General features: G+C 69.8%; 846 protein-coding genes, 5 tRNA genes, 3 rRNA genes and 5 pseudogenes (2 of these 859 running past the window's edge). 560 read left to right on the forward strand and 299 right to left on the reverse strand.

Going from position 1 to position 922746, the window contains the following annotated elements:
- Together NGH83_RS01955 and NGH83_RS01960 are read right to left on the reverse strand one after the other, a co-directional pair.
- Positions 1–1997, reverse strand: the 5' portion of a protein-coding gene (locus NGH83_RS01955; protein ID WP_251858424.1) for an arabinosyltransferase domain-containing protein. It extends 976 nt beyond the left edge of the window; the window shows 1997 of its 2973 coding nt (coding positions 1–1997); the start codon lies at positions 1995–1997; its stop codon lies beyond the left edge, outside the window.
- A 236-nt stretch (positions 1998–2233) separates the two neighbouring features.
- Positions 2234–3109, reverse strand: coding sequence for a decaprenyl-phosphate phosphoribosyltransferase (locus NGH83_RS01960; protein WP_251857395.1), 876 nt, complete (start codon positions 3107–3109; stop codon positions 2234–2236).
- A gap of 133 nt (positions 3110–3242) precedes the next feature.
- Between NGH83_RS01960 and NGH83_RS01965 the strand changes: the two genes are divergently transcribed.
- On the forward strand, positions 3243–3881 hold the full coding sequence (locus NGH83_RS01965) for a histidine phosphatase family protein (protein WP_251857396.1): 639 nt from the start codon (positions 3243–3245) through the stop codon (positions 3879–3881).
- A 133-nt stretch (positions 3882–4014) separates the two neighbouring features.
- Here NGH83_RS01965 and NGH83_RS01970 read toward each other — a convergent pair whose 3' ends face one another.
- Genes NGH83_RS01970 through NGH83_RS01980 form a run of 3 tightly spaced genes read right to left on the reverse strand, consistent with a single transcriptional unit; the run spans position 4015 to position 7657 of the window.
- Positions 4015–5172 (reverse strand): glycosyltransferase family 1 protein, encoded by a 1158-nt coding sequence (locus tag NGH83_RS01970; protein WP_251857397.1) that lies wholly within the window; start codon positions 5170–5172, stop codon positions 4015–4017.
- A 47-nt stretch (positions 5173–5219) separates the two neighbouring features.
- Positions 5220–7223 (reverse strand): DUF6541 family protein, encoded by a 2004-nt coding sequence (locus NGH83_RS01975; RefSeq protein ID WP_251857398.1) that lies wholly within the window; start codon positions 7221–7223, stop codon positions 5220–5222.
- Positions 7220–7657 carry a GtrA family protein gene (locus NGH83_RS01980; protein ID WP_251857399.1) on the reverse strand — a complete coding sequence of 146 codons (438 nt, stop codon included), beginning with the start codon at positions 7655–7657 and terminating at the stop codon, positions 7220–7222. Before NGH83_RS01980 ends, NGH83_RS01975 begins: the two co-directional genes overlap by 4 nt.
- Before the next feature lie 72 nt (positions 7658–7729).
- Here NGH83_RS01980 and NGH83_RS01985 point away from each other — a divergent pair, with 72 nt between their 5' ends.
- The 7 genes from NGH83_RS01985 (at position 7730) to NGH83_RS02015 (ending at position 15746) form a co-directional block, all read left to right on the forward strand.
- Positions 7730–8497, forward strand: a complete 768-nt coding sequence (locus NGH83_RS01985) for a glycosyltransferase family 2 protein (protein ID WP_251857400.1) — start codon at positions 7730–7732, stop codon at positions 8495–8497.
- Positions 8494–10008, forward strand: coding sequence for a hypothetical protein (locus NGH83_RS01990; protein ID WP_251857401.1), 1515 nt, complete (start codon positions 8494–8496; stop codon positions 10006–10008). The genes NGH83_RS01985 and NGH83_RS01990 overlap by 4 nt, the downstream gene beginning before the upstream one ends.
- A 127-nt stretch (positions 10009–10135) precedes the next feature.
- Positions 10136–11068, forward strand: a complete 933-nt coding sequence (locus NGH83_RS01995; RefSeq protein WP_251858425.1) for a glycosyltransferase — start codon at positions 10136–10138, stop codon at positions 11066–11068.
- Entirely contained in the window at positions 11061–11924 is an 864-nt protein-coding gene (locus NGH83_RS02000; protein WP_251857402.1) for a glycosyltransferase, read from the forward strand. The genes NGH83_RS01995 and NGH83_RS02000 overlap by 8 nt, the downstream gene beginning before the upstream one ends.
- A 51-nt stretch (positions 11925–11975) precedes the next feature.
- Positions 11976–13133, forward strand: coding sequence for a UDP-galactopyranose mutase (gene glf / locus NGH83_RS02005; protein ID WP_371872725.1), 1158 nt, complete (start codon positions 11976–11978; stop codon positions 13131–13133).
- Positions 13130–15130 (forward strand): glycosyltransferase, encoded by a 2001-nt coding sequence (locus NGH83_RS02010; protein ID WP_251857404.1) that lies wholly within the window; start codon positions 13130–13132, stop codon positions 15128–15130. Before glf ends, NGH83_RS02010 begins: the two co-directional genes overlap by 4 nt.
- 19 nt (positions 15131–15149) lie before the next feature.
- Positions 15150–15746: an HAD-IIIA family hydrolase gene (locus NGH83_RS02015; RefSeq protein ID WP_251857405.1), complete on the forward strand. Its 597-nt coding sequence runs from the start codon at positions 15150–15152 to the stop codon at positions 15744–15746.
- A gap of 1 nt (position 15747) precedes the next feature.
- On the opposite strand, the gene NGH83_RS02020 is transcribed toward NGH83_RS02015, so the two are convergent.
- From NGH83_RS02020 to NGH83_RS02035, 4 genes are all read right to left on the reverse strand, one after another.
- Positions 15748–16287, reverse strand: coding sequence for an SIS domain-containing protein (locus NGH83_RS02020; protein ID WP_251857406.1), 540 nt, complete (start codon positions 16285–16287; stop codon positions 15748–15750).
- Positions 16288–16358: 71 nt separating this feature from the next.
- Positions 16359–17843 carry a D-glycero-beta-D-manno-heptose 1-phosphate adenylyltransferase gene (gene rfaE2 / locus NGH83_RS02025; RefSeq protein ID WP_256470115.1) on the reverse strand — a complete coding sequence of 495 codons (1485 nt, stop codon included), beginning with the start codon at positions 17841–17843 and terminating at the stop codon, positions 16359–16361.
- A 63-nt stretch (positions 17844–17906) separates the two neighbouring features.
- Entirely contained in the window at positions 17907–18749 is an 843-nt protein-coding gene (locus tag NGH83_RS02030; RefSeq protein WP_251857407.1) for a glycosyltransferase family 9 protein, read from the reverse strand.
- Positions 18750–19160: 411 nt separating this feature from the next.
- The gene (locus NGH83_RS02035; RefSeq protein WP_251857408.1) at positions 19161–20102 is read right to left on the reverse strand and encodes a glycosyltransferase; all 942 of its coding nucleotides are present in this window, start codon (positions 20100–20102) and stop codon (positions 19161–19163) included.
- A gap of 355 nt (positions 20103–20457) precedes the next feature.
- Between NGH83_RS02035 and NGH83_RS02040 the strand changes: the two genes are divergently transcribed.
- From NGH83_RS02040 to NGH83_RS02075, 8 genes and pseudogenes are all read left to right on the forward strand, one after another.
- Positions 20458–20754 carry a hypothetical protein gene (locus NGH83_RS02040; RefSeq protein WP_251857409.1) on the forward strand — a complete coding sequence of 99 codons (297 nt, stop codon included), beginning with the start codon at positions 20458–20460 and terminating at the stop codon, positions 20752–20754.
- Entirely contained in the window at positions 20751–23426 is a 2676-nt protein-coding gene (locus NGH83_RS02045) for a hypothetical protein (protein ID WP_251857410.1), read from the forward strand. Before NGH83_RS02040 ends, NGH83_RS02045 begins: the two co-directional genes overlap by 4 nt.
- Positions 23427–23602: 176 nt before the next feature.
- Positions 23603–25501, forward strand: a complete 1899-nt coding sequence (locus NGH83_RS02050; RefSeq protein ID WP_251857411.1) for a glycosyltransferase — start codon at positions 23603–23605, stop codon at positions 25499–25501.
- A 5-nt stretch (positions 25502–25506) separates the two neighbouring features.
- The gene (locus tag NGH83_RS02055) at positions 25507–25773 is read left to right on the forward strand and encodes a hypothetical protein (protein WP_251857412.1); all 267 of its coding nucleotides are present in this window, start codon (positions 25507–25509) and stop codon (positions 25771–25773) included.
- A complete protein-coding gene (locus NGH83_RS02060; protein ID WP_251857413.1) occupies positions 25770–26897 on the forward strand; it encodes a glycosyltransferase family 2 protein in 1128 nt (375 codons plus the stop codon). Before NGH83_RS02055 ends, NGH83_RS02060 begins: the two co-directional genes overlap by 4 nt.
- A 1-nt stretch (position 26898) precedes the next feature.
- Positions 26899–28167 (forward strand): acyltransferase, encoded by a 1269-nt coding sequence (locus tag NGH83_RS02065; RefSeq protein WP_251857414.1) that lies wholly within the window; start codon positions 26899–26901, stop codon positions 28165–28167.
- Between the two features lie 17 nt (positions 28168–28184).
- A complete protein-coding gene (locus NGH83_RS02070; protein WP_251857415.1) occupies positions 28185–29048 on the forward strand; it encodes an NAD(P)-dependent oxidoreductase in 864 nt (287 codons plus the stop codon).
- A pseudogene (locus tag NGH83_RS02075) lies at positions 29048–29608 on the forward strand (dTDP-4-dehydrorhamnose 3,5-epimerase family protein); the annotation flags it as partial. The gene NGH83_RS02070 and the pseudogene NGH83_RS02075, both read left to right, overlap by 1 nt.
- 41 nt (positions 29609–29649) lie before the next feature.
- Here the strand turns inward: NGH83_RS02075 and rfbA are convergent.
- Positions 29650–30519, reverse strand: coding sequence for a glucose-1-phosphate thymidylyltransferase RfbA (gene rfbA, locus NGH83_RS02080; protein WP_251857416.1), 870 nt, complete (start codon positions 30517–30519; stop codon positions 29650–29652).
- A 69-nt stretch (positions 30520–30588) separates the two neighbouring features.
- On the opposite strand from rfbA, the gene rfbB reads away from it, so the two are divergent.
- Positions 30589–31587 carry a dTDP-glucose 4,6-dehydratase gene (gene rfbB, locus NGH83_RS02085; protein ID WP_251858427.1) on the forward strand — a complete coding sequence of 333 codons (999 nt, stop codon included), beginning with the start codon at positions 30589–30591 and terminating at the stop codon, positions 31585–31587.
- A gap of 84 nt (positions 31588–31671) precedes the next feature.
- On the opposite strand, the gene NGH83_RS02090 is transcribed toward rfbB, so the two are convergent.
- From NGH83_RS02090 to NGH83_RS02100, 3 genes are all read right to left on the reverse strand, one after another.
- Positions 31672–32919, reverse strand: a complete 1248-nt coding sequence (locus NGH83_RS02090; protein WP_371872726.1) for an ABC transporter ATP-binding protein — start codon at positions 32917–32919, stop codon at positions 31672–31674.
- A gap of 3 nt (positions 32920–32922) precedes the next feature.
- Complete coding sequence (locus NGH83_RS02095) at positions 32923–33834, reverse strand: ABC transporter permease (RefSeq protein WP_251857418.1); 912 nt, start codon at positions 33832–33834, stop codon at positions 32923–32925.
- A 117-nt stretch (positions 33835–33951) separates the two neighbouring features.
- Complete coding sequence (locus NGH83_RS02100; RefSeq protein WP_251857419.1) at positions 33952–35229, reverse strand: O-antigen ligase; 1278 nt, start codon at positions 35227–35229, stop codon at positions 33952–33954.
- Positions 35230–35344: 115 nt separating this feature from the next.
- Between NGH83_RS02100 and NGH83_RS02105 the strand changes: the two genes are divergently transcribed.
- Positions 35345–37144, forward strand: coding sequence for a DUF4012 domain-containing protein (locus NGH83_RS02105; RefSeq protein WP_251857420.1), 1800 nt, complete (start codon positions 35345–35347; stop codon positions 37142–37144).
- A gap of 6 nt (positions 37145–37150) precedes the next feature.
- On the opposite strand, the gene NGH83_RS02110 is transcribed toward NGH83_RS02105, so the two are convergent.
- On the reverse strand, positions 37151–37564 hold the full coding sequence (locus NGH83_RS02110) for a VanZ family protein (protein ID WP_251857421.1): 414 nt from the start codon (positions 37562–37564) through the stop codon (positions 37151–37153).
- Positions 37565–37605: 41 nt separating this feature from the next.
- Positions 37606–38040 (reverse strand): type II toxin-antitoxin system death-on-curing family toxin, encoded by a 435-nt coding sequence (locus NGH83_RS02115; RefSeq protein ID WP_251857422.1) that lies wholly within the window; start codon positions 38038–38040, stop codon positions 37606–37608.
- A gap of 157 nt (positions 38041–38197) precedes the next feature.
- Between NGH83_RS02115 and NGH83_RS02120 the strand changes: the two genes are divergently transcribed.
- Positions 38198–38929 (forward strand): WecB/TagA/CpsF family glycosyltransferase, encoded by a 732-nt coding sequence (locus NGH83_RS02120; RefSeq protein ID WP_251857423.1) that lies wholly within the window; start codon positions 38198–38200, stop codon positions 38927–38929.
- Positions 38930–38947: 18 nt separating this feature from the next.
- Here the strand turns inward: NGH83_RS02120 and NGH83_RS02125 are convergent, their stop codons facing one another.
- From NGH83_RS02125 to NGH83_RS02140, 4 genes are read right to left on the reverse strand one after another with little or no spacing between them, the layout of a single operon-like run.
- Positions 38948–39991 (reverse strand): hypothetical protein, encoded by a 1044-nt coding sequence (locus NGH83_RS02125; protein ID WP_251857424.1) that lies wholly within the window; start codon positions 39989–39991, stop codon positions 38948–38950.
- Positions 39988–41271: an O-antigen ligase gene (locus NGH83_RS02130; protein ID WP_251857425.1), complete on the reverse strand. Its 1284-nt coding sequence runs from the start codon at positions 41269–41271 to the stop codon at positions 39988–39990. The genes NGH83_RS02125 and NGH83_RS02130 overlap by 4 nt, the downstream gene beginning before the upstream one ends.
- Positions 41268–42095: a glycosyltransferase gene (locus NGH83_RS02135; protein WP_251857426.1), complete on the reverse strand. Its 828-nt coding sequence runs from the start codon at positions 42093–42095 to the stop codon at positions 41268–41270. Before NGH83_RS02135 ends, NGH83_RS02130 begins: the two co-directional genes overlap by 4 nt.
- A gap of 24 nt (positions 42096–42119) precedes the next feature.
- Positions 42120–43523 (reverse strand): polysaccharide biosynthesis tyrosine autokinase, encoded by a 1404-nt coding sequence (locus tag NGH83_RS02140; RefSeq protein ID WP_251857427.1) that lies wholly within the window; start codon positions 43521–43523, stop codon positions 42120–42122.
- 280 nt (positions 43524–43803) lie between these two features.
- Between NGH83_RS02140 and NGH83_RS02145 the strand changes: the two genes are divergently transcribed.
- From NGH83_RS02145 to NGH83_RS02155, 3 genes are read left to right on the forward strand one after another with little or no spacing between them, the layout of a single operon-like run.
- Positions 43804–44025: an acyl carrier protein gene (locus tag NGH83_RS02145; RefSeq protein WP_251857428.1), complete on the forward strand. Its 222-nt coding sequence runs from the start codon at positions 43804–43806 to the stop codon at positions 44023–44025.
- A gap of 2 nt (positions 44026–44027) precedes the next feature.
- The gene (locus NGH83_RS02150; protein WP_251857429.1) at positions 44028–45032 is read left to right on the forward strand and encodes a 3-oxoacyl-ACP synthase III family protein; all 1005 of its coding nucleotides are present in this window, start codon (positions 44028–44030) and stop codon (positions 45030–45032) included.
- Positions 45026–45928: an alpha/beta hydrolase gene (locus NGH83_RS02155; RefSeq protein WP_251857430.1), complete on the forward strand. Its 903-nt coding sequence runs from the start codon at positions 45026–45028 to the stop codon at positions 45926–45928. The genes NGH83_RS02150 and NGH83_RS02155 overlap by 7 nt, the downstream gene beginning before the upstream one ends.
- Here NGH83_RS02155 and NGH83_RS02160 read toward each other — a convergent pair whose 3' ends face one another.
- Both NGH83_RS02160 and NGH83_RS02165 read right to left on the reverse strand, forming a co-directional pair.
- Positions 45929–47098 (reverse strand): hypothetical protein, encoded by a 1170-nt coding sequence (locus NGH83_RS02160; protein WP_251857431.1) that lies wholly within the window; start codon positions 47096–47098, stop codon positions 45929–45931.
- A 6-nt stretch (positions 47099–47104) separates the two neighbouring features.
- A complete protein-coding gene (locus NGH83_RS02165) occupies positions 47105–48298 on the reverse strand; it encodes a hypothetical protein (RefSeq protein WP_251857432.1) in 1194 nt (397 codons plus the stop codon).
- Between the two features lie 266 nt (positions 48299–48564).
- On the opposite strand from NGH83_RS02165, the gene NGH83_RS02170 reads away from it, so the two are divergent.
- On the forward strand, positions 48565–49197 hold the full coding sequence (locus NGH83_RS02170; RefSeq protein WP_251857433.1) for a hypothetical protein: 633 nt from the start codon (positions 48565–48567) through the stop codon (positions 49195–49197).
- A 25-nt stretch (positions 49198–49222) separates the two neighbouring features.
- Here NGH83_RS02170 and NGH83_RS02175 read toward each other — a convergent pair whose 3' ends face one another.
- Positions 49223–49429, reverse strand: a complete 207-nt coding sequence (locus NGH83_RS02175; protein ID WP_251857434.1) for a CopG family transcriptional regulator — start codon at positions 49427–49429, stop codon at positions 49223–49225.
- 95 nt (positions 49430–49524) lie between these two features.
- Between NGH83_RS02175 and NGH83_RS02180 the strand changes: the two genes are divergently transcribed.
- From NGH83_RS02180 to NGH83_RS02190, 3 genes are all read left to right on the forward strand, one after another.
- A complete protein-coding gene (locus NGH83_RS02180) occupies positions 49525–50970 on the forward strand; it encodes an oligosaccharide flippase family protein (RefSeq protein WP_251857435.1) in 1446 nt (481 codons plus the stop codon).
- Position 50971: 1 nt separating this feature from the next.
- Complete coding sequence (locus NGH83_RS02185) at positions 50972–52120, forward strand: glycosyltransferase family 4 protein (RefSeq protein ID WP_251857436.1); 1149 nt, start codon at positions 50972–50974, stop codon at positions 52118–52120.
- 115 nt (positions 52121–52235) lie between these two features.
- Entirely contained in the window at positions 52236–54761 is a 2526-nt protein-coding gene (locus NGH83_RS02190) for a PIG-L family deacetylase (RefSeq protein ID WP_251857437.1), read from the forward strand.
- Positions 54762–54771: 10 nt separating this feature from the next.
- Here NGH83_RS02190 and NGH83_RS02195 read toward each other — a convergent pair whose 3' ends face one another.
- Both NGH83_RS02195 and NGH83_RS02200 read right to left on the reverse strand, forming a co-directional pair.
- On the reverse strand, positions 54772–56112 hold the full coding sequence (locus tag NGH83_RS02195; RefSeq protein WP_251857438.1) for an O-antigen ligase: 1341 nt from the start codon (positions 56110–56112) through the stop codon (positions 54772–54774).
- Positions 56036–57436, reverse strand: a complete 1401-nt coding sequence (locus NGH83_RS02200; protein WP_251857439.1) for an O-antigen ligase family protein — start codon at positions 57434–57436, stop codon at positions 56036–56038. The genes NGH83_RS02195 and NGH83_RS02200 overlap by 77 nt, the downstream gene beginning before the upstream one ends.
- A gap of 127 nt (positions 57437–57563) precedes the next feature.
- Between NGH83_RS02200 and NGH83_RS02205 the strand changes: the two genes are divergently transcribed.
- The 3 genes from NGH83_RS02205 (at position 57564) to NGH83_RS02215 (ending at position 66977) form a co-directional block, all read left to right on the forward strand.
- Positions 57564–58376, forward strand: a complete 813-nt coding sequence (locus NGH83_RS02205; RefSeq protein WP_251857440.1) for an HAD-IIB family hydrolase — start codon at positions 57564–57566, stop codon at positions 58374–58376.
- A 548-nt stretch (positions 58377–58924) separates the two neighbouring features.
- Positions 58925–65827: a PA14 domain-containing protein gene (locus tag NGH83_RS02210; RefSeq protein ID WP_251857441.1), complete on the forward strand. Its 6903-nt coding sequence runs from the start codon at positions 58925–58927 to the stop codon at positions 65825–65827.
- Positions 65828–65987: 160 nt separating this feature from the next.
- Entirely contained in the window at positions 65988–66977 is a 990-nt protein-coding gene (locus NGH83_RS02215; RefSeq protein WP_251857442.1) for a hypothetical protein, read from the forward strand.
- Between the two features lie 170 nt (positions 66978–67147).
- Here the strand turns inward: NGH83_RS02215 and NGH83_RS02220 are convergent, their stop codons facing one another.
- Both NGH83_RS02220 and NGH83_RS02225 read right to left on the reverse strand, forming a co-directional pair.
- The gene (locus NGH83_RS02220) at positions 67148–67510 is read right to left on the reverse strand and encodes a hypothetical protein (RefSeq protein ID WP_251857443.1); all 363 of its coding nucleotides are present in this window, start codon (positions 67508–67510) and stop codon (positions 67148–67150) included.
- A 354-nt stretch (positions 67511–67864) separates the two neighbouring features.
- A pseudogene (locus NGH83_RS02225) lies at positions 67865–68399 on the reverse strand (recombinase family protein); the annotation flags it as partial.
- Between the two features lie 97 nt (positions 68400–68496).
- On the opposite strand from NGH83_RS02225, the gene NGH83_RS02230 reads away from it, so the two are divergent.
- Both NGH83_RS02230 and NGH83_RS02235 read left to right on the forward strand, forming a co-directional pair.
- On the forward strand, positions 68497–68772 hold the full coding sequence (locus NGH83_RS02230; RefSeq protein WP_251857444.1) for a DUF1778 domain-containing protein: 276 nt from the start codon (positions 68497–68499) through the stop codon (positions 68770–68772).
- A gap of 108 nt (positions 68773–68880) precedes the next feature.
- Positions 68881–69282, forward strand: a pseudogene (locus NGH83_RS02235) (GNAT family N-acetyltransferase); the annotation flags it as partial.
- A 74-nt stretch (positions 69283–69356) separates the two neighbouring features.
- Here the strand turns inward: NGH83_RS02235 and NGH83_RS02240 are convergent.
- A complete protein-coding gene (locus tag NGH83_RS02240; protein ID WP_251857446.1) occupies positions 69357–70538 on the reverse strand; it encodes an acyl-CoA dehydrogenase family protein in 1182 nt (393 codons plus the stop codon).
- Between the two features lie 134 nt (positions 70539–70672).
- Between NGH83_RS02240 and manA the strand changes: the two genes are divergently transcribed.
- Positions 70673–71920 carry a mannose-6-phosphate isomerase, class I gene (manA, locus tag NGH83_RS02245; protein ID WP_251857447.1) on the forward strand — a complete coding sequence of 416 codons (1248 nt, stop codon included), beginning with the start codon at positions 70673–70675 and terminating at the stop codon, positions 71918–71920.
- A gap of 45 nt (positions 71921–71965) precedes the next feature.
- On the opposite strand, the gene NGH83_RS02250 is transcribed toward manA, so the two are convergent.
- On the reverse strand, positions 71966–72922 hold the full coding sequence (locus NGH83_RS02250; protein WP_251857448.1) for a GDP-mannose 4,6-dehydratase: 957 nt from the start codon (positions 72920–72922) through the stop codon (positions 71966–71968).
- Position 72923: 1 nt separating this feature from the next.
- Positions 72924–73910: a GDP-mannose 4,6-dehydratase gene (locus NGH83_RS02255; RefSeq protein WP_251857449.1), complete on the reverse strand. Its 987-nt coding sequence runs from the start codon at positions 73908–73910 to the stop codon at positions 72924–72926.
- Positions 73911–74202: 292 nt separating this feature from the next.
- On the opposite strand from NGH83_RS02255, the gene NGH83_RS02260 reads away from it, so the two are divergent.
- Positions 74203–75519: a UDP-glucose/GDP-mannose dehydrogenase family protein gene (locus NGH83_RS02260; protein WP_251857450.1), complete on the forward strand. Its 1317-nt coding sequence runs from the start codon at positions 74203–74205 to the stop codon at positions 75517–75519.
- Between the two features lie 40 nt (positions 75520–75559).
- Here NGH83_RS02260 and NGH83_RS02265 read toward each other — a convergent pair whose 3' ends face one another.
- Both NGH83_RS02265 and NGH83_RS02270 read right to left on the reverse strand, forming a co-directional pair.
- The gene (locus NGH83_RS02265; RefSeq protein ID WP_251857451.1) at positions 75560–75739 is read right to left on the reverse strand and encodes a hypothetical protein; all 180 of its coding nucleotides are present in this window, start codon (positions 75737–75739) and stop codon (positions 75560–75562) included.
- Positions 75740–75870: 131 nt separating this feature from the next.
- Positions 75871–76878, reverse strand: a complete 1008-nt coding sequence (locus NGH83_RS02270; protein WP_256470116.1) for a GlxA family transcriptional regulator — start codon at positions 76876–76878, stop codon at positions 75871–75873.
- A 246-nt stretch (positions 76879–77124) separates the two neighbouring features.
- On the opposite strand from NGH83_RS02270, the gene galE reads away from it, so the two are divergent.
- The 4 genes from galE to NGH83_RS02290 all read left to right on the forward strand — a co-directional run bounded on the left by galE (position 77125) and on the right by NGH83_RS02290 (position 83445).
- On the forward strand, positions 77125–78087 hold the full coding sequence (gene galE, locus NGH83_RS02275; protein ID WP_251857452.1) for a UDP-glucose 4-epimerase GalE: 963 nt from the start codon (positions 77125–77127) through the stop codon (positions 78085–78087).
- 227 nt (positions 78088–78314) lie between these two features.
- A complete protein-coding gene (locus tag NGH83_RS02280; protein ID WP_251857453.1) occupies positions 78315–78638 on the forward strand; it encodes a WhiB family transcriptional regulator in 324 nt (107 codons plus the stop codon).
- Between the two features lie 159 nt (positions 78639–78797).
- Positions 78798–81950, forward strand: coding sequence for a glycosyltransferase (locus tag NGH83_RS02285; RefSeq protein ID WP_251857454.1), 3153 nt, complete (start codon positions 78798–78800; stop codon positions 81948–81950).
- Entirely contained in the window at positions 81940–83445 is a 1506-nt protein-coding gene (locus NGH83_RS02290; RefSeq protein ID WP_251857455.1) for a DUF5719 family protein, read from the forward strand. Before NGH83_RS02285 ends, NGH83_RS02290 begins: the two co-directional genes overlap by 11 nt.
- 46 nt (positions 83446–83491) lie before the next feature.
- On the opposite strand, the gene NGH83_RS02295 is transcribed toward NGH83_RS02290, so the two are convergent.
- Positions 83492–83932, reverse strand: a complete 441-nt coding sequence (locus NGH83_RS02295; protein ID WP_251857456.1) for a metallopeptidase family protein — start codon at positions 83930–83932, stop codon at positions 83492–83494.
- A 48-nt stretch (positions 83933–83980) separates the two neighbouring features.
- Here NGH83_RS02295 and NGH83_RS02300 point away from each other — a divergent pair, with 48 nt between their 5' ends.
- Positions 83981–84193, forward strand: coding sequence for a DUF3499 family protein (locus NGH83_RS02300; protein ID WP_251857457.1), 213 nt, complete (start codon positions 83981–83983; stop codon positions 84191–84193).
- Between the two features lie 36 nt (positions 84194–84229).
- On the opposite strand, the gene NGH83_RS02305 is transcribed toward NGH83_RS02300, so the two are convergent.
- From NGH83_RS02305 to NGH83_RS02315, 3 genes are all read right to left on the reverse strand, one after another.
- Entirely contained in the window at positions 84230–85534 is a 1305-nt protein-coding gene (locus NGH83_RS02305; protein WP_251857458.1) for an MFS transporter, read from the reverse strand.
- Positions 85531–85971 carry a MarR family winged helix-turn-helix transcriptional regulator gene (locus tag NGH83_RS02310; protein ID WP_251857459.1) on the reverse strand — a complete coding sequence of 147 codons (441 nt, stop codon included), beginning with the start codon at positions 85969–85971 and terminating at the stop codon, positions 85531–85533. The genes NGH83_RS02305 and NGH83_RS02310 overlap by 4 nt, the downstream gene beginning before the upstream one ends.
- A gap of 73 nt (positions 85972–86044) precedes the next feature.
- On the reverse strand, positions 86045–86887 hold the full coding sequence (locus NGH83_RS02315) for an RDD family protein (RefSeq protein ID WP_251857460.1): 843 nt from the start codon (positions 86885–86887) through the stop codon (positions 86045–86047).
- 16 nt (positions 86888–86903) lie between these two features.
- Between NGH83_RS02315 and NGH83_RS02320 the strand changes: the two genes are divergently transcribed.
- Positions 86904–87899, forward strand: coding sequence for a stage II sporulation protein M (locus tag NGH83_RS02320; protein ID WP_251858429.1), 996 nt, complete (start codon positions 86904–86906; stop codon positions 87897–87899).
- 132 nt (positions 87900–88031) lie between these two features.
- Here the strand turns inward: NGH83_RS02320 and NGH83_RS02325 are convergent, their stop codons facing one another.
- Genes NGH83_RS02325 through NGH83_RS02345 form a run of 5 tightly spaced genes read right to left on the reverse strand, consistent with a single transcriptional unit; the run spans position 88032 to position 93429 of the window.
- Positions 88032–89360, reverse strand: coding sequence for a DUF58 domain-containing protein (locus NGH83_RS02325; RefSeq protein ID WP_251857461.1), 1329 nt, complete (start codon positions 89358–89360; stop codon positions 88032–88034).
- A 49-nt stretch (positions 89361–89409) separates the two neighbouring features.
- Entirely contained in the window at positions 89410–90363 is a 954-nt protein-coding gene (locus NGH83_RS02330) for a MoxR family ATPase (RefSeq protein ID WP_251857462.1), read from the reverse strand.
- A gap of 53 nt (positions 90364–90416) precedes the next feature.
- Positions 90417–91673, reverse strand: coding sequence for a DUF4350 domain-containing protein (locus tag NGH83_RS02335; RefSeq protein ID WP_251857463.1), 1257 nt, complete (start codon positions 91671–91673; stop codon positions 90417–90419).
- Positions 91670–92311: a DUF4129 domain-containing protein gene (locus NGH83_RS02340; RefSeq protein ID WP_251857464.1), complete on the reverse strand. Its 642-nt coding sequence runs from the start codon at positions 92309–92311 to the stop codon at positions 91670–91672. Before NGH83_RS02340 ends, NGH83_RS02335 begins: the two co-directional genes overlap by 4 nt.
- A complete protein-coding gene (locus tag NGH83_RS02345) occupies positions 92308–93429 on the reverse strand; it encodes a glycerophosphoryl diester phosphodiesterase membrane domain-containing protein (RefSeq protein WP_251857465.1) in 1122 nt (373 codons plus the stop codon). The genes NGH83_RS02340 and NGH83_RS02345 overlap by 4 nt, the downstream gene beginning before the upstream one ends.
- Before the next feature lie 112 nt (positions 93430–93541).
- On the opposite strand from NGH83_RS02345, the gene mtrA reads away from it, so the two are divergent.
- From mtrA to hpf, 5 genes are all read left to right on the forward strand, one after another.
- Positions 93542–94234 (forward strand): MtrAB system response regulator MtrA, encoded by a 693-nt coding sequence (mtrA, locus tag NGH83_RS02350; protein WP_251857466.1) that lies wholly within the window; start codon positions 93542–93544, stop codon positions 94232–94234.
- Between the two features lie 7 nt (positions 94235–94241).
- The gene (mtrB, locus tag NGH83_RS02355; protein WP_251857467.1) at positions 94242–95873 is read left to right on the forward strand and encodes an MtrAB system histidine kinase MtrB; all 1632 of its coding nucleotides are present in this window, start codon (positions 94242–94244) and stop codon (positions 95871–95873) included.
- Positions 95870–97561, forward strand: coding sequence for a GerMN domain-containing protein (locus NGH83_RS02360; RefSeq protein WP_251857468.1), 1692 nt, complete (start codon positions 95870–95872; stop codon positions 97559–97561). Before mtrB ends, NGH83_RS02360 begins: the two co-directional genes overlap by 4 nt.
- A gap of 89 nt (positions 97562–97650) precedes the next feature.
- Entirely contained in the window at positions 97651–98322 is a 672-nt protein-coding gene (locus NGH83_RS02365) for a ComF family protein (RefSeq protein WP_251857469.1), read from the forward strand.
- Between the two features lie 172 nt (positions 98323–98494).
- Positions 98495–99211: a ribosome hibernation-promoting factor, HPF/YfiA family gene (gene hpf / locus NGH83_RS02370; protein WP_251857470.1), complete on the forward strand. Its 717-nt coding sequence runs from the start codon at positions 98495–98497 to the stop codon at positions 99209–99211.
- Between the two features lie 179 nt (positions 99212–99390).
- On the opposite strand, the gene NGH83_RS02375 is transcribed toward hpf, so the two are convergent.
- The gene (locus tag NGH83_RS02375) at positions 99391–100323 is read right to left on the reverse strand and encodes a nucleoside hydrolase (protein ID WP_251857471.1); all 933 of its coding nucleotides are present in this window, start codon (positions 100321–100323) and stop codon (positions 99391–99393) included.
- A 139-nt stretch (positions 100324–100462) separates the two neighbouring features.
- Here NGH83_RS02375 and secA point away from each other — a divergent pair, with 139 nt between their 5' ends.
- Complete coding sequence (gene secA / locus NGH83_RS02380) at positions 100463–103345, forward strand: preprotein translocase subunit SecA (protein WP_251857472.1); 2883 nt, start codon at positions 100463–100465, stop codon at positions 103343–103345.
- A 52-nt stretch (positions 103346–103397) separates the two neighbouring features.
- On the opposite strand, the gene NGH83_RS02385 is transcribed toward secA, so the two are convergent.
- Positions 103398–103799: an Rv3235 family protein gene (locus NGH83_RS02385; protein WP_251857473.1), complete on the reverse strand. Its 402-nt coding sequence runs from the start codon at positions 103797–103799 to the stop codon at positions 103398–103400.
- Positions 103800–103995: 196 nt separating this feature from the next.
- Between NGH83_RS02385 and NGH83_RS02390 the strand changes: the two genes are divergently transcribed.
- Positions 103996–104571 carry a hypothetical protein gene (locus NGH83_RS02390; protein WP_251857474.1) on the forward strand — a complete coding sequence of 192 codons (576 nt, stop codon included), beginning with the start codon at positions 103996–103998 and terminating at the stop codon, positions 104569–104571.
- Positions 104572–104595: 24 nt separating this feature from the next.
- Here NGH83_RS02390 and NGH83_RS02395 read toward each other — a convergent pair whose 3' ends face one another.
- A complete protein-coding gene (locus tag NGH83_RS02395) occupies positions 104596–104871 on the reverse strand; it encodes a helix-turn-helix domain-containing protein (protein ID WP_251857475.1) in 276 nt (91 codons plus the stop codon).
- 91 nt (positions 104872–104962) lie between these two features.
- Between NGH83_RS02395 and NGH83_RS02400 the strand changes: the two genes are divergently transcribed.
- The 3 genes from NGH83_RS02400 to NGH83_RS02410 are packed head-to-tail and all read left to right on the forward strand — an operon-like array spanning position 104963 to position 107778.
- Positions 104963–105607 (forward strand): SAF domain-containing protein, encoded by a 645-nt coding sequence (locus tag NGH83_RS02400; RefSeq protein ID WP_251857476.1) that lies wholly within the window; start codon positions 104963–104965, stop codon positions 105605–105607.
- Positions 105604–106827: a regulator gene (locus NGH83_RS02405; RefSeq protein ID WP_251857477.1), complete on the forward strand. Its 1224-nt coding sequence runs from the start codon at positions 105604–105606 to the stop codon at positions 106825–106827. The genes NGH83_RS02400 and NGH83_RS02405 overlap by 4 nt, the downstream gene beginning before the upstream one ends.
- A gap of 60 nt (positions 106828–106887) precedes the next feature.
- On the forward strand, positions 106888–107778 hold the full coding sequence (locus NGH83_RS02410) for an aminotransferase class IV (RefSeq protein ID WP_251857478.1): 891 nt from the start codon (positions 106888–106890) through the stop codon (positions 107776–107778).
- Between the two features lie 159 nt (positions 107779–107937).
- On the opposite strand, the gene NGH83_RS02415 is transcribed toward NGH83_RS02410, so the two are convergent.
- A complete protein-coding gene (locus tag NGH83_RS02415; protein ID WP_251857479.1) occupies positions 107938–108648 on the reverse strand; it encodes a CPBP family intramembrane glutamic endopeptidase in 711 nt (236 codons plus the stop codon).
- A gap of 260 nt (positions 108649–108908) precedes the next feature.
- Here NGH83_RS02415 and NGH83_RS02420 point away from each other — a divergent pair, with 260 nt between their 5' ends.
- Positions 108909–110402 carry a sensor histidine kinase gene (locus NGH83_RS02420; RefSeq protein ID WP_251857480.1) on the forward strand — a complete coding sequence of 498 codons (1494 nt, stop codon included), beginning with the start codon at positions 108909–108911 and terminating at the stop codon, positions 110400–110402.
- 58 nt (positions 110403–110460) lie between these two features.
- Here the strand turns inward: NGH83_RS02420 and NGH83_RS02425 are convergent, their stop codons facing one another.
- A complete protein-coding gene (locus NGH83_RS02425; RefSeq protein ID WP_251857481.1) occupies positions 110461–110709 on the reverse strand; it encodes a WhiB family transcriptional regulator in 249 nt (82 codons plus the stop codon).
- A gap of 194 nt (positions 110710–110903) precedes the next feature.
- Here NGH83_RS02425 and NGH83_RS02430 point away from each other — a divergent pair, with 194 nt between their 5' ends.
- Positions 110904–111314 carry a hypothetical protein gene (locus NGH83_RS02430; protein ID WP_251857482.1) on the forward strand — a complete coding sequence of 137 codons (411 nt, stop codon included), beginning with the start codon at positions 110904–110906 and terminating at the stop codon, positions 111312–111314.
- 33 nt (positions 111315–111347) lie between these two features.
- Here NGH83_RS02430 and bcp read toward each other — a convergent pair whose 3' ends face one another.
- Positions 111348–111827 carry a thioredoxin-dependent thiol peroxidase gene (bcp, locus tag NGH83_RS02435; protein ID WP_251857483.1) on the reverse strand — a complete coding sequence of 160 codons (480 nt, stop codon included), beginning with the start codon at positions 111825–111827 and terminating at the stop codon, positions 111348–111350.
- Positions 111828–111926: 99 nt separating this feature from the next.
- Between bcp and NGH83_RS02440 the strand changes: the two genes are divergently transcribed.
- From NGH83_RS02440 to NGH83_RS02455, 4 genes are all read left to right on the forward strand, one after another.
- A tRNA-Lys gene (locus NGH83_RS02440) sits at positions 111927–111999 on the forward strand.
- Between the two features lie 168 nt (positions 112000–112167).
- Positions 112168–112551, forward strand: a complete 384-nt coding sequence (locus NGH83_RS02445) for a hypothetical protein (RefSeq protein ID WP_251857484.1) — start codon at positions 112168–112170, stop codon at positions 112549–112551.
- A gap of 6 nt (positions 112552–112557) precedes the next feature.
- Positions 112558–113481, forward strand: a complete 924-nt coding sequence (locus NGH83_RS02450; protein WP_251857485.1) for a helix-turn-helix transcriptional regulator — start codon at positions 112558–112560, stop codon at positions 113479–113481.
- Between the two features lie 78 nt (positions 113482–113559).
- Positions 113560–113772, forward strand: coding sequence for a hypothetical protein (locus NGH83_RS02455; RefSeq protein WP_251857486.1), 213 nt, complete (start codon positions 113560–113562; stop codon positions 113770–113772).
- Positions 113773–113802: 30 nt separating this feature from the next.
- Here NGH83_RS02455 and NGH83_RS02460 read toward each other — a convergent pair whose 3' ends face one another.
- On the reverse strand, positions 113803–114741 hold the full coding sequence (locus NGH83_RS02460; RefSeq protein WP_251857487.1) for an AraC family transcriptional regulator: 939 nt from the start codon (positions 114739–114741) through the stop codon (positions 113803–113805).
- A gap of 181 nt (positions 114742–114922) precedes the next feature.
- On the opposite strand from NGH83_RS02460, the gene NGH83_RS02465 reads away from it, so the two are divergent.
- A complete protein-coding gene (locus NGH83_RS02465; RefSeq protein ID WP_251857488.1) occupies positions 114923–115237 on the forward strand; it encodes a hypothetical protein in 315 nt (104 codons plus the stop codon).
- 4 nt (positions 115238–115241) lie between these two features.
- Here the strand turns inward: NGH83_RS02465 and NGH83_RS02470 are convergent, their stop codons facing one another.
- The 3 genes from NGH83_RS02470 to NGH83_RS02480 form a co-directional block, all read right to left on the reverse strand.
- Positions 115242–115586, reverse strand: coding sequence for a hypothetical protein (locus NGH83_RS02470; RefSeq protein WP_251857489.1), 345 nt, complete (start codon positions 115584–115586; stop codon positions 115242–115244).
- A gap of 112 nt (positions 115587–115698) precedes the next feature.
- Positions 115699–117021, reverse strand: coding sequence for a diaminobutyrate--2-oxoglutarate transaminase (ectB, locus tag NGH83_RS02475; protein WP_251857490.1), 1323 nt, complete (start codon positions 117019–117021; stop codon positions 115699–115701).
- A 93-nt stretch (positions 117022–117114) separates the two neighbouring features.
- Positions 117115–117810: a hypothetical protein gene (locus NGH83_RS02480; protein WP_251857491.1), complete on the reverse strand. Its 696-nt coding sequence runs from the start codon at positions 117808–117810 to the stop codon at positions 117115–117117.
- 115 nt (positions 117811–117925) lie between these two features.
- Here NGH83_RS02480 and NGH83_RS02485 point away from each other — a divergent pair, with 115 nt between their 5' ends.
- Together NGH83_RS02485 and NGH83_RS02490 are read left to right on the forward strand one after the other, a co-directional pair.
- Positions 117926–118582 (forward strand): DUF4166 domain-containing protein, encoded by a 657-nt coding sequence (locus NGH83_RS02485; RefSeq protein WP_251857492.1) that lies wholly within the window; start codon positions 117926–117928, stop codon positions 118580–118582.
- The gene (locus NGH83_RS02490; RefSeq protein ID WP_251857493.1) at positions 118579–119289 is read left to right on the forward strand and encodes a nucleoside/nucleotide kinase family protein; all 711 of its coding nucleotides are present in this window, start codon (positions 118579–118581) and stop codon (positions 119287–119289) included. The genes NGH83_RS02485 and NGH83_RS02490 overlap by 4 nt, the downstream gene beginning before the upstream one ends.
- Positions 119290–119295: 6 nt before the next feature.
- Here NGH83_RS02490 and NGH83_RS02495 read toward each other — a convergent pair whose 3' ends face one another.
- The 5 genes from NGH83_RS02495 to NGH83_RS02515 form a co-directional block, all read right to left on the reverse strand.
- Positions 119296–119835 (reverse strand): YaeQ family protein, encoded by a 540-nt coding sequence (locus NGH83_RS02495; protein ID WP_251857494.1) that lies wholly within the window; start codon positions 119833–119835, stop codon positions 119296–119298.
- Between the two features lie 28 nt (positions 119836–119863).
- Complete coding sequence (locus tag NGH83_RS02500) at positions 119864–121636, reverse strand: bifunctional 3'-5' exonuclease/DNA polymerase (protein WP_371872731.1); 1773 nt, start codon at positions 121634–121636, stop codon at positions 119864–119866.
- A 298-nt stretch (positions 121637–121934) separates the two neighbouring features.
- A complete protein-coding gene (locus NGH83_RS02505) occupies positions 121935–122393 on the reverse strand; it encodes an SRPBCC family protein (RefSeq protein ID WP_251857496.1) in 459 nt (152 codons plus the stop codon).
- Positions 122394–122506: 113 nt separating this feature from the next.
- Positions 122507–122728 (reverse strand): hypothetical protein, encoded by a 222-nt coding sequence (locus NGH83_RS02510; RefSeq protein WP_251857497.1) that lies wholly within the window; start codon positions 122726–122728, stop codon positions 122507–122509.
- 47 nt (positions 122729–122775) lie between these two features.
- A complete protein-coding gene (locus NGH83_RS02515; RefSeq protein WP_251857498.1) occupies positions 122776–124587 on the reverse strand; it encodes a glycoside hydrolase family 15 protein in 1812 nt (603 codons plus the stop codon).
- Between the two features lie 102 nt (positions 124588–124689).
- Here NGH83_RS02515 and NGH83_RS02520 point away from each other — a divergent pair, with 102 nt between their 5' ends.
- From NGH83_RS02520 to NGH83_RS02540, 5 genes are all read left to right on the forward strand, one after another.
- Positions 124690–125313: a nucleoside deaminase gene (locus NGH83_RS02520; protein ID WP_251857499.1), complete on the forward strand. Its 624-nt coding sequence runs from the start codon at positions 124690–124692 to the stop codon at positions 125311–125313.
- A gap of 124 nt (positions 125314–125437) precedes the next feature.
- Positions 125438–126703 (forward strand): mechanosensitive ion channel family protein, encoded by a 1266-nt coding sequence (locus NGH83_RS02525; RefSeq protein ID WP_251857500.1) that lies wholly within the window; start codon positions 125438–125440, stop codon positions 126701–126703.
- A gap of 108 nt (positions 126704–126811) precedes the next feature.
- Positions 126812–127003 (forward strand): hypothetical protein, encoded by a 192-nt coding sequence (locus tag NGH83_RS02530; RefSeq protein WP_251857501.1) that lies wholly within the window; start codon positions 126812–126814, stop codon positions 127001–127003.
- A 77-nt stretch (positions 127004–127080) separates the two neighbouring features.
- Complete coding sequence (locus NGH83_RS02535) at positions 127081–128472, forward strand: GH1 family beta-glucosidase (protein ID WP_251857502.1); 1392 nt, start codon at positions 127081–127083, stop codon at positions 128470–128472.
- On the forward strand, positions 128469–130007 hold the full coding sequence (locus NGH83_RS02540; protein ID WP_251857503.1) for an FAD-dependent oxidoreductase: 1539 nt from the start codon (positions 128469–128471) through the stop codon (positions 130005–130007). Before NGH83_RS02535 ends, NGH83_RS02540 begins: the two co-directional genes overlap by 4 nt.
- 30 nt (positions 130008–130037) lie before the next feature.
- Here NGH83_RS02540 and NGH83_RS02545 read toward each other — a convergent pair whose 3' ends face one another.
- A complete protein-coding gene (locus tag NGH83_RS02545) occupies positions 130038–131687 on the reverse strand; it encodes a protein O-GlcNAcase (protein ID WP_251857504.1) in 1650 nt (549 codons plus the stop codon).
- A gap of 30 nt (positions 131688–131717) precedes the next feature.
- On the opposite strand from NGH83_RS02545, the gene NGH83_RS02550 reads away from it, so the two are divergent.
- The 8 genes from NGH83_RS02550 to NGH83_RS02585 all read left to right on the forward strand — a co-directional run bounded on the left by NGH83_RS02550 (position 131718) and on the right by NGH83_RS02585 (position 144637).
- The gene (locus NGH83_RS02550) at positions 131718–133646 is read left to right on the forward strand and encodes a hypothetical protein (RefSeq protein ID WP_251857505.1); all 1929 of its coding nucleotides are present in this window, start codon (positions 131718–131720) and stop codon (positions 133644–133646) included.
- Positions 133643–135505, forward strand: coding sequence for an MBL fold metallo-hydrolase (locus NGH83_RS02555; protein ID WP_251857506.1), 1863 nt, complete (start codon positions 133643–133645; stop codon positions 135503–135505). The genes NGH83_RS02550 and NGH83_RS02555 overlap by 4 nt, the downstream gene beginning before the upstream one ends.
- A gap of 7 nt (positions 135506–135512) precedes the next feature.
- A complete protein-coding gene (locus tag NGH83_RS02560; protein ID WP_251857507.1) occupies positions 135513–136568 on the forward strand; it encodes a LacI family DNA-binding transcriptional regulator in 1056 nt (351 codons plus the stop codon).
- A gap of 80 nt (positions 136569–136648) precedes the next feature.
- Entirely contained in the window at positions 136649–138121 is a 1473-nt protein-coding gene (locus NGH83_RS02565; RefSeq protein ID WP_251857508.1) for a cryptochrome/photolyase family protein, read from the forward strand.
- 125 nt (positions 138122–138246) lie between these two features.
- Entirely contained in the window at positions 138247–139275 is a 1029-nt protein-coding gene (locus NGH83_RS02570; protein WP_251857509.1) for an ROK family protein, read from the forward strand.
- Positions 139268–139873, forward strand: a complete 606-nt coding sequence (locus NGH83_RS02575; RefSeq protein WP_251857510.1) for an SIS domain-containing protein — start codon at positions 139268–139270, stop codon at positions 139871–139873. Before NGH83_RS02570 ends, NGH83_RS02575 begins: the two co-directional genes overlap by 8 nt.
- Entirely contained in the window at positions 139870–142677 is a 2808-nt protein-coding gene (locus tag NGH83_RS02580) for an alpha-mannosidase (RefSeq protein ID WP_251857511.1), read from the forward strand. The genes NGH83_RS02575 and NGH83_RS02580 overlap by 4 nt, the downstream gene beginning before the upstream one ends.
- 139 nt (positions 142678–142816) lie before the next feature.
- Positions 142817–144637: a hypothetical protein gene (locus tag NGH83_RS02585; RefSeq protein ID WP_251857512.1), complete on the forward strand. Its 1821-nt coding sequence runs from the start codon at positions 142817–142819 to the stop codon at positions 144635–144637.
- Between the two features lie 10 nt (positions 144638–144647).
- Here NGH83_RS02585 and NGH83_RS02590 read toward each other — a convergent pair whose 3' ends face one another.
- Genes NGH83_RS02590 through NGH83_RS02600 form a run of 3 tightly spaced genes read right to left on the reverse strand, consistent with a single transcriptional unit; the run spans position 144648 to position 145647 of the window.
- On the reverse strand, positions 144648–144893 hold the full coding sequence (locus NGH83_RS02590; protein WP_251857513.1) for a hypothetical protein: 246 nt from the start codon (positions 144891–144893) through the stop codon (positions 144648–144650).
- Positions 144890–145459, reverse strand: coding sequence for a hypothetical protein (locus tag NGH83_RS02595; RefSeq protein WP_251857514.1), 570 nt, complete (start codon positions 145457–145459; stop codon positions 144890–144892). The genes NGH83_RS02590 and NGH83_RS02595 overlap by 4 nt, the downstream gene beginning before the upstream one ends.
- Complete coding sequence (locus NGH83_RS02600) at positions 145459–145647, reverse strand: hypothetical protein (protein ID WP_251857515.1); 189 nt, start codon at positions 145645–145647, stop codon at positions 145459–145461. The genes NGH83_RS02595 and NGH83_RS02600 overlap by 1 nt, the downstream gene beginning before the upstream one ends.
- 143 nt (positions 145648–145790) lie before the next feature.
- Here NGH83_RS02600 and NGH83_RS02605 point away from each other — a divergent pair, with 143 nt between their 5' ends.
- Genes NGH83_RS02605 through NGH83_RS02615 form a run of 3 tightly spaced genes read left to right on the forward strand, consistent with a single transcriptional unit; the run spans position 145791 to position 151144 of the window.
- Positions 145791–146375 carry a TetR/AcrR family transcriptional regulator gene (locus tag NGH83_RS02605; protein ID WP_251857516.1) on the forward strand — a complete coding sequence of 195 codons (585 nt, stop codon included), beginning with the start codon at positions 145791–145793 and terminating at the stop codon, positions 146373–146375.
- 27 nt (positions 146376–146402) lie between these two features.
- Entirely contained in the window at positions 146403–149276 is a 2874-nt protein-coding gene (locus NGH83_RS02610; protein WP_251857517.1) for an MMPL family transporter, read from the forward strand.
- Positions 149273–151144 (forward strand): YhgE/Pip domain-containing protein, encoded by a 1872-nt coding sequence (locus NGH83_RS02615; protein WP_251857518.1) that lies wholly within the window; start codon positions 149273–149275, stop codon positions 151142–151144. The genes NGH83_RS02610 and NGH83_RS02615 overlap by 4 nt, the downstream gene beginning before the upstream one ends.
- Before the next feature lie 58 nt (positions 151145–151202).
- Here NGH83_RS02615 and NGH83_RS02620 read toward each other — a convergent pair whose 3' ends face one another.
- Complete coding sequence (locus NGH83_RS02620) at positions 151203–153596, reverse strand: excinuclease ABC subunit UvrA (protein ID WP_251857519.1); 2394 nt, start codon at positions 153594–153596, stop codon at positions 151203–151205.
- Positions 153597–153686: 90 nt separating this feature from the next.
- Positions 153687–154514, reverse strand: a complete 828-nt coding sequence (locus NGH83_RS02625; RefSeq protein ID WP_251857520.1) for a sugar phosphate isomerase/epimerase — start codon at positions 154512–154514, stop codon at positions 153687–153689.
- Between the two features lie 64 nt (positions 154515–154578).
- Here NGH83_RS02625 and NGH83_RS02630 point away from each other — a divergent pair, with 64 nt between their 5' ends.
- From NGH83_RS02630 to mnhG, 7 genes are all read left to right on the forward strand, one after another.
- On the forward strand, positions 154579–155361 hold the full coding sequence (locus tag NGH83_RS02630; protein WP_251857521.1) for a fructosamine kinase family protein: 783 nt from the start codon (positions 154579–154581) through the stop codon (positions 155359–155361).
- Positions 155362–155474: 113 nt separating this feature from the next.
- Entirely contained in the window at positions 155475–158429 is a 2955-nt protein-coding gene (locus tag NGH83_RS02635; protein ID WP_251857522.1) for a Na+/H+ antiporter subunit A, read from the forward strand.
- On the forward strand, positions 158426–158929 hold the full coding sequence (locus NGH83_RS02640; protein ID WP_251857523.1) for a Na(+)/H(+) antiporter subunit C: 504 nt from the start codon (positions 158426–158428) through the stop codon (positions 158927–158929). The genes NGH83_RS02635 and NGH83_RS02640 overlap by 4 nt, the downstream gene beginning before the upstream one ends.
- Entirely contained in the window at positions 158926–160488 is a 1563-nt protein-coding gene (locus NGH83_RS02645; protein WP_251857524.1) for a Na+/H+ antiporter subunit D, read from the forward strand. Before NGH83_RS02640 ends, NGH83_RS02645 begins: the two co-directional genes overlap by 4 nt.
- Complete coding sequence (locus tag NGH83_RS02650; RefSeq protein WP_251857525.1) at positions 160485–161066, forward strand: Na+/H+ antiporter subunit E; 582 nt, start codon at positions 160485–160487, stop codon at positions 161064–161066. The genes NGH83_RS02645 and NGH83_RS02650 overlap by 4 nt, the downstream gene beginning before the upstream one ends.
- A complete protein-coding gene (locus tag NGH83_RS02655; RefSeq protein WP_251857526.1) occupies positions 161063–161365 on the forward strand; it encodes a monovalent cation/H+ antiporter complex subunit F in 303 nt (100 codons plus the stop codon). Before NGH83_RS02650 ends, NGH83_RS02655 begins: the two co-directional genes overlap by 4 nt.
- Positions 161355–161732, forward strand: coding sequence for a monovalent cation/H(+) antiporter subunit G (gene mnhG / locus NGH83_RS02660; RefSeq protein ID WP_251857527.1), 378 nt, complete (start codon positions 161355–161357; stop codon positions 161730–161732). The genes NGH83_RS02655 and mnhG overlap by 11 nt, the downstream gene beginning before the upstream one ends.
- Before the next feature lie 21 nt (positions 161733–161753).
- Here the strand turns inward: mnhG and NGH83_RS02665 are convergent, their stop codons facing one another.
- Complete coding sequence (locus NGH83_RS02665) at positions 161754–162443, reverse strand: SUMF1/EgtB/PvdO family nonheme iron enzyme (RefSeq protein ID WP_251857528.1); 690 nt, start codon at positions 162441–162443, stop codon at positions 161754–161756.
- Between the two features lie 90 nt (positions 162444–162533).
- On the opposite strand from NGH83_RS02665, the gene NGH83_RS02670 reads away from it, so the two are divergent.
- The 11 genes and pseudogenes from NGH83_RS02670 (at position 162534) to ilvC (ending at position 176495) form a co-directional block, all read left to right on the forward strand.
- Positions 162534–163997, forward strand: coding sequence for a trehalose-6-phosphate synthase (locus tag NGH83_RS02670; RefSeq protein ID WP_251858430.1), 1464 nt, complete (start codon positions 162534–162536; stop codon positions 163995–163997).
- Positions 163994–164827 carry a trehalose-phosphatase gene (otsB, locus tag NGH83_RS02675; RefSeq protein WP_251857529.1) on the forward strand — a complete coding sequence of 278 codons (834 nt, stop codon included), beginning with the start codon at positions 163994–163996 and terminating at the stop codon, positions 164825–164827. Before NGH83_RS02670 ends, otsB begins: the two co-directional genes overlap by 4 nt.
- A gap of 250 nt (positions 164828–165077) precedes the next feature.
- Positions 165078–166535, forward strand: a complete 1458-nt coding sequence (locus NGH83_RS02680) for a cohesin domain-containing protein (protein ID WP_251857530.1) — start codon at positions 165078–165080, stop codon at positions 166533–166535.
- Between the two features lie 68 nt (positions 166536–166603).
- Positions 166604–168433 carry an amidase family protein gene (locus tag NGH83_RS02685; protein ID WP_251857531.1) on the forward strand — a complete coding sequence of 610 codons (1830 nt, stop codon included), beginning with the start codon at positions 166604–166606 and terminating at the stop codon, positions 168431–168433.
- A gap of 131 nt (positions 168434–168564) precedes the next feature.
- Positions 168565–168909, forward strand: coding sequence for a hypothetical protein (locus NGH83_RS02690; protein ID WP_251857532.1), 345 nt, complete (start codon positions 168565–168567; stop codon positions 168907–168909).
- A gap of 290 nt (positions 168910–169199) precedes the next feature.
- The gene (locus NGH83_RS02695) at positions 169200–170189 is read left to right on the forward strand and encodes an ATP-binding cassette domain-containing protein (protein WP_251857533.1); all 990 of its coding nucleotides are present in this window, start codon (positions 169200–169202) and stop codon (positions 170187–170189) included.
- Positions 170186–171028 (forward strand): ABC transporter permease, encoded by an 843-nt coding sequence (locus NGH83_RS02700; RefSeq protein ID WP_251857534.1) that lies wholly within the window; start codon positions 170186–170188, stop codon positions 171026–171028. The genes NGH83_RS02695 and NGH83_RS02700 overlap by 4 nt, the downstream gene beginning before the upstream one ends.
- Positions 171029–171229: 201 nt before the next feature.
- Positions 171230–172945: a dihydroxy-acid dehydratase gene (ilvD, locus tag NGH83_RS02705; RefSeq protein WP_251857535.1), complete on the forward strand. Its 1716-nt coding sequence runs from the start codon at positions 171230–171232 to the stop codon at positions 172943–172945.
- 71 nt (positions 172946–173016) lie between these two features.
- Positions 173017–174810: pseudogene (locus NGH83_RS02710) on the forward strand (acetolactate synthase large subunit); the annotation flags it as partial.
- A 116-nt stretch (positions 174811–174926) separates the two neighbouring features.
- Complete coding sequence (gene ilvN, locus NGH83_RS02715) at positions 174927–175433, forward strand: acetolactate synthase small subunit (protein WP_251857537.1); 507 nt, start codon at positions 174927–174929, stop codon at positions 175431–175433.
- 36 nt (positions 175434–175469) lie between these two features.
- Positions 175470–176495: a ketol-acid reductoisomerase gene (ilvC, locus tag NGH83_RS02720; RefSeq protein ID WP_251857538.1), complete on the forward strand. Its 1026-nt coding sequence runs from the start codon at positions 175470–175472 to the stop codon at positions 176493–176495.
- A gap of 62 nt (positions 176496–176557) precedes the next feature.
- On the opposite strand, the gene NGH83_RS02725 is transcribed toward ilvC, so the two are convergent.
- Positions 176558–177349, reverse strand: a complete 792-nt coding sequence (locus NGH83_RS02725) for an SGNH/GDSL hydrolase family protein (RefSeq protein ID WP_251857539.1) — start codon at positions 177347–177349, stop codon at positions 176558–176560.
- A gap of 131 nt (positions 177350–177480) precedes the next feature.
- Here NGH83_RS02725 and NGH83_RS02730 point away from each other — a divergent pair, with 131 nt between their 5' ends.
- Entirely contained in the window at positions 177481–177825 is a 345-nt protein-coding gene (locus NGH83_RS02730) for a hypothetical protein (protein WP_251857540.1), read from the forward strand.
- On the forward strand, positions 177822–178256 hold the full coding sequence (locus NGH83_RS02735; RefSeq protein ID WP_251857541.1) for a hypothetical protein: 435 nt from the start codon (positions 177822–177824) through the stop codon (positions 178254–178256). The genes NGH83_RS02730 and NGH83_RS02735 overlap by 4 nt, the downstream gene beginning before the upstream one ends.
- A 4-nt stretch (positions 178257–178260) precedes the next feature.
- Here the strand turns inward: NGH83_RS02735 and NGH83_RS02740 are convergent, their stop codons facing one another.
- Positions 178261–178680, reverse strand: coding sequence for a DoxX family membrane protein (locus tag NGH83_RS02740; RefSeq protein ID WP_251857542.1), 420 nt, complete (start codon positions 178678–178680; stop codon positions 178261–178263).
- 76 nt (positions 178681–178756) lie between these two features.
- On the opposite strand from NGH83_RS02740, the gene NGH83_RS02745 reads away from it, so the two are divergent.
- From NGH83_RS02745 to serA, 4 genes are all read left to right on the forward strand, one after another.
- On the forward strand, positions 178757–181240 hold the full coding sequence (locus NGH83_RS02745; protein ID WP_251857543.1) for a phosphoketolase: 2484 nt from the start codon (positions 178757–178759) through the stop codon (positions 181238–181240).
- 105 nt (positions 181241–181345) lie between these two features.
- A complete protein-coding gene (pta, locus tag NGH83_RS02750; protein WP_371872734.1) occupies positions 181346–183481 on the forward strand; it encodes a phosphate acetyltransferase in 2136 nt (711 codons plus the stop codon).
- Entirely contained in the window at positions 183478–184668 is a 1191-nt protein-coding gene (locus NGH83_RS02755) for an acetate/propionate family kinase (protein ID WP_251857544.1), read from the forward strand. Before pta ends, NGH83_RS02755 begins: the two co-directional genes overlap by 4 nt.
- Before the next feature lie 82 nt (positions 184669–184750).
- Positions 184751–186346 (forward strand): phosphoglycerate dehydrogenase, encoded by a 1596-nt coding sequence (serA, locus tag NGH83_RS02760; RefSeq protein WP_251857545.1) that lies wholly within the window; start codon positions 184751–184753, stop codon positions 186344–186346.
- A 676-nt stretch (positions 186347–187022) separates the two neighbouring features.
- Here serA and NGH83_RS02765 read toward each other — a convergent pair.
- Both NGH83_RS02765 and NGH83_RS02770 read right to left on the reverse strand, forming a co-directional pair.
- Entirely contained in the window at positions 187023–187271 is a 249-nt protein-coding gene (locus NGH83_RS02765; RefSeq protein WP_251857546.1) for a DUF6458 family protein, read from the reverse strand.
- 84 nt (positions 187272–187355) lie between these two features.
- Positions 187356–188777: a glucose-6-phosphate dehydrogenase gene (locus tag NGH83_RS02770; protein WP_251857547.1), complete on the reverse strand. Its 1422-nt coding sequence runs from the start codon at positions 188775–188777 to the stop codon at positions 187356–187358.
- Between the two features lie 114 nt (positions 188778–188891).
- Here NGH83_RS02770 and NGH83_RS02775 point away from each other — a divergent pair, with 114 nt between their 5' ends.
- Both NGH83_RS02775 and NGH83_RS02780 read left to right on the forward strand, forming a co-directional pair.
- Positions 188892–189953 (forward strand): 3-isopropylmalate dehydrogenase, encoded by a 1062-nt coding sequence (locus tag NGH83_RS02775; protein WP_251857548.1) that lies wholly within the window; start codon positions 188892–188894, stop codon positions 189951–189953.
- 2 nt (positions 189954–189955) lie between these two features.
- Entirely contained in the window at positions 189956–191059 is a 1104-nt protein-coding gene (locus tag NGH83_RS02780) for a branched-chain amino acid aminotransferase (protein WP_251857549.1), read from the forward strand.
- An 80-nt stretch (positions 191060–191139) separates the two neighbouring features.
- On the opposite strand, the gene NGH83_RS02785 is transcribed toward NGH83_RS02780, so the two are convergent.
- Positions 191140–192333 carry an ROK family transcriptional regulator gene (locus NGH83_RS02785; protein WP_251857550.1) on the reverse strand — a complete coding sequence of 398 codons (1194 nt, stop codon included), beginning with the start codon at positions 192331–192333 and terminating at the stop codon, positions 191140–191142.
- Between the two features lie 111 nt (positions 192334–192444).
- Between NGH83_RS02785 and NGH83_RS02790 the strand changes: the two genes are divergently transcribed.
- Genes NGH83_RS02790 through NGH83_RS02805 form a run of 4 tightly spaced genes read left to right on the forward strand, consistent with a single transcriptional unit; the run spans position 192445 to position 196473 of the window.
- The gene (locus NGH83_RS02790) at positions 192445–193182 is read left to right on the forward strand and encodes a sugar phosphate isomerase/epimerase (protein WP_251857551.1); all 738 of its coding nucleotides are present in this window, start codon (positions 192445–192447) and stop codon (positions 193180–193182) included.
- Positions 193179–194285 (forward strand): Gfo/Idh/MocA family protein, encoded by a 1107-nt coding sequence (locus NGH83_RS02795; RefSeq protein ID WP_251857552.1) that lies wholly within the window; start codon positions 193179–193181, stop codon positions 194283–194285. Before NGH83_RS02790 ends, NGH83_RS02795 begins: the two co-directional genes overlap by 4 nt.
- Positions 194282–195406, forward strand: a complete 1125-nt coding sequence (locus NGH83_RS02800) for a Gfo/Idh/MocA family protein (RefSeq protein WP_251857553.1) — start codon at positions 194282–194284, stop codon at positions 195404–195406. Before NGH83_RS02795 ends, NGH83_RS02800 begins: the two co-directional genes overlap by 4 nt.
- 53 nt (positions 195407–195459) lie before the next feature.
- Positions 195460–196473, forward strand: a complete 1014-nt coding sequence (locus NGH83_RS02805; protein ID WP_251857554.1) for a sugar phosphate isomerase/epimerase — start codon at positions 195460–195462, stop codon at positions 196471–196473.
- Between the two features lie 89 nt (positions 196474–196562).
- Here the strand turns inward: NGH83_RS02805 and NGH83_RS02810 are convergent, their stop codons facing one another.
- Positions 196563–197261: a TetR/AcrR family transcriptional regulator gene (locus NGH83_RS02810; protein WP_251857555.1), complete on the reverse strand. Its 699-nt coding sequence runs from the start codon at positions 197259–197261 to the stop codon at positions 196563–196565.
- A gap of 55 nt (positions 197262–197316) precedes the next feature.
- Here NGH83_RS02810 and NGH83_RS02815 point away from each other — a divergent pair, with 55 nt between their 5' ends.
- From NGH83_RS02815 to NGH83_RS02835, 5 genes are all read left to right on the forward strand, one after another.
- A complete protein-coding gene (locus NGH83_RS02815; RefSeq protein WP_251857556.1) occupies positions 197317–198627 on the forward strand; it encodes a nucleotide disphospho-sugar-binding domain-containing protein in 1311 nt (436 codons plus the stop codon).
- A gap of 134 nt (positions 198628–198761) precedes the next feature.
- Positions 198762–199535, forward strand: a complete 774-nt coding sequence (locus tag NGH83_RS02820; protein ID WP_251857557.1) for a fumarylacetoacetate hydrolase family protein — start codon at positions 198762–198764, stop codon at positions 199533–199535.
- Positions 199532–200404, forward strand: a complete 873-nt coding sequence (locus tag NGH83_RS02825) for a glycerophosphodiester phosphodiesterase family protein (RefSeq protein WP_251857558.1) — start codon at positions 199532–199534, stop codon at positions 200402–200404. Before NGH83_RS02820 ends, NGH83_RS02825 begins: the two co-directional genes overlap by 4 nt.
- A gap of 64 nt (positions 200405–200468) precedes the next feature.
- Positions 200469–201977: a glutamate--tRNA ligase gene (gene gltX, locus NGH83_RS02830; protein ID WP_251857559.1), complete on the forward strand. Its 1509-nt coding sequence runs from the start codon at positions 200469–200471 to the stop codon at positions 201975–201977.
- Positions 201978–202451: 474 nt separating this feature from the next.
- Positions 202452–202523 (forward strand) — tRNA-Gln (locus NGH83_RS02835).
- 63 nt (positions 202524–202586) lie between these two features.
- On the opposite strand, the gene NGH83_RS02840 is transcribed toward NGH83_RS02835, so the two are convergent.
- Both NGH83_RS02840 and NGH83_RS02845 read right to left on the reverse strand, forming a co-directional pair.
- Positions 202587–203657: a HAMP domain-containing sensor histidine kinase gene (locus NGH83_RS02840; RefSeq protein ID WP_251857560.1), complete on the reverse strand. Its 1071-nt coding sequence runs from the start codon at positions 203655–203657 to the stop codon at positions 202587–202589.
- Positions 203658–203688: 31 nt separating this feature from the next.
- On the reverse strand, positions 203689–204360 hold the full coding sequence (locus NGH83_RS02845) for a response regulator transcription factor (protein ID WP_251857561.1): 672 nt from the start codon (positions 204358–204360) through the stop codon (positions 203689–203691).
- A 165-nt stretch (positions 204361–204525) separates the two neighbouring features.
- Here NGH83_RS02845 and NGH83_RS02850 point away from each other — a divergent pair, with 165 nt between their 5' ends.
- Complete coding sequence (locus NGH83_RS02850) at positions 204526–205080, forward strand: M15 family metallopeptidase (RefSeq protein ID WP_251857562.1); 555 nt, start codon at positions 204526–204528, stop codon at positions 205078–205080.
- Between the two features lie 81 nt (positions 205081–205161).
- On the opposite strand, the gene NGH83_RS02855 is transcribed toward NGH83_RS02850, so the two are convergent.
- Positions 205162–205806 (reverse strand): GNAT family N-acetyltransferase, encoded by a 645-nt coding sequence (locus NGH83_RS02855; protein WP_251857563.1) that lies wholly within the window; start codon positions 205804–205806, stop codon positions 205162–205164.
- A gap of 72 nt (positions 205807–205878) precedes the next feature.
- On the opposite strand from NGH83_RS02855, the gene NGH83_RS02860 reads away from it, so the two are divergent.
- From NGH83_RS02860 to mtnN, 4 genes are all read left to right on the forward strand, one after another.
- A complete protein-coding gene (locus NGH83_RS02860) occupies positions 205879–207315 on the forward strand; it encodes an HNH endonuclease signature motif containing protein (RefSeq protein WP_251857564.1) in 1437 nt (478 codons plus the stop codon).
- A gap of 149 nt (positions 207316–207464) precedes the next feature.
- Complete coding sequence (locus tag NGH83_RS02865) at positions 207465–208505, forward strand: NAD(P)-dependent alcohol dehydrogenase (protein WP_251857565.1); 1041 nt, start codon at positions 207465–207467, stop codon at positions 208503–208505.
- Positions 208506–208607: 102 nt separating this feature from the next.
- Entirely contained in the window at positions 208608–209075 is a 468-nt protein-coding gene (locus tag NGH83_RS02870; protein WP_251857566.1) for an S-ribosylhomocysteine lyase, read from the forward strand.
- Positions 209072–209785, forward strand: coding sequence for a 5'-methylthioadenosine/S-adenosylhomocysteine nucleosidase (gene mtnN / locus NGH83_RS02875; protein WP_251857567.1), 714 nt, complete (start codon positions 209072–209074; stop codon positions 209783–209785). Before NGH83_RS02870 ends, mtnN begins: the two co-directional genes overlap by 4 nt.
- Here mtnN and NGH83_RS02880 read toward each other — a convergent pair.
- Positions 209782–210420 carry an MBL fold metallo-hydrolase gene (locus tag NGH83_RS02880; protein ID WP_251857568.1) on the reverse strand — a complete coding sequence of 213 codons (639 nt, stop codon included), beginning with the start codon at positions 210418–210420 and terminating at the stop codon, positions 209782–209784. The two genes, mtnN and NGH83_RS02880, sit on opposite strands and share 4 nt — an antisense overlap.
- Positions 210421–210590: 170 nt before the next feature.
- Here NGH83_RS02880 and NGH83_RS02885 point away from each other — a divergent pair, with 170 nt between their 5' ends.
- From NGH83_RS02885 to NGH83_RS02910, 6 genes are all read left to right on the forward strand, one after another.
- A complete protein-coding gene (locus tag NGH83_RS02885) occupies positions 210591–210761 on the forward strand; it encodes a hypothetical protein (protein ID WP_251857569.1) in 171 nt (56 codons plus the stop codon).
- 37 nt (positions 210762–210798) lie between these two features.
- Positions 210799–211245, forward strand: coding sequence for a hypothetical protein (locus NGH83_RS02890; RefSeq protein WP_251857570.1), 447 nt, complete (start codon positions 210799–210801; stop codon positions 211243–211245).
- Between the two features lie 53 nt (positions 211246–211298).
- Positions 211299–213512: a copper-translocating P-type ATPase gene (locus NGH83_RS02895; protein ID WP_251858432.1), complete on the forward strand. Its 2214-nt coding sequence runs from the start codon at positions 211299–211301 to the stop codon at positions 213510–213512.
- Positions 213513–213522: 10 nt separating this feature from the next.
- Positions 213523–214431 carry a diacylglycerol kinase family protein gene (locus NGH83_RS02900; protein WP_251857571.1) on the forward strand — a complete coding sequence of 303 codons (909 nt, stop codon included), beginning with the start codon at positions 213523–213525 and terminating at the stop codon, positions 214429–214431.
- A gap of 74 nt (positions 214432–214505) precedes the next feature.
- Positions 214506–214578 (forward strand) — tRNA-Glu (locus tag NGH83_RS02905).
- Positions 214579–214944: 366 nt separating this feature from the next.
- A complete protein-coding gene (locus tag NGH83_RS02910; RefSeq protein ID WP_251857572.1) occupies positions 214945–215619 on the forward strand; it encodes a hypothetical protein in 675 nt (224 codons plus the stop codon).
- Here the strand turns inward: NGH83_RS02910 and NGH83_RS02915 are convergent.
- Positions 215606–216454: a phosphotransferase family protein gene (locus NGH83_RS02915; RefSeq protein ID WP_251857573.1), complete on the reverse strand. Its 849-nt coding sequence runs from the start codon at positions 216452–216454 to the stop codon at positions 215606–215608. The genes NGH83_RS02910 and NGH83_RS02915 overlap by 14 nt on opposite strands.
- 47 nt (positions 216455–216501) lie before the next feature.
- On the opposite strand from NGH83_RS02915, the gene NGH83_RS02920 reads away from it, so the two are divergent.
- The 3 genes from NGH83_RS02920 to NGH83_RS02930 all read left to right on the forward strand — a co-directional run bounded on the left by NGH83_RS02920 (position 216502) and on the right by NGH83_RS02930 (position 219770).
- Positions 216502–217311, forward strand: a complete 810-nt coding sequence (locus NGH83_RS02920) for a nucleotidyltransferase domain-containing protein (RefSeq protein WP_251857574.1) — start codon at positions 216502–216504, stop codon at positions 217309–217311.
- Between the two features lie 9 nt (positions 217312–217320).
- Entirely contained in the window at positions 217321–218556 is a 1236-nt protein-coding gene (locus tag NGH83_RS02925) for a low temperature requirement protein A (protein WP_251857575.1), read from the forward strand.
- Between the two features lie 179 nt (positions 218557–218735).
- A complete protein-coding gene (locus NGH83_RS02930) occupies positions 218736–219770 on the forward strand; it encodes a TerC family protein (RefSeq protein ID WP_251857576.1) in 1035 nt (344 codons plus the stop codon).
- A 111-nt stretch (positions 219771–219881) separates the two neighbouring features.
- Here the strand turns inward: NGH83_RS02930 and NGH83_RS02935 are convergent, their stop codons facing one another.
- Positions 219882–220493 carry a DUF2510 domain-containing protein gene (locus tag NGH83_RS02935; RefSeq protein ID WP_251857577.1) on the reverse strand — a complete coding sequence of 204 codons (612 nt, stop codon included), beginning with the start codon at positions 220491–220493 and terminating at the stop codon, positions 219882–219884.
- 135 nt (positions 220494–220628) lie between these two features.
- Here NGH83_RS02935 and NGH83_RS02940 point away from each other — a divergent pair, with 135 nt between their 5' ends.
- From NGH83_RS02940 to NGH83_RS03050, 23 genes are all read left to right on the forward strand, one after another.
- Positions 220629–221447 (forward strand): PP2C family serine/threonine-protein phosphatase, encoded by an 819-nt coding sequence (locus NGH83_RS02940; protein ID WP_251857578.1) that lies wholly within the window; start codon positions 220629–220631, stop codon positions 221445–221447.
- 8 nt (positions 221448–221455) lie between these two features.
- Positions 221456–222733: an FHA domain-containing protein gene (locus tag NGH83_RS02945; RefSeq protein WP_251857579.1), complete on the forward strand. Its 1278-nt coding sequence runs from the start codon at positions 221456–221458 to the stop codon at positions 222731–222733.
- On the forward strand, positions 222730–224385 hold the full coding sequence (locus tag NGH83_RS02950; RefSeq protein ID WP_251857580.1) for a protein kinase: 1656 nt from the start codon (positions 222730–222732) through the stop codon (positions 224383–224385). Before NGH83_RS02945 ends, NGH83_RS02950 begins: the two co-directional genes overlap by 4 nt.
- Positions 224373–225089, forward strand: coding sequence for a hypothetical protein (locus tag NGH83_RS02955; protein ID WP_251857581.1), 717 nt, complete (start codon positions 224373–224375; stop codon positions 225087–225089). Before NGH83_RS02950 ends, NGH83_RS02955 begins: the two co-directional genes overlap by 13 nt.
- A 92-nt stretch (positions 225090–225181) precedes the next feature.
- Positions 225182–230713, forward strand: coding sequence for an Ig-like domain-containing protein (locus tag NGH83_RS02960; RefSeq protein WP_251857582.1), 5532 nt, complete (start codon positions 225182–225184; stop codon positions 230711–230713).
- Between the two features lie 43 nt (positions 230714–230756).
- The gene (locus NGH83_RS02965; RefSeq protein ID WP_251857583.1) at positions 230757–231725 is read left to right on the forward strand and encodes a MoxR family ATPase; all 969 of its coding nucleotides are present in this window, start codon (positions 230757–230759) and stop codon (positions 231723–231725) included.
- Positions 231722–233074 carry a DUF58 domain-containing protein gene (locus NGH83_RS02970; RefSeq protein WP_251857584.1) on the forward strand — a complete coding sequence of 451 codons (1353 nt, stop codon included), beginning with the start codon at positions 231722–231724 and terminating at the stop codon, positions 233072–233074. The genes NGH83_RS02965 and NGH83_RS02970 overlap by 4 nt, the downstream gene beginning before the upstream one ends.
- Positions 233071–235443, forward strand: a complete 2373-nt coding sequence (locus NGH83_RS02975; protein ID WP_251857585.1) for a transglutaminase domain-containing protein — start codon at positions 233071–233073, stop codon at positions 235441–235443. Before NGH83_RS02970 ends, NGH83_RS02975 begins: the two co-directional genes overlap by 4 nt.
- Entirely contained in the window at positions 235440–239951 is a 4512-nt protein-coding gene (locus NGH83_RS02980) for an FtsK/SpoIIIE domain-containing protein (protein ID WP_251857586.1), read from the forward strand. The genes NGH83_RS02975 and NGH83_RS02980 overlap by 4 nt, the downstream gene beginning before the upstream one ends.
- A gap of 87 nt (positions 239952–240038) precedes the next feature.
- Complete coding sequence (locus NGH83_RS02985) at positions 240039–240305, forward strand: WXG100 family type VII secretion target (protein ID WP_251857587.1); 267 nt, start codon at positions 240039–240041, stop codon at positions 240303–240305.
- Positions 240306–240383: 78 nt separating this feature from the next.
- A complete protein-coding gene (locus NGH83_RS02990; protein WP_251857588.1) occupies positions 240384–240602 on the forward strand; it encodes a hypothetical protein in 219 nt (72 codons plus the stop codon).
- Positions 240599–241861 (forward strand): hypothetical protein, encoded by a 1263-nt coding sequence (locus tag NGH83_RS02995; protein ID WP_251857589.1) that lies wholly within the window; start codon positions 240599–240601, stop codon positions 241859–241861. The genes NGH83_RS02990 and NGH83_RS02995 overlap by 4 nt, the downstream gene beginning before the upstream one ends.
- A 20-nt stretch (positions 241862–241881) precedes the next feature.
- Positions 241882–242364: a hypothetical protein gene (locus tag NGH83_RS03000; protein ID WP_251857590.1), complete on the forward strand. Its 483-nt coding sequence runs from the start codon at positions 241882–241884 to the stop codon at positions 242362–242364.
- Complete coding sequence (locus NGH83_RS03005) at positions 242361–242831, forward strand: hypothetical protein (protein WP_251857591.1); 471 nt, start codon at positions 242361–242363, stop codon at positions 242829–242831. The genes NGH83_RS03000 and NGH83_RS03005 overlap by 4 nt, the downstream gene beginning before the upstream one ends.
- Positions 242832–242875: 44 nt before the next feature.
- The gene (locus tag NGH83_RS03010; protein WP_251857592.1) at positions 242876–243526 is read left to right on the forward strand and encodes an FHA domain-containing protein; all 651 of its coding nucleotides are present in this window, start codon (positions 242876–242878) and stop codon (positions 243524–243526) included.
- A gap of 518 nt (positions 243527–244044) precedes the next feature.
- Entirely contained in the window at positions 244045–244263 is a 219-nt protein-coding gene (locus NGH83_RS03015; RefSeq protein ID WP_251857593.1) for a hypothetical protein, read from the forward strand.
- Positions 244260–244601, forward strand: coding sequence for a hypothetical protein (locus NGH83_RS03020; protein WP_251857594.1), 342 nt, complete (start codon positions 244260–244262; stop codon positions 244599–244601). The genes NGH83_RS03015 and NGH83_RS03020 overlap by 4 nt, the downstream gene beginning before the upstream one ends.
- 173 nt (positions 244602–244774) lie before the next feature.
- Positions 244775–246256, forward strand: a complete 1482-nt coding sequence (gene leuC, locus NGH83_RS03025; protein WP_251857595.1) for a 3-isopropylmalate dehydratase large subunit — start codon at positions 244775–244777, stop codon at positions 246254–246256.
- Positions 246256–246855, forward strand: coding sequence for a 3-isopropylmalate dehydratase small subunit (gene leuD / locus NGH83_RS03030; protein ID WP_251857596.1), 600 nt, complete (start codon positions 246256–246258; stop codon positions 246853–246855). The genes leuC and leuD overlap by 1 nt, the downstream gene beginning before the upstream one ends.
- A gap of 108 nt (positions 246856–246963) precedes the next feature.
- Positions 246964–248286 carry a UDP-N-acetylglucosamine 1-carboxyvinyltransferase gene (gene murA / locus NGH83_RS03035; protein ID WP_251858433.1) on the forward strand — a complete coding sequence of 441 codons (1323 nt, stop codon included), beginning with the start codon at positions 246964–246966 and terminating at the stop codon, positions 248284–248286.
- 38 nt (positions 248287–248324) lie between these two features.
- Positions 248325–249125: a 1-acyl-sn-glycerol-3-phosphate acyltransferase gene (locus NGH83_RS03040; RefSeq protein ID WP_251857597.1), complete on the forward strand. Its 801-nt coding sequence runs from the start codon at positions 248325–248327 to the stop codon at positions 249123–249125.
- Between the two features lie 74 nt (positions 249126–249199).
- A complete protein-coding gene (locus tag NGH83_RS03045) occupies positions 249200–250210 on the forward strand; it encodes an NAD(P)H-dependent glycerol-3-phosphate dehydrogenase (RefSeq protein WP_251858434.1) in 1011 nt (336 codons plus the stop codon).
- 6 nt (positions 250211–250216) lie between these two features.
- On the forward strand, positions 250217–251296 hold the full coding sequence (locus NGH83_RS03050) for a D-alanine--D-alanine ligase family protein (protein ID WP_251857598.1): 1080 nt from the start codon (positions 250217–250219) through the stop codon (positions 251294–251296).
- Between the two features lie 108 nt (positions 251297–251404).
- Here NGH83_RS03050 and NGH83_RS03055 read toward each other — a convergent pair whose 3' ends face one another.
- A complete protein-coding gene (locus tag NGH83_RS03055) occupies positions 251405–251902 on the reverse strand; it encodes a DUF3515 family protein (RefSeq protein ID WP_251857599.1) in 498 nt (165 codons plus the stop codon).
- Positions 251903–251945: 43 nt separating this feature from the next.
- Here NGH83_RS03055 and NGH83_RS03060 point away from each other — a divergent pair, with 43 nt between their 5' ends.
- Positions 251946–252977, forward strand: coding sequence for a thiamine-phosphate kinase (locus tag NGH83_RS03060; RefSeq protein ID WP_251857600.1), 1032 nt, complete (start codon positions 251946–251948; stop codon positions 252975–252977).
- A gap of 35 nt (positions 252978–253012) precedes the next feature.
- Here NGH83_RS03060 and NGH83_RS03065 read toward each other — a convergent pair whose 3' ends face one another.
- Positions 253013–253579, reverse strand: a complete 567-nt coding sequence (locus NGH83_RS03065; protein WP_251857601.1) for an RsmD family RNA methyltransferase — start codon at positions 253577–253579, stop codon at positions 253013–253015.
- 204 nt (positions 253580–253783) lie between these two features.
- Here NGH83_RS03065 and NGH83_RS03070 point away from each other — a divergent pair, with 204 nt between their 5' ends.
- The 7 genes from NGH83_RS03070 to NGH83_RS03100 all read left to right on the forward strand — a co-directional run bounded on the left by NGH83_RS03070 (position 253784) and on the right by NGH83_RS03100 (position 263125).
- A complete protein-coding gene (locus NGH83_RS03070) occupies positions 253784–255490 on the forward strand; it encodes an acyl-CoA dehydrogenase family protein (RefSeq protein WP_251857602.1) in 1707 nt (568 codons plus the stop codon).
- A gap of 290 nt (positions 255491–255780) precedes the next feature.
- On the forward strand, positions 255781–257958 hold the full coding sequence (locus NGH83_RS03075; protein WP_251857603.1) for an ATP-dependent DNA helicase RecG: 2178 nt from the start codon (positions 255781–255783) through the stop codon (positions 257956–257958).
- Between the two features lie 96 nt (positions 257959–258054).
- Complete coding sequence (gene coaD, locus NGH83_RS03080; protein ID WP_251857604.1) at positions 258055–258567, forward strand: pantetheine-phosphate adenylyltransferase; 513 nt, start codon at positions 258055–258057, stop codon at positions 258565–258567.
- Between the two features lie 441 nt (positions 258568–259008).
- Entirely contained in the window at positions 259009–260010 is a 1002-nt protein-coding gene (locus NGH83_RS03085) for a TIGR03557 family F420-dependent LLM class oxidoreductase (RefSeq protein WP_256470117.1), read from the forward strand.
- Between the two features lie 3 nt (positions 260011–260013).
- On the forward strand, positions 260014–260820 hold the full coding sequence (locus NGH83_RS03090; protein WP_251857605.1) for a coenzyme F420-0:L-glutamate ligase: 807 nt from the start codon (positions 260014–260016) through the stop codon (positions 260818–260820).
- 41 nt (positions 260821–260861) lie between these two features.
- Positions 260862–261887: a glucose-6-phosphate dehydrogenase (coenzyme-F420) gene (gene fgd, locus NGH83_RS03095; protein WP_251857606.1), complete on the forward strand. Its 1026-nt coding sequence runs from the start codon at positions 260862–260864 to the stop codon at positions 261885–261887.
- 5 nt (positions 261888–261892) lie between these two features.
- Entirely contained in the window at positions 261893–263125 is a 1233-nt protein-coding gene (locus NGH83_RS03100) for a cytochrome P450 (protein WP_251857607.1), read from the forward strand.
- Here the strand turns inward: NGH83_RS03100 and cofC are convergent.
- From cofC to NGH83_RS03125, 5 genes are read right to left on the reverse strand one after another with little or no spacing between them, the layout of a single operon-like run.
- Positions 263094–263720: a 2-phospho-L-lactate guanylyltransferase gene (gene cofC, locus NGH83_RS03105; RefSeq protein WP_251857608.1), complete on the reverse strand. Its 627-nt coding sequence runs from the start codon at positions 263718–263720 to the stop codon at positions 263094–263096. The two genes, NGH83_RS03100 and cofC, sit on opposite strands and share 32 nt — an antisense overlap.
- Complete coding sequence (gene cofD, locus NGH83_RS03110; protein ID WP_251857609.1) at positions 263717–264718, reverse strand: 2-phospho-L-lactate transferase; 1002 nt, start codon at positions 264716–264718, stop codon at positions 263717–263719. Before cofD ends, cofC begins: the two co-directional genes overlap by 4 nt.
- Before the next feature lie 25 nt (positions 264719–264743).
- On the reverse strand, positions 264744–265523 hold the full coding sequence (locus tag NGH83_RS03115) for an ABC transporter ATP-binding protein (RefSeq protein WP_371872737.1): 780 nt from the start codon (positions 265521–265523) through the stop codon (positions 264744–264746).
- Complete coding sequence (locus tag NGH83_RS03120; RefSeq protein ID WP_251857610.1) at positions 265520–266578, reverse strand: putative F420-0 ABC transporter permease subunit; 1059 nt, start codon at positions 266576–266578, stop codon at positions 265520–265522. Before NGH83_RS03120 ends, NGH83_RS03115 begins: the two co-directional genes overlap by 4 nt.
- A 4-nt stretch (positions 266579–266582) precedes the next feature.
- Positions 266583–267578, reverse strand: coding sequence for a putative F420-0 ABC transporter substrate-binding protein (locus tag NGH83_RS03125; RefSeq protein ID WP_251857611.1), 996 nt, complete (start codon positions 267576–267578; stop codon positions 266583–266585).
- Positions 267579–267750: 172 nt separating this feature from the next.
- Between NGH83_RS03125 and moaA the strand changes: the two genes are divergently transcribed.
- From moaA to NGH83_RS03140, 3 genes are all read left to right on the forward strand, one after another.
- A complete protein-coding gene (moaA, locus tag NGH83_RS03130; protein WP_251857612.1) occupies positions 267751–268815 on the forward strand; it encodes a GTP 3',8-cyclase MoaA in 1065 nt (354 codons plus the stop codon).
- The gene (locus tag NGH83_RS03135; protein ID WP_251857613.1) at positions 268808–269053 is read left to right on the forward strand and encodes a MoaD/ThiS family protein; all 246 of its coding nucleotides are present in this window, start codon (positions 268808–268810) and stop codon (positions 269051–269053) included. The genes moaA and NGH83_RS03135 overlap by 8 nt, the downstream gene beginning before the upstream one ends.
- Before the next feature lie 88 nt (positions 269054–269141).
- Entirely contained in the window at positions 269142–269705 is a 564-nt protein-coding gene (locus tag NGH83_RS03140; protein ID WP_251857614.1) for a hypothetical protein, read from the forward strand.
- Positions 269706–269742: 37 nt separating this feature from the next.
- Here the strand turns inward: NGH83_RS03140 and NGH83_RS03145 are convergent, their stop codons facing one another.
- The 4 genes from NGH83_RS03145 to NGH83_RS03160 are packed head-to-tail and all read right to left on the reverse strand — an operon-like array spanning position 269743 to position 273624.
- Positions 269743–270156, reverse strand: coding sequence for a molybdenum cofactor biosynthesis protein MoaE (locus tag NGH83_RS03145; RefSeq protein WP_251857615.1), 414 nt, complete (start codon positions 270154–270156; stop codon positions 269743–269745).
- Complete coding sequence (gene moaCB / locus NGH83_RS03150; protein ID WP_251857616.1) at positions 270153–271220, reverse strand: bifunctional molybdenum cofactor biosynthesis protein MoaC/MoaB; 1068 nt, start codon at positions 271218–271220, stop codon at positions 270153–270155. The genes NGH83_RS03145 and moaCB overlap by 4 nt, the downstream gene beginning before the upstream one ends.
- A complete protein-coding gene (glp, locus tag NGH83_RS03155) occupies positions 271217–272458 on the reverse strand; it encodes a gephyrin-like molybdotransferase Glp (RefSeq protein WP_251857617.1) in 1242 nt (413 codons plus the stop codon). The genes moaCB and glp overlap by 4 nt, the downstream gene beginning before the upstream one ends.
- 2 nt (positions 272459–272460) lie before the next feature.
- Entirely contained in the window at positions 272461–273624 is a 1164-nt protein-coding gene (locus NGH83_RS03160) for a ThiF family adenylyltransferase (protein WP_251857618.1), read from the reverse strand.
- A 94-nt stretch (positions 273625–273718) separates the two neighbouring features.
- On the opposite strand from NGH83_RS03160, the gene NGH83_RS03165 reads away from it, so the two are divergent.
- From NGH83_RS03165 to NGH83_RS03250, 18 genes are all read left to right on the forward strand, one after another.
- Positions 273719–274126 (forward strand): molybdopterin-binding protein, encoded by a 408-nt coding sequence (locus tag NGH83_RS03165; protein WP_251857619.1) that lies wholly within the window; start codon positions 273719–273721, stop codon positions 274124–274126.
- Positions 274127–274212: 86 nt separating this feature from the next.
- Positions 274213–275034, forward strand: a complete 822-nt coding sequence (gene modA, locus NGH83_RS03170; RefSeq protein WP_251857620.1) for a molybdate ABC transporter substrate-binding protein — start codon at positions 274213–274215, stop codon at positions 275032–275034.
- Positions 275035–275044: 10 nt separating this feature from the next.
- The gene (locus NGH83_RS03175) at positions 275045–275860 is read left to right on the forward strand and encodes an ABC transporter permease (protein ID WP_251857621.1); all 816 of its coding nucleotides are present in this window, start codon (positions 275045–275047) and stop codon (positions 275858–275860) included.
- Positions 275857–276909 (forward strand): sulfate/molybdate ABC transporter ATP-binding protein, encoded by a 1053-nt coding sequence (locus NGH83_RS03180; protein ID WP_251857622.1) that lies wholly within the window; start codon positions 275857–275859, stop codon positions 276907–276909. Before NGH83_RS03175 ends, NGH83_RS03180 begins: the two co-directional genes overlap by 4 nt.
- Positions 276910–277097: 188 nt before the next feature.
- Positions 277098–280139, forward strand: coding sequence for a glycoside hydrolase family 38 C-terminal domain-containing protein (locus NGH83_RS03185; RefSeq protein ID WP_251857623.1), 3042 nt, complete (start codon positions 277098–277100; stop codon positions 280137–280139).
- Positions 280140–280283: 144 nt separating this feature from the next.
- Positions 280284–281627, forward strand: a complete 1344-nt coding sequence (locus NGH83_RS03190; protein WP_251857624.1) for an aspartate aminotransferase family protein — start codon at positions 280284–280286, stop codon at positions 281625–281627.
- A gap of 144 nt (positions 281628–281771) precedes the next feature.
- Positions 281772–282305 (forward strand): DUF177 domain-containing protein, encoded by a 534-nt coding sequence (locus NGH83_RS03195; RefSeq protein WP_251857625.1) that lies wholly within the window; start codon positions 281772–281774, stop codon positions 282303–282305.
- Positions 282306–282308: 3 nt separating this feature from the next.
- Complete coding sequence (rpmF, locus tag NGH83_RS03200; protein WP_251857626.1) at positions 282309–282512, forward strand: 50S ribosomal protein L32; 204 nt, start codon at positions 282309–282311, stop codon at positions 282510–282512.
- Between the two features lie 19 nt (positions 282513–282531).
- Positions 282532–283239: a ribonuclease III gene (rnc, locus tag NGH83_RS03205; protein ID WP_251857627.1), complete on the forward strand. Its 708-nt coding sequence runs from the start codon at positions 282532–282534 to the stop codon at positions 283237–283239.
- A gap of 164 nt (positions 283240–283403) precedes the next feature.
- Complete coding sequence (locus NGH83_RS03210; RefSeq protein ID WP_251857628.1) at positions 283404–283829, forward strand: nuclear transport factor 2 family protein; 426 nt, start codon at positions 283404–283406, stop codon at positions 283827–283829.
- Positions 283830–283924: 95 nt separating this feature from the next.
- Entirely contained in the window at positions 283925–285517 is a 1593-nt protein-coding gene (locus NGH83_RS03215) for an ABC transporter substrate-binding protein (RefSeq protein WP_251857629.1), read from the forward strand.
- Between the two features lie 73 nt (positions 285518–285590).
- Positions 285591–286607 carry an ABC transporter permease gene (locus tag NGH83_RS03220; RefSeq protein ID WP_251857630.1) on the forward strand — a complete coding sequence of 339 codons (1017 nt, stop codon included), beginning with the start codon at positions 285591–285593 and terminating at the stop codon, positions 286605–286607.
- A complete protein-coding gene (locus NGH83_RS03225; protein ID WP_251857631.1) occupies positions 286604–287515 on the forward strand; it encodes an ABC transporter permease in 912 nt (303 codons plus the stop codon). The genes NGH83_RS03220 and NGH83_RS03225 overlap by 4 nt, the downstream gene beginning before the upstream one ends.
- Before the next feature lie 13 nt (positions 287516–287528).
- Positions 287529–288509, forward strand: a complete 981-nt coding sequence (locus tag NGH83_RS03230; protein ID WP_251857632.1) for an ABC transporter ATP-binding protein — start codon at positions 287529–287531, stop codon at positions 288507–288509.
- Positions 288509–289489 carry an ABC transporter ATP-binding protein gene (locus tag NGH83_RS03235; protein WP_251857633.1) on the forward strand — a complete coding sequence of 327 codons (981 nt, stop codon included), beginning with the start codon at positions 288509–288511 and terminating at the stop codon, positions 289487–289489. Before NGH83_RS03230 ends, NGH83_RS03235 begins: the two co-directional genes overlap by 1 nt.
- Positions 289490–289524: 35 nt before the next feature.
- The gene (locus NGH83_RS03240) at positions 289525–290676 is read left to right on the forward strand and encodes a Xaa-Pro peptidase family protein (RefSeq protein ID WP_251857634.1); all 1152 of its coding nucleotides are present in this window, start codon (positions 289525–289527) and stop codon (positions 290674–290676) included.
- Positions 290673–291074, forward strand: a complete 402-nt coding sequence (locus NGH83_RS03245) for a TIGR03618 family F420-dependent PPOX class oxidoreductase (RefSeq protein ID WP_251857635.1) — start codon at positions 290673–290675, stop codon at positions 291072–291074. The genes NGH83_RS03240 and NGH83_RS03245 overlap by 4 nt, the downstream gene beginning before the upstream one ends.
- A 51-nt stretch (positions 291075–291125) precedes the next feature.
- A complete protein-coding gene (locus tag NGH83_RS03250) occupies positions 291126–291725 on the forward strand; it encodes an Lrp/AsnC family transcriptional regulator (protein ID WP_251857636.1) in 600 nt (199 codons plus the stop codon).
- Positions 291726–291754: 29 nt separating this feature from the next.
- On the opposite strand, the gene NGH83_RS03255 is transcribed toward NGH83_RS03250, so the two are convergent.
- The gene (locus NGH83_RS03255) at positions 291755–292504 is read right to left on the reverse strand and encodes an HpcH/HpaI aldolase/citrate lyase family protein (protein WP_251857637.1); all 750 of its coding nucleotides are present in this window, start codon (positions 292502–292504) and stop codon (positions 291755–291757) included.
- Positions 292505–292644: 140 nt separating this feature from the next.
- Between NGH83_RS03255 and NGH83_RS03260 the strand changes: the two genes are divergently transcribed.
- From NGH83_RS03260 to NGH83_RS03290, 7 genes are all read left to right on the forward strand, one after another.
- Entirely contained in the window at positions 292645–293823 is a 1179-nt protein-coding gene (locus NGH83_RS03260) for a pyridoxal phosphate-dependent aminotransferase (RefSeq protein WP_251857638.1), read from the forward strand.
- 5 nt (positions 293824–293828) lie between these two features.
- On the forward strand, positions 293829–294911 hold the full coding sequence (locus NGH83_RS03265; RefSeq protein ID WP_251857639.1) for an LLM class flavin-dependent oxidoreductase: 1083 nt from the start codon (positions 293829–293831) through the stop codon (positions 294909–294911).
- Positions 294908–295921 carry an LLM class flavin-dependent oxidoreductase gene (locus NGH83_RS03270; RefSeq protein ID WP_251857640.1) on the forward strand — a complete coding sequence of 338 codons (1014 nt, stop codon included), beginning with the start codon at positions 294908–294910 and terminating at the stop codon, positions 295919–295921. Before NGH83_RS03265 ends, NGH83_RS03270 begins: the two co-directional genes overlap by 4 nt.
- 18 nt (positions 295922–295939) lie before the next feature.
- The gene (locus NGH83_RS03275) at positions 295940–297586 is read left to right on the forward strand and encodes a DUF885 family protein (RefSeq protein ID WP_251857641.1); all 1647 of its coding nucleotides are present in this window, start codon (positions 295940–295942) and stop codon (positions 297584–297586) included.
- Positions 297574–298338 (forward strand): SDR family NAD(P)-dependent oxidoreductase, encoded by a 765-nt coding sequence (locus tag NGH83_RS03280; RefSeq protein ID WP_251857642.1) that lies wholly within the window; start codon positions 297574–297576, stop codon positions 298336–298338. Before NGH83_RS03275 ends, NGH83_RS03280 begins: the two co-directional genes overlap by 13 nt.
- Before the next feature lie 36 nt (positions 298339–298374).
- Positions 298375–299280: a bifunctional DNA-formamidopyrimidine glycosylase/DNA-(apurinic or apyrimidinic site) lyase gene (gene mutM / locus NGH83_RS03285; protein ID WP_251857643.1), complete on the forward strand. Its 906-nt coding sequence runs from the start codon at positions 298375–298377 to the stop codon at positions 299278–299280.
- Positions 299281–299410: 130 nt separating this feature from the next.
- Positions 299411–300199, forward strand: coding sequence for a metal-dependent hydrolase (locus NGH83_RS03290; RefSeq protein ID WP_251858437.1), 789 nt, complete (start codon positions 299411–299413; stop codon positions 300197–300199).
- A 16-nt stretch (positions 300200–300215) separates the two neighbouring features.
- Here the strand turns inward: NGH83_RS03290 and NGH83_RS03295 are convergent, their stop codons facing one another.
- Positions 300216–301721: a SulP family inorganic anion transporter gene (locus tag NGH83_RS03295; protein ID WP_251857644.1), complete on the reverse strand. Its 1506-nt coding sequence runs from the start codon at positions 301719–301721 to the stop codon at positions 300216–300218.
- 127 nt (positions 301722–301848) lie between these two features.
- Between NGH83_RS03295 and NGH83_RS03300 the strand changes: the two genes are divergently transcribed.
- On the forward strand, positions 301849–302220 hold the full coding sequence (locus NGH83_RS03300) for a MerR family transcriptional regulator (protein ID WP_251857645.1): 372 nt from the start codon (positions 301849–301851) through the stop codon (positions 302218–302220).
- A 52-nt stretch (positions 302221–302272) separates the two neighbouring features.
- On the opposite strand, the gene NGH83_RS03305 is transcribed toward NGH83_RS03300, so the two are convergent.
- Positions 302273–302941, reverse strand: coding sequence for a hypothetical protein (locus tag NGH83_RS03305; RefSeq protein ID WP_251857646.1), 669 nt, complete (start codon positions 302939–302941; stop codon positions 302273–302275).
- Positions 302942–303072: 131 nt separating this feature from the next.
- Between NGH83_RS03305 and smc the strand changes: the two genes are divergently transcribed.
- A complete protein-coding gene (gene smc, locus NGH83_RS03310) occupies positions 303073–306612 on the forward strand; it encodes a chromosome segregation protein SMC (RefSeq protein WP_251857647.1) in 3540 nt (1179 codons plus the stop codon).
- A 138-nt stretch (positions 306613–306750) separates the two neighbouring features.
- On the opposite strand, the gene NGH83_RS03315 is transcribed toward smc, so the two are convergent.
- From NGH83_RS03315 to NGH83_RS03325, 3 genes are all read right to left on the reverse strand, one after another.
- Positions 306751–307311 carry a hypothetical protein gene (locus tag NGH83_RS03315; protein WP_251857648.1) on the reverse strand — a complete coding sequence of 187 codons (561 nt, stop codon included), beginning with the start codon at positions 307309–307311 and terminating at the stop codon, positions 306751–306753.
- 135 nt (positions 307312–307446) lie between these two features.
- Entirely contained in the window at positions 307447–307875 is a 429-nt protein-coding gene (locus tag NGH83_RS03320; RefSeq protein ID WP_251857649.1) for a helix-turn-helix transcriptional regulator, read from the reverse strand.
- Between the two features lie 8 nt (positions 307876–307883).
- Complete coding sequence (locus NGH83_RS03325) at positions 307884–308711, reverse strand: hypothetical protein (RefSeq protein WP_251857650.1); 828 nt, start codon at positions 308709–308711, stop codon at positions 307884–307886.
- Positions 308712–308773: 62 nt separating this feature from the next.
- On the opposite strand from NGH83_RS03325, the gene NGH83_RS03330 reads away from it, so the two are divergent.
- Positions 308774–309289, forward strand: coding sequence for a DUF1697 domain-containing protein (locus tag NGH83_RS03330; RefSeq protein ID WP_251857651.1), 516 nt, complete (start codon positions 308774–308776; stop codon positions 309287–309289).
- 22 nt (positions 309290–309311) lie between these two features.
- On the opposite strand, the gene NGH83_RS03335 is transcribed toward NGH83_RS03330, so the two are convergent.
- From NGH83_RS03335 to NGH83_RS03350, 4 genes are read right to left on the reverse strand one after another with little or no spacing between them, the layout of a single operon-like run.
- The gene (locus NGH83_RS03335; protein ID WP_251857652.1) at positions 309312–311264 is read right to left on the reverse strand and encodes an ABC transporter ATP-binding protein; all 1953 of its coding nucleotides are present in this window, start codon (positions 311262–311264) and stop codon (positions 309312–309314) included.
- Positions 311261–312994 carry an ABC transporter ATP-binding protein gene (locus NGH83_RS03340; protein ID WP_251857653.1) on the reverse strand — a complete coding sequence of 578 codons (1734 nt, stop codon included), beginning with the start codon at positions 312992–312994 and terminating at the stop codon, positions 311261–311263. Before NGH83_RS03340 ends, NGH83_RS03335 begins: the two co-directional genes overlap by 4 nt.
- A 1-nt stretch (position 312995) precedes the next feature.
- The gene (locus NGH83_RS03345; protein WP_251857654.1) at positions 312996–313622 is read right to left on the reverse strand and encodes a TetR/AcrR family transcriptional regulator; all 627 of its coding nucleotides are present in this window, start codon (positions 313620–313622) and stop codon (positions 312996–312998) included.
- A gap of 52 nt (positions 313623–313674) precedes the next feature.
- A complete protein-coding gene (locus tag NGH83_RS03350; protein WP_251857655.1) occupies positions 313675–314289 on the reverse strand; it encodes a hypothetical protein in 615 nt (204 codons plus the stop codon).
- 36 nt (positions 314290–314325) lie between these two features.
- Between NGH83_RS03350 and ftsY the strand changes: the two genes are divergently transcribed.
- Positions 314326–315198 (forward strand): signal recognition particle-docking protein FtsY, encoded by an 873-nt coding sequence (ftsY, locus tag NGH83_RS03355; RefSeq protein ID WP_251857656.1) that lies wholly within the window; start codon positions 314326–314328, stop codon positions 315196–315198.
- Between the two features lie 296 nt (positions 315199–315494).
- On the opposite strand, the gene NGH83_RS03360 is transcribed toward ftsY, so the two are convergent.
- The 4 genes from NGH83_RS03360 to NGH83_RS03375 all read right to left on the reverse strand — a co-directional run bounded on the left by NGH83_RS03360 (position 315495) and on the right by NGH83_RS03375 (position 317985).
- On the reverse strand, positions 315495–316385 hold the full coding sequence (locus NGH83_RS03360) for an LLM class flavin-dependent oxidoreductase (RefSeq protein ID WP_251857657.1): 891 nt from the start codon (positions 316383–316385) through the stop codon (positions 315495–315497).
- A gap of 2 nt (positions 316386–316387) precedes the next feature.
- Complete coding sequence (locus tag NGH83_RS03365; RefSeq protein ID WP_251857658.1) at positions 316388–316900, reverse strand: gamma carbonic anhydrase family protein; 513 nt, start codon at positions 316898–316900, stop codon at positions 316388–316390.
- A gap of 59 nt (positions 316901–316959) precedes the next feature.
- Positions 316960–317175, reverse strand: a complete 216-nt coding sequence (locus NGH83_RS03370) for an aldo/keto reductase (protein ID WP_256470118.1) — start codon at positions 317173–317175, stop codon at positions 316960–316962.
- A 402-nt stretch (positions 317176–317577) separates the two neighbouring features.
- Positions 317578–317985: a hypothetical protein gene (locus NGH83_RS03375; RefSeq protein ID WP_251857660.1), complete on the reverse strand. Its 408-nt coding sequence runs from the start codon at positions 317983–317985 to the stop codon at positions 317578–317580.
- A 28-nt stretch (positions 317986–318013) separates the two neighbouring features.
- Here NGH83_RS03375 and ffh point away from each other — a divergent pair, with 28 nt between their 5' ends.
- From ffh to NGH83_RS03400, 5 genes are all read left to right on the forward strand, one after another.
- Positions 318014–319453, forward strand: coding sequence for a signal recognition particle protein (gene ffh / locus NGH83_RS03380; RefSeq protein ID WP_251857661.1), 1440 nt, complete (start codon positions 318014–318016; stop codon positions 319451–319453).
- A gap of 183 nt (positions 319454–319636) precedes the next feature.
- Positions 319637–320170, forward strand: coding sequence for a YbhB/YbcL family Raf kinase inhibitor-like protein (locus NGH83_RS03385; protein WP_251857662.1), 534 nt, complete (start codon positions 319637–319639; stop codon positions 320168–320170).
- Entirely contained in the window at positions 320167–320571 is a 405-nt protein-coding gene (locus tag NGH83_RS03390) for a hypothetical protein (RefSeq protein WP_251857663.1), read from the forward strand. Before NGH83_RS03385 ends, NGH83_RS03390 begins: the two co-directional genes overlap by 4 nt.
- Before the next feature lie 84 nt (positions 320572–320655).
- Positions 320656–321453: an LLM class F420-dependent oxidoreductase gene (locus tag NGH83_RS03395; RefSeq protein WP_251857664.1), complete on the forward strand. Its 798-nt coding sequence runs from the start codon at positions 320656–320658 to the stop codon at positions 321451–321453.
- An 84-nt stretch (positions 321454–321537) separates the two neighbouring features.
- The gene (locus NGH83_RS03400) at positions 321538–321957 is read left to right on the forward strand and encodes a hypothetical protein (protein WP_251857665.1); all 420 of its coding nucleotides are present in this window, start codon (positions 321538–321540) and stop codon (positions 321955–321957) included.
- A gap of 52 nt (positions 321958–322009) precedes the next feature.
- Here the strand turns inward: NGH83_RS03400 and NGH83_RS03405 are convergent, their stop codons facing one another.
- Positions 322010–323152: a glutamate--cysteine ligase gene (locus NGH83_RS03405; RefSeq protein WP_251857666.1), complete on the reverse strand. Its 1143-nt coding sequence runs from the start codon at positions 323150–323152 to the stop codon at positions 322010–322012.
- A gap of 244 nt (positions 323153–323396) precedes the next feature.
- Here NGH83_RS03405 and rpsP point away from each other — a divergent pair, with 244 nt between their 5' ends.
- From rpsP to trmD, 4 genes are read left to right on the forward strand one after another with little or no spacing between them, the layout of a single operon-like run.
- Entirely contained in the window at positions 323397–323819 is a 423-nt protein-coding gene (gene rpsP / locus NGH83_RS03410) for a 30S ribosomal protein S16 (RefSeq protein WP_251857667.1), read from the forward strand.
- A 4-nt stretch (positions 323820–323823) separates the two neighbouring features.
- Complete coding sequence (locus tag NGH83_RS03415; RefSeq protein WP_251857668.1) at positions 323824–324060, forward strand: RNA-binding protein; 237 nt, start codon at positions 323824–323826, stop codon at positions 324058–324060.
- 4 nt (positions 324061–324064) lie between these two features.
- Positions 324065–324769, forward strand: a complete 705-nt coding sequence (rimM, locus tag NGH83_RS03420; protein ID WP_251857669.1) for a ribosome maturation factor RimM — start codon at positions 324065–324067, stop codon at positions 324767–324769.
- Positions 324770–324782: 13 nt separating this feature from the next.
- Entirely contained in the window at positions 324783–325469 is a 687-nt protein-coding gene (trmD, locus tag NGH83_RS03425; RefSeq protein WP_251857670.1) for a tRNA (guanosine(37)-N1)-methyltransferase TrmD, read from the forward strand.
- 109 nt (positions 325470–325578) lie between these two features.
- On the opposite strand, the gene map is transcribed toward trmD, so the two are convergent.
- Positions 325579–326349, reverse strand: a complete 771-nt coding sequence (gene map / locus NGH83_RS03430) for a type I methionyl aminopeptidase (protein WP_251857671.1) — start codon at positions 326347–326349, stop codon at positions 325579–325581.
- 187 nt (positions 326350–326536) lie between these two features.
- Here map and NGH83_RS03435 point away from each other — a divergent pair, with 187 nt between their 5' ends.
- The 10 genes from NGH83_RS03435 to NGH83_RS03480 all read left to right on the forward strand — a co-directional run bounded on the left by NGH83_RS03435 (position 326537) and on the right by NGH83_RS03480 (position 334839).
- Positions 326537–327019, forward strand: a complete 483-nt coding sequence (locus tag NGH83_RS03435; RefSeq protein WP_251857672.1) for a hypothetical protein — start codon at positions 326537–326539, stop codon at positions 327017–327019.
- A 226-nt stretch (positions 327020–327245) separates the two neighbouring features.
- The gene (rplS, locus tag NGH83_RS03440) at positions 327246–327596 is read left to right on the forward strand and encodes a 50S ribosomal protein L19 (protein WP_251857673.1); all 351 of its coding nucleotides are present in this window, start codon (positions 327246–327248) and stop codon (positions 327594–327596) included.
- A gap of 154 nt (positions 327597–327750) precedes the next feature.
- Positions 327751–328563: a signal peptidase I gene (gene lepB, locus NGH83_RS03445; protein ID WP_371872739.1), complete on the forward strand. Its 813-nt coding sequence runs from the start codon at positions 327751–327753 to the stop codon at positions 328561–328563.
- A complete protein-coding gene (locus tag NGH83_RS03450; protein ID WP_251857674.1) occupies positions 328553–329440 on the forward strand; it encodes a ribonuclease HII in 888 nt (295 codons plus the stop codon). Before lepB ends, NGH83_RS03450 begins: the two co-directional genes overlap by 11 nt.
- The gene (locus tag NGH83_RS03455) at positions 329437–329760 is read left to right on the forward strand and encodes a DUF2469 domain-containing protein (protein ID WP_251857675.1); all 324 of its coding nucleotides are present in this window, start codon (positions 329437–329439) and stop codon (positions 329758–329760) included. Before NGH83_RS03450 ends, NGH83_RS03455 begins: the two co-directional genes overlap by 4 nt.
- 119 nt (positions 329761–329879) lie before the next feature.
- Complete coding sequence (locus NGH83_RS03460; protein WP_251857676.1) at positions 329880–330245, forward strand: YraN family protein; 366 nt, start codon at positions 329880–329882, stop codon at positions 330243–330245.
- Positions 330242–331774: a YifB family Mg chelatase-like AAA ATPase gene (locus NGH83_RS03465; protein ID WP_251857677.1), complete on the forward strand. Its 1533-nt coding sequence runs from the start codon at positions 330242–330244 to the stop codon at positions 331772–331774. Before NGH83_RS03460 ends, NGH83_RS03465 begins: the two co-directional genes overlap by 4 nt.
- The gene (dprA, locus tag NGH83_RS03470; protein ID WP_251857678.1) at positions 331771–332976 is read left to right on the forward strand and encodes a DNA-processing protein DprA; all 1206 of its coding nucleotides are present in this window, start codon (positions 331771–331773) and stop codon (positions 332974–332976) included. Before NGH83_RS03465 ends, dprA begins: the two co-directional genes overlap by 4 nt.
- A 54-nt stretch (positions 332977–333030) precedes the next feature.
- Positions 333031–333867, forward strand: a complete 837-nt coding sequence (locus NGH83_RS03475; RefSeq protein WP_251857679.1) for a metallophosphoesterase — start codon at positions 333031–333033, stop codon at positions 333865–333867.
- 69 nt (positions 333868–333936) lie between these two features.
- Complete coding sequence (locus tag NGH83_RS03480; RefSeq protein ID WP_251857680.1) at positions 333937–334839, forward strand: tyrosine recombinase XerC; 903 nt, start codon at positions 333937–333939, stop codon at positions 334837–334839.
- Positions 334840–334868: 29 nt separating this feature from the next.
- On the opposite strand, the gene NGH83_RS03485 is transcribed toward NGH83_RS03480, so the two are convergent.
- Positions 334869–335366 (reverse strand): murein hydrolase activator EnvC, encoded by a 498-nt coding sequence (locus tag NGH83_RS03485; protein ID WP_251857681.1) that lies wholly within the window; start codon positions 335364–335366, stop codon positions 334869–334871.
- Positions 335367–335613: 247 nt separating this feature from the next.
- Here NGH83_RS03485 and NGH83_RS03490 point away from each other — a divergent pair, with 247 nt between their 5' ends.
- The 3 genes from NGH83_RS03490 (at position 335614) to tsf (ending at position 339513) form a co-directional block, all read left to right on the forward strand.
- Positions 335614–337065 carry a sugar porter family MFS transporter gene (locus tag NGH83_RS03490; RefSeq protein ID WP_251857682.1) on the forward strand — a complete coding sequence of 484 codons (1452 nt, stop codon included), beginning with the start codon at positions 335614–335616 and terminating at the stop codon, positions 337063–337065.
- A 452-nt stretch (positions 337066–337517) separates the two neighbouring features.
- Positions 337518–338579, forward strand: a complete 1062-nt coding sequence (gene rpsB, locus NGH83_RS03495; RefSeq protein WP_251857683.1) for a 30S ribosomal protein S2 — start codon at positions 337518–337520, stop codon at positions 338577–338579.
- A 106-nt stretch (positions 338580–338685) separates the two neighbouring features.
- Positions 338686–339513 (forward strand): translation elongation factor Ts, encoded by an 828-nt coding sequence (gene tsf / locus NGH83_RS03500; protein WP_251857684.1) that lies wholly within the window; start codon positions 338686–338688, stop codon positions 339511–339513.
- Positions 339514–339593: 80 nt separating this feature from the next.
- Here the strand turns inward: tsf and NGH83_RS03505 are convergent, their stop codons facing one another.
- Complete coding sequence (locus tag NGH83_RS03505; protein ID WP_251857685.1) at positions 339594–340343, reverse strand: aminoglycoside 3'-phosphotransferase; 750 nt, start codon at positions 340341–340343, stop codon at positions 339594–339596.
- A gap of 170 nt (positions 340344–340513) precedes the next feature.
- Between NGH83_RS03505 and pyrH the strand changes: the two genes are divergently transcribed.
- The 7 genes from pyrH (at position 340514) to NGH83_RS03540 (ending at position 345381) form a co-directional block, all read left to right on the forward strand.
- Entirely contained in the window at positions 340514–341227 is a 714-nt protein-coding gene (gene pyrH / locus NGH83_RS03510) for a UMP kinase (protein ID WP_251857686.1), read from the forward strand.
- Positions 341228–341315: 88 nt separating this feature from the next.
- Entirely contained in the window at positions 341316–341870 is a 555-nt protein-coding gene (gene frr, locus NGH83_RS03515) for a ribosome recycling factor (RefSeq protein WP_251857687.1), read from the forward strand.
- A 3-nt stretch (positions 341871–341873) separates the two neighbouring features.
- On the forward strand, positions 341874–342869 hold the full coding sequence (locus NGH83_RS03520) for a phosphatidate cytidylyltransferase (protein WP_251857688.1): 996 nt from the start codon (positions 341874–341876) through the stop codon (positions 342867–342869).
- 83 nt (positions 342870–342952) lie between these two features.
- Positions 342953–343504, forward strand: a complete 552-nt coding sequence (locus tag NGH83_RS03525; protein ID WP_251857689.1) for a DivIVA domain-containing protein — start codon at positions 342953–342955, stop codon at positions 343502–343504.
- 192 nt (positions 343505–343696) lie between these two features.
- The gene (locus tag NGH83_RS03530; protein ID WP_251857690.1) at positions 343697–344281 is read left to right on the forward strand and encodes a lytic transglycosylase domain-containing protein; all 585 of its coding nucleotides are present in this window, start codon (positions 343697–343699) and stop codon (positions 344279–344281) included.
- Between the two features lie 48 nt (positions 344282–344329).
- Positions 344330–344632 carry a hypothetical protein gene (locus NGH83_RS03535; protein WP_251857691.1) on the forward strand — a complete coding sequence of 101 codons (303 nt, stop codon included), beginning with the start codon at positions 344330–344332 and terminating at the stop codon, positions 344630–344632.
- Between the two features lie 32 nt (positions 344633–344664).
- The gene (locus NGH83_RS03540) at positions 344665–345381 is read left to right on the forward strand and encodes an alpha/beta hydrolase (protein WP_251858439.1); all 717 of its coding nucleotides are present in this window, start codon (positions 344665–344667) and stop codon (positions 345379–345381) included.
- Positions 345382–345394: 13 nt separating this feature from the next.
- Here NGH83_RS03540 and NGH83_RS03545 read toward each other — a convergent pair whose 3' ends face one another.
- Positions 345395–346450, reverse strand: a complete 1056-nt coding sequence (locus NGH83_RS03545; RefSeq protein ID WP_251857692.1) for an AI-2E family transporter — start codon at positions 346448–346450, stop codon at positions 345395–345397.
- A gap of 31 nt (positions 346451–346481) precedes the next feature.
- The gene (locus NGH83_RS03550) at positions 346482–348071 is read right to left on the reverse strand and encodes a DivIVA domain-containing protein (RefSeq protein ID WP_251857693.1); all 1590 of its coding nucleotides are present in this window, start codon (positions 348069–348071) and stop codon (positions 346482–346484) included.
- Between the two features lie 309 nt (positions 348072–348380).
- On the opposite strand from NGH83_RS03550, the gene NGH83_RS03555 reads away from it, so the two are divergent.
- Positions 348381–350168 carry a hypothetical protein gene (locus NGH83_RS03555; RefSeq protein WP_251857694.1) on the forward strand — a complete coding sequence of 596 codons (1788 nt, stop codon included), beginning with the start codon at positions 348381–348383 and terminating at the stop codon, positions 350166–350168.
- 5 nt (positions 350169–350173) lie between these two features.
- On the forward strand, positions 350174–351136 hold the full coding sequence (locus NGH83_RS03560) for a tetratricopeptide repeat protein (protein WP_251857695.1): 963 nt from the start codon (positions 350174–350176) through the stop codon (positions 351134–351136).
- A gap of 256 nt (positions 351137–351392) precedes the next feature.
- Here the strand turns inward: NGH83_RS03560 and NGH83_RS03565 are convergent, their stop codons facing one another.
- The 3 genes from NGH83_RS03565 to NGH83_RS03575 all read right to left on the reverse strand — a co-directional run bounded on the left by NGH83_RS03565 (position 351393) and on the right by NGH83_RS03575 (position 357747).
- Entirely contained in the window at positions 351393–352904 is a 1512-nt protein-coding gene (locus tag NGH83_RS03565; RefSeq protein WP_251857696.1) for a sugar transferase, read from the reverse strand.
- A 475-nt stretch (positions 352905–353379) separates the two neighbouring features.
- Positions 353380–355599: a 1,4-alpha-glucan branching protein GlgB gene (gene glgB, locus NGH83_RS03570; RefSeq protein ID WP_251857697.1), complete on the reverse strand. Its 2220-nt coding sequence runs from the start codon at positions 355597–355599 to the stop codon at positions 353380–353382.
- 72 nt (positions 355600–355671) lie between these two features.
- Complete coding sequence (locus tag NGH83_RS03575) at positions 355672–357747, reverse strand: alpha-1,4-glucan--maltose-1-phosphate maltosyltransferase (protein ID WP_251858440.1); 2076 nt, start codon at positions 357745–357747, stop codon at positions 355672–355674.
- A 286-nt stretch (positions 357748–358033) separates the two neighbouring features.
- Here NGH83_RS03575 and glgP point away from each other — a divergent pair, with 286 nt between their 5' ends.
- On the forward strand, positions 358034–360601 hold the full coding sequence (gene glgP, locus NGH83_RS03580) for an alpha-glucan family phosphorylase (RefSeq protein WP_251857698.1): 2568 nt from the start codon (positions 358034–358036) through the stop codon (positions 360599–360601).
- A gap of 66 nt (positions 360602–360667) precedes the next feature.
- Here glgP and NGH83_RS03585 read toward each other — a convergent pair whose 3' ends face one another.
- The 3 genes from NGH83_RS03585 to glgX form a co-directional block, all read right to left on the reverse strand.
- Positions 360668–361963, reverse strand: a complete 1296-nt coding sequence (locus NGH83_RS03585) for a glycosyltransferase (protein WP_251857699.1) — start codon at positions 361961–361963, stop codon at positions 360668–360670.
- Positions 361964–361968: 5 nt separating this feature from the next.
- Positions 361969–364218, reverse strand: coding sequence for a glycoside hydrolase domain-containing protein (locus NGH83_RS03590; protein WP_251857700.1), 2250 nt, complete (start codon positions 364216–364218; stop codon positions 361969–361971).
- Positions 364219–364349: 131 nt separating this feature from the next.
- The gene (gene glgX / locus NGH83_RS03595) at positions 364350–366392 is read right to left on the reverse strand and encodes a glycogen debranching protein GlgX (RefSeq protein ID WP_251857701.1); all 2043 of its coding nucleotides are present in this window, start codon (positions 366390–366392) and stop codon (positions 364350–364352) included.
- 20 nt (positions 366393–366412) lie between these two features.
- Here glgX and NGH83_RS03600 point away from each other — a divergent pair, with 20 nt between their 5' ends.
- Positions 366413–367603: a cysteine desulfurase family protein gene (locus NGH83_RS03600; RefSeq protein ID WP_251857702.1), complete on the forward strand. Its 1191-nt coding sequence runs from the start codon at positions 366413–366415 to the stop codon at positions 367601–367603.
- A 385-nt stretch (positions 367604–367988) separates the two neighbouring features.
- Complete coding sequence (gene mnmA / locus NGH83_RS03605) at positions 367989–369095, forward strand: tRNA 2-thiouridine(34) synthase MnmA (protein ID WP_251857703.1); 1107 nt, start codon at positions 367989–367991, stop codon at positions 369093–369095.
- Between the two features lie 49 nt (positions 369096–369144).
- On the opposite strand, the gene NGH83_RS03610 is transcribed toward mnmA, so the two are convergent.
- Positions 369145–371016: an RCC1 domain-containing protein gene (locus NGH83_RS03610; protein WP_251857704.1), complete on the reverse strand. Its 1872-nt coding sequence runs from the start codon at positions 371014–371016 to the stop codon at positions 369145–369147.
- A gap of 169 nt (positions 371017–371185) precedes the next feature.
- On the opposite strand from NGH83_RS03610, the gene ligA reads away from it, so the two are divergent.
- The 6 genes from ligA to gatB all read left to right on the forward strand — a co-directional run bounded on the left by ligA (position 371186) and on the right by gatB (position 380137).
- Entirely contained in the window at positions 371186–373483 is a 2298-nt protein-coding gene (gene ligA / locus NGH83_RS03615; RefSeq protein ID WP_251857705.1) for an NAD-dependent DNA ligase LigA, read from the forward strand.
- Positions 373461–375281, forward strand: a complete 1821-nt coding sequence (locus NGH83_RS03620) for an alkaline phosphatase family protein (protein WP_251857706.1) — start codon at positions 373461–373463, stop codon at positions 375279–375281. The genes ligA and NGH83_RS03620 overlap by 23 nt, the downstream gene beginning before the upstream one ends.
- 171 nt (positions 375282–375452) lie before the next feature.
- Positions 375453–376649 carry an alpha/beta hydrolase gene (locus NGH83_RS03625; protein ID WP_251857707.1) on the forward strand — a complete coding sequence of 399 codons (1197 nt, stop codon included), beginning with the start codon at positions 375453–375455 and terminating at the stop codon, positions 376647–376649.
- Between the two features lie 60 nt (positions 376650–376709).
- Complete coding sequence (gatC, locus tag NGH83_RS03630) at positions 376710–377009, forward strand: Asp-tRNA(Asn)/Glu-tRNA(Gln) amidotransferase subunit GatC (RefSeq protein WP_251857708.1); 300 nt, start codon at positions 376710–376712, stop codon at positions 377007–377009.
- Positions 377010–378605 (forward strand): Asp-tRNA(Asn)/Glu-tRNA(Gln) amidotransferase subunit GatA, encoded by a 1596-nt coding sequence (gene gatA, locus NGH83_RS03635; protein ID WP_251857709.1) that lies wholly within the window; start codon positions 377010–377012, stop codon positions 378603–378605.
- Positions 378605–380137 (forward strand): Asp-tRNA(Asn)/Glu-tRNA(Gln) amidotransferase subunit GatB, encoded by a 1533-nt coding sequence (gatB, locus tag NGH83_RS03640; protein WP_251857710.1) that lies wholly within the window; start codon positions 378605–378607, stop codon positions 380135–380137. The genes gatA and gatB overlap by 1 nt, the downstream gene beginning before the upstream one ends.
- Here gatB and NGH83_RS03645 read toward each other — a convergent pair.
- Complete coding sequence (locus NGH83_RS03645; RefSeq protein ID WP_251857711.1) at positions 380122–380553, reverse strand: glyoxalase superfamily protein; 432 nt, start codon at positions 380551–380553, stop codon at positions 380122–380124. The genes gatB and NGH83_RS03645 overlap by 16 nt on opposite strands.
- Before the next feature lie 142 nt (positions 380554–380695).
- Between NGH83_RS03645 and NGH83_RS03650 the strand changes: the two genes are divergently transcribed.
- On the forward strand, positions 380696–382039 hold the full coding sequence (locus NGH83_RS03650; RefSeq protein ID WP_251857712.1) for an MFS transporter: 1344 nt from the start codon (positions 380696–380698) through the stop codon (positions 382037–382039).
- Positions 382040–382043: 4 nt separating this feature from the next.
- On the opposite strand, the gene NGH83_RS03655 is transcribed toward NGH83_RS03650, so the two are convergent.
- Positions 382044–382673 carry a TetR/AcrR family transcriptional regulator gene (locus NGH83_RS03655; RefSeq protein WP_251857713.1) on the reverse strand — a complete coding sequence of 210 codons (630 nt, stop codon included), beginning with the start codon at positions 382671–382673 and terminating at the stop codon, positions 382044–382046.
- Positions 382674–382782: 109 nt separating this feature from the next.
- Between NGH83_RS03655 and NGH83_RS03660 the strand changes: the two genes are divergently transcribed.
- Genes NGH83_RS03660 through NGH83_RS03670 form a run of 3 tightly spaced genes read left to right on the forward strand, consistent with a single transcriptional unit; the run spans position 382783 to position 385155 of the window.
- A complete protein-coding gene (locus tag NGH83_RS03660; protein WP_251857714.1) occupies positions 382783–383196 on the forward strand; it encodes a VOC family protein in 414 nt (137 codons plus the stop codon).
- Positions 383197–383250: 54 nt separating this feature from the next.
- Positions 383251–384708 carry an NAD(P)/FAD-dependent oxidoreductase gene (locus NGH83_RS03665; protein WP_251857715.1) on the forward strand — a complete coding sequence of 486 codons (1458 nt, stop codon included), beginning with the start codon at positions 383251–383253 and terminating at the stop codon, positions 384706–384708.
- Positions 384709–384711: 3 nt separating this feature from the next.
- On the forward strand, positions 384712–385155 hold the full coding sequence (locus NGH83_RS03670) for an SRPBCC family protein (protein ID WP_251857716.1): 444 nt from the start codon (positions 384712–384714) through the stop codon (positions 385153–385155).
- 18 nt (positions 385156–385173) lie between these two features.
- On the opposite strand, the gene NGH83_RS03675 is transcribed toward NGH83_RS03670, so the two are convergent.
- The gene (locus NGH83_RS03675) at positions 385174–385665 is read right to left on the reverse strand and encodes an FBP domain-containing protein (protein WP_251857717.1); all 492 of its coding nucleotides are present in this window, start codon (positions 385663–385665) and stop codon (positions 385174–385176) included.
- Between the two features lie 9 nt (positions 385666–385674).
- Complete coding sequence (locus NGH83_RS03680; protein ID WP_251857718.1) at positions 385675–386337, reverse strand: TMEM175 family protein; 663 nt, start codon at positions 386335–386337, stop codon at positions 385675–385677.
- A gap of 140 nt (positions 386338–386477) precedes the next feature.
- Here NGH83_RS03680 and NGH83_RS03685 point away from each other — a divergent pair, with 140 nt between their 5' ends.
- Positions 386478–387986 carry a methyltransferase gene (locus NGH83_RS03685; RefSeq protein WP_251857719.1) on the forward strand — a complete coding sequence of 503 codons (1509 nt, stop codon included), beginning with the start codon at positions 386478–386480 and terminating at the stop codon, positions 387984–387986.
- A gap of 33 nt (positions 387987–388019) precedes the next feature.
- Here NGH83_RS03685 and NGH83_RS03690 read toward each other — a convergent pair whose 3' ends face one another.
- Together NGH83_RS03690 and NGH83_RS03695 are read right to left on the reverse strand one after the other, a co-directional pair.
- A complete protein-coding gene (locus tag NGH83_RS03690; protein WP_251857720.1) occupies positions 388020–388331 on the reverse strand; it encodes a hypothetical protein in 312 nt (103 codons plus the stop codon).
- 10 nt (positions 388332–388341) lie between these two features.
- On the reverse strand, positions 388342–388851 hold the full coding sequence (locus NGH83_RS03695; protein WP_251857721.1) for a GNAT family N-acetyltransferase: 510 nt from the start codon (positions 388849–388851) through the stop codon (positions 388342–388344).
- Positions 388852–388887: 36 nt separating this feature from the next.
- On the opposite strand from NGH83_RS03695, the gene NGH83_RS03700 reads away from it, so the two are divergent.
- The 5 genes from NGH83_RS03700 (at position 388888) to NGH83_RS03715 (ending at position 390921) form a co-directional block, all read left to right on the forward strand.
- Positions 388888–389175 carry a DUF6412 domain-containing protein gene (locus NGH83_RS03700; protein WP_251857722.1) on the forward strand — a complete coding sequence of 96 codons (288 nt, stop codon included), beginning with the start codon at positions 388888–388890 and terminating at the stop codon, positions 389173–389175.
- Between the two features lie 83 nt (positions 389176–389258).
- A complete protein-coding gene (gene yidC, locus NGH83_RS03705; protein ID WP_251857723.1) occupies positions 389259–389735 on the forward strand; it encodes a membrane protein insertase YidC in 477 nt (158 codons plus the stop codon).
- 9 nt (positions 389736–389744) lie between these two features.
- The gene (locus NGH83_RS15255; RefSeq protein WP_256470119.1) at positions 389745–389876 is read left to right on the forward strand and encodes a hypothetical protein; all 132 of its coding nucleotides are present in this window, start codon (positions 389745–389747) and stop codon (positions 389874–389876) included.
- Entirely contained in the window at positions 389876–390013 is a 138-nt protein-coding gene (locus NGH83_RS03710; RefSeq protein WP_251857724.1) for a hypothetical protein, read from the forward strand. The genes NGH83_RS15255 and NGH83_RS03710 overlap by 1 nt, the downstream gene beginning before the upstream one ends.
- Positions 390014–390078: 65 nt before the next feature.
- A complete protein-coding gene (locus tag NGH83_RS03715) occupies positions 390079–390921 on the forward strand; it encodes a DUF3097 domain-containing protein (RefSeq protein ID WP_251857725.1) in 843 nt (280 codons plus the stop codon).
- A 765-nt stretch (positions 390922–391686) separates the two neighbouring features.
- On the opposite strand, the gene NGH83_RS03720 is transcribed toward NGH83_RS03715, so the two are convergent.
- The 3 genes from NGH83_RS03720 to NGH83_RS03730 form a co-directional block, all read right to left on the reverse strand.
- Positions 391687–393000, reverse strand: coding sequence for an HNH endonuclease signature motif containing protein (locus NGH83_RS03720; protein ID WP_251857726.1), 1314 nt, complete (start codon positions 392998–393000; stop codon positions 391687–391689).
- 228 nt (positions 393001–393228) lie between these two features.
- Positions 393229–393510 (reverse strand): hypothetical protein, encoded by a 282-nt coding sequence (locus NGH83_RS03725; RefSeq protein WP_251857727.1) that lies wholly within the window; start codon positions 393508–393510, stop codon positions 393229–393231.
- 10 nt (positions 393511–393520) lie between these two features.
- On the reverse strand, positions 393521–394051 hold the full coding sequence (locus NGH83_RS03730) for a metallophosphoesterase (RefSeq protein ID WP_251857728.1): 531 nt from the start codon (positions 394049–394051) through the stop codon (positions 393521–393523).
- A 74-nt stretch (positions 394052–394125) separates the two neighbouring features.
- On the opposite strand from NGH83_RS03730, the gene NGH83_RS03735 reads away from it, so the two are divergent.
- Entirely contained in the window at positions 394126–394377 is a 252-nt protein-coding gene (locus NGH83_RS03735; protein ID WP_371872744.1) for a DUF3072 domain-containing protein, read from the forward strand.
- A 70-nt stretch (positions 394378–394447) separates the two neighbouring features.
- Here NGH83_RS03735 and NGH83_RS03740 read toward each other — a convergent pair whose 3' ends face one another.
- Complete coding sequence (locus tag NGH83_RS03740) at positions 394448–395422, reverse strand: TIGR03557 family F420-dependent LLM class oxidoreductase (RefSeq protein WP_251857729.1); 975 nt, start codon at positions 395420–395422, stop codon at positions 394448–394450.
- A gap of 130 nt (positions 395423–395552) precedes the next feature.
- On the opposite strand from NGH83_RS03740, the gene NGH83_RS03745 reads away from it, so the two are divergent.
- Positions 395553–396230: a DedA family protein gene (locus NGH83_RS03745; RefSeq protein WP_251857730.1), complete on the forward strand. Its 678-nt coding sequence runs from the start codon at positions 395553–395555 to the stop codon at positions 396228–396230.
- Here the strand turns inward: NGH83_RS03745 and NGH83_RS03750 are convergent.
- Positions 396217–397449 (reverse strand): acyltransferase, encoded by a 1233-nt coding sequence (locus NGH83_RS03750; protein ID WP_251857731.1) that lies wholly within the window; start codon positions 397447–397449, stop codon positions 396217–396219. The genes NGH83_RS03745 and NGH83_RS03750 overlap by 14 nt on opposite strands.
- A 132-nt stretch (positions 397450–397581) precedes the next feature.
- Here NGH83_RS03750 and NGH83_RS03755 point away from each other — a divergent pair, with 132 nt between their 5' ends.
- Positions 397582–398259, forward strand: coding sequence for a hypothetical protein (locus NGH83_RS03755; RefSeq protein ID WP_251857732.1), 678 nt, complete (start codon positions 397582–397584; stop codon positions 398257–398259).
- Positions 398260–398262: 3 nt separating this feature from the next.
- Positions 398263–399198 carry an oxygenase MpaB family protein gene (locus NGH83_RS03760; protein ID WP_251857733.1) on the forward strand — a complete coding sequence of 312 codons (936 nt, stop codon included), beginning with the start codon at positions 398263–398265 and terminating at the stop codon, positions 399196–399198.
- Between the two features lie 82 nt (positions 399199–399280).
- Here NGH83_RS03760 and NGH83_RS03765 read toward each other — a convergent pair whose 3' ends face one another.
- The 3 genes from NGH83_RS03765 to NGH83_RS03775 form a co-directional block, all read right to left on the reverse strand.
- A complete protein-coding gene (locus tag NGH83_RS03765) occupies positions 399281–400018 on the reverse strand; it encodes a YcnI family protein (RefSeq protein ID WP_251857734.1) in 738 nt (245 codons plus the stop codon).
- A gap of 113 nt (positions 400019–400131) precedes the next feature.
- Entirely contained in the window at positions 400132–400707 is a 576-nt protein-coding gene (locus NGH83_RS03770) for a hypothetical protein (protein WP_251857735.1), read from the reverse strand.
- Positions 400708–400779: 72 nt separating this feature from the next.
- A tRNA-Arg gene (locus NGH83_RS03775) sits at positions 400780–400854 on the reverse strand.
- Positions 400855–400946: 92 nt separating this feature from the next.
- Between NGH83_RS03775 and NGH83_RS03780 the strand changes: the two genes are divergently transcribed.
- Positions 400947–401627 (forward strand): pyridoxal 5'-phosphate synthase, encoded by a 681-nt coding sequence (locus NGH83_RS03780; RefSeq protein ID WP_251857736.1) that lies wholly within the window; start codon positions 400947–400949, stop codon positions 401625–401627.
- Positions 401628–401643: 16 nt separating this feature from the next.
- On the opposite strand, the gene NGH83_RS03785 is transcribed toward NGH83_RS03780, so the two are convergent.
- A complete protein-coding gene (locus NGH83_RS03785) occupies positions 401644–402291 on the reverse strand; it encodes an NADPH-dependent F420 reductase (RefSeq protein ID WP_251857737.1) in 648 nt (215 codons plus the stop codon).
- A gap of 67 nt (positions 402292–402358) precedes the next feature.
- Between NGH83_RS03785 and NGH83_RS03790 the strand changes: the two genes are divergently transcribed.
- Positions 402359–403159, forward strand: coding sequence for a transglutaminase family protein (locus tag NGH83_RS03790; RefSeq protein ID WP_251857738.1), 801 nt, complete (start codon positions 402359–402361; stop codon positions 403157–403159).
- A 7-nt stretch (positions 403160–403166) separates the two neighbouring features.
- On the opposite strand, the gene NGH83_RS03795 is transcribed toward NGH83_RS03790, so the two are convergent.
- Positions 403167–403805, reverse strand: a complete 639-nt coding sequence (locus NGH83_RS03795) for an iron ABC transporter ATP-binding protein (protein WP_251857739.1) — start codon at positions 403803–403805, stop codon at positions 403167–403169.
- A gap of 160 nt (positions 403806–403965) precedes the next feature.
- Between NGH83_RS03795 and argS the strand changes: the two genes are divergently transcribed.
- Positions 403966–405642, forward strand: coding sequence for an arginine--tRNA ligase (gene argS, locus NGH83_RS03800; protein ID WP_251857740.1), 1677 nt, complete (start codon positions 403966–403968; stop codon positions 405640–405642).
- A 1-nt stretch (position 405643) separates the two neighbouring features.
- Entirely contained in the window at positions 405644–406432 is a 789-nt protein-coding gene (locus NGH83_RS03805) for a DUF2993 domain-containing protein (RefSeq protein WP_251857741.1), read from the forward strand.
- A 95-nt stretch (positions 406433–406527) separates the two neighbouring features.
- Here NGH83_RS03805 and NGH83_RS03810 read toward each other — a convergent pair whose 3' ends face one another.
- From NGH83_RS03810 to NGH83_RS03830, 5 genes are read right to left on the reverse strand one after another with little or no spacing between them, the layout of a single operon-like run.
- Positions 406528–407523 (reverse strand): asparaginase, encoded by a 996-nt coding sequence (locus tag NGH83_RS03810; protein ID WP_251857742.1) that lies wholly within the window; start codon positions 407521–407523, stop codon positions 406528–406530.
- A 28-nt stretch (positions 407524–407551) separates the two neighbouring features.
- Positions 407552–408469 (reverse strand): polysaccharide deacetylase, encoded by a 918-nt coding sequence (locus NGH83_RS03815; RefSeq protein WP_251857743.1) that lies wholly within the window; start codon positions 408467–408469, stop codon positions 407552–407554.
- 24 nt (positions 408470–408493) lie between these two features.
- Positions 408494–409045, reverse strand: coding sequence for an amino acid synthesis family protein (locus NGH83_RS03820; RefSeq protein ID WP_251857744.1), 552 nt, complete (start codon positions 409043–409045; stop codon positions 408494–408496).
- 2 nt (positions 409046–409047) lie between these two features.
- Positions 409048–409626, reverse strand: a complete 579-nt coding sequence (locus NGH83_RS03825; RefSeq protein WP_251857745.1) for an amino acid synthesis family protein — start codon at positions 409624–409626, stop codon at positions 409048–409050.
- Positions 409623–410306, reverse strand: coding sequence for a GntR family transcriptional regulator (locus tag NGH83_RS03830; RefSeq protein ID WP_251857746.1), 684 nt, complete (start codon positions 410304–410306; stop codon positions 409623–409625). The genes NGH83_RS03825 and NGH83_RS03830 overlap by 4 nt, the downstream gene beginning before the upstream one ends.
- Positions 410307–410467: 161 nt before the next feature.
- On the opposite strand from NGH83_RS03830, the gene NGH83_RS03835 reads away from it, so the two are divergent.
- From NGH83_RS03835 to prmC, 15 genes are all read left to right on the forward strand, one after another.
- Positions 410468–411304: an alpha/beta fold hydrolase gene (locus NGH83_RS03835; protein WP_251857747.1), complete on the forward strand. Its 837-nt coding sequence runs from the start codon at positions 410468–410470 to the stop codon at positions 411302–411304.
- An 82-nt stretch (positions 411305–411386) separates the two neighbouring features.
- Complete coding sequence (locus tag NGH83_RS03840) at positions 411387–412430, forward strand: BMP family protein (RefSeq protein WP_251857748.1); 1044 nt, start codon at positions 411387–411389, stop codon at positions 412428–412430.
- Positions 412431–412481: 51 nt separating this feature from the next.
- Positions 412482–413987 (forward strand): ABC transporter ATP-binding protein, encoded by a 1506-nt coding sequence (locus tag NGH83_RS03845; protein ID WP_251857749.1) that lies wholly within the window; start codon positions 412482–412484, stop codon positions 413985–413987.
- Positions 413984–415090 (forward strand): ABC transporter permease, encoded by a 1107-nt coding sequence (locus tag NGH83_RS03850; RefSeq protein WP_251857750.1) that lies wholly within the window; start codon positions 413984–413986, stop codon positions 415088–415090. The genes NGH83_RS03845 and NGH83_RS03850 overlap by 4 nt, the downstream gene beginning before the upstream one ends.
- Positions 415087–416031 carry an ABC transporter permease gene (locus tag NGH83_RS03855; RefSeq protein ID WP_251857751.1) on the forward strand — a complete coding sequence of 315 codons (945 nt, stop codon included), beginning with the start codon at positions 415087–415089 and terminating at the stop codon, positions 416029–416031. The genes NGH83_RS03850 and NGH83_RS03855 overlap by 4 nt, the downstream gene beginning before the upstream one ends.
- A 23-nt stretch (positions 416032–416054) precedes the next feature.
- Positions 416055–417026, forward strand: a complete 972-nt coding sequence (locus NGH83_RS03860; protein WP_251857752.1) for a nucleoside hydrolase — start codon at positions 416055–416057, stop codon at positions 417024–417026.
- Complete coding sequence (locus NGH83_RS03865; protein WP_251857753.1) at positions 417023–417805, forward strand: SDR family NAD(P)-dependent oxidoreductase; 783 nt, start codon at positions 417023–417025, stop codon at positions 417803–417805. Before NGH83_RS03860 ends, NGH83_RS03865 begins: the two co-directional genes overlap by 4 nt.
- 38 nt (positions 417806–417843) lie before the next feature.
- Positions 417844–418617, forward strand: a complete 774-nt coding sequence (locus NGH83_RS03870; protein WP_251857754.1) for an SDR family NAD(P)-dependent oxidoreductase — start codon at positions 417844–417846, stop codon at positions 418615–418617.
- Between the two features lie 177 nt (positions 418618–418794).
- Entirely contained in the window at positions 418795–420225 is a 1431-nt protein-coding gene (gene lysA / locus NGH83_RS03875) for a diaminopimelate decarboxylase (protein ID WP_251857755.1), read from the forward strand.
- Positions 420222–421535, forward strand: coding sequence for a homoserine dehydrogenase (locus NGH83_RS03880; protein WP_251857756.1), 1314 nt, complete (start codon positions 420222–420224; stop codon positions 421533–421535). The genes lysA and NGH83_RS03880 overlap by 4 nt, the downstream gene beginning before the upstream one ends.
- Positions 421536–422615, forward strand: coding sequence for a threonine synthase (gene thrC, locus NGH83_RS03885; protein WP_251857757.1), 1080 nt, complete (start codon positions 421536–421538; stop codon positions 422613–422615).
- Complete coding sequence (thrB, locus tag NGH83_RS03890) at positions 422612–423559, forward strand: homoserine kinase (RefSeq protein ID WP_251857758.1); 948 nt, start codon at positions 422612–422614, stop codon at positions 423557–423559. Before thrC ends, thrB begins: the two co-directional genes overlap by 4 nt.
- Positions 423560–423680: 121 nt before the next feature.
- The gene (gene rho / locus NGH83_RS03895) at positions 423681–425972 is read left to right on the forward strand and encodes a transcription termination factor Rho (protein WP_251857759.1); all 2292 of its coding nucleotides are present in this window, start codon (positions 423681–423683) and stop codon (positions 425970–425972) included.
- 4 nt (positions 425973–425976) lie between these two features.
- Positions 425977–427056, forward strand: coding sequence for a peptide chain release factor 1 (gene prfA, locus NGH83_RS03900; RefSeq protein ID WP_251857760.1), 1080 nt, complete (start codon positions 425977–425979; stop codon positions 427054–427056).
- Positions 427053–427952: a peptide chain release factor N(5)-glutamine methyltransferase gene (prmC, locus tag NGH83_RS03905; protein WP_371872745.1), complete on the forward strand. Its 900-nt coding sequence runs from the start codon at positions 427053–427055 to the stop codon at positions 427950–427952. The genes prfA and prmC overlap by 4 nt, the downstream gene beginning before the upstream one ends.
- On the opposite strand, the gene NGH83_RS03910 is transcribed toward prmC, so the two are convergent.
- Together NGH83_RS03910 and NGH83_RS03915 are read right to left on the reverse strand one after the other, a co-directional pair.
- Positions 427938–429272: a hemolysin family protein gene (locus NGH83_RS03910; protein WP_251858443.1), complete on the reverse strand. Its 1335-nt coding sequence runs from the start codon at positions 429270–429272 to the stop codon at positions 427938–427940. The two genes, prmC and NGH83_RS03910, sit on opposite strands and share 15 nt — an antisense overlap.
- Positions 429273–429849: 577 nt before the next feature.
- Positions 429850–430479, reverse strand: a complete 630-nt coding sequence (locus NGH83_RS03915) for an HAD family hydrolase (protein ID WP_251857761.1) — start codon at positions 430477–430479, stop codon at positions 429850–429852.
- Positions 430480–430571: 92 nt separating this feature from the next.
- On the opposite strand from NGH83_RS03915, the gene NGH83_RS03920 reads away from it, so the two are divergent.
- The 11 genes from NGH83_RS03920 (at position 430572) to NGH83_RS03970 (ending at position 439898) form a co-directional block, all read left to right on the forward strand.
- Positions 430572–431237 carry an L-threonylcarbamoyladenylate synthase gene (locus NGH83_RS03920; RefSeq protein WP_251857762.1) on the forward strand — a complete coding sequence of 222 codons (666 nt, stop codon included), beginning with the start codon at positions 430572–430574 and terminating at the stop codon, positions 431235–431237.
- Between the two features lie 52 nt (positions 431238–431289).
- Positions 431290–432543 carry an MraY family glycosyltransferase gene (locus tag NGH83_RS03925; protein WP_251857763.1) on the forward strand — a complete coding sequence of 418 codons (1254 nt, stop codon included), beginning with the start codon at positions 431290–431292 and terminating at the stop codon, positions 432541–432543.
- Positions 432540–433007, forward strand: coding sequence for a hypothetical protein (locus tag NGH83_RS03930; protein ID WP_251857764.1), 468 nt, complete (start codon positions 432540–432542; stop codon positions 433005–433007). Before NGH83_RS03925 ends, NGH83_RS03930 begins: the two co-directional genes overlap by 4 nt.
- A 125-nt stretch (positions 433008–433132) precedes the next feature.
- Complete coding sequence (atpB, locus tag NGH83_RS03935; RefSeq protein ID WP_251858444.1) at positions 433133–433945, forward strand: F0F1 ATP synthase subunit A; 813 nt, start codon at positions 433133–433135, stop codon at positions 433943–433945.
- Positions 433946–433994: 49 nt separating this feature from the next.
- The gene (gene atpE / locus NGH83_RS03940) at positions 433995–434228 is read left to right on the forward strand and encodes an ATP synthase F0 subunit C (protein ID WP_251857765.1); all 234 of its coding nucleotides are present in this window, start codon (positions 433995–433997) and stop codon (positions 434226–434228) included.
- A gap of 32 nt (positions 434229–434260) precedes the next feature.
- On the forward strand, positions 434261–434791 hold the full coding sequence (locus tag NGH83_RS03945; RefSeq protein ID WP_251858445.1) for a F0F1 ATP synthase subunit B: 531 nt from the start codon (positions 434261–434263) through the stop codon (positions 434789–434791).
- The gene (locus NGH83_RS03950) at positions 434791–435576 is read left to right on the forward strand and encodes a F0F1 ATP synthase subunit delta (protein ID WP_251857766.1); all 786 of its coding nucleotides are present in this window, start codon (positions 434791–434793) and stop codon (positions 435574–435576) included. Before NGH83_RS03945 ends, NGH83_RS03950 begins: the two co-directional genes overlap by 1 nt.
- Positions 435577–435609: 33 nt before the next feature.
- Positions 435610–437247, forward strand: a complete 1638-nt coding sequence (gene atpA / locus NGH83_RS03955) for a F0F1 ATP synthase subunit alpha (protein ID WP_251857767.1) — start codon at positions 435610–435612, stop codon at positions 437245–437247.
- Between the two features lie 4 nt (positions 437248–437251).
- Entirely contained in the window at positions 437252–438148 is an 897-nt protein-coding gene (locus NGH83_RS03960) for a F0F1 ATP synthase subunit gamma (protein ID WP_251857768.1), read from the forward strand.
- A 26-nt stretch (positions 438149–438174) separates the two neighbouring features.
- Positions 438175–439635: a F0F1 ATP synthase subunit beta gene (gene atpD / locus NGH83_RS03965; protein WP_251857769.1), complete on the forward strand. Its 1461-nt coding sequence runs from the start codon at positions 438175–438177 to the stop codon at positions 439633–439635.
- 2 nt (positions 439636–439637) lie between these two features.
- Complete coding sequence (locus NGH83_RS03970; protein ID WP_251857770.1) at positions 439638–439898, forward strand: F0F1 ATP synthase subunit epsilon; 261 nt, start codon at positions 439638–439640, stop codon at positions 439896–439898.
- A 161-nt stretch (positions 439899–440059) separates the two neighbouring features.
- On the opposite strand, the gene NGH83_RS03975 is transcribed toward NGH83_RS03970, so the two are convergent.
- Positions 440060–440617 (reverse strand): YceI family protein, encoded by a 558-nt coding sequence (locus tag NGH83_RS03975; protein ID WP_251857771.1) that lies wholly within the window; start codon positions 440615–440617, stop codon positions 440060–440062.
- 66 nt (positions 440618–440683) lie between these two features.
- Entirely contained in the window at positions 440684–441301 is a 618-nt protein-coding gene (locus NGH83_RS03980) for a LysE/ArgO family amino acid transporter (RefSeq protein ID WP_251857772.1), read from the reverse strand.
- 69 nt (positions 441302–441370) lie between these two features.
- Between NGH83_RS03980 and NGH83_RS03985 the strand changes: the two genes are divergently transcribed.
- A complete protein-coding gene (locus tag NGH83_RS03985) occupies positions 441371–442249 on the forward strand; it encodes a LysR family transcriptional regulator ArgP (RefSeq protein ID WP_251857773.1) in 879 nt (292 codons plus the stop codon).
- A 39-nt stretch (positions 442250–442288) separates the two neighbouring features.
- On the forward strand, positions 442289–443032 hold the full coding sequence (locus NGH83_RS03990; protein WP_251857774.1) for a YaaA family protein: 744 nt from the start codon (positions 442289–442291) through the stop codon (positions 443030–443032).
- 739 nt (positions 443033–443771) lie between these two features.
- Here the strand turns inward: NGH83_RS03990 and NGH83_RS03995 are convergent.
- From NGH83_RS03995 to NGH83_RS04015, 5 genes are all read right to left on the reverse strand, one after another.
- The gene (locus NGH83_RS03995; RefSeq protein WP_251857775.1) at positions 443772–444404 is read right to left on the reverse strand and encodes a DNA-3-methyladenine glycosylase I; all 633 of its coding nucleotides are present in this window, start codon (positions 444402–444404) and stop codon (positions 443772–443774) included.
- A gap of 111 nt (positions 444405–444515) precedes the next feature.
- Positions 444516–445067, reverse strand: a complete 552-nt coding sequence (locus NGH83_RS04000) for a TspO/MBR family protein (RefSeq protein WP_251857776.1) — start codon at positions 445065–445067, stop codon at positions 444516–444518.
- A 73-nt stretch (positions 445068–445140) separates the two neighbouring features.
- A complete protein-coding gene (locus tag NGH83_RS04005) occupies positions 445141–446547 on the reverse strand; it encodes an FAD-binding oxidoreductase (protein WP_251857777.1) in 1407 nt (468 codons plus the stop codon).
- Positions 446532–447938, reverse strand: a complete 1407-nt coding sequence (locus NGH83_RS04010; RefSeq protein WP_251857778.1) for an aspartate aminotransferase family protein — start codon at positions 447936–447938, stop codon at positions 446532–446534. The genes NGH83_RS04005 and NGH83_RS04010 overlap by 16 nt, the downstream gene beginning before the upstream one ends.
- Positions 447935–448417, reverse strand: a complete 483-nt coding sequence (locus NGH83_RS04015) for an Lrp/AsnC family transcriptional regulator (protein WP_251857779.1) — start codon at positions 448415–448417, stop codon at positions 447935–447937. Before NGH83_RS04015 ends, NGH83_RS04010 begins: the two co-directional genes overlap by 4 nt.
- Positions 448418–448541: 124 nt before the next feature.
- Between NGH83_RS04015 and NGH83_RS04020 the strand changes: the two genes are divergently transcribed.
- From NGH83_RS04020 to NGH83_RS04085, 14 genes are all read left to right on the forward strand, one after another.
- Entirely contained in the window at positions 448542–449978 is a 1437-nt protein-coding gene (locus NGH83_RS04020) for a gamma-aminobutyraldehyde dehydrogenase (RefSeq protein WP_251857780.1), read from the forward strand.
- Positions 449979–450086: 108 nt separating this feature from the next.
- On the forward strand, positions 450087–451430 hold the full coding sequence (locus tag NGH83_RS04025) for an FHA domain-containing protein (protein WP_251857781.1): 1344 nt from the start codon (positions 450087–450089) through the stop codon (positions 451428–451430).
- Positions 451431–451486: 56 nt separating this feature from the next.
- Positions 451487–452326, forward strand: a complete 840-nt coding sequence (locus NGH83_RS04030; RefSeq protein ID WP_251857782.1) for a PP2C family serine/threonine-protein phosphatase — start codon at positions 451487–451489, stop codon at positions 452324–452326.
- A gap of 176 nt (positions 452327–452502) precedes the next feature.
- A complete protein-coding gene (locus tag NGH83_RS04035; RefSeq protein WP_251857783.1) occupies positions 452503–453912 on the forward strand; it encodes a serine/threonine-protein kinase in 1410 nt (469 codons plus the stop codon).
- Complete coding sequence (locus tag NGH83_RS04040; protein WP_251857784.1) at positions 453897–459857, forward strand: Ig-like domain-containing protein; 5961 nt, start codon at positions 453897–453899, stop codon at positions 459855–459857. Before NGH83_RS04035 ends, NGH83_RS04040 begins: the two co-directional genes overlap by 16 nt.
- Positions 459858–459946: 89 nt before the next feature.
- Positions 459947–460918 carry a MoxR family ATPase gene (locus NGH83_RS04045; RefSeq protein ID WP_251857785.1) on the forward strand — a complete coding sequence of 324 codons (972 nt, stop codon included), beginning with the start codon at positions 459947–459949 and terminating at the stop codon, positions 460916–460918.
- Positions 460915–462366 carry a DUF58 domain-containing protein gene (locus tag NGH83_RS04050; protein ID WP_251857786.1) on the forward strand — a complete coding sequence of 484 codons (1452 nt, stop codon included), beginning with the start codon at positions 460915–460917 and terminating at the stop codon, positions 462364–462366. The genes NGH83_RS04045 and NGH83_RS04050 overlap by 4 nt, the downstream gene beginning before the upstream one ends.
- Positions 462366–464690: a transglutaminase family protein gene (locus tag NGH83_RS04055; RefSeq protein WP_251858446.1), complete on the forward strand. Its 2325-nt coding sequence runs from the start codon at positions 462366–462368 to the stop codon at positions 464688–464690. Before NGH83_RS04050 ends, NGH83_RS04055 begins: the two co-directional genes overlap by 1 nt.
- The gene (locus NGH83_RS04060) at positions 464687–465391 is read left to right on the forward strand and encodes a hypothetical protein (RefSeq protein ID WP_251857787.1); all 705 of its coding nucleotides are present in this window, start codon (positions 464687–464689) and stop codon (positions 465389–465391) included. The genes NGH83_RS04055 and NGH83_RS04060 overlap by 4 nt, the downstream gene beginning before the upstream one ends.
- A gap of 102 nt (positions 465392–465493) precedes the next feature.
- Positions 465494–468139 (forward strand): FtsK/SpoIIIE domain-containing protein, encoded by a 2646-nt coding sequence (locus NGH83_RS04065; RefSeq protein WP_251857788.1) that lies wholly within the window; start codon positions 465494–465496, stop codon positions 468137–468139.
- Positions 468140–468299: 160 nt separating this feature from the next.
- A complete protein-coding gene (locus NGH83_RS04070; RefSeq protein ID WP_251857789.1) occupies positions 468300–469511 on the forward strand; it encodes a PotD/PotF family extracellular solute-binding protein in 1212 nt (403 codons plus the stop codon).
- 2 nt (positions 469512–469513) lie between these two features.
- Positions 469514–470719, forward strand: coding sequence for an ABC transporter ATP-binding protein (locus NGH83_RS04075; RefSeq protein ID WP_251857790.1), 1206 nt, complete (start codon positions 469514–469516; stop codon positions 470717–470719).
- A 2-nt stretch (positions 470720–470721) separates the two neighbouring features.
- Complete coding sequence (locus tag NGH83_RS04080) at positions 470722–471642, forward strand: ABC transporter permease (RefSeq protein WP_251857791.1); 921 nt, start codon at positions 470722–470724, stop codon at positions 471640–471642.
- 95 nt (positions 471643–471737) lie between these two features.
- Positions 471738–472511: an ABC transporter permease gene (locus tag NGH83_RS04085; RefSeq protein ID WP_251858447.1), complete on the forward strand. Its 774-nt coding sequence runs from the start codon at positions 471738–471740 to the stop codon at positions 472509–472511.
- 130 nt (positions 472512–472641) lie between these two features.
- On the opposite strand, the gene NGH83_RS04090 is transcribed toward NGH83_RS04085, so the two are convergent.
- Positions 472642–473652 (reverse strand): asparaginase, encoded by a 1011-nt coding sequence (locus NGH83_RS04090; protein ID WP_251858448.1) that lies wholly within the window; start codon positions 473650–473652, stop codon positions 472642–472644.
- A 53-nt stretch (positions 473653–473705) separates the two neighbouring features.
- The gene (gabT, locus tag NGH83_RS04095; RefSeq protein ID WP_251857792.1) at positions 473706–475073 is read right to left on the reverse strand and encodes a 4-aminobutyrate--2-oxoglutarate transaminase; all 1368 of its coding nucleotides are present in this window, start codon (positions 475071–475073) and stop codon (positions 473706–473708) included.
- 63 nt (positions 475074–475136) lie between these two features.
- Here gabT and NGH83_RS04100 point away from each other — a divergent pair, with 63 nt between their 5' ends.
- Positions 475137–475601 carry an OsmC family protein gene (locus NGH83_RS04100; RefSeq protein ID WP_251857793.1) on the forward strand — a complete coding sequence of 155 codons (465 nt, stop codon included), beginning with the start codon at positions 475137–475139 and terminating at the stop codon, positions 475599–475601.
- Between the two features lie 50 nt (positions 475602–475651).
- The gene (locus tag NGH83_RS04105; protein ID WP_251857794.1) at positions 475652–476140 is read left to right on the forward strand and encodes a DUF6194 family protein; all 489 of its coding nucleotides are present in this window, start codon (positions 475652–475654) and stop codon (positions 476138–476140) included.
- A 12-nt stretch (positions 476141–476152) separates the two neighbouring features.
- Here NGH83_RS04105 and NGH83_RS04110 read toward each other — a convergent pair whose 3' ends face one another.
- Complete coding sequence (locus tag NGH83_RS04110; protein ID WP_251857795.1) at positions 476153–477112, reverse strand: hypothetical protein; 960 nt, start codon at positions 477110–477112, stop codon at positions 476153–476155.
- A gap of 80 nt (positions 477113–477192) precedes the next feature.
- Here NGH83_RS04110 and dxr point away from each other — a divergent pair, with 80 nt between their 5' ends.
- On the forward strand, positions 477193–478284 hold the full coding sequence (gene dxr, locus NGH83_RS04115) for a 1-deoxy-D-xylulose-5-phosphate reductoisomerase (protein ID WP_251857796.1): 1092 nt from the start codon (positions 477193–477195) through the stop codon (positions 478282–478284).
- A 177-nt stretch (positions 478285–478461) separates the two neighbouring features.
- Here the strand turns inward: dxr and NGH83_RS04120 are convergent, their stop codons facing one another.
- From NGH83_RS04120 to NGH83_RS04140, 5 genes are all read right to left on the reverse strand, one after another.
- Positions 478462–480258, reverse strand: coding sequence for a serine/threonine-protein kinase (locus NGH83_RS04120; protein WP_251857797.1), 1797 nt, complete (start codon positions 480256–480258; stop codon positions 478462–478464).
- Positions 480259–480271: 13 nt separating this feature from the next.
- Positions 480272–480841 (reverse strand): hypothetical protein, encoded by a 570-nt coding sequence (locus NGH83_RS04125; RefSeq protein ID WP_251857798.1) that lies wholly within the window; start codon positions 480839–480841, stop codon positions 480272–480274.
- The gene (locus NGH83_RS04130) at positions 480838–482208 is read right to left on the reverse strand and encodes a serine/threonine-protein kinase (RefSeq protein WP_251857799.1); all 1371 of its coding nucleotides are present in this window, start codon (positions 482206–482208) and stop codon (positions 480838–480840) included. The genes NGH83_RS04125 and NGH83_RS04130 overlap by 4 nt, the downstream gene beginning before the upstream one ends.
- A gap of 111 nt (positions 482209–482319) precedes the next feature.
- Entirely contained in the window at positions 482320–482838 is a 519-nt protein-coding gene (locus NGH83_RS04135; RefSeq protein WP_251857800.1) for a mucin-associated surface protein, read from the reverse strand.
- Positions 482835–484049 (reverse strand): serine/threonine-protein kinase, encoded by a 1215-nt coding sequence (locus tag NGH83_RS04140; protein WP_251857801.1) that lies wholly within the window; start codon positions 484047–484049, stop codon positions 482835–482837. Before NGH83_RS04140 ends, NGH83_RS04135 begins: the two co-directional genes overlap by 4 nt.
- A 138-nt stretch (positions 484050–484187) precedes the next feature.
- On the opposite strand from NGH83_RS04140, the gene NGH83_RS04145 reads away from it, so the two are divergent.
- The 6 genes from NGH83_RS04145 to ispG all read left to right on the forward strand — a co-directional run bounded on the left by NGH83_RS04145 (position 484188) and on the right by ispG (position 490879).
- A complete protein-coding gene (locus NGH83_RS04145) occupies positions 484188–485522 on the forward strand; it encodes an RIP metalloprotease (protein ID WP_251857802.1) in 1335 nt (444 codons plus the stop codon).
- A 232-nt stretch (positions 485523–485754) separates the two neighbouring features.
- Positions 485755–486927, forward strand: a complete 1173-nt coding sequence (locus NGH83_RS04150) for a histidine kinase (protein WP_251857803.1) — start codon at positions 485755–485757, stop codon at positions 486925–486927.
- The gene (locus NGH83_RS04155; protein ID WP_251857804.1) at positions 486924–487589 is read left to right on the forward strand and encodes a response regulator transcription factor; all 666 of its coding nucleotides are present in this window, start codon (positions 486924–486926) and stop codon (positions 487587–487589) included. The genes NGH83_RS04150 and NGH83_RS04155 overlap by 4 nt, the downstream gene beginning before the upstream one ends.
- A gap of 591 nt (positions 487590–488180) precedes the next feature.
- Complete coding sequence (locus NGH83_RS04160) at positions 488181–488474, forward strand: SHOCT domain-containing protein (protein WP_251857805.1); 294 nt, start codon at positions 488181–488183, stop codon at positions 488472–488474.
- Between the two features lie 153 nt (positions 488475–488627).
- Positions 488628–489680, forward strand: coding sequence for a zinc-dependent alcohol dehydrogenase family protein (locus NGH83_RS04165; protein WP_251857806.1), 1053 nt, complete (start codon positions 488628–488630; stop codon positions 489678–489680).
- Between the two features lie 65 nt (positions 489681–489745).
- The gene (ispG, locus tag NGH83_RS04170) at positions 489746–490879 is read left to right on the forward strand and encodes a flavodoxin-dependent (E)-4-hydroxy-3-methylbut-2-enyl-diphosphate synthase (RefSeq protein ID WP_251858449.1); all 1134 of its coding nucleotides are present in this window, start codon (positions 489746–489748) and stop codon (positions 490877–490879) included.
- A 208-nt stretch (positions 490880–491087) separates the two neighbouring features.
- On the opposite strand, the gene NGH83_RS04175 is transcribed toward ispG, so the two are convergent.
- Entirely contained in the window at positions 491088–492020 is a 933-nt protein-coding gene (locus NGH83_RS04175; protein ID WP_251857807.1) for a hypothetical protein, read from the reverse strand.
- A 324-nt stretch (positions 492021–492344) separates the two neighbouring features.
- Here NGH83_RS04175 and NGH83_RS04180 point away from each other — a divergent pair, with 324 nt between their 5' ends.
- The 4 genes from NGH83_RS04180 to NGH83_RS04195 all read left to right on the forward strand — a co-directional run bounded on the left by NGH83_RS04180 (position 492345) and on the right by NGH83_RS04195 (position 497547).
- Complete coding sequence (locus tag NGH83_RS04180; RefSeq protein WP_251857808.1) at positions 492345–493592, forward strand: MFS transporter; 1248 nt, start codon at positions 492345–492347, stop codon at positions 493590–493592.
- Between the two features lie 180 nt (positions 493593–493772).
- Entirely contained in the window at positions 493773–495014 is a 1242-nt protein-coding gene (locus tag NGH83_RS04185) for a hypothetical protein (RefSeq protein ID WP_251857809.1), read from the forward strand.
- Between the two features lie 299 nt (positions 495015–495313).
- Positions 495314–497080: a proline--tRNA ligase gene (locus NGH83_RS04190; RefSeq protein ID WP_371872748.1), complete on the forward strand. Its 1767-nt coding sequence runs from the start codon at positions 495314–495316 to the stop codon at positions 497078–497080.
- 2 nt (positions 497081–497082) lie between these two features.
- Entirely contained in the window at positions 497083–497547 is a 465-nt protein-coding gene (locus tag NGH83_RS04195; protein ID WP_251857811.1) for a nitroreductase/quinone reductase family protein, read from the forward strand.
- A gap of 25 nt (positions 497548–497572) precedes the next feature.
- Here NGH83_RS04195 and NGH83_RS04200 read toward each other — a convergent pair whose 3' ends face one another.
- On the reverse strand, positions 497573–497878 hold the full coding sequence (locus NGH83_RS04200) for a hypothetical protein (protein WP_251857812.1): 306 nt from the start codon (positions 497876–497878) through the stop codon (positions 497573–497575).
- A 121-nt stretch (positions 497879–497999) separates the two neighbouring features.
- On the opposite strand from NGH83_RS04200, the gene nusA reads away from it, so the two are divergent.
- From nusA to rbfA, 3 genes are all read left to right on the forward strand, one after another.
- Positions 498000–499004 carry a transcription termination factor NusA gene (gene nusA, locus NGH83_RS04205; protein WP_251857813.1) on the forward strand — a complete coding sequence of 335 codons (1005 nt, stop codon included), beginning with the start codon at positions 498000–498002 and terminating at the stop codon, positions 499002–499004.
- 766 nt (positions 499005–499770) lie between these two features.
- Positions 499771–502548 carry a translation initiation factor IF-2 gene (gene infB, locus NGH83_RS04210; protein ID WP_251857814.1) on the forward strand — a complete coding sequence of 926 codons (2778 nt, stop codon included), beginning with the start codon at positions 499771–499773 and terminating at the stop codon, positions 502546–502548.
- A gap of 120 nt (positions 502549–502668) precedes the next feature.
- Positions 502669–503106: a 30S ribosome-binding factor RbfA gene (gene rbfA / locus NGH83_RS04215; protein ID WP_251857815.1), complete on the forward strand. Its 438-nt coding sequence runs from the start codon at positions 502669–502671 to the stop codon at positions 503104–503106.
- A 189-nt stretch (positions 503107–503295) separates the two neighbouring features.
- Here rbfA and NGH83_RS04220 read toward each other — a convergent pair whose 3' ends face one another.
- Positions 503296–504144, reverse strand: coding sequence for a hypothetical protein (locus tag NGH83_RS04220; RefSeq protein WP_251857816.1), 849 nt, complete (start codon positions 504142–504144; stop codon positions 503296–503298).
- 89 nt (positions 504145–504233) lie between these two features.
- Entirely contained in the window at positions 504234–505109 is an 876-nt protein-coding gene (locus NGH83_RS04225; RefSeq protein ID WP_251857817.1) for an A/G-specific adenine glycosylase, read from the reverse strand.
- A 211-nt stretch (positions 505110–505320) separates the two neighbouring features.
- Here NGH83_RS04225 and NGH83_RS04230 point away from each other — a divergent pair, with 211 nt between their 5' ends.
- On the forward strand, positions 505321–505794 hold the full coding sequence (locus NGH83_RS04230; protein ID WP_251857818.1) for a hypothetical protein: 474 nt from the start codon (positions 505321–505323) through the stop codon (positions 505792–505794).
- A 53-nt stretch (positions 505795–505847) separates the two neighbouring features.
- Here the strand turns inward: NGH83_RS04230 and NGH83_RS04235 are convergent, their stop codons facing one another.
- Positions 505848–506831 carry a ketopantoate reductase family protein gene (locus tag NGH83_RS04235; RefSeq protein WP_251857819.1) on the reverse strand — a complete coding sequence of 328 codons (984 nt, stop codon included), beginning with the start codon at positions 506829–506831 and terminating at the stop codon, positions 505848–505850.
- A gap of 24 nt (positions 506832–506855) precedes the next feature.
- Between NGH83_RS04235 and truB the strand changes: the two genes are divergently transcribed.
- The 5 genes from truB to NGH83_RS04260 all read left to right on the forward strand — a co-directional run bounded on the left by truB (position 506856) and on the right by NGH83_RS04260 (position 510918).
- Positions 506856–507791 (forward strand): tRNA pseudouridine(55) synthase TruB, encoded by a 936-nt coding sequence (gene truB, locus NGH83_RS04240; protein WP_251857820.1) that lies wholly within the window; start codon positions 506856–506858, stop codon positions 507789–507791.
- Positions 507788–508156, forward strand: a complete 369-nt coding sequence (locus tag NGH83_RS04245) for a hypothetical protein (protein ID WP_251857821.1) — start codon at positions 507788–507790, stop codon at positions 508154–508156. Before truB ends, NGH83_RS04245 begins: the two co-directional genes overlap by 4 nt.
- A 71-nt stretch (positions 508157–508227) precedes the next feature.
- Positions 508228–508677, forward strand: coding sequence for a hypothetical protein (locus tag NGH83_RS04250; RefSeq protein ID WP_251857822.1), 450 nt, complete (start codon positions 508228–508230; stop codon positions 508675–508677).
- Positions 508674–509633 (forward strand): bifunctional riboflavin kinase/FAD synthetase, encoded by a 960-nt coding sequence (locus NGH83_RS04255; protein WP_251857823.1) that lies wholly within the window; start codon positions 508674–508676, stop codon positions 509631–509633. The genes NGH83_RS04250 and NGH83_RS04255 overlap by 4 nt, the downstream gene beginning before the upstream one ends.
- A 61-nt stretch (positions 509634–509694) precedes the next feature.
- Entirely contained in the window at positions 509695–510918 is a 1224-nt protein-coding gene (locus tag NGH83_RS04260; RefSeq protein WP_251857824.1) for an MFS transporter, read from the forward strand.
- On the opposite strand, the gene NGH83_RS04265 is transcribed toward NGH83_RS04260, so the two are convergent.
- Genes NGH83_RS04265 through NGH83_RS04275 form a run of 3 tightly spaced genes read right to left on the reverse strand, consistent with a single transcriptional unit; the run spans position 510915 to position 513764 of the window.
- Positions 510915–511847, reverse strand: coding sequence for an ROK family protein (locus tag NGH83_RS04265; RefSeq protein WP_251857825.1), 933 nt, complete (start codon positions 511845–511847; stop codon positions 510915–510917). The genes NGH83_RS04260 and NGH83_RS04265 overlap by 4 nt on opposite strands.
- Before the next feature lie 34 nt (positions 511848–511881).
- Entirely contained in the window at positions 511882–512703 is an 822-nt protein-coding gene (locus NGH83_RS04270; RefSeq protein WP_251857826.1) for an ABC transporter permease, read from the reverse strand.
- Positions 512700–513764, reverse strand: a complete 1065-nt coding sequence (locus NGH83_RS04275) for an ABC transporter ATP-binding protein (protein ID WP_251857827.1) — start codon at positions 513762–513764, stop codon at positions 512700–512702. Before NGH83_RS04275 ends, NGH83_RS04270 begins: the two co-directional genes overlap by 4 nt.
- Before the next feature lie 60 nt (positions 513765–513824).
- Here NGH83_RS04275 and NGH83_RS04280 point away from each other — a divergent pair, with 60 nt between their 5' ends.
- The 3 genes from NGH83_RS04280 to NGH83_RS04290 are packed head-to-tail and all read left to right on the forward strand — an operon-like array spanning position 513825 to position 516254.
- Positions 513825–514832, forward strand: coding sequence for a YafY family protein (locus NGH83_RS04280; protein ID WP_251857828.1), 1008 nt, complete (start codon positions 513825–513827; stop codon positions 514830–514832).
- 10 nt (positions 514833–514842) lie between these two features.
- Positions 514843–515670: a CAP domain-containing protein gene (locus NGH83_RS04285; RefSeq protein WP_251857829.1), complete on the forward strand. Its 828-nt coding sequence runs from the start codon at positions 514843–514845 to the stop codon at positions 515668–515670.
- 20 nt (positions 515671–515690) lie between these two features.
- A complete protein-coding gene (locus tag NGH83_RS04290; protein ID WP_251857830.1) occupies positions 515691–516254 on the forward strand; it encodes a GDSL-type esterase/lipase family protein in 564 nt (187 codons plus the stop codon).
- Positions 516255–516261: 7 nt separating this feature from the next.
- Here NGH83_RS04290 and NGH83_RS04295 read toward each other — a convergent pair whose 3' ends face one another.
- Together NGH83_RS04295 and NGH83_RS04300 are read right to left on the reverse strand one after the other, a co-directional pair.
- Positions 516262–516783: an O-acetyl-ADP-ribose deacetylase gene (locus NGH83_RS04295; protein WP_251857831.1), complete on the reverse strand. Its 522-nt coding sequence runs from the start codon at positions 516781–516783 to the stop codon at positions 516262–516264.
- A gap of 40 nt (positions 516784–516823) precedes the next feature.
- Positions 516824–518155, reverse strand: coding sequence for a M20/M25/M40 family metallo-hydrolase (locus NGH83_RS04300; RefSeq protein WP_251857832.1), 1332 nt, complete (start codon positions 518153–518155; stop codon positions 516824–516826).
- 35 nt (positions 518156–518190) lie between these two features.
- Here NGH83_RS04300 and NGH83_RS04305 point away from each other — a divergent pair, with 35 nt between their 5' ends.
- Both NGH83_RS04305 and NGH83_RS04310 read left to right on the forward strand, forming a co-directional pair.
- The gene (locus NGH83_RS04305; RefSeq protein WP_251857833.1) at positions 518191–520032 is read left to right on the forward strand and encodes a DUF2207 domain-containing protein; all 1842 of its coding nucleotides are present in this window, start codon (positions 518191–518193) and stop codon (positions 520030–520032) included.
- Positions 520033–520089: 57 nt separating this feature from the next.
- Positions 520090–521691 (forward strand): stealth family protein, encoded by a 1602-nt coding sequence (locus NGH83_RS04310; RefSeq protein ID WP_251857834.1) that lies wholly within the window; start codon positions 520090–520092, stop codon positions 521689–521691.
- 18 nt (positions 521692–521709) lie between these two features.
- Here NGH83_RS04310 and NGH83_RS04315 read toward each other — a convergent pair whose 3' ends face one another.
- The 4 genes from NGH83_RS04315 to NGH83_RS04330 all read right to left on the reverse strand — a co-directional run bounded on the left by NGH83_RS04315 (position 521710) and on the right by NGH83_RS04330 (position 525362).
- Entirely contained in the window at positions 521710–522765 is a 1056-nt protein-coding gene (locus NGH83_RS04315) for a phosphodiesterase (protein ID WP_251857835.1), read from the reverse strand.
- A 168-nt stretch (positions 522766–522933) separates the two neighbouring features.
- Positions 522934–523509 (reverse strand): alpha/beta fold hydrolase, encoded by a 576-nt coding sequence (locus tag NGH83_RS04320; RefSeq protein ID WP_251857836.1) that lies wholly within the window; start codon positions 523507–523509, stop codon positions 522934–522936.
- A 9-nt stretch (positions 523510–523518) separates the two neighbouring features.
- Complete coding sequence (locus NGH83_RS04325; RefSeq protein WP_251857837.1) at positions 523519–524436, reverse strand: carbohydrate kinase family protein; 918 nt, start codon at positions 524434–524436, stop codon at positions 523519–523521.
- Entirely contained in the window at positions 524433–525362 is a 930-nt protein-coding gene (locus tag NGH83_RS04330; RefSeq protein ID WP_251857838.1) for a pseudouridine-5'-phosphate glycosidase, read from the reverse strand. The genes NGH83_RS04325 and NGH83_RS04330 overlap by 4 nt, the downstream gene beginning before the upstream one ends.
- A 28-nt stretch (positions 525363–525390) precedes the next feature.
- Between NGH83_RS04330 and NGH83_RS04335 the strand changes: the two genes are divergently transcribed.
- Positions 525391–526644 carry an alpha/beta fold hydrolase gene (locus tag NGH83_RS04335; RefSeq protein ID WP_251857839.1) on the forward strand — a complete coding sequence of 418 codons (1254 nt, stop codon included), beginning with the start codon at positions 525391–525393 and terminating at the stop codon, positions 526642–526644.
- A 399-nt stretch (positions 526645–527043) separates the two neighbouring features.
- Here the strand turns inward: NGH83_RS04335 and NGH83_RS04340 are convergent, their stop codons facing one another.
- The 4 genes from NGH83_RS04340 to NGH83_RS04355 all read right to left on the reverse strand — a co-directional run bounded on the left by NGH83_RS04340 (position 527044) and on the right by NGH83_RS04355 (position 532274).
- Positions 527044–528681: a fucose isomerase gene (locus NGH83_RS04340; RefSeq protein WP_251857840.1), complete on the reverse strand. Its 1638-nt coding sequence runs from the start codon at positions 528679–528681 to the stop codon at positions 527044–527046.
- A 33-nt stretch (positions 528682–528714) separates the two neighbouring features.
- The gene (locus NGH83_RS04345) at positions 528715–530205 is read right to left on the reverse strand and encodes an FGGY-family carbohydrate kinase (RefSeq protein ID WP_251857841.1); all 1491 of its coding nucleotides are present in this window, start codon (positions 530203–530205) and stop codon (positions 528715–528717) included.
- 103 nt (positions 530206–530308) lie between these two features.
- The gene (locus NGH83_RS04350) at positions 530309–531256 is read right to left on the reverse strand and encodes a LacI family DNA-binding transcriptional regulator (protein ID WP_251857842.1); all 948 of its coding nucleotides are present in this window, start codon (positions 531254–531256) and stop codon (positions 530309–530311) included.
- Between the two features lie 220 nt (positions 531257–531476).
- A complete protein-coding gene (locus NGH83_RS04355) occupies positions 531477–532274 on the reverse strand; it encodes a DeoR/GlpR family DNA-binding transcription regulator (RefSeq protein ID WP_251857843.1) in 798 nt (265 codons plus the stop codon).
- Positions 532275–532428: 154 nt separating this feature from the next.
- Here NGH83_RS04355 and NGH83_RS04360 point away from each other — a divergent pair, with 154 nt between their 5' ends.
- The 6 genes from NGH83_RS04360 to NGH83_RS04385 all read left to right on the forward strand — a co-directional run bounded on the left by NGH83_RS04360 (position 532429) and on the right by NGH83_RS04385 (position 538917).
- Positions 532429–533163: a GntR family transcriptional regulator gene (locus NGH83_RS04360; RefSeq protein ID WP_251857844.1), complete on the forward strand. Its 735-nt coding sequence runs from the start codon at positions 532429–532431 to the stop codon at positions 533161–533163.
- Positions 533163–534050: a dihydrodipicolinate synthase family protein gene (locus tag NGH83_RS04365; RefSeq protein WP_251857845.1), complete on the forward strand. Its 888-nt coding sequence runs from the start codon at positions 533163–533165 to the stop codon at positions 534048–534050. The genes NGH83_RS04360 and NGH83_RS04365 overlap by 1 nt, the downstream gene beginning before the upstream one ends.
- 58 nt (positions 534051–534108) lie before the next feature.
- Positions 534109–535077, forward strand: coding sequence for a carbohydrate ABC transporter permease (locus NGH83_RS04370; RefSeq protein ID WP_251857846.1), 969 nt, complete (start codon positions 534109–534111; stop codon positions 535075–535077).
- Positions 535074–535988: a carbohydrate ABC transporter permease gene (locus tag NGH83_RS04375; protein WP_251857847.1), complete on the forward strand. Its 915-nt coding sequence runs from the start codon at positions 535074–535076 to the stop codon at positions 535986–535988. Before NGH83_RS04370 ends, NGH83_RS04375 begins: the two co-directional genes overlap by 4 nt.
- A gap of 64 nt (positions 535989–536052) precedes the next feature.
- On the forward strand, positions 536053–537339 hold the full coding sequence (locus NGH83_RS04380) for an extracellular solute-binding protein (RefSeq protein ID WP_251857848.1): 1287 nt from the start codon (positions 536053–536055) through the stop codon (positions 537337–537339).
- A 66-nt stretch (positions 537340–537405) separates the two neighbouring features.
- Positions 537406–538917 carry an FAD-dependent oxidoreductase gene (locus NGH83_RS04385; RefSeq protein ID WP_251857849.1) on the forward strand — a complete coding sequence of 504 codons (1512 nt, stop codon included), beginning with the start codon at positions 537406–537408 and terminating at the stop codon, positions 538915–538917.
- A 176-nt stretch (positions 538918–539093) separates the two neighbouring features.
- On the opposite strand, the gene NGH83_RS04390 is transcribed toward NGH83_RS04385, so the two are convergent.
- The 6 genes from NGH83_RS04390 to NGH83_RS04415 form a co-directional block, all read right to left on the reverse strand.
- Entirely contained in the window at positions 539094–541325 is a 2232-nt protein-coding gene (locus tag NGH83_RS04390) for an alpha-amylase family protein (RefSeq protein ID WP_251857850.1), read from the reverse strand.
- Between the two features lie 100 nt (positions 541326–541425).
- Positions 541426–542097, reverse strand: a complete 672-nt coding sequence (locus tag NGH83_RS04395; protein WP_251857851.1) for a hypothetical protein — start codon at positions 542095–542097, stop codon at positions 541426–541428.
- Positions 542097–542969 (reverse strand): carbohydrate ABC transporter permease, encoded by an 873-nt coding sequence (locus tag NGH83_RS04400; RefSeq protein ID WP_251857852.1) that lies wholly within the window; start codon positions 542967–542969, stop codon positions 542097–542099. The genes NGH83_RS04395 and NGH83_RS04400 overlap by 1 nt, the downstream gene beginning before the upstream one ends.
- Complete coding sequence (locus NGH83_RS04405) at positions 542966–543916, reverse strand: carbohydrate ABC transporter permease (RefSeq protein WP_251857853.1); 951 nt, start codon at positions 543914–543916, stop codon at positions 542966–542968. The genes NGH83_RS04400 and NGH83_RS04405 overlap by 4 nt, the downstream gene beginning before the upstream one ends.
- Positions 543917–543944: 28 nt before the next feature.
- Complete coding sequence (locus NGH83_RS04410; protein ID WP_251857854.1) at positions 543945–545261, reverse strand: sugar ABC transporter substrate-binding protein; 1317 nt, start codon at positions 545259–545261, stop codon at positions 543945–543947.
- A 165-nt stretch (positions 545262–545426) separates the two neighbouring features.
- Complete coding sequence (locus NGH83_RS04415; protein WP_251857855.1) at positions 545427–546395, reverse strand: LacI family DNA-binding transcriptional regulator; 969 nt, start codon at positions 546393–546395, stop codon at positions 545427–545429.
- Between the two features lie 256 nt (positions 546396–546651).
- Here NGH83_RS04415 and NGH83_RS04420 point away from each other — a divergent pair, with 256 nt between their 5' ends.
- From NGH83_RS04420 to NGH83_RS04445, 6 genes are all read left to right on the forward strand, one after another.
- Positions 546652–547974 carry an ABC transporter substrate-binding protein gene (locus NGH83_RS04420; RefSeq protein WP_251857857.1) on the forward strand — a complete coding sequence of 441 codons (1323 nt, stop codon included), beginning with the start codon at positions 546652–546654 and terminating at the stop codon, positions 547972–547974.
- A 90-nt stretch (positions 547975–548064) separates the two neighbouring features.
- Complete coding sequence (locus NGH83_RS04425) at positions 548065–549039, forward strand: carbohydrate ABC transporter permease (RefSeq protein ID WP_251857858.1); 975 nt, start codon at positions 548065–548067, stop codon at positions 549037–549039.
- Entirely contained in the window at positions 549036–549953 is a 918-nt protein-coding gene (locus NGH83_RS04430; RefSeq protein ID WP_251857859.1) for a carbohydrate ABC transporter permease, read from the forward strand. Before NGH83_RS04425 ends, NGH83_RS04430 begins: the two co-directional genes overlap by 4 nt.
- Positions 549950–551458: an L-fuculokinase gene (locus tag NGH83_RS04435; RefSeq protein WP_251857860.1), complete on the forward strand. Its 1509-nt coding sequence runs from the start codon at positions 549950–549952 to the stop codon at positions 551456–551458. The genes NGH83_RS04430 and NGH83_RS04435 overlap by 4 nt, the downstream gene beginning before the upstream one ends.
- 68 nt (positions 551459–551526) lie before the next feature.
- Positions 551527–552177: a class II aldolase/adducin family protein gene (locus NGH83_RS04440; RefSeq protein WP_251857861.1), complete on the forward strand. Its 651-nt coding sequence runs from the start codon at positions 551527–551529 to the stop codon at positions 552175–552177.
- A 30-nt stretch (positions 552178–552207) separates the two neighbouring features.
- Positions 552208–553176: a ketose-bisphosphate aldolase gene (locus NGH83_RS04445; protein ID WP_251857862.1), complete on the forward strand. Its 969-nt coding sequence runs from the start codon at positions 552208–552210 to the stop codon at positions 553174–553176.
- On the opposite strand, the gene NGH83_RS04450 is transcribed toward NGH83_RS04445, so the two are convergent.
- The gene (locus NGH83_RS04450; protein ID WP_251857863.1) at positions 553157–553954 is read right to left on the reverse strand and encodes a DeoR/GlpR family DNA-binding transcription regulator; all 798 of its coding nucleotides are present in this window, start codon (positions 553952–553954) and stop codon (positions 553157–553159) included. The genes NGH83_RS04445 and NGH83_RS04450 overlap by 20 nt on opposite strands.
- 134 nt (positions 553955–554088) lie before the next feature.
- Here NGH83_RS04450 and NGH83_RS04455 point away from each other — a divergent pair, with 134 nt between their 5' ends.
- Both NGH83_RS04455 and NGH83_RS04460 read left to right on the forward strand, forming a co-directional pair.
- Positions 554089–555627 carry an FAD-dependent oxidoreductase gene (locus NGH83_RS04455; RefSeq protein ID WP_251857864.1) on the forward strand — a complete coding sequence of 513 codons (1539 nt, stop codon included), beginning with the start codon at positions 554089–554091 and terminating at the stop codon, positions 555625–555627.
- A 201-nt stretch (positions 555628–555828) separates the two neighbouring features.
- Entirely contained in the window at positions 555829–557955 is a 2127-nt protein-coding gene (locus NGH83_RS04460; RefSeq protein WP_251857865.1) for a DEAD/DEAH box helicase, read from the forward strand.
- Positions 557956–559133: 1178 nt separating this feature from the next.
- On the opposite strand, the gene NGH83_RS04465 is transcribed toward NGH83_RS04460, so the two are convergent.
- From NGH83_RS04465 to NGH83_RS04480, 4 genes are all read right to left on the reverse strand, one after another.
- On the reverse strand, positions 559134–561239 hold the full coding sequence (locus NGH83_RS04465; RefSeq protein ID WP_251857866.1) for a S9 family peptidase: 2106 nt from the start codon (positions 561237–561239) through the stop codon (positions 559134–559136).
- 265 nt (positions 561240–561504) lie between these two features.
- Positions 561505–562836, reverse strand: coding sequence for a phosphotransferase (locus NGH83_RS04470; protein ID WP_251857867.1), 1332 nt, complete (start codon positions 562834–562836; stop codon positions 561505–561507).
- Positions 562837–562847: 11 nt separating this feature from the next.
- On the reverse strand, positions 562848–563030 hold the full coding sequence (locus NGH83_RS04475) for a hypothetical protein (RefSeq protein WP_251857868.1): 183 nt from the start codon (positions 563028–563030) through the stop codon (positions 562848–562850).
- A gap of 61 nt (positions 563031–563091) precedes the next feature.
- Positions 563092–563520 carry a hypothetical protein gene (locus tag NGH83_RS04480; protein WP_251857869.1) on the reverse strand — a complete coding sequence of 143 codons (429 nt, stop codon included), beginning with the start codon at positions 563518–563520 and terminating at the stop codon, positions 563092–563094.
- Between the two features lie 169 nt (positions 563521–563689).
- Here NGH83_RS04480 and NGH83_RS04485 point away from each other — a divergent pair, with 169 nt between their 5' ends.
- Genes NGH83_RS04485 through NGH83_RS04500 form a run of 4 tightly spaced genes read left to right on the forward strand, consistent with a single transcriptional unit; the run spans position 563690 to position 567481 of the window.
- Positions 563690–564862, forward strand: coding sequence for an inorganic phosphate transporter (locus NGH83_RS04485; protein ID WP_305881793.1), 1173 nt, complete (start codon positions 563690–563692; stop codon positions 564860–564862).
- Complete coding sequence (locus NGH83_RS04490; protein WP_251857870.1) at positions 564859–565131, forward strand: hypothetical protein; 273 nt, start codon at positions 564859–564861, stop codon at positions 565129–565131. Before NGH83_RS04485 ends, NGH83_RS04490 begins: the two co-directional genes overlap by 4 nt.
- A gap of 12 nt (positions 565132–565143) precedes the next feature.
- Positions 565144–565995: a CHAD domain-containing protein gene (locus NGH83_RS04495; protein ID WP_251857871.1), complete on the forward strand. Its 852-nt coding sequence runs from the start codon at positions 565144–565146 to the stop codon at positions 565993–565995.
- 25 nt (positions 565996–566020) lie between these two features.
- The gene (locus tag NGH83_RS04500) at positions 566021–567481 is read left to right on the forward strand and encodes an aspartate ammonia-lyase (protein ID WP_251858451.1); all 1461 of its coding nucleotides are present in this window, start codon (positions 566021–566023) and stop codon (positions 567479–567481) included.
- Between the two features lie 39 nt (positions 567482–567520).
- Here the strand turns inward: NGH83_RS04500 and NGH83_RS04505 are convergent, their stop codons facing one another.
- The 5 genes from NGH83_RS04505 to NGH83_RS04525 are packed head-to-tail and all read right to left on the reverse strand — an operon-like array spanning position 567521 to position 573124.
- Positions 567521–568696, reverse strand: coding sequence for a zinc-dependent alcohol dehydrogenase (locus tag NGH83_RS04505; protein WP_251857872.1), 1176 nt, complete (start codon positions 568694–568696; stop codon positions 567521–567523).
- Positions 568693–569307, reverse strand: coding sequence for a hypothetical protein (locus tag NGH83_RS04510; RefSeq protein ID WP_251857873.1), 615 nt, complete (start codon positions 569305–569307; stop codon positions 568693–568695). The genes NGH83_RS04505 and NGH83_RS04510 overlap by 4 nt, the downstream gene beginning before the upstream one ends.
- Before the next feature lies 1 nt (position 569308).
- Positions 569309–569491 (reverse strand): hypothetical protein, encoded by a 183-nt coding sequence (locus tag NGH83_RS04515; RefSeq protein WP_251857874.1) that lies wholly within the window; start codon positions 569489–569491, stop codon positions 569309–569311.
- 46 nt (positions 569492–569537) lie between these two features.
- The gene (locus tag NGH83_RS04520; RefSeq protein WP_251857875.1) at positions 569538–570551 is read right to left on the reverse strand and encodes a YihY/virulence factor BrkB family protein; all 1014 of its coding nucleotides are present in this window, start codon (positions 570549–570551) and stop codon (positions 569538–569540) included.
- Positions 570548–573124 (reverse strand): ATP-dependent DNA ligase, encoded by a 2577-nt coding sequence (locus NGH83_RS04525; protein WP_251857876.1) that lies wholly within the window; start codon positions 573122–573124, stop codon positions 570548–570550. Before NGH83_RS04525 ends, NGH83_RS04520 begins: the two co-directional genes overlap by 4 nt.
- Positions 573125–573186: 62 nt before the next feature.
- On the opposite strand from NGH83_RS04525, the gene NGH83_RS04530 reads away from it, so the two are divergent.
- On the forward strand, positions 573187–573993 hold the full coding sequence (locus NGH83_RS04530; protein WP_251857877.1) for a Ku protein: 807 nt from the start codon (positions 573187–573189) through the stop codon (positions 573991–573993).
- On the opposite strand, the gene NGH83_RS04535 is transcribed toward NGH83_RS04530, so the two are convergent.
- From NGH83_RS04535 to NGH83_RS04545, 3 genes are all read right to left on the reverse strand, one after another.
- Positions 573990–574517 carry a DUF6328 family protein gene (locus NGH83_RS04535; protein ID WP_251857878.1) on the reverse strand — a complete coding sequence of 176 codons (528 nt, stop codon included), beginning with the start codon at positions 574515–574517 and terminating at the stop codon, positions 573990–573992. The genes NGH83_RS04530 and NGH83_RS04535 overlap by 4 nt on opposite strands.
- Before the next feature lie 43 nt (positions 574518–574560).
- Entirely contained in the window at positions 574561–574854 is a 294-nt protein-coding gene (locus tag NGH83_RS04540) for a hypothetical protein (protein WP_251857879.1), read from the reverse strand.
- Between the two features lie 114 nt (positions 574855–574968).
- Positions 574969–575769, reverse strand: coding sequence for an SDR family NAD(P)-dependent oxidoreductase (locus NGH83_RS04545; protein ID WP_251857880.1), 801 nt, complete (start codon positions 575767–575769; stop codon positions 574969–574971).
- 80 nt (positions 575770–575849) lie between these two features.
- Between NGH83_RS04545 and NGH83_RS04550 the strand changes: the two genes are divergently transcribed.
- Entirely contained in the window at positions 575850–576746 is an 897-nt protein-coding gene (locus NGH83_RS04550) for an SMP-30/gluconolactonase/LRE family protein (protein ID WP_251857881.1), read from the forward strand.
- Positions 576747–576763: 17 nt separating this feature from the next.
- Here the strand turns inward: NGH83_RS04550 and bla are convergent, their stop codons facing one another.
- A complete protein-coding gene (gene bla, locus NGH83_RS04555) occupies positions 576764–577726 on the reverse strand; it encodes a class A beta-lactamase (RefSeq protein ID WP_251857882.1) in 963 nt (320 codons plus the stop codon).
- A 53-nt stretch (positions 577727–577779) separates the two neighbouring features.
- On the opposite strand from bla, the gene NGH83_RS04560 reads away from it, so the two are divergent.
- A complete protein-coding gene (locus NGH83_RS04560; RefSeq protein WP_371872749.1) occupies positions 577780–578955 on the forward strand; it encodes a PrsW family intramembrane metalloprotease in 1176 nt (391 codons plus the stop codon).
- Here NGH83_RS04560 and NGH83_RS04565 read toward each other — a convergent pair.
- Positions 578952–579689, reverse strand: a complete 738-nt coding sequence (locus tag NGH83_RS04565; protein WP_251857884.1) for a M50 family metallopeptidase — start codon at positions 579687–579689, stop codon at positions 578952–578954. The two genes, NGH83_RS04560 and NGH83_RS04565, sit on opposite strands and share 4 nt — an antisense overlap.
- 26 nt (positions 579690–579715) lie before the next feature.
- Between NGH83_RS04565 and NGH83_RS04570 the strand changes: the two genes are divergently transcribed.
- A complete protein-coding gene (locus tag NGH83_RS04570) occupies positions 579716–580087 on the forward strand; it encodes an FKBP-type peptidyl-prolyl cis-trans isomerase (protein WP_251857885.1) in 372 nt (123 codons plus the stop codon).
- A gap of 180 nt (positions 580088–580267) precedes the next feature.
- On the opposite strand, the gene NGH83_RS04575 is transcribed toward NGH83_RS04570, so the two are convergent.
- A complete protein-coding gene (locus NGH83_RS04575) occupies positions 580268–580864 on the reverse strand; it encodes an NADPH-dependent FMN reductase (protein ID WP_251857887.1) in 597 nt (198 codons plus the stop codon).
- An 86-nt stretch (positions 580865–580950) separates the two neighbouring features.
- Between NGH83_RS04575 and NGH83_RS04580 the strand changes: the two genes are divergently transcribed.
- The 3 genes from NGH83_RS04580 (at position 580951) to NGH83_RS04590 (ending at position 584201) form a co-directional block, all read left to right on the forward strand.
- Positions 580951–581427: a MarR family winged helix-turn-helix transcriptional regulator gene (locus NGH83_RS04580; protein ID WP_251857889.1), complete on the forward strand. Its 477-nt coding sequence runs from the start codon at positions 580951–580953 to the stop codon at positions 581425–581427.
- A 75-nt stretch (positions 581428–581502) separates the two neighbouring features.
- Positions 581503–583722 (forward strand): UvrD-helicase domain-containing protein, encoded by a 2220-nt coding sequence (locus NGH83_RS04585; protein ID WP_251857890.1) that lies wholly within the window; start codon positions 581503–581505, stop codon positions 583720–583722.
- Between the two features lie 8 nt (positions 583723–583730).
- A complete protein-coding gene (locus NGH83_RS04590; protein WP_251857891.1) occupies positions 583731–584201 on the forward strand; it encodes a VanZ family protein in 471 nt (156 codons plus the stop codon).
- A gap of 25 nt (positions 584202–584226) precedes the next feature.
- Here the strand turns inward: NGH83_RS04590 and NGH83_RS04595 are convergent, their stop codons facing one another.
- A complete protein-coding gene (locus tag NGH83_RS04595) occupies positions 584227–585024 on the reverse strand; it encodes a siderophore-interacting protein (protein ID WP_251857892.1) in 798 nt (265 codons plus the stop codon).
- A 37-nt stretch (positions 585025–585061) separates the two neighbouring features.
- The gene (locus tag NGH83_RS04600; protein WP_251857893.1) at positions 585062–586246 is read right to left on the reverse strand and encodes a MarP family serine protease; all 1185 of its coding nucleotides are present in this window, start codon (positions 586244–586246) and stop codon (positions 585062–585064) included.
- A gap of 131 nt (positions 586247–586377) precedes the next feature.
- Here NGH83_RS04600 and NGH83_RS04605 point away from each other — a divergent pair, with 131 nt between their 5' ends.
- Entirely contained in the window at positions 586378–586905 is a 528-nt protein-coding gene (locus NGH83_RS04605; RefSeq protein ID WP_251857894.1) for an adenine phosphoribosyltransferase, read from the forward strand.
- 52 nt (positions 586906–586957) lie between these two features.
- The gene (locus tag NGH83_RS04610) at positions 586958–587704 is read left to right on the forward strand and encodes a dienelactone hydrolase family protein (protein WP_251857895.1); all 747 of its coding nucleotides are present in this window, start codon (positions 586958–586960) and stop codon (positions 587702–587704) included.
- Here NGH83_RS04610 and NGH83_RS04615 read toward each other — a convergent pair.
- Positions 587673–588410: a LysR family transcriptional regulator substrate-binding protein gene (locus tag NGH83_RS04615; RefSeq protein ID WP_251857896.1), complete on the reverse strand. Its 738-nt coding sequence runs from the start codon at positions 588408–588410 to the stop codon at positions 587673–587675. The two genes, NGH83_RS04610 and NGH83_RS04615, sit on opposite strands and share 32 nt — an antisense overlap.
- A gap of 47 nt (positions 588411–588457) precedes the next feature.
- Between NGH83_RS04615 and NGH83_RS04620 the strand changes: the two genes are divergently transcribed.
- Positions 588458–588820 carry a DUF5997 family protein gene (locus tag NGH83_RS04620; protein WP_251858452.1) on the forward strand — a complete coding sequence of 121 codons (363 nt, stop codon included), beginning with the start codon at positions 588458–588460 and terminating at the stop codon, positions 588818–588820.
- A gap of 629 nt (positions 588821–589449) precedes the next feature.
- On the opposite strand, the gene NGH83_RS04625 is transcribed toward NGH83_RS04620, so the two are convergent.
- The 3 genes from NGH83_RS04625 to NGH83_RS04635 form a co-directional block, all read right to left on the reverse strand.
- On the reverse strand, positions 589450–589791 hold the full coding sequence (locus NGH83_RS04625; RefSeq protein WP_251857897.1) for a hypothetical protein: 342 nt from the start codon (positions 589789–589791) through the stop codon (positions 589450–589452).
- A gap of 66 nt (positions 589792–589857) precedes the next feature.
- Complete coding sequence (locus NGH83_RS04630; RefSeq protein ID WP_251857898.1) at positions 589858–590214, reverse strand: hypothetical protein; 357 nt, start codon at positions 590212–590214, stop codon at positions 589858–589860.
- A 329-nt stretch (positions 590215–590543) separates the two neighbouring features.
- The gene (locus NGH83_RS04635; RefSeq protein WP_251857899.1) at positions 590544–591845 is read right to left on the reverse strand and encodes an MFS transporter; all 1302 of its coding nucleotides are present in this window, start codon (positions 591843–591845) and stop codon (positions 590544–590546) included.
- Positions 591846–592011: 166 nt separating this feature from the next.
- Here NGH83_RS04635 and rpsO point away from each other — a divergent pair, with 166 nt between their 5' ends.
- The 4 genes from rpsO to NGH83_RS04655 all read left to right on the forward strand — a co-directional run bounded on the left by rpsO (position 592012) and on the right by NGH83_RS04655 (position 593900).
- Complete coding sequence (gene rpsO / locus NGH83_RS04640) at positions 592012–592281, forward strand: 30S ribosomal protein S15 (protein ID WP_047406383.1); 270 nt, start codon at positions 592012–592014, stop codon at positions 592279–592281.
- Between the two features lie 168 nt (positions 592282–592449).
- Positions 592450–592776 (forward strand): antibiotic biosynthesis monooxygenase, encoded by a 327-nt coding sequence (locus tag NGH83_RS04645; protein ID WP_251857900.1) that lies wholly within the window; start codon positions 592450–592452, stop codon positions 592774–592776.
- Positions 592777–592822: 46 nt separating this feature from the next.
- Positions 592823–593218 carry a PPOX class F420-dependent oxidoreductase gene (locus NGH83_RS04650; protein ID WP_251857901.1) on the forward strand — a complete coding sequence of 132 codons (396 nt, stop codon included), beginning with the start codon at positions 592823–592825 and terminating at the stop codon, positions 593216–593218.
- 124 nt (positions 593219–593342) lie between these two features.
- The gene (locus tag NGH83_RS04655) at positions 593343–593900 is read left to right on the forward strand and encodes an acyl-CoA thioesterase (protein WP_371872750.1); all 558 of its coding nucleotides are present in this window, start codon (positions 593343–593345) and stop codon (positions 593898–593900) included.
- Positions 593901–593916: 16 nt separating this feature from the next.
- Here NGH83_RS04655 and NGH83_RS04660 read toward each other — a convergent pair whose 3' ends face one another.
- From NGH83_RS04660 to NGH83_RS04670, 3 genes are all read right to left on the reverse strand, one after another.
- Entirely contained in the window at positions 593917–594483 is a 567-nt protein-coding gene (locus NGH83_RS04660) for an RDD family protein (RefSeq protein ID WP_251857902.1), read from the reverse strand.
- Positions 594480–594746 (reverse strand): hypothetical protein, encoded by a 267-nt coding sequence (locus tag NGH83_RS04665; RefSeq protein WP_251857903.1) that lies wholly within the window; start codon positions 594744–594746, stop codon positions 594480–594482. The genes NGH83_RS04660 and NGH83_RS04665 overlap by 4 nt, the downstream gene beginning before the upstream one ends.
- An 82-nt stretch (positions 594747–594828) precedes the next feature.
- Positions 594829–596448 carry an ABC-F family ATP-binding cassette domain-containing protein gene (locus NGH83_RS04670; RefSeq protein ID WP_251857904.1) on the reverse strand — a complete coding sequence of 540 codons (1620 nt, stop codon included), beginning with the start codon at positions 596446–596448 and terminating at the stop codon, positions 594829–594831.
- 342 nt (positions 596449–596790) lie between these two features.
- Between NGH83_RS04670 and NGH83_RS04675 the strand changes: the two genes are divergently transcribed.
- Positions 596791–598200 carry an MFS transporter gene (locus tag NGH83_RS04675; RefSeq protein ID WP_251857905.1) on the forward strand — a complete coding sequence of 470 codons (1410 nt, stop codon included), beginning with the start codon at positions 596791–596793 and terminating at the stop codon, positions 598198–598200.
- Between the two features lie 28 nt (positions 598201–598228).
- Here the strand turns inward: NGH83_RS04675 and NGH83_RS04680 are convergent, their stop codons facing one another.
- Entirely contained in the window at positions 598229–598636 is a 408-nt protein-coding gene (locus NGH83_RS04680) for a DapH/DapD/GlmU-related protein (protein WP_251857906.1), read from the reverse strand.
- 184 nt (positions 598637–598820) lie between these two features.
- On the opposite strand from NGH83_RS04680, the gene NGH83_RS04685 reads away from it, so the two are divergent.
- The gene (locus NGH83_RS04685) at positions 598821–599180 is read left to right on the forward strand and encodes a nuclear transport factor 2 family protein (protein WP_251857907.1); all 360 of its coding nucleotides are present in this window, start codon (positions 598821–598823) and stop codon (positions 599178–599180) included.
- Between the two features lie 32 nt (positions 599181–599212).
- Here the strand turns inward: NGH83_RS04685 and NGH83_RS04690 are convergent, their stop codons facing one another.
- From NGH83_RS04690 to NGH83_RS04700, 3 genes are read right to left on the reverse strand one after another with little or no spacing between them, the layout of a single operon-like run.
- The gene (locus NGH83_RS04690) at positions 599213–599923 is read right to left on the reverse strand and encodes a DUF6518 family protein (protein WP_251857908.1); all 711 of its coding nucleotides are present in this window, start codon (positions 599921–599923) and stop codon (positions 599213–599215) included.
- 58 nt (positions 599924–599981) lie between these two features.
- Entirely contained in the window at positions 599982–600677 is a 696-nt protein-coding gene (locus tag NGH83_RS04695; RefSeq protein ID WP_251857909.1) for a triacylglycerol lipase, read from the reverse strand.
- Positions 600674–601453, reverse strand: a complete 780-nt coding sequence (locus tag NGH83_RS04700) for an alpha/beta fold hydrolase (RefSeq protein ID WP_251857910.1) — start codon at positions 601451–601453, stop codon at positions 600674–600676. The genes NGH83_RS04695 and NGH83_RS04700 overlap by 4 nt, the downstream gene beginning before the upstream one ends.
- A 205-nt stretch (positions 601454–601658) precedes the next feature.
- Here NGH83_RS04700 and NGH83_RS04705 point away from each other — a divergent pair, with 205 nt between their 5' ends.
- Positions 601659–602498 carry a nuclease-related domain-containing protein gene (locus NGH83_RS04705; RefSeq protein ID WP_251857911.1) on the forward strand — a complete coding sequence of 280 codons (840 nt, stop codon included), beginning with the start codon at positions 601659–601661 and terminating at the stop codon, positions 602496–602498.
- Here the strand turns inward: NGH83_RS04705 and NGH83_RS04710 are convergent.
- On the reverse strand, positions 602495–604192 hold the full coding sequence (locus NGH83_RS04710) for a bifunctional UDP-sugar hydrolase/5'-nucleotidase (protein WP_251857912.1): 1698 nt from the start codon (positions 604190–604192) through the stop codon (positions 602495–602497). The genes NGH83_RS04705 and NGH83_RS04710 overlap by 4 nt on opposite strands.
- Before the next feature lie 56 nt (positions 604193–604248).
- Positions 604249–604857 (reverse strand): hypothetical protein, encoded by a 609-nt coding sequence (locus NGH83_RS04715; RefSeq protein WP_251857913.1) that lies wholly within the window; start codon positions 604855–604857, stop codon positions 604249–604251.
- 351 nt (positions 604858–605208) lie between these two features.
- On the opposite strand from NGH83_RS04715, the gene NGH83_RS04720 reads away from it, so the two are divergent.
- From NGH83_RS04720 to NGH83_RS04740, 5 genes are all read left to right on the forward strand, one after another.
- Complete coding sequence (locus NGH83_RS04720) at positions 605209–605631, forward strand: hypothetical protein (protein WP_251857914.1); 423 nt, start codon at positions 605209–605211, stop codon at positions 605629–605631.
- Between the two features lie 124 nt (positions 605632–605755).
- Positions 605756–606880 (forward strand): LLM class flavin-dependent oxidoreductase, encoded by a 1125-nt coding sequence (locus tag NGH83_RS04725; RefSeq protein WP_251857915.1) that lies wholly within the window; start codon positions 605756–605758, stop codon positions 606878–606880.
- Position 606881: 1 nt separating this feature from the next.
- A complete protein-coding gene (locus NGH83_RS04730; protein WP_251857916.1) occupies positions 606882–607508 on the forward strand; it encodes an FMN reductase in 627 nt (208 codons plus the stop codon).
- Positions 607509–607534: 26 nt separating this feature from the next.
- The gene (locus tag NGH83_RS04735; protein WP_251857917.1) at positions 607535–608581 is read left to right on the forward strand and encodes an FUSC family protein; all 1047 of its coding nucleotides are present in this window, start codon (positions 607535–607537) and stop codon (positions 608579–608581) included.
- Between the two features lie 19 nt (positions 608582–608600).
- Positions 608601–609668: an LLM class flavin-dependent oxidoreductase gene (locus NGH83_RS04740; RefSeq protein WP_251857918.1), complete on the forward strand. Its 1068-nt coding sequence runs from the start codon at positions 608601–608603 to the stop codon at positions 609666–609668.
- Between the two features lie 546 nt (positions 609669–610214).
- On the opposite strand, the gene NGH83_RS04745 is transcribed toward NGH83_RS04740, so the two are convergent.
- Positions 610215–611120, reverse strand: a complete 906-nt coding sequence (locus NGH83_RS04745; protein WP_251857919.1) for a LysR family transcriptional regulator — start codon at positions 611118–611120, stop codon at positions 610215–610217.
- A gap of 99 nt (positions 611121–611219) precedes the next feature.
- On the opposite strand from NGH83_RS04745, the gene NGH83_RS04750 reads away from it, so the two are divergent.
- Complete coding sequence (locus NGH83_RS04750; RefSeq protein ID WP_251857920.1) at positions 611220–612440, forward strand: MFS transporter; 1221 nt, start codon at positions 611220–611222, stop codon at positions 612438–612440.
- On the opposite strand, the gene NGH83_RS04755 is transcribed toward NGH83_RS04750, so the two are convergent.
- The 3 genes from NGH83_RS04755 to NGH83_RS04765 all read right to left on the reverse strand — a co-directional run bounded on the left by NGH83_RS04755 (position 612397) and on the right by NGH83_RS04765 (position 615149).
- Positions 612397–613038 carry a DedA family protein gene (locus tag NGH83_RS04755; protein ID WP_251857921.1) on the reverse strand — a complete coding sequence of 214 codons (642 nt, stop codon included), beginning with the start codon at positions 613036–613038 and terminating at the stop codon, positions 612397–612399. The two genes, NGH83_RS04750 and NGH83_RS04755, sit on opposite strands and share 44 nt — an antisense overlap.
- Before the next feature lie 66 nt (positions 613039–613104).
- Positions 613105–614142 carry an isopenicillin N synthase family oxygenase gene (locus NGH83_RS04760; RefSeq protein ID WP_251857922.1) on the reverse strand — a complete coding sequence of 346 codons (1038 nt, stop codon included), beginning with the start codon at positions 614140–614142 and terminating at the stop codon, positions 613105–613107.
- Positions 614143–614408: 266 nt separating this feature from the next.
- Complete coding sequence (locus tag NGH83_RS04765; protein ID WP_251857923.1) at positions 614409–615149, reverse strand: GntR family transcriptional regulator; 741 nt, start codon at positions 615147–615149, stop codon at positions 614409–614411.
- A gap of 117 nt (positions 615150–615266) precedes the next feature.
- Between NGH83_RS04765 and NGH83_RS04770 the strand changes: the two genes are divergently transcribed.
- From NGH83_RS04770 to NGH83_RS04815, 10 genes are all read left to right on the forward strand, one after another.
- On the forward strand, positions 615267–616055 hold the full coding sequence (locus tag NGH83_RS04770; protein WP_251857924.1) for a hypothetical protein: 789 nt from the start codon (positions 615267–615269) through the stop codon (positions 616053–616055).
- A gap of 56 nt (positions 616056–616111) precedes the next feature.
- On the forward strand, positions 616112–617443 hold the full coding sequence (locus NGH83_RS04775; RefSeq protein ID WP_251857925.1) for an ABC transporter substrate-binding protein: 1332 nt from the start codon (positions 616112–616114) through the stop codon (positions 617441–617443).
- Complete coding sequence (locus NGH83_RS04780) at positions 617440–618411, forward strand: carbohydrate ABC transporter permease (RefSeq protein ID WP_251857926.1); 972 nt, start codon at positions 617440–617442, stop codon at positions 618409–618411. The genes NGH83_RS04775 and NGH83_RS04780 overlap by 4 nt, the downstream gene beginning before the upstream one ends.
- 1 nt (position 618412) lies before the next feature.
- The gene (locus NGH83_RS04785) at positions 618413–619321 is read left to right on the forward strand and encodes a carbohydrate ABC transporter permease (protein ID WP_251857927.1); all 909 of its coding nucleotides are present in this window, start codon (positions 618413–618415) and stop codon (positions 619319–619321) included.
- Between the two features lie 29 nt (positions 619322–619350).
- Positions 619351–620664 (forward strand): 6-phospho-beta-glucosidase, encoded by a 1314-nt coding sequence (locus NGH83_RS04790; protein WP_251857928.1) that lies wholly within the window; start codon positions 619351–619353, stop codon positions 620662–620664.
- Positions 620661–621674 (forward strand): BadF/BadG/BcrA/BcrD ATPase family protein, encoded by a 1014-nt coding sequence (locus tag NGH83_RS04795; RefSeq protein WP_251857929.1) that lies wholly within the window; start codon positions 620661–620663, stop codon positions 621672–621674. The genes NGH83_RS04790 and NGH83_RS04795 overlap by 4 nt, the downstream gene beginning before the upstream one ends.
- Positions 621671–622840 carry a Gfo/Idh/MocA family protein gene (locus NGH83_RS04800; protein ID WP_251857930.1) on the forward strand — a complete coding sequence of 390 codons (1170 nt, stop codon included), beginning with the start codon at positions 621671–621673 and terminating at the stop codon, positions 622838–622840. Before NGH83_RS04795 ends, NGH83_RS04800 begins: the two co-directional genes overlap by 4 nt.
- The gene (locus NGH83_RS04805; protein ID WP_251857931.1) at positions 622837–623568 is read left to right on the forward strand and encodes a ThuA domain-containing protein; all 732 of its coding nucleotides are present in this window, start codon (positions 622837–622839) and stop codon (positions 623566–623568) included. Before NGH83_RS04800 ends, NGH83_RS04805 begins: the two co-directional genes overlap by 4 nt.
- 733 nt (positions 623569–624301) lie before the next feature.
- Positions 624302–624694 (forward strand): SRPBCC family protein, encoded by a 393-nt coding sequence (locus NGH83_RS04810; RefSeq protein WP_371872751.1) that lies wholly within the window; start codon positions 624302–624304, stop codon positions 624692–624694.
- A gap of 431 nt (positions 624695–625125) precedes the next feature.
- Entirely contained in the window at positions 625126–627387 is a 2262-nt protein-coding gene (locus NGH83_RS04815; protein WP_251857932.1) for a polyribonucleotide nucleotidyltransferase, read from the forward strand.
- A 67-nt stretch (positions 627388–627454) separates the two neighbouring features.
- Here NGH83_RS04815 and NGH83_RS04820 read toward each other — a convergent pair whose 3' ends face one another.
- Positions 627455–628288 (reverse strand): SDR family NAD(P)-dependent oxidoreductase, encoded by an 834-nt coding sequence (locus NGH83_RS04820; RefSeq protein ID WP_251857933.1) that lies wholly within the window; start codon positions 628286–628288, stop codon positions 627455–627457.
- A gap of 98 nt (positions 628289–628386) precedes the next feature.
- Between NGH83_RS04820 and NGH83_RS04825 the strand changes: the two genes are divergently transcribed.
- The 8 genes from NGH83_RS04825 (at position 628387) to NGH83_RS04860 (ending at position 637141) form a co-directional block, all read left to right on the forward strand.
- Positions 628387–629001, forward strand: coding sequence for a TetR/AcrR family transcriptional regulator (locus NGH83_RS04825; RefSeq protein WP_251857934.1), 615 nt, complete (start codon positions 628387–628389; stop codon positions 628999–629001).
- A gap of 25 nt (positions 629002–629026) precedes the next feature.
- Entirely contained in the window at positions 629027–629599 is a 573-nt protein-coding gene (locus NGH83_RS04830; RefSeq protein WP_251857935.1) for a YdeI family protein, read from the forward strand.
- Between the two features lie 365 nt (positions 629600–629964).
- Complete coding sequence (add, locus tag NGH83_RS04835) at positions 629965–631080, forward strand: adenosine deaminase (protein ID WP_251857936.1); 1116 nt, start codon at positions 629965–629967, stop codon at positions 631078–631080.
- Positions 631077–632873, forward strand: coding sequence for an adenine deaminase C-terminal domain-containing protein (locus NGH83_RS04840; RefSeq protein WP_251857937.1), 1797 nt, complete (start codon positions 631077–631079; stop codon positions 632871–632873). Before add ends, NGH83_RS04840 begins: the two co-directional genes overlap by 4 nt.
- A gap of 44 nt (positions 632874–632917) precedes the next feature.
- The gene (locus NGH83_RS04845; protein WP_251857938.1) at positions 632918–634042 is read left to right on the forward strand and encodes an acyl-CoA dehydrogenase family protein; all 1125 of its coding nucleotides are present in this window, start codon (positions 632918–632920) and stop codon (positions 634040–634042) included.
- A 19-nt stretch (positions 634043–634061) separates the two neighbouring features.
- Complete coding sequence (locus NGH83_RS04850) at positions 634062–634757, forward strand: aspartate/glutamate racemase family protein (protein WP_251857939.1); 696 nt, start codon at positions 634062–634064, stop codon at positions 634755–634757.
- Positions 634758–634857: 100 nt separating this feature from the next.
- Complete coding sequence (locus tag NGH83_RS04855; RefSeq protein WP_251857940.1) at positions 634858–635799, forward strand: aldo/keto reductase; 942 nt, start codon at positions 634858–634860, stop codon at positions 635797–635799.
- Between the two features lie 112 nt (positions 635800–635911).
- On the forward strand, positions 635912–637141 hold the full coding sequence (locus NGH83_RS04860; protein WP_251857941.1) for an aldo/keto reductase: 1230 nt from the start codon (positions 635912–635914) through the stop codon (positions 637139–637141).
- Positions 637142–637159: 18 nt separating this feature from the next.
- Here the strand turns inward: NGH83_RS04860 and NGH83_RS04865 are convergent, their stop codons facing one another.
- Positions 637160–637783, reverse strand: coding sequence for a TetR/AcrR family transcriptional regulator (locus NGH83_RS04865; RefSeq protein WP_251857942.1), 624 nt, complete (start codon positions 637781–637783; stop codon positions 637160–637162).
- A gap of 255 nt (positions 637784–638038) precedes the next feature.
- Here NGH83_RS04865 and NGH83_RS04870 point away from each other — a divergent pair, with 255 nt between their 5' ends.
- A complete protein-coding gene (locus NGH83_RS04870) occupies positions 638039–639397 on the forward strand; it encodes a pitrilysin family protein (RefSeq protein WP_251857943.1) in 1359 nt (452 codons plus the stop codon).
- A gap of 1 nt (position 639398) precedes the next feature.
- Complete coding sequence (locus NGH83_RS04875) at positions 639399–640001, forward strand: histidine phosphatase family protein (protein WP_251857944.1); 603 nt, start codon at positions 639399–639401, stop codon at positions 639999–640001.
- 19 nt (positions 640002–640020) lie between these two features.
- On the opposite strand, the gene NGH83_RS04880 is transcribed toward NGH83_RS04875, so the two are convergent.
- A complete protein-coding gene (locus tag NGH83_RS04880; protein WP_251857945.1) occupies positions 640021–640485 on the reverse strand; it encodes a GNAT family N-acetyltransferase in 465 nt (154 codons plus the stop codon).
- 59 nt (positions 640486–640544) lie between these two features.
- Between NGH83_RS04880 and dapB the strand changes: the two genes are divergently transcribed.
- Both dapB and NGH83_RS04890 read left to right on the forward strand, forming a co-directional pair.
- Complete coding sequence (gene dapB, locus NGH83_RS04885; RefSeq protein WP_251857946.1) at positions 640545–641387, forward strand: 4-hydroxy-tetrahydrodipicolinate reductase; 843 nt, start codon at positions 640545–640547, stop codon at positions 641385–641387.
- 7 nt (positions 641388–641394) lie between these two features.
- Positions 641395–641859, forward strand: a complete 465-nt coding sequence (locus NGH83_RS04890; protein ID WP_251857947.1) for a tetratricopeptide repeat protein — start codon at positions 641395–641397, stop codon at positions 641857–641859.
- A gap of 21 nt (positions 641860–641880) precedes the next feature.
- On the opposite strand, the gene NGH83_RS04895 is transcribed toward NGH83_RS04890, so the two are convergent.
- Positions 641881–643035 carry a TIGR01777 family oxidoreductase gene (locus NGH83_RS04895; protein ID WP_371872753.1) on the reverse strand — a complete coding sequence of 385 codons (1155 nt, stop codon included), beginning with the start codon at positions 643033–643035 and terminating at the stop codon, positions 641881–641883.
- A 127-nt stretch (positions 643036–643162) separates the two neighbouring features.
- Between NGH83_RS04895 and thyX the strand changes: the two genes are divergently transcribed.
- Positions 643163–643864 (forward strand): FAD-dependent thymidylate synthase, encoded by a 702-nt coding sequence (gene thyX / locus NGH83_RS04900; RefSeq protein ID WP_251858455.1) that lies wholly within the window; start codon positions 643163–643165, stop codon positions 643862–643864.
- A 129-nt stretch (positions 643865–643993) separates the two neighbouring features.
- Here thyX and NGH83_RS04905 read toward each other — a convergent pair whose 3' ends face one another.
- Positions 643994–644878, reverse strand: coding sequence for a DUF559 domain-containing protein (locus NGH83_RS04905; RefSeq protein WP_251857948.1), 885 nt, complete (start codon positions 644876–644878; stop codon positions 643994–643996).
- Between the two features lie 291 nt (positions 644879–645169).
- On the opposite strand from NGH83_RS04905, the gene dapA reads away from it, so the two are divergent.
- The 5 genes from dapA (at position 645170) to NGH83_RS04930 (ending at position 651009) form a co-directional block, all read left to right on the forward strand.
- Positions 645170–646147, forward strand: a complete 978-nt coding sequence (gene dapA / locus NGH83_RS04910; RefSeq protein WP_251857949.1) for a 4-hydroxy-tetrahydrodipicolinate synthase — start codon at positions 645170–645172, stop codon at positions 646145–646147.
- Between the two features lie 93 nt (positions 646148–646240).
- Entirely contained in the window at positions 646241–647917 is a 1677-nt protein-coding gene (locus NGH83_RS04915) for a ribonuclease J (protein ID WP_251857950.1), read from the forward strand.
- A 127-nt stretch (positions 647918–648044) separates the two neighbouring features.
- A complete protein-coding gene (locus tag NGH83_RS04920) occupies positions 648045–649085 on the forward strand; it encodes an efflux RND transporter periplasmic adaptor subunit (protein ID WP_251857951.1) in 1041 nt (346 codons plus the stop codon).
- Positions 649082–649783, forward strand: a complete 702-nt coding sequence (locus NGH83_RS04925; protein ID WP_251857952.1) for an ABC transporter ATP-binding protein — start codon at positions 649082–649084, stop codon at positions 649781–649783. Before NGH83_RS04920 ends, NGH83_RS04925 begins: the two co-directional genes overlap by 4 nt.
- Positions 649780–651009 (forward strand): ABC transporter permease, encoded by a 1230-nt coding sequence (locus NGH83_RS04930; protein ID WP_251857953.1) that lies wholly within the window; start codon positions 649780–649782, stop codon positions 651007–651009. The genes NGH83_RS04925 and NGH83_RS04930 overlap by 4 nt, the downstream gene beginning before the upstream one ends.
- 16 nt (positions 651010–651025) lie before the next feature.
- Here NGH83_RS04930 and NGH83_RS04935 read toward each other — a convergent pair whose 3' ends face one another.
- Positions 651026–651607 (reverse strand): DUF1349 domain-containing protein, encoded by a 582-nt coding sequence (locus NGH83_RS04935; protein ID WP_251857954.1) that lies wholly within the window; start codon positions 651605–651607, stop codon positions 651026–651028.
- A 27-nt stretch (positions 651608–651634) separates the two neighbouring features.
- Between NGH83_RS04935 and NGH83_RS04940 the strand changes: the two genes are divergently transcribed.
- Together NGH83_RS04940 and NGH83_RS04945 are read left to right on the forward strand one after the other, a co-directional pair.
- Positions 651635–652123, forward strand: a complete 489-nt coding sequence (locus NGH83_RS04940) for a GNAT family N-acetyltransferase (RefSeq protein ID WP_251857955.1) — start codon at positions 651635–651637, stop codon at positions 652121–652123.
- 75 nt (positions 652124–652198) lie between these two features.
- Positions 652199–655033, forward strand: coding sequence for a DNA translocase FtsK (locus tag NGH83_RS04945; RefSeq protein WP_251857956.1), 2835 nt, complete (start codon positions 652199–652201; stop codon positions 655031–655033).
- Here the strand turns inward: NGH83_RS04945 and NGH83_RS04950 are convergent.
- Complete coding sequence (locus NGH83_RS04950) at positions 655030–655422, reverse strand: glyoxalase superfamily protein (RefSeq protein ID WP_251857957.1); 393 nt, start codon at positions 655420–655422, stop codon at positions 655030–655032. The genes NGH83_RS04945 and NGH83_RS04950 overlap by 4 nt on opposite strands.
- A gap of 143 nt (positions 655423–655565) precedes the next feature.
- Here NGH83_RS04950 and pgsA point away from each other — a divergent pair, with 143 nt between their 5' ends.
- The 9 genes from pgsA to dapF all read left to right on the forward strand — a co-directional run bounded on the left by pgsA (position 655566) and on the right by dapF (position 663023).
- Complete coding sequence (pgsA, locus tag NGH83_RS04955) at positions 655566–656288, forward strand: CDP-diacylglycerol--glycerol-3-phosphate 3-phosphatidyltransferase (RefSeq protein ID WP_251857958.1); 723 nt, start codon at positions 655566–655568, stop codon at positions 656286–656288.
- Entirely contained in the window at positions 656285–656803 is a 519-nt protein-coding gene (locus NGH83_RS04960; protein ID WP_251857959.1) for a CinA family protein, read from the forward strand. Before pgsA ends, NGH83_RS04960 begins: the two co-directional genes overlap by 4 nt.
- A 142-nt stretch (positions 656804–656945) precedes the next feature.
- On the forward strand, positions 656946–657293 hold the full coding sequence (locus tag NGH83_RS04965) for a helix-turn-helix domain-containing protein (protein WP_251857960.1): 348 nt from the start codon (positions 656946–656948) through the stop codon (positions 657291–657293).
- 100 nt (positions 657294–657393) lie between these two features.
- Positions 657394–657615, forward strand: a complete 222-nt coding sequence (locus tag NGH83_RS04970) for a DUF3046 domain-containing protein (protein WP_251857961.1) — start codon at positions 657394–657396, stop codon at positions 657613–657615.
- Between the two features lie 288 nt (positions 657616–657903).
- Positions 657904–658968, forward strand: a complete 1065-nt coding sequence (gene recA, locus NGH83_RS04975) for a recombinase RecA (RefSeq protein ID WP_251857962.1) — start codon at positions 657904–657906, stop codon at positions 658966–658968.
- Between the two features lie 4 nt (positions 658969–658972).
- Positions 658973–659647, forward strand: a complete 675-nt coding sequence (locus NGH83_RS04980) for a regulatory protein RecX (RefSeq protein WP_251857963.1) — start codon at positions 658973–658975, stop codon at positions 659645–659647.
- Between the two features lie 66 nt (positions 659648–659713).
- Positions 659714–661210: a tRNA (N6-isopentenyl adenosine(37)-C2)-methylthiotransferase MiaB gene (miaB, locus tag NGH83_RS04985; RefSeq protein ID WP_251857964.1), complete on the forward strand. Its 1497-nt coding sequence runs from the start codon at positions 659714–659716 to the stop codon at positions 661208–661210.
- Positions 661207–662151: a tRNA (adenosine(37)-N6)-dimethylallyltransferase MiaA gene (miaA, locus tag NGH83_RS04990; protein WP_251857965.1), complete on the forward strand. Its 945-nt coding sequence runs from the start codon at positions 661207–661209 to the stop codon at positions 662149–662151. The genes miaB and miaA overlap by 4 nt, the downstream gene beginning before the upstream one ends.
- A complete protein-coding gene (dapF, locus tag NGH83_RS04995) occupies positions 662148–663023 on the forward strand; it encodes a diaminopimelate epimerase (protein WP_251857966.1) in 876 nt (291 codons plus the stop codon). The genes miaA and dapF overlap by 4 nt, the downstream gene beginning before the upstream one ends.
- A 4-nt stretch (positions 663024–663027) precedes the next feature.
- Here dapF and NGH83_RS05000 read toward each other — a convergent pair whose 3' ends face one another.
- Positions 663028–663642 carry a class I SAM-dependent methyltransferase gene (locus tag NGH83_RS05000; RefSeq protein ID WP_251857967.1) on the reverse strand — a complete coding sequence of 205 codons (615 nt, stop codon included), beginning with the start codon at positions 663640–663642 and terminating at the stop codon, positions 663028–663030.
- 67 nt (positions 663643–663709) lie between these two features.
- On the opposite strand from NGH83_RS05000, the gene hflX reads away from it, so the two are divergent.
- Positions 663710–665209, forward strand: a complete 1500-nt coding sequence (gene hflX, locus NGH83_RS05005; RefSeq protein WP_251857968.1) for a GTPase HflX — start codon at positions 663710–663712, stop codon at positions 665207–665209.
- Between the two features lie 90 nt (positions 665210–665299).
- Here the strand turns inward: hflX and lexA are convergent, their stop codons facing one another.
- Positions 665300–665965 (reverse strand): transcriptional repressor LexA, encoded by a 666-nt coding sequence (gene lexA / locus NGH83_RS05010; RefSeq protein ID WP_251857969.1) that lies wholly within the window; start codon positions 665963–665965, stop codon positions 665300–665302.
- 238 nt (positions 665966–666203) lie between these two features.
- Between lexA and NGH83_RS05015 the strand changes: the two genes are divergently transcribed.
- The 7 genes from NGH83_RS05015 to NGH83_RS05045 all read left to right on the forward strand — a co-directional run bounded on the left by NGH83_RS05015 (position 666204) and on the right by NGH83_RS05045 (position 672088).
- Positions 666204–666554 carry a LysM peptidoglycan-binding domain-containing protein gene (locus NGH83_RS05015; RefSeq protein WP_251857970.1) on the forward strand — a complete coding sequence of 117 codons (351 nt, stop codon included), beginning with the start codon at positions 666204–666206 and terminating at the stop codon, positions 666552–666554.
- A 91-nt stretch (positions 666555–666645) separates the two neighbouring features.
- A complete protein-coding gene (locus NGH83_RS05020) occupies positions 666646–667740 on the forward strand; it encodes a histidinol-phosphate transaminase (RefSeq protein WP_251857971.1) in 1095 nt (364 codons plus the stop codon).
- Between the two features lie 10 nt (positions 667741–667750).
- Positions 667751–668374 carry an imidazoleglycerol-phosphate dehydratase HisB gene (gene hisB, locus NGH83_RS05025; RefSeq protein WP_251857972.1) on the forward strand — a complete coding sequence of 208 codons (624 nt, stop codon included), beginning with the start codon at positions 667751–667753 and terminating at the stop codon, positions 668372–668374.
- Positions 668371–669003, forward strand: a complete 633-nt coding sequence (hisH, locus tag NGH83_RS05030) for an imidazole glycerol phosphate synthase subunit HisH (RefSeq protein ID WP_251857973.1) — start codon at positions 668371–668373, stop codon at positions 669001–669003. Before hisB ends, hisH begins: the two co-directional genes overlap by 4 nt.
- Before the next feature lie 114 nt (positions 669004–669117).
- Positions 669118–669864 (forward strand): bifunctional 1-(5-phosphoribosyl)-5-((5-phosphoribosylamino)methylideneamino)imidazole-4-carboxamide isomerase/phosphoribosylanthranilate isomerase PriA, encoded by a 747-nt coding sequence (gene priA, locus NGH83_RS05035; protein WP_251857974.1) that lies wholly within the window; start codon positions 669118–669120, stop codon positions 669862–669864.
- Between the two features lie 7 nt (positions 669865–669871).
- The gene (locus NGH83_RS05040) at positions 669872–670630 is read left to right on the forward strand and encodes an SseB family protein (RefSeq protein WP_251857975.1); all 759 of its coding nucleotides are present in this window, start codon (positions 669872–669874) and stop codon (positions 670628–670630) included.
- A gap of 63 nt (positions 670631–670693) precedes the next feature.
- Positions 670694–672088 (forward strand): aminotransferase class V-fold PLP-dependent enzyme, encoded by a 1395-nt coding sequence (locus tag NGH83_RS05045; RefSeq protein ID WP_251857976.1) that lies wholly within the window; start codon positions 670694–670696, stop codon positions 672086–672088.
- On the opposite strand, the gene NGH83_RS05050 is transcribed toward NGH83_RS05045, so the two are convergent.
- Complete coding sequence (locus tag NGH83_RS05050) at positions 672081–672467, reverse strand: DUF1844 domain-containing protein (RefSeq protein WP_251857977.1); 387 nt, start codon at positions 672465–672467, stop codon at positions 672081–672083. The two genes, NGH83_RS05045 and NGH83_RS05050, sit on opposite strands and share 8 nt — an antisense overlap.
- 274 nt (positions 672468–672741) lie before the next feature.
- Here NGH83_RS05050 and infC point away from each other — a divergent pair, with 274 nt between their 5' ends.
- The 4 genes from infC (at position 672742) to NGH83_RS05070 (ending at position 674914) form a co-directional block, all read left to right on the forward strand.
- A complete protein-coding gene (gene infC, locus NGH83_RS05055) occupies positions 672742–673404 on the forward strand; it encodes a translation initiation factor IF-3 (RefSeq protein WP_251857978.1) in 663 nt (220 codons plus the stop codon).
- The gene (gene rpmI / locus NGH83_RS05060; protein ID WP_251857979.1) at positions 673404–673598 is read left to right on the forward strand and encodes a 50S ribosomal protein L35; all 195 of its coding nucleotides are present in this window, start codon (positions 673404–673406) and stop codon (positions 673596–673598) included. The genes infC and rpmI overlap by 1 nt, the downstream gene beginning before the upstream one ends.
- A 33-nt stretch (positions 673599–673631) precedes the next feature.
- Entirely contained in the window at positions 673632–674018 is a 387-nt protein-coding gene (gene rplT / locus NGH83_RS05065) for a 50S ribosomal protein L20 (protein ID WP_251857980.1), read from the forward strand.
- A gap of 95 nt (positions 674019–674113) precedes the next feature.
- On the forward strand, positions 674114–674914 hold the full coding sequence (locus tag NGH83_RS05070) for an RNA methyltransferase (protein ID WP_251857981.1): 801 nt from the start codon (positions 674114–674116) through the stop codon (positions 674912–674914).
- Positions 674915–674916: 2 nt separating this feature from the next.
- On the opposite strand, the gene NGH83_RS05075 is transcribed toward NGH83_RS05070, so the two are convergent.
- The gene (locus NGH83_RS05075) at positions 674917–675141 is read right to left on the reverse strand and encodes a DUF1653 domain-containing protein (protein ID WP_251857982.1); all 225 of its coding nucleotides are present in this window, start codon (positions 675139–675141) and stop codon (positions 674917–674919) included.
- 87 nt (positions 675142–675228) lie between these two features.
- On the opposite strand from NGH83_RS05075, the gene NGH83_RS05080 reads away from it, so the two are divergent.
- From NGH83_RS05080 to NGH83_RS05095, 4 genes are all read left to right on the forward strand, one after another.
- Positions 675229–676014 carry an amino acid ABC transporter ATP-binding protein gene (locus NGH83_RS05080; RefSeq protein ID WP_251857983.1) on the forward strand — a complete coding sequence of 262 codons (786 nt, stop codon included), beginning with the start codon at positions 675229–675231 and terminating at the stop codon, positions 676012–676014.
- A 59-nt stretch (positions 676015–676073) separates the two neighbouring features.
- Entirely contained in the window at positions 676074–676991 is a 918-nt protein-coding gene (locus NGH83_RS05085) for a glutamate ABC transporter substrate-binding protein (protein ID WP_251857984.1), read from the forward strand.
- Positions 676992–677063: 72 nt separating this feature from the next.
- Entirely contained in the window at positions 677064–677711 is a 648-nt protein-coding gene (locus tag NGH83_RS05090) for an amino acid ABC transporter permease (protein ID WP_251857985.1), read from the forward strand.
- The gene (locus tag NGH83_RS05095; protein ID WP_251857986.1) at positions 677708–678550 is read left to right on the forward strand and encodes an amino acid ABC transporter permease; all 843 of its coding nucleotides are present in this window, start codon (positions 677708–677710) and stop codon (positions 678548–678550) included. Before NGH83_RS05090 ends, NGH83_RS05095 begins: the two co-directional genes overlap by 4 nt.
- Positions 678551–678583: 33 nt before the next feature.
- Here the strand turns inward: NGH83_RS05095 and NGH83_RS15260 are convergent, their stop codons facing one another.
- Positions 678584–678715, reverse strand: coding sequence for a hypothetical protein (locus NGH83_RS15260; RefSeq protein WP_256470121.1), 132 nt, complete (start codon positions 678713–678715; stop codon positions 678584–678586).
- Between the two features lie 136 nt (positions 678716–678851).
- On the opposite strand from NGH83_RS15260, the gene pheS reads away from it, so the two are divergent.
- From pheS to NGH83_RS05140, 9 genes are all read left to right on the forward strand, one after another.
- Positions 678852–679892: a phenylalanine--tRNA ligase subunit alpha gene (gene pheS, locus NGH83_RS05100; RefSeq protein ID WP_251857987.1), complete on the forward strand. Its 1041-nt coding sequence runs from the start codon at positions 678852–678854 to the stop codon at positions 679890–679892.
- A 2-nt stretch (positions 679893–679894) separates the two neighbouring features.
- On the forward strand, positions 679895–682426 hold the full coding sequence (pheT, locus tag NGH83_RS05105) for a phenylalanine--tRNA ligase subunit beta (protein WP_251857988.1): 2532 nt from the start codon (positions 679895–679897) through the stop codon (positions 682424–682426).
- Positions 682427–682770: 344 nt separating this feature from the next.
- Positions 682771–683817, forward strand: a complete 1047-nt coding sequence (argC, locus tag NGH83_RS05110; RefSeq protein WP_251857989.1) for an N-acetyl-gamma-glutamyl-phosphate reductase — start codon at positions 682771–682773, stop codon at positions 683815–683817.
- Positions 683814–684971 (forward strand): bifunctional glutamate N-acetyltransferase/amino-acid acetyltransferase ArgJ, encoded by a 1158-nt coding sequence (gene argJ / locus NGH83_RS05115; protein ID WP_251857990.1) that lies wholly within the window; start codon positions 683814–683816, stop codon positions 684969–684971. Before argC ends, argJ begins: the two co-directional genes overlap by 4 nt.
- A 4-nt stretch (positions 684972–684975) precedes the next feature.
- Complete coding sequence (argB, locus tag NGH83_RS05120) at positions 684976–685932, forward strand: acetylglutamate kinase (protein ID WP_251857991.1); 957 nt, start codon at positions 684976–684978, stop codon at positions 685930–685932.
- Positions 685929–687179: an acetylornithine transaminase gene (locus NGH83_RS05125; protein ID WP_256470122.1), complete on the forward strand. Its 1251-nt coding sequence runs from the start codon at positions 685929–685931 to the stop codon at positions 687177–687179. Before argB ends, NGH83_RS05125 begins: the two co-directional genes overlap by 4 nt.
- 40 nt (positions 687180–687219) lie before the next feature.
- Entirely contained in the window at positions 687220–688143 is a 924-nt protein-coding gene (gene argF / locus NGH83_RS05130) for an ornithine carbamoyltransferase (RefSeq protein ID WP_251857992.1), read from the forward strand.
- Positions 688144–688185: 42 nt separating this feature from the next.
- The gene (gene argH, locus NGH83_RS05135; protein WP_251857993.1) at positions 688186–689634 is read left to right on the forward strand and encodes an argininosuccinate lyase; all 1449 of its coding nucleotides are present in this window, start codon (positions 688186–688188) and stop codon (positions 689632–689634) included.
- A gap of 149 nt (positions 689635–689783) precedes the next feature.
- Positions 689784–690416 (forward strand): DNA-3-methyladenine glycosylase, encoded by a 633-nt coding sequence (locus tag NGH83_RS05140; protein WP_251858457.1) that lies wholly within the window; start codon positions 689784–689786, stop codon positions 690414–690416.
- 1 nt (position 690417) lies between these two features.
- Here the strand turns inward: NGH83_RS05140 and NGH83_RS05145 are convergent, their stop codons facing one another.
- A complete protein-coding gene (locus NGH83_RS05145) occupies positions 690418–690975 on the reverse strand; it encodes a hypothetical protein (protein WP_251857994.1) in 558 nt (185 codons plus the stop codon).
- Positions 690972–691619, reverse strand: a complete 648-nt coding sequence (locus tag NGH83_RS05150) for a SatD family protein (RefSeq protein WP_251857995.1) — start codon at positions 691617–691619, stop codon at positions 690972–690974. The genes NGH83_RS05145 and NGH83_RS05150 overlap by 4 nt, the downstream gene beginning before the upstream one ends.
- Positions 691620–691734: 115 nt before the next feature.
- Here NGH83_RS05150 and tyrS point away from each other — a divergent pair, with 115 nt between their 5' ends.
- The 4 genes from tyrS (at position 691735) to rrf (ending at position 699028) form a co-directional block, all read left to right on the forward strand.
- Entirely contained in the window at positions 691735–693033 is a 1299-nt protein-coding gene (tyrS, locus tag NGH83_RS05155) for a tyrosine--tRNA ligase (RefSeq protein ID WP_251857996.1), read from the forward strand.
- Between the two features lie 668 nt (positions 693034–693701).
- Positions 693702–695221 (forward strand): 16S ribosomal RNA (locus tag NGH83_RS05160).
- 453 nt (positions 695222–695674) lie between these two features.
- Positions 695675–698785, forward strand: a 23S ribosomal RNA gene (locus NGH83_RS05165).
- Between the two features lie 126 nt (positions 698786–698911).
- Positions 698912–699028 (forward strand): 5S ribosomal RNA (gene rrf / locus NGH83_RS05170).
- The 16S, 23S and 5S rRNA genes sit together here, the layout of an rRNA operon.
- A gap of 184 nt (positions 699029–699212) precedes the next feature.
- Here rrf and NGH83_RS05175 read toward each other — a convergent pair.
- The gene (locus NGH83_RS05175) at positions 699213–699479 is read right to left on the reverse strand and encodes a hypothetical protein (RefSeq protein ID WP_251857997.1); all 267 of its coding nucleotides are present in this window, start codon (positions 699477–699479) and stop codon (positions 699213–699215) included.
- A gap of 189 nt (positions 699480–699668) precedes the next feature.
- Between NGH83_RS05175 and NGH83_RS05180 the strand changes: the two genes are divergently transcribed.
- Positions 699669–700442: a hypothetical protein gene (locus tag NGH83_RS05180; RefSeq protein ID WP_251857998.1), complete on the forward strand. Its 774-nt coding sequence runs from the start codon at positions 699669–699671 to the stop codon at positions 700440–700442.
- Entirely contained in the window at positions 700439–701464 is a 1026-nt protein-coding gene (locus NGH83_RS05185; protein ID WP_251857999.1) for an HAD-IIA family hydrolase, read from the forward strand. Before NGH83_RS05180 ends, NGH83_RS05185 begins: the two co-directional genes overlap by 4 nt.
- 22 nt (positions 701465–701486) lie before the next feature.
- Here the strand turns inward: NGH83_RS05185 and NGH83_RS05190 are convergent, their stop codons facing one another.
- Genes NGH83_RS05190 through NGH83_RS05205 form a run of 4 tightly spaced genes read right to left on the reverse strand, consistent with a single transcriptional unit; the run spans position 701487 to position 705413 of the window.
- Positions 701487–702296, reverse strand: coding sequence for an ABC transporter ATP-binding protein (locus NGH83_RS05190; protein WP_251858000.1), 810 nt, complete (start codon positions 702294–702296; stop codon positions 701487–701489).
- Positions 702293–703330 carry an iron chelate uptake ABC transporter family permease subunit gene (locus NGH83_RS05195; protein WP_251858001.1) on the reverse strand — a complete coding sequence of 346 codons (1038 nt, stop codon included), beginning with the start codon at positions 703328–703330 and terminating at the stop codon, positions 702293–702295. Before NGH83_RS05195 ends, NGH83_RS05190 begins: the two co-directional genes overlap by 4 nt.
- Positions 703327–704382 carry an iron ABC transporter permease gene (locus NGH83_RS05200; protein ID WP_251858002.1) on the reverse strand — a complete coding sequence of 352 codons (1056 nt, stop codon included), beginning with the start codon at positions 704380–704382 and terminating at the stop codon, positions 703327–703329. The genes NGH83_RS05195 and NGH83_RS05200 overlap by 4 nt, the downstream gene beginning before the upstream one ends.
- Positions 704379–705413, reverse strand: a complete 1035-nt coding sequence (locus NGH83_RS05205) for an iron-siderophore ABC transporter substrate-binding protein (RefSeq protein WP_251858003.1) — start codon at positions 705411–705413, stop codon at positions 704379–704381. Before NGH83_RS05205 ends, NGH83_RS05200 begins: the two co-directional genes overlap by 4 nt.
- 111 nt (positions 705414–705524) lie before the next feature.
- On the opposite strand from NGH83_RS05205, the gene NGH83_RS15265 reads away from it, so the two are divergent.
- From NGH83_RS15265 to NGH83_RS05280, 16 genes are all read left to right on the forward strand, one after another.
- The gene (locus tag NGH83_RS15265; RefSeq protein WP_256470123.1) at positions 705525–705653 is read left to right on the forward strand and encodes a hypothetical protein; all 129 of its coding nucleotides are present in this window, start codon (positions 705525–705527) and stop codon (positions 705651–705653) included.
- Positions 705640–706449, forward strand: a complete 810-nt coding sequence (locus NGH83_RS05210; RefSeq protein WP_251858004.1) for a TlyA family RNA methyltransferase — start codon at positions 705640–705642, stop codon at positions 706447–706449. The genes NGH83_RS15265 and NGH83_RS05210 overlap by 14 nt, the downstream gene beginning before the upstream one ends.
- A 44-nt stretch (positions 706450–706493) precedes the next feature.
- Positions 706494–707384 (forward strand): NAD kinase, encoded by an 891-nt coding sequence (locus NGH83_RS05215; protein WP_251858458.1) that lies wholly within the window; start codon positions 706494–706496, stop codon positions 707382–707384.
- Positions 707381–709111 (forward strand): DNA repair protein RecN, encoded by a 1731-nt coding sequence (recN, locus tag NGH83_RS05220; RefSeq protein ID WP_251858005.1) that lies wholly within the window; start codon positions 707381–707383, stop codon positions 709109–709111. The genes NGH83_RS05215 and recN overlap by 4 nt, the downstream gene beginning before the upstream one ends.
- A gap of 11 nt (positions 709112–709122) precedes the next feature.
- On the forward strand, positions 709123–710868 hold the full coding sequence (locus NGH83_RS05225) for a CTP synthase (protein ID WP_305881794.1): 1746 nt from the start codon (positions 709123–709125) through the stop codon (positions 710866–710868).
- The gene (locus NGH83_RS05230) at positions 710865–711503 is read left to right on the forward strand and encodes an NUDIX hydrolase (protein ID WP_251858006.1); all 639 of its coding nucleotides are present in this window, start codon (positions 710865–710867) and stop codon (positions 711501–711503) included. Before NGH83_RS05225 ends, NGH83_RS05230 begins: the two co-directional genes overlap by 4 nt.
- Positions 711504–711521: 18 nt before the next feature.
- Entirely contained in the window at positions 711522–712418 is an 897-nt protein-coding gene (xerD, locus tag NGH83_RS05235; RefSeq protein ID WP_251858007.1) for a site-specific tyrosine recombinase XerD, read from the forward strand.
- Between the two features lie 64 nt (positions 712419–712482).
- Complete coding sequence (locus NGH83_RS05240; protein WP_251858008.1) at positions 712483–713373, forward strand: ParA family protein; 891 nt, start codon at positions 712483–712485, stop codon at positions 713371–713373.
- A 64-nt stretch (positions 713374–713437) separates the two neighbouring features.
- Positions 713438–714262 (forward strand): ScpA family protein, encoded by an 825-nt coding sequence (locus NGH83_RS05245; RefSeq protein WP_251858460.1) that lies wholly within the window; start codon positions 713438–713440, stop codon positions 714260–714262.
- The gene (gene scpB, locus NGH83_RS05250) at positions 714252–714962 is read left to right on the forward strand and encodes an SMC-Scp complex subunit ScpB (protein WP_251858009.1); all 711 of its coding nucleotides are present in this window, start codon (positions 714252–714254) and stop codon (positions 714960–714962) included. Before NGH83_RS05245 ends, scpB begins: the two co-directional genes overlap by 11 nt.
- Positions 714952–715782, forward strand: coding sequence for a pseudouridine synthase (locus NGH83_RS05255; protein ID WP_251858010.1), 831 nt, complete (start codon positions 714952–714954; stop codon positions 715780–715782). The genes scpB and NGH83_RS05255 overlap by 11 nt, the downstream gene beginning before the upstream one ends.
- Positions 715779–716870, forward strand: coding sequence for a prephenate dehydrogenase (locus tag NGH83_RS05260; protein ID WP_251858011.1), 1092 nt, complete (start codon positions 715779–715781; stop codon positions 716868–716870). Before NGH83_RS05255 ends, NGH83_RS05260 begins: the two co-directional genes overlap by 4 nt.
- A complete protein-coding gene (gene cmk, locus NGH83_RS05265; protein ID WP_251858012.1) occupies positions 716867–717541 on the forward strand; it encodes a (d)CMP kinase in 675 nt (224 codons plus the stop codon). Before NGH83_RS05260 ends, cmk begins: the two co-directional genes overlap by 4 nt.
- Before the next feature lie 83 nt (positions 717542–717624).
- A complete protein-coding gene (locus NGH83_RS05270; RefSeq protein ID WP_251858013.1) occupies positions 717625–718998 on the forward strand; it encodes a protein kinase in 1374 nt (457 codons plus the stop codon).
- Positions 718999–719031: 33 nt separating this feature from the next.
- On the forward strand, positions 719032–720543 hold the full coding sequence (der, locus tag NGH83_RS05275; protein ID WP_251858014.1) for a ribosome biogenesis GTPase Der: 1512 nt from the start codon (positions 719032–719034) through the stop codon (positions 720541–720543).
- Positions 720540–720845, forward strand: coding sequence for a hypothetical protein (locus tag NGH83_RS05280; RefSeq protein WP_251858015.1), 306 nt, complete (start codon positions 720540–720542; stop codon positions 720843–720845). The genes der and NGH83_RS05280 overlap by 4 nt, the downstream gene beginning before the upstream one ends.
- On the opposite strand, the gene NGH83_RS05285 is transcribed toward NGH83_RS05280, so the two are convergent.
- Positions 720842–721429 carry a helix-turn-helix domain-containing protein gene (locus NGH83_RS05285; protein WP_251858016.1) on the reverse strand — a complete coding sequence of 196 codons (588 nt, stop codon included), beginning with the start codon at positions 721427–721429 and terminating at the stop codon, positions 720842–720844. The two genes, NGH83_RS05280 and NGH83_RS05285, sit on opposite strands and share 4 nt — an antisense overlap.
- 81 nt (positions 721430–721510) lie before the next feature.
- Here NGH83_RS05285 and NGH83_RS05290 point away from each other — a divergent pair, with 81 nt between their 5' ends.
- The 11 genes and pseudogenes from NGH83_RS05290 (at position 721511) to iolD (ending at position 733256) form a co-directional block, all read left to right on the forward strand.
- Positions 721511–722497 (forward strand): NAD(P)/FAD-dependent oxidoreductase, encoded by a 987-nt coding sequence (locus NGH83_RS05290; protein ID WP_251858017.1) that lies wholly within the window; start codon positions 721511–721513, stop codon positions 722495–722497.
- Between the two features lie 63 nt (positions 722498–722560).
- Entirely contained in the window at positions 722561–724021 is a 1461-nt protein-coding gene (locus tag NGH83_RS05295) for a glycoside hydrolase family 16 protein (protein WP_251858018.1), read from the forward strand.
- 187 nt (positions 724022–724208) lie between these two features.
- Complete coding sequence (locus NGH83_RS05300) at positions 724209–725594, forward strand: FAD-binding oxidoreductase (protein WP_251858019.1); 1386 nt, start codon at positions 724209–724211, stop codon at positions 725592–725594.
- Between the two features lie 36 nt (positions 725595–725630).
- A pseudogene (locus NGH83_RS15315) lies at positions 725631–725918 on the forward strand (putative immunity protein); the annotation flags it as partial.
- A gap of 106 nt (positions 725919–726024) precedes the next feature.
- Positions 726025–726189: a hypothetical protein gene (locus NGH83_RS05305; protein WP_251858020.1), complete on the forward strand. Its 165-nt coding sequence runs from the start codon at positions 726025–726027 to the stop codon at positions 726187–726189.
- Between the two features lie 52 nt (positions 726190–726241).
- Positions 726242–726637, forward strand: a complete 396-nt coding sequence (trxA, locus tag NGH83_RS05310) for a thioredoxin (protein ID WP_251858021.1) — start codon at positions 726242–726244, stop codon at positions 726635–726637.
- A gap of 289 nt (positions 726638–726926) precedes the next feature.
- Positions 726927–727898: a 5-dehydro-2-deoxygluconokinase gene (gene iolC / locus NGH83_RS05315; protein ID WP_251858022.1), complete on the forward strand. Its 972-nt coding sequence runs from the start codon at positions 726927–726929 to the stop codon at positions 727896–727898.
- Positions 727891–728784: a deoxyribose-phosphate aldolase gene (locus NGH83_RS05320; protein ID WP_251858023.1), complete on the forward strand. Its 894-nt coding sequence runs from the start codon at positions 727891–727893 to the stop codon at positions 728782–728784. Before iolC ends, NGH83_RS05320 begins: the two co-directional genes overlap by 8 nt.
- Positions 728785–728820: 36 nt before the next feature.
- Complete coding sequence (locus NGH83_RS05325) at positions 728821–730419, forward strand: CoA-acylating methylmalonate-semialdehyde dehydrogenase (protein WP_251858024.1); 1599 nt, start codon at positions 728821–728823, stop codon at positions 730417–730419.
- Positions 730420–730437: 18 nt separating this feature from the next.
- Entirely contained in the window at positions 730438–731325 is an 888-nt protein-coding gene (gene iolB, locus NGH83_RS05330; RefSeq protein ID WP_251858025.1) for a 5-deoxy-glucuronate isomerase, read from the forward strand.
- The gene (iolD, locus tag NGH83_RS05335) at positions 731322–733256 is read left to right on the forward strand and encodes a 3D-(3,5/4)-trihydroxycyclohexane-1,2-dione acylhydrolase (decyclizing) (protein WP_251858026.1); all 1935 of its coding nucleotides are present in this window, start codon (positions 731322–731324) and stop codon (positions 733254–733256) included. Before iolB ends, iolD begins: the two co-directional genes overlap by 4 nt.
- Positions 733257–733784: 528 nt before the next feature.
- Here iolD and NGH83_RS05340 read toward each other — a convergent pair.
- The 3 genes from NGH83_RS05340 to NGH83_RS05350 all read right to left on the reverse strand — a co-directional run bounded on the left by NGH83_RS05340 (position 733785) and on the right by NGH83_RS05350 (position 737456).
- On the reverse strand, positions 733785–735602 hold the full coding sequence (locus NGH83_RS05340; RefSeq protein ID WP_251858027.1) for a glycoside hydrolase family 2 protein: 1818 nt from the start codon (positions 735600–735602) through the stop codon (positions 733785–733787).
- Positions 735603–735679: 77 nt separating this feature from the next.
- The gene (locus NGH83_RS05345) at positions 735680–736684 is read right to left on the reverse strand and encodes a LacI family DNA-binding transcriptional regulator (RefSeq protein ID WP_251858028.1); all 1005 of its coding nucleotides are present in this window, start codon (positions 736682–736684) and stop codon (positions 735680–735682) included.
- A gap of 7 nt (positions 736685–736691) precedes the next feature.
- Positions 736692–737456, reverse strand: coding sequence for a GntR family transcriptional regulator (locus tag NGH83_RS05350; protein WP_251858029.1), 765 nt, complete (start codon positions 737454–737456; stop codon positions 736692–736694).
- A gap of 166 nt (positions 737457–737622) precedes the next feature.
- Here NGH83_RS05350 and NGH83_RS05355 point away from each other — a divergent pair, with 166 nt between their 5' ends.
- From NGH83_RS05355 to NGH83_RS05405, 11 genes are all read left to right on the forward strand, one after another.
- Positions 737623–738975: an ABC transporter substrate-binding protein gene (locus tag NGH83_RS05355; RefSeq protein ID WP_251858030.1), complete on the forward strand. Its 1353-nt coding sequence runs from the start codon at positions 737623–737625 to the stop codon at positions 738973–738975.
- On the forward strand, positions 738972–739913 hold the full coding sequence (locus NGH83_RS05360) for a carbohydrate ABC transporter permease (protein WP_251858031.1): 942 nt from the start codon (positions 738972–738974) through the stop codon (positions 739911–739913). The genes NGH83_RS05355 and NGH83_RS05360 overlap by 4 nt, the downstream gene beginning before the upstream one ends.
- A gap of 1 nt (position 739914) precedes the next feature.
- Complete coding sequence (locus NGH83_RS05365) at positions 739915–740796, forward strand: carbohydrate ABC transporter permease (RefSeq protein ID WP_251858032.1); 882 nt, start codon at positions 739915–739917, stop codon at positions 740794–740796.
- A gap of 5 nt (positions 740797–740801) precedes the next feature.
- The gene (locus NGH83_RS05370) at positions 740802–741938 is read left to right on the forward strand and encodes a Gfo/Idh/MocA family protein (RefSeq protein ID WP_251858033.1); all 1137 of its coding nucleotides are present in this window, start codon (positions 740802–740804) and stop codon (positions 741936–741938) included.
- Positions 741935–742783: a ThuA domain-containing protein gene (locus NGH83_RS05375; RefSeq protein WP_251858034.1), complete on the forward strand. Its 849-nt coding sequence runs from the start codon at positions 741935–741937 to the stop codon at positions 742781–742783. Before NGH83_RS05370 ends, NGH83_RS05375 begins: the two co-directional genes overlap by 4 nt.
- Positions 742780–745809 carry a glycoside hydrolase family 38 C-terminal domain-containing protein gene (locus NGH83_RS05380; protein WP_251858035.1) on the forward strand — a complete coding sequence of 1010 codons (3030 nt, stop codon included), beginning with the start codon at positions 742780–742782 and terminating at the stop codon, positions 745807–745809. Before NGH83_RS05375 ends, NGH83_RS05380 begins: the two co-directional genes overlap by 4 nt.
- 22 nt (positions 745810–745831) lie before the next feature.
- Positions 745832–748969, forward strand: coding sequence for a glycoside hydrolase family 2 TIM barrel-domain containing protein (locus NGH83_RS05385; protein ID WP_251858036.1), 3138 nt, complete (start codon positions 745832–745834; stop codon positions 748967–748969).
- 107 nt (positions 748970–749076) lie between these two features.
- Positions 749077–751299 (forward strand): alpha-galactosidase, encoded by a 2223-nt coding sequence (locus NGH83_RS05390; protein ID WP_371872758.1) that lies wholly within the window; start codon positions 749077–749079, stop codon positions 751297–751299.
- Between the two features lie 128 nt (positions 751300–751427).
- Positions 751428–751504 (forward strand) — tRNA-Pro (locus NGH83_RS05395).
- 103 nt (positions 751505–751607) lie between these two features.
- Positions 751608–751778: a hypothetical protein gene (locus NGH83_RS05400; protein ID WP_251858038.1), complete on the forward strand. Its 171-nt coding sequence runs from the start codon at positions 751608–751610 to the stop codon at positions 751776–751778.
- Between the two features lie 27 nt (positions 751779–751805).
- Positions 751806–752159, forward strand: a complete 354-nt coding sequence (locus NGH83_RS05405; protein ID WP_251858039.1) for a hypothetical protein — start codon at positions 751806–751808, stop codon at positions 752157–752159.
- A 714-nt stretch (positions 752160–752873) separates the two neighbouring features.
- On the opposite strand, the gene NGH83_RS05410 is transcribed toward NGH83_RS05405, so the two are convergent.
- Complete coding sequence (locus NGH83_RS05410; protein ID WP_251858040.1) at positions 752874–753779, reverse strand: hypothetical protein; 906 nt, start codon at positions 753777–753779, stop codon at positions 752874–752876.
- A gap of 426 nt (positions 753780–754205) precedes the next feature.
- On the opposite strand from NGH83_RS05410, the gene NGH83_RS05415 reads away from it, so the two are divergent.
- The 6 genes from NGH83_RS05415 to NGH83_RS05440 all read left to right on the forward strand — a co-directional run bounded on the left by NGH83_RS05415 (position 754206) and on the right by NGH83_RS05440 (position 760501).
- Entirely contained in the window at positions 754206–755288 is a 1083-nt protein-coding gene (locus tag NGH83_RS05415) for a PD-(D/E)XK nuclease family protein (protein ID WP_251858041.1), read from the forward strand.
- A gap of 61 nt (positions 755289–755349) precedes the next feature.
- Positions 755350–755913 carry a hypothetical protein gene (locus NGH83_RS05420; protein ID WP_251858042.1) on the forward strand — a complete coding sequence of 188 codons (564 nt, stop codon included), beginning with the start codon at positions 755350–755352 and terminating at the stop codon, positions 755911–755913.
- A 299-nt stretch (positions 755914–756212) separates the two neighbouring features.
- Positions 756213–756926 carry a hypothetical protein gene (locus tag NGH83_RS05425; RefSeq protein ID WP_251858043.1) on the forward strand — a complete coding sequence of 238 codons (714 nt, stop codon included), beginning with the start codon at positions 756213–756215 and terminating at the stop codon, positions 756924–756926.
- Positions 756927–757128: 202 nt separating this feature from the next.
- The gene (locus tag NGH83_RS05430; RefSeq protein ID WP_251858461.1) at positions 757129–758397 is read left to right on the forward strand and encodes an N-6 DNA methylase; all 1269 of its coding nucleotides are present in this window, start codon (positions 757129–757131) and stop codon (positions 758395–758397) included.
- Positions 758394–759563, forward strand: a complete 1170-nt coding sequence (locus NGH83_RS05435) for a hypothetical protein (RefSeq protein ID WP_251858044.1) — start codon at positions 758394–758396, stop codon at positions 759561–759563. The genes NGH83_RS05430 and NGH83_RS05435 overlap by 4 nt, the downstream gene beginning before the upstream one ends.
- On the forward strand, positions 759551–760501 hold the full coding sequence (locus NGH83_RS05440) for a hypothetical protein (RefSeq protein ID WP_251858045.1): 951 nt from the start codon (positions 759551–759553) through the stop codon (positions 760499–760501). The genes NGH83_RS05435 and NGH83_RS05440 overlap by 13 nt, the downstream gene beginning before the upstream one ends.
- A 219-nt stretch (positions 760502–760720) precedes the next feature.
- Here NGH83_RS05440 and NGH83_RS15320 read toward each other — a convergent pair whose 3' ends face one another.
- Positions 760721–760996, reverse strand: a complete 276-nt coding sequence (locus NGH83_RS15320; RefSeq protein ID WP_371872789.1) for a helix-turn-helix domain-containing protein — start codon at positions 760994–760996, stop codon at positions 760721–760723.
- 115 nt (positions 760997–761111) lie between these two features.
- Positions 761112–762358, reverse strand: a protein-coding gene (locus NGH83_RS05445) for an IS3 family transposase (RefSeq protein ID WP_371872761.1) whose coding sequence is annotated in 2 segments (ribosomal slippage) — positions 761112–762049 and positions 762049–762358 — 1248 coding nt in all. Because the reading frame shifts where the segments join, the coding sequence is not laid out codon by codon here.
- A gap of 376 nt (positions 762359–762734) precedes the next feature.
- Here NGH83_RS05445 and NGH83_RS05450 point away from each other — a divergent pair.
- The gene (locus tag NGH83_RS05450; RefSeq protein WP_251858462.1) at positions 762735–763490 is read left to right on the forward strand and encodes a DUF1963 domain-containing protein; all 756 of its coding nucleotides are present in this window, start codon (positions 762735–762737) and stop codon (positions 763488–763490) included.
- A gap of 9 nt (positions 763491–763499) precedes the next feature.
- Here NGH83_RS05450 and NGH83_RS05455 read toward each other — a convergent pair whose 3' ends face one another.
- Both NGH83_RS05455 and NGH83_RS05460 read right to left on the reverse strand, forming a co-directional pair.
- Positions 763500–763889, reverse strand: a complete 390-nt coding sequence (locus NGH83_RS05455) for a VOC family protein (RefSeq protein ID WP_251858047.1) — start codon at positions 763887–763889, stop codon at positions 763500–763502.
- The gene (locus NGH83_RS05460) at positions 763886–764176 is read right to left on the reverse strand and encodes a helix-turn-helix transcriptional regulator (RefSeq protein ID WP_251858048.1); all 291 of its coding nucleotides are present in this window, start codon (positions 764174–764176) and stop codon (positions 763886–763888) included. Before NGH83_RS05460 ends, NGH83_RS05455 begins: the two co-directional genes overlap by 4 nt.
- Positions 764177–764278: 102 nt before the next feature.
- On the opposite strand from NGH83_RS05460, the gene NGH83_RS05465 reads away from it, so the two are divergent.
- Together NGH83_RS05465 and NGH83_RS05470 are read left to right on the forward strand one after the other, a co-directional pair.
- The gene (locus NGH83_RS05465; RefSeq protein WP_251858049.1) at positions 764279–764956 is read left to right on the forward strand and encodes a VanZ family protein; all 678 of its coding nucleotides are present in this window, start codon (positions 764279–764281) and stop codon (positions 764954–764956) included.
- The gene (locus tag NGH83_RS05470; protein WP_251858050.1) at positions 764932–765822 is read left to right on the forward strand and encodes an aldo/keto reductase; all 891 of its coding nucleotides are present in this window, start codon (positions 764932–764934) and stop codon (positions 765820–765822) included. Before NGH83_RS05465 ends, NGH83_RS05470 begins: the two co-directional genes overlap by 25 nt.
- Before the next feature lie 49 nt (positions 765823–765871).
- Here the strand turns inward: NGH83_RS05470 and NGH83_RS05475 are convergent, their stop codons facing one another.
- On the reverse strand, positions 765872–766552 hold the full coding sequence (locus tag NGH83_RS05475; protein WP_251858051.1) for an SDR family oxidoreductase: 681 nt from the start codon (positions 766550–766552) through the stop codon (positions 765872–765874).
- Positions 766553–766671: 119 nt separating this feature from the next.
- Between NGH83_RS05475 and NGH83_RS05480 the strand changes: the two genes are divergently transcribed.
- The 3 genes from NGH83_RS05480 (at position 766672) to NGH83_RS05490 (ending at position 768646) form a co-directional block, all read left to right on the forward strand.
- Positions 766672–767298 (forward strand): GyrI-like domain-containing protein, encoded by a 627-nt coding sequence (locus tag NGH83_RS05480; RefSeq protein ID WP_251858052.1) that lies wholly within the window; start codon positions 766672–766674, stop codon positions 767296–767298.
- A gap of 34 nt (positions 767299–767332) precedes the next feature.
- Entirely contained in the window at positions 767333–767689 is a 357-nt protein-coding gene (locus NGH83_RS05485) for a hypothetical protein (RefSeq protein WP_251858053.1), read from the forward strand.
- A gap of 132 nt (positions 767690–767821) precedes the next feature.
- On the forward strand, positions 767822–768646 hold the full coding sequence (locus NGH83_RS05490) for an aldo/keto reductase (RefSeq protein ID WP_251858054.1): 825 nt from the start codon (positions 767822–767824) through the stop codon (positions 768644–768646).
- Between the two features lie 13 nt (positions 768647–768659).
- Here the strand turns inward: NGH83_RS05490 and NGH83_RS05495 are convergent, their stop codons facing one another.
- The gene (locus tag NGH83_RS05495) at positions 768660–769199 is read right to left on the reverse strand and encodes a MarR family winged helix-turn-helix transcriptional regulator (RefSeq protein ID WP_371872762.1); all 540 of its coding nucleotides are present in this window, start codon (positions 769197–769199) and stop codon (positions 768660–768662) included.
- Complete coding sequence (locus tag NGH83_RS05500) at positions 769196–769411, reverse strand: hypothetical protein (RefSeq protein WP_251858055.1); 216 nt, start codon at positions 769409–769411, stop codon at positions 769196–769198. The genes NGH83_RS05495 and NGH83_RS05500 overlap by 4 nt, the downstream gene beginning before the upstream one ends.
- A 104-nt stretch (positions 769412–769515) precedes the next feature.
- On the opposite strand from NGH83_RS05500, the gene NGH83_RS05505 reads away from it, so the two are divergent.
- Entirely contained in the window at positions 769516–770433 is a 918-nt protein-coding gene (locus tag NGH83_RS05505; protein ID WP_251858056.1) for an aldo/keto reductase, read from the forward strand.
- Positions 770434–770445: 12 nt separating this feature from the next.
- Here NGH83_RS05505 and NGH83_RS05510 read toward each other — a convergent pair whose 3' ends face one another.
- Complete coding sequence (locus tag NGH83_RS05510; RefSeq protein ID WP_251858057.1) at positions 770446–771207, reverse strand: SDR family NAD(P)-dependent oxidoreductase; 762 nt, start codon at positions 771205–771207, stop codon at positions 770446–770448.
- Positions 771208–771251: 44 nt separating this feature from the next.
- Between NGH83_RS05510 and NGH83_RS05515 the strand changes: the two genes are divergently transcribed.
- Positions 771252–772019 (forward strand): SDR family oxidoreductase, encoded by a 768-nt coding sequence (locus NGH83_RS05515; RefSeq protein ID WP_251858058.1) that lies wholly within the window; start codon positions 771252–771254, stop codon positions 772017–772019.
- 9 nt (positions 772020–772028) lie between these two features.
- On the opposite strand, the gene NGH83_RS05520 is transcribed toward NGH83_RS05515, so the two are convergent.
- Positions 772029–772331, reverse strand: a complete 303-nt coding sequence (locus tag NGH83_RS05520) for a hypothetical protein (RefSeq protein WP_251858059.1) — start codon at positions 772329–772331, stop codon at positions 772029–772031.
- Positions 772328–772813 (reverse strand): SRPBCC domain-containing protein, encoded by a 486-nt coding sequence (locus tag NGH83_RS05525; RefSeq protein WP_251858060.1) that lies wholly within the window; start codon positions 772811–772813, stop codon positions 772328–772330. Before NGH83_RS05525 ends, NGH83_RS05520 begins: the two co-directional genes overlap by 4 nt.
- A 181-nt stretch (positions 772814–772994) precedes the next feature.
- Between NGH83_RS05525 and nhaA the strand changes: the two genes are divergently transcribed.
- Positions 772995–774872, forward strand: coding sequence for a Na+/H+ antiporter NhaA (gene nhaA, locus NGH83_RS05530; protein WP_251858061.1), 1878 nt, complete (start codon positions 772995–772997; stop codon positions 774870–774872).
- Between the two features lie 35 nt (positions 774873–774907).
- On the opposite strand, the gene NGH83_RS05535 is transcribed toward nhaA, so the two are convergent.
- Positions 774908–775273, reverse strand: a complete 366-nt coding sequence (locus NGH83_RS05535) for a GntR family transcriptional regulator (protein WP_251858062.1) — start codon at positions 775271–775273, stop codon at positions 774908–774910.
- A 78-nt stretch (positions 775274–775351) separates the two neighbouring features.
- On the opposite strand from NGH83_RS05535, the gene NGH83_RS05540 reads away from it, so the two are divergent.
- On the forward strand, positions 775352–775576 hold the full coding sequence (locus NGH83_RS05540; protein WP_251858063.1) for a hypothetical protein: 225 nt from the start codon (positions 775352–775354) through the stop codon (positions 775574–775576).
- Here NGH83_RS05540 and NGH83_RS05545 read toward each other — a convergent pair.
- Together NGH83_RS05545 and NGH83_RS05550 are read right to left on the reverse strand one after the other, a co-directional pair.
- Positions 775561–775953 (reverse strand): DUF1304 domain-containing protein, encoded by a 393-nt coding sequence (locus tag NGH83_RS05545; RefSeq protein ID WP_251858064.1) that lies wholly within the window; start codon positions 775951–775953, stop codon positions 775561–775563. The genes NGH83_RS05540 and NGH83_RS05545 overlap by 16 nt on opposite strands.
- 736 nt (positions 775954–776689) lie before the next feature.
- On the reverse strand, positions 776690–778474 hold the full coding sequence (locus NGH83_RS05550) for a DEAD/DEAH box helicase (protein WP_251858065.1): 1785 nt from the start codon (positions 778472–778474) through the stop codon (positions 776690–776692).
- Between the two features lie 104 nt (positions 778475–778578).
- On the opposite strand from NGH83_RS05550, the gene NGH83_RS05555 reads away from it, so the two are divergent.
- Positions 778579–779532, forward strand: a complete 954-nt coding sequence (locus tag NGH83_RS05555) for a hypothetical protein (RefSeq protein WP_251858066.1) — start codon at positions 778579–778581, stop codon at positions 779530–779532.
- A gap of 9 nt (positions 779533–779541) precedes the next feature.
- Here NGH83_RS05555 and NGH83_RS05560 read toward each other — a convergent pair whose 3' ends face one another.
- From NGH83_RS05560 to NGH83_RS05570, 3 genes are all read right to left on the reverse strand, one after another.
- Entirely contained in the window at positions 779542–781116 is a 1575-nt protein-coding gene (locus NGH83_RS05560; RefSeq protein ID WP_251858067.1) for a GMC oxidoreductase, read from the reverse strand.
- A complete protein-coding gene (locus NGH83_RS05565) occupies positions 781113–782072 on the reverse strand; it encodes a sugar phosphate isomerase/epimerase (RefSeq protein WP_251858068.1) in 960 nt (319 codons plus the stop codon). The genes NGH83_RS05560 and NGH83_RS05565 overlap by 4 nt, the downstream gene beginning before the upstream one ends.
- 61 nt (positions 782073–782133) lie before the next feature.
- Entirely contained in the window at positions 782134–783453 is a 1320-nt protein-coding gene (locus NGH83_RS05570; protein ID WP_251858069.1) for an MFS transporter, read from the reverse strand.
- 106 nt (positions 783454–783559) lie between these two features.
- Here NGH83_RS05570 and NGH83_RS05575 point away from each other — a divergent pair, with 106 nt between their 5' ends.
- The gene (locus tag NGH83_RS05575; protein WP_251858070.1) at positions 783560–784153 is read left to right on the forward strand and encodes a TetR/AcrR family transcriptional regulator; all 594 of its coding nucleotides are present in this window, start codon (positions 783560–783562) and stop codon (positions 784151–784153) included.
- 210 nt (positions 784154–784363) lie between these two features.
- Positions 784364–784549 (forward strand): hypothetical protein, encoded by a 186-nt coding sequence (locus NGH83_RS05580; protein WP_251858071.1) that lies wholly within the window; start codon positions 784364–784366, stop codon positions 784547–784549.
- On the opposite strand, the gene NGH83_RS05585 is transcribed toward NGH83_RS05580, so the two are convergent.
- Positions 784546–785907 (reverse strand): deoxyribodipyrimidine photo-lyase, encoded by a 1362-nt coding sequence (locus tag NGH83_RS05585; RefSeq protein ID WP_251858072.1) that lies wholly within the window; start codon positions 785905–785907, stop codon positions 784546–784548. The genes NGH83_RS05580 and NGH83_RS05585 overlap by 4 nt on opposite strands.
- A gap of 41 nt (positions 785908–785948) precedes the next feature.
- On the opposite strand from NGH83_RS05585, the gene NGH83_RS05590 reads away from it, so the two are divergent.
- Positions 785949–786902: an alpha/beta fold hydrolase gene (locus NGH83_RS05590; protein ID WP_251858073.1), complete on the forward strand. Its 954-nt coding sequence runs from the start codon at positions 785949–785951 to the stop codon at positions 786900–786902.
- A 9-nt stretch (positions 786903–786911) separates the two neighbouring features.
- Here the strand turns inward: NGH83_RS05590 and NGH83_RS05595 are convergent, their stop codons facing one another.
- From NGH83_RS05595 to ald, 3 genes are read right to left on the reverse strand one after another with little or no spacing between them, the layout of a single operon-like run.
- The gene (locus NGH83_RS05595; protein ID WP_251858074.1) at positions 786912–787838 is read right to left on the reverse strand and encodes an alpha/beta hydrolase fold domain-containing protein; all 927 of its coding nucleotides are present in this window, start codon (positions 787836–787838) and stop codon (positions 786912–786914) included.
- A gap of 4 nt (positions 787839–787842) precedes the next feature.
- Positions 787843–788520 (reverse strand): ribonuclease H, encoded by a 678-nt coding sequence (locus NGH83_RS05600; RefSeq protein ID WP_251858075.1) that lies wholly within the window; start codon positions 788518–788520, stop codon positions 787843–787845.
- A gap of 35 nt (positions 788521–788555) precedes the next feature.
- A complete protein-coding gene (gene ald, locus NGH83_RS05605) occupies positions 788556–789668 on the reverse strand; it encodes an alanine dehydrogenase (protein WP_251858076.1) in 1113 nt (370 codons plus the stop codon).
- Positions 789669–789838: 170 nt separating this feature from the next.
- Between ald and NGH83_RS05610 the strand changes: the two genes are divergently transcribed.
- On the forward strand, positions 789839–790336 hold the full coding sequence (locus tag NGH83_RS05610; protein ID WP_251858077.1) for an Lrp/AsnC family transcriptional regulator: 498 nt from the start codon (positions 789839–789841) through the stop codon (positions 790334–790336).
- 151 nt (positions 790337–790487) lie between these two features.
- A complete protein-coding gene (locus NGH83_RS05615; RefSeq protein ID WP_251858078.1) occupies positions 790488–791945 on the forward strand; it encodes an HNH endonuclease signature motif containing protein in 1458 nt (485 codons plus the stop codon).
- 21 nt (positions 791946–791966) lie between these two features.
- On the opposite strand, the gene NGH83_RS05620 is transcribed toward NGH83_RS05615, so the two are convergent.
- The gene (locus tag NGH83_RS05620) at positions 791967–792620 is read right to left on the reverse strand and encodes a hypothetical protein (RefSeq protein WP_251858079.1); all 654 of its coding nucleotides are present in this window, start codon (positions 792618–792620) and stop codon (positions 791967–791969) included.
- Between the two features lie 141 nt (positions 792621–792761).
- Between NGH83_RS05620 and NGH83_RS05625 the strand changes: the two genes are divergently transcribed.
- The 8 genes from NGH83_RS05625 (at position 792762) to NGH83_RS05660 (ending at position 805413) form a co-directional block, all read left to right on the forward strand.
- Complete coding sequence (locus NGH83_RS05625; RefSeq protein WP_251858080.1) at positions 792762–794039, forward strand: sensor histidine kinase; 1278 nt, start codon at positions 792762–792764, stop codon at positions 794037–794039.
- Positions 794036–794731 (forward strand): response regulator transcription factor, encoded by a 696-nt coding sequence (locus tag NGH83_RS05630; RefSeq protein WP_251858081.1) that lies wholly within the window; start codon positions 794036–794038, stop codon positions 794729–794731. Before NGH83_RS05625 ends, NGH83_RS05630 begins: the two co-directional genes overlap by 4 nt.
- Positions 794732–794823: 92 nt before the next feature.
- Positions 794824–795927, forward strand: coding sequence for an acyl-CoA desaturase (locus tag NGH83_RS05635; protein ID WP_251858082.1), 1104 nt, complete (start codon positions 794824–794826; stop codon positions 795925–795927).
- A 205-nt stretch (positions 795928–796132) separates the two neighbouring features.
- On the forward strand, positions 796133–797944 hold the full coding sequence (locus NGH83_RS05640) for an Hsp70 family protein (protein WP_251858083.1): 1812 nt from the start codon (positions 796133–796135) through the stop codon (positions 797942–797944).
- Between the two features lie 12 nt (positions 797945–797956).
- Entirely contained in the window at positions 797957–800686 is a 2730-nt protein-coding gene (locus NGH83_RS05645) for a LuxR C-terminal-related transcriptional regulator (protein WP_251858084.1), read from the forward strand.
- A 177-nt stretch (positions 800687–800863) separates the two neighbouring features.
- A complete protein-coding gene (locus NGH83_RS05650) occupies positions 800864–801754 on the forward strand; it encodes an IniB N-terminal domain-containing protein (protein WP_251858085.1) in 891 nt (296 codons plus the stop codon).
- Between the two features lie 120 nt (positions 801755–801874).
- Entirely contained in the window at positions 801875–803830 is a 1956-nt protein-coding gene (locus tag NGH83_RS05655) for a dynamin family protein (protein ID WP_251858086.1), read from the forward strand.
- Positions 803827–805413: a dynamin family protein gene (locus NGH83_RS05660; protein ID WP_251858087.1), complete on the forward strand. Its 1587-nt coding sequence runs from the start codon at positions 803827–803829 to the stop codon at positions 805411–805413. The genes NGH83_RS05655 and NGH83_RS05660 overlap by 4 nt, the downstream gene beginning before the upstream one ends.
- Positions 805414–805936: 523 nt before the next feature.
- On the opposite strand, the gene NGH83_RS05665 is transcribed toward NGH83_RS05660, so the two are convergent.
- The 3 genes from NGH83_RS05665 to NGH83_RS05670 are packed head-to-tail and all read right to left on the reverse strand — an operon-like array spanning position 805937 to position 807947.
- Positions 805937–806608, reverse strand: a complete 672-nt coding sequence (locus NGH83_RS05665; RefSeq protein WP_251858088.1) for an endonuclease/exonuclease/phosphatase family protein — start codon at positions 806606–806608, stop codon at positions 805937–805939.
- Entirely contained in the window at positions 806605–806898 is a 294-nt protein-coding gene (locus NGH83_RS15325; RefSeq protein WP_371872763.1) for a pentapeptide repeat-containing protein, read from the reverse strand. Before NGH83_RS15325 ends, NGH83_RS05665 begins: the two co-directional genes overlap by 4 nt.
- Positions 806826–807947, reverse strand: coding sequence for an AI-2E family transporter (locus NGH83_RS05670; RefSeq protein ID WP_251858089.1), 1122 nt, complete (start codon positions 807945–807947; stop codon positions 806826–806828). The genes NGH83_RS15325 and NGH83_RS05670 overlap by 73 nt, the downstream gene beginning before the upstream one ends.
- A 165-nt stretch (positions 807948–808112) precedes the next feature.
- Here NGH83_RS05670 and NGH83_RS05675 point away from each other — a divergent pair, with 165 nt between their 5' ends.
- The 4 genes from NGH83_RS05675 to NGH83_RS05690 all read left to right on the forward strand — a co-directional run bounded on the left by NGH83_RS05675 (position 808113) and on the right by NGH83_RS05690 (position 810624).
- Positions 808113–808253 carry a hypothetical protein gene (locus NGH83_RS05675; protein ID WP_251858090.1) on the forward strand — a complete coding sequence of 47 codons (141 nt, stop codon included), beginning with the start codon at positions 808113–808115 and terminating at the stop codon, positions 808251–808253.
- 159 nt (positions 808254–808412) lie between these two features.
- Entirely contained in the window at positions 808413–809348 is a 936-nt protein-coding gene (cysK, locus tag NGH83_RS05680) for a cysteine synthase A (RefSeq protein WP_251858091.1), read from the forward strand.
- Between the two features lie 87 nt (positions 809349–809435).
- Positions 809436–809987 carry a serine O-acetyltransferase EpsC gene (epsC, locus tag NGH83_RS05685; RefSeq protein WP_371872765.1) on the forward strand — a complete coding sequence of 184 codons (552 nt, stop codon included), beginning with the start codon at positions 809436–809438 and terminating at the stop codon, positions 809985–809987.
- Positions 809988–810123: 136 nt separating this feature from the next.
- Positions 810124–810624 (forward strand): hypothetical protein, encoded by a 501-nt coding sequence (locus NGH83_RS05690; protein ID WP_251858093.1) that lies wholly within the window; start codon positions 810124–810126, stop codon positions 810622–810624.
- A 25-nt stretch (positions 810625–810649) separates the two neighbouring features.
- Here NGH83_RS05690 and NGH83_RS05695 read toward each other — a convergent pair whose 3' ends face one another.
- From NGH83_RS05695 to NGH83_RS05710, 4 genes are all read right to left on the reverse strand, one after another.
- Entirely contained in the window at positions 810650–811237 is a 588-nt protein-coding gene (locus NGH83_RS05695) for a DUF1992 domain-containing protein (protein ID WP_251858094.1), read from the reverse strand.
- Positions 811238–811307: 70 nt separating this feature from the next.
- Positions 811308–811940 (reverse strand): histidine phosphatase family protein, encoded by a 633-nt coding sequence (locus NGH83_RS05700; RefSeq protein ID WP_251858095.1) that lies wholly within the window; start codon positions 811938–811940, stop codon positions 811308–811310.
- A gap of 14 nt (positions 811941–811954) precedes the next feature.
- Positions 811955–812395 carry a nitroreductase family deazaflavin-dependent oxidoreductase gene (locus NGH83_RS05705; RefSeq protein ID WP_251858096.1) on the reverse strand — a complete coding sequence of 147 codons (441 nt, stop codon included), beginning with the start codon at positions 812393–812395 and terminating at the stop codon, positions 811955–811957.
- Positions 812396–812460: 65 nt separating this feature from the next.
- Positions 812461–812745 (reverse strand): GNAT family N-acetyltransferase, encoded by a 285-nt coding sequence (locus NGH83_RS05710; protein WP_251858097.1) that lies wholly within the window; start codon positions 812743–812745, stop codon positions 812461–812463.
- A gap of 98 nt (positions 812746–812843) precedes the next feature.
- Between NGH83_RS05710 and NGH83_RS05715 the strand changes: the two genes are divergently transcribed.
- From NGH83_RS05715 to ybaK, 3 genes are read left to right on the forward strand one after another with little or no spacing between them, the layout of a single operon-like run.
- Positions 812844–813620, forward strand: a complete 777-nt coding sequence (locus NGH83_RS05715; RefSeq protein WP_251858098.1) for a glucosamine-6-phosphate deaminase — start codon at positions 812844–812846, stop codon at positions 813618–813620.
- 38 nt (positions 813621–813658) lie between these two features.
- Positions 813659–815368, forward strand: coding sequence for a long-chain-fatty-acid--CoA ligase (locus NGH83_RS05720; RefSeq protein ID WP_251858099.1), 1710 nt, complete (start codon positions 813659–813661; stop codon positions 815366–815368).
- Between the two features lie 4 nt (positions 815369–815372).
- On the forward strand, positions 815373–815864 hold the full coding sequence (gene ybaK, locus NGH83_RS05725; protein WP_251858100.1) for a Cys-tRNA(Pro) deacylase: 492 nt from the start codon (positions 815373–815375) through the stop codon (positions 815862–815864).
- A 231-nt stretch (positions 815865–816095) separates the two neighbouring features.
- On the opposite strand, the gene NGH83_RS05730 is transcribed toward ybaK, so the two are convergent.
- Positions 816096–817088 (reverse strand): FKBP-type peptidyl-prolyl cis-trans isomerase, encoded by a 993-nt coding sequence (locus tag NGH83_RS05730; RefSeq protein WP_251858101.1) that lies wholly within the window; start codon positions 817086–817088, stop codon positions 816096–816098.
- A gap of 204 nt (positions 817089–817292) precedes the next feature.
- On the opposite strand from NGH83_RS05730, the gene NGH83_RS05735 reads away from it, so the two are divergent.
- Positions 817293–817496 (forward strand): cold-shock protein, encoded by a 204-nt coding sequence (locus NGH83_RS05735; RefSeq protein WP_251858102.1) that lies wholly within the window; start codon positions 817293–817295, stop codon positions 817494–817496.
- A gap of 174 nt (positions 817497–817670) precedes the next feature.
- On the forward strand, positions 817671–819074 hold the full coding sequence (locus NGH83_RS05740; RefSeq protein WP_251858103.1) for a flavin monoamine oxidase family protein: 1404 nt from the start codon (positions 817671–817673) through the stop codon (positions 819072–819074).
- On the opposite strand, the gene NGH83_RS05745 is transcribed toward NGH83_RS05740, so the two are convergent.
- On the reverse strand, positions 819037–819786 hold the full coding sequence (locus NGH83_RS05745; protein WP_251858104.1) for a Pr6Pr family membrane protein: 750 nt from the start codon (positions 819784–819786) through the stop codon (positions 819037–819039). The genes NGH83_RS05740 and NGH83_RS05745 overlap by 38 nt on opposite strands.
- A gap of 140 nt (positions 819787–819926) precedes the next feature.
- Between NGH83_RS05745 and NGH83_RS05750 the strand changes: the two genes are divergently transcribed.
- The 3 genes from NGH83_RS05750 to NGH83_RS05760 are packed head-to-tail and all read left to right on the forward strand — an operon-like array spanning position 819927 to position 823514.
- Positions 819927–821453 carry an MmgE/PrpD family protein gene (locus tag NGH83_RS05750; RefSeq protein ID WP_251858105.1) on the forward strand — a complete coding sequence of 509 codons (1527 nt, stop codon included), beginning with the start codon at positions 819927–819929 and terminating at the stop codon, positions 821451–821453.
- The gene (gene prpB / locus NGH83_RS05755; protein WP_251858106.1) at positions 821453–822370 is read left to right on the forward strand and encodes a methylisocitrate lyase; all 918 of its coding nucleotides are present in this window, start codon (positions 821453–821455) and stop codon (positions 822368–822370) included. The genes NGH83_RS05750 and prpB overlap by 1 nt, the downstream gene beginning before the upstream one ends.
- A 31-nt stretch (positions 822371–822401) precedes the next feature.
- Positions 822402–823514: a bifunctional 2-methylcitrate synthase/citrate synthase gene (locus NGH83_RS05760; protein WP_251858107.1), complete on the forward strand. Its 1113-nt coding sequence runs from the start codon at positions 822402–822404 to the stop codon at positions 823512–823514.
- Between the two features lie 21 nt (positions 823515–823535).
- On the opposite strand, the gene NGH83_RS05765 is transcribed toward NGH83_RS05760, so the two are convergent.
- Positions 823536–823904, reverse strand: a complete 369-nt coding sequence (locus NGH83_RS05765; protein ID WP_251858108.1) for an RNA-binding S4 domain-containing protein — start codon at positions 823902–823904, stop codon at positions 823536–823538.
- Between the two features lie 57 nt (positions 823905–823961).
- On the opposite strand from NGH83_RS05765, the gene NGH83_RS05770 reads away from it, so the two are divergent.
- The 6 genes from NGH83_RS05770 to NGH83_RS05795 all read left to right on the forward strand — a co-directional run bounded on the left by NGH83_RS05770 (position 823962) and on the right by NGH83_RS05795 (position 828344).
- Positions 823962–824867, forward strand: a complete 906-nt coding sequence (locus tag NGH83_RS05770; RefSeq protein ID WP_251858109.1) for an NUDIX domain-containing protein — start codon at positions 823962–823964, stop codon at positions 824865–824867.
- Positions 824868–825026: 159 nt separating this feature from the next.
- A complete protein-coding gene (locus NGH83_RS05775) occupies positions 825027–825665 on the forward strand; it encodes a CDP-alcohol phosphatidyltransferase family protein (protein WP_251858110.1) in 639 nt (212 codons plus the stop codon).
- Positions 825666–825675: 10 nt separating this feature from the next.
- A complete protein-coding gene (locus NGH83_RS05780) occupies positions 825676–826173 on the forward strand; it encodes an FHA domain-containing protein (protein ID WP_251858111.1) in 498 nt (165 codons plus the stop codon).
- A 2-nt stretch (positions 826174–826175) separates the two neighbouring features.
- Positions 826176–826895 (forward strand): MerR family transcriptional regulator, encoded by a 720-nt coding sequence (locus NGH83_RS05785; RefSeq protein WP_251858112.1) that lies wholly within the window; start codon positions 826176–826178, stop codon positions 826893–826895.
- A 123-nt stretch (positions 826896–827018) separates the two neighbouring features.
- Positions 827019–827564 (forward strand): MerR family transcriptional regulator, encoded by a 546-nt coding sequence (locus tag NGH83_RS05790; protein WP_251858113.1) that lies wholly within the window; start codon positions 827019–827021, stop codon positions 827562–827564.
- 81 nt (positions 827565–827645) lie between these two features.
- Positions 827646–828344 carry a cyclase family protein gene (locus NGH83_RS05795; RefSeq protein ID WP_251858114.1) on the forward strand — a complete coding sequence of 233 codons (699 nt, stop codon included), beginning with the start codon at positions 827646–827648 and terminating at the stop codon, positions 828342–828344.
- Positions 828345–828355: 11 nt separating this feature from the next.
- Here NGH83_RS05795 and NGH83_RS05800 read toward each other — a convergent pair whose 3' ends face one another.
- Complete coding sequence (locus NGH83_RS05800) at positions 828356–829180, reverse strand: ParA family protein (protein ID WP_251858115.1); 825 nt, start codon at positions 829178–829180, stop codon at positions 828356–828358.
- Positions 829181–829287: 107 nt separating this feature from the next.
- Between NGH83_RS05800 and NGH83_RS05805 the strand changes: the two genes are divergently transcribed.
- The 4 genes from NGH83_RS05805 (at position 829288) to NGH83_RS05820 (ending at position 835859) form a co-directional block, all read left to right on the forward strand.
- The gene (locus tag NGH83_RS05805) at positions 829288–832686 is read left to right on the forward strand and encodes a pyruvate carboxylase (RefSeq protein ID WP_251858116.1); all 3399 of its coding nucleotides are present in this window, start codon (positions 829288–829290) and stop codon (positions 832684–832686) included.
- A 112-nt stretch (positions 832687–832798) separates the two neighbouring features.
- Complete coding sequence (locus NGH83_RS05810) at positions 832799–834361, forward strand: MinD/ParA family protein (protein WP_251858117.1); 1563 nt, start codon at positions 832799–832801, stop codon at positions 834359–834361.
- On the forward strand, positions 834354–834845 hold the full coding sequence (def, locus tag NGH83_RS05815) for a peptide deformylase (RefSeq protein WP_251858118.1): 492 nt from the start codon (positions 834354–834356) through the stop codon (positions 834843–834845). Before NGH83_RS05810 ends, def begins: the two co-directional genes overlap by 8 nt.
- Positions 834846–835235: 390 nt before the next feature.
- Entirely contained in the window at positions 835236–835859 is a 624-nt protein-coding gene (locus NGH83_RS05820) for a hypothetical protein (protein ID WP_251858119.1), read from the forward strand.
- A gap of 22 nt (positions 835860–835881) precedes the next feature.
- On the opposite strand, the gene NGH83_RS05825 is transcribed toward NGH83_RS05820, so the two are convergent.
- Positions 835882–837711: a long-chain fatty acid--CoA ligase gene (locus NGH83_RS05825; protein WP_251858120.1), complete on the reverse strand. Its 1830-nt coding sequence runs from the start codon at positions 837709–837711 to the stop codon at positions 835882–835884.
- A 79-nt stretch (positions 837712–837790) separates the two neighbouring features.
- Here NGH83_RS05825 and NGH83_RS05830 point away from each other — a divergent pair, with 79 nt between their 5' ends.
- From NGH83_RS05830 to NGH83_RS05840, 3 genes are all read left to right on the forward strand, one after another.
- Positions 837791–838783, forward strand: a complete 993-nt coding sequence (locus tag NGH83_RS05830; protein WP_251858121.1) for an ROK family glucokinase — start codon at positions 837791–837793, stop codon at positions 838781–838783.
- Positions 838784–838899: 116 nt separating this feature from the next.
- Complete coding sequence (locus NGH83_RS05835) at positions 838900–839595, forward strand: 1-acyl-sn-glycerol-3-phosphate acyltransferase (RefSeq protein ID WP_251858122.1); 696 nt, start codon at positions 838900–838902, stop codon at positions 839593–839595.
- Between the two features lie 46 nt (positions 839596–839641).
- Positions 839642–841009: a class II 3-deoxy-7-phosphoheptulonate synthase gene (locus NGH83_RS05840; RefSeq protein ID WP_251858123.1), complete on the forward strand. Its 1368-nt coding sequence runs from the start codon at positions 839642–839644 to the stop codon at positions 841007–841009.
- 161 nt (positions 841010–841170) lie between these two features.
- On the opposite strand, the gene NGH83_RS05845 is transcribed toward NGH83_RS05840, so the two are convergent.
- From NGH83_RS05845 to NGH83_RS05855, 3 genes are all read right to left on the reverse strand, one after another.
- Entirely contained in the window at positions 841171–842067 is an 897-nt protein-coding gene (locus NGH83_RS05845) for a type IV toxin-antitoxin system AbiEi family antitoxin domain-containing protein (protein WP_251858124.1), read from the reverse strand.
- 237 nt (positions 842068–842304) lie between these two features.
- Positions 842305–844266 (reverse strand): Stk1 family PASTA domain-containing Ser/Thr kinase, encoded by a 1962-nt coding sequence (gene pknB / locus NGH83_RS05850; protein ID WP_251858125.1) that lies wholly within the window; start codon positions 844264–844266, stop codon positions 842305–842307.
- Between the two features lie 82 nt (positions 844267–844348).
- The gene (locus NGH83_RS05855) at positions 844349–845479 is read right to left on the reverse strand and encodes a LysM peptidoglycan-binding domain-containing protein (protein ID WP_251858126.1); all 1131 of its coding nucleotides are present in this window, start codon (positions 845477–845479) and stop codon (positions 844349–844351) included.
- 242 nt (positions 845480–845721) lie between these two features.
- On the opposite strand from NGH83_RS05855, the gene NGH83_RS05860 reads away from it, so the two are divergent.
- Positions 845722–846060 (forward strand): Rv2175c family DNA-binding protein, encoded by a 339-nt coding sequence (locus NGH83_RS05860; protein WP_251858127.1) that lies wholly within the window; start codon positions 845722–845724, stop codon positions 846058–846060.
- Between the two features lie 12 nt (positions 846061–846072).
- On the opposite strand, the gene NGH83_RS05865 is transcribed toward NGH83_RS05860, so the two are convergent.
- On the reverse strand, positions 846073–847182 hold the full coding sequence (locus tag NGH83_RS05865) for a polyprenyl synthetase family protein (RefSeq protein WP_371872791.1): 1110 nt from the start codon (positions 847180–847182) through the stop codon (positions 846073–846075).
- 141 nt (positions 847183–847323) lie between these two features.
- Here NGH83_RS05865 and NGH83_RS05870 point away from each other — a divergent pair, with 141 nt between their 5' ends.
- From NGH83_RS05870 to NGH83_RS05980, 23 genes are all read left to right on the forward strand, one after another.
- A complete protein-coding gene (locus tag NGH83_RS05870) occupies positions 847324–847701 on the forward strand; it encodes a DUF3040 domain-containing protein (RefSeq protein WP_251858129.1) in 378 nt (125 codons plus the stop codon).
- Positions 847702–847993: 292 nt separating this feature from the next.
- Complete coding sequence (gene mraZ, locus NGH83_RS05875) at positions 847994–848434, forward strand: division/cell wall cluster transcriptional repressor MraZ (RefSeq protein ID WP_251858130.1); 441 nt, start codon at positions 847994–847996, stop codon at positions 848432–848434.
- Between the two features lie 108 nt (positions 848435–848542).
- Positions 848543–849520, forward strand: coding sequence for a 16S rRNA (cytosine(1402)-N(4))-methyltransferase RsmH (gene rsmH, locus NGH83_RS05880; RefSeq protein ID WP_251858131.1), 978 nt, complete (start codon positions 848543–848545; stop codon positions 849518–849520).
- 8 nt (positions 849521–849528) lie between these two features.
- Positions 849529–850173, forward strand: coding sequence for a hypothetical protein (locus NGH83_RS05885; protein WP_251858132.1), 645 nt, complete (start codon positions 849529–849531; stop codon positions 850171–850173).
- 38 nt (positions 850174–850211) lie between these two features.
- Positions 850212–851987, forward strand: a complete 1776-nt coding sequence (locus NGH83_RS05890) for a penicillin-binding protein 2 (protein WP_251858133.1) — start codon at positions 850212–850214, stop codon at positions 851985–851987.
- A gap of 72 nt (positions 851988–852059) precedes the next feature.
- Complete coding sequence (locus NGH83_RS05895; RefSeq protein ID WP_251858134.1) at positions 852060–853631, forward strand: Mur ligase family protein; 1572 nt, start codon at positions 852060–852062, stop codon at positions 853629–853631.
- Positions 853628–855049: a UDP-N-acetylmuramoyl-tripeptide--D-alanyl-D-alanine ligase gene (gene murF, locus NGH83_RS05900; RefSeq protein ID WP_251858135.1), complete on the forward strand. Its 1422-nt coding sequence runs from the start codon at positions 853628–853630 to the stop codon at positions 855047–855049. The genes NGH83_RS05895 and murF overlap by 4 nt, the downstream gene beginning before the upstream one ends.
- Positions 855034–856131 (forward strand): phospho-N-acetylmuramoyl-pentapeptide-transferase, encoded by a 1098-nt coding sequence (gene mraY / locus NGH83_RS05905; protein WP_251858136.1) that lies wholly within the window; start codon positions 855034–855036, stop codon positions 856129–856131. Before murF ends, mraY begins: the two co-directional genes overlap by 16 nt.
- A complete protein-coding gene (murD, locus tag NGH83_RS05910; RefSeq protein WP_251858137.1) occupies positions 856131–857705 on the forward strand; it encodes a UDP-N-acetylmuramoyl-L-alanine--D-glutamate ligase in 1575 nt (524 codons plus the stop codon). The genes mraY and murD overlap by 1 nt, the downstream gene beginning before the upstream one ends.
- Before the next feature lie 115 nt (positions 857706–857820).
- Entirely contained in the window at positions 857821–858969 is a 1149-nt protein-coding gene (ftsW, locus tag NGH83_RS05915; RefSeq protein ID WP_251858138.1) for a putative lipid II flippase FtsW, read from the forward strand.
- Positions 858966–860063 (forward strand): glycosyltransferase, encoded by a 1098-nt coding sequence (locus tag NGH83_RS05920; RefSeq protein WP_251858139.1) that lies wholly within the window; start codon positions 858966–858968, stop codon positions 860061–860063. Before ftsW ends, NGH83_RS05920 begins: the two co-directional genes overlap by 4 nt.
- Before the next feature lie 5 nt (positions 860064–860068).
- Entirely contained in the window at positions 860069–861499 is a 1431-nt protein-coding gene (gene murC, locus NGH83_RS05925) for a UDP-N-acetylmuramate--L-alanine ligase (RefSeq protein WP_251858140.1), read from the forward strand.
- Positions 861496–862422, forward strand: coding sequence for an FtsQ-type POTRA domain-containing protein (locus NGH83_RS05930; protein WP_251858141.1), 927 nt, complete (start codon positions 861496–861498; stop codon positions 862420–862422). Before murC ends, NGH83_RS05930 begins: the two co-directional genes overlap by 4 nt.
- Before the next feature lie 166 nt (positions 862423–862588).
- On the forward strand, positions 862589–863758 hold the full coding sequence (ftsZ, locus tag NGH83_RS05935) for a cell division protein FtsZ (RefSeq protein ID WP_251858142.1): 1170 nt from the start codon (positions 862589–862591) through the stop codon (positions 863756–863758).
- The gene (locus NGH83_RS05940) at positions 863755–864420 is read left to right on the forward strand and encodes a YggS family pyridoxal phosphate-dependent enzyme (RefSeq protein WP_251858143.1); all 666 of its coding nucleotides are present in this window, start codon (positions 863755–863757) and stop codon (positions 864418–864420) included. The genes ftsZ and NGH83_RS05940 overlap by 4 nt, the downstream gene beginning before the upstream one ends.
- A gap of 34 nt (positions 864421–864454) precedes the next feature.
- The gene (locus tag NGH83_RS05945; protein WP_251858144.1) at positions 864455–864919 is read left to right on the forward strand and encodes a cell division protein SepF; all 465 of its coding nucleotides are present in this window, start codon (positions 864455–864457) and stop codon (positions 864917–864919) included.
- Positions 864920–865058: 139 nt separating this feature from the next.
- Positions 865059–865364 carry a YggT family protein gene (locus tag NGH83_RS05950; protein ID WP_251858145.1) on the forward strand — a complete coding sequence of 102 codons (306 nt, stop codon included), beginning with the start codon at positions 865059–865061 and terminating at the stop codon, positions 865362–865364.
- Positions 865365–865519: 155 nt separating this feature from the next.
- On the forward strand, positions 865520–866194 hold the full coding sequence (locus NGH83_RS05955) for a DivIVA domain-containing protein (RefSeq protein WP_251858146.1): 675 nt from the start codon (positions 865520–865522) through the stop codon (positions 866192–866194).
- Positions 866181–866828 (forward strand): signal peptidase II, encoded by a 648-nt coding sequence (gene lspA / locus NGH83_RS05960; RefSeq protein ID WP_371872770.1) that lies wholly within the window; start codon positions 866181–866183, stop codon positions 866826–866828. The genes NGH83_RS05955 and lspA overlap by 14 nt, the downstream gene beginning before the upstream one ends.
- A gap of 12 nt (positions 866829–866840) precedes the next feature.
- Positions 866841–867761 (forward strand): RluA family pseudouridine synthase, encoded by a 921-nt coding sequence (locus NGH83_RS05965; protein WP_251858147.1) that lies wholly within the window; start codon positions 866841–866843, stop codon positions 867759–867761.
- Positions 867762–867825: 64 nt separating this feature from the next.
- A complete protein-coding gene (locus NGH83_RS05970; protein ID WP_251858148.1) occupies positions 867826–868401 on the forward strand; it encodes a GNAT family N-acetyltransferase in 576 nt (191 codons plus the stop codon).
- A gap of 129 nt (positions 868402–868530) precedes the next feature.
- Positions 868531–872043 carry a DNA polymerase III subunit alpha gene (dnaE, locus tag NGH83_RS05975; protein WP_256470124.1) on the forward strand — a complete coding sequence of 1171 codons (3513 nt, stop codon included), beginning with the start codon at positions 868531–868533 and terminating at the stop codon, positions 872041–872043.
- Positions 872044–872108: 65 nt separating this feature from the next.
- Positions 872109–872444, forward strand: a complete 336-nt coding sequence (locus NGH83_RS05980) for a hypothetical protein (protein ID WP_251858149.1) — start codon at positions 872109–872111, stop codon at positions 872442–872444.
- A 44-nt stretch (positions 872445–872488) separates the two neighbouring features.
- Here NGH83_RS05980 and NGH83_RS05985 read toward each other — a convergent pair whose 3' ends face one another.
- A complete protein-coding gene (locus NGH83_RS05985; RefSeq protein WP_251858150.1) occupies positions 872489–872989 on the reverse strand; it encodes a flavin reductase family protein in 501 nt (166 codons plus the stop codon).
- Between the two features lie 92 nt (positions 872990–873081).
- Between NGH83_RS05985 and hisD the strand changes: the two genes are divergently transcribed.
- The 3 genes from hisD to NGH83_RS06000 are packed head-to-tail and all read left to right on the forward strand — an operon-like array spanning position 873082 to position 875981.
- A complete protein-coding gene (gene hisD, locus NGH83_RS05990; protein ID WP_251858151.1) occupies positions 873082–874386 on the forward strand; it encodes a histidinol dehydrogenase in 1305 nt (434 codons plus the stop codon).
- A 48-nt stretch (positions 874387–874434) separates the two neighbouring features.
- A complete protein-coding gene (gene nrdR, locus NGH83_RS05995; RefSeq protein ID WP_251858152.1) occupies positions 874435–874923 on the forward strand; it encodes a transcriptional regulator NrdR in 489 nt (162 codons plus the stop codon).
- Positions 874920–875981: a quinone-dependent dihydroorotate dehydrogenase gene (locus tag NGH83_RS06000; protein WP_371872792.1), complete on the forward strand. Its 1062-nt coding sequence runs from the start codon at positions 874920–874922 to the stop codon at positions 875979–875981. Before nrdR ends, NGH83_RS06000 begins: the two co-directional genes overlap by 4 nt.
- Before the next feature lie 57 nt (positions 875982–876038).
- Here the strand turns inward: NGH83_RS06000 and NGH83_RS06005 are convergent, their stop codons facing one another.
- Positions 876039–876623, reverse strand: a complete 585-nt coding sequence (locus tag NGH83_RS06005; RefSeq protein WP_251858154.1) for a DUF3043 domain-containing protein — start codon at positions 876621–876623, stop codon at positions 876039–876041.
- 41 nt (positions 876624–876664) lie between these two features.
- On the opposite strand from NGH83_RS06005, the gene NGH83_RS06010 reads away from it, so the two are divergent.
- The 5 genes from NGH83_RS06010 to NGH83_RS06030 all read left to right on the forward strand — a co-directional run bounded on the left by NGH83_RS06010 (position 876665) and on the right by NGH83_RS06030 (position 881853).
- Positions 876665–878107 (forward strand): dipeptidase, encoded by a 1443-nt coding sequence (locus NGH83_RS06010; protein ID WP_251858155.1) that lies wholly within the window; start codon positions 876665–876667, stop codon positions 878105–878107.
- A 101-nt stretch (positions 878108–878208) separates the two neighbouring features.
- Positions 878209–878574, forward strand: coding sequence for an iron-sulfur cluster assembly accessory protein (locus NGH83_RS06015; protein ID WP_251858156.1), 366 nt, complete (start codon positions 878209–878211; stop codon positions 878572–878574).
- 189 nt (positions 878575–878763) lie between these two features.
- Positions 878764–879672 carry a cytochrome c oxidase subunit II gene (gene coxB / locus NGH83_RS06020; RefSeq protein WP_251858157.1) on the forward strand — a complete coding sequence of 303 codons (909 nt, stop codon included), beginning with the start codon at positions 878764–878766 and terminating at the stop codon, positions 879670–879672.
- A gap of 5 nt (positions 879673–879677) precedes the next feature.
- Positions 879678–881423, forward strand: coding sequence for a cytochrome c oxidase subunit I (gene ctaD / locus NGH83_RS06025; protein ID WP_251858158.1), 1746 nt, complete (start codon positions 879678–879680; stop codon positions 881421–881423).
- A 4-nt stretch (positions 881424–881427) separates the two neighbouring features.
- Positions 881428–881853: a cytochrome c oxidase subunit 4 gene (locus tag NGH83_RS06030; protein ID WP_251858159.1), complete on the forward strand. Its 426-nt coding sequence runs from the start codon at positions 881428–881430 to the stop codon at positions 881851–881853.
- A 261-nt stretch (positions 881854–882114) separates the two neighbouring features.
- On the opposite strand, the gene NGH83_RS06035 is transcribed toward NGH83_RS06030, so the two are convergent.
- From NGH83_RS06035 to NGH83_RS06055, 5 genes are all read right to left on the reverse strand, one after another.
- Positions 882115–882585: an NUDIX domain-containing protein gene (locus NGH83_RS06035; RefSeq protein WP_251858160.1), complete on the reverse strand. Its 471-nt coding sequence runs from the start codon at positions 882583–882585 to the stop codon at positions 882115–882117.
- Between the two features lie 36 nt (positions 882586–882621).
- A complete protein-coding gene (locus NGH83_RS06040; RefSeq protein ID WP_251858161.1) occupies positions 882622–884313 on the reverse strand; it encodes a ubiquinol-cytochrome c reductase cytochrome b subunit in 1692 nt (563 codons plus the stop codon).
- The gene (locus tag NGH83_RS06045) at positions 884303–885382 is read right to left on the reverse strand and encodes a ubiquinol-cytochrome c reductase iron-sulfur subunit (RefSeq protein WP_251858162.1); all 1080 of its coding nucleotides are present in this window, start codon (positions 885380–885382) and stop codon (positions 884303–884305) included. Before NGH83_RS06045 ends, NGH83_RS06040 begins: the two co-directional genes overlap by 11 nt.
- A 54-nt stretch (positions 885383–885436) precedes the next feature.
- Positions 885437–886222, reverse strand: coding sequence for a cytochrome c (locus tag NGH83_RS06050; RefSeq protein ID WP_251858466.1), 786 nt, complete (start codon positions 886220–886222; stop codon positions 885437–885439).
- 76 nt (positions 886223–886298) lie between these two features.
- Positions 886299–886967 (reverse strand): heme-copper oxidase subunit III, encoded by a 669-nt coding sequence (locus NGH83_RS06055; protein ID WP_251858163.1) that lies wholly within the window; start codon positions 886965–886967, stop codon positions 886299–886301.
- A gap of 97 nt (positions 886968–887064) precedes the next feature.
- Here NGH83_RS06055 and trpD point away from each other — a divergent pair, with 97 nt between their 5' ends.
- Complete coding sequence (trpD, locus tag NGH83_RS06060) at positions 887065–888117, forward strand: anthranilate phosphoribosyltransferase (protein WP_251858164.1); 1053 nt, start codon at positions 887065–887067, stop codon at positions 888115–888117.
- A gap of 72 nt (positions 888118–888189) precedes the next feature.
- Here the strand turns inward: trpD and NGH83_RS06065 are convergent, their stop codons facing one another.
- Positions 888190–890784: a transglycosylase domain-containing protein gene (locus tag NGH83_RS06065; protein ID WP_251858165.1), complete on the reverse strand. Its 2595-nt coding sequence runs from the start codon at positions 890782–890784 to the stop codon at positions 888190–888192.
- A 157-nt stretch (positions 890785–890941) separates the two neighbouring features.
- Here NGH83_RS06065 and NGH83_RS06070 point away from each other — a divergent pair, with 157 nt between their 5' ends.
- Entirely contained in the window at positions 890942–892189 is a 1248-nt protein-coding gene (locus tag NGH83_RS06070) for a D-alanyl-D-alanine carboxypeptidase family protein (protein WP_251858166.1), read from the forward strand.
- Between the two features lie 52 nt (positions 892190–892241).
- On the opposite strand, the gene NGH83_RS06075 is transcribed toward NGH83_RS06070, so the two are convergent.
- Positions 892242–893036 (reverse strand): SGNH/GDSL hydrolase family protein, encoded by a 795-nt coding sequence (locus NGH83_RS06075; RefSeq protein ID WP_251858167.1) that lies wholly within the window; start codon positions 893034–893036, stop codon positions 892242–892244.
- A gap of 338 nt (positions 893037–893374) precedes the next feature.
- On the opposite strand from NGH83_RS06075, the gene NGH83_RS06080 reads away from it, so the two are divergent.
- Positions 893375–895072 (forward strand): DEAD/DEAH box helicase, encoded by a 1698-nt coding sequence (locus NGH83_RS06080; protein ID WP_251858467.1) that lies wholly within the window; start codon positions 893375–893377, stop codon positions 895070–895072.
- A gap of 42 nt (positions 895073–895114) precedes the next feature.
- Positions 895115–895951 carry an MSMEG_6728 family protein gene (locus tag NGH83_RS06085; protein ID WP_251858168.1) on the forward strand — a complete coding sequence of 279 codons (837 nt, stop codon included), beginning with the start codon at positions 895115–895117 and terminating at the stop codon, positions 895949–895951.
- A 41-nt stretch (positions 895952–895992) separates the two neighbouring features.
- Here the strand turns inward: NGH83_RS06085 and NGH83_RS06090 are convergent, their stop codons facing one another.
- Both NGH83_RS06090 and NGH83_RS06095 read right to left on the reverse strand, forming a co-directional pair.
- Positions 895993–896853, reverse strand: a complete 861-nt coding sequence (locus tag NGH83_RS06090; protein WP_251858169.1) for an NAD(P)H-hydrate dehydratase — start codon at positions 896851–896853, stop codon at positions 895993–895995.
- A complete protein-coding gene (locus tag NGH83_RS06095; RefSeq protein ID WP_251858170.1) occupies positions 896837–897571 on the reverse strand; it encodes a histidine phosphatase family protein in 735 nt (244 codons plus the stop codon). The genes NGH83_RS06090 and NGH83_RS06095 overlap by 17 nt, the downstream gene beginning before the upstream one ends.
- Positions 897572–897668: 97 nt before the next feature.
- Here NGH83_RS06095 and NGH83_RS06100 point away from each other — a divergent pair, with 97 nt between their 5' ends.
- Positions 897669–898751: a VIT1/CCC1 transporter family protein gene (locus NGH83_RS06100; RefSeq protein ID WP_251858171.1), complete on the forward strand. Its 1083-nt coding sequence runs from the start codon at positions 897669–897671 to the stop codon at positions 898749–898751.
- Complete coding sequence (locus NGH83_RS06105; RefSeq protein WP_251858172.1) at positions 898748–899017, forward strand: acylphosphatase; 270 nt, start codon at positions 898748–898750, stop codon at positions 899015–899017. Before NGH83_RS06100 ends, NGH83_RS06105 begins: the two co-directional genes overlap by 4 nt.
- A gap of 28 nt (positions 899018–899045) precedes the next feature.
- On the opposite strand, the gene NGH83_RS06110 is transcribed toward NGH83_RS06105, so the two are convergent.
- The 10 genes from NGH83_RS06110 to NGH83_RS06155 form a co-directional block, all read right to left on the reverse strand.
- Positions 899046–899561, reverse strand: a complete 516-nt coding sequence (locus NGH83_RS06110; RefSeq protein ID WP_251858173.1) for a GNAT family N-acetyltransferase — start codon at positions 899559–899561, stop codon at positions 899046–899048.
- A 35-nt stretch (positions 899562–899596) separates the two neighbouring features.
- A complete protein-coding gene (locus tag NGH83_RS06115) occupies positions 899597–903145 on the reverse strand; it encodes an error-prone DNA polymerase (protein WP_251858174.1) in 3549 nt (1182 codons plus the stop codon).
- Positions 903146–903269: 124 nt separating this feature from the next.
- Complete coding sequence (locus NGH83_RS06120) at positions 903270–904733, reverse strand: peptide MFS transporter (protein ID WP_251858175.1); 1464 nt, start codon at positions 904731–904733, stop codon at positions 903270–903272.
- 75 nt (positions 904734–904808) lie between these two features.
- Entirely contained in the window at positions 904809–906359 is a 1551-nt protein-coding gene (locus NGH83_RS06125) for a DNA polymerase Y family protein (RefSeq protein WP_251858176.1), read from the reverse strand.
- The gene (locus NGH83_RS06130; RefSeq protein ID WP_251858177.1) at positions 906359–907108 is read right to left on the reverse strand and encodes a hypothetical protein; all 750 of its coding nucleotides are present in this window, start codon (positions 907106–907108) and stop codon (positions 906359–906361) included. Before NGH83_RS06130 ends, NGH83_RS06125 begins: the two co-directional genes overlap by 1 nt.
- A gap of 98 nt (positions 907109–907206) precedes the next feature.
- Positions 907207–907389, reverse strand: a complete 183-nt coding sequence (locus tag NGH83_RS06135; protein WP_251858178.1) for a hypothetical protein — start codon at positions 907387–907389, stop codon at positions 907207–907209.
- On the reverse strand, positions 907389–907637 hold the full coding sequence (locus NGH83_RS06140) for a hypothetical protein (RefSeq protein WP_251858179.1): 249 nt from the start codon (positions 907635–907637) through the stop codon (positions 907389–907391). The genes NGH83_RS06135 and NGH83_RS06140 overlap by 1 nt, the downstream gene beginning before the upstream one ends.
- Before the next feature lie 137 nt (positions 907638–907774).
- On the reverse strand, positions 907775–909454 hold the full coding sequence (locus NGH83_RS06145; protein ID WP_251858180.1) for a RecQ family ATP-dependent DNA helicase: 1680 nt from the start codon (positions 909452–909454) through the stop codon (positions 907775–907777).
- 55 nt (positions 909455–909509) lie between these two features.
- Positions 909510–909842, reverse strand: coding sequence for a hypothetical protein (locus NGH83_RS06150; RefSeq protein ID WP_251858181.1), 333 nt, complete (start codon positions 909840–909842; stop codon positions 909510–909512).
- A 76-nt stretch (positions 909843–909918) separates the two neighbouring features.
- Entirely contained in the window at positions 909919–910323 is a 405-nt protein-coding gene (locus tag NGH83_RS06155; RefSeq protein ID WP_251858182.1) for a glyoxalase/bleomycin resistance/extradiol dioxygenase family protein, read from the reverse strand.
- A gap of 91 nt (positions 910324–910414) precedes the next feature.
- On the opposite strand from NGH83_RS06155, the gene NGH83_RS06160 reads away from it, so the two are divergent.
- A complete protein-coding gene (locus NGH83_RS06160; RefSeq protein ID WP_251858183.1) occupies positions 910415–910894 on the forward strand; it encodes an 8-oxo-dGTP diphosphatase in 480 nt (159 codons plus the stop codon).
- Positions 910895–910938: 44 nt separating this feature from the next.
- Here NGH83_RS06160 and NGH83_RS06165 read toward each other — a convergent pair whose 3' ends face one another.
- Complete coding sequence (locus NGH83_RS06165) at positions 910939–911406, reverse strand: LysM domain-containing protein (protein WP_251858184.1); 468 nt, start codon at positions 911404–911406, stop codon at positions 910939–910941.
- A gap of 174 nt (positions 911407–911580) precedes the next feature.
- On the opposite strand from NGH83_RS06165, the gene NGH83_RS06170 reads away from it, so the two are divergent.
- Positions 911581–911985 carry a hypothetical protein gene (locus NGH83_RS06170; RefSeq protein WP_251858185.1) on the forward strand — a complete coding sequence of 135 codons (405 nt, stop codon included), beginning with the start codon at positions 911581–911583 and terminating at the stop codon, positions 911983–911985.
- Positions 911986–912000: 15 nt separating this feature from the next.
- Here the strand turns inward: NGH83_RS06170 and NGH83_RS06175 are convergent, their stop codons facing one another.
- The 6 genes from NGH83_RS06175 to NGH83_RS06200 form a co-directional block, all read right to left on the reverse strand.
- The gene (locus NGH83_RS06175) at positions 912001–913380 is read right to left on the reverse strand and encodes an MFS transporter (protein ID WP_251858186.1); all 1380 of its coding nucleotides are present in this window, start codon (positions 913378–913380) and stop codon (positions 912001–912003) included.
- Positions 913381–913384: 4 nt separating this feature from the next.
- Positions 913385–913780: a hypothetical protein gene (locus NGH83_RS06180; RefSeq protein WP_251858187.1), complete on the reverse strand. Its 396-nt coding sequence runs from the start codon at positions 913778–913780 to the stop codon at positions 913385–913387.
- A 138-nt stretch (positions 913781–913918) separates the two neighbouring features.
- Positions 913919–914947 carry an ABC transporter permease gene (locus NGH83_RS06185; protein WP_251858188.1) on the reverse strand — a complete coding sequence of 343 codons (1029 nt, stop codon included), beginning with the start codon at positions 914945–914947 and terminating at the stop codon, positions 913919–913921.
- Positions 914944–916518 (reverse strand): sugar ABC transporter ATP-binding protein, encoded by a 1575-nt coding sequence (locus NGH83_RS06190; RefSeq protein WP_251858189.1) that lies wholly within the window; start codon positions 916516–916518, stop codon positions 914944–914946. Before NGH83_RS06190 ends, NGH83_RS06185 begins: the two co-directional genes overlap by 4 nt.
- A 13-nt stretch (positions 916519–916531) precedes the next feature.
- The gene (locus NGH83_RS06195; RefSeq protein ID WP_251858190.1) at positions 916532–917515 is read right to left on the reverse strand and encodes a sugar ABC transporter substrate-binding protein; all 984 of its coding nucleotides are present in this window, start codon (positions 917513–917515) and stop codon (positions 916532–916534) included.
- Between the two features lie 113 nt (positions 917516–917628).
- Entirely contained in the window at positions 917629–918516 is an 888-nt protein-coding gene (locus NGH83_RS06200; protein ID WP_251858191.1) for an N-acyl homoserine lactonase family protein, read from the reverse strand.
- Positions 918517–918723: 207 nt separating this feature from the next.
- On the opposite strand from NGH83_RS06200, the gene NGH83_RS06205 reads away from it, so the two are divergent.
- Together NGH83_RS06205 and NGH83_RS06210 are read left to right on the forward strand one after the other, a co-directional pair.
- The gene (locus NGH83_RS06205) at positions 918724–919917 is read left to right on the forward strand and encodes a Fic family protein (protein ID WP_251858192.1); all 1194 of its coding nucleotides are present in this window, start codon (positions 918724–918726) and stop codon (positions 919915–919917) included.
- Positions 919918–919964: 47 nt separating this feature from the next.
- A complete protein-coding gene (locus NGH83_RS06210; protein ID WP_371872772.1) occupies positions 919965–922472 on the forward strand; it encodes a DEAD/DEAH box helicase in 2508 nt (835 codons plus the stop codon).
- 232 nt (positions 922473–922704) lie between these two features.
- Here the strand turns inward: NGH83_RS06210 and NGH83_RS06215 are convergent, their stop codons facing one another.
- Positions 922705–922746, reverse strand: partial view of a major royal jelly family protein gene (locus NGH83_RS06215; protein WP_251858193.1) — the end only. The gene runs 1095 nt beyond the window's last position; the window shows 42 of its 1137 coding nt (coding positions 1096–1137); the start codon falls outside the window, past its right edge; its stop codon occupies positions 922705–922707.

The raw sequence follows: 922746 nt of genomic DNA on the forward strand, positions 1-922746 counted from the left end.
TTGGCGGCGCCGACGGAGTAGCTGCCGATCCCGCGCACGGCGGCGTTGCCGAAGGTCCCGTACAGGTAGCCGGTGGAGAGCACCCCGAAGAGCGCGACCACAGCGGTGGTGCTGTACAGAGCGGAGACGGACTTCCAGCGGCCCCGGCCGAGGACGAGTCGAGACCCGACGAAGGCTGCGATAAGGACCACGGCCCAGATGGCTTGAGAGGCTAACGGCGTGGAGCCGATCCTCGGCGGCTCGCCGCTGGCGTACATGAACTGGTTCCACGAATACGCCCACGTGTTGGGGCCTCGGAGCGAAACGATGATCGCAGGGACGAAGCTCGTGGCAACGATGATCGGAAGCCAAGCCGGGGGACGCTTGCCCTCCATGATCTGGCGGGCGACATGGGGACCGACGAACAGGACCGAGGCGATGAGCAATGGGCCGAAAGCCGCCAGGGCTCCGAAGTGATGAGTCCATTTGCTCGTCGTCACCCACAGGATTATCAGACCGACGGCGAAGGACCACCCGGCGAGCGCGAGGGGCGAAAGGACGCGGGCCGGCTGCTTCCGGGATCGCGACGCGACCCAGAGGACCACGAACCAGATGAGACACACGAGCGCGATGAGTACGACGGCGCGTTTGGCGTACGAGCCCATGGGGTCATTGGCAAGCAGGAAGGAATATCGGGTCCACTCGTCCCTCCACCCAAGTGGTTGCTCGACCAGGGAGAAGTACGAGCTGTTGAGCCGCATGTCTCGAATGCTCGCGTCGGCGAAAGCGGCGAACAGGGCGACCGTCCCGACCGACATCACAGCGGTGGTGCGCAGCAGCGCGCGCCGCAGCGAGGTTCCGTTGCGACGCGCGATACTCCACAAGGCGGGGAGCCCGAGCAGAAGTGGAGCGAACGCCACTCCGCCCGTCGTGTGCGCAGCGAAACCAAGGGCGGCCGCCAGAGCACCCATCGCCGCGGGAAAGAGCGTCCGCGTCTCGATCGCTCGATTGATCAAAGTCAATGCGGCGATCGACGCCAGGGCCCCGATCGCTTCAGGCCGGCTCCCAATGGAGTACGCGCTCCACCACGCGATGAAGAACACCCCGAGGAGCAAGCGGGCGGCGAGTGTAAAGCGACGGGAGCGCTGCGGAAGCAGTCGATCGAGGAACGCCCTGCAGAGGAACCAGGCGGCCACCGCCGCGGCGAATGACGGGATGCGCAGCCACACAGGCGAATGGCCACCGACTTCCTGCCAAGCCCAGAGCGCCTGCCAGAACCACGTGAAAGGCGTGAAGGGGTGATTGAAGACCTGATAGTAGTTCCCGACGAAACCGGCATTCCCGAAATTCCACGCCATGTGGGCGTAATAGCCGTCGTCGTCTGTCATCGGTCCGATGAATATCCATAACAGCAGCGCACCCACGACGACGGCATCAACCCCGGAGGGACGGAAGCGAGCGGCGTTGCGCGGCCGGGTCGCCGACGACGTTCGGTCGTCCCGCCACAGTCCGATCAGTGCGACGATGAGAGCCACCCACATCACGACCATGAGCGCGATCTTGAGCGGGGTGGGCGAGGTGTCGGAGTCGTTCACGACCAGCAGCGAGGCCGACAGGGAATCCGCTCCCACCTCGCTAGCAGCGGTGATGAGCGCGTCCACCTGCGGAGGCAGGACGTCCGGCCAGGAGAGCACCTTCTCTCCATCTGCGTACATCGTCATCCCGTCGACATCGGAATGCAGTTGCCATTCCTCGACGCCGTCGGTGCTGAGCGTCTCGCGCGATCCGCCGGAAGCCAGCGATAACGAGTCGGGACCGCTTTCGACCGTCAAGCCCAGGAGCGCCGCCTCGTCGTGATCGGGCCGCATCGTCGAGAACAGGACACCCCCCTGGGCCGCATCGACTGCCGCGTCATCGAAGGTGAGATCGAGGGAGTGCGGGTTCTGGTTCGCGAGGAGCAGAGCGGTGGATCGGGTCGACTCCGGATCCGATGGCCAATTCACTACCGTCTTCTGCATAGTGACGGGCGCGACCGCGAGAGCTGCGCCCGAGAGGATCGCGATCAGCGCCGAGATTCCGGCGGTCACCGCCCCCGGGCGAGCGATCGCGTCGCTCCACCATGCCGGGAGCCCCCGGCGTCGGGTCTGCGATTGCGCTGCTTTCGCTGTGGCCACGGATCACGAGAGTAGCCGAGAGCCGCCCTGTTCCAAGCGCCTCGTGCACCTCGCGGCTGTGCTACGCCACTAGTGCCGACTCAGCTCGGAAGGTAGATGCCGACCGCGACGAGAACGAGCCAGGCAGCGGCGAAGGCTTGCAGCATCCGGTCGTGTATCGCGATGTCCTCCGGCGCCTCGGCATCACCACGATCGATGTGCTGCGTGTAGCGCAGCACAGCCAATACGAACGGAGCCACCGAGATCGAGAGCCAGAGATCCACCGAGCCGGTCGCCGGATCGAACGCCCACAGGCTGTAACCCAGGACGAGGATTGTGGCGGCGGTGTGCCACATGAAGGCGAGGTAGGTTCGTGAGTAACCCTTGAGCGATCCGCGCACTTCGCCCTGTAGGTCGGGGTTCGCGAGGATCTCGGCATAGCGCTTACCGGACACCATCAGCAGCGAGCCGAAGACTGCGACGAGCAGGAACCACTGACTGAGCTCGATGCCTGTCGCCGCGCCGCCCGCGATCATACGAAGCAGGAAGCCCGAGGACACGACGGCGATGTCGAGGATCGGCTGGTGTTTCAGCCAGAAGCAGTAGGCGATCTGAATGGTGTCGTACACGGCGACCACGACGAGTAGCTCCCACCCGCCCGCGAGGGCCAGACCGAGCCCGCCCAGAAGCAGTATGACCGCAGTCGCGATTGCGGCGGGGATGCGGACGATACCCGCGGCGATGGGGCGATTCCTCTTGCGCGGATGGGCGCGGTCCGCCTTCACGTCGAGCGTGTCGTTGATGAAGTAGACGGCCGACGCCGAAGCGCAGAACGCGAGAAAGGCGAGCAGCGAGTCGAGCAGGATCGATGCTTCGAGGAAGCGAGCAGAAGCTAGTGGAGCGGCGAATACGAGCACATTCTTCAGCCATTGCCGCGGTCGCGCCGTCCGGGCGATCCCGCCGATCGTGCTCGACACCCGGGGAACCTGGTCTGGGATCAGATCGGGATCGGTGATGACCGTGCTCCTTCGTGCGAATGTCGGCGTCGGGGCGGCCCTGCGAGAACCTCAAGCGTAGCCGCCGAGTGCCGCGAGCCTAGAGTAGGTGGTCGTGACCGCCTCCCGACTGCACCTCGTCCGCCACGGCGAAGTCGCCAACCCCGACGGCCTGCTGTACGGGCGGCTGCCCGGGTTCACCCTCTCCGCGAAGGGCGTGCAGACCGCGCGGGCCGCCGCCGATCACCTCGTCGCCGAGGGGCGCACCGTGACCCGGGTCATCTCGTCGCCGCTGGAGCGCGCGGTGCAGTCGGCCGAGCCGATCGCCGCCGCGTACAGGCTCGGGATTGAGATTCGCGAGGGCCTGCTCGAGGCGACGAGTCTGCTCGAGGGCGGGCAGTACCGGATGGACCTCAGCATCCTCGGCAAGCCGGCCGCCTGGCGCTACCTCATGAATCCGATGCGTCCAAGCTGGGGCGAACCGTTCAAGGACGTCGCCCGCCGCGTCCTCACCGAGATGGACAAGGTGCGCGAGAGCGTCGCGAGCGGCGACGTCGTGATGGTCAGCCATCAGCTCCCAATCTGGATGGCGCACCGAGCGGTCACCGGTCAGCGGCTGTTCCACGACCCGCGCAAACGGCGGTGCACTCTGTCGAGCATCACCAGCTTTGAACTTGCCGGAGACCGTTGGCGCGAGGTCGAGTACGCCGAGCCCGCCCGCGGCCTCGGCCTCAGGGACGTCGGAGCGGTCTGAGCCGCTTCTCGGTACGGCTTCAGTCCGGTCGTCGAGTAGAGACGGAGGAGCCTATCGAGTCCCTGGCGCAAGCGTGCGCTATGGGCCCAGGGTCGAGTAAGCGGAGTGCACCGAGACCATTCCGCCGCAATGGTCACAGGTCGGCGTGGAGTTGCCAGACGCGCTCCGCCGAGTCGCGCCAGCTGAATGCCCTTGCTCGATCGCGGGCTTCGATGCCGAGACGCTCGAGCAGGGCGGTGTCGCCGACGGTGTCCGCGATCGCCTCCGCGAGACGCTCCGCGTAGTCGTTCACGCCTGCTGCGCCTGCGTCGGAGCGGTCGACCTCGACGCCCGCGCCCGCGACGACCTCGAGCAGAGCCGGGGCATCCGAGTGCACCAGCGGGCGCCCGAAGTGCAGTGCCTCGACAGCGGTGAGGCCGAATCCCTCAAGCACGCTCGGCACCACGACGACGGTGGCGCGCGAGAACACGACCGCCAACTCCGCGTCGGGCAACGGGTCGAGATGGCGGATGCGGCCCTCCGGCGCACCCGACTCGAAGATCGCGCGCTCCACCGACTGTTCCCGCCAGGTCGACGGACCCACGTGCAGCAGCGGCAGGTCCGGGAACCGCGGCGAGGCGGCGGCTCGGAACAGCGACTCGATGCCCCGGCGCGGGTCAAGGGTGCCGACGGTCAGTGCGTACTCATCGGGCAGCTGCAGGCGCTCTGCGATCGCATCGGCCTCCGCGGCGGTAGGAACCGTGAGGCTCGATGAGACCGCGCCACCGATCACTCGGATGCGGTCGCCGAAGTCGATGAACCGCGACAGGTCTTCCGCCACAGCATGGGTCGGCACCACGATCGCGTCGGCGTGCTTACGCGCCCGCTTCGCCATGCGGCGCACCCACGGCTGATTCGGGTCGTTCGAGTCGGGGAACAGCCACGGAGCGGCATCGTGGATGGTCACCACCGTCTGCTCGCCGGGGGTCTCGTGCCGGTCGTGCCTCGACAGGGGCGCGAGCAGCGTGGGGGAATGGATCATGCCGCCGAGCGGGCGGGTGGTGAAACCGCTCTGCCAGGCCAAGGCGAGCTCGCGGTGCCCGAGGCTCGTGTGGTGCACCTGTTCGAGCTCGGGCAGACGCTCCGCAAGGGCGTCCCGCTGGGCGTCGTCGAGCGCCGACGCGATGCCCTCGACCTCGCAATCGGCGGGTGCGTTCGCTATCAGGGCTCGGGTCAGCTCGACGCTGTAGCGGGCGGTGCCGCGCGGGGAGCTCGTGAGGGCCGGGTCGACCACCACTCGTAAAGTGACCACCGCTCGAGCCTATCCATGCAGGCCTGAAGGCCCACGGAGCGACGTGCTCAGTCGCAGGCGGAGATGCGGAACAGCCGGCTGCCGCCCTCTTCGGCGACGAGGGTGAATCCGGGCGCATCGGCGGCGCGCGAGATCGCCGCGAACTCCTCGGCCTGCGGATCCCCGTTCCAGAGGAGGCCATCGGAGGCGAAGAGATAGTGAGCGTCGAGTCGGTCGAGAGCGGCGCAGATCGCGGGGTCGAGGCTCACCCTGTCGACCCAGAGGCGCACGAAGTCGCGGTCCTCGTCCCACTCGCCGGTGAGGTGCGGGAACAGCGACTCTCGTCCTCCGATCGCCCAGGTGAGGGTCGACCCGTTCCACGGATCGCCGACGATCACGGATCCGGGGGGTGTCAGTTCGGCGAGGCGGCCGAACAGCGCGACCTCGTCGGTGTCGAGCAGTCGACCGTCCTTCTGCGCGGCGAGCTCGTAGTTGCGCGCGACCGCGTCGCGCATGCCGCCCAGGGTCGGACCGAACCAGCTCGCGACAGTGACGACGACGAGGACCACCGACGCGGCGATCAGACCGCCGCGGCGACCCCACCGCCGCACCCGGGCGAGCGATGCGGTGAGCGTTGCGGCAGCGGCGGCGAGGAGCGGCGGTGCGAGCACGCCGAGCAGCGCGAACAACCGGAACTTGTCCTTGTACCAGAAGCCGGTCGCGAGCTTCGCGAAGTCGGAGTTCGACCCGGCGGCGAGCGCGTAGAGCACGACCGTGAGCAGATACGCGACCGCGGCCCAGCGAAGCCCCTTCACCCGGAACGCGAGGACGAGCGCCACGAGGATACTCGCCGCCAGCACTCCCGTCACGGGCAGGGTGCTCTCGTCCGGCCCTGACGGCGGCGCGAGCAGCAGCCCCTGCAGCAGCGACTCCCCGAGACTCTGCCGAGCCGTCGCCGGTCCGCCGTTGAGGCGATCGGAGATGGGCCTGACGTCTGCGGCGAAGTAGCGGAGCACCGCCATGCTGCCGATCGCGGCGGCCGCTGCGGTCGCGACGACGACACCCGCCAGGATCACGATCGTGCGACGGCGCCGTGCCGCATCGCGCAGCTCGCCGCGAGCCCACGACGCGAGGGCCGCGACGAGCAGCGGCAGCACCAGCAGGGCGAAGCTGATGAGGGAGCGCGGATGCGCGAAGACGCTCGCCGCCAACCAGACGGCGACGAGGAGCACAGGCAGGACGACTTCGCGGGAGGCGACCCGCCGGAGCACCAGCACGGCGAGAGCGAGCCCCGCGGGCAGCAGGGCGTAGGCGAGTCCGGTCGGGTAGAGGACGCCCCACTGCAGCAGCAGGTACGGCCCCGCCGCCGTCAGCGACCCGGCGAGGGCCCCGACCACCGGCACGACGACTCGGACGCGCTGAACGGGGACCACGACGGCCGCGAACCACGCGCTGCCGAGCGCGAAGACGGCGCCGGTCACCGCGATCCAGACCGCGCTGGTGGCGAGCCCGATCGACGAACCGGTCATCTGCACCACGAGCGCGACGATCGCGTGCCACGCGGCGGGATAGAACTCGATGCCGTCGCCCGGATGGGTCATCCGATACAGATGGAACGAGGACGCGTCGCCGGTCTGCAGCACGGAGGCGACGGCGTTCAGGTGGAAGACGCCGTCGTAGGTCTGGCTGACCAGATCGGGGGATGCGACCGAGCCGAAGGCGATCGCGGCGGTCGCGATCGTGGCGACAAGGGCTGCGCCGCTGACGAGCAGCAACGGCCCGCGCGCGAACCCCTCGCGGAGGGCGGGGGAGGCGGGCAGCCATCGCCCGGCGGCCCACGCGAGAGCCGCGACGACGACGGTGGCGACGGCCACGGTGGGGATTCCGAACGGCACGCCGATCGCGCCGGTGACCACAGCGGCAGCCCCGATGATCGCGAGGGAGACAGGGGCGGAGAGCGCGAGAAGAGCGAGTCCGCGCACGCGGGCGAGGAAGGCGGCGACGCCGCCGGGGATCACGAGGATGAGGACGGCGACCAGCACAGCCGGCACCACGGAGATCCACTCGCTCACGACGCCCCCTCCTGTGCGGCGGCGGCCGCGGCGACCGGCTGCTCGCGGAAGACCACGGAGTGGTAGAGCACGAACCGGAGCACGACCACGATGCCGATGCTCACGACGTTGACGGCGTTGACGACGAGCGGCCCGTCACCGAGCAGCGCGGTGCCGAGCGCGACGATGCCCGCACCGAGTGCTGTGCAGACGACGTTCACGGCGATGAAGAGTGCCGCCTCCCGTCCTCGATGGCCGCGAGGCCTGCCCCGGAACGCCCACTCGCGGTTGCCGACGTAGGCGCTGATCAGCGCGACAAGCGACGACACGACCTTCGCGGCGACAGGAGACCAGCCGAGACCGACGAGGAAGAGGTTGAACAGCGACAGCTCGATCGCCGTGCTGATCGCCCCCACGAGCAGGAAACGAGCACCGGAATGTAGCAGCGTCCGCATGTCTCCCCGCCGCTCGATCGCCTCCCTTACGCTACTACCAGTCGCCCACCCGTGGGCCCTGGGAGAGGTTGCATGGACATCGCGGTCGTCATGCCGGCGCATAACGAGGCCGAGGGCATCGGGGAGTTCCTCGCCGAGATCGAGGGCTCGCTGGCGGGCCGGTTCGAGCATCTCTACATCGTCGTCGACGACTGCTCCTCCGACGAGACGGCGGACCGCGCGCGCGCCGCGGCCGCGGCCGGCGGCTTCTCCGTCGACGTCATCCCCAACCCCCGCAACCTCGGGCACGGGCCCAGCGCCCTGCGGGCCTACCGAGCCGGGCTGACGACCGCGGCCTCCGTCGTCGTGCACGTCGACGGCGACGGGCAGTTCCGCGGCGAAGACGTGCTCGCGGTGGTGCAGGCGCTCGACGGCAACGACGTCGTCCACGGCATCCGACGCGGCCGCACCGACGCGTGGTACCGGCGAGTGCTCACCGGAACGCTCGGCGCGGTGATCCGCAACCTCGCGGGCGGGCAGGTGTTCGACGCCAACACGCCCCTGCGCGCCTACCGACGCGAGGCGCTCCGCTCCGTCTGCGACGAGGTGCCGGACGATGCGCTCGTCCCGCACGTGCATTTCTCGGTGCTCGAACGCCGTCTCGGCCTCCGAGTCGTCGGCGTCGACGTCGACAGCCTCCCGCGACGGGGGAGCACCAGCACGGGCACCATGTGGGGTCGCGCGCGATTCCAGCACCTGCTGCCGCCCGCCCGGCTGGTGAGCTTCACCTCGCGCGCCGCACGGGAACTCTTGACCCTCAACCAGAAGGGCCGGCGCGCGGCCGTCGAGACCCTTCCGTGACGACCGCCTCCGCAACGGCCGCTTCCACGCCGGCTCCCGCTGCGCGCCGCCATGCCGTTCCCGCGATCGCCGCCGCCATCGCGGTCGGGGCCGCGTTCACCGCCCTCGTCGTCGCCGGTCTGCTGCGCACACGGCTCTGGGAGGACGAGGCGTACAACCTCTCCGTGCCGCTGAACCTCGCGCTCGGCCGCGGCTACCTCAGCGCGGGCATCCTGAACGACGGCGTTCCCGCCCTGTTCGATCCCAAGGTCTCGACGGGACCCGCGGTGCTCGCGCCCATCGCACCGCTGATCGCGGCCGGAGTGGACCCGGTCACCGCCGGACGACTGGTCGGCGCCGCGTTCGCCCTCGCCCTCGCGGCGGGGCTTCTCCTCTTCGGCAGACGCATCGCCGGAATGTGGGGCGGCATCGCCGCCGTCTCGGCGCTCGTCCTCTTCACCGCCGCCGACTCGGCATCCCCGATCCAGGGACTCACCGACGTGTTGGGCGAGCTTCCCGCCGCCGCGTTCCTCGTCTTCGCCGTGCTGACGCTCCGACGCCACCCGCTCGCAGCGGGTGCGCTCATCGGGCTCGCGTTCGAGAGCAAGAATCTCAGCGTGTTGGCCATCCCCGCCCTCGTCGTCGGCGCCGTGCTCTCCGGTGACGCAACGCGGCAGCGGATCCGACATGTGCTGCTCCTCGCCGCCGGTGCCGCCATCCCGGTCGCGGTATTCGAGATGGTGCGCCTCGTCGCCCTCGGCCCTGGCGGCTACCTGACCTCGGTGCGCGCGCTCGGCCGCTTCCTGCTCTCCGGGGGGCAGAGCGGGTTCAGCTCGCCGTGGTGGGAGAAGGCGGGCGCAGCGCTCGCCGCATGGTCGCTGCCCGCCTGGGTGCCCGCTATCCTGCTCGCCGCCGCGATGGCGGTCCTCGTCGTCGCGCGCCGGTCGCCGCTACTCGGACGCGCGCTCGGGCGGGTGCGGATCGAACTGATCGTTGTCGCATCGCTCTTCGTGCTGTGGACCGTATGGTGGTGGGTCTCGTCGAGCACCCCGGTGTGGGTACGTCACCCGGCGCCGGCGCTCGTCCTCGCGGGAGCCGTCGTGGCCGCTCTGCTCGTGCTCGCCGTGCGCGCCCTCGCGGCCGGGCGCCGTGCGTCGCGGATCGCATCGTGGAGCGTCGCCGTCGCGCTCTGCCTCGCCGTCGCGGGAGGCGCCGTCGTGCGGCTGGCCGACGTGTACGACCCACGCCGCGAGAGCCTCGCCCAGCAGCGTGCCACCGCCGAGGCCATCGCCCTCGACGACGGAACCGACCGTGTCCACGGCTCGTGGGGCCCGCCGGTGAGCATCGCCTTCCTGCAGGGCAAACGTCTCGTGCTTCCCGGCGAGGGTGGTGGGCAGGACGGCGTGTGGACGTTCCCGCCCGGAATCGACGACCTCGTCGCGGGCGGCGACGCAGTCGGCGTCGAATCGTGCGCCGACCCGGTCGAAAACCGGGGATACCGCTCGTGCCTTCTTCGCGGCGTCTCGGGCTGACTTCCGAGCGAACGCCGCGAGCTCCCGGCCCGCCGGTGCGGGCGACGCCCGTGGGATGGCCTCCCGGTAGAATCGCACGGTCATCGACCGCTTCGCGCACGACCCCGGAGGATCCGCCATCTCGAAGATCGTCGCCGTCGTCGTCGCCTACAACCGGCGCGAACTGCTCACCGAGACGCTGAAGGCGCTGCTCGGACAGAGCCGTCCGCTCGACCGGATCGTCGTGGTCGACAACGCCTCCGACGACGGATCGGGCGAACTCGCCCGCGAGATCGCCCCGCAGGCCGACGTCGTCTCCCTCTCCCGCAACACCGGCGGTGCCGGGGGCTTCGCCGTCGGCATCGAGCGCGCCGTCTCCGCGCACGGCGCCGATTACGTGTGGGTCATGGACGACGACACCGTCCCCACCGCCACGGCCGCCGAGGAGCTCGAGGCCATGGCGAAGCGCCTTCCGGGCGCCCGGCTGCTCGCCTCACGCGTGGTGTGGACCGACGGACGCGACCACCCCATGAACACGCCGCGCCCGTGGCGGCTGCGATCCAAGCGCGTGGACGAGGCGCTCCGCGGCGTCGACGGCTTCCCGTTCCGCTCGGCCTCGTTCGTCTCGCTCTTCATGCCCGCCGCGCTCGTGCGCACGCTCGGGCTGCCGATCGCCGACTACTTCCTCTGGAACGACGACTTCGAATACTCGACCCGTCTCGTGCGGGGCGGCGTCGGCGTGTACTGCGCCCGCAGCGTCGTCGAGCACCGCACCAAGGCGTTCGGGGACACCGCCGTCGACCCCGGCGAACGCTTCTACTTCGAGGTGCGCAACAAGATCTGGATGTTCCGCCATTCGCGTTCGCTGTCGCTTCCCGAGAAGGGGCTGTACGGCGGCGCGACGCTGCTGCGTTGGGTCCGCACCTACCTGAACTCGCCGGGGAGAGCAGTGCTCCGATCGGCGTTCACGCGCGGGGTGCGCGACGGGTTCCAGGCGCCGCCGCGGTCGAACGCGGAGGTGCTCGACGGCTTCGGCGAGGTGTCCGACGCCATCGCACGCTTCGAGGCGAGTCGTGGCTGACACGGCACCGTTCTCACTCCTGCTCCCGGTCTACCGCGGCGACGATGCCCGATTCCTGCGCCGCGCCTTCACCAGCTCGGTGCACGACCAGACCCTGCGCCCCGACGAGGTCATCGTGGTCCGCGACGGGCCCGTCCCCGACGAGGTCGAAGCGGTGCTGCGCGATCTCGAGACCGAGTCGCCGGTGCCCACCACCGTGCTGCGTCTGCCCGATAACATCGGCCTCGCCCATGCGCTGCGCAAGGGACTCGCCGCCTGCACGCACGAGATCGTCGCCCGCATGGACGCCGACGACATTTCCCTGCCCGAACGTTTCGAGCGTCAACTCGCCGCGATGACCGCCGACGGCCTCGACATGGTCGGCGCCGGCATGTTCGAGTTCCTCGAGGACAACGGCAAGGTGCTCGGTAGGCGCACCCCGCCGTCGGGGCTCGAACGCATCCGCAGCTACTCGCGCTTCCACGACCCCTTCAACCACCCGACCGTCGTGTACCGCAAGCAGGCCGTGCACAAGGCGGGCGGGTACCAGGAGCTCGGCCTCATGGAGGACTACTGGCTCTTCGTGCGGATGATCCACTCCGGCGCCATCGTCGACAACGTGCCCGCGCCGCTGCTGATGTACCGGGTCGGGGCCGGGGCGTACCGCCGCCGCGGCGGCTACAAGCAGTTGGTCGCCGAGCTGCGCCTCCAGCGCGAGTTCCGGCGGATCCACTTCACCACCCGCCGGCAGATGCTGCGCAACATCGGCATCCGGGCCAGCTACCGTCTCGTCCCCGTGGGCATCCGCCAGGTGATCTACCGGGCTTTCATCGCCAATCCAGGTGCCCGCAAGACCCGCTCAGCACGGGTCGAATAGGGTTTAGCGTCGTCCCGGAGTCTTCCGGGGCAGTGAGGAAACTTCGTGGACGTGGATCTGCTGATCGTCGGGTCGGGCTTTTACGGTCTGACCGTCGCCGAACGGGCTGCCGAGGAACTCGGGCTGCGCGTCGCCGTCATCGACCGCCGCTCCCACATCGGGGGCAACGCGTTCAGCGAGAACGAACCCGAGACGGGCATCGAGGTCCACCGGTACGGCGCCCACCTCTTCCACACCTCCAACGAGACCGTGTGGGAGTACGTGAACCGCTTCACGCGCTTCACCGACTATGTGCACCGCGTCTACACCGACTACCGCGGCGAGGTCTTCCCGCTGCCGATCAACCTCGGCACCATCAACCAGTTCTTCCGCTCGGCGCACGGCCCCGACGCGGCCCGCGCCCTGGTCCGCGAGCAGGCCGGCGAGGTCGACTCGGCCGCGGTGCGCAACCTCGAGGAGAAGGGCATCTCGCTGATCGGGCGCCCGCTCTACGAGGCGTTCATCCGCGATTACACGGCCAAGCAGTGGCAGACCGATCCGCGCGAGCTGCCCGCCGAGGTGATCAGTCGCCTCCCGGTCCGCTACAACTACGACAACCGCTACTTCAACGACACCCACGAGGGCCTCCCGGTCGACGGGTACACCGCGTGGCTCGAGCGGATGGCCGACCACCCGCGCATCCAAGTCCACCTCGACACCGACTTCTTCGACGGGAGCCAGCCGTACAACAAGGCGGCGACCGTCGGTCAGCTGCCCATCGTGTACACCGGGGCGGTCGACCGCTACTTCGACTACGCGCAGGGCGAGCTGTCGTGGCGCACACTCGACTTCGAGCAGGAGACCCTCGCCACCGGCGACTTCCAGGGCACCCCGGTCATGAACTACGCCGGGTCCGACGTGCCGTACACGCGGATCCACGAGTTCCGCCACTTCCACCCGGAGCGCGACTGGTACCCGAGCGACAAGACCGTGATCATGCGCGAGTTCTCGCGTTTCGCTACCCGTGAGGATGAGCCGTACTACCCGGTCAACCGCCCGCAGGACCGCGAGCGACTGCTCGGCTATCGCGAACTGATGAAGGACGAGAAGGACGTGCTGTTCGGCGGCCGGCTCGGCACCTACCAGTACCTCGACATGCACATGGCGATCGGGGCGGCTCTCTCCGCCTTCCAGAACAAGGTCGCCCCGATGTTCGGAGATCGCCCGTGAACGCCCTGTCGACGCTCCTTCAGCGAGTCATCTTCCCGAGGGACCATGACCCGGCCCTCGTGCCCCTGTACGTGGACGCCGATCATTGGTCGTCTCTGCCCGTTTACCGGGATGAGAGGACGATCCGTTCCGAGCGCGGCTTCGTGCACGACGAGCAGGAGAATTCGATCCTCCGGCTCTCGGATGACACGCGCACCAGCGCCTTCATCGGCGACGGCGGATTCGCCGTCGAGGGCGGCCGACACGTGTCTTTCGGGTCCTACTTCAACGCATTCCCGGCCGCCTACTGGAACCGATGGACAACGTTGAAGGCCGTGGACCTCCGGATCCGCACTTCCGGGGCAGGACAAATCCTCGTCTATCGATCCAACGCCCGCGGGATTTCGCAGAAGGTCGAGGCTCTGACGGTCGATGGGGAGATGGAGTCGACTTTCTCGCTGGCGTTCTCGAATTTCATCGATGGGGGATGGTATTGGTTCGACCTCGTCGCGGCGTCCCGCGGGCTCGTCCTCGAGGAGGCTGCATGGCATGCCCCGGTAGGAACGGAGCCGACGCGCGGAACGCCCGGCTCCACGAGCGTTGCTATCACCACGCTCAATCGCGGGGCGTACTGCACCAAACTGCTCGCCGATATCGGCGAGCGTTCCGACATTACCGACCTGATCGACACCGTCTACGTCGTGGACCAGGGAACTCAGAAGATCCGAGATGCCGAAGGGTTCGAGCGTGCGTCGACGAGTCTCGGAGACAAGCTTGTCGTCATCGAACAGGCCAATGTCGGAGGATCCGGCGGCTTCTCCCGAGGCATGTACGAGACGATCAAAGCGGGTCGATCGGACTACGTCCTGCTTCTCGACGACGATGTCGCGGTGGAGCCCGAAAGCATCCGCCGCGCTGTCCGATTCGCTGACTATCTCCGCGCGCCGGCCATCGTCGGGGGCCATATGTTCGACATGTACGACCGAAGCAAGTTGCACGCATACGCCGAGGGAGTCGAACGTTGGAACTTCATGTGGGGGCCGACCTCACCGGATCGTCACGATTTCGCTCGGTCGAATCTGCGTCAGACGCGGTGGCTGCACCGTCGGATCGACTCGGACTACAACGGCTGGTGGATGTCCCTCATCCCGGTGCAGGTACTGAAAGAGGTCGGACTCTCCCTCCCGGTGTTCATCAAGTGGGATGACGCCGAATACTCTCTGCGTGCCCGTGATGCCGGCTATCCGACCGTCACCCTGCCTGGCGCCGCGGTGTGGCACGTTTCCTGGGTCGACAAGGACGACAGCCAGGATTGGCAGGCGTTCTACCATGCGCGCAACCGGTTGGTCGCCGCTCTGCTCCACTCGCCGTTCGCCAAGGGAGGCGGCCTCGCCCGCTCGAACCTGGCCATCGACTTGAAGCACCTGCTGTCGATGCAGTACTTCGCCGCGGAAGCACGACGCCACGCCTACAGTGCTGTCCGCTCAGGCCCGGAGAACCTCTGGGACGAACTCCCCACCCGCCTCGGGAAGGTGCGTGCGCTGTCGTCGAAGTACGTCGACGGTTCGGTGATCAAAGACCGAGAGGCTCTCCCGCCCCTCGGTTCCCCTAGGGGGGCCATCGAGCCGCGTCGCAACAATCCTCCCCGAGCGGTCATGATCATCTGGCTCGCGAGGAGCCTCGTTCGCCACGCCTTGCAGCCGGCGTCCGCTGCCGACAACCTCGCGCCCCAAGCGCACCTGCCCTTCTCCGATGCCAAGTGGTGGGTGGTGCCCGGATACGACAGTGTCCTGGTATCGAATGCAGAGGGGTCGGGCGTGGTTTGGCATCGACGCGATAGGAGGACCTTCCTTAGCGGCGTTCGGCGCGCTGTCCGAGACGCAGCCCTCCTCCGCTCGCAGTGGACCGAGCTCCGGGGCCGGTATCGTGCGGCCCTGCCGGAGCTGGTCAGTGTGGAAGCGTGGGGAAGGTTCTTCGCTTCCTCGCCTCCTGCACCCGAGGCGGAGAGGCGCAGCTGAACACGGTGAGCGTGCATACGTGAGCGATTCCCGGATCGAAGCTGCTGTCCGAGACCGGGACGGGAAAGCATGGTGCCTGTTCATCGATCGCGATGGTGTGATCAACACCCGGATCATGGATGGTTACGTCCGCTCCTGGGAGGAGTTCGACTTCGAGCCCGGAGCGCTGGAGGCCATCGCGAGCCTATCCTCGTGGGCACCTCGGGTGGTCATCGTGACCAATCAGCAAGGCATCGGCAAAGGCGTGATGACCATGGCCCAGCTCGCCGCGATCCACGATCGGATGCTCGAGTCCATCACGGCGGCGGGCGGTCGAATCGATGAGGTGAGGTTCTGTCCCCACCTGGCTCGCGTCGGATGCGACTGCCGTAAGCCGAACCCCGGCATGGCTCTGTCATATCTGGCCGCGCATGACGAGCTCGACCAATCGTTGTCCGTCATGGTCGGCGACACCGATTCGGACATGGAGATGGCGCGTCGTCTCGCTCTCGCAACCGGGGGAGCTATCAGCGTGCGCATCGACACGACGGAGGACCTCAGCGCTGATGCGACGTTCGCCAGCCTCTCGGAGTTCGCAGGAGCCGTGAGATCGGTCCGCGGCGGCGACCGTCTGTGAATTACTCGGTGGAATACCCGAGTTCGTCCTCGATGGACTGCATCAAGGAGTGGATGACCACGAGTTCGGACTCCTGAATGCGGTCGGCCCATCGGCCGGTGCCAAGCGCGATCGCAACGTCGGCGACGGACGCGATCGCATTGTCGCTCGTGCCGGAGGATGACACCACCGTTCCGCCCGCAGCCTTCATCGCCTCTGCTGCGCGCAGCACGTTGGCCGACTTACCGCTCGTGCTGAGAGCGAGGAGCACATCACCCGGACGAGCCAGAGCCTCGATGAACTTCGAGAATACGAACTCGTAGCCGTAGTCGTTCGCCACGCACGTGAGATGTGAGGGATCGGAGATGGCGATCGCCCGAAGTGGGGGGCGGTCGCCTCGGAAACGGCCGGTCAGCTCCTCTGCGAAATGCTGCGCATTCGTCATCGAACCGCCGTTACCGCACGCGAACAGTGTTCCCCCCTGTCGTAGGGAGGTGGCCATCACCGTCGCCGCTCGCTCGAACGCCTCGATGAACTCGGCATCCTCGGCGAGGGCGGCCATCCGGCGTGCGTTCTCAGCGAGGTTCTCTTTGATGACACTCATGCTGCTGATCCTTCCATCGCTATTCGACCTCAGCCGCGTCGGACCTGCTGGCCCTGCGACAGGCGTGTTGTGGATACGCCGTCGAGCAGAGTGACAATGTGGACGCGCCCGCCCCACGCTTTCGCGTCGTCGCCGCCCACCACCTGGTCGGGGCGGTAGTCGGATCCCTTCACGATCACGTCGGGCTTGATCGCCTGGATCAACTCTCGAGGGGTGTCCTGCTCGAAAACGGTGACGAAGTCGACGTAGCGGACAGCCTCGAGTACAGTCATCCGGTCGCTCTGAGGTTGGAGCGGCCGCGCTGGACCCTTGAGCCGGGCCGTCGAGGCGTCCGAGTTGACTCCGACAACGAGAACATCGCCCAATGCTCGAGCCTCCTTGAGCAACGCGACGTGGCCCGCATGCAAGAGGTCGAAGACACCGTTCGCGAAGACGACACGCTTGCCCGCCTGCTTCTCCACGGCAACCAAGCGGGCGAGCTCGATCCAGTCCTCGATGGTGCTCGGGCGTTGCTCGGGTGACAGCTCGACGAGTAGTTCGTTCAGCAGATCTGCGCTGGTCACGATCGCAGTACCAGGGCGTCCGCAGGCGATCCCCGCTGCCATATTGCCCACCTGCACCGCTTGAAGGTTCGAGAGGCCGCTCGCGAGCGCGGCGGCGATGCCGGCGATCATCGAGTCGCCCGCGCCTGAGACGTCAGCGACCAGCCGTGCGCGGGTCGGGATGCGCGTGCGGTCGTCGCCCTCGATGACCTCGACCCCGACGGCGGAGAGCGAGACTGCCAGCGCGCCGATCCCGTCGACCTGCAGCCGCTGCGCAATTCGATCGAGGGTCGCCTCATCAGGGCTCTCTGCATGCAACCCAGCCATCTGCAACGCTTCGGCGAAGTTCGGCTTGACGATGGAGGCACCCCGGTACTTGCGGATGTCGGAGGATTTCGGGTCGACGACCACCGGGATCGAATGGCGCGAGGCGGAGGCGATGATCCTCGCCACCAGGTCGTCGGTCAACATCCCCTTGGCGTAGTCGGAGATGACGACAGCAGTCGACTCGGGTCGGCTCAGCAGGGCCTCATCCAGCGCCGCCATCACGGAGTCCGCTCCCGCAGAGTCGAGCTCGACCGTGTCTTCACGGTCGACTCGGACGATCTGCTGCTGCCCCGCCACCACTCTCAGCTTCTCGATCGTCGGGGCGGCTCCCCGCTGCACGGATTTTGCGGTAACACCGGCATCGTCGAGAAGTCGCTTCAACTCGGCTCCCGCCTCGTCGTCCGCCCAGGACGCGATGAGAGTCGTGGTCGCCCCGAGAGCGGCGACGTTGATCGCCGCATTGGCGGCGCCTCCGGCGACGCTGCGGTCCTCCCGTACCTGCATCACGGGAATCGGAGCTTCGGGTGAGATCCGATTCACCGTCCCATTCACGTACCGGTCGAGCATCGCGTCCCCGATGACCACGACGTGTGCCGTGTCGAAGCCGAGGATGTGTTGAGGCGAGATCGGCGAGATATCAGGCATTGAGAAATCCAGACGTGGGACGAGCGGGATTGACGCGATCCGACCGAACGAGAGTATCCGATCTCACTCGCGGCCGAGTTCGAGCAGATGCTCGGCGGCGGCGACGGCTTCCACCGCATGAACCGCGCGGATGCAATGGGGTTCGCTGGCGGTGCATTCGTCGGTGCAGCCCTCGGCGGGGTGAGGCGGCTGCAGAACGACGCTACGGCGAGACCAGGGGCCGAAGCGCTCGGGGGCGTTATCGCTCCACGGTGAGCCGTTCGCCGGATGGCAGGTGACGACGATCGTGGCGACATCGAGGCTGCTCGCGATGTGCTGCAACCCGGAGTCGTTGCCGAGGAACAGCTGGCATCGGGAGATTGCCGCTGCGCTCTCGCTGAGAGTCAGTCTGCCCGCGAGATTGGCAGCATGAACCCCCTGGTCCGCGAGCCGAGTGACCAGCGCGCCGGCCCGCCCGATGTCCACGTCGCCTCCGAGCACTTGAACGGCGAGCGACCGCGATCGGGACAGTTCGGTGAGCGTCTGAACGAGCTCCTCCGTCGGCCATTGACGCTTCGCGTCGCGGGCGCCGATCCCCACTCCGACGATCAGGTCAGATCGAGTGCTCAGTTCGGCAGCCCGGTCTGCCTTCCCGCGGTCGCTGGCGTTGAAGAGGGCATATCCGACCGCAGGGTCAGGACGAGGCAGCCAAGGCACGCCCAGGTGCTCGGCCACTCGCCGCAGCTGCTCGACAGACAGCATCGGCGAGTCGCCGCGCGCGATGACGTCGGTGAGTAGACGCGTCTGCTCACCGAGCCATATCGGTTCACGCTCGGCTACAGGCGCGAATCCGACGACGGAACGCGCGCGGGACGCTGAGGCGAGATAACGCAACGGCGTGTCGTCGAAATCCCACCGAGGCAGCACGGCGAGGTCGTAGCCGCGTAGCCCGAACCGGCGGAGCGCTTGACGTGCGGTGAGGAGCTGTCGCTTGAGGGCCGACCCCTCGACGACGGGGGACCAGGGGATCACCCGGTCGACGTAACCGGCGGCATGGAAGATGGTCGCCGGTACCGGCTTCACGACGAGGTCCAATCGAGCTTTCGGCCATTGGGCGCGCATCGACGCGAGCAGGGTAAGAGTCGTAACAGTGTCCCCGATCTCGTCGCTCCGCAGGACCAGTACGCGTCGTGGGGTGAAACGCGCGTCCCACGCACGAGGCCGCCACGAGCCGAACAACCTGGCGTACGCGGAGGGCGATAGCGGGTCTCGATGACGAATCGCGTTGATTCGCCATTCGATCCGCTGCAGGAGGCTCTTCATCGTGCTACTCGCTCCTCAGCGTCGACGACGCCAGAGATCGACCAGGAACCGCGCCCCATGGGAGAACGGTCGCAGGACGGAGGTCTCGCGTCGGAGTTGATTGACCAGGTTCGTGTACCGCTTGTCCAGTTCTTCGATTCTCTCGCCGAGCCGGCGTTCGGATGCCGCGATCGCGAGAGGGAGGGCAGTACCGTGCTCGTCGATCCATTGCGCGAGCGCTCGGTCGCGGACAACGGCATCGTCCCGAGCATGCTCTCCTGACAGCTCGAACATGCTGTTCGCCGCTGCTCCTCGAACACCGGGACGCTGCGTCCATAGTGCGAGCGGGCGGGCCGACAGGTATCCGATCTCCCGATGGGGTAGGACGCGGAGGTAGAAGTCCCAGTCCTCGACTGCGTCGAGAGACTCGTCGTACCCACCGAAACGGTCATGCAGCTCCCGCCGGTAGAGGAACGAGATCGGCACGATCCGGTTGACGACGAGCATTTCGCCGAGCGAAATTCGGCTCATGCCCTGCCAGAAGGGGGCTCGGCCGCTTTCCGTCCAGACGCCGTTCCGGAGTTCCTCGTAGACGATCGTGGTGGCGGCCGACACGCCGCCAGCGTCGGGGTGGTTCTCGAGCCACCCCACCGTGTCCGCAAGGAAGTCGGGATCCCAGAGATCGTCGTCGTCGTGCAGAACCACGAACTCGCTCGCCGCCGCAGCGACGCCCCTGTTGGCCGCCGCGCAGCGGCCGCCCTCTCCTGGAGGCAGATGGATCACTTCTGCTCGGTCGGCGTGCTCCCACGATTCGACGACATCGTCGACGGCGGAGGTGGCACCACCATCGTTCACGACGATCACCCGCCACTCGGCAGATGTCTGGGCGCCGATGTCTCGGAGAGCTCGAGCGAGGAAAGCGGGTCGTTCTTTGGTGCGAACGATGACGCCGACGCGAGGAGGCACGACTCCCAGCATAGGACGAGGGAGATCACAGCCGATCGAGGTGGCGCCGCAGCACGGCAGTTCCGTGCACGCGGCGGCGTCCGTGTCGCTCGTCGCCGCTCACCATGACTGCGTCAATACTTGAGAGGTGAACCAAGGTGCAGGCAGATCGACGCAACCCGGCAGACGTCGAGGACCGAGTTCGTTGGCGCAGAACGCTGTCCCGACACTGCTCGCTATGAGCCTGCTGCTGACCGGTTGCGCTGCTTCTGCGCCGTCGCCCACCTCCTCGTCGGCGTCGCCGAGCGCCGCGGCGCAACCGACCCCGGCGCGCACATCGGCTCCGACTCCGACGGTGACCGACTCCGTTGAGCCGGAGCCTGCTCCCGTGACCGACGGTCCTATCACGGTGACCATCGTCAACTGGGGCGCCGATGGTCGTACGCTTTCGGCGTCCGGACTCGTGACCGGCACCGACGACGCTGATGGCGTCTGCACTCTCACTGCACTCGCTGCCACGGGCGAGTCGCTCACCGGCACCGTCGCCCCGATCGCGACCCCGGAAGCGGTCAACTGCGGTGTTATCGATATCACGGCTCCGGCGGGTGAGTGGACCCTCGTGCTCGCCTACGAGTCGCCCAGAGCTAGTGGGAAGTCCGCTCCCCTCGAGGTGGTTCAGCCGTGATCACGCGTTGGAGCCGATCGAGGTCGTTCGCGGCGTCCGCCGTCGTCGTCGCCCTCGGGGTTGTGATCGGACTCCTTACCGCGGTTGCGCCTCAGAACGCTCCGGCGGCGTCCGCTGCGAACGCGAGCGACTTTCAGCCGGGCTATCTGATCTCCGACTACAACTTCTTCGACTCGGGGTCGATGACGGCGGGGGAGATTCAGAACTTCCTGAACTCGAAGATCTCGGGATGCCGCGGCAGCAACGGGATGCCGTGCCTCAAGGACTATGTCGCTCAATCGACCCCTTCGCTCAGCGCGAACTCGTACTGTCGAGCCTTCCCCGGGGGAACAATGAGCGCCGCTTCGCTCATCGCCGCGGTATCGCAGGCGTGCGGGATCAGTCCCAAGGTGATTCTCGTCATGCTGCAGAAGGAGCAGGGGCTGGTCACCGATACCGCGCCCACTCCGCGGTCGTACTCCGCTGCATTGGGGCAGGGGTGCCCGGACGGCGCCGCTTGCGATCCCAGCTTCGCGGGCTTCTTCTACCAGGTCTACGGTGCCGCTCGCCAGTTCCAGATCTACATGCAGAATCCGCGGTCGTTCAGCTACCAGCTGGGTTGGAACAACATCCTCTATCAGGCGACACCCCCGGACACCAACCGTGTCTGCGGCACCAGGTCCGTGTACATCCAGAACGACGCCACTCGCGCCTTGTACGTGTACACCCCGTACACGCCCAATCAAGCGGCCCTCAACAACCTGTACGGCACCGGCGATTTCTGCTCGGCGTATGGCAACCGGAACTTCTGGAGGCTTTACACCGACTGGTTCGGCGACCCGACGGGAAGTCCCGTCGTCGGCGAGTACGCCAAGGTTTGGGCCGCCATCGGCGGTGCGTCCGGGCTGCTCGGCGGACCGACGGGCATCGAAGAGTGCAACGGGCGATACTGCCTGCAGACGTTCCGCGGCGGCACCATCTTCTGGTTCCCCGGTCGAGGCGTCTTCGCAGTGCCGTCGGTGGTCGAGGGCATCTGGCGCAACCTGGGCTTCGTCGACGGTGCGGCGGGTGCACCGACGGGAGTCGTCGTCTGCGAGTCCGACGGAACCTGCACCCAATCGTTCGACGGTGGCGTCATCGCGGCGGACGGCAACGGCGGTTCGCTCGTCGGTCGTCACCTCGAGTCGGCATGGCTGGGCAACGGAGCGATCCGGCTCGGCGGTGCACGAGGCCCTGAAGTCTGCGCTGATGGCCGCTGCGCCCAGCTCTTCGCGCGAGGTGCGCTCTTCTCGGGCGGCCCTGCCACGGCCGTCACCGGGGCCATCTTCTCGGCCTGGAACTCAGCTGGACTCACCTCGGGCCAGCTCGGGTATCCGATCGCCAATGCGGTGTGCTCGTCCTCCGGTTGCACGCAGACCTTCGGTGGCGGCCTCATCGCATCGGCCGGGGGACGAGCCGAGGTCGTTCCCGAGCCCATCGCCACGAAATATCTGGCGCTCGGCGGACCGGCTCGACTCGGAGGCCCCGCGGGTCCCGCGGCCTGCGATTCCGCTGGGGCCTGCAGTCAGACCTTCGGTGGCGGGCGGATCGACGTGACCGCACAGGGCGCCGCAGTGACCGAACGCTGGTTCCTCGAAGCGTGGGCGACGGCGGGATACGAGCAGGGCAGGCTCGGTCGACCGCTCGCGGATATGACATGCTCCCCGGCGACCTGCTATCAGTCCTTCGCGGGCGGGATCCTCTCGGGTTCACCGTCTGGCAACGTCGTCGCGGTGTTCGGCGCATACCGGGATTCGTGGTTGGCGGCGGGTGGTCCGTCCGGTTCGCTCGGGCTGCCGTTGAGCGGCGAGTCTTGCAATGGTCGTGACTGTTCGCAGCCCTTCCAGGGTGGTGTCGTGGTGTGGACTCCGGCGAACGGCGCGGTGATCGTGTCGAGCTGGTTCGTGTCGCCATGGCAGTCGCAGGGGTCGGGTCTCGGCCGCCTTGGGGCGCCGGTCTCGGGTATGGTGTGCGAGCCGGCGACCTGCTATCAGTCCTTCGAGGGAGGGATCCTTTCGGGTTCGCCGTCCGGCGCGATCCTTCCGGTGTTCGGCGCGTATCGGGATTCGTGGTTGGCGGCGGGTGGTCCGTCCGGTTCGCTCGGGCTGCCGTTGAGCGGCGAGTCTTGCAATGGTCGTGACTGTTCGCAGCCCTTCCAGGGTGGTGTCGTGGTGTGGACTCCGGCGAACGGCGCGGTGATCGTGTCGAGCTGGTTCGTGTCGCCATGGCAGTCGCAGGGGTCGGGTCTCGGCCGCCTTGGGGCGCCGGTCTCGGGTATGGTGTGCGAGCCGGCGACCTGCTATCAGTCCTTCGAGGGAGGGATCCTTTCGGGGTCGCCGTCCGGCGCGATCCTTCCGGTGTTCGGCGCGTATCGGGATTCGTGGTTGGCGGCGGGTGGTCCGTCCGGTTCGCTCGGGCTGCCGACTCGTGCAGAGGCATGTCGCGTCACGTGGTGTGACACGGAGTTCCAGCGCGGCGTGATCACCTGGACTCCATCGATGGGGGCGCTCCCCGTCGCGCAACCCGTCTTCGGTCGGTGGAGCCAGGCCGGCGGCGTCGATGGCCAATACGGACTTCCCGTGGCTCCCGCGGTCGCGAGCGGAAACGCCGTGACTCAGCAGTTCCAGCGGGGGACCGTCTCGGTGAGCGGATGACTGCGCCCGTGCGCTCGATCGGGGCCGTCTTGAGGTCGACGTGGCGCAGAGCGCGAGCGGTGCCCTTGATCGGCCCGGCTATCGGGTTCGGAGACGCACTGCTCTGGGCGCGGACGGTGGAGCGTTCCGGCGAGGTTGATGCCGATTTCGTCGCCGCGCAACTGGGACGCGCGTCGATGTCGGTAGGCGCAGCGTCACGGGCCTATGCATTCGGTGCGTTCCGACGCGGCGTCTCGGTACGCCCCGACTTCGACGAGGTCTTCGCACGCGCCCATCTTCCCGAAGGTGCCCGGGTTCCGGCGTTCTATTCCTATCTGCGCAACCGGTCGAGCGGAGCGCGTCCGCTGCTGATACGGCCAGCCGACATCCCCTCCATTTCGCGGGATGCGGCGTTGGCCGCGGCGCGACAGTGGGCAGTCGGTACGGGAGCTCTCGGCGGAGACGCGGAGGGCGATGATCCTGACCGCAGCACCGTCGTACTGATCGCTCGGGGCGGCGACGCCCGACTGGGCTATCGCATCCGCTCCGCCGCGGATGCGGGCGATCGAGTGGTCATCATCGCTCACGGCGTCGAGTCGAGCGAATGGACTCTGATTGCCGCGTCGGCGAATGACCCGCGCGTCTCCGCCCGCCTTGCGGCCGCATCGGAGGACCTTGAGACGGCCGTAGGACAGCAGCTGCCGAGAACCGGCCGCTATCTCGTCGTCGACCCTCGCGCCGCGCCCACCCCCGCGCAGATGGGTGAACTTCTCGCGGCGGCCCGTCCAGGTCGAATCACCGTGCCGATAGAGCGGGCCTCGGATGACACCGTTGCCTCGGTGGGCGCCGGTACGGTCGCGGGGCAGGTGATTTCGATCTTCGCCGGGCTGCCGGTCGAAGACGTGGAGAGATTGGGGAGCCAGCCGTTTCGAGTCCCATCTCGAGCCGGGTGGAGCTTCGCGGTTCAGGCTGGCGCGACCCAGCCGACGGAGGTCTGGGTCGACCCGACGGTGCGATTCCGCAATGGAGTGGACTTCAGCGATCGGACGCAACCGCGGCGGAGCGTGGTCGGGGACGACCGGGAGGCGATCGAGGCGCTCTACCAGCGCGCAGGGTACAGCGTCGATGCCTGGGGTCCAAAAGCGCCCGTGCTCCGACGGGTGACCGCTGAGCGTCGCTGGGCCGTGAAGGTCGCTTCCTTGGCGGGTCCCGAGGGCGACGTCTGGGGGGACACGCACTTCGGTGACGCACTCGCGGCCGCGCTGCGCCGACTCGGACACGATGCTGTGGTCGATCGACGCGAGGCCGCTGCTCGAGCGAGCGCCTCACTCGACGATGTGCATGTGATCGTCCGAGGTCCGACACGTATCCGTCCCCCACGTGGCGGCATCCGAGTGCTGTGGATCATCAGTCACCCCCATCAGATCACCGCGGCGGAAATCGACGACTTCGACCTGATCTTCGCGGCGTCCGCGTCATGGGCCGCCTCAGCAACGCAGCGATTCGGAAGACCTGTCGCACCGCTGTTCGAATGCACCGACGCCACTCTGTATCGGCCGCACGGACTGAGCCGCGGGTCCGACATCCTCTTCGTGGGGAAGTCGCGCGACGTGCCGAGGCGGGTGGTGATGGCTCCGATCGAAGCGGGCATCGACGTCAAGGTGTACGGACCCGACTGGGCCTCGTACATCCCTACGAGCTCGGTCGTCGCTCCATTCGTCCCCGTCTCCGCGCTGCCCGCGATGTACGAGCAGGCCGGCGTCGTTCTCAACGACCAGTGGGCCGAGATGCGTGAGGCAGGTTTTCCGGCGATGAGACCATTCGATGTCGTCGCCGCCGGTGGTCGCGTCATCAGTGAGGACGTCGAGGGTCTCACCGAGCTGCTAGGACCAGGAGTGATAACGTATCGGGACGAAGCGGAACTCGTGGCGCTCCTCGAGGAGACCAGCCTCGACCGCCTCTTTCCGTCCGATGCCGTGCTGCGAGAGAACGCAGAGCGAGTGCGTCGTGATCATTCCTTCGATGCGAGGGCTGCTGACATCGAGCGGGCCGTCGCACAGTACGAGTCGAATGCTGTACGAGATGAGAGAGGGTAGCTGTAGTGGGGGAGAACTCCGAACTGACTTCCGCGGTGGTGGACGCGGTCTCGCTCGAACGGGCGCTGAAAGACGCTGAGGTTGCGAACCAACGAGTCATCACGCTGACCAAGGAGCTGCTCGACCGCGAGGAGAAGATCGCGAAACTGCACGCGACGATCGTGGCGATGAAGCGGGTGATGGACCCGAAGCGCCGGGCGGAGTACGTGCTGCGGAAGAATCACGCCGTTCTCGCCATAGCCCGTCGGACCAAGAGGATGATCGGGCGGTGACCGCCTCGCGTCAGCCACGAGTGCTGCTCGCCGTCACTTTCTACAACGGGCGCGACTTCGCGCGCCGCACCATGGCATCGATAGCGCACTTGGCGCACGAGGGATTCGAGCTCGATGTGCTCGTCCTCGACGACGCCAGCCCGGAGCCCGGCTTCAGTGAGCTGCTGTCCCAGCTGTCCGCCGAGTTCGGCGCAACCTACTATCGGTCGCCGAGGAACATCGGGATTCCGCGGAACGTCAATCTGGGCCTCGCGACAGCTCAGCGTATGGGGTACGACTACGTCGTCGTGTCGAACTCCGACGTGATTTACGCCGAGAATTCGGTGCAAGTCCTCGTGGACGTCATCAGCGCTTCGACGGGGGCGGCGTCGGCGACCGCATGGTCCACCAACGTCGACCCCTACTCGCTGCCGAACGCGCCGGAGATCTATCCGGAGACCCAAGAGGTCGCCGACCTGATCGGGGCCACACTAGCGGCCGAGTTCGGCCCTCGGACCCTCGACATCCCCGCCGGCATCTCCTTCGCGATGATCGTACCGATACCGGTGCTCGACACTGTAGGCCTCATGGATCCCGTCTTCGGGCGCGGGTACGGCGAGGAGTCGGATTGGTCAGCCCGCGCGGTGAGCGCGGGCTACCGCCATCTGCTCGCCGAGGGCGCCTACGTCTATCACGCTGGCAGAGGCTCGACGTTGGCGGCCGGCGTCGTGCTCAAGAACGCGATCGCCGACTGGAGCAATCAGCGAATAGTGAATCATCGCTCGCCGATGTTCCATCTGAGCGTCGACGGCTTCCTACGATCCGGCGAACTCGAGGACGCGCAGATCGCGGCGGCTCGCGCTCTCGTGATCGCCGGAGCGGCGAAGTCGGGCTACGCAGTGATCGATGCATCTCGCGACTGGGACGACCTCGCTGAGGATGTGGTCACCGTCGCTCTTCGATCCGGTCCGCACGAAATCTGCACCGCGCAATGGTGCGGATTCGTCATCGATATCGACACGGACTCCACCGACGTCTTGGAGCGCATCCGGTCCTTCTTCGGCGGCGCGGCCCCGATCTACACGAATCTCGCCGACCCCACCTGGGAGGGTTCATCGCGCTTCGGTTATCCGGTGGACGTGTGAGGTGACGGTACGAACCCTCGGCGATGCCTTCGATCCGCGCAATAATTCGATCGGTTTCCTGCGCTGGGTGATGGCCTTCATGGTCATCTTCTCCCATGCGGGTCCGGTCGCCGGCCTCTTCCACGGCGCTGACATCGGTGAGCAGTGGGGAGCTGAGACCTCCCTCGGAGGGGTGGCGGTCACCGGCTTCTTCTTCCTGTCGGGCATGTTGATCACTCGCAGCATGATGACTTCGCGGTCGCCGGCCCGCTTCCTCTGGCACCGTGTCGTCCGAATCTTCCCTGCCTGGTTCGCCATCCTCATCGTCACCGCGTTCGTGCTGGCCCCCATCGCGTGGATCCATGATCGGGGAACCATCAGCGGCTTCTCGTCGGCTCAGCCGGACTCGCCCTGGGACTACGTCTACAACAACGTGACCCTGGTCCTGAATCAGTGGGCCATCGCCGGTACCGGTGCCGACACGCCCGCGGTGCAGTTCGGTTACAACACCTGGAACGGTTCCGCCTGGACGCTGATGTACGAGTTCGCGTGTTACCTCGCGGTGCTCGTTCTCGGCCTCATCGGCGCTCTCACGGGTCGACTCGTCGGAGCCATCATCGCCGCTGGTGTTCTCGTGCTGAGCACGCTGCAGGCGGTGGATGCCGGTGACCTTGCAACCGTCTTCGGCACCCTCGGTAATCCTCAGGTTCTGCAGCTCGCCGCGCCCTTCGCATTCGGCACGCTCGTACAACTCTTCATCGACAAGATCCCCTACAGCGATCGGCTCGGCGTCGGGATGATCATCGTCGCTGGATTGAGCTGGTGGCTCGGCGGATGGTTCCTCGTCGGTCAGTACGCGTTCGGCTACGGGCTGATCTGGTTCGGTACTCGTGTACGCGCCCTCGCCTGGTGGGGTCGTCGAGTCGATCTCTCGTACGGGATCTACATCGCCGGATGGCCGGTCATGTTCCTTGCGGCGGACCTGCGCCTGCAGGAAGCCGGATGGTTCACCTATCTGCTGGTTGTGACGGTCGCCGTTCACGTCTATGGGTATCTCAGCTGGACTCTGATCGAGAAGCCGGCGCTCGACCTGAAGAACTGGCGCCCTCGACTTCTGGCGTCGGCGACGAGCAGCCCGCCCGTGCCGCCGAAGGGACTCGGAGCGAGCGGCGCGATCAGCGAAGCTGGCGGTGGGCTCCGCACCCAGATCCTCGCCCGGGCACGCTTCGTGCCGTTGGCGATCCTGATGGTCGCGACCGCTGCGTTGGTCGTAGTCGGTGCGATCCGCTGATCGAGGTAAGGAGCGAGATGACCAAGACCGTTGTGGTGACGGGCGCCGGAGGCTACGTCGGCCGACATGTCGTGAGCGCCGTTGCGGATCTCGGCTACAGGGCGGTTGCTCTGGCGAGACGAGTCGATGGAGCCGACCTCGATGAGAGGGCCGAGGTCGTCGAGGCCGATGTCCTCGGCGCCGATTTCGACGTCACCACCCTCGAACCCGTCGAGGAGATCGCCGCAGTGATCCACCTCGCATGGGAGGACGGCTTCGTTCACAATTCCCCGTCGCACATGAGCAACCTCTCCGCTCACTACCGATTCCTGACTGGGCTCGCCGACCAGGGGATAGCCCGCGTCGCCGCCCTCGGCACCATGCACGAGGTCGGCTATTGGGAGGGGGCGGTGACGGCCGGAACGCCCACCGACCCGATCAATCTCTACGGTGTCGCGAAGGACGCGCTTCGCCGGTCGAGCACTCTCGCAATCGGCGATCGCGCCGATTACGTGTGGCTTCGAGCCTTCTACATCCTCGGAGATGACCGACGGAACCGCTCGATCTTCGCGAAACTGCTCGAAGCCGCGGAGAGAGGTGAGACGACTTTCCCCTTCACCACGGGTCGGACGCTGTACGACTTCATCGACGTGCGCGAACTCGGTCAGCAGATCGCACTGGCTGCGACGACGGCAGGTGTGACCGGTGTGGTGAATGTCTGCTCGGGACAGCCGCAAACGCTTGCGGCGCGGGTCGAGCAGTTCATCGTCGACAACGACTTGGACATGACGCTGCAGTACGGCGCCTTCCCCGACCGGCCTTATGATTCTCCCGGCATCTGGGGCGATGCAACGCAGATCACCGCGTTGATGGCCGGGTCGATCTTCGCAGGAGGGAAGTAATGGGTCTCGAGTACGGAAAGCCGCTCGCGGTGCGCCAGACGGCGATCCCCGGCGTACTGCTGTTCGATCTGCCGGTCCACGGCGACAATCGAGGCTGGTTCAAGGAGAATTGGCAGCGCGAGAAGATGCTGGCACTGGGGTTGCCGGATTTCGGACCCGTTCAGAACAACATCTCTTTCAACAACGACATCGGCACCACACGCGGGATACACGCCGAGCCGTGGGACAAGTTCATCTCGATCGCTGTCGGCAGTGTTTTCGGCGCGTGGGTAGACCTTCGTGCCGGCGAGGCTTTCGGGACTGTCCTCACGGCGGAGCTCGATCCATCGACGGCGATCTTCGTGCCGCGCGGTGTCGGCAACGCATACCAGACCCTCGAGACGAACACCGCGTACACCTACTTGGTGAACGACCATTGGAGCGCCGCACGCGTCGGTGGTTACTCGTTCCTCAACGCAGCCGATGAGACGGTCGCGATTCCGTGGCCCATCCCTCTTGATCGTGCGGAACTGTCAGAGAAAGACCGAAATCACCCGCGCTTGGCAGATGTCGTCCCCGTCTAGCCCGACTACGCGGGGGTCATCCCGATGAGTCCCGGACCTCAGCGGCCCTGCTCGAGCGCTTTCAGAAGGTAAGTCCCGTACCCGCTTTTGACCAGCGGTTCCGCGCGTTCGCGGAGTTCGTCGTCCGTAAGGAAACCGAGACGCCAAGCGACCTCTTCCGGACACCCGATCGAGAGCCCCTGTCGACGTTCGACAGTGCGGATGAATTCGGTCGCCTCGCTCAGCGAGTCGAACGTTCCCGTGTCGAGCCATGCTGTTCCGCGCGGGAGGACCTCGACCTTGAGCGATCCGCGCTCGAGGTACTCGCGATTGACGTCGGTGATCTCGAGCTCTCCGCGCGCGGAGGGAGTGAGTCCCTTGGCGATCTCGATCACGTCGTTGTCGTAGAAGTAAAGGCCGGGGACCGCGTAGTTGCTCTTGGGCGCGACCGGCTTCTCCTCGAGGGAGATGACGTTCCCGCCGGCGTCGAACTCGACCACGCCGTACGCGGTCGGGTCGTCCACCCAGTACCCGAAGACCACGCCACCGACGAGGTCCGTGTACTGGCGGAATCGCGTGCCCATCCCCTGGCCGTAGAAGATGTTGTCGCCGAGTACGAGGGCGACCGAATCGGAGCCGATGTGCTGCTCTCCGAGAACGAAGGCTTGCGCAAGCCCGTCAGGCGTCGGCTGCTGGGAGTATGTGATGGACACGCCGAATCGTGAGCCGTCGCCCAGTAGGCGCTCGAACTGGTCGGCGTCGTTGGGTGTTGTGATCACCAGGATGTCCCGGATGCCCGCGAGGATGAGGGTCGATAGCGGGTAGTAGATCATCGGCTTGTCATAGACAGGAACCAGCTGCTTCGAGATTCCGATGGTGATCGGGTGCAGTCGAGAGCCTGTTCCGCCTGCAAGGATGATGCCGCGCATCCGCTCAGTCTGTCGCACCGCATCAGCGCGTGCCAACTCGGTCCCGTCGTTCAAGTATCGTTGTCACCCATGAGCAGACTCCTCGTCACCGGCGGAGCCGGATTCATCGGGTCGAACTTCGTTCGCTACGTCGTGGAGAACACCGATCACGAGGTGACTGTCCTCGACAAGCTGACCTATGCAGGTAACGAGTCGTCGTTGAAGGGCCTGCCCGAAGCCCGTGTGAGGCTGGTCCGCGGGGACATCGCCGACGCCGCTCTCGTCGATGAGCTGTTCGCGAAGACCGACGCGGTAGTGCACTATGCAGCCGAGTCGCACAACGACAACTCTCTTCACGATCCCCGCCCGTTCCTCGATACCAACATCGTCGGAACCTACGTTCTGCTCGAAGCCGCTCGTCGGCACGGGACTCGCTTGCATCACATTTCGACGGACGAGGTGTACGGCGATCTCGAGCTGGACGACCCGTCACGATTCACGGAGTCGACGCCATACAACCCGTCGTCGCCGTACTCTTCGACGAAGGCCGGCAGCGATCTTCTCGTCAGAGCGTGGGTTCGATCGTTCGGGGTGCGAGCCACGATCTCGAACTGCTCCAACAACTATGGGCCGTATCAACACGTCGAGAAATTCATACCCCGACAAATCACTAACGTTCTTCGTGGCATCCGACCGAAGCTCTACGGGGCCGGAGAGAACGTTCGGGATTGGATCCACGCGGACGACCATTCGTCTGCGGTGCTGACGATCCTCGACAAGGGCGAGCTTGGTGAGACTTATCTCATCGGCGCGGATGGCGAGAAGAACAACAAGCAGGTCGTCGAACTCATTCTCGAGCTGATGGGCGCCTCGTCCGGCGACTACGACCTGGTGACCGATCGCGCAGGGCACGACATGCGATACGCAATCGACTCGTCGAAACTTCGGACGGACCTCGGTTGGGCGCCCGCGTTCCCGGACTTCGCAGAAGGTCTGACAGCCACCATCCAGTGGTATCGAGACAACGAAGCGTGGTGGGCTCCTGCCAAGGACGCGACCGAGAGGTTCTACGCGGCCCGGGGTCAGTGACCGTTCCAGGCGGCCCGGGCCAGTAACCTCAGAACCCTCGATGCCCGATGTCTAGAGTCATCCGGCATCGCGAGACACCGGAGCTCACGCTGCGGGGCGTCCCGACTTTGCCGTCGCGCTGCCGTCGACTGCGATTCGAATGTAGCCAGTGGCACTCGGATCGGAGTCCACGTTGAAGGACGTGGCTTGCATGATGTTGAACAGGTCGGCGCCGTCGCCGTCGATGAGCGTGGCATTGATGAAGTACTTGCCGCCGCCGAGCGCTGGATTCTTGAGCAGGAGGACAACCTCGCCATCGCCGCTGATCGGCGGGGTGGGGATGTTCAGCCAGTCAGTGCCTGTGACGAACATCTTCTGCCCGGTGCGGTCGTCGATCTGAATGCGGCAGCCCCACGCTTCGAGGTGGGGGGCACTGATAGTGAGCTTGACCTCGAGGTCGTCGCCGGGTCGCAGCGTCTCCCCGACCGCTCGTCCGACGACGGTCGCGCTCACCTTCGTCACCGCTCCGGTGCGACGAGCGTCGCCGAGGTCGATCGAGTCGCGCTCGGCGATGCGGCGCTCTTCGAGAAGGTCCCGGAACTTCGCCACCGCCGGTGCCGGTGCGCCGTCGAAGAGGACCTCCCCTTCATGCAGGAGCACACATCTGTTGCAGAGATCGACCACCTGATCAAGCGAGTGACTGACGAGGATGATGGTCCTACCCTGCCGTTGGAAGTCCCGGATCCGGTCCATGCACTTGCGCTGGAATGCCTCGTCGCCGACCGCGAGAACCTCGTCGACGAGCAGGATGTCGGGGTCCGTGTGCACGGCCACCGCGAAGGCGAGCCTGACGTACATTCCCGAGGAGTAGAACTTCACCTGGGTATCGATGAAGTCGCCGATCGAAGCGAACGCCACGATGTCATCGAATTGAGCCTCGGTCTCTCTCCGACTGAGCCCGAGAACGGCGGCATTGAGGAAGACGTTCTCGCGCCCGGTTAGATCGGGGTGAAAGCCTGCTCCGAGCTCGAGCAGGGCGGCGAGCCGACCGCGTTCGTGCACGGTGCCCTCCGTCGGATCGACGATGCCGCCGATGACCTTGAGAAGGGTGCTCTTGCCGGATCCGTTGTGCCCGATGAGCCCGATGGTCTCGCCCGCGTGGATCTGCAGGTCGATTCCGTGCAGCGCCCAGAAGTCCTTCTTGTGTCGACGTCCTGCTTTACCGAGCGTGACGATGCGCTCCTTGAGCGAGGAGTCCTTACGGATAGTGAACCGCTTGGACAATCCACGAATCTCTGCGATCACCGGACGCGAATTGCTGTCTACGGCTACAGCCGTCGAGGGATGCGTCATTCTTTAGAGCTCCTGAGCGAAGTTTCCCTGCAACCGGATGAAGGTCCGGTGGCAGACGAGAAGGAGGACGAGACCGATGACGAGCGCAATCCCCAAACGAACGAGGAGGCCTCCGGGCCATTCGGCGCCGTCGCCGGCAACCCAGAACGCGCGCTGGAATCCGAGCACGGCCAGGGTCAACGGATTGTTCGTGTAAAGCTCCAGCAGGAACGGGGACGCCACGAGCGACTTGACCATCTGCCAGGAGTACACGATCGGGCTCGCCCAGAAGAGCAGCATGGTGATCACTTCGACTAGGTACTGGACGTCGCGGAGATAGACGTTGATGGCACTGAACAGAAGGGCGAATGCCGTCCCGTAGACGACCAGCACGGCAACCGCCGGAATGGCGTACAACAGCTGCCAGTGCACGGGAGGCTTCGCGACGACCAGTGTCGCTCCGATCAGGACCACCAGCTGTATGCCGAAGTTGAACAGTGCCGAGCCAGCACTCGAGAGGGGAAACACCTCTCTCGGGAGATAGACCTTCTTGACGAGTCCGCCGTTGGTCACCACCGAACCGGTACCGCCGACGACGATCTCGGTGAAGAGACCGACAGCGGAGAGCCCCGCGAATACGTATACGGCGAAATCGGGGATCGAGCGAGCAGCCCCGAGGAACTGCCCCATCACTATGAAGTAAACGGCGAGCTGGATCAGGGGACGGATCAGCGACCAGAAGAAGCCGAGGGCCGAGTCTTTGTAACGCGCCTTCAGGTCCCGGCGGATGAGAAGATCGAGCATCTCTCGGTGAGAGACAATGCTGCGGATCGCCTCCCACCAGGCCCCACGGCCGGTGGCCGCGCCGACCGGATTCAGCGGGATTGCCGCCAGCCGCTGCATGCGTGTAGCAGCCTGCTCATCTGCACTAGACATCTTTGCGATCCTACCGTGCGCCTTCCGTGGACGCGTCTGATGGCGGCGTCGGCACCGAACACGAACCCTTCTGGGCTCGGAGGAACATCGGGGCTCGCAAGGCCGGAGCGGGCAGGGTCAGCGCAGGCCGCGACGCCAGCTGAGCTCCTGCGCGGCCTTAACCGCGCAGATCACCAGCAGGAACCAGCAGTACTCGACGAGCGCTGAGCTCTCGGCCATCGAGATCGCCGCGAGGGCCACGAGCACCAACGCCGGCCAGGTGTGAGTCACCCCGCGCCGGTTCGACGCCACGATCCAGGCGCGCACCAGGGCGAGCCCGAGGAACGCGACGAACAGTGCGAAACCGACGACCCCGAGCTGGAACCAGACGTCGAGGTACGCGTTCAGCGCCGAGGTGGGGAGACGTCCGTTCGCCGAGCGCAGCGCGATGAACGGCAGCAGGTCGGGCCGCCACGACCCGACGAAGCCCCACCCCTCGGTGAAGTTCGCCGACGTGAGGGTCCACGTCTGGCGCCACAGGTCGAGGCGCACGAGCAGCTCGCCGCGAGCATTGAACGCGTTGATGAGAGGCGTTTGCAGGAACCAGGCGGCGATGCCGCCGACGACGGCGAGACCGCCGAAGCCGAACTGCCACGCCGGCCGGTTCTCCTTCGGGGCGCGGCGCACCAGGATCAGCGCGATCGCCGCGAGCGACACCACCACACCGACCAGCGAGGCCACCGGCGAGCTGGTGAAGACGAAGACGATTCCGGCGAGGATCAGCGACGCGATCGCCGTGTTGCGGCGGACCGACCGGGTCGACGCCTCGACGAAGAAGGTGATCACCGCGATGAGGGTGACGACGCCCAGCATGTTGCGGCTGCCCATGAGGCCCTGGATGGGGCCGCCGTTGGCGAGGCTGCCCGTCACACCGAGGAAGCGGATCGGGACGTCGAAGATGATGCCCGAGAGCACCTCGACGACGAGCGAGGCGGCGAGCAGAGTGCGCAGCACGTCGCCGAAGGCGCGCACGATCTGGATGAGGTCGCGGGCGAGCGCCACGAAGACGGCCAGCAGCCCGACGGCGAGCTGATAGACGATCCCCGAGAGCGTGGCCCACTGGTACTGCGACCAGATCAGCGACAGTGCGCTCCATCCGACGAAGGCCAGCAGCGAGACGGGCAGGATGCCCTGCCATTCGAATTGGTCGCGCCGCACCACGAGCACCGATCCGGCGAGGACGACGAGCACGCTGAGGCAGGCGATCAGCCCAGGCCAGCCGATGACGCTGCGGATCGCGTGGCTGAGGAACACCGTCGCGATGGTGGTCAGCGTCAGCGATGCGGAGAACGCGGCCGATTCGAGCACCGCGCGCAGCTCGCCGAGGAGGCGGTGGTGCGGAGGCGGCGTGCTCATCGTGTCGACAACGCTACCGGCGCGGTGGAAGAGGGAGCGGAGCCTCACCGCGTCAGCCGCTGGCCCGCGAACGCGGGCGAGAGGGTCGGCGCACCGCTCGGGTACCGTTGCCCGGATGGCCATCTCCGAGACGGACGACCGCGCCGCGCCCCGTGCGCCGCGCGGCGCGGTCCTGCGGTGGAGGCGCCCGACGCCGTGGATCGTTTTCGCGCTCGTCGTCGTCGCCGTACTGCTCGCCGCCGCGGCGACGTGGATCGGCGTGCGCGCCGTGCTCGCGAAGGACGCCCTGGACCGGGCGCAGGCCCTCGTCTCGGAACTGCGGTCGTCGATCTCGTCCGATCCCACCTCGGCCCCTGCGCTTGCGACGCGCATCGTCGCCGAGACGCGGACGGCCCGCGACCTCACGAGCGACCCGATCTGGGCCGCCGGCGAAGCCGTGCCGTTCGTCGGCGCGAACCTCGCCGTCGTCCGCGAACTGGCGGGCACCGTCGACGAGGTCGCGACCGGTGCCATCGCGCCACTCGCCGGTGTCGTCGCCGCCCTCGACCCGTCCGCGCTCCGACCGGTCGACGGTCGGATCGATCTCGCGCCGATCGCCGCCGCCGCCGGACCGGCGGCCGAAGCCGACGACGCGGTCACGGCGGCACGCGAGCGGCTGCGGGCGCTCGACTCCGAGGGGGTCATCGGGCAGGTGCGCGACGCGAGAAACCAGCTGCTCGGCCTCCTCGACGAAGCGGCGCCGCTCACCGGGGCGGCACGCACCCTCACCGAGCTGGCCCCGTCGATGCTCGGAGCAGACGGGCCCCGCGACTACCTGCTCATGTTCCAGAACAACGCGGAGGCGCGCTCGCTCGGCGGCAACCCCGCTGCGTTCGTGCTGCTGCATGTCGATCAGGGCGCCATCGGTATCGCGGCGGAGGCGTCGAGCCTCGACTTCCCGCGCGACGGCGAACCGCCGCTCGAACTCGACCCCAACCTCTACTCCGTCTACTACGCGGACTTCAGTCGCTACGTCATGGACATCACGACGCGGCCCGACTTCCCGACCGCCGCCTCGCTCGCGAAGGCCTACTGGGAGCGTCGGTTCGGGGGCACGGTGGACGGCGTGGTCTCGATGGACCCCGTCGCGCTGTCGTATCTGCTGCGCGCGACCGGCCCTGTTCCGCTCGCCACCGGCGACGAGCTGACCGCCGACAACGCGGTCGCGCTCCTGCTCTCCGAGGTCTACGCGCGCTACACCGACCCCGCCGTTCAGGACGCCTTCTTCGCCTCGGCGGCCTCCGCGGTCTTCGGCGCGGTGACGACCGGGGCGTTCGACCCCGCCGTGGCCCTGCCCGAACTGACGAGGGCGGTCGACGAGCGCCGCCTCTTGTTGTGGAGCGCCGATTCAAAGGAGCAGGCGATCATCGCGACGACGCCGCTCAGCGGCATCCTCCCGACGATGAACGACGACGAGACGGCCGTCGGCGTGTTCTTCATGGACCAGTCGTCGTCGAAGATGGACTACTACCTCGGCACCTCCGTGACCGCGTCCTCCGACCAGTGCGAGGCCGACGCTCCGACCTTCGAGGTGGGGGCGAGCCTCACCTCGAAGCTCACGCAGGAGCAGGCGGACGCCCTTCCCGCCTACGTGACGAGCACGTGGTGGGGGAGCGAGAAGTTCGTGACCGACGTGTACCTCGTCGGGCCGGTCGGTGCGACCTTCGCCGGGGTCGCCGGTGACGGGACGGTGGTGAGCAGCGGCACCGACCTCGGTCGTCCCGTCGTCCGGGTTCAGATCGAGTTGCGCCCCGGCGAGACGAAGTCGGTGAATGGCACCTTCGCGGCGCCGGCCGGGGACTTCGGTCCGCTCGCGGTGATCGGCACGCCGATGGTCGTCCCGACGACCGTGACGACCTCGACGCCCGGCTGCTGACCTGCGTCAGTCCCGCGCGGTCGCGTCGGAGCGTCGCGATCGCTCCACGAGCACGCCCACGCCCGTGCCGATCGCGACGCCGATCATCCCGGCGACGACGTCGCGCGGATCCGGCACCCGGTCGGGGAGGAACAGGCCCTGGCCCACCTCGGCGACGAGCGGGGCGAGGAAGGCGAGGATCACCGGCGTCCACAGCCCGAGCACCCGGGCGGCCCACCACATCAGGGCTCCGAGCGGTACGAAGACGGCGATGTTGGCGATGAACTCGATCGTCGAGTAGATCGACCCGGCACCCGGCGCATCCGCGCCGGCGTCCCGCAGCCACCCTTCGACGATCGGGCGCACCCCGGTGTCGAGCTTCACCGGCCAGAACACGATGAGCACGATGCCGACGAGGTACAGGCCACCGGTGACGAGCACCGCCGGAGAATCCCGTGCGGCCCGCCAGAGCGAGGGAGTGCTCACTGCCCCGGCGGGGGCCACGGCATCAGACGCGACTGGATGCGCGACGCCAGCTCCTGCGTCGAGACGTATCCCTGCGCCACCTCGCGCAGCAGCGAGAAGGTCTCGTTGTCACCGAACTCGATCGCGGCGTGGTTGAGCTCGAGGAACACGTTGGTGGCCAGCCAGGCGAGGCGCTTGTTGCCGTCGAACAGGGCGTTGTTGCGGGCGAGGCTCTCCATCAACGCGGCGGCCTTGACCGACAGCGGCGAGTAGACGTCGCGACCTTTGTACCGCATCGCCGGGCGCTCCACGGCGCCGATCAGGAGGCCGAGGTCGCGCACGGTCTCGCGCAGCGGGGCGTCCATGAACGCCTCGATGATCTGGACGACGTCGTCGACGCTGAGGTACTCGGTGTGCGTCTCGTCCGGCTCGGAGGGTGCGGTCCCGGTCATGCGCAGCGCCTCATCGCTCAAGCATAGGCAGGCGCCGCGGCAGAGCCCGACGCCGCTCGTGATGTCCCCCCTTTATGGGCGAGACAGCAGGCGGCCGGATGCCTAGCCTGGGAGGAGGCATTCGCCGCACCCTGCTACCCGAAGGATGCTCAACGAGATGGTCGCCATCGGTCCCTTCGAGGTGATCGACCTTCCTCAGCGCGAGGTCATCGACCTCATCGCGTCCTCCGAGGACCCCAAACCGGTCGCGTTCGCGCTGCACGTCGGCGGTCTGAACCACCGCCACGACCGCGAGTTCGTCCAGGCGATGAGTTCCACGCCCCTCGTCTACGCCGACGGCGCCGCCACGGTGCTGCTCGCGAAGCTCGGCGGTGCTCGCCGAATCGAACGCGCCGCCACCACGGACATCGGCATCCCGACCATGGTCCAGCGCGCCAAGCTGCTCGGCCGGTCGGCGCGGGTCGCCATCGTGGGCGGACCTCCCGGACTCGCCGAGCGCTCGGGCGATGCCCTCGAGGCCGCATCGCATCTGCTGCGCGTCCCGTATGTGACGCACGGCTACCACGACGACTTCACCGAGGTCCTCGCCGAACTACGCTCCGTGCAGCCCGACATCATCGTCGTCGGACTGGGGATGCCGCGCGAGGCGATCTGGGTGGAGCAGCACCTCGCCGAGCTGCCGGATTCGCTCATCATCACCTGCGGGGGATGGCTCGGCTTCCTCGCCGGGGACGAGCAGCGTGCGCCGAAGGTGATGCAGAACTCGGGCACCGAGTGGGTCTACCGGCTGGCGCAGAGCCCCGGCCGCCTCGCGAAGCGGTACGGCAGCGGCCTGCTCACCGTCGCGAAGATGGCGGTCGGTCAGCTCCGCTCGCGCCGCGCCGCCTGAGGGCGCCGGCGTCGAAACTCAGCGCGCGCCGGCGAGCGTCTCGACGGTGCGCCACCGCTCGGCCCAGGTCGGCGCGGTCCCGCCTGTCGCGGGGGCCGTTCCCGTTCGTTCGAGCACCGCGGCGACCGCCGCGTCGGCGCCCTCGGGGAGCTGCACGAGGTTCGGGGCGTCGATGCCGAGGTCGAGGCCCGACGCGATGACCCAGCGGCCGCTCGCCAGGGCGTTCCACGTCTTCGCCGGAGCCAGGGTCGCGCTCCGAGAACCGCGGTAGGGCAGCAGCACGAACTCGTGCCGGGCGACGAGGGACGCCAGCGTGGCGACGTCGACGGGCGGATGCACGGGGATGCCGGCTGCCTCGAGCGCGGCACGATCCTCAGTCGAATCGACGACGCCGACGACCTCGACCGTGACGCCGTTCGCGGCGAGGGCGGTCATCACGGTGATATCGGTCTCCGCGCGCACAGCGCCGAAGTAGATCGCCGAACGCGGGGCGGGCGCCTCATCGACGGCGGTCTCGAACGGAGCATCGGCGGCGGGCGGCACGACGGTCGCGTCGATGCCGCGCTGCTGGAGGGTCCGACGCATGCCGTCGGCGTCGGTGATGACGGCGGAGGCCGAGGCGGAGATCCGTCGTTCGGCCGACCGCCAGCCGATCGGCGGATACCAGGTCGCCGGCACCGTGGCCCAGTCGAGCACCGCGTCGTACACCACGACGGGCGCCCCGGTGCGGGCGACGTACCACTCGGTCCAGCGGTCGGGGATGTAGGCGAGCACCATGTCGTAGTCGACGGGGCGCTTCAGCCACGCCGACATCGGCAGCAGCCGCACACCGTCGGGGGTGGGCGGCGCTAGGGAGGGAGTCTCCGCATCACGGCCGAGCGCCCCACGGAGTCCGCTCATCAGGTGGGCGGCGTTGCGCGGATGCGGCGGCAGGAAGTCGACCTGCCACCCGGCCTCTGCCGCGGCGACGGTGAGGGCGTGGTGGCGCTGCCACAGGTAGTCCCAGCGCACGCTCGACGCCACGAGCAGACGCCGTGCAGGCGCGGTGCGGTCCGCCGTCATCGCGATCCGCCGACGGGTCGCGGACGGGAGCCCCACGTGCGTGCGTACACGAGGACGACGGCGAGGGGAAGCAGGTGCCCGGGGTCGAAGTCCTCGAGGGTGCACCAGATCAGCACCAGCACGGCGATCGCGACGGCGTAGCCGTCCCAGCTGCGCAGAGACCGGACCAATGCGTTGATCAACAGCCAGAAGAGGGCGATGGCCCCGAGGATGCCTGCCCTGAACAGGATCCCGAGGTAGGCGGAGTGCGTGGCGACGCTCGCCACGAGACCTTCCTCCTGGGGTTTGATGCCGTAGCCGAGGATCGGCACCGGGAGCTGACGGACGAGCTCCCATGTGCGTGCGTAGATGTCGGACCGCGTCTCGAGAGATCCCTCCCGCTGCCCGTTGATCTCCTTGACCATCTCGAGGATCTGCTCGTTGAACAGCAGCACGACGATCACCGCGCCGATCGCGGCGACTATCGCGAGCGTGTAGAAGGCCATCCGGTTGCGTGCGCCGACCATCACCAGAATTCCGATGAGCACTGCGGCGCCCAACGCGAGCTGGGTCGATCGGCTGAGCGAGAGCACGACGGAGAGGGTTCCTGCGGCGACGCCGGCGACCGCCAGCACCCGCCACCACCCGCGCTCGGTGAGCAGGCTGACCGCGACGATGCAGGTCACAGCACCGAAGACCCCGGCCCAGGTGGGCTGGGCCATCATGCCGGCGGAGCGGAACGTCGCCTCGCCGAGCCAGTCGATCGAATAGAGACGGTTCTGGGCGAATGCGCCGAGCCCCGAGGGAAGGCGGCCGGCGATGCCCTGCAGCAACGGAATCGGAAGGGACGAGGGGTACGCGACGATGGCCGCCGTCACCACCGCCCCCTGAGCGGTCCCGATGACGAGCACGATCCGCCTCAGCAGAACGTCGAGGTCGATCTCCTGCGAGACGGTGATGAGCGCTGCGATGCTCAACCAGACGAGGAGGTTGCCCCCGAGTGATGCCACGCGTCCGAAGTCCAGGCCGAAGGCGAGGACGCCGATCGGCAGCGAGAACACGAGAGCCCCGAGCACGCCGATGGCGGGAAGGGCGGCGGCGACTGGTCCCCGGCGGATGAGGTAGAGGAACGCCAGCACCCCGACGAGAACCCAGTAGAAGCCGCCGAGTCCGACGAGCCACAGCAGCGGGTATGCGAAGGAGAGGATCGAGAAGCTGCGAACGAATCGCACCGCGTTGGGGCTCGCTCCCAGCGCGGCAGCAGGACCCGGGCGAAGGGCCGTCGCGACGGTGGCGTTCACACCGCTGCGGTGGCCGTGAGCAGTGACGCGCGGTGCTCGAGGAAGCGACGGTAGAGGGCGCCGCGGCTGGAGGAGATCCGCTCGGCGAGGAGCTCCTCGAATCGGTCATCGTTCGGAGTGACGCCGAGCACGTCGTGCGCGAGGGCGGAGTACGACTCGCGGATCTGCGGCTCGGCGAGCGCCGAGCGCGCCCAATCCTCGGCGGCGGTCACCTGCGTGGCGTGGTGCCGGTAGGCCACGGTCGGGCGGCGCAGACGGGTGATCCGTTGCCCGTCAGCCGCGAGTCTGAGCCACAGGTCGTAATCCTCGGCCGCGCAGACCCGGTAACCGCCGACCGCGAGCAGCGCGCTCCGAGGCGCCAGCATCGTGGAATGGCAGAGCGGATTCCCGAAGAGCAGCGCGAGGCGCATCCGCTCGGGCGGCAGCGCGAGCGGAATGGACGGCTTCGGAACGCGGTAGCCGCTTCCGAAGTCGATGATCCCGCTGAAGATCACGTCGGCCCGGTGATGAACGGCACGCAGCTGCGCGCGGAATCGGCCGGGGAGCACGATGTCATCGGCGTCCATGCGGGCGACGTAGCGGCTGTCGGTCGCTTCGATGAGCTCGTTGAGGCTGTTCGCGACACCCTGCGATGTGGTGTGGGTCATGACCCGGATCCGCGAGTCGCCGATGGAGGCGATCCGTTCGGCGGTGGAGTCGGAGCTCCCGTCATCCATGACGACGATCTCCGAATCGTCCGGCAGCGCTCGCAGCGTGGAGCGCAGAGCGGTACCGATGTGGTCCTCGGCGTTGCGGGCAGGGACGATGACGCTGAGTAGAGGCATGGCGGTCTCCTCGTCGGATCCGGGTCAGTCGACCGGCGCGGCGACGGCCGCGGACGTCTGAGTTCGCGCCTGCGGGCGGCGGGGTTCGGAGGTGTAGGCGCCGTAACCGTTCGCGTCGGGGCCGCTACGCGGGAGCATTCCGAGGACGACGCCGAGCACGCGTGCGCCGACCTGATCCGTGATCGCCAGGGCGCGCTTCAGCTGATCGCGGGTCACCTTACGCGCCGCTGCGACGACGATGACACCGCTCGAGCGCACCCCGAGGATCGCGGCGTCGCTGACGGGGAGCAGGGGAGGGGCGTCGATGATGATCGTGCCGAAGCGCTTCTTGAGGGTGGCGAGCATCGAGACCATGGCCGGCCCCTGCAGCAGTTCGCTGGGGTTGGGCGGGATCTGACCTGCGGGCAGCACCATCATGCGCTTGTCGCCCCATTCCTGCAGAGCCTCGTCGAGCGTGACGTCGCCGATCAGCACGTCGGTCAGTCCGATGCCGCCGTCGATCCCGAGATAGTTGGAGACCCGGGGGCGGCGGAGGTCCGCATCGATGAGCAGGGTCGAGTTGCCGGTGTCCGCGACGGTGATCGCCAGATTCGTCGCCGTCGTCGTCTTGCCTTCGCCTTCGCGGGCCGAGGTGATCACGATGGTGCGGGTGCCCCGACTGATGTCGAGGAACTGCAGATTCGTGCGGAGCGTGCGGAACGCCTCGGCGCGGACGCTGCGCGGGTTCGTCAGGGCGACCAGAGGCTGGGTGCGTGCCGATCGATCCCGCGAGATGCGTCCGAGCAGCGGCTTGTCGGTGACCCGCTCGATGTCGTGCTCGCCGCGGACGCGCACGTCGACGGCCTCGCGGACAACGGCGACGATCACTCCGAAGGCGAGCCCGATGAGCGCACCGAGAGCCAGGTTGAGCGGCGCGTTCGGCGACGCGGGCGACAGCGGGACCGTCGCAGGCTGGATGACGGTGATGCGCACGGGCGACTGCTCCGCCTCGGCGCCGGTGAGCGTGGTGACGGCTTGTCCGAGGCTGGCGGCGACCGCGTTCGCGATCGCTGCAGCACCCTCGGCGGTGGCGTCGCTCGCCGTGATGTCGATGACGACGGTGCCGAGCGTGCTCGTGGCTGTGACGCGTCCGGCGAGGGACTCGGCGGTCTCCTGCAGGTCCAGCTCGTCGATCACCGGGTCGAGCACCAGCGGCGTCGTCGCGACATTCGCGTAGCTCGATACGACCTGTTGCGAGTAGCTGGTGCCTTCGCTCAGCTCCGGGAGGCTTCCGCCGGTCTGCGTGGAGACGAAAACCTTGGTGGCCGATTCGTAGGACGGGTCGGAAGCCAGCGAGTAGGCGCCGCCGGCTGCGGCACCGAATACGGTGAGCAGCACGATGGCGATCCAGCTGCGTCGGAGGACTCGGAGATAGTCGAGGAGGGACACGGGAAGTCGGGTCGCTTTCCGCCGGCTTCCTGCTCCTTCGGGTCAAGGGCGAGCGGGGTGGCTCAGAAGGGAAGCCGACACGGGTCGGGTGTTGCGCCGACGGGCGCGGAAATCCCAGTATCGCCCGAGGGCCACGCCCTGAGTAGCCCCCCGTTGGCGGGCCAGCGGGACTCAGAGGCTATTGCGTACCATCGAAGAACCCACCGAAGGGGCACCCCACCCTTCCCTGATGCGCTCGCGTGCGTGAGCGCACCGACGTCTACCCGAACGAGGTGTTCACGTGGCCGACCGTGCCCAATTCCTGTCCTTCCTCGAGGAGATCCTCGAGGCCCCCGGCGGCTCCGTCGCCTTCGAATCCGACCTCGAAGAGCTTGGGTGGGATTCTCTGTCCGACCTCGGCTTCATCGCGGGCGTCGACGAGCGCTTCGGCAAGACGGTCGACCCCGAGCGTCTCGCCGAGAGCGAGACGCCGAACGACCTCTACACGCTCGTCTTCGGCTGAGCGTGGCCGCCCGCATCGCCGCCGTCAGTTACCACCTGCCCGCGGCAACACTGAGTAACGCCGACCTCGCGGCCGAGTTCCCCGAGTGGTCGGTCGAGAAGATCGGTGCGAAGACCGGCATCGTCAACCGTCACGTCGCGGCGGACGACGAGTTCGCCTCCGACCTCGCGGTGGCCGCCGCGCAGCGCCTCTTCGACGAGCACGGCATCGACCCGAATTCGATCGACTACGTGCTGCTGTGCACCCAGAGCCCCGACTACTACATGCCGACCACCGCGGTCCTCGTTCAGGAGCGTCTTGGCCTTCGCACCAGTGTCGGCGCGACCGACATCACCCTCGGCTGCTCCGGTTACGTCTACGCGCTCGGGCTGGCGAAGGGCCTCATCGAGTCGGGTCAGGTCCGCAACGTCCTCGTTCTCACGACCGACACGTACACCCGTTTCGTCAACCCGCGCGACAAGTCCGTGCGCACCCTGTTCGGCGACGGTGCCTCCGCCTCGCTCGTCACCGACGACGGGGGCGCCGACGCGCTCGGCAGCTTCGTCTACGGCAGCGACGGATCGGGCGGAGGGCAACTCGTCGTTCCGAACGGAGGGCTCAAGGGGTCGGAAGCCTATCCGGCCGCTTCCCCCGAAGCCCGGGGGTTCGAGAGCAACGGCTACGACCTGTACATGGACGGTCCCGGCATCTTCAACTTCACGCTCGAGATCGTCCCCAAGTCGGTCGACGCTGTGCTCGCCAAGGCCGGCCTGCAGCAGGACGAGGTCGACCTCTGGGTGTTCCACCAGGCCAACGCCTTCATGCTCGAGCACCTGCGCAAGAAGCTCGGGGTGCCTTCCGAGCACTTCGTGGTCGCCATGGGCGAGTCGGGGAACACCGTCTCGTCGACCATCCCCATCGCCCTCGTCGAGGCGGAGCGTGCCGGGCAGCTGACGAGGGGCATGAAGGTCATGATCCTCGGCTTCGGCGTCGGGCTCTCTTGGGCCGGGGCCGTCCTCGAGTGGTGATCGGCAGAGGAGCTCGCGGCGTCGTCGCGCGATTCCTGGCGGTCGGCGCGGCGGTCCTGGTTCTCGCGGGGTGTCAGGCCGCCGCAGCCGATCCGACTCCCACCCCTTCGCCCACCTATGACGTCGGCCATCCTCAGGGTCTCGGTTACTCGGCGTCCGACGGCAGCTGGTTCGCCATCGACGCGTGCATTCCCGAGGCGGCCGGCGACGCGGTCCCCGCGGTGGTGCTCGTGCACGGTGGCTCGTTCACCGGGGGAAGTCGCACCGACCTCGCCCCGGTCTGCGACGCGCTGGCGGCGGCCGGTATGGCGGCCTTCTCCGTCGACTATCGACTGGTGCCCTGGGGGGTCTTCCCCTCGCAGGCGCAGGATGTGGCGTCAGCGATCGACTGGGTGCGCGCACCCGAGCAGGCCGACGCGTTCGGCCTCGACCCCGACCGGGTCGCGCTCCTCGGCGCCTCGGCGGGGGCGGTGATCACGGCTCAGCTGGCTACGGGCGTGACCGGGATCGGTTTCGACAACAGCGTGCTGGCGGGTGCCGTCATGCTTTCCGGCGGGTACGACTTCACCGCGCCCTCCGACGGTCTCGGACTCGACCTGATCTCCGCACTCGAGGGCTACCTCGGTTGCGACATCGCCTCGTGCGCCGCTCTCGGCACCGCGTCACCGGTGACGGCGGCCTCCGCCGATGACCCGCCGATGCTGCTCATCCACTCGGACTCCGAATTCATCCCGCTCGATCAAGCCGAGCGGTTCGCCGACCGATTGACCGAGGTCGGAGTCGACAACGAATTGCTCGTCGTGCCGGGGGAGGCTCACGCCGAATGGATCTACCAGGTTGATCCTGCTGCGGTCACCGCGACCGCCGACTTCCTGCGGACAGTGCTCGCCGGCTGATCACGGGGCGAGGGCAGCCCGTGATTCGAGCTCGTCACGGAACGCCCGCTCGAACCGGGTGAGGTCGAACAGTCCCGACTCGTCCCAGACCGAGACCCGCGGGGTGCCGCCCATGGTGGCGACGAAGACGAAGGTCGCCGATGGCCACGGTCCGATGGTCGCGCACCCGAAGCTGCCCCGACCCGCCCACAGCGTCTCCGGGAGAGCGAGCTTGCTGTTCAGCAGCGAGATCGACACGGCATACCCCGGCTGGTAGGGCGCGCGTCGAAGCACCGACTTGAGGCGGTCCCTGCCACGCCGGTAGACGGCGATCAACAGTGAGACGGCCGGAGCGTTGGAGGCCGACAAAGCGGCGAGCCGGGCTGTGATCGCAGAGGGAGCCCAGTCCGTCGTCTGCAGTGAGCCGAACGGCATCACCGAGACGAAGTTGCCGCGCACCCGGCCGTCGACGAGGTGTCGGAGGTCGATGGGGATCGAGACCGGCATGTCGGCATCGCCGCGCTGCACGGCGCGCAGAGCCGAGACCCCGATGCTGGCGATGCGGGTGTTCTTACTCGAACGGCCCTTGCGGCCCCGCTCTTTGGCCCGCATGAGTGTGCGCTGATCGTCGTCGTCGAGTTCGAAAGCGACGAAGCCCGCCGATTCCGACGAGTGCGCGAGGTCCGAGTGCGGCGGGGTCACGGAGACGACCGAGTGCGCGTCGTGCTGCGCCCGGCGGAACGCGTCGAGACTCGCGCGGTTCAGAACCGTGAGCAGAGCAGCCGTCGCGCGCTTCGCCAGAGGGCGGCGATCGGGTTCCGGCGCCGGCGCACCGGCGGCGACCGCGGCGAGATGACCGATCGCCTCGATCGCACCGGAGCCGTCGAAGACGGAGTGCCGCAGCATGACGGCGATCGAGTTCCCCGACACGGTGATCGCGAGGGGCAGCCCCGCGTAGCCGCGGCGGTGCGCCTCAATGATCAGGTCTCGTTCGGAGAGACCGTCACCTGCGTCGGTGATGCTGCGGGCGACGAGCAGATCGAGATCAGCCCCACTGGGAACTCGGACGGCGTCTGAGGTGCGCAAGAGTGAGTGCAGAGCCGGACCGAGACGGCTCATCGCATCCTGCGCCAGGCCCCCGAACACGAAGACGTTGTCGTAGCCGGAGTAGATCGCGTCCCGGGACTTCATGCGGGGTCACCCTTCGATGGCGGCATCCGCGGTGCGTGTGGCGAGGAGTGCTCGGAATCGGTTCTCGAACTCGTCGGCGTCGAACCAGCCGGACTCATCCCACAGCGAGAGCCGAACCGTTCCCCCCATCGTAGAGACCGAGATGAGGGTGGCCGAATGCCACGGGCCGAATGTGGTCGCCCCGAAGCGACGCTTCGTCGCGTGCCAGAACTCCTCGGGGAAGTCGTGGCGCATCGTCAGAAGGCTGATGGTCACGCTCGGGGTGGCGTTCGGGTCGGATTTCGCGGGTCGTATCCGTGCTTTCGCGCGGTTAACGGTGTATCGCGTGATCGACTCCGCGAAAGTGAGTACCGGTGTGCCGTTGCTCCCCGCGCGCCCGAGGCGCTCGGAGATCGCCCCGGGCGACCAGTCGCTCGTCCGCAAAGCGCCGTAGGTGTCGGTGGCGACGAAGTTCCCGGTGATGCGGGCGTCTCTGATGTAGCGGCGCAGATCGACGGGGATGAGCACGGGGCGGTCATCCTCTCGTGGCGCCATCTGGGCGAGCGCTTCGACGGCGATGCTGCACAGCCGGGTGTTCTTCGTCGACCGCAGAGCGGCGCCCGGCTCCTCACGCAGCGATCGGATCTCCTCGCGCGACAACTCGAAGCTGACGAAGTTGCCCGGGGGCGTCACTGCGGGTGCGTCGGCGACGACGGGTACAGACGTGCTCCGCTCTCGACGCCACAGTTGGAACTGCTCCCGTCCGGCGGCGGTCACCTGTCGCAGCGCCCGCAGCAGCGGCAGTCGCGCGAGTGGGCGGTCGTCGAGCGTGAATTGTTCGCCCGCCGCGACTCCGGCCAGGTATCGCACGATCTCGAGCGCGCTGGACCCGTCGAAGGCCGCGTGCGAAAGCTTGATGGTCACGGTGCGGTCGGCCGACGCGATGAGCAGCGGCAGGACGGTCAGCTCGAGGTCCCGCGTGGCGATGAGCGCCCGCTCGGACGAGACGTCGAGGGAGTGGACCGACGCCGCAGCCCGGTCGTGGATCTCCTCGACCGGGTAGCGCCATGCGGCAGGCCAGTTGCGGCGGGCGTCGAGAACGGTGGGCTCGGCGAGGTAGCTCTCGAGAGCTCGGCGAAGACCGGCGAGAGCGCGATCGCTCACATCGGAGAAAACGGCGATGATCTCGTACGCACGGTACTGTTCGTCGCGCAGCCTCATGGGGGCCTCGGCTTCGGGTCGCTTCGGTCGTCCTCGCGGGTATCGAGGAAGGTCGCCCGCGGGTGACGGGAGATCGTCCCCACAGTGTACGAGCGCGCCCCCCATCCGCGCGCCCCCCGATTTGGGGAGGGATCAGGGGTGTCGCCCATCGCAGACTCCTTCATAAGCTGAACGGTGCCCTGGCCGTACCCGACGGCCGGCTCGTCAGCGAGAACACCCGACTCGCGAGGCGAACACGTGCGCACGCTCACTGAAAGGGCGCCACTGTGGATCACTCCTCCTTTCCGGTCACCCCGGACCGGCTGCTCGTCCTCTGCCGCGCCAACGTCTGCCGCTCCGCGCTCGCCGAGTTCCGGCTGAACCGCGCCCTCGAGCGCTCCGGCGGCCACGACGGCATCGAGATCGTCAGCGCCGGCACCGACGCCCGGCCCGGTTCCCCGATCTGCGCCGACGTCGCTGCGCGGATCTCGCGCGAAGAGGGCGGCGCCCTGTTCGCGAACTCGCATGCCTCGATGGCGTTGACGGACGAGCTCATCGCATCGTCGGCGCTGGTGATCACGATGACCGCACGTCAGCGGGGCATCGTCGCCCGCATGCTGCCGGGCAGCCAGCACAAGACCTTCACCTTGCACGAGGCCGTCGCGCTCGCCTCCGTCGTCGGCGACGGGATCACGGGACTCGACAGCCTCGAGGCGGTCGCCGCCCGACTGCACGGCGCCCGCTGGCGCGCCGCCCGCTCGGTCGAGGACGACACGATCGAAGGGCTGCCCGTCGATGTGTTCGATGGGCACTCGCACCGGTCGCGGGATCACCGTCGCACCATCGCGGCGGTGCACTCGGCCGCCGACACCCTCGGCGTCTCACTCGGCCGTCTGGTGCCGCGCAGTGTCGCAGCCTGAGCCCGATCGAGGAGGGTCGTCGCGCTCAGGCGTGCGCGAGCCGGTCGATCAGATCCGCGTACCGCGTCAGCTGACGCTCGAGCGACGCCCTGACCAGCTCGGGGTGACTCGGCCACGGCGCGGCGATCTCGATCGCTTCCGCGGCGGCGAGATTCTTGCTGACCCGCAGCTGCGTGGCGAGATCCTGCAGACGCTGGTCGCGTTCGTCGCTCAGCCTCAGAGTCATCGCCATGGCTTGAGGTTAAGGCTGAAGGTTCGTGCCGCCGATGAGGTGCGCGGGCGTGTCATCCCCGGCTCCGGTCTCTCCGAGATAGTGGTGGTCGACCGATGAGCCGCGCGAAGGCGGTCGCTCGCGGAGCGCTCTGGAACTACCTGGCTCAGATCGCGACCGTGGTGCTGCAGCTCGGTTACGCGGCAGTGACCTCACGCCTCCTCGACCCGCACCTCTTCGGTGTGTTCGGCGCTGCCCTGACCAGCGCGACCCTCATCAACCTGCTCGCCCTCGCCGGTCTGCCGCAGATCGTGGGGCGGATGAACACCCTCGAACCGCGCCGCCTCGTCGGCCTGCTCGCCTACGCGGGCGCGGTCGGAGCGGTCGCCGCCACCGTGATGCTGCTGTCCGCTCCGCTGTGGGCGCTGCTCTGGGGCGTCCCCGAATCGGTGTCGGTCCTTCGTGTCATGGCCATCACCTCGTTCGTCTCCCCGCTCGTCGCCCTCGGCAGCGGATTGTTGCTACGGCTCGGCGAGTTCCGCCGCCTCGCCACGTTCACCTTCGTGAGCAACGTGGTCGGCATGGCGGTCGGCGTCGCCGCCGTGTTCGTCTTCCGCAGCGCCGAGACGCTGGTGTTCAGCACGATCGTCGCCCAGTCGCTGATCGCCCTGGCGACACTCGTCACCTCTCGGAAGCACTTCGCGGCACGGTTCGACCTGAAGGCGATGCTCGAGGACGTCGGCTTCAGCGGCAAGACGGCGGTGTCGGGCACCCTCTCCTACTGGGCGGGCACGGTCAGCAAGCTGGCCCTCACCCAGGGATTCGGCACCAGCACGCTCGGATACTGGAACCGCGCCGAAGCGATCACGACCACTCCCTTTTATCAGCTGTACACCGCGCTCACCCAGGCGGTGTACCCGGAGTTCCGGCACGACATCGAGTCGCAGGAACGCACCCGTCGTGTCTGGACCGACATGCTCGCCATCGCCGGCTGGGTGTGCTTCCCGCTCGGCGCCGTCGTCGCGATCGCGGTGCCCACCGCAGTCGCCGTGCTGTTCGGCCCCGAATGGGAGCAGGCAGGCTACATGGCCCAAGGGCTCGCCCTCGTCGGAGGGGTGCAGCCCGTCGTGTTCCTCCTCATCAGCGGCTTCGAAGCGCTCGGCCGCTTCCCGTGGCTGTGGACGGGATACCTCATCTCGCTGGCCGTCAACCTCACCGGCGGCATCACCGGCGTGCTCACGGGCTCGATCCTGCCGATCATCGCGGGCATCTTCCTCGCCCTCGTGATCATGCACTCCTTCCACCTCGTCGTCGGATCGCGCAGCGGGCTCGTCGATGTGCGTCGCCTCCTCGGCCATTACGCGGGCATCGTGCTGTTCGCGGGCGCGCTCGGCGGAGTGCTCTGGGTCGCTCTGAACGTCGCCGCGGTGTGGTCGATCACCCCGTGGCTTCTCGCCGGAGCGGTCGCCGTCACCGCGGCTCTCGTGCTCCTGCTCTGGAGGCGCCGCAACGTCTTCCCACCCCTCGCGCTCGCGAGGGCGTACGGTCTGCTGAAAGGCTGAGATGCGAATCCTGACCGGAGTCCTGATCCTCGCGCCCGCCGGCGGCATAGAACTGTGCACCTACCAGGACGGCGGCGTGCTGGTCGAGCGCGGGCACGAGCTCGACATCCAGTACCAGGTCGACGGTCCTCAGCACGCCGACTACGAAACGGCCGGCATGAGCGTCGTCGGCCCGGTGGAGTTGATCGCCGAAACACGGCGGCCGGTGAAGACGCTGCGCGCGTTCCTCCACGCGTGGCGTCTGGCGCGCAGACGGAAGCCCGACGTGCTGTGGCTCAACCGCTCGGAGCACATCATCTGGGCCCAGTTCCTCTCCACCCTGCTTCGCGTGCCGATCGTCACCCATCTCCATCACGCCCCCAACTTCCGCCAGACGAACCGGCTTTACCGCGGCGTCTCGAGCTTCATCTCGGTTTCCGAGCACACTCGGCAGCAGTGGATCGATGCGGGGATCCCTGCCGAGAAGATCGCCGTCGTGCACAACTCCATCCCGCTCGAGGCGTACCCGGTCGGTGATCTGCCCGAGCGGCAGGTCGCTCGTGCGCGGCTCGGGCTCGACGATGGGGCACGAGTCGCGCTGTACTGCGGTCGACTCACCCGTGAGAAGGGCGTCGACACTCTGGTCGAAGCGTGGCGACGTCGATCCGATCCCAACGCCGTGCTGGTGCTCGTCGGCCGCGCCGAGACCGACACGTCGTGGTTGCCGGAAGCACTCGACCGCCTGCCCGCCGGCTCGTGGCGGATGTTCGACGAGACCCGCGACATCGTGCCGTTCCTGCATGCCGCCGATGTCGTCGTCGTGCCGACACCCGAACACGAGGCTTTCGGTCGCGTCGTCCTCGAGGGACTCGCGTCGGGCCGCCCGGTGCTGGCCAGTCGAGTGGGAGGGATCCCCGAGATCCTCACCGGCGCGATGGAACGCTTCCTCGTGCCGCCGGCCGACGCTGGCGCCCTGGCCGACGCTCTCGATGCGACGCTCGATTGGCGGACGCAGGAGCCGACCCTCGGCGCCGACGCCCGACGCTGGGTGGAGGAGCGCTTCCCGTACGACGCCCACGTCGACGCGGTGGAGGCCGCCTTGTCGAGTGTTGCGCGCCCCCCGTTCGGGGCTAAACGGTTGACGCCGGCCGCCTCGGCGGGTCAGTCTTAGCGAACCCCTAGGCGGACCACCCCTCCGCTCATCACGTTCTCACCCGCGCGGCGACCCAACCGCGCTTCCCGTCACCCGTACCCACCGACGGTCCACCCGAACCCCAGGAACCCCCGTGACCTCCCGACGCCCCCTTCGTCTCGTCCTTGCCGCCATGCTGCCCGTCGCCATCTTCGGTGCCGTGCTCTCTGCGCCGACGGCCGCCATCGCGGCGCCCGACTGCTCAGCCGGCAGCACCCTCAGCGTCGTCGCTCATCAGGACGACGACATCCTCTTCCAGGCGCCCGACCTCGCCGCCGACCTCGCCTCCGACCGGTGCGTGCAGACCGTCTACGTCACGGCCGGCGACGCGGGCGACTCCGTCTGGTACTGGCAGTCGCGCGAAGCCGGAGTCAAGGCGGCACACGCCCTGATGTCCGGACACGCGAACTCGTGGACCGATTCGGTGCAGCGAGTCGCCGGCGCCGACGTCGCGGTGAGCACGCTGAACGGCGACGAGCGCGTTTCGCTGGTGTTCCTCCGCCTCCCGGACGGCGGCATGACCGGTGGCGGCACGGGGGTCAACGATTTCGAGAGTCTCGAGAAGCTCGAGCGCTCTCTCAGCGCCGAGATCCACACCATCGACGACGGTGAAGCATATTCGCGTGCCGACCTCGTCGACACGCTCCTCGAGCTCATGACGCGCAGCGGCGCCGACGACGTGAAGACTCTCGACTTCGCCGGAGAATACGGCGACGGCGACCACAGCGATCACCACGCGGTCGGCTACTTCACCGCTGAAGCGTCGGCGCGCTACGCCGCGACTCACGACCTGAAGGGGTACACGGGATACGGGATATCGAGCAGCCCGTCGAACGTCTCGGGTGCTGATCTGACGAACAAGAAGGCGGCCTTCTACGCGTACGCCGCGTACGACTGGAAGACCTGCGCGAGCGACAGCGCCTGCGGTTCGCGACCCGAGTCGTCGTGGCTCAGCAGGCAGTATCCGGTGAGCGCGCCGCCGGTCGACCCGACCGATCCCACCGATCCGACCGACCCCGCGGGGGCCGTGAACGTGGCCTTGACCGCGTCCGTCGTGGCGAGCTCGCAGAACACCGCCGACGGACAGGGAGCGACGTCCGCCATCGACGGCTTCGTGGACGGCTATCCGGGCGACTACACCCGTGAGTGGGCGACGGTGCGCGGGGGTGCCGGGAGCACCATCACGCTGTCCTGGCCGACCGCGCAGACCATCGACCGCGTCGTGCTGTTCGACCGTCCCAACGCCGACGACCGCATCTCGGCGGCGACATTGACCTTCTCGGACGGTTCCAGTGTCGCCGTGCCTGGACTGGCGAACGATGGAGCGGCCACCACCGTGTCCTTCGCGGCGCGGACGACCACGAGTGTTCGACTGACCGTCAATTCCGTCAGCGCGACCACCCTCAATGTCGGACTCGCAGAGTTCGAGGTCTGGACCCCAGCGACCGGTGACCCCACGGATCCGACGGACCCGACCGACCCCACCGACCCGACCGATCCCACCGACCCGACGGACCCGACCGAGCCGACCTCGCCGGACAACGTGGCCGCGGACGCCTCGGTCGTCGCGAGCTCCGAGAACCCGAACGACGGTCAGGAGGCCTCGGGGGCGATCGACGGCATCGTCGACGGCTATCCCGGTGACTACACCCGTGAATGGGCGACCGCCGGCGGCCGTGCCGGAAGCTGGCTGACTCTCAACTGGTCGAGCGCCGTGACCACCGACCGCGTCGTGCTCTACGACCGGCCGAACAGCGACGACCAGATCACCTCGGCGACCCTCACCTTCTCCGACGGATCGACGGTGTCGGTTCCCGCCCTCGCGAACGGCGGCGCGGCCACCACGGTCACGTTCCCGCAGCGGAGCACGGCGTGGATCCGACTCGACATCACCGGGGTGAGCTCCACCACGCTGAACGTCGGCCTCGCCGAGTTCGAGGTGTGGACGCCGGCATCGACGACTCCGACGCCGACCGACCCGACGCCGACCAACCCGACGACTCCGACGGAACCGACGGACCCGACGCCGACCGAGCCCACGGAGCCAACGACGCCGACGGAGCCAACTGAGCCGACTGAGCCGACGAATCCTACGGAGCCGACCACTCCGACGGAGCCGACCACTCCGACGGAGCCGACCACTCCGACGGAGCCGACCGAGCCGACGACTCCGACCGAGCCTTCGACCCCGGCGCAGCCGGCGAACGTGGCGGCGCTCGCCGCGACGTCCGCGAGCTCCGAGTCGTGGGGTTCCGGCCAGTCCTCGTGGGCGACGATCGACGGAACCGTCGACGGCTACAGCGGCGTCGACGTCACCAAGGAGTGGTCCTCGATCGGTGAGGGAGCGGGGGCCTGGCTCCAGCTGAACTGGTCGGAGCCCGTCCTGCTCGGACGCGTCGTCCTGCACGACCGCATCAACGCCGACGACCAGATCCTCGCCGCGACGCTCACCTTCAGCGACGGCAGCGTCGTCGAGGTCGGCGAACTCGACAACTCGGGTGCCGGCCTGGTGCTCGACTTCGCCCCTCGGGCGACGACGAGCCTGCGCCTGACGATCACCACGGTCAGCGGCACGACCCTCAACGTCGGCCTCGCCGAGATCGAGGCGTGGACCGTCTGATCGGGTTGCCTCAGCGCCGCGTTCCGCGCTCCTTCGGGGAGACGGGACGTGGCGCTGTCGTGTCTGCGCCGTCCTCGCGCGGCAGCGTCGCGAACGCGCCGACCGCGAGGAGCACGAGCAGCGCCCAGTTGCCCTCGTAGAGCAGGCGGCTCTCGGCGAGCGCTTGGACGACGAGGGCCGTCAGCAGCAGCACGGGGACGAGGGTCTGTCGGGTGGCGCGCAGAGCCCGTGCCGCCGTCGTGACGAGGAGCGCGAGGAAGAAGAGGAGCCCGATCGTGCCGACCTGGAATGCGACGTCGAGGTACGCGTCGTGCGCCTGTAGGTAGACGACGCCGCGTCGTTCGGCGAGGTCGTCGAACAGGGGGATCCACGGCTGCCAGTAGCCGATCCAGCCCCACCCGGCCACCGGACGGTCGCCGAAGAGGCCGAGCACCGCGGCCCAGATGTCGAGGCGTCCGGTGAGGTCGGGGCTCTTGCCGATGGCGGCGAGCAGCGGGCGGGCGAACAGGGCGCCGACGGCAGCGCCGACGACCAGCACGGCGACGAGAGCCCAGCCGACCCGTCGCCGGAGCGAGGCGGATCGCCCGGCTCGGAAGCACACGACGAGTGCGGCGACGACGGCGACGGCGGCCGCGGCGACGAGCACGGTGGACGACCGGGTGAGCACGAGCACCAGGGCGCCGAGGACGGCCGTCGCGACGGCTACCCACCGAGGGACGACGTGTGTCCGCACCGTGGCGACGCCCACCACGGCGCCGAGCAGCGCGATGAATCCGAGGAGGTTCGCGTTGCCGACGATGCCCTGGATCCGTCCGCCTTCGAGCAGGAGCGCGCGCGACCAGTAGAACGCGTCGGGGATTTCTCTGCCGGGGACGACGTCGATGGGGAAGACGGGCAGGATCGGGGCACGGACGACGACGGCGACGACGAGTTCGAACACGATCGAGGCGGCGAGGATCGCGCCGAGTGCGAACGTCAGCGCGCGGAGGGGCAGGGCGCGGTCGTTCCGCGCGAGGCGCGCGACGGCAAGTGCCGCGATGGTCGTCACGGTGAGGATCAACAGCCCGAGCGCGGTGCCGAGGGGGTAGTACGACCAGGCGATGGACGCCATGCACCAAACGAGGAACACGGTCAGCCAGGTGATGGGGGAGCGGAACACAGTGCGAAGCGCGGCGGGCCGCGGGAGGGCGGAGCCGCGCGACCGGATGAGAACGACGACCGACACGGCGGCGACGAACACCGCCCAGCCGGCGAAACCCCACCAGCCGATGCTGTTACGAATCGCCTCGCCGGCGAAGAGCGTGAAGAGGACGACGCTCGCGAACACGGTGCGAGCGGCGGTCGAGGTCATGGGACGAGCGTAGAAGCTCGGTGGCCTCCGCGCCCGCCGCCAGGTCGTCGCGCCGCGTCGCGATGCAGCAGAGGACGACGAAGAGCATCCAGTTGCCCTCGATCAGCAGCCGGCTCTCGGTCAGGCTCTGGAACAGCAGCGCGGTGAGCAGCAGCGCGGGAAGCGCGGTGCGCACGATGGCGTGCGGGTCGGTCGCCATCCGCCAGGTGCCGAGGGTCGCGGCGACTGCGGCGACGAGTGCGATCGCCACACCGACGAGACCCAGCTGCAGCCAGATGTCGAGCAGCGCGTTGTGGGCCTGGAGGTATTCGACCCCGTCGATGACGATGAGGTCGTTGAAGGGCGGCACCCAAGGGGCCCAGTAGCTGATCCATCCCCAGCCGACCAGGGGTTGTTGTTCGGCGAGCCAGGCGACGGTCATCCAGATCGTGCGCCGCCCGGTCATGTCGCCGCGGCCGAGGAGCGCGAGGACGGTGTGCGCGGAGGTGGCGCAGAAGGCCACCGCGATCGCGAGCAGGGCGATGGCGGCGCCGTACACGGCCGCTCGGTGGTGGGCCGGTGCCCTTCGGACGGCGATCGCGACGACGGCGACGATCGCGACCGCCGCCGCGGCGAGGATCACCGTTGCCGACCGGGTCAGCACGAGGGTCACCACCGCCAGGGCGACGAGGGCGAGCCCAAACCTTGAGATCCGGGCGCTCTCGATCGCGGTCGTGAGCACGACGATGAGGGCGAGCAGAGCGAGGAAGGCGAGCAGGTTGCGGTTTCCGACCACGCCTTGGATCGGCCCGAATTCGAGCAGATGGTTCTCGCTCCACCAGAACGCGCCGGGCGACGAGCCGTCGAGGTCGAGATAGACCGGGGCGACCGGCCGCCGCAGCACGAACGACACGAACGCTTCGAAGGCGAGGCTCGCCGCGAGGAGCCCGGTGAGCGCTTGAGACAGGGAGCGGACGATGGTGGGCCACGGCAGAGTCGCCGCGACGGCGATCCCGGCGAGCGCCGTCGACCACTGCGCCGCCAATCCGATCGAGGTCGCCCACTGATACTGGCTCCAGAGCAATGACAGTGCGCTGAAGACGAGGAAGGCGACGAGCGACAGGGGAGGGGTGCGCGTCACCACGACGAACCGGTGGCGCCACAGCGTCACGAGCACCACCGCGAACAGCGCGACGGCGACCGTCACGAAGCCCGGCCAGCCGATCAGGTTGCGCACGGCCTGCCCGCCGAAGGCGAAGCCGAACAGAGCGGTCGCCAGCATCGAGGTGGCCGCGGGAGTCGCCCGCGGCCGCGTCGGCGCCGGGGTGAGGAGCGGGGCGGTCACATGCGAACGCTAAGAGCGCTTCCCCGGGACCCGGCTCGGAGTGGCGAAGGGTTCACCGGGCGTTCGAGAGGAGTTCCCGTGACCCCCGCCGGAATCCCGTCGTGAGGTCGTCGGGCAAGATGGAGGCATGAGTTCTTCCGACGCCGCCGCTTCGACTCCCGCCGACGCGTGGAGCGGCACCTGGATGCCCGAGCTCGTGGCGTTCGATCTCGACGACACCCTCGCGCCGTCGAAGTCGCCGGTCGACCCGCGGATGCTCGAGCTGTTCTCGGAGCTGCTCGACGTCGCCCAGGTGTGCGTGATCTCGGGCGGTCAGATCGGCCAGTTCCGCGCCCAGCTGCTCGACCGCCTGTCGGGCATCGATGAGGCGAAGCTCGCCCGCCTCCACCTCATGCCGACCTGCGGCACCCAGTACTGGCGCTTCGGCCCCGGCGGGTGGACGCAGGTCTACGCCGAGAACCTCACCTCCGAGCAGATCGCGGACGCGTTCGCGTCGCTCGAGCGCCGCGCGAAGGAGCTCGGCTACTGGGAGAGCGAGACGTGGGGTCCGATCCTCGAAGACCGCGGCTCGCAGGTCACCTTCTCGGCCCTCGGCCAGGAAGCGCCGGTCGACATCAAGAGGGCATGGGACCCGACGGGGGAGAAGAAGAACACGCTACGCGCCGCCGTGCAGGACGACCTGCCCGAGCTCGAGGCTCGCTCCGGGGGATCCACCTCGATCGACATCACGCGCAGCGGCATCGACAAGGCGTACGGCATGGAGAAGCTCGTGCAGTTGGTCGGCATCCCGATCGAGCGGATGCTCTTCATCGGCGACCGCCTCGACCCCGAGGGCAACGACTACCCGGTGAAGTCGACGGGCGTGGCCACCCACGCGGTCGACGGCTGGCAGGACACGGCCGCGGTCGTCGAACGCCTGGTCGCCACCGCCCGCAGCTAGGGCATCAGACGCCTCTGCTTGTTGAATGCGGCCGCGTTCGCAGCGTGGTCGAGAGGCGACTCATTGGAACTGGTTCGAATTCTTGCCCGTCAGTGGAGTTCCCTGGACGAACCGATCACACCCGTCGGGTAGTTGGCTGCCGCTAACCGCACCGTGATCACGAAGTCTGGCTTCTGCCCGCTCGCCCGCGCGACGCACCTACAGCTCTTCCCAGAGGAGTGGAGAGTGGCAACCGCCAAATCAAGAGCTCCGTCGAAGGCATCCGACCCGATGGTCAAATCGATATAAGAAACACGACCGGCCTCGTCTCGCGTGGGTCGCCAGAGGGTACGCGGCCCGCGAGCACCGCCGGACAGCGGCTGCCGACGGTCGTCTCTTGTCCGGCCCCGGTGAAGCGGAGGGGGCACGGAGCTGGCACTGTCTACGGTGCGCTTTGCCAAGAAACTGGGGGTTGCTGAGATGTCAATAAGTGTGACCAAATACACCTGACATTCTGTGCTGGATCACAGGGGTCTTCGCTGCTCGCCCTCGTGCCCCCAGGAGTCTCTGTGTTCCGAGCCATACTTTCGATCGCTCTTACCGGTCTGCTGGCCCTTTCGCTGACGGTCGATCCGAACACCGCGGTGGCTGCCCTCGCAGTGTCCGAGGAAGCAAGCGAAAACATTCCGCCCGAGATTCCGCTGCCCGAGGTTCTACCGTCGGCCCCTTTGGAGCCGTCGGGCACACCTACGACTCCGCAGGGCGACTTCACACCGTTGAAGGACGAGCCTTCAGCGGGTGCGCCGCCGGCCGCACCGGTGGAGGAGGAAGCCGCATCAGAGCCGGAATCGGCGCCAGAAGCGATCTCGATCGGTGAGGACTTCGACCCGTCGGAGGCTGAAGTGGTCGACCGGGATGAGTACTCATTGACTTATGAAGGGCCGGGGGAGTCGAAGGTCACGGCGCTGTCGAAGGATCCGGTCAGCGTGCAGGTGGATGGTGAGTGGGCGCCGATTAAGACAGCCATCACACGGACGGGAGCGTTCTCGTGGCTTGGGCGGGGTGGCGCGGAGGTCGAGCAGCACCCGCTTGAGCCAGTGTTTGCCGAAAACGCGAACGAAACTCCGCTGGTGAGCATCTCCCGTGATGGCTACGAGGTGGGCTTCTCCCTCGAAGGTGCGAGAAGCTCGCTGCTGAGCCGCGACGGCGGACCACGAACCACGACGTTGGCCAACCGCATCCAGTACCGCGATGTGTTCCCGGACACCGACCTGATCTACGACGTTGAGGCCGCGGGCGTGAAGGAGCTGTTCGCTCTGCGCACCGCTCCAGGCGCGGATGGTCGGAACACCTGGACGTGGCGGATCGACTCCGACGGTCTCACCGTCACCGAAGCCGATAACGGCGACATCCTGTTCACCGAGGCCGATGGCACCGTGGCGTTCGTGATGCCCACGCCCACCATGTGGGACTCCGCCGGCACCCTCGGTGACCGTGCAGACGCGCAACGAAGCGTCGACGCCGACGTCACCCGTTCCGGCTCCGACTGGCTCCTGACGCTTTCCGCCAATCGACGGTGGCTGAATAACAGTGACCGCGTGTATCCCGTGTATGTCGACCCGCAGCTCGACGTCGGACAGGATTCCACCTTCGCTTACAAGACGAACGGGCAGTTCAACCGCAACTACGGCATCCAGGTCGGAAACACCAATACCAACGGCATCTGGCGCACCCTCGTTCACCACCCCTACGAGCAGCTGTTCGGCAAGCAGGTCATCGACGCCCAGATCTACTTCTACGGGCTGTCCGGCGACAGCACCACCACCGACAGGTACGGCAACGCATTCATCGCAACCGACTACTGCTACAGCTGCATCGGCGAACACCTCGGCGGTGTCTACTACCACGGAGACGGCGGCGAAATCAACGATCCGCGTATGAAGAACCGCATTGTGCAGTGGGTCCGCGATGGCGTCACCCCCGGGTTCGTCACCTACACCGGCGACGAATCGAACACCTACTCCTACAAGCACATGAACTCCGTCATGTTCATCCTGTGGAAGGACTACCCCACCGCCGGCGTCCCCATCAACGGGTCCCCAACGGGCGGGCAAACAGCGTCTCAGATGCCGCGCCTCGAGATAAACGGTAGCGACCCCAGCGGTGAGGGCCTGAGGTACCTATACAAGATCAGCGAGAACCCGAACCCTGATGTGAACCCTGTGTACGTAACCCCTGGCGGCTACTCACCTCAGTCGTTCCTGCAGGTGCCAATGGGGGCCCTGCAGCCAGGTAAGACCTACTACTGGAAGGGGTACGTCAACGATTACTACGACGGATGGTACGGAACCCCCACCGGGCGTGGGTCCGCTGTGTACTCCTTCGTCACCAACGGCGCACCACCCTCACCGGACAGAGCAGCTTCCCTGCCCGCAGACGGGGCCGTGATCACCACCACCCAGCCGACGCTGACTGCGGCGACCGTGATCGACCCGGAGGGCGATCCGGTCAAGTACGAGTTCCGCATCGTCTCCGGTCCGGACGGGAAGACCGGCGCGGTCATCAGCTCGGGCCTTCTCACCACGCCTACCTGGACCGTGCCAGCTGGCTCCCTTATCGACGGTGCCGCCTACACCTGGGTCGTACGCACATCCGACACCCGCAACACCGATGTCGAATCGTCCTGGGTCAACCGGCTCAGGGTCGATCTGCGTATCGGCTCCGCGTCTCCCGCCCCGATCGACTCAGTAGGACCCGTGGCCGTCAATCTCGCCAACGGCAACGGAAAGCTCACCTTCGCCTCCCCAACCGTGCAGACCCTCGGCGGGGCAATGGGGATGAGCTTTACCTACAACTCCCTGACCGCACCGCGTGACGGGTCCGGCCTCACCGGCACCTATTACAACGCGATCGCACCCGGCGCAACCGCGGCAACCTGGGACTTCACCGGCAAGACGCAGCTCATGGTTCGAAACGACCCTTCAATCAGCTTCGACTGGGGCGTCGGATCTGCCTCCCCCGCAGTGCCCGAGGAGCGTTTCCTCGTGCGCTGGGAGGGATTTGTTACTCCGCCCGCGGCCGGCAGCTACACCTTCGGTGTGTACAGCGATGACGGTGCCCGCGTCGTCGTGGACAACACCACCGTGGTCGACCGGTGGGTCGACAACGCCGCAACCGCCGTCGAGTGGGGCACTCCCAAGACAATGACTGCTTCGGCCGTCCCGATCCGGGTCGACTATTACGAGCACGCCAGCAGCGCCAAGATCCAGCTCTGGGCCCGCAACGCCGCAGGCCAGGAGTTCATCGTTCCCGCCGATTGGTTTACCACCACGGTGCGGAGCATGCCCAAGGGGTGGTCAACCTCAACCCCGCTAGCCGGCGCCGGTGGCGCCTACGCCTCCGCCCGTGTAGACGAAGGCTCCATTACCCTCACCGACTCCACCGGAGGCGTGCACACCTACGTCAAGAAATCGGACGGGGGTTATCAGAGCCCCGAGGGCGAGTACGGTGTGCTCTCACTCGACGGCGACCGCCGGGTGACCCTCTCCGCTGAGGACGGCACCGTCTACGCCTTCACCTCCGAGGGGCGCCTCGGGTCCGCCACCACAGTGGCCGATTCGCTCAAGCCCGCGGCCCCGGTGACCATCCTCCGTGCAAACGGCCAGATCGACCGACTAGCGGACGCTTTGTCCAAGACGCCTAACAGCAATCCGGCCACCTACACCCGCGAGGTGCGGTTCGTCTACTCCGGGGACACCGTCTCCCAGGTCGGGCTCACCGTGGTAGACGGTGACGCCAACGGCAACGCCTGCCCCGTAGAGCAAAGCTACGCAGCCCCACCCCGGGACATGCTGTGCCGGATTATCTACCCCGGCCACGTCGCCGGGACAGCCGACACCACCCGCCTGCACTACAACGCACAAGGCCAGATAGCCCTCATCGAAGATCCTGGAAACGAACGAGCCAGCTTCGCCTACGACGGCCAATCGCGAATGACCCTGATCCGGGACTCCCTCGCGAATGACTGGATGGGCGCCGCGCCTGCGAAGCCAGCCAACGCGCCGGTGGACACGCAACTCGAGTACGACGGTACCGGCAAGGTGTATAAGGTCACGCTTCCCGCCCCGGATGGTGCGACCGAGGCATCCCGGCCCTGTAAGACCTTCACTTACGAAGCTGGCCGCACCTTCGTTGATATCGCAGGTCTCACCGTCCCTGCAACGGCTCCATCGAACGGACACGCGCTCACCGTCACCTACGACGATGCAATGAGGCAACTAACCAGCACCAGCGCAGACGGGCTCACCACCACGCAGGCCTGGAATGCGAAGGACATGCCGCTGTCCTCCACCGACCCATGGGGACGCACATCAACTTCGATCTACGACTCCCGCGACCGCCTGACCGACAGCTACGGCCCCGCACCCGCAACCTGCTTCAACGCAGACCGGACACCGACGAGCTCATGCGCTGCCACAACCCGTCGGTCGTCGACGGCGTACGACGAGAACTGGAAGGGCCTGCACGCCGCGTTCTACAACAACCCAAAGATGGCCGGACAACCGTTCGCATTCCAGCTCGGCGTCGGCACCGCGACCGGACTAGTCGACGCGGGATGGGCAGCTGCGCCAATGGCAGGCATGAACGCAGACAATTGGGGACTGCGCCTCACTGGCCTTGTGACTTTCCCCACTTCGGGGCAGTACACGTTCCGCAGCTACGTCGATGGGGCGGCCCGGGTCTGGGTTGACGACGTGCTCGTCATTGACGACTGGGTCCCCCACACCGAGCGATACAACCTTGCCAACATTCCGGTTCAGGCGACCGCCGGCCAACGCGCGAAGATCCGGTTCGAATTCTTCGACGACGCCGGCCAAGCAGGATTCCAGCTCCATTGGGTCCTTCCCAGCGGGACCCAACAAGTCATCCCGGGCACTGCCCTCAGCCCCGATTACGGCCTACCAACGAAGTCGACGTCATTCGACTCCGGTGGCGATACCCCTAGCACCGTTTCTACCTCCGAGTATGCGGTGCCGTGGTTGGGTCTCGAGACGGCGTCCATCGTGGACCCGGATGGTTTGAACCTTCGGACCGAGACAACGTACGAGGCGGCCGGCAGTGGGTACCTACGCCGACTCAGCAAACGGCTCCCCGCTGCCGTAGCTGCAGGCCTCTCCGCCTCCACGGCGGGGTGGACCTACACGTATTGGGGAGAGCGGGACACACTCGCAACCGGCCTCGGGGCGTCGTCGCCGATCTGCAACGTGCCAATCAATACGCCTCAGTACGGAATGCTCCGTACAACGACGGATCCGAAACCACTGACCTCTGCAGCGCCCACAAGTGAAGTCATTTACGACCTACAGGGTCGTGTAGCGGGTACCCGCCGCGATGGCGGACCTTGGTCATGCGTGACCTTCGATGCCCGCGGACGAACTATATCCGCGAACGACCCAGCCTACGGCGGCCAGCCTGCACGCACGTCGACGTTCTCATTCACTGCCGACAACACTGCAACCGGGGATCCGCTGACCACCTGGGCGCAAGACGATCAAGGCGCCGGGACGACCACCAACGGGCGACTCACCACAGAGACCGACTTACTCGGCCGAACGGTATCGTCCACAGACGTGTGGGGTGCGGTTACCACCACGCAGTATGAACTGAATGGCAGAGTATCGCAGGTCTCCACCACCATTCCAGGCGCAGCAACCTCCACGACACAACTGCAGTACCTCCTCGGTGGCCAACTCGACAAGGTCATTCGCGACGGGTTGACATTGGCGGACCAGGATTACGCCAACGGTGAGCTGTCGATGATTACCTATAGCAATGGCAGCAAGCTGAATTCCGTCAGTCGAGCCGCCTCGGGAAAGGTAAACGGGCTGCAATGGAGTCTCGTCGGCGCAAACCTCAACAACGGCCTCACCTTTTCGCAGTCTGGACGAATCAGACAAACGCTCACAGACGGTAGCTGGAATGCTCCGGGGAAAAATACGCCGGTCCAATCCGCATATGGTTACACCTACGACGCTGCTGGTCGGCTTACTTTCGCCACAGGGCCGGGACACGACTTCACGTACTCCTTCGGCGCAGCAGTGGGCTGCACGGCTGGCTCGCGGGGTACAGCTGGGGCCAACGGGAACCGGACGAAGTCCATCGACCGGAACTTAGCGACCAACGTTTCCACCACCACTACCTACTGCTACGACGGCGCCGACCGCCTTCTAAGCACCGCGGTAACAAACCCGCTCGCAGGGGCCAATCCAGTCGCTGATGGCCTCCCAGCAACGGACCTCACGTACGACATTCGTGGAAATACCACCAAGCTCGCCGATCAAGATCTCGTCTACGACGGCGGAGACCGGCATGTCTCGACAACGATGGCGGACGGGGCGAAGCTCACCGTCAGGCGTGACGTGGCTGGCCGGGTGATAGAGCGGACGGCGAAGCCGGCAACGGGAACCACCGTTGTCTCTCGTATGGTGCACGCGGACTCGAGTGACTCACCAGTTGCCGTCTTGACGAGCGCGGGCACGGTGCAACAGTGGCGAGTATCTGTGCCCGGCGGAGTCAATGTCACGATCGCGGGGGCATCCCAAACCTGGGCATATCCGGACCTGCACGGTGACGTTGTTGTTACGGCCGACCAGTCAGGCGTCCGAACCAGCGAGCTACTGACGTACGACCCCTTCGGCCAGCAAATCGACCCCGTCACCAACGACATTGGGACCTTCGCATCCGATGACTCGGGCAGCAAAACCCTACCCGGCGACGCCGGCTACGGATGGGTTGGGCAGTTCTCGAAACGAACCGACACTCTCGGGAGCATGGCCACTATCGAAATGGGCGCTCGCCTCTATGTAGCGGCTCTCGGTCGATTCCTGCAGGTCGACTCGGTCGAGGGGGGCGTCGACAACGACTATGTCTACCCAACCGACCCTGTCAACACGTTTGATCTAGCAGGAACCGACGGGGTCGACTGGGGGCTGGTAGCGGACATCGCGATCACAGCAGCTTCGATAGCCCTCATGTTTGTTCCCGGCGGGGCAATTGTGTCGGCAGCAATCTGGGCAGTGAGAGCGGTCCGCGTCGCGAGTGTCGTGTCGAAAGTGGCAACTACGGTCAGAACGGCTGCAACCGCAGTCAAAGGCGCTTCGACGGTAAACCGAGTTGCGGGTATCAACGCTGGCAACATCTCTGGGATATACGTCTTTCGAGGTGTTACAGATAGACTATATGTCGGAATGTCGACCAACGTTGAGGTCAGGCTAGCTCAGCACGTCAGGGCGGGTAGAGTGACCCAGGCCGAAGCCAACGTGGCACGGGTCATCCCGTACTCCGGGTCGAGAACCTCGATGCGCGTGGTCGAACAGAAGACGATGAACTTGCTTCGTAATAATGGTATTCAACTACAAAATAAACGAAACGAAATAGCGCCGTGGAAGTGGGGTAGGTATGGAATCTGGTGAGTACGCTTCCGTGGCTTCGGCAATTCCAGACATCGATCGGCTGGGACTTGCGTATCTCGATCTATCGAACCAACAACCGCCTCGTCGACTCGATCAAGTCACCCTAGTAGTAAGACGCGGCGAAGCGTGGTGGCGGCCGATTGAAGGAAGATTTGCGGAAGTGCGGGCGCTGTCCTTTCAGACCGCTGACTTGGTAGATCTCGGGCCGCTTGAAGAAATGCCTTCACTTCAATCCCTCGATCTGAATGCGCTAGGCGACACGAGGATAAAAAGCAAGATTGACGCTAGTGGCTTGACGCACTTGGAGCAGTTTATAGGAGATCCAAGAAAACTTGTCGGAATCGATCAATTGAGCGAAATCCGGCGCGCTCTAGTCCTACGCGGCGTTGCGCGTCGTGATTATGAGTGGCCGCTGCAGGAACTTGAATTAAGGCGAACCGCAGACATCACTGATCTTGCACGTTTCGTCAGGGCTGACGACCTAAGAAAACTAGCGGTGACAGGTGTCAAGAATATTGACGTTTCGGAACTGCCCAGTTCGATCCGGGCCCTAAGTTTGACAAATGTTCGCCACATCACCGGAGTGACGGGTCTGGCTAACATCGAACACTTGGTATTAGAGGACTGTCCCGCCATCGATTCGTGGGAGAAGCTCTTCGACGGACGATGCGCGCGCATCACGAGCATCGGCAGGCGCCCCTTCGAGGGCGAACGGTCCTGGGTTCGAGATAAGATGCCGCCGCCCACTAGTGGAACGTCCGGCTCCCTCATGGTCCTCTTACATCCGGGCGTCAGTAGGCCGCTCTCATACCCGGACACAATCCTTGACAGTGGGGTTGATGACCTAGTCGATGACGGGTGGGACGATCTGGACCAAGGGGAGCGGGACCTACGAATGGGGCGCCTACTTGATCGCCTGAACGCTGCGGTGATGAAGTTGGGGACCTCGGAGTTGGTGCCGATCAATGGCAGAGCCCGAAATCTGGAGGCTGGGATGTTGTCGCAAGCCTGGCAGTCGGGCGCTCTCGTAGGCGGAGAAAAGGTACTTCTGAGGGGGAGGCCCGTTGCGGAAGTGCTCGAGGACCCATGGGAGGGGATCATCGTTGACGAAACCGTAGCGGCGGAGATACGCACCAAGGAGTCGAGCTAACCGGGGTGTTCGAGTGCAATCACCAGGCTGACGCGGTGCTCGCACAACGTTGGCACTGGCACTTGCTCGTGGATCAGAAGCTACCCGATCGCTGAAACGCGTCACTCCCACTACAACAGGGCCCGCACTGCTCGGCGACTGTCCGTAGGAGGATCGCCTAGCGGACACCCTCAGCCGACGGTGACCACCGTGTCGATGCTGGCTACGTTGTCGCCAGTTATCTCTTCTGGCGTGACGAGCGGCCCAGATAGCTTCTCACCGGCCTCGCCTATGCACTCTTGCACCTCATCGGGCTGGTTGCGGGCGATCGGCATGGTGATCGACATGTCGTAGCTCCCGCTTAGGGGTGTCCCCTTATCTGAGAACGGCCCGAACGAGATCTTCCCGCCCGTTAGAACGCCGTCGTCCTGTGCGAAAAAGCTGCCTTCACGAAAGAAGTTTGAGTTCAACACCGTGCCGTCTGGGAGGTTGGACTGCGCGTTGACGAGGACGCCTCCGCTGGCGTTGGTGGTGAGTTGGTAGGTGATCGTCACTTCGAGCGGAGTTGGAGGGCACTCGGCGGCGGCGGTGACACTGGGGGATGGCGACGGCGAAGGTACGGGCTCGGCGCCTGACTCCGAGGCGGTAGCTATCGGTGAAGGTCCTGCTGCAGGCTGTGATGTGGAGCAAGCCGAGAGGGGCGCCAAGAGGGTCGCGCCGATGACGAACATCGGAACCAGTCGCATCTGTCGATCATTGCATCACGCAGGCGCTCTAGTCCGCGGGTCGGGCTGGCGCGGCGTTGTCTGTCCGCTCGAGCTTCTCCATCGCGCGCTGAACGCGGATGTGCGGTGTCCGGGGCGGTCGGGGAGTGATCGCTCGAAAGACCCGTCCGAATGGGTTCTCGCTCAGGGTGCCCTATCTGAACCTGCTGTCGATCCCGCGAGCTCGCGTGACCGGCGGTTGAACGACGCGCGCGACATTCCGAGGTCGCGGGCCACTTGGGCTGCGGGCTCACCGCTCTCGACAAGGCGAATGGCGCTGCGGATATGGCTGTCGGTAATACGCTGCGGTCGACCGCCCAGATCCTTACCGGCCTCACGTCTTTGCTGACCGAGTCGGTGGCCCGTTCCCGTTTGATCTCGTACTCCATCTGAGCGAGCGCGGCCATGATCGTGCAGAGCATCGACCCCATGGGGGTCGAGGTGTCGACGCCGGCCTCCGCCGAGGTTGAGGACGCGGAGGCCAGCGTCGCGCGTGCGGAGCTCGTCGGCGAAAGCGAGCATGTTCTGCGTGGAGCGGCCGAGCCGGTCGAGTGTGGTGATGACGAGGGTGTCGCCGTCGTGCAGGGCTTCGAGCGCTCGGACGAACTCCGGCCGAAACGCGCGCACCCGAGACGCCGTGATCGATATAAAGGTCGTCACGACGTACGCCGGCAGCGACCGGGCCAGGGCACAGGGGCGGGCCCCGACTGTGCAAGCGGCCTCTGGGCGCCAAACTCAGGTGGCCGTTGTACGGCAGTTCGCCGTACAGTTGCGCCATGACTAGGCCGAAAAGATCCGAGCGTCTAGAGCTGCGGGTCACACCCACCCAGAAGGAAGAGATCGAGCAGGCCGCCGCCATCGAAGGTCGTTCAGTGACCGACTTCTCGGTATCGGCTCTTGTACGCGAGGCGGAAGAGGTCATCCGAGTTGAGCGCGAGCTCCACATGACGGAGGAGTCCTGGGCCGCCTTCAATGCGATTCTGGACGGACCGCCTCGGTCAGTGTCGGGACTCGCGGATCTCCTACGGCGCCCCTCAGCCTTCGTCGATTGACGAACCTTTCACCGACCCCGCCCCCTCTCGGCAGAGGTCGTCACCACTGGCTTCGACTGCGGAGAGCCGGCCCTCAATGAGTGGCTCCAGAGCAGAGCGCTCCGAAGCGAGAAGACCGGCGCTAGCCGCACCTTTGTGTCTTTGACAGAGGACGGGGGAGTTGCGGGCTACTACTGCCTATCCGCGAGCTCGCTGTCGATCGAAGACGCGCCTGGTCGCGTTCGCCGAAACAGGCCCGATCCAATCCCGGTGATCCTCTTCGGTCGGCTGGCAGTCGACCGACGGTTCGGAGGGCAAGGTCTCGGCGGATCCTTGTTGCAGGAAGCCATGCTCAAGGGAATGGAGGCTGCCCGCTTGGTCGGTGCGCGCGCCTTCGTGGTCGACGCCCGCAACGAAGACGCGGAGAGCTTCTACCAGCGGTTCGGGTTCCAGCTGATGCCGCCCAGCAGCAAACGTGCCATGCATCTGCTGGTAGCGGACGCAGAGAAGACGGTTGCCGAGTTGGCTTAGGAGCGCCCTCGCGCCGCACGGTCCCGCTTGGAGCGGTCAGATTTCACTCGCCGGTCAAGCGGCGAGAGTGACAATCAGACGAACGCGGGCTTGCCCGTGATGCGGCGGCCCACGATGAGGGTGTTCATCTCGCGGGTGCCCTCGTACGAGTAGATCGCCTCGGCGTCGGCCATGTGGCGGGCGACGCCGTGGTCGAGCACGATGCCGTTGCCGCCGAGCGCCTCGCGGCAGAGTCCGACGCTTTCGCGCATCGCGGAGGTCGCATACGCCTTCGCGAGGGCGGCGTGCTCGTCGGTCTGCTTGCCCTCGTCGAGCAGCTGCGACACCCGGATGACCATGCCGAGCGACGCGGTGATGTTGCCGAGCGCTTTCACCAGCATGTTCTGCACCAGCTGGTGCGAGGCGATCGGCTTGCCGAACTGCACCCGCTCGCCGGTGTACTTGAGGGCGGCCTCGTAGGCGCCGATCGCGTTGCCGACCGCCGCCCACGCCACCTCGGCGCGGGTGAGGCGCAGCACCTTCGCGGTGTCGCGGAAGCTGTTCGCGTTCTGCAGGCGGTGGCTCTCGGGCACCCGCACATCCTCGAGGGTGATGTCGGCGTTCTGCACGATGCGCAGGCTCTGCTTGCGCTCGATCTTCGTCGCCGTGTAGCCGGGTGTCGAGGTGGGCACGATGAAGCCCTTCACCTGACCGTCGGCGGCATCCTTCGCCCAGACGACAGTGATGTCGCTCCAGGTCGCGTTGCCGATCCAGCGCTTCGAGCCGTTGATGACCCACTCGTCGCCTTCCTTGCGGGCGACGGTGCGCAGGCCCTGCGCGGAGTCGGATCCCGACAGCGGCTCCGTGAGACCGAACGCCCCGATCAGGTCGGCCGACGCGAGCTTCGGTAGCCACTCCTTGCGCTGCGTCTCGTCGCCGCCCACGCTGATCGACCCCATCGCGAGCCCGTTCTGGACTCCCACGAACGTCGCGACCGACGCGTCGACGCGGGCCAGCTCGAGGGCGACCCAGCCGCGGAACATCGCCGAGTTCTCGAACGGGCGCGTCTCCTCCCACGGCATGGCGAACAGCTTCAGGTCGGCGAGCGGCTTCACGATCTGCGTGGGGAACTCGGCCCGCTCCCAGTAGTCGTCGACGATCGGACGCACGTCGCGCTCGAGGTAGTCGCGCAGATCTGCGAGGACGGCCTTCTCACGGTCGGCGAGCGCCTCGCCGTAACCGTAGAAGTCGCTGACGAGTGGCGTGTAGTCGGTCATGTCTCGCTCCGTCGCTAGAGGCTCCATCACTGGAGAAGGCCCCGCATCGGGCCCAGGGAGACGTTAGTGAAGCCCAGAAGCCCCGCAAACTCGGTTGGTAGGTTGGCATAACCAGTCGGATGAGGAGTCGGAACATGTTTGTGGGCATCACCAACACGCCCCGTGATTACGCGTGGGGATCCACCACCGCGATCGCCGAGCTCCTCGGACGCGACCCCTCCGGCGGTCCCGAAGCCGAGCTGTGGCTCGGGGCCCACCCGGGGTCGCCGTCGCGCATCCTCGCGCCCGCCTCCGTCGGCGGACACGAGACCCTCGACGCGTGGATCGCCGCCGACCCCGCCCGGACGCTCGGCGCCCAGCGTGCCGGGGATCGCCTGCCGTTCCTGCTCAAGGTCCTCGCCGCCGACGAGCCGCTGTCCATCCAGGCGCACCCCTCAATCGAGCAGGCGCAGGCCGGATACGCCGCCGAAGACGAGGCGGGGGTCGCCGTCGACGCCGCCGACCGCAACTACAAGGACGAGCTGCACAAGCCCGAGATGACCCTCGCGCTCAGCGAGACCTTCGACGCGCTCGCCGGATTCCGCGACCTCAGCATGACCCTCATGCTGCTCAACGAACTCGCGGCGCTCGCCGCCGGATCCGCCGACGACATCGCCGCGATCCAGGCCTTCGCCGATCAGCTCACCGGCGACGATCCGCTGCGGAACGCCGTCGGTTGGGCGTTCGGCGGCAGCGACGAGGCGGTCGCCGCCATCGAGGCCGTCGCACGGATCAGCGCCGACGCCCCCGCCGTGTCGAGCTTCACCCGCGAGTACGCGACCCTCGCCGACATCGGCCGACGCCACCCCGGCGACCCGGGAGTGCTCGTCGCCCTGCTGCTCAACCGGGTGGCCGTGCCTCAGGGCCAGGCCGTCTACCTGCCCTCCGGCAACGTGCACGCCTACCTGCGCGGGCTCGCGATCGAGATCATGGCATCGTCCGACAATGTCCTCCGCGGGGGGCTCACCGCGAAGCACGTCGACGTCGACGAGCTCCTCAAGGTGGTGAGGTGGGAGTCGCTGCCCGCGCCGTACCTCATCCCCGAAGACGGCGGGGCCGGAGTCGAGATCTTCCGACCCGACGTTCCCGACTTCGCGCTCGCACGCGTCACCGTGGGGGAGTCGGGCTACAAGCACGGCTACCAGAACGAGGGCACCGAGCGGGCCTACTTCACTCCGTCGGGCCCCGCGATCATCCTCGTCGTCGAGGGCGAGCTGCGCATCGACGGACAGGTCTCCACCGCCACCCTGCTGCGCGGGGAATCGTCGTTCGTCACGCCCGACGAGGGCGCGCTCGAGTTCAGCGGATCGGGCATCGCGTTCGTCGCGACGACCAACGCCTGACGTTCACGCCTGACGCTTCGGGCGGGCAGCGCCGCTCCGGTCGGATCAGCGGCCGGCGCGGATCTCGTCAAGGTCGTGCGCGACCATCGCGGCGACGATCCCCGCGAAGTCGTGGGTGCGACGCCAGCCGAGCGCGCGCTCGATCTTGCTCGGATCGCCGCGCTGCTCGGGCTGCTCGCTCGGCCGCATGAAGCGCGGATCGCTCGTCACGTAGGCGCGCCAGTCGGTGATGCCGACCGCGGCGAATGCGGCCTCCACGAACTCGGCCACGGTGTGCGATTCGCCCGTCGCCACGACGAAGTCGTCGGGCGTCTCCGCGCCCGCGATCAGGACGAGGGCGTCGACGTAGTCGGGCGCCCACCCCCAGTCGCGGCGCGCATCGAGGTTCCCAAGGGTGAGCGTCTCGGCCGTGCCGGCCGCGATCTCGGCGACCCCGCGTGTGATCTTGCGAGTCACGAACGCCGTCGGACGCCTCGTCGACTCGTGGTTGTACAGGATCGCGTTCGACGCGAACAGCCCGCGCCCGCGGTACACGCCGACGAGCGAGTGCGCCCACGCCTTCGCCGCGCCGTACGGGGACACCGGCGCGATGGGGGTGGTCTCTGACTGCGGCAGCTCCGTCGCAGCGCCGAATACTTCGGCGCTCGAGGCCTGCACGAAGCGCACCGGCGAACCAGTGCTCTCCTGCCGCCGCCACGCGGCGTCGAGCAGGGCGGCGACCGACATCCCGGTGATGCGCGCCGTGGCCAGAGGATCGGTCCATGACGCCGCAACCGAACTCAGTGCGCCGAGATTGAAGACGACGTCGGCTTCGGCGTCATCGACGATCGAGGCGAGACGCTCGGTGTCGCCGAGATCCGCGACCACCGTCCGAGCGCCGGCCGGAACGGAATCGGAGGGATCGCGAACGAGGCCCGTCACCGACCAACCGTCGGCCACCAGCCTCTCGACCAGGAAGCTGCCGTCCTGGCCGGCGGCTCCGGTGACGAGGGCTGCGGGCATGTCAGAGCTTGCCGTCGCGGGCGAGAGCGAGGTCGCTCTCGACCATCATCTGCACCAGCTGCGTGAACGAGACCTCGGGCTTCCAGCCAAGCTTCGTGTGCGCCTTCGTGGCGTCGCCGATCAGCAGATCGACCTCGGCGGGGCGGAAGAACGCCGGGTCCTGTTCGACGTACTGCGACCAGTCGCCGAGCCCCGCGGCGTCGAAGGCGACCTCGAGCAGCTCCTTGATGGAGTGGGTCTCGTTCGTCGAGACGACGTAGTCGTCGGCCCGGTCCTGCTGCAGCATCGCCCACATGGCGCGCACGTAGTCGCCCGCGAAGCCCCAGTCGCGGCGGGCGTCGAGGTTGCCGAGCACGAGCTTGTCCTGCAGGCCGTGCTTGATGCGCGCGGCGGCGATGGTCACCTTGCGGGTCACGAACTCGGGTCCGCGACGCGGCGACTCGTGGTTGAAGAGGATGCCGCTCGAGGCGTGCATGCCGTACGACTCGCGGTAGTTGATCGTCATGTAGTGGCCGAACACCTTCGCCACTCCGTAGGGGGAGCGCGGCCAGAGCAGCGTCTCCTCGGTCTGCGGCACCTGCTGCACCTTGCCGAACATCTCCGACGACGACGCCTGGTAGAACCGCACCGACGCCGGGTCGTCGCCCGCGTAGAGGCGCGTCGCCTCGAGCATGTTGAGCACGCCCTTGCCGGTGACGTCGCTGGTGAGCGACGCGTTCTCCCACGAGTACGCGACGAACGAGATGGCGCCCAGGTTGTAGACCTCGTCGGGCTTCGCGATGCCGAGCACCCGCACGAGCGAAGCGACGTCGGTCAGGTCACCGGTGACCAGCTTCACGTCGGGGACCACACGGGTGACCAGGTCGTACTTCGGATTGTTCTGACCGCGGATCAGCCCGTAGACCTCGTACCCCTTCGACAGCAGCAGCTCGGCGAGGTAGAGGCCGTCCTGGCCGGTGATCCCGGTGATCAGTGCACGCTTCGACAAGGTTCTTCCTTCGTGGTCAGGTCCGTGGAGCGCCGTCCCGCGACGAAGCGGGCCGGCATCGGGCGAAGACACGGCGTGAACCGGTCGTCGTTGCTCGCGCGGGCGAAGCGGCTCAGCGTGTGGGCCTCTCACCGACGGCGATCCCTCCCATGTAACCACTTCCCGGCCGTTAGTGCCGGACGAGCGGAACGGCTGAGGAGCAGGTTCACACCTTCGCTGGGCGGGCGTCCGCGGCGTTTCCCCCGGTCTGATATGACTTGGGCGTCCGCGAAACGCGTCGAAGGTGGTTCCCATGCGGTTGTCGGTGATCGGTTGCGGGTACCTCGGGGCGGTGCACGCCGCGAGCATGGCGGAGCTCGGCCACGAGGTCGTGGGCGTCGACGTCGACGCGGCCAAGATCGCCGCGCTGTCCGCCGGGCGGGCGCCGTTCTTCGAGCCGGAGCTCGACGGCATCCTCGCCCGCGCGATCGAGTCCGGCCGGCTCACCTTCTCGACCGACGTCGCCGCGGTCCGGGGCGCCTCCGTGCACTTCATCGCAGTCGGCACCCCGCAGCGCCGCGGTGAGAACGCCGCCGACGTCAGCTACGTCGACGCCGCGATCGAGAGCCTCATCCCGCACCTGTCTGCCGGCGACCTCGTCGTCGGCAAGTCGACGGTGCCCGTCGGCACCGCGCAGCGCCTCGCCACCCGCCTCGACGACGCGGGCACCGGCGCCCTGCTGGCGTGGAACCCCGAGTTCCTTCGCGAGGGATTCGCCGTGGAGGACACCATCCACCCCGACCGGCTCGTCTACGGGCTGCCCGACGACGCCGCCGACGCGGCGACCGCGAAGGCGCGCCTCGATGAGGTCTACGCCGCGGCGCTCGCCGCCGACACCCCTCTCGTCGTCGGGGACCACGCGACCGCCGAACTCGTGAAGGTGGCGGCGAACGCGTTCCTCGCCACGAAGATCTCCTTCATCAACGCCATGGCCGACATCGCCGAGGTCACCGGCGCCGACGTCACGACCCTCGCCGACGCGATCGGCTTCGACCAGCGCATCGGACGCCGGTTCCTCAACGCCGGCATCGGTTTCGGCGGCGGATGCCTGCCGAAGGACATCCGCGCCTTCAGCGCGCGGGCGGAGGAGCTCGGACGGGGCGAGTCCCTGCGCTTCCTGCTCGAGGTCGACGCGATCAACATGCGGCGCCGCGAGCGGATGGTCGAGATGGTCGTCGAGGCGCTGGGCGGCAACGTCTACAAGAAGAAGGTCGCGGTGCTCGGCCTCGCCTTCAAACCCGACTCCGACGATGTGCGCGACTCACCGGCGCTCGACGTCGCCGTGCGTCTCAACGGTCTCGGAGCGCACGTGATCGCGACCGATCCGGCCGCCATCCCCAACTCCCTCCGCCTGCAGCCGCAGCTCGGCTTCGCGACCGACACGAACGATGCGCTGCACGGCGCCGACGTCGTCGTGCTCGTCACGGAGTGGAAGGAGTACCGCGAACTCGACCCCGTCGCCGCGGGCGCGCTGGTGCGCGAGAAGGTGATCATCGACGGTCGCAACATCCTCGACCCCACCTCGTGGCGGGACGCGGGCTGGAACTACCGGGGGATGGGGCGCCGCTGACCGGGATCGGCGAACGTCGGGGCCTCGGCTAGCGCCTCGATCATGCGGCGGGGGCGTATCCGCTTCGTGCCCGATCGGTGCGGCCGCGAAGGATGCGGATGACCAGCAGCACGAGGGCGACGGCGGCGGCCAGAGCGGCGAGCACCCAGAAGAGCGCGAAGGCGACGACGGCGGCGACGACGCCCAGCAAGACGCCCAGCACGATGCGGGGTGCGGACACGGCGGAACTCCTCCTCGGAAACAGCAACGAGGAGCGGCGTCGGGTCGGCGCTCGAGATGCGGCGCTTCGGGCGGACCGCTCGGACATGGTGGCACACGGACGCGCGCTGCGCCAGTGGCGGCGTGGCGACTTCAGGCGGAGGCGAGCGCGCCGAATGTCCGCCGGTAGGCCTGCGGGCTCGTCTGCAGCACCTTCACGAAGTGGTGCCGCATCACGGCGGCCGATCCGAACCCGGTCTGCTGGGCGATGTGCTCGAGCGGCAGGTCGCTCGACTCGAGGAGCTGCTGCGCCCGCAGCAACCGCTGCCGGTTGAGCCACGCGGCGGGCGTCGCGCCGATCTCGGCCCGGAACCGCCGCGCGAAGGTCCGCGTGGACATCAGCGCCTTCTTCGCCAGCTGGTCGATGCCGAGATCCTCGTCGAGGTTCTCGAGCATCCAGTCGACCACCTCGGCGAACGAGTCCGATCGGTACTCGGGCACGGGCTGGGCGATGTACTGCGACTGGCCGCCGTCGCGCTGCGGCGGCACGACCATGCGGCGTGCGATCACATTGGTCGCGGCGGCGCCGAGCTCCTTGCGCACGATGTGCAGCGCCGCGTCGATCCCCGCCGCCGTCCCCGCGCCGGTCACCACGTTGCCGTCCTCGACGAAGAGGACGTCCGGGTCGACGTCGATGGCGGGATAGCGGCGCGCGAGCTTGTCGGCGTACATCCAGTGAGTGGTCGCGCGGCGCCCGTCGAGCACCCCCGCCTCGGCGAGCTGGAACGCGCCGCTGCAGACGCTCAACACCCAGGCGCCGCGATCCGTGGTGTTCCGGATGAGCTCGAGCACCCGGTCGTCGAACGCCCGGACGAGCCGGTCGCCCTCGGCGGTCGTCGACTCTCCGGTCGAATGCGTGCCGCCGGTGTAGGCGGGGATGGCGATGAGATCGGCGTCGAGGGCGGCGTCGAGGCCCTCCGAGACCACCAGCTGGAGTCCGTGCGTCATCGGCACCGGCCGCGACGGATCCGCCGTCACGACGTGGAAGTCGAAGACGGGTCCGCCCATGTCGCTGCGATCGATGCCGAAGACCTCGCAGATCACACCGAACTCGAACTGCGCCATTCCGGGAATCGCGACGACGGCGACCTTTTTCAGCAACGGGACTCCTCACGGCTAAGTGGCAGAAATGGTACGTCGACTGGCAATGCTGCCACTCGTGGCCGGAAATCCCAAATCATAGATTTCCTGCCATGATCCTGTTCCTCGTCCTCCTCCTTCTCCTTTCCACCGCGGCGATCGCGATCTCGGTGCGATCGCTCTCGTCCGATCCGAGACCGCCGTACCTCGCGCCGCCCCGAAGCCCCCGTGATGACTGACGGGGGCGCCGCTCGATAGGCTGGCCGGATGAGCTGGTTGGTCACCGGAGGCGCGGGATACATCGGATCGCACGTGGTCCGTGCCTTCCAAGCGGCCGGCATCGAGCCGATCGTGCTCGATACCCTGACGAGCGGAGTGCGCGCGTTCGTGCGCGACGACGTGCGATTCGAGCACGGCAGCATCCTCGACGGCGCCCTGCTGCTGCGGCTCTTCACCGACTACGACGTCGAGGGCGTCGTGCATCTCGCCGGCTTCAAATACGCGGGCGTCTCGGTGCAGAAGCCGCTCCTCACCTACGAGCAGAACGTCACCGGCACCGCCACGCTGCTCGGCGCCATGGGGGAGGCGGGCGTCGACAAGATCGTCTTCTCCTCGAGCGCTGCCGTCTTCGGGACCCCCGACGTCGACCTCGTGACCGAGGAGACGGCGACGAGACCCGAGTCGCCCTACGGCGAGTCGAAGCTGATCGGCGAGTGGCTGCTGCGCGATCAGGAGAAAGCGGCCGGAGTGAAGCACACGTCGCTGCGCTACTTCAACGTGGTCGGGTCGGGATACCCCGATCTCTACGACGCGAGCCCGCACAATCTCTTCCCGCTGGTATTCGACGCGCTGCTGCGCGGCGATGTGCCCCGCATCTACGGCGACGACTATCCGACGCCCGACGGCACCTGCGTCCGCGACTACATCCACGTCTCCGATCTCGCCCAGGCGCACGTCGCCGCCGCCCGGCGCCTCGCGGCGGGGGAGCCGGTCGAGCGGGTGTACAACCTCGGCAGCGGCGAGGGTGTCTCCGTGCGGCAGATCATGGACGCCGTCGCGTCGGTCACCGGGATCGCGTTCGACCCCGAGATCGCGACACGCCGACCGGGCGATCCGGCGCGAATCGTCGCCACTGGCGAGAAGGCCGCGCGCGACCTCGGCTGGACCATGCGGCACGGGCTCGACGACATGGTCCGCTCGGCGTGGGACGCTCGCCGATCCGCGGACTGACGCGGCCCGCCTCCTCCAGTCTGTGAAACAGCCGTGAACGCTGCCCGGGAATTCTCGGAACCAGTCGCCGACGGGCTGTGTTTCCCGCTGGTTAACGGCGCGTCCTGATCCGATAACGATGAGGGCGGGCCTATGGTCCGCGACTTGACGAACCGGAATCACACCGGTGTAATTACTTCCAGCGCACACGGGGCACCCAGCCCCCAGTGCGGATGGGGAGACTTTCGATGACTATTTCCGAGTTCAGGTCAGGGGTACCTGAAGACTGGTTCGTAGACCCGGTTCGACTGGGAGTCCCCGGTGTCCGCAAGCGCGTCGACGACGAAGACGACGCGCTCGCGTGGCAGGCCGACTCCCTCTGCGCTCAGACCGACCCCGAGGCGTTCTTCCCCGAGAAGGGCGGCTCGACCCGCGAGGCGAAGAAGATCTGCGCGAGCTGCGAGGTCAAGGCCCAGTGCCTCGAGTACGCGCTGCAGAACGACGAGCGCTTCGGCATCTGGGGCGGACTCAGCGAGCGCGAGCGTCGCAAGCTCCGCAAGCAGGCGGTCTGACCAGCGAACGCCTACCGCTCAGTGCTCAGCCGGATGGCTGACGAGACGGATGAACCGGCTGCCTCGATCGAGGCAGCCGGTTTTTTCATGCCGTCTTCACATTGACCCTCCACGGGGTGTCAGGCCGGGCACGGCCGCGGCCGCACGTACCGTGATGAGGTGCGAGCGCAGGTAACGGTGGTCCTCGTCGCCCGTCGGGCGGGCGAGTACCTCGATCAGACCCTCGCCGCCCTGGCGGCGCAGACCCGCCGGCCCGACCGCATCGTCTTGGTCGAACTGGGCAGCGACCCCCGTTCGGCGGCGCTGCAGAACGTGGCGGGCGTCGAGCGGATGGTCGCTCCGGACTCCCTGTCGTTCGGCGACGCCGTCGAGGCCGCCACCCGCGTGCTTCCACCCGCGCAGTCCGGAGACGAGTGGCTGTGGCTGCTCTCGGCCGACAACGCCCCGTCTCCGGATGCTCTCGCCGCGTTGCTCGCCGAAGTCGAGATCTCTCCGTCGGTGGCCATCGCGGCGCCGAAGCAGATGCAGGCCGCCGATCCCACCTACCTCTACTCGTTCGGCGAGACGATGACGCCGTCGGGCACCGCGGTCGAACTCGCCGAACCGGAGCTCGACCAGGCCCAGTACGACCGCGAGAGCGACGTGCTCGGCGCCGCCGCCGGCGGTCTCCTCGTGCGCACTCGGCTCTGGCAGGAGTTGGAAGGCTTCGACCCCGGCCTGCCCGCGGTCGACGACGCCCTCGACTTCTGCGTCCGCGCGCGCCTGGCCGGGCACCGCGTCGTGCTGGTCCCGGGAGCCCGCGTGCTGTCGGCCGGGCGCCACGCTCCCGGCACGGCGCATCTCGGCGCCCGCACCTCGCGCGCCAAGAAGGCGCGCCTCGCCCGTGCCGCCGGTCTGCACCGGCGCATGGCCTACGCACCGGCGTGGGCGGTGCCGCTGCACTGGCTGAGCCTGGTTCCCCTCGCGCTCGTCCGTGCGATCGGCCAGCTCCTCGGCAAGCGGCCAGGGCGCGTGCTCGGTGAGTTCGCCGCAGCATTCTCGGTGGCGTTCGCGCACGCCGGAAGCATCGTCGCCGCCCGCCGTCGCATCGCCCGCGGCAACGTCGCCGGGTGGAAGTCGATCGCGGCGCTCCGCCTGCCGTGGCAGGAGGTGCGACGACGTCGTGCTCTCACCCGCGACGAGGCCACGAGTGCGCGACGCGCCGACCGCTACGCGCTCGACTTCTTCTCCGGCGGCGGCGTATGGACCGTCGTCGGCGCCGCGATCCTCGGCGTCATCGTGAGCATCCCCCTCTTCGGATTCCCGACCGTCGCCGCCCCCGGGCTGCTGCCGCTCGGCTCGGTCGGCGACCTGTGGGGCGCGGTGGGCTACGGCTGGCGGGGCGCGGGCGCCGGATTCGTCGGCGCCGCCGATCCCTTCGCCTGGGTGATCGCCGTTCTCGGCTCGCTCACCGCATGGGCTCCGTCGGCGTCGATCCTCGCCCTCTACTTCGCGGCCCTTCCGCTCGCCGCCCTCGGTGCGTGGTTCGCGGCGGCGCGGCTCACCCCGCGCCCCGGTCTGCGGCTGCTCGCCGCGGCCGCGTGGACGCTGGCGCCCACCCTGCTGGTCGCCCTCGCCGACGGTCGACTCGGCGCGGTCATCGCCCACCTGCTGCTGCCGTGGCTCGCCTTCGCCCTGAGCAGCGCACGCCGCTCATGGGCGGCGGCCGCCACGTCGGGGTTGCTCGCCGCCGCCATCGCCGCGTCGGCTCCGTCGCTGCTTCCCGCCCTGCTGGCGCTGTGGCTCGTCGCCGTCATCGGATTCGCCGCCGCAGGACGGCGCGGACGCGGCTGGCACCGCCTCGTCCCGTTGCCGCTGCCCGCCGTGGTGCTCTTCGCGCCGCTCGCCCTGCAGCAGTTCCTCCGCGGCACCCCGCTCGCGGTCTTCGCCGACCCGGGCGTCCCCGTGCCGACCCCTGCCGCCGGCTCGACGCTGCTCGAGCGCATCGCCGATGCGGTGTCCCTCCTCGCCTTGCAACCCGACGCGCTCCGCTCGGGTCTCGACCCGCTGATCGGCGCGTTCGGTATCGAGGCGCCCACCCTGCTGCTGCCCGCCGTCCTCGCCCTGCCGCTCCTGCTCACCGCCCTCGCGGCACCATTCCTCGCCCGGCCGCTGCGTGCCGTCGGCGCACTCGGCGTCGCGGCGACCGGATTCCTGTCCGCGTCGGTCGCGGGGCACCTCGTACTCGCCACCTCCGGCGGCGACGCCGTCACGGTGTGGCCGGGGTCGGGACTCAGCCTGTACGGCTTCGGTGTCGTGGGTGCGGCCGTGATCGCGCTCGATCAGGGTTCCGCCCGCGCGGCGTCGATCGTGCGCGGCGTCGTCGGCGGGGTCGCGGCGCTCGGGGTGGTGATCGCCGCGCTTCCGCTGCTCCTCCTCTCCGTCCAGGCGGGCGGGGCCGTGGGCGGCGCCGGATCGACTGTGCCCGCCCTGGTCTCGGCGGAGGCGGCGAACGATCCGTCCATCGGCACGCTCGTGATCGACCCGGCAAAGGACGGCATCGCGGCCCGCCTCGAGCGGGGAGCGGGCGGGCTCCTCGACGAGCAGAGCACCCTGTACGCCACTTCGCGTACCGGTGCCCTCTCGGCCGCCGACGAACAGGTCGCCGTCCTCGCCGGCAACCTCGCCTCGCGCAGCGGGTACGACTCCGCGGTCGACCTCGACGCGCTCCGCATCGGCTTCGTGCTGCTCGGCCCCGCGACGGGGGAGGACTCGGCGGTCCGCGACCGGGTCGCCGCCGCCCTCGACGCGAACAGCGCCTTCACGCCGGTGACGACGACAGCGCTCGGCACGCTGTGGCGCTACGTCGGCCTCGACGCCGGTCTGCCTCCGGCGGTCCAGCCGGTACTGACTCCCGCGCAGCACGCCGTCGGCCTGATCGTCATCGTCTCGCAGCTGCTCGTGCTCGGGTCGACCCTGCTGCTCGCCCTGCCGACGGGTGCGCTCGCCGAGCGGGTGCGCCCCGAACGCGAGGTCCGCCGCGGCTCCGGGCGGGCCCGTCGCGCGGCGGTCGCCGCCGCGACGCAGAAGTCGGACGTCACCGATGCCGACGCGACCGACGTTTTGAGGGCTCCGGCACCGGATGGCGAGCCGGCGTCCCCGAGTCCGTCCGGAACGCCCGCGGAGACGAAACCCGACGAGGAGACCGCCCGTGTCTCCCGCCGTGCGGAGCCCGATGACTCGGATGCCCGCTCGTTCGACGACGTGGACCGCGAACCGCGCGGCGACGACGAGTACGCCACGATCCGGCGAGGAGGCGACCATGGCGCATAAGGCGCTCCACATCGGCGGCCGCGTGCTCGCCGGTCTCGCGTCCATCGCAGCGGCCGGGGCCATCGTCGGCGCGGCCGTACTGATGCCGGCCCCGAGCGATGCGGCACCGGCGGACGTGTCGGGGCTCGCCGTCACCCCGCAGCCCATCGATCAGCAGCGGGTCTGCGCAGGGCCCTTGCTGCGCCTCGGCGATGCGAACGGGCAGGGAGCCACCACCGTCACCTCCTTCGGGGCGCCGAGCGTCATCGCCTCGAGCGGCGCGACCAGTGCCGCACTCGACGACATCGACGTCGTCGTTGCCGACGGGGGATCGTCGTCCAGCGTCATCACCGCGCCGCCCTTGGCGGCCGATGCGGCACCGCTCGCCGCCGTGCAGGCGCAGCTCGCGGCGGAAGCCGATCAGAGCGGACTCGCCGTCGCCTCCTGCGACGAGAGCGCGGCGGTGTCGTGGCTGGTCGCCGGAGCGACGGACACGGGACGCACGACGCTCCTCCTGCTCGAGAACCCGAGCGGCGTCGAGTCGATCGTCGACGTCGCCCTGTTCGGCACCGAGGGGCGCGTCGACGCTCCCGGCCTCACCGATCTCGTCGTCCCCCCGGCCAGCCAGCGGGTTCTCTCCCTCGCCGGCTTCGCGCCCGGAGCCGCAGCACTCGCGGTGCAGGTCGAGAGCCGGGGCGGGCTGATCGTTCCCACCCTGCAGCAGAGCATCGTGCGCGGACTCGAGCCCGGCGGGGTCGAGCTCACCGGTGCGACGGGTGCGCCGTCGGAGACGCAGGTCGTTCCCGGCGTCCGCATCACGACCGCTCAGGCGGCCGCCGAACGCTCCCAGCTCGGGGGTTCGACGGACGTCGCTACCGCCGTGCGCGTGTATGTGCCCGGAGACGAGGACGCCGAGATCAGCATCGGCGCCTCCTCCGACACTCCGGGTGTGGCCGGGGTGACGGTCGACGCGACCGCCACCGCCGGATCGGTCGTCGACATCCCCGTCGTCGGCCTGGGCGACGGCACCTACACGGTCACCGTGCAGTCCTCGGTGCCCGTTGTCGCGGCGGTGCGCGCGGCGACGGTCGCCGCCCCCGACCCCAACGCGCCCGTCCTCGACGCGGACGTCAGCTTCGAGATCGTCGGCGACGCCGGCGACGTCGACGTGGTGGCCGGGCAGCGCATCGACTTCGCCTGGTTCGTGTCGGCTCCGACGCTCGACGGCACCGTCTCGTTCGCGACCGCCGACGCCCCGGCGCCCCGCCTCACCCTCACCGCCGCGGCGGGCGCTGCCGCCGACGTCGTCCTCACCGACGAGCAGGGCGAGCGCCGCGAGCTCTCCGTCTCCGCCGGGTCGACGGCGAGCGTCGACCTCACCGGAGCCCGCGTCTACCGGCTGGACGGTGCCACCGGCCTCACCGGCGCCGTGAGCTACGCGGCGGACGGTCAGCTCTCGGCCACCGTGCTCCGGCCGGTGAACCCGCTCGCGTCGACGATCACCGTCTACCGCTGAGCGGCGCGGAGCCGCACGACGCGAGTCGGCGCAAATCCGCTCGGATTCAATGGTCGCGGAAGCGTTCGGGAGCGAGATCCCACGGGTCGCGCCCGAGGTATTCACCGGCCGCGCGCAGCACGCAGCCCTCGACGACCATGCGCAGGTGCAGCTCGTCCTTCACGTGCAGCTTCGACATCCGCTCGATGGGCAGCCGGTAGAGGATGATGCGGTTCTGCGGCGCGATCACCCGCCAGCGGTCGAGGCGTCGGCCCGACAGCTCGGAGGGCAGCCCCGCGACCTCGAAGCTGACGACGTCGAGCTCGGGCCAGAGACTGCGCAGGTATTCGGCGGTGTCGGCGACCGCGTCGTCGAAGACGTCGATGCGTCCGCGGAGCATCGGAAGATGCGGCCCTGCGACCGAAGAGCGAAGCCCGCGGCCGTGCCGATCGAGTCCGCGAGCACGCGGTGCCCGCGGACGCCCGGCGGCGGAACGGGAGCGAGCCATGCGGCCATGGTACTCGCAGGGGAAAGCAGGGCTATCCTGAATCCCGCGATGAGCAGACGTCCGTGTTCCCGAGTGAACTGCCAGGAGGAGGCTGTCGCGACCCTGACGTACGTCTACGCCGACTCGATGGCCGTCCTCGGTCCCCTCAGCGAGAAGGCCGAACCGCACAGCTACGACCTCTGCGCCGTGCACGCCGAGCGCCTCTCGCCGCCGCAAGGCTGGACGATCCTCCGCCACGCGGCCGTCGACCCGCTGATCTAGCGCCGTCCGCGAGTCGTTGGTCGGTGGTCGTGGCGGTCAGGACGCCTCGCGCGCCGTGATCTCGTCGAGCTCGAGGTCGGTCGCCAGGTCGCCGCGGGTCTCGACCGTCGCCCGCAACGTCGACCGCTCGTCGGCTCGGGCCGCCCGCCGCGACATGAGCCAGACGACACCGACAGCGCCTCCCAGCAGTCCGGAGAGTGCGGCGACGGCGAGCGCCGCCCGGGGGCCGAACGCGTCCGCGACGAACCCGACCGCGGGTGCTCCGATGAAGGTGGTGCCGGCGAAGAGCGCCATGTAGATCGACATGACCCGTCCTCGCACACGGCCCGGCGTCGTCGACTGCACGTAGCCGTTCGCGCTCGTCATCAGGATCATCGACGAGACGCCGACGAGCACCAGCGTCGCGGCGAAGCTCCAGTAGCCGGGCATGATGGCCGCGGCGGCCGTCGCGAGACCGAAGCCGACCGCGGCGAGGACGACGGATCGGACTCGTGGACGTTCTCGGCTGGCAGTGAAGAGCGCGCCCGTCACCGATCCGATCGCGAGGATCGACGAGAGCAGTCCGAACGCGCTCGAATCGGCCCCGAACTCGATGCGCGCCATCGTGCTCGTGTAGATCGGGAAGTTGAAGCCGAACGTGCCGACGAGGGTGACGATGACGAGCACCGTCACGATGTCCGGGCGGCTGCGCACGTAGCGCAGTCCTTCGCGCATCTGCCCGCGGCCGCGCGCAGCCTTGGTGACGGCATGCAGCTGATCGCGTCGCAGCAGCACGAGAGCGGCGAGCACCGAGGCGTAGGTGACGGCGTTGACGAGGAACACCCAGCCGGTGCCGATCGCGGCGATCGCGAGGCCCGCGACCGCGGGGCCGACGAGGCGAGCCCCGTTGAAGGACGCCGAGTTCAGCGCGACCGCGTTGGGCAGGTCGGTGCTCGGCACCAGCTCGCTGACGAACGTCTGCCGCGTCGGGTTGTCGATGGCGGTCACGACACCGAGCAGCAGGGCGAAGCCGTAGACCATCCACAGCTCCGCAGCCCCTGACAGCACGATGGCGCCGAGCCCGACCGCGAGCACCGCCTGAGCCAGCTGGGTGCCGATCAGGAGCCGCCGGCCGGGGAGGCGGTCGACGAGGACGCCGGCGAACGGTCCGAGGACGAGGAGCGGGCCGAACTGCAATGCCATCGTGATGCCGACGGCGACCGCGTCGTGGTCGGTCAGCTCGGTGAGCACCAGCCAGTCCTGGGCGGTGCGCTGCATCCACGTCCCGACGTTCGAGACGAGCGCCCCCGCGAACCAGATGCGGTAGTTGACGGCGCGCAGCGAGCGGAAGACCGCGCTCACGAGTCGGCGAGCTTCCGGAGGATCTCCGTGACGGCCAGCAACTGCGCCCGCTCGTGCGCGGGCAGCCTCGACAGCTGCGCGCTGAACCACTCCGCGCGCAGTCGCGCCGTCTCGGCGAGCAGGTCCCTGCCCTCGGGCGTGAGGCGCACGAGCACGCGCCGCGCGTCGTCGGGGGAGGGCTCGCGGCGCACGTAGCCCGCCTCCTCGAGCGAGTTCACGGTGCGGTTCATCGACGGCGGGCTGACCTTCTCGGCGGCCGCCAACTCACCGGGGCTCGCCCCGTCGGCGGAGGAGAGGCGCCACAGCGCGCCCAATTGACTGTCCGTCACGTGGCCGCCGCGCTCGGCGCGGATCCGGCGCGAGACCTTCTGCAGGAGCACCCTCAGCTCGTTCTCGTCGGAACTCGCCGACTCGGGTCCGGGGTGCGCAGTGCTCATCGATCGTTAGCCTAGCTCATTAGCAAGGGTAACTAACTGGGAGTGGCTCGAGGCTTTGCAGCGATGATCCGGGTCAGCGGTCGGGGAAGTCGTGGGGCAGTGCCGTGAGCACGGGCTGCAACCGCGCGAGCCGTTCGGCCTCGAGTCTCAGCGCCTCCCGCTCGCGCTCGCGGCGCATTGCCGAGACGCCGGCGAGGAAGAGTTCGGGCGTGGTGCTGGGCAGCGGCGAGACGAATGGTGCGGCGGCCGCCGCGAGCGACTCGGCCAGTCGGGCTCTCGACGTCGGAGTCATCCGGTTCGCGTTGCCGAGGAACGACGAGATGCGGCGGGCGAGCGCGTCGGGCAGTGTCGCGACGTCGGCGCTGCGCGACCATTCGACGAGTTCCACCGGCACCGACCAGACCGCCGACGTGGCCTGGGGGACCCGTTCGACCTGCGCGTATGTGCCCGCCAGGATGTCGCCGATCCGCTTCGCCCTCGGGTTCAGGAGGCCGACGACGGCGGCGAGACCTCCCGCGGTCAGCCAGATCTCGAGGAGTCCCGACAGCGCACGGATGAAGGAGTGACGCAGGGTGATCGCACCGCCGTCGTCCCGCACCACCCGCAGGCCGAGGGCCAGTTTGCCGAGGGAGCGGCCGCGGGTTGCGAACTCGACGATCATCGGCAGCACGATCGTGACCAGCACCAGGACAGCGATCGAGACGGCGGCGAAGACCGCGGAGTCGAGCAGCTCCCAGTCGGAGAGGAAGCCCACGCCGAGGAAGAGCAGGAGCACGACCAGCAGCGACGCCAGGAAATCGATGATGAGGCTCGCGGCGCGCATCAGGACGCTCGCCGGGCGGACGTCGAGCACGACGGCTTCGCCGACGATCAGATCGTCGTCATCCGGCAGCGCCGTGGCGGATCGGTCGGCCATGCCTATCATCGTAGGCGTGGACCTCGACGCCTACACCGACGCCCATCGGGGCGAGTGGGCGCGGCTCGACGCGCTGGCGAAGCAGCGCCGCCTCGACGGGCGGCAGGCCGACGAGCTGATCGAGGGCTACCGCGCGGGTGCCACGCAGCTGTCGGCGATCAAGACGAGCGCAGGATCCACCGCCATCGGCGACCGCCTGTCGGTCACCCTGTCGCGTGCTCGCCTGCGCTTCACCGGCGCGACCGACAACCTGCTCGGCGCGTTGCCCGCCTTCTTCGGCGCGCAGCTGCCGGCCGCCTTCTACCGCGTGCGGTGGCTCACGGTCGTCGTGATGCTCGTGACCGTCGCGATCGGGGCGATCTACGCCACCTGGATCGCAGGCGACCCGCGGGTGCTCGCGAGCTACGGCGACGACGCCGACCTGCGGCGCTACGTCGACTCCGAGTTCACCGACTACTACAGCTCGAACCCGGCGGCGTCCTTCGCCGGACAGGTGTGGACGAACAACGCCTACATCGCCGCCCAATGCGTCGCCTTCGGCATCACCGGCATCTGGGTGCCGTACGTGATCTTCAGCAACGCGCAGAGCGTCGGTATCGCGGCCGGCGTGATGTTCTCGTACGACCGGGGCGACGTGTTCTTCGAGTACATCCTCCCGCACGGCATGCTCGAGCTCACCGCGGTCTTCGTCGCCGCGGCGGCGGGCTTGCGCATCTTCTGGGCCCTCATCGCGCCGGGCCCGCGGACGCGCGCGCAGGCGCTCGCCGAGGATGGTCGCGCACTCTTCACGGTCGCGATCGGGCTGGTGCTCGTGCTGTTCGTCTCGGGCATCATCGAGGGCTTCGTCACTCCGGCGCCGTGGCCGTGGTGGATCAAGATGACGATCGGCGGCGGCGCCCTCGCCGCGTACTGGTTCTACACGCTCTACTTCGGCCGCCGCGCCTACCGGGCGGGCCAGACGGGCGACCTCGACGAGTTCGAGGCGGGCGCCCGCCGCATCACCTCCGGCTGACCCCACCCGTTTACCCCTGCGAGCGCGGTGTGTTGCTCCGAGCGCGCCTGTATAAACACCCGCGCTCGCAGCAACACACCTCCCTCGCGCTGAAGCGCGCGATGGGCCCAGCTCGCGGGGGTGGGGACGGGGTTAGAGGCGGCCGGCGGCTTTCAGGGCTAGGTAGCGGTCGGTGAGGGCGACCGGGAGGTCGGCCGGGGCGGCCGTGACCACCTCGGCGCCCTGCAGGCGGATGGCCGCGGCGACACGGTCGGTGTCGAGGAGTGAGCGCTCGGCGGCCGCGGCGCGGTAGACCTCGCTGCGCCCCGACCGTGAGCCCACCTGCGCGCGGATGTCCGGATCCGTCACCGACGCCACGATGACGACGTGCCGCTTGGTCAGCTGGGGCAGCACGCTGAGCAGGGCCCGCGACGACCCGACCGACTCGACCGTGGTGACGAGCACGACGAGGGACCGCTGCGATGACACCGACCGGACCTGGGCGGGGATCGCCGCCCAGTCGGTCTCGATCAGTTCCGGCTCGACGCCGGCGAGCGCATCGACGGTGCGCGAGAGCAGCTCGGCGCCGGTCGCCCCCTGCACGCGGGCGCGCAGGCGCCGGTCGTAGGCGAGGACGTCGACCCGGTCGCCCGCGCGGGTGGCGAGAGCCGAGAGCAGCAGCGCGCTCTCGATCGCCGTGTCGAAGCGCGGCTCGTCGTCGACGCGCGCGGCGGCGGTGCGCCCCGAGTCGAGCACCAGAACGACCCGACGATCCCGTTCGGGACGCCAGGTGCGCACCATCACCTCGGATCCGGCGCCGTGCGTGCTGCCGCGTCGGGCCGTCGCCCGCCAGTCGATGGAGCGGACGTCGTCGCCGCGCACGTACTCGCGCAGCGAGTCGAACTCCGTTCCCTGACCGCGCACCATCACGCTCGTGCGGCCATCCAGCTCGCGCAGGCGAGCCAGTCGCGAGGGCAGGTGCTTGCGGGAATGGAACGGAGGCAGCACCCGGATGCTGCCGGGGGAGGCGAGCGTCGCCTGTCGCGCCCACAGACCGAGCGGTCCGACCGAGCGCACCGTCACCTGATCGACACTGCGCACTCCGCGACGGAAGGGCGTCAGCCGCACCTCGATGCGGCGCCGTTCGCCGGACGGCACCGAGACGGGCACACGCGTGGGGGAGGCGCCGGCGGACGGCTGCCACGCGTCGCGCACGATGCCGCGCAGTCGCCGCGGGCCGAGGTTCGTGAGCTCGAGGGTCGCCGCGACGGTGTCGCCGAGGCGGACTCGGGACGGGAGGGACCGGGAGAGCGAGACGGCGCGCGGTGACGCCGCGGCGGCGAGGTCGACCGAGCCGAGTACGACGCAGAACACGAGCCAGGCCAGCAGCGTCCATCCGCCGGCGTCGGCGAGGAGACCGGCGATGAAGACGGGCACCACTCCGACGAGCACGAGCAGCACGAAGCGACCGGTGACGCTCATCGGGCGCCTCCGGCGGGTGCGGGCCGGTGGTCCGGCGAAGCGGAGACGATCAGATCGGCACCTGCACCTGCGCGATGACCGACCGCAGGATCGCATCGGCCGACACGCCCTCGAGTTCGGCCTCGGGGCGCAGCTGGATGCGGTGGCGCAGCACCGGCAGCGCCATCTCCTGCACGTGGTCGGGGGTGACGGAATCGAAGCCCTGCAGCCACGCCCAGGCCTTCGACGCCGACAACAGGGCGACCGCGCCGCGGGGCGAGACGCCGAGGCCCACGGACGGGGCCTCGCGCGTCGCACGGGCCAGGTCGACCGCGTATCCGAGCACGTCCTCGGACGCGGTGACCGCGACGACCGCGCGTTGCGCCGCCTCGAGGTCGCCGGGGGAGAGGACGGGGCGGATCCCCGCGCCGCCGAGGTCGCGCGGGTCGAAGCCCGCGGCGTGGCGGCGCAGCACCTCGAACTCGGTGTCCCGCGCGGGGAGGTCGAGGACGAGCTTCAGCAGGAAGCGGTCGAGCTGCGCCTCGGGCAGCGTGTAGGTGCCCTCGTACTCCACGGGGTTCTGGGTCGCGGCGACGAGGAACGGGGCTGGCAGCCGGCGGCTCGCTCCGTCGACCGACACCTGGCGCTCCTCCATGGCCTCGAGCAGCGCCGACTGCGTCTTCGGGGGCGTGCGGTTGATCTCGTCGGCGAGGAGGATGTTCGTGAAGACGGGGCCCTCGCGGAAGACGAACTCGCCGCGCGAGCCCTCGTAGATCATCGATCCGGTCACGTCGCCCGGCATGAGGTCGGGCGTGAACTGCACCCGCTTGGTGTCGAGTTGCAGCGCCGCCGACAGCGAGCGCACCAGCAGTGTCTTCGCGACGCCGGGTACACCCTCGAGCAGGACGTGGCCGCGCGCGAGCAGCGCGACGATCATCCCGGTGACGGCGCCGTCTTGGCCGACCACCGCCTTGCCCACCTCGGTGCGGACGTCGCGGAGCCGGGTGCGGAGGTCGTCGGTCATGGGATCCATTCTGGTCGGCACGGGTCGGGTGGCACGGGTCGGCACCGCCCGCGTCAGTGATCTCGTGCGGTGGGGGAGGACGGGTCGGGGTCGATGCGCACCGCGTCGTGCACGGCGCGTTCGAGTCGGAGCAGCTCGCCACTGAGGCGTACGAGTTCGGCGTCGTTCCCAGGCACCTGGTCGACGAGGAGCGCCGCGATCTGGCTGGTGGGCTGCTGCAGCGCGGCTGCGGTGGCCCGCACCACGGCGTCGGTCGACGCGGTGGTCGGCAGGCGGAGGGCGGCGGCGAGGCGGCCGATCGAGCCGATGCGCAGCGAATCGAGCGCGTGCAGGCGCGCGGACGACCGGCGGTACAGCCGCGCCCGGCCCTCGATCGTCTCCCCGGCACGGACGACCACGGGAAGGTCCTCCACCACGAGGGGGCCGAGGCGGCGGCCGCGCCACAGCGCGGCGGCGACGAAGACGGCGATGAGAGTCAACAGCACCGGGGTCACCCACTCGGGAGTGAGTTCGGCGGTGGTCGGAGGCGCCCCGACGGGGAGGTCGGCGAACGTCGGCTGGTACCAGACGAGGGTCGGCCGGTCGCCGAGCAGGCCGAGGGCGAGCGCGGCGTTGCCGGCGGTCGCGATGCTCTCGTTGTCGAACGACGAGGTGCCCGCCAGGACATCGACCGCACGTCCGTCGACGTCGACCCGCGCGTACTGCGCGAGTCCCTCGCCGTCGGCGTAGCAGAACACGGCGGCCGAGTCGCCGACCGGCTGCACCGACTGGTCGGTGGCCACGATCGGTCCGGCCCGCACCGCGGCCGGCGCATCGCACCCGGGCTCGAGCGCGTCGTCCACCTCGACGCTTCCCCCCAGGGCGATACCGGGGGCGAGGGAGTCGAGCAGCGGCGTCGGCGGGGCGACCAGCACGAGGTGGGTGGCGAGAGCGCCGAGCGTCTCGATGCGCTCGGCGTCGAGGAGGCCGTCGGCGTCGTAGACCAGCACGGTGGCGGCGGCGGGATCGGCGACGGCGGCCTGCGCTTCGCCGATGGTGTCGGCGGTCATCACGTCGACGCCCTGCTGGCGCAGCACCTCGACGAGGGCCTTCGCGCCGGTGGGTCCCGGATTGCCGGCACCGAATGGGGTGGCGTCGAGCGTCGCGCTGTTCAAGGCGGTGGAGATCCCGCCGCCGGCGACGACGACCAGCACGACGACGATCCAGAACCGCCACGACCGCAGCCGTTGCCGGAAGGTCGGAGTGAGGGTCTCGGCCGCGCGCGGCGGCGCGGCGGCGCGGTCGGCGACCGCGGAGTCCGATGCGCTCATGCGACCGCCACCGTCGACGGGCGTGCGGTGGCGAGGTCGCGCCGGAGCGAGGCCATCCGCTCGAACCCGTCGGCGTCGCCGCTGCGACCGAGGTAGCGGACGTCGTCGAACGCGGCCGACGCGGCCCGCAGCCGCGCAGCGGAATCGGGGAACACGATCGAGGCCGACCGGGCGAATCCGCCCGCGGTCGTGCCCGGCGTCACATCGACCAGGGTGCGCTCCTGCAGCTGGCGGGCGAGGGCGCGGAACATCTCGGCGATCGCGGTGGTGTAGTCGCCCGCACGGGCCGCGGCCTCCGCCGACCGGGTCAACTCCGCAGCGTCGCGGGTGTCGTGCTCGCCGAACAGCGCCGACGGGCCAGCCCCACGACGCTCCAACCGAGGGCGACCGAAGACGAGGAATGCGACGACCACGAGGGCGACGACGATGCCCACCAGGATCACGAGCCCCACCGCGCCGGGCGCGCCGCCCGCACCGGCGAACAGGGAGGCGAGCCAGTCGCCGATCGCCTGCGAGATCAGGTCGAACAGGGTCGGCTTCGCCTCCTGGTAGACCGGTTTCGCGAGCTCGTCCGAGAGCAGACGGCGACCCTCATCGCCGTCCGGCTGCACCGGAACGAAACGCGCGAACCCGATCACACGACTCCGGGAGCGAAGGGATCGTCGAGGGTGTCCTCCTCGACGTGGCGCTGCAGCACCAGGTCGAGACCCTCCTTGCGCATGCGCAGGTCGAGGTAGATGAGCGAGATCGCTCCCGAGAGCACGACGCTGGTCACCGCGGCGATCACGACGGAGAGGACCGAGCTGAGCACGAGGCTCACGATCGTGAGCACGATGGTGGCCGTCCCGGTGCCGTTCGGATCGATGACGATGCCGAGCAGCGGGATCAGGGACACCGGGGTCGCGATCACCTGCGCGGCCACCGAGACGATCACCGAGATCAGAAGTTGAACGCCGAGGGTGCGCCAGAAGTGGCCGTTCGTCAGACGCCACGACCGCGCCAGCGAGGCCCACAGCCTGCCGCGCTCGAGCACCAGGATGCTGGGCAGCAGCGACAGCTTCACCGACACCCAGATCGAGAGCACGATCAGACCGAGACCGAGGACGATCGCGATCGGGATCGAGACGATGAGGCCCTCGGGGCTGACCGCGGCCCCGCTGACCGCGATGCCGATGACGATGGCGAACGCGATCGCGGTGGCGAGGAAGACGAGCGCGGTCCAGCCGATGAGCGGCAGGAGGCGACCCTTGACGGTCGCCCACAGCTGGCGCAGGGTCATCTTCTCGCCGAGCACGGCGCGGGCCGCGGCGACCACGACGAAGCCCTGCAGCAGGGCGGCGATGATGAGGTTCAGCAGGAGCACGACGACCGCGGAGAGGATGATGCCCGCGACACCGCCGGCGATGAGGGGCTGCTGGTCGGGGTCCTCGAAGTCGGTGACCCGCCCGATGCCCGCGAAGAGCGCGAACGCCGCGATGCCGCCGCCCAGGAGGAGCAGCACCAGCTGCAGACCGATCGCGAGGCCGAGGATGGCGCGCGAGCTGCGCAGGAGTCGGAACGGAGCGCCGAGGAGGGTGCCGAAACCGAGCGGACGGAGCGGGACGAGTCCGGGCTTCGGCGGAGGGGTCCACGATCCCTGCGGCGGAAGCTGTGGCGCCGCCTGAGGCGTGCCGTCCGGGGCATACGCGCCGTAGCGCGGAGGCTCGGGGGCAGGGCCGGAACCGGGGGCGTGCCAACCGCTTCGCTCGTCGCTCACCGCTCCATCGTGTCATAGCGGCCCTCGCCGCACCCGGATCATCTGGCCCCCACTCTCGGGGTGCCGGTGATTTCCTGCCCGACCAGGGGTATCGGTTAGAGTTGCGGACACCATGAGCGATGCCACCGAGGGCCCGAGCATCCTCGTCGTCGACGACGACCAGGCGCTGGCCGAGATGATCGGCATCGTGCTGCGCGGCGACGGGCTCGAGCCCGTGTTCTGCGCCGACGGCGCCCGCGCGGTCGAGGCATTCCGCGCCGCTCGCCCCGATCTCGTCCTGCTCGACCTGATGCTGCCCGGCATGGACGGCATCGAGGTGTGCGAGCGCATCCGGGCCGAGTCGGGTGTTCCCATCATCATGCTGACGGCGAAGGGCGACTCCGCCGACGTGGTCAAGGGCCTCGAGACCGGAGCCGACGACTACATCGTCAAGCCCTTCGACCCGAAGGTCCTCATCGCCCGCATCCGCGCCCGCCTGCGCCCGACCTCCGCGCAGAACGGGCTGCTGCAGATCGGCGACCTCACCGTCGATGCGACGGGACACGAGGTGCGCCGCGGCGACGAGCGCATCGCCCTCACCCCGCTCGAGTTCGACCTGCTCCTCACCCTCGCGAGCACCCCGCAACAGGTGTTCACCCGCGAGATGCTGCTCGAGCAGGTGTGGGGCTACCACTACAAGGCCGACACCCGACTGGTGAACGTGCACGTGCAGCGGCTCCGCGCGAAGGTCGAACAGGACCCCGAGAATCCGCGAATCGTGATGACCGTGCGGGGCGTCGGCTACCGCGCCGGCACCGCAGTCTGAGCGAACCGTGACCGCGGCGCACGACGGCGGGGCCGCCGGACGCACAGGGCTTCCGCTCGGCATCCGACTGGCGGGCTTCGGCCGCTCGGCCGGCGAGGTCGGCCGTTCCGTCGCCGGCGTCTTCCGTCGTTCGCTCGAGCTGCGCATCATCGGCATCACCGTCGGACTGTCGACCCTCGCGATCCTCGCCACCGGCACCTACATGGCGCACACCATCGGCGACGGCCTGTTCGACGCGCGCGTGCTGCAGGTCGAAGAGGAGGCGGCGCGGGCGACGACGACCGCGCAGGACACCTTCAGCTCGAGCACCGCGTCGGACGACGCCTCGATCAGCGTGCTGCAGCAGGCGGTGCTCGACGACGTCAGCACCATCGCCACCTCGTCGACCGGCATCTGGTTCGTCCGCGGACCCGATACCGAGGCGACCATCGCGCTGCCCGAGGCCAGCCGCGGCCGGGTCGACGAAGTGGTCACGCAAGCGTTGCGGCAGCAGGTGTCGAGCGGCGAGGACCCGCAGCACTGGCAGTCGGTGACGATCCCCGACAGCGGCGACGAGCCCGGCATCGTCGTCGGCTCCGAGGTCGAGGTTCCGGGAGCCGGGGTCTACGAGATGTATCTGCTCTTCGACCTCTCCGACGTGCAGGAGTCGCTCGGCTTCGTGCAGGGCACCCTGCTCATCGGCGGCATCCTGCTCGTGCTGCTCATCGCCGCCGTGTCCTGGGCGGTCGTGCAGTTCGTCATCTCGCCCATCAGGGTGGCCGCCGAGACGAGCCGGAAGCTCGCCGCCGGCCAGCTGGAGGAGCGCATCCCCGTCCGCGGCGACGACGTGCTCGCCACCCTCGCCCAGTCGTTCAACGGCATGGCCGACAGCCTGCAACGCCAGATCACCCAGCTCGCCGGGCTCTCGCAGGTGCAGCAGCGGTTCGTCTCCGACGTCTCGCACGAACTGCGCACCCCGCTCACCACCATCCGTCTCGCGGGCGACGTGCTCTACGACCGCCGCGAGCAGTTCGACCCGACGACGGCGCGCACCGCCGAGCTGCTGCACACGCAGGTCGAACGGTTCGAACTGCTGCTCGCCGACCTGCTCGAGATCAGCCGATACGACGCGCAGGCGGTCGACATCGACCGCGAGCCCGTCAACCTGGTGCGTCTCGCCGAAGACGCGATCGCGGGGGTCGAGTCGCTCGCCGAACGCAAGGGCTCCACGCTCACGCTCGTCGCCCCCGGCGGACACTTCGAGTCCGAGATGGACGCCCGCCGCATCCGCCGCATCGTGCGCAACCTGCTCTCGAACGCCATCGAGCACGGCGAGGGCCGTCCCATCGAGGTGACGGTCGACAGCAACGGCACGGCGGTCGCGCTCAGCGTCCGCGACCACGGCATCGGCATGACCCGCGCCGACGCGGCGCGCGTCTTCGACCGGTTCTGGCGCGCCGACCCGTCCCGCCAGCGCACGACGGGAGGCACCGGCCTCGGCCTCGCCATCTCGCTCGAAGACGCCGCTCTGCACGGAGGCCGACTCGACGTCTGGTCCGAGGAAGGTGCCGGCTCGTGCTTCCGACTCACCCTGCCGCGCCGGGTCGGCGCCGCGCTCGGCGAATCGCCCCTGCCGCTCGGCCCTTCGGAGGCGACATGAGCATCTCCCGACGACTGACCCGCACGGCGCTCGCCGCGGTCGCCGCCCTGTCCGCGCTGGCGCTGGCGGCGTGCGCGAGCATCCCGCTCGGCGGGTCCGTGCACGCCGGCACCGGCGTGGTGAGCAGCGACGAGCAGCCGTTCGCCTTCCGACCCGCCGGCCCCACCGACGGCGCCACCGCCGACGAGATCCTGCGCGGCTTCATCGCCGCGGCGGTGCGACCGCAGGACCGCTATGAGACGGCGCGCGAGTTCCTCACCGGCGACCTCGTCGAGAGCTGGAATCCCGACGCGGGCGCCGTGCTGCACGAGAGCCCGAACCTCGTGCGCGACGAGGGCAACGGCAGCTTCAAGCTCGTGGTCTCGGTGGTTGGGCAGGTCGGGCGCAACGGCGGCTACGTCGAGTACGGCGACGGAATCGAGTCGACCCTCCCGTTCCGACTGGTCCAGGTCGACGGCCAGTGGCGCATCGCCGAGGCCCCCGACGGGGTCGTGCTGCTGCAGCAGACCTTCGAGCGCCTGTATGCCCAGCGCACCCTCTACTTCTACGACGCCGGCTTCGACTACCTGGTGCCGGATGTTCGCTGGTTCCTGAACGGCGCCGACACCCCGACGCGCATCGTGCAAGCGCTGCTCGCAGGGCCGACACCCGCGCTCGTCTCGCCCGTGCTCGCCTCCGCGTTCCCGTCGGGAACCGCGCTCGCCACCGATTCCGTGCGCACCCAGTCGGGTGGCGAAGTGATCGTCGACCTCGACGCGCAGGTCGCCCGCGCCGACCAGACCACGCAACGCCTGATGAAGCTCCAGCTGACCCGCAGCCTCGTCGGAGGGTCGGTCGTCGCCGTGCAGATGCGGGCCGCCGGCGTCGTGCTCGACGTGACCGACTTCGCGGGGGGCGGCCCCGTCGTGCAGGACCAGATCGACCCGCGCGCCGCGGTGGGCGTCGACGGGTCGTTCGGCTGGGTCGTCGGCGGCGAGATCGTGCCGATCGACGACCTGAGCGCCGAAGTCGTCGCGCTGCAGCCGACGGCCGTGTCGCTCGACGCCGACGCCGGCCGCGCCGCGGTGCTCGGCACCGGCGGCGTCTCGGTGGCGATGGCGGGCGGATCGACGCTGCTCGACCAGCGCGGAGGGCTCGTCGCCCCCGTGCTCGACAGCCGCGGGTACGTCTGGACGGTTCCATCCGCCGATCCGCGCGCGCTGCAGGCGTTCGACCTCGACGGCGCGGGTGCCGCCGTGGCGAACGGGTGGAACGATCTCACCGCGGTGGTCTCCATCGGCGTCTCCCGCGACGGCACCCGACTGCTGGTCTACGGCGACGCCGGCAGCGCTCCGGTGCTGCGCGTCTACGGCGTCGTCCGCGACGCCGACGCGCGTCCCATCGGACTTTCGGAGTCGTGGTTCGACCTCGTCCCCCTCGACGGACAGCCGGTGCAGGCGACCTGGGTCGACGGGACCACGGTGGCGAGCCTCGCGCGCAGCGATTCGGGAGACTCGCGCGTCATCCTGCAGACCGTCGGAGGCCGCACCGAGAGCCTCAGCAGGCCCGACCGCTCGGTCGCGATCGTCGGCGCGAACGGCGAGAGCGGGCTGCGGGTCATGACCGAGACCGGTGAGCTGCAGGCGCTCCGGGGTGCCGGCTGGCAGGTCACCGCCCGCGACGTGCTCTACGTCGCCAACCAACGCTGAGCTCCTCCCCAGCGCTGCGTGCGGAGTCCGGTTCCCCATTCGCCCGGACATGCCGCGGAGAGCATGCTCGGGAAGGTGAGCATCGGGGGATGCCGCTGCCCGCTTCGCTCTCCGACGCCGTCGCGGAGTTCGCCGCGCTCCTGCTGCCCGTCGCGTGCAGCGGATGCGGCGCCGCCGACCGCGCGGTGTGCACCGACTGCGCGAGGCGCTTCGGCCGCACCGTGCAGACCGTCGTGGGCGGGGTGCCCGTGGTCAGCGCCGCGCCTTACGACGGCGCCGTCGCCCGCGTGCTCGGCGCGTACAAGGACGGCGGGCGCACCGACGCTCTTCCGGCGCTGTCTCGGGCCCTGCGCGGCGTCCTCGCGGAGGCCGCGACGCTGCATCCGGCACCACCCGGCGCGTTGCTGGTGCCGGTGCCGAGCAGCGCCCGAAGCCTTCGACGCCGCGGGTACGCCCCGGTCGAGTCGATCGTGCACCGCGCCGGGCTGCGAGCCGCGCGCCGCCTGCGGGTAGCCCGCCGCGTCCGCGATCAGGGAGAGCTCGGCGCGGCCGACCGGGCGAGCAACGTGGCCGGCGCGTTCGCCGTGCGAGGCGATGTCGACGGACGGGTGTGCATCGTGGTCGACGACGTGGTGACCACGGGGGCGACCCTCCGCGAGGCGCTGCGCGCGCTCACCGCCGCCGGCGCCGACGTGCCCTTCGCGGTCACGATCGCCGCCACCCCGCTGCGTTCCGCGGACTCTCGGAGTCCGCTCCCCTGAGAGTCATCGGCGGAACCACGGAATATGACGAGAGCCCCATGACTTCTCAGCCGCCCGGGGTTATGTTTGCCCGTCAAAGGCGTTACCGATCGCCCAGTGCAGGCCCGATCGACGTTCACCTCGAATCGGACCTCTCAGTTCGAGGGCGAGCGCCGAGACAGGGGAGGTCAGCATGGACATCACCATCACCGGACGTGGTGCGGGGATCACCGACCGGTTCCGCGGTTACGTGGAGGAGAAGGCGGAGAAGGTCGAGCAGCTCGCCGAGCGCACGCTCTCGTTCGAGGTCCGCCTCTGCCGCCACCACGCGACCAACGGCACGTCTGGAGATGACCGGGTCGAGCTGACCCTGATCGGCCCGGGGCCGATCGTCCGCGCCGAGGCCGGCGGCGGTGACAAGTACGCGGCATTCGATATCGCGTTCGACAAACTCCTCGAACGGTTGCGGCGAGCGAAGGATCGACGGAAGGTGCACAAGGGGTCCGCGCGACTCGGCACCGTGCGCGCCGTCGACCACCGCGACTTCCGCGTGGGCGACATCCAGCCCGCCGACAGCGAGGTGCTGCGCCGCGTCGACCCCGAGACCGGGTCGATCGCGCTCGTGCCCGAGGCCGAGCAGGTCGACGGGACGGTCGAGACGCGCGGCGACGACTACTCGCCCGTCGTGATCCGCCACAAGGTGTTCTCGTCGACCCCGATGAGCGTCGACGACGCCCTCTATTACATGGAGCTGGTCGGGCACGACTTCTACCTGTTCATCGACGAGGAGACCACGCGGCCGAGCGTCGTCTACCGCCGCAAGGGCTGGGACTACGGCGTCATCCACCTCGATGAGGCGGCTGCGGAGCACCAGGAGACGGTGACCGCCGCCCGCGCCATGGCCCGCTGACCGACCTCGAGGGGCAGTCGACGACCGTTGACGCACCGTCGTACGGGCCCCGGTTACTGACCGAATCAAGGAAAAACCGGTCCTTCGTCACACATTCATGCGGATGTGCGGCCGTGAGGGCCGGTTTTTCCTTGATTCGGTCAGCCTTCGACCGCGGCACGTGGACGAGCGAGCAGGGTTCAGAGACGGCGGAGCGCCTCGACCACCCGGCCCCAGAAGCGGTCCGCGTCGATGCCGGTGACGACGAAGGTGCGGCAATCGGCGGGAGCCGGCGCCCGGAAGTCGGTGACCGTCATGCCGAGGGTGTGGGTGCCGGTCAGCTCGATCGAGACCGGGCGGCGCTCGATCGTGAAGATCGACGGGTCGGCGACCAGCGCGACCGCGCACGGGTCGTGCACCGGCGGGGCGGCGAAGCCCTGCTCGCGCTCATTGGTCGCGGCGAAGAAGTCGAGCAGTTCGTCGGCGAAACGGGCGGGGGCGCTGTCGATCGCGCGGATCGCCTCCCGCACCGGGGGCGTGGCGAGCGCCTTGTGGGTGACGTCGAGGCCGACCATCGTCACGTCCCATCCCGCGGTGAAGACGATGTGCGCCGCCTCCGGGTCGATGACGATGTTGAACTCGGACACCGGGCCCCAGTTGCCCTCGTGGTACGCGCCGCCCATCAGCACGACCTCGCGCACGCGGTCGACGATGCGCGGCTCCTTGCGGGCGGCGATCGCGATGTTGGTGAGGCCGCCGATCGGCACGAGGGTGATCTCGCCGGGCTCCGACGCCATGACGGTGTCGATGATGAGGTCGACCGCATGCCGCTCGTCGAGTTCGATCTGCGGCTCGGGCAGTACGGGGCCGTCGAGCCCCGACTCGCCATGGATCGACTCGGCGTTCTCGATGGGGCGGATGAGCGGCAGACCGCAGCCCTGCGCGAACGGCACGTCGGTGATTCCGCCGACCGCCGCGACGGCGAGGGCGTTGCGGGTCACCTTCTCGATGGTCTGGTTGCCGACCACGGTCGTCACGCCGACCAGCTCGATCGCGGGGTCGCCGTGCGCGAGGAGCAGTGCGATGGCGTCGTCGTGGCCGGGGTCGCAGTCGATCAGGATCTTCCGGGGCATCGCATCAGGTTAGGGGAGCGTGGAGGTGCCGTCCGCCTCGCGCTTACCGGTCGCTGCTACGCTGAACGGCTGCACGACCTGTTCTCGTCGTGCCTGGGCGAGGCGGCGACGGCCGCTCGCGACTGAGGAGGATTTTCCTTTGGCTTCAGTACTCGAAAAGGTGCTCCGCGTCGGTGAAGGGCGCACCCTTCGTCGGCTCGAAAACTACGCCAAGCAGGTCAACCACCTCGAAGAGGACTTCACGAGCCTCACCGACGACGAGCTGAAGAACGAGACCGTCGTGTTGCGCGAGCGGTGGGCGAACGGCGAGTCGCTCGACGACCTGCTGCCCGAGGCGTTCGCGGCGGTCCGCGAGGCATCCCGCCGCACGCTCGGCCTGCGCCACTTCGACGTCCAGGTGATGGGCGGCGCGGCGCTGCACCTCGGCAACATCGCCGAGATGAAGACCGGTGAGGGCAAGACCCTCGTCGCGACCCTTCCCGCGTACCTCAACGCGATCACGAGCCGCGGCGTGCACGTCGTCACGGTCAACGACTACCTGGCGAGCTACCAATCCGAGCTGATGGGCCGCGTCTACCGTGCCCTCGGCATGACGACCGGCGTCATCCTCTCGGGTCAGACCCCGGCCGAGCGCCGCGAGCAGTACGCCGCCGACATCACCTACGGCACGAACAACGAGTTCGGCTTCGACTACCTGCGCGACAACATGGCGTGGCAGCCGCAGGACCTCGTTCAGCGCGGCCACCACTTCGCGATCGTCGACGAGGTCGACTCGATCCTCATCGACGAGGCCCGCACCCCGCTCATCATCTCCGGCCAGGCCTCGGGCGAGGCGAACCGCTGGTTCAACGAGTTCGCCGCCATGGCCCGCCGCCTGCAGGAGGGCGTCGACTACGAGGTCGACGAGAAGAAGCGCACCGTCGGCGTGCTCGAGTCCGGCATCGAGAAGGTCGAAGACCACCTCGGCATCGACAACCTGTACGAGTCGGCGAACACGCCCCTCATCTCATTCCTCAACAACTCGATCAAAGCGCGCGCCCTGTTCAAGAAGGACAAGGACTACGTCGTCATGAACGGCGAGGTGCTGATCGTCGACGAGCACACCGGCCGCATCCTCGCCGGCCGCCGCTACAACGAGGGCATCCACCAGGCGATCGAGGCGAAGGAGGGCGTCGAGGTCAAGGCCGAGAACCAGACCTTCGCGACCGTCACGCTGCAGAACTACTTCCGCCTGTACAACAAGATCTCGGGCATGACCGGTACCGCCGAGACCGAGGCGGCCGAGTTCATGTCGACCTACAAGCTCGGCGTCGTGCCCATCCCGACGAACCGTCCGATGCAGCGCATCGACCAGCCGGACCTCGTCTACAAGAACGAGCAGGCGAAGTTCGACCAGGTCGTCGAAGACATCGTGAAGCGCCACGAGACCGGCCAGCCGGTGCTCGTCGGAACGACCAGCGTCGAGAAGAGCGAGTACCTGTCGCGCCTGCTCGCGAAGAAGGGCGTGCGCCACGAGGTCCTCAACGCGAAGAACCACGCGCGTGAGGCCGCGATCATCGCGCAGGCCGGTCGCCTCGGCTCGGTCACCGTCGCCACCAACATGGCGGGCCGCGGAACCGACGTGATGCTGGGCGGCAACGCCGAGTTCCTCGCCGTCGCCGAGATGCACTCGCAGGGCCTGTCGCCGGTCGACACCCCCGACGAGTACGAGGCCGCCTGGGACGACGTGTTCGACCGGGTCAAGGCCGAGGTCAAGACCGAGGCCGACAAGGTCATCGCGGTCGGCGGGCTCTACGTGCTCGGCACCGAGCGCCACGAGTCGCGCCGCATCGACAACCAGCTGCGCGGTCGTTCCGGCCGCCAGGGCGACCCCGGCGAGAGCCGCTTCTACCTGTCGCTCACCGACGACCTGATGCGCCTGTTCAACGCCGGCGCCGCCGAGGCCCTCATGGGGCGCGGGGGAGTGCCCGACGACCTCGCCATCGAGTCGAAGGTCGTCTCGCGCGCCATCCGCAGCGCCCAGTCGCAGGTCGAGGCCCGCAACGCCGAGATCCGCAAGAACGTGCTCAAGTACGACGACGTCCTCAACCGCCAGCGCGAGGCGATCTACGCCGACCGCCGCCGCGTGCTCGAGGGCGACGACATCCACGAGCGCACGCAGGCGTTCCTCGGTAGCGTCATCGACGAGGTGCTCGACGCGCACACCGCCGAAGGCAACAGCGAGGACTGGGACTTCGACGCCCTCTGGGTCGAGCTGAAGACGCTGTACCCGATCTCGATCACCATCGACGAGGTACTCGCCGAGGCCGGCACCAAGGGGCGGGTCAACCGCGACTTCATCCGCCGCGAGATCATGTCCGACGCGAAGATCGCCTACGAGAAGCGCGAGGAGTCGCTCGGATCGCCGGCCATGCGCGAGCTCGAGCGCCGCGTGGTGCTCTCGGTCATCGACCGCCGCTGGCGCGATCACCTCTACGAGATGGACTACTTGAAGGACGGCATCGGCCTGCGCGCCATGGCGCAGCGCGACCCGCTCGTCGAGTACCAGCGCGAGGGCTACGCCCTGTTCCAGACGATGATGGGCCAGATCCGCGAGGAGACCGTCGGCTACCTGTTCAACCTCGAGGTCGAGGTGCAGCAGAACCCGACCGGAGCCGTGTCGGCCCCCGTCGTGGCCGCGAAGGGTCTCGGCGGATCGCCTGCGCCCGCGCAGAACCTCAGCTACTCGGCCCCCTCCGCCGACAACGGCGGCGAGGTCGAGGTGCGCAACCAGCGCGGCCAGGTCAACCGCGCCGCGACCGCGAAGGCCCGCCAGAAGGAGGCCGAGCAGGAGCAGACGCTCGCGCCGACCACGGGCCGCTACAACGGCGGCGAGCAGCCGACCGGCGGAGCGCCCCGCCAGGGTGGTGGCGCCGCACGTCCCGGCGGCCAGCGCGGTGCGTTCGGTCAGCAGGGTGGCGGGGCTCCCGCCGCACCGGTGAACCGGGCCCAGCGCCGCGCCGCCGACAAGGGCAAGAGCTGACCCGTCCGTAGTTCCGACAGAGGGCCCGCGCAGTGCGCGGGCCCTCTGTCGTTCACAGCACGTGGAGCGCGGTGGCGCGCCAGCGACGGTCGAGGCCTTCGAGCCGCATTGCGACCGCCCTCGACCGGTGCCGACCGTGGATCACCACCGACGCCTCCACCACGCCGTCGCGCGGCGAATCGATGCGGACCGTGCCGATCGTGATCGACGGACGTGTCGCCACCGAGCCCTTCACCGCGCGGGCTCGATTCGCGAGCACCACGCGCTTCAGCATGTGGCGGTACACGTTCTCGTCGACCCATCGACCGATCTGCTCGAGTTCGCGGACGCCGGCGAGGATCTCGACGGCGCTGCGACTGAGGTTCTCGACCAGCATCCGCGGGTCGGGCAGGTCGGACGACGACGTCGGCTGGGGCGCGAACTGCTCGTCGGAGGGAAGGGCGAGTCGGGGCATGGGCTGGGCTTTCGGGCGAGTCGTGACCTCTCGCTGCGGGTACAGCGAGCCCGTGAGCCCATCCCCTGGCCTACCTCGTCGTCGAGGTTCTCGGGTGCGGACAGCAAACCAGCCTCGTCGCGCTCTGTCCAGTCCCGATCGCCGGCCTGTGGAGAACTCGGCCCCGCCGAGCGGCGGGGGAGTAACGTCCGCCCGCATGCGCTGGGACACGCTCTTCGACGATCTGCAGGCTCAGCTCGAGCGTGAGGAGACCGCCGAGTCGGCCGCGGTCCGGGCCGAGGAGGAACGGCAGCGGCGGAGCCGACTGCGTCTCGGCGGCCGATTCGAGAGCCTCCTGCGCGATCGGACTCCGGTGCGGCTCCGGTTGTGCACGGGCGATCAGCTCGTCGGGGTGCTTCGGGGGCGCGGAGCGGACTGGGTGAGCGGCGAGCTCGACGGCTCGGCGCCATCGCTCACCTTCCTCGTGCCGCACGGCGCGATCGCCTCCGTCGCGGTGGAGCCCTCGGCGGCGGTGCGCTCGTCGGCGGTCGGATCCCAGCCGAACGATGTGGCGGAGCGTTTCGTCTTCGCGCTCGTGTTGCGCGACCTCGCGCGTCGACGCGCCCCGGTCGAGATCGTCACGACCGCCGGCCGGTTCACGGGCACCATCGACCTCGTCGGCGCGGACCACCTCGACATCGCGGTGCACGACCGTGCCGTCGCCCGCCGCGGCGACGCGGTGACGAGCGTCGCGATCGTGCCGCTCGGCTCGATCGTCCTCGTCACCTGCTGACGTCGGGTACGCGCCCGGGCCGAGTCAGAGGAAACGGTCGGCCGAGATCTCGGGGATGTCCGCGTAGTCGCCCTGGTTGAAGAGGGCCGCCCGTCGAGCCTCTTCGTACTTGGCGGCGATGTACGACTCGAGGACCTCGCGCTCCACCCGCCAATGCCCGTTACCGCCGAGCTTGATGGCGGGGAGCTCACCGGAGCGCACGATGGCGTACGCCTGGCTGAGGGAGACGTTGAGGACGTCCGCCGTGTCGGCGAGGGTGAGGAATCGACCGATCGATCCGGGGGACGTCGTGTCGTTCATAGACACCGATTATCCGCCGTCGCGACCCCTCGACGACAGCTGCTGTGGATAAGTCCCGACCTTCCGGCGCGGGCCGGGTGAGCATGGCGCGATGAGAACGGAAGGGGACACCATGGCGCGGTCCGGTCGTCTGCGACGGGTCCGGGTCGACAGCCGACTGATCATCGGCGCCACTCTCGTCATCGGCTCCGTCGTCGGGGTCGTCGCCCTCGTCGGCGCGCTCGACTCCTCGGTGCTCGTCTACTCGGCGACGCGCCCGCTCAGCGTCGGAGACCGCATCGGATCGGGCGATCTCGCGGTCGCCGACGTCCGGCTCGGCTCCCTCGAGAGCGGGTACGTGCGCGCCGAGGAGCTGCCGGCGGCGGGTTCGGTGGTGCTCCGCCCCGTCGACGCTGGCGAGCTGATCCCCTTGGCCTCGCTCGGCTCGCCCGACGGACTCGACGTCGCCGCGGTGGTCGTACAGACGGAGGCGGCCCTCCCGCGCGACGTGCGCCCCGGAGGCGTCGTCGACGTGTGGTCGGCGGCCGCCCTCGATCTCGGCGCCTACGGGCCGCCCAAGGTCCTCGCCCCCGACGCGACCGTAGTGCGCACGATCGAGGGGTCAGGTTCGGCGGTCGCCGCGGCGGTCGAACTCCTCGTCGCACGGGACGATCTCGCCGCTGTGCTCGCCGCCATCGCGAACGCTGACGCCGTCTCGCTCGTGCCCGAGGGAGTCGCGCTCGAGGAGTCGTCATGAGGATCGTGTTCGCGCTCGCTCCCGACATCGAGGAGCGGCTGCTCGGCGCCGCCATCGCGCACCGGCACGAGATCGTCGCCCGACCGGCCGGTGCCGCCGAGATCACCGCCGTCGTCACGAGCCTGCGGCCCGACGCGCTTCTCGTGAGCGCTCCGGCGCTGCGGCCGTCGATCGTGGAGGCGGCCGACGAGCACACCGTCCGCCTGGTGGCGATCGCATCGACCGCAGCCGAGCGCGCGCACGCCGAAGACCTCGGCGCAGTCGACGTCGTCGATGCGATGAGCGGATGGGACGCCATCGAGTCGGTGCTGCTCGGCGGGCGGGGTGCGGAGCCAGCTCCGGTCGAACGCGGCGCGGGCCGTGTCGTCGCGGTGTGGGGGCCGACGGGTGCGCCCGGTCGCACAACGCTCGCGGTGGGGGTCGCCGCCGAGCTGGCCGCCACCGGCCGCCGTGTCCTGCTGATCGACGCCGACACGCACGGCGCCGCCGTCGCCCCATCGCTCGGTCTGCTCGACGAGGCGTCGGGCATCGCCGCCGCATGCCGGCTGGCTGCGGCGGGCGGACTCGACCTCGCCGGCCTCGACCGGATCTCGACCGCCGTCCCCGTTCCCGCCGGTTCGCTGCGCGTGCTCACCGGCATCAGCAGACCCGCGCGGTGGCCCGAGCTGAGCGGCGACCGCGTGAGTGAGGTGATCCGGGCCGCGCGCCACTTCGCCGATGTCGTCGTCATCGACGCCGGCTTCAACCTCGAGCGCGATGAAGAGATCGTCAGCGACCTCTTCGCCCCGCACCGCAACGCGGCGACGCTCGCGTCCCTGACCGACGCCGATCACGTCGTCGCGGTGGGGGCCGCCGACCCGATCGGGCTGGCGCGGCTACTGCGCGAACATGCGGAGCTGCTCGAGGACATCGCCCCCACGAGCGTCTCGGTCGTCGTCAACAAGGTGAGGGCGGCAGCGATCGGGATCGATCACCGGCGGCAGATCGTCGGCGCGCTGCAACGATTCGGGTCGATCGCCGACGCCCACCTCCTCCCGCTCGACCAGCGGGCGGTCGACGCCGCGCTCGCTGCGGGGCGCTCTGTGATCGACGTCGCACCCAAGTCCGCCATCCGCGTCGCCCTGTCGCGCTTCGTCGAGACCGAACTCCTTCCGGCACTGGCCGGGCGGAACCCGCCGGTGCGCGCGGCGGCGCCGGTGAGTCGATTCGCCCCCGTCTGAGCGGAGATGCGCTCCTAGGCGACGTACAACGGGACGAGGTCGAGGGAGCAGGATAGAGCTGTGCCCACCACCGCGCTCGCCATTCTCAACCGTCCCTCTCTCGCCGCTCCGGCGCATCGCGAGGGGGCTCCCGACTTCGAGCTCGTCGACGTCGACGCGCCGCAGGTGCGGGTGCTCGACCTCGGCGTGACGCGTGGCGACGGCGTCTTCGAGACCATCAGCGTCGGAGACGGCCATCCTCAGGCGTTGGCCGCGCACATCCGCCGCTTCGCGAAGTCGGCGGCCGCTCTCGACATGCCGGAGCCCGACCCGGTCGTCTGGGAGGCCGCGGTGCGGGCCGCCGCCGACGCGCTCGACCCCGCGCACGAGACCTACGTGAAGACCGTCATGACCCGGGGCCTCGAGGGTGATGGCCGTCCGACCGGCTGGGCATACGCATCCCACGCTCCCGACCACATGCGGGCGCGGACCGAGGGGATCCGCGTCGTGCGGCTCGACCGCGGATACCGTCACGACGTCGCGCAGACCTCGCCGTGGCTGCTCGCCGGCTCGAAGACACTGTCGTACGCCGTGAACCGGGCGGTGCTGCGCGAGGCGGCGAGGCGCGACGCCGACGACGTGGTGTTCGTCAGCAGCGACGGCTACCTGCTCGAGGGCTCGACGTCGAGCCTGCTGCTGCGCTTCGGCGACCGCCTGGTCACGCCGGGGCTCGACCTCGGCATCCTGCCCGGCACGACCCAGGGCGACCTTTTCGCCTTCGCCGAGACGCAGGGTCTCTCGACGGAGTACGCATTGCTCGGAGCCGACGAGCTCCTGGAAGCCGACGCCGCGTGGCTCGTCTCGAGCGTCCGCCACGCGGCCCCCATCCGCAGCGTCGACGGCATAGCCCGCCCGGTGGACAGCGACTTCAGCGCAGCGGTGAACAGCTACCTCATCTCCCGCACCGAGTAGGGCGTTCCGGGCGAACGCGCACGTTTCGGCGGGCCCCATCTGCCGGAACGTGCGCGCGCCCGTCACTCTCGCACCTCCTAGATCCGATATTGCGGGCATGAACGCACGTTCCGGCGGGCCACCAAGCCCGGAACGTGCGTTCTCGCGCGGTGCACGCCGTTACCGACCGAGCGCAGCCGCGACTGTCGGGATGAGGATGGGCGCGTTGATGCCGAGGTGCAGCACCATGCAGGCGACCAGGTTTCTGCGCCAGAGGTAGAGCACGTAGATCGCCAGCGTGCCGGTGCCGTTGTAGAGCAGCCATTGCGGGTCGAAGAAGATCAGATGCGGGGCGACAAAGATCGGGGCCGTCAGTGCGACGGCGATAACGCGGTGCCCCGTCAGCTCGGTGAGGCGCTCGATCGGGTAGCCGCGGTAGAGGATCTCTTCGCAGACCGCCGCGCTGAGGATGAGCGCGATGACCTGGACCTCCGGCATGGCCGTGATCGTTGCCGTGCCCGGATCGGCCGACGGGGGCCACAGAGTGCGCGCCAGCCAGGACCATCCCATGTGGCAGCCGAAGAGGATCAGTGCCCACTCGAGGTCCTTGCCCCTCGGCCGCACCAGTCGGATCGATGAGAGCGGCCGCCGCTCGACGAGGAGCACATAAGCGAGCAGCGCTCCGGTCGCGATCAGATTCCAGACGATGGATGCGGCGGGTCCGGTGATCTCGAGCTCGAATCCCGCCATTCTCGTAGCGACGGGCAGCCACATCGCCGCGTAGGCGATCCCGAGGCCCAGCGCGATCATCGCGGCGGTCCTGACCGTCGGGCGTGAGTGCGCTGAAGCCTTCAGCGCATCGCGCTCGAGATCGCGAACTCCGTCGTCCATGGTCGTTCCAACATAGGTCGAGCGGCCGGGCGAGGACAGCCGTGCAGGCGAGTCCGGACGCTGGACGCGGCGTCTGAGAACGCACGTTCCGGGCTTGTGCGTGCGCCGGAACGTGCGTCTGTGCCCGCAATATCGGATCTCGGTGGGTGGGGGAGTGCGTTGCGGCGGGTGGGGCCCGCCGATTCCCCGTGCAAGCGTGCCCGGTGGGCCCAGCACGCGCTCGCCCGGAACGCCCGACACGGGTGCGTAGGGTTGATGCCGTGCCTACGCTTTCCGAACTGGTGTCGTCGTCCGGCCGATCGAGTGCGCCCGACGCCGAGTGGCTGCACCTGCTCGCCGGTGACATGCAGCTGCTCGCCGACCTCGCCTTCGCCGACATCGTGCTCTGGGCTCCGGCCGACGACTCCTCGTTCATCGCCGTCGCGCACAACCGGCCGTCCAGCTCGGCGACGCTGTTCTACCGCGACTTCGTCGGCCAGCGCATCAAGAGCGAATGGCGAGCCCTCGCCACCGAAGCGTTCGAGACGGCGAAGATCGTCGACTCCAACGCCCCCGACTGGTTCGAAGAGACCCCGACCCGCGTGCGGGCGGTGCCCGTGCAGCGGCGGATCTCGCCGAGCGGTCGCGAGGTCACCAACGTCCCCATCGCGGTGCTCACCCGGCACACGAACCTCAGCGAGACGCGCACTCCCAGCCGTCAGGAACTGACCTTCAACGACTGCGCCGACGAACTGTTCCAGATGATCGCCGCCGGCGACTTCCCCGACCTCGGCGCCCCGACGGGACGCCGCCGCGGCGCACCGCGCGCCTCCGACGGTCTCATCCGCCTCGACGTCGACGGCATCACCACCTTCGCGAGCCCCAACGCCCTGTCGGCCTTCAACCGTATGGGCTTCACCGGCGAGCTCGAAGGCGAGTCGCTCGCCGAAGTCACCGCCGAACTCGTCGCCGCCCAGCATCAGGTCGACGAATCGCTGCCCCTCGTCGTCACCGGCCGGGCGCCCTGGCGCACCGACATCGAGGCCCGAGGGGTCACCGTGTCGCTGCGCGCGATCCCGCTGCGGGAGCGGGGGGAGCGCACCGGTGCGATCGTGCTGAGCCGCGACGTCACCGAACAGCGCCACCAGGAGCAGGAGCTCATCACCAAGGATGCGACGATCCGCGAGATCCACCACCGGGTGAAGAACAACCTGCAGACCGTGGCATCGCTGCTGCGCATCCAGGCGCGCCGTTCGCGCACCGACGAGGCGCGCGACTCGCTGATCCAGGCCATGCGCCGCGTCTCCGCGATCGCGGTCGTGCACGACACCCTTTCCGAGGGGCTCAACCAGAACGTCGACTTCGACGAGGTCTTCGAGCGCGTGCTCCTGCTCGTCGCCGAGGTCGCCTCCTCCGCCGGCACCCGCGTGCACCCGAAGAAGGTCGGCACCTTCGGGGAGCTGCCGAGCGAATACGCGACCCCGCTCGCCCTCGCCCTCACCGAGCTCGTCACGAACGCCGTCGAGCACGGACTCGCCGGCCGCGAGGGCACGGTCGAGATCGTCGCCTCACGCAGCAGCGACCGCCTCACCGTCCAGGTCCGCGACAACGGAACCGGCCTACCCGAAGGCAAGGTCGGCTCCGGTCTCGGCACGCAGATCGTGCGCACCCTCATCCAGGGGGAGTTGGGCGGCGTGATCGATTGGCACACGCTCGTGGGTCGCGGCACCGAAGTGACGATCGACATCCCGATGCGCTGGATCGAGGCGTCCTAGTCGGACGGCGGGGTCCGCAGTCGCGCGAAAGAAAAGGCGTCGCGGACGACGCGAAGGGTCAGGAGGCGCGGCGCGCGCGGGCGGCGCGACGCTTGAGCGCGCGACGCTCGTCTTCACTGAGTCCGCCCCAGACGCCGTAGTCCTGGCTGGTCTCGAGGGCGTACTGCAGGCAGGTCTCGGTCACGGTGCAGCGACCGCAGACGGTCTTGGCCTTGTCGATCTGGTCGACGGCGGGTCCGGTGTTCCCGACGGGGAAGAAGAGCTCGGGGTCGGCGGTGAGGCAGGCAGACTTGTCACGCCAATCCATGCGTGTGCTCCTTTTGTGTTGCGTGTGGTGCAGGCCTCGATGAGGCACTTGAGGTGAAGATCGCGGCGAAGATGTCGGTGGCGGAAGAACCGCGAGAACCGAGCCGCCCACCTCGCTGTAGGCACCAGAAAACGACCTCAAGTATGGTTGCATAGCGCCAACGATTGATCAATAGCCTTGTATGGGGTCTTGCTGTGAGTCAGAACACCGAAGCCGGCCCCGCTCGGCGACGACCGGCGCTGCTGACCCTGCTCGTGGCGCTCCTCGCGGCCGAGGCGGTCGCCGTTCTCGGGCTCGCGCTCTTCCTGGTCTGGGAGCTGCTCACCGCCCCCGCCGACTCGTTCGCCGCGGGCCTCGCCCTGGTCATCCTCGCGGCGATCGCCGCGGCGTTCCTGATCGCGGTCGTCATCGGCGCGATCCGGCTGCAGCCGTGGATCCGCGGCGCCGCGGTCACCTGGCAGCTGGTGCAGATCGCGGTGGCGGTCGGTGCATTCCAAGGCGCGTTCGCGCAGCCCGACATCGGCTGGCTGCTGCTCGTGCCGAGCCTCGTCGTGCTCGTGCTGCTGTTCTCGCCGCCCGTCATCGGTGTGCTGCGCCGCGACTGAGCGCCCCGGTGCAGCGTCGGGCCGTGCGTCAGGTCAGGCGTCGACGCCGAGCTTCTTGCGCAGCGAGGCCACGTGACCGGTCGCCTTCACGTTGTAGAGGGGCAGCACCACGGAGCCGTCCTCGCCGAGCACGAAGGTCGAGCGGATGACGCCCGTCACGGTCTTGCCGTAGAGCGACTTCTCGCCGTACGCCCCGTACGCCTTGTGCACCACGAGGTCCGGGTCGCTGAGGAGCGGGAAGTTGAGGTTCTCCTGCTCCTTGAACTCCGCTAGCTTCGCGGGGTCGTCCTTGGAAACGCCGACGACCGAGTAGCCGGCGGACTTCAGCGAGTTGAGGTTGTCGCGGAAGTCGCACGCCTCGGTGGTGCATCCGGGCGTCATCGCGGCCGGATAGAAGTACACGACGGTCTTCCGCCCCGCGAAGTCGCCGAGCGACACGGTTGCGCCGGTCTCGTCGCTGAGGGAGAAGTCGGGGGCGGCGGCGCCCTTCTCGAGACGAACGGCTTCGGTCACAGTGGTGCTCCTCGAGGATGCGCGAGGGATCCCTCGCGATGCGAACGCTGTCGGGAACATGCTAATGTTGTCCCTCGGTTCGGAAAGTTCGAGCCGTGCGCACCTCTAGCTCAATTGGCAGAGCAACTGACTCTTAATCAGTGGGTTCCGGGTTCAAGTCCCGGGGGGTGTACGAAGAAGCCCCGCGGACGCTCGCCAGTGTCGCGGGGCTTTTTTGCATGTCCGACGTGCGGATGTGCGCCCGACCCTGGCGCTCGAGAACCGCGCTTCCTATCCTGAATACGCACCGCGTGTCCGCAGAAGTGCACGGCGGACCGGCATCGCGGGGCGGAAGGTCACGATGGGGACTCTCACCTACGGCGCCGTGCAGCGGCAGATCGTGATCGACGACCGGCTGCTCGCCCACGTCGAGGCGGTCGCACTCAGCCGACTTCGCCGCAACAACGCGTTCGCCCTGCGCTGGACCGAGAAGGTCGAGGACGGCGACGGCCGGCGGACCATCTGGGTCAACAGCAGCTCCGACCTCTACTTCGAGTACGACGACAGCGTTCGGTACGAGCTCGATCGCGAGCTCATCGACCGGCTCGCCGTCGCGGCCGACTCGAACTACGGCATCGACCTCGAACTCGACGCCAGCGACGCGGTCTGGTCGGGAGCGGCCGACTCGCGAGCGCGCCGGAGTCCGCCGACCACCGCGGGCGCGTCCGCGAACTCCCATCGGTAGCCCGCCATGCCCGTCTTCCACCGGTCCTCCCACGCGACGGACCTCGACGAGGCCTACGACTTCCTCGTCGCCTTCAACCCCGGGGTGCGGCTCGACGCCGGCGCCGACGTGCGCCACGGCATGGATGTCGATGGCGACGAGCGCTTCTCCGCGATGCGTCTGCAGTTCGCCGGTCGGTTGCAGACGCTCAACGACGTCGACGCCATCTGCGTCGCCGTGAACACGTCCTCGACGATCGAGTGGGAGTACGGCGACGAACGCGGCACCGCCGACGTGCCGTGGATGATGCGCCCCGGGCACCCGATCCGGGCGACGGTGCAGCCGGGCACCGACGAGATCGCCGTCATGTTCGATGTCGACGAGCTGGCGAAAGTCGGCAAGGCGGCGTACGGCGAAGACGACTACCGGCCCGAGTTCCCCGACGTCACTCCTCAGACGACCGAGGGAGCCGCCCTGCTCTCGTCGGTGATGCGCTACGTGCGGGAGGTCGCACGGACGCCGGCGTTCGACGCCGAATTGGTGCGGGCGAATCTCTACCGCCTGGCGGCGGCGACGCTGCTCTCGGCGTATCGCCAGCCCGGCGACAGCCCGCTGCGGGCTCGCACGGCTCGACAGCGCCAACAGGCGTACCGTGTCGCGGTCCAGTTCCTCGAGGACTTCGCATCGCTGCCGATCACCGTCGATGACGCGGCGCAGGCCGCGGGCGTCAGCACCGCCGAGTTGCAGTCGATCTTCCGAGGGCAATCGGCGCTCGGCTATTCGCCCCGCCGGCACCTCACGGAGGTCCGGCTCACTGCGGCCCGCGCCGACCTGCAGCGGGCGGGAGCTTCCGACTCCGATCTCGTCGCCGTCATCGCGCACCGGTGGGGTTTCGCCAGCATGAGGGTCTTCACGCGGGGCTATCTTCGCGCGTTCGGCACGCTGCCCTGACCGCGCGTCGCTTGAGACTTCCCGCAAGAGCGCGAAGCGCCGTTGTCCGCCAGACGTTTCGGGTTTAGCGTTGCCCGGGTGAGTACGTCCGCTGAAGAGATCCGTCAGCGCCTCGCCGACACCCGTGCGGCGATCGTCTCCGTCGGTGCCGGATCCGTCGAGGTGGACGCCGTCGACGACCTCGTCGCCGTGGCGATCGACGACCTCACGCCCTCGCGCGCGATCGCTGCGATGGCGGCGCTCGGAGACGACAGGCGGCAGGCCGACCGGGTGCTCGAGTACGGCCTCTGACCGCGGCCCGTGGACGGGCGGGCGGCGATGTCAGCGCCGAAGCGTCTGACGGGGGAGCTCGCCGAACGCCGCGCGATATTCGGATGCGAACCGTCCGAGGTGCTGAAACCCCCAGCGATGGGCGATCTGAGCGACGCTGCTCGCGGTGAAGTCGGCGGCGAGCAGGTCGGCGCGTGCGCCTGAGAGTCGAGCGTGCCGGACGACCTCTATCGGGCTGAGGTCGAAGTCGCGCCGGAACGCGTCTTGCAGCGCTCGGACACTGACGCGCGCCGCGGCGGCCATGTCTTCGACCGCGATCGGCTCGGTCAGATGGTCGTCGATGTAGCCGAGCGCCCGTCTCACCGCCGACGGCAGCGCCCCTCGCGCCTCGTCGACCGCCGGAACGCCGACGACCTCGATCTGGAAGGCCGACAGTGCGCTTGCGAACAGCATCTCGACCGCCGCGTTGCGGAGCAGGTCGTTGCCGAGGCCCACCGGGTCTTCGAAGACCTCCTGCACGAAGCGGACCGTCCGAGACCACGTCGCGGCTCCCTGCGCATCGACCGGCGCGGTCGCGGTCACGCGCAGGCGGGCGTTCTCGATGCCGCGGGCGGCGCCGGCGAAGCGGGCGAAGTCGACCAGCTTCAGGTTGACCATGAGCAGGTCGAGGCCCTCCGACCGGGATCCGCCGATGCTCGGTCGGAACAGGAACGGCTGCCCCACGTCGAGCGGATCGTCGCCGCTGCGCGCCGTGTAGTCGCCCGCGAGCAGCGTCCCGATGCCGAGGGTGCCCGAGAAGTCGACCTCGATCTCGGTCCACGTCTCGATCGCGAACCGCGCGAGCGCCGCCCGGTGGTCTCCCTGCACGCGCTGCTGGAAGATGAACGGCGCGGTCGTCTCGCGGAACGACGCCGCCGGGTAGACCCGGCGCAGCAGGTGCTCCGCCTGGTCGATGTCGGTGGACACGACCGATTCGTCGATCCGCGTCACGGGCGTCGCCTCCTCGAGAACGAGTGGATACGACGGCCACGCTAATCCTCCTCGGTGCGCAGCGACAGAACCGTGTCGCGGTCCCGAATTGGGGCGGCGGAGTCCCGGTCCGGGCTGGCGCCGGGATACCGCTGCTTCCTATCCTGAAAGCGCAATCTCTATCCAGACAGGCGGTAGCCACGTGGGCACTCTCTACTACGGAAGCGCCCGCACTCCCGTGCGCATCGACGACCGCACGCTCGCGCACTTGCGGGTGCTCATCGTGTCGAAGCTGCGCCGATCCGAGCCGTTCCTCGTCTCCTGGGCCGAGCCGCAGGCGCACGGACACGGCCGGTCGAGCCTCTGGATCCATGTCGGTGTCGACATGATCTTCCATTTCGAGGGCGGTCGGCATCCCGAGCTCGACAAGTCGGAAGAAGACCGGATGGCCGCCGAGGCGCTCACACCGCTCGGCGTACAGATCAGCGCCAGCATGGCGCGCTTCGACGTCCGATGAGGTTCTAGCGGGCGATGTCCCAGGCGGGGCCTCCGACGTCCGGCATCTCGTCGCTCCACTCGGGGCGGTCGGGCTGCAGTCGGGACGTCGCCGTCTCGATGCGCTCGACGTAGGAGATGTCTTCCGCCTCGAGCTCGGGGTCGGACAGGAGGATGGGCACCGAGAGCAGCTCGCAGCCGACGCCGATCACGAGGTGGGCGAGGGCTCTGGTCCCGCCGTCGAGCACCACGGGGACATCGACGACCTGCGCGGTGTTCTGCTGGGCGAGGGCGCGCGCGTGGCGCAGCAGCGCTTTGCAGATGTCGTCGTGGACGACGATGTCGCCTCCGGCGTAGTGGACCCGTCGCATCGTCGTCCTCTCGCGTCGACGCCGCACAGCCGCGGCGCCACCGTCAACGCTAAGAACCGTTCGCCGCTTCCGCCTCCCCATTGCGCATGGCCGGAGAGTGTGAGCGGACGGATCAGTCGGTGGCTTCGGACGCGCCCACGAGGGTGCGGTCCTCGCTCCCGCCCGCGGCGAGCACGGCGTCGAGACTCTCCTCGACGATGCCGAGTCCGCGGCGCAGCTCGTCCTCGGTGATGGTGAGCGCCGGAAGGAACTTCAGCACTTCGTCGAAGGCGCCCGAGGTCTCGATGACGAGGCCCCGACGGAAGGCCTCGGCGGAGACGCGGCGGGCGAGGGTGCGGTCGCTGTCCACGGCGAACCCGTACATGAGCCCGCGTCCGCGGACCACGGCGCCGAGGTCGGGGCGCGCGTCGGCGAGTCGCTGCAGTTCGGCGCGCAGCAGCCCGGACTTGGCGCGGACGCCGTCGGTGAATGCCGTGTCGGTCCAATAGGTCTCGAGCGCCGCTCGGGCGGACACGAAGGCGAGGTTGTTGCCGCGGAAGGTGCCGGTGTGTGCTCCCGGCTCCCAGACGTCGACCTCGGGCCGCAGGAGGACGAGCGACATGGGCAGACCCGATCCGGAGATCGACTTCGACGCGGTGACGATGTCGGGCACGATGCCCGACTCCTCGAACGCGAAGAACGATCCGGTACGTCCGATGCCCGACTGGATCTCGTCGAGGATCAGCAGGATGCCGCGATCGGCGGTGATCTGCCGCAGACGCCGCAGCCACGGCGCGCTCGCGACGTTGATGCCGCCCTCGCCCTGCACCGCCTCGAGGATGACGGCGGCCGGCAGGTCGAGGCCGCTGCCCGGGTCGTCGAGCATCTTCTCGAACAGGTCGAGGGTGTCGACCCCGGCGCCGAGGTAGCCGTCGAACGGCAGCCGGGTGACGTCGCCGAGCGACACCCCCGCGAACTCGCGATAGTGGCTGTTGCCCGTCGCGGCGAGCGCTCCGAGGCTCAGTCCGTGGAAGCCGTTCGTGAAGGCGACGACGTTCGACCGGCCGGTCGCGCGTCGCGCAACCTTGAGTGCCGCTTCGACCGCGTTCGCCCCGGTGGGACCGGTGAACTGCAGCTTGTAGTCGAACCCGCGCGGCGCGAGGACGTGGGTCTCGAAGGCTTCGATGAAGGCCTTCTTGGCCGAGGTCGCCATGTCGAGACCGTGGATGATGCCGTCGCGTTCGAGGTACTCGATGAGGGCGCGGACGAACACCGGGTTGTTGTGCCCGTAGTTGAGCGTGCCGGCGCCGGCGAAGAAGTCGAGGTATTCGCGCCCGTCGGCGTCGACGAGGGTCGACCCCTTCGCGCTGTCGAACACGACGGGGAAGGCGCGGATGTAGCCGCGGACCTCGGACTCGCGTCGCTCGAATGTGGTGAGTGACGAGGCGTCGCCCATGTCGAATCCCTTCGGTCTGCGGCTATTACGTTCCTCAAGCGTACGGCGGTCCCGGTGCGTACCGCCCGAGCGCCTCGAGTCGGCTCGGGTCGCTCAGGCGCACCCGCCGGCTTCCATCGCGGGGGCACCAAGCCAGAGCACCGCGTCGCCGGCGTCGTTCTCTCGCGCGACGACGGTCACGGTGCCCGGCCCTCTGCTGGTGTAGGTCTCCTCGGACTCGACGGGGGTGCCCTCGCAGGCCCAGATGTCCGACTCGGGGTCGTCGAGGACACTGGACCACGCTTCGCCCTGGCGGTGGTCGCCAGCCGTGCGCAGCACGACATCGCCGGCCGAGGGCGCGTCGAAGTACACGGCGAACCGCGGCCAGTCGAGGCTGAACAGACCGTCGGTCTCGCGCCGCTCCTCGTCGTAATACCGCTCGTCGACGACGACGGGGCCCCACGCGTGGTACACACCCGGCGGGCGGTGGTTCGTGCCCTCGTACGGCTCGTCCGCCGGCGCGTATCCGAACGCCTCGGTGAGGGCGGCGACCGCGTCGGCGGCGGGCGACATGTAGTCGAGCGTGGTGATGATCTGCCCGTCGCGGCGCAGTTCGAGAGCGCTCGGACGCATCACCAGCTCGTCGACGGTGACGACGGGAGCGCTCGGCGTCGGCGTCGCGACGACGGGTTCGACGGACGGGGCCGGGGTCGAGGAGGCGGTCGGTGCGTCGGGGGTCGGAGCCGGGGACGAGCAACTCGTCAACAGCAGTGCCAACACCGTGCCGGCGGCGATCGCGGCGACTCTCATCGGTCCGTCCTCCTTCGTGGGAAGACCGATCCTGGCAGCGTCGCGGCCACGTCGGAGCAACGCGGATCGTGCTGTTGTCGAAGCGTTACTCGAGCCGGCGGGGCATGATCGGCGTATGACGACATCCGTCAGCCCGCCTCGACTGTCTCCGTACCAGGCCGTGCTCGGCGCTGACCTCGCCGGCCTGCACCCGCGACTGCGCGCCTACTTCTCGGCCATCCCACCGGGACACGTCGGCCTCGGCGAGGGAGTCTGGGACGCCGTCGGCACACCGCGTCGCTGGCTGTGGCCCGTGCTGTCGGTGCTCGGCGCCGAGGGCATCGCCTTCCCCGCCTGGGGGAGCGGGGTGACCTTCACCGTCGAGAACGTCCCCGGTGGCAGCGCGGTGCATCCGTCGGTCGCTGCCACCCGGGCCTTCCGGTTCCCCCGAGGCGATCGGGCGATGGTCGACTCGATCGCCGTCCGAGGCGGCGAGCTCGTCGACCGCCTCGGCCGGTCGCGCCGGATCGTCGCCCGGCTGGACCCGCGCATCGAGGACGGTGCGCTCCGGATGAGTTCCACTGCGGTACGCGTGCGGATCGGACGACGGACGGTCGCCGTGCCCGATCTCCTCGCCCCGCGCGTCGACCTCACCGAGCGGTTCGACGATGCGGTGGGACGCCAGCACGTCTCGCTCACCCTCACGGTGCCGCTCATCGGCCGGGTCTACGAGTACTCGGGGCACTTCGAGTATCGAGTGGTTCCCCGTGCGGATGCGATGATCGACCGATGAGCGCTTCCGGCGGAACCAGACCCATCGTCGCGGGCACCGGTCGCACGGGCGCGGCATCGACCGACGCCGCATCGGTCCTCGAGCGAGCCGTCGCGCTCGTGCAGGGTCGCGAGCGGGTGCTGCTCGGCATCGCCGGAGCGCCGGGAGCGGGCAAGACGACCGCGGCCCAGTGGCTGGTCCGTGCCCTGAACGAGCGCGGCATCGCCGCGACCCACGTGCCGATGGACGGATTCCACCTCGCCGACGTCGCGCTCGACGCCCTCGGACGCCGCGACCGCAAGGGCGCGATCGACACCTTCGACGGCCACGGCTACCTCGCGCTGCTGCAGCGGTTGCGTTCGGACACCGCCGCGACCGTGTACGCCCCGGAGTTCGAGCGCGACATCGAGCAGCCCATCGCCGGCGCCATCGCCGTCGAGCCGGCGGCGCGCGTCATCGTCAGCGAGGGCAACTACCTGCTCGCCTCCGAGACGCCATGGCCGTCGGTGCGCACAGCGTTCGACGAGGTGTGGTTCGCCGATGTCGACGACGCGCCGCGCATCGACCGGCTCACCGCCCGCCACGTGCGATTCGGCAAGAGTCCCGACGAGGCGGCGGCGTGGGTGGCGAGCGTCGACGAGCCCAACGCGAGAGCGATTCTCGCGGGTCGCGACAGTGCGGATCTGGTCGTCGACGTCGACGCGCTGGAGGCCTGGCACGAGGCCTGAGCGCCGTCAGAGAATGGGCTGCTCGTGCAGTTCGGAGCTCGCGATGGTGCCGTTCAGCTCGAGGTAGAGCTGACGCTCCGTGACCGAGAGGGTCATGGTGCTGCGGCGCTCGAGGGCTGCGACCGCGTCGTCGATGAAGCCGGGGTCGAAGCTGCGCAGCACGATCGCGTCGGCGCGGTGGATGCGCTTGCCCGCCCACGCGCCCGCCACCTTGGCCGGGTCCCTGTGGGTGTAGACGACGGTGCGGTCGGCGGACTTGCTGCCGTGGTGCAGACGTTCGGCGTCCGGTGATCCGATCTCGATCCACACCCTGAGCGCACCGGTGAGGTCGCGCACCAGCACCGCGGGCTCGTCGGTGGCAGACACCCCCTCGCTGAAGGCGATGCCCTCCTCGTATTCGAGGCAGTAGGCGAGCAGCCGGGTCACCATGTAGGCCTCGGTCTCGGACGGATGCCGGGCGACCCGCAGCGTGAGGTCTTCGTAGACGCCGCGGTCGACGTCGGCGAGTTGCACGGTGAAGGTGTGGATCGTCGCGCCGGCAGCCATGACGCCCGAGCCTACGCGGTGCGTTCGATCATCCGGACGCGGGGCCGTCGCCGGCATCGAGCTCGTCGGCGTCGTCGGCGTCGTCCATGCGGACGGCTCGGGAGTCGGCATCCGCCCACGACCGGCACACGTCGACGTCGAGCGGGAAGTCGATGGGGAAGCGGCCGAACATGATCCGCGTGGCCTCGGCGGCAGCCGTCCGCACCGCGGCGACGACCTCGTCGGCGAGAGCCTCGGGCGTGTGCACCAGCACCTCGTCGTGCAGGAAGAAGACGAGGTGTGGTCGGTCGGCCAGCTCGAGGTCGGCGCCCTGGGGTCCGATGCGCCAGAGCAGGGTGCGCAGCGTCGCGATCCAGCAGAGTGCCCACTCGGCGCCGCTGCCCTGCACGACGAAGTTGCGGGTGAAGCGGCCCCACTTCTTGCGATCGCGTTCGCGGCTCTCGTCGGCGCGCGCCTCGTCGCCGAGCGCGCGGGTCCAGCGTCCCGTCGGCCGCTCCGAGGCCCGGCCGAGATAGGTCTCGACCACCTCGGCGCGCTCGCCGGCGCGGGCCGCGTCTTCGACGAAGCCGAACGCACGCGGGTAAAGCCTCGTCATCCGAGCGACCATCCGGCCGCCCTCCCCGCTGGTGCTGCCGTACATCGCGCCGAGCATGCCGAGCTTCGCATCACGGCGGGTCTTCACCGCCCCGCGTTTGACCATCCCCTCGTAGAGGTCCGACTCGCTCGCCGCCTCCGACATCGCCCGGTCGCCGCTCAGCGCGGCGAGCACCCGCGGCTCGAGCTGCGCGACATCGGCGACGACGAACCGCCACCCCTCGTCGGCGACGACCGATCCGCGGATCTGCGCCGGGAACGAGAGCGCGCCGCCGCCCTGCGCGGTCCACCGACCGGTCACCGTGCCGCCGGGGAGGAAGCCGGGCTGATAGCGGCCGTCGCTCACCCAGGTGTCGAGCCAGCGCCACCCGTTCGCATTGGCGAGCCGCTGAAGCTTCTTGTAGGCGAGCAGCGGCGCGATCACGGGATGGTCGAGCTGCTGCAGGTTCCACGCGCGGGTGTCGGAGACGTCGAGTCCCGCCGAGCGGAGCGCGCCGAGCAGCGCCTTGGGGGAGTCGGGGTTGAGGTCGGGGGCGTCGAGAGCAGCGCGGATCTCGGGCAGCAGCCGCTCGAGCTCGGCGGGTCGAGCGCCCGGCAGCGGTCGCGCGCCGATGAGCTGGGTGAGCAGGCGCTCGTGCACCTCTTCGCGCAGGGGCAGGCCGACGTGGTCGATCTCGGCGGCGACGAGAGCCCCGGAGCTCTCCGCAGCGAGGAGCAGTTCCAGCGGTCCGCGTTTGCCCGACGCGTCGACTGCCCGCTGCTGACGGTCGTATTCGGCCTCGGCATCGAGATGCTCCTCGTGGCGGTGCCAGTCGAACAGCGCCGCGTCGTGTGCCGTGGTCGGTTGCAGGGCATCCCAGCGGGCGAGGTCATCGCCGGCGAGCGTCCGCTGGTCGATGTGCGGGGATCGTCTCAGGATGTCGTGCGCGAGGCGCAGGTCGAGGCAGCGGTGCACGCGGACGCCGGCGCGCAGCAAGTCGGGATACCAGCGGGTGGTGTCGTCCCACACCCAGCGCGGCGGGCTGCCTCCGGTGGTCGCCTCGCGGTCGGCGACGAACCGCGGGAAGTCGGCAGCCTCGACGACGCTCTCGCGGTCGCCATCAGCGGTGTCGCGCTCGACTGTGCCGCGCTCGGCGGTGCCGCGCTCGACGATGCGGACGGCATCCCCGTCGCGCCGGAGGATCAGCGACGCGGCCACGTTTCCCATTCTGCGTGCCGGTGACTGACCGAATGCAGGAGTTTCTTCTTGAAACGACCCGAATCAGGCCGATTCCAGGGGTCTGAGATCGACATCTCCTGCATCCGGTCAGCCCCTACTCGCCAAATCAAGGAAAAAGCGGGGTCGAGTCACACGTTCATGCGGATCCGAGGCGTTTTCCGCGCAGATTTCCTTGATTTGGTCAGTGGCAGGAGCGGAAGCGAGGGGGCAGAAGCCCGGGAATGGAAATGCCCGATCCCGACGGCGGCTACGGCAGCGTCGGGACCGGGCAGGTCTTCGCGTCGGGTCAGTCCCGAGGTACCTCTCCACGCCAGGCGCCGTCCTCGGTGCCGCGGGACTCGATGAACTGCTTGAAGTTTTGCAGGTCCTTCTTGATCGCGTGGTCGTCGACGCCGAGCAGAGCGCCCGCCGACTCGACGAAGCCCTCGGGCTTCCAGTCGATCTGCACAGTCACTCGCGACGACGTGTCGGAGAGCTTGTGGAAGGTCACGACTCCGGCGTGCTCGTCCTTGCCGCCGATGCTGTTCCAGGCGACGCGCTCGTCGGGGAGCTGCTCGGTGATCTCGGCGTCGAACTCGCGCTCGGCCCCGCCGATTTTCACCTTCCAGTGGTTGTGGGTGTCGTCCTGCTGGGTGATCGACTCGACGAAGCTCAGGAACTGCGGGAACTCCTCGAACTGGGTCCACTGGTTGTAGGCGGTGGTGACGGGGACATCCACGTCGACGGTCTCGATGACGCTGGGCATCGTGTGCCTTCCTCTTTGTTGGTCAGGTCGGGGTTGGGTGCTTCCCACGCTAGGAGCCGCTTCCCTCGCGCACCGGCCTTTCCAGTGCTCTCCCACACAACGTCCAGGAGACGCTAGAGCACGCCATCCTCATCGGCGTCGGGACCGGCGTCCTCGTCGACGTCGCCCGCGTCGACGAGAGGCGCTTCGGGATCTTCGACGCGTTCGTCGACCTCCCGCTCCTCGTCGACCTCGGGCAGGTCGACGATCTGGTACTCCTCGGCCGCGGCGGCGACCGACGGGTCGTCCGGGGCGTCTCTGCGCTCGTGGTCGGCCCCATTGGTGTGCTCGGTCATCGGTTCCCCTTCCTCACCTTCGATTGTCGGATCGGACGGCCGCAACGCTACGGATGCTCAGCAGACTCTGACCGGGCGGCGTGCGACGGGCGAGCGGCATGGATCGCGTCGGCCGCCCGCACGAAGGTCAGGTGGGTGAGCGCCTGCGGCACGTTGCCCATCTGGGTCCCAGCCGCGAAGTCGTACTCCTCCGAGAAGATGCCGACATCGCTCGCGAGCGCGGCGAGCCCGTCCATCAGAGCGGTCGCGTCGTCGGTGCGACCGCTCTTGGCATACTGCTCGACGAGCCAGAACGAGCAGGCGAGGAACGGGTTCTCGCCCGCGGGCAGGCCGTCGCCGACCTCGGACGATCGGTAGCGCAGCACCAGGCCGTCGGCGAGCAGGTCGTGCTCGATCGCCGCGACCGTGCCGAGCATGCGCGGGTCGTCGTAGTCGAGGTAGCCGACCTGCGCGAGCTGCAGGAGTGACGCGTCGACCTCGGTCGACCCATAGTGCTGCACGTAGCTGTTGCGGGTGCGGTCGAAGCCGTGCTCCTCGATCTCGCTCGCGAGTCGATCGCGCATCGAGCGCCACGTCGACGCATCGCCCGCGAACCCGTGCCGTTCGACCGCGCGCACTCCGCGGTCGAAGGCGGCCCACATCATCGCGCGGGAGTGGGTGAAGTACTGCGGATCTCCGCGCATCTCCCAGATCCCGTTGTCCTTCTCATCGATGTGCCGGGCCGTGTACTCGAGCAGCGCGCGTTGCAACGACCACGAATCCCGGGTCTCGGCGAGGCCCGCCTCGCGGGCGACCTCGAGCGCCACCATCACTTCGCCGATGACGTCGGCCTGGAACTGTTCGACGGCGCCGTTGCCCACCCGCACCGGTGCCGCGCCGCGGAACCCGGGCAGAGTGGTGACCGTCCGTTCGGCGAGATCGCGTTCGCCCGCGAGGCCATACATGATCTGCACGTCGGAGGGGTCGCCGGCGATCGCCCGCAGCAGCCAGTCGCGCCAGTGCGCGGCCTCGCCGGTCGACTTGTGCGACAGCAGCACCAGCAGCGTCAGCGACGCGTCGCGCAACCACACGTAGCGGTAGTCCCAGTTGCGCACGCCGCCCGCCTGCTCAGGCAGGCTCGTGGTCGCGGCCGCGACGATTCCGCCCGTGTCCTCATGGGTCAGGGCCCGCAGCATCAGCAGCGAGCGGATCACCAGCCCGTGGTGCGGCCCGCGATGCGTCAGCGTGTGCGCCCAGTCGTGCCACTCGGCCGTCGTCGAGGCGAACGCAGCATCGACATCGAGCGGAGCGGGTGCCTCTCGGTGCGAGGGGAACCAGGTGAGCACCAGATCGACGGTCTCGCCCTCGCTCACGGTGAACTCGCCCGTGTGGGCGTGGCCCGTGGCGCGCAGTTCGGGTCCACGCAGGATGAGCGCATCCGGTCCTGCGGCGGCGAGCAGCGCCGGTCCCGCGGCGCCGCCCACCTGGCGCACCCACGGCAGGGCGCTCGCGTAGCCGAAACGGATGCGCAGATCCTGCCGCATCCGCACCGCCCCTCTGACGCCGTGCACGCGGCGGACCACATCGGCGCGTCGGTTGCCGTAGGGCATGAAGTCGGTGACGCGGACGACTCCGTTCTGCGTCGTCCACTCCGTCTCCAGGATGAGGGTGTCGCCCTTGTAGCGCCGGGTCGCGGTCGCGGTCCCGTCGGCCGGCCGCAGCAGCCAGCGGCCGTGGTCGGCGTCGCCGAGCAGGGCGCCGAAGGTCGACGGCGAGTCGAAGCGCGGCAGGCAGAGCCAATCGATGCTGCCGTCCCGGCCCACGAGGGCGGCGGTGTGGCGGTCGCCGATCATGGCGTAGTCCTCGATGGCAAGCGGCACCAGGTCATTCTGCTGGCCCGACTGTGCGATTGCCCGTAACACGCGACGCCTAGGTTGGTCGGGCAGCCCCGCGGAGGGGCGGCGCGATGAGAGGAAGACCCCATGGACACCAGTGCGTTCGCGACCTCGTTCCGAGCCGACCTGCCCGCCTGGGTGAGCGACGAGCTCGCGGACGTTCCCGACGTGCTCGCGACCGACGAGGAGCGCATGGCCCTCGTGCACCGGCTGGCCGCGCGCAACTTCCGGGAGAAGACCGGCGGACCCTTCGCGGCGCTCGTCGTCGAGACCGAGACCGGCCGCGTCGTCTCGGCGGGAGTCAACCTCGTTCTCGCGTCGGGGCTGTCGATGGCGCACGCCGAGGTGGTCACCCTCGCGCTCGCCCAGACGCGGGTCGGCGGTTGGGACCTCGGGGCCGAGGGGGCTCCCGCCCGGGAACTCGTCGTCAACTGGCGTCCGTGCGCCCAGTGCTACGGCGCGACCCTGTGGTCGGGCGTGCGCCGCCTGGTCGTCGCGGGGGAGGGGCCCGAACTCGAGCACCTCACCAAGTTCGACGAGGGGCCCGTGCGTGAAGACTGGGCCGAGCAGTTCGAGGAGCGCGGCATCACCGTCGCGAAGGACGTGCTCCGCGACGAGGCGCTCGCCGTGTTCGCCGACTACGGCCGCAGCATCGACGCCGGAGAGTCGGTCGTCTACAACGCGCGGGCGCAGGGCGCGATCGACCTCTGATCCCGCTCCTCCGAGCGGGATCCGCTCGGACTGAGGACTTGTTCAGGAGGGGCCCTGCAGACTGGTCGGGTCCTTTTTCGGCGATGGGGCCGTCCTCCACCACCGCTTCGAAAGGCTCTCCTGAGTGACCGGTTTCCTCGACGACGTCCTCGCCAACGACTACGCGCGCGCCGGCATCTACGCCGTCATCGCCTTCCTCATCGCCCTCATCGCGACCTCGATTCTCGGTCGCGTCTTCCGCTGGGTCGCGGCGAAGCGGCACTGGGCCGACGGCAGCGTCCGTGCCCTGCGCCGACCGTTCCGCACGCTCGCGGCGGTGGTCGCGGTATGGATCGCGCTCGAGGTGGCCGTGCTGCCCGGCACCGTGCGCGACGGCGATCGGCTCGGTCCGATCAGCCACCTGTTCCTCATCGCGACGATCGGCGTCGCCGCCTGGTTCATCTGCCGCGTGCTGATCTTCGCCGTCGACCTGTCGCTGAACCGCTACCGCACCGATGTGCGCGACAATCGGGTCGCGCGGCGCATCCGCACCCAGGTGCTGATCCTCCGCCGGCTCGCGATCGTCGCCGTGGTGATCGTCGCGCTCGGCTCGATCCTGCTCACCTTCCCGGGCGCGCAGGCGGCGGGCGCGAGCCTGCTGGCCTCCGCGGGCCTCGTCTCGGTGATCGCCGGTCTCGCCGCCCAGTCGGCGCTCGCCAACGTCTTCGCCGGGATGCAACTCGCCTTCAGCGGCGCGATCCGCGTCGACGACGTCGTCATCGTCGAGCAGCAGTGGGGGCGCATCGAGGAGATCACCCTCACCTACGTCGTGGTGCACATCTGGGACGACCGCCGCATGGTGCTGCCCTCGACGTACTTCACCACCACCCCGTTCGAGAACTGGACCCGCAAGAACTCCGAGCTGCTCGGTTCGGTCGAGTTCGACCTCGACTGGCGGGTGTCACCGCGCGAGATGCGCGACGAGATGCACCGCGTGCTCGAACGGACGGAGCTCTGGGACAAGCGCACCGCGGTGCTGCAGGTCACCGACGCGCTCGGCGGATACGTGCGGGTGCGCATCCTCGTCACCGCGATCGATGCGCCGACACTGTTCGATCTGCGCTGCTACATCCGCGAGGAGCTCGTCGCGTGGCTGCACGAGCGCAGCCCCCAGTCGATCCCGCGCACACGCGTGCAGATGGTCGAGGAGGAGGTGCCGAAGCGGCGCGCGCCCAAGGCCGTCACCGCTCACGGCGACGACCGGTCGCTGTTCGCGGGCGACGCCGCGGCCGAGAAGCGGGCGAGCCAGTTCACGGGGCCGATCAGCACGCTCACTTCGGAGGAGATCGAGCAGGCTCGCACGGGCCCGGACCGTGGCCGCGGCGACGGCGCGGCTGGCGGCGACCAGTAGACCGTGCGGGCGAATGATCGGGCCTCATCCGGCCGGATGACGCTCGCGTCGACGAGATCGCTCCCGCGCCCGATTCGGCGGTGGTGACCGGCGGGGGAGTGTGGAGGCATGGTCTCCCTCACCCCTGCTCCCGTGCCCCTTCCCTCGATGACGCGTCGGTCGCTGCTCCGCCGTGTCCTCGAACCGCTCGGTGTCGTCGGGGCGTTCGTCGGCGGGATCGTCGGCTCGCTCGCCATCGTCGCGCTCGCCCTCGCGGCGGTCGCCGGGGTCGCCGTGCTCCTGCTGCAGCCCCTCCTGTGACCGCCGACTCGCGCGAGGTTTGACCCTCGCCGCCGATGTGGGTACGTTCTCACACGGCGATGAGGCGAGGAGTGCACGTGACCGGTCGTTTCCCGGAGGATTTCCTGTTCGGGGCGTCGACCTCGGCGCACCAGATCGAGGGATCGCACGACGTCGACGGGCGCGGCGAGTCCGTCTGGGACGTCTTCGCCCGCACCCCCGGCGCCATCGAAGGCGGCGGCGACGCGTCCGTCGCGACCGACTCCTACCGACGCTGGCGCGACGACATCGACCTGCTGAGCGAGCTCGGCCTCGGCGCCTACCGGTTCTCGGTCGGCTGGTCCCGCATCGTCCCCGACGGGCGCGGTCGGGTCGAGACCCGGGGGCTCGACCATTACGAGCGGGTCGTCGACACCCTGCTCGACCGCGGCATCGCGCCCGTGCTCACCCTCAATCACTGGGATATGCCCCAGGCTCTGATGGCCGACGGGGGCTGGATCTCCCGGGGCGCGGTCGACGCCTTCGCCGAGTTCACGACCGCGGTCGCCGAGCGTCTCGCCGACCGCGTCGACTGGTGGATCACCCAGAACGAGCCGTGGATCATCCAGCTCCTCGGCTACCAGCTCGGCCTGCACGCGCCGGGCATCGCCGACCACCGCTCCGCCGTGACGGCGGGCCATCACGTGCTCCTCGCCCACGGGGTCGGCGCCGACATCCTGCACGGATACGAGCGTCCGAAGGTCGGTAGCGCGCTCAGCCTGTTCCCCTGCGATCCGGCGACCGATACCGAGGCCGACCGTGAGGCCGCCTGGGGCTCCGACGGCTACGTCAACCGCTGGTACCTCGAGCCGCTGCTCGGCTCCGTATATCCGGCGGACATGCGCGCGCACTGGGAGAGGGCGATCGGCGGCGACCTCGACTTCATCCGCGACAGCGACGAGCAGGCGATCGGCGGTCGCAGCGACTTCCTCGGCGTCAACTACTACACCCGCCGGGTGATGGCGGCGGCGCCCGCGAACCCGTTCCCGTGGAGGGTCGTCGGCCCGTCCGGGGATGTCGCGCGCACGGACGAGGGCTGGGAGGTCGCGCCCGACTCGTTCCGCGATCTGCTCATCCGTCTGAGCCGCGACTATCCGGGAGTGCCGCTGCTCATCACCGAGAACGGCGCCGTCTCGGGCGAATCGCCGACCCACGACGGGCGGGTCCACGACGTGCGACGCATCGCCTACCTGCGCTCGCACCTGAACGCCGTTCACGAGGCGATCGCGGCCGGGGCCGACGTGCGCGGGTACCTGCACTGGTCGCTGCTCGACAACTTCGAGTGGTCGCTCGGCTACCGTCCGCGGTTCGGGCTGGTGCACGTCGACTATCCGACGGGTCGCCGCACGATCAAGGATTCCGGCCGGCACTACGCCGACATCGTCCGGGCTCGGTCGCTCGACGTGCCGCTCCCCGAGGCTCCGTCGGCCGACACGGGCGCGGTCGAATGAGCGCTCCCGTCGACGTCCTCGTCTACGCCGCCACCTCGGCCGGGGTGTGCGCCGCCGTCGCGGCCGCCGAAACCGGCGCGAGCGTGCGCCTCCTCGAACCCGGCAGCCACGTCGGCGGGATGACCTCGGGCGGGCTCGGCTACACCGACGTCGGCGACGTGCGGGTGCTCGGCGGGTTCGCGACCCGGTTCCGCGACGCCGTCGCTCGTCACTACGGGGTCGCCGCCGGTCTCTACGCCGGCCCGGAACCGCACGTCGCGGAGCGGATCTTCCTCGAGTGGCTCGAACGCGCGGGGGTCGACGTCGTGTTCGGCGCGGAGCTCGCCGCCGTCGAGGTGCACGACGGACGGATCGCCTCCCTCGAGACGGTGGCCGGCGAGCAGCATGTCGCCCGAACCTTCGTCGACGCGTCCTACGAGGGCGACCTGCTCGCCGGTGCGGGCGTGCCCTCCGCCGTCGGGCGGGAGGACCGCACGCTGCACGGCGAGAGCTTCGCGGGGCGGCGCGAGATCGTCCCCGGCATGCACGTCTTCCCCGACTGGATCTCCCCGTTCGCCGGTGACCCCGATGGACGCCGCGAGGGGCCCCTTCTCGCCCAGATCAAGCCGGACCCCATGGCCGAGGTCGGCGCCGGCGACGGCGGCGTCATGTCGTTCGGCTACCGGATGTGCCTCACCACAGCGAAGGACCGCATCCCCTTCTTCCGTCCCGACGGCTATGACGAGGAGTACTGGGAGCTCGGCCGCCGCCTCTTCGCCCACTGGGAGCGCACCGGCACCACCCCGCCCGCGGGCCGACTGGTCGGCCTCGAGGAGAACCTGCCCGGAGGCAAGGCCGACGGCAACTCGCTCGGCCCCTTCTCGCTGAGCGTGCTCGACGGATCGGCGTGGGAGTACCCGCTGGCCTCGCGGGAGCGTCGCGCGGAACTCGTGCGGCACCACCGCGACCATGCGGCCGGCTTCCTCTGGTTCCTCGCCAGCGACGACGCGGTCCCCGAGTCCGTGCGCTCCGAGATCTCGCGGTGGGGCCTCCCGGCGGACGAGTTCGCCGATACCGGCCACCTACCGCACCAGCTCTACGTGCGCGAGGCGCGGCGCATGCAGAGCGACACGGTGCTCACCGAACACGACCTCAGGGACGGGCGCATCCCCGACGACACGGTTGCGCTCGGCTCGTACCACCTCGACATCCGCGAGGTGCAGCGCACCTGGCGGTGGGTGCACGAGCATCCCGCACCCGTCGCGATGGTGGCGACCGAGGGGTACCTGTCGGTGCCCGTCCCTCGCTATGGCATCCCCTACCGCGCGCTCACCCCACCGCGTGACGCGTGCTCGAATCTGCTCGTCGCGGTCTGCGTGAGCGCCTCGCACGTGGCGTTCTCGTCGATCCGTATGGAGGTGCAGTTCCAGATGCTCGGGCACGCCGCCGGTGCGGCCGCGGCCATGGCCGCCGCGGGCGACGCCGATGTCCAGAGCATCGACGTCGCCGCGCTCCGCTCCCGACTCGCCGAAGACGGTCAGGTGCTGAGCGCCTGACCGTCTCTCGTCCGGGCTCTCGGTGCGCGGCTAAGCGCGCGCCGTGTCGAGAACCGACCGGGTGAAGCCGGTCAGCAGGGTGCGCAGCACGTCGGGTTCGTGCCCGGACAGCGCCTCGATGTCCGACTCGAGCGCCGCACGCTGCTGGTCGGTGAGCGCCCGCCCGCTCGCCAGCACCTCCACCGCGAGCCGTGCGAGCGCGGCCTCCCGCGCCGCCGCCGCGATCCACGGGGTGAGCTCTGTCACGAGCGGCGACTCGACCGACTCGACGGTGTCCGGCAGCATCGTCAGCTGCCGGAGGGCTCCGTCGAGCTGTTGGAGCGCGCTCTCGTCGCCTGCGAGCGCCCGCTCCGTCGCCGCGGCGAGCTCGGGGGAGCGGTCGGCGCTCGGAGGCCACGCGCTGGTCGCGGCGACGAGCGGACGCAGCGCGTCGGCCGATGCACCCGCGACGAGCCGCAGCGCCCGCGCCGCCGACGTCTCGGGGTCGTACGCCGTCGGATTCCACGCCCAGTCGGCGACGGTGACGAGCGCCAACTGCGACGCGGTCGGGTGGATCATCGGATTCGCGTTGATACCGACGAGCCGCGACCCCGCGAGATCGCGCGTGCGCCCCAGCAGCGGGCCGAGGAAGAGCCGCGGGAAGTCGAAGTCGTTGACGGGGAAGTTGTCCCACAGCAGCAGGTCGCGCTCGTAGCTCGCGGCCGCCGCATCGATGTCCTCTCGGGTCACCTGGCCGACGACGATGTCCGACCCCGTCCACCAGACGAGCGTGTCCTCGGGCAGGCTCTCGGCGAGGCCCCGGCGGTAGGGCGAAGAGTCGACGCCGGCGTAGTCGGTGGGCACCATGACGAGGCGCTCGCCGCCGCGGGGGTCGAGGAAGCGGCGCTGGAACTCGGTGCAGATTCGCCCGTGGGCGAGTCCCGACGCGCCTTCGCCCGGTCCGAACTCCTCGATGTCCTCCGGGTGCTGCAGCGAGGTGGGGATGTCGTCGAAGAGCAGCGCGAACGAGCGGACCCCGATGCTCCACAGCTGCTCCGCCTTCGCCAGCAGCAGGGCGAGCTCGTCGGGGGAGGAGTAGATCATTGACAGCCCGGGGGCGATCGTGTAGGTGAATCGGATGCGCAGCCGCGCCGCCTCGGTCACGAGCTCCTGCAGGCGCCGCAGCTCCGCGTCGGGGTAGAGGTCGCGCCACCGCGCACGGTGGTACCGGTCGTCCTTCGGGGCGTAGGCGTAGCTGTTGAACTTGTTCGCGGCGCAGAAGCGCAGGTGCTCGAGGCGGGCCTCGTGACTCCACGGCGGGCCGTAGAAGCCTTCGATTGTGCCGCGCCAGGCGAGCTCGGGCTCGTCGCGGATGGATAGCTGCGGCACGTCGCCGAGCGCGCGGAGGCGCTCGACCGTGACGTCGGCGTGCTGGCGTCCGACGTCGGTCGACGCGGCGATCGTGAGACGGGGCCCGGCGTCGCCGACGTCGAGCCGCAGCGCGTACCCCTCGGGGCCGAGCGAGTCGGGGTCGAGATCAGCGAGTCGGCGCGCCCCAGTCTGAGGGTGCTCAACGTACGAGGCCTCGCGCGGCAGCGGAACCGGGTCGCCGTCGATGCGCAGGAACGCGGGCGTCGGGGAGAGGAGATCGGACACGGGACCGTTCGAGGGCGTCACTGCCCCTCGCTGGGAAGCGCTCATATGGGAACGTTACCAGGTAGGGTTTTCCGCATGTCGAAGACCGAAGAGGCACCGGCCGCCGAGTCGCTCGCGGGCGACCGCGAGCGTTCCGCCGGGCTCGAGATCGTGCCCGACGAGCTGGGCGTCACCGTGACCGGCGACTGGTACCGCATCTGGATCCCGACCGACGAGGCCGCGATCAACCGTTCGCCGTACGCCAAGCTCGACGACCTCGCGGGCCGTCGATGGACGGACATCAACCTGCTCGCCTCGGTGCACCGCGTCGACGCCTCCGACGAGACCTTCGGGCTCGATGCCCCTCGCCTACGCCATGAGGGCGATGCCCTCGTCGTCACCGTCGCCCAGACGACCAGTGCCTGGGCGGCGCGGTCGACGATCCTCCGGGTGACTGCCCGCTCTCTCGAGCTCTCGGTCGCCGTCGAGGGCGACGGCCGCATCGACGATGTGGTGCTCTTCGGCGGCGCGGCCACGATGCGCTCCGGCGCGTCGGGGGTGTTCCGCTCCCGCATCGACTTCGCGAGCCTCTTCGCCCCCGTCCCCACCGAGCCGGTCGCCTTCGTCCGGCCGTCGCGGGCATCGGCGGTGCTCGGCGTGGTCGGCGACGCCGACCCGGGACGCCTCAACGGCATCTTCTCGCCGCCGCCCCTGGTCTTCGGCTTCGGCCGCGAGACTCCCCGGGCGGCGACCGATCTGCCGGGAGGCGACTGGCTCGGGCTCTCCGTGCGCGACGCCGTCCAGAAGCTGACCTTCACGACCGCGCGCTACGAGCCGCTCGATGGCGGCTTCTCCCTGCGCCTGTCGTACGAGGGGCACACCGAGGTCGACGGCGCGTGGGCGTCGCCGACCCTGGTGCTGCAGCCCGCGTCGTCGGCCATCGATGTGATCGCGGACCATCGGCGCGACCTGGTCGAGCACGGCTTCGCGGCCGAGTCCGCGCCGGTCTCGGACGTCCCGCTCTGGTGGGACGAGCCGATGTTCTGCGGATGGGGAGCGCAGTGCGCCCGCTCCATGCACGCCCTCCACCACTCGGCCGGGCCGAGCGAGGCCATCGACCCCGAGACCGAGGAGGAGGAGAACGTCGTCGTGCTCCTCGCGCCCCAGTACGCGCGGCAGAGCGTCTACGACGAGTTCCTCGACCGGCTCGAGCGGCACGACCTCTCGCCCGGCACGATCGTCGTCGACGACCGCTGGCAGGCCGAGTACGGCACAGCGACGACCGACCTCGAGCACTGGCCCGACCTCAAGGGGTGGATCGCGCAGCGTCACGCCGAAGGTCGGAAGGTGCTGCTCTGGTGGAAGGCGTGGGACCCGGAGGGGCTGCCCGCCGACGAGTGCGTCACCGACCCGTTCGGCCGCCCCGTCGCCGTCGACCCCGCGAACCCGGCCTACCTCGACCGGCTGCGCGGGATCGTGCGCGACCTGCTCTCCGCCGACGGTCTCGACGCCGACGGGTTCAAGGTCGACTTCACCCAGCGCACGCCGAGCGGCCGGAACCTCCGCGGGGCTCCGGGCGTCTGGGGCATCGCCGCGCTTCATCGACTGCTCGAGACCCTGTACGGCGCCGCGAAGGAGGCCAAGTCCGACGCCCTCGTCGTGATGCACGCCGTGCATCCCTCGTTCGGCGACGTCGGCGACATGGTTCGCCTCAACGACGTGCTCGAGAAGGACGTCGCGGGCGGGTGGGTGCCGGTGGCCGACCAGCTCGCCGTGCGGCACGCCATCGCGACCGCCGCCCTGCCGTACCACCGCATCGACACCGACCAGTGGCCCATGCCGAACCGCGGCGAATGGCTCGAGTACACGAAGGCTCAGTCGAGCCTCGGAGTCCCCGCGCTCTACTACCTCGAGTCGATCGACCGCTCCGGCGAGCCGATCGACGCCGACGACCTCGCCGTCGTCGCCGAGACCTGGCGGGAGTACCGGGCGCTGCTCGCCGACCGCCGGAGCGACGGCGGATGAGCGGGTCGAGCAGCACCGCATCGGGGAGCGTCGAGGAGGTCGCGCGCGGGGTCTACCTCGTGCGCGACACCTGCAACGTCTACGTCATCGCCGCCGAAGGAGAGTTCGGCGAGCGCACCGGCATCGCCATCGACTTCGGCTCGGGGCTCGTGCTCGACCGTCTCGCCGAGATGGGCATCAGCGCGCTCACGCACGTGCTGATGACCCACCACCACCGGGACCAGGGGCAGGGTCTGCCCCTCGCGGTCGAGGCGGGAATCGACATCATCGTGCCGCCAGTCGAGATCGACCTGTTCCGCTCGGTCGACGAGATGTGGCGCACCCGCCAGCTCGACAACGACTACAACCTGCGGCAGGACCGTTTCTCGCTGCTCGACCCGGTCCCCGTCGCCGGGACCGCCGCCGAATACCGCACCGTCGAGTACGGCGGCGTCCCCATCCGTGCCCTGCCGACTCCGGGGCACACGATCGGGTCGGTGAGCTACGTGCTCGAGCGCGGCGGCCGATCCCTCGCGTTCACCGGGGACCTGATCTACGCCCCCGGCAAGGTGTGGTCGCTCGCCGCGAGCCAGTGGTCGTACTCGCACCACGAGGGCCCCGCGATGGTGGTCATCACCTGCCTGCTGCTGCTCGACGAGGACTTCGACGTGCTGCTGCCCTCGCACGGGCGGCCGCTGGACGATCCGCGCGCCGCCCTGCGGTTGCTGGCCGACCGCATGCAGTACCTCGTCGACTCCCGCCGCTGGCACCGCTGGGACCTCGAACAGCGCCTGCGCGACCCGTTCATCCCCATCACACCGCACCTGCTGTTCAACAACTCGGCGATGTCCTACTCCTACGTCCTGCTGTCGAAGACGGGGGAGGCGCTCGTCATCGACTACGGCTACGACATGACGACGGGCATGCCGACCGGCACCGAGCGCGCCGCGCGGCGCCCGTGGCTCGCCTCCTTGCCCGCACTCAAGGCGCAGTACGGCGTGAGCCGCATCGGGGTGGCGCTGCCGACCCACTACCACGACGACCACATCGCCGGGATGCCGCTGCTGCGCGACGTGGAGGGCACCGAGATCTGGACGCCCGAGAACGTGGCCCCCATCCTCGACGACCCGTGGAAGTACGACCTGCCCTGCCAGTGGTTCGAGCCGATCGCCTCCGACCGGGTGCTGCCGCTCGGAGTGCCGTTCTCGTGGAACGAGTACACGATCACGCCGCACGAGCAGCCGGGGCACACCCTCTTCGCCGTGGCCTACGAACTCGAGGTCGACGGTGTGCGGGTGCTGTTCACCGGCGACCAGCAGGAGGGCCTCGGCGTGCCCGACGAGCGCAACGAGATCCTCAACTACCAGTACCGCAACCGGTTCCGCATCCACGACTACGAGAAGAGCGCGGCCCTTTACAAGCGCATCGCGCCGGGCCTGCTCGCCGGCGGGCACTGGGAGCCGCGGTTCGTCGAGGACGGCTACCTCGAGTACCTCGGCTACGCCGGAACCGACCTCGTCGAGATCCACGAGGCGCTGCTGCCGCTCGACGAGCTCGACCTCGGCGCCGACGGGGTGCTCGCGCGGATCGTGCCCTACCGGTCCGCGGCTGCCGTCGGGGCGCAGGTCGACCTCGTCGTCACCGTGCGCAATCCGCACGCGGAACCCGCGGACGCCGTCCTGCTCCCGGTCGTGCCGGACGGCTGGGAGATCGTCGCGGCGCCGGAGCCGGTGCCCCTCGCGCCCGGGGAGGAGCGGGAGCTGCCGCTGGTGCTGATCGCACCGGATCGTGCCGCGAAGCGCGCAAGAGTGGCCGTAGATGTCACAATCGGATCCTTGAGCCTCGGTCAGCACACGGAGGCTCTGATCGACATCGAGTAGGGGCACCATGCGAGAAGGCGGCGAGTTCCTGCCGGGCGGGCGTCGCGCGACCATCAAAGAGGTCGCCGAGGCCGCGGGTGTCTCACGATCGACGGCCTCGCGGGCGCTGACGGGCAACGGGTACGTCGCCGAAGCCGTCAAGCTGCGGGTGCGCCAGGCGGCGAGCGACTTGGGTTATGTCGTCGACGCAATGGCTCGCAGTCTCAAGCAGCAGTCGACGCGGTCCATCGGGGTGCTCGTCTCCGATCTGCGCAACGAGTTCTACGCGAACCTCGCGGCGGGTGCCAGCCGTCAGGCCACTCGGCTCGGCTACACGATGATGCTCATCGACCACCAGGGCATCCCCGAGGACGAGCTGGCGGCGGCCGAGGCGCTCGTCGCGCTGCGCGTCGCGGGAGTGGTGGCGACCCCGGTGTCGGCGGATGCGACCGAATTCCTGCTGCGGCAGCGCATCCCCGTCGTCGAGGTCGACCGCCGGTTCTCCGACGGCGCCTGCGACGCCGTTGTGATCGACAACCGCAGCGCCGCCCGGTCGATGACGAAGCAGCTGATCGAACAGGGCCACCGTCGCATCGCGCTCCTCATCGACGAGGAGGACTGGACGACCGGACGCGAGCGCCGCGAGGGCTACGCCGACGCGCTCGAAGCGGCCGGCATCGCGCAGGACCGGAAGCTCGTCGTGCCGACCGGGTGGGACGTCGCCGACGCCCTCGAGGTCGCGCGCGAACTGCTCGCCTCGTCCGAGCGGCCCACGGCGGTGTTCGCGGCGAACAACGTGCTCGCCGAGGGTGTCTGGCGTGCCGCGTCGTCGCTCGGGATGCGCATCCCCGACGACCTCAGCCTCGTCGCCTTCGACGACGTTCCCTGGATGAGCATGGTGACTCCCGGCGTCACCGCCGTCGACCAGGACGCCGCGGCGATGGGACGCACGGCCGTGCAGACGCTGCTCGACCGCATCGCCGATCCCGCCGGCGGAACGAAGACGGTCGTCCTCTCGGCGTCGATCAACCAGCGCGGCTCCACGGCGACTCCCGCGGAGGTCGCGGCTCCTCTCGCCGACTGAGTCCTCGCGCGGCCGGAGTCCGCGGCAGTCGCGCCGGATCGTCCAGACAGCGCGGACCTTCTGCCCGTATCCTCGCGCGAGTGGCGACCCCTCGAACGCGCTGGCTCTTCGCCGGTCAGCTCGGACCGCTCTTCGACGACGGCGGGCCCATCCTTCTCGTCGAGGCCCGATCGGTGTTCGCGCGTCGGCCGATGCACCGCGCGAAGGCGCACCTCATCCTGTCGGCGATGCGGCATCGGGTGCGCGAGCTCGGCGACCGGGTCGAGTATCGCCAGGTCGACCGGTTCGACGAGGTCGTCGACGGCCGCGACGATCTCGAGGTGATCGATCCGACATCATGGGCGGCCCGCCGCTTCGTGCGCGAGCGCGGGATGCGGGTGCTGCCGAGCCGGGGCTTCATCACGAGCGAGGCCGACTTCCGCGACTGGGCCGACTCGCGCGGCGGCAAGCGGCTGCTGATGGAGGACTTCTACCGCACGGTCCGCGAGCGCACGGGGTTGCTCATGGAGGGCGCTGCTCCGGTCGGCGGACAGTGGAACTACGACCACGACAACCGCGAGCCGCCGCCGAAGGGCGCTGCGCGACTCGGGCTGCCCGACCCGTGGTGGCCGGTCGAGGACGACATCGACGAGCAGGCACGGGCCGACCTCGACCGGTGGGAGCGCGACGGGCTGATCACCCTCGTGGGCGACGACGGTCCGCGCCGGTTCGCTGCGACGGCCGACGAGGCGAGGCGCGCCCTCGACGACTTCGTCGAGTCGCGCTTGATGGACTTCGGGCCGTTCGAGGACGCGACGCTGTCGGGCGACTGGACGATGGCGCACTCGCTGCTCAGCGCTCCGATGAACCTCGGCCTGCTCGACCCCAGGATCGTCGTCGACGAGGCGGTCGCGGCCTACGACCGCGGAGATGCACCCTTGAGCAGCGTCGAAGGCTTCGTCCGCCAGATCGCGGGCTGGCGCGACTACATGTGGCACCTCTACTGGTACCTCGGCGAGTCGTACCCGACCGATCACAACGCGCTCGAGGCGACCGAGCCGCTGCCCGAGGCGTTCGTGCAGCTCGACCCCGACCGCATCGAGGCCAACTGCCTGAGCGAGACCGTCGACGGGCTGCGCAGGCACGGCTGGGCGCACCACATCCAGCGCCTGATGGTGCTCGGCAACTGGTCGCTGCAGCGCGGCTACGACCCGCTCGAGCTCAACCACTGGTTCACGGGCATGTTCGTGGACGGCACCCCATGGGTGATGCCCGCCAACGTGATCGGCATGTCGCAGCACGCCGACGGGGGCATCGTCGCGACGAAGCCGTACGCCGCGGGCGGCGCCTACATCAATCGCATGTCGGACTACTGCGGCGGCTGCCGGTTCGACCCGAAGGTCCGCCTGGGCGAGAACGCCTGCCCGTTCACGGCCGGCTACTGGGCCTTCCTCGACCGCAACCAGCAGAGGCTGGCCGGCAACAGCAGGATGCGTCGCCCGCTCGCCGGACTGCGGGGCCTTTCCGACCTCGAGGTCGTCGTCGACCAGGAGCGTCGGCGGGACACGTGGTGACGGCCTCGCGGATTGGGGCGCTCGGAGCGGACAGGGGTGTTTGACCAGCGGCACAGCACCCGCTTATGCTTTGTGGGATCGATTCCACAGATCGATCTCCCGCCAGTAGTAATTCGGAGGACTGCATGGAAGCAGTGAGTCGAGCAGTCCTCGGTCTCGACATCGGTGGCACGAAACTCGCCGTCGGAGTCGTCTCTCCCGATGGTGGGGTCGCAGGGTTCCTCGTCGAGCCGACGCGCAAGCACGAGGGCTACCGCACCGTCATCCGCCGCCTCTTCGAGATGGGGCAGCGCTCCATCGAGATCGCGCGCTCCGAGGGCGTGCTCGGTGCGGGCGAGGCCCCCGCGGTCGTCGGCATCTCCTGCGGCGGCCCGCTCGACGCCGCCCGCGGTGTGCTCACCGGTCCGCTGCACCTGCCCGACTGGATCGACGTCCCCATCGTGGCCATGGCGGAGGAGACGTTCGGGGTTCCCGCCGCCCTCGAGAACGACGCTACCGCGGCGGCGTACGGCGAATACTGCTTCGGCGCCGGACGCGGCACCTCGACGATGATCTACCTCACGGTGTCGACCGGGGTCGGCGGAGGGTCGGTCATCAACGGCCGCCTGCACCGCGGCGCCGCCGGCAACGGCGGAGAGTTCGGTCACATCCAGGTTCGACCCGGCGGTCGACCGGGATACGGCAAGCGTGCCGGCACCCTCGAGGCGTACGCCTCGGGCACCGCGATCGCCCAGCGCGCCGCCGAGGCCGTCGCCGCGCTGTCGGAGGTCGGCGGAACGAGCGCTCTCAGCGCGCTCACCGTCGTCCGCGCCGAAGACGTCACCAAGGCCGCCCGTGAGGGCGACCCGCTCGCGAAGTCCATCTGGGACGAGACGACGGAGCTGCTCGCGGCGGCCATCACCGACCTCGTCAACATCCTCGAACCCGACCTCGTCGTGCTCGGCGGCGGCGTGACCCGCGCCGGAGACATGCTGCTCGATCCCGTCCGCGCCGGTGTGCTCGCCGACGCGATGCCGCCGGCGGCCGCCGCCGTGCGCATCGAGCTCGCCCAGCTCGGCGACACGGTCGGCGTCGTCGGCGCCGGCGCAATCGCCCTCGACCACCAGAGCCGAATCGGCTTCCGCCCTCCCACTCCCTTGGATGCGCATGTCTGACTTCACGACCGCCGACTGGATCGACGAGCAGCTGAGCGATCACGTCGCCACCGCTCGGGCGCTCGAGGCCCTGCTGCCCACCGTGCGCGAGGTCGCCGCCCGCATGATCCGCTCCTATGAGGAGGGCGGCATCCTTTACACCTTCGGCAACGGCGGCAGCGCGGCCGACGCCCAGCATTTCTCCGGCGAGCTGATCGGCCACTACAAGCACGACCGTCGACCGCTGCCCGCCGTCACCCTCACCACCGACGCCACCGTGATGACGTGCATCGCGAACGACTACTCGTTCGACGACGCCTTCTCGCGGCAGATCCAGGCGCTCGCGAAGCCGGCCGACGTCGTGGTCGCCTTCACCACGAGCGGCAAGTCACCCAACGTCGTGAAAGGACTCGCGGCCGCCCGTGCGAACGGAGCGACGACCGTGCTGTTCGCCGGCGGCGACGGCGGCCCCGCGAAGGAGCACGCCGACTACAGCCTGCTCGTGCCCTCGACCACGACCCCCCGCATCCAGGAGCTGCACACCTTCATGCTGCACGTCATCAGCGAGACCCTCGACGAATGGGCCCTCGCCACCGAGGCGGCCGGGTCCGTCCGATGAGCGCCCCCTCCGGCGCCCGCCCCCACGGCGGCGCCCCCCTCAGCAGCGCCGACGCCGCGACCGCCGGCCGCGTGCCGGCGACCGTCGGCGGTCGCGCCCCGATCGCGAACGCTCCAGCGGGTCCGCAGCCGCGCGACATGAAGCCCGAGCCGCGGCCGCACGCGACCCCCGATCGCACCCTCTTCATGATCGGCAACGCGCACCTCGACGCGGTGTGGCTGTGGCCGTGGCAGGAGGGCTACCAGGAGGCGCGCGCCACCTTCAAGTCCGCCCTCGACCGCATGGACGAGTACCCCGACTTCGTCTTCACCTGCGACCAGATCGTGCTGCTCAGCTGGGTCGAGGAGCAGGACCCCGAGCTGTTCGCGAAGATCCAGCAGCGGGTCGCCGAGGGGCGCTGGGTGAACACCGGCGGCTGGTGGGTCGAGCCCGACTGCAACACCCCGATGGGTGAGTCGTTCGCGCGCCAAGGGCTCTACGGGCAGCGATTCCTCGACTCCCGATTCGGCATGCCCGCGACGGTCGGACAGAACGCCGACCCGTTCGGACACAACGCGATGATCCCGCAGATCCTGCGCCTGCAGGGCATGGACAGCTACATGTTCCTGCGCCCCGGACCGCACGAGAGCGACTTCGCCGACACCATGTTCTGGTGGCAGGCGCCCGACGGCTCACGGGTGCTCGCCTACCGCATCCCGTTCGAATACTGCAGCCCGGCCGGCAGCGTCGACGGGCAGACCGACAAGTCGCTCGGCGCCCTCGACAAGACCCTCGGCGATCTGATGGTGTTCTACGGCGTCGGCAACCACGGTGGAGGGCCGACGAAGGCCAACATCGAATCGATCTACCGCTACGACCGCATGGGGTCATTCGGGAGGATGCAGATGGCGTCGCCGCGCCGCTACTTCGACGAGGTGCTCGCCCGGGGCGACTCGTTCCTCGACTCGCTGAACGTCCGTACCGACGACCTGCAGCACCACGCTCCCGGCTGCTACTCGGCGCACTCCGGCATCAAGCTGTGGCAGCGCCGAGCGCAGCACGCGGTGCTCACCGCCGAGCGCTGGGCCGCCGTCGCCGCCCTGGAGTTCGGAGTGCCGTACCCACGTGCCGACCTCGAGCGGGCGTGGAAGCAGATCCTGTTCAACCAGTTCCACGACATCCTCCCCGGCTCGGCTATCGAGACCGCCTACGACGACGCGCGCGATCAGCTCGGCGAGGCCGTGGCCATCGCGAAGCGCATCACGACGCTCGCGCACAACACGATCGCCCGCCGGATCGACATCCCGTTCGACGAGGCGTCGCAGCCGGTGGTCGTCTTCAATCCGCATCCCTGGCCGGTGTCGGTCGAGGTCGACATGCAGTACGGCGGCAAGCCGACCGGCGCGCACGTCGTCGACGACCGCGGCGAGCTCGTGCTCTCACAGCTCACCCAATCGGTCGCCACCACCGACGACAAGACCCGTGGCGCGATCACCTTCCGCGCCGAGGTGCCGGCGCTCGGCTACCGGCTCTACCGCATCATGCCGCACGCGAAGTCGCCCGAGACCTCGCTGCAGGTGAGCGACACGGTCATCGAGAACGACCTGGTGCGCATCGAGATCGACCCCGAGACCGGCTGGCTCTCCTCGTATCTCGACAAGCGCACCGGCGTCGACGTGCTCGCGGGCACCGACCCGTCGACGCACACGCAGGTCTGCGAGGACCCGACCGACACGTGGGGTCACCGCGTCGTCTCGTACGCGTGGCCCGGTGAGGCCATGACGCTCGACGCGATCATCGTGCGCGAACGCGGTCCGCTGCGCTCGCGCGTGCGGATCGAGCGCTCGTGGGGCAGGTCGACCTTCGTCGAGGAGCTGGTCCTCGCGGCGGACAGCGCCATCCTGCAGGTCAACACGGTGCTCGATTGGCGCGAGCCCGCCCACCTGATGAAGCTGCGCTTCCCGGTCGGCATCGAGGACCCCGAGGCGACCTACGAGATCCCCTACGGCACGCTGCAGCGACCCGTCGACGGCGCCGAGGAGCCCGCGCAGGCGTGGGTGCACCTCGGTGGAACCGGTGCCGACGGGAAGAGCGCCGGCCTCACCGTCGTCACCTCGGGCAAGCACGGCTTCGACGTGTCGCCCGCGACCGACGAGGGCACTCCGAGCATCGGCGTCACCGCGGTTCGCAGCCCCGTCTACTCGTGGCACGACCCCCGCCTGCTGTCCGAGGAGAGCATCTACAGCTTCCAGGACCAGGGCGTGCAGCGCTTCAGCTACCGGATGATCGTCGGCAGCGACTGGCGGGCCGCGTCGCCCAGCCGGGTCGCCGCCGAGCTCGGCCAGCCGGTGCGCGCCATGCTCGAGTCGTTCCACGACGGCGAACTGCCCTCGCAGCAGTCCTTCGTCTCCGACAGCCTCGGCCAGGTGCAGATCACCGCGGTCAAGGGCAGCGAGGACGCGGTCGAGGGCTCCGGTGGCGCCGATCTGATCGTGCGCGCGGTCGAGACCATGGGGCGGCCTGCGGTCGCGACCTTCGACCTGCCGATCGTCGGCCGCACCCTGTCGCTCGAATTCGGGGCGAACCAGATCCGCACTCTCCGCATCCCCGCCGACCCGTCGGCCGAGATCGTCGAGGTGAACCTCGTGGAGTGGCCGCTGACCGACGGCAGCGCCGAAGTGTTGCGAGGCGAACCAGACGTGTCGGGCGACCCGCTGGCGACACCGGAGATCCCGGGCGGCGAGGTGCCGACGGGTGAGTCGCTGACCCCAGCGGAACGTGCCGAAACGGGCCCCGACGACGACATCCGCGTCTCCGGCCAGTGACGCCGCCCGCCGTGCCTGAGCAAATGCAGGAGATTTTCACGAGATGAGCCCGATAAGCCCCGAAAACGAGGCTCGGGAGTCAAAATCTCCTGCATTTGGTCAGAGACACGTGCGAGTAGTGGCGGTTGATGATGCCGGGGTGCGGGAAGCGAGCGATTTCCGCGTCGAGTTCCGGACGTCCGCCTGGGATGACGGACTCGGCACCGAAGTGATCGCGAGTGCCACCTACCTCGGCGGTGAGCCGCTGGACGCCGCCCTCCGGTTCGAACTCGATGTCGTCGACTCCGACGAGCCCTGGTGGCTGATCCCCGGCGCGTTCTACGGCGAGAACCGGCCGGCCGCGAACGACCGGGTGTTCCCGCGTTTCGAGGTCGGCGCCGACTCGGCCGAGCAGCACGCGGCGATGGTGTCGTCGTGGTGGCAGTTCCGCTCGGACCGGGCGGCCACCCCCGCGGTCTTCGCCTGGGCGGGCGAGGGACGCGGCGGCGCCGCCATCGCGACCGCCGAGTCGAGCCCCGTCGGGCTCACCGGCGTCGGGCTCGCTCACCACGACGGCGTCGCGACGGTCAGCGTCACCTTCCCGTTCCGCGAAGGACCCGTCAGTTACTACGGCGACGGCGACCCCCGCCCGGTCGAGACCGCGCACCACCTCTGGCAGCCGGGCGAACAGGTCGAACTCCGATTCACGACGCATGAGCTGAGCGCCGACCGACACGACTACGCGCCGGTGCTCCGGGTGCTGCACGAGCGATCCGCCGAGACCGCCCCACTGCGCCCCTGGGTCGAGATCGACGAGGCCGCCGACCTCGCCGCCGAGGGGCTGCTGAACTGGCACTTCGACCCCGACCCCGGCGTCCTGCTCGAGACCGTCGGCTTCGACCGCGAGGTCACCGGACGCGACGGCACGAGCGTCGACCGGCAGGCGATGCACGTCGGCTGGGTCAGCGGCATCCCCTGGGCGCACGCGCTGCTCGCCCACGGCCACCGGGTCGGCGACGACGCCGAGACGCGGGCGGCGCGCACCGTCATCGACTTCATCGCCGACAACCTCTCGCCCTCCGGCACCTTCTGGGGCGTCTGGTACCGCGAGCACGGCTGGTCGCAGAGCTGGACGAGCGTTCCGGGTGGCCTGCATTCGCGCACCCTCGCCGAGGCGACCCTGTTCCTCGTCCGCGCCGCCGCGCTCGAGCCCGACCAGGCGAACTGGTCGCGGGCCATCCGCTCCAACCTCGACACGGTCGTGGCGCGCCAACGCGACGACGGCAACCTCGGCTCCATCCACGACGCGGTGACCGGCGAGGTCCGCTCGTGGAACGGCGCCTCCGGGCTCACCTGGATCGCCGCCCTCGTCGAGGCCGGCGGTGACCGCTACCTCGACGCGGCCCGCCGCGCGGGGGAGTACTACGCCCGCTTCGTCGACGACGAGTACCTCTGCGGCGCCCCCGAGGACGTTGACCTCGCGCCCACCTCCGAAGACGGCTACTCGGCGGTCATCGCCTACATGGCCCTGCACCGGGCCACCCGCGAGAGCCGCTGGCTCGAGCTCGCCCGCCGGGCCGCCGACTGGATGCTGACCTTCCGGTACAGCTACGACGTCAGCTTCCCCGAGCACACCCTGCTCGGCCGCTACGACTTCGGCACCCGCGGCGGCGACCAGGCGTCGTCATCGAATCAGCACCTGCACGCCTACGGGCTGGTCTGCACCGCGGAGATGCTCGAACTCGCCCGCGAGACCGGTGACGACCACTACCGAATGCGCGCCGACGAGACGCTGGCCTGTTTCCGTCAGTTCGTCGCCCGCGAGGACGGCGACTTCAACGCCTACCGCGGCATGGTGTCCGAGCGGTTCTACCAGACCTCGTGCTTCCAACCGAAGGGCATGCTGCTCACCCTGTCGCACGCGTGGAGCGTCGGCGTGCTGCTGCTCGGCTGCGAGCAGAGCATCGCCGTGCGCGGGTAGCAGCCGGCGATCAGACGATGTGAGCGCGGCGGAAGTTCCCGCCGGTCGCCGCGTGCGGGTGCTGCGGCAGCACGGGCGACAGCCCGTCCGACGACCCGTAGCGCAGGCCGACCCAGCGCGGGTTCGCGCTCGTCTTCCTGCGCTGCGCGTTGAGGTAGCGCATCATCAGCACCTGCTGGACGGCGGTCGCGGCGACGGTGAAGACGGTGACGAGGGCAACCGTGCTTCCGAGTCCGCTTCTTCTCTTGCGCATCATGTCTCCTCGGGTCGGCGACGGGGTGTCCGCTTCACGCCGGGCTTCGCCGGGGGAGCGGTGGGCGAGGTGGGGAGCGGGACGGTGGGGTCTGTGGGAGGGGTCGACGCGGGGAGCTGCTGCGTCGGCGCTGTCGGCTCGGGCGCGGTGGGCGCTCCGGACGGGCGCGGTGCGGGATCCGGAGCCGATGGTTCCGGGGCCGAGGACCGAGGCGTCGAGAGCCCGGCGGCCGGAGCGGCTGCGGAGCCCGAGGGTGCTGCGGTCGACGGTGCTGCGGTCAACGCCGCCTCGGATGGTGTCGACGCGGATGGCGCTGCGGCCGACCGAGTGGCCGAGCTCGGCGCTGCCCCTGGCGTCGGCGGCTGCGGCGCTGCGCCGTGCGGGCGCCCGTGGCCCTTCGGGTCGTGCGCCTTCACGTAGAGCGAGGCCGCCTTCGTCGCGACCAGCAGGAAGCGGACGAGGAGCACGATGAGCCCGACGACGACCGCGAAGACGAGCAGCGAGAATCCGACGTAGAGGATGTGGAAGACGCTGAAGCCGAAGGGGGCGCCACCCGGCCCGAAGTCCATCAGTCTTCCGATGCCTGCTCGAACGACTCCGCGCGCACGGTGCCGACGGCGACCGCGAGGGTGAGCAGCGACGCGACCACGCTGAGGTAGAAGCGCCAGTCCTTCGGGCCGGCCTGGCCGGTCCGGATCGTCGAGATCGAGCTCACGACGGCGCTGATGATCGAGCCGTTCAGAAGATATTTCCGCACGGGGCGACGCTATCGAGAAGTGCGGAGCAGTGCCCGGGAGAACCGCTTCTCCCAGGTGGGAACTCACCGTGAATGTTGGAATGCGCTGAGAGGCTGACCGATCGGACAGATTACTGACCGATCGGACAGTACACTCGCCTCTCGTGGCCAACACCTCCGCCGACGACCTGCTGCGCACCGCGCGGGAACTCTTCGCCGTCGACGGCTACCAGGCGACCTCGATCGGACACATCGCCGAGGCGGCGGGGCTGTCGAAGTCCGCCGTGCTCTACCACTACGCCTCGAAGGAGGCGCTGCTCGACGCGGTCCTCGCTCCCGCCGAGGCCGGGCTCGCCGCGGTACTGCACCGCTTCCCCCAGGCCTCCGACGGCAACAGGGCAGAATTCGTGGAGCCGTTCGTCGACTTCCTGCTCGCGCACCGCCTGGAGGCGAGCATCTTCATCAACCAGGGCCAGTCGCTGCACGGTATCCCGGTCATCGACCGCGCCAATCAGCTCGTCCAGCAGCTCGCGCATGCCGTGTCCTCCGAGTTCGGCAGCATCGCCGACCGCGTGCGATTCGGTGTCGCGCTCGGCGGCGCCGCCTACATCCTCGCCGCCCAGGAGAACTGGGCCGACCCCGACGACGAACCCGAACGCGACGACGAGGTCAGGGCCGCCCTCGTCGACGTGGTGGCGACCCTGCTCACCACGACCTCCACCGGCATCGCCGCCACGCGCGGCGACTGACGAGAAGACCCGACAGGAAAGCACCCCATGGCGACCCTCCTCTACCGCCTCGGCCGTTGGGCCTACTCGCGTCCCTGGCGCGTGATCGTCTCGTGGCTCCTGCTCGTCGGCCTCGCCGGCGGTCTCGCGGTCGGGCTCGGCGGCACGATGAAGAACTCGTTCCGCATCCCCGGCACCGAGTCGCAGGAAGCGCTCGACAAGCTCGCCGCCGTGTTCCCGCAGACCGCCGGCGCCACCGTGACAGTCGTCTTCCAAGCGCCCGACGGCGACTCGGTCGAGGACGAGCCCTACAAGGGAGCCATCGAGACGTCGGTCGACGAGCTCGCCGACATCGACGGGGTCGAGTCGGCGGTGTCGCCGTTCTCCGAATACGCGGTGCAGGCGATCTCCGAGAGCGAGCGGGTCGCGCTCGTGCAGGTCACGCTCACCGAACAACAGGACCTCGTCACCGACGCCACCGTCGACGACATCCTCGCGACCGCCTCCACGGGCGAGGACGCGGGTCTCAACGTGCAGTTCACCGGCGGCGTCTTCCAGGAGAACTCGTTCGGCGTGAGCCCCACCGAGGGGCTCGGCGTGCTGTTCGCCGCCGCCGTGCTCGTCGTCGCGTTCGGCTCGTTCCTCGCCGCCGGCATGCCGCTCGTCGTCGCGCTCGTCAGCGTCGCGATCGCGATGGCAGGCCTGCTCGCTGCGGCCGCCTTCACTCCCGTCTCGTCGACCGCCCCCGTGCTCGGCCTGATGATCGGCCTCGCGGTCGGCATCGACTACTCGCTCTTCATCATCTCGCGGCACCGCAACCAGTTGGCGACCGGGATGGATCCACGCGAATCGGCGGGAGTATCCGTCGCCACCGCCGGAAGTGCCGTCGTCTTCGCCGGCATCACGGTGATCATCGCGCTGCTCGGACTGCTCGTCGTCGGCATCCCGTTCCTCTCGGTGATGGGCGTCGGCGCCGCCGGCGCGGTACTCGTCGCCGTGCTCGCCTCAGTGACCCTCCTGCCCGCGCTGCTCGGCCTCGCCGGCGCGCGGCTCGTGCCGAAGGCCGGCTCCCGCGCGCACCGGCGGGCGCTCGCGGCGCTGCCCGACGCCACCTCGTCGAAGCCGTCCTTCGGGCTGCGCTGGGTGCGGGGCGTCCTCAAGGCGCCCATCCCGATCGCGCTCGGTCTCATCGCGCTGCTCGGCGCCATGCTGATCCCTGCGCTCCAGCTGCAGCTGAGCCTGCCGGACGCGGGCTCAGAACCCCGCGACACCTCGACGCGTCAGGCGTACGACATCATCGCCGACGAGTTCGGCGCGGGGCGCAACGGGCCGCTCGTCGTGCTCGTCGACATCACGCAGACCACCGACGTGCTCGACGACCTCAAGGCGATCGGCGACGAGATCGCCGAGCTCGACGACGTCGCCCGCGTCGGCTCGGGCATCCCGAACGCGACCCTCGACACGGCGATCATCCAGGTCATCCCCGAGAGCGCCCCCGATTCGCCCGAGACCGCGGAACTGGTGTCGAACATCCGCGCCCTCGAGCCGCGGATCGCCGACGAGTACGACACCCCGATCCAGGTCACCGGGGCCACCGCCGTGTACTCCGACATCTCGTCCACCCTCATGGCGGCCCTGCTCCCGTTCGGGGCCATCGTCGTCGGGCTCTCGATCATCCTGCTGATGATGGTGTTCCGGTCGCTGTTCGTGCCGATCACGGCCGCCCTCGGCTTCCTGCTCTCGGTCATCGCCGCGTTCGGCAGCGTCGTCGCCGTCTTCCAGCTCGGCTACGGCGTCGACCTGCTGCACGTCGAGGCGGGGCCGATCCTCAGCTTCCTGCCCATCATCCTCATCGCCGTGCTCTTCGGCCTCGCGATGGACTATCAGGTCTTCCTCGTCAGCGGCATGCGCGAGGAGTTCGTGCGCACCGGCGACGCCAAACGCTCGGTGACGACCGGCTTCGCGCACGCGGCCCGCGTGGTCACCGCGGCGGCGCTCATCATGTTCTTCGTCTTCTTCTCGTTCGTGCCCGAGGGCATGGCGATGATCAAGCCGATCGCCCTCGGCCTCGCCGTCGGCATCCTCGTCGACGCGTTCCTGATCCGGATGACGCTCATCCCCGCCCTGATGTCGATCGGCGGCAGAGCGGCCTGGTACCTGCCGAAGTGGCTCGACCGCATCCTGCCCGACATCGACATCGAGGGCACCGCGCTCGAAGGCCACCGTGAGGGGATGCGCTGGGTCGACTCCCTCGACGGGAACGCGCAGATCACGGCGGAGGACCTCGTCGTCGCGGGCACCGACTCGCCGCTCGACTTCACTGCCGAGACCGGATCGATCGTGCTGCTCGACGGGGCCGCGGAGGTGCGGCGCGCTGCGCTCGCCACCCTGGCGGGACGCGTGAGCCCTCGGGCCGGTCGGGCGCAGGTCGCCCGACGCCCGCTGCCGAGCGACGCGGCCGCCGTCGCCCGGCACGTCGCCGTCGTCGATGCGGGGAACGCCGACGACCTCGGCGCGACCGTGCATGAACTGATCGCCGAGCGCGTCGCGCTGAGCCACCCCTGGTACGCGATTGGACGTCGCCGCAGCGCCGAGAGGGCCGTGCTCGACCGCGCCGCCCGCGCCCTGCACTCCGAAGGGCTGCCGCGCATCGACGGGCAGGAACGGCTCGACGAGCTGCCGCGCGACTCGCGCATCGCGTTCGCGGCCGCCATGGGAGCCGCCGAAGCGACACCCGTCGTCGTGATCGATCTCGGCGAGTGGAGCGGTGAGGCCCTCCAGCGCGGGCTGCGCCTGCTCGACGCGGCGCTCCCCACCACGACCACGATCGTCGTCGCCATCTCGGCGCCGGTGATCGCCCAACTCGGCTCCGCACGCCCCGTCGTCGTCGCCAGCCTCGACCGGAAGGCGGTGCTCGTATGAGCGCATCCGTCGCGGCGAACCGCCGCAGAGTCTCTCGGCGGCCGCTGGCCGTCGCCGCCCTCGTGCTCGTGCCGCTCGCCGTCGTCGGCCTCCTCGCGGGGGCTCTCTCCGCGGTCGGCAGCGAGGACGGGCGGATCCCCGCCGCCATCGTCAACCAGGACGAGATGGTGCAGCAGACCGGCGCCGACGGCAGCACCACGCCGATCGTCGCCGGACGGCTGCTCGTCACCGCGCTCACCGGCGGAGACGCCGGCGACGGCGCCGCGGCGACCGCGTTCGACTGGACCATCACGGGCGAGGACGAGGCGCGCGAGGCCCTCGCCGACGGGTCCGTGTACGCGGTCATCACCATCCCCGAAGACTTCTCGAAGTCGGTGGTCTCGCTCGGCGGCGACAACCCGGTGCAGGCGAACCTCTCGCTCGTCACCGACGACGCCCACGGGTATGTCACCGGACCGCTCGCCGACGCGCTCGGCGATGGGCTCGCGGCCATCTTCGGCACCGAACTGTCGAAGCAGTACATCGCGGGCCTCGTCGGCGGCACCGGCTCGATCGGCGGACAACTGACGCAGGCCGCCGACGGCGCCCGGCAGCTGCAGAGCGGAGGTCAGGCCCTCGCGAGCGGGCTCACGGAAGCGGCGACCCAGTCCGGCACCGCCGCGAGCGGGGCCGCGCAGGCGGTGAGCGGGCTCGAAACCTACACCGACGGCGTCGCGTCGCTCAGCGCCGGGCTCGGTCAGGCGAGCAGTCAGTCGGCGGGACTCCAGCAGCTGCCCGCCGGTGTGAGCCAGTACACCGGTGCGGTCGGCACCGTGTCGCAGAGTCTGAAGGACGCCGTCGCCGCCTACAACGCGGGGCTGCTCCCCGCCGAGCAGTTGGCCGCGGCGGTCGGACAGGCCGCCGGTGGCCTCGACACCCTCAACGCCCAGGCCGCGCCGGGACTGCAGCAGGGCGCCCAGGGCGCGGCCGCGCTGCAGAGCGGGGTCGCCCAATCCGCGAGCGGCGCGCAGCAGCTCGCCGCGAACGGTCCCGCGCTCGTCTCGGGCTTCGATCAGATCGCGACCGGCATCGGGCAGCTCTCGACGGGCATCGGCCAGTCGGCGACGGGCGCCTCCCAGCTGGCGGACGGGGCGGGAACGCTCGCCGACGGCCTGCAGGGCGGAGCGGATCAGGTTCCCGGATACTCCGAGGACGAGGTCGACCAGATCGCCTCCGTCGCAGCCGACCCCGTCAGCCTGACCACCGCACGGGAGAACGAGGTGTCGAGCATCCCGCAGATCGTCTCGACCCTGCTCGTTCCCGCCGGCCTCTGGATCGGCGCGCTCGCCGTATTCCTCGTGCTCGGCGCCCCGACGCGTCGCACCCTCGTGACCGCCGCCTCCACCGGGAGGATCGCGTTCCGCACCATCGGTCGGGCTGCCGCACTCGGCGCCGTGCAGGCGGTGCTCCTCGTCGTGCTCCTGCACACGGCCCTCGGCGTTGCGTGGGGTGCGATCGGTGCGACGCTGCCGTTCGCGCTACTCGTCGCCGTCGCGTTCGCCGCCATCCACGCGATGCTGACGACGGTCTTCGGACGCGGCGGGCTGGTCGTCTCGCTCGTCGTGCTCGCGCTGCAGCTGATCTCGACGGGCGGGCTCTACCCGATCGAGCTGATCTCGGAGCCGTTCCGCGCGCTGAGCCCGCTGCTGCCGCTCACCGGCGCGGTCGACGGAATGCAGGCGATCATCACCGGATCGGGCCCCGCGGGCGTCGTCAGCGGCGTCGTCTCGCTGCTCCTGTGGGCGCTGATCAGCGCGATCGTGACGCTCATCGCTCTCGCCCGCCGCCGCTCGGCCCGCGCACTGGGCCTGGTCGCCGCTCCCGCCTGACCTCGACTCGCCCACTTCACCCCGTGTTATCTCCGGAGTACGGGGTGAAGTGGGCGAGTCAGGCGCCGACGTATCTCGCCAGGTGCTCGCCCGTCAGGGTCTTCCGGTCGGCGACCAGGTCGGCGGGGGTGCCCTCGAAGACGACCGTGCCGCCGTCGTGGCCCGCGCCGGGACCGAGGTCGATGATCCAGTCGGCGTGCGCCATCACGGCCTGGTGGTGCTCGATCACGATGACCGAGCGGCCCGAGTCGACCAGCCGATCGAGCAGCCCGAGCAGCTGCTCGACGTCGGCGAGGTGCAGACCGGTCGTCGGCTCGTCGAGCACGTAGATGCTGCCCTTCTCGCCCATGTGCGTCGCGAGCTTCAGCCGCTGGCGCTCGCCGCCCGACAGTGTCGTGAGCGGCTGACCGAGCTTCAGGTAGCCGAGTCCGACATCGACGAGGCGGTCGAGCACCGCGTGCGCCGCAGGAGTCTTCGCATCGCCGGACTCGAAGAAGGCCTCGGCCTCGGCGACCGACATCGCGAGCACCTCGCTGATGTCCTTGCCGCCGAGCGTGTACTCGAGCACCGACGCCTGGAACCGCTTGCCCTGGCACACCTCGCAGATCGTCGAGACGCTCGCCATCGGCCCGAGGTCGGTGAAGATGACGCCGTTGCCGTTGCACACCGGGCAGGCGCCCTCGGAGTTCGAGCTGAACAGCGCGGGCTTCACCCCGTTCGCCTTCGCGAACGCCTTGCGGATCGGCTCGAGCAGGCCGGTGTAGGTGGCCGGGTTGCTGCGTCGCGATCCGCGGATGGCGGTCTGATCGATGGACACGACGTCGTCGCGGCTCGCAACCGATCCGTGGATCAGCGAGCTCTTGCCGGAACCCGCGACGCCGGTGACAACCACGAGGGCGCCGAGCGGCACGTCGACGTCGACGTCCCTCAGGTTGTTCGACGACGCCCCGCGGATCTCGAGCGCTCCGGAGGGGGTCCGCACCGACTCCTTCAGCGTCGCCCGGTCGTCGAGGTGACGCCCGGTGAGGGTGCCGCTCGCGCGCAGCCCCTCCACGGTGCCCTCGAACATGACCTCGCCGCCCTCGGTGCCGGCGCGCGGCCCGAGGTCGACGACGTGGTCGGCGATGGCGATCGCCTCGGGCTTGTGCTCGACGACGAGCACGGTGTTGCCCTTGTCGCGCAGCTGCAGCAGCAGCGTGTTCATCCTTTGGATGTCGTGCGGGTGCAGTCCGACGGTCGGCTCGTCGAAGACGTAGGTGACGTCGGTGAGGGAGGATCCGAGGTGGCGGATCATCTTGGTGCGCTGCGCCTCGCCGCCCGACAGGGTGCCGGCCGGCCGGTCGAGCGACAGGTAGCCGAGCCCGATCTCGGTGAACGAGTCGAGGGTGTGCCGCAGGTTCGCCAGCAGGGGAGCGACGCTCGGCTCGTCGAGGTCGCGCACCCAGTCGGCGAGGTCGCTGATCTGCATCGCGCAGGCGTCGGCGATGCTCAGCCCCTTGATCTTCGACGACCGGGCGCCCTCGTTGAGTCGGGTCCCCTTGCATTCCGGGCACGGCTGGAAGGTCGCGACGCGCTCGACGAAGGCGCGCACGTGCGGCTGCAGCGCGTCGATGTCCTTCGACAGGATCGACTTCTGCACCTTGTTCACCAGGCCCTCGTAGGTGAGGTTCATTCCCTCGAACTTGATCTTGCGCTGCTCCCCGTAGAGCAGCTCGTGCCGCTGCTTCTCGGTGAACGACGAGATCGGGATGTCGGTGGGCACGACGGCGGCGTAGATGCGCACCATCCAGCCGTCGGCGGTGTACCCGGGGACCTTCACAGCGCCCTCGGCGAGCGACTTCGACTCGTCGACGAGCTCGGCGAGGTTGAGATCGGAGACCGAGCCCATTCCCTCGCAGCGGGGGCACATGCCGCCGGTGATCTGGAAGTCCCGGCGTTCCTTGGTCTTCACCCCGGCCTTCTCGAACGTGACGGCACCGGCGCCCGAGATGGAGGCGACGTTGAACGAGAACGCCTGAGGCGAGCCGACATAGGGCTGGCCGAGGCGGCTGAACAGGATGCGCAGCATCGCGTTCGCATCCGTGGCGGTGCCGACCGTCGAGCGGACGTTCGCGCCCATCCGTTCCTGATCGACGATGATCGCGGTGGTGAGGCCCTCGAGCACGTCGACCTCGGGCCGGTCGAGGGTCGGCATGAAGCCCTGCACGAACGCGCTGTAGGTCTCGTTGATGAGGCGCTGCGACTCGGCGGCGATGGTGCCGAACACCAGGGAGCTCTTGCCCGAACCGGACACTCCGGTGAACACGGTGAGACGCCGCTTCGGCAGCTCGACGCTGATGTCCTTCAGGTTGTTCTCGCGCGCACCCTGGACGCGGATCACGTCGTGAGCGGTGCTCGACGGCGCGCTCGAGGTCGTGGTCCGCGGATCGGCACTCGTCGTGTCGGTGCTCATCGTCTCTCCTCGCATCGGGCGGCGCCGTGCCACCGGCACCGCGTCGTGTCCGCTCGATCTAACCAGCAGAAGCGGACACTGCGGGAGGGGTCAGCGAGCGGTGCTCGAGGAGGGCACTGCTCGGGTCGCGGGCGCCGTGTGACGACGGGCGAATGCCAGGGTCTGCCGCAGCATGTCGAGGCGCGCCTCGCGGTCGCCCGCGCCGTGGGTGTTGACCTCGGCGACGATCGATCCCGACCAGCCGCCGTCGGTCAGAAGGCGCAGCGTCTCGGCAACGGGCTGACGTCCGGTCCCGGGTACGAGGTGTTCGTCGAAGATCCTGCCGTCGCCCGGCTGCGCGGCGCCGTCGCAGAGATGGACGTGACGCAGGCGGCTGCCCAGTTCCCGCGCCATCTCGAGCGAGTCGCGTCCCGACAGGGCGGCGTGCGAGAAGTCGAGCGTGACCGCGTCGCAGTCGAAGGTCGTCGGATCCCACCCCGGCGCGTACACCTTCACCTCGCGCTCGCGCACCTGCCAGGTGAACATGTTCTCGACCGCGATCTCGACCCCACTGGCCTTCGAGATCGTCGCGACCGCGTCGAGGAAGGTCCGTCCGTACTTCGGCTGCCAACGGAACGGCGGATGCACGACCACGGTGCTCGCCCCGACCGCGGCGGCGAGCTCGGCCGAGCGCTCGAGCTTGCGCCGCGGATCGGTGCCCCAGACGAGCTGCGTGAGCAGCAGCACGGGGGCGTGCACCGAGAGGATCGGCATGCCGTATTCGTGCGACAGCGCGAGCAGGCGCTCGGCATCACGGGTCACGGGATCCTGGGTGATCATCACCTCGACCCCGTCGAACCCGGCCTGCTTGGCCATCCCGAAGGCGGTCGCGATGCTCTCGGGGAAAACGCAACTGGTGCTCATTCCGACCTTGATCACGTCTCCAGAATGTACGCCGCGCAGGGAAACGCGCGGTCACCGACGTGCTCCCTAACATGAACAGGTGGAGATCGAGCGGCGAACGATTCGCAAGGAGCGCGCCAACGCGCCGGCCTCGTTCTTCGAGGCCGAGGCGGCGGGCCTCGAGTGGCTCGCCGAGGCGATGCCCGAGCGGGGCGCCGGTGTCGCGCAGGTCGTCGACTTCGGACCGGGCTTCATCGAGACCCTGCGGGTCGACGAGTCCCGTCCGGGCGCCCGCGCCGCCCGCGACTTCGGCGCCGCCCTGGCCCGCACGCACGACGCCGGAGCCGCGGGGTTCGGTGCGCCTCCCGATGGCTGGGGCGGGCCGTGCTTCATCGGCCGTCAGGGCCTCGCCGTCTCGACCGCCGTCCGGAGCTGGGGTGCGTTCTACGCGGCCGATCGGGTGCTGCCCTACCTCGAGAAGGCGGTCGCCCGTGGTCACGTCCGACCGGACGCGGCTGCGCTCGTCCGCGCCGCGTGCGACCGCATCGCAGGCGGCGACTTCGACGACGACGACGCTCCCGCCCGACTGCACGGCGACCTTTGGAACGGCAACGTGCTCTGGTCGCCCGCGGGCGTCGTATTGATCGACCCCGCGGCGCACGGCGGTCACCGCGAGACCGACCTCGCGATGCTCGACCTCTTCGGCTGCCCGTACCTCGATGACATCCTCACCGGCTACGACGAGGAGCATCCCTTGCGCGACGGGTGGCGGCAGCGCATCCCGCTGCACCAGCTGCACCCCCTCGCCGTCCACGCGGCGTCGCACGGGTCGGGTTACGAGGCGCCGCTCGTCGAGGCGGCACGCTCAGTGCTCACGCTCTGAGCGTAAACAGTCAGGTTCGCGCGCTCGTGCCGCCTAAAATAAGGAACGTCGGACTCGATCTTCATCGGTGACCGCACGCGACGACCATTGGCCGCCTGACGTACGGAGGAAACATGCTCTTCCTCCTCTGCGCGTTCGCCATCGCCGCCCTCGTCGTTCCCGCTCTCGTCCCGCGATTCGGCACCAAGGCGTTCGCCTTCGCGGCACTGCCCGCTCTCGCCGGGTTCGTGCACGCGTGCATCGCCGCTCCCGGAATCCTCGCCGGCACCCCGCTCGTCGAACGCACCGAATGGGTTCCGCAGCTGGGGCTCACCCTCGACCTGCGCATGGACCCCCTCGCGTGGCTGCTCGCGATGGTCGCCACCGGCGTCGGCGCGCTCGTGATGCTCTACTGCATCCGCTACTTCCGCAGCGACGAGCCGGGGCTCGGCCGGTTCGCGGGGATCCTCACCGCCTTCGCCGGGTCGATGTACGGCCTCGTCGTCGCCGACGACGTCTACCTGCTGTTCGTCTTCTGGGAGCTGACCACGGTCTTCTCCTACCTGCTGATCGGCCACAGCACCGGGCGTCGGGCGAGCCGTGCGGCGGCGCTGCAGGCGCTGCTCGTCACGACCCTCGGCGGGCTCTCGATGCTCGCCGGCCTGGTGCTGCTCTCGACCGAGGCCGGCACCTCGAACCTCGGCGAGCTGGTGGCCGCTGCCCCCACCGGGCCGGTCGTCACCGTCGCCGTGCTCCTCGTCCTGGTCGGGGCCGTCACGAAGTCGGCCATCTTCCCGTTCCACTTCTGGCTGCCGGGCGCCATGGCCGCGCCCACCCCGGTGAGCGCCTACCTGCACGCCGCCGCGATGGTGAAGGCGGGCCTCTACCTCATCGCGCGCCTCGCTCCCGGCTTCGCCGAGGTATCCGGGTGGCGCGAATCGCTCGTCGTCCTCGGCGTGCTCACCATGCTGCTCGGCGGCTGGCGTGCGATGCGCGAGACCGACCTGAAGCTGCTGCTCGCCTACGGCACGGTCGGCCAGCTCGGATTCCTCACCGTCGTGATCGGCTACGGCACCCGCGACACCCTCCTCGCGGGGCTCGCGCTGCTGCTCGGCCACGCCCTGTTCAAGTCGGCGCTGTTCCTCACCGTCGGCATCGTCGACCACCGGGCGGGCACCCGAGACCTGCGCCGACTCTCAGGCCTCGGCCGTCGAGCCCCCGTGCTCGCCGCCGTCGGCATCCTCGCCGCGGCGTCGATGGCGGGCGTTCCGCCTCTCCTCGGCTTCGTCGCCAAGGAGGCGGCCCTCACCAGCCTGCTCGAGGCGGCCGAATCCGGACAGCTGATCGGCTGGGTCGCGCTGGTCGGCGTCGCGGTCGGATCGGTGTTCACCGTCGCCTACGCCACCCGGTTCGTCTGGGGAGCGTTCTGGTCGAAGCCCGGCGTCGAACCGCTGCTCGGCAAGCGCGAACGCCGCAGCTTCGTGGCGTCGCCGGCGCTGCTCGCGCTCGCTGGCCTGGTCCTCGGCCCCGCCGCTTCCTTCGTCGACGCGACGATCGCGCCCGCCGCCGACGCGCTGCCCGCGGGGGAGCACGTCTACCATCTCGCGCTCTGGCACGGCCTCGAGCCGGCCCTCCTCATCTCGGCCGGAACCCTGGTGCTCGGTTTCACCCTGTTCTGGCTGCGCCGCCGCGCAGAGGCGGGCGAGGGATCCGAGCCGCGCCGCCGCACCATGGCCGCCGACGCGTACCGCGGGGTGCTGCAGTTCGTCGACCGCAGCGCGGCGCGCGTCACCGCGACCGTGCAGCGCGGGTCGCTGCCCTACTACCTCGCGATCATCCTCATCGTCCTGGTGATCAGCGCGGGCGCCGCGGTGGCCCGCGTGCCCGATTGGCCCACCGAAGCACGGCTCTGGGACAGCCCCTATCAGGTCGTCATCGGGGCGATCATGATCGTCGCCGCCGTCGCGACCACCGTGGCGAGCAAGCGTTTCCAGGCCGTCGTCCTGGTCGGCGTGACCGGACTCGGCATGGCCGTGCTGTTCACCCTGCACGGCGCACCCGACCTCGCCCTCACCCAGGTGCTCGTCGAACTCGTCACCCTCGTCGCCTTCGTGCTCGTGCTGCGGCGGCTGCCCGCACGGCTCGGCGAGCGCAACGGCAGCCGCTTCAAGTTCGGTCGGGCACTGCTCGGCGCGGCGGTCGGCATCCTCATGTCGGTCATCGCCGTGGTCGCCCTCGGCGCACGGACGGCGACCCCCATCTCCGAGATGTTCCCCGAGCTCGCCTACGAGGGCGGGCACGGCATGAACGTCGTCAACGTCGCCCTCGTCGACCTGCGCGGTTGGGACACGATGGGCGAGCTCAGCGTTCTCATCGCCGCCGCGACCGGTGTCGCGAGCCTCGTCTTCATCTCGAGCCGCAGCGACCGGATGCCCGACTTCGCGCGGCGTTCCGGTCGCGGCATCCGCGACCTCGAGACGGCCCGGAAGGATCGGGTCGACAGCGAGCGCGGCCCATGGCTGCTCGCGGGTCGCACCCTCGCGCCGCGCAACCGGTCGATCCTGCTCGAGGTCGTCGTGCGCCTCGTCTTCCACGCGCTGATCGTCGTGTCGCTCTACCTCCTGCTCGTCGGGCACAACGCGCCCGGCGGCGGCTTCGCGGGGGGCCTCGTCGTGGGCCTGGCGCTCGTCGCCCGCTACCTCGCGGCGGGCCGGTTCGAGTTGGCCGCCGCCGCTCCCGTGAACGCGGGCGCTCTGCTCGGCAGCGGCCTCGCCTTCGCGGTCGGCACGGCCTTCGTCCCGTTGTTCTTCGGCGCCGACGCGCTCACCTCGACCTGGTTCGAGCTCGACCTCGGCTGGTTCGGCGAGATCGTCTTCGTCACCTCCACCCTGTTCGACGTGGGCGTGTACCTCGTCGTCATCGGCCTGGTCCTCGACATCCTGCGCAGCCTCGGCGGCGAGGTCGACCGCCAGCAGGAGGAAGAGGACGACGAGGCCGCCGGCGGACTCGCCACCATCGAGCCGGACGAGGCCGACAGCACCGACAGCACTGACAGCAACAGCGAGACAACGGGGGAGGCCGTCCGATGACCGTGTCCCTCGCCCTGCTCATCACCATGGCCGTGCTCTACGCGTGCGGCGTCTACCTGCTGCTCGAGAAGAGCATGACCCGCGTCATCCTCGGCTTCCTGCTGATCGGCAACGCGACCAACATCCTGCTGCTCATCGTCTCCGGCCCGTCGGGCACCGCCCCGATCGTCGACGGCGAGACCGACCCGGCGACCTTCGCCGATCCGCTGCCGCAGGCGCTGATCCTCACGGCCATCGTCATCACCTTCGCGGTGTCCGCGTTCCTCATGGCGCTCGTCTACCGATCGTGGCGGCTCGCGAAGGAGGACGCGCTCACCGTCGATCCCGACGACGTCGCCCTGCGCACCCGCCTCGCGCAGGAACCCGAGATGCCCGACGCGGACGAGGACGACACCGAGTTCGGGGTCCGGGCCGATGCGGCCGTGGCGGGCGCGACCGACCTCGACGTGAGGCCGCGCGCGATGGAAGACGAAGCGAACGAGGAGGGGAAGCGATCATGATCAGCCTCGTTCCGCTCCCCGTACTGCTGCCCCTGCTCGGTGCGGCGTTCGCCCTGCTCACCTACCGCAAGCCTCGCCTGCAGCGGCTCGTCACGGTCGGCGTGCTCGCGACCGTGCTGGTGGTCGGCGTCATCCTCGCCGTCGTCGTCGACCGAGACGGCCCGCTCGTGATGAACGTCGGCGGGTGGCCCGCGCCGTTCGGCATCACCCTCGTCGTCGACCGGCTGTCGGCGCTCATGGTCTCGGTCTCGGCGGCAGTGCTGCTCGCCGTCCTCATCTTCGCGGTCGGGCAGGGTCTCGCCGACGAGGACGAGGGCGACAACACCCCCGTCTCGATCTACTACCCGGCCTACCTCGTGCTCGGTGCCGGAGTGTTCAACGCGTTCATCGCCGGCGACCTGTTCAACCTCTACGTCGGCTTCGAGATCCTGCTCGTCGCGAGCTACGTGCTGCTGACCCTCGGCGGCACCGAGCCGCGCATCCGCGCCGGCACCACCTACATCGTGGTCAGCCTGATGTCGTCGCTGCTGTTCCTCGCCGCGATCTCGATGCTCTACGCCGCCACCGGTACGGTCAACATCGCGCAGCTGTCCGAGCGCATCGCCGATCTTCCGGGCGAACTGCAGACGCTGCTGCACGTGCTGCTGCTGCTCGCCTTCGGCATCAAGGCGGCCGTGTTCCCGCTGTCGTTCTGGCTGCCGGATTCCTATCCGACGGCGCCCGCGCCGGTCACCGCGGTGTTCGCGGGTCTGCTCACCAAGGTGGGCGTCTATGCGATCATCCGCACCGAGACGATCCTCTTCCCGACCCCCGAGCTGAACGACGTGCTGCTCATCGTCGCCCTGCTCACGATGGTGGTCGGCATCCTCGGTGCGATAGCGCAAGCCGACATCAAGCGGATGCTCTCGTTCACCCTCGTCAGCCACATCGGCTACATGGTGCTCGGGGTGGGGTTGGGCACCGCGGCGGGAGTGGCGGCGGCGATCTTCTACACGATCCATCACATCGTCGTGCAGACCACGCTGTTCCTCGCGACGGGACTCATCGAGCGCAAGGGCGGCACGACCAACGTCGGCGACCTCGCCGGGCTGCTCAAGGCGTCGCCCGTCATCGGCGTGCTGTTCTTCATCCCCGCGCTCAACCTGGGCGGCATCCCGCCGTTCTCGGGGTTCATCGGCAAGCTCGGACTGCTCGAGGCGTCGGCCGAGGTCGCGACACCGCTGGCGTACACGTTGATGGGCGTCGCCGTCCTCGTCTCGCTGCTCACGCTGTACCCGCTCGCCCGCACCTGGAACCTCGCGTTCTGGCGGGGCCGCGACGAGGTCGAGGGCTACGAGTCGTACCTGACCGAGTCGCTGCACGGCGACCCGTACGCGTCGACGACCACCCGCACCCGCCCGGTGCCGGCGCTCATGGTGGCGGCGACGGCCGGCATGGTGGCGCTCGGCGTCGCCCTGACCGTGCTGGCCGGCCCGCTCTACGACCTCGCCTCCCGTGCGGGCGCCGACCTGCAGGGAACCGAGAGATACGTGTCGAGCGTGCTGGGGGAGGAGCGATGACCGCGGAAGAGCTGCACCCGTCGCGTCGGATCAGTCTGCGCAAGACGCTGATCCAGCAGGCGCCGCTGCTGGTCGTGCTCGTGCTGCTGTGGCTGTTCCTCTGGGGCTCGTTCACCCCGATCGACATCATCATGGGCATCGTCGTCGCGATCGCGGTGACGCAGATCTTCGAACTGCCTCCCGTGCAGCTGTCCGGCCGATTCAACCCGTGGTGGCTGCTCGTCTTCCTCGTCGACTTCGCCCGTCAGGTGATCGCCGGGTCCTTCCAGGTCGCGGGTCTCGCACTGCACTTCGGCAAAGTCGTGAAGTCGTCCGTCATCGAGGTGAAGCTGACCACGAAGTCCGACTTCGTCATGACGCTCACGGCGATCGCGATCTCCCTCGTGCCCGGATCGCTGATCCTCGAGGTCGACCGCACGGGGTCGACCCTGTTCCTCCACGTGCTCAACGCCGAAACCGCCGAGGCGATCGAGAAGGTCCGCCGACGGGTGCTGGTCACCGAACGTGCTCTGCTGCGCGCTCTCGGGTCGCGCGACGAGCTCACCGCCTCCGATGAGCGATGCAGGAGCGACTCATGAGCATCCTGACCCTGCTGCACGTCCTCGCCGGCGTCCTCCTCTCCGCCGCGGCGCTGCTCGTGCTGTACCGCATCGTGCGCGGCCCGACGATCCTCGACCGGATGATCGCCTCCGACGTGATGCTGACGACCCTCATCCTGGTGCTCGGCACCGAGATGGCGTTGAACGGGCACACCCGCACCCTGCCGGTCGTCCTGGTGCTCGCGGGAACCGCGGTGTTCGGGTCGATCGCCGTCGCACGGTACGTGTCGAAGCACGATAAGGCGCACGATCAGCACGAGGTGCACCATGGCTCCTGAGATCGACGTGATCGACATCGTCGCCGCCCTACTGCTGGTGCTCGGCGCGGCCCTCTCCGTCGCCGCCGGTGTCGGACTCATCCGTTTCCCCGACGCGCTCAGCCGGATGCACGCGGCGACGAAGCCGCAGATCCTCGGGTTGATCAGCGTGCTCGCGGCCGTCGCGCTCGAGGCGGGCAACTGGGCGACGCTCCTCGTGATCGCACCGACCATCCTGCTGCAGCTGCTCGTCAGCCCCATGTCGGCGCACATGATCGGCCGCGCCGGCTACCGCACGGGCAACTACCGCCGCGACCTCATCGTGCACGACGAGCTGGTCGACGACGTCGAACGCGCGAGCGAGGAGGACGCGGCACCGCGCTCCTGATCGACGACTGATCCACGCGGGTCAGCGCTCGGCGGCCGCCGACCACACCTGCGCGGCACCGTCCGCATCGAAGCCCCCGCGGGCGAGTCGGAAGCCGACGTCGGCGTGCGTGGTCCGCGGCGCGGCGCCGCGGCGGGTCGACGCGCGAACGCTCCAGGCATCGTCGGCGAAGCCGCCGCCCCGGAACACGCGGGAACCGTCCCCATCGGGGTCGAGCAGGTCGAAGCACCACTCCCACACGTTGCCGAGGGTGTCGAACAGCCCGTTGAGATTCGGCAGCTTGCCGCCCACCTCCTGTGCGGCGGTGACGCCGTCGAGGTTCGACCAGGCGACCTCGGCGAGCGGCCCGTACTGCGCCGCCGTGGACCCGGCGCGGCACGCGAACTCCCACTCCGCCTCGGTGGGGAGGCGGTAGCCGTCGGAGTCGACGTGCCAGGTCACCTCCTCGCCGTCGAAACCGTAGGCCGGATCGAGGCCTTCCCACTCGGAGGCGGCGTTGCAGAAGCGGATCGCGCGCAGCCAGCTGGCCTGCGTCGCCGGCCGCCGCGGCTCGGCGGCGGCGATTCCGAGCAGGTCGGCCATCTGCTCCTCGGTCACCGCGAAGACGCCGATCTCGAACGGTTCGAGGTCGACGCTCCATCGCGCCCCGCGGCGCGCGTCGGTCAGGACGATCGTGCCGCCTCCGATCCGCGCCATCTCGATCTCGTCCATCCCGCAAGCCTGTCACGCGACCATTCCTCAGGGCCCGTGGACGCCCCCTCGCTAGACTCAGGTCCCGACCCACGAGGATCGGACAGCATCATCGCCACCCCGCAGAACACCTTCGGTTTCGTCGTCGTCTCCAACAGGCTCCCCGTAGACCGGGTCGAGCACGGCGGCGACGGGCAGTGGCAGCGTTCGCCCGGGGGTCTCGTGACGGCGCTCGAACCGGTCATGCAGGCCAACGACGGCGCATGGGTGGGGTGGCCCGGCATCGCGGATCGCGAGTTCGAGCCCTTCGAGAACGACGGGGCCTGGCTCGTCCCGGTGCCGCTGTCCGAGGACGAGGTCGCCGACTACTACGAGGGCTTCTCGAACGACACCCTCTGGCCCCTCTACCACGACGTGATCGCGCAGCCTTCGTACCACCGGGAGTGGTGGGAGGCGTACGTGCGGGTGAACCAGCGTTTCGCGGACGCCGCCGCGAAGGTGGCCGACGAGAAGGCGCTCGTCTGGGTGCAGGACTACCAGCTGCAGCTCGTGCCCGCGATGCTGCGCGAACAGCGGCCCGATCTCACGATCGGGTTCTTCAACCACATCCCGTTCCCCGCCTACGGCATCTACTCGCAGCTTCCGTGGCGCAAGCAGATCGTCGCCGGCCTCCTCGGGGCCGACGTCATCGGCTTCCAGCGCGCCGCCGACGCCGGCAACTTCGCCCGCGCCGTGCGTCGCCTGTTCGGCTACTCGGCGAAGGGCACGCACCTCGAGGTGCCCGAGACGCGCCCCGACGGCAGCACGGAGATGCGGCACGTCGTCGCCCGCCACTTCCCGATCTCGATCGACGTCGCCGGGTACGAGGAGCTCGCGCGGACCGCCGAGGTTCAGGCGCGGGCGGCGGAGATCCGGCGCGAACTCGGCGACCCGGCGATCATCATGCTCGGCGTCGACCGGCTCGACTACACCAAGGGCATCGGGCATCGCATGAAGGCCTTCGGCGAGCTGCTCGCCGACGGGCGGCTCGATGTCGAGAGCTCGATGCTCGTGCAGGTGGCGAGCCCCAGCCGGGAACGCGTCGAGACCTACAAGACCCTCCGCGACGAGATCGAGCTGACGGTCGGGCGCATCAACGGCGACTACGGGCACATCGGCCATCAAGCCATCAACTACCTGCACCAGAGCTACCCGCGCGACGAGATGGTGGCTCTGTTCCTCGCCGCCGATGTGATGCTCGTCACCGCTCTGCGCGACGGAATGAACCTCGTCGCCAAGGAGTACGTCGCGAGCCGCATCGACGAGGGCGGGGTGCTCGTACTCAGCGAGTTCGCCGGCGCCGCCGACGAGCTGAAGAGCGCGCTCCTGATCAACCCGCACGACATCGAGGGCCTGAAGGACGCGATGATGACCGCGGTGTCGATGACGAAGAAGGAACGGCAGACGCGGATGCGGTCGCTGCGCAAGCGGGTGCGCGAGCATGACGTCGAGTTCTGGTCGGCGAGCTTCCTCGACGTGCTCCGCAAGGCGAGCCCGGCGGGCGCCCCCGACGTCGCCGATCCGGGGGACGCATGAACGACTCCGTCGGCGTCCACTCGGGCGGGACCGGGTCCGCGGTGCCGCGCGACCTCCGCGATGCGCTGCGTCGGCTCGCCGCCACCCCGCGCCTGCTCGTCGCCCTCGACTTCGACGGCACCCTCGCTCCGACGGTCGACGACCCGGCGAAGGCTCGCGCGCTGCCCGAGGCGCGGGCGGCCGTCGACCGGATCCTCACCCTTCCCGGAACCCGTGTGGCGTTCGTATCGGGTCGCGCGCTCGACTCGTTGGAGGAGGTCTCCGGGGCGGGGGACGACACGATCCTCGTCGGCTCGCACGGCATCGAGGTGCGTCTCGACTCGCCCGACGAAGTGTTCACCCTCGGCGAGGAGGAGCAGGCCCGGCTCGGTCTCCTCGGCGACGTGCTCGACCAGGTCGCCGACAACGTCGACGACGTGTGGATCGAGACGAAGCCGGCGGGATTCGCGCTGCACACCCGCCTCGCCACCGAGCGCAACAGCCGGATCGCGCATCTCGTCGCCCTCTCCGAGGCTCACGCCGAGGTCGACGATCTGACGGTGCGGCGCGGCAAGGACGTCCTCGAGTTCTCCGTCCGATCGACGACGAAGGGCGAGGCGGTGGAGCACCTGCGCCGCTACACCGGTGCGAGCGCCGTCTTCTACGCGGGCGACGACGTCACCGACGAGGACGCGTTCGAGGCGCTCGGCGACGGCGACCTGGCACTCAAGATCGGCAGCGGCACGACGGTCGCCGACCACCGCGTCGACGGACCCGAGGACGTCGCCCACGTCCTCAGCCTCCTCGCCGACCTGCGGGCGAGCGCGACGGACACCGACCGCTCGAACTGACCGCTCGAGAGCCGGTGGTTCCGCCCGCCTCGAGGAATTCCGGCACATACGCACATCCCGATTGGGAAAACCTTCGGGAATTCCTTCGAGTAGCTGAAACTCCGGCGTAACAGTGGCGCCCCCGCGGCGAAACACGCGTGCAGTTCACTGTGATCTCCCCCTTTCTCCTGCACCACCGACCCTCCTGGAGGTGGCTCTTCGCCATGCCTGCACGCCCGCACGACATCGCTCAGAGAACGGCCCTCGACGCATGACGCGAGGTCTCACATCACGGCGGAAGTGGGTGATCGGCGTCGCCGCCGGCTGCGCCCTCGTCGCCGCCCCCGCCTCGGTGCTCACCGTGAGCGCCGCGTCACTCAATGAAGGCACGGGTGTCGTCGCGACTCCGAGCGCCACGAAGCTCGGGATCGGCGAGAACGTCGGTGTCACGCTGCGCGCCGACGCCAGCGACGACCTCTACGCCGCGTCGGTCGAGATCGGCTTCGACCCCACCAAGGTCGCGTTCGACCCGAACTCGGTGGCGAGCGAATTCGACGGGCTCTACAGCGCCACCGTCGACGAGACCGGCGGCGCCGCAGTCGTCACCTTCTCGGTGACGCGGCTCGGCACCTCCGACGGGCAGGCCGGTCAGGTCGACCTCGGCAGCGTCGGGTTCACCTCGCTCGCGGCCGGAGACGCCGCGCTCACCGTCCGGTCCGTCACGCTGGTCGACAGTGCGTCGGCCGTGCAGTCGAAGCAGCCGGGCACCGCGCTCGGAGTGCAGGTGACGGCGCCAGTCCAGCCGCCGGTCGCCGAGCCGGGCACGGTCGTGAAGCTCGCGACCAGCCACAAGCTCGACGTGACCCCCGCTGGGACCGTGTCGATGGCCGTGTACGTGCGCAACAACGACACCCACGCCGTCGACATCCGCGTCACCACGCCGTACGGCGAGCAGAAGTGGACAAAGATCGAGCCGGGCAAGGCCGTCTACAAATGGATGGACACCGGGCTCGCCTCGGTGCCGGCGGGCAAGTTCACCGTCGCGGGGTACTACTGGACCGGCGTCGGCAACTACCAGCTCTACACCGTCCCGTTCGAGGGCAGGCAGGCTCCCGTCGCCGTCCGCGCGGACGCCGTGACGGCACCCGAGGTCGTGACGCCCGAGCAGGTCGTCGGCAACGGGACTCAGGCCGCCCCGGCCCGTCCGGCGCCGGACGCCCCCGCACCGATCGTCGCCGACACGGTGACGACACCGGAGGTGGGTCTCTCGGGCAACAGCTTCGTGCGCGGAGGCACGGCGCAGATGAGCGTCGCGGGACTCCCTGCGGGGGAGACGTTCCAGGTCGCTCTCGTCGAGGGGGCGACACCCCTCGGTGCGATCTCGACGAACTCGGCGGGTCTGGGCACGACCGACCTCGTCATCCCGGTCGACGCGCCGACCGGTGAGCAGGAGATCGTCGTCTCCGGAGCGTCCGGTGCGGTCGCGACCGTCCCGGTGCTGATCGAGGAGACCGATCCGGTCGAGCCGACAGCGGCAGCGGCCACGACATCGGAGGCCGACGGCGAGCAGCTCGACACCAAGGCACTCGTGGAGGACGCCGCCGAGCCCGCCGCGCAACAGCAGTCGCTCGTCTGGCTGTGGAGCGGCGTGATCGGCGTCGCGCTCCTCGCCGGTGCCGCCCTGCTGATCGCCCGTCGCGTGGCCACCGCACGAGGAGGCAAGCGATGAACGCTCGGCCCTCCACCATCAGTCGTGACAACGGCGCCGCGGGCGCCAGAAGAGGAAGTGATCGGTCGATGAGACGAACGGTCTCCGGCATCACGGCCGGCATCATCGTCGCGGGAGGGTTGGTCGCCGTCGCGCCTCCTGCCTACGCTGCCGACGAGTCGGTCTCGTATCCCGCACCCGACTATCTGAAGGGTGAACTGACGGGCGACCTCAAGATCGACACCGACGACCTGTCGCTGCTCCTCGTCAACATCGGAGCGACGAGCGCCGACCCGGTGTGGCCGCAGGTGGCCGCCGCCGACCTCGACGGCGACGGCACGATCAGCATCGTCGACGTGTCACTGCTGTCGAAGCAGTACCTGTACGACGACGGCGACTTCGAGCTGCTCGAGACGAGCATCGTCGACATCCAGAAGGCCATGACGGCGGGGTCGTTGACCTCTGCGGAGCTGACGGCGCAGTATCTGCAGCGCATCGGCGCCTACGACAGGACTGCGGGAATCGACACGCGCACCACCGCGGCGGCGGCGCAGATGTTCGAGTCGATCATCGCCTCGAACCCCGACGCCATGGCCCAGGCCGCGGCCCTCGACGCCGAACGGGCGACGACCGGGCCGCGCTCGATCCTGCACGGTGTCCCCTTCATCGTGAAGGACAACATCAACACGGTCGGCATGGCGACGACCGCGGGATGCGCGTGCCTGTCGGACAACGTGACCGACACCGACGCCGAGACGGTCGAGCGCCTGCGCGCGGCCGGCGCGGTGCTGATCGCCAAGGCGAACCTGTCCGAGTTCGCTCAATCGACCGTCTCGTCGATCAGCAAGTTCGGGACGACGATGAACGCGTACCGCCTCGACAAGAACTCCGGCGGCTCGAGCGGCGGAAGCGGCGCCTCGGTGTCGGCGAACTTCGCCCCCTTCTCGCTCGGCACCGACACGGGCGGCTCGGTGCGAGTTCCCGCGTCGTTCAACTCGGTGGTCGGCATCCGTCCGACGATCGGTCTCGTCAGCCGTGAGGGCGTCATCCCGCTCGATCTTTACCGCGACACGGTCGGACCGCTCGCGCGAACGGTCTCGGACGCCGCGTTGGCGCTCGACGCGCTCGCCGGCAGCGACCCGCTCGACGCGGTGACGGCCGGCGCCGACGCGGCGAAGCCCGTCTCCTACGTGCAGGGGCTCGACGCCGCCGCACTCAAGGGCAAGCGCATCGGCTACATCACGGGCTTGGTCTCGGGAACGGCCGACGCGGTGGGCTTCCGCCTCGTCGACGACGCCAAGGCAGACCTCCGTGCCGCGGGCGCCACCGTCGTCGATGTGGGAGCGTTCGGCAACGTCGCGGGCTACGCGCTCGGCAGCCTGCCGAGCAGCCGCAGCTTCACGCACGACATGGACGAGTACCTCGACACCTACTACGAGGACGGATACACCTTCCTCGACCTCGCCGAGAAGGTGGCCGAGTCGGAGCGGGTCTCGCCGAACGACGACATGTCGAGCTGGCCGTCGAGCACCATCCGCGGGTGGGCGACCACCACCGAGGCCGAGCGGGATGCGGCGTATCCGACGTTCCTGCGCGCGCAGCAGGCGATGCGCGCCCGCGTCGACCAGCTGATGGCGCAGTACCAGCTCGACGCGCTCATCTATCCGAGCACCGGTGGTGTGGTCGAGAGCCCGGGCAGCAACAACCGGATCAGCGCCTACAGCGGCTACCCGGCCATCTCGGTGCCGATGGGCTTCGCGGACTCCGCGTTGGACGCGACGTCGCACGACGGCACCCCGATGGGGCTCGAGTTCCTGGCGGAGCCCTACTCGGAGGCGAAGCTGATCTCGTACGCGTACGCCTACGAACAGCAGTCGCAGAACCGCCGCCCCACCGCGGTGTTCCCGGCTCTCGACTGATCCGATCGCGGAACGTGGAGGTGCCGTCGCGGGGAACCGCGGCGGCACCTCCGCTTCGCCGAGCGGCATCCTGAGTGCCCCACTCAGGATGCGCGGAGTAGCGTCGCGCCTGTCGAGGAAGGGTGCGGATCATGTCGAGCGATCTCATGGGCGCAGAGAGCAACGTCCAGCGCATCATGTCGACGGGAACCGTCTGGTTCGCGGCGGCGATCGGGAGCGTCGCCGTCTTCTGCGGTCTGCTGCTGTCGTCCGGGTGGCGTCCCGCGGTCCTGTCGGCCGGGCTGCGGGTGCTGTGGTGGATCGGAGCCGGGGCGGTCTCGGCGAGCGTGGCGCTGATCGGCTGGTCGGGGTGCCCCATCCTCGAAACGAGCGTGCCGGTCGCGAACCGCAACAAGACCGTCACGATGCAGGTCGGAACCGCGACGTTCATCGCGGGCAGCGCGCTCGCGGTCCTCGCCGTCCTCCTCGGCCCCTGACCTGCCCGCCGGGCTCGTGTGCCGGTCGCCGCTGACCAAATCAAGGAATTCTCGGTCTCAGCGGGCTCGGATCCGCATGAACGTGTGACTCGACCTTGCTTTCTCCTTGATTCGGTGAGTTGACGGCGGGGGAAGGGCTGGCGGATGCGATGTGCCGCAGCGCGCGCGACGCGCCGGTCCGCTCTTGTCAGCGCGGGATGCCTCCAGTACGGTCGAAGGACTCGATGTGAACACCGTCCACTTCATCGTTTCGCATCGACGACCTCTTCGCCTTTCAGCTCGGGAGACGCATGCCCACCGACCTCGCCATCGAGACCCACGACCTCGTCAAGACCTACGGCAAGACCCGGGCGGTCGACGGCGTCGACCTCGCGATCCCGCGCGGCGGCGTGCACGGCTTCCTCGGGCCCAACGGTGCGGGCAAGACGACCACGATCCGGATGCTCGCGACCCTCATCGCGCCCGACGAGGGAGCCGCCCGCGTGCTCGGCCACGACGTCGTGACCGAGGCCCGCGAGGTGCGCCGCAAGGTGAGCCTCACCGGACAGTTCGCCTCCGTCGACGAAGACCTGACGGGGCGCGAGAACCTCCGGCTGCTCGCGCGGCTCTTCGGCTACAGCGGCGTCACGGCGAAGAGGCGGGCCGACGATCTGCTCGATGCCTTCGGTCTCGCTGACGCCGCCGACCGTCCGGTCAAGAAGTACTCCGGCGGGATGCGCAGGCGCATTGACATCGCCGCGAGCATCGTCGTCACCCCCGAGCTGCTGTTCCTAGACGAGCCGACGACCGGGCTGGACCCGCGCAGTCGCAACGAGGTGTGGGAGATCGTCCGTGCCATGGTGAGCGGGGGCACCACGGTGCTGCTCACCACGCAGTACCTCGACGAGGCCGACCAGCTCGCCGACCGCATCTCGGTCATCGATCGAGGCAAAGTGATCGCCGAGGGCTCGTCGACGCAGCTGAAGGCCTCAGTCGGGTCGGGGTCGCTGCACGTCGTCGTGATGAGCCCCGCCGATCGACCGGAGGCGCGTCGAGTGCTCGAGGAGCAACTCGGGGTCGAGGTGCGGGAGGACGCCGACCCCGCGGCTCTGACCGCCGCGGTGGAGGGATCGGCGCTGGTGACCCGCTCGCTGGCCGCACTCGAGGGCGCCGGGATCCGGCTGGCCCAGTTCTCGCTCGGGCAGCCGACGCTCGACGAGGTCTTCCTCGCCCTCACGGGGCACGGCGCCGACGAGCACCCGACCGACGCGACAACGGATGAGAAGGAGGCGGCGGCATGACCGTCGAAGCAACCCGACCGGGAGACGCGGTCGAGGCACGGTCGATCGCGAGCGTGCTCGCCGACACCGAGCGCCCCGAACCGCCCGGCCCGCTGTCGACATCGCTGACCTTCGGCTGGCGTGCGCTGCTCAAGATCAAGCACGTGCCGGAGCAGCTGTTCGACGTGACCGTCTTCCCGATCATGTTCACCCTGCTGTTCACCTTCCTCTTCGGAGGCGCACTCGCCGGCAGCACCGAGAACTACATCCAGTTCCTGCTGCCCGGCATCATGGTGCAGGGCGTGATCATGATCACGATGTACACCGGCACCACCCTCCGCACCGACGTCGAGAAGGGCGTCTTCGACCGGTTCCGGTCGCTGCCCATCTGGAGGCCGTCGGCCCTCGTCGGCATGCTGCTCGGTGACGCCGTGCGCTTCACCATCTCGTCGGTGGTCACCATCGCGCTCGGCCTGATCCTCGGCTGGCGTCCCGAGGGCGGTGCCGTCGGCGTCGCGCTCGGCGTGCTGGTGATCCTCGTCTTCGCCTTCAGCCTCGGCTGGGTGTGGACGTTCCTCAGCCTCGTGCTGCGCACCTCGGCGGCGGTCATGGGAGCCAGCATGATCCTCATCACCCCGCTGACCTTCGGCAGCAACATCTTCGTCGACCCGTCGACGATGCCGAACTGGTTGCAGGCGTTCGTCGAGGTCAACCCCGTCTCGCACCTCGTCACCTCGGTGCGCGAGCTGATGGGCGGCCTCCCCGTCTCGGGCAGCCTGCCCCTCACGTTCGTCTGGGCGGCGGGCCTCGTGCTGGTCTTCGGCAGCCTGACGATGTGGCGCTACCGCGACCCCCGCTGACCTCACTCACCGGCGCGGGTCCTGACCTCCACTGACCAAATCAAGGAAATCGTGGCCCGAACGGGCTCGGATCGGCATGAACGTGTGACTCGACCCCGCTTTTTCCTTGATCTGGTCAGTGGACAGCGGGCGAAGCGGCGAGGGAGGGGCGGATGCTGGAGCGGCGCCGACCGGGTGCGGCGTGCCGATATCCTCTGTTACATGCTTGAAACCAATGGGGGAGCGGGCGCGCCCGACAGCAAGCCCCGCAGTCGCACCGTCACCGACGGGATCGAGGCCACGACCTCGCGAGGGATGCTCCGTGCCGTCGGCATGGGCGACGCCGACTGGGACAAGCCGCAGATCGGCATCGCCAGCTCGTGGAACGAGATCACCCCCTGCAACCTCTCGCTCGACCGCCTCGCGCAGGCGGCGAAGGAGGGCGTGCACTCGGGTGGCGGCTACCCGCTGCAGTTCGGCACCGTTTCGGTCTCCGACGGCATCTCGATGGGCCACGAGGGCATGCACTTCTCCCTCGTCTCGCGCGAGGTCATCGCCGACAGCGTCGAGGTGGTCATGCAGGCCGAGCGCCTCGACGGATCGGTGCTGCTCGCCGGCTGCGACAAGTCGATCCCCGGCATGCTGATGGCGGCCGCGCGACTCAACCTCTCGAGCGTCTTCGTCTACGCCGGCTCCATCGCGCCCGGCTGGGTCAAGCTCAGCGACGGCACCGAGAAGGACATCACGATCATCGACTCCTTCGAGGCGGTCGGTGCTGTGAAGGCCGGCAAGATGACCGAGGCCGACGCCAAGCGCATCGAGTGCGCCTTCGCCCCCGGCGAGGGGGCCTGCGGCGGCATGTACACCGCCAACACCATGGCGAGCGTCGCCGAGGCGCTCGGCCTCAGCCTCCCCGGCTCGGCGTCGCCGCCCTCGGCCGACCGCCGCCGCGACTACTACTCGCACCGCGCGGGCGAGGCCGTCGTCAACCTGCTCCGCCTCGGCATCACCGCGCGCGACATCCTGACCAAGAAGGCGTTCGAGAACGCCATCGCGGTGGGCATGGCGCTCGGCGGCTCGACCAACATCGTGCTCCACCTGCTCGCCATCGCGCACGAGGCCGAGGTCGAGCTCACCCTCGACGACTTCAACCGCATCGGCTCGAAGGTGCCGCATATCGGCGACCTCAAGCCGTTCGGCAAGTACGTGATGAACGACGTCGACCGTCACGGCGGCATCCCGACCCTCATGAAGGCGCTGCTCGAGGCCGGCCTGATCCACGGCGACGCGCTCACGGTCACCGGCAAGACCGTCGCCGAGAACCTCGCCGAGATGGACATCGACCCGCTCGACGGCGAGGTGCTGCGTACCCTCGACAACCCCATCCACGAGTCCGGCGGCCTCACCATCCTCAAGGGCTCGCTCGCCCCCGAGGGTGCGGTCGTCAAGACGGCCGGATTCGACGCCGCCGTCTTCGAGGGCCCCGCCCGCGTCTTCGAGCGTGAGCGCGGCGCGATGGACGCTCTGACCAACGGCGAGATCAAGCACGGCGACGTCGTCGTCATCCGCTACGAGGGCCCCAAGGGCGGTCCCGGCATGCGCGAGATGCTCGCCATCACCGCCGCCATCAAGGGTGCGGGCCTCGGAAAAGATGTACTACTGTTGACGGACGGCAGATTCTCAGGCGGCACAACCGGCCTGTGCATCGGCCACATAGCTCCCGAAGCGGTCGACGCAGGTCCGATCGCCTTCGTGCGCGATGGTGATCTGATTCGGGTCGATATCGCCGCTCGCTCGATCGACCTACTGGTCGACGCCGCAGAGCTGGAAGCCAGGTCCGCTGGTTGGGCCCCCCTTCCTCCGCGCTATACCCGTGGCGTCCTCGCGAAGTACTCCAAGCTCGTGCATTCCGCGGCTGTCGGCGCCATCACCGGCTGACGCAGCTCGGATGACCCAGCCGGGGTAGCTCCGCCCGCTCCTCACACCTCTCCGATCGCCGAAGGATCAGCATGTCCGCGACTCCGACACCCACGCCCGGCGCGCCCCGCGCACAGGCACCAGAGCAGCTGACGGGAGCGGAGGCAGTCGTCCGCACCCTCGAGCTCTTGGGGGTCACCGATGTCTTCGGACTTCCGGGCGGCGCGATCCTGCCGGTCTACGACCCGCTGATGGACACCACGAAGATCCGGCACATCCTCGTGCGTCACGAGCAGGGCGCCGGTCACGCCGCCGAAGGCTACGCCTCGTCGTCGGGCAAGGTCGGCGTCGCCATCGCGACCTCCGGGCCGGGAGCCACGAACCTCGTCACCGCCATCGCCGACGCCTACATGGACTCGGTGCCGATGCTCGCGATCACCGGACAGGTGTTCTCGACCCTCATGGGCACCGACGCGTTCCAGGAAGCCGACATCGTGGGCATCACGATGCCGATCACGAAGCACAGCATTCTCGTGAAGACGCCGGATGAGATCCCCGGAGCCATCGCGGCGGCGTACCACATCGCCTCCACCGGCCGCCCCGGCCCGGTGCTCGTCGACATCACGAAGGACGCCCAGCAGAACACGGCGCCGTTCATCTGGCCGCCCAAGGTCGACCTGCCCGGCTACCGGCCCGTCACCAAGGCGCACGGCAAGCAGATCCTCGCCGCCGCCCAGATGCTCGTCGACGCGAAGCGCCCTGTGCTCTACGTCGGCGGCGGAGTCGTGCGCTCCCGCGCGGCCGCCGAACTGCTCGCCCTCGCCGACGCGGTCGGCGCCCCGGTCGTGACGACCCTGATGGCGCGCGGTGCGTTCCCCGACTCGAACCCGCTGAACCTCGGCATGCCCGGCATGCACGGCACCGTCCCGGCGGTGCTCGCGCTGCAGGAGAGCGACCTGATCGTCTCGCTCGGCGCCCGATTCGACGACCGGGTCACCGGCAAGGCGGCGCTCTTCGCACCCGACGCGAAGGTCGTGCACGTCGACATCGACCCGGCCGAGATCTCGAAGATCCGCATCGCCGACGTGCCCATCGTCGGCGACCTGAAGGACGTCCTCGTCGACCTGCTCGCCGCCTTCCGCGACGCGCGGCCGGCCGCCGCCGACGCTCCCTACGCCGCGTGGTGGAACCGACTGAACGAGCTCCGCGAGGAGTTCCCGCTCGGCTACACCCCGACGACCGATGGTCTGCTGTCGCCGCAGTACGTGATCCAGCGCATCGGCGAGCTCACCGGACCCGAGGGCGTGTACGCCGCGGGTGTCGGCCAGCACCAGATGTGGGCCGCCCAGTTCATCAAGTACGAACGTCCCAACTCGTGGCTCAACTCCGGCGGCGCCGGCACCATGGGCTACTCGGTGCCCGCCGCCATGGGCGCGAAGGTCGCCCAGCCCGACCGGACCGTGTGGGCGATCGACGGCGACGGCTGCTTCCAGATGACCAACCAGGAGCTCGCCACCTGCGTCATCAACAACATCCCGATCAAGGTCGCGATCATCAACAACAGCTCGCTCGGCATGGTGCGCCAGTGGCAGACGCTGTTCTACGACGGCCGCTACTCGAACACCAACCTCAACACCGGGCACGGGTCGATCCGTGTCCCCGACTTCGTGAAGCTCGCCGACGCCTACGGCGCGCTCGGCATCCGGGTGACCGAGGAGTCCGAGGTCGACGACGCGATCAGGCAGGCGCTCGAAACGAACGACCGCCCCGTCGTGATCGACTTCGTCGTCTCGGCCGACGCGATGGTGTGGCCGATGGTGCCGCAGGGGGTGTCGAACAGCTACGTGCAGTACGCCCGCGAGCACTCTCCGACCTGGGACGACGACGCTGCCGAGACCGGCCGCAGCGCCGACACCGAGGTGAGCGAAGCGACCGCCGAGGTCGAGATCGAATCGGCTGCCGAGGGACGCTCCGATAGCCGCTCCGCGAAGGGAGGTGCGCGATGAGCCACGTCCTCTCGCTCCTTGTCGAAGACAAGCCGGGTCTGCTGACCCGAGTCGCCGGCCTCTTCGCCCGCCGCGGCTTCAACATCGAGTCGCTCGCGGTCGGCCACTCCGAGATCCCCGGCCTGTCGCGCATCACGGTCGTCGTCGACGTCGAGGATCTGCCGCTCGAGCAGGTGACGAAGCAGCTCAACAAGCTGATCAACGTCATCAAGATCGTCGAACTCGACCCCGTGCAGTCGGTGCAGCGCGAGCATCTGCTGATCAAGGTGAAGGCCGACGGGGCGAGCCGCTCGCAGATCCTCGAAGCCGTGAATCTCTTCCGCGCCAAGGTCGTCGACGTCGCCACCGACGCCCTGGTCATCGAGGTGACCGGCGACACCGCCAAGACGCAGGCGCTGCTCAAGGTGCTCGAGCCCTTCGGCATCCGAGAGATCGCCCAATCCGGCCTGCTCGCGATCGGTCGAGGCTCGAAGAGCATCACCGAACGCGTCGCCAAGAACTGACCCACGAACCCCGATAAGAAGAAAGAAGCACTTCGCATGACGGACATCCGCTACGACAAGGACGCCGACCTCGCCATCATCCAGGGCAAGAAGGTCGCCGTCATCGGGTACGGCTCGCAGGGCCACGCCCACGCGCTGAACCTCCGCGACTCGGGCGTCGAGGTCGTCGTCGGCCTCAAGGAGGGCTCGAAGAGCCGCCAGAAGGCGGAGGACGCGGGCTTCCGCGTGCACACCCCCGGCGACGCCGCCCGGTGGGCCGACGTCATCGTGATCCTCGCGCCCGACCAGCACCAGCGCGGTCTCTACGCCGAGGACATCAAGGACAACCTCGAAGAGGGCAACGCGCTCGTCTTCGGCCACGGATTCAACATCCGCTTCGGCTACATCGAGGCCCCCGAGGGCGTCGACGTCTTCATGGTCGCCCCCAAGGGCCCCGGCCACACCGTTCGCCGCGAGTACGAGGCGGGACGCGGCGTGCCCGTCATCGTCGCCGTCGAGAAGGACGCGACCGGAAACGCGTGGGACCTCGCCTGGTCGTACGCGAAGGGCATCGGCGGCCTCCGCGCGGGCGGCATCGTCACCACCTTCACCGAGGAGACGGAGACCGACCTGTTCGGCGAGCAGGCCGTGCTCTGCGGCGGCGTCTCGCAGCTCGTCCAGTACGGCTTCGAGACCCTCACCGAGGCGGGCTACCAGCCGCAGGTCGCCTACTTCGAGGTGCTGCACGAGCTCAAGCTCATCGTCGACCTCATGTGGGAGGGCGGCATCGCGAAGCAGCGCTGGAGCGTCTCCGACACGGCCGAGTACGGCGACTACGTCTCCGGCCCGCGCGTCATCGACCCGAGCGTGAAGGAGAACATGAAGGCCGTGCTCTCCGACATCCAGGACGGCACCTTCGCCAAGCGCTTCATCGCCGACCAGGACGCGGGCGCCCCCGAGTTCAAGGAGCTCCGTGCCAAGGGCGAGGCGCACCCCATCGAGGCCACCGGTCGCGAGCTGCGTGCCCTCTTCGCTTGGAAGCAGCAGGACGCGGACTACACCGACGGGTCGGCCGCGCGCTGATCTGATCCCACTCGCCCACTTCACCCCGTCCGGGGCTCCGGACACGGGGTGAAGTGGGCGAGTCACGTTAACCGGCGGGTGCCGCCCTTCGGCGGAACCGTCACCAGGTGCGGCCAGCGCGGCGACAGGGTGTCGCCCAGAGTCACCCTGCGGAGTTTGCGGCCGACCAGCGGCAGCAGCCAGTCCACCGTCCACCGGTGCTGGTCGCGCAGCCACTCGCGCGCACTGCGCGGCGCGGGCGGGTCCCACGGGCCTGCGCTGATCGTGTGCGGCACGTCGAGGGCGTCGAGCACCCGCGCCGCCAGCCGCTTGTGCCCGCGTTTCGACATGTGCAGCCGGTCGGGCGCCCACATCCGCGGATTGGCGTACTCCTCGAACCTCCAGTAGTCGATGAGCACCGCACCGACCTCGCGGGCGATCCTCCGCACCTCGTCGTTGTAGAGCCGGTTGCGGCGCAGGAACACCTTCAACGCCGGATGCGCGACGATGTCGTATCCGGTGAAGAGCACCAGGGTCGCGCCGGTCGCCGCGAGGTCCCGCACCATCGCCTCGTATTCGACCATCAGGGCGGCGACGTCGGTGCCGACGTCGAGAAGATCGTTGCCGCCCGCGTAGACGGTGATGAGGGTCGGGCGCAGCGCGATCGCAGCGGGGACCTGATCGGCGTCGATCTGGCGCAGTCGCTTGCTGCGCACCGCCAGATTGGCGTACTGCCATCCGGGCTGGTGTCGCGCCAGTCGGTCGGCGACACGGTCGGCCCAGCCGCGCACCCCGTTCGGCAGGGTCGGGTTCAGGTCGCCGACGCCCTCGGTGAAGGAGTCGCCGATCGCGACGAAACGCCCGGGACCCTGCATCAGCGGTGCGGATCCGGTCGACGCACGCACCTCACCGCACCAGCTTGTCAGCGTCGGACGGCCTCCGCGCGAACCCCGGATGACATTCCGGTGACGAGGCCGCCGCCGCTCCACCATGGACAATGGGAGGAGTGGATGAGCGCACCGAGACGACCGGCGACGATGCCGACACGCGGACGGCCGCTGCGGCCGACGGTGCCGCACGCGTGGTCCACCGCGTGGTCCTCGGCGTCTTCGCCGCGGTCTACCTCGCCCTCGCCATCGGATGGGTGCTCGTCGTCGCCGACAACGGCACCGCGCTCGGCGCCCCGCTCGCCGAAGGCCTGTACCTGGTCGGGCTCGGCTTCGCGGTTCTCGCGGCACCGCTGTGGTTCGTCGCCAGCATGCTGCTGGCCCGCAGTGCGCAGAGCCGGGTGCTGTGGATGCTCGTCGGCGTGGTCGTCCTCCTGCCGTGGCCGGCGGTGATCGGCCTATGACCGGGTCGTCGGAGGCCGACGATGATAAGGGCGCCGAGGCCGGGGCGGTGCCGTCGGCAAGCGCCGAGTCGGCCGTCGAGGCGACCGACCGCGAGGCCCGCATCGGCAAGGTCGTCGAGCGGACGCGCCGCGCCCGCCGGCTCACCATCGGCATCGCTCTCGCCGCCGGCGTCCTCTACGCCTGGGATCTCGTCGAGGCGGTGGGCAACCTCGTCGTGCTCCTGCAGTACGCGGCGCTCGTCGGCGGCTCCCTCAACTCCTTCGCCTGGCTGGTGCTCGGCACGGCCATCGCCCTGCCCGTCGTGGTCTACGCGGGCGCGCTCGTCCTCGCGCGCGGCCGGGGTCCGCTGCGGACAGCCGTCGTACTCGCGGCTGGGCTCGGCGTCGTCGCCTGCCTCTCGCTCATCATCGAGCGGCTCCTCGGCGGGTGAGCGCTCAGGCGACCGGCGCGAAGGCCGACGCCGGCACCAGCGCGGCGACGGCGAGCAGGAGCACGAGCACCAGCTGACCCGCGTAGCGCGGCCAGAACGGGAACGCGAGGCGCCCGAACGTCTCGGGTCGCGTCGCCGCATACGCGTTCGCGGGGAACACCGCGACGAGGAAGACCACGAGCAGTGTCGCCGCCAGCGGGGCCACCGGCGGGAGAAGCACGCCGATCCCGCCCGCGATCTCGCAGACGCCGGTGAACAGTACCAGGCGCATCGCCGTCTCGGGCGCGGAACCGCGCAGCGCAGGCGGGATCATCTTCGCCATCACCCGGCGCGGGCCGGGACGGAAGTGATTCACGCCCATGCCGATGAACGCAGCGGCGAGAGCGATCCGGATGCCCCACTGGACGATCTCGACGGCGCTCATCCCGTCATCCTCGCACCCCTCACTGTTCGCAAATTCGTCCCTGGGCGGCGAGCGGGCTGCGTGCCAGACTGGCGCCATGGTTCGAGGTTCGAAGCACCCGTCCACATCCGGCACCGCCGACAACGCCCCCGCTCGCGGCGAGGGTGTCTCCGACGAGACCGTCGCCGCTCTCGACGCCTGGTGGCGCGCGGCGAACTACCTCTCCGTCGGACAGATCTATCTGCTCGGCAACGCGCTGTTGCGGGAGCCGCTGAAGCCGGAGCACGTCAAACCCCGTCTGCTCGGCCATTGGGGCACGACCCCGGGCCTCAACTTCATCTACGCCCACCTCAACCGCGCCATCCGCGAGCGCGACCTCGACAGCATCTTTATCGCAGGCCCGGGTCACGGCGGCCCCGGAGTCGTCGCAAGCGCTTATCTCGACGGCACCTACTCCGAGATCTACGGCGACATCGACCGCTCAGCGGAGGGCGTGCAGAAGCTGATGCGCCAGTTCTCGTTCCCGGGAGGCATCCCGAGCCACGCGGCACCCGAGACGCCCGGATCGATCCACGAGGGCGGAGAGCTCGGCTACGCCCTCTCGCACGCCTACGGTGCCGCGTTCGACAACCCGAATCTCCTCGTCGCGGCCGTCGTCGGCGACGGCGAGGCCGAGAGCGGGCCGCTCGCCACGAGCTGGCACTCCAACAAGTTCGTCGACCCGGCGCAGGACGGGGTCGTGCTGCCGATCCTGCATCTGAACGGATACAAGATCGCGAACCCGACCATCCTCGCCCGCATCCCGGAGGAGGAGCTGCTGCAGCTGATGCGCGGGTACGGGCACGAGCCGTTCCTGTTCGCGGCGGAGGCCGACGAGCCGCACGACGCGGTGCATCGCCGGTTCGCCGCGGTGCTCGACCAGGTCCTCGACCGCATCGCCGACATCAAGTCGAAGGCGGCCGCCGGTGCGCTCGACGAGCGTCCGCGCTGGCCGATGATCATCTTCCGCACCCCGAAGGGCTGGACCGGCCCGAAAGAGGTCGACGGGAAGAAGACCGAAGGCAGCTGGCGGGCCCACCAAGTACCGCTCGCGAACGCGCGGGACACCCCCGAGCACACGGAACTGCTGGAGGACTGGCTGCGCTCGTACCGCCCCGAGGAGCTGTTCGACGAGGCGGGCGCGCTCGTGCCGCTCGCGACGGCTCTCGCGCCCGAGGGCGACCGGCGGATGAGCGCCAACCCGGTCGCGAACGGCGGCCTGCTGCGCCGCGACCTGCGCCTGCCCGACTTCCGCGACTACGCCGTCGACGTGCCGGAACCCGGTGCCAGCACCGCCGAGGCGACGAAGGTGCTCGGCGAGTGGATGGCCGAGGTCATGCGTCGCAACCCCGACAACTTCCGGCTGTTCGGGCCCGACGAGGTGAACTCGAACCGGCTCTCGCCCGTCTTCGAGGTCACCGACCGCCAGTGGGATGCGATCACCGTCCCCGACGACGACCATCTCGCCCGCGCCGGCCGCGTGATGGAGGTGCTGAGCGAACACCAATGCCAGGGCTGGCTCGAGGGGTACCTCCTCACCGGCCGGCACGGCGTCTTCACGAGCTACGAGGCGTTCATCCACATCGTCGACTCGATGCTCAACCAGCACGCCAAGTGGCTGAAGGTCGCGCGCACCCTGCCGTGGCGCCGCCCGGTGTCGTCGCTCAACTACCTGCTCAGCTCGCACGTCTGGCGTCAGGATCACAACGGCTTCTCGCATCAGGATCCCGGCTTCATCGACTTCGTCGTCAACAAGAAGGCCGACGTGGTCCGGGTCTACCTGCCGTTCGACGCGAACACGCTGCTGTCGACCTACGACCACTGCCTTCGCACGACCGACTACGTCAATGTCGTCGTCGCCGGCAAGCAGCCGACAGCCAACTGGCTCACCATGGATCAGGCGATCGACCACTGCACGCGGGGCCTCGGCATCTTCGAGTGGGCGGGAACCGAGGTGCCGGGGGAGGAGCCCGACGTCGTGCTCGCCTGCGCCGGGGATATCCCAACGCTCGAAGTGCTCGCGGCGGCGAAGATCCTCCGCGAGCGTCTGCCCGAGCTCAAGGTGCGGGTCGTGAACGTCGTCGACCTGATGCGGCTGCAGACCGAGAGCGAGCATCCGCACGGACTGAACGACCACGCGTTCGACGCGATCTTCACCACGACGAAGCCGGTGATCTTCGCCTATCACGGCTACCCGTGGCTGATCCACCGCCTCACCTACCGCCGGGCGGGTCACGCGAACATCCACGTGCGCGGATACAAGGAGGAGGGCACCACGACGACGCCGTTCGACATGGTGATGCTGAACGACCTCGACCGCTACCACCTGGTGATCGACGTCATCGACCGCACGCCGGGGCTCGCCGAGCGGGCGGGGCTGCTGCGGCAGGAGATGCAGGACGCCCGCATCGACGCCCGCCAGTACACGCGGGAGTTCGGCGAGGACATCCCGGTCGTCGCCGACTGGGTGTGGCCCGACGACGAGGCGGGGGAGCGCACCCTGTCCCAGGCCGGCACCGACACCGGCGCCGACAACCTCTAGGTGTGCGCGAGAACGCACGTTCCGGGCTCGTGCGCCCGCCGGAACGTGCGTCTGTGCCCGCAATATCGGACTTCGACGGGGTGTAGAAATAGGTAGGATTTCCTCGTGGCCATTGAGACGCGCAACGTCTACATCACGTCCGTCGAGGGTGACACCGGCAAGTCCACCGTCGCTCTCGGGGTGCTCGACACCCTGACCCACGAGATCGACCGCGTCGGCGTCTTCAGACCGGTCGCCCGGTCGACCAGCGAGCGCGACTACGTGCTCGAGATGCTGCTCGATCACGACGGCGTCGAGCTCAGCTACGAGGACTGCATCGGCGTCGGCTACGACGAGGTGCACGCCGACCCCGACGCGGCGCTCTCCCGCATCGTCGAGCGCTACAAGGCGGTCGAGGCGCGCTGCAGCGCGGTCGTCATCCTCGGCTCCGACTACACCGACGTCGGCACCCCGACCGAGCTGTCGTTCAACGCCCGCGTCGCCGCGAACCTCGGCGCCCCCGTCGTGCTCGTGCTCGGCGGCCGCGCCTCCGGGCAGGGCGGCGAGCTCGGATCGCCGCGCTCTCGCACCGCCGACGAGCTCGCCCAGGTCGCCGAGGTCGCCGTCGGCGAGCTGCACGACGAGCACGCGTCCTTGCTCGCCGTCGTCGCCAACCGCGTCGAACCGGCCATCGTGCAGGCGGTGCGCTTCACCGTCGGACTCGCGCTGCACGACGAGAACGTGCCCGTCTGGGCGATCCCCGAAGACCCGATGCTCGTCGCCCCCACGATGCAGAACCTCATGGACGCGACAGGCGGCACGCTCATCAAGGGCGACGCGGCGATGCTGCAGCGCTCGGTGTTCGGTGTCGTCATCGCCGCGATGTCGATGGTCAACGTGCTGCCCCGCCTCACCGAGGGATCCGTCGTCGTGGTCCCCGGCGACCGTGTCGAGGTGCTCGTCGCCGCTCTCCTCGCCCAGGCGTCGGGCACGTTCCCCTCGCTCGCGGGCATCCTGTTGAACGGCGGATTCGAGCCGCCCGCCTCCATCGAACGCCTCATCGAGGGCGTCGAGGTGAACCTCCCGATCGTCGCCACGAACCTCGACACCTACGAGACGACGCTGCGCGTCACGCAGTCGCGGGGCCGGCTCGCCGCCGAGTCGCCGGCGAAGTTCGAGCAGGCGCTCGCCCTGTTCGAGCGGTCGGTCGACCGCAAGGCGCTCGTCGACCTCCTCGAGGTGCCGCACGCCACCATCACGACGCCGCTGATGTTCGAGCACAAGCTGCTCGAGGAGGCGCGCGCCGCCGGATCGCGCATCGTGCTGCCCGAGGGCGACGACGACCGCATCCTGCTCGCCGCCGACCGTCTGCTGCGCCGCGACGTCGCGAAGCTCACGATCCTCGGCGACGAGGCCGAGATCCGCGCCCGGGCGCTCTCGCTCGGCGCCGATCTCACCGACGCGACGATCATCAGCCCGTTCGACCCGGAGCTGCGCGAGCGCTTCGCCGAGGAGTACACACGGCTTCGCGGTCACAAGGGCGTCACCATCGACATCGCCCGCAACGTCGTCACCGACGTGTCCTACTTCGGCACCCTCATGGTGCACCTCGGCCTCGCCGACGGCATGGTCTCGGGCGCCGCGCACACGACGGCGCACACGATCCGCCCGTCATTCGAGATCATCCGCACCAAGCCGGGCGTCTCGGTGGTCTCGAGCGTGTTCCTGATGGCCCTCGCCGACCGGGTCCTCGTCTACGGCGACTGCGCCGTCATCCCCGACCCCACCAGCGAGCAGCTCGCCGACATCGCGATCTCATCGGCCACTACGGCGGCCGCGTTCGGCATCGACCCGCGCGTCGCGATGCTCTCGTACTCGACCGGGCAATCGGGCGAGGGCGCCGACGTCGAGAAGGTGCGCGCCGCGACCGCGCTGGTGCGCGAACGCCGCCCCGACCTGCTCGTCGAAGGGCCGATCCAATACGATGCGGCCGCCGACGCGGCCGTCGCCGCCGCGAAGCTGCCCGAATCGGAGGTCGCCGGCCGCGCCACCGTGTTCGTCTTCCCCGACCTCAACACGGGCAACAACACTTACAAGGCGGTGCAGCGCAGCGCCGGGGCCGTCGCCATCGGCCCGGTGCTGCAAGGCCTCAACAAGCCGGTCAACGACCTCTCGCGCGGCGCCCTCGTGCAGGACATCGTCAACACGGTGGCGATCACGGCCATCCAGGCCGGCCAGCAGGAAGGGCGGAGCACCGAGTGAGCGGCGTCCTCGTCATCAACAGCGGCTCGTCGTCGCTGAAGTACCAGTTCATCGACACCGCCACCGAAGAGGTGCTCGCCAAGGGCCTCATCGAGCGGATCGGCCAGTCCGAAGGAGTCGTCACCCACGAGGTCGGCGACGACGAATGGGCCATCGAGGAGCCGCTGCCCGATCATGACGCCGCCTTCGCGGCCATGATCCGCGCGTTCGACGAGCACGGGCCCTCGCTCGGCGGCGACGCCGTCGGCGCCATCGGTCACCGCGTGGTGCACGGCGGGGCCCGCTTCTTCGCGCCCACGATCGTGACGCCGCAGGTGGAGCGCGACATCGACGAGCTGGCCGAGTACGCGCCGCTGCACAACCCGGCGAACCTCGCCGGCATCAGAGCGGCGGGCAAGGCGTTCCCAGGCGTCGAACAGGTGACGGTCTTCGACACCGCCTTCCACCAGACCATGCCGCCCGAGGCCTACACCTACGCCATCGACGACTCCATCGCCCGCCGCTACCGCATCCGCCGTTACGGATTCCACGGCACCTCGCACAAGTACGTCTCCGAACGCGCGGCGGCGTTCCTCGGCCTGCCGCTCGAGCAGTCGAGGCTCATCGTCCTGCACCTCGGCAACGGCGCGTCGGCGTGCGCCGTCGAGAACGGCCGCTCGGTCGACACCTCGATGGGGTTCACGCCGTTGCAGGGGCTCGTCATGGGCACACGGTCGGGCGACCTCGACCCCGCGATCGTGTTCCAGCTCGCGCGCTTCGGGGGTCTCGGCCTCGATGAGCTCGATGAGCTGCTCAACAAGAAGAGCGGGATGCTCGGGCTCACGGGCACCGCCGACATGCGCGACGTCACCGACGCGATCGCGAAGGGCGACCCGTCGGCGAAGCGTGCGCTCGACGTCTACACCCACCGCATCAAGCAGTACGTCGGCTCCTACCTGGCCGTGCTGGGCGGCGCCGATGCCATCGTCTTCACGGCGGGGGTCGGCGAGAACGCGGCCCTCGTGCGGGCGGGAGCGCTCGCCGGCCTCGAAGGCCTCGGCATCCAGCTCGACGCCGACGAGAACGCCCGGCGCGTGAAGGGCGAACGCCGGATCTCGGCGGAGGGGTCCCGGATCCCGGTGCTCGTCATCCCGACGAACGAGGAGCTCGAGATCGCCCGGCAGACGGTCGCCGTCGTCGCTGCGTGACGTCGCGAGTCGCGGCGACGGGCGGCCGGGAGCCCTGCCGCTAACATTGTCAGCGTTTGTGCCGAGCCCCGAAGGAACGCCTGTGCCGAAACCCATCGTGCTGATCGCCGAAGAACTCTCGCCCGCCACCGTCGAGGCCCTCGGCCCCGACTTCGACATCCGGAACGTCGACGGGACCGACCGGGCGGCGCTCCTCGAGGCGCTCGCTGACGCGAGTGCGGTGCTGGTGCGATCGGCGACGCAGATCGATGCCGAGGCGCTCGCCGCTGCGAAGCAGCTCAAGGTCGTCGCCCGCGCCGGTGTCGGACTCGACAACGTCGACATCCCCGCCGCGACGAACGCCGGCGTGATGGTCGTCAACGCCCCCACCTCGAACGTGGTGTCCGCGGCCGAGCTCGCGATCACCCACCTGCTCTCGCTCGCCCGCTACGTCCCCGACGCCAACGCGTCGCTCAAGGCGGGGGAGTGGAAGCGGTCGAAGTTCACCGGCGTCGAGCTGTACGAGAAGACCGTCGGTATCGTCGGCCTCGGCCGCATCGGCACCCTCGTCGCCCAGCGTCTCGCCGGGTTCGACGTGAACCTCATCGGCTACGACCCCTACGTCACGCCGAGCCGTGCGCAGCAGCTCGGCATCGAGCTCGTCTCGCTCGAAGACCTCGTGCGCCGCAGCGACTTCATCACCATCCACATCCCGAAGACCCCCGAGACGACCGGCCTGATCGGCGCCGCCGAGTTCGACAAGGCGAAGCCGAACCTGCGCATCGTGAACGCGAGCCGCGGCGGCATCATCGACGAGACCGCCCTGTACGAGGCGCTCAAGGCGAAGAAGATCGCGGGCGCCGGCATCGACGTCTTCGTCTCCGAGCCGCCGAAGGATTCGCCGCTGCTCGGGCTCGACAACATCGTCGTCACCCCACACCTCGGCGCGTCGACCGACGAGGCCCAGGAGAAGGCGGGCATCTCGGTTGCGAAGTCGGTGCGTCTCGCGTTGTCGGGCGAGCTGGTCCCCGATGCGGTGAACGTGGCGGGCGGCGCCATCGACCCGTACGTGCGCCCCGGTCTGCCGCTCGTCGAGAAGCTCGGCCAGGTCTTCGCGGGCCTCGCCGACGGCCCGCTCGCGAGCGTCGACGTCGAGGTCCGCGGCGACCTCGTCGAGTACGACGTCAGCGTGCTGAAGCTCGCCGCCCTGAAGGGCGTCCTGTCGAACGTCGTCAGCGAGAACGTGTCGTACGTGAACGCGCCGCTGATCGCGGAGCAGCGCGGCATCACCGTCCGGCTGCTCACCGACCCTGTCTCGGAGGAGTACCGCAATGTGCTCACCGTGCGCGGCGCGCTCGCCGACGGCACGACCGCGTCGGTGTCGGGAACGCTGACGGGCACGAAGCAGATCGAGAAGATCGTCGAGATCAACGGGTACGACGTCGAGCTGCCGTTCGCCGACCACTCGGTGGTGTTCACCTACGACGACCGTCCCGGTGTCGTCGCGATCTACGGTCAGAAGTTCGGCGACGCCGGCATCAACATCGCGGGCATGCAGATCGCACGCCGTGGCCGCGGCGGCAAGGCGCTCAGCGTCCTGACCATCGACAGCCCGGCCCCCGAGGAGCTGCTGGAGGAGATCCGGGTCGCGATCGACGCCGACACCTTCCGCGAGATCGACCTCGTCGACCTCGTCTGAGGTCCTCCCCGGGTAGTATCCCGCTCGTTGAGCGAAGCGATACGGAGGGACTACTTCCCACCCGGTTGTCGAGTAGCGCGCCAGCGCGTATCGAGACGGCTCGAGTAGCGAGGAACGAGCGCATCGAGAGCGCCGCTTCGGACCTTGGCGCTGTGGTCTCGGTGCGCTTCGCCTACTCGACCCGTCTCGATGCGCTTCGCTTACTCGACGATCGGGTTCGGACCCGCTCGTTGAGCGAAGCGATACGGAGGGACGACTTCCCACCCGGTCGTCGAGTAGCGCGCCAGCGCGTATCGAGACGGCTCGAGTAAGCGAGGAACGAGCGCATCGAGAGCGCCGCTTCGACCTCAGCGCTGTGGTCTCGATGCGCTGCGCTTACTCGACCCTGGGCCCCTGGCGCACGCTTGCGCCAGGGACTCGGTGCGCTTCGCTTACTCGACGACCGGTTAGTCCCGCCCGTTGAGCGAAGCGATACGAAGGGACGACTCTTCACCCGGTCGTCGAGTAGCGCGCCAGCGCGTATCGAGACGGCTCGAGTAAGCGAGGAACAAGCGCATCGAGAGCGCCGCTCCGGACCTCAGCGCAGTGGTCTCGATGCGCTTCGCTTACTCGACCCGTTTCGATACGCTCCTTCGTCGCTACTCAACGACCGGACGAGCGCAGCGCCCCCTGAAGCTCAGAGGTTGTCGTCGCGGACGCTGCGCTGGGTGGTGGAGCCGCTCGCCGGATCGACGGTGGTGCGCGAGGTCGACACCGACTGGCGCTTGCGCATGAGCAGCACGATGCCGAGGATCGTGATCAGCGCGCCGGCCGCGATCAGGATGTAGCCCACCGTGGTGAGGGCGATCCAGTCGGTGGTCACGTTGACCGCGAAGGCGAGGATGGCGCCGACGGCCATCAGGAAGATTCCGAAACCGAGACTCATCGCTCGTGCTCGCTCTCTGTAGAGGTACAGGCGACGCTCAGCATAGGTTCACCGGGCGGCGCGTGGCTGAGAACCGGCCGTGCATCACTCCCAGTCGTCGGGCCCGCCGGACCCCGCCGCATACTCCTGCATGGGCACCTCGTCGCGCCGCCACGCCTCGATCACGGGGTCGACGATGCGCCAGCATTCCTCGGCGATGTCGCCGCGCACGGAGAGCAGCGGGTCGCCGTCGAGGATGCCCTCGAGCACCTGTCCGTAGGGGAGCAGGTCGCCCGGCTCCTTCTCGGCGGTCATCTCGGTGCGCTCGAGTTCGAACGGGTCGCCGCTTCCGTTCATCGTCAGCTCGAACCGGACCCGGTCGGACTTCAGGTCGAGCACGATCCGGTCGCCCGTCAGCGCCCCGGCGAGACCCTCGATCGGGTCGGTGCAGGTCAGCACGATCGAGACCTCCTTGCGTGCAGTGCCGAGCGCTTTGCCGGAGCGCAGCAGGAAGGGAACCCCCGACCAACGGGGTGTGCGCACCTCGAGTTCGACCTCGGCGAGCGTCTCGGTCATCCGCGCCGGGTCGACGCCGGGGGAATCGACGTAGGAGGGCAGATCGCGGTCGCCGATCCGTCCCGCCGTGTACCGCGCCCGACGGCTGGCGGCGACCGGGTCGTCGCCGATCACGCGGGTGTTGCGCAGGACCTGCGCGGCGTTCGAGCGCAGCTCGACCTCGTCGAGGCGGGGGAGCGGCTCCATCGTGAGCAGGGCGAGCACCTGCAGCAGGTGGCTCTGGATCATGTCCACCAGTGCGCCGGCGTTGTCGTAGTAGCCCGCGCGTCCCTCGAGGCCGAGGGCCTCGTCATAGACGATCTCGACGCGTTCGATGCGATCCTTGCTCCACACGTCCTTCAGCAGGGTGTTGCTGAAGCGCAGGCCGAGGATGTTGAGCACCGTCGACTTGCCGAGGAAGTGGTCGATGCGGAAGACCTGGCGTTCGGGCACGATCTGCGCGATCAACTGATCGAGCCCTTCGGCGCTGGCCTGGTCGACGCCGAACGGCTTCTCGAGCGCGAGGCGCAGGTCGGTGGGCAGCTCCATCCCGCGCAGCGCATCGCAGACCTTCGCCGTAACCGACGGCGGAAGCGCGAAGAACAGCACCGGGGTGCCCTGGCAGGCGGCGAGGATCTGCGCCAGCACCGCCTCGTCGGTCACGTCGCCGGTGAACCACCGCGCGGTGTCGACGAAACGATCGGCCGCCTCGGCTCCACCCTCGACGTCGTCGAACGCGGTGCGGACGGTGGCGCCCCACTTCGCGTCGGACGACTCCTCGAGGCTCGCGCCGATGATCTCGACCTCCCGCTCCGACCTCGTCAGCAGGCTGGCGAGCCCCGGCAGCAGCAGTCGGCGCGTGAGGTCGCCGCCGCCGCCGAGCACGATCAGGCTGACCTCTGCGCCGGCCCCTCGGCCTCGTGCGCCGGTCGTGAAGGCTTCTGCACTGGTCGCGCTGGGAGCACTGGTCATGCGGGGAGGATATGCCGCCGGCCCGACGAATCCCCTGGGCGCCGACGCATGCACGCGATTCCCGCCTGCAGGCAGGGGATAGCCTGAGAGCCTCCGCTCGAGGTAAGGAGCCGCATGTCCCGCACCGTCACGATCGCCGCGATCCCCGGAGACGGCATCGGGCCCGAAGTCGTCGCCGAAGCGCTGAAGGTGCTGCACGCCGTCGCGCCCGACGGGGTCGACTTCGAGGTCACCGAGTTCGCGCTGGGGGCCACGCGCTACCTCGAGACCGGCGACGTGCTACCCGACGAGGAGCTCGCGGAGATCGCGGCGCGCGACGCGATCCTGCTCGGTGCGGTCGGGGGAGTGCCCGGCGACCCGCGGCTTGCGGGCGCCAACATCGAGCGAGGGCTGCTGCTGAAGCTGCGGTTCGCCCTCGACCACTACGTCAACCTGCGTCCGACGGTGCTGCACCCCGGCGTGGTCAGCCCGCTCGCGGATCCGGGGCACGTCGACTTCGTCGTCGTCCGTGAGGGCACCGAGGGGCCGTACGTCGGCAACGGCGGCAGCATCCGGGTCGGCACGCCGCACGAGATCGCGACCGAAGTGAGCCTCAACACCGCGTTCGGTGTCGAGAGGGTCGTGCGCTACGCCTTCACGGCCGCAGCGGCGCGCCGCGGCAAGCTCACCCTCGTGCACAAGACCAACGTGCTCACCCATGCGGGTGCGATCTGGAAGCGCCTCGTCGACCAGGTGGCGGCCGAGTATCCGTCGGTGACGGTCGACTACATCCACGTCGACGCCGCCACCATCTACCTGGTGACCGATCCTGCTAGATTCGACGTGATCGTCACGGACAACCTCTTCGGCGACATCCTCACCGACCTGGCCGGCGCAATCAGCGGCGGAATCGGTCTCGCGGCCTCGGGCAACATCAACCCCGACGGCGCGTTCCCCTCGATGTTCGAGCCCGTGCACGGTTCAGCGCCGGACATCGCGGGACAGCAGAAGGCGGATCCGACCGCCGCGATCCTCTCCGTCGCCCTCCTGCTCGAGCACCTCGGTTTCGCCGAGGCGGCCGCTCGGGTGAGCGACGCGGTCGCGGCCGATCTCGCCTCTCGCGCACAGACCGGCGCTGCCCGCCGCACCTCGGAAACCGGCGACGCCATCGTCGCCCTCCTCACGTCCAAGGACTGAACATGACCGCAGCAACAACGTTCCCTCTCGCCTTCTCGGCCACGCCGTCGCAGTCGGCGCGAGCCGAGGCCGAGCGCGAGGCGATCCTCGCCGACCCCGGATTCGGCAAGCACTTCACCGACCACATGGTGCAGGTCACCTGGACCCTCGACGAGGGCTGGCACGATGCCGAGGTCGTCCCCTATGGTCCGATCACCCTCGACCCCGCCGCCTCGGTGCTGCACTACGGGCAGGAGATCTTCGAGGGACTGAAGGTCTACCGCCACGCGGACGGCTCCATCTGGAGCTTCCGGCCCGAGGCCAACGCCCTGCGCCTGCAGCGTTCGGCCGAGCGGATGGCACTGCCGTCGCTGCCGACCGAGGACTTTCTCGAGTCGCTGCGCCAGCTGCTCGCGTTCGACAAGGCGTGGGTGCCGTCGGCGCCCGAGACGAGCCTCTACATCCGCCCGTTCATGATCGCCAGCGAGAGCTTCCTCGGGGTGCGGGCCGCGCAGAAGGTCGACTACCGGGTCATCGCCTCGCCGGCCGGAGCGTACTTCCACGGCGGTGTCCGACCGGTGTCCATCTGGCTGTCGACGGACTACTCCCGCGCAGGCCGTGGCGGAACCGGGGCGGCGAAGACCGGCGGCAACTACGCGGCGTCTCTGCTGCCCCAGGCCGAGGCCTACCGCAACGGCTGCGACCAGGTGCTCTTCCTCGACTCGGTCGAGCAGAAGTACCTGGAAGAGCTCGGCGGCATGAACATCTTCCTCGTGCGGCACGACGGCACCCTCATCACGCCGGCACTCAGCGGCTCGATCCTCGAGGGCATCACCCGCGAGAGCATCATCCGCCTGGCGAAGGACCGCGGGCACGCGGTCGAGGAACGCCCGGTGACCCTCGACGAGTGGCGCGAGGGCGTCGCCTCCGGCGAGATCAGCGAGAGCTTCGCCTGCGGGACCGCCGCGGTCATCACGCCGATCGGCGCGCTGAAGGGGCCCGACTTCGCCATCGGCGATGTCTCCGCCCCGGCCGGCGCGCTGACGATGTCGCTGCGCGAGGAGCTGACCGACATCCAGTACGGCCGCAAGCCCGACCGCCACGGCTGGCTCACCCGCCTCGGCTGATCCACCGCCTACTCCACCCGCCCCGCCCGCCCCGCGAAGCGATACGAAGGGCGCAGAGAGGCGCCTTCGTATCGCTTCGCTCAACGGGCGGCGGCCCCGGTGAGTGCGTCGATGCGGGCGGGGGAGAGGGCCTCGTCGAGCGCGAGGGTCGCGGCGCCGACCACGCCGGCGCGCGCGCCCAGCACCGACGGGACGATCTGCAGACCCGCGGTGGCGAGCGGTGTGCCGCGCGCGGCGACGACCTCGCGGATGCCGGAAAGCAGCGGCTCCTCCGCCTGAGAGAGGGATCCGCCGATCACGACGACCGACGGATTCGTGAGGCTGATGCAGGCCGAGAGCACGTCGCCGATGTCCTGTCCCGCGAGGTGCACGGCGTCGACGGCGTCGGGGTCGCCCGCGCGCACCAGGCCGACGATGTCGGCCGACCCGGTCACCCCGAGCCCGCCCGCGGAGAGGCGGCGGGCCACGGCGGGCGATGCGGCAACGGCCTCCAGGCACCCCGTGTTGCCGCAGCGGCAGGGCGCGTCGGGATCGCGGGCGACGCGGATGTGGCCGATGTCTCCGGCGATCCCCCGTGCCCCGCGCTGCAGTCGCCCGCCCGAGATGATGCCGGATCCGATGCCGGTGGCGACCTTCACGAAGACGAGATCGTCGGTGTCGGGCCAGCTGGTCGCCCGTTCACCGAGAGCCATGACGTTGACGTCGTTGTCGACCAGGACCGGGCTGGGGATCCGCCGTCGGATGTGGGCCGGCACGTCGTAGTCGTGCCAGCCGGGCATGATCGGCGGATTCGAGGGACGTCCGATGGCGAACTCGACCGGCCCGGGCAGCCCGATGCCGACGGCGAGCACCTGCTCGGCGGCATGCCCTGAGGCGAGCAGCGATGCGGTCGCTTCGTCGAGGATGCGATCGAGGATCGGCTCGGGACCGTCGGTGATGTCCGACTGCCAGGTCCTCTCCTCGCGCACCCGCCCCGACAGATCCACCACGGCGACGCGGGTGTGGCGTGCGCCGGCGTCGACCGCGACGACCACGCGAGACGTCGGATCGAGGGCGAATCGGGCGGGCGGGCGCCCGCCGCTCGACACCGCCGGTTCGACGGGGCGCACGAGGCCTGTCCGAAGGAGGCTCTCGAGGCGGAGGGCCGCCGCCGTGCGCGCCAGGCCCGACTCGGCGGCGAGCTCGGCCCGGGTGCGCGGGATGCCGTCGCGCAGCAGCTGGAACAGCGCGCCGGGGCCCGCGTCGGCCGCCGCGGGGGTCCGCTCGAGGGACATGAGCGCATTCAAGCACAGCGCCGAAACTTTTGCTCGCATGGCGGCAAAAGACTGCCTAGGCTGGAACGGACAGCCGCGCGCCGAAGGGCGCCATCACTTCACTGGAGAAGCGTGACCACCGCCCCCGTCTCAGTTCAGCTCTACAGCATCCGCGACGCGATCGCCGCCGACCTCGGCACCGCACTCGACAGGATCGCGGCCATCGGCTTCGAGAACGTCGAACCGTACGGCTTCGTCGACGGTGCGGCCACCTACGCCGACGCGCTGTCGGAGCGCGGACTCACCGCCCTGTCCGCCCACGCCCCCTTCGTCGACGGCGGCGACGTGCCGAAGGCGCTGGATGCGGCGGCGACGCTGGGACTCGCCACCCTCATCGACCCCTTCATTCCGGCCGAGAAGTGGCGGACCGCCGACGACGTCGCGCGCATCGCCGAGCGCCTCAACACCATCGCGGAGCAGGCGAGCGGCTACGACTTCTCCATCGGCTACCACAACCACGACTGGGAGTTGGCGACGATCGACGGCGTCACCGCCCTCGAACTGCTCGAGTCGCAGCTCGACCCGGCCGTCGTGCTCGAGGTCGACACGTATTGGGTCGAGGTCGGCGGCCAGTCGGCCCCCGACCTGCTGAAGCGGCTCGGATCGCGCGTGAAGCTCATCCACGTGAAGGACGGCGGCCGCAACGGCGTCACCGCCGAGCAGCAGCCCGCGGGCGAGGGTGAGATCCCGATCCCCGCCATTCTGCGGGCAGCACCTGACGCGGTGCGGGTCATCGAGTTCGACGAGTACGCGGGCGACGTCTTCGACGGTCTCGCCGCCAGCCTGGCCTACGTGAAGGAGCAGGCATGAGCGCCGGACGCGTCGGCGTCGGTGTGATCGGCGCCGGTGTCATCAGCTCGGCCTACCTCGACAACCTCACGCGGTTCCCCGATGTCGAGGTGCTCTTCATCGCCGACCTCGACCTCGACCGCGCCGCCGCGCAGGCTGAGAAGTACGGGATCGCGGGCAGCGGGTCGGTCGACGAGCTGCTCGCCGTCGACGACATCGAGATCGTCGTGAACCTCACCATCCCGGCCGTGCACGTCGAGGTCGGGCTGCGCATCCTCGAGGCCGGCAAGCATGTGTGGTCGGAGAAGCCGTTCTCGCTCGATCGTGAGAGCGGCCGCGAACTGCTCGCCGCCGCCGAGGCCAAGGGCCTCCGCGTCGCGACGGCGCCCGACACCGTGCTCGGTGCGGGGCAGCAGACCGCGCTGCGCACCATCGCCGACGGACGCGTCGGACGCGTTCTCACCGCGTTCGCGCAGATGCAGGGCCCCGGCCCCGAGTCGTGGCACCCGAGTCCCGAGTTCCTCTTCGATATCGGCGCCGGACCGCTGTTCGACATGGGTCCCTACTATCTGACGACCCTCGTGAACGTGTTCGGGCCCGCCCGCCGGGTGACCGCCGTGTCGAACACCGCGACCACCACGCGCATCATCGGGTCGGGCCCGAAGGCCGGCACCGAGTTCCCGGTCAACGTCCCGACCCACATCTCGGCGATCATCGAGTTCGACGACGACGCCTCGGCGGTCATCGTGTTGAGCTTCCAGTCGCACCTGCCCCGCGCCGGCGTGGTCGAGATCTCCGGAGCCGACGGCAGCATCGCCTTCCCCGACCCCAACATGTTCGACGGCGAGTCGAAGCTGTGGGAGCGCGGCGCCGAGGACCCGGTGGAGATCGAGCCGGTCGGATCGACTTTCGGCCGCGGCACCGGCGTCGTCGAACTCGCCCGCGCGATCCGCGCCGGTGTGCCCGAGCGTGCCAGCGCGGAGCTCGCGTTCCACGTCGTCGACATCATGACGTCGATCACCGAGTCGGCTGCGACGCGTCAGGCGGTCGCGGTGACCAGCACGGTCGCGCGGCCCGAGCCGCTGCCCGAAGGATGGGACCCGTCCGAGGCGACACTCGCATGAGCCTGCCGGGATCGGGACCGTCGAGATCGGGGCTTCCCGGCTCGAATCTGGGCGTCGGCATCATCGGGGGCGGCTTCATGGCCGCGGTGCACTCCCGCGCCGCCCGTGCCGCAGGAGCCCGCCTCGTGGGCCTCAGCTCCTCGACACTGGAGCGCGCGAGCGCGGCCGCGGAAGCGCTGGGGGTCGAACGCGCCTTCGCCTCGGCCGAGCAGCTGCTCGCCGACGACGCGATCGACGTCGTGCACATCTGCACCCCCAATGCGACGCATGCCGCCCTCGCCTCGGCGGCGCTCGCGGCGGGCAAGCACGTCATCTGCGAGAAGCCGCTCGCCACCGAGATCGCCGACGCCGAACGACTCGTCGGCGAAGCCGAGGCGTCGGGACTCGTGACCGCGATCCCGTTCGTCTACCGCTTCCACCCCATGGCGCGGGCCGCTCGAGACCGCGTCCGAGGCGGTGCTGCGGGGCGGCTGCTCACCGTGTCCGGCAGCTATCTGCAGGACTGGCTCCTCGAGCAGGGCGACGACAACTGGCGCGTCGACGACCGCCAGGGCGGGCGCTCCCGCGCGTTCGGCGACATCGGCTCGCACCTCGTCGACCTGTTCGAGTTCGTCGGGGGAGACCCGATCGTCGCCGTTGCCGCGAAGACCTCGACCGTCTTCGCGAGCCGCGGCGGAACCGAGAACGTCAACACCGAGGACGCGGTCGCGGTCGCCATCGAGACGGAGTCGGGCGCCATCGGCACCCTGCTGGTCTCGCAGGTGGCGCCGGGACGCAAGAACGCCCTCGTGCTCGAACTCGCGGGCACCGCCGAGTCGATCCGCTTCGAGCAGGAGAACCCCGAGCAGCTGTGGATCGGACGCCGCGCAGGAAGCGAGCTGCTGCTGCGCGACCCCGGCGAGCTCACCGGCGATGCCGCGCGGCTCAGCGTCCTGCCCGGAGGGCATCCGCTCGGATACCAGGACGCGTTCTCCGCGTTTGCCGCCGACGTCTACGCGACCATCCGCGGCGACGAGGTCGACGGCGTCGCCTCGTTCGCCGACGGCCTCCGCGCGATGCGCATCACCGAGGCGGTCCTCGACTCCGCCCGTGACGGCGCGTGGGTGCGACCCGCCGCCTGACACCGGCTCGACCGCCCGAGCACCGCCAGAACCAGTAGAGAAGGACGTCGCCGATGACGAACACGCACCCCGTCACCCTGTTCACCGGCCAGTGGGCCGACCTCACCCTCGAGGAGGTGGCGAAGCACGCGAGCGAGTGGGGCTACGACGGCCTCGAGATCGCCTGCTCCGGCGAGCACCTCGACGTCTGGCGCGCCGCCGAGGACGACGACTACCTGCAGGGCAGGCTCGAGATCCTCGACCGCTACGGGCTCAAGGTGTGGGCGATCTCCAACCACCTCAAGGGACAGGCGGTCTGCGACGACCCCATCGACTTCCGTCACAAGGCCATCGTCGGCTCGAAGGTCTGGGGCGACGGCGACCCCGAGGGTGTCCGTCAGCGCGCGGCCGAAGAGCTGAAGCTCACCGCGAAGGTGGCACGCAGGCTCGGGGTCGACACGGTGATCGGCTTCACCGGATCGAAGATCTGGCCCTACGTCGCCCAATTCCCGCCGGTGCCCGCCGAGGTCATCGACGCCGGCTACCAGGACTTCGCCGACCGCTGGAACCCCATCCTCGACGTATTCGACGGCGAAGGCGTGCGCTTCGCCCACGAGGTGCACCCCAGCGAGATCGCCTACGACTACTGGTCGAGCGTGCGCAGCCTCGAGGCCATCGAGCACCGCGAGGCCTTCGGCTTCAACTGGGACCCCAGCCACATGATGTGGCAGGGCGTCGACCCCGTCGCGTTCATCACCGACTTCGCCGACCGCATCTACCACGTCGACTGCAAGGACACCCGCCTCCGCACCCCCAACGGGCGCTACGGGGTGCTCGGATCCCACTTGCCGTGGGGCGACCCGCACCGCGGCTGGGACTTCGTGTCGACCGGGCACGGCGACGTGCCATGGGAGGACTCCTTCCGTGCCCTGCGTGCCATCGGCTACTCGGGCCCCATCTCGGTGGAATGGGAGGACGCGGGCATGGACCGCCTGCACGGTGCGAAGGAGGCCGCCGGCTTCATCCGCTCGCTCCTCTGGGAGCTGCCCACCGCCTCCTTCGACTCCGCCTTCAGCAACCAGGACTGACCCGCCCCCACTCGCCCGCCTCGCGCCTCGTCGCTCGTTGAGCGAAGCGATACGGAGGCGCCAGCGAGTTCCCCTTCGTATCGCTTCGCTCAACGGGCGGGGGAGTCGGGGAGGTCGAGGATGGTGCGGCGCACGCTGTCGATGTACCAGCTCTTCAGCTCGACCTCGCTCCACCCGAAGTCGGAGACGAACACCTGGTACGGCTCGAAGCCGTTGAGGAAGGCCAGCGCGCCCGCGAGCTCGTCGACGGACTTGTCGCGTCGCAGGAGCCCCCGCGCCGCCATCGCATCGACGGCGAGGCGGTTGTCGGCGAGCCGACGCTCCATGAGCTCCCGGTAGAGCGCGGCGACCGCGTCGTCATCGAGCGCTGCGGCGCTGAGCGCCCGCCACAACCCGATGCCCGCCGCCTGCCCGGCGACGATGAAGTCGGAGAAGGCCGCCAGCATCGCCTCGACGTCCTCGATGGCGAACATGTCCTGCAATTCCGTGCGCTCGGAGAGCGGATCCGCTCCTTCCCGGCCGCCGAACGCGTGCTCGAACGCCGCGATGAGCAGAGCGGCCTTGGGTCCGTTCGCCGCGACCGATTCGCTCGAGACGCCCGCAGTGCGACCGATCAGGGCGAGAGTCGTCCGCGCATAGCCGTGGGTCGCGAAGCACTCCGCCGCCGCCGCGACGATACGGCTGCGGGTCTGCGCCGCCTGCTGCTCGCGGAGCGGGGAACGGTACTCGCGCTTCGAGGGGATTGCCGCGGAAGCTCCGCCGGAAGAGACTCTGGACAAGTTCGCCATATTCACTACAGTATCACGTATTCGATACTTGCCACTTAGCGAAAGCGTGCGTTCCATGTCCTCCTACCTCCTCTGCAGTTCCCCGATCTACGGCCACATCGCCCCCATGCTCACCATCGGACGGCGCCTGGTGCAGCGCGGCGACATCGTGACGGTCCTGACCGGCCGCAAATATCGCGACGCCGTCGAAGCCGGCGGGATGGTCTTCCGTCCTCTGCCCGATGCCGTCGACTACGACGACGCGAACCTCGACCGATGGCTCCCCGGCCGCGAAGGACGCACAGGGCTCGACGCGGTCCGCTTCGACCTCATCGGCATGTTCGGCCGCGTCATCCCCGACCAGTACCGCGCCGTCGAGGCGGCCCTCGCCGAGGGACGTTACGACGCGATCGTCGCCGAAGGCGCTTTCACCGGAGTCCTGCCGAAGCTGCTCAAGGAGCCCGCCGGAACCCGCCTGCCGATCATCGGGATCTCCGCCCTCCCCGTCACGCTGACGAGTGTGGACACGGCGCCGTTCGGGCCTGCGATGCAGCCGGGACGCGGCCCGGTCGCGCGGTTGCGCAACCGGATGCTCAACCGCCTCGTCCACAGCGGACCGTTGAAGCCGATCCAGACCACCGTCGATGCTGCGCTCGCCGAGGTCGGCGCGCCGCCGGCGCCGGGCAACTTCTTCGACTTCCCGAGCATGTTCGACCACACCATCCAGCTGAGCGCGTCGGGCCTCGAGTACCCGCGCCGCGAGACTCCGTCGACGCTGCGCTTCGTCGGGCCGCTCCGTCCCGAGGCGGGCGCCGCCACGGATGTGCCGGAGTGGTGGGGTGATCTCGACGGGACGACGCCCGTCGTGCACGTGACGCAGGGCACCATCGACAACCTCGACTTCGAGCGGCTCGTCGCGCCAACGATCCGCGCCCTCGCGGGCGAGGACGTCCTCGTGGTTGCGACGACCGGCGGGCGCGACGTCGAGCCGCTCCTCGCGGCGTTCGGCGGCGACCTCCCCGCGAACGCCCGCATCGGCCGATTCCTGCCGTACGGCGAACTGCTGCCCAGGTGCAGTGTGCTCGTCACCAACGGCGGCTTCGGCGGAGTGCAGCAGGCCCTCGGCTTCGGCGTCCCGCTCGTGGTCGCCGGCGCGACCGAGGACAAGCCCGAGGTGGCGGCGCGTGTGGCGTGGAGCGGCGCCGGCATCGAACTGCGCACCGGCGACCCGAAGCCCGAGCGCATCCGTCGGGCGGTTCTTGCGCTGCTCGCCGATCCGGCCTACCGTGCGGCCGCCCGGCGGCTGCAGGCCGAGCTGCGCGCCCTGCCCGACCCGATCGACGTCATCGTCGAGACGCTCGAGCAGGCCGCCCGCACCCACGCCTGACCCGCCCACCCGCCCTGCGCAGCGATACGGAGGGAGGATGCAACACTCCTTCGTATCCCTGCGCAGGGCGGGCGGGGCGTAGCGGTCGCGCTTTCTCCCGTGTCCTCAGGGTCGTGGGCGGTAGGGTCGTGACCGTGAAGATCGCCCGTTTCAGTGTCGATGCAGATCCGCGCTACGCCATCCTCGATGAGGAGGAGGACGAGTTGATCGTCCTGGCGGGCGACCCCATGTTCTCCGGGTTCCAGACCACCGGCGAGCGCATCCCGATCGCGTCGGCGAAGCTGCTGGCGCCGGTCATCCCGCGGTCGAAGGTCGTCTGCGTCGGCCTCAATTATCCGGCGCACAAAGAAGACATGGGGCAGCAGGCGCCGTCCGCAAACCCCCTCATCTTCTTGAAGCCCAACACCGCGGTCGTAGGCCCGGGCGACGCGATCCGCCTCCCGTCCGTCGAGGGACGCATCGTGCACGAGGGCGAGCTCGCCGTCGTGATCGGCAAGATCGCGAAGGACGTGCCCCGCGAGCGCGCGCTCGACTACGTCTTCGGATACACGATCGCGAACGACGTCTCCGCGCGCGACCAGATGTTGGCGGACGGTCAGTGGGCGAGGGCGAAGGGGTACGACACGTTCTGCCCGATCGGCCCGGTCATCGAGACCGAGATCGACCCGTCGAATCTCGACATCCAGACCTGGGTGGACGGCGAGCCGCGACGCCACGGCAACACGTCCGAGATGATCTACCCGGTCGACGAGATCATCGCGTTCGCGTCAAGCGTGTTCACCCTGCTGCCCGGCGACCTCATCCTGATGGGGACGCCTCCCGGGCTCGGCGGCTTCGTCGACGGCCAGGTCGTCGACATCGAGATCGAAGGCATCGGAACCCTCTCGAACCCCGCGAAGAACAAGTGAGCGCGGCCGCCCGCACCACGTTGTTCGCGCACCGTGGCGCGAGCGCGGACTTCCACGAGCACACGCGCGCCGCCTACCTCGAGGCGATACGTCAGGGCGCTGACGGCCTCGAGACCGATGTGCGCCTCACCGCGGATGGCCACCTCGTCTGCTGGCACGATCCCACCACCGACCGGGTGGCCGGAGTGCCGGGCTGGGTGCACAGGCTGACGCTCGACGAGCTTCGCGCCCTGGACGTGACCCGTGGACAGGCCATCCCCGCCGAGTACGGCACCGCGGCCGAGCAGGTCATGACGCTGCCCGAACTCCTCGCGCTCATCGCCGAGGCCGACCGCCCGGTTCGGCTCGCGCTCGAGATCAAGCAGCCCGGGCCGTTCGCCGGTGCTCTCGACGACGAGGTCCTGCAAACTCTTGCGGACGCTGGATGGGATGCCTCGTCCGGGCGCCTCGGCGACTCCACCGTCGATCTGATGTGCTTCTGGCCGCAGACGGCGGCGTCGCTGCTCGAGACCGTCTCGCCGTCGCTCGTGATGCTGCTCGTCGAGGACGCCGAGCACGACGAGCTCGTCCGCTGGGTGGAGCACGAAACAGGGGGAGTGCTCTCCGGCGACAGCGCCGAGCGTGCCGTGGCGGATGCGCAGACGACGCGAGACGAACTCCTCGACGACGCCCGAGTGGGCGTCGGACCCGACCGAGCCATCGTGAAGCGCGATCCGCAGCTGATGCGTTCGTGGACGCAATCCGGCCGTGCGGTGCGCGTCTGGACGGTCGATGACATCGCCGACGCCCTGCTCTGCCTCGACGTCGGCGTCACCGAGCTCACCACCAACCGGCCGAAGAGGCTGCGCGGCGACCTCGAACGCTACTGACGCCCATCCGCATCTCTGCCCGGCCGAGCCCTCCGGTCACGACGCCGGTAGAATCGCGGGCGGTATGTCAACCTTCCCCGTCACCACCGCCACTGGCGCCGATGTGCGCGTCCGCTTCTGCCCGTCACCCACGGGCACGCCTCACGTCGGACTCGTCCGCACGGCGCTGTTCAACTGGGCCTACGCCCGGCACACGGGCGGCACCTTCGTCTTCCGCGTCGAAGACACCGACGCGAGCCGCGACACCGAGGAGAGCTACGAGCAGATCCTCGAAGCTCTGCGGTGGCTGCACCTCGATTGGGATGAGGGCATCGACGTCGGCGGTCCGCACGCCCCGTACCGCCAGTCGCAGCGCTACGACATCTACGGCGAGATCATCGAGCGTCTGAAGGCCGCCGGGCACCTGTACGAGAGCTTCGCGACCGCTGACGAGATCGAGGCGCGCAACATCGCCGCCGGGCGCGACCCGAAGCTCGGCTACGACAACTTCGAACGCGACCTCAGCGACGAGCAGCGCGACGCGTACCGCGCGGAGGGTCGTCAGCCGGCCCTGCGTCTGCGTGTGCCCGACACCGATCTGTCGTTCGACGACCTGGTGCGCGGCGAGATCACGTTCGCCGCCGGATCGTTTCCCGACTTCGTGCTCGTGCGCCCGAACGGCCACCCGCTCTACACGTTCACGAACCCCGTCGACGATGCCCTCATGGGCATCACGCACGTGCTCCGTGGCGAGGACCTGCTGTCGTCGACCCCGCGCCAGATCGCGCTGTACGGTGCGCTGATCGACATCGGCGTCACCTCATTCGTGCCCCGCTTCGGCCACCTGCCCTATGTCATGGGCGAGGGCAACAAGAAGCTGTCGAAGCGCGACCCCGAGTCGAACCTGTTCCACCACCGCGACCGCGGGTTCATTCCCGAGGGGCTCGTCAACTACTTGGCGCTGCTCGGCTGGTCGCTGACGCACGACCGCGACGTCTTCTCGCTCGACGAGATGGTCGCCGCGTTCGACGTGGTGACCGTGAACCCGAACCCGGCCCGCTTCGATCAGAAGAAGGCCGAGTCGATCAACGGCGACCACATCCGCCTGCTCGGCGCCGACGACTTCGCCGGCCGTCTCGTGCCGTACCTCGTGAACGGGGGAGTGCTGGCCGGGGAGCCGACTCCCGAGCAGAGCGCCCTTCTCGCGAAGCTGGCCCCGCTGGTGCAGGAGCGCATGCAGCTGCTCGGTGAGGCGCCGGGGATGCTCCGCTCGTTCTTCGTGGGCGTCGACGACCTCGTCTACGACGACGATGCGATCTCCTCGCTGCCCGCCACCGCAGGTGAGGTGATCGCGGCGTCGGTGAACGCGCTCGAGCTGGTGCCCGAGAGCGAGTGGGCGGCGGAGGCGATCCAGTCCGCGCTGCAGACGCAGCTGATCGACGCGCTCGGTCTGAAGCCGCGCGTGGCGTACGGCCCGGTTCGCGTCGCCACCTCGGGCCGCCGCGTCTCCCCGCCGCTGTTCGAGTCCCTCGAGATCCTGGGCAAGCAGGAGGCCCTGGCCCGCCTGGACAAGCTCTCGAGGCGCCTGGCCTGACCCTCCGCATCGGGTCCGTGCGACCGCGCTCTCGATACGCTCGTCCCTCGCTACTCGAGCCGTCTCGGTGCGCTTCGCTCACTCGACGACCGGGGTGTGACTCGTGCCCTTCGTATCGCTTCGCTCAACGGGCGGGCCTGACCCGGTCGTCGAGTAGCGACGAAGGAGCGTATCGAGACGGGTCGAGTAAGCGAAGCGTATCGAGACCACAGCGCGCCTGCTCTCGATACGGCGCTGGCGCGCCTACTCGACGACCGGATGCGAGTCGTGCCCCTTCGTATCGCTTCGCTCAACGGGCGGGCGTGATCCGGGTCGTCGAATAGCGACGAAGGAGCGTATCGAATCCCCCGCGCAAGCGTGCGCGGCGGGCCCAGGGTCGAGTAAGCGCAGCGCATCGAGACCATCGCGCCGGTGGTTCGCGACCCGCTTCCGATCCCGTATGATGGTCTGCGGCCTCCTTCCGAGGAGAAGCCTTGGGGTATGGTGTAATTGGCAACACGGCTGATTCTGGTTCAGTTGTTCTTGGTTCGAGTCCAGGTACCCCAGCAGTATCCGAACATCGCGTTCACATGAAGAAGCCCCGGTTCTCCGGGGTTTTCGTGTTTCTAGTCAGCCTCTGGGCGGGAACGTCACGCGCACGCGGAGGCCGCCGCCGTCTCGGGGCGCGATCTCGAGCGACGCGTCGTGTGCGCGGGCGATCGAGGCGACGATCGCGAGGCCGAGCCCCGAGCCGACGTGCTCATCGCCCCTACGACGGGCGCGGCCCGCTCCTCGGACGAACGGCTCGACGAAAGTGGCCGCCGTCGCGGCGTCGAGCGCGGGGCCCGTGTTCGCCACGGAGAGTGCGGCTACCCCGTCGCGTGCTCGGGCGACCGAAACCCACACCTCGCCACTGGCAGGGGTGTGCGCCACAGCGTTCTGAACGAGGTTCGTCACCAGTTGCCGGAGCAGCGTCTCGTCGCCCACGACCGCGGCCGCGTCGAGATCCGCGCTCACCCGGATATCCCGCTTCGATGCGTCGGCGGCGAACCCCTCGACGACTCGTCCGACCACCGCGGCGAGATCGACCACCTCGGTGAGGCGGTTGCGTGCGTCGGCTCGCGCCAGGTCGAGAAGGGCTTCGGTCAACACGATCGACCGCTCGTTCATCTCCGCGATCCGGCGGAGAAGAGCATCGACGTCCCGCCCGTCGGGGTCGGCCTGCGCCACTTCGAGCATCGTGCGGATGACGGCGTGCGGGGTCCTGAGCTCGTGCGATGCGTTCGCGGCGAATCGTCGCTGCTCCTCGACCGACGCTTGGACGCGGGCCACCATGTCGTCGAAGGTGTCGGCCAGGTCGGTGAGCTCGTTGCCGGCGCCGGGCATCCGGATGCGGTGGTCGAGCGAGCCGTCGCGCACGAGGCGGGCGGCGTCGGTGACACGGGTCAACGGGGTGAGCATCCGCCCCGCGAGGATCCACCCGCCCACGAGTCCGATGACGGCGAGTGCCACTAGAGCCCACACCGCGTACTTGACGAAGACCTCGGTGAGATCGGAGCGCGACGGGGAGAACCCGCCCGAGAGGTCGAGGTTGCTGTCGGGCACGAAGCGCAGCAGGAGGAATCCGATGGCAAAAATCGCGACCCCCACGACACCGGTGAACGCGGCGTAACTCAAGGTGAGTTGGACGCGCAGAGACAACCCTTCTGGTCGGCCCGTTTGGGAAGCCGACTCAGCCACCGGGGCCCTCGACGACTCGGTATCCGACCCCCGGAACGGTGTCGATGAGCCACGGTTCGCCGAGCCGCTTGCGCAGTGCCGAGATCGTGATGCGCACCGCGTTGGTGAAGGGGTCGGCGTTCTCATCCCATGCCCGCTCGAGCAGCTGCTCGGCGCTGACCACCCCGCCCCGCGCGGCCAGGAGCACCTGCAGCACCGCGAACTGCTTGCGGGTCAATGCGACGTATCTGTCGCGGCGGTACACCTCTCGGCGGAAGGGGTCGAGCCGCAGGTCGCCGAACACGATGACCGGCGGGTTGCCGGCAGACGGACGCCGCTCGAGTGCGCGCAACCGCAGCACCAGCTCGCGGAGCGCGAACGGCTTGGTGAGGTAGTCGTCGGCGCCGCTCTCGAAGCCGGTCTCCTTGTCGTCGAGGCGTGCTGCGGCGGTCAGCATCAGGATGCGGGGACTCTCGGGCGAGGAGGAGAGGTGCCGTGCGATCTCGTCGCCGTTCGGGCCGGGGATGTCGCGATCGAGCACGACGACGTCGTAGTCGTTGACCGCGAGCAACTCGAGGGCGGTGTCACCGTCGCCGGCGATGTCGGCGGCGATCGACTCGAGTCGCAGGCCGTCGCGGATCGCCTCCGCGAGGAACAGCTCGTCCTCCACGATCAGCGCACGCATCCCGTCACCGTAACGCTCGCGGCGTATCGCCGACGTATGCAGCCGCGGATACGCCCGGGCAACAGCGCTCGCGGTGCGATCGTCGACATGACCAGAACTCTGCAGCACCCGCCTCAGCCCTCCCGCGCGGTTCGACGCAACCGTCGCAGAACCGTTACCGCCGTCGTGGCGGTCGGGCTGCTCACCGTCCTGTTGGCGCTCACCATGCCGCGATTGGCTACGCAGGGAACCGATCTCGGCGATCTGCCGATCATCGGATCGGGGTGGTCCGGTCCCGGGGATGCGGATGGGGTGATCCTCGACGACGAGATCGTCGGCGTCGACGACGACATCCCCGCGATCACCGGCCTGCAGCCGGCGCTGCGCGACGCGCTCCGGGAGGCGACGGCGGCGGCCGCGCTCGAGGACGTGAGCCTCGACGTCTCGAGCGGCTGGCGTAGCACGCAGCTGCAGGAGCAGCTCTTCGCCGACGCCGTCGACACGTACGGCAGCGAGGAGATCGCCCGCCAGTACGTGGCGCCCGCCGACCGCTCGAGTCACGTCACCGGCGACGCCTTCGACCTGGGCGGGCTGGAGGCGCAGCTGTGGCTCGGTCAGCACGGCAGCCAGTGGGGCCTGTGCCAGACCTACGCGAACGAGCGGTGGCACTTCGAGCTCGCGACGACTCCCGGCGGCGAGTGCCCGCCGATGCTGCTCGACGCGTCGTCCGACTGGTCGTGATCGGCCGCCGCCCGAGGCGGGTCGGCCCGCGGTGCCATCGAGCAGTCGAGCAGTCGTTGAGTCGCGCAGCCGCTCAGTCGCTCAGCCGAGCAGATCGGCACGTGCGCGCTCGAAGCCCTCGACCTCGAGCTGCCAGGTGGGGCGCACGAACTCGGATTCGTCGAGCCGCAGCCGCTGCTCCACGAACGTCTGCCCCTGGGAGTCGACGTGGTGCGAGACGCCGTTCGGCCGATAGCCGAGCCGCCTCGATACTCCGAGTGACGCGTCGTTCCACGACGCAGCACCCGACTCCGCGAAGCGGGCGCCGAGAGCGTCGAACGCGAATAGCAGCACCGCTGCGCGCATCTCCGTGCCGATGCCCCTTCCATGGAAGGGCTGGCCGAGCCATGAGCCCGTGGAGACGGTTCTGAGCGCCGAGAACTCGGAGACCTTCAGATCCTGGACACCCACGATGTGCCCGTCGAGCTCCACGGCGAAGGCGATCGTCCAGTTGTTCGGCTTGACCTGCGAACGGAGGTACCACTGCCAGACGACGACATTCCGGCGCAGTTCGTCCCCGCTCGCGCGTGTCCACGGGTACGAGAAAGGCATCGTCGCCGGATCGTGTACGCCGCCCTCCACCACCGCGAGGAGCTCGGGGAGATCGTCGTCGCGCACCGGCCGCAGGACCAACCGTGGGGTGCGCAGACGCAGGGCGAAGAGCGGCCAGACCTCGTCGACGGACATGCAACAGAAGGTAAAGGTCCGACCCGCAAAGGGCCAGCGCTCGATGTCGGAGGGTGGTGGCAGAGTGCAGATATGACGGCACGCACGACGACACGGCTCGCGGAGGAGGCGGCGCTGCTGTCCTCGCGCGCCGATGTCCTGTCGGTCGGTGCCGTCCAGTCAGCCGGTGCCGCCGAGGTTTCGCTGGTCGAGTCGCTGATGGCGTCATCCGACGTCGACCTGCTCGCGCTGCACCAGCACGCGGCCGAGGTGCTCCGCCTCGCCGAGGCCGTCATCGTCGCCGCATCGGGCGAGGTCGCGCGCCGCAGCGAGTCCGGGCTTCCCGACGCGCTCGCGCGCCGGCTCGGCGAGAAGAACGCGACCGAACTGCTCGCCAAGCGCAGCAGGCTGGCTCCCGTCGACGTGGCTACCCACTGCAGGGTGGGTCTCGCGGTGACTCCGCGAGAAGGACTCACCGGTGAGGTGCTCCCGCCGTTCTTCCCTGTGCTGGCATCCGCCCTGGCGGACGGAGCGCTCACGGCGCGTGCCGGACGGGACATCGTCGTCGCCCTCGAGAAGATCGAGCCGAACGCGACCGCCGAAGGACTCGCGTGGGCTGAGCGCTACCTGGTCGAGGGGGCCGCGAAGCACTGGGAGGCCGTGACGCTGCGCGACGTGTGCCGGGTTCTCCCCGAGCAATTCGACCCCGACGGTGTCGAGCATCGCGAGAAGGTCATCCGCGCCCAGCGCGGCGTGACCGGCATCGCACTCGAGTCCGGCGGATTCCGCTACATCGTCGACACCGATGCTGAGGGCTCTGCCTACTGGGAGGCCGCCATCGACGCCCGAATCGCTCCGCGTCGCCAGGTGCGTTTCCATGATGTCGACGAGTCGGCCACCCCCGTCGACGGTGACTCCGATGCGCTCGGCATCGAGGACGCCCCCGAGTGGGACTCGCGCACCTGGAAGCAGAAGCGGCACGACGCCCTCATCGACCTCCTTCGTGACAGCCTCAAGCACGACGACGGCAGCTTCGGCGGAGTCGACACCACCGTCGTGCTGCACGTGACCGACCAGACCGTCGCGTCGGGCATCGGCACCGCCTACTTCGAGGGCGTCGACGGCGTCGTCTCCGCGGCCACAGCCCGGCGCGCGATGCAGTGCGCCAACATCATCGCGGTCGTTCTCGACGGAGTGGAACAGCCCCTCCGACTCGGATCCACAGAACGGTTCTTCACCCCCGGCCAGCGCCGCGCCATGGCCGCGCGAGACGGTGGATGCGTCTGGCCCGGCTGCACCGCCCCACCTCGATGGTGCGACGCGGCCCACATCGAGCCGTGGTCGGCCACCAAGTGCACCGACATCGAGAACGGCGTACTCCTCTGCCATTTTCACCACCGACGATTCGATGAAGACGGCTGGCAACTCGAAAGACGAGACAACGTCCCCTGGTTCATCCCGCCCTCCCACATCGACTCATCGAGGACTCCGCGCAGAGGTGGAAGAGTCCGCGTTCCTGCGGCGCCGTAGGCGACGCGCCGGCGTCGCCGGCCGGAGTGCGCGGATAAGGATGCTGATCCGTCGCTCGCCTCGCGCTCACGATCCGCTCATGTGCCCGACATAGGTTCGATATGTCACATCGAGCCGGTATCGTCCGGCTCCGCACGGAAGGGGCACCCATGAAAGCACTGCAGTACGTCGAAATCGGACAGCCGCCGAAGGTCGTCGACATCCCGAAGCCCGAGGTCGGCCCCGGGCAGGTGCTGCTCAAGGTGACCGCCGCGGGCGTCTGCCACTCCGACGAATTCGTCATGAGCCTGCCCGAAGACCAGTACACCTACGGTCTGCCGCTGACCCTCGGCCACGAGGGCGCGGGCATCGTCGAGGAGCTCGGCGAAGGCGTCGAGCACCTGAACGTCGGCGACGCCGTCGCCGTGTACGGGCCGTGGGGCTGCGGACGCTGCCACATGTGCGCCCGAGGCAAGGAGAACTACTGCGTCAACGCCGAGGCTGAGGGCATCAAGCCGCCCGGGCTCGGCAGCCCCGGCTCGATGGCCGAGTACATGCTCATCGACGACCCGCGCCACCTCGTTCCGCTCGGCGACCTCGACCCGGTGAAGAACGTCTCGCTCACCGACGCCGGCCTCACGCCCTACCACGCCATCAAGAACTCGCTGCCTAAGCTCGGCGCGGGCAGCACCGCCGTCGTCATCGGCACCGGCGGCCTCGGCCACGTCGGCATCCAGATCCTCAAGGCGTTGTCGGGTGCGGTGGTCGTCGCGCTCGACGTCAACGACGAGAAGCTCGAGCTCGCGAAGCATGTCGGCGCCGACCACGCCCTCCTCAGCAACGCCGACGCGGTGGACGAGATCAAGAAGCTCACCGGCGGGCTCGGCGCCGACGCCGTGTTCGACTTCGTCGGAGTGCAGCCCACCGTCGACCTCGCCGTCGCCGCCGCTGCGACCGAGGGCGACGTGACCATCGTCGGAATCGGCGGCGGCATCGCCAAGGTCGGCTTCGGAGCGATCGGCTACGACGTCGCTGTCCGCTCGCCCTACTGGGGCAGCCGCGCAGAACTGATCGAGGTCCTCGACATGGCCCGCCGCGGCCAGGTCGAGGTCGAGATCCAGAAGTACTCCCTCGACGACGGGCCCAAAGCCTATGAGGCGCTGCACGCGGGCACGATCCGCGGACGCGCCGTCATCGTTCCGGGAAGCTGAGCAGACTCGCACTGCGTGAGGAGCCGGCCCGATCGATCGGGTCGGCTCCTACACTTTTCAGCGGCGGCCATGCGCGTCGCCGGCCCACGATCGGAGAAACCCATGGAAGCCCCTCGCATGAACGTCGAGTCGTTCAACCTCGACCACCGCACCGTGCAGGCGCCGTACGTGCGGGTCGCCGACCAGAAGACGCTGCCCGCGGGCGACGTGATCACCAAGTACGACGTGCGCTTCACCCAACCCAACAAGGGGCACCTCGAGATGCCCGCCGTGCACTCGCTCGAGCACCTGTTCGCCGAGCACTCCCGCAACCACTCGACGGCCGTGCTCGACTTCTCGCCCATGGGCTGCCAGACCGGCTTCTACCTGATGCTCCAGGGCGACCCCGCCTACGACGACGTGCTCGAACTCATCGAGGCGACCCTCGGCGACATCCTCGACGCAAACGAGGTGCCCGCCGCCAACGAGGTGCAGTGCGGATGGGGAGCGAACCACTCGCTGAGCGGCGCCCAGGATGCGGCGCGCGCGTTCCTCGCCGAGCGCACCTCCTGGAACGTGGTCACCGCGTGAGCGGAGTCGACGCCATCGTCGTCGTCGCGATGCCCGAGGAGGCGGCGCCGTTCCTCGAGCTGGCGACCCGTGTCGGCGACGCCGAGCAGATCGGGGGCGCGATCCACCGCCGCATCGAACTCGCCGGTCGCGAGGTGCTGCTCGTGCAGGGCGGCATCGGACTCGTCAACGCGGCAGGCGCCGCGACGTCGGCCATCCTCTCCGTCGGCGGCGCGCCGCTCCTCGTCAGCGCCGGAAGCGCCGGCGGGCTCGGCGACTCCGCCGTCGGTGACATCGTCATCGGCACCGACCACAATCATGCCGACGCCGACGCCCGCGTCTTCGGGTACGCGCTCGGCCAGGTGCCGCAGATGCCGGCGTCGTATCCGGCCGACGACGCGGCGGCCGCGGCCCTCGCCGCGCTCGACATACCGTGGAACGACGGCGCCCTCACCATCCGATCGGGCCTCGTGCTCTCCGGCGACTCCTTCGTCACCGAAGACAAGGCGGGCAGGCTCAGCGCCGACTTCCCGGGCGTGCTCGCCGCGGACATGGAGTCGGTCGCCATCGCCCAGACCGCACACGTGCACGGCGTGCCGTTCGTGTCGGTGCGCGGCATCTCCGACCTGTGCGGCCCGCACGAGTTCGAGGCGCACGTCGACGACGCGGCCGCCCGGTCGGCGGCCGTCGTCACCGCACTCATCGACTGGCGTGGAGGCGCAGCGCTCTAGACGTCGAGCGTCTCGCCCGGCTGCAGGGGGAAGAACTCTCCGCCACCCTGCTCGGTCGCGTCCTTCAGTCGGCCGTAGCTGAGGTTCTTACCGATCTGCGACAGCCCCATGTCGTGCATCGGGAACGCACGCTTCGGCGCCACCTCGAGCACGTAGTCGATGGCTTCGGAGATCTTCATCCACGGCGCCCACGCCGGCGTCGCCAGCGTGTCGACCTCGACGCCCTCCGGCACCGTAAACGAATCGCCCGGGTAGAAGAGGGTGTCGTTGACGAGCACACCGAGGTTGTCGATCACCGGGATCGACGAGTGGATGACGGCGTGACGTCCGCCGAAGAAGCGCAACGTGAACGGATCGACCTCGATGGTGTCGCCGGCGTGCACCACAGTGACGTCGAAGTCGGCGGCCGCCCGGGCCACGCCCTCTGGCGCGAAGATCGGTGCGTCGGGATTCGAGTCGAGGATGCGCTTCAGCTGCTCGGGCGTCCAATGGTCCGGGTGCTCGTGCGTGATGACGATCGCGACCGTGTTGCTCGCGTCGGTGATCGGGGTGGTGAAGCTGCCCGGATCGACGAAGAGCGTCTTGCCCCCCTGCTGGATTTGCAACGCGGCATGCTCGAGTTTGGTGACCCTCATGCTGCGAGCCTAGAACCGCAAGTTGCCAGCCGGCTTCGAGGTAGGCGACGAGGGCTCGGCGGCGCGTGCCACAGGAACCGTCATCGGCCTGCCAAGATCGTGCGGGGGTCTTCCGCTGCGCCATCGCGTCGGCGGTCTCGCTCGTGGCCCCGGAAACGGAAGAACACTTCATGTCGAAGTCCACCCGCATCACCTACGCCGTCATCGGACTGGTCTTCATCGGCGTCTGCGTCCTGCTCGTCGCCACGAGCCAGGAGCCGATCGCCTGGTTCGCCGGCGGCTTCGCCCTCGCCTTCGGCTTCATGGCGGTATTCGGTTTGCTGCGCCTCGGCCGTGACTGAACGGAGTGCGGCGAGGGCGGCTTGCTAGCGTTGCGGCATGGCTGACGACGTAGAAGCCCCGAAGCCGAAGGTGATCCGCGACCCGCTGACCAAGGTCGGCGCGATCGTCGGGACGTTCATCCTCATCTTCCTGCTCACCTTCCTGTTCGGAGTGGCGTCGGGATTCGCCACCGCCGGGGTGTACGCGATCGCCTTCGGGTTGACGTTGGTGGCGATCGTCGTGCTGAGCCGGTTCTTCCGCTCGACCACTGAAGAGAACGCGCCCCGTCCGATGTGGCGGCTGACCGGGCGACCGGTCGCCGGGTACGTGATCGCCGGTATCGCGGTTGCGCAGGCGTTCTCGATCGCGGTGATCCCGGACGGACCGCCGGTCGAGGCCCGCATCGTGGCCATCACGTTCTACGCCATCGTCGCGGTCGGATACCTCCAGTCGTCGATCCGGTTGACGCGTCGAGAACGCGACGCCGCGGCCAGCGAAATCTGAGCAACGCTTCCCCCCTGACGGAATATACCCATGGGGGGTATGTTGTACCAGTGATGAGTGGACACGACGAGCACTTCGACGGCCGCGGATCGGTCTCTCCGGAGACCCACCATGACCACGCCCACGCCGGTCATGGCGACGACGATCACGGCGCGCGAGCGGTACACGATCACAGTGACCACCTCGGGCAAGCCGACCACTCCGGGGGTGCGAACCACTCAGGACGCGGTGCTCACGAGCGCGCCGAGCACTCCGGTCACGGCGCCCACGGGCACTCCGGCCACGAGGGGCACTCCGGACACGAGGGACACGATCCGGCGATCTTCCGACGCAAGTTCTGGTTGAGCCTCGCGCTCACCGTGCCGACCCTCGTGTTCTCACAGGGGTTGCAGGAGATCCTCGGCCTCGACGGTCCGCGCTTTCCGGGGAGCGAGTTCATCCCGGCCGTCTTCGGCGCGGTCCTGTTCTTCTACGGCGGGCTCGTATTCCTCCGCGGCGCCGTGGACGAGCTCCGCGGCCGCGCCCCAGGCATGATGACGCTGATCTCGCTCGCGATCATCGTCGCGTTCGTCTACAGCGCCGCCGTCACCCTCGGGTTGCCGGGCATGGACTTCTGGTGGGAACTCGCCACCCTCATCACCATCATGCTGCTCGGTCACTGGATCGAGATGTCGGCCGTCATGGGTGCCGGGGACGCCCTCGGCGCGCTCGCCTCGCTGGTGCCCGACCAGGCGGAGCGTCTCCACGACGGTGACTCTGAAACCGTCGCGGTGTCCGACCTGCGCGAAGGCGACCTCGTCCTCGTACGGCCGGGAAGCGCGGTGCCGGCCGACGGTGAGGTCGTCGACGGGCGAGCGGACGTCGACGAGTCGATGCTGACCGGCGAGTCCCGTCCGGTGGTGGCGTCGGCTGGGTCGCAGGTGATCGCCGGCAGCGTCGTCGCGGGCGCGCTCACGGTCAGAGTCACGGCCACGGGGGAGCAGACCGCGCTGTCGGGCATCATGCGTCTCGTCGCCGAGGCCCAGGCCAGCAAGTCGGGTGCGCAACTGCTCGCCGACCGGGCCGCGAAGTGGCTCTTCTACGTCGCGGTCGCCGTCGCTGCCGTCACCCTCGCGGCATGGGCGGTGCTGCGCCCCGACGACCCCGGCTTCACGCTCGAGCGGGTCGTGACCGTACTGATCATCGCGTGCCCCCACGCTCTCGGCCTCGCGATCCCGCTGGTCGCGCAGATCTCCACGACGCTGGGGGCTCGCGCCGGAATCCTGGTCCGCAACCGTGCAGCGCTCGAAGACGCGCGCCGCGTCGACGTGGTGCTCTTCGACAAGACGGGCACGCTCACTGAGGGTCGGCAGGGCATCGCCCAGGTGGTGGCGGAGGAGGACGGGAACGTCGATGCAGTGCTCGCTCTCGCGGCCGCCGTCGAGCAGCGGTCGGAGCATCCGATCGGCCGTGCGGTCATCGCGGCGGCGAAGGAGCGGTCGCTACCGCTGCCCGAGGCCGAGGACTTCGAGCCGCTCGCCGGCAGGGGAGTCGCCGCGCGGGTCGACGGACGCGCGGTCGCGGTGCTGAGTCCCGGTGCGGTCGCCGATCGTGGCGTGTCGGTGCCGCAGGTGCTCGGCGACGGTGCCGCCGCCGCCCAGCGCGAGGGGCGAACGGTCGTGTGGGTGGTTCGCGAGGACGCCGCGGTCGGCTACCTCGAGATCGATGACATCGTGCGTGCGGAGTCGCGCGACGCGGTCGCAGCCCTGCGCGAGCGCGGGGTCAGGGTGGCCATGGTGACGGGGGATGCGAAGGACGTCGCCGCCCATGTCGCGTCGGCGCTCGGGATCGAGGAGGTCACCGCCGAGGTCCTGCCGCAGGACAAGGCGGGCGTCGTCCGTGACCTCCAGCGCGGTGGGGCTCGCGTCGCCATGGTCGGCGACGGTGTCAACGACGCCCCGGCGTTGGCGCAGGCGGACCTCGGGATCGCGATCGGTGCGGGCACGGACGTCGCCATCGAATCTGCCGGCATCGTGCTCGCCTCGAGCGACCCGCGCAGCGTCGCCGACGTGCTCACCCTCTCGCGTGCCACCTACCGGAAGATGCTGCAGAACCTCGCTTGGGCGGTCGGCTACAACGTGGTGTCCCTTCCGCTCGCGGCGGGGGTCGCGATCGGCATCGGGATCGTCGTCTCGCCGGCGGTCGGCGCGGTGCTGATGTCGGTGTCCACCATCGTGGTCGCCATCAACGCGCAGCTGCTGCGCCGCCTGCGCATCGGGAGACGCTGAGTCCGGCAAGATGTCGCAGGTGACCTCCCGACGACGCCTGGTGCTCGCGATCAACCCCACGGCGTCGTTCGGCAAGGGGCGCCACGTCGGTCCGCTCGTCGCCGATCGGCTGCGCGCCGCCGGGCATGAGGTCACGGCGCTCGCCGAAGCGAGCATGCTCGACCTCGCCGTCGCCGCGCAGCGGGCGCTCGACGCCGGCGCCGACGCGCTGGTCGTGGTCGGCGGCGACGGCATGGTGCACCTCGGTGTGAACCTGGTCGCGGGGACGGGCGTCCCTTTGGGAGTGATCCCGTCGGGCACCGGCAACGACACGGCGCGGGGCCTCGGCATCCCGCTGGGCGACGCGGAGGCGGCGGTCGCTCATCTTCTGGAACGGCTCGAGCGCGGTCCGCGTCTCATCGATGCGGGCCGAGTGCGAACGACTGAGCGGTTGGTGTGGTTCGCCTGCATCCTCTCGGCCGGTTTCGACGCGATCGTCAACGAACGGGCGAACCGGATGCGGCGTCCTCGCGGCGCGAGCCGGTACACGATCGCGCTGCTGCGGGAGCTGGCGGTGCTGCATCCGATCCGCTACCGGCTGGAGCTGGACGGGGTGTCGCGGGAGACGGAGGCGGTGCTGCTCGCGGTGGCGAACAACACGTCGATCGGCGGCGGGATGCTGATCGCACCGGATGCGCAGGTCGATGACGGGCTGTTCGATGTGGTGATCGTGGCGCCGGTGTCACGGCTGCGGTTCCTGCGACTGTTCCCGAAGGTGTTCAAGGGCACTCACACGAGTCTCGACATCGTCGACGTGGTCCGGGCGCGCCATGTGAGGCTGCACGCCGAGGGTGTCGTGGCGTACGCGGACGGTGAGCGGGTCGGCGATCTCGACATGGAGGTGGAGCTCGTTCCGCGTGCTTTGGCGGTGTTGGCGTAGGCCGCGCCGCTCGATTGGCGCACCGCGTCAGGTTCGCCTATACTCGACCAGGCGCTCGGCAAGCCGAACGCAACGGCCCCATCGTTTAGCGGCCTAGGACGTCGCCCTCTCACGGCGGTAACGCGGGTTCAAATCCCGCTGGGGTCACATCAGAATAAAGAAGAGCGGCTCGCCCTCCGGGGCGAGCCGCTCTTCTTTATTCTGACGCGACCCCAGGGGTGCTTTTCACCTCACCAGGGTGGGCCCACCCCGCGAGGGGCCCCGGATGACGCGAAGCGGCATTTGGGGTAGCGAGTGGGTGGGCCCACGCCGCGAGGGGCCCCGGATGACGCGAAGCGGCATTTGGGGTAGCGGTGGGGACAAATGATTCCGCAGAGGCCGCCCGCGGCCGAACGGTCGGGCGCCCAAGGCACGACTAGCGCCGCAGGCCGCGCCGCAGGCCGCAGCCGCCGCAGGCCAACCCCGCCCACGCCCTACCCCCCACCCCCCCCAACCTCCCCGATACTGACCTGCATGCACTTCGCGGGCATCATCCCCGAGGACATGCCGCCTCCTGCGACGGCGGACGAGGTCTCTCGTCGTTTCGGCATGGATTTGTTCACGTTCGTCGACCAGCCGGCGCTCGAGGAGACGTCGGTGAGCGCCGCCTGGACGTCCTCGGGAGCCGGTGGCGATCATCTCGATCACGCGTCGTTGACGTACATGCTGTTGCGCAATCCGGACGACCGTGAGGATCCGGTGAACAGGTCGACTCTTCCGCAGGAGGATCGGGACATCATCGAGGCCCCGCCCGAATTCCCGTTGCCGCAGTGGTTCCTCGATGCGAGGCGCATCATGCTCTACCGCTCCTTGTGGGAGGCGGTGCGTACCGCTCCGCGCGGGTCGCAGTCGGTGAAGGATGCTCTCCTCGACCACATCTGGTACGCCCTCGTGAATCGGTTCCGCGAGGAGCGGGTAGTGGGGGAGATGCCGGGCGAGGTCAGCGGGATGCCGACGGTTGCCGGACTGGTCGAGACCTCGGTGCTGGTCGATGGCGTCGAGCTGCGCGGGGTCCACCACGACTTCGATCCCCACGTCTACGCGATCGCCGTGGAGGTCGGCGATCGACTGTTGACGGTCGTCGTCCCTCGCGAGGAGCTGCCTTACCTCCGGCTGGAGTTCGTGACGCGCGCGGTCACTTCCCGCTGACGGCGTCGGACACCATCCGCAGTCCTTGCGCTTCGAATGCGCGATCGCCGGCGCTGTGCGCCCAGACGGCGGTTCCGATCGCCTGCCTCAGCATCTCGATACGCCACAGCTCGGGGTCGCGCGGGTCGGATCCGTAGCCGCGGAGGAACGCCGCTTCGAGGTCGGACCGCCCACGCCATTGCTGCGCCGCGAGCCGGCACAGGTCGGTGTGGGCGGGACGGAAGGCGAACCGCCCGAAGTCGATGGCCTTGACCGTGCTCGCGTCGATCAGCCAATTGCGCGGCTGCCAGTCCCCATGCGTGGGGACGGACGTGACCGGGCGGGGACGGGCGGCGTGCAGCATCGCTCGCGCCGCGTCCGCCTGCGAGTGTGTGAGGCGGTGCGGCCGATCGAGGTCGGCGAGAGCCTTCCTCGTCGCACGCTCCTCGTATCCGTCGTCCACGCGCTGCTCCTGCGCATGCAGTCGGCGCAGCAGCCGGCCCGCCTGCTCATGCACCTCGGCGGCAGTGGCGGAATCCGTCCCGTCGACGAGGTCGCCGTCGAGGTAGTCGAGCAGGAGGACGCGGGCGTCACGATCGGCGGCGACGAGGCGCGGCGCGAGGCCGAGGTCGGCCAGCGCGGAGGTGTAGCGCTCGTAGGCGGTGATCTCGCGCCCGATGTGGGTGTTGTCGGAGCCGCCCGCCTTGGCGATGTAGTGGGCGCCGGCGCTTCGGAAGTGCAGGACCGTGGTGGCGACGCCCCAAGACAGGTCCGCGAGAAGTTCAGGGTCGGTCAGCCATCCGCCGAGGAGCGCGGCCTGCTTCCCGGTCAGCCCGGACGCCCTCCAGTCGCGCATCCGACGACGCTAGTGGAGTCGCGTGCTCACGCGCAGAATGATTTCTCGTGAACGATGACGACCGTTTCCTCGCGACAGTGGTGACCGCGCTCGCGGCGCTCCCGAGAGTGGAGGCCGTCGCGTTGGGAGGCTCACGCTCGACCGGAACCGCCCGCGAGAACAGCGACTGGGACTTCTCGATCTACTACCGCGGCGACTTCGCCCCCGACGATCTCCGAGCCATCGGCTGGCCCGGATCGGCGACGGAGGTCGGTGGGTGGGGCGGCGGCGTGTTCAACGGTGGCGGCCGGTTCACGATTGACGGACGCGAGATGGACATCCACTACCGCGACCTCGCCGTCATCGAACGAGAACTGGTTCGCGCCGATGCGGGAGAGGTGCACATCGAACCACTCATGTTCTACCTCGCCGGCATCCCCACCTACCTGGTGCTCGCGGAACTCGCGATCAACCGGACACTGCACGGGGACCTTCCCCGGCCGCAGTACCCGCCCGTTCTGCGAGAGTCCGCCGCGGCGACGTGGAGCGAGCGAGCCGAACTCGAGCTCGACTACGCGCGGAAGGGACATGCGCCGCGAGGCGATGTTCTGCGCTGCCTGGGCTCGATCGCACTCGCAGCCACCCAGTACGCTCACGCGATCCTCGCCACCCGGGGCCGATGGGTGACTAACGAGAAAGGAATGCTCGCGGCAGCAGGGCTGTCCGGAGTCGACGGGGTCGTCGCCGCCGCGCGCAACGATGAGAGCTCCCTCGTTGCCGCCGTCGACGCCGCACAGCGGATCTGCCGAGCCGCGCTGATCGACGGAGGATCGGGTGTCGAGAACACCGCCGACCACCGCCGGTCGACTGAGTCCTAGAGTCGCCTCATGCGCGAGACGGCGAGCATCGTGCGCCCGCAGAGCGGACGCGACTCCCACCGGGTGACCTTCGTCGAACTGTTCTTCGACCTGGTGTTCGTGTTCGCGATCACTCAGCTCTCGCATGCGCTCATCGAGCATCCGTCGTTGCCGGTGCTGCTGCAGACCCTGCTGCTCACCGTGGCGCTCTGGTGGATGTGGATCAACACCGCCTGGGTGACGAACTGGCTGCATCCCGAGCATCCGGCTGTTCGGGGACTGCTGCTCTCCATGATGTTCGCCGCGCTCCTCCTCGGCACGGCGATCCCCGACGCGTTCGGCGACGGGGCGGTGCTCTTCGCGCTCTGCTACGTCGTCATCGAGGTGGGCCGCTCCGTGTTCACCGCTGTGGCACTGCGCCGCGACCGGCCCGAGAACTCGCTGGGCTTCGTGCGCATCTCGATCTGGCAGCTGGCGGCGGCGTCGCTCTGGATCGCGGGCGCGCTGCTCCCAGACGCGCGCGGATGGTTGTGGCTTGCGGCGGTCGCGTTGTACAGCGCCGGCCCGTCCGCCCGCTACGCCCTGCCCGGCCTGGGGGCGACCCCGGTTCGGGTCTGGCATATCTCGGGCGAGCACATGGCCGAGCGCGCCGCCCTCTTCCTCATCATCGTGCTGGGCGAGTCGATCATCGTCACGGGCACCGCGTTCGACGACGTGCCGCTCGACCCGGTCTCGATCTCCGCCTTCGCCGCCGCGTTCGCGAGCACGGTGCTGATGTGGCTGCTCTACTTCAACCATCGCGAACGGCGTGGCAGCGAGTACATCTCGTCGACGGACGCGAACGGCGCGATCGGTCGGCTCGCGTACACGTACATCCACGTGCTGCTGGTGATCGGCATCCTGCTCACCGCCGTCGCCGACGAACTCGTCCTGCTACACCCGCTCGGCGAGCACGAGGAGGGGCACGCGACCACAGGATCGTCGCCGTGGGTCGCGGGCCTCATCTGCGGTGCCGCTGCGGTCTACCTGATCGGCAACGCGCTGTTCACCTGGGCGGTGAAGGGGCCGATGCTCGTCTCGCACTACCTGGGTGCCGCGGCGCTCGCCGCCCTGTTCGCGCTGCACCCGCTGCTGTCGCCGCTCGCGCTCAACTGGCTGAGCAACCTGGTGCTCCTCGTCGTCGTGATCGCCGACCAACTCCTGTGGCGCCGCCTTGGCCGCGAAGGCGAGGTCCGCACCGCCGACGAGGTGGACGAAACGATCTGAGCGTTCGCAGCTTCAGTCGCACAGGCGGCGCATAGACTCACCCCAGCGAAGGGGAGTATCCCGTCTCGCTGTGATCGTCAGCACGGGCCTCGAGGATGCGGCCCCGGTCACGGCGTCACCGCATCGCGGTGGGGGAGAGACTTTCGGTCATCCCGCATGCCCACGACCGAAGGACGCCCGTGTCTGATCTTGAGATCCCGCTCTGGTTCGAGATCGGCTCGTACGTCGTCCTCGGTCTGATCCTGCTGACCGACCTCGTCATCGCCTACCGCCGCCCGCATGTGCCGTCGACGCGCGAGTCTGCGCTCTGGGTGATCTTCTACGTGGCGCTCGCCCTCGTCTTCGCGGGGCTGATGCTCGCGCTCGGCGACGCGGAGCACGCCGGCCAGTTCATCGCCGGTTGGCTGACCGAGTACAGCCTCAGCATCGACAACCTGTTCGTCTTCGTCATCATCATGGCGAGCTTCAAAGTGCCGAGGAAGTACCAGCAGGAGATCCTGATGGTCGGGATCATCCTCGCGCTGGTCTTCCGCGGCATTTTCATCCTGCTGGGTGCCGCGATCATCGAGAACTTCAGCGCGATCTTCTACCTCTTCGGACTGTTCCTCATCTACACGGCGTACACGCAGGCGTTCGGCAAGGACCACAACGAGGAGAACGAGAGCCGCATCATCGGCTTCCTCCGGAAGCGGATCCGCATCACCGACGAGTTCGACGGCAACAAGATCCGCACCGTCATCGACGGCAAGAAGACGTTCACGCCGATCCTGCTGGTCTTCATCGCGATCGGATCGACGGACATCCTGTTCGCGCTCGACTCGATCCCCGCGATTTTCGGCATCACGACGAGTCCGTTCATCGTGTTCACCGCCAACATCTTCGCCCTGATGGGGCTCCGGCAGCTCTACTTCCTGCTCGGCGACCTCATCGACCGTCTCGTCTACCTCAAGTACGGGATCGCGTTCATCCTCGCCTTCATCGGCGTGAAGCTGTTCCTCCACGCCCTGCACGAGAACGAACTGCCCTTCATCAACGGCGGCGAGCACGTCGAGTGGGCTCCCGACATCGACACCTTCGCCTCACTCGCGGTGATCGTGGCGTCGATGGCCGTCGCGACGATCGCAAGCCTCATCAAGATGAAGCGCGACCCGAACCTCCCCGACCCGAAGGACGCGCTGAAGCCCCGCACCGACGAGGACGCCGAAACGAAGTAACGCCCGCACCCCTGGTCGCTGAGGAGGCCGGCCAGGGCCGTCGCGATGCGACCCGACCCGACTGCCCCCGCTCGCACCGTGCCCGGCGAAGCGAGACGAGGGCCCGCGGGCTCAGGAGAACCGGAACGACTCCAGCGCCGTGCTGATCGCCGAGACGACCATGACGAGCACGATGCTCGTCGTGATGACACTGCCCGCGATGTAGACCCACAGCGGGGCCATCCCGGCGCCCACCCGGCGGCGGAGGACGACCGCCCGGCCGATCGCGTAGACGAGGCTCGACAGTAGCGCCCACGCCCAGTGGAACGGCTGCACGACGCCGAGCTTCTGCAGCCGGTCGCGGTCGAGGTAGGCGAGGAGCACCGAGCCCGCATAGAAGAGGAAGCTGAGGCTCGAGGCGGCGAGGTAGCCCGGCGTGTAGATGGCGAACGGGTTGCTCGGCTGTTCCAGCGCGGCGCGCATCACGCCGCCGAAGTCCATGATGAGCAGCTGCACGAGCGTCAGCAGCGGAATGATCGAGAAGATCCAGATGAAGGCGCTGTCGTACTTCGTCCCCGCGGGGAGCTCCGGCTGGATCGGGCGCCCATCGGGGCCGACCGGGGTCGTCCACGCCGACCCTTCGAGGGTCTCGGTCCACTTCGTGCCGTCCCACCAGCGGCGGGATGCGCCGCCCTGAGGGTCGGGGTAGAAGCCGGGCGGGGTGGGCTGCTCTGCGCTCGTCACGCGCTGAGCGTAGCGAAGCGGGTCGTGCCGCGGCCAGAAGTGGTCGGAATCGGTCCAGGGGGCGGAAGACCGCCGCTTCGCGGATCCCGACCGGTGGAAGGTACGGTGTATCCCAGGAACGAAGGGGGTTCGTCGATGACCGACCCGGTCGATCTCGGCGGATTCGCCGCGAAGATCACGGTTGCGGGCGCGTCGCACGTGGGCGCGGTGCGCACGCGCAACGAGGACTCCTACCTCGCCCGCCACCCGTTCGCCGTCGTCGCCGACGGCATGGGCGGGCACTCGCACGGCGAGCGGGCGAGTCGCTGCATCATCGACGCGCTCTCCGCCATCGACGAGACCGAGCTGCCGAGCGTGGACGACGTCATCGCGGCGATCGGCGCTGCGAACACTGAACTCATCGTCTCGGCCGACGAGGGCACCGTGTCGGGCAGCACCGTCTCCGGGGTCGCCCTGGTGCGGCCGAACCCCACCGACAAGCCGCACTGGATGGTCTTCAACGTCGGCGACTCCCGCGTCTACCGCTTCGACGGGCGCCACCTCGAACAGGTCAGCGTCGATCACTCCGTCGTGCAGGAACTCGTCGAGCTCGGCCACATCACGCCCGAGGCAGCCGCCGTGCACCCCGACCGCAACGTCATCACCCGTGCCGTCGGCTCCGACCCCGCACTCGACATCGACGTCTGGCTGCTGCCCGCCGACAGCCCGCAGACCTTCCTCGTCTGCTCCGACGGGCTCACCAAAGAACTCGACGACGACTTCATCGCCGACGTCCTCGCCTCCCACGATGCCGACGCGTCAGGGGTCGTCGACGCGCTCGTCGCCGCGGCGCTCGCCGTCGGCGGCCACGACAACATCACCGCGGTGCTGTTCGAGTACATCCCGGACGAGACCGGCGACGACGTGACCGCGACGAGGCAGCCGGTGCTCGAAGACACCCGCCCGAGAGGATGACCGCCCACGTGAGTGCGCAGTACACGCCCGCCGCATCCGGCTGGGTCGCCGTCGTCAGCGGCTCCCGGGCCGTGCTCCTCGAGGCGGGGGATCCGGAGCGGATCGAGCCGCTGCTCGTCGCGCTCGACGCCGCCGAACCGGTGAGCGCGGTCCTCGACCTGCTGATGCGCGACGGGCTCGGTGCGATGCCCGCCTTCGGATTCGCGGCCCTCGACGACGGCGCCGCCCGCGTCCTCGTGCGCGGCGAGGTCAGCGCGACCCTCGGCGACGACGAGTACCGCGGCAGCGACTACTCGACATGGGGCGAGCACCGCGCGGCGGGTACCGACACGGTGGTGCTCGCCGTGGGTGCCGACCACTTCGCCGTCTCCCTTCCGCTCGGGCGCGGCGCCGCGTTCGCGACGACGCTCCGCCTCGGAGTCTCGTCGGCGAGCGAGCAGCCGCCGGTCGCTGCGGGCGCGCCGCCGGCAGCGGAGACGCCTGCCTCTCCGATCGTGCCGCCGGTGGCGGAGTCCCCGACTCCCGCCGTCCCCGAGCCCGAGGAGTCGAGCGCGCCGACCCGCATTTCGTCCCCACCCGTGGTGGCAGCTCCGTCGCCCTCCTCCGCGCCGGTGACCGCGCCGACGAGCATCCCCGAGCAGACCATGGTGGAGTTCACCCTCGCCGACGCCGACCCGGGGTACTCGCACCTCTTCGAAGAGACGATCGTGCGACCGATCGAGCACGCCGCCGTCCGCGACGACGAGGCCGCCGACGAGGTGGCCGCGCCCGCGATCGCTGCGCCGGTCGCCGATGTCCCCACTTCGGCCACCGCTTCCGCGTACGAGGAGCACGACGGCATGACCATCGTGAGCGGCGATCTCGCCGCCCTGCGCGCTGCGGCCCCGCCCCCGCAGACGGCTCCCATCCCCCCGTCGCCGACGAGCGCCGCGCCGGCCGTACCCGAACTGCGCTTCTCCACCGGACTCACCGAGACGCTGACCGCGCCGATCATCATCGGCCGCTCGCCCTCCACCGGCAAGGTCTCCGCCGGTCGGGTGCCGCGACTCGTCACGATCACCGACGACCCGGATCTGTCGCGCTCGCACGTGCAGATCGAGATGCAGGGCGACGCGGTCGTCGTCACCGACCTGCACTCGCGCAACGGCACGACCGTGGCGCTGCCCGGCCGCGCCGCCGAACGCCTCCGAGGGGGAGTGCCCACCACCGTGATCGACATGACCGTCATCGACCTCGGCGGCGGGCTCACCATCCAGGTCCGCGAACCGCAGGGTCCCGCCGCATGAGACGCGCCCCATCGACCCCGCCCGAGCTGCGGGGCTACCGCTACCTGCGGCCTCTCGGCGCCGGCGGGTTCTCCGACGTGTTCCTCTACGAGCAGGCGTTACCCCGGCGCAACGTCGCCGTGAAGGTGCTGCTCACCGACGAGCTGAATCAGTCGAGCCGCGACGCCTTCGTCGCCGAGGCCAACCTGATGGCCCAGCTCTCGGCGCACCCGTACATCGTCACCATCCACCACGCCGACGTGACCCCCGACGACCGGCCGTACTTCGTCATGGAGTACTGCTCGGGCGCGAGCCTCGGCGAGCGCTACAAGTCCGAGCGCTTCGAGGTCGCCGACGTGCTGCGCATCGGCGTCCGCCTCGTCGGTGCCGTTGCGACGGCTCACGCGTCGGGCATCCTGCACCGCGACATCAAGCCCGGCAACGTGCTCACCAACGACTACGGGTGGCCGGCGCTCACCGACTTCGGCATCGCGTCGACCCTCGACGAGCTTCCGGTGCACACGACGACCAGCACCCGCGATCTCGACCTCGCCACCACGGGCACCGCCGCTCAGTCCGTCGGGCTCAGCGTGCCGTGGTCCCCGGCCGAGATGTTCGAGGACGACCCCGACCCGGATGTGCGCTCCGACGTCTTCTCGCTGGCGGCGACCCTGCACACCCTGCTCGCCGGGCGCACCCCCTTCGAGATTCCGGGACGCTCGAACGGCACACTCGACCTCATCGGACGCATCGAACGGGGAGCCATCACCCCGCTCGGGCGCGACGACGTGCCGCGCTCGCTCGTCGCGGTGCTGCAGAAGGGCATGGCGCTGCGCCGCGAGGACCGTTTCGCGAACGCCGTCGAGTTCGGGCGCGCCCTGCAACGGGTCGAGCTGGAGCTCGGCTACGCGCCCACCACCATCGAGGTGCCGAACCTCGAAAGCGTCAAGGCGCCCGTCGCCGACGCGAGCTCCGCCGAAGAGACCCACGTGCGCTCCGTGTCGACGATCGAGGCGCAGCCGGTCACCCCGTCGGCGCCCGCTCCCGAGTCGCAGGAGACCCGGGTGCGCGAGGTGAAGACCGTCGACCCGGCGCCCGACGCGGCGTCCATCGAGGACCGCACCCTGCTGCGCTCGGGCAAGCCCGCCCGCGATGAGGTCGGTCACGACACCACGAGGCGCCCGGTTCCGCGCGAGACGACGGAGACACTGCCCGGTTCTCCGGAACCGCAGCCTGTCGCGCCGGCCCCCCGTCGTTCGAGAGGTCGCGCCTTCGCGCTCATCGGCGGCATCGCCGCTGTCGTCCTCGTCGGGGGAGCGGTGGCCACCGCGGTCGCCCTCACCGGGACACCGGAGCCGCAGCCGACCGAGACCTCGTCGACCGGCGACGAACCGGCCGACGCGATCGTCGGCGGCGCGGTTCCCGCGCCGACCGACGGCGTCTTCGAGCGCACGCCCGACGGCACATCGGTCGTGTTCCGGTGGATGAACCCGTCCCCGCAGGAGGGCGACAGCTTCCGCTGGTGGCGCTCCGAGCAGCCCGGCAGCACGAACCCTGCGACGGAGAGCGTCGCCACGGTCGGACCTGTCGACCCCGCGCAGCGGGTGTGCATCTCGGTCGCCGTGCTGCGCGGCGGCAAGACCGGCGACCCGCTCGAGGTGTGCACGTCGTGACCCCGCTCAAGGTCGAGTTCTGCGGCGAGTGGTTCGACGTCGACGGCGAGTTCGGCATCGGCCGCGAAGCCGAGCTGACCATCGACGACAACCCGTACCTTCACCGCCGGTTCCTCATCCTCCGGCACGAGTACGGCATGTGGTGGCTCGTCAACGCGGGTAACCTGCTGTCGGCGACGGTCACCGACGCGTCGGGGCTCGTGCAGGCCTGGCTCGCCCCGGGGGCGAAGCTGCCGCTGGTGTTCCCGGTGATGCACGTCATGTTCACCGCCGGGTCGACGACCTACGACTTCACCATCCACGCCGCCGAGGACTACTTCGCGACCGCCGCGACCGCGACGGAGGCCGGAGGATCGACGACGATCATCCCCGTGCACCTCACGCGCACCCAGCGGCAGCTCGTCGTCGCCCTCGCCGAGCACGTCCTCACTCAGAGCGTTCCCGGGCGGGGGACCGTGCCGAGCTCGGCCGAGGCCGCCGCGCGTCTGGGGTGGAGCATGACGACGTTCAACCGCAAGCTCGACAACGTGTGCGAGAAGCTCGACCGGCTGGGGGTGCAAGGCCTGCGCGGGGGACGCGGCAAGCTCGCGACCAGTCGCCGGGCCCGCCTCGTCGAGTACGCGGTCGCGACGAGACTCGTGGGCGCCGAAGATCTGCCGATCCTCGACGAGGCGCCGAGCGATGGGGAGTCCTCCCCGTCGTAACGCGACAGGAGCATTGCGTAAAGTAATCGAGACTCCGGCAGCGGGGTTCGTGTGATGAATAGGTCGAAGCAGCGGGGTGACGACGGATGCGAGTGACGGCATGGCTGCGCGAGCGCAAGACGCTGGCGTCCACCCTCACCCTCGCGATCCTCGCGGGAGTCCCCGTCACCTTCGCGGTGCTGCACCAGGGATTCCCGGTCACCGACGCCGACCTCGTCTCCCGCGACGTCTGGGTCACCAACGGTGAACGTCTGCTCGCCGGTCGACTGAACCGTCAGATCGAAGAGCTGAACGGCGCCGTCGAGACCTCGAGCAGGTCGATCGATGTGTTCCAGGAGGGCGGCGACGTCTTCCTCACCGACGCCGACGCGTCCACCGTCGAACGCGTCGACCCCGCGTTCACGACCCTCGTGCAGAAGGCCGACCTGCCGCCCGGCGCCGTCGTCGCGTTCGGGGGCAAGACGCTCGCCGTGCTCGATCCCGCCGACGGGCGCGCGTGGGCGGTCGACGTCACCAACGAGCTCGCCTTCGACCCCGTCGCGACCGAACCCGACGTCGAAGCGGGCGCCGAGGCGAGCATCACCGTCACCGACAAAGGCGCGCTCTTCGTCGCGTCGCCCGAGAACGACACCCTCATCTCGCTCGAGTCGCCTGGGGCGGCGCCGGTCGTGACCCCGCTCGACCTCGACGGCGCCGTGCAGGCCACGACGGTCGGCGACGAACCCGTCTTGTTCGACGCGAACTCGAACGAGGTCATCCGCCGCGACGGCGGACGCGTCACCCTCCCCGAGCAGGGGCTCGCCATCCAGCAGTCCGGTCCCGAGAACGACAGCGTCCTCGTCGCCGGTGAGAGCTCGCTGCTCCGAGTACCGCTCGGCGGCGGCGACGTCGTGAGCCTCGACGCGCAGGTCGGCGCACCCGCGACAAGCGAGGGGCAGGTCGCACCCCCGGTGTGGCTCGACGGTTGCGCGCACGCCGCATGGGCCGACTCCGGCCGATACCTGCGCGCCTGCGGCGACGATCCGGCCGACGTGTTCGAGATCGACCAGCCGACGGTCGGATCCCGGCTCGTCTTCCGCGTCAACGGCCCGGTCATCGCGCTCAACAACATCGACAACGGCAACACCTGGGTGCTGAAGGACTCGCTCCGCCTCGTCGACAACTGGGACGAGGTGACCCCTCCGAAGGAGGAGGACAACCAGGAGGGCGACGAGAAGTCGACCCGCAAGAGTTACGAGGACATCCTCGCCGACCGGTCCGAGCAGAACCGGCCGCCGACCGCGGAGGACGACGACTTCGGCGTGCGCCCCGGTCGCACCACGATCCTGCCGGTGCTCGACAACGACACCGACCCCGACGGCGACGTGCTGACCATCACCGACTTCACGCAGCTGCCGCCGGAGATCGGCCGCATCGACGAGATCGACGACGGCCGCGCGCTGCAATTCACCGCGGGTACGGCGACCGTCGGCACCGCCTCGTTCCGGTACACCGTGTCGGACGGCCGCAGCGGCGGCGTCGACGAGGCGCTCGTGAACGTGCGAGTCGTGCCGTTCGAGGTGAACAACCCGCCGGTGCAGAAGCGCATCCCGACCCAGACGCTCGAGGCCGGGCAGACCCTCACCTACAACGCGTTGACCGACTGGATCGACCCCGACGGCGACGACATCTTCCTCAACGACGCGGCGCCCACCTCGGCCGACCTCGCCCGGTCGACCCCCGACGGCTTCGTCACTTTCGAGCACCGCTCGGGCGAGCTGGGGCTCAAAGAAGTGCGGCTAATCGTCTCCGACGGCGTGCTCACCGCCGAGGGGGTTCTGAACGTGGACGTCCAGGCGCCCGGCACGCTGAAGCCGATCGCGACCGCCGACTACCTGCGGCTCTTCATCGACGAGGTCGGCGAGCTGAAGCCGCTCGACAACGACCTGTCGCCCTCCGGCGCGCAGCTCCTGCTCGCGGGCGTCGAATCGACCGACCCGGCCCTGACCGTGACGCCGAACATCGACGCGGGCACGGTGTCCGTCCAGGCGTCGGCCGCGGGCGAGTACGAGTTCACCTACTCGGTCACGGCCGGTGGGCAAGCCTCGACCGGGATCGTGCGCGTGAGCGTCATCGAGAATCCGGCCGACCAGCTGCCGCCGATCGCCGTCAAGGACACCGCTTTCCTGCGTGTCGGCGAACCGGTCACCGTCGAGGTGCTCGCGAACGACGTGTCGCCGAGCGGACGCGTGCTCGCCATCCAGTCGGTCGACACGTCCGCCGCCGCTCAGGGCCTGTCGGTCGAGATCCTCGGCAACACCCTCATCCGCATCTCCTCGAGCACCGCGCTCGACGCGCAGACCCAGTTCACCTACACCGTCTCCGACGGACAGGCGACCGCTCTCGCCGGTGTGACCGTCGTCCCGGTGCCGCCCGTCGTTCAGCGTCAGCCGCCCGTCGCCGTCGACGACCGGGTCACCGTCCGTGCCGGAGACGTCGCCCGCATCGACGTCCTCGCGAACGACTACCACCCGGACCAGTCGGCGCTCATCCTCGACACCGAGTTGGTCGACGCCGAGAACATCGGCGACGACGCGCTCGCCTTCGTCTCGGGCGGCGACCTCCGCTACCAGGCCCCGTCGGAGCCCGGGCAGTACAGCGCGGTGTACCGGGTCGGCGACCGTTTCGGAGAGTCGGCCACCGCCACGGTGACGTTCGTCGTCACCGGCCCCGACCAGGAGGGGAACAAGCCTCCCGTGCCGGTCACGCAGACCGGACGCACGTTCGCCGGCTCCACCATCCGGATCGACGTCCCCCTCGACGGGATCGATCCCGACGGCGACTCCGTCGTGCTCACCGGCCTCGCTCAGGCACCCCTCCTCGGGCGGATCGTCGAGACCGGGACCACCTACTTCGTCTACGAGGCCTTCGAGAGCTCGGCGGGCACCGACACGCTCCGCTACAGCGTCGAGGACGCCTTCGGTCTTCGGGCGTTCGGCACGGTCCGCATCGGTGTGATCCCGCGTCCCGCCCAGGCGCTCGCCCCGAACGCCGTCGACGACAGCGTCGAAGTCCGACCGGGCAAGCTGGTCTCGGTGCCCGTTCTCGACAACGACACCGACCCGAACGGGTACACCCTCGAGCTGAGCGAAGAGCTCGTCTCCGTCGACCCGGGTATCGAGGCGTGGGTCGAGGGCGACCGGGTGCTCGTGCAGGCGCCCGAAACCGAGGGCGGCTTCGTCGCCCGATACGAGATCACGAACGGCAACGGCGGGGTCGATCAGGGCTTCGTCCAGATCCGCGTGACCGCGGACGCCAAGATCCTCCCTCCGACCGCAGTCGACCATTTCGTGCAGCAGGAGCAGGTCGATTCCGGCGAGCCGATCGAGGTCGACGTCTTCGACGGAGCCTTCAACCCCAACGGGCGCGATGACGACCTCGTCGTCTCCTTCGAGGGACCCAACGCCGGCAACGCATCCATCGCGGCCGACGGGACCGTCACGGTGGTTCCGGGCGAGAAGCGGATCGCGATCGCCTACCGCCTCACCGACGAGGTGAACGACCTGAGCGCCGCTGCGTTCATCATCGTGCCGCCCGAAGTCAGCGCGAGCTACGCGCCGCCGCCGTACATCCGGCCCGACGCGATCCCGCAGCAGCTGGAGATGAACCAGGCCGGTCAGTGGAAGCTCGAGGACATCGTCGCCGTGCCGTCGGGACGCCCCGTGAAGATCACCGACGCGACCACGGTGACCGCCTCCAACAGCGACGGTGCGTCCTCCTACGTGGACCCCACGACCATCGCCTTCACGCCGGCCCGGGACTTCCGCGGCAACGCCGCGGTGGTGTTCGAGGTCACCGACGGCGAATCGGCGGACGACCCCAACGGCAACACCGTGCTGCTCACCCTGCCGATCGCCGTCGGCAACCCCGACTTCAGCGACACCGCCCCGAGCTTCACGCCGATCGAGATCCCCGTGGAAGCCGGTGAAGCGGCGATCTCCGTGGACCTCAGGACGAGCACGGCGCACCGCAACGCGGGAGTCATCGGCCAGATCCAGTACTCGGGGCTCACGGGTGCCACTCGCGACATCGAGGCGAACCTCAACGGTTCGACACTCACCGTCTCGTCTCCGATCGGTGTGCAGCCGGGAGCCACCGCAACGCTCTCCTTCACGTTGAGCTATCGGGAGTTCCAGGTGCCGGGCACCGTCTCCGTCGTCGTCGTCTCCTCGTCGAGGCCGCTCCCACAGGCGATCGACGACGAGGAGAAGGGCCAGCGCAGCAAGCAGAGCACCGTCAACGTCATCGAGAACGACTTCAACCCGTTCCCCGACAGGCCCCTCACCCTGCTCGACGCTCGGATCGAGAATGCGGCGGAGAGCGCGGCGCGCGTGTCGTTCACCGCGAACGGAAACATCACCGTGTCGCCCGGCTCGTCGTTCATCGGGGTGGTCAGCGTCATCTACCGCATCGGCGATGCGACGAAGGACCCCAACCGCGAGACTCAGGGGAGACTCCTGCTGACGGTGCGCGACGTGCCGAGCAAGGTGGCGAAGCCCACCATCATCGAAGAGTCCGACGGGGTCGTCGCGATCAGCTGGCAGACCCCGGCCATCAACGGCGAACCGATCGACCACTACACCGTCACCTACGACAACAAGAGCGTCCAGGTGTCGGCGAACGCCGCGAGCTATCGGGCGACCGGCCTGAACAACGGCACCCCGTACACGTTCCGTGTCAGCGCCCACAACGTGTTGGGCGACGGGCAGGCATCCGATCAGAGCAACGCCGGAGTGCCGTACGGCAAGCCCGGGAGGCCGGGCACTCCGACGCTGACCGCGTCCTCTGACGGGTCCGGCGACATGACGATCGTCTGGGGCGCCGCGAACGGCAACGGTCGCGACGTGCAGAAGTACCGCTGGAGCCTCAGCAACGGGGCAACCGGGGAGACGACCGGGACGTCAGCGGCCACCAAGGTCAACGTCGGCGACGCGGTCACGGCGACGGTCATCGCGGTCGGCCCGGCCGGCGACGGACCTGCATCGGCAGCGAGCGCCTCGGCGAAGAACGCGCCGGGGGCTGCGACGGGACTGAACGCCCGTACCGGCGCCCAAGGCGACCGGACCGTCACACTCACCTGGAACGGAGCCCCCTCCCACGGCAACGGGGTGGAGGAATACCGACTGTCCATCTCGGGCTACGGGGACGCGACGACGGGCGGGACGAGCTTCAGCTTCCAGGGCGAGTTCAACCGCAACTACAACTTCACCGTGGTCGCGGTCACCAAGGGGACCGCGGGGCCGCGGTCGGCGACATCCAACACAGTGGCTCCGCAAGATGTGCCTCCGCCGCAGCCGCCCCAAGCGGGCGGGACGGTGGCCAAGGGCGGAGCGGCCCCCTACTGCAACGGGTGTCGCTACGTGGTCCTCGTCTACCAGAACTTCCCGGCCGGGACCTACGACGTGACCACCGAGGCCAACGGCGGCTTCCCCGTCTCGACTCAGCGGTACACCCTGTCCGGCAGTGGGCGACAGGAGACCCTGAACGGACTCGGCTACGGCTACAGCAACGTCCGCGTCAGGGCCACGAACGTCGCCACCGGCCAAGTGATCTGGACAGAGGCAGTCAACTGGGACGCCCTGTGATGATCCGCGTACGAACGCACCAGCGAGAAGGAGCACCCACGCAATGACTGTGACCCAAGAGCAGGCCGACTGGTTCCGCGGCGCCTTCGACAGCCTCGTCGAGAACATCGACCAGGCGATCCTCGGAAAGCGCGAGGTCATCCGACTGGTCGTCACCACCCTGCTCTCCGACGGCCACATGCTGCTCGAGGACTTCCCCGGCACCGGCAAGACGGTGCTCGCGAAGGCGCTCGCCAACACGATCGACGGCACCCACAGCCGCATCCAGTTCACCCCCGACCTGCTGCCCTCCGACGTGACCGGCGTCACGATCTACGACCAGGGCAAGGGCGTCTTCGAGTTCCACAAGGGGCCGATCTTCGCCTCGGTGGTGCTCGCCGACGAGATCAACCGGGCGAGCCCCAAGACGCAGAGCGCCCTGCTCGAGGTCATGGAGGAGGGCGTCGTCACGGTCGACGGCGTCGGCCACTCGGTCGGCGCGCCGTTCATGGTCATCGCCACCCAGAACCCGGTCGAGCAGGCGGGCACCTACAAGCTGCCCGAGGCGCAGCTCGACCGATTCCTGATGAAGACCTCGCTCGGCTACCCGGACCACCGCACCGCGGTGTCGCTGCTGCTCGACTCCTCGAACCGGGCTCGCGCATCGAAGGTGACCCCGATCATCGCGGGCAGCTCGATCGTGTCGATGATCCAGCTCGCGAACGACGTGCATGTCGACGCGTCGGTCATGGAATACGTGAGCGAGATCGTCTCGGCCACCCGAGTCGACAAGGACGTGCAGCTCGGCGTCAGCATGCGCGGCGCCCTGTCGCTCGCGCGCGCGATCAAGACCTGGGCGATCGCAGCGGGCCGCACGTACGCGACGCCCGACGACGTGCGCGACCTCGCCGTCCCCGTGCTCGCGCACCGCATCATCCTCGACCCCGAGTCGGACTTCGCGGGGGTCACCGCGGCCGACGTGGTCTCCCGCATCCTGGTCGACATCGCGCCCCCGGTGACCCGCGCGGCATGACGACGACCGCCCCCTCCACCGAGGGCGTCGCCCCCGCCGAGGGGGAGGCGCCGGTCCGCGCCCGCGTCCGGTCGCGCAACCGTCCGCGACGTCGTCCGCGCGCCCGCCGGACGCCCGTCCGCGACTCGGCTCCGATCCGCGCGCTGCACGGACCCGTCGTCCTCGTCACCTCCCTGCTACGCGCGGTCGGACGCGTGCTGCACCCGATCGTCACGACCGTCAGCCCCCTCGGCTGGGTCGTCGTCGCCGCGACGGTCGCCTCGCTGGCCGCGGGCTTCGTGCTCGGCTGGCAGGAGCTCGTCTATCTCGGTCTGACCCTCGCCGCCGGCCTCGTCGTCGCAAGCCTGTTCCTCCTCGGCAGCAGCGACTACGACGTCGACATCGAGCTCGCCCCGCACCGCGTCGTCGCGGGGGAGCGGGCGCTCGGCCGGCTGGTCGTCACCGGACGCAAGCGCCGTTCCGCCCCGACCCGCATCGAGCTGCCGGTGGGCAAGGGTCTCGCCGAGTTCATCATCCCGGGCGTCGCGGCGGGCCAGGAGCACGAGGAGCTCTTCGCCGTGCCCACCAACCGGCGCGCGGTGATCGTCGCCGGCCCTGCCGTGTCGGTGCGCGGCGACCAGCTGGGACTCATCCGCCGCGTGCTGCGCCTCACCGAACGGGTCGAGCTGTTCGTCCACCCCGTCACCACCCGGCTCGACTCGAGCGTCGCCGGCCTCGTCCGCGACCTCGAGGGCGAGACCAGCAAGAAGATCACCAACAACGACATCTCCTTCCACGCCCTCCGCGCCTACGAGCCGGGCGACGACCGGCGGTACGTGCACTGGCGCACCTCCGCCCGCACCGGTCAGCTGATGGTGCGCCAGTTCGAGGAGACCCGCCGCTCGCAACTGGCGATCGTGCTCGCCACCGACCGCCGCTACTACCAGGACGACGACGAGTTCGAGCTCGCCGTGTCGGTCGCGGCATCGCTCGGCGCGCAGGTCATCCGCGACGGCACCCGCGTCGACATCGTCACTGAGCAGCTGCCGCTGCGCACCCGCAGCGTCACCGCCATGCTCGACGACTCCTGCCGCATCGAGATGACCGACGCCCCCCTCTCGGCGCGTGACTCGATCCGCGCGGCGACCAGCAGGCTCGCGAAGCCCAGCGTCGCCATGGTGATCGGCGGCTCGAGGTTCGAGGTGGGCGACTTCCGCTCCATCGAGGTGCTCTACGGGCTCGACACGCAGACCGTCGGGTTCCGCATCGACGCGAGCGAGCCGTCGCGCATGATGTCGGTCTCCGGCCTCGAGATCCTCTCCGTCGCCGCCCTCGCCGACCTGCCCCGCCTGGTGAGGAGGGTCACATGATCGCGCAGACCCCCGCTGAGCAGGATGAGCGCCCGAGCGTCCGGCCCACCTCGCGCACCTGGACCGACATCGCGGTCCTCGCGTCGCTCGCCGCGATCGGCATGGTCGGTCTCACCACCTCCTTCGCCGACTCGCTTTACCTCGTCGCCGGCATCGGCGGAATCGTGGTCGGGGCGGGGGCCGCGCTGCTCGGCTACCTCCTGCGCTGGCCGGTCGTCACCACCGTGCTCGGCGCGATCGTCGCGTACTTCCTGTTCGGCAGCGCGGTCGCGATGCCGAACGAGGCGCTCTTCCTCGTCGTGCCGAGCCTGCAGACCCTGTCCGGTCTCGCCGTCGGGGCGGTGTTCGGCTGGGCCGACCTCGTGACCCTGCGGGCGCCCGTCGAACTGCCCTACTACGTCACCGCGGTGCCGTACGTGTCGGGATGGCTCGTGATGCTGGTGAGCGTCACGCTCGCCCTCCGGTGGTTGCCCGGCCGTGGAGGAGCTTTCCGCTCCGCCCTCGTGCTGCTCGGCCCGCTCGCCCTCTACGTGGTGGGGGTGCTGCTCGGCACCGAGCAGCCGTTCCTCGCCGGGATCCGCGGCGTCGCGTTCGCGGCGATCGCGCTCATCTGGCTCAGCCGGCGGCGCCGCGACTCCGCGCGCGTCGCGTCCGCCGCGAACGCCGCGGTGCGTCGTCGCCGCCTCGTGGGTACCGCCGTCGTGGTCGGCTCGGCCGTCGTATTGGGCGGAGCCGGCGGACTGCTCCTCGCGCCGCCGGTCGACGCCCGCTACGTGCTCCGCGACGAGATCCAGCCGCCGCTCGAGCCGCTCGACTACCCGAGCCCGCTCGCCGGGTTCCGCATCTACACGAAGGACCTCGACGAGACGGACCTCTTCACCGTCGACGGCCTCGCCGAGGGCGAGCGGGTGCGGATCGCGACGATGGACAGCTACGACGGCGTCATCTGGGATGTCGCGGGCGCCGAGGAGAGTAGCGACGGGTCGGGCGAGTTCAGTCTCGTCGGCCGCACCGTCCCCGTGCCCGTCGACGCCGAGGACGGCCGACGGGTGCAGCTCGACGTCTCGGTCAGCGGGTACGACGACGTCTGGCTGCCCGACATCGGCTACGCGACCGACTTCGGGCTCGACCGGGCGGCCCTCGCCGACCTGCGCTACAACTCCTCGACGGGCACCGCGGTGCTCACCTCCGGGGTCTCGGACGGCCGCGACTACTCCGTCGCCGCGCTCGTCCCCCAGCCGCCCGCTGACACGGACCTCGTCGACACGCCCGTCGCCACGATCCAGCTCGCCCCCGTCGAGAACGTTCCCGACATCGTCACCGCGAAGGCGCTCGAGTTCTCGGGCGCCGCGACGACACCGATCGAGAAGCTGCGGAACATCGAGACGGCGCTGAAGACGGGCGGGTACCTCAGCCACGGCACAGCCTCCGACTCGGCGCCCTCGCGCGCCGGACACGGCGCCGACCGCATGACCGATCTGCTCACCCTCGACCCGATGGTGGGTGATCAGGAGCAGTACGCGTCGGCGTTCGCGTTGATGGCGCGCAGCCTCGACTACCCGGCCCGCGTGGTGATGGGCTTCGCGCCCGAGGTCCCCGCCGAGGGCGGACCCGTCACCGTGACCGGCGGCGACGTGACCGCATGGGTCGAGGTCGCCTTCGACGGTGTCGGCTGGATCTCGTTCGACCCGACACCCGACGACACCGACGTGCCGCAGAGCCAGGTGCCGCGGCCGCAGACCGAGCCCCAGCCCCAGGTGCGCCAGCCTCCCCGCGCGGAGAACGAGCAGGAGGACCTCGTCAACCCGACCGACGTCGAGGACAACGACGAGGACGAGGACCGGCCCTTCGTGCTGCCGGGCTGGGTGCTCGTACTCGCACTGTCGCTGCTGATCCCGCTGCTGATCATCGTGGTGCCGCTCGTCATCGTCGCGCTGATCAAGCGCCGCCGTGAGCGCAAGCGCCGGTCGCAGGGCTCGGGGGACGACCGGGTCGCCGGCGCCTGGGCCGAACTGCTCGACCGGTACGCCGAGCTCGGCTACCCGATCCCCGAGAAGCTGACGAGGCCGCTCACCGCCCGCGAGCTCGAGAACACCGTCGTCGGGGCCGAAGCCGGGTCGCTCGTAGGCCTCGCGCACCGTGCCGACGACGCCGTCTTCTCCGGACGCAGCATCGACGACGCCGCCGCCGAGCAGGTGTGGACCGAGGCCCTCGGCGCCGCCGAGATCGCCCGCGCCGCCGCGAGCGGAGCACGACGACTGCGCAGCCGATACCGACTCCGGTCGCTCGCCGACCGGTACCGCGCACTGGTGCGCCGCGCCGAACGGTCGGGCGACGCACGAGACACACGACGAGGGGATCGCGCGTGAGACTCAAGCTGGCTCTGACGAGGCCGAACGGCGGCACCACCGACGTGGTCGTCACCGCCGACGCGAACGCCACCGTCGGCGAGATCGCCGAGACGCTGCTGCGCAGCGATCCCGAGCCCGGCGTCGACATCGATTTGCCCCGCGTCGGAGACCGCCAGCGCGAACTCGACGCGCACACCCTCTCCGTCGCGGCCCCCGCTCAGCGCGGCGGCGTGGTGCTCGCCCCCGACCTGCCGATCGCCGATGCGGCGGTCGCGAGCGGCGCCACCGTCACCGTCGTCCCCGTCTCGGGCGACCGGGGCGGCGCGCCGACCGGGCCCGTGCTGGCCGTCGTCCGCGTCGTCGACGGACCCGACCGCGGCACCGAGTTCCCGATCCGCCGCGGCAGCTCCGTGATCGGCCGCGACGAATCGTGCGAGATCGTGCTGCACGACTCGCTCGTGTCGAAGCGGCACGCGCGCATCGACGTCACCCGCACCGTCGACGTCGTCGACCTCAACTCGGCCAACGGCGTCGTCGTCGACGGCGACGAGGTCTCCCGCGTGAGCCTCACCGAAGGGCAGACCGTCCTGATCGGCGGCACGACGCTGCGCGTGCAGCAACTCTCGGTCGACGACGCGCCGGTGCGCGAGGTCTCGAGCCGGGCCGTCTCCTTCACCCGGTCGCCCACCGTCGAACGCCGCTACCCCGGCACCGAGTACGACGGCCCCGAGGTGCCGAAGGAGCTCGACTCGCTGCCGTTCCCGTGGATCGCGTTCTTCGCGCCGCTGGTCGCCGGCATCGCGCTCTACCTGTTCCTGCGCAATCCGTTCACCCTCGTGTTCGTCGCGCTCGCCCCGGTCATCATGCTCGGCACCTACCTCGGGCAGCGCAGCGCCGCGAAGCGCAAGCTGAAGAAGGCCATCGAGCGCTTCGACGCGAAACTGGAGCGCCTCGACGGCGTCCTCACCGAGGAGCGCGAGCGGGAGCGGTCGATCCGCGAGGACGAGGCACCCTCGACCGAGCGTCTGTTCGCAGAGGCGGGGAAGCTCGGCCCGCTGATGTGGTCGCGCCGCCCCGAGCACTGGTCGTTCCTCAACCTGCGACTCGGCACCGGCACCGCACCGAGCCGCAACACCGTGAAGGCGCGCGAGCGATTCGACGGCATCCCCGAGTTCCAGGAGCGGCTCGACTCCCTCGTCGAGCGCTACCGGCTGATCGACCGCGTGCCCGTCGTCGAGAGCTTCGTCGACGCCGGCGCGATCGGCGTCGCGGGAGCCGAGACGGTGTCCGCCCCCGCTGTCAATGCGCTCGTCGCCCAGCTCGCCGCCCTCTACTCGCCCGCCGAGCTGGCGATCGGCGCGATGGTCGGCCCCACGTGGGGCGAGAAGCTCGACTGGATGAAGTGGCTGCCGCACGTCGGATCGCCCCAGTCGCCGCTCGAGGGCGTGCACCTCGCCGACTCCGCGACGACCGGCACCGCGATGCTCGCCCGGCTCGAGCAGATCGTCGCCGAACGACTCGAGTCGAAGCGCCCCAAGGAGCGCACCGGGGCTCGCGGTCCCCTCGACCCCGAGGACTCGGTGATGCTCCGCGGCGCGGCGCCCGCGGAGGCGGAGATCGACCTGCGCCCCGAGCCGCCCTGCCTGCTCGTGCTCATCGCCGACGAGGCGCCCGTCGACCGTGCCCGCCTCATCGCCCTCGTGGAGCGCGCCGCCCTCGCGGGCGTCCTGCCCGTCTGGATCGGCCCGTCGGTCGACGCGCTGCCCGCCGGGTGCCGCACGTACCTCGCGCTCACCGGTGCGGGCACCGGTCGTGTCGGTTACGTGCGCACCGGTGAGACCGTCGACGCCGTCGAGATCGCGCAGCTCGAGCAGACCGCAGCCCGTGAGTACGCCCGCTCGCTCGCCGCGGTCGCCGACGCCGGCGCTCCGCGCACCGACGAGAGCGACGTCCCGCGCGCGGTGTCCCTCGTGAGCCTGCTCGGCGCCGACCTCGCCCGCTCATCCGACGCCGTGCTCGAACGCTGGCGCGAGAACGACTCGCTGCTCGACCGTCGTCCGGGCGTCACGCAACGTCCTCGCCGAGCCGGCAAGCTGCGCGCCCTCGTCGGCCAGGGCAGCGTCGACGCGATGCACCTCGACCTGCGCACCCAGGGCCCGCACGCCCTCGTCGGCGGCACCACCGGATCCGGCAAGAGCGAGTTCCTGCAGTCGTGGGTGCTCGGCATGGCCGCCGAGTACAGCCCCGACCGGGTCACCTTCCTGCTCGTCGACTACAAGGGCGGATCCGCGTTCGCCGACTGCGTGAACCTCCCGCACGCCGTCGGCCTCGTCACCGACCTCGACCAGCACCTGGTCCGCCGTGCACTCACCAGCCTCCGGGCGGAGCTGCGCTACCGCGAGCACGTCCTCAACCTCAAGAAGGCGAAGGACCTGCTCGACCTCGAGAAGCGCGGCGACCCGGACACGCCGCCGGCCCTCGTCATCGTGATCGACGAGTTCGCCGCTCTCGCGGGCGAGATCCCGGAGTTCGTCGACGGCGTCGTCGACATCGCCCAGCGCGGACGCTCGCTCGGGATCCACCTGATCATGGCGACCCAGCGGCCGGCGGGTGTCATCCGCGACAACCTCCGCGCGAACACCAACCTGCGCATCGCCCTGCGGATGGCCGACGAGTCGGACAGCTCCGACGTGCTCGGCGACCCCGTCGCGGCCGGCTTCGACCCGGCGATCCCCGGCCGTGCGGTCGCGAAGACCGGGCCGGGGCGCCTCACCACCTTCCAATCCGGCTACGCCGGCGGCTGGACGAGCGAGGACGCCGAACCCGCCAGCATCGAGATCGCGAGCCTCGGCTTCGGCGCCGAGCGGCCGTGGGAGCGTGCCGACGACGGCACTGACATCGTCGCCGCGGAGCCCGGGCCCACCGACATCGCCCGTCTCGTGGCCGCGCTCCGCGCCGCGGCGTCGGGAGCCCAGGTTCCGCCGCCGCGCAGGCCGTGGCTGCCCGAGCTCGCTGCGAGCTACGACGTGGGGCTGCTGCGCCAGCGCACCGACGCGGAACTGCTCATCGGCGTCGCGGACGACGCGTCGACGCAGAGCCAGTACCCCGTCTACTTCCGCCCCGACACCGACGGCAACATGGCGGTGTACGGCGCGAGCGGCACCGGCAAGAGCGTCGCGCTGCGCACCCTCGCCGTCGCCGCCGCGATCACCCCGCGCGGCGGCCCGGTCGAGGTTTACGGCGTCGACTTCACCTCGGGCGGGCTCAGCATGCTCGAGGGGCTGCCGCACGTCGGCGCGATCATCGCGGGCGATGACACCGAGCGCATCGCCCGGCTCTTCGCCCGGCTGACGGCGATCATCGACGAGCGCGCCCAGCGGTACGCGTCGGTACGCGCGGGCGACATCCGCGAGTACCGGCGCCTCGCCGAGCAGCCCGACGAACCGCGCATCCTGCTGTTCATCGACGGCATGGCGGCGTTCCGGCAGGAGCACGAGTTCGCCACCACGAAGTCGTTCGCCCTGTTCCAGCAGATCATCTCCGACGGACGCAGCGTCGGCGTGCACGTCGTCGTCACGGCCGACCGTCCGGCGACGATCTCGCCGTCCGTTGCGGCGTCGATGCAGCGCAAGCTCGTGCTGCGGCTCACCGACGACACCGATTACGCGACCGTCGACGCCCCGGTCGACGTGCTCGGGTCGGGGTCCCCTCCCGGACGCGGAGTTCTCGACCAGCTCGAGGTGCAGGTCGCGGTGCTCGGCGGCACCAGCAACACCGCCGAGCAGGCGCGCTCGATCGAGCGTCTCGCCACCACGCTGCGCGCCCGCGGCGTCCGCGAGGCGCCGCCCGTGCTGCGGCTGCCGTCCGACATCGCCCTTGAAACGATCCAGGGCAGCACGCCGGGGCTCCTGCCGGTCGGTGTCGAAGACGAGTCGCTCGCCCCGATCGGCGTCGAAGCCGAGGGCGTGCTGATGATCTCTGGTCCTCCGGGCAGCGGACGCAGCACCACCCTCGAGACGCTCATCCGCGGACTCGCCGCGGCGGGCGACCGCGAGATCCACTACCTCGGCACGGCTCGCTCGCACATCGGGCGGCTGCCGCAGCTCGCCTCCGCGGCGACGGGCGTCGACGACGTCCAGGCCGCCGCGGTGACGCTCGCCGCGGCGGTGGCGGAGGGACGCACGGGGCTCGTCGTCGTCGTCGAATCGCTCGCCGACTTCCTTTCCACCCCGGCGGACGCGGCCCTCGTCGCGCTGTTCAAGGCGCTGAAGCGCAGCGACAACCTGCTCGTGGCCGAGTCGGAGACGAGCACCTGGGCGTCCTCCTGGCCGCTTCTGCTGGAGGTGAAGAGCGCGCGGCGCGGAATCGCGCTGCAGCCCGACCAGAGCGAGGGCGACCTGCTCTTCCGCACCAGCTTCCCGCGGGCGAAGCGGTCGCAGTTCCCCGTCGGTCGCGGCTACCTCGTGGCGGGAGGCAAGACGGCGCTCGTGCAGGTCGCGCGAACGACCGGGGCGGCGGACGGGTAGTCCTCCCCATCGCGTCCGGCCGAGGGTCTTCCTTAGGCTGGCAACCACCAGGGGGACACGGGTTCCTCGAGACGAAAGGACAGTTCAATGGCAGATTGGATCGGACAGAACCCCGACGAGGTCAACGACCTGGCGGCGCTCTTCGACACGAAGGCGGGGGAGCTCGAGTCGCTCGTCCAGGCGATCAGCGCGAAGCTGGCCGGCACCACCTGGCAGGGCCCCGACCGCACCCGCTTCGAGACCCAGGACTGGACCAACATCCAGACCAACCTCAACCAGGCCGCCCAGGTGCTCCGCGACACCGGAACGGTCGCGCGCAACAACGCCACCGAGCAGGTCAACGCCTCGGCCTGATCCGAGCTCGTCAGGGGGCGGGCGACCGCCCCCTGAGCAGCACGAAGCATCACCAGCCGTTCGCAAGGGGAGAGGGACATGTCGGAAGCGTCGATGAACAGCGCTGCGGCGGCGATCCGCAGCGCGCAGGCCACGATGGCCGGCGCGATCAGTTCGCTGACGCAGGCGACGACATGGTCCGGCGCCGACTCCGACCGGTTCGAGCGCGACTGGCGCGACCAGGTGTCGACGCCCCTGCTGAACGCTGCGGCCACCATCGATGGTGCCCGCTTCACCGAGATCGGAGGCGGCTCGTGAGCAAGCTCGGCATGTCACCGTCGTCGGTGCGCGCGCAGGCGGCGATCATCCGCGCCCAGCTCGGCGCGCTCGACGACGCGGCGCACATCGCGAGCACCGCGCGGGCGCAGGGCTACAACCCGAGCGGGTGGGGCCTGCAGGACGGCGACCGCGTGCTCTCGCCCGGCGCCCTCGCGTCGGTGGGCACCGCGTACACGACCATCATCGAGGCGAAGGCCGCCGCCGAGCGGCTGCTGGCCACCCTCGAGGCGCAGATCGCCGAGCAGGAGCAGGCGAGCGGCGTCGTGTTCGGCGGACCAGGATCGACCGGCCCCGGCGGGGTCACCCCCACGAACCCCTTCGGCGGCAGCCAGGGATCGACGTCGACGAGCGGCCTCCCGGTCACCACGACAACGTCGAGATCAGGCGTCGTGGCCGAGAGCGAATCGGAGTTCAACCCGGGCGAATGGACCTTCGGCAGCAAGCCGTCGGCGAACCCGTTCGACCCGATGAAGCCGGCGGAGGAGAAGTACACCGTCGGCCTCGAGACCACGACCAGGGTCGGTGTGGGCGCCAGCGAGACCACGACCACCACCGACGGCAACGAGACCACCTCGACCGGCACCTCCAATTTCGCCGGGGTCACCGGCACGAACAAATCGGAGCTCGAGATCTCGGAGGACGAGATCAAGCTCTCCGGCGAGGCGAGCATCGGCATCGGCGCCGAGGCGAAGGCCGAGGCGAGCTACGAGAACGAGGAGCTCGGCATCTCGGCCGATGCCAACGCCTCGGCATCCGTCTCCGCGAAGGCGGAGGCCGGAGCCGAGATCGGCATCGACGAGAACGGCGACATGGTCGTCGGCCTCAGCGCCGGCGCGAGCGCCATGGCCACCGTCGCCGGCGCCGCCACCGCGACCGTCGGACCCATGACGCTGAGCGCCGAGGGCAAGGCCCAGGCGGGCGCCCGCGCCGAAGCCGAGGCCACCGCGACCATCGGTCCCGACGGCATCAGCGCCAAGGCGGGAGTCGACGCGTTCGCCGGTGCGGAGGCCGAGGGCAGCGTTTCCGGTGAGATCTTCGGCGGCGAAGCCCAGGCCACCGGCCGCGTCTACGCTGGGATCGGCTTCACGGCCGACGCCTCCGTGGAGATGACCGCCGACAACGTCTCGGTCAGCCTCGATCTCGGGGCCGCGATCGGTGTCGGCGCCGGATTCTCGGTCGACTTCAGCTTCAGTCCCGCCGAGATGGCCGACGACCTGTTCGGTCTGTTCGGCTTCTGACCCACGAGAGGATCATCCTGATGACCACACCCGTGTCCTTCCCGAGCGCCGCGTTCCCGGCGTTCCCCTCGGTGACACTGCAGGTGCCCGACGAGTGGCAGGCGATCAACGCGTACGGCTCGATCCTCGCCGTCGCCGAGCCCGTCGAGCCCGGGGCGTTCCGCAGCAACGTCGTCGTCGCGATCTCGCGCTTCGGCTCCGACTACGAGCTCCAGACCGCGGTCGACGCGGTGGTGAAGAAGTTCGGGGAGCAGCCCGACGTCGCGGTGCTCGGCCAGGAGGAGCGCCAGGTGCTCGGAGTCCCCGGCTTCCGGATGGAGGCGAGCTTCACCGCCGAGGGCGTCGGAACCCTCGTGCAGGCCATCCACCTCGCGGTCATCCGGTCCGGCTCGATGAGCGACCTCGTGCAGATCACCGGCAGCGCCGCGGGCGGGCAGGCTAAGCAGGTCTGGCCGACGATCCGCGCCATCCTCGACTCGGCCACGAACGAGGCGGGCGCATGAGTGTCTCGCGCGACCAACTGACCGCCGACCTGCTCGCCCTCAACAGCGACGACGTCCCGTTCGCCTTCGCGGCGTTCGACGGGGGAGTCGTCGGAGTGTGGGACTACGCCGACGCCAAGTGGGCGGGCTTCCTCTCCGCGGGCAAGATCGACCGCGACTACGAGCTGACCGTGAACCTGTACGACGACGGCACCTACACGCTGATCGATCGCACCAAGGACACCGAGACCCGCATCGACCGCAAGGGCTTCCACTACGAGTCGAACTCGTTCCGCGGCAACACCCGCAAGATCAGCTTCAACAAGTCGTTCGCACCCGTCGCCTCGGACCACGGCCAGGTGGGCAACACCTACGGGTGGAAGTTCGACACCGAGGAGATGAAGCAGCCGGTGCGGGAGGTCCTTCAGCGCGACGGGTGGACCGAGCGCAAGCGCAGCTTCCTCGACAAGGTGCTCGGACGAGGCTGACGCCCGCGCGGTGACGCTCGGCGACCGCCTCCTATAGTGGAGCGGTGAGCGAGCGCGGATTCATCACCCCGCCCCCGGGGCTCCTTCCCGAACCGCCGCAGCAGCCGGCGGCGGCTCCGGCCGCGGATCCGGAGCCGCGCACCGCGCTTCCGGTGTTCTTCCCGGCGCCTCCTGGTGCCGCGCCCATCGCCTCCGAACAGACCCTGTCGGAGGAGACCGCGACGGAGCAGACTGCTGCCGACCGGACCGTGGCTGAGCCCGTACCGGCGCTCATGGCGGGCGAGCTGACCGCCGCGGTGCCCGTCGCGGCACCCGAGCAGGCATTCGCTCCCGTCGCAGCGTCGTCATCGATCGCGTCCGGTGCGGAGTCGGGCTGGAGCGTCGAGCTCGAGGGCACCTCGGTCGGGCCTCTACCCGACGTCCTCGTCCTCGGACGCGCCCCGGTCTCGACCATCCCGGGCGCCCGCGCACTCGCGGTCACGGGCGGCGGAACGGTGTCGAAGACCCACGCCGTCATCCGCCGCGACGGGGACGCCGTCACCATCGAAGACCTCGGATCGACGAACGGCACGGCGGTGGAAGTCGACGGCGCCCGCATCCTCCTCACCCCCAACCAGCCCTACCGCCTCGAACGCTCGGCCGACCTCTGGCTCTCCCAAGCACGAGTCACCCTCCGCACCCCGCCCGCCCGTTGAGCGAAGCGATACGAAGGCCCCACCTCTCACCCGGTCGCTGAGGAGGCCCGCCAGGGCCGTCGCGATGCGAAGTTCGCCTCGGCCGCCTCCGATTCGGCCTGTCACCATGAATGCATGTCCCGCCTGAGGAAGTCTTCGCTCTCCTATTGGCTCTGGGGCGTCTGTATCGTCGCGGCGGGGATTCTGCTGCTCGGACGCTCGGCGCTGGGCTGGCCCGAATGGACCGCGGTCGCCTCGCCCGCTTTGATCGTGATTGGTTCCCTCATTGGGTTCCGATACTTGTGGCTGCAGTCCAAACGATCGAGCGGCGCAGACCAGCCGCCCGCCCGTTGAGCGAAGCGATACGAAGGGCTCATTTCTCCCCTGGTCGCTGAGGAGGCCCGCCAGGGCCGTCGCGATGCGACATCGCCCCCGCCCCGCGCAGCGATACGAAGGCGCCACCCCTAACCCGGTCGCTGCCGACCCCGCAGTGCGCCCGCTACGCTTCGACGATCAGCGATTGGTGAGGACGGGCGATCGTGACACTCGGGCAGGCGATTGTCGTGGTGCTCCTGCTGGTGTTCGCAGGCGCTTTCGTCCTCGGCTTGACGATCGTGATCCGAGACGTGCGACTGGTCGTGACGGGCGCGGAGGTGATACGCCCGCGGACAGGCGTGATCTCGTTTTTCCTCGTCTTCCTGATCGTGTCCATCGTCACGGGGGTCCACACGTTGATACAGGGGGTGATCGGTCGATGATCACGTACAGCTGGTTGATCCTCGCGGGTGCCGGATCGATCGCTCTTGCGCTTTCCTATTTGCTCTATGCGCGTGCGAATCCGACGCAGAAGATTCCGTGGGCGAGTCAGCCGAGGGGTGGTGGTGCGCTTCAAGGCGGGCTCCGCTTCGCCGGTTCGTTCGTTCTTCTCTTCGGGGTGCTGATGTTCGGAACGGCGATGGCATCGCCTTGGCTTTCAGCAGGGGTCCTGCTGCTCGCCTACGTACCGGCATTCGTTGCCATCGTGGTCTGCAATCGTCTCGCTGGTGCTCGTCAAGACACGAGCGACGATGTCGACCGCGACGGGGCAGCGGGATAGAGCCCTTCGTATCGCTGTGCTCAACGGGCGGGCGGGGGCGGCAGTGGTATCGTGTGCGGATGCTTTCCGCGCAGGCGCTTCTTAGTCGCCGCGACGAGGTCTGAGTCCACAGTCCTCCCTCGTCGCGGAGTCCGCCCTGGGCTGATACATCCGACAAGGAGATCAACGAAGCAATGGACAGCACGAACGCCGGCGACGCCCTGGCACTGCGTGGACGCACGCTCGCCGAGAAGGTGTGGGACGACCACCTGGTGAAGAAGGGTGAGAACGGCGAGCCCGACCTCATCTACATCGACCTCCACCTCGTGCACGAGGTCACCAGCCCGCAGGCCTTCGACGGGCTCCGCCAGGCCGGCCGTCCCGTGCGTCGGCCCGACCTGACGATCGCGACCGAAGACCACAACACTCCGACCGTCAACATCGACAAGCCGATCGCCGACCTCACGAGCCGCACGCAGATCATGACGCTGCGCTCCAACGCCGAGGAGTTCGGTGTCCGCCTGCACTCGCTCGGCGACGTCGAGCAGGGCATCGTGCACGTCGTCGGCCCCCAGCTCGGACTCACCATGCCGGGCATCACCGTCGTCTGCGGCGACTCGCACACCTCGACCCACGGCGCGTTCGGCGCGATGGCGTTCGGAATCGGCACCAGCGAGGTCGAGCACGTGCTCGCCACCCAGACGCTGCCGCTGAAGCCGTTCAAGACCATGGCGATCACCGTCGAAGGCGAGCTGCGCCCCGGCGTGACAGCGAAGGACATCATCCTCGCCGTCATCGCGAAGATCGGCACCGGCGGCGGCCAGGGCTATGTGCTCGAGTACCGCGGCAGCGCCATCCGCAGCCTGTCGATGGACGGCCGCATGACGATCTGCAACATGTCGATCGAGGCGGGTGCCCGCGCCGGCATGGTCGCCCCCGACCAGACGACGTTCGACTACCTGAAGGGCCGCCCGCACGCGCCGGAAGGCGCCGACTGGGACGCCGCCGTCGAGTACTGGCAGACCCTCGCCACCGACGACGACGCGGTGTTCGACGCCGAAGTATTCCTCGACGCGAATGAGCTCGAACCGTTCGTCACCTGGGGCACCAACCCCGGCCAGGGCGTCTCGCTCTCCGACGCCGTGCCCGACCCGGCTGCGATGACCGATCCGCACGAGCGCGCCGCCGCCGAGCGCGCCCTCACCTACATGGACCTCGAGGCCGGCACCCCGCTCAAGCAGATCGCCGTCGACGCGGTCTTCATGGGCTCCTGCACCAACAGTCGCATCGAGGACCTCCGCGCCTTCGCATCCATCGTCAAGGGGCAGAAGAAGGCCGACGGCGTGCGCGTCATGGTCGTCCCGGGCTCGGCCCGGGTGCGGCTCGAAGCCGAGGCCGAGGGCCTCGACAAGGTGTTCGAGGAGTTCGGCGCCGAGTGGCGCTTCGCCGGCTGCTCCATGTGCCTCGGCATGAACCCCGACCAGCTCGCCCCGGGCGAGCGCTGCGCCTCGACCAGCAACCGCAACTTCGAGGGCCGACAGGGCAAGGGCGGACGCACCCACCTGGTCTCGCCGCTCGTCGCCGCGGCGACCGCCATCCGCGGCACCCTGTCGAGCCCGTGGGACCTCGAGAACGGATCCGCCGTCCGCGACACCGCCTCGGAGGTGTCCGCGTAATGGAGAAGTTCACCCGTCACACCGGCATCGCGGCCCCGCTGCGCCGCTCCAACGTCGACACCGACCAGATCATCCCCGCCGTCTTCCTGAAGCGGGTCACGAAGACCGGCTTCGAGGACGCGCTCTTCCACGGCTGGCGCCAGGATCCCGACTTCGTGCTCAACCAGCCGCAGTACCAGGGCGCCTCGATCCTCGTCACCGGACCCGACTTCGGCACCGGCTCGTCGCGCGAACACGCCGTGTGGGCTCTCAGGGACTTCGGATTTCAGGTCGTCCTCAGCCCCCGCTTCGGCGACATCTTCCGCGGCAACTCAGGCAAGCAGGGCCTCGTCACCGGCGTCGTCGACGAAGCCGACATCGAACGCCTCTGGGCGCTCATGGAGCAGAACCCGGGAATAGCGGTTACCGTCGATCTCGTTGACAAGAGCGTCACCGCCGGTGACCTCACGGTTTCGTTCGACATCGACGACTACACGAGGTGGAGGTTGCTCGAAGGGCTCGACGACATCGCGTTGACAATGCGCGACGAGGAGAGCATCTCTGAGTACGAGAGCCGCCGGGAGAGCTGGCGGCCGAAGACGCTTCCGGCTCGACGCTGACAAGCACCTCTCCTCTACAAGAGACACCTAACGCAAGGAATGCCAGTGCCAGACACCGCATCGATCCGACTCGTCACCGATGCCCGCAAAGCAGGAGAGCGTGTGGGCATGAACATCGACTCGTTGACCATCGACGGCGGTATCCCGTTGACCGGACGCATCCAGGTCCGCGGTGCGAAGAACCTCGTCACCAAGGCGATGGTCGCGTCGCTGCTCGGTGAGAGCGAGAGCCTGCTGCGCGGTGTGCCCGACATCTCCGACGTCCGCGTCGTGCGCGGACTCCTCGAGGTGCACGGCGTCTCCGTCAGCCACGGTGTCGAGTCGGGCGACCTGATCCTCGACCCGACCAACGTGCGTTCGGCGCACATGGCCGACATCGACGCGCACGCCGGATCGAGCCGCATCCCGATCCTGTTCTGCGGCCCGCTGCTGCACCAGCTCGGCGAGGCGTTCATCCCCGACCTCGGCGGATGCCGCATCGGCGACCGCCCCATCGACTTCCACCTCGACGCGCTCCGCAAGTTCGGTGCCGTCGTCGACAAGCTGCCGAGCGGCATCCACATCACCGCCCCCAACGGACTGACCGGCGCGACCATCGAGCTGCCGTACCCGAGCGTCGGCGCCACCGAGCAGGTGCTGCTCACCGCGACCCGCGCGAAGGGCACCACCGAGCTGCGCAACGCGGCGATCGAGCCCGAGATCATGGACCTCATCGCCATCCTGCAGAAGATGGGCGCCATCATCTCGGTCGAGCCGAACCGCGTCATCCTCATCGAGGGGGTCGACCGTCTCGACGGGTACACGCACCGCGCGATCTTCGACCGCAACGAGGCCGCGAGCTGGGCGTCGGCCGCGCTCGCGACCAAGGGCGACATCATGGTCGAGGGTGCCAAGCAGGAGCACATGATGACGTTCCTCAACGTCTATCGGAAGGCCGGCGGCAAGTTCGACATCTACGAGGACGGCATCCGGTTCTACCACCCGGGCGGCGAGCTGAAGCCCGTCGTCATCGAGACCGACGTGCACCCCGGGTTCATGACCGACTGGCAGCAGCCGCTGATCGTCGCGCTCACCCAGGCGACCGGCGAGTCGATCGTGCACGAGACCGTCTACGAGAACCGTTTCGGCTTCACCGACGCGCTCATCGAGATGGGCGCCGACATCACGGTGCACAAGAACGGACTCGACGGCACGCCGCGCCGTGTGCCGCGTCGCGACCTCGAGCAGGCCGCCGTCATCGTCGGCCCCACCCCGTTGCACGGCGCCGACATCGAGGTCCCCGACCTCCGCGGCGGATTCTCCCACCTGATCGCCGCGGTCACCGCCGATGGCCGGTCGCGGGTCAGCAACGTCGGCATCATCAGCCGCGGGTACGAGAACCTGCTCGAGAAGCTCGAGGCGCTCGGCGCGCGGTTCACCGCCGAGGGATGACGCGCGCCGCCACCCCGGGCGGTGACGATAATGGTTCTGTGCCACGCAGCAGTCGCCCTTCACAGCGCAGCGAGCCCGCGGAGCCCGGTAAGCCCGAGAAGCGCAGCAAGCCGGAGAAATACTCGCCGTCCTGGTTCTGGCCACTCGGCGGAGTGCTCGTCCCGTTCATCCGGGCGACCACGAAGCTCCGCCTGCGAGGAGTCGAGAACGTGCCCGAAACGGGTGCGTTCGTGCTGTCGCCGAACCACTTCACGAACATCGACCCGGTGATCATCGCGGTCGCGCTGTGGCGGATCGGCCGTGCACCGCGCTTCCTGGCGAAGGCGTCGCTCTTCAAGGTCCCGGTGCTCGGGGCGGCGTTGCGCGTCACCGGACAGATCCCGGTCGAGCGCAGTGGCGTGACACGCAACGCGGTTCCGCTCGACTCCGCCGAGGCGCTCGTGCGCGAGCAGAAGGCGGTCATCATCTACCCGGAGGGCTCGCTCACCCGAGACCCCGACGTGTGGCCGATGCGCGGCAAGAGCGGAGCGGTGCGCGTCGCCCTCGAGCAGGGGATCGACCTCATCCCGGTCGCCCATTGGGGCGCGCAGGGGCTGCTTCCCCGCTACGGCAAGAAGCTGAAGCTGTTTCCGCGCACCAAGATCGACATCCTCTTCGGCGAGCCCGTCGATCTGTCGGCGTACCGCGGCAAGCCGATCGATCAGGCGTTGCTCACCGCCGCGACCGAGGTCGTGATGCAGAGCATCACCGGCCTGCTCGAGCAGTTGCGCGGCGAGAAGGCTCCCGCCGAGCGTTGGGATCCGAAATCCAAGGGACAGACCGAGACGGGGCGCTTTTGACCGACGGTGCGGTGCAGGACGGTTCGAATCCCGATGGTGCGGCTCAGGACGGCGCTGCTCAGGACGGCGGTGCGGTGACGCCCGCCGCGCGAGTGGCCGTGCTCGGTGCGGGCAGCTGGGGCACGACCTTCGCGAAGGTCCTCGCCGACGGCGGCGCCGATGTGGCGCTGTGGTCGCGACGTCCTGAACTCGCGACCGAGATCAACAGCGGCCGTCGCAACAGCCACTACCTGCCGGGCATCAACCTGCCGGCGGGTATCCGCGCCGACTCGCGCCTCGACGCGGTGCTCGACGGCGCCGAGCAGGTGTACGTGTCGGTGCCGAGCCAGGCGCTGCGCGGCAACCTCGAAGCCGTTCGAGGATCGCTCGCGAGCGGTGCGATCGTCGTCAGCCTCATGAAGGGCGTCGAACGCGAGACCGGGCTGCGGATGAGCGAGGTGCTCGCCGATGTGCTCGACCTCGACGCACGTCGCATTGCCGTCGCGTCGGGGCCGAACCTGGCGCTCGAGGTGGCGAAGGAGTGGCCGACCGCCGCGGTGGTGGCGTCGAGCGACACCGAGACCGCTCAGCTCGTCGCCCGCACCGCGACCAACGGCTACTTCCGCTCGTTCTTCAACACCGACGTGATCGGCACCGAGTTCGGCGGCGTGCTGAAGAACCTCATCGCCGTGGCGATCGGCATCGTCGACGGCGTCGGCTACGGCGAGAACACCAAGGCGTCGATCCTCACCCGCGGCCTCGCCGAGATGACCGACTTCGCCGAGGCGTTCGGCGCGCAACCCGGCACCATCGCCGGTCTCGCCGGGCTCGGGGACCTCATCGCCACCAGCGAGTCGCCCCTGTCGCGCAACAACATGGCGGGGCGGCTGCTCGGTCAGGGCTACGCGTTCGACGAGGTCGTCGCGTCGATGGAGCAGACGGCCGAGGGACTCGCATCGGTGCGTCCGGTGCTCTCGCTGGCCCGCGAGCGCGGCATCGACATGCCCATCGTCGAACAGGTGGCGCAGGTGCTCGACGGTACGCTCGACCCGAAGGACATCGCGCCTCACCTCACGACCGACCCCGATCTCCCGCTAGGAGAGTGACCGGCCATGGCTGACCGCCTTCGCCTCGTTCTGCTGTTCGGCGGACGTTCGAGCGAGCACTCCATCTCCTGCGCCACGGCCGGGGGCGTGCTCGGCGCCATCGACCGCGACCGCTACGAGGTGATCCCCGTCGGCATCACCCGCGACGGCGCTTTCGTGCTCGAAGACGACGACGCCGCCCGCTTCGCTCTCGACCCCGAGAAGCTGCCCGAGGTGCGCGACGACGGCACCCGGGTGCTGTGGCCCGAGTCCGCGAGGTCGCGCGAACTGCGGGTCATCGACGGGGGAGAGATCCGTTCGCTCGGCGACGTCGACCTGGTCTTCCCCATCCTGCACGGACCGTACGGCGAGGACGGCACGATCCAGGGTCTGCTCGAGCTCGTCGGCCTCCCGTACGTCGGAAACGGCGTGCTCGCCTCGGCGCTCGGCATGGATAAGCACTTCACCAAGACCGTCCTTCAAGGCGCCGGCATCGAGGTGGCCCCGTGGGTCACCGTGACCGCGGCCATGTGGGCTGCAGAGCCCGACCGGTGGCGTGCCTCGATCGGTGCGCTCGGCTACCCGCAGTTCGTGAAGCCCGCGCGGGCCGGATCGTCCGTCGGCGTGAGCCGGGTGACGTCGGCCGACGAGCTCGACGCGGCGCTCGCCGTCGCGTTCGCCGAGGACGACAAGGTGCTCGTCGAGCGGGGCATCGTCGGCCGCGAGGTCGAATGCGCCGTGCTCGGCGGCCTCGACGGCGGAGCCCCTCGCGTGTCGGTGCCGGGGGAGATCGTGATCAGCGGACGCGACTTCTACGACTTCGACGCCAAGTACCTGGGCGCCGACGGCATCGAGCTGGTCTGCCCGGCGGACATGCACGAGGGCGAGGTGGCTGAGATGCAGCGCATCGCGGCGCATGCGTTCGAGGCGATCGGCGGCGCCGGCCTCGCGCGGGTCGACTTCTTCCTCACCGGCGACGGCTTCGTGGTGAACGAGGTGAACACGATGCCGGGCTTCACCCCGATCTCGATGTTCCCCGCCTGCTGGATCGCGTCGGGCATGACCTACCCCGAACTCATCGACGACCTCATCGCCCAAGCCCTGTAGGGCGTTCCGGGCGAGCGCGCACGTTCCGATATTGCGGGCATAGACGCACGTTCCGGCGGGCGCACAAGCCCGGAGCGTACGTTCTCGGACCACCCGAACAGCGCCGAGCTACTCGCTCTCGGGGATCTCCACATCGGCGGCGCCCACGCACGCCCCATCGGCGGGCAGCAGGCCGACGATGCCGGACAGGTCGGTGAGCACGTCGGTGCCCGACGCTTTCTCCGAGTCGATGACGACCTCGGTGGTTGGCGTGCGGCCGTAGGTCGTGTACCGGTAGACCGGGGCGTCGGTCGAGTCCTCGACCCAGTCGACGCCGCTGATGCTGATGCACCGGTCGGTGGTGGGCCCGGGGGAGGCGACGCCGCAGCGCAGCAGAACGGATGCGGGTTCGCCCCACGCGCCCGTCGCCTGGGCGTTGGTCTCGCGCAGCGGCTGGTCGTCGAGGGTGTCCGGCAGGCGAACGCTCACCGCCGCGCAGTCCGGGTCGGCGGCGTTCTCGGCGGCCGTCATCGACACGGTGGGGGTGCACCCCGTGAGCGCGGCGACGAGGATCGTGCCGACGATCCCCGCGGAGAGAGAGATCAGCCGAAGGGGACGGGAGGGCACATCACAAGGGTAGTCGGCCCTCGCAGTCGCTAGCGTTGAGCCCGTGATCGAAGCATCGGACACCCTGGGCCGACAGGGCGAGGCGGCCGCGCTGCGGCGCATCATCCGCCGGCTTCCCGCCGCTGCCGACGCCGAGCTGGGGCCGGGCGACGACAGCGCCATCGTCGCCGCACCCGACGGCCGCTTCGTCGTCTCGACCGACCTGCTCGTGCACGGGCCCGACTTCCGACTGGCCTGGTCGATGCCGTACGACCTCGGCTGGAAGGCGGCCGCCAGCAACCTCGCGGACATCGCCGCGATGGGTGCGCGGCCGACCGCGCTGGTAGTCGCACTGGCCGCCCCGCTCGAGACGCCCGTCACCGATCTGGAGGCCATCGCCGATGGCCTCCGCGACGGCTGCGACGCTCTCGCGCCGGGCACGGGAGTGGTCGGCGGCGACCTGTCCGCGAGCGACACCCTGACCATCGCCGTGACCGTCTTCGGCGACCTGGAGGGGCGCCGTCCGGTGCTGCGCTCGGGCGCACGGCCGGGAGACGTCGTCGCCCTGCGCGGCGACCTCGGTCTCGCCGGGGCCGGGATCCGGCTGCTGTTCCGCGACGCCGTCGACGCCGAAGAGCGGCCCGACCGCGGCCGCTTCACCGACCTCGAGTCGACGCACCCCGAGCTCGTCCGCGCACAGCTGCGCCCGTCCCCGCCGATCGCCGCGGGAGTCACCGCGGGACTCGCGGGGGCGACCGCGATGCTCGATGTGTCCGACGGCCTGCTGATCGACGCGGCGCGCATCGCCGCGGCCAGCGGGGCGGGCATCGACTTCGAGTCCGCCGCGCTCGCCCCGTTCGCGAGCCGGATCGTGGCGCTCGCGCCGGACCTCGCCGACGAGGCGCCCGACCTCGTACTGTCCGGCGGAGAGGACCACCCTCTGCTCGCCGCCTTCTCTGCGGAGGACGTGCCGGAGGGGTTCGTCGTTCTCGGACGCGTGGTCGAGGGCGACACGGTGACGATCGACGGACGCGATCCGTCGCTCGCGCGCGGCGGCTGGGATCCGTTCGGCGATTGGAACGGCGCCGTCGGCTGAGCCGGCCGCTCCGACCTGAGTGCGCGAGTGTTGGGTCAGTCGGTCGTCGCGAAGTACACGGCCGTCTCGCCGTACTCGCGGGAGCGCTGCGGGTGGTAGCCGTCGGGCCAGGCCGGCGCAGGAGAGCGCGTGCTGCGCTCGAGTACGACCGTCGAGTCGGGGGCGAGGCGGGGCCCGAGGTGGGTGAGCACGGCCGCGATCTCCGCCTCGTCGACCTCGTAGGGCGGGTCGATGAAGACCAGATCCCATTCGGCGCTCGCGTGTTCGAGGAAGCCGAGCACAGGACGCGCGGCCACCTCGATGGACAGTGCGGACGGCGCGGGGGCAGCTTTCAGGACGATCTGCGCGTTGCGCCGGCACACCGTTGCCGCGTCGTGCGATCGGTCGACGAGCACGGCCGAGGTCGCCCCGCGGCTGACGGCCTCGAGACCGAGCGCCCCGGATCCGGCGTACAGGTCGAGCACCCGCGCCTCGTCGATCGCGTCCCGTGCGACGAGCGCGGAGAAGATGCCCTCGCGGGTCCGGTCGCTGGTGGGCCTCGTGCCGGAGCGGGGGACGCGCAGCGCGAGCGAGCCTGCGAAGCCGGAGATGATGCGGGTCATTGCGTCTAGAACACTACGTCCTCCCCCCATCCGCCTTCGCGAGCCAGGTCCCACGCGTGTTTCGGCGCGAGGGACGTGGTGCTGCGAGCGAAGGGGAGGAACTGGAGCGCTCGCGACAACACTCCGCGCTCGCGGGGGCAGGGGAGCTGTAGGGGATCGACAACGGAGTCGACTGCCCGTGTCGAAGACCTCCAGAATGCGGTCATGGCCACAGTCGACCGTGCGCAGAAGCCGTCATTCACCAAATCGCTCTTCCACGGGCAGGTGGCGAGTGAACTCGTCATGCCCTTCCCGCTCCAGCACGGCGAGGACAAGGCGAAGACGGAACGCCTGGCCGCCGCCGCGCGCGAGTACCTGACCACCTCGTACGACCCCGCGAGGGCCGAGGAGGAGCGCTGGGTGGGCGACGACACCATCCGCGATCTCGGGGAGCTCGGGCTGCTCGGCCTCTTCGTCGACGAGAAGTACGGCGGCCAGGGCCTCAGCCAGTCGGGATACTGCCGCGTCATGGAGGAGTTCGGTCGCGTCGACGGCACCCTCTCGGTCGTGATGGGTGTGCACCAGTCGATCGGCACGAAGCCGTTGTTCCTCTACGGCACCGACGAGCAGAAGGAGCGGTGGCTGCCCGACCTCGCCGCCGGCCGCAAGCTCGCCGCGTTCGTGCTCACCGAGCCGAACGTCGGATCCGACGCCTACAACCTCGAGACCCGCGCCGAGCGGCAGAGCGACGGCAGCTGGATCCTGAACGGCGAGAAGCGGTGGATCGGCAACGGCGACCGCGACGTGCTCACCGTCTTCGCCCGCAGCGAGCTCGGCCATGTCGCCCTCATCGTCGAAGGCGGATCGGAGGGGCTCGAGACCGGACCCCGTTTCGACACGCTCGGCCTGCGCGCCAACCGGCTGCAGCGCGTCCGATTCAACAACGTGCGGGTGCCCGCGGAGAACCTCCTCGGCGAGCCCGGCGACGGTTTCCGCATCGCGATGAACACCCTCAACAACGGGCGCATGTCGATGGGGACGTCGATCACCGGCGGCATGAAGCGCTTCCAGCAGCTCGCGATCGAGCACACCAGCACGCGTCGCCAGTTCGACCGGGAGCTGATCGACTTCGAGATGGTCGAAGACAAGATCGCGTGGATCCAGACGCAGATCTACGGCCTCGAATCGATGAGCTACCTCACCACAGGACTCGTCGATCGGGGCGACGCCGACTTCGCGCTGGAATCGGCGATGACGAAGGTGACCGCGAGCGACGTCGGATGGTACGCCCTCAACCGTGCTTTCCAGCTGCACGGCGGAACCGCGTACATGAACGACCATCCGCTCGCGAAGGCGCTGCGCGACTTCCGCATCTTTCCGATCTTCGAGGGCGCGAACGACGTGATGCGGGCGTTCACCGCGTTGAACGGCCTGAAGGCGCTGTCGGAGCGCCTGCCCGATGTGAAGAGCATCAGCGTCAGCGACCCCGCGAAGGCGATCGGCGTGCTCGCGCCGTACGTGCGCGAGCGGGTGAGCCAGCGTCTGCGACCGGAGAAGCTCGAGGGTGCGCACGAGTCGCTGAGCCGTCAGGTCGGCACCATCGGGGAGCAGGCGGCGCGTCTGCGCGGCGCCGCGGAAGGGGCGCTTCGCAAGTACGGGTCGAAGGTGCAGGAGAAGCAGCTCGTGCAGAAGCGGCTCGCCGACGCGGCGGCCGGAATCTACGCGCAGGTGGCGACGGTGTCCCGCTGCTCGGCAGTCATCGAGCGCGATGGGCAACTCGCCAGCGAGGCGGAGCGCACGGTCGCGATCAACTTCTGCAAGAGCCAGGCCCGCGCCGTGAACCGGTCGTTCCGGGCACTGGAGGTCAACGACGACAAGTACACCCACCAGATCGGCCGCGCGGCCCGCTCCGGCTACCCCTTCGCCCTCTAGATCCGATTGGGCCCCACGCGGCACGCTTGCCGCGAGGGGTGCGGGCACGAACGCACGTTCCGGACCGCACGTGTGCCCGGAACGTGCGTTCTCGTGCAGAGCGAGAAGAAGCCTGCGCAGGAGATGGCATGCAGTTGGGCGCAGGCCGTTGCTGAGTCGCCCGGACCGCAGCCTTCCCGAGCGCCCGACGAGAACGCACGTTCCGGGCATGTGCGCCCGCCGGAACGTGCGTTTGTGCCCGCAATATCGGATCTCGGGGGAGGGTCGGAGGGGGGCCGTATATTCGTCGGGTGGCCGTCGCACCTCTCGAGCGCAAGCTCGCCGATCTCCTCGGCGGGCGCACGGCGAGCGTCCTGGAGAAGGCGTTCGGCATGGTCACCGCCGGCGACCTGCTCACCCACTACCCGCGCCGCTACGCCAAGCGGGGCGAGCTGACCTCGCTCGCCGAGCTGCCCGAGGGTGAGAACGTCACCATCGTCGCCGAGGTGCGTCGCGCCACCGAGCGCAAGATGCAGTCGCGCCGCGGCTCGGTGCTCGAGGTCGTCATCTCCGACGGCAACGGCATGCTCACCCTCACCTTCTTCAACCAGGCGTGGCGCGAGAAGGACCTCCGACCGGGTGTGCGGGGCATCTTCGCCGGCAAGGTCGGCCGCTACCGCGGTCTCGCGCAGCTGGCGCACCCCGACTACGAGCTCTTCCCCGACGATGCGGCGCCCCTCGCGGGCGGCATCGCGAAGGAGTGGACCGACGCACCGGTGCCGATCTACCCGGCGACGAGCACGATGCCGAGCTGGAAGATCCAACAGGCGGTCGAGCTGGTGCTCGACGCCGTCGGCAGGGTCGACGATCCGGTGCCCGACGACGTGCGTCGTGAGCGCGGCCTCGTCTCTTATGCGGCAGCACTGAACGGCATCCACCATCCGGCGAAAGACGTCGACTGGAAGCGGGCGCGCGACGCGTTGCGCTTCCAGGAGGCCTTCGTGCTGCAGACGGCCCTGCTCGAACAGCGCATGGCGGCCCGCTCCGTGCCCACCACCTCGCGCCGCGCGATCGGGGGCGCCGACCGGGAGCGCTTCGACGACGCACTGCCGTTCGACCTGACGCTTGACCAGCAGCGTGTCGGCGAGGAGATCGCCCGCGACCTCGAAGCCGAGTTCCCGATGAATCGCCTGGTGCAGGGCGAGGTCGGATCGGGCAAGACCCTGGTGGCGCTTCGGGCGATGCTGCAGGTCTCCGACGCGGGCGGGCAGGCCGCGCTGCTCGCCCCCACCGAGGTGCTCGCCGCGCAGCACCTGCGTTCGATCGTCCGCTCCCTCGGGCCCGACCTCGCCGCAAAACTCATGCCGACCCTCATCACCGGGCAGATGTCGACCGCCGAGCGCAAGAAGGCGCTGCTGCGGGTCGTGACCGGGCAGGCGCGCATCGTCGTCGGCACCCACGCGCTGATGGGCGACAAGGTCACCTTCTTCGACCTCGGCCTCGTCGTCGTCGATGAGCAGCACCGCTTCGGCGTCGAGCAGCGCGAGGCGCTGCGGGCGAAGGGCAGCACCCCGCCGCACGTGCTGGTGCTCACGGCGACGCCCATCCCGCGGACCGTCGCGATGACGGTGTTCGGCGACCTCGACGTGTCGGTCATCCGCGAGTTGCCGGTCGGCCGCGCGGGTATCGAGAGCTTCGTCGTCGCGCTCGCCGATCATCCCGGCTGGATCAACCGGGCGTGGCAGCGCGCCGCGGAGGAGATCGAGAAGGGGCGTCAGGTGTTCGTCGTCTGCCCCGCCATCGACGACGTCTCGGTCGAGGCCGACACCGACCTCGTCGACGACGAGCCCGCCGACGGCGACGCGAGACCCGCTCCGCGCGCGTCGGTCGAGGCGACCATGAAGCTGCTCCCGCAGGTCGAGGCCCTGAAGGGGCGACGGATCGCCGCACTGCACGGGCGCATGTCGGCGGACGAGAAGGACGACATCATGCGCGCCTTCGCCGCCGGTTCGATCGACATGCTCGTCTCGACGACCGTCATCGAGGTGGGGGTCGACGTGCCCAACGCGTCGATGATGATCGTGCTCGACGCCGACCGCTTCGGCGTCTCGCAGCTGCATCAGTTGCGAGGCCGCGTCGGCCGCGGCGGGCTGCCGGGGCTCTGTCTGCTGGTGACCACCTCGCCTGCCGAGAGCGTCGCGCGCGAGCGGGTCGACGTGGTGGCCTCGACCACCGACGGTTTCGACCTCGCGCAGGCCGACCTCGAGCTGCGCCGCGAGGGGGACGTGCTGGGCACCTCGCAGTCGGGCGGTCGGTCGTCTCTGCGTCTGCTGCGGGTCGTCGCCGACGCGGAACTGATCGGCGAGGCGAGGGAGGCCGCGTCGTCGCTGCTCGACTCCGATCCGATCCTCGCGAGCCATCCGGCGCTGCGCGGCGCCATCGAACGACGTCTCGACGATCAGTCGCGCGAGTTCCTCGCGAAGAACTAGACCGGCGCACCTCGTCCGGTGCTCATCGTGTCGAATCGTGACGGGACGCCAGCCATTGCTCGACGCGCCGACGAGGCGGACGTATAGCCTGGAGGCATGACCAGGATCGCCGTCGTTCCCGGGTCGTTCGACCCGGTCACCCTCGGACACCTCGACGTGATCGAACGGGCGGCGAACCTGTTCGACGAGCTGCATGTGCTCGTCGTGCACAACCCCGACAAGTCGGCGCTGCTGCCGATCGGCCAGCGGGTCGACCTGCTCGAGACGGCCATCGCCGACGCGGGTCTTCCGCGCACGGTGCGGGTCGCGTCGTGGAGCGTCGGGCTGCTCGTCGACTACTGCACCGATGTCGGCGCGAGCGTGCTGGTGAAGGGCATCCGCTCGCAGGTCGACGTGGCCTACGAGACGCCCATGGCGATCGTCAACCGCAACCTCGCTCGCGTCGAGACCGTGTTCCTGCTTCCCGACCCCGCGCACGCGCATGTGTCCAGTTCGCTGGTGCGGCAGGTGGCGGCGCTCGGCGGCGACGTGGCGCCGTACGTCCCACGAGTCGTGGCCGAATACCTTCAGCCGAGCACGTCGGCGAGCCTGCGTCCCGGCTCCGACTGACCGACGCGATCGACGTGACTCGGTCCGCGCGCAAGCGACCCGCGCTGACCGAATCAAGGAAAAAGCAAGGCCTAGTCACATGTTCATGGGGATCGGGGCCCGTTCTCGCGGGAATCTCCTTGATTCGGTCAGTGACACCCGGGAGCAGCCGTGATGGCTGACCACGTGCAGGACATTCTGCGCGGCCGGGCCCAAAACGGGCCCGAATCGGACCTCCGGCGTCTGTTTCTCCTGCATTTGGTCAGTGGGCACCTGGGTCAGTCGGTAGTGGCTGACCGAATGCAGGAGATTCTGCGCGATCAGGCCCCAAACGTGCCCGAAGCGGACCTCCGGCGTCGATTTCTCCTGCATTTGGTCTGCGGTGGGTGGGGGAGGAGTTCCTGCGGGCCGGCCGTGCAGATGCTGTACGTCGGGTTCTCGGCCGGGTGGCAGGATTGAGGGGTGACGAAGCTGAGCATCGGGTACGCCGCGATGCTCGAGCGGTTCGCGCCGCGGGAGGCGGTCGAGCTCGCCGAGCATGCCGAGCGGTCGGGCTTCGTCGGCGCGATGGCCTCCGATCACTTCCAGCCCTGGACCCCCACCCAAGGGCAGAGCTCGTTCGTCTGGAACGTGCTCACCGCGATCGCCGAGCGCACCACCGGCGACGTCGGCACCGGTGCGACCGCGCCCACGTTCCGCATGCACCCGGCGGTGGTCGCGCAGGCGTCCGCCACGCTCGCCGCCATGTACCCGGGGCGCCACTGGCTGGGGCTCGCCGCCGGGGATGCGCTCAACGAGCACGTCGTCGGCCAGTACTGGCCCGAAGCGCCCGAGCGCATCAACCGGCTCTTCGAGGCGATCGAGATCATCCAGAAGCTGTTCACCGGATCGCGGGCCGGACGCGACGTGAAGTACTCGGGGCAGTTCTTCAAGCTCGAATCGTCGCGGCTCTGGACGATGCCCGACGAGGCGCCACCGATCATCGTCGCCACCGCGGGACCCGTCACGGCGAAGCGGGCCGGCAAGCATGTCGACGGCATCATGACCGTCGGAGCCCCGATCGACCGGGTCGCAGCCCTGTTCGCCCGCTTCGACGAGGGGTTGCGCGAAAGCGGACGGCAGAGCTCCGCCACGTCCAAGGTGCTGCAACTGCACCTGTCATGGGCTCCGACCGACGAAGAGGCGCTCGCGAACGCCATGCGCGAGTGGCCGGTCGGCGCGATGCGATTCGGTCGCAGCGACATCCGATCGCCGTTCGAGTTCGAGCAGCTGGCACGCCTGGTGCGCCCCGAGGACTTCGAGGGACGCGTGATCGTCTCGAGCGACCCCGATGTGCACCGGGCCGCCATCCAGCGCTACGCCGACCTCGGTGCCGACCGCATCTACCTGCACAACGCCGGACGCGATCAACGCGCCTTCCTCGACGTGTTCGCCCGGGACGTCCTGCCGAAGGTGAGGAGGTAGACGATGGCCGAACGATTCAGCGTGTGGTCGGTCGCCGGCATCCCCGAGGTCGCGCCTGGCGACGACCTCGTCGCGCTCCTCGGCGACGCCGTCGCCGACGACATCGCGGACGGCGACATCCTCGTGATCAGCAGCAAGATCGTCTCCAAGGCGGAAGGGCGCCTCGTGCCCGCGGCCGACCGGGAGCAGGCCATCACCGATGAGACGGTGCGCGTCGTCGCCACCCGCGCCTACCCGGGTGGGGTCACGCGGATCGTCGAGAACCATCTCGGCATCGTCCAGGCCGCCGCGGGCGTCGACGCCAGCAACGTGCCGGACGGCCAGGTGCTGCTGCTTCCGCTCGACCCCGACGCGTCGGCGCGGGCGATCGCCGAGGGGATCGGCGCCCGGCTCGGCGTCTCGGTCGGCGTCATCGTCTCCGACACCCTCGGTCGCGCGTGGCGGGTCGGCCAGACGGATGCGGCCATCGGCGCCGCCCGAGTGCGCGTGCTCGACGACCTCCGCGGACGCACCGACGCCGACGGACGCGAGCTGAGCGTCACGATGCCCGCCGTCGCCGATGAGATCGCCGCCGCGGCCGACCTCGTCAAGGAGAAGGCCGCAGGCAGGCCCGTCGCCGTCGTCCGCGGACTCGGCCACCTCGTCTCCGCCCCCGACGCCGACGACGAACCCGGAGCGCGCAGCCTCGTGCGCGTCGGCGAGCAGGACATGTTCCGCCTCGGCAGCGACGAGGCGTACGACGAGGGGTACCGCGACGGCTACGACGCCGGCACCGCGGAGGCGAGCGCCGATGACGACGACCGCGACTAGTCACCCTGACACGACCCGATGATCACGAGGAGAGAGACACCATGACGCTTCCGCTGAAGCTCGGTTACAAGGCATCCGCCGAGCAGTTCGCGCCCCGCGAGCTGGTCGAACTCGCCGTCGAGGCCGAGGCCCACGGCTTCGAGAGCGCGACGGTGAGCGACCACTTCCAGCCGTGGCGGCACGAGGGCGGGCATGCGCCGTTCTCGCTCGCGTGGCTCGCCGCGGTGGGGGAGCGCACGAGCACCATTCAGCTCGGCACCTCGGTGCTCACCCCCACCTTCCGCTACAACCCGGCCGTCATCGCCCACGCGTTCGCGACGCTCGGGTCGCTATACCCGGGTCGCATCATGCTCGGCGTCGGCACCGGTGAGGCTCTCAACGAGATCGCGACCGGCTTCCGCGGCGCGGGAGAGCAGGACTGGCCCGAGTTCAAGGAGCGCTTCGCGCGCCTGCGTGAGAGCGTCAAGCTCATGCGCGAACTCTGGACGGGTGAGCGCGTCAACTTCGAGGGTGACTACTACAGCACGCACGACGCGAGCATCTACGACCGCCCCGAGGGCGGTATCCCGATCTACATCGCGGCGGGTGGACCGGTCGTCGCGAAGTACGCGGGTCGCGCGGGTGACGGCTTCATCTGCACCTCGGGCAAGGGCGCCGAACTCTATGTGGACAAGCTGCTGCCCGCCGTCGAGGAGGGCGCCGAGGCCGCCGGGCGCGACCCCGGCACGATCGACCGCATGATCGAGATCAAGCTGTCGTACGACACCGACTACGACCAGGCGCTCGAGAACACCCGCTTCTGGTCGCCGTTGTCGCTCTCGCCCGAGCAGAAGCACTCGATCAAGGACCCGATCGAGATGGAGAAGGCGGCCGATGCGCTGCCGATCGAGCAGATCGCCTCTCGCTGGATCGTCGGCAACGACCCGGACGAGGTCGCCGCCCGCATCGGCGAGTACATCGACTGGGGCTTCACCCATCTCGTCTTCCACGCACCCGGGCACGACCAGCGTCGATTCATGGAACTGTTCGAGCGGGACCTCGCGCCGCGACTGCGTCAGCGGGGCTGATCGCCGTGATCACCGCTCTCAGAGCGCCCGACAGCACGCTCCAGTTCCTCGGGGACGGGTATCGCTTCGTGTCGAAGAACGCCGACCGGTTGGGCGTCGACGCGTTCCGCACCCGCATCGCCCTCCGCCCCGTCCTCTGCCTCCGTGGCGGGGAGGCCGCCCGGTTCTTCTACGAGGGCGGGCGGTTCGACCGGGCGCATGCGATGCCGCCGACGGTCGTGCATCTGCTTCAGGACCGCGGCAGCGTGCAGACCCTCGAAGACGGCGCCCACGCGAAGCGCAAGACGGGGTTCGTCGAACTGCTCGAAGGCTCCGCCGAGGCGCGGCTGTCCGGCATCGCGCAGAGCGCCTTCAGCGAGGCGCTGCTCGAGTGGCGCGGGGCGGGACTGATCCGGCTCCGGGACGTGCTGCCCGACCTGTTCGCGGGGATCGCGATGCGCTTCGCCGGCATCCCCAAGCATCGGATGCAGCGCGAGGAGCGCGGCCCCGAGCTCTGGGCGATGGTCGAGAACGCCGGATCCTTCGGGGTCGGGACCGTGTCGGCGCTGGCGCGCCGGCGGCGCACGGAGAAGTGGGCTCGGGAGCTCATCGACGACGTGCGTGCCGGACGCGAGGCCGCCGTCGAGGGCACGCCCCTCGCTGCGGTGTCGGAGTGGCGGGAAGCCGACGGCGAACTACTCGACTCGAGAACCGCGGCCGTCGAGCTGCTGAACCTGCTGCGCCCCACCGTGGCCGTCGCGCTCTTCGCGGAGTTCGCGGCGCTCGCGCTGATCCGCACACCGCACCTGCTCGACGCCTTCCGGTCGGGAAACCTCGCGCTGCTCGACGGTTTCGTGCACGAGGTGCGCCGCCGCACCCCGTTCTTCCCGGTGATCGCCGGCCGCGCGCGCACCGACCTCGACTGGCGGGGCGACACCGTGCCGCAGGGCACCTGGACGATGCTCGACCTCTACGGCACGAACCACGACGCGAGGCTGTGGCCGTCGCCGATGTCGTTCGATCCGACCCGCTACTCGCGCGGCGCGGGGGATGCCCGACACATCGTCGCGCAGGGGGCAGGCGATTACACGGCCGACCACCGCTGCCCCGGCGAGCCCGCGACCGAGGCGCTGCTGCAGGTGTTCGTGACGCTGCTGTCGCGGGTGCCCTGGTCGGCGGCGCTCGACCAGGATCTTGCCGTGCGGTTCGACCGGATGCCCGCCGAGATCAGGAGCGGAGTGGTGCTGCGCTTCCGGTGAGCACCGCGCGCGTGTGCGCGCCGAGCCGAGACGGATCGATCCCCTCGAGGTGCGACAGGGCATCCACGTCGCGGCGCAGCCCCGATTCGGCGGGGACGAAGATCTCCCGGTAGCCGACCGCCTCGTGCAGCACGCGCGAGTCGCTGCCGAACCGCGGAACGTGGCGGGTGCCTTCCCGCGCGGTCGTCAGCACCGTGCCCGAGCCGTCCGCGTCGGGAACCAGCGCCCGCTCGAATCCTCGGGCGGCGAGCAGGGCGGCAGCCAGTTCCCCGGAGGTGAGCGCGGGCACGTCGCCGAGGAGCACCGCGGTGTCCGCCCGAGCGTCGGGGACCGTTTCGAGACCCGCCCGGATGGCGGCGTTCAGTCCGCGGCCCGGGTCGGCGACGATGCGCGCGGCGGGGAACATCCGGCGTGCGTCCTCGACGTCGGCGCAGACGACGATCACCTCGCCGACGTCGGCGGTGGCGACGACCGCAGCGACGGCGTCCTGAGCGAATGCCCAGGCGAACCGGGCGCGGCGAGGGTCGTCTCCGAGACGCGACTTGCCGGCGGCGCCCTTGACGGGCACGACGACCGACCAGCGTCCCGCGGTCATCGGTGCACGCCGGCGAGGTCGAGGGCCGCGGCCGCGATGGCCGCCGACGTGTCGGCGTCGCGCATCAACAGGGGCAGCGACGACACCGCGATTTCGGACGCCGCGACCGCTGCCATGGACTCCGCGTCGCGGTCGTCGACGAGCCAGCCGTCGAGCAGCCCGCCGCGCCCGCGTCGGCCGTAATGCTCCGCGACCGCGGCGGCCGAGGTCTCCACGCCGATGGCGGCGAGACACGCGTCCGCCATGCCGCGCACGACGGCGCCGCCGATGATCGGGGAGACGCCCACGATCGGGGCGGACGCGCCGGTGACGGCCTGGCGGAGGCCCGGAATCCCCAGCACGGTGCCGATCGACACGACCGGGTTCGACGGGGCGAGCAGGATGGCGTCGGCCGACGCGATCGCGTCGAGCACTCCGGGAGCCGGCTGCGCGGCCTCGACGCCGCGCTGGACGAAGGCCCGCGCGGGCAGGGCGGCCCGGTACCGCGTCCACCACTCCTGGAAGTGCAGCTCGCGATCGACGTCTCCGTCGCGGACCCGCACGTGCGTTTCGACCTCGTCATCGGTCGCCGGCAGCAGTCGGACCCCGCCGAGATCCCATCGGCGGGTGAGGCGTTCGACCGCCGCGCTCAGCCGAAGACCGTCGCGCAGCCACGAGGTGCGGGCGATATGGGTGCCGAGATCGAGGTCGCCGAGAGTGAACCACGGCCAGCCGACCCCGTACTCGCGCAGCTCGGCGCTGACCCGCTCGCTCTCGCCCAGTCGCCCCCACCCGCGCTGCTCGTCGTTCACGCCCGCGAGGGTGTACATGATCGAGTCGAGGTCGGGGGTGATGCGCAGCCCCGCGAGCCAGGCGTCGTCACCGGTATTCACGATGGCGGCGATGGCCGCCGTCGTACCGCCGGAGCCGTCGGGGAAGCGACGCCTCGCCTCTTCGCGCACCCCGCGCAGGAAGCGGGCGCCGCCGACGCCGCCGGCAAGCACCACGATGCGGGTCATCGCGTCCCTCTCATCGGATTCCCCTTCATCGGATCTCGGAGAACGCGAGCACGGGAGCGCCCGTCGTCGGATGGGTGAGCACGGTCGTCTCGACGCCGTACAGCGCCGACACGAGCTCCGCCGTGAGGACCTCGGTGGTCGGCCCGGCCGCGACGACGCGCCCCTCCGAGAGCATGACGACACGGTCGGCCCAGGCGGCGGTGAGGCCGAGGTCGTGGAGGGCGGCGAGCACGGCGCGGCCGCTTCTCGCCAGGTCGCGGAGGACGCGCAGGGTGGCGAGCTGGGCGGCGATGTCGAGGTGGTTGGTTGGTTCGTCGAGCACCAGGAGGGGCGTCTGCTGGGCGAGCGCCTTCGCGAGCATGACCCGTTGACGTTCGCCGCCCGAGAGGGTCGGCACGAGACGTGACGCGAACCGGGTCGTATCCGTGATCGCCATGGCGTCCGCGATCGCGTCGGCCGAACCGGCGTCGTCGCCGCCGAACAGGCCCTCGTGCGGGAGACGTCCGAGCCCGATGACATCGGCGACGGTGAGGTCGAGCTCGGTCGTGGCGTCCTGCTCGACGAGCGCGGCGAGTCGTGCCCTGCGACGACGGGGCGCGGCGAGCAGGTCGTGCTCGCCGACCCGCACGGACCCCGATGAGGGCACGTCGACGGCGGAGAGCGCGCGCAGCAGCGTGGACTTGCCCGCCCCGTTCGGCCCGACGACGGCGGTCAGCGATCCGGCGGGTGCGACGATGTCGACGCCGTCGATGAGGAGCCGGCCTCCGCCGCGGACGACGACCCGGCGGCCGTCGAGGCCGGTCACGATCGCCGCCGACGGATCAGCAGGGCTGCGAAGACCGGGGCGCCGACAATCGCGGTGACGATGCCGACGGGCAGCTCCCGCGGGTCGAACAGCGAACGGGCGATCGTGTCGGCCCAGATGAGGAACACGGCGCCGACCAGGGCCGACAGCGGTAGCAGGGCGCGGTGGCGGGGCCCAGTGAGCAGACGTACCGCGTGCGGCACGACGAGGCCGACGAAGCCGATCGAGCCGCTCACCGACACCATCGCGCCGGTCAGCAGGGCCGTCGCGACGAGCAGGACCCACCTCGTCCGAGACGGGTCGACACCGACGCCCGCGGCGGCGGTGTCGCCGAACGCGAAGGCGTCGAGCACACGCGAGCGGGCGAGGATCGGGACCCCGACGATGACGAGGGCCGCGACCGAGATGGCGACGGCCTCCCACCGCGCCCCCGCGACCGAGCCGAGGAGCCAGCTGAGGATCTCGCGGTAGCTGTCGCCGGTCGCCGTCCAGAAGATGGCGAGGCTGGTGACGGCGCTCGCGAGGGCCGACACCGCGATGCCGGCGAGCACCATGCTCGTCGGCGTGATCCGCCCCGCGGCGCGCGCGATCGTGATCGTGGCGACGAGTGCCACGAGGGCACCGCCGAACGCGGCGACCGGCAGCAGTACCCCGAGCCCGAGCAGCAGCACCGCGACCGCGCCGAGGGACGCTCCCGACGACAGGCCGAGCAGGTACGGATCGGCCAGGGAGTTGCGGGTGAGCGCCTGCATCACGGTGCCGCTGAGCGCGAGCCCGGCGCCGACCGCCGCGGCGGTGAGGATGCGGGGGAGGCGCAGCTCCCACACGATGCCATCGCGCAGCGGGGACAGCGGCGTGCTGCCGACACCGAGATGGGAGGCGATCGACGCCCAGACATCGCCGAACCGGATCTCGGCCGGCCCGACGGTCGCCGCGAGGCCGACCGAGACGATCAGCAGCACCGAGGCGATGAGACCGAGTCCGATCCGCACGCCTCGGCCCCGGCCGAGCGCGACGGCGCGGACCGTCGGCAGGGTGCGGTCGGAGGTCGTCATGGTCTCAACCGAGGTCCAGAGCAGCGAGCTGGGCGGCGAGGTCGACCGCGGCCGGGGCGCTGCGGACGCCCGCCTCGCCGGCGGCGAAGGGGACGACGAGATAGCGCCCGTTCTTCACCGCGTCGAGTCCGGCGGTCGCAGGACTCGATTCGAGGCGCTCGATCTTGGAGGCCGCGGTGTTCCAGGTGGCGTCCACGAGCACGATGACGTCGGGATCGGCGTCGACGACGGCCTCCCAGCTGTACGAGGTCCACGTGTCGCGCACGTCGCCTGCGATGTTGCGCAGGCCGACGGCGTCGAGCAGCAGCTGCGGATTGCCGATCCCGGCGCCGACGTACGGGGTGTCGGTGCCCGAGGAGTACCAGAGTGCGCTGAGCCCGCTCTCGTCGGGCACGATCGCGTCGAGCTGGGCGCGCTGGTCGGCGATGAGCGCGTCGGCGGCGTCCTCCGCCTCGAAGATGGAGCCCACCTCGGCGATCTCGTCGAAGAGCCCGTCCCAGGTCAGCGGGTCGGGCTGGTATCCCGACTCCTTGCACGCCGACGGCGACACGTACGTGGCGATGCCGAGCGAGGCGAGCTCGTCGCGCTCACCGGCGCCATCAGCCGAGAAGTTCGATTCCCAGCCGCCGTAGACGAGGTCGGGTTCGAGGTCGAGCACCGCCTCCTCGGAGGGGACCTGGTCCGAGATCGAGAGAAGATCGGCCCCGTCCTCCGCCAGGTCGTAGGGAAGCGGGCCGTCCTGGAAGGCGGTGCCGATGATCCGGTCGCCGAGCCCCAGAGCGAGCAGCATCTCGGTGGAGGTCGACTTGATCGTCACCACCCGTTCGGGCGCCCCGTCGAAGGAGACGTCGGTTCCGCAGTTGTCGACGGTGATGCTCGCGGCGGCGGAGGCGTCGTCGGTCGCGGAGGCGTCGGCCGCGGAGCCGGCGGAACTGCACGAGGCGAGGAGGGCGACGGCGGCGGCCGAGGCGACGAGGGGAAGGGCGAGGCGCGAACGCATGGAGCTCCAGGGCAGGAAGGAAGGGGCGGGTGCGGCGAACGATGCCGCGGTACGCAACCTGTCGACTCACAGCCCGAGCCGACGCACCGAGCCAGATCCTGCACGGGGGTCGCTTCCCAGCCTACCGGCTCCGACCGGCCGCGCTCGCCCGGAAGCGGTTTAGGTTAGGGGCATGCCAGCCGTCGCTCTCGGGATGCCGCTCTCGGCGCAGCGGCGTCTCGCGCCGTCCGTCGAGGGACGCCCCGACACCGACGGGTTGATCGACCGGTTCGGTCGGGTCGCACGCGATCTGCGGGTGTCGATCACCGAGAAGTGCTCGCTGCGCTGCACCTACTGCATGCCGGCCGAGGGCCTGCCGCTGATCGCGCGGGAGGATCAGCTGACCGCGGCAGAGATCGGCCGGCTCGTGGGTCTCGCCTGGACGCGGCTCGGCGTCACCGAGGTGCGGTTCACCGGAGGCGAGCCGCTGCTGCGCAACGATCTCGCCGACATCATCCGTCTCTCGAAGGCCGCGGCGCCCGGCATCGGCATCGCGATGACGACCAACGGCATCGGCCTCGACAAGCGTCTGCCGGCTCTGCTCGACGCGGGTCTCGAGCGGGTCAACGTGAGTCTCGACACGATCGACCGGGACCATTTCGCCCGGCTCACCCGTCGCGACCGCCTCGACGCCGTGTTCGCCGGCATCCGCGCCGCCCACGACGCCGGCATCGCACCGCTCAAGCTCAACGCGGTGCTGTTGCGCGAGACCCTCGCCGGAGCGACCGACCTGCTCGCTTGGGCGATCGCGAACGACTGCCGGTTGCGGTTCATCGAGCAGATGCCGCTCGACGCCGATGCGACCTGGCGCCGCGAGAACCTGGTCGACGCCGCCGAACTGCTCGACGTGCTCCGCACCCGCTTCGCGCTCGAACCCCTTCCGCGCGACGACCCCTCGTCGCCCGCCGAGGAGTGGCTCGTCGACGGCGGCCCCGACACGGTCGGCATCATCGCGTCGGTCACCCGATCGTTCTGCGAGGCGTGCGATCGCACCCGCCTCACCTCCGAGGGAACCGTGCGCTCGTGCCTCTTCGGAGACGACGAGACCGACCTGCGCGCCCTGCTGCGCGGCGGGGCCGACGACGAGCAGATCGCGACGCTCTGGCGGGCGGCGATGTGGAACAAGCAGGCGGGTCACGGTATGGACAGGGCCGACTTCTCGCGCCCGCTGCGGAGCATGGGAGCGATCGGTGGCTGAACTCCGTATCCGGTACTTCGCGGCCGCCGCGGAGATCGCCGGGGTCGAAGAGGAGACGGTGACGACGTCGGCGTCGACGGCGGGCGAGCTCAAGCGCGAACTGCGCGAACGGTTCGGCGGCGGGATGGACCGGGTGCTCCGCGGCGGTTCCCTGTTGGTCGACGGAGTGGTGCGCCGCGACGACGCCGTCGCACTCGGTGCGACCGTCGACGTGCTCCCCGCCTTCTCCGGCGGCTGAGCCGCGTTCACCCACTTGGCACCGCACTCCCAGGTTCCCTGCATGCGATGAGCCGGTGCCACCCACCGGCGCGGGGCAGGGTGAGGCCATGACAACTGGAAGCACCCTCTCCCGAAGCATGCACGACCTCGGACTCGCCGCCTGGTTCGGTGGGTCACTGATGGGCGCGGTCGGCCTGAACGGCGGCGCCGCGACCGCGAACGACCCGAAGGAACGTCTCAGCATCTCGTCGGCCGGCTGGACGAAATGGGCTCCTGCGCAATTCGCCGCGATCGGCGCGCACATCGTCGGCAGCGCCGGGATGCTCGTCGGCGACGCCGGGCGCGTCACGATCCAGAAGGAGACCCGAGGCATCGTCGTGCTGAAGACCGTGCTCACCCTCGCCGCAGGAGGCGCGTCGCTGTACTCGGCGGTCGTGGGCCGGAAGCAGTCCGAGCACTCCGACGAGGGGGCCAAGGGCGCGACCGAAGCGGCCGGATGGGAGTCGTCCGGTCTCGCCGCGGCCCAGAAGCAGCAGAAGATCCTGCAGTGGGTGGTCCCCGCCATCACCGGCGTGCTCATCGTGCTCGCGGCGCAGCAGGGCGAGGCGCAGCGACCCAAGAAGGGACTCTCCGCGCTGCTCGCGAAGAAGGGGCTGCTTCAGGGGAACTGACGCTCCAATCCGACGGCGCCTGCGACGGCGCCTCCGGCTAGAGTCCGAGCCAGTCGCTGGCGCCGTCGGGATAGTGCTGCTTCTTCCAGATCGGCGTCTCGGCCTTGATCCGGTCGACGAGCAGTGCACACGCGGCGAACGCTTCGGCACGGTGGGGAGAGGCGACGACCGCGACGAGCGCGACGTCGCCGATCGCGAGCGCTCCGATCCGGTGCGCTGCCGCGAGGGTGAGGCCCGTCTCGGCGGCGACCGCGGCGCAGCACTCGGCGAGGATGCGCTCCGCGTCGGGGTGGGCGCTGTAGTCGAGCGCGGTGACCTCGCGTCCGCCGTCGGCGTCGCGAACCACGCCGCGGAACGTGACGACGGCGCCGTCGGCCCGCGAGGTCACCGCCGACTCGAGTTCATCGGCGTCGAGCACGTCCGACGTGACCCGAGCGAGGACGACGCTCACGCCGTCGGCCCGTCGTGGATAGGGGCGCCCGCCGAGTGGTCGCCGCCGCCGTCGACCTGCGCGAGCAGGTGCTCGAGCACGCGCTCGAGCACGCCGAGTCCGTCGCGCACACCGCCCGTCGACCCGGGGAGGTTGACGATGACGGTTCCGTTCGCGACGCCGGCGACCCCGCGGCTGAGCGAGGACGTCGGCACGATGGCGGCCCCGGCGGCGCGGATGGCGTCGGCGAGTCCAGGGAGTTCGCGGTCGAGCAGCGGGATGGTCGCCTCGGGGGTGGCGTCGGTCGGGCTCGCTCCGGTGCCTCCCGTGGTGAGCACGAGGGCGGGGCGGGTGGCGACCACCGAGCGCAACGCCGTCGCGATGTCGGCGTCGGCCACGACGACCACCTCGTCGACAGTCAGTCCCCGCGCCTGCAGCCACTCGGCGATCAGCGGGCCGGTGGTGTCGTCGCGGGTACCGGTCGCGGCGCGGGTCGAGGCGACCACGACCACGGCCCGGTCGCGGCGCAGCTCCGGAACCGCCGATCGAATGCGGCCGTCGAGCCACGCGTCGCGTCGCCACTCGCCGCGGGCACCGCCCGACTTCGACACGAGCCGGACATCGGTGAGGGTGGCTGCGGGATCGACCGCCTTGACCATGTCGTGCAGCGTCAGCCCCGCCACCGTCACCGCCGTCAGCGCCTCCATCTCGACGCCCGTGCGGCCCGTCGTCGTCGCGGTGGCGGTGATCGTGACGGTCGTGCCGGCGGGGTGGAGGTCGACGGTGACCCGGTCGAGTGCCAGCGGGTGGCAGAGAGGGATGAGGTCGCTGGTGCGCTTCGCGCCCATGATCCCGGAGATGCGCGCGGTCGCCAGCGCATCGGCCTTCTTCAGGCCGTCGGTGCGGAGCAGACCGATCACCTCGTCGGTGGTGACGAAGGTTCCGCTCGCCACCGCCACCCGGTGGGTGACCTCCTTGCCGCCGACGTCGACCATGCGGGCGCGCCCGTCGGAGTCGAGGTGGGTCAGCCCGCTCGCACCAGTCGGTTCACTCAGAGTCGGTTCACTCACAGTCGGTTCACTCATAGGGGGAGCACCTCCACGGCGTCGCCGTCATGCAGTCGGGTGAGGGTTTCGGGGATGTCGAGGAGGCAGTCGGCCGCCGCCATCGTGGCGACCAAGTGGGAGCTCGGGCCGGAGACCGCCCGCACCCGTCCTCCGGGGGTGCGGGTGCCGCGCAGCCACTGCCGCTTGCCGGGAACCGAGACGACGTCGCCGTCGAAGACCCGCTGCTCGGCGAGGATCGGGGGAAGCCCCGAGGCGCGGCGGAGCACCGGCCGCAGGAACACGGCGAACGAGACCTGCGCGCTGACCGGGTTGCCGGGGAACGACACGACGGGGACGCCCTCGACGACGGCCGTCGACTGCGGTCCGCCCGGCTGCATCGCGACCTCGGTCACGTCGGCGCCGAGCGGCTCGAGCACGTCGCGGACGACCTCGAACTCGCCCTTCGACACCCCACCCGAGGTGATCACGAGGTCCGCACGACGTACGGCCTCGTCGAGAGCGGCGCGGAAGACGTGCGCGTCGTCGCTCGTGCGGGCGGTGAAGACGATCTCCGCACCGGACTCGCGGGCCGCGCTCGCGAGGGCGACGGTGTTCGCATCGAACACCTGACCCGGGGCCGGGGTGGCGCCGGGGGGAACGATCTCGGCCCCCGAGCTGATCACCGCGACGCGGATCCGTTTCAGCACCGCGACCTCGGTGAGGCCGGCCGCCGCGAGGGCGGCGAGATGGCGCGGCGCCAGTACGACACCTTCTGTGAGCAGTCGGGCTCCGGCGCGCACGTCGGTGCCGGGCTCTCGCACGTAGTCGCCGGCGCTGCGGGCGACGAGCACGGTCACCTGCCCGTCGTCGACGTGGGTGTGCTCGACGGGGACGACGCAATCGGCGCCCTCGGGCACGACGGCGCCCGTCATGATCCGTGCCGCCGTTCCCTGTTCGACGCGCACGGGGGAGGACGGGGCCGCGGCGATCGTCTCGCCGATCCGTAGCGTCGCCGGAACGTGGGCGAGGTCGGCGCTCGCGACGGCGAAGCCGTCCATCTGCGAGTTGCGGAACAGCGGCAGATCGACCGGTGCCAGCACCGGCACCGCGCTGACCCGTCCGCGTGCGCGCTCGAGCGGAACCCGTTCGCTCGCGACGGGAAGGTCGGCGAGCAGGGCCTCGATGCGTCGGGCGTGCTCGTCGACGCTCCGTCGCGATTCGACCGCCTGTTCGGCGGACGGCGTCGCGGGAGGCGACGCGGCTTCGGGAGCGGTCATGGTCAGTAGCGGGCGACGCTCGGGTCGATGTCGCGGCTCCACGCGTCGATGCCGCCCGCGAGGTGGGTGCCCTCGAATCCGGCGGCGCGCAGCGCGGCGAGCATCCGCTCCGACCGCATCCCGTGGTGGCAGTAGGCGACGATCGGCACATCGCGGTCGAGATCGTCGAGCGCGTCGGCGGTCGCCGACGACATCGGCAGCGGATGCGCGTCCGGCAGGGCGGCGATCTCGACCTCCCACGGCTCGCGCACGTCGATCAACTGCACCGGTGCGCCGGAGGCGAGCAGGTCGCGCAGCGCCGCCGCGTCGATCTCGTCGGCGTGCTGCCAGTCGTCGGGAAGGGTCACGGCGGGGTCCTCTCGGTGGGGTTCAGGGGTCTCGTCGGTGGGCGCGGCGGTGCGCCACGGGGCGTCGGGATCGATTCCGAACGTGAGCTCGCGGGTGCGGGCGGTCTTCGCGTCGTAGCTCGTCACGCGCCCGAGGAGCTGATCGGCGGTTCCGGTGAGCACGGCGAGGACCTGCGCCGCCATCAGCCCGCCGATGACGGTGCAGACGCTCGGGAGGATGCCGCCCTCGGCGCACGAGAGCACCGTGCCGGGTGCGGGCGGCTCGGGGAAGAGATCGCGGTAGATGGGGCCGCGCCCCTCCCAGCTGAGGCCGACCTGGCCGCCGTACTGGGAGACGGCCCCCCAGACCACGGGCACTCCGCGTTCGCGGGCGGCGTCGTCGACGAGGTACCGGGTGTCGAAGTTGTCGCTGCCGTCCACGATCAGGTCGATGCCGTCGAGGAGTGCGGGCGCCGTCTCGGCGGTGACGCGGACCCGGTGCCCCGTCACGGTGCCGGAGCTGAGCGTCACGAGTCGGTCGAGGGCCGACTCGACCTTCGGGCGGCCGACGTCGGCCGAGGAATGCAGCGACTGCCGCGGGAGATTCGACTCCTCGACCACGTCGTCGTCGACGACGACCACGGCCCCGACACCGGCCGCGACGATCGCGGGCAGCACGGTGCTGCCGAGCCCGCCGGCCCCCACGACGAGGACACGGGCGTCGCGGAGCCCGCGCAGGGCGCCGGAGCCGAAGCCCGGCAGGGCGCTGAATCGCGCCCAGCGCGAGTCGCCCGAGCCTGCGCCGACCGTATCGGCGTCGGGGGCGGCTGCGATCCTCATGGCACCATCCTCACCCACCGAGCCGACATCCGCGTCGTTCCGGCCAGCTGATGGGCCCACCCGCCCACGGCGGCCGGCGCAGTAGCCTGACCGCATGACCGCCGGACGCATCAGGATCAGCGAGGCCGCCGCGCTCCTCGGGGTGAGCGACGACACCATCAGGCGCTGGGGCGACGGTGGACGGCTCGAGATCGAACGGGGCGCGGGGCCCGCGACCGTCGACGCCGCGGCGCTCGCCGCTCTCGCGAGTGAGTCGGCCGCCGCATCGCCGGTGGCCTCGCTGACCCGCGGCGGACACTCGTCCGCACGCAACCGGGTGACCGGCATCGTCACCCGCGTCGTCAAGGACACGGTCATGGCGCAGGTCGAGCTGCAGGCGGGGCCGTTCCGCTTCGTGTCGCTCATGAGCAGGGAGGCGGCCGACGAGCTCGGTCTCGAGCCGGGGTCGATCGCCGTCGCGTCGGTGAAGGCCACCAACGTCGTGATCGAGCTGACGGACTGACCCGCTCTCGTACGAACGTCGACACAGCTGAGCTCACCCCTCGATCCGAAGCAGAGTTCCGCGTGTGCGGATCTATGCTTCTCGACATGACGCAGATTCGGAGCATCCGACGTGCCTTCGTCGCCACCGGCGCGCTCGTCGGAGCGCTCGCCGTCGCCCTGACCGGGTGCGCGGGAGCATCGCCCGCACCCGCCGACACGGCGTCGCCCGAGACGAGTGCGTCGATGCTCGAGGGGGCCATCACGGTCTTCGCCGCGGCGTCGCTGAAAGCGACCTTCACCGAACTGGCCGAGGAGTTCGAGGCGGCGAACCCCGACACGTCGATCGAGCTCACGTTCGCCGGTTCCTCGGATCTCGTCACCCAGATCACGGAGGGAGCGCCGGCCGACGTCTTCGCCTCCGCGGATGAGAAGAACATGGCGAAGCTCACCGACGCGGGCCTCATCGACGACGGCGTCCCTGTCGTCTTCGCGACGAACGTCCTCGCCATCGCCGTCCCGCCCGGCAACCCCGCCGGCGTGCACGGGTTCGCCGACCTCGCCCGCCCCGAGGTGAAGACTGTCGTCTGCGCAGCCCAGGTGCCCTGCGGTGCGGCGACCGTGACCGTCGAGGAGGCGACCGGGGTCACGATCGCGCCGGTGAGCGAGGAATCGTCGGTCACCGACGTGCTCGGCAAGGTGACCTCGGGCGAAGCCGACGCCGGGCTCGTCTACGTCACCGACGTGATCGCCGCCGGCGACGCGGTCGAGGGCATCGACTTCCCCGAATCGAGTGAGGCCGTCAACACCTACCCGATCGCCGTGGTCGCCGACTCGCCGGCGGCGGAGGTCGCGCAGGCCTTCGTCGACTTCGTCACCGGCTCCGTCGGGAAGGATGTCCTCGAGGCCGCCGGGTTCGGCCGGCCGTAGCCTGACCTCGATGACCTCTTCGCGCCGCGATTCAGCCGCCGGGGTACCGGCCCCCGTGATCGTCGTCGCGATCGTCGGCGCGGCGTTCGTGCTGCTGCCGCTCGTCGGCATGGCGGGCCGGATCGACTGGAGCCGGTTCGGCGCGCTGATCACCTCCGAGTCGTCGCTCGCCGCACTCGGCCTGAGCCTTCGCACCTCGCTCGCCGCCACGGCGCTCTGCATCCTCCTCGGCGTGCCCATGGCGGTGGTGCTCGCCCGCACGACCTTCTGGGGGCAGAAGGTGCTGCGCTCCCTCGTCCTGCTCCCGCTCGTGCTGCCGCCCGTGGTCGGCGGCATCGCGCTGCTCTACACCTTCGGGCGGCGCGGACTGCTCGGGCAGAGCTTCGAGGCGCTGGGGGTGAGCATCGCGTTCTCGACGACCGCGGTCGTGCTGGCTCAGACCTTCGTCGCGCTGCCCTTCCTCGTGCTCAGCCTCGAAGGGGCGCTGCGAACGCTCGGCACCCGGTACGAGGCCGTCGGCGCGACGCTCGGTGCGCGTCCCGGCACGGTGCTCCGGCGGATCACCCTGCCGCTCGTGCTCCCCGCCCTCGTCGCGGGCGCCGTGCTCTCGTTCGCGCGGGCCCTCGGCGAGTTCGGTGCGACGCTCACCTTCGCGGGCAGCCTGCAGGGCGTCACCCGCACACTGCCGCTCGAGATCTACCTGCAGCGCGAGACCGACCCCGACGCCGCCGTGGCGCTGTCGCTGGTGCTCGTCGTCGTCGCCGTCATCGTCGTCGCCGTCGCCCATCAGGCGGGCGAGACGAGCGTCCTCCGAGGTCGCCGATGAGCGGCCTCGACTTCGCCGCCGCGGTCGCCGACCGGGGCTTCGACGTATCGCTCACCGTCCGGCAGGGAGAGACGGTCGCCGTGCTCGGACCCAACGGCGCGGGCAAGTCGACGCTCCTCGGACTCGTCGCCGGGCTCGTGCGCCCCGACTCCGGTCGCGCGACGCTCGACGGCGACGTGCTGTTCGACACCCCGGCGGTCGGTCGCGGCCGGTTCGCGCCACCTCACGACCGCGGGGTCTCGCTGCTCGCGCAGGACGCGCTGCTCTTCCCCCACCTCTCGGTGCTCGACAACGTCGCGTTCGGACCGAGGAGCGCAGGGCTGCCGCGCGCCGACGCCCTCCGCCGGGCGCGCGCGTGGCTCGAGCGGGTGGACGCGGAGGAGCTCGCCTCTCGGCGACCGGCGTCGCTGTCGGGAGGTCAGGCCCAGCGCATCGCCGTCGCGCGGGCGCTGGCCGCGGAGCCGGCGCTGCTGCTGCTCGACGAGCCGATGGCGGCACTCGACGTGTCGGTGGCGCCCGCGCTGCGTCGGATGCTGCGCGAGGTGCTCGCCGACCAGACCACGATCATCGTCACCCACGATGTCCTCGACGCCTTCACGCTCGCCGATCGCGTCGTCGTGATGTCCGACGGCCGGGTCGTCGACAGTGGTCCCGTGCGAGAGGTGCTCGACCGACCGAGGACGACCTTCGCCGCGAACCTGTCCGGGGTGCTCCTGCTGACGGGCCTTCGGGCGGCCGACGGCGTCGCACTCGACGGCGGGGGAGAGCTCCGAGTTCCGGGGGCCGCGTCGGTCGCGATCGGCGGGCGGGTGGGAATCGCCGTTCGTCCTCCGCACGTGCGCGTCGAGACGCAGCAGTTCGGCACGCGTGGCGCCGGCGTCCGCGAGAGGATCGTCGACTTCGAGCCTCGGGGGGACCTCGTACGAGTCCATTCCGCTCGGATGGCCGCCGACCTCCCTCCGAGCGTCGTGGCCGGTCTCGCTCTGGCCGAGGGCGACGAGGTGTCCTTCGTCGTCGATCCCGCGCTCGTGAGCGTCTACCCGCTGTGAAACCGACACTTCTCTGACATCGTTCCCAGAAAGGGCTGGACCTTCTCGGGGAGCAGAAGATACGGTTTCTGCGCACTGAAACCGCCGGGCAGGCGTCGCGCATCGCCGATCGAGGGCTTCCCTCGTCGCGCTCGTCAGCGTGCCCGGAATCGGACACCACGTGGGAACGTTCCCGCAGAAAGCTCGGTATGTACAGCGACGCAAGTCTCCGCAGGATCCGTCTCGACCGATTCGTCCGCGAACGGGTGATGCCCGCCATCTATCCCGACGCGCGCGCGGTCGAGATCGAGGCGTGGACGGTGAACGGCGAGCCGGTGCCGTTCGAGGAGGCGATCGCCCAGCGCTTCGAGCCGTTCGCGGTGGGATCGCGTTGGGGCAAGGCGTGGGACACGACCTGGTTCCACGTGCGGGGCACGGTTCCGCCCGAGTGGCGGGGCCGCGACGTCGAGCTGGTCATGGATCTCGGCTACGACGGCAAGTACATCGGCTTCCAGTCCGAGGGCATCGCCTACCGACCCGACGGCACCATCGTGAAGGCGATCGAGCCGATCAACTCGTGGGTGCCCGTCGACTCGTCGGCCGACGAGTTCGAGTTCTACATCGAGGCCGCCGCCAACCCGAACATCGGGCACCTCTACCGTGGCGGCGTCTCGCACCTCGGAGACCCGGCGACCATTCCCGACGAGCCGATCTACTCGCTGAAGGCCATGACGGTGTGCCTCAAGGCCGCGGAGGTCTGGGAGCTCGCGCAGGACATCTGGACCTTGAACGGACTCGCCGCCGAGCTGCCCGACGAGCTGCCGCGCACCGTTCAGATCCTCACCGCGCTCGACTCCATGATCGACGCGATGGATCCCGACGACATCGTCGGCAGCGCCTCGCGCGGCCGGAAGGCGCTGGAGCCGGTACTCGCCTCGCCCGCCTACGCGAGCGCCCACCGGTCGGGCGCCGTGGGTCACGCGCACATCGACTCCGCCTGGCTGTGGCCGGTGCGCGAAACGGTGCGCAAGGTGGCGCGCACCTTCTCGAACGTCGTCGACCTGATGGAGCGCGACTCCGACTTCGTCTTCGCGGCCTCCTCCGCCCAGCAGTACGCCTGGCTGAAGCAGAGCTACCCGGCCGTGTACGAGAAGGTGAAGGCCATGGTCGCGGCGGGCCGGTTCATTCCCGTCGGCGGCACCTGGGTCGAGAACGACACGAACATGCCGAGCGGCGAGGCGCTCGCCCGCCAGTTCGTGGCCGGCAAGAAGTTCTTCCTCGACGAGTTCAGCATCGAACCGCTCGAGGTGTGGTTTCCCGACTCGTTCGGCTACTCCGGCGCCCTGCCGCAGATCGCGAAGGCGGCCGGGTCGAAGTGGATGCTGAGCCAGAAGATGTCCTGGAACGAGTACAACGCGTTCCCGCACCACACCTTCCACTGGGAGGGCATCGACGGCACCCGCATCTTCACTCACTTCCCACCTTCCGACACCTACAGCAGCGAGCTCTCCGGTCGTGAGCTCGCCCGGGGGCAGCGCCAGTTCGCCGACAAGGCGGGCGCGAACAGTTCGCTCCTGCTGTTCGGCTGGGGCGACGGCGGCGGCGGACCCACCCGCGAGATCCTCGCGGCCGCCGCACGGACGAAGAACCTCGAAGGCTCGCCGACCGTGCACATGACGACGCCGCAGGCCTTCTTCGAGGAGGCGGAGGCCGAGTACGCGGAGCCGCCGGTGTGGATGGGGGAGATGTACCTCGAGTTCCACCGCGGGACCTACACCTCGCAGTCGAAGACCAAGCGCGGCAACCGGGTGAGCGAGGCGCTGCTGCGCCAGGCCGAGCTGTGGGCGGCGACCGCGGCCGTGCGGACCGGCGCCGACTACCCCTACGACGTGCTCGAGGAGCAGTGGCACACGGTGCTGCTGCAGCAGTTCCACGACATCCTGCCCGGGTCGTCGATCGCCTGGGTGCATCAGGAGGCCGAACGCAACTACGCGCGGGTCGCCGAGGTGCTGGGCGGCGAGATCCGATCGGCGCTGCAGGCGCTGGTCGGCGACGGCGATGCGGCGATCGCCGTGAACGCCGGACCGTTCGCGCGGGCCGGCGTGCCCGCGGCCGGGGCCGCAGTGCTCGACGCGGCGCAGATCGCGGGCACCGGCGCGGACGCGACCGGCCGCGTCGCGGAAGCCGTTGCGCCGGTCCGCCGTGAGGGCGACGCGTTCGTGCTCGAGAACTCCCGCACCCGCGCGGTCGTCGACGCCGGTGGCCGGCTGGTCTCCCTGGTCGACCTGGCCACGGGCCGCGACGCGATCCCCGCAGGGGAGGCGGGCAACGTGCTGCAGCTGTTCCGCGACACTCCCCGCCAGTTCGACGCCTGGGACATCGACGACGAGGACAAGCGCACCCTCACGGTGCTCGAGGCCGAGACCGTCGAGGTCGCCGACGACGGACGGGCGCTGCGGGTCGTGTACGCGACGGCCGATTCGCGCATCGAGCAGACGCTCCGCCTGCACGACGAGACCGGTGCGCTCGACACTCATTTCGAGATCGACTGGCACGAACGGCAGAAGCTGTTGAAGCTCGCGTTCCCGCTCGCGGTGCGCACCGACCGTGCGACTTCGGAGATCCAGTTCGGCCACCTGCACCGGCCGACGCACGCGAACACGTCGTGGGACGTGGCCCGCTTCGAGACCGTCGCGCACCGGTGGATCCACGTGGGCGAGCCTCGCTTCGGCGTCGCGATCTCGAATCACGTCGTCTACGGGCACGACATCCGCAACACCCGGTCGGCGGCGGGCGAGGCGATCACGACGGCGCGGCTGTCGCTGCTGCGCGCCCCGCTCTACCCCGACCCGGAGACGGATCAGGGGCGGCACGAGTTCGACGTGTCGATCCTCGCCGGCGCCGACATCCCGACGGCGATCACCGAGGGGTACCGCCGTCAGCTGCCGCTGCAGGTGGTACAGGGCGGCGCCGCGTTCGCCCCGCTGTTCGCCGCGGAGGGCGACGGGGTCGTGCTCGAGACGGTGAAGCTGACCGAGGACCGCTCAGGGGATGTCGTCCTGCGCCTGTACGAGGCGCACGGCGACCACAGCGCGGCGACGATCACTGCCGACTTCGACTGGGCAGAGGCGCGCGAGGTCGACCTGCTGGAGCGCCCGCTCGAGGGCGCCGCTCCGGTGCAGGTGGAGGACGGCAGGTTGCGGGTCTCCCTCCGCCCGTTCGAGCTCCGCACCTACCGCTTCACCCAGTAGATCCGATATTGCGGGCAGGAACGTACGTTCCGGCGGGCGCATTCGCCCGGAACGTACGTTCTCGCCCCGATTCCGACGCCGGCGAAGCGGGTGGGCGTAGCGGGCCGGCTAGCCGGGGGAGCGGTCCCCGAGGAGAATCACCGGATGAGCATCGACGACGAGGTAGGCGCCGACACCCGCGCAGGCGAGCGCGCCCGACAGCTGGACCGGGCGCACGTGTTCCACTCGTGGTCGGCTCAGGGGGCGTTGAACCCGATGGTCATCGCCGGCGCCTCGGGCAGCGAGGTGTGGGACTCCGACGGCAACCGGTACCTCGACTTCTCCAGCCAGCTCGTGAACACCAACATCGGCCACCAGCATCCGAGAGTCGTCGACGCGATCAAGGCGCAGGCCGACCTGCTGACGACCGTCGCCCCCGCCCACGCGAATCTCACCCGCGGCGAGGCGGCGTCGCGCATCCTTGCCCGTGCTGGCGACGAGTTCAGCAAGGTGTTCTTCACCAACGGCGGCGCGGACGCCAACGAGAACGCCATCCGCCTGGCCCGCCTCGTCACCGGACGCGACAAGGTGCTCTCCACCTACCGCTCGTACCACGGCAACACCGGGGCGGCCGTCGTCGCGACCGGCGACTGGCGCCGGGTACCGAACGAGTACGCGCGCGGCCATGTGCACTTCTTCGGGCCTTTCCTCTACCGCTCCGAGTTCTGGGCGACGACGCCCGAGCAGGAGAGCGAGCGGGCGCTGCATCATCTGCAGCGGGTCATCCAGGCGGAGGGGCCCGCGTCGATCGCCGCGATCCTGGTCGAAACCATCCCCGGCACGGCGGGAGTGCTGCTGCCGCCTCCCGGATACCTCGCCGGTGTCCGCGCGCTCGCCGACAAGTACGGCATCGTGCTGATCTTCGATGAGGTGATGGCGGGCTTCGGTCGCACGGGCGACTGGTTCGCGTTCCAGAACGAGCGTGTCAATCCCGACGGCATCGTGCCCGACCTCATCACCTTCGCGAAGGGCGTGAACTCGGGATACGTGCCCGCGGGCGGCGTCATCATCCCCGCGTGGATCGCCGACACCTTCGACGACCAGGTCTTCCCGGGCGGTCTCACCTACTCCGGTCACCCGCTCGCGATGAGCGCGATCGTCGCAACCATCGACGCGATGGCCGACGAGGGGATCGTCGACAACGCCGCCCGCGTCGGCCGTGACCTCCTCGGCCCGGGCCTGCTCGCCCTCGCCGAGAAGCACCCGGTCATCGGCGAGGTGCGCGGCGTCGGCGTGTTCTGGGCACTCGACCTGGTCGCCGACCCCGACACCCGCGAGCCGCTCGGCGCGGCGGGCGTCGCCGCAGTGAAGGGCGAACTCCTGAAGCGCGGCCTGCTCCCGTTTACGGCGGACAACCGCATCCACGTCGTCCCGCCGTGCATCGTGACGGACGCGGAAGTCGACCGCGCGCTCGCCATCTACGACGAGGCCTTCTCCGCCACCGCCTGAACCCCACCCCACCCCTGCGAGCGCGGTGTGTTGCTCCGAGCGCACCTGTTTGAACACCCGCGCTGGATGCAACACACCTCCCTCGCGCTGAAACGCGCGATGGGCCCAGCTCGCCGGGGGTAACGGGTCGTAGGATTTACGACCGTGAGTGACAAGAACCCGTACCTCGTCAACGTGCGGGACCTCCTGAACCGTCCCGGAGAGATGCGCGAGCGCGAACTCGACTTCGCCAACCCCGAGAAGCTGGGGGAAGGCCTTGCCTGGGTGCCGGAGGGCCGCGCCATCGAGATCGACTTCCGGCTCGAGTCGGTGCACGAGGGCATCCTCGTCTCCGGGGAGGCTCGGACCACGGCGGATGCGCAGAGCGCCCGCACCCTGCGCGACTTCGACCTGCCCATCGAAGTCGATTTCCAGGAGCTTTTCGCGTATCCTTCTGAGGTTCCTTCCGACTACGAGGTTCAAGGCGACCACGTGGATCTTGAACCGGTCGTGAGGGATGCGGTGGTGCTGGCACTGCCGTTCCAGCCGGAGTTCCCCGGTGAGTCCGACGAGGTCGAGCTCCCCGAAGGCATCACTCTGGTGGTCGCGGACGACGAGGCGGAAGCCCCCCTCGATCAGCGATGGGCTGCCCTCGCCCAGCTCCGCGAAGACACAGACGTATCGAAAGAAGAGAGATAGATCATGGCTGTCCCCAAGCGGAAGAAGTCGCGCGCCAACACCCACGCCCGCCGTTCGCAGTGGAAGGCCGAAGTGCCGAACCTGGTGAAGACCGTCGAGAACGGCAAGGTCACCTACAGTCTTCCCCACCGCGCGAAGGTCGTCGAGGACTCCGCGGGCACCCCGCTCTTCCTCGAGTACAAGGGCCGCAAGGTCGCCGACGTCTGATCGGCACCTCGCATCCCGCGTGGCCGAACAAGTGACCGCGGTCACGACTGATGGCCTGATCGAAGCACTCGGAGTCGACATCGACTCCGAGTTGCTCGTTCTGGCCCTGACGCATCGCTCGTACGCGTACGAGCACGGCGGCATCCCCAACAACGAGCGCCTCGAGTTCCTCGGCGACTCGGTGTTGGGGCGTGCCGTCACGGCGATGCTCTACCGCGAACACCCCGACCTCGACGAAGGCGAGCTCGCCAAGCGCCGCGCCGGCCTCGTGTCGACGGTCGCGCTCGCCGAGATCGCCCGCACCATCGGTCTGGGGCGCTACCTCCTGCTCGGCAAGGGCGAGGAGCTGACCGGCGGACGCGACAAGTCGTCGATCCTCGCCGACGCGACCGAGGCCCTCATCGGCGCCGCGTACCTCAGCGCCGGAAGCGAGCCGGCCGAAGCCCTCGTGCTGCGGCTCGTCGAACCGCTCCTCGATTCACCCGAGCGCCTCGGTGCCGCGCTCGACCCGAAGACCACGCTGCAGGAGATCGCGTCGCGCCGCGGCGTCGGCCTCCCCGTCTACGCCATCGAGGCGTCGGGCCCCGACCACGCGCGCCGCTTCACGGCCACGGTCACGGTGGGCACGCTCGTCACCGCGACGGGCAGCGGCACCAGCAAGAAGCAGGCCGAGATGGTCGCGGCGCTCGAGGCGTGCACGGCGCTCACCCGCCCCGCCAAGGGCTGAGCCCGCCCACTCGCGAATCGTTTGCGAGGTCTCCGCGGCGTCGCCGCTTGCAAACGTACGGTCGGCGACCGGCTCTTCCGTCTTGTCACACGCTTGTAACACCAATATGCACAACGTTTGACATCTCGTCGCTAGTCTGAGGATTCCCTCCGAAAGGCGCCTCGATGTCGATTCCCTCCGCTTACACGGGCGACCCCACCGATGACGACGGTGCGCTGATCCTGCGTCACATCGTCGGGCTCTACGACGCCTACCTCGCGAAGGACCGCGCCACCGCCGACTCGTTCATCGCCGCCGAGGCGACGATGTGGGACAGCGAATACGTCCCCCTCCTGCGCGGACACGACGCCCTCAACGCCCTCCGCGACGCGCGCCCGCCCGCCGAAGACGCCTCCCTCGTCGTCGGAATCGACGTCACCGAACCGGTGATCGACGTCTGGGGCGACGTCGCGGTCGCGAAACACGTCTTCACCGTCCGCTTCTCCGATGGGCGCCCCGACGAGGTCGTCCGCAACACGGGCGTCTGGCGTCGGACCGACGACGGCTGGAAGATCTTCCACAATCACGAGGACGTCGTCCACACCGCCTAGCGCCCGACCTGGGCTTCCCGCACCACCTCCACCACCCCGCACCAGTCACATCCCGCACCACCACATCTCCTGCATCCACGAAAGGAACACCGGTAGTGAACAAGATCACGAGAGGCGGCGCGGTCGTCGCCTCGATCGCCGGCATCGCGCTCCTCGTCAGCGCCTGCGGCGCGTCCGACTCGGGCGGCGACAGCGGCGGCGACAGCAGCCAGATCGTCATCGACAAGTCCTTCGACCTCGTCACGGCCGACCCCGGCCGCATGTTCGAGACCACGGGCGGCATCGTGCTGCACGCCGTCTACGACAGCCTGCTCACCTTCGCGGACGGTGACTCGACGACGCCGCTGCCGAGCGTCGCCTCCGAATGGAGCGCGAACGACGACGCGACCGAGTACACCTTCACCCTCCGCGACGACATCACCTTCTCGGACGGCACCGCGCTGACCTCGGCCGACGTCGTCTACTCGCTCGACCGGGTGAAGAACCTGCAAGGCAACGGCTCGTTCCTGATGTCCGGCCTCTCGGTCGCGGCACCGGACGACACGACCGTCGTCATCACCTCCGAGGCGCCCAACACGGCCATCCCGGCGATCGTGACGAGCCCCACGCTCGGCATCGTCAACAGCGCCGTCGTCACCGAGAACGGTGGAGCCTCCGACGAGGGGGCCGCCGAGAGCGACACCGCCGAGGAGTTCCTCAACTCCGAGTCCGCCGGCAGCGGCCCCTACGTCCTCGAGAGCTTCGACACCACGACCGAGGTCGTGCTGACGCGCAACGAGGAGTACTGGGGCGAGGCGCCCGAGTACGACCGGGTCATCCTGCGCAACGCCACCGCCGAGACGCAGCTCCAGGACCTGCAGAGCGGCACCGCGCAGGTCGCACTCGACCTCGGCTCCGACCAGACCGCGTCGCTGCAGGGCAACGGCGATCTGATCGTCTCGACCGACGTGTCGGCGACGATGTTCTTCCTCTTCGCGAACGCGAACCCCGAGATCTCGGACGTGACCTCGAGCGCCGACTTCCGCGAAGCGGTCCTCTACGGTCTCGACTACGACGGACTGGTCGAGCTCGCCGGTGAGGGTGCCGAGCGACCGGGCGGCATCGTGCCGACCACGTTCCTCGGTGCGCTCGACAGCGGCGACGCCCCGCAGCGCGACATCGAGCGGGCGACCGCCGCGGCGGAGCGCCTCGGTGACATCGGCACGATCTCGCTCGAGTACGCGAGCGATATCTCGGCCGCCGGTCTCAACTTCGGTCCGTTCGCCGAGCGTGTGCAGGCGAACCTCGCCGAGGTCGGCATCGACATCGAGCTGACCCCCGGTCCCGTGGCCTCGACGCTCGAGAACTACCGCAACGGCGCCGAGCAGATGGGCTTCTGGCTGTGGAACCCGGACTACCCGGACCCCGCCGACTACCTCGCCTTCGGACCCGGCGGCATCGTCGGTCTCCGCGCCGGTTGGGCCGCGGGCGCGTCGCCCGAGATCGAGTCCGTCATGGCCGAGGTCAGCACGACGACCGACGACGCCGCCCGTGCGCCGCTGTTCGAGGAGTTCCAGACCCTCATGAACGAGGCCGGCGTCATCTTCCCGATCGTGCAGCCCGCCGCCACCGTGGTGTCGAGCTCGTCGGTCGGCGAGGTCAAGTACGACGCGGTGTTCTCGCTCGACATCGCCGCGATCGGCAAGTAGCAGCCTGAGACGGCGGGTGGGGCTCTCACGCCCCGCCCGCCGTCCTCCCCCTCCTCGAAAGGCACTCCCTGACATGCTCTGGCGGTTCGTCGCAGGACGCGTCGGCGCGGCCGTGATCCTCGCGGTCGGCATCGTCATCGTCGCGTTCTCGCTGACCTCGCTGCTGCCCGGTGACGCGGTGACCTCGCAGCTCGGCGAGCAGGCGGCCGCGAACCCCGAGATCGTGGCGCGATTCCGAGCCCAGTACGGTCTCGACCAGCCGCTCTACGTGCAGTTCTTCGCCTACCTCGGCAACCTCTTCCAGGGCAATCTCGGCACCTCGCTCGAGAGCCGGCGTCCGGTGCTCACCGACCTCGCTCAGTTCGGACCCGCCTCGGCGGAACTGGCCCTCACCGCGACGATCATCGCGATCGTCCTCGGCGTGGGCGGGGGAGTGCTCGCCGCGCTCCGCGCCGACAAGATCAGCGACCAGGTGCTGCGCGTCGTCAGCCTCGGCGGCGTCTCGGTGCCGCTGTTCTGGCTGAGCCTCATCGCCACCGCGGTGCTCTCGACGAGCCTTCGTCTCTTCCCCTCGTCGGGGCGGCTCAACCCGGGCGTGCAGCCGCCGCCGCAGGTGACCGGCCTCTACACGATCGACTCGCTCATCGCCGGGAACCTCCCGCTGTTCGGCCAGGCGGTCTGGCATCTCGTGCTGCCGGCGCTCGTGCTCTCGATGCCGATGATCGGTCTGCTGCTGCGCTTCACCCGCTCGTCGACGCTCGAAGTGCTGAACAACGAGTACGTGCGCGCGGCTGAGGCGAAGGGGCTGCCGCGCTTCACCATCGTCCGTCGTCACGTGCTCCGCGGGGCACTCGTCCCCGTCATCACGGTGCTCGGCACGGCGTTCGCGTCGCTGCTCGCTGGCACCGTGCTCGTCGAGCAGATCTTCGCGTGGCCGGGGATCGGCTCCTACGCGTACCGCAGCGCCACCAACCTCGACCTCCCCGCCATCGTCGGGGTCACCCTCTTCGTCGCCATGGTCTACGTCGTCATCAACCTGCTGGTCGACGTGCTCTACGGCTTCATCGACCCGAGGATCCGCGCCGCATGAGCACCCCGACCGCCACTCCCACCCTCGACCTCGACGAGGCCCGCAAGGGACGCTGGGCGCTGCGCCGCCGCCGACTGCCTCGCGCCTGGCGCCGACCGCTCGCCGTCATCGGCATGGTCGTCATCGCCTTCTGGGTGCTGGTCGCCCTCTTCGCACCGCTGCTCGCCCCGAGCGATCCGCTCGCGCAGAGCTTCCCGCGTTTCCTGCCGCCGAGCCCCGAGCACCTGTTCGGCACCGACGGCGTCGGCCGCGACGTGCTGTCGCGAGTGATCTACGGTGCGCAGATCAGCCTGCCCGTCGCCGTGCTGCTCGTCATCCTCTCGGTGATCATCGGCGGCACGATCGGTGCCCTCGCCGGCTTCTTCGGCGGCATCGTCGACACCGTGCTGATGCGCATCGTCGACCTGTTCTTCGCCTTCCCCGCGATCATCCTGGCCATGGCGGTCTCGGCGGCGCTCGGCCCCTCGCTCACGAATGCGGTGCTCGCCATCGTCGTCGTGTCGTGGCCCGCCTACGCCCGTGTCACCCGTTCTCTCGTGCTGACGCTGCGCGACAGCAACTACATCGCCGCCAGCCGTCTGCTCGGTGTCTCCTCGACCAGGGCGCTGCTGCGCGAGGTGCTGCCCAACGTCGGAGGCCCGATCCTCGTCCTCGCGACCCTCGAACTCGGCAACGCCGTGCTCCTGCTCTCCGGGCTCTCGTTCCTGGGGCTCGGCGCCGTGCCGCCGACGCCCGAGTGGGGTGCCATGGTCTCGGAAGGCGCCCGCGTGTTCTACAACTACTGGGTGGCGCTGTTCCCCGGCATCGCGATCTTCTCGATCGTGATCGCGTTCAACTTCCTCGGCGACGCGCTCCGAGACGCGCTCGATCCGCGCGTCTCGCGCGCCGTCGCCGCGAGCGAACTGTGAGGATGAGCCGCTCATGAGTCTTCTCGAGATCGACGACCTCCGCATCACCGTCGGAAACCGCGTCCTCGTCGACGGCGTCTCGCTGCGCGTCGAGGCGGGCGAGGCGGTCGGCGTCGCCGGCGAGAGCGGCAGTGGCAAGACGCTCACCGTGCAGACCGCGCTCGGATTCCTGCCCGGCGGGGCGAAGGCCACCGGGGAGGTGCGGCTCGACGGGGTCGACGTGCTCACCATGAAGGGCGAGTCGCTCCGCGCCATCCGCGGCGGTACCGTCGCGATGGTCTTCCAGGACCCGATGACCTCGCTGCACCCCATGCTGACGATCGGCACCCAGCTGACCGAGCACATGCGCACCCATCTGAAGCTCAGCCGCAAGGCCGCCGAATCGCGTGCGGTCGAGATGCTCGAACTCGTCCGCATCCCCGACGCGCGCGGCGCGCTGTCGGCCTACCCGCACCGGTTCTCGGGTGGCATGCGTCAGCGCATCGCCATCGCGAGCGCCCTCGCCTGCGAACCGCGCCTGCTGATCGCCGATGAGATCACCACCGCCCTCGACGTCACCGTGCAGGCCGGGATCCTCGAGCTGCTCGAGCGCCTCCGCGTCGAGAACGACATGGCGATCGTCGCGATCACCCACGACCTCGGCGTCATGAACGTCGTCTCCGAGCGGCTCTACGTCATGTACGCCGGGCGCGTCGCCGAACACGGCACCACCCGCGACGTGCTCGACCGCACCCGCCACCCGTACTCGAAGGCGCTGCTCGACGCCCTGCCCGAGGCGGGGCGCACGGGGCAGCCGCTCATCCCCATCCCCGGCGAGCCGGCGACGCCCGACAAGCGACCGGCCGGCTGCGCGTTCCACACGCGCTGCGCCTTCGCTCAGGAGAGCTGCCGCACCGTCGTGCCCCCGCGCATCGTGATCGAGCCGGGCCACGACATCGCCTGCCCGCCCGATCCGTTCGCACCCGACCGGGTGCTGCTCGAGGAGCGAGTCTGATGCCGGTTCTGGAAGCGGACGACGTCGTCGTCCAGTACTCGCGCGGCCGCCACCACGTGCGCGCCGTCGCGGGCGTCACCCTCACGGTCGACGCCGGCGAGATCGTCGGCCTCGTGGGGGAGTCCGGCTGCGGCAAGTCGTCGCTCGGCCGGGCCATCGTCGGGCTCGAGCAGCTCGCGGAGGGCACCGTCACCCTGAACGGCCACCCGGTGACCCGCATCGGCAGACGGGCTCGCGCGGCCCGCGACCGCTCGCTGCAGATGGTCTTCCAAGACCCCTACACCTCGCTGAACCCGCGCCGGCGCATTTGGAAGCAGATCGCGGACGGGTTCCGGGAGCGTCGCCGACCCGCCGAGGCCCGCGCGGCGGTGCTCGAGCTCCTCGACGCGGTCGGCCTGCCGGCCTCGAGCGCCGACCGATTCCCCCACGAGTTCTCGGGCGGCCAGCGTCAGCGCATCGCGATCGCCCGCGCCCTCGCCGCCGACCCCGAGGTCATCGTCGCCGACGAGGCGATCAGCGCGCTCGACGCGTCGACCCGCGCGCAGGTCACCAACCTGCTCGTGAGGCTCGCCCGCGAGCGCCGCCTGGGGCTGCTGTTCATCTCGCACGACCTGTCCGTCGTCCGGCACATCGCCGACCGGGTGTGCGTGATGTATCTCGGCCGCATCGTCGAAGAGGGGCCTACGGAGCTCGTCTGGGAGCGACGCCTCCACCCGTACACCGACGCCCTCGTGCGCGCCATCCCCACGGTCGGCGCCGACGCGCCCCGCCCGGAGGCGCCGCGCGGCGAGGTCCCCGATCCCGCAGCACCGCCCGCCGGATGCCGGTTCCACCCGCGCTGCCCCTTCGCCCGGGAGATCTGCACCGTCGAAGACCAGGCGTTGCGGCCCATCGACTCGGGGCAGAGCGCCGCGTGCGTGCTGCAGCCGACCGGCGGCCCCGCCGTCGCGCTCCCCGACCCGGTACTTCGGGCCGGCTGAGGTCCCCGCCCCACCCGCCGACAGGAAGCGAACCCATGGCACCGATCACGATCGATCATCCCGCCCGAGTCGAGCGCCTGTGGGCGAAGCTCGACGAGCACCGCCTCGACCTCGTCTTCCTGCCGGCCTCGCAGTCGGACTTCGAATACTTCACGGGCGTCGCCCGCCGCGCCCCCTCGTTCGGTGGCATCGGCTACGCGAACCACTGGATCTCCGGCGCCTTCATCGCTCCCGGCACACCGCCGCTCTACGTGCTGACCAAGCACTACCAGGACTTCGACATGCCCGCCGGGATGACGGGCGACGTGATCACCGCCCGTGACGGCGACGACGGCGGTGCCCTCTTCGCGCAGGCGCTCGATCGCTTCGGCGGCGGGCAGCGGCGCATCGGCGTCGCCTCGCGCTCCTGGGCCGAGACGAGCATCGCATTGGCCGCGCTGCGACCCGCTGCCGAGATCGTCGTTGCCGACCGGGCGACGAACGAGCTGCGCCGCATCAAAGACGCGGACGAGATCGAGCTGATGCGGCAGGCGGCGGGCATCGTCGACCTCGTCTACTCCGAGATCGAGCCGACCGTCGTCGTCGGGGTCACCGAGCTGGAGCTCGCCTCACGCATCGATCTGCGGATGCGGCAGCTGGGCTCACCGGGGCCATCGTTCGACACGGGCGTCTTCGCGCTCGGGCCCGGGCTGGTGCGCGACGCCGACGTGCGCGTCTCGACCGAAGCGCCGCCGCGGGGTTCCGCGGTCAGCTTCGACTTCGGCGCGATCGCGCAGGGCTACTGCAACGACTTCGGACGCACCGTGCACCTGGGCGACCCGAGCGAGGAGTACGAGCGCGTGTACGACCTCGTCATCGCGGCGCAGGAGGCCGGCCGGGCTGCCGCGGTGCCGGGCGCGACAGGGTCCGACGTGCACGCGGCGACCCGCGCGGTCATCGTCGATGGCGGGTACGGCGAGTGGTTCCGTCACCGCACCGGGCACTGCATCGGCCTCGACGTGCACGAACTGCCCTACATCTCGGAAGAGGATCACACGCCACTCGAGCCGGGCATGCTGTTCACCATCGAACCGTCGGTGTTCTGGCCGGGACGCGTCGGAGTCCGCGTCGAAGACGTCTTCCTGCTCACCGAGAACGGCGCCGAGGCGATCAACCGTCATCCGCACGCGATGGTGGCGAACCGATGACGATCGATTCCCGCGTCGCCGGGCTGATCCGCGACGGCGCATTCGCCGCGTTCACGACGTTGGCGGCCGGCGGAGCCCCAACGACGCAGATGATGTGGGTCGATCACGACGACGAGCACATCCTCATCAACACCGAGATCGGCCGCGCGAAGTACCGACACGTGCAGGACGACCCCCGGGTGGTCGTCCTCATCCCGGATCCCGCCGACCCGTACCGGTACGCCGAGATCCGCGGACGGGTCGTCGACGAGGTCGCCGGGCGCACGGCGCGCGACCACATCGACGTGCTGTCCGAGCGCTACTTCGGGCGTCCCTACGACCCTGACGCGATCGGCACCGAGCGGGTGCAGCTGAAGATCGCGCCCGACCGGGTGCACCTGCACGGATTCGAGCGGTGAGATGACCGGGATCGGATCCGCTTCCTCCGTCGCCGGGTGGGAGACGCGCGCATGACGAACAGGGAGCCGTCCGCGTCGCGGGGCCGCGGCGACCGGTCCTCGGAGGCGGCGCGGTCGCCGATGTCGGGCATGGCGCGCGAACTCGAGAAGCAGCGCACGAGCGTCGAAGTCGACGACGTCGACCTCGAACTGCTCCGTCTGCTGAGCCGCGACTCGCGTGTCTCGCAGCGCCAGCTCGCCCGCGACGTCGGGATGTCACCGCCCGCCGTCGGAGAGCGCATCGCGCGGTTGGAACGGCAAGGACTCATCCGCGGCTACACGACCGTTGTCGATTGGGCGGCGCTCGGCTTCCCGATCCTCGTCTACATCCCGATGACGCTCACCGCCGACGCCGACCTCGACGCGATCCTCGAGGAGCTGCGCGGCATGCCCGAACTGGTGGAGCTGACCGTCGTCACCGGCAGCTTCGACATGATCGCGCGCTTCCGGTTGCGCGACCACTCTCACCTTCAGGCTCTGCTGCTCGACCGGATCTGGCCCATCCGCGGGCTTCAGCGCATCGAGACCTTCCTGAGCCTCGGCGAGGTGATCGCGGAACGCCGGCTCTCGGAGATCCTCGAGATGACGGCGGACCGCTCCGACACCGACTGAACCGTCGCCGATGAGCGGGGAAGGCCGGATCAGAGGTTTCTGGCGCGCTCCACGGAGTCGGCGCCGGCGGCGGTGAGCACCGCCGTGTCGACGACAACGGCGACGTCGTCGAAGCCGTGGCCGTAGAGCGCCGCGGCGGCCTCGAGGGTGCCGCCGTACGCCCCGGAGCGGATGCCGGCCGCGCGCGCCGCCGCTACGATGCGGCGCAGCGGTGACTCCGGGGACGTGTCCGCCAAGAGCTCGGCGTGCGTCGTGCCGAGCGCGATGGAGAGGTCGAAGGGGCCGACGAACAGCATGTCGACGCCGGGGGTCGCCGCGATCGACTCGACCTCGGCGAGGGCGCCGGGAGTCTCGATCATCACGTTGCAGGTGACCCGGCCGTTGGCGGTCGCGGCGTCTTCGCCCGCGCCGCCCCAGTACGCCGACATCGGCCCCCAGCTGCGCGTGCCGTCGGGGGCGTACCGCACCGCTGCGGCGGCCTTCGCCGCATCGGCGGCGTCGCGAATCATGGGCACGACCACGCCGTCCGCCCCCGCGTCGAGCGCCCTGCCGATCCAGGCCGCGTCGTTCGCCGGCACGCGCACGAGCGTCGGGTGGCCTGTGCGCATCGCCGCCAACCGGGCGACCGTGTCGAGGATCGAGCGGTCGTCGTACAGGCCGTGCTGGGCATCGAGGAGCACCCAGTCCGCGCCGATACCGGCGAGGGCGGCCGCGGCCGCCGGGGCGCCGAGCATGGACCAGGCGCCGACCGTGCGGCGGGAGGAATCGGAGGAAGTCACCGGGCCATCTTCGTCGGTCGAGTGTTCGGGGAACAACCCTTTCGACCTTGCACCCGCAAGGACGTAACAGGACGGAAACTTACGTCGAGACCCTCCGGCGCTATGTTCGGAGAACAACCGCTCCGCTCGTGAAGGACCCCATGTTGAAGCCCGCACCGCACGCCGCGACCGTCCCCGCGTCCGGGATCCGCGAGATCGTCGATCTGGCGATGCAGGCCGCGACGCCGGTGCGGCGGCTCGAGATCGGCGAACCCGACTTCCCGACGCCCGCGCACATCGTTGAAGCCGCGTTCGACGCGGCCCGGGTGAGCACCTCGTACGTCCAATCCGCGGGGATGCCGGTGCTGCGGAACGCGATCATCGAGCGGCTCGGCGAACGGTACGGCCTCGATCTCGCGCTTCCGGAAGTGGTCGTCTCCCAGGGCGCCGTCGGGGCGGTGTCGGCCCTCATCTCGATCGTCGCCGGCCCGGGCGACGAGGTCCTCATCCCCGACCCGGCCTGGCCGAACTACGAGATGCAGGCCCTCCTCGCCGGGGCGACGCCGACCTTCTACCCCCTGCGACCCGAGGCGGGGTTCCTCCCGGACGTCGCCGAGATCGAAGCGCTGCTCACGCCCCGCACCCGAGCCATCGTGATCAACTCGCCCGGCAACCCGACCGGCGCCGTCATGCCGCGCAGCGACGTCGAACGGGTCGTCGCGCTCGCCGCCGCACGCGACATCCTCGTCATCAGCGACGAGGTGTACGACGAGATCCTCTTCGACGGCGAACCGGCGAACGCGGCGGGCTTCGACCGCGACCACGTCGCGTCGGTGTTCAGCTTCTCGAAAACCTACGCGATGACCGGGTGGCGGGTCGGCTACTCGGTGATCCCGCGCTCCCTGTCGGCACCGTTCGCGAGCGTGCTCGAGACCACCCTGTCGTGCGTGTCGAGCGTGACGCAGGCGGCGGCGCTCGCCGCGATCACCGGCCCCCAGGATCAGGTCGCCGCCATGCGCACCGCCTACCGACGAAGGCGGGATCTCGCGGTCGGTCTGCTCCGCGAGGCGGGCCTCGACATCGGAACCCCGGCGGGAGCCTTCTATCTGATGATCCCGCTCGCGGACGGCGCCGACTCCCGCGCCGCCGCCCTCGATCTCGTCCGGCAGGGGGTGGCACTGGCGCCCGGATCCGCGTTCGGTGCGAACGCCCCTCACCACCTCCGGATGTCGCTCGCCGCGCACGACGACGACATCGCCGCCGGGGTGCGCACCTTCCTCGACTGGCGCGCCGCGACCGACGGCGGGCTCCGGGTCGCTCGCGCCGGATCGGCCGGGTGACGGCGATGGCGGTCGAAGTGGGGCTCGGGGTCTTCTCGGGCGAATGGCACGAGGGCACCGGCCTCGACCAGGGTGCGACGCTGCGCGAATCCATCACCCAGGTGCAGCACGCCGAGACGGTCGGCCTCGACAGCGTCTGGGTCAGCGAGCACCACTTCCATCCCGCGCGGTTCGTGGGCTCGCTCGCCGCCTACTGCGGCGCGATGGTGCAGGCCACCTCGCGCATCAGCGTCGGCTACGGACTCGCGCTCGCCCCTCTGCACGACCCCGTGCGTCTCGCCGAGGACGCCGCCTTCCTCGACGCGCTGTCGGACGGCCGCTTCACGCTCGGTCTCGGGCTCGGCTACCGGGACGTCGAGTACGAGGGCTTCGGGGTGCGGCGCTCAGAACGCGTCGGCCGCACGGTGGAGGCGATCGAGATCTGCCGTCAGGCGTGGACGGGCGAGCCGCTCCAGCACGCCGGCCGGTTCTACGACCGACGTGGCATGGTCGTGAGCCCGATGCCTGCGACGCCCGCGGGTCCGCCGATCATGCTCGGCGGCCACCATCCGAACGCCATCGATCGCGCCGCGCGCATCGCCGACCGGTTCTGCATGGACGCCGGCACAGACTCCGAGGCGTACGAGGACGGCGACGGCCGCAACCGCGCGCTCGTCGGCCGGGTCGCCTCAATGCTGGAGCAGTACCGGGCCGCCCTCACCCGGCACGGCAAGGACGCGAGCGAACCGGCCTTCTCGCTCAACATCGGCGGCTTTCTGCACCCCGACGGCCCCGACGCGGCGTGGGACACCCTCGCCGAGGCGTACCTGCTCACCCGCCGCGTCTACGGCGACTGGTACGGCCTCGATCCCGCCGATTACGCCGACTGGTACCCCGACCGGCTCTCCGAAGCGGAACGCGAGCAGCGCAAGTCCGAGCTGCTGCTCGGCACCCCCGACGACATCGCGCCCGTGCTCGAGGAGATCCGCGACATGGTCGGCCCGAACCTGCACATCATGTTCCGCTCGAAGTACCCGCTCGTCGACGACGCCGCCATGCGGCAGTCGGTGTCGCTGCTCGGCGAACTGCGCGGAAGACTGGTGCGATGATCGGCCTGCGCTTCAGCCTGCGCCTCAACAACGACCTCCCCGCCGACGAGCTCGTCGCGCTCGCGAAGGCCGCCGAGGAGGCGGGCATCGACCAGCTGTGGGTGTCGAACGACCTCATGCTGCGCTCGGCGCCGGTGCTGCTCGGAGTGCTCGCGGCGAACACCACCACGTTGCGGCTCGGGATCGGCATCATGAACCCGTTCTCGGTGCATCCCGCGGAGCTCGCCATGACCGCCGCGACGCTGCAGGAGGTGACCGGCGGGCGATTCCTGCTCGGTCTCGGCGCGGGCGCGGGGGAATTCCTGTCGTGGATCGGCGTCGATCAGCAGAAGCCGCTCACCCGGACACGCGAAGCGCTGCGGGCGATCCGTGCGCTGCTCACCGGCGGCCGTCCGGCCGAGGTCGACGGAGCCGGCGAGGCGTGGACCGACGACGCCTACCTGCGATTCGACGCGAATCCGGTCCCCATCTACATCGGGGCCATGAGCCCCAAGATGCTCGAGTTCGCGGGAGCCGAGGCCGACGGCGTCATCGCGCTCGCCCTGCCGCCCGAGCACTACTCGACCGCGCGGGAGCGCATCGAAGCGGGCGCCGCCGCGGTCGGTCGGGCGGTCGACGAGCTCGACGTGCCCGCGTGCGTGTGGCTGTCGCTCGACACCGACAAGGCCGCCGCCGAGCGGGCCCTGGCCCTGAAGCTCGCGTACTACGGAACGGCCTTCTCGCCATACCTGCTCGCGCAGGGCGGGCTGCAGCAGTCCGACTTCGCCGCGAGCGAGGCAGCGCTGCGGGCGGGCGACGTCGACGGCGCCGTCGCGGCCATCACGCCCGCGATGCTCCGCCTCGGCATCGCCGGCCACCCGGCTGCGGTGCGGGAGCGCTGCGACGAGCTCATCGCCCGCGGCGCCACCCACCTGTCGTTCGGGCCGCCGCTCGGACCCGATCCCGTCGCCGCCGTGCGACTCCTCGGCCGTGAGGTGCTCGCCCCCTTGCGCGCCGCGTCCGACGCGTAACTTCAGCAGAGAGGCTCGATGATGACCGTTCCCGACGAGGTCGCCCGCCTGGGCGACGACTTCTGGACCTGGCGTGCCGCCACCTCGTTCGCGAGCGGCGACGACATCCCGCGCCTCCCGCGACCCCGCGGCTACGTGCCCGAGGTGACGCCCGAATCGATCGACGCCCGCCGCGAGGCTCTCGCCGGGTTCGCCGACCGGTGGAGCGCACTCGACGTGTCGGCCGAGCCGGTGAGCGTGCAGGTCGATCACCGCCTCCTCGGCTCGGCGCTCGCCCGGGTGCACTGGGAGCTCGATGTCACCCGCAACTGGGAGAAGGACGCGGTCTTCCTCATCAGCCAGATCGTGGGGCCCTTCTTCGACCTCCTCCTTCCCCCGCCGCCGTTCGACGCCGACCGTTCCGCCGACCTCGTCACCGCGCTGCACGCCATGCCGGGGCAGGTCGACGCGGCGATCGCGAACCTCGATCGGGCGGGAGTCGCGACGCTCGCGCGCGTCGCCGCCCTGATGCTCGAGGGCATCGGCGACCGCCTCGCCGCCTCGATCACCGCGCTCGCACCCCACCTCGACGGCACGACCGCCGCGGCGCTCGCCGACGACCAGGCAGCGGCCAGTGCCGCGCTCGAGCGGTACCGATCGTGGCTCGTCGCAAGTGCCGACCGCCTCGGAGACGACGAGGTCGTCGGCCGCGACCGCTTCATCTGGTACCTGCGCCACGTGGCGCTGCTGCCCGACGAGCCCGAGGACCTCGTCCGCGCCGCCTTGCAGGACTACCGCCGCGCCTACGTCGCCGAGCTGCTCACCCGGAATAAGAACCGCGATGTCGCCGACGCGCCGCTCGCCGCGAGCATCGCCGCTCAGGTGACGGATCAGGCGGAGCTCGAGCAGCAGATCCGCGACTTCTACGAGCGCGAGGGCATCCTCACCCAGCCCGACAGCCTCCGGCACTATCTGATCGGCGCTGTGCCGGAGTACGTCGAGCCCCTGAAGTTCCTCGGGGTGAACGACGACCTCACCGACGAGAACCGGCTGGCCCGAAACGGAATCTCTTACGCGCCCGATCCCGCGCCGTCGCTGCCGTACTTCTACGCCGCGAACGCGCGCGACCCGCGTCTCGGAATCATCCACGAGGGCACCCACTACCAGCAGCTCGCGCTGGCGTCGGCGGGGGAGAACCGCATCCGGCGCCGGTACTACGACTCCGTCGCGAACGAGGGCATCGCCTTCTACAACGAGGAGATGATGCTCATCGCGGGACTGTTCGACGACGCCCCGCACTCGCAGGAGATCGTGCACAACTTCAACCGGCTGCGCAGCCTCCGGGTCGTCGTCGACGTGAACCTCGCCACGGGGGTGTTCACCCTGCACGACGGGGTGGAGTTCTTCGTCGAGAAGGTGCCGATGGATCACGAGACCGCGCTCGACGAGACCGCCATGTACGTCGCGACGCCGGGACTTGCGATGTCGTACCACGTGGGCAAGCAGCAGGTGCTGCGGCTGCTGACCGACGCGGCCATCGCGGGCGGTGCGGACTTCTCGCTGCGCGGCTTCCACGATTACGTGTGGCGCAACGGCAACGTGCCGTTCGCGCTGCAGCGGTGGGAGCTGCTCGGCGACCGCTCCGATGTCGACGCGCTCGATGCGGCGGGGACGTGGCGGGACTGAGCCTGCCGCTCGCGGGTTCGGTGGCCATCGTCACCGGGGCGGGCGGAGGCATCGGGTCGGCATGCGTCGCCGAGCTCGCCGAGCGCGGTGCGGCGGTGGTGGCCGCCGACCTCGACCTCGCCGCCGCCGAGCGGGTGGTCGGGGCGCTGGCCGAGGGCTCACGGGCTCTGCCGGTGGCGGTCGACATGACCAGCGTGCCGTCGATCCGATCGATGATCGAGGAGGCGGCGGCGTGGGCGGGCGACGCGTCGGTTCTGGTGAACAACGCCGGCATCGGCGCGGTCGCCGCGATCGAGGACGTCACGCCCGAGCAGTGGGACCGGGAGCTGGGCGTCAATGTGCGAGGCGCCTTCTTCGCCGTCCAGGCCGTCCTGCCCGGGATGCGGCGGCTCGGACGGGGGAAGATCGTGAACATCGCGTCGACGTCGGCGTTCGTCGCGTCGACGCAGTCCGTCGTGCCCTACGACGTGTCGAAGGCGGGAGTGCGTCAGCTCACCGTGTCACTCGCCGCTCAGCTCGCGGCCGAGGGCATCAGCGTGAACGCCGTCGCTCCGGGGACGGTCGCGACACCGCTGACCACCGCGATGCTCGACACCCCCGACAAGCTCGCCGCCGCCGCGGCGAAAATCCCGGCAGGACGCCTCGCCGAACCGAGCGACATCGCGCGAGCCGTCGCCTTCCTCTGCGGCCCCGACTCCGACTACGTCCACGGCCACACGCTCGTCGTCGACGGAGGATGGCTGCTGCGCTGAGGGGCAGGCGGCTCCGGTGACGTAGGGTGTGGCCTCGTGCCAGAACTGCCCGAGGTCGAGACCGTCCGCGCCGGGCTCGCGCCCGTCGTCTCCGGTGCGTCGGTCACCGGGGTACGGGTGCTCGACGGCCGCTCCCTGCGCCGCCACCTGGGTCCGGTCGAGTCGTTCGCCGATGAGCTCGTCGGGGCGACGTTCGCGGGAGCGGTGCGTCGCGGCAAGTTCCTGTGGCTGCCCATCGAGGGAGTCGACCGTGCTCTCGTCGCACACCTGGGGATGAGCGGCCAAGTGCTGCTGCGCACGTCCGACGCCGAGGACGATCGACTGCTGCGCATCCGGATCGAGATCGACTCGCCCGAGCACGGGCCGCTCAGCCTCGCCTTCGTCGACCAGCGGATCTTCGGGTCGATGGCGATCGACGATCTGCTACCGGGCGACGGGAGGGCGGCGGGCTTCGGATCCGACGATCCGCGCGTGCCAGGGCAGGTCGCGCACATCGCGCGGGATCCGCTCGATCCCGCCTTCGACGAGCGCGCGTTCTTCGCCGCACTGCGACGCAGGAACACCGGCATCAAGCGGGCGCTCCTCGACCAGACCCTGGTGAGCGGCGTCGGCAACATCTACGCCGACGAAGCCCTGTGGGCGGCGAAGCTGCACTTCGAGACGCCGACCTCGACGCTCAGCCGCCCGAAGGCGACGACGCTGCTCGCCGAGCTGCGTTCGGTGCTCGCCCGAGCGCTCGAGGACGGCGGCACGAGCTTCGACGCCCAGTACGTGAACGTGAACGGCGCCTCCGGCTACTTCTCGCAGCGCCTGAACGCCTACGGCCAGCAGGGGAAGCCGTGCGCGCGATGCGGGCGACCGATCGCCCGCACGGCCTTCATGAACCGCTCGAGCCACTACTGCCCCCACTGCCAACGCCTCCCGCGCCTGAAGACCCCCTAACCAGTACCCCTAACCCCTGCGAGCGCGGTGTGTTGCTGCGAGCGCGGGTGTTCATACAGGCGCGCTCGCAGCAACACACCGCGCTCGCGGGGGTGACGTGGGGGTGTGGCGGGGGAGCATGGCCTCCGTGATGGGGTTCACGCACGCGATCAGCGGCACCGCGGCCTGGCTGGCGGTGACCTCGGCGCTGCCCGCGCTCGGCGTCGACGAGCTCGCCCTCACTCCCGCGGCCGTGCTCGCCGGCGCGCTCGTGGCGGGAGGAGCGGCTTTGCTGCCCGACGCCGACCACAAGAGCGCGACCATCGCGAACACGATCCCCGTCGTCGGCAAGCTGGTCACCGACGCCATCGGCGACCTCGGCGGCGGTCACCGCAACGGGGCCCACAGTCTTCTCGCCGCCGCCCTCGTCACCGCGGGAGCCGTCGGCATCGACCTCTGGCGCGTCGACCTGCCCATGCTCGGCGAGACGCCCATCGGACCGGCGATCGCCACGGCGGCGCTCATCGCGTTCGCCGCGCGGGCCCGCGAGCTCGTCGCGCACTGGAGCACGGCGTGGCTGCTCGGTCTCGCATCGGCGGCGATCGTCTTCTTCTTCGCCGCCGACTCGACGGTGTGGTTCCCTCTCGCGGTCGGACTCGGCTTCGTCGCGCACCTCGTCGGCGATGCGCTCACCGACGGCGGCATCCCCGGCGCCCTCTGGCCGATCCGCATCCGCCCCCCGGCGAGCTGGAGTCGGACGCCCGTGCTTCGCCGCCTGTGGAAGCGCAACGGCCACATCGCCTTCCCGATCCTCGGCAACGCCGGGTCTTTCCGCGAGAAGCTCGTGGCCATCGCCCTCGGCATCTACTGCGTCTACGCGGCCGCGACGCCGCTCTTCGAGTGGGCGGACCTGCCGATGCTGACCGCGCTGCCGTTCTGAGTCGTGAGTCGGGGTTCTACTCCCCGCCGAGCCGCCCGGCGAGGCGTTCGCGAATGTCGGCACTCGACGCGTTGAGGCCGACGATCTCGACGGCCGTCCCGTGCCGTGCGTACTTGGTCTCGATCGCGTCGAGCGCGGCGACGGTGGACGCGTCCCAGATGTGCGACCGAGCGAGGTCGATGCGCACCCGATGCGGGTCGCCCGCATAGTCGAATTGGGTGGTGAGGTCGTTGCTCGAGGCGAAGAACAGTTCGCCTTCGACCGTGTAGACGGCGACCGGGCCGTCCGAGTCGTCCGCGAGCGCGCGGGAGACGGTCGCGAAGTGCGCGACCCGACGAGCGAAGATCGTCATCGCCACCACGACGCCGACACCGACGCCGATAGCGAGATTCGAGGTGGCGACGACGACCACCACGGTCGCGAGCATCACGATCGTCTCGCCGAGCGGCATCCGCCGCAGCGTCGACGGGCGGATGCTGTGCCAGTCGAACGTCGCGACCGACACCATGATCATGACGGCGACGAGCGCCGCCATCGGGATGAGTGCGACGAGATCGCCGAGCACGACGACGAGGACGAGCAGGAAGCTGCCGGCGAGGAACGTGGAGATGCGGGTGCGGGCGCCCGAGACCTTCACGTTGATCATCGTCTGGCCGATCATCGCGCACCCGCCCATCCCGCCGAAGAGGCCCGACAGCAGGTTCGCGACGCCTTGCGCCCACGACTCGCGGGTCTTGTTCGACGGGGTGTCGGTGATGTCGTCGACGAGTTTCGCGGTGAGCAGCGACTCGAGCAGGCCGACGAGGGCCATCGCGAGCGCGTAGGGCGCGATGATCGCGAACGTCTCGCCGGTGAACGGCACGTCCGGCAGCAGGAACGTGGGCAAGGCGTCGGGGAGTGCCCCCTCGTCTCCGACCGTCGGAACCGACAGCCCCCACGCGACGGCCGCTGCGGTGATGAGCACGATCGCGACCAGCGGTGCGGGTACGGCCCTGGTCAGCCGGGGAAGCACGACGATGATCGCGATCCCGACGGCGACGAGCGGGTAGACGAGCCACGGCACCCCGAGCAGGTGCGGCAGCTGCGCGAGGAAGATGAGGATCGCGAGCGAGTTGACGAAACCCACCATCACGCTGCGGGGGATGAAACGCATGACCTTCGCGACGCCGAGCACGCCGAGGACGACCTGGAAGATGCCGCCGAGGATGACGGTGGCGAGGAAGTACTCGACTCCGTACTCGCGGGCGACGGGCGCGATGACGAGGGCGACGGCGCCGGTCGCGGCGGTGATCATGGCGGGGCGGCCGCCGAGGAAGGCGATCGAGACGGCCATGATGAACGACGCGAACAATCCGTACCGCGGATCGACGCCGGCGATGATCGAGAACGAGATCGCCTCGGGGATCAGCGCGAGTGCGACGACGAGCCCCGCGAGCACCTCGCGGGTGAGGATGCGCGGTGAGCGCAGCGCCCCGAGCACGGAGTCGGTGCGGGCGGGCGCGGCTGTCGAGGGCGCGGACATGGTGTGCTCCTGGCGCGAGTGCGATCGAGTGGATGGCGCGCCTCATCGCGCGGGGAAGTGACGGCCAGACGCTCTGGCGTCCGCGATCGACGGCAACTCTACCCTGACGTGAGGGTAGAGTTGCGGCATGGCGGAGGGCACGATGCACATCGGCGAGCTCGCGGAACGCTCCGAGCTGTCGCTGCGGACCATCCGCCACTACGACGAGGTGGGGCTGCTCAAGCCGACCGGACGCTCCGACGGCGGGTTCCGTCTGTACACCGACGGCGACCTCGAGCGGCTGCTTCTGATCCGGCGGATGAAGCCGCTCGGCTTCTCGCTGGAGCAGATGGCGGAGCTGCTGCAGATCATCGCGGCGCTCGAGGGCGGGGCGACGATGGCAGGGGACGAACGCAAGGCGCTCGACGGCTTCATCGCCGACGCGGAGGAGCGTCGCGCGAAGCTCGCCGAGCAGCTGTCGGCCGCCGACGAGTTCCTGGACCTCCTCCGCCGCCGCTGACTCGCCCACTTCGCCCCGTCGCGGCGGCCTGAGACGGGGTGAAGCGGGCGAGTCAGCCGACGGAACAGGTGAGGCTGCGTTCCGTGATCGCCGCTACGACCTCGTGGGCGGCCGGGTAGAAGCGTTCGTAGTGGCGCTCGTCGGCGTTGATCTGCACCCGATGCGCGGCGACCGTCGGCTCGAGACTCTGCCAGTCGGGAAGCGCGAGCAGCGCACGGTAGAAGTTGGCGGCGCTGACCGTGGGATTCATCCGATCCTCGTACGAGCCCCACCCGCCGTTGTCCCGCTGCTGGAACAGACCGCGGCTGTCGGGGCCGACGGCGTCGCCGTGATCGAGGACGCGGAGCCCCGACTCGCCCATCGCGGTCATCACGGCGATGCGCTGCGCCTCGATCGGAGCGCCCACGGCAACGCCCGCATCGACGATCGCCGTCGCGTTCGCGAGCTGCTCGGCGCCGTATCCCGCGATCGTCGTCCCCTCCTCGAGCGGCCGCCCTGTCTCGTCGAGGCACGCGAGAGCAGCGTTTCCGGCGGAGTTCATCGACGCGACGCCGATGAGGAGCGCGATCGCGGCGACGACGCCCGCGATCACGAGCGCGAAACGCGTCTCGCGCCGGCGGGTGATGGTCGACGATCGCCGCCGCTTCGTCGTCGGACGCCGCCGCTTCGAGCTCGGCCGCCGCCGCCTGGAGGCGGGACGCGTCGGAGTTCGGGTGGGCACGGCGGCTTCCGTTCGGGCGGCGGGTAGGAGGAACGGAGTCTATGTCAGGGCGGGGACGCCCGATGATCCTCCGCCGCAATCGCTGGACCGACCGGTACCTTCGTGAGGAGACAAGTCCGCGCGGAGGCCTCATGTACCTGAAGACCTTGACCCTGAAGGGGTTCAAGTCCTTCGCGCAGCCGACCACCTTCGCGTTTGAGCAGGGGGTCACCTGCGTCGTCGGCCCCAACGGCTCGGGCAAGAGCAACGTCGTCGACGCCCTCGCCTGGGTGATGGGCGAGCAGGGCGCGAAGACCCTCCGCGGCGGCAAGATGGAGGACGTCATCTTCGCCGGCACCGCCACCAAGGGGCCGCTCGGCCGGGCGGAGGTTACCCTCACCATCGACAACAGCGACGGTGCGCTGCCGATCGAGTACACCGAGGTCACGATCAGGCGGACCCTGTTCCGCAACGGGGGCAGCGAGTACGCGATCAACGGCGAGAACTGCCGCCTCCTCGACGTGCAGGAGCTCCTCTCGGACTCCGGCCTCGGCCGCGAGATGCACGTGATCGTCGGCCAGGGGCAGCTCGACACCGTGCTGCACGCGAGTCCCATCGACCGCCGCGGCTTCATCGAAGAGGCCGCCGGAATCCTGAAGCACCGCAGGCGCAAGGAGAAGACCCAGCGAAAGCTCGAGTCGATGCAGGCGAACCTCACCCGGTTGTCCGACCTCGCGGGCGAGATCCGGCGCCAGCTGAAGCCGCTCGGCGCCCAGGCCGAGGTGGCGCGGGAGGCCGCGACGATCCAGGCCGTCGTCCGCGATGCGCGGGCCCGGCTGCTCGCCGACGAAATCGCCGGACTGCGATCGGCGCTCGCCGCCTTCACCCGCTCGGAGCAGGAGCGCGGCGAGGAGCGGGCGGTGCTCTCGCAGCAGCTCGAAGAGCGCACCCACCGGGCCGCCGCCATCGAGGCGGAGCAGAGCTCCGACGAGGTCGATGCGGCACGCGAGGTCGCCTTCGACCTCGAGTCGGTGCAGGAGCGGCTGCGCAGTCTGTACACCCTCGCGGGCCAGCGGCTCGCCCTGCTCGGCAGCGTCGACGACGCGCCCTCATCCGCTCCGGGGGTCACGCCTCAGCAGGTCGAGGACGCGAGGCAGGAACTCGACCGGCTGCGCGCCGCGATCGGCTCGGCGGAGTCGGCGCTGACCGATGCGCAGGAGCGGATGCGGCAGGCCCGGTCCGAGCTCGACCGCGTCGACGAGACCATCGCGCAGCAGAGCGCCGAGGTCTCGCGCTACGACCTGACGCTCTCCCAGCTGACGGGCCGCTCCGACGCGGCCGCATCCCGTCTCGCCGCGGTCCGCGGCGACATCCTTCGTCAGCAGAACGCCCTCGACTCGGCACGCGACCGGCGGGAGAGCGCTCGCGCCCGGTTCGCTGAGGTCGAGACCGAGACCGCCGTCGAGGCCGGCGGGGGAGCAGACCTCGACCGCCTCTACGAGGAGGCGCAGGCCGCCGTGACGGCCACCGAGCGCGACCTCGAAGGGCTCCGCGACTCGCTGCACGCCGCGGAGCGCGAACGCGACGCCCTCACGGCACGCGTGGGGGCGCTCGCCCTGTCGCTCGACGTGAAGGACGGCTCCGGGGCGCTCGCCGCCGCTCGGCTCGCCGGTGTCCGCGGCCTCGTCGCCGACGCGATCACGGTGCGACCCGGATGGGAGGCCGCGGTCGCCGCGGCGCTCGGGTCGCTCGCCGACGCCGTGCTCGCCGACGACGTCGACGCCGCGCTCGCCGCCCTCGCCCACGCCGTCGAACGGGACCTCGGACGCGTCGAGGTCGTCGTCGCCGACGTGCCGCCGCCGTCCACCCCCGCGTTCGGCAACGGTGCAGTCGCCGCCGTCGACGTCGCGTCCGGTCCGCCAGGAGTGCAGGGCCTGCTCACCTCGGTCGTGTTCGTCGACGACCTCGCCGCGGGTCGTGCCGTGTGGGAGCGGGCGCGCAGCGCGCAGCCGCCGGTCACGGTGATCACGCGCGACGGCGAGGTCCTCACGCCCTTCGTTCTCCGCGGCGGCACCGGGGGAGAGCGCAGCCGCATCGAGCTCGGTGCCGAACGGGACGCGGCCGCGGCGCGCCTCGACGAGGTCCTCACGATCATCGACACCGCCCGTGCTGCCCTCGACGCAAAGCGGTCGGAGCATGCCGTCGCCCGGCAGCAGTCGTCGTCGGCGCTCGCAGCGCTTCGCGAGGTCGACGCCCAGGTCGCCGCCCGCGCGGAGACGACCTCACGACTGCGCGCTCAGGTCGACGCCGCCGAGGCCGAGTACGACCGGCTCGCGAAGGCGCTCGAGAACCAGGCCGCCCAGGTCGCGGAGGTCGAGGCGGCCGCCGTCGCAGCTCGCGAGGAGCTCGATTCGGCCAGAGAGCACCCGCGTCCGGCCTTCGATCCGAGCGCGCGCGAACCGCTCTCCGCCGCGGTGGACGCCGCACGCGAGCGCGAGGTCGAGGCCCGACTCGGTCTCGAGACGGCCCGCGAGCGGGTACGCGCCGAGACGTCGCGCATCGCGAATCTCGAACGTCAGCTCGAGGCCGAGCGTGCGGCGGCGGAGGAGGCCGCGCGTCGTGCGGTCATCCGGCGCCGTCAGATCGCGTCGGCCACCGCGGTCGCCGAGGCGCTGCCCGCGCTGCTCGACTCGGTCGCGACGTCAGTCGCCGCGGCGCGCGTCGAGCTGCAGCACGCCGAAGCGCAACGCTCCGAGCGCAATGCCGAGCTCGTCGAGATCCGTAAGGGCGAGGCCGAGCTGCGCGCGCGACTGCACTCGATCACCGAGAGCGTCCACGGCCTCGAACTGCAGATCTACGAGAAGAAGCTGCACCTCGCCGCCCTGCTCGAGCGGGTCGGTGCGCTCGGACTCGATGAGGCGACCCTCCTGCAGGAATACGGCCCCGACATCCTCGTCCCCGATCTCACCACCGCCGAGCCTGGCGAGCAGAGTGAGGACGATGAGCCGCGCGGGCGCCCGTTCGACCGCGCCGAACAGCAGAAGCGACTCGACAAAGCCGAACGCTCGCTCGCCCAGCTCGGCCGGGTCAACCCGCTCGCGCTCGAGGAATTCGCGGCGCTGGAACAGCGGCACAAGTTCCTCACCGACCAACTGACCGACCTCACCAACACCCGCAAAGACCTCATCACGATCATCGACGAGCTCGACGGCACGATGCAGCGCATCTTCGCGGAGGCGTTCGAGGACACCAAGGCCGCGTTCGCGCAGGTGTTCCCCGTGCTCTTCCCGGGCGGCACCGGCAGCATCGAGCTGACCGAGCCCGACGACCTGCTCAACACCGGCATCGAGGTGTCGGTGCGGCCCGTCGGCAAGAAGATCGAACGCCTGTCGCTGCTCTCGGGCGGTGAGCGGTCGCTCGCCGCGGTGGCGCTGCTGATCGCGATCTTCAAGGCCCGCCCGAGCCCGTTCTACATCATGGACGAAGTCGAGGCGGCCCTCGACGACGCGAACCTCGGCCGTCTGCTCGCCGTGTTCGAGGACCTGCGCGAGTCGTCGCAGCTGATCGTCATCACCCACCAGAAGCGAACGATGGAGCTCGCCGACGCGCTCTACGGCGTCTCGATGCGCCAGGACGGCATCTCGGCCGTCGTCGGTCAGCGCGTCGAGCGCACCGAGGCGGCCGCAAGCTGATTTCGGGCCGCGAGCGCCTCAGCGACGCCGCACCGCGACGATGCCGATGGCGATCGCAGCGGCCCCCTCGAGGACGAACTTCGCGATGGTCGCCCACATCGGCAGCATCGGCAGGAGCGACGACAGGACCAGTACCGTCTAGGCGACGAGCAGCCAGAGCGGCAGGGCCCGCGACCACCAGAGGGCGACGAGCTGCACCAGGCCGCCGACCGCCGCGACGGCGACCCCGGTGAAGATAGGGATCTCGCTCAGGGCTGCGTCGGCGGCGAACGCATCCACGGCGGACGCTGCGGCCGTCGGCGCCAGGACATCGGGATCGACGAGGGCCGCGTAGAGGACCCCTTCGCCGGCGATCCCCACGGCGAAGAGGGTCGCGCCGAGAATCGAGACCGCGCCGCCGATCGCGGCGAGCCAGGCGCCCCGGGTCGCGCACAACCGGGAGACGAGGACGGCGAGGGCGGTGGCGGCCGCGACCGTTCCGAGTGCGCCGACGAAGACGTGCATGGTCCACCACTGCTCGCCGATCGCCGCCAGCCGTTCGTAGTTGCCGAGCGGGAACCAGTCGGGATGCCAGATCCCGAAGAAGACGAGCCGGGCGGCGACTCCGAGGACGAGCGCCGCGAGGGCGACGACGGGCCCTGCCGGTGTCGTGTCGGATCGCTGTGCGGAGGTCGCGGTGGTGGGTGAGGTGACGGACATGTGCTGCTCCTTCGAGGTCGATGTCCGACAACGCTGGCGTCGGCAGGGGCTCGTCGGCATCGGTGCTGACACCGAAACCCGCTGACGAAGGCGCGTATCCGGCGGCGCGAGAGGCGCGATCCGAACGCCGAGCGGTCAGCGGCGGGCGGCGCGCTCGGCGTCGAAGAAGACCCGCGCGGCGCGGACCCGCCGGTTGGCGATCTTGTCGTCGTCGAGCCCGAGCTTCGCGAAGATCGAGCGCACGTGGGAGTCGACGGTGCGCTCGGACACGACGAGACGGCTCGCGATGCCCGCGTTGCTCGCGCCGTCGGCCAGCGCCTCGAGCACGTCGCGCTCGCGCGGGATGAGGCGGTCGACGAGGATCGTGGGCGTCGGGGGAGGAGGAAGCGGCGCCGACCGACCCGTCTCGTAGAGGCGGCGCCCCGCGAGCGCCGCGCCGGCGATGACGAGCACCGTGCATCCGGCGACGGTCAGCACGACCGCGACGGGTCCCGCATCCGACATCGGCCCGACCAGGACGATGCCCACCACGATCAGCACGAGGGCCGCGTACCCGATGACCACGACCGAGATCAGGGTGCTGAGCCGGCGGTCCCACCGCTCGCGGTCGGCGCCGCGAGCGGTGCGCTCAGCACGACTCCGGCGCTCGTGGCGCCGAGGAGCACGAGGAACGCGACGCTGCCGACGGAGGGATCGACGCGTCCGGGATCGCGCGCGATCGCGAGGGCGAGGCACCCGGCGATGCCGAGAAGGGGCAGCACGCTCACCAGTGCGACGGCGAGCAGTGGTCGGCGAGCATCGTCGTCCGCGCGCAGGATCCGCGCGACGGTCACGGCGGGGAGTACGAGGAGCGACAGCATCCAGACATCGACGGACACCTCGAGGGCGAGGCTGGCGGAGCCGTCTCCGGTCGTCGTCGCCACCCGATCGAAGGAGCCAGCCGGGGCGGATGAGGCGCTGACGGCGAAGGCGGCCGCCGCGACGACGATCAGCGTCGCGCCCAGCCATCGAGGCGGGCGGAGGAGGGCGATGACCGCGGCCAGCTGACCGAGGGAGAAGATCGGCAGCCACAGAGCCGACCACCAGGTCTCGAGCGCCGACGCGCGCACACCGGATGCGGCGAGGACGACGGCGAGCGGTCCGGCGACGGCGTGCACGCCGAGGAGCACCGCCAGCGCGATGGTGACCGGGACGGCGCGGGAGGGCATCCGGGGCACCGCGAGGATCACGAGCGCCGCCGCCCCCGCCGCGGCGAGCACACCGATCGGGTCCGTCGAGTAGTGCTCGGCGCCGAGCGAACGCGCTCCGACGGCGAGGATCGCCGCAGCCGACACGACGAGCAGCGCGGCGGAGGGCCACACCGCCGACGCGACGCGGGTGCCGAGGGCGGTCGCCGTCATGCCGACAGTGTGGCACCGCGTTCACCGTCGCGGTAGGTCGATGGCGCGGCTAGCCTGTGCTCGTGACCCGGTGGATCGCGCTGCTGCGCGGAGTCAACGTGAACGGCATCACGGTGAAGAGCGCCGAGCTGGGCGCGCTCTTCCGTGAGCTCGGCTTCGACGAGGTGAAGACCGTGCTCGCGACCGGCAATGTGCTGTTCCGATCCGACGACGACGCGGTCGAGCTGAAGCCCCGCATCGAGAGGGCGCTCGGCGACCGCTTCGGCTACGACGCGTGGATCGTGCTGCTGCCGCACGACCGGCTCGCCGGCATCGTCGACGCTTACCCCTTCCCCGAGGACGCCGAGACGCACGCGTACGTCGTCTTCGGGTCCGGCCCGGAAGCGTTCAGCGACTTCAGCCCCGACCTCGTTCCGGACGGCCCCGACCGGGTCGCCGAGGGCGACGGGGTCGTCTACTGGGCGTGCCCGAAGGGCTCGAGCACCGACACCCCGTTCGCGAAGCTCGCCGCGAAGGCGCGCAACCGGACCACGACCACCACTCGAAACCTCAATACCGTCCGCAAGCTGCTGGTCTGATCCGCTGGCCTGACCCAAGCGTTCAGGCGTCCGCCGGGGCCGCGAACTGCGCCTGGTACAGCCGCGCGTACGCGCCGTCGCGGGCGAGCAGCGTCTCGTGATCGCCCTGCTCGACGATCGCGCCGTCCTCCATCACGAGGATGAGTTCGGCGTCGCGGATGGTCGAGAGGCGGTGCGCGATCACGAAACTCGTCCGATCCTCGCGCAGCGCCGCCATCGCACGCTGCACCAGCACCTCGGTGCGGGTATCCACGGAGCTCGTCGCCTCGTCGAGGATCAGTACGTCGGGACGGGCGAGGAACGCGCGCGCGATCGTGATGAGCTGCTTCTCACCGGCGCTCACATTGCTCGCTTCGTCGTCGAGCACCGTGTCGTACCCGTCGGGCAGCGAGTGCACGAACCGGTCGACGTACGCCGCCCGCGCCGCGTCGAGGATCTCCTGCTCGGTCGCGTCGGGTCGGCCGTAGGCGATGTTCGCCCGGATCGTGCCCGCGAACAGCCACGTGTCCTGCAGCACCATGCCGGTGCGGGAGCGCAGCGCCGCCCGCGTCATCTCGGTGGTGTCGACCCCGTCGAGGGTGATGCGCCCGCCGTCGAGGTCGTAGAAGCGCATCACGAGATTGACGAGGGTCGTCTTGCCGGCGCCCGTCGGGCCGACGATCGCGACCGTCGTGCCCGGCTCGGCGACCAGCGAGAGGTCGTCGATGAGCGGCGTCTCGGGGTCGTACCGGAACGACACGTGCTCGAACTCGAGACGACCGGACTTCTGCGTCGGTGTCCGCCCCGGAACCGGGTCGGGGCTCTGCTCGTCGGCGTCGAGCAGCTCGAACACCCGCTCGGCGCTCGCCACCCCCGACTGCAGCAGGTTGGCCATCGACCCGAGCTGGCTGAGCGGCTGGGTGAACTGGCGGGAGTACTGGATGAACGCCTGCACGTCGCCCAACTGCATCGTGCCGCCCGCGACCATCAGTCCGCCGGCGACGGCGATGGCGACGTAGACGAGGTTCCCGATGAACATCGTCGCGGGCATGATGATCCCGCTGACGAACTGCGCGCCGAAGCTCGCCCGGAACAGCTCCTCGTTCTTCGCCGCGAAGCTCTTCGACACCTCGCGCTGACGTCCGAACACCTTGACGAGCGCGTGGCCTGTGAAGCCCTCCTCCACCTGGGCGTTGAGTTCGCCGGTGTGCTTCCACTGGTCGACGAACATCGTCTGCGACCGCTTCGCGATGAGCGCGACGACGACGAGGGTCAGCGGGATCGTCACGAGGGCGATCAGCGCCAGGAGCGGCGAGATGGTGAACATCATCCCGAGCACGCCGATGACGGTGAGCACCGAGGTGAGCGCCTGCGAGAGCGTCTGCTGGAGGCTCTGCGAGATGTTGTCGATGTCGTTCGTCACCCGGCTGAGCAGCTCGCCGCGAGGGGTGCGGTCGAAGTAGGTGAGCGGCAGTCGGTGCAGCTTCGTCTCGACCTCTTCGCGCAGCCGGTAGACGGTGCGCTGGGTGATGCCGTTGAGGATGTAGCCCTGCAGCCAGGCGAACACCGACGAGAACACGTAGAGCAGCAGCACGATGCCGAGGATCATCTGCAGGGCGTCGAAGTCGATGCCGGCACCCGGGTCGAGGGTCATGCCTCGCAGCAGATCGGCGCGCTGGGTGTCGCCGCTCGCCTCGAGCTGCTCGATGACCTGCGCCTTCGTCGCCCCTGCGGGCAGCGTCGATGAGATGACGCCCTCGAAGATGACGTTCGTCGCCTGTCCGAGCATCCAGGGTCCGATGACGGCGAGCACGACGCTGACGACGCCGAGCGCGATGACGCCGACGATGCCGCCGCGTTCGGGGCGGAGCCGGCCGAGCAGACGTTTGGCGGAGGGGAGGAAGTTCAGCGACTTCTCGGCCGGCAGGCCGGGGCCGCCGAAGGGGCCGCCGCCACGGGCGGGTCCGCGGACGGGGGTTCTCGTCGGAGTGCTCATGCGATCTCCTCGGCGGGGAGCTGACTGGTGACGATCTCGGCGTATTCGGGGGAGGATGCGAGGAGTTCCTCGTGGGTGCCCGCTCCGACGACGACGCCGTCGTCGAGCACGATGATGAGATCGGCGAGGGCGATGGTCGAGACCCGTTGGGCGACGACGATCTTCGTCGCCCCGCCGACATCGCGGGAGAGCGCCGCCCGCAGTCGCGCGTCGGTCGTCGTGTCGAGGGCCGAGAACGAGTCGTCGAAGACGTAGATCTCGGGCCGTTTGACGAGGGCGCGGGCGATCGCGAGTCGCTGGCGTTGCCCGCCCGACACATTGGTGCCGCCCTGCGCGATCGGCGATTCGAGCCCCTCGGGCATCTCCTCGACGAAGTCGCGGGCCTGAGCGATCTCGAGCGCGCGCCACAGCTCCGCGTCGGTCGCGTCGGGGTTGCCGTAGCGGAGGTTGCTCGCCACGGTGCCCGAGAAGAGGTACGCCCGCTGCGGCACTATGGCGATGCGGTCCCACAGCACCGACGGGTCGAGTTCGCGCACGTCGACGCCGTCGACCCGCACCGCTCCTGAGGTGACGTCGAACAGTCGGGGGATGAGGTTCACGAGGGTCGTCTTGCCGGACCCGGTGCTGCCGATGATCGCCGTCGTGGTTCCCGGTTCGGCCCGGAAGCTCACCTCGTGCAGGACGGGCTGGTCGGCACCCGGGTAGGCGAACGAGACGGCGTCGAACTCGACGTCGCCCGTGGTCCGCGTCGCGGCCGTCGGCGAGTGCGGCGGCACGACCGACGACGACGTCTCGAGCACCTCGCCGATGCGGTCGGCCGAGACGACCGCGCGGGGCAGCAGCACCGCGATGAACGTCGCCATCATGACCGCCATCAGGATCTGGATCAGATAGCTGAGGAAGGCGGTCAGCGAGCCGACCTGCATGCTGCCGTCCTCGATCCGGTACGCCCCGAACCAGAGCACCGCGATGCTCGAGACGTTGAGCACCAGCATGACGATCGGGAACATCAGGGCGAACAGGCGACCGGCGCGCAACGCGGTGTCGGTGAGCTCGCGGTTGGCCTCGGCGAACCGTTCGGTCTCGACCGGTTCGCGGACGAACGCCCGCACGACCCGGATACCGGTCAGCTGCTCGCGGAGCACCCGGTTGACGCGGTCGATGCGCTCCTGCATCTTCTGGAACTGCGGCACCATCCGCACGATGATCGCGCCCACCGCGAGCAGCAGCACCGGCACGGCGACGACGAGGATCCAGCTCAGCTGAAGGTCCTCCTGCAGGGCCATGAAGACGCCGCCGATGCTGAGGATCGGGGCGCTGATCAGCATCGTGCTGGTCATGAGGACGAGCATCTGCACCTGCTGCACGTCGTTGGTGCTGCGGGTGATCAGCGACGGGGCGCCGAATCGGGTGACCTCGCGTTCGGAGAAGGTCGCGACCCGGTCGAACACGGCGAGGCGCAGGTCCCGTCCGAGCGACATCGCCGTCTTCGCGCCGAAGTAGACGGCGGCGATGGCGGCGCCGATCTGCAGCAGGGTGACGCCGAGCATCACCGCGCCCGTGGAGAGGATGAAGCCGGTGTCGCCGAGTGCGACGCCGTCGTCGATGATGTCGGCGTTGAGGCTCGGCAGGTAGAGCGAGGCGATCGACTGGGCGAGCTGGAAGACGATGACGCCGACGATGAGCGGCCAGTACGGGCGCAGGTAGCGCATGAGGATCGTGCCGAGCATGTCAGGCCTCCGAGCGGGCGTGAGGGTGCGATGGGCGGGCGAGCAGCCCGTCGAGCATGAGGCGGGCGAGGTCGCGCTCCGTGAAGCCGTCGGGCGCCGTGAACGCGGGCAGCGTCGAGGAGAACGCGAGAAGACGGAGGTAGTGCGCGACGTGCTCGGGCGGGCCCGCCAGTTCGTGGGCGTCGATGCCGAGCACCTCGGTGAAGACGCCGACCCAGCGCGCCGCGCCCGCCTGGATCCGCGGACGTTCCCGCAGATGGAGGGTGGCCATCAGTCGGAAGATGCCGTCGAACCGCTCGCGCAGCAGGTGCAGCACCTGCACGAGCTTCTCTTCGACGGGGAGCGATCCGTCGATCGCCCGCACCGCATCCTCGAGCGGTGTCGGGTCGAAGAGACGCTCGATCGCGGCGTCGATGAGGGACTCCTTGTCAGGGAACGCTCGGAAGACGGTTCCCTCGGCGATGCCGGCGGCATCGGCGATCTGGCGGGTGGTGATGTCCCGTCCGTGTTCGCGGATGAGGGGTGCGACGGCGGCGATGATCGCCTCGCGCCGGTCGTCGGGGGCGAGTGGGCGGGCGCGTTCCCGAGCGGTCTCGACGGGCGGCTCGGGGGTCAGCGTTTCCGACACCGCGCCAGCGTAAGTGAGTGAGCGCTCACTCGCAACGATCGATGCGAGCGGATCAGGTCAGAAAGCGCTCGACCGCGAGCGCCGCGACGAACATCAGCGCGACGATCACCGAGATGGCGCGGAAATGCGCCTCCCAGCGTTCGAGCGCCCACGGATGCTTCTTCCCGAGGGTCTCCAGTGCGGTGCGTTCCGAAAGGCTCTCGACGGCGACACCGTGCTCGCGTAGATCGTCGCCGAGCAGCGCGAGGTCGGATCCGCGCCACAGGGCGCCGGACATCCGGAACAGGCGCGTGCCGTCGTCGCGCGAGCGGAGGTACAGCCGCGAGATGGGTGCCTCGCCGCCCCGGCGTCCCGACGCGCGCACCACGATCGCTTCGCCGATCTGCGACGCGGCGAACGACTTCCAACGGCCGTCGCTCTCGCGCACCCGGTAGGTCCCGCCGCCGAACTCGATGCGCTCGCGGCGCAGCCCGTACGCGACCCGCACCACCTCGGAGGTGAGCCCCACCGCCGCGCCCGTCCAGAACACGACGCTGCCGAGCAGCCCGCTCACCACGACGCCGACGATCAGGGCGCCGAGCACGAGGTAGGCGTTGACCGGTGCCGTCAGCGCGCGGCCGAGATACGCGGCGAGCGAAGGACGGAGGGTGACGGGTTCGCTCTGCACCACCCCATCCTGCCGCGAACGGTAGCCTCTACTTCCGTGGCACGCACTCCCTGGTCCCTGTCGGGCGCTCTCCGCGGCATGTTCGCCAAGCGCACCATCGACGAGACCACCTGGGATGACCTCGAGGTCGCCCTGATCGGCGCCGACTTCGGTCCGTCCGTGACCGAGGAGATCATCGACGACCTGCGGGCCAAGGTCGACCGCTACCGCACGACCGACCCGAAGGACCTGCAGCGGATGCTCCAGGAGAGCATCGAGGAGCGGCTGTCGAAGTTCGACCCCACGCTGAAGCTCACCGAGCGGCCCGCCGTGGTGCTCGTCGTCGGCGTCAACGGCGTCGGCAAGACGACGACGATCGGCAAGTTCGCGAAGTTCGTGCGCAATTACGGGCGCACGGTCGTCGTCGGTGCGGCGGACACCTTCCGTGCGGCGGCGGTCGAGCAGCTCGCGACCTGGGCCGAGCGCGCCGGAGCCGACCTGGTGCGTCCGCAGCAGCAGGGTCAGGACCCGGCGTCGGTCGCCTTCCAGACGGTCGAGAAGGCCAAGCGCGACGGCACCGAGATCGTCATCATCGACACCGCCGGCCGTCTGCAGACCAAGACGGGGCTCATGGACGAGCTCGGCAAGATCCGCCGCGTGATCGAGAAGCAGGCGCCGATCGCCGAGGTGCTGCTCGTGCTCGATGCGACGACGGGTCAGAACGGGCTGTCGCAGGCGCAGGCCTTCCTCGAGGTGGCGGGCATCACCGGACTCGTGATCACGAAGCTCGACGGCTCCGCGAAGGGCGGCTTCGTTCTCGCCGTGCAGGAGAAGACGGGCCTGCCGATCAAGCTCATCGGTCAGGGCGAGGGCATCGGCGACCTGACCGGTTTCACCCCTCACGTCTTCGCCCAGAACCTCGTCGGCTGACGCCGGCTGCCCCCTGCCTAGTGGTCTGGGGCGTTCTCTGCTCAGTTCAGCGTCCGCCTGTGCCGCCTGCGGTGAGTCCTCCCCAGCCGGTCTCTGACCAAATGCAGGAGATTTTCGCGCTGAAGCTCCGATTCGGGTCGAAAACGGCCCCCGCGCCCCAATTTTTCCTGCATTCGGTCAGCCACCCGGGGGCGACGGACCGAATCAAGGAGTTGTCGCCCCCGACGGGCTGGGATCGGCTTGAATGTGTGACTGGGGGCCGCTTTTTCCTTGATTCGGTCAGCAGCGGTACGCGGTCAGGCCGGGTTGTGTGGGAAGCGCGAGGCGACCTCGAGCAGGACCTCTTCTCGGCCGGCGTAGATGCCGTCGACCCGGGGCCAGTGGGTGATGACCTCGTCGAAGCCGAGCTCCTCGGCGCGTCCCGCCGCGTCCTCGAACGCGTCGACGCTGTCGAGCGCGAAACGGCTCTCGGAGTCGAGGTTGAGATACCGCTCGATGGTGCGTCCGGCAGCGTCGGCGGCGTCGCGCGATCGGTCCGCCAACTCGGCGACCGACTTCCACCAGCCGTCGAGCCCGGCGCCGTCCGCGTCGAAGCGACCGCCGAGCGTGATCCAGCCGTCGCCCCGCTCGGCCGCGAAGGCGATGCCTTTGGGGCCGTCGGCCGCGAGAAGGAGGGGCACCCGCGGAGACTGCGCCGGCACTCCGACCATTCGGGCATCGACCGCGGTGTAGTACTCGCCGTCGAAGGAGATGCCGCCGTCGCCCGTCTCGTGCCGCAGCAGAACATCGAGGTCGTCCACGAACTCCACGAATCGGCGGTGCCGCTCGCGAGGGCTCAGCGCGCTCTGACCGAGGACGAACGCGTCGAAGCCGGTGCCGCCCGACCCGAGGCCGAGCTGCAGGCGTCCGCCCGAGATGTCGTCGATCGTCGCGACGTCCTTCGCGAAGGTCACCGGGTGTCGGAAGTTCGGCGAGGCGACGAAGGTGCCGAGTCGGATGGTCGAGGTGACGGTCGCAGCCGCCGTGAGCGTCGGTACGGTGGCGTGCCACGGCTGGTCGGCGAGGCTCCGCCACGAAAGGTGGTCGTAGGTCCAGGCCGAGTCGAAGCCCAGCTCCTCGGCCTGCCGCCACTGACGCTGCGCGTCGGCCCACGGCAGCTGCGGAAGGATGATGATCCCGTGTCGCATGCTCAGTCCTCCCGGTAGCGCGTCGACAGCATGACGTAGGTGTCTGCGTTGCGGTGCAGCTTCGCGACCTCGTCGTCGGTGAGCTCGCGTCGCACCTTGCCGGGCACGCCGGCCACCAGCGAGCGGGGCGGGATGATCGAGCCCTCGAGGACGACCGTCCCCGCCGCGACGAGGGACTCGCGTCCGACGACGGCGCCGTTCAGCACGGTGGCGTGCATCCCGATCAGGCAGTCGTCTTCGATGGTGCAGCCGTGCACGACCGCACCGTGCCCGATGCTGACGCCGCGGCCGACGACGGCGGGCTTGCCGGGATCGCCGTGGATGACGACGTTGTCCTGCACGTTGCTGCGTTCCCCGATGCTGATCTCATCGCGGTCGGCGCGCAGCACCGCGCCGAAGAACACACTCGACTCGGCGGCGAGTCGGACCCGACCGACGAGGGTGGCGGTCGACGCCACGAACGCCGACGGGTCGACTTCGGGAGAGGTGCCGTCGAACGGCAGGATCACGGACATGGCTCAACGCTAGCGGCGCCGATGTCAGGAGCCTGGGCGGCTCGGTCACCCGAGAGCGGTCAGAGGAAGAGCCCGCCTATCCGTTCGACGTCGTCCTCGCCGAGTTCGAGCTCGGTCGCCTCGTCGACGGCGATCCATTGTGCGCTCGTGCGCGGCGACACGATCGGCGCGGTCACATCGGGGTGGTGCCGCAGCCACGCCAGGGCGAGACCCGAGGTGCTCACGTCGTAGTCGCGGGCCATGTCGGAGAGTCTCTGCACGCGGTGGGAACACATTCAGAGTCTGGCGCTGGCTGGCTGGCTGGCTTTTACTTTACAAACTTTTTTTTTTTTTTTTTTTTTGACAACAGACTCCATTTTTTTTTTTTGGCACGTGGTGCCTGCCTCTTAATTTTTTTTTTTTTTTTTTTTTTTTTTTTTTTTTTTTTTTTTTTTTTTTTTTTTTTTTTTGGGGGGGCCCTGTAGGCAATCTGGCAAAACAAGAGAATCTGCTTTTTTTTTTTTTAATTTTTAAGAGGAGTGCCTGCCATTCAGCTGTTGGCTGGTGCCACCACCAGGGAACAACACAATCTCAGCCAGCTAAACGGCTGTCAGTGCAGCTGCAGCTATTAACACCTGGTTTCTTAAACCCCCCGGTGTTTTTTTTTTTTAAAAAAAAAAAAAAAAAAAAAAAAATTTTTAATAAAAAATTTTTTTTTTTTTTTTTTTTTTTTTTTTTTTTTTTTTTTTTTTTTCCCTCGGGTTTTTTTTTTTTTTCAAAAAAAAAAATTTTTTTGAGATTTTTTTTTTTTTTTTTGGTGCAGGCACTGCACCCGTGACTTTTTTTTTTTTTTTTTTTTTTTTTTTTAGAGACCACAGGCCAGCAGCCCAGGCGCAACTGCACCAGCCTCCTGGGATGTTTAGAATGGTCTTGGCTGGTGGCTCAACTGCCAGGCGACTATTTTTCCATTTTTTTTGTTTAACACAGGCCACACAACACTTCTGCCCAGGCTGGGGCTGGTGGTGTGACCTCAAGCACTGCATTTTAAAACTGGCTACTGAACTTTTTTTTTTTTTTTTTTTTTTTTTTTTTCTGGGAGGCCTCACGTGAGAACGCTGGCATTCAACAAGTCCCGTGCCACCCGACGTCAACCTCGACGTCGTCAAGGACTTCACGGGCAAGGTGCGCGAGCGCGCCCTGGAAGCGAGCACCAGTCAGGCGCTGAACCCCGCCCAGCAGGTGGTGCAGATCGTCAACGAGGAGCTCGTCGGCATCCTCGGTGGCAAGCAGCGTCGACTCGAGTTCGCGAAGCAGCCGCCGACCGTGATCATGCTCGCCGGTCTGCAGGGCGCCGGTAAGACGACCCTCGCGGGCAAGCTCGCGAAGTGGCTGACGAAGGAGGGGCACACCCCTCTGCTCGTCGCCGCCGACCTCCAGCGCCCCAACGCCGTCACCCAGCTCCAGGTGGTCGGCGAGCAGGCGGGCGCCAACGTCTACGCGCCCGAGCCGGGCAACGGCGTCGGCAACCCGGTGAAGGTCGCCAAGGAGTCGATCAAGTTCGCGCGCGACAAGCAGTACGACGTCGTCATCGTCGACACCGCGGGCCGCCTCGGTGTCGACGCCGAGCTGATGAAGCAGGCCGCCGACATCCGCAAGGCGGTCGACCCCGACGAGGTGCTCTTCGTCATCGACGCGATGATCGGTCAGGATGCGGTCAACACCGCGAAGGCGTTCCAGGACGGTGTCGACTTCACCGGTGTGGTGCTCAGCAAGCTGGACGGCGACGCCCGCGGCGGGGCCGCGCTCTCGGTCGCCCAGGTCACCGAGCGCCCCATCATCTTCGCCTCGACCGGCGAGTCGCTCGACGACTTCGAGCCCTTCCACCCCGACCGCATGGCGAGTCGCATCCTCGACCTCGGCGACATCCTCACCCTCATCGAGCAGGCCCAGCAGGCCTTCGACGAGGAGGAGGCGCGCAAGGTCGCCGAGAAGTTCGCGACCGACAGTTTCACCCTCGACGACTTCCTGAGGCAGATGCAGCAGCTGCGCAATATGGGCTCGATCAAGAAGATGATCGGCATGCTGCCCGGCGCGAAGGGCATGCGCGAGCAGCTCGACAACTTCGACGAGAAGGAGATCGTGCGCACCGAGGCGATCATCCAGTCGATGACGAAGGCCGAGCGGGTGAATCCGAAGATCCTCAACGGGTCGCGCCGCCTTCGCATCGCCCGCGGATCGGGCATGACCGTCACCGACGTCAATCAGCTCGTGCAGCGCTTCGAGCAGGCCGCCAAGATGATGAAGACCGTCGCCAAGGGCGGCGTTCCTCAGATGCCCGGGATGGGGCCCGTGGGTGCCGGAGGTTACGGCGGCGGCCGCAAGAAGCAGCAGCAGAAGAAGGCCGGATCCCGTTCCGGCAACCCGGCCAAGCGGGCGGCCGAGAACGCGGCGCGCGCTTCCGGCAGCGCCGCGCCGACCTCGTCGGGCGGATCCGGTTTCGGGCTCGGCAACAAGGGCGCTGCCGCGCCGAGCGAGGAAGAGCTCGCCGCGCTGCAGAAGATGCTCGGCCGCTGACGCGCTGACGCGCTGACGCGGATGACTGCGGCGAGGACGTACGTTCCGGGCTTATGCGCCCGCCGGAACGTGCGTTCATGCCCGCATCCCTCGCGGCAAGCGTGCCGCGTGGGGCCCCCTCGGATCTCAGGGCTGGGGTCTCGGGCTGGGTAGGGGGCCAGGAGTGGTGGCTAGGGTGATGGCATGACTGGACACGACCCCTACGAAGGTCTCACCGCGCTGCCCTCGTTCACCCTGACGAGCGACGACATCACCGACGGGGCGCCGCTCAAGTCCGCCCAGTATTCGGCGGATTCCGGCGGCGCCGACGTGTCGCCACAGCTGTCCTGGTCGGGGTTCCCCGAGGAGACCAAGACCTTCGCCGTCACCGTCTACGACCCCGACGCGCCGACCGCCTCCGGGTTCTGGCACTGGGCGGTGTTCAACATCCCCGCCGACATCACCGAACTGGCATCCGGCGCGGGAGCGGCGGGCGGGATCCTGCCCGTCGGCGCCGTCACGCTGCCGAACGAGGCCCGCCTCAAGCAGTTCATCGGCGCCGCACCGCCCGAGGGAACCGGCGTGCACCGCTACTTCGTCGCCGTCCACGCGCTTCCCGAGGAGCTCGAGATCGACGCCGAGTCGACCCCGGCCATCCTCGGCTTCAACCTCAACTTCCGCGCCATCGCCCGCGCGGTCATCGTCGGCACAGGAGAGGCCGGCGGCGCCTCCGCATGATCTTCAGCACCCCGTTCACCACGAGGCCGCCGCAACGTTTCGACTGGGCGGGCGGTGTCCGAGGCTTCGTGGCCGTGATGCTCGCGATCGCGACCGTCGCAGTCGAGATCGTCGCGCTGCTGCTGGTTCCCGGTGGCTCGTGGTTCGCCGGCTTCCTGGTGTTCCTCAGCGTCTTCCTGCTCGTACCGGGCACCGCGTTCGCGGCGTCGTTCGGCGGTGCCTGGCGCGGACCGGCGCGCACGTGGGGGATCTTCGCGGGCGTCGCGATCATCCTCCCGCCGTTCGCCGTGCTGGTGTCTCTGATTCCGTTCTCGATCTTCTACGTCGGCTTCGTGCTGATCGTCGCGTTCGCCGGCCGCGTCATCGGCAAACGGCGTCCGCCCGCCCGGCGCTTCGACTGATCGCCGGCGCCGGCGTCGTCGTCCTCGGGATGCGCCCTCTGCTCGCCCAGCGGACTCGCGGAAAGCGCCTCCTAGGGTGAAGCGGTGACCTCTTCGAACTTCGCCGTCGACCGTCCCGTCCGCATCGGCGTGCAGATCGCGCCCCAGCACGCCCAGTACGCGCTCATCCGCGAGACCCTTCAGCGGGTCGAAGACATGGGCGCCGACATCGCGTTCAACTGGGACCACTTCTACCCCCTGTCGGGCGAGCCCGACGGCCTTCACTTCGAGGCGTGGACCGAGCTGGCCGCGTGGGCCGAGCAGACTGAGCGGATCGAGCTCGGGCCGCTGGTCAACTGCAACTCGTACCGCAACCCGAACCTGCAGGCCGACATGGCCCGCACCATCGACCACATCTCGGGCGGCCGGTTCATCTTCGGCACCGGGGCCGGCTGGTTCGAGCGCGACTATCAGGAGTACGGCTACGAGTTCGGCACCGCCGGCACCCGCCTCGACGCGCTCGCCCGCGACCTGCCGATCATCCGCGACCGGTGGACGAAGCTGAACCCGGCGCCGACGCGGCGCATCCCGATCCTCATCGGCGGAGGCGGCGAGAAGAAGACCCTCCGCATCGTCGCCGAGCACGCCGACATCTGGCACAGCTTCTCGGATGAGGCCACCCTGCGCCGCAAGCTCGACATCCTCCGCGCCCACGCCGACGACGTCGGCCGCGACATCAGCGGGATCGAGCTGTCGACCGAGGTGAAGAACCGCAGCGTCGACGAAGCCGACGCGCAATACGACCTCGGGGTCCGCCTCTTCACCGTCGGCATCACCGGTCCCGACTACGACCTCGCTCCGGTGCAGCGCTGGATCGACTGGCGCGACGCGAAGAACTCCTGACGCCGCATAGCGACGCCGCTTCCCTGACGCCGCCGAGCTCGGCGGGCTCTTGTGTGCGCCGGGCGGGGCCGCCATCCTGCTGAGGTGAGTGGATCCCGTCGAATCGTCGCCGGCGCGGCCGTGCTGCTGCTGCCGGTGCTCGCCGGCTGCGCGGGCGGGCCGACCGCCGACCCGATCGAGGCGCCCGCGGTCGCCACCTTCCTCGTCGCGGGCGAAGAGGAATACCGCATCGAGCTCGTCACCGACGAACTCGTCGAGCACGTCGTCGGACTGCAGAACGGCGGCGAGGACGGCCGCATCCCCGTCGGCCGGATCGTGAGGGACGGCGACGGGGGAGTGAACTCGCCCTGGTCGTGGCACATCGATCCCGACAGTCTCGAGTTCGCCGACTTCACGACCGAGGTCTGCGACGGGCTGCCCTCGTTCGTCGAAGACGAGACGCTGACCTCCGACACCTACTGCCCGTGGCTCACCGAGGTCGTCGGCATCGAGCCGCTCGACTGACCAGGACGGCGCACACACACATCGTGCGGGCGCGACGGCTCGGAGGAGATCCTCACAGGGGCGGGTCGATGCCGTCCCGCAGCTCCGCGACGAGGTGCGCGACGACCGACTTGAGGCTGCCGCCGTTGCGGGCGGCGGTGCGCAGCTGGCGCTCGTAGCTCGCCCCGCGGTCGAGGATGACGTCGAGCTCGTGCAGTTCCTCGAGGCAGCCGAGTCGTTCGGCGACGGGCTCGAGCCGCGTGATCAACTCGGCCGTGTCCTCCCGGACGAGGCGCTCGTCGCCCGCCGCGTTCTGGATGAGGATCGTCTCCATGCCGTATCGGGCGGCGCGCCACTTGTTCTCGCGCACGAACCACGGCTGCATCGTCGGGATGTCCTCGCCGCGGTCGAGCATCGTCGAGAACTCCTCCACGAGGCACTGCACGAGCGCCGCGAGTGCCCGCACCTCCTGCAGGGTCGACAGCCCGTCGCACGCGCGGATCTCGATCGTTCCCCACTTCGGCGACGGCCGGATGTCCCATCGGATCTCGTCGTAGTGGTCGATCACGCCGACGTGCAGGAGGTCGTCGACGAGGCCCTCGTAGTTCGCCCATGCCCCGAACTGCGGCGGCAGTCCCGCGGTCGGAAGCTGCTGGAAAAGCATCGCGCGGCTCGACGCGTACCCGGTCGGCTCTCCCGACCAGTACGGGCTCGACGCCGACAGCGCCTGGAAATGCGGGTAGTAGGTGAGCAGGCCGTTGAGGATCGGCAGCACCTTGTCGCGGTCCTCGATGCCGACGTGCATGTGCACGCCCCAGATGAGCATCTGCCGACCCCACCACTGCGTCCGGTCGATGAGCGTCGCGTAGCGCTCCTTGTCGGTGACCCGCTGCTGGGTCCACTGCGCGAACGGGTGGGTGCCCGCGCACATGAGGTCGGCGCCGAGCGGCTCCGCGAGGTCGCGGATCCGCTCGATCGTCGCCGCGAGCTCCTCGGAGGCGCCGCGCACGGTGCGGTGCACGCCGGTCACCACCTCGACCGTGTTCGTGAGCAGCTCGCCCGTCACTTGGGCGATGCCGTCCTCCTCCGCGTGCTCGAAGTGCTCGAGGATCTCGGGGGCCGTGGGGGAGAGGTCGCCGCTCGCACGATCGACGAGGGCCAGCTCCCACTCGAGTCCGAGTGTCGAGCGCTGAGAGGTGCCGAATTCGATGGCCACGCGCCCATCCTGACACTCTTGCTTGGCGTCGGCTGGGAGATTTCGGGACGTTGCGCGCCGGTGAGTCGACCGGGGCGTCGCCCTGTGCGCGCGAGTCGCCGGAAAATCTGTCAGAATGGCTGGTCGAGTCCGCACGTGTCCGACCCTCTAATCAGACCCGCGGATTCCCCTCGAGCTTCCGCCTGTGTGTGCCCCACGCGCACGGCATGCGGTTCACCAACTTTCGCAAGCAATCAGGAGAAAAGTGTCTGTCAAGATCCGCCTCAAGCGTTTCGGCAAGATCCGCGCCCCGTTCTACCGCATCGTCGTCGCCGACTCGCGCACCAAGCGCGACGGCCGCGTGATCGAGGAGATCGGCAAGTACCACCCCACCGAGAACCCCTCGTTCATCGAGGTCGACTCCGACCGCGCGCAGTACTGGCTGAGCGTCGGCGCCCAGCCCACTGAGCAGGTCGCCGCCATCCTCAAGCTCACGGGTGACTGGGGCAAGTTCAAGGGCGACAAGGACGCGGTCAGCACCGTGCAGACCCGCGAGCCCAAGGCCGCGTTCGAGGCCGACTCGAAGAAGAAGCCCGTCCTGCGCCCGAAGTCCGAGCCCAAGGCCGCTCCCGCCGAGGAGGCGCCCGACGCCGACGCCGACGCCGCCGACGAGACCACCGAGGCCTGAGCACGTGCTCGCAGCCGCCCTCGAGCACCTCGTCAAGGGAATCGTCGACAACCCTGACCAGGTGCAGGTGACCGAGAAGTCGACGAACCGTGGCGATCTGCTCGAGGTGCGGGTGCACCCCGACGACCTCGGCCGAGTGATCGGCCGGTCGGGACGCACGGCCAAGGCGCTGCGCACCCTCGTCGGTGCGCTCGCCGACGGACGACGCGTGCGTGTCGACGTCGTCGACACCGACGAGTAGACGAGTGCCACGCAAACAAGCCTCCGGACGATCGGCGCAGACTCAGCTCCGAGTCGGTCGCCTCACCAAGGCGCACGGACTCAAGGGTGCGCTGAAGCTCGAGCTCTTCACCGACGACCCCGAGCGCCGGTTCGTTCCCGGCGCCGAGTTCGCCCTGCAGGTGCCCGACGATTCGCCGTGGCACGGCAAGCGGCTGACCCTCTCCGAACTGCGCTGGTACAACGGGCATCCCGTCGGATTCTTCGAGGGCATCTCCGACCGCTCAGCGGCCGAGTCGCTCGTGAAGGCGATCCTCTGGGTCGACCAGAGCGCCGATGAACCGGCCGAGGACGACGCCTGGTACGACCACCAGCTGGTCGGACTCGACGTCGTCCGCGACGGCGAGAAGATCGGTGTCATCACCCGTCTCGAACACCTCCCCGCGCAGGACCTCCTCGTGGTGAAGACCGACGAGCGCGAGGTGATGGTGCCGTTCGTGCGCGCCATCGTCCCCACCGTGGACCTCGCGACGCGGCAGGTCACCGTCACTCCGCCGACGGGACTCTTCGAAGAGCTCCCCGACGACCCCGATGATGCCGCCCCTGCCGAGAATGCGGGCGGCGAGGCTGTTTCGTCGGAGGCCGGTGAGGGCGAGAGCGCCGGGCAGACCGACGGGGCGGAGTCCTCGGCGGACGAGTCGAGCGCCGACCAGCGCCCCGACGCCGACTGATCGAGGCACGTCCGTGCGCATCGACATCGTCAGCATCTTCCCCGAGTACTTCGACGTGCTCGGGGTATCGCTGATCGGCAAGGCGCGTCAGCAGGGCATCCTCGATGTCCGCACGCATGATCTGCGCGACTGGACCCACGATCGTCACCGCACCGTCGACGACACCCCGTACGGCGGTGGCGCCGGCATGGTCATGCGGGCCGAGCCGTGGGGTGAGGCGTTCGACGCGGTGCTCGAGGATGCGCCCGATCCGGTCGTCATCGTGCCATCACCGGCGGGGGAGCGATTCACGCAGGCGACCGCCCGTGAGCTCGCGTCCGAGCAGAATCTCGTCTTCGCGTGCGGCCGCTACGAGGGCATCGACCAGCGAGTCGTCGAGCACGTGTCGAGCCGCGTCCGTCTGCGCGAGATGAGCCTCGGCGACTACGTGCTGAACGGCGGCGAGGTGGCCACGCTGGCGATGATCGAGGCGATCGGCCGCCTACTGCCGGGTGTCGTCGGCAATCCCGAGAGCCTCACCGAGGAGAGCCACGAGGACGGCCTACTCGAGTATCCGAGCTACACCAAGCCGGCGAGCTGGCGGGGCCTCGACGTGCCCCCGGTGCTGCTCTCGGGCAACCACGCCGCGATCGCCGCCTGGCGCCGCGAGCAGCAGATCGAGCGCACGAGACGCGTCCGCCCCGACCTCCTCCCCGACTGACCCTCCTCGCCCCCGCGAGCGCGGTGTGTTGCTGCGAGGGCAGGTGTTTATACAGGCGCGCTCGTACCAACACACCGCGCTCGCAGGGGTGAGAGCGGGCGGGCACGAGTCAGCGGGTGCGCTGAGTGAGGATGAGCGGGCCGTCGGCCGTGATGGCGACCGTGTGCTCGCTGTGCGCGCCGCGTGAGCCGTCGGCGCTGCGCAGCGTCCAGCCGTCGGGGTCGGTGAACAGCTCGTCGGTGGTCTCGAGCAGCCACGGCTCGATCGCGATCACGAGGCCGGGCTTCAGCTTCAGACCGCGCCCCGCGCGTCCGTCGTTCGGGACGTGCGGCTCGCCGTGCATGGTGTGGCCGACGCCGTGCCCGCCGAAGTCGAGGTTGACGGAGTAGCCGGCGGCGGCGCAGACGTCGCCGATCGCCGCCGAGATGTCGCCCAACTTGCCGCCCGGGCGGGCCGCGGCGATGCCCGCGGCGAGAGCCTGCTCGGTCGTCGCGATGAGGCGCTCGTCCTCGGGGCGCGGGGTGCCGGCGATCACCGTGAGCGCCGAATCGGAGACCCAGCCGTCGACGGACGCGGCGAAGTCCACCGTCACGACATCGCCGTCCTCGATGCGGTAGTCGAACGGGAGACCGTGCAGCACGGCGTCGTTGACCGAGGTGCAGAGCACCTTGCCGAACGGCATCGCGCCGAACGACGGGTGGTAGTCGATGTAGCAGCTCTCGGCCCCGCGGGCGCGGATCATGTCGTGCGCGATCCGGTCGAGCTCGAGGAGGTTCACGCCGACGGCGATCTCGTCGCGGAGTCGTTCGAGGACGCTCGCCACGAAGGCGCCGGCGGGGCGCATCGCCTCGATCTCGCCCGGGGTCCTCAGCTCGATCATGTCTCTCCTCCTCGGGCCGGCGCCGATCGCCGCCGGTTCCCACCGGCCGGCCGGAACGGCCGACTCCACTTTCCGCGGGTCGTACCGCTCGACCCTAACGCGCGCGCGGCATCCGCCCCGTCCTCGACCATCCCGCTGTCAGCGAAATCGCTTCATCGCGAGGGGCTCTCGAGCCTAGGCTCATGCCATGGTTCTGCGCCGGGCTTTCTTCTACTGGCAGACCGCTGCCGCGCTCGTGCTGCCCGTCTGGCTGCTCATCGGGTGGGGCATCTGGGGCACCTCCGCCGGCGAACTGCTCGGCGTCGCGATCACCGCGCCGATCCTCGTCGTCGCCCTCCTCATCGTCGTCGGCCTCACCATCGCGCGGCGATCGGTGCGCGAGAAGCGCGCGGTGTCCTGGCTCGACGTCGGTGTGCTGACCTTCTGGCACGCGATGCTCATCGGACTCGGCTTCTTCGGGCCCGCCGCGAACTGGTTCGCCGTGTTCGCGGTGATCGGCGCGATCGTCGCGTTCTGGTCGGCCGTCTGGCAGCTGATCCGAGAGACGAGGCGTCGGGTGCAGGCCGTGTTCGACGAGTTCCAGCGCGTCGCCGCACCCCAGGGCACGAGGAAGCCGCCCGTCGACGCCGGCGAGTACATCGTCCTGCCCCCGAGCGACGACCCGCGCTGAGTCCGGCTCCACCGCGGATTCGCAGGGTTCGACGCCGAGCCCGTTTGCGGGCTCCGATCCGGCTGTGACAGAATGGTCGATCGTGCCGCGGCGGGCTCTGCCGCAGGGGAGCCATCCATTTCGCGGCCGATCAATCGACTCTCTCAGCCGAGACGAACGGTGAACAGCCGCGTCTGGCCATAATGCGCATTCGACCAGCGGCGGGTGCAGGAAGCGAAGAACCGCCATGAGCAATCTCATCGACCAGCTCGACGCCGCGTCGCTGAAGAGCGACATCCCGGACTTCCGTCCCGGCGACACCGTCAAGGTGCACGTCAACATCGTCGAAGGCAACCGCAGCCGTATCCAGGTGTTCCAGGGCGTCGTCATCGGCCGCCAGGGCGCCGGTGTGCGCGAGACCTTCACGGTCCGCAAGATCAGCTTCCAGGTCGGCGTCGAGCGCACCTTCCCGGTGCACTCGCCGATCATCGACCACATCGAGCTCGTCACCCGCGGTGACGTGCGTCGCGCGAAGCTCTACTACCTCCGCGGTCTGCGCGGCAAGAAGGCGAAGATCAAGGAGAAGCGCGAGAGCTGAGCCGCGCCAAGCGCTGCCAGCACGGCTTCTCCGACCCCCGCGACGGTTACACTGTCGCGGGGGTCGTTCGTTCTTCCCGCGGCACGCTTTCCCCTGTGCCTCGGGTGGACGACTTTCGTCCCCGCACGGCATGCAAGAGATGGGCGGATCAGTCGTGAGTCACAGCGCGTCCGCGCCCGTTCCCGCGAACGACCCGGCACAGGACGACTCCGAGAGCTCCGGTCCGTCGGGCAGACGCAACAAGAGCGCGCTGCTGTTCGCCCGCGATGTGCTGATCATCCTGATCGTCGCGATCCTCGTCTCGTTCCTGATCAAGACGTTCCTGATCCGGTCGTTCTACATCCCGTCGGCGTCGATGGAGCACACGCTCGAGATCGACGACCGCATCATCGTGAATCAGCTGACGCCCGACCTGATGCCGCTGAGCCACGGCGACGTCGTCGTGTTCCGCGACCCGGGCGGCTGGCTTCCGCCGCAGGCGCCGATCGACCAGCCGCCGCTGGTGGCCGCGGTCGACTGGTTCCTCTCGATCGTCGGTTTGTCGGCCCCCGACAGCAACGACCACCTCATCAAGCGCGTCATCGGGCTCCCCGGCGATCACGTGGTCTGCTGCAATCCGCTCGGCCAGATGACGATCAACGACGTGCCGATCGAGGAGCCGTACATCACGCTGCCCCAGGGGGCGACGCGGGCGAGCGAGGTCGACTTCGATGTCACGGTGCCCGAGGGGTACCTGTGGGTGATGGGCGACAACCGCAACAACTCCCGCGACTCCCGGTACAACACTCAGAATCCCGGCAAGGGGTTCGTGCCCGTCGACAATGTGGTGGGTCGCGCGCTCGTGATCTCGTGGCCGCTCGACCGGTGGGCGTGGCTCGACGACTACCCCGACGTGTTCCGCGAGGTCGACCAGGAGACTCCGTCCGCGCTGCCGGTGCGGCCCTACGAGGTCGGCGATGGCGGCTGAGTCGCGGGATCCGTCCACCGGCGCCGTCAGCGGCGCCGCACTACGCGATGCCGCACTACGCGATGCCGCGCGGCCCCGCCCGGCGGTGAAGCGCAAGCCCTCGCCGGCACCGACCCTGCGTCACGAGCGCGCGCTCTCCGCCGAGGGCGCACGCTTCGTGATCGGCTGCGACGAAGTGGGCCGCGGCGCGATCGCGGGCCCCGTCGCGGTCGGCCTCTGCGTCGTCGACATCAGCAAGCGGGTGCCGAAGGGGTTGCGCGACTCGAAGCTGCTCAGCGAACCGAAGCGCGTCGAGCTGCAGCCAGTGGTCGAGCGATGGGCGCTGTGGTCGTCGGTGGGGATGGCGAGCAACCAGGAGATCGACGCGATCGGTCTCACCGCCGCTCTCGGGCTCGCCGCGGTCCGGGCGCTCGACGCCCTGTGCGAGTCCGGTTTCGACTGCACCGAGTCGGTGCTGCTCCTCGACGGCAAGTTCGACTACTTCACGCCCAGCGCCCGCGTCGCCGGGGTCGAGACCGTGCCTCGGGTCGCGACGAAGATCAAGGCCGACATGACGTGCGCTTCCGTGTCCGGCGCCTCGGTCCTCGCGAAAGTCGCCCGCGACTCGCTGATGATCGATCTCCACGAACGGCACCCCGACTACGGCTGGGTCAGCAACAAGGGCTACGGATCCTCCGCGCACTGGGCGGCCATCGACTCCCGCGGGGCGTCCCCGCTGCACCGCCACACGTGGCTGCGCACGCCGTCGCTGTTCGACGACATCCTCGACGTCGAGATCGATGACGAGGCGAGCGGAGCCGGCGAGATAACAGACGAGACGCCCTCCGATTCCGTAGCGCTGCGCGGCACGCCCGCGGACGTAGGATTGCAGCGATGAACGAGGACGAGTTCGACGACTACGACCGCGAGGTCGAGCTGGCGCTGTACCGCGAATACCGCGACATCGTCGGCCAGTTCAAGTACGTCGTCGAGACCGAGCGCCGTTTCTACCTCGCCAACGAGGTCGAACTGGTGCGGCGCGACACCGAGCACGACTTCTACTTCGAGCTCACCATGAACGATGTGTGGGTTTGGGACGTCTACCGTTCCGACCGTTTCGTGAAGAGCGTCCGCGTGCTCACGTTCAAGGACGTCAACGTCGAGGAGCTCTCCTCCAAGGAGCTCGAATTACCCACCGAGCTCGCGCTCGACGAGTAGGCGCTACTCCTCCGCCAGCTTCTCCCCAGGCGCAGTGGCCGACGGGCTCCGCACATCCGGCGCCCCGCGCGCCCTGACGCCGCCCCGCTCCGACGATGCTCTGTCGCGGAGGTACGGGAATGGCGAAGAAGGACGACGTCGGCCGGTGGGGCGAGCAGCTCGCGGTCGAGCACCTGCAGAGGCGCGGCTACGAGGTGGTCGACCGCAACTGGCGGTGCCCGCAGGGCGAGATCGACATCGTCGCCAAGCGGGCGGACGCCCTCGTGGTCGTCGAGGTCAAGACGCGTTCCACGTCGGCGTTCGGGCATCCGTTCGAGGCGGTGACCCCCGCGAAGCTCGCGCGCCTCAACCGTCTCGGCTTCGCCTGGTGCGCCGCCCACCCCGGGTGGCACGGCCGACTCCGCGTCGACGTCGTCGCGATCGTCGGGTCGGAGACCAGCGCGGTCGCGCCGTCCGTCACCGTGTTCGAGGGCGTGCGGGCATGACGATCGGCCGCACCACCGCAGTCGCCCTCCTCGGCCTCGACGGCTCGATCGTGCAGATCGAGGCGGCGCTCGGCACCCAGACGCCGGGCGTGAAGCTGATCGGCCTGCCCGACTCCGCTCTGCGCGAGGCCGAGCATCGGGTGCGAGCCGGAATCACCCACTCGGGGCTCGAGTTCCCCGCGCGGCACGTCACCGTGAACCTCTCCCCGGCCGAACTGCCGAAGCAGGGCGCCGGATTCGATCTCGCCATTGCGATGGTCACGCTCGTCGCCGAAGGCACGGTGCCGGCGGAGTCGGTCGCGGCCACCGCGCACCTCGGCGAGCTCGCCCTCGACGGGCGCCTTCGACCGATGCGCGGGGTGCTGCCCGCGGTGCTCGCCGCCGCGCGCGCCGGAGTGGCGACGGTGATCGTTCCGCACGCCAACGCCGATGAAGCGTCGCTCGTGCCGGACATCCGGGTCGTCGGCATGGCGAGCCTTCGCGACGCCGCGATCTGGCACGGCGCCCCGCTCGACGAGCTGCCGGTCGAACCCATCCCCGCGGTGTCGGCCCCGGGCAGACGCGAGGAGCACGGCGATCTCGCCGACGTCATCGGCAACGAGGAGGCCATCGAGGCCCTCATCGCCGCGGCGGCGGGCGGACACCACCTCTACATGGTGGGGCCGCCCGGAGCGGGCAAGACGATGCTCGCGTCGCGATTGCCGAGCATCCTGCCCCCTCTCGACGAGCATGCCGCGCTCGAAGTCGCGTCGATGCGTTCGCTGTCGGGCATCGAGGTGGGCGCCGAGCTCAGCCCGGTTCCGCCGTTCGAGAGCCCGCACCATCAGGCGTCGGCCGTCGCGATGATCGGCGGAGGCAGCTCCGTCATCCGCCCGGGCGCAGCTGCTCGGGCCGCGCACGGAGTGCTCTTCCTCGACGAGGCGCCCGAGTTCTCCGCTCGCGCTCTCGACACCCTGCGGCAGCCGCTCGAGTCCGGGCGCATCAGCGTCGAACGGGTCGCGGCCGTCGCCCACTTCCCCGGCCGGTTCCAGCTCGTCCTCGCCGCGAACCCGTGCCCGTGCGGCAAGTACGGCACCAAGGACGCCCTGTGCACCTGCGCTCCGATCGCGCGGGACCGCTACCTGCGGCGGATCTCGGGCCCCCTTCTCGATCGGGTCGACATCCAGCTGATGGTTCCGCCCGTCACCGCCGCTCAGCTGCGGATGCAGAAGAAGCGTCCGCACACCACCTCCGCCGCCGCTCGCGATCGCGTGCTCGCCGCGAGGGACCGCGCCGCCCGCCGTCTCGCGGGCACCGGTTGGCGCACGAACAGCGAGGTGCCGGGGAGTGCGCTGCGGGGATCGGCCATGCAACTCGATCCGTCCGCCGCCGAGCCGCTCGATCGCGCCATCGGGCGGGGCACCCTCACCATGCGCGGGTACGACCGCACCCTCCGTCTCGCCTGGACGCTCGCCGACTTGGACGGCGTCGACAGGCCTGGTCTCGCCCAGGTGGGAAGGGCGCTCTCGCTCCGGCGGGGTGCGGCATGATCCTCGGGCTCGACGACCGTGAGGTGTCCGTAGCGGTGAGCCGGGTGCGCCCGGATGCCGACGCGGCAGGGCAGGCCGCCGTCGCCGAACTGTTCGCTCGCGCGGCGTGGTCGGGCATCGCGGAGCCGGGTGACGGCGTAGCCGGTGCCCTCATCGGTGCGCTCGGCAGCGTCGGCGCACTGCAGCTCGTCGTCGATCATGTCGACGCCGACCGGGTGAAGGCGGAGGTCGCGGGCGCGGGAGGGTCGACGATGGCGAAGAGCGCGGTGCTACAGGGGCTCGCGCGCTGGCGACCCCGACTCGTCGCGGGCGACGCCCTCGCTCATCTCGATCGTGCCGCGAGGGTCGGCGCCCGCTTGCTGACGCGCACCGATCCCACCTGGCCGCGCGGACTCGACGACCTCGGCGAGCACGCCCCGGTCGCCCTGTGGCTTCGCGGCGACCCGGCGACCCTCTCCGCATCGCGGTCGGTCGCATTGGTCGGCGCGCGGGCGGCGACGACCTACGGCGAGAGCGTCGCCTCGGAGCTCGCAGACGGGCTGGCAGCGCGCGGGGTCGCGGTGGTCTCCGGAGGGGCGTACGGCATCGACGGCATCGCGCACCGGGCGACGCTCGCCTGCGGAGGCCGCACGATCGCGTTCCTCGCCGGCGGGGTCGACCGCTTCTACCCGCCACGCAACTCGGAACTCCTCGCCGAGATCGTCCGACGCGGAGCCGTCGTGTCCGAGATGCCGGTCGGTGCGACCCCGACGAGATGGCGGTTCCTGCAGCGGAACCGGCTGATCGCCGCCATGAGCGACGCGACGGTCGTCGTCGAGGCGGGGATCCGGTCGGGGTCGATCAACACCGCCGGGCACGCGTCGAGCCTCGGGCGGCCGCTCGGCACGGTGCCGGGACCGATCACCTCGCCCGCCTCGGCGGGATGTCACCGCCTGCTCCGCGATTACGCGGCGGTGTGCGTCACCGACGTCGCCGACGTCGTGGCGCTCCTCCCCGGGGCGGACGCCCCGCCGACGTTGATCGGTGCGACGCCCGACCCGGCGTTCACTCGCGTCCTCGACGCGATGAGCGGGCGGCTGCAGGGTGTCGAGTCGATCGCGAAGGCGAGCGGCCTCGCCGCAGTCGACGTCCGGGCGGTGCTCGGCCTCCTCGAACTCGAGGCGGTCGTCGTCGAGAGCGGTGGGCGCTGGCGCAGGACGTGAGCCCGCCGCGACGAGCGCGAGGGAGCGTCGGCGGCGCGGATTAGAGTGCGTTCCATGCCGCTCGAGCCCGCACCGACCCACGTTCTCGCCCATCTCAGCGACACCCACCTGCTCGCGGGCGGGGCGGCTCTGCACGGCGTCGACACGGTCGAGAACCTGCGGCGCGCGCTCGAACGGCTCGAGAGCAGCGGCGTCGAGATCGACGCGATCGTGCACACCGGCGACATCACCGACCTCGGCGAACTCGACGCCTACCACCGTGTCCGCGAGCTCGTCGAACCGGTCGCCGAGCGGCTCGGAGCTGCCGTCGTGTGGGTCGCCGGCAACCACGACATCCGCGGGCCGCTGCGCGAGGGGCTTCTCGGACAGCCGCCGAGCGACGCACCGTTCGACACGGTCACCGAGGTCGGGGGCCTGCGCATCATCGGGCTCGACAGCTCCGTTCCGTTGCACGGTCACGGGGACCTCGACGGAGGGCAGCTCGATTGGCTGCGGGACGTCCTCGCCGATCCCGCCCCGCACGGCACCGTGCTCGCGGTGCACCACCCGCCGATCCCCACCGTCGTGCGCGAGCTCCAGACGCTGCAACTGCGCGCCGTTCCCCAGCTCGCCGAGGTGATCGCCGGCACCGACGTGCGCGCCATCCTGTCCGGACACTTCCACTACACGACGACCGGCGCACTCGCCGCGATCCCGGTCTCGGTGGTGACGGCATCGAGCTACACGATCAGGGTCGACGGCCCCGACCGCGGCCTCACCGGCGTCGACGGCGGCCAGGGGCTCGGGCTCTTGCACCTCTACGCCGACGGAGCGGTGCATTCCGAGCTGAGCCTCGCCGAGTACGACGAGGTCGTGCATCTGCCGTTCGGCTTCTTCGACCAGGCGCCCTGACGACGCGTGCACGCGGTGCCACCCGCGCGCCCCGCTCCGTTCCGAACAACGCTGAGGCACTCTGATGGCATGGATCTCGAGCAGGCGGTCGGACGGTTCGCGCACGCGCTCGACACCGAGCGCGGCTTCTCGGCCAATACGATCCGCGGCTACCGCACCGACCTGACCGACCTCGCGCGCTTCGCGGTGCGTGCCGATGTGCGCAGCGTCGACGCCGTGGGCCTCGAACTTCTGCGCGACTGGCTGTTCGACGCCACCGAGCGCGGCCTCGCGCGCGCGTCGCTCGCCAGGCGTACCGCAGCCGCCCGCACCTTCTTCGGCTGGGCGCTCCGCGAAGGTCTCACCCCGGTCGACCCGTCACTGCGCTTGCGTGCGCCGAAGAGCCGCGGCGCCCTTCCCCGCGTCCTGGCGGCCCCACAGACCGAGAGCCTTCTGGGGTCGTTGGAGGTCGCTGCGGCGGACGGCGACCCGGTCGCAGTCCGCGACCTCGCCATCGCCGAACTGCTCTACGCCTCCGCGATCCGGGTCTCCGAACTGTGCGGCCTCGACATCGACGACATCGACCTCGAGCGACTCGTCGTCCGGGTCACGGGCAAGGGGTCGAAGCAGCGGGTGGTTCCGTTCGGGGTGCCCGCCGCCAAAGCTGTGACCCGCTACCTGCACGCCGCCAGGCCCGCGCTCTCGACCGGCGCAACTCCGGCACTGTTCCTCGGGGCGCGTGGAGGGCGCCTCGGTGAGCGCAGCGTCTACCGGATGATCGCCCACCTCCTCGACGAGGTCCCCGGGTCCGGCCCCTCCGGGCCGCACACCCTCCGGCATACGGCCGCGACGCATCTGCTGGACGGGGGAGCGGACCTCCGCGCGGTGCAGGAGATGCTCGGTCACTCGAGCCTCGGCACCACCCAGATCTACACGCACGTCTCCGCCGAGCGCCTCCGCGCCGTCTACGAACAGGCTCATCCCCGCGCCTGACTGACCGGGAGGGCCGGGCATCCGCGGGGTCAGTCGACGAGCGGCAGCAGCACGGCCCGAGGGATGCCTCCCAAGAGGGCGAGCGGTGAGAGGTACTCGCCGTCCTGGCGCGCGCCGAGGTGCAGGCAGCCCGCGCAATGCGCCATCGACTCCGCGACCACCCCGATGACGTCGCCTCGGCGCACCGTGTCGCCCGCGGCCACCGCCGGGTCGACCGCCTCGACGCTCGAGACGAGCCCGTCCGAGTGCCGGACGGAGACGACCGGCCGGTCGACGACCCACCCGGCGAAGCTCACGACGCCGTCGTCGACTGCGGTGACGGTCGTGCCGACGCCCACGTCGAGGTCGATGCCGCGATGGCCGGCGGAGTACCGGGTCGCCGGAGCGTCGTAGCCGCGCACCACGATCCGCGGTGCGGGGACGGGCCACTGCCACACCATGGCCTGCTCGACGGCGTGCGCCGCGCCGTTCGACGTCGGAGTGAGAGGGGCAAGCATCCCCAGCAGCAGGCCGAGGACAGCGGCCATCGCCCGGCGATTCGGGCCCCGTGGCTCGGACAGGGAGGGGAGCCAGGTCGTGCGTCTGCGCATCCTCCGCATCCTGCACCCGCGCGGCACCCGCGAGGCTCCAGTGAGCCCGATGGTGGGTAGACGCACCAATGTGCGGCCTGTGGAGGACGTGGATGTTCCCCGAATATTCAGGGTGAAGGTGCAAGACTCTCGGTCGAGCGGCACCCACTGTCGTCTGTGCCCGCTCGAGAGAGAGGGGCACGTCATGTCAGCGACCGGTTCCACGCAATCGAAGACGCGCGACGGCGCGCAGTTCAAGCGCAGGGTCTATGGTCTCGCCGTCGCCGCAGCGGTCGGCGGTTTCCTCTTCGGTTTCGACTCCTCGGTCATCAACGGCGCCGTCGAAGCGATCGAGAAGCAGTTCGAGATCGAGGGCCTCGTCCAAGGCTTCGCGGTCGCGATCGCCCTCATCGGCTGCGCCGTGGGAGCGTTCGTCGCCGGCCGACTCGCCGACCGGTTCGGTCGCAAGGCGGTCATGCTGATCGGCGCGATCCTGTTCCTCGTCAGCTCGATCGGCGCCGGCTTCGCGTTCGGTGTGATCGACTTCATGATCTGGCGCTTCATCGGCGGCCTCGGCATCGGCGTCGCCTCCGTCATCGCCCCCACCTACATCGCCGAGGTCGTGCCCGCCGCGGTCCGTGGTCGCCTCGCCTCGCTGCAGCAGCTCGCGATCACCATCGGTATCTTCGCGGCGCTGCTCTCCGACGCCCTCTTCGCGGGGATCCAGGACGCCGACGCCACCCGCATCGTCGCCGGCATCGAGGCCTGGCGATGGATGTTCCTCGTCGGCATCGTGCCGTCGGTCGTCTACGGCTTCCTCGCACTGCGCGTGCCCGAGTCGCCTCGCTACTTGCTCGCCCAGGGCCGTGAGGACGAGGCGCGTCAGGTGCTCGCCACCATCCAGCCGCAGAACGAGATCGACGACGAGGTCGACGCGATCCGCGGCAACATCAAGGAGGACGAGGAGAACAAGCAGAAGGGGTCGTTGAAGGGCTCCGCGCTCGGATTGGCGCCGGTGCTCTGGATCGGTCTCGCCCTGTCGGTGTTCCAGCAGTTCGTCGGCATCAACGTGATCTTCTACTACTCGACCACGCTGTGGAGCGCGGTCGGTTTCCAGGACGCGTTCCTCATCTCGGTGTTCTCGGCTGTCGTCAACGTGGCGGTCACCTTCGTCGCCATCGCGATCGTCGACAAGGTCGGTCGCCGACCGATGCTGCTCGCCGGCTCGGCGGGCATGGCGGTGTCGCTCGCGGCCATGGCGATCTCGTTCAGTCAGGCGCAGACCGTCGACGGCGCCGTCACCCTGCCGGGCGCCTTCGGGGTGATCGCCCTGATCGGCGCGAACCTCTTCGTCGTCTCCTTCGGAGCGACGTGGGGTCCGCTCGTCTGGGTGCTGCTCGGTGAGATCTTCCCGAACCGGATGCGAGCGAAGGCCCTCGGTGTGGCGGCGGCCGCGCAGTGGATCGCGAACTTCCTCGTGACCCTGACCTTCCCGTACCTGTCCGACTTCTCGCTCGCCTTCACCTACGGCATGTACGCGACGTTCTCGGTGCTGTCCTTCCTCTTCGTGTTCCTCTTCGTGCCCGAGACGAAGGGCGTGCGCCTCGAAGACGTCGGCGGCCTGGTCTTCGGCAGAGCTAAGAAAGCCGCCCAGTAGATCCGATCGCCCAGTAGATCCGATACTGCGGGCTAGAACGCACGTTCCGGCGGGGAATCTCGCCCGGAACGTGCGTTTTCGCTGTCCCACCCCCCCGCCGGCGCCACTCGCCTCCGGCGGATCGTGTCTTCTATCGGATGGGCGCGCCGACTCTGCGGTGAATCCGCACGTTCCGGGCTTGTGCGCCCGCCGAAACGTGCGTTCATGCCCGCAATATCGGATCGGGCGGGGTGGGGTAGGATGTTTCCCGCATCTCGATTCGTCGGGGTGACTTCGCGTGCCCATCAGCGAGTCCCTACTCGCCGGCGTCGCGTCCAACGGTCCTCGCACATGTCGAGGCGGATGCGTGTCGGGCACCAGGATCCGTGCGCCGACCGGCGACACGGGAGACAACCGCAACAGTTCGGCGTCCGCGCGTCTCGCGCGCCGCCGACAGAGAAGGAGAGATGGCCATGGCCGTCGTCACCATCCGCCAGCTGCTCGACAGCGGCGTCCACTTCGGGCACCAGACCCGCCGTTGGAACCCGAAAGTCAAGCGCTTCATCCTGACCGAGCGCAGCGGCATCCACATCATCGACCTGCAGCAGTCGCTCGCCTACATCGACAAGGCGTACGACTTCGTCAAGGAGACCGTCGCCCACGGCGGCACCATCCTCTTCGTTGGAACGAAGAAGCAGGCTCAGGAGACCGTCGCCGAGCAGGCGACCCGCGTCGGCCAGCCCTACGTGAACCAGCGTTGGCTCGGTGGCCTCCTCACCAACTTCCAGACCGTGCACAAGCGCCTCAACCGTCTCAAGGAGCTCGACCTCGTCGACTTCGACGACACGACCAAGGGCTACACGAAGAAGGAACTGCTGATCCAGCGTCGCGAGCGCGACAAGCTCGAGAAGACCCTCGGCGGTATCCGCAACCTCTCGAAGACGCCGTCGGCGATCTGGGTCATCGACAGCAAGCGCGAGCACCTCGCGGTCGACGAGGCCAAGAAGCTCGGCATCCCGGTGATCGGCATCCTCGACACCAACGCCGACCCCGACGAGCTCGCCTACCCGATCCCGGGCAACGACGACGCCATCCGTTCGGTGGCGCTGCTCACCCGCATCATCGCGGACGCGGCGGCCGAGGGTCTGATCCAGCGCCACCAGAAGCCCGCCGACGGTGAAGAGGCCGAGCCGCTCGCCGAGTGGGAGCAGGAGCTGCTGCAGTCGTCCGAGACCCCGTCGAGCGAGGCCGAGAAGGTCGAGTCCGTCGACCAGGCCGGCGACGCCGCCGAGACCGAGGCCGCCGCCGCCGAGGCGCCGGTCGAGGAGAACGACGCCGACGCGCAGGCCGACGCCGACCTCGCCGCCCAGGTCGACGAGTCCCTCGTCGTCGAGCACCGCCCCGAGACCGACGCCGAGATCGAGGCGAAGGAAGAGGCCGCCGCAACCCCGGCCGAGAAGAAGCCCGCCACCAAGCGCAAGCCGTCGGCGAAGCAGGCCGAAGCCGAGAAGGCCGAGACCGCTTCCGCCGAGTAAGGCGCCCAAGCAAGATCGAGCGTGGAGGCGGTGAGAACGGTTCGTGTTCTCGCCGCCTTCGCGTGATAAGTACTGACACACAGTCAACACGAGAAGGAGTTCAGGCATGGCTAACGTGAGCCTGCAAGACGTCAAGGCGCTCCGCGAGCGTCTCGGCACCGGAATGGTCGACACCAAGAACGCGCTCGTCGAAGCCGATGGCGACATCGAGAAGGCCGTCGAGATCCTGCGCCTCAAGGGTGCCAAGGGCAATGCGAAGCGCGCCGACCGCTCCACCAGCGAGGGCCTCGTCGCCGCCGTCGAGAGCGCGACCGCGGTCACCCTCATCGAGCTCGCCTGCGAGACCGACTTCGTCGCGAAGAACGAGCGTTTCGTCGAGCTCGGCAACAAGGTCCTCCAGGCCGTCGCCGACGCCGGTGCCGAGAACGTCGACGCCGCCCTCGCGGTGTCCTTCGACGGCAAGACCGTCGCCGACCTCATCAACGACGAGGCCGCGATCATCGGCGAGAAGGTCGAACTGCGCCAGGTCGCCCGCATCCCGGGTGAGAAGTTCGCCGTCTACCTGCACAAGACCAACCAGGACCTGCCGCCGCAGATCGGTGTCGTCGTCTCCTACACCGGTGACGACGCCGAGACCGCGCGCAGCATCGCGCAGCACATCTCCTTCGCCGCGCCGATCTACCTCTCGAAGGACGACGTCCCCGAGGCCGAGGTCGAGAACGAGCGTCGCATCGTCGAGGAGATCAGCCGCAACGAGGGCAAGCCCGAGGCCGCTCTGCCGAAGATCGTCGAGGGTCGTCTCGGTGCGTTCTTCAAGCAGGTCGCCCTGCTCGAGCAGGACTACGCGCGCGACAACAAGCTGTCGATCAGCAAGGTGCTCGCCGACGCCGGCCTGACCGTGACCGGTTTCGCCCGGTTCAAGGTCGGCGCCTGACGCGTCCCGCTCATCGATCGAAGGCCCCCACCGTCCGCGGTGGGGGCCTTCGTCGTTCCGATGCGGATAGGGACGCCCGGTCAGGTTGCGTCCCAGAGCCGCCGGTAGAAGTCGGTGCGCACCGGGTCGGGGTCGATGCCGTACGCATCGAGGAGCGGCTCCTCCCACCCCGGGCCGTAGTTCCACTGGGTGCTGAGGGTCGCGATCGCGATGTCGGCCCATCGGTCGGCGACCCCGAGCCTGCCGAGGTCGACGTGGGCGAGGAAGCGGCCGTCGTCGGCGATGAGCGTGTTCGGGGCGCACGCGTCGCCGTGGCAGACCACAAGACGGTCGATCGGGGGAGCGGTGCGGAACTCGGCTCCGGCGGAATGTTCGGCGATGCCGCCGTGCCGCAGTCGTTCGTCGACGGACCAGTCGAAGGGGCAGTCCTCGACGGGGAGCGCATCGTGCAGGCGTCGCAGTCCGGCGCCGATCGCGCGCACCGCGGTCAGCGGATCCGCCCGCCAGCGCAGCGACGACGCGTCCTCGCCGTCGAGGCCCGCGGTGGCGAGCCACCATCCGCTGCCGTCGTTGCCGTAGGCGAGCACCTCGGGCACGGGCGTGTAGGCGCGCGCCCACTCGAGGCGGGTCGCCTCGGCGGCGAGGTCGAGCCCGCTGTCGTGCTCGGCCCACTTCACGAAGACGACATCGCCGTCGCCGGCTCTGCCCACTCTGAATGCGAGGCCGCCGAGCTCGTTGCGCCACACCGGCTCGATGTCGCGTCCCTCGGCCACCCTGCGCACCGCCTCGGGGATGCGGACCACGCCGAGCGGTGGTCCTGACGGCCTCATGGGATCCATCTTGGGGCACGCCCCTGCCCATGGGGCCGTGCGGGGCCATGATGGAGGAGTCGCGCGTCCGGTCGGCGGATCGGCTTCGTCGCGCGGACGGCTAAGGTTGTCTGGGCCGAATCGGCGAGGCCGAACTCTTTGAGCCGAATCCACGAGGAGGAACCGGGCGGATGACGGATACAGGCAAGCGACGGGTGCTCCTCAAACTGTCGGGCGAGGCGTTCGGCAACGGCTCCCTCGGGGTCGACCCCGAAGTGATCATGGGACTCGCGCGGCAGATCGCCGAGGCAGCGAAGACCGTCGAGATCGCGATCGTCGTCGGCGGCGGCAACTTCTTCCGGGGAGCCCAGCTGCAGCAGGAGGGCATGGAGCGCGCTCGGGCCGACTACATGGGCATGCTCGGCACCGTCATGAACGCGCTCGCGCTGCAGGACTTCCTCGAGCAGGCGGGCGCCGAGACCCGCGTCCAGTCGGCCATCGCGATGACCCAGGTCGCCGAGCCGTACATCCCGCGCCGCGCGATCCGTCACCTCGAGAAGGGCCGAGTCGTCATCTTCGGTGCCGGCGCCGGTCTGCCGTACTTCTCCACCGACACCGTGTCGGCGCAGCGTGCACTCGAGATCCGCGCCGACGTCGTGCTCGTCGCCAAGAACGGAGTCGACGGTGTCTACTCCGCCGATCCGCGCATCGACCCCGACGCGGTGAAGCTCGACCGGGTCACCTACATCGACGCGCTGCAGAAGGGGCTCAAGGTCGTCGACTCGACCGCGTTCAGCCTCTGCATGGACAACGGCATGGACATGGTCGTGTTCGGCATCGACGGACCCGACAACGTCACGAAGGCGATCCTCGGCGAGCAGCTCGGGACCCTCGTCACCGCGTGATGCGCGACGCCGGAGACGGCGTGCACGGGGCGCCGAGGAGCGTCCGCCTAGAATGGTGTGGTTCTGCACCGAAGCGAAGGGGCCCGAAGTGATCGCTGATGTCCTGTCAGACACGACCGACCGCATGAAGAAGGCCGTCGAGGCGGCGAAGAACGACTTCTCGACCGTTCGCACCGGTCGCGCGAACCCCGTGCTGTTCCAGCGCATCATGGTCGACTACTACGGGTCGCCCACTCCGCTCGCGCAGCTCGCCTCGCTGAACAATCCCGAGGCGCGCACGATCATCATCACGCCGTACGACAAGACGGCGCTGAAGGAGATCGAGAAGGCCATCGCGACCACCCCGAACCTCGGCGCGAGCCCGCAGAACGACGGCACGATCATCCGCGTCACGATCCCGGAGCTCACCGAGGACCGCCGCCGCGAATTCGTCAAGATCGTCCGCGGCAAGGGCGAGGACGCCAAGGTGTCGATCCGCAACATCCGGCGCCGGGCGAAGGACGAGCTCGAAGCCCTGAAGGGCGAGGTCAGCGACGACGAGGTGGGACGTGGTGAGAAGGAGCTCGAATCCATCACCAAGACCCACGTCGACGCGATCGACGAGGCTCTGAAGCGCAAAGAAGCCGAACTGCTCGAGGTGTGACGAGTGAACGAGGAGGCTCGCCCTCCGCGTGAACGTCCCGCGGAGCGGTCGCGCAGGCAGCCGCCGCGCAACCGGTCGGAGTTCCAGGCCCAGCTCGACTCGGGCCTGTCCGAGTTCGAGGCGCAACTGCGTGACGCCCGCAAGCATTTCGATGACGCCCAAGAGCGCATCAACGCCCGCACGGGCCGCAACCTGCTCTTCGCGATCCTCTTCGGGCTGATCCTCGGGCTCTCGATGCTCGCGAGCCTGATCTTCGTCAAGCAGCTCTTCCTGCTCGTCGCCCTGGTGCTGATGGGGTTCGTCGCCGTCGAGCTCGCGGGCGCCCTGCGCTACGCGGGACGCGACGTGCCGCGGGTCGCCTCGGTGCTCGGCGTCCTCGTCGTCCTGCCGCTGTCGTACTTCTTCCCGCCGGTCGGCCAATGGTGGGGGATCACCGCGGCGATCGCGTTCGTGACGCTCTGGCGACTGGTCGAGGGGCTCTCCGCCTCGCACCGGGTGCCTCGCCGTGACCTGTTGAAGGATCTGGGCGCCGGAGCGCTGATCCAGTTGTACGTGTCGATGCTCGGCAGCTTCGCGGTCGTGCTGCTCTCCCATGAGGGCGGCGAATGGTGGGTTCTCACCTTCCTCGTCATCGTGGTCTCGACGGACGTGGGGGCGTACGCGACCGGTCTCACGTTCGGGCGGCACCCGATGGCGCCGCGGATCTCGCCGAAGAAGACGTGGGAGGGCTTCGCCGGTGCCGCGGCGGCCGCGGTTATCGCCGGGGTGCTGCTCGCCGTCCTCCTCCTCGGACAACCGTGGTGGGTCGGTGTGCTCCTGGGGCTCGCGCTCGTCATCACCGCGACCGTCGGCGATCTCACCGAATCCCTGATCAAGCGCGACCTGGGCATCAAGGACATCAGTTCGTGGCTCCCCGGCCACGGCGGCTTCCTCGACCGGCTCGACTCGATCCTGCCGTCGGCGGTCGTCGCCTACGTGCTCTATCTGATCTTCGCCTGACCGCGACAGCGGGTATCGCGTTTTCCGCGACGGCCCGTTTCCGCGCCGGGTCTCCAGAGTGGGGATGGTCCACAATGGGACCCATGGGGACGACCTTTCCGCGTGTGCGCCGAACCCGCTCGGGTTACCGTGTCGATGAGGTCGAAGCATTCCTCGACGAGGCGCGGCGCGCCTACGAGCGCTCGCCCGACGAGTCCGGCGGTCTCGACGCCGATTCGATCCGGAGGACCGCCTTCTCCATGGAGCGCGGCGGCTACTCCACGGTGCACGTGGATGCGGCCCTCGAGCGCCTCGAGGACGCGTTCGCTCTGCGCGAACGCGAGATGGCCTACCGCACCGTCGGCGACAAGGCGTGGTTCGGTCAGGCCCGCGCGAGCGCGCAGGAGATCCTCGACCGGCTCGGACGCCCCGACAACCACCGCTTCGCCCGCACGGGCGGTCTAAGCGAGGGCTACCGTCGCAAGGACGTCGACCGCTTCTGCGCGAAGCTCCGCCGCTACTTCCGCGAGGGGGAGAAGGTCGGCATCGACGAGGTGCGCACCGTCGCGTTCCGATCGCAGCGCGGGGGGTACCGCGAGCAGCAGGTGGACCTGCTCCTCGACAGCGTCATCGACGTCATGCTCGCCGTACGCTGACCCATCCCGATCACGGGCGACTCGCCGTGGATCCCCATGACCGTGCCCTTCCGGCCCCGCTTCTGCGGCGTTTGCTACCCTGGTCTGATCGTGGGTAAGCACACAGGACGCGAAGTCGCCCTTTCCGGGACGCGCAGAGCAGGAGTCGCAGCGGTCGCTGCCCGCTCGGCGACCCCCCGCTACCGCAGCAGAATGCATGGCAATCTCGCCCTCTCGCTGTTCGGTTTCCTCGCCGCGTTCGCCTTCATCCTCGTGAACGTCACCGACCCGTACGCGGGAGCCACGGCCTCTCCCTACTACCATGTCGCGGTCGAGGTCGACCCGCAGGTGCTCGACGCGAGCGGCAGCTACGAGCAGGCCGCGATCGTCCGCGACAACTTCAGCGTCACCGAGAAGCCCAAGGTCGTCGAGACGCCCGCCGCATCGTCGTCGGGCGGCGAGGGGTGGGCTCCGCCCGCCGCCGCGGTGCCCGACCCGGGTTCGGCGCAGGCCATCGCCGCCGAGAAGGTCGCCGCCCGCGGATGGGCGAGCACCGAGTTCGACTGCCTCGTCGCGTTGTGGAAGAAGGAATCGGGCTGGCGCGTCAACGCCTTCAACGCCTCGAGCGGCGCTTACGGCATCCCGCAGGCACTGCCCGGCAACAAGATGGCTTCGGCAGGAGCCGACTGGGAGACCAGCGCCGCGACCCAGATCGAATGGGGCCTCGGCTACATCACCGGCCGCTACGGCAGCCCCTGCGGTGCGTGGCAGTCGTCGGTCGACCGCGGCTGGTACTGAACCCTCGCACCCGAGTCGCCCGCGCCGGCGCGCCGGTACGATTGAGGCATGCCGCGCAGCAACCGTCCCCGAGGGAAGGGTGCTCGGCAGGACCCCGATGAGGTCGATCTCTCGCGGCTGACGTCGGGGTGGCGCAGGACCGAGGTCCGGCGGGGCGCGGCGTGGAACATCCAGCCCGTCGGAGCCGCGTCGGCTCAGAAGATCTACCGCTGCCCGGGCTGCGGCAACGAAATCGACGAAGGCGTCGCGCACCTCGTCGTCTGGCGGGCCGACGGCGTCCTCGGCGACGCGCGCGACCTCTCCGACCGTCGGCACTGGCACGAGCAGTGCTGGAAGGTGGCCGGCCCGTGACCACGAAGGACGACGTGATGCCCGGTGACCCGATGACGACCGAGATCAAGGGCGGCGTGCAGCTGCCCGCCCACCGCGAAGACATCGAGCTGGTCACCGCCGACGGGTTGACCCTCGTCGGGGAGCTCGCCGCACCGGAGAACAGGCAGCCGGTCGCGACCCTCGTGACGTTGCACCCGCTGCCCACCGCCGGCGGGTTCATGGACTCGCACCTGCTGCGCAAGGCCGCCGGCCGGCTCCCCGCTCTCGCGGATATCGCAGTGCTGCGCTTCAACACCCGTGGCACCCGCTCCGACCGCGGCACGAGCGAGGGGGAGTTCGACGGGGGAGTGGCCGAGCGCGCCGACGTCGCCGCTGCACTCGCATTCGTCGCCGAGCGCGGGCTGCCGCACCCGTGGCTGCTCGGCTGGTCGTTCGGCACCGAGCTCGCGCTGAAGTACGGCAGGGAGCACGACGTCGACGGATTCCTCCTGCTCTCGCCGCCGCTGCATCGCACCAGCGAGGCGGAAGTGGCGGCGTGGGCCGACGAGACGCGCCCCGTGATGGCGCTCATCCCCGAACACGACGACTTCTTGAAGCCGGACGAGGCGCGCCAGCGATTCGCCGCAGCCCCGAACATCGAACTGGTCTCCGTCGACGGCGCCAAGCACCTCTGGGTGGGCGAGAACTACACCCGCATCGTGCTCGACGCGATCGTCACCCGCATGAACCCCGCCGCGGCGCCGCTGTCGACGACGTGGGAGGGCTGAGCGTCCGCTCGAGTCAGAGCTCGTTCTGCCGGGGGATCACGACCTGCTTGATGATGAGCTGGATCGCCGCGGCGACCGGGATCGCGATGAGCGCGCCGAGGATGCCGAGCAGCGTGCCGCCGACCAGCGCCGCGATCACCACGACGACGCCCGGCACCTTCACCGCGCGGTTCATGATGTTGGGGCTCAGCAGGTACGCCTCGACCTGCATGTAGATCAGGTAGTACACGGCGGCGGTGATCCAGGTCGCCGGCGAGTCGGGCAGCAGCAGGATCTGGCCGAGCACGATGAGCACCGAGCCGCTGATCGTTCCGACGAGCGGGATCAGCGACGCGAGGAAGGCGATGAACGCGAACACGACGGGCAGCTGGGCGCCGATGATGCTGAGGAAGATGAAGCTCAGCACGCCGTTGCAGAGGGCGAGGGCCGCCTGCCCGATGACGTAGCGGCCGACCGACTGGGTGATCTGCTCGGTGATGTCGGCGAACTTCTCGCGCTTGGTCGCCGGGATGAGCTGGTAGAGGCCCCGCTTGAAGCTGTCGAGGGACGCGGTGAAGTACAGGGTGAGGATCAGCACGATGATCGCGCCGAAGACACCGCCGATGACGCCGGTCGCGACCGAAATGACGCCGCCGGTGATGGTGTCGAAGTTGCTCTGCAGGTACTGCACGACCTGGTCGGCCACGTCGCTGATGTCCACGCCGATCGTGTCGCCGACGAGCGACTGGATGTTGGCGAGGAAGTCGCTCCAGGTGATGCTCTGCGTGTAGTCGACGATCTCCTGGACGAGTTTGCCGGCCTGGGCGACGATGGCCGGCACGACCGCGAAGAGGATGCCGACGAAGGCGCCGATCACCACCACGAGGGTGATGAGCAGCGCCGCCCACCGGGGGAGCCCCCGGCGCTCGAGGAACGACACCAGAGGGTCGAGTCCGAGGGAGAGGAAGAGGGCGGCGCCCACGTAGGTGAGGATCGTGGCCAGTTGCCCGATCATCGAGCCGATCAGGATCGCGACGAGGACGCCGAGACCCGCCAGGAGGCCGACTCGGAACGGGTTCAGGATCTTCACTTATGGGTCTCCGGCAGGTCGATCGTCGCGCTCAGTCTTCGGCGGCGACGGTGTCGGCCTGCTTCAGCACGCTCTTCAGGTTCTCGAAGTATGCCGCAACTGCATCGCGTTCGATCTTGATCTGCGCGAGACGCTCCTCCGCGTCGGTGATGAGGGCGCGGGAGCGGTCCTCGGCCTCCGTCACGATGTCGCGGGCACGGTCCTCGGCGTCGCGGACGATGAGCGCCGCGTTCTCCTCCGACTCCTCGCGCTTGATGCGCGCGTCGCGCTCGGACGCGATCTCAAGGGTGTCGGCTTCGAGGCGCTTGTCGGCGGCGCGACGAACGGCGTCGGCGAGTTGGAGGTTCGCCTCGTCGAGGTACTTCTGGGTCTGGGCGACCGCCTCCTGGTGGCGGCTGAGGTACTCGCGCTCGGCCTCGTCGCGGCGGGCCCGCATCTCGACCTCGAGGTCGAGGCGTGACTGCTCGATCTCGCGGGCGATCACGGCGCGGGCCTCGTCGAGCTCCTCGCCGACCGCCGAGCGGGCGGCCTCGGCCTCGCGCTCGAAATCGGTGCGGGTCTTCTCGAGCTCGGCGGCGAGGGCCGCGTGCGCTTCCGCCGCTTCGGCGGCGAGCTGGGCGTGGGTCTGCTCGGTCTCGCGTAGCAGGGCGGCGCGCGTGGTCTCGACCTCGTTGGCCAGCTCGATGCGGGCGGTCTCGACTTCGGCGAGCACATTCGCGCGCTCGTCCTCGACCTCGCGACGGAGGGCGGCGCGGGTGTTCTCGATCTCGCGGTCGAGGTCGTTGCGCGTCGTGGCCCGGTCGCGGGCGATCTCGGCGGCGGTGGTCTCGAGGTCGCGGGTGATGGCGGCGCGCGTCGTCTCGACCTCGCGCGCCAGGGTCGCACGGGTCTCGGTCAGGTCGCGGTCGATGTTGGTCCGCGCCTCCTCGAGCTCCCTCGCCAGGGCGGCGCGCCCCGCCTCGGTCTCGCGGACGAGGCGAGCGGCGTCGTCACGGGCGGTCGCCGTCTCGCGATCGGCGACGGCACGCAGCTCCGTCGCCTCGCGCTCGGCGGTGGCGCGGATCGCGGCGGCCTCGCGCTTCGCGGTGCCGCGCACCTCGGCGGCCTCGGTGGCGACGGCGCCCCGGATGGCGGCGGCTTCGCGGGTGGCGTCCTGCACCATCTGCTCCGACTGCTCGGAGGCGCGGAGCGTCATGTCGTCGGCCTCGCCGCGCGCGCTCTCGAGGATCGACGTCGCGCGGGCACGGGCCTCATTCACGGTGCGCTCGGCGAGGTCGGCGGTGTCTGACTTCAGCCGGTCGATGTCGGCCTGCACCGACGAGCGCAGGCGTTCGGCGTCGATGTCGGCCTGAGCGATGAGTCTCGTCGACTGCTCCTCGGCCACGCGGAGGGTGTTCTCGAGCTTGTGGCCCAGCCCGGAATAGGTCGGGCTGCCGACCTCGTCGAGCTCGGCGTCGAGCTCCTCGACGCGGGCGCCCAGGCGCTTGATCTCCTTCTGCGCCTCGGCCCGCTCGGTGTTCGCCTTGATGAGGTCACGGCGCAGATCCACCAGCGCCTTGTCGACTTCTTCGCGGTTGTATCCGCGCATCACGGTGCTGAAGTTCGCTTCGTCGGTGGCCACGTTCACTCCTGCTGTAGATCGCGCACGGTCGAAAGGCGCAGGGCTCCGAAAGAGCCGGTTTCAGCATAGACCGACGACTGCGAGCGCCCTGGGAGGGCGCGGCCGGGGGTTTCACTGAGAGTGAACGCGGGGTACGTCCTCAGACAGCGTCCCGTATTCTTGAGTGATTTTCTCGACAGGTCCGCCCATCAACGAACTTCGCCGGAACCCGATTCACCGTGCGCCTTCCGAACCCCCGTTCGGTGCCGCCCTACGATGAACCGTGGGTTCGCACGCCGCGTGTCGGCAGCGCGGAAGGAGTAGCCCCACTTGCGATTCGTATTCGCCATCGTCGCCTTCGTGGTCGCTGCAGGCATGATCGCATTCGGCATCGCGCAGCGCACCATCCTGGCCCCTGAAGACCGGGTCGCGTCCACGGTCGAGATCGACTCCGACGCGGCGTACACCGTCATCGACGGTTCGGTCATGAACAGCAACACCGGTCAGCAGCGTCTGCTCGCCTCCGGATCCGACACGGTCTTCGCCGCGTACGGCCGCACCGGCGACATGCTCGCCTGGCTCGGCGACGAGCCGTACAACAGCATCGGCTACGACGCCGAGACGAGCAGCCTCACCTCCGAGGTCGTGAGCGACCCGGTTCCCCCGACCGACGCCGCCGCGGCGGAAGAGGACGCGGCGCCGCCCGCTCCCGCAGGGTCGGACCTCTGGCTCGAGGAGACCAGCGCTGAAGGATCGCTCGGATGGACGGTCAACGTCCCCGACGACATCTCGATCCTGCTCGCGAGCGACGGCACCGCCCCGGCCCCGTCGGAGATCTCCGTCAGCTGGCCCGTCGTGCACCTCACGCCATGGGCCGGCCCCCTGATCATCGGCGGCGGGATCCTGCTGCTCGTCGGTCTCGGCCTCTACATCTGGGGGCTCGTGCACATGCGCCGCACTCGTGGACCGCGCCGCAAGGCGCCGCCGAAGATGCCCGCCCCTCCGCGCATCAAGGCGCCGAAGCAGCGGGCCCTCGAGCCGACGGTCACCGCGAAGGGCCGCCGCTCCGCGAAGCGCGTCGTCGCGGGGCTCGCCATCGGCGGTGCCGGCGTGCTCGTCCTGAGCGGCTGCACGTCGGCCGACTTCGACGACTACTTCGGCGGCGCACCGGCCCCGACCCCGAGCGCCTCCGCGTCGGCCCAGGCCGACGAGGAGATCACGCCCGTCGCGGTCACCCAGCCCCAGGTCGAGCGCATCGTCGAGACGGTGTCCGCCGTCGCGACCGAGGCCGACGCGGCCCGCAACCTCGACCTGCTGAAGACCCGGTTCACCGGCCCCGCCTTGCAGCAGCGCGAGGCGAACTACGCGATGCGCGGCGCCGATGGCAACATCCCGGCGCCCGACGCCATCCCGGCGACCCCGCTGCGGCTCGATCTGCCCGAAGCGACCGACACGTGGCCCCGTCGCGTGCTCGCAGTCGTCGGCGAGGGCGCCGACACGACCCCGCCGACCGTGCTCGTGATGATCCAGGCCACGCCGCGCGAGAACTACCTCGTGACCTACGCCATGCGCCTGCAGGCGGACATCGACTTCCCGGCCGTCGCGCCGCCGACGGTCGGCGCTCCGGTCGTCGCGCCCGACAGCCGCCTGCTGTCGGTGCGGCCCGACCAGCTGGGCGTCCAGTTCGCCGACCTTCTCGCCAAGGGTCCGGAGAGCGAGTTCTATTCGATCTTCGCCGAGAAGCCCGACGGACTCCGCACCCAGGTCGGCCTCGACTACAAGAACGCGAAGCGGGCGGCCCTGCCGAGCACCGCGACCCTCGAGTTCGGCAATGGCGCAGGCACCGGACCGGTCATCGCCTTCGCGAGCAACGAATCTGGCGCCATCGTCGCGACCGACATCGTCGAACGCGAGACCGCCCGAGTGGCCGAAGAGGGGGCGACCGTCAACCTCGAAGGCCAGGTGAAGGCGCTGTCCGGCCTCACCTCGACGAAGACCGCGGTCGAGTCGACCTACGGCTATCAGCTGCTGTTCTACGTGCCGCCGAGCACCGACGACACGAGCCAGGTGGTGCTGCTCGGGTACAGTCAGGGCTTGATCGCTGTGAAGGAGTTGTAGTTTCCGTGAGCACGCCCGTTCCACCGCTCGGCAATCTGCGCGGAGGCGTCGACCTCTCGCCGCTGCTGAACCGAGCACAACAGCCGGCGAACGCACCGCAGGGCGGCGCGCCTGCCGGCGATGCCATGCCCGTCCCGAGCCTCGTCCTCGAGGGCACCGACGCGAACTTCGGCCAGGTGCTCGAACTCTCGCGCACCGTCCCCATCGTCGTCGACCTGTGGGCAGAGTGGTGCGAGCCGTGCAAGACGCTCTCGCCGGCGCTCGAGCGCATCGTGAAGGAGTACGCGGGACGCCTGCTGCTCGTCACCATCGACGTCGACGCCAACCCCCAGCTCGGACAGGCGTTCCATGCCGAATCGCTGCCGACCGTCGCCGCGGTCCTCGCGGGCCGGCCGGTCTCGCTATTCGTGGGCGCCCTGCCCGAGGAGCAGGTCCGTGAGGTCTTCGACCAGCTGCTCGGGCTCGCCGCCCAGAACGGCGTGACCGGCACGGTCGCGGCACAGGACCAGGGCGCCGCCCCGAGCGCGGCCGACGAGACTCCCGTCGAGGAGCCGCTGCCGCCGCATCACGCCGAGGCGTACGAGGCGATCGAGCGCGGCGATTACGACGCCGCCATCGCCGAGTACAAGACGGCGATCGCGCAGAACCCGAACGACTCGCTCGCGGTGGCGGGGCTCGCTCAGGTGAGTCTCATCGCACGGCTCCGCGGCAAGACCCTCGACGGAGTGCGCTCCGCCGCGGCCGCCGCACCGGCTGATCTCGAGGCCCAGCTCGACGTCGCCGACGTCGACCTGTCCGGCGGCCACGTCGAGGATTCCTTCGACCGCCTTCTCACCCTGTTCCCCTCGCTCGACCAGCAGGGCAAGGACAGGGTCCGCGCGCGTCTGCTCGAGTACTTCGAGATCGTCGGGGCCGACGAGCCTCGCGTGGCGGACGCCCGCCGACGGCTCGCGAACCTCCTGTACTGACCCGCCCCTCGCAACGGCCACAGATCAGCGTCACTTAACAGATCAGCGCCGGTGAGACCTTCGGGTCGCTCACCGGCGCTGATCCTTTTCTTGGGTGCGGCTTCTCCGATGGGGGAGGTGGAGAAGGATGTCCGCCGATCGAGACTCACGGGCCTGGGCGCCGAGCTGGGGAACTCGTGGGGGGGCGCGCCCTGTTCGCCTCTCGTTGGGGGTGGGAGAGAAGTCCCGACCGGCGGAGGTCTACAGCGTCAATGGGTCAATAGGCTCCGTCGGGGAAGAGGACGGTCTTCGCCGTGCGCCACAGGATGATGAGGTCCCCGGTCATCGACCAGTTCTCGACGTAGTAGAGGTCGAGGCGGATGCCGTCCTCCCACTCGAGGTTCGAGCGGCCGCTGACCTGCCAGAGTCCGCTGAGGCCGGGCGTGACGACCAGGCGGCGGCGCGCCTTGTCGTCGTATTCGGCGACCTCCTCCGCGAGCGCGGGACGGGGGCCGACGAGGCTCATCTCGCCGCGGAACACGTTGATCAGCTGGGGCAGTTCGTCGAGCGAGTACTTGCGCAGCACCTTGCCGACGGGGGTGACCCGCGGATCGTCCTTCATCTTGAACAGGCCCTTGCCGCCCTGCGCCGCGACGAGGGCGGCGCGGCGGGCGTCGGCGTCGGTGTACATCGAACGGAACTTGAAGATCCGGAATCGTTCGCCGTCGCGTCCGATGCGCTCCTGCGTGTAGAACACGGGACCGCCGTCGGCGCGGCGCACCAGCAGGCCGATCACCGCGAACAGGGGGAGGAGGGCGGCGAGCATCAGCCCCGACAGCGTGACGTCGAACGCGCGCTTCGCGACGAGGTGCGGACCCTCGACGTTCGGCGTCTCGACCTGCACCAGGGGGAGCCCTGCGACGGGGCGCAGGTGCACGCGGGAGCCGGCCACGTCGGTGATCGACGGCGCGAGCAGCAGCTGGTGGCGGAGGGGGTCGAGGCCCCAGCTCATCTCCCGCACCCGGTCGGCCGAGAGGTGCTCGGATCCGGTCACGAGGACGGTGTCGGCTCCGTACTGCGCGAGCAGACCGGGAACCTGCTCGATGCTGCCGACGACGGGGATGTCGGTGCCCGACAGGACGGTGTCGCTGTTCGCGCCCGTGAGGCTGACCCCGACGACGCGGTAGCCGTGCTGGGTCTGCTTCATCAGGTCGCGGGCGGTGCGGCGCACTTCGGCGGGCGACCCGACGAGGATCACCTGCGACGAGTACTCGCCGCGGCGGCGCTTCGCGATCAGCCACTGACGCCACAGCCACCGGTTGGCGAGGATCGCGACGGTGACGAGCGGGAAGACGATGAGGGCGTACGACCGGGCGACGGACAGCTGCAGGAAGTACGCGGCGACGAGGTACACCACGAAGGTCAGCACCGACGCGTCGACGACGCGCTTGTACTCGGTACTGCCGGCGCCGATGATGCGGCGGCTGCGGGTGTCGAACACGCGCAGCGCCGTGAACCAGATCACGGCGAGGGCGAACGACACCTGCGTCTGCTGCACGAGGCCGTCGAGCATGCCGACGGAGTTGATGGCCTCGGAGTCGAAGCCGAACCGCAGGACGTGCGCGCCGGCGACGGCGAGCAGCACGGCGGCGGCGTCGCCGAGAGTGAGGCGCAGGGCGTACGCCCGGGTCCACGACCGACGGGCGGCCTTGCGGCGCGCGGCGGTGGTCGCGGTGAGGAGGGGGTGTGCGGTCGACGAGTCGACGGCGAGCTCTGTGAGGGTAGTCACGAGGCCTGGTCCATTCGGGTGTGAAACAGGTATCGGAGCGTGCTCCAGCCATGGGGGTGGCAGGACTCCGAGAGGGGTGGGTGGGGGAACGACGGTGGGGCCGCCGATATCGCGCGGATCGTTCCCGTGGGTCGGGAACGGCCGCGCCCTGTGGGTCAGGACGCGGTGCGCGAACGCTCTCGGAGAGCGGAGAGTGGGGTGCGGGGGATGATGCGGAGCATGGGGGAGCTCTTTCGGGTGGGTAGTCCGAAAACGGCAGGCGTGAACCGACCGAGAAGGGGTGGGTGAAGAGGGCTGGGTGGGCTCTCTGCGCTGGTCGAGGAGTTGTAGGACGTGGGGTGAACGAAACCCGTTGACCGGCTAGATCAGACTAGCCAGCCGCGGGGGCGTGCTCAAGGTGTCAGGCCGCCCCGATGGGGGGTGCGCGGTCCCCAAAACGGGGGCCAGAGGGGTGGTGCCGACGGGGTCGGCCGGATCAGCGGCGCGGCTTCAGGTACAGGATACCGAGCGGCGGCAGGGTCAGCTCGACGGAGGACGGCTGCCCGTGCTGCGGCACGTTCTCGGCCGTCACCTCGCCGAAGTTGCCGACACCGGATCCGCCGAACTCGAGGGCGTCCGAGTTCAACAGCTCCTGCCAGGCGCCGGAGGTCGGAAGGCCGACCCGGTAGGGCCCGACCGTCTGTCCGCTGAAGTTGGCGATCACGGCGATCGGGTTGCCGTCGGCGTCCTTCCGTAGGAAGGAGACGACGTTGTTGGCGGAGTCGCTGCCGTCGATCCACTCGAAGCCGTCGGCGTCGCTGTCGCGCTCCCACAGTGACGGGTTGTCGCGGTACACCGAGTTGAGCTGCGCGACGAAGTCGAACAGGCCGCGGTGGGCGGGCTGGTCGAGGATCCACCAGTCGAGTCCGCGCTCCTCGCTCCACTCGGAGGGCTGACCGAACTCCTGTCCCATGAACAGCAGCTGCTTGCCGGGGTGGGCCCACTGGTAGCCGAGGAATGCCCGCACGTTCGCGAGCTGCTGCCAGTGGTCGCCCGGCATCTTGCCGAGCAGCGACCCCTTGCCGTGCACGACCTCGTCGTGGCTGATGGGGAGGAGGAAGTTCTCGGAGAAGGCGTACACGAACGAGAACGTGATCTCGTTCTGGTGGTACGAGCGGTGCATCGGGTCTTCGTGCATGTAGCGCAGACCGTCGTTCATCCAGCCCATGTTCCACTTGAGGCCGAAGCCGAGGCCGCCCTCGCTCGTCGGGGCGGTGACGCCGGGGAAGCTGGTCGACTCCTCGGCGATCATCATGATGCCGGGGTGCAGGCGGTACGCGGTCGCGTTCGCCTCCTGCAGGAAGCTGATCGCCTCGAGGTTCTCGCGGCCGCCGTGGATGTTCGGCAGCCACTCGCCCTCCTTGCGGGAGTAGTCGAGGTAGAGCATCGACGCGACCGCGTCGACGCGGAGTCCGTCGATGTGGAACTCCTCGAGCCAGTACAGGGCGTTCGCGACGAGGAAGTTGCGCACATGCGACTCGCCGAAGTCGAAGATCAGGGTGCCCCAGTCCTGCTGCTCGCCGCGGCGGGGGTCGGTGTGCTCGTAGAGCGGCTGGCCGTCGAAGCGTGCGAGCGCGAACTCGTCCTTCGGGAAGTGGGCCGGAACCCAGTCCATGATGACGCCGATCCGAGCCTGGTGCAGCCGGTCGATGAGGTAGCGAAGGTCGTCGGGGCTGCCGAAGCGCGACGTGGGCGCGTAGTAGCCCGACACCTGGTAGCCCCATGAACCGCCGAACGGGTGCTCCGCCAGCGGGAGGAACTCGACGTGGGTGTAGCCGAGCTCGTGGATGTAGTCGATCAGCTGGTCGGCGAGGTCGCGGTAGGAGAGCCCCGGCCGCCACGAGCCGAGGTGCATCTCGTAGACGCTGACCGGCTGGCGGTGCGGGTCGTGCGCGGCGCGGGAGGTCATCCACGCCTCGTCGCTCCACACGTAGGAGCTCTCGTCGATGATCGAGGCGGTGGCCGGCGGCTTCTCGGTGTGCCGCGCCATCGGGTCGGCCTTCTCGATCCAGCGGCCGTCGGCGGTGAGGATCTCGAACTTGTACGCGTTGCCCGCCTCGAGACCCGGGACGAAGAGTTCCCACACCCCGGTGACGTCGAGGCGGCGCATGCTGTGCAGCACGCCGTCCCAGCCGTTGAAGTCGCCGATCACGCGAACAGCCTGGGCGTGCGGCGCCCACACGGCGAAGGCGGTGCCGCGGGCCTTCGCGCTCACGCCCTCGTGATCGATCACTCGAGCGCCGAGCATGTCCCAGAGGCGCTCATGGCGTCCCTCGCCGAAGAGGAACAGGTCGAGTTCGCCGACCGTCGGCAGATAGCGGTAGGGGTCGTCGACGGTCCACTCGGTGCCGTCCGGGTAGCTCGCCTCGATCTCGTAGTCCTGGAACCCGATAAGACTCGTGCCCTGCCAGATCCCCCAACCGAGGTGGCTGAGCTCGATGCGAGCGCCCGAGGCGAGCACCGCGGTGACCTTGTCGGCGAGCGGTCGCAGCGCGCGGATCACGACGACGGGGTCGGTCACCTGCTCGAGCGCGACCGGATGCTGGCCGAGCACGGAGTGCGGACCCGAGTGCGTGCCTGCGGCGACCCGGCGCAGCGTGTCGTCGTCGATCGTCGGCAGGGTGAGGGGGGTCTTCCCGCTCGTCGCTCGTGCCATGGGGCCTTCCTCGTTCTCGTTCGGAACCGCGTTCCGCGGCGGGGCGGTCATGCCCTAGGACAGTGTTGAGACCTAGGACGGTTCGGAGCCGACCTGCCGGGTGACGTGGAGGATGTGCACCGGCTCCGCGAAGGAGTCGAGTCGCACGTAGTTGTCGGTGGACCAGGTCCAGACGGCGTCGGTGACGAGGTCGCGTACCTGGAAGCTCGCGCCCGGGTCGAGCCCCAGCTGCGCGAGGTCGAGGTGAACCGTCGTCTCCCGCACCGAGTGCGGGTCGAGGTTCGCGACGACGATGATCGTGTCCGACGCGCCCGTCGGGGTGAATCGGCCCGCGAGGTGCTTGCTGAAGACGAGGATCTCCGGGTCGTCGGACCAGTGGATGCGCGTGTTGCGCAGCTGGCCGAGTGCCGGGTGCTCGCGGCGGATCTCGTTGAGCTTCGTGAGGTAGGGCGCGAGGGAGAGGCCGAGCTGCTGCGCCTTCGCCCAGTCGCGAGGCTTGAACTCGTACTTCTCGTTGTCGATGTTCTCCTCGGAGCCCGGTCGGGCGACGTCCTCGAAGAGCTCGTACCCCGAGTACACGCCCCAGGTGGGCACCGCGGTCGCGGCGATCGCGGCGCGGATCTTGTATCCGGCACGACCGCCGAACTGCAGGTACGGGGTGAGGATGTCGTGGGTGTTGACGAAGAAGTTCGGACGCAGGTAGTCGGCGGTCTCGGTGGCGAGCTCGGTGAGGTACTCCTCGAGCTCCTCCTTCGTGTTGCGCCAGGTGAAGTAGGTGTAGCTCTGCTGGAAGCCCACCTTCGCGAGCGCACGCATCATCGCCGGCTTGGTGAAGGCCTCCGACAGGAAGATCGCCTCGGGGTGCTCGGCGTGGATGTCGTGCAGCAGACGCTCCCAGAACGACAGCGGCTTGGTGTGCGGGTTGTCGACCCGGAAGATCTTGACGCCGAGGTCGATCCAGTGCCGGAACACCCGCAGCATCTCGCGGTAGATGCCCTCGGGGTCGTTGTCGAAGTTCAGGGGGTAGATGTCCTGGTACTTCTTCGGCGGGTTCTCGGCGTACGCGATCGAGCCGTCGGGCAGGCGGGTGAAGAACTCGGGATGCGCGGTGACCCACGGGTGGTCGGGCGAGGCTTGCAGGGCGATGTCGAGGGCGAGCTCGAGGCCGGTGCGCTTCAGCGTCTCGAGGAAGAACGCGAGGTCCTCCTCGGTGCCGAGGTCGGGATGGATGGCGTCGTGACCGCCGTCGTCGGAGCCGATGCCGTAGGGCGATCCCGGGTCGTCGGGGCCCGCGACGAGAGTGTTGTTCGGGCCCTTGCGATTCGTCGTGCCGATCGGGTGGATCGGGGGGATGTAGACGACGTCGAAGCCCATCGCGGCGATGTGCGGCAGGCGCCGGGCGGCGCTGCGGAAGGTGCCCGACTGCCAGGTGCCGTCGGGACGCTTGCGGGCGCCCTCGGACCGGGGGAAGAACTCGTACCAGGCCCCGCGGCCGGCGGTCTCGCGCTCGACCCGCAGCGTGCGGGTGGGGGAGGTGGTCACGAGGCTCGCGATCGGCGCCGTGTCGATGATGCCGCGGAGCCGGTTGTCGGCGGCGACCAGCATGCGCGCCTCACTCGACAGGCTCGTGTCGAGCAGTGCCGTGGCGCCGTCGGCGAGCACGCGCCGGTCGGCCTCGGGGCGCTTCTCGCCGGCGGCGCGCTGGAGGAGGCCGGCGCCGATCTGGAACATGAGCTCGACGTCGACACCCGCCGGCACCTTCACCTCGGCGTTGTGCAGCCAGGTGCCGAAGTCGTCGGACCACGCCTTGATGCGCCAGGTGAAGTCGCCGGTGCCGTCGATGCGGATCTCGGTGCCCCACCGGTCGGTGCCGGGCCCGAGGGAGGCCAGCCGGAACTCGCGAGTCCTCCCCGACGGATCGGTGAGCACCAGGTCCGCGCCCAGCAGGTCGTGGCCCTCGCGGAAGACGGTCGCGCTGAAGGGGACGACCTCGCCGTCGAAGGCCTTCGCCGGCCAGAGGTCGTCGGGCTGTTGGGGCGACAGGTCGAGGATCGGGATGCGGCCGATCACCGTCGTGTACGGGGCCGGGGTGTCGGGGATCGGCTTGTCGATCGCCGACCGGGAGACCGATGCGCGAGCACCGGGCATGGCGGCACGCCGCGAGGTGCCGCTCGGCTTCGCGGCGGTCGTCGGCTTAGCCGTAGCGTCTCTGCCGTTCTGTGGAGTAGCCACGGTCGACACTCTAACCCGCGGCTCTCGCCGCAACCTGGCCGTTCACCTGGGAACCGAATGGGTGCGCGCCGAGAGGGCGCTGCGGCTCGGCTCGCGCCCGGCTGAGTCGGCGGTGGTCACGAATCGACGGTGGCGGTTCGGCGGTGCGTCACCTGCACGTCATAGGGTGAGCAGCACCGAGGTCAGGAAAGGCGTTCAGCGTATGAAGGCGATCCGCAGATTCACCGTCCGAACCGTGCTGCCGGAGTCACTGGCGGCCCTCGACGAACTCGCGGGAAACCTGCGGTGGTCATGGCATGAGCCGACGCGAGAACTGTTCGACTACATCGATCCCGAGGCGTGGGAGCGCACGGGCGATCCCGTCGCACTGCTCGGTGCCGTCTCGCCCGACCGGGTCGAGGCGCTCGCGGCGGACTCCGAGTTCGTCGAGCGGGCGGACGCGCTGCGCGACGACCTGCGCCGCTACATCTCCGAACCCCGCTGGTACCAGACGGTGACGGATGCGCCGTCGGCGATCGCGTACTTCTCGCCCGAGTTCGGCATCGCCGCCGCACTGCCGCAGTACTCCGGCGGGCTCGGCATCCTGGCGGGCGATCACCTGAAAAGCGCCTCCGACCTCGGGGTGCCGCTGCTCGGCGTCGGTCTGTTCTACCGCTCCGGCTACTTCACCCAGTCGATCTCGCCGGACGGCTGGCAGCTCGAGGCGTACCCCGTCCTCGACCCCGACGGCCTCCCTCTGTCGGTGCTGCGCGGCGCCGACGGCGCCCCGGTGCAGGTCGCCCTCGCCCTGCCGAACGGCACGCTGTTCGCCCGCATCTGGCAGGCGGATGTCGGCCGGGTGAAGCTGCTCCTGCTCGACACCGACATCCCCGAGAACGACGAGTCGCTGCGCACCGTCACCGATCGGCTCTACGGCGGCGGCGGCGAGCACCGCCTGCTGCAGGAGCTGCTGCTCGGCATCGGCGGTGTCCGCGCGATCAAGGCGTACGTCGACCTCACGGGCACCCGCTTCCCGAAGGTGTTCCACACCAACGAGGGGCACGCCGGCTTCCTCGGCCTCGAACGGATCAGCGACCTCGTCGCGGCGGGAGGCCTGTCGTTCGACGAGGCGCTGCAGGTCGTGCGCGCTGGCACCGTGTTCACCACGCACACGCCCGTGCCCGCCGGGATCGACCGCTTCGAGCGTTCGCTGATCGAGACGTACTTCTCCACGGACCTGCTTCCGGGGGTCGACGCGCCCGACGTGGTTCGCCTCGGCGCCGAGGACTACGCGGGCGGCAATCCCGACGTGTTCAACATGGCCGTCATGGGCCTGCGACTCGCCCAGCACGCGAACGGGGTGTCGCTGCTGCACGGGGCCGTCAGCCGCGGCATGTTCGCCGGGCTCTGGCCGGGATTCGACCCGGACGACGTGCCGATCACCTCGGTCACGAACGGCGTGCACGCGCCGACGTGGACCGACCCGATGCTGCTGCGTCTCGCCGCCGACAAGCTGGGCACCTACGACACGACGCGCGCCGACTGGACCTCGTCCGCCCTCGCCGACACCGACCTCTGGGATGTGAAGCGCGACATGCGCCAGCAGCTCATCGAGGACGCACGCCGCCGTCTGCGGGAGTCGTGGCTCGCGCAGAGCCCCGGCACCGTCGTGCCCTCGTGGATCGACGACGTGCTCGACCCCGATGTGCTCACGATCGGCTTCGCGCGGCGCGTGCCGACGTACAAGCGCCTCACCCTGATGCTGCACGACCCCAAGCGTCTGAAGGCGATCCTCACCAACCGCAAGCGGCCGGTGCAGCTGATCATCGCGGGCAAGTCGCACCCCGCCGACGACGAGGGCAAGCGCCTCATCCAGGAACTGGTGCAGTTCAGCCAGGACCCCGACGTGCGCCGACGGCTGGTCTTCCTGCCGAACTACGACATCGCGATGGCGCAGCTGCTCTACCCGGGCACCGACGTGTGGCTCAACAACCCGCTGCGCCCGCTCGAGGCGTGCGGGACCTCCGGCATGAAGGCCGCGCTGAACGGCGCCCTCAACCTGTCGATCCTCGACGGCTGGTGGGACGAGTACTACGACGGCGAGAACGGCTGGGCGATCCCGTCCTCCGACGCCGCGGGCGACGGCGCCGAGCGCGACGCGCTCGAGGCGACCGCCCTGTACGACCTGATCGAACATCAGGTCGCGCCCCGGTTCTACGACCGCGACAAGGAGGGCGTGCCCAAGCGGTGGCTCGCGTCGATGCGGCACACCCTCGCCACCCTGTCGCCGACGCTCTCCGCCGACCGCATGGTGAAGCAGTACGTCGAGACGCTCTACACCCCGGCCGGACGGGCGGCGGCGCTGATCGCCGAAGACGACTACGCCGGGGGCCGCGAGCTCGCCGCCTGGAAGCAGCGCGTCGACGAGGCGTGGAGCGGGGTGCACGTGCTGCACGTCGAGTCTGGGGGCCTCGCCGCCATCCCGCGCATCGGCGATGAACTGCACGTGCGTGCACAGGTGCAGCTCGGCACTCTCACCGCCGACGACGTCAGCGTCGAGGTCGTGTACGGCCGCAGTCTCGAGGGCGACACCCTCGAGAACACCACCCTCGTGGAACTCGTGCCGCTCGCCGAGGACGGCGATGGCGGCTCGAGCGAGGGCGCGACCACGTTCGCCGGTGCCGTCACGCTGACGAGCCCCGGCTCATTCGGCTACAACGTGCGCATCGTGCCGAAGAACGCCTCGCTCGCGAGCCCCGCCGAACTCGGCCTGGTGGCGGTCGCGAAGTAGCCCGACTCGCCCACTTCACCCCGTGTCGGAGCTTCCCGACGGGGTGAAGTGGGCGAGTGAGCGTCGTCAGTCGACGGGGGCAGGGATCGGGACTCGGGCCGGGAGGCGGTCGAAGAGGCGGTCGAACACCCGGCGGCGGTCGAACCGCAACGCGTACTCGCGCGCGGCGATCGCCGAGAGCTCGCGCTCCTCGCGCGACGTGTGCAGGATCGCGCGGTCGAGCGCCGCGGCGATCGCGTCGGGATCCTCCGCCGGCACCAGGATCGCGTGGTCGCCGACGGCCTCGCCGATGCCGCCGGTCGGAACCGTGATGACGGGGCCGCCCCCGGCGAGCATCTTCTCGGCGAGCGCGATGCCGAACGTCTCGACGAACTCGGGACGCGGCTTCGACGGCAGCGCGAACGCGGCGCAACCCGCCATCAGGTACGGCTTCTCGCCGTCGCCGACGTCGGTGAGGAAGACGATGCGGTCGGCGAGCGGCGACTCGGCGGCGCGATCCCGGAACGCCTGCTCCTGCGGACCACGGCCCGCGATGACGAGTGCGACGTCGTCGGCGAGGTGGCTGCGCTCGAATCCGGCGATGAGGTCGTCGACCCCCTTCGCCGCGGCGAGCCGCGACAGGAACAGCACGTAGCCGTCGCGGCGCAGACCCCGCGCGGCGAGTGCCGCCTCGATGGCGGTGTCGTCGAGGTCGAGGTACGGGTCGGAGTCGATCGCCGGGTACGAGATCGCGATGCGTTCGCGGCATTGGTCGGCGAACCGGGTGCCGTGGCGCAGGTCGATCTGCTCGGCCTCGGCGACGATCAGATCGCGGGTGTACTCCGAGACCGCCACGCAGAGGTCCTGCGACAGGTAGCTCGAGAGGATGTGCGCCGCAGCGCCGAGGCGCCCCTCTTCGACCGCGGTGCGGACCACATTGGTGACATCCGATCCGACGGCCTCGGCGACGGTCGTCACGTCGACCGGCAGTCCGGTTCCCCACGCGGCACGGAGCGCGTCGGAGACGGCGAGGGTGTGCGGGCTGAGATAGAGCGAGAGCGCGACGGTCGGCACGCCGTCAGTGAAGAGCTCGACGAGGCGTCCGGTGATGCCGGCGACGTAGCGGCCGTCGGGCACCTTGTAGTCGCCGACCGGCTCGGGTCGCTCGACCGTGATGCCGGGGCTGTAGGGGAGAACAGCGTCGAGCGGCTTCAGCGGCAGCCCCGCCTCCTTGAGGCGCTCGATCGGCCAGGTGACGATGCGCACCTCGGAGAAGCCGCGCTCGAGGGCCGTCTCGGCGAGGTTGCGTGCTTCGACGGAGTGGCCGCAGATCACCGGATCGGCGCGGACGACGATCACGAGGCGTCGTTCGGTCTTGGTCATGGGAGTCACCCTTCTACTGCGGCGGGAGGAACGGAGGTGGAAGTCGTGGGCAGCGCGGTGCTGCGACGCGAGCTGGAGGGCGGGCGGACCGCGGTACCCCAGTCGCTCGGCTCGGCGCCGAGGCGGAAGAGGAGATCGCCGCCGCGGCGGAATTCGCCGCCGTGCAGGTAGGTGCGCTCGAGCGGCTCGCCGTTCCAGAGCACGGACTGCACGTACTGCGGCGGGCCGCCGGCGGTCGGCTCGGTGAAGCCGTCGGTCGCGATGCGGAGAGTGCCGTCGCCCACCGCGATGGACGCCTCCGGATACGACGGCGGACCGAGGAGCACGAGATTCTGACCGGCCACGGGGAACAGGCCGAGCGACGCCCACACGTACCAGGAGCTGATGCCGCCGGAATCGTCGTTGCCGGGCAGTCCGCCGCGGCCGGGACCGAACTGCTGGTGCACGATGTCGTGCACGATCTCGGCGGTGCGGTCGGGGCGTCCGGCCCAGTGGTAGGCCCAGGGCACCTCCATGTCGGGCTCGTTGTTGAGTCCTTCGAACCTGCCGAGGCGGTATCCCGCGAGCAGTTCGTCGGGGCCCGGAGCGAGCCCCGGCTGGGTCACGGGGGCGGCTCCGTAGCCGAAGAAGGCGTCGAGCTGCTCGATGAAGGCGTCGTCGCCGCCGCTCAACGCGATGCGGCCGGCCATGTCGTGCAGGATGCGGAACGAGTAGTTGTGCCGGCTGCCCTCGTAGAAGGTGGAGTCCTTCAGCAGCCCGGTCGCGGGGTCGAAGGCGTTCACCCAGCGCTCCGACAGCGTGTAGAACTGCTCGGCGAGCGCCTTGTCGCCGACCTTCTCGGCCACCTGCGCGGTGCACCAGTAGCCGAACGCGATGTCGAGCGTGTGCGTGATGGGATGCGCCTCGCCGCGCTGCAGGTACTCCTCGCCGTAGGTCCGGCGCAGGTCGTTGGCCATGTGGACGAGCGCCCAGTCCCACTCGATGCCGGGTAAATCGAGCGCGCAGAGGTCGGCGAGGAAGGTGTGGGCGAGGGCGCTGCCCTGCCGCGAGAACCGGTCGCTGCCGCGGGCCATCCGGTAACCGATCGGGAAGTTGCCCTCCTCCTCGCAGATGTTGAGCATCGCGTTCGCCAGTTCGACGGCCTTCTCGGGAACGAGGGTGGTGAGCAGGGGCAGCTGCGTACGATAGATGTCCCACATCGTGCTGATGTCGAACGCGAACGCGCCGTCGGTCGGCCAGTACGGGCTCTCGTCCGGGGCCAGGCACGGCTTGATCAGCGAGTGGTACAGGGCTGTGCCGAAGACGGTCTCGCGCTCCTGGGTCGGGGCCACCACGTCCACCTTCTCGAGGGCGTCGTTCCAGCTCGCGCGGGTCAGCTCGCGCCGTCGATCGAACGCGTCGGCCCCGTCGCCGCAGTCGTCGCGGAGGTTCTGCCGCGCCTGCTCGACGCCGCGCAGCGAGAAGCCGAAGCGGAGCTCGACCTGCTCGCCGGGCGCGGAGGGACCCGCCCACATGACGCCGAACGGTCGGAGGGTGGTGGGCCTGATGCGGTCGAAGTCGAGGCGCGTGCCGCCGTGCATCAGCCGACGGTCGTACCAGAGCATCCGCCGCCAGGTGGGGGCGTCGCACTCGATGTAGACCGAGAGGGGCGTTCCCTCGACGACGATCTCACCGGCGGCGACGCCCGGCTCGAGCGACTCGAGGTGGGCCCGGAGTGGCACCGTTGCGCCGTAGGGGATGGAGAGGCCGCCGAGCGAGAAGTCGATGACGACGCGCGCGTTATTGTGTCGCGGGAAGGTGTAGCGGTGCACCGCGCTCTTCGGGCCGACGGTGATCTCGGCCGAGATGCCGGAGTCGAGCTCGGCGCGGTACCAGCCCGGTTCGGCCTGCTCGTCGGTGATCTCGTAGCTGCGGCCCAGCTCGTCGAGCGGCTCGACCGTCGGCGTCACCCGGAAGTAGTTGTAGTACTTGCGGATCGCGCCCGTGCCCGACTGCTGGAAATGCGTGAAACCCGACGCGAGCTGCCGGTCGTGGATCACAGGAGGGATCCCGTCGAGGGAGAGGTCGTAGCGTCCGTAGCCGGTCGGGTAGGCGCCCGAGTAGGCGCAGGCGGACACCATCCCGAGTGGCGACGTCGCCCCCGGATGCGTGTTGCCGATCTGCGGCTTCGGCCACCACCACGTGGCCGCAAGCCCTGTCTGCGGGGGGAGTTCGGTGACCTCGGTGCCGATGAACGGATCGACCCGTCGCGTCACTTACGTCACGTCCCTGGAACTCATGCGGAGACGGTACGGGCTGCCGGGTCTTGGGAGGTTGCGGACAGATTAAGCGTGGCTGAACGCGAGCCGTCCGGCAGGGGAGCGGAACCGCCTCGCGAGGTACCGGGTCAGGAGGCGCGGAAGACGGCGAGGGCGGGGCCGTCGAGGCTGTAGCGCTCGCCGACCTCCAGCCGGGTCCCCGAGGCTGCGTCGTCGGCGCTCGTCCACAGCAGCTCGTAGCCGCTGATGCCCTCGTGCCCCGGCAGCACGACCGAGTGCTCGTGCTCCGCGCCGTGCACCACGACGAGCACCGTGTTCGCGGGTTCGTCGTCAGGCGTCGACGAGGCGACGAACTGCACGGTCCGGTTCGACGGCGAATGCCAGTCGTGGTCGGCCATCGGGTGCCCCTCGGCCGAGAACCAGCTGCGCTCGGTCGCGTGCGGGATCGACTGGTCGAGCACCGCGTACCGCTTGGGTCGCAGCGCCGGGTTCTCGCGCCGGATGCGCAGGAGCGTGCGGGTGACCTCGCGCAGCTCCTCCTGCCAGTCGCTGCGCAGCCACGACACCCAGGTGAGGTCGCTGTCGTGGCAGTAGGCGTTGTTGTTGCCGCGCTGGGTGCGCCCGTACTCGTCGCCCGCGGTGATCATCGGGATACCGGCGGAGAGCAGGAGGGTGCCCGTCATGTTGCGCATCGCGCGGCGCCGGTCGGCGAGCACGCGGGGGTCGCGGGTGTCGCCCTCGACGCCGAAGTTGAACGACCGGTTGTCGCTCGTGCCGTCGCGGTTCTGCTCGCCGTTGCCGAGGTTGTGCTTGGTGTTGTAGGCGGTGAGGTCGGCGAGGGTGAAGCCGTCGTGCGCGGTGACGAAGTTGACGGAGGCGAGGGGGCCGCGATCGGTGTGGAAGACGTCCGCCGATCCGGAGATCGCCCCCGAGAGGCGCCCTATGCCGGCCGGCGGGTGCTGCCAGTGCCGCATCGCGGCGATGTCGCTCAACCAGAAGTCACGCACGGTGCCCCGGTAGCCGTCGTTCCACTCGCTCCAGCCGTCCGGGAAGTTGCCGGTCTGCCAGCCGCCCATGCCGACGTCCCACGGTTCGGCGATGAGCTTGACGCCCTGCAGCGCGGGGTCGTCGCGCAGTGCGGTGAGCAGCGGATGCTGCGGGTCGAAGTGCACACGCTCGTCGCGTCCGAGGGCGGCGGCGAGGTCGAAGCGGAACCCGTCGACCTGCAGCTCGTTCGCCCAGTACCGGATCGAGTCGATCACGAGCCGCTGCGGGACCGCGTGCCCGAAGTCGAGGGAGTTGCCGCAGCCGGTGGTGTCGATGTACTGGCCCGAGTCGGTCTGCCGGTAGTAGGAGGCGTTGTCGATGCCGCGGAAGCTGTAGCGCGGGCCGCCGATGCCCTCCTCCGCGGTGTGGTTGTAGACCACATCGAGGATCACCTCGATGCCCGCCTCGTGCAGCGACTTGACCATCTGCTTGAACTCGCGGAGCACACCGGAGGGGCCCGCCTGCTGGGCTGCTCGCGACGCGTAGCCGGGGTGAGGGGCGAAGAAGGCGAAGCTGTTGTAGCCCCAGTAGTTGCTGAGCCCCTGGCCGACGAGACGCATCTCGCTGCCGAAGGCGTGCACGGGCAGCAGCTCGACCGCGGTGACGCCGAGATCCTTCAGGTAGTCGATGCTGCCCTCGTGACCGAGCCCGGCGTAGCTGCCGCGCAGCGCGGCGGGGACCCGCTTGTTGGTCTTGCTGAACCCGCGGACGTGGGCCTCGTAGATCACGGAGCGGTCGAGCGGGACGGCCGGCTTGTCCACGCCGCCCCAGTCGAAGGAGTCGTCGACGACCGCGCTCCGCCAGTTGCCCGGGCCGAGGCGCACCACGCCGCGCGCGTACGGGTCGAGCAGCAGCGACGCGGAGTTGAAGGTGTCCTTGGCCTCGGACGGGCCGGACGCGCGCACCGTGTAGCGGCGGCCGGGGGTCAGGGCGGGGGAGCGGACCGACCAGACGTCGCCCTCGCCGCGCGTCAGCGGCGACACGGACGTCATCCAGTGCGGGTCGGCGTCGTCGAACAGCACGAGCTCGAGGGTCTTCGCGTTCGCGCTCCACACGCGCAGCTCGGGAACCTCGCCGGGAACGGCGCTGACACCGAGGCGTTCGAGTACATCGCCCCCAGCCATGCTTTCTAGAGTATTCGTCGATGTCCGTATATCTGGATCACGCCGCGACGACACCTCTGATCCCGGAGGTGCTCGAGGCGTACACGCGCGCGCTCGCCGTGGTCGGCAACCCCGCGTCGATCCACGGCGACGGGCAGCGCGCCAAGCAGATGCTCGAGGAGGCTCGCGAAGAACTCGCCGCCTCGCTGAACTGCGACCCGGTCGAGGTCGTGTTCACCTCGGGCGGCACCGAGGCCATCAACGCGGCGCTCAAGGGCCTGTATTGGGCACGGGTCGCAGGCGGGACGAGACCCGTCGTGCTCTTCCCCGCCGGCGAGCATCACGCGACGACCGACACGGTCGAGTGGCTCGAAAGCGCAGAGGGGGCAGAACTCGTCGAGTTGCCCGTCGACTCCGACGGCACGCTGCGGCCGGACGTGTTCGCCGAGGCGCTCGCCGCGGACGGTCCGCGGACCGCGCTGGCGTCCGTCATCTGGGCCAACAACGAGGTGGGCACCGTTCAGCCCGTCGCGGAGCTCGCCCTGCTGAGCACAGACGCGGGAGTGCCGGTGCACTCCGACGCGGTCGGGGCGTTCGGGTCGGTGCCGATCGACTTCCGTGCGAGCGGGCTCTCCGCGCTCAGCGTGTCGGCGCACAAGATCGGCGGCCCCGTCGGCGTCGGCGCGCTCGTCCTCGCCCGCGGTGCGACCCTCGTGCCGCTGCTGCACGGCGGCGGGCAGCAGCGCAAGGTGCGCTCCGGCACTCAGGACGTCGCCGGCGCCGTCGCATTCGCGACCGCCGCGCGGATCGCGACCGACCGGTTGGCGGAGCACGCCGCCGCGATGAGCGTGCTGCGCGACCGCCTCATCGCGGGGGTGCGGTCGGTCGCCCCCGACGCGGTGCTGCGCGGCGCGACCGGGACCCGGCGGCTGCCCGGCAACGTGCACTTCACCTTCCCCGGCCTCGACGGCGACTCGCTGCTGTTCCTGCTCGACATGGCGGGCGTCTCGGTCAGCACCGGATCCGCCTGCACGGCCGGGGTCTCGGAGCTCTCGCACGTGCTGCTCGGCATGGGGCTCCCCGAGTCGGAGGCCCGTGGCGCGCTGCGCATCACCCTGGGCCCCTCGAGCACCGACGCCGACGTCGACGCCCTCCTGGCCGCTTTGCCTGCCGCCCTGGACCAAGCCCGTCGGGCCGGCCATTCCTCCCGCACCCCGCACCTCGGCCGCTGACCGCCCGACCCGCTAGGCCGAACTGACCGAATCAGGGAGTTCTCGCCGCTCGCGGGCCCGGATCGGCATGAACGTGTGAATGGAGCCTGCTTTTCCCTAATTCGGTCAGTACTGGGGGCGTGCCGAATCAAGTGCAGGAGTTTTTCGCGTCGTGGGCCGGTTCTGGACCCGAAACTGCCCCTCGGCGTGAAGATCTCCTGCATTCGGTCAGAGAGCGGGGGCAGGACTGACCAAATCACGGAGTTCTCGCCGCTCGCGGCCTCGGATCGGCATGAGCGTGTGACTCGACGCCCATTTCTCCTTGATTCGGTCAGGGGCGGGTGACGGGGCGGGCACGAGAGACGGCGCCGGCCGAAGGGGCGAGGGGCGGGCGTAGACTTCTCGGATGCGTGTTCTGGCGGCCATGAGCGGGGGAGTGGACTCCGCGGTCGCCGCCGCGCGCGCGGTCGATGCCGGTCACGATGTCGTCGGGGTGCACCTCGCGCTCAGCCGGATGCCGGGCACGCTGCGCACCGGCAGCCGCGGCTGCTGCACCATCGAGGACTCGATGGACGCCCAGCGCGCTGCCAACGTCCTCGGCATCCCCTATTACGTGTGGGACTTCTCGGAGCGGTTCAAGGCCGACGTCGTCGACGACTTCGTCGCCGAGTACGCCGCCGGCCGCACCCCCAATCCCTGCATGCGCTGCAACGAGCGCATCAAGTTCGCGGCGCTGCTCGAGAAGGCGCTCGACCTCGGCTTCGACGCGGTCGCGACCGGCCATTACGCGAGCATCGTCACCGACGAGCACGGCAACCGCGAACTGCACCGGGCGTCGGCCTGGGCGAAGGATCAGTCCTATGTGCTCGGGGTGCTCACCGCCGAGCAGCTCGCGCACTCGATGTTCCCGCTCGGCGCCACCCCGTCGAAAGCCGAGGTGCGCGCCGAAGCCGCCGCGCGCGGGCTCGCGGTCGCCCAGAAGCCCGACAGTCACGACATCTGCTTCATCTCCGACGGGGACACTCGCGGCTGGCTCTCGGAGCGCGTCGACCTCGAACCCGGTTCGATCGTCGACCGGTCGGGCGCCGAGGTCGGCCGCCACGACGGCGCGCAGGCCTACACCGTCGGTCAGCGTCGCGGGCTCGGCCTCAGCGTCCCTGCCCCCGACGGCCGTCCGCGCTTCGTCCTCGAGGTCAAGCCGCGCACCAACCAGGTCGTCGTCGGCCCGAAGGAGGCGCTCGCGACCGCCGAGATCGCGGGATCCCGGTACACCTGGGCGGGCCTCGCACCCGCCGACCCCGCCACGCCGTTCGCCTGCGACGTGCAGATCCGCGCCCACGCCGACCCGGTGCCCGCCGTCGCCGTCGTTCGAGACGGCGAACTCGTCGTCACCCCCGAGGTCCCGCTCGACGGCGTCGCGCCCGGCCAGACCGCCGTCGTCTACGTCGGGACCCGGGTACTCGGCCAGTGCACCATCGACCGCACCGTCTCCGCGGTCCCCGCCGAGGTCTGAACGACCCGCGTCGGCGCGTCCGGCGGATCTTCCCTGCGGCGCCCGGCGCTCAGCTCCGGGCCAGCCGCGCCGCGGCGCTCACCCACGAGCTCGCGCCGGGCAGCGTGTAGGTGACTTCGTAGAAGTAGCTGCGGCCGGGGACGAGCGAGCAGGTCGTGCCGTTCAGGGTCGCGCCGTCGAGGCAGGTGAGCGTGCGATTGGCGGCGGGGCGCAACGCCGTGCCGTCGAACAGGATCGTCACCGGCTTCGCGGTGCTGGTGTTCGAGTTGCCGTCCGTGGCGGAGTTCCCCTGCCCGAGCTGATAGAGCGCACCGTAGCCCCAGCAGGCCACGCTGCCGCCCTGGGTGGATGCGCAGGAGTGGCTCCAGCCCGCCGCGACGCTGGTGATCCGCTCGCCGAGGAAGGCGTTGTCGGTGTCGACGACGGCGCGGGGCAGGAAGATGTTCTCGGAGGCGCCCGTGACGCCGAGCTTGGTGAAGGAGTTCTTGCCCCAGCACAGCACCTGGGTGCCGGATCCGGCGCAGGCGTGGGCGTTGCTCAGATCGATGGACGAGAATCCGCCGACCGAGGTCGTGATCGCGGTGGGGACACCGCTGTTGGCGGGCGGGCTCGCCTCGGTTCCCGCGGCTCGACCGAGCAGGATGCCGAGACCCCAGCAGGCCACGTTCGCGGTCGCCGCCGTGTTCAGCACGCAGGTCGCCTGAGTGCCTGCCGTGATCGCCGTGGCACCGGCGAGGACGCCGTTCGGGTCGGCGACGTCCTGCGGGGTGGCGGTGTTGGCGCCGGAGTACGTTCCGAGGGCGTTGCTCGTCGACTGTCCCCAACAGGCGACGGGCGCCGTCGGCGGGACCGGGCGCCCGTCCGAGCCGAGCGTCGGACCCTTGAGGGCGCAGACGTGGGATGCGCCCGCGGCGATCATCGTCGGCTTGTTCGTCGCGAACGCGGGCCAGTCCGTCCCGTTCGCTTGAGCGACCTTGACCGGGGCGCCGTAGTTGCCTCCCGTCGCACCGGAATTGCCGAGTTGCCAGACGCTGTTGTAGCCCCAGCAGCCGATGGTGCCGTCGGTGGCGAGGGCGCAGCTGAAGTACTCGCCTGAAACGAGCTGTGCGATGGACTTGCCGGTGAAGACGCCTCGCGGATCCTGGATCTGACGCCAACGCACGATGGAGGTCGAGCCGCCTGCGGCCGTCGATGTGGCGTCTCCGGTCTGTCCCCACTGACCGAAGCCGATGCAGTAGATCTTGCGGGTGATGGAGAGAGCGCACGCGTGGTCGCGTCCGGGAGCGACGGAGATGAGCTCCTCGGCACCGGATTCGAAGAGCATCTCGGTGAGCGTCCCCGTGTTGAAGGCGGGCTGGGTGCCGTAGCCCTGCCAGATCGCGGTGCGATCGTCGGCCATGAAGGCGAAGCCCCACCGGTACGGCTTGCCGTTGATGAGCGCGATGCTCGCGTCCATGCGCTGGAATCCCCAGACGCCGCTTGCGGCCACCGAGACGGGGGCGGAGCCGACCGTGTCGCTCGCGAGGAGCTGCGTGCCGCTCTGCACGGTGACGGCACCCGAGTTGGCGCTGAAGTCGTTGACCGTGTTCCGCTTCACCGTGTAAGTCGGCGTGACGCCGGTGTTGTTCGACTCCCAGGGGCGCGTGGTGGGCGCCGACCACGTGACGTTCGTCGACTTGCCGCCGTTGGTGGCGCTCGCGACGAGGCCGGCCGGGGCTGCGAAGGCGGCGACGCTCCCGGTCTGCGTCGCCGTGATGGAGGCACTCGTGAAGTACGCGCCCGTCGATCCGACGGTGACGACGGCCACCGCGGCGACCGAAGCCAGGACGGTGGCGACCAGCTGACGACGGCGCTTGCGCGTGCCGACCCGCCCACGGGTCGGCCGGTCGCGTCGTTCCGCCAGCGCGTGCAGAAGCCTCATGAGTCGGTGTCCCCCAGAAGACCGCGCCGTTCGGGTGGCTCGGTCTATTGCAACGTATCGGTCGGGCACGGGGCTACGGTCGAACGACACACGTCCGGCGAGCCCAGTGCCGACATCGTGTGCGCGGAATCCTCAGCGACATGTCGGTGGTCTGCGGTTTGATGTCGGGATGACCGACGTGCAGGACCCGGTGCCGGACTCCATCCCCGACGCCATCGAAGCCGCAGCGTCAGAGGTGCGCGAACTCACCCGGCGCATCCTCGAACTGCGCGACGCCTACTACGAGCACGACTCTTCGCCGGTGACCGACGCCGAGTACGACGCGATGGTGCGACGACTCGACGAGCTCGAGACCCTGCATCCCGAGCTGCGCAGTCAGGACAGCCCGACGCAGACCGTCGGCGGTCGCGCCGAGACGACGCTCTTCGCGCCGGTCGAGCACGCCGAGCGCATGCTGAGCCTCGACAACGTCTTCAGCGAAGAGGAGCTGCGGGCGTGGGCGGCGAAGGTCGAGCGGGACTCCGGCGACACGCGCGTCGCGTACCTGACCGAGCTCAAGATCGACGGGCTCGCCATCAACCTGCGCTACGAGCGCGGCGTCCTCGTCTCCGCCGCCACCCGCGGCGACGGCGTCGTCGGCGAGGACGTCACCCAGAACGTGCTCACGATGGGGTCCATCCCCGAACGGCTCCGCGGAGAAGACCATCCCGATCTCGTCGAGATCCGCGGCGAGATCTTCTTCCCCGTCGAGCTCTTCGACGAGCTGAATGCACGGCAGGCCGAGGCGGGCGAGCGAGTGTTCGCCAACCCGCGCAACGCTGCGAGCGGGTCGCTCCGCCAGAAGGAGGAGGGCAAGTCGCCCGCGAAGCTCGAGCTGATGCGCGACCGGCTGCAACGCCTTCGGATGCTCGTGCACGGCATCGGAGCCTGGCCGGTCCGCGAGATCGAGGACGAGACCCCCATCAGCTCGCAATCGGGCGTGTACTCGCTGCTCGCCGAGTGGGGGCTGCCCATCTCGACCCATTTCCGGGTCTTCGAGGACATCGACGGGGTCATCGGCTACATCGAGCGCTACGGCAAGGCCCGCGCGGGCGTCGAACACCAGATCGACGGCGTCGTCGTCAAGGTCGACGACCTGCAGCTGCACGTCGAACTCGGCGCCACCTCCCGCGCGCCGCGCTGGGCGATCGCGTTCAAGTACCCGCCCGAAGAGGTGCACACGAAGCTCGAAGACATCGTCGTCTCGGTCGGGCGCACCGGCCGCGCCACCCCGTTCGCCGTCATGACGCCGGCCCTCGTCGCCGGCTCGACCGTGCGCCAGGCCACCCTGCACAACCAGCAGGTCGTCAAGCAGAAGGGCGTGCTGATCGGCGACACCGTCGTGCTCCGCAAAGCCGGCGACGTGATCCCCGAAGTCCTCGGACCCGTCGTCGAGCTGCGCGACGGCAGCGAGCGCGAGTTCGTGATGCCCGAGCGCTGCCCCGAATGCGGCACCCCGCTGCGTCCGGCGAAAGAGGGCGACGTCGACCTGCGCTGCCCCAACGCGCGGTCGTGCCCCGCGCAGGTGCGGGGACGCGTCGAGCACGTCGGCTCTCGCGGCGCACTCGACATCGAGGCGCTCGGCGAGGTCGGTGCGGCCGCGCTCACGCAGCCGGTCGTGCCGGCCGAGCCGCCGCTCGTCACCGAGGCGGGCCTGTTCGAACTCACCCTCGCCGACCTCTTCCCCATCGAGGTGCTCGTCCGCGACGCCGAGACCGGCATGCTCATCGAGGAGAACGGCGAGCCCAAGCGCTTGGCGCCCTACCGTCGTCGACGCGCGAAGAAGGACGGAGAGTTCGACGCCGACGCCGAGCAGTTCGCGGGCGACGCCGCGTCCGTGCCGTCGAAGCGTGCGATCGATCTGGTCGCGAACCTCGAGAAGGCCAAGACCCAGCAGCTCTGGCGCATGCTCGTCGCCCTGTCGATCCGGCACGTCGGCCCGGTGGCGGCGCGGGCGCTTGCCGACTACTTCGGCTCCATCAACGCGATGCGTGCCGCAAGCCGCGACGAGCTCGCCGCCGTCGAGGGCGTCGGCCCGATCATCGCCGACGCGCTGCTCGACTGGTTCGAGGTCGACTGGCACCGGGAGATCCTCGACCGGTGGGCCGCCGCCGGAGTGCAGCTCGGCACCCCGGGCCATCCCGGACCCGGCGCCGCTGCGGTGGAAGGCGGCGTGCTCTCCGGGCTCACCGTCGTCCCCACCGGTAGCCTCGACGGATTCAGCCGCGAGGGCGCCGTCGAGGCGATCATCGCGGCGGGCGGCAAGGCGGGGGGAAGCGTGAGCAAGAAGACCGACTTCGTCGCCGCCGGGCCCGGAGCCGGCTCGAAGCTGGCGAAGGCCGAGCAGCTCGGAGTCCGAGTGATCGACGCCGCCCAATTCGCCGTACTTCTGCAGGAGGGCCCCGATGGACTCGAACCGACCGACTGACGGCGCCGACGCGGCTGCCGACGCGGCTGCCGACGCGGGCAGTGGTGCGGGTGCCGGAGCGAACTCGGGGGAGCAGCACGGCCAGCGGTCGTCGAGCAGGCGCAACTTCCTGAAGTTCGCCGGGTTCGGCGCCGCGGGCGTCGCCGCCAGCGCGGCGGCCGCCTTCGGAATCTCGGCGCTCGGCCGACCCGCCGGCGAGGCGCCCGCCCCGGTCCCGACGCCGACGGGAAGTCTCCCTCCGCGCGCCGACGGCCCCGGCTTCGATCACCTCGTCGTCGTCATGTACGAGAACCGGTCGTTCGACAACATCCTCGGCTACCTGTACGCCGACGGCGGCCTGCCCGCCGGGCAGAGCTTCGACGGGCTCACCAGCGAGCACTCCAACACCACGGCCAAAGGGCACACCGTCGCCGTGCACCGCTACACCGGCAACACCGACGTCATCATGTCGAGTCCCCGCCCCGACCCGGGCGAAGAGTTCCCGCATGTCAACACGCAGCTGTTCGGCACCGTGTCGCCGGAAGACAACCGGCACAAGAAGGTGCTGCACATGACGGCGCCGTTCAACGCGCCGAGCGACGCATCGTCGCCCTCCATGACGGGCTTCCTGCAGGACTACATCAACAACTACGTCGCCGACCACCAGGGCGAAGAGCCGACCGAAGACGAGTACTCGGTCGTCATGGGCGCGTTCGACCCGCAGATGCTGCCCGTGTTCTCCACCCTCGCGAAGAACTTCGCGGTCTACGACAGCTGGCATTGCGCGGTCCCGTCGCAGACGTTCGGCAACCGCTCGTTCTTCCACGCCTCCACCTCGCACGGCTACGTCACCAACAGCGGCGACGGCGGCTACAAGAAGTGGTTCGACGAGAAGAACGCGGCCGCGACCGTGTTCAACCGGCTCTCCGACGCCGGCATCGATTGGGCCGTCTACTACGACGAGAAGCAGATCGTCTCGATGACGGGATTCATCCACGCTCCCGCCATCGAGCAGTACTTCACCACCAACTTCCGCACCATGTCGCAGTTCTACGATGACGTCGCGAAGGGCGCCCTGCCGGCCTACTCCTTCGTCGAGCCGCGCATGGTCTACGACCACAACGACATGCACCCGCCGGTGGGTCCGCTGACCGAGACCGATGTCGACGGCACGATCGTCTCGGGCGGCGCGGTCTCCGACGTGCGCGCCGGCGAGGCGCTGCTGCACCAGATCTACTCGGCGGTCCGCGCGAGCGGCAGCACCTCGGGCTCCAACGCCATGAACACCATGCTGCTCGTGACCTTCGATGAGCACGGCGGCATCTACGACCACGTTCCGCCGCCCGCCGCGACGCCCCCTGGCGACGGCGCACCCGGCGAGATGGGCTTCACCTTCGATCGGCTCGGAGTCCGGGTTCCGGCGATCGCCATCTCGGCGTACACGGCGAAGAACAGCGTGATCCACGACCCGATGCACCACGGCTCGGTCATCAGCACCCTGACGACGAAGTACGGTCTTCCGCCGCTGACGGCTCGCGATAGCGGCGCCCCCACCATCGACAACGCTACGAACCTCACGACGCCACGCGATCCGAGCAGCTGGCCGCAGACCAGTCCCCAGTACGTGCCGGCGAATCCCGAGAGCGGGCTGCCCTTCGATGCCGCGAGCGAAGAACGACCGCTCAGCCCTCCCGGAGTCGGTCTGGTCGGCATGCTGATCGCGAAGTACGGCAAGCCGGGCGACGTGGTTCCGACCACCTATCAGCAGGCGTACGAGCTGCTCACCAAGCGTGGACAGGACATCTTCGGCTCGTCCTGAGCGTCGCCTCGAAGGCTCGGCACTTCCTCAGAATTCGGGGGACTATTCGCGGGGGTCGAGCTGTCCCTACTATGGGGGACAAGCCCGCACTCCGAGGACGGCCACCGGTCGCCCTTCTTCGGGCTGCCCCGTCGGAACCGTGGGGCGGAACCGGATGAAGAGGAGGCGCCTGTGGCATCGGCCATCGCAGCCCTCCTCCTCGCCCTCGCTCTGCCGCTCGGCGCGGCGACGACCGCGCCGCACCCGCCGCTCATCGCCGCGGCCGCCGACGCCACCGCTGACGCGGACGGACTCGGCGATCTGGTGACCCCGCCGCCCGCCGCCCCCGAGACCGAGACGTGGTGGAACAGCCTGAGCTCCGCGAGGCAGGCCGAGCTCATCGAGGACGACCCGGTGCTCGTCGGCAACCTCGACGGCGTGCCGTTCGACGTCCGCGACGAGGTCAACCGGGCGGTGCTCGCCGAGCGGATCAGCGACATCGGCTCCGCGCTCACGAACGGGATGGGCAAGGCGGCGGCCGTGCAGTCGGCGCAGACCCTTCGGATGCTCAACGAGATCGACGAGTCGCTCGACCGCGAGGACGGCACCCCGAAACGGCGTCTGATCGTGCTCGATACCGAGTTCCCGGGTAAGGCCGCCGTCGCGCTCGGAGATCTCGAGCAGGCCGACTTCATCAGCGTGCTCGTTCCCGGGGCGCTGCTGTCCGTGCGCGAACACATGTCCGAGTGGACGAAGGTCACCGCCGACCTCTACGCCGAGCAGGAGGCGTGGCAGAGCACGTTCGACGACGAGCGCACCGTCGCCACCGTCTCGTGGATCGGCTACCAGACCCCCGATGTGACGAACGCCATCGGCCTCGACCTCGCCGAGGCGGGCGCCACCGCTCTGTCGTCGTTCGTGAACGGCATCAAGTCGCTGCGTCCGGGAGCGGAGCCGTACATCTCGGTCTTCGCCCACTCCTATGGAGCGACCGCCACCACCTACGCGCTCAGCCGTGGATGGATGTCGATCGACGCGCTCGCGATGATGGGATCCCCGGGCGGCGACGTGAGCGACGTGTCGGGGCTCGCGGTGCCGGACGACCGGGTGTGGGTGGGCGAGGCGCCGTGGGACCCCTTCGTCAACTCCGCTTTCTTCGGCATCGACCCGAGTGCTCCGTCGTTCGGTGCGAAGCGGATGAGCGTCTCGGGCGCCGCCGACCCGGTCACCGGGGCGGCACTGTCGGCGTCCGTCGGTCACGACTGGTACCTCGAGCCCGGAACCGAGTCGTTGCGCAACCTCTCGCTGATCGGCATCGACCGCGGCGACTTCGTCACCGAGGGCACCTCCGACGACCAGCTGAAGACCCTCGCCCTGCTCGCGGAGTGAGCAGGGCGCCCTCCGATCGCGCATCGAAAGCGGCCGTCGCCGCGCGCCTAGACTTGAGCGGTGTCTGAATTCTCTCGTGAGCAGGTCGAACACCTCGCGGGTCTCGCGCGCATCGCGCTGACGCCCGACGAGATCGCCCATCTCTCCACCGAGCTCGCCTCGATCGTCGACAACGTCCGCAAGGTGAGCGAGGTCGCGACGGCCGACGTCCCCGCGACAAGTCACCCGATCCCGTTGCAGAACGTGCTGCGACCCGACGTGGTCGGCGAGATCCTCACCAATGAGCAGGCGCTCTCGGGCGCACCCGACGCCGCCGACGGGCGTTTCCGCGTCTCGGCGATCCTGGGGGAGGAGCAGTAGATGACGAACGACATCACGTCCCTCACCGCGGCGCAGCTCGCCGCGAAGCTCACCGCCGGCGAACTGTCGTCGGTCGAGGCCACGAAGGCGCATCTCGACCGTATCGACGCCGTCGACGGCGAACTGCACGCCTACCTCCACGTCGCCGGCGAGGCCGCGCTGAAGCGCGCCAGCGAGGTCGACCAGCTGCGCGCCGACGGCCACGACGTCGGCCCCCTCGGCGGTGTGCCGGTCGCGATCAAGGACGTGCTCTGCACCCTCGACATGCCGTCGACCGCCGCGTCGAAGATCCTCGAAGGCTGGATCCCGCCGTACGACGCCACCGTCGTCGCGCGGCTGCGCTCGGCGAACCTCATCCCACTCGGCAAGACCAACATGGACGAGTTCGCCATGGGGTCCTCGACCGAGTACTCGGCATACGGTCCGACCCGCAACCCGTGGGACCACTCCCGCATCCCCGGCGGTTCGGGCGGCGGCTCCGCCGCGGCCGTCGCCGCGTTCGAGGCGCCGTTCGCGCTCGGCAGCGACACCGGCGGATCGATCCGTCAGCCCGCCGCCGTCACCGGCACGGTCGGCGTCAAGCCGACCTACGGCGGCGTCTCGCGCTACGGCGCGATCGCGCTCGCCTCGTCGCTCGACCAGGTCGGCCCCGTCAGCCGCACCGTGCTCGACGCGGCGCTGCTGCACGACATCATAGGCGGCCACGACCCGCACGACTCCACCTCGCTCGACCAGCTCTGGCCCTCGTTCGCCGACGCGGCCCGCGCCGGCGCCGAGAACCTGGCGCTGTCGGGCCTGCGCATCGGCGTCGTCAAGGAGCTCGGCGGCGACGGCTTCCAGGCGGGCGTCACCCAGCGCTTCACCGAGGCGCTCACCCTGCTGGAGCAGGCGGGCGCCGAGATCGTCGAGGTCAGCGCCCCCAACTTCGAGTACGCGATCGCCGCGTACTACCTGATCCTCCCCGCCGAGGCCTCCAGCAACCTCGCCAAGTTCGACTCGGTGCGCTTCGGCCTGCGGGTGAACCCCGAGGGCGGCGGCACCGTCGAGCAGGTCATGGCGGCCAGCCGAGAAGCGGGCTTCGGTCCCGAGGTGAAGCGCCGCATCATCCTCGGCACCTACGCGCTGTCGGCCGGCTACTACGACGCCTACTACGGCAGCGCCCAGAAGGTGCGCACCCTCATCCAGCGCGACTTCGACGCCGCGTTCGAGAAGGTCGACCTGCTGGTCTCACCGTCGGCCCCGACGACCGCGTTCCGGTTCGGGGAGAAGATCGACGATCCGCTCGCGATGTACCTCAACGACATCACGACGATCCCCGCCAATCTCGCGGGCATCCCGGGCATGGGCCTGCCGATCGGGCTCGCCCCCGAGGACGGCCTGCCCGTCGGGCTGCAGGTGATGGCTCCTGCCCGTGAGGACGCGCGCCTCTACCGGTTCGGCGCGACCCTCGAAGCGATCCTGAACGACACCTGGACGCGACCGCTCCTCGACCTGCTGCCCGCGCAGGGCGCGGCGCACGCCCCGCTCGGGCGCATCCCCGACCACGCTTCGCCGGCTCCCGGTTTCGGGACCGAGCCCGAGGGAGGAACTCTCTGATGGCCACCGACGAGTTGCTCGACTTCGACCTCGCCCTCGAGAAGTACGAGCCGGTGCTCGGCTTCGAGGTGCACGTCGAGCTCGGAACCGCGACGAAGATGTTCTCCCCGGCGCCGAACCCCGCTGCGGCGGGGTCGTCGGGAGCGTCCGCGGCACCCAACACCATGGTCGCCACCGTCGACCTCGGCCTCCCCGGATCGCTTCCGGTCGTGAATGAGCAGGCGGTCCGCTACTCCATCTCGCTGGGCCTCGCGCTCGGCTGCACCATCGCGCCGTCGAGCCGGTTCGCCCGCAAGAACTACTTCTACCCCGACCTCGCGAAGAACTACCAGATCTCGCAGTACGACGAGCCCATCGCCTTCGAGGGGCAGGTCGAGGTCGAGCTCGACGACGGCACCGTGGTGACCGTGCCGATCGAGCGCGCGCACATGGAGGAGGACGCCGGCAAGCTCACCCACATGGGCGGCTCGACCGGACGCATCCAGGGCGCCGAGTACTCGCTCGTCGACTACAACCGTGCCGGAGTGCCGCTCGTCGAGATCGTGACGAAGCCGATCTTCGGAGCGGAGAAGCGCGCGCCCGAGCTCGCGCGGGCCTACGTCGCGACGATCCGCGACATCGTCCGCTCGCTCGGCGTCTCGGAGGCGCGCATGGAGCGCGGCAACCTGCGCTGCGACGCGAACGTCTCGCTGCGCCCCCGCGGACAGGAGAAGCTCGGCACCCGCACCGAGACCAAGAACGTCAACTCGATGCGCAGCGTCGAACGCGCGGTCCGGTACGAGATCCAGCGCCAGGCGGCCATCCTCGAGAAGGGCGGCTCGATCCTGCAGGAGACCCGCCACTGGCACGAGGACACCGGCACGACGAGTCCCGGGCGCCCGAAGTCGGACGCCGACGACTACCGGTACTTCCCCGAGCCCGACCTGCTGCCGGTCGTGCCGTCGAAGGAGCTGATCGCCGAGCTGCGCGCCGCGCTGCCCGAGTCGCCCGCGGTCTTCCGTCGCCGCTTGAAGAGCGAGTACGGCTTCACCGATTCAGAATTCCAGGACATCATCAACGCGAACGTCCTGGTCGAGCTCGAGCAGACGGTCGCCGCCGGGGCCGCGCCCGCGCAGGCCCGCAAGTGGTGGCTCGGCGAGATCCTCCGCGTCGCGAACGCGCGCGGCGTCGAGGCGGGCACCCTGGTGACCCCGCTGCACGTCAGCGAACTCATCGCGCTAGTCGAGACCGGAGAACTGACCGACCGGCTGGCTCGTCAGGTGCTCGAAGGCGTCATCGCCGGCGAGGGCTCACCCGACGAGGTGGTGAAGGCTCGCGGCCTCGCCGTCGTGTCCGACGACACCGCGCTGATCGCCGCGATCGACGAGGCCCTCGCCGCCCAGCCCGACGTGCTCGGCAAGATCCGCGACGGTAAGGTCCAGGCCGCCGGCGCTGTGATCGGCGCCGTCATGAAGGCGATGAAGGGTCAGGCCGACGCGGCGCGCGTGCGCGAGCTCGTCATCGAGCGGGCGGCGGCTCAGCCGGAGGCCTGAGGCCGGTTGTCGATGAGCTCCTTCTGCGCCTCCTGCCACTCGGCGGAGGCGTAGTCGGGCAGCTGCTGCAACGCCCACGTGTTGCCGTCGGGGTCGGCGAAGTAGAGGAAGCGTCCCCACTGCTGCTCGTCGATGTCGCCGATGTCGAGGCCGCGCCCGCGCAGCTCGCGCTGCGCCTCTTCGATGTCGGCGACGACCATCTGCACTCCGAGCTGGGTGCCGGGCGCCATCTCCGAGACACCCCGGCCGAGGACGATCGAGCAGGCGGAACCCGGCGGGGTGAGCTGCACGAAACGCAGATCGTCGTTCACGGTGCTGTCGTGGTCGAGCACGAAGCCCGCCTTGTTGACGTAGAAGTCCCGAGCGCGGTCGACATCGGTGACCGGGATGGAGACGAGTTCGATCTTGTAATCCATGATGGTGTCCCTTCGTTGAGCGGACGGTATCCACTGAAGAGGACGGATCCTGTCCGCTTCGACATCCCCTCCGTTGTCGGAGGTTGCCGGGCACAATGGACTGACGTCGCACGGGTCGCGCGATGCGAGGGAAGGGGCGCCGGTGCTCGAATCGAGACTTCCCAGCGCCCTGCAGCCCTTCACGATCGCTCAGTATCGGCGCCTGGTGCTCGGGCTGACCCTGTCGCTCCTCGGTGCCGGCGTGTGGGTCGTCGCGCTCGTGTGGCAGGTCATCGCGCTCGGCGGCGGCCCGGTCGACCTGTCGATCGTCGCGACCGCGAGCGCGGTCGGCATGGTCGTCACGGTGCTCTTCGGTGGCGCCCTCGCCGACCGGATCCCGCAGAAGTACATCCTCGTCGCCGTCGAAGCCGTCAAGGCGACAGCGATCGGCACCGCGGCGGGGCTCTCGCTCTCGGGCACTCTCGAGGTGTGGCACCTCGCCGTGGTCGCGTTCGTGTACGGCGTCACCGAAGGGTTCTTCTACCCGGCCTACTCGGCGTGGCTCCCGAGCCTGCTCCCCGCCGAGCAGCTGCTCGCCGCGAACGGCGTCGAGGGCGTGCTGCGGCCGACGATCATGCAGGCGGGCGGGCCGGCTCTCGCCGGTGCCCTGCTCGCCTTCGCCCCGCCGGGCGTCGCCCTCTGCGTGATCGCGGGCTCGCAGGTGCTCGCCGCCGTGGTGCTCGCGTCGATGGCGACGACGCCGGTGCGGCGGGAGAAGTCCGAGACCGCGATGCATCCGTTGCGGGCGACCTTCCTCGACATCGGCGAGGGCTTCCGTTACATGGTGAAGACGTCCTGGCTGTTCGCCACCTTGATCTTCGCCTGTCTCATGATCCTCGTCGTGATGGGGCCGATCGAGGTGCTGCTGCCCTTCGCCGTCCGCGACCAGACCGGCGGCGGGGCCGGCGCCTTCGCGCTGGTGCTCGCCTGCTTCGGCATCGGTGGTGCGATCGGCTCCATCGTGGTGGCGTCTCTTCCGCTGCCGCGGCGCTACCTCACCCTGATGAACCTGCTGTGGGGAGCGGGCTGCATCCCTCTCGTCGTGATCGGCTACACCGATCAGCTCTGGCTGATGGCCGTCGCCGTATTCATCACCGGATTCACCTTCCAGGCCGCGTCGGTGATCTGGGGCACGCTGCTGCAGCGTCGGGTGCCGGCCGCGATGCTCGGCCGCGTGTCGAGCCTCGACTTCTTCGTCTCCATCGCCTTGATGCCGGTGTCGATGGCGCTCGCCGGGCCCGTCGGCGAGGCGATCGGGGTGCCCGTCACCTTCGTCGTCGCCGCGCTGGTGCCGACCGTGCTGGCCGTCGCGACCATTCTCATCGCACGGCTGCCGCAGGACGAGATCCGCAACCCGCTCGATCGGGCGCCATCGAAGGCGACATCCATGACAGACACGGGGACGGACGCAGGGGAGCCGCCGCCACCCGGAGGTGCGCAGTCCTGACGCGTCAGAGGCCCCGGTCGACCATGTCGAGCAGGCGGCGCTCCGCGTCGTCGATCATCTCGGCGGTGAGTCCGCGCAACGGGCCGTCAATGACGAGCATCGCGAGGCCGTGCACGGCCGACCAGGCGAGGAACTCGCCGTTGCGGCGCCGCTCGGGGGAGACGACACCGGCCTCCTCCAATTCGTCGAGTGCGCGGGCCACGAGCTGGAACGGGGTGCGCCCCGCCGCGCCGGCCTTGTCGGGCGAGAAGGCCTCGCGCAGGTCGTGCGGCACCGAGAACGCGGCGCGGAAGAGCCCGGGTTCCTCACGGGCGAAGCCGATGTATCCGGTGCCGACGGCCCGGAGGTGCGCTCGCGCGGCGAGCGCCGGGTCGGCGTCGTCGACGAGGGCCCAGTCGGCCTCGATGCGATCGGCGGCGAGCCCCTGCGCCGAGGCGGAGACGGCGTCGAGCAGGGCGGCGCGGTCCGCGAAGTGACGGTAGGCGGCGTTCGGCGACACTCCTACCCGACGGGTCGCCTCGCGGAGGACCACGGCATCGGGGCCGCCTTCCCGAGCGAGCGCGATCCCTTCGGTGAGCAGGGCCTGCCGGAGATCGCCGTGGCGATAGGTGCTTCGTGGAGCTGCTTCACTCACGAGACGAGACCCCTTCGGCGCGTGCGCGAGGTGCGCAGAGCGCGTAGCCTGCTGTTGACAGTGTAAACATCATGCGATCGGTGACTGATCACAGACGGGAGATCTTTTCATGCTTTCCGCAGCTTCCACGTTCAGCAGCTTCTCTTCCAACAAGATCGACGAGTCGATGGCCTTCTACCGCGACGTGCTGGGGCTCGAGGTCGAGCCGCAGATGGGCGGCTTCGGGCTCCGACTCCCCGGCGGCGGAGCAGCCTTCGTCTACCCGAAGGACGACCACCAGGCGGCCACCTTCACCGTGCTCAACTTCGAGGTCGACGACATCGACGAAGCGGTCGACTCGCTCAATGCGCAGGGAGTGAAGACGAAGATCTACGACGGCGGCGACGGTGCGCCGCCGACCGACGAGAAGGGGATCGTCCGCGGCGGTCCCGACACCGGCCCCGACATCGCCTGGTTCCTGGACCCGGCGGGCAACGTGCTCTCGGTCGTCGACACCGGAGCGCGGCGACCGGACGCCGGCTGAGCGGATCCTGACCGTTCGGAGAACGTCCGGGTGGGGAATGCCAGACTCGGAGGCGTGAGCGGAACGGACGCGGTCATCGTCGGGGCCGGGCCCAACGGCTTGGCCGCCGCGGTGACCCTCGCTCGCGCCGGGCTCGGTGTGACGGTCTTCGAGCGCGGTCCCGTCATCGGCGGCGGGGCGCGCACCGCCGAGACGACGCTGCCGGGCTTCCTGCACGACGTCTGTTCCGCCGTGCATCCGATGGCGTTCGCGTCGCCGTTCTTCCAGCAGTTCGGCCTGAGCGAGCGAATCCCGTTCGTCGTGCCCGAGCTCTCCTACGCTCAGCCGCTCGACGGGGGCAGGGCCGGTCTCGCCTATCGCGACATCGATGCGACGGCCGAGGCGCTCGGACGCGACGGGGCAGCGTGGCGGAGCATCTTCGCCCCGCTCGTCGCGCGTCAGCAGGCGCTCGCCGAGGTGACCGGCAGCGCGCTGGTGCGCGCGGTCGAGCATCCGATCGTCACCGCGCTGTTCGGACTGCGCGCCCTCGAGCAGGGCAGCCCCGCCTGGAACCTCCGGTGGCGGGAGGACATCGCTCCGGCCCTGCTGTCGGGCGTCATGACCCACGCGGTGCAACCGATGCCGACTCTCGGCTCGGCGGCCACCGGGCTCGCGCTCGCGACCTACGCGCACGGCGAGGGATGGCCGATCCCGATCGGCGGCAGCCGCAGCATCGTCGACGCGCTCGCCGCCGACCTCCTCGCCCACGGCGGCCGCATCGAGACGAGCACCGAGGTGACGGCCATCGACGAACTGCCGCGGCACCGGGTGGCCCTCTTCGACACCAGCGCCCGCGGCATGGTCCGCATCGCGCGACGCCGGTTCCCGACGCGGTACGCCGACCGCATCCGTCGTGTCCGCTTCGGCAACGCGGCCGCCAAGGTCGACTTCGCCCTATCCGATCCGGTGCCGTGGCGTCGGCCCGAGCTCGCCGGGGCCGGCACCTTCCACATCGGCGGCACCCGTGCCGAACTCGCACGTAGCGAGCGCGACGTCGCGAGGGGACGCCACCCCGTCGACCCCTACGTGCTCGCCTCGCAACCGACCGCCTTCGATCCGACGCGTGCTCCCGAGGGCCGGCACGTGCTCTGGGCCTACACCCACGTGCCCGCCGGATCGACCGCAGACCCCACCGAGGCGATCATCCGCCAGGTCGAACGTTTCGCGCCCGGGTTCCGCGACACGATCCTCGCCTCGACGAGCAGTAGCGCGGCGGACATCGAGGTGTACAACCCCAACTACGTCGACGGCGACATCGCCTCGGGGGCGGGTGACTTCGGTCAGTTGCTCGCGCGTCCCGTGGTGTCGTGGACGCCGTGGAGGACGCCGGCGAAAGGCGTGTACCTCGCATCGGCCTCGGCCTCACCCGGGCCGGGCGTGCACGGGATGGCCGGCTGGCACGCGGCCCTGACCGCACTGCGGGACGAGTTCGGGATGACCACAGCGCCGTCGCTGGCGCCGGAGAGGAGCTGATCCGTGGCGACCAACACCGCATACATCGACGCCGCACCGGAAGCGGTGTTCGTCGTGCTCGGCGACGGCTGGCTCTACCCGAACTGGGTGGTCGGGGCCTCGCGGATGCGCGACGTCGACGAGTCGTGGCCGTCCGAGGGTGCGAAGCTGCACCACTCGTTCGGGACCTGGCCGGTCCTGCTCGACGACAACACCGAGATGCTCGAGTGGGATCCGCCGCGCCGAGCGGTGCTGCAGGCGAGGGGGTGGCCGATCGGCGAGGCACGGGTCGTGATCCGCGTCCAGGCGAGGGGCGCCGGTTGCGTCGTCCGCATCGACGAGGACGCCGCGGAGGGGCCCGGACGTCTGGTGCCGAAGGTGATCCGCGACCTCGGCCTGCGTCTGCGCAACCGCGAGACGCTGCATCGCCTCGCCTACCTCGTCGAGGGCGGCGCCGCGAAGCGCTGAGCGCGAGGCCGGCCGCGCTCAGACCGCGAGCACGGAGGAGGTGAACGCGGCGAGGCGAGTGCGCAGGGTGCTGATGCGGCGCTCCACGATCTCGGCCGGATCGGGCTGCATGTCCTGCTTCGGCGGTACCCGTCTGATCGTCAACGAGCAGGCGAGGTCGGCGCAGATGTAGGTGCCGACGGTGTTGCCCTCGCGTCCGGCGTCGCCCGCGCGCGGCGCCGAGAACAGCGACACCTGGTTGGCGGGCTGCGGGGTGTGGCAGAGCGAGCACATGGCGGCGAACCCGCCCCGCATCGGCGATTCGGCGGCACGCAGCACCATGCCGACCGCTCGCTCGTCGCGCCACTGCACGATGTAGCCGCGCTGCAGTGCTCGCGGGTCGCGCCAGCCGAGGTATTCGCGCTCGTCCCAGAGCACCTCGTGCAGGCCGGGGAGCGTGGCCCTGTTCGCTTCGCCCTGCGTCGCGTTCACGAAGGAGCTTCGGATCTCGGATTCGGTGAGGGGTCGCATCGTCGCCGCTCAGCCTACGTCGCGCTGCCCGGGAAGAAGCCGTTCGAGGAGCGAGCCGACGGGCCCGGCGAGCAGCAGCACGAAGAGCGACCAGTAGTTGACGTCGGTCGCGAGCACGCCGATCAGCAGGGCGAGCGCGAACAGGGACGTGATCGTGACGCTGCCGATGAGCACCCGCCTCGTCACGGGGTTCTCGGGCGCCTCGATGTCGCTGTTGCGGTGGATCAGGAAAGTCATGATCGTGAGCAGCGCACTGCTCAGCAGCATCGTGCCGATGTAGAACCCCACCGTGAAGTGCGACGGCTCGAATTCGGCCGTCATCGCCGTCGGCAGGGGCAGGACCACGATGGTGAACGCCCACGCGACACTCAGCAGGGCGAGCCGGCCGGTGTACGCCCGGACGTGTTCGAAGAGCTGGTGGTGGGCGTACCAGAGCCGCGAGATCACGAGGAAGCTGATCCCGAACCCGAACACCTCGGGCCAGTTGTCGGCGAAGAACTCGGCGGGGGATCGTCCGTCGCTCGCCGACTCGGGGACGAGGTCGACGAGCGGCAGGATCAGCAGCGTGATCGCGATCGCGGCGATGGCGTCGGTGAAGAACACGACACGGTCGAGCCCACGGGAGGAGGCGTACGCCTCGCGGTGCGACCTGGTGCGGGGCTCGCTCGGCATCCCACAAGCAAACCATGAGCGGCTCGCCGCGCACATCCCGCCCCGCTCACCCGTCATCAGCGGACACCGGGATCGTGACATCGGACATCGGGAAGAATCGACGGGTGGGTACGAGCGTCGCCCACCGAGAGGACACCCCGATGAGTCATTCCGTCGATGCGCTGCGCGCGGATCTCGAGAGCGCGGGCTTCGACGTCGACGCCATCCGCGCACTGTGGGGGGACGATGCCGATGCGGCACTCGCCCGGGGCAACCGCATTCCCGCCCGCCGCGTGCTCGACCGCAGCGAACCGACACCGCTCGCGACTCTCGCCCGGCTCTTCGTGCTCGGGCTGCCGGTGGGCGAGCAGGCCGCGCGTGCGGCGCTGCCGTCTCTCGGGCTGGACGGTGCGGTCGCCCTCGGCCTCGTCGCGGTCGACCATGCCGTGGCTCACCCGCGGCTCGACCTGCGCCCGTATGCGTTCATCGACGGCGAGGGCGCCGGCACATGGTGGATCGCCTCCGACCTCGGCGAGATCGCCCTCGGTCGCGAACTGCCCGAGGCGCACGTGCTCGGCGTGGGCGGTGCATCGTTGACGCTCGCCGGGCTCCAGCTTCCGCGTCCGGCGAGACGGGTGCTCGATCTCGGGACCGGCTCCGGGATCCAGGCCCTGCACGCCTCCCGTTACGCGGACGACGTGGTCGCGACCGACATCTCCGAACGTGCGGCGGGGCTCGCCCGGCTCACGGGCGGACTGAACAAGGTCGCGCTCGACGTCCGGGTCGGCGATCTGTTCGCGCCGGTCGCGGGGGAGCGCTTCGACCGGGTGATCTCGAACCCGCCGTTCGTTATCACCCCGCGGGTCGGCGGCATCCCCGCCTACGAGTACCGCGACGGCGGCATGGTCGGCGACGGCATCGTCGAAGCCGTGATCCGCGGATTGCCCGACGTGCTCGAGCCGGGCGGAATCGCCCAGCTGCTCGGCAACTGGGAGTACCGCGGTCGCGAGCAGGGCCTCGACCGCGTGCGTCGCTTCGTCGACGAGGCAGGGCTCGACGCCTGGGTGATCGAGCGCGAGCGGCAGGACCCGGCGCAGTACGCCGAGACCTGGATCCGCGACGGGGGCACGAGGCCCGGTGATCCCCGCTACGACGGCCTGCTCGAGGCGTGGCTCGACGACTTCGAGGAGCGGGGCGTGACCGCGGTCGGGTTCGGCTACCTGCTGCTGCGCCGCCCATCCGACGGTCACGGGGTCACGCTGCGTCGATACGAGGTGCTTCCCGACGCGCTCGGAGCCAATCCCACAGGTCTCGGCGCTCACCTCGGCGCGAGCCTCGACGGGCACGACTGGCAGGCGGCTCGCGATGACGGCGAGTTGCGGCACGCGCGCCTGCAGGTCGCGCCCGACGTCACCGAGCAGCGGCACCTGTGGCCGGGCGACGAGCATCCCGCCGCGATGGATCTGCGCCAGGGCGGCGGATTCGGGCGGACGATGCCGCTCGACACCGCCCTCGCCGGCTTCGTCGGCGCCTGCGACGGCGAGCTCAGCGTCGGCCAGATCGTCGCGGCGCTCGCCGACCTGCTCGAGGTCGACGAGGCCGAGCTCGCCGCCGAGCTGCTGCCGAAGGTCCGCCGACTGCTCGGCGACGCGATGCTGCTGCCCGCCTGAGCGCTCGCCCTTGCGATGAACGGCGGTCGCGGGTCAGTTCGAGCGCGCGTGCCCCGGGAACTCGGATCCGCCGAGGTCGAGGTCGTCAGGGTCGACCTCGATCTCGCCGACATCGTCGGGTCCGCCGGTGCCGGGCAGGGTCTTCACCCTCTCGTCGTCGACGTCGCTGTGGGTCGCGGGAGCGTCGGCCCCGGCGCCGGACGACGCCTGCTTGGCGGCCGTCTCGGTCTCGCTGGCGGGGGAGTAGGCGACGTCCTTCTCGTCGAGGTCCTTCTCGGCGTGCTGTTCGACGCCCTCCTCGTTCGAATGGTCTGCCTGGAGATCCTCTGCGTTCCCGTGAGTCATGCCCGCCACGCTAAGCGCGCGGGATGTGCGTCCGCTCCGCTCGACCCGTGGGTTCCCCGGGCGCACCGAGCCCCCGTTCGTAGCAGACCGAGATCGGTGAGCCGATGTAGGAGCCGAACGGATCGATCGACCTGTACCCCTCGCGCTCGTAGAACCGGATCGCGTCGGGCTGTTCCGTGCCGGTCTCGAGTCGCAGGGTGCTCCAGCCGCGGCGCAGCGCCTCGGCTTCGAGCTCGCGGAGGATCGCCGTCGAGACCCCGGAGCCGCGGTTCTCGGGGCGCACGTACATGCGTTTGATCTCCGCGCTCGTCTCGTCGAGCCGACGGAGCCCGCCGCAGCCGGCGGCCGCTCCGTCGTCCACGCGGGCGACGAGGAAGAAGTCGATGTCGGCCGCCGACGGCGCAGTGCCGGGCTCGTGGTCGGAGCGGCCGTAGCGGGAGTCGAGCTCGGCGCGCTGCGCGGCGCGCAGCGCAGCGGCATCGACGTCGTCCCACGGGGCGGGGTGCAGCGAGATCGGCATGCCGCCATTCTGTCCGAGTCTGCGACACTGCTGTTCGTGACTTCGATCCCCGCCCTCCTGCGTCTCGCGGAGGAACTCGCCGCGCACGGCGGTGCGGGGCTCGCGCTGATCGTCGTCGGCGCTGCGCTCGCGGGCCTCGGGATCGCGACGGTCGCCGTTCTGCGCGCCGCCGCCCGCGCTGCGCAGCGCGCGCTGCCGCCGGTGGTCGTCCGCGCCGGGCGGCCCGGGCGCGGCGACAGCGAGGAACCCGCGGTGCAGCATCGGCCGGATGCGCCGGGCAGACGTCTGCCCCGAGCGCCGGGGAGCATGCCCGCGACCGTGTGAGGCCCTGTCCGAAGTGACGTCAGGAGAGCTGCGCGGTCGCCGCGACGACCCTTCCCTCTCTCCGACTTCCAAGGACTTCTCTCATGGACCCGTTCACCTTCCCGCCCATCGCTGCGGTGCTCGACGTCGCCTACTCGGCGGTCGCGGCGCTCGCCGATCTGCTCGCTCCCTTCGCCGGGACGTCATCGGCAGCCGCGGCGATCGCCGTCACCACCATGCTGGTGCGGCTCGCGCTGCTGCCCGCGGGCATCGCCTCCGCCCGCTCCGCGGCGGCAGCACGCCGCATCGGTCCCCAGATCGCCGACCTCCGCGCCCGCTTCGCGAAGAAGCCCGAGAAGCTCCAGCAGGAGCTCGCGGACCTCTACCGGCGCGAGGGGGCATCGCCGTTGTCCGGCTGCCTCCCGCTCGTCGCGCAGATCCCGGTCGTCGCCGTCGTCTACGCGTTGTTCACCCGGACGGACATCGGCGCGCACGCGAACGACCTGCTCGCCCATTCCGTCGCCGGCGTGCCGCTCGGGATGTCCCTCCCGCACTCGCTCCTCGTGGCGGCCGATCCGTGATCGGCGGTCGTGGCGGGGCTCGTGATCCTCGCGCTGCTCGTTCTCTCCGCCGAACTCAGTCGGGCGCTGATGCGGCGACAGGCGGCGCTCGCCCCCGCGGCGGTCGCGGTGCCCGGGGTGCCGGAGTGCCGGCGGGGCTGATGACGGCTCTGCGCTTCACGCCGTACCTGTCGATCGTCGCCGCCGCGTTCGTCCCCTTCGCCGCGGCGATCTACATCGCGGTGTCGGCGGTGTGGGGAGCACTCGAACGGACGGTTCTCGCGCGACGGTTCGCGTGATCCGAGGCGGCAACACACCGCCGGGGCGGTGCCACGTGCGAGCACGGCGAAGTTAGCCTCGATCGGTGGAATTCGACCGATACGGCAATGACGTCCTCGCCACCGACTGGCGTAAGCCGAAGGCGGCACCGCCCGCGATCGTCGAGGCCGCGAACGACCTCGTCGTCGAGCTGGCGGGCGACGGGTTCTGCGGCGCCGTGGTCGGGATCGAGGGACGCATGGTGCGTCTCGAGGACCGCCGCGGCAAGGTGCGCCTCTTCCCCCTCGGCCCGGGCTTCCTGCTCGAGGGGAAGCCGGTGGTGCTCAAGGCTCCTGCCGCGCTGAAGCCGAAGGGCGGGCGGATGGTGAGCGCCTCCGGGTCGATCGCGGTGACCGATGCGAAGGCCCGGGTCGCCCGCGCGAGCCGCATCTTCGTCGAGGGGCGGCACGACGCCGAGCTCGTCGAGAAGGTGTGGGGACACGACCTGCGCGTCGACGGCGTCGTCGTCGAATACCTCGAAGGGGTCGACCACCTGGAGGAGCTGCTCGCGCAGTTCAAGCCGCGTGCGGGCCGCCGGGTGGGTGTGCTCGTCGATCACCTGGTGCCGGGGTCGAAGGAGAGCCGGATCGCCGAGAAGGTCGCGAAGGGCCCGTGGGGGGCGGATGTGCTCGTCGTCGGGCATCCGTACATCGACATCTGGCAGTCCGTGAAGCCGGCCCGGCTGGGGCTGAAGGCGTGGCCGGTGATCCCGAAGGGGACCGAGTGGAAGCACGGCATCTGCGAGGCGTTCCGTTGGCCGCACGCCGAGCAGGCCGACATCGCCCGTGCCTGGCAGCGCATCCTCTCCCGAGTCGACACCTACGCCGACCTCGAACCGGCCCTCCTCGGCCGGGTGGAACAACTCATCGACTTCGTCACCGCGGAGTAACGCCGAGGGCGTTCGCGTCCACTCGCCAAGCGCTTAGGCCTCACCCGGTCGTCGAGTAGGCGCGCCAGCGCCGTATCGAGACGGCTCGAGTAGCGAGGAACGTGCGTATCGAGAGCACTGCGCTGTGGTCTCGATGCGCTGCGCTTACTCGACGACCGGGTCAAAGCCCGCCCGTTGAGCGAAGCGATACGAAGGGGCCAGGCGCATCCCGGTCGTCGAGTAGGCGCGCCAGCGCCCTATCGAGAGCGCAGTTCCGGACGTTGACGCCACGGTCTCGATGCGCTTCGCTTACTCGACCCGTCTCGATACGCTCCTTCGTCGCTACTCGACGACCGAGGTGAAGCCCGCCTGTTGGGCGAAGCGATACGAAGGCCGGTACCGACATCCCGGTCGTCGAGTAGGGCCGCCAGGCCCGTATCGAGGCGGCTCGAGTAAGCGAGGAACGAGCGCATCGAGAGCACGGCGCCCATGGTCTCGATGCGCTGCGCTTACTCGACCCGTCTCGATACGCTCCTTCGTCGCTACTCGACGACCGGGTTGGGGCCCGCCCGTTGAGCGCAGCGATACGGAGGGCACGAGTACCATCCGGTCGTCGAGTAGGGCCGCCAGGCCCGGATCGAGTCCCCCGCGCAAGCGTGCGCGGTGGGCCCAGGCTCGAGTAGCGAGGAACGAGCGTATCGAGAGCACCAGCGCCATGGTCTCGGTGCGCTTCGCTTACTCGACCCGTCTCGATACGCTCCTTCGTCGCTACTCGACGACCGGGGTTCAGAACGGGGCGTCGTCGGGGAGCCAGGCTTTCATCACCAGTGGTGGTGCGCCCGGGATAGTGCGGCCGGGTGGGGCGAAGGTGCGGGCCGGTTTCGTCGTGTACATGCGCCCCGTCGGCGAGGTCCAGGTCAGGGTGCCGCCCGGTGAGGCGCTCACCCGCCACCGTTTGCGGCCTTTCACCATGTGGTGGCCCTTGCACAGATGCGCGAGGTTCGCGGCGACCGTCTCGCCGTCCTCCGCCCACGGCTTCGTGTGATCGACATCGCAATGCTCGACCGGCCGGGTGCAGCCCACGAACCGGCACACCTCATCCCGCGCCTGCAGGTACCGCCGCAACTGCTTCGGGACCTTATAGGTGGTCCGCCCGAACGAAGTGATCGCCCCATCCTCCGGATCGGTGAGGATCCGAATCCACCCGGACGCTTCCCCGGCGACGCGGCGGGCGGTCTCGGCGTCGATCGGCCCGTAGCCCTCAAGCTGGCCCGGCTCGTCCGACCGGCCCATCGCCGTCAGTACCGGCACGGTGGTCGACACCTGCGGGTTGATGCCTCGCCGCGCCGCCGGGGTGGACTGCACCGGCTCCCCCTCGACCGCCGGTGCGGTGACACCGCCGGCGTCGATGAGCAAGTCACGGAACACATCCGCTTCGATCTGCTGCAGGGTGCGGGTCTCCCCTTCGACCATCAAGCCCTTCGCGAGCCCGGTCACCGACGCGGCGGCACCGATGACGTATTCGGCGGACATGTACGCGCCGTACCAGGCCATCCCGGCCCCGGCCGGTTCGACCGCGGTCCGCCGCTCCATGAGTGCCTCGCGGTGCTCCTCGATCAGCTCCTCGGGCTGCAAGTCGGCGCGGATCTTCCGCGCCATCCGATCGAACCGCGACACCGGCAGATCGACAGACTCGAGCAGACGCGCCTCATACTCGCCGACCAGCTCAGCGGCGAGGCCGTGAGAGTGTTCGACGAGAACCCGGGCGTGCCGGTCGGAGAACTCCGCCTGCCGCATCCGACTCAGCGTGGTCGGGAAGACCTGCACAAGGGAGCGGGCGAGATCGAGCATCGACTGCGCGGTGCGCTCGTGCACCTGCAGCACCGCGGCGACTTCCGCCCGGAGCTCACGCCACTCGAGCGAGTCAGGGTCGTACCAGTCGGCGCCGAAGTCCCGGCCGAACTGGAGGCGTAGCGCGTCGATGTATTCCAGCTGCTCCGCCTGATAGACGCGGGCGATGGCCTGCCGTTCGGCGATGCGCTCGACCAGCAGCCGCGCAGCCGACATCGGCGCTTCGGCCGGCGACTGCTCTTCGTCCATACACCGACTCAACCAGCAACCACCGACACTGGAGGGACCTGAACATGAGCGCATCCCGAGGGTCCCGCGCTTCGCGACGGCCCTGGCGGGCCTCCTCAGCGAGCAGGGGAAAAGCATCGCCATGGTCGGCCTTCGTATCGCTTCGCTCAACGGGCGGGCGGTTGTCGTCGAAGCGAAGTTCCGCGCTTAGGGACGGCCCTGGCGGGCCTCCTCAGCGAGCGGACGGCGTCAGCGGGTGTGGTCTGTGTCGGCGACGCGGATGCGGATGCGGCCCTCGAAGATGCCCCTGTCGCCGTCGCCGGGGGCCGGGGCGGGAGCGGGCATGGAGGTCTGCCGGTCGTTCTCGAGACGCGCCTCGTGCTTCGTGGGGGCGAACACCTCGTCGACGCCGCCGAGGACACCGCTGCCGATGGATCCTGAGCCGCGAGTGGGACGCCCGCTGTTGCGGGTGGCGATCGTCATGGCGACGACGGCTGCGATGGCGGCGGCGCCGAAGATCATCCATTCCACGCCGTCGATACTACGTGCTGACCTCCGACACCGGGCCGGAGCGGACGATCCGATGCAGTTCCACTTCGCCGACGCGACCGTCGTCGAGTACGACCGACATGTAGGTGCAGAACGGCTGTCGGCGACGGTCGGTGGGGGAGCCCGGATTGAGGAGGCGGACACCGCGCGGAGTGGTCGAATCCCACGGGATGTGGCTGTGTCCGAAGACCACGAGGTCGGTGTCGGGGAAGCCCTCGTCGATGCGCTTCTCCCGACCCTGCGCCGAGCCGGTCTCGTGCACGACCGCCAGTCGGACCCCGTCGATTTTCGCGCGCGCCACCTCGGGCAGCCGCGCGCGCAGGTCGTCGCCGTCGTTGTTGCCGTAGCACGCCAGCAGCTGCGTCGAGCGGGCGTGCAGGTGGTCGAGGGTCGCCTCGTCGACCCAGTCGCCCGCATGCACGACGACGTCCGCGCGGTCGACGGCGTCCCACACCTCGGCGGGCAGGTCCTTCGCTCGCTTCGGCAGGTGGGTGTCCGAGAGGAGCAGCAGGCGCGTCGTCACCCCACCATCCTGCGGTGCCCGGGCTCCTGCAGCCTTGGAGGATGCTGTCGGACGGTGGGCGTACCGTCAGCGCCATGACGACCAGCAGCGAATCACACGACGAACCCGAGATGCTCGGAGCCCGCGGCGACGACTCCTCGACCGCCTCGAAGGACCCGTCCGACTGGGTGACCGGCGACGAACCCATCACGGGCGCGCAGAAGAGCTACCTCGACACCCTCGCGCGTGAAGCGGGCGAAGAGATCCCCGCCGACATCACCAAGGCCGAGGCCTCCGAGCACATCGAGCGCCTCCAGGAGAAGACCGGGCGCACCGAGTCGGCCTGAGGCCCGCTCGACGGCGCGATGCCCGCGGCGTGAGCCGCGGGCATCGTCTGTCTGCGTCGCGACGGATGCGTTACTTCGCCGCGTCGCGGAGCAGGTCGAGCAGCGGCGCGGCGGCCTCATCGAGGAACTGCTGCTGCAGCGCGTCGCCGACCTGCACGAGTGCGATGTCGGTGAAGCCCGCCTCCCAGAAGCTCTTCACCGACTCGACGATCGCGTCGAGGTCGGGGCCGCACGGGATGCTCTCCGCCACATCCTCCTTGCGCACGAACTGGCTGGCGCCGGCGAAACCGGCGGGCGTCGGCAGGTCGGAGTTGACCGCCCAGCCGCCGCCGAACCAGCGGAACTGGTCGTGGGCGCGCTCGATGGCCTCGTCGCGGTCGGGTCCCCAGCTGATCGGGATCTGTCCGATCTTCCGTGACGATGTCGACCCCTTCAGGTCGTCCCACTTCGAGATGATCTCGGCGTCGGGTTCGGTGGTGATCAGGTGGTCGGCGAGCGGCGCGAACCGTTCGAGCGACTTGTCGCCCGACACCGCGATGCCGATCGGCAGCGGCTCGGTCGGGGTGTCCCAGATGCGCGCCGAGTCGACGCGGAAGTACGAGCCCTCCCAGGTCACCAGCTCGCCGGTGAGCAGCTCGCGGATGATCGTCGCCGCCTCCTCGAGCATGTCCTGGCGCTGATCGATCGGCGGCCAGCCCTCGCCGGTGACGTGCTCGTTGAGGTTCTCGCCGGAGCCGAGCCCGAGCAGGAACCGTCCGTCCGAGAGCAGCGACAGCGTCGCCGCCTTCTGCGCGACGACGGCGGGGTGGTAGCGCTGGATCGGCGAGGTCACATAGGTCGCGAGGTCCATCGTGGTCGTCGCCTGCGCGACCGCGCCAAGGAGCGTCCACGCGTACGGTGCGTGCCCCTGCGAGACGAGCCAGGGGGAGTAGTGGTCGCTCGAGACCGCGAAGTCGAAGCCGATCCGCTCGGCGTCGACGGCGTACGAGACGAGCTCCTTCGGTCCGCTCTGCTCGGTCATCAACGTGTAGCCGAAACGCGTCATGCTCTTCTTCGTCCCTTTCATCCGCGGCGCAGACCGTGCTGTCGGCGCTCGCCTCGACGCTACGGTCGCCAGACTTGGAGTTCGGCAAGAGACGAGGGGACTCTCAGACACCTCTCCGTAATCTGGGCGGGTGACCTGGACCTCCACCGCCACACTCGTCCGCGCCGGATCCGACTCGGCCACCGAGCTCGGAGGCCTCGTCGGGGTCGCCGCCAACGTGATCGCCGCTCTCGGCGAAGTCGGGGTCGGCATCCTGACCCTGGTCGAGACGATCTTCCCGCCGATCCCGAGCGAGGTCGTCCTGCCGCTCGCGGGGTTCCTCTCGCAGCGCGGCGACATGAACATCGTCTTCGTCATGATCAGCGCGACGCTGGGCGCCTACCTCGGCGCGGTGATCCTCTACTGGCTCGGCTACAAGGTCGGCGAGGAGCGGAGCATCCGGTGGCTCGCGAAGCTGCCCCTCGTCGATCGCGAGGACTTCGAGAAGGCGTCGGGCTGGTTCCACCGTCACGGCAAGTCGGCGGTCTTCTTCGGCCGGCTCCTGCCAGGGGTCCGGAGCCTCATCTCGCTCCCGGCGGGCGCGGCGAAGATGAGCTTCCTCGTCTTCAGCGCCTTCACCATCGCGGGAAGCGCCCTCTGGAACGGTCTGCTCGTCGGCCTCGGCGCAGCGCTCGGCACCCAGTACGAGCTCATCGACCAGTACTCGTGGGTGCTGGATGTGCTCGTCTACGCCGCCATCGCGGGCGTCCTCGTCTGGCTCGTGGTGCGACGCATCCGCCGCGGCCGTCAGGCCTCTAGCGCGAGCTGACGGCGTTGACCGGAGGCTCGGGTGACGAGCGGCGTTCGCGCACGGCGCCGCCGACGAGCCGGCCGAGCCGCCGCGCCAACGAGTGGCTCGGGCGCTCGACGAAGCGCCAGAAGAGGTAGCCGGCACCGATCCCCGCCGGCGGTGCGAGCAGCACCGCGATCCACCAGTCCTCGTCGCCGAGGAGGTAGGCGATCGCGACGAGCACGGGCACGTGCACGAGGTAGAGGCTGAACGAGATCTTGCCGAGCCAGGCGCACAGGCGGCCCGAGAGTACGCGGACGACAGGCGCGGCGACGATGGCGAGCACGATGAGGACCGCCGATGAGATGACCGACGCGGCGCGAAGGGTCTCGGCGATGCCGCCCGCGCCGAGCATCGGCCGGACGAGCCAGGTGGCGATGAAACCGAGGAGCGACGCGGCGAGGGCGATCGGCCAGCCGATGCGGAAAGCGCGGGTTCCCGACACCCGGCGCCCCCAGTCCTGCAGGTCGTCGAGACGGACGGCGATCAGCGTGCCGATGAAGAACGCGGGCAGGTAGGACAGCGTCCCGTCGCCGACCGTGAAACCCACGACGCTCGCCGCCAGCGCGAGAAGTCCGGCCGGCAGCCATCCCCGTCGCGTTGCGCGAGCGCCGAGCACGAAGAGGGGGAGCAGCAGGGCGAACAGCATCTCCCAGCGCAGCGACCACAGCACGTTGTTGATCTCGTAGCTGTACTTGCCGAGGGTCGCTTCGGCCACGAGCTCCGACCCGACGAGGGTCGCCGCGTTGTTGTCGACCAGCCACCCTCCGGGGAACGCGCCGGGATCGCGCGGGATCGCGACGACCAGTGCGCAGGCGACGACGAGGGAGCCCCAGACCGGAACCATGATCCGCACGAACCGCGAGGCGAGGAAGCCCGCCCAGCTGAACCCGCCGCGCAGCGCGGGCAGGGCGACGACGAGGCCGCTCAGCACGAAGAACAGCACGACGGCTTCGCCGCCCGCGGTGAAGAGCTTGAGCGGCGACGCGCTCAGCCATCCCCAGAGCGCCGCGCGGGTACCTTCGTCGGATGCGCGCAGGTGCGGTTCCGCGACGGCGAGGGTGTGGTGGAGCAGCACGACCAGGGCGGCCACCCCGCGGAGGCCGTCGAGCGCCGAGAGGCGTCGCCCGGTGCGCTCCGCGCCCCGGGTGGGGGCCTCGGCGGCGGGCGTTCCGAGTCGAAGGGGTTGCGCACTCACTCGCTCCACGGTACGAAACGGTCCTGTGCGTGCACTGGCATCACAGTGAGGCCTTACCGAGCGCTCAGTGCCGCCCCAGCACGCATCGCTACGGTGAGCTCCTGTTCGTCTACGACAAAGGGTGAAGTGACCATGGGTTTCCTCGACCGACTGCTCGGCCGTGAGGATTCGTCCTCGAACGACCGGAACTACGACAACCGATACGACCCGCAGCCCGCTCCAGCGCGTCGCGATGAGCGCAGCGAGGACGAGATCGCCATCGAGCGGTACCGCTACCTGCTGCGCACGGCTCCGCCCGAGACCATAGAGCAGGTGCATGCCGAGGCGTTCGCCAAGCTCTCGCCCGAGCAGCGCCGCCAGGTGTACGAGGAGCTGAAGCAGGGATCCGAGCAGCCCGCCGGTGACGATGCGAACTCCCTGGCTCGTGCGGCGACCCGCGCCGAGATGCGCCAGCCGGGCACCATGGAGCGTGCGTTCGGCGGCAACGCCGGCGGCGCGGCGCGCGGCGGGCCGAGCTTCGGATCGATGCTCGGCAGCAGCCTCCTCGGAACGGTGGCCGGCTACGTCATCGGATCGGCCCTCGTCAGCGCGTTCCTGCCCGACCCGGGCTACGCGGATGCCGGTGCCGAGGGCGACGCGGGAGCGGACGGCGGAGACGCCGGCGCCGAGGGTGACGCGGGCGCCGACGCGGGCGGCGCGGACGCCGGCGGCGGCGACGGTGGCTGGGGCGGCGACGGCGGCTGGGGCGGCGGCGACTTCGGTGGCGGTGATTTCGGAGGCGGCGACTTCGGTGGCGGCTTCGACGTCTGATCGATGACGGCCGAGACGGACGAAGACCGACCGGGCTCCGCGTTCGGGCGTCTCGTCGAGCCCGTGCGCATGAGCCTGGTGCGCACCCTCACGGGGCAGCCCGACGGGGTGCCCGCGTGGGTCGAGACCCTCGCCGACGGCGACGACCCGGGCTTCTTCGGACCCGACTCCGCGGCATGGGCCGTGCACGGCGACCTGCCGACCCTGGTCGCCGGAGTCAGGGCCCTCTTGACGCAGGCGCTGCATCCCGGGGCGCTCGCCGGAGTCCACGACCATTCGCGGTACCGGGAGGACCCGTTCGGTCGCCTCGCGGGCACCATCCGCTGGATCTTCACCGTCACCTACGGCTCCGAGGCCGACGCGCGCGGCGCCACCCGCTGGGTGCAGCACATCCACGAGCGGGTGCGCGGCACCTACCTCTCCTCCGACGGAACACCGGTTCCGTATTCGGCGGCCGACCCCGACCTGCTGCGCTTCGTGCACCTCGCCTTCACGGACGCCTTCCTCGGCGCGCACCTCGCCTGGGGTCGGCGCGAGATCCCGGGCGGCCCCGACGCGTACGTGCGCGAATGGGCGCTCGCCGGTGAGCTGATGGGCGTCGAAGACCCGCCGCGCAGCCACCAGGAGCTGCGCGCCGCGCTCCGCGAATACCTCGACGCCGGCGTCCTCCGGCACGATGAACGCGTCGACGACGTGGTCCGGTTCCTGCGCCATCCTCCGTTGCCGCGGTCGCTGCGTGCCAGCTACCCGGCGCTCTTCCGCGGAGCCGTCGCCTCACTGGAGCCCGAGTACCGGCAGCTCCTCGGGCTGCGGAGGCCGCGAGGTCCCGTGCATGCTCCGACCGCGCTCGTGCTGCACGCGAGCGGCGAACTCCTCGGTCGCACGACGGGGGCGGAGAAGGCGGCGAGGCGGCGGCTCGAGCGTCTCGGCGCCTCTTGACTGCTCGCGGCCGCTGAGAACGCGGACGGGCCCGCCGACCAGGAAGGTCGACGGGCCCGCGCAGGTGGCTCATGCCGCGCGGCTACGCGGAGCGGCGACGCCCGAACGCGGCGTAGGCGCCGAGCACGGCGCCGATCGCGCCGAGCACGAGGCCGGTGATCGCGAGGCCGCGAGCCAGGCCGTCATCGCTCGACGCGGCGGCGTCGTCGGCGGAGGCGGACTCCGCCTCGTCGTGCCCGCCGTGGCTGTGCGAGTCGTCCGCCGACGCCGCGGTCACCGCGATCACCGGGGCCGGGTAGTCGGCGCCCTCATCGGTGGCGTTCCACTCGACGACCTCGCCGTCGGAGTAGGTCTGGGTCGCGGGCAGCACGATCGTCTCGGCCTCGGGGACGGGGCCGACGCTCAGCGCGAAGCGCTGGAACTGGCCGGGAGCGACCTGCACACCGGCGTCCGCCGTCCAGACCACCCGGGTCGCGGCCTCGGTGACCTCGGTCCCGTTCTGGTCGACCGGCTCGTCGAGCGTCGACCGCTCGACGACGGCGCTCCAGCCGGGGACGGGCTCGACCGAGACGCTCGCGAAGGGCGTGTCCGTCGGCAGGTCGACGGCCACCGACACCGTGCCGGCGGTGTCGCTCTCGTTCGGGACACGGAAGGTGAGCAGGGCGTAGGAGCCGGCAGCCGCCTCGCTCGGCGACACGGTGACGTGGGCGTTCGCGGCGAGCGGGGCGGCGATCGCCAGCGCGAGAGCCGCGAGGACGCCGATGGCGGCGGTCCGAACCGACGTGCGGGAGGTGGTGCGGGAAGCGGTGCGGTGAGTCATGGGTGTTGTTCGTCTTCCTCTGATGGCCGGATTGCGCGGCCTGAGATCGGGAGTGTGCTCCGCGCAGGCGCGGAGCCGACGCATCCGGACGGTCCGGGGCGTCGAATGCGGGATCAGAGGGGGAGCGGGGGACCGCGGTGGCGCAGCACGCTGATGCGGTCGGGGAGCACCGGGCTCCCGATTCGCCGGTGCGCGGGCGGGGGACGACGGGCGTCGACGTCGATCGCGGCGACGTCGGTGACGAGCCGGCGTGCCACCAACCGGGCGAGGGCGACCAGTCCTGCGAGGATCCGTTCGCCCGCGACGAGCGCCACGAGCGTGATGAGGGCCGCGGCCGCGTGCGCCCACCACATCGCCGCGACGGGGTGCGCCATCGCAGCGGGCGAGGCGAAGGCGGTGGCGACGGCGGCGTCGTGCGTGTGGCCGAGCTGCGGCGTGCGAGAGCCGAGCAGTTGGAAGACCGAGTGGAATCCGGCCTGGCTGAGCGCCACGGTGAGCGTCAGACGCCAGAGCGAGAGGCGCCGCGACGACAGTGCGACGGACACCAGCATGGCGAAGGCGAGAGCGACCCCGAGAGTGACGGGGCTCGGCGCCGAACCGCCGCCTGCCGTGTGGGAGAAGGCGGCGACGAGCGTCGACACCGACGCGGCGGTCAGCGCGCGACCCGAGCGGGCGGTGCGAGCTGACATGGGCCGGTGACCTCGACTCGGATCGGTCAGTCCTTCGAGCGCGAGGCGGGTGACGCCGACCCGGGCGGACTGTGGTGCCCCCAGTAGGATTCGAACCTACGCCCCTGCCTCCGGAGGGCAGTGCTCTATCCCCTGAGCTATGGGGGCCAGGGACCGCACCAGATTAGCAGGGCGGACGTGCCGATTCCGCCGCGCACCCGTTCGGGCGGTGTGCAGATTCGGTTCCGTACCCTCGACGGATGCCCGCATCATCCGGCCCGTCGTCCGAACCGACCCTGCGCGACCGCATCGCGGCGTTGCGGATGCCCGACTCCGCGGCTCCGGCGTTCGACCCCGACGACGCACCGGCGGAGCCGTTCGAGTTGCTGGAGCAGTGGCTCGTCGCCGCGATCGACGGCGGCGTGGCCGCCCCGCACGCCATGACGCTCGCGACGACCTCGACCACGGGTGCCCCCGCGGCGCGGACCGTGCTGCTGCAGGACGTCGCCGACGGAGCGCTGCGTTTCGCGAGCTCCGCCGACAGCCCGAAGGGCGAGGACATCGCGGCCGATCCGCGCGCCGCCGTGGTGCTGCACTGGCGGGAGCAGCATCGGCAGGTGCGGGTCATCGGGCGTGTCGACGCAGCGCCGCGGGAGGTCAGCGACGCCGACTTCCTCGCGCGACCCGCCACCGCGCGGGCCGGGATCATCGCGGGACGGCAGAGCGCGCCGCTGCCCGCCCGCGCCGAGGTCGACGGATCGATCGCCGGCGCCCGCGAGCTCATCGCGGTCAACCCGCTGTTCGTCCCGCCGAGCTGGACCGTCTACCTGCTCGTCGCGCGCTCGATCGAGTTCTGGCAGGGCCCTCCCGGCAAGGGCCAGCAGCGGCTGCGCTACACCGGGGACGACGGCTCGTGGTCGAGGCAGCGCCTCTGGCCGTGAGCCGTCGTGCCGCCGATCACATGTCGCGGTAGCGGCGCGCCTCGGCCAGGTGGGTGCGGAGCGTCTCGGCGTCGTCGCGGCGCCCGTATCCTGGCGTGTCGCGCTGGATGCGCCATCCCTCGGCGAGCGGTCCGGCGTCGACGACGTCGAAGCCGAACCCGTCGATGAGCGCGGTCACCGTCGCCTTCGCGTCGGCATCGTCACCAGCGATGACGAGCGCCCGGCGTCCCGGCGTGCCGGCGGGCGAACCGTCGGTCGTCAGGTCGCCGAAGCCGATGTGGTTGAACGCCTTCACCACCTTCGACTCGGGAAGGTGGGCCTGCAGCAGCTCCGCGGTGGTGGTCGACTCGTCGTCGAGCTCGGCGATGCTGCCGTCCCGCTGCGGGTAGTAGTTGTTCGTGTCGATCACGATCTTGCCGGCGAGCGGCTCGACGGGGACGTCCCGGTAGGCGCGGAGCGGGATCGTGACGATGACGAGATCGCCGGCGGCTGCCGCCTCCTCCGCGGTGGCCGCGCGGGCTCGGCCGCCGAGTTCGGCGACGAGGTCGTCCAGCGTCTCGGGGCCGCGCGAGTTGCTCACCACCACGTCGTAGCCGGAGGCGACCGCAAGCCGTGCGAGCTGGGAGCCGATGAGGCCGGAACCGATGGTGGCGATGGTCTTCACGTTCTCGAGTGTCATACTGCCGCGAACTCGCCGTCCCGTCGGCATATTCCCGTGCGATCATGGGCCGATGAAGCGCACGGTGTCCGCCCACCTGACGTTCAGTGTCGATTCCCGTGCCGACATGGTGTTCGCCATCGCCGCCGCGCTGCCGGGGGAGGGGGCGACCCTCGAGGAGTCGCTCGCCTTCGTGAAGGACGGCGTCGCCATCGACCCGATCGAGCTCGGCGACCTGCACGGCGGACGCCTGCACCGGTTCGTCTCCGAGCCGGGTGAGCTGGTCGTCGACTACCGAGCCGAGATCACCGGGCGGTCGGCGCCGGTCGCCGTCGACCCGCTCGATCTGATCACCTACCTGCGCCCCAGCCGCTACGCCGAGTCCGACCTGCTCCTCCCGACCGCGCAGGCCGAGTTCGCCGGACTCTCCGGCCGCGACCTGCTCGCCGGCGTGAGCTCGTGGGTCGGATCGCAGCTGCGCTACGTGCCGGGATCGAGCGAGCCGACCGACGGCGCGCGGGACACCCTGCTCGACCGTCGCGGGGTCTGCCGCGACTACGCGCACCTCTGCATCGCGCTGCTCCGCGCGCTCGACGTTCCCGCCCGGCTCGTGTCGGCCTACGCGCCGGGACTCGACCCGATGGACTTCCACGCGGTCGCCGAGGCGTACGTCGACGACCAGTGGCACGTCGTCGACGCGACGACTCTGGCCCCGCGGCAATCGCTCGTGCGCATCGCGACCGGCCGCGACGCCGCCGACACGGCGTTCCTCAGCAACCACTGGGGTCTCGTCAGCGTCACGCGCATGGAGGTGACGGCGACGGTCGACGAGCTGCCGACCGACGACGTCCGCGACCTCGTGACGCTCGGCTGAGCGGACCTCAGGCGGGGATGTTCGAGGCGACGGAGGAGAGGAACTGCTCGGCGTCGCCCGGCTCGAAGAACAGCACCGACGCGGCGTCCGCATGGATCCAGTACTCGCCGACGAAGACGTCGGCCATCCCGCTGCCGTCCTTCTGGATGAAGTAGCCCTCGTCGGAGAACGACGAGTAGGTCGGCACCATGTTGCTGCTCGAGACCAGCTCGTTCTTGCGCGCCTCGATCGCCGCCGCGTCGAGGTGGGCGACGGCGACCTCGATGGTGTCGTTGCTCGTCTGGTTGAGGAAGCCGCAGCTGACGCCCTGGGCGTCGACGATCTCGGCCGCCACGGAGCCGGATGCCACCGCGTACCCGGGGTCGGCACCGAAGTTCGGGTTGAACGCGTAGATCTGCTCGGGCGTCATGAGCTCGTCGCAGGTGAGACCGACGGGGATGCCGGTCGGCTCCGGCGCGGTGGTCTCGGTCGTCTCGGGAGTGGGTTCGACATCGGTTCCGGGCGCCGTCGACTCGACCGGTGGGGCGGCGACGGGGTTCGAGGTACATCCGGCAAGGGCGACACCGAGGGCGGTCAGCGCGATCACTGCGGCCGTGCGTCCGATCCCCGACAGCGACCTCGACGGCGACTTTCCCGACAGCGACATGTTGAACCCCTCCACCCGAAGCGGGTCGTCCCCGCGTCCACCCCGCGGCGATCGGATACGACCACCTCGGAAGGGTAGCAATCGCGGGAGCCCGCGCGGGCCTACCACGCTCCGAGGCCGTCAACGCGACGGAGGCCCGGCGAAGGTAGGCTGGTCAGCCGTGACTCCCGCCGACCTCGCCGACATCCTCGCCCGCCTCGTGACCGCGGCGGCGCAGCGACGAGGGATCGACGACGTCACCCCCTCGGCCGCCGACGTGCCGCTCGAGCGCCCGCGCAACCGCGAGCACGGCGACTGGGCGAGCAACGTCGCCATGCGCTTCGGCAAGCGCCTCGGAACGAGCCCGCGTGAGCTCGCCGGTGAACTCGCCGAGGGCATCGCCGCCGTCGACGGCGTCAAGTCGGTCGATATCGCCGGGCCCGGCTTCATCAACGTCACCCTCGACGCCGCCGCGGCCGGCGCGCTCGCGAGGGAGATCGTCGACGCGGGTGGACGTTATGGCACCGGTGCCGCGCTCTCCGGCGTCACCATGAACCTCGAGTTCGTCTCGGCGAACCCGACAGGACCCATCCATCTCGGCGGAACGCGCTGGGCGGCGGTCGGCGACTCGCTCGCCCGCATCCTCGCCGCGCAGGGCGCGCTCGTCACCCGCGAGTACTACTTCAACGACCACGGCGCGCAGATCGACCGCTTCAGCCGCAGCCTGCTCGCGAGCTTCCTCGGCGAGGACACCCCGGAGGACGGCTACGCGGGCGGGTACATCGCCGACATCACCGCGCGCGTCGTCGCCGACTACCCGGGCGACCTCGCGTCGCTCCCGCGGGCCGAGGCGCAGGAGGTGTTCCGCGCGGTCGGCGTCGAGCTGATGTTCGGCGACATCAAGGCCCAGCTGCACGAGTTCGGCGTCGACTTCGACGTTTACTTCCACGAGAACGACCTGCACGACACCGGAGCCGTCGAGAAGGCGGTGACGCGGCTGCGCGAACTCGGCCACATCTTCGACGCCGACGGCGCGGTGTGGCTGCGCACCACCGAGTTCGGCGACGACCGCGACCGCGTCGTCATCAAGAGCGACGGCGAGCCCGCCTACATCGCGGGCGACCTCGCTTACTACTTGAACAAGCGCGAGCGCGGCTTCGAACGCAACCTGATCATGCTGGGCGCCGACCACCACGGCTACATCGGCCGTCTGATGGCCGCGGTCGCCGCATTCGGCGACACTCCGTGGGTGAACCTCGAGATCCTCATCGGCCAGCTCGTCAACCTGGTGAAGGACGGCGTCCCCGTCCGGATGAGCAAGCGCGCCGGCACCGTGGTCACCATGGAGGACCTCGTCGACGCCGTCGGCGTCGACGCCGCGCGCTACTCGCTGGTGCGCTCGTCGACCGACTCCGCGCTCGACATCGACCTCGACCTGCTGACCAAGCGCAGCAACGACAACCCCGTCTACTACGTGCAGTACGCCCACGCGCGCACCCGCGCGGTCGCCCGCAACGCCGAGGCGTCGGGTGTGCGTCGCGAGATCGACGGCGAGCCGGCCTTCTCGCCCGAACTGCTCGAGCACGAGACCGAGTCGATCCTCCTCGGTGTGCTCCAGGAGTTCCCGCGCATCCTCGCCCAGGCGGCGGAACTGCGCGAGCCGCACCGCGTCGCCCGCTATCTCGAAGAGCTCGCCGGGTCGTACCACCGCTGGTACGACAACTGCCGGGTCATCCCGCAGGGCGACGCCCCCATCGAGCCGGTGCACACCACTCGGCTGTGGCTGAACGACGCCGTCGCGCAGGTTCTGCGATCGGGTCTCGGGCTACTCGGCGTCGCGGCGCCGGAACGGATGTGAGATGAGCGACGACCGCGCCGACCGCCCGAGAGCGGTCCGTTACCGGGACGCCCACCCGACGAGCAGGCGGCGCTTCCGCGTGATCGTGCTCGTCATGAGCATCATCGTCGTCGCGGGACTCCTCGTCGTCGGCGACCTCGCGATCCGCGCCTACGCGGAAGACCGGGTGGCATCCGAGATCGAATCCCGGCTGCCCGACCAGGTCGAGGGCGATGTCGACGTCTCGATCGGCGGCTTCTCGGTCGTGGCGCAGTACCTCACCGGCCGCTTCGACGACGTCCGACTCGTCTCCGAGGGCGTCACCGTCGCCGGCGTGCCGGTCGAGGCGGACATCACCCTCAACGGCGTGCCCGTCGATACCTCGCAGCCGGTGGAGCACGCGGAGGGGGCGTTCTCGCTCGACCAGGACGCTGTGGCCTCGCTGCTCGCAAGCCAGGGCATCGACGGCGCGGTGACCTTCGACGGAGGTCGCCTGAGTTACGCGGCCGACACGCTCGTGTTCGGTCAGACCCTCACCGTCGGCTTCACGGCGACGCCGTCGATCGACGGCGGCCGGATCGTCTTCACCCCCGACGACGCCTCGGTGTCCGCCGGAGGCGTCGACCTCGACCTCGACGCGCTCTTCCCCGTCCTCGCCCCCGAAGGACTCGCCATCTGCGTCGCCCAGTACCTGCCGTCGGCGATCGCACTCGGCGACGTGGCCATCGCGGATGGTCGCGCGACCGTCTCCCTGACCGCCGAGAACCTGCCGCTCACCGAGTCGGCCCTGCGCGAGACCGGCACCTGCTGACCCCTCACCCCTCACCCCTGCGAGCGCGGTGTGTTGTCGCGAGCGCGGTTGTTTATACATGCGCGCTCGCAGCAACACACCGCGCTCGCAGGGGGTCAGGGGGTTGTGAAGGCCGAGTCGATCGAGTCGCGGTCCGTGACGCCCGTGGCCAGGACGGTCATCAGGAGCAGGCGGGCCTTCAGGCCGTCCAGGGCGCCCGCCGGGATGAGGCCGCGACGCAGGAGGTCGGTCTCGGATCCCGGATAGCCGCCGGTGGCGCGGTACAGGTCGCCGGCTCCGGTGCGCGACGCGAAGACGACCGGCATGGTTTCCGATGCGCGGCTGAGCGCGTCGAGCGCGCGGGTGCCGACGTGGCCGGCGCCGAACACTTCGACGACGAGCCCGTCGTAGCCGAGCCCCGGGATGGCGTCGAGCACCGCGGTGTCGTCGCCGAGCGCGAGGCGGTGCAGGGCGACTCTCGGTGCATCGGAGACGGCTGGCACCAGGGGAGCCCGTCGTGCTGCGGGGCCGACGGAGAACCGCACGCGGTCCTCGACGATCCACCCGATCGGTCCGGCGTCCGGCGAACCGAACGCGCTCGGCCCGGAGGTGCGGGTCTTCCGCACGGCGGGCGCGCGGTGGATCTCGCAGGCGAGCACCACGAGCACCCCGTGCGCGGCGCTCTCGGGTCGGGCGGCGACCCGCACCGCGTCGACCAGGTTCGCGGGCCCGTCCGCTCCCGGCTTGCCGGGGTTGCGCATCGCGCCCGTCACCACCACGGGAATGGTCGCCGGCAGCAGCAGGTCGAGCAGGTACGCCGACTCCTCGAGGGTGTCGGTGCCCTGCGTCACGACGACACCGTCCACCCCGTCGTCGGCGAGCGCGGCGATGTGCTCAGCGAGTTGCACGATGTCCCGCCACGAGATGTCGGCCGACATCAGCGTGCGGAAGGTCGACGGCTCGACCCGGGCGATGCTCCCGAGGAGCGGGATCGACGCGACGAGGCCCGCCGCATCGATCGCGAGCGCCGAGTTCGACCCCGTCGCGTCCACCGGCGCGCCGATGGTGCCCCCGAGCGCGAGGATCGCGACGCGGGGGAGCGAGCCGCTCACGAACCCTCTGCTCATCAACGACTGCCGCTCAGGAGCGGAACTCGCGGTCGAACGGGTACTTCGGGGCCTCCTCGAAGGGGTAACGGCGCTTGAAGTCCTGCACGATCGCATCGCATGTCTCGATGGTGACACCCTCGTGGCCGAGCATGTACTCGGTGAGCCGCTCGAGCATCAGCAGCACCTGCGGCCGACCCGACACGTCGGGGTGGATGCAGATCGGGAACGACGCGTAGTCGTACTCGCGGTAGACCCAGTCGAACTGGTCGCGCCACAGCTGCTCGATGTCGCGCGGGTTGGCGAAGCCGTAGCTGTTCGGCGAGCTCTTCACGAACATCATCGGGGGCAGGTCGTCGAGGTACCAGTTGAAAGCGAGGCTGACGAGCGGGATCTCGGTACCGCGGACGACGGGCTTCATCCACTCGTCGGCGCTCTTGCTGTAGTCGATCTTCGTCCAGCTGTCGCCCGTGCGCGCGTAGAACGGCTGGAAGTCGTGCAGCACCTGGGTGCGGTCGTACTGGAAGCCGTTCTCGAGGAGCAGGTCGGCGGTGATGGTGGTCATCTCGCCCCACGGCGCGATGTAGCCGGTGGGCTTCTGGCCGGACAGCTGCTCGATGAGCTCGAGCGAGCGGCCGAGCACGTCGCGTTCCTGCTGCGGCGACATGTCGCGCGGGTTCTCGTGCGAGTATCCGTGCGCGCCGATCTCGTGGCCGCCCTCGACGACGAGCTGCATCGCCTCGGGGAAGGTCTCGATCGAGTGGCCGGGAGTGAAGAAGGTGGCCTTCGCGTCGTACTTGGCGAACATCTTCACCAGGCGCGGGATGCCCACCTCGCCGGCCCAGAGGCCGCGCTGGATGTCCTGCAGGCTGTCCTCGCCGCCGTACGAGCCGAGCCATCCGGCGACCGCATCGACGTCGACGCCGAAACTGACCTTGATTTCCTTTGCCATGAGCGGTTCCTTCCGGAGTGGTTTTCAGGATGCGGGGGAGAAGGGGGCGAGCCGCGCCTGGGGGCGTCCCGACGAGGCGACGGCGAAGGCGACGAGGATCTCGTCCTCGGCGGGCGCATCGGCGAGGCGCACCTCGACGCTCTGGTGGTGCGAGCGGGTGGTGGCGTCGGTGATGTGCTTCATCGGGATGTCGAACGTGGCCGCGGCGGGCGCCCGCTTCTCGACCGCCGGCAGCAGAGTGGTCGCGCCGATGCGGCCGCGCAGGTGGTCGCCGAAGGTGAGGGTGTGGATGAGCGCCGAGCCGTGCTCGACCTCCCCGCCGAGACCGACGATGGCGGCCTTGCCGTAGGCCTCGACCGGGGCGCCGAGCGCGTCGACTACACGGGGGGCGAGCAGGGCGCCGAGGTCGGAAGCGTTCTCGGCGATGCCGGGCGCGAGGTCGTCGACGAAGCCGGCGCCGAACCACGGGTTGCGGATGACGGCGACGACGATCGCGACCCGCGTGACGGGGTCGACCGGCCGGCCGCCGTCGAGCAGGGTCTCCTCGAGGATCGTGGTGATCGATCGGACTTCCATGCTCACGGCCTCCAGGGCGTCGGGTCGAAGGGCGGGTCGGTGCGTCGGTCGCCGATGCGGGCGCCGATGCGGCCGCCCGCGGAGAGTGCGACGACGACGAGCACCTCGTCGGGGGCGGGAGCATCGGCGACCCGCGTGGTCATGGCCTGATAGTGCGACCGCGTGCCCGCCGCGGTGATGTGGCAGAGCGGCACCGCGACGGAGGTCCCGGCGGGCCCGCGTGCCTCGGTCGACGCGATGACCGCGGTGCCTCCGGCGCCGAGCCGCACGACGTCGGAGAAGAACGGGTTGTGCACGAGGGCGTCGCCGTGCTCGGCCTCGCCGTCGAGCCCGACGACCACGGCCTTGCCGAACGCCTCCACCGGGGCGCCGAGTGCGTCGAGTCCGCGACGCATGATCGCCTGGGCCAGCGGCGGGCAGAGGCGGCGCACCTCGGGGGAGAGGTCGTCGACGCGGCGTCCGACCCACGGGTTCGCGACGACCGCGGCGACCGCGACGCGCACCAGGGGAGCACCGTCGCGTGATCCGTGGTCGTCGAAGACCTCGTCGCGCTGCACGCTGAAGCGGCGGACCGGGCTCACTGCTTCGTCTCGCCGGGGAAGACCATCGCGCCGAGGAGCGCGTCCTGACTCGCCCGCACGTGCTCGCGCATGAGCCGCTCGGCGGTGGATTCGTCTTTCGCGGTGATGATCGCGAGGACGCGGCCGTGCTCGGCGTCGCTCTCGACCAGGCGACCGGGGCGGGAGAGCGAGGTGGCCACCAGCCGCGGGTAGGCGAGCTGGTTCATCAGCATCGTGTAGTGGGTGCGCAGCTTGCGGTTGCCCGACCCCCGCACGATGAGGTCGTGGAACTCGCCGACGAGCTCGGTGTAGCCGTCGACGTCGTCGCGGGCGACGGCCTCGTCGGAACGGGCGACGTTCGCGCGCAGCGCGACGAGCTCGGGGATCTCTCCACGGGCAGCGAAGAGGCGGGCCGCTGCCCCCTCGAGGATCTCCTTCATCTGGAACAGCTCGACCATGTCCGACCGGGTCGGGGTGGAGACGAACGTTCCGACCCGCGGACGGATCTCGACGAGTCCCTCCGTCTGCAGCTGCTTGAGCGCTTCGCGCACCGGAGTGCGGCTGACCCCGTACTCCGCGGCCAGGGCGATCTCGGAGAGCCCGACTCCGGTCTCGAGGTCGCCGGCGATGATCTTGGCGCGCAGACGGTCGGCGACCATGAGCTGCATGCTCTGCGTCTCGGACGCCGTCTCGTCTTGCATGCCAGTGACGATAGAGCGGTGCGCGCAATGGTGTCAACGTGCGGCGCTGCCATGCAAGTAACGATCTGTGGTGCTGAATATTTCGCGTTTGTTTCAGTCTTTGTCGGCGGTGGCGCGGCGGTTGACATGCCGGTGGCGAGGTGTGAATACTCGTCGCTACCATGCAACAGGCCCCCCGGTTCGTCGCAGAACGAACGCTCACCGATTCCGCCCCTCGGATCGCCTTCTTCGAGTTCGGCGACCCCGCCGGGCCTTCCGTCGTGCTGCTGCACGGCGTCGGCAGCTCGGCGTCGACCTGGGCCGAACTCGCGCCGCTGCTCGACCCGGCGCGTCACTACCTGCTGCCCGACTATCGCGGCCACGGAGCGTCCGACGCGCCCGACGGCCCCTACGTCGTCGACGATTTCGTCGCCGACCTCGACCGCCTGCTCGATGAACGGGGCATCGCCGACGCCGACCTCGTCGGCTTCTCGATCGGCGCGGTCATCGCCCTCGCCTTCGCTCTCGCTGAACCAGAGCGGGTGCGGAGCCTCGTGCTGCTCAGCTCGATCGCCGGTCGCACCGACGCCGAACGCGAACGGGCACTGTCACGACTCGACCTGATCCGCAGCACCCCGCCGGCGGAGCTGGCGCCTTCGAGCGGCGAACGCTGGTTCAGCGAGGAGTTCCGGGCCGCCCGCCCCGACCTCGTCGAGGCCGAACTCGCGATCGTCGGCTCCGTCCGACACGCCCCCTACGCCGCCGCGTACGAGGTGCTCGTCGAAACCGATCAGCTCGACCGGGCTCCCGAGGTCGCCGTCCCTGCGCTCATCGTCACCGGCGAGAACGACGCGGGATCGACGCCCGCGATGTCCGAGAAGCTCGCCGCGCGCATCGCCGACTCCCGGCTGCACATCCTTCCCCGACTCAAGCACTACATGCACATCGAAGACGCCCCCGCCGTCGCCGCCCTGGTGAACGGCTTCCTCGACGAGATCGCAGCGCCGCCTCGTCCGTGACCTCCTGATCTATTTCCGATCAGGACAGCTCCACCCGCACCATCACCCTCCACAGCACCACCTTCTAGAGAAGAGACGCACAATGAGAAAGTCCTCCTGGTTCGGCGGCACCGCCCTCGTGGTGACCGCATCGCTTCTGCTCGCCGGCTGCGCCGGGGGGAGCGACGACCCCGGCGCCGACGGCGGTTCCGGAGGCGACGAGGTCACCATCTCGGCGCCCCTCAGCGGTCAGCTCGGCGACCAGAGCTTCATGGACTCCGCCAACGAAGGCCTCGAGCGTGCCGCCGCCGACCTCGGCGTCACCGTCAGCGTCATCGAGGCGGGCGCCGACGACGCTCCGGCCTGGGAGCGCAACCTCACCGAGGCCTCGGCTTCGGGCGAGAACGACCTCATCGTCACCGGCGGAACGGTGATGGCCTCGACGCTCGAGCGCGTCGCAGCCCAGTTCCCCGACCAGCAGTACCTGATCTTCGACTCCGAGTCGGTCGGCGACAACGTCACCGGCATCTCGTACGCGCAGAACGAGGGCGCCTTCCTCGTCGGCGCGCTCGCGGCGATCATCAGCACCAACCCGGACTCGTTCCCCCGCTCCACGGGTGCGAACAAGATCGGCCTGGTCGGCGGCATGGACATCCCCGTCATCCGCGACTTCGCGGTCGGGTACGAGCAGGGCGCGAAGGCGATCTCGCCCGACATCACCGTCGACCTGCGCTTCGTCGGCGACTTCGAGAGCGCGCAGGGCGCCTACGACATCACGACCGCCATCTTCAACGACGGTGCCGACGTGGTCTACCAGGTCGCGGGCGCCGCGGGCCTCGGTGTGCTGCAGGCCGGTGAGGACAGCGGCCGCTACGCGATCGGCACCGACTCCGACCAGAACGGCATCCACCCCGACTCGACCCCGGCGAGCGCCATCAAGTCGGTCGGCAACACCGTATACACGGGCATCCAGCAGTTCCTCGACGGCGAGCTCGAGCTCGGCACCACGACGGTCGGCAACATCAGCAACGACGGTGTCGGCATCGCCTTCAACGACGACCTCGTCCCGGCCGAGTTCCAGGACCAGATCGACGCGCTCCGCCAGCAGGTCATCGACGGCGACATCACCGTCGACTCGGCTCTGTGATCGGATAGCACCCGCGTGACCCCCGCCTCGTTCGATCCGCCAGGAGGACCCGTGCAACCGCTGCTCAGGATGCGCGACATCGTGAAGCGCTTCGGTGCGATGACCGCGGTCGACCATGTCGACCTCGAGATCCGCGCCGGAGAGGTTCACGCCCTCCTCGGAGAGAACGGGGCGGGCAAGTCCACCCTCATGAACTGTCTGTTCGGGCTCGTCCGGCCCGATGAGGGCAGCATCGAGATCGACGGCGAGGCCGTCGAGATCACCAATCCGCGGCGCGCTCTCGCGCTCGGGGTGGGAATGGTGCACCAGCACTTCAAGCTGGTGCCGTCGCTGACCGTCGCCGAGAACGTGTTCCTCGGCACCGAGGCGCACGCCGGGCCGTTCGTGCTCGAGAAGGAGCAGATCCGCACCGTCGAGCGGCTGAGCGCGGAATACGGCCTCGAGGTCAAGCCCCGCGACAAGGTCCGCTCCCTGTCGGTCGGGGCGCAGCAGCGCGTCGAGATCCTGCGGGCCCTTGCGAAGGATGTGCGCATCCTCGTGCTCGACGAGCCGACCGCCGTGCTCACCCCGGCCGAGACCGAGCGCTTCTTCGAAGTGGTCCGCGGCTTCGCGAAGAGCGGCCTCGCGGTCGTGCTGATCAGCCACCACCTCAGCGAGGTGCGCCGCATCGCCGACCGCGTCACCGTGCTGCGCCGCGGCGTGCGCGTGGCCACCGAGGAGATCGGCGCCGTCACCAACGCCGACCTCGCGGCACTCATCACCGGCGACGCGGGCTTCGCTCCGAGCGACGTCGAGATGGGCACCCCCGGCGAGGTGCGTCTCGAAGTCGAGGAGCTACGGCTGAAGAGCGCGCGAGGCCTCGACGTCGTCGACGGCGTCAGCCTCACGGTGCGCGCGGGCGAGATCGTCGGCGTGCTCGGCATCGCCGGCAACGGTCAGACCGAACTCGTCGAAGGCATCACGGGGCTCCGAGCACTCGTGAGCGGCCGCGTCGTCGTCGGCGGGACCGACGTCTCGGGCCGGACCCCCGGTGCGGTCCGCAGCGCCGGACTCGTGCACATCCCCGAAGACCGCATCGGCCGCGGCATGGCCGGCTACTGGTCGGTCGGCGACAACATCGCCGTCGGCCGCCTCGACGGCAGCACGCTCGGCGGCCCGTTCCTCTCCCGCAAGCGCATCGGCGCGTTCGCCTCCGACCTCATGGCCCGTTTCGACGTGCGCGCCTCGTCCTCCCGTCAGCTCGCGAAGCGACTTTCGGGCGGCAACGCCCAGAAGATGGTGCTCGCCCGCGAGCTGTCGAAGGACGCGGACGTCGTCGTCTGCGCCGAACCGACCCGCGGACTCGACATCGCCGCCACCGCCTTCGTGCGCGCCGAACTCGTCAAACGCCGCGACGCGGGCGGCGCCATCCTGCTCGTCTCGAGCGAGATCGAGGAAGTCACCCAGATCGCCGACCGCGTGCTCGTGATGTCGGCGGGACGCATCGTCGCCGAGTACTCGGGACGACGCCCGACCGAGGCCGAAGTCGGCCGCGCCATGTTGGAAGGCAAATCGTGACAACGCCCCCACCTCCCACCGAGACCCACGACGACGCCCCGGTCACCGCCGAAGGCGTCGCTCCCCGGACCAACTGGTTCACCGCCGCCCGCAGGGTCGTTCCGCTCGGCCTCAGCCAGTCGGTCATCGCCGTCGTCCTCGGCATCGCCGTCTGCTTCGTGATCATGCTCGCGGTCGCCTCGAACCCGATCGAGGCCTTCGGCTCGTTCGTCTTCGGCACCTTCCGCAACCCGTACTCGATCGGCAGCATGATCGCGATCGCCACGGTGCTGGTGCTCACCGCGCTCGCCGCCGCGGTCGGTTTCCGGGCCGGCGCATTCAACATCGGCGCGGAAGGCCAGCTGGTCCTCGGCGGGCTCGCGGCCGCGGTCGTCGCGGGCAACGCGGGGGTCGACGGTTTCGCAGGGCAGGCCCTCGCCCTGATCGCCGCGACGGTGACCGGGGCCTTGTGGATCGCGGTGCCGGCCGTGCTGCGGGTGAAGTTCCGCACCAACGAGATCCTGACGACCCTGATGTTCAACTACATCGCCGCCGACCTGGCGCTCTTCCTCGTCAACAGCTACTTCCGCGACCCCGACTCGGGCGCGGTCGAGACTCCGCCGCTCGACGACGGTCTCTGGCTCGCGCGCATCCTGCCGCCGCCGTCGCCCGCGAACGTCGGCGTCATCCTCGTCGTCGTCATCGCGGTGGCGATGTGGATCTACTTCGATCGCACCCGATCGGGCATGCGCATGGAGGCAGCCGGGCTGCAGCCGGCATTCGCCGAGTACCTCGGCGTGCGGTCGGGGCGCTACCTCTTCCTCTCGCTCGCCGTCAGCGGAGGACTCGCCGGCCTCGCCGGCGGTGTCGCCGTGCTCGGCATCACGCACGCCTACATCTCGGGCTTCTCTCCGCAGTATGGCTTCCTCGGCATCACCGTCGCCCTGATCGGACGACTCCGGCCGCTGGGCATCCTCATCGCCGCCGTGCTCTACGCCTCGCTGATGACCGGGGCGACCGCCATGCAGGCCACTTCGAACGTGCCCTTCTCGCTCGTCTTCGTACTCCAAGGAGTGCTCATCCTGCTCATCACCTCTCAGCGACTCGGACGGAGCAGCTCATGACCGTCTTCGGCGACTTCCTCGCCTTGACCCTGACGAGCCTCATCCCGATCCTCGCCCCCGCGATCGGCGGCATGTTCGCCGAGCGGGCACGCGCGTCGAACATCGCCCTCGACGGATGCATGCTCGTCGCCGCACTCGCCGCCATCGCGATCGGGGCCGCGACGGGCAGCCCGTGGCTCGGCCTCCTCGCGGGCGTCGTCGCGGGCGCGGTCTACTCGTCGATCCTCGCCTTCGCCGCGTTCGTCCTCCGCAGCGACCTGCTGATCGCCGGCATCGCCGCCAACCTGCTCGCCACCGGCGTCACCCTGCTCGTCGTGCAGAACGTGCTCGGCTCCACCGGCACCTATGCGCCGACCGGAGTGCAGCTCATCCCGCGCATCCCGCTCGGGCCGCTCGCCGAGATCCCCATCCTCGGCGACATGCTCGACCGGCAGAGCGCGCTGCTGTACATCACCGTCCTGCTCTTCGCCGTCGGGGCCGTCGTCATGAACCGCACCCGCTTCGGCGTGCACGTCAAGGCCGTCGGCGAGTCCGACGAGGCGGCGCTCGCCGTGGGCATCAAGCCCGTCGCGATCCGCACGGCGACCCTGCTGATCAGCGGTGCGCTCGCCGGAGTCGGCGGCGCATACCTGTCGATCAGCTCGGTCGCGTCGTTCAACTCGAACCTCACCGGCGGGCTCGGCTTCATCGCCTTCGCCGCGGTCATCTTCGGACGTGCGACGCCGCTCGGCACCGTGCTCGCCTCGCTGCTCTTCGCCGCCGCCACCGCGCTCGGCATCCAGATCCAGGGCACAGGCGCCGTGTCACCGCAGCTGCTACACATGCTTCCCTACGTCGCGACCGTCGTCGCGCTCGCGGTGCAGGCCATCGGGCGGCGCCGTCGGGAGCGGTTCGACGTGTCCGAGACCAACTACGTGCCCGCGATCATCCCGCGCGGCTGACCCCTTTACAAAAGCGAGAAGAAGTGACGAACGAGCCCACCCCCGTCCTGGTCGACTGCGACACCGGAATCGACGACGCGATGGCGCTGCTCTACCTGCTGCGCCACGAGGGCGTCGAGGTGGTCGGCATCACGAGCGTGTTCGGCAACAACACCGCCGCCCAGTGCGCGACCAACACCCTGCGCGTGCTGGAGCTGGTCGGACGCGCCGACATCCCCGTCGCCGTCGGCGCCGAGGACCCGATCGCGAGCGAACTCACCTATCTCGCGACCCACGTGCACGGCACCGACGGGCTCGGCGACGCCGGTCTCCCGGTCGATGTCGCCACCGCGCCCGACCCGCGCTCCGCGGTCGAGCTCATCGACGAGCTCGCGACCCGGTACGCCGGACGTCTGCGCATCCTCGCCGTCGGGCCGCTCACCAACCTCGCCGCCGCCCTGCGCGCCCACCCCGACCTGACCGAGCGGGTCGCCGACGTCGTCATCATGGGGGGCGCCGCGGATGCCCCGGGCAACCAGTCGCCCGCCGCGGAGGCGAACATCATCCACGACCCCGAGGCGGCGCAGGAGGTCATCTCCGCGTCGTGGCCGACGACGCTCGTGCCCCTCGACGTGACCATGCGCGAGATCCTCACCGAGGCGCACCGCGAGGCGCTGCTCGCCTCGTCCGAGCCCGCCGCGAACTTCGTCGGCGCCGCGACCGGCTTCTACTTCGAGCACTTCGGCATGGAGTCGTACGGGCGTCTCAGCTCGCCCTGCCACGACGCGCTCGCCGCGGGCGTGCTCACCGGCGACGTGGTTCCGCTCGTCGCCCCCCTCATCGACGTCGTCGTGGACTGCACCGACGGCCCCGGCCGCGGCGCGACCATCTGCGACACCCGGGCCAAGTGGCGCGGCTTCACCGGCATCACCGGTGGCAACTGCACGGTCGTGCTCGAGACCGACGGAACCTTCCCCGAAACGCTCGTCGCCTCGCTCACCGCGAGTCGGGCGTGACGGGCGGGCTCACCGGGCGCACCATCGTCGTCACGGGGGCGGCGGCGGGGCTCGGGCGCGCGATCGCGCTGCGGCTCGCCGCCGACGGAGCGACCGTCGTCGCCGCCGACCTGCGCAGCAGCGACAGCACTGTCGAGGCGATCGTCGCCGCCGGCGGCGTGGCCCGCGCCGTGACCGTCGACGTCACCTCCGCCTCCGCCATCGAGTCGCTGATCGAGGAGGCCGCGGGTGTCACCGGGCGCCTCGACGCCGTCGTGAACAACGCGGGCCGCTTCGGGGGCTCGCGCATCCTCGACACCACGGACGAGGAGTGGGATCACTACCTCGACGTCAATCTGCGTTCCACCTTCCTGATGACGCGCGCCGCGATCCGGCGCATGGTCGATCAGGAACAGCGCGACGGCGTCCGCGGTCGCATCGTCAACATGGCGTCGCAGCTCGGCATCACCGGTCCGCCGGCGGCGCTCGGCTACGCGGTCGCCAAAGCGGGCGTCATCCAGCTGACCCGGCAGGTGGCCGTCGACTACGGGCGCGAGGGCATCGTCGTCAACGCGATCGCGCCCGGACGCATCATCACGGGCGATCACCCCGGTGAGCGCGAGTACCTCGACGAGGGCACGATCGATGCGGCCACCGAGTTCTCGCTGTCGCGCACCCCGTTCTCGCGCCTCGGCGTGCCCGAAGACATCGCCGGCGCGGCGGCGTTCCTCGTCTCCGACGACTGCCGGTTCGTCTCCGGCGCGGTGCTCGCCGTCGACGGCGGCTGGACCGCGTACTGACCGCCGCTCGCGGCGCCCGCACTGAAGGAAGAGGAAGCATGTTCACTCTCGACGGAACCGTCACGGTCATCACGGGAGCCGCCTCCGGCATCGGCGCCGCCGCCGCCCGCCGGTTCGCCGCGGCGGGCAGCGATCTCGTGCTCGCCGACCACGCCGCCGACGGCCATGACATGGACGCGGTGGTCGCCGATGTCCGCGCCGCAGGGCGCACCGTCGACGTGCTCGAGGTCGATGTCCGCGATGCCGCGTCGGTCGACGCGCTGATCGCCACCGCCCTCGAACGGCACGGCCGGCTCGACGCGGTCATCGCGAACGCGGCCATCGCCCGTGTGCACCCGCTGTCCGAGATGTCCGAGGCCGACTGGTCCGAGACCATCGACGTCGACCTCACCGGGGTGTGGCGCACGTTCCGCGCCGCGGTCGGCCCGATGCGCCTGGCAGGTCACGGGCGACTGCTCGCCACCACCTCGACCGTCGGGGTGCTCGAGTCGTGGGTGAACCACGCGCACTACTCGGCGGCGAAGGCCGGCATCGCGGGCATGGTGCGCACCCTCGCAACGGAGCTGGGGCCCGACGGCATCACCGTCAACGCCATCGCGCCAGGCATCATCGAGACCCCGCAGACCCTCGACCCGGTCAACTCGCTCGGTGCCACCGGCATCGTCGAGGTCTCGGCCCGTCAGGCGGTGCGCCGCATCGGTCGCCCCGAGGACATCGCCGCGGGCTACCACTTCCTCGCGAGCGCCGACGCCTCCTTCGTCACGGGCCAGGTCCTGGTCATCGACGGCGGCCGCACCCAGCAGCACGGCTGAATGCCCTCCAATACCCCCGCGAGCGCGGTGTGTTGCTCCGAGCGCGCCTGTATAAACACCCGCATTGGGAGCAACACACCGCGCTCGCGGGGGTCCGGTAGAGTTTCGGGACTTCGTCCAGGCTTCAGGGGCCAATCCGGGTCCGCTCGCCACGCTCTTCCTCACTCGTAGGTTCTCGTGCCCGTGTCGCCCTCAGCCAGTCCGCTCGCGCCTACCTGGCTCCGTCTTCCCGACGACCCCAACCTCCTCGCGCCCTCGGTGTGGCCGTCCAGCGCCGCGCGAGACGCCGACGGCGGCCTCGTCGTCGGCGAGGTCAGCGCGCGCACGCTCGCCGACGAATACGGCACGCCGCTGTACGTGATCGACGAGGCGGACGTCCGCGAACGGGCGACGGCGACCCGCGAGGCGTTCGAGAGCGCCTTCGCCGCGGTCGGGACGAGCGCGAAGGTCTACTACGCCGGCAAGGCGTTCCTCTCGGTCGGTGTCGCCCGGTGGATGGCGGAGCTCGGCCTCGGCATCGACGTCGCCAGCCTCGGCGAGTTCATGGTCGCCCTCGCCGCCGACGTCGACCCCGCCCGCATCGGCTTCCACGGCAACAACAAGTCGCTCGGCGAGATCGCGAGCGGCGTCCGCATGGGGGTCGGGTCGATCGTCCTCGACTCCCGGCTCGAGATCGACCGGGTCGCCGATGAGGCGGCTCGGGCGGGTGTCCGGCAGAAGGTGCGTCTCCGCGTCAACAGCGGCGTCCACGCCTCCACCCACGAGTTCCTCGCCACCTCGCACGAGGACCAGAAGTTCGGCGTGCCGCTCGGCGAGGTCGAGGAGCTCGTCGCCCTGATCCGCGGGCGCGACTCGCTCGACTTCCTCGGCCTGCACTGCCACATCGGCTCGCAGATCTTCGACACCGGCGGCTTCTCCGAGTCGGCCCGCCGCCTGCTCGCGGTGCACAAGCGGCTCCTCGATGGCGGCCCGGTGCCCGAGCTCAACCTCGGCGGCGGCTTCGGCATCGCCTACACCGAGAACGACGACCCCACCCCGATCGGCGCGATCGCCCGCCAGATGGCCGCCGCGATCGCCGAGACCTGCGCCGAGCTCGGTATCGGCATCCCCGCCATCGCCGTCGAACCGGGCCGCTCGATCGTCGGGCCCGGCGGCATCACCGTCTACGAGGTCGGCATGGTGAAGGACGTGACCGTCGATGTCGACGGCCTCGACGCGACGAGGCGCTACGTCAGCGTCGACGGCGGGATGAGCGACAACCTCCGCACCGCCCTCTACGGCGCCGACTACACGGCGCGCATCGCGTCCCGCGTCTCGACCGCCGCCCCGCAGCTCGTCCGCGTCGTCGGCAAGCACTGCGAGAGCGGCGACATCGTCGTCGGCGCCGAGTACCTGCCCGCCGACATCGCCCCCGGCGACCTGCTCGCGGTCGCCGCGACCGGCGCGTACTGCTGGTCGCTGTCGAACAACTACAACTACCTCGGCCGACCCGCGGTCGTCGCCGTGCGCGACGGCGAGACGCACCTGCTGATCCGTCGCGAGACCGAGGCCGACCTGCTGCGCCGCGACGCCGACTTCGACCCCACCGCCGACGGGAGCGCCCGATGATCGAGTACCGCACACTGCGAGTCGCCCTGCTCGGCGCCGGCTCGGTCGGCAGCCGCGTCGCGTCGCTGCTGCTCGAGCACGGCGACGAGCTGGCGGCGCGCGTCGGCGCCCGATTGCACCTGTCGGGCATCGCCGTGCGCGACACCGCCGCGGTGCGCGACGTCGCGCTGCCCCAGGAGCTGTTCACCACCGACGCGCGCGAGCTCATCGTCGGCGCCGACATCGTCGTCGAGCTGATCGGCGGCATCGAACCGGCCCGCGAGTACATCGCGCTCGCGCTCGCCTCCGGCGCCGACGTGATCACCGGCAACAAGGCGCTGCTCGCCACCCACGGCCCCGAACTCTTCGACCTCGCCGAGCAGGTCGGCGCGCAGCTCTACTACGAGGCCGCCGTCGGGGGAGCGATCCCGATCATCCGCCCCCTGCGCGACAGCCTCGCGGGGGACCGGGTCGACCGCATCCTCGGCATCGTCAACGGCACGACGAACTTCATCCTCGACCGGATGGACGTCGCCGGCGAGGACTTCGACGACGCCCTCGCCACCGCGACGGCGCTCGGCTACGCCGAGGCCGACCCGACCGGTGACATCGAAGGCTTCGACGCGGCGCAGAAGGCCGGCATCCTCGCGAGCCTCGCCTTCCACACCACCGTGCCCGTCACGGCCGTGCACCGCGAGGGCATCACCGGGATCACCGCCGCCGACGTCGAGTCGGCTCGGAAAGCGGGATACGTCGTCAAACTGCTCGCCATCTGCGAGCGCATCGTCGACGCCGACACCGGCGTCGAGGGCGTCAGCGCGCGAGTGCACCCCGCCCTCGTCTCGCGTCAGCATCCGCTCGCCGCGGTGCACGGAGCCAACAACGCGGTCTTCATCGAAGCGCAGGCGGCGGGCAGTCTCATGTTCTACGGCGCCGGCGCCGGGGGAGTCGAGACCGCATCCGCCGTGCTCGGCGACGTCGTCTCCGCGGCCCGCCGTCACGTCGTCGGCGGCCCGGGCGTCGCCGAGTCGACCTCCGCGAATCTGCCGGTGCTCGGCATGGACCGCATCACGACGCGATACCGCGTGACCCTCCAGGTGCTCGACCGGCCGGGTGTGCTCGCCCAGATCGCCGGGGTGTTCAGCGGCCACGGGGTCAGCGTCGAGCAGGTCGAGCAGTCGGTTCCGGAAGACGGGTCCGACGGCACCGCTACCCTGGTCATCGGCACGCACCGGGCCAGTGAGGCCGACCTCTCGGCGACCGTCGCGACCCTGGCGGCGAGCGAACCCGTCCAATCCGTGCAATCCGTGCTCCGAATCGAAGGGGAGTAAGTGGCTCATCAGTGGCAGGGGGTCCTCCGCGAGTACGCGGACCGGCTCGACGTGACCGAGGCGACGCCCGTCGTCACCCTCGGCGAAGGCGGGACCCCGCTCATCCCGGCACGCGCGCTCTCCGAGCGCACCGGGGCCCAGGTGTACGTGAAGTACGAGGGCATGAACCCGACGGGCTCCTTCAAGGACCGCGGCATGACGATGGCCATCTCGAAGGCGGTCGAGCACGGTGCGAAGGCCGTCATCTGCGCCTCGACCGGCAACACGTCGGCCTCCGCCGCCGCCTACGCCACCCACGCGGGCATCACCGCCGCCGTGCTCGTGCCCGAGGGCAAGATCGCGATGGGCAAGCTCAGCCAGGCCATCGCCCACAACGCCCAGCTCCTGCAGGTGCAGGGCAACTTCGACGACTGCCTCGACATCGCCCGCGACCTCGCGGCCAACTACCCGGTGCACCTCGTCAACTCGGTCAATCCCGACCGCATCGAGGGGCAGAAGACCGCCGCCTTCGAGGTCGTCGAGGTTCTGGGCGACGCCCCCGACTTCCACTTCATCCCCGTCGGCAACGCCGGCAACTACACGGCCTACCACCGCGGCTACCGCGAGGAGCTCGCGCGCGGCGCATCGCAGACCCTGCCGCGCATGTTCGGCTTCCAGGCCGCCGGCAGCGCGCCGATCGTCGTCGGCGAGCCGGTGCGCAACCCCGAGACCATCGCGAGCGCGATCCGCATCGGCAACCCCGCCTCGTGGGAGCTCGCGCTCACCGCGCGCGACGACAGCGACGGCTACTTCGGGGCGATCGATGACGCGAAGATCCTCGAGGCGCACCGCATCCTCTCGGCAGAGGTCGGCATCTTCGTCGAGCCGGCGTCGGCCATCTCCGTCGCCGGACTGCTCGAGCGCGCCGAGGCGGGCGTCATCCCCAAGGGTGCACGGGTGGTCCTGACCGTCACCGGCCACGGCCTGAAGGACCCGCAGTGGGCTTTGCGAGCCGCCGACGGATCCGACGTCACGCCGACGAGCGTGCCCGTCGACACCGCAGAGATCGCCGGCGTGCTCGGCCTCTCGGGCGCGGCATGAGCACCGACCTCGCGGGCCGCAGCGTCACGGTGCGGGTTCCTGCGACCAGCGCCAACCTCGGTCCCGGATTCGACACTCTCGGCCTCGCGCTCTCGCTGTACGACGAGCTCACCGTCACGGCTCTCGCGGGATCCGGTGTCCGCGTCGAGGTCACCGGTGTCGGCGAGGGGGAGGTGCCGACCGACGAGAGCAACCTCGTCGCACGATCCATCGCGCACGTATTCGCCCACTACGGCGTCGAGCTGCCGCGACTCGAGCTCACCGCACGCAACTCCATCCCGCACGGTCGCGGGCTCGGATCCTCCGGTGCGGCGATCGTCTCCGGCGTGATGGCGGCCAAGGGCCTGCTCGACGGCGTCGTCGAGATGGACTCGTCCGCTCTCCTCGCCCGCGCCACCGAACTCGAGGGCCACCCCGACAACGTCGCCCCCGCCCTGTTCGGCGGACTCACGATCGCATGGGTCACCCCGACGGGGCCGCAGCACAAGAAGCTCATCGTGCACCGCGGCGTCTCGCCGCTCATGCTGGTGCCCGAGCACACGATGTCGACGGCGCTCGCCCGAAGCCTCCAGCCGGCCTCGGTCCCGCACGAGGACGCCACCTTCAACGTCTCCCGCTCGGCGCTGCTCGTCGCGGCGCTCATCCAGAGCCCCGAGCTGCTGCTCGCCGCCACCGAGGACCGCCTGCACCAGAACTACCGTGCGGCGGCGATGCCCGAGACGCATCGCCTCGTGACCTTGCTGCGCGAGGAGGGCTACGCCGCCGTCGTCTCCGGCGCGGGGCCGTCGATCCTCGTGCTCGGCAGCGATCCCAGCCAGCGCATCCCCGCAGCGGGCCTCGTCGAGAGCCATTCGGACACGGCGTGGCAAGCCCTCATGCTGGCCGTGGACTTCAAAGGTGCTACAGTGGTGCCGCATCCGGTGCAGTCGCCGCTCTCTTCGTAGCGGCACCGAACACGCGAGATCCCGTCCCGGCGAACCGGGTCGGAACGCGTAGACGTCTGAGCATCCGGACTCACCTTCCAGATAAATCACCCCTGTTCTTGGGGGACAAGGAACCTTCTTCGTGACTGATGTCGACATCAGCGCCGCTCGCGCGGACCCGAGCTTCGATCTGAACTCGCTGCGCGTTCCGGAGCTCCAAGCCCTTGCGGCGTCGCTCGGCATCACGAACGTGGCCAGACTCCGAAAGGCAGAACTCGTGGCAGCTATTTCCGACAACGACCGCACCACCGACGACACCACCGCAGACCGCGTGACCGCCGAGACCGCGGCGGACCAGGTCGTCGCCGACGACGCGAAGGACGAGGCAGTCCCGTCCGTCGACGGCGACGCCGAGGTGACCGCCGAAGCCGAGACCATCGCCGAGGCGACTCCCGACGCCGCGCCCGCCGACGACGCGCCCGCCGCTGCGGAGGAGCCCGCCGCCGTGGAGGCCCCCGAGGCTCCGGCCGCGGATGAGGCGCCCGTCGAGGTTCCCGCCGCCGAGGGGGCGCCCGTCGAGGTTCCCGCCGACGCGGCTGCGCCCGTCGCGGAGGAGTCCGCCGACGCTCCGGCCGCAGCGGCCGCTGCCGCCGCTGAGGCTCCTGCCGCTGAGGCACCCGCCGAGCAGAAGCCCACCCGCGCCCGCCGTTCGCGTCGCGCGACCAGTGCGTCGGTCGAGGCGACCGAAGAGACCCCCGCGCCGAAGAGCGCCGCCGATCACGCCAACAATGGCCAGACCGGCATCACCGAGGACATCGAGCAGACCGCCGCCGAGGTCCCGCCCGTCGAGGCCCCCGAGGCCGGACAGCACGACGGGTCGCACCCCGAGGCCGCCGCCGAGGGCGAGCAGACCGAGGCGCCCGCCGAGGGCGAGCGTCAGGGTCGTCGCGGCCGTGGTCGTGGACGCGGCGGTCAGAACGCCCAGAACCAGCAGGGCGAGCAGAACCGCGGCCAGAACCAGCAGAACGACCAGGGCCGCCAGAACGAGCAGGGCCGTCAGAACGAGCAGGGCCGTCAGAACGAGCAGGGCCGTCAGAACGACCAGAACCGTCAGAACCGGCAGGACCGCCAGGACGACGCCGCGAAGAACGAGGGCGGCAAGGGCGAGCAGGGCGGTCAGCAGGAGGGCCAGGGGCAGGAGCGCAGCAGCCGCAGCCGCTACCGCGACCGCAAGCGCGGCCGCGGCGCCCAGAACGACGAGTTCGAGCCCGAGATCAGCGACGACGACGTGCTCATCCCCGTCGCGGGCATCCTCGACGTCCTCGACAACTACGCCTTCGTCCGCACCAGCGGCTACCTGCCCGGCGCCAGCGACGTCTACGTCTCGCTCGGCCAGGTCAAGAAGTACAACCTCCGCAAGGGTGACGCGGTCGTCGGCGCGATCCGCCAGCCCCGCGAGGGCGAGGGCGGGCGCCAGAAGTACAACGCCATCGTCAAGATCGACAGCGTCAACGGCCAGACCGTCGACGAGGCCGCGAACCGCGTCGAGTTCGGCAAGCTGACCCCGCTCTACCCGCAGGAGCGTCTGCGCCTCGAGACCGAGCCCGGCATGCTGTCGACGCGCATCATCGACCTCGTCGCGCCGATCGGCAAGGGCCAGCGCGGCCTGATCGTCTCGCCCCCGAAGGCCGGCAAGACCCTCATCCTGCAGGCCATCGCCGGTGCGATCGCGAAGAACAACCCTGAGGTCCACCTCATGGTCGTGCTCGTCGACGAGCGCCCCGAAGAGGTCACCGACATGCAGCGCACCGTGAAGGGCGAGGTCATCGCCTCGACCTTCGACCGTCCCGCGGAAGACCACACTACGGTCGCCGAGCTCGCCATCGAGCGCGCCAAGCGTCTCGTGGAGCTCGGCCACGACGTCGTCGTGCTGCTCGACTCGATTACCCGTCTCGGACGCGCCTACAACCTGGCCGCTCCGGCATCGGGTCGCATCCTCTCGGGCGGCGTCGACGCGTCGGCGCTCTACCCGCCGAAGCGCTTCTTCGGCGCGGCCCGCAACGTCGAGAACGGCGGCTCGCTCACCATCCTCGCCACCGCTCTCGTCGAGACCGGGTCGAAGATGGACGAGGTGATCTTCGAGGAGTTCAAGGGCACCGGCAACATGGAGCTGCGCCTCTCGCGCGGCCTCGCCGACAAGCGGATCTTCCCCGCCGTCGACGTCAGCGCCTCCGGCACCCGCCGCGAGGAGATGCTGCTCGGCGCCGACGAGGTCAAGGTCACCTGGAAGCTGCGCCGCGCCCTCGCGGGTGTCGACCAGCAGCAGGCGCTCGAGATCGTTCTCGGCAAGCTGAAGGACACCTCCTCGAACGTCGAGTTCCTGATGCAGGTGCAGAAGTCGATGCCCGCGGTGTCGACCAGCGCCCAGTCCTGAGCCCGTGTTCGACTCGGTCGCCGGCCTCCTGGCCGAGCACGAGGATCTGCAGCAGCAGCTCGCCGACCCGGCGTTGCACGCCGACGCCGCGCGGGCGAAGCGCGTCAACCGGCGGTACGCCGAGCTGAGTCAGATCGTCGCCGCGCACGCCGCGTGGACGCAGCTCGGCGACGACCTCGCCGCCGCGCGGGAGCTGGCGGCCGAGGACTCGGCGTTCGCCGAAGAGATCCCCGGGCTCGAAGAGCAGCTCGCGGCAGCGGAGGAGAAGCTCCGTCGCCTGCTGATCCCGCGCGACCCCGACGACGGTCGCGACGTGATCATGGAGATCAAAGCCGGCGAGGGCGGCGAGGAATCGGCGCTGTTCGCTGCCGACCTCCTGCGCATGTACCTGCACTACGCCGAGAGCAAAGGCTGGAAGACCGAGCTGCTCGAACGCACCGAGAGCGATCTCGGCGGCTACAAGGACGTGCAGGTCGCCATCAAGAGCAACTCCTCCGACCCCGCGCAGGGCGTGTGGGCGAACCTCAAGTACGAGGGCGGCGTGCACCGTGTCCAGCGGGTCCCCGCGACCGAGTCGCAGGGCCGCATCCACACCTCGGCGGCCGGTGTCCTCGTCTTCCCCGAGGTCGACGCGCCCGAAGAGCTCGAGATCAACCAGAACGACCTGAAGATCGACGTGTTCCGCTCGTCGGGCCCCGGCGGCCAGTCGGTCAACACGACCGACTCGGCGGTGCGCATCACGCACGTGCCCACCGGCATCGTCGTGTCGATGCAGAACGAGAAGAGCCAGCTGCAGAACCGTGAGGCCGCCATGCGCGTGCTCCGGGCACGGCTGCTCGCCGCCCAGCAGGAGGCGCTCGACGCCGAGGCGTCCGCGGCGCGCAAGAGCCAGATCCGCACGGTCGACCGCTCCGAGCGCATCCGCACCTACAACTTCCCCGAGAACCGCATCGCCGACCACCGCACCGGGTACAAGGCGTACAACCTCGACCAGGTGATGGACGGGGCGCTCGAGCCGATCGTGCAGTCCGCGATCCAGGCCGACGAAGAGGCGCGGCTCGCGGCGGTGGGCTCCGGTTCGTGACCGGGGAGACCCTCCCGCCCTCCGACGACCCCGGCGCCGCCGGTTCGGTCGACCGGGTGCTCGCCCGATCGGCGGACATCCTGGCACGTGCGGGGGTTCCGACCCCTCAGGTCGACGCCGAACTGCTCGTCGCGCACGTGCTCGGTGTGGGACGCGGACGCGTGCAGGCCCTCGCGATGACCGGTGCGGTGCTCGCCGCGTCCGATGCGGTCGAGGTCGCCGAGCTGATCGAGCGGCGGGCCGCCCGCGTGCCGTTGCAGCACATCACGGGGCGCGCAGCGTTCCGTCGATTGGAGCTCGCAGTCGGACCCGGTGTCTTCGTTCCTCGACCCGAAACGGAAGGGGTGGCGGGGCTCGCCATCGAGGCGCTGGCCGCCGACCCGTCGCCCGAACCGATCGGCGTCGACCTCGGTACGGGGAGCGGCGCCATCGCGCTGTCGCTCGCCGTCGAGGTGCCGCATTCCCGCGTCTTCGCCGTCGAGAACTCGCCCGAGGCCTACATCTGGGCGCGGCAGAACCAGCGCGAGACCGGGGCCGAGAACGCCCGCATCGTCTTCGTCGACCTCGCCGACGCGCTGCCCGAGCTCGACGGCACCGTCTCGGTCGTCGTCTCGAATCCGCCGTACATTCCGCTCGACGCGGTGCCCCGCGATCCAGAGGTGCGGCTGCACGATCCGGAGGCGGCGCTGTACGGGGGAGAGGACGGTCTCGACGTCATCCGGTCGGTGTCCACCACGGCGCTGCGGCTGCTGCGCCCGGGCGGCGCACTGTTCATCGAACACGGCGAACTGCAGGGCGAGGAGATCCGCGCGCTGCTCACCGCGGACGGCTGGCGGGCGGCGGCGACCCATCCCGATCTGACGGGCCGCCCCCGCGCCACCTCAGCTCTGCGCTGATCCGTCGGCGGCGGTGCCTTCGCTCGTCGTCTCGTCAGCGGTCGGCGGCGTGAACAGGATCCGGTCGACGCGGTAGCCGTCCATCCGGATCACCGCGAGGGTCCCCGATTCCGATTCGACGGCGTCGCCCTCGGCGGGGATGCGTCCGAGCTTCGCCTGCACGAAGCCGGCGACCGTCTCGTAGTCCCCGTCGGGCAGTTCGACGCCCGAGAGCGCCGCGAAGTCTTCGAGAACGAGTCCTCCGTCGATCTCGGCGGGCCCCTCGAGACGTTCGTGGACCGGGGACTCGTCGTCGTCGTACTCGTCGCGGATCTGACCGATGACGTCCTCGACGAGGTCCTCGAGGGTGACGATGCCGGCGGTGCCGCCGTACTCGTCGATGACGACCGCGAGCTGGGCGCCGTCGCGACGCATCTCGGTCATCGTGCGAAGCAGCGGCTTGGTGTCGGGCAGCACGAGGACCTCGCGCATCACCGCGGTGACGGGGGACTGGCGGTCGATCGTCGCCGCGGGGCGGAGCAGGTCCCGCAGGTGGACGAAGCCGATGACGTCGTCCGAGGACGCCCCGATGACCGGGTAGCGGGTGTGGCCTTCGTCGAGGGCGTACCGTGCGGCGGCCTCGATGGTGAGGTCGCCGGACAGGAACGACACCTCGTGGCGCGGTCGCATCGATTCGCGCAGCGTGCGGGTCTCGGCGTTGAAGACGTCGGCGACGATGCGTCGCGCTTCGTCGTCGAGGGTCTCGTGCTCGCTGACGAGATCGCGCAGCTCCTCCTCGCTCATCGCGTCGCTGCGGGCGTGCGGGTCGCCGCCCAGCAGCCGGACGAGCGCGTTGGTGCTGATCGAGAGGAACCAGATGACCGGGCGCATGATCTTCGCGAACCCGTCGAGGATGGGCGCCGCGATCATCGACAGCCCCTCGGCGCGCTGCAGAGCCAGACGCTTGGGGACCAGCTCGCCGAGCACCAGGGACAGGTACGCGATGAGCAGGGTCATCGCGATCAGCGCGACCGTCGATGCCACGCCCTCCGACAGGCCGAGGCCTTCGAACAGCGGGGCGATGTCGGGCGCGATCGTCGAGGCGCCGTATGCGGCGGAGAAAAATCCGGCGACGGTGACGCCGATCTGCACGGCGGCGAGGAACCGGTTGGGGTCACGGGCGAGCGAGGCGACCTTCGCGCCGCGGGATCCGCGGCGCTCGAGCTGCCGGAGCTGGGACTCGCGCAGCGAGACGAGCGCGATCTCGGTGGCGGCGAAGACGCCGCCCACGAGCACGAACACGATGACGAGGGCAATGTTGAGCCAGGTGTCTTGATCGATCACCGCGCCCTCCATTCGAATCCGGTGAGGGGGCGCGGCGAGGGTCTATGACAGTCGTCCATGTCCCAATGGTGCCAGAGCATCGCTGAGCAAACCCTCGCCCGACCTTGGACCTGCCTATGAACCGCCGAGCCCTCTCACCACCGGAACTGACCAAATCAAGGGAAGATCAAGCCCGAGTCACACGTTCATGCCGATCCGAGCCCGTTGGAGCCGAGAACTCCTTGACTTGGTCAGCGCGCACTCGGGGTGACTGACCAAATGCAGGAAAAACTGACCGATCAGAGCCGTCTTGGGGCCGATTCCGCCGGATCAGCGCAATTTCTCCTGCATTTGGTCAGACGTCGTCCGAACTGACCGAATCAAGGAAAGATCAGGCCCGAGTCACACGTTCATGCCGATCCGAGCCCGTTGGAGCCGAGAACTCCTTGATTTGGTCAGCGCGCACTCGGGGTAACTGACCAAATGCAGGAGAAACTGACCGAGCAGCCGTCGAAGGGCCCCGAATCGGGCCGTTCAGCGCAATATCTCCTGCATTTGGTCAGAGAGCGGGCAGGTGGGGTGATCTCTGTGCCGCTCAAGCGGCGGAGGCGCGGGTGGCGGCGAACGACTCGATGTCGGCGAGGAGCGCGGCCGTGTCGCCGGTGAAGTGGTGCGTGGTGATGCCGACCGAGGCGGCGGCCGCCACATTCTCGGGCAGGTCGTCGGCGAAGAAGGTGTCGGCGGCGTCGGCGCCGTACGACTCGAGCATCCGCTCGAAGACAATCGGGTCCGGCTTGCGGGCGCCGTAGAAGCTGGAGGCGCGCAGATGCTCGCCGAACACCGGCACCAGCTCGGGAGCCAGCGATCGCAGGTTCTCGTGCACCAGCGGGCCGTTGTTGGTGAGCAGGCTCACCCGACCGAGTTCCGCCGCGCGCGCCGCCGCCGCGATCGAACCGGGGAGGGGAGTCATCGCCCCGCCACGCGCGGCGAGCCAGTCCTCCCGCGACACGTCGGCGCCGACCGCCGCGCGGAACGCGGCGAGATAGCGCTCGCCGTCCTCGAAGCCGCCCGCCTCGGCGTGCATCTCACCTGCCGGGTCGAGCCACCACCGCGATCGGAGGTCGTCGAACGCCACGCCCGAGATCGCCGACAGGGCGCGCATCCTGGCGTGCCAGTCGTAGTCGTACAGGACGTTGTCCATGTCGAAGACGAACAGCGCACTCATCGGAAGCCAGTCTGTCAGCGCTCCCCGGGTCGGCACGAATCGGCCCGTCCCGACGGGAGCGGGGTGCGGAACGGCTCTACACTGGGCACGACATGGCGCGCATCTTCGACTGCTCTGCCGAGTCCGATCTGCTGAGCGGAATGCGGTTCGCCCGCGCCGCGATCGGGCGCGGCGACCTCGTCGTCATGCCCACCGACACCGTCTACGGCATCGCCGCGGATGCGTTCTCGCCCGCCGCCGTGCAGCGTCTGCTCGACGCCAAGGGTCGTGGCCGTCAATCGCCGCCGCCGGTCCTCGTCCCCGGCATCCCCACGCTCGATGCGCTCGCCGAGCAGGTGCCGGACGAGGTCCGCGCACTCGTCGCCCGCTTCTGGCCGGGCCCGCTCACGATCATCCTCCCGGCGCGCCCGTCGCTCGCGTGGGATCTCGGAGAGACCGGCGGCACCGTCGCCCTGCGGATGCCCGATCAGCGCATCGCGCTCGAACTGCTGAGCGAGACCGGGCCTCTCGCCGTCTCGTCGGCCAACAAGACCGGCGTCGCCGCGGCGACCACAGCGCAGAACGCGCACGAGCAGCTGGGTGACGCGGTCGAGGTCTACCTCGATGCCGGGTCAACGCCCGGAAACGTGCCCTCGACGATCATCGACGCGACGGCTCTCGCCGCAGGCGACGGGCCGCTCACCATCGTGCGGCACGGCGTACTCAGCGCCGCCGACTTGCGCGAGATCGTCGGCGACGCGCTCGAGGCCGAGCGGTGAGCGTTCCCGGCGGCGTGATCGTCGGCCCGGCGCGCAGCAGCGAGGCCGACCGGTGACTCTCTACGCCCTCGTCGCGCTGATCGCGGCCGCCGTCACCTTCGGGCTGTCGCTCATCGTCTACCGGCTCGGCCGGCGCTACAACCTGCACCCCGAGATCCGCGCCCGCGACGTGCACACGCGACCCACCCCGCGGCTCGGCGGCGTCGCCATGTTCGGGGGAGTACTCGTCGCTTTCGCGATCGCCTCGCAGATCCCGTTCTTCGACATCGTGTTCGCCCAGCCCGCGAAGATCTGGGCCATCGTCGGGGCCGCCGCCATCATCGTGGTCATCGGTGTCGCCGACGACCTGCTCGACCTCGACTGGATGATCAAGCTCGCCGGTCAGATCCTCACCGCCGGCCTGCTCGCCTGGCAGGGCGTCGCGATCGTATCGCTGCCGATCGGCGGTCTGACGGTCGGATCCGCGTGGATGTCGCTCGTCCTCACCGTCTTCGCCGTCGTCTTCGTGATGAACGCCGTGAACTTCATCGACGGCCTCGACGGCCTGGTCGCCGGGGTCGCGATCATCGGCAACGGCGTGTTCTTCCTCTACAGCTACCTGATCGTCCAGCAGACGAGCCCCAACAACTACTTCAACCTCGCCTCGCTCATCTCCGCGATCACCATCGGCGCATGCCTCGGCCTGTTGCCCCTCAATGCGCGCTTCGGTGAGAAGCGGCCGGCGAAGCTCTTCATGGGCGACGGCGGGGCGTACCTCGTCGGCCTGCTGATGGCGACGAGCGGCATCGCCGTCACCGGGCAGGTCGACCCCGTGCAGTTCGGCGCGACTTTCGGCCGCTCGTCGCTGATCCCCGCGTTCCTGCCGATCCTGCTGCCGCTCGCGATCCTCATCGTGCCGTTCCTCGACTTCGCCCTCGCGGTGACGCGGCGCCTGCTCGCCGGCAAGTCGCCGTTCAGCGCCGACCGCAAGCACCTGCACCACCGGCTGCTCGACATGGGGCACTCGCACATGCACGCGGTGCTCATCTTCTACGCATGGACCGCGGTCGTGTCGGTCGGCGCGCTGCTGATCTTCGTGCTGCGTCCGTGGACACTCGCGCTCGCCTTCATCGCCGTCGGTCTCGTCGTCTGCGCCGTGCTGACGCTCGCCCCACTGTCACGACGCAAGGCCACGGAGGCGGCGGCCCAGTCGGCGCCCGCCGATGACGAGCACCGCTCGCAAGCCGCCCTCGATCCGCTCGACGCCGCGTCCGAGAGCGCCGTCGCCGCCGCCCACCCCGAACCCGTAGAGAGAGAACCCAGATGACCGACACCAGTCCGAACGCCGCGGGCGCAGCCCGGACGCCGAGCTCGACGCCGGTCCTTCGCAGGGTGCTCCTCTTCGGCGCTGCCCTCACCGTCGTCGTCGCCGTCGTCGGGGCGATCCTCGGCGGAATCCTCGCCGGGGGAGAGGGCATCGTGAGCGCCCTCGTCGGCGCCATCCTGGTGCTGCTGCTCGTCAGCGTCACCTCGGGAAGCATCCTGATCGCCAACCGCTTCTTCGGGTCGCCGTCATTCGCGATGATCTTCTTCGGCATCGTGCTCGGCGCATGGCTGCTGAAGTTCGTGCTGTTCCTCGCCGCGGTCCTCCTGCTGCGCGACCAGCCCTGGCTCGATCCGATGACCCTGTTCCTCACCATCGTCGGCGGGCTCCTCGGATCCCTCGTCGTCGACGTCGTCGTCGTACTCCGCGCGCGCCTGCCCTACGTGTCCGACGCTGCCGAGCACTGACGCCTCACCCGATTTCTACAAAGGTTAGAATTCGGTTAGTCCCCCGTGCGGATCCTTGCTAGAGTCATGGGGATCCCACGCAAGTCGCCGCACGCCCGCGTGCCCTTACGCAGGAGAACGAGCTGCTGAACGCCGTCCTTCCTTTCCTCCCTCGTGCCGATGAAGGCGAGGGGTTCCACGCTCCTACCCTCGGCGAATTCTTCCCCGAAGTCTTCCTCTTCGAAGGCACCCCGTTCGAGATCAACCGGATCATCATGGTCCGGCTCATCGCCGCGGCGGCGCTGATCCTGCTGTTCTGGATCGGTACCAGCCGGATGAAGATCGTCCCCGGCCGCTTCCAGAGCGTCATCGAACTCGGCATCGGGTTCGTCCGCAAGAACATCGGCGAGGACCTCCTCGGCCGACGTGACGGCGAGCGCTTCCTGCCGGTCCTCACCACGATCTTCTTCATGGTCTTCGCGCTGAACGTGACGGGTGTCATCCCGTTCCTCAACATCGCGGGAAGCTCCCTGATCGGCGTTCCGCTCGTGCTCGCCGCGGTCGCGTACATCACCTTCATCTACGCCGGCATCAAGGCGCGAGGGGGCAAGTTCTTCAAGGACGCGCTCTTCCCGCCCGGTGTGCCGAAGCCGCTCTACATCCTGCTGACGCCGATCGAGTTCCTCTCGACCTTCGTGCTGCGTCCGGTGTCGCTCACTCTGCGACTGCTGATGAACATGGTCGTCGGCCACCTGCTGCTCGTACTCTGCTTCGCGGCGACGAACTTCTTCTTCACGAGCGGCGCGATCGACGGCGTCGCCCGGTTGATCGGTGGCGGAACCCTCGCGTTCGGCTTCTTCTTCACTCTCTTCGAACTGCTCGTCGCGGTTCTGCAGGCGTACATCTTCACTCTTCTCACGGCGGTCTACATCCAGCTCGCCGTGTCCGAAGAGCACTAAACGATTCCGTCAGCCATCTAGGCCCGGAACAACCGAAAGGAAAACCACAGTGGATCCCGTCAACGTGCTCGCCGAGATCAACGGCAACATCGCGACCGTCGGTTACGGCCTCGCCGCGATCGGCCCCGGCATCGGCATCGGCATCGTCGCAGGCAAGACCGTCGAGGCCATCGCCCGCCAGCCCGAGATCGCCGGCCGCCTCCAGGTGACCATGTTCCTCGGTATCGCCTTCACCGAGGTCCTCGCGCTCATCGGCCTCGCGGCCGGCTTCATCTTCGCTTGATCGAGGTTTCCGTGCAGACACTCATCAGCCCCATGGCCGCGGCGGAGGGGGAGCAGAGCATCCTCCTGCCCGCGCCCTACGACATCGTCTGGTCGGCGGTCGTCTTCGTGGTGCTGCTCGCGTTCTTTTTCTGGAAGGTTCTGCCCTCCATCAAGAAGACGCTCGACGCCCGCGCGGAGCTCATCGAAGGCGGCATCGAGAAGGCCGAGCGCGCCCAGCAGGAAGCGGCAGCCGCTCTCGAGAAGTACAACCAGCAGCTCGCCGAGGGGCGCGCCGAAGCGGCGCGCATCCGCGAGCAGGCCCGCGAGGACGGCAAGAAGATCATCGCCGAAGTCCGCGAGCAGGCTCAGGCCGAGGCCGCACGCATCGCCGCGACCGCTCAGGCGCAGATCGAGGCGGAGCGTCAGGCCGCGATCACCAGCCTGCGCGCCGAGGTCGGGTCGCTCGCGATCGACCTCGCGTCCGGCGTCGTTGGCGAGAGCCTCGCCGACGACACGCGTTCGTCTGCACTGGTCGACCGCTTCCTTGCCGACCTCGAAGCCTCCGAGAAGGCAGGCAAGTAGTGGGATCCGCGAGCAGGCAGGCCCTCGCCTCGTCGGTGTCCGCTCTCGCGGACGCCCGTCTCGACCTGACCGGCGGCGTGCAGCTCCTCGCTGCCGCCCGCACGGTCGGCGGCTCCGCGCAGCTGCGCGGCCTGCTCGCCGACCCGGGTATCGAGGCGGCGGCGAAGCGAGGCCTCGTCTCGAAGCTGTTCGTCGGTTTCGGCGCTCCGGTGCAAGGAGTCGTCGCGTCGGCATCGGCCGAGAGATGGTCGAGCGGTGACGAGTTCGCCGACGGTCTCGAGGAGCTCGGCTTCCGCGCCATCGCGGCCGGCGGGCCTTCCGGCTCGGCGCTCGGGCACGAGCTGTTCACCTTCGAGCAGGCCGTGCGCTCCAACGCCGAACTCGAGCTGGCGCTCAGCAGCAAGCTGGGCGGCGGCGAGGCGAAGGTCGCCCTCGTCGACCGCATCCTCGCCGGAGCGGGGGAGGCGACGCGCGCGATCGTGCGTCATCTCGTCCAGTTCCCGCGCGAGCTGCGCTTCGTCGAGGCCCTGCGCCGTGCCGCGCGGATCGTCGCCGACGCCTCCGGCCTCGGCATTGCGACCGTCGCGACGGCGTCGCCCCTGTCGGACGCTCAGCTGGCCCGGCTCGAGAAGGCGCTCGGCGACCGTTACGGTCGCGCGCTGAGCCTCAACCAGGTCATCGACCCCTCCCTCATCGGGGGAGTTCGCATCTCCGTCGGCGACGATGTCATCGACGGCAGTGTCGCGGCGCGGCTCAACGACCTCCGACTTCAACTCGCCGGCTGACCCGGCGCAACCCACCAAGGAACGAAGCATCCCATGGCAGATCTGACCATCAGTCCTGACGAGATCCGCGACGCGCTCAAGGACTTCGTCGGCTCCTACGAACCGACCGGGGCCAAGGCCACCGAGGTCGGCCACGTCATCGACGCCGCCGACGGCATCGCCCACGTCGAGGGCCTGCCGAGCGTCATGGCCAACGAGCTCGTGCGTTTCGAAGACGGCACCCTGGGCCTCGCCCAGAACCTCGACGAGAACGAGATCGGTGTCATCGTCCTCGGTGAGTTCGCCGGCATCGAAGAAGGCCAGGAAGTCCACCGCACCGGCGAGGTCCTCTCCGTCGCCGTGGGCGACGGCTACCTCGGCCGCGTCGTCGACCCGCTCGGCAACCCGATCGACGGACTCGGCGACATCGCCACCGTCGGACGCCGCGCCCTCGAACTGCAGGCGCCCGGCGTCATGCAGCGCAAGAGCGTGCACGAGCCCATGCAGACCGGCATCAAGGCGATCGACGCCATGATCCCGATCGGCCGCGGCCAGCGTCAGCTGATCATCGGCGACCGCCAGACCGGCAAGACCGCGATCGCGATCGACACGATCATCAACCAGAAGGCCAACTGGGAGTCCGGCGACGTCAGCAAGCAGGTCCGCTGCATCTACGTCGCCATCGGCCAGAAGGGCTCGACCATCGCCTCGGTGAAGGGCGCGCTCGAGGACGCCGGAGCCATGGAGTACACGACGATCGTCGCCGCTCCGGCCTCCGACCCCGCCGGCTTCAAGTACCTCGCCCCCTACACCGGCTCGGCCATCGGCCAGCACTGGATGTACGAGGGCAAGCACGTCCTGATCATCTTCGACGACCTGTCGAAGCAGGCCGAGGCCTACCGTGCCGTGTCGCTGCTGCTGCGCCGCCCGCCGGGACGCGAGGCGTACCCCGGTGACGTGTTCTACCTGCACTCCCGCCTGCTCGAGCGTTGCGCCAAGCTCTCCGACGAGCTCGGCGCCGGTTCGATGACCGGTCTGCCGATCATCGAGACCAAGGCGAACGACGTGTCGGCGTACATCCCGACCAACGTGATCTCGATCACCGACGGCCAGATCTTCCTGCAGTCCGACCTGTTCAACGCGAACCAGCGTCCCGCGGTCGATGTCGGTATCTCGGTCTCGCGAGTCGGCGGTGACGCGCAGGTGAAGAGCATCAAGAAGGTCTCCGGAACCTTGAAGCTCGAGCTCGCCCAGTACCGCTCGCTCGAGGCGTTCGCCATGTTCGCCTCCGACCTCGACGCGGCCAGCCGTCGTCAGCTCGCCCGAGGCGCGCGCCTCACCGAGCTGCTCAAGCAGCCGCAGTACTCGCCGTACCCCGTCGAGGAGCAGGTCGTGTCGATCTGGGCCGGTACCAACGGCAAGCTCGACGAGGTCCCGGTCGAGGACATCCTGCGCTTCGAGCGCGAGCTGCTCGATTACCTCGGTCGCAACACCGAGGTCCTGTCGATGCTGCGTGAGACCAACGTCCTCTCCGACGACACGGTGGCCGCCCTCGACAAGGGCGTCGACCAGTTCAAGCTCGAGTTCCAGACCGGTGAGGGCAAGCCGCTCGCCTCGGTCGGACGCGAAGAGTTCGAAGAGCTGGCCGAAGCCGACGTCAACCAGGAGAAGATCGTCAAGGGTCGGCGATAACTAGATGGGCGCACAGCTTCGCGTCTACCGGGGTCGAATCCGGTCGGCGCAGACGACGAAGAAGATCACTCGCGCAATGGAGTTGATCTCGGCGTCGCGCATCCAGAAGGCGCAGCAGCGGGTCGCCGCGTCGACGCCGTACGCGCGCGCGGTCACCCGCGCCGTGTCGGCCGTCGCGACGTACTCGAACGTCTCGCACCTCCTCACCACCGAAGTCGAGAACCCGCGACGCGCCGCCGTCGTGATCTTCTCCTCCGACCGTGGTCTCGCCGGCGCGTTCAGCGCCAGCGTGCTGAAGGAGGCCGAGCAGCTCGCCGCCCTGCTGCGCAGCCAGGGCAAAGAGGTCGTGTTCTACCTCGTGGGGCGCAAGGCGGTCGGCTACTTCGCCTTCCGCAAGCGCGACTCGGAGCGCAGCTGGACGGGTGGAACCGATCAGCCGCAGTTCGAGACCGCGAAGGAGATCGGCGACGAGCTGGTCGAAGCCTTCGTCCGAGAGACCGACGAGGGCGGCGTCGACGAGATCCACATCGTCTACAACCGCTTCGTCAGCATGGTGACCCAGACCCCCGAGGTCGTCCGCCTGCTGCCCCTCGAGGTCGTCGAAGGCGTCGAAGAGCCGAATACCGAAGTGCTCCCGCTCTACGAGTTCGAACCCGACGCCGACGCCGTGCTCGACGCGCTCCTGCCCGTCTACATCGAGAGCCGCATCTTCAACGCCATGCTGCAGTCCGCGGCCTCCGAGCATGCGGCGCGTCAGCGGGCTATGAAGTCGGCGAGCGACAACGCAGACAAGCTCATCCGCGACTACACGCGACTCGCGAACAACGCGCGTCAGTCCGAGATCACCCAGCAGATCGCCGAGATCGTCGGCGGCGCCGACGCACTGTCGTCGGCCAAGTAACACCTACGAAAGAAGAGGCACACGCCATGAGCATCACGGCCCCTGACCGCCCTGCCACGCAGAGCGCGCCCGGCGTCGGACGCATCGCCCGCGTCACCGGCCCCGTCGTCGACATCGAGTTCCCGCACGACTCGCTCCCCGACATCTACAACGCCCTGAAGACCGACGTCACCGTCGGCGACCTGGCGCAGGAGATCACCCTTGAGGTCGCCCAGCACCTCGGTGACGACCTGGTGCGCGCCATCGCCCTCAAGCCGACCGACGGACTCGTCCGCGGTCAGGAGGTCCGCGACACCGGCGCCCCCATCTCGGTGCCCGTCGGCGACGTCACCAAGGGCAAGGTCTTCAACGTCACCGGTGAGATCCTCAACCTCGAAGGCAACGAGGATGTCGTCATCACCGAGCGTTGGCCCATTCACCGCAAGCCCCCGGCGTTCGACCAGCTCGAGAGCAAGACTCAGCTGTTCGAGACCGGCATCAAGGTCATCGACCTCCTCACCCCGTACGTGCAGGGTGGCAAGATCGGCCTCTTCGGTGGTGCGGGCGTCGGTAAGACCGTCCTCATCCAGGAGATGATCCAGCGCGTCGCGCAGGACCACGGTGGTGTGTCGGTGTTCGCCGGTGTCGGCGAGCGCACCCGTGAGGGCAACGACCTCATCCACGAGATGGAGGACGCTGGCGTCTTCGACAAGACCGCCCTCGTGTTCGGTCAGATGGACGAGCCCCCGGGAACGCGTCTTCGCGTCGCGCTGTCGGCCCTCACCATGGCCGAGTACTTCCGCGACGTGCAGAAGCAGGACGTGCTGCTGTTCATCGACAACATCTTCCGCTTCACGCAGGCGGGCTCCGAGGTGTCGACGCTGCTCGGCCGCATGCCCTCCGCGGTGGGCTACCAGCCGAACCTCGCCGACGAGATGGGCGTGCTCCAGGAGCGCATCACCTCGACGCGCGGTCACTCGATCACCTCGCTGCAGGCGATCTACGTGCCGGCCGACGACTACACCGACCCGGCACCGGCGACCACGTTCGCGCACCTCGACGCCACGACCGAGCTCAGCCGTGAAATCGCATCGCGCGGCCTCTACCCGGCCGTCGACCCGCTGACCTCGACGAGCCGCATCCTCGACCCCCGCTACCTGGGTGAGGACCACTACCGCGTCGCCACCACGGTGAAGGCGATCCTGCAGAAGAACAAGGAACTGCAGGAGATCATCGCCATCCTCGGTGTCGACGAGCTCTCCGAAGAGGACAAGGTCACGGTGTCGCGTGCGCGCCGCATCCAGCAGTTCCTCTCGCAGAACACCTACATGGCGAAGAAGTTCACCGGTGTCGAAGGCTCGACCGTGCCCCTGAAGGACACCATCGAGAGCTTCGACGCGATCGCGCGCGGCGACTTCGACCACGTGGCCGAGCAGGCGTTCTTCAACGTCGGCCCGATCACCGACGTCGAGGAGAAGTGGGCGCAGATCCAGAAGGAGAACGGCTGATCATGCCGCTTCAGGTCAACGTCGTCTCCGCCGACCAGCAGGTCTGGTCGGGCGAGGCCGACATGGTCGTCGCCCGCACCACCGAGGGTGAGATCGGTATCCTCACCGGCCACGAGCCGATGCTCGCCATCCTCGGCGGCGGTGAGGTGCGCGTGACCCAGCCCGGCGGTCGCAAGATCGTCGCGAACGCGGAGGACGGCTTCCTGTCCGTCGAGAACGACGTCGTCACCGTCGTGGCGCGCAACGCGGAGCTCACCAGCTGACGATCTGAGAGAACGAACGAAGGGCCCGATCCGTTCGGATCGGGCCCTTCGTCGTCCTGCAGTGGCTGCGAGATCTCGATATCGCGCTGAAGGCGCGCTCCTCGATCTTCAGCCTCCGATCGAACCTTTCGGCGGTCCACCGGACCGCCGAAAGCTTCGACCTACGGCTGAAGGGTGAACTGGAGCTCCATGTTGATGGTGACGTCCTCACCGAGGGTGAAGCCGCCGGCCTCGAGGGCTGCGTTCCAGTTGACGCCGAAGTCGTGGCGGTTGATCTTCACCTTGGCGCTCGCGCCGGCCTTGGTCTGACCGTAGGCGTCGGTCACGACGCCGCCGAACTCGCCCTTCAAGACGATGCTCTTGGTCACGCCGCGGAGGGTGAAGTCGCCGGTCACCTCGAAGTCGTCGCCGTCGACCTCGAAGTCGGTCGAGACGAAGGTCGCGGTGGGGTGCTCGTCGACGAGGAAGAAGTCGCTGGTGCGCAGGTGCGCGTCGCGGTCCTTCTGGTTGGTGTTCACCGACGCGATGTCGATGGTCGCCTCGAGGGTCGTCTCGTTCGGGTCCTCGGCGGTGACGAGGGTGGCATCGAAGGTCTCGAACACGCCACGCACCTTGCTGATCGCCAGGTGACGCACCGTGAACGACAGCTCCGAGTGCGTGGGGTCGAGGCGCCAGGTGCCGACGACGTAGGCGGGATGGATCGGTGTCGAGATAGTCATAGTTCAATGCAAGCACATGCACCGCCCTAATATTCCCGATTTGGTGGACGTGTCACCAAATCTTTTTCAGGCGCCGATCGCGAGCTTCACTCCGAGCGCGAGCAGGATCACCGCGACGATCGCGTCGAGGATGCGCCAGGTGCCGGGGCGGCGGAACAGTGGCCGGAGAAGTCGTGCGCCGAAGCCGAGCGAGGAGAACCAGACGAAGCTGGCGGCGACGGCTCCCACCGCGAACCACCATCGCCCGTCGCCGGGCTGTTGATTCGCGACCCCGCCGACCAGCACCACGGTGTCGAGGTAGACGTGCGGGTTGAGCCAGGTGAACGCGAGCAGGGTGAGCAGCGGACGGCGGAGGGACCGGCCGTCGGCGTCGCCCATCGCCTCAGTGCGCACGAGCGCCCGCCGGGCTGCGAGCAGGCCGTAGACGATGAGGAACGCGGCTCCAGCGAACCGGATCACGACGAGAAGGACGGGGGCGCTTTGCACCAGCGCGCCCATACCGGCGACGCCCGCGACGATGAGAACCGCATCCGAGACGGCGCAGAGGAGCACGCCGAGCGCGACAGTGGGGAGTCGCCCCGAGACGCCCATTCGCAGCAGGTAGGCGTTCTGAGCGCCGATCGCGACGATGAGGCCGAGGCCTGTTCCGAATCCGGCGAGGGCGGCGAGCGCGGGAGATGACATCGGGTCGACGGTAGCCGGGCGGCGCGCTGCAGGGAAACGACGATTTTCGAAGACGCGTAAGATTTGCTAATGATCCGTCTGCAGCTCGATCAACTCGCGACGCTCGTCGCGCTCGTCGATGAGGGCACCTTCGACAAGGCTGCCCGGCGGCTGGGTGTGACGCCCTCGGCCGTGTCGCAGCGGGTGAAGGCGATGGAGTCGCAGCTCGGCCAGATCGTGCTCGACCGCACCACCCCGGTGTCGACCACTCCTGCCGGCGCGACTCTGCTCACCTACGCGCGCCGATTCGCGCTGCTCGCCGCGGACGCCGAGCGGGCCATCGGCGAGATCGGAGCGTCGCCGACGCTGGCGGTCGCCGTGAACGCCGACTCCCTCGCCACCTGGTTCGTCGACGCCCTGGCCGAGGCGGAGCGCCGAGTGCCCGTCGCATTCGAGATCCATCGCGACGACCAGGACCACACGGCGGAGATGCTCCGCAGCGGTATCGTCGCCGCCGCCGTCACGTCGTCGAAGGCGGCCGTGCAGGGGTGCACCTCCACGAGGTTGGGTGTCGTCCGGTATCTCGCGGTGTGCTCGCCGCGGTTCGCCGAGCGCCACTTCACGGGCGCCCCGACCAGGTCATCGCTCGCGGGCGCACCCGTCGTGCTGTTCGACCGGAAGGACGAGCTGCAGGACCGGTTCCACGCCGAGACGCAGGGCGCCGGCCGTCGTCATTACATCCCCAGTTCCGTCGAGTTCGCGACCGCGATCCGGCTCGGGCTCGGGTGGGGCGTCCTGCCCGAGCAGCAGTGCTCCGAGCTTCTGAAGTCGGGAGAACTCGTCTCGGTGGCCGGGGGAGACCCCGTCGATGTCGAGCTGTACTGGCAGGCGTGGAACCTGAAATCGGCGACGCTCGACGCGGTCACGGAGGCGGTCGTGCGCACGGCTCGCGGGGCGCTGCGCCGGTAGCGGCGGACCCGACTCCGCCGGTCCGTCTACGCTTGTCCGGTGCTGCTGCTCCTCCCGCCGTCCGAGACCAAACGCGACGGCGGAGACGGCGCCCCGCTCGACGTCGCGGGTCTCGCGCATCCCCGGCTCGCGAGCCGTCGCCGTGCGGTGGTGAGCGCGGTGAAGAAGCTCGCCCGCACACCCGATGAGATGGCCGCCGCGCTGAAGCTCGGCCCCACGCAGCGCGCGGAGATCGCGCGGAACGCGGCTGTCGCGTCGTCGCCGACCATGCCCGCCATCGACCGGTACACGGGGGTGCTCTACGACGGGCTCGACTCCTTGACCCTGTCCCATGCGGCGAGGATGCGCGCGGCCGACGTGGTGCGCATCCAGTCGGCTTTGCTCGGCCCGGTCGGCGGGCTCGACCCGATCCCGGCCTACCGTCTCTCGCACGACTCCCGGTTGCCGGGCCTGCCGCTCAAGGCGCACTGGGCGACGGCGGTCGGCGCCGAGCTTGCGAAGCAGCCTGGGCTGATCCTCGATCTGCGATCGGAAGGGTATGCGGTGCTCGGACCCGCACCGCGCCGCGAGGGCTCGTACTACCTCAGGGTGCTCACCCGCGGCGATGACGGCGAGACTCGTGCGCTGAATCATTTCAACAAGAAGGCGAAGGGGCAGTTCACGCGAGCGCTGCTCACCGCGCCGGAGGTGCCGGTCGACGCGGAGTCCCTCATCGAGATCGCCCGCGCCGCCGGCTTCGAGCTCCGCCACGGCGCCCCGGGCGAACTCGCCCTGATCGTCTGAGGCGTGAGGCGAGCGCCTTGGTCGCTGAGCAGGCCCGCCAGGGCCGTCGCGATGCGAGGGTCGCTCGTTGAGCCCAGCGATACGGAGGCGCGGGTGCCGACGAGTGCCCTTCGTATCGCTTCGCTCAACGAGCGGGGCATTCCTGGTCGCTGAGGAGGCCCGCCAGGGCCGTCGCGATGCGACGGAAGTTGCACTGGGGTCCAGGGCATCGGCCGATTGCCGAGTCGTGTCATTTCGCGACGGCCGCGGGCGGCCTCCTCAATGACCAGAGGGGGTTCCTGGTCGCCAGGGCCGTCGCGATGCGACGGGAGTTGCGCCTGGGTCGGGGCTTCGGCGGACTGCCGAGTCGTGTCATTTCGCGACGGCCGCGGGCGGCCTCCTCAATGAGCAGATCAAGGCGAGGTGATCCTGGTCGCTGGGGAGGCCCGCCAGGGCCGTCGCGAAGCGAGGAGAGTTGCACTGGCTCGGGGCTTCGGCCGCTTGCTGAGTCGTGTCATTTCGCGACGGCCGTGGACGGCCTCCTCAATGACCAGAGGGAGCCGATCGTTGAGTCAAGCGATACGAAGGCTCGGGTGGTGAGGTTCGCCCCTCGTATCGCTGCGCGGGGCGGGCGGGCCGGTTGATCTGGTCGCTGAGGAGGCCCGCCAGGGCCGTCGCGATGCGACAGGAGTTGCATTGCGGCCGGAGCGTCGGCGCAGTGCCGAGTCGTGTCATTTCGCGACGGCCGTGAACGGCCTCCTCAATGACCAGGGCTGGTGGCGCGCCAGCAGCCTGCGAGGTGGTCGTCGACGAGGCCGCCCGACTGCATCATCGCGTACACCGTCGTCGGGCCGACGAAGCGGAACCCCTGCTTCTTCAGCGCCTTGCTCAACGCTGTCGACTCGGCCGTCACCGCGGGGAGGTCGCCGAGCTCGCGCGGGCGCTCCGACTTCGGACGCGGAGGAGGAGCGAAGCCCCACACGAGGTCGTCGAGTGCACCCTCGCCCCGCTCCTCCTGAAGGGCGAGCAGGGCGGCGGCGTTCGAGATGGTCGCCTCGATCTTGGCGCGGTTGCGGATGATGCCGGTGTCGCCCATCAGCCGCTCGATGTCATCGGGACCGAAACGGGCGACGACGGCCGGATCGAAGTCGGCGAACGCCGCGCGGAACCCCGGTCGGCGGCGGAGGATGGTGATCCACGACAGCCCGGCCTGGAAGCCTTCGAGGGCGAGCTTCTCGAACAGGGCGCGGTCGCCATGCAACGGCACACCCCACTCCTCGTCGTGGTAGCGGAGGTATTCGGGGTCGCGGCCGACCCATCCGCAGCGGGCGCGGCCGTCGGGGCCGTCGATGGTGGTCACATGGGGCAGGGTACGCGAGGCGAGAGCGATCATGCGCCGAACCGTAACGACGCTCCCGCGGCCGCCGAGCCGACGCCGGCCGGGATGTGAGCCCGCCCCGCGGTGACGGCGCGGGGGAGGAACTGACGGAGTCCGTGGGGGACGCTACGTGTTGAGGATGGCGAGACCGAGGTTCAGAGTGCTGGCGAAGAGGATCCACGCCAGATAGGGCATGAGCAGAACGGCGGCGGGCCGGCTGACGTACCAGAACGCGACGATCGTCGCGGTGACGCAGATGTCGAGGAGCACGATGACCGCGAGGCCGATCCACAGGGCCGCGGAGCCGATGATCTCGTATCCGCCGAAGAAGACGGGCGTCCAGACCGAGTTGAGGAACAGTTGCCCGATGTAGAGCGCGAGGGCAGGGCCGACGTAGAAGAAGTGGCGGCGGCGCCACACCAACCATGCCGAGACCGCCATGGCGGCGTAGAGCAGAGTCCAGACCGGGCCGAACAGCCAGTTCGGCGGCGACCACGGCACCTTGACGGCGTCGGCGTACCAGCCGTCGATCGTCGAGATCGTCGTCACGGTACCGAAGAAGGCCACGGCGGCGGAGATGAGCAGGAACAGCGCGAGCACCAGGATCGAGCCGAGATCGAGCCTGCGGGGCGGGGGCGAGAACAGTGTCGCCCCGGGGGCGGTGGTGCTGTAGCTCATCGCTGACTCCCTCACGGGAGTATGAGTCCCGCTCATGAGCCTACGCCCATCGGCGCCCCCGTGGGGGGACGTCTCAGTGTCCGGTGAGTGGCCGGACGGCGGCGGCGGCGAGCGAGGGACGGCCGGTGACCCGCTCCTCCGCGTCGGCCAACGCCATCGCGCTGACCCCGAGATTCGCCCCGAGGAACCGCAGCGGTTCCGGCTCCCAGCGGCCGGAGTCGTGGCCGACCCACGGCAGCCGGGTGAGTTCGCTGCGGCGGCCTGTGACGAGATCGGCCATGGTGCGCCCGGCGAGGTTGGTGGTGGAGAGTCCGTCGCCCACGTAGCCGCCCGCGAAGCCGACGCCGGTCGAGCGGTTGAAGGAGACGGTGGCGTGCCAGTCGCGGGGGACGCCGATCGGTCCACCCCAGGTATGCGTCACCCGGGCGTCGCGCGTGGCGGGGAGGAGTTCGCGCAGTGCCTGCCGGAGATGCTCGAACACGCGGGGCACCCGGTCGTAGTCGTCGCGGACGGCGCTCGCGTAGTGGTAGCGGGCGCCGCGGCCGCCGAACGCGATCCGGTCGTCCGCGGTGCGCTGCCCGTAGATGAGGAGATGCCGGTAATCGCCGAAGGTCTGCCCGTGCTCGATGCCGATCTCATCCCACACCGCCGCGGGCAGCGGCTCCGTCGCGATCATCAGCGAGTACAGGGGGAGCAGGCGCCGGTGGGTCTTCGGCAGCGTCGCGCTGTACGCCTCGAGGGCGAGGACGACCGCGTCGGCGTGCACGGTGCCGTGCGCCGTGGTCACCCGGTTCGCGGCGAAGTCGATCGCCGCGGTGCCCTCGTAGATCGTGGCCCCTCGCGCCTCGACCGAGCGGGCGAGCCCGCGCACGAGCTTCGCCGGCTGCAGGCGCGCGCACGACGGATCGAACACCGCCGATCGCGCGCCGTCGGCACCGAACCGTGCCGGGTCGATCGTTACGAGCGGATCGGTGCCGAAGCGCTGCGCCTCGTCGAGCTCCGCGCGGGCGAGCCGCTCCTGCGCCGCCGACCGGGCGAAGGCGACGGTGCCGCCCTTCACGAAGTCGCAGTCGATGCCGAGCTGTTCGGCCGCCCGGCCCACCTCGTCGACCGTGTCGATCATGGCGCGCCGCATCGCCACCGCGGCGTCGACGCCGTGTCGACGCTCGAGCGCCGCGGCGCTCGCCGGGAAGAGCGCGGAGCACCACCCGCCGTTGCGGCCCGACGCGCCGAACCCTGCGATCTCCTTCTCGAGGATCGCGATCCGGATGTCGGGGTGCGCCTCGAGCAGGTAGTGCGCGGTCCACAGCCCGGTGAGGCCGCCGCCGACGATGCACACGTCGACGACGAGATCGCCGGCGAGCGGCGGACGGGGCGCGAGGTCGTCGCCCTGCTCCGCCACCTGATCGAGCCAGAGGCTCACGTCGCGGTACGGGCGGCGCGGGGCCTGCGCCCCCGTCGCGGTCAGAGCTTCGTCCACGCTTCCGAGAGCACCCCGCGCAGGATCTGCTCGATCTCGTCGAATTCGGGTTCGCCGATCGTCAGCGGCGGCGCGAGCTGGACGACGGGGTCGCCGCGGTCGTCCGCGCGGCAGTAGAGCCCCGCCTCGAACAGCGCCTTCGAGAGGAATCCGCGCAGCAGCCGCTCGGACTCGGCCTCGTCGAAAGTCTCCTTCGTCGCCTTGTCCTTCACGAGCTCGATGCCGTAGAAGTAACCGTCGCCGCGCACATCGCCGACGATCGGCAGGTCGCGCAGCTTCTCGAGCGTCTTCTTGAAGATCGGACCCTTCTCGCGCACCCGCTCGTTGAGCCCCTCCTCCTCGAAGATGGTGAGGTTCTCGAGCGCGACGGCCGCCGAGACGGGGTGACCGCCGAACGTGTAGCCGTGATAGAACGCGATGTCGCCGTGCCGGAAGGGCTCGTAGATACGGTCGCTCACGATGGTCGCGCCGATGGGGGAGTAGCCACTCGTCATCGCCTTCGCGCAGGTGATCATGTCGGGCTCGTAGCCGTAGGTGTCGCAGGCGAACCAGTTGCCGATGCGACCGAACGCGCAGATCACCTCGTCGGAGACGAGGAGCACGTCGTACTGGTCGCAGATCTCGCGGACCCGCTGGAAGTAGCCCTTCGGCGGCGGGAAGCAGCCGCCCGAGTTCTGCACCGGCTCGAGGAAGACCGCGGCGACCGTCTCGGGGCCCTCCATCAGGATCATCTCCTCGATGCGGTTCGCCGCCCAGAGCCCGAACTCCTCCTCGGTCTGCCCTGCCGGTGCGCCCATCTCCTCGGCGCGGTAGAAGTTCGTGTTCGGCACGCGGAAGCCGCCCGGGGTGACGGGCTCGAACATCTGCTTCATCGCCGGGATACCCGTGATCGCGAGCGCACCCTGCGGGGTGCCGTGGTAGGCGATGTAGCGGGAGATCACCTTGTGCTTGGTGGGCCGACCCTGCAGCTTCCAGTAGTACTTGGCGAGCTTGAACGCCGTCTCGACCGCTTCGCCGCCGCCGGTGGAGAAGAACACGCGGTTGAGGTCGCCGGGCGCCATGTCGGCGAGGCGGTCGGCCAGCTCGATGGCCGCCGGGTGCGCGTACGACCAGATGGGGAAGAACGCGAGCTGCTCGGCCTGCTTCGCGGCGACCTCGGCGAGGCGGCGACGGCCGTGCCCTGCATTGACCACGAAGAGCCCGGAGAGGCCGTCGAAGTAGCTCTTGCCCTTCGAGTCCCAGATGGTGTGGCCTTCGCCCTTGACGATGACGGGAACGCCGGATTCCTCGAGCGTCGACTGGCGCGAGAAGTGCATCCAGAGGTGATCCTTGGCCTTCTGCTGCAGGTCGGTCTCGGACCCGGTCGTGACGTTCTGTTCTGTCGTGGTCATCGTGTTCCCCAGTTGTAGAGCTGCTTGTGCAGCTTGAGATAGACGAAGGTCTCGGTCGAGGTGACGCCCTCGAGCGTGCGGATGCGGGAGTTCAGCAGGGTGATGAGGTCGTCGTCGTTCTCGCACACGACCTCGGCGAGGATGTCGAAGTTGCCCGCGGTGAGGACGACGTAGTCGACCTCGGACAGGGCGGCGATCTGGTCGGCGATCACCCGGGTGTCTCCGCTGACCCTGATGCCGACCATCGCCTGCCGGTAGAAGCCCAGCTGCATGGGGTCGGTGACGGCGACGATCTGCATGACGCCGGACTCGGTGAGCTTCTGCACCCGCTGGCGCACGGCGGCCTCGGAGAGCCCGACGGCCTTGCCGATCTCGGCGTACGAGCGGCGCCCGTCGCTCTGCAGCTGCTCGATGATGCTCTTCGAGACGGCGTCGAGGGTCACCTGCCGCGGCGCCGCGCCGTTCCGTCCCTCTGCCATTCCCCGATTCTGGCAGTCGCCGTCGCGCCCGGCAAGCGGATCCGCAGTTCCGACCCTCGATTGACACGGAATCCGAAGCGGATGCCCTCTTGTCCGTCGATCGCGGATGGGTAGGGTGGTGCCCATGAGCGGAACCGAACTGCGCAACTTCATCGGCGGCGACTACGTCGACGCGACCAGCGATGAGCGACTCGATCTCATCGATCCCGCCACCGAGCAGGTGTACGCCACGAGCCCGATCTCGAACCGGCAGGACGTCCACGCCGCGTACGAAGCCGCGGCCGCCGCGTTCGAGCAGTGGGGCGAGACGACCCCCGCCGAGCGGCAGCTCGCGCTCTTCCGCATCGCCGACGCGATCGAGAAGCGGGCCGACGAGTTCGCCGAGGTCGAGTCGCAGGACACCGGCAAGCCGCTGGCGTCGCTCGTCGACGACGAGATCCTCGTCTCGGTCGACCAGATCCGCTTCTTCGCCGGCGCCGCCCGCGTGCTCGAAGGGCGCGCCGCGGGCGAGTACATGGCCGACCACACCTCCTTCGTCCGCCGCGAGCCGATCGGCGTCATCGGCCAGGTCACGCCGTGGAACTATCCGCTCAACATGGCGACGTGGAAGTTCGCCCCGGCGCTCGCCGCCGGCAACGCGATCGTGCTGAAGCCGTCCGACACGACCCCGTCGTCGACGCTGCTGCTCGCCGAGGTCGCCGCCGAGTTCCTGCCCCCGGGCGTGCTCAACGTGATCGCGGGCAACCGCGACACCGGCGCGGCGATGATCGACGACACGATCCCGCAGATGGTCGCCATCACCGGGTCGGTGCGCGCCGGCATGGAGGTCGCGAAGGCGGCCGCGAACGACCTGAAGCGCGTGCACCTCGAGCTCGGAGGCAAGGCGCCCGTGATCGTCTACGACGACGCCGACATCGAGCTCGCGGTCGCCGGCATCGCCGGTGCCGGCTACTTCAACGCCGGTCAGGACTGCACCGCCGCCACTCGGGTGCTGGTGCAGGCGGGCATCCACGACGAGTTCGTCGCGGCGCTCGCCGCGTACGCGAAGGACAACGCGAAGACCGGCGCCCCGCGCGACGAGGACGTGTACTTCGGCCCGGTCAACAACGCCGACCAGCTGCAGCGGGTCACCGGGTTCATCGACCGTCTCCCCGACCACGCCGACATCGCGCTCGGCGGATCGCGCCAGGGTGACACCGGCTACTTCTACGAGGCCACCGTGGTCAGCGGACTGCGCCAGGACGACGAGGCGATCCAGCAGGAGATCTTCGGCCCCGTCATCACCGTGCAGAAGTTCACCGACGAGGCCGAGGCGCTGCGGTGGGCGAACGGCGTGCAGTACGGTCTCTCCTCATCGGTGTGGACCCGCGATCACGGCAAGGCGATGCGGGCGGCGAAGAAACTCGACTTCGGCTGCGTGTGGATCAACACCCACATCCCCCTCGTCGCCGAGATGCCGCACGGCGGTTTCAAGCACTCCGGCTACGGCAAGGACCTCTCGATGTACGGCTTCGAGGATTACACTCGCATCAAGCATGTGATGAGCTACATCGGCGGCTGATCGGCCGGTGGGGTTCACGCACACGAGAGACGGCGACCCCGTCCGACGCGCGCGGCCGCGACCGGGGCGCGGGATCGGGACGGGGCACCCGGGGGGAGACGAGCCGACGTGACCCCTGGGCACGCCTTCTATTCGCCCCTCGCCGCTGAGGTCGGCGGCGCGCTCAACTGGACCTTCTTCGCCGCGGGAACGGTGTTCGCCGGCTTCGAGTCGGCCGTTCCCGTCGACCTGATCGCCGGGCTCTGGCGCCTCGCCTCCGATCCGGATGCGACCCTCGAGTCGGTCGTCGCCTCCATTCCGCTCCGGGGCCCCGACGCCGTCGAGTCCTTCGCCGTCGTGGTGCTCGGCGAGCGCCTCTCGGTGGTGCTGCGCGGCTCCGGGAGCGTCGACATCCTGACCGCAGCGGGGCAGCGGCGCATCGATTCGCGAGCCATGCAGCCCTGGTACCTGGCCGAGTTCGACGGGGTGAGCGCCCTCGCGCTCGGGTCGTCGGAGCGTCCGATGGGGGTCGACAGCGCCCCCGCCTCACGCGACCTGCCGGTGATGAGCGGACTGGTGCGGGCTCCGTGGCTCGCCTGGACCGTCGCCGCGGGGGAGCGGGCCGTCGACCCGTCGGCCGCGATCCGCGCCCCGTCGACCGGGCCGACCCCGATGAGCTCGCGGATCCCGCAGCATCAGCCCTCCGCCCCGATCACCGGTTCGATCCCCGTGCAGAAGATGGCCGCCGCGCCGGGGCCGTACCGTGCACCGATCACGACGCCGATCCCGGTGATCCCCGCCGCGCTCGCGACCGCCGACCTCCCCCCGCTGCCCGGTGCCCCCGAGGTGCCGCGCAAGCAGGATCCGCTGATCGGACGCGGGGGCGGCGACATCGGAGCCGGGGACATCGAGGACACCGTCACCGGTCTCGGGACAGGGCAGTGGTCGCTGCTGCAAGAGGAGGAGCGCGCCGCGCAGCTCGCCGCCGCGGCCGAGCAGGGCGATATCGGCGACACGCTCGTCACCGAGCGTTCCCGGCACCGCGCCGACGTGCCGACCCTGACGGCGTGGTCGCCCGCGCGACTCGAGCACGACCTGCGGTTCTCGTCCGCCGGACGAGGCGGCGCGGTCGGCCACTACAGCTTCCGGATCGGAACCGGCCAGATCTACCGGCTCGACACGCCCGTGTACATCGGACGCAAGCCGAGCAGTCCCCGCATCGTCACCGGCACCATTCCCCGCCTGCTGAAGGTCTCCTCCCCGTCGATGGAGGTGAGCGGCACGCACGTCGAACTGCGTCAGGAGGGCGGCAACGTCGTCGTCACCGACATGCGCTCGACGAACGGCACCTTCGTCTCGCAGCCGGGCGCCGCGCACGTAAAATTGCGGCAGGGGGAGTCGTTGGTGGTGACGCCGGGAACGCTGGTGGACATCGGCGACGGCAACGTGATAGAGATACTTCCCATCCGCTGACCGCCCCGCCTTCCGTCGTTTCCGGCCCGCGGGCCACGCAGTAGTCAGGATGGTCAGTGACACAGATCGGTCGTAGCAATCCGGGCTACACCGTCTCGGTTCCGCGTCGGCCCGACATCGAGATCACGCTGTCGTGGTCGGCGGTCACCGATGTCGGACGCAAGCGAGCGGTGAACGAGGACAGCTTCGTGGCGCAGAGCCCGCTGTTCGCCGTCGCCGACGGCATGGGCGGACACTCGGCGGGCGATCTCGCGAGCACCGCCGTCGTCACCCGCCTCGCCGAGGTCATCGAGGCCGACTTCATCGACCCCGACGTGGTCGAGCACGCGCTCAACACGGCCGCCCTCGACATCGAACGCGTGTCGGGCCGATCGGCTCTCGGCACCGGGACCACCGTGACGGGCGCGGCGCTCACCCTCGTCGGCAGCGACCCGTACTGGGCGGTGTTCAACATCGGCGACTCGCGCGTGTACCAGCTGCGCGGCCGGCTCTTCGAGCAGGTCACGGTCGATCATTCCGTGGTGCAGGAGCTCGTCGACTCCGGTGCGATCACCAAGGAGCAGGCCGAGCACCATCCCGACAGCAACGTCATCACGCGCGCGATCGGCTTCAACGAGCTGCCGGCGCCCGATCTGTGGATGATCCCGGTCACCGAGGGGCTGCGCCTCATGATCTGCTCCGACGGGCTCACCAAGGAGTTGAGCGACGAGGACATCCGTCAGCAGCTCGTCGCGGGCGCGCCGTCGCGCGAGACCGCGACGGCGCTCGTCGACGCGGCGCTCGGCCGCGGCGGCCGCGACAACGTCACCGTGCTCGTCGTCGACGTCGTCGCGACCACCGGCGACTTCGACCTCGACCAGACGGTCCCGCGCAGGGGGACGGGGCGCCACTCCTGATCAGCGGCCTCATCCGTACCGTGCCGTCTGCCCCTCATTTGGGGGCAGACCAATAGTCCACAAGGTCCGCTCAATCGGCGGGACCGGTGTACCCCTCGCCTACAATCAGTAGACACTGCGCGTGGACCGCGTCCGCGGCGCGCGAAAAACGAAGTCCGCGGCATCGAGGGGAAGACATGGCGCGACGCCTTCCTTCGACCCCGCCCACGCTCCCGGGCTTCAGCTACGTGCGCGCGCTCGGCTCCGGCGGCTTCGCCGACGTGTTCCTTTACGAGCAGAACATGCCGCGGCGCCAGGTTGCCGTGAAGGTCATGCTCTCCGAGGTCGTCAACGAGCAGGTCCGGCAGATGTTCCAGGCCGAGGCCAACCTGATGGCGCAGCTCTCGACGCACCCGTCGATCCTCACCGTCTATCAGGCGAGCGTGTCCTCCGACGGCCGGCCGTACCTCGTGATGGAACTGTGCTCCGCCGCGCTCAGCGAGCGGTACCGGCGCGAACCCATCCCCGTGCCGGAGGTCCTGCGGGTCGCGATCAAGATCGCGAGTGCCGTCGAGACCGCGCACCGCGCCGGGGTGCTGCACCGCGACATCAAGCCCTCGAACATCCTCACCACCGCGTACGGGCACCCTGTGCTCTCGGACTTCGGCATCGCCGCGACGCTCTCCGAGTCGGAGCGCACCGAGTCGATCGGGCTGTCGATCCCGTGGTCGGCGCCCGAGGTCCTGATGGACGAGACGGCGGGTACGGTCGCGAGCGAGGTCTGGTCGATGGCGGCCACCGTCTACAGCCTTCTCGCGGGGCGCTCGCCGTTCGAGATCCCGGGCGGCGAGAACAAGTCCGCCGACCTCATCTCGCGCATCAACCGGGCGAAGATGCAGCCGATCGGCCGGAACGACGTTCCCGCCCGTCTCGAGTCGATCCTGCAGCGCGCGATGTCGAAGAAGCCCGAGCACCGACCGGCGAGCGTGCTCGAGCTCATCCGCGAACTCCAGTCGGTCGAAACCGAACTGGGTGTGCCGCAGACGCCGCTCGAGGTCGCGATGGACGATTGGGCGCTCGCGACGGTCGCCGACCTCGAAGACCGAACGCGCCTTCGCGGCATCCCCGCACCGGGGCAGCAGGAGCGCCGCCGCCGGCGGTCAAGGGCGTACGAGGGGACGGGCGACTCCCGCCCGGTCGGCACCATGCTGCGACCGCAGAGCGGGTCGCCGCAGACCGGTGCCGTCGCGGCACCCGCCGCGCGCATGACCTGGCTCGCCTGGGTGCTCGTCGCCGCATCCGTGCTCGTCATCGCGCTCGGTGCGACCGCCGCGATGGTGCTCTTCCGCGCCGCGTCGTCCGAGATCCCGACCGTCGGCGCGGTCCAGGCGAGCACCGACGACGGACGGGTCGTCTTCAGCTGGGACGACGCCGGGCAGGGCGACGACGCCTACCGCATCACGACAAGCGACGGCGCGACGAGTGTGCAGAAGGGCACCCGCTTCGCCGTCGATGCCGGCGACGGCGGCCAGGTCTGCATCACCGTCACCGTCGTGCGCGACGGCAGGCCGGGCGCCGCGAGCGCCGAGAAGTGCGCGGGAACGTAGTCGTGCAGGCTGCACCGTCCCCCCTCCGCAGGATCCTCGCCGCGATCTCGCGGCGGAAGTCGATGCTCATCGCCCTCGTCGGCGGCATCGCGATCGCGTCGGTCCTGATCGGCGTCGCCGTCGTCTCCGACGGCTACAAGGCGCAACGGCTCGACCTCGACGACGGGTCGGTGTGGGTCGTCAACGGGTCGAAGCAGGTCGTCGGCCGCGCGAACACGCAGATCCGGGCCCTCGACACCGTCGTGGCGAGCACCAGCGGCACCCTCGACGTCCTGCAGCAGGGCACCGAGGTCGTCGTCCACGACCGCGGCAACAGCACCATCGAGTTGCTCGACCCGGCGACCTCGACCATCGAGGACACCATCCCGGTGCCGCCCGACGACACCCGGATCTTCACCACCGGACCGCGGGTCGCCGACGGGGTCGCGGTCGTGCTCTCGCAGGGCACCGGCGAGGCGTGGGTCGTGCCGCTCGCGCAGCTCGACGCCTTCGACGCGCAGTCCGAGGCCGACCTCGTCTTCGGGGCCGGCGCGGTGGGCGCGATGGATTCGGACGGCACCTTCTACGTCTACTCGCCCGAAGCCTCGCAGGTGTCGCGGGTCGAGGCGGCCGATGGGGCGGTGGTCAACCAGACCTACCCGGTCGACGGCCCCACCGCGGACGACGACACCGCCCTCACCGTGGTCGGCGGACGTTTCGCGCTGCTCGACCTCACCACCCGCCTCCTCTACACGGCCGACGGCACCGCGGACCTCGAGAGGCTGATCGCCGGGTCCGACGACATCCGTCTGCAGACCCCGGTCACCGCCGACGAGGGCGGGCGCGGCGGAACCGACCAGGTCTACGTCGCGAGCACCAGCGGCCTCGTGTCGGTGCCGTTCGGCGGGCAGCCCGAGATCGTCGCCGACGCGAGCGCGGCCGGGGCGGGCAGCCTCGCCGCCCCGCTGGTCAGAGCCGGTTGCGCCTACGCAGCCTGGCCGGGCGGCGCGTTCTGGAGCCGATGCCTCGACACCGTCGACGCCGACCCCCGAGGCGACACTGCGGTGCTGCCGGGCGTCTCCTCCGCGGCGCAGCTCGGCTTCGCGGTGAACGGCCGCAACGTCCTGCTGAACGACACCCGATCCGGAGCGAGCTGGGCGGTGCAGGACGGCAACGTCTTGATCGACAACTGGGCGGACCTGCTCGACCAGGAGGAGGACACCCAGGTCGTCGAGGAGAACGACGAGGACACCCCGCCCGAGTTCGACAAGCTGCAGCAGCCGCCGGTCGCCGTCGACGACGAATTCGGCGCACGACCGGGGCGCACCAGCGTGCTCCCCATCCTGCTGAACGACTACGACGCGAACGGCGACGTGCTCGTCGTCACCGAGCTGAGCGGCTTCCCGCAGGACGCGGGCCGCCTCACCCTGACCGGCGACCGCCAGCAGATCCTCGTCGATCTCGACCCTGCGGCGTCGGGCACGCTGTCGTTCCGCTACACGATCACCGACGGACGCGGCGGCAGCGCCTCGGCGGCCGTGAGCCTCACCGTCCGCGGCGACGACGAGAACGCAGCGCCCGTCCAGGTGCGCACCACGAAGGCCACCGTCGCCGCGTCGTCGCGCGCCACGACGCAGGTGCTCGGCGACTGGTACGACCCCGACGGCGACGCGTTCTTCCTCTCCACCGCGTCGGTCGGCTCGCCCGACAGCGTCACCTACAAGCCCGCCGGCGACGTCGTCTTCATCGACGGCGGCGCCGGGCAGGGGGTCAAGGACGTCGCGCTCGCCGTCTCCGACGGACGCGCGGACGGTGCGGGCACCCTCGCGGTCACCGTCCGGCCCTTCGGCGAGGTGCCGATCATCGCTGAGCCCTTCGTGGTGCTCGCCTACGCCGACCAAGAGGTCGAAGTCGATCCGCTCGCGCACGTGCGCGGCGGCAACGGCGCCATCCGCCTCACCAACGTGCCCGACAAGGCCGACGTCCGCCTCATCCCCGACTACGAGGGCGGCACCTTCCGGCTCGTCAGCTCGAAGGCGGGCACCCACTACCTCGACTACACGGTGAGCGACGGCGTCGTCACCACCACCGGAACGCTGCGCGTCGACGTGGAGGCGCAGCCCGACCCGGGCAGCGCCCCGATCCCGGTCCCGCACACGGCGTTCATCCGGCAGGGCGGCACCCAGAACGTCGACGTGCTCGCCACCGACATCGACCCCGCGGGCGGCGTGCTGCTCGTCACCGGCGTCGAGAGCGTGCCCGCGACCTCCGGTGTGCGCGTCGAACTGCTCGAGCAGCGCCTGCTGCGCGTCACCCTCGTCGGACCGATCGAGGGCGGCAGCCTCTCCTTCCGGTACACCTTGAGCAACGGCCTCGCCGAAGCCGACGGCGCGGTCTCCGTGATCGAGATCCCGGAACCCGCCCGCCTGCAGCCGCCCATCGCGTCCCCGGACCGCGTGTCCGTGCGCGTCGGCGACGCCATCGACATCCCGGTGCTCGCGAACGACGAGCAGCCCGACGGGGAGGCGCTCACCCTCGACCCCGCCCTCGTCGAGAACCTGCCGAGCGGGGCGGGCCTGCTGTTCACCGCCCAGAACCGGCTGCGCTACCTGGCCCCGCAGGAGACCGGCAACTACTCCGCCGTCTACCGCGTGAACGGCCCCGACGGGCAGTGGGCGACGGCCGAAGTGACCATCGCCGTGCGCGAAGCCGACCCGGCCTCCAACAACCCGCCGGTGCCGAAGACGACGACAGCGCGCGTGCTCGCCGGCGAGAGCGTCCGCATCCCCATCCCGCTCACCGGGATCGATCCCGACGGCGACTCGGTGCAGCTGCTCGGCCAGGAGTCGAACCCCGAGAAGGGCGCCGTCGTCGAGGTCGGCAGCGACTGGATCGAGTTCGAGGCGGGCCAGTACTCGGCCGGCACCGACACCTTCACGTACCGTGTGGTCGACAGTCTCGGCGCCTCCGCGGTCGGCACCGTGCGCGTCGGCATCAGCCCGCGTCTCGACGGCGCGAGGAACCCGGTCGCCATCCCCGACGAGGTGACGGTGCGGCCGGGCACGACCATCGCCGTGCAGGTGCTCTCCAACGACTCCGACCCCGACGGCGGGGAGTTGTCGATCGTCTCCGTCGAACCGACGAGCGAAGGGGCGACCGCCGAGATCGACGGCACCGTCGTGCGCGTCGCGGCCCCCGACGAGCGCGGGCGCTACGGCTTCGTGTACACGATCGAGAACGAGCGGGGCGGCACCAGCTCGAACTTCCTCACCGTCGTCGTCGACCCCGACGCACCGCTCGCCCGGCCCATCGCCGAGGACACCGTGCTCGGCCTGAGCGACATCCTCCGCCGCGACAGCATCGACGTGAACGTGCTGGCGGGCGTGTTCTTCGCCGAGGGATCGGCGCGCGACCTCGACCTCGCGGTGCTCGCCGACTACAGCGGCAGCGCGAGCGTCACCGCGAACAAGCGGATCCGGGTCGAGCTCGGCGACCGCAGCCAGATCATCCCGTTCTCCGTGGCGCACCCCGACGACCCGACGGTCATCTCGTACGCGTTCATCCGCGTCCCCGGCTTCGACGACGCGCTGCCGCAGCTGCGCAAGGGAGTGCCCCGGCTCACCGTGGTGAGCGGGGAGACGCTCACGATCGACCTCGACGACTACGTCGTCGCCGTCGGCGACCGCGGAGTGCGCCTCACCGACAGCGGGTCCGTCCGCGCGACCCACGGCGACGGGTCGCCGCTCGTCGCCGATTCGAACACCCTCGAGTACACGAGCGCCGAACGCTACTTCGGCCCCGCGTCGATCGCGTTCGAGGTCACCGACGGGTCGTCGGCGAACGACCCCAACGGCCGCAGGGCGACGCTCGTGCTGCCCATCACGGTGACGCCGCGCGACAACCAGCCGCCCGTCTTCCAGGGCGCGGCGCTCGAACTCGAACCGGGCACCGAGCGCACCGTCGACCTGCGGCGCCTGACGACCTACCCGTATCCGGACGACATCGACGAGCTCACCTACTCGCTGCCCGGGTCGCAGCCGCCCGGCTTCTCGCTGTCGATCAACGGCACCGACCTCGTCGTGCGCGCCGACGAGGGCACCCCGAAGGGCACGACGACCTCGACGGTCATCGGCGTCCGCGATTCGGTGAACGACGGCGGGGCGGGGCGCCTCCAGCTGAGCGTCGTCGCCTCCACGAGACCGCTCGCCGCGCCCGCCACCGACGCGTCGGTCGTGCCCCGCGGCACCACCACCGTCGTCGACGTGCTGGCGAACGACCAGGCGACGAACCCGTTCCCGGGCCGGCCGCTCACGGTGACAGCGGTGCGGGGCATCGACGCCGCCGCGCTCCCCGCAGGGGTGAGCATCGTGCCGAGCTCCGACCGGTCGCGCCTGTCGGTGACGGTCGCCGCCGGTGCGGAGCCGCGCGACGTCACCGTGCAGTACCAGGTGCTCGACGCGACCGGCGACCCCGACCGAGCCGTCTGGGGCACCGTCACCCTCTCGGTGCAGGACCGGCCCGACGTGGTCACCGGACTCCGGGCCACGGGCTTCGCCGATCGTCGGATCACCGTCGCATTCGACCCCGGGGCATTCAACAACTCGCCGATCACGGGGTACCGGGTGACCACCTACACCCGCGACGGAGCGAGCATCGCGACGACGCAGTGCGCCTCGACCACCTGCTCGGTCGGCACTCCGGGCAACGGCCCCGCGAACGCCATCCGGATCGGCGTCGTCGCCGTCAACGCGCTCGGCAACTCCGACGAGGTGGTGAGCCCCGAGCCGATCTGGTCCGATATCGTCCCCGCCGCGCCGACGGGGCTGCGTGCCCGACCGCTCGACCACGGCCTCCGGGTGTTCTGGACCAAGCCGGCCGAGACCGGCGGCAGTGCGATCAGCTACTACACCGTCTCCGTCGCCGGGTACACCGCCACGAGGAACGTGAGCCGCTCCGACCCGGTGGGCACCCAGTACTCGATCGACGTCACCAACTCGTCCATCGGCAACGGCGGCGCGGTCGAGTTCACCGTCAGCGCCCGCAACGACGCTTACGCCGGGCTCACCGTCTGGAACAGCGCCAGCGGCTCCGGCACCCCCGCCGGCCCGCCGACGGTGGTCGGCAGTCCCGGCGCGAACATCGTCGCCGAGGGCGGTTCGACCGGCACCGTGTCGGTCAGCTGGGGCGGCGTGTTCGACGGCAACGGCGCCGGCATCAGCCAGTACTACGTCGCGCGCTACCAGGGCACCCCGCCGTCGTGCTCCGCGACAGGGGTCGGCTCCGACGATCCGCAGCCCCAGGTGCCCGCCGCGAGCGACGCGTTCCGACACGTCGGCACCGCGACGAGCTCCGACTTCCAGGTGAACGCGAACGAGCAGAACTCGTTCGTCGTCTTCGCCTACAACGGTCAGGGCTGCAGCTCGAGCGGGCAGATCGCGGTGACCACGAGGCAGACCCCCGGCACCCCGACGGCCGTCGGCGTCTCGGGACCCCGCGAGGGTGCGACCGGACGCTTCGACTTCCGACTCGACTCCGTCGACTACGTCTCCGGTGGCGGCAATCCGGGCGTGCGGTACGAGTACCTGCTCGACGGCGTCGGCGCGGGGTCGATCGGCCTCGGATCGACGATCGCCGCCGGATACGGCGCAGAGCACACCGTGCAGGTGCGCGTGTGCGAGTCCTGGCCCGGCAAGGAGCTCTGCTCCGGCTGGTCGCCGAACTCGCCGGTGTTCACCCCGGTCGACACGCTGCCGCAGCAGCTCGCCTCCCGCGTCGAGGGCATCGAGCAGGTCTGGACCTGGACCGCGCTGCCCACGGGCTCCTACGACGCCGTCGAGTACAGCTGCGACGGAGCCACCTGGATCGCGAGTGCCGGCGCCGTTCCGGGAGAATGCCGAGGTCCGCTGCCCACGCCGTTCCGGGTGGCGGTCACCGAGAACGGGCAACGATACGAGTACCGATCATGACCGACACGACGCCGTCGGCGGTGCCCGTCCCACAGCCGTCGACCCCACAGCCGCCGACCCCCAACTCGAACCGAGGAGCAGGAACCCACATGACGATGACCCCCGAGCAGGCCGCGTGGTTCACCGACATCTTCGGACGGGTCGCCGCGAACATCGAGCAGGTCCTCCTCGGCAAGAGCCACGTCATCCGTCTCGCCCTCACCGCGATGCTGAGCGAAGGCCACCTGCTGCTCGAGGACAACCCGGGCACCGGCAAGACCTCGCTCGCCCGCGCGATGGCGCAGAGCGTGCAGGGCAGCTCCAACCGAGTGCAGTTCACGCCCGACCTGCTGCCCGGCGATATCACCGGGGTGAGCATCTACGACCAGCGCAGCGGCGAGTTCACCTTCCACGCCGGCCCCATCTTCGCGAACATCGTGCTCGCCGATGAGATCAACCGGGCGAGCCCCAAGACCCAGAGCGCACTGCTCGAGGTGATGGAGGAGGGCTCCGTCACGGTCGACGGCGTCCGGCACGCCGTCGGCGCGCCGTTCATGGTGATCGCGACCCAGAACCCCGTCGAGCAGGCGGGCACCTACCGTCTTCCCGAGGCGCAGCTCGACCGCTTCCTCATGAAGACCTCGATCGGCTACCCCGACCACGCGGCGACGGTCCGCATCCTCGAGGCGTCCACCGTGCGCTCGCACGAGACGACGGTGCCCGCGATCGTGCCCGCCGAGATCGTCGTCGACATGGCGCACCTGTCGAGGACCGTGCACGTCGACCCGTCGATCACCGACTACGTCTCCCGACTCGTCGAGGCCTCGCGCTCGGCCGTCGAGGTGCGCCTCGGGGCGAGCGTCCGCGCCGCCATCTCGCTGCTGCGCACCGCGAAGACCCTCGCCGCCTCCAACGGGCGGCACTACGTCATCCCCGACGACGTCAAGGCTCTCGCCGAGCCCGTGCTCGCCCACCGACTGCTGCTCGACCCCGAGGCGGAGTTCGACGGCGTCACCCCGTCGAACGTCGTCGCCCAGCTGCTCATCGAGGTGCCGCCGCCCTCCGAACGGCAGGCCGTGTGAGCACCACGTCCCGTCACCGCAGCGGCAGGCCGGGCGCCGACCCGCAGCGCAGCCGCGGTGCCACGGCGACCGGCACCGGCACGCGGACGGGCACCCGCACGCGCGTCAGGACGCAGAGCGGGGGGGCTCTCGCCGGCTTGCGCAACGAGCGCACCAAGATCGTCGGCGACCGCACCGGAATGCTCGCCGACCTCCAGGTGGTGCTCGTGCGCGCAGGCCGGTCGGCGGGCAACGCGATCGGAATCGCCACGAGGCACGTCACCGCGGTCGTCACGCCGCTCGGCTGGAGCATGCTCGCCGTCGTCGCCGTGTCGTTCATCGTCGGCTACGCGGCGTCGTGGATGGAGCTCGTCGCCGTCGCATGGGCGGGCACCGTCATCATCGCCGTCGCGTCGCTGTTCCTCATCGGCGCCGGGGGTCACGACATCGGCCTGCGCATGCCGCACGACCGCGTCGTCGTGGGCGACCGCGCCGTCGGGGCGCTCACCGTGACGAACCCGAAACGGCGACGACTGCTGGGCGCGACCATCGAGATCCCCGTCGGCGACGGCCTGCTCGAGCTGCCGCTGCCGTCGATCGGCGCGGGTGGGAGCCACGACGACGTCTTCACCGTGCCGACCACGAAGCGCGGCATCATCGAGATCGGGCCGGTGCGCACCGTGCGCGCCGACCCCATCGGCCTCGTCCGCCGCGAGCAGGTGTGGGCCGCGCGCGTCGAGCTGTACGTGCACCCGAAGACGGTGTCGATCCCGTCCGCGAGCACCGGGTTCGTGCGCGACCTCGAAGGTCACCAGACCCGCGACCTGACCTCGAGCGATGTCGCCTTCCACGCCCTCCGCGACTATCAGCCGGGCGATGACCGGCGCTACATCCACTGGAAGTCGACGGCGCGGCAGGGCGAGCTCATGGTGCGCCAGTTCGAGGAGACCCGGCGAAGCCATCTGATGGTGGCTCTGAGCCTCGCCGAGGCCGACTACGAGGACGACGAGCAGTTCGAGCTCGCCGTGAGCGTCGCCGGATCGCTCGGGGTCAGGGCCATCCGCGACGCGCGCACCGTCTCGGTCGTCGCGAGCGAACGCACCCCGGAGTTCGCCAAGCGCAAGGTCTTCGCCACCCGCAACCTCCGGACCGTGACACCGGTGCGTCTGCTCGACGACCTCGCCGGCGTCACCAAGGTGTCGTCGGCGCTCGGCATCACCGACCTCGCCCGGGTGGCGGCCGAGCAGGTGTCGGGCATCTCCGTCGCCTTCCTCGTGCTCGGCTCCACGCCGACCGTCGCCGCGCTGCGCACGGCCGCCGCGTCGTTCCCGGCCGGCGTCGAAGTCGTCGCCGTCGTCTGCGACGCGGGCTTCGCCCCGGGACTCACCCGCGTCGGGGAACTGACGGTGCTCACCGTCGGCTTCCTCGACGACCTGCAGAAATCACTCGCCCGGTCGGGGGCGCTGTGATGGCCCGCCGCCCGCCCCTTCGACCGACGTCCGTCGCGATCGCCGTGATCCTGATCGACCTCGCGCTGCTCCTCGGCGCGTGGACGTTCTGGCCCATCCACCAGAGCGCCGCCCTCGCCGTCGCGGTCGGCGTGGCCTGCGCCGCGGCGACCCTGATCGCCGTGCTCGGCGCGGTGCTGCGCTGGGGCGCCGCCGTGGTCGGCGCCGTCACGATCGGCGCCTACCTGGTGCTCGGCGTCGGCGCGGCGGTGCCAGACGAAGCGCTCCTCAGGTTCATCCCGACGGTCCCCGGCCTCGCGCGGCTCATCTCGGGATCCGCCCTGTCGTGGAAGGAGCTCCTCACCATCTCGCTGCCCGTCGGCGACTACGAGGCGCTGCTCATCCCCGTCTTCCTCCTCACCCTGCTCCTCGGCGTCGTATCGCTGACCATCGCCCTGCGCGCTCGCCTGCCGGAACTCGCGATCCTCGGCCCGATCGGGCTGTTCCTCGCCGGCATCCTGTTCGGACCGACCACGGTCGAGGGCGTCGTCCTGCCGACACTCGCGCTGCTCGTCGCCTGCCTCGCGTACCTGGTGTGGTGCCGCACGCGTCGGCGCTCCGAGGCCATCCGCCTGTTGAACGAGCAGTCCGGCACGGCGGTCGAGGCCCGCGTCGATCGGCGGCGCGCGGGCCTCCGGACCGCCGTCGGGGCCGGGGTGATCCTGCTGCTCTCGGTCGGGGGAGCGGTCGCGGCGACCGCCGTCGCGCCGCCGTCGCCGACACGGAGCGTGCTGCGCTCGGCGATCGAGAAGCCCTTCGACCCCCGCGACTATCCGAGCCCACTCTCGTCGTACCGCCGGTACTTCCAGCCCGACCGCGCCGACGAGGCGATGCTCACCGTCGAAGGGCTGAGGACCGGCGAGCTGGTGCGGCTCGCGACCCTCGACAGCTACGACGGCGTCGTCTACAGCGTGGGCAGCTCGGAGGTGACGAGCGCGTCGGGGACCTTCACGCGGGTTCCCTTCGCCCTCGACACCGAGGGGATCACCGGCCGGACGGCGAGCGTCGGGATCACCGTCGGCGAATACTCGGGGCTCTGGGTTCCCGACGCCGGGGCGCTCGTCCGCATGGACTTCACGGGGCAGCGCTCGAGCGAGCTGACCGGCGGCTTCTACTACAACGCGGTCAGCGGAACGGGAGCGGTGCTCGCCGGGCTCCAGCCCGGGGACTCCTATCGGTTCGACGCCGTCGTGCCCGAGCGCGCATCCGACGACGAGATCGCCGCCCTCAGCCCGGGCACGGCACCCGTGCCGGCTCCCGCGGTGGTGCCCGACGAGCTCGACACGGCGGTGCAGACCGCCACCGCCGACGCGACGAGCAGTGGCGACAAGCTGCTCGCCGCGGTGCAGGCGATCCGCGAGCGGGGCTACATCAGCCACGGGACGGGCGAGGACGAGCCGTTCAGCAGATCGGGGCACTCCGCCGACCGCATCACCGAGCTGCTCACCGACGATCCGATGCTGGGCGACGCCGAACAGTACGCGGTGACCGCCGCCCTCATGGCGCACCAGCTCGGCTTCCCCTCGCGCGTGGTGCTCGGCTTCGCACTGCCGGAGGACGCCGGGGATGCCCCCGTCGATCTGGTCGGCGCCGACCTGACCGCCTGGATCGAGGTCGCCTCCGCCGACGGCCAGTGGGTGCAGATCGACCCCAATCCGCCGGTGCGGGACATCCCGGAGCAGCAGCCGGAGGACTCGACGAAGGTGGCGCGGCCGCAGTCGGTCGTGCAGCCGCCGCCGGACGAGCGAATCGATCAGGACGAGGTCATCCCGCCGGACGTCGCCGAAGACGACCAGCCCGAACCGCTTCCGGTGTGGCTCGGCGTCCTGCTCGTCGTCCTCAGTGTGCTCGGCTGGATCCTCCTCGCGATGGCGATCCTGCTCGCGCCGTTCGCCGCCGTCGTCGCGGCGAAATGGCAGCGGCGCCGTCGCCGACGGAACACGGGCACCGCGCTCGAGCGGATCGGCGGCGGATGGTCCGAGTTCGCCGACACGGCGGCCGACCTCGGCTACGAGGCGACGCCCCACGCCACCCGGTACGAGGTCGCGATGGCCGTCGGCGGACGCGAACCACTGGTCCTCGCGGCTGCGGTCGACCGCGCCACCTTCGCGCCGGGGACCCCCGACGACCCCGAAGTGGACCGCGTCTGGGACTCGGTGTCCGTGTTGCGCGAGTCGATGCAGGCGGGGCGCACGAGATGGGAGAGGATCAAGGCGCTCGTCTCGGTCAAGTCATTCGCTCGCAACCGGGAGATCCGGCGGCGAAACGAAGGGCTGAAGCGATGACCTGTGCACGGTGCGGCGCCGACCTGCCCGAACGCGCCCTGTTCTGCGGCGAATGCGGCAGCGCCGTCTACGCGGCGACTCCCGCGGCCGGCCCGGCGGACGTCGCCGCGACGCCCGCCACCACCGACTCCGTCGTGGCCCCCCCTGCGAGCGCTCCCGCTGCGGGGGCGGCGCCCGGCGCTGCGCCTGCGGGCGAGGGCGACGAGAACGCGACCCGCATCGTCGACCTGCTCGAACAGCAGGGCGCGTGGCGGCCGCCCACCGGCGACTCCGCACCGCCGGTCGTCGTCGAATCCGCATCGCCCGCGCTCGCAGAGCCGTCGGGGCCCCCGATCGACGAGGCGACGCGGATGCCCGAACGGGCGAAGCCCGAGCCGGTCGCCTTCACACTGCATTTCAGCACGGGCGAATCGGTCACCGTCGAGGGCACCGGCCTCGTCGGGCGGCGTCCCGCACCGCAACCGGGTGAGTTCTTCGACGGCTACGTGACGATCGACGATCCTGGCCGTTCGGTGTCGAAGACGCATCTCGAGTTCGGTCAGGAGGGCGGCGTGTTCTGGATCAGCGACCGCTTCTCGGCGAACGGCACCGTCGTCCGCGAACCGGGCCGCGCACCGCGACTGTGCCCCGCCGGCATGCGCTCGCGTGTTCCCCGCGGTTCCCGCGTCGACATCGGCGAGCAGTTCTTCGTCGTCACCTGACGCACGGGGCGCACATCCTCCACAGCGGAGAGTCGCCGCGTGTTCCCCACCGGCGGCACGATGGGACGCGGATCCGGATCGCGGTCGTGATCGAGTGGTGTCATGCGTCTGCAGCTGCCGCCCCCGCCCGCCGAGGCGCGACCGATGCCGTTCCCGTGGATTGGGGCTCTCGCCCCGGTCCTCGCGGCCGCGCTGCTCTTCGCGCTGACCCGCTCTCCGCTGTCCCTCGCTTTCGCCGCGCTGGGGCCGCTCATGGCGGTGGCCGCGCTCGTCGACGGACGGCGGGGCTCTCGTCGAACGCGTCGTGTCGAGACGCTGCGGCGCGCCGATGAGCTGTCCCGCCTGAGCGTCGACATCGCGGAGCGGCACGACGCGGTGCGTCGGCGCCTCGCCACCACCGCCCCGTCCGCGCGGGAGCTGATCGCCGCCGACGCCCCGAGCACCGCGGCGACACCCGGCGGGCCGCTCCTCGTGCGGCTCGGCCTCGGCACGGTGCCGTCGGGGCTCGACCTCGAGCCGCAGACGCTCTCCGACCGTCCGATCGCCGAAAGCGCAGCGCGTGTGACGCACGCCCCCGTGATCGTCGATGCGCGCGGAGGCATCGGTGTGGTGGGCGAGAGGTTCCTCGCGAGCGTGTTCGCCCGTACCGTCGAGGTCCAGCTGGCCGCGCAGGGGCAGGCGATCGACGAGGCGTCGGTGAGCATCGCCTCCTCGCTCGCCGCGCTCCCCGCCCGGTGCGGCGTGGTCGTCGAGGTGTGCGGACCGCGCGAGGCCCGCATCATCCGAGGCCCGGGGCACGAGATCGGCGACTCGTTCGAACCCGAGATGCTCGGCGCGCCCGAGGCGGCTTCGCGGAGGCGGACGCTGCAGGGCACGGTACCGGCGCATGCCGAACTCCGCGGGCTCCTCGACGCCCGCGCCGCGGGAGTCGGTGATCTGAGCGTCGCGTTCGCGGTCGCGGCGGACGGGCCGCTCACCATCGACCTCCTCGCGGACGGACCTCACGCGCTCGTCGGAGGAACGACGGGCAGCGGCAAGAGCGAGCTCCTGATCGCCTGGATGCTCGCGCTCGCCAGCGCCGCCCCGCCCGAACGGCTCGAACTGCTGCTGTTCGACTTCAAGGGCGGCGCGAGCTTCGACCGGGTCACCCGCCTGCCCCACGTGCGCGGACTCGTCACCGACCTTGACGGTCACGGCGTCGATCGAGCCGCCGCCTCACTCGGTGCCGAGATGCGGCGACGCGAGGACACCCTCCGCGCCCGTCGGGCCCGATCGATCGACGAGTGCGACGACCTCTCCCGGCTCGTGATCGTGGTCGACGAGTTCGCGGCGCTGCTCGGCGGGCGGAGCGACCTCCACGACGTGTTCGCCGACGTGGCCGCGAGGGGACGCTCCCTCGGTATGCATCTCATCCTCTGCACGCAGCGGCCGACCGGGGTGATGCGCGACTCGCTGCTCGCCAACTGCGGCTTGCGCATCTCGCTGCGCGTCGTCTCCGCCGCCGACAGCTCGGCGGTCATCGGCATCGACGCCGCCGCCCGGATCCCGCGATCGGCACCCGGCCGCTGCTTCGTCACCCTGCACGGCGACCCGCCGGTCGAGGCCCAGGTCGCCTCGGGCGACGAGCTCATCCTCGCCACGATCGTCGACGACCTGGTCGCCTCGGGACGGCGCGGGTCGGCGCGCACGCCGGGCTTCCTCCCGCCCCTGCCCGCTCGTATTCCTCTGAGGGACGCCGTGCGCGCCGCCGGCGATGGCGCCACGGGCGTCGTGCTCGGTCGGCTCGATCTGCCGGCGGAAGGTCGCCAGCCCGTCGCCCTGTGGGATCCCGCCCGCGACGGAGCCCTCGTCATCGCCGGGGCGCCCGGGTCCGGGCGCAGCGAGGCGGCGCGGACCATCGCGCGGGGTCTCGGCGCCGCCGTCCTGCGAGGCGGCGACGCCACCGCGGTCGAACGGTTCTGGGACGGCCTCCACGACGGCGAGCAGCCCCTCGTCGTCGACGACCTCGAGGCGATCCTCGACGCCCTCTCGGACGATCACATGGCCGCGCTCGCGGACATGATCCCCTCCGCCCTGCGGGCCCGAGGCCGACGGGTCGCCGTGACCGTGGCGTCGCCCGTGGCGGGCGCGGTGCGCCCGATGCTCGCCGCGTTCGGATCCCGGCTCGAACTCCGGGCGGCGAGCCGGGACGACCACGTGCTCGCCGGTGGGGGAGCACGCGACTTCGACCCCGACGCCCCCGCGGGATCCGGGCGTTGGCACGGTGCGAGCATCCAGGTCGCGATCGACGACACGCACGACCTCCGCGTCGACGGGAGAGGAGGACCCGGCGACGAAGGAGAACCCGACGAGGTCGGATTCCGCGCAGGCACACTCACCTGCGTGGTGAGCGTGCTGCCGGGCCGCCGCGTCGCCCAGCTCGCGACCCGCCAGAACCTGCGCGTCTTCGACGTGCGCGGGGCCGGCGCTCAGAGCCTCGCAGACCTCGACGCCGACACCGCCCACGTCGTCGTCGGCGACCCCGATGGATGGCAGAACGCGGTGCACCTCTGGACGGCGCTCGCCGACGCCGACGTCGTCTACGACGGCTGCACCGTCTCCCAGTACCGGCTCGTCTCCCGTCGCAGGACCGTGCCGCCTCCGCTCGCCGACCTCGAGGGCCGGGTCTGGCTCAGCCGTCCCGAGCAGCCCGCCCGCCGTGCGATGGTCGACTGGACGCAGGACACGATCGCCGGGGTGACGACCTGAGCGTGCGAGAAGGACGAGATCCTCCGCTCCGGCCGCCCGAGGGAACGGATTTCGTGACGATCATGTTTCGTGATGGCCGATCTGCGCGGTCGGCTCTACGGATCGGGCGAGCGCTGTGCCAGGATCGACACACTTTCCGAACTGCCCCTCAGGAGGTCCGATGAGTCCCCGCCGCGAATTGCCCGCCGATCCCGTCGTGCGTCAACTGATCCAGCAGGCGCGATCGTGGCAGCTCGGACGTCGCGGGTTCCTCACCGGGGCGGGCGCATCCGCCGCAGCGCTGGCGCTCGCCGCCTGCGCCCCGACGAGCACCGAACCGCCGGCTGCGGCCGAGGACGAATCGGCCACGGACAAGACCCTGAACTGGGCGAACTGGCCCGCCTACATCGACGAGGACGACGCGGGCGACTATCCGACCCTCGTCGCGTTCGAGGAGCAGACCGGCATCAAGGTCAACTACCTCGTCGACGTCGACGACAACAACACCTACTACGCGAAGGTCCGCGATCAGCTCGCGCTCGGTCAGGACATCGGCGCCGACACCGTCTGCCTCACCGAGTGGATGGTGGCCCGTCTCGTCCGCTTCGGCTACGTGCAGGACCTCGACGAGTCGAAGATCCCCAACAAGAAGAACCTCACCCCGTCGCTCGCCGACCCCGACTTCGACCCGGGGCGCGCGAAGAGCCTGCCCTGGCAGGGCGGCTTCGGCGGCATCTGCTGGAACAAGGAGGTTTTCCCCGACGGGCTCCGCAGCGTCAGCGACCTGTGGCAGCCCGAGCTCAAGGGCCGCGTCGGCGTGCTGAGCGAGATGCGCGACACCCTCGGTCTGATCATGCTCGAGAACGGGGTCGATATCACCGGCGATTGGGGCTCACCCGAGTTCCAGGAGGCGATGGACCTCTTCAGCGAGAAGGTCGACAGCGGCCAGATCGCCGCGGTGAAGGGCAATTCCTACCTCGAGGACCTCGCCTCCGGCAACACCCTCGCCGCGATCTGCTGGTCGGGCGACATCACGGTGCTGAACGCCGAGTCGGGCGACAAGTGGGAGTTCGCGATCCCCGAGGCCGGGGGCACCTTCTGGAACGACACGTTCGTCGTGCCGATCGGCTCGCCCCGCAAGGCGAACGCCGAGGAGCTCATCAACTACTACTACGAGCCCGAGGTCGCGGCGCAGGTCGCCGCATGGGTCAACTACGTCACCCCGGTCGTCGGCGCGAAGGAGGCCATGGAGGTCATCGATCCGGAGCTCGCCGAGAACCAGCTGATCTTCCCCGACGACGACACCCTCGCGACGGTGCACCCGTTCCGCACGCTCACCGCTCAGGAGGAGACGGAATTCCAGGCGGAGTTCCAGAAGGTCCTGCTCGGCTGACGATGGCGAAGACAGCGTTCGCCGATTCCGGCGCCGACCTGCAGCTCGTCGGGGTCCGCAAGGAGTTCCCGGGTTTCACCGCGATCGACGACCTCGATCTCACCATTCCCGCCGGCTCGTTCTTCGCCCTCCTCGGTCCGTCGGGATGCGGCAAGACGACGACGTTGCGCCTCGTCGCCGGGCTCGAGACCGCGACCCGCGGTCAGATCCTCATCGGCGGCAAGGACGTCACCAAGGCGAAGGCGCATCAGCGCCCCGTCAACACGGTCTTCCAGAGCTACGCCCTGTTCCCGCACATGAGCGTGCTCGACAACGTGGCCTTCGGCCTGCGCCGCCGCGGCATCGGCGACCCCGTCGGCAAAGCGCATGAGGCGCTGCGCCTCGTCGAGCTCGACCATGTGGCTTCCCGGCGGCCGTCGCAGCTGTCAGGCGGTCAGCAGCAGCGCGTCGCCCTCGCCCGCGCAGTGGTCAACCGCCCGGCACTGCTCCTGCTCGACGAGCCGCTCGGCGCGCTCGACCTCAAGCTGCGCCGGCAGATGCAGCTCGAGCTGAAGACGATCCAGGGCGAGGTCGGGCTCACCTTCCTGCACGTCACCCACGACCAGGAGGAGGCCATGACCATGGCCGACACGGTCGCGGTCATGAACAAGGGCCGCATCGAACAGCTCGGGGCGCCCGAAGAGCTCTACGAACTGCCGCGCACCGCGTTCGTCGCCACGTTCCTCGGGCAGTCGAACCTGTTCACCGGCGACGTCGTGAGCGCCGACGACGACGTGGTCGTGGTCGTAGCCGGGAGCCGCCGCATCGGCATCCCCCGTTCCCGCGCACAGCACTCGAGCGGCACGGTCGTCGCCGGCGTCCGGCCCGAGAAGCTGCTGCTGCACACGAGCGCCCCGGCCGACGAGGCGGGCGTGAATCTGATCGGTCCCGGCCGGGTGCTCGACGTCTCGTTCAGTGGGGTCAGCACCTCGTACCTCGTCGCCGTGCCGGGATTCGGCACGGTGACCGTGTTCGCCCAGAACATGGTGTTCGGGCCGGTCGTCTCCCCGGGAGCCGAGGTCTGGCTCACCTGGCGCGTCGAGCACGGCTTCGTGCTCGAGGACGACCCGTCCGACGTGCCGGCTCTCGCCGCCGCGGCGGAGCCGGCCGGAAGCCTCGACGAGCAGCGCCACCGCGCCGTGCTCGCCGCAGCGGACGCCGAGGGCTGAGCGTGGCGATCACCGCGTTCGCCCCCACGATCGGCGCCGGCGCGCCGAGCGGCGACACCCGGCGCGGCGGTCGGACAGCGTTGCTGCTGCTGCTCCCCGGCATCGCCTACCTGGCCCTGTTCTTCCTCGCCCCGCTGGTCTCGCTGATCCTCACCTCGCTGCAGACCCCACGGCTCTACGGCGACATCGGGCAGTACGACTACGCCTTCCGGATCGAGAACTACGCCGACGTGGTGGGCGAGTACCTGCCGCAGATCCTGCGCTCGTTCGGCTACGCCCTCGTGGCCACCGCGATCGCGCTCGTCATCAGCTACCCGCTCGCCTACTTCATCGGGGTGGCGCTCCGCCGATACCCGCTCGCGCAGAGCCTGCTGCTCGTGCTCGTCATCGCGCCCTTCTTCATCAGCTTCCTGCTGCGCACCCTCGCCTGGAAGCAGCTGCTCTCCAACGATTCGCTGGTGGTCCAGGGGTTGCAGGCGCTGTCGTTGCTCGGGCCGGGGGAGTACTTCATCGGCTCTCCGGCCGCGGTGATCTTCGGCCTCGTCTACAACTTCGTGCCCTTCATGGTGCTGCCCCTCTACGCGTCGCTCGAGCGGCTCGACATCCGCTACCTCGAAGCCGGCAGCGACCTCTATGCGGGAGCGTTCACGACCTTCCGCACGGTGACGCTGCCGCTGTCGATGCCGGGCATCGTCTCGGGCACGCTGCTCACCTTCATCCCCGCGGCGGGCGACTACGTGAACGCGAGCCGCGACTTCCTCGGCTCGCCCGACACCTCGATGCTCGGCAACGCGGTCGAGGCGAACTTCCTGGTGCTGCAGAACTTCCCCGCCGCGGCGGCGCTGTCGATCATCCTGATGGCCGCGATCCTCGTCCTCGTCGCCGTGTACGTGCGCCGCAGCGGAACGGATGAGCTGCTGTGAGCGGCGTGCTGCAGGAGGGCGCTGCGGTCGTCGAAGCGGTCAGCGCTCCCGTGTCGAGCCCGCGACGCCGGGCTGTTCCGCCCCTCGGATCGTGGCTGCTCGGCATTTTCAGCGCCATCGTGCTGGTGTACCTGCTGATCCCGATCGTCTACACGATCGTGTTCTCGTTCAACGACTACCGGCGAACGAACATCGTCTGGCGCGGCTTCACATTCGACAACTGGCTGGGCGTCTGCAACGCGCAGGGCGTCTGCCAGGCGTTCGGCAACAGCATCCTCATCGCCGTCGTCTCGACGGTCGTCGCGACCGCCATCGGCACCGCCGCGGCCATCGCGCTCGCTCGCTACCGGTTCAGGTTCAAGTCGGCGACGACCCTGCTGATCTTCCTGCCGATGGCCACCCCCGAGGTGGTGCTCGGTGCGGGCCTCGCCGCCCAGTTCCTGACCGCCGGGATCCAGAAGGGCATCCTGACGGTGATCCTCGCGCACGTGATGTTCTGCGTGAGCTTCGTGATCGTGACGGTGCGGGCGCGGGTGGCGAGTGTCGACCCCTCGATCGAGGAGGCGGGCCGCGACCTCTACGGCTCACCCGCGCAGGTGTTCTTCCGCATCACGCTGCCGCTGCTCGCGCCGGGAATCGCAGGCGGGGCGCTGCTGTCGTTCGCGTTGAGCTTCGACGACTTCATCATCACGAACTTCAATTCGGGTCCTGCCACCACGTTCCCGAAGTTCATCTATACGGCGGCCGCGCGCGGCATCCCGGCGGAGGCGAACGTGATCGCGTCGGCGATCTTCATCCTCGCCATCGCGGCGGTGCTCATCTCCCAGATCGCCGCCGCGGCCCGCCGCAAGCGCCTCGCCTCCCGCTGAGATCCGGTATTGCGGGCACAGACGCACTGGGCCCACCGGACACGCTTGTTCGGGGGAGCCGGCGGGCGCGCGTGCCCGGAACGTGCGGTCTCGCGTAGGCGGAGACGAGCGGGTGGCCCCCGATCGACGCTTAGACGGCGGTGACCCGGATCTCGCCGACGGGCTGGCCGCCGCCAAGCACGGCGAGGTCGAGCCGCGCGCGCACCCGGGCGAGCGCCGGACCGTCGATCGCCCCGACCGAGGCGAGCAGCTCGACCACCACGGCCGCTGCCGGGCGAAGGCTGCCGTCGAGCACCTTCACCGCCGCGGTCGTGCCGTCGGGTAGAGCCGCGACGAGGAGCCCTTCGGCTCCCACCTTGGCGAGCGCGCCGAGCTCCTCGATCAGCACCGCGTCGGGCTGGCCGACGCCGGAGATGAGGTGAGGGTGCGCGAGCACAGCGTCGGTCAGCGTCGCGGCGTCACGGTAGAGCGGCCACGGCGAATCATGCGTCGTGGTGCGGATGCGCGCATAGCCGGCGGCGAGGCCCTGCAGCGACACGGCGTAGACGGGCAGACCGCAACCGTCGACCGAGGCGGCGCTGATGTGTTCGCCGGTCATCCGCTGGATCACCTCGCGCACACGCTCCTGCAGCGGATGCTCGGCGTCGAGGTAGGTCGCGCGATCCCAGCCGCTCACCGCGGTGGCGAGCAGCATCGCCGCGTGCTTGCCGGAGCACTCCATGAAGATCGGCAGGGGACCGTGGCCCCCGAGCACCAGCTCGTCGCGCGCCTCGCGGTCGTCGGGCCATGCGGGCGGACACTTCAGAGCCGAGATGCGCAGTCTGCCCTTGGCGAGGATGCCGCGGACGATGCGCGCCTGCTCGACAGTGCCCTGATGGCTGGCCGTGGCGAGCACGGTCTCCTCCGGCGTCAGTTGCGCACCGCTCGCGATCGCGGCGAGCGCCTGGAACGGCTTCAGCGTCGACCTGGGGAAGACCGGCGATCGTGGATCGCCGAGCTCGCGGATGACGTCGCCGTCAGCGGAGATGACCACCGCCGAACCGATGTGGCGCGATTCGACGAATCCGCCCCGCTCGACGACGGCGAGCTCGACGGCGTCCGCCGCCGCGAAGGTTCCACGCTGAGGGGTCGCGGCACTCATCGGGGCCACGTATCCACGGTGACGCGGACGTCGCGCAGCGGTCGCACCCGCGTTCAGAGCGCCGCGAAGCCGTCGGCGAGCACGCCGAGGGCATCGTCGATCTGCTCGTCCGTGATGGCGAGGCTGGGCAGGAAGCGGAGCACGTTGCCGTAGGTGCCGGCGGTGAGGATGAGCACCCCGTTCTCGGCGGCATAGGCGGCGAGGGCGCCGACCGCGGCGGCATTGGGTGCCTTCGTCGTCGATGCGGTGCCGGGCTGGACGAGCTCGATCGCGACCATCGCTCCGATGCCGCGGATGTCGCCGATGATGTCGAAGCGCTCGGCGATCGCCGAGAGACCCGCTTTGAGGCGCTTCTCGATGCGAGCGGCGTTCGCGAGCAGGCCGTCGCGCTCGATCAGGTCGAAGACCGCCACCGATGCGGCCGCGGCGACGGGGTTGCCGCCGAAGGTGCCGCCGAGCCCTCCCGGCTGCGCGGCATCCATGATCTCGGCACGGCCGGTGACCGCCGCGAGCGGCAGACCGCCCGCGATGCCCTTCGCCGACAGCAGCAGGTCGGGGACGAGCCCGAAGTGCTCGCTCGCGAAGTACGCGCCGGTACGGCCCATGCCGCTCTGGATCTCGTCGGCGATGAAGACGACGCCGTTCGCGCTCGCCCACTCCTGCAGGGCGGGCAGGTAGCCCTCGGCGGGCACCATGAAGCCGCCCTCGCCCTGAATGGGCTCGACGACGAGGGCCGCGAGGTCGCTCGCCCCGACGTGCTTCTCGAGGTAGGAGATGGTGCGCGCGGCCGCCTCGGCACCACTCAGCCCGTCGTGGAACGGGTAGGAGCTCGGCGCGTGGAAGACGTCGCCCGCGAGCGGTCCGAAGCCGGTGGCGTACGGTGCCGCCTTGAAGTTCATCGCCATCGTGAGGTTGGTGCGGCCGTGGTAGGCGTGCTCGAGCACGGCCACGGCGCGGCGACCGGTGTACTTGCGGGCGATCTTGACGCCGTTCTCGACGGCCTCGGCGCCCGAGTTGACGAGCACGGAGCGCTTCTCGAAGTCGCCGGGCGTGTGCTCGGCGAGCAGCTCGGCGACCCGCACGTACGACTCGTAGGGCGTGATGGTGAACAGCGTGTGCAGGAACTTGTCGAGCTGATCCTTCGCCGCCTCGACGACCGGGCCCTGAGTGTGCCCGACCGTGGTCACGCCGATGCCGGCCCCCAGGTCGATGAACTGGTTGCCGTCGACGTCGCGCAGGATGGCGTCGTGCGCGCTCTCGATGTAGACCGGCAGCACGGAGTGCACTCCGGGCGGCACGACCTTCAGGCGTCGCGCGTGCAGCTCCTGCGATTTCGGCCCCGGGATCGCGGTGACGATGCGGCGTTCGCGGGGCGGCTCGGAGGGGGCGGTCGACGTGTCGGCGAGCACTGTGTCAGTCATTGTGAGCAGGAGTCTACGCCGGGCCCCGGACGCTTTTCCGGAGGCCGCCGATAGCATCTGAACATGCCTTCGGAGCACTCCTTCGCCCTGTCCGTCGAGTGGGTCGGCAACCGCGGATCGGGTACCAGCGGATACCGCGAGTACGGCCGCCAAGGCATCGTTTCCGCACCATCGAAGCAGCCCATCGAGGCGTCGGCGGCGCGCGTGTTCCACGGCGACGCCGACCGGTGGAATCCCGAGGAGCTGTTGATCGCGGCGCTCGCCGAGTGCCACATGCTCTCGTACCTGCACACTGCGGTGCGCGCGGGAGTCACGGTCGTCGCCTACCGTGACGACGCCACCGGCACGATGGCGCAGCAGGGCAACGGCGGCCGCTTCACCGAGGTGACGCTGCGCCCGCAGGTCGTCGTCGCCGACGAGGCGCAGATCGAGCTCGCGCAGGCGCTGCACGCGGAGGCGAGCGCCGACTGCTTCATCGCCGCGTCGGTGAACTTCCCGGTGCACCACGAACCGGTGACGTCGGCCTGACGAGCCACCGCGCCCTGGGCAGGCGGAGCGCCGCGCGGCACACTGGAAGCATGGAAATCGCGGAGATCCTCGACACCGTCCGATCCTGCGACGGAGCCCTGGTGCTCGCCCCCACCGAAGGGGATGACGCGCCGGAGATCGCGTGGGGCGACTACTTCTTCTACTTCGCGCCCGACGGCGTCGTTCCGACCGCCACTCAGCCGTACGCGACGATCGTCACCAAGGACTACCCCGACGACACCGCGTCGCGGCTCGGCGAAGGACGGTGGCGGGTCAACATCCACGTCGGCCAGCGCGCGCTCGGCGAACTCGTCGACGTCGATCCCGCGGACGAGGCGCCGCGGAACTTCGCCGCGACCGACGAGTTCCTACCGCACCCGGTCTACGGCGCGTTGGGCTGGGTGTCGGTGGTCGCCCCCGGACCGGTGACGGGAAGGACGGTGCTCGCTCTGCTGAAGAGCGCGCATGCCGATGAGCGGGCCCGCGTCGAGCGGCGCTCGCAGACCTCGAGTCCGTCCGGTGGACGACCCCAGGCGTGACCACCGCCCTCGTCAGCGTTCGGGGCCGGCGACCCAGAACGAGTCGAGGCACGGGCGGCCGGCGTCGAGCGTGACGCACTGCCCGAGCCACTCGGGGAAGCGTTCGGCGGTCGGGTCGCCGAACCAGTCGGTGAAGATGCGCCAGAAGTTGCGGTTGCCGTACGAGGAGCAGTCGTCGCCCTCGCCGTACAGCTCGGCGACGGCGGCCTCGTTCGGCTGGTAGGGCGTGTAGAGGTACAGGTTGGCGGTGGCCTGGTTCTCGATCTCGACGGGTGCCGCGCCGCACTCGCCGCGCGGGTTGAAGCCGACGTCGACGGTGCCGACCGTGTAGGCGCGGTCGGTCGGGAAGAGGGTGTACTGCCGGAACTGCCAGGCGGCGTTGTACACCTGGTTGAAGAAGCCGAAGTACTCCGTGTCGCAGTCGGCGGTGTCGGGGCAGGCGTATCCCATCGCGCGCTCGTAGCCGGAGGGGCTCGGGCGGCTCACGAGCGACTGCTCCTTCTGCATGAGCACGAGCAGCACCTGCGGGTTGATGCCGCAGGCACGAGCGACGCCGACGATGATCACGGCCGCCGACTCCCACTCGTCTCCCGTGTAGGCGTCGCAGTGCCCGGATCCCACTGCGGGCACGTCGGGGGTGCTCTCGCGGTAGTCGGCGAGGCAGTCGACGCCCTCTTCGGGCCGGCAGGTCTCCTGTTCGAGGAAGGACTGGACGCCCGCGACGTCCATCGCGAGGTCGTCGTAGAACCGCTGGTCGCTGATCAGCAGACCGGGGGAGAAGTCGTCGGGGTCGGCGAGGCGCAGCGCGACGGCGGAGGGACGCGAGTACAGCGACTCGGACGCGGATGCAGACGCGGACGTGGTAGACGGCGGGACGTCTCCGACCATCCCGTTCCCGGTTCCGGTTCCGGCGGAGAGGGTGGCTCCGATGGCGAGCACGACCGCCACGATGGTCGCTCCGATTCCCGCCATCCCGACAGACTATGTTCCCCGAGCCGGCCGTGGTCGGAGGCGGCCGGGTCGGGCGAAGGTCCTAGTGACAGGATGAGGGCATGCGACGCGTCCTCATCCTCGGTTCGACCGGCTCGATCGGCACGCAGGCGCTCGACGTCATCGCCGCGAACCGCGACCGCTTCGACGTCGTCGGGCTCGCCGCCGGCAGCAACGCCGACGCGTTGGCCGCTCAGGCCGAGGCCTTCGGGGTTCGCGCCACCGCGCTCGGCGCCGACGACGCGGTGCGGCTCGTGCACGACGTCGACGCGGACGTCGTGCTCAACGGCATCACCGGGTCCGTCGGCTTGGGGCCGACCCTCGCCGCACTCGAGGCGGGTCGGACGCTCGCCCTCGCCAATAAGGAATCGCTGATCGTCGGCGGGTCCCTCGTCACCGATGCGGCAGCGCCGGGACAGATCGTGCCCGTCGACTCCGAGCACTCGGCGATCGCCCAGTCCCTGCGATCCGGCACCGACGCCGAGGTGCGCCGACTGGTGCTCACCGCCTCGGGCGGCCCGTTCCGCGGGCGCACCCGCGACTCGCTCGAGGGCGTCACGCCCGCCGATGCGCTCGCCCACCCGACCTGGGACATGGGCCTCGTGGTCACCACCAACTCGGCGACGCTCGTGAACAAGGGGCTCGAAGTCATCGAGGCGCACCTGCTCTTCGACATCGACTACGACCGCATCGATGTCGTCGTGCATCCGCAGTCGATCGTGCACTCGATGGTCGAGTTCGTCGACGGCTCCACCATCGCCCAGGCCTCGCCGCCCGACATGCGCCTGCCCATCTCGCTTGGCCTCGACTGGCCGCATCGGGTGAGCGGAGTCGGCGCGCCCCTCGACTGGACCCGCGCCTCGTCCTGGACCTTCGAGCCGCTCGACGAGGCCGCGTTCCCGGCTGTGGCGCTGGCGAAGCGCGTCGGGCGTGCGGGCGGCACGTTCCCCGCCGTCTACAACGCGGCGAACGAGCAGGCGGTCGCGGCCTTCCACGCGGGGCGCATCGGATTCCTCAGCATCGTCGAGATCGTCGAAGCGGTCGTCGACGCGCACTCGGAGCCCGACGGCGCCCTGTCGCTCGAGCTGCTGCTGCAGACCGAAGCCGAGGCCCGCGCGGCCGCCGACGCCTTCATCGCGGCCGCCACCCGCTGACCCCGACGCCCTGCGCCCGGAGCCGAGCACTGAGGTGCTCAGTTCTGCGGGTGTCGGCGCTCCCCAACCCGCAGATCTCGGCACCTCGATGTCGCTCAGGTGGTGAGATGCCCAGTTCTGCGGGTGTTTTCGCCTGAGCACCGGCAGAACTGGGCACCTCGGCGTGACGCGCGCGCGTCAGTTGTCGTCGCTGTTGCCCGAGCCGCTGTTGTCGGATCCGCCGTTGCCGTTGCCGCTGTTGCCATTGCCGCTGTTGCTGCCGCCGAACCAGTCCTCGAACTGGTCGCGGAGGCCCTGGCCGATCTCGTCGAGGCGGTCCTGCAGGCCCGACTGCTGCTGCTCCTGCTCCTCCTCGAGGCGCTGCTGCTCCTCCTCCAGCTGACGCTGGCGCTCCGCCTCCTCCTCGAGGCGGCGCTGCTCCTCCTCGGCGGCGATCGCGGCGTCGACGTCGGTGCGGACCAGCGCGATCGCGTCGAGCATGTTCCGGTAGCGGGCCGAACTGACCTGGTCGGCGGTGGCCGCCAGGTCGAGGTGCGTGGACAGCGTGGTCAGAGCGTCGGAGGCCGCCGCGTAATCGGGCGTGCTCGCCGCGGTGGATACCGCGAGCACGTCGTTCTGCAGGGTCTCCTGGGCGTCGTACGCGAACCCGTCGCCCCCGACGCTCTCCTGCAGTGCGGCGAGGTGCCCGCCGATCGAACCGTCGACGACCGGGTAGGCCGGCACGGGCGGGCGCGCCGGCGCGACCGCCTGCTGGATGACCGGCCACAGCGCGACGCCGGCGCCGGCGAGGAGGGCGAGCACGACGACGACGATCGCGAAGACCTTGCGCTTGCGGCGGCGCGGCACCGCGGGCGGGGGCTCGGGAGTCCATTCGCGCGGACGGAAGCCCTCGTCGTCGGCGGGCAGCACCTGCGTCCGATCGCCCAACGCGTCCGGCAGCACCGACGCGTCCGGCAGCACCGACGCGACCGGGAAGACCTCGGTCGGATCGACCGCCCCGATGGGGAACACGTCGGTGACGGGCGACTGGGCAGGGAGGACGCGCGTGCGTTCGGGCGCTCCCGCTCCCAGGACCTCGGTCGGGTCGGTGAGCGGCGGTGGGGCGACCGGAAGCACCGATGTCGCCGCGTCGGAGGCGTAGGGAGCGGGCGAGTTCCAGCGACGCAACGCCCGCTCGACCCCTGCGGCGCTCGGCCGCTCGGAGGGATCGAGCGCCGTCATCGCCTCGATCAGAGCGCTGTCCGCGTCAGTCAGCCCGTCGGGGATCGGCGGCCCGGACATCGTGCGCGCCACCGCCGATTCGGCCCGCGCCCCACCGAACGGGCGGACGCCGGTCAACGCCTCGATCAGCACCAGCCCCAGCGAGTAGATATCGCTCGCGGTGCCGACGTGGGCGCCCGTCACCTGCTCCGGGCTGAGGTACGCGGCGGTTCCGATCACGGCGCCGGCCGAGGTGAGGTGCGACTCGTCGACGATGCGGGCGATGCCGAGGTCGGCGAGCTTCGCGTGGAGGAGGCCGTCGTCGCCGCGGAAGACGAGGATGTTCTCGGGCTTCAGATCGCGGTGCACGATCCCGCGGGCGTGGATGTACGAGAGTGCACCCGCCACCTCGGCGACGAGGTCGGCGATCTGCTCGGCCTCGAGCGTGTCCGAGCGCAGCAGGGTGCCGAGGTCGCTGCCGTCGACGAGTTCGAGGACGAGGTAGGCGGGGCTGCCGTCGTCGCCGTCCGCCGCGTCGTGCAGCGTCACGAGGGCGGGATGGTTGAGGCTCGCCAGGGTGCGGATCTCGGAGCGCACCCGGCGCAGATCGCGGGCCTCGGCGACATCGGGCCGGAACAGTTTCACCGCGACCTCGCGCCCGAGGCGCGCGTCGTAGGCGCGATGCACCTCGGCCATCCCGCCGCGGCCGACTACCGGGCCGAGCGTGTAACGCCCGCCCAGGGTCCGCGCCGGGAGCGATCTCGTGTCTGCCATCTGGGTCGGAACTTTACGCGCTCGCGGGTGTCGCCGTCGGCTTCGGCGTCGTCCCGCCGCCCGGTGCGGGGGTCTTGGTGGGAGCGGGCGTCGCCGGGGCGGTCGGTGCCGGGGTCGGTGTCGTCTCCGGCTCCTCCGGTTCCTCCTCGGGATCATCGGAGGGCTCCTCGGTGGGCGGTGCCTCCTCGGCGGGCGGCTCGACGGGATCGGCGGGAGCCTCGTCCTCGTCGTCGCTCGGGGCGGGAGGCGGCGTCAACTGCGCCGCGAGGAAGGCGCGGACCGACTCGACCGCCGCGGCGATGCGCGCGTACCGGTCCTCGTGGACCTCGCCGCGCACCTTCGCGGCTTCGAGCTCCGCCGACACCTGGTCGAGCGACGCGAGCGCTGCCGCGAGGTCTCCGCCTGCGGCCTCGTCGGACACTGCGAGCACCGCCTGCTGCAGCCGTTCGGCTGTGCGGGTTTCGATCGCCGGCGCGGCGGCGCACCCGCTCAACGCGACGGAAGCGGCGAGCACGGCCGCCACGGCGACCCGCCTCGCGGCGGCCCTCGTGAATGCGGCCTTGCGCATGACGGCCCGGTTCACGGCTGCACACTCCGCTGCAACTCGTCGAGCAGGTCTCCGAGCTCGCCGTCAACGGCCGGATACTGCGGGGGAGTGAGCGTCTCGGGTGCCATCAGGTTCGCGATGACGAGTGCCGCGATCGCCGCGGCGAGCAGCACCGCGACGATGATGAGGACCACGTGCAGCGCCCGCCGCGATCTCGGGGCGGCCGCGGTGGTGGTCGGGCCGGTGGGGGAGCCCGGCGCGGCCGGCGTCGTCGCCGTGCCATCGGGGGCGACGGCGACCTGGTCGGTGGGTGCCGGCACCGGCGCGCCGTGCATCACCGCGGTGGAATCGGTGGTCGCGACGACCTCCGCGAAGGCGGCGTCGAGGCGCGCGGTGTCATCGGCGATCTCGTGCACGTCGCCCGCACTCGGAGCGTCCGCGATGCCGACGTCGACAGCGGTGTCGTCGTCCTCGGAATCGCGGTCGGTCGAGCCCGGCAACGGCGTGGCCGCCGTCGCCTGCAGGTCGGACATCGCGGGCATCGCCCGCGTGTGCACGACGGGGGGACCGCCCGCGATGAGGGTCGTCTCGACCTCGGCGGCGCTGATCCTCGACGTGGGGTCGAGACGCGTCATGGCCTGCAGCAGCACCTCATAGTCGGGATCGACGTCCGCGGGGACGAGCGGCTGCGCGACGGTCCGTGCGGCGGCCTGCTCCGCGGGTGTCCCCGCGAACGGCCGCTCCCCGGTGAGGCACTCGAAGAGCACCAGTCCGAGCGCGTACACGTCCGCCGCCGTTCCGACGGTGCCGCCGCCGACCTGCTCGGGGCTGAGGTAGGCCACGGTGCCGAGGATGCTGCCCGCGGTCGTCAGATGCGTCGCGTCGGCCATCCGCGCGATACCGAGATCCGCCAGCTTGGCGTGCAGCACCCCGTCGTCGTCGCGTCGGATGAGGATGTTCGCGGGTTTGACGTCGCGGTGGACGATGCCCTTCGCATGGATGTGGGCGAGGGCGCCGGCGATCTGGGCGATCACCGCGGCGGCGTCATCGGTGCTCAGCGGGCCTGCGCGCAGCAGGGACGCGAGGTGCTCGCCGTCGACGAGTTCCATGACGAGGAACGGCGTCGATCCGTCGTCGCTCAACGCCGCGTCGTGGAGGGTGACGAGACTCGGGTGATTGATGCTGCCGAGCATCTTCATCTCGGCTTCGACACGGCGCGAGTCGCTCGCCTCGGCGACGTCGCTGCGGAAGATCTTGATCGCGACATCGCGGTCGAGGAGCAGGTCGTGCGCCTGATAGACGGTCGCCATGCCGCCCGTGCCGATCGCCGGGCCGAGCCGGTAGCGCCCACCGCCGATGATCTCACCGCTCTCGCTGTCGGTGTCGGGCCGGGTGCTGGTCACGGTCGGGGTCGCTTTCGCTTTCGGCGCTGAGCATCGCCGTTTTTCAGGTGGAGATCAATCGTACGGAAGGGAGCCGGGAAGTTGTCGGGAGTGCCGATGACGCGCGCCGTGTCACCCCTTCTTTCCGTGCCCCTTGCCGTTGCCCTTGTCGTTCCCTTTCCCCGGTTCGGGCGCGGGCTCGGGGGCGGGAGGCGCGGGATCCTCGGCCGCCGCGCGATCGAGTTCGGCCTGCATCTGCTCGAGCCGAGCGGCGAGCTCGGCCGCCTCGCGCTCCTGCGCCGCCGCGGCGTCCGCTTCGGCGGCGACTCGCGCCGCTTCCGCCTCGGCGGCCGCCCGGGCATCGAGCTGAGCGCGGACGTCGGCGATCGCGTTCCGGATCTGGCGGTACCGCGACGGAGTGACTCCGTCGTCGTCGGCGGCGCGTTCGAGGGCGGCCAGTGCCTCGTCGAGGGCGGCGCGGGCGGCCGTCTCGTCGCCGGCGCTCGCGGCCGTCGCGGCCTCGAGGACCTCGGCGCGCAAGCCCTGGGTCACCTCGGAGCGGAGGTCGGGCGCGGGGGCGCAGCCGGCGAGGAGACCGATCGCCGCGACGACGACGGCGGCGGGCATCCATCGGCGCATCGATGCGCTCACGGCTCGATCACCGACTCGAGTCGTTCGAAGGACTCGCCGAGCTCACCGTCGATCGCGGGATAGGAGATCGCGGGTGTCGTCGGTGCAGCGGGCGCCGGCGTCGACAGAGCGGGAATCACGAGTCCGGCCGCGACGAGCAGCACGGCGACGGCGCCGCCGAGCAGAAGCGTCCGTCTCGATGGCCGGCGAGATCGGCCTGTCCGCGACTCGGGCTGCCCGATCTCGGTGTCGTCAGCCGCGTCGGTGTCGACGGTCGACGGGGGAGCGAGGCCAACACCGGCCAGGCGACGCGTGGGCGCTTCGGCGGCGGCCGTCGCGACCGGATCGTCCGCCGTCGTGTCGGCTGCCGCCGTGGTGCGGGCGCCGACGACCGCTGCCGTGGGGCGCGGCGACGTCCAGGATCGGAGTGCGGTGCGGACGGTGGCGGCATCGGGACGGTCGGCCGGATCCGTCGCGGTCATCGCGCGCAGTAGCGCCTCGTCGGCGGCGGACAGCCCGGCGGGGAGAGCGGGGCCGCGCACCAGGCGCGCCGCCATGCTCTCGGCTTCGGTGCCGGGGAAGGCGCGGGCGCCGGTGAGCGCCTCGATCAGCAGCAGGCCGAGCGAGTAGACGTCGCTCGCCGTCGTGACGCGGTCGCCGCGCGCCTGCTCGGGGCTGAGGTAGGCGACCGTGCCGACGATGCTGCCGCCCGCGGTGGCCCGAGTGGCGTCCATGAGGTAGGCGATGCCGAGATCGGCGAGCGTTCCGCGGGGAGTCCCGTCGACGTGCCGCACGAGCACGTTGCCGGGTTTCACATCGCGGTGCACGACGCCGCGGAAGTGCGCGTGCGCCAGCGCAGCCGCGACGTCGGCGACCACGGACACGAGCTCCTCGATGGGAAGCGACCCGGCGGTGCGCGCGAGGTCCGCCCCGTCGACGAGCTCCATCACGATGTACGGGTCGTCGCCGTCGTCGCCGAACCCCGCGTCGTGCAGTGTGACCAGCGATGGGTGCGTCAGGGCGGCGAGGAGGGTGACCTCAGATCGCAGCCGGCGTAGCGTCTCGCCGTCGGACCGCCGATCGCGCAGCACCTTGACCGCCACCTCGCGGGGGATGCGCGTGTCCTGCGCGCGGAAGACGTCCGCGGATCCGCCGCGGCCGATCCGTTCGACCAACCGGTAGCGACCGGCGATGAGGGTTCCGCCGCGCGGCTCGATCTCGATGTCGGTCACCGTTCCCCCTCACGCCGGTCGCCCCCGACCGCTTTTCGCGCTCCGCTTCGAGCCTAAGTCGGCGCTCCTGAAGCGACGCAGGGAAAGCTGCGGGCGCCCTTCGGCGCGTTCATAGACTCGCGCCACTACCCTCAGCACGTGGATTTCCAAGCCGTGCTGCTCTATGTACTCGGCGTGCTCGTCATCGTCATCGGGCTCGCCGTGTCGATCGCGCTGCACGAGATCGGCCACCTGATCCCCGCGAAGCTGTTCGGCGTCAAGGTGACGCAGTACATGATCGGCTTCGGCAAGACCCTCTTCTCCTTCCGCCGGGGCGAGACCGAGTACGGCCTGAAGGCCATCCCGCTCGGCGGCTACGTCGCGATGATCGGCATGTATCCGCCCACGGCTCCCGGCGGCACCGCCCGCAACGCGACGACGGGTGTGTTCAACCAGCTCGTACAGGACGCCCGCGACACCAGCGCCGCCACCATCGGCGAGGAGGAGGACGGTCGCACCTTCTACCGGCTCTCCGTCTGGAAGCGCGTCGTCATCATGCTCGGCGGCCCGTTCATGAACCTTGTGCTCGGCATCCTCTTCTACGCCGTCGTGATCATGGGCTTCGGCCTGCCGATGGCGTCGACGACCATCGGCACCGTCAGCGAATGCGTCCTCCCCTCGACGAGTGATCGCCAGACCTGCGAATCGGCCGACCCCGAGGCGCCGGGGCTCGCCGCCGGCATCCTGCCGGGCGACCGCATCGTCAGCATCGACGGCGAGCAGATCGACAGCTGGACGCAGGCCACCGCACTGATCCGCGAGTCGCCGGGCGACCCGCTCACCGTCGTCGTCGAGCGCGGCGGAAGCGAGGTAACCCTCGAGGCGACGCCGCTGCTCACCGAGCGCTACAGCACCGACGCCGACGGCAACGTGATCACCGATGCCGACGGCGAACCGGTCACCACCGAGGTCGGAGTGCTCGGGATCGGCAGCCAGGAGCAGCTCGTGCCGCAGCCGGCGACCGAAGTGCTGCCCGCCGTCGGGAACAACATCACCGCCGTCGCCGGCATCATCCTGAACCTGCCGCAGCGGCTCATCGATGTCGCGAACGCGGCGTTCGGACCCGGCGACCGCGATCCCGACGGGCCCGTGAGCGTCGTCGGCGTGGGACGTCTGGCGGGTGAGATCGCGAGCCTCGACACCATCCCCGTCGCCTCGCGGATCTCGAGCATGCTGGGCATCCTCGCCTCGCTGAACATCGCGCTCCTCGTGTTCAACCTGGTGCCCCTCGTCCCCCTCGACGGCGGCCACGTCGTCATCGCGCTGTGGGAGGGAGTGAAGCGCGGGTTCGCGAAGCTCTTCCGGCGGAAGGACCCGGGCCCCGTCGACGCGGCGAAGCTGATGCCCGTCACCTTCGCGGTCGTCCTCATCCTCGGCGCGATGAGCGCCCTGCTCATCTACGCCGACATCGTCAAACCCATCAGTGTTCTCTAGCTGCAGTGTTCTTTAGCTGCAGTGTTCTTTAGCTGCGGTGTCCACTAGCTGCGGCGTCCTCTCGCTGCGGGTAGGGCGTTCCGGGCGAACGCGCACATTTCGGCCGGCCACGCGCGCCGGAACGTGCGCGCGGCCGGTTCCACCCATCGCCAACAGGTACTCCTGGCGGAGTACGCGGTCCTCGGTCCGCAGCACGACGCGCCCGCCGCGCGCCGCGGTCTAGCATCGGCGCATGCCCGCGTCCTCGTTCCCGCGCGAGGTCGCCTGGATGCACGACCCCGAGTCGCTCCCGCGTCGAGGGTCGGCGACCGCGCGGCTCGTGCTGCCCGCGGTGCTCGCGTTCCTCATCCAGACCCCGTTCGCGGTGTTCCTCGCCGCGAGGGCGGGATGGTCGTTGGACGGCGCGCTGGCCGTGCTCGCCGCGATCGCAGGGCCGGTCGCCCTGCTCGGCTCACGGCGGTGGCCGGGCCCCGTCGTGGTCGTGTGCGCCGCCGCGGCGACCCTTGGACTGGTCGTCGGAGCGGGCGCCGGTTTCGGGCCGCCTCCCGTCGCGTTGCTCTTGGCGATCGTGCTCGCCATCGTGCGCGGAGCGCGGGTCTGGGCGCTCGCGGCGCTCGCCGCGACGTGGACGGCGATCCTCGTGCTGCTCGCGGTGGGCGGAACCGCCGTGCATCCGCCCCGCATCGTCGCCTTCGGGGTCGGTCTGCTCATCGCGGTCGGCGCGGGGGAGTTCGCTCGCGGGCGACGCGAACGCTACGAACGGTTCCGCAGCGGGCTGCGCGAGCAGCGGCAGAGCGCCGAGCAGGCCGAACGCGTGCGGATCGCCCGCGAACTGCACGACGTGCTCGCCCACTCGCTGTCGTCGATCAACGTGCAGGCCGGCATGGGTCTGCACCTCATCGAGACCCGGCCCGAGAAGGCCGCCGAGGCGCTCGCCGCGATCAAGGCGGCCAGCAAGGACGCCCTTGACGAGGTGCGCGGAGTCATCGGCGTGCTGCGCGCCGACGACGACGCCCCGCGACGTCCGGAGCCCGGGCTCGACGGGCTCGACGCCCTCGCCGAGCCGCTCCGCGCGAGCGGCATCACCGTCGAGGTGCGCGACGACCTCGCGGACCAGCCGTCCGCCGCCGTGCAGCTGGCGCTCTACCGGATCGCGCAGGAGAGCCTGACGAACGTGCTGCGTCATGCGGAGGCCCGCCGCGTCGAGGTGTCGGTCGCTCCGCACGAGGACGGCGTCGAACTCGTCATCATCGACGACGGTCATGGCGGGCACCCATCCCCGGGCGGACGCGGACTGCTCGGCATGGCGGAGCGCGCCACCCTGCTCGGCGGCACCTTCGAGGCGGGGCCTGCCGGCTCCGGCGGGTTCCGCGTCCGCGCCATCCTGCCGAAGGGGAACCGATGACGATCACCATCGCGATCGCCGACGACCAGCAGCTCGTGCGCGGTGGTTTCCGCGCGCTCCTCGACGCGGAGGCGGACATGCGGGTCGTCGGAGAGGCGGGCACGGGCGAGGGGATCGTCGCCCTCGTCGAACGCGAGCGCCCCGATGTCGTGCTCATGGACATCCGCATGCCCGGTCTGGACGGCATCGAGGCCACGACCCGGATCGTGTCCGACCCCACCCTCTCCGCCACCCGTATCGTCGTCGTGACGACGTTCGAACTCGACGATTACGTGGTCGCCGCGATCCGCGCCGGTGCCAGCGGCTTCCTCGTGAAGGACACCGAGCCGGTCGAGCTGATCCGCGCCGTGCGGGTCGTCGCCGGCGGTGACGCGCTTCTTTCGCCTGGAGTGACGCGGCGTCTGCTCGCCCGAGTCGCCGAGGGGGCCCGCGCCCCTCACGACCAGGGTCTGCTCGACTCGCTGACGGATCGGGAGCGCGAGGTGCTGGTGCAGGTGGCCGCGGGGCGCAGTAACGAGGAGATCGCGGCGGAACTGTTCCTGTCGCCGCTCACGGCGAAGACCCACGTGTCGCGCATCCTGACCAAGCTCGGCGTCCGCGACCGAGTGCAGCTCGTCGTGCTCGCCTACGAGTCGGGGCTCGTGAAGCCCGGCTGGCACTGACCCACCCCACCCTCCACTCGGCGCTGCTGACCAAATCAAGGAAAAAGCGGTGTCGAGTCACACGTTCATGCCGATCCGGGGCCGTCAGAGGTGAAATCTCCTTGATTTGGTCAGTCGCCCAGCGCGGACAGGTTGAGTGGCTGACCGAATGCAGGAGAAATTGGTCGGGTAGGCCCCGAATCGGGCAGTTTTCCGGGTTTCGGGCGAAGAACTCCTGCATTTGGTCAGCCGCCCGCCATGCCTCTGACCAAATCAAGGAGAAAGCAGGTTCGAGTCACACGTTCATGCGGATCCGGGGCCATCGGCGCCGTGATCTCCTTGATTTGGTCAGTCACCCCGTCCGCACGCGGCGGGTGGCTGCCCGAATGCAGGAGAAATTGCTCGGGCAAGCCCCGAATCAGGCAGTTTTCCGGGTTTCGGACGAAAAACTCCTGCATTCGGTCAGCCACTCGGGGGAGTGAGGGTGGCGGAGCTACTCCCGGGTGAGTAGCGGGGATTCGTCGTTGCGGCGGATTCGGGCGACACGTCCGCTGGCGAGGCTGGAAGCACGGTCCGACCGGACCCGTTTCCTCATCGACAGAGATGGTCGTCATGTTCACCACCGCCCTCACCACCGTCGCCATGCACGGCGGTCCCTTCGCCGCCGGCTTCGGCTGGATCCCCCTCCTCGTGATCCCGCTGTTCTGGATCGCGTTCTTCACCCTCCTCTTCGTCCTGCTCCGTCGCCGGGGTCGCGGGCCGTGGGGCCCCGGTCCGTGGGCGCAGGGCGGCCCCGGTAACCCGTGGGCTCAGCGCAGCGCCGAGCAGGTCCTGGCCGAGCGCTTCGCCCGCGGCGACATCGACGAGACCGAATACCGCGCGCGCCTCGAGGTCCTCCGCTCCTGAACCACCTACCGCGAGATCCGATATTGCGGGCACAGACGCACTGGGCCCACCCGCGCCCGTTCGCGCGGGGGGATTCGGCGGGCACGCAAGCCCGGAACGTGCGTTCTCGCGGCTCCCAGGAGCACGTCGCCGCCCCTGCCTAAGGTGGATCGCATGCTCGCCACCGTCATCCACGCCGCCCGGGACATCCGCATCGAGGAGGTCCCCGACCCGGTCGTCTCGACCGGACGCGACGCGATTGTCAGGGTGGTGGCGAGCTGCGTCTGCGGCTCCGACCTGTGGCCCTACCGCGGCGTGACCCCCACGAAGCACGCCCACCGCATCGGCCACGAATTCGTCGGCGTCGTCGAACAGATCGGCGACGGCGTCGAGAACGTGAGAATCGGCGATTTCGTGATCGCCCCCTTCTACCTCTGCGACATGACCTGCGAGAACTGCCGCAACGGGTTCAGCACCTCGTGCCTGAACGGCGGTTGGTGGGGTTCGAAGGACCGCACAGGCGGGTTCGCCGACGGCGGCCAGGGCGAGTTCGTGCGGGTGCCGGATGCGGACGGCACCCTCGCGGTGGTGCCCGGCGGTATGCCGGCGCCAGAGTTGATCCCGCACCTGCTCACCCTGTCGGACGTCATGGGCACCGGTCACCACGCCGCGGTCAGCGCCGGCGTGACGAAGGGCTCGACGGTCGTCGTCGTCGGCGACGGCGCGGTCGGGCTCTGCGCGGTGCTCGCGGCGAAGCGCCTCGGGGCGTCGCGGATCGTCGCGATGTCCCGGCACGAGAGCCGCCAGGCGGTCGCCCGCGAGTTCGGCGCGACCGACATCGTCGAGGAGCGCGCCGACGAGGGCGTCGCCCGCATCAAGGAGCCGTTCGACGGCATCGGGCCCGACTGCGTGCTCGAGTGCGTCGGCACCGAGGAGTCGATGGATCAGGCCCTTCGGTCCGCCCGGCCCGGAGGCCAGGTGGGCTTCGTCGGGGTGCCGAACGGCGGTCCCGAGCTGCCGATGCAGACCATGTTCAGCACGAACGTCGGGGTGCGCGGGGGAGTGGCGCCGGTCCGCAATTACGTCGACGAGCTGCTGCCCGAGGTGCTCGACGGACGTCTTCGACCCGGCCTCGTCTTCGACCTCGAGCTGCCGCTCACCGAGGTCGCCGAGGGGTATGCCGCGATGGATGAGCGCCGCGCCATCAAGGTGCTGCTGCGTCCCTAGCGCCTCGCGGCCGACGTTCACCCGGGAGGTTTACGCTTCATAGCGTGCCTGCAGTGAATATCGGTATGCCGAAGCCCGCCCCCGAGACCCTGGCCCCGCGCCGCAAGTCGCGCCAGATCAAGGTCGGCAAGGTCCTCGTCGGCGGCGACGCGCCCGTCTCGGTGCAGTCGATGACCACCACGGCGACGACGAACATCAACGCGACGCTGCAGCAGATCGCCGAGCTCACCGCCTCGGGCTGCGACATCGTCCGCGTGGCGGTGCCCAGCCAGGACGACGCGGATGTGCTGCACATCATCGCGAAGAAGAGCCAGATTCCTGTCATCGCCGACATCCACTTCCAGCCGAAGTACGTCTTCCAGGCGATCGACGCCGGCTGCGCCGCGGTGCGCGTCAATCCCGGCAACATCCGCAAGTTCGACGACCAGGTCGGCGCGATCGCGAAGGCCGCGAAGGACGCCGGCGTGAGCCTGCGCATCGGCGTTAACGCAGGATCCCTCGATCGTCGCCTGCTCGAGAAGTACGGCAAGGCCACCCCCGAGGCGCTCGTCGAGAGCGCCGTCTGGGAGGCAAGCCTGTTCGAGGAGCACGACTTCCACGACTTCAAGATCTCGGTCAAGCACAACGACCCGATCGTCATGGTGAAGGCGTACCGTCAGCTCGCCGAACGCGGCGATTGGCCGCTGCACCTCGGCGTCACCGAGGCGGGCCCCGAGTTCCAGGGCACGATCAAGAGCGCGACGGCGTTCGGAATCCTGCTCTCCGAGGGCATCGGCGACACGATCCGCGTCTCGCTGTCGGCTCCTCCCGCGCAGGAGGTGAAGGTCGGGCTGCAGATCCTGCAGTCCCTGAACCTCCGCGAGCGCAAGCTCGAGATCGTCTCGTGCCCGTCGTGCGGACGCGCGCAGGTCGACGTGTACACGCTCGCCAACGACGTCACCGAGGGTCTCCAGGGCATGACCGTGCCGCTGCGCGTGGCCGTGATGGGCTGCGTCGTGAACGGCCCCGGCGAGGCTCGCGAGGCCGACCTCGGTGTCGCCTCCGGCAACGGCAAGGGTCAGATCTTCGTCAAGGGCGAGGTCATCAAGACCGTTCCCGAGGCGGACATCGTGCGCACCCTCATCGAGGAGGCGAACCGCATCGCCGACGAGATGGGCCCCGGCGCCGAGACGGGCACCCCCGAGGTCGTCACCGTCTGACCTCGGCGGCGCCTGCACGGCGCGACCCGCGCCGCAACTCCGGCCCGCAACGCCCACGGGTGCACGGATCAGAACGATGTACACCGATCAGGAGATCCGCCGCGGATCAGGACGATGACGGGCGTCGCGCTCGGCGGGTCGCCTCCTCGATCCTGATCCATGCACCCCGCCGCCGACGGAAGGGCGCCCCCGCGGGACGCCGACGCGATCAGGGCGCGGCGATCCGCTCGAGCAGCACTTCGGCGGCCGCCTGGATGCGCGCCTTGTCGAGCGGCACCCCGGATTCGATGCCGCCGACGCGCAGCCACCCGCCGTCGGTGAAGACGTCGAGGGTCGCGGTCGGACCGCCCTCGGGCAGCTCGTCGCCGACATTCATGATGGTCACCCAGCGTGCAGCGAGCGCTCCCTCGACTTCAGCGTCCTCGACGCCCTGGCCGGTCGGCGTCACCGTGTCGACCCACGACCCTCCGGGAACGAGCTCGAACCAGACGAAGGTGGCCTCGTCGGCGAGCGTGTCGCCCTCGGCGCAGAAGAGCGCACCCTGCGTGGCGTAGGCCACCTGCTGCTCGGGCTCCATGCCTCGAGGTGCGGTGGACGACGGCGCCCCCGGCAGAGCCGCCGCGGTCGCGGCCGCTCCCTCGGGATCGACGGCATCGCAGGATGAGATGTCCGCCCACGCCGAAGAGGGACGCTGCCAGGTCTGCTCCGGCAGCGAACGCAACCGGTCGAGGGCCGCGCTCACCAGTTCGTCGCCGGCGGAGTAGGGGTCCTCGGCTCCGCCGCGGTAGCTGATCCTGATCCAGTCGCCGCCGTCGATGTAGCTGCCTGAGCAGGCGTAGCTGTCGGGGGTGAAGCGTGTGCACCCGAGAGTCGACTGGTCGGTGGTGCGGATGTCGCCGCTGACCCTTTCGCCGAGCAACGGGCGTCCGGCTTCGCCGGCTCCAGGCACGACGCTGAAGCGCACCTCACGGCCGGCGCCGCCGACCAGCATGCAGGTGAGGAGCCCGGCTTGAGCTTCGGCGGCGACCGAGACGTCGTAGTGATCGGCCAGGGTGACGGAGCTGGCGGCGGGGTCGTCGCCGCTCCAGGTCATCGGGCCGAACACGTCGAGCGCGGATCCGAAGAGGCTCCCGCAGTCCACGCCCGCCCAGTGCGGTTGCGGCGCCGCGACGGGCGCGAGAGTCGCCGGAGCGGCGGAGGGAGTCGGGCTCGGTGTCGAGGCCGACGGCGCCGGGGCGGGATCAGCCTGGGCAGGCGCGCATCCCGCGAGTAATAGCGGAGCGATGACCCCGAGTACGACCAGTGCGCGCCGCGTTCCGGCGCGAGAAAGACGGTGTTCCCCCATGGCTGCACAGTACGACGGGGCCGCCTGGGCTCGGAAGGCGCGGTGTCGAATCGTTATCCCGATCTTGAGGCGGCGGTGCAAGACCTTCGGCGGCCAGCGAAGCGTCACTAGATTGACGGCATGAGCGCCGAGGAGCCGATTGTCGATCGGGCCGTTCAGCGCAGGACACTGGTCGTGCTGTCGGTGGGGCAGATCCTGTCCGGGGTCGGCCTCGGCGCCGGGGTCTCACTCGGCGCCCTGCTGCTTGCCGATCTCGCGCGCGACGAATCCGTGTCCGGACTCGCGGCGACCGCCGGCACGCTCGGAGCCGCGGTGTTCGCGATCCCGCTCGCCCGCCTCGCGCGGCGATTGGGCCGGCGACCCGCCCTCGGCACGGGCGCGGCGATCGCGGCGGTCGGCGCGCTCGCCGTGATCGGAAGCGGACTGCTTGGGTCGCCGGTACTCCTCGTCGCGGCCCTCCTGGTGCTTGGCGCCGGCAACGCGGTGAACCTGCAGGCGCGCTTCGCCGCGGTCGACCTCGCGTCCCCGAGTCACCGGGGCCGGGACCTTTCGGTCGTGGTGTGGATGACGACCGTCGGCATCGTGGTCGGCCCCAATCTGGTCACGCCCGGGCAGGCGCTTGGCGACGCTCTCGGGCTGCCGGACATGACCGGTCCGTTCGTCATCACCGTGGCGTGCCAGCTGCTCGCCGCCCTGCTCTACCTCGTCACCCTGCGCCCGGACCCGCTGCAGGCGGCCCTGCGCGAGGCGCGACTCGGCGCCGTGGCCACCCGCCACCGCGGCGTCCTGGCCACCCTGCGCACGGTTCCCTCTCGAACCAGGGGTGCCATCGCGATCGTCGCCTTCGCCCACGCGACGATGGTGGCGGTGATGGCGATGACCCCGGTGCACCTCGTCCACCAGGGTGCGACGCTGACCATCGTCGGGCTCACGATCAGCCTGCACACCCTCGGCATGTTCGGGCTCTCGCCGGTGTTCGGCTGGCTCAGCGACAGGATCGGTCGCGAGAGCGTCGTGCTCGGCGGACAGGCGATCACCGGCGTTTCGCTGATCATCGGCTGGGTCGCCTCGGCATCGCAGGTCGCCGTCACGATCGCTCTGATCCTGCTCGGCCTCGGCTGGTCGGCGACCACGATCGCCGGATCCGCGCTCGTCGCCGGGGGAGCGGCGATCGAGGACCGGGCGTCGGTGCAGGGCGTCTCCGACACCGCGATGAACCTGGCCGGGGCGCTCGGCGGGGGGCTTGCCGGCATCGTGCTCGCTCTTCTCGGCTATGCGGGACTGAACGCCGCAGTGCTCGTCCTCGTCGCCGCAGGCGCGGTGCTCGCCCTGCGGCAACGCCCCGTGCGCGCAGTGCCGGTCGGCTGACCCCGTCTCGAATCCCGGCGCCGTCGCGCGCCCTCGGGCAGGCGCGAGCAGCGCTCGTCAGCTCCGCTCGCTACGGAGTCCTTCTCACGTTCGCGACACCCTGAGAATCGACGGCGAACCGCGCGTCGCTGTCCATAGCGTGATCCGGCACCATTCGCACCACATTCGAAACGGATCCTCATGGCGACTCGTCGCATCCCTGTCCTGCCCGCCCTCGGCGCAGCCATCGCGCTCATCGCGGCACCCTTCGTCGGCGCTTCGGCGGCCTCCGCCCTCCCGGCGCCCGACCCCGATCTCGGCATCCTCGTCTTCTCGAAGGAGGGGTTCACCGACCCCGACGAGGAGGATGCCGACATCAGCGCCGAGCTCGCCCTGATCGGCTCGGTCACGACCTTCGACGGTGGCGACGGCTCAGCAGCGGCCTGGACCGCCGCGCTCGCTGACCAGGACGTCGTCGTCTTCCCGGAGGGTCTGGTCTATGCCGATGGCGGGACGGACGTGATGTCCGAGGAGGCCGTCGTCGTGGTCAAGGACTGGGTGAGCGCGGGGCGCACCGCCCTCGGCACGGGGTCCTACACTCACGGCGATCTGGTGGATGTGCTCACCGGAGTCGATTACACCGACGTCTGGTCGAACGGAAGAACAGGCGGCGAGTGGTCGCTGCAGCTCGACGACGCAACCCTGCCGACAACCCTCCCGAACGCGAACTACGCGGGCGGACTCCTCGCCTACAGCACCTGGAGCGACGCGCAAAAGGCGTCCGTGACTCCCGTGTACCTCTCCGATGACGACAACCTCGGCGTCGCGTCCTTCTCGGTCGGCGGAGGACAGTTCCTCTACTACGCCTACGACTGGTTCCCCGCCGCGAACGAGGCGACCAACGGCGTCCGCGCCGCCTGGAACGAGGCGCTGCGCCTCGGAGCCGGTGGGCGTCTGACCCCGGCCCCGACGGCGCCGGCACCCACCTCGCCGGTGCCCGCACCGAGCGCCGCCGCCCTGTCGCTCGAGCTGAAGATCGCGGCCGGCCAGCCGGTCGCGGGCGGCAAGGCGAACTTCACGGCCGAGGGACTGAAGCCCGGCGCCGACTTCTCGCTGGTGCTCCGCTCCACGCCGATCACCCTCGCCGCGGGAGCCGTGCCCGTCGACGGCGCCGTCTCGCAGGAGATCACCATCCCGGCCGGTCTCGAAGCGGGCTGGCACAGCCTCACCTTCGCCAGCACCTTCGCCGACGGCTCGGTCGCGAACTCGGTGCTCTGGTTCGAGATCGACGCATCGGGCGCGCTCCTGCAGACCAGCACCACCGCCCCGGCGCTCGCCGCGACCGGAGCCGCCGCCCTGCCGCTCGGTGCCCTCGCGCTCGGACTGCTCGTCGCCGGCGGTGTGGTCGTCCTGCTCCGTCGCCGCGCGACCGCGGGTAGCTGATGCGCTGAATCAGTGAGTCGCTGACGCTCTGACGCGCTGAGGAGGGGCGGTCGATCTTCGGATCGGCCGCCCCTTCGTCGTCCCCGCGCAAAGGCCGTGCGCGCCGTCGGTGCACGGATCAGGAGTTCCGACTCGAAAGAGGGCACCTCGCACACGGATCAGGAGAGTTGGGACGACTTCTCCTGATCCGCGCACGAACTCCTGATCCGTGCACACGGGATCGGGGCCCTCGGGTTGGGGGAGGCTCTGCGACGGATGGGGCGCGGGCAGGTCGGTAGGCTTGGCGGGTGCTAGCCCGCATGTCAACGCTCTTCGTCCGCACCCTCCGTGAGGACCCCTCCGACGCCGAGGTCGCGAGCCACCGACTCCTCGTCCGCGCCGGATACATCCGCCGCGAGGCCCCCGGCATCTTCGCCTGGCTGCCGCTCGGTCTGCGGGTGCGCGCCAAGGTCGAGGAGATCATCCGCGAAGAGATGACCGCGGCCGGCGCCCAAGAGGTCCTCTTCCCGGCGCTGCTCCCGCGCGAGCCCTACGAGGTGACCGGGCGGTGGGAGGAGTACGGCGACGGCATCTTCCGTCTGAAGGATCGCAAGGACGCCGACTACCTGCTCGCCCCCACCCACGAAGAGGTTTTCACCCTCCTGGTGAAGGACCTCTACTCCTCCTACAAGGACCTGCCGCTCACGATCTACCAGATCCAGGACAAGTACCGCGACGAGGCCCGCCCCCGCGCCGGTCTGCTGCGTGGCCGCGAGTTCTCGATGAAGGACGCCTACTCGTTCGACTGGACCGACCACGGCCTCGACATCAGCTACCAGGCGCAGCGCGACGCCTACGAGCGCATCTTCCAGCGCCTCGGCCTCGAATACGTCATCGTCGCCGCCGACGCGGGCGCGATGGGCGGATCGAAGAGCGAGGAATTCCTGCACCCGACCGAGATCGGCGAGGACACCTTCGTCCGCTCCGCCGGCGGCTACACCGCCAACGTCGAGGCGTACACGACGCCCGTCCCCGAGTCGATCCCGTTCGACGACGCCCCGGCCGCCGAGATCCTCGATTCGCCCGCCACCTCGACCATCCAGACCCTCGTGGACTTCGCGAACGCGGAGCACCCTCGCGAGGACCGGGAGTGGACCGCCGCCGACACCCTGAAGAACGTCGTGCTCGCGCTCACCCATCTCGACGGCACCCGCGAGGTCGTCGTCGTCGGGCTCCCCGGCGACCGCGAGGTCGACATGAAGCGCGCCGAGGTCGCCTTCCAGCCCGCCGAGGTCGAAGCCGCCACCGAGGCCGACTTCGACAAGACGCCGGGCCTGGTCAAGGGGTACATCGGCCCCTGGTCGCCCGAAGGCCCCGTGCTCGGGCTCGAGTCGGCCACCGACATGCGCTACCTCCTCGACCCCCGCGTCGTCGACGGCACCGCATGGATCACCGGCGCCAACGAGTACGAGAAGCACGTGTTCGGCCTCGTCGCCGGTCGCGACTTCACCAGCGACGGCACCGTCGAGATCGCCGACGTCCGTGAAGGCGACGCGGCACCCGACGGATCCGGGCCCGTCACGCTGGCCCGCGGCACCGAGATCGGTCACGTCTTCCAGCTCGGCCGCAAGTACGCCGAAGCGCTCGGGCTGCAGGTGCTCGATCCCAACGGCAAGCTCGTCACCGTGACGATGGGATCGTACGGGATCGGCGTCACCCGCAACCTCGCGCTGATCGCCGAGGCGAACAACGACGGACGCGGGCTCGTCTGGCCCCGCGCCGTCGCGCCCTACGACGTGCACATCATCGCCACCGGCAGGGACGAGGCGGTCTTCGAGTTCGCGGCCACCCTGTCCGCCGAGCTCGAGAAGACCGGACTCGACGTGCTCTACGACGACCGCCCCAAGGTCTCGCCGGGCGTCAAGTTCGGCGATGCCGAACTGCTCGGAATGCCCACGATCGTGATCGTCGGCAAGGGCTACGCCGCCGGCGAGGTCGAGCTGTGGGACCGCCGCACCGGCGAACGCCGTGCGGTGCCCCTCGACGGCGCGGCCAACGAGGTCATCGCCGAGGTGCGCGGCTTCTAGCGATGCCGTCGGGGAGCGAGAAGTACATCCGGCCGGGACGACCGACCAGGATCGCCAACGCGCTCCTCACCGCGCTCGGACGCCGCGGGGTCAGCCTCGCCGGATCCCGCACGCTCACCATCGTGGGCCGGGTGAGCGGCGAGCCGCGCTCGACGCCGGTCAACCCGCTCACCCTGGGAACCGAGACGTACCTCGTCGCGGCGCGCGGCACCACCGAGTGGGTCCGCAACCTCCGCGTCGCGGGCGAGGGAACGCTGACCCTCGGCCGCGAGGTCACCCTGTTCACGGCCGTCGAAGTCGTCGGCGAGGAGCGGGTGCCCATCCTCCGGGTCTACCTCGCCAAGTGGGCGTGGGAGGTCGGCACGTTCTTCGAACTGCCGAAGAACCCCAGCACGGCGGCGATCCGGGCGGTCGCACCGCTGCATCCGGTGTTCCGGCTGCGCCTCGGCGAGCCGACTCGGAAGTGACCGAGGTCCGCGAGTCGACGCCTGCTCAGGCGACCGGGTCGACGAAGGTGATCCACTTCTCGGCGATGCGCTGAGGCTGCCCCTCGAACACCGCCGAACGCTCGGGTGAGGCGTTGTAGTGCTCCTCGAACTGCAGGAAGCCCGCCCGGTCGCCGGGCACGCTGACCGCCCACGTGAACAGCGAGTGCTCCGGATCGGCGTAGGCGAACTCGATGTGGAAGCCGAACTCGGCGCGCATCGGCAGCAGATCGTCGCGCATCCACTCCACGAAATCGTCGAACATCTCGGGGTGGATGCGGTAGCGGCGCAGTTGGACGGTTCGGATCCTCACAGGGGCATTCTCTCGCAGTCCGCATGAGCGTCTCGCAGGTAGCGCAGGCCGCCGATCGGGTACCGTAGATGCGGCCCGTTTCACCATGCGGGTGTCATAGAGCGAATAGTGGAGTGCGGCCGTGGAAATCGACCTGAGCGTCTTGCGTCTGATGGAGCGAGAGCGCGAGATCCCGTTCGAGGAGCTCGTCCAGATCATCGAGCAGGCGATCCTCACCGCCTACCTGAAGCACACCGACAAGGTCGAGCCGAAGCACGGCTCCGACGAGCCGGCACCCGCCCGCGTCGACATCGACCGCAAGACCGGTCACGTCGCCGTCTACGTTCCCGAGATCGATGACGACGGCGCCGTGGTCGGCGAGGCCGAGGACAGCCCCAGTGACTTCGGCCGCATCGCCGCGTTCGCCGCGAAGCAGGTCATCAACCAGCGTCTGCGCGACATCGGCGACGACAAGGTGCTCGGCGAGTTCAAGGGCCGCGAGGGCGACATCATCGCCGGCGTCATCCAGCAGGGCCCGAACCCGCGGATGATCCACATCGACCTCGGTGCCATCGAGGCGATCCTGCCTCCCGAGGAGCAGGTCCCCGGCGAGAGCTACGGGCACGGCGAGCGGATCCGCGTCTACGTGACCAGCGTCGCGAAGGGCGCCAAGGGCCCCTCGATCACCGTGTCGCGCACCCACCCGTCGTTGGTGCGCAAGCTGTTCGCGCTGGAGGTGCCCGAGATCGCGTCGGGACTCGTCGAGATCGTGTCGCTCGCCCGTGAAGCCGGGCACCGCACCAAGATCGCGGTCCGCGCGACCGAACCGGGCATCAACGCCAAGGGCGCCTGCATCGGCGAGCTCGGGCAGCGTGTCCGTGCGGTGTCGGCGGAGCTCGGCGGCGAGAAGATCGACATCGTCGACTACTCCGAGGACCTGCCCCAGTTCGTCGCGAACGCCCTGTCGCCTGCGAAGGTGACCAGCTCGTACGTGATCGACGCGTCGCTGAAGGCCGTCCGCGCGCTGGTGCCCGACTATCAGCTGTCCCTCGCGATCGGCAAGGAGGGCCAGAACGCCCGCCTCGCCGCGAAGCTCACGGGCGCGAAGATCGACATCCAGCCGGACTCCATCCTCGACGAAGACTGACCTCCCCGCGGGGCGGCGGCGGGCGCCCGCCCGCCCGCCCCGCGAAGCGATACGAAGGGCGACTTCCACCCCGGTCGTCGAGTAGGCGCGCCAGCGCCGTACCGAGACGGCTCGAGTAAGCGAGGAACGAGCGCACCGAGAGCTCAGTTTCAACCTCGGCGCCATGGTCTCGGTGCGCTTCGCTTACTCGACCCTGGGCCCACCGCGCATGCTTGCGCGGGGGACTCGATACGCTCCTTCGTCGCTACTCAACGACCGGGGCTCGAGCGAAGCGATGCGTACGGCACGAGTTCCCACCCCGGTCGTTGAGTAGGCGCGCCAGCGCCGTATCGAAACGGCTCGAGTAGCGAGGAACGAGCGCATCGAGAGCGCGCACGCTGTGGTCTCGGTGCGCTTCGCTCACTCGACCCGTCTCGGTACGCTCCTTCGTCGCTACTCGACGACCGGGTCAGATCCGGTCGTTGAGTAGGCGCGCCAGCGCCGTATCGAAACGGCTCGAGTAGCGACGAAGGAGCGTATCGAGAGCGCATCGCTACTTGACGACCGGTGGAGCAGGCTCTCGGCCTGTCGCGGGCGGCGGGGGAGTACAATGGTCGAGTTCCCCCTCTTCTGGCGAGGGCACAGCTGTGCCCGGAACGCTGGAATGCAGGGTCTACCGAAAAGAACAGGCTGAACGGCTTATGGACAACTAATGAGCTACTCGAAATGAGTTCCTCACACCGCTAATCGGCTTGCCCTGTCTGGGTGAGCCTCAGACAGGAGAAAAGTGGCTGCAAAACCACGCGTACACGAGGTCGCAACCGACCTCGGAATCGACACCAAGGTCGCGCTCGCGAAGCTCAAGGAGATGGGCGAGTTCGTCAAGGGACCGTCGTCGAGCATCGAGCCCCCGGTCGTCCGGAAGCTGAAGGCGAAGCTCGAAGCCGACGGCATCACCCGCAAGCCCGCCGACGGTGCGGCTCCCGCCGCGCCCGCGAAGGCGACGCCTTCCCGCGCGACCCCGTCGCGCCCCGGCCCGGCCCCCTCGGCTCCGGCCGCGCCCGCTGCCGCGGCTCCCGCCGCGCCCAGCTCGCCCGCCTCGCCGGCGGCACCGCGCGCGCCGCGTTCGGAGGAGCGCCCCGCGGCGACCGAGCGTCCCGCGGCATCCGCCCGTCCCTCCGCCGCTCCGGGAGCTCCCGCTCCGCGTGACGGCGAGCGTCCCGCCGCCCCCGGCGGCTCGGCCGGCATCCCGCGTCCCGGCGCCCCGCGCCCGGCCGGCATCCCGCGTCCCGGCAACAACCCGTACTCGAGCAGCCAGGGCATGCAGCGCCCCGGTGCTCCGCGCCCCGGCAATAACCCGTTCGCGGCCAACCAGGGCATGCGTCCCGGCGGCATCCCGCGTCCGGCCGCTCCCCGTCCCGGCTCGCCGCGTCCCGGCGCTCCCGGTGCCGGTGCTCCCGGTCGTCCCGGCGGCCCCGGTCGCCCCAACGGCGGCTTCCAGCGTCCCGGTGGCGGCGGCGGACGTCCGGGCGGTGCGCCCGGCGGCTTCCAGCGTCCCGGTGGTGCGCCCGGCGGCTTCGGCGGCCCGCGCCCCGCAGGCGGCGGCGGTCGTGGCCGTGGCCCCGGTGGTGGTACCGCCGGTGCGTTCGGTCGCGGTGGCGGCAAGAGCAAGGCCCGCAAGTCGAAGCGGACGAAGCGTCAAGAGTTCGAGATGCGGGAGGCCCCGTCGCTCGGCGGCGTGAGCGTCCCCCGCGGTGATGGCAGCACGGTCATCCGTCTGCGCCGTGGTGCGTCCATCACGGACTTCGCGGACAAGATCGACGCGAGCCCCGGCAACATCGTCACCGTCCTCTTCCACCTCGGTGAGATGGCGACGGCGACCGAGTCGCTCGACGAGGCCACCTTCCAGGTGCTCGGCGAGGAGCTGGGCTACAAGATCCAGATGGTCTCGCCCGAGGACGAGGACAAGGAGCTCCTCGAGGGCTTCGACATCGACCTCGACCAGGAGCTCGAGGACGAGAGCGACGAAGACCTCGAGATCCGTCCGCCGGTCGTGACCGTCATGGGTCACGTCGACCACGGTAAGACCAGGCTTCTCGACGCGATCCGCAAGACCAACGTGATCGCCGGTGAGGCGGGTGGCATCACCCAGCACATCGGTGCCTACCAGGTCTGGACCGAGCACGAGGGCTACGACCGCGCCATCACCTTCATCGACACCCCCGGTCACGAGGCGTTCACCGCCATGCGTGCCCGTGGTGCGCAGGTCACCGACCTCGCGATCCTCGTGGTCGCGGCGGACGACGGCATCATGCCGCAGACGGTCGAGGCGTTGAACCACGCCCAAGCCGCCGGTGTGCCGATCGTCGTCGCGGTGAACAAGGTCGACAAGGAGGGCGCGAACCCGGCGAAGGTGCGTCAGCAGCTCACCGAGTTCGGTCTCGTAGCCGAGGAGTACGGCGGCGACACCATGTTCGTCGACGTGTCCGCGCTCGCGGGCACCGGTATCGACAACCTGCTCGACGCCGTCCTGCTCACCGCCGATGCCGGTCTCGACCTGCGCGCGAACCCGAACAAGGACGCGCGCGGTGTCGCCATCGAAGCCCGTCTCGACAAGGGACGCGGTGCGGTCGCGACCGTGCTCATCCAGTCCGGCACCCTGCGCGTCGGCGACGCGATCGTCGCCGGCACCGCGTACGGACGTGTCCGCGCGATGATGGACGAGAACGGCGACCCGGTGGCCGAGGCCTACCCGTCGCGTCCCGTGCAGGTGCAGGGTCTGTCGACCGTGCCCCGCGCCGGTGACACCTTCCTCGTCACCGAGGAGGACCGCACCGCCCGTCAGATCGCCGAGAAGCGCGAAGCCGTGGAGCGCAACGCGAGCCTCGCGAAGGCCCGCAAGCGCATCTCGCTCGAGGACTTCACCCGTGCTCTCGAAGAGGGCAAGGTCGACTCGCTCAACCTCATCATCAAGGGTGACGTCTCCGGTGCCGTCGAGGCGCTCGAAGAGGCGCTGCTCAAGATCGAGGTCGACGAGAGCGTCCAGCTGCGGATCATCCACCGCGGTGTCGGTGCCGTCACCGAGAGCGACGTCAACCTCGCAACGGTCGACAACGCGATCATCATGGGATTCAACGTCCGTCCGGACAGCAAGGCCCGCGAGCGCGCCGCCCGCGAGGGTGTCGACATCCGCTTCTACTCGGTCATCTACACGGCTCTCGACGACATCGAGAACTCGCTCAAGGGCATGCTCAAGCCCGAGTACGAGGAAGTCCAGTCGGGTGTGGCCGAGATCCGCGAGATCTTCCGCTCCAGCAAGGTCGGGAACATCGCGGGTGTCATCGTCCGCAGCGGCACGATCACGCGCAACGCCAAGGCGCGCGTCATCCGCAACGGCGTCGTGGTCGGGGACAACCTCGCGATCGACTCGCTGCGCCGCTTCAAGGACGACGTCACCGAGGTCCGTGAGGGCTACGAGTGCGGTATCGGACTCGGGAAGTACAACGACATCCAGATCGGCGACGAGATCGAGACGATCGAGATGCAGGAGAAGAAGCGGGCCTAGTCCGCACCATTCCTTACCGAGCGCGGTGTGTTGCTGCGAGCGCGGGTGTTCAAACACCCGCGCTCGTGACAACACACCGCGCTCGCGGGGGTGAGAAGTGCTTCATGAAGGAGGAGTGTCATGGCTGATCCGGCACGCGCGGCCAAGATGGCCGATCGCATCAAGGAGATCGTCGCCCGCAGGCTCGAGAAGGGCATCCGCGACCCGCGTCTCGGATTCGTGACCATCACGGACGTCCGGATGACCGGCGACCTGCAGCACGCGAGCATCTTCTTCACCGTGTACGGCACCGAGGAGGAGCGCGCCGACAGCGCCGCCGCCCTCAAGGCCGCGACGGGGATGCTGCGCAGCGAGGTGGGGAAGAACCTCACCACGCGGCTGACGCCGAGCATCGAGTTCATCCTCGACGCCGTCCCCGAGACCGCGGCGAGCATCGAGAAGCTGCTCGTCGAGGCGCGCGAGCGTGACAGCGAGTCGCGTGCTCTCGCGGCGAACTCGCAGTACGCCGGCGACGAGGACCCCTACGTCAAGCCCCGCGAGACCGACGAAGAAGACTGATTCAGCGACTCGCCCGTCAGGCGTGAGACGCATTCAGGCAAGGAAGAAGGCCTGCGACCGGGTGGCGCGTCGCAGGCCTTCTTTCTTCATATAAGCGGACTTCCGCGGCGCGCGGCATGCCCAGTCCGGGGGGTGCGGCTCAGCCCACCGGCGTGCTCGTGCCGTGGTGTCGGACCGCGGAAGGGCGCGTCAGCCGACCGTGTTCAGCTGGATGGCGCTGAGGTTCGACTTCGACAGGCCCCATGAGATCACGGCACCGAAGGGGGACTGGCGTTCGCATGCCAGCCCGAGTTGCTGCCCGGCTGCGATGGTGACGAAGTTGCCGACCGATACCTGCGGACGCTCGAGGTCCCAGAAGTTCTGGCCGCCGAAGTAGCTCGGCTGAGTGAGAGAGGGCGAGACGAGCTGAGACGCGTCGCTGCCCTGACCGCTCGTGCCGTCGTCCCCCGTCACCGCCACGAACTGGCAGGCGAAGTCGGCGGTGGGAATGGCGACGGCGACCTTGGGGTTCAGCGTGCCGTCGACGTACCAGGTGCCGGCGGGGATCGACCAGACGCCCTGCAGGTGGATGGCTCCGTCGGCGCTGCCGGAATACTCCTCGTCGCCGATCGACCCGGAGACGAGCGTCGGGACGTAGCCGCGGGATACGCCCGGTACGCCCTGAGGTCCCGGTTGCCCCTGCGCGCCCGCGGCGCCGCTCTGGCCCGCTGCCCCCGCCGCGCCATTCGCGCCCGCGGCGCCGGTCGCGCCCGTGGCTCCCGTGCGACCCGTCGCGCCGGCCGTGCCGGTCGCGCCCGCCGTGCCGGGAGCGCCAGTGGCTCCGGGAGCGCCGTTCGCCCCCGCCGCCCCGGTCGCGCCCGTCGCCCCTTCGGGACCCGCGGGGCCGGAGGTGTCGGAGGCGAGCGCGATGTTCGGCCCGAACCACATGGCGACGAACGCCGCGGTGCCGCCCGACAGCAGGAGGCAGATGATGACCGTGATCGCGCAGATGACGAGCGTGCGCCTCGTCGGGTGCGGCTGCTGCTGTGCGTCACTCACGGGTCTACTCCTCGGTGCCGGGATTGCAAGGGCATCGAGAAGCTATCGGCGGCCCGCCGTCACGGCGGCGCGCCGCGCCGTAAGGGAGTTCACGGGAGACGGAATCCTGCGGGGTCGCGCACGACGAGTCCGTCCGCGATGAGGCCGGTGAGGATGCGCTCGCGGCGTTCCCCGTCCGTCACCGCAGCGGCGAAAGCGTCGGCCGCGAGCGGAGATGCGCTTTCGCGTAACAGCGCGAGCACGGCGCCGCGGGCCTGACGGTCGGAGCCCTCGTACTGCTTCTGCGGTGCGCGCCGGACCCCCGTGTAGTCGGGATAGCCGGCGAGGCGCCACACGCAGACCTCCTTCAGCGGGCACTCGCCGCAGCGGGGCGACCGTGCCGTGCAGACGATGGCGCCGAGCTCCATCGTGCCCGCGTTGAAGGAGCGGGCGTCGTCGAGTTCGTCCGGGAGGTGGATCGCCATGGCTTCGAGGTCGCGTCGCGTCGACGGCGGGCCCGGCTCCGCCTGACCCGCGACCGCGCGGGCGAGCACTCGGCGCACATTGGTGTCGACGACGGGATGCCGGCGTCCGTACGCGAACGAGGCCACCGCGCGGGCCGTGTACGCGCCCACCCCCGGCAACGCGAGGAGTTGATCGACGTCATCCGGCACCCGGTTGCCGTGCTGGTGAGCGATCGCGACGGCACAGGCATGCAGGGCGAGAGCTCGGCGCGGGTAGCCGAGCCGCCCCCAGGCCCTCACGGCCTCGCCCGGCGCTTCCGCGGCGAGATCGGCCGGGGTGGGCCACCGCTCGAGCCACTCGAGCAACCGCGGAACCACACGCGCCACCGGGGTCTGCTGCAGCATGAACTCGCTGACGAGCGTGCCCCAGGCGCTGAATCCCGGCCGCCGCCACGGCAGGTCGCGACTGTTGCGAGCGAACCACGGCACGACGAGGTCAGCCAGCTCGCCCGCGTCCGTCACCAGCCCACTGTAGGTCGGACGCCCGACAGCGCAGCACCACCGACCGCCCTGTGCGCGGATCAGGACGAGGTCCCCGGACACGCCGCCGGAAGCGCCGGTTCGGCCCTGATCCGCGCACCATCTCCTGGTCCGTGCACTCGGTCCTGATCCGTGTACCCGGCAATGGGGAAGTGCAGGTTCCGTGCTCAGCGGGGAGGTGCATAGTTGAGGCATGACGAGGTGGGCGCCCGCTCGGGCCGACATCATCGGCGAGTTCGCCGACGAGATCCTGCACAACTACCGTTCGGCGCGCGCGATCGTCGGTGTCGACGGAGTCCCCGGCGCCGATCAGGCCGCCTTCGCCGACGACCTGGCTGAGGCGTTCCGCGAGCGCGGCAGCTCCGCCGTCCGTGCGAGTGCCGAGCTCTCGCACGCGGAGGAGTTCGTCGACGAGGTCGCGAAGCCCTTCCGCGCCGAGCCGGGCGCCGGAGTGCTCGTGGTCGACGGCACCCGGCTGCACGACCCGACCTTCCTGCCGGTATTCGCCTACACGATCTGGTTGACAGTGCCGCACCGGGATCCGCTGCCGGCCTCCGACGAGCAGTCCGCCTACGAACGGCGCACCTCGCCGCGTGCGCGGGCCACCGCGAACGTCGACAACTCCGATCCGGAGCATCCTCGCCGTACCTTCGCCGACAGCTGCTGATCACAGCCCGACGACCGGCCGGCTGACCGTCCGGTCGCGCAGCCGGTCGAGTCTCAGCGGGGGAGCGCGGCGACGACCTCGTCGACGGAGAAGAACCGTCCCGTGCGCTCGACCTCGTGCACCATGTCGACGAGCGCGGCGTTGACGGGGGCGGCGCCGCTGAAGGCCTCGGCGGCGCGCACCACGGCGCCGTTCAGCCAGTCGACCTCGGTCGGCCGCCCTCGGCGGATGCTCTGCAGCGTCGAGCCCGGATTCGGCGTCGCGCCCATCCGACGCGCCATCGCGCGGGGCAGGAACTCGGCCAGGGCGATAGGCAGTGCGCCGACGAGGCGCAGCAGCGGGTCGCTCAGCCCCTGGAGCCTCGCGAAGCAGACGCCCGAGCGGCGTGCGATCGCGACCGTCTCCCTGATGCCGCGAGTGAGAGCGCGGCGCAGGCGGCGGTCGGCGATCGTCGCCTGCACGCTGAGTCCGGTGATGGCGGGGAGCGCGTTCACCTGGTTCACGACGAGCTTGGTCCACTCCGCGCCGATGGGGTCGTCGCTGACCACCACAGGAAGGGCGCCGCGGAGGATGGCGGTGACCGCCTGAGCGTCTCCGCCGCCGATGTAGAGCGGGGCGGGGGCGGTGATGGTGACGTGACCGGGATCGACGAGCGACGCCGCGAAGACCGCCAGCCCGCCGGACACGCGGGTCGGATGCGAGTCGCCGAGCGCACGCTCGACCTCGTCGCGAGCACCCAGGCCGTTGCGCACCACGAGAGCCAGCGGGAACCGCGCGCCGGCGTTGGCCTCGACCGCGGCGGCGAGGTCGGGGGCTTTCGTCGCGAAGACGACGAGCTCGAAGTCGCCCGACAGGCTCGTCGCCGCCTCGATCTGCGCGGAATGCGCGCCGAACGCGCCGTCGAGCAGAATCCCGCCGTCCTGGAGCCTCTGCAGCGCGTCCGGTCGGGCGGCGACGACGACGTCGTGCCCTGCCCGGTCGAGCACCGCAGCGATCGCTCCGCCCACCGCGCCGGCGCCCACGATCCCGATCCGCACCCGCCCAACAGTAGGCTGTTCGGCATGCCCGCGCCGGAACATGCTTCGCAGGGCGTTACCGGAATCCTGCTCGTCGACAAGCCGGAAGAGATCACGAGCCACGGCGTGGTCGCCCGCATCCGCCGCATCGCGAACACGCGCAAGGTCGGTCACGCCGGAACCCTCGACCCGATGGCGACCGGGCTGCTCGTCGTCGGCATCGGCACGGCCACCCGCCTGCTCACCTACTTCGTCGGGCTCGACAAGCAGTACCTTGCGACCATCCGGCTGGGGCGGGCGACGACCACCGACGACCGGGAGGGCGAGCCGCTCGGCGACGAGGTCGACGCGACGAGCCTCGACTCGGCGCGCATCGACGCGGCCGTCGCCGATCTCACCGGCCCGATCATGCAGGCGCCGAGCTCGGTGAGCGCCATCAAGGTCGACGGCGTCCGCAGCTACACCCGGGTCCGCTCCGGCGAAGAGGTCGACCTGCCGCCGCGCCCCGTCACTGTCAGCGAGTTCACGGTGCTCGGCGCATCGCGCCCCTCGGGCGGGCCGGCCGGTGCGCTCGACCTCGACGTTCGGGTCACCTGCTCGTCGGGGACGTACATCCGCGCCCTCGCCCGCGACCTCGGCCGCGCGCTCGGCACCGGCGGCCACCTCACCGCGCTGCGCCGCACCCGCGTCGGACCCTTCGCCGTCGACGAGGCCGCGCCGCTCACCGAACTCATGGACGGACGGCCCGCCGAGCCGCTTCCCGCGGCCGACGCCGCCGGGCGGTTGCTACCCGTCGTGCACCTCGACGACGACGCGCGGACCGCGGACATCCGCAACGGAAAGCGAGTGCCGCTTCCGGGCGTCGACGACGGTTCGCCGGTCGCCGCGCTCGGCCCCGACGGAGTTCTGCTCGCCCTCGTCGAGGTGAAGCGCGGCGTCGCACGGGTGCTCACCGGATTCCCGCAGGAGGCCCGCCCGTGATCCTCGGCTTCACCATCGTCCAGGTCGTCATCGCCGTCGCCGCCGGACTCCTCGCCGTCGTTCTGGGACTCGCCGGCCGCAAGCCCTCCGACCTGACCCTGGCGGGCGCGGCGATCGTCGAACTGCTGCTCGTCGCCCAGGTCGTCGTGGCGATCGTCGCGCCGTTCGCGGGCAACGAGCCGAGCGGCAACCCGTACGAGTTCTGGGCCTACCTCATCAGCGCCCTCTTCATCCCGCTCGGAGCCGTGATCTGGTCGTTCGTCGACCGCGGCCGGTGGAGCACGGTCGTCGTCGGCGTCGGCAACCTCGCCATCGCGGTCATGCTGTACCGGATGGAGATCATCTGGAGCGTCCAAGGGATGTGACCCCGCCGCTCGTGATCGCGGCCGCCGCCGGTGGCGGCGCGAGAGCACGCCGACCTGGAACAATGGGCGGCATGGCATCGCACGACACCGCCCCCTCGCGTCCTCGCACCAGGGTCAGCGGCATCGGCGTCGTGCTGGTCTTCGTCTACGTCATCCTCGCGCTCGCCGCCACCGGCAGGTCGACCGTGCAGATCCTGCGCGACTTCGACGAGGCGCCGTTCGCCTACAGCCTGTCGGCGCTCGCCGCCGTCGTGTACATCCTCGCCACGGTGTCGCTCATCGTGCCCGGCCGCGTCTGGAACCGCATCGCGTGGATCACCATCGGCTTCGAGCTCGTCTTCGTGCTCGTCGTCGGCACCCTGAGCCTCGTCGACGCCGAACTGTTCCCGCGCGACACCGTCTGGTCGTACTACGGCATGGGCTACCTGTTCTTCCCGCTGATCACGCCGATCCTCGGGCTCGTCTGGCTGTCGAAGAGCCGCGGAGTGATCCGCACCGACCACGCGGGAGACCGCCCGTGACGGTGTACCGCAGCGTCGCTGCGATCCCTGCCGACTTCGCGCCGTCCGCCGTCGCGATCGGCAAGTTCGACGGGGTGCACGCCGGTCACCGGGCCGTGCTCGGCTCGCTCGTCGAGGAGGCCCGCGCCAAGGGTCTGCGTTCCGTCGTCGTCACCTTCGACCGCAACCCGCTCGCCCTGCTGCGCCCCGAGCGGTGCCCCGAGAACGTCGTCGGCCTCGGCCAGAAGGTCGAGCTGCTCGAGGACTCCGGCGTCGACGACGTCGTCGTCCTGCCCTTCGACCACGCGCTCGCCGACCTCTCGGCCCGCGACTTCGTCGCCTCCATCCTCGTCGGAGCGCTGCGGATGCGGGCCGTGCTCGTCGGCGCCGACTTCCGCTTCGGCGCGGGCGGCGCCGGCACCGTCGACACCCTGCGCGAGCTGTCGGGCGAGTTCGGCTTCGAGGTCGTCATCGAGCCCGAGGTGCAGGGACGAGACGGCGGCCGGGCCTCGTCGACGGCGATCCGTACGCTGCTCGCCGACGGCGACGTCGAGGGCGCCGCTGAGATGCTCGGACGCCCGCCGCGCGTACGAGCCCGCGTCGTGCACGGGCTGAAGCGCGGACGCGAACTCGGCTACCCGACCGCCAACCTCGCCGCCGCACCCGACGGCTTCGTCCCCGCCGAGGGCGTCTACGCCGGCAGACTCGTCGACCACGACGCCCCCGGCGAGCCCTCGTATCCGGCGGCGATCTCGATCGGGGTGAACCCCACCTTCGACGACGTGACCGAGCGGCAGGTCGAGGCGTACGTCCTCGACGCGGACCTCGACCTCTACGGACATCTGGTCGACATCGAGTTCGTGCACCGCATCCGCGGCATGGTCGCCTTCGACGGCATCGAGCCACTCATCGCCCAGATGGCGAAGGACGTCGACGAGACCCGCGACGCTCTCGCCCGCGCCGACGCCGCACGCTGACGAGGCGAGGGCGCCCCGCCCTGCACCCGACTCGCCGGACCGGGGCGGGTAAACTCGGCTGGTGACATCGGCCCCCCAGTTCTCGGACAGGGCGGGCCGGATTCTCGCTCTCGCCGGCATCGTCCTCGCCGCTCTCGGCATGCGCACCGCGGTCGCCGTCATCTCGCCCATCGCCGACTACATCGCCGCCGACATCCCGCTCGGCAGCGTCGGGCTGGGCGTGCTCGGCATGGTGCCGCCGGTCGCGTTCGCGGCGTTCGCGCTGCTCACCCCGGCCATCGTCGCCCGACTGGGGCTCGAGCGCTCGATGGTCGTCGCGCTCGCCCTCATGGTCGTCGGGCATCTGCTGCGCGGCTACGCCCCCGGCTACGCGGTGCTGCTGATCGGCACCGTCGTCACCCTCGTCGGAATCGGCATCGGCAACGTCCTCCTGCCCCCGCTCGTCCGCCGCTACTTCCCGACCCGCATCGGGGTCTTCACCTCGATCACGGCGACCCTGATGGCGATCGGCACCGCGGTGCCGTCGGTGCTCGCCGTGCCGATCGCGACGAGCGCCGGGTGGCGGCTCGCCCTCGGAGTGTGGGCGGCGCTCGCGATCGCCTCGCTGGTGCCGTGGATCGCGCTGCTCGCCGGGCTCCGCTGGCAACCGAGCGCGGCGCTCGAGGAACCGTCGCCGACGCTCATCACGGCGCTCTGGCGGTCGAAGACCGCGGTAGCCGTCGCGGTCGTCTTCGCCACCTCGGCGCTCGCGGTCTACTCGATGTTCGCGTGGCTGCCGCAGATCCTCGCCGAACGCACCGACCTCGACGCCGCCGCAGCCGGCGCCCTGCTGTCGCTGTTCAGCCTCGCTGGTTTCCCCGTCGGCATCGTCATGCCGATCCTCGCCGCGCGGATGCGGAACGTCGCGCCCCTCATCTATCTCGCGTTCGTGCTCTTCGCCCTCGGCTACGGCGGCCTGCTGTTCGTACCCGGCATCGCGACCTGGCTCTGGGTGCTCTTCGCGGGGCTCGGTCCGCTGCTGTTCCCCGTCGCGCTGGCGCTCATCGCCCTGCGGTCGCGGACCCACGCGGGCACGGTCGCGCTGAGCGGGTTCGCGCAGGGCATCGGCTACACCGCCGCCGCGGTCGGCCCGCTGCTCGTCGGAGTCCTCCACGACGTCACCGGCAGCTACGACGCGTCGCTCGTGCTGCTCTTCCTGCTGACCGTTCCGTCGCTCGCCGCGGCGTACGTACTGCGCCGACCCCGCTTCGTCGAGGACGAGATCGAGGCGCGCGGGGCGCGCTAGGCGCGACCGAAGACGAGAGCGGCGGCACCCACGAGGGGGCTTTCGCCGCCGAGCGCTGCGGGCGCGATCTCGGCTCGCGCCATGAACGGGAACGCCGCGTACCGGTCACGGCCCTCGCGCACCTGGTCGAGGTAGTCGGGGGTCACGTGCGAGAACCCGCCGCCGATGACGACCATGTCGAGGTCGACGAGTGCCGTCGCCGACGCGATCGCCGCCCCGACGGCATGAGCGCTGCGGGTCACGGCGGCCAGCGCGAGGCTGTCGCCGTTCGCCGCGGAGGCGGCGAGGTCCTCGCCGGTCTCGCCCGTCCATCCCTGCGACTGCGCCCAGCGCACGATGTTCGGGCCCGACGCGATCCGCTCGACGTGCGCACGGAGACCGTGCACGTCTTCGCCGGCGAACCCTGCGACCTCGAGCTGGCCGATGTGTCCCGCGTTGCCGGAGCTGCCGCGAAGGGGCTTGCCGCCCGAGATGATGCCACCGCCGATCCCGGTCGACACGATCATGCCCATCATCGATTGCACGCCGCGGCCCGCGCCGCACCAGTGCTCGGCGAGGGTGATGCAGAGCCCGTCGAGAGCGAACTCGGTGGCGATCTCGGTACCCGTCGCCGCGGTCGCCGCGTCACGCACGATGCGGCGGATCGGGAAGTCCTGGGCGTCGGAGAGGTTGAGCGGCGCGACGCTGCCGCGCCCGATGTCGATCGGTCCCGCACTGCCGACTCCCGCCCCGACCGGGATCGCGCCGTCGGGCGACGCCGCGAGCGCGGCGGTCACGACGTCTTCGACGGCGGCGGTGAGCGATTCGGTGGTCGCGTCGGCGCCGGTCGGACGCCGGTGGCGGGTGTCGGACAGGAGCGAGCCGTTCTCGTCGACGAGGGCGGCTTCGACCTTGGTTCCGCCGAGATCGACGGCGAGAGCGAGGGGCATCCCTCAAGCCTATTGGGATGCCCCCGCTCTCGTTTCAGCTGCGGCGCATGGCCCTCAAACCGACGGTGAGCCCCACCGCCGCGGTCAGTGCAGCGGCCAGCGCGCCCTGCCAGATGGCGGGGGAGAGCAGGTCGCCCGCGAACGCGGCGCGCTCGGCCGCGACTAGATAGGTGAGCGGATTGAAGGCCGCCGCCGTCTGCAGCCAGGCTGGTCCCGCGTCGAGGGGGAGCAGCACTCCCGACAGGATCATGAGCGGGAAGAGCAGGGTCTGCTGCACTCCCCAGAACAGCCACTCGCGATCGCGGGAGGCGAGGCCCAAGGTGAAGCTCAGTGCACCGAGACCCACCCCGAACACCGCGAGCAGCAGCAGGCCGACGAGTGCCCCGACTGGGTACAGGCGGAAGCCGAACGGGATGGTCGCGATGACGATCACCGCGGCCTGGATGGTGAGCGGCACCATCTCCTTGAGTGCCCGGCCGATCAGCAGCGCCGCCCTCGACACCGGCGCGACGAGGGTGCGCTCATGCGACCCGGTCATGATCTCGAACAGCAGGTTCGAGCCGGTGACCCCGGTGCCGAACAGGGCGATCATCACGAGCACGCCGGGCAGGAACCACTGCAGGCCCAGTTCGGCCTGTGCGCCGCCGGTGCCGGTCAGGCCGCCGAGCAGCGGGCCGAACAGGGCGAGGAAGACCAGCGGCTGCAGCAGGCTGAAGATCAACGTGAACGGGTCGCGAAGGGTGGGCCAGAGCTCCCGGAGGAACACGGTCCAGACGTCGCGCACGAATTTCGCGGGCCCGCTCGGCGGGTCGCCCACCTCTCGGATCGCGGCGGCGGGAGCTGTCGTCGTGGTCATGCCATCACCTCGTCGGTCTTGTCTGTGTTGCCGTTGGGGTCGCCCTTCGCTGCGCCCTTCTGGTCGGCGGAGTCGTTCTCGGGTTGCGCCGGTCCGGTGTTGTTCTCTTCGCGGAGGCTGCGGCCGGTGAGGGCGAGGAAGACGTCGTCGAGCGTGGGGCTCGTCGAGGATGCGGTGAGCGGCGGAACCTCCTCGGAGTCGAGCTCGCGGACCAGCCGGGGCAGCAGCGCGTCACCCGCCCGGGCCCGGAGCTCGAGCACCGCGCCATCCGGAGTCGCCGACGCGTCGGCCACCCGGCCCGCGACCGCGGCGGCGCGGGCGGCCTGTCCCGCGTCGGCGAAGCCGAGCAGCACACGGTCGCCGGCGAGGTCGGCCTTCAACTGGTCGGCCGTGTCGTCGGCGATGATCCGGCCGCCATCCATCACGAGCACCCGTTCGGCGTACTGGTCGGCCTCTTCGAGGTAGTGGGTGGTGACGAAGATCGTGGTGTCGTGCTCTTCACGGAGCCGCCGGATGTGCTCCCACAGGTTCGCCCGACTCTGCGGGTCGAGCCCCGTCGACGGCTCGTCGAGGAACAGCAGGCGCGGTGCGTGCAGCAGGCCGAGCGCGATGTCGAGCCGCCGCTTCTGCCCTCCGCTCAACTTGCTCACCGTCTTGTCGGCGTGCGCGGCGATGTCGAGGGAGTCGAGCAGCATGGTCGTGCGCTTCTTCGTGTCGGCTTTCGAGAGCCCGTAGAACGCGCCCTGGCTCATCATCTCGTCGCGCGCCCGGTGGCTGTGGCCGCCGCTGGTGCCCTGACCGACGTACCCGATGCGGGCGCGGACGGCGCCGGGGTGCCGCACGGTGTCGAATCCGCACACCGACGCGCTGCCCGCCGTCGGTCGGAGGAGGGTCGCGAGCATTCGGAACGTGGTCGACTTGCCCGCGCCGTTCGGTCCGAGGAGTGCCACCATCTCTCCGGTCGCGACGGTGAGGTCGGTGGGGTGCACGGCGGTCGTCGTCGACTTGCCGCGGGAGAACGTCTTGCTGAGACCTGAGGTCTCGATCATCGTTTCTGCCATGCGACGACGGTAGAACCGATTGCGGACACATTCCGTCCGCATGGGTGTCAGACTTCGAGCATGGACACCTCGCCGTCGAGTCGCATGCTCACGCTGCTCTCCCTGCTCCAGGCGCGCTCGTTCTGGCCAGGAGGCGACCTCGCCGAGCGCCTCGGCGTCACCTCACGCACCCTGCGCCGCGACATCGATCGCCTGCGTGAACTGGGGTACCGGGTCGAGAGCAGCAGGGGGCCGGCGGGCGGCTACGGGCTCGAGGCGGGCTCGGGCCTGCCACCGCTCGTCCTCACCGAGGACGAGGCGGTCGCCGTGGCCATCGGGCTCCACACCGCGGGATCGTCGGGTCTGCTCGGCGGCGAGGACCTCGGCGTCGGGGCGCTCGCGAAGCTCGAGCAGGTGCTGCCGTCGCACCTGCGGCGCCGGGTCGCCGCGCTGCACACGCACATGAAGTCCTCCGGGTGGGTGCCGCTCGATCAGGTCGACGGCGTCGAACCCGAGATGCTCGGCCGACTCGCACTCGTCTGCCGTGACGGCGAACGGCTGCGCTTCCGCTACCGCTCGAAGGGCGACGACGCGACCGACCGGCACGTCGACCCGCACTCGCTCGTGAACCTCGACCGCCGCTGGTATCTCGTGGCATGGGATCTGCAGCGGGTCGACTGGCGCACCTTCCGCGTCGACCGCATCTCCGACCTGCGCACCACCGCGGTGCGCATCCCGCCCCGCGAGCTGCCCGCCGAGGACGCCGCCGCGTTCGTGCGGGTGTCGATCAGTTCTGTGCCGACCAAGTACGCAGCCGATGTGGTGCTGGCGATGCCCATCGCCGAGATGCAGGCCGCCTTCGGCCCGTGGGCGCGGGGTGCGACCGCCGAGGGAGCCCACGAGACCCGCTGGCCGATCGGCGGGGATTCGCTGCAGGACCTCGTCTACTCGCTGTTCTACCTGCCCGCCGGGGTCGCCTACCGCATCGAGGCCGACCCGGAGGTGCTCGACTTCCTCGCCGCGGCGGCTCGCGGATTCACCGCTGCCGTGTCTGCATCGTCCAGCGCGGACTCGGGATCACCGACCTAGGCTTGCCTCCATGTCGGGCGGTGTTGCCACGCGCCGGACGGTGCTGGCTTCCCCGATCCTGGTGCTGCTCGGCCTCGTGGCCGTGATGGTGGGCGTCCTCGTGCCCGCGCGCCCCGCCGTCGCCTACGACGAGGGGACCATCTCGCAGCTGGTGAATGAGGCGCGGTGGGCGAACGGCCAGGCCGGCCTCCTGCGCAACGGCGACCTCGACGCCGTCGCCGCGGCGTGGGCGCAGCACATGGCGCAGACCGGTGTCATGGAGCACAACCCCGATGTCGCCTCCCAGGTTCCATCGGGATGGCGTGCCGTCGGCGAGAACGTGGCGATGGGGTATTCGAGCGGCGCCTCGGTGCACCAGGCCTGGATGAACTCTCCCGGGCACCGCGCCAACATCCTCGGCGACTACACCGACATCGGCATCGCCCTGGTCGACGGCGGCGGCTCCACCTGGGGAGTGCAGGTCTTCGCCCGCTATCCAGGGCATGCCGGGCCCGGAGCGCCGGCGCCAGCACCGCCGCCCGCACCGGAGCCGGCGCCCGCACCGGTCGTGCCGCCGCCTCCGCCGACGCCGACCCCCACACCGACCGTCACTCCGACCCCGTCACCCACCCCGACGGTGACGCCGACTCCCGCGCCCACGCCGAGTCGCAGCGCCGTCATCACTCCTACACCGTCGCCGAGCGCCGATTCCGCGTCGCTCTTCCTGCCCCTCGTCATCGCGGGCGCGGTCCTGCTCGTCGCGGGGGCCGCGGTGCTCGTCTGGTGGCTGCTCCGGCGGCGCCGACGGAGCGCAGCCGGGTGGAAACCTCGGGGGAGGCGACGTAGCCTCGACGGGTGAGCGATCATGAGGACTCCGCCATGACCACGAATGCCATGACCACGAACGACACGACTTCGACCGGCGCGACCTCGAGCACCAAGACGGTGTTCGTGGGCGACAGCCTGACCGCCGAGGGCGATTGGGCGGCCTGGTTCCCGGACGCCGAAGTGGTGAACCTCGGCGTCAGCGGTGACACGACCGAGGAACTGCTCGAGCGGTTGCAGGGCGTCATCGACGAGCGACCCGACGTCGTGGTGCTGATGATCGGCACCAACGACCTCGCGTGGCGCCGCACGGTCGAGCAGATCGTGCGCAACGTCGAATCGGTGCTCTGGCGTCTGCACAGCGAGCTCCCCGACGCGCGGATCGTCGTGCAGTCGGTGCTGCCGCGCGCCGAGGAGTACGCCGACCGGGTCAAGGAGATCAACATCCACCTGCGTCAGTTCGCGCCGACCGTCAAGGCCGAATGGGTCGACCTCGGGCCGGTCTTCGCAGACGACGACGGCGTTCTCCGCGACGACTTCAGCGCCGACCGCCTGCACCTGAACCCGCACGGCTACCAGGTGTGGGTCGACGCGTTGAAGCCGGTCCTCGGCGGCTGACGACGGATCAGTCGGCGAGCGCTCGCTCGAAGCGCGCGAGCATGTCGGCGCTGAACAGCACGAAGCGCACGATCTCGATGCCGGACCCGCGGCCGACGCTCGAGCGCACCGTGTCGACGGCGACGCGCGCCGCATCGTCGGCCGGCCAGCCGTAGACGCCGGCCGACACCGCCGGGAAGGCGATCGAGCGCGCCTGCACCTCCTCGGCGACCTCCAGGCTGCGTCGGTAGGCGCTCGCGAGCAGGCCCGACCGGTCCTCGCTCCGCGAATAGACGGGTCCGACGGTGTGGATGACGTGCCGCGCGTCGAGGCGACCCGCCGTCGTGGCGACCGCGTCGCCGGTCGGCAGACCATCGCGCAGGGTCGTCTCGCGCAGCCGTCGGCACTCGGCGAGGATCTCGGGTCCACCGGCTCGATGGATCGCGCCGTCGACCCCGCCGCCGCCCAGCAGCGAGCTGTTCGCGGCGTTCACGATAGCGTCGACGCGTTGACGGGTGATGTCGCCCTGCACCGCCTCGATCAGAGTCATGGCCGCCTCCTCAGCTCGCCCGCAGTCAACTCGCCCGCAGTCAGCTCGCCCGCAGAACGTGCTCGTACACGTCGATGCCGCGCAGCCAGGTCGCGACGTCGATGTGCTCGTCGCGTGCGTGCAATGTGGCACGGTGCTCCGCGTGCAGTTCGAACGGGGTGAGGCGGTAGACGAAGTCGCTGATGCGGGTGAAGTGCCGCGCGTCGCTCGCGCCGAGCATCGTGTACGGCGTGGGGGAGACGTCCGGGTAGACGCTCTGCACCGCGCCGGCCAGCCGGTCCCAGACCGCGCCCGTCGAGGGCGACACCGGCGACGGCTCCGAGGCGTGCAGGACATCGACCGCGACCCGATCGTCCGCGATGCTGCGCCGGATGTGGCGGACCGCCTCGTCGACGCTCGAGCCGACGGCGACGCGCACGTTGACGACGGCGCTGGCGCGCTCGGCGAGCACGTTGGCGCCGTCGCTCCCGCGCAGCTGGGTGACGGCGGCGGTCGTGCGCACCATGGCGCGGGGCTCGTCGCCGAGCCGGCTGAACAGGCGGCCGACGATCGGCGCGAGCGGTCTCGCACGCCGGAACAGCTGCGCCCGCGCTCCCGTGCTGTGCTGGGCCAAGCTCTCGACGAACGCGATGACGGCGTCGTTCATGCGCACCGGGAACGGGGAACGGGTGAGCCGATCGATCGCGCGGGCGAGTCGGCCCGTCGCCGTCACGAGCGGCGGGGTCGACGCGTGACCGCCCTGCTGATCGACCGTCAGCGCGACGCTGGTGATGCCCTTCTCCGTCACGCCGATCACCGCGAGCGGCGCATCGACCCCGGCGATCAGGCCGGGTTCCACGATCGCCCCACCCTCGTCGAGCACCAGGGCGGGGCGCACGCCGCGTCGCCGCAGCGTCTCCACCACCTCGCCCGCCGCGACCCCCGCGACCTCCTCGTCGTGGCCGAAGCTGAAGTAGACGTCGTGAGCGGGAGTGAAGCCGTCGGCCGCGAGCCGCTCGGCGGCTTCCAGGATCGCGACGAGGGCGCCTTTGTCGTCGATCGTGCCGCGCCCGTGCAGCACGCCGCCGTCGAGTACGGCAGCGAACGGCGGATGCCGCCAGCCGTCGTCGTCCGAGGCGGCGACGACGTCGTAGTGCGCCATGAGCACGGTCGGTTCCGCGGTTTCGGCGCCGGGCCACCGGTAGAGCATGCTGTGGCCGGACACGAGCTCGCGCGTCGTCACCCGGTGCACGGCAGGGTAGAGCGCCGGCAGGGCGTCGATGAACTCCTCGAAGCGGGCCCAGTCGGTGTCGGCGTCGTCGAGGTGCGAGATGGTCGGGATGCGCAGCAGCCGTCGGAAGCGGCCGACCGGATCGATCTCACCGGAAACCATGTCGGAACACTATCGCCCGCGCTTAGGCTCGGTCCGTGACCCGGCCCGCGCTCGCAGTCCTCGTCCGACGCCTCACGATCACCGCCGCCCTCGGTGCGTTCGTCGCGGGCCTCGTCGCCGTCGCGGCGACGCCGCCCGCCGCTGCGGCGGCCCCGCGCGACGTCGACGACTTCACCTTCTCGTCCTTCGACGCGCAGTACACGCTCGGACGCGACGCCGACGGCCACTCGACCCTCCGGGCCGTCGAGACCCTGGTGGCGCAGTTCCCGGACACCGATCAGAACCGCGGCATCCGTCGAGCGGTACCGAAGGACTACGACGGGCACCCCACCGACCTGCGCATCCTGTCCGTCACCGACGGCGAGGGCGAGGCGCTCGACTACGACACCGACAGCGACGACGGCTTCGAAGTCGTCACCATCGCCGCCGACGACTTCGTGCACGGCGAACGCACCTACGTGATCACCTACGAACAGACCAACATCACCCGCGCGTTCGAAGACGAAGCCGACGAGGAGTTCTACTGGGACGTCAACGGCACCGGGTGGGCCCAGCGGTTCGACAGGGTGACCGCGACGGTTCGCATCGGGTCGGAGCTCGCTCCCGCGCTCACCGGTCGATCCGACTGCGCAGCGGGCGCATCCGGTGCGACGGGGAGCTGCCGCATCGCCTCGTCGGAAGACGCGGGCGACACCGTCGTGACCGCCGAGGCGGACGGACTCGCCGCCGGTGAGACCCTGTCCTTCGCCGTCGGATTCGAGGAGGGCACCTTCGTGCCGCGCGACTCCTCGATCTGGTCGAGTCAGTGGTCGGTGGTGCTCGTCCTCGGACTGGTGCTGCTGGTGCTCGCCGTCGGCGGCGGCATCCTCGCTCGGGTCACGGTGCTCGCCGATGCGAGGGGCCGCGCGACGGTGATCCCCGAGTACCTGCCTCCCGCCGAACCCGAGCTGCCGGTGCTCGCCATGGTGCTCCGCCGTCCGACGAAGGCGGTCGCCGCCACCCTCATCTCATTCGCCGTACGCGGGTTCGCTCGCATCGTCCAAGACGGGTCGGACTACCAGCTGGAGTATCAGGGGCCGGCCAAACCCGTCAGGTCGTCGGCACGGGCGGACCTCGGGCCGATCGAGCTGCGTATCGCGAGGGCGTTCTTCGGCTCCACCTTCACACCGGGAGAGCGCGCCGACCTCTCCGGCGGCGACGAGAAGGTCGGCCCGAAGATCCACAAGGCGGTGGCGGCCGCGCGGACCGCCGCGGTGACCGAGGGGTACATGACCTCGCCGGCGAGCGCACCCGTCGCGATCGTCTGGATCCTCGGGATCGCCGCGACCGTCTCGCTCTTCCTCGGCTCGGTCGGTCTGCTCGCCGACGCGCGAGGAGGCGCACTGCCCGTCGTGACCCTCGTCCTCGCCGCGGTCCCGATCGTGCCCGTGCTCCTCGTTTCGCGCCGGCCGCTCACCGCCCGCGGCGCGGAGGCGCGCGACCATCTCCGCGGCATGCGCGACTACCTCCAGCTCGCCGAGGAGGACCGTCTACGGGTGCTGCAGAGCGTCGAGGGAGCGGAGCGATCGATGACGGGCGACGGTGACTCCGTCATCCGCCTCTACGAACGGCTGCTGCCCTACGCGGTGCTCCTCGGCGTCGAGAAGAGCTGGGCGGGCGTGCTCGCCCGCGCCTACGAGACCGAGGAGACGGCCCCGGGCTGGTACGCCGGGCGGGATGCGTTCTCGTCCGCGACCTTCGCGGCGTCGATCGGGGCGTTCTCGTCGAGCACCGTCAGCCACTTCTCCGGCAGCGCCGCGTCGAGCTCGTCGGGCGGAACCGGCGGCGGCATCTCGGCAGGCGGGGGCGGCGGAGGAGGGGGTGGTGGGGGCGTGTGAACGCACCCATCCTCTAGGATCGGGGTACGACAGACCACTACTGACCCGGAGGTGCCCATGCCTGAGGACAAGGCCGCCTCCCGACCGCTCATCGCGGTGAAGCCGTGGAACCGGGTGCACACCCGCGCCGACGTCGCCGAGCGCGATGGATTCCTGACTCTCGTCGATCAGACCGTGACGCCCCACGAGGCCATGGTCGACGACCTGCTCTTCGTGCGCCGCGCGCTCGACGACGCCGGCATCAGCTTCCTGCTCATCCGCGGCAACGACCAGCGGCCGGTGCTCGCCGTCGACGAGACCGTCTACGCCGACGTCGAGCGCGCGCTCGTCGAGGCCGGCGCGGACGAGCCCTTCTACGCCGAGACGTTCCGACCTCGCGACCTGACTCCGAAGGGCGCGCCGGTGCTTCTCGCCGACGGTGCCCTCTCGGAGAGCCGGTCGCCGCGCATCATCCGGCTCTACCGTCCCCGGCTCGCGCAGGGCGGCTGGCTGGCCTACGGTCGCAACGCCGGAGTGCAGCTCGAGGTGTGGCGCACCCGCGGCTCCGACGTGCTCGTGCCGGTCGAGAACGCGCTGACCCGCCGCTCGCTGCCGGTCGAGGAACTCGTCGGCGCCTCCGTCGAGCGATACGGCGTCACCTGGCCGACGATCCGCCACATGTTCGACGAGCTCGCGGGCGACGTCACCTTCGACATCGACATCGTCTTCAGCTGGGTCGACGGCACCGACAAGGAGTTCCAGCGTGCGCGCGCCAAGCGGATGGCGAGCTACGTGGTGGGCGAAGGGGACGACTCCGAGGCCCGCTTCCGCCAGATCGACGAGCTGAAGTACGCGCTGCGCTCGATCTACATGTACGCGCCCTGGATCCGTAACATCTACATCGCCACCGACTCGCCGCGCCCCGTGTGGCTCGACGAGCACCCACGGGTCACCCTGATGCGCAGCGAGGACTTCTTCGAGGATCTGTCCAATCTGCCGACCCACAATTCACAGGCGGTCGAGGCGCAGATCCACCGCATCCCGGGGCTCAGCGAGTACTACCTGTACTCCAACGACGACATGTTCTTCGGCCGTCCCGTCTTCCCCGACATGTTCTTCTCCCCGGGCGGGCTCACGAAGTTCATCGAGGCGACCACCCGCATCGGGCTCGGTGAGAACAACCCGAAGCGCAGCGGCTTCGAGAACGCCGCCCGCGTCAACCGGCGGCTCCTGCACGAGCGGTTCGGACGGGTGACGACGCGTCACCTCGAGCACACGGCGGCGCCGCTGCGCAAGAGCGTCGTCGAGGACCTCGCCCGCGAGTTCCCGGACGAGTTCCGTCGCACCGCGGCGAGCCCGTTCCGTGCGGCCGACAACATCTCGGTGACCAACTCGCTGTACCACTACTACGCGCTGATGACGGGCCGCGCGGTGCAGAAGGTCGGCGCGAAGGTGCTCTACGTCGACACGACCATGAAGTCGGGTCTGCGAATGCTGAAGAAGCTGCTGAAGAAGCGCGACTACGACTTCTTCTGCCTGAACGACGGCAGCTTCCCCGAGGTCGGCCCCGAGGAGCGCGCGCGGAAGATGCGGTCGTTCCTCGAGCGCTACTTCGCGATCCCGGCCCCGTGGGAGAAGCCGGTCAGCACCCCGGTTCCGGCGGAGAAGTCGGCGTCCTAGCCTCTCGCGGCCGACCGCTCAGCGGGTGCGGCTGAGTCGGCGCACCGGGTCGGTCACCGCTCCGGCGATCGTTCCCTGCACGTGCTTGTTGCGCGCCGGAGGAACGAGGATGCCCGCCTCGGCGAGGCGGTCGGCGCTCTCCTTCGCCGACACGAACGACACCTGGTCGTAGGCGCCGATCGGCGTCACCGAGTGCACGATCGTGTCGTCGTAGACGTGCACGAGGTTGAACGATGTGGCCCCGTTCTGTGCGCGTGTGCCGCCGAACTCGACGGCGAGATCCTGCGAGTAGCAGGTCGCCGACGCGACCGAGACCGGGATGCCGGCGAAGGTCGCGGCGGTCGAGTAATGCAGGTGGCCGGCGATGATCGAGCGGACGTCACTGCCGCGCAGCACCTCGGCCAGCCGCTGCTGATCGCGCAGCTCCACGGTGACCGCGAGGTCGAGCACGGCGGGGATGGGCGGGTGGTGCATGGCGAGGATCGTGCCGTGCGGAGCCGGAGTGGCGAGCACATCGGCGAGCCAGTCGAGCTGGTCGCGGCTGACCTCGCCGTGGTGGAGTCCGGGGACGCTCGAGTCGAGCACGATGACCCTCAGGCCGTTCACGTCGTGCACCCGGTCGACAGGGGAGTATCCGCCGTCCTCGTCGAGGAGTCCGCGGCGGAACGCATCCCGATCGTCGTGGTTGCCCATGCACCAGATGATCTCGGCGCCGATCGACGCGGCGAACGGCTCGACGATGTCGCGCAGCTTCTCGTAGGCGGCGAGGTCGCCCTTGTCGGCGAGGTCGCCGGTGAAGACGATGGCCTCGGGACGCGAGCCGGACTTCTCGAAACCGGCGGCGAGCCGGCGCAGGTTCCCCTCGGCGTCGACGGAGCCGTACAGCGCGTCGGTGCCGGGGATGAGGTGGGTGTCGCTCAGATGAAGGAGGAAGTGATCGGGCTTCGTGTGCTCGGCGATCCTCAGGTCGGTGACCGTCTCGCGGTTCTGCAACTGCCTCTGCCGGGCGGTCAGAGCATCGCTCCGCGTCGCGCCGGCGTCGGTACTGTCACCCTCCGGGGTGGCTGTGCTCATCTGTCGACGCATCCTCTCTGGTCGGCGTCCAATGTTACGAGCATGTTTCGTCGAGTCAACCAAGGTTCGGTGTCGAGTCGGGGTATGAAACGCCGTCTCGATCGTTGCGAGACAGTGAACTCCTGGTGAAGGGCCGTTCTCGCGTCCCAGAACGGGTGTCAGGGTTCGTCAGCCCCGGAGCGTCACGCGGATGTCGTCGGCGACGATCTCGAGGTCGTTCCCGAACTGGTGCCCGCCGGTCGTCGTCCGCGCTCGGGCGCCGGGCAGTCTCGCCGCCCACAGGTCGCGATGGGCGAAGGGCACCGTGTCGTCGTCCTCGCTCGCGTAGAGGAACACCGGTACGCCCGCCGGAATCGCATCGTCGAGTCCGTCGGGCATCGCGAACCCGTCGAAGGTCCAGTCGGCGTCGCCGCCGGGGAACGGCGTCGCGAGCAGACAGATCGCCCTGAGGTCCCCGAGAGGGCGCCGTGCCGCCAGGTATTCGACGAGCACGAATCCGCCCACGGAGTGTCCGACGAGCACCAGAGGTCCGCTCGCTCGAGCGACCACGCGCTCGATCACCGGCGCCCAGCCCGACGGGTCTGGGGAGCCCTCGTCGGGGAACACGGGGAAGTCGACGACGATGCCTCCGGTGTGGTGGTCGAGGTGGTCGCGCAGACTCGCCGCGAGGAGCGCGTCCTCGGCGTGCGCACCCAGCCCGCCGCCCTGGACGACGATCACCGTGGCCGCGTCGTGCGCGCTCATGCCGACAGACTAGGCCGATGGGGGCCGACGCGGGCGGGCTCCGATCGAGCGGATGGCACGCGCCGCCGCCTCCATGCCCCGGGTCGCCGCACGGGGGAGCGCGGCGTCGGTACCGCGGTCCGGCAACCAGCCGGCGAGGAACCCGGCGGTGAACGCGTCCCCCGCGCCGGTGGTGTCGACGACCTCGTCCGGGCCGACGAGCGACAGCACCTCGAAGACCTCCCCGCCGCCCTGTGCGACGATCGCGCCGCCGCGACCGTGCGTCAGAGCGACCACGGGGAAGAGCCCCCTCAGGGTCTCGACGGCGGTCTGCGCGTCGTCGGTGCGGCCGAGGAGCAGGCCTTCGTCGAGGTTCGGCAGCAGCAGGTCGGCGCCCGAGACGGCGCGGATGAAGGGCAGCGCGCCGTACTTCTCCAGGTAGGAGACCGAGCCGGGGTCGACCGAGACGGTGGCGCCGGCCGCGTGGGCGCGGTCGATGACATCGTTCCAGGACGACGGATCCGCCCCGGCGAAGACGGAGTAGCCCGTGAAGTGCAGGTGCGAGGCGCCGTCGAGGAGGTCGTCCGTGACGAGGTGGGGGCCGGTGCGGAGGTTCGCGCCGCGCGAGGTGTACATGTGGCGGCTGCCGCCCTCGATCATGACGACGATGGTGCCGGTGAGGTCGTCCGAGGCGTCGAGCCGGGCGTCGACGCCCGCGTCGCGCAGCAGTGCGGTGTGGCGATCGACGTCGTCGCGATGCACGGTGCCGACGAAGCGGACCGGGAGTCCCTCGGCGGCGAGCCACGCGGCGGCGTTCGCGCCCGATCCGCCCGGACGCCGTTCGATGAGCGCGTCGGTGTCGCTGTCGGGGACGACGGGCGAGCTGGCCCTGACGAGGATGTCGTCGACGACATCGCCGAGGACGACCACGTGACCGAGTCCGCTCATGCCGGCCGTCCGGCGGCGTAGGCGGTGGCGATGCGCCCGGCGAGGCGCACGTTGTTACGGGCGAGGGCGAGGTTCACCTCGAGCGAGACGCCGCCCGACGCGTCGACGATGCGGTGCAGCAGGAACGGGGTCACCGCTTTGCCGCGCACTCCCGCCTGGTCCGCTGCGGCGAACGCCTCGGCGAGCACCCGGTCGTGCTCGGCCGGATCCCACTGCTGGTCCCGCGGGACCGGGTTGGCGACGACGAGGCCAGGACGGTCGGGGCGCCCGTCGGCCGCGTCGTCCTGCGCTCGCAGGATCGCCGCGACCTCCTCGGCGGTGTCCACCCGCCAGTCGAGGGCATAGGGGGAGTCGGCGATCCAGAACCGTGGGAAGACATCGGTGCCGAAGCCGACGACGGGAACGCTCAGCGTCTCGAGCCGTTCGAGGGTCGCCTGCACGTCGAGGACCGACTTGACGCCCGCCGAGACGACCGCGACCGGAGCTGCGGCGAGTGCCAGCAGATCGGCGGATTCGTCGAACGTCGTCTCCGCGCCGCGGTGGACGCCGCCGAGCCCGCCCGTCGCGAAGACGCGCACCCCGGCTCGGGCGGCGAGGAACGCGGTCGCGGCGACCGTCGTGGCGCCGCTGCCGCCGCGGGCGGCGAGAATCGGCAGGTCGCGGACGCTCGCCTTCGCGAGTTCCTCCGTCGCGATGCGGCGCAGTCCGTCGGCGTCGAGCCCGATGCGCGGCACTCCGTCGAGCACCGCGATGGTCGCCGGGACGACGCCATCGGCGCGCAGGATCGACTCGAACTCGGTCGCCGCCTCGAGGTTGCGCGGTCGCGGCAAGCCGTGGCTGATGATCGTGGACTCGAGCGCCACGACGGGAGTGCCCTCGGTGAGGGCTGACGCGACCTCGGGCGAGACGACGAAATTCTGGGTCACGCGGTCACCATACCGATAGGTTCGGCGCATGGAACCCGCCGCCGCCCGCCCTCGAAGGAGACTCGCGCGGGGGGTCCTCGCCCTCGGGGTCGCCGCGTCGATCGCGGCCGTGTCGAGCCTCTCGGCGTGCTCGGCGGTCGAAGCGGAGCTGCGCGACTACGAGCAGGGGCAGCTCGACGAGCCGTTCTACGCGGCCGTCGACATTCCGGACGGTGCCGCGCCCGGCGACCTGATCCGGCAGGAGCGCATCGGCGGCGCGCCGCACGGGGCGGACGCGTGGCGGGTCGTCTACCTCACCACCGACCTCGACGACCGGCTCATCGCCGCGTCCGGCATCGTGGCCGTGCCCGCCGATGACGCCCCCGAGGGCGGTCGCGTCGTACTGTCGTGGGCGCATCCCACCACCGGAGCCGCACCTCGGTGCGCGCCGTCCGTCGGCATCGATCCCTTCCTCCTCATCGAGGGAGTCGGCGATGCGCTCGGCGCCGGATACGCGGTCGTCGCGACCGACTATCCGGGACTCGGCGTGCCGGGCCCGAACTCCTATCTCGTCGGGGTCACCGAGGGGCACAGCGTGCTCGACATCGCGCGCGCGGCGAAGCAGCTCGACGACGACCTCGGCGACGGCGACCTCGGCGACCGGCTTTTGCTGTGGGGCCACTCGCAGGGCGGCCAGGCGGCGCTGTTCGCCGCCGAGCTCGCAGCGACCTACGCCCCCGAGTTCGATCTCGTCGCGACGGGGGTCGCGGCGCCCGCCGCCGACCTCGGCACCCTGCTCGAGGACGACATCGACGACGTGTCGGGAGTCACCATCGGGGCGTACGCGTTCCAGGCGTACTCCGAGGTGTACGCCGACCTGCCGGGCAGCGACCTCGACACGATCCTCACGCCCGCGGCGGTGCAGGTCGTCGGCGAGATGAGCGACCTGTGCCTGCTGGGACAGAACAGCGAGCTGCACGACATCGCGACACCACTGATCGGCGGGTTCCTGAAGGCCTCGCCGACCGAGACGGAGCCGTGGGCGCAGATGCTGTCCGCCAACTCCCCGGGCAAGAAGGCGCTGCCCGGACCGGTGTTCATCGCGCAGGGCGAGAGCGACGAGCTGGTGCGACCGTCGAGCACCGCCGACTTCGCGAAGCGCCAGTGCGAACTGGGCGCCGACGTGACCTTCCTGCCCCTGCCGGACACGAACCACGGCATGGTCGCCGACCGCGCCCTGCCGACCCTGATGCCCTGGTTCGCCGCGGCCCTCGCGGGCACCCCGAAACCCTCGACCTGCTGACCAGCCGCGGGCGCGCCCAACTTTGGCCCTCCCGAGCCGGTGGGTGCACGGATCAGGAGTTCGTGCACGGATCAGGAGAACCGGCCCGAATCCTCCTGATCCGTGCGCGAGTTGCCCGGTTTTCGGCCGGAACTCCTGATCCGTGCACACCCGGCCCGCTGAGGTGTGCATGGATCAGGAGCAGGCGCACGGATCAGGAGATCTGCCGCGGATCAGGACCGATCTGGGCGCAATCCTCGGCGTGTCGCGGGCTCGGTCCTGATCCGTGCACAGCTCGAGTCCTGATCCGCGCACAATCTCCTGATCCGTGCACCAGCCCAGCCCGAGCCAGGGCCCACTCAAGCCGCCCGAGCCCCCACCAGCCCGGGCCGACCCGAGCGCACGAGCTCGGGCCGAGGCTCAGATGTTGACGTCGCCCGCGAGGTGCACCGTGATGCCCAGGCGGTCGAACACGGCGGCCTTCGCGAGGAGCGCCTTGTCGGCGGTCTCGGCGTCGGGTGCGTAGACGACCTGCGCGTGGTTCGCCTTGTGGCGCGCCATCAGCTGATCGCGGCTCACCCCGTGCAGCACGACGTGCTGGATGGGCCACTCGGGATTCGTGGCGTCGAGCCGGCGCTGCGTCTCTTCGGCGGGCAGTTCGATGGCGGTGCCGCGCCCGATATCGGCGTGCAGCGCGCCATCCATGATGAACACGCGCGACCAGACGATCTCGCCGGGCTTCGCGACGCCCGAGATGGTGCTGCCGCCGGCGGGGAAGAACACCGGGCCCTGCCGCTTGCCGACCGCCCCCTTGTATCCGTCGGCGAAGTGCGACGGCGGGACCGATCCGGAGATCTCGAACACCCAGACGAAGTCGTCGCCATAGGTCTCGCCCCAGCGCACGTCGTGCAGGGTGTTCGCGGGGTCGAGACCCATCGCGGTCCACACCCGGTCGGTGATGAGCGCGTCGACGGCGACACCCTCGTCGACCTCGTTGAAGTGCGGGAACGCGCGGCCCTCGAAGAGCACGTGCGAGCCGTCGCGGCTCGTCACCGGCGGACGGTCGACGTTATTGAGCAGGCCTTCGACAAGGTCGCTCGCGGGAGCGAGATCCTTGAGCCCCTGCTGGTACTGGATGCCGACCGCGTCGAGCCCGAAGTCCTCGGCGATGCGCAACGCGGCGATGTACATCTTGTACTGCCAGTTCAGCTGCGCCTGGGTCAGCTCGGTGGCCTCGTCGGTGCCGAGCTCGAAGGTCATGCCCTTCTCGAGCAGCCAGTCGCCGATCGCCTTCGCCTCCTCGTCGGAGACCTTCTGCATCTCGGCCCACAGCGCGCTCTGCGACAGGCGCTCCTTGTAGATACCGGTCGGGTTCAGCAGCTCGTCGTCGAAGATCGCGTTGTACATGCCCATGCAGCCCTCGTCGAAGACGCCGATGATGGCCTTGTCGCGCAGCAGCTGCTCGGCGATCGCGTCACCGAGCTCCTTCTCCGCGGAGTCGGGAAGGGCGGGCAGGTCGCGCACGTGCGAGCTGTCGTGGCTGATCGACCCGTTCTCCACCCAGCTGGTAATGCCCGACACGAACCAGTCGTCGGTGAAGTCGACGCTCCAGATGGTCGAGTAGTCGACGCCCATCTTGGTGAGACCGGCGTTGAGGTTCAGCAGCCCGACGAGCCCCGGCCATTCGCCCGCGAAGTTCGCGACGGTGAGGATGGGGCCGCGGTGGGTGCGGAGGCCCGCGAGCACGTGGTGGCTGTACTGCCACACCGACTCGGCGACGATGAGGGGCGCGTCGTCGGGGATGTTCTTGAAGACCTCGAGCCCCATGCGCTGGCTGCTGATGAAGCCGTGCCCGGTCGACGGGTCGACCTCGTTGGCGCGGACGATGCTCCAGCCGAGGTTCGAGAAGGCCGTGCCGATGGCCTCCTCCATCGCGGCCTGCGTCGGCCACCCGGCCGTGTTGGCCGACTCGCGGAGGTCGCCGCTCGAGATCAGGTAGGCCGTCTTGGGTGCCGCGGTGGGGCGTTCTGCGGTCACGGGGAGGGCGTACGGGGACATGGATCCTTCTTCCTAGTTCGGTTCTTCGGTACGTCAGGAGTCGGCCAGGCGCTGGCGTTCGGCCAGTGCGTGGGCGATGTCGGCGGTCGAGTGGTAGAGCTGCTCGTAGAGCGAGAAGAGCTCGTCGTACGACGCCGCTGCCTCGGGGTCGGGTTCGACGGTCTCGGCGGGCGGGTTCCAGGCGTCGATGTCGACGTCGCCGCGCGCGGTGGCGGCGAGGAACGCGGCGCCGTACGAGGCTCCGATCGTCTTCTCGGGGATCACCTGCGGCAGGCCGGTCACATCGGAGACGATGCGGGTCCACAGCGAGCCCTTGGTGCCGCCGCCCACGGCGACGATCCGCTCGATGGGGGCACCCGCTGCGGTCATCGCGGCGACGTTCTGACGCACCCCGAGCGCCGTCGCTTCGAGCGCGGCGCGGTACAGGTCGCCGCGTTCGTGACTCAGCGTGAGCCCGGCGACGATGCCGCGGGCATCGGGGTCCTGGATCGGTGTGCGCTCGCCGGCGAAGTACGGCAGCATCAGCAGCCCGCGGGCGCCCGGGCCCGACTTCGCGGCCTCTTCGACGAGGTCCTCGAAGCGGGGGGAGCCGTAGAGCTCGCGGAGCCAGCCGGTGATCGCGCCGGAGGTCGCCATGCCGCCCGCGAGGTTCCTCGTGCCGGGGAAGGCGCCGACGGTGCCCCACATCGACGGCGTCGTCACCGGCTGCTCGACCGTGCAGATGAGGAACATCGTGGTGCCGTACATGAGCATCAGGTCGCCGGGGTTCTGGGCGCCGACGCTGATGGCCTCGGTCCAGGCGTCGATGGTGCCGGCGACGACCGGCGTGCCTTCGGGGATCCCCGTGAGGGTCGCGGCCTCGGCGGTGACCTCGCCGACGACGTCGGCAGGCCAGACCAGCTTCGGCAGCTCGAGCCCTGGCGCGACCTCATCGGCCCACGCCGGGTACCACTCGAGCGCGAGGGTGTCGAAGAGCGGCGTGCACTGGCTCGCCGAGTGGAAGTCGAGCACGTAGGCGCCGGTCAGACGGTTCGCGAGGAAGGAGGCGGGCATGTAGAGGCGCTTCGCCTCGGCCCACACCTCGGGCTCGTTCTCGCGGATCCAGGCGAGCTTCGGCCCCGCCGCCTGCGTGGTGAGCACCGAGCCGCAGCGCTCGAGGATCTCGTCGGCGCCGAAACGGTCGGTGAGCGCCGCGATCTGCTTCGTCGCGCGGGTGTCGACGCCGTAGAGGATCGCCGGGCGAAGTGGCTCGTCGTGCTCGTCGGTGACCAGCACGCAGGGGCCCATACCGCTCACGCCGACGGCGGTGACCTCGGCGTCGGGTGCGGCGGCGAGGAGGTCGCGCGAGATGGCGACGAACTCGTCCCACCAGATCTCGGCGGGCATCTCGACGTGGCCCGGATGCGGCCGCGAGGGGGAGTGCTCACGGGTGGCCGTTGCGAGGATCGCGCCTCGCGCGTCGACCAGGACGCCCTTGCTGCTCGACGTGCCGATGTCGACACCGAGCGTCACTGCTTCGGCCACACGTTCCTCCTCGATCCGCGATGCCGCAAGGCTGTCAGAAATCGATTTCTCGCGCAAGCGTCGAACACGGTCTGCCCCGAGGTAGGGGGCCTTCGCCGGTGGGTCAGGCGGGGAGGACGAGCGAGCGCGCCGGCTCGACGTCGCCGGAGATCCGCTCGAGCAGTCGGCGGGCGGCGCTCGCGCCGAGCTCGCGCGCCGGCAGTGGGAGGGCGATCAGGTCGTCGGGCGCGTCGAAGCCGATCGGGAGATCGCCGATGACGGCGAGCGGTAGTGAGCGACCCGCGCCGCGCAGGGCACGGGCGACGCCGACGGCCATGACGCTGTTCGCGATCACCGCCGCGTCGACGGGCGCGCCGCGCGCGAGCAAGGCCTCCATCGACTCGCGCCCGCCGCCCTGTCGGAAGTCCGAGCGCACGACGAGCGACTCGTCGGCGGGGAGACCGGCCTCGGTCAGGGCCGCACGCCACCCTTCGGCGCGTCCGTCGGCCGTGTCGACACCGGCTGGTCCGGTGATGCAGGCGATCCGCCGCGCGCCGCGGGCGATGAGCGCTTCGGTCGCGTGCCGACCGGCGGCGACGTTGTCGACGGTAACGATGTCGACGGAGTGCTCGTGCGGCGCCCGGTCGACCGCGACGATGGGGCGCCCCGCGGCGACGAGGCCGGAGAGATCGCTGCGCTCGGATGCCGGCGCGAGCACGACGCCCGCCATCCGCTCGGCGAGGGCGACGCGCAGATAGTCGCTCTCGCGGGCGAGGTCGTCGTCGGTGTTGCAGAGCACGACCGAGAATCCGGCCTCGCGCGCGACGTCTTCGACGCCGCGGGCGAGAGCGGTGAAGAACGGATTCTCGATGTCGGGGATGACGAGGGCGATGAGCTCCGAATGCGCCCGGCGCAGCGATCGCGCCGACCGGTTGGGCGTGTAGTCGAGCTCGGCGGCGGCCGATCGCACCCGCTCGGCGAGGTCGGCGGCGACGGCGGTGCCGTTGAGCACGCGCGACACGGTCGCGGGGGAGACCCCGGCGCGGGCCGCCACTTCGTAGATCGTCGCCATCGTGAGTGAACCCTAGCGCCGCATCCCGTCGCCACCGGGCCCGAACCGCGTGCGCGGATCAGGATCGGTGCGGCCGACACGCCGCATCCGACCGCGGAATGATCCTGATCCGTGACGCATCTCCCGATCCGTGCACACCGTCCTGATCCGTACACACCGGAGTCGTCCGATCACCGGGTCCGGAGTCGTCGGATCACCGGGTTCCGGTTCGTGTGCCGGGTCAGGCGGTGGTGACGCCGACGCCGGTTGCGCGGAGGCGGTCGAGTTGCCCGGCGTCGGCATCGGAGTCGGTGATGACGCGGTGCACCGCCGACAGCGGGACAACCCGGCTGAGCTGGCGGGTGCCGAGTGCCGAGCCCTCCGCGACGACGATGCGGTGCGCCGACCCCATCAGCATCCGCCGCTTCATCTCCGCGTCGGGCAGGTCGATGTTCGTCACTCCGGCCTCGGCGTCGACCCCGTCGCAGCTGATGAAGCCGACATCGACGCTCATCCGGTCGAGCACGGCATGACCCATGGGATCCGCGAGTGCGTGCTGCCCCTTGCGGAGGGTGCCGCCCGTCACGACGACCGTGAACCGGTCGGCGGCGGGCTCGAGCTCGAGCGCGGTGCTGAGCGAGTTGGTGATCACGGTGACGCCCTCGAGGTCACGACGGTCGACGAGAGCGCGAGCGATCGCCGCCGTCGTCTTGCCCGCGCTCAACAGCACCGACTCGCGATCCGACACCATCGCGGCGGAGGCGACGCCGATCCTCCTGCGGCGCTCCGCATCGGTGCGCGCGCCCCGCGGATCGGCGTGCCCCAGCAATCCGCTCGCCGATGCGGCGACGGCGCCGCCATGCACCCGCTCGATCACGTGCCGAGCGGCGAGTGCTTCGAGATCGGCGCGGATCGTGACCTCGGAGATCTTGAACAGCGCGCTAAGAGTCGAGACCTTCGCGAAGCCGTCGCGCTCGATGATGGCGCGGATCTGATTGCGGCGCGTCGCCGCGGGCGGGGTTTCTGACCACTCTGTCATGACCGTTCTTTCGTTTGCTTTCGTCTTTACAGCTTCGACGAATGCGGTGCCAGTCCCTTGACCGTCTCCAAAGGGCCGACCTAGCTTCGGTTCACGGTTAACCGTCAGCCGTCTACCGCTGACGAAGCCTACCGACGAAGACGAAGGAGTCGACGTGGACGCATGGCAGGGTCTCGCCGCCGATGTGGTCGCCCCACGAGCACAAGTGCTCGGTGATCAGGTGCTAGAGCAGTTGCGGGTGCTCATCGTGAGCGGTCGCTTGCGTCCCGGCACGCACCTCGTCGAGGCCCAGCTGTCGACCACGTTCGGCGTGAGTCGAGGCCCCATCCGCGACGCCCTCGTCTCGCTCGAGGCCGAAGGGCTGGTTGAGAGCAGGCGCCGCGGATCGTTCGTCCGTGGCCTCACGGTGAAGGACATCGACGAGCTGTATTCGATGCGGGAAGCGATCGAGGTCATGGCCCTGCGCCTCGCCTCGAACGCCGGTGCCGACGCCTGGCAGCTCGCCCTCGGACCTCTCGCCGAGATGCAGCGCGCGGCGACCGCCGGCGATCACCTCTCGTTCGCCCACGCCGACATGGCCTTCCACAGCAGCTTCTACGAGATCGCGGACCACTCGCGGCTGCGTCGCATCTGGAAGCAGTACGAGCCGACCTTCGCGGCCCTGCTCGAACTCACCACCGCCGAGGACATGGACCTCGGCCCGTCGTACCGATCGCACGTCGAGATCCACGAGCAGATGCTCGCGGGCAAGGTCTCGGAGGCGTCGGTCAGCCTGCAGGAACACCTGCTCGGTTCACGCTCACGCCTGTTGAGCGCCTACGCCCGGTCGACTCTCATCGACGGGCTCGCTGAGGTCGACGATGTCGACGACAAGGAGGACGGTCGCTGATGACCACGCCCATTCTGATCGCTGCCACCCCCACCGCGTTCGACGCGGACGGGGCCGTCGACCTCGAATCGACCCGCGCCATCTACGCCCACACCCTCGAGGGCGGCACGCACGCGATCTTCGTCAACGGCACCACCGCGGAGTTCGCGGCGCTCAGTGTCGCCGAGCGGCGCGCGAACCTCGCCGCCGCGGTCGATGTCGCCGGCGCCGACCGGGTCATCGCCCACGTCGGGGCCGCCTCACCGCACGAGACGGCGGTGCTCGCCCGCGACGCCGTCGAGCTCGGCATCACGCGGCTGTCGGTGCTCACCCCGTTCTACATGCCGGCGACGCTCGTGGGGGTTCGGCGGCAGATCGCCGCCGCGAAGACCGCGGCACCCCAGGCCGAGATCTACCTCTACCTCTTCCCCGACCGCACCGGAGTGCACGTCAGCCCCGAGCAGGCCGCCGCCCTCATCGACGAGTTCGACCTCGCCGGCGCGAAGATCTCGATCGCGGGCACCGACTATCTCGGCGCTGTCGCCGCCGCGCTCAGCACCCCCCGCACACTGCTCTCCGGGAACGACGGCCTGCTCCGCGAGATCCTCGCGGTGGGTGGTCACGGAGTCGTCTCGGGGGTCTCCTCGTCGCTGCCCGAGCCCTTCGCCCGGCTCGTCGACGCGATCGCGGACGGCTCCGACGATGTCGACTCGGCGGCCGACCGGGTGAACGAGATCGTGCCCGTGCTGGGGCCGAGCATCGCCGGCCTCAAGCTGTCGCTGCAGCTGCAGGGCGTCATCACCGACAGCCGCTGTCGCATGGCGATCGACGAACCCGCATCCGACCTGCGGGAGCGGATCGAGGCGACCATCGCCGCCGCGGCCCCCGTCGAGTCGTCCCTCCGGTGAACTCCGACATCGCCAACGCCACCAGCGCTTACTGACCCTCACCCGTAAGGAGAATCAGATGGCCACCGTCGTCCATCATCCCGCCGAGACGAAGCGTCCGCCCGTCCGGCAGACGCCCCCGCCTCCGCCCGCGCCGCCGACCCCCTCGTCCGCACGGCGCCGCAAAGCGGCGGCGAATGCGCCCGCCGGACTCGCGTGGGGCCTCATCCTGCCCTCGATCGTCGTCGTCGCGATCGTGTCGATCTTCCCGATCGCGTACGCCATCAACCTCAGCCTGCACGAGACCAGCTACATGCAGGTCGGCGAGTTCATCGGCTTCGAGAACTTCCTGCCGATCTTCACCACCGGCGAGGGCCTCGGCCAGATCGGGCTCTCGCTCGTCTATGTGATCGGGTCGCTGCTGCTCGCGGTGCCGCTCAGTCTGGGGCTCGCGAACCTGCTGAACCAACAGGTCGCGTTCCGGCGGGTGTTCCGTGTGCTCATCCTGCTGCCGTGGGTGGTGTCGCAGACCGTCGCCGCGCTGCTCTGGAAGTGGCTCGTCAACCCCGACTACGGACCCCTCGGCCTCGGCGAGCTCGGCGGCAACCGCGTCGACTTCCTCGCCGACCCGGTGCTCGCGATGGTGCTGCTCATCGTCGTCAACGTGTGGATCAGCTACCCGCTCGCCACGATCCTCTGCCTCGCGTCGCTGCAGACCATCCCCGAGGAGCTCAAGGAGGCCGCCGAGGTCGACGGCGCCGGACCGTTCCGCCGCTTCATGCAGGTGACCCTGCCGCTGATGAAGCCCACCCTGTTCGTCGTCGCGATCCAGCTGACCCTCCTCTACTTCAACATGGTCACCCTCGTCTACACGCTCACCGGCGGCGGGCCGCTCGGCGGCACGAACCTGCTCTCGCTCGGCGCGTTCAAGGAGAGCTTCGAGTTCTTCAACCTCGGCCTCGGCGCCGCCTACAGCGTGGTGCTCTTCGCCTTCAACGTGATCTTCGGCGCCGCGTACATCCGACTCCTGAGGAGCGACAAGTCATGACCGACCTCACCGCACCCGCCCACCCCATCCACGCGGGCGTCTCCGACGCAGGCGCCACCGCCCGCACAGCCGCCGCGAGGCGTCGCCGCCGCCGAGGCAAGCCGAACCCCCTCACCTACGTGGGGCTCGTCGCCGCGTCGCTGTTCGCGATCATCCCGCTTCTGTGGGGGCTGTCGACCTCGTTCAAGTCCGAGAGCGCGACCCTCAGCGACAGCGGGTGGATCCCCGCGCAGTTCACCTTCGAGAACTACCGGCTCGTGCTGTTCGAGTCGAAGATCCCGGTCTACCTCGGCAACACGCTGCTCGTCGCGGGACTCACGGTCGTCGCCACCATCATCGTCGCGATCTTCGGAGCGTACGCCGCCGCACGATTCCGGTTCCGCGGCAAGACGGCGAGCATGTTCCTGATCCTGATGACGAGCATGATCCCGGGCATCGCGATCCTCGTCCCGCTCTACTTCATCGCCGTCAACCTGGGGCTCTACGACAGCTACGCGATCATGGTGATCGTCTACACGGCGTGGCAGATCCCGACGGTGATCTGGATGCTGAAGGGCTTCTTCGAGTCGATCCCGGACTCCATCGAGGAGGCCGGCCGAGTGGACGGCGCCTCGCACTGGCGGGTCATGACGAAGCTGATCTTCCCGCTCGCCGTCCCCGGCGTCGCGGCCGCCGCGGTGATCTCGTTCATCTACGTCTGGAACGACTTCCTCATCGCCTCGACCCTCATCTCGACCGACGAACGGCGCCTCGTCGCCGTCGGTCTCTACAACTACCTCTCCCAGTACGGCGTCGTCTGGGGTCAGCTCACGGCGGCGGTCGTCGTCACGGTGATCCCGATCATCCTCGTCTTCGTGCTCATGGAGAGACGAATCGTCGCCGGCCTCTCGGCCGGTGCGACCAAGGGCTGACGCCCGCCCTCCCACCCCAACCACCAGAGAACAACGAGAGAAAGGCCCTCCCATGAGAAGAGGCATGGTCCGCAACGTCGCGGCCGCAGCACTCGCCGCAGCACTCACCGTCTCCGTCGCCGCCTGCGGCGGCGCATCGGACGGCGGTGACAGCGGCGGCACCGACGGTGCGAAGGAACTCGAGATGTGGACGTTCCTCGACCCCAACAGCCCCGACGACCCTCGCGGCGCGGCGCTGAAGGACATCGTCGAGTCCTACAACGAGCAGAGCGACGGCATCACCGTCACGGTCCGGTCGATCAACTACGCGAAGATCGACGCCGAGGTCATCAAGGCGACCGCCAGCAACAACGGCCCCGACCTCATCAACATCTACTCGAACCAGCTTCCGACGCACGTCGCGGCGAAGACGGTGCAGCCGATGACCGAGTACGCGCAGCCGCTGCTCGACGAGCTCGGCGACGACTACCTCTTCCCGGTCGACGGCGTCACCTTCGACGACGAGATCATGGCGATGCCGTGGGAGACGAGGGCCTGGCTGCTCTGGTACCGCGCCGACCTGCTCGAGCAGGCGGGCCTCGAGGTGCCGACCACGCTCGACGAGCTCGGCGACACTGCGGCGGCGCTGCAGCAGACCGGCAAGACCGGACTCGCGGTCGGCTTCAGCAACGCGGGCCTCGGCGCCGACTTCATGGAGAAGTTCATCCCCTTCACCTGGGGCAACGGCGGCGAGATCCTCGACGGCGACGAGGCGGTCTTCAACGACACCGCCGGTGTCGAAGCGATGGACTACTTCACCGAGCTGCACGACAAGGGCGCGTTCGGTGACGAGGTGCTCAGCATGGGTGCCGACGAGGTCGTGAACGGCGTGAAGGCCGGCACCATCGCGATGGCGATCGAGGGCTCCTACCGTGTGGGCGCCGCCCGCTCCGGTGAGGGGATCGGCGAGAACCTGCAGACCGTGCCCATGCCGTCCGACACGGCGGGCACGCCGCTGCAGACGCCGGTCGCCGGGCAGACCCTCGCCATCGGCGCCGGAGCATCCGACGCCGACGCCGCCTGGGACTTCATCCAGTACTACACGTCGGCCGAATCGCAGGCGAAGTTCGCTGCGGCGGGAGTGCTGCCGGTGCTGTCTTCGGTCTACGACTCGGCCGAGGTGCAGGCGCTGCCGAACGCGGCGGAGCTCGCCACCTGGCGCGACTACGTCGTCGACTTCGGCCGCCCGAACCCGGTGTCGCCGAACTTCAGCGAACTCTCCGACGCCCTCGTCACCGCGGGTCAGCGGGTCGTGTTCGAAGGAGCGGACGCCGCCGAGCAGCTCGACCAGGTCGCCGAGAACTACAACTGATCACCCTCGACGCGGGGCGCCGACAGGCGCCCCGCGTCGACAACCTCACGAAGGAAAAGACCACTCATGACACGAGCGAACACCGACTACGACGTCATCGTCTGCGGCGGCGGCCCCTCCGGCTTCATCGCTGCGATCGCCGCCGGACGCGCCGGCGCGCGGACCCTGCTCATCGAGCGCTACGGCTTCGTCGGCGGCATGGCCACCTCGGCCTGGCTCGGACCGATCTCGCCGATGCACTTCGGTGACGAGCGCGTCATCGCCGGGATCCCGGAGGAATTCGTCGAGCGGATGCGCGTCGCCGGCGGCTCGACCGGCCACCTGCGGTGCACCAACCCGCACGGCAGCGGCGCGTACCTCGGCTTCTACGACCGCGAGTACTACAAGTGGACCGCGATCCAGATGCTGCAGGAAGCGGGCGTCGACCTGCTCTTCCACTCCTTCGTCTCGGATGTGCTCGTCGAGGGCGACACCCTCACGGGCGTCGAGGTGGCCAACAAGTCGGGCAAGACCGCCTACTCGAGCAAGGTCGTCGTCGACGCCACCGGAGACGGCGACGTCGCGGCGCTCGCCGGAGCCGAGCACACCGTCGGCAACGACTTCGGCGTCTCGCAGCCGTCGACGCTCATGTTCGACATGGGCAACGTCGACACCGAGCGGCTGAAGCAGTACATGGACGACCACCTCGACGACTTCGAGTGGGCCTCCGAGATGGTCGCACTGAAGCCGTTCGCCGACGACCTGCAGCAGACGCACTTCGTGGGCCAGGGCTTCCTCGACCTCGTCGCCGAGGGGCTCGCGAGCGAGGAGCTCTACCTCGGCCGCGACTCGATCCTGTTCCTCACGACGACCCACCCGGGACTGATCCACTTCAACTCGACCCGCATCGCCGGTGTCGACGGACGGTCGGCCGAGTCGATCACGCAGGGCGAGATCGATGGGCGCCGCCAGGTGATGTCGCTGTCGCGGTTCATCATCAAGCACATCCCCGGATTCGAGAACGCCTACCTCGCGGGCACCGGCACGCAGGTCGGCATCCGCGAGTCCCGCCACATCACCGGCGAGTACGTCATCACCGGTGAGGATGTGCTCTACGGCCGCAAGCACGACGACGTGGTGGTGCGCGGCTACTTCCCGGTCGACATCCACAACCTGAAGGGCAAGGAGGGGTACCAGGGCGGCGGCGTCTGGGCCGACCCGCAGGACTCGTACGACATCCCGCTGCGCACCCTCATCCCGGTGCGACTCAACGGGCTCGTGATGGCGGGACGCGCGATCTCGGCGACGCACGAAGCTCACGGTTCGCTGCGCACCCAGGGTGGTGCGATGGGCATCGGGCACGCCGCCGGGGCGCTCGCCGCCTCGTCGGCGCTGCGCGACGAGCAGCCCCGCGAGGTGCCGTACCCCGTCGTCGCCGACCTCCTCCTCGCGCAGGGAGCGTCGCTTCACCGCGACCCCGAGAAGGTCGCCCGTGAGCAGGAGGCCGCGCGTCTCGCGAACGAGGAGGCCGTCGAGAGCGGCAAGATCACCGGCAAGTACTTCCCTGGAGTGCTGACGGGAGCCGCTCCGCGACTCTGATCGGAGTAGTCCGCACGTGCGGAGGGCGGGAGACGGTCGACGTCTCCCGCCCTTTCGTGTGCATGGATCAGGAGATCCGGCCGAAAACCGGGCAACTCGCACACGGATCAGGAGCGATCCGTCCAGAACTCCTGATCCGTGGACGAACTCCTGATCCGTGCACCCGCCGGGTCGGCTCAGCGCAAGACGAGGGTCTCCCAGTCGTCGAGGTCGGTGAGTTCCACGAGGCCCGAGTGCGGGACCATGCCGAGGTCGACCTCCCGGCCGTCGCGGATCCTCGCCGCCGTCACGATGCGCTCCGGCACCGTCAGCGTCAGGCGGGCGATCGACGCGACATCCTCGATCGCCGCCGGCTGCTGCGCCGCCGGGATGTCGAGCCGCGCCACCGGGTACCCCGTCACGAGGTGCGCGACGAGGGCGTCCCCGACCTCGCCGACGACGAGTTCGGTCGCGCGATGCGATCCGACGATCCCCACCGACGGAGCGGTGCCCGCCGCGCGACGGACGAGTGCGGCGAGCAGGTCCCCGTACGCCGCGTGCCCGAGCCTCGCGTGGTTGTTGCCGAGTCGCGCGGCGGACACGATCACCGTGCCCTGCCCGTACCGGCTCTCCACGATGACGGGCACCTCCGTGCGGAGCCCCGGCGCCGGCTGGTTGTTGTGCCAGTAGGTGGCGTCGTCCGTCTCGAGCACCGGGTCGGTGCGGTGCGCGAGCACCCGGGAGCCCTGACCGACCGGGTGCAGGGCGCGCACGCGACCGTAGTGGGGGATCGTCCGGGGAATGGTCGCGCCGCCGGCGGTGCCCGCGAGATCGTCGGCGATGCGCAGATACGGGTAGCTGAAGCCGCTTCGATCCCCGTACTCCACCCCGAGGAGCCGGGTGAGCGCGGCGGCTCCGATCGGCGAGCCGTGCTCTCGTGAGACGGCCAGCTCTCCGGTGACGACGAGACCGCCGCCGGCGCGCACGAATCTCTCGATCGCCACGAACTCGTCGTCGCCGAGCGTGAGCAGGTCCGCCAGGACCAGCACGCGATGCTCGCCCAGCGTGGCCAGGCTCTTCGCCCGCTCGTCGAGAAGCCCGACCGGAAGGTGCGCCTCGACGAGCGCGCGGTAGCTGCCCGTGACGGCCGCGACGAGGTCGCTCGGGGAGTCGCGCCGTTCGCTCGGCGGGAACTGCGCGGACTGCTCGCCGATGCTCGGCGCCTCGGCGGCGCCGGTCGCGCTCTCGACCTCGCGGGCGCGCTGCCCCACCCAGAGGGCGCTGTAGCGCTCTGGGCGGGAGTTCACCGACCACGGGGTCCGTTCCGCGATCCGGCGGAACACCGGCGCCAGCCTCCGGTAGACCTGGGGATCGATCGCTCCGGTGCCACCCGGCTGGTCGTCGACGGTCACGGTGGAGCCGCGCGCCGCGACGGTGAACGCCTCGAACCTCAGCTGCGCCTCGGAGCGCAACGTGAAGTCCCAGGTGTGCACGAAGCGACTCACCAGCACTTCGCTCGGCCGCCCCAGCATGCCCGCCTGGATGTACGAGGCCGCGAAACTCGGGAAGCCGAGTCCGTGCCAGTCGGTGTATCCCTCGCTCGAGCCGATATCGGCCAGGTCGAGGTGCCCGGTGGTGAGACCGAGCACCGCGTCGACGAAGGTCGTGGCGTAGAAGTTCGGAATGAGGGCGGCGTCCGGCCGCTCCTCGAGCAGCACCGCCCTCTGCTCGGCGAGGTAGTCGCCGATGGTGCGCTGGGAGAAGTGCACCAGGTCGACCCAGCCCTCGTCGTCCCGATCCTCGGGCATGTCCCGGCCGTACTCGAGAGCGAACGCCGCGCGGCACCGGGGGCAGGAGCACGGTCCCGCCGTGAGGATGTCGCTCCACAGCGCGTCGATCGGGTACCGGCGCGCGATCTCCCGCACCTGATCGAGGGCGCGGCGCCGGTACCCGCTCAGAAGGCACAGGGCGGGCCACCGGCCCGTGCTCCCGCGCGACGGAAGCGGTTCGAGCCGCCACTGCGGATGCTGGCCCGCCGCGGCGGTGTCCCACATGTTCGAGTAGTACGCGATGACCCGCATCCCCCGTCGCTGCGCCGCCGCGAGATGCTCGCCGAAAAGGTCGCGACCGCGCAGCGCCGCGTGCCGTCGCCCCACGTCCGTCGGATAGTAGGCGTTGCCGTACTGGCACTTGGCGAACAGCACCACCGAATCGGCGCCGGCGTCCGCGAGCACCGCCATGTCGGTCTCCGGGTCGACGTCGCGGAGCACCGGAAAGCTCGGATCGGCGACGCCGCCGCGCTGGTACGGGTCCGTCCAGTCGGGGGTGTGCGCGTCGTAGAAGACGCGGCGGCGGGACGAGGCCCACCACTCGGGCGCACCGAGCGCCGACACCGCAGGCGCGGCGAGGTTCTGAGCTGAGGTTGTCACGGGCGGGCGCCCTCCGGGTAGGGCCGCGCGGCGCACCAGGCGCACGCCGCGCGGCGGTCGAGAAGAACAGGGATGCGATGCGGACGAAGGGGCCCGGTCGTCACGGACCCGCCTGGATGCGCTCGATGGTGAGCAGAAGGCTCGACACGGCGCCGGCCACGATCACGAGGAGGAGCGTCGGCACGACGACGGCGAGCACTCCGGCGGTGGCGACCACGGCGAAGCCGCCGAGGCAGGCCATCGCGGCCAGCGTGAGCGCCCATGACGGGCGGAACGCGATGAGGATCAGGCCACCACGGACCGCCGCGAACCCGCGCCGCCCGCGAACCGCTCCGTACCCGACGGCCATCGGGGCGACGAGGACCAGGATCGCCGCCCCGATCGCCCCGGCCAGGGGAGACGCTCCCGGTGCGTCTAGGGCGCTCGCGCAGAGGACCAGCGCGGCCACGCCGACCGCCGCGAGGACGGGGTCGATGGCGAGAAGATCCCGGAGTCGGGCTCGGTCGCCCCTCGCCAGCGTCGCCGCGAAACGGGCGGCACCCGTCGCGGCGAGCGCGATCGGCAACGCGGCGAGGGCGACGAGCCAGCCGGGAGCGGCCGTGACGGCAGCGATGAGCGGCGGCGCCGCGGCGAGCAGAAGCACCGCGCCGGCGACGAGAGCGCGGGGGAGCTCTCGCCAGTAGGCCAGTGCCGCGAAGCGAAGCAGCGCGGCCAGCCCGCGCTCGCCGACGCCGGAGTCGAGCAAGGTGTCGAGACCTGTCTTCGCCGACATCAGAGCTTCAACCCGCTCGACGCGATGGACTGGACGACGTAGCGCTGCGCGGCGATGAAGACCACGAGCACCGGGATGATCGCGAGCGTGATGCCGGCGGCGATGGTGCCGAGCGATCCGGTCGAGAAGCGGCCGGCGAGCAGCACCAGACCGACCGGCAGCGTCTGCTTCTCGGTGTCGCTGATCATCACCAGCGGCAGCAGCAGGTCGTTCCACCAGTAGGTGAAGCAGAGGATGCCGAGTGTCGCGAGCGAAGGACCCGACAGAGGCAGGATCACCTGGAAGAAGGTGCGGGCGTGACCCGCCCCGTCGATCTTCGCGGCTTCCTCGAGCTCGTAGGGCAGCGACATGAAGTGCTGCCGCAGCAGGAAGACGCCGAAGGCGCTGAAGATGCCGGGCAGGATCAGCGACCACAAAGTATTGGTGAGGCCGAGCTTCGACATCACGAGGAACAGGGGCACGATGGTCACCTGGATGGGGATCATCAGCGACCCGATGACCACCGCGAACATCGCATCTTTGCCGCGGAATCGCAGCCGAGCGAACGCATAGCCCGCAGTGGAGCAGGTGATGAGCTGAGCGGCCGTCACCGTCGTCGCCACGATCAGCGAATTGGCGATGAACTGGATATAGGGAACCTGCTCGGTGACCTTGCCGAAGTTCGCGAGGGTCAGGTTCTCGATGAACAGCGTCGGGGGGAGTCGGTAGAGCTCGGCGTCGCTTCCGGACAGGGCGCCGCGGAAGATCCAGACGAACGGAGCGGCGATCGCGAGAGCGGCGACCACCAGGATGGCGAAGCTCACGATCGAGGCGAACGGCGACGCTGCACGGCGCCGGCGCCGTGAATACCGGGGGAGTGCGGTCTCGATCATCCGTAGAAGGTCCATCTGCGAGAGAGGCGGAACTGGATCGCAGTCAACGCGATCAGCACGACCATGAGCGTGATGCCGATCGCCGACGCGTAGCCGAGGTCGAAGTTGCCGAACGCCTGGTCGTAGATGTACTGCACGATCGTGCGGCTGGAGTCGCCCGGGCCGCCCTGGGTGAGCACCCGCGGCTCCGCGAAGAGCTGGAACGAGTTGATCGTGTTGATGACGATCAGGAAGAACACGGTCGGCGACAGCAGCGGCAGTGTGATGCGGAAGAACCGAGTCCACGCGTTCGCACCGTCCATGATGGCCGCCTCCTTCAACTCGTTCGGGATCGCCTGCAAGCCTGCGATGTAGATGAGGATCGAGAAGCCGATCGTCTTCCACGAGCTGACGATGATGACCGAGATCGGCGCGAATACCGACGAGCCCAGCCAGTCGATCCGATCGATACCCACGAGGCCGAGCCAGTAGTTCACGAGCCCCAGGTCCTTATTGAGCAGGAAGCGCCAAATGAGGGCCACCGCCGACGAGGAGACGACGAACGGGAAGAGGAACGACAGCCGGAATACGCCGCGCACCCATCTCGGCATCCGCACCTCGAGCAGCACCGCGAGCAGAAGGCCCACGACGACGTTGACGAGGAGGATCGCGACGGCCATGAACACGGTCGACCCGTAGACCGACCAGAGTCGCGCGTCGCCGACGAGCCGGAGGAAGTTCTCGGCACCGATGAAGGTGCCGTCGCTCAGCAGGTTCCAGTCGAAGAAGCTCAGCAGGATGACGCCGAGCGCAGGGATGAGGACGAAGAGCGAGAAGGTGATGACGGACGGCGCGAGGAACGCCGCCGCCGCCCTGCCGTCGCCACGACGTCGAGGGCGGGGCCGCGGCCCGGGGGCGACGGCGAGGTCGCCGCCGTCCCCGGTCCTGCGGAGCGTGCTGGTGGTCATCGATCTGCCTGGTCGATCGGTGCCGGGGTCAGCAGGTGACGATCGTCTCGAGCTCGGTCTGCAGGTCGGCGAGGCCGTCCGCGACCGGAGTCTCGCCGGCGAAGATCAATTGCAGGAAGCGGAGCACGGTCGACTCGAATTCGCTGTACTTCGCAGGCGCGGGATAGGGCACGAGGGTCTCGTGATCGTCGATGCTCGCGTAGTACAGGTCCGAGTTCTGCGGCGGAACTCCGACCTCGCTGATGGTCGCGGCGATCGACCGTCGGGACGGGATCGAGTCGCCGGGTGCATCCGGGGTACCGACGTACTGCTGCTCGATCTCGTCGCTGACGGTGAACTTCTGGTACTCCCACGCCAGATCCGGGTTCGCCGACGACTTGAGGATGGGGTAACCGGACCCGCCGAACACGGTCTTGTAGGTTTCGCCCGACGGATACAGCTGGACGTCGAACGCGGTGAACCCGGCTGGCACGAAGGTGCCGATCGGCCAGCGACCGGCGCCGAACATCGCGATCTGCCCGTTCTGGAAGCGGGTGAACACGTCGCTCATCGGCATGGGCGCTGGCGCCGTCCCCTCGTCGATCAGGGTCTTCAGGAACGTGACCGCCTCGGTGACCTCGGTTGTGTCGACGGTCGCCTCACAGACGTCGTCGCTCGTCAGGTTGCCGCCCGCGTTGGCGACCCAGGGCATGATGCCGGGGAAGATCTCGTTGCTCGCCCAGGTGAAGCCGTAACGGTCGGACGTGCCGTCTCCGTCGGTGTCGGCCGTCAGCTGCTCGGCAGTGGACTTGAAGTCGTCCCACGTCCAGTCGGCGCTCGGAGGTTCGACGCCGGCGGCAGCGAAGGCATCAGTGTTGTAGTACACGACCATGTCGTTCCACGCGTTGGTGAGGGTGACGATGTCGCCGTCGACGGTGAACCCGTCGACCAGTCCTGGAGCGATGTCATCGATGAGCGCCTCGGCCTCCGGGTCTTCATCGAGGTAGTCGTTGATCGGGAGCACGAGATCGTTGCTGTGTACGAACTGCGCCCCCTCACCGGAGATGAGCATGAGGTCGGGCTTCTTGCCGCCGGCGATGAGCGTTGCCACGTTCGCGTAGTAGGTGCCCCAGTTCTCACCCGCCACAGGGGTGAGGGTCACATCGACGTCGGGGTTGGCGGCGGTGAAGGCGTCGGCCGTCGCCTGGTTCCCGGCCTCGGCGGCGGGTCCATAGTTCCAGTAGACGACCTCAAGGGAGTCGCCGTCGGTCGAGGAGTCGGGACTGCTCGAGCAGCCCACCAGGGCAGCGGCGGTGAGCGCGGTAGCCGCGCCGACTGCCGCGAGCGAACGGGAGCGTCGGTACATGTCGTGGTGCGTCCTCTCTTCGTTGAGAATCGGTTGACGACAGTGAATTGCAAGAAATCGATTTCGTCAAGAGGTCGAGGAAAGATTCCTCGCGCCCCAGTGTGGGGCGTTCTGTAGCCGTGATATCGATTCCGCGGTGGGGTCGGTCAGGGCCCGGTTGCGGGCCTATCCCGCGCGGAGCTCTCCTCGCAGCACGACGGTGCGGGGAGGCTGGGAGTCGCCCCCGATACGGTCGAGAAGCATCGCCGCCGCGGTCGTTCCGAGGTGCCTCGCGGGGAGGTGCACCTGAGCGACCGCATCCGGAGTCAAAGTGGTGAAGGGCAGGTCGCCGACTACGGCGACACCGAGTTCCCGCGGCGAGATCCCCGCCTCCGCGAGGACCTGGAGTGCGCCGACGGCCATGAGGTTGTTGGTCGTGACGACGGCGTCGGGCGGCACGGGTAACTCGAGCAGCCGCTGCATCGCGCTGCGCCCACCATCGACCCGATAATTCGCATGCTGCAGGAATCCGTCCAGGTCGCCGCCGCCACGGGCGGTCGCGACCTCTCGCCAGCCGAGGTACCGCTCCTCGGTCGCCTCGATGCCGGCCGGCCCGGCGATACACGCCACTCGGCGGAATCCCGCGTCGAAGAGCGCGCCGGTCGCGGCGATACCGACCGCCCTGTTGTCGATCTTGACCGCATCCACCGGGTACGGGGTCGTGCGGTCGACCGCCACCACCGGACGCCCGAGTGCTGCGATGGCGCCGAGATCCACCTCGCCCGCGGTCGGCGTGAGGATGACGCCCGCCATCTGCTCCGACGCCGCGATGTCGAGATAGTGCTCCTCCTTGCCGGGATCGTCGTCGGTGTTGCAGAGCACCAGTGAGAAGCCGGCCTGCTGCGCCCTGTCCTCGACGCCGCGGGCCAGGGCGGTGAAGAACGGGTTCTCGACGTCGGGGATCAGCAGAGCGATGAGTTCCGACGACTGCTTGCGCAACCGTCGTGCCGTGCGATTGGGCGTGAAATTCAGCTCCGCGGCAGCCCTCCTGATCGAGTCGGCTTTGTCGGCGGAGACGAAAGAGCCGTTGAAGAGGCGGGACACGGTGGCGGGCGACACGCCTGCGCGGGCCGCCACTTCGTAGATCGTCGCCATCGACCGTCCTCTCCGTGGAACTGAAGTGGTGGCACTCTACCGGTCGTCGAATCGATTTCACCGCTGCGCAGCGAGCGAGCCCGCCGGGTCGGCTGGGGTTGCGTAATCGAAAGCCGTTCGCTGCCGGAAAGCAAGAAGGAGAAAAACTAGGGCAGAAGCAGTCCCGAAACGGTGAGGCGGGAAAGGCAAGAGTCGTAACGTTGCGGCCACGAGCCCCAAGAGGCTCGTCATACACAGTTGTAGAGAGGACACAGCAATGAAGCTGCGCAGAACGGCCGTCATCGCCGGCGCCGCGGTGGTCGGCATTTCGCTCGCCGCCTGTGCCGGCGGCGCGTCCGGCGGCACCACCGGAGGAGACGCGAACACCGTCACCTTCCGCTCGTGGAGCCCCGTCGAGCAGACCACCCAGGCCATGATCGCCGCCTTCACCGAGGCGAACCCCGACACCACCATCGACGCGACGATCTTCAACTACCCGGAGTACATCGTCGACCTGCAGACCCGCGCGAGCTCGGGCACCATGCCCGACATCGTCGGCCTGCAGCCCGGCGCCCTCACCCAGCAGTACCGCGACTACCTCATGCCGCTGCAGGACTGCGCGGTCGACACGTGGGGCGACGACTGGCAGAGCAAGTTCTACCCGATCGGCATCGACCAGGCCCGCATGGGCAACCCGGACGGCGACGAGAACTTCTACGCCCTGCCGATCCTCACCCAGACCGTCAACCTGTGGGCCAACACCGAGATCCTCGATGCCAAGGGCGTCGCCGTCCCCACCACCTGGGACGAACTCACCGCGGCGACCACCGCGCTGCAGGGCGAGAGCTACGCGCCCTTCCTGCTGCCGGCGAAGGACTCGTGGCTTCGCAACGTCGTGTTCCTGCAGATCGCGAACAACATCGCCCCCGGACTCGTCTACGAGGCCGAGGACGGCACCGGATCGTGGACCGACCCGCAGATCGTCGAAGCGTTCGACTACTGGGGCAAGCTGTTCACCGACGGCATCGCCCAAGACGGCGCCATCGGGCTCGACGCCTACCCGTCGGGCGCGAACCAGTTCGAGGCCGGCAACGCGGCGATGATCCCGCTCGGCGCCTGGTGGATCCAACAGTCCGACCCCACGAAGGACCAGTCGTCGATCCCGCCCCTGTCCGTCGGCATGGAGGGCTACGAGCCCTTCCTCTTCCCAACCATCCCGGGCGGCGCGCCGGAGTCGCAGTTCGTCGGCGGCATCGACGTCGCCCTCGGCATCTCGAAGGACTCCGCGAACCCCGACCTCGCCTGCAAGGTGCTCACCGACTTCATCGCCGGTGAGGGGGCGCAGAAGCTCGTCGACACCATGAACGACGTCCCGGCCGTCACCGGTCTCGCGCCGTCCGAGTTCACGAGCGACAAGCAGGAGGAGATCTGGAACACCTTCGTGAACGACTGGCTGCCGCAGGTGCAGTACAGCCGCTACTTCAAGGACCCGGCGCTCGACCAGGCCGTCGCCGACGCGCTCGCCGCGGTCGCCACCGGTGACCAGACTCCGGAGGAGGCGGCCGCCTCGGTGCAGGCCGTTCAGGACAGCCTCGGCTGACCCACCGCCCTCGAAGCAGGACGGGCCCGGCGCTCCTCACGAGCGGGCGCCGGGCCCGTCCCCACCTCCTCTAGAGCTCCAAGGAGAGAGATGTCCGCCACCACGACAGCTCGGCCCGCCGTTCGCCGACGGGTCTCGGCCCGCCGCAACACCGCCGCGGCGCCGAAGAAACCGCTCGGCTCACGGCTGCGGCAGAACGCGCAGGGCCTCGCCTTCCTGCTTCCCGCGATCGTGCTCTTCGCCGTGTTCGTGGTCTACCCGATCGTGTTCAACCTGCAGGCCAGCACCCTCGACTGGGACGGCGTCAACGCGGGCGTCTTCGCCGGCGTCGACAACTACATCCGGCTCTTCCAGGATCCGATCTTCCTGACGACGTTGCGCAACTCGGCGTACTGGATCCCCCTCACGATCGTGCCGCAGGCGCTCATCGGGTTCCTGCTCGCGATCGCCCTCAACCAGGGCATCTTCGCCTCCAACGTCTACCGGGCGATCTTCTTCATCCCCGCGATCCTCTCGCCCGTCGTCGTCGGCATCGTCTGGCAGCGGCTGCTCGACCCGTTCAACGGCTCGATCGCGCAGGTCGGTCGGGCGACCGGGCTCGACTTCCTCACCGCCAACTACCTGTCGAACCCCGACACGGCGATCTTCGCGATCATCGTCGTCAACATCTGGATGTGGACGGGCTTCTCGATGCTCTTCTACCTGGCGGGGTTGCAGCTGATCGACCCGTCGCTGCTCGAGGCGGCGAAGATCGACGGCGCGAACGGATTCCAGCGCACGGTGCGCATCACCTTCCCGCTGCTGAAGTCGACGACCCTCTCCCTCGTGCTGCTCGGCATCATCGGGTCGCTGAAGACCTTCGAGCTCGTCTACGTGCTCACGCAGGGAGGCCCGAACCACGCGTCCGAGATGCTGCCCACCTACGCCTTCCAGCAAGCGTTCCAGCTGCAGAGCGTCGGATACGCCTCCACCATCAGCGTCGTGCTGCTCGTCATCGCCGTCGTCAGCTCGCTGTCGATGGTGCGGGTGTTCGGCGCCGGATTCATCAGCGGAGAAGAGAAATGACCGCAACGACGGACCGTCCCCGCACGCTCGGACGCGAGCCGCACCCGGGCGGCCCCCTGCCGACATCCGAGATCCCGCGGCACCGTCGCGGCAGCCGGATCGGCCGCCCGCCGCGCTGGCTGCACTACGTGCTCGTGCCCGTCGCGGTGCTGTGGCTGATCCCGCTCGTCATGACCGTCGGCCTGTCCCTGATGCCGCCGTCGAACCCCTCGACCACCGCGTTCGGGCTGTTCCCGGCCGAGCCGTCGTTCGCGAACTACATCAACATCTGGAACCAGAACCCCATCTTCATCAACCTGCTGAACAGCATCCTGATCACGGTGCCGTCGGTCGCTCTGGTCGCGCTGTTCGGCTCGATGGCGGCGTTCGCCCTGGCCCGGCTGAAGGTGCCGCTGAAGGCGGTGATCTTCGGCGGACTGATCCTCGCCCTCGTGCTGCCGGTCTCGGCCACCGTCGTCGCCACCTTCAAGATCCTGCAGTCGATGGGTCTCTACAACTCGCTCATCGGACTCGTGCTCGTCTACACGGCGCTCGGTCTGCCGTTCGCGGTCATCACGATCCGCACCGCCTACCTCGCGATCCCGCACGAGACCTACGAGGCGGCGCTCATCGACGGCGCGAGCAAGTGGCAGATCTTCTGGCGCATCTACTGGCCGCTGGGGCGTCCGGCGCTTGCGGTGGTCATCATCTGGCAGACGATGATGTCCTGGAACGACTTCCTGCTGCCGCTCGTCACCCTGTCGGACAACTCGCTCAAGCCGCTCACGCTGATTCCGCTCGCCTATCGCGGCATCTTCCTCAGCCAGCCGGGCGCGCTGTTCGCGATCCTGGTGCTCATCTCGATCCCCGTCATCGTGGTATTCCTGCTCGTGCAGCGCTACCTCGTCAACGGGCTCGCCGGAGCGATCAAGTGAGCCTGCTCGGGGTCGACATCGGCACGAGCGGAGTGCGCGCCGCCGCTTACGACCGCGGGGGACGCGAGCTCGCCTCCCGCGCCCGCTCCTACGCCCTGCACAGGGAGGGCGCCGCCGTCGAGCTCGATGCCGCCGAGGTCGTCGCTGCCGTCGAGCAGGTCGTCGCGATCGTCGCCGGCGATACCCGTGCCGATCCGGTCGAGGCCCTGTCGTTCAGCGTTCTCGGCGAGGCGTACGTCGCCCTGAACGGGAGCTCGTCCGTCTCGCGGGCGCCGGTGAGTATGGACCCGCGCGGCGGAACCCTCGCCGACGTGGTCCGCGAGGACGTCGGCGACGAAGCCTTCACCGCGATCACGGGGCAGCCGCTGCATCCGATGTTCGCCGGCTTCAAGATGTCCGCCGGCCTTCTCGGCGAGGCGCGCGACGCCCGCTACCGCTGCTTCGGCGACCTGCTCGCCGAACGGTGGACCGGCATCGCCGCGATCGACATGAGCATGGCCGCCCGCACCGGGGTCTACGACGTCGGCGCGAGGGCGTGGTCGGAGCGCCTCCTCGACGCGCTGCACCGCGCGGGAGGACGGCGCATCGACGAAACGGCGCTGCCGCGCGTGGTCGGCTCCTTCGACCCCATCGGCCGGATGGGCGACGACGTCGCCGACCGGCTCGGGCTCCCGCACGGCGTCGTCGTCGTGGCGGGGATGCACGACCAGGCCGCGGCCTACCTCGGCGCAGGGGGACGGATCGGGCGGGCGTCCTCCTACTCCTTCGGGTCGAGCGACTGCCTCACCCTCGGCACCCGGCTGCGCCCGCAGTGGTCGCGCCCGACCGGCTTCGCCAGCTACCCGATCGCCGACGACCACTGGATCACCCTCGCCGGCACGGCCGCGGGAGGGTGGGCTCTCGTCTGGCTGGCCGAACTCATGGGAGCGAACGAGTCGGAGCTCGGTCCGCTCCTCGACGACCTCGCGGACGAGCCGCCCGCACTGCTCGTGCTGCCCTACCTGGTCGGATCCGGCACCCTCGACAACGACCCGGCCGCGCTCGGCACGGTGCACGGGCTCCGGCTCGGCACGACGAGGCCTCAGCTCGTGCGCGCCTTCCTCGAGGCGTCGGGGTTCGAGCTCGGCAAGATCGTCGACGCGCTCGACGTCGCGGGCATCGCGCCCGGCGAGATCAGGGCCGTCGGCAGCGGCGCTCACAACCCGCGCGCACTCGCCGCCCGCGCCGAAGCGGCCGGGGTCCCGCTCGTTCCGACCCCCGGTCACGCCAGCGCAAGGGGAGCGGCGCTCGCCGCGGGCATCGGCATCGGCATCTTCTCCGGACCCGACGCCCTTCCCGAACCGCAGACCCGCGCGGCGGCCACGCCGACATCCGCCCACCGCGACTGGTACGACGCGCAACGGTCCCTCTACTCCGGGCTCTACGACGCGACGCGATCACTCGATCGAGCCCTCCGAGCTGGACCGCACGCCGTGCGCGCCGCCACATCCAGATCCGAGACCTGACCGACAACCAGCGCCGACCACCACAGCCGAACACCAGCCACGCACCATCAGGAAGAGAAACAACCGACATGACCGACACCCTCGTCGAATTCGACATCGCCGCCGCCCGTCAGGAGATCCTCGACTACTGCCTCCGCTCGATGCAGTACGGGCTCAACTTCAACACGCAGGGCAACATCAGCATCCGCGTGCCGGGTCAGGACGGCCGGTTCCTGATCACTCCGACCGACCTCGAGTACGACCGGATGACCGCCGACGACATCGTGCTCGTCGACTGGGACGGCGCCGTCATCGACGGACCGCACGAGCCCTCGTCGGAGGTGACCGTGCACCTCGCCACCTACAAGCGCCGCCCCGACGTCAACGCCATCGTGCACACGGAACCGGTCTTCGCGAACGTGTGGGGAGTGGTGGGGGAGCCGATTCTCGGCACCCTCGTCAACATGGTGATCTACACGAAGGGCGACGTGCCGATCATGCCGTTCACCCTCAGCAACAACTGGGGCTTCGGCGACGCCATGTGCGACGTGATGGGTGACCTCAACGCGGTGGTGTGGGCGAACCACGGTCTGCTCACCGTCGGCGACAACCTCCGCGACGCGTTCAAGACGTCCGTCGCCGTCGAGTCGGCCGCGAAGGTGCAGGCCTACGCGCGGGCGCTCACCGACAAGCCGATCGTGCTCGACTACGCCTCGCTCGGCATCACGTCGTCGCTCTGACCGGAACGCGACAGGAAGAGGGGATCGACAGTGCTTCAGACGCTCGCGCAGTCGTTGGCAGCGGCCGAGGCCGGGGGATACGCGGTCGGGGCGTTCAACGTGTCCGACCTGAATCAGGCGTACGCCGTGCTCACCGCAGCCCGCCGCACCGGGTCGCCCGTGATCGTCCAGGCGATCGCCGGGATGGCGGCGTACGAGGACGAGGCGTGGTGGTGGGCGCGGCTGCGCGAGGTGGTCGTGTCGTTCGACGACGTGCCCGCGGTGCTGCACCTCGACCACGGCCGCAGCTACGACGACTGCGCCCGCGCCATCGACGCCGGCTTCTCGAGCGTCATGATCGACGCCAGCCGCGACGAGGTCACCGATGAGCCGTCCGACTTCGACTCCAATGTGGCGCTGTCACTTCGGGTCGTCGAGATCGCGCACCCCGCCGGCGTCAGCGTCGAAGGGGAGCTCGGCACCATCGGCGGCGCGGAGGCGGGCGTGCGCGGCGAGGTCGACGAGATCGTCTTCGCCGACCCCGAGCAGGCCGAGGAGTTCGTGCGTCGCACGGGAGTCGACGCGCTCGCCGTCGCGGTCGGCACCAGCCACGGGTCGGTGAAGCTCGGGTCGCAGCGGCTGCGCATCCCACTGATCGCCGAGATCAAGGAGCGCCTCCCGAACACGTACCTGGTGCTGCACGGCAGTTCGTCGATCCCGGGGGAGGCGGTCGCCACGATCAACGCGCACGGCGGCGAGCTGCCCGAGTCGCACGGGATTGACACCGAGCAGAAGCAGCAGGCGATCGAGTCGGGCATCCGCAAGATCAATCAGGGCACCGACTCGCACCTCGCGTGGACGGCGGCGCTCCGCGAGTTCTCCGATCGCGAGCGGTCGGTGGTCGAGCCGTCGATCGCCACCGCGGTGGCGATGGGCGCCATGGAGCGCATCGTCGAGCAGCGGATGCACGAGTTCGGCTCGGTCGGGCGCGCCGCCGCCCTCACGCCTGCAGGACGGTGACCCCGGCCTCGCGCAGCTTCTCGACCTCGGTCGCGTCGGCTTCGGTCGAGGTGACGAGCACGTCGACTGCGTTGATCGGGACGACGCGGCTGAGACGCCGCTCGCCGAGCTTGGTGTGGTCGGCGACGACGACGGCACGGGATGCGTTCAGGAGCATCCGGCGTTTGACATCGGCGTCGGGGAGCGACATGTTCGTGACCCCGTCGCCGGCGTCGATGCCGTTGCAGCTGACGAAGGCGAGGTCGGCGCGCACGCGTTCGAGCACCGCGTCGGCCATCGGGTCGACGAGCGAGTGCTGGCGGGCTCGGAGGGTGCCGCCGGTCACGACCACGGTGTAGCGGTTCGTCGCCGGCTCCAGTTCGAGCGCGATGCTCAGCGAGTTGGTGATGATGACGACGTTCTCGAGATCCTCGCGCTGCACGAGTGCGCGTGCCACCGCGGTCGTCGTGGTGCCGGCGTCGAGGATCACCGACTGGTGGCTCTCGACGAGACCCGCCGCCGCCTTGCCGATGCGCCGCTTCTCGCCCGACGAGGTGAGCAGGTTCTGCTCGTAGCTGCGCTCGAGCCCCGCGGGGCGGAGGCCCGCCACGGCGCCGCCGTGGACCCGCTGGATGGTATGCCCCGCGGCGAGCGCGTCGAGGTCGGCGCGGATGGTGACCTCGGAGGTGCCGAAGATCTGGCTGAGGGTGGTGACCTTCGCGAATCCGTCGCGTTCGATGATCGCGAGGATCTGCTCCCGACGCATCGGAGCGGGTGGCGTCTGCGACCACATCGTCATGAGGTCACCTTCGTATCCCTTCGAACGCTTGTCAATCCGAAGGAGGACTCACGGTCGTGGACGGTGCGGGCCGGCGCCTGTGCACACAGCGGACGCTCGGCTGGCGTTCGGGCGGTGTCCGTAGCGTCGCCCGCATGACTTCCCTCTGGCAGGACCGCCGCGACAGGACCGAACGTCTGCAGGGTCGCGAGCCGCTCACGCCGGAGTCGGTCGACGGCGAGCGTTTCGACGTCGTGGTCGTCGGCGCGGGGCTCACCGGGCTCATCACGGCGCTGCTGCTGGTGCGGGCCGGGAAGCGGGTCGCCCTGCTCGAAGCCGGACGGGTGGGCGCGCTCACCACCGGCGGCAGCACCGCGAAGGTGAGCCTGTTGCAGGGCACCGTGTACTCGCGGATGAGCGGCGAGACCGCGAAGAAGAACGCGGTCGCCTACGTCGAGTCGAACCGTGAGGGCTTCTGGTGGCTGCTGCGCTACCTCGACGACCACTCCGTCGACTACCAGGTGAAGGACGCGTACACCTACGCCGGCACGCCCGAGGGCGCGGCGACCGTCGACGACGAGCACCTCGCCGCCCGGCGCTTCGGTCTGCCCGTCGACAAAACCCGACTCGACCTGCCGTTCCCCACCTACGGCGCCATCCGCCTCGCCGACCAGGCGCAGATCGACCCCATCGAGGTGCTCGATGCGCTCGCCGACGACTTCCGCTCCCGCGGCGGCGTGCTCGTCGAGAACGCCCGCGTGCGTGGCGTGAGCGCCCGCGGTGGCGCCCGCCGCGGTGACGCGCGGGTCCGCTCCGACGCGGGAGAGGTCGACGCGGGCAAGGTCGTCCTCGCGACGGGGACGCCGATCCTCGACCGGGGGTTGTACTTCGCGAAGACGGAGCCGTACCGCTCGTACGCGATCAGCTACCGGATGCCCGCCGACTCCCCGGGGATCGACGGCATGTACATCTCGGGTGACTCGCCCACGCGGTCCATCCGCACCGCGCCCATCGTCGCCGCCGACGGTTTCGGCGACGCGTCGGGAGAGCTGCTGCTGATGGGCGGCAACGGGCACGTCGTCGGCCGCGAGCCGCACGCGGCGGGCCAGGTCGACGACCTCGAGGAGTGGACGACGAAGTACTTCCCGGGCGCCGTGCGCACCCACGCGTGGTCGGCCCAGGACTACGTGCCCATGAACCCCCTGCCCTTCGCCGGTTGGATGCCCCGGTCGGCGGGGCGGGTCTACTTCGCCACCGGTTACGCGAAGTGGGGCATGACGAACGCCGTCGCCTCCGGCCTGAGGATCGCCGCCGAATTGCTCGGCGAGGACCCGTGGTGGGGTCTCGTCATCGGCAGTCGCGTCACTCGCCCGCCGAGCATCCTGCGCGGGGCGAAGGCGGGCATCGAGGTCGGCAAGGAGACGCTCACCGGCTGGGTCGGCGCCGAGACGACATCCGCGCCCGAAACGCCGGCCGAGGGTCAGGGCGTCGTCGGGAACGTGGGCGGCAAGCCCGTCGGAGTGTGCACGGTCGCGGGACGCACGTCGCGCGTCAGCGCGGTATGCCCGCACCTCGGTGGGGTGCTCGGCTGGAACGACCAGGAGAAGAGTTGGGACTGTCCGCTGCACGGCTCGCGTTTCGCGGCCGACGGCACGCGGATCGAAGGGCCCGCCACTGCGGATCTGGCGCGCTGATGCGCTAGACTGGGCGACCGGAGAAGCCGTCCGTCTTCCCTATTCGACCCCGAGTTCTCACTCTGCCCGGGTTGCTCGGATCTCAGACGGCCTCTCGTTTCGAATCGTCGACCGGCACCGTCGCCCGCCTCGTGCGCGGGAACGGTCCGGAAGCGGTGCGAGGGCAGACGGCTCCCGCACCGAAGTCCCCTGAGGAGGACCATGGCTCGATCGAGCCAGGCACAGATGACCCGCAGCCGCAAGGGCTCGGGGCGTCCCGCCGACAACGAAGGACTCATCCCCGTCCTCGCCCGCGCCGTGCGCGAGGTCGAGAACGCCGCCCAGCGCGGGGCGGTGAGCCCGTCGAACCGCACCAAATTCCAGGTGATCGCCCTCCTGGTGCGCGAAGAGCGCCAGCGCGCCAAGAGCGACCCGTCGCTCTCCGACGGCGACCGCGCCGACATCCTGAAGCGCCTCGACGGCGTTGCAACGATCCTCGCGAAGACCGCCGCGCGCGACACCTCGCTCATCGCCCTGCTCGAGAGCGACAAGCCGGGCAGCGACGCCGCGCGGTCGCTGCGTCGACGCATGCTCGAGGACGCCGGATTCGAGGTCGAGGAGGAGGAGCCGGCTCCGGCCCCCGCAGCGCTCGTCACCACGTCCGAGCGTCAGGTCGTGCCCGATTCGGTGCGGTCGCGGATGCTCGCGAACCCGTTCCTCGCGCCCGACTTCGCGGCCGCCGCGTTCCAGCAGGCGGCGCCCGCTCGGCGCCTCGCGAACTGGGAGCTGCTCGGCCCGCTGTTCAAGAGCTTCGAGTACGGCTCCGGCGGTAACTCGGCGAGCATGCCGTTGCCCGACCCGATCGACCGCGACCGCGTCGCCCCGTCGGGTGCTCCGCTCATGCACCACCAGTCCCGCTTCATCGAGAGCGTCCGCCGCGGTCACCGCAGCTTCCTGCTCGCCGACGAACCGGGTCTCGGCAAGACCGCGCAGAGCGTCATCGCCGCCTCCGTGGCCGACGCCTACCCGCTGCTCGCCGTCGTGCCCAACGTCGTCAAGATGAACTGGGCGCGCGAGGTCGAGCTGTGGACCCCGGGACGCCGTGCGACCGTGATCCACGGCGACGGGGAGGATCTCGACGCCTTCGCCGATGTCGTCGTCGTCAACTACGAGGTGCTCGACCGCCACATGTCGTGGCTCAAGACCCTCGGGTTCAAGGGAATGGTCGTCGACGAGGCCCACTTCATCAAGAACCTCACCTCGCAGCGTTCGCGCAACGTGCTGTCGCTCGCGTCGAGCCTGCGGGAGCGCAACCGCGACCCGCTGATGATCGCCCTCACGGGTACGCCGCTGATCAACAGCGTCGAAGACTTCAAGGCGATCTGGCAGTTCCTCGGCTGGATCGACGACAAGGGGCCGCGCCCCATCCTGCTGAACCGCCTCGAGGAGACCGGGCTGACGCCCGCCGACTTCGGCTTCTTCCCCGAGGCCCGCCAGGCGGTCGTCGACATGGGCATGGTGCGCCGACGCAAGATCGACGTCGCCGCCGACCTGCCGGCGAAGCGGGTCGTCGACCTGCCCGTCGAGCTCGACGACGACCTCGGACGCTCCATCCGCCAGGCCGAGAAGGAGCTCGCCGCCCGTCTGTTCGCCCGCTACCGCGCGGTGCTCGAGAACCGCAAGACGACCCCGTCGAAGGTGTCCCGCGAGGAGCGCGACGAGGTCGTGCGTCTCGTCGCCCAGGCCGAGCTCGACGAGTCGAAGGCGTCGAAGACCGGCGAGAACGTGTTCACCATGGTCCGCCGCATCGGTCAGGCCAAGGCCGTGCTCGCCGCCGACTACGCCACCCAGTTGGCGCGCTCGGTCGGCAAGGTGGTGTTCTTCGCGAAGCACATCGACGTCATGGATCAGGCCGAGGCGACCTTCGCCCGCCGCGACATCAAGACGGTGTCGATCCGCGGCGACCAGACCGCGTTGCAGCGGCAGAAGCAGATCGACGCGTTCGATCAGGATCCCGAGGTCAAGGCGGCCGTGTGTTCGCTGACCGCCGCCGGTGTCGGCCTCAACCTGCAGGCGGCGTCGGATGTGGTCCTCGCCGAGTTGTCGTGGACGGCCGCCGAGCAGCAGCAGGCGATCGACCGCGTGCACCGCATCGGCCAGGAGGTCCCGGTGACGGCGTGGCGGATCATCGCGGCGCACACCATCGACGCGAAGATCGCGGAGCTCATCGACAGCAAGGCCGGCCTCGCCGCTCGCGCTCTCGACGGCGACGACACCGACCTGTCGGCCGAGTCCTCGGTCCAGCTCCTCGCCCTGATGGGCCTCCTCCAGGACGCCATCGGCCGCTGAGCCGCCCACCCTTGTTCGCTGAGGTAGCGGCGAAGGAGCGTACCGAGACCCTCGCGTGGCGCTCTCGATACGCTCGTTCCTCGCTACTCGAGCCGTCTCGATACGGCGCTGGCGCGCCTACTCGACGACCGAATGCCGGTCGTCGAGTAGCGACGAAGGAGCGTATCGAGACGGGTCGAGTAAGCGAAGCGCATCGAGACCACCGCGCCGAATTCTGACGCCCTGCTCGCTGAGGAGGCCCGCCAGGGCCGTCGCGAAGCGAGGAACATCGCACCCGTCCGAACTTCGAGCACACCGACGGACCCGTGTCGCATCGCGACGGCCGTGAACGGCCTCCTCAGCGACCAGGAGGACGCACCACCCGCCGGAAGCTTGACGACCTGCTCGCTGAGGAGGCCCGCCAGGGCCGTCGCGAAGCGAGGAACTTCGCATCTACCCGAGCGTGGAGCGCACCGACGAACCCGTGTCGCATCGCGACGGCCGTGAACGGCCTCCTCAGCGTTCAGCCGCCCTTCGTATCGCTTCGCGGGGCGGGCGGGCGACATCCCGGTCGTCGAGTAGCGACGAAGGAGCGTGCCGAGACGGGTCGAGTAAGCGAAGCGCATCGAGACCACAGCGCCGAACTTCGACCCTGCTCGCTGAGGAGGCCCGCCAGGGCCGTCGCGAAGCGAGAGACCGCACATCCGCCCGAACTTCGAGCACACCGACGGACTCGTATCGCATCGCGACGGCCGTGAACGGCCTCCTCAGCGACCAGAGGAACTGCAAGCACCTGCTCGCTGAGGAGGCCCGCCAGGGCCGTCGCGATGCGAGGAACTTCCCGTCCGTCCGAAGTGCGAGCCCACTGACGGACTCGTGTCGCATCGCGACGGCCGTGAATGGCCTCCTCAGCGACCAGCCGCCCTCCATATCGCTTTGTGAGTGAGGCGGACCCTAACCGGTCGTCGAGTAGCGACGAAGGAGCGTATCGAGACGGGTCGAGTAAGCGGAGCGCACCGAGACCACAGCGCGGAACTTCGACCCCTGCTCGCTGAGGAGGCCCGCCAGGGCCGTCGCGAAGCGAGGAACTTCGCATTTGCCCGAACGTCGGGCGCACCGACGGACTCGTGTCGCATCGCGACGGCCGTGAACGGCCTCCTCAGCGACCAGCCGCCGCCCGTATTGCTCCGCTCAGCGCCTCAGTCGGCGAGGCCCAGGACGTCGAGGGTCCAGGCGAGTTCGAACGCGCGCTCGCGCCACGCCGAGTAGCGGCCCGAGACGCCGCCGTGACCGGCGCTCATCTCCGTCTTCAGCAGCACCGGGGCGCCCACCTCGCGCAGGCGGGCCGTCCACTTCGCCGGCTCCACGTAGAGAACGCGGGTGTCGTTGAGGCTCGTGACCGCGAGGATCCGCGGATACTGCTGCTCGGTGACGTTCTCGTACGGAGAGTACGACTTCATGTACTCGTACACCGACGCGTCGTGCAGCGGGTCGCCCCACTCGTCCCACTCGATCACCGTCAGCGGAAGCGACGGGTCGAGGATCGAGGTCAGCGGATCCACGAACGGAACGCCCGCCAGGATGCCGGCGAACCGGTCGGCGCCCATGTTCGCGATCGCGCCCATCAGCAGCCCACCGGCGCTGCGGCCCTCGGCGACCAGCCGGTCGGGTGAGGCGTAGCCTTCGGCGATCAGGTCGTCGGCGGCGGCGATGAAGTCGGTGAACGTGTTCTTCTTCGACAGCAGCTTGCCCTCGTCGTACCAGGCGCGGCCGAGCTCGCCGCCGCCGCGCACGTGGGCGATGCCGAACATGACGCCCCGGTCGAGCAGCGACAGCCGCGCCGCCGAGAACGAGGGGTCGATGCTCGCCTCGTACGACCCGTATCCGTACAGCAGGAACGGGGGCGGCGGAGCGGTCGACGGGCGGTCGAACTGCTCGGAGCGGGCGACCAGCGAGATGGGGATGCGGGCGCCGTCGGGTGCAGTCGCCCACACGCGGCGTTCCTCGTAATCGGTCGGGTTGTACCCGCCGAGCACCGGCTGCCGCTTGAGCAGCCGCAGTCGGTCGTCGGCGACGACGTAATCGAACACGGTCGCCGGGGTGACGAACGAGCCGTAGCTCAGCCGCAGCGTCGGCTGCGACCACTCCGGGTTCGACGAGACGCCGACGGTGAAGAGCGGCTCGTCGAACTGGATCTCGCGCAGACCCTCCGGGGTCAGCAGCCCGAGGCGGGTGAGGCCGTCGCGACGGAACGACACGGCGGTGAACGACTCGAATGTGTCGACGTCCTCGAGGCGGACCTGCTCGGAGTGCGGCAGCACGACGGTGCGCTCACCGAGCGGAGAGTCGACCCCGACCTCGACGAGTTCGAAGTTGCGGGCGCCGTCGTTGTGCAGGATCAGCAGGCGGTCGGCGCCGTCCACCACGCGGTGCGCGATCTCGTACTCGACGCCCTCGCGTCGCGGCCACACGACCATGAACTCGCCGGTCGGATCGGACGCGTCGAGAATGTGCCACTCGCTGGTCACCTTCGAACCGACCTCGAGCACGATGTAGCGGCGCGACCGGGTGAGACCCGCGCCGACCCAGAAGCGCTCATCGGGTTCGGTGAAGACGACCACGTCGTCGGCGGGGTCCGTGCCGATCTCGTGTCGCAGCACGGTGTCGGGGCGCCACGCCTCGTCAGGCGTCGAGTAGAACGCGAAACGGCCGTCGGGGGAGAGCATCGCCCCCGGCAGCGTGCCTTCGATGACGTCGGGGCGGTCCTCGCCTGTCAGCAGGTCGCGGAAGCGCAGTTCGTACCGTTCGTCGCCGACCGTGTCGATCGCGTAGGCGAGCAGGGTGCCGTCGGTCGACACGTCGAAGCTGCCGAGCGAGAAGAACTCGTAGCCCTCGGCCGCCTCGTTGGCGTCGAGCAGGATTTGCTCGCCCTCGATCGGGGTGCCCGGTTCGACGACGGGCGGGGTCCAGTCGTTCGCGTCGGCGACGGGGCAGCGGCACGAGACCCCGTACTGCTTGCCCTCTTCGCTGCGGGAGTAGTACCACCACGAGCCCTCGCGCGTCGGAACTGAGAGGTCCGTCTCCTGGATGCGGGAGCGGATCTCCTCGAAGATCGTCTCGCGGAGCCCCTCGAGGTGCGACAGCGACTCGTTCGTCCAGGCGTTCTCGGCGTCGAGATGCGCGATCACCTCGGGATCGTCCTTCGCGCGAAGCCACTCGTAGGGATCGACGACGACGTCGCCGTGCTGAACGCGTTCGAACGGTACCTGCTTCGCGACGGGCGGCGCCTCGGGAGTGGTGGTCACCGACCAAGGCTATTGCGTGCGAGGGCGCCGAACCTGAGGCGGCATCCCGCCCGGCTCGCGGACGAGGTGCCCAGATCTGCGGGTGTTTCGAGCCCGGAACCCGCAGAACTGGGCACCTCAGCCCCGCGTGGACGAGGTGCCCAGATCTGTGGGTGTTCCGTGCCCGGGACCCGCAGAACTGGGCACCTCAGCCCGAGGGATCGAGGTGCCCAGATCTGTGGGTGTTCCGTGCTCACGACCCGCAGAAGTGGGCACCTCGGCGTCGTCAGGAGGCGTTCGCGACCAGGCGTTCGACCGCGGCTCTCGGGATGGGGAGCCAGGTCGGGCGGTTGCGGGCCTCGTAGAGCACCTCGTACAGCGCCTTGTCGAGTTCGAGGGCCGTCAGCAGAGTGGGGTGCAGTCCCACCGGGTCGGCGCCGCCGCCGGCGTAGCCCTCGAGGAACGCGACGCAGGCGCGGGCCGCCCACTGCGCCGCCGGTTCGGCAGACGACGGGTCGGCGAGCGCGCGCGAGCCGGCTGCGTAATCGAAGGAGCGGAGCATCCCCGCCACATCGCGCAACGCCAGGTCGGGTTCGCTGCGCTCCGCCATGGGGCGCAGCGGTTCGCCCTCGAAGTCGAGCAGCACCCAGCCGCGGTCGGGCACATCGAGCACCTGGCCGAGATGGAAGTCGCCGTGGATGCGTTGCAGCGCCGGCCACGCCTCGTGCGCCGCGCGGGCGTAGATCTCCTCGACCGCGGGAGCGAGGCGCTCGAGTTCGGGGACGGCGACGAACGCCGCCCAGGCGCGCGCCCGGAAGCCCTCGCGCAGAGCATCGATGCGCTCTTCCGACGGAGGCTCGGTCGGAAGAGTCCGCGCGAGGATGGCGTGCACCTCGGCCGTCGCCGCACCGAGCGCGGCCGCGCGTTCGCTGAAGTCGGTGTCCGATTCGACGGCGTCGAGCGCGACCCGCCACGCGTCCTGGGTTCCCGGCAGGAACTCCTGCGCGAACGCGAGGTGACCGCGCGCCCCGGACCATTCGCCGACGATCGCGCCGAACGAGCGCGGCACCCTGTCCGATCCTGCCGCCGCGATCGCGCTCTGCAGCACCACGTCGGGGTTGTCGCCCGGGTGCAGGATGCGGAAGACCTTGACGATGACCGGCGTGGACGCCAGGCCGCCGGCGTCGAGGGTCTCGAAGATGATCGAGGTGTTCGACTGCTCGCCGGACAGTACCCTCGACGACGCCACCCGGTCGGACGCGCTCGCGAAGGGCGACCCGGACACGAGGATCCCGTCGCCGCTCACCGACCCGCCGGTCACCGCGAGGGAGTGGATGGCCGCAGCGGTCGCCTGATCCCGCGTGCCGTCGTAGCTGAACCGGCCGTTCTCGAACGCGATCGGCGTCTTGCCGGACACCGGCTCGGAGCGGTGCGCCAACGGGACCTGGTATTCGGCGCCGTCGCGCTCGTCGAGCACGAGGAGCACCTCGCCTGAGACGGCAGGGTCGGAGACGGGCAGCTCGTAGCTCGCGACGAGGCGCAGCGGGGGAGCGGTGGCACCGGGGAACCAGCGCTGGGCCGACATCCACTCGGCGAGGGTCTCGAGTGAGAGGGGCACGGTCGCGGCCGTCAGGGAGCGGGGGCCGGGTCGTCGGTGAAACCGCCGTCGGGCAGAGGCAGGAGCCCCTCTCCCGTCAGCTCCTCGTCGACCAGAGCCTCATCGGCGTCGTCCAGTCGCTCCCGCTCGGCGGCGAGATCGTCGCCCTTCTGATCCGCATCGCCCGGCGAACGGGCGTCGTCGCTGCTAACCATGGTCGGAGCCTACGCGCGGGGCTTGCGGAGAGCCGGAATGTTCCGGGGAGTCGGCTGAAGGTCAGCCGACCACCGCATCGGTCACCGCCGACGGCGGCCCGTACAGGTAGTAGAGGCATCCGGCGACCGCGATGGCGTCGAGCACGAGAGCGACGCCGGTGAGGCCTCGGCGGGGATGCGGGTCGGCGGGGCGAGCGAGACCGACGAGCAGGGTGACGACGCTGATGATGCCGGCGACGAGGTAGACCCACACCGTCGCCCTCGTCGAGACGAGGTCGATTCCCGGAAAGAGCCCGACCTGCGGCGAGACGACGATGCCGCCGACCGCGGCGAGAGCCATGACGAGACCGGCGGCGATCTGGATGCCGCCGACGATGCGGGTGCCGCGGGGCCGGCTGACACGCGTGCGACCGTCGAAAGCGACGGCGATGCCGATCAACATGAAGGCGAGGAAGGGCACGTAAAGCAGTCCGAGCGTCCCCAGTTCCACGGCCGCGCCTTCCTTCCCCCGCCAGAGGCAGGCTAGGCGGCGGAGCAGCGGCGTGGCTGGCAGAACCCTGGGGGTGCGGACCCAGAGTGTTCGGCGGGAGCCGCTCGCTCGGCTGGGTAGAGTTTCAGTCGTGTCAACCCCGAGCGACGGTCGAGCAGGTTAACTCCTGATGGACATCTCCCTCATCATCCTTCTCGTCATCGCCCTGGCGTTGTTCTTCGACTTCACCAACGGCTTCCACGACACCGCGAATGCGATGGCGACGCCCATCGCGACCGGCGCGCTGAAACCGAAGGTCGCCGTCGCGCTCGCCGCCGTGCTGAACCTCGTGGGCGCGTTTCTGTCCACCGAGGTCGCGAAGACCATCTCGGGCGGCATCATCCGCGAGGGCGACGGCGGTGTGCAGATCACACCGGAGCTGATCTTCGCGGGCCTGATCGGCGCGATCGTCTGGAATCTGCTGACCTGGTTCTTCGGGCTGCCGTCGTCGTCGAGTCACGCCCTCTTCGGCGGGCTCATCGGCGCCGCGCTCGTGGGAGCCGGCATCGGCGCCGTCGACTTCGGTGTCGTCGTCTCCAAGGTGCTGCTCCCGGCGCTGTTCGCCCCCGTGATCGCGGGCGGCACCGCCTACGTCGCGACGAAGATCGCCTACAGCATCACCCGGCGCCACGACGGCCGCCCCGACGGTCGCGGCGTCTTCCGATACGGGCAGATCTTCTCGTCGTCGCTCGTCGCGCTCGCCCATGGAACGAACGACGCGCAGAAGACGATGGGCGTCATCACGCTGACTCTGATCGCGGGCGGCTTGCAGGACGCCGGCTCGGGACCGCAGTTCTGGGTCGTCGCCGCCTGCGCCTTCGCGATCGCGATCGGCACCTACTCGGGCGGCTGGCGGATCATCAAGACGCTCGGCACTGGCCTCACCGCGGTGAAGCCCGCGCAGGGCTTCGCCGCCGAGACCAGCACGGCGGCCACCATCCTCGCCTCCAGCCACCTCGGCTTCGCCCTCTCGACGACGCAGGTCGCGAGCGGTTCCGTCATCGGTTCGGGGCTCGGGCGACGCGGGTCGTCGGTGCGGTGGTCGACGGCGGGCCGCATCGCGATCGGATGGGTGCTCACCCTCCCGTCCGCGGCCGTGATTGGAGCCATCGCGGCGCTGATCGCCTCGATCGGCACCGTCGGCATCGTCATCGACGCGGTACTCGGAGTCGCGTTCATCGTCGGAATCTTCGTGCGCTCCCGCGCCGACCGCGTCGACAGTGCGAGCCTCGAGAACGAGGTCAACGGCGCCGGCCAGGTCGTCAAGATCAAGAAGGTCAAGCCGAAGCGGGGTGCGAAATGATCGACTGGCTGAACCTCGTCATCGTCGCATTCGCGGCTCTCCTCGCCGCGTCGGTGATCGTCACCCTGTTCGCGACCGGCATCAAGCTGTTCTCCGTGCCTCCTCCCGGCGTCGAGCTGTCCGGCTCTGCCCGCGACGATGAGACCGACGATGTCGCCTCCTCATCGAGACCGCTCGCCGCCACCATCGGCGGGATCGCCTGCTTCGTGCTCACGGGCATCGGCGTCCTGTTCGGCATCTACCTGATCGTGCCCGCACTGCACGGCTGATCGAGGCGTCGTGTGAGATTCCGGAGCCTGCTGAACCGGCGGATCGACCGCCGATCGGATGAGCTGGACGAGCTGGGCGAGGACGGTGGCCGCGGGGACGCGGACGCGATCCACGACCTCCGCGTCGGGGTCCGCAAGCTGAGAGGGCTGCTGCGCGCCGGCCGGCGCGAGTACGGCCGCGACGAGGTGGACGCGCTCCGGGATCGCCTCCGACATGCCGGGTCGGTGCTCGGCGCGGCCCGCGACGCCGAAGTGCTGCGCGAACGGATCGAGCGGGAGCTCGCGGATGCCGGTATCGCGGCCGACCTCGCTGCCTTCGCTCTGGCACCGGTCGTCGCAGATCTGGCGGTCGGCCAGGCGGCGGCGGCCGAGTTCCTGGCCGGGGACGAGTGGGCGGCGCTGCGCGGCGATCTCCGCTCCCTGACGGCGACCTCGGCATCGGGCGCGAGCGCCGCGAAGGGCGCCGCACGGACGTTCCGCACTGACCTCGCCCGGGTGCGGAAGCGGCTCGCCGCAGCCCGGGCGGACGGTATCGACGAACTCGAGCGCGAGGAGCTGCTGCACGAGTTGCGCAAGGCGGCGAAACGGCTCCGATACGACACGAAGGCGGTGGGGCGCGCGCTTCCCGACCGTGCCGCGGCCGAATCGATCACCCGACGGGCGGAGACGGTGCAGGACCTCCTCGGCGAGCGGCGGGATGCGCTGGCGGCGGCCGCGCACCTGACCGCCGCGGCGGCGGAGGCGGCGCGAAGCGGCGTCGCCGCGTCGCCGCTCGGGGTGCTCGCCGATCGGCTGCGCCGCGAGGCGGACGACGCGCTGACAGCGGCGCAGGACGAGGCTGACCGACTCGACCGCGAAGCGTAGGCTCGCGAGCGTGGCGGACGCGATGATGCAGGCAACCCGGACCGAGACCGATTCCCTGGGGAGCATGACCATCCCCGCCGACGCCTACTGGGGCATCCACACGGCGCGAGCGCTTGAGAACTTCCCCGTCTCGCGCAGACCGATCTCCGTGTATCCCGACTTCGTGCGGGCGTTCGGCGCCGTGAAACTCGCGGCGGTCCGCGCCAACATCGAGCTCGGTGTCATCGACGCCGAGCGAGGCGCGCTCATCGGGGCCGCGTGCGAGGACGTGCGGTCGGGGCTCCTCGATGACGAGTTCGTCGTCGGCATCATCCAGGGCGGCGCCGGCACGAGCACCAACATGAACGCCAACGAGGTGATCGCGAATCGTGCGCTCGAACTCGCGGGATTCGCGAAGGGCGACTACCAGCACATCCACCCGATCGACGACGTCAACCGCAGCCAGTCGACGAACGACGTGTATCCGACTGCTCTCAAGATCGCGCTCTGCCAGGGCATCATCGGCCTCGTCGACGAACTCGACCGGTTGCGGATCGCGTTCGCCCAGAAGGGCGTCGAGTTCGCCCATCAGCTGAAGGTGGGCCGCACGCAGCTGCAGGATGCCGTGCCGATGACCCTCGGTCAGGAGTTCCGGGGATTCTCGGTGACGCTCGGCGAGGACCACGCCCGCCTGCGTGAGACGCTTCCGCTGCTGTTCGAGCACAACCTGGGCGCCACTGCGATCGGCACCGGCATCACCGCCGACCCGCGTTACGCCGAGGCGGTAAACAGGCATCTGCGCGATGTCACCGGGTTCGCGCACGAGACGGCCGGCGACCTGGTCGAGGCCACCTCCGACGCGGGTGTCTTCATGAGCGTGTCCGGCGCGCTGAAGCGCTCCGCGATCAAGCTGTCGAAGATCTGCAACGACCTCCGACTGCTGGCGTCGGGCCCGCAGGCCGGCTTCGGTGAGATCAACCTGCCACCGCGGCAGGCCGGGTCCTCGATCATGCCCGGCAAGGTGAATCCGGTCATCCCCGAGGTGGTCAACCAGATCGCGTTCTCGATCGCCGGCGCCGAAGTGACGGTGACGATGGCGGCCGAAGCGGGCCAGCTGCAGCTCAACGCGTTCGAGCCCGTCATCGCGCACAGCCTGCTCCAGTCGCTCAGCTGGCTGCGTCGCGGCTGCCGCACCCTGCGGGTGAACTGCGTCGACGGCATCACCGCGAATGGGCCGCGCCTCGATCAGATGGTCGCCTCGTCGGTCGGCGTGATCACCGCCCTGACCCCGTACATCGGCTATGCGGCGGCCGCGGCTCTCGCGAAGCAGGCGCTCTCGGGCGACCGAGATGTGGCGGACCTCGTCGTCGAGCAGGGGCTGTTGACTCGTCAGGAGGTGACGCGGCTGCTCGCGCCCGAGGCGCTGTCGGGTGCGCCGCTGCACACCGCGCCGATTCCCGTTCTGCCGCCCTCGCATCCGCAAGCGCCGCCGCCCGCCGATCGGTGATCGGACGAGACGACGGCGCGAGCGTCGTGCGGCAATCCGTTACGGCTTGAGGACCACCTTGATGCAGCCGTCCTCTTTGTGCTTGAACGTCTCGTACATCTCCGGAGCCTGCTCCAGCGGGCGCGAGTGGGTCACGAGGTCCATCACGCCGAGCGGATCGGACGGGTCTTCGACGAGCGGCAGTAGGTCGTCGATCCAGTTCTTGACGTTGCACTGACCCATGCGCAGCGCCACCTGCTTGTCGAACATGTAGAGCAGCGGCAGCGGGTCGGCGCTTCCGCCGTACACGCCCGACAGCGAGACCGTTCCGCCGCGGCGGACGAGGTCGAGCGAGGCGTGCAAGGCCGCGAGCCGGTCGATGCCCGCCGTCTCCATCATCTTCTTCGCGATGCGTTCGGGCAGCAGAGGAACCAGCTTGTGCGTGAAGGAGGCGACCGGGTTTCCGTGCGCCTCCATGCCGACCGCGTCGATGACCGAGTCGGGTCCGCGGCCGTCGGTGAGGTCGCGCAGCTCGTCCCACACGGTGTCGGTCAGGTCGAACGTCTCGATGCCGTGACGTTCGGCCATGGCGCGGCGTTCGGCCTCGGGTTCCACCGCGAGCACCCGGTAGCCGAGGTGCTTGCCGATGCGGGTCGCGAACTGGCCGACCGGGCCGAGCCCGAGCACCGCGAGGGTCCCGCCGGCGGGCACGTTCGCGTACTGCACGCCCTGCCAGGCCGTCGGCAGGATGTCGCTGAGGAAGAGGTAGCGCTCGTCCGGGAGATCGGCGCCGACCTTGATCGGGTTGTAGTCCGCTCGCCGCACGCGCAGGTATTCGGCCTGGCCGCCCGGCACCGAACCGTAGAGCTCGGTGTAGCCGTAGAGGTCGGTCCCGGTGCCGTGGTCGACGTTCTGGTAGGTCTCGCACTGGCTCTGCAGCCCCTGGGCGCAGAAGAAGCAGGTGCCGCACGAGATGGTGAACGGCACGACGACCCGGTCGCCGGGCGCGAGGTTCGTCACCCCGAGCCCGACCTCCTCGACGACGCCCATCGACTCGTGGCCGAGGATGTCGCCCTTCGCGAGGTACGGCGCCATGACGTCGTAGAGGTGCAGGTCGCTGCCGCAGATCGCCGTCGAGGTTACCCGGATGACGGCGTCGGTGGGCTCGATGATCGTGGGATCGGGAACGGTCTCGACCGAGACCTTCGTCGACCCCTGCCAGGTGAGCGCCCTCATCGGGTGGTGCTCGAGTCCGACAGCGGGTTGTCCGTGTCGGTGGACGCGTCCGAGCTTCGGGTGTCGGTGTCGGTGTCGGCGTCGGCGGGGGCGTCGACCGGCCCGATCGACGGGTCGTCCTCATCGTCCTCGTCGAGCGCGGCGAGGGCGTCGTCGCGTCGCGCGGCCGCGTTGCGGAGCGCCTTGTCGCTGCGTTCCTCGACGCCGTCGCGGAGGTCGTCCGCGGCGTCGGACACCCGCTTCTGCACGTCCTCGATGCGTTCGGTCACTCGATGGCTCGCGTCGTTCGCCGCGCCCGTCACCTTGTCGGCGAGATCCTTCGTCGCCTCCGCGGTCTTGGTCGCGGCGTCCTTCGTGGCGCCGGCGGCCTTCGCGGCCACGTCCTTCGTCACTTCGGCGGTCTTCGCCGCGGCATCCTTCGCCGCATCCGCCACGACCGGGGCCTTCTCGCGGACGAACCGGGCGGCGTCGTCGCGCGCCTTCGTCACGCGCGGATCGTGCCAGGCCTCGTCCGCTCGCTCCTTGATCTGCTCGTAGCGCTCACGCCCCGCACGGGACCCGAGGACGAAGCCGACCGCGGCGCCGACGACGAACAGCAGTCGCAGGCGCACCTCAGCGCTCCAGCGGGTTGCCGGGGGTGGCGTCGTCGTTCGAGACCTCGTCGTCGACCTCTTCGGCGACGTGCTCGTCGTTCTCGATCGGGTTGCCCGGCGTCGTGAAATCGGCGTCTTCGGGGATGGAGAAGTCGTGCTCGACGTCCTTCTCGGCGGGGTTCGGCTGGCTTTCAGTGCTCATGCAGGGAGCCTAGAACCGGCTGCCGGAGAACCGGGTGGGAGTTGCCTCAGAGATGCTTCGCCGACGAGCGCCGTGCCGCGTCGGCGCGCTCGCGGATCTCCGCGCCCTCGGCCTCGTCCGCGGCGAGCGAGCGGGCGATGGCGAGGTTGCGGCTGGTGTCGCGCATCGGCACTTTGATGACCGATTCCGACGGGACGCCGTCGAGCAGCTGCCGCATGCGCACCGTCTCGGCGTCGAGCGCCGCTCCGGCGAGGAGCACGAAGTTGGTGAGGTAGAGCCAGAGCAGGAGTACGAGCGCACCGCCGAGCCAGCCGTACACCTCGCCGTAGTGGGCGAAGCCGGTCACGTAGACGAGGAACCCGAGGGTGGCGAGCGCCCATCCGGCGAGCGCGAGCACCGAACCCCACGAGAACAGCGGAACGCTCTGCCGTTCGATCGCGGGGGTCCAGAAGAAGAGCAGGGCGATCAGCGCGCAGACGAGGGCGACGAGCACGGGCCACCGTCCCCACAGCCAGACCGACACCCACGGCTCGCCGACTCCGAGCACCTCGGCCGCCGCCTCGGCGACCCGGGGCGTGCCGGCGACCAGCACCACGACGACCGCGGCGCCCACGACGAGGATCGCGGCCACCACGAGCATGAGCGCCCGGAACTTCCAGATGCGGCGACCCTCTTGAACGCCGTAGAAGGTGTTGGTCGCGCGCCCGAACGCCGTCGCGTAGGCGGAGCTGGTCCAGAGCGTCAGCGCGAGACCGAAGGCGAGGCCGATCCCGGGATTGCTGAGCGAGGTCAGCTGTTCGAGCGGACCCCGCAACGAATCGACGGCGTCGCCGTTGGCCACCTCGCTCACGAGATCCTCGATGAAGCCGACCGCGCGACTGTCGCCCCCCGCCAACGAGAACGCGGAGATCACCGACAGCGACGACGGGAAGAGGGTGAGCGCCGCGAAGAAGGTCAGCGCGGCGGCGGAGTCGATCACCCGATGCCGGACGAGGCTGTGCCCCGTCCGCTTCGCCACGTACCACCACTCGCGTCGCCCGGGACGGACGCGAACGGTCACAGGGTCTCCCTCACGACGTCGTCGGCGCTCTTGTCGGTGCGCCACCCTCGCCACGACGGCTGTCGCAGCCGACCGGTCGCGGTCCACTCGGCGTATTCGACCTCGCCGACGAGGCTCGGGGTCACCCAGTGCGCGTCTCGGGCGTCCAGACGCGGCACGTCGACGAACGGCGAGGTCTTCCGCGCGAGCGGTCGGAGGCGCGCCGCGATCTCGTCGAGGTCGCGGTCGGCGAACCCGGTACCGACTTTGCCCACGTACTCGAGCCCGTTCTCGCCGGGGATGCCGAGCAGCAGCGAGCCGAGCCCGCCCTCGCGCCGCCCCTGCCCGGGTCGCCAACCGCCGACGACGACCTCCTGCGTGCCGTGATGCTTGAGCTTGATCCATGCGCCCGACCGTCTGCCGGGGGAGTAGGTCGACGACCGCTTCTTCGCGACGACCCCTTCGAGCCGTAGCGATCTGCTCGCCGCCATGGCTTCGTCGACGCTCGTGTCCTCGCCGTCGAACACCGCCGGCACCTGGACCACCGACGTGCCCTCGACGATCTCCTCGAGCCGGGCGCGACGCTCGTCGTAGGGGGCGCCGAGCAGTGAACGGTCGCCCGCGGCGAGGAGGTCGAAGACCACGAAGCGCACCGGGACGTCACGCCGCGCCCGACCGATGTCCGCGGCACCCTGCAGGTTCATCCGCTTCTGCAACAGCCCGAAATCGGGGCGTCCCGCCGCGTCGAGCGCCACGATCTCGCCGTCGAGGATCGCCTCGTCGCCGTCGACCGCGTCCACGATGGCCGCAAGCTCCGGGTAGGCCGCGGTGAGGTCGTTGCCGTTGCGGCTGGTCAGGATCACGTTCCGGTCGGTGCGTCCCCGGTCGACGTCGACCAGCGCGCGGATGCCGTCCCATTTCATCTCGAAGACCCAGCTCTCACCGGTCGACACGGTCGACTCGGTGCCGAGGGTCGCGAGCATCGGACCGGCCTCCAGCGCCGTCGCGGCGCTCGCCGCCGTTCCTTTCGCGCCGCCCTTCGACGACGCTGTGCTCTTCGACGACGCCGCGCTCTTCGACGACGCTGTGCTCTTCGACGACGCTGTGCTCTTCGACGCCGCGGTCTTGGACGACGACCCAGCCTCCGTCTTGTGGGCGTGGGGATGCGGTTCCATCCGATGCGCGAGCCAGTTCTTCTCGTCACCGCCGCGCGCCGTTCGGATCAGCGCGACCTTCACCGGTTCGCCGCCGAGTCCGCCGTCGGGCCTGCCGTGGAGGATCGCGATCACCTCGTCGTCGCGCCACTTCTCGAGCTCGTACGTGCCGGTGTCCCAGAGGGTGACGGTGCCACCGCCGTACTGGCCCTTCGGGATCGTGCCTTCGAAGGTCGCGTACTCGAGGGGGTGATCCTCGGTGTGCACGGCCAGGTGGTTCTCCTTCGGGCTGGTCGGCACCCCTTTCGGGATCGCCCAGGACACGAGCACGCCGTCATGCTCCAGCCGGAAGTCGTAGTGCAGACGCGTCGCGTGGTGTTCCTGGATCACGAAGCTGCGACCGTCGGACGGGATGGAGGGCTCGGCCGGGACCGGCTCGGGCGTCTTCGCCGCGTCGCGCATGCTGCGGTAGGTGACGAGACGGTCGCGCGCCTCGGGCGTCGGCTCGAACGTGGCCATCGTCTCGGGGGTGGGTTCGAGTCCGGCGCCGGGATCGGGTTCGACCGCCCGCAGCGAATCGCCGATCGTCGCGACGCGTTCGAGTACCTCGCGGTAGTCGAGATGGTGCAGGTCGGGATCGTCGAGCTCGTCCCACGTGCGCGGCGCGGCGACGGTCGGGTGGGAGCGACCACGCAGCGAGTACGGCGCGATGGTCGTCTTCGCCGCGTTGTTCTGGCTCCAATCGACAAGGACCTTGCCCACCCGCAGCGTCTTCTTCATGTCGCTGACGACGAGGTCGGCGTGGTCGGCCTCGAGGGCCCGCGCGAGCTCGTGGGCGAACTCGGAGATCTTGTCGCTCGACCGGCTGCCGTCGAGCTTCGCGTAGAGGTGGATGCCCTTGCTGCCGCTCGTGACGGGGAACGGCTCGAGCCCGACGCCCTCCAGGATCTCGCGCGCCCATCGGGCCACCTCTGCGCACTCCGCGAGACCCGTGCCCTCACCGGGGTCGAGATCGAGCACGAGCCGGTCCGGGTTCTTGGGCTGGCCGTTCCGCCCGAACCGCCATTGCGGCACGTGCAGTTCGAGCGCGGCGACCTGAGCGAGCCAGGCGAGGGTGGCTCGATCGTTCGCCACCGGATAGGTCTTGCGGTCGCTCGAGTGCTGGATGTCGTGGCGGGCCACCCAGTCGGGCGTGCCGTCGTCGAGGTTCTTCTGAAAGAAGACCTGGCCGGGCGAGGAGTCGGTGCCGACACCGTGCACCCAGCGCTTGCGGGTCAGAGGACGGTCGCGCACATGGGGGATCAGCACCTCGGCGACGCGGGCGTAGTAGTCGAGCACATCGGCCTTGGTCGTGCCCGTCTCGGGGTAGAGCACCTTGTCGAGATTGGTGATGCGCAGGCGGCGGCCGTCGACGGTGACGGTCTGTGCGGGCTCGGCCATTTGCCAAACGCTACCTTCCGCTCAGCCGGACCCGTGATACTAGGCGGTAACCAGGAGGTTTCATGAGGTCCATCTGGAAGGGCGCCATCACGTTCGGGCTCGTCAACGTGCCCGTCAAGGTCTACTCGGCCACCGAGGATCACGACGTGCCGTTGCACCAGGTCCACGACAAGGACGGTGGGCGCATCCGCTACCAGCGTCGCTGCGAGATCGACGGCGAGATCGTCGACTACGAGCACATCGTCAAGGCCTACGACGACGGCGACAAGACCGTCGTGATCACGAACGAGGATCTGAAGAGCCTCCCCGTCGAGAAGAGCCGCGAGATCGACGTGGTGGAGTTCGTGCCGAGCGATCAGATCGACCCGATCCGTTACGACAAGAGCTACTACCTCGAGCCCGACTCGAAGTCGGCGAAGGCGTATGTACTGCTGCGCCGCACTCTCGAAGAGAGCGAGCGCACCGCGATCGTGAAGTTCGCGCTGCGACAGAAGACCCGCCTCGCCGCCCTCCGCGTCATGGACGACGTGCTGCTGCTGCAGACCCTGCTCTGGGACGACGAGGTGCGCGAGGCCGGCTTCCCGTCGCTGAAGGGCGACGTGGAGATCTCGGATCGAGAGCTCAAGATGTCGGCCTCGCTCGTGGCGAGCTTCGAGAGCGACTTCGAGCCGTCGAAGTTCAGCGACGACTACCAGGCGCAGCTGCGTCAGCTGATCGATGCGAAGCTCGAGCAGGGCGAGTCTCTCGACACCGCGGCCACCTTCGGCGAGGGCGACGAGGACGAGGACGGCGGCGAGGTGCTCGATCTCATGGAGGCGTTGAAGCGCAGCGTCGAGCAGTCTCGCGCGAAGAAGAAGAAAGGCGCCTAGCGCGGGTCGTCGGCTGCGCCGCCGGGGCGCCCGCCGCGCGGTCGGTTCCAGAACGGCAGCGCGAGCCAGACGAGCGCGAGCAGCACGAGGGTGATCGACCCCGCGACGACACCGGCGGTGCGTCCGACGACGACGTCGAAGATGAGCAGCACGACTCCGGTGATCAGCAGGCCGACGCAGAGCAGTGTCACCTGGAGCAGCCGGTCGGCGAGGGCGACGATCTCGCGTTTGGCCTTCTTGCGGAAGAGTGCCCGGTGGAGGCTGACGGGCGCGAGACCGAGTGCAGTGCTGAGCGCTGCGAGTACGACGAGACCGAGGTAGACGTCCACCTGGTACGCGTCGAGGTCGCTGAAGCGCGGTTGGAACGCCAGGGTCAGCAGGAATCCGGTGAGGATCTGCGTGCCCGTCTGAGTGACCCGCAGCTCCTGGAGAATCTCGTTCCAGTTGCGGTCGAGCCGCTCGGTCGCGGTCTCGTTGCGACCGTCGGTGGGGTCGGCATCGACCCGGTCAGAGGACTCCGGCATAGCGAATCGTAGAGCGTCGGAGGCGGCCAGTCGGCCGCCGCGGTCAGCTGATCCGGGCCCCGAGGCGCCAGCGCAGCCACGACACGGCGTGGAACAGCGTCGGGTGGGTCTCGTCGAACGGGACGGTGGAGGCGCTGCCCGCGATCCAGCTGTAGACGGCGAACTCGAGGGCGCCGTCGGCGCGATACTGCGATCGGACGACTCCGATCGGAGCCTTGGACGTGGGCGGCTGCACGAGCCACTCGCCGTCGCGGACCTGCCGGGCGAACGGGTGGTACTGACGCGTCTGGTCGTACTGGAGCTCTGACAGTACCGGGCTGCGATGTTGGGGAGTCATTGGGGATCCGTTCGACTTGCGTGCGCAGTCATCGCGCCGCGAAGCGACGCTATCCGGGCCGCCTAGCCGGAAACCGATTCTTGAGGCTGCTCCCAGGAGACCGGCGGGATCTGTTCAGATGGTGGCGACCGATCCGGAGTCGACGCGATAGTTGGATCCGTTCACGAACGAGGCGAGATCGCTGCACAGGAAAGCGATGACCGCGGCGACCTCGTCGGCGGTTCCGCGTCGCTTCAGCTCCATGTAGGGGCGCTCCTCGTCGAGGAAGCTGGCGATCGCCTCGTCCTTGTCGGTTCCGCGCTGCCCCGCGCGCTTGTCCATCATGGCGTCGGTCATCGGGGTCTCAATGAACGCGGGGGAGACGGCGTTCACGAGCAGCCCTTCCTTCGCGTAGGTGCGCGACAGGCCCTTGGCGAGCGCGAGGATGCCCGCCTTGGCCGAGCAGTAGGGCAGTTCGTCGTCGTACGGCTGGACGGCGTCCTCCGAGGCGAGGAAGACGAGGCGACCCCATCCGCCCTTCCGCAGGGAGGGCAGGAACTGCCGGACCAGACGGACCGGGCCGAGCAGGTCGGTCTCGATCGTGTCCACCCAGCCCTTGTCGTCGATCTCGTGGAAGTAGCCCTGCGCTCCGGTGATGCCGGCCGACTGGACGAGGATGTCGATGTCGCCCACCGCGCTCTGCACGCTGTCATGGAGCGCCGCGACCGAGGCCACGTCGGTGATGTCGGCCGCGAACCCGAAGACCATGCCCTCCGGGGCTCCGAGGCGTTCGATCGCCGCGTCGAGCCGCCCCTGGTCGAGGTCGGTGAGGACGACCGTGACGCCTTCGGCGATGAGGGTGCGCGCGGTCGACCAGCCGATGCCGGAGTCTCCGCCGCTGACGAGTGCCTTCTTGCCCGTGATTCCGAGATCCATGGGGGCACTCTAGGAAGTGGTCACTGAGTGTCCAGTGAATACTCCGAGAGGACCCAGACGCTGCTGGTGGACTCGCGGCTATGACGTCTGCGTCCTCCGACCGCCCCGAACTCTTCGACGGCCCGCTGCGGGTGTGGCGCGACGCGCGGGCTGTGCTCGGCGAGAGCCCGTGGTGGTCGGACGGGCACCTGCACTGGTGCGACATCACGACCGGAACCCTGCATCGGGCCGCGCTGGACGGCGACTCCGACGGTTCGGATGACCAGGTGATCCGCTTCCCGCCGCCGCTCGCCTCCTTCGCGCCGCGGGAGGGCGGCGGTTACGTCGTCGCGCTCGGAGACCGCGTCGTGCTCACCGACGCGGAGGGCGGTAGCCGACGCGAGATCGCGGTCATCGAGCATGCGCACGACGGCATCCGACTCAACGAGGGCAAGTGCGACCCGTCCGGAGCGTTCCAGGTGGGATCGATGGATGTGACGGAGGGCGATCCCGACGGCGCCGTCTATCTCGTGACGGCTCGGGGAGCGACGACCCTGAAGGGCGGTTTCGGCACCGCCAACGGCTTCGAATGGTCGCTCGACGACCGCACGGCGTACGTGACCGACACCTCGGCGGAGACGATCCACCGCGCGACCTGGTCGCCGGACGCCGGGCTCGGTGAACTGTTCCCGTTCGTCTCCGGCCGCAGTCACGACGGCCTCACTCTCGATCGCGACGGATTCCTCTGGGGTGCCGTCTACGGCGACGGCTGCGTCGTGCGGATCTCGCCCGACGGCGAGGTCGAACGGGTCCTCGACCTGCCGGTGCCAAATGTGACATCGGTGGCGTTCGGCGGCGACGACCTGTCGACGCTCTTCATCACGACCGCGCGGGAGAACCTCACCGAGGACCAACTGCAGCAGCACCCGTCGTCGGGTGCGATCTTCGCCGTGCGCACGAGGACGGCGGGAGTGCCGGTGCGCAGCTTCGCGGGCTGATCGACGCCGTTCGAGGGTCAGTTCGCGAGCGCCGACAGCACCACGGACGCCGCCCGCGCGACGAGGGCGTCGTCGTAGTCGGTTTCTGGGTCGAGTCTCGTCGTGAGGACCGCGACGACGATCGGGCTGCGTCCGGGCGGGTGGACGACCGCCACATCGTTGCGGATCGGTCCGGCACCCCCTGACTTGTCGGCGACCGCCCATCCGGCGGGTGCGCCGGCGCGGATCAGGGCGTCGCCGGTGGCGTTGCCCGACATCCACTCGAGCAGCGTCTGTTGATCCGCCGGCGCCAGACCGTCGCCGAGGAGGAAGGTCTCGAGATCGGCCGCGAAGGCCCTCGGGGTCGTCGTGTCGCGGTCGTCGCCCGCGGTGACATCGTTCAGGCCGGGCTCGGTCCGTGCGGACGACGTGACGTCATCGCCGTGCTCGGCGAGGAAACCCTCGAACGCGTGCGGGCCGCCGAGAGAGGCGAAGACGAGGTTCGTCGCGGTGTTGTCGCTCTGGCGCACCGACGCCTCCGCGAGCTCGTCGAGCGTCATGCCGGTGCCGACGCGCTCGGACGTGACGGGGGAGTAGCCGGCGCCCTGGACATCCTGCTCGCTCCAGCGCACGGTGGTGGCGCGCTCGGCGTCGGAGGCGGTCGCGAGCAGCGCCGCGGCGAGGAATGCCTTGATGCTCGACGCGAATTCGAACCGCTCGTCGGCGCGATGGGAGACGGTGCGACGATCGCCGGTGTCGACGGCGTGCACGCCGACGCGTGCCCCGTACTCCTGCTCCAGCGCGGTGATCGACGCCGCGACGGCCGCCGCGTCGACCGCGGCGCGGGTCGGAGTCGCCTCGGTGGCCGTCGGCGCGGGCGATGCCGACTGCGGCGGCGGCCCCTCGGTCGAGGACGTGCCGCAGGCGCTGAGAGCGAGGAGGAGCGCCATCGCCGCCGCCGACAGGGTCGCTCGAGTGGTGTGCGGTGTCCGTCGGTGCATCGATCAGGAAGGTTAGCCGGATCATCAGGACGGGCGCCGCCCGCGGCAATAGCATGACCCCCGTGACCGCACCCCTCATCCCGACGCACGACGATCCTCCGAGCGCAGGAGTCCCGGTCGAGGCCCGTCCGTCGACGGTCCTTCCGACGGTGCTGGTCGCGATCGGCATCGCGCTCGGCGGTCTGCTGCTGCTCGCGGTCTTCGCCTACCTGGCGCTGAGCTTCGGCATCGCCGGGGTCGTCTTCGCGACCGTCGTCGCCTTCGTCCCGCTCGCTCTGGTGCTGCTCGCGATCCGGTGGATCGACCGGTGGGAGCCCGAGCCGAGATCCGCGCTCTGGTTCGCCTTCCTCTGGGGTGCCGGCGTCTCGGTGGCCGTCGCGCTCGTGTTCGACCTCGGTGTGCAGATCGCCTCCGCAGCGACCGGGGTGACCCTGCAGAACGACCTCACGGCGAGCGTCGTCCAGGCCCCCATCATCGAGGAGCTCGCCAAGGGCTTCGGGGTGCTGCTCGTGCTCGGGGCGGGCAGGCGCTACTTCGACGGCCCCGTCGACGGTCTCGTCTACGCGGCGACCGTCGCGGCGGGTTTCGCCTTCACCGAGAACATCCTCTACTTCGGCAGCACCCTCGTCGAAAGCGGCGCGGGCGGGCTGGTTCCCGTGTTCGTGCTGCGCGGACTGTTCTCGCCGTTCGCGCATGTCATCTTCACCTCGTGCACGGGCCTCGCCCTCGGCTTCGCCTCGCGCCGCACGGGAGCGTTCGGAGCGCTCGGCTGGTTCCTGCTGGGACTCATCCCCGCCGTCGCGTTGCATGCGCTGTGGAACGGCGCCCTGCTCGTCGTGTCGAACGTGATCGGCTACTACTTTCTCGTACAGGTGCCGATCTTCGCCGCCTGGGTCGCGATCGTCGTCACCCTTCGGGTGCACGAGCGGCGACTGACGCGAGCCCGCCTCGCCGACTACGCGGGGGTCGGCTGGTTCACGCCCGGCGAGGTCGACCTCGTCGCGGGTCACGACGGGCGCCGCCGCGCACTCGCGTGGGCCAGGGCGCAGCCGCACGTCCCGGGTCTGCCGGACAAGCCCGCGGCGATGCGCGCCTTCCTGCGCCACGCGACGAGCCTCGCTCACGCACGGCAGCGCGCCCTCGTCGGCCGTGCGGCCATCGGGGCGACCCCCGACGAACGGGCGCTGCTCGAGGCCATCGTCGCGGATCGGCGCGCACTCCTCGGCTAGACCGGCAGGATCACGGGCAGGCGGAGCAGCAGAACGACGCCGCCTGCGGCGCAGAGCAGGGCGAGGCTGAGGAAGACGCCGACCCAGACCAACCCCGGCACACCCGACAGGCGGGCGAGCTGGTCCGCGTCCGAATCGCCGCGCCCGCGGCCCGCACCCTCGTGCCGGCGTGAGGTCTGCAGCTCGAGGGTCGCGCGCAGCGAACCGGCGAGCAGGAATCCGGCGAGGGTGGTCGCGACGACGGCCTGCCAGAACGGGTCGAGCAGCCAGGTCGCCGCGAAGACCAGGGTGCCGACGACGAGCACCGACCAGAGCCCGAACCAGTTGCGGATCTGGATGAGCACCAGGACGAGTAGGGCGAGCACCGCCCACAGCACCCCGGTCGCGTGTCCGATGCCGATCAGCGAGGCCGCGCCGAGGCCGACGAACGCCGGAGCGGGATAGCCCGCGAGAAGCGTGAGCGCCATGCCGATCCCGCGCGGTCTCCCGACGCTCACCGTCACGCCGGACGTGTCGGAGTGCAGGCGGATGCCGCTCAGTCGCCGCCCGGTGAGGGTCGCTGCGAAGCCGTGCCCCGCCTCGTGCACGATCGTGATCGAGTGCCGCGCGAGCCGCCAGACCGGTGAGAACACGACCACCACGAGCGCCGCGAGCAGGCAGCCAGCGACCACGACCGGGTCGAGTGCGGGACTCTCGGCGCTGATCCGGGCCCACAGCGCCACGAGTTGCTCCACGGTGCCATTCTCGCTTGACTTGAGTGATGACCGATCTGAATGCCAAGCCCGAAATCGACGCGCCTGAAGGGCCGGCGCCGGAAACCCTCGAGATCGTCGACATCGTGGAAGGCGACGGCCCCGCCGCCGCCGCGAGTTCGACGGTCAACGTCCACTACCTCGGTGTCGAATACGAGACCGGCGAAGAGTTCGACTCGTCGTGGAGTCGCGGCCAGTCCATCAACTTCCCGCTGAACCGCCTCGTCGCGGGATGGCAGGAGGGCATCCCGGGCATGAAGGTCGGCGGACGCCGCAAGCTGACCATCCCGCCGGCTCTCGCCTACGGTCCCGCTGGAGCGGGTCACCCGCTCTCGGGCAAGACCCTGATCTTCGTGATCGACCTGCTCGGCGTCAGCTGACCTCGGCGCTCGCGCCGACCGCGGAGTAAAAAGAGAACCCACCGACCAGTGGCGGGGCGATGCCTCCGACCCAACCTGGCCCGGTGGGTTCTCTTTCAGGTCTTCAGACTGCGCCTGACCCGTGCGCTTCGTCAAGAGCGCATCGCGCCGCACGGCGTGTCTTCAGGAAGGGACGCTCGCTCAGGCGGCGGCGTCGAGTCGCTCGACGCGGACCTGGCGCATCGCCTCGGTCCAGCTCTCGAGCTGGTCGAACATCGTCTGCGCCATCCCGGCGTGGTGCGCTCCGGGCGTGAAGACGCTGTAGTTCTCGAAGTCGGTGACGAGCGAGAAGGACAGGCTCTGGCGCACGTGCGCGATCTGCAGCTCGGATGCGATGCCGCGCAGGTGCTCGACGGCGCGGACACCGCCGACGGAGCCGTAGCTGACGAAGGCGGCCGCCTTGTTGTTCCACTCGGCGTAGACGTAGTCCAGCGCGTTCTTCAGCACACCCGAGGTCGAGTGGTTGTACTCGGGGGTCACGAAGACGAAGCCGTCGTAGCTCGCGACGGCACGCGCCCACGCCTGGGTGTGGTCCTTCGTGTACTGGCCCATCGACGGCGGAACCGGCTCGTCGAGGTGCGGCAGCGGGAAGTCGGCGAGGTCGACGAGCTCGTAGGTGACGCCGTCGCGCTCGGACGCCTGCTCGAGGACCCAGCGGGCGACGGGCTCGCCGTTGCGGCCGGGCCGAGTGCTGCCGAGGATGACGCCGATGCGAAGGTCGTCAGTGGTGTGTGACACGGTTCTCCTTGAGGGACGGTTTGGGTGACGCGTCAACCTTAGGCCTAATCGGTGACATGTCAACTTCGCTGCGGTACACTCGATCGATGCCCGCTGCAACGACGTCCAGCACCGATTTCGCGCTCTGGCGCGACATCGTCGTGCTGCGCCAGCGCGTCGAGCGTTCGCTCGAGCAGCGCCTGCAGAAAGACGCCGGCATCTCCGTCGCCGACTTCGAGATCCTCACCGTTCTCGCACGCGAAGACGCGAAACGCCTCCGCGCCCGCGACCTCGGCGACCTGCTCGGATGGGAGAAGAGCCGCCTCTCGCATCAGGTCACCCGCATGGAGTCGCGCGGCCTCGTCGTGCGCCAGGACTGCCCGACCGATCTGCGCGGAACCTGGGTGGTGCTGACCGACGACGGCGCGGCCGCCGGAGCCCGCGCCCTCGACGGGCACGGCGAGGTGCTGCAGAGCCATTTCGACGCTCTCGACGCCGATCAACGCGACGGTCTCGAGCAGGCGGTCCGACGGCTCGTCGACACGAGCACGGGCACCGAGTGCACCGGTCCCGCGGCCTGCTGACCCGGCTCGTCGCTCGCCCTCCGGTCACCCAGCGCCTGTAGACTCGTTGCCCTGAATTCTCAAGGGGTGTGACAGGTGACGCAGTCCCAGCCAGTCGAGGCGAAGCTCGCGCTCGAGGTCGAATCCGAGCAGCGCTATCTCGACGCGCTCTACGCGCGGCTCGACACGGTCAAAGCCGAGGCTCGCAGCGAACTCGACCGCGTGCGTCTCGGTCCGCAGGGCGGCACCCACCAGAGTCGGTCGGAACGCGACGCGATGGCGCGCATCTACGAGGACCGCATCGCGCAGCTGCGCGAGGTCGACGACCGCCTCGCCTTCGGTCGCCTCGAGTCCGACGGCGGCGACTACCGCTACATCGGTCGCATCGGTCTGCGCGACGCCGACCTGCAGCCCCTCCTCCTCGATTGGCGCGTGCCGCAGGCCAGCGCCTTCTACCAGGCGACGGCGGCGACACCCCTCGGAGTGCGGGCCCGCCGTCACCTCAGCACCGACGGCCGTCGCATCACCCGCATCGAGGACGAACTCCTCGGCGACCTCGGCGACCCCGATCGGCCGCTCAGCGGCGAGAGCGCGCTGATGGCGGCCCTCACCGCGCAGCGCACCGGGCGCATGCACGACATCGTCGCGACCATCCAGGCCGAGCAGGACCGCATCATCCGCTCCGACCTTCGCGGAGTCCTCGTCGTGCAGGGCGGGCCGGGAACAGGCAAGACCGCCGTCGCCCTGCACCGGGCCGCGTACCTGCTCTACACCCACCGCGACCGACTCGCCTCGTCCGGGCTGCTCGTCGTCGGCCCCTCGCGCAGCTTCCTGCGCTACATCGAACAGGTGCTGCCCTCGCTCGGCGAGACCGGGGTGGTGCTCTCGAGTCTCGGGTCGCTGTACCCGGGCATCGACGCGCAGGCCGACGACCCCGCCGACGTCGCCGCCCTCAAGGGATCGCCCCGCATGACCGAGCTGCTGCGCCGCGCCGTGCACTCCCGCCAGGTCGTGCCCACTGAGACGCAGACGGTGGAGGTCAACGGCGAGAGCATCGACGTCTCGCCCGAGCTCATCGCGAAGGCGATCCGCCGCGCCCAGGACAGCAGGAAGCCGCACAACGAGGCACGGGTCACCTTCGTCTCGCACGCCCTCGCGGCCCTCACCTCCGAGCTCTCGGCCCGGCTGCGCCGCCGCGGCGACACCATCGACGACGAGGACGTCAGGATGCTCCGCGAGGACGTCCGCTCCAGTCAGGACGTGCGGGTGCTGCTCAACACCGCCTGGCTGCCGCTCACGCCGGAGAAGCTCCTCGGCGACCTCTACGCGCGTCCCCAGTGGCTCGCGAGCCTCACCCCGTCGTGGAACGAGCAGAAGCGGTCCCTGCTGCACCGCGACCGCGGCGCCGCGTGGACGATCTCCGACATCCCGCTCCTCGACGAAGCCGCCGAACTGCTCGGTGAAGCGCCTGCCGCGAACGCCGCCGCGGAGGCCGCTCAGCGCCGCCAGCGCGCCCTCGACATCGAGAACGCCGAGAACGCGATCCGCAACATGGGGGTCGAAGGTCTCGTCAGCGCCGAGGCGCTCGCCGACGGCTTCGCCGAGTCGGGTCCGCGTCTGACGGCGGCCGAGCGGGCGTCGACCGACCGGTCGTGGACCTTCGGACACATCGTCGTCGACGAGGCGCAGGAGCTTTCGCCGATGCAGTGGCGGCTGCTGCGCCGCCGCGCCCCGCTTCGCTCGTTCACGATCGTCGGCGACATCGCGCAGGCCAGTTCCCCTGTCGCCGCGTCGAACTGGTCGGATGCGATCCGGTCGCTCGGCGCCGAGTTCCGGCTCGAGGAGCTCACCGTCAACTACCGCACGCCCACCCAGATCGCCGCGCTTGCGGAGCGCACCGCGAAGGAGCTCGGCCTGAACGTCACCTCCTCGCAGTCGGTGCGCGAGTCGGAGTGGGAGCCTCGCGAGCTGACCGTCACCGAGCGGGCCCTCGTGCCGTCGCTGGTCGAGGCGGTCCGCGCCGATCGGATGCTCCCCGACCCGGGCACCCTCGCCGTGATCGCTCCCGAAGCGCTCGTCGGCGAGCTGCACGCGGCGCTCCACGACGAGTTCGGGGCCTCCATCGGTCTCGGCAGCGCGAGCCTCAGCCAGTCGGTGTCTGTCATGTCGCCGCGCACCGCGAAGGGTCTCGAGTTCGACTCCGTCGTCGCCGTCGACCCCGACGGCATCGTCGCGGCCGAGCCCCGCGGGGTCAGCGCGCTCTACGTCACCCTCACCCGCGCCACGCAGCGTCTCACCGTGCTGAAAGTGAGCTGAGCCGCGTCATGTTCCTCCGCCACCCGATCCTGTCGCTCGTCACCCTCGCGTACCTCGCGTTCGTCGGCTGGTTGACCCTGTCACCCGAGCTGCCCCTCGGCGACGGCACCGACGGGCTCGTGTGGCAGATCCTCGATCTGCTCGACCGCATCCCGGGCACGCGCTGGATCGACTACGCCGACGTCGAGTTCCTCGCGAACGTCGCCATGTTCGCCCCGATCGGCATGTTCTTCGTGCTGCTCTTCGGGCGGCGCCGGTGGTGGGCGGCCATGCTGCTGTCGTTCGTGCTGAGCTGCGCGATCGAGCTCGCCCAACTGCTGTTCTTCACGTCGCGCGTCGCCGACGTGCGCGACATCGTCTCCAATACCTCGGGCGCCGTGATCGGCGCGCTGCTGGTGCTCATCGTGACCGCACCGAAGGCCCGCCGGCTCGCGCAGGCGAGGCGCGCCGAGGCCGCCGCGCTGCAGCGGCCCGCCTGATCCGGCGTCCTCTGCGATCGGCCGATCAGTCCTCGGGGTCTTCGGGGTCGAGCGGCGCGTGGTGGTCGAGTCCGCCGACGCCGAGCTTCCAGTAGCCGTCGACCTTCACCCGGTCGCGTGAGAGCCCGAGTTCGCGGCGCAGACGACGGCGCACGGGGATGAGCGCGGTCGCCTCCCCGGCCGCCCACACGTAGGTGTCGGCATCGAGGTGAAGACCGGCGAGCGCGGTGAGCGCCGCCGCCTCACCCGTCGCGATGCGCGTGATCGCCACCCTGTCGCCCGTCGGTACGGGGTAGTCGAGGATCCGGTCGTCGTTCGACTGCACGAACGCGATCACCTCGGCGTCGAATCGCACGGCCTCGACCCACCGACTGAGCGCGGGCAGGGCGCTCGCGTCGGCGAGCAGGACGAAGCGGCGGTAGCCGCGGGGTGCGAGCCGGGAGCCGCGCGGACCGCCGATCGACAGGGTCGATCCCGGTTCCGCGGCCGTGGCCCACGCGGTCGCCGGGCCGGTGTCGCCGTGCACCACGAAGTCGAGGTCGAGTTCGGGGCCGCCGCTCTCGCCCACCTCGCGGAAGACCGCCGGCGTGTAGTCGCGCATGACGCGCTCACCGTCCTCCGACGGGAAGAACACCTTGACGTGGTCTTCGGGTCCGAGGCTCACGAACCCGCCGAGCTCGTCGCCCGCGAGGGTGACCCGGCGGATCTGCGCCGTCAGGTCGGCCACGCGGACGACGGTCAGGTCGCGGCGCACCAGCTCGTGACGCACCACCTCTCGGACGCGGTCTCCGGTGGACGAGGATGCGGGCGAGGAATCGGTCACGAGGATCCATTCTGCTCCCGCCGCGGCGGGGGCGGGGTCAACCCGAGATGCAGGCCCCCGGCGAGACGCCCTCCTCGAGGGTCGGGGCCGCTGCCAGCACCGGCGAGAGCTCGGTCATCGTCATGGCGTAGCCGACGTTCGCCGTGGTGGCGCCTTTCGCGAAGACGACGCCGACGACGGCTCCGTCGAGGTCGAGCAGCGGGCCGCCCGAGTTGCCCTGCTGGATGTCGGCGGCGAGCGTGTACACCTCGCGCGGCGACTTCGAATCGCCGTAGATGTCACTGACCTGGAGGGGCTGCACGGAGATGACGTTCGCCGGCTTCGTGGTGAACGGTCCACCGAACGGATAGCCGTCGGCGACGGCGTCGCTGCCCGGCGCGAGGTTCGTGCCGAACGGCAGGGCGGGGGCGGTGAACCCGTCGGTGGCGATGACCGCGAGATCGTCGACCGGGTCGAAGTAGACGACGCGGCCGCTGACGGTACCGTCCTGCCGCGACTCGACGACCGGCTGGTCGACGCCGGAGACGACGTGCGCGTTCGTGACGATGCGGTCGGGCGCGACGAGGAACCCGCTTCCCGTCTGGCTCTGACCGCAGGCGTAGGCGTTGCCGCTGATGCGGACCACCGAGCGGGCGGCGGCCTGCAGGCCCTGCGATGCGGTGCCCAGCTGTGGCAGTTCGGGTGCGGTTGTCGGCCCGCCGAGCGCCTCCGAGATGCTCGGGATGCCGCCGTCGACGACGAGGGAGCGCACCTGGGCGAGCGCGCTCTTCACCGGGTCGGGCGTCACGGTGTCGATGGTCCGCAGCACGACGGAGGAGGCGATCGCCGGGCTCAGCAGTGGAACGCCGAGCGACCCGACGCCGAAGGCGACCATCGACGCCACGAGCGCGGTCACGACGACGCCGATGACGGCGCCGAGGACCTTGTCGAGCGTCCGCAGCGGGCCGCGCGGAACGGTGCGGGCAAGCGCCCGCCCGAGTGCGCCGCCCGCGGTGACACCGATGACGATGAGGGCGACGACGAGAGCGAGGATCGCGACGAGGCGGATCGGCGCATCCGCGATGAGCCCCGTCACCGGGGGGATCAGCAGCACCGCCGCGGCGCCGCCGGCCACGACGCCGGCGATCGAGAAGGCGCTGCGCAGCAGGCCCGCCCGGTAGCCGTACACGAGGTAGGACACCAGCACGACGAGGAGGAGCACATCGACGACGACGGACAGCATCGGCCCCGCCTTTCGATTCGCGCGCTGCCCCTCGCAGCGGACCCGCGGCCATTCTGCCCGGTCGCGGCTGAGTGATGGCATCGTCGCCGCGCGCGCCGGGGTCGTGCGGCGCGCGCCGGTAGGCTTCTGCGGTGCAGCACCGAACCCCCGCCGAGATCGTCCGCTCGAGCACCACTCTCACCCCCGACTTCCCCGAGCAGGGCATCCTCTTCCGCGACCTCAGCCCGCTGTTCGCCGACGCCGACGCGTTCCGGTCGACCGTCGAGGCGCTCGCCGAGCCGTTCGGCGGCGACTTCACCCTCGTCGCGGGTGCCGAGGCGCGAGGCTTCGTGCTGGCCGCGGGCCTCGCGGTCGCCACCGGCACCGGGGCGCTGCCCATCCGCAAAGCGGGCAAGCTGCCGCCGCCCGTCCTCACCGAGAGCTACGACCTCGAATACGGGAGCGCGAGCCTCCAGCTGGTCGACGGTCTCGTCGCGCCCCAGCGCGTGCTGCTCATCGACGACGTGCTCGCGACCGGGGGCACCCTCGCCGCATCGCGTCGGCTGCTCGAGCGCGCGGGTCATGAGGTCGTCGGCATCGGCGTCGTGATCGAGCTGCCCGAGCTCCGCGGACGCGACGCCCTGCCCGGCATCCGGGTGCACGCTCTGCTCAGCGAGTAGCCGCCAGACCCTCTTCAGCGCTGCGGCAGCGCGTGGTGGCATCATGTCGCGCATGGGCCAGCACATCGAGATCGACACCACCGGCGGTCGGATCGCCGCCTACCGGGCGGACCCCGCCGGCATACCGCGCGGCGGCATCGTCCTCATCTCCGAGATCTGGGGGCTGGTCGAGCACATCGCCGACGTCGCCGACCGGTTCGCGGCGGAGGGGTACCTCGTCGTCGCGCCGGACATCCTGAGCAACGCCGGAGTCACGCCGGAGATCGGCGCGGAGCTCACGGCGGCCCTGTCGAGTGACGACGACGCCGTGCGCGCGGAGGCGCAGCCCCGCCTCCGCGACGCGTTCAGCGCGACGTCGTCGCCCGAGTACGCGGAATGGGCGGTCGACGTGCTGCAGCAGGTCGCCGACTACCTGAACGCCCAGTTCGACGACGAGGGCGACCTCGCGGTCGTGGGGTTCTGCTTCGGGGGCACTTACGCGTGGGCGCTCGCCTCGCGAGACTCCCGCATCCGTCTCGCCGTGCCCTTCTACGGCATCGCGCCGACGCACGCGAACCTCGCGGACATCCACGCCCCGGTGCTCGCGTTCTACGGCGAAGGCGACGAGCGGGTGACGAGCACCGTGCCGGAGCTCGCCGCCTCGCTCGCGTCGACGGGCGTGGACTTCACCTCCGTGGTCTATCCCGGTGTGGGGCACGCGTTCTTCAACGACACCAACTCGTTCACCTACGACGCGGATGCGGCGAACGACGCGTGGGCGAAGACGCTCATCGCCCTCGGCGAGAAGCTCCCCGGTTGACCTGGCCGCGGCCCTTCGCGGGCCGCCCCTTCTGCACCTTCCCGCCGGTCTTCCCCGACTTCTGCGGTGAGGAGCCCTTCTTCGGCTGCGCCTTCGCGGGCTCGGGTGCGGCTCCGCGCGAGCTCTGAACCGTGCGGCCGCGGACGACGCCGATGAACTCGTCGAGCACCTCGTCGGTGGCGCCTGCCGGCCAGACCAGCGCGATGCGGGTCGGTTCGGCGTCCGAGATCGGACGGGCGATGACGTCGCGGCGGCCGTTCGCGCGGAACACGGCCTGCGGCATCCGCGCGAGACCGACACCCGCGGCGACCAGGTCGAGCGTCGCGTCGTCCTCGCCCTCCAGCATGTTCTCACTCTCGAGGTCGGCGAGGGTCACCGCGTCGAACAGCTTCACCGGGTGGTCCTTGGGGGCGATGACGACGGGCGTCTCCTCCCAGAGGGGGATGCTGTGCAGCTCGCTCGCCTCGTCGCCCGACGTCTGATCGCCCGTCGTCGGGTCGCGTGGGGGGAGGGGCAGCCGGGCGAAGACCATCTCATTGCCCGCCCGCAGCGATGCGACTGCGGCGTCCGCGGCGACGGGACGGAGGCGGAGTTCGACGTGCGGCATCCGCTCCGCCCACACGCGGGCCCATTTGTCGGGGGAGACCCCGGCGACGAATCCGACGATGAGGGTGACCCGTGATCGGGTCTCGTCGGGCTCCGGCATGGGGTCAAGGGTAGCCTTGGGCCGTGCCCCGACCTGCAGAACAGACCATGAAGCCCACCACCGCGGCCAAGAAGCTCGGTGTGCTGCTCACGGCGATGCCCGCCGAACTGCAGGAGCGGGAGATCACCCGCAGCGAGATCGCCGAATGGACCGAGAGCGCCCCCGAGTGGCTGGCGGAGCTGCGCCGCAACGGCCCGCATCCCCGCCCGGTGGTGGCGGCGAAGCTGGGTGTGTCGATCTCGGGTCTCGCGCGCGGCGGCGTCGATGAGGCGCTGACGACTGAGCAGATCAAGGCGCTGCTGGAGCAGATGCCCGAGTGGCTGGTCACCGAGCGCGCCACCCAGGCGAAGGTCCGCGACGAGAACGCCCGACTGAAGCAACAGCGCGCATCGAAGAACCCTGACGCGTAGGGCAGCGGACTCGCCCGCTCGTTGAGCGAAGCGATACGGAGGCACGACTCCCACCCTCGGTCGTCGAGTAAGCGAAGCGCACCGAGACGGCTCGAGTAAGCGAGGAACGAGCGCATCGAGAGCATGCCCACTGTGGTCTCGATGCGCTCCTCCGTCGCTGCTCGACGACCGACACCCGCTCGTTGAGCGAAGCGATACGGAGGCCCGACTCCCACCCTCGGTAGTCGAGTAAGCGAAGCGCACCGAGACGGCTCGAGTAGCGAGGAACGAGCGTATCGAGAGCGCAGTTCCGCACTCCGGCAACCGTGGTCTCGCTGCGCTCCGCTCACTCGACCCTGGGCCCACCGCGCACGCTTGCGCGGGGGACTCGATACGCTCCTTCGTCGCTACTCGACGACCGGGCTAGGACCCGCCCGTTGAGCGAAGCGATACGGAGGGACCAGTCGTAACCCCGGAGCTGTGGTCTCGATGCGCTTCGCTTACTCGACCCGTCTCGATACGCTCCTCCGTCGCTACTCGACGACCGGAGGAACTCCCACCCCCGGTCGTCGAGTAAGCGAAGCGCACCGAGACGGCTCGAGTAGCGAGGAACGAGCGTATCGAGAGCGCAGCGCGACAATTCCGGCTCGTCAGAACGTCGGCTGGATCTCCCACGGGGTGACCTGACCGAGCGCGATCTGCAGTGCGAGCGCCGCGGTGCGCGCCTCGACGACGCCCTCATCGCTGATGACATCGATGGCGAGAGGCGGCGGCTCCCCGAAGCGGGGGATCTCGACGTAGGCGCGCTCACCGCCCGGAAGCGGAACGTGGGCTTCGGCCGTCCACGCCCCGACGACTGTGGAGTCGACCGCGAGGGCGACGGCGGCGAGAGCGTCGATTCGGCTGAGGGTCGCGTTCACCACCAGGGTCGCCATCCCGGCGCCGACGCTCTCGGACCCGTCGCCGCGCGGAGAGTCGCGTCGGCCGATCATCGAGCGTTCCCGGTCATGCGCGGAAGGCTAAGGTGCCCCGCTGCGAACCAACCCAGGCGCGACGGCTCAGAGCGACGTGGAGATTCCGACCACGACGCCGTAGAGCAGCCCCGTCAGGGCCCCGAGCAGGATCGACGCCCCGAGCGCCGTCGCTGCGGCGGCGAGCGGCTTGGAGGTTCCGCGCAGCAGCAGGGCGATCACCCCGAGCACGGTGGCGCCGAATCCGAGCACTCCGCTGGCGAGGGTCTGCAGACCCGAGAAGACGCCGATGATCTGGTAGTTGCCGGAGCCGACGACGGCGGCCTGGGTAAGGCTCAGGATCGTGCCGATCAGCACCGCGGCGACGGCGACGATGAACGCCACCAGACCGAGCGGCGACTTCTTCCGGGGAGAGGTGAGCGCGGGGGAGTCGGCCGTCGTCATGCCCCCATCCTGCCGTTGCGACGGGCGCATACCCCGCAGCGACCGGACCCGAGTCGACATCCGACTCCCGCTTCGACGGCCGAGCGACCTCTTCAGCCCAGATGCCTGACCAAATGCAGGAGATTTTCACCGCAAACGGCCATTTCGGCCCCGCTGAGGGGCCTCGCGACCAGTTTCTCCTGCATTCGGTCAGGAATCGGCTCGTCGGGATGGGGTCGGACCGACCAAATCAAGGAAAAAGCGGGACCTAGTCACACGTTCATGCCGATCCGGGGCCGATATCGCCCGGAACTCCTTGATTTGGTCAGTGAGCCGGGCGAAGGGCGGAGCTACGGGACGGGGTGGAGGGCGTCGTAGTCCTTGAAGGTGCGGGCTCGGGCCACCAGCACGGAGACGAGCAGGACGATGATGATGCCGCCAACGAACGGGGGCAGCCAGAGCAGCCCGATGAGCGAGAGCGTGCCGACGTAGAGGTCTCCGATGCGGGGGCCGCCGCTGACGACGACGATGAAGAGTCCCTGGATTCGTCCGCGGTAGTGGTCGGGAACGGCGGCCTGCAGCATGGTCGATCGGAAGATGGCGCTGATCTCGTCGGACGCCCCGGCCCCGGCGAGCATCAGGGCGGCGAAGCCGATGGCGACGAAGCGGGCCACCTCGTCCGTCGAACCCGACGCGACCGAGAACCCGCCGAACGACACCACCGCGAGCACGACCCCGAACGCGGCGATGAAGACGCCGTAGACCCGGATGGCGTTGCGGATGGCGATGCCGTGCATCCGCAGCCCGGTGAGGCGGCCCGAGAACGTGCTGCCGAGCAGCGCCCCGATCGCGAACGCGGCGGTGAGCACCCCGACGGTGATCGCGTCGCCGCCGAGCAGCAGGGCGCCGGCGGCGGGGAAGAGCACGCGCGGCTGCCCGAACACCATGGCGACGATGTCGACGAGGAAGTTCATCCGGATGTTCGGCGCGTCCTTGATGAAGCGCAGCCCGTCGGCGATCGCACCGAACCGCGTGTGCGTCGACAGGTGCTCGGGCGGCAGGCGGGGGAGCAGCAGGATGCCCGCGAAGGTGGCGAGGAAGAGGACGACGTCGATGCTGTACGTCCACGCGAACCCGGTGAGGGCGACGAGGACGCCGGCGACGGCGGGGCCGATGGTGACCGAGATACCGCCCGAGATGCCGCCGAGCGCCGCGGCGGCGGGCAGCAGTTCGCGAGGAAGCAGGCGCGGTGTGATGGCTTGCAAGGTCGCGCCGAGCACCGTCGATGACGCGGCCGTGATGGCGGTGAGGGCATAGAGGCTGCCCACCGTCTCGAGCCCGAGCCAGGCGAGGGTCGCGATGGTTCCGGTCGCGAGCCACGACACGACGGCGGCGACGAGCGCCACGGTGCGCCGGTCGAACGCATCGGCGAGGGCGCCGCCGTAGAGGCCCGCAAGGATGGTCGGCAGCAGAGCGATGACGCCGACGAACGACACCATCAGCGTCGATTGGGTGAGGTCGTAGATGTGCAGACCGACGGTGACGATCGTCATCTGCCCGCCGATGCCGGCGACCGCCTGCCCCGCCCATAGGCGCGCGTACGCCGGCGACTTGCGCAGCGGCGTGATGTCGATCAGATGGGAGGACGGCACGAGGAGACAGTCTGCATCACGTCGGCGGTCGCACTGCGACGAGGCCACGGCCCGGGTGGCGGTGAGGTGCTAAGCTTTCTCGGTTGCCGTCCAACGGCCGCGGATAAAGAGAGCCCCCACATCCCGTGGGAGGCGCCGCGCAACGAACAGAGAGGGGATCGTATCTATGGCACTCGAAGCAGACGTCAAGAAGGCGATCATCGAAGAGTACGCAACGCACCCCGGTGACACCGGATCCCCTGAGGTCCAGGTCGCGATGCTGACCCGCCGGATCAAGGATCTGACGGAGCACCTCAAGGAGCACAAGCACGACCACCACTCGCGTCGTGGTCTGCTGCTCCTCGTCGGCCAGCGCCGCCGTCTCCTGGGCTACCTGTCGGACGTCGACATCAACCGCTACCGTGCGCTCATCGAGCGTCTCGGGCTGCGTCGATAAGTCCAGCTCTTCGCGTGAGAACGCGAACTTCTTGCAGGCGGGCCGTTCACCTTCGGGTGGGCGGCCCGTTCCGCATTCCACGGTTGGGCAAGAACGGGTGGCGGAAAAGCGGTGCCCGATGACCGGCAACGTGTAGGCGCGCCCGCGCCCGAGCGCCACACTGGTCGCATGAGCGAGAAGCCTGCCGTCGTCCGGATGTGGCGCGGCATCATCCGCACCGAAGACCGCGACCGATACTCGCGGTATGTCGAGGAGACCGGGATCGACGCCTACCGGTCGACTCCCGGCAACCGGGGCGCCGAGATCCTCCTCCGCGACCTCGGCGACGGCCGCACCGAGATCGTCACCGTGTCGAGATGGGACTCGCTCGAGTCGATCCGGGCGTTCGCCGGAGACGACGTCGGGGTCGCCGTGTTCTATCCGGAAGACGACGAATTCCTTCTCGAGCGCGACCTCACCGTCACCCACTTCACCGAGTGGACGCACCCCGGATAGCGCCGGCTCACGGCGGGCATTCACCGACCGTCCATAGCCTCGAGCGGTGCCGAATCTGATCGACCGCATCGCCGCCAGCCGCTACGTCTCCTTGACGACCTTCCGCCGCAGCGGGGTCGCCGTGTCGACCCCGGTGTGGATCGCCCGGGACGCCGGACGGCCGACGCTCGTCGTCATCACCACGAGCGACGCGGGCAAGGCGAAGCGGCTGCGCAACGACCCCCGTATCACGCTGCGTCCGTGCGACATCCGAGGGCGGGTGCCCGGCAACGCCCGCATCGTCTCCGCGACCGCCGAGGTCGTCGACGATCCCGACGAGGTCGAGGCGATCGCCAGGAATCTGCTGCACAAGTACGGCATCCAGTTCCGGCTGTACCGCTTCGTCGAGCGCCTCATCCCGCACGACGGGCACGACGTCATCCTGCGCATCACTCTCGACTGACGGCGACGACCGGGGACCGGGATGCTTCGGGACCTCCAAAGCCTGCGAACTTGACGACACGGCCCGCTGTAGGAGGCCGACAGCGAAGGTGCGACCCGCGCGCGCCGCTCGTAGAGTGCGGCGGGTGAATCCGATCCGCCGCTTCCTCCGGCTCCTCTGGCTGTCGATCACCGCGAAGCGCCGCCCGCGGCTCGGTATCCACGACGTCGCGCGGATGAGCGCGCGGGTCTGGCCAACCGACCTCGACGAACTGCGCCATGTGAACAACGGCGTCTACCTGTCGATGATGGATCACCCGCGGCTGGACCTCCTGCAGCGGTCGGGGGTGTGGGCGAAGATGCAGCAGGCGGGCGTCTACCCGGTGGTCGCCTCGCAGACCATCACGTACCGCAAGTCGCTGAAGCTTTGGCAGCGATACGACATCGAGAGCCGCATCATCGGCTACGACGAACGCGCCGTCTTCGTCGAACAGCGCTTCGTCGTCGGCGGCGAGATCTACGCTCGCGCCATCGTGAAAGGACGCTTCTTGCGCCGCACCGGGGGAGTCGTCGGCACCGCGGAGCTCGCCGAGCTCACCGGCATCGACACCGCGTCGATGCCCGTGCCGGCGTGGCTGCACGACTGGTCGGAGCACGTCGCACTGCCCTCCACCCGCCAGCCGGCCCCGAGCCTTTGGGACTGAATCGACCCTCGCGGCGTCAGCGGAACGAGGCGCGTGCGTCGATCACGCGCGTGCCGGCCGCCCAGTCGTGCGGTCCGCGACGCTGGGGCGCGAACGCGACGCAGGCGACGTAGACGAGCGGGAGCAGGTCGACGACGACCAGCCCGATGAGCAGTGGCTCGGGGAACCGGGTCTCGCCGGTCGTCGACCAGGCGACGGTCTGCCACACGACGAAGTGGGCGAGCTCCCAGGGGATCAGCTTCACCACCGTGCGCACGAGGATCCGCCATCGCTGCGGCCGGCCCGCGTCGCGAGCACGCACCACGGCGAGCCCGAGTGCCCGTTTGCCCACCGTGGCCTGCCGCGGCCCCGACTCGCAGGCGAACAGATAGACCCCGACCGGCAGCACCAGCAGCACGAAGCCGAGCAGCTGAGCCACCGCGGTGCCGGCCGCCAGCCAGTTCGGCAACGAGCCGGTCGTGAAGAGGACCGCGAGGGAACCGAGCCCGAGCACCGCCATCCACGCGAGGATCAGCAGGTAGTCGATCAGCAGCGCCGCGATGCGCCGGAGGAACCGCGGCGCGGTCGGGGGTGCTGCGGTCACCGCCCGTGGCGGGACAGGATGGCGTCGACGTCGATCTGGGCGAGCAGACCGCGCCAGTCGACGCGGCGGGCAGACTCGACGGCATCGGGGTCGGCGAAGACCTTGCCGTTGCGGTGCACTTCGACGCCCATCGGCGCGAGGCGGTTGAGTTCGGCGAGCACCTCGTCGTCGACCGCCTCGGTGTCGAAGTCGGCTCCGACCTCGGCGATGTAGTCGGCTGAGACCGTGTACGACACGATCGTGTCGAGATCCACCTGTGCCATCGATGCTCCTTCTGCTCGTGAGTCAGGTCTCCACCGTGGCACGGACCGGCCGCCGACGCCACGTGCCTTCACCATCCGGTGCTCACGACCCGGCGCTCTCGGTGAGCGGGGACGGCACCTCGGCGAGCCGACCGTCCGCGAGCTCCCACCATCTCTCGACTCCGATGCGCCCGAGGAAGTCGTGGTCATGGCTCACGACGATCATGGCGCCGGTGTACGCGCGGAGGGCGCCGACGAGCTGATCGACGCTTCGCAGGTCGAGGCTGTTCGTCGGCTCGTCGAGCAGCAGCAGCTGTGCCGGCGGATCGGCGAGCAGCACCCGCGCGAGCGCGACGCGGAAGCGCTGCCCGCCCGACAGTGTGGACACCGTCCGCGTGACGGCGTCGCCACGGAGGAGGAACCGGGCGAGCCGGGACCGCACCTCCAGCGGCGTCGCGTCCGGCGCCGCCGCCCGCACCACCTCGAGCACGGTCTCGTCCTCGGGGAGCCGGATGCGCTGGGCGAGGTACCCGATCCGGTCGGTGAGCGTCGTGACGGTCGCACCGCTCCGGCGCTCTCCGACACCGGCGATGGTGTCGAGCAGAGTCGTCTTGCCGGCTCCGTTCGGTCCCGTCAGCGCGATGCGTTCCGGCCCCTGCACGAGGAGGGGCGGATCGATGCCCGTGATCTCGAGGATGCGACGTCGCGACGCCACACCGGGGTCCGGCAGGTCGATGTCGATCGACTCGTCATCGCGCAGTTGCTCCTCGGCCCGCGCGACGGCCGAGGACGCGGCGTCCACCTTGCCCTCCGCCTCCCCTCGGAGCCGCCCCGCCGAGACCTCGGCCTGCATCTTCTTGCCGCCGACGATGATGCGGGGGATGCCGCCGTTCGCCGCCTTCGCCTTCGCGGTTCGGGCCCGTCGGGCGAGTTTCACCTGAGTTTCGGCGAGCTGCCGCTTCTCGACGCGCAGCTGTTGCTCGGCCGATCGGACCGCCCGTTCAGCGGCCTCCTGCTGCTCGTCGAGGTACTCCTCGTAGGCGCTGAAGGGCCCGCCGTACGTGGTCAGCGCACCGTCGCGCAGTTCGGCCGTCTCGTCGAGTCGGTCGAGCAGTTCGCGGTCGTGACTGACGACGATGAGGGCGCCGCGCCAGGAGTCGACGAGCGCGAACAGACGCTCCCGGGCGCCGCGGTCGAGGTTGTTGGTCGGTTCGTCGAGCAACGCGATATCGGGCCCGGTGAGCCGCAGCTCGGCGACCCCGAGCAGGATCGCCTCGCCGCCGGACACCGCCGACAGTGGGCGATCGACCGCATCGGCGGGCAGCCCGATCTCCAGCAGCGCCTCGTCGACTCGGTGCTCGATGTCCCATGCGTCGCCGACCGCGTCGAAGTCGGCGGGGTCGATACTGCCGCCCTCGATGGAACGGAGCGCGTCGAGGGTCCGCCGGACGCCGAGCGCATCGGCGACCGTTCCGCCCTGCAGCGGCAGCGACTGAGGGAGCACGCCGATCGTGCCGGAACGCTGCACCCGCCCGCTCGTCGGCGTCAGCTCGCCCGCGAGAACGCGCAGCAGCGTCGTCTTGCCCGAGCCGTTCTGCCCGACGAGCCCGGTGCGGGCGCGGGAGAAGGCGCCGGAGATGTCGTGGAACGCCCGGGTGCCGTCGGGCCAGGTGAGGCCGAGCTCGGTGAGCACGATCGAGGGCGTGGAAGAAGGATGGGCCATGAGGGCTCCTGGATGTCAGTGGCGGATGCTGACACAGAAGCCGGAGGATGCGTCGCCGGCGGTCGTCTGGTCAGCGGGTGGTCGCTGAGCTGACGAAGAGCTTCACCGGTTTCCTTCCATCGGGAGCACGTGCCTCTGGCACGTGTCGGATGCTGCACGATTGCGCCGGTCGGAATAAACCGACCTCGACGATGGTCGCATCCAGAACGGGATCGGGCAAGCGTCGTCCGTGTCGCGGGTGCCTGAGTGAAGGGCGCCGGAACGAAGTCGGGTCACCCGAGGAAGCAGGCAGCGCGCGACATGGACGGGTCGGACACCGGGACGCGCAGGAATCTGACCCGGATGCCCGATCCGCGGCTCGTGATCGGCGTGCTCGCCCTCGCCGGCATGAGCGCCTCGTTCATGCAGACCATCGTGCTGCCGATCCAGTCGGAACTCCCGGAGCTGCTCGACGCGAGCAGGTCCGACACCGCCTGGGTGATCACGGCGACGCTGCTGAGCGCCTCGGTGGTCACGCCGATCGCCGGCCGCCTCGGCGACATGTACGGCAAGCGACGCGTCGCCCTCGCGCTGCTCGCGGTCCTGGTCGCGGGCTCAGTCGTCGCCGCCCTGTCGACCAGTGTGGCGATGCTGATCGCGGGGCGTGCGCTGCAAGGAGCGGTGATCGGCGTCATCCCGCTCGGTATCTCGATCCTCCGCGACGTGCTGCACGAGGATCGGCTGGGCGGGGCGATCGCGCTGATGAGCGCCACGCTCGGGGTGGGTGGCGCGATCGGCCTCCCGATCAGTGCCATCGTCAGCGAGAACCTCGACTGGCACGCCCTGTTCTGGCTCGCCGCAGCGCTCGGCTCGCTCAACTTGGTGCTCGTGCTCGCCGTCGTTCCGGTGAGCGTCATCCGCACTCCGGGGCGGTTCGACTGGCTCGGCGCCATCGGTCTGACGATCGGCCTCGGGACGCTGCTGCTCGCGCTGTCGCGCGGCAACGAGTGGGGCTGGGGCTCGCCGATCACCCTCGGGCTGGCGGGAGGCGGAGTCGCCGTGCTCGCGATCTGGGGCGCGCTCGAGCTGCGGACGCGTGATCCGCTCGTCGATCTGCGCGTCGCGGCGCGGCCGCCGGTGCTGCTGACGAACCTCGCCTCGGTGGCGTTCGGCTTCGCGTTGTTCTCGGCGAACATCGTGTTCCCGCAGCTGCTCGAGCTGCCGGTCGCGACGGGTGTCGGCCTCGGCCTGGGCCTGCTGGCCGCCAGCCTCGTGCTGATGCCGTCGGGCCTCACGATGATGGTGATGGCGCCGATCGCGGCGCGACTGCAGCGCCGTTTCGGGCCGCGTCTGCTGCTCATCACCGGCGCGCTGATCCTGGTGGTCAGCTACGGGATCTCGTACTTCTTCGCCGTCGGCTGGTGGCAGGTGCTCGTCATCAACGTGCTGATCGGCGTCGGCATCGGATTGGGGTACGCGGCGATGCCGACGCTCATCATGCGAGCCGTGCCGGCGACCGAGACGGCGGCGGCGAACGGCTTGAACTCGCTGATGCGTTCGCTCGGAACGAGCCTCGCGTCAGCGGCGATCGGAGCTCTCCTCGCGGTCTACTCCGTCGAGGTCGACGGAGTGCAGCTGCCGACCGCCGAGGGGTTCCAGCTCACGTTCGTCTTCGGCGCCGCGGCAGCGCTCGCGGGTGCGCTTCTCGCGGTGTTCATTCCGCAGCGCGCCGAAGGGGATGCCAGGCCGTCGTTGCCCGACGGCGTGGCATGACGGGGCGCGGGGCCCCGGCGAGCGCCGGTCAGGCGGCTCGCGCGAGGCCTCGGCCGCGTGCGGGGACGACGGCGCCGTGGCCGACGGTGGTGTCGGCGGGGATGCGCGCGCCGGATCCGACTCGCGCGTTGTCGCCGATGCGGCTGTGGCTGCCGATCTGCGCGCCGGCGCCGATGACGGTGCCCTCGCCGATCATGACGTTGGCGCCGATGGTGACACCGGGCTGCACGGCTGCGCCGCGGCCGACCCAGCTGCCGGCGCCGATGGTGACGGCACGACCCACGGTCGCCTCCGCCTCGACGTAGCTGCTGTCGGCGATGAACGCCGACGAGTCGACCGACGCGCTCGCCTCGGTGAACCCGCGTCCGTTGACGTGGCGGCGGTACTTGGAGACGCCGCCGCGGTCGTCCTCGATCTCCACGAATGTCTTGCTCATACGCTCCTCCGGGAATCCAGTTGTTCATCCTTCTCTTCGTTGTTCGGAGGGGGATTGGATTCCACTCGTAGGAACGTTCGAGAACCCTTGGGGATTCCCGCCTATCACACTCCGCGTGTCGTCTTCTGCGCTCTCGCCCCATGCCTCTTCCGGAACGTCCCCGACCTCGGGTAGACCGGACGGCATGACCACGAGAGAGACGCTCGACCGATGGATGGACGCGTACCGCGTCGCGTGGACGAGCAATGATCCGGACGACATCCGAGCTCTGTTCGCCGAGGACGGCAGCTACCGGTTCCACCCCTACGACGAGCCGACCGTCGGTCACGAGGCGATCGTCGCGGCCTGGCTCGAGAGCCGCGACGAGGAGGGCACGTGGAACTTCGAGTGGACGCCGCTCGCCCTCGACGGCGACCGCGCGATCATCGAGGGGCGCACCGGGTACCCGGGCGAGACGGACTACCGCAACCTGTGGGTGATCGATTTCGCAGGCGACGGCAGGGCGACCTCGTTCACCGAGTGGTTCATGGCCGAGCCGTCGTAGCGCTGACCGCGTCGCGGCGGCACGAGGGGTGGTCAGGTCAGCAGCGGAAGGGCGCCGAGTGCGAGGTAGGCGAGGGGGAACGCGGCCGCGATGCCGCACACCGTCGCCACCAGGAGTGCGACGTTCTGCATCGAGCGACGCTGACGGACCGCTTCGACGACGGTGACGGCCACGGCGATGACGATCACAGCCGCCCAGTAGAAGATCCCCGTCGACTCACTCACGACGACGAGTCCGTACAGGCCTTCGCCTGCCAGGGCGCCCGCGATCAGGCCCGCGCCGACGGCGGCGGGCGTGCCCCCTCGCATCCAGGACCAGGTCGCGATGCCGACGATCGGACCGGCGACGGCGCCGACCGCGAGCCAGAATCCGGGGTCGAAGAAGAACCCGCGGGCCGTGCTCACCAGGGCGTACCCGACGGTCAGCCCGCTGAAGCCCACGACACCCAGCGCCGCGCTGACGACGAGCCCGGGGATCGGTCGGAGGCCTCCGGGACCGTGGAAAGCGCGGGTCTGCCACCAAACCAGCGCGACGGTCGGCATCGCCCAACCGGAGGCCGAGTTCGCGAGCGACCGGAGGGCGTCGGGCAGGACGGTCTGACCCCACGACGTGAGCCCGCCGAAGATCAGTGCGGCGAGTGCCACGATGCCGATCGCGGACACGATCCGACGCGTCGGTGCGGTGCTCGGAGCGGCGACGGGCGGGGCGGAGGGGGCCGGGAGAGCGAGGGTCGGATCGGGCATGCATTCACGCTAGGAATCGCGGGCCTCGACGCGCATCACCGGCGGGAATGAATCGTCCTCATCCTTCCGGCCGACCCGCGATCGTCCGGTCGAGCTCCTCGAGCATCGCCGGAGCGCCGAGGATGCGGAAGTGACCGGCGACGGGCAGCTCGATGTTGGTTGCGCCGACCAGTTCGCTTCCGCCGGGGATGTGCGGGTCGAAGCGCGCCCAGATCGAGGTGATGCGGGAGTTCACCTCGATCTGCTCGGCGAGGGAGACGAGGGTCGCGTCGCTCGGCGAGAATGCGCGGAGGGTCGGCGAGAGCATGTAGCGGGCGTAGGTCGACCCGGAGAACGGGGTCGCGATCGCGAACATCCGGTCGATGCGGTTCTCGTCGTCGCGCAGCATGGCGAGCTTGCCGATGAGGCCGCCCTTGCTGTGGGCGACGAGGATCACACCGTGCAGGTCGTGCATCCGCAGGTACGCGAGCACGAGTTCGGCGCTCGCCGGGACCGCCGCCGTGTTGCGTCGCAACGCCGTCACGACGTGCACGGGGTGACCGGCCGCGTGGATGCGATCCGCGATGCGGCCCATGAACCGCCAGTTCTCGTAGACGCCGGGTACCAGGACGACCGGGGGCATCGAGTCGCGGCCGGTGGCGTACCGGGAGGGGGTGATCCGCACGTCGGACCCCCGCAGAATGAGCACGCCGGCGTAGAGGTAGTCGAGCGCCCACTCGAAGCCGAGCCCGACGAGTCGGAGCAGCCGGCTCATCGGGCTTCCTCCGTGTCGCTCCACGCCCGGACGTCGCGGTCGGCGTGTTCGAGGATCACGGCGGCGACGGCGTCCGGGGCGGTGTACATGACGACGTGGGCGCCGCCCGCGAGCTCGACCAGTCGCGCGCCCGGGGCGAGCGAGGTCATGCGCAGGTTCCAGTCGTGGCGGCTCACGACGTCGCGGACGCCGCGGATGACGAGGGTGTCGGCGCGCAGCCGGGGGAGCGCCTCGGCGAGGCTGTACGACATCATCGCCGGCAGGGTCTTCGCGAACCAGCGGGGGCCGCAGCGGAGGTAGTCGGTGAACTGGAGGAGGTCGACGCCGGGCGACTCGACGAGGCCGTCGACCAGCAGCCGTGCGCCGAGCGTCGCCGCACCGGGTTCGAGCGGGTCGACCACGGCGCCGACGAGCACGATCCGGCGCACCGTCTCGGGTCGTTGCAACGCCAGCTCGGTGACGATCTGGGCACCCATCGAATGCCCGATCAGGACGGGATCGACGATGTCCTCCGCGTCGAGGTAGGCGCCGATCAGTTCGGCGAAGTCGCCGATCGTCATCGCGTCGCTCGGCTCGGGGGCCGATCCGTGTCCCGGGAGCTCGACGGTGTGCACTCGGCCGGAACCCGACAGCACCGCGGCGAGGCGACGGTAGTAGCGGGAGGCCACGCCGATGCCGTGCACCAGCACGAACGTAGCGCCGGTGGCGACGCCACGACGGTCGACGAGCAGCGTCGCGCCCCCGTGATCGAACCGGTCCATGCCCTTGCGCCCCACGGAACCCGAGCCTAGAGCGCCGCTACTGAAGAACCGATTCGGGGTCGGAGTCCGAGTGCCGACCCGTCTGCGCGCGCTCGGCGCGCAGGGCTGTGCCCAGCTCGGGCGCCCCTCGTTTACGGTGCGTGGCACTCCCCGATGTGGGGGCGCGCCGCGGGAGAGGCCGAGATTAGCGTTGAAGGACCGGTCGGCGGAAGGAGCTCGAATGTCCGAATCGGACATCGCGCTCGTGCGCCCCGGACTGCGGTCCCGCCCCGCGGCGTACTCAGTCATCGACCGGTGCCTCGCCATCCAGAACGAGGCGGTCCCTCGTGGCTGGCTCGCCCGGCAGCTCGGCGCGTCGCCGCTCGCTCCCGATGCCCGCGCCTGGTTCGCGGGAGCCGTCGGTGAGCTCGAGGTCGCGCGGCTGCTCGACGGGCTCGACGAGCGGTGGACCGTGCTGCACTCGGTGCCCGTCGGCAAGAAGGGCGCCGACGTCGACCATCTGCTGATCGGTCCCGCCGGTGTCTTCCCGATCAACACGAAAGCCGTCCGCGGTTCCGTCTGGGTGGGACGCGCCCGCATCCTCGTCGACGGCCACCGCGAGAACTTCGTCGCCAAGTCCGAGGCCGAGGCGAGGCGGGTGCATCGCGCCCTCAGCGACGCGACCGGCGCGAGCCTCTTCGTGCGTCCCGTGCTCGTCTTCGTCGATCCCCGCCGCATGACGGTGCGGGAGCTGCCGTCGTCGGTCACCGTGCTGCAGGCCGACGACCTGCTCCCGTGGCTCTCGGACCAGGAGGAGCTGTATCCCGCCTCCCGCGTCGCCGAGCTCGTGGACGCGGCGGACCGCGAGACCACCTGGCATTTCCCCGGCGGCCCCGCGGTCGATGTGCGCCGTCAACTGCAGCGCTTCGAACGTCTCCGGGCGGAGGTGCGGGAAGCCGATCGCCGCAGGCGTTCGGCCCGGCTGGCCGGAGCCCTGCTCTGCGTGGCCGCCGTCATGACGACCGTCGCGATCGTGCTTCCCGCACTCCTCCTGGAGCTCGTCGATTCGGTGATGCGTTAGGAGCGGACGCTCTTGCGGCGACGCAGCACGAGCCTGCGGCCGAAGATCGTCGCGGCTCCGGCGAGCAGCGCGAGCGCGGCGAGGATCGCGGGGAGCACCGTGCTCGACGCGTCGAAGCCCGTGTCCGCGATGACGCCGTCACGGTCGTTCAGCACCGGCGTGATCGCGCTGTCGGCGGCGGTGACGGTGATCGTCGTCCACCCGATGAGCGAACCGTCCTCGGCGTACAAGGCGAGCTTGTGCTCACCGGCGGCGAGGTCGGCGGGCAGCTGCACGCGCACCTGCCCGTTCGTCACGCGGTGCACTCCGAGCGATCGCGGCGTCGAGTAGACGAACACCTCGACCCGCTCACCCTCGTGGCCCTCGATGTCGATGGTCACGAAGCCGCCGGCCTTCACCGGGGCGTCGGGGGCGGAGACGTCGCCGTCGCCGTCGTTCGCCGCCGTGAGGGCGTCCTCGGCCAGCGGCTGGATGACGGGGAAGGGACGCTCGGCGACCGTGATCGCGATCCGCGCCTGCGTCGCGTTGCCGGGCGTCGCGACGACGAGCTCGTGCGCACCCGGCGCGAGGTCGGCGGGCAGGGTGACCGGAACGGTCGCGCGTCCCACCTCGTCCGTCGTGTTCACGATGGTGTTGTCGATCGCGGCGGACCCGACGAGGTCGCCGTCGAGACGGATCTCGGCGGTGGCGGGCTTCGCCTCGGTGGTGCTGAAGGCGAGCGACGACAGGGTCGCGTCGAACTCGTCGCCCGGGTAGTAGCCGGCCTGCTGCCCGGCGGCCTCGAGCTTCACGCCGACGGCGCGCTGGGCGAGGTCGGGAGCAACGGCGCCGTCACGGGCGGCGAAGTAGTCCACCATGCCGGCCAGGTCGACACGGCCCGAGTCGGCCTTGCCCGATCCCTGCGCGAAGGTGAAGAAGTTGTCGCCTCCGCTCGCGAGGAACGAGTTGGTGACCACCTTGACGACCTGGTCGTCGGCGAGGAGCTCACCGTTCAGGTACACAGCGGTGATGTGCTGGTCGAGCGCGGCGTCGGGGTCGTAGGTGTAGGTGAGGCCCGCCGAAACGCCGAGCTTCAGGAACGGACGGCTGGGCACCGCGCCGCCGGGCGTCGCCGAACGCTGCCACTGCTCTTCGAGCACCTGGGTGATCTGCGCGCCCGTCATGTCGAGGGTCACGAGGGTGTTGGCGAACGGCTGCACCGTGGCCGCCTCGCGGTAGGTGACGAGGCCGTCGGCGTCGCCGGTGCTGCCGCTCGAGGCGAACTTCAGGTCGGCGCGCAGGCCGCCCGGGTTCATAAAGGCGACCTCGGTGCCGAGCTCCTCGGTCGACCAGAGCTGCACGTCGGCGACGAAGTTGCCGAGCGTCGACTCGCCGCCGCGGTTCTCCGACGAGCCCGCGACGGGCGACGCCTGCGCGGCGCGGTTCAAGTCGCCCGTGATGGTGCCGAGCTGCTGGCGGCCGAGGACGTCGGCCTGCTGCACGGCCTGCGTCACGATCGGCTCGACCGTGGGGTCGGCGGTGATGCCGGCCACGGGCTGCCAGTTGGCGGTCGAGGTGGTGCTGAGGTTGGCGGTCAGCGGCACGACGGAGGTCGCCGGGAAGGTGACCTGGTCGGTGTCCGCGTCGTAGGTGAAGGTCATCCGCGCCGCGGCCTCACCGTACTGGCCGGCCTGCATGACCGGGCGGCCGTTCACCAGGTGGTTGAAGCGGAAGTGAGTGTGACCCGAGAAGATGGCGTCGACGTCGGCGCTCAGCCCGGTGGCGATCTCGCCGAAGACCGAGTCGTCGCTCGAGTCGGCGAGCGCGGCGGAGGCGGGGCCCTCATGGATGAGAGCGAGACCACGTCGGCCTCGCCGTTGGTCTCGTCGCCGTCCTGCAGGATCGCCGCTTCGGCGTTGACCGACTCGACGGTGTCGCGGAACTCGAGGCCCTGGATGCCCGACGGGCTGACCAGGGTCGGCATCTGCTCGGTGACGGCGCCGACGAAGCCGACGCGGACGCCGGCGACGGTCGTGACGTGCGAGGGGGCGATGGCGTGCTCATCCGTGCCCGCACGGAAGACGTTCGCGCCGATGTAGGGGAAGTCGGCCTCGCCGCTGCCGTTCTGGCCGATGACGCGGTCGCGGAGGTCGGCGAAGCCCTTGTCGAACTCGTGGTTGCCGACCGCGCTGACCGCGAGGCCCATCGCGTTCAGGGCGTCGAGGGTGGGAGTGTCGTTCTGCACCGCCGACTCGAAGGTCGAGGCGCCGATGTTGTCGCCGCCCGAGATGAAGAGGGTGTTCGGGTTGATACCCCGGATGTCGTTCACGTAGTCGGCGAGGTACGCGGCGCCGGCGGCCGGCGCGCTCGTCTCGCGCACGATGCGTCCGTGGAAGTCGTTGATGTCGACGATGTCGACTGCACGGGAGCCGCGTTCGCGGCACCGGCTCCGCCGACGAGCATGCCGGCCGCGAGAAGGGCGGTCGTCGCCCCGCCCACTGCGGCACGCACGCTCCGGCGTCGTCGTTGACTGTCTTCGGGCGCGTTGGGACGCACGGATCCTCGGAGGTGTTGCGTGAATGGGCGCGGGTAGACGCCGTGCCCCCGTTTCGGATGGCACCCCTCGACGGTAGGCAGATCGTCGCGCGACACGCGACCCTGTTCTCCGAGCGTTTACCTGCCCGAAACATCGGGTCGGGCGAATCCCGTGCGGCTCGATACGATTCGAGGCATGGCGTGGTGGCGCAAGCAGACGAACGATGGCAGCTTCCCGAAGACCGATGCCGGTTCCGGCTCGCTCGACGACTACCAGTACGGTCTCCAGCCGAAGAACGCGCGGGTGCTGATCCGGCTCGCGGGCAGCGACCCCTATCAGGCCGAGCTCGCGTCGCTGCTCGGCGACGAGGAACTCGCCACGGCGGGTGGGCAGCGCACGGCCGAGGAGGAGCGCACCGATGCGCCGATGCAGGTCCGCCTCTTCACCGGCACGAAGGTGACCGGGGTCGTCGGGACGGTGCCGCGCGGTTTGGAGTCCGCGGTGAGTGAGAGCTTCAGCAGGCTCGAGCAGCGCGGTGAGAAGCTGCGGATCCCCGCACGGGTGGTGCAGACCAAGAACGGCCTCCGAGTCGAGCTGCTGGTGGGGCGCACCCGCTGATCCGCGGCGCTGCGGTGGTCTCGGAACTCTCGCCGGGCGGCCGGGAATAGTACGGTCGAGGCGACGGTTCTCTCGACTAGTTCATGCGAATGCATGAAACCGGAAGGGCTCGGAGGAGCACATCATGCAGTTCGGAATCTTCACCGTCGGCGACGTGACGGTCGACCCGACCACCGGTCGCGAGCCGACCGAGTACGAGCGCATCAAGGCGATCCTGACGATCGCGCAGAAGGCCGAAGAGGTCGGTCTCGACGTCTTCGCCCTCGGCGAGCACCACAACCCGCCGTTCATCCCGAGCTCGCCCACGACGATGCTCGGCTACATCGCCGCGAAGACCGAGAAGCTCATCCTCTCGACCGCGACGACCCTGATCACTACGAACGACCCGGTGAAGATCGCCGAGGACTTCGCGATGCTGCAGCACGTCTCCGACGGGCGCGCCGACATCACCCTCGGCCGCGGCAACACCGGCCCCGTGTACCCGTGGTTCGGACAGGACATCCGTCAGGGCATCCCGCTCGCCATCGAGCACTACGCCCTGCTGCACCGCCTCTTCCGCGAGGACGTCGTCGACTGGAGCGGCAAGTTCCGTACCCCCCTGCAGGGCTTCACCGCGACCCCGCGCCCCCTCGACGGCGTGCCCCCGTTCGTCTGGCACGGCAGCATCCGCAGCCCCGAGATCGCCGAGCAGGCCGCCTTCTACGGCGACGGCTACTTCGCCAACAACATCTTCTGGCCGAAGGAGCACTACATGAAGCTCATCGCCTACTACCGCCAGCGCTTCGAGCACTACGGCCACGGCACCGCCCAGCAGGCGATCGTCGGCCTCGGCGGTCAGGCGTTCATGCGCAAGAACTCGCAGGACGCCAAGAACGAGTTCCGTCCGTACTTCGACAACGCGCCCGTCTACGGCCACGGTCCGAGCATGGAGGAGTTCACCGAGCAGACCCCGCTGACGGTCGGCTCGCCGCAGGAGGTCATCGACAAGTACGCCGCCATGCGCGACCACTTCGGCGACTACCAGCGCCAACTGTTCCTGATGGACCATGCCGGCCTGCCGCTCAAGACCGTGCTCGAGCAGCTCGACCTGCTCGGTGAGGAGGTCGTGCCGGTGCTGCGTAAGGAGCTCGCGAAGGACCGTCCCGCCGACGTGCCCGACGGCCCCACCCACGCGTCGCTCCTCGCGGCGAAGAACGCGGCCGACGCGACCGTCGCGCCCGAGCTCGCGACCGCCGGATCGGAGGCTTGACATGACCGCGCGCACCATCGCCGTCATCTCCGCCGGCCTCAGCAAGCCGTCGACCACCCGGATGCTCGCCGACCGCATCGCCGAGTCCGCCGCGAAGCGGCTCCGCGAGCGCGGCGACGAGGTCAGCGTCGAGGTGATCGAGCTGCGCGACCTCGCGCATGACATCACCAACAACCTGCTGACCGGCTTTCCGAGCGCCGCGCTCGAGAAGGCGCTCGAAACCGTGCAGACGGCCGACGGCCTCATCGCGGTGACGCCCATCTTCACCGCCAGCTACAACGGCCTGTTCAAGTCGTTCTTCGACGTGATGGAGCCCGACTCGCTGATCGGCATGCCGGTGCTCGCCGCCGCGACCGGCGGTACGGCCCGCCACTCGCTCGCGATCGACTTCGCGATGCGCCCCTTGTTCGCCTACCTGCACGCGAACGTCGCCTCGACCGGCGTGTTCGCGTCGACCGACGACTGGGGGAGCGACGAGGACGGGGTGAAGCCGCTGCCCGAACGCATCGACCGCGCCGCCGAGGAGTTCGTCTCGATGATCGCCGCCTCGACCCGCTCGAAGGAGCTGCGCGACCCGTGGGCGCTGCCCGCCGGGTTCCGTCCGAGCGGCCCCGCCGGCTTGGAGTGACCTCGGGTCGTCGTTTCGGTTCCGGGGTGACGGGCGCGCTGCGCGAGCTCGTCACCCTGAACCCCGGCCCCGACCGCACCGTCATCGCGGTGCAGGCGGGGGTCGGCATGGCGCTGCCCGTCCTCGTCCTGAGCCTCGCCGGGCAGCCCACCTGGGGACTCGTCGCGTCGAGCGGCGCCTTCCTCGCCATCCACTTCGGCGCGCTGTCGGTCCGGGAACGAGCGGCGCGACTGCCCGTCATCGCCCTCGCGCTGCTCGGAGCCGCGGCGCTCGCCGTCGCCGCGGCAGGCGTGCCCATCCTCGGACCCGTGACGCTCGGGCTCGTCTCGATCGTCGCCGCTGTGCTCCTGTTCGGGTTGAAGATCGGCCCGCCCGGCATGATCTTCTTCCTGCTGGTACCCGGCGGTGCCGCGCTCGCCGCGGCACCCTCCGAGCTCGGTGGGCTCGGCCTGCCGGAGCTCCTGGTGCTCGCCCTCGTCGCGGGCGGACTCGTCGTCTCGTACCTCGTCGCCGTCGCGCCCCTCGCCCTTCCCCGGTTCCGTGCGCGGCCCGAAGAGCGGCGCTCCACGTCACCGGTGCGGTTCTCGTTGCGCGGGGAATCGGGCGTCATCGTCGTTCGCGTCGCTGTCGCGGTGACGATCGCCGTGGCGCTGACCGCCGCGTCGGGTCTGCACGCCACGGTATGGACGACTCTCGCGGCCGCCGCGATCCTGCAGAGCGGCGTGCGACGTCGGATGACGGCGATGCGCGCGGTGCACCGGGTGGTCGGCACCGCCGTCGGCATCGTGCTGTATCTCGGAATGGCCGTCTTCGTGCCGTCGGGGTGGGTGCTCGCGCTCGTGCTCGGGATGCTGCAGTTCGGCGTCGAGTGGATCGTCGTGCGGCACTACGGCCTCGCGCTCGTGCTCATCACCCCGCTCGCCTTGCTCATCGCGGGCGGCGGGCACACCGGCGACTTCGGCGCGATCGCCGCCGACCGGCTGCTCGACACGGCCATCGGCGCGGCGATCGCGGTGCTGATCCTCGCGGTGAGTCTCCTTCGGGAGCGTGCCCTCAGGAATGCCCGCGACTGAATGGACGTTGGCGGTAGGGATGTCAGAACCGCTCCGCCTCTCCGTCCTCGATCTCGTCCCCGTCCGCGTCGGGCAGAACTCGGCTGACGCGATCGCCGCGTCCCTGGCGCTCGCGCAGAGCGCCGACCGGCTCGGATACACGCGGTACTGGTTCGCAGAGCACCACAACATGCCGTCCGTCGCGTCGACGACACCGCCGGTGCTGATCGCGCTCGCAGCGGGACGCACTGAACGCATCTCGCTCGGTTCGGGAGGCGTCATGCTGCCGAACCACTCGCCGTTCGTCATCGCCGAGCAGTTCGCCGCCCTCGAAGCGGCGGCGCCCGGTCGCATCGACCTGGGGATCGGCCGCGCGCCTGGCAGCGATCCGGTGATCTCGGCGCTGCTGCGTTCGAGCGGTCACACGAGCGATGTCGACACCTTCCCGCAGCACGTGCACGACGTGCTCGCGCTGATGGACGCCGACGGCGCTTCGCTGTCCCTCCGCGGTGCTGCTTCGTACACGGTGAAGGCGACCCCCGCGGCGTCGAGCGTGCCGGAGGTGTGGCTGCTCGGGTCGAGCGACTACTCGGCCCAGCTCGCGGCAGCGACCGGGCTGCCTTACGTCTTCGCCCACCACTTCTCGGGCGAGGGCACGCTCAACGCGCTGAAGCTGTACCGCGACGGCTACCAGCCGTCGGCGCGGCACCCCGAGCCGCGGACCCTCATCACGGTGAACACCGTCGTCGCCGACTCCCGCGAGGAGGCGGAGGCGCTCGCGCTGCCGCAGCTGCAGCAGATGGCACGGCTCCGCACCGGGGCCCCGATGCTGATGACCCCGACCGTGGAGCAGGCGCTCGCCACCACGATGACGCCCGCTCAGGACGAGATGGTCGAGATCATGCGTTCGAAGTGGATCATCGACGGGCCCGGAGCGGCCGCCGGCCGGATCGGCGACCTCGCGAGCCGGTACGGCGCCGACGAGGTCATGGTGGTGCCGGGCGCGGGCGGCCGCGAGGCCGACGCGATCGACCGGTTCCCCGCTCGCGAGCGCACACTCGACCTCCTGGCGTCCCAGATCCTCACTCCGACCCCGACCCCGGCGTGACCCCGACCCCGGCGTGACCCCCGCACCACTGACCAAATCAAGGAGATCTCGCGCGAATCGGCCCCGGATCCGCATGAACGTGTGACTAGGGCCTGCTTTTTCCTTGATTTGATCAGCGCCGGTCGAGCCACCCCGCCGGTGGCTGACCAAATGCAGGAGAAATCGACGCCGGACCCCGTCTGAGGCCCGAAAACGCCCCCTCCGGCGCAAAATCTCCTGCACCTGGTCAGCCCCACTCCGGCCTCACTGACCAAATCAAGGAGATTTCGCGCGAAACGGTCCCGGATCCGCATGAACGTGTGACTGGGACCTGCTTTTTCCTTGATTTGGTCAGTCCAGCCGGGTGAAGGCGCCCGGGGCTGACCAAGTGCAGGAGAAACTGGTGCCCAAGGGACTTCTGGGCCCCGAAACCGCCCATTCCGAGCAGGATCTCCTGCATTTGGTCAGACACAGCCGGTGTCGGTGACCGAATCAAGGACATTTCGCGTTGAGCGGGCTCGGATCGGCATGAACGTGTGACTGGGACCTGCTTTTTCCTTGATTTGGTCAGCCAGTGGGTGGAGGCGGGGTGACCGAGGTGCGGAGCTGGTCGAGGAGGGCGTCGACCGGTGCCGTGGTGCGCGGGCGGGTGATGGCCGACAGCTCCCAGCCGAGGCGCTCCGTCAGCGGCACGACCGCGACATTGCCCGCGATATCGGCGGCGGCCCCGAGTCCGAGGTCGGGGATGACCGCGATGCCGAGCCCTGCGGCGACGAAGCGCGGGATCTGCCCGAGGTCCGGCGCCTCGGTCGACACCGACCGTCGCAGGCCGCTCGCTGCGAAGGCGCGCTCGAGCACGACCCGGTTGCCGAACCCCTCCGGGGTGTCCACGAAGCGGTCGTCGGCCAGGTCCGAGAGGGCGACGCGATCGGCGTGCGCGAGCGGATGCGCGGTCGGCAGCACCGCCACGAAGCGCGTGGTGAGCAGCGGATGCACGGCGAGTCCGGCGAGATCCTCGCGCGGAAGTCCCATGAAGGCGACGTCGAGTCGGCCGGTGCGCACATCGTCCGCGAACCCCGTCGATCCGGTCGATGACGCGGTGAGTCGCAGGTCGACGAGCGGGTGGCGCGTCCGGAAGGCGCCGGCGAGTGCCGGCAGGTCGATGCCCGGCAGGTTCGTGAAGATACCGACACGCACGCGGCCGCGCAGCTCCGCGCCCGACCCGGCGGCGGCGGACCGCAGGTGCTCGACGCCGTCGAGCACCGCCCGGGCGTCCTCGAGCAGCGCCTGCCCGGCGGGTGTCAGCTCGACCCGTTTCGTGTCGCGGGTGAACAGCGTCGCGCCGAGGTCGCGTTCGAGCGCCCGGATGCCGGCGGACACGGTCGACTGCGTGGCGAAGCTCCGCGCCGCGGCACGGGTGAAGTTCAGCTCGTCGGCGACGGCCACGAAGTACTCGAGCAGACGGGTCTCCATGGTCGACAATCATCGAGGTCGGCAGTCATCGGCGCAATCGATGACAGAGAGCGAACAGACACGTTTCCCTCGATGACTGTCGAGGTCCACACTCGGAGCATGTCGACCCCCTTGCTCAGATCGCACGCCTCCACCGCCAGCCGTCCGCGAGCGCGCTTCGGGTTCTGGATCGTCGCCGTCACCTTTACGACGATCATGGCGTTCTCGACGGTGCCCACTCCGCTGTACGCGCTCTATCAGGAGCGCGACGGATTCCCCACCGCCGTCGTCACGGTCATCTTCGCCGCCTACGCGGTCGGCGTCATCCTCAGCCTTTACTTCGCGGGTCACATCAGCGATTGGCTGGGCCGCCGCCCGATCATCCTCGCCGCCGTTCTGGTCCAACTGCTGTCGGCGACGATGTTCCTCTTCTGGAGCGACGTCCCCGGACTTCTCGTCGCCCGCTTCGTCAACGGGGTGGGCGTCGGCATGCTGACCGCGACCGCCACGGCGCACCTCAGCGAACTGGGGGCGGCGCTGCGCGGACCGACCGACCGCCGCGCGAGCGTCATCGCCGGCTTCGCGAACCTCGGCGGGCTCGGTCTCGGCTCACTGATCTCGGCCCTCATCGCCGTGAACGTCGCCGCGCCGCTCGAAGCGCCGTACGAGTTCTTCCTGGTGCTGCTCGTGGTCGAGGCGATCGCGCTGCTCTTCGTGCCCGAGACGGTGGTGAAGCGCGAGGAGCATGTCGCGTATCGGCCGCAGCGGGTCGCGGTGCCGTCCGATTCGCGCGGCGTGTTCTGGGCGAGTGCCATCGCCTCTCTCGGCGCGTTCGCGGTGTTCGGCATGTTCAGTGCTGTCGCCCCGGCCGTCTTGCGCGGCGTGATGGGGGAGACCTCGCTCGTGGTCGCGGGTGCCGTCGCGTTCGCCGCGTTCGCCTCGGCGTCGATCGCGCAAGCCGTCTTCGTCGGCGCGCCGCTGCGCCGTCAGCTGCAGCTCGCGATCGTGTCGGCCGTCGTCGGACTCGTCGTCCTGATCGTGGGAACCCTGCTCGCCTCACTCGCCGCATTCGTCCTCGGCGCCGTGCTGACCGGCGCCGGCGTCGGCCTGCTCTTCCGCGTCGCGCTGGGCGTGGCCGGTGGGCTCACGACTCCGGAGCGTCGCGGCGAGGTGCTCGCGGCGGTGTTCCTGGCTGCCTACGTCGGCATCTCGGTGCCGGTGCTCCTCATCGGCGCCGCGTTCCTCGTCGCATCGCAGCCGGTCGTCGTCGCGGGCTTCGGGGCGGTCGCCGTGGTCGTCATCGTGCTGACGGGCGTCCGGATGCTGCGTCGCCTCCCGTGACCTCGCGGCGGGAGGCGATGCGTCCGGCCGCCCAGTCGACGGCGATACCGAGGCCGATCGCGACGACGACCGAGACGACCACCGCCACGAGCGGGTCGGTGCCGAGCCACGCGCCGACACCGGCCCCGACGAGCACGTTGAACACCGCCCAGCCGATCCCGGCGATCACCGATAGCGGCAGGAAGCGCCGGTAGTGGAACCGGGTCGCTCCGGCCGTGAGGTTCACCGCGATGCGGGCGAACGGCACGTACCTCGCGGTCAGGATCAGAACGGCGGCGCGGCGGGCGAGCAGCCGTTCGGCGCGACGGAAGGCGGAGGCGAGCAGACGCGGCCGGGAGGGCGGCCGCACGGTGACCGCCCGCCCGATCAGGTAGCAGGCGGAATCGCCGACCACTGCGCCCGCCGCGGCGGCGATAAGCACCACGACGACGTTCGGCGACCCGGTCGAGAGGGCCAGGCTGCCGAGCGCGACCACCGCGGTCTCGCTGGGAACGACGACGAGGAAGGCGTCGAGCACGACGAGGGCGAACAGTGCGAACGGCAGCCACGGCGCCGAGGCGGCGTCGACCAGCCAGTCCTGCAACCCGGTGAAGTCCACGACCTCCTTACCTACCGGAGGCGGGTGAACGGACGGGGTGGGTGAACGGACGGGGTGGCTCCTCGATCAATCCCGAGCGAGCACGTCCGCGTGGTGGATGGCCGCGACATCGGGATGGGCTCGCACCCGGCTCTTCCACGCGTTCTCGCCGTAGGTGGCGAAGATCGGGTTGCCCGGGTCGCGGGTCACCCCGCGCGCCTTCGCCCGCAGCTCCGCGGGCAGCTCCAGCTGCGGCACGCGGGCGTCGAGAGCAGGGTTGAAGAAGAACGGGATGGAGATCCGGTCGTCACCGAGCTTCGGTGAGATCACCCGGTGCACCGTGGCCTTGAGGTAGCCGTCCGTGGCGTATTCGAGCAGCTCGCCGATGTTGACGACGAAGGCGCCGGGCACCGGGGGAGCGTCGATCCAGTCGCCCTCGTGCTCCACCTGCAGACCGCCCTTGCCGGGTTCGACCCACAGCAGGGTGAGCACGCCCGAGTCCTTGTGCGCGCCGACTCCCTGCTTGGGTTCGGGATCGGACTTGCCCGGGTAGCGCACGATCTTGATCAGCGGGAACGGGCGCTCGGCGAAGGCGTCGTCGAACACGTCGGGCTCGGCGCCGAGCGACTCGGCCCAGGCGCGCAGCAGCGTCAGCGCCACCTCGGTGAGCCGGTCGCGCCATTCGCCGATCACGGGCTCGAGGTCGGGCTGAGCGGCCGGCCAGAGGTTGGGCCCCTCGAGCCGCCAGTAGTCGGCGTCGCCGTATCGTTCGGGCGCCGTCGGGCGTTCGGCGGCGACGTCGAGCTGTTCGCGCCAGTCGACGATGCCCTGCGTGCGTTCGCCGCCGACGCGGGTGTAGCCCCTGAACTGCGGGCTCCCGACGTTCTCGATCGCGAGCTTGTCCTCCTCCGCCAGAGCGAAGAAGGCGCGCACGTTCTCGTGCACGCGCTGCTCGAGCTCGGCCGGGATCCCGTGCCCGGTGAGGTAGAAGAAGCCGTACTCGTGCGTGGCTTCCCGCAGGTCGGTGCGGAACGCCTCGGCCTCGGCAGGCCCGGCGGCGAGGCGGGAGAAGTCGAGGACGGGAAGGGTCTTAGTGGAGGTGCCGGTGAGGGGCTGCGCGGTCATGGGAGCTGCTGTCTTTCGCGTCGGAGGATCCCGCTCGGGGCGGGGAGGAAACGGAAAGCGGATGCGCCTGCCGGGCCTCGTTCGTGACGAGGGCGCGCTCAGCGCATCCGCGGAAGACAGCGGATCGGGGCGGCGCGGAGAGCGCGCTTCGTCTGACCGGATCGCATACGCCTCAACCTAGGCGTGAGCCGGCGTGCGCCGGAAGCAGTGCGTCGTAATGTGACGCCCGCTCCTGGAGCGCTGCGTCAACTCAGCGGCACCGCTTCTCAACGGCGCAGCATCGTCGTGTAGAAGCGGTAGATACCGGCGCGGTACCTCGTGGTGCCGATCAGCAGGGCACGGCCGATGGGGTCGTAGCAGGTCTCTGCGGCGAGCAGCAGGGGCGAGCCGATCGGAACGTCGAGCAGTTCCGCGTCTCGGGCTTCGGCACCGATCGCCTCGACGCCGTAGCGCGACCGGGTCGGCGTGGTGCCCAGCGCGCGCATCTCCTCGTACAGCGACGTGTCCTCGAGGTCGACGGCGTCGATGCCGGGCGTGCGGCTGATCAGGATGACCGAGCGGTCGATGCAGGCGGGAGTGCTGCCGAGCGAGCGAAGGCGTTCGAGCTCGAGCACGGGGCTGAGCGGCGCGGTCATGAGCTCCGTCGCCTCGTCGATGGTGGCTTCGCGGATCACCCGCGACAGGACGCGGGTGCGCGGCTCGACTCCGCGCCTGCGCGCCATCTCGGTGAAGCTGACGAGCGTGCGCGCCGGCTCGCTGAGTGGGGCGTCGCTCACGAACCAGCCGGATTTCGGCGACGCGCTGACGACACCCTCGTCGGCGAGCAGCCCGAGCGCTCGCCGCAGAGTGGACCGACTGACGGCCAGTGAGGCGCCGAGCTCGCGTTCGCTCGGCAGGCGCCCCGTCGCGGCGAACGCGCCGGTCCTGATCAGCTCGCGGATGCGATCGCGGGCAGCGCGCACGGTCGCCGACACGTCGTCGACTTCGACCGCCCCCTCGTGGACCATGCCCCGAATAGTAACGCCATACCAGTACAGCCATTTGGTCTTTTCTGGTTTGTTCTGGTCCCATTCGTGTGCATCTTCCGGTTATGGTTCCGAGGTCCCCAACGACGAGGAGTGAACGTGAGCCTTCCCATCGAGATCGGTGAGAGCGTCGCCGGCCTGAGCGTCGAGCGAGCGTCTGCACTCCACGCCCGGATCGACGCAAGCCGTGGCGGACGTCTCGTCCTCGGTGTTCCCGCCGGTCGCACGCTGGTGCCGGTCATCGAGGCTCTCGTCGAGAAACTCCGCGCCGAGCCGCTTCCGCTCGACCACATCGTCTTCGTCCTCATGGACGACTACGCGCTGCCCACCGACGACGGCGGATGGCGCATCCCGAGCACCTCGGCGCACTACAGCTGCCGCCGCTTCGGAGAATGGATGCTCGCGGAGCTGAACGAGGCGGTGTCTCCGCTCGCGGGGATCCCGACCGCGTCGCTGTGGTCGCCCGACCCGTCCGAGCCCGAGTCCTACGACGCCGCCATCGCGGGCATCGGCGGAGTCGACCTCTTCTACGTCGCCGTCGGCGCCTCCGACGGCCATGTCGCCTTCAACCCGCCCGGCACCGCGATCGATTCGCGCACCCGCATCATCCCGCTCGCCGAGTCGACGCGGCGCGACAATCTCGGCACCTTCCCCGAGTTCGAGTCGCTGTCGGATGTGCCGACCCACGGGGTCAGCGTCGGACTCGCGTCGATCGCGGACGCCCGCGAGATCGAGATGATCGCCTTCGGCGACAACAAGACCGCCGCCATCGCCCGCCTGCGCGACGCCACCGACTTCGACCCGGCATGGCCTGCGACCTTCGCGTACCGGCACCCCGCGGTCACCCTGTACGTCGACCGCGCCGCCGCGGGCGTCGCCACCGTCTGACCTCCCCCTCAGCACCACCATTCCGCAAGCACTTTTCACCGACGAAGGAGCCCCACTTGCGTAAGAAACTGATCATCGCCCCGCTCGCCGCGGCGGCACTCCTCCTCAGCGGCTGCACCGCAGGCATCGGCGGGGGTGGCAACACCGACGGTGGTGAAGACGACAAGACCCCCGTCGAGATCACCATGTGGAGCTTCTTCGGCGACCGCGAGAAGGACGTCATCGACGCCCGCCTCGAGGCCTTCACCGAGGAGTACCCGTGGATCACCGTCGACCACGTCGGCGGCCAGAACGATGACACGCTGCTCCAGGCGGTCCGCGGGGGAACGGGACCCGACCTCGCGCTCTCGGGCAACAGCGAGGCCGTCTCGAGCTACTGCTCCACCGGCGTCTTCGAGGACCTGCAGTCGTACATCGACGAGTCGGAGGTCGACATCGACCAGATCCTCCCGTCGACCCTCGCCTACACCTCATACGAGGACACCCGGTGCGCACTGCCGGTGCTCGCCGACGTCTACGGGCTGTATTACAACACCGACGTGTTCGCCGAGGCGGGCATCACCGAACCGCCGACCACGTGGGACGAGCTAGCGGAGGACGCCAAGGCGCTCACCGTGTTCAACGCCGACGGCAGCATCCAGCGCGCCGGCTTCGTGCCGTTCCTCGACTTCTTCGAGAACAACGTCGCCACCTGGACCCCCGGCTGGGATCTCACCTGGTACGACGACAGCGGCCTGGCGGCCATGGCCGACGACCCCCAGTGGGCGGCGATGCTCGAATGGCAGAAGGAGCTCGTCGACTGGTACGGCTACGACAACCTGCAGCGCTACGTCTCGACCATCGGCGGCGAGTTCACCGCCGAGAACCCGTTCCACACCGGACAGCTCGCGATGATGGTCGACGGCGAGTGGCGCGTCGCCTTCGCCGCCGACCAGGCTCCGGACCTCGCCTACGCGACCGCGCCGATCCCCAACGTGAACGAGGACGAATACGGTGCGGGGATCATCAGCGGGACGACGGTCGGCATCCCGCGCGGTTCGAACTACCCGGAAGCGGCCTGGCTGCTGGCCCGCTACCTCGCCACCGACACCGACAACCTCGTGCAGCTGACCCTCGAACTGCGCAACGTGCCGACCACCACCGACGCGCTCGCCGACGACGAGGTGCGCACCATCGAGCAGTTCAACACCATGCTCGACATCGCCGGCAACGAGGCCACGCGCTCCGTTCCCGGCACGCCGGCGGGTGCCGCGCCGCGCGAACTGCTGAGCCAGTTCGCGCAGGGTTGGCAGGCCGGATCGGCGACCGATCTGCAGGGCGGACTCGAGGACGTCGCCGCCCAGATCGACAGCCAGATCGAGCAGGCCGCCGGAGGCAACGCGCCGTGACGGCCGTCGCATCCCGCACCGCCGGACCCGGGGCGACCCGGGTCCGGCGGGGGAACCCGTGGCGCACGCGCCTGACGATCCTCGCGTTCCTCTCGCCGGGGATCATCGGGCTGGCGGTCTTCTTCGTCTACCCGCTGGCGGCGAACCTGTACTACTCGTTCACCCGCTACGACCTCGTCAACCCGGCTCAGTGGGCGGGGTTCGCGAACTACCAGTTCATGTTCGACGGCGACCGTCAAATCGGCACCGCGCTGCGCAACACCCTGGTGTTCTGCGTCGTCTCGGTGCCCGTGAGTCTGGCCTTCGCGCTCGGCGTCGCGTCGGTGCTCGCCCGCATCCGCTCGGGGGCGGGGATCTACCGGACCCTCTTCTACCTGCCGACCCTGCTGCCCCCGGTGGCCGCCGCGATGGCGTTCTCGTTCGTGCTCAACCCGGGTACCGGACCGGTCAACGCCATCCTCAAGTTCCTGGGGCTGCCGCAGCCGCTGTGGTTCCACGACCCGAACCTGTCGCAGATCTCCCTGCTGATGTTGACCACCTGGGGCGTCGGCAACACGATCGTCATCTTCCTCGCGGCCGTCAACGAGGTGCCGCAGGAGCAGCTCGAGGCCGCGCAGATCGACGGTGCCGGGCCGCTGCGCCGATTCTGGAGCATCACCATCCCGACGATCTCGCCGGTGCTGCTCTTCGCCACCATCACCGGCGTCATCGCCAGCCTGCAGCTGTTCTCGCAGCCGTACGTCGTGAGCACCGTGATCGGCGGCGGCTCCGGGTCGGCGGCCGACAACCTCGGGTACCCGCAGAACACGCTGCTGTTCTTCACGCAGGTGCTCTACCAGCAGGGATTCCGCTACTTCAACATGGGCTACGCCGCGGCGCTGTCGATGGTGCTGTTCGCGGCGACCCTCGTCGTCACCGTCATCATGATCGCGGCCACTCGGCGCGGCATCCACTCCGAGGAGAGCTGACATGACGAGCATGCTCGAACGCCCGGTCGACCTCGACGGGATGCGCCGGGGCGCGACAGGGGACTCGCCCGCGAAGCGCCGGCTGTCGCGCCGGTCGATCCTCGGCGGCATCGCCCGACACTCGCTGCTGATCGCCCTCCTGATCGTCTTCCTCGCGCCGCTGTTCTTCATCGTGACGACCGCGCTGATGACCGACCAGCAGGCCCTCACCAGCAACCTGATCCCCGACCCGATCAACTGGGCGAACTTCGCCGAGGTCTTCGACCGCATCCCCCTGGTGCGCTACGTCGCGAACACGGTGCTGATCGCGGTGGCGACGACGGTGTTCGCCATCGTCAGCAGCGTTCCGGTCGCCTACGCGCTCGCGACGTTCAAGTTCAAGGGTCGCCGGGCGCTGTGGATCGCGATCATCGCCGCGATGATGCTGCCGCCGCAGGTCACGATCGTTCCGCTGTACGTGATGTGGGCGCAGGTGGGTGCGGTGGGCACACCGCTGCCGCTCATCGTGCCCGCCCTGTTCGGCGACGCGTTCACGATCTTCCTGCTGCGTCAGTTCTTCGTGTCGGTGCCGCGGTCGTACATCGACGCGGCGCGCATCGACGGGGCGGGGGAGTTCCGCATCCTCTGGTCGGTCTTCATGCCCATGGTGCGACCCGCGATCGTCGCCGCCGGGCTCTTCGCCTTCTTCTTCGCCTGGAACGACTTCTTCAACCCGCTGCTCTACCTGGGCTCCAACCAGGAGTGGTACACGCTGTCGATCGGGCTCTCGCAGTTCCGCTCGGTGTACGCGGTGCAGTGGAACCTCGCGATGGCGGCGACGCTCCTGTTCGTCCTGCCCGTCGTGGTGCTGTTCTTCTTCGCGCAGAAGCAGTTCGTGCAGGGCATCGCCCTCACGGGCGTGAAGGAGTAGGACGACAATGAACGAGAACGACACGAGGAGTGCCTGACAACATGAAGGTCGCCGTCATCGGAGCCGGATCCACCTACACGCCCGAACTCGTCTCGGGGCTCTCGGCGCAGGATCACCGCCTGCACGTCGACGAGCTCTTCCTGATGGACGTGCACGCCGAGCGGCTCGAGATCGTCGGCGGTGTCGCGAAGCGGATGCTCGCCAAAGCGGGTCTCGACATCGCGGTGACCCTCACCACCGACCGCACGGAGGCGGTCCGCGACGCCGACGCCGTGCTCATCCAACTGCGGGTCGGCGGTCAGACGGCGAGGCTCGCAGACGAGACGTTCCCGCTCGAGTGCGGCTGCATCGGTCAGGAGACGACCGGACCGGGCGGTCTCGCGAAGGCGCTCCGCACCGTACCGGTGGTGCTCGACATCGCCGACGAGGTGCGCCGCATCGCGAAGCCCGACGCGTGGATCATCGACTTCACCAACCCGACCGGCATCATCACGCGGGCGCTCCTCGGCGCCGGGCACCGTGCCGTCGGTCTGTGCAACTACGCGATCGGTCAGCAGCGGTGGGCGGCGAAGCTGTTCGACGTCGACCCGTCGCGCGTCGTCGTCGACCCCGTCGGACTCAACCACTTCTCGTGGATGCGCCGCATCCTCATCGACGGCGAGGACGTCGTGCCGACGATCTACGCCGAGCGGATGCCCGAACTGCTCGAGCACGTCCCGTTCCCCGAGCACCTGATGCGGCTGCTCGGCGCCTATCCCTCCTATTACCTGCGGTACTACTACTTCCATGACAAGGTCCTGGAGGAGATGCGGCACTCCACGCCGCGCGCCGAGGACGTCGCCCGGCTCGAAGCCGAACTGCTGGAGCTCTACAAGTCCCCCGAGCTCGATGAGAAGCCCGAGCAGCTGTCCAAGCGCGGCGGCGCGTTCTACAGCGAGGCCGCGGTCGACCTGCTCGCCTCGCTCTACGACCCCGAGCCGAGCTACCACGTCGTCAACGTGCTGAACCGCGGCATCATCCCCGGCCTCGCCGACGACGACGTGATCGAGACCCGCAGCCTCGTCAGCTCCGCGGGCATCGTCCCGCAGGAGCAGGCTCCGGTCCCCCCGCTGCTGCTCGGCCCCATCCAACACGTGAGCGCCTACGAGCGCCTCGCCGTGCAGGCGGCCCTGTCGGGCGACGTCGACGATGTGCGTCGGGCGCTCCTCGCGCATCCGATCGTCGGACAGTGGGACACCGTCGAGGAGCTGCTGCCGCGCCTGCTCGAGACGAGCGCCCCGTACCTGCCGCAGTTCGCCGACGCGCTCGCCGAGCTCGGCATCGAATCGCCCTCGGCGACGTGACGGGGCGGCTGCTCGGCGTCGACGTCGGCAACTCGAAGACCCACATCGCCGTCGCCGAGCCGTCCGGACGGGTGACCGCGGCCGCCGAAGGACCCGGAGTGATGGGCGGATTCGGTTCGCCCGACGCGCTGCTCGGGCTGGTCCGCGACAGGCTCGCCGCGCTCGGCCTGCCGACGTCGGGTTACGCCGCCGCGACCTTCGCCGTGGCAGGGCTCGACCTGCCCGAGCAGGATGCCGCCTACGAGGAGGTCGTCCGTTCGTCCGCGATCGCCGACCGGCTGGTCGTGCTGAACGACGTCTTCGCCCTCATGCGCACGGACCCGAGCGGGGGCGATGGGGTCGCCGTCGTGTGCGGCGCCGGCATCAACGCGGTCGGGGTGCGCGGCGGTACGCATGTCCGGTTCCACTCGATCGGCGAGGTCAGCGGCGACTGGGGCGGTGGCGGCGACGTCGGTCGCGCCGCGCTCTTCGCCGCCTGCCGCAGTGAGGACGGCCGCGGTGAGCCGACCGCGCTCGCCGAGGGTATCGCCCGGCACTTCGGTGTCGACCGCGCGCTCGCCGTCACCGAGGGCATCATGCTCGGCCGCATCGCCGCGCACCGCGTCGTCGAGTTGGCGCCGCTCGTGCTGCACTCCGCCGCGGCCGGCGACGCGGTCGCCGGACGCATCGTCGACCGCCTCGCAGACGAGGTGGTGCTCTTCGTGGAGGCGGCGCGGGGCCGACTCGGCTGGCCCGATGAGGAGATCCTGCCCGTGCTGCTCGGCGGGGGACTGCTGCAGTCGGGCGACGAGCGGCTGCTCGGGCGCATCCGGTCGACACTGGGCGACGGGGTCTCCTCCCACGTCTCGGTCGCCGATGTTCCGCCCGTCATCGGGTCGGTGCTGCTCGCCCGCGACCTCATCGCCGATTCTGAACGGACCGCCCACTCCGACGTAGCAGGATGGGAGGGGCCGGACAGCATGGCCCACTCCTTCCGCACCCAGCTCGATCTCGGAGGTCGAACGAAATGACCGCTTCCCCCGCACCGCTGCGCGTCGGCGTCGTCGGCCTCGGCTGGGCAGGCCAGCAGCACATGGAGGCCTACCACGCCCTCGACGGCGTCGAACTCGTCGCGATCGCCGGCATGGAGGAAGGCCCGCTCGCCGAGCTGGCCGAGAAGTTCGGTGTCGAGCACGCGGTGCGCGACTGGACCGACCTCGTCGCGATCGAGGGCCTCGACGCGGTCAGCGTCGCGGTACCCACCTTCCTGCACGCGCCTATCACGATCGGCGCTCTCGAAGCGGGCCTGCACGTGCTGTGCGAGAAGCCCATCGCGCGCACCGGCGACGAAGCCGCCGAAATGGTCGCCGCGGCGCGCAGCGCCGGCCGAGTGCTCGAGGTCGCGTTCAACCACCGCCGTCGGGGCGACGTCGAGGCGCTGAAGGCCGCGGTCGACGCCGGCACCATCGGCCGGCCGTATCACGCGCGGTCGATCTGGTTGCGCCGCGCGGGCATCCCCTCGCTCGGGAGCTGGTTCACGAACCGCGAGATGGCGGGCGGAGGTCCGCTCATCGACCTCGGCGTCCACGTGCTCGACTACACCCTGCACCTGTTCGGCGAGCCCGCGGTCACCGCGGTCTCGGCGGTCACCCACGCCGAGCTCGGACCTCGTGGCCGCGGCGGTGCGGGCGACGGCAAGCAGCAGGTCGGCTCGGCGTACGAGGTCGAGGATCTCGCGACCGTGCTGCTGCGGCTCGAAGGCGGCGGATCGATCGTCATCGAGACCAGCTGGGCGGCGTACCGCCCGGCGGGAGACGAGTTCGGCATCACCCTGTACGGCACCGAGGGCGGCGCCGACCTGCGCGTCGTCGACTACGCGCCCTCGGGGGAGCTCACGATCTTCGGCGGCGACGGCGAGGAGATCACCGACGTCGCCGTCGACGCCGACCCGGGTCGCGGGCACGAGGCGGTCGTCGAGACGTTCATCGAGAAGGTCCGCGACCGTGCGCAATGGGCGGCGAACGACGGCTCGCTCGCGCTCGGGCGCGCCCGGCTGATCGACGCCTGCTACGAGTCGGCGGCGCTCGGACGCGAGGTCCGGCTCGACCCCGACACGCTCGGCGAGCCGGACGGTGCCGACACCGAGAAGCTCGAAGACGGGCTCGACACGACCATCGCCGAGGGAGGGCACGCATGAGCATCCGAGTGACGGTGTGGAACGAGGGCGTCCACGAGACCACCGAGCCCGAGATCGCGGCGATCTACCCGGACGGCATCCACGGCGCCATCGCCGAAGGCCTCGGCGAGATGCTCGGCGAGGACGCGACGATCCGCACGGCGACGCTCGCCGACCCGGAGCACGGCCTGACCGACGAGGTGCTCGCCGACACAGACGTGCTCACCTGGTGGGGCCACATTGCCCACGACCAGGTGTCGGACGAAGTCGTCGCGCGGGTGCGGCGGCACGTGCTGTCCGGTATGGGGCTGCTGGTGCTGCACTCGGGGCACTTCTCGAAGATCTTCATCGAGCTGATGGGCACCACCTGCTCTCTCGCGTGGCGCAACGACGCCGAGCGCGAGCTGGTCTGGACGGTGAAGCCCGGGCACCCGATCGCGCAGGGCGTCGATCAGCCGATCGTCATCGCTCAGCAGGAGATGTACGGCGAGCACTTCGACATCCCCGACCCTGACGAGACCGTCTTCATCAGCAACTTCGAGGGCGGCGAGGTGTTCCGCTCGGGTGTCACCTTCACGCGCGGGCGGGGCCGCATCTTCTACTTCAGCCCCGGCGACCAGGAGTACCCGGTGTACTTCCACCCGCAGATCCGCCGGGTGCTCGCCAACGCGACCCGCTGGGCGGCCCCGGTCGTCGAGCGGTCCCTTCCGGACGTCACCAACCCGGACGCCCGCACCTGGACCGCCTGACCCCCGCTCGTTGAGCGAAGCGATACGAAGGGGCGAGTCCGTGCCCGGCGCTGCTGGTCTCGGTGCGCCCCGCTTACTCGACCCGTCTCGATCCGCTCCTTCGTCGCTACTCGACGACCGAGTTGAAGCGATACGAAGGACGCGACCCCCGTTCCGGTCGTCGAGTAGGCGCGCCAGCGCCGTATCGAGACGGCTCGAGTAAGCGAGGAACGAGCGCATCGAGAGCGCAGCGCGATGGTCTCGATGCGCTTCGCTTACTCGACCCGTCTCGATGCGCTCCGCTTACTCGACGACCGGTGTGCGCACCCCGCTCGTTGAGCGCAGCGATACGGAGGACCAGTCGCACACCCGGTCGGTCGTCGAGTAGGCGCGCCAGCGCCGTATCGAGACGGCTCGAGTAAGCGAGGAACGAGCGCATCGAGAGCGCAGCGTGATGGTCTCGGTGCGCTTCGCTTACTCGACCCGTCTCGGTACGCTCCGCTTACCCGACGACCGGTGTGCGCACCCCGCTCGTTGAGCGCAGCGATACGGAGGACCAGTCGCACACGCGGTCGGTCGTCGAGTAGGCGCGCCAGCGCCGTATCGAGACGGCTCGAGTAAGCGAGGAACGAGCGCATCGAGAGCATCCGCCGCCGCGTCTCTGACCAAATGCAGGAGAATTTCGTCCGGGGCGCCGTTTCGAGGCGAGAATCGGCCGATTTCGGCAGAATCTCCTGCATTTGGTCAGAGAGAGGTGCGCGTGACGGTTCAATTCGAGCTCACGACACTCCTGCCGGTCCCGCGCGAGCGCGCGTTCGACGCGTCGCTCGATATCGACCTCCACACTCGCTCCATGGCGGCGTCACGGGAGCAGGCGGTCGCCGGCGTGACGTCAGGCCTCATCGGACCCGGCGAATCGGTCACCTGGCGGGCCCGCCACTTCGGAGTTCTCATGAGACTGACCAGCCGGATCACCGCGTACGACCGCCCGGCGCGTTTCGTCGACGAACAGACATCTGGCCCTTTCGCACGCTTCCGCCACGAACACCTCTTCTTTCCGGAGGGAGAGAGCACGCGCATGGTCGACCGCATCGAGTTCACGGCCCGTTCGGAGTGCTCGGCCGCCTGGTCGAGCGCCTGCTGCTAGCCGGATACATGGAGCGACTCATCCGCACGCGCAACGAGGAGCTGTCTCGCACCCTCGCACGCTGACCGAATGCAGGAGATTTTGCCGATTCGAGGCCAGAAGAGGCCGATATCGACACTTTTCGCGAGAATCTCCTGCATTTGGTCAGACACCGGCCTGGGGCGACCCGCGAAGGGGGACTCGCCCCGAAAAGCGGGCCTCCTGTTAGAATGATGGAGGCCCATATGGGCCGAGCACTACGGAGCAGGCCGGCACGAAGCTGGTCAACGGTGGTGGTCTTCGGGCGAGAACCTCCCGAGCACTTCTACTGCTGGCCAGAGCATGCGTACCGAGCAGACAGTTCTGCGAGGTCGCCCTTCCTGCCTACTCCCTGCTCCTGAAGCTGACCGTACGCCGCATTGCGTATGCGGCAAGCAAAGGAGATAGACCTCTTGGAAGGTCCTGAAATCAAGTTCGCCGAAGCCGTTCTCGACAACGGCAAGTTCGGCAAGCGCACCATTCGCTTCGAGACCGGCCGTCTCGCCCAGCAGGCACAGGGCGCCGTCGCCGCGTACCTCGACGAGGACACGATGCTGCTGTCCGCCACCTCGGCGAGCAAGCACCCGAAGGACAACTTCGACTTCTTCCCGCTGACCGTCGACGTCGAAGAGCGTTCGTACGCCGCGGGCAAGATCCCCGGCTCGTTCTTCCGCCGCGAAGGCCGCCCCTCCACCGAGGCGATTCTCGTCTGCCGTCTCATCGACCGGCCGCTGCGCCCGTCGTTCGTCGACGGCCTCCGCAACGAGGTGCAGATCGTCATCACCGTTCTGTCCATTGCTCCGGGTGAGTTCTACGACGCCCTCGCGATCAACGCCGCGTCGGCGTCGACCCAGATCTCGGGCCTGCCCTTCAGCGGCCCGATTGGTGGCATCCGCCTCGCCCTGATCGACGACCAGTGGGTCGCGTTCCCCAAGTTCGAGCAGCTCGAGCGTGCCGTCTTCGACCTGACCGTCGCCGGTCGCCTCGTCACCGATGCCCAGGGCAACGAAGACGTCGCGATCATGATGGTCGAGGCCGAGGCCACCGAGCACAGCTGGGGTCTCATCCAGGGTGGTGCGACCAAGCCCGACGAGGGTGTCGTCGCCGCCGGCCTCGAAGCGTCGAAGCCGTTCCTGAAGCAGCTCATCAAGGCTCAGGCCGAGATGGCCGCGCAGGCCGCCAAGGAGATCGCCGACTACCCGGTGTTCCTGCCCTACTCGCAGGAGGCGTTCGACGCCGTCGCCGCCATCGCCGAGACCGAGCTGGCGGGCATCTACCAGATCGCCGACAAGATCGAGCGCCAGAACGCCGACGACGCCCTCAAGGAGCGCGTCAAGCTGGCCATCAACGAGAAGGTCGACGCCGGAGAGCTCGGTGGCGAGATCCCCCCGATGGTGTCCGCCGCCTACAAGTCGGTCACCAAGAAGGTCGTTCGCGGCCGCATCCTCACCGAGGGTGTCCGCATCGACGGTCGTGGCCTCGCCGACATCCGTCCGCTCGACGCCGAGGTCGCGGTCATTCCGCGTGTCCACGGTTCGGCCATCTTCCAGCGCGGTGAGACCCAGATCCTGGGCGTCACCACGCTGAACATGCTGAAGCTCGAGCAGCAGATCGACTCGCTGTCGCCGGTCACGCACAAGCGCTACCTGCACCACTACAACTTCCCGCCCTACTCGACCGGTGAGACCGGCCGCGTCGGGTCGCCGAAGCGTCGCGAGATCGGGCACGGCTTCCTCGCCGAGCGCGCCCTCGTGCCGGTGCTGCCCTCGCGCGACGAGTTCCCGTACGCGATCCGTCAGGTGTCCGAGGCTCTCGGATCGAACGGTTCGACCTCGATGGGTTCCGTCTGCGCCTCGACCCTGTCGCTGCTGAACGCGGGTGTGCCGCTGCGCGCCCCCGTCGCTGGCATCGCCATGGGCCTCGTCTCCGACACCGTCGACGGTGAGACCCGCTACGCGGCGCTGACCGACATCCTCGGTGCCGAAGACGCGCTCGGCGACATGGACTTCAAGGTCGCCGGAACCAGCGAGTTCGTCACCGCGATCCAGCTCGACACCAAGCTCGACGGCATCCCCTCGAGCGTGCTCGACGGTGCGCTGAAGCAGGCGAAGGAGGCCCGCACGGCCATCCTCGCCGTCCTCAACGCGGCGATCGACGGACCCGACGAGATGGCGCCGACCGCGCCTCGCGTCATCAGCGTCCAGATCCCCGTCGACAAGATCGGTGAGCTGATCGGCCCGAAGGGCAAGACGATTAACCAGATCCAGGACGACACCGGCGCTGACATCTCGATCGAAGAGGACGGCACCGTGTACATCGGCGCCGTCGACGGCGACTCGGCCGAGGCTGCGCGCGCCGCGGTCAACGCGATCGCCAACCCGCACAACCCCGAGGTGGGGGAGCGCTTCATCGGCACCGTCGTGAAGCTCGCCACCTTCGGTGCGTTCGTGTCGCTCATGCCCGGCAAGGACGGCCTGCTGCACATCAGCGAGGTCCGCAAGCTCGCCGGCGGCAAGCGCGTCGAGAACGTCGAAGACGTGCTCGGTGTCGGCCAGAAGATCCAGGTCGAGATCACCAAGGTCGACGACCGTGGAAAGCTGTCGCTCGCGCCCGTCATCGAGGAGTCGGCTGAGGCCGGCGCCGAAGGTGCCGAGGCGGTCGACGCCTCCATCTGAGTCGTCTGAACGAACGAAGGCCCGTCCCGCTGTCGAAGCGGGGCGGGCCTTCGTCGTTCGGAACGGATCAGCCGTGGAACTCTGCGGCGGCCTGGCCGAGCTTCTGCTCGAAGGTGCTGCGCCCGACGGCGCTGAACCCGCCGTCGACCGGCAGGACGACACCGGTGATCCACGTCGACAGGTCGCTCGCCAAGAAGACGGCGGCGTCGGCGATGTCGCTGGTCTGGCCGATGCGGCCGATGGGCTGCTCGTCCCCGAGGAGGTCGCCGAGGCGGGCGCTGAACTCCTCGGCGCGTTCTGCCTCGATCTGCGCGTACCGGGCGTAAATCGGGGTCATCACGAGCCCGGGCGCGATCGCGTTGGACCGGATGCCCGTGCCCCGCAGCTCCGAGGTCGCGGCGCGGACGATGCCCGTCATGGCGTGCTTCGACGACGTGTAGCCGACGCCGCCCCATCCGCCCTGAAGCCCGGCGAGGCTGGAGGTCGAGATGATCGACCCGTTCGAGCCCTGCGCGATGAACTGGCGGGCGGCGTACTTGTGACCGAGTAGCACGGCTCGCATGAGCAGGTCGGTGGTCTTGTCGTAGCCCTCGGTGTCGAGGTCGACGATGCGCGACTGATCGCCGGGGGTGCCGGCATTGTTGAACATGACATCGAGTCGTCCGAAGCGCTCGACCGCCGCAGCAACGGCGGCCTCGATGTCCGCCTCGACAGTGACGTCGGTGTGGACGTAGTGCACCGCGTCCCCGAGCCGTCCGACGAGCGCTGCACCCGGCTCGTCCTGGATGTCCGCGACGACGACCTTCGCGCCCTCGCGGACGAACGCCTCGACGGTCGCGAGGCCGATGCCGCTCGTTCCGCCGGTGATGACGGCCACCTTGCCGTCGAGCAATCCCTGCACAGTGTTTCCCTTCTCATACGAGTCCGGGTGACCCGCGGCGGCAGTCTATGTCGTGCTGGCAGAATCTGCCATGCGCGGTTCGGGTTATCGTGACATCCGTGGACGACATCGCGACGCAGGGCCGTTCTCTCGTCGAGCGTCGCGTGGAGGAGTCGAAACTCGCCATCGCGTCCGAGGCGCTCGCACTCGCGCAGGAGTTCGGCTGGGATGCGGTGACCGTCGCGCAGATCGCCGCGCGGGCAGGCGTGTCGCAGCGCACCTTCCATCGCTACTTCGCGAAGAAGGGCGACGTGTTCCGCCCGCTGCTCGACGACGCCGCGCTCCGGTTCTGCCGGGCGTTCGAAGACTCCGAGGCGGGCTCGTTGTCGGTGCGTACCGCGGAGGCGCTCGAGGTTTCGCTCGCGTCCTACCCCGGGGGGATGAGCGCCGCCCGCCTCGCGTACCGCCTGCTGCACGATACCCCCGCGCTCACCAGCGTGTGGCTCGAGGGGGCATTCATCGCAGAGGGTCTATTTGCGACGACGCTTCTGCAGTCGGTCGACCGGATCGGCTCGCGTGAGGATGCCGGTCTGCTCGCCGCGGTGCTGCTGGCTGCGCAACGGTTCGCGATCATCCGCTGGGTGCACGGTAGCGTTCCCGAGGCGCTTCACGCACTCGTCGTCGAAGCGATCGACGCCGTGCCGCGCTTCCCGTTCGAAGCGGACAGAACCTGACCGCTTCGCGGAGTAGCGTGCCGGCATGGTTGCGCACGCCGACAAGCCCGAGTTGCACGTCGACACGGTCGAAGAGTGGGAGCGGTTCCTCGAGAACGATCCGCCCGAGACCGGTGTGAGGCTGCGCCTGCGCAAGAAGAACACGACGCTCCCCGGCATCACCTACGCCGAAGCCCTCGACGCGGCGCTGTGCTTCGGATGGATCGATGGGCAGGGGAGTTCGCTCGACGCCGACTACTACATCCAGTCCTTCAGTCCGCGGCGGGTGCGGAGCATCTGGTCGAAAGTGAATCAGGAGCATGTGGCGAGGCTCATCGAGGCGGGCCGGATGCGCGAGGGCGGTCACGCCGAGATCGAGCGGGCGAAGGCCGACGGGCGTTGGGATGCCGCCTATCGTCAGCGCGACGCCGAGGTTCCTGCGGAGCTGAAGGCGGCGCTCGACGCGAGCCCGGCCGCGGCCGCCGCCTTCGCTGCGCAGTCGTCGCAGAACCGCTTCGCGATGATCTTCCGCATCACGAACCTGAAGCGCGAATCGAGCAGGTTGGCCCGTGCCGCCCAGTACGTCGAGATGCTCGAACGCGGCGAAACCCTCCACTGACCCCGGGGCTCGTCATCTCGCGTCGGGCCTGGCGGCCCTCCGGGGTGACCGGGATCGCTGGTCGCTGAGCCGCCGCGCAGCGGCCCCGCGATGCGACGGGTTGGCAGATGGCGCCCAACTTGGCAACGCCGAACCGCGCCCGTTGAGCGAAGCGATACGAAGCACAACTCGGGCCGAGTTTTCGTCATTTCGCGACGGGCCTGGCGGCCCTCCCCGCTTACCGCCCGCGTGTTACGCCTTCGTTAAGACCTCCCGTCATCGGCCGTCCAACTTGTCAACAAGTGGTCGGCTCTCGGTAACGTGCTGGTGAGCAGGAACGCCACCCGGGTGTTCGCACCGGCGAGAGGCCTCCCAGAACCATGTCGATGCAGCGCCCCGTTCCCGTCCGCGTCGACGAGGAGCAGATCCGAGCGCTGCCGAAGGCGGAGCTGCACGTCCACCTCGAAGGCGCCTTCGCGCTGATCGACCTGCTCACCCTCGCGAAGGAGAACGGCGTCGCCCTTCCCGGACCTGCGGCGACGCTCTTCGACGTCGGGACGCACGACGTGTTCGAGATCCCCGAGGTGACGACAGGAGAGGGTGGCACCGGTGTCGGCACCGGCGGCCTGAGCGGCTTCCTCCGCTTCCTCGACTGGGAGTGCGGCCTGGTCCGCACCGCCGATCAGGCGTTCCGAGTCGCGTACTCGTTCGCCGCCCGCCAGAGCGCTTCGGGCATCCGCTACAGCGACGTCATCGTCAACCCGACCCACTGGAGCGCCTGGCGTGGGCGCGAACTCGCCCTCGTGGATGCGTTCGCCGCCGGCTTCGACTCCGCCGAGGAGGACGGGCTGTGCGCGGTCGGCGTCGCCTACTCGCTACTGCGCTCCCAGAGCGCGAGCGAGGCGGAGGACATCGTCCGTTCGCTCATCGAGACGCGGCTGCGAAGGGTCGTCGCCCTCTCCGTCGACGGCGACGAGAAGACCACCGGCCGCACCGGCGAGAAGTTCCGCGACGCGTTCCGACTCGCGGCGGCAGGCGGCTTGCACCGCACGGTGCACGCAGGGGAGTCCAGCGGACCCGAGGGGGTGTGGGACGCGATCGACCTGCTCGGCGCCGAGCGCATCGACCACGGGATCCGCGCGATCGAAGACGAGGCGCTCGTCCAGCGACTCGTCGCCGACGGCATCACCCTCAACGTCTGCCCGCGGTCGAACGTCGCGCTCGGCGTCTACCCGGACTGGGCATCTCACCCGCTGCCCCGGCTGCTTGACGCGGGCGTCGCGGTGACTCTCAACACCGACGATCCCGCCCCGCTCGGCACCACGCTCGAGACCGACTGGTCGGTCGCCTCCGTCGAGTTCGGCCTGGGGCTCGACGATCTCGTCGGGTTCGCGGCGCGCTCCATCGACGCGTCCTTCGCCGACGACGACCTCAAGGCCCGGCTGCGCGCCGACCTGACCGCCGCGGCGGTCGAGACCGCGAGCGGCGGGGATGCGCGATGACGCGGAAGGGCGATCTCTACCCGACCGACGATGAGCTGCGCCGGCTGCGCGCCGTCGCCGCGGGACGGGAGAGGCCCGACCTCATCGTGCGCGGCGGGCTCGTGCTCTCTCCCGGCACCGACGAGTTCCTCGAACGCGACGTCGTCATCGCCGGTCGGCACATCGCGACTCTCACCCCCTGGGGGCACTTCGCCGATGCGGAGCACGAGATCGATGCGGCCGGGGCGCACGTCGTCCCCGGCTTCATCGACTCGCACCTGCACGTCGAGTACACGAACCTGACTCCCGGGGAATTGGGGCGGCTGGCGGTCGCCCGCGGCACGACGACCGTGCTCACCGATCCGAACGGCGCGGCGAACGTCTGGGGGCCTCGCGGCATGGACTTCATGCTGCAGACGACGACGCCGTTGCACATCTTCCAGCAGGTGTCGCCCACCACGCCCGGTGCGCCCGAGCTGGAACGCGGAGGTGCGATCATCCCCGAGGAGGTCGTCCGCGAACGGCTCCTCGACGACGTCACCGCGACGCTCGGCGAGAGCAACCCGTTCGACTACGGCGACGAGTCCACCGGGCGGTTCCGTGCCGCTCTCGCCGCCGGCCGTCGTCTCACCGGTCACACCGCGGCCCAGTCGCACGAGTCGCTGTGGGGGTACCTCGCGGCGGGCATCAGCGACGACCACAACGCGGCGACCGTCGACGAGGTGCTCGAACGGGTGCGGCTCGGCGCGATGGTCACCGTGATGGGATCCTCGCTCACCGACAACACGGTTCCCCTGTTCGCCGATCTCGACGCCATCGTCCCGGCCCTCCGCTCGATGAGCTTCTGCGCCGACGACAAGCACGCGCTCGACCTCAGCACCGAGGGGCACATCGACCACCACGTGCGGCAGGCGATCCGCTTCGGAGTCGACCCCGGCACCGCGTACCGGATGGCGACGACGCAGCCCGCCGCGTACTACCGGCTCGACCAGGTGCTGGGCTTGCTCGCGCCGTCCCGCCTCGCCGATCTGCAGATCATCCCCGATCTCGCCGAGGCCCGACCCTCGGTGGTCGTCGTCGCCGGAGAGATCGTCGCCCGCGACGGTCACGCGCTGTTCCAGAACACGGACCCAATCCCGGACTGGGCGCGCGACACCGTGCACCTTCCGGCATCGCTTCCTGCCGACCTCTTCGCTCTGCCCGCGCCCGCGGGAAGCGCGGACCGCGCGCGCGTTCGCGCCATGGAGATGTACCGGGGCTACTTCAAGCGCGCGTTCGAGGCGGAACTCGCGGTCGAGGACGGGCTCGTCGTCTCGGACGCCGTGAACGACGTGCTCAAGATCGCCGTGCTCGACCGGCACCACGGAGACGGCCGAGCGGGCCTCGGCTTCGTCAAGGGTTTCGGCCTGTCGCGCGGCGCGATCGCCATCACCATGAACTGCCCCAACATGAACATCGCGGTCGTGGGGGCGACGGACGACGACATGCTGCACGCCGTCGAGGAACTGCGGCGCATGGGGGGTGGCTTCGTCACCGTGGCCGACGGCGAGGTGCTCGCCCGGGTGCCGCTGCCGGTCGGCGGGATGATGAGCGCCGCGCCGTTCGAAGAAACCGCCGAGGCGCTCCGCGTCGGGCACGCCGCGACCCGCGCGCTCGGCTGCGACATCGCCTCGCCTTACATCATCCTGTCGTTCGTCGGGCTCTACGTGGTGCCCGACCTCGGCGTCACCGAGCTCGGGCTCATCGACGCGCAGCACCAGAGTTTCGTCGACGTGCTGCTCCCCGGCCCCGTCGACTCCTGCGGCGAACACTGAACGCCGCGCCACCCCGCTCCGAGATCCCGCCCAGAAAGGCAGCCATGCTGACCCGTACCTCTCCCGTGTCCGTCCCGCCCGCCGAGCAGCACTGGATCGACGTCGTGAGCGATCTCGCCGAGGGATTCGCGGCGACGGTCGCCGCGGACGACCGGTCAGGAGAGCTGCCCGTCGCGCATCTTCGGGCGCTCGCGGACAGCGGACTCGATGCGGCCTTCCTTCCGACCTCGCACGGGGGAGAGGCGCTCTCGTACACGACGCTCGGCACGGTCGTGCGCATCCTCGCGGCGGCGCACGCGGCCGTCGCAGCCGTCTGGCTCATGCACATGGGCGCCGCCCATGCGCTCGTCACCCTGTCGCCGCCTCCCGCCGCGGCGTTCTTCGCCGAGGAGCTGAAGGCGGGCAAGCGGTTCTCGAACGCGCTGTCCGAGCCGGCGGGAGGGAACTTCTTCCTGAGTTCGCAACAGGACGTCGCCCCCGTCGACGGCGGGTGGCTCCTGAACGGGCGCAAGATGTTCGTCTCGGGATCCGAGATCGCCGATCACTTCTTCCTCAACGTCCGCGTGGACGGCGCACCCGCCTTCTTCGGTGCGACCGTCGACGACACCGTCTCGTTCCCGCCCATCGACCAGACCATCGGGATGCGCGCCACCCGCAGTCGTAGCGTCGTCTTCGACGGGATGCTCCTCGAGAGCGGCCGCCGCTGCTCCGCCCCGGCCGCCGACTATGCGAACCTCATCACCGTGGCGTTCGCGTTCCTGTCGGTCGGCATCGCCGAATCGGCGCTCGACGCGGTGAAGGCGTATGCGACGTCGCGACCGGCGGGGCCCGGATCGACGGAGACCCTCGCCGACGCGTCGTGGGTGAAGTCCGAGATCGGCCTCGTCTGGGCCGAGGTGCGCGCCGCTCGCCTGCTCGCCGAGCAGACCGCGTGGCTCGCCGACCGGAAGGATCCGCAGGCGATGGCGAACGCGACCGAGGCGAAGATGCTCGCCAACGAGGTGGCCAAGAAGGCGGCGGCGGTCGCCGTGAAGGTCGGCGGCGGCAGCGGCTACCTCGAGAGGTCGCCGATCCAGCGCATCTTCCGCGACGCGCAGGCCGGCGCGCTGATGGCGTATTCGGTGCCGTTCAGTCAGGAGATCGTCGGCGGCTGGGTGCTGCAGGCCTGATCGTCGGCACAATGGAGGAGTGCAGACGATCGGCTTCATCGGCGGTATGAGCTGGGAGAGCACCGCGTTGCTCTACTCCCTCGTCAACAAGGAGGTCGCCGCCCGGCTCGGCGGCTATCACTCCGCGCGCATCCTGCTGACCTCGGTCGACTTCGCCGACATCGAGACCCTGCAGGCGGCCGGGCGGTGGGAGGAGGCGGGAGCGCTGCTCGCCGATGAGGCTCGACGCCTCGAACGGGCCGGCGCCGACTTCCTGGTGCTCTGCACGAACACCATGCACAAAGTGGCGTCGAGCATCGAGGACGCGGTGGGCATCCCCCTGGTGCATCTCGGGGACGCCACAGCGGACGCGATCCTGGCGAAAGGCGTGCAGAAGGTCGGCCTGCTCGGCACCCGTTTCACCATGGAGCAGGACTTCTACGTCGACAGGATCGCCGCCAAGGGCATCGAGGTCATCGTGCCCGACTCGTCGGACCGCGAAGTGGTGCACCGCGTCATCTACGACGAACTCGTCCACGGCATCGTCTCCGCTGACTCGCGCCGCGCCTACCAGCGAGTAATCGAGTCGCTTGTCCGGCACGGGGCTCAGGGGATCGTGCTCGGGTGCACCGAGATCGAGTTGCTGATCGGCGACGGCGATACCGACGTGCCCGTCTTCGCGACCACGAAGATCCACGCTCTGGCGGCGGTCGACCGTGCCCTGGCCCTTCACTGATCCCGGACGAGACGTCAAGCGCCCCACCCCGGGGGCGCACATCCGGCTATCATGACGCTAAGCCGTTGAGAGAACGCTGGCGGGTGATAAAAGGAGAGCTGTGACGACGATCGCCGAAGCGCCCCTGCGTCGCTCCATCGGACCGACGGGACTCTCCGTCTACCCGTACGGCATCGACGGTTCGGTCTTCGGATGGAGCGCCGGGTACGACGCGACCATCGAGGTGCTGAGCGAATTCGCGGCCGCCGGCGGCACGCTCATCAGCACGGCCGATCACTATGCCGGAGGCCGCAGCGAGATCATGATCGGCGCGTGGCTCGAACGTCAGCACCGAGCCGACTTCGTCGTCGCCACCAAGGTCGGTCGTCACCCCGACGCCCCCGGCCTCTCGGCGCGCAGCATCAAGGACGGCGTCGACGCGTCACTCGAACGGCTCCGCACCGACTACATCGACATCCTCTCCTTCGACGGGGAGCACCCCGAAACTCCGCTCGAGGAGAGCCTCACCGCGGTCGCCGAACTGATCGCCCGCGGCTCGGTCGGCCACCTCGCCCTCGCCGCCTATAGCGGCAAGCGTGCGGTCGAAGCGATGCAGACCGCGACCCGTCTCGGCATCCCGGCCCCCGAGGTGCTCGTCGCCGAGTACAGCCTCATGGAGCGGTCGGTCTACGAGGGCGAAGTCGCGCCGGTCGCCGAAGGGTACGAGCTCGGCGTGATCGCCCGCCTGCCGCTCGCGAGCGGATACCTCCGCGGCGACTTCCGCACGCGCGAGGACCTGCCGTCGTCGCCGATGTTCGCCGCGGCCCTCCGCTACGTCGGGCGTCGCGGCAACCGTGCCCTCGCCGCCCTCGAAGAGGTCTCGCATGAGGTCGGTGAGAACATCGGCCGCGTCGCCATCGCCTGGGTGCTCTCGAAGGCGCAGATCTCCGCGGTCGCGATCCGGGCGAAGGACGGCGCCCAACTGCTCGACCTCATCGAGGGCGCCCGGCTGCCGCTGCTCAACCGTCAGCAGATCGCTCACCTCGACCGCGTGACCGCCTGAGTCGTTCCGTTCCGCCCGTCGGATCCGCTGCACATAACGATTCGACCATCGGTCAGGCGCGCCGTGGACTCGGCGGTCTACCATGAACTCCCAGGGGTCTGTGGGGGTGAACATGACTGTCGACTCCGACGTTCCAGCGGCTCCGCCCGAGCGTGAGCCGATCGCGCTCCAAGTGCCCCTGTGGGACTGGCCCGAGCCGGAACGCCCCGCACCTCCGGTCATCCCTCCCGCCGCCATCGCTACCGCGGCCGACACCGACTCAGCGCCCATCGCGCCTGACGCAACGCCCATCGCGCCGGCGGTCGTCGACACGGTTCCGGTCGTCGCCGAGGCGCTCGAGGTGGTCGCGCGAAGCCTGCAGCGACTCGCCGATGTCGAAACCCGCCCGGTGCTCGACGCCGTCTCCCCGCCGTTCCGGCTGCGCTCGTTCGGCGAGACGGGGATGCAGATCTTCCCCCTCGTCCTGAGCGGCGGTACCTTCGGCTGGACCGCCGGCACCGACGCCACCCGCGGCATCCTCGATGCCTACGCCGACGCGGGCGGAAACGCCATCGACACCGCCGACTCCTATGCCGCCGGCCGCAGCGAGGTCCTCATCGGCACCTGGCTGCGGGAGAAACGCAATCGCGACGAGATCATCCTCTCCACCAAGGTGGCCCTCTCCGACGACGAGCCCGGCCTCTCGGCGGGGGCGATCACACGGGCCGTGGACGCGTCGTTGACGCGGCTCGGAACCGGCCACATCGACGTGCTCTACTTCCACGCCGACGATCGGGACGTTCCCCTCGAAGAGAGCCTCACAGCGGCGGAGGCCCTCATCCGCGCGGGCAAGGTGCGCGAGCTCGCCGCGGTCGGGTACACCGCCGAGCGCCTGATGGAGGCTCGGGTCGTCGCGGGACAGCTGACGCTGCCGCGATTCGCCGGCGTCCAAGTGCCCTACAACCTGCTCGCCCGCACCGAGTTCGAGAAGTCGCTCTCGCCGGTCGTCGGCGCGCAGGGGCTCGCAGTGCTGCCCCACACCGTGCTGGGCGGCGGATTCCTCTCCGGCAAGTACCGCGGACGACGCAGCGAGAAGGCGGCGCTGCCGCCGTCCCGTCGGGACGAGATGGCTTGTCATCTGAATCGGCGCGGGCTGCGTGTGCTCGACGCGCTCGACGAGATCGCGAGCGACCGTGGCCTCGCTTCGGCAACCATCGCGTTGGCATGGCTGATGACGAAGCCGCTCGTAACCGCGCCGCTCGTGAGCGTGAGCGCGCCCGAGCAGGTCGACGCCCTGGTCAAAGCGGCGGGGGTGCGCCTCAGTCGAGCCGAGGTCGTCGCGCTCGATCGCGCGTCGGCCTAGCTTCCTCGGAGAGGCGGACTAGGCCTGCGCCCCGTTGTTCTCGGCGGCCGCACGCGCGGCGTCCGAGAGGATGCGGTCGGCCGCGCGGCCGAGCGCCGAGGTGGCGGCGATCGGGTCTCCCGCGTATCCGCCGCCCATGGCGCCGTCGCGCAGCAGGTACAGCTCGTCGGCGGCGGCACCGGGGTGCGGGTGGCCCATCGCCTGCAGGTTCGACTCGAGGAACTCGGTGAACCAGTCGCGGTGCTCGCTGATCGCGCGCCGCACCGGGTGGTTCTCGTCCGAGAACTCGGCGGCGGCGTTGAGGAAGGGGCAGCCGCGGAAGTCGCGGCGGGACAGGTCGGCGACGATCGCGTCGACCAGAGTTCGGAGGGTGCTCTCGGGTGAGGTGCTGGTGAAGGCCGTCTCGGTGAGGGACTCGCGCACCTGGCGGTCGCGCCCGTGGATGTACTCGAGGATGAGGGCGTCCTTCGAGCCGTACTGCTTGTAGAAGGTCGCCTTCGTGACGCCGGCCTCGGCGATGATGCGGTCGATGCCGACCGTGTGGATGCCCTCCGCGTAGAAGAGGCGATCGGCGACCTCGAGGAGGCGGAGCTTCGCGGCAGAGGGACGCCGGGCGGCCGGGATGGGGGGTTCGGCCGCCACAGCGTCTCCTCTCGGTCGCGCGGGACGCGCGGCCTGTCTTCGATTCGGGTAAAACTCTCGAACCGCGGATCACGGCGGTTGGGGGGACACGCCCGGGATCCGGCAAAAGTCAGGGTGGGTGGCCCTGACGGGAGCGAACTCCCTCGAAGAACATAGCAGAGGGGGACAGACAAGTCTGTTTGTCCTCCATTCGTTCCTGTCCCCAGTTCGGGTGCCGCCGATCCCGTAACGGACGGGTGGCGTAGGCTGAAACCGATGAGTGGCGCGGTCGCACTTCCCCTTTCCGAGGCCGAGCTGCAGTTCGAGGCCGCCGGCGGCACGACCGTCCGGCGCACTGTTCTTCCGAGCGGCCTGCGCATCCTCACCGAGAACGTGCCGGGCGCACAGTCGGCCGCGATCGGGTTCTGGGTGCCGATCGGCTCGCGCGACGAGCAGCGATCCGCGCTCGGGTCGACGCATTTCCTCGAGCATCTACTGTTCAAGGGCACGCCGAGCAGGTCAGCGCTCGACATCGCCATCGCCTTCGACGAGGTCGGCGGTGAGCACAACGCCGTCACGGCGAAGGAGTACACCTGCTATTACGCGAAGGTCCGTGACATCCACCTCCCGATGGCCACCGAGGTGCTCGCCGACATGGTCGCGGGATCGGTTCTCGACCCGGCGGAGTTCGAGACCGAGCGCGAGGTCATCCTCGAGGAGCTCGCGATGGCGGCCGACGATCCCGCCGACCTCGTCAACGAGCGAGGCTTCGACGCCGTCTTCGGCGACCACCCGCTCGGGCGTCCGATCGGCGGCGATTCCGGCACGATCGGGGCGGCGACCCGCGACGCCGTCGACGCCTACTACCGGCGCGAGTACCGGCCCGACCGTCTGATCGTCACCGCTGCCGGGGGAGTCGATCACGACGCGCTCGTCACCACCGTGTCTCGCGCTCTCGAGACCGCCGGATGGGATCTCGGCGCAGCAGTCGCGCCGGCAGCGCGGCGTTCGACCGCTCCCGCCGATCTCGGAAGCGGGGCTGCGCCGATCGTCGTCGAGCGCCCCATCGAGCAGGCGCACCTGCTGATCGCGGCGCCCACCTTCGGTGCGACCGACGCGCGTCGTCCGACCCTCGCGGTGCTGTCGGCCGCGCTCGGCGGCGGCATGTCGTCGCGCCTGTTCCAGGAGGTCCGCGAGAAGCGGGGCCTCGCCTACTCTGTCCACTCGTTCGCCGCGACGTTCGCCGATGCCGGGCTGTTCGGCATGTACGCCGCGTCGGCTCCGGCGAAAGCGCCTGCGGTCGCGCGGCTGATGCACGAGCAGCTGCGCGAGCTCGCCGACGCCGGGCTCGACGCCGACGAGTTGCGCCGCACGGTGGGCCAGCTGTCCGGCGGGTCGGCGCTCGCGCTCGAAGACTCCGACACGCGGATGTCGCGGCTGGGTCGTAGCGAGATCACGACGGGCGAGTTCGTCGACCTCGATGAGAGCCTCCGGCGTTACGACGCGGTGTCGCTCGGCGACGTCCAGGATCTCGCCGCCGAGCTGGCGGCCGCGCCGTGGACGCTCACCGCGGTCGGACCGCTGGCGGCCGATCGGTTCGACGGTGTTTTCGAGACTTCGGCGGCGGGAGCCTGACATGGCGCATTACCTCTATCTGGTCCGCCACGGCGAGCAGCTCGACGCCGAGCACGGCATGCCCGACGGCCCCCTGTCGCCGCGTGGTCGCCGGCAGGCGGAGCTGATCGCGCGTCGTCTCAGCGGTGTGCCGTTCAACGCCGCCTGGCACTCGCCGCTGCGTCGCGCCGAGGAGACCGCTCAGGTGTTCCGCGAGGTGATGCCGTCGCTGTCGTTGCAGCCGTCGGCGCTGCTGTTCGACTGCATCCCGTCCGGCCCGTCGCCCGACATGCCGCACGCGTTCCAGTCGTTCTTCCACTCCATCACTCCTGCCGAGATCGAGGCGGGCACGGCGCAGATGGCCGACGCGGTCGACGAGTTCTTCGCCCCTGCCCGCGAAGATCGGCACGACCTCCTGATCACGCACAACTTCGTGATCGGCTGGTTCGTGCGCCACGTCTTCGACGCGCCGCAGTGGCGGTGGCTCGGCCTCAACCAGGCCAACGCGGGTCTCACGATCATCCGCGTCCGCTCCGCGAAGCCGCCGGTGCTCGTGACCCACAACGACCTGGCGCACCTGCCCGCCGAACTGCGCACAGGCCTCCCCGAGGCCCAGCCCTTCTAGGCGACGACGCGGCGGTCGGCTACAGCTCCTTCGCGTACCAGTGGGTCGCGTTCGGGTTGTCGTTGTACGGGGCGACCTCGTTGTAGCCGCTCGAGCGGTAGAGGCCACCCGCGGCGAGGAGGGAGGCGTTCGTGTCGAGCACGACGCGGGTCGCCCCGAACCCTGCAGCGCGCGACTCCAGCTCCGCGAGCAGGCGCTTCCCGAAGCCGCGTCCCCGGGTCTCGGGGCGAAGGTAGAGGTGCTTGATCTCGTATCGGACCGCGCCGTCGTCGGTGTCCGGGATGCGCCGCACGCCGCCGCAGCCGAGCAGCTGCTCGTCGTCACGCAGAACGAGGAAGACTCCCGCTGGGGGAGTGAACACGGCCGGGTCGGGACGCGACCGCAGGTATTTTCCGCCGGTGAACCCGAGCTCGCGGCTCGTGAAGTACTCGTCGAGCAGCAGTGCGGCGTCGGGGGAGTCGACCCCGGTCTCCTCGAACAGCATCCACTGAGCCTACGGTCCGCGAACCGGTGCCTCCGCCCACCCGCAGATAGGCTTGCGGCATGGTCTCTGACGTCGGCGGCGGAGCCGCGGGTTCATACAACGCCGTCTCGAAAGTCGCGGTTGTCGGCGCGAACGGCACCATGGGACGCCTCGTCACCGGCATCGTCGACGCGACCGACGGATTCGAGCTCTTCGCCGCTATCGGCTCCCGCGACGACCTTTCCGACATGGACGGTGCCGACATCGTCGTCGACTTCACGCTGCCGCAGGTCTCGCAGTCGGTCGTCGACCACGCCGTCGAGCAGGGCATACCCGTGATCGTCGGCACCTCGGGGTGGTCGCGCGAGCGGATCGACAGTCTGACGCGCGCGGTCGCCGAGCGCGGGACGGGCGCGATCGTCGTCCCCAACTTCTCGGTCGGATCGGTGCTCGGCTCGCACTTCGCCGCCCTCGCCGCCCGCTACTTCGACTCGATCGAGATCGTCGAGGCGCACCACGCCGGCAAGATCGACTCGCCCTCCGGCACGGCGGTGCGCACCGCCGAAGCGATGAGCGCGGCCCGCATCGACCTCGGGCCCGTCGGTGCCCCTCACGTCGACCAGCGCGCCCGCGGCCAGCAGGTGGCGAGCATCCCGGTCCACTCGCTGCGGCTGCGCGGACTGCTCGCGAAGCAGGAGGTGCTCTTCGGCGGCGTCGGCGAAGTGCTGACCATCACGCACGACACCTACTCGTCCGACGCCTACACCAAGGGCATCACCCTTGCCCTCGGCGCCGTGCGCAGCGTCCGCGGTGTCGTCGTGGGGCTCGGCCCCCTGCTCGGACTCGACGCCGACGCCGCAACGGACGACGACGCGCCGATCGCCGACGCGCCGTCCGGTCAGACCGCCTCGACTTCGCCGTGAGTCGGCGATGACTCGGTCGGGTCGCGCGACGTTCGCCGCCGCGCTCGGGATGGCGCTGCTGCTCGGCGTCTACATCGCGTTGCTCGGCTGGCGGGCCGTCATGTTCATCGCCGCCGGCGAACCGGTCGCCGTCGCGATCGGCATCGCGCTGCTCGTGCTGCCGCTGATCGGCGGCTGGGCGCTGGTGCGCGAGCTCATCTTCGGCTTCCGAGCGCAGCAGCTCGCCGACCGTCTCGACGGTGAGGGGGCGCTCCCCGTCGACGACTTGCCCCGACGTGCCAGCGGTCGTCCGATCCGGGAGGCCGCCGACGAGGAGTTCCCCGTGTACCGGGAGGCCGTGGAGCGTGAGCCCGAGTCGTGGCGCGCGTGGTTCCGGCTCGGACTCGCCTACGACGCGAGCGGCGACCGGCGTCGAGCGCGGCAGGCGATCCGCGAGGCGATCGGGCTCGAAGGCCGCGAACGCCGCGCCTGAGCTTGAACGCGCGTACCGCGCTCAGCTGACCGCGTCGATCGCCTGATCGCTGGTCTCGTGACGGAACACGAAACCGTCGGCGAGGAGCCGTGCGGGCACGACCTTCTGGCTGGCGAGCAGCAGCTCACGGCCGGCGTCCTGCAGCGCCAGCTCGATGACGCGTTCGGGAACACGGAACGCATACGGGCGGTGGAGATCCTCGGCAAGGCGCGATCCGATGCGGGATGCCGTCGCGGGGGTGGGCCCTGCCAGGTTCACGGCGCCCTCGAGCTCCGAGGTCAGCAGATGCACGATCGCGGCTGCCTCATCATGCAGTGAGATCCACGGCCAGTTCTGGCCACCGGTGCCGAGCGGACCCGAGACGCCGAGCCGGGTCAGCAGGCGCAGCGGGTCGAGTGCGCCGCCACGCGGAGCGAGCACGAGACCGGTGCGCAGCAGCACGGTGCGGGTGCGGTCGGGGGCGAGGAGAGCCGCGCTCTCCCAGGCGGAGACGACATCGGCGAGGAACCCCTCACCGCGCGGCGCCTCGTCGGTGAGCCGGACGCCGGGGCGGTCGCCGTAGATACCGACGGCCGAGCCGCTGAGGAACACCGGCGGCGGGCTCGCGACCATCCCCATCGCCTCGACGAGCGCCTGAGTCGCCTTGATGCGCGAGCGCAGGATCTGCTCGCGGTACCCCTTCGTCCACGGCAGCTTGTTCAGTGAGGCGCCCGACAGATTCACGACGGCGTCGACCTCTTCGAGCAGGCGGAAATCGAGGATCTTCGCATCCGGCGCCCACGTGAACTCGGTGGGGGTGCGGGGTTCGCGGCGGACGAGGGTGCGCACCTCGTGCCCTGCGGCGGTCAGCTGCTTCTGCAATTCGGTGCCGATGAGGCCGCTCGCGCCGGCGATGAGCACGCGCATCGAGTCGCCGGGTGCAGGCCGGGGCCGCGGCGCCGGTCGCGGAGCGGGAGTCTTCGCGGCGGATGGGCGCTTGGTGGTGCCGGTCGGCGCAGTCGCCTCCCGTGCGGCGGGCCGAGTGGAGCGCGGAGCTGCGGCCGGCGGAGCGGCCGGTGTCGTCGGCGTGTCGGGAAGCGCGGGATCCGCAGGGGCCGTCGGGGCGGGCGCCGCGGGAGCCGGCTTCGGGGCCACCGGTCTGGCGGGGGGAACGGGAACGCGCTTAGGGGCCGCCATGTCGTAGAGCCTAAGCGTGCGCGGCGAAGGTCGCCCGCGTCGCTTCGGCACGTCCCCGGACCGGGCGCGGCCTGCGGGCTAGGCTTCAGCCGTGCCTTCCGAACACGAGATCCAGTTCCGCAGTGACATGACCGTCGAACTCGTCCGATCGAGTGCGCACGACTCGGATGTGCTGTTCGCGGCACGCGTGTCGACGCAGGGTGAGAAGACCCTCGAAGCGGCCCAGGAGGGTGTCGAGGCCGATGAGAAGCGCGACCGCGGGCTCATCAACTATCTGATGCGCGACCGGCACGGATCCCCGTTCGAGCACAATTCGATGACCTTTTACGTGCAGGCGCCGATCTTCGTGTTCCGCGAGTTCATGCGGCACCGCATCGCGTCGTACAACGAGGAGTCGGGACGCTACCGCGAGCTGCGTCCCGTCTTCTACGTGCCTTCCGCCGAGCGCCGCCTCGTGCAGGTCGGCAAGCCGGGCGCATACGACTTCGAGCCCGGCACCCCCGAGATGACCGCGCTGGTCGACGACCAGGCGCGCGCGGTCGCGACCCACGCCTACGAGTCGTATCAGGCGATGCTCGACGCCGGCGTCGCCCGCGAGGTCGCGCGCATCGTCCTGCCGCTGAGCCTGTACTCGTCGATGTACGTGACGGTGAACGCGCGGTCGCTGATGAACTTCGTGAGTCTGCGCACCAAGCGCGAGGGCAGCCACTTCCCGTCGTTCCCGCAGCGCGAGATCGAGATGGTCGCCGAGAAGATGGAGAACCTGTGGGCGGGCCTCATGCCCCTGACCTACGACGCCTTCAACAAGAACGGCCGCGTCGCCCCCTGACCGACCTCGGTCGCCGCCTCCCGCCGCCGCTGTCCCGCTAGGTCTCTGACCAAATGCAGGAGATTTTGGCGCCGACGGCCGCATCGGACCCCAGAATCGGCTGATTCGTTCGAAATCTCCTGCATTTGGTCAGCGGGGTGGCCGGTGCGGCGGATGCAGGTGATCACCGCGGGCTACTGCGGCGAGCACCGCGCTCTGGACCAGCTCCCAGTCGTCGGTCACCTGCTTCGCCAAGAAGCGGAGAACTCGGTAGCCCTGGATGCTCGACACCGCGTCGCGACGTCGGTCGCGCGCGTCGTCGCGGTGGTAGGCCTGGCCGTCCAGTTCGACCACGAGGGAGTCCCCGATCACAGCGTCGACGTACCCGACGCCGTTGATGAAGACCTGCTGTCTCACGGCCAGTCCGAGTCGCCGCATGCGTGTGACGAACAGCGATTCGATCCCGCTACCCGACAGCGAGCCGGCACGGGGAAGCGCCTTCCTCACCCGACCGGGTGAGCTCGCCACCGTGCGCTCCCACTCCTCCTCGCTGATGAATCCGTGATGGAGCGCCGACTCCGCGGCCACGAGAGCGAACTCGGACGGATGACATCGAGCGATCTGAGCGAGGCACTCGAGTGGCGGTGCGACCACTCGAGATCGTGAGGTGTCGACTCCGGTCCAGTGCAGGTCGACGGTGGAGTCGCGCGGGTCGAGCCGTGTCCGGTAGCTGGTGCGCGTGCGAAGGCGAGCCGTGTGCGGGTCGAGGCCGACGTGCAACGATCTCGCGTGTCGCGGCAGCCACAGTCCCCAGAACTCCGCGCCGCTGCTGCAGGTCAGCTGCCCACCGACGCGAGCCGCCTGCTGAGCCGACGGTTCGAGCCACGGGTTGCCGTACCACCCCTGCCTGATCCGCGTGATCGCGCCGGCCCTGACCGCGTCGGCGATATCGGCCCGCCCCATTCCGAAGCGATGCAGCTCATAGGTCGCCGCGAGGGCACCACGGTCCTCGATGAATCTGTTCACGTCTTCCACGCGCTCACTGTCGCGGCGGGGACTGATCGGGAGGGCTGCCCTCGTGGAAGTTGTGCAGCCCTCGCCCTGACCGGACGGTGGGGAGGACCCGATCTCTGACCAAATGCAGGAGATTTTGGCCATTTCGCCTCGAAACAGCGCGAAATCGGACCTCGGACGCAAAATCTCCTGCATTTGGTCAGACACCGGTGTGGGGGAGCGGGTTGAGGGCAGCAGCGGTTGTGCGGGAAAGCGCGAGTGAGGAGAAGGGGGGAGGCGGGAGGGGTGGGGCGGAACCGATAGCCTTGGGGCGTGTCTGCGCCCGAGAATCCGTTCGGCCAGGTGCTGGTCGCCCTGGTCACGCCCTTCACCGCCGACGGCGAAGTCGACTGGCCGGGAGTCGAGAAGCATATCGACGACGTCATCAGCAACGGTGCCGACGGCATCGTGGTCACCGGGACCACGGGTGAGACCAGCACGCTGACCGACCCCGAGAAGGTCCGCCTCGTCGAGGTCGGCAAGGACGTCGCGGCCGGCCGCGCGAAGATCATCACCGGAGGCGGCTCCAACGAGACCGCGCACGCCATCGAGCTCTACAAGAAGAGCGAGAAGGTCGGCGCCGACGGCATCATGATCGTCACGCCGTACTACAACAAGCCCACGCAGGCGGGCATCCTCACCCACTTCCGGATGGTCGCCGACTCGACCGACCTTCCGGTGATCCTTTACGACATCCCGGGCCGCACGGGAGTGCCGATCAAGTACGAGACGATCCTGCGTATCGCGAAGCACCCCAACGTGCTCGCGGTGAAGGACGCGAAGGGCGACTTCAGCGAGGTCAGCCGCGTGCTCAACCAGACCGATCTGCTCTACTTCTCGGGCGACGACGCCAACGTGCTGCCGCACCTCGCGATCGGCGCGAGCGGACTCATCGGCGTCACCGCCAATATCGCGCCGGCCCCGTACCGCACCATGATCGACGCGGTGAACGCGGGCGACCTCACCACCGCGACGGCCATGCACCAGGCGCTGGAGCCGCTGGTGCGCGCCACGATGACGCACGTTCCCGGCACGGTCGCCGCGAAGTACATCCTGCACGGCCTCGGCCGCATCGGATCTCCGCGCGTCCGCCTTCCGCTCGTCGGTCCCGAAGAGTGGGAGGCCGCCCTGATCGAGGACGAGATCGACCTGGTCGGCAAAATCCCGGGAGTCGACTTCAAGAAGTTCCGGCCCGACCGCAACGCGGCCGCCGGCGGTGCCCTGCCGAAGGTGGCCGGCACCACACGCTGAGCCGACGGCTCGGCAGCGACGACAACTTCACATCCCGCCACGAGGCGGCAACAGGACGCACCCGAAGGGGCGCGTCCGGATAAGGAGCGCCCTTTGGACGACACTCTTCTCGACCCGCCCGCCCTCGAAGACGGCACCCTGCGGATCATCCCGCTCGGCGGCCTCGGCGAGGTGGGCCGCAACATGACGGTCTTCGAGATCAACGGCAAGCTGCTGATCGTCGACGCGGGGGTGCTGTTCCCCGAGGCGGATCAGCCGGGCGTCGACCTGATCCTCCCCGACTTCGCGCCGGTGCGAAAGCGTCTCGGCGACGTGGTCGGCATCGTGCTCACCCACGGCCACGAGGACCACATCGGGGCGGTCCCGTACCTGCTGAAGATCCGCGAGGACATCCCGCTCATCGGCAGCTCGCTCACCCTCGCGCTCGTCGAGGCGAAGCTCAAAGAGCACCGCATCAAGCCGTACAGCCTCACCGTCGCCGAAGGCCAGACCGAGCAGCTGGGGCCGTTCGAGCTCGAGTTCGTCGCGGTCAACCACTCCATCCCGGATGCTCTCGCGGTCGCCATCAAGACCGAGGCCGGCGTCGTGTTGCACACCGGCGACTTCAAGATGGACCAGCTGCCCCTCGACGACCGGCTCACCGACCTCCGTGCCTTCGCGCGTCTCGGGGAGGCGGGCGTCGACCTGTTCCTCGTCGACTCGACGAACGCCGACGTGCCCGGCTTCACTCCGCTGGAGCGGGCGATCGGCCCCGTGCTCGAGCAGGTCATCGGCCAGGCGCCCCGCCGGGTCATCGTCGCGAGCTTCTCGAGTCACGTCCACCGGGTGCAGCAGGTTCTGGATGCCGCCGCCGCGCACGGCCGTCGTGTCGCACTCGTCGGCCGAAGCATGGTGCGCAACATGGGCATCGCCGCCGACCTCGGCTATCTGAAGGTGCCCGAGGGCGTGCTGATCGACTCAAAGCGGGCCGCCGACCTGCCCGACGACAAGATCGTCTACATGTCGACCGGCTCGCAGGGCGAGCCGATGGCGGTCCTCGCTCGCATGGCGAACCTCGAGCACCAGATCGAGATCGGCGAGGGCGACACGGTGATCCTCGCCTCAAGCCTCATCCCCGGCAACGAGAACGCGGTGTACCGCGTGATCAACGGCCTCACGAAGCTGGGCGCGAATGTCGTGCACAAGGCCAACGCGAAGGTGCACGTGTCGGGCCACGCGGCCGCCGGCGAGCTGCTCTACGTCTACAACATCCTGAAGCCCGCGAACGTGATGCCGGTGCACGGCGAGTACCGGCACCTCGTCGCCAACGCGAAGCTCGCGCGCGACACCGGCATCCCCGAGGAGAACACGATCGTCGGCGGCAACGGCACCGTCGTCGACCTCAAGGACCACGTCGCCCGCGTCGTCGGCCAGATCGACATCGGCATGGTCTACGTCGACGGCTCGAGCGTCGGCGAGATCGGCGAAGCCGACCTCAAGGATCGCCGCATCCTCGCCGAGGAGGGCTTCATCTCGATCTTCACCGTCGTCGACACGCAGACCGGTCACATCATCGCGGGGCCCGAGGTGCACGCGCGCGGCTTCGCGCCCGACGAGAAGATCTTCGCCGAGGTGGTGCCGAAGATCCGTCAGGCCCTCATCGACGCCGCCGAGAACGGCACCCGCGACACGCACGCGCTCTCGCAGGTCGTGCGGCGCACCGTCGGCCGGTGGGTGAACACGAAGCACCGCCGTCGTCCGATGATCGTGCCGATCGTCATCGAGGGCTGACCCTCCGGTCGCCCCTCGTTCATCCCCGCGGACCGGCGAGTCCGTCCCGAGGATGATTCGCGTTCGCGCCGCCTCCCGATAGCGTCGAGGGCGGTGCGGCCGCGGGGGCGCCCGTGAGGAGGCATCGGTGGGCGTGTGGCGCAAGTGGATCTTCCCGATCCTCCGGATCGCGCTGATCGCCGCGATCGCGGTGGCGCTCGTGAAGCTGGCGTTCTTCGCCGAACCCGCCGACGCCGACGGACCCGCTGTGCCGACCGGGTCAATCACCGACCCGGTCACCGTCGTCGAGCGCGGCACCATCGTGAACGACGTCGCGGTGCAGGGCACGGTGTCGGCCGACCCTGCCGTCGCCGTGAAGGCGGTCGCCGTGGGGACGGTCGACGAGCTGTTCGTGCAGCAGGGTGCCGCGGTCGCTCAGGGTGACCCGCTCTACGACATCAAGATCGAGACGCCCCGCGACCCGGTCGAGACGACCGGTCCCGACGGGCTCATCCAGATCACCCAGCCGAAGCCGCTCATCACCTTCCAGCAGGTGCTGGCACCCATTAGCGGGGTTCTCACCTCGCTGACGGTGCTCCACGGGCAGGCCGTCACCGTCGGAGACGCGACCGGACAGGTGGCACCGCCCACCTTTTCGGTGTCGGGCGCGCTCGAGCCGGCACAGCAGTACCGGCTCCTCGACCGGCCGACCGAGGCGACGGTGACGATCGCGGGCGGCCCCGCCCCGTTCGTCTGCACCGGCCTCACCATCACCAACGGCACCACCTCGCAACCCGATGACCAGGGCGACCCGGGCGTCGGTACGGGCACGGGCAGCGGCACCACCGTGCGCTGCGCGGTACCCGGCGATGTGACGGTGTTCCCTGGCCTCACCGCCTCGCTCACCATCCCCGCCGGCACCGCCGAGAACGTCCTCGTCGTACCGACGACCGCCGTCGAGGGCGGATCGGGCACCGGCGTCGTCTACGTGACCGGTGCCGACGGAATGCAGGAGCAGCGCCCCGTCACACTCGGACTCTCCGACGGCACCCTCGTCGAGGTCGTCGAGGGGCTGACCGAGGGGGAGGAGATCCTCATGTTCACTCCGAACGCGGCGGCGCCGAGCGGCGAGGACTGCTTCGACGACGGCAGCGGCAGCATGATCTGCGGCGCCGGGATCATGCGGTGAGCATCCTCCGCGCCGAGGGCGTCACACGGTCGGTGCTGCTCCCCTCCGAGGAGACCCTCACCATCCTCACCGGCGTCGACCTCGTCGTCGACCCGGGCGACCGCATCTCGGTCGTCGGACGATCGGGATCGGGCAAGTCGACGCTGCTGAACCTGCTCGGCCTGATCGACGCCCCGACCACGGGCGAGATCCTCTTCGACGAGCAGCCCGTGCGCGCGCTGTCGAGCGCCCGTCGCGACCGCCTGCGCGGCGCGAGCATCGGCTTCGTCTTCCAGCAGTTCAACCTGCTCCCGGGGCGGACGGCGCTCGAGAATGTGATGACGCCGCTGCTCTACGAACCCGGCGCAGGGTTCTGGCGACGTCGCGCGATCGCGACGAGGATGCTCGAGAACGTCGGACTCGGACACCGTCTCGATTCGACACCCGACAAGCTGTCGGGCGGTGAGCAGCAGCGCGTCGCGATCGCCCGTGCACTGGTGCGACGGCCCCGGTTGATCCTCGCGGACGAACCGACCGGCGCCCTCGATCTCGGCACCGGTCAGTCGGTCATGGAGCTCCTCGAGCGAGTCGCCGACGACACGGATGCGGCGCTCGTCACCATCACGCACGACGTCGCCGTCGCGGCACGGTCGACTCGTCACTACCGTCTCGACGCCGGTCACCTGCGATCCGTCGATGAGATGGTGGTCGCGCCGTGAGCTGGCTGTCGCGCACGGCGACGGCGGTCGCCGCCGCCGGGGTCGAGGCGTGGTCCGAGGTCCGCGTGCACAGGGGCCGCGTGCTGCTGTCGCTGATCGGTGTCGGCGTGGCCGTCAGTGCGCTCACCGTCGTCGTCGCCGCGGGCGGCATCGCCGAGCAGACCCTGCGGGAGCAGAGCGAGCGCTCATCCGGTCGGGCGGCGACGCTCGGGGTCAGCGCCTACACGCTCGACGGCAGCCCGATCGCGGCGGATGCGCTAGACGAGGCCTTCTTCGGCGCCGCCGAACGCTACGACATCGCCTATGCGAGCGAGCACGGCTACGGTCAGCAGGAGGTCCGCTTCCCGGACGGGCGCGAGCAGGTGCAGATGCAGACCGTGTCCGTGCCGTACGGCGAGATGCACCGTATCGAGCTGCTCACGGGATCCTGGTTCACCGAGGCCGACGCCGCGCGGCTCGCCCCGGCCCTCGTCGTCAATGAGCGCTTCTGGGAGCGGATCGGCTCGCCCGACCTGCGCACCCATCCGACGATCCTGCTGAGCGGCCAACCGGATGCGACCGCGGTCATCGTCGGCGTCACCCCGTCGCCGACCTACGACGAGTTCCCGTCGATGTTCATGCTCGGTGCCCAGGCGCGGGCGGTGCAGGGCGATGCGCTCGCCGAGCAGTACGGGCCGCCGCAGTACGAGCTGTGGGTGCCGCCGGACCTCTCCGACGCGCTCACCGCGCGTCTTCCCGCCGACCTCGCGCCGAGCCTCGGCGACGGCGTCCAGATCGACGTCTACCGCAGCGACTTCGCGGAGCAGAGCGCCGAGTCGCTGCGGCAGGTGCAGCTCATCGTCGGCGGCATCGCCCTCCTCGTGCTCGCCCTCGGCGCGCTCGGTCTCGTCAACATCGCCCTCGTGACGGTGCGGTCGCGGATCCGCGAGATCGGTATCCGGCGCACCTTCGGCGCGACCGCCGCGCGCGTGTTCTTCGCGGTGATGATGGAGAGCATCGTGGCCACCGTCGTCGCGGGTGTGGTCGGAGTGATGCTCGCGGTGCTGGTGGTGAAGAACCCGATCACCGAGGATTTCATCGGTCAGGGCGTCGCGGACCTTCCGCCGTTCCCGGTCGAGGCGGCGCTCACGGGGCTCATCGCCGCGACCGTCGTCGGCGCCCTCGCCGGTCTGATCCCCGCCCTCGTGGCGGTACGGGTGAAGGTGATCGACGCGATCCGCTACTGATCGCGTGCCCGACGCATCAGTGCAGGGACGCGTCGGCGGTGGTGACCCGCCAGTCGGTGAAGCGGACCTCGAGTCCGGGGCGGGTCGGCGCGCAGAGGAAGGGGCCCGCCTCGGTCGGCTCGTCGACCCAGGGCGCCACCCGGACGAGCCGGAATGCGTCGTCGTCGACTCGAGCGCGCACGGTCACGGCGTCGTCCGCCCAGCTCGCGCGCACTGTGACGCGTCGTCCCGCCCACTCCGGGACGGGGGCCACCGACCAGTCCGAGCGCCCGTGCGTGACGACGGCGCCCAGCTGCGGCACGCCGTCCGCGAATTCGACGCCCGCCTTGAGCCACGCCCCACCGGCCGCCCGCAGGAACACCCCCGCCTGATCGAACTGTTCCGCGAACGCGGCGATGAAGGTCACCTCGACGGCGCTGTCCTGGACGATCGGGGCGAGGAGGGCGTGCTCGCTGTCGTGTAGGAACCCGTACGAGGTCGTCCGCCACGCGTCGCTGCCCTCGGCCGCGGTCGCGACGAGCGCGTCGCCCTCGGAATGCTGCGCGACGGGCGGATGCGACCACCGGCCGTCCTGCCAAGGGATCCGACGTGTGCTCATCCGCCCAACGATGGCAGACTTCCACGGGTGAGCGGATATCGGATTCGCGACGCCGGCTCGGGCGACGCCCTCGCGCTGACGGAGGCCCTCGTCGAGGCGGCGAATTGGGACTCCGACCGGCAGCGGCCGCGCGTCGCCGTGCTCGCCGATCCGGTGCGTCGCCGCTACATCGCCTCGTGGCCCCGACCGGGCGACGCGGGAGTCCTCGCGGTCGACGGCGAAGGCGACCCGATCGGCGCGTGCTGGTACCGGCTGTTCCCCGCCGATCGCCCCGGTCTGGCGGCCGTGCCCGGAGTGCCCGAGATCACGCTGGGGGTGCGTCCCGTCTGGCGTGCGCAGGGAGTGGGCCGGACGATGCTCCGGGCCGTGCTCGAGAAGTCGATCGCCGCCGGTCACCCTCGCGTCGCGTTGAGCGTCGAACGCGGCAACTTCGCGCAGCGCCTCTACATCAGCGAGGGCTTCGTGACGGTCAGCTCGAACGACACGGCCGACATCATGGTCCGCGCCGCCCGCTGAACCCCGGCTGACCGCTCGCGCCGGCGCGAGCGTGTCAGCCGGGCCGCCGGGGAGGGCCGCCGTATGGTGGAGCGCATGGCTGGGAGCAGCAAGTCGACTAGTCGTGCCCGCACGACCGCGCGCAGTGGCGCCGCCACGCGGTCGCGCGCCACGGGCAACAGCACCTCCGCGCGCACCCGCAAGATGCCCGTCGTCCAGGAGCCCGAAGGCCCGCTGACGAAGATGTGGCTCGGTATGGCCCACGTTGCGGGCGGCGCCGCCCGCGTGTTCGGCCCCGAGGGTCTGCAGAAGGAGCAGCGTCGCGACGGGTTCCCCTTCCTGCTGCTCGTCCTCGCCGTCGCCGGAGCCGTCGTCGAATGGTTCCTCGTCAACGAGCCGATCGCCCGCACCCTCGACGCGTGGACCTTCGGCGGCCTCTTCGGGCGGCTCGCCTTCGCGCTGCCCGTCATCTTCTTCGTCTTCGCGATCTGGCTGTTCCGCCACCCGAGCTCCGTCAACGACAACGGGCGGATCGGCGTCGGTCTCGCCTTGCTGCTCGTCTCCATCTCCGGGCTCTGCTACGTCTACGGCGGCCAGGTGGCACCGTGGGACGGCATCGACCGCGTCGCGCTGAGCGGCGGGGTGTTCGGCTGGCTGATCGGCGGGCCGCTGGTCGCGATCATCACGCCCGCGGGCGCCACGCTCGTGATCGTGCTGCTCGGCGTCCTTTCGCTCTTCATCGTCACCAAGACCCCGCCCAACAAGCTGCCCGAACGGCTGAGCGCCCTCTACGGCTACCTCTTCGGTGCCGAGAAGCCCGAGGACGCCGCGCCGGCTCCCGCGACCGGCGGGTCGAGATCCAAGTCGAAGGCGAAGGACAAGGCCGACGGCGAAGAGTCGACCGGACTGCACATCTTCGACGTCGACGGCCCCGAAGACGAGGCGAGCCTGCCCTGGTGGCGGCGCAACAAGACCGGCCGCGAGGCCGAACCGGCCTACGACACGCCTATCGTGCCGAACTCCTTCACCGAGGTCATCGACGGCCCCGCCGCCCCCGAGTCGGGAGCGCCCGGAGCGGTGCAGGCTCCCAACGAGAGCGTCGACTTCGGCATCGAGCTCCTCGAAGACATGCTGAAAGCCGAAGAGGCGGGTGCGAAGGCGACCGGGGAGGTCGCGATGGGCTCGACCGGCATCCGCGACGACTCCGCCGGCGCCACCGAGATCATCCGGCCCGTCGAGCCCGAGCCGCAGCTGCCGATCGATGACGGGGGAGACGCGGTCATGGCCGCACCCCTGCCGAGCGGGCCCTACCGCCTCCCGCCCGCCACGTCGCTGTCACCGGGCGACGTCGCGAAGACGCGGTCGGCGGCGAACGACGAAGCGGTCGCCTCCATCACCAGCGTCCTCACCCAGTTCGGCGTCGACGCGAAGGTCACCGGCTTCTCCCGCGGGCCTACGGTCACCCGCTACGAGGTCGAGGTCGGCCCCGGCGTCAAAGTCGAACGCGTCACCGCGCTCAGCAAGAACATCTCCTATGCGGTCGCGAGCAACGAGGTCCGCATCCTCTCGCCGATCCCCGGCAAGAGCGCCATCGGCGTCGAGATCCCCAACACCGACCGCGAGATCGTGTCGCTCGGCGACGTGCTGCGCTCGAAAGCCGCAGTGAGCAGCAACCACCCGATGACCATCGGCGTCGGCAAGGACGTCGAAGGCGGATTCGTCGTCGCGAACCTCGCGAAGATGCCCCACCTCCTCGTCGCCGGATCGACCGGCTCCGGTAAGTCGAGCTTCGTGAACTCGATGATCACCTCCCTCCTCATGCGGGCCCGACCCGACGAGGTGCGCATGGTGCTCATCGACCCGAAGCGCGTCGAACTCGCGCCGTACACGGGTGTCCCGCACCTGATCACGCCCATCATCACGAACCCCAAGAAGGCGGCCGAAGCGCTGCAGTGGGTCGTGAAGGAGATGGACATGCGCTACGACGACCTCGCGTCGTTCGGCTTCCGTCACATCGACGACTTCAACAAGGCCGTCATCGCGAACGAGATCATCCTGCCTCCCGGCAGCGAGCGGAAGCTGAAGCCCTACCCGTACCTCCTCGTCGTCGTCGACGAGCTCGCCGACCTCATGATGGTCGCCCCGCGCGACGTCGAAGACTCGATCGTGCGCATCACCCAGCTGGCCCGTGCCTCGGGCATCCACCTGGTGCTCGCGACGCAGCGCCCGTCCGTCGACGTCGTCACCGGCCTCATCAAGGCCAACGTGCCCTCACGACTCGCGTTCGCGGTGACGAGCGTCACCGACTCGCGCGTCATCCTCGACCAGCCCGGCGCCGACAAGCTCATCGGACAGGGTGACGGACTCTTCCTGCCGATGGGGGCGTCGAAGCCCGTCCGCGTGCAGGGCGCGTGGGTCAAAGAGGACGAGATCAATCGGGTCGTCGAACACGTCACGAAGCAGGCGCGTCCCGAGTACCGTCAGGACGTCGCCGAGGTCGCCGAGAAGAAGCAGATCGACGCCGACATCGGCGACGACCTCGACCTGCTGCTGCAGGCGGCGGAGCTCGTCATCACCTCGCAATTCGGGTCGACGTCGATGCTGCAGCGCAAGCTCCGTGTCGGCTTCGCGAAGGCCGGGCGACTCATGGACCTCCTCGAGTCGCGCGAGATCGTCGGCCCGTCCGAAGGGTCGAAGGCCCGCGACCTGCTCGTCACCGCCGAGCAGCTGCCGCAGGTCCTCGCCAAGCTGAAGGGCGAGGAACCTCCCGCATCCGGTGGTGGAGCCCCCGCCGCGTCGGCACCCGCCGGAGCGTCGCCCGCTCCCGCGCAGCCCGCGCTTCCCGACCCGGTCGACGCGCAGTTCGAGGGCCTCGAGGTCGTCGACGGCGACGCCGACGAGGACGCCTGGGGTCTCACCGGCCGCGACTAGCCGACGTTCCCGACGCCCGACGACTGACAGAGTCTGAGGACGTTGCCGAACGGATCCGAGACGTCGACGGTGGGCCCGCCCGGGGCGTCCTCATCGACGCCGGAGTGGCGGATGCCCGAGGCGTTCAGCTCTGCCACTACGGCGTGGACGTCGGGGACGGTGAGCCAGACCGCCCCACCGAAGGGTCCGTCTCCTGCATGCATGGAGAGATCGAGGACGCAGCCGTCTCGGTGCACCCGCAGGTAGAGGGGGAGTCCGGGGGCGAAACGATGCTCGAACACCACCGCGAAACGGAGCCCCTCGACGTAGAAGCGCCGCGCGACGGTCTCGTCCCCGATCCGGAGTACGGGGATCGCCGAACTCCACGCTCCGCGGTGCGATGGCGCCATGGTGCGATGCTCCCCCTCGGAGCGGTCCGTGTCGACCCCGAGTCGCGTGCCGGGTGACCGGGGACCTCGAACGGTAAACTCGCCGAAGACGGCACGCGCGAGGACGCGCACACCGGGCCGACCGCAGGGGAGAGACGACGAACGTGAGCGGCGAGGCGCGAGAACCCGGTGGCAACGGCCCCAAGGGCGAGGCGATGCGCAAAGCGCGCGCCCAGTACGAGCGCGGTCAGGCCAAGGTCGTCGAACGCGCTCGCGGCCGGGTGCTGCAGTCCGGCGACACCAAGGCGAGCGACGGCAACGTCGCGAACATCATCACCGCGGTCCGCATCCTCTTCGCCCCCGTCTTCCTGACCCTGCTGCTGATCGACGCCGGAGACGGCGGCGCGCTGCGGTGGGTGGCGACGGCCCTGTTCGTCGTCGGCATCGCGACCGACGGCGTCGACGGCATGCTCGCGCGCCGCCGCAACCTCGTCACCAACGTCGGCATCCTGCTCGACCCCATCGCCGACAAGGTGCTGACCGGGGGAGCGCTCGTCGGGCTGTCGATCCTCGCCGAGCTGCCGTGGTGGGTCACCGCCCTCATCCTGGTGCGCGAGCTCGGCATCACCGCGTTCCGCTTCGCGGTTCTCCGAGACCGGGTCATCCCCGCGTCACGCGGCGGCAAGCTGAAGACCGTCTTCCAGGCTGTGGCGATCTCGTTCGCTCTCGCCCCATTCGCGGAGGTCGCACGCGATCTCGGCTGGGCCGCCGGGGTGCCCTGGATCGACGGGGTGAACACCGCGCTGATGTCGATCGCGTTGCTGCTCACGGTCGCCACCGGCATCGACTACCTGGTGCAGGCCTGGCGGCTCGGTCGATCGAGATGAGCGGCGACCCGGTCGAGCGCGTCGCCGCCGATGTCGTGCACGGTCTCGTCGCCCGGGGCCTGACCGTCGCCGTCGCCGAGTCGCTGACCGGCGGGCTCGTCGCCTCCGCGCTGATCGAGGTACCGGGCGCATCACGCACCGTGCGCGGCGCGATCGTCGCCTACGCCACCCCGCTCAAGCACGACCTGCTCGGAGTCGACGCCGCGCTGCTCGGCGAGCACGGCCCCATCCATCCCGACGTGGCGCTGATGATGGCGGCGGGCGTGCGGGAGCGCTGCGGAGCCGACATCGGCATCGCGACGACGGGGGTCGCGGGCCCCGACTCGCAGGACGGGCACCTGCCGGGCGAGGTGTACGTCGCCGTGGTCATGGCCGGCCGCACCGAGGTGCGCGGCCTGCAGATCGAGGGAGACAGGGCTCGGGTGCGCGGCCGGAGCGTCGTCGCGGCCCTCGAACTCGTCATCGAGACGGTCGGACTGAGCAACAGGCAGACTCCGCAGCATCCGCCGGGTTGAGTCGGAATAACTCAGGTTTCGGTCCGGTTACAGATGACGTGTTCACAAGCAATACTCAATCCCTCTCATTAGGGTTTGGGAATCGATCGCAGTACGGTGTCCGTTCCGGCACCGCGAAATCTTCAGACGTGAGGAGGGTCACATGGTTCTAGTTCGTCAGGAGCTCGGCGACGTTCTGCGGGACTTCCGCCTGCAGAAGGGCCGCACCCTCCGCCAGGTGGCCAGCAAGGCGAGCGTCGCGCTCGGCTACCTCAGTGAGGTCGAGCGGGGTCAGAAAGAGGCCTCGTCCGAAATCCTCGCCTCCGTCGCGGACGCGCTCGACACTCCCATCTCGGTCATCATGCGCGAGGTCGGAGACCGTCTCGCAGTGATCGAGGGCATCGACGTCCCCGATGCGCTTCCCGCCGACTTCGGCGAGCGGTACGCCGGCGAATCCTTCTCGAAGGACTCCTTCTCGAAGGATCTTGACGCCGACTTGGTCGCCCGCTGATCCGGCCCGTCCATCACCCGGAAAGCCCCGCTTCGTGCGGGGCTTTCCGCATGTCGGAGCACTCCCGGCCTCCCGCGCTGATGAAAGGAATCCTTCTTCGATGCAGTTGAGTGAGTTCCGCCTCGCCGTCGCCGAAGAGTTCGGCACCGCCCGCGGCAAGGCGCTCGTTCGAGAGATGAACCTCGGGGCCGTCGGGGGCCTCACCGCCGAGGAGGCGCTCGCGGCCGGATGGTCGGCGTCGCAGGTGTGGTCGGCGCTCTGCCGCGAGAACGACGTGCCGCTCGAACGCTGGCACGGCAGAGGTCGTCCCGACCCTCGCTGACGCGCCCTCCGGACGGCGAAAGGATTCGCAGGCGACACGCCGCCTCCGCCTCTCGAAGATAGTTTCGAACGGGCGTAATGTCCTGCACAGGTGGCAGGTCTCGTCCCGTCTCCACGGATAGGGGTCGTCCGGCATGCGATGTCGGTGGCTCTGTCTACCGTCGAGGCAGAACGAGTTCTCGTCCACTGAGCCTTGTCGCAGGTCGTCCCGCACGACCGACGCGACAGCCTATAGGCGCACCGCCCGTCCTCTCACCGCGTGCGAGGGCACACCGAACAGGAGACCGCAATGCCATCAGCAGCCGACCGCGAGAAGGCCCTCGAAACCGCCCTCGCCCAGATCGATCGTCAGTTCGGCAAGGGATCGGTAATGCGCCTGGGCAGTGACGAGCGCGCCCCGGTCGAGGTGATCCCCACGGGGTCGATCGCGCTCGACGTCGCACTCGGCATCGGCGGTCTGCCCCGCGGCCGCATCATCGAGATCTACGGCCCCGAGTCGTCGGGTAAGACGACGCTCACCCTGCACGCCATCGCGAACACGCAGCGTGCCGGCGGCATCGCCGCCTTCGTCGACGCCGAGCACGCGCTCGACCCCGAGTACGCGAAGAAGCTGGGTGTCGACATCGACGCTCTGCTGGTGTCGCAGCCCGACACCGGTGAGCAGGCGCTCGAGATCGCCGACATGCTGGTGCGCTCCGGCGCCATCGACCTCGTCGTCATCGACTCCGTCGCCGCCCTCGTGCCCCGCGCCGAACTCGAAGGCGACATGGGCGACTCGCACGTCGGCCTGCAGGCGCGACTCATGTCGCAGGCGCTGCGCAAGCTGACCGGTGGTCTCAACCAGACGAAGACCACCGCCATCTTCATCAACCAGCTCCGCGAGAAGATCGGTGTGTTCTTCGGCAGCCCCGAGACCACCGCCGGTGGTAAGGCGCTCAAGTTCTACGCCTCGGTGCGTCTCGACATCCGTCGCATCGAGACGCTGAAGGACGGTGCCGACGCCGTCGGAAACCGCACCCGCGTCAAGGTCGTGAAGAACAAGATGGCCTCGCCGTTCAAGCAGGCCGAGTTCGACATCCTCTACGGCACCGGCATCAGCTGGGAGGGCAGCCTCATCGACTTCGGTGTCGAGCACCTGATCGTCAAGAAGTCGGGCGCCTGGTACACCTACGAGGGCGACCAGCTGGGGCAGGGCAAGGAGAACGCCCGTAACTTCCTCAAGCAGAACCCCGACATCGCCCGCGAGATCGAGACCAAGATCAAGGCGAAGCTCGGCGTCGGTCCTGTCGTCGCGGTGCCCGACGAGGCTCCCGTCGCGATCGAGACCAAGATGCCGGCGCGCAAGGGCGCCTGAGCCGATGACCCGCGACGACGCCGGTGAGGCGGAGTGGATCGCTCCGGTCACCTACCTCTTCGGTGCCGCTCCCGAGGCCGCGACGCCTCGCGAGACGACTGACGAGAACGACGCCTCACCGCGTCGTCGCGGCGACATCCCTCGATCCGAGGGCGTCCTCCGGCATCAGGACAACTCCCGACACGACAAGGCGTCGAGCGCCGAAAGCACCCGTCGCATCGAGAACGTCAGCACCGCCGCGCTCGCTCGGCGAGGGCTTTCCGAGTCCGAAGTGCGCACCCGGTTGATGGACAAGGGCTTCACCGACGAGCAGGTCGCGCCCGAGGTCGAGCGCCTCCGTCGAGCCGGCTACCTCGACGACCGGCGTCTCGCGGAAGAGGTCATCCGCATCGAGGCCGAGCGCAAAGGCAAGGGGCGCACCGCGATCATCGCCGAGCTCCGCCGCCGAGGCATCGATCAGGACGACTACGCAGACGCCCTCGCCGAACTCGATCAGGAGAGCGAACGGGAGCGCGCCGAAGAGATCGCGGTGCGCAAGCTCGGCAGCCTGCGGGCACTCGACCCGCGCACGGCCGAGCGGCGTCTGTACGCCCTGCTCGCCCGACGCGGCTACTCCGGCGAACTCGCCCGCAATGCGGTCGGCGAGGCCATGCAGCGCTACGCGACAGACGTCGACTAGGCGCACTGCGACCCGCGGCTCGACACCGCAGAGGGCCTGTTCGCCCGCGATTACACTGGCCGAATCATGACCGACCTGCTCGCGCCGCCCCGCACCTATTCGGTGCGCACCTACGGCTGCCAGATGAACGTGCACGACTCCGAACGCCTGAGCGGATCCCTCGAAGCGGCCGGCTACATCCGATCCGAGAGCGACGACGCCGACGTCGTCGTCATCAACACCTGCGCGGTGCGCGAGAACGCCGACAACAAGCTCTACGGCAACCTCGGACACCTCGCATCGGTCAAGCGCCAGCGGTCGGGCATGCAGATCGCGGTCGGCGGCTGCCTCGCCCAGAAGGACAAGAACGTCATCCTCGAGAAGGCGCCCTGGGTGGACGTCGTCTTCGGAACCCACAACATGGGCTCCCTGCCGAGCCTGCTCGAGCGGGCACGTCACAACGACGAGGCCCAGATCGAGATCCTCGAATCGCTCGAGGTGTTCCCCTCCACCCTTCCGACCAAACGCGACTCCACGTACAGCGGATGGGTCTCCATCTCGGTCGGCTGCAACAACACCTGCACCTTCTGCATCGTCCCCGCCTTGCGTGGCAAGGAGAAGGACCGTCGGCCGGGCGAAGTGCTGGCCGAGATCCAGTCGCTCGTCGACGACGGCGCCATCGAGGTCACCCTGCTCGGGCAGAACGTCAACTCCTACGGCGTCGAGTTCGGCGACCGGCAGGCGTTCGGCAAGCTCCTCCGCGCGGCCGGCGCGATCGAGGGCCTGCAGCGCATCCGTTTCACGAGCCCGCACCCCGCCGCCTTCACCGACGACGTGATCGACGCGATGGCCGAGACGCCGAACGTCATGCCTCAGCTGCACATGCCGCTGCAGTCCGGATCCGACCGGATCCTCAAGGCCATGCGCCGTTCGTACCGCTCCGAGAAGTTCCTCGGCATCCTCGACAAGGTGCGCGCACGCATTCCGAACGCGGCGATCTCGACCGACATCATCGTGGGGTTCCCGGGCGAGACCGACGCCGACTTCGAGGACACCCTGCGGGTCGTCGAGCAGGCCCGATTCGCGACGGCCTTCACCTTCCAGTACTCCATCCGCCCGGGCACCCCCGCGGCGACGATGCCCGACCAGCTCCCGAAGGAGGTCGTGCAGGAGCGCTACGAGCGGCTCATCGCGCTGCAGGAACGCATCTCCTGGGAGGAGAACATGGCGCAGATCGGCCGCCCGGTCGAGATCCTCGTTGCCACCGGTGAAGGGCGCAAAGACGGAGAGACCCACCGGATGAGCGGCCGCGCCCGAGACAGCCGACTCGTGCACTTCGAGGTGCCCGCCGGTTCGCCGATCCCGCGACCGGGCGACCTCGTCGACGCCGTCGTCACTCAGGCGGCCCCGTTCTACCTCATCGCCGACGCCGAGAACGTCGCGCCGCTGCGGATCACCCCGACCCGCGCCGGAGACGCCTGGGACCGCGCCGAGGCCGACTCGTGCGCCGTGCCCGCGGCGCCGAGCGCAGGCGGTGCGCGCACCGTGTCGCTCGGTCTGCCCACGCTCCGCGTCGGGCGGTGACCGCACCGCCCCTCGTCGTCATCGGCGGCCCGACCGGTACCGGCAAGAGCGCCCTCTCGCTCGAGCTCGCCGAGACGCTCCGCGACCGCGGCCTCCGCGCCGAGGTGGTCAACGCCGACGCGATGCAGCTCTACCGCGGCATGGACATCGGCACCGCGAAGCTGCCGATCGAGGAGCGCCACGGCATCCCGCACCACCTGCTCGACGTACTCGAGGTCACCGACCTCTCCACCGTCGCCGGCTATCAGGAGCTCGCCCGCGCCGCCGTCGACGACATCAGAGCCCGCGGCGCCGTGCCCCTCCTGGTCGGCGGCTCGGGGCTTTACATCTCCGCGCTGATGCACGACTTCCGATTCCCCGGCACCGACGACGTCATCCGCGAACGACTCGAACGGGAGCTCGCCGACCGCGGGTCGGGGGCGATGTGGGAACGCCTCCGCGAGGCCGACCCCACCGCCGCCCTGACCATCGACCCCGCCAACGGTCGTCGGGTCATCCGGGCGCTCGAGGTCATCGAGTTCACCGGCGAGCCCTACAGCGCGACCCTGCCGGACGAGGCGCCCTACCGGGTGCCGACGATCGTCACCCTGCTCGACGTCGACCCCGCCGAGCGGCCGGTGCTCAAGAAGCGGCTCGCCGAGCGCGCGCGGGCGATGTTCGACGACGGGCTCCTCGACGAGGTCGAGCAACTCCTTCCGCTCGGCCTCGCCGAAGGCCTGACCGCCTCCCGCGCCATCGGTTACGCGCAGGCGATCGACGTGCTCGCGGGCCGCCGCACGCGGGCTGACGCGATCGACGACACCACCGCCCTCACCTGGCGGTACGTGCGACGCCAACGATCGTGGTTCGGACGCTACCGGGACGCCCACCGGATCCCCGTCGGCGACCCCGCCGCCGCCGGCCGAGTGCTCGCGCTGCTGGAATCTAGACTCGAGACATGACCACGATCGCGTTCACCAAAGGCCACGGCACGGGCAACGACTTCGTGCTCGTCGCCGACCCCGACGGCGAACTCGACCTCACGCCCGCCGACGTCGCCGCACTCTGCGACCGCCATTTCGGAGTCGGTGCCGACGGTCTGCTCCGGGCCGTCCGCTCGCGCAGCATCGACGTCGGCGCCGACGCTCTCGCCGAGGATGCCGATGCCGAGTGGTTCATGGACTACCGCAACGCCGACGGCAGCATCGCGGAGATGTGCGGCAACGGCATCCGCGTGTTCACCCGCTTCCTGATCGACGAGGGGCTCGCCGAGCTCGCCTCCGGTGACACGCTCGCGATCGGCACTCGCGGGGGAGTGCGCGACGTCCAGCGCACCACCGACGGGTTCGCCGTCGACCTCGGCCGGTGGCGACTCGAGGGCGGCGAGCCGCTCGTGCACGTCAAGAGCCTCCCCGTCGCCCGGCCCGGCGTCGCGATCACCGTCCCCAACCCGCACGTCGTGATCGCGGTCGCCGACGAGAGCGAGCTCGAGAACGCGGATCTCGCCTACATCCCCGTCGTCGAACCCGACCCCCAGGGCGGCACCAATGTCGAGCTGGTGCTCCCCGCCGACCCGCTCGTCAAAGACGCCGTCGGGCGCATCCGCATGCGGGTGCACGAGCGCGGCGTGGGAGAGACGCTCTCCTGCGGCACCGGCGCGGCCGCCGCCGCCCTCGCCACCCGACACTGGGCGGGCGCGAGCGCGCCCAACGACTGGCGCGTCGAGGTGCCGGGTGGCGTCGTCGGCGTGCGGATGTTCCCCGCCGAGGACGGCGAGCACGTCTCCCTGAGCGGCCCGGCGGAGCTGGTGTTCCGCGGCACCGCCGAAATCTGACGGCTCAGCCGAGACGGCGCCGCACCCGCAGCACCCTGAAGCCCCGGTTCGTCGCCGAGCGCGTCGTCGTGTAGTCGGGCGGCAGCGTGGACTCGAGCCAGCGCTGCAGCGAGTCCGACCCGAGGTTCTTCTGCACCACGAGCCAGGCGTCCCCGCCCGGCGCCAGACGGGGCAGCCAGGTCTCGAGAATGCCGTGCAGCTCGCTCTTGCCCACCCGGATGGGCGGGTTCGACCAGATGGTGCGGAACGAGACGTCGTCGGGAACATCCGCGGCCAGGCTGGCGTTGACATTGGTGAGCCCGAGATCGGCCGCGTTGCGGCGGGTGAGTTCGAGCGCGCGTTCGTTGACGTCGACGGCCCAGACCGTCGCGTGAGGAGATTCAAGTCCGAGGCTCAGCGCGATCGGACCCCAGCCGCAGCCGAGATCGAGGAGGTCGCCGCCCGGAGGAGGCGGCGGAACGTGCGACAGCAGAACGCGGGTGCCCCAGTCGATGTGATCGGGGCTGAAGATGCCCGCCGCCGTCGTCACCTCGACATCACGGCCGGCGAGGGACACGGTGATCCGGCGTGGACGGAGCTCGCTCGCGGGATCGACCGAGAAGTAGTGGTCCCCCGTCATTGGAGGGCACCTGCCGACCGGAACATAGAGGCAACTTAGCGGAAACCAGGAGATAGTGTTACAGCCCATGATCGAACGACCCGAGACACCGACAGCCGACGAGGACGTCGTCGCGCGCGTGCTCGGTGCCGCCGAGCGCCGCTCGGCGGACTACGCGCTGTTCCCCGCACGGACCGGCATCGTGTCGACCCCGCGCGTCGACCACGACGGCGAGCAGTTCGACCTCGAAGAGCGGCAGGCGCTTCGTCGCGTCTCCGGACTCTCGACCGAACTCGAAGACGTCACCGAGGTCGAGTACCGACAGCTGCGCCTCGAGCGCGTCGTGCTGATCGGCGTGTACTCGCAGGGCAACGCCGCCGACGCGGAGAACTCGCTGCGTGAGCTCGCGGCGTTGGCCGAGACCGCGGGCGCCTCGGTGCTCGACGGCCTGCTGCAGCGTAGGCCGCACCCCGACCCCAGCACCTACTTCGGTCGCGGCAAGGCCGAGGAACTCCGCGACACCGTCGCCGCACTCGGCGCCGACACCGTCATCGCCGACACCGAACTGGCGCCCAGTCAGCGACGCGCCCTCGAGGACGTCGTCAAGGTGAAGGTGATCGACCGCACCGCGGTGATCCTCGACATCTTCAGCCAGCACGCCAAGAGTCGCGAAGGCAAGGCGCAGGTCGAACTCGCCCAACTCGAGTACCTGCTCCCGCGACTGCGCGGTTGGGGTGAGTCGATGTCCCGCCAGGCCGGTGGCCAGGTGAGCGGTGGCGCGGGTATGGGCTCGCGCGGACCCGGTGAGACGAAGATCGAGCTCGATCGTCGTCGCATCCACTCCCGCATGGCGAAGCTGCGCAAGCAGATCGCCGCGATGAAGCCGGCCCGCGACGCGAAGCGCGCCAACCGTCGCCGCAACGAGGTCCCGTCCGTCGCGATCGTCGGATACACGAACGCGGGCAAGTCGAGTCTGCTGAACCGCATCACACGGGCCGGTGTGCTGGTCGAGAACGCACTGTTCGCCACGCTCGACGCGACGGTGCGCCGCTACGAGACCTCCGACGGACGCTCGTTCACCCTCGCCGACACGGTCGGCTTCGTGCGCAACCTGCCGCATCAGCTGGTGGAGGCGTTCCGTTCGACACTCGAGGAGACGGCGGATGCCGACGTGCTCGTGCACGTCGTCGACGCGTCCCATCCGGATCCGGGTGCGCAGCTCAGCACCGTCCGCGGTGTCGTCGGCGAGCTGGGTGCGCGAGAGATACCCGAGCTGGTCGTCTTCAACAAGAGCGACCTGGCGTCCCCGGACGACCGGTTGGTGCTGCGCGGGCTCGAGCCCGACTCGATCTTCGTCTCGGCGCGCACCGGAGAGGGCATCGACGAGCTGCTCGAGCGCATCGCGACGCTGCTGCCGAAGCCGCGCCACGAGGTCCGCGCCGTCGTCCCCTTCGACCGGGGCGAGCTGATCGCCCAGGTCCACGAGCGCGGCCAGGTGCTGAGCCTCGACTATCGCGAAGACGGCACCCATCTGCACGCGAACGTGGGCGAAGAGGAACTCGCGGCGCTCACTCCGTTCCTGCGCTGAGCCCGCCGGCGGTGACGGCGCCGTCGAGGTGCCCGGTTCTGCGCGTGCGAGCGCCTCAGCACCCGCGGAACCGGGCACCTCGAGCGCGGCTCAGACGGAGCGGAGCACCGCGGTAACGACGCCCAGCACCTGGGCCTCGTCGCCGAGGATCGGCTCGAACGCCGAGTTGCGCGGCAGCAGCCAGGTGTGGCCGTCGCGCTGCTTGAAGACCTTGACGGTCGCCTCCTCGTCGAGCATCGCCGCGACGATGTCGCCGTTCTCGGCGGTGCTCTGCGAGCGGACGACCACCCAGTCGCCGTCGCAGATGGCGGCATCGATCATCGACTCGCCGACGACCTTCAGCATGAACAGCTCGCCCTTTCCGACGAGCTGGCGGGGGAGGGGGAACACCTCTTCGACCTGCTGCTCGGCGGTGATGGGGATGCCGGCCGCGATCCGACCGACGAGCGGCACCATCGCCGCATCGCCGACGGGCGTCGCCGTCTCACCGGTGTGGGACGAGCTGGAGGGCAGGTCGATGAGCACCTCGAGTGCACGCGGCCGATTGGGGTCGCGGCGCAGGTAGCCCGACAGCTCGAGCTGACCCAGCTGATGGGTGACGCTCGAGAGCGAGGAGAGGCCGACGGCGTCGCCGATCTCGCGCATGCTCGGCGGGTAGCCGCGCGTCGACACGGACTGCTGGATCGTTTCGAGGATCGCCATCTGCTTCTCGCTGAGGCTCTTCCTCCGGCGCGTTCCCGTGCGCTCCACCGTCATGACGTCTCCCATTCCCCCCGAGCCCCGACCCACCCGCGGAGGCGATGTCGGAGGCTGCTGTTTCGATGTACCCGAACATCGAAACTGTATCCGCCCGGGCGGATCGGGAGCAACGCCTGTTCGAGCTTGTCTTCGAATGACTCGCGAGAATCAGGCCTTCGCCTCACTGGTTGACGTGTTCGACATTCGAAGATACATTCGGAACACAGCTTCGTTCCGGAACGAAAGGTTGAGACTCATGAGCACCATCACCGTCGGTCACCTGGCCGCCCCGGCTCGTCCCCACCTGCGCATCACCCGCCGTGGACGGGTCGTTCTCGGCGCGCTTCTCACCCTTCCCACAGTCGCGGTCATCACCGCGATCGCGATGTCGTCCGCACCCGCCGTCGCGTCGAACGAGAGCTCGACGCAGCAGTTCGCGTACGTCACCGTCGAGGCGGGGGAGTCGCTCTGGTCCGTCGCCGAGCGCGTCGCTCCGGCTTCCGACCCCCGCGACGTCATCGCCGACATCGAGCGGTTCAACGGGCTCGACTCGTCGGCCGTCGCCGCCGGCCAGTCGCTCGCGATCCCCGCCACGTACACCGACTGACGCCCACACCGACTGGCACCTGCATCGACTGGCGCGCACCGCACTGGTCATGGGGCGGGCAGCTCGGGAGCGGGCTCCTAGACTCGATCGGGTGACTTCGCTCGACGACCTCCCCATCCGCGACGATCTCCGCGGCCGTGAACCCTACGGCGCACCGCAGCGCACGGTGAAGGTCGCGCTCAACGTCAACGAGAACAGCCACGGCGTCCCCGAGGACGTCGCGCACGACATCGTCCGCCAGGTCGCCGAGGCGATCCTCACCATCCACCGGTACCCCGATCGCGAGTTCACCGTCCTCCGCGAACGGCTCGCCGGGTACCTCGGCCATGGGCTCTCCGCCGCGAACATCTGGGCGGCCAACGGTTCCAACGAAGTCACTCAGCAGGTGCTGCAGGCCTTCGGCGGTCCCGGGCGCAGCGTGCTGGGCTTCCCGCCCACCTACTCGATGCACTCCATCCTCGCGGGCGCCACGGGCACCGAATGGGTCGAGGGCCGCCGCGACGAAGGCTTCCGCATCTCACCCGAGACCGTCGTGGCCGAGATCGACCGCACCCGCCCCGACATCGTCTTCCTCTGCGCTCCGAACAACCCCACGGGCACCGGGGTGCCGCTCGAGACGATCGCCGCCGCCTACGACGCCTTCGACGGCATGGTCTTCGTCGACGAGGCGTACGCCGAATTCATGCCGAGCGGCGCACCGAGCGCACTGACCCTGCTGCCCGACCGCCCGCGCCTCATGGTCTCGCGCACGATGAGCAAAGCGTTCGCCTTCGCGGGGGCGCGCGTCGGCTACCTCGCGTCGGACCCCGCCGTCGCCGACGCCCTGCGGCTGGTGCGCCTGCCGTACCACCTCTCGGCGCTCACGCAGGCGGCGGCGATCGCCGCACTCGGCCACGCCGACGAGATGCTCGGCATGGTGGAAGAGATCAAGGTGCAGCGCGATCGGCTGATGGCCGAGCTGCCCGGGCTCGGCTACTCGCCGTGGCCGAGCGAGGCGAACTTCGTGCTCTTCGGCGGCGTCGCCGACCCGCACGCGACCTGGCAGCACCTGCTCGACCACGACGTGCTCGTCCGCGATCTCGGCATCCCGAACACGCTACGGGTGAGCGCCGGCACCGAATCGGAGACGACCGCGTTCCTCGCCGCCCTTTCTGGGGCTGACGGCGCCCTCGGCGCCCGCTCGTAGACTGGGACCCGTGACTTCAGAAGGCTTCCCCGTCGGCTCGCGGACCGCGCACATCGAGCGCGCGACCAGCGAGTCCTCGATCGACCTGCGGCTCGACCTCGACGGCACCGGTACGGCCGACATCAGCACCTCGGTGCCGTTCTTCGACCACATGCTAACCGCCTTCGCGAAGCATTCCCTCACCGACCTCACCGTCCGCGCGACGGGGGACATCGAGATCGACGTGCACCACACGGTCGAGGACACCGGAATCGTGCTCGGAACGGCGATCCGTCAGGCGCTCGGAGACAAGGTGGGCATCGCCCGGTTCGGTGACGCCACCGTGCCGCTCGATGAGGCGCTCGCCCGTGCGGTCGTCGACATCTCGGGGCGCCCGTTCCTCGTCCACGACGGCGAGCCGTCCGGCTTCGAGTTCCACCTCATCGGTGGCCACTTCACGGGCTCGATGGTGCGGCACTTCTTCGAAGCGCTCGTCTTCGCCGCCGGCCTGACGGTGCACCTCGACGTGCTGCGGGGACGCGACCCGCATCACATCGCCGAGGCCGAATTCAAGGCGTTCGCGCGCGCATTCCGCGTCGCGAAGGAACTCGACCCGCGCGTGCAGGGCGTGCCGTCCACGAAGGGTGCGCTGTGACGCGACCCACGGTCGCGGTGCTCGATTACGGCAGCGGCAACGTCCACTCGGCGGTCAAGGCCCTCGAGCTGGCGGGAGCCGACGTCGAACTGACCGCCGACCGCGCCCGCATCCAGGGCGCCGACGGCCTCCTCGTTCCGGGCGTCGGTGCCTTCGCTGCCGTGATGGCGGCTCTCGACGCCGCACGCGGTGCGGAACTGATCGACCGTCGCCTCGCAGGAGGGCGACCGGTCCTCGGCATCTGCGTCGGCATGCAGGTCATGTTCGAACGCGGGGTCGAGCGCGGCGAGGGAGTCGACGGACTCGGCGAATGGCCGGGCACGGTCGACCAGCTGCGCGCCCCGGTGCTCCCGCACATCGGCTGGAACACCGTCGACGTCCCCGACGAGACGGTTCTCTTCGACGGCATCCGCGACGAGCGCTTCTACTTCGTGCACTCCTACGGCGCCCGAGAGTGGAGCCTCGACGTGCAGAAGCCCCATCGGGAGCCGTCGGTGACCTGGGCGACCCACGGCGAGCCGTTCGTCGCCGCCGTCGAGAACGGGCCGCTCTCCGCGACCCAGTTCCACCCCGAGAAGTCGGGCGCCGCCGGCATCCGGCTGCTCTCCAACTGGATCCGCTCGCTCTGACGCGCGAAGCGCCTCGCGGGTGAAGGATATGCTCGTTGGCGTTTTGCCCCGTCGATCGTCCCGCAGCCCGGGAGACGCGACGCCCGCCACCCGAGAAGAAGGAACCATCCGAGCATGAGCGAGTTCATGAAGACCCCGAAGCTCACCCTGCTTCCCGCGGTCGACATCGCCGACGGCAAGGCCGTGCGACTCGTGCAGGGCGAGGCCGGCTCCGAGACGAGCTACGGCGACCCGACCGATGCGGCCGCCGACTGGGTGCGGCAGGGCGCGGAGTGGATCCACCTCGTCGACCTCGACGCCGCCTTCGGCCGCGGCAGCAACGGCGCCGCCCTCAAGCGCGTCATCCGTGCCGCACGGGGTGTGAACGTCGAGCTGTCGGGCGGCATCCGCGACGACGCCTCCCTCGAGCAGGCCCTCGAGTCCGGCGCGAAGCGCATCAATCTCGGCACCGCGGCGCTCGAGAACCCGGAATGGGCGGCGAACGTGATCGCGCAGTACGGCGAGGCGGTCGCGGTCGGGCTCGACGTGCGCGGCACCACCCTCGCGGCGCGCGGATGGACGAAGGAGGGCGGCGACCTCTGGGCGGTGCTCGACCGTCTCGAAGACGCCGGCTGCGCACGATACGTGGTCACCGACGTGACCAAGGACGGCACCTTGCGCGGTCCGAATCTCGAGCTGCTGCAGCAGGTCATGGACCGCACCGAGCGTCCCGTCATCGCATCGGGCGGCGTGTCCACCCTCGACGACATCGCGGCGCTGCGCGAACTCGTTCCCCAGGGGCTCGAAGGCGCCATCGTCGGTAAGGCGCTCTACGCCGGCAACTTCACCCTCGCCGAGGCCCTCGACGTCGCAGGACGCTGAGCCGCGGGTGAGCGCCGGCGACCGATCCGCCGACTCGGCCGGGCAGCCGTGGGCGGGGCGACACTTCGAAACCACGCCGTTCGCGGATGACGACGGGTCGGCGCCCGAACGGCTCATCGAGGCGATCCGGCGCTTCCGGTCGCACGAGGTGCGCGAGGCCGAGGTCATCGACGCCCTCCGAGGCACGCGACTGCTGGTGCCCATGCTCGCGATGCTGGGTGAGGCGGCCCCCGGGCCGCACGGTGCGCTCGTCGACAAGAGCGCGGATCTCGCCATCGTCACGGTCGCGACCCGCGACGGCCGCCGCGTGCTTCCCGCCTTCTCGTCGGTCGGCGCGATGACGGCCTGGAATCCGAAGGCACGTCCGGTGCCGGTCGAAGCCGAGCGCGTCGCACTGGCCGCCGCGTCGGAGGGCACCGACCTCGTCATCCTCGACCCCGTCTCCGACACCGAGTTCGGGCTCCGCCGCTCCATGCTCGAGTCGCTCGCGACCGGAGCCGCATGGCGCGGATGCTGGAGCGATCCCGACGTCGTCGGCGCGTTCGCGTCGAGCGGGTTCGGTGAGGACGCCGTGCAATCCGTCGAACTCCTGCCGGGGGACCCGGACGCCCGCTTGCAGAGCCCCGAGCTGCGCGTGCGGCTCACCCTCGCGCCCGGGCTCGACCGCGCCGGGCTCGATGCGGTGCTGGCGCGGCTGGGGCAGCGCTGGGCCGCGGATCCGGTCATCGCCGCGCGGGTCGATTCGCTCGCCGTCTCGGTGGAGTGAGACCGCCTTCCGCGGGCGACGCCAGGCCTTGACGGGACCCGTCTCGAGGTCGACCATGGCGGCGTGAACGGGCGAGAGAACGACCTCACGGCCATCGACGATGCGGTCGAGCGCGCACTCGACTGGCTCTCCGTCGTACCGACGCGCGAGGTGCCCTCGCGCCTCACCCCGGAGGAGGTGATCGCCTCGCTCGGCGACCTGAGCGAGCGCGGCAGACCCGCGCCGGAGGTGATCGACTCGCTCGACGAGGCGGTGCGGCCCGGCTTGATGGCGAGCGGATCGGGACGCTTCTTCGGCTGGGTGATGGGCGCGACCCTGCCCGTCGCGATCGGGGCCGACTGGCTGGTGACCGCCTGGGATCAGAACGCGGGGATGCGCGACTCGACCCCTGGCGTCGTCGGCGTCGAAGAGACCGCCGCGCGATGGCTGCTCGACCTCCTCGGCCTGCCCGAGGACTCAGCGGTCGGCTTCACCACCGGCGCGACCATGGCGAACTTCACCGGCCTCGCCGCCGCACGCGGGGCGGTGCTCTCCCGTCTCGGCTGGGATGTCGAGACGCAGGGGCTCATCGGCGCCCCTCCGGTGCGGGTGCTGGTCGGCGAGGAGCGGCACGGGTCCATCGATCTGGCGCTGCGCTACCTCGGGTTGGGACGCGCCGAGACGGTGCGGGTGGACGACCAAGGGAGGATCGACGTCGCCGATCTCGCGTCTCGCCTCGCGGAGCCGTCGGAGACGCGCGGCGGGACGATCGTGTGCCTGCAGGCGGGCAACATCCATTCGGGTGCGTTCGACGACTTCGCCGGCGCGGTCGAGGCCGCCCACCGGCACGGCGCGTGGGTGCACGTCGACGGCGCGTTCGGACTGTGGGCGGCGGTCGTGCCGGACCTCGCCGACCTGACCGCGGGGCTCGCCGGAGCGGACTCGTGGGCGACCGACGCGCACAAGACGCTCAACACCCCGTACGACTGCGGCATCTCCGTCGTCGCGGACGCGAAGGCGGCGCTCGCGGCGACGTCCTCGCACGCCAGCTACCTGCTGACCTCGAGTCGCGTCGATCCCCATGAACTCGTGCCCGAGATGTCGCGGCGCGCCCGCGGCGTGCCGGTCTGGGCGGCGCTCGCCTACCTGGGGCGCGACGGGGTGCGGAACCTCGTCGCCGGACTCGTCGAAGCGGCACGGGGCATCGCCGACGGGATCTCCGCGATCCCCGGCACGACGGTGCTCAACGACGTCGTCTACACGCAGGTCAGCGCCACGTTCGGCGACCGGACGGGGGAGGTGTTCGGGCGCATCATCGAAGACGGCACGATCATGCCGTCGGCGAGCGTCTGGCACGGCCAGCCGGTCATCCGCTTCTCGGTGAGCTCGTGGCGCACCGGCACGGAGGAGGTCGCTCAGACCGTCCGCGCGGTCCGGACGGCGGCGGAAGGCGCCGACGTGCTGTCGCCCGTCAGTTGACCGGGCCGGTCCACTTCTCGCCGGGCCCCTTGCCGATCGGGTCGGGGTACGGCGACGCCTCGCGGAACGCGAGCTGCACCGACCGGAGCCCGTCGCGCAGGGCGCGCGCGTGGTGGTCGCCGAGGTAGGGGGCGCTCGCGGTGACGAGCCCCGCGAGGGCGTCGATCAGCTTGCGGGCCTCATCGAGGTCGACGCGCGGGGTCGCCGGGCCGTCGTCGATGCCGAGACCGCACTGCACCGCGGCGGCCGAGAGCAGGTGCACGGCGACCGTGTTGATCACCTCGACCGCGGGAACTTCGCCGATGTCGCGGACGTAGTCGCCCTCGTACGTCGCGTCGTAGGGCTGCGCTCCGCCAAAGGAATGGGTGTGCTCGCTCATACCGGGAAATCCTTCCGCGAGGACGCGCCGTAGGATTCGGGCGCCGCCTCTGCTAACATTGTCGGGTTGTCCGCGGCCGAAGGCTGATGCCTCACGCCCCGCGACACAGGAAAGTGGAGTTCGACTCCCACCCGCGATAACCGCCTCAACAGGTTACCGGGTCGAAGACACCCCGTCGCGGGCCGCGAGGCCCCGCTCGAGATCGAGCAGGGGGAGACCGGCGCGCCGGTCGTGTCGGAGATGCGCCCCACTTCCTCGAGAACGTTTCAAACGAGTGAAGGAGCAGCGCATCAGCGATCCCCGTACCAACGACCGCATCCGTGTCCCCGAGGTCCGACTCGTCGGACCGAGCGGTGAGCAGGTCGGTGTCGTCTCCATCGACGTCGCCCTCCGTCTCGCACGTGAGGCGGACCTCGACCTCGTCGAGGTGGCACCCAACTCGCGGCCCCCGGTCGCGAAGATCATGGACTACGGGAAGTTCAAGTACGAGACGGCGCAGAAGGCGAAAGAGGCCCGTCGCAATCAGACGAACACCATCCTCAAAGAGGTGCGTTTCCGTCTGAAGATCGACAACCACGACTACGAGACCAAGCGCAAGCGCGCCGAGGGCTTCCTCAAGGCGGGCGACAAGGTCAAGGCGATGATCCTCTTCCGCGGACGCGAGCAGTCGCGCCCCGAGCAGGGCGTGCGTCTGCTGCAGCGTTTCGCCGAGGACGTCAGCGAGTTCGGCACGGTCGAGTCGACCCCGACCATCGACGGCCGCAACATGGTGATGATCATCGGGCCGCTCAAGAACAAGGCGGACGCCAAGGCCGAGGCCCAGGCGCGAGCGAAGGCCAACAGCAGCAGGACCGAGGCGCCGAAGGGCGACGAGGCCGCTGCAGACCAGACCACCGGACCCGCCGCCGCGGAGTCCGAGACCCCCAAGGAGAAGTAATGCCCAAGCAGAAGACGCACTCCGGTGCGAAGAAGCGGTTCAAGCTCACCGGCTCCGGCAAGCTCATGAAGCAGCAGGCCGGCATGCGCCACAACCTCGAGGGCAAGTCCAGCGTCCGCACCCGTCGCCTCAACCAGGACCAGGTCCTGTCGCCGGCCGACGCCAAGGTCGCCAAGAAGCTCCTCGGCCACTGAGCCGACGCCACGAGAGTTAAGGAAGAAACCTAAATGGCAAGAGTCAAGAGGGCCGTCAACGCCCACAAGAAGCGTCGGGTCATCCTCGAGCGCGCCGAGGGCTACCGCGGCCAGCGTTCGCGCCTCTACCGCAAGGCGAAGGAGCAGGTCACCCACTCCCTCGTCTACGCGTACCGCGACCGTCGTGCACGCAAGGGCGACTTCCGCCGCCTGTGGATCCAGCGCATCAACGCCGCGGCCCGTGCCGAGGGCATGACCTACAACCGCTTCATCCAGGGCCTCGGCCTCGCGGGTGTCGAGGTCGACCGTCGCATCCTCGCCGAACTCGCCGTGAACGAGCCCGCGACCTTCGCCGGCCTCGTCGCGACCGCCAAGGCCGCCCTTCCCGCCGACACGTCGGCGCCGAAGACCGCCGCCTGAGGCTTCCGCTCCACCGAACTGCCCACTTCACCCCGTCCCGCAAGGGAAGAACGGGGCGAAGTGGGCAGTTCGTCGTTTCACGTAGGCTCGACGCCGTGCTCGAGAACCCCCGCGCCGCGCGCGTGAAGACCGTCGCGAGGCTCGCGTCGAAGAACACCCGCTCCGAGACCGGCGCCTTCCTGCTCGAAGGTCCGCAAGCGGTCGGCGAGGCGCTCGCATGGCGCCCCGAACTGCTCGTCGAGCTGTTCGCGACTCCCACGGCGCTCGAACGCTACCCCGACGTCGCCGAGGCGGCGCGGAACGCAGACATCGAGATCGAGTACGTCAGCGAGCCGGTGCTCGACGCGATGGCCGACACGGTCACCCCGCAGGGCTTCGTCGCCGTGTGCCGCCAGTTCCCGACCTCGATCCGCGACATCTTCGGCGGCTCCCCGCAGCTCGTCGCCGTGCTCGAAGAGGTACGCGACCCCGGCAACCTCGGCACCATCATCCGGGCCGCGGACGCCGCCGGTGCCGACGCCGTCGTGCTGAGCGGCCGAGCCGTCGACCTCTACAACCCGAAAGTCGTGCGCGCCACGACCGGGTCGCTCTTCCACCTGCCCGTCGCGGTCGGTGCCGACCTCGGCGACGTGCTCGGCCGTGCCCGCGCCGCCGGCCTTCAGACCCTCGCCGCCGATGTCAAAGGCGACGACCTCCGTGCCCTGTCGGTCGACGGGTCGCTGCGCCGGCCGACCGCGTGGATCTTCGGCAACGAGGCCCGAGGGCTCGAAGACGGCGACCTCGCCAAGGTCGACGGGGTCGTCGCCGTGCCGAACTACGGCAAGGCCGAGTCGATGAACCTCGCGACCGCCGCGTCGGTCTGCCTCTACCAGAGCGCGTTCGCGCAGCGCGGCTGAGCTCAGTCGACCCGGCGGAAGCGGGGGACCGGTACCCCGTCGATCTCGACCGTCTCGGCGAACATCGCCGTGGGGCGGACCCAGACGCCGCCCGCGCCGTAGAGCGCGCGGTAGACCACGAGCTGCTCCTCGGTCTCGCTGTGCCGGGCGTTGTGCAGCACCTCGTAGCGGCCGCCCTTGTAGTGCTGGTAAAGGCCGGGGGCGATGTTCTCCTCGTCAAGGCTCACGACGGGACAGCGTAGCCAGGTGTTTCGGCACGGTTACGATTCGGGCCTCAACTGGCGACTTGGGGACACTCAACCTAGGGTCGAACCATGGCCACGTCCAAGGAAAGCGGCGCGACCACCCCGACGACGAAGTCCGGCGAGCCCCTCGTCGTCGTCGAGGGCGTCGACAAGCACTTCGGAAAACTGCACGTCCTGAAGGACATCACGACCACCGTCGCCCGCGGCGAGGTCGTCGTCGTGATCGGTCCGAGCGGCTCCGGCAAGTCGACCTTCTGCCGCACCATCAATCGACTCGAGACGATCGACGCCGGTTCGATCACCATCGACGGCAAGCCGTTGCCCGCCGAAGGACGTGAGCTCGCGAAGCTGCGCGCCGACGTCGGCATGGTGTTCCAGTCGTTCAACCTCTTCGCCCACAAGACGGTGCTCGAGAACGTCACCCTCGGGCCCATGAAGGTGCGCCGGCTCGGCAAGGCCGAGGCCGAGAAGGAGGCGATGGTCCTCCTCGAACGGGTCGGCGTCGCCAACCAGGCGAAGAAGCTGCCCGCGCAGCTCTCAGGCGGGCAGCAGCAGCGCGTCGCGATCGCCCGCGCCCTCGCGATGCAGCCGAAGCTGATGCTGTTCGACGAGCCGACTTCGGCGCTCGACCCCGAGATGATCAACGAGGTCCTCGACGTCATCACGGGTCTCGCCCGCGACGGCATGACCATGATCGTCGTGACCCACGAGATGGGCTTCGCCCGCAAGGTCGCCGATCGGGTGCTGTTCATGGCCGACGGGCAGATCCTCGAGGACGCCGCGCCGTCCGAATTCTTCGACGCTCCGAAAACGGGGCGCGCCAAAGACTTCCTCTCCAAGATCCTGACTCACTGATCTGCCCACGAGGCATGAGGAAGACCCCACCGCACATTGCACGAGAGATGGGACACACGATGAAGATCACGCGAATCGCGGCCGCAGCAGCCGCGGCGTTGACGGTCGTCGCACTGACGGCCTGCGGCGCACCGGGGAGCGCCGGCAGCGGCGGCTCCGCGGCGCCGGAGGAGAGCGGAGGTGACGGCCCGTACGGGCTCGAGATCGCGGAGAACCCCGAGTTCGAAGCGGGTACCACCATGGCGACCCTCGCCGATGCGGGCACCATCACGATCGGTACCAAGTTCGACCAGCCGCTGTTCGGCCTGCTCGGCCCGGGTGACATCCCCGAAGGCTTCGACGTCGCCATCGGCGCGCTCGTCGCCTCGAAGCTCGGCATCCCGTTCGACTCGATCGAGTGGACCGAGACCCCGTCGAACATCCGTGAGACCGCGATCCAGAACGGCGACGCGTCGCTCGTGGTGGCGACCTACACGATCAACGACAAGCGCAAGGAGCTGATCGACTTCGCGGGACCGTACTTCGTCGCCGGCCAGGCCATCATGGTGCTCTCGGATAACGACGACATCACCGGCCCCGACGACCTCGAAGGCCAGCCGACCTGCTCCGTCGAGGGCTCGACCCCGGCGGCGAACATCGTCGACAACTACGGCGCCCAGCTGTTCGCGACCGATGTCTACAGCAACTGCCTCGACCCGCTGCGCAACGGCCAGGTCGTCGCGGTCACGACCGACAACGTGATCCTCTCGGGCTTCGTCGCCCAGAACGAGCCCGAGTTCAAGCTCGCCGGCGACGGTGAGACCTTCACCGAGGAGCCCTACGGCATCGGTCTCAAGAAGGACGACCAGGCGTTCCGCGACTTCGTCAACGATGTCCTCGAGGAGGCCTTCGAGGACGGCACGTGGGCCCGCCTGTTCGAGCAGACCGCAGGCCAGGTGCTGCCCGTCCCGGACCCGCCGACGGTCGACCGGTACTGATCCACCACACCACCGGATCCGCGCGGCGCCCCTGAGCCTCAGGGGCGCCGCGCCCACCGACGAGGAGAGACGATGGGCGCCGTTTTCGGCAACCTCGACCTGTTCTGGCAGGGCTTCGGCAACACGCTGTTGATGCTCGGCGGAACGCTGCTGTTCGCGCTGCCGCTCGGCATCGTGGTCGCCGCGATGCGCATCAGCCCGTTCGGCAGCCTGCGCGTCGCCGCGACGGTCTACACCGAGTGGCTGCGCAACACCCCGCTCACCCTCGTCTTCTTCTTCATGGTCTTCGTGATGCCGCGTCTCGGCGTGACGATCGACTTCATCCCCTCCGCGATCCTCGCCCTCACCCTCTACACGGCGCCGTTCTTCGCCGAGGCCATCCGGTCGGGCATCAACTCGGTGCCCGTCGGGCAGGCGGAGGCGGCGCGCAGCATCGGCCTCGGGTTCGGCCAGACGGTGTCGCTCGTAATTCTGCCTCAGGCCATCCGCAGCGTCATCCCGCCGCTGATCAACGTGACCATCGCGCTCACCAAGAACACCTCGGTGGCGACCGGGTTCTTCGTCTTCACGCTCGTCAGCGTGCTCACCCGCCTGATCCGCAACAACCCCGCGGACCTCGCGATGCTGTTCCTCGGCATCGCGTTCTGCTACCTCCTCATCACCATCCCGCTCGGTCAACTGGCCGACCGGCTCGAGAAGCGTCTGGTGGTCACCCGATGAGCTCGGTCCTGTACGACGCCCCCGGCCCGCGGACGAGACGGACTTCGCGGGTCATCTCGACCGTGATCGGCGCGATCCTCATCGTCGCCGTCGGCTACGTCCTGCTCACCCTCGGCGGCCAGGGGCTGTTCGACTACGAACGGTGGGACATCTTCAACGACCCGCTGGTGTGGCTCGACCTGCTCGGCGCGCTCGGCACGACGCTGCGGCTCGCGCTCATCTCGTCGGTGCTCGCCATCCTGCTCGGCATGGTCATCTCGCTGCTACGCATGGCGGACCACTCCGCCATCCGCATTCCCACCACGATCGTGCTCGAGTTCCTGCGCGGTCTGCCCGTGCTGCTCATGATGGTGTTCTTCTGGGCGGTGCTCGGCCTCGATCAGGAGATCGCGGTCATCATCGCGCTGAGCCTCTACAACGGTGCGATCATCGGCGAAGCGCTGCGTTCCGGACTCGTCGCACTACCGCGCGGTCAGCGCGAGTCCGGTCTCGCGATCGGCCTCGGCAGCCTGCAGACCCGGCTCGCGATCGAGTTCCCGCAGGCCTTCCGCAACATGCTGCCGATCATCGTCGCTCAGCTGGTCGTGCTGCTGAAGGACACCTCGCTCGCGTACGTGCTCGGCGGCGTCATCGAGCTGATCCGTCGCGGTCGCCTCACCGCCGAATTCTTCGGAGCCTCGCAGTACTCCTTCTCGATCTTCGTCGTCGTCGGCGCCATGTACCTCGCCGTCAACCTCACGGTGTCGGCGATCGCCCGCCGCCTCGCGAAGCGGCGCGGCTACAGGGAGGACCCGGTGACCGCGAACACGGACCAGTCCTTGCAGGCGCCGTCGATCTGACCGCCGTCCGCTCGGTAGCCGTCTGAGCCGCGGCTAGCGGCGACGGCCGCGGCGCCGCTCCTCCGGCAGAGGCTTCAGGCGGAGCGTCTCCCTCACCTTCTTGTTGCGCAGCACCTGCCGCGCGACCGGGATGAGAAACGGCAGGAAACGGATCAGACGGAGCATGGTGCCTTCCTTCGGCCGCGGGCGCGGAGTCCGACGATCCTGACCCACGCCACCTGAGGCTCCGCCCGGTTCCGGCTCCACGGCGCCGATCCTCCGCCCGATTCACAGCCCACGCTCGTCGGTAGACTTGCCAACCGTGTCAGAAGCCTCCCCGATCACCGAGTCCGCGGTCGGCGACGCGGTCGACGCGGCGCTCGCCGCCGCCGCAGCCGCCACCTCGCTCGCAGAACTCAAGGCCGCCCGCTCCGCGCACGCCGGCGAGGCCTCCGCGCTCGCCAAGCTGAACGCGAAGATGCGCGAGGTCCCCTCCGATCAGAAGGCCGCCGCCGGCAAGCTCGTCGGCCAGGCCCGAGGGCGGGTCAACGGCGCGTTCGCCTCGCGCGAGGGCGAGCTCGAGGCGGCTGAGACCGCTGCTCGCCTCGCGGCCGAGACCGTCGACGTCACGGCGGCCTCGAGCACCTGGCGCTCGGGTGCGCGACACCCCCTCACCCTGCTGCAGGAGGAGGTCAGCGACATCTTCGTCGGCATGGGATGGGAGATCGCGGAGGGCCCCGAACTCGAGCACGAGTGGTTCAACTTCGACGCCCTCAACTTCGACGAGGACCACCCCGCCCGCGCGATGCAGGACACCTTCTTCATCGACCCGCCTGAGCGGCACCTCGTGCTGCGCACCCACACCTCGCCGGTGCAGGTGCGCTCGCTGCTCGAGCGCGACCTGCCCGTCTACGTGCTCTGCCCCGGCCGGGTCTACCGCACCGACGAGTTCGATGCCACGCACCTGCCCGTCTTCTCGCAATTCGAAGGACTCGCGATCGACAAGGGCCTCACCATGGGGCACCTGCGCGGCACCCTCGAGCACTTCGCCCGCATCATGTTCGGCGACGAGGCGCGCATCCGCCTGCGCCCCAACTACTTCCCCTTCACCGAGCCCTCCGCCGAGATGGACGTGTGGCAGCCGGGCGCCAAGGGCGGGCCGCGCTGGGTCGAATGGGGCGGCTGCGGCATGGTCAACTCGAACGTGCTGCGCGCCGCGGGCATCGACCCCGACGAGTACCAGGGCTTCGCGTTCGGCATGGGCATCGAACGCACCCTTCAATTCCGCAACGGCCTGAACGACATGCGCGACATGGCCGAAGGCGACATCCGTTTCAGCGAGCAGTTCGGGCAGGTCCTCTAACAATGCGCATCCCACTCAGCTGGTTGGCCGAGTACGTCGACCTCCCGGAGGGCACGACGATCGCCGACGTGCACGCCGCCCTCGTCAAGGTCGGCCTCGAGGAGGAGGACGAGCACGGCTTCGACGTGACCGGTCCGGTCGTCGTCGGCGAGGTGCTCGAATTCACGCCCGAGCCGCAGAGCAACGGCAAGACGATCCGGTGGTGCCGGGTGCGGGTCGCCCCCGACGGTGAGACCGCGGCCGACGGCGGCGCCGACGTGCGCGGCATCGTCTGCGGCGCGTCCAACTTCGAGGTCGGCGACAAGGTCGTGGTGACCCTGCCGGGCTCGGTCCTGCCGGGTCCGTTCCCGATCGCCGCCCGCAAGACCTACGGCCACGTCTCCGACGGCATGATCGCCTCGACCAAGGAATTGGGGCTCGGCGACGACCACGACGGCATCCTGCGTCTCGTGACCCTGGGTCTCGACCCCGAGCCGGGCACCGACGCGATCGCGCTGCTCGGACTCGACGACACCGCCGTCGAAGTCAACGTGACGCCCGACCGCGGCTACGCGTTCTCCATCCGCGGCATCGCGCGCGAATACTCGCACTCGACCGGCGCGGTCTTCCGCGACCCCGCGGCGCTGCCCGCCCCGATCCCCGCCGGCGGCTTCAGCGTCACGATCGACGACCAGGCGCCGATCCGCGGCAACATCGGCGCCAGCGCCTTCGTCACCCGCGTGGTGCGCGGCATCGACGCCACGCGTCCGACCCCGCCGTGGATGGTCGCGCGCCTCCGCCTCGCCGGGGTCCGCTCCATCTCGCTGCCGGTCGACGTCACCAACTACGTGATGTTCGAGCTCGGCCAGCCGATCCACGCCTACGACCTCGAGAAGCTCACCGACGGCATCACCGTGCGTCGGGCCGCGAAGGGCGAGACCCTCGTCACGCTCGACGACCAGACCCGCACCCTCGACCCCGAGGACCTGCTGATCACCGACGGATCGGGCCCCATCGGGCTCGCCGGCGTGATGGGCGGCGCGAGCACCGAGGTGGGCGCGTCCACTCGCGACGTGCTCATCGAGGCCGCGAACTTCGATCCCGTCTCGATCGCCCGCACCGCCCGCCGGCACAAGCTGCCGAGCGAGGCGTCCAAGCGCTTCGAGCGCGGCGTCGACCCCGCTGTCGCCGAGGCCGCCGCCGCGCGCGTGGTCCAGCTGCTCGTCGATCTCGCCGGCGGAACCGTCGACAATCTCGGCTCGACCCACACCACCGCGGTCGAGCGCACCCCGATCGAACTGCCCGAGGGCTACGTCGCCGCGCTCATCGGCGTCGACTACGCGCCCTCCGAGGTGCTCGCGGCGCTCACCGCGCTGGGAGCGCAGGTGCAGGCGGTCGCCACCGGGCTGCTCGTCACCCCTCCGAGCTGGCGACCCGACCTCACCGACAAGGCGACCCTCGCCGAAGAGGTGGCGCGGCTCGCGGGCTACGACCGCATCCCATCGATCCTCCCGGTAGCGCCTCCCGGGCGCGGACTCACCCGCAGCCAGAAGCTCCGGCGCGCGGTGGCTCGCGCGCTGGCGGCGGCCGGGGGAGTCGAGGTGCTGCCCTTCCCGTTCCTCGCCAAGGAGCAGAACGATCTCTTCGGCGCCCCGATCGCGGGAGACGTCGCCGCGGTGAAGCTCGCCAACGCACTCGACGCGTCGGCGCCCTACCTGCGCACATCGCTGCTGCCCGGGCTCCTCGAGGTGGCCAAGCGCAACCGTTCGCGCGGGCAGGTCGACCTCGATCTCTTCGAAGTCGGCCAGGTGTTCCGGCCCGAACCCGGTGTCACGTACGGCACCGACTACGTGCCGCCGATCGCCGCGCTGCCGAGCACCGAGACGCTCGTGGACCTGAACGCGAGCCTCCCGCCGCAGCCGCGCCACGCGGCGGTGCTGCGCACCGGGGAGAAGGTCGCGAAGCAGCCGGGTCAGGACGCCGTCGCCTACGACTGGCGCGACGCGATCACCGGCGCCCAGCAGATCGCCGCGGCCGTGCGCGTGCCCCTCCGGATCGTGCAGGGTTCGCACCAGGCCTTCCACCCGGGCCGCACCGCCGAACTCGTCGTCGACACCGACGAGGGCGTCGTCTCCGTCGGCTTCGCCGGAGAGCTGCTGCCGTCCATCGCGCAGGAGGCTGACCTCGGCGCCGTCGTCGCCGTCACCGAGGTCGACCTCGACCTGCTCATCCGCCTCGCCGACCCCGACGCGCACGCGGCGCTCATCGCGGGCGTACCGGCGGCGACGCAGGACCTGTCGTTGGTGGTCGACGCGTCGGTGCCGGCGGGCGACGTGCTCGCGGCGGTGGCAGAGGGAGCGGGATCGCTCCTCGAGCGGATCGCGCTGGTCGACGACTACCGCGGCACCGGTCTCGAGCCGGGCACCAAGTCGCTGACCTTCGCGCTGCGTTTCCGCGCTCCCGACCGCACCCTGACCGCGGCGGAGGCGACCGAGGCGAAGCTCGCGGGCGTCGCCGTGGCCGCGGAGCGCACGGGCGCCGCGCTCCGCGAGTAGCCCGGCCCTCCGCCACTGGAGGTACACGGATCAGGAGTTCGTGCACGGATCAGGACGATCGGCCGGATCGGTCCTGATCCGTGTGCGAGTCGCCCGATTTCGGGCCGCATCTCCTGATCCGCGCACATTCTCCTGATCCGTGTACCCGGGGCTGGTACGGGCAGTTGCTGGGAGTGCGCTAGGGTTGCGGGCTATGGGTGTCCGTCGGATCGAGATCGCGCGTCGTCGCGACCGCCGACGCGCGCGCCGAAGCTAGGCGACGTCCTTCCTCGACCGGTCAGCCGGATCGTCAGCGGGCGTCGCCGTTTCAGGCCACGTCCATCCCTGTCGCTAAGGTTGAATCCATGCCTTTGTCCGTTGCCGTAGCCGGAGCATCCGGCTACGCGGGCGGTGAGCTCCTGCGGTTGCTCGCGGGTCACCCGGAGTTCGAGATCCGCACCGTCACGGCCCATTCGAACGCCGGGCAGAAGCTCGGCGCCGTGCAGCCCCACCTGCGCTCGCTCGCATCGCTCGACCTCGTCGACACGACGCCCGAGACCCTCGCCGGCCACGACGTCGTGTTCCTCGCCCTCCCGCACGGCGCATCGGGCGCCATCACGGAGCAGCTCGGCGACGAGGCGCTCGTCGTCGACTGCGGCGCCGACCACCGGCTCGCGTCCGAGGCCGACTGGGCGGCCTTCTACGGCGGCGACTTCTTCGGCGCATGGGCGTACGGCGTCCCCGAACTGCCGATCGGCGGCGCCCGGAAGCAGCGCGAGCTGCTCGTGGGCGCACGGCGCATCGCGGCCCCCGGCTGCAACGCGAGCACCGTCGCCCTCTCGCTCGCGCCCGGTATCGCCGCCGGTGTGATCCTTCCCACCGACATCGTCTCGGTGCTCGCCGTCGGGCCCTCCGGCGCGGGCAAGGCGCTGAAGACCAACCTCCTCGCCGCCGAGATCCTCGGCAGCGCGAACCCGTACGCGGTCGGCGGCACCCACCGCCACATCCCCGAGATCCAGCAGGCACTGCGGTGGGCGGGCGCAGCCGAGCCGACGATCTCCTTCACTCCTGTGATCGTGCCGATGTCACGCGGCATCCTCGCCACCTCGACCGCGGTCCTCGCCCCTGGCGTCACCGCCGCAGAGGTCAGGGCCGCGTGGGAGGCGGCCTACGCGGGCGAGCCCTTCGTCGAGCTGCTGCCCGAGGGCCACTTCCCACGCACCGCCGACGTGCTGGGCGCCAACACCGCGCTTCTCGGACTCGCCGTCGACGAAGCGGCCGGCCGGGTCGTCGTGCTCGCCGCCGTCGACAACCTCGTCAAGGGCACCGCCGGTGCCGCCATCCAGTCCGCGAACATCGCGCTCGGACTCCCCGAGCGCGCCGGACTCGCAACGAACGGAGTGGCTCCGTGAGCGTGACCGTCCCCGCAGGTTTCGAGGCGGCGGGCGTCGCGGCCGGCTTGCGGTCGGGCGACGGCCCCGACGTCGCCCTCGTCGTCAACCGAGGTCCCCTGAACCACGCTGCCGCCGTCTTCACCAGCAACCGGTCCAAGGCGAATCCGGTGATCTGGAGCCAGCAGGTCATCGCCGACGGCACGGCCGCGGCCGTCGTCCTCAACGCGGGCGGCGCGAACTGCTTCACCGGCGCGTTCGGCTTCCAGACCACCCATCAGAGCGCCGAAGCCGTCGCAGCCGAGCTCGGCGTCAGCGCCGGTGACGTCCTCGTCTGCTCCACCGGCCTCATCGGCGTCGGGGGAGAGGAGTTCCGCGCGGGCGTGCTGAAGGGCATCGCTCTCGCCGCGCCCGCCCTGTCCGCCGAGGGCGGCGACGACGCGGCGAACGCGATCCTCACCACCGACACCCACTCGAAGACCGCCGTCGTCCACGGCGACGGATGGAGCATCGGCGGCATGGCGAAGGGCGCAGGCATGCTCGCCCCCGGACTCGCCACCATGCTGGTCGTGCTCACGACCGACGCCGTGCTCGACTCCCCGCAGCTCGATCGGGCGCTCCGCGCCGCGACCCGGGTCAGCTTCGACCGGCTCGACTCCGACGGCGCGATGTCGACGAATGACACCGTGACGCTGCTCGCGAGCGGCGCCTCCGGCGTCGACGCCGACGAGTCCGCCTTCACCACCGCGCTGATCGCCCTCTGCGCCGACCTGGCGAAGCAGCTGCAGGGCGACGCCGAGGGGGCGAGCCACGACATCGACATCCAGGTGATCGGTGCCGCGAGCGAGGACGACGCCGTCACGGTCGGCCGTGCCGTCGCGCGCAACAACCTCTTCAAGGCGGCGATCTTCGGCAACGACCCCAACTGGGGCCGCGTGCTCGCCGCGATCGGCACCACCGATGCCGCGTTCGACCCGTACGACGTCGACGTCAGCATGAACGGAGTGCGGGTCTGCAGCGGCGGCGGCCCCGACCGGCCGCGCGAAGACGTCGACCTGACCGGCCGCGCCACCCACGTGCTCATCGACCTGCGCACCGGCGATGCCGAGGCGACCATGTACACCAACGACCTCACGCACGACTACGTGCATGAGAACAGCGCGTACTCGAGCTGAACCGATGACCGACACCTCGTCCACCGACGCCGCTCCGACGGACGCCGGGAGCCCCCGCGCCGCCGCGCTGCCCGTCCAGACGACCACCCGTGACGAGGCCGCGGTGAAGGCCGCGACCCTCATCGAGTCGCTGCCCTGGCTGCAGCGCTTCGCCGGGCAGATCATCGTCGTGAAGTACGGCGGCAACGCCATGGGCGACGAGGACACCCTCCGCGCCTTCGCCGAAGACATCGTCTACCTGCGCTACGCCGGCATCAGGCCGGTCGTCGTGCACGGCGGCGGCCCCCAGATCTCCGCGATGCTCGATCGGCTCGGCATCGAGAGCGAGTTCCGCGGCGGCTACCGGGTCACGACCCCCGCGGTCATGGAGGTCGTGCGCATGGTGCTCACCGGACAGGTGAGCCGCGACATCGTCGGCCTCATCAACGAGCACGGACCGCTCGCCGCGGCCGTCTCCGGCGAGGACGCGGGCCTGTTCTCGGGTCGCCGTCGCACCGCGATGGTCGACGGGGTCGAGGTCGACCTCGGACAGGTCGGCGACGTCATCGCCGTCGACCCGGCGGCGGTGCTCGCTCAGCTCGACGCCGGACGCATCCCCGTCGTCTCGTCGATCGCGCCGGACATCGATGCCTCGGGTCAGAGCCTCAACGTCAACGCCGATTCGGCGGCCGCGTCGCTCGCTGTCGCTCTCGGTGCCGCGAAGCTCGTCATCCTCACCAATGTGGCCGGTCTCTACAGCGACTGGCCGAACACGGACTCGTTGGTCTCCCAGATCACCGCGGCCGAGCTCGCGGCGCTGCTGCCCGGGCTCGACTCGGGGATGATCCCCAAGATGACCGCGTGCCTCGCCGCGGTCGAGGGCGGGGTCGAGAAGGCCGCGGTCATCGACGGGCGCATCCCGCACTCGATCCTGCTCGAGATCTTCACGGGCAGCGGAATCGGAACGGAGGTCGTGGCATGAGCGCCGCGCAACAGGAGTCACCCCACCCGTCGGCATCGTCGGTGACCGGTTCATCGCCGACCGGGTCGTCGGCCGCGGAGCTCACCGCCCGTCACGGCTCGGCTCTGATGCGCACCCTCGGCACCCCTCTGCTGGTGCTCGAGCGGGGCCAGGGGTCGTGGGTCTGGGACATCGAGGGCAACCGATACCTCGACTTCCTCGCCGGTATCGCCGTCAACTCGCTCGGCCACGCCCACCCGGTCATCGTCGAAGCCGCGGCGCGGCAGGCGGCGACGCTCGTGCACGTCTCCAACTACTTCGCAACACCTCCGCAGATCGAGCTCGCCGAGCGGCTGCGCCGCATCACCGGCGCCGGCGACGAGGGGCGCGCCTACTTCGGCAACTCGGGCGCCGAGGCCATCGAGGCCGCGTTCAAGCTCGCCCGCCGCAACGGCGGACCGGGCAAGAACAGAATCCTCAGCCTCAAGAACGCGTTCCACGGACGCACGATGGGGGCCCTCGCCCTCACGGGCAAGCCGGCGCTGCAGGAGCACTTCGGGCCCATGGTCCCCGGCGTCGAGCACATCGACTCCACCATCGAGGCGCTCGAGGCGGCGATCGACGAGACCGTCTCGGCGCTCGTGCTCGAACCCATCAAGGGCGAGGCCGGGGTGCTGCCGCTGCCCGAGGGCTATCTCGCCCGCGCCCGCGAGCTCACCGCCAAGCACGACGCGCTGCTCATCATCGACGAGATCCAGACCGGGGTCGGCCGCACCGGCAAGTGGTTCGCCTACCAGCACGAGGGCATCGTCCCCGACGCGGTCGCGATCGCGAAGGGCATCGCGGGCGGCATCCCGATCGGTGCGCTCGTCACCTTCGGCCGCGCGAGCGAACTGCTGAAGCGCGGCGACCACGGCAGCACCTTCGGCGGCAACCCGTTCGCGACGGCGGTCGCCAACGCGGTTCTCGAGGAGATCGAGCAGTCGCAGCTCATCGACAACGCGCGGGTGCGCGGCCGCCAAGTGCGCGCCATCATCGAGGACGTCGACTCCCCGGCCATCACCGCGGTCCGCGGCAAGGGCCTCATGGTCGGCGTCGGCATCGCCGACGGCAACGCCGCCGAGGTCGCCTCCGCAGCGCTCGCTCAGGGCCTCATCATCAACGCACCGAACCCCGACAATCTGCGGATCGTCCCGCCGCTCACCATCGGCGACGACGAGATCGCCGAGTTCGAGACCCGTTTCCGGGCCGCGCTCGCATCTCTCTGATCACCGCCGCCACTTCCGCCACGATCCGAAAGCCTCCCTCATGACCCGGCACTTCCTCCGCGACGACGACCTCACCCAGGCCGAGCAGAGCGAGATCCTCGATCTCGCGCTGACGATGAAGAAGGACCGCTGGGGCGAGAAGCCGCTCGCCGGCCCCCAGACCGTGGCCGTCATCTTCGACAAGTCCTCGACGAGGACCCGGGTCTCGTTCGCGGTCGGGATCGCCGACCTCGGCGGAAGCCCCCTCATCATCTCGACCGCCAACTCGCAGCTCGGCGGCAAGGAGACCCCCGCCGACACGGCGCGGGTGCTCGAGCGCATGGTCTCGGCGATCGTCTGGCGCACCTACGCGCAGGCCGGCCTCGAAGAAATGGCTGACGGCACCACGGTGCCCGTCGTCAACGCCCTCTCCGACGACTTCCACCCCTGCCAGCTGCTCGCCGACCTGCTGACCATCCGCGAGCACCGCGGCGAGCTCGCGGGCCTGACGGTGGCGTTCCTCGGCGACGGCGGCAGCAACATGGCGCAGTCCTACCTGCTGGCCTGCGCGCTTGCCGGTATGAACATCCGCATCGGCGCGCCGATCGACTACGAGCCCGCGCAGCAGGTCGTCGACGACGCGTGGGCGCTGGCCGAGAAGAACGGCGGCTCCGTCGCGGTGCTCGCCGACCCGATCGCCGCGGTCGGAGGCGCCGACATCGTCGTCACCGACACATGGGTCTCGATGGGGCGCGAAGACGAGAAGGCCGCGCGCATCACCGCGCTGTCGGACTACAAGGTGACGCCCGAGCTGATGACGCACGCCGCCGACGACGCCCTGTTCCTGCACTGCCTTCCCGCCGACCGCGGCTACGAGGTCGACGCCGCCGTGATCGACGGGCCGCAGAGCGTCATCTGGGACGAGGCGGAGAACCGCCTGCACGCCCAGAAGGCCCTGCTCACCTGGCTGCTGCGCCAGCAGTGATGGCCTCGACCAGTACCGCCGCCGCCGAAGGAGGACCGCACAATGGCCGATGAGATCCAGGCCTCCGACGAGCCCGGAGCGGCAGCGACCCGCTCGGGTGCGCTCTGGGGCGGACGCTTCGCCTCAGGCCCGTCGCCCGAGCTCGAGCGGTTGAGTAGATCGACCCACTTCGACTGGCAGCTCGCCGAATACGACATCGCCGGTTCCCGGGCGCACGCGCGGGCGCTCGCCGGCGCGGGGCTGCTCGACGCGCACGAGCTCGACGGGATGCTCGCGGCGCTCGACACGCTCGCCGCCGACGTGGCCGACGGCACGTTCCGGCCCGACCCGGGCGACGAGGACGTGCACTCGGCCCTCGAGCGCGGCCTCATCGATCGGGCCGGCGCCGAGCTCGGCGGCAAGCTCCGCGCGGGCCGCAGCCGCAACGATCAGATCGCGACCCTCGTGCGCATGCTGCTGCGCGATCACGCCGCGATCCTCACCGGCCAGCTCGTCGACCTCGTCGACGCGATCGCCTCGCAGGCCGACGCGCACTTCGACGCCATCCTCCCCGGCCGCACCCATCTCCAGCACGCGCAGCCCGTGCTGCTCGCCCATCATCTGCTCGCCCACGCCTGGCCGCTCGTGCGCGACCTCGATCGGCTGGCCGACTGGGCGGCGCGGGCCGACGCCTCGCCCTACGGTTCGGGCGCCCTCGCGGGCAGCACGCTGGGACTCGACGCGAAGGCGGTCGCGACCGAGCTCGGCTTCGCCCGGGTGGTCGAGAACTCGATCGACGGCACCGCGGCGCGGGACGTCGTCGCCGAGTTCGCCTTCGTGGCGGCGCAGATCGGGGTCGACCTGTCGCGGTTCGCCGAGGAGATCATCCTCTGGAACACGCGCGAGTTCGGTTTCGTGCGCCTGCACGACGGGTACTCGACCGGCTCGTCGATCATGCCGCAGAAGAAGAACCCCGACATCGCCGAGCTGGCGCGCGGCAAGTCGGGCCGGCTCATTGGCAACCTGACCGGCCTGCTCGCGACGCTCAAGGGTCTGCCGCTCGCGTACAACCGTGACCTTCAGGAGGACAAGGAGCCGGTCTTCGACTCGATCGAGACCCTCGAGGTGCTGCTGCCCGCCTTCACCGGCATGGTGGCGACGCTCACCTTCGACACCGCTCGGATGCGCGAGCTCGCCCCGCAGGGGTTCTCCTTGGCGACCGACATCGCCGAGTGGCTCGTCGCCCGCGGAGTGCCGTTCCGCGACGCCCATGAGATCTCGGGCGCGTGCGTGCGCGCGGCCGAAGCGAAGGGCGTCGACCTCGACGGGCTGACGGACGACGACTTCCGCGCCGTGTCCGCGCACCTCACTCCCGAGGTCCGCTCCGTGCTCACCGTCGAGGGGTCGGTGGGCAGTCGCGACAACATCGGCGGCACCGCTCCCGTCCGCGTCCGCGAGCAGCTCGCCGCGCTGACGGAGCGCATCCGCGCCTACGCCGGAGTGCGCCGGTGAACGCCCCCAAGCGTCGTTTCGGCTGGCTGCTGCCCGTCGTCATCCTCGTCGCCGTCGCCGTGCTCGCCTACGTGATCATCGTCAGCGTGGGCCGGGGCACGTTCGTCTGAGTCCCCGCCGTCGATGAGCCCCGCCCACCCGTGAGCACGATGCCGTCGCCGCGCTCCGTGTTCGACCGGCCGGCCGAGGAGGCGGCGCCGCTGCTGCTCGGCGCCGTGCTGCGCCGGGCGGGGGAGCACGGCACCGTCGCGGTGCGACTGACGGAGGTCGAGGCCTACTCGGGTGAAGGGCTCGACCCCGGCTCGCACGCCCACCGGGGGAAGGGCAAACGCAACGCGGTGATGTTCGGACCCTCCGGCCATCTGTACACCTACTTCACCTACGGCATGCACGTGTGCGCGAACGTCGTCTGCCTTCCGGAGGGACGCGCCGCGGGGATCCTGCTGCGCGCCGGCGAGATCATCGAAGGCGAGGAGGCGGCACGCGAGCGCCGGGGGAGCGCCGTGCCCTTCCGCGACCTCGCGCGAGGCCCGGCCCGGCTCGCGACCGCGCTCGGCATCCCGCTCTCCGATGGCGGCGCCGACCTCTTCGCGGAGCCCTACGACCTCGAGCTGCCCTGGCACGCGCCGGCGCATGCCACCAGCGCGCGCACCGGGGTGAGCGGCGAGGGCGGTTCCGACGCGTTCCCATGGCGCTTCTACCTCCCGGGCGACGCGACCGTCTCGCCCTACCGGGCGCACATCCCGAAGCGTCGGAGCCTGCCGCCCCTGTGGCAGGAGTGAGTCAGCCGCGTGCGAGCAGCGCGACGCCCGTCGCGGCGCAGGCCCAGATGAGGCTGACGAGCGAGCCGATGATGAACCGTTCGCGGGTCGCCGAGTCGTCGAGTTCCGAGAAGCGGCCGACGCCCTTGACCGCCACGATGACGGCGAGGCCTTCGGGGAATCCGGCGAGCAGCGTTCCCGCGACCGCGAGTCGCTCGAGCAGACCGATGGCCGTCCCTCCGCGGAGCACCTCGTCGGCGCCGCGGATGATGCCACCGTGCTCGCCGTCGCGCACGCTGCCCTTCGACGCGAAGCCCAGCGCGAGCGCGGCGGCGGGGCCGCCGCCCGCGACCGCGACGACGAGGGCGAGGATCGTGATGAGCGCCTGCACGGCGAAGCCCGCGCCCTCGATCGGCACCCATGCCAGCAGCAGAGCGAGGCCGAGGCCGCCGGTCGCCCCGTAGACGAGGACGGCGCTCGCGCGTCGCCAGGCGAGCACCGCGACCGCGGCGGTGCCCGCGAGGGTCAGGATCAGGGCGATCCAGTAGAGCACCGCGAGAACGGGATGCACGGGGATCACGAGTCCAGGGCCCCTTCCTGATCGCGATTCCCGCGATCGAGTCCGTCCAACAGTAGAACGAGCGCGGGCCTCGCGCGCTCCTCGAGTCGCCATCCGCTCGCCTTGAGCCGAAGGCTGACGGCCTGCGGGGTGACGCCGAGCAGCTCGGCGATCTCGCGCTGCGAGCGGCCCGCGGCGAGGAGATCGCTCACCTCCCACCCCTCAGGGGTTCGCCGCGACCGGAGCGAGAGCTGCAGGTCGACGAGAGCCTCGACCTGTTCGGCAGTCGGGTCCGCCTGCGCATCGGGCTCGGCGTCCAGGGGAGGGCCCACCAGAGCGAAGCGGGTGACGCGACGACGGGCCGCGTCGACCGCTTCACGGGCGCGGACGAACGCGTCCCCTGTCGCTTCGCTCGCCGTGGCGGGCAGCGGGGTGGTCGCCGCGCCGACGCCAAGCCCCACCCGCCAGTGCTCACCGCGGGTGAGGCGCTCGACGACGGTGAGGGCGGTCGAGGCGTCGCGGGCGACGACCTGGATCTCGTCGCCCGCGTACCGCTCGATCGGGAAGACGAGATCGCGCGCTATGTCGTCGAGCGCGCGCAGCACGTCGGGGACTCTGTCGCGATCGTGTCGACTGCCGACCTGGTCGGCGGTGAGGACGAACATGCGTCAAGTCTGAAGGCTGAATCGGGCGGAATCAAGCTTCTAGGCAGAAGTACCACTGCGGCGTGCGAGGCACGCCCCGCCGTCGACGCCTGCCCCGCCCGACTAGCGTAGAGGCGTGTCCGAATCCGTACTCACCCGTCAGCGCAACGATCCCGCCTTCGAGAACGTCTGGGACGAACTGCGCTATCGCGGGCTGGTGCATGTCTCGACCGACGAAGACGCTCTCCGCGAGCTCCTCGGCGGCGAGCCCATCGTCTTCTACAGCGGTTTCGATCCGACAGCGCCGTCGCTGCACATCGGCAACCTGGTCCAGCTGCTCGTGATGCGCCGACTCCAACTGGCGGGGCATCGCCCGCTCGGTCTCGTCGGCGGGTCGACGGGATTGATCGGCGATCCGAAACCGACCGCGGAGCGAACCCTCAACACGCCAGAGACGGTCGCCGACTGGGTGTCCCGGCTCCGCGGTCAGATCGAGCGATTCCTCGATTTCGGCGGGGACGGTGCGGCGAGGATGGTGAACAACCTCGACTGGACGGCGTCGCTGTCGGCCATCGACTTCCTCCGTGACATCGGCAAGCACTTCCGCGTCGGGACGATGATCAAGAAGGACGCGGTGAGCGCCCGCCTCAACTCGGACGCCGGCATCAGCTACACCGAGTTCAGCTACCAGATCCTGCAGGGGTACGACTTCCTGCAGCTGTACCGGGACCACGGCTGCATCCTGCAGACCGGCGGCAGCGATCAGTGGGGCAACCTGACGAGCGGCACCGATCTCATCCACCGCGTCGAAGGGGTCGGGGTGCACGCGATCGGCACTCCGCTGATCACGAACTCCGACGGCACCAAATTCGGCAAGAGCGAGGGCAACGCAATCTGGCTCGATCGCGAGCTCACCTCGGTGTACGCGTTCTACCAGTTCTGGCTCAATGCGCAGGACGCCGATGTCGTCGCTCGGCTCAAGGTGTTCACCTTCCTCGACACCGCCGAGATCGACCGGCTCGAGCAGGCGACCGCCGAGGCACCGTTCCGGCGCGAGGCCCAGCGGGTGCTCGCACGCGAGGTGACCTCCCTCGTGCATGGCGACGCGGCGACCGATGCGGTGATCGCCGCCTCCGAGGCGCTGTTCGGTGGGGGAGATCTCGCAGAACTCGACGCCGGCACCCTCATTGATGCCCTCCGGGAGACGCCGAACACCACCGCGCCCGCCTCGATCACCGTCGCGCAGGCGCTCGTCGACACCGGCCTGACCGCCAGTCTCGGCGAGGCTCGGCGCGCGATCGCGCAGGGCGGCGTCTCGCTCAACAACACCAAGGTCGAGTCCGATTCGCAGACCCTCGCCGATGCGGTGCTGCCCGCCGGGGTCGCCGTGCTGCGTCGGGGCAAGAAGACCCTCGCCGGAGTATTCGTCGAGTAGCGCCCGATCGATCTCCCGCACGGCGACACGCCCGGGATGCACGGCCCGTCGGAGAACTTCCGCCGGGCCGTCGTCATCGCCGGATCCGCGGAAATCCGCCACGAACGGCACTCGATCCGCGTCCGTGACGGGGCATTCCGGCGGTCGTCGGAGCCGAGGGCAGGACCGTCGAGTTGCGCACCTGCCGGAACCGGACGTAATGTATTCCTCGTTGCCCCAAACGGTGCGGAGGAGCTGAGAAGCTCTGGCCCTCAAGCGGGAACATCGAGAGCCTCCGACCTGGCTCTGATCCACTTGCTGGATCAGCGGTGAAGGTCTAAGGTAATCAAGTCGCTCCGAAGAGTTCAGCTCTTCACGGCGCGCCTCCCAGTGAGGAGCGTCAGAGCTGGTATCTACCGGCTCCATCCGAGCGGCGCAAGAAGCCCGCATGAACCCTGCCCGTGTGGTGGGGAGTGTGGAGCGTCCGATCCTTGAGAACTCAACAGCGTGCACTAAGTCAATGCCAAATTACCTCGGCCTCTGCTTTGTAGGGGTTTGAGATTCCTTTGGTTAGATGGATTGTCAGTAGACAGTCTTTTTAGTCAGTATCAACTCGCTCGTGTCTCCGGTTTTCCCCGGGGTGCGGGTATATGGTTTGCCTCCTGCTTTTGTGGGGGTGCAGTCAGACATCTACGGAGAGTTTGATCCTGGCTCAGGACGAACGCTGGCGGCGTGCTTAACACATGCAAGTCGAACGGTGAAGCAGAGCTTGCTCTGTGGATCAGTGGCGAACGGGTGAGTAACACGTGAGTAACCTGCCCTTGACTCTGGGATAAGCGTTGGAAACGACGTCTAATACCGGATACGACCTTCGGAGGCATCTCCTGGGGGTGGAAAGAATTTCGGTCAAGGATGGACTCGCGGCCTATCAGCTTGTTGGTGAGGTAATGGCTCACCAAGGCGACGACGGGTAGCCGGCCTGAGAGGGTGACCGGCCACACTGGGACTGAGACACGGCCCAGACTCCTACGGGAGGCAGCAGTGGGGAATATTGCACAATGGGCGCAAGCCTGATGCAGCAACGCCGCGTGAGGGACGACGGCCTTCGGGTTGTAAACCTCTTTTAGTAGGGAAGAAGCGAAAGTGACGGTACCTGCAGAAAAAGCACCGGCTAACTACGTGCCAGCAGCCGCGGTAATACGTAGGGTGCAAGCGTTGTCCGGAATTATTGGGCGTAAAGAGCTCGTAGGCGGTTTGTCGCGTCTGCTGTGAAAACTGGAGGCTCAACCTCCAGCTTGCAGTGGGTACGGGCAGACTAGAGTGCGGTAGGGGAGATTGGAATTCCTGGTGTAGCGGTGGAATGCGCAGATATCAGGAGGAACACCGATGGCGAAGGCAGATCTCTGGGCCGTAACTGACGCTGAGGAGCGAAAGCGTGGGGAGCGAACAGGATTAGATACCCTGGTAGTCCACGCCGTAAACGTTGGGAACTAGATGTGGGGTCCATTCCACGGATTCCGTGTCGCAGCTAACGCATTAAGTTCCCCGCCTGGGGAGTACGGCCGCAAGGCTAAAACTCAAAGGAATTGACGGGGGCCCGCACAAGCGGCGGAGCATGCGGATTAATTCGATGCAACGCGAAGAACCTTACCAAGGCTTGACATATACCTGTAAAGGCTAGAGATAGTCTCCCCGCAAGGCAGGTATACAGGTGGTGCATGGTTGTCGTCAGCTCGTGTCGTGAGATGTTGGGTTAAGTCCCGCAACGAGCGCAACCCTCGTTCTATGTTGCCAGCACGTTATGGTGGGAACTCATAGGAGACTGCCGGGGTCAACTCGGAGGAAGGTGGGGATGACGTCAAATCATCATGCCCCTTATGTCTTGGGCTTCACGCATGCTACAATGGCCGGTACAAAGGGCTGCGATACCGTAAGGTGGAGCGAATCCCAAAAAGCCGGTCTCAGTTCGGATTGAGGTCTGCAACTCGACCTCATGAAGTCGGAGTCGCTAGTAATCGCAGATCAGCAACGCTGCGGTGAATACGTTCTCGGGCCTTGTACACACCGCCCGTCAAGTCATGAAAGTCGGTAACACCCGAAGCCGGTGGCCCAACCCTTGTGGAGGGAGCCGTCGAAGGTGGGATCGGTGATTAGGACTAAGTCGTAACAAGGTAGCCGTACCGGAAGGTGCGGCTGGATCACCTCCTTTCTAAGGAGCTTCTGGATGGCTTCGGTCATCCCAGAGCCACTACACAGGCGAATGTTCTGTGGTGGTTTGCTCATGGGTGGAACATTGATTTAGGTCACGGGTTGACACGATCCGGTTCGTCAGTACGGTTCGCCTTCGGGTGGATCTGGAACACGGCTGGTGAGGTTCCTGTGGCGTGCACGCTGTTGGGTCCTGAGGGACCGGGCCGGCCTGAGAGGGTCGTTCGGGACTTCTGGACCTCGTCATGTCACCCCCTGGTGGGCTGGTCGTGAGGGGTACCGCCCGTACTTTGAGAACTACACAGTGGACGCGAGCATCTTAGATTCCGAACTCTGCCGGCTACGGCGGGCGGAGTCGGGATCACAACAAAGATTTACGTGTGCCTTCGGGTGCACAAGATCATTGGTCAATCTCCGCAGCAGCAGTGTTGCGGCGATCGATTCATACTCATGTGGTCAAGTTTCTAAGAGCAAACGGTGGATGCCTTGGCATCTGGAGCCGAAGAAGGACGTAGTAATCTGCGATAAGCCTCGGGGAGCTGATAAACGAGCTTTGATCCGAGGATCTCCGAATGGGGAAACCCCGTCAGGCGCAGCAATGTGACCTGATGACTCCCGCCTGAATATATAGGGCGGGTAGAGGGAACGTGGGGAAGTGAAACATCTCAGTACCCACAGGAAGAGAAAGCAACCGCGATTCCGTTAGTAGTGGCGAGCGAAACCGGAACAGGCCAAACCATATCTGTGTGATAGCCGGCAGGCGTTGCAGGTGTGGGGTTGTGGGACTCTCAGGCTGATCTGCCGATCAGCACGAGTTACAGCGCGATATAGACGAACAGCATTGAATGGCTGAGCACAGAGGGTGGCACTCCCGTAGTCGAAATGTCGTTATGGCTTGGAGAGTATCCCAAGTAGCACGGGGCCCGAGAAATCCCGTGTGAATCTGCCAGGACCACCTGGTAAGCCTAAATACTCCCAGATGACCGATAGCGGACAAGTACCGTGAGGGAAAGGTGAAAAGTACCCCGGGAGGGGAGTGAAATAGTACCTGAAACCGTTTGCTTACAAACCGTTGGAGCCTCCTTGTAGGGGTGACAGCGTGCCTTTTGAAGAATGAGCCTGCGAGTTAGCGATATGTGGCGAGGTTAACCCGTGTGGGGTAGCCGTAGCGAAAGCGAGTCCGAATAGGGCGACTTGAGTCGCATGTCCTAGACCCGAAGCGAAGTGATCTACCCATGGCCAGGTTGAAGCGACGGTAAGACGTCGTGGAGGACCGAACCCACTTCAGTTGAAAATGGAGGGGATGAGCTGTGGGTAGGGGTGAAAGGCCAATCAAACTTCGTGATAGCTGGTTCTCTCCGAAATGCATTTAGGTGCAGCGTTGCGTGTTTCTTGCCGGAGGTAGAGCTACTGGATGGCCGATGGGCCCCAAAAGGTTACTGACGTCAGCCAAACTCCGAATGCCGGTAAGTGAGAGCGCAGCAGTGAGACGGTGGGGGATAAGCTTCATCGTCGAGAGGGAAACAACCCAGACCACCGACTAAGGCCCCTAAGCGTGTGCTAAGTGGGAAAGGATGTGGAGTTGCATAGACAACCAGGAGGTTGGCTTAGAAGCAGCCACCCTTGAAAGAGTGCGTAATAGCTCACTGGTCAAGTGATTCCGCGCCGACAATGTAGCGGGGCTCAAGCACACCGCCGAAGTCGTGGGATTCGTATTTTTGGTAAGCCTTCGTGGTTCAGCCGTACGGATCGGTAGGAGAGCGTCGTGTGGCGAGTGAAGCGGCGGTGGAAACCAGCCGTGGACGCTACACGAGTGAGAATGCAGGCATGAGTAGCGAAAGACGGGTGAGAAACCCGTCCTCCGAAAGACCAAGGGTTCCAGGGCCAGGCTAATCCGCCCTGGGTAAGTCGGGACCTAAGGCGAGGCCGACAGGCGTAGTCGATGGACAACGGGTTGATATTCCCGTACCGGCGAAGAACCGCCAATGCTAATCCAGTAATGCTAAGAGTCCGAATCCACGGGCGGATCCTTCGGGTGAAGCCTGTGGCCTAGCACTCGACCCAGTCTGGTGCGGCAAGCGTATTAACAGGTGTGACGCAGGAAGGTAGCTGAGCCGGGCGGTGGTTGTCCCGGTGTAAGGACGTAGGGCGAGAGATAGGCAAATCCGTCTCTCATACAGCCTGAGATCCGATGCGTACCCCTCACGGGGGAAATCAGTGATCCTATGCTGCCGAGAAAAGCATCGACGCGAGGTTCTAGCCGCCCGTACCCCAAACCGACTCAGGTGGTCAGGTAGAGAATACCGAGGAGATCGAGAGAATCGTGGTTAAGGAACTCGGCAAAATGCCCCCGTAACTTCGGGAGAAGGGGGGGCCTGAAGCGTGAACGGACTTGCTCCGGGAGCGCCGTATGGCCGCAGAGACCAGTGGGAAGCGACTGTTTACTAAAAACACAGGTCCGTGCCAAGTCGCAAGACGATGTATACGGACTGACGCCTGCCCGGTGCTGGAAGGTTAAGAGGAAGGGTTAGCTTTTGCGAAGCTCTGAATTTAAGCCCCAGTAAACGGCGGTGGTAACTATAACCATCCTAAGGTAGCGAAATTCCTTGTCGGGTAAGTTCCGACCTGCACGAATGGCGTAACGACTTCCCAGCTGTCTCAACCGCGAACTCGGCGAAATTGCACTACGAGTAAAGATGCTCGTTACGCGCAGCAGGACGGAAAGACCCCGTGACCTTTACTACAGCTTGGTATTGGTGTTCGGTGTGGCTTGTGTAGGATAGGTGGGAGACTGTGAAGCTCGGACGCTAGTTCGGGTGGAGTCATTGTTGAAATACCACTCTGGTCACTCTGGATGTCTAACTTAGAACCGTAATCCGGTTCAGGGACAGTGCCTGGTGGGTAGTTTAACTGGGGCGGTTGCCTCCCAAAAAGTAACGGAGGCGCCCAAAGGTTCCCTCAACCTGGTTGGCAATCAGGTGGCGAGTGTAAGTGCACAAGGGAGCTTGACTGTGAGACTGACAAGTCGAGCAGGGACGAAAGTCGGGACTAGTGATCCGGCAGTGGCTTGTGGAAGCGCTGTCGCTCAACGGATAAAAGGTACCTCGGGGATAACAGGCTGATCTTGCCCAAGAGTCCATATCGACGGCATGGTTTGGCACCTCGATGTCGGCTCGTCGCATCCTGGGGCTGGAGTAGGTCCCAAGGGTTGGGCTGTTCGCCCATTAAAGCGGTACGCGAGCTGGGTTTAGAACGTCGTGAGACAGTTCGGTCCCTATCCGCTGCGCGCGTAGGAAATTTGAGAAGATCTATCCCTAGTACGAGAGGACCGGGATGGACGAACCTCTGGTGTGTCAGTTGTCCTGCCAAGGGCACCGCTGATTGGCTACGTTCGGAACGGATAACCGCTGAAAGCATCTAAGCGGGAAGCCGGCTTCAAGATGAGATTTCCATCCCTTTTGGGGAGAGGCTCCCAGTAGACGACTGGGTTGATAGGCCGGATGTGGAAGCAGGGACTAAAGACCTGTGCAGCTGACCGGTACTAATAAGCCGATAACTTGATTACTTCACCACCTCGAGTGGTAGTGAGTATGAATCGCAACGACTGTTGCTCGCGTCCACTTTGTGGTTCCCGATGTACGGGAACAAGAATCGTCCATTCGTGGACGGTCAGGCGAAACATCGATAGTGTTTCGGCGGCCATAGCGAGAGGGAAACGCCCGGTCACATTCCGAACCCGGAAGCTAAGACTCTCAGCGCCGATGGTACTGCAGGGGGGACCCTGTGGGAGAGTAGGACACCGCCGGACTCCTTTTCAAGAAAAGAGGCCACCCAGTGATGGGTGGCCTCTTTTCGTTTAACGCATGCAACGCGCCCTGGCCTGCGGACCCCCTTCCGGTAGTCCGTACAGGCGGCGCACCCGTCCGCGGGTTATACAAGTCAAGAGCGAAGAACCCGACGAGTGTCGGGCGGTAGGAGTGATGATGAGCGATTCAGAAGGGTCCGCCCCTCGCGACCGTGATGAGCGACGCCCCGACGGCGATCGTCGGCCCCGCGCCGATCGGTCGGGCGGCGGCCGTCCCCGCGACGGTGAACGCACTGAGCGTCCACGCTCCTCCGGCGACCGCTCGTCGTACCAGCGCTCCGACCGGCCGCGCTCCGACGGACAGCGCTCCGACCGACCCCGTTCGGACGGTCAGCGTTCGGATCGCCCGCGTTCCGAAGGTCAGCGGACCGAGCGGCGCTACCGCGACGACCAACCGCGCGATTCGCGCCGCCAGCACGCCGAGCGTGCCGGCCGCGGTCGGGACAAGCCTGAGCGCGGCAGCACGCCGTGGCGCCCCGGCGGTCGACGCCCTACGGACGACCGCGCACCGCGTGAAGAGCGCGAAGGTCCCGATCTTCGTTCCGTCCGCACACGTCACGACGACCCGGTCATCGCGGAGGACGTGACGGCGAATCAACTCGACAAGGGGGCGCGCATCCAGCTCAAGACCCTCGAGAAGCAGAACGCCGACGAGGTCGCGAAGCACCTCGTGATGGCGGCGCGGCTCATCGACGACGACCCCGAGCTCGCCCACCGTCACGCCGTGTCGGCGTCGAGGCGGGCGGGACGCATCGCCGTCGTACGCGAGAGCCTCGCGATCACCGCCTACGCGACGGGCGATTTCGCGCTCGCGCTGCGTGAACTGCGCACCTACCGCCGCATCTCGGGGTCCAACGACCAGCTGCCGCTCATGGTCGACAGCGAGCGCGGCATCGGACGCCCCGACCGCGCTCTCGAACTCGGTCGTTCGGTGCCCCGCGACTCCCTGCCCGTCGGCGCGCGGGTGAGCCTCGCGATCGCGATGTCCGGCGCGAGGCTCGACCTCGGCCAGCCCGACGCGGCGCTGGCGGAACTCGAGATCCCGGAGCTCGACCCGACCACCGCATTCAGCTACAGCCCGCCGCTGTTCCGCGCCTACGGGGACGTGCTCGAGGAGCTCGGCCGGACCGATGACGCGGCGATGTGGTGGGATCGCGCCGACCTCGCCGAAGAGGCACTCGGGGCCGACGAGGACGACGACGAGATCGAGATCGTCGAGATCGACGACGACGAGACCACTGGTGCCGAGCCCGACGACGCCGCGCCCGTCGACGCCGCGGAGACCGACAACACGTCGGCCCCCGCGCGAGGCGACGGCGAATCGGAGTCCCGCCGCCGCTCGGACGTCGAGGAGTGAGCCCGCTGCGTGGACGAGCCGCATCGACGCCGCTCGACGGTGTCGACGTGCTGCTCGCAGACCTCGACGGGGTCGTCTACAAGGGCGCCGACGCGATCCCCTACGCCGTCGACGCGCTGAACGGCGCGGCCGACGCGGGAGTGCGGGTGGCCTACATCACCAACAACGCCTCCCGCAGTGACGCGGTGGTCGCCGGGCACCTCTCCGAGTACGGGCTGCGGGTCGTACCCGAGGACGTCGTCACCTCGCCGCAGGCGGCGATGACGCTCCTGCGGGGGCTCGTGCCCGACGGGGCGCTGCTCCTCGTCGTCGGCGGGGAGGGGCTCGTCACCGAGGTCGAGAAGGCCGGCTATCGGGTGACCCCGAAGGCATCCGACGGCCCCGACGCCGTCGTCCAGGGCTTCGCGCCGGACGTGAGCTGGCGAGAGCTCGCGGAGGCGTCGTTCGCGCTCGCCCGGGACTCCGACGGCGGAGGCATCCCGTGGGTGGCCACCAACACCGACTGGACCATCCCCGTGGCGGGCGGCATCGCCCCCGGAAACGGCACCCTCGTCTCCGCGGTGCACACCGCCGTCGGGATCCTGCCGCAGGTCGCGGGCAAGCCCGAGAAGGCGATCTTCGACGAAGCGGTGAAACGGTTCTCGGCGCGGTCGCCGCTGTTCATCGGCGACCGGCTGGACACCGACATCCTCGGAGCGAGCCGCGCCGGCATCCCGTCGGTGCACGTGCTCACCGGCATCGACCGCGCGAAGCAGCTGCTCGCCGCCGACAAGACCATGCGCCCGAACTACATCCTCGAGGACCTCCGCCAGCTCTCCGAACCGTATCCGGAGACGGTGCACAAGCGCGGAGCGACGACGGTGGGAAGAGCACGCGTCGGGATCCGCTCGAACCGTGTCGAGATCGACTCGGAAGGGGATCGGCCGATCGATCTGCTGCGCGCGGCGTGCGCGGCCATCTGGGAGTCGGGGATCCCGATCTACGCGCTCGACGTGCCGGAAAGGCTCTACGCCCGGCGGTGACCGGGCGCCCGCTCGGCCCGGCTCAGCGGCTCTCGGCGGAGTGGTGGCGACCGATGGGCAGCACCAGCGGGGTGCCCGAGACATCGTCGGCGACGACGCGCGACTCCATGCCGAAGACCTCGCGCACCATCTCGGGCGTGACCACCTCTGCGGGCGCGCCGTGCGAATGCAGTCGGCCCGACTTCACCGCGAAGAGGTGATCGGCGTAGCGGGCGGCGAGGTTCAGGTCGTGCAGCACCATGACGATCGTGGTTCCGCGCTCGAGGTTGAGGTCGGTGAGTAGATCGAGCACTTCGATCTGGTGGGTGACATCGAGGAACGTCGTCGGCTCGTCGAGGAGCAGGATGTCGGTCTGCTGCGCGAGCGCCATCGCGATCCACACCCGCTGGCGCTGACCGCCGGAGAGCTCGTCGACCGATCGGTCGGCCAGCTCGGCGACGTCCGTCATCGCCAGCGCACCGGAGACCGCCGCCTCATCCTCGCGGGTCCACGACTGAAGGAACGAGCGGTGCGGGTAGCGCCCGCGGGCGACGAGGTCGGCGACCGCGATGCCCTCGGGGGCGACGGGCGTCTGAGGCAGCAGGCCCAGGACCTTCGCGACCTCGCGCGTCGGCTGGTCGGCGATCGCCTTGCCGTCGAGCAGCACCGCTCCGGCCTTCGGCGGAAGCAGCCGCGCCATCGAGCGCAGCAGCGTCGACTTGCCGCACGCGTTGGCCCCGACGATGACGCTGATCCGGCCGGCAGGGATGCTGAGGTCGAGGCCGTCGAGGACGGTGCGGTCGTCGTAGCCCACGGTGAGGGCCTCGACGGCGAGGGAACGGGACTGCGTCACAGTCGACCTCCGTTGCGGTTGGAACGCGCGATGAGCCAGAGCAGGTAGGGCGCGCCGACGGCGCCGGTCACGACCCCGACGGGGAAGGTGGTCGGCAGCAGGTTGGCGCCGACGAGGTCGGCCCCGAGGACGAGAGCCGACCCGACGAGGGCGGCGGGCAGCATCCGCGGGGCGCCGGGGAGCAGACGCGTGGAGATCGGGCCGGCGAGGAACGCCACGAAGGCGATGGGCCCGGCGACAGCGGTGGCGACCGAGGTGAGCCCGACACCGACGAGTACGATGAGCAGTCGGGCGCGCTCGGGGCGCACGCCGAGGCCCGCGGCGAGGTCGTCGCCGAGCTGCAGGATCGACAGCTGCCGCGAGAGGGCGAAGGCCGCCGGCAGCAGCAGTGCCATCGCGATGACCAGCGGGAGGACGTCGCCCCAGAACGCGCTGTTGAGGCTGCCGGTGATCCACCGCAGCGCCTCGGCCGCCTTGTACACCTCGGTGCGCGTGAGCACTAATTGGATGACGGCGAGCAGCACGGCGCCGACGGCGATACCGACGAGGATCAGGCGGGATCCGTGCACTCCGCCGCGCCAGGACAGGCCGTAGATGAGGAGGGCGACGACGAGGCCACCGACGATCGCGACGGGGGAGACGGCGGCTCCTCCGAGATCGAAGAAGGCGATCGCGGTGACCGCCGCGGCGCTCGAGCCGTAGCTGATGCCGATGATGTCGGGGCTCGCGAGCGGATTGCGGAGCATCCCCTGGAACATCATCCCCGCGATGCCGAACGCCGCACCGACGAGCAGGCCGACGATCGCGCGGGGGAGCCGCAGACGCCCGACGGTGAAGGACGCTCCGGGGACGTCCTGGCCGGTGATGACCGCGAACACGTCGCCGAGGGAGTAGAAGCGCTCGCCCACCACGAGGGTGGTGAGGAACAGGGCGACGACGAGGAGCGCCAGCACGAGCGTGACGACGGTGCTGCGCGTCGCGCGCCGGCGCCGACCGATGACGATGGAGCCGGGATGCAGCCGTTCGGTCGTCACAGCTCGCGCACCTTCGCGCGGCGGATCAGCCAGATGAAGAACGGCGCGCCGATGACCGCGGTCATGATTCCGACCGGGATGTCGGCGGGACGCGCGATGACCCGGCCGAGGACGTCGGCGGTGACCATCAGCACGGCGCCGAGCATGGCGGAGTAGGGGATCAGCCAGCGGTGCGCGGGACCGGTGAACACGCGGGCGGCGTGGGGCACGACGAGTCCCGCGAAGGCGATGGGGCCGGCGACCGCGGTGGCGGAGGCGGAGAGCAGCACGGCGGCGATGCCGGCCACGGCGCGCGAGGGGCCGACGCGTCCGCCGAGCCCTTTCGCGACATCGTCGCCGAGGGCGAGGACGTCGAGTCCGCGGGCGGAGAAGAGCGCGAGCACCGCGCCAACGAGGAAGAAGGGGAGGACGGGCAGCATGTCCTCGAACCGTGCGCCGCCGACACCGCCGACCTGCCAGAACCGGAACACGTTGTAGACGTCGGTGCGCACGAGGAGTACCGCGGAGACCAGCGACGACAGCGCGGCCGAGGTCGCGGCTCCGGCGATCGCGAGCTTGAGCGGGGTCGCGCCGGCCCGTCCGAGCGACCCGATCGCGTAGACGACGAGCGCGGCGAGCACACCTCCGACGAGCGCGAACCAGATGTACTGGCTCGTCATCGAGATGGAGAACGCGGCGATGCCGATGACGACGCCGAGCGAGCTGCCGAGGTTGATGCCGAGGAGGCCGGGGTCGGCGAGCGGGTTGCGGGTGATGCCCTGCATCACCGCTCCCGCCACCCCCAGGGCCGCGCCGACGAGGATCGCGAGCAGTGTCCGCGGCACGCGGGAGGCGACCGCCTGCTCCGCGAAGTTCTCGGGGCGGGGAGCGACGAGGCCGCCGACGATCTCGTCCCAGCTGACGATGCGGGAGCCGAAGGCCAGCGACGCGATCGAGGCGATCAGCAGCGCGGCGATGCCGATGCCGAGGCCGATCAGCAGGCGCCGACGCCGATGCGCCGGCCCGACCGCGGAGGGTCGGGCCGGCGCACCGGTCGTCGGCGTCTGCGTCACTGGACCTTGGCGGCCGCGGCGGCGAGGAGCGCGCTGTAGTCGTCGAGACCCCACGCGATCGAGAGCACGGTCGGCGTGCTGAAGGCGGAGGCCATCGGCTGCGACTCGTCGATGATCGCGACCGCACCGTTCTGCACGGCGGGCAGTGCGCCGAGCAGCGGGTCGGCCTGCATGGCCTCGAGCGTGCCGGCGCCGCCGTAATTGATGATGATGTCCGCGTCGGCGAGGATGTCGAAGTTCTCGGCCGACACCGTCGCGAAGAAGGCGCCGTCGTTCTCAGTGGCGAGCTGCTTCACTCCCTCGGAGTCCTCGAGACCGAGCTCGTGCAGGAACGACACCCGGGCGTCGCCGCTCAGGTAGACGTAGTTGGTGCTCGTGTCGCTCGGGTCGACCCACAGGTACGCGAAGGTCTTGCCGGCGAGCTCGGGGTGCGCCGCGGCCGCGTCGGCGATGGTCTGCTCCGTCTCGGTGACGAGCTCATCCGCTTCGTCGGCGAGGCCGAGCGCGGCGCCGTTCATGGTGGTGGCTTCGCGCCACGTCGTGAACCAGGGGATCGAGGGGTAGGCGATGGTCGGCGCGATCTCGCTGAGCGTCGTGTAGTCCTCGTCGGACAGGCCCGAGTTCGCGGCGAGCACGACGTCGGGGGCGGTGTCGGCGACCTGCTCGAAGTTGATGCCGTCGACCTCGTCGTACAGCACGGGCGTCTCGCCGCCGAGCTCGTCGAGGGCGTCCTGAGCCCAGGGGAGGATGCCGTCGCCGTTGTCGTCGGCGTAGGTGATGAACGGCATGCCGACGGGGACGACGCCGAGGGCGAGAGCAACGTCCTGGTTGCCCCAGGCGACGGCGGCGACGTTCTCGGGCTTCGCGTCGATCTCGGTGGTGCCGAACGCCGTCTCGATGGAGACGGGGAAGCCCTCGGTCGAGCCTCCGCCTGCGGTGCCTTCGGAGCCGCCCGAGGCGCAGCCGGCCAGAACGAATGCTGCCGCTCCTGCCATGGCGATGGCGGGCAGAACGGTACGGCGGAATCTCACGATCGACACTCTCCTAGTAGGTGATTGGTGCCAGGTGAGGCTAACCTAACTTGCCCCGCGGTGCCACCTGCATCGCCGTCGGTGTCCGATGCGGGCAGTACCCTCGAAGGCGTGGACGACGACGCTGGCCGGTACTCGGTGGAGGAGATCGACGCGCTTCCGCTCGCCGACCGCGCCGGCGCGTACGCGCGGCTCCTCGAAGACCTGAAGCGCGATCTCGAGGCCGATGGCCGTCAGTGACCCGCAGGCGGAGCGTCTCGACGCCGCCATGGTGCTCCGCGGGCTCACCCGGTCCCGCACCCACGCCGCCCGTCTCATCGCCGACGGCGTCGTCCTCGTCGGCGGACGCCCGGTGACCAAGGCGTCTCACAAGGTCGTCGGCTCGGACACGATCGAGGTGACGGCCGTCGACGACTGGGTCAGTCGCGGCGCCCTCAAGCTGCTCGCGGCGCTCGACTCATTCGCGGTCGACCCGGCCGGGAGGCTGGCGCTCGACGCGGGCGCCTCGACCGGCGGTTTCACCCAGGTGCTGCTCGCGCGGGGAGCCGGTCGGGTGATCGCCGTCGACGTCGGTCACGGTCAGCTCGCCGGGGAGCTCGCCCTCGATCCGCGAGTCGACTCCCATGAGGGGGTGAACGTCCGCGAGCTCGATGCCGACGGGCTCGCGCGGCTGACCGGCTCGTCCGAACGCCCGTCGCTGGTCGTCGCCGACCTGTCGTTCATCTCCCTCCGCCAGGTCCTCGCCCCGCTCGCGTCGATCGCCGCCGACGGCGCCGACCTCATCGTGCTCGTCAAGCCGCAGTTCGAAGTGGGGCGGGTGAAGCAGGGCGTCGTGCGCAACGCCGGTCTTCGCGCCGACGCGCTCGCCGGCGTGCTGTGGGCGGCATGGGATGCGGGTCTCGGAACCCTCGGCGTCATCTCCTCCCCGATCGCGGGAAGCGCCGGGAACCTCGAGTACCTGGTGCATCTCAGGGCATCGGGAGGGTCGAATCCGACAGAATGGGAAGCCCGACTTCCCGGAATCGCAGGAGCGTGACAGTGACCGATCCCGATTCGCCGCAGCCCGGTTCCACGCGGTACATGCTCGTGGTCTCGCACACCGGTCGACGGGAGTCGCTCGAAGCGGCGTGCGAAGTCATCACCCGGCTGCGCGCCGAGGGCGTCGTCCCCGTGCTGATCGAGAGCGAACGCCGCGACCTGTTGGGCTTCGAACCGGCGCTCGACGGACTCGCCAGCTTCGGCGAGGTCGCGCCCGAGGACATCGAGCTCGTCATCGTGCTCGGCGGCGACGGCACGATCCTGCGCTCCGCCGAGCTGGTGCGCGGTGCGTCCGTTCCCCTGCTCGGTGTCAACCTCGGCCACGTCGGCTTCCTCGCCGAAGCCGAGCGCGACGATCTCGGCGAGACCCTCCGCCGGGCGCTCGCCCGCGACTACGCCGTCGAGGAGCGCATGACGGTCGACGTGCGCGTCAGCGTCGACGGCGAGGTGACCTACGAGAGCTGGGCGCTCAACGAGGCGACCGTCGAGAAGGCGAGCCGCGAGCGGATGCTCGAGGTCGTCATCGAGGTGGGTGGGCGTCCGCTGTCGAGCTTCGGCTGCGACGGTGTGGTGGTCGCCACACCGACGGGGTCCACCGCGTACTCCTTCTCGGCCGGAGGGCCGATCGTGTGGCCCAACATCGACGCGATGCTCGTGGTGCCGCTCGCTGCGCACGCCCTGTTCGCCCGGCCGTTGGTCGTCGCGCCCACCACGATGCTGGCCATCGAAGTGCAGCGCCGCACCGACGGCACCGGGGTGCTGTTCTGCGACGGTCGCCGCACCCATGAGCTCCTTCCGGGCTCCCGCGTCGAGCTGTCGCGCTCCGCGACGCCGGTGCGCCTCGCCCGCCTGCAGCGCGGCGCGTTCACCGACCGGCTGGTGCGCAAGTTCGACCTGCCGGTCGCCGGCTGGCGAGGACCGGTGCACGAGTGATCGAAGAGATCGGCATCCGCGGCCTCGGCGTCATCGGCGAGGCGACCCTTCCGCTCGGGCGAGGATTCACGGCGCTCACCGGCGAGACCGGCGCGGGTAAGACCATGGTGGTCACCGCGGTGGGCCTGCTGCTCGGAGAGCGCTCCGACGCGGGGGTCATCCGTGCGGGAGCCGACCGCGCCAGCGTCGAGGCCCGGTGGCTCGTCCCCGCGGCGGGCGTCGTCGCCGACCGGGTGCAGGATGCGGGCGGGTCGGTCGAAGAGCTCGGCGACGGCTCCGCAGAGCTGCTCGTCTCCCGGACTATCGCCGCCGAAGGACGATCGCGCGCGGCGGTCGGCGGACGCTCCGCACCCGCGGCGCTGCTCGCCGAACTCGCCGAGCATCTGGTCGTGGTGCACGGGCAGTCCGATCAGATCCGTCTGCGCTCCGCGGCCGCCCAGCGCGAGGCACTCGACCGTTTCGCCGCCGCCGACCTCGACCCCGTTCTCACGAAGTACCAGAGTGCCCACCGCCGCTTCACGGAGGGACGCGACGAGCTCGACCGCCTCGTCGCCGACCGCGACCAGCGATCCGCCGAGGCCGACGAACTGCGCGAGCAGCTCGCCGAGATCGAGGTGCTCGCACCGCAGCCGGGAGAGCTCGACGAGCTCCAGCAGCGCGCCGACCGGCTGAGCAACGCGGAGGAGCTCCGTCTCGCCGCCGCGGAGGCGCACGAGATGCTCTCGTCCGAGTCGGTCGACGAGGAGCGCGACGTGCTCACTCTCCTCGCGCAGGCGCGCAGGGCCCTCGAACGCGCGGCGTCCCTCGACCCCGAGCTCGCGGCCCTCGCCGAGCAGGTCGATGCGCTCGCCTACCAGGCGTCCGATGCCGCGACGGGACTCGCCGGCTATGCGGCCGGCTTCGACCTCGACTCGGCCCGGGAGCTCGAGACGGTGCAGACGCGCATCGCCGAGCTGACCCTGCTCACCCGCAAGTACGGCCCGACCCTCGAAGACTGTCTGCGCTTCTTCGACGAGGGGAGCGCGAGGCTGCTCGAACTCGACACCGACACCGACCGCATCGACGCCCTCCGGCACGATGTCGCCGCCGATGAGACCGTGACGCGGGAGCTCGCCGACGAGGTCAGCGCCATCCGCCAGGCGGCGGGAGCGCAGCTGTCCGAACGGGTCAGCGCCGAACTCGCCGCTCTCGCCATGCCCGACGCCCAGCTGATCGTCGACGTGCGCGGGCGCGAGGACTTCACCGCGTTCGGGCGCGACGCCGTGCAGTTCCTGCTGCAGCCGCATCCCGGCGGCGAGCCGCGACCGCTCGGCCGCGGAGCCTCCGGCGGCGAGCTGTCCCGCATCATGCTGGCCATCGAAGTGGTGCTCGCCGCCGGCGGTTCCGTGCCGACGTTCGTGTTCGACGAGGTCGACGCCGGAGTCGGCGGTGCCGCCGCGATCGAGATCGGACGCCGCCTCGCGCGCCTCGCCGAATCCGCTCAGGTCATCGTCGTCACCCACCTCGCGCAGGTCGCCGCGTTCGCGACGAACCATCTGCGCGTCGAGAAGGACCGGTCGGGTGCGGTCACCGAGTCGAGCGTGCGCCGACTCGACGGCGACGAGCGCGTCGCCGAGATGGCGCGGCTGCTCTCCGGACTGCCCGACTCGGCCACCGGTCTCGCGCACGCGCAGGAGCTACTCGAACTCGCGGTCCCGGCAGCGGCGCCCGACCGAAACAACGGTTAGGATGGAACCCCGTGGCAGACGCTTTCGATCCTCGATCCGAATCCGAAAAGATCACGAAGCACATCTTCGTGACGGGGGGTGTCGTCTCCTCCCTCGGTAAGGGCCTCACCGCCGCGAGTCTCGGCAACATCCTCACCAGGCGCGGCCTGCGGGTGGTCATGCAGAAGCTCGACCCGTACCTCAACGTCGACCCGGGAACGATGAACCCGTTCCAGCACGGCGAGGTCTTCGTCACCGACGACGGTGCCGAGACCGACCTCGACATCGGCCACTACGAGCGCTTCCTCGACATCAACCTCGACGCGGCCGCCAACGTGACCACCGGCCAGATCTACTCCACCGTCATCGCCCAGGAGCGTCGTGGCGAGTACCTCGGCGACACCGTGCAGGTCATCCCGCACATCACCGACGAGATCAAGCGCCGCATGCGCCTGCAGGCGGGGCTCCCGTTCGGTGAGACCGGGGAGAAGCCCGACGTGATCATCACCGAGATCGGCGGCACCGTCGGCGACATCGAGTCGCAGCCGTTCATCGAGGCCGCCCGTCAGGTCCGCCACGAGCTCGGCCGCAAGAACGTGTTCTTCGTGCACGTCTCCCTCGTGCCCTACATCGGCCCGTCCGGCGAGCAGAAGACCAAGCCGACGCAGCACTCGGTCGCCGCGCTGCGCTCCATCGGCATCCAGCCCGACGCGCTCGTGCTGCGCAGCGACCGGCCTGTCGCGGAGAGCGTCAAGCGCAAGATCGCCCTCATGTGCGACGTCGACGAGGAAGCCGTCATCAACTGCCCGGATGCCCCGAGCATCTACGACATCCCCCGCATCGTGCACGAGCAGGGACTCGACTCCTACATCGTCGAGGCGCTCGGCCTTCCCGCCGACGAGGTCGACTGGGAGAGCTGGGACTCGCTGCTGCGCACCGTGCACGACCCGAAGTTCGAGGTCACCATCGCGCTCGTCGGCAAGTACGTCGACCTCCCCGACGCGTACCTGTCGGTCACCGAAGCGCTCCGCGCGGGCGGCTTCGCCCAGAACTCGCGGGTGAAGATCCGCTGGGTCCCGTCCGACGAGTGCCAGACGCCCGAGGGCGCGGCGCGCAATCTCGCCGACGTCGACGGTATCTGCGTGCCCGGCGGCTTCGGCGTCCGCGGCATCGAGGGCAAGCTCGGAGCCCTGCGCTTCGCCCGCGAGCAGAAGATCCCCGTGCTCGGCCTCTGCCTCGGCCTGCAGTGCATGGTCATCGAGTACGCCCGCAACATCACGGGCCTCGAGGGTGCCTCGTCGAGCGAGTTCGATCCCGACACCGAATTCCCGGTCATCGCGACGATGGCGGAGCAGGTCGTTCATCTCGCCGGGGGAGATCTCGGTGGAACCATGCGTCTCGGTCTCTACACCGCGGAGCTCGCCGAGGGCAGCATCGTGGCGGAGGCCTACGGCTCGACCGAGGCGGTCGAGCGTCACCGTCACCGCTACGAGGTCAACAACGCCTACCGCGAGCAGATCGCCGCGTCGGGTCTCGTCTTCTCGGGCACGTCGCCCGGCGGCCGCCTCGTCGAGTTCGTCGAGCTGCCCCGCGAGGAGCACCCGTACTACGTCGGCACGCAGGCGCACCCCGAGCTGCGGTCGCGTCCGAGCCGCTCGCACCCGCTGTTCCGCGGCCTGATCGGCGCCGCGCTCGACCGTCAGGCGGCGAGCCGGCTGTTCGACATCGCCGAGTCCGACGACGCGGCGGGCGAGAGCGAAGCGGTCGAGGTCGCGTGAGCGCCGAGAGCGACCTGCGCGACGAACGCGCCGACCTGACGGTCACCCGGCACGAGCGCGTCTTCGACGGCCGTGTCTGGAACGTCGTCCGCGACACCGTCGACTACAACGGCGCGGAGATCGTCCGCGAATACGTCGACCACCCGGGAGCGGTCGCGATCCTCGCCCTCGACGACGAGGGGCGGGTGCTGCTGATCAAGCAGTACCGGCACCCGGTGAAGGCCCGCGACTGGGAGATCCCCGCCGGGCTCCTCGACGAGGACGGCGAGTCGCCGCTCGATGCGGCGAAGCGCGAGCTCGCCGAGGAGGCCGACCTCGCCGCCGACCGGTGGAACGTGCTGGCCGAGTACCTGAACTCGCCCGGCGGCAGCAACGAGAACGTGCGGATCTACCTGGCTCGTGGCCTGCGCGAGATCGACGCCTTCGAGCGTTTCGACGAGGAGGCCGACATCGAGAAGCGCTGGGTCGACCTCGACGAGGCCGCCGCCGCGGTGCTTTCCCGCCACCTCGAGAACCCCTCGACCGTGATCGGGGTCCTCACCGCCGCCGCGTCGCAGCGCGGCGATTGGGCGAGTCTCGGCGACGCCGACGAGCCGTGGCCGCGCCACCCGCACCTCGGCGACGGCACCTGGTGACCGCCGGCCGCCGGTGAGATGACCCCCGACGTCGCGGCGGCGCGCTACCTGCGGCATGTCACCGTGGAGCGCGGTCTCGCCGCGAACACTGTCGCTGCCTACCGTCGCGACCTCTCCGCGTACACCGAGTTCCTGGCGGGCGAGGCGGTCGACGACGTCGCCGCCGTCCGCCCGGCGGACATCGCCGCGTTCTCCCGGGCTCTCGCCGAGCAGGGCAAGTCGGCGGCGAGCGTCGGGCGCATGCTCTCGAGCGTGCGCGGTCTGCACCGCTTCCTGGTCGACGACCGGGTGACCGACGCCGATCCCGCGTCCGACATCGCGCCGCCGAAGCTCGGAATGCGCCTGCCCAAGGCGCTCACCATCGACCAGATCGGCCGGGTGCTCGACGCGGTGCAGGGGGACGACCCCGTGCGGATGCGCGACCGCGCCCTCCTCGAACTCCTCTACGCCACCGGCGCCCGCATCAGCGAGGCGGTGTCGCTCGACGTCGACGATCTCGAGGGCGACCGCAGCGTGCGGCTGCGCGGCAAGGGCGGCAAGCAGCGCGTAGTGCCCGTCGGAAGCGTGGCGCTCCGCGCGATCGACGAGTACCTCGTGCGGGTTCGCCCCGAATGGGCGCGACAGGGTCACGCCACCCCGGCGCTGTTCCTCGGCCCGCGCGGGGCACGGATGTCCCGCCAGAGCGCGTGGCTTGCGATCCGTGCCGCCGCCGAACGGGCGCAGCTCGACATCGCCCTGTCGCCGCACACGTTCCGACACTCGTTCGCGACGCACCTCCTCGCGGGCGGCGCCGATGTGAGGGTCGTGCAGGAGCTGCTCGGGCACTCGTCGGTGTCGACGACGCAGATCTACACGCTGGTGACGATCGACACCCTGCGCGACGTGTACGCGGCGAGCCACCCGCGGGCGCGATGACGCCCCTCTACACTGGGGGATCGGGGATGGCCGGAGGCGGCCGCGAGCTCAAAGGGACGTCGGGATGACGCACAGCAGTGAAGTGAAGGGTCGAGCGACCGTGGGTACCGAAGGCGAAGTGCTCGGCCCGACCGGAAGACCCAAGCGGGAGTTCCCCGAACCGCCGCCGCTGCGCGGACACGGCCCCGCCCGGATCGTGTCGCTGTGCAACCAGAAGGGCGGCGTCGGTAAGACGACCACCACGATCAACCTGGGCGCCGCGCTCGCGGAGTACGGCCGCAAGGTGCTCGCCATCGACTTCGACCCTCAGGGTGCGCTGTCGGCGGGTCTCGGCGCGGACACCCACGACGTCGTCACGATCTACGACCTGCTGATCGGCACGGTCCGCGACCCGTTCGAGGCGATCCAGCAGACCAGCATCCCGGGCTTCGACGTCATCCCGGCGAACATCGACCTCTCGGCGGCCGAGGTGCACCTCGTCAACGAGGTCGCTCGCGAGCAGACCCTCGCCCGGGTGCTGCGCCGCGTCACCGACGCGTACGACGTCATCCTCATCGACTGCCAGCCGTCGCTCGGTCTGCTGACCGTCAACGCGCTCTCGGCCAGCCACGGCGTGCTCATCCCGCTCGAGTGCGAGTTCTTCGCCCTCCGCGGCGTGGCGCTGCTCGTCGAGACGATCGAGAAGGTGCAGGACCGGCTCAACCCGGCGATCCAGCTCGACGGCATCCTGCCGACCATGTTCGACGCCCGCACCCTGCACGCCCGCGAGGTGCTCGAACGGGTCGTCGAGGCCTTCGACGAGAAGGTGCTCGACACCGTCATCGGGCGCACGATCAAGTTCCCGGACGCGTCGGTGGCGGGCGTCCCGATCATCCAGTTCGCGCCCGAGCACGCCGCCGCGCAGGCCTATCGGCAGCTGGCGCGGGAGCTGGTGGTCCGCGGCGCCGTTGCCTGAGGCCGTGGCGGTCCCTGCGGGCTCGGTCGTCCCGCCGCTTCGCGCCGCGCCGGTACCGGCGCCCATGGGCCCGGCCACGGAGACGAAGCCGGCCGGTTTCACGGTGAGCGTCGGCTCGTTCGACGGGCCGTTCGACCTGCTGCTCAGCCTCATCGCGAAGCACGAGCTCGATATCACCGAGATCGCGCTGTCGAGCATCACCGACGAGTTCCTCGCCTACCTGCGCGCGCTCGAGGCCGATGCGGCGAGCGGCGACCTGTCGAGCGTCGACGAGGCCAGTGAGTTCCTCGTCGTCGCTGCGACCCTGCTCGACCTCAAGATCGTCGGGCTCCTGCCTCAGGGGGAACTCGTCGACGCCGAGGACGTCGCCCTGCTCGAAGCCCGTGATCTGCTCTTCGCGCGGCTGCTGCAGTACCGGGCGTTCAAGGAGGTCGCGCGGCACCTCGGCGAGCGCCTCGAGGTCGAGTCGGCCCGCCGCTTCCGATCGGTGAAGCTCGAAGAACGTTTCCGCGCCCAGACGCCCGAGCTCGTGTGGACGACCTCCCTCGCCGAGTTCGCGGGCATCGCCGCGCTCGCGCTCGCGCCGAAAACCCTGCCGTCGGTGGGCCTCGCGCACCTCCACGCCCCCCGGGTGAGCATCCGCGAGCAGGCCGCGACGGTCGTCGCGATGCTGCGCCGCGGCGAGCCGCTGAGTTTCCGGCAGCTCATCGTCGGAGCATCGAGCACCGGAGTGGTGATTGCCCGGTTCCTCGCCATCCTGGAGCTGTACCGCGGCGACTGCGTCGCGTTCGAGCAGATCGAACCGCTCGGCGAACTGACCCTGCGCTGGACGGCGTCCGACTGGAACGACGACCGGCTCGCGAGCCTCGGGGGCGACTATGGCGACTGATGGACGTGCAGCGACCGATGGACCCGCGGCACCCGACGGACAGCGCGAGCCCGTCGCCGTGCTGCTCGGGCTCGGTTCTCCCGCCGCCAAAGCGTCTGCAGCGACCTCGACGCCCTTGGATGGTGCGTCTCCGGCGGCCGGACTGCCGCTCGAACGGGCCGTCGAGGCCATCCTGATGGTCGCCGACGAGCCGCAGTCGCTCGTCGGGCTCGCCGCCGCGCTCGACCGGCCGGTCGCCGCGGTGCGCCAGGCCGTCGCGCGCCTCGTCGACGACTACGACGGGGTCGGCGGATCCGTGCGCCGCGGCTTCGAGCTGCGCGAGGTCGGGGGAGGGTGGCGGGTCTACTCCCGCTCCGAGTTCGACGGCGTCGTCCGAGACTTCGTGCTCACCCAGAACCCGTCGCGCCTGTCCCCGGCGGCGCTCGAGACCCTCGCGGTCATCGCCTACAAGCAGCCGATCAGCCGCGGCCAGATCGCCGCGATCCGCGCCGTGAACGTCGACGGAGTCGTGCGGACCCTCCTCGCCCGCGGGCTCATCTCCGAGGTCTACACGGACAGCGAGACGGGTGCCATCCACTACGGCACGACCGACCTCACCCTCACCCAGCTCGGTATCAACTCCCTCGACGAGCTCCCCCCGATTTCCCCGCTCCTCGCGGACCCCGACGACATCTCGGAGGCGACGACCGATGGTCGATGAACACGGCGAACCCACCGGGGTCCGCCTGCAGAAGGTGCTCGCTGCGGCGGGAGTCGCCTCGCGTCGCGTCTCCGAGGACATGATCGGCGCCGGCCGGGTGTCGGTGAACGGGTCGGTGGTCACCGAACTGGGCACCCGGATCGACCCCGAGAACGACCTCGTCTCGGTCGACGGGGTCGCCGTGCAGCTCGACGTGACCAAGCGGTACGTCATGCTCAACAAGCCGACCGGCGTCGTCAGCTCGCTCCGCGACGAGCAGGGGCGGCCCGACCTGCGCCGATGGACCGACGTCGAGGAGGAGAGGCTGTTCAACGTCGGCCGACTCGACGCGGACACCTCCGGTCTGCTGCTGCTCACCAACGACGGCGCCCTCGCCCACGTACTCGCGCACCCGTCGTTCGGCGTGACGAAGACCTACATCGCCCTCGTCCGCGGACAGGTCGCGCCGCGCACCGTCGCCCAGCTCACGAAGGGCGTCGAGCTCGACGACGGTCCCATCGTCGCCGACCGGGCGCGGCTGCTGCCGGAGTCGAAGGCGAGCGGCGGCAACAGCCTCGTCGAGGTGACCCTGCACTCCGGACGCAACCGGATCGTGCGTCGCATGCTCGACGCGGTCGGACACCCCGTCATCGAACTGGTGCGACGCAGCTTCGGTCCGCTGCAGCTCGGAGCCCTGCCGGTGGGAGCGGCGCGCGAGCTCACTAAGGTTGAGCTCGGCCAGCTCCTCACGCTGTCCCGCGGCGCAGTGGACCCCGACCGGGCCGCGAGCGGATCGGCGCCGACCACGCGACAGGGCGGGCCCGGAGGGACGGACACGTGAGCGACAGACGGCTCGAGGGCAGCGTCCGCATCGTCGGATCCGGCCTCCTCGGCGCGAGCATCGGGCTCGGGCTGACCGCCCGCGGCGTCGACGTGATCGTCGACGACGCCTCGCCCTCGAACGCGCGCCTTGCGATCGACTACGGCGCCGGTCGTGCGCCGCGCGACGACGACGCCCCCGCGCTCATCGTGGTCTGCGTGCCGCCGGATGTGACCGCCCAGGTCGTCGGCGCCGAGCTCGCCGCGCACCCCGATGCCCTCGTGACCGACGTGGCGAGCGTCAAGCTCGCCCCCCTGCGCGAACTCGAGAGCGCCGGCGCCGACCTGTCGCGCTACCTCGGCACGCACCCCATGGCGGGACGCGAGATCGGCGGTCCCGCCGCCGCGCGGGCCGACCTCTTCCTCGGACGCCCGTGGGTGCTCGCCGGTCACGACGCCATCAGCTACCGCCGTGCGGCGGCGATCGAGGACATGATCCTCGACCTCGGCGCCGTCCCGGTCGAGATGACCGTGGCGCAGCACGACGCGAGCGTCGCGCTCGTCTCGCATGCGCCCCAGGTCGTCTCGTCGCTGCTCGCCGCGCGGCTGACCGACGGTGACAACGCCGCGCTCGCCCTCGCGGGGCAGGGGGTTCGCGACGTCACCCGCGTCGCCGGCAGCGACCCGGGGCTGTGGTTGCAGATCCTGTCGGCGAACGCCGTGCCCGTCGCAGCGATCCTCCGAGCCCTCCGCGACGATCTCGACGTCGTCGTCGACGCGCTCGAGCGCATCGGCGACGAACGACCCGACGGGGCCCGACGAGCGATCGTCGACGCGCTGGCGGCCGGTAACGCGGGAGTCGCCCGTCTGCCCGGCAAGCACGGCAAGGACGCTCGGTACGCGAGTCTCGTCGTGCTGATCGACGATCGGCCGGGGCAGCTCGCCCGCCTGTTCGCCGAGATCGGCGACCTCGGGGTGAACCTGGAGGACCTTCGTCTCGAGCATTCGCCGGGGGCGCCCATCGGCATCGTCGAGGTGTCCGTGCTGCCCGAAGCGGTCGCGGCCCTCGAACGCGACCTGATCGAACGAGGATGGAGGATCGCCGGATGAGGGCGTGGACACGGACGGTGGTCGCCGTCGACGGGCCTGCGGGCAGTGGCAAGTCGAGCGTCAGCCGCGCCGCCGCGAAGAGCATGGGGTTCGCCTTCCTCGACACCGGCGCCGCCTACCGCGCCCTAGCCTGGCTCGTCCTCGAGCGGGGCATCGACGCGACCGACGCCGACGCCGTGACGGCGCTGCTCGACGACTGGGACTTCCGCATCTCGACGCACCCGACCGACACCGTGGTGCGGATCGGCGAGCACGACGTGACGGCCGCGATCCGCGAGCCTCGGGTCACCGCGGCGGTCAGCTCGGTCGCCCGCATCCCCACCGTGCGTCGCCGCCTCAACGAGCAGTTCCGCGACCTGCTCGACGCGCCAGGGGAGCCCGGGGTCATCGCCGAAGGCCGCGACATCACGACGGTCGTCGCCCCCGACGCCTCCGTCCGGGTCCTTCTCACCGCCGACCCCGAGATCCGCGCCGCTCGCCGCGCGGGGGAGCTCACCGGGGTGTCGGCCGAGGAGGTCGCCCGTCAGGTGAGCGAACGCGACCGGGTGGATGGCCAGGTCGTCGACTTCATGACCGCGGCGGAGGGCGTGACCACCCTCGATTCGTCGGCGCTCGACTTCGAGGGCACCGTCGAGGCGCTCGTCGACCTGGTCCGCGCGGGAGAGCGCTGACGTCATCCGACGTATTCGTGAGCATCGCTCACGCATGCGGGAATCGTTTTCACTTAGTCTGAACGCGACGAGAGTGAGCGCGCATGCCTCTTTCCTTCGCCACCAATGGCGTCATGCACGGCCGCTACCACCTCATCGAGAGAATCGGTTCCGGGGGGATGGCGACCGTCTGGCGCGCCCACGACGACGCCCTCGGCCGCGACGTCGCCATCAAGGTCTTCACCGCGGCGGCCACGACGCCCGAGGCGGTGCAGCAGCAGGAGCGGGAGGCGAAGATCACCGCCGGGCTCACGCATCACGGCCTGGTGACGCTCCTCGATGCCGGTGTCGACGAGGACGCCGCGCACGGAGACCGGATCTTCCTCGTGATGGAGCTGGTCGACGGCGCCGACCTCAAGGTCAAACTCGAGGAAGACGAGCTGACTCCGCGCGATATCGCCTACCTCGGGCACGACCTCGCCGAGGCGCTCGAGTTCCTGCACCACCACGGACTGGTCCACCGCGATGTCAAGCCCGCGAACATCATGATGACCCACTACCGCAGCGGGGGGATGCGGCCACGAGCCAAGTTGCTCGACTTCGGTATCGCCCGCCCGGCCGACCGTCAGCTCCCCGACGAAGGAACGACCACCGGAACCGCCGCCTATCTGAGCCCCGAACAGGCGAACCTCGAGCTCGTCGGTCCACCGAGCGACATCTACTCGCTGGGGCTCGTGCTCCTCGAGTGCTTCACCCGCAGGATCGCCTTCCCCGGCGACGTTGTGCACTCGGCGATCGCGAGGCTCATGCGCGATCCCGAGATTCCCGAAGACCTCGAGCCGGAATGGCGCGCGTTGCTCGGCGCCATGACGGCCCGCGACCCCGCGGCGCGTCCGTCGGCGTCCGAGGCCATGCTGACTCTGCGGGACCTCGTCATCTCGAGCATCGGTCGGCGTCGGCGCCAGGTGGACCCGGCGGTCACTGCATCGGGTGAGGCGTCGCGGCTCGCGGCGGTGCGGCGGCTCGCCGTACTCGATACTCCGGCCGACAGCGAACTCGATCGCGTCACAGCACTGGCCGCCCGTGTGCTCGGGACGCCGATCTCGCTCCTCGGGATCGTCGACGCCGATCGCGTCTGGTTCAAGTCCAAGCACGGCGTGGACATCGAGCAGATCGACCGAGACCCGGCATTCCTGGCCTGGTCGACCGATCCGGGTGAGCCCTGGATCATCGAAGACGCCCTGTCGGACCCGCGCTCGTCGGCGAACTCGCTCGTGACCGGAGGCCTCGGCCTGCGCTCGGGCGCCGGTGTGCCGCTCATCACGTCGGACGGTCACAGCTACGGCACCCTCTGCGTGCTCGACTTCCGTGAACGCTCGTTCAGCGACGACGACATCGCCACGCTCGCCGACCTGGCGGCCCTCGCGGCGGTCGTCGTCGAGAAGTACGCCGTGGCCGCGGGGCCCGCCGGAGACTGAACCGCCGCGCGGGTACGGCAGACTAGAGGGACCATGGCAGACCCAGACCGCGAGTTCCTTCCCGACGGCGACGACGATCTGAGCGATCGTCTCGCCTCGATCGACGAGGCCGCGGCCACCCAGAGGGCGTCGACCCTCCGTGCGGGTCTCGGCGAGTACGAGCTCGACGACGACGACCTCGACATCCTCGACCTCTCCATCGACGACCCCGACGAGGTGCGGTACCTGCCGGCGCTGCCGGTGCTCGCGATCGTGGGCCGCCCCAACGTCGGCAAGTCCGCGCTCGTCAACCGCATCCTCGGCCGCCGCGAGGCGGTCGTCGAAGACGTGCCGGGCGTCACCCGCGACCGTGTCTCGTACCGCGCGGAGTGGAACGGCCGCTTCTTCACCCTCGTCGACACCGGGGGCTGGGAGCCCGACGCCCGCGGAATCGACGCGTCCGTCGCCGCTCAGGCCGAGGTCGCCGTCGACCTCGCCGACGTGGTGCTCTTCGTCGTCGACGCCGTCGTGGGCGCCACCTCCACCGACGAGCGCGTCGTGCGGATGCTGCGCCAGAGCGGCAAGCCCGTCCTGCTCGTCGCCAACAAGATCGACGACCTGGTGCAGGAGCCGCTCGCCGCGGAGCTATGGTCGCTCGGCCTCGGCGAACCGCATCCCGTCTCGGCGGTGCACGGTCGCGGCGTGGCCGACATGCTCGACGCCGCCCTCGCCGTGCTCCCCGAGGTGTCGGCCGTCGCCAAGGAGGAGTTCGGCGGGCCGCGCCGCGTCGCCCTCCTCGGGCGACCGAACGTCGGCAAGTCGAGCCTTTTGAACAAGGCGGCCCGCGAGGACCGGGTCGTCGTCAACGAGCTCGCCGGCACCACCCGCGACCCCGTCGACGAGCAGATCGAACTCGGCGGCCAGGTCTGGCGCTTCGTCGACACCGCCGGCATCCGTCGCCGGGTCCACATGGCTCAGGGCGCCGACTTCTACGCCTCGCTGCGCACCACCGCTGCGCTCGAGAAGGCGGAGGTCGCGGTCGTGCTGCTCGACGTGAGCCAGCCGATCAGCGAGCAGGACGTGCGCATCATCGACCTCGTGCTCGAATCGGGTCGCGCCCTCGTCCTGGCCTTCAACAAGTGGGACCTGCTCGACGACGAGCGCCGCCGCTACCTCGAGCGTGAGATCGAGCAGGATCTCGCGCACGTGTCGTGGGCGCCGCGCGTCAACATCTCGGCCCGCACCGGCCGCCACCTCGAGAAGCTCGTCCCGGCCCTGCAGCTCGCGCTCGAGAGCTGGGACACCCGCATCGGCACCGGCAAGTTCAACGCCTTCCTCGCCGAACTCGTCGCCGCCCACCCGCACCCCGTGCGCGGCGGACGTCAGCCGCGCATCCTCTTCGGCACCCAGGCGTCGACGCGCCCGCCGACCTTCGTGCTGTTCACGACCGGCTTCCTCGACCCCGGCTACCGTCGCTACATCCAGCGCCGGCTCCGCGAGATCTACGGCTTCGAGGGCACCCCGATCGTGCTCAACATGAGGGTCCGCGAGCGCCGCAAGAAGTGACGGACGACGCGGGCGGGAGCGCGGACGAGCGGGAGGTCGCGGCCGAGTACCTCGCGGCGCGGCTCGAGCCGCGCAGACTGAACCCGCTCCGGGTGCTCTGGGCCACCGTGCTCGCCGCGGGAGGCGCGGGAGAGGGCGACGATGTCGGCACCTACGACCTCGTCGTCGAGCGTCTGGACAGCGGACGCGAGGTGATCAGGACGCGCGCCGACATCGGCGACCCTCACCATCTCCTCGGCCAGGTGGAGCTCGACCTCGAGACGAAGAGCGTCGAGGAGTTCCTCGCCGAGTGGCGGGTCTAGTCGGCGCCCTCGGAGGAACGACTGCGGAGGTGGGCGATCTCGCCGTCCCGATCGAAGATGGTGAGGATCTCGACCGGCCCTCCGTGTGGCTCGATCGAGTGCGGCGTCATCGTCGAGAACTCAGCGGCGTCGCCCGGGTGCACGAGCATGGTCCGCTCGCCGAGGCGCAGCATGACGACGCCGCTGAGCACGGTGAACCACTCCCGGCCCGGGTGCACGCGCAGCGAGCCGCCCGACTCCCATCCGCCGGGCTCGATGCGCATCTTCGCGACCGAGACGCCGTTCATCGCCCGCTCCCGGGACAGCACCCACGTCGTGCGACCCCGTGACGTGGTCGCCTGCGGGTGGATCACGACGTCGTCGTCGCCCGCCGGGTCGAGCAGCTGCTCGAGCGTCGTGTCGAGTGCCCGGGCGATCGGCACCAGCTGATCGAGAGCGATCCGGCGCTGTCCCGTCTCGATCCGGCTGAGGGTCGACGGGCTGAGGAAGCAGCGCGCGGCCACCGCATCGAGCGACAGCCCGCGGGACAGGCGGAGCCCGCGGATCCGTTGTCGGATGGCCGCGTCGATCGAGTCTTGCGTCATACGCAAGATTCTATGCGGTAGGCGCACGCGCTTTGTACGGTGGATATCGCGGCCTCATTAGGTCCGGACGGAGGAGCCATCATGTCGAACGCATCCGCAGCACACGTGAACCCGGAGAGGGAGTTCGACGTGGTCGTCGTCGGGGGAGGGATCGCCGGCCTCGCCGCGGCGGTGGCGCTCGGACGCTCGCTCCGCCGCGTGCTCGTGATCGACTCGGGCGAGCCGCGGAACGCGACATCGCCATCGGCCCACAACCTGCTGGGACATGAGGGGATCGCGCCGCGGACGCTGCTGGCCGACGGACGCCGCGAGGCCCTCTCGTACGGAGTCGAGATCCGTGACGACACCGTCCTGACTGCTCGGCCAGGCGCCGACGGCGTCGTCGTCGTCGACTCGCTCTCCGGAGGGCGAGCGCACGCCCGTCAGCTCGTGCTCGCCCAAGGAGTGCGCGACGAACTGCCGGCGATCGACGGGCTCAGGGCCTTCTGGGGCACCTCGGTGCTGCACTGCCCGTACTGCCACGGCTGGGAGGTGCGGGGGAAGCGGATCGGGGTCATCGCCACCGGGTCGAACGCGTCGCATCAGGCGCACCTGTTCCGGCAACTCAGCGACGACGTCACCGTCGTGCTGCACGACGCCCCCGCCCCGACCGATGACGAGCGCCGACGATTCGACGCCCGCGGAATCCGGGTCGTCGACTCCCGGATCCTCCGGGTGCGGCACGACGGCGACGCGCTCACCGGGGTCGAGCTCGACGACGGCACCGAGCTGCCGTTCGACGCCCTCGTGGTCGCTCCTCGGGCCACCGCGCGCGGCGAGCTCTTCGAACAGCTCGGCGGCACGCTCAGCGAGCATCCCATGGGGCGGATGATCGCCGCCGACGAGATGGGCGCAACGGCGATCCCGGGCGTCTGGTCGGCGGGCAACGGCACCGACCCCGCCGCGACTCTGGCGGTCGCCGCCGCAGCAGGCATGCGCGTCGGCGCGCGAGTGAACGCCGAGCTCGTCGAGCAGGACGTACGTGCCGCACTGGTCGCGTGGGGTGACCGGGCAGCGACCGCGTGGTGAGGTCGCCCTAGACTCGACTCGGATTCCGCCCCCGCGGACCTCGACGCCCCCGAGGAGCCCCGCTTGTCCCGAGCACATCGCGCCGCGCCCGACGCGCGACGCCGCAACGTCGTCGCCGCGGCGGCGATCGTCGCGGTCCTCGGAGCCCTGACCGCGGCGGGAGTCTCCTACGACGGCGGAGCGCAGCTGTGCGGCCCCGACGGCGCGCACTGCGTCGCCCTCCCCACCGACCGTGACGGCCGGGATGTCGGCGACCGCGTCGAGATCATCCCGCTCAGCGAAACCGGTCGACTGACGGTTTCGAACCGTGCGACGGACGCCGAGCGGACCGTGGGGGTGCTCGGCTACCTCGACCGAGCCGCGACCGATCCCGATGTCTCGTACATCCCGGTGCCGACGTCTGCGCCCCGCACCAGTACCGGGATCGGACGCTGGGGGTCGAGTGATGCGGCACTGCCCGCCTCCGCCGCCGGCGCCGATGCGGTCATCGTGCGATTGACCGATGACGACACCGTTGCGGGCGCCGGACCCGACGGACTCACCGTCGACTTCGCGCCGTCGGCCGCAGCGGCGACCTCGGACGAGCTCTTCGGGGCGATGAGCAGACTGGCCTCGTCGATGGGGGAGGACGCTCCGACGGCGGCGCAGGCGCGAAGCCTCTGGAGGACGATGAGACACGCCACCCCGGCCATCCCCGATCCCGAACCGGCTCCGCCCGCGACTCCCGCTCCGGCGCCCACCGAGACCGCCGTGCCGCCCGCCGACGCGGCGCCGCCGCCCGTCACGGGCGGCGGTTCCGAAGCGGCCCCGCAGGGTGACCTGCCGGAATGGCGACAACTCCTCGTCGAGGACTTCACCCGCGACGCACCGCTCGGAACATTCGCCTCCCGCTATCCCGGTTTCGCGAGCTACGACGGCTCGCTCGACACGTCGGCGCGCGAGGGACGGCCCCAGGGGCAGGCCGGCCTGTATTCGAGCAGCACGACGACCACCGCGCACGACGGTCTCTTCGACTGCTACCTGCACACCCGCGGCGTGACGCCCCAGGTGTGCGCCCTCACCCCGTCGCTCGACGGCGGCTGGTGGGAAGGGCAGATGTACGGCCGGTACAGCGTGCGCTTCAAAACCGACTACCTGCCCGGATACAAGATCGCCTGGCTGCTCTGGCCGTCGAGCGACGACTGGAGCGACGGCGAGATCGACTTCCCCGAGACCGAGCTCGACGGCACCATCAAGGGTGCCTCGCACGACGTATTCGGCAGCCCGCAGGACAACGCGTACTACGTCGACACCGAGCAGACGACGCAGTCGTGGCACACGGCGACCATCGAGTGGCGGCCGGGCAGCCTGACCTTCATCCTCGACGGACAGAGCTGGACGACCACCGACCCGAGCGCCCTCCCCACGAAGCCGATGCGCTGGACGCTGCAGACCGAGACGCATCTCATCGCACCCGCGCCGGCCCCCGAGGTGGCAGGGCACGTCTATATCGACTGGATCGCCGCGTACGCCTACTCCGGCTGACCTGCGCCGTCGTCGGCACGAAGGCGGACCGCTCGAAGGTGAGGTCTTGTCAGCGCGGTGCCATTGGGTGCACCATGGGCGCCAGCCCCGGCCGGCGTCCGCGACGTCATCGGCGATGCTGCCCCTCGTCGTCATCGCCGTCGCCACTGAAGTTCGGCCCATCGACCCACCGACGACAGGACATCTCATGATGACGACCTCCCTGGCCGACGCCGTCCGGGAGGCGGGAGCATCGCGCGTGCTCACGCCCGATGACGCCGACTACACCGCTGAGCTCAGCGCCTTCAACCTCGCCATCCGCCAGACCCCGGAGGTGGTGGTGGCGGCGCAGAGCGTCGCTGACGTCACCGCCGCGGTCGACGCCGCCCGCGGCGCCGGCGCTCCGCTCGTCGTGCTGGGGCTCGGGCACGGGGTGCTGCGCGACACCGATCGCGGCATCGCCGTCAGCACGCGCGGTCTCGCGTCGGTCGATGTCGACCTCGATGCGCGCACCGCCCGGATCGGGGCCGGAACGACCTGGAACGAGGTCCTCGCCGCCGTCACCCCGCACGGCCTCGCCGCGCTCAACGGGTCGGCCCCCGGTGTCGGCGTGATGGGCTACCTGCTCGGCGGCGGGCTCGGCCCGATCGCCCGCAGCTACGGCTTCGCGGCCGACCACGTGCGCGCGTTCGAGATCGTGACCCCCGCCGACGGTGCGATCACCGTCGATGCCGACTCGCATCCCGACCTGTTCTGGGCGCTGCGCGGCGGCAAGGGAGGATTCGGCGTCGTCACCGCCGTGACCATCGACCTGTTCCCGATCGCCGAGTTCTACGGTGGCGGGCTGTTCTTCCCCGACACCGACGTGCGCTCGGTGCTCGAGGCGTTCAGCGACTGGTCGACCGGGCTGCCCGACACGGTGACCGCGTCGATCGCGCTGCTCCGGCTGCCGCCGCTGCCCGACCTGCCCGAGCCGATCCGCGGACGGTTCGTCGCCCACGTGCGCTACGCGGCGCTGACGAGCGCCGAGGAGGCGGAGCGCATCCTCGCCCCGATCCGAGCCGCCGGCTCGCCTCTGCTCGACGCGATCGGCGTGATGCCCTACGCCGCGATCGGCATGATCCACGCCGACCCGGTGACGCCGCTCGCCGCCACCGAGGGCGGCCTCACGCTGAGCTCCTTCGGCCGCGACGCCGTCGACGCCCTGCTCGCCGCGGCCGGCCCCGAGGTTGACGTGCCCCTGATCGCCGTCGAAGTGCGGGTTCTCGGCGGTGCGGTCGGCCGTGAGCCCGAGATCCCCAACGCGATCGGCGGACGCGACTCGGCTTACGGCGTGCACGTCGTCGGAGCGCCCGTGCCGGAGCTGCTCGAGACCGTCATCCCTCAGGTGATCCGAGGCGTCTTCGCCGCACTGGCGCCGTGGCAGGCGCCGGTGTCGATGATCAACTTCGTCGGCCGCAGCAACGAGCCGGGCCAGGTCGAGCGCAGTTGGAGCGCGGAGCAGAACGATCGGCTGGATCGTGTCCGCGCGGCTGTCGACCCGGACGGCCTCTTGCCGTTCGGCCGTCACGGAGCCCCCGCCACCACCGCCTGAGTCGCCGCGCAGGCGTGCTCGTGTCAGAGTGACGGTATGCCGTCGCCGCAGACGTTGGCCGAGACCGATCGTCGTCTGGTCGCGGCGTGGGCCGCCGACTGCGCCGAGCGCGTCCTCCCGCTGTTCGAAGCTGAAGCGCCTCACGACAGACGGCCCCGTGACGCCATCTCCCGGGCACGCGCCTTCGCCGCGGGGGAGCTCGACGCCGCGGGGGAGATCCGAAGGAGGTTCGTCGCGGGCAGGGCTGTCCACTCGGTGAGCGGGCGCGCCGCTGTCGCCGCCGCGCGCTCGGCTGCTCAGGCGTCCGGAGTGGCGCACATGGGCGCGCACGCGCTCGGCGCCGCCGCCTACGCCGCGAGGGCGGCGGGACTGGACGGCGGCCGACCCGTCTTCGGCGGTCGACGCCGAGATCTCATGGCAGCTCGGCAGCATGGGCTCTGCGGTCGCCGCCGCGCTGCGGACCTTGCCGCCCCTCGGGAAGGACCCGTCCGGCCCGCTCGGCTCGGGTCTGCTCGCCACGGGAGTCCTCGGCGAGAACATCCGCCGACTGCAGGCGGCGCTCACCGGCGGGTCACCCCCAAGCCTCGGAGCATGACGCGCTCGCCTGCACCTGGAATGTCGCGGCGTTCTCTGCTGTTGTAGGGGATATGGCGACGACAACTATGACCAAAGAGACGCACGACGAGACCGTCGCCGACGGAATCGTGCTCATCGACTTCTGGGCCGACTGGTGCGGCCCCTGTAAGCAGTTCGCTCCGATCTTCGAGAAGGCCAGTGAGGTCAACCCCGAGATCACGTTCGCGAAGGTCGACACCGACGCGGAGCAGGAGCTCTCGGCGGAGTACGGCATCCGCTCCATCCCGACTCTCGTGGTCTACCGAGACGGAATCCCGATCTTCGGGCAGCCCGGCGCTCTCCCGGGCGCCGCGCTCGACGATCTCATCACCCAGGTGAAGGCGCTCGACATGGACGACGTCCGCGAGCGCTACGCCGCCGCGAAGGCGGCGCAAGAGCAGGGCGAGGCGGCCGCCCCGCAGGCCTGACACCTCGGCTCGACACAGCGCCCGGTTCGACTTCGGTTGAGCCGGGCGCTTCTTTCGTTAGCGCAGAGGAGAGCTCGGGCGCTCGGGCCGCCCACGGTCCACGCTCGCCTGCGTCGGATGAACGGACGCCATCCGCGATCGCCGAGGGGCGACCCGGCGAGTGCCGGGTACCGGATCGCTTCCGGCGCCGTCCCCGGTGTGTGATGTTTGAGAAACGGGCTCACACCCTCTAAAGTCATCCTTTGTCACTACAAAGTCTGACTCGCCCGATCGAAGAGGATCGCCCGTATTGAGTTCCCTGCACGCCGTCGATCCGCTCGACGTCCTCGCCATCGGTCGCGTCGGTGTCGACCTCTATCCACTGCAAGACGGCGTCGGCCTCGAGGACGTCTCGACGTTCGGGAAGTACCTCGGCGGATCCGCGGCCAACGTCACCGTCGCCGCCGCGCGCTACGGCAGGTCCGCCGGCCTCATCAGTCGCACCGGGGACGACCCGTTCGGCGTCTACGTGCGTCGGGAGCTCCTGCGGCTCGGCGTCTCCGACGAGTTCGTCACCCCGGTGCCGGAGCTGCACACCCCCATCACGTTCTGCGAGATCTTCCCGCCCGACCACTTCCCGCTGTACTTCTACCGCGAACCGATCGCTCCCGACCTCATGGTGCGCGCTGACGAGCTCGACCTCGACGCCATCGCGTCGGCCCGGATCTACTGGTCGACCGTGACCGGACTCAGCCGCGAGCCGAGTCGCGAGGCGCACTTCGCCGCGTGGCAGGCGCGGGGACGGCGTGCCCACACCGTGCTCGACCTCGATTTCCGACCCATGTTCTGGAGCGACGCGGCCGAGGCCCGCGCCCAGGTGGCGAAGGCCCTCGAGCACGTCAGCGTCGCGGTCGGCAACCGCGAGGAGTGCGAGATCGCCGTCGGTGAGACCGACCCCGACCGCGCGGCCGACGCGCTGCTCGAGCGTGGGATCGATCTCGCCATCGTGAAGCAGGGCCCGAAGGGAGTTCTCGCCAAGACGCGCGACGAGCGCGTCGAGGTGGCCCCGTTCTTCGTCGACGTCGTGAACGGCCTCGGAGCGGGAGACGCCTTCGGCGGGGCGCTCTGTCACGGGCTGCTCGGCGGCTGGGACCTCGAGCGCACCATGCGCTGGGCCAACGCCGCCGGCGCGATCGTCGCAGGCAAGCGGGAGTGCTCGACGGCGATGCCCGACGCGGCGGAGGTCGAGCACCTGATCGAACGGACGGCGGCCAATGCCTGACTTCGACCGGCTCAGAAGCATCCGCGCCGAGCACCCCGAGCTCATCGGCGACGCCCTGCGCGCCCGCAGCCGACGCTCGCTCTTCGGCGATGACGGCCGTCTCTTCATCGTCGCCGCCGACCACCCCGCTCGCGGCGCACTCGGCGTCGGCTCCCGGAGCACCGCGATGGCGAGCCGCGTCGAGCTCCTCGCCCGCCTCGCGGCGGCCCTCGACCGTCCCGGAGTCGACGGCGTGCTCGCCACCCCCGACATCATCGAAGACCTCGCCGTGCTCGGGGCGCTCGAGGGCAAGGTCATCGTCGGCTCGATGAACCGCGGCGGGCTGCAGGGCGCCGCCTTCGAGATGGACGACCGCTTCACCTCGTACGACGTGCCGTCGATGGCGCGGGATGGGATCGATGTCGGCAAGCTGCTCCTGCGCATCAACCTCGACGACTCCGGCACCGCGGCAACCCTCGAGGCCGCGGCGGCGGCGGTCACGGCCGCGGCGAGGGCGCGACTGCCGATCATGCTCGAGCCGTTCATGAGCGAGTGGCGCGAGGGTCGCATCTGCAACGATCTGTCGACCGACGCGGTCATCAAGTCGGTCGCGATCGCCTCCGGGCTCGGCGCATCCTCCGCCTACACCTGGCTGAAGCTGCCGGTCGTCCCCGAGATGGAGCGCGTGGCGGAGGCGACGACGATGCCCACACTGCTGCTCGGAGGCGATCCCGTCGCGGGTCAGGATGAGACCTTCGCCTCGTGGGAGACCGCGCTGGCGCTCCCCGGGATGCGCGGGCTCGTCGTCGGCCGCACCCTGCTCTACCCCGACGATGACGACGTCATCGGCGCCGTCGACACCGCCGCCGGGCTCGTCCACGCGAGCGCCGTCGCGCAGCAGTACTGATCCGGTTCACGACTGATCCAGTTCAAGGAGAACACGATGACGACTTCGATGGCCACAGAGACCGGCACCGCGCAGCAGAGCGGGGAGCTCCCGGTGGTGCCGCACTGGATCGGCGGCGCCGCCGCCGCGGGCCTCGGCGACCGCACGGGCGACGTCTACGACCCCGCGCTCGGGCAGGTCACCAAGCAGGTGGCCTTCGCCGACCAGCAGGACATCGACGCGGCGGTCGCCGCCGCGAAGGCCGCCTATCCGGCTTGGCGCGACCTGTCGCTGGCTCGCCGTCAGGCGATCATGTTCAAGTTCCGGGAGCTGCTCGACGCGCGCAAGGGCGAACTCGCCGAGATCATCACGAGCGAGCACGGCAAGGTCCTCTCCGACGCGCTCGGCGAGATCACCCGCGGGCAGGAGATCGTCGAGTTCGCGACCGGGCTCGCGCACCACCTGAAGGGCGAGTTCTCCGAGCAGGTCTCGACCGGTGTCGACGTCTACTCGATCCGGCAGCCGCTCGGCGTGGTCGGCATCATCTCGCCGTTCAACTTCCCGGCGATGGTGCCGATGTGGTTCTTCCCGATCGCGATCGCGGCGGGCAACACCGTCGTGGTGAAGCCGAGCGAGAAGGATCCCTCCGCGGCGGTGTGGATCGGCGAGCTGTTCACAGAAGCGGGACTTCCCGACGGCGTGTTCAACGTGCTGCACGGCGACAAGGTCGCGGTCGACGGCCTTCTCACCCACCCGGACGTCCGCTCCATCTCGTTCGTCGGCTCCACCCCGATCGCGCAGTACATCTACGAGACCGCGGCGAAGCACGGCAAGCGGGTGCAGGCGCTCGGCGGGGCGAAGAACCACATGCTCGTGCTGCCGGATGCGGACCTCGACCTCGTCGCCGACTCCGCCGTGAACGCCGGCTTCGGCTCGGCGGGGGAGCGCTGCATGGCCATCTCCGTCGCTGTCGTCGTCGATGGGCCCCTGCGTGCCGGTTCCGGCGCGGCGCGAAGCGACGGGACGGCCGAGCCCGCAGGGACGGTGGCGGATGCACTCATCGCGAAGGTGAAGGAGCGCATGGCCGGGCTCGTCACCGGTGACGGCCGCCGCTCCTGCGACATGGGGCCCCTGGTCACGAAGCAGCACCGCGACAAGGTGGCGTCCTACATCGAGATCGCCGAAGCCGACGGCGCCGAGATCGTCGTCGACGGTCGCGACGTGCAGCCCGACGGCGACCCGAACGGCTTCTGGCTGGGCCCCACCCTGATCGACCGGGTGCCCACCTCGTCGCGGGTCTACACCGAGGAGATCTTCGGCCCCGTCCTCTCGGTGGTGCGCGTCGCGTCCTACGAGGACGGCGTCGAGCTCATCAACTCGGGCGCGTTCGGCAACGGCACCGCCATCTTCACCAACGACGGCGGCGCCGCACGCCGCTTCCAGAACGAGGTGGAGGTCGGCATGATCGGCGTCAACGTGCCGATCCCCGTGCCGGTCGCGACGTTCTCGTTCGGCGGGTGGAAGCAGTCGCTCTTCGGCGACACGAAGGCGCACGGCGCCGAGGGCGTCAAGTTCTTCACCCAGCAGAAGGCCATCACGGCGCGCTGGCTCGACCCGTCGCACGGCGGCGTCGACCTCGGGTTCCCGCAGAACTGACGGCGGCGACCCTCACCGATGACGACGAACGACTGGCTGTTCTCCCGCGGAACACTCGCAGACGGACCATGGGAGAGCGTCGTCGGCGACGGCCTGCCGGGCTGGGCGCACACCGGCCTGCGCATCGCCGAACTCGACGGTGACCTGCTCCTGACGGCGGGGCCCGTGGAACGGATGGTCGTGCCGCTCGCGGGCGCCTTCACCGTGACCTCGGGCGCCGACCGGTGGGAGCTGTCGGGTCGCGCGTCCGTCTTCGACGGCCCCACGGACGTGCTCTACCTCGGCATCGACGCGGAGGCGCGCATCGAAGGACGGGGACGGGTCGCGGTCGCGGAGGCGACCGCCACGACGTCGCTGCCGAACGCCGTCCTCGGTCGCGACGAGGTGCCGGTCGAGATCCGCGGCGCCGGACGCTCGACGAGGCAGGTGCACAACTTCGGGGTGCCCGGCGCCCTCGTCGCGCAGAAGCTCATCGTCTGCGAGGTGATCACTCCGGCCGAGAACTGGTCGTCGTATCCCGCGCACAAGCACGACGAGCAGGGCCCGCACGAGAGCGAGCTCGAGGAGATCTACTACTTCGAGTCCGCCGTCGCCCGCGGAACCGAGGCGCCGGGCGAGGCCGCCCCGTTCGGGATGTTCGCGACCTACGCCTCCGACACGCGACCGATCGACACGAGCGCCCTCGTCCGCACCGGCGACGTCGCCCTGGTGCCGTACGGTTACCACGGGCCCGCGGTCGCCGCCCCCGGGTACGACCTCTACTACCTCAACGTCATGGCGGGCCCCGGCGCCGAACGCGCCTGGCGGATCACCGACGACCCCGCCCACGGCTGGGTGCGCGGATCGTGGACCGATCAGCAGCCCGACCCCCGTCTGCCGTACCTGGCGAAGGAGCCGCACGCATGATCACCCCCTCGGCCGAGACCCCGCAGGACGGCCCCTCGACCCGCACGATGACGGTCGCGCAGGCGCTGACGACGTTCCTTGCCAACCAGTGGACCGTCGACGGCGAGGTCCGCGAGCGCACCATCGCCGGCACCTTCGGCATCTTCGGGCACGGCAACGTCGCGGGCATCGGGCAGGCGCTGCTGCAGCTCGACACCGAGCAGCCGGGCCTCATGCCCTACCACCAGGCCCGCAACGAGCAGGCCATGGTGCACCAGGCGGTCGGCTACGCGCGCATGCGGCGCCGCCGCGCGACCTACGCGGCCACCGCGTCCGTCGGCCCGGGAGCAGCGAACATGCTGACCGGTGCGGCGCTCGCCACCGCCAACCGACTCCCCGTGCTGCTGCTGCCCTCCGACACCTTCGCGACCCGCGTCGCCGACCCCGTGCTGCAGCAGCTCGAGCATCCGCACGACCTTGGACTGCAGGTGACCGACGCGTTCCGTCCGGTCTCCCGCTTCTTCGACCGGGTACAGCGCCCCGAGCAGCTGTTCTCGATCGCGCTGGCCGCCATGCGCGTACTGACCGACCCCGCCGAGACGGGAGCGGTCACGATCGCGCTGCCCGAAGACGTGCAGGCCGAGACCATTGAGGTCCCGGTGGAGTTCCTGCAGCCTCGCGAGTGGCACGTGCGGCGCCCGCTTGCCGAGCCCGAGGAGCTCGCCCGCGCCGTCGAGGCGATCCGCGGTGCGACGGCACCGTTCATCGTCGCCGGGGGAGGAGTGCTCTACTCCGGCGCCGAAGACGCCTTGCGTGCCCTCGTCGAGGCGACCGGCATCCCCGTCGGTGCGACGCAGGCGGGCGTCGGGTCGCTCGCTTGGGACCACCCGCAGTACCTGGGCGGTGTGGGCGCGACCGGATCGACCGCCTCCAACCGGCTGGCGGCCGACGCCGACGTCGTGATCGGCATCGGCACGCGCTACAGCGACTTCACCACGGCCAGCCGTTCCGCTTTCCAGCGGCCCGGGGTGCGCTTCGTCAACATCAACGTCGCCTCGTTCGACGCGTACAAGCACGGCTCGCAGCTGCCCGTCATCGCCGACGCCCGCCGCGCGCTCGATGCGCTGGCGACGGAGCTCGCCGGCTGGCGGGTCGACGAGTCCTACGCCGACCGCGTCGCCGCCGAGAAGGCGGAGTGGGATGCCGTCGTCGACCGCGCCCTCGCCCCCTCGGGTGCGGAACTGCCCGGGCAGGCCGAGATCATCGGCGCGGTGCTCGCCGCCAGCGACCCGACCGACGTGCTCGTTCAGGCGGCCGGAGCGCTGCCCGGCGACCTGCACAAGCTGTGGCGCGTGCGCGACCCGCTCGGCTACCACGTCGAATACGCGTTCTCGACGATGGGCTACGAGATCGCCGGGGGACTGGGTGTGCGCCGCGCCGCTCCCGACCGCGACGTGCTCGTCATGGTGGGCGATGGCTCGTACCTGATGCTGCACACCGAACTCGTCACCGCGGTGGCGGAGGGTCTGAAGATCGTCGTCGTGCTCGTGCAGAACCACGGGTACGCGTCGATCGGTCACCTCTCGGAGACCGTCGGCTCCGACCGGTACGGCACCAAGTACCGCAGGCAGGACACGGCGGCGCCCGACTTCGCGGAGGAGCAGTACCTGCCCATCGATCTCGCGGCGAACGCGCGCTCGTACGGCGTCGACGTGATCGAGGTGCGGCCCGGTCCCGACGTCGTGCGCGATCTCGAACGCGCGGTGCGCGACGCGAAGGCCTCGTCCCGCACCACGCTGGTGCACGTCGACGCCGACCCGCTGCTCTACGCGCCCGACGGCGAGGGCTGGTGGGACGTCCCGGTCGCCGAGCAGTCGACCTTGCCGAGCACCCAGCAGGCTCGCGCCGACTACGAACGCCAGCGCACCGCCCAGCGCCCCCTCCTCGGCTGACAGCGCCCACCCGGGCCCGTCCGGGCGGGCCTGGCGGGTACACGGATCAGGAAATTGTGCACGGATCAGGAGAATGTGCACGGATCAGGACGCCGAGCGCGGTTCAGGACAACGAGCGCGGATCAGGACCAATCGGCTCGATTCCCCGGCGCGTCGCGGGCTTGGTCCTGATCCGCGTACACAGCTGGGTGCGCCGACGCTCCGGTAGGTACACGGATCAGGGGTTTGTGCACGGATCAGGAGCAACCGGCGAAATGGTCCTGATCCGTGTGCGAGTTGCCCACTTTTGGGCCGGATCTCCTGATCGGTGCACACAACTTGGCGCGCTGACGTCCGGTGGGTCCACGGATCAGGAGTTCGTGCACAGATCAGGAGTATCCGGCGAAATGGTCCTGATCCGTGTGCGAGTTGCCCAGTTTTGGGTCGGATCTCCTGATCCGTGTATACGGGCGGACACGCGCCCGACCAGAATGCCGAAGGGCCGGCGGCTCCACCGAGGTGGGACCGCCGGCCTTTCGGCGCACGGAACTACGGCTTGGAGCGCGACTCTGCGGCGATGATCGAGTGCAGCACCTCGATGGGCAGCTTCGGCACCCGGTTCTCGAAGGCGAGGCCGTTGGCCTCCTGCATGGTGTCGGTGATCTGCGTGTAGCAGAATCCGGCGAGCACGGTGCTGTCGAGCAGCGCGCCGAACAGGCCGCGCAGGTGCGACTCGAGCTCCTCGGTGGTGTTGCTCGTCGAGTAGCCCCACGCCGGCGCGGACTCGGTGGTCTCGAACTTGATCCCGCCGAATTCACTCACCATCACCGGGACCGTCGCGGTGTCGGCTTCGCCCTCGGCCATCATGATGCGGTGCGAGGGGCCGTAGCCCGCGAACAGCTTCTCGAGCGCAGCGTGGTCGATGTACCGTGCCGCGAAGGTCACCGGGTCGCCGTCGTAGTCGTGCACCGTGAGGATGTCCGACTGCGTGTGCTCCCATCCGTCGTTCGACACCACCGGGCGGGTGGGGTCGAGCGCCCGGGTGAGGTCGGAGAGACCGCGGGAGAAGGCCCGTTGCGGCGCATCGGTGAGGAGGTCGCGCAGGCCCCAGCTCTCGTTGAACGGCACCCATGTCACGATCGACGGGTGCGAGCGGTCGCGGCGCACCAGCTCGACCCATTCGCGGGTGAGGTCGGTGATCGCGTCGGTCGTGAACTCGTACGCCGCGGGCGCCTCGCCCCAGAGCATGAGCCCGAGCCGGTCGGCCCAGTACAGGAACCGCGGATCCTCGGCCTTCTGGTGGATGCGCGCCGCGTTGAATCCCATGTCCTTGATCAGCTGGACCTCGGCGCGCAGGGCGTCGGCGCTCGGTGCCGCGAGGTGCGACTCGGGCCAGAAGCCCTGCTCGAGCACCGAGCGCACGAAGTACGGCCGGTCGTTGAGCAGGAAGCGACCGGCGGCGGTTCCGACGGTGCGCAGCCCCAGGTACGACTCGACGGAGTCGATGGCGGTCCCGTCGGTCACGGTGACGGTCGCGTCGATGAGCCGCGGGTTCTCGGGCGTCCAGGTGAGATTCTCGTAGTGCTGGCCATTGCGCTGATCGCGCAGAGGGATGTCGATGATCGGCGCGCCCGAGGTGAGCGACTCGACCGATACCCGCGCCAGGGGAGCGCCGTCGTAACGCAGCTCGACGTCGACCCGCGCGCCGTTCTCGAGGGGCCGGTTGCAGAGCACTTCGAGGACGACGCTGTCGGTGCCGCGGGTGGTGCGCCAGGTGAGCTCGGTGATGTGGGTCGTCGGCACCTGCTCGAGCCAGACCGGCTGCCAGATGCCGGTCGTGCGGAAGTACCAGATCGAGTGCGGCTCGGGCAGCCACTCCTGCTTGCCGCGCGGCTGGCCGACATCGAGGGGACGGTCGATGGCTCGCACCACGACGAGGTTCTCGCCTCCGTCGACGAGGTAGTCGGTGATGTCGGCCGAGAAGGGGGAGTGCCCGCCCGCGTGGGTGGCGACCTGGCTGCCGTTCAGCCAGACGGTGGCCGCGTAGTCGACGGCACCGAAATGCAGCAGGAGGCGGGTGTCCGCGTCGGCACGCTCGAGCTCGGTGTCGGTGAGGAGGCGCGAGTACCAGACGACCGGGTGGTAGGAGGTGTCCCCGATGCCCGACAGTGGCGATTCCGGGGGATACGGGACCAGGATCGTCTGCGCGAAGTCGCCGGTGCGGAACCAGCCCTCGGCGGCGCCGATCTCGTCGTCGTCGTAGGCGAAGCGCCATTCGCCGTCGAGGCTGTGCCAGTTCGGTCGGCGCAGCTGCGGGCGGGGGTACGAGCCGATGAGATCGGCTTCGGGCGAGGGAGTCGGTTCCATGCGGAACACTGTGACGTAGTTTTTCTAGCGCTGCAAATTTTTCAGCGACACCGCGTGTCGGCATCGTGCGGGCGCCGTCAGCTCGCGGTGCTGCCCCGAACCACCAGGTCGAACCCGACCAGCTCGTGCCGCCCAGGGTCGGCACTGCCGTCCATCCGGTCGCGCAGCATGCGGAACGCCGTGCGGGTCAGCGCGGACTTGTCGGGTCGGATCGTGGTCAGCGCAGGGGTGGTGAACTGCGCCATGAGGATGTCGTCCCAGCCCACGACGCCGACGTCGTCGGGCACGACCCGCCCGGATCGGGCGAGCGCCTTCATCGCGCCGATGCCGGAGAGGTCGTCGAAGCAGACGAGCCCGTCGAAGTCGACACCCGCCTCGAGGGCGTCGATGACCGCGGCCTCGGCGGCGAACGCGCCGAACTGGGTCATCGGGATCAGGAGCTCGTCGCTGCGGTAGGCGCCGAGATCCTCGAGCGCCGAGCGGTAGCCATCGACGCGCAGCCCCGCCGTGACGTGATCGTCGGAGAGTGAACGGCCGAGGAACGCGATCCGCGTGCGTCCGGATTGCAGCAGGTGGAAGGTGGCGGCGCGGGCGGCGGCGATGTTGTCGACCATCACGTGGTCGACGGTCGGCGGTGCCGCGATCTCGCCGAGGAGCACCAGCGGAGTGGACCCGCGGAACTGCTCGATGGCCGCGGCGTCGAGGACCGTCGGCTGGAAGATCAGGCCGTCGACGAGTCCCTGCTCGCGCCCACGCAGCACGGCGCGCTCGTCGTCGAGGCCGCCGGCCGTCTGCTCGATCAGCAGGCGGTAGTCGAAGCCGTCGGCCTCGGTCGACACGAGGGCGGCGAGCTCGGCGAAGTACGGGGCCTCGATGGCGGGGAGAGCGAAGGCGACCATGCCCGTCCTGCCGGTCGCGAGGCGTCGCGCGATGCTGTGCGGCGCGTATCCGAGCTCGTCGATGGCCGCCTGCACCCGTTCCCGGGTCGACGGGCGCACGTGCTTGTAGTCGCGCACCACATTCGAGACCGTCTTGATCGAGACGCCGGCGAGTGCGGCCACGTCCTGCAGGGTCACCGTCATGCGTGCCTCACCGGTCGACGAGGGTCATCTCGAAGCCGTAGAGGTCGGGGCGGTAGCAGTGGTGCCCGTACTCGACGGCGGCGCCGTCGGCGTCGTACGCCGTGCGATCCATCGTGAGCACCGGTGCACCACGGCCGATGTCGAGGAGCAGCCCCTCATCGACGCTCGCCCGCCGGGCGCCGATCCGCTGGCGCGCGACGCGAAGCGTCACCCCGCGTGCTCGGAGCTCGTGGTAGAGGCCGACGTCGTTGAGTGTCTCGGCCGTGATGTCGGCGAACGCCTCGGGCAGATAGTTCTCGAGGATCGCGATCGGCACCGCGTCGGCGAACCGGACCCGGCGGATCTTCAGCACCTTCGCGTCGGAGGCGAGGCCCAGCTGATCGGTGACCTCGCTCGTCGCGTGTGCGAAGGTCACGTCGAGGACGCGTGTCGAGGGCACCCGGCCGGACCGCTCGAGGTCGTCGTGGAGGCTCGTCAGGTCGATCTGTCGGGCGACGGAGCCGTGCACGACCTGGGTTCCGACGCCGCGTCGGCGCACGAGGAGACCCTTGTCGACGAGCTCCTGGATCGCCCGACGGACGGTGGGGCGCGAGAGCGAAAGACGTTCGCTCATCGACACCTCGTTCTCGAGGCGCGCCCCCGGCGGCAGGGCGCCCGAGGAGATCGCGGCCTCGAGGCCCGCAGACAGACGCACCCACAGAGGGGACACCTGCGTCGTAGGCTGAAGCAACTGCTCGATCGGCAGCACTACCGCCTGTCCACCGTCCAGCATGTGACACCCGCCCCTCGTCTGCACTGACATGATGGTCCATATGTCATGTTAGTACAAAACCCGGAAATCGTTGGCGGATTCGTCGCGAATGTTCTAACATGCAGAACGGGATCGACCCGACAGCCGGCAAAGCAGCCGACGGGGTGATTCCAGGAGAGGCATCGCAATGAAGCGCAAGTACGTTGTCGCTGCGTTCACGGCTACCGTGGTCGCCGCGGCGGGACTCACCGGCTGCTCCGCAGGAGACAGCGGTGGTGGGGACGGAACCGACGGTCCCGTCACGATCACCATCCTCGAGACCAAGCAGACCAACATCGACGCCATCTCGAAAGAGATCCCCGGCTTCGAAGCGGCGATGAAGGAAGAGGGCAAAGACATCAAGGTCGACCTCGTCGCCGACATCCTCACCGATGAGCAGATGCAGACGAAGGTCACGCAGCAGCTCGTCGCCGGGCAGGCCACCGACATCCTCGACATCGGCGAGAACATGGCGATCGGCTGGGCCGGCGCCGGTTACCTCGCCCCGCTCGACGATTACCTGAACGACTGGGACGGCTGGGAGCACTACTACCCTGCGGTCAAGGAAGCGATGACGCGTCAGGATGGTTCGATCTATAACCTGCCCTCCGGTGCGGGTGTGCTGAACCTCTTCTACCGCAAGGACATCCTCGAGCAGGTCGGCGTCGACACCTCCCAGCCTGAGACCTGGGATGAACTGATCGAGCGCCTCGTGCAGGTACGGGACGCGACCGGCGACAACCCCATCGTGGTCCCGGCCGGCACGGCGTGGGGTGGCGGCACCTGGGGTGAGGGCTTCCAGCCCCTCCTCGGCGGCACCGACAAGGAGTACTACGACAGCGAGACCGGCACCTGGGACCTCGAGAGCCCCGGATGGCTCGCCGTCTTCGACCTCTACGCCGACCTGGTCGCGAACGACCTGCTGCCGGTCGCCGACCTGCAGAACCCCAACCCGTGGGAGCCCACGAAGTACGAGAAGTTCCCGGCCGGCGAGATCCAGGTCTCCGCTCAGGGCACCTGGGGCTGGAAGTTCGACTGGGGCCCCGAGGGTGCGACTCCCATCGAGGGTCTGACCGAGAAGGTGTCGACCTGGCAGTGGCCCGGTCTCCGCGACGGTGACGAGCCTTACGGCTGGAGCAGCACCGGCGGCGGTTACGCCATCACCGAGGATTCCGAGAACAAGGAAGCCGCCTTCGAGTTCATCAAGTACCTCTCGAGTGGCAAGCCGCTCGCCGAGCAGCTGGTGGCCTCGGGTGCAGCGTCGGCCCGTGACGACCTCGACGATGTCGCGCCCTACTCCGAGGAACCGCAGCTGCTGCAGGCCGGTGAGGACCTCAAGGAGAGCGTCTTCATCGTGACCGGCGACGGTGCCGAGCAGATCGCTCAGGCTGTCGCGTCCGCCACGGAGCTGATCCTCAGTGGCGCAAGCGGGCAGGAGGCGTACGACGCGTTCGTCGCGAACGCCACCGAGCTCCTCGGACCCGCATTGGTGAAGGAGTGACGTCGATCATCGACGCACCCGTCGCGGCGCAGACGGCCACCCGGCCGTCTGCGCCGCGGCGCCGTCGCGCCAGCACCCTGCCCCTCGTCCTCCTCCTGCTGGGCCCCTCGGCGGTCCTGATCGTCCTGTTCATCGTGATGCCCGCCGTCTACGGCATCTGGCTGAGCCTCACGAACACCCAGCTCACCGGTTTCGCAGCGCGCGATCCCAAGTTCGTCGGAATCGACAACTACACCTACCTCCTCGCGAGCGCCGACTTCATCGCCTCGCTCGGTCAGACCGGCACCTTCTTGTTCTGGTCGGCCATCGTCGGCCAGACCGTGCTCGGCATGCTGGCCGCCATCCTGCTCAGCCGGCCATGGATCCGCGGCAAGGGCTTCTTCGGAGCCGCGCTGCTGATGCCCATGGTCGTGCCCGAGGTCGTCGCGTCCCTCACCTGGGCGAGCGTGCTGGCGACGAGCCCCGAGGGAACCCTGAACCGGCTCACCGGCGTGTTCGGGGCCGAGCCGACCGCCTGGTTGCAGACGGCGCCCATGCTCGCGATCATCCTCGTGAACATCTGGCGCGGTCTCGCCTTCGCGATGATCATGTTCCAGGCCGCCCTCGAGGACGTCCCCGCCGAACTGATCGAAGCCGCCCGTGTCGACGGCGCGCGGGCGGTCCAGGTCTTCCGCCATGTCACGCTTCCGCTGATCCGCGGTCCGGTGTTCCTCTATCTCCTGCTCACGACCATCAGCACCGTCGGTGTGTTCGGTCTCGTGTACTTCCTCACCCGCGGCGGCCCCGGTGGGCAGACCCGCATCGCCGCCATCTACATCTACGAGCGGGCACTGCAGTTCTCGCAGATCGGCATCGGCAGCGCCGCGTCGATCATCCTGCTCGCCATCGTCGTCGTGCTGGGCTTCGTGTACGTGCGCCTGGCGAAGGTAGAGGTGTGACATGACCGCCATCGAGACCCGCCCCGCGGCACCCGTTCCGATCCTTCGTCGACGCCGCCCGCTCCGCCCGGTCGATGTCCTGCAGCGCTTCATCGGCTACGCGCTGATCGTCCTGCTCACTCTGTTCTGCCTCGTCCCGTTCCTCTGGGTCGTCTTCAGCGCCGTCGACGCGAACGCCGGCGCGACAGTGCAGTGGCCCGAATTCTCGTTCGACAACTTCGTGAAGTTCTTCACGGCGTCCGGCACACCGCTGCTGCTGGTGAACAGCCTCGTGATCGCGATCTCTTCGACCGCGTTGAACCTGGCCCTCGGAATCGCGGGCGGTTACGCGCTCTCGCGCTTCAACTTCCCTGGACGCCGCTTCTTCATGTTCAGCATCCTGCTGATCCGCGTCATCCCGGCGCCGGCGACGATCGTCGCGCTGTACCTGATCATGGTGAACCTGGGGCTCGCGAACACCCTGTTCGGGCTCATCATCGTGCAGGCGGTGAGCGGCCTGCCGGTCACCCTCTGGCTGATGAAGGGCACCATCGACGCGGTGCCGATCGAGCTCGAGGAGGCGGCGTGGACCGACGGCAACACCCGTCTGCAGGCGGCATACCGCATCGTGCTGCCGCTGATCGGACCGGGTCTCGGCGCCGCGGCGATGCTCATGTTCATGGGCTCATGGGGCGACTTCCTCACGCCGCTCGTGCTGCTGCAGGACCAGGACCTGTACCCGCTCGCGATCGGCCTGTTCCGCGCGTTCAGTGAGCGCAACATCGTCGACTGGGGTCTGCTGGCCGCGAGCGCGATCGTCTACGTCCTGCCTCCCGCTGTGCTCTACATGCTCGTGCGCAAGCACCTGCTGAAGTCGAGCCTCGGTGGAGCGTTGAAGGGATGACGCACATGTCAGAGCCTGCCCGGCTTCCCGTTCTGGTCGTCGGCGCAGGCGCGATGGGTGGCGAGTGGATCCGCATGCTCGCGAAGTCGTCGCACGCCGAGCCGGTGGGTGTCGTCGACCTCAACGTGGACCTCGCGAAGTCGACGGTCACGGCGGCCGGACTCGACATCGCCGTCGGCGCCTCGCTCGTCGAGGTGGCCGAGGCGTCGGGTGCTCAGGCGGTCGTCAACGTGACGGTGCCGCAGGCGCACCGCGTGGTCAACGAGCAGGCGTTGCGGGCGGGACTCCCGGTGCTCTGCGAGAAGCCGCTGGCTCCGACGATCTCTGAGGCGCTGCGCCAGGTGGCCCTCGCGGACCTCACCGGCCAGTTGCTGATGGTGAGCCAGAACCGGCGCTACTTCGATCACCTGGCGGCGTTCCGTCAGGCGGTCGGTGCGCTCGGCCCGCTCGGTGCCGTGCACTCGCAGTTCTTCCACGAGGACCACGAGCCCGGCTTCCGCGAGCAGATGGCGCATCCACTGCTCGTCGACATGTCGGTGCACCACTTCGACATGCTGCGCTTCCTGAGCGACGACGAGCCGGTCAGCGTGCGCTGCGACTCGTGGAACCCGTCGTGGAGCTGGTTCAAGGGCGACGCGGCGGCGACCGCGACGTTCGAGCTCGCCTCCGGTGCCCGCTTCATCTACTCCGGCAGCCGGGCGACCCCGGGTTTGCAGACCTCGTGGAACGGCGACTGGCACGTCTACGCCGAGAAGGGGGCCGCCCACTGGGACGGCGACTTCGTCGTCGAGACCGACGCCGAGGGCGTCCCGATCGAGGTGCGGCACGGCAGTGAGGGCATCGAGGGCTCCCTGGAGGAGTTCGTCGCCTCGCTGCGGTCGGGCGTCACCCCGCAGAACGAGGTGCGCACCAACGTGCTGACCCTCGCCATGGTCGAGGGCGCGATCCGCAGCAGCGACCGCGGCGGCGAGAAGGTCGTTCTCGCCGACCTGCTCGAAGAGTCGCTCGCTCAGGCCATCGCCGACGAGCAGAGCGACGACATCGCAGATCTTCTGCGCTCATGGACCAGTGCCAAAGACGGCATCTCCACCCCGGCCTGGGGATCGTCCCCGGCCCCGATCGCCTCAGGAGGCGCCCGATGACCGTTGCTGCACCGAGCAGCTCGACCCCCGAGAAGAAGGCCATCAGGGTCGTCGTCTGGGGCGAGAACCGACACGAGCAGATCAACGAGGTCGTCCGCGGCATCTACCCGGACGGCATGCACGCCACCATCGCGGGCGGCATCACCCGCCTGCTCGGCGACGACGTGACCGTCACCACCCGTGTGCTCGACGACCCCGAGCATGGCATGACCGAGGAACTGCTCGCGCAGACCGACGTGCTGCTCTGGTGGGGTCACACCGCGCACGAAGAGGTCACCGACGAGGTCGTCGACCGCATCCAGAAGCACGTGCTCGAGGGCATGGGCATCATCGTGCTGCACTCGGGGCACCACTCGAAGATCTTCCGCCGCCTCATGGGCACCACCTGCAGCCTGCGCTGGCGCAACGACAACGACGGCGAGCTCGTCTGGACGGTCGCGCCGCGCCATCCCATCGCGGAAGGCGTGCCGCAGCCGCTGATCATCCCCGGTCAGGAGATGTACGGCGAGTTCTTCGACATCCCCGAACCCGACGAGCTGATCTTCATCAGCAGCTTCTCAGGCGGCGAGGTGTTCCGCAGCGGCATCACCTACAACCGCGGGTACGGCAAGGTGTTCTACTTCAGCCCCGGCGACGAGATCTTCCCGGTCTACCACCACCCCGACGTGCAGCGCGTCATCGCGAACGGCGTGAAGTGGGCCTACTCCGACCGTGCTCGTGAGTCGTACCTGACCACGCCGATGTACGTCTCGGGTCAGTTCGACCGCCCGGTTCTGCCGTCGCCCGACGGCCTCGTCGACTACTACACCCGCGAGCTCATCGCGCCGCGGGAGAACGCGGAATGACGGACGAGTCGAACCCGAACGGTCGAGTAAGACTCGACGCCGAGACACTCGCGATGCAGCGGGTGCGACGGTTCACCCGCTTCCGGATCACCCCGGCGCTGTACCGCGAGGCGCGCCCGGTCGAGGTCACCGCATGGCAGGTGGACGGCGAGCCCGTTCCCTTCGCCACCGCGGTGACGCAGGAATTCGAGCCAATCGCGATCGGCGCGCCGTGGGGGCGGCCGTGGGACACGGTGTGGTTCGACGTGCGTGGCGAGGTGCCCGCTGACTGGTCGGCGGAGGAGACCGAGCTGATCGTCGACCTCGGTTTCGTCGACGAGCAGCCGGGCTTCCAGGCCGAGGCGACCGCGTACCGTCCCGACGGGACGATCGTGAAGGCGATCGAGCCTCGCAACGCGTGGGTGCCGATCACCGAGCCGGGAGCCTTCCGGCTGCTGCTCGAAGCGGCCGCGAACCCGACGATCCAGGTGCCGTACGAGTACGAGCCGACTCGGCTCGGGGACAGGGCGACCGCCGGCGACGAGGCGCACTACCGCGTCGTCCGCATCGAGGTCGCCCGCCGCGACATCGTCGTCTGGGAGCTGCTGCAGGACGTGCTCGCGCTCGACGGGCTCGTGCACATGCTGCCCGCCGACACCGCCCGCCGTGCCGACATCGTGCACGCGCTCGAACGCATGGTCGATGTCATGGACCCCGACGACATCTCGGGCACCGCCCAACTCGGGCGCGACGCCCTGGCGCCGGCGCTCGCGATGACGGCTCCGGGCAGCGCCCTGCACGTCACCGCCGTGGGGCACGCGCACATCGACTCCGCGTGGCTGTGGCCGACGCGCGAGACGATGCGCAAGGTCGCCCGCACGTTCTCGAACGTCGTCGACCTCATCGAGCGCGACCCCGAGTTCGTCTTCGCCGCCTCCTCGGCGCAGCAGTACCTGTGGTTGAAGCAGAGCCAGCCCGAGCTGTTCGAGCGGGTGCGCGCCGCGGTCGCGTCCGGTCGGTTCCGTCCGGTCGGCGGCATGTGGGTCGAGTCCGACACGAACATGCCGAGCGGTGAGGCGCTCGCCCGCCAGTTCGTGCAGGGCAAGAAGTTCTTCCTCGAGGAGTTCGGCATCGAGAGCGACGAGGTGTGGCTGCCCGACTCGTTCGGCTACAGCGCCGCGCTGCCGCAGATCGCCCGCGCTGCCGGTGCCCGCTACTTCGTGACGCAGAAGCCGTCGTGGAATGAGACGAACCGCATCCCTTATTCGACCTTCCACTGGGAGGGCATCGACGGATCGCGTCTGTTCACCCACCTACCCCCGGCGGAGACCTACAACTCCGACCTCGGCGCGCTCGACCTGGCGCGCACCGAGCGCGTCTTCAGCGAGAAGGGCTCGGCCCGCGAGGTGATGGGCCTGTTCGGGTGGGGCGACGGAGGGGGAGGTCCGACCCGCGAGATGCTGGCACAGGCCGCCCGCAAGCGCGACCTCGAAGGCTCGCCCCGGGTGTCGCTCGGCGACCCGCACTCGTTCTTCGAGGCGGCCGAAGCTGAGCTGACCTCGCCGCCGGTGTGGGTGGGCGAGATGTACCTCGAACTGCACCGCGGCACGCTCGTGTCGCAGCAGAAGACGAAGCGGGGCAACCGGCACAGCGAGGCGCTGCTGCGTCAGGCGGAGCTGTGGGCGGCGACCGCCGCGATCCTGCGTGGCACCGAGTATCCGGCAGCCGAGCTGCAGGATGCGTGGCGCACGGTGCTGCTGCTGCAGTTCCACGACATCCTGCCCGGCACCTCGATCGCGTGGGTGCACCAGGACGCCGAAGCCTCCTACGCGCGCGTCGCCGAGGTGCTCGGGCGGATCATCGACGCGTCGCTGACCGCGCTCGCGGGCGACGGCGACACGGCGCTCGCTGCCAACGCCGGACCGTACCCGCAACGCGGCGTCGGGGCCATGGCTCTCGGGCCGGCCGCCGAGATCATCGCCGCGGCACCGTCGGCCGACGGCGGACTATTCGTGCTCGAGGACGAACAGCTTCGAGTGACGATCGACGCGCGCGGCACCTTCGTGTCCATCCGCGACCTGGTCGCCGACCGCGAGGTGCTGCCCGAAGGCATGGCGGGCGGGGTCCTGCACCTGTTGCGCGACACCCCGCGCGAGTGGGATGCCTGGGACATCAACGAAGAGGACCAGCGGACGGGCCGCGAGCTGCTCGACCCGGTCTCCGTCGCGATCGACGGCGACGCGGTGGCCGTCCGTCACGAGGTCGGCGGGTCGGCGATCGACCTGCGCGTGCGTCTCGAAGACGGTCGGATCGACCTCGCGTTCGAGATCGACTGGCACGAGTCGCAGAAGCTGCTGAAGCTGAAGTTCCCGATCGACGTGCGGGCCGAGCGGGCGGCGTCCGAGATCCAGTTCGGTCACCTGCATCGCGCGATCCACCGCAACACGTCGTGGGACTCGGCGCGGTTCGAGACCGTCGCGCACCGCTGGGTGCAGGTCGGTGAGCCGGGCTGGGGGGTCGCGATCGCGAACGACGTCGTCTACGGCCACGACCTGCGCACCCTGCGCGCACCGTCGGGCAGCCCGATGGTGATGGCGCGGCTGTCGCTGCTGCGCGCTCCCCGGTATCCGGACCCGTTCGCCGATCAGGGCACGCATTCGTTCACCGTGAGCCTGCGTCCGGGCGGCATCCCCGAGGCGATCGTCGACGGCTACCGCCAGTCGCTGCCGCCGCGCGCGGTGACCGGGTCGCCGGTCGAGCCGTTGCTCGCGGTGTCGAACCCGGCCATCGTCGTCGAAGCGGTGAAGCTCGCCGAAGACGGTAGCGGCGACCTGGTGGTGCGGCTGTACGAAGCGCACGGCGACCGGTCGTCGGGCACCGTGACGACGTCGATCGGGTGGGACACCGTCGAGGCGACCGACCTGCTCGAGCGACCTCTCGAGAGCAGCGCCATCCGCTCCACCCACACCCGCCGGGTCGACCTCGAGTTGCGCCCGTTCGAGCTGCTGACGCTGAGATTCAGCACTCCCACCCCCGCTCCCCGATAGATCCGATCCGAAACGAAGTCGAGTGCGCGAAGAAGACCACTACCTCAACGACATCGGACCGGGCAGGGGGCGCAGGCGCCCCGCGCGGTCGTGGCTGCACTCGGATGCGCCGTCCCTCTCGCTGAACGGCGAGTGGCGCTTCCGGCTGCTGAGCGGCGCCCCGGGCACCCTCGGCGCGCCCGCCGTGCTTCCTGCGGGGGAGGCGGCGGAAGGGTTCGCGAGCCCTGAGTTCGACGATTCGGGCTGGGACCGGCTGCCGCTTCCGGCGCACTGGGTGCTGCAGGGCGACGGCCGGTACGGCGCCCCGCAGTACACGAATGTGAAGTTGCCGTTCCCGCAGGATCCGCCGTTCTCGCCCGACGAGAACCCGACCGGTGACCATCGGCGCACGTTCGAGCTGCCCGCCGAGTGGATGGATCGCGACCGCTTCGAGGCGGTGGTGCTGCGCTTCGACGGGGTCGAGTCGCGCTATCGGGTGTGGCTGAACGGTGTCGAGATCGGTGTCGGCACGGGGTCGCGTCTCGCGCAGGAGTTCGACGTGACCGATGCGGTGCGCGCGGGCGTCAACGTCGTGGCCGTGCGCGTGCACCAGTGGTCGGCGTCGACCTACATCGAGGACCAGGATCAGTGGTGGCTGCCCGGCATCTACCGCGATGTCACCCTGCAGGCCCGACCGCGCGGCGGGGTCGAGGACGTCTGGGTGCGGGCCGCGTTCGACCACCGCTCCGGGGCGGGAACGCTGTCGACGGAGCTGCGCGCCGCCGATGCCGCCTACCCGATCCGGCTGTCGGTGCCGGAGCTCGGCGTCGACGTCACCTGGCAGAGCCCCGCCGAGGTCGCGCCGATCGACATCAAGGCCGTCGAGCCATGGAGCGCAGAGGACCCGAGGCTCTACGACGCCACCGTGGTGAGCGCGGGCGGAGCCGAGAGCATCGCGCTGCGCCTTGGCTTCCGCTCCGTCGAGATCGTCGGCGACCGTTTCCTCGTCAATGGGCGTCGCGTCGTGCTGCACGGCATGAACCGGCACGACACCAACCCCGACCTCGGGCGCGGCTTCGACGAGGAGTTTGTGCGTCGCGACCTCGAGCTGATGAAGCGGCACAACGTGAACGCGATCCGCACGGCGCACTACCCGCCGCATCCGCGGGTGCTCGACCTCGCCGACGAGTACGGCTTCTGGGTGATGCTCGAGAACGACATCGAGACGCACGCCTTCCATCATGGGGGCAGCCAGTTCACCTCGGGTGTCGACGAGTGGTTCGGCAACCCGAGCGAGGATCCGGCCTGGCGTGCCACCTACCTCGACCGCATCGAACGCACGGTTGAGCGCGACAAGAACCACCCGAGCGTCGTCATGTGGTCGCTCGGCAACGAGTCGGGCACCGGAGCGAACATGGCCGCGATGGCGGAGTGGGTGCACGCCCGCGACCCCGAACGGCCCGTCCACTACGAGGGCGATCACGCGGGCGACTACACCGATGTCTACTCGCGGATGTACCCGGCGATCGCCGAGCTGGCGAGCATCGGCAGCGACTCGACATCGCGGTTGCTCGACGCGTCGGTGGTGCAGTCGGCGCGGCAGCGCACCAAGCCCGCCCTGCTCTGCGAGTACGTCCACGCGATGGGCAACGGCCCGGGCGGCATCGAGCTGTACGAAGACTTGGTCGACCGGTACCCGCGACTGCACGGCGGGTTCGTCTGGGAGTGGCGCGATCACGGCATCCGTACCCACACCGCTGACGGGATGTCGTTCTTCGGCTACGGCGGCGACTTCGGCGAGACCGGCGTGCACGACGGCCACTTCTGCATGGACGGCATGGTGCTCTCCGACGGCACCCCGACCCCGGGCCTGGTCGAGTTCGCGGCGGTGACGGCGCCCATCCGCTTCGCTTTCGTAGTGACGGACGAGGCGGCGACGGTCACGGTGCGCAACCTCCGCCACTCCGCCCACACCGGCGACCTCGTGTTTCAATGGCGCATCGAGCGCGACGGCCACGAGGTGGCGGCGGGCGTGCTGCAGGTCGAGGGTGCCCACGGTGCGCCGCTGGCCGCGGGCGCCGACGCGGACATCGAACTGCGACTCGATCTCGAAACGCTCGGGCTCGAGCCCGGCGAGCTGTGGCTGACCGTCTCGGCGGTGCTCGCGGCGGATACGTCGTGGGCGTCAGCCGGTCACGCTCTCGCTATCGGTCAGGTGGAGCTGGCGTCGACGCCCGCGCCTCGAGTGCCTTCGGTTGCCGTTCCGGCACGGCACGGCAGCGGAGCCGTCGCCGACGGTCGGGAGACGACCGGGACCTACGAGCTGGGTCCGGCGCGGTTCACGGACGGCCGCTTCACCGGCTTCGGCGACGCGCTCGTCGCGGGTCCGCACCTCTCGTTGTGGCGCGCGCCGACGGACAACGACGCGGGCTCCCACATGGGCAGCTACGACGTCACGGATCCGTGGGAGGGCCGCGGGCTCGGCATCCCGGGCCCGTCGTATGCGTTCCAATGGCTCGAGGCGGGGCTCGACCGGCTGAGCTCCCGCCTAATCGAGGTGAGCAGGACCGAGACCACGCTGGAGCGGCGCACCCGATGGGCTGCCGCCGACACCCGCGACGCGGTGGCGCTCGAAGAGACCTGGGCCGTCGACGGCGACTCGGTGCTGCTCTCGATCGAGCTCATCCCCACCACGCGGTGGGATCTGGTGTGGCCGCGCTTCGGGGTGCGCTTCGACCTGCCGCTCGATGTCGATGGCGCCGAGTGGTTCGGCACAGGGCCGGGGGAGTCGTACCCGGATTCGCGCCGCGGCGTGAACGTCGGACGCTTCCAGGCCGGCATCGACGAGCTGCGGTTCCCGTACGCCTGGCCGCAGGAGAGCGGCCACCGCAGTGACCTGCGAAGCCTCGACATCACGGCGAACGGCAGCCCGTGGATGCGCGTCGAAGCAGAGGCTGACAGTCGTGGGCGTCGCCCCGGCTTCACGCTGTCGCGGTACACGGCGGAGCAGCTCGCTGTCGCGACCCACCAGCACGAGCTCCCGGCCGCCAGTGCCACGTACCTCTACCTCGACGTCGGACAGAACGGACTCGGTTCGCGCGCCTGCGGACCCGACGTCTGGCCCGACGCCCTGCTGCGCCCGGAAGCCCGCTCACTGACCCTGCGGTTCACCGCACTGTGATGCCCACGCTGTGAGATCGCGGCGGTGACCAGCGCCACATCCGCCACCAGGATGTAGGCGAACGGCCTCGCCGCCGCGATCCGCAGATCTCGACCCACCACCCGACGATGGAGTTCCCTGTGACGAAGAGTCCGCCAGCCTTCTCGACCACCGATTCGCAGGCCGATGCGCCCGATGTCGTGCTGCACCTCACCGCTGGGGGTGTCAGTGTCGTGATCGATGCGACCGGTGGCCGCCTGCCCGCGGTCACGTACTGGGGGTCGGCGCTCGGCCCGCAGACCGCGGACGATGTTTTCGCCCTCGAACTCGCCGCGACCGAACCCACGTCGGGCAATGTCGTCGACGTGCCGGTGCGCGTCTCCGTCCTGCCCGAACAGCACGCCGGGTGGGAGGGCAAGCCCGGCATCGTCGGCCACCGAGACGGAGCCGACTGGTCGCCGAAGTTCACCGTGTCCGCCATCGAGGTAGACGGCGAGACCCGCACTGACGGGCGCCTCGTCGAGACCGGTGGCGCCGTCGTGACGGTGACCGCCAACGACGCGGTGGCGGGGCTCGACCTCGCCCTCGAGATCGAGCTGCTCGCCTCCGGGCTGCTCCGCACCCGCGCTGCACTGGTTAACAGCGGCTCCGGCGTTTACACGGTCGACGGGGTGAACCTGGCGCTGCCGATCCCGGTCCGCGCCCGCGAGATCCTCGACTTCGCGGGGCGGTGGAGCAAGGAGCGCATCCCGCAGCGCCGCGACCTCGTCGTGGGCATCCACGAGCGCGAGGGACGCAAGGGCCGCACCGGCCCGGACGCGGCGACCGTGCTCAGCGTGGGAACCCCCGGCTTCGGCTTCGCCTCCGGCGAGGTGTGGGGCGTGCATGTCGGCTTCAGCGGTAATCACCGCCACTACGCCGAGCAGCTGTCGGCCGGCGCGCAGGTGATCGGCGGGGGAGAGCTGCTGCTGCCCGGCGAGGTCCGCCTGGCCGAGTCCGAGAGCTACCGCTCGCCGTGGGTGTACGCCGCGTACGGCGACGGTCTCGATGATCAGGCGCACCGCTTCCACCGCTTCCTGAGAAGCCGCGAGACGCATCCGACGACGCCGCGCCCGGTGACGCTGAACGTGTGGGAAGCGGTCTATTTCGACCACGACATCGATCGACTCACCGACCTGGCCGACCGGGCCGCGGCGCTCGGGGTCGAGCGGTTCGTGCTCGACGACGGCTGGTTTACGGGCCGCCGCGACGACCACGCCGGCCTCGGCGACTGGACCATCGACGAGGACGTGTGGCCGCACGGTCTCGCGCCGCTCGTCGACCGCGTCACCGGTCTCGGCATGCAATTCGGTCTCTGGTTCGAGCCGGAGATGGTGAACGAGGACAGCGACCTGGCCCGCGAGCATCCCGAGTGGATCATGCAGACCGGCGGCCGCCTGCCCCTTCGCGGGCGCGATCAGCAGGTGCTGAACCTCGGCATCCCGGAGGCGTACGAGCACATCCTCGAGCGCATGTCGGCGATCCTCACCGAGTACGACATCGCCTACATCAAGTGGGATCACAACCGCGACCTCATCGACGCCGGCACCTTCCCGACCGGGGTGGCGGGCGTGCACGAGCAGACGCTCGCCGCGTACCGGCTGATGGATGAGCTGAAGCGTCGCTTCCCGGGCCTCGAGATCGAGTCGTGCTCATCGGGTGGCGCGCGCGCGGACCTGGCCGTCATCGAGCGGACCGACCGGGTCTGGGTGAGCGACTGCATCGACCCGCTGGAGCGGCAGCAGATGATGCGGTGGACGATGCAGCTGATGCCCGCCGAGCTGCTCGGCTCGCACATCGGCGCGACGGCCAACCACACGACCGGCCGCACACACGCGCTGTCGTTCCGCGCCGCGACCGCGGTGTTCGGTCACTTCGGCATCGAGTGGGATCTGACGAAGGCGACGGAGCAGGAGAACGCGGACCTCGCCGCGTGGATCGCGTTCTACAAGGAGCATCGCTCGCTACTGCACACGGGCGAAATGGTGCGCGCGGACGAGATCGACCCTGCGTTCCAGGTCTACGGCGCGGTCGCCGATGATAGGTCGGAGGCGCTGTTCTTCGTCGCCTTCCTGACGCGGGCGACGGTGTCGCCGCGCGGCCGCTTCACCCTGCCGGGCCTCGACCCGGAGAGGCGCTACCGCGTCGCGCCGGTCGTCGTCGGCGAGCCGGATCACGGCCGCGCCGACCCGCCCTGGTACTCGGACGGAGCGGGCGTGGTGCTGAGCGGACGCGCGCTCGCGACGGCGGGCCTGCACCTGCCGGGCTCGTTCCCGGAACGCGTGGTGATGCTTCGCATCGAGGCGGTGTGACCGCTCAGGCGGCGGGTTGTCGACCGGTTGCCGTCTTCGCGACGCGAGGTTCGTCGGATGTGTCACCGATGGGCCTCGGGAGGCGGTAAAGTGGTTGATCGCGCCGACCGCGAGGGAGGCACAAGCCACGGGCTGTGGCGCAGCTTGGTAGCGCACTTGACTGGGGGTCAAGGGGTCGCAGGTTCAAATCCTGTCAGCCCGACCATATTGAGGATGTTCCAACCTTTGGACAAAGGGACCTCCTCGGAGGTCGAAAGAGAGCCCTTCGCAGAAATGCGGGGGGGGGGGGGGGCTCTCTTCGTTGGGACGTGCGCCTGCGCCGCGAGGTGGCGCTGCGTCTCCCAGTGGTGGACCGCGTCGTTTACTTCGGAGCGTTCGCTGGAGATGTTGATCTTGTCGTCCTCGACGTTAACGACCATTTGAGTGAACAGCGCGCCGAGCAGATCGCGGCGGACGTGATCGGGCACGCGATTGAATAGCTGGATTGGGTCGGCGAGCGTGTCGACGTGGGCGAGGACGAGTTCAGCTCCATAGTGGAGGCGGTCCTCCGTATGGGCGAACTTCTCCTGGACCGCCCCTTCTTCATCGACACTTGCTCGAGCCGCTCGCGCAACTTGCTGGTCGCGAGCGTTCCATCGGCAGCGAGCTCGATGAGGCCATCTTCCTGCGCCTCTAGCTTCTTCACGGCGCACCTCGGCGTGAGTCACCGTTTCAAGCTGACCGTCGCGTACCCGAGCGGGGGCACCTTTCTCGCCCATGTCGATCACTTCCCGAAGCCGCATGACAGCAGCGCGGTGCTCGAGCTGGCGGCCGTCTTTGGAGTCCAGGGTTCTTCATCTACAGGAACCAAGGACTTCTAAGGTCCGACACAGGGTGGCAAGGTGCTGAGCTGGCCTGTTGTCCTCTCCAGGCCTGTTTGAACCTGCAAGGTCCAGATCCATCGGCATGTTGATGCCTGCCCAAGTGAGATTCTGAGGTGAGAATCTGCTATATTTTTTTTTTGTTCTGTGGCCTGGCGGCCGAGCCGCATGTGCTGTCCTGGCAACAAGCCTGCCTGTGCGCATGTTCATGGGAGGCGTCTAACTGCACGCCCTAATGCGACAGGGCTCTGCTGGAGTGTGCCCACTCACAGTTTTTTTACTAGCTCGAGCCATGTAGCGAGGAGGGATCACAGCAGAGAGCAGATCCCATGCTTCATGGCTGCGGCTGTTTATTGTCTCCTCGTGCTGCGGTTTTTTTTTTTTTGTAGCAAACGTTCCAGTGGGGAAGGCTCCCAGCTTGTCTACTTCTGTTCCTATAGTCGCCTTCAGCTCTCTTCACACGAGCCTCAACGCCTGCTGGCACCAGTGCCACCGTAGTCCCGCTAAAGTTCTCCACGAGCCACCGTGGATCAGCCGGCTGCTTCCTAGTTCTGCCTCGATGGCAGCCATGTTTTTTTCCCGCCGTCTCAGCAGAATATAGCGGTGCCATGTCTCCAGCGCGACCGTGGCCGGAGCGCACGTCACGCGCCTCCTCGCCGGAGTTAGGGGAGTGTAGCCTACAGCCAGCAGCCCAAAGTCCATCCCAGAGATGCCTCATATAGAGTGTTGCATCGGAGATATCTGTCCAAGTTTTGCTGCGCGCTTGAGGGCGGCGCGGCAGGTCGAGATACACGGACCCTGGAGTCCGGTGCCAACCCGGTCGACAGAAGGTCCAAACCATCCCGGCCTCCTGGAAGCGTCGCGCCCGCGACCGCCAGAGCGTGCTTTAATGCTCCCCAGGCGCCGCCGCGTGGAGTGCTTGGCGAGGTCGCCGACCTTGGACTTCTTCTCCATCTTCTTTGCGAGCGCGTCGAGCTGGAGCAGCGCGTAGGCCTGTGTGGTCGCGATGGTCTGGGCGGCGCCGTGCAAGTTTGACCAGGTCACCTCGGAGACGCGTCCGACGTGCTCACGCTTGAACATGGCGTCGTCGATTACCATGCCGACGCCGATCATCTTCGCGATCTCTGCGTTCTTCTGTGCGAGGAGGATGTCGTCGACCTTCTCATCGATGACTTTGAGGTACTCGGTGATCTCCTCCATGGTCTGCTGCATGGCCAGCTGCGCCATGATCCCCGCAGCACCCGCGAGCATCGCTGGGTTCGTCAGCATTGAGCCCACCGAGCCGGGCTTCACGAACTCCAGGATCTTCGTGACCTTGCCCTTGCTCGTGGTGGCGATGGCGCGGCTGACGCCGTCCGAGGACCCCTTCATCGCCTTCCCGAGCTTGAGCGCTTTGGCGGACTCCTCGGTGAGCTTCACCCAGCGGCCCGAGTTTGCTGCGATCTGAGAGCCCGCTTGCGCCACACCGGAGCCCGCGTTCAGGGCTGCGCCGAACGACGAGCGGAGGGCAATCTCCTTCGAGGTGACTCCGGCGGTAGAGAGGAAGAGCTCAACCTCGCTGGGGTGGCCGAAGATGGCGACGCCTTCACCGTCGCTGACCAGCTCGATCTCGCTGCCCATGTTCACCTCTTTCGAAGGCAGTGGGGCCTCACCGCTCTCACGGTACCTGAGCCCGGAGACGTCGCTTCAGATGCGCCTGCCACGACGCCTCCCTTGGGTGTCGGCGCGAGTCGATACGGTCTCATCATGCGCCCGCTCTCGCCCACGCAGGGTCTCTACCCTTCGCGGCATTGCCGAACATGGCCTGGTCGTGCCGAGCGTCACGTTGGACGGCCCGTACGCGATGGCGCACCTTGATCTCCCGGCTCCGGCGTATGAGGTCGTGCGTGTCACGACCGCTCGGCGTCTTGCACGAGACGGTCTGATCGCCCCTCGGCAGCACACCCCGGCACCCGGGGAAGTCGTCATTGAGTGGGAGACCACCAAGGCCGGCAAAGCGCTGCTTCATGAGCAGCGCGACTCGGCGCCCCTAACCTGAGACTCGTTATGACTGAGGACTTCAAAGACGTCGCCCGCCGCATCGAAGCGAACCCGCTCGGGCGGCTCATGTACGGCCAGCGCGAGCTGTTCCACTCCAATCTCATCGGTTGGTTCTTCGACCAGCTTCCGGATGCGGCCGACGCGACGTTCCGGCCGCTTGCCTCGCCCGGCACGGACTCTGGTCGGTTCGTAGAGCGCGAGCGAGGTCACATGGATCTCGTGTTCCACTGGCCAGACCGTGCCCCGCTCGTCATCGAGAACAAGGTCTTCTCCCTGCCCCACCGAGACCAGCTCCATGAGTACCACGCAGCCGCATCGAAGTGGCCGCACACGCCGGCCCTTGTGCTGCTCTCGGTAAGCGCGCCGGACTTCGACCTGGGGGAGTGGCGCTACCTGAGCTACGCCGAGTTCGCCGCTCGCATCCTCGACGCGCTTCCTGCCGACTCGTCCTACGAGGTTGAGACGATGCGCCGCTACGCCGCGCTCGTTGCCGACTTGTATCAGCTCGTCTCGGCTGTCGACGTGCAGTCCGACGACGAGGCGGTCTGGCTGCCGGGATCGATATTGTCGGCGATCTCCAGCACGCAGATGCGCGCGGCGCTCCATAAGGCGCGGGCACAGCGCGTCGCGCGGGTGCTCAACGAGTTCCTTCCTGGCTTGGAGCAGCCCGCTGCGGGCGGCATGAGCAACGCGACACCGCTGGTCGAGTCCTTCGAGTACGTCTACACCCGCCGCATGCATCTGCACATTGGTTGGCAGCTCCAAGGCAGCCAGTTCCGGCGCGCCGCCGTTTACCACGACCCATCCATCTCCGGGCGGAGCCAAGAGTCTCGCAGACTCCGCGAAGACGTCAGCCGCGAACACCCCGAGTTCTACTCCTTCCCTGCCCCACTGCCGCAAGCGATTGGCGGGCGCAAGGAGTTCAACCACTTCGCCCCCTCCTTCGTCTACAAATACGTCAAGACGCCGAACCTCACTATCTCCGAGCTGAAGGCAGCCGCCGCCGAGGTGCACGCGGAGATCCAGCAATTGCGCGCCGAAGGGGCGAACGAGAGTCGCCCCGCCGAGGCAGTGCGCAAGGCTCCGTAGAACGCTGTCGTCCCGCTTCGGCTCCGAGGTGTCGTCGGTGCCGCTGGCTACCCTCGGAAGCGTGGAAGCCTTTGAGCAGTTCGTCGCCCTCGCACTGGAAGCCGAAGGGCTGGTCGTCTCGAGCGCGCTCAAGTTCCCCGTCAAGCGCCGCACCCGCAAAACCGCCTACGAGGAGTGGCAGACGCACGGCTTTGAGGTGGATCTCGTCGCCGCTCGTGCCGACAAGCTTGTGCTCGCGACGGTGAAGTCCTTCTTCGGCTCGCGTGGGGTCGTGGCAGCGCACGTGCGCGGCGAGAGCGAGAACCGCACTTGGAACGCCGCCTACGCGCTCCTCAACGACGAGCAGATCCGTTCCACTGTCGTCGCGGCGGCCGCGGAGCGGTTTGGATTCAACGTTGACCAGGTCGAGCTGCGACTCTACGTCGGCAAGTTCGCCGGCGGCGGGAGTGAGGCTGCCGTGCGCGACTGGTGTGCCCAGCAGGTCGTCGGTGCGGGGCCGATCGCGGTGGTTGGTGCTGCCGAGGTGGTGAAGACCGTTCGCGAGGTCGCGGGCTCGAAGCAGTACCGCGACAACGCCGTGCTGGCCACGATGAAGGTGCTGGACGCCGTGGGGGCGCTCGCTTAATCGCCCGCCACGCCCGGGAGTACGACTCAGTGAAGGTCGTCATAACTGACGCCAACGAGGATGACATCTCGCATGGCATCTTCTACACCGCCATCACCCGAGCGCGCGAGACGCTGAGATCTACTGGACCCCGGAGACGCAGGCGAAGGTGATGGGCCAGCTCGATCCGAAGCGAAGTGGTCGGGACGTCGGCCTTCTGAAAGCGCGTCGCGGTCTCAAGCGGGTGTCATAGCTCGACTCAGAATGTCGGAGGTGCTCACTAGCGTGAATCTCCTGTACCTGAAGCGAGGCGATGCACGATGACATCCGAGACGTACCAGTTCCCCGTCGCGATCTCGCGGCTCAGTGAAGGTGAGACTTCGCGCGAACCCCAGAACCTGCGGGCGATCAAGTGGCTACTTGAGCAGCCCGGTCGATCCGTCGTCGTGGTCACGCCCCAGAAGCAGTTCCATGGAGACGGCCTGAAGCGGCTGGTGGCGCAGCCTGGCGTGTTGCACCTCAGCTGGAAGGGATTCTCGACCGGTTCGCTCGCTGGACGTCGAGTGCTGTACGCCTGGCCGGATCGCCAGCACCTCAACGGGCTCTGGGGCGTCGAGGCTGACGCACTCGTGGTGATCGAGTGGAATGAGAGCGAGACGGCCGAGTGGATCGAAGACGCCAACCCCGCGCAGCTCTTGCGAGGCGAGACGGTGCCACCAGCCGCCGTATCTGCTTCGCCCAAGGCGCACGAGCCGCTTCCGAATGGAGTCGACGGGATTCTTGAGCACATCGCCGCGATGGCGGCCGGATACAGCTCGGGTCTCAAGTGGAATGAAGAAGACAAGCTCAAGGCCGACATGATGAATCGGCCGGACCGCTGGTTGCCGATCACTCCCGAGCAAGTCCGCACTAAGTGCCGCGAGCTGGGCATGCGGCCTAACGACGTCGACACGGTCGCCGGGTTCCTGCAGCGGCGCAAAGAGGGTCGACGCTTCAACGTGCAAAGCTCGTACCGAACCTTCCACTTCAGCTGACCCGGGGCTTGGGCAGCTGGGCGACGAATCATCGGCTTGTCCTCTCCGGTTTCCGGTTGCATATGCAACCGCGGAGCGGTGCGCGCACCGGTGGCTCTCTCAGGTCGGCTTTACGGCTGACGGATCGACGGTGCTGTTTGCCGCTGAAACTCGAGCGATGGTACGGTCATCGGTTGCTCAAATTCAGAAAGGAGGCAGAGTGATGTCGAGTCCCAGGCGCGAGCACGATGCGATCGCCAAGCACGCTGTGGATCAACTGCACGACGCGGGCTATAAGTCGGTGGAGTCGGAACTACGCATTGCCGGTACCAACTCCCGTCCGGATATCGTCGCTTGGGCGGCTAACGAGGACGGGAAGATCGTTCCCTGGGTCGTAGTCGAGATCAAGTCCGGCGAAAGCACCAGCAAGCCTGAAGTCGTACTTCCTCAGGTCGCCCAATACGCCAACACTCTGGGCACCGTCGACAACTACGTAGTGATCGGCACGAACTGGTTCAAGGCAGATCGATCGTTCCGACGCCTCGAGCCCGTCATCGGGCCGACACCTCCGCCGTTTGGATCTCAGGGATACGTTGACGATCCCACGGTTGTCGCGCCGCTTCTAACGAACTGGCTGGCGAGCCTCACCCATAAGGTGGCGTCGCGGGAGCTTCGAGTTGCTCTTCCGGAACTGGAAGGGTTCTCGGTGAGCGACGCGGCTTACTGGCGCGCGGCAATGAATGCCATCGCCGACACGACCTCGCGGTCGGGGTTCGCCCAGCATTCCAGCAGCCCGTTCATTGCGGCGTTGGTTGCTCGTCTAGTCGGAACTCGGCTTGAAGGGCTGGTGCTTGATCCCTTCTCTGGCGTCGGCTCTTTCCTGTGGGCGGTCGCCGATCGCGTGAAGGAGGCGATAGAGCGAGGCGAACGACCGGCGGAGGTCTCGCTCTATGGCGTTGAGTTGGAGGAGCGAACGGCCGCGATCGCGCGGGCGATCGGCGAGGTGGCGGGCGTGCCAACGGAGATCATCGCAGGGGACGCCTTCCATGTTGATCTGCCGAAGGCGAGCGCAATCGTCACCGCCCCACCACTTGGTATGCGGCTACCGGAGCCCTATGAGTTGCTCAATGGGCGGGTCACCACCGACATGGACCTGGCAGCAGTCGACCTGTCGCTCCGGCATCTCGAAGAGGGCGGGCGCGCGGTAATCCTGCTACCGCGAACATTTGTGAATCGCGCCAGCGGGGAGGCGTACCGCGAGTATCTCGCCAACCAGTTCCGGGTCGGCGCGCTCATCGGCACGCCGCGCGGCGCAGTACCGGGCACAAGCTTCGCTGGTGTTCTGCTCGTGATTAATAAGGGTGACGCCCCCGGCGAAACGTTCGTCGGCCAGGCTGCAGATGACGACTGGCAGGTGCAGCTCGGTGTGGATGGGCCCCTGACGAAGGCGGCAGTCGACTACCTCGACGGGTTCAGCGAGATGTGGTCATGAGCACGTGGGCGCTGACAGATCTCCGAAGCAAGCGGACATGGGACATCGGAAGTCTCGCGATTGACGCATTCTCGTGGCCCGTCGACGAGCCACTTCGTCGGCTCGACGAGGTCGCATACATACTCTCGGCTGTCGAAGAAGCCGAACCAGATTTTCCGATCATAACGCCGCAGAGCATCGATACGGTCACTGGCGTCCTTCGTCGTCGCCGCCGCGGTTACATTGGGGCCGCTTTCCGGGTAGGTGGGTTCGGTCGGGCTTTGCAGCCCGGGGACCTGCTGGTTCCGCCGAACGATGTGCCAGTGCTGTTCGTGAATGAGACACTCGCCGGTTCGCTCGCATCCGCGCAGTTTCTCGCCGTTCGGCCGGATCCGTCGGTGATCGATGCCCAGTGGCTATGGGGATTGCTGAACAGCCGCTCGGGGCGGTCGTTTCGGCGCCTCGTGACTGCGGATTCCTCTGGGAAGCGGGACGCCACTGCGGCGCTACTGCGCATGAAGATCCCGGTTCCGGGCCTCACTGAGCAACGATCCGTGGCATACCAGTTGGCAGCGATCGAACAGAGCCTCCGAGGCCAGGAGCAGGAAGGGCCGACAACGTGGTGGCGAGTTTCTGACCTGCGTGGCCAGGAATGGCGATTCGCGTTGGCATCGGCGAATCCGTCACTCATGCAGGAGGGCGACCCCCTCGGTGACTTCTGCGAGATCGTTCGGGGGCGCCAATCGCGTTCGCGAGACGAACCGCTGAACACCTCCGTCGGGGTGCTTCCGCTCGCCACGGGCATGTATCTCGCGGGGCGCCGGGATGAGGTTGCTCCGGTGTTGCCGAACTCGCTCATCGCGGAGCCGGGCGACGTACTCGTCGCGGTCATTGGCGAGCGCCCTCTGGCGAGAGTCGTCGTCGATCCGATGCTTGTCGGCGATACGGTCTATCGGATCCGTCCGAACGAGCGCGCGTTCGCTGCTGCAATCGCGAGCTTCCTCAACAGCGCGATCGGTCTCGCGCGGTGGCGCTTCCTCGCGCTCGATGGAACGGTGCCGCAGATGCGGCTCAGTGACCTACGGCAATTTCCGGTTCCTGTGGGCGCACTTGCCGCGCAAACGGCGGACATATTCCCCGTGCGACCGCTCGACGTGCAACTGGACAGCATCCTGTGGCCGAACTGAGCTGTCGTCTTTCGCCGCTGGTTTACAGCGTCCTGTATCGCCGTCTTGCTGCTGATACTGCCGCGCACGTCATCCTCGAGCCTCGACTGCAAGAGATTGAACTCGATCTTGAGTGGCTTGATTCGGCGGCGGAGGCTTATGGGCGGAAGTGGACAGCCAATGCCGAGATGCTCAGCTCTGGCACTCCAGCGGATACGATCGAGCGCCTCGAAGCCTCGCATGCGCTTCTCGCCAGTTGGATTCTGACAGCGCTGCGAGGTCGCGGCAGCTCCGATGATTTCTCGGCGGATCTAAGAACGGAGATCCTTGGCCGTCTTACTGACGACGGGCAGGATGCCAGCGTGTTCGGCGTACGCGAGGAGTTCTCCCCGGTCATCGTCGGCTGGGTGCTCGGGATGGTGGTGCAGAACAACATCGATCTGAACCTGCCTGCGATCCCGGCGACACCTATCAAGAACAGGCACATCGCGGCGGCGTACGAGGGTCTGGTGCAGCACGTTGCAGCGCTCAGGCTGGAGGCAGAGCCTTGGCCGGACCTGCTCGGGACGTCCACACTGGTGCGAGGCGTGGGTTTGGCGGAGGCGCTGAGGCCGGAGGCCGGCTCCGCGCGTGCTGCGGTCCAGGCGTTACTGCGCGAGTCTGCAAGGTATGTTCCCTCGCCGGTTCAGACGACACTCGCGAACCACTGGGACCGCGGAGACATCATCGGCATGCGAAACGCAGTTGTTCACATCCTGCCAACCTCTGGCGGAGGCCTGCCGTTTCTCGACGTTATGAATCCCGCCGACAACTGGGGCAAGATCAAACCGACTGTCCAGGGCATCACGCAGTTCGTCTTCCAGGAGGTCGCTCGTGAGCTGGCCGAGGAAGCGAGCGGAGTCCACAGCGGTATCTGGGACCAGCAGCTGAAGTGGGACGTGGAGGTGTGGGGGTTGTGAAGGCCGCGGGCGTTCTGCGCTCGGTGGGCGCCTATTCCTTTGTCGGAGAGCGCCTCGCCGCATTGCAAGCCGGGTGCGAGGCGGAAGGTACAGGGCGGACTGAGAGAGGCGACAGCGGCGATCACATTAGCGCTTGTCCTGTCGGAATGCGCTGTCAACATCAGGCGCAGAAGGCGAAGGCTCCCGGAGTACGCGTCAGGCGGCCAGACCTTCCCGTGCCTACCGACCAGTCGGCGGTCGAATCGTAACCCCCGCGGCGATGATCGCGACCCGCATAGTCTCCTGGTTCACGTCGAGTCGCTTGGCGACCTGCGACAGCGACAGCCCGGACTCGTAGAGTCGTGCGGCGTCGCTCACCTGCTCGGCCGTCATCGGCTGACGGCGGACGACCACTCGAGCTTCGCGCAGGATCCGCAGGATGGTGGACTTCGCAACGCCGAATTCCTCGGCAAGTGCGGTCGATGTCGAGCCGCTGCCGTACCGGGGCGATGACAGTGGCCTGCTGTTCGGTGCTCAGTCGGTTCCAGCCACGCTTGACGCGTGGTTGGAACTTCCGCTCAGATTCCCCGATGGGCCTTGACCCTCGATCGTGGACACGGTGTCGGTTCGGTTATGCCGCTTCCGCGAGGGTAGCGGACGTGGTCTCCGCGTAGGCGGTCTCGTAGTTGTTCGGGGTGATCTGGCCGATCGCGGAGTGGCGCCTGCGGGTGTTGTAGCGGTTCGCCCATCGGAACACGGCCCGGTAGGCGGTGGCCTGGTCCGGGAACGCCGCCTGGCCTTCGAGGAGCTCCCGCTTGAGTGTGGCGTTGAAGCTCTCCGCGAGTGAGTTGTCGGCGCTCGTGCCCACCGCACCCATGGACTGGACGATGTTGAGCTGCTCGCAGAGGGCTGCGTAGGCCTTCGAGGCGTAGACGCTGCCGTGGTCGCTGTGGAAGATCGCGCCGGCCAGCGTCCCGCGGTCACGGGCCGCAGCGCGCAGGGCGTCTTCGACGAGCCCTACGCGCATGTGGTCGGCGACCTGCCAACCCGCGAGCTTCCGTGACCCGAGGTCGATGCAGGTCGCGAGATACAGGTTCGACCCGTCCGCGATCGGGAGGTAGGTGATATCGCCCACGTATCGGCGGTTCGGCTCACCAATGGAGAAGTCCCGCTCGATCAGGTCGGGGAAGCGGCGTCCGGACTGGTCCGGGATCGTGGTCCTCACCCGTCGACGCAGCCGGATCCCCGCGAGCTGGTGTTCCCGCATCACCCGGGCGACCCGCTTGTGATTCACCCGCCCGGCCGCCGCGGCGCCGTCGTTGAGGTCGGCGGTGATCCGCGGCGCCCCATAGGCGCGATCGCCACCCTGCGCGGGGTCCTGCAGCACACGGATTCGCGCCGCCAGCGCGGCGTCTGCGGCGGCCCTCGCGGCCCGTCCCGGGGCCACCGCCAGCCAGGCGTAGAACGACGACCTCGCGATCTGAATGACCTCACACAACCGCTTCACGCCGTAGGCGTCCTTGTGATCCTCAACGAACTGGAAGCGGTTCACCAGTTCGTCTCCCCGGCGAAATACTTCGCCGCCTGACGAAGGATGTCCCGCTCCGTCTGAAGCTTCAGCTTCTCCGCTTCCAGCCTCGCGTTCTCGGCCTCCAGCCGGAGGACCTTCGCCGCCTGTGACTCCGCCCGCGCCGGCGCGGGCGTCGACGCTGTGCCGGTGGTCGTGATCCCCGAGCCGTGCTTCTCGACCCACTCCCGCAGCGCACCGCGGGAGATCCCCAGATCCGCCGCGATGCCCTTCAACGTCGCACCCGGCGTGGACGCGAACAAGTCCACCGCCCGCTGCCGGAACTCGTCCGTGTAGTTCTTCCTTGCCATCCCTTGGATTCTCGCTTCCCCAGCAACGTGCTGGAATCAGCGTGTCCAAGATCAGGGGTCAAGCGCCGATGGCGGCGGAAATCCACTGAATCTCGACAGCCGTAACAGAGGTCGTCGATTTATTGGAACAGAGGTAGACGATGTCGACTGTAACGAAGAACGGGTCGCTCGAAAGGTGGCCCGTTCGTCGTTACACGAGGTCTCATTCAGGCGGAGTCCCCGCTGGCGAGGGGCCTCTGGCGGCGCGGAGCGACGTTCGTCGTTGGGCTGAGCTCTCGCCGCCCGGGATCTGCCTCCTCCCGGATAGCCTGTGGCGGTGTCCGAACTGGAACTTCAGGCGGCGATCTCCCGCGTAGAACTTGATGCCCACCGCGACGTGCTTGTCGAGATTGCGCGGCCCGCTGCCTACCTTGGTGTCGAGCCGGCCTCGGCGGGTGAGCCGCAGGGGAGCAGGCTCGGTGGGCAGCCATGGCTGGCGGCGGAGACGCCGTGGCCCACGGACGAGCAAGGGCGGCCGATGCAGTTCGTCCTGCAGATCGCCGTTGACGACATTCCCTCGGAGTGGGCTGGTCGGCCGCTGCGGCCGGCGTCGTGGCCCGGTGACGGTCTGCTGGCGCTCTTCGTCGGGATGTCCGCCTCGTCGTTCGACATTCCTCACCGCGTACTGCTGACCTCTAGAAGCGAGGGCGCGCTGCGGGAGGCGCCGCTCTCGATGGAACCGACTCGACTCGAGGTCGTGTTCCTCGACGAGGTGCCGTCGGCGGCCCTCACGGTGCGCCCGGGGTGGGACCTCCCACGGTGGGCCTCTGACGAGTGGGCTCACCTCGACGAGGAGGTGTTCGAGGGCGAGCATGACGCCGTCGGATACGAGTCCCTCGAGGGTCTCCTCAATCCCCTATCGTCGGCAGACACGATCGGGCGACTCTTCGGGCACGTCGCCGGCGTCGGCGCTGATCCGCGCGAGGACATCGAGGGGCGCCCGGAGGGCACCGCCTGGCAGCATCTGCTCACGCTCGACTCGTCACTCCGGGTCGATCTGACCATCGCCGACGCGGGATACCTCCAGGTGTTGGCGCCTGAGCCCTTCGGCGCGGAACTCCGCCTGACGTTCGCGTCCGTCGAAACGAGCTGAGGGTCCCGGTCAGCCCGCCATTGCGGCGATCTGGATGAGGTTGCCGACGGTGTCGTCGAAGACCGCCGTCGTCACCGGGCCGTTGGTGACCGGCGGCTGGGTGAAGTGGACGCCGCGGGCGGTGAGGCGGTCGTACTCGGCCTGGACATCGTCGACCGCGAATGAGGTCCACGGGATGCCGTCCTCCTCCAGAGCCGTCGTGAACGGGACGACGGCCGGGTGCTCGTTCGGTTCGAGGGAGATCTGCGTTCCCTCCGGCGCCTCGGGGGAGACGACGGTGAGCCAGCTGTGCTCACCCATCGGGATATCCATGGCCGGCAGGAAGCCGAGCACGTCGGTGTAGAAGGCGAGCGCCTTGCGTTGGTCGGTGACGAAGATGGTCATCGCTGAGAGCTTCACGGTGTCTCCTTGAGGGGCCATCGTCGCGCGATCTGCGCGAGCGGTTGAGGGTCGAACGTGTGGTGCTTGTAGCGGCCGCGCTTCTCGGTGAGCACGAGTCCGGCGCGTTCGAGCACGGCGAGGTGTTGCGACACGGCTTGCCTGCTCGACGTCGATCCGTGCTCCATCGCGAGACGGGTGCAGAGTTCGAACAGGGTCTGCCCGTCGCGTTCGGCGAGCTCGTCGAGCAGGATGCGGCGCGTGGGGTCGGCGAGAGCGAAGAACAGGCTGCTCTCGTCGTCGTCCACGGCGCCACTATATGCAAGTGAGCGCTTGCCTATCAAGGGTTATCGCGCACGTATCGATTTCTCCCAACGCTGCGGCGACACTCCACCGGCTTCGCTGGTGCGATGACCGACCCGATCCGCAACGACCAAGGCGCAGACAGACGCCGCCGCATCCTGGCGATCCTCTTCATGATCTACCTGGCCGTCCTGGTCTGGCTGGTGCTGTGGAAGCTGCACCTGCCCTATATCGGTGACGTGGGGGAGCGGGCGGTCAAGCTGGTGCCGTTCGTGGCGGGCAACGGCTACGGGTCGAGCGCACGCGTCGAGGTGCTGCAGAACCTCGCGATCTTCTTCCCCTTCGGCATCTACCTCGGACTGCTCGCTCCGTCGTGGCGGTGGCGCCGTCACCTTGCGGTCATGGCGGCGGCGAGCCTCGGCCTAGAGGTCCTGCAGTTCGTGCTGGCATCCGGAAGCTCCGACCTCACCGATGTCATCGTCAACACCGCCGGGGGAGTGCTGGGACTCGGGATGATCGCCATCGCGCGGAGGTGGATCGCTCGTCGCTTCATGCGGGTCGCCACCGTCTTCTGCGCCGCATCGACCGTCGTGATGCTGCTCACCGTCGGGGTGGTGATCGGCTCGTTCCCCCTGCTCCGGCCGGGACCCGGAGCGCCGATCATCCTCGTTAGCTCAGTCGGTCCTATTCCAGGGCGGCAACCCGGGCAGGTACTCGCAGTGCCTCCCGGCCCCAGGAACCCGGGCGTAGCGTCGAAGACATGGCAACCCCCACCTTCACCCTGAACAACGGCGTCGAGATCCCGGCCATCGGGCTCGGCGTCTACCAGTCGGCCCCCGACGAGACGGCCGCCGCCGTCGAGGCCGCCCTGCGCACCGGATACCGGCACATCGACACCGCGGCCGCGTACCGCAACGAACGTCAGGTCGGTGAGGGCATCCGGGCGTCGGGCATCGACCGTGCCGAGATCTTCATCGAGACCAAGGTGTGGGTGAGCGACTTCGGCTACGACGAGACCCTCCACGCGTTCGAGAAGGCCACCCGCAAGCTGGGCGTCGACCAGCTCGACCTGCTGATCCTCCACCAGCCCGCACCCTCCCGATGGGAGAAGACGGTGGCGGCGTACAAGGCGCTCGAGACGCTGCTCGCCGACGGACGCGTCCGCTCGATCGGCGTCAGCAACTTCAAGCCCGAGCACCTCGCCAACCTGGCCGACGCGACCGACGTCGTGCCGGCGGTCAACCAGATCGAGCTGCACCCCTACTCCGCCCAGCGCGCCACGCAGGTCGCAGACGCCGAGCGCGGCATCCTCACCCAGGCGTGGTCACCGATCGGCGGCATCACCTTCTACCCCGGCTGGGGAGAGCAGCGCCGCAACGTGATGGAAGACCCGGCGCTCGCCGCGATCGCGGGTGCTCACGGCAAGACGGCCGCGCAGGTGATGCTGCGCTGGCACCTGCAGCAGGGCCGCTCCGCCATCCCGAAGTCGACGAACCCCGCCCGCATCGCCGAGAACTTCGACATCTTCGACTTCGAACTCGACGACGCGCAGCTGGCGCAGATCGACGCCCTCGACACCGACCGTCGCAGTGGACCCGATCCCGACGTCGAGCGGGCCGAGATGTTCGACATGCCCATCGCCGAAGACTGAGCCGCCGAGACCCGGGCTAGACGGCGGCGACCGATCCGGGGGCGCGGAGTCAGCGCTTCCGGGTCGGTCGCACCGACACCGCTTCGACCGTGCCGCCCGGCGGCAGGTCGACGACGGTGCGCACCACCGCGGCCACCGCGGCGGCGTCGAGGTAGAAGTCGGTGTCGTAGTCGTCGCCCTCGAGCGCGACCTTCGCCCGCTGCATGTCCGTGTCGACGCGGCCGGGATGCACGCTCGACACCCGCACGCCGTTCGCACGCTCCTCTTCGCGGAGCGCATCGGTGAACGCGCGCAACGCGAACTTGCTCGCCGCATACACGGCGCCGCCAGGATTGGACGTGAGCCCCGATCCGCTGTTGATGCTGACGACCAGCCCGCGCGCCGCCCGCAGGGACGGCAGCGCCTGACGGGTGAGCTCGGCGACGGCGAAGAGGTTCGCCGCGAACACCCGCTCCCACACCTCGCGCCCGATCTCGGCGACCGGCCCGCTCTCTTCGACGCCGGCGGAGTGCACCAGCACGTCGAGCCGCGGTGGAAGCGGGGGCAGCGGATCGAGCGTCAGGTCGGCGACATACGGCTCGGCCGACGGGAGCGAGTCGACCACCGCTGCAACGGCGTCGGCGTTCCGCCCTCCGACCAGCACGTGGTGGTCGGATCCGAGCGCGTCGGCGATGGCGCGGCCGATGCCGCGGGTGGCTCCGGTGACGAGGGCGATGGGGCGATGAATCACCTGCAAACCCTAACCACGCTCGGCCGCGCGATCTGGTCGCGTCCGCCCTGTCGCAGCCGGGAGCCGCGTCGCTACTGTGTCGGCATGACGCCGACGACGGCGACGGGCGGGACGGATCGGTGAAGATCGACATCAAGAAGGATCTGAAGGCGTTCTACCGACCCAAGCCTGACGACTTCGTCGAGGTGGTGGTGCCGCCGCAGCGGTTCCTCGCCATCGACGGTAGCGGCGACCCGGACACCTCCGACGACTACGCGAACGCGGTCGCGGCGCTGTATGCCGCCGCCTACGCGACGAAGGCCGCGTCGAAAGCGGCCGACGGAGTCGACTTCATCGTGGGTCCACTCGAAGGTCTGTGGTCGAGCAGCGACCCGAGCAGTTTCGTCGATGGGCGCAAAAGCGAATGGGACTGGACGATGCTCATCCCGTTGCCCGACCAGCTCGACGAATCAGCTGTTCGCGACGGTCTCGAGTCGGCGCGGAAGAAGAAGCCCGACCTGCCGCTCGACCGGGTCGCCCCGCTCCGACTCGACGAGGGGCGGTCGCTGCAGATCCTGTACATCGGCGGCTACGACGACGAGGCTCCCGTTCTCGCGCGGCTCCACAACGAGGTGATGCCGGCGCTCGGAGTCGAATGGAACGGCCGCCACCACGAGGTGTACCTGAGCGACCCGCGCAAGGTCCCGGCCGCCGCCCTCAAGACCGTTCTGCGGCAGCCGGTGACCGACGCCGATCGAGCCGGGTGAGCGCTCGACGCGCGGGTCTCGATACGGTGTCGGGATGGCCCCGACATCGTGGATCGAGCACCGGCGCTCCGACGGCGAACTCGTCGGCTGGATCGTGCCCGACGGGGACGGCTTCACCACCATCGACCTGCTCGACCGTGCCCGCATCACCGAGCCGGTCGACTGGCTGAGTGCCGAGGAGTCGCTCGACGAACTCGGAATCGGCTACCTCGCCGACCGATACACGCTCGACCTCGCCGACGGCCGCGCGCGACCGGTACGCATCGGGGAAGTGAGCACCGACCGCGTCGTCGTGGTCGCCGACGACTTCGGCGCGGCCTCCGCAGTGGGCGCGAACCCGGAACGGTTCGAGCTTCCGTTCCCGGCGCCCGAGTCGCTTCGTCCTCACTGAGCCGCCCTCACCCCCGCGAGCACGCTGGGCCCCACCGGGTACGCTTGTCCGGAGGGAGTGCTACGAGCGCGCCTGTTTGAACACCGGCGCTCGGAGCAACACACCGCGCTCGCGGGGGCATAGCGTTGGGGCATGCGAGAACTGAACGACGGCACGACGATCCCCGACATCGGCTTCGGCACCTACCCCCTGCGGGGAGAGCAGGGAGCTGACGCGGTCGTCAGCGCACTCGAGATCGGCTACCGGCTCATCGACACCGCGGTGAACTATGGCAACGAGGATGCCGTCGGCCAGGGCATCGCCCGCAGCGACGTCGCGCGCGAGGACATCGTGGTGACGACGAAGCTGCCGGGGCGCGACCACGGCTACGACGAGACGCTCGCCTCGTTCGACCGGTCGATCGAGGCGCTCGGACTCGACACCATCGACCTCTACCTCATCCACTGGCCCAACCCGAGCGTGGACAAGTTCGTCGACACGTGGCGCGCCATGGTGCAGCTCAAGGAGTCGGGCCGGGCCCGCTCGATCGGCGTCTCCAACTTCACTCCCGAGTTCCTCACCCGCATCGGCGACGCGACGGGTGTGCTGCCCGCGGTCAACCAGGTCGAGCTGCACCCGTTCTTCCCGCAGGTCGAGCTGCGCGCCTTCCACGCCGAGCACGGCATCGTCACCGAGGCGTGGAGCCCGCTGGGCAAGCGGGCGCCCGTGAAGGAGGCCGAGCCGGTCACCACCGCCGCCGCCGCGCACGACGTGACGCCCGCCCAGGTGGTGCTGCGCTGGCATCAGCAGATCGGTTCGGTGCCGATTCCGAAGTCGGGCGACCCTGCCCGTCAGCGCGAGAACTTCGACATCGCCGGCCTGACGCTGACCGATGACGAGGTGGCTGCGATCACCGCGCTCGGCCGCCCCGACGGTCGCCTGTTCGACGGCGACCCCAACACGCACGAGGAGATGTAGCCCCTCGCAGCAGTCAGACGGTTGCGCCGTCGCTCTCGATCTTCGCGTCGAGGGCGGCGGCGCCCGTCTCGACGGCGCCGATCATGCCCTGCAAGAAGCGCCCTACCACGGCCAGCTCGTCGGGGCTGAGCCCGTCGACCACCGACACCATCTCCTGGTGCATCCGGCCGAGCGTCTGCCGCACCTCGTGATCGGTGCCCGTCGTCGGCACGATGTAGACGGAGCGCTTGTCGGTGGGATGCGGTTCGCGTCGCACATGGTCGTCGCGCACCAGCCGGTCGATCAGCACCGACACCGACGCCGACGAGATCTGTAGGCGAGCGACGAGGTCGCGCTGCGTCAGCGAGATGCCGCGCCGCTGCGCTTCGAGCAGGTAGCGGAGGGCGAGGAGATCGGTCTCGCCCATGCCCATGGATCCCCGGGTGCGTGCGCGCATCCGTCGCTCGGACTCGCGGTACCGGCGCAAGAGGTTGAGCACGTCGACGCTCGCCGGCGCGCTGCGTCCGTCGGCGTACCAATACCCCGACGACGGCTGCTCGGTCACATCGCTCACCGTGCCGCCTCGCTCTGCCGTCGCGCCAGTTCCATCTCCACCCGCTCGAGAGTCGCCTCCGCGACCAGAGGGGTGATGACGCCGTCGGGGTCGAAGCCCATGAGCATGTCGTGCTCCTCGGCCATCATCGTCATGATTCGTTGAACGGGAAGCTCCGGGAAACGGTCTGCGAGCCGCTCCGCGTGCTGCCGGTGCGACTCCGCTGGCATCATCCGTCGAGCCTATCGCCGAGACCCGAGGTCCGAGGCGGACGGATACGCTCGTCGCACCCCGCCCGATCCCGTTGACGGACGAGGGCTGACGGATGGGAGCGACGATGACCGCGCGACTCGGACTGGGCCTCGCCGCTCTCGGACGGCCCGCCTACATCGCGACCGGACGCGGCGACGACCTCGGCGACACCCGTGACGAGCAGGCCCTGGAGCGCCGCACTCTCGAGGTCCTCGATCGCGCGTGGGCGAGCGGCATCCGATACTTTGACGCGGCTCGCTCGTACGGCATCGCCGAACGATTCCTCGGCACCTGGCTGCGAACCCGTGGCCCGCTCGACGGCGTCATCATCGGCAGCAAGTGGGGCTACCGATATACCGGCGACTGGCGGATGGACGCTCCCGTCCACGAAGTGAAGGACCACTCGCTCAGCGCATTCGAGCGCCAATGGCCCGAGACCCTCCGTGAGCTGGGGCGTGCGCCGGACGTGTACCTCGTTCACTCCGTGACGCCCGAGAGTCCCGTGCTCACCGATTCAACGCTGCTCGATCGACTCGCGGCGCTCGCCGCCGAGGGGGTGCGGATCGGAATCTCCACGAGCGGACCCCGTCAGGGCGACGTGCTCGAGGCCGCTCTCGCAACTCCCGACTCCCCGTTCTCGGCGGTGCAGGCGACCTGGAACCTGCTCGAGCGCTCCGCGGCGCCCGCGCTTCAGGCGGCGCACGACTCGGGCTGGCTCGTGGTCGTCAAAGAGAGCTTCGCGAACGGGCGACTGACCGCTCGCGGCGACACCCCCGCGCTGCGCCGCATCGCCGAGGAGCGCGGCAGCACGCCCGAGGCGCTCGCGCTCGGAGCAGTGCTCGCTCAGGAGTGGGCCGACATCGCGCTGACCGGCGCCGTCACCGCCGAGCAGGTCGCTGAGAACGCCGAAGCCGTGCCGGTGGCCGTCGACGCAGAACTCGATGCACTCCGGGTCGAGCCGATTCGGTACTGGGCCGACCGGTCGGCGCGCTCCTGGTCGTGAGCGCCGGGACCGTCAGGTGAGCTCCTCGTAGGCGCGTTGCGGCATCTGCGTCGCGAACTTTCCGCCGCTCACGTCGACCAGCGTGCCCGTGATGTATCCGGCGGCGTCGCTGGCGAGGAAGCAGAGCAGGTCGGCGACATCCTCGGGGCTCTCCCATCGGCGCAGGCTGAGCGTGTCGAGGAGCCGCTCCTGCTTGTCCTCGGGCATCGATGCGAAGCCGTTCATCGCGGTCGGAATCATGCCGGGCGCATACGCATTGACGGTGATGTTCCACGGGCCGAGCTCACTGGCGAGCACCCGGGTGAGTTGCACGACCGCCGCCTTCGAGGCCCCGTAGGCCGCCGAGCCGACGCTCGGGATGATCGCGGCGAACGACGACGCATTGATGATGCGGCCCGAGCGGGCCGCCTTCATGTGCGGGATGACCGCCTTCGCGAGCAGGAAGACGCCCGTCACGTTGACCTCGAAACACGCCCGCCAGCGGGCGAGGTCGAGGGTGTCGACCGGACCTCCGACATCGATGCCCGCGTTGTTGACGAGCACATCCACCCGGCCATGACGGCGTATCACCTCGTCGATCGCGCCTGTCACCGAGCCCTCGTCGGTGACATCGCAGACGAGGGAGTCGATACCGTCGCTCGGGGTGTCGGGGAAGGCGAGGTCGAGCGCGACGACCGTCGCCCCCTCGTCGCGGAAACGCTCGGCGAGCGCGCGGCCGATTCCTCGGCCGGCTCCGCTCACGACGACGATGCGGGAGCGCAGATCGATCAGCATTCGGGGGAGTCCTCCTCGACTCGGGCGATACGTAGTATCAATCTATGAGCAACGACCGCTCCCCGCGAGACGACGCCGTCCCATCCGATGCCGCCGAGGGGCGGGTGCTCTGGGTGGTGGGCGCAGGATCCGGCGTGGGGCGCGCGACCGCCGTCGCCGCTGCTGCGGCGGGATGGTCGCTGGTGCTGTCCGGGCGCCGCGTCGACGCGCTCGAACAGACCCGCTCGCTCCTCGGAGAGGCCGCCGCATCGGCGCGGATCCTTCCGCTCGACGTCCGCGATCACGGCGCCGTCGCTCAGGCGGTCGGCTCGATCGACAGGCTCGACGCCCTCGTGATCGCGGCCGGGGCCAACACGAAGCGGCGTCGGTTCGACGACCAGGACTCCGACGAGTTCGACGACGTCGTGACCATCAACCTGCTCGCACCGGCCCGACTGATCACCGCCGCGCTGCCGCAGCTGCGCGCGAGCGGCAGCGCCCACGTCGTGCTCGTCTCCTCCCAGGCGGCGTGGACTCCGTCACCCGGCGCCGGTGTCGCCTACAGCGCGTCGAAGACGGCGCTGTCGACGATCGCCCGCGACCTCAACGCGCAGGAGGCGGCGTCCGGGGTGCGGGCCTGCCATCTCTGCCCCGGCTCGATCGACAGCGATTTCCTCCGGGCGCGACCGACCATGCCGAGCGACGAGGAGCGCGCCACGCTGCTCACCCCCGCCGACGTGGCGCGGTCGATTCTGTTCGTGCTGGACTCGCCGCCCCACGTGCGGATCGACGAACTGGTCCTGTCGCCGCTCAGTCAGATCGGCGGCTACTGACTCTCATCTTCAGCGCTTCGACGTGGCATCCGCGAAGGTGATCGACAGGAACACCGCCATCGCGCCCGCTCCCACCGCGAAGGCGATTCGCTCGCCGCGGGTGCCGGCACCGCGAGGACGCAGAAGCGCAGCGGTGCCGGCGTTCGCCGCGCTCCAGAGGACGTTCTCGGTCGGCGACGACAGTCCGACCCCGGGCGGGTCGGCGAACGGCGTAGGGAACCGCTGTCCCTGAACGCCCTTGACCCCGTGGGGAATGGCGTTGACGGCGAAAACTCCGGCGGCGGCGCTGCGCAGAATTCGGGCGAGACTCACGATGCTTCTCCTTCTTCGCGTTCTTCGCCGAGGAACACGGCGAGGTTGTCGAGCGACGAGGCGAGCCCCGCCGCGTGGTCGTCGGCAGAGATCCCGGTCGGCACGTCGTCGGCGCGCAGCTCGACGAGTGTGCCGTCGGGCGCGGGGGAGAGGGTCCACGTCATCCGCATGGTGCCGGCGAACGCGGGGTCGTCGGAGACGAAGTCGGCCGCCTGCACGATCCGCTGACCGGGAACGAGTTCGATGATGCGGACGTCGACGACGTCGTCGTCCTCGGTCGTCTTGCCGCCGCCCTCGGGCGTCTCCTCATAGGTGAGCACCATGCGGTAGGAGCCACCGGCCCGCATGTCGATGTGCTCGAACCTCCCCGACATCCCGGTCGGCGGCAGCCACGCGAGAAGCGCCTCCGGGTCGATCAACGCGGCGAACACCCGATCGGGATCAGCGGAAAACTGTCGAGCGGCGCGATCGGTGCGGGTCACTCGCCAGAGAGTACGACCGCCCGCCGGAAGAAACCAGAGCCGCGAGACCGGCCGATGAAAAGAGGGGGAGCGACAGTACCCGTCACAACCGTGCACAGGGTGCCGATATCGTGCGACCCTGTACGCAGCCCGAGCGTCAGCGATGGATTCATCGACGGCTCGGACGAGCGGGAGGCGACGCATGACCCAGTTGACCATCATCAGGACCTCACCCGACCCCGAGCAGCAGCAGGCACGCAACCGTCAGCACCGGTCGGTGGCCGACAAGATCCGAGCGATGGGGCAGGCGCGCATCGGGGCGGCTCTGCTGCTCATCGCCACCCTGGTCGCGATCCTCTGGGCGAACCTCTCGCACGAGACCTACCAGTCGTTCTGGGATACGCATCTCACCTTCGGCTTCGCCGACCTGCAACTCGACTTCACCCTGCACGCGCTGGTCAACGACGCCCTGATGGCGCTGTTCTTCTTCACCGTCGGACTCGAGGTGCGCCGCGAGTTCGCGATCGGCGAATTGACCAGCTGGTCCCGCGCGGTCGTGCCCGTGGTCGCCGCGATCGCGGGCCTCGCCGTGCCCGCGGTGCTCTACTTCCTCATCGCCATGGGATCCGGCAACGAGCACGCCTGGGGAGTGGTCATCTCGACCGACACGGCGTTCGTCGTCGGCGCGCTCGCGCTCGTCGGCCCGCGCATCCCCGGCCGGCTGCGGGTCTTCCTGCTCGCCCTCGCCGTCGTCGACGACATCGGGGCGCTCAGCATCATCGCCCTCGTCTACACCGAGAACTTCAACCCGATGCCGCTCATCGTCGCAGCGATCGGACTCGTCGGCGTCTACTTCACCCGCTACCTCCGTGGCGGTCGCGGCCCGGTCTACGGCACTCTCGCCGTGATCGTGTGGCTCGCCTTCCTCGCCTCGGGCGTGCACCCGACGCTCGCCGGTGTCGCGATCGCCCTGCTGGTGCCCGTCTACCGACCGAACCGCCGTGACGTCGAGCACGCGCTCGATCTCGCTCGCACCTTCCGCCAGTCGCCGAACACCGAGTACGCGCGCGCCGCCGCCAACAGCCTGCGCGAGTCGATCTCGATCAACGAACGACTGCAGACCGCCTACGCGCCGTATGTCGCCTACGTCGTGCTGCCGCTCTTCGCCCTCGCGAACGCCGGCGTGCAGATCAGCCCCGAGATCCTCGCCGCGTCGATCCAATCGCCCGTGACGTGGGGCATCATCGTCGGGCTCGTCGTCGGCAAGTTCGTCGGTGTGCTCGCGCCGACCGCACTGATGAAGTTCTTCCGGATGGGAGAGCTCGGGGCGGGACTCACCCTCGACCGGGTCGCCGGCGGGGCGGCGCTCTGCGGCATCGGCTTCACGATCTCGCTGTTCATCATCGACATCGCGATCGACGACCCCGCCGCGCAGAACGAGGCGCGCGTCGGCGTGCTCGCCGCGTCGGTGCTCGCGTTCGTGCTCGCGACCATCATCTTCCGCGTCTCCGACCGCGTGCACCCCTCGCAGGAGGCGGCGCGCACCCTGGCCCGGCCGGTCGATCCGAAGCGCGACCACGTGTTCGGGTCGAACGACGCCCCGTACACGATCGTCGAGTACGGCGACTTCCAGTGCGGCTTCTGCCTGAAGGCGTCGGGATCGATCCAGCAGGTGAAGGAGGAGCTCGGCGATCAGCTGCGCTACGTCTGGCGACACGCGCCGCTCACCGCGTTCCACCCCAACGCTCTGGCCGGCGCCGAAGCGTCGGAGGCCGCCGCTCGCCAGGGCAAGTTCTTCGAGTTCGAGCGGGCCCTGTTCTCGGACCAGGAGAACCAGTTGCCTTCCGACATCCTGCGGCGCGCGCGTGAGCTCGGGCTCGACATGGAGAAGTTCGAAGCCGACCTGACCTCACCCGAGGTGGCGGCCCGGGTGCGCGACGACATGCTCGACGCCGAGGCGATGGAGATCACCGCGGTGCCCACCCTGTTCATCAACGGGGTGCGACACGTCGGACCGTACGACGCCCGGTCGCTGATCGAGGCGCTGCAGGCGAGCGTGCGCGACGACGCGTCGGTCTGACGCGGCGGGCTTCGGCTGAGCCCGAACGGCTGCGCTCAGCCGCGATCGCGGAGCGCGGCGGCGACGAACCGCCGCGCGTCCTCGGCTGAGACCCCGAGGCGACTGACGCGGTCGACGTAGGCGACGGCAGCGGCCTGCGCCTCACGCTCTGCGACGTCGCCCTGCGGTGTCACGAACGATCCGTTGCGGCCCCGCGTCTCGATGAAGCCGTCCTGCTCCAGCTCGCGGTAGGCCTTCGCGACCGTTCCCGCGGCAAGATTCAGCTGCTCGGCGAGACCGCGCACCATGGGCAGTTTCGACCCACCGGCGAGCTCACCGGAGGTGATGCGGTTCGAGAACCAGACCCGTACCTGCTCGGAGGGAGCGACGGCGCTGGCGGGGTCGATCGCGAACGAGGTCATGTCCTCAGTCTGCCGTGCCCGCGCACCCCTACGGCGAGTCGGCGTCGACGGCCGAATGGAGTCCGCCACGATGGCGCCGTGGAGTCATCGATCATCTACTTCGTCCTCGGTGGCATCGCCATCGCCGCCGGAATCGTCTTCATCGTCGCCCGCAAGCCGATCTCGGCCGTCGCGCTGCGCCGACGGGACGACCCGTGGAAGAAGCCCTTCATGCTCTCGCCCGCCGTGATGGTCATCGGGGGAGCGATCCTGGTGGTCTTCGGCGTCGTCGCGATCCTCGCCGGGCTCTACCCGAACGCGTAGAGACCGACTGCCAGCAGCACCGCCGCGATCGTCGGAGCGGTCGCCTGCACCAAAGCGGCGCGGAGCTTCGACCGATCCGAGATCGCCAGCACGAGTCCCGCAGCCGCCATCGACAGCGTCCCGGCGAAGACCAGGGCCGCGCCGACGGCCTCGGACCCCGCCGCGACCACGACGACTCCGATCGCGGTCACGATCGCGAGGAACAGGTTGTAGAAGCCCTGGTTGAAGGCCAGCGCGCGAGTCGCCTCAGCCTGGTCCGGAGTGGTCCCGAAGGTGCGGCGCGTCCGCGCGCTCGTCCAGGTGACCGACTCCAGCACGAAGATGTAGACGTGGATCAGCGCGGCGATGCCGGCGAGGACGAGGGCGACGACGATCATCCGCTCATCATGCTCGCCGCGCCCCCGTTTCCTCAACGAGCCCACGGGCTGCGGTCTCGGTGCGCTTCGGTCGTCGAGTAGGCGCTCAAGCGCCGTATCGAGAGCCCAGCCTCAGACCTCGGCGCGGTGGTCTCGATGCGCTTCGCTTACTCGACCGGGCCCACCGCGCACGCTTGCGCGGGGGACTCGATACGCTCCTTCGTCGCTACTCGACGACCGGTTGGGGCCCGCCCGTTGAGCGCAGCGATACGGAGGGCACCCGTCGCGAACCCGGTCGTCGAGTAGGCGCGCCAGCGCCGTATCGAGACGACTCGAGTAAGCGACGAAGCTTCGCTTACTCGACCCTGGGCCCAGCGCGGACGCTTGCGCGGGGGAATCGATACGCTCCTTCGTCGCTACTCGACGACCGGGATAAGGCCCGCCCGTTGAGCGAAGCGATACGGAAGGCACGAGTGCCATCCCGGTCGTCGAGTAAGCGGAGCACACCGAGACGGCTCGAGTAAGCGAGGAACGAGCGCATCGAGAGCGTAGCGCTGCGGTCTCGGTGCGCTTCGCTTACTCGACCCGTCTCGATACGCTCCTTCGTCGCTACTCGACGACCGGGTCAGGCTCGCCCGTTGAGCGCAGCGATACGAAGGACAAGCTCCGAACCCGGTCGTCGAGTAGGCGCGCCAGCGCCGTATCGAGACGGCTCGAGTAGCGAGGAACGAGCGTATCGAGAGCGCAGCGCCCCGGCTCAGCGGTGGCGGGGTTTGCGGGGTGGGCGCTCGTCGCGGTCCTGTCGGTCGCGGCGGCCGCCGGGGGCGCCGCGGTCGAGGCGCATCTCGATCAGCTTGCCGCTGATCCGGGTGCCCGACAGGCGGTCGAGGGTCTCGTTCGGCAGATCCGCCGGCAGCTCCACCAGCGAGAAGTCCGGCCGGATGTCGATCTGCCCGAAGTCCTCACGGCGCAGGCCGCCCTCGTTCGCGAGAGCGCCGACGATCTGCCGCGGCTCCACCTTGTGACGGCGGCCGACGGCGAGACGGTACTTCACCAGCGGCGACCCGGCCGGGCGGCGTCGACGCTCGGCGCGTTCCCCGCCGCCGTCGCGGTCGCCGCCATCGCGGTCGCCGCCGCGCTGACGGTCGTCGCGGTCGAAGCGCTGTGGTGCGCGGTCGGCGTTCGGGTCGAGCAGGAGAGGCTCCTCGCCCTGCGCGACCACCGCGAGCGCCGCCGCGACATCGGCCTCGGGCACGTCGTGGTGCTCGACGTAGTGGGCGATGATGTCCCGGAACCGGGCGATGCGGGTCGTCTGCTCGAGCGCCGCCGTGATCGAGTCATCGAAGCGGGTCAGCCGCGTCGCGTTGACGTCCTCGGCGGTGGGCAGCTGCATCTGGGTCAGCGGCTGACGGGTGGCGCGCTCGATCGACGACAGCATCCGCCGCTCACGGGGAGTGACGAAGCTGATCGCGTCACCGGTGCGGCCGGCACGACCGGTGCGGCCGATGCGGTGCACGTACGACTCGGTGTCGATCGGCAGGTCGAAGTTCACGACGTGGCTGATGCGGTCGACGTCGAGTCCGCGCGCGGCGACGTCGGTGGCGACGAGGATGTCGAGCTTGCCCGACTTCAGCTGATTGACCGTCTTCTCGCGCTGAGCCTGCGCGACGTCGCCGCTGATCGCGGCCGCCGTGTATCCGCGGGCGCGCAGCTTCTCGGCGAGGGTCTCGGTCTCGTTCTTGGTGCGGACGAAGACGATCATGCCCTCGAAGTTCTCGACCTCGAGGATGCGGGTGAGGGCGTCGACCTTCTGCGCGTACGAGACGACCAGGTAGCGCTGGGTGATGTTCGCCGACGTCGTCGTCTTGTTCTTGACGCTGATCTCTTCGGGATCGCGCAGGTACTGGTTCGAGATGCGGCGAATCTGCGCGGGCATGGTCGCGGAGAACAGGGCGACCTGCTTGTCGTCGGGGGTGTCGGCGAGGATCGTCTCGACATCCTCCGCGAAGCCCATCTTGAGCATCTCGTCGGCCTCGTCGAGCACGAGGTACTTCAGCTCGGACAGGTCGAGGGTGCCCTTGTCGAGGTGGTCCATGATGCGCCCGGGGGTGCCGACGACGACGTGCACGCCGCGGCGCAGCGCGGACAGCTGGGTACCGTAGCCCTGCCCGCCGTAGACGGGGAGGACGTGGACGCCGCGGAGGTGACCGGCGTAACTCTCGAACGCCTCGCAGACCTGCAGCGCCAGCTCGCGGGTGGGGGCGAGCACCAGCGCCTGCGGGGTGCTCTGCGACACGTCGAGACGCGACAGGATGGGCAGCGCGAACGCCGCGGTCTTGCCGGTGCCGGTCTGCGCCATGCCGATGACGTCGCGGCCTTCGAGCAGCAGCGGGATGGTCGCCGCCTGGATGGCCGACGGGGTCTCGTAACCGACGTCCTTCAGTGCTTTGAGGACGGGGTCGGACAGGCCGAGGTCGGAGAAGTTCTGAGTCGGCTCCGTCGGTTCGGGCTGTTCGGTCTCGGGTGAAGCGTCGGAGGACATCCCGCAACCGTACCCCGCATCGCTGCAGGGGCGGCATTCGTCAGCGGCCCCAGTAGTGGCTGCAGTCTGGCTGTCTGCGGGTTCGGCGGCTACCCTCCACGCCCATGGATGTCACCCGATGGCTGCTCGAGTCGGATCCGGCGATCCGCTGGCAGGTCCTTCGCGACCTGACCGACGCCTCCGAGGAGGAGGTCGCGCGGGAGCGGTTGCGCATCGCCCACGAGGGATGGGGTGGTGCGCTGCTCGACCTGCAGGGCGGCGACGGGATGTGGGACCGCGGCGCCTACTACCCGGACTGGTTGACCGAGGAGTACTGGGACGATCACGACGGGCAGCCCTGGACCGCGACGGGACCGACGCTGCTGCTGCTCCGACAGCTCGGCGTCGATCCGCACGACGAGAGGGTGGTGGAGGCGATCCGCCTGGTCGATGAGCGGGTGCGGTGGGAGGACGCGGGTCAGCGGTTCTTCGAGGGTGAGACCGAGCCGTGCGTCAACGCGCTGACCGTCGACGTCGGCAGCTACTTCGGCGTCGACGTGTCCGGCGTCGTCGACCGGCTGCTCGGCGAGCGACTCGCCGATGGCGGCTGGAACTGCGAGGCCTCGAAGGGGTCGACCCGCTCGTCGTTCCACACGACCATCGCCGTCGTCGAGGCGTTGCACGGCTACGAGATCGCCACCGGCGGCGACTCGGTGGCGCGCGAGGCGCGTCTCGCGGCGGAGCAGTACCTCCTCGATCGACGCCTCATGTACCGCTCCGGCACCGACGAGATCATCGACGCCTCGTGGCTCGACTTCTCGTTCCCGGTGCGCTGGTTCTACGACGTGCTGCGCGGGCTCGACCACTTCCGCGCCGTCGGAGCCGACGCCGCCGATCCGCGCTTCGCCGACGCGCTCCGACTCGTTCGGGACAAGCGCGGAGCCGACGGCATGTGGGTGCTCGAGAATCCGCACGAGGGCGAGACCCAGCTCGACTTCGGCGAGGGCGACGGCAGGCCGAGCCGCTGGAACACCCTGCGCGCACTGCGTGTGCTGCGCTGGGCGGGCGACCCGGCCTGACGCGTCCGCTCAGGCGGAGACGGCCTCCGCCTTCGCCTCGTCGGCGCCGACCTCTCCGGCCTCCACTTCTTCGGCCTGCAGCGACGCAGCGAGACGGGTCGCCGCACGCCACGCCAGCGCCACGGTCGTCAGCGTCGGATTCGCCGCGGTCGCCGTGGGGATGACCCCGTTGCCGCCCACGTAGAGGTTCTCGACACCCCAGACCCGCAGGTACTGGTCACAGACGGAGTCGCCGTCGTCGGTCTCGCCCATCCGCACGGTGCCCTGGTAGTGCAGCGACGAGCCGCCGGCGGCGAGCGCCGGCTCCTCGGTGAGGGTGCCGATCCGCGCCGCGCTGCGATGCGAGTTCTCGCGCATCTGCTCGATCGTCGCGAGATCCTTCTCGGTGCGCGAGTAGCGGATCGACATCTGCGGCATCCCGTAGAAGTCGGTCTCGTCGTCGCTGAACTCGACGGCGTCGGCGAACTGGACGTCCTTCGCGCCATACCAGGCGAGCACTCCGAGACGCGCGGTGTTCGGGTCGTCGCCGATGCCGAGCTTGTACGCCGAGTTCGCGAGCGCCATGACCCCGCCCTGCATGGGACGGGCGTCCGAGAAGGGGATGAGCACGTAGCCGAGGTTCTTCGGGTCCGTGTCGAAGCGTGCCGGGTCGAAGTCGTCGTTCAGGTAGACGAACGACGCCATCTGGAAGTGCTCGTTCAGATGATGACCGAGTGCGCGGGGACGCACGCCCGAGGCGAAGAGCACCTGCGGGGTGCGGAGGCCGTCGGCGCACACGACGACGTGGCGGGCGCGCACCTCGTAGCGGCGGCCGTCGCGGCGGTCCTCCAGTTCGGCCCCCACCGCGACGCCGTCCTCGACGATCACCCGACGGGCGAGCGTCTCGGAGCGCAACTCGAATCCAGGGACCGTGTCCTCGAGCTGCCCGAGGATCGTGCCTGTGCCCGAGAAGCGGAGGTCGTCGCCCTCCCAGTGCGTCGCGCTCGGCATGAAGCCGACCGGGGTGAGCCCTGGGCCGTCGAACTCGTCGGCCATGGCGGCGCGGATCGCGCCGGGCAGCGCCTCACCGGGGCCGTCGATGACGGTGACGCCGAGAGTCGTCTCGGCGAATCGGTACGCCTCCTCCATCTCCTCGGCGGCGATGAACGGGATGCGCTCCGACTGGTGCGGCCGCGGGCACGAGGTGCCCCAGTGGATGCCCATGCCGCCGACACCGCTCGCCATGCTCGCGGCGGGAAGCCCCACCTCGCCCTCGCCGAGGCGCGGGAAGGGGTCGACGAAGAACAGCCCGGGCAGGATCGTCTGCCGGAACTCGAGGCTCGGGTCGATGCCCTCCGCGATGTCGGCGAGGGCGGCGAGCCGCTCCCGCCCGGCGTCCGGTCCCTGGGTCAGCAGCTGGACGGCGGCGCGGTCCTCGTCCGTCATGTTCTGGGTGTGGTCCCCGCGCGCGCCGGGCACCGCGGGGCCGACCTCGACCATGAGGATGCGGGCGTCGGGCACCGCCTCGCCGATGGTGCGGGCGTACGTCGATCCCGCCGGGCCGCTGCCGATGACGAGGACGTCGACCTGCTCCGTGCCGCTCATCGGCCGGCCTCCGACGCCTCGACGCTCACCGCGTCGGCGGTCACTTCGAGCACCCTCGCCGTCTTCTGCCATGGGTCACCGCCGCTGCCCTCGTATTCGACCGTGAGCGGGCCGTCGTAGCCGTGACGCTCGAGGATGCCGATCGCACGGCCGAGGTCGACGGCGCCCACCGTGCCGTCGTCGGCGACGTGATGCGCCTTGACGTGCACCAGTTCGGCCCGCGCCGCGAGCGCCTCGATGCCGTCGTAGAGCGGCTCGAGGTCGACGCTCGCGAAGAGCAGCGCCGGGTCGACGGCCTCGCCGTCGGGCGTTCCGAAGAGCAGCGCCATGGCGGGCTGCATGAGCACGTCGAAGTTGCCGAGGTCGAGCAGCAGACCGCACGACTCGCGACCGACGGCGGCAAGCAGCGCGTTCATCCACACCGGATCGCTGCTCGGCCCGCCGTGGTTCTCGACGAGCAGCCGGGAGCCGCGCGAGGCGGCGTGCTCTCCGAGCCGCACGAGCGCGGCCACGAGGTGGCTCGGCGGCTCCTCGCCGTGGTGCGGGCTGAACGGCGAACCGGGGTTGACCCGCACGAACTGCGCCCCCATCGCGGCGAAGCGGTCGATCCACCGCTCCAACTCGACGATGTCGGCCGTGCGGGCATCGTCGTCGGGTTCCAGCAGGTCGCCGGTGTCGAGCGCGACGTTCACCAGCCGCACGCCCGATGCGGTCAAGGCCTCGGCGAACCGGTCGAGCTCGGGGTCGTCGAGCCCGGCGAACTGGAAGCCGACCGTCTCGATGGCGTCGACGCCGAACGCGTCGCGTGCCCGCTGCGGGAATTCGGAGAGTTCGAGCAGCTTCGGGTTGTCGAAGGTGAAGGTGCGGGACACGCCCTCGGGGTCGGTGAACGCGAAGGACACGGGGCCCAGCTGCTCACGGACGCTGTAGGACGAGACGGAGAGGGTGTTCATCATGCTCCAGGTGTTGCGGTTCGGTCGGTCGGGTCGGATGCGGTTCCGCGGCGGCTGCCCGCGATCACGGGACGGGCACGCGGGCGGGGGAGACGGCGCGCGTGATCTGCGCCCAGCGGGAGTCGCCTTCCCAGCCGATCTCGGGGATTCGCAGCACGGCGAGAGCGCCGAGGATTCCGAACAGGGCGAGCGTCACGTACAGGGCGGTGAAGCCGCCGACGGCGAGCAGGAACGGGGCGATGAACGGCACGAACGACTGCGGGATCGTGTTCGCCATGTTGATGATCGCGAAGTCCTTGCCCGCGTTCTCGGCGCTCGGCAGCACTCGCACGCAGAGCGCGCTGTCGATCGAGAAGAAGAGGCCGGTGCCGACCCCGAGCACGCCGACGGCGAGGTAGACGATCTCGAGCGACGGTGCGAGCGCGAGGAGCACGAGGGACCCCGCGGCGAGCACGCCGGCTGCGACGACGAACGGCTTTTGTCGGCGCAGACGGTCGGAGATCGGACCGGCGACGACGCTCGTCACCGCGAGCAGGCCGACCGAGATCAGCGAGAGCAGCAGCACGGCGCCGCCGACGGCCTCGGGCGCGATGCCGAAGCGGTCCATCAGATAGAAGGCGTTGTAGGTGCCGCTCGCGTAGGCGCAGGTGATGAGGAAGCGCACGAGCCAGGCCCAGCCGAACGCCGGGTGCTTACGCGGGTTCAACCAGAACGACTTCAGCAGTTCGACGAGGCCGAGACCTGCCTGACCCTGCGCCGGAACATGCTGAGGGTCACGCAGCAGCGCGACCGCGAGGAGACCGAGCACGACCGAGACGACCGCGATGACGCCCCACTGGACGAGGGGATCGGTGATCGCGCTGACCGCGGCGATGCCGAGGAGCGGCCCGAGTGCGGCGGCCAGGCCGATGAAGCCCGACACCGTTCCGCGTCGCAGCGGCGGCACCTGATCGGCGAGCAGCGCGCTGGTCGCGGCCTGCTGGAAGTTGAACAGCGTCTGGGTGATGCTCCAGACGATGACCACCTGCCAGATCTCGGTGGTGAAGCCGAGCGCGAAGACGGCGAGGGCGCCGCCGATCGCCCCGGTCAGGATCCATGTCCGCCGGCGACCGAACCGCGCAGCCGTGCGGTCGCTGATGCGGCCGGCGAGGGGATTCGCCACGAGGGCGAAGAGTGCGCCGACGCCGGTGATGACGCCGAACGCGGCGGCGGCTCCGTCTCCGGCGATGCGGGTGGTCTGCAGCGTGAGAAGCAGCTGCAGCGGGGTGAGCAGTGCGATCAGCGCGCCCACGTTCGACGACAGCATCACGGCGATGAGTCGGGGGAGCGGGGTGGCGGGATTGCGGGGCGATTCGTCGACGGCGGGGTCGAGGGAAACGGTCAAGACACACTCCTTCGTGCGGACTCCCGAAGTGGAAGTGGCTCTCACTATGGAGTGTCACCCGTCTTGGTGTCAATACCATCCGGGAGGCCGCTGATACCCTCGTCCCATGGGTCTCCGGGCGATGAAGGTGGCGCGTACGCGCGAGCAGATCGTGAGCATCGCGCTCGATCTCTTCATCGAGCAGGGTTACGACGAGACCACCATGGAGCAGATCGCCGAGAAGGCCGAGATCGGCAACTCGACGCTCTATCGCTACTTCCCGAGCAAGGATCTGCTGATCCTCGACCGGTTCACCCAGTCGTTCGAATTCGGGCGCCTGCTGCGCGAACGTCCCGAGACCGAACCGCTCGAGGTCTCCCTCGGCGAGGTCGTGCGCGAGTCGCTGCGGGCGTCGACGCTCGACGACGAGCGCTTCGCCGAACTCCGACGTCTCGTCGACAATGCGCCGGGACCGCGCGCGAAGCTGTGGGATCTCGTCGCCTCATCGACCCGCGACCTCGAGGATGCGCTCGCCGAGCGTCTCGATCGCTCCCCGGGCGACCTGCTCGTCGTGATGACCGCTCGGATGCTGTTCGCCGTCTACGAGATCGCGGGCGAGAAGTGGTGGTCCGGTGACCACCACGCCTCTCGCGAGGCGATCGTCGAGGATGTGCTCACCGACCTGGCCCGGCTGACGATCGTCCTTCCCGCGCCGAGCTGACCGCGCTCAGTCCAGCTGGACGACCACTCCGGTGGTGTCCTGCAGTACGGAGGCGACACCGACCTCGATCGCGCTGCGCACCCGGTCGGCGGACAGCGACGCCGGATCGAGGCCGTCGACGCCGAGACCGGTGCCGCGGAAACCTGCGCCAGGCCGGGACCGGGCGATCTCGACCCGCTCCCCGTCACCTCCGTCGTCGACGTGTGGGCGGTGCCGTGGACCCTGCTGCTATTCGTCCTGGTACTCGCCGGTGCGGTCGTCCTCGCGATCGTCCTCTCGCGGCGCTCGTCGCGGCGGCGGAAGCAGCAGGAGGACGCCCGCGTTCAGGAGGCCGTCGACCGGGCGCTGCGCGAGCGCGAGGCCGACTCCCCATCCGAGTCGATTCCGACCCCCTAACGGACGCTCTCCCACGCGTCGAGCGCACGCCGGCGCCCCTCCTTCAGATCGACGATCGGGGAGGGGTAGTCGGCGTCGCCAAGATCCGGTACCCACCGGTCGATGTACTCGCCGTCGGGGTCGAACTTCTCGGCCTGACGCTCGGGGTTGAAGATGCGGAAGTACGGCGCCGCGTCGACCCCGGACCCGGCGACCCACTGCCAGTTGAACGGGTTGCTCGCCGCATCCGCGTCGACGAGGGTGTCCCAGAACCACTCCTCGCCTTGCCGCCAGTCGATCAGCAGGTGCTTGACCAGGAACGACGCGGTCGTCATGCGGATGCGATTGTGCATGTGGCCGATGTGCCAGAGCTCGCGCATTCCGGCGTCGACGAGAGGGATGCCGGTGCGCCCGCTCTGCCAGGCGACGAGGTTCGCGGTGTCGAGCGGAGGCCACGGGAAGCGCTCGTACTCCTGTCGCCACGAGCGCCGGTGCAGCTCGGGGAAGGCGTAGAGGGTGTGCCAGGCGAACTCGCGCCACATCAGCTCCCGGCGGAACGTCGCCGCGCCCTCGGTTGTGCGTCGCGCCAGCGCATGCCACACCTGCGGTGACGAGAGCTCGCCCCACCGCAGGTACGGGCTCAGTAGGCTGGTCGCGTCGGCGGCCGGCCGGTCCCGCCCCTTCGCGTAGCCGGCGAGGTCGTCGTGCAGGAACGCGTCGAGACGCTCCCGCCCCGCCGCCTCTCCCGGCTGCCACGTTTCGCGCAGTCCGCCCGCCCAGTCCGGTTTCGTCGGGAGCAGTTCCCAGTCGCCGAGATCGTCACTCTGCGCCGCGGCGTTCGAGGAGCCTGTCGGCAACGCGTCGGGGGCGGCGAACGGCCTGCGTGGCGGGTTGTGCTCGAACCGGCTGCGGAGCGCGTTCGCGAACGGGGAGTAGACGCGGAACGGTTCGCCGGCGCCGGTCTCGATGTGCCACGGCTCGGTCAGCAATGACCCGGGGAGGCTGTGCACCTCGCGGCCGCTCTCATCGAGCGCGGTCTTCAGCTCGGTGTCGATGTCGCGCTCGGGTCCGCCGTAGCGGCGGTTCCAGACGATGAGGCCCGCGTCGATCTCGTCCACGACCTCGCGCACCACGCGGCCCGCGGGTCCGCGACGCAGCACGAGGGCGCCGCCGAGCTCGTCGAGTCGCCGGGCGAGCGCCTCGAGGGATCCGTGCAGCCACCACTTCGCCGCGCCGCCGAGCGGCCTGACGCCGTCGGACTCTTCGTCGAGGACGTACAGGGCGACCACCGGTTCGCCCCGCTCGACCGCCGCGTGCAACGCGGGGTTGTCGGCGACGCGCAGGTCGTCTCGGAACCAGACGAGTGTCGGGGACGGCATCGCGCCAGCATAGGGATGGCCGCTGACACCAAACCGACCGAGTGTCGGCGACGAATTCCCTTCTCGTGGAGCGCATGGTGACCGGTCAGGCGGACGGCCGCCGTCAGTCGGCGGAACTCGTGACCGACCCCGGACTCCTCGGCCTGCGCCGACTGGTGGTGCCGACCTCGGTCGGCTACGTCGTGGTGCATGTCGGCCGGGAGGCCGGGGGACCCGCGACGATCCTGCTGCACGGCGCCGCCGGGTCGTGGACGACCTGGTCGCCCCTGCTCGCCGAGTCGGACCGTGTCGGACGCCCGCTCACCGATGTCGTCGCCGTCGACCTGCCCGGCTGGGGCGAGTCCGCGGCGAGCGCCTCCATCGACGAGGTCGGCGACCTCACCGATGCGATCGTCGAGATCGCCGCGGCGCTCGGCTACCGCCACTGGAGTGTCCTGGGGCACTCGCTCGGAGGCCTCGTCGCCCTCGATCTCGCCGTGCGCGCCCCGCACGCCACCGTCTCCGTCGGACTCGTCTCGCCATCGGGCGCCGGCGTGCTCGACGCGATCCGCCGCCCTCTCCGCGGGGGCAGACGACTCCCGGGGCTCGCGGGCATGCTCGTCGCCATGCGTGCTCTGGCTCCCTTCGGTGCCGCGGGACGCGCTCTGATCCGCGGCCTGCACCGGGTCGGGCTGCTCGCGCCGCTCAGCCGTCCACTGTTCGCACGGCCCGCGTCGATCCACCCGTCGGTGATCGACGCGCTCTCCCACGAGATCCGACCCGGCGCGTTCGCGCAGGCGGCTCGGATCGCGAAGCGCTACCGCACCGAGGCGTGGAGCGCCGTGCGGTGCCCGGTCCGTTCGGTCCGCGGCGCGGACGACGTCTTCGCCGGTGAGCGCGACTGGGCCCTGTTCGCCGGCCTCATCGCCGACTACCGCGAGCTGCGACTCGAGAACGCGGGCCACTTCGCCGGGATCGAGGCGCCCACGGCGACGCTCGCCTTCCTCCGCGGCTGATCGCGGCGCTCAGCCGAGCAGTGCGCCGCGGAGCGCGTCCGCCTGCCGCTGCCAGAACTCGCGGGTGACCCGCTTGTTCCGGAAGAGTGCATCGAATCCATGGAACGCGCCGGGAACCGTCACCACGCTGCAGTCCACGCCGGCGTCCGCGAGACGCTCGGCGTAGGCGAGATCCTCGTCGAAGAAGAGATCGAGCGTGCCCACCCCGATCCAGGCGGAAGGGAGGCCGCCGAGGGCGGCGCGCCGCGCCGCTGAAGCGTAGGGCGGGACGACCGCGGAGCCGGGTTCGACTCCGAGATACGCGGACCATCCGTAGCGGTTGCTCTTCGGAGTCCATACCCGCACGTTCGTGGTGTCGATGTCGCGACGCAGCACCGTGCGGTCGTCGAGCATCGGATAGACGAGCAGCTGGAAGACGGGGGAGACCTCGCCGCGGTCGAGAGCGAGCTGGGCGAGGGCCGCGGCGATGCCGCCTCCGGCACTCGCTCCGCCGATCGCGATGCGCGTGGCGTCGATGCCGAGCTCGTCGGCGCGGGCGGCGAGCCCCGCCAGAGCGGCGTGCGCGTCCTCCACCGCTGCCGGGGCGGGATGCGCGGGCGCGAGTCGATAGCGGACCGCGGCCACCGCGATGCCGAGGGAGCGCACGAAGTCCACGTTCGTGCGGTCGTCCTGCTCGGGGCTGCCGAAGATCAGTCCGCCGCCGTGGATCCACAGCAGCAGCGGGATCGGACCCGAGCTCGACGCCGGTCGGAACAGCCGGACGCCGACCTCGGCTGCGCCGTCTCGACCCGGCAGCACCACCTCGTCGACGCGCACATCGGGGCCGGGATCGAGCGGCTTCGGCTTCGCGGTCGACAGCAGGCGGACGAGCCTCGGCCCCCACGAGAACTTGGGCAGGTACCGTGCGGCGGCGAGGTCCGGATGGAAGGCGCTCATCGACTCAGATGAGGGAACGCAGGAGGTCTTCGGGGCTTTGGCCGACTCCGCGCGCGCGGGTGACCAGACGGGTGTGCTCGTCTTCGGTGAGCTGCAGCGAGATCTCGTGCACCGGCTCGTTCTCGAGGTCGAACAGAGCGTCGGATGGTGCCGGGACGGCGACCCGCGTCGCGGCAGACACCGCGGGCGGCGCTGTCGTGACGCTCGGCGCCGCGACAGCGCCGGCGAATCCGGGCCCCTCCGGCACGGCGAGCCCGCGCTGGTACGCCTCAGCGGCGCCTCGTGCGCGCACATCGGCGGCCTCGTTCAATACATGCCCGACGTGACCCTTGACCCACTCGAAGCGGTAGCGGCGACCGGCGATCGCCTCGTCGATCTCCTGCAAGAGGTCGACGTTCATCACCGGCTTGCCGTCGCCCTTGCGCCAGCCCTTCTTCTTCCACCCCGGCATCCACTTGGTGACGGAGTTGATCACGTACTGGCTGTCGCAGAGGATCAGCAGGTCGTCGTCGACTCCCGCGGTGGCGCGGAACAGCTCGAGCACCGCCTTGAGCTCGCCCATGTTGTTGGTGCCGTGCTTCCAGCCGCCCGCCGACCAGTTGTCGTCGTCGATGTACCACGCCCACCCGGCGGGCCCCGGGTTTCCGAGAGCGGATCCGTCGGCGGCGGCGGTGATGGTCATCGCTCCATCGTAGGGCGGAGCTCCGACTCGGCCCGTCAGCCCGCGACGGTGGCGGGCTCGACCGATTGGCGTCCGAAGGCCGCGGCCACACCCGCGTTCGTGATCGATCCGGCGTGGGTGTTGAGTCCCTTCGCGAGGGCGGGATCGCGCCGGACGGCGGCGGCCCATCCCTCGTCGGCGAGTGACACCGCGTAGGGCAGGGTCGCGTTCGTCAGAGCGCGAGTCGAGGTCTGCGGCACCGCGCCCGGCATGTTGGCCACGCAGTAGTAGACGGAGTCGTGCACCCGGAACGTCGGGTCGTCGTGGGTGGTGGGGTGCGAGCCCTCGAAGCAGCCGCCCTGGTCGATCGCGATGTCGACGAGCACCGACCCGGGCTGCATCCCCGCCACCATGTCGTCCGTCACGAGCTTCGGCGCCGCGGCGCCCGGCACGAGCACCGACCCGATCACCAGGTCGGCGCGGGAGAGCTGCGCGCGGATCTCGTACTCGGTCGAGATGGCCGTCTCGAGTGCCGAGCCGAAGCGTGCCTGCAGGGCGCGCAGCCGCGGAAGGCTGACGTCGAGGACCGTGACGTGGGCGCCGTTGCCGAGTGCGTTGGCCGCTGCGTGCTCGCCGGCCACTCCGCCGCCGATCACGACCACGCGGGCGCCGGGAGTTCCCGCGACGCCGCCGAGCAGCGTTCCCCGTCCGCCGTGGGCGCGGGACAGGTGGTAGGCGCCGACCTGGGGTGCGAGCCGGCCGGCGATCTCGCTCATCGGGGTCAGCAGCGGCAGCGAGCGGTCGGGCAGCTGTACCGTCTCGTATGCGATCGCCGTCGTTCCCGCCGCCTGCAGAGCGTCGGTGAGCGGCTCGGACGCGGCGAGGTGCAGGTAGGTGAAGAGCACCTGATCGGCGCGGAGGTAGCCGTGCTCGGACTCGATCGGCTCCTTGACCTTGAGCACCAGTTCGGCGCCCCACGCGTCGTCGGCGCTCGGCACGATGGTGGCGCCCGCCGCGGCGAACGCGTCATCGGAGAGGTTGGAGCCGGCTCCCGCGCCGGTCTGCACGAGCACCTCGTGTCCGCGGCGGTGCAAGGCCTGGGCGCCCGCGGGCGTCAGGGCGACCCGGTTCTCGTTGTTCTTGGTCTCGGTGGGGACTCCGACGCGCATGGCGACTCCTTTAGGTGCTCCGCTGGTGAAGGCTCTGGGTTGCGCTCGTCCGGTCGTCATCGACGCGGCCGGCGGTGAGAACGAATATGCTCGTCCTTCGTTACAGGCGGATGTACGCCGCAGAAGATTCGGTGATGCGGAGAAATTCCGTTGAATCGGAGGGAACCCGCATGGCAGACGGCGTCGAATCGCAGGATCTTCGACCGCGCGACGGGCTCGACGAGGTCGATCGCGCCATCCTCGCGGCGCTCGCCGCAGACGGCCGCATGAGCAACGCCGCCCTCGCCGAGGCTGTCGGAGTCGCCGCGTCGACCTCGCTCGCCCGAGTTCGGGCGCTGACCGCGCGGGGTGTCATCTCGGGATTCCGGGCCACGATCGACCCGCGGGCCGTCGGGCGCGACATGCAGGCCCTCATCAGTGTCGCGATCCGCGCCGGCGCCCGCGCCAATATCGCGCGGTTCGCCGAGGAGATCCGCACGATGCCGGAGGTGATCCAGGTGTTCTTCCTCGGCGGCGCCGAGGACTTCATCGTGCACGTCGCGGCGCGCGATAGCGACGGCATCCGCGATTTCGTGCTCGAGGCGCTCTCGGCCAATCCGCTGGTGGCGTCGACGAGGACGAGCATGGTCTTCGACCACCACTTCATCGGGGTTCGTGTCGGCGACTGAGGTTTGCGTTCGAACACATGTTCGAATGTGTGCTATGATGAATGCACTTCGCAGTGCCGGCGAGGTGACCGGTCCGGGTTTCGGGTCGGCCTCATCTGTTGATGGGATCCGTCGGTGCGCCCGACGAGTCCCGAGACCGTCCGGGTAGGCGATGAGTCAGGCACACGACGAGCAACCGCAGCAGGACAGCCCGCATTCATGCAGCGGTGTCGAGTTCGTCGATGCTTTGACCGCCGGGCGCATCGTCGAGCGTGGACTCGCCGCCGAGCGCTATGCGCAGATCGACGGCTTGCGGCTCTGGTGGGAGACGAACCATGGCGCGAGCTGGAGCGCCTCCGATGACCTCGCCTGGCGCGACCTGCGCGCCGAAGTCGCCGCTTCCTTGGCGGTGCATGAGCGCACCGCCGAGTCGCTGCTGGGTTACGCGCGCCGACTCGTGCACCAGCTGCCCTCGACGCTGTCCCGGCTGAGCTCCGCGACGATCTCCGACCGGCACGCCCGCATCGTCGTCGACCAGTCGCTCGGGGTGCCGGCGCACCTGGTCGGCGAGTACGAGCGGCGGGTCCTCGAGCAGGCGGAAACGCTGCCGCCGTCGCGCTTCGAGAGGTTCGCTGCCGGTGTGGCGGCGTCGATCGAGCCGTCGGTAATGGTCGAGCAGCACCGCGAAGCGATGACCTCGCGGCGCGTCTACGCCGAAGCCGCACCCCATGGAATGGCCTGGCTGCACCTGCTGCTCGACGCTCCCGACGCCCTCGGCGGCCTCGCCGCCATCACCGGACACGCGCGCACTCTGCATCGCGTGCCGGGGGAGACCCGCACCCTCTCGCAGATCGAGGCCGACGTCGCTCGAGACCTGCTCGTCGACTCCATCGGCGTGGCGGCCACGCCCTCCGGCGGCGCCCCGGTCCCGACGCCCGCGGCGCAGCGCGGCGTGAAGGCCGAGGTCTACGCTCACGTTCCCGTCCTCACCGCGATGGGTGAGAGCGACGAGCCGGGCACTCTCGGCGGCTACGGCCCTATCGATGCGCAGACCGCGCGCGAGCTCGCCGGCACCGCATCGTCGTGGATCCGGCTCCTCACCGACCCCGCCGATGGCGCCGTCCTCGACTTCGGTCGCGACACCTATCGCGTACCGGCCGAACTACGCCGCTACCTCCAGGTCCGCGACGAGGTATGCCGATTCGTTGGCTGCACCAGGGCCGCGAAGTACTGCGACCTTGACCATACGGTTCCTTGGGTCGAAGACGGTGAAACGATCGCCGCGAACCTCGCGAACTTCTGCCGTGGGCATCACCTGGTGAAGAGTCGCGGTCGGTGGAAGATCGACAACCACGGCGACGGCGTCATCCGGTGCACCTCACCCACCGGCAAGGTCTACGAGACAAGACCCGCGGCGATACTGCCGCGGAAGAGCGGCGTGCGGTTCGTCGATGTGGACGACGAGCCCGATCCAGGCGGAACAGACCGAGCGCCGTCGACCATCCGAGAGGTGCTCCACCGGAAGTTCGGTCGCGACGATCCAGCCCCTCCGCCTCCCTCGGCGCTCACCGGCGATGTCGAACCAGAAGCCACCCCGCCCACACCAGCCGACGGTTCCGCGCCGTTCTGACCGACACCGAGGGACTCCGGCTCACCGCCCCCAGGCGGACGCGGGTGCCTGGACGACCGGGACCGGCGTCTGCGACCAATGGCTGCCGTTGCCGTAATGGCTCGTCGCCCACGGCGACGCCCAGATGGCCGCCTCGATCTGCGCGGTCGGCGCCGACGCGGCGAAGCCCGCTCGGATATCCGCGTAACCGGAGTGATTGAGGAGATTCTCGGCCGCCATCTCGGCGGCGGTGACGAGCGTGTCGTAGCTGCCGAGACCCGAGCCGCCACCGGATCCGTATCCGTTGTTGAGCGGATTGTTCCGGTTCCACCAGTCGGGCGGCCCGTTCTCCTGCCGCATCCACCGGGTGAAGACCGCGACGTTCGAGTCGGTGACCGGCCAGCCCGCGTCGAGCAGCACGAGCTTCGCCCAGTCGTGGTTGGTGCCGCCCTGGATATAGGTGTCACGCCCGGCGGTCGCGCCGTACGCATCGCGGGCGACATCCCCGAGCACCGCGTCGGCCGACACGGTGAGCCCCTGCTCGCCGATCACGGCCGGGTTCTCGGAGGCGGACGCGTCGGCGACGGGCGGGGGAGGCGCGATCGCGAACGTCGCAGCCAGGAGGAAGGCGCCGAGCATGGTCGCGGCGGCGAAGAGGCCGTGGCGTGCAGCGCGACCGCGCGTTGCTGTGCCCATCTCACCTCCCGCAGTCGAACGAACACAGCACTGTAAGCCCGTCGGCTGGGAATGGCGAGCGGATCAGGTCCTCTTCTCCTGGGCGTGCGCCGCCCCACCGGGTGCGCATGCCGCCGGGACGCATGGGATAAGACTTGAGTCATGCCAGCAGCTCGGAAGGACAAGCCGCCACGGCCGCCACGGCCACCGCGTGCGTGGCGCCGCGTCGCTGCCGGCGCACTCGCGCTACTGTCTCGGCTCGAGCCGGTCACCGCGCTGGTGACTCTCGCGACGATCGCCGCGATCAGCCTGGTCGCCACGTCGACCCCGATCGCCGCGACCGTCTACCAGGTGCCGCTCGTCGTCGCTTTCGCCCTGTGCCTGCTGCACGCCGCGTCGCTTCCCGTCGCGGTCGTGCGGCCGACGATCGCCGTTCCACTGTCGCTCGGAACCGCGCTCGGGTTGCAGAGCTTCGGAACCGTTCCGGAGGCCGCAGCCTGGCCCTGGTGGGTGGTGCTCATCGTCGGGCAGTCGCTGGTGCTGCTGATCGTCGCGCTCCGCAGCTCGTGGCGCCTCGCGACAGGTGCCTGGTTCCTCTCGGTCGCCGCGCCCGCGGTCCTCGCCATGGTGCGCCATCCCGAGCGTCTCGATCCGAGCTCCATCAACCTCGTCGTGTTCGCCTCCATCGGCGGCACCTCGGTGCTCATCGGAGTGGTCCTCGCGCAGTGGAACGAGATCCGAGCGCAACTGCTGCGGGAGCGCTCGCTCACCGTCGAGGAGTACTCGAGGCGTCGCCTCGTCGAGGACCGCGCACGGATCGCGCGGGAGCTGCACGACGTCATCGCCCACGGCCTGTCGATCATCAATGTCCAGTCGACGACCGCCAAATACCGGAATCCAGGGCTCGACCCCGCGGTGGAACGCGAGTTCGACGAGATCGCCGCCTCCTCCCGGCAGGCGCTCGGCGAGATGCGGGCCCTACTCGGGGTGCTGCGCGACTCGGGGCCGAGCGAACAGGCACCGCAACCGGGCCTCGGCGACGTCCCGGACCTCGTCGTGCAGGCCGAGCGTGCCGGTGCGCAGGTGCGACTCGACTGGTTCGAGGGCGACGCCGTCGAGGACGTGACCGAGCTGGTCGGACTCGCCGCGTACCGGATAGTGCAGGAAGCTCTCAGCAATGCGATCCGCCATGCGTCAGGGGTACCCGTGCGGGTGCGCGGGCGGCGGGACGACAGCCTGATCAGGGTGGTCGTCGAGAACGACGGCGGCACGACACGCGACCCGGCGACCGCCGGCAGCGGCTTCGGCCTCGTCGGTATGCGGGAGCGCGCCGAGAGCGTCGCCGGGACGGTCACAATGGAGGACACACCGGGCGGTGGGTACGTGGTCGAAGCCGTGCTCCCCGTGCGCGGTGCCGACCAGGAGAGCGAACGACCATGACCACCAGCGCAGGCGCCGCCCGCGCCGCGATCACGGTTCTGATCGCCGACGACCAGGCGATGGTCCGAGCAGGATTCTCGGCACTGCTCGCCGCGCAGCCCGACATCGACGTGCTCGGCGAGGCCCGCGACGGTGCCGAAGCCGTCGCGATGGTCGACGCGCTCCGCCCCGACGTCGTGCTCATGGATGTCCGCATGCCGCTCCTCAACGGTATCGAGGCGACGCGGCTCATCACCGCTGCAGGGGAGTCGGCGCCGCGGGTCCTCATGCTGACCACGTTCGATATCGATGACTATGTCTACGACGCGCTCCGGGCGGGAGCGAGCGGATTCCTGCTAAAGGACGCGCTGCCCGAGGAGCTCGTCGGCGCAGTCCGTGTCGTGGCACGCGGCGACGCCCTGCTCGACCCAGGGGTCACCCGGCGGGTCATCGAGAGCTTCGCCACGGCGCCGGGACGCCCGCGCGAGGCGCCGGCGGCGCTCGCCCAGCTCACCGGACGCGAGCGCGAGGTGCTGACCGAGGTGGCGAAGGGGCTGTCGAACGGCGAGATCGCCGAGAGCCTATTCATCGCGGAGCAGACGGTGAAGACCCACGTCAGTCGTGTATTCGGCAAGCTCGGCATCCGCGACCGCGCCCAGGCGGTGATCGTCGCCTACGAGTCCGGACTCGTGGTCGCCGGCAGCCCCTCATGAGGTAGCGCGCGGCGCACCCCTACGGGGGTACTACCGCAGAACGGCTCCGGAGGGGGACGCCGCCTCGGAGCCCCTTACGTACCGTCGGAACCATGACGACCACTGTCGGTGAATTCCGCACCACACGGCCGAGGCGGGCCCCCGCGGGCGGCGCCCAGAAGGCGCACGCGAGCGACTACACAGAGCTCGCCCGGCGGGTGAAGGCGGCGGGGCTGCTCGAGCGCCGTCCCGTCTGGTACGCCCTACGGGTCGGAGTGCTCGCCGCCCTCTACGCGATCGGCTTCGCCCTCCTGTTCACCCTCGGGCAGACATGGTGGCAGCTGCTCGTCGCCGCCTACTTCTCGATCGTGTTCACCCAGACCGCCTTCCTCGCCCACGACAGCGCGCACCGGCAGATGTTCGAGTCGGGCAAGCGCAACGAGTGGTTCTCGCGCATCATCGGCAACCTGTTCGTCGGTCTCAGCTACGGGTGGTGGATGAACAAGCATTCGCGGCACCACGCCAACCCCAACAAGGTCGGCAAGGACGGCGACATCAAGCCGGGAGCGATCGCGTTCACGACCGAGGACGTCGTCGTCCGCACCGGCTGGAAGCGCGTACTCACCTCGAAGCAGGGCTACTACTTCCTCCCGATCCTCCTGCTCGCCGGAATCGACCTGCATGTCTCCGCGGTCAAGTCGGTCGCGGGCGCCGAGCCGGTCAAGCACCGCGCGGTCGAAGCGGTGCTGCTCGCGATCCGTCTCATCGGCTTCCCCGTCCTCGTGTTCCTCGCGCTCGGGCCGGTGCTCGGCGTCGCGTTCATGCTCGTGCAGCTGTTCGCGTTCGGGCTCTACATGGGCGGCAGCTTCGCCCCGAACCACAAGGGGATGCCGATCATCGCCGCCGACCAGGAGGTCGACTACCTGCGGCGACAGGTCCTCACCTCGCGCAACATCAGCGGCCGCTTCGGAGTGGCGACGGGAATGGGGGGACTCAACTACCAGATCGAGCACCACCTCTTCCCGAACATGCCGAGCATCAACCTGCGCAAGGCACGCCCCATGGTCATCGAGTACTGCGCCGAGCTCGGAGTCCCGTACACCGAAACGACCTTGGTCGGGTCGTACCGGATCGTGGTGAGGTATCTGCACCGCGTCGGCATCGGTCACGCTGACCCCTTCGAGTGCCCCGCCGCCGCGTACTACCGGACCGCGTAGCGGCACTCCGTCGGCGTCGTCCCGCCGGAGGACGCCTCGGCTCTGGCGCGCCCACGGATGGAAGGCCCGGCGTCGCACCGCCGGGGCCGTTGCATACCCCCTGATCTCCTACTCCACGCCCCCGCGGCGGTCAAGCCCTGGGGGCCGATTGTGGACGGTGTTAGCGTCACCTCACGGTCGAGATGGATCGCCTGGTAGGAGTGCAATGCCGTACGTGCTGGGAATCGACGTCGGCGACGAGACGTCCGCGTCGGTCATCGAATACTTCGACGGGAGCGAGGGCGCTCCCCATCGCGCGGACCTCACCGACGACGGAGTCGGCGTGCTTCCCGTTCCGCGCATCGACTCCGAGGGCGCCCTCGTTCTCACCGCCGCTGAACCTGCGGATCCCCCCACCCTGTCCCTCGCCGGGTTCCTCGCCCGCGTCGGCGATGCCGTCCCGATCGTCGCCGGCGGATTCCTGGTACGGCCCGAAGACATCGTCGCCGCCCTCGTCCGGATCTGCGTCGACCGGGTGACCGCCGAACGCGCCGAGGCGCCTGCGGCGATCGCGGTGACCCGTCCGGCGGTATGGGGCGCCTACCGCGCGTCGCTCGTACGCTCGGCGCTCGACGCAGTGGACCTTCCGGACGCCCTGCTCATCGACAGTGCGCGGGCCAGTGCCGTCGCCGCCGACCGCTCGGGTGCCACCACGGCGCCGTCCGTCGTGGTCGTCGATCTCGGCGTCTCCGCCCTCGAGGTGTCGCTGTTCGCATCACCGAGCCGCTCCGGGGACGCAGCCGAGTCGAGCGTCGGTGGCGCGATCCGCCGCGTCGAACACCGCGACCGGGGCGTCGCGGCCTTCGACCGTGCACTGGTCGCACACGTCGTCGAGGGAGTCGGCCTCCTCGACCCCCTCGACCCCGACCTCCGGGCGCCGCTCGAGGAGCTGCGACGCCGCTGCGCCATCGCGCGCGCCCAGCTCGACGTCGACGGCGAGAGCACCGTCGAACTCGTCGTCGGAGGCCACCGCGAGCGAGTGCGCATCGTGCGGGCCGAGTTCGAAGAGCTCATCGAGTCAGAGGTGGCGGAGATCTGCGAGATCGTCGCGCCCTTCCTCGACGACGCCCCCGACACGGTGCCGGTGCTCCTCGCCGGCAGCGGCGCCGGGATCCCGCTCATCGCCGAGATGCTTTCCGCACGCTTCGACAGGACGATCATCGTCGCCGACGACCCCCTCGGTTACGCATCGAGCGGTGCCGCTCTCGCAGCGACCGAGCGGCAGTCTCCGACGGGCGCCCCGTCGACCGGCGATCGGGTGCACGACCTGCTGCCGGTGCGCACCGTACGCACCGCCCGACTCGACGCGGTACTCGGCGCGATCGCCTCCGACGCCTCCGACACGGTGCGGACCCGGCGCCTCCGAGTGGTGCGGATCGGCTCGAGCGTCGCCGCGGCGGTCGCCGTCACCGCAGGAGCCGCCGTCGTACTCGCCCTGGCCGCGACGCCGGGGGAGCGTGCCGACGGGATCTCGGACGCGTCGCCGCTCAGCGATCGGCAGCTGGAGACCCTCGTCGCCGCCGCGAACGACGGCACCGCCCCCCTCGCTGACCTGCTCGCCCCGCCGGAGGGCGACGAGGCGGCACCGCCGACCGCGGCCGAGCCGACCCCCGGAGCGCGGCTCACCCCGGGAACGAAATCGACCCCGGCGCCGAGCCCGAAGTCCTCGTCGAAGAGTTCGGACGCCTCCACCGACGGGTCGAGGCCCGCCGCGCCGCCGCCGACGACGACGGACCAGACGCCCGCACCGCAGCCGACCACCGAACCCTCGTCCGACCCGCCGCCGGATCCGGTGCCGTCGGACACACCGCCCACCGAACCACCACCATCCGAGCCGGATCCCACCCCCACGAACGAACCGGCCCCCGATCCGAGCCCCGCCCCCGCCCCCGAACCCGCACCCGAAGAACCGCCGGCCACCGACCCTGCTCCTCCCGAACAGGTCGCCGCCTCCGGAGCCGCTCCGGGTAGCGCCTGAAGGTCTCCGCCGATGGATGCGACCTCGCCGAGGGCGCAGTACCACAGTCGTCCCCTCGCCCGCGCCGCGAGGGAGTTCCTCGATCAGATCTCCGCAGTCCCGGGCGCTCGCATCGTCGTCGCAATCACCGGCGCCCGTGGCTCGGGCAAGAGCGCGTTGCTCGACGCGGTGCGCGACGAGCTGTCCGCCCATCGCACGTCGGCGAGCGCTCCGCAGGGCGACGCCCCGGCCGCGGAGGACGAGGTCGTCCTCGTCGACGACGCGCACCTGCTCGCCGAGTCGCGCATCCGAGCCCTCCGCGATCTCGTCGACGGGGGCACCGCGAGCGTCATCGTCGCCTACCCCCCGTTCCGCCGCTCGCCGGCCCTGCACGAGCTGTCCGTGGCTCTCGAACGCCACCGGCCCCCGATCGCCCTCGGTCCCCTCGACCGCAACGAGATCGCGGCGGTGCTGGGCGTGCACGGCGCCGCCCCGTCGATCGGACTCGTGGAGGCGGTCGAGTACCAGACCGCCGGGATGCCGTGGCTCGTCACCCGGCTCGCCCGGCAGCTCGGCACCCACCCGGCCGTCTCCGATCTGAGCAGGGCCGCCGCCGCGGTCGTCGAGAGGCTCACCGTCGAGCTCGGCGCGCTCGACCCCACCCTCCGAGACCTGCTCGTCGCGCTTGCGGTGGGGTTCGACTCGGCCGGCTGGATACCGCCGGGGGAGGAGGATCGGCGCCGCCTCGACGCGCACATCGCCGACGCCCGCGACGCCGGCCTGCTCGACCCCCACGGCACGGTCGTGCCCATCGTGCGCCGGGCCATCCTGCAGAGCACGCCCGCCTACCGCATTCGGGCCTTGCACGGGGCCCTCGTCGACGCGATCACCCGCACGGGAGACCTCGATCCCGACGTGGCACGAGAGCTCGCGAAGAGCCGGCTGCACGACGCCCGCGTCGAAGCGGTGCTCGTCGCCGCCGCCGACGCGGCGCTCGACCGCGACCCGGCCGTCGCCGCGGGGTATTACGACGCCGCCGTGCAGGCGGGCAGCGACCCGATCGCCCTCGCCGCACGCCGCGCACGTGCCGCCCTCTGCGCGGGCGACGTGGCGCTCGCCTCCCGCTACGTCGACGAGCACCTCGCGCAGGCGGATGCCGACGCGGCGGCGGTCGCCGACGTCTCCGCCGCCCTGTGGGCCCACCGTGGTTTGCTCGAGCGCGCCGCGGCGAGCTACCGGTTCATCGGCGGGTCTTCGGATGCCCTTTCGAGCGCTCTCGCCGCCGTCACCATGCTGGCGGTGGGCGACGTGGACGGCGCAGAGCGCCTCTTCGCCGCGCTCCCGACCGTGGCGCCTCCGACTCTCGCCGGAGCGTCGATCGCGCTGATGGCGCGAGGGGTGCGGGAGTCGCTCGCGGGACAGGGGCCCGCCGCGCTCGGGTCGCTGGTGCGTGCCGCCGACGCGATGAGCGGCTCGAGGACCTTGATGCCGATGCCCGAGTCGCCCGCCGCGCTCTGCGCGATCACGGCCCTGCACCTCGGCGACCTCGACACGGCGGCGGCGGTGCTCGACACGGCGCTCGACACCCGGCACTGCGGAGCCGCCATGACGGCGCGGCACAGCCTGCTCCGCGCCTGGGTCTGGATGCAGAACGACCGCCCCGACCTCGCGTCCCGCCTGGCCGAGGACGTCGCCGCCCGTGGTCCGCTGCTCGGACGCGACCAGTTCACGCTCGCCGCCCTGCGGGTGGCGGTCGCCCGTCGTGCGGACGATCTGCCCGGCCTCGTCGCCTCGTGGCGGCAGGCCCGCAACGTCCTGCTGCACGTGCCGGTCGACCTGTTCGGCCTGCTCCCGCTCGGCGAACTGATGATCGCCGCGGCACGCCTGCACGATCGCGCCCGAGCGCAGGCCGCGGCGGCGGAAGGGTGGCAGCTGCTCGAACGGCTCGGCTCGCCGCCCCTCTGGAGCGCCGCGATGCACTGGGCGGAGGTGCAGGCCGCGATCCTCGCCGAACGCCCCGCCGACCTCGCCCATCACGGCGGCGCCCTCACCGCCATGGCCGATGCCAACCCGCTCGCCGCGGCGTGCGCGACGGCGGCGCGCACCTGGGCCGACGTCCTCACCGAGTCGATCGACACCCGGGCGGTCATCATCGCCGCCAAGGGACTCGCCGCGGTCGGGCGGACCTGGGACGGCTCCCGGCTCGCCGGTCACGCCGCCGCGCACGTCGACGACCGCAAGGAGATGGCGCGCCTGCTGGCCTGCGCCCGCGACATGCATCCGGGCAGCGGGCTCGCCCACCCCATCACCGAGCCCGTGCCCGCGGTCGGGGTCGACTCGGGCAGAGCCGCCGACGACGTGCAGCTGAGCGCACGGGAGCGGGAGGTCGCCGCCCTCTTCGTCGAAGGCAGGAGCTACCGCGAGATCGGCGAGGCCATGTTCATCTCGCCGCGCACCGTCGAACACCACATGGCCCGCATCCGCGGCCGCATCGAAGCCTCCACCCGGTCGGAGCTCGTCGCCCGACTGCGTCGCCTGCTGGGCGAACGCGGCCCTGACGGGAGTGGCGTCGGGCGCGGACTCGGTGGATCCGCCGTCGACGGCGACGGTCGCGGCCCGCATCGAGCCGGCCCCCACGGAGCAGCCCCGAACGGATCCGGCATGGACGAGCGGAGCGCGGGCGGTGACGGGGTGCGTCTGCTCGGCGGTCCGGCGCGCGACGGTTCGGTTCCGCAGGGCGGGTCACAGGGGGTTCGGCGATGAGATCCGCCCGACGACCGGGGGCCGGCGTAGGGGGACCGCCCCACCCCGTGCGGGCCCGATAGGGGGACCACCGCCGATGTGCGTCCCGCCGGCGGCGACGAGGCTCGACAGCACCCGATCGCGTTGGACCCGCCACCCGATCACAACGAACACCCGAACCCGAAGGAAATGCCCATCATGACCATCGCAACGACCCTGCTCGACTTCCTCCTCAGCCTCTTCCGCGACCCCGAGGCCGCCGAGGAATTCGCCGCCGACCCCGAGGCGGCGCTCGCGAGCGCAGGTCTGTCGGACGTGTGCGGCGACGACGTCGACGCCATCATGCCCGTCCTGCTCGACTACGGCCCCGTCGCCGTCGGCAACCGTTCCTACGAGACCGGCGGCAACCCCCAGGCCGTCGGTGGCAACCACTGGGACCCGGACGACGACCACGGACACGCGGTGCAGCAGCTCACCCACCTGGTGAACAACTATTCGTACACCTCGCTCGACGACCGCGACACGGTGCTCGACCAGTCGGTCAACCAGAACATCTGGGCCAACGGCGACGTCACCCAGCTGTTCGACCAGGAGGCGAACATCGCATCCGGCGACCGCGCCGTCGTCGCCACCGACGACGCCCGCGTCGACAACTCGGACGACCACTCGGTCGACATCGACGACTCGTTCAACGACGAGTCGGATCACTCGATCAACGACTCGTACAACGACAACTCCGACAACTCGGTCGACGTCTCCGACTCGTTCAACGACAACTCCGACAACTCGGACAACTCCGACAACTCGGTGAACGACTCGTACAACGACAACTCGGACAACTCGACCGAGGACAACGACCTCATCGTCAAGGACAACGAGGTCAACGTCGGCAACGAGGACAACTCGGAGGACAACGACGTCATCGTCAAGGACAACGAGCTCGACTTCTCCGAGGACAACGACGTGATCGTCAAGGACAACGAGCTGAACGTCGGCAACGAGGACAACGACGACTTCACCTACGTCGACGAGCCCATCGTCGTCGTGCTCGACGAGCCCGTCCTCGAGGAGCCCGCACCGGTCATGTGATCCTGAGGCGTCGCGCCTCACCCCGAGAGAACCCGACCCCGTCGCGCTCCGCGCCGACGGGGTCGGGCCCACGTCTTCAGCACGTCGGACCCACCCCACCCGATCCCCGAGGAGCACCCCTTGCCCGACCCCACGACCCTCATCGACGAAGCGATCCGACTCACCGACGCCGAAGGCCGCCCCGACCTGCGACGCCGACTCGAACAGGCGAAGGAGCGCTCGAAGGCCCGAAGCATCCGGGTGATGGTCGTCGGTGAATCCGGACAGGGCAAGAGCCAGCTGATCAACGCGCTCGTCGGCGCACCGGTCTGCCCGGTCGACGACGACGTCGCGACCGCGGTGACCACGGTCGTCAGCTACGGGGAGACTCCCTCCGCGGTTCTCGTCCGGCAGTCGGGCGACGTCTCGGCGAGCGCGGAGCCGCCGCTCGAGCGCCGGCCCATCGGCCTCGACGAGCTCGCCCAGCACGTCTCGGCACGCGCGAATCCCGGCAACCGCAGCGGTCTCGTCGCCGCCGAGGTGGCGATTCCGCGGGCCATCCTCGCGGGCGGACTCTCCCTCGTCGACTCGCCCGGAGTCGGCGGGCTCGAGTCGGCTCACTCGCTCGCGACCATGACCGCGTTGCCGACGGCCGACGCCGTCATCCTCGTCTCCGACGCGTCGCAGGAGTTCACCGAACCCGAGATGCAGTTCCTGCGACAGGCGCTGCGCGTGTGCCCCAACGTCGCCTGCGTGCTGTCGAAGACCGACATCTACCCGAGCTGGCGCACCATCGCCGACCTCGACCGACGGCACCTCGCCGAGCTCGGGCGCGACATCCCCGTCTTCGCCGTGTCGTCGCAGCTCCGCCTCGACGCCGCCCGCGACGCGGACCCCGTGCTGAACACCGAATCCGGCTTCCCCGCCCTCGTCGGCTACCTGCGCGGCGAGGTGCTCGGCCAGGTCGAGCGGCTGCACCGGCGCTCGCTCGAGCACGACCTGCGCGCCGTCGCCGACCACCTGACCCTCGCGCTGCAGAGCGAACTCAGCGCCCTCGTCGACCCGGCCGCCACCCCCGCCGTCGTCGCCGAGCTCGCGAACGCGAAGGAGCGCGCCGACGATCTCCGCAAGCGGTCGGCGCAGTGGCAGGTGACCCTGTCCGACGGCATCGCCGACCTCATGTCCGACATCGAACACGACCTCCGCGACCGGATGCGGGCGATCCAGCGCGAGGCCGACGCCGCGATCGACGCCGGCGACCCCGGCCCCCTGTGGGAGTCGCTCGTCGATTGGCTCGAGACCCGCATCACGACCGCGGTCTCCGAGACCTTCATCTGGTCCGACGAGCGCGCCCGCTGGCTGGCCGGGCAGGTGGCGGAGCATTTCGGCGAGGAGGAGGTGCGTCTGCCGGCGGTGCACGTCGGCTCGGGCGACGGGGCGCTCGACGCCGTCGAACTGGTGCCCGAATTGGACCGTGGACGGGTGAGCAGTCTCCAGAAGGTGCTCATCGGCATGCGCGGCTCGTACGGCGGCATCCTGATGATCGGTCTCGTCACCGGCATCGTGGGACTCAGTCTCATCAACCCGTTCTCCATCGCCGCCGGTCTGCTGATCGGCGGCAAGGCGTACCGCGACGACAAGGACGCTCGACTGAAGAAGCGGCAGTCGGAGGCGAAGATGCTCGTGCACAAGCAGATCGACGAGGTGCTCTTCCAGGTCGGCAAGGAGCTGAAGGACCGGCTCCGACTCGTGCAACGCACCACCCGCGACCACTTCAGCGAGATCGCGGGGGAGCTGCACCGTTCCCTGGGCGACTCGCTTCTCGCCTCGCAGAAGGCGGCCTCGCTGTTCAACGCCGAACGCGAGCAGCGGACCGGGGAGATCCGCAAGCAGCTCGCCCGCATCGGCGCCCTGACGAAGGCGGTGACCGACGGGTCGCCGCCCGCCCGAGCGGCGTCCACCAGAACAGCGCCCACCAGAACAGCGTCCACCCGAACAGCACCGCCTCGCACAGCGCCCACCGGAACAGCGCCGCCCCGCACATCGCCGACACCGGCCGCGCCGACGGTGCCGCAGAGCGCGATGAGCGCCTCGTGACCGTCGCGTCCGACACCGTCGTCGCCCTGCTGAGGGAGGTACGACAGTGCTACGGCGACGAGGAGGAGGCGGCGCGCGCCGTCGACGCCCTCATCGAACGGCATCGGTCCCCGTTGCGGGTCGCACTCACGGGCATGGTGAAGGCGGGCAAGTCGACCCTCCTCAACGCGATCGTCGGTGAGGAGATCGCGCCCACCGACGCGGCCGAATGCACACGCCTCATCACTTGGTACGTCTACGGCGCGACGAGGCGCATCTTCGTGCACCTGCGCGACGGCTCTGTGCACCGCCTCGCGGTGGTGCGCACCCGCGGGCGGCTCGACATCCGGCTCGGCGGTTTCGACGCCGACAGCATCGAGCGGATCGTCGTCGAGTGGCCCGCCACCGCGCTGCGCGGCATGACTCTCATCGACACTCCCGGCTTCGCCTCGCTCTCACCGGACGTCGTCGCCCGTTCGCGGCGCTTCCTGCTGCCTGAATCGGGGCCCTCCGAGGCCGACGCGGTGCTCTACCTGCTGCGCCACCTGCACGGCGTCGACCTCGACCTGCTCACCGCGTTCCGACGGGGAGCCGACGAACCCCGGTCGGCGGTCAGCGCGATCGCCGTGCTCTCCCGCGCCGACGAGATCGGCGCCGGGCGGCTCGACGCGCTGCTCTCCGCGCGCAACGTGGCCCAGCGTTACCGCGAGGAGGGCAGCCTGCAGGAACTGACCCTCGGCATCCTGCCCGTCGCAGGCCTGCTCGCGCAGAGCGCGACGACGCTCCGCCAGGCGGAGTTCCAGGCCCTGCAGAGCCTCGCGGACATGGATCGCCGCGCCCGTGACAGGGTCCTCCGCTCGGCGGACCTGTTCGTCTCGAGCGACGAGGTCCCGGTGCCCGCACCGACGCGGGCCCTTCTGCTCGACCGGCTCGGCATGTTCGGAATCAAGCTCGCGCTCGTGCTGCTGCGCAACGGCACCCCCGACGCCACCGCGTTGTCGGCCGAACTCACGAGGCGCAGCGGACTCGACGAGCTCGTCCGGTGGATCGACGAGCTGTTCGCGGACCGCGCCGAGACGCTCAAGATCAGGGCCATCACGAGCGGGGTCCGCGCGGTGCTCGAGGCCCGCCCCGTCGCCGACCGCGAAGCGATCGACGCCCTCCTCGAGCAACTCGACGTCGCCGTCCACGAGAGCACCGAGCTGCACCTCATCTCGGTGGCGAGAACCGTCGGCTTCACCTTTCCGCGCCGCCTCGCTGCCGAGGCGGAGCGGATCCTCGGCGGCCACGGCACCGACGAGCGCCGACGTCTCGCGCTCACCGACGACGCCGACGACGCCGAGATCCTCGCGGCGGCGGTCGACGCTCACCGCCGCTGGCGTGCCGTGCAGACCCACCCGATGACCTCACCCGACGAGACGCAGGTCGCCGCCGCTGTCGCGCGCAGCTGCGAGGCGATCATCCTCGCCCACAGTTCCGCTCACCGGGTGTGGCGGGGCGCCGCGGTGACCCCGCGCAGCCAGTCGCCGCTCGCCGGCGTCGCGCCGACCACGGCTCCCGCCGCCGCGAGCACCAGCCCGGCGATGAGCAGCGCGCGCAGATAGAGGCCGTACGGCCCCAGGGCGATGAAAGCGTCGGCGAGCACCCACACGCCGGCCTGCAGCAGCAGCGAGACGAACAGCAGCGGGCGGAACACCCCGTGCTTGCGAAGCAGGCCGCGCAGCATCAGCGCCTGCACCAGTGCGACCACCCCGATCGCGATGAGCCCCGCGGTGAGCACGATCATCGCGACCGAATCGAGTGTCTCCTCGGCCCTGTCCGGCGCGAGCTCGGCGAGGAACGCCGCGAGCTCGCTGTAGATGCGGTCGCGCGCGAGGAAGGCGACGGTGATGGCCGTGCCCGCGGCGACGAAGCTCGCGATCCACAGCCCGCGCAGAGCCCGGATCACCGTCGTGGGCCGCAGCGGAGCGAGATCGGGTGGCGCCACCCACCCGCCGGTCGCCGGACGCGGAGGACGCGGTGGCGAGTCGGGGGAGCGCCCACCGTCGTCGGTCATACGGCACTCTAACCCCGGCCACGCACGGGGCGACGAGTCCTCCGGGCGCACGTCCAGCCGCGCGCGCCGGGTCAGTCGGTCAGGTGCGCTTCGAGACTGATCGCGCGGTGATCCGACGCGCCCGCCGGCAGCACGTCGACACGGTCGATGCGGTACCCGGTCGAGGTCACGAAGTCGAAGTACCCGGTGAAGATCTTGTAGCGCAGATACGTCTTCTCGGTGGTGCGCGTCAACCGGTAGCCCTCGGCGTCGAGCCGACGCTCGAGCCCCTTGATGAACCAGGGGTAGTTGAAGTCGCCGACCATCAGGGCGGGGATTCCCGGCGCGAGGCCGCGCATGCCCTCGTGCGCGGCGGCGATCTGCTTGCGACGCAGCGAATTCGACGCGGTCAACGGGGCGGCGTGGAACGACCCCACGATGACCTCCCGCTCGCGCTGACGGTCGTAGAGGTGAGCGGCGAGCAGACGCTCGTTCGCCGGCGCCAGCACCCGGTCGTGCAACGACTTGTGCACGGCCAGCAGCTTCGTCGCGCGCACCTCGAACCGCGACTCCCGAACGTAGACGGCGAGGCCCAGACGGTTGTTGCGGGTCGCGTCCGCGAGCACCAGGTGACCGAGCGTGTCGGGCAGCTCCGCGGTCGTGACCTCCTGCAGGCACAGGACGTCGACCTCGTGCCGCTCGCTGATCGCGGCGAGCTCACCGACCGCCGCGTTCTTACGCAGGTTGTAGCTGACGACCCTCACGCGAAACCCCTCGCTCCACCATGCCCGACCGCGTGTCCCATACCCCTCGCGCCCGAACCCGACAGGACCGAACCCGACAGGACCGAACCCGACAGGACCGAACCCGACAGGACCGAACCCGACAGGACCGAACCCGACAGGACCGGACCCGACAGGACCGAACCCGACAGGACCGAACCCGACAGGACAGTATGCCCCGACTGGAGGGCATGCCCGTTCACGCGGCGGATGCCTCGTCGACCGCCGGTGGCGACGCCGGTGGCGAGGCCTCCGGCTCGGGCGTGTTCCACGCCTTGATGATCGCCCAGCCGACCGCGGCGATCGGCACCGAGATCGCCGCCCCGACGATGCCGCCGAGGATCGTTCCGATCGTCAGAGCCACGAGGACCACGAGGGGGTGCAGCTTCAGCGACTGGCCCTGGACGATGGGCTGCAGGAAGTTGCCCTCGATCTGGTTCACCGCGATGACGATGATCGTGACGATGATGGCGGCGGTGAGACCGTTCGTGAACAGTGCCACCAGCGCGGCGAGCACGCCCGCCGCCACCGCACCGATCAGCGGGATGAACGCGCCGAAGAACACGATGACGGCGAGCGGCAGCGCGAGCGGGACTCCGATGATCGCGAGGCCGGCGCCGATGCCGACGGCGTCGACGAAGGCGATGAACGCCGTCCCTCGCACGTACCCGCCGAGGGTCTTCACCCCGACGTGGCCGATGCGGACGCCGCGCTCGCGTCGCGCGCCGCGGAACGGGCGGAGGAGGAACGCCCAGATGCGGTCCCCGTCCTTCAGGAAGAAGAACAGCACCACGATGAACAGCACGAATCCGGTGACGAAGTTCGTGAACGCGGAGACCCCCGCCAGGGCGCCGGTACCGAACTGCGAGCTCGTGACGAAGTTCTGGACCTGTGGGAGCACCGCCTCCCAGTCGATCTGCTCGAGAGGGAGGCCGAGGCCGACGAGGTAGTCGTGCAGGTCGTTGTAGCCCTGAACGGCCGCGTCGACGAGGGAGTCCCACTGACCGCGCACCGCGAAGACGATCGCCGTGACGATCCCGCCGAAGATCACGATCGAACCGATCAGCACGATCCACGTCGCGAGGATCGGGGCGAGCCCCCGGCGGCGCAGCCACATGATCACGGGCGCGAGAGCGGCGGCCACGATCGTCGCGATGAGCACCGGGATCACGACGAGCTTCACCTGGATCAGGGCGAAGACCACGACGGTGCCGACGGCGATGAGGATGAGGGCCTGAAGCGCCCGAGTGCTCCAGCGACCGAAATGATCGGTCCACAGCGCGCCGAGGCGGCCGCGCGTGCTCTCCGGGGAGTTGTCCATGCGCTCACCATACGGAGCGGATGCTGAAAGGAGCACAGAAGAAGGCGAAAGCCCGGCATGGGCGGATGTGGAACGGCGAGCGCTCAGCTGTCTCATGGCATTCCCCCGGAAGACAGGCGGAATCCGTTAACGCGGCCGACAAGTGCGGTTCTTACCCTCGAAGGCATGGACGACGACGCCGCCTCCAACCGATGCCCGCAGTGCGATCGAGAGCTCGAAGTGCTCCCGGTCGCGTCCGATCACCACCTCGCCATGGAGGTGAGCTGCCCCGAGCACGGCGCCGTCGCGGTGCTCGAGCCGTTCTGATCGGCGGGCACCAGGCCGTCGACGACCGCCCACCCAGGCCCTCGGAACGCGACGTAATGTGACAGCCGGTTTCCGCGAGCCCTCCAATAAGCTTCTGCCCGTTCGACTCCTGCCCGATCCGTGGCACTCTCCGTCACCCGCAGCAGTAAGGCATACCGCATGGCCCGCATCCACTCGTCCATCACCGAGGCGTTCGGCCGCACGCCGCTCGTCAAGCTGAACCGCGTCACCGACGGCTCCGCCGCGACCGTGCTCGCGAAGCTCGAGTTCTACAACCCGTCCTCGTCCGTGAAGGACCGCCTCGGCATCGCCATCGTCGACGCCGCCGAGAAGTCCGGTGCGCTGACGCCCGGCGGCACCATCGTCGAGGGCACGAGCGGCAACACCGGCATCGCGCTCGCGATGGTCGGCGCCGCGCGCGGCTACAAGGTGATCCTCACGATGCCCGAGTCGATGAGCATCGAGCGGCGCAAGCTGCTGCGCGCCTACGGCGCCGAGCTCGTCCTCACCCCGCCGTCCGAGGGCATGAAGGGCGCCGTGAGCCGCGCCGCCGAGATCGCCGAGTCGACGCCGGGAGCGGTGCTCGCCCGCCAGTTCGAGAACGAGGCGAACCCGGCCATCCACCGCGCCACGACCGGGCCGGAGATCTGGGAGGACACCGACGGCACCGTCGACATCTTCGTCGCGGGCGTCGGCACCGGTGGCACCATCACCGGCGCGGGGCAGTACCTCAAGGAGCAGAAGTCCGACCTGAAGGTCGTGGCGGTCGAGCCCGAGGAGTCGCCGATCCTCAACGGCGGGCAGCCGGGCCCCCACAAGATCCAGGGCATCGGAGCGAACTTCGTCCCCGACGTGCTCGACCGCGAGGTCTACGACGAGGTCATCGACGTGAACATCGCGACCTCGGTCGAGGTCGCGCGTCGCCTCGCGACCGAGGAGGGCATCCTCGCCGGCATCTCGTCCGGCGCGACGGTCCATGCCGCCCTCGAGCTCGCGAAGCGACCCGAGAACGCGGGCAAGACCATCGTCGTGATCGTCGCGAGCTACGGCGAGCGGTACCTTTCGACCGTGCTCTACGAGGACCTCGACGTCTGATCCGACGGAAGTCCCCTCGACGGTCGATCCGCGGCGTCAGCAGTGCGCCGCGGATCGGCCGCACCCGACAGTAGGTACGCTCGCACAGTGTCAGTCCGCGAAGACATCGCCGAGGCGCGCCGTCGCGACCCCGCGGCGCGCGGCCCGTTCGAGGTGTGGCTGACCTACTCGGGACTGCACGCCATCTGGTGGTACCGGTTCGCTCACCGACTGTGGCGGGCCGAGCTGCGCTTCCTCGCCCGCGTCGTGTCGCAGCTCGCACGGTTCTTCACCGGCATCGAGATCCACCCGGGTGCGACGATCGGCCGCCGGTTCTTCATCGACCACGGCATGGGCGTCGTCATCGGCGAGACCGCGGAGGTCGGCGACGACGTGATGCTGTACCACGGAGTGACCCTCGGCGGCACTTCGGCCGAGCACGTGAAGCGCCACCCCACGGTCGGTGACCGGGTCGTCATCGGCGCGGGGGCCACACTGCTCGGTCCGATCACGATCGGCGCGGACAGCGTCGTCGGCGCGGGCGCGGTCGTTCTGGTCGACGCGCCCGAACACTCGCTGCTCGTCGGAGTGCCGGCGAAGCCGCGCCCGCAGCGTCGCGACTACAGCCACGACTTCTGGCAGGACGACTGGCAGATCTGACCCGCGGGTCGGGCCGAAGATCGGCTCGCTCGGGTGGTGCGGCACTATCTGGGGACGGCACTGACCGGGGACGGCACTGTCCGGGACGGCGCTGACCAGGGAGGGCGCTGTCGGTGGTGCGGTGCAGGGTCACATCATGTACACCGTCGAACCCGTCGAAGAAGTCCTGCCATCCATCGTCGAGATCCTCGACTCGTGGTTCGCCAGCCGGGCGCGCCGAGTGACGGGGAGACGTCGCGAGCGGGTCGAGTCGGTGGCGGCACGGTTGCGGCGGTGCGTCGAAACGGAGTCGGACCGGGTCGCGACGGCGGGCGAGAAGGTTCTGATCGCCGCCGAGCGTCAGTTCGAGCCGGACGGCGCGGTCGCCCGTGCACTGGACTGCAGCGCTCTTCCGGAGTTCCTGCTGGTGTTCGTCGAGGACGCGTGGCTGCCGGTCGATGTCCAGGACCGTCGAGTGCAGATCTCGGAGCTGTCCGCGTTGAACAAGAAGATGGCACGGCGGGAGTACATCGACGTCTACTGGTCGTCGTGCCCGGTGATCACGCTCGAGAGCGCCCTGGTCCGTCTCCGCAACGGGCAGCCGGCGTGGGCTCACACGCATCCGAGCGGTGAGTCGCACCACCACTGCGGCCCCTGACGGGCGCCACGGTCTGGCGCGACGGTCAGGTGCGCCGGCTGCCGCCCCGGCCGGGGATCAACCGCCTGAGCCGGCCGGTCCGGCGCTGCGTGGTCGCCCTCTTCTCGTCATCGACACGGAGACGTTCCGCCTCGGCGCGAGCGTGTCGACGCTCACGCCACCGCAGGAGCTCCGTCTCGACGTCGCGGGTCGGCGTCACCACCGGCGGGCCGCCCAGCAGTTGGCGGCGGGCCTCGACGACGCGTGAGTTGAAGTCGTCGAGCACCTCGCGCACTCCCTGCTCTGATCCGATCGCGTCGAGCCGGTCATCGAGTTCGGCGTGCTCGACGCGGAGGGTGAGAGCGGGAGGGCCCAGACCGGTGAGCCGTTCCCGTTCGATCTTGCGCCGCATCCACCAGTCGGGGTCGTGCGTCGGACCGAGGTCGCGGATCGGCTTGCCCGCTCCCGGGAGTCCGGTGAAGTCGCCGCGGCGCTCGGCCTGCTGGATCGCGATCTCGACGTACGCCGCGCGCTGCTCCGCCGTCGGCGCCGGGGCCTCGGAGCCGTCCTGTTCGGCATCCGGCTCCTGTCCGAGCTTGTACCGCTCGGCGCGCAGACGCGGATTCTCGCTCACCTGCCACCTCCGAGCGGCCAGGCTACGCCGCCCCGCTGGACGGATGTCCCCGGTCGCCTCGCGTCGGAGATCAGCGGGGAGCGACCATGTTCCATTCGACGACCACCGGGGTGCCGTGCTCGTGCCCGAGGGCGCTCACCGCACCGGTGCCGAGGTAGAGCCGCTCGGCGGCGACCGGGAGATCGAGCCACACTGACGCGAAGATCCGCAGGAAGTGAGCGTGGGCGAAGATCAGCGCGTCGTCGCCGCGCTCGAGCACCGGCGCGAGTCGGGCGAGCACCCGACCGGCGCGATGGCGGACGTCGTCGATGGTCTCGCCGGGAGTCTCCGCGCCGTGGATGACGCCGTCGGTCCAGATGCTCCACGAGCCGCCGAGGCGCTCCGCGATCTCGGGCGTCGTGAGCCCCTCGTAGCCGCCGTAGTCCCATTCGACGAGGTCGGGGTCGACGACGGCGTCGGGGTAGCCGGCGAGCGCGGCGGTGTCGCGGGCACGGCTCAGCGGCGAGGTGAGGACCGCGCCGAAACGCCTCCCGCCGAGGATCACGCCCGCCATCTCGGCCTGATGGCGGCCGTTCTCGGTGAGGGGGATGTCCGACAGGCCGGTGTGACGACCCGTGCGGCTCCACTCGGTCTCGCCGTGGCGCGCGAGCACGATGTGGGGGCGCGTGCTCTCACCGAGGACGAGGGGCGACGGATCCGACATGGTGCGGCGCGTCCTCAGTCCTCGACGGGAGTGAGCACGAACACCGGGATCTGGCGCTCGGTGCGCTTGGTGTAGTCGTCGTACGCGGGCCAGGCGGCGGTCGCGCGCTCCCACCAGAGTGCGCGCTCGTCGCCGGAGAGTTCACGGGCGGTGTAGTCGCGCTTCACCGGGCCGTCCTGCAGCTCGACGAGAGGGTTCGCGACGAGGTTGTGGTACCACGTGGGGTGCTTCGGGTCGCCGCCCTTCGACGCGACCACGGCGTACTCGCCGGCGTGTTCGACCCGCATCAGCGGCGTCTTGCGCAGCTTCCCGCTCTTCGCTCCCAGCGAGGTGAGCACGATGATCGGCTTGCCCTGCAGCAGGGCGCCCTCCGATCCGTTCGTCGCCTCGAACAGTTCGACCTGCTCGCGCGCCCAGTCGGCGGTGCTCGGTGCGTACTCGCCGGTCAGCGGCATGGGTGGCCTCCTGGAGGTCGGTGCGGTGGGAAGGAAGGAAGTGCGAAGACGAGGACGTGACCCGGTCAGCGGGTCAGGAGGTTCGCTCGCTCGGGGTGCTTGTCGAACCACTCGCCGACGTACCAGCACATCGGGCGCACCCGCAGTTCGGTCGTCGTCTCGACGTCGTCGATGGCGAAGTCGACGAGCTTGCCCGCGTACCCCTTGCCGCGATGCGGCGGCGGGGTGAAAGTGTGCGTGAAGGAGATCTCGGTGGGGCTCAGCGCGTAGTCGAGGGCGCTCACCAGATCGCCGCCGACGCGGGCCGTGTACCGGTGAGCGTCGCGTTCGTGCAGGAACTCAAGATCCACGAGCGCGATTCTATGCCGCTGTACTGCTGATCCGGCTGGGCGGTTCCGGGGACCCCGGGACGACGGCGTGACGTCCGATGGTGAGGTTGGATGGTTGCGTGCGGGACGACGTGGATGCGGTGGAGACGGGTGGGCGGCGCGGAATCCGCGTGATCGTCGATCCGGACACCGCCGGAGCATCCGCTGCCGTCGTGCGCGACTTCGTGCGCGCGGAACCCCGCGGTGTTCTGGGGCTCGCCACCGGCTCGTCGCCGCTCGGCCTCTACCGGGTGCTCGGCGAGCTGACTGAAGCGGGGGAGTTCGACGCGTCCGGGCTGCGCTACGTCGCGCTCGACGAGTACCTCGGGCTGCCGGCGGGCAGCGCGCAGAGCTACCGGTCGGTGCTCGAGCGGGAGGCGCTCGAGCCGCTTCGAAGCGACCCGGCGAGGCTCGCGATGCCCGACCCGTCGGCTCCCGACCCGGCCGAGGAGGCGGCGCGGTACGACAGGAGCATCGCGGCGACGGGCGGTGTCGGCCTGCAGATCCTCGGCATCGGACGCAACGGCCACATCGGCTTCAACGAGCCGCCGTCGCCCTTCGACGGCCGCACCCGCGTCGTGGACCTCGCCGAGAGCACCCGCAGGGACAACTCCCGGTTCTTCGACTCCGTCGACGAGGTTCCGCGGCGGGCGGTGACTCAGGGGATCGGCACCATCCTCGAGGCGAAGCGGCTGCTGCTCGTCGCGCGGGGCAGCGCCAAAGCCGACGCGGTCGCGGCCGCCCTCGAAGGGCCGATCGGCGAGGCGATGCCGGCTTCGGCCCTCCGGCTGCACCCCGACGTCACCGTCGTCCTCGACCCCGAGGCGGCCGCGCTGCTCGCGGTGCACGGCAGCTGATCGGATCCGCCACAGGCGGCCCGCGTAGCATCGGGCTCGTGACCGATCGCACCGCCGACCCGCTCGCCTCCCGCCCCTGGCTCGCCGCCTACGCGGAGGCAGTGCCCGACGAGATCGAGGTGCCCGACACCTCGCTTCCGGAGATGCTCGAACAGTCCGTCCGCCGCCACCGCAAGCGGATCGCGCTCGAGTTCTTCGGCGCCGAGACCAGCTACGAGGACCTCGGCGATCAGATCTCGCGCGTCGCCGGTGGACTCCGGAAGCTCGGGGTGCGAGCGGGGGACCGGGTCGCGCTCGTGCTGCCGAACGCGCCGCAGCACGTGGTCGCCTTCTACGCCGTCCTCCGGCTCGGCGCGATCGTCGTCGAACACAACCCGCTCTACACCACACGCGAACTCCGCCATCAGTTCGAGGACCACGGCGCCCGTTTCGCCATCGTGTGGGACAAGGTCGCCGACACCGTCGCCGGATTCCCCGAGGATGTGCGCCCCGAGCGAATCGTGAGCGTCGACCTCACCCGTGCTCTGCCGTTCGGAACCCGCTTCGCTCTGCGCCTGCCCGTGAAGAAGGCGCGCGACTCCCGTGCAGCGCTGACCGCCAAGCCCAAGGCGAAGCACCTGCTCGAGTGGGGCGAGCTGGTCGCCGCGAAGCGCCTGCCGCGCCGCCATCCGCTTCCCGCGGTCACCGACACCGCGGTGCTGCAGTACACGAGCGGCACCACCGGCAGCCCGAAGGGCGTCATCCTCAGCCACCGCAACCTGCACGCCAACGCCGTGCAGGGGCGAGCGTGGGTGCCGGGCCTCGAGGTCGGCCGCGAGGTCTTCTACGGGGTGCTGCCGTTCTTCCACGCCTACGGCATGACGCTCTGCCTCACCTTCGCGATGAGCATCGGCGCGCGGCTCGTGCTCTTCCCGAAGTTCGACCTCGACCTGGTGCTGACGGCGGCGAAGAAGTCGCCGCCCACCTTCCTTCCCGCCGTGCCGCCGATCTACGACCAGCTGGCCCGCGCCGCCGGTCGTCGCGGGATCGACCTGTCGAGCGTCCGCTTCGCCATCTCGGGGGCGATGAACCTCCCGGTCCTCACCGTCACGCGGTGGGAGGAGGCGACCGGCGGGCTCCTCGTCGAGGGATACGGCATGACCGAGAGCTCGCCCGTCGCGCTCGGCAACCCGATCGGGCCGTCGCGCCGGCCCGGGACGGTGGGGGTCCCGTTCCCGAGCACCGAGATCCGCGTCGTCGACCCCGACGAGCCGTCGAAGGATGTCGAGCTCGGCGAACCCGGTGAGCTGCTGCTGCGCGGGCCGCAGGTGTTCGAGGGCTACTGGAAGCGCCCGGCCGAGACGGCCGAGACCCTGCTCGACGGCGGTTGGCTGCGCACCGGCGACATCGTCACGGTCGCGGCCGACGGCTTCGTCACGATCGTCGACCGGCGCAAGGAGCTCATCATCACCGGCGGGTTCAACGTGTCGCCGTCGGAGGTCGAGACCGTGCTGCTCGCGCATCCCGACGTCGAGGCCGCGGCCGCCGTCGGTCTGCCCCGGCCGGGAGGCGGCGAGGACGTCGCGGCCGCGATCGTGCTTCGTGCGGGTGCGACGCCGGACACGGCGGGCGTCCGCGAGTTCGCGCGGAAGCACCTCGCCGCGTACAAGGTGCCGAAGCACATCGTGGTGCGCGACGAGCTGCCCCGTTCGCTGATCGGCAAGGTGCTGCGCCGCCAGGTGCGCGAGCAGCTCATCGCCGAACGCTGAGCCGATGTCGAAGCGGGCTGCGGGCGGGGGAGCAACCCCGGCGACCGTCGCGCTCGAGCGCGCCGGGGTCGAGTACCGCACGCATTCGTACGAGCACGATCCGGCGCACCCGAGCTACGGGCTCGAGGCCGCCGAGGCGCTCGGTGTCGATCCGGCGCGGGTGTTCAAGACGCTGGTGGTCTCGGCCGACGGCAGGCTCGCGGTCGGCATCGTGCCGGTGTCGGCGAGCCTCGACCTGAGGGCGATGGCCGCGGCGCTCGGCGCGAAGCGGGTGGGGCTCGCCGACCAGCGCGACGCGGAGCGCAAGACGGGCTACGTCGCGGGAGGCATCAGTCCGATCGGCCAGAAGACGGCATTGCCGACGGTCCTCGACGAGAGCGCGCTGGCGTGGCCGACCATCCACGTCTCGGGCGGCCGCCGCGGCTTCGAACTCGAACTGACCCCCGCGGCCTTGCAAACCGCGACGTCCGCGACAACCGCCCCCCTCTCCCGCTAGATCCGATATTGCGGGCATAGACGCACATTCCGGCGCGGCGTGTCGCCCGGAACGTGCGTTCTCGCGGTCACCCCGAGGCCCGCGCGGACGGGGCAGGGTGTCAGCATCGCGCAGTGCGCACTCGGGACTCGAGTCGATCAGCGGGCTGAGCCGCCGCGAGTGCGAGCGAATCCGCACGTTCCGGGCTCGTGCGCCCGCCGGAACGTGCGGATGTGCCCGCAATATCGGATCTCAGTAGGCGGCGAGGATGTCGATGACGAAGACGAGCGGGCTGTTCGCCGGGATGCTGCCGCTCTCCTGGTCGCCGTAGGCGAGGTCGGCGGGGATCACGGCGATGACCTGCGAGCCGATGGTCTGACCGGCGATCGCCTGCGCGAAGCCGGGAACGACCCCCGACAGCGCGAACTGGGCGGGCTCGCCGCGCGACCAGCTCGAGTCGAACTCGGTGCCGTCCGCGAGCAGGACGCCCTTGTACTGGACGATGACCTGCGCGTCGTCCGGCACGACCTCGCCGTCGCCCTTCTTCAGCACGGCGACCTGCAGCTCGGTCGGGGTCGCGACGCCGTCGACGTCGACGGTCGGCTCGCCGTCGTCCGCGAGCGTCACCGTCGGGAAGCCCTCGGTCGCGGGCTGGTCCTCGCCGTCGGCGGCCTGCGGGACGCTGTCGACCGTCGGCACGATGTCGAGCACGTCGATGACGGCGACGAGTCCCTCGCCGGCGCCGACACCGAAGTCCTCGCTGCCCGCCTCGCCGAAGCCCTCGGCGGCGGGGATGTAGGAGGCGACGCGGCTGCCCTCGTTCACGCAGCCGAGCGTCTTCGCGATGCCCGCGATGAACTGAGTCGTGTCGGCGGCGAACACCGCCTGGGTCTCGCCGTCGGCGTAGCCGTACTGGTCGATCTCGTCACCGGTGGCCGCGTTGAACAGGGTGAACGCGACGCGCGCCTGGCCGCCCGCCTCGAGCGTGTCGCCGTCGCCCTCGATGACGACGGTGCGCTCGGTCTCGTCGCCCTCGAGCCCGGCGTCGAACTCGACCTCGGGTGCGGCGCCGAAGTCGCCGGTGACGCTGATCGCCTCGGACGCGTCGCCCGACGGGGTGGCGCAGACGTCGACGGAGGCCGCGTCGGAGGACGCCGCGGGCTCGGGCGCGTCGCCCGAGCAGCCGGCGAGAGCGGCCACGAGACCGACCGCGGGGAGGAGGGCGAGCAAAGCACGAGTGCGCACGAGGGGACTTTCCGGTGAACGAACAAAAACTCGCTCACCATACGTCACGTACCTAGCTGTATCGTTAGGCGCAGCAGTTGTGTTGAGGGTAGTGGGTCTGTGGGGCGCCGCCGTGAGGTGATCGTTTCTTGGAACGCGAAGTCAGCGTGACACCGCCCCGCGGCCTTCGCGGTGCGAAACCCAAGAAATGAAAGAGAAAACGCTATGCCTACTGGCGTCGTGAAATGGTTCAACTCCGAAAAGGGCTTCGGCTTCATCGCTCCCGATGACCAGGGTCCCGACCTGTTCGCCCACTACTCGGCCATCGCTTCGAGCGGCTTCCGCACGCTCGAGGAGAACCAGCGCGTCGAGTTCGAGGTGACCCCGGGCAACAAGGGCCCGCAGGCCTCGAACATCCGCCCCCTCTGATCTGACGCAGAGCCGGTCTGATTCAGACCTCGCCGTCCGTCTCCGACGGATGACGCACAGGAGCCCACGTAGTCCTCGACGACTGCGTGGGCTCTTCACATTGCACCGGCACCGCGACGTGCCCCGCAGCGGCGCCGGTCCCGAGGTCGAGTCGCGGGATAGGGTGGGCGCAGGATGAGCCTCTCCCGTCGTACCTTCCTCGCCGGCGCCGCCACCGGGTTCACGACGCTGGTGCTCGCGGCGTGCACGCCGAGCAGGCCGACCCCGTCGCCGAGCACGACATCGCCCATCCTCCCGCCGAGCCCGGTGCCCGCTCCGCTCGCCGTCGTCCGCAGCGACTGGGCGGCGGACGAGTTCGCGCGCGGCTCGCACAGCTTCATCGCCGCGCACTCGTCGCCCGCCGACCGGGCGACGCTGCGCGAACCCCTGCAGGCGCGCCTCTACTTCGCGGGTGAGGCGACCTCCGACGAACTCCCCGCCTCGGTCGACGGCGCCGCGGCGTCGGGGATCCGGGCCGCCGCCGAAGTGCTCGCCGACGCCGCCGACGGGGAGAGGATCGCCGTCATCGGCGCCGGTGCGGCCGGCGCCGCCTCCGCCGCACGGCTGCGCGACTACGGCTTCCAGGTCACCGTCATCGAGGCCCGCGACCGCACCGGCGGCCGCATCGCCACGCGCGAGGACGAGGCGTGGCCGGTGCCGATCGAGCTCGGCGCGGGATGGGCGCCGGACAGCGGCTCCGCCGTGTCGCTGCGGCTCGCGAGCCTCGGCATCGGCACATCGGCGGTCGACGGCGACCCGCTGCTGCGTACCCCGGACGGCGTCGACGCCGGCGGCTCGAATGTCGGCGCGGATGCGATCGACTCGGCGGTCGGCTGGGCCGCCGGACGTCCCGACGACGGCACGCTCACCGAATCGCTCGAGGGCTCCGGTGCGGGCGACCTCGACGCCGGCGGCGAACCGCCCACGGCGCTCGAACGGCTGGACGCCGAGCTGCTCGAACAGGTCGGCATCGCCCGCGGTGCCGACGCCGACGCGATCTCGTCCTGGTACGGGTTCGCCGAACCCGCCGCCCCGCAGGCCGAACGGGTCACGGGCGGCTACGGACGCTACATCGACGACCAGTTGGAGGGCATCGACGTCTGGCTGTCGACCCCGGTCACCGCGGTGAGCTACGGCGACAACCGCGTCAGCATCCGGCTCGGCACGGGGGAATCGGTGAGCGTCGACCGCGTGGTGCTGACGGTGCCGCTCGGCGTGCTGAAGGGGCAGGGCATCACCTTCGAACCCGCTCTGCCGTTCGCGCGACGCGCCGCGATCGCCGACCTCGGCTTCGGTGCGACCGACACGGTCTGGGTCCACTTCGACGAGGCCTTCTGGGAGACCGACGCCGTCCGCTGGTCGCTGCTCGGCGGAGACGCGGCCATCACCGAATGGTTGAACCTCGAGCCGCTCACCGGTGAGGCGGTGCTCGTCGGCCTCGTCGACGAGGACCGGTCCGCCGCCCTCGCCGAACTCGACGAGACCGCGCTGGCCGCCGCCGTCAGTGCGAGTCTCGAGCCGTTCGCGCCGCTGCCCTGACCCGGCGACGCGAGCGGTGCGCCCGTCGGCGCAACCAGCCGGCTTTGAGCGCGGCACGCCGGTAGCCTCCGCCAGGGAGTTCACGCTGCCCGAGCGGCGCCACATGACTCGCGGCGATCAGGCACGACTCGACGAGCGCGAACAGCGCGAGGGCGGCGGCGCCGTAGACGATGAGCGTCAACGGGTAGCCGCTCTGCGCCGGGTCGAGGAAGAAGTACGGATACCAGCCGACGAACTCGCCGCGGATGATCGTCACGATGCCCCAGACGATCGGATAGCCGAGCGCCAGCGACAGCAGCCTCCAGCCGACCCGCTTGCGTCCCGGGGAGACGAGCCAGTCGACGAGCACGAAACCGGGCAGCACGAAGTGCAGGATCTGGTCGGACCACGGGACGTCGATGCGGTAACCGACCGACGGCGCCTGACTGACCAGCAGGGCGAAGACGATGCCGGCGACCAGCAGGAAGCAGGCGATCGCCGCCCGCGCCGCGGACAGCGTCGCCGATTCGTGGCGTCCCCTGAGGGCCGTGATGCCGGCGACCGCGGTGACGACGACCGCCGCCATGTTGCTCTGCACGGTGAGGTAGCCGAAGAAGTCGACCGAGACGAAGCTGCGGAAACTCAGCCCGTAGATGAAGCGGGCGATGAGGGCGACGACGCCGGTCGCCGCGGCGAGCAGGCGCACGGTGCCGATCGTGTACCGCAGCGCCATGATCCGAACGACGATACCGGGCGCGCCTGTCACGTCGGTCGCCGGCGTCGGTCGCGGGCGACCGGGCGGCAGGCGATGCGCGAGTGCTGACGATGGGGGAGAGTAGAGCGAGTCCACCCTCGAACCGCCGGAGGCCGTCGTTGACGAAGACCATGCGCGTGCGCACCCACCGCAGCGATGAAGAGCTGCCGCGCGACGCCCAACTGGCAGCCGCCATCGCCCGCGTCGCCGCCGACCCGGTCGAGGTCGACGATGCGGTGATCGAGATGATCGTCAACCGGGTCATCGACAACGCCGCCGTCGCCGCTGCATCCCTGTCGAGGCGTCCGGTCGTGTCGGCACGGTCGCAGGCGCTCGCGCACCCGCCGAGCCGCGGAGGCGCGGGAGCCACCGTGTTCGGGGAGCAGCGCGCCGTCCGGGTCTCCCCGGAGTGGGCGGCGTGGGCGAACGGCGTCGCCGTCCGAGAGCTCGACTTCCACGACACCTTCCTCGCCGCCGAGTACTCGCACCCCGCCGACAACATCCCGCCGCTCGTCGCCGTCGCCCAGCACGCGGGACGCACCGGCCGCGACCTGGTGCGTGGGATCGCGACGGGGTACGAGATCCAGATCGATCTCGCCCGCGCCATCAGCCTGCACCGGCACAAGATCGACCACGTCGCCCACCTGGGCCCGAGTGCCGCGGCCGGCATCGGCACCCTGCTCGGCCTCGACGCCGACACGATCTTCCAGGCCGTCGGGCAGGCTCTGCACACCACGACCGCCACGAGGCAGTCCCGCAAGGGCGAGATCTCGAGCTGGAAGGCGCACGCCCCGGCGTTCGCCGGGAAGATGGCCGTCGAAGCGGTCGACCGCGCGATGCGCGGCGAGACCAGCCCGGTGCCGATCTACGAGGGGGAGGACGGCGTCATCGCCTGGCTGCTCGGCGGCCCCGACGCGGCGTACGACGTGCCGCTGCCCGTTCCGGGGGAGGCGAAGCGGGCGATCCTCGACAGCTATACGAAGGAGCACTCGGCCGAGTACCAGGCGCAGGCGTGGATCGACCTGGCGCGCCGCCTCGGCCGCGAGCACCCCGAGCTGCGCGAGCCGGGCGTCATCGTCCGGGTCGTCCTGCACACCTCCCACCACACGCACTTCGTGATCGGCTCGGGCGCCGGAGATCCTCAGAAGTACGACCCGGCCGCGAGCCGCGAGACTCTCGACCACTCGGTGCCCTACATTTTCGCGGTGGCGCTGCAGGACGGCCGCTGGCACCAGGTCGACTCCTACGCCCCCGAGCGTGCGAACCGCCGCGACACCGTCGACCTCTGGCGCCGCATCGAGACCCGCGAGGACCCCGAGTGGACTCGCCGCTACCATTCCGAGGATCCCGCCGAGAAGGCGTTCGGCGGACGCGTCGAGATCGAGCTGCGCGACGGCACCCGCATCGTCGACGAGATCGCGGTGGCGGATGCCCACCCGCAGGGGGCGCGCCCGTTCGCTCGCGACGACTACATCGCGAAGTTCCGCACCCTCGCCGCCGACGCCCTCGACGCCGATGAGATCGAGCGGTTCCTCGACAGGGCGCAGCGCCTGCCCGAGCTGCGCGCCGAGGAGCTCGTCGGCCTCACCATCACCGCGCGACCTGGACTCCTCGACTCGATCCCCGCACCGAAGGGCCTGTTCTGATGCTGCACTCTGCCGTTCCCGCCCACCAGAAGCGGGCCGACTTCCGGGCGGCGCTCGCCTCGGGACGCCTGCTCCGCCTCCCCGGCGCCTTCAACCCGCTCTCCGCGCGACTGGTCGAACGCAAGGGCTTCGACGGCGTCTACATCTCGGGCGCGGTGCTCTCCGCCGATCTCGGCCTGCCCGACATCGGGCTCACCACCCTCTCCGAGGTGGCCGGGCGAGGGGCGCAGATCGCGCGCGTCACCGACCTGCCCGCCCTCATCGACGCCGACACCGGGTTCGGCGAGCCGATGAACATCGCGCGCACGGTGCAGATGATCGAGGACGCCGGCATCGCGGGCCTGCACATCGAGGATCAGGTGAACCCGAAGCGGTGCGGCCACCTCGACGGCAAGCAGGTCGTCGGCCTCGACGTCGCGCTGCGACGCATCAAGGCGGCGGTCGACGCCCGGCGCGATCCCGGCCTGCTCGTCATGGCGCGCACCGACGTGCGGGCCATCGAAGGTCTCGACGCAGCGAAGGACCGCGCGAAGGCCCTCGTCGACGCGGGCGCCGACGCGATCTTCCCCGAGGCGATGACCGACCTCTCCGAGTTCGAGGCCATCCGGCAGGCCGTCGACGTGCCCGTGCTCGCCAACATGACGGAGTTCGGCAAAAGCGCGCTGTTCACCACCGACCAGCTCGCATCGGTGGGCGTGAACATCGTCATCTACCCCGTCTCGCTGCTGCGCATCGCGATGGGAGCCGCCGACCGCGCGCTCGACACCCTCCTCGCCGACGGGACCCTCGAGGCGGAGGTGCCGGCGATGCAGACTCGGACCGACCTCTACGACCTGCTCGACTACGGGTCGTACAGTGCCTTCGACGGCGGAGTGTTCGACTTCAGCCTCGACGGTCACCACCACACCAGGGCCTGACCCGGATCACCTGTTCGAAGGAGCGCGAGAGATGACCGAGATCCGTAAAGGACTGGCGGGCGTCGTCGTCGACACGACGGCGATCTCCAAGGTCAACCCCGACACGAACTCGCTGCTCTACCGGGGCTATCCGGTGCAGCAGCTCGCCGCCCGCTCCTCGCTCGAGGAGGTCGCCTGGCTGCTGTGGCACGGCGAGCTGCCGAGTTCCGACGAGCTCGCCGGGTTTGAGGCGCTCGAACGCTCCGACCGCACGCTCGACCCGCACGTGCTCACCGTGCTCGACGCCCTCCCCGACACCGCGCATCCCATGGACCTGCTGCGCACCGCCGTCAGCGCGATCGGGGCGCTCGACGAGACCCTCGGCGGCGACGGCGACCTGGACAGGGCTCTCAACGAGCGCCGGTCCGTCGCGCTGCTCGCGAAGATCCCGACGATCGTCGCCCTGCTGCAGCGCCGCCGCCGCGGGCTCGAGCCGGTCGCGCCGAGAGACGACCTCGACTACTCCTCGAACTTCCTCTGGATGACCTTCGGCGAGCTTCCCGAGCCCATCGTCATCGACGCCTTCCGCGTGTCGATGGTGCTGTACGCCGAGCACTCCTTCAACGCGTCGACGTTCGCGGCCCGTGTCATCACCTCGACGCTCGCCGACCTCTACTCGGCCGTGACCGGAGCCATCGGTGCGCTGAAGGGCCCCCTGCACGGCGGCGCGAACGAAGCCGTCATGCACACCTTCGAGGAGATCGGCGACGCCGACGGCGTCGATGAGTGGCTCGACGGTGCGCTCGGCGCGAAGCGCAAGATCATGGGGTTCGGCCACCGCGTCTACAAGCACGGCGACAGCCGGGTGCCGACCATGAAGGCGGCTCTCGACACCCTCGTCGATCACTACGATCGCCCCGATGTCGCCGCCCTGTACGACCGGCTCGAGGCCGGCATGCAGGAGCGGAAGCAGATCAAGCCGAACCTCGACTACCCGAGCGGGCCGGCCTACGCGCTGATGGGCTTCGAGACGGAGCTGTTCACCCCGCTCTTCGTCGCCGCCCGCGTCATCGGCTGGACGGCGCACATCATGGAGCAGCTCGAGGCCAACGCGCTCATCCGTCCGCTCAGCGAATACGTGGGGCCCGACGAGCGCTCGCTCTGAACCGGCCTTGTGGGGGAGTAGTCAGCGCCCCCGCAACCGGTCGAGGTCCCGCCGCTCGCGCTTCGTGGGGCGCCCCGCCCCGCGATCCCTCGCGACGACCGCGGGGGCCTCGACGCGCGGCGGCTCGGGCGGCGTCAGATCGGTGAGGCACTCGGCGGCGACGACCGCGCTCACCCGCTTGATCAGCAGGCGCCGCGCGATCACGACGCGTTCCCGGCCGGCGACCCGGATGCGCACCTCGTCGCCGACGCGCACCGGTGCCGCCGCTTTCGCCCGCTCTCCGCGCAGCGTGACATGACCGGCCCGGCAGGCCGCGGTGGCGGCCGCCCTGGTCTTCACCAGTCGCACCGCCCAGAGCCAGCTGTCGACGCGCACCGAGGTCGGTTCCATGCTGGAAGACTAGACAGGTCGCGCCGAGCAGCGGCGGGACGAGCGGGGAGGAACGGCATGAACGCGGACTTCGAGTCGGTCACCGCCGAACCCGGTGTGCTGCCGCGGCGTCCCCTCGGCTCCGGCGACGAGTGGGTCGAGCTGCCCGACGGACGCCGCTTCTGGGGGCGGTTCGGCGCGGCGGGGCTCCTGCTGTCGTCGCCCGCGGGGATCCTTTTGCAGCACCGCGCCGGCTACAGCCACTTCGGCGACACCTGGGGTCTTCCGGGCGGTGCGCGGCACGAGGACGAGTCGGCCATCGCCGGCGCGATCCGCGAGTCAGGAGAGGAGGCGGGGGTCCCCTCCGAGGGTCTGCGCCTGCGCTTCACCAGTCGACTGGACCTCGGGCCCTGGAGCTACACCACGGTCGCCGCAACCATCCGCAGCGTATTCGATCCCGTCATCGGCGACGCCGAGAGTGCGGCACTCGCCTGGGTCCCGCCGCACGCGGTCGCGGGCCTTCCGCTGCACCCCGGCTTCGCCGAGGCGTGGCCGCGGCTACGCCCGGCGCTCGAGGCGAGACCCGTGCTGCTGGTCGACGGAGCGAACGTCGTCGGCAGTCGGCCCGACGGATGGTGGAAGGACCGGGCGGCCGCCGCGACGAGGCTCGCCGAGGCCCTCCAGCGGCTCGCCGGCGTCGGAGTCCCGGCCACCGAGCTGGGGTTGCCGCTCGAGCACTGGTGGCCGCAGATCCGGCTGGTGCTCGAAGGCGAAGCCCGCGCCGCCGACCCCGCCACCCCCGATGTCGTGATCGAACGCGCGCACGACGACGGCGACAGCGCGATCCTCGACTACCTCGGCGGCGAACCGGCGCCCGACGCCGTCCTCGTGACCGCCGATCGTGCGCTCGCCGCCGAGGCGGAGCGACGCGGCGCCCGAATCATGGGCCCCGGTCGCCTCCTCGCGCTGCTCGACGCGAGCTGAGGCTCCGGACGGGCGCCCGCCCGTCCCTGAATGAACCCGCCCCGGACGGACCCCCGCCCTGGACGAACCCGCCTCGGATGGGCACCCGCCCTGGATGAACCCGCCTCGGAGGGGCACCCGCCCTGGATAGGCACCCGCCCCTGGATAGACTCGGTGGCGATGAGCAGCGACGCGCGCGATGGGGAGGCGGCACCCCCCGGCGAGCCGAGCTCGCAGGTCGTCACGCTGCCCAACCTGCTGAGCTTCGTGCGCCTGGCGCTCGTCCCCGTCTTCCTGATCCTGCTGCTCGGCGAGCAGGACGTCGCCGCGCTGCTCGTGCTCGTCTTCTCGAGCGTCACCGACTTCCTCGACGGATGGCTCGCCCGCAAGCTCGGACAGGTCACCCGGCTCGGTCAGCTGCTCGACCCCGCCGCCGACCGGCTGTACATCATCGCCACCGTGCTGGGGCTCGCGATCCGCGAGGTCGTCCCGTGGTGGCTCGTCGCCGTGATCATCGGTCGCGACGTGCTGCTCGTCGTCCTCGGCGTCGTGCTCGCGAATCACGGCTACGGCCCGCTGCCGGTGCACCACCTCGGCAAGGTCGCCACCTTCTGCCTCTTCTACGCGCTCCCGCTCATCGTGCTCGGTCAGGCCTTCCCCGTCCTGCAGCCCTTCGCGGAACCGCTAGCCTGGGCGTTCGCGCTATGGGGGGCGTTCCTCTACTGGTGGGCGGGCATCGTGTATGCCCTGCAGACCGCCAGAGTGGTCGCCGAGAAAGCGGGCGAGTCTCGACCCGTTTCGGATAATGTGGACGGCTGAGGAGGACGCTATGTCGAATGAACGGGCAGACGACGGAGGGATCCGTCGCGGGCAGCCCGGCGCGAGCAGGTCGCATGCGAACGCCGACACCACGGCGTCGTTCGGGGACGACTTCATCGCCGAGGTGGCCTCACTCGAGCAGCGCTCCGGCGCCGAGGAGCAGGCGGCGATCGCCGCGCTCCCGTCCGGGTCGGCTCTCCTCGTGGTGCGTCGCGGACCCAACAGCGGTGCCCGATTCCTGCTCGACGCCGACGTGACGACCGCGGGTCGGCACCCGAGCGCCGACATCTTCCTCGACGACGTCACCGTCTCGCGCAAGCACGCGCAGTTCGTGCGGCACGGCACCGCGTTCGAGGTCAAAGACCTCGGTTCGCTGAACGGCACCTACTACGACGGCGTCCGCATCGACACCGCGCTGCTCTCCGACGGCGCCGAGGTGCAGGTCGGCAAGTTCCGGTTGACCTTCTACGCGTCGCGTCACGACCTCGCCTACACCGCGGCGCACTGACCGTGTCCGCTCTTCCCGCCCGCGACCTGAGGGCAGCGCGAGACGACCGTGCCCCGGCGCCGCAGCTGCTCAACATCGGCCAGCTGCTCGCGAAGCTGAAGCCCGACTTCCCCGACCTGACCTCGTCGAAGGTCCGGTTCCTCGAAGACGAGCGGCTGCTGTCGCCCGCCCGTACCGAGTCCGGCTACCGCAAGTTCTCCGCCCGCGACCTCGAGCGGCTGAAGCTCATCCTCACCCTGCAGCGCGACCAGTACCTGCCGCTCAAGGTGATCCGCAGCTACCTCGCCGACCTCGACGCGGGCCGCTCCCCGTCGTGGCCGGGACGCGCGAACGCCGACGACCAGTCGATGCTCGCCGAGGAGCGTCGGTACACCCGCGACGAGCTGCTCACCGAGGCGGGCGCCACCGCCGCGTTGCTCGACGAAGCCGTGAGCGCATCGCTGCTTCCGGCGGCCGACCTCCACGGCGACGAGTCGCTCGCGGTGCTGAAGGCCCTCACCGAGCTGCGCCGTTACGGTATCGAACCGCGTCACCTGCGTGCGCTGCGCTCGGCGGCCGACCGCGAGGCGGGGCTCATCGAGACGGCGGTGCAGCCCGTGCTGCGCCGACGAGAGCCCGGAAGCCGGGCCAGAGGGGTCGAGCTCGCGTTCGATCTGTCGGCCCAGCTCGACGTCGTGCGAGCCAGTCTCATCCGGGCGGGGCTCTCGAAGCTGAGCGGCTGAGAATCCGCGCCCCGAGCGCGACACGCCGAGGCCCGAATGCGGATGTCGTTGTTCGGGGCACCTCCTCTCGCTACCGTAGAGGAGTCGCACAAGACACCACCGCAGCCAGGAAGGCAGCCCCCTATGAGTGAAATCAGCCGTAGCGAAGATCGCTACGACCTCGGGCTGCTTTTCACCGACGGGCTCCCTGATCTCGACGCCAACGAGGGCTACCGCGGGGCCGTCGCCGCTCGCGCTGCCGGCATCAGCTACCGCCAGCTCGACTACTGGGCCCGCACCCGCCTCGTCGAGCCCACCGTCCGCGGCGCCGCCGGCTCCGGATCCCAGCGCCTCTACGGCTTCCGCGACATCCTGGTCCTCAAGCTCGTCAAGCGACTGCTCGACACCGGCATCTCGCTGCAGCAGATCCGCACCGCCGTGAACCAGCTCCGCGAAGCCGGGGTCAACGACCTCGCCCAGACCACGCTGATGAGCGATGGGGCGAGCGTCTACCTCTGCACCTCGAACGACGAGGTCATCGACCTCGTCAGCCGCGGGCAGGGCGTCTTCGGCATCGCCGTCGGCAAGGTCCTCCGCGAGGTCGAGAGCAGCCTCGTCGAGCTCGACACGCAGTCCTCGGATCCCGCCGACGAGCTCGCCGCTCGTCGCGCCGCCCGCGCCGCCGGCTGAGGTCGATCCTTCGCCGCAGCGACGCCTCCTGATCGGGCCGCGCCTTCTGATCAGGGACGGGCTGGCGGGAAGACGACGGCGATGACCGTCGTCGGCTGGAAGTATGGGCACATGCCCCGCTACATCGACCTCAGCCACACTCTTCGCGATGGACTCGTGACGATGCCCGGGATGCCGGCGCCGACCGTGTCGCTGCACCTCGGGCGCGAGCAGTCCCGATCGGTCTACGCCGAGGGGACCGAATTCGAGATCCCCATCGTGCGGATGGTCGCCAACACGGGCACCTACCTCGACACCCCGTTCCACCGGTACGGCGACGGTCACGACCTCGCCGGGCTCCCGCTCGCGCGGGTCGTCGACCTCCGCGCCGAGGTCATTCACGTCGATGTCCACGCGGAGCGCGGCATCACTCCGGAGATGTTCGACGGGCGCGATCTGCGCGGAGCGGCCGTCCTGCTGCACACCGGCTGGGATCGGCACTTCGGCACCGAGACGTATTCATCACCGGCGCCCTTCCTGACCCGCGCGGGCGCCGCCCACCTCGTCGACCAGGGGGTGACGCTCGTCGGTATCGATTCGATCAACATCGACGACATGACGGCGGACGCCGCGGGGGAGAGGCCCGCGCACAGCGTGCTGCTCGCGGCCGACATCCCCATCGTGGAGCACCTCACGAAGCTGTCAGAGGTGCCGTCGACGGGGGCGCGCTTCACCGCGGTGCCGCCCAAGTTCGAGGCGTTCGGCACCTTCCCGGTGCGGGCCTTCGCAACCGTCGACTGACGGCGGCGGTGCTAGGAGCGAGTCGCCTTCGCCGTGAGTTCGGCGTACTCGCCGACGCGACCGGTGCGCATGACCCGCTCGAGGAGCTGGTCGAACATGCCCGCCATCTCCTGGGCGCTCTCGCCCGGCCAGATGTGCAACGGCTTCGCCGCACCCTGCGCCTGCTGCAGCGACGTGCGCTCGGGCAGCTGCGGCGAGAGCACGAGCGGACCGAACATGTCGCGCAGCTCCTTGATGCGGAACTGGTGCTCGAGCGACTGCACGCGCGCCCGGTTGACGATGATGCCGAGCGGCTGCAGACGCGGCGACAGTCCGCGGCGGATCTCCTCGATCGCGCGCAGCGCGCGGTCGGCGGCGGCCACGGAGAACAGACCCGGTTCGGTGACGACGGCGACACGGTCGCTCGCCGCCCACGCGGTGCGGGTCAGGGCGTTGAGCGAGGGCGCGCAGTCGATCAGCACGAGCTCGTAGTCCTGCTCGACCGACGCGAGGGCCTCTTCGAGTTTCCAGATGTCGCGGATGCTGGGGTGCGGTCCGTCGAAGTTGATGGCGGACGGGCTGCCGACCATCACGTCGACCTTGCCGGAGCGGCCGCGGGTCCACCCGCTCGGCGCGATGGCGGCGCGGACGACCTTCTCCTTCGGCGAGGTCAGGACGTCGGCGACGTTCAAGTGCCCCTGCACTTGGATGTCCATGCCGGTCGACACATCGGACTGGGGATCGAGATCGACGACGAGAGTGCTGAGACCCTTGGCGAAGGCCGCGGACGCGAGTCCGAGGGTCACAGTTGTCTTGCCGACTCCTCCCTTAAGGGAGCTGACGCTCAGGACATGCACAGGCACAAGGTTACCGCCAGTAGTCTGTGAGAACCTAAACGTCGGACGGGCGCGGCGCAGACGAGTCGATCGACGAGCGCGCCCTTCGTTCTTGTAGAAGGGCTGCAGTGTTCACGAAGATCCTGGTCGCCAACCGAGGCGAGATCGCGATCCGCGCTTTCCGTGCCGCTTACGAGCTCGGCGCGAAGACGGTTGCCGTGTTCCCGTACGAGGACCGCAACTCGATGCACCGTCTGAAGGCCGACGAGGCGTACCAGATCGGTGAGATCGGGCACCCGGTGCGCGCCTACCTCGACGTCGACGAGATCATCCGGGTCGCGAAGGAGTCCGGCGCCGACGCGATCTACCCCGGCTACGGGTTCCTCAGCGAGAACCCCGACCTCGCCGAGGCCGCCGCGGCTGCCGGAATCACCTTCATCGGCCCCCCGGCGTCGGTGCTGCGCTCGGCGGGCAACAAGGTGACGGCCAAGGAGCAGGCGCTCGCGGCGAAGGTGCCCGTGCTGAAGTCCTCGAAGCCGAGCCGCGACGTCGACGAGCTGCTCGCCGCCGCCGACGAGATCGGCTTCCCCATCTTCGCGAAGGCCGTCGCGGGCGGCGGTGGGCGCGGCATGCGCCGTGTCGACGACCGCTCGCAGCTCAAGGAGGCCCTCGAGGCCGCCATGCGCGAGGCCGACAGCGCATTCGGCGACCCCACCATGTTCCTCGAGCAGGCGGTCGTCCGTCCCCGGCACATCGAGGTGCAGGTGCTCGCCGACGCGACCGGCGACACGATCCACCTCTTCGAGCGCGACTGCTCCATCCAGCGGCGCCACCAGAAGGTCGTCGAGATCGCGCCCGCCCCGAACATCAGCGATGAGCTGCGTCAGGCCCTGCACCGCGACGCGATCGCCTTCGCGAAGTCGGTCGGCTACGTCAACGCGGGCACCGTCGAGTTCCTCGTCGACACCGCGGGCGAGCGCGCCGGCGAGCACGTCTTCATCGAGATGAACCCGCGCATCCAGGTCGAGCACACCGTGACCGAGGAGGTCACCGACGTCGACCTCGTGCAGGCGCAGATGCGCATCGCGGCGGGCGAGTCCCTCACCGACCTCGGGCTGCGCCAGGAGGACATCACCCTCCGCGGCACCGCGCTCCAGTGCCGCATCACGACCGAGGACCCGTCGCAGGGCTTCCGACCCGACACCGGCAAGATCACCACGTACCGGTCGCCCGGCGGCGCCGGCGTGCGTCTCGACGGCGGTACCGTCGCCGCGGGCGCGCAGGTCAGCCCGCACTTCGACTCGATGCTCGTGAAGCTGATCTGCCGCGGCCGCGACTTCACCTCCGCCGTGTCGCGCACCCGTCGTGCGCTCGCGGAGTTCCGCATCCGCGGCGTGACGACCAACATCCCGTTCCTGCAGGCGGTGCTCGACGACCCGGTGTTCGCCACCGGCGACCTCGCCACCTCGTTCATCGACGAGCGTCCCGAGCTGGTCCACGCCCAGCCGTCGAAGGACCGCGGCACGAAGATCCTGTCCTGGCTCGCCGACGTCACCGTCAACCAGCCGAACGGCCCGCGCCCCGCCGGTGCGCGTCCCGCGGACAAGCTCCCCGCCGCCGACCTGAGCGAGCCGGCACCCGCCGGCTCCCGTCAGCGTCTGCTCGAGCTCGGCCCCGAGGGGTTCGCGGCGCAGCTGCGCGCGCAGACCGCTCTGGCGGTGACCGACACCACCTTCCGCGACGCCCACCAGTCGCTGCTCGCCACCCGAGTGCGCACCCGCGACCTGGTCGCCGTGGCGCCGTACGTCGCGCGCCTCACCCCCGAGCTGCTCTCGGTCGAGGCGTGGGGCGGTGCGACCTACGACGTCGCGCTGCGCTTCCTCGGCGAGGACCCGTGGGAGCGCCTCGCGGGCCTCCGCGAGGCCCTGCCGAACGTCGCCATCCAGATGCTGCTGCGCGGCCGCAACACCGTCGGCTACACGCCGTATCCGACCAAGGTGACCGACGCGTTCGTCGCCGAAGCGGCGTCAACCGGTGTGGACATCTTCCGCATCTTCGACGCCCTCAACGACGTCGAGCAGATGCGCCCCGCGATCGATGCCGTCCGGGCGACCGGAACCGGTGTCGCCGAGGTGGCGCTCTGCTACACCGGCGACCTGCTCGACCCCGCCGAGGACCTCTACACCGTCGACTACTACCTGGGGCTCGCCGACAAGATCGTCGACGCCGGGGCGCACATCCTCGCGATCAAGGACATGGCGGGTCTCCTGCGGCCGTTCGCGGCGGCGAAGCTCGTCGCCGCGTTGCGGGAGCGCTTCGACCTGCCCGTGCACCTGCACACCCACGACACCGCGGGTGGTCAGCTCGCCACGCTGCTCGCCGCCAGCGCGGCCGGAGTCGACGCGGTCGACGTCGCGAGCGCCGCCATGGCGGGCACCACCTCGCAGGTGTCCGCGTCCGCGCTCGTCGCCGCGCTCGCCCACACCGACCGCGACACCGGCCTGTCGCTGCAGGCGGTCTCCGACTTCGAGCCGTACTGGGAGGCGGTCCGCGCCCTCTACAAGCCGTTCGAGTCGGGACTGCCCGGGCCGACGGGACGCGTGTACCACCACGAGATCCCCGGCGGTCAGCTCTCGAACCTGCGTCAGCAGGCCATCGCGCTCGGCCTCGCCGACCGCTTCGAGCTCATCGAGGACCTGTACGCGTCGGCGAACCGCATCCTCGGACGCATCCCGAAGGTGACGCCCTCGTCGAAAGTCGTCGGCGACCTCGCGCTGCACCTCGCCGCGGTCGGCGCCGACCCCGACGAGTTCGAACGCAACCCGCAGGGCTTCGACATCCCCGACTCCGTCGTCGGTTTCATGGCCGGCGAGCTCGGAGACCTGCCGGGCGGATGGCCCGAGCCGTTCCGGTCGAAGGTGCTCGAGGGCCGCACGGTGGACATCGAGGTCGAAGACCTCTCCGCCGAGGACACCGCCGCGCTCGACGCCGACAGCGAGACCCGCCGCGCCGCCCTCAACCGGCTGCTCTTCCCCGCTCCGACCAAGAGCTTCGAGCAGGTGCGCGAGCAGTACGGCGACGTCTCGGTGCTCGACACCGCCGACTACCTGTACGGCCTGCAGAGCGGGCTCGAGCACACGGTCGGCATCGAACGCGGCGTGAAGCTGTTCGTCGGACTCGAAGCAATCAGCGAACCCGACGAGCGGGGCCTGCGCAGCGTCATGACGACCCTCAACGGCCAGATGCGTCCCATCGCCGTGCGCGACCGGTCCATCGACGTCGAGATCAAGTCGGCCGAGAAGGCCGACCCCTCGAAGCCGGGCAACATCGCGGCACCGTTCTCCGGCGTCGTCTCCGTCAAGGTGACGGCGGGGGAGGCGGTCGCGGCCGGCCAGGCGGTCGCCACGATCGAGGCGATGAAGATGGAGGCCGCTATCACCTCCCCGGTGGCGGGGACGGTCGGTCGCGTCGCCATCGCCGCGACCCAGCAGGTGGAGGCCGGAGACCTGATCGTCGACATCACCTAGCGATACTCGGCGATACGGTGCGGTGCGCCTCCGGGCGCTCGCGGCACCGTCTCGTAGGCTTCACGTAAAATCATCGGAGTTTGCGAGAGAACGGGTGGGAAAGGCTGTGCTCATGAGTAAGCGCAAGTCGCCTGAGGAATCTGCCCAGGTGCTCGGTTCCGGGGGTGTCACGGACGAGTCCGTCGACGGCGCGTCGGAGCAGGAGTTCAACGGCGAGCTCCTCGAGGAGTCGGGCGACCGCCTCGCGTCGAGCCTGCCGGAGAGCCTGTCGATCCACATCGACCTGCCGCCCGTCGCGAAGAAGGAGCTGCCCGAGGACGAGGCGGCGGTGCGCATCGACGACGTCGCCATCGCGCCGTCCGCGGTGCCCGGAGAGCTGACCGGCGAGGTGACGCTGCCCGCCGTGTCGATCGATCCGAACCCCACCGGCGACACCGGGTTGACCCGCGGTCGCACCGGCAGCGCGTACGACGCCGTCCTCGGCGGTCACGTCCCCGGCACGACGGGGGAGTTCCCGCGCTGGTCATCGGCCGAGCTGTCCCGGTACGCGACGGGCGAGATCCCGCGCACCGCGACGGGTGACTACGCACGCCGCGCCGACCGGTACAACACCGGTGAGGTGCCCTCGCTGGCCTACACGGGCGAGGCGCCGCGCGTCGAGCCGGCGACCCCCGCAGGCGGCACCGGGCTCACCCGGCGCGACCGCCTCCGCGGCGAGCACGGCGAAGGCCCCGAGTCGTCCGCGATGCTCACCGCCGACCGTCTGATCGACGAGTCGAAGAAGAAGCGTCAGGCGCCGACCGGCCGCTGGAACAAGTTCGTCTACGGGGTCACCTTCCACGGTGTGAACCTCGGCGACTCGCCGGCGGAGCGCGCCCGCAAGGAGCTGAACGCCCGCATCGACAAGCAGTTCGAGGGCGGCACCCGCTTCGTGCCGGTGCTCACCCGCAAGGGCGGCGTCGGCAAGACCACGATCACCACCCTGCTCGGCATGGCGCTCGCGACCACCCGCGAGGACCGGATCGTCGCGGTCGACGCGAACCCCGACCGCGGCACCCTCTCGGAGCGGGTCAACAAGCAGACCCGCGCCACGGTGCGCGACGTCGTGCACCGTGCGGCGAGCATCAACGGCTTCACCGATTTCAGCAGCCTCGTCTCGCGCGACGAGACCCGCCTCGACATCATCGCCTCCGACACCGACCCGCTGCTCAGCGAGGCGTTCGACGAGGACGACTACAACGTGGTCGCCGACCTCGCCGCTCGCTTCTACTCGATCATGCTCACCGACTGCGGCACCGGCATCGTGCACTCCGTCATGCGCGCGACGCTGCAGCGGGCCGACTCGGTGGTCATCGTGTCGGGCGGCAGCGTCGACGAGGCGCGGCTCGCGTCCGAGACGCTCACCTGGCTCGAGGCCAACGGCTACAGCGACCTCGTGAAGAACGCGATCGTCGCGCTCAACACGGCGACGCAGGGCACGAACCTGGTGAAGCTCGACGAGATCGAGTCGCACTTCAAGTCCCGCGTCCGCGACATCGTCCGCATCCCGTACGACCCGATCCTCGCCGCCGGTTCGGTCGTGTCGTACAAGGATCTGAAGCCCGTCACCAAGGACGCCGCACGGCAGCTCGCCGCGCTGGTCGTCGACGGGTTGCCCGTCCGCCGCGGTGCCTGAGCGGCCCATCCGGATCTTCGGAGATCCGGTGCTGAAGACCGTCTGCGAGCCGGTCGGCGTCATCGACGACCGTGTCCGCGGTCTCGTCGAGGACCTGGTCGATTCGGTGACCGTGCCGGGGCGCGCGGGTGTCGCCGCGAACCAGATCGGCGTCGGCCTGCGGGTGTTCAGCTACAACGTCGACGGGCGGATCGGCTACCTGATCAACCCGGAGATCGTCGAGCTGAGCGGTGAGCCGGCGTTGGTCGACGAGGGCTGCCTGTCGGTGCCGGACCTCTGGTATCCGGTGCTGCGCTACCCGCATGCGAAGGCGCGGGGCACCGACCTCGACGGCAACGAGGTCGAGGTCGAGGGCGACGGCATCATGGCTCAGGCGCTGCAGCACGAGACCGACCACCTCGACGGCAAGCTGTACCTCGACCGCCTCGACAAGGAGAACCGGCGCGACGCGATGCGCGTCATCCGCGAATCCCCCTGGTTCTGACGCCCTTAGCCCTCCGGTCGTCGAGTAGCGACGAAGGAGCGGACCGAGATCACAGCGGCGAGGTTCGGAACTGCGCTCTCGATACGCTCGTTCCTCGCTACTCGAGCCGTCTACTCGACGACCGGGTGGGGAGTCGTGGCCTTCGTATCGCTTCGCTCAACGAGCGGGCTCTACCCCGGTCGTTGAGTAGCGACGAAGGAGCGTATCGAAACGGGTCGAGTAAGCGGAGCGCATCGAGACCATAGCGTCGAGCTTGTGGCCGTGCTCTCGACACGCTCGTTCCTCGCTACTCGAGCCGTCTCGATACGGCGCTGGCGCGCCTACTCGACGACCGGACAGGCAGCGTCGAGGTTCAGTCACCTTTCAGGTGGCGTCGACACAGTCGTGTGCATGCCCGCGGACACCGACGTCGCCACCGACCAGGGGTGGGAGCGGCTCGGGCGGTACCGCTGGTCCACCGGCTGGGCGGGCCTGTCCACGATGGCGTCCGTGTTCGCGACGATGCTGCCGATCCAACTCGGGGTGCGGTTCGGCTGGGACGTCGGCGGGATCCTCGGTGCGGTCGCCGCCGTCATCGTGCTCTTCGGAGGAACATTCGGCGTCGTCACCCTGGTCCTCATGCGTCGCCACCCGCAACCGTGGGTGAATCGGGCATCACAGCAGGTCCGGTTCGGGGATCGGGTCTTCGCCTTCGCCGACTTCGACTGGGCGAAGCTGCGGGTGGACGGGCTGAACCGCGGCCGCCGGACGGTGGTGCTCGTCGCCGGAGCGGGCTCAGGACCGAACCTCGTCTTCACGTTGCGCGACGTGCGCGACAAGACGATTCCCGCCCCCGTCGCGACTCTCCTCGCGGAGGTCGTGCGCGGCTCGAGCATCGCGATGCCGACGACTTCGAACGACCCGACCGGCCGTTTCGGCCACGTCAACTTCCCCGAGAACGTGAGTCGCGAGGAGGCGCTCGCGCTCATCGAGAACCCGCCTCGCGCCGAGGACAGGCTCCCGATCGGCCAGTGAACCGCGGGGGCAGTAGCGTCGGTCAGTGGACCAGGGAGATGCCCTCCGTCTTCGTCGGGGCGTCGGGGGAGTAGATGCCCTCGATGACCTCGGCGAAGTCGGTGAGGATCACGTTGCGCTTGATGCTCAGCTTCGGGGTCAGGTGACCGCTCGCCTCCGTGAACTCCACGGGGATGATGACGAACTTGCGGATCGACTCGGCGCGGGAGACGTGCGAGTTCGCGTGATCGACGGCGCGCTGCACCTCGGCGAGGACCGCCTCGTCGCGGGAGGCCTGCTCGAGGCTCATCGTCTCGTCGTGCCCGTTGTTCTTCAGCCAGGTGGGCAGCATCTCGGTGTCGAGGGTGATCAGGGCCGAGATGAACGGCTTCTGATCGCCGACCACGACCACCTGTCCGACGACCGGGTTGGCGCGCAGCGGGTCCTCGAGGGCGGCGGGCGACACGTTCTTGCCGCCGGCCGTGACGATCAGTTCCTTCTTGCGTCCGGTGATGCGCAGGTAGCCGTCGGAGTCGAACTCGCCGATGTCGCCCGTCTTGAACCAGCCGTCGTTGAACGCCTCGGCCGTCGCCTCCTCGTTCTGCCAGTACTCGCTGAAGAGGTTGACGCCCTTCGTCTCGATCTCGCCGTCGTCGGCGATGCGGATCGAGACTCCCGGCAGGGCGGGGCCGACGGTGCCGATCTTGTACTTGCTCGGCCGGTTCACCGTCATCGGCGCCGTGGTCTCGGTGAGGCCGTAACCCTCGAGGATCATGATCCCGAGGCTGCGGTAGAAGTGTCCGAGGCGGGTTCCGAGCGGAGCCGAACCCGACACCGCGAAGCGCACCCGACCACCGAGGGTGGTCTTCAGCTTGCTGTAGACGAGCCGGTCGAACAGGGCGAACTGCACCTTGAGCCCGAAGGGCACGTGTCCGGCGTCGAGCGCCTTCGAATGGGCGATCGCGACGTCGGCGGCGCGACGGAAGATCTTGCCCTTGCCGCCCGCCTCGGCCTTCTGCTCGGCCGAGTTGTAGACCTTCTCGAACACGCGCGGGACGGCGAGCAGGAACGTCGGCCGGAACGAGCCGAGCGACGGCACCAGCTTCGTGGTGTCGGGCTGGTGGCCGACTTTCACACCGCCGAACGTGCACAGCACCGCGATGAAGCGGGCGAAGATGTGCGCGGTGGGGATGAAGAGGAGGGTCGACTGGCCCGGCTGGATGAGTTCGGGGATCGCCGCCTGCGTGTTGCGGCACAGCTCGACGAAGTTGGCGTGGGTGAGCACGCAGCCCTTGGGGCGCCCGGTGGTGCCCGAGGTGTAGATGATCGTGGCGATGTCGCTCTCGACGGCGCGGGAACGGCGTTCTTCGAGCAGCTCGTCGGTCACCTCGGCGCCGCCGGCGACCAGCTTCGTCAGGTCGCCGCGCTCGATCTGCCAGACATTGCGGACGGCGGGGAGGTCGGGGTGAACCTCGTCGAACTTCGCGAAGTGCTCGGGACCCTCGACGATGACCGCGGTCGCGCCGCCGTCGTTGAGGTTCCACAGGATCTGGTGCGGTGACGACGTCTCGTAGACGGGGACGAGGATCGCTCCGGCGAACCAGGCGGCGAAGTCGATGAGTGTCCACTCGTACCGGGTCTTCGCCATGAGGCCGATGCGATCGCCCGGCTCGACGCCGGCGGCGATGAACCCCTTGGCGAGGGCGCGCACCTGGTCGAGGAAGTCGCGGGCCGTGACGTCGACCCATTCGTCTCCGCGCTGCAACGCGAACAGCGGGGCGTCGGGTGTCGCCGCGACGCGCTCGAGCAGGAGGTCTGTTGCGTTGTCGTCGGGGGTGGCCTGGGTGACGGCGGGGGCGTCGATCTGCTTCACGGCAGCTCCTTCGGTACCGGTGGTGCCGCTCATTCTATGGGGGCGAGGATCGTGAATCCCGCAGGGATAGGCTCATCGCGTGCATTCAATCGGTCTCGACATCGGTGGAACGAAGATCGCCGGCGCCCTCGTCGACGAGCTGGGGACCATCGTCGCCGAACGTCGCGTCGCCACGCCGGCGGGGGACTCGGCGCTGCTGGAGGACTCGGTCGTCGAGATGGTGAAGCAGCTCGACGCGGAAGCGGCGGCGATCGGCGATCGCGTCGCCGCGGTCGGAGTCGCGATCCCCGGCTTCATCGACGCCGCCCAATCGGTGGTCTACTACACGCCCAACCTGCCATGGCGGCACGAGCCAATGCGCGAGAAGCTCGAGACCCGTCTCGGGTTGCCGATCGTGATCGAGAACGACGCGAACGCCGCCGGGTGGGCTGAATTCCGGTTCGGCGCGGCCCGCCTCGTCAGCGACATGGTGATGCTCACCATCGGCACCGGCGTCGGCGGTGCCATCGTGCACGACGACACGCTCTTCCGGGGCGGGTTCGGCGCGGCCGCCGAACTCGGACACCTGCGGCTCGTTCCCGGCGGCCTGCCGTGCGGCTGCGGCGCCCGCGGCTGCATCGAACAGTACGGATCCGGCCGCGCCCTGCTGCGGATGGCGAACGAGGTCGCCGACGCCGGCGGCATCGGGCTGCCCCTCGCCGAAGCCCGCGCTGAGACGGGGGTGCTCACCGGTGACCAGGTGAGCACACTGCTGCAGGCGGGCGACGCCGGCGCTCTCGCCGCGCTGCGCCGGCTCGGCCGACACCTCGGTGAGGCGTGCGCGAGCCTCGCCGCCGTGCTCGACCCGCAGATGTTCGTCTTCGGCGGTGGCGTAGCCCAGGCGGGGGAGCTCATGCTCGAGCCGATCCGGGCCGCGTTCTTCGAGAATCTGCCCGCTCGCGGCTATCACCCGGAGCCCGAGTTCCGCATCGCGGAACTCGTGAACGACGCGGGAGTCGTCGGCGCAGCCGACCTCGCCCGCCACCACTTCCCGTCGGCGGGCGACCCGACGGCGTTCTCGGCGCACGGCTGAGCGGCTCCGTCGCGTCGGTCGTCCGGCGCTGCGTCGCCTAGTGTTGTGCTGGACTGCCACTGCTTCGAGCGGGCAGTCCTGGCGAGGCCGGTTGGCGGGAAGCGGAGGAGGGGCAGATGAGGGCGTTCTATTGGGTCCTCAAAGCGATCGTCGTCGGTCCGTTCCTGCGTCGGACGTTCAGGCCCTGGGTCACCGGTCGCGAGAACGTGCCCAAGAAGGGCGCCGCGATCCTCGCGAGCAACCACCTCTCCTTCATCGACTCGGTGATGCTGCCGCTCGAACTCGACCGCCGCATCTCGTTCCTCGCGAAGGCCGAGTACTTCCGCGGCAAGGGCATCAAGGGGTGGGCGGTGCGCTCCTTCATGCTCGCCACCGGTCAGCTGCCCATCGACCGTTCCGGCGGCAAGGCGTCGGAGGCGGCGCTCAACAGCGGTCTCGCGGTGCTGCGACGCGGTGAACTGCTCGGCATCTACCCCGAGGGCACCCGCAGTCTCGACGGACGGCTCTACCGCGGCCGCACCGGCATCGCGCGGATGATCGTCGAAGGGCACGTGCCCGTCGTGCCCGTCGCCATGATCGACACCGAGAAGGCGATGCCCGTCGGCACCCGCCTTCCGAAGGTGCGCCGGATTGGCATCGTCATCGGCGAACCACTAGATTTCTCACGTTTCGCGGGTCTCGAAGGCGACCGCTTCATCCTCCGCTCCATCACCGACGAGATCATGCACGAGCTCGCCCGGCTGAGCGGTCAGGAATACGTCGACGTCTATGCGTCTTCGGTAAAGGACACGCGCGTTCCCGCAACGCGCTGACCGGTTCCCCTTCGTCCCGTTCCACCGTCATCTGAGGAAGTAACTCGTGGTCGATCCCACCGAGACCGTCGTGTCCGCCAGCCCCGATGTCCTGGCCGGCCTCGACTATTGGCGGACCCTCGAGATCAAGCAGCAGCCGACCTGGCCCGACAGCGCGGCGGTCGCCGCAGCGTCCGCCGAGCTCGCGGTGCTGCCCCCGCTGGTGTTCGCGGGCGAGGTCGACCAGCTGCGCGACCGCCTCGCGAAGGCGGCGCGCGGTGAGGCGTTCCTGCTGCAGGGCGGAGACTGCGCCGAGACCTTCGCCGGGGCGACCGCCGACCAGATCCGCGCGCGGGTGAAGACGATCCTGCAGATGGCCGTCGTGCTCACCTACGGCGCCTCCATGCCGGTCGTGAAGATGGGCCGGATGGCGGGCCAGTTCGCGAAGCCGAGGTCGAGCGACTCCGAGACCCGCGGCGACGTCACCCTGCCCGCGTACCGCGGCGACATCGTGAACGGGTACGACTTCACCCCCGACAGCCGGGAGGCCGACCCGCGCCGGCTCGTGCAGGGCTACCACACGGCCGCGTCGACGCTGAACCTCGTGCGCGCGTTCACGCAGGGCGGGTTCGCGAGTCTCAAAGAGGTGCACAGCTGGAACAACGGGTTCGCGCGCAACCCCGCGAACGCGATGTACGAGGGGCTCGCGAAGGAGATCGACCGCGCCATCCGCTTCATGGAGGCCGCCGGCGCCGACTTCGACGAGCTGAAGCGCGTCGAGTTCTACACGGGCCACGAGGGCCTGCTGATGGACTACGAGCGTCCTCTCACCCGCATCGACTCGCGCAACGGCACGCCCGTCGCGACGTCGGCGCACTTCCTCTGGATCGGCGAGCGCACGCGCGACCTCGACGGGGCGCATGTCGACTACTTCTCGCGCATCCGCAACCCCATCGGGGTGAAGCTCGGACCGTCGACGACGCCCGAGACCATGGAGCGTCTCATCGACAAGCTCGACCCCGAGCGCGAGCCGGGTCGACTGACTTTCATCACGCGGATGGGGGCGGGCAAGATCCGCGACGCCCTGCCCCCGCTGCTCGAGCACATCAAGACGCTCGACGCGACGCCGCTCTGGGTCACCGACCCGATGCACGGCAACGGCGTGACGACCCCGACCGGCTACAAGACGCGCCGGTTCGACGACATCGTCGACGAGGTCAAGGGCTTCTTCGAGTCGCACCGCGCGGCGGGAACCCACCCGGGCGGCATCCACGTCGAGCTCACGGGCGACGACGTCACCGAGTGCCTCGGCGGATCCGAGCACATCGACGAGGCCACCCTCGCGACCCGCTACGAGTCGCTCTGCGACCCGCGCCTCAACCACATGCAGTCTCTCGAGCTCGCCTTCCTGGTCGCCGAGGAACTCAGCCGCTGACCCCACCCCTGGCACCGCCACTCGTGGGTGCACGGATCAGGAGTTCGTGCACGGATCAGGAGAAGTTCTTGGAACACTCCTGATCCGTGTGCGAGTTGCCCTGTTTTGGATCAGAACTCCTGATCCGTGCACACAGGTGAGGCCCACCGCACCGGGTGTGCTTACCTCCGGGGCTGGGTCAGCCGGTTCGCGGCCAATGCTCTGAGGATGGCGGGCAGCACCACCGAGTCCCACCCGTCGACGATCTGCGCGTAGGTGAAGCGCAGCACGGTATAGCCGGCAGCGACGAAGAACGCGTCGCGTGCCCGGTCGGAGGCGAACTGCGCCTCCGTGCCGTGCTGTCTGCCATCGCACTCGATGACCAGGCGCCCATCGACGAGGAGGTCCACCCGGTATGGCCCGATGGGCACCTGCAGTCGCAGATCATCGACGATGCCGGAGAGACGAAGCCGTGCGAAAGTCTCGAGCGGACTCTCAGCCACCGAGACGCTGAGTCCTACCGCCTGTCGGCCCTGCTCGCCGCCGACTTCGACGAGCCGCTGAACGCCCACCTCGCCGAGGAGCGGGATTCCGTCATCCGCCGGGCGACGGGCGGCATCGATCGCCGCCACCGCCCACTCCAGCGAGACACACGTCAGCATCTGATGGAGGGTGTCGACGATGCCGACCCGGAAACGCTGATGAGGCACCGCCCGGTCTCGCCAGTGCAGGATCACGCCGCGTTCGGCGCCCGCCTTCGGGTGCTGCGTCGAGTCTCGGCTCGACCGCAGCCGCGAGGCACTCGGATCGACGGCGACGTGCAGCGCGGTGCTGTTGGGCACCGGGAGTCCGTAGGTCGCCGCCGCGGAACAGCATCCGAGCATCCCGCCGATGCGGATCGCTCGGATCACGTCCTCCGAGCAGTCGGGTGAGAGGTACCAGCCGATCCTCGGCCGGATCAGCTCGCCCTGATTCTTCATCGCGGCGATCTGCCGTCGATGGAAGCCGGCCGCGAGCAAGTCCTGAATATGGGCGACGCCGTGCAGGCGCGCCATGTGTCGGGCGATAGCGGTGTCCATGCGCAGAACGTTGGCGGTTCGCGATACCCGTCGGAGGCGAGGCGGTCAGATCTGTGGACGCTTGCCGAAGGAGGCGCCTGTTCAGGACGTTTCGCGTGTGCACGGATTAGGAATTTCGACGCGAAACCGGGCAACTCGCATACCGATCAGGAGAACTCAGCGCACTTCTCCTGATCCGCGCACAATCTCCTGATCCGTGCACCCACGGGTGCGGCGGGCCGGAGTTCGAGGGCCCCGCTAGAGGAGGAGGAAGGAGATGGCGACGCTTGTGCCGCGGCCCACCGTCGTGCCCGCGCCCGGGTTGATGCTCGCCACCTCGTACGCCGAGGGGGAGCTGTCCGCGAGAGAGCTGTAGACCGGGACGACACCCGCCGCCTCCAGTGCACCGCGGGCTTCCGCCCACGACAGACCCACCACGTCGGGAACCGTCACCTGCTCGATGCCGAGCGAGACGGTCAGACCGATCTCGTCGCCGGGGACGATCGCCCTCGCGTTGCCCGCCTCATCGGTGGGTCCGTAGGCGCGGATGACATTGCCCGACGGGATGGCGCCCGTGTTCTCGTATTCGTCGGAGGCGCGCACTCCGACGAGTCCGACCGCCTGCAGCCGCGACATCGCTTCGTCGAAGCTCACGTTCACCAGGTCGGGGACCGGCCCGGCGGAGACCACCAGCGAGATGGTGCCGTGGTCGGGGTAGGTGGCGCCCTCGCCGAGCTGAGCGCCGTCGGTGCCCACCGCCCGGAGCACCGTGCCCGCGGCTACGTCGGCGCTGAACTCCTGCGCCGCCGTGTCGGCGACGATGAACCGGGCGTCGGTGAGGGCGGTGCGCGCCTCGGCTTCGACGAGGCCGGTGACGACGGGGACGGGTAGGCTCTCGGCCCCCTTCGACAGGACGAGGGTCACCTCGGTGCCCTTGCCGACCCGGTCGCCCGGCTGCGGGTCGGTCGTCGAGACGAGGCCTTCCGCGACCTCGTAGTCGAAGGTGCTCTGCTGTTCGGCGGCGACGGTGAACCCGGCCTCGAGAAGCGCCGCGGTCGCCTGCTCGGGCGTCGCGCCCGTGACGGACGTCGGGATCTGGGCTGCCGATCCGGGTCCCGAACCGAAGTACCAGCCCGTTCCGGTCGCGAAGGCGGCGAGCAGGATCACCAGCCCCGCGATCCAGAACCCCCTGCGGTGCCGTTTGCGGGTCTCGCCGGCCAGCCGGCTCGCCGAGTCGAGGGCGATGGGCCCGGTGCGCCGCGCACGTGAGAGCACCTGCGTGTTGTCGCCCGAGTCGAACGTGACCGCGCTCGTGCCGCCCACGGCGGGCAGCACCATGGTGTGCTGCTGGCCCGTCGGCGTCTGCGCGACCCCGTCGCGGATCATGTTCTGGGTCTCGAAGAGCTGGTCGAGCAGCGTGCGCGCGTCGCGGGGGCGCTCCTCGGGGTCGCGGGCGGTCGCCCACAGCACCAGCTCGTCGAGTGCCACCGGCACCTTCGCGTTCTTGCTGCTCGGGCTCGGCACCCGCTCGTTGGCGTGCTGGTAGGCGATCTGCACCGGCTGGTCGCCCTTGTACGGCTGCTCGCCGACGAGCATCTCGTACATCATGATGCCGACCGCGTAGATGTCGCTGCGGGTGTCGGCGATACCGCGGGTCACGAGCTCGGGGGAGAGGTAGGCGATGGTGCCGAGCAGCGCCTGACCGGTCGCCGTGTTCGCCGTCGCGGCACGGGCGAGACCGAAGTCGCTGATCTTGATGCGGCCGTCGTCGGCCAGCAGGACGTTCTCGGGCTTCAGGTCGCGGTGCACGATGCCGGCCTTGTGCGCGGCGGCGAGTCCCGCGAGCACGGCCTCCATGATGTCCATGGTCTGCTCGGGGGTGAGCTTGCCGTACTCCTTCAGCAGGTCGCGCAGCGTGATGCCCTGCAGGTACTCCATGACCAGGTACGCCATGTCGGAGTCCTGGCCCTGGTCGAACACGTTGACCACGTTCGGATGCGCGAGACGCGCGGCGGAGCGGGCCTCCTGGATGAACCGGTCGCGGAACGCGGCGTCGTCGGCGAGGTGGCCGTGCATGACCTTGATCGCGACTCGGCGCTCGAGCCGCAGATCGGTCGCGAGATAGACGGTCGCCATCCCTCCACGAGCGATGCGGGCGCGCACCTGATAGCGCCCGTCGAGGAGGTGACCGACCATCGGATCGGTCTGGCTCGTGTTCACCCGTCGAGTTTACGAACGGGAGGGTGCGCCGACCGGTGCGGCCGTGCGGCGCGCCGGAGAATTCGTCGCGAGACGGTCCCGATCAGAGGGTGGGGAGCCAGGCCCAGGCGTCCGACTCCCACTTCGCGTAGGCGTCCGGGTAGGCCGAGATCTGCACGGCCTGCGCCGCCTCGGTCACCGTCATGCTCTGCCAGCCGTCGATGTCGAGCAGTCCGAGGCTCGTCGTGTCGGTCGTGTGGATGCCGACGTAGAACGCGCGGATGGCGTAGTCGGTGTCGAGGATCTGGTCGGGGGTTCCCCAACCGGTGCTGGGACGCTGCTGGAACAGGCCGAGCGAGTCGAGGTGGCCCCAGTCGAGGTTGCGCAGCGTCGACTCCTGCATCGCCGCCGCGAGGGCGATGACGATGCCGCGGTCGGGGACGCCGAGTTCGCGGCCGACGCGCACGATCTGCGCCGCGTTGGCGCGCATCTCGTCGGTGAGCCCGACGCTCGAGCCGATCGGCGTGACCGAGGCGACGGGGGTCGCGTCGAGCACGGGCAGAGCCGGGGCGAGCGGGGCGACCGCGCTCGAGGTCTGCGGCAGCACGATGCTCTGGCCGGGGTAGATGATGCTGTCGCGGCCGAGGCCGTTCGACGAGAGCACCGCTTCGGTGTCGAGTCCGTGCTGAGCGGCGATGCCGCTGATCGTGTCGCCCGAAGTCACCGTGTAGCGGGTGAGGGGCACGTCGACGGGCAGCGACGGCGACGCCGACGCGTTGAGGCTCAGCACCTGGCCGGGGAAGATGAGCGACTTCCAGCTCAGGCCGTTGAGGGCGAGGACCGAGGCGGTCGAGAGCCCGTAGCGCCCCGCGATGTCGCTGATGGTGTCGCCTTCGACCACGGTGTATTCGAACGGCGCCATGGTCTGCGCCGGCGCCGTGGCGTGCGCCCTGTCGGTTGATGAGCTGTCGGCGAGCGGGGCAGCGACGGCGGGCGTGGCGGAGGAGAAGTCGAGGCGACCCGTGCCGGCGTCATCGGGTGCGAGGTCGGGGCGCTCGCGGTCGCTCTTGCGCGCCGACGCGTCGGCGGGAGTCGCTCCGAGCGTGAGTGCGAGCGAGCCGACGAGCACGACGGGCACGGCACCGAAGAGTCCGCGGGCGAAGGATCCGCGCGCACGGTGAGCCGCGCGGCGGCCCCGGCGGCTCGGGCTGCTGATCCGGTCGACTGCGCTCATGATTCCCCTGTGGTGCCTGACGGCGACGCTGCGCAGATGCTGCGCGTGGACCGGCTCCTGCTGCAGCCGGTGTTCCTTACCCCCGGAACACCTTCACGGTGTCACAGAAGGGTTAACGAGTCAATCAACGTGGCTGATGTTGTTTGAGTTAACACGGTTGTAACAAACGGCCGGGCCGACTGCGGCCGCGACGGGGCGGCCTTCCCGTGCGCGAAGCCGAGCGACCTGGCATCCTTGTTCCCGTGAGTGCAACCGACGGCCGCGACTGGCTCTCGCTTCCCGAGCTCGCCGAACGATTCGGGCTTCCCCTCGGCAAGGTCCGACGGCTCATCGAAGACCGCCACCTGATCGCCCTCCGCGTGGACGGCGCGCTGCGGGTGCCGGGCGACTTCCTCGACGGCGACGCGCCCCTCCACGATCTGCGGGGCACCATCATGCTCCTCGGCGACAACGGCTTCTCCGACGACGAGGCCGTCGACTGGCTGCTCGCCGTCGACGAGAGCCTCGACGTCAGTCCGGTCGAGGCGCTCCGCGCCGGCCGCAAGGCCGAAGTGCGTCGGGTGGCTCAGGCTCTCGCCTGACCCGACCCAACGTCAGGATCGGCGGTCGGTGACCGTCGCGACGAGGTGCGTCAGCTCGGTGCGGGCCGCCGCTGACAAGGGGGCGCCGTCGAGAGCGGCGCGTGCGGATCGGACGTTCTCGTCGATCATGCGCTCCACCCGCTCGACCGCACCGCTGCGCTGGATCGTCGCCTGCAGCAGTTCGATCTGCTGAGCCGAGAGCTCGGGATCGCCGAGCAGGTCGTCGACCAGTCGACGGGCGCCCGCGGGGAGCGTCGCCCGGGCGAGGATCACGAGTACCGTGCGCTTGCCCTCGACGAGGTCGTCGCCGCTCGGCTTGCCGGTGACCGACGGATCGCCGAACACGCCGAGGAGGTCGTCGCGGAGCTGGAAGGCGATGCCGAGCGGCACCCCGAAACCGCGCAGGGCATCGATCTGCCGCGGATCGGCGCCGCCGAGCGACGCTCCGATGACGAGCGGCGCCTCCACCGAGTACTTGGCCGACTTGTAGAGGATCACCCGCTTGGCGCGCTCGAGCGCCTCCGCGTCGCCGAGCGTCGTCCACGCCCGCTCCTCGACGAGGTCGAGGTATTGACCGGCGGTGACATCGAGTCGCATCCGCTCGAACTCCGCGCGGGCGGCGTCGGCGGCACGCTGATCGGGCAGCAGGCGGAGACCCTCGTGCATCAGGTCGTCGCTCCAGGTGAGCAGCAGGTCGCCGAGGAGGATGGCGGCCGAGCGGCCGAAGCCCTCGCCGTCGCCGATGTAGTTGCTCTCGGTGTGCTGGGCTTCGAACCGACGGTGGATCGACGGCTGTCCGCGGCGGGTGTCGGAGCTGTCGATCAGGTCGTCGTGGACGAGGGCTGCGGCATGGAAGAGCTCGAGTGCACTCGCGACGGCCACGACCGCGTCGAGAGCGCGTTCATGCTCGCCGAGCGGGGGGTCGAGGTCGAAGGTCTGGGTGCTCTGCCAGCCCCAGAAGCAGAACAGTGCGCGGAACCTCTTGCCACCACTGAGAAACCTCTTTGAAAACTCGCCGAACGGAACGAGCTCCGGGGCGACCGACGAGAGAATTGCGGAGCGGTCGTCGATCAGAGAATCGATCTTCGACTGCACCAGATCGACAAGCTTCGAGCCAGGCACCACGGCGCTAGCCTAGCCTCGCTCCAGGCGACTACACTGTGGCTCCGGCGGGGCCGCACAGAAAAGCCCCCGACACCCTCTAGCGATAGGGGCCCGCGGCACAAGACGGTGGAGACATCGCCTGCGGGAAGGAGAATGGACATGCCGCTCTCTGAGCAAGAACAGCGCCTCCTCGATGAGATGGAGCGCAGCCTCTATCAGAACGACGCCGAGTTCGTCGCGTCGGTCGCGCGTGCCCAGCAGGGCCGGCGCAGTTACACCTGGCTCGTCGCCGGTGTGGTCGTCGCCCTCGCGGGTATCGCGGTGCTGGTGCTCGGAGTGGTCTTCCAGCAGCCGCTGATCGGCATCCTCGGCTTCGTCGTCATGTTCGGCGGGGTGCTCCTCGCGCTCGGTTCGCCGCGCAAGCCCCTCGCCGCGGGATCCGGATCGAAGTCCTCACGCAAGCGGTCCGGTTCGGGCTCGGGTTTCATGTCCCGCATGAACGATCGATGGGACCGCCGCCAGGGTGGCAACAGCTGACCTTCCGACCTCCGCCGCAGCGCGGCGTGAACGAGAACCGGCCTTCGGGCCGGTTCTCTTTTTTTGTGCCTGCTGCCGTTCGCCCATCCCTCTGAGGGTGCTCCTCGGCAAAAACCGTGGGCAAGTCCTCCACTGCGCTCCCCGCTCCGCGGATACGGCGTGATTCCGCACCACTCGTGGGTTCACCGCTTCGCCGTCGACTCGACACGAGCCCCGATATCCGGCGGATTCTCGGCTAAGTGGTGCGCTGTGGAGTAAAGTGGAGGAAATCGGCGGAGACGGGGAGGGTGCCATGGCGACCTTGCTCGGCACCTACACGCCCAAACTCGACGAGAAGGGGCGCATCATCCTTCCCGCCAAGTTCGCCGACGACTTCGAGGAGGGCATCGTGCTCACCCGTGGTCAGGACCGCTGCCTGTACGTGTACAGCTCCACCGAGTTCGACGCCGTCCACCAGCGCATGCGCGCCAGCGCCTCCGGCAACAACAAGCAGGCCCGCGACTTCATCCGCCTCCTGCTCTCGGCCGCGCACGCCGAGACCCCCGACCGTCAGCGTCGCGTCACGGTGCCGCCCGCCCTGCGCGCCTACGCCGGACTCGAACGCGACCTCGTCGTCATCGGGGCGGGCAACCACGCCGAGATCTGGGACGCCGCCGCCTGGAACGACTACGTCTCCGCCAATGAAGACGACTTCGCGAGTGCCGCGGGGGAGGTGATCCCGGACCTCTTCTGACGCGCCGCGCGACTCCCAGCCGTATCCCCGCCCTGACTCACTTCCCCGGAGCCAGGTCGAGAGCGAGACGGATGGGGATCGGACGGCACGATCGGACCCCGGACCGCTATGGACTTCTCCTCGATCCACACCCCGGTGCTCCTCGAGCGCTGCATCGAACTGCTCGCGCCCGCCGTCGACCACGACGGCGCCGTGCTCGTCGACGGCACGCTCGGTATGGGCGGCCACTCCGAGGCGCTGCTCGAGCGGTTCCCGCGCCTCCGCCTGATCGGCATCGACCGGGACAGCGACGCGCTCGCCATCGCCGGGGAGCGCCTCGCCCGGTTCGGCGACCGCTTCACGGTCGTGCACGCCGTCTACGACGAGATCGGCGACGTCGTCCGCGAGCACGCCCGCGGTGGCGTCGACGGCATCCTGCTCGACCTCGGCGTCTCCTCACTGCAACTCGACCGTGCCGAGCGCGGCTTCGCCTATTCGAAGGACGCTCCGCTCGACATGCGGATGGACACGACGACCGGTGTCACGGCCGCCGAGATCATCGCCACCTGGGACGAGTCGGAACTGCGCCGCATCTTCCACGAGTACGGGGAGGAGCGTCTCGCACCGCGCTTCGCCCGCAAGCTCGTCGAGGCGCGCGACCGCGCTCCCATCGAGCGTTCGTCCCAGCTGGTCGAGATCATCGCCGCCGCGACGCCCGCCGCCCTGCAGCGCACCGGCCACCCCGCCAAGCGCGTCTTCCAGGCGCTGCGCATCGCCGTGAACGGCGAGCTCGACGCGCTCGAGCGCGCCCTCCCCGACGCGATCGACGCTCTGACGCTCGGCGGCCGCATCGTCGTCATGTCCTATCAGTCCCTCGAAGACCGTCTGGTCAAGCGCGAGCTGCAGCGCCGTTCGAGCTCGACCACGCCGCCCGGCCTTCCCATCGAACTCCCGGAGCACAGCCCCGAACTGCGTCTCCTGGTGAAAGGCGCCGGCCGCGCTTCCGACGACGAGATCGCCGCGAACCCGCGCGCGACCCCCGTCCGTCTGCGCGCCGCCGAGCGCATCCGCGCCACCACCACTCCCGCCACCCGAAACGGCGCCTAAGGATCATCATGAGCAACCTCGCCACCGCTCCACTGCTTCTGCCCGACACGATGGTCCTCCCCGGAGCCGGGCAGGAGCCCGCCCGCCGCATCGAGATCGTCGCCGATCGCGCTCAGCGCCGGGCGAGGCCCAAGGTCGCCTACGCGGTCATCGTCGTCGCGAGCCTCGGCGTGCTCATGCTCGCGCAGCTCGCGCTCAGCATCGCGCTGTCCGACGGTGCCTACACGATCGACCGGCTCGAGGTGACGCAGAAGGAGCAGGCGCGCACCGAGCAGCTGATCAGCGAGGACCTCGGCCGCCTCGCGTCCCCGCAGAACCTCGCCACCAATGCCGAAGCGCTCGGCATGGTGCAGAACGCGAACCCGGTGTGGCTGCGGATGTCGGACGGCGCCGTGATCGGCCAGCCGACCGCCGCGGGCGGGGGAGAGGGCGTCATGGGCGCCGCAGGCTCGAAGGTCGCGAACGAGCTCCTCGCCGGGGTTCCGCTCGTGACCCAGCAGGAGGCGGCCGCCGCCGCAGCGGCGGCAGCAGCGGCCGCGGCGGCGACGCCCGCCGTCGCCCCGGTCGCCGCAACGCCGACCGAGGATGCGCTCGAACAGGCCGAGGCGCCGTTAACGTCTGATGGCCGGGTGCCCGCACCCACCACCCGCTGACGCAGCGCGAACGAACCAGGCGACCCGAGGAGAACCCCGTGCCCCGACGCATCGCCCGGCGGCGACTCGTGCTCGCCGCGCTCCTCGTCTTCGTCCTCGTCGCGGTCTTCGTGATCCGCCTCGTTGACATCCAGGTGGTGCGGGCCGAGACGCTCAACGAGCAGGCCGTCGACAAGCGCAGCATCCCCGAGACGATCCTCGGCACCCGCGGCGACATCTACGACTCGACGGGTGTCATGCTCGCCGACAGCGTCCTCCGCTACGACATCACCGCGTCGCCGAAGACGGCGGTCGCCTCCGAGGTGACCCCCGAGATCGCCGCCGACCAGCTCGGACCGATCCTCGGCCAGAACCCCGCGGACATCGTGAAGGCACTGCGCGACGCGGTCGCCGCCGACCCCGACTCGGACTATCTCTACATCGCGAAGAAGGTCGACGTCGACGCCTTCGAGAAGATCCGCGAGCTCGAGATCCCGTGGCTGTACTTCCAGTCGCAGCCCTCCCGGACGTACCCGAACGGGGCGGTCGCGGGCAACCTCGTCGGCTTCGTCGGGTCCGATAACGAGCCCCAGGCAGGCCTCGAGCTCTCCGAGGACGCGTGCCTCGCCGGCACCGACGGCAGCGAGGTCTACGAACGCAGTGAGGACGGCGTCCGGATCCCCGGCAGCACCGTCACCACCAAGCAGGCCGAGAACGGCGACGACCTCGTGCTCACCATCGAGAGCGACCTGCAGTGGTACGTGCAGCAGACCCTCGCGAAGTACGCGCAGCAGTACGGCGCCAAGTGGGGTGTCGTGGTCGTGCAGGAGGTCAAGACGGGCAAGCTCGTCGCGGTCGCCGACTACCCGACCGTCGACCCGAACAACGTCGACGCGGGTCTCCAGGAGGTCCCCGACGGATCGTCGCTCGGTTCCCGCGCCTTCACCGCCCCCTTCGAACCGGGGTCGACGTTCAAGACGATGACGACGGCCTCCCTCCTCGACGCCGGGCTCATCAGCCCGTCCACGCACGTGACCGCGCCGTACCGGTACACGACTGCCGACGGCGCCGACGTGAACGACAGCGAGTTCCACGGCACCCTGAACCTCACGACCACCGGCATGCTCATCGAGTCGAGCAACACGGGCATGTCGCAGCTCGGCCTGCTGATGAGCCCGGAGCAGCGCTACGACTACATGCTGAAGTTCGGACTCGGCGAGCGCACCGAGGTGGACTTCGGCGCGGAGGCGACCGGATACCTCGGCGAGGACTGGGACGAGGACGGCATCCCCGACTGGGATCCGCAGACGAACCTCGCCTCGATGTTCGGGCAGGGCATCACCCTGTCGGCCGTGCAGGTCGCCAGCATCTACCAGACCATCGCGAACGGCGGGGTCCGGATGCCGGTCTCCCTGGTCGCGGGCTGCCGACTGCCCGACGGCACCCTGACCGACGCGGCGCCGACGGAGGGCACCCGCGTGATCTCCGAATCGGCCGCTCGGACGACCGTCGACATGCTCGAGAACGTCGCCACCAAGGGCTGGCTCGCGAATCAGGTCGAGATCCCCGGATACCGGGTCGCCATCAAGACCGGAACCGCTCAGCAGCCCGACGGCAACGGCGGCTACAGCAAGAGCTACCTCGTCTCGATGGCGGGCACGGCTCCGGCCGACGACCCCCAGTACGTCGTCTCGGTGAACCTCGCCGACCCGGTTAACATGAATACGTCGGGCGCCACCGCTCCGATCTTCCGCGACGTGATGACCCAGGTGCTGAAGGCGCACGAGGTCGTCCCGTCCGGATCGAGCTCGCCGGACCTGCCGGCCGAGTTCTGAGCCGACAGGCGAGAGGTGGCAGCCCAGACGCGGACGGCCACCGTCGCCGCGACGACAGCGAGGATAGGAGACGTGCTGACGCACTCGACCCTCCGGCCCGAGCATCCGATCCCGCGCTCGCTCGCGGAACTGGCTCGCGAGTTCCGGCTTGAGACGTGGAAGCGCGGATCGGCGACCCGCGGCGATCTCGACCAGGTCGAGATCAGCGGGGTCTCACTCGACTCCCGCGACATCGCCGACGGCGACCTCTACGTCGGCCTCGCCGGCGCGCGCTCGCACGGCGCCGCCTTCGCCGCGCAGGCCCGCGACGCCGGCGCCGTCGCCGTCCTCACCGACGAGGCGGGCGCGCCCCTCGCCGAGGACAGCGGGCTCCCCGTCCTGATCACCGCCGATCCGCGGGCCGCGCTCGGCGAGGTCTCGGCATGGGTGTACCGGTCGACCGAGGACCCGCCCGTGCTCTTCTCGGTGACGGGAACCAACGGCAAGACCAGCGTGGTGTACCTCATCGAGGCGGTGCTGCGTCAGCTGGGCGTGCGCACCGGTCTCAGCTCGACCGCCGAGCGCCGCGCGGGCGACGACACCGTCGTCGCCGGTCTCACGACTCCCGAGGCGAGCGAACTGCACGCCCTCCTCGCCCGCATGCGCGAGAACGCCGTCCGCGCCGCCGCGATCGAGGTGTCGGCCCAAGCGGTCAGCCGCGGACGGGTGGGCGGCGTCGTGTTCGACGTCGTCGGCTTCACCAACCTCAGCCACGACCACCTCGACGACTACCTCGACATGGACGAGTACTTCGAGGCGAAGCGCGCGCTCTTCGACCCCGACCGCGCCCGCCGGGCCGTCGTCACCGTCGACTCCGACTGGGGCAGGCGCCTCGCCGAGGAGAGCCGTGTGCCCGTGACGACCCTCGCGTCCGGCAGTGTCACCGAGGCCGACTGGCACGTGGTCGTGACCGAGGAGAACCGTCACTCGACCGCGTTCACCCTCTCGGGCCCCGGCGGCGAGAGCATCGCGACGAGCGTGCCGCTGTTCGGCTGGTACATGGCGGCGAACGCCGCCCTCGCGCTGCTGATGCTCGTCGAGGCCGGGTACGAGCCGGAAGAGATCCAGCACGTGCTCGACCGCGACGGCGGTATCGACGTCTACATCCCCGGACGCGCCGAACGGGTGTCGGGCGACGACGGCCCCACTGTCTACATCGACTACGGGCACACTCCCGACGCGTTCCTCAACACCCTCGACGCGCTGCGCCCCCTCACCCCCGGCAAGGTGATCATGGTGTTCGGCGCCGACGGCGACCGCGACAAGACCAAACGCGACGACATGGGCGCGATCGCGGCTCGCGGCGCCGACGTCGTCGTCATCACCGACTTCCACCCGCGCTTCGAGGACCCGGCCGAGATCCGCGCTGCGCTGCTCGCCGGAGCGCGCCGCGCGGTGCCCGACCGCGAGATCCACGAGGTGCCCGACCCCCGTGAAGCGCTGCGCCTGGCCGTCGCGCTCAGCCGCCCCGGCGACACCATCCTGTACGCGGGACCGGGACACGAGGACTACCAGGAGATATCCGGAGTGAAGCACCCCTATTCCGCACGCGACGACGCGAGGCTCGCCCTGCGCGAGGCCGGCTGGGACGGGGGAGACGCGTGATCGCCCTCTCCCTGACCGAGATCGCCGCCGCGATCTCCGGGCGACTGCTGCTCGGCGACCGCGGAGACACGCCCGAGACCCTGATCGACGGCACCGTCGAGACGGACTCCCGCGAGATCGTGGACGGCGGCGTCTTCGTCGCCCGACGCGGCGAGAGCACCGACGGCCACCTCTTCGCCGAGAAGGCCGTCGAGCGCGGCGCCGTGCTGCTGATCGTCGAGCGCCCCCTCGAGGTCCCGGTCAGCCAGATCGTCGTCGACGACGCCACGAGCGCGCTCGGCGCCCTCGCGACCGATGTGGTGGGGCGCGTCCGCGCGCTCGGCCGACTGAAGGTCGTCGCGGTCACCGGTTCGAACGGCAAGACGACCACCAAGAACCTGCTGCGCGAGATCCTCTCCCGGGCGGGCGAGACCATCGCGCCGCGCGAATCGTTCAACAACGAGGTCGGCGCCCCGCTCACCATGCTGAAGCTCACCGACCGCACCGACTTCCTCGTCGCCGAGATGGGCGCGAGCGGGATCGGCGAGATCCGTCGGCTGGTGCGCATGGCGCGCCCCGACGTCGGCATCGTGCTCACGGTCGGGCTCGCGCACGCCGGCGAGTTCGGCGGGATCGAGTCGACCGTCATCGCGAAGACCGAGATGGTCGAAGACCTGCTGCCGACCGACACCGCCGTGCTCAACGCCGACGACCCGCGGGTCGCCGGCATGGCCGCCTCGACGCGCGCCGCCGTGACCTGGTTCGGTCGCAGCGCCGACGCGGACGTGTGGGCGGGCGACGTGCGCCTCGACTCGACCGGCACCCACTTCACCCTGCACCTCCCCGGCGAGGAGCCCCGACCGGTGCGCTTCGCGGTGCTCGGCGAGCACCACGTGACCAACGCCCTCGCCGCGGCGACCGCGGCGACCGCCCTCGGGGTCGACGCGGACACCGTCGTCGCCGGCCTCGAGAGCGTGACGCGCGCCGAGCGCTGGCGCATGGAGGTCCTGCCGGGCCTCGACACCGTCGTCATCAACGACGCCTACAACGCGAGCCCCGACTCCATGGCCGCCGCGCTGAAGACCCTCGCCATCCTCGGCCGCGAGGCCACCCGCACCATCGCCGTCCTCGGCGAGATGACCGAGCTCGGCGAGCTCGCCGGCGAGGAGCACGACAGGATCGGTCTGCTCGCCGTTCGTCTCAACATCGGTCAGCTGGTCGTCGTCGGCGAGGGGGCCAAGCGCCTTCACCTGGCCGCCGAGAAGGAAGGCTCCTGGGACGGCGAGTCCGTCTGGGTCGAGACCGCGGACGAGGCGTACGCGCTTCTCGAGCAGCGTCTTCGCGCCGGAGACCTCGTTCTCGTGAAATCCTCGAACTCGGCGGGTCTCCGCCACCTGGGCGACCGACTCGGAGAGCTGGTGTCATGCAGGCGCTTCTGACCGCGGGGGCGGTGTCGCTGGCGTTCACGCTGCTGCTGACGCCGGTCTTCATCCGACTCTTCAAACGCATCAACTGGGGCCAGTTCATCCGCGAGGACGGGCCGGTCAGCCACCACGCCAAGCACGGGACGCCCACGATGGGCGGGCTCGTCGTCATCGCGGGAACCGTCGTCGGATACTTCACCGGCACGCTCACCGCGGCCGAACCGATCCAGATCTCGGCGCTGCTCGTGCTGTTCATGATGGTCGGCCTCGGTGCCGTCGGCTTCCTCGACGACTACCTGAAGACCCGCAACCAGCGCAGTCTCGGTCTCGGCGGCTGGGCGAAGATCCTCGGCCAGGTCATCGTCGCCACCGCCTTCGCCCTGCTCGCCCTGCAGTTCCCGAACGAGGACGGGCTGACCCCCGCGACGACCGCGGTGTCGATCGTGCGCGACACGAGCTTCGATTTCGTCGTGCTGCTCGGCGGTGTCGCCGGCGTCATCGTCTACGTCATCTGGATCGCCGGCATCGTCACCAGCGCCTCGAACGGCGTGAACGTCGCCGACGGTCTCGACGGGCTCGCGACCGGGGCGTCGATCTTCGCGATCGGCGCGTACATCATCATCGGCTTCTGGCAGAACAACCAGTACCGTTTCGCCCCGTCGCTCGACCCCGACGTCGCCTACAAGGCGTACGAGGTGCGCGACCCGCTCGACCTCGCGATCGTCGCGACCGCCATCGTCGGAGCGCTCATCGGCTTCCTCTGGTGGAACACCTCGCCCGCGCAGATCTTCATGGGCGACACCGGCTCGCTCGGCATCGGCGGCGCTCTGGCCGCCCTCGCGGTGCTGAGCCGTACCGAGCTGCTGCTGGTCCTGATCGGCGGCCTCTTCGTCATCGTCGTCGGCTCGGTCATCCTGCAGCGCGTCTACTTCAAGCTCACCGGCGGCAAACGCATCTTCCGCATGTCGCCGCTGCATCACCACTTCGAGCTGAAGGGGTGGGCGGAAGTGACCGTCGTCGTGCGGTTCTGGATCATCGGCGGGCTGTTCGTCGCCGCGGGTGTCGGCGCGTTCTACCTCGAGTGGCTGAGCCGCTGATGGCGACCTCGCGACTCGACGCGCTCACCAGCTGGCACGCCGACTGGCGGAACCTGCGCGTCGTCGTCCTCGGCCTCGGCCTGACCGGGTTCTCGGTCGCCGACACCCTGGTCGAACTCGGTGCGGACGTGCTCGTCGTGGCCGATTCCGCCTCCGATGAGAGGGCGCAGCTGACTCAGGTCATCGGCGCCGCGCTGCACCTCGGCGGCACGGCGGACGAGCAACGCGAGAGGGTGGAGGCCTTCGACCCCGAGCTCGTCGTCGTCTCGCCGGGATATCACCCCGACCACCCGTTGCTCGTCGCCGCCGCCGACGACGGGGTCGCGATCTGGGGCGACATCGAGCTCGCCTGGCGCGTGCGCGACAAGGTCGGCGAACCCGCCGAATGGATCGGCGTGACCGGCACGAACGGCAAGACCACCACCGTCGGGCTCACCGCCGCCATGCTCCGCGAGTCGGGGAAGCGGGTCGCGGCGGTCGGCAACATCGGGGCGCCGGTGCTCGACGCCGTGCGCTACCCGGAGGGCTTCGACGTGCTCGTCGTCGAACTCTCGAGCTACCAGCTGCACTGGATGCGCGGTGTCTCGCCGCTCGCGAGCGCGGTCCTCAACATCGCCGACGATCACCTCGACTGGCACGGGTCCGCCGAGGCCTACGCCGCCGCCAAGGGCCGCGTGTACGAGAACACCCGCGTCGCCTGCGTCTACAACCTCGCCGATCCGGTGACCCGCCGCCTGGTCGAGGACGCCGAGGTGGTCGAGGGCGCGCGCGCCGTCGGCTTCGGACTCGGCATCCCGGGCCCCAGCGACTTCGGTGTCGTCGAGGGGATCCTCGTCGACCGGGCCTTCCTGGACGAGCGCCGCGACAGTGCGCTCGAGATCATCACCGTCGACGAGCTGCGCGTGCTCGGCCTCGACGCCCCGCACGTCGTCGCGAACATCCTCGCCGCCGCGGCGCTCGCCCGTGCTGCGGGCGCCCCGCTCGACGCGGTGCGCAGGGCCCTCGCCTCGTTCCGTCTCGACCCCCACCGCATCGAGGTCGTCGCCGACCGGGGCGGCATCCGGTGGATCGACGACTCGAAGGCGACGAACCCGCACGCGGCCGACGCGTCGCTCGGCGCCTACGAGAACGTGGTGTGGGTCGTCGGAGGTCTGCTGAAAGGCGTCGACATCGGCGACCTCGTGAAGCGCCGTGCCGAGCGGCTGCGCGCGGCGATCGTCATCGGCGAGGACCGCCTGGACGTGCTCTCGGCGTTCGAGCGACACGCGCCCGATCTGCCTCTCTTCGAAGTGGTGTCGGGCGACACTGAGGAGGTCATGCAGGCCGTCGTGCGCATGGCCGCCGCGGCCGCCCGGCCCGGTGACGTGGTCCTGCTGGCGCCCGCAGCGGCGTCGATGGACCAGTTCAGGGACTACGCGCACCGCGGCGAGCGGTTCGCGGAGGCGGTCGCACAGCTGCTGGACGAGACCGCACCGGAACAGGCCACCGCACCGGAAGAGGAGGGACGAGATGACCGAGGCACCGCAGGTCCGCCGTCCGACGATCCTGGCCCCGCGGAGCGCCGAGAGCCGTAGTTCGAGCCCAACCGCTCCGCGGGTGGCGACGCCGCCCCGTCCGCGCGCCACGACTACCGCGCCGCCCGCCTCTGAGCGAACGGTTCCAGATTCCTCACCACGCTCGATGCGCGGCATGGCCGCACGGGTGCGGCTGGGGCGTGCGTTCGTTTCGGAGGGAAGCAACTACTTCCTGCTGCTCGGCACCACGCTGTTCCTCGTCGTCTTCGGCCTGGTGATGGTGCTGTCGTCGTCATCGGTCGAATCGTTCGCCGCGGGACGGGATTTCTTCGCCGACTTCATGAAGCAAGGCGGTGCGGCGCTGCTCGCGGTGCCGGCCATGCTCGTGTTCTCGCTGGTGCCAGGGCGCTGGTGGCAGCGACTCGCGGTGCCCGCGCTCGTCGGCGCGATAGGACTCCAGCTCCTCGTGTTCACCGATCTTGGTTACGAGTACGGCGGAAACCGCAACTGGCTCGACCTTGGGTTCACCAACGTCCAGCCGTCGGAGTTTGCGAAACTGGCTCTCGCGCTGTGGCTCGGCAAGTTCCTTGCGGACCGGCGCGACCGCCTGGCCGACTGGAAGCAAGTCTTGGTTCCCGCCCTCGTGGTGTCGGCTGTACCCATGGCGTTGGTGCTCCGAGGCGGTGACCTTGGCACCGGCATCATCATCGCCTGCATCGTGCTCGGATCGCTGTTCTTCGCCGGAGTCCCACTACGCCAGCTGGGTGTCGTCGTCGGAATCGCCATTCCGGCCGCGCTCCTGTTCTCAACCACCAGTTCGTCCCGCGTCGATCGCATCCAATCGTGGCTGTCGGGCTGCGCCGACGACTATGCGAACAGCTGCTGGCAGATCACCCACGGCACGTGGGCCCTGGCTGCGGGGGGCGTCTTCGGCGTCGGGCTCGGCAACTCGAAGGCCAAGTGGTCTTGGCTTCCCGAGGCGGACAACGACTTCATTTTCGCGGTGATCGGCGAGGAGCTCGGACTCATCGGTGCCGTCACGGTGATCGTCCTCTTCGTGCTCGTGGCTGTCGTGTTCACGCGCATCGTCGGGGGAGCGGCGCCGGGAAGCATGGCTCGCATCACCGTGAGCGCGATCATGGTGTGGATCGTCACTCAGGCCATGGTTAACATCGGGGTCATCCTGGGGGTGTTCCCAGTCCTCGGTGTTCCACTTCCCCTCATATCGAACGGCGGAACGGCGCTGATCGTCTCCCTGCTCGCGATCGGCGTCGCCCTGTCGTTCGCCCGCAACGCGGCTCCCGAAGCAGGAGTGCGCTCGTGACCGTCTGGCTGCTCGCCGGTGGGGGCACGGCGGGGCACGTGAACCCGCTGCTGTCGGTCGCCGACACGCTGCGGCGCCGCCACCCGGAGGACGAGGTCCTCGTGCTCGGCACCCGCGAGGGGCTCGAGGCGCGGCTGGTGCCCGAGCGGGGCTACGAACTGGTCCCCATCGCCCGTCTCCCGTTCCCGCGCCGCCCCGATCTCGCGGCGCTGCGCTTCGGGCCGGCCTTCAGCGCCACGGTCCGCGACCTCGCCGGGGTGCTCACCGAGAGGGGAGTCGACCTCGTCGCCGGGTTCGGCGGCTACGCATCGGCGCCCGCCTACCTCGCCGCGCGGCGAGCCCGGCTTCCCCTCGTGATCCATGAGGCTAACGCCCGGCCGGGACTCGCGAACCGGCTCGGCGCCCGCCTCACCGACTGGGTGGGGGTCGCCTTCGACGGCACCCCGCTCCGCGGTGCACGCACCGTCGGCATGCCGCTGCGCCGCGAGATCGAGACCCTCGACCGTGCCGCGGAGCGCGCGGACGCGCTGCGCTACTTCGACCTCGACCCGCAGCGGCCCGTGCTGCTCGTCACCGGCGGTTCGCTCGGCGCGCGGCGGATCAACGCGACGGTCCTCGAGGCCTCTCCCGCGATCCTCGACGCCGGCTGGTCGATCCTGCACATCGTCGGCGGCAAGGCCGAGGTGAGCGACCCGCACGTCCCGCACTACCGGATGCTCGAGTACTGCGACCGGATGGAGCTCGCCCTCTCCGCCGCCGACTTCGCGGTCTCGCGGGCGGGCGCGGCGACCGTGAGCGAACTCGCGGCCCTCGGGATCCCCGCCGTCTACGTCCCCTACCCGGTCGGCAACGGCGAGCAGCGCTTCAACGCCAAGGGCGTCGTGACCGCCGGCGGCGGGGTGCTCGTCGACGACGCCGCCTTCGTGCCCCAGTGGGTGCGCGACACGCTCCTGCCCCTCCTGGCGGACTCCGAGGCGGTCACCGCGATGGCCTCCGCCGCGGCAGCGCAAGGGGTCCTCGACGGCGCCGACCGGACCGCCGATCTGCTCGAAGAAGCGCTCGGGGATCGTACCCCGATCAGAGACCTAGGGTAGAGCCCGTGCCGATCAAGCCCGACCTCACCCTCACCCTCCCCGACGACCCGGGAGCCCTGCACTTCGTGGGCATCGGCGGCTCCGGCATGAGCGGCATCGCGCGGATGTTCCTGCAGGAGGGGCACACCGTGTCCGGCTCCGACCGTGACGAGGGTCCCTACCTGCAGGCGCTGCGCGACCTCGGCGCCACCATCACCGTCGGTCACGACGCCGCGAACGTGAAGGACGCCGACACCCTCGTCGTGACGAGCGCGCTGTGGGAGGACAACCCCGAGTACGTCGCCGCACGCGAACGCGGCATCCCGGTGCTGCACCGCTCGCAGGCGCTCAAGTGGCTCACCCTCGGCAAGCGGGTCGTCTCCGTGGCCGGCGCGCACGGCAAGACCACGTCGGCGGGCATGATCATCACCGCCCTCCTCGAACTCGACGCCGACCCCAACTTCGTGAACGGCGGCATCATCTCCAAGGTCGGCACGAGCGCCGCGCGCGGCGAGAGCGACCTGTTCGTGCTCGAGGCCGACGAGTCGGACGGATCCTTCCTGCTCTACGACACCGCGATCGCGCTGATCACGAACGTCGACTCCGACCACCTCGACCACTACGGCAGCATCGGCGCCTTCGACGCGGCGTTCGGCATCTTCGCCGACCGGGCGTCGGAGCTCGTCGTGCTGTCCTCCGACGACTCCGGCACGCAGCGCATCCGCGAGCTCATCGAGAACAAGAACCTCGTCACCTTCGGCGAGGCCGACGACGCCGATGTCCGCGTCACCGACATCGACGCGGGGGAGCGGGTCTCGTTCAGTGTGACCTGGAAGGGCGAGACCCACCCGGTCTCGCTCGGGGTGGCCGGACGGCACAACGCCATCAACGCGACCGGCGCGTTCGCCGTGCTCGTCGGCCTCGGCTACGCGCCCGCCGACGTCGCCCGTGCGCTCGGTGCCTTCGGCGGCACGAAGCGGCGCTTCGAATACAAGGGCGAACGGCGCGGCGTGCGGGTGTTCGACGACTACGCGCACCACCCCTCCGAGGCCGCCGCCGCGCTCGCGACCGCGCGCAGCGTCGTCGGCGAGGGGCGCATCATCGCGGTGCACCAGCCCCATCTGTTCAGCCGCACCCGACTGATGTCGCCGCAGTTCGCGAGCGTCTACGAGGAGCTCGCCGACCACACCATCGTGCTCGACGTCGACGGGGCCCGCGAGGACCCGGTCCCCGGTGTCAGCGGCGAACTGGTGAGCGCCGAGTTCGACGACCAGAGCAAGGTCGACTTCCTGCCGGACTGGGCCGACGCCGCCTCCCGTGTCGCCGAGATCGCCCGTGAGGGCGACATCGTCATGACCCTCAGCTGCGGCAGCGTCTACCGCATCGTTCCGCAGCTGCTGGACGCGCTCGACGGCGAGCCCGCGGCCGACTCGGCATCGGGCGGCGGAGCAGGGTGAAGCGTCCCGCGGGATTCACGCCGCCGGCGCCTCCCGTTCCCCCGGAGGCGCCCTCGCGCGCGTCCGGACGGACGGCACCGCGCCCGGACCGCGCACGCCGCGATCAGGGTCCGACGGCTCCGACCCCGCGCGAAGCGGCCCGCGATGCGGCGGCCGCCGAACGGCGCGCCAAAGCGGACCTCCGCAGGGCGACTCGGCGCCGCCGACGCAGCGAACGCGCCGAGGTGCGCCGCTTCACCGAGCGCAGGCGCCGCGCCCGAGCCGCCTGGCTGGTGGCGCTCGCGATGGTCGGCTCGCTCGCCGGGGTGGTCGCTCTCGGCGCGTTCTCGCCGCTGTTCGCGCTGCGCGACATCCAGGTCGAGGGTGCATCGCGGGTCCCCGTCGAGCAGATCGTCGGGGTCGTGGACGACCAGGTCGGCACCCCGCTGCCGCTGCTCGACTTCTCCCGCATCGAGCAGGGCCTCGGTACCTTGCCGCTGATCCAGAGTTACGTGACCGAGTCGCGACCGCCCGGGACGCTCGTCGTGCGCGTCGTCGAGCGCACTCCCGTCGGCGTCCTGCAGCGCGGCGGCGCCTTCGAGCTGGTCGATTCGGCCGGAGTCGTCGTGGAGTCCTCCGCCGAGCGCATCGCCGGGTACCCGATCATCGCGACGGCCGACGGGGACGTGACGGGCGTCCCGTTCACGGCCGCCGCTGCGGTGCTCGTCGCTCTGCCGGCCGAGCTGGTGGCGCAGGTCGATTCGGTGACCGCGTCGACGGTCGACGACGTGAGTCTCACCCTCGTCTCCGGTCAGCGGGTGGTCTGGGGCGGTGCCGACGATTCCGCGCAGAAGGCCGTGCATCTCGCCCGTCTGCTGGCGCAGGCGCCGACCGCGGTGACCGAGTACGACGTGTCGTCGCCCGGCGTCGGCATCATCCGCTGAACCGCGCCCGCAAACCCTCAACCAACGCTTCACGTGCGTTAACCCGACACGCGGCGCGCCTGAGGAATTGCAGGGGCGTCGCGCGTACCGTCGCACGAGAAGAAATGCATACCCCGCATAACTTTAACCTTCTACCCGAGCTTTAGAGTTTCCCAGGAGCAGGCCAATGTCGAACAACCAGAACTACCTGGCCGTGATCAAGGTCGTCGGCGTCGGTGGTGGCGGCGTCAACGCCGTCAACCGCATGATCGAACTCGGCCTGCGCGGAGTCGAGTTCGTCGCCATCAACACCGACGCGCAGGCGCTGCTGCTCTCCGACGCCGACGTCAAGCTCGACGTCGGCCGCGAGCTGACCCGCGGACTCGGCGCCGGAGCCGACCCCGAGGTCGGGCGTCGCGCCGCAGAAGACCACGCCGAAGAGATCGAAGAGGCGCTCGCCGGCGCCGACATGGTCTTCGTCACCGCCGGTGAGGGCGGCGGCACCGGAACCGGTGGCGCTCCCGTCGTCGCACGGATCGCGAAGTCGATCGGCGCCCTCACCATCGGTGTCGTCACCAAGCCGTTCGCGTTCGAGGGCAAGCGTCGTCAGTCGCAGGCCGAGCGCGGCGTCGAGGCGCTGAAGAACGAGGTCGACACCCTCATCGTCGTCCCGAACGACCGTCTGCTCGAAATCAGCGACCGCGGCATCAGCATCATGGAGGCGTTCCAGACCGCCGACCAGGTGCTCCTCGCCGGTGTCCAGGGCATCACCGACCTGATCACCACCCCCGGCCTCATCAACCTCGACTTCGCCGACGTGAAAAGCGTCATGCAGGGCGCGGGCTCGGCCCTCATGGGCATCGGCTCGGCACGGGGAGCCGATCGCGCGATCAAGGCCGCCGAGCTCGCGGTCGCGTCGCCGCTGCTCGAAGCGAGCATCGACGGAGCGCACGGCGTGCTGCTCAGCATCCAGGGCGGATCGAACCTCGGCATCTTCGAGATCAACGACGCGGCCAAGCTGGTCCAGGAGGCCGTCCACCCCGAGGCCAACATCATCTTCGGCGCCGTCATCGACGACACCCTCGGCGACGAGGTGCGCGTCACCGTCATCGCCGCAGGCTTCGACGGAGGAGAGCCGGACCCGGCCAAGCGCGACGGCCGTCGCAGCAACTTCGTCGACGCGGGGGGAGCCCCCGCGGGCGTCGCGGCCGGCGGCGCGCACGCCGCCGCCGACGGTGCGACCGGATCGCAGGAGTGGGCCGTCGTCGCCGAGACGACGACTCTCACCCAGACGACCGACATCGAGGCCGACTACGAGGATGACGACGACCTGGACATCCCCGACTTCCTGAAGTGAGCCTCGACGAGCGGCTCTCCGGGGTCCGCGATCGGATCGCGGAGGCGTCGCGTCTCGCCGGGCGCGATCCGGGAGAACTCACCCTCGTCGTCGTCACCAAGTTCCAGCCGATCGAGCTGATCCGCGATCTCCAGGCACTCGGGGTCCGCGACTTCGGCGAGAGCAGGCATCAGGAGGCGCGCGAGAAGGCGGACGCGCTCGGCGACGACGTGACCTGGCACTTCGTCGGTCAGCTGCAGGGCAAGAAAGCCCGACAGGTGCGCGACTACGCCCATGTCATCCACTCGGTCGACCGCGAGTCGCTCGTGCAGGCGCTGGCGTCGGACGAGCTCGAAACCGACGTCTTCGCCCAGATCAACCTCACCGACGATCCGGCCCGCGGGGGTGTGGCGCCCGGTTCGCTGATGCCTCTGGTCGATCAGATCCTCGCCGCGCCGGGACTGCGGCTGCGCGGAGTGATGGCGGTGCCGCCGCTCGATGAGGAACCGCGACGGGCGTATGCGCGACTGCGCGGGATGTCCGAGGCGGTCAGAGGTCGGGCACCGGGCGCGGATGCGATCTCGGCCGGCATGTCCGGCGACTTCGCCGAGGCCATCGCCGAGGGTGCGACACACCTTCGCATCGGTACGGCAATCACGGGCGAGCGCCCGCCCCGGGGATAACGTGGAATTTCGAAGCCACCCCGGAGGTACCGAAATGTCCAACCCCATCCGCAAGACGATGGTCTACCTCGGCCTCGCCGACGAGGATTACGACGAGCAGCTCGACGCGCCCGCCGCTCCCGTCCAGCAGCAGCCGACGTCCGCTCCCGCCCAAGGCCGTGCCACGGTGACTGCTCTCCCGAAGCGTCAGCCCCGCATCGCCGCCGTCGCCCCGGCTGCAGAGATGAACGAGATCCTCACCGTCCACCCGCGTCAGTACAAGGACGCCCAGGTCATCGCCGAGAGCTTCCGTGAGGGAGTCCCGGTGATCATCAACCTCTCCCAGATGAGCGAGACCGACGCCCGCCGCCTGATCGACTTCGCGAGCGGCCTGTCGCAGGGCCTCTACGGCAAGATCGAGCGCGTCACCAACAAGGTCTTCCTTCTCTCGCCCGCGCACGTCGCCGTGTCGGGCGAGGGTGCCGGCGAGACCGACGTCGAGGCCGCTTTCACCCAGTGAGGCCTCCCCGGTCGAGCGGGCCCTTCCCCCCACGGGCCCGCCTCGTCCGTGTGCGCCGGGACGCCGCCTCCGTGCTGACCGACGCCGTCGGTAAGAAGCACTGTCGGGCAAGCACGACGCGGGATGGTTGGATAGACGGGTGACCGCCCTTACTCCCTTGGCGATCGTCGGACTCGTCCTGTACTTCGCGCTGCTGCTCTACTTCTTCGTGATGTGGGCGCGCTTCGCTCTCGATCTCGTACAGTCGTTCTCGCGATCGTGGCGGCCCCGGGGGCCGCTGCTCGTCGTCGCCGAGGTGACCTACACCGTGACCGACCCGCCGATCCGCTTCTTCCGGCGCCTCATCCCGCCGCTGCGCATCGGCGCCATCGCGCTCGACTTCGGGTGGAGCATCACGATGCTGCTCGTCATCGTCGCGATGTACATCGTCGCGCGCATCGGCTGAGCCGTCGCGGGCGGCCTTCGCGTCTTACCGCGCTCCGTGCGGCCCGGTATTGTTGAATGCACGAAACGTGGCCCCTGTTCGGGTGTGAATCGCCTCCTGGGCGCTAGCGTTGAGCAGGTCCAAAACCCAAGAGTTCCTAGAAGGTGGCTAAAGATATGGCACTCACGCCGGAAGACGTCGTCAACAAGCGATTCCAGCCGACCAAATTCCGTGAGGGCTACGACCAGGACGAGGTCGACGACTTCCTCGACGAGGTCGTCGTCGAACTGCGCCGCCTCGGGCAGGAGAACGAGGACCTCCGCCAGCGTCTGATCGCCAGCGAGTCGCGCATCGCGGAGCTGCAGCGCTCCGGCAGCGCCGCGCCCGCTCCTGCGGCCGCCGCCGGTGCCGAGACGCCGCAGCCCGCGCCCGCTCAGCCGGCCGCGTCGCTGCCCTACCCGACGGCCGCCGTCGACGCCAGCGCGATCGATCCGTCGAACACCAACAACCTCCTGCAGCTCGCCCGCCGCCTCCACGAGGAGCACGTGCGCGAGGGCATCGAGAAGCGCGACGCGCTCATCGCCGAGGGGCACGCCACCGCCGCTCGCGTGGTCGCCGAGGCCGAGGCCAAGCAGCGCTCGCAGATCAGCTCCCTCGACCAGGAGCGCGCGCTCCTCGAGCACCGCATCGACGAGCTGCGCACCTTCGAGCGCGAGTACCGCCAGAACCTCAAGGGCTACATCGAGGGTCAGCTGCGCGAGCTCGACTCGTCGAACATCGTGAACACCGGCAACTACGGCAACATGAACGTCAGCCAGCCGCCGAGCTTCCAGGCTTTTGGCCAGTCCTGATCAGAGCGGTTCCGACCGCAACGCCGACGACCTCGCGACCCCCGGCGGCAGGAAAGCGGTGCGCGGCCTCGACGGCCGCGTGCTGATCCTGCTCGCCGCGGTCGCGGTGGTCGTCTACGCGTTCGATCAGCTGAGCAAGATCTGGGTCGTCAGCACCCTCGAGCCGGGTGTCGCGGTGCCCGTCATCGGCGAACTGCTCGAGTTCCGGTTCGTCCGCAACCCTGGCGCGGCCTTCTCGCTCGCGAGCGGGTCCACCTGGATCTTCTCGATCGTCGCCGCGTCGGTCGCCGTGTTCATCGTCTGGTTCGCCAGGCGCATCCGGTCGCTGGCGTGGGGCACCCTCTTCGGGCTGCTCCTCGGCGGAACGGTCGGCAACCTCACCGACCGGCTGTTCCGCGAGCCGGGTTTCGGCACCGGCCACGTCGTCGACTTCCTCACCATCTGGGGTTTCCCGGCGATCTTCAACATCGCCGACGTCGCCATCGTGTCGAGCATGGGACTGTTCATCCTGCTCACGCTCCGCGGAGTGGGGCTCGACGGTAGCCGCTCGTCGGCCCGTCGCAAGGAGTCCCCGTCGGACAGCGGTCGTCCCGACGAGGGCACCGCGCCCCGCGTCACGCCCGACTCGGTCTGATCCCACCCTCCGATGGTCAGTAGCCGCAGCATGCCCGTCCCCGACGGGCTGAACGACTCGCGTGTCGATGCCGGGCTCGCGAAGCTCCTCGGCTTCTCGCGGACGCTCGCCGCCGAGGTCGCCGAACAGGGCGGAGTGCTCCTCGACGGTCGTCCGCTCGGCAAGTCCGACCGGCTCCGCGCCGGCGGCTGGCTCGAGGTGACCTGGACCGAGCGGTCGGCGCCGCAGATCGAGCCGATCCCCGTCCCCGACCTGCGCATCGTCCACGACGACGACGACATCGTGGTGGTCGACAAGCCGGTCGGTGTGGCCGCGCATCCGTCACCCGGCTGGAGCGGACCGACCGTGGTCGGCGCCCTCGCCGCGGCGGGGTACCGCATCAGCACCTCGGGCGCCGCGGAGCGGGCAGGTGTCGTCCATCGCCTCGACGCCGGGACGAGCGGCCTGATGGTCGTCGCGAAGAGCGAGCACGCGTACACGGTGTTGAAACGGGCGTTCAAGGAGCGCGAGGTCGAGAAGATCTACCACGCCGTGGTGCAGGGGCACCCCGATCCGTTCGAGGGCACCATCGACGCCCCGATCGGCCGGCACCCGCGCTCGGATTGGAAGTTCGCGGTGACCGCCGACGGCAAACCGTCGGTGACGCACTACGAGACTCTCGAGGCGTACCCCTCGGCGACACTGCTCGAGATCCACCTCGAGACGGGGCGCACGCATCAGATCCGTGTGCACATGGCCGCGCAGCGGCACCCGTGCGTCGGCGACGCGATGTACGGCGCCGACCCGGTGCTCTCGGAGCGGCTCGGACTGACGAGGCAGTGGCTGCACGCGATGCGCCTCGGTTTCCGCCACCCGTCGACGGGGGAGTGGGTGTCGTTCGAGAGCGTGTACCCGGCGGACCTGCAGCACGCCCTCGACATCCTCGACTCCTGACGCACCGGTAGACACTTATTCGCGCCGCGAGCACGGCGTCGGTGGTGGGGAGCATGATGGCCGTATGGTCATCGAGGTCCGGCCCGCCGACGTCTTCGACGACGTCGCCCAGGTGTTGGGGCCGAAACGGCCCGACGCGAACGTGTGCTGGTGTCTCAGTTATCGCGTCGACTCGCGCACCAACCGCGAGCTCGTCGGGCCGGCGCGGGGCGAGAGGGTGCGCGAGCTGTGCGCCGCCGTTCCCGCTCCGGGGGTGCTCGCCTACGACGGCGACGAGCCGGTCGGGTGGGCGGGGGTCGCGCCGCGTGCGGAGCTGAACAGCTTCGCGAAGAGCAGGCGCATCCCGCACGTCGACGACCTGCCGGTGTGGACCGTGTGGTGCATCCGAGTGCGGCCCGGACACCGCGGCGAGGGCATCAGCCACGCGCTCCTCGAGGGGGCGACGGCCTTCGCCCGCGCGGGCGGGGCGCCGGCGATCGAGGGCTACCCGGTCGACAACGAGGGCGAGAAGGTCGACCTCACCATGGCGTACGTCGGAACCCGCGGCCTGTTCGAGAAGGCCGGTTTCCGCAAGGCGGCCGACACCGAATCGGTGCTCGCCGGCTTCCCGAGAGTGGTGATGCGACTCGACCTCCGATGACGTATCGATGCCTCGCGGAGCGTCGCCTCGCCGACCCTCCCGGGCGCCGCTTAGACTTCTGCTCCACCCGGCATCCACACCCGCCGCGACACCCGCGCGGCCTGTCGTTCCCAGCTAGAAAGCGACCAGTTGGCTACCTCCGGCGATTCCTTCGTCCACCTCCACGTGCACAGCGAGTACTCGATGCTCGACGGAGCCGCGCAGGTGAAACCCCTGATCGCGGCCGCAGTCGAGAAGGGAATGCCCGCCGTCGCGGTCACCGACCACGGCAACGTCTTCGGCGCCTACGACTTCTGGAAGAGCGCGACGGCTGCGGGCATCAAGCCCATCATCGGCACCGAGGCGTACCTCACCCCGGGCACCCACCGCAGCGACAAGACCCGCATCCGATGGGGCGACGGCGGGGGCGACGACGTCTCCGGCTCGGGTGCCTACACGCACATGACCCTGCTCTCATCGACGAACGAGGGCATGCACAACCTGTTCCGGTTGAGCTCCCGCGCGTCGATCGAGGGCTACTACTTCAAGCCGCGCATGGACCGCGAGCTGCTCGAGACCTACTCGAAGGGCCTCATCGCCACGACCGGCTGCCCGTCGGGCGAGGTGCAGACCCGGCTTCGGCTCGGGCAGTACGAGGAGGCGAAGAAGGCGGCGGCCGACTTCCGCGACATCTTCGGCAAGGAGAACTTCTTCGCCGAGATCATGGATCACGGGCTCGGCATCGAGCGGCGCATCATGAGCGACCTGATCCGGCTAGCCAAAGACCTCGACCTGCCGCTCGTCGCGACCAACGACCTGCACTACACGCACGCCCACGACGCGACCTCGCACGCCGCCCTGCTCTGCGTGCAGTCGGGCTCGACCCTCGACGACCCCAACCGGTTCAAGTTCGACGCCGACGAGTTCTACCTGAAGTCCGCGTCGGAGATGCGGCAGATCTTCCGCGACCACCCCGAAGCGTGCGACAACACGCTGCTCATCGCCGAGCGGTGCGACGTGCAGTTCAACGAAGCTGCGAACTACATGCCGCGCTACCCCTGCCCTCCCGGAGAGAACGAGGACAGCTGGCTGGTCAAGGAGATCGAGACCGGGCTGCACTACCGCTACCCGAACGGCATCCCCGATGACGTGCGCAAGCGCGCCGAGTACGAGACCGGCATCATCATCCAGATGGGCTTCAGCGGCTACTTCCTCGTCGTCGCCGACTTCATCAACTGGAGCAAGAACAACGGCATCCGCGTCGGCCCCGGCCGCGGCTCGGGCGCCGGCTCGATGGTTGCCTACGCGATGAAGATCACCGACCTCGACCCCATCCGCCACGGCCTCATCTTCGAGCGGTTCCTCAACCCCGACCGCGTCTCCATGCCCGACTTCGACGTCGACTTCGACGACCGTCGCCGCGGCGAGGTCATCAAGTACGTCACCGAGAAGTACGGCGACGACCGCGTCGCCCAGATCGTCACCTACGGCACCATCAAGGCCAAGCAGGCGCTGAAGGACAGCTCGCGCGTGCTCGGCTTCCCGTTCGGCATGGGCGACAAGCTCACCAAGGCGATGCCGCCCGCCATCATGGGCAAGGACATCCCGCTCTCCGGCATCTTCGACAAGAGCCACGAGCGCTACAAGGAGGCCGTCGACATCCGGGCGGTCATCGAGTCCGACCCCGAGGCGAAGACGGTGTTCGACACCGCGCTCGGCCTCGAGAACCTGAAGCGCCAGTGGGGCGTGCACGCGGCCGGCGTGATCATGTCGAGCGAGCCGCTGCTCGACATCATCCCCATCATGAAGCGCGAGCAGGACGGCCAGATCGTCACGCAGTTCGACTATCCGGCCTGCGAGTCGCTCGGCCTGATCAAGATGGACTTCCTCGGCCTGCGCAACCTCACGATCATCGACGACGCGCTCGACAACATCGAGGCGAACCGCGGTCACCGACCGGTGCTCGAACAGCTCGAACTCGACGACGTGCCCACCTACCAGCTGCTCGCCCGCGGCGACACGCTCGGGGTGTTCCAGTTCGACGGCGGGCCGATGCGCGCGCTGCTGCGCCTCATGCGCCCCGACAACTTCGAGGACATCTCCGCCGTCGGCGCGCTCTACCGGCCCGGCCCGATGGGCGCGAACTCGCACACCAACTACGCGCTGCGCAAGAACGGTGCGCAGGAGATCGTGCCGATCCACCCCGAGCTGGCCGAGCCGCTCGAAGACATCCTCGGCACCACCTACGGCCTGATCGTGTATCAGGAGCAGGTCATGTCGATCGCGCAGAAGCTCGCCGGCTACTCGCTCGGACAGGCCGACCTGCTGCGCCGCGCGATGGGCAAGAAGAAGAAGTCCGAGCTGGACAAGCAGTTCGCCGGCTTCAAAGCGGGCATGAACGAGCGCGGATACTCCGACGCGGCGGTCAAGACCCTCTGGGACATCCTGCTGCCGTTCTCCGACTACGCCTTCAACAAGGCGCACTCGGCCGCGTACGGGGTGGTCAGCTACTGGACCGCCTACCTCAAAGCGCACCACCCGGCCGAGTACATGGCGGCGCTGCTCACGAGCGTCGGCGACGCCCGCGACAAGCTCGCGGTGTACCTCAACGAGTGCCGCCGCATGAAGATCCAAGTGCTGCCGCCCGACGTCAACGAGTCGATCGGCTACTTCGCGGCCGTCGGCGACGACATCCGCTTCGGCCTCGGCGCCGTGCGCAACGTCGGCTTCAACGTCGTCGACCTCATCCGCAAGGCCCGCGAGGAGAAGGGACGCTTCACCTCGTTCCACGACTTCCTCCGCAAGGTGCCCATCGCGGTCGCCAACAAGCGCACCGTCGAGTCTCTGATCAAGGCGGGCGCCTTCGACACCTTCGGCGCGACGCGCCGGGCGCTGCTCGAGATCCACGAGTCGGCGGTCGAGGCGGCCGTGTCCATCAAGCGCAACGAGGCGAACGGCCAGGTCGACCTGTTCGGCGGCATGTTCGACTTCGAAGAGGAGCCCGACAAGGTCCCCGAACGCCCCGAGTGGCAGAAGCGCGAGAAGCTCGCCTTCGAACGCGAGATGCTCGGCCTCTACGTCTCCGACCACCCCCTCGCGGGTCTCGAGCTCGAACTCGCGAAGCACGCGTCGGCGAGCATCGCCGACCTGCTCGGCTCCGAGAGCCTCGAGGACGGCGAGACGGTCACCATCGCGGGCCTGCTCACCGAGGTGCAGCACCGTACGGCGAAGAACTCGGGCAACCAGTACGGCATGATCCAGGTCGAGGACTTCGGCGGCGAGATCACCGTCATGTTCATGGGCAAGGCGTACCAGGAGTTCGCGCCCGCGCTCGAGACGGACACCGTGGTCGTCGTCCGCGGTCGGGTCAGTCAGCGCGAGGACAGCATCAACCTGCACGCCTACAGCATCTTCACGCCCGACGTCGGACAGCGGGGGAGCGGCGGTCCACTCACCCTCACGCTGCCCGACAACCGGGCGACGACCGACACGGTCAAGGCGCTCGGCGACGTGCTCATCCGCCACGCGGGGGACACCGAGGTGCGCCTGCGGCTCACCAAGGCGCAGACGGCTCGCGTGTTCGAGATCCCGTACACGGTGTCGGTGACGGCCGACCTGTACGGCGAACTGAAGACGCTGCTCGGGCCCGGCTGCCTCGCCTGAGGCACGGTCGGGCGGAGCCCGCGAGGGCTGGTACGGGTTCCGCGCGCGGGAGTAGCGTTCGCGCCATGACGAACATCGTGGAGAAGATCGCCGACGGCCTGCGCGAGCGGGGCGTCACGCTCGCCTACGGCGAGAAGACCTCGGTCGACGGCAAAGAGCTCGTCCCCGTCGCGCTCGTCGTCGTCGGCTTCGGCGGCGGCAGCGGAGGCGGGGGAACGGGCGACGAATCCGGAGAAGGCGAAGGCGGCGGGGGAGGGTCGTGGACGATCCCCGTCGGCGCCTACGTCGCAGGACCTGATGGCGCGTGGTTCCAGCCCAACGTCGTCGCGCTGCTCGCCGTCAGCGTTCCCGTGATCTGGGCGCTCGGACACGCGATCTCGCGCATCGTCAAAGCCTTCTGACGTCCCGGCCCGACTCGTTCCGAATCGAGGCGATCGCGCCGACCTCAGTCGAGCGGCCGGGGCGCGTGGTAGCCGCGCTCGTGGTACAGCAACGGGGCATCCTCGTCGCCGAGGGCGCCCTGCTCGATCTGCACCGCGACGATCGCGTTGTCCTCGACGGGGATGCGACGCACGATGCGGCCGACCATCCACGCGGTCACCCCGTCGAGCACGGGCAAACCGTACGGGCCCTCGTGCCAGTGATCGCCCTCGAAGCGCTCCGACGCCTCGGCCGACAGCTTCTGCGCGAGGTGACGGTCGCGAGAACCGAGCATGTGGATGACGACGTGGTCGGTGTTCTCGATGGCGTGCCAGGCGCTCGCGACGCGCGCCATGTTGAAGGTCGCGAGGGGCGGGACGGCGGCGAGCGACGCGAGCGAGGTCGCGGTGAAGCCCACCGGGGTGCCATCGGTGTCGCGGGCGGTCACGATCGCGACGCCCGCCGCGTGGCGGCGGAACGCCTGCCGGAAAGCCGCGACGTCGTCGGCGGCGAAGATCTCGTCCATCTGCACGGGTCAACATCGCGAGGTCCCCAGTATTCCGGGGATGCGGGGAATCCCCGGGTCGCACTGATTCGGCTCGGTAGACTGGCGCCGCCATGATGCAGCTCCTGGACCTCCGAGGCAGCACCCCGACCAAGGCGGAGCTCCTCGCCCTCGTTCCCCGTCCCGACCTCGACCCGTCGAGCGCCGCGGACGCCGCCGCCGCCCTCATCGACGACGTCCGAGAGCGGGGCGCCGCAGCCCTCGCAGACCAGGCAGAACGGTTCGACCGGGTCCGCCCCTCCTCGATCCGCGTCCCGGCCGCCGACATCGCCGCCGCCGTCGAGGCGCTCGACCCCGCCGTGCGCGCGGCGCTCGAGGAGACGATCGACCGCGTCCGCCGTGCGAGCGCGGCGCAGGTCCCCGAGGGTCGGGTCACGGTGCTCGGCGACGGGGCGCAGGTCGTGCAGCGGTGGCTGCCGGTCGAGCGCGTCGGCCTGTACGTCCCCGGCGGCAAGGCCGTCTATCCCTCGAGCGTCGTCATGAGCGTCGTCCCCGCACAGGTGGCGGGCGTCGGGTCGCTCGCCATCGCGTCGCCCCCGCAGTCCGATCACAGCGGATCCGTGCACCCCGTCATCCTCGGCGCGGCCGGGCTGCTCGGCGTCGACGAGGTCTACGCCATGGGGGGCGCCGGCGCCATCGGCGCGCTCGCCTACGGCGTCGACGAGCTGGGCCTCGACCCGGTCGATCTCATCACCGGGCCGGGCAACGTCTTCGTCGCCTCCGCCAAGCGCCTCGTCTCGGGCGTGGTCGGGATCGACTCGGAAGCGGGCCCCACCGAGATCCTGGTCATCGCCGACGAGGGCGCCGATCCGGTCGTCGTCGCCAGCGACCTCGTCAGCCAGGCCGAGCACGACGAGATGGCGGCCGCGGTGCTCGTCACGGACTCCGCCGACCTCGCCCAGGCCGTCGCCGTCGCGATCCCCGAGATCGCGAGCGCGACCAAGCGCTCCGAGCGGGTGCACGTCGCCCTGTCGGGCCCGCAGTCGGCGATCGTCCTCGTCGACGACCTCGCCCAGGCAGTCGCCTTCAGCAACGCCTACGGTCCCGAACACCTCGAGATCATCACCACCACCCCGGAGGAGCAGGCCGAGCGCATCGTGAACGCCGGCGCCGTCTTCCTCGGCACCCACTCGCCCGTCAGCCTGGGCGACTACCTCGCCGGCTCGAACCATGTCCTGCCCACCGGCGGAACCTCCCGGTTCAGCTCCGGTCTCGGCGCCCACACCTTCCTGCGCCCGCAACAGGTGATCCGCTACGACGCCGGGGCTCTCGCCGCCGTCCGCGGACACATCACGGCGCTCTCGAACGCCGAGGATCTGCCCGCCCACGGCGAGGCGGTCGACGCCCGATTCCGCTGACCCGGGTCGGGCGAGTCGCGGGCGTCGAACGCCTACACTCGTAGCGCCATGCATTGTCCGTTCTGCCGTAACCCCGACACTCGCGTCGTCGACTCGCGCGTCAGCGACGACGGGCTCTCGATCAGACGTCGGCGGCAGTGCCCCAACTGCAACCGGCGCTTCAGCACCACCGAGACCGCCAGTCTCAACGTGATCAAGCGCAACGGTGTACTCGAGCCGTTCAGCCGCGACAAGGTCGTCTCGGGTGTGCGCAAGGCGTGCCAGGGGCGGCCGGTCACCGACACCGACCTCGCCGTCCTCGCGCAGCGCGTCGAGGAGAGCATCCGCGCGACGGGCGCCTCGCAGATCGACGCGAACGAGATCGGCCTGTCGATCCTGCCGCCGCTGCGCGAACTCGACGAGGTCGCCTATCTGCGCTTCGCGAGCGTGTACCAGGGCTTCGAATCGCTCGACGACTTCGAGGAGGCGATCACGCTGCTGCGGGTCGAGAACGCGGCCTCGCGCGAGGCGCGCCCCACCGACGAGCAGGCGCCCTGAGCGCCGGGGCCGCGACCCGCGCCGAGCGCGGGCCGTACGCGCTGTTCTTCCGCACCGTCTTCGTGCGCATGGATCCCGAGAAGGCCCACCACTTCGCCTACGAGGTCATCCGTCTCCTCGGGCTTCCCGTCGTGAGCTCGGTGGTCGGTCGACTCTGCCGTCCGCACCGGTCGCTGCGCACCGAGGCGCTCGGTCAGGTCTTCCCCTCCCCGTTCGGCCTCGCCGCCGGATTCGACAAGGATGCGAGGGCCATCGCGGGCCTCGGCGCCCTCGGTTTCGGGCACGTCGAGGTCGGCACGGTCACCGCGATCGCCCAGGACGGCAACCCGGCGCCGCGGATGTTCCGCCTGCTGCCCGACCGTGCCGTCGTGAACCGGATGGGCTTCAACAACCGGGGCGCCGCCGCGGCGGCCCGCGAGATCACCCGCGCCCGTCGCCGCGCGCTGCCCGTCGTCGGTGTGAACATCGGCAAGAGCCGCGTGGTCGAGGTCGACGACGCCGTCGAGGACTACCGGGCCAGTGCCCGCACCGTCGCCCGGCTCGCCGACTACCTCGTCGTCAACGTCAGCTCGCCGAACACGCCGGGCCTCCGCGGGCTGCACGAGCACGACCGGCTCGAACCGATCCTCGACGCCGTCACCGCCGAGGCGAACGGCGTCCCGGTGCTCGTCAAGATCGCGCCCGACCTCACCGACGAGCAGGTCCGCGAGATCGGCCGCTTCTCCTTCGAGCGCGGCCTCGCCGGCATCGTCGCGACGAACACGACCATCTCGCGGAACGGTCTCGCGACCGACCCTTCGGTCGTCGCCGCGGCGGGCGCCGGCGGGCTGTCCGGAGCGCCGCTGCGACAGCGTTCGCTCGAGGTGCTCCGCATCCTCCGCGCCGAGCTCCCGGCCGACTTCTGCATCGTCTCCGTCGGCGGGGTGACCACCGCCGAGGACGTCGCCGAGCGTCTCGACGCGGGCGCGACCCTCGTGCAGGGCTACACCGGCTTCCTCTTCCGCGGCCCGTTCTGGGCGCGAAGCATCAACCGGGGCCTGCGCCGCCTCCGCGGCTGAGACCCGCCCGATCCGTCGCTCGCGCGATCCGTTCGGGACTGATCAGTTGAGGACCGGTCAGTTGGGGTATTTGCCGCGCTTGACCTGCGGCTTCGGCAGGCGCAGCGGGCGCAGCTGGAGCGCGCGCATCGCCGCGTACCAGCGGAAGCCCCGCTCGACCCGGCCCTCGCCGAACTTCGCCGTGAGCTTGCGCTGCAGGATGAAGCCGAGGATCACGACGTCGAGCACCGCGAGCAGGAAGAAGCCCCACAATGCGAAGATCGAGTACGTCTGGACGTACGCGTCGGGGATGAAGGTGACGATGATCACGAGGAACATGATCGGGATCAGGAACTCGCCGACGCTCCAACGCGCGTCCACCCAGTCGCGCACGAACTTGCGCTGAGCACCCTTGTCGCGGGTCGGCAGGTAACGGTCCTCACCGTTCGCCATGCCGACGCGGGCGCGCTCGCGGGCCTCCGCGGCCTTCGCGCGCGCCTGCTTCGACGCCTCACGGCGGTCGGTCGGAACGAGCGGGCGCTTGTTCGCGGCCTCGCGCTCACGGCGGGTGGGGGTCGAGCGACCCTTGCCGATCACGGACGCGTCACCGGTCTCGTTGATCGGCTCGGACGGCGGGGTGGTGCTGGAGGGCTGCTTGGCCACGGTTCGAACCTCGTAAATCTCGTGACCAATAGGATAAACCCATGGCTTCGGAACCACAGGGCCCTGCGCCGACCACTCCTGAATCGAACGGCTCGGACGGACGGGAGAGCGCACTCCGCGCCACCGTCGACGCGGCGTTCCCGGCAACGGTGAAGGACCTGTCGGCCCTCGTGCGCATCCCCTCGGTCTCGTGGGACGGGTTCGACGGGGCGAACGTCCGCGCCAGCGCCGACGCCGTCGCCGAGCTCGCCCGCGGCATCGGCCTCTTCGACACCGTCGACGTCGTCTCGGTGCCGATCGCCCCCGGATCCGACGTCTCCGGCCAGCCCGCCGTGCTCGCGCACCGCGCCGCGAAGAACGGCGCGCCTACCGTGCTGCTCTACGCCCACCACGACGTGCAGCCCCCGGGAGACGAGTCGCTCTGGGAGTCGGCCCCGTACGAGCCCACCGTCCGCGGCGACCGCCTCTACGGGCGCGGCGCCTCCGACGACAAAGCCGGAGTGATCACCCACATCGCGGCTCTGCGCGCCCTCGCCGAGAACCGCGGCGACGACCTCGACCTCGGCATCGTGCTCTTCAACGAGGGCGAGGAGGAGTTCGGTTCCCGCTCGTTCGGCAACTTCCTCGACATCCACCGCGAGGTGCTCGACGCCGACGTCATCGTCGTCGCCGACTCCGACAACTGGGACACCGCGACCCCCGCGCTCACCGTCAGCCTCCGCGGCAACGTCGCCTTCAACCTCACGGTCTCGACCCTCGACCACGCCTCCCACTCCGGCATGTTCGGGGGAGCGGCGCCCGACGCGATGCTCGCCGCCATCAAGCTCCTCGCCACCCTGTGGGACGAAGACGGAGTCGTCGCCGTCGACGGGCTCGAGTCCTACACCAGCACCGAGGCCCCCCAGTACGACTCCGCGCAGTTCCGCGATGAGGCCGCGCTGCTCGACGGCGTCACCCCCATCGGCGGCGACGCCGACATCTACTCCAAGATGTGGTTCCGCCCCTCCATCACGGTGACCGGCATCGACGCGCCCACCGTGCAGAACGCCTCCAACACGCTCGTCCCGAGCGTCCGCGTGCGCATCAGCACCCGCATCGCCCCCGGTCAGAAGGCCGCCGACGCCTACGGGGCGCTGCGCCGCCACCTCGACGCCCGCGCGCCCCTCGGCGCTGTCCTCGACTACAGCGACCCCGACCTCGGCGAGCCCTTCCTCGTCGACACCACCGGCGACGCCTTCACCCTCGCCAGCCAGGCCCTCGCCGACGGTTGGGGCGCCGCCACCGTCGAGCAGGGAGTCGGGGGTTCCATCCCCTTCATCGCGCAGCTCGCCGAGACGTTCCCCGGCGCGCAGATCCTCGTCACCGGAGTCGAAGACCCCGACACCCGCGCCCATTCGCCCAACGAGTCGCAGCACCTCGGCGTGCTGAAGCGCGCCATCACCGGCGAGGCGCTCCTGCTCAGCCGACTCGCCGACAAGCGCTGATCTGCGCCGCACCCGCCGAGCACGCCCCCGCGCGTCGTAGAATCGACACGCGAACGCGGACCGCACGCCCGCGAGAAGCCCCGAGAACGGAAAAAGCCACGATGACCGACGTGACACTCACGCAGAATCCCGAGGTCGAGACCCACGGCGTCGCCCTCAGCGACACCGCCGCGGTCAAGGTCAAGTCCCTCCTCGAACAGGAAGGACGCGACGACCTCCGCCTCCGCGTCGCAGTGCAGCCGGGCGGATGCTCGGGCCTCATCTACCAGCTCTACTTCGACGAGCGTCTCCTCGACGGCGACGTCACCCGCGACTTCGATGGGGTCGAGGTCGTCGTCGACCGCATGAGCGTCCCCTACCTCGACGGCGCCTCGATCGACTTCGAGGACACCATCCAGAAGCAGGGCTTCACCATCGACAACCCCAACGCGGCCGGCAGCTGCGCCTGCGGAGACTCGTTCCACTGATCCGCCGACCCACCGTCTTCGCACGAGCGACGGATCAGGAACGCGGGGTTCGGCATCATGCCGGGCCCCGCGTTCTCCCGTTTCGCGGTGATCCCGATCCGCCCGGACGCGGCGAATGGACGAGGACGTTCGCCGAGGGCGATATAGACTGAACACTCGTTCCAAGGTTGTTTTTGCGAGAGGTTCAGGGTGCGCAGCAGACGTCGAATCCGATGGGCGGCAGTTCCGCTCGCAGTGACGATGGCCGTCATCCTCGCCGGCTGCACCCCGGCGCAGCTGAACGGCTTCCTCCCCGGCTTCCAGGAGAATCAGTCGGCGGTCACCAGCAACACGTCACGGGTCTCCGACCTGTGGGTGGGATCGTGGATCGTGCTCCTCGCGGTCGGTGTGCTCACCTGGGCGCTCATCATCTGGGCGGCCGTCGTCTACCGGCGTCGGCGCGGCCAGGTCGGATTGCCGGTGCAACTGCGCTACAACATGCCGATCGAGATCTTCTACACGGTCGTTCCGTTGATCCTCGTCCTCGGGTTCTTTGCATTCACCGCCCGTGATCAGGCCGTGATCGAGGCGCGCGCGGAGGAGCCCGACGTCACGATCGAGGCCTACGGCAAGCAGTGGGCGTGGGACTTCAACTACCTCGACGAGGACGTGTACTCCGCCGGGATCCAGGCCCAGCCGGAGGCTCCGGGCGTCGCCGACACCGGTGTGGTGCAGGAAGACCTGCCGGTGCTCGTCCTTCCCGTCGACAAGACAGTCGAGATCCAGCTCAAGTCGCGTGACGTGATCCACTCGTTCTGGGTCGTGGACTTCCTCTACAAGAAGGACATGATCCCGGGCAAGACGAACTACATGACCGTGACGACAACGCGCGAAGGAACCTACGCGGGCAAGTGCGCCGAGCTGTGCGGCGATTACCACTCTCAGATGCTCTTCACGGTGAAGGTCGTCTCCCAGACTGAGTACGACGCGTACACCGCATCGTTGCGCGAGCAGGGCTTCGAGGGCCGCCTCGGCGACGAATACAACCGCAATCTGAACGAGCCCGGCAACTCCGTGCCGAGCGAGGGATCCGACGACATCACGTCGCAGGTGGACTAGGAATCATGACTTCGACTCTCAACCGGCCCACGACGGGTCTTCCCGCGGGTCAGGCCGCAGTATTCGAGACGAACACGGTCGCTCGCAAGGGCAACAGGATCGTCAGCTGGATCACGTCGACCGACCACAAGACGATCGGCTACCTCTACCTCATCACCTCGTTCATCTACTTCCTCATCGGGGGAGTCATGGCGCTGGTGATCCGGGCTCAGCTTTTCGCCCCCGGCCTCAACTTGGTGCCGACGGCGGAGCAGTACAACCAGCTGTTCACCATGCATGGCACGATCATGCTGCTCATGTTCGCGACCCCCCTGTTCGCGGGCTTCGCCAACGTGCTGATGCCTCTGCAGATCGGAGCACCAGACGTCGCGTTCCCGCGGCTCAACGCCTTCGCCTACTGGCTCTACTCCTTCGGCAGTTTCATCGCCGTCGCCGGATTCTTCACCCCCGCCGGCGCTGCGTCGTTCGGATGGTTCGCCTACGCCCCCCTGTCGAGCACGACGTTCTCGCCGGGGCTCGGAGGGAATCTCTGGGTGTTCGGGCTCGCGCTCAGCGGCTTCGGAACCATCCTCGGCGCGGTGAACTTCATCACCACCATCATCACGATGCGGGCGCCGGGCATGACGATGTTCCGGATGTCCATCTTCACCTGGAACACGCTGATCACCTCCCTCCTCGTCCTGATGGCCTTCCCGGTGTTGGCGGCGGCGCTCTTCGCTCTCGGCGCGGACCGCGTTCTCGGCGCGCACGTCTACGATGCCGAGACCGGCGGACCGATCCTCTGGCAGCATCTGTTCTGGTTCTTCGGCCATCCCGAGGTCTACATCATCGCGTTGCCGTTCTTCGGCATCGTCTCCGAGATCCTTCCGGTGTTCAGCCGCAAACCGATCTTCGGTTACAAGACGTTGATCTACGCGACCATCGCGATCGCCGCCCTGTCGGTGACCGTATGGGCGCACCACATGTATGTGACCGGATCCGTCCTGCTGCCGTTCTTCTCACTGATGACGATGCTCATCGCGGTCCCCACCGGTGTGAAGATCTTCAACTGGATCGGCACGATGTGGCGTGGATCGATCACATTCGAGACACCGATGCTGTGGACCATCGGCTTCCTGATCACCTTCGTCTTCGGCGGACTCACCGGCGTGATCCTCGCCTCCCCACCGCTCGACTTCGCGGTCTCCGACACCTACTTCGTCGTCGCGCACTTCCACTACGTGGTGTTCGGCACGGTGGTCTTCGCCATGTTCGCCGGCTTCTACTTCTGGTGGCCGAAGTGGACCGGGAAAATGCTCAACGAGCGCCTGGGGAAGATCCACTTCTGGACGTTGTTCCTCGGGTTCCACACGACCTTCCTCGTTCAGCATTGGCTCGGTGCCGTCGGCATGCCCCGGCGCTACTACACCTATCTCCCCGAAGACAACATCACGTGGATGAACCAGCTCTCGACCGTCGGGGCCATGCTGCTCGGCGCTTCGATGCTCCCGTTCCTCTACAACGTATGGATCACTGCTCGTAAGGCACCCAAGGTGACGGTCGACGACCCGTGGGGGTACGGGCGCTCGCTCGAATGGGCGACGTCGAGTCCGCCGCCGCGCCACAACTTCACCTCGATCCCGCGCATCCGTTCCGAGTCCCCGGCATTCGATCTGCACCACCCCGAGGCCGGCATCCCGATCGGTATCGGGCCCGCGAAGGACGCCCCCGACGCTCCGACCTACGACGCCGCGTCCGGAAAGGTGAAGTAGTCACGTGCGCGCCAACTACGTTCTCTTCTACGTCCTCGCCGTATTCTTCTTCCTCCTCGCCGCCGTCTACGCCTTCTGGTCGTGGCTCGACGCCGGGTGGGACCTCCACCCTGAGTGGGTCGGCACGGTCGGCATCACCCTGACCGGTGTCCTGTCGGTGTTCCTCGGCTTCTATGTCCAACGCAGCCACCGCGCGCAGGGCGGAGAACTCCCCGAAGACCGCCTCGACGCGGACATCGACGACGGCGACCCCGAGCTCGGCTTCTTCAGCCCCTGGAGCTGGTGGCCCCTCGTTCTCGCCGCCTCGGCCGCGCTCGCCTTCCTGGGCCTCGCGGTCGGCGTCTGGATCGTCTTCGGAGCCGTCGCCCTCTTCCTCGTCGCCATCGTCGGATGGGTGTACGAGTACTACCGGGGCTACTTCGCCCGCTGAGACTCCCGCGCGCCCCGCGCAGGTCCGGCAACACCGACAGATCTGGGCACCTCACCGTGAGTGACTTGCCCACTTCACCCCGTCGGAGCGCCTCAAGACAGGGTGGAGTGGGCGAGTCGACGAGAGCGGCGTGCCGAGGTGCCCAGTTCTGCGGGTGTCGGCCGCCTAACACCGACAGATCTGGGCACCTCGAGGTGATCGTCTCGGTGACGTGCCCATCTCGTCCGTCCGAGCGTCTCAGGACGGGGTGAAGTGGGCGAGTCAGCGGGCGAGGTGAGCTTCGAGTCGGTCGATGAACTCGGCCTGAGCCTTGACGATCAGTCTGCGCGCCTCGTCGGGGGAGAGCCACGCGGCGCGGTCGACCTCGGGGTAGGAGGCGACCTTGCCGCTTCTCGGCGGCCACTCCAGCTCGAACGTGTTCGAGACGACCTCGGACACGTCGAGGTCGCCCTCGAACGCCCACGCGGTCACCGTCTTGCCCCCGGACTGCTGCACCGAGCCGAGGGGGATCTCGGGACCGACGGAGGGGATGGGCTGACCGATCTCCTCTTCGAATTCGCGGCGCGCGGTCGACTCGAGGTCTTCGACGCCGAGCGGCTCTCCCTTCGGAATCGACCACGCGCCCACGTCCTTGCGAGCCCAGAACGGTCCGCCCATATGCCCGAGCAGCACCTCGATACCGTCTGCTCGGCGCCGGAAAAGCAGGACGCCCGCACTGCGCCTGGTCGGCATGGCGCGGGCGTCTCTGTGACCTACTGGAGGACGGGCTCAGTGGCTGTGTGGAGCTCCGCCGATGGCCTGCTGGCTGTCGCCCTCGACCGCGGCGTGGCCGTGTGCCCCGTGCGCTGCGTCGAGCTCGGTCGCGCTGACCGGTTCGATGCGGTCCTCGAAGAACCAGCGGCTGACACCGGCGCGCACGCGCTGAGCGACCGAGATCTGACCCTTCGCGTTCGGGCGGATCATCAGCGGCTTGTAGTCGTTGTAGCTCAGCAGCTTCCAGCGCTCGTACTCGTCGAGCTGCTGGTGCACCTCGATGAACTCGCCACCAGGCATACGGACGATACGACCCGACTCGTAACCGTGCAGAGCGATCTCGCGGTCCTTCTTCTGCAGCGCGATGCAGACCCGCTTGGCGATGAAGAACGCGACGAACGGGCCGACGATGAGCAGGAACTGCAGGATGTGGATGACCGCTTCCATCGACATCTTGAAGTGCGTCGCGATGATGTCGGAAGACGCCGCCGCCCACAGGACCGCGTAGAACGTGACACCGGCGGCACCGATCGCGGTGCGGGTCGGCGCGTTGCGCGGACGGTCGAGCAGGTGGTGCTCGCGCTTGTCACCGGTGACCCACGCCTCGATGAACGGGTAGAGCATCACGGTGACGATGAACAGGCCGAGGATGACGAGCGGCGCGATCACGTTGAACGACCAGGTGCGGTCGAACAGCACGAACTCCCAACCCGGCGGTACCAGTCGCAGGGCGCCGTCGGCGAAGCCGATGTACCAGTCGGGCTGAGTACCGGCCGACACGGGGGAGGGGTCGTAGGGTCCGTAGTTCCAGATCGGGTTGATCGTGAAGAACGCCGCCATGAGGGCGATGACACCGAAGACGATGAAGAAGAAGCCACCGGCCTTCGCCGCGTATACGGGGAGGATCGGGTAGCCGACGACGTTCTGATTGGTCTTGCCCGGGCCGGGGTACTGGGTGTGCTTGTGCACGACCACGAACACCAGGTGCAGCGCGATGAGGGCGACGATGATGGCCGGCAGCAGCAGGATGTGCAGCGTGTACAGACGCCCGATGATCTGGGTGCCGGGGAACTCGCCGCCGAAGAGCAGATAGGAGATCCAGGTGCCGACCACCGGGATGCCCTTCACCATGCCGTCGATGATGCGCAGGCCGTTGCCCGAGAGCAGGTCGTCGGGGAGCGAGTAGCCGGTGAAGCCCTCACCCATGGCAAGGATGAACAGGACGAAGCCGATCACCCAGTTGAGCTCACGCGGCTTGCGGAACGCGCCGGTGAAGAAGATGCGCAGCATGTGCAGGCCGATGGAGGCGATGAACAGCAGGGCAGCCCAGTGGTGCACCTGACGCATGAGCAGACCGCCGCGGACGTCGAACGAGATGTTCAGCGCCGAGTCCATGGCGGCGGACATCGCGAGGCCCTTGAGGGGCACGTACGATCCGTCGTATTCGACCTCGGCCATCGAGGCCTGGAAGAAGAACGTCAGGAACGTCCCCGAGAGCAGGATGACGACGAAGCTGTAGAGCGCCACCTCGCCGAGCATGAACGACCAATGGTCGGGGAAGATCTTGCGGCCGAACTCTTTGACGACCGCCGAGACGGTGGTGCGCTCGTCGATGTAGTTGGAGATCGCTCCGGTGACGCTCGTTCTCTGCGCGCGTTCCGGGGCGGGTGCGGTACGGGGAGACTCCGTAGGGGTCTCAGCTGTCATTGTCGCCACGCTCCCAGAAGCTCGGTCCGACGGGTTCGGTGAAGTCGCTGCGGGCGACGAGGTAGCCATCGGCGTCGACGGTGATCGGCAGCTGGGGCAGCGGACGCTTGGCGGGTCCGAAGATGACCTCGGCTTCGTTCGTGATGTCGAACTGAGACTGATGGCAGGGGCACAGCAAGTGATGGGTCTGCTGCTCGTACAGGGCGACCGGGCATCCGACGTGGGTGCAGATCTTGGAGTAGGCGACGATGCCGTCGTAGTTCCAGTCCTCGCGGCCGGGCGAGACGTTCAGGTCCTCGGGCTTCAGGCGCATGAGCAGCACTGCAGCCTTCGCTTTCTCTTCGAGGTAGTGCTCCTCTCCGAGAATGCCCTCTGGGATCACGTGGAACGCCGATCCGAGTGTCACGTCGGCAGCTTTGATAGGGGTTCCAGTGGGGTCGCGGACGAGTTTCACGCCCTCGTCCCATGCCGTGTGGCGCAGCAGCTCGGCCGGGTTGTTGTCCCGTGGAGCGAGGTCGCGGAAGAAGAAGATCGCGGGCAGCGGGAATGCGACGAGGGCCCCGACCAGCGAGTTGCGGATGAGCGCGCGGCGGTTGAAGCCCGACTCGGTGTCTGCCTCGCGGAAGATCTCGACGGCGCGCGCACGGGTCTCCTCGCTCCCGCGCACCGGGTGGCGCACGTCGATGCCCTCGCGGTCGTGCATGAGGGCCTTGCCCCAGTGCACGGCACCGATACCGATGGAAAGCAGAGCCAAGGCAATGCTGACACCAAGGAAGAGCGTGTTCAGTCGTACCGACGCCGGGTCGTCCTCGACGATCGGAAACGCGAAGTACGACACGATCGCGCCGATGCTGCCGACGATCGACAGGGAGAAGAGCAGGGACACGCCTCGCTCGGAGCGCTTGTCGGCCTTCGGGTCGAGATCGGTGACGCGGGGACGGTGCGGGGGGAACCCGGGGTTCTCCACGGCGTCGCGCTGCACGACCGCGGTACCCGCCGAGACCTGTCGCTCGTGCGAGCCCGAAGTGTCGGCGGGGACGAGACCCTTGCCGCCTTCTTCGTTCGCCATGTGGATGCTTCTCCTTGTTTCGAAAGTGTACGTCTGACGCTGCCGCCGTGGGCGCTAATTGGAGCGGGCGGTCAGCCAGACGGCGAGCGCGATGATGGCACCCAGCCCGAAGATCCACGCGAACAGGCCTTCGGCCACCGGACCGAGCGAGCCGAGCTCGAAGCCGCCGGGCGACGGGTTGTTCTCGGTGAACTTCAACGCGGTGATGATGTCGCGTTTGTCTTGTGGGGTGAGGTTCGCGTCGTTGAAGACCGGCATGTTCTGCGGGCCCGTGATCATGGCCTCGTAGATATGTTTCGCGGTCACTCCGGTGAGCTTTGGCGCGTACTTGCCTTCGGTCAGCGCACCGCCCGCACCGGCGACGTTGTGGCACATGGCGCAGTTGATGCGGAACAGCTCGGCACCGCGGGTGGCGTCACCCGCGGCGTCGAGGTACTCGGCGTCGGGAATGTCGGGCCCGGGGGCCAGCGATGAGACGTAGTCGGCGAGGGCTTGGACGTCCTCGTCGGTGAACTGGACGGGCTTCACCGGTGCTTGCGGACCCTGGTTCTGCAGGGGCATGCGGCCGGTGCCGACCTGGAAGTCGACCGCCGCGGCGCCGACACCGAGCAGCGCAGGACCCGCATCGGAGCCCTGAAGGGCCATCCCATGGCAGGTGGCGCAGTTTGCGGCGAACAGCTTCTCGCCGCGGTCGACGGACTCCTGCGAGGCCGCCACGGCACCGTTGTCGGTCGGCGCGTTCAGCAGTGCGTAGGCGCCTCCGGTGAAGAGCAGGCCGATCGCTATCAGCGCGACGGTCGCGAGAGGCGAACGACGGGCGCTCCTCGGAGACCGCTTGATGCGGGCAGTGCGGCTGCCGAAGACTCTGCGCGGGCGTGCGGTGTTGTTACGTGCGGAGGGCAAACTGATCCGATCCCTATTTCAGAACGTAGATGACGAGGAACAGACCGATCCAGACCACGTCGACGAAATGCCAGTAGTAGGAGACGACGATGGCGCTGGTCGCCTCGCGGTGGCCGAACTTCTTGACGGCGAACGCACGTCCGATCACCAGCAGGAAGGCGATGAGCCCGCCTGTGACGTGCAGACCGTGGAACCCGGTGGTGAGATAGAACGCCGAGCCGTAGGCGTTGCTGTTGATCGAGATGCCTTCGCTCACGAGGGTGGCGTACTCGAACACCTGGCCGGCGACGAAGATCGCGCCGAGCGCATAGGTGAGCATGAACCACTCGACCATGCCCCATTGCGTCGGCTTCCACCCGGTGGCCCGCGCCTGCAGTCGCTCGGCAGCGAATACGCCGAACTGGCAGGTGAACGAGCTCGACACCAGGATGATCGTGTTCACCAGGGAGAACGGGACGTTGAGTCGCCCCGCTTCGTAAGAGAAGAGATCGGGTGCGGCCGATCGCAGGGTGAAGTAGATCGCGAACAAGCCCGCGAAGAACATGACCTCGCTACCGAGCCAGACGATCGTTCCGACTGCAACGGAGTTGGGACGATTGATGACCGGGGCGCTTGTCGACTGAAGGGCGGACGCGCTACTCACTCGACCATTATGGCTGATTCCGCTGACCGCGGATCGCATACCGGGCGCTCGGCATGTTCGGTTCGTCGGACGTGTCAGGGATCGAGCTGCCACGAGGGATGATTCCGGCTGTCGGCGGCCCCAATAGGATGGCCGGATGATGGTGAACCCGACCTGGCCATCGCTGATCTCGGCCCTGCTCGACGGCGACGACATGTCGATCTCCGGCTCGACGTGGGCGATGGAGCAGGTCATGCGGGGCGAGGCGACGCCGGCCGCATTGGCCGGATTCCTCGTCGCGCTGAGGGCCAAGGGCGAGACGGTCGACGAGATCGTCGGCTTCCGCGACGCGATCCTCGACCACGCCGTCCCGCTCGAGATCGACCCGCAGGTGCTCGACATCGTCGGCACCGGGGGAGACCGGTTGAAGACGGTGAACATCTCGACGGCGGCGTCGATCATCGCCGCGGCGGCGGGCGCGAAGGTCGTGAAGCACGGCAACCGCGCCGCGAGCTCGGCGTCGGGATCGAGCGACGTTCTCAGCGCCCTCGGCGTCGACCTCGCACTGCCCGCCGACGCGGTGGCCCGCGTGCTCGACGAGGTGGGCATCACCTTCGTCTACGCCGCCGCGTTCCACCCCGGATTCCGTCACGCCGCCACCGCACGCGCCGATGTGGGCGTTCCGACGGTGTTCAACTTCCTCGGACCCCTCTGCAACCCGGCGCGCCCCGAGGCGAGCGCCGTGGGCGTCGCACGGGCCGAGGTCGCGCCGCTGATCGCCGGCGTGTTCCAGACCCGAGGGGCGACCGCGCTCGTCTTCCGCGGCGACGACGGCCTCGACGAGCTGTCGACCACCGGGCACAGCCACATCTGGGAGGTGTCGGGGGGACGGATCATCGAGCACGATCTCGACCCGCGCGAGCTCGGCATCCGGCGCGCTTCGCTCGCCGACCTCGTCGGCGGCACGCCCGACGAGAACGCCGCCGTGCTGCGACGCACCCTCGAGGGCGAGCAGGGCGCCGTGCGCGACATAGTGCTGCTCAACGCGGCGGCGGGTCTCGTGTCGTGGGAGCTCTCGCTCGACGCGACCTGTGCCGATACGCCGATCCTCGAACGGCTCTCCGCTGCGCTCGAGACCGCGGCCGCCGTCGTCGACGACGGTTCGGCCGCCGCGAAGCTCGCCGCCTGGGTGGACGCCACCCGCCGCTGAACGCCGAGACGCCCGCCCGATCCTCGGATCGGGCGGGCGTCTCGATGCCGCGACCGTGTCAGCCGGTGCGCGTCAGCAGGCGCGACGCGTGACGGTGACCGTGACGGCGACGTCGGGGCGTGCGGCGGTTCCGGGCGGCGGATCCTGGGCGGTGACGGTTCCCGGGCCCTCGGCGACGGCCGGGTTCGCCTGGCAGACGCCGCCGGGGACGCTGGTGAAGCCCGCGGCCGCCCACGCGGCGGGGACCGCGGCCGGAGCGAGGCCGCCGAGGTTCGGCACGGCGCGCAGCGACCCGTTGCTGGTGTACACCGACACGATCGCGCCCTTGCCGGCGGTGCCCGACGGGTTGGTGCCCGTCACGGTGCCGACCGGCAGCTCGGAGTCCTGCTGGCCGCCGTCCTCGAAGGTGAAGCCGGCTCCCTCGATGATGGCCTTCGCCTGGTCGATGCTGAGGCCGCGCACGTCGGGCACCGACACCGTCTGCCCGCGCAGCAGCGCGCTGGACGGGTCGGGGAACGGATCCCCGCCCCACTTGGCGTTCGCGACCGACATCACGCGCGGCGCGATGCGGTGACGTGCCGTCGCCGCCTCGCCGCTGTCGAAGTCGTACTTGCGCTGGTTCACGAAGCCCGACACGTTGTAGACGCCGACCACCGTCGCGGCGCGGGTCGTCGCTCCGCTCATCCAGGTGGCGTACGCCTCGTCGGTCGTTCCCGTCTTGCCGAGCGTCGGCGCGTCCGTCGTCAGACGGTTCGCCGTCGAGGCTCCGGTGCCGCCTTCGAACGCCCGCTGCAGGGCGAATGCGGCCGCCGCGGCGACATCGGGCTCGAGCGCCTTCGTGCAGGTCACCGGAGGGACCGGCACGTCACTGCCGTCGGGGGCGACGATCCGCTCGATCGCGATCGGCTCACAGTAGGTGCCGCCCGACGCGATCGTCGCGAAGGCTCCGGCCATCTGCAGCGGCGCGACCTCGTTGGTGCCGAGCACCGAGGAGGGGTTGCGGGCGAGTTCACCCGTGCCGAGCTCGCCGGTCTCGTAGTTGATGATGGCGTCCTTGTCGGCGCGGTACACGCCCATCGACGAGGCGGTGTCGCGGATGCCGCAGAGGTCGAGCTGCTTCGACATCGCGATGAAGCCGGTGTTCTTCGAGGTCATCGTGCTCTGCAGTGCGCTGATGTTGCCGGGGTTGTCGCCCTCGTCGTTGCGGGGGCGCCACGACTCGCCGAGCGTGTAGGTGCCGCCGGGCGAGCACGAGTCCTTCCAGGTCTGACCCTGGTAGTCGCGCAGCTGCCCGTTGACAGACTCGTTGATGCCGTGGCCCTCTTTCAGCCATTCGAGGAGCGTGAAGATCTTGTACGTCGATCCCGGCTGGAAACCGGTCGAGGCGCCGTAGTCGAAGTCGGCGTTGAAGTTCACCGCGGTGCGGGTGTTGTCGACGGCGAGCACCTCGGGGTCGTCGGAGAAGATCTTGTTCTGCGCCATCGCGCGGATCTTGCCGGTGCCCGGCTCGACGGTGACGACGCTCGCGCCGACGTTGAAGTCGTCGAGGTGCATCGGCACGTTGTCGTTGATGGCCTGCTCCGCGGCGATCTGCAGGTCGACGTCGAGGGTCGTGTACACGTCGTACCCGGCGGTGACGAAGTTGCGCCACCGCTCGTTCTCGTCGGCGCCGAAGAACTCGTCGTTCTTGAACACGCGCGTCACGTAGTCGCAGAAGAAGCCGGAGCCGAGCGCGGCGGAGCAGCCGACCGTCGGGGCGTTGATCGACGGCTCGACGGGGGCGGCCACCGCGTCGTCGTGCTCCTGCTGGGTGATCATGCCCTCGGAGAGCATGTTGCGCAGGATGTAGTCGCGTCGCTGCTTGTTGTCCGCGTACCCGTTGGCGGCGCCGTTGGTCTCGCTGTCCGGGTAGTCGAGGCGGAACTTCTCCGGGTTGTTCACGATCGCCATGAGGCTCGCCGCCTGCGGGAGGCTCGCGTTCGCGGCGGAGGTGCCGAAGTAGTAGTTCGCCGCCGCCTCGATGCCGTAGATGCGGCCGCCGAAGCCCGCGATGTTGAGGTACCCCATGAGCACCTCGTCCTTCGAGTAGCGCTTCTCGAGACCGATCGCGTACTTCATCTCCTGGATCTTGCGCGACTCGGTGGTCTCGGTGGCCTTCTCGTACGCGGCGGTGATCTCGGCCTGGTCGGTGAGGTCCTTGATCGCGTTCTGGATGTTGACGTTCTTCACGTACTGCTGGGTGATGCTCGACCCGCCCTGGACGCTGCCGCCCAGGATGTACGTGTTGAGCACGGCGCGGATGGTGCCCTGCAGGTCGACGCCGCCGTGGTCGTAGTAGCGGGGGTCTTCACCGGCGACGGCGGCGTCCTTGACGAACCCGTTGACCTGGTCGGCGCTCACCTCGATGCGGTTCTGGTTGTAGAAGTACGCGAGCAGCAGGGGGGAGCCGTCGGAGTTCGTGGCGTAGATGTTGGTGCGCTGCGACAGCGGCTGGATCTCGAGGTAGTCGGGCAGGTCCTCGAAGATGCCGATGGTGTCGCTCGCGGCGACGCTCGTGAGGGCGATGGCGGGAGTCACGGCCACGGTCGCGAGGACACCGGCGGCAGCGCTCATGCCGATGAATCCGAGGAGTCCGCCGATGCGGCTGGGGGTACGCGGGAACGACAAAGTAGGGCCCCTTTCGTCGGCAAGACTAGATGTGCGGACAGACGGTTCGGTTTGCGTTCCCGCAATCGTGACCAACCCGTTGCGCGGTGCCGGCGTCGAAGTCTACGACGCGCGCGTGGCGCCCTCCGCGGCGGCGCGCGGCGAATATCCTGTCCGGGTGCCGAGCCGCCCCCGACTGACCCGCGAGCAGATCTATCGCCGGCGTCGGATCGCCGCGGTCGTCGCCCTCGTCCTCACCCTCGGCATCGTGTCGGTCGCCGTCTACGTACCGAGCGCGGCGTCGGCCGACGTCCCCGACGCGGTCGCCGAGGTGACGACTCCGGCGTTCGCGCCGGCGCCCGCCGTGCAGGCCGCGTTCCCCGGATACGGTCGCGGGGCGATCGGCGCCGTCGGCTTCGACGGCGTGCTCGCCTCGAGCGGCGAGCAGACGCGGTTCCCGATGGCGAGCATCACGAAGGTCGTCACCGCGCTCGTCGTACTGTCCGCGAAGCCGCTCGCCGAGGGGGAGCAGGGGCCCGAGATCGAGTTCGGACCGGCGGACGTCGACATCTACTACGACGTCCTCGCACAGAACGGCTCGCTGCAGCCGGTGAGCGACGGCATCGTGATGAGCCAGCGCCAGGTGCTCGAGACGATGCTGATCCCGTCGGCCAACAACTACGCCGAGTCGCTCGCGATCTGGGCGTTCGGCTCGGTGGACGCCTATCTGCAGGCGGCCCGAGCCTGGCTCGACTCGAAGGGGCTCACCGACACCGTCGTCGTCGACACCAACGGGCTGTCCGCGGGCGATGTCAGCACCCCCGCGAATCTCGTGGAACTCGGCAAGCTGGCCCTCGCCGATCCGGTGGTCGCGTCGATCGTGTCGACCCGCACCGCGACCGAGCCGTACGTCGGCGAGATCGACAACACCAACAAGCTGCTCGGCATCGCGGGCGTCGACGGCATCAAGACCGGCACCACCGACGAGGCCGGCGCCTGCCTGCTGTTCTCCACGGATGTGCAGGTGGGGGCGAGCTCGGTCACGGTCGTCGGGGTGATCCTCGGCGCCGACACCCATCCCGAGCTGAACGAGTCGGTGCTCGCCCTGCTCGAGTCGGTGACGCCCGGGTTCCGTGAGGTGACGCTGACCACCGCCGGCCAGCAGTACGGCAGCTACACCACGGCCTGGGGTGAGACCGCCGTCGCCGTGGCGGGGGAGACCCGCACCGTGCTCACCTACTCGGACGAGCCCATCGTCGCGGCGGTCGCCGCGTCGCCGGTCGAATCCGGCGCGGCGGGCACCGATGTCGGATCCGTCACGTTCACCGTCGGCGACGAGCAGGTCACCGTGCCGCTGCTGCTCGACCAGGCCGTCGACGCCCCCGACTTCTGGTGGCGCATGTCGAACCCGCCGTGGAGCAGATAGCGTCCCGCTCCTCCTGGGCTCACCCCTCCTGGGCTCGCTGCACTCGAGCCCTCTACTCCTGAGGGCCGTCCACGCGGAACGGCACCGCTTCGGGGCGCTTCGGCAGGATGTTGTCGCCCGACGACACGCGCCGGATACGGCGCATCACCCACGGGACGAAGTACTCGCGCGCCCAGACGAGGTCCTCGGTGCGGGCATGACGCCAGCTGGAGCGCGGCAGCGGCTCGGGGCGCATCGGCTCGAGGTCGTTCTCGACGTGCAGGGTGTCGAGCACCATGCGGGCGACCGTGTGGTGTCCGAGCGAGTTGAGGTGCAGGCGGTCGCGGTCCCACATCCGCGCGTCCTGCACCTCGGTGAGCGCCCACTGGTCGGCGACCAGTGCGTCGTACTTCTTGGCCTCGCGGCGCAGGTTCTCGTTGTAGATCGCGACCTTGCCGCGGATGCGCGAGAAGACGGGCGAGAATCCGACGTCGACGCCGGTGAAGATCACGACGGTGGCGCCGGTCGCCGCGAGTCGTTCGAGCGCCGCCCCGAACTGGCGGGCGAGCGCGTCGGGCTCGGTGCCGGGCCGGATGACGTCGTTGCCACCCGCCGAGATGGTGATCAGGTCGGGTTTCAGCGCGATCGCCGGGTCGATCTGCTCGGCGACGATCTGCGCGAGCAGCTTGCCGCGCACGGCGAGGTTGGCGTAGGCGAAGTCGGGGGTGTCGCGGGCGAGGACCTCGGCGACGCGGTCGGCCCATCCGCGATGACCGCCGGGGCTTCCGGGCTCGGGGTCGCCGATGCCTTCGGTGAACGAATCGCCGATCGCGACGTATCGCTGCCACGGGTGAACCGTCGTCGTCATGACACCTCCGAGAGCCCCTCCGGCCGACACGCCGAAGTCGAACTCCTCCATCTTGCTCCTCGCGCGCACGTTCCGGGCACGGGGGCCCGCCGGAACGTGCGTTCCCGCCCGGAACGCCCTCGTCGAGGGGGAGGAGGTCGGGGGCGCCGGTACTATTTGATCGAGTGAGCCAGCCCCAACTCTTCGACCCCGACTCGGGGTCGCGCGCAGGCTCACCGCCCTCCTCCGGCACGTCGACGGCCGCCGCGGACGGCACCCACGACACCACCACGCACGCGTGGACCGAGGGGCTCTCTCCGTCGTTCCCCGAGCGCGCCGCGTGGGGCACGGCAGGCAAGCTGCGGCAGTGGCAGCAGGAGGCGCTCACCGCCTACTTCGAGCGCGAGCCCCGCGACTTCCTCGCGGCGGCGACGCCCGGCGCCGGCAAGACGACCTTCGCCCTGCGCCTCGCGAAAGAGCTGCTGACCCGCGGCGACGTCGACCGGGTGACCGTCGTCGCCCCCACCGAGCACCTCAAGCGGCAGTGGGCCGACGCCGCCGAGCGCGTCGCCATCCACCTCGATCCCTCGTTCCGCAACAAGGACCGCTGGTACGGCCGGCACTTCCACGGCATCGCCGTCACCTACGCCCAGGTCGTCGCCGACGCCGCGTTGCACCGCACCCTCACCGAGCAAGGGCGCTCGCTGGTCATCCTCGACGAGGTGCACCACGGCGGCGACGCGCTCAGCTGGGGCGACGCGATCCGCGAGGCGTTCGAACCCGCGACGCGGCGCCTGTCGCTGTCGGGGACCCCGTTCCGCTCGGACACCGCGTCCATCCCGTTCGTCGAGTACGCGCCCGACAAGCACGGCATCCGCGTCTCCCGCACCGACTACGCGTACGGCTACGACCGTGCGCTCAGCGACGGCGTCGTCCGCCCCGTCATCTTCATGGTCTACGCCGGTCACATGCGCTGGCGCACTTCGGCCGGTGAGGAGATGGAGGCGAAGCTCGGCGAGGGCAACACGAAGGACATCACCTCGCAGGCGTGGCGCACGGCGCTCGACCCGCAGGGGGAGTGGATCCCGTCGGTGCTGCGCGCCGCCGACATGCGCCTCACCGAGGTGCGCCGCGGCGTGCCCGACGCGGGCGGACTCATCATCGCCACCGACCAGTTCGTCGCCCGCGCCTACGCGCGCATCCTCGAGGAGATCTCGGGCGAGGAGGTCACGGTCGTGCTCTCGGACGACAAGGGAGCGTCCGCCCGCATCGCCGAGTACGCCGAGAACACGAAGCGTTGGATGGTCGCGGTGCGCATGGTGTCGGAAGGCGTCGACATCCCGCGCCTCGCCGTCGGCGTCTACGCGACCTCGTCCTCGACCCCGCTGTTCTTCGCCCAGGCCATCGGACGGTTCGTCCGCGCCCGTCGTCGCGGCGAGACGGCGTCGGTCTTCCTGCCCAACGTGCCGAGCCTCATGGCGCTCGCGAACAGCATGGAGGTGCAGCGCGACCACGCGCTCGACCGCCGCGACTCCGATGAGAACCCGAACGGGCCCGGCCTCGAGGACGGCCTGCTCGAGGCGGCCAACCGCAGCGACAAGGCCTCCGACGCGCTCACCCAGGAGTTCGACTTCCAAGCGGTCAGCTCCGATGCGACCTTCGACCGGGTGCTCTACGAGGGCGGCGAGTTCGGCTTCGAAGCCGAGAGCGGCAGCCTCGAGGAGCTCGACTTCATCGGCATCCCGGGACTGCTCGAACCGGAGCAGGTCCGCGACCTGTTGCGCCATCGACAGTCACGGCAGGAGCATCGGCGCTCCGAGAAGCCGCAGCGCGAGGCGGGATCGGCGGAGCCGGCGCCGATGTACCGCAACCTGAAAGAGCAGCGCACGCTGCTCAACAGTCTCGTCGGCCTGTGGGCGAAGACGACGGGTGAGAGCCACGCGATGATCCACGGCGAGCTGCGCCGCATCTGCGGCGGCCCCGCCGTCGCCCAGGCGAGCGTGACTCAATTGCAGTCGCGGATCGAGCTGCTGCGCAAGCGGCTCGGCGGCCACTGACGCCTCATCGGCACTGATCGGAAGCAGGGGAGACACTGGAGCATGCAGACCTTCCTGCCGTACGCCGATCTCGACGCGAGCATGGCCGTCCTCGATCAGGCGAGGCTCGGCAAGCAGAGGGTGGAGACGCTGCAGGTGCTGCGCGCGTCGCTGCTGCCGACCTACGGGTGGCAGTCCCACCCGGTCACGCAGATGTGGCGGGGGTTCCTGCCGGGGCTCACCGCGTACGGGCTGGCGAACGTGCGGGAGTGGACGGCGCGAGGTCACGTCGACACGACGGCGGAGCTGATCCGCGAGTTCGCCCCCGAGGTCGACGGGCTCGACCAGGCGGAGCTCGAGCGGCGCGGCCTGCTGCCGCCGTGGTTCGGCGACGACGCCGTGCACCGCAGCCATCGGTCGAATCTGATCCGCAAGGACGAGGCGTTCTATGCGCCGCAGTTCCCGGGCACCCCGGGGGATCTCGACTACTTCTGGCCCGGCGTCCCCGCGGGCGCCGACCGGGTCGCCGTCGAGGGCGACGATGTCCGGATCCTGCGCGCCGCGACTCTGCACGAGGTGGACCACTGGCGTGAGGACGGCCTCATCGCGATCGGCGAGCGGTCGCCGCGCGGCAAGGAGACGCCGGTCTGGCGGGCGCAGGTGCAGACCTTCCTCGAGGAACTGACTCCCGGGACCTCCGTCGGAGTGCTGGTCGGCAACGGGCAGTTCATCGCGCAGGCGGAAGTACTGGGCGAGCCCCAGGCCCTCGTCTCCGAAGGCGGGGACGCGTTCTTCGCCCGGGCCGCCGCCTTCGCGGGCGACTGGGTGCGCGCCGACTTCGCCGTGCCCGCGCAGCTGCAGGACCCGCGCTCGCTGTTCAGCGCGGCCCTGCGCCGCTGACCGCCGCGAGCTCGGTGTCGTTCTCGCTGCTCGGTGTCGTTCTAGCTGAGCGTCGCGAGCAGCGACGGGAGCTCGTCGAGCAGTTCGCGGGCGAGGAAGCCGAGCGGGCCCATGCGCTGCGCCAACCGGTCGCCCGCTTGCGCGTGCAGGTAGCTGGCCCACAACGCCGCCGTGGCGGGGTCGGCGCCGCGTCCGGTGAGACCGGCGAGCGCACCGGCGAGCACGTCGCCGCTGCCCGACGTCCCGAGGCCCGGCCCGCCGTCCTCGACCCGCCAGAGCCCGCCGTCCTGGTCGGCGATGACGCCGTGACAGGTGACGACCGCGCCGTACCGCTCGGCGATCTCGGGGATGTCGCGCTCGAGGTCGTCGACGTCCCGATCGAGCAGTAGGGCGGCCTCCGTCTCGTTCGGGGTCAGCAGGATCCGGCCGCGCAGTCCGTCGACCACGCCCGGATCGCGGGCGAGGGCGCCGAGCGCGAAGGCGTCGAGCACCACGCGGGTCTCATCGCCGACCGCCGGCACGAGCGCCGCGAGCAGCGCCTGCGTCTCGTCGATGTCGTCGAGACCGGGGCCGAAGAGCACGCAGTCGGTGTCGGCGCTGTCGCGCAGCCGGTCAATCGACGAGGCGGACACGGATCCGCCCTCCGTCTCCTCGAGGTCGATCACTCCGGCCTCGGGGAACGATACGGCGAGTGCGGGCGCGCTCGACACGGCGACGCCGATGGTGAGACGGCCCGCGCCGACGCGGAGCGCGGCGAGGCCGGCGAGGGCGGCGGCGCCCGGCGTCTTACGGGCGCCGCCGACGATGAGGACGTCGCCGCGGTCGCGCTTCGATCCGCCGGGCTCGGGAAGCGGCCGGCCGCGCAGCAGCGCGGCGGTGACGGTCTCAGGGGTGCGTATCATCGGGTTCTCCGCTGTGTTCGGTGACGTCGGCGTCGTGCCGCGTCAGGTGCTCGACCTCGTTGACGGACTCCGCCCACCAGGCGCCGTCGCGGGGGAGGAGGCGGGTGAGCGCGGCGTTCGGCATCGGGTTTCGGCGTACCTCGTCGAGCAGATCCCTCTCCTCGATCCGCTCGGCGACGTAGCGGATGACCGAGGTGACCGCGTCGTGGCTGACCACGAGCACACGAAGCCCGGCGGCGTCGACGGTGATCTCGGAGAGCACCGACCGCACCCGCAGGGCGACGTCGGCCCACGACTCGCCGCCCGGCGGCCGGTAGTAGAACTTGCCGAGGAACGCTCGGCGCTCGGCCTCCTCGGGCAGCAGCACGTCGACGCCGTGAGAGGTGAGTCCGTCGAGGATGCCGAGCTCGCGGTCGCGCAGCCGCTCGTCCACCCGGACCGGCAGGTCGAGGCCCGCCGTCTCGAGGGCGATCGCGGCGGTCTCGCGGGCTCGCGCGTACGACGACACCCACACCGCCTGCGGTGCTCGGTCGGGGCCCAACTCGCGCAGGTGGTGGCCGATCGCCTCGGCCTGCTCGCGCCCCGTCGCGGTCAGCACGACGTCGGGGTCGCGGGCCGGGCGGTCGATGCGCTCTGCGCCGGCCCGCTCGGCGTCGCCCGCGGCGACGTTCGCCTCGCTCTCGCCATGGCGGGTGAGGAGGAGTTCGACAGCGCCCATGCGGCGACGATAGTCGAGCACCCCGACGGCCGCTGGACGGTGGCCGGACGTCTGCTGAACGAGGTGCCGGTCGGTCGAAGTTTGCGAGAATCGAGCGGTGACAGCGACGGTGGACAGCAGGGGACCCTCCGCGGCGGACGTGCGACGGTGGCGTCGCTACCTCGCCGACGAACGAGCGGAGGCGCTGGTCTATCGCGACCTCGCCTCGCGGCGCTCGGGCGAGGAGCGCGCCATCCTGCTCGCCCTCGCCGACGCGGAAGGACGTCACGAACAGCACTGGCGCGACCTGCTCGGCGACCGGCTGCGCGCCGATCCGCCGATCGGCCTGCGCACTCGGGTGCTCGGCTTCTTCGCCCGCCGGTTCGGTTCGGTGTTCGTGCTGGCGCTCGCGCAGCGTGCCGAATCGCGCACGCCGTACGCCGACGACCGCGACGCCACCGAGCAGATGGCGGCCGACGAGCGGATCCACGAGGAGGTCGTCCGCGCTCTCGCCTCCCGTGGGCGGGAGCGGATCTCGGGCACCTTCCGCGCCGCGGTGTTCGGTGCGAACGACGGCCTGGTCAGCAACCTCGCGCTCGTGCTCGGCATCGGTGCCACCGGGGTGTCCCCGCAGACGGTGCTGTTCACCGGCATCGCGGGCCTCCTCGCCGGGGCGCTGTCCATGGGTGCCGGGGAGTACGTGTCGGTGCGGTCGCAGCGCGAACTGCTCTCGGGCACCGCGCCGAGCGCGGAGGTCAACAGCGCCGTCTCCGACCTCGACGTAGATGAGAACGAGCTCGCCCTCATCTACCGTGCGCGGGGCATGGACGAGGTGCTCGCCCGTGCGAAGGCCACCGCGGTGCTCGCCGGGCACGAGAAGGTGCCGGGCGCACCGTCGGGCGAGGTCGACGAGCACGAAGCCGTCGGCAGCGGGTGGAGCGCCGCGATCTCGAGCTTCATCTTCTTCGCCTCCGGCGCGATCGTGCCCGTGCTGCCGTACCTGTTCGGCATGACGGGGTGGCCGGCGGTGGCGTTGGCGTCGGGCCTCGTGGGCATCGCACTGCTCGGCACCGGCACGATCGTGGGGCTGCTCTCCGGCACCTCGCTCGGCACCCGGGCTCTGCGGCAGCTGCTCATCGGGCTCGGCGCGGCCGCCGTGACCTACGTGCTCGGCCTGCTGTTCGGAACGACCCTGGGATGAGCATCGCGAGGCGGGTGATCGTGGTCGGTCGCGTGCAGGGCGTCGGCTTCCGCTACGCGGCCGTCGACGCGGCGGAGCGGATCGGCGTCGCCGGGTGGGTGCGCAACCTGCCCGACGGCCGCGTCGAGGCGTTCGTCGAGGGCGCCGACGACGCCGTCGAGGCGATGCTGCGCTGGCTCGGGGATGGGCCGCCGAGCGCCTCCGTCGACGACGTGACCGTCACCGAGGCCGACCCGGCGGGATCGATGGGGTTCCGCATCCGGTAGGCGCCCCGCGCTCGCTCGGATCGAACGTCTACGGCGTCCGGAGCGGCTTCTCGAAGCAGAGCGAGTCGGGCATCGTCTCGATGTACGGCTCGTAGACGGGGATCGGGGTGTATCCGCTGCGGCGGTACAACTCGATCGCCTCGGGCTGCTTGTCGCCGGTCTGCAGGATGAGGCGCGGGGCTCCGTCCGCCGCGGCGCGCCGCTCGGCCTCGGCGAGCAGCGCCTTCGCGACGCCGAGTCCGCGGCCGTGGGGATGCACGAAGAGCCGCTTCAGCTCCCAGTCGTCGCGAAGACGCCGGAGGATCGCGTGGCCGATGGGCTCGCCGTCTGCGCCGAGCGCGAGCAGCGTCGCCACGACCTGCGCGGTGTCGACCGACAGTGCGCGGGATCGCTTCGCGGTGAGCTCCGCGGGCTCGACCCGCGAACTGTTCGGGTTGTAGCGGTGCTGACTGTCGACATCCATCAGCCGGCGCAGTCCACGGGCCCGAGCATCGGAGTAATCGACGGCGGTGACGGAGAACGAGGTCGCAGGGCGGTCGAGCACCAGATCATTCTGAGGCGCGTCCGTTGAGGATCCGCTCAGCGGAAGTCGCGGGACACGTGACGGATGCCGAGGGTGAGCGGTTCGAACCGGTCGGCGATCACGTTGATGACCCCCTCGGGTGTGCGCTCGAGCACCCCGCGGATGATCAGCGCGGGAGCCTCGCGGGCGACGCGGCGGTAGCGCTGCCAGACGCCGACGCCGCAGATGACGTTCACCATGCCCGTCTCGTCCTCGAGATTGATGAAGGTCACCCCCGACGCGGTCGCCGGCCGCTGCCGGTGGATGACGACGCCGCCCACTTCGATGCGGCGTCCCGTCTCGGCGGTGCGCAGCTGCGTCGCCGAGAGCACGCCGCGCGCGCCGAGCGCGTCGCGGACGAACGACACGGGATGCTCGCCCGGCGAGATACCCGTCGCCCACAGGTCGGAGGCGATCTGTTCGGCGTCGCTCAGCATCGGCAGCAGGGGCGGCTGCACCGCGACCGCGGTGCCGACGAGGTAGTCGGGGCGCTCCCGCGCCGCGGCGCCCGCACCCCACAGCGCCTCCCGCTGGGTCATTCCGAGCGAGTCGAACGCCCCCGCCGCGGCGAGGGTCTCGAGCTGGGCGGACGTGAGCCCTACCCGGCGGGCGAGGTCGGTCTGGCTGGTGAAGTCGCCGCCGCTCTCGCGCTCGGCGACGATGCGCTGCGCGGTCTTCACGTCGAGCCCTGCGACTTCGACGAGTCCGAGGCGCACCGCGTAGTTCGCGTCGCGGCGGTGCCGGGCGTCGTCGGCGGGCGCCGTCTTGTCGAACCGGGGCGTCACCGGCGGCTGTTCGCGCAGCAGACAGGTGTCCTCGCCGCTTGCCCCCACCCCCTGCATCCTGACCAAATCAAGGAGATTTCGCCCCTTCGTCCCACGTTCATGCCGATCGGAGCCCGTCGAGGCCCAGAATTCCTTGATTTGGTCAGCGGAGGGGGCGGTGAGGGGTTCGAGGTCGGCCCAGACGCCCGAGAGCAGGATGTCGGGGCGGCGGGTCTCGACGCCGTGGCGGCGGGCGTCGGCGGTCAGCGACTGCGGCGAGTAGAAGCCCATCGGCTGCGCGCGCAGCAGGGCGGCGAGGAAGACGCCCGGGTAGTGCAGGCGCATCCAGGCGCTCGCGTAGACGATGAGGGCGAAGCTGATGGCGTGGCTCTCGGCGAAGCCAAAGTCGGCGAACGCCTCGATCTGCCGGTAGATCACATGGGCGGTGTCGTCGTCGATGTCGTTGCCGCGCATCCCGGCGTAGAGCTTCTCGCGCAGACTGTCGATCTTCTCGAGCCCGCGCTTCGACCCCATCGCGCGGCGCAGCAGGTCGGCGTCCTCGCCGTTGCAGTCGCCGACCGCCATGGCGATCTGCATCAGCTGCTCCTGGAAGATCGGCACCCCGAGCGTGCGTTCGAGTACCGGGATCAGCTTCGGATGCAGATAGCTCACCTGCTCCTCGCCGACCCGACGCCGCACGAACGGGTGCACCGCCTTGCCTTGGATCGGCCCGGGGCGGATCAGCGCGACCTCGACCACGAGGTCGTAGAACACCCGCGGCTGGAGGCGGGGGAGCGTCGCGATCTGCGCCCGACTCTCGACCTGGAACACCCCCACCGAGTCGGCACGGCACAGCTGGTCGTAGACGCCCTGCTCCTCCTTCGGCATCGTCTCGAGGTCGAACCGCTCACCGAAGTGCAGGTCGGCGAGATCGAACGCGTACTGCATCGCCGCGAGCATCCCGAGCCCCAGCAGGTCGAACTTCACGAGCCCCATGTAGGCGCAGTCGTCCTTGTCCCACTGCAGCACCGTGCGCTTCTCCATGCGGGCGTGCTCGATGGGCACCACCTCGCCGACGGGACGGTCGGTCATCACCATTCCGCCGGAGTGGATGCCGAGGTGCCGGGGGAACTTCAGCACCTGCTGGGCGAGGTCGACGACGGGGCCCGGGATGTCGTGATCCTCGGACTGCACGTCACCGCCCCACCGTTCGACCTGCCGCGACCACGCGTCCTGCTGCCCCGTCGAATGGCCGAGTGCCTTCGCCATGTCGCGCACCGCGTTCTTCGGCCGGTAGCTGACGACGTTCGCGACCTGCGCCGCGTTGTGCCTTCCGTACTTCTCGTAGACGTACTGGATGACCTCCTCGCGCCGGTCGGAGTCGAAGTCGACGTCGATGTCGGGCTCCTCCTCGCGCAGGCTCGAGAGGAACCGCTCGAACGGCAGCCCGTAGAAGATCGAGTCGACCGCCGTGATGCCGAGCAGATAGCAGACCGCCGAGTTGGCGGCCGACCCGCGCCCCTGGCAGAGGATGCCCCTGCTCTTCGCGAATCGGACGATGTCGTAAACGATCAGGAAGTAGCCGGGGAAGTCCTTCGCCTCGATCACGTCGAGCTCGCTCGCGATGCGGTCGAGGTGGCTCTGCGGCGCGTTCGGATACTTCACCGGCACGGCGTCGTTCACCAGTTTCCGCAGCCAGGTCATCGGCGTGTGACCGTCGGGCACCTTCTGCTTCGGCAGTCCCGGCCTCGCGGTGCGCAGCGAGAACGCGAGGTCGGCGGCGAGATCGACCGTGTTCTCGACCGCGCCGGGGTAGCGGGCGAACCGGGCGGCCATCTCGGCGCCGGAGCGCAGGTGGGCGCCGCCGCTCGCGGGCAGCCAGCCGTCGAGCTCGTCGAGGCTGCGTCGCGCCCGCACCGCGGCGAGCGCGGCGGCGAGCCGGTGCCGGTCGGGGGTCGCGTAGTGCACGGCGCCGGTCGCGACGATCGGCATGCTCCGGCGGCGGGCGAGTTCGGCGAGGGCGTCGTTCACGAGGCTGTCGGCGGGGGAGCCGTGGTCGGTCAGCTCGATGACGACGTTGCCCGGGCCGAAGAGGGCGACGAGGCGGTCGAGTTCGCGGGCCGCCGCGTCGAGGTCGGGCGCGGCCGGGTCGCCGAGCGCGGTGCGGACGAGGCCCTTGCGGCATCCGGTGAGCACCATCCAGCCGCCGCCGGCGCGGTCGGCGAGGTCGGCGAGGTCGAAGCGCGGGCTGCCCTTCTCGGCTCGGGGGTCGAGCTGCGCGGCGGTGATCGCCCCCGCGAGCGCGTGGTAGCCGGCCTGCCCTCGGGCGAGGACGACGAGATGCGACCCCTCGGGGTCGGGGACGCCGTTCTGGGGCTTGGTGAGGCCGAGGGTGAGCTCGGCGCCGAAGATCGTCTTGACGCTGTGCGCCTCCGCCCCGTTCCGGGAGGAGGCGTGCTGCTCGGCCGCTTCGGCGAAACGGGCGACGCCGTAGAAGCCGTTGTGATCAGTGAGCGCGAGCCCGTCGAGACGCAGTCGCATCGCCTCCTCGAGGAGCTGCTCGGGCGACGACGCGCCGTCGAGGAAGCTGAAGTTCGAGTGCGCGTGCAGCTCGGCGTAGGGGACGACGGGGCCGTCGATCGGGGGTGCCTTGGGCGGGGCAGGCCGGTAGGGTGCCCGTTTCACCGACCAGGCGGGGCTGTCGCCTCCGTCGGCGTCATGCGGGCGCGAGGTCGGCCGTGTCGCCTCGGTGAGGCGCTTCTCGAACTCCGACCAGGGGATCGGCGGATTGCTGTACGGCACCGACCAATCATCGAACATATGTTCGATCGGGTCAATCGAGTCGCGGCCGTCCGCTGACCAGCGCTGACTCGCCCACTTCACCCCGTCCGCGACGCCGGAGACGGGGCGAAGTGGGCGAGTCGGCTCAGCGGACTCCGCGCATCAGGCGCAGCACCGCCCGCGAACCCAGCCAGAGGGCGACGCCCAGGATGATGGCGATCGCGCCCGAGATTCCGAAGTACGGGGCCTCGTTCGTCTCGTCGTAGAAGCCGGCGAGGGTTCCGGCGATCGCCGTGCCGAGGCCGACCGAGAGGAAGTTCAGCGCCACCATCTGGGTGCGGAACAGCTCGGGTGCGAGCTTCGTCGACGCCGACAGTCCGACGGGCGAGAGCAGCAGTTCGGCGACGGTGAAGACGAACAGGATGCCGACGATCGCGAGCAGCGGCGTGCCGTGCGGGCCCGTGCCGACGAACGGCAGGAAGAGCAGGAATGCCGCACCCATCACGATGGTGCCGAGCGCGAACTTCACCGGCGTCGTCGGCTGCCGCGTGCCGAGCCTCGTCCAGAGTGCGGCGAAGACGCCGGAGAGCAGGATGATGAACACCGGGTTGATCGACTGCACCCACGAGATCGGCATCTCCCAGCCGAACAGTGAACGGTCGAGTCGGTCGTCGGAGTAGATGGTCAGCACCGTGAACTGCTGCTGGTAGAGCGACCAGAACGCGGTGCTCGCGACGAACAACGGGATGAAGGAGACCACCCTGCTGCGTTCGGTCGTGCTGATGCGCCTGCTCGAGAGCAGGGTGATGAAGTAGGCGACCGAGGCGGCGGCGATGAGCGCGGCGACCACCGTCGAGAGGTTCTCCTCGGTGACGAGCCGGGAGGCGACGAGGACGACGATGATCGCGATCCCCGCGACCGCGATCAGCGCGAACGGAAGGCGCCGTGCCCGAGGGAGCGGGTTCGGGATCTCGGCGGCCGCCGCGGGCAGCCGGCGGCGCCCGATCGCGTACTGGGTGAGCCCTACCGCCATCCCGACGGCGGCGAGACCGAAACCGAAGTGGAAGCCGACCGTGCTCTGCAGCAGCCCGGTGAGCAGCGGTCCGACGAACGCGCCGAGGTTGATGCCGAGGTAGTAGAGCGAGAAGCCGGCCTCCCGGCGGATGTCGCCGGGCTCGTACAGGGTGCCGACGATCGAGGTCGCCGTCGCCTTCACCCCGCCGCTGCCGAGCGCGATGAGGATCAGCCCGACGACCACGCCGAGACCGCCGGGAAGCAGGGCGAGCGCGATGTGCCCGAGCATCACCGTCACCGCGCTGGCGAACAGCATCCGCTCCGCGCCGACGACACGGTCGGCGAGCCATGCGCCGAGCACCGTCGCGAGATAGACGGCCCCGCCGTAGGCGCCGACGATGCTCGTGGCCGCGTCGCGGGGGACGCCGAGACCGCCGTCGGCGACGGAGAAGTACAGGTAGATGAGCAGGATGCCCTGCATGCCGTAGAAGGAGAACCGCTCCCACAGCTCGACTCCGAAGATGGTCGACAGCGACCACGGCTGCCCGAAGAAGGTGCGCTCGTGCCGTTCGGGCGCGGTCTGCTGCTCGCTCACGGGGAAATGGTCGCAGGCTCCGCCGGGGATGGCATCACCCCGCGCGCGTGTGTGTCGGTTCGGCGGGGCGGTTCGTCAGTCGTATCGGGCTTCCACGAAGCAGTCGCCGCCTTCGAGCAGCACGAGCCAGGCATCGCCGTCGGCGGTGATGATCTGGAAGCGGTTCAGCATGCGGGCGGCGTCGGCGTCCCACCAGCGCTCGTCGAGCGGCCAGGGGCCCGCCCAGGAGCGCACGGCCTGGGGGCGGCCGCTGCCGGGGGCGGCGAAGCGCGACGGGGGTCCGCTCAGTACACCGCGGGCGTCGACGGCGATGGCCGATCCGTCGGGGGTGAGGACCGTGCAGGGCAGACGCTTCGGGAACACCGTCGCGGGAGGCAGGCCGCTGATGGCGCCGGGCCATGGCCGGTCGGCGGGCCGCTCGGTCTGCTCGCGGTCGCCCCACGGCACGAGCACCTGCCGGTCGGCGAGCAGGCGTCCGCCGCCGATGGCGAAGGTCGCCACCGCGGTGTGCCCGAGCATGCTCTGCACGCGGGAGAGCCCGTGGTGCAGTGCGGCGTCGGGACCGCCGCCCCACAGTCCCGGCTCGTGGTGGGCGGTCTCGTCGACGCTGTGCGGCACCACCCGGACCCGGTTCACGGCGGAGCGGAGCCCGCTGTCGATGCTGCCGATGCCCTGCAGCTGCCAGCGCACCCGGTCGACGACCTCGGAGGCCTGGAACGAGCGCGGATGCAGCCAGGTGCGGGCCGACAGTTCGCCGGTCTCGCTCGTCACCTCGACGCGCAGGGCGGTGCAGACCAGCCGGTGGCCGGAGAGGCGCTCGATGAACCGGTCGGCGGCGGAACGGAACCCGAAGGTCACCTGGTCGACCCGGTCGAGGGGCGGCTCGAAGTGCACCTCGACATCGAGCTCGTCGGGCGGGATGCGGGGGATCACCCGACGGCCGTCGAGCCCCGCCGCGAGACGGTGCGCCGCCGCTCCTTCTGCGCCGAAACGGTCGCGCACCTCGGTCTCGGGAAGAGAGGCGAACGCGCCGAGGGTCGGCAGGCCGAGGCGGCGCAGCAGCATGGCGAGCTGCGGCATGCCGAGCAAAGAGACGGGCATCGGCGCGAGGAACGCGGGGGAGCCGTCTGCCTCGACCACCGAGACCCGCCCCGAGCCGCGGCGCGCGGCCTGCTCGGCGGCGAACGGACCGTCGGCGATGCCGATTCGCCCGCCGACGACGCCGAGGTCGTCGAGGTGCTCGAGCAGCGACTCGGCCGCGAGCTCCTCGCTGCCGTAGTAGCGGGCGGGTCCGCTCGCCTTCACCGCCGCGATGCCGGGGCGCACCAGCTGGACGCCCGGCATCCGCTCCTCGATCGCCTCGACGATCGGGTCGAAGCTGCGGGCGTCGAGTTCGGGGTCGAAGGGCAGCACCTCGAGGCTCGAACACCGCGACTGGGCTTCGCGCAGTCGGAGACCGCGTTTCACCCCTTCGGCTCGGGCGCTCGACGAGCAGGCGTGCACCTCGCCCTTGTCGATGAGCGCGAGAGGGGTGTCGAGGGGGATGCCGGCCGCCCGTGCGGCGGCGAACGCCGGCCAGTCGGGGCACCACAGCAGCATCGTGCGGGTCGTCTCGGCGAGCGTCATCAGATCGCCCTCGGGAACGACGCCGGCTCCTCGTCGAGCGGTCCGGTCGCCGTGGAGAGGGGAAGGGGGATGTCGGCGCCCGGGTCGGAGCGGTATCGGGGAGCATCGGCGGGGACGGGATCGATGCGCACCCATTTGCGTCGCGACGGGCGTCCGCGGAACTCGGCTTCGACCTGCATGCGCCGTCCGGTGATCATGCCGTGCCCGTCGCCGAGTCCGCTCCACTCGTTGGCGGTCACCGTGAGCCGGGCCTCACTGCCCGGCCACTCGCCGAGCGAGATGAGCGCGGCGTCGCGTTTGCGCAACCTCGCGGCGAGGCGTCCGGCGTCGGCGTCGGAGACGCGTCGGGGCGGGCGGACGACGACCACGGTGAGCACGTCGGCGAGCGCCGAGGCGACGGTCAGCCAGTGATCGCCGGGGTCGGGCACGAGCACGAGGCGGGAGAGGTCGATGCCGCGAGCGATGGCGGCCTGGGCGCCGAACTCGGGCACCCCGACGACTCCGCACCAGGCACCCGCCGCCGAGGGTGCCGCGAGCATGCTCATGGCGAGGGTGAGCGACCCGCCGATCGAGTAGGCCGCTCCCGCCCGCATCATGCCGTCGGGGAGGAGCCCTGCGAACATGGGCGATGTCGCGAGCCCCTTGGTCTGCAGGGTGGTCGCCTGCATCTCCTTGATGCGCGACTGCAGCTCGCGGATGCGCTCCATCGCGTCCGCACCGGAGGGTGCGGCGAGGGACGAAGCGGTCACGGCAGCCACATCCCAGTTTCGAACATGTGTTCGACGGTGTCAAACGCCGCCGACACTGGGAAGTGGCTGCGCGACCGCTCAGCCCGAGCGGTCCGCTGTCACCGTTCGGAGGTCGCCTCGAGGTCGGGGCCGGTCTCGCCGGCTCCGTCGACGGTCAGCAGTCCGTCCGGGTCCTTCGGACCCCGCTTCCCCGTGAGTCGCTCGCCGACCGCGTCCGGGTCTCCGGCCGCAACCGGCTTGTCCACGTGGTCGGGAGGAGGGAGCTGGCCTTCGCGGGCCATCAGCTCTGCTCGACGGGGCCGTTCGACCCGGAGTCGTCGAGCCCGACGATCTCCTCGCCGGCGAGCTCGTTCTCGTCGAGTACCGGCTCGCCCTCCGCGGGGGAACCGCCGGTCGGGCCGTTGTTGCCGTCGCCCGCGCCCGGGAGAACCGTCTCGCCGGCCACCGCGTCGTTCGTCACCGTCTGCTTCGACTCCGCATCGATGCGCTCGTCGTCGTAGGCTCCGCCGTCGGGGATGCTGTCGCTCATCGCGATTCCTCTCGTTCCTGCTCGTGGAAGGTGTCCACCCACGCTACGAGCTCGTCCCTGGAAGCTCGGGGAGCGTCCTGCCGACTCCCAGGCGGAGTCGACCGGAGAGTCGGCGAGAACGATCGGACGCGGCGCTGTCAGGAGGCGAGCTCGAGGAGGTCGTTCTCCTCGATCAGTTCGAGCGAGAGCACCCGGTAGCCTTCGCTCTCGAAGAACACGGTCACCCGGTCGTCTTCGACCTTCGTCACCGTGCCGTCGCCCCACTCGCGGTGCCGCACCGCGGCGTCGAGGGGGAAGGGCACGTCGGCGTCGGCCGCCGGACGGTGCTCCTCGTACGCGGTGCCCGAGGTGCAGGTGTCGCAGTCGCCGCACGGCTCGCTGCGCGCCTCGCCGAAGTAGCCGAGCAGGAAGATCCTGCGGCACTCGAGGGTCTCGGAGTAGGAGCGCATCATCGCGATGCGGGACTCGTCGATGCGTTCGTGCTGCTCGGCCACCCCGAACGCGGCCGCGACCGCGTCCTCGACGCTCGTCCCGGTGGCGAGGGCGAGCCGCTCCCCGTGCCTCGTCACGGCGAGCGAGTCGACGAGCAGGCCGATGCTCGACCCGAGTTGGCGTGTACTGGACTTCGTGGCGTCGGCGAGTTCGCCGAGACCCACCGGATGCGACGCGGACGCGAGCGCGGCGGCGATCCGTTCCAGCCGGCTCCGATTCGGAGATCCGCTCGCGAAGAACCGGCGCAGCGAGAGGTCCTCCGGCCGGTAGTGCAGCCGGGCGATGGCGGACTCGCCGTCTCTGCCCGCCCTGCCCACCTCCTGGTAGTAGGCGTCGATCGATTCGGGCACGGCCTCGTGCACGACGAAGCGGATGTTCGGCTTGTCGATGCCCATCCCGAAGGCGCTCGTGGCGACGACGACGTCGAACTCGTCGTCCCGGAAGCCTTCGTGCAGTTCACGGCGGCGCTTCGCCGGAAGGCCGCCGTGATAGGCGGCGGTGCGCAACCCGCGGCTCTCCAGGAGTTCCGCGTACTCCTCGGTGTCGCGTCGGGTGGCCACGTAGAGCAGGCCGGGCTTCGGCAGGGCGTCGATCTCGTCGAGGATCGTGGCCCGCTTGTCGTGCTCCTCGGTGTGCCGCTCGACCTCGAGCCGGATGTTCGGCCGGTCGTAGCCGCGCGAGAGCAGCAGCTCGTCGCGCAGCCCGAGACGGTCGATGATCTCCTCGCGGACGGGTCCGGACCCGGTCGCCGTCATCGCGAGGATCGGTGGACGCCCGAGCGCCTCCGCGGCGTCGCGGAGGCGCAGGTAGTCGGGCCGGAAGTCGTGACCCCACGAGGACACGCAGTGCGCCTCGTCGACGACGAAGAGGGAGACGCCGGCGCCGCGCAGACGTTCGATCACCTCGTCACGGGCGAGCTGTTCGGGGGAAAGGAACAGGTACTCGGCGCTGCCGCCGCCGAGCTGCGCCCACGCCTCCTCGTTCTTCGTGTCGCTCTGGGCCGAGTTGATGGCGACGGCGTGCGGCGCCCCGTCGCGTGCGGCGATGCCGGCGACCTGATCGGCCTGCAGGGCGATGAGCGGCGATACGACGACGGTCGGGCCGGGCAGCAGCGCGCCGGCGACCTTGTAGACGGCCGACTTGCCGTATCCCGTCGGCATGATGGCGAGCACGTCGCGCCCGGCGACGGAACCGGCGATCGCCTCGGCGAGACCGGGTCGCAGCTCCGACCAACCGAACATCTCGTCGGCCACGCGACGGATGCGCTCGTCGGTGCGGTCGGCGCTTCGTTCTTCAGTGGTTGCGGCGGCGTCAGTCGATGTCACGACTGCATGCTGACACAGCGATTCTGGGAAATGCGGCTCGGGTCGGAGCTTCGCCTCAGGCGGCGCCGCGGTCGCGGTCGAGGCGGCCCAGCATGTTCCACACCGTGGTCGTGAGGTCGGGGTGCTCGAGTGCGATCAGCCGCAGGACGCCGAATTCGAACCTCTCGGCGCGGGCGGGGTCGGCGGCCGGGTGGTACGCCTTCGCCCGTTGCTCGCCCAGGTCGAGCGCAGCGATGGTGTCCTCGCGGAGGATGCGCACCACCCGCTCGTCGACGGTGGGCATGTCGGGGATGAACTGCCACGGGTCCTCGCCGTCGCGGCAGCGTTGCTCGATCTCGGCCTGCAACTCGTCGCGCGCCTCCGCGCGCAGTGTCGACAGCGTCCCCACGCCTGCTCTCCCCTCCGTGAGCTTCCGACCATACGACAGCCCGGTGACCACACCGGACCGACGCCTCACAGGTGTCTCACTCGGACGCGGTGCCGCCGCCGCCGTTCGCGACGGGGATCCGTTCGGCGACGATCACCTCGATGCCGGTCGGGTCGATCAGTCGCGCGATCCGCTCGCCCCACGGCTGGTCCTCGGCGTCGGCGGTGACGACGGCGCCGAACGAGCGGGCGCGGCGCACCACCTCGTGGACCTCGGCGACGTAGAACCAGATGGACACCTGGCTGGGCCCGCGCGGAGGGTCCGGGTGCGAGCCGAGTCCGAGTTCGGCGTCGCCGATCTTCAGCGACACGTAGGTGGGGTCGTCGACCGGGAAGCGGTAGACGACCTCGCCGCCGAGGACGTCGCGGTAGAACCCGATGAGCGGCGGCAGCTCCGTCGCCACCACGATGGGGAATCCGTTCAGTGCCCGCTCTCCGGCCATGTTCGCCCGCCTTCTCCGATGTCGTTCAGATCCGCATTCCAGCAAGTCGACCTGTGAGGCGCAAGCAGACTCATCGAATAGCCTCGGATCCGTGTTCGATGTCGCGGTGACCTACCTGTTGCGGCACGGAGCGCGCGGCACCGAGGTGCTCCTCGGCGAGAAGCTCACCGGCCTCGGGGCGGGCAAGATCGTGGGGCCGGGCGGCAAGCTGGAGCCCGGCGAGAGCGCCGCGCAGGCCGCCGCGCGCGAGGTCGAGGAAGAGGTCGGTGTGCTCGTCCGACCGGACGATCTGCGTCGCGTCGCCCGTCTCGCCTACGAGTTCCCGCACCGGCCCGCCTGGAGCCAGCGGTCGACCGCCTTCCTCGCCGAGGTGTGGACGGGCGAGCCGCGCGCCAGCTCCGAGCTCGCCCCGCGCTGGTACCCGATCGACGCGCTGCCGCTCGAGCGGATGTGGGACGACGCGCGGCGTTGGCTGCCGCGGGTGCTGACCGGCGAACGGATCTCCGTCGACTGCTCCTACGCCGACGACAACGACACCGTCGCCACCTGGGTCGAGGCGCCGCTCGACTGACCTCGCTCCACTGGCGCCTCTCGCCTGACCTCGCTCGCCCGAGGTCAGAGCGTGCTCTGCCAGTCGAGGTTCACCACCTGGCCGATGTAGACCGTCTCGCCGAAGTCGTGGATCGACGGGTTCATCCGCAGCAGCTGCTGCTGCGGCAGGTCGAAGCGTTGGGCGATGTCGAAGAAGGAGTCGCCGGCGACGACGGTGTACCGCTCCGGTTCACCGGAGGCGTCGGTCGTCGCGGTGCCCAGTGCACCCGTCCGCGGCCCGCTGTCGACGGCCGGTCCCTCCTGGACCTCGGGGGCCGGCGCATTGGGGACGAGCGGATCGGCCCCGGGTGCTCCCGCCCCGGGCGCAGCGGGCGGGGTCGGGGTCACCGTCACGTACACCGTCTCGGCGGGTGCCGGCGCCGCAGTGACGAAGACGGTCTCGGCCGGCGTGGGGACGCAGCCGCTGAGCGCTGCAGCCAGCGCGAGACCGCTCACGACACCGAGCATCCCGCGGGATCGACCTCGGACCATGACCCTCCTCGGCCGGTCGCGGCGCTCGCCGCACGACCCGAGTCTGCCGATGCTCCGGTGGCGCCGCAACCGCGGATGATCCGGATGTCCTCCGCCGTGGCCTCGCGCGCGACGTTCCCCACAGACGCGGCCCGAACGGCCTGATGGCGGCGCGAACGGTGCGACTCTTCCGACATGGACGGCATCCGCAGCACCGCACTCGACACCGACGACGAACTGCTCGACGAGGTGATCTCGCTGCTGCATGCGGCGAACAAACCGGGACTCTGGCTCATCTTCCTCGACGAGGGCAAACGGCTCTGTCAGACCCTCATCCCGATCGACGGCATCCCGACCGTCCCCGGGCCGGGTGAGGACGCGAGCTTCGCGCCGCTGCTCGACTGGCTCGCCGACGGCGAGGGCGCCGCATCGGTCGTGTTCGTCATCGAGCGGCACGGCGACGCGAGGACCACAGCCGCGGACGTCGCCTGGGCCCGGTGCCTCCGCACGGCCGCGGGCATCGCCGAGCTTCCGGTGCGCGGCCAGATCGTGCTGCACGACACCGGTGGGCGGTGGCTCGCGCCCGACGACTACCTGTGAGCCGCTCCACGCGTCCTAGTTCTGCGGCGTCTCGACGGCGACCTTCTCGGCGCTCGCCCGGTTCTGGATGCCGATCGCAGACGTCATGGCGCCGAGGAGCAACAGGACGGCGGCGATGATCACGGTGCGGTGGAAGGCCTCGAGATCGAGGGCGCCGCCGAAGATCGCACCGAGGAACGCGACCGCGACGAGACCCGCGACCCTCGACACCGCGTTGTTGACGGCGGAGGCGATACCGCTGCGCGCCGGCTCGATCGCGCCGAGGATCGCCGAGGTCAGCGGCGCGACGGTGATGGTGAGGCCGAGACCGAAGATCAGCAGCCCGGGCAGCATCTGCCACCAGAAGTCGAAGTCGCGCTGCACGAACAGCAGCCACAGGAAGCCGACAGCACCGATCGCAGGACCGACCGCCATGAACCAGCGCGAGCCGTAGCGGCCGGCGAGACCGCCGAACGTGCCCGAGAGGAACAGCGGGATCAGCGCGGCGGGGAGGCTCGCGAAGCCGGCGAGGAAGGCGGGCGCGCCGACCACCTGCTGCAGGTAGAGGGTGACGACGAGAGGGCCGAGCGAGAGTGCGGCGTAGACGAACACGGTGGCGAGATTGCCGACCGCGAAGTTGCGCACCGAGAACAGGGCGAGCGGCAGCATCGGCTGCGCCGCCCGACGCTCCCACAGCAGATACGCGACGAAGAGCACCGCGCCGCCGAGGAGCGGCACCAGCACGGCGGGGCTTCCCCAGCCGAGGCGTTCGTGCTCGATCAGTGCGAAGACGGGGCCGGCGAGACCCAGGGTGCCGAGCAGCGCTCCGATGACATCGACCCGGGCGCCGGAGGTCTTCTCGTGCCCGCCGCGCACACGGCTGAGCAGCAGCAGGGTGATGGCGATCGGCAGGACGTTGATGCCGAAGATCCACCGCCATCCGACGGTGTCGACGAGCGCGCCGCCCAGCACGGGGCCAGCGATGAAGGCGACACCGGTGAACCCGGTCCACAGCCCGATCGCCCGTGCCTGCGCGGCGCCGGAGAAGCTCGAGGTGATGATCGCTAGAGAGCTCGGCACGAGCAGCGCCCCGCCGACCCCCTGGACGACGCGGGCGGCGATCAGCAGGCCCGCGGTGGGGGCGAGAGCGCAGGCGACCGAGGCGACACCGAAGAGGACGAGCCCCGCGACGAGGACCCGCGCGCGGCCGAGCGAGTCGGACAGCGAGCCGGCGAGCAGGATCAGTGCCGAGAGGCTGAGGAGGTAGCCGTCGAGCACCCACTGGCTGGTGACGATGCCGCCGCCCAGCTCGTCGACCATGGCGGGCAGCGCGACGTTGACGATCGAGCCGTCGAGGAAGGGCACGAAGGAGGCGAGGATCGCGACCGTGAGGATCAGTCGCTGCCGGAGATCCACGCGGTTACTCGGTCACCTGGAGGGTGAAGGCGATCTCATCGGTGCCGTCCGTCAGCGAGACCTCGGTGCTGCCGGCCTCGAGCGGCGTGATGCCCGGGTTGAAGGTGGCGCCGTCCTTCGTGCCGCCGGGAGTGAACTCCGCGATGGCGGGATCGGAGAAGGTGGCGCTCCACGCGTCGGGGGTCTCGGCGTCGAGGTCGAGAACGCGTCCCATCGGCAGCGTGACGGTCGTGCCGGCGAGCGCGCCGTCGACGGTGACGATCACCGGACCGATCGCGCTCGGGCTGGGGGAGGCGTCGGGCCCCGCGCCGCCCGCCGCGCAACCGCTCAACAGCAGAGTCCCGGCGAGGATTCCGCCGATCGTCGCGCCCACCGTCGCGCCCACTGACAACCGTCGCATCCGACTCTCCTCGCTCGTGTCGGCGCCCATGGTCGCGCCTGCGCGTCACGCTATCGAATCGCGAGGGGGGATGGTGGGACGACGGACCGGGACGAGGACCGGGAAGGCGGCCGGCCCCGTCGGAGCCGGCCGCCACGGTCAGGCTTTCGCGTACCGCCTCGCGATGGTCGACAGGGCGACGGCGAGCACCAGGATGCCGCCCTTGAACACGTACTGCCAGAAGGTGGGGGTGCCGAGCAGGCTCAGCCCGTTGAAGCCGACGCTCACGACCAGCACGCCGACGAGGGTGCCGAGGATGTGGAACTCGCCGTCGCGCAGCGTCGCGGAGCCGAGGAAGACCGCGGCGAACGAGTCCATCAGGTACCCGTCGGCGGCGCCGACCGTGCCCGAGCCGAGCAGGGAGGCGAGCAGGATGCCGGTGATGGCGGCGCACACTCCCGCGATCACGAACGCCGTGATCTTCGACCGGTCGGTGCGGATGCCGGCGAGACGCGCCGCGCTCTTGTTCGCTCCGACCGCCTGGATGCGCTGGCCCGTGGCGGTGCGGTTGAGGATCAGCCAGAGCAGCGCGACGACGATCGCCATGAACCAGATCGGGTTCTGGATGCCGAGGAAGCGGGCGAGGGTGATGTAGCTGAACTCGCGGGGCACGTCGATGATCGGCGAGCCCGCCGTGTACCCGAAGGCGAGGCCGGTGAGTATCGTCCCGACACCCAGTGTGGCGACCACCGCGTTGACCCGCGCCTTGGTGACGAGGATGCCGTTGACACCGCCGATGCCGCCGCCGATCGCGATGGTCACCAGCACGGCGATGATGAGCGGCAGTCCCTGGTTGGCGACGAGTCCGGTGACGAGCACCCCGGCGAGGCTGGCGGCGTAGCCGACGCTGAGGTCGAACTCGCCGACCACCAGCACGAGCGTCAGCCCGCAGGCGATGATCGCGGTGAGCGCCGACTGGTTCACGATGCTGAGCAGGTTGGTCGGCGAGAGGAACGCGCCGTTCGGCACCGCCAAGCCGAAAATGATCAGCATGATCGCCATCGCGATGAGGGTGCCGTACTTCGACACGATGGTGAGGGCGAGGCGGCCGCGTCGCGAGTGCGGGGTCAGGCTTCCCTCGGTCGCGGCCGGGTTGGTGCTCGCGGGGTCGGGCAGTGTCGTGGTCATGAGTCGGTTCCCTTTCCGGTCTCCCGGTCGAAGCTGAGTGAGAGGAGGCGGTCGACGGTGATGTCGCCTCCGACGAGTTCGCCCGAGACGTGCCCCTCGGCCATCACGACCACGCGGTCGCAGAGGGCGACGAGCTCCTCGTTGTCGGACGAGATGGCGAGCACGGCGGTGCCCTGCGCGGCGAGTTCGCGGATGACGCGGTGCACTTCGGCGCGGGCGCCGACGTCGACGCCGCGGGACGGCTCGTCGAGGATCAGCACCCGAGGGCGGTCGATGAGCCACCGCGCGATGGCGACCTTCTGCTGGTTCCCGCCCGACAGCGAGCTGACGAGGGCGCCGACGCCCGCCGACTTCACCGTCACCTCTCGGGCGATGTCCGTCGCGCGCCGGCGTCCCACCCCGAAGCGGAGAAACGGCCAGAGCGCCGAGCGGCGCAGCGAGCGCAGCGTGGAGATGTTGATGTTGAAGTCGATGGTGCGGTCGAGGAAGAGCCCCTCCGATCGGCGCTCCTCCGGGACGAGCCCGATGCCCGCGAGGACCGCGTCGGCGGGCTCGGCGAACCGGACCGGTCGACCCTCGAGCAGGACCTCGCCCGCGGTGCGCTTGTTCTCGCCGTAGACGAGCTTCGCGAGCTCGGTGCGGCCGGCGCCGACGAGTCCCGCGAGGCCGAGCACCTCGCCCTCGTGCACGGTGAGGGAGACATCGCGCACCAGGTGCCCGTCGGCGACGCCGCGCACCTCGAGCACCGGGCGACCGACGGGTGCCGGTTCGTGACCGCGCTCGGGGATCTCGAGGTCGCGGCCGACGATCGCGCTCACGAGTTCCGGCTTCGTCATCGGGGTGCCGACCGAGCGCCGCGTCACCGCGCCGTCCTTGAACACGGTGATGTCCTCGCACAGCTCGCTGACCTCGTCGAGCCGATGCGAGACGAACAGCACCGCGGTGCCCGACGCCGCCAGCTCGCGGATGATCCGGTGCAGGCGGGTGGCCTCGGATGCGGACAGCGAGGCGGTGGGCTCGTCCATCGCGATCATGCGGGCGTCCCGCATGAGCGCGCGACCGATGAGCACGAGCCACTGATCGGCGGTGGAGAGGTCGTCGACGTTGGTGTTCAGCCCGAAGTCCATGCCGAGCTTCTTCGCGACCGCCGACGCCCGCGCCCGAGCGGGCCGCCAATCGATGACGCCGAGCCGCGACGGCGGCTTCTGGCCGAGCATCATGTTCCGCAGCACGTTCCAGCCGGGGATGAGGCTCATCTCCTGGTGGATGAAGGCGAGGCCGAGGCGGGAGGCGGCGTCGGGATCGGGGATCTCGACGGTCTCGCCCTCGACGACGACCTCGCCGCCGTCGGGCTGCTCGATGCCGGCGAGGACCTTGATGAGGGTCGACTTGCCGGCGCCGTTGGCGCCGATGAGCCCGTGCACGACGCCCGGCCGCACGGCGAAGGACACCCCCTTCAGCGCGTACACGCCGCCGAAGGACTTGCTGATGTCGTTCACCCGGATGAGGTCGCCGCCGGTGCGGCGTCCCGTCGTCGCGGTGTCGGGGATGGAGTCGTTCACGGTGCTCATCGGCGCCTCCTGCTCAGTCGAGCGCTTCGGGGTGTTCGGCGAGGAAGTCGTCGATGGTGTCGGCGGTGACGAGGACACCCGGGACGTCGACCGTCTCGGCCTCGGTGCTGCCGTTCTCGATCGCCTCGAGGGTCTTCTCGAACATGGTGCGCCCCTCGAGGGTGCCGTCCTCGTACACGGTCGCCGTGAGCGAGCCGTCCTGGACCGCCTTGATGGCGGTGCTCGATCCGTTGATGCCGTAGGTCAGCACGTCGGTGCGTCCCGTCTGCTTCAGCGCCGAGATGGCGCCGAGGGTCGGGTCCTCCCAGCAGCCCCAGATCGCGAGGTTGCCGCCCGCGGGGTGGGCGCCGAGCCAGGCGGTGGCGTAGTCGGCGCCGTCTTGCAGGAAGCCGGGGATGCCGACCTCGTTCTTCGTGACCCGGATGTTCGGGTAGTCGGCGAGCATCTCGTCGAACAGCGCCTCGCGGTCGCGGCAGACCTGACCGGTGCGGTAGGTGAGGGCGAGCACGTCGCCGTCGTCACCGATCGCGTCGAGCAGCGCCTGGGTGGCGGGCTCGGCGAACGGGGCGCCGTCGCCGGTCGTCATCACGACGCCCGGAGCGATTCCGCCACCCCAGGTGGCGACGGGGATGCCCGCGTTCTGAGCGGCGCTCAGTCCGGCGCCGAGCGAGCTCGCCGGGAAGACGAGGTCGAAGATCATGCCGGCGTTCTTGTTCACGAAGTTCGTGATGGCCGCGTTCGCCTGGTCGGCGTTGCCTGCGGCGTCGACGACCTCGACCGTCCATCCCGCCTCCTCGGCCGCCTCGGTGGCGCCGGCGATGACGCGGGCGTTGTTCGCGTCGGTGGCGCTGATGGTGACGATGCCGAGCAGGGTGCTCTTCGGCTCGCCGCCCTCCGCCGCCGCGCCGGGGACATCGTCGGGGGTGCTGCAGGCGGTGACCGCCAACAGGGCGGCGCCGGCCAGGGCCAGCGCGAGAACTGCTTTGTTCTTCCGCATTGTGAACTCCTCGTGGTTCTTCGGTGTGGTGCAGGGATCGGTGGTGTTAGGGACAGTGGTGTTGGGGACAGTGGTGCTGGGGATCGGTGGTGCTGGATCGGTGGTGTCGGTGGTCAGGGAAGCTCGGCCGCCGCAGGGGCGGGGGCGGTCAGCCGCGACGCGCTGCCGGGGGCGAGCAGCAGCTCGGCGACCGAGAGGCCGTCGTCGTACTTGCGCGACGGGTGCCGGCTGAACGTGGCGTACTCGTGCACGATGACGAGGCGGTTCGTATCGCCCGCCGTGCGGGCCATCTCGTCGATGATCTGCAGGCCGCGCCATCCGCTGCCGCCGCCGAAGCCGATGTTCACCATCTCGCCGGAGCCGCCGATACCCTCGGCGTTCTCGTAGCTGTACAGGGCGTCGCCGGTGACGACCCAGTTCTGACCGGCGTCCTCGACGACGACGTACTGGCCGCCCATGGTGTGGGTGTCGTACGCGGTGCGGATGTGCAGGCCGGGGAAGAGGTTCTCGACCGGGCCGTCGAGGAGGGTCAGGCGGCCGCTCGCGGCGAGCTTCTCGAGCTCGGTGACATCCTCCGGGTCGAGGGCGCCGATGATCGAGCTGTACAGGTGACGGTTGTCGAGCGCCCAGCGCGAGCTCTCGAGCTCGATCTTCTGCAGGTAGAAGGTCGCGTTGGGGAAGTAGCGGTACCCGCCCGCGTGGTCGTAGTGCGCGTGGGTGAGGATGACCGTGTCGATCTCGTCGGGCGTCACGCCGACCTTCGCGAGCACCTCGGCCGGCGGCTGCCAGTCGACGATGTCGTTGATGTCGTTGTAGTGCTTGTTCGACGACGCGTTGTCGTGGCCGATGTCGACGAGGATCTTGTGCCCGCCGCCCTCGATGTAGGCGTAGCTGTAGGCGAACATCCTGGTCCCGGCGTTCCACTGTCCGTAGAAGATGCAGCCCATGGGCTGTTCCAGGCAGTGGGAGTACTCGAGCATCCAGATGGAGTACGACGACATCGTCACCCTTCCGCGAGGGCGCCTTCACCCTCAGTAATCGATTTCTGGAGCGTATGGGGCACTGAAGGGCTCGGCCAACCGCTGGAGACCGCCCATCCGGCCACTTCCGATAACTGACCCGGCCATGCCCTCCGATGAGGACGCAGCCGTTCATAGCGGCGCTCTTGTTATTGTTTAAGCGATCATCCGGAACGAGGTTGTGCAGGTATGACGAGTCCCAGCGACGAGGCGTGGCCCGCCGTCGCGTTCGAGGAACGCACCTGGGACCCCGCCACCGAGGTGCGCGACTCGTTCTCGCCCATCCGCGCGGAGTCGGGTCCGTACCGGGCCATCGTCCCCGCCGCCATCGCCGAGCGACCCGTCCGGGTCGACGACGCCATCGCGGCGCTCGCCGCCGACGCGACCGCGGAGCTGATCCGGCTCGACGCCGAGTTCGGCTACCGGGACGAGGCGGTGCCGCCACTGCTCGTCCGGGCCGAGAGCGCCGCGAGCTCCTCGATCGAACGGGTCAGCGCCTCCGCCCTGTCGGTCGCGCTCGCCGAGTTCGAGGAGTCCGTCGACCCGGCGGCCGGTCAGCTGGTCAGCCACAGCCGTGCGATCGAACTCGCCCGGGCGCGGGCCGCGTCACTCGACGAGGACGCGATCGTCTCGGTTCAGCGCACCCTCATGGCCTCGAGCCGTCCCGAGCGTCGCGGACGGTGGCGCGACCAGCAGGTGTGGATCGGAGGAGGGGCACGCGGACCGGCGCGCGCCGCGTTCGTGCCGCCCCACGTGTCCCGTCTCCCCGCCGCGATGGACGACCTGATCCGCTTCATGCGCCGACCGCAGTTGCAGCCGCTCGTGCAGATCGCGGTCGCGCACGCGCAGTACGAGACGATTCACCCGTTCCTCGAGGTGAACGGCCGCACCGGGCGTTCGCTCGTGCAGGCGATGCTGCGCCGCGCCGACGTTGCCCGCACCCTCGTCATCCCGATCTCCGCGGGACTGTCCGAGGACACCGCCGGGTACTTCGACGCGCTGACCCGGTACCGCTCCGGACGTCTCGAGCCGATCGTCGAGATCTTCGCCACTGCCGCGATCTCCGCGGTGGAGAGCAGCAGACAGATGGCCGACGACCTCGTGCAGGTGCGTTCGACGTGGTCGCAGCGCTGCACGGCACGTCAAGGCTCGGGCGCGCGGCGTCTGCTGCCGCTGCTCGAGACCCGGCCGGTGCTCACCTCCGCGTCCGCGATGGAGCACCTGCGGGTCAGCGCCCCCAACGCGCAGCTCGCGATCGACCGGCTCGTCGCCGACGGCATCCTCACCCAGGTGGGCGGGGCCCGTCGCAACCGCGTGTGGGCGGCCACCGGACTGCTCGCCGTGGTCGACGCCTTCTCGGAGCGCACGCGCCGTCAGCGCTGATCTTCCGGCTCCCCCCTCCTTGTCGCGGGCCCGCGGGAGGCGAGGCGATGGGGGAGGATCGAGGGGTGAGCCTTCTCGATCGCATGCCGTCCACCGACGACCCGGACCAGGCGTACGAGGGCTTCGTCGGGTGGGCTGAGGACCAGGGCTATTCGCTCTACGAGGCGCAGGACGAGGCCGTGCTCGAGATCGCGAGCGGATCTAACGTCATCCTCTCGACCCCGACCGGCAGCGGGAAATCGCTCGTCGCGGTCGCCGCGCACGCGGTCGCCGTCGCGCAGGGCAAGCGCTCGTTCTACACGGCCCCGATCAAGGCGCTCGTCAGCGAGAAGTTCTTCGCCCTCGTGGAGGTGTTCGGCGCCGAGAACGTGGGAATGGTCACCGGCGACTCCTCGGTCAACGGCGACGCCCCGATCGTCTGCTGCACCGCCGAGATCCTCGCAAACATGGCGCTTCGCCGCGGCCCCGATGCCGACATCGACCAGGTCGTGATGGACGAGTTCCACTTCTACGCCGACCCCGACCGCGGCTGGGCGTGGCAGGTGCCGCTGCTGACACTCGCCGACACCCAGTTCGTGCTCATGTCGGCGACGCTCGGCGACGTCGCCGACCTCGCCGCCGACCTCAGCGATCGGACCGGGCGCGACACGGCGCGGATCACGGGCGTCGACCGGCCGATCCCGCTGCACTTCTACTACGCCACCACCCCGGTGCAGGAGACCGTCGAGGAGCTGCTGCAGAGCGATCAGGCGCCCGTCTACATCGTGCACTTCTCGCAGGCCGCCGCCATGGAGCGCGCGCAGGCGCTCGCGAGCATCTCCGTGCAGACCCGCGCCGGCCGGGACCTGATCGCCGAGGAGATCGGCGGGTTCCGCTTCACCACCGCGTTCGGACGCACCCTCAGCCGGCTGCTGCGCCTCGGCATCGGCGTCCATCACGCCGGGATGCTGCCGAAGTACCGACGGCTGGTCGAGCAGCTCGCCCAGCGCGGGCTGCTGCGGGTCATCTGCGGCACCGACACGCTCGGGGTCGGCATCAACGTCCCCATCCGCAGCGTCCTGCTCACCGCTCTCACCAAGTTCGACGGCACGAAGATGCGCCAGCTCACCGCCCGCGAGTTCCACCAGATCGCGGGCCGCGCCGGGCGCGCGGGTTTCGACACCGCAGGCACCGTGCTGGTGCAGGCGCCGGAGCACGAGATCGAAAACGCGCGCGCCATCGAGAAGGCGGGCGACGACCCGAAGAAGAAGCGGAAGATCATCCGCAAGAAGGCGCCGGAGGGGTTCGTCTCATGGGGCGAGCCGAGCTTCCGCAAGCTCGAAACGGCCGAGCCCGAGGCGCTCACCAGCCGCATGGTGCTGACCGCCGCGATGCTCGTCAACGTCATCGCGCGCGGCGGCGACGTGTTCGCAGGCGTCCGCGCCCTCGTCTTCGACAACCACGAGCCGCGCGCCCGCCAGTACGCGCTCGCGCGGCGGGCGATCGGCATCTACCGCACCCTCGTCGCCGCGGGGGTCGTCGAGAGCGTCGACGGCACCATCCGCCTCACGGTCGACCTCGACCCGAACTTCGCGCTCAACCAGCCGCTGTCGCCGTTCGCGCTCGGGGCGCTCGAGCTGCTCGACCGGGACTCGCCGACCTACGCCCTCGACGTCGTCAGCGTGATCGAGTCGACCCTCGACGACCCGCGCCCGGTGCTGTCGCAGCAGGAGTTCGCCGCCCGCGGCGAGGCGGTCGCCGCGATGAAGGCCGACGGCGTCGAGTACGAGGAGCGGACGGCGGCGCTCGAGGACGTCACCTATCCGAAGCCGCTCGCCGAACTGCTGTTCGCCGCGTTCGAGACCTTCGCCGCGGGGCAGCCGTGGGTGCGCGACTTCGAGCTGCGCCCCAAGTCGGTGGTGCGCGACATGTTCGAGCGGGCCATGTCGTTCACCGAGTTCGTCGGCGCCTACCAGCTCGGCCGCAGCGAGGGACTGGTGCTGCGCTACCTCTCGGACGCGTTCCGCGCGATCCGGCAGACCGTGCCGCCCGAGGCGAAGAGCGAGGAGCTCCTCGACATCATCGAGTGGCTCGGCGAGCTGGTGCGCCAGGTCGACTCGAGCCTGGTGGACGAGTGGGAGCAGCTCGTCGCCCCCTCGGCCGACCCCGATGCTCCCGTCGTGCCGCCCGCACCGCCGAGCATCCTCACCAACCGACGCGCGTTCCTCGTGCTGGTGCGCAACGAGATGTTCCGGCGCGTGCAGCTGATGGCGCTCGACAAGCCGGAGGAGCTCGCGGCGCTCGACGGCCCGGGCGGCCTCGACGCCGACGGATGGGCGGACGCGCTCGACGCCTACTACGGCGAGCACGCCAGCATCGGCACCGGAGCCTCCGCGCGCGGTCCGATGATGATCGTGATCGATGAGGATGCGCGTCCTGGGTACTGGGCGGTCGAGCAGATCCTCGACGACCCCGCTGGCGATCGGGACTGGCGCATCCGGGCAGAGGTCGACCTCGACGGTTCGGACGAAGCGGGCACTGCCGTCGTCCGGACCGCCGAGGTCGTCAGGCTCTGAGCCGGTCTTACGAAAAGGGGCGCAGGATCATCCCTCGGCCTGCGACGGTTTGCCGTCGCTCGCCTGGACGTCGTGCTCCTCGGTCTGTGGCTCTTCGCCCTCGGCCTGCGAGGGCTTATCCGGGTCTGCCATCTGTTCTCCTTTCGTCGGGAATCAGGTCGTGGGAAGTCGTGATCGGTGCGTGTCGGCGCTTCGGCAGCTCGGTGGTTGGACAGCTCAGCAGTGCGACAGCTCAGCGGCGGAGCCGCACCGGGCCCGCGTCGATGGCGACGCG

This window comes from Herbiconiux sp. L3-i23 (genome assembly GCF_023734115.1).
GTDB lineage: Bacteria > Actinomycetota > Actinomycetes > Actinomycetales > Microbacteriaceae > Naasia.

Bases quoted from the DNA above. Each gene is read 5' to 3' on its own strand.
- NGH83_RS05595 (WP_251858074.1), bottom strand. From the start codon at position 787,838: ATGAGCGCCTTCCATCCGGACCTCGCCGCCGCACGGTACCTGCCCAAG.
- argB (WP_251857991.1), top strand. From the start codon at position 684,976: ATGACCGACACCTCGTCCACCGACGCCGCTCCGACGGACGCCGGGAGC.
- NGH83_RS03260 (WP_251857638.1), top strand. From the start codon at position 292,645: ATGTTGAAGCCCGCACCGCACGCCGCGACCGTCCCCGCGTCCGGGATC.
- NGH83_RS04420 (WP_251857857.1), top strand. From the start codon at position 546,652: ATGAAGCTGCGCAGAACGGCCGTCATCGCCGGCGCCGCGGTGGTCGGC.
- NGH83_RS02800 (WP_251857553.1), top strand. From the start codon at position 194,282: ATGAGCCTGCCGGGATCGGGACCGTCGAGATCGGGGCTTCCCGGCTCG.
- NGH83_RS04860 (WP_251857941.1), top strand. From the start codon at position 635,912: ATGACTGTCGACTCCGACGTTCCAGCGGCTCCGCCCGAGCGTGAGCCG.
- NGH83_RS05690 (WP_251858093.1), top strand. From the start codon at position 810,124: ATGTACACCGTCGAACCCGTCGAAGAAGTCCTGCCATCCATCGTCGAG.
- NGH83_RS06040 (WP_251858161.1), bottom strand. From the start codon at position 884,313: ATGACAGCTGAGACCCCTACGGAGTCTCCCCGTACCGCACCCGCCCCG.
- NGH83_RS02810 (WP_251857555.1), bottom strand. From the start codon at position 197,261: ATGGCGAACTTGTCCAGAGTCTCTTCCGGCGGAGCTTCCGCGGCAATC.
- NGH83_RS04730 (WP_251857916.1), top strand. From the start codon at position 606,882: ATGACCGCGCGCACCATCGCCGTCATCTCCGCCGGCCTCAGCAAGCCG.
- NGH83_RS03815 (WP_251857743.1), bottom strand. From the start codon at position 408,469: ATGGCAAAGGAAATCAAGGTCAGTTTCGGCGTCGACGTCGATGCGGTC.
- mnhG (WP_251857527.1), top strand. From the start codon at position 161,355: ATGGCTCCTGAGATCGACGTGATCGACATCGTCGCCGCCCTACTGCTG.
- thyX (WP_251858455.1), top strand. From the start codon at position 643,163: ATGACCGTCGAACTCGTCCGATCGAGTGCGCACGACTCGGATGTGCTG.
- NGH83_RS02870 (WP_251857566.1), top strand. From the start codon at position 208,608: ATGGAAGCCCCTCGCATGAACGTCGAGTCGTTCAACCTCGACCACCGC.
- NGH83_RS04355 (WP_251857843.1), bottom strand. From the start codon at position 532,274: ATGACAGAGTGGTCAGAAACCCCGCCCGCGGCGACGCGCCGCAATCAG.
- NGH83_RS03735 (WP_371872744.1), top strand. From the start codon at position 394,126: ATGACGACCAGCAGCGAATCACACGACGAACCCGAGATGCTCGGAGCC.
- ftsW (WP_251858138.1), top strand. From the start codon at position 857,821: ATGGCCGCACGGGTGCGGCTGGGGCGTGCGTTCGTTTCGGAGGGAAGC.
- argH (WP_251857993.1), top strand. From the start codon at position 688,186: ATGGCCGATGAGATCCAGGCCTCCGACGAGCCCGGAGCGGCAGCGACC.
- NGH83_RS04300 (WP_251857832.1), bottom strand. From the start codon at position 518,155: ATGGTTTCCGGTGAGATCGATCCGGTCGGCCGCTTCCGACGGCTGCTG.
- trxA (WP_251858021.1), top strand. From the start codon at position 726,242: ATGGCGACGACAACTATGACCAAAGAGACGCACGACGAGACCGTCGCC.
- NGH83_RS02450 (WP_251857485.1), top strand. From the start codon at position 112,558: ATGCCCGTCTTCCACCGGTCCTCCCACGCGACGGACCTCGACGAGGCC.
- NGH83_RS03980 (WP_251857772.1), bottom strand. From the start codon at position 441,301: ATGTCATCTCCCGCGCTCGCCGCCCTCGCCGGATTCGGAACAGGCCTC.
- NGH83_RS02395 (WP_251857475.1), bottom strand. From the start codon at position 104,871: ATGAACGACACGACGTCCCCCGGATCGATCGGTCGATTCCTCACCCTC.
- NGH83_RS03985 (WP_251857773.1), top strand. From the start codon at position 441,371: ATGATCCGTCTGCAGCTCGATCAACTCGCGACGCTCGTCGCGCTCGTC.
- NGH83_RS03505 (WP_251857685.1), bottom strand. From the start codon at position 340,343: ATGAGGCCGTCAGGACCACCGCTCGGCGTGGTCCGCATCCCCGAGGCG.
- NGH83_RS04000 (WP_251857776.1), bottom strand. From the start codon at position 445,067: ATGAGCTACAGCACCACCGCCCCCGGGGCGACACTGTTCTCGCCCCCG.
- manA (WP_251857447.1), top strand. From the start codon at position 70,673: ATGTTTGTGGGCATCACCAACACGCCCCGTGATTACGCGTGGGGATCC.
- NGH83_RS05300 (WP_251858019.1), top strand. From the start codon at position 724,209: ATGATGACGACCTCCCTGGCCGACGCCGTCCGGGAGGCGGGAGCATCG.
- NGH83_RS04380 (WP_251857848.1), top strand. From the start codon at position 536,053: ATGGTCCGCAACGTCGCGGCCGCAGCACTCGCCGCAGCACTCACCGTC.
- NGH83_RS02985 (WP_251857587.1), top strand. From the start codon at position 240,039: ATGGCAGATTGGATCGGACAGAACCCCGACGAGGTCAACGACCTGGCG.
- NGH83_RS03275 (WP_251857641.1), top strand. From the start codon at position 295,940: ATGATGACCGTTCCCGACGAGGTCGCCCGCCTGGGCGACGACTTCTGG.
- NGH83_RS04745 (WP_251857919.1), bottom strand. From the start codon at position 611,120: ATGGAGACCCGTCTGCTCGAGTACTTCGTGGCCGTCGCCGACGAGCTG.
- NGH83_RS05965 (WP_251858147.1), top strand. From the start codon at position 866,841: ATGGTCAGTAGCCGCAGCATGCCCGTCCCCGACGGGCTGAACGACTCG.
- NGH83_RS03210 (WP_251857628.1), top strand. From the start codon at position 283,404: ATGTCGATTCCCTCCGCTTACACGGGCGACCCCACCGATGACGACGGT.
- NGH83_RS03690 (WP_251857720.1), bottom strand. From the start codon at position 388,331: ATGACTCACGGGAACGCAGAGGATCTCCAGGCAGACCATTCGAACGAG.
- NGH83_RS04535 (WP_251857878.1), bottom strand. From the start codon at position 574,517: ATGCCGGAGTCCTCTGACCGGGTCGATGCCGACCCCACCGACGGTCGC.
- NGH83_RS02620 (WP_251857519.1), bottom strand. From the start codon at position 153,596: ATGAGCACCGACACGACGAGTGCCGATCCGCGGACCACGACCTCGAGC.
- NGH83_RS04275 (WP_251857827.1), bottom strand. From the start codon at position 513,764: ATGGCAGAAACGATGATCGAGACCTCAGGTCTCAGCAAGACGTTCTCC.
- NGH83_RS02095 (WP_251857418.1), bottom strand. From the start codon at position 33,834: ATGTCTAGTGCAGATGAGCAGGCTGCTACACGCATGCAGCGGCTGGCG.
- priA (WP_251857974.1), top strand. From the start codon at position 669,118: ATGAGCGAGTTCATGAAGACCCCGAAGCTCACCCTGCTTCCCGCGGTC.
- NGH83_RS06195 (WP_251858190.1), bottom strand. From the start codon at position 917,515: ATGCGGAAGAACAAAGCAGTTCTCGCGCTGGCCCTGGCCGGCGCCGCC.
- NGH83_RS03530 (WP_251857690.1), top strand. From the start codon at position 343,697: ATGCATGGCAATCTCGCCCTCTCGCTGTTCGGTTTCCTCGCCGCGTTC.
- NGH83_RS03065 (WP_251857601.1), bottom strand. From the start codon at position 253,579: ATGACCCGCATCATCTCCGGCTTCGCAGGCTCGCTCGCGCTGCGCGTC.
- NGH83_RS04190 (WP_371872748.1), top strand. From the start codon at position 495,314: ATGTCAACGCTCTTCGTCCGCACCCTCCGTGAGGACCCCTCCGACGCC.
- NGH83_RS04340 (WP_251857840.1), bottom strand. From the start codon at position 528,681: ATGTCCCCGTACGCCCTCCCCGTGACCGCAGAACGCCCCACCGCGGCA.
- NGH83_RS05380 (WP_251858035.1), top strand. From the start codon at position 742,780: ATGACGGACGAGTCGAACCCGAACGGTCGAGTAAGACTCGACGCCGAG.
- dxr (WP_251857796.1), top strand. From the start codon at position 477,193: ATGCGACGCGTCCTCATCCTCGGTTCGACCGGCTCGATCGGCACGCAG.
- NGH83_RS03880 (WP_251857756.1), top strand. From the start codon at position 420,222: ATGATCGAGTACCGCACACTGCGAGTCGCCCTGCTCGGCGCCGGCTCG.
- gltX (WP_251857559.1), top strand. From the start codon at position 200,469: ATGTCAACCTTCCCCGTCACCACCGCCACTGGCGCCGATGTGCGCGTC.
- NGH83_RS03390 (WP_251857663.1), top strand. From the start codon at position 320,167: ATGATCTTCAGCACCCCGTTCACCACGAGGCCGCCGCAACGTTTCGAC.
- NGH83_RS02685 (WP_251857531.1), top strand. From the start codon at position 166,604: ATGAGACGAACGGTCTCCGGCATCACGGCCGGCATCATCGTCGCGGGA.
- NGH83_RS06185 (WP_251858188.1), bottom strand. From the start codon at position 914,947: ATGACCACGACACTGCCCGACCCCGCGAGCACCAACCCGGCCGCGACC.
- NGH83_RS03235 (WP_251857633.1), top strand. From the start codon at position 288,509: ATGCCGGTTCTGGAAGCGGACGACGTCGTCGTCCAGTACTCGCGCGGC.
- NGH83_RS06135 (WP_251858178.1), bottom strand. From the start codon at position 907,389: ATGGCCCGCGAAGGCCAGCTCCCTCCTCCCGACCACGTGGACAAGCCG.
- NGH83_RS05780 (WP_251858111.1), top strand. From the start codon at position 825,676: ATGTCGAATGAACGGGCAGACGACGGAGGGATCCGTCGCGGGCAGCCC.
- NGH83_RS05000 (WP_251857967.1), bottom strand. From the start codon at position 663,642: ATGACGGGGGACCACTACTTCTCGGTCGATCCCGCGAGCGAGCTCCGT.
- NGH83_RS02855 (WP_251857563.1), bottom strand. From the start codon at position 205,806: ATGTCCGTCGACGAGGTCTGGCCGCTCTTCGCCCTGCGTCTGCGCACC.
- NGH83_RS03770 (WP_251857735.1), bottom strand. From the start codon at position 400,707: ATGTCAGCTCGCACCGCCCGCTCGGGTCGCGCGCTGACCGCCGCGTCG.
- NGH83_RS02125 (WP_251857424.1), bottom strand. From the start codon at position 39,991: ATGACGGCGGACCGCACCGCGCCTGCACGGCGTCTGCTCGTGGCGTCG.
- NGH83_RS04880 (WP_251857945.1), bottom strand. From the start codon at position 640,485: ATGCTGTTCGAGGAGACCGGGGTCGACTCCCCCGACGCCGCACTGCTG.
- NGH83_RS05485 (WP_251858053.1), top strand. From the start codon at position 767,333: ATGGCCCCGACATCGTGGATCGAGCACCGGCGCTCCGACGGCGAACTC.
- NGH83_RS02555 (WP_251857506.1), top strand. From the start codon at position 133,643: ATGAGCGGGTCGAGCAGCACCGCATCGGGGAGCGTCGAGGAGGTCGCG.
- NGH83_RS03140 (WP_251857614.1), top strand. From the start codon at position 269,142: ATGACAACTGGAAGCACCCTCTCCCGAAGCATGCACGACCTCGGACTC.
- rfbA (WP_251857416.1), bottom strand. From the start codon at position 30,519: ATGCGCGGCATCATCCTTGCAGGCGGAACAGGCTCTCGACTGCACCCG.
- leuD (WP_251857596.1), top strand. From the start codon at position 246,256: ATGGAGAAGTTCACCCGTCACACCGGCATCGCGGCCCCGCTGCGCCGC.
- NGH83_RS05855 (WP_251858126.1), bottom strand. From the start codon at position 845,479: ATGAGCGCAGTCGACCGGATCAGCAGCCCGAGCCGCCGGGGCCGCCGC.
- NGH83_RS04740 (WP_251857918.1), top strand. From the start codon at position 608,601: ATGTCAGAACCGCTCCGCCTCTCCGTCCTCGATCTCGTCCCCGTCCGC.
- mtrA (WP_251857466.1), top strand. From the start codon at position 93,542: ATGAGCGATGCCACCGAGGGCCCGAGCATCCTCGTCGTCGACGACGAC.
- NGH83_RS05765 (WP_251858108.1), bottom strand. From the start codon at position 823,904: ATGGAACCGACCTCGGTGCGCGTCGACAGCTGGCTCTGGGCGGTGCGA.
- NGH83_RS04460 (WP_251857865.1), top strand. From the start codon at position 555,829: ATGGCTCGATCGAGCCAGGCACAGATGACCCGCAGCCGCAAGGGCTCG.
- NGH83_RS04530 (WP_251857877.1), top strand. From the start codon at position 573,187: ATGAGGTCCATCTGGAAGGGCGCCATCACGTTCGGGCTCGTCAACGTG.
- NGH83_RS03765 (WP_251857734.1), bottom strand. From the start codon at position 400,018: ATGACTCACCGCACCGCTTCCCGCACCACCTCCCGCACGTCGGTTCGG.
- NGH83_RS02505 (WP_251857496.1), bottom strand. From the start codon at position 122,393: ATGCCCAGCGTCATCGAGACCGTCGACGTGGATGTCCCCGTCACCACC.
- dapB (WP_251857946.1), top strand. From the start codon at position 640,545: ATGGTCTCTGACGTCGGCGGCGGAGCCGCGGGTTCATACAACGCCGTC.
- NGH83_RS05585 (WP_251858072.1), bottom strand. From the start codon at position 785,907: ATGCCGTCCCCGACACTCGTCTGGTTCCGAGACGACCTGCGCGTCGCC.
- NGH83_RS05125 (WP_256470122.1), top strand. From the start codon at position 685,929: ATGAGCGCCGCGCAACAGGAGTCACCCCACCCGTCGGCATCGTCGGTG.
- NGH83_RS02815 (WP_251857556.1), top strand. From the start codon at position 197,317: ATGTCCTCCTACCTCCTCTGCAGTTCCCCGATCTACGGCCACATCGCC.
- NGH83_RS04805 (WP_251857931.1), top strand. From the start codon at position 622,837: ATGAGCATCCGAGTGACGGTGTGGAACGAGGGCGTCCACGAGACCACC.
- NGH83_RS05050 (WP_251857977.1), bottom strand. From the start codon at position 672,467: ATGAGCGAGCACACCCATTCCTTTGGCGGAGCGCAGCCCTACGACGCG.
- NGH83_RS02640 (WP_251857523.1), top strand. From the start codon at position 158,426: ATGACCGTGTCCCTCGCCCTGCTCATCACCATGGCCGTGCTCTACGCG.
- NGH83_RS03620 (WP_251857706.1), top strand. From the start codon at position 373,461: ATGGACTCGAACCGACCGACTGACGGCGCCGACGCGGCTGCCGACGCG.
- NGH83_RS04690 (WP_251857908.1), bottom strand. From the start codon at position 599,923: ATGCCCGATCCGACCCTCGCTCTCCCGGCCCCCTCCGCCCCGCCCGTC.
- NGH83_RS04055 (WP_251858446.1), top strand. From the start codon at position 462,366: ATGGCCCGCCGCCCGCCCCTTCGACCGACGTCCGTCGCGATCGCCGTG.
- NGH83_RS03270 (WP_251857640.1), top strand. From the start codon at position 294,908: ATGATCGGCCTGCGCTTCAGCCTGCGCCTCAACAACGACCTCCCCGCC.
- NGH83_RS05810 (WP_251858117.1), top strand. From the start codon at position 832,799: ATGAGTAAGCGCAAGTCGCCTGAGGAATCTGCCCAGGTGCTCGGTTCC.
- NGH83_RS05410 (WP_251858040.1), bottom strand. From the start codon at position 753,779: ATGGGCAGCGAGATCGAGCTGGTCAGCGACGGTGAAGGCGTCGCCATC.
- NGH83_RS03720 (WP_251857726.1), bottom strand. From the start codon at position 393,000: ATGGACGAAGAGCAGTCGCCGGCCGAAGCGCCGATGTCGGCTGCGCGG.
- NGH83_RS05545 (WP_251858064.1), bottom strand. From the start codon at position 775,953: ATGATCGTCGTCGCCCTCGTCCTCGCCGGCATCGCCGCGCTGATCCAC.
- NGH83_RS02070 (WP_251857415.1), top strand. From the start codon at position 28,185: ATGACCAAGACCGTTGTGGTGACGGGCGCCGGAGGCTACGTCGGCCGA.
- NGH83_RS03740 (WP_251857729.1), bottom strand. From the start codon at position 395,422: ATGACGCGTTTCGGCTACACGTTGATGACCGAGCAGAGCGGACCGAAG.
- rsmH (WP_251858131.1), top strand. From the start codon at position 848,543: ATGGACTTCTCCTCGATCCACACCCCGGTGCTCCTCGAGCGCTGCATC.
- NGH83_RS02185 (WP_251857436.1), top strand. From the start codon at position 50,972: ATGCGAATCCTGACCGGAGTCCTGATCCTCGCGCCCGCCGGCGGCATA.
- NGH83_RS03540 (WP_251858439.1), top strand. From the start codon at position 344,665: ATGACGACCGAGATCAAGGGCGGCGTGCAGCTGCCCGCCCACCGCGAA.
- galE (WP_251857452.1), top strand. From the start codon at position 77,125: ATGAGCTGGTTGGTCACCGGAGGCGCGGGATACATCGGATCGCACGTG.
- coaD (WP_251857604.1), top strand. From the start codon at position 258,055: ATGACCAGGATCGCCGTCGTTCCCGGGTCGTTCGACCCGGTCACCCTC.
- NGH83_RS02700 (WP_251857534.1), top strand. From the start codon at position 170,186: ATGACCGTCGAAGCAACCCGACCGGGAGACGCGGTCGAGGCACGGTCG.
- NGH83_RS05370 (WP_251858033.1), top strand. From the start codon at position 740,802: ATGTCAGAGCCTGCCCGGCTTCCCGTTCTGGTCGTCGGCGCAGGCGCG.
- NGH83_RS02375 (WP_251857471.1), bottom strand. From the start codon at position 100,323: ATGCCCCGGAAGATCCTGATCGACTGCGACCCCGGCCACGACGACGCC.
- NGH83_RS04830 (WP_251857935.1), top strand. From the start codon at position 629,027: ATGGTTGCGCACGCCGACAAGCCCGAGTTGCACGTCGACACGGTCGAA.
- ectB (WP_251857490.1), bottom strand. From the start codon at position 117,021: ATGGGCGACGCCTCGTCACTCACCACATTCGAGCGACGCGAGTCCGAG.
- trpD (WP_251858164.1), top strand. From the start codon at position 887,065: ATGATGGTGAACCCGACCTGGCCATCGCTGATCTCGGCCCTGCTCGAC.
- NGH83_RS03265 (WP_251857639.1), top strand. From the start codon at position 293,829: ATGGCGGTCGAAGTGGGGCTCGGGGTCTTCTCGGGCGAATGGCACGAG.
- NGH83_RS04060 (WP_251857787.1), top strand. From the start codon at position 464,687: ATGACCTGTGCACGGTGCGGCGCCGACCTGCCCGAACGCGCCCTGTTC.
- NGH83_RS05270 (WP_251858013.1), top strand. From the start codon at position 717,625: ATGCCTCTTTCCTTCGCCACCAATGGCGTCATGCACGGCCGCTACCAC.
- NGH83_RS04075 (WP_251857790.1), top strand. From the start codon at position 469,514: ATGGCGAAGACAGCGTTCGCCGATTCCGGCGCCGACCTGCAGCTCGTC.
- NGH83_RS02925 (WP_251857575.1), top strand. From the start codon at position 217,321: ATGCGCGAGACGGCGAGCATCGTGCGCCCGCAGAGCGGACGCGACTCC.
- NGH83_RS05550 (WP_251858065.1), bottom strand. From the start codon at position 778,474: ATGTCCTCCGACGCTTCACCCGAGACCGAACAGCCCGAACCGACGGAG.
- NGH83_RS04570 (WP_251857885.1), top strand. From the start codon at position 579,716: ATGACCGATCTGAATGCCAAGCCCGAAATCGACGCGCCTGAAGGGCCG.
- NGH83_RS04610 (WP_251857895.1), top strand. From the start codon at position 586,958: ATGGGCCAGCACATCGAGATCGACACCACCGGCGGTCGGATCGCCGCC.
- NGH83_RS04685 (WP_251857907.1), top strand. From the start codon at position 598,821: ATGACCACGAGAGAGACGCTCGACCGATGGATGGACGCGTACCGCGTC.
- NGH83_RS02635 (WP_251857522.1), top strand. From the start codon at position 155,475: ATGCTCTTCCTCCTCTGCGCGTTCGCCATCGCCGCCCTCGTCGTTCCC.
- NGH83_RS05085 (WP_251857984.1), top strand. From the start codon at position 676,074: ATGAAGATCACGCGAATCGCGGCCGCAGCAGCCGCGGCGTTGACGGTC.
- NGH83_RS06105 (WP_251858172.1), top strand. From the start codon at position 898,748: ATGAGCATCGCGAGGCGGGTGATCGTGGTCGGTCGCGTGCAGGGCGTC.
- NGH83_RS05560 (WP_251858067.1), bottom strand. From the start codon at position 781,116: ATGAGCGGCACGGAGCAGGTCGACGTCCTCGTCATCGGCAGCGGCCCG.
- NGH83_RS02120 (WP_251857423.1), top strand. From the start codon at position 38,198: ATGGTCGCCATCGGTCCCTTCGAGGTGATCGACCTTCCTCAGCGCGAG.
- NGH83_RS03335 (WP_251857652.1), bottom strand. From the start codon at position 311,264: ATGAGCACTCCGACGAGAACCCCCGTCCGCGGACCCGCCCGTGGCGGC.
- NGH83_RS02655 (WP_251857526.1), top strand. From the start codon at position 161,063: ATGAGCATCCTGACCCTGCTGCACGTCCTCGCCGGCGTCCTCCTCTCC.
- NGH83_RS04290 (WP_251857830.1), top strand. From the start codon at position 515,691: ATGACCACGAATGCCATGACCACGAACGACACGACTTCGACCGGCGCG.
- NGH83_RS04800 (WP_251857930.1), top strand. From the start codon at position 621,671: ATGACCGCTTCCCCCGCACCGCTGCGCGTCGGCGTCGTCGGCCTCGGC.
- NGH83_RS05640 (WP_251858083.1), top strand. From the start codon at position 796,133: ATGCCGTACGTGCTGGGAATCGACGTCGGCGACGAGACGTCCGCGTCG.
- NGH83_RS04695 (WP_251857909.1), bottom strand. From the start codon at position 600,677: ATGAGCCGGCTGCTCCGACTCGTCGGGCTCGGCTTCGAGTGGGCGCTC.
- NGH83_RS02260 (WP_251857450.1), top strand. From the start codon at position 74,203: ATGCGGTTGTCGGTGATCGGTTGCGGGTACCTCGGGGCGGTGCACGCC.
- NGH83_RS04620 (WP_251858452.1), top strand. From the start codon at position 588,458: ATGAAGCCCACCACCGCGGCCAAGAAGCTCGGTGTGCTGCTCACGGCG.
- ilvN (WP_251857537.1), top strand. From the start codon at position 174,927: ATGAGCCACGTCCTCTCGCTCCTTGTCGAAGACAAGCCGGGTCTGCTG.
- NGH83_RS03790 (WP_251857738.1), top strand. From the start codon at position 402,359: ATGAAGCGCACGGTGTCCGCCCACCTGACGTTCAGTGTCGATTCCCGT.
- NGH83_RS03165 (WP_251857619.1), top strand. From the start codon at position 273,719: ATGACCGCCGGACGCATCAGGATCAGCGAGGCCGCCGCGCTCCTCGGG.
- pheT (WP_251857988.1), top strand. From the start codon at position 679,895: ATGCGCATCCCACTCAGCTGGTTGGCCGAGTACGTCGACCTCCCGGAG.
- NGH83_RS02965 (WP_251857583.1), top strand. From the start codon at position 230,757: ATGACTGTGACCCAAGAGCAGGCCGACTGGTTCCGCGGCGCCTTCGAC.
- NGH83_RS04315 (WP_251857835.1), bottom strand. From the start codon at position 522,765: ATGAGCACAGCCACCCCGGAGGGTGACAGTACCGACGCCGGCGCGACG.
- rpsB (WP_251857683.1), top strand. From the start codon at position 337,518: ATGGCCGTCGTCACCATCCGCCAGCTGCTCGACAGCGGCGTCCACTTC.
- NGH83_RS05535 (WP_251858062.1), bottom strand. From the start codon at position 775,273: ATGACCTCGTTCGCGATCGACCCCGCCAGCGCCGTCGCTCCCTCCGAG.
- NGH83_RS02530 (WP_251857501.1), top strand. From the start codon at position 126,812: ATGGTCTCCCTCACCCCTGCTCCCGTGCCCCTTCCCTCGATGACGCGT.
- NGH83_RS03460 (WP_251857676.1), top strand. From the start codon at position 329,880: ATGGCGAAGAAGGACGACGTCGGCCGGTGGGGCGAGCAGCTCGCGGTC.
- NGH83_RS04400 (WP_251857852.1), bottom strand. From the start codon at position 542,969: ATGATCGAGACCGCACTCCCCCGGTATTCACGGCGCCGGCGCCGTGCA.
- NGH83_RS04485 (WP_305881793.1), top strand. From the start codon at position 563,690: ATGGACATCTCCCTCATCATCCTTCTCGTCATCGCCCTGGCGTTGTTC.
- NGH83_RS05320 (WP_251858023.1), top strand. From the start codon at position 727,891: ATGCCTGACTTCGACCGGCTCAGAAGCATCCGCGCCGAGCACCCCGAG.
- NGH83_RS02860 (WP_251857564.1), top strand. From the start codon at position 205,879: ATGACGGCACGCACGACGACACGGCTCGCGGAGGAGGCGGCGCTGCTG.
- NGH83_RS04065 (WP_251857788.1), top strand. From the start codon at position 465,494: ATGCGTCTGCAGCTGCCGCCCCCGCCCGCCGAGGCGCGACCGATGCCG.
- NGH83_RS02765 (WP_251857546.1), bottom strand. From the start codon at position 187,271: ATGAGTCTCGGTTTCGGAATCTTCCTGATGGCCGTCGGCGCCATCCTC.
- gatA (WP_251857709.1), top strand. From the start codon at position 377,010: ATGACGAACGACATCACGTCCCTCACCGCGGCGCAGCTCGCCGCGAAG.
- argF (WP_251857992.1), top strand. From the start codon at position 687,220: ATGACCCGGCACTTCCTCCGCGACGACGACCTCACCCAGGCCGAGCAG.
- NGH83_RS03710 (WP_251857724.1), top strand. From the start codon at position 389,876: ATGACGGCTCTGCGCTTCACGCCGTACCTGTCGATCGTCGCCGCCGCG.
- NGH83_RS01985 (WP_251857400.1), top strand. From the start codon at position 7,730: ATGGACATCGCGGTCGTCATGCCGGCGCATAACGAGGCCGAGGGCATC.
- NGH83_RS02865 (WP_251857565.1), top strand. From the start codon at position 207,465: ATGAAAGCACTGCAGTACGTCGAAATCGGACAGCCGCCGAAGGTCGTC.
- NGH83_RS06085 (WP_251858168.1), top strand. From the start codon at position 895,115: ATGCAGACCTTCCTGCCGTACGCCGATCTCGACGCGAGCATGGCCGTC.
- NGH83_RS02470 (WP_251857489.1), bottom strand. From the start codon at position 115,586: ATGCGACGGGTCCACTACGCCGGAGGCGACATCGTCGTCCACGACGAC.
- NGH83_RS04630 (WP_251857898.1), bottom strand. From the start codon at position 590,214: ATGACGACGGCCGACTCCCCCGCGCTCACCTCTCCCCGGAAGAAGTCG.
- NGH83_RS05490 (WP_251858054.1), top strand. From the start codon at position 767,822: ATGCGAGAACTGAACGACGGCACGACGATCCCCGACATCGGCTTCGGC.
- NGH83_RS05700 (WP_251858095.1), bottom strand. From the start codon at position 811,940: ATGTCGGATCCGTCGCCCCTCGTCCTCGGTGAGAGCACGCGCCCCCAC.
- NGH83_RS06045 (WP_251858162.1), bottom strand. From the start codon at position 885,382: ATGGCGAACGAAGAAGGCGGCAAGGGTCTCGTCCCCGCCGACACTTCG.
- NGH83_RS04150 (WP_251857803.1), top strand. From the start codon at position 485,755: ATGCCCGCGTCCTCGTTCCCGCGCGAGGTCGCCTGGATGCACGACCCC.
- NGH83_RS05770 (WP_251858109.1), top strand. From the start codon at position 823,962: ATGAACGCGGACTTCGAGTCGGTCACCGCCGAACCCGGTGTGCTGCCG.
- NGH83_RS03365 (WP_251857658.1), bottom strand. From the start codon at position 316,900: ATGTCCGTGATCCTGCCGTTCGACGGCACCTCTCCCGAAGTCGACCCG.
- truB (WP_251857820.1), top strand. From the start codon at position 506,856: ATGCCCGCGCCGGAACATGCTTCGCAGGGCGTTACCGGAATCCTGCTC.
- NGH83_RS05575 (WP_251858070.1), top strand. From the start codon at position 783,560: ATGGGTCTCCGGGCGATGAAGGTGGCGCGTACGCGCGAGCAGATCGTG.
- NGH83_RS02230 (WP_251857444.1), top strand. From the start codon at position 68,497: ATGACTAGGCCGAAAAGATCCGAGCGTCTAGAGCTGCGGGTCACACCC.
- NGH83_RS04195 (WP_251857811.1), top strand. From the start codon at position 497,083: ATGCCGTCGGGGAGCGAGAAGTACATCCGGCCGGGACGACCGACCAGG.
- NGH83_RS06205 (WP_251858192.1), top strand. From the start codon at position 918,724: ATGACGAGTCCCAGCGACGAGGCGTGGCCCGCCGTCGCGTTCGAGGAA.
- NGH83_RS05015 (WP_251857970.1), top strand. From the start codon at position 666,204: ATGAGCACCATCACCGTCGGTCACCTGGCCGCCCCGGCTCGTCCCCAC.
- murA (WP_251858433.1), top strand. From the start codon at position 246,964: ATGAACATCGACTCGTTGACCATCGACGGCGGTATCCCGTTGACCGGA.
- NGH83_RS05610 (WP_251858077.1), top strand. From the start codon at position 789,839: ATGGCAGACGGCGTCGAATCGCAGGATCTTCGACCGCGCGACGGGCTC.
- NGH83_RS03230 (WP_251857632.1), top strand. From the start codon at position 287,529: ATGAGTCTTCTCGAGATCGACGACCTCCGCATCACCGTCGGAAACCGC.
- NGH83_RS02035 (WP_251857408.1), bottom strand. From the start codon at position 20,102: ATGCTGGGAGTCGTGCCTCCTCGCGTCGGCGTCATCGTTCGCACCAAA.
- NGH83_RS04180 (WP_251857808.1), top strand. From the start codon at position 492,345: ATGAGCGCCGAGGAGCCGATTGTCGATCGGGCCGTTCAGCGCAGGACA.
- NGH83_RS06055 (WP_251858163.1), bottom strand. From the start codon at position 886,967: ATGCGATCCGCGGTCAGCGGAATCAGCCATAATGGTCGAGTGAGTAGC.
- NGH83_RS06010 (WP_251858155.1), top strand. From the start codon at position 876,665: ATGGCTTCGGAACCACAGGGCCCTGCGCCGACCACTCCTGAATCGAAC.
- map (WP_251857671.1), bottom strand. From the start codon at position 326,349: ATGATCGAGCTGAGGACCCCGGGCGAGATCGAGGCGATGCGCCCCGCC.
- NGH83_RS04760 (WP_251857922.1), bottom strand. From the start codon at position 614,142: ATGACCGCGCAGCCCCTCACCGGCACCTCCACTAAGACCCTTCCCGTC.
- hflX (WP_251857968.1), top strand. From the start codon at position 663,710: ATGATCGAACGACCCGAGACACCGACAGCCGACGAGGACGTCGTCGCG.
- NGH83_RS05150 (WP_251857995.1), bottom strand. From the start codon at position 691,619: ATGTTCGTCCTCACCGCCGACCAGGTCGGCAGTCGACACGATCGCGAC.
- NGH83_RS03870 (WP_251857754.1), top strand. From the start codon at position 417,844: ATGTTCACTCTCGACGGAACCGTCACGGTCATCACGGGAGCCGCCTCC.
- moaCB (WP_251857616.1), bottom strand. From the start codon at position 271,220: ATGAGTGAACCGACTGTGAGTGAACCGACTCTGAGTGAACCGACTGGT.
- NGH83_RS05980 (WP_251858149.1), top strand. From the start codon at position 872,109: ATGACGAACATCGTGGAGAAGATCGCCGACGGCCTGCGCGAGCGGGGC.
- NGH83_RS04415 (WP_251857855.1), bottom strand. From the start codon at position 546,395: ATGGCGACGATCTACGAAGTGGCGGCCCGCGCAGGCGTGTCGCCCGCC.
- NGH83_RS05790 (WP_251858113.1), top strand. From the start codon at position 827,019: ATGAGTGAAATCAGCCGTAGCGAAGATCGCTACGACCTCGGGCTGCTT.
- yidC (WP_251857723.1), top strand. From the start codon at position 389,259: ATGGACCCGTTCACCTTCCCGCCCATCGCTGCGGTGCTCGACGTCGCC.
- NGH83_RS05350 (WP_251858029.1), bottom strand. From the start codon at position 737,456: ATGCTGGACGGTGGACAGGCGGTAGTGCTGCCGATCGAGCAGTTGCTT.
- NGH83_RS03050 (WP_251857598.1), top strand. From the start codon at position 250,217: ATGGCTGACCGCCTTCGCCTCGTTCTGCTGTTCGGCGGACGTTCGAGC.
- NGH83_RS03340 (WP_251857653.1), bottom strand. From the start codon at position 312,994: ATGCTCGGCACGATCCTCATGCGCTACCTGCGCCCGTACTGGCCGCTC.
- NGH83_RS02105 (WP_251857420.1), top strand. From the start codon at position 35,345: ATGGCCATCTCCGAGACGGACGACCGCGCCGCGCCCCGTGCGCCGCGC.
- NGH83_RS04105 (WP_251857794.1), top strand. From the start codon at position 475,652: ATGGAAATCGCGGAGATCCTCGACACCGTCCGATCCTGCGACGGAGCC.
- NGH83_RS02090 (WP_371872726.1), bottom strand. From the start codon at position 32,919: ATGACGCATCCCTCGACGGCTGTAGCCGTAGACAGCAATTCGCGTCCG.
- NGH83_RS04670 (WP_251857904.1), bottom strand. From the start codon at position 596,448: ATGGCCCATCCTTCTTCCACGCCCTCGATCGTGCTCACCGAGCTCGGC.
- NGH83_RS04120 (WP_251857797.1), bottom strand. From the start codon at position 480,258: ATGGCAGACACGAGATCGCTCCCGGCGCGGACCCTGGGCGGGCGTTAC.
- NGH83_RS05645 (WP_251858084.1), top strand. From the start codon at position 797,957: ATGGATGCGACCTCGCCGAGGGCGCAGTACCACAGTCGTCCCCTCGCC.
- NGH83_RS02570 (WP_251857509.1), top strand. From the start codon at position 138,247: ATGGAAGCAGTGAGTCGAGCAGTCCTCGGTCTCGACATCGGTGGCACG.
- NGH83_RS04015 (WP_251857779.1), bottom strand. From the start codon at position 448,417: ATGGCAGAGGGACGGAACGGCGCGGCGCCGCGGCAGGTGACCCTCGAC.
- NGH83_RS04600 (WP_251857893.1), bottom strand. From the start codon at position 586,246: ATGCTGTCCGTCGTCGTCGATGTGCTCCTCCTCGTCGTGCTGGTGTCC.
- NGH83_RS06155 (WP_251858182.1), bottom strand. From the start codon at position 910,323: ATGGCCGGAGAGCGGGCACTGAACGGATTCCCCATCGTGGTGGCGACG.
- NGH83_RS02990 (WP_251857588.1), top strand. From the start codon at position 240,384: ATGTCGGAAGCGTCGATGAACAGCGCTGCGGCGGCGATCCGCAGCGCG.
- atpA (WP_251857767.1), top strand. From the start codon at position 435,610: ATGGCAGATCTGACCATCAGTCCTGACGAGATCCGCGACGCGCTCAAG.
- NGH83_RS04615 (WP_251857896.1), bottom strand. From the start codon at position 588,410: ATGCCGGAGCCCGACGAGACCCGATCACGGGTCACCCTCATCGTCGGA.
- NGH83_RS03755 (WP_251857732.1), top strand. From the start codon at position 397,582: ATGGGTTTCCTCGACCGACTGCTCGGCCGTGAGGATTCGTCCTCGAAC.
- NGH83_RS02665 (WP_251857528.1), bottom strand. From the start codon at position 162,443: ATGGACGAGATCGAGATGGCGCGGATCGGAGGCGGCACGATCGTCCTG.
- NGH83_RS02115 (WP_251857422.1), bottom strand. From the start codon at position 38,040: ATGACCGGGACCGCACCCTCCGAGCCGGACGAGACGCACACCGAGTAC.
- NGH83_RS02495 (WP_251857494.1), bottom strand. From the start codon at position 119,835: ATGGCTGCCGGCGCGACGATCCACACCTTCACCGTGCAACTCGCCGAC.
- NGH83_RS04895 (WP_371872753.1), bottom strand. From the start codon at position 643,035: ATGGCGGCCCCTAAGCGCGTTCCCGTTCCCCCCGCCAGACCGGTGGCC.
- NGH83_RS02390 (WP_251857474.1), top strand. From the start codon at position 103,996: ATGCGCTGGGACACGCTCTTCGACGATCTGCAGGCTCAGCTCGAGCGT.
- glp (WP_251857617.1), bottom strand. From the start codon at position 272,458: ATGACCGCTCCCGAAGCCGCGTCGCCTCCCGCGACGCCGTCCGCCGAA.
- NGH83_RS05555 (WP_251858066.1), top strand. From the start codon at position 778,579: ATGGATGTCACCCGATGGCTGCTCGAGTCGGATCCGGCGATCCGCTGG.
- NGH83_RS06125 (WP_251858176.1), bottom strand. From the start codon at position 906,359: ATGACGCTCGCCGAGACGACCCGCACGATGCTGCTGTGGTGCCCCGAC.
- NGH83_RS02970 (WP_251857584.1), top strand. From the start codon at position 231,722: ATGACGACGACCGCCCCCTCCACCGAGGGCGTCGCCCCCGCCGAGGGG.
- NGH83_RS02895 (WP_251858432.1), top strand. From the start codon at position 211,299: ATGAGTGGACACGACGAGCACTTCGACGGCCGCGGATCGGTCTCTCCG.
- NGH83_RS04325 (WP_251857837.1), bottom strand. From the start codon at position 524,436: ATGAGCGGACTCGGTCACGTGGTCGTCCTCGGCGATGTCGTCGACGAC.
- NGH83_RS02545 (WP_251857504.1), bottom strand. From the start codon at position 131,687: ATGAGCGCTTCCCAGCGAGGGGCAGTGACGCCCTCGAACGGTCCCGTG.
- NGH83_RS05615 (WP_251858078.1), top strand. From the start codon at position 790,488: ATGAGTCAGGCACACGACGAGCAACCGCAGCAGGACAGCCCGCATTCA.
- NGH83_RS05625 (WP_251858080.1), top strand. From the start codon at position 792,762: ATGCCAGCAGCTCGGAAGGACAAGCCGCCACGGCCGCCACGGCCACCG.
- NGH83_RS02485 (WP_251857492.1), top strand. From the start codon at position 117,926: ATGACGACATCCGTCAGCCCGCCTCGACTGTCTCCGTACCAGGCCGTG.
- add (WP_251857936.1), top strand. From the start codon at position 629,965: ATGCAGCGCCCCGTTCCCGTCCGCGTCGACGAGGAGCAGATCCGAGCG.
- NGH83_RS05375 (WP_251858034.1), top strand. From the start codon at position 741,935: ATGACCGTTGCTGCACCGAGCAGCTCGACCCCCGAGAAGAAGGCCATC.
- NGH83_RS03480 (WP_251857680.1), top strand. From the start codon at position 333,937: ATGGATCTCGAGCAGGCGGTCGGACGGTTCGCGCACGCGCTCGACACC.
- NGH83_RS06015 (WP_251858156.1), top strand. From the start codon at position 878,209: ATGACCGACGTGACACTCACGCAGAATCCCGAGGTCGAGACCCACGGC.
- NGH83_RS02540 (WP_251857503.1), top strand. From the start codon at position 128,469: ATGAGCGCTCCCGTCGACGTCCTCGTCTACGCCGCCACCTCGGCCGGG.
- ybaK (WP_251858100.1), top strand. From the start codon at position 815,373: ATGTCGAAGCGGGCTGCGGGCGGGGGAGCAACCCCGGCGACCGTCGCG.
- NGH83_RS03455 (WP_251857675.1), top strand. From the start codon at position 329,437: ATGAACGAGGACGAGTTCGACGACTACGACCGCGAGGTCGAGCTGGCG.
- NGH83_RS05080 (WP_251857983.1), top strand. From the start codon at position 675,229: ATGGCCACGTCCAAGGAAAGCGGCGCGACCACCCCGACGACGAAGTCC.
- NGH83_RS02385 (WP_251857473.1), bottom strand. From the start codon at position 103,799: ATGCCCCGACTCGCCCTTCCCTCCGACGAGCAGTTCGCGCCCCAGCCG.
- tsf (WP_251857684.1), top strand. From the start codon at position 338,686: ATGGCTAACGTGAGCCTGCAAGACGTCAAGGCGCTCCGCGAGCGTCTC.
- NGH83_RS04385 (WP_251857849.1), top strand. From the start codon at position 537,406: ATGACACGAGCGAACACCGACTACGACGTCATCGTCTGCGGCGGCGGC.
- gatB (WP_251857710.1), top strand. From the start codon at position 378,605: ATGGCCACCGACGAGTTGCTCGACTTCGACCTCGCCCTCGAGAAGTAC.
- NGH83_RS03805 (WP_251857741.1), top strand. From the start codon at position 405,644: ATGAGCGACGACCGCGCCGACCGCCCGAGAGCGGTCCGTTACCGGGAC.
- NGH83_RS05775 (WP_251858110.1), top strand. From the start codon at position 825,027: ATGAGCAGCGACGCGCGCGATGGGGAGGCGGCACCCCCCGGCGAGCCG.
- NGH83_RS02335 (WP_251857463.1), bottom strand. From the start codon at position 91,673: ATGAGCGCATCGGACTCCGCGGTCGCCGACCGCGCCGCCGCGCCGCCG.
- NGH83_RS05500 (WP_251858055.1), bottom strand. From the start codon at position 769,411: ATGATGCCAGCGGAGTCGCACCGGCAGCACGCGGAGCGGCTCGCAGAC.
- NGH83_RS05340 (WP_251858027.1), bottom strand. From the start codon at position 735,602: ATGGAACCGACTCCCTCGCCCGAAGCCGATCTCATCGGCTCGTACCCC.
- NGH83_RS04720 (WP_251857914.1), top strand. From the start codon at position 605,209: ATGGCGTGGTGGCGCAAGCAGACGAACGATGGCAGCTTCCCGAAGACC.
- NGH83_RS02780 (WP_251857549.1), top strand. From the start codon at position 189,956: ATGACCGCAGCAACAACGTTCCCTCTCGCCTTCTCGGCCACGCCGTCG.
- ispG (WP_251858449.1), top strand. From the start codon at position 489,746: ATGCCGAAGCCCGCCCCCGAGACCCTGGCCCCGCGCCGCAAGTCGCGC.
- NGH83_RS04525 (WP_251857876.1), bottom strand. From the start codon at position 573,124: ATGGCCGAGCCCGCACAGACCGTCACCGTCGACGGCCGCCGCCTGCGC.
- NGH83_RS02785 (WP_251857550.1), bottom strand. From the start codon at position 192,333: ATGTCCCTCGAGCGGACCCCCGCGGCGGCCGACGCGGGCCCCGGCGCG.
- NGH83_RS02405 (WP_251857477.1), top strand. From the start codon at position 105,604: ATGAGGATCGTGTTCGCGCTCGCTCCCGACATCGAGGAGCGGCTGCTC.
- murD (WP_251858137.1), top strand. From the start codon at position 856,131: ATGGCGACCTCGCGACTCGACGCGCTCACCAGCTGGCACGCCGACTGG.
- NGH83_RS04475 (WP_251857868.1), bottom strand. From the start codon at position 563,030: ATGGTTAGCAGCGACGACGCCCGTTCGCCGGGCGATGCGGATCAGAAG.
- NGH83_RS02550 (WP_251857505.1), top strand. From the start codon at position 131,718: ATGTCGAAGACCGAAGAGGCACCGGCCGCCGAGTCGCTCGCGGGCGAC.
- NGH83_RS02695 (WP_251857533.1), top strand. From the start codon at position 169,200: ATGCCCACCGACCTCGCCATCGAGACCCACGACCTCGTCAAGACCTAC.
- modA (WP_251857620.1), top strand. From the start codon at position 274,213: ATGACGCAGATTCGGAGCATCCGACGTGCCTTCGTCGCCACCGGCGCG.
- NGH83_RS02415 (WP_251857479.1), bottom strand. From the start codon at position 108,648: ATGGACGACGGAGTTCGCGATCTCGAGCGCGATGCGCTGAAGGCTTCA.
- cmk (WP_251858012.1), top strand. From the start codon at position 716,867: ATGAGGGCGTGGACACGGACGGTGGTCGCCGTCGACGGGCCTGCGGGC.
- NGH83_RS03680 (WP_251857718.1), bottom strand. From the start codon at position 386,337: ATGCCGAGCGAGCCCCGCACCAGGTCGCACCGCGAGGCGTACGCCTCC.
- NGH83_RS03175 (WP_251857621.1), top strand. From the start codon at position 275,045: ATGACCTCTTCGCGCCGCGATTCAGCCGCCGGGGTACCGGCCCCCGTG.
- NGH83_RS04705 (WP_251857911.1), top strand. From the start codon at position 601,659: ATGTCCGAATCGGACATCGCGCTCGTGCGCCCCGGACTGCGGTCCCGC.
- NGH83_RS03000 (WP_251857590.1), top strand. From the start codon at position 241,882: ATGACCACACCCGTGTCCTTCCCGAGCGCCGCGTTCCCGGCGTTCCCC.
- lexA (WP_251857969.1), bottom strand. From the start codon at position 665,965: ATGACGGTGGAGCGCACGGGAACGCGCCGGAGGAAGAGCCTCAGCGAG.
- NGH83_RS05870 (WP_251858129.1), top strand. From the start codon at position 847,324: ATGCCGCTCTCTGAGCAAGAACAGCGCCTCCTCGATGAGATGGAGCGC.
- NGH83_RS05090 (WP_251857985.1), top strand. From the start codon at position 677,064: ATGGGCGCCGTTTTCGGCAACCTCGACCTGTTCTGGCAGGGCTTCGGC.
- NGH83_RS04320 (WP_251857836.1), bottom strand. From the start codon at position 523,509: ATGAGCGCGCACGACGCGGCCACGGTGATCGTCGTCCAGGGCGGCGGG.
- dprA (WP_251857678.1), top strand. From the start codon at position 331,771: ATGATCCTCGGGCTCGACGACCGTGAGGTGTCCGTAGCGGTGAGCCGG.
- NGH83_RS04970 (WP_251857961.1), top strand. From the start codon at position 657,394: ATGCAGTTGAGTGAGTTCCGCCTCGCCGTCGCCGAAGAGTTCGGCACC.
- NGH83_RS02365 (WP_251857469.1), top strand. From the start codon at position 97,651: ATGCCGCTGCCCGCTTCGCTCTCCGACGCCGTCGCGGAGTTCGCCGCG.
- NGH83_RS03090 (WP_251857605.1), top strand. From the start codon at position 260,014: ATGGCCGAACGATTCAGCGTGTGGTCGGTCGCCGGCATCCCCGAGGTC.
- NGH83_RS04680 (WP_251857906.1), bottom strand. From the start codon at position 598,636: ATGAGCAAGACATTCGTGGAGATCGAGGACGACCGCGGCGGCGTCTCC.
- NGH83_RS06140 (WP_251858179.1), bottom strand. From the start codon at position 907,637: ATGAGCGACAGCATCCCCGACGGCGGAGCCTACGACGACGAGCGCATC.
- NGH83_RS04845 (WP_251857938.1), top strand. From the start codon at position 632,918: ATGCTGACCCGTACCTCTCCCGTGTCCGTCCCGCCCGCCGAGCAGCAC.
- NGH83_RS03225 (WP_251857631.1), top strand. From the start codon at position 286,604: ATGAGCACCCCGACCGCCACTCCCACCCTCGACCTCGACGAGGCCCGC.
- NGH83_RS03125 (WP_251857611.1), bottom strand. From the start codon at position 267,578: ATGCGTTCGCGCCTCGCCCTTCCCCTCGTCGCCTCGGCCGCCGCCGTC.
- NGH83_RS04020 (WP_251857780.1), top strand. From the start codon at position 448,542: ATGAGCGGAACCGAACTGCGCAACTTCATCGGCGGCGACTACGTCGAC.
- NGH83_RS05745 (WP_251858104.1), bottom strand. From the start codon at position 819,786: ATGGCGCTGCGGTACACGATCGGCACCGTGCGCCTGCTCGCCGCGGCG.
- NGH83_RS03240 (WP_251857634.1), top strand. From the start codon at position 289,525: ATGGCACCGATCACGATCGATCATCCCGCCCGAGTCGAGCGCCTGTGG.
- NGH83_RS04365 (WP_251857845.1), top strand. From the start codon at position 533,163: ATGACCACGCCCATTCTGATCGCTGCCACCCCCACCGCGTTCGACGCG.
- rpmI (WP_251857979.1), top strand. From the start codon at position 673,404: ATGCCCAAGCAGAAGACGCACTCCGGTGCGAAGAAGCGGTTCAAGCTC.
- NGH83_RS05245 (WP_251858460.1), top strand. From the start codon at position 713,438: ATGGGCCCGGCCACGGAGACGAAGCCGGCCGGTTTCACGGTGAGCGTC.
- NGH83_RS06180 (WP_251858187.1), bottom strand. From the start codon at position 913,780: ATGCGACGGTTGTCAGTGGGCGCGACGGTGGGCGCGACGATCGGCGGA.
- NGH83_RS04250 (WP_251857822.1), top strand. From the start codon at position 508,228: ATGGCATCGCACGACACCGCCCCCTCGCGTCCTCGCACCAGGGTCAGC.
- mraY (WP_251858136.1), top strand. From the start codon at position 855,034: ATGCAGGCGCTTCTGACCGCGGGGGCGGTGTCGCTGGCGTTCACGCTG.
- NGH83_RS02615 (WP_251857518.1), top strand. From the start codon at position 149,273: ATGAGCGCATCCGTCGCGGCGAACCGCCGCAGAGTCTCTCGGCGGCCG.
- NGH83_RS04725 (WP_251857915.1), top strand. From the start codon at position 605,756: ATGCAGTTCGGAATCTTCACCGTCGGCGACGTGACGGTCGACCCGACC.
- NGH83_RS03610 (WP_251857704.1), bottom strand. From the start codon at position 371,016: ATGAGGCTTCTGCACGCGCTGGCGGAACGACGCGACCGGCCGACCCGT.
- NGH83_RS05355 (WP_251858030.1), top strand. From the start codon at position 737,623: ATGAAGCGCAAGTACGTTGTCGCTGCGTTCACGGCTACCGTGGTCGCC.
- NGH83_RS04375 (WP_251857847.1), top strand. From the start codon at position 535,074: ATGACCGACCTCACCGCACCCGCCCACCCCATCCACGCGGGCGTCTCC.
- ald (WP_251858076.1), bottom strand. From the start codon at position 789,668: ATGCGCGTCGGAGTCCCCACCGAGACCAAGAACAACGAGAACCGGGTC.
- mraZ (WP_251858130.1), top strand. From the start codon at position 847,994: ATGGCGACCTTGCTCGGCACCTACACGCCCAAACTCGACGAGAAGGGG.
- NGH83_RS04675 (WP_251857905.1), top strand. From the start codon at position 596,791: ATGCCCGATCCGCGGCTCGTGATCGGCGTGCTCGCCCTCGCCGGCATG.
- NGH83_RS02575 (WP_251857510.1), top strand. From the start codon at position 139,268: ATGTCTGACTTCACGACCGCCGACTGGATCGACGAGCAGCTGAGCGAT.
- NGH83_RS03300 (WP_251857645.1), top strand. From the start codon at position 301,849: ATGGCGGAGGGCACGATGCACATCGGCGAGCTCGCGGAACGCTCCGAG.
- rfaE2 (WP_256470115.1), bottom strand. From the start codon at position 17,843: ATGCCTGATATCTCGCCGATCTCGCCTCAACACATCCTCGGCTTCGAC.
- NGH83_RS03585 (WP_251857699.1), bottom strand. From the start codon at position 361,963: ATGACCAAGACCGAACGACGCCTCGTGATCGTCGTCCGCGCCGATCCG.
- smc (WP_251857647.1), top strand. From the start codon at position 303,073: ATGTACCTGAAGACCTTGACCCTGAAGGGGTTCAAGTCCTTCGCGCAG.
- fgd (WP_251857606.1), top strand. From the start codon at position 260,862: ATGACGCTTCCGCTGAAGCTCGGTTACAAGGCATCCGCCGAGCAGTTC.
- NGH83_RS04165 (WP_251857806.1), top strand. From the start codon at position 488,628: ATGCTCGCCACCGTCATCCACGCCGCCCGGGACATCCGCATCGAGGAG.
- glgP (WP_251857698.1), top strand. From the start codon at position 358,034: ATGAAGGCGATCCGCAGATTCACCGTCCGAACCGTGCTGCCGGAGTCA.
- NGH83_RS05740 (WP_251858103.1), top strand. From the start codon at position 817,671: ATGAGCCTCTCCCGTCGTACCTTCCTCGCCGGCGCCGCCACCGGGTTC.
- NGH83_RS05415 (WP_251858041.1), top strand. From the start codon at position 754,206: ATGACTGAGGACTTCAAAGACGTCGCCCGCCGCATCGAAGCGAACCCG.
- NGH83_RS03250 (WP_251857636.1), top strand. From the start codon at position 291,126: ATGACGAACAGGGAGCCGTCCGCGTCGCGGGGCCGCGGCGACCGGTCC.
- NGH83_RS02425 (WP_251857481.1), bottom strand. From the start codon at position 110,709: ATGGATTGGCGTGACAAGTCTGCCTGCCTCACCGCCGACCCCGAGCTC.
- NGH83_RS02295 (WP_251857456.1), bottom strand. From the start codon at position 83,932: ATGGCTCGCTCCCGTTCCGCCGCCGGGCGTCCGCGGGCACCGCGTGCT.
- cysK (WP_251858091.1), top strand. From the start codon at position 808,413: ATGGCCCGCATCCACTCGTCCATCACCGAGGCGTTCGGCCGCACGCCG.
- NGH83_RS03695 (WP_251857721.1), bottom strand. From the start codon at position 388,851: ATGCCGATCTCGCTGCACCCCGCCCCGTGGGACGACGTCGATGCCGCT.
- NGH83_RS03160 (WP_251857618.1), bottom strand. From the start codon at position 273,624: ATGAGGATCGCAGCCGCCCCCGACGCCGATACGGTCGGCGCAGGCTCG.
- NGH83_RS03120 (WP_251857610.1), bottom strand. From the start codon at position 266,578: ATGACGACCTCCGACCGCACCCTGCCGACGGTCCGCGCCGTCGCGCTC.
- NGH83_RS04160 (WP_251857805.1), top strand. From the start codon at position 488,181: ATGTTCACCACCGCCCTCACCACCGTCGCCATGCACGGCGGTCCCTTC.
- NGH83_RS03820 (WP_251857744.1), bottom strand. From the start codon at position 409,045: ATGGAAGTCCGATCGATCACCACGATCCTCGAGGAGACCCTGCTCGAC.
- atpD (WP_251857769.1), top strand. From the start codon at position 438,175: ATGAGCATCACGGCCCCTGACCGCCCTGCCACGCAGAGCGCGCCCGGC.
- NGH83_RS02240 (WP_251857446.1), bottom strand. From the start codon at position 70,538: ATGACCGACTACACGCCACTCGTCAGCGACTTCTACGGTTACGGCGAG.
- NGH83_RS04515 (WP_251857874.1), bottom strand. From the start codon at position 569,491: ATGAGCACTGAAAGCCAGCCGAACCCCGCCGAGAAGGACGTCGAGCAC.
- NGH83_RS04440 (WP_251857861.1), top strand. From the start codon at position 551,527: ATGACCGACACCCTCGTCGAATTCGACATCGCCGCCGCCCGTCAGGAG.
- NGH83_RS02885 (WP_251857569.1), top strand. From the start codon at position 210,591: ATGTCGAAGTCCACCCGCATCACCTACGCCGTCATCGGACTGGTCTTC.
- NGH83_RS02165 (WP_251857432.1), bottom strand. From the start codon at position 48,298: ATGAGGCTGCGCGACGAACAGTACCGTGCGTACGAGATCATCGCCGTT.
- NGH83_RS03930 (WP_251857764.1), top strand. From the start codon at position 432,540: ATGACCGACACCAGTCCGAACGCCGCGGGCGCAGCCCGGACGCCGAGC.
- NGH83_RS02890 (WP_251857570.1), top strand. From the start codon at position 210,799: ATGGCTGACGACGTAGAAGCCCCGAAGCCGAAGGTGATCCGCGACCCG.
- NGH83_RS02940 (WP_251857578.1), top strand. From the start codon at position 220,629: ATGACCGACCCGGTCGATCTCGGCGGATTCGCCGCGAAGATCACGGTT.
- iolD (WP_251858026.1), top strand. From the start codon at position 731,322: ATGATCACCCCCTCGGCCGAGACCCCGCAGGACGGCCCCTCGACCCGC.
- NGH83_RS02315 (WP_251857460.1), bottom strand. From the start codon at position 86,887: ATGGCCGACCGATCCGCCACGGCGCTGCCGGATGACGACGATCTGATC.
- NGH83_RS04765 (WP_251857923.1), bottom strand. From the start codon at position 615,149: ATGGTCCACGAGGGGGCGGTCGAAGTCGACGACGTGTCGGCGACCGTG.
- NGH83_RS05795 (WP_251858114.1), top strand. From the start codon at position 827,646: ATGACCGTCGTCGGCTGGAAGTATGGGCACATGCCCCGCTACATCGAC.
- NGH83_RS05435 (WP_251858044.1), top strand. From the start codon at position 758,394: ATGAGCACGTGGGCGCTGACAGATCTCCGAAGCAAGCGGACATGGGAC.
- otsB (WP_251857529.1), top strand. From the start codon at position 163,994: ATGAACGACTCCGTCGGCGTCCACTCGGGCGGGACCGGGTCCGCGGTG.
- NGH83_RS03290 (WP_251858437.1), top strand. From the start codon at position 299,411: ATGGGGTTCACGCACGCGATCAGCGGCACCGCGGCCTGGCTGGCGGTG.
- rfbB (WP_251858427.1), top strand. From the start codon at position 30,589: ATGAGCAGACTCCTCGTCACCGGCGGAGCCGGATTCATCGGGTCGAAC.
- NGH83_RS05970 (WP_251858148.1), top strand. From the start codon at position 867,826: ATGGTCATCGAGGTCCGGCCCGCCGACGTCTTCGACGACGTCGCCCAG.
- NGH83_RS03535 (WP_251857691.1), top strand. From the start codon at position 344,330: ATGCCGCGCAGCAACCGTCCCCGAGGGAAGGGTGCTCGGCAGGACCCC.
- rplS (WP_251857673.1), top strand. From the start codon at position 327,246: ATGAGCAATCTCATCGACCAGCTCGACGCCGCGTCGCTGAAGAGCGAC.
- NGH83_RS06075 (WP_251858167.1), bottom strand. From the start codon at position 893,036: ATGACGACGACGGTTCACCCGTGGCAGCGATACGTCGCGATCGGCGAT.
- NGH83_RS05345 (WP_251858028.1), bottom strand. From the start codon at position 736,684: ATGACGGTGACCCTGCAGGACGTGGCCGCACTCGCCGGCGTCTCGATC.
- NGH83_RS04590 (WP_251857891.1), top strand. From the start codon at position 583,731: ATGTTCCTCCGCCACCCGATCCTGTCGCTCGTCACCCTCGCGTACCTC.
- NGH83_RS02445 (WP_251857484.1), top strand. From the start codon at position 112,168: ATGGGGACTCTCACCTACGGCGCCGTGCAGCGGCAGATCGTGATCGAC.
- NGH83_RS02645 (WP_251857524.1), top strand. From the start codon at position 158,926: ATGATCAGCCTCGTTCCGCTCCCCGTACTGCTGCCCCTGCTCGGTGCG.
- NGH83_RS03525 (WP_251857689.1), top strand. From the start codon at position 342,953: ATGGGGACGACCTTTCCGCGTGTGCGCCGAACCCGCTCGGGTTACCGT.
- NGH83_RS04665 (WP_251857903.1), bottom strand. From the start codon at position 594,746: ATGGCACAGGTGGATCTCGACACGATCGTGTCGTACACGGTCTCAGCC.
- miaB (WP_251857964.1), top strand. From the start codon at position 659,714: ATGACCGACCTGCTCGCGCCGCCCCGCACCTATTCGGTGCGCACCTAC.
- NGH83_RS02490 (WP_251857493.1), top strand. From the start codon at position 118,579: ATGAGCGCTTCCGGCGGAACCAGACCCATCGTCGCGGGCACCGGTCGC.
- NGH83_RS02880 (WP_251857568.1), bottom strand. From the start codon at position 210,420: ATGAGGGTCACCAAACTCGAGCATGCCGCGTTGCAAATCCAGCAGGGG.
- NGH83_RS04550 (WP_251857881.1), top strand. From the start codon at position 575,850: ATGACGTCTGCGTCCTCCGACCGCCCCGAACTCTTCGACGGCCCGCTG.
- NGH83_RS04875 (WP_251857944.1), top strand. From the start codon at position 639,399: ATGGCGCATTACCTCTATCTGGTCCGCCACGGCGAGCAGCTCGACGCC.
- ligA (WP_251857705.1), top strand. From the start codon at position 371,186: ATGACCGACGTGCAGGACCCGGTGCCGGACTCCATCCCCGACGCCATC.
- NGH83_RS05820 (WP_251858119.1), top strand. From the start codon at position 835,236: ATGCCCGCGGACACCGACGTCGCCACCGACCAGGGGTGGGAGCGGCTC.
- NGH83_RS04295 (WP_251857831.1), bottom strand. From the start codon at position 516,783: ATGACTCTGATCGAGGCGGTGCAGGGCGACATCACCCGTCAACGCGTC.
- NGH83_RS05095 (WP_251857986.1), top strand. From the start codon at position 677,708: ATGAGCTCGGTCCTGTACGACGCCCCCGGCCCGCGGACGAGACGGACT.
- NGH83_RS05140 (WP_251858457.1), top strand. From the start codon at position 689,784: ATGCCGTCGCCGCGCTCCGTGTTCGACCGGCCGGCCGAGGAGGCGGCG.
- NGH83_RS04270 (WP_251857826.1), bottom strand. From the start codon at position 512,703: ATGACCACGACGACAGCTCCCGCCGCCGCGATCCGAGAGGTGGGCGAC.
- NGH83_RS06210 (WP_371872772.1), top strand. From the start codon at position 919,965: ATGGGGGAGGATCGAGGGGTGAGCCTTCTCGATCGCATGCCGTCCACC.
- NGH83_RS03760 (WP_251857733.1), top strand. From the start codon at position 398,263: ATGACGGCCGAGACGGACGAAGACCGACCGGGCTCCGCGTTCGGGCGT.
- NGH83_RS02280 (WP_251857453.1), top strand. From the start codon at position 78,315: ATGACTATTTCCGAGTTCAGGTCAGGGGTACCTGAAGACTGGTTCGTA.
- NGH83_RS02175 (WP_251857434.1), bottom strand. From the start codon at position 49,429: ATGGCGATGACTCTGAGGCTGAGCGACGAACGCGACCAGCGTCTGCAG.
- NGH83_RS06095 (WP_251858170.1), bottom strand. From the start codon at position 897,571: ATGGGCGCTGTCGAACTCCTCCTCACCCGCCATGGCGAGAGCGAGGCG.
- NGH83_RS06165 (WP_251858184.1), bottom strand. From the start codon at position 911,406: ATGGTCCGAGGTCGATCCCGCGGGATGCTCGGTGTCGTGAGCGGTCTC.
- NGH83_RS04455 (WP_251857864.1), top strand. From the start codon at position 554,089: ATGACTTCCCTCTGGCAGGACCGCCGCGACAGGACCGAACGTCTGCAG.
- NGH83_RS02590 (WP_251857513.1), bottom strand. From the start codon at position 144,893: ATGATGCGCAAGAGAAGAAGCGGACTCGGAAGCACGGTTGCCCTCGTC.
- NGH83_RS05515 (WP_251858058.1), top strand. From the start codon at position 771,252: ATGAGCAACGACCGCTCCCCGCGAGACGACGCCGTCCCATCCGATGCC.
- iolB (WP_251858025.1), top strand. From the start codon at position 730,438: ATGACGACGAACGACTGGCTGTTCTCCCGCGGAACACTCGCAGACGGA.
- bla (WP_251857882.1), bottom strand. From the start codon at position 577,726: ATGCACCGACGGACACCGCACACCACTCGAGCGACCCTGTCGGCGGCG.
- NGH83_RS02360 (WP_251857468.1), top strand. From the start codon at position 95,870: ATGAGCATCTCCCGACGACTGACCCGCACGGCGCTCGCCGCGGTCGCC.
- NGH83_RS05600 (WP_251858075.1), bottom strand. From the start codon at position 788,520: ATGACCATCACCGCCGCCGCCGACGGATCCGCTCTCGGAAACCCGGGG.
- NGH83_RS02770 (WP_251857547.1), bottom strand. From the start codon at position 188,777: ATGACCAGTGCTCCCAGCGCGACCAGTGCAGAAGCCTTCACGACCGGC.
- argC (WP_251857989.1), top strand. From the start codon at position 682,771: ATGCCTTTGTCCGTTGCCGTAGCCGGAGCATCCGGCTACGCGGGCGGT.
- NGH83_RS02725 (WP_251857539.1), bottom strand. From the start codon at position 177,349: ATGCAGGGTCCCGGGCGTTTCGTCGCGATCGGCGACTCCTTCACCGAG.
- NGH83_RS05955 (WP_251858146.1), top strand. From the start codon at position 865,520: ATGGCACTCACGCCGGAAGACGTCGTCAACAAGCGATTCCAGCCGACC.
- NGH83_RS03855 (WP_251857751.1), top strand. From the start codon at position 415,087: ATGACCGTCTTCGGCGACTTCCTCGCCTTGACCCTGACGAGCCTCATC.
- NGH83_RS05845 (WP_251858124.1), bottom strand. From the start codon at position 842,067: ATGGACACCGCTATCGCCCGACACATGGCGCGCCTGCACGGCGTCGCC.
- NGH83_RS03295 (WP_251857644.1), bottom strand. From the start codon at position 301,721: ATGTCCGCGCCCTCGACAGCCGCGCCCGCCCGCACCGACTCCGTGCTC.
- NGH83_RS02680 (WP_251857530.1), top strand. From the start codon at position 165,078: ATGACGCGAGGTCTCACATCACGGCGGAAGTGGGTGATCGGCGTCGCC.
- NGH83_RS03490 (WP_251857682.1), top strand. From the start codon at position 335,614: ATGTCAGCGACCGGTTCCACGCAATCGAAGACGCGCGACGGCGCGCAG.
- NGH83_RS04500 (WP_251858451.1), top strand. From the start codon at position 566,021: ATGCAGGCAACCCGGACCGAGACCGATTCCCTGGGGAGCATGACCATC.
- NGH83_RS06090 (WP_251858169.1), bottom strand. From the start codon at position 896,853: ATGATACGCACCCCTGAGACCGTCACCGCCGCGCTGCTGCGCGGCCGG.
- NGH83_RS04155 (WP_251857804.1), top strand. From the start codon at position 486,924: ATGACGATCACCATCGCGATCGCCGACGACCAGCAGCTCGTGCGCGGT.
- NGH83_RS02020 (WP_251857406.1), bottom strand. From the start codon at position 16,287: ATGGCCGCCCTCGCCGAGGATGCCGAGTTCATCGAGGCGTTCGAGCGA.
- NGH83_RS04980 (WP_251857963.1), top strand. From the start codon at position 658,973: ATGACCCGCGACGACGCCGGTGAGGCGGAGTGGATCGCTCCGGTCACC.
- NGH83_RS03835 (WP_251857747.1), top strand. From the start codon at position 410,468: ATGCAACAGGCCCCCCGGTTCGTCGCAGAACGAACGCTCACCGATTCC.
- NGH83_RS05325 (WP_251858024.1), top strand. From the start codon at position 728,821: ATGACGACTTCGATGGCCACAGAGACCGGCACCGCGCAGCAGAGCGGG.
- NGH83_RS05240 (WP_251858008.1), top strand. From the start codon at position 712,483: ATGACGCACAGCAGTGAAGTGAAGGGTCGAGCGACCGTGGGTACCGAA.
- NGH83_RS02845 (WP_251857561.1), bottom strand. From the start codon at position 204,360: ATGCGTGCGCTGATCGTGGAGGACGAGCTGTTCCTCGCGGAGGCGATC.
- NGH83_RS02745 (WP_251857543.1), top strand. From the start codon at position 178,757: ATGGTTCGAGGTTCGAAGCACCCGTCCACATCCGGCACCGCCGACAAC.
- NGH83_RS02740 (WP_251857542.1), bottom strand. From the start codon at position 178,680: ATGAGCGCCGTCGAGATCGTCCAGTGGGGCATCCGGATCGCTCTCGCC.
- NGH83_RS04965 (WP_251857960.1), top strand. From the start codon at position 656,946: ATGGTTCTAGTTCGTCAGGAGCTCGGCGACGTTCTGCGGGACTTCCGC.
- NGH83_RS04045 (WP_251857785.1), top strand. From the start codon at position 459,947: ATGACGATGACCCCCGAGCAGGCCGCGTGGTTCACCGACATCTTCGGA.
- NGH83_RS05365 (WP_251858032.1), top strand. From the start codon at position 739,915: ATGACCGCCATCGAGACCCGCCCCGCGGCACCCGTTCCGATCCTTCGT.
- NGH83_RS02330 (WP_251857462.1), bottom strand. From the start codon at position 90,363: ATGACCGACGACCTCCGCACCCGGCTCCGCGACGTCCGCACCGAGGTG.
- NGH83_RS03185 (WP_251857623.1), top strand. From the start codon at position 277,098: ATGTACAGCGACGCAAGTCTCCGCAGGATCCGTCTCGACCGATTCGTC.
- NGH83_RS04870 (WP_251857943.1), top strand. From the start codon at position 638,039: ATGAGTGGCGCGGTCGCACTTCCCCTTTCCGAGGCCGAGCTGCAGTTC.
- NGH83_RS04625 (WP_251857897.1), bottom strand. From the start codon at position 589,791: ATGATCGGCCGACGCGACTCTCCGCGCGGCGACGGGTCCGAGAGCGTC.
- NGH83_RS05430 (WP_251858461.1), top strand. From the start codon at position 757,129: ATGTCGAGTCCCAGGCGCGAGCACGATGCGATCGCCAAGCACGCTGTG.
- NGH83_RS02480 (WP_251857491.1), bottom strand. From the start codon at position 117,810: ATGAGAGTCGCCGCGATCGCCGCCGGCACGGTGTTGGCACTGCTGTTG.
- NGH83_RS05390 (WP_371872758.1), top strand. From the start codon at position 749,077: ATGGAGTTCCCTGTGACGAAGAGTCCGCCAGCCTTCTCGACCACCGAT.
- NGH83_RS04505 (WP_251857872.1), bottom strand. From the start codon at position 568,696: ATGAGGGCGCTCACCTGGCAGGGGTCGACGAAGGTCTCGGTCGAGACC.
- NGH83_RS04035 (WP_251857783.1), top strand. From the start codon at position 452,503: ATGGCGCGACGCCTTCCTTCGACCCCGCCCACGCTCCCGGGCTTCAGC.
- NGH83_RS03485 (WP_251857681.1), bottom strand. From the start codon at position 335,366: ATGGCCGCTGTCCTCGGCCTGCTGCTGGGGATGCTTGCCCCTCTCACT.
- NGH83_RS04335 (WP_251857839.1), top strand. From the start codon at position 525,391: ATGGAACCCGCCGCCGCCCGCCCTCGAAGGAGACTCGCGCGGGGGGTC.
- NGH83_RS02795 (WP_251857552.1), top strand. From the start codon at position 193,179: ATGAGCGCCGGACGCGTCGGCGTCGGTGTGATCGGCGCCGGTGTCATC.
- NGH83_RS04945 (WP_251857956.1), top strand. From the start codon at position 652,199: ATGGCTGGGAGCAGCAAGTCGACTAGTCGTGCCCGCACGACCGCGCGC.
- NGH83_RS05635 (WP_251858082.1), top strand. From the start codon at position 794,824: ATGACGACCACTGTCGGTGAATTCCGCACCACACGGCCGAGGCGGGCC.
- NGH83_RS03020 (WP_251857594.1), top strand. From the start codon at position 244,260: ATGATCACGTACAGCTGGTTGATCCTCGCGGGTGCCGGATCGATCGCT.
- nhaA (WP_251858061.1), top strand. From the start codon at position 772,995: ATGACCCAGTTGACCATCATCAGGACCTCACCCGACCCCGAGCAGCAG.
- NGH83_RS04935 (WP_251857954.1), bottom strand. From the start codon at position 651,607: ATGAGCACACGTCGGATCCCTTGGCAGGACGGCCGGTGGTCGCATCCG.
- NGH83_RS03325 (WP_251857650.1), bottom strand. From the start codon at position 308,711: ATGACGGCGACCGCCCTCGGCACCCGCGTCGCGTCGGCGGTGTGGCCC.
- der (WP_251858014.1), top strand. From the start codon at position 719,032: ATGGCAGACCCAGACCGCGAGTTCCTTCCCGACGGCGACGACGATCTG.
- cofD (WP_251857609.1), bottom strand. From the start codon at position 264,718: ATGACCCGCATCGTGGTGCTTGCCGGCGGCGTCGGCGGCGCCCGCTTC.
- NGH83_RS04960 (WP_251857959.1), top strand. From the start codon at position 656,285: ATGAGCGGCGACCCGGTCGAGCGCGTCGCCGCCGATGTCGTGCACGGT.
- NGH83_RS04370 (WP_251857846.1), top strand. From the start codon at position 534,109: ATGGCCACCGTCGTCCATCATCCCGCCGAGACGAAGCGTCCGCCCGTC.
- moaA (WP_251857612.1), top strand. From the start codon at position 267,751: ATGCCAGCCGTCGCTCTCGGGATGCCGCTCTCGGCGCAGCGGCGTCTC.
- NGH83_RS02775 (WP_251857548.1), top strand. From the start codon at position 188,892: ATGTCCCGCACCGTCACGATCGCCGCGATCCCCGGAGACGGCATCGGG.
- hisD (WP_251858151.1), top strand. From the start codon at position 873,082: ATGATGCAGCTCCTGGACCTCCGAGGCAGCACCCCGACCAAGGCGGAG.
- NGH83_RS04070 (WP_251857789.1), top strand. From the start codon at position 468,300: ATGAGTCCCCGCCGCGAATTGCCCGCCGATCCCGTCGTGCGTCAACTG.
- ctaD (WP_251858158.1), top strand. From the start codon at position 879,678: ATGACTTCGACTCTCAACCGGCCCACGACGGGTCTTCCCGCGGGTCAG.
- NGH83_RS03245 (WP_251857635.1), top strand. From the start codon at position 290,673: ATGACGATCGATTCCCGCGTCGCCGGGCTGATCCGCGACGGCGCATTC.
- NGH83_RS04540 (WP_251857879.1), bottom strand. From the start codon at position 574,854: ATGACTCCCCAACATCGCAGCCCGGTACTGTCAGAGCTCCAGTACGAC.
- NGH83_RS03975 (WP_251857771.1), bottom strand. From the start codon at position 440,617: ATGACTATCTCGACACCGATCCATCCCGCCTACGTCGTCGGCACCTGG.
- NGH83_RS03180 (WP_251857622.1), top strand. From the start codon at position 275,857: ATGAGCGGCCTCGACTTCGCCGCCGCGGTCGCCGACCGGGGCTTCGAC.
- NGH83_RS05565 (WP_251858068.1), bottom strand. From the start codon at position 782,072: ATGATGAACACCCTCTCCGTCTCGTCCTACAGCGTCCGTGAGCAGCTG.
- recA (WP_251857962.1), top strand. From the start codon at position 657,904: ATGCCATCAGCAGCCGACCGCGAGAAGGCCCTCGAAACCGCCCTCGCC.
- NGH83_RS05735 (WP_251858102.1), top strand. From the start codon at position 817,293: ATGCCTACTGGCGTCGTGAAATGGTTCAACTCCGAAAAGGGCTTCGGC.
- dapF (WP_251857966.1), top strand. From the start codon at position 662,148: ATGACCACGATCGCGTTCACCAAAGGCCACGGCACGGGCAACGACTTC.
- NGH83_RS03600 (WP_251857702.1), top strand. From the start codon at position 366,413: ATGTCCGTATATCTGGATCACGCCGCGACGACACCTCTGATCCCGGAG.
- NGH83_RS04090 (WP_251858448.1), bottom strand. From the start codon at position 473,652: ATGAGTGCCGCGACCCCTCAGCGTGGAACCTTCGCGGCGGCGGACGCC.
- NGH83_RS05620 (WP_251858079.1), bottom strand. From the start codon at position 792,620: ATGGGCACAGCAACGCGCGGTCGCGCTGCACGCCACGGCCTCTTCGCC.
- rpsO (WP_047406383.1), top strand. From the start codon at position 592,012: ATGGCACTCGAAGCAGACGTCAAGAAGGCGATCATCGAAGAGTACGCA.
- NGH83_RS04560 (WP_371872749.1), top strand. From the start codon at position 577,780: ATGACCCCCGTGACCGCACCCCTCATCCCGACGCACGACGATCCTCCG.
- NGH83_RS05670 (WP_251858089.1), bottom strand. From the start codon at position 807,947: ATGGACAACTCCCCGGAGAGCACGCGCGGCCGCCTCGGCGCGCTGTGG.
- NGH83_RS05305 (WP_251858020.1), top strand. From the start codon at position 726,025: ATGGGCTCTGCGGTCGCCGCCGCGCTGCGGACCTTGCCGCCCCTCGGG.
- NGH83_RS05885 (WP_251858132.1), top strand. From the start codon at position 849,529: ATGAGCAACCTCGCCACCGCTCCACTGCTTCTGCCCGACACGATGGTC.
- NGH83_RS03830 (WP_251857746.1), bottom strand. From the start codon at position 410,306: ATGCAAGACGAGACGGCGTCCGAGACGCAGAGCATGCAGCTCATGGTC.
- NGH83_RS04280 (WP_251857828.1), top strand. From the start codon at position 513,825: ATGGACACCTCGCCGTCGAGTCGCATGCTCACGCTGCTCTCCCTGCTC.
- NGH83_RS05675 (WP_251858090.1), top strand. From the start codon at position 808,113: ATGGACGACGACGCCGCCTCCAACCGATGCCCGCAGTGCGATCGAGAG.
- NGH83_RS05945 (WP_251858144.1), top strand. From the start codon at position 864,455: ATGTCCAACCCCATCCGCAAGACGATGGTCTACCTCGGCCTCGCCGAC.
- pyrH (WP_251857686.1), top strand. From the start codon at position 340,514: ATGACGGATACAGGCAAGCGACGGGTGCTCCTCAAACTGTCGGGCGAG.
- NGH83_RS05630 (WP_251858081.1), top strand. From the start codon at position 794,036: ATGACCACCAGCGCAGGCGCCGCCCGCGCCGCGATCACGGTTCTGATC.
- NGH83_RS02520 (WP_251857499.1), top strand. From the start codon at position 124,690: ATGGACACCAGTGCGTTCGCGACCTCGTTCCGAGCCGACCTGCCCGCC.
- nrdR (WP_251858152.1), top strand. From the start codon at position 874,435: ATGCATTGTCCGTTCTGCCGTAACCCCGACACTCGCGTCGTCGACTCG.
- NGH83_RS04310 (WP_251857834.1), top strand. From the start codon at position 520,090: ATGCCTGAGGACAAGGCCGCCTCCCGACCGCTCATCGCGGTGAAGCCG.
- NGH83_RS03915 (WP_251857761.1), bottom strand. From the start codon at position 430,479: ATGAGTGCGCTGTTCGTCTTCGACATGGACAACGTCCTGTACGACTAC.
- NGH83_RS02300 (WP_251857457.1), top strand. From the start codon at position 83,981: ATGAGCAGACGTCCGTGTTCCCGAGTGAACTGCCAGGAGGAGGCTGTC.
- NGH83_RS04410 (WP_251857854.1), bottom strand. From the start codon at position 545,261: ATGTACCGACGCTCCCGTTCGCTCGCGGCAGTCGGCGCGGCTACCGCG.
- NGH83_RS04890 (WP_251857947.1), top strand. From the start codon at position 641,395: ATGACTCGGTCGGGTCGCGCGACGTTCGCCGCCGCGCTCGGGATGGCG.
- NGH83_RS02135 (WP_251857426.1), bottom strand. From the start codon at position 42,095: ATGCCTCTACTCAGCGTCATCGTCCCTGCCCGCAACGCCGAGGACCAC.
- glgB (WP_251857697.1), bottom strand. From the start codon at position 355,599: ATGGCACGAGCGACGAGCGGGAAGACCCCCCTCACCCTGCCGACGATC.
- NGH83_RS06170 (WP_251858185.1), top strand. From the start codon at position 911,581: ATGGACGGCATCCGCAGCACCGCACTCGACACCGACGACGAACTGCTC.
- NGH83_RS02915 (WP_251857573.1), bottom strand. From the start codon at position 216,454: ATGCGCGACTGGAGGGCGTCCGGGCTGACCGGGAAGCAGGCCGCGCTC.
- rplT (WP_251857980.1), top strand. From the start codon at position 673,632: ATGGCAAGAGTCAAGAGGGCCGTCAACGCCCACAAGAAGCGTCGGGTC.
- NGH83_RS03795 (WP_251857739.1), bottom strand. From the start codon at position 403,805: ATGTCGCTGTCGGGAAAGTCGCCGTCGAGGTCGCTGTCGGGGATCGGA.
- NGH83_RS02650 (WP_251857525.1), top strand. From the start codon at position 160,485: ATGACCGCGGAAGAGCTGCACCCGTCGCGTCGGATCAGTCTGCGCAAG.
- NGH83_RS15260 (WP_256470121.1), bottom strand. From the start codon at position 678,715: ATGCTCCGTCTGATCCGTTTCCTGCCGTTTCTCATCCCGGTCGCGCGG.
- NGH83_RS02325 (WP_251857461.1), bottom strand. From the start codon at position 89,360: ATGAGCGTCACCGGTCGCTTCGTGCTGCTCGTGCTCGTCGGAGTGGTG.
- NGH83_RS04950 (WP_251857957.1), bottom strand. From the start codon at position 655,422: ATGGCGCCATCGCACCGCGGAGCGTGGAGTTCGGCGATCCCCGTACTC.
- cofC (WP_251857608.1), bottom strand. From the start codon at position 263,720: ATGACCGCGGGACGCTGGTCGGTCGTCGTGCCCGTCAAGGGCGCCGCC.
- NGH83_RS05255 (WP_251858010.1), top strand. From the start codon at position 714,952: ATGGTCGATGAACACGGCGAACCCACCGGGGTCCGCCTGCAGAAGGTG.
- NGH83_RS03070 (WP_251857602.1), top strand. From the start codon at position 253,784: ATGGCCACAGTCGACCGTGCGCAGAAGCCGTCATTCACCAAATCGCTC.
- NGH83_RS02500 (WP_371872731.1), bottom strand. From the start codon at position 121,636: ATGGGAAACGTGGCCGCGTCGCTGATCCTCCGGCGCGACGGGGATGCC.
- NGH83_RS05835 (WP_251858122.1), top strand. From the start codon at position 838,900: ATGAGGGCGTTCTATTGGGTCCTCAAAGCGATCGTCGTCGGTCCGTTC.
- NGH83_RS03575 (WP_251858440.1), bottom strand. From the start codon at position 357,747: ATGCCCGGTGCTCGCGCATCGGTCTCCCGGTCGGCGATCGACAAGCCG.
- NGH83_RS04285 (WP_251857829.1), top strand. From the start codon at position 514,843: ATGTCGGGCGGTGTTGCCACGCGCCGGACGGTGCTGGCTTCCCCGATC.
- scpB (WP_251858009.1), top strand. From the start codon at position 714,252: ATGGCGACTGATGGACGTGCAGCGACCGATGGACCCGCGGCACCCGAC.
- NGH83_RS02975 (WP_251857585.1), top strand. From the start codon at position 233,071: ATGATCGCGCAGACCCCCGCTGAGCAGGATGAGCGCCCGAGCGTCCGG.
- NGH83_RS03995 (WP_251857775.1), bottom strand. From the start codon at position 444,404: ATGATCGCTCTCGCCTCGCGTACCCTGCCCCATGTGACCACCATCGAC.
- NGH83_RS03840 (WP_251857748.1), top strand. From the start codon at position 411,387: ATGAGAAAGTCCTCCTGGTTCGGCGGCACCGCCCTCGTGGTGACCGCA.
- NGH83_RS03360 (WP_251857657.1), bottom strand. From the start codon at position 316,385: ATGCGACACGGGATCATCATCCTTCCGCAGCTGCCGTGGGCCGACGCG.
- NGH83_RS03435 (WP_251857672.1), top strand. From the start codon at position 326,537: ATGGTTCTGCGCCGGGCTTTCTTCTACTGGCAGACCGCTGCCGCGCTC.
- NGH83_RS02310 (WP_251857459.1), bottom strand. From the start codon at position 85,971: ATGAGCACTGCGCACCCCGGACCCGAGTCGGCGAGTTCCGACGAGAAC.
- NGH83_RS02050 (WP_251857411.1), top strand. From the start codon at position 23,603: ATGTCGGTAGGCGCAGCGTCACGGGCCTATGCATTCGGTGCGTTCCGA.
- NGH83_RS03005 (WP_251857591.1), top strand. From the start codon at position 242,361: ATGAGTGTCTCGCGCGACCAACTGACCGCCGACCTGCTCGCCCTCAAC.
- NGH83_RS02510 (WP_251857497.1), bottom strand. From the start codon at position 122,728: ATGACCGAGCACACCAATGGGGCCGACCACGAGCGCAGAGACGCCCCG.
- NGH83_RS04645 (WP_251857900.1), top strand. From the start codon at position 592,450: ATGAGCGAGAAGCCTGCCGTCGTCCGGATGTGGCGCGGCATCATCCGC.
- NGH83_RS02805 (WP_251857554.1), top strand. From the start codon at position 195,460: ATGACGAACACGCACCCCGTCACCCTGTTCACCGGCCAGTGGGCCGAC.
- NGH83_RS02900 (WP_251857571.1), top strand. From the start codon at position 213,523: ATGTCGCAGGTGACCTCCCGACGACGCCTGGTGCTCGCGATCAACCCC.
- NGH83_RS02560 (WP_251857507.1), top strand. From the start codon at position 135,513: ATGCGAGAAGGCGGCGAGTTCCTGCCGGGCGGGCGTCGCGCGACCATC.
- NGH83_RS03190 (WP_251857624.1), top strand. From the start codon at position 280,284: ATGAGCATCGACGACGAGGTAGGCGCCGACACCCGCGCAGGCGAGCGC.
- NGH83_RS05465 (WP_251858049.1), top strand. From the start codon at position 764,279: ATGACCGACCCGATCCGCAACGACCAAGGCGCAGACAGACGCCGCCGC.
- NGH83_RS04450 (WP_251857863.1), bottom strand. From the start codon at position 553,954: ATGACGATGTGGTCGCAGACGCCACCCGCTCCGATGCGTCGGGAGCAG.
- NGH83_RS03370 (WP_256470118.1), bottom strand. From the start codon at position 317,175: ATGTGTTCCCACCGCGTGCAGAGACTCTCCGACATGGCCCGCGACTAC.
- NGH83_RS03465 (WP_251857677.1), top strand. From the start codon at position 330,242: ATGACGATCGGCCGCACCACCGCAGTCGCCCTCCTCGGCCTCGACGGC.
- NGH83_RS04230 (WP_251857818.1), top strand. From the start codon at position 505,321: ATGACGAGGTGGGCGCCCGCTCGGGCCGACATCATCGGCGAGTTCGCC.
- glgX (WP_251857701.1), bottom strand. From the start codon at position 366,392: ATGGCTGGGGGCGATGTACTCGAACGCCTCGGTGTCAGCGCCGTTCCC.
- NGH83_RS06190 (WP_251858189.1), bottom strand. From the start codon at position 916,518: ATGAGCACCGTGAACGACTCCATCCCCGACACCGCGACGACGGGACGC.
- NGH83_RS03920 (WP_251857762.1), top strand. From the start codon at position 430,572: ATGGCGCGCATCTTCGACTGCTCTGCCGAGTCCGATCTGCTGAGCGGA.
- NGH83_RS04350 (WP_251857842.1), bottom strand. From the start codon at position 531,256: ATGGCGACGATCTACGAAGTGGCGGCCCGCGCCGGGGTCTCCCCCGCG.
- NGH83_RS03780 (WP_251857736.1), top strand. From the start codon at position 400,947: ATGCCCGCATCATCCGGCCCGTCGTCCGAACCGACCCTGCGCGACCGC.
- NGH83_RS02205 (WP_251857440.1), top strand. From the start codon at position 57,564: ATGAGTTCTTCCGACGCCGCCGCTTCGACTCCCGCCGACGCGTGGAGC.
- NGH83_RS02690 (WP_251857532.1), top strand. From the start codon at position 168,565: ATGTCGAGCGATCTCATGGGCGCAGAGAGCAACGTCCAGCGCATCATG.
- NGH83_RS05510 (WP_251858057.1), bottom strand. From the start codon at position 771,207: ATGCTGATCGATCTGCGCTCCCGCATCGTCGTCGTGAGCGGAGCCGGC.
- NGH83_RS05215 (WP_251858458.1), top strand. From the start codon at position 706,494: ATGCTCGTGGTCTCGCACACCGGTCGACGGGAGTCGCTCGAAGCGGCG.
- ilvC (WP_251857538.1), top strand. From the start codon at position 175,470: ATGACGGACATCCGCTACGACAAGGACGCCGACCTCGCCATCATCCAG.
- NGH83_RS02290 (WP_251857455.1), top strand. From the start codon at position 81,940: ATGGCGCATAAGGCGCTCCACATCGGCGGCCGCGTGCTCGCCGGTCTC.
- NGH83_RS02595 (WP_251857514.1), bottom strand. From the start codon at position 145,459: ATGGACTTCGGGCCGGGTGGCGCCCCCTTCGGCTTCAGCGTCTTCCAC.
- NGH83_RS05705 (WP_251858096.1), bottom strand. From the start codon at position 812,395: ATGCCGCTGACCGGCGAGTACGCACCGAGCACCGCCGACTGGGCGCGC.
- NGH83_RS03660 (WP_251857714.1), top strand. From the start codon at position 382,783: ATGCTTTCCGCAGCTTCCACGTTCAGCAGCTTCTCTTCCAACAAGATC.
- NGH83_RS04100 (WP_251857793.1), top strand. From the start codon at position 475,137: ATGCCTTCGGAGCACTCCTTCGCCCTGTCCGTCGAGTGGGTCGGCAAC.
- hpf (WP_251857470.1), top strand. From the start codon at position 98,495: ATGGACATCACCATCACCGGACGTGGTGCGGGGATCACCGACCGGTTC.
- NGH83_RS03685 (WP_251857719.1), top strand. From the start codon at position 386,478: ATGAGTCATTCCGTCGATGCGCTGCGCGCGGATCTCGAGAGCGCGGGC.
- NGH83_RS04490 (WP_251857870.1), top strand. From the start codon at position 564,859: ATGATCGACTGGCTGAACCTCGTCATCGTCGCATTCGCGGCTCTCCTC.
- NGH83_RS05985 (WP_251858150.1), bottom strand. From the start codon at position 872,989: ATGGACGAGATCTTCGCCGCCGACGACGTCGCGGCTTTCCGGCAGGCG.
- NGH83_RS04430 (WP_251857859.1), top strand. From the start codon at position 549,036: ATGACCGCAACGACGGACCGTCCCCGCACGCTCGGACGCGAGCCGCAC.
- NGH83_RS04840 (WP_251857937.1), top strand. From the start codon at position 631,077: ATGACGCGGAAGGGCGATCTCTACCCGACCGACGATGAGCTGCGCCGG.
- NGH83_RS05470 (WP_251858050.1), top strand. From the start codon at position 764,932: ATGGCAACCCCCACCTTCACCCTGAACAACGGCGTCGAGATCCCGGCC.
- NGH83_RS03475 (WP_251857679.1), top strand. From the start codon at position 333,031: ATGCCGCTCGAGCCCGCACCGACCCACGTTCTCGCCCATCTCAGCGAC.
- thrB (WP_251857758.1), top strand. From the start codon at position 422,612: ATGAGCACCGACCTCGCGGGCCGCAGCGTCACGGTGCGGGTTCCTGCG.
- NGH83_RS05650 (WP_251858085.1), top strand. From the start codon at position 800,864: ATGACCATCGCAACGACCCTGCTCGACTTCCTCCTCAGCCTCTTCCGC.
- NGH83_RS04185 (WP_251857809.1), top strand. From the start codon at position 493,773: ATGGCGACTCGTCGCATCCCTGTCCTGCCCGCCCTCGGCGCAGCCATC.
- NGH83_RS04580 (WP_251857889.1), top strand. From the start codon at position 580,951: ATGCCCGCTGCAACGACGTCCAGCACCGATTTCGCGCTCTGGCGCGAC.
- NGH83_RS05505 (WP_251858056.1), top strand. From the start codon at position 769,516: ATGACCGCGCGACTCGGACTGGGCCTCGCCGCTCTCGGACGGCCCGCC.
- ilvD (WP_251857535.1), top strand. From the start codon at position 171,230: ATGCTTGAAACCAATGGGGGAGCGGGCGCGCCCGACAGCAAGCCCCGC.
- NGH83_RS05290 (WP_251858017.1), top strand. From the start codon at position 721,511: ATGTCGAACGCATCCGCAGCACACGTGAACCCGGAGAGGGAGTTCGAC.
- NGH83_RS02950 (WP_251857580.1), top strand. From the start codon at position 222,730: ATGAGACGCGCCCCATCGACCCCGCCCGAGCTGCGGGGCTACCGCTAC.
- NGH83_RS04110 (WP_251857795.1), bottom strand. From the start codon at position 477,112: ATGGCGGGAATCGGAGCGACCATCGTGGCGGTCGTGCTCGCCATCGGA.
- NGH83_RS02910 (WP_251857572.1), top strand. From the start codon at position 214,945: ATGCACTTCGCGGGCATCATCCCCGAGGACATGCCGCCTCCTGCGACG.
- ftsZ (WP_251858142.1), top strand. From the start codon at position 862,589: ATGTCGAACAACCAGAACTACCTGGCCGTGATCAAGGTCGTCGGCGTC.
- NGH83_RS03315 (WP_251857648.1), bottom strand. From the start codon at position 307,311: ATGTCCGTCACCTCACCCACCACCGCGACCTCCGCACAGCGATCCGAC.
- NGH83_RS04265 (WP_251857825.1), bottom strand. From the start codon at position 511,847: ATGCCCCTCGCTCTCGCCGTCGATCTCGGCGGAACCAAGGTCGAAGCC.
- NGH83_RS03945 (WP_251858445.1), top strand. From the start codon at position 434,261: ATGGCCGCGGCGGAGGGGGAGCAGAGCATCCTCCTGCCCGCGCCCTAC.
- NGH83_RS05425 (WP_251858043.1), top strand. From the start codon at position 756,213: ATGACATCCGAGACGTACCAGTTCCCCGTCGCGATCTCGCGGCTCAGT.
- NGH83_RS04750 (WP_251857920.1), top strand. From the start codon at position 611,220: ATGTCGACCCCCTTGCTCAGATCGCACGCCTCCACCGCCAGCCGTCCG.
- NGH83_RS02400 (WP_251857476.1), top strand. From the start codon at position 104,963: ATGAGAACGGAAGGGGACACCATGGCGCGGTCCGGTCGTCTGCGACGG.
- NGH83_RS03960 (WP_251857768.1), top strand. From the start codon at position 437,252: ATGGGCGCACAGCTTCGCGTCTACCGGGGTCGAATCCGGTCGGCGCAG.
- NGH83_RS03970 (WP_251857770.1), top strand. From the start codon at position 439,638: ATGCCGCTTCAGGTCAACGTCGTCTCCGCCGACCAGCAGGTCTGGTCG.
- NGH83_RS04785 (WP_251857927.1), top strand. From the start codon at position 618,413: ATGACGAGCATGCTCGAACGCCCGGTCGACCTCGACGGGATGCGCCGG.
- NGH83_RS02180 (WP_251857435.1), top strand. From the start codon at position 49,525: ATGAGCCGCGCGAAGGCGGTCGCTCGCGGAGCGCTCTGGAACTACCTG.
- NGH83_RS03220 (WP_251857630.1), top strand. From the start codon at position 285,591: ATGCTCTGGCGGTTCGTCGCAGGACGCGTCGGCGCGGCCGTGATCCTC.
- NGH83_RS02250 (WP_251857448.1), bottom strand. From the start codon at position 72,922: ATGCCCGCAGCCCTCGTCACCGGAGCCGCCGGCCAGGACGGCAGCTTC.
- NGH83_RS02100 (WP_251857419.1), bottom strand. From the start codon at position 35,229: ATGAGCACGCCGCCTCCGCACCACCGCCTCCTCGGCGAGCTGCGCGCG.
- NGH83_RS05285 (WP_251858016.1), bottom strand. From the start codon at position 721,429: ATGACGCAAGACTCGATCGACGCGGCCATCCGACAACGGATCCGCGGG.
- NGH83_RS03450 (WP_251857674.1), top strand. From the start codon at position 328,553: ATGGCGGCTGAGTCGCGGGATCCGTCCACCGGCGCCGTCAGCGGCGCC.
- NGH83_RS04545 (WP_251857880.1), bottom strand. From the start codon at position 575,769: ATGGATCTCGGAATCACGGGCAAGAAGGCACTCGTCAGCGGCGGAGAC.
- xerD (WP_251858007.1), top strand. From the start codon at position 711,522: ATGACCCCCGACGTCGCGGCGGCGCGCTACCTGCGGCATGTCACCGTG.
- NGH83_RS02610 (WP_251857517.1), top strand. From the start codon at position 146,403: ATGGCGACCCTCCTCTACCGCCTCGGCCGTTGGGCCTACTCGCGTCCC.
- NGH83_RS02735 (WP_251857541.1), top strand. From the start codon at position 177,822: ATGACCGGGTCGTCGGAGGCCGACGATGATAAGGGCGCCGAGGCCGGG.
- NGH83_RS03385 (WP_251857662.1), top strand. From the start codon at position 319,637: ATGACTGGACACGACCCCTACGAAGGTCTCACCGCGCTGCCCTCGTTC.
- NGH83_RS06200 (WP_251858191.1), bottom strand. From the start codon at position 918,516: ATGTCGTCGTACTCCATCTGGATGCTCGAGTACTCCCACTGCCTGGAA.
- gabT (WP_251857792.1), bottom strand. From the start codon at position 475,073: ATGACTGACACAGTGCTCGCCGACACGTCGACCGCCCCCTCCGAGCCG.
- NGH83_RS02580 (WP_251857511.1), top strand. From the start codon at position 139,870: ATGAGCGCCCCCTCCGGCGCCCGCCCCCACGGCGGCGCCCCCCTCAGC.
- NGH83_RS05760 (WP_251858107.1), top strand. From the start codon at position 822,402: ATGACCGAGATCCGTAAAGGACTGGCGGGCGTCGTCGTCGACACGACG.
- NGH83_RS04395 (WP_251857851.1), bottom strand. From the start codon at position 542,097: ATGTCGGCGAAGACAGGTCTCGACACCTTGCTCGACTCCGGCGTCGGC.
- NGH83_RS03645 (WP_251857711.1), bottom strand. From the start codon at position 380,553: ATGGATTACAAGATCGAACTCGTCTCCATCCCGGTCACCGATGTCGAC.
- NGH83_RS02195 (WP_251857438.1), bottom strand. From the start codon at position 56,112: ATGACCTCGACCGCCGCTCGCACCGTGTTCGCGAGCGTCGTCCTCTTC.
- NGH83_RS06035 (WP_251858160.1), bottom strand. From the start codon at position 882,585: ATGCCGACCAGGCGCAGTGCGGGCGTCCTGCTTTTCCGGCGCCGAGCA.
- leuC (WP_251857595.1), top strand. From the start codon at position 244,775: ATGGACAGCACGAACGCCGGCGACGCCCTGGCACTGCGTGGACGCACG.
- NGH83_RS05210 (WP_251858004.1), top strand. From the start codon at position 705,640: ATGGCCGTCAGTGACCCGCAGGCGGAGCGTCTCGACGCCGCCATGGTG.
- NGH83_RS01980 (WP_251857399.1), bottom strand. From the start codon at position 7,657: ATGCGGACGCTGCTACATTCCGGTGCTCGTTTCCTGCTCGTGGGGGCG.
- prpB (WP_251858106.1), top strand. From the start codon at position 821,453: ATGCTGCACTCTGCCGTTCCCGCCCACCAGAAGCGGGCCGACTTCCGG.
- NGH83_RS04010 (WP_251857778.1), bottom strand. From the start codon at position 447,938: ATGACCACGACAGAACAGAACGTCACGACCGGGTCCGAGACCGACCTG.
- mnmA (WP_251857703.1), top strand. From the start codon at position 367,989: ATGCGTGTTCTGGCGGCCATGAGCGGGGGAGTGGACTCCGCGGTCGCC.
- rbfA (WP_251857815.1), top strand. From the start codon at position 502,669: ATGGCTGATCCGGCACGCGCGGCCAAGATGGCCGATCGCATCAAGGAG.
- NGH83_RS04405 (WP_251857853.1), bottom strand. From the start codon at position 543,916: ATGACCACCAGCACGCTCCGCAGGACCGGGGACGGCGGCGACCTCGCC.
- NGH83_RS02160 (WP_251857431.1), bottom strand. From the start codon at position 47,098: ATGAAGTCCCGGGACGCGATCTACTCCGGCTACGACAACGTCTTCGTG.
- rpmF (WP_251857626.1), top strand. From the start codon at position 282,309: ATGGCTGTCCCCAAGCGGAAGAAGTCGCGCGCCAACACCCACGCCCGC.
- NGH83_RS03675 (WP_251857717.1), bottom strand. From the start codon at position 385,665: ATGCGACCCCTCACCGAATCCGAGATCCGAAGCTCCTTCGTGAACGCG.
- NGH83_RS04425 (WP_251857858.1), top strand. From the start codon at position 548,065: ATGTCCGCCACCACGACAGCTCGGCCCGCCGTTCGCCGACGGGTCTCG.